The 844,620-nt window shown below is 71.9% G+C and carries 734 protein-coding genes, 2 tRNA genes, 1 other RNA gene, 10 pseudogenes and 5 riboswitches (1 of these 752 only partly in view); of the genes and pseudogenes, 379 read left to right on the forward strand and 368 right to left on the reverse strand.

The features are described from left to right. Positions 1-1,127 carry the 3' portion of an acyltransferase family protein gene (locus AC0KTA_RS26470; RefSeq protein WP_481050715.1) on the forward strand. 190 nt of this gene lie to the left of the window's left edge, so the window shows 1,127 of its 1,317 coding nt (coding positions 191-1,317); the start codon falls outside the window, past its left edge; the stop codon is at positions 1,125-1,127. 6 nt (positions 1,128-1,133) lie between these two features. Here the strand turns inward: AC0KTA_RS26470 and AC0KTA_RS26475 are convergent, their stop codons facing one another. Next, positions 1,134-2,891, reverse strand: a complete 1,758-nt coding sequence (locus AC0KTA_RS26475) for a serine/threonine-protein kinase (RefSeq protein WP_481050716.1) — start codon at positions 2,889-2,891, stop codon at positions 1,134-1,136. Positions 2,892-3,056: 165 nt separating this feature from the next. Here AC0KTA_RS26475 and AC0KTA_RS26480 point away from each other — a divergent pair, with 165 nt between their 5' ends. Continuing rightward, positions 3,057-3,944 carry an ATP-grasp domain-containing protein gene (locus AC0KTA_RS26480; protein WP_481050717.1) on the forward strand — a complete coding sequence of 296 codons (888 nt, stop codon included), beginning with the start codon at positions 3,057-3,059 and terminating at the stop codon, positions 3,942-3,944. A gap of 83 nt (positions 3,945-4,027) precedes the next feature. On the opposite strand, the gene AC0KTA_RS26485 is transcribed toward AC0KTA_RS26480, so the two are convergent. From AC0KTA_RS26485 to pgfA (AC0KTA_RS26530), 10 genes are all read right to left on the reverse strand, one after another. Then, positions 4,028-4,660, reverse strand: coding sequence for a hypothetical protein (locus AC0KTA_RS26485; protein WP_481050718.1), 633 nt, complete (start codon positions 4,658-4,660; stop codon positions 4,028-4,030). Beyond that, positions 4,650-5,474, reverse strand: coding sequence for an FkbM family methyltransferase (locus AC0KTA_RS26490; RefSeq protein WP_481050719.1), 825 nt, complete (start codon positions 5,472-5,474; stop codon positions 4,650-4,652). Before AC0KTA_RS26490 ends, AC0KTA_RS26485 begins: the two co-directional genes overlap by 11 nt. Then, positions 5,471-5,737, reverse strand: a complete 267-nt coding sequence (locus AC0KTA_RS26495; protein ID WP_481050720.1) for a Trm112 family protein — start codon at positions 5,735-5,737, stop codon at positions 5,471-5,473. The genes AC0KTA_RS26490 and AC0KTA_RS26495 overlap by 4 nt, the downstream gene beginning before the upstream one ends. Further along, the gene (locus AC0KTA_RS26500) at positions 5,737-6,654 is read right to left on the reverse strand and encodes a hypothetical protein (RefSeq protein WP_481056567.1); all 918 of its coding nucleotides are present in this window, start codon (positions 6,652-6,654) and stop codon (positions 5,737-5,739) included. Before AC0KTA_RS26500 ends, AC0KTA_RS26495 begins: the two co-directional genes overlap by 1 nt. 14 nt (positions 6,655-6,668) lie before the next feature. After that, entirely contained in the window at positions 6,669-7,427 is a 759-nt protein-coding gene (locus AC0KTA_RS26505; RefSeq protein ID WP_481050721.1) for a class I SAM-dependent methyltransferase, read from the reverse strand. After that, positions 7,424-8,821 carry a condensation protein gene (locus AC0KTA_RS26510; RefSeq protein ID WP_481050722.1) on the reverse strand — a complete coding sequence of 466 codons (1,398 nt, stop codon included), beginning with the start codon at positions 8,819-8,821 and terminating at the stop codon, positions 7,424-7,426. Before AC0KTA_RS26510 ends, AC0KTA_RS26505 begins: the two co-directional genes overlap by 4 nt. Then, positions 8,818-13,473 (reverse strand): alpha-(1->3)-arabinofuranosyltransferase, encoded by a 4,656-nt coding sequence (locus AC0KTA_RS26515; RefSeq protein WP_481050723.1) that lies wholly within the window; start codon positions 13,471-13,473, stop codon positions 8,818-8,820. Before AC0KTA_RS26515 ends, AC0KTA_RS26510 begins: the two co-directional genes overlap by 4 nt. Beyond that, positions 13,470-14,189 carry a class I SAM-dependent methyltransferase gene (locus tag AC0KTA_RS26520; protein ID WP_481050724.1) on the reverse strand — a complete coding sequence of 240 codons (720 nt, stop codon included), beginning with the start codon at positions 14,187-14,189 and terminating at the stop codon, positions 13,470-13,472. Before AC0KTA_RS26520 ends, AC0KTA_RS26515 begins: the two co-directional genes overlap by 4 nt. Continuing rightward, positions 14,186-15,361, reverse strand: coding sequence for a glycosyltransferase family 4 protein (locus AC0KTA_RS26525; RefSeq protein WP_481050725.1), 1,176 nt, complete (start codon positions 15,359-15,361; stop codon positions 14,186-14,188). Before AC0KTA_RS26525 ends, AC0KTA_RS26520 begins: the two co-directional genes overlap by 4 nt. Positions 15,362-15,724: 363 nt before the next feature. Continuing rightward, positions 15,725-16,759 carry a cell envelope lipid trafficking protein PgfA gene (pgfA, locus tag AC0KTA_RS26530; protein WP_481050726.1) on the reverse strand — a complete coding sequence of 345 codons (1,035 nt, stop codon included), beginning with the start codon at positions 16,757-16,759 and terminating at the stop codon, positions 15,725-15,727. A gap of 253 nt (positions 16,760-17,012) precedes the next feature. Here pgfA (AC0KTA_RS26530) and AC0KTA_RS26535 point away from each other — a divergent pair, with 253 nt between their 5' ends. The 3 genes from AC0KTA_RS26535 (at position 17,013) to AC0KTA_RS26545 (ending at position 19,409) form a co-directional block, all read left to right on the forward strand. Continuing rightward, complete coding sequence (locus AC0KTA_RS26535; protein WP_189729530.1) at positions 17,013-17,165, forward strand: hypothetical protein; 153 nt, start codon at positions 17,013-17,015, stop codon at positions 17,163-17,165. A 71-nt stretch (positions 17,166-17,236) separates the two neighbouring features. After that, entirely contained in the window at positions 17,237-18,502 is a 1,266-nt protein-coding gene (locus AC0KTA_RS26540; protein ID WP_481056568.1) for a PucR-like N-terminal domain-containing protein, read from the forward strand. Between the two features lie 151 nt (positions 18,503-18,653). Further along, the gene (locus tag AC0KTA_RS26545; RefSeq protein ID WP_481050727.1) at positions 18,654-19,409 is read left to right on the forward strand and encodes an SCO2400 family protein; all 756 of its coding nucleotides are present in this window, start codon (positions 18,654-18,656) and stop codon (positions 19,407-19,409) included. A 45-nt stretch (positions 19,410-19,454) separates the two neighbouring features. Here AC0KTA_RS26545 and AC0KTA_RS26550 read toward each other — a convergent pair whose 3' ends face one another. Beyond that, positions 19,455-19,967 carry a MarR family winged helix-turn-helix transcriptional regulator gene (locus tag AC0KTA_RS26550; RefSeq protein ID WP_481050728.1) on the reverse strand — a complete coding sequence of 171 codons (513 nt, stop codon included), beginning with the start codon at positions 19,965-19,967 and terminating at the stop codon, positions 19,455-19,457. Between the two features lie 78 nt (positions 19,968-20,045). Here AC0KTA_RS26550 and AC0KTA_RS26555 point away from each other — a divergent pair, with 78 nt between their 5' ends. Next, the gene (locus AC0KTA_RS26555) at positions 20,046-21,080 is read left to right on the forward strand and encodes an NADP-dependent oxidoreductase (protein WP_481050729.1); all 1,035 of its coding nucleotides are present in this window, start codon (positions 20,046-20,048) and stop codon (positions 21,078-21,080) included. 85 nt (positions 21,081-21,165) lie between these two features. Further along, a complete protein-coding gene (locus tag AC0KTA_RS26560) occupies positions 21,166-21,594 on the forward strand; it encodes an organic hydroperoxide resistance protein (protein WP_481050730.1) in 429 nt (142 codons plus the stop codon). A gap of 210 nt (positions 21,595-21,804) precedes the next feature. On the opposite strand, the gene AC0KTA_RS26565 is transcribed toward AC0KTA_RS26560, so the two are convergent. Next, the gene (locus AC0KTA_RS26565; protein ID WP_481050731.1) at positions 21,805-24,381 is read right to left on the reverse strand and encodes a M14 family zinc carboxypeptidase; all 2,577 of its coding nucleotides are present in this window, start codon (positions 24,379-24,381) and stop codon (positions 21,805-21,807) included. 155 nt (positions 24,382-24,536) lie between these two features. On the opposite strand from AC0KTA_RS26565, the gene AC0KTA_RS26570 reads away from it, so the two are divergent. Continuing rightward, the gene (locus AC0KTA_RS26570) at positions 24,537-25,334 is read left to right on the forward strand and encodes an EI24 domain-containing protein (protein WP_481050732.1); all 798 of its coding nucleotides are present in this window, start codon (positions 24,537-24,539) and stop codon (positions 25,332-25,334) included. A 293-nt stretch (positions 25,335-25,627) separates the two neighbouring features. On the opposite strand, the gene AC0KTA_RS26575 is transcribed toward AC0KTA_RS26570, so the two are convergent. The 4 genes from AC0KTA_RS26575 to AC0KTA_RS26590 all read right to left on the reverse strand — a co-directional run bounded on the left by AC0KTA_RS26575 (position 25,628) and on the right by AC0KTA_RS26590 (position 28,010). Then, positions 25,628-25,849, reverse strand: coding sequence for a hypothetical protein (locus tag AC0KTA_RS26575; RefSeq protein WP_481050733.1), 222 nt, complete (start codon positions 25,847-25,849; stop codon positions 25,628-25,630). Further along, positions 25,846-26,166: a hypothetical protein gene (locus tag AC0KTA_RS26580; RefSeq protein WP_481050734.1), complete on the reverse strand. Its 321-nt coding sequence runs from the start codon at positions 26,164-26,166 to the stop codon at positions 25,846-25,848. Before AC0KTA_RS26580 ends, AC0KTA_RS26575 begins: the two co-directional genes overlap by 4 nt. A 175-nt stretch (positions 26,167-26,341) precedes the next feature. Then, on the reverse strand, positions 26,342-26,884 hold the full coding sequence (locus tag AC0KTA_RS26585; RefSeq protein WP_481050735.1) for an NUDIX hydrolase: 543 nt from the start codon (positions 26,882-26,884) through the stop codon (positions 26,342-26,344). Between the two features lie 4 nt (positions 26,885-26,888). Continuing rightward, positions 26,889-28,010, reverse strand: coding sequence for an adenosylhomocysteinase (locus tag AC0KTA_RS26590; protein WP_481050736.1), 1,122 nt, complete (start codon positions 28,008-28,010; stop codon positions 26,889-26,891). Positions 28,011-28,246: 236 nt separating this feature from the next. Between AC0KTA_RS26590 and AC0KTA_RS26595 the strand changes: the two genes are divergently transcribed. Further along, a complete protein-coding gene (locus AC0KTA_RS26595; RefSeq protein WP_481050737.1) occupies positions 28,247-29,473 on the forward strand; it encodes an NsdA family TPR-like regulatory protein in 1,227 nt (408 codons plus the stop codon). 78 nt (positions 29,474-29,551) lie between these two features. Here the strand turns inward: AC0KTA_RS26595 and AC0KTA_RS26600 are convergent, their stop codons facing one another. Continuing rightward, complete coding sequence (locus tag AC0KTA_RS26600; protein WP_481050738.1) at positions 29,552-30,487, reverse strand: major capsid protein; 936 nt, start codon at positions 30,485-30,487, stop codon at positions 29,552-29,554. Positions 30,488-31,195: 708 nt separating this feature from the next. Between AC0KTA_RS26600 and AC0KTA_RS26605 the strand changes: the two genes are divergently transcribed. Next, positions 31,196-31,522, forward strand: coding sequence for an uS12 family ribosomal protein (locus tag AC0KTA_RS26605; RefSeq protein ID WP_481050739.1), 327 nt, complete (start codon positions 31,196-31,198; stop codon positions 31,520-31,522). 411 nt (positions 31,523-31,933) lie between these two features. On the opposite strand, the gene AC0KTA_RS26610 is transcribed toward AC0KTA_RS26605, so the two are convergent. The 4 genes from AC0KTA_RS26610 to AC0KTA_RS26625 form a co-directional block, all read right to left on the reverse strand. Beyond that, on the reverse strand, positions 31,934-32,284 hold the full coding sequence (locus AC0KTA_RS26610) for an HNH endonuclease (RefSeq protein ID WP_481050740.1): 351 nt from the start codon (positions 32,282-32,284) through the stop codon (positions 31,934-31,936). Positions 32,285-33,139: 855 nt separating this feature from the next. After that, on the reverse strand, positions 33,140-34,882 hold the full coding sequence (locus tag AC0KTA_RS26615) for a recombinase family protein (protein WP_481050741.1): 1,743 nt from the start codon (positions 34,880-34,882) through the stop codon (positions 33,140-33,142). Between the two features lie 134 nt (positions 34,883-35,016). After that, positions 35,017-36,318 carry a pyroglutamyl-peptidase I gene (locus AC0KTA_RS26620; protein ID WP_481050742.1) on the reverse strand — a complete coding sequence of 434 codons (1,302 nt, stop codon included), beginning with the start codon at positions 36,316-36,318 and terminating at the stop codon, positions 35,017-35,019. 117 nt (positions 36,319-36,435) lie between these two features. After that, entirely contained in the window at positions 36,436-37,341 is a 906-nt protein-coding gene (locus tag AC0KTA_RS26625; protein WP_481050743.1) for a LysR family transcriptional regulator, read from the reverse strand. A 133-nt stretch (positions 37,342-37,474) separates the two neighbouring features. Here AC0KTA_RS26625 and AC0KTA_RS26630 point away from each other — a divergent pair, with 133 nt between their 5' ends. From AC0KTA_RS26630 to AC0KTA_RS26640, 3 genes are read left to right on the forward strand one after another with little or no spacing between them, the layout of a single operon-like run. Continuing rightward, positions 37,475-38,344 (forward strand): NAD(P)-dependent oxidoreductase, encoded by an 870-nt coding sequence (locus tag AC0KTA_RS26630; protein WP_481050744.1) that lies wholly within the window; start codon positions 37,475-37,477, stop codon positions 38,342-38,344. Positions 38,345-38,378: 34 nt separating this feature from the next. After that, positions 38,379-38,774 carry a RidA family protein gene (locus AC0KTA_RS26635; RefSeq protein ID WP_481050745.1) on the forward strand — a complete coding sequence of 132 codons (396 nt, stop codon included), beginning with the start codon at positions 38,379-38,381 and terminating at the stop codon, positions 38,772-38,774. Positions 38,775-38,799: 25 nt separating this feature from the next. Then, the gene (locus AC0KTA_RS26640; protein WP_481050746.1) at positions 38,800-39,648 is read left to right on the forward strand and encodes an NAD(P)H-binding protein; all 849 of its coding nucleotides are present in this window, start codon (positions 38,800-38,802) and stop codon (positions 39,646-39,648) included. A 15-nt stretch (positions 39,649-39,663) separates the two neighbouring features. Here AC0KTA_RS26640 and AC0KTA_RS26645 read toward each other — a convergent pair whose 3' ends face one another. After that, on the reverse strand, positions 39,664-40,575 hold the full coding sequence (locus tag AC0KTA_RS26645) for an SGNH/GDSL hydrolase family protein (RefSeq protein WP_481050747.1): 912 nt from the start codon (positions 40,573-40,575) through the stop codon (positions 39,664-39,666). Between the two features lie 354 nt (positions 40,576-40,929). On the opposite strand from AC0KTA_RS26645, the gene AC0KTA_RS26650 reads away from it, so the two are divergent. Continuing rightward, entirely contained in the window at positions 40,930-41,424 is a 495-nt protein-coding gene (locus AC0KTA_RS26650) for a DUF3145 domain-containing protein (protein WP_481050748.1), read from the forward strand. A gap of 69 nt (positions 41,425-41,493) precedes the next feature. Here AC0KTA_RS26650 and fabF read toward each other — a convergent pair whose 3' ends face one another. The 5 genes from fabF to fasR form a co-directional block, all read right to left on the reverse strand. Continuing rightward, entirely contained in the window at positions 41,494-42,759 is a 1,266-nt protein-coding gene (gene fabF / locus AC0KTA_RS26655; RefSeq protein WP_481050749.1) for a beta-ketoacyl-ACP synthase II, read from the reverse strand. Between the two features lie 116 nt (positions 42,760-42,875). Next, positions 42,876-43,124 (reverse strand): acyl carrier protein, encoded by a 249-nt coding sequence (locus AC0KTA_RS26660; RefSeq protein ID WP_481050750.1) that lies wholly within the window; start codon positions 43,122-43,124, stop codon positions 42,876-42,878. A 99-nt stretch (positions 43,125-43,223) separates the two neighbouring features. Beyond that, complete coding sequence (locus AC0KTA_RS26665; protein WP_481050751.1) at positions 43,224-44,255, reverse strand: beta-ketoacyl-ACP synthase 3; 1,032 nt, start codon at positions 44,253-44,255, stop codon at positions 43,224-43,226. 16 nt (positions 44,256-44,271) lie between these two features. Next, entirely contained in the window at positions 44,272-45,222 is a 951-nt protein-coding gene (locus tag AC0KTA_RS26670) for an ACP S-malonyltransferase (protein WP_481050752.1), read from the reverse strand. Between the two features lie 89 nt (positions 45,223-45,311). Next, positions 45,312-46,451, reverse strand: a complete 1,140-nt coding sequence (gene fasR, locus AC0KTA_RS26675) for a fatty acid biosynthesis transcriptional regulator FasR (RefSeq protein ID WP_481056569.1) — start codon at positions 46,449-46,451, stop codon at positions 45,312-45,314. 154 nt (positions 46,452-46,605) lie between these two features. Here fasR and AC0KTA_RS26680 point away from each other — a divergent pair, with 154 nt between their 5' ends. Further along, positions 46,606-47,262 (forward strand): pirin family protein, encoded by a 657-nt coding sequence (locus AC0KTA_RS26680; protein ID WP_481050753.1) that lies wholly within the window; start codon positions 46,606-46,608, stop codon positions 47,260-47,262. Between the two features lie 188 nt (positions 47,263-47,450). On the opposite strand, the gene AC0KTA_RS26685 is transcribed toward AC0KTA_RS26680, so the two are convergent. Both AC0KTA_RS26685 and AC0KTA_RS26690 read right to left on the reverse strand, forming a co-directional pair. After that, on the reverse strand, positions 47,451-48,266 hold the full coding sequence (locus AC0KTA_RS26685) for a serine hydrolase domain-containing protein (protein ID WP_481050754.1): 816 nt from the start codon (positions 48,264-48,266) through the stop codon (positions 47,451-47,453). A gap of 10 nt (positions 48,267-48,276) precedes the next feature. Next, on the reverse strand, positions 48,277-48,774 hold the full coding sequence (locus tag AC0KTA_RS26690; RefSeq protein WP_481050755.1) for a GNAT family N-acetyltransferase: 498 nt from the start codon (positions 48,772-48,774) through the stop codon (positions 48,277-48,279). Positions 48,775-48,893: 119 nt separating this feature from the next. Here AC0KTA_RS26690 and AC0KTA_RS26695 point away from each other — a divergent pair, with 119 nt between their 5' ends. Continuing rightward, positions 48,894-49,397: a MerR family transcriptional regulator gene (locus AC0KTA_RS26695; RefSeq protein WP_481050756.1), complete on the forward strand. Its 504-nt coding sequence runs from the start codon at positions 48,894-48,896 to the stop codon at positions 49,395-49,397. 34 nt (positions 49,398-49,431) lie between these two features. Further along, positions 49,432-50,439, forward strand: a complete 1,008-nt coding sequence (locus tag AC0KTA_RS26700; protein WP_481050757.1) for an aldo/keto reductase — start codon at positions 49,432-49,434, stop codon at positions 50,437-50,439. 176 nt (positions 50,440-50,615) lie between these two features. Here the strand turns inward: AC0KTA_RS26700 and AC0KTA_RS26705 are convergent, their stop codons facing one another. The 3 genes from AC0KTA_RS26705 to AC0KTA_RS26715 all read right to left on the reverse strand — a co-directional run bounded on the left by AC0KTA_RS26705 (position 50,616) and on the right by AC0KTA_RS26715 (position 53,725). Beyond that, a complete protein-coding gene (locus AC0KTA_RS26705) occupies positions 50,616-51,491 on the reverse strand; it encodes a DUF4429 domain-containing protein (RefSeq protein ID WP_481056570.1) in 876 nt (291 codons plus the stop codon). Positions 51,492-51,557: 66 nt separating this feature from the next. Next, the gene (locus tag AC0KTA_RS26710) at positions 51,558-52,769 is read right to left on the reverse strand and encodes an alpha/beta hydrolase (RefSeq protein ID WP_481050758.1); all 1,212 of its coding nucleotides are present in this window, start codon (positions 52,767-52,769) and stop codon (positions 51,558-51,560) included. A gap of 323 nt (positions 52,770-53,092) precedes the next feature. Further along, on the reverse strand, positions 53,093-53,725 hold the full coding sequence (locus tag AC0KTA_RS26715) for a TetR/AcrR family transcriptional regulator (RefSeq protein ID WP_481050759.1): 633 nt from the start codon (positions 53,723-53,725) through the stop codon (positions 53,093-53,095). Between the two features lie 264 nt (positions 53,726-53,989). Here AC0KTA_RS26715 and AC0KTA_RS26720 point away from each other — a divergent pair, with 264 nt between their 5' ends. Together AC0KTA_RS26720 and AC0KTA_RS26725 are read left to right on the forward strand one after the other, a co-directional pair. After that, positions 53,990-55,483 carry an MFS transporter gene (locus AC0KTA_RS26720; RefSeq protein WP_481056571.1) on the forward strand — a complete coding sequence of 498 codons (1,494 nt, stop codon included), beginning with the start codon at positions 53,990-53,992 and terminating at the stop codon, positions 55,481-55,483. 226 nt (positions 55,484-55,709) lie between these two features. Further along, entirely contained in the window at positions 55,710-56,111 is a 402-nt protein-coding gene (locus tag AC0KTA_RS26725) for a peptidase inhibitor family I36 protein (RefSeq protein ID WP_481050760.1), read from the forward strand. On the opposite strand, the gene AC0KTA_RS26730 is transcribed toward AC0KTA_RS26725, so the two are convergent. Both AC0KTA_RS26730 and aceE (AC0KTA_RS26735) read right to left on the reverse strand, forming a co-directional pair. Then, entirely contained in the window at positions 56,092-56,934 is an 843-nt protein-coding gene (locus AC0KTA_RS26730) for a potassium channel family protein (RefSeq protein ID WP_481050761.1), read from the reverse strand. The genes AC0KTA_RS26725 and AC0KTA_RS26730 overlap by 20 nt on opposite strands. A gap of 114 nt (positions 56,935-57,048) precedes the next feature. Then, a complete protein-coding gene (aceE, locus tag AC0KTA_RS26735; protein ID WP_481050762.1) occupies positions 57,049-59,796 on the reverse strand; it encodes a pyruvate dehydrogenase (acetyl-transferring), homodimeric type in 2,748 nt (915 codons plus the stop codon). 407 nt (positions 59,797-60,203) lie between these two features. Between aceE (AC0KTA_RS26735) and AC0KTA_RS26740 the strand changes: the two genes are divergently transcribed. The 6 genes from AC0KTA_RS26740 (at position 60,204) to AC0KTA_RS26765 (ending at position 65,160) form a co-directional block, all read left to right on the forward strand. Beyond that, complete coding sequence (locus AC0KTA_RS26740) at positions 60,204-60,635, forward strand: DUF3052 domain-containing protein (protein WP_481050763.1); 432 nt, start codon at positions 60,204-60,206, stop codon at positions 60,633-60,635. Positions 60,636-61,015: 380 nt separating this feature from the next. Further along, a complete protein-coding gene (locus AC0KTA_RS26745) occupies positions 61,016-61,474 on the forward strand; it encodes a peroxiredoxin (protein WP_481050764.1) in 459 nt (152 codons plus the stop codon). A 197-nt stretch (positions 61,475-61,671) separates the two neighbouring features. Continuing rightward, positions 61,672-62,247, forward strand: a complete 576-nt coding sequence (locus AC0KTA_RS26750) for a TerD family protein (protein WP_016642563.1) — start codon at positions 61,672-61,674, stop codon at positions 62,245-62,247. 158 nt (positions 62,248-62,405) lie between these two features. After that, positions 62,406-62,981 carry a TerD family protein gene (locus AC0KTA_RS26755; protein WP_164325432.1) on the forward strand — a complete coding sequence of 192 codons (576 nt, stop codon included), beginning with the start codon at positions 62,406-62,408 and terminating at the stop codon, positions 62,979-62,981. 64 nt (positions 62,982-63,045) lie between these two features. After that, positions 63,046-64,194, forward strand: a complete 1,149-nt coding sequence (locus AC0KTA_RS26760; RefSeq protein ID WP_481050765.1) for a DUF475 domain-containing protein — start codon at positions 63,046-63,048, stop codon at positions 64,192-64,194. A gap of 219 nt (positions 64,195-64,413) precedes the next feature. Further along, the gene (locus tag AC0KTA_RS26765; protein WP_481050766.1) at positions 64,414-65,160 is read left to right on the forward strand and encodes a TerD family protein; all 747 of its coding nucleotides are present in this window, start codon (positions 64,414-64,416) and stop codon (positions 65,158-65,160) included. 61 nt (positions 65,161-65,221) lie between these two features. On the opposite strand, the gene AC0KTA_RS26770 is transcribed toward AC0KTA_RS26765, so the two are convergent. Beyond that, entirely contained in the window at positions 65,222-66,160 is a 939-nt protein-coding gene (locus tag AC0KTA_RS26770; RefSeq protein WP_481050767.1) for a TerD family protein, read from the reverse strand. A gap of 344 nt (positions 66,161-66,504) precedes the next feature. On the opposite strand from AC0KTA_RS26770, the gene AC0KTA_RS26775 reads away from it, so the two are divergent. The 4 genes from AC0KTA_RS26775 to AC0KTA_RS26790 all read left to right on the forward strand — a co-directional run bounded on the left by AC0KTA_RS26775 (position 66,505) and on the right by AC0KTA_RS26790 (position 71,548). Further along, the gene (locus AC0KTA_RS26775; protein ID WP_481050768.1) at positions 66,505-67,671 is read left to right on the forward strand and encodes an HpcH/HpaI aldolase/citrate lyase family protein; all 1,167 of its coding nucleotides are present in this window, start codon (positions 66,505-66,507) and stop codon (positions 67,669-67,671) included. A gap of 23 nt (positions 67,672-67,694) precedes the next feature. Next, positions 67,695-70,307, forward strand: a complete 2,613-nt coding sequence (locus AC0KTA_RS26780; protein ID WP_481050769.1) for a phosphoribosyltransferase — start codon at positions 67,695-67,697, stop codon at positions 70,305-70,307. 167 nt (positions 70,308-70,474) lie between these two features. Next, complete coding sequence (locus AC0KTA_RS26785; RefSeq protein WP_481056572.1) at positions 70,475-71,212, forward strand: HAD family hydrolase; 738 nt, start codon at positions 70,475-70,477, stop codon at positions 71,210-71,212. Positions 71,213-71,323: 111 nt separating this feature from the next. Further along, positions 71,324-71,548 carry an FmdB family zinc ribbon protein gene (locus AC0KTA_RS26790; RefSeq protein ID WP_481050770.1) on the forward strand — a complete coding sequence of 75 codons (225 nt, stop codon included), beginning with the start codon at positions 71,324-71,326 and terminating at the stop codon, positions 71,546-71,548. 39 nt (positions 71,549-71,587) lie between these two features. On the opposite strand, the gene AC0KTA_RS26795 is transcribed toward AC0KTA_RS26790, so the two are convergent. The 4 genes from AC0KTA_RS26795 to AC0KTA_RS26810 form a co-directional block, all read right to left on the reverse strand. Further along, positions 71,588-72,541 carry a sugar kinase gene (locus AC0KTA_RS26795; RefSeq protein ID WP_481050771.1) on the reverse strand — a complete coding sequence of 318 codons (954 nt, stop codon included), beginning with the start codon at positions 72,539-72,541 and terminating at the stop codon, positions 71,588-71,590. A gap of 350 nt (positions 72,542-72,891) precedes the next feature. Then, complete coding sequence (locus AC0KTA_RS26800; RefSeq protein ID WP_481056573.1) at positions 72,892-73,503, reverse strand: bifunctional 4-hydroxy-2-oxoglutarate aldolase/2-dehydro-3-deoxy-phosphogluconate aldolase; 612 nt, start codon at positions 73,501-73,503, stop codon at positions 72,892-72,894. A 206-nt stretch (positions 73,504-73,709) separates the two neighbouring features. Further along, entirely contained in the window at positions 73,710-75,098 is a 1,389-nt protein-coding gene (locus tag AC0KTA_RS26805) for a hypothetical protein (protein WP_481056574.1), read from the reverse strand. Positions 75,099-75,263: 165 nt separating this feature from the next. Continuing rightward, a complete protein-coding gene (locus tag AC0KTA_RS26810) occupies positions 75,264-76,118 on the reverse strand; it encodes a DUF4097 family beta strand repeat-containing protein (protein WP_481050772.1) in 855 nt (284 codons plus the stop codon). Positions 76,119-76,332: 214 nt separating this feature from the next. Between AC0KTA_RS26810 and AC0KTA_RS26815 the strand changes: the two genes are divergently transcribed. Continuing rightward, positions 76,333-76,404: transfer RNA gene (locus AC0KTA_RS26815), tRNA-Val, on the forward strand. An 87-nt stretch (positions 76,405-76,491) separates the two neighbouring features. Here AC0KTA_RS26815 and AC0KTA_RS26820 read toward each other — a convergent pair. The 3 genes from AC0KTA_RS26820 to AC0KTA_RS26830 all read right to left on the reverse strand — a co-directional run bounded on the left by AC0KTA_RS26820 (position 76,492) and on the right by AC0KTA_RS26830 (position 77,811). After that, positions 76,492-76,821, reverse strand: a complete 330-nt coding sequence (locus AC0KTA_RS26820; RefSeq protein WP_481050773.1) for a hypothetical protein — start codon at positions 76,819-76,821, stop codon at positions 76,492-76,494. 121 nt (positions 76,822-76,942) lie between these two features. Continuing rightward, a complete protein-coding gene (locus AC0KTA_RS26825; RefSeq protein ID WP_481050774.1) occupies positions 76,943-77,251 on the reverse strand; it encodes a hypothetical protein in 309 nt (102 codons plus the stop codon). A gap of 191 nt (positions 77,252-77,442) precedes the next feature. Then, positions 77,443-77,811: a hypothetical protein gene (locus AC0KTA_RS26830; protein WP_481056575.1), complete on the reverse strand. Its 369-nt coding sequence runs from the start codon at positions 77,809-77,811 to the stop codon at positions 77,443-77,445. Between the two features lie 68 nt (positions 77,812-77,879). Between AC0KTA_RS26830 and AC0KTA_RS26835 the strand changes: the two genes are divergently transcribed. Further along, positions 77,880-78,110: a DUF2277 domain-containing protein gene (locus AC0KTA_RS26835; RefSeq protein ID WP_481050775.1), complete on the forward strand. Its 231-nt coding sequence runs from the start codon at positions 77,880-77,882 to the stop codon at positions 78,108-78,110. A gap of 283 nt (positions 78,111-78,393) precedes the next feature. Here the strand turns inward: AC0KTA_RS26835 and AC0KTA_RS26840 are convergent, their stop codons facing one another. Further along, positions 78,394-78,999, reverse strand: a complete 606-nt coding sequence (locus AC0KTA_RS26840) for a DedA family protein (protein ID WP_481050776.1) — start codon at positions 78,997-78,999, stop codon at positions 78,394-78,396. 263 nt (positions 79,000-79,262) lie between these two features. Here AC0KTA_RS26840 and AC0KTA_RS26845 point away from each other — a divergent pair, with 263 nt between their 5' ends. Next, positions 79,263-79,811 (forward strand): superoxide dismutase family protein, encoded by a 549-nt coding sequence (locus AC0KTA_RS26845; protein WP_481050777.1) that lies wholly within the window; start codon positions 79,263-79,265, stop codon positions 79,809-79,811. A gap of 141 nt (positions 79,812-79,952) precedes the next feature. Here the strand turns inward: AC0KTA_RS26845 and AC0KTA_RS26850 are convergent, their stop codons facing one another. The 4 genes from AC0KTA_RS26850 to AC0KTA_RS26865 all read right to left on the reverse strand — a co-directional run bounded on the left by AC0KTA_RS26850 (position 79,953) and on the right by AC0KTA_RS26865 (position 85,187). Next, positions 79,953-80,411 carry a DoxX family protein gene (locus tag AC0KTA_RS26850; RefSeq protein WP_481050778.1) on the reverse strand — a complete coding sequence of 153 codons (459 nt, stop codon included), beginning with the start codon at positions 80,409-80,411 and terminating at the stop codon, positions 79,953-79,955. Between the two features lie 69 nt (positions 80,412-80,480). Next, entirely contained in the window at positions 80,481-82,556 is a 2,076-nt protein-coding gene (locus AC0KTA_RS26855) for an FAD/NAD(P)-binding protein (protein ID WP_481050779.1), read from the reverse strand. Positions 82,557-82,775: 219 nt separating this feature from the next. After that, positions 82,776-84,464, reverse strand: a complete 1,689-nt coding sequence (locus tag AC0KTA_RS26860; protein WP_481050780.1) for an alkaline phosphatase D family protein — start codon at positions 84,462-84,464, stop codon at positions 82,776-82,778. A gap of 78 nt (positions 84,465-84,542) precedes the next feature. Then, positions 84,543-85,187, reverse strand: a complete 645-nt coding sequence (locus tag AC0KTA_RS26865; protein WP_481050781.1) for an HNH endonuclease family protein — start codon at positions 85,185-85,187, stop codon at positions 84,543-84,545. A gap of 560 nt (positions 85,188-85,747) precedes the next feature. Between AC0KTA_RS26865 and AC0KTA_RS26870 the strand changes: the two genes are divergently transcribed. Together AC0KTA_RS26870 and AC0KTA_RS26875 are read left to right on the forward strand one after the other, a co-directional pair. Further along, on the forward strand, positions 85,748-86,326 hold the full coding sequence (locus tag AC0KTA_RS26870; protein ID WP_481050782.1) for a TMEM165/GDT1 family protein: 579 nt from the start codon (positions 85,748-85,750) through the stop codon (positions 86,324-86,326). 193 nt (positions 86,327-86,519) lie between these two features. Next, positions 86,520-87,176, forward strand: a complete 657-nt coding sequence (locus AC0KTA_RS26875; RefSeq protein WP_481050783.1) for an HAD-IA family hydrolase — start codon at positions 86,520-86,522, stop codon at positions 87,174-87,176. A gap of 314 nt (positions 87,177-87,490) precedes the next feature. On the opposite strand, the gene AC0KTA_RS26880 is transcribed toward AC0KTA_RS26875, so the two are convergent. Further along, positions 87,491-88,402 (reverse strand): peptidoglycan-binding domain-containing protein, encoded by a 912-nt coding sequence (locus AC0KTA_RS26880; protein ID WP_481050784.1) that lies wholly within the window; start codon positions 88,400-88,402, stop codon positions 87,491-87,493. Between the two features lie 643 nt (positions 88,403-89,045). Between AC0KTA_RS26880 and AC0KTA_RS26885 the strand changes: the two genes are divergently transcribed. Beyond that, positions 89,046-91,094, forward strand: coding sequence for a DHA2 family efflux MFS transporter permease subunit (locus tag AC0KTA_RS26885; RefSeq protein ID WP_481050785.1), 2,049 nt, complete (start codon positions 89,046-89,048; stop codon positions 91,092-91,094). A gap of 607 nt (positions 91,095-91,701) precedes the next feature. Here AC0KTA_RS26885 and AC0KTA_RS26890 read toward each other — a convergent pair. From AC0KTA_RS26890 to AC0KTA_RS26900, 3 genes are all read right to left on the reverse strand, one after another. Next, on the reverse strand, positions 91,702-92,205 hold the full coding sequence (locus AC0KTA_RS26890; RefSeq protein ID WP_481050786.1) for a GNAT family N-acetyltransferase: 504 nt from the start codon (positions 92,203-92,205) through the stop codon (positions 91,702-91,704). Positions 92,206-92,211: 6 nt separating this feature from the next. Beyond that, a complete protein-coding gene (locus AC0KTA_RS26895; protein ID WP_481050787.1) occupies positions 92,212-92,556 on the reverse strand; it encodes an antibiotic biosynthesis monooxygenase family protein in 345 nt (114 codons plus the stop codon). Between the two features lie 85 nt (positions 92,557-92,641). After that, entirely contained in the window at positions 92,642-93,076 is a 435-nt protein-coding gene (locus tag AC0KTA_RS26900) for a DnaJ family domain-containing protein (RefSeq protein WP_481050788.1), read from the reverse strand. Between the two features lie 84 nt (positions 93,077-93,160). On the opposite strand from AC0KTA_RS26900, the gene AC0KTA_RS26905 reads away from it, so the two are divergent. Further along, entirely contained in the window at positions 93,161-93,556 is a 396-nt protein-coding gene (locus tag AC0KTA_RS26905) for an FHA domain-containing protein (RefSeq protein ID WP_481050789.1), read from the forward strand. A 16-nt stretch (positions 93,557-93,572) separates the two neighbouring features. On the opposite strand, the gene AC0KTA_RS26910 is transcribed toward AC0KTA_RS26905, so the two are convergent. Next, positions 93,573-94,247, reverse strand: a complete 675-nt coding sequence (locus AC0KTA_RS26910; protein ID WP_481050790.1) for an O-methyltransferase — start codon at positions 94,245-94,247, stop codon at positions 93,573-93,575. A 160-nt stretch (positions 94,248-94,407) separates the two neighbouring features. Continuing rightward, entirely contained in the window at positions 94,408-95,868 is a 1,461-nt protein-coding gene (gene proP / locus AC0KTA_RS26915; RefSeq protein WP_481050791.1) for a glycine betaine/L-proline transporter ProP, read from the reverse strand. Between the two features lie 530 nt (positions 95,869-96,398). Here proP and AC0KTA_RS26920 point away from each other — a divergent pair. Then, the gene (locus tag AC0KTA_RS26920) at positions 96,399-98,618 is read left to right on the forward strand and encodes a bifunctional glycosyltransferase 87/phosphatase PAP2 family protein (RefSeq protein ID WP_481050792.1); all 2,220 of its coding nucleotides are present in this window, start codon (positions 96,399-96,401) and stop codon (positions 98,616-98,618) included. Here AC0KTA_RS26920 and AC0KTA_RS26925 read toward each other — a convergent pair. Further along, positions 98,575-100,212: a hypothetical protein gene (locus AC0KTA_RS26925; RefSeq protein WP_481050793.1), complete on the reverse strand. Its 1,638-nt coding sequence runs from the start codon at positions 100,210-100,212 to the stop codon at positions 98,575-98,577. The genes AC0KTA_RS26920 and AC0KTA_RS26925 overlap by 44 nt on opposite strands. 177 nt (positions 100,213-100,389) lie before the next feature. After that, positions 100,390-101,634 carry a cytochrome P450 gene (locus tag AC0KTA_RS26930; RefSeq protein WP_481050794.1) on the reverse strand — a complete coding sequence of 415 codons (1,245 nt, stop codon included), beginning with the start codon at positions 101,632-101,634 and terminating at the stop codon, positions 100,390-100,392. Positions 101,635-101,880: 246 nt separating this feature from the next. On the opposite strand from AC0KTA_RS26930, the gene AC0KTA_RS26935 reads away from it, so the two are divergent. After that, on the forward strand, positions 101,881-103,050 hold the full coding sequence (locus AC0KTA_RS26935) for a steroid 3-ketoacyl-CoA thiolase (protein ID WP_481050795.1): 1,170 nt from the start codon (positions 101,881-101,883) through the stop codon (positions 103,048-103,050). 123 nt (positions 103,051-103,173) lie between these two features. After that, positions 103,174-104,523 carry an alpha/beta hydrolase family protein gene (locus tag AC0KTA_RS26940; RefSeq protein ID WP_481050796.1) on the forward strand — a complete coding sequence of 450 codons (1,350 nt, stop codon included), beginning with the start codon at positions 103,174-103,176 and terminating at the stop codon, positions 104,521-104,523. 290 nt (positions 104,524-104,813) lie between these two features. On the opposite strand, the gene AC0KTA_RS26945 is transcribed toward AC0KTA_RS26940, so the two are convergent. From AC0KTA_RS26945 to AC0KTA_RS26970, 6 genes are all read right to left on the reverse strand, one after another. After that, positions 104,814-105,233: an aggregation-promoting factor C-terminal-like domain-containing protein gene (locus tag AC0KTA_RS26945; protein ID WP_481050797.1), complete on the reverse strand. Its 420-nt coding sequence runs from the start codon at positions 105,231-105,233 to the stop codon at positions 104,814-104,816. 347 nt (positions 105,234-105,580) lie between these two features. Further along, positions 105,581-106,405, reverse strand: a complete 825-nt coding sequence (locus AC0KTA_RS26950) for an ECF transporter S component (RefSeq protein ID WP_481050798.1) — start codon at positions 106,403-106,405, stop codon at positions 105,581-105,583. An 85-nt stretch (positions 106,406-106,490) separates the two neighbouring features. After that, a complete protein-coding gene (locus AC0KTA_RS26955) occupies positions 106,491-108,368 on the reverse strand; it encodes an ABC transporter ATP-binding protein (protein ID WP_481056576.1) in 1,878 nt (625 codons plus the stop codon). Positions 108,369-108,370: 2 nt separating this feature from the next. Next, positions 108,371-109,561 carry an energy-coupling factor transporter transmembrane component T gene (locus AC0KTA_RS26960; RefSeq protein WP_481056577.1) on the reverse strand — a complete coding sequence of 397 codons (1,191 nt, stop codon included), beginning with the start codon at positions 109,559-109,561 and terminating at the stop codon, positions 108,371-108,373. Positions 109,562-109,583: 22 nt separating this feature from the next. Further along, positions 109,584-110,276, reverse strand: a complete 693-nt coding sequence (locus AC0KTA_RS26965; RefSeq protein WP_481050799.1) for an SCO2322 family protein — start codon at positions 110,274-110,276, stop codon at positions 109,584-109,586. Continuing rightward, positions 110,273-111,511 (reverse strand): prenyltransferase/squalene oxidase repeat-containing protein, encoded by a 1,239-nt coding sequence (locus AC0KTA_RS26970; protein WP_481050800.1) that lies wholly within the window; start codon positions 111,509-111,511, stop codon positions 110,273-110,275. Before AC0KTA_RS26970 ends, AC0KTA_RS26965 begins: the two co-directional genes overlap by 4 nt. Positions 111,512-111,611: 100 nt before the next feature. Beyond that, positions 111,612-111,761: riboswitch (cobalamin riboswitch) on the reverse strand. 151 nt (positions 111,762-111,912) lie between these two features. Here AC0KTA_RS26970 and AC0KTA_RS26975 point away from each other — a divergent pair. After that, positions 111,913-112,782, forward strand: a complete 870-nt coding sequence (locus tag AC0KTA_RS26975; protein WP_481050801.1) for an SDR family oxidoreductase — start codon at positions 111,913-111,915, stop codon at positions 112,780-112,782. A 13-nt stretch (positions 112,783-112,795) separates the two neighbouring features. Here AC0KTA_RS26975 and AC0KTA_RS26980 read toward each other — a convergent pair whose 3' ends face one another. Next, complete coding sequence (locus AC0KTA_RS26980; protein ID WP_481050802.1) at positions 112,796-113,854, reverse strand: MBL fold metallo-hydrolase; 1,059 nt, start codon at positions 113,852-113,854, stop codon at positions 112,796-112,798. A gap of 167 nt (positions 113,855-114,021) precedes the next feature. Here AC0KTA_RS26980 and AC0KTA_RS26985 point away from each other — a divergent pair, with 167 nt between their 5' ends. Together AC0KTA_RS26985 and AC0KTA_RS26990 are read left to right on the forward strand one after the other, a co-directional pair. Then, positions 114,022-115,515, forward strand: coding sequence for an aldehyde dehydrogenase (locus AC0KTA_RS26985; protein WP_481050803.1), 1,494 nt, complete (start codon positions 114,022-114,024; stop codon positions 115,513-115,515). Then, on the forward strand, positions 115,515-115,748 hold the full coding sequence (locus tag AC0KTA_RS26990) for a ferredoxin (protein WP_481050804.1): 234 nt from the start codon (positions 115,515-115,517) through the stop codon (positions 115,746-115,748). Before AC0KTA_RS26985 ends, AC0KTA_RS26990 begins: the two co-directional genes overlap by 1 nt. A 33-nt stretch (positions 115,749-115,781) precedes the next feature. Here the strand turns inward: AC0KTA_RS26990 and AC0KTA_RS26995 are convergent, their stop codons facing one another. Next, positions 115,782-116,420, reverse strand: a complete 639-nt coding sequence (locus AC0KTA_RS26995) for a TetR family transcriptional regulator (RefSeq protein ID WP_481050805.1) — start codon at positions 116,418-116,420, stop codon at positions 115,782-115,784. 261 nt (positions 116,421-116,681) lie between these two features. On the opposite strand from AC0KTA_RS26995, the gene AC0KTA_RS27000 reads away from it, so the two are divergent. The 3 genes from AC0KTA_RS27000 to AC0KTA_RS27010 are packed head-to-tail and all read left to right on the forward strand — an operon-like array spanning position 116,682 to position 120,108. Then, a complete protein-coding gene (locus AC0KTA_RS27000) occupies positions 116,682-118,280 on the forward strand; it encodes a glycosyltransferase family 4 protein (protein ID WP_481050806.1) in 1,599 nt (532 codons plus the stop codon). Beyond that, positions 118,274-119,038, forward strand: coding sequence for a class I SAM-dependent methyltransferase (locus AC0KTA_RS27005; protein ID WP_481050807.1), 765 nt, complete (start codon positions 118,274-118,276; stop codon positions 119,036-119,038). Before AC0KTA_RS27000 ends, AC0KTA_RS27005 begins: the two co-directional genes overlap by 7 nt. Continuing rightward, positions 119,035-120,108, forward strand: a complete 1,074-nt coding sequence (locus tag AC0KTA_RS27010; protein ID WP_481050808.1) for a prenyltransferase/squalene oxidase repeat-containing protein — start codon at positions 119,035-119,037, stop codon at positions 120,106-120,108. The genes AC0KTA_RS27005 and AC0KTA_RS27010 overlap by 4 nt, the downstream gene beginning before the upstream one ends. Positions 120,109-120,193: 85 nt before the next feature. On the opposite strand, the gene AC0KTA_RS27015 is transcribed toward AC0KTA_RS27010, so the two are convergent. Then, positions 120,194-120,523 (reverse strand): hypothetical protein, encoded by a 330-nt coding sequence (locus tag AC0KTA_RS27015; protein ID WP_481050809.1) that lies wholly within the window; start codon positions 120,521-120,523, stop codon positions 120,194-120,196. Positions 120,524-120,964: 441 nt separating this feature from the next. On the opposite strand from AC0KTA_RS27015, the gene AC0KTA_RS27020 reads away from it, so the two are divergent. From AC0KTA_RS27020 to AC0KTA_RS27030, 3 genes are read left to right on the forward strand one after another with little or no spacing between them, the layout of a single operon-like run. Then, on the forward strand, positions 120,965-122,224 hold the full coding sequence (locus AC0KTA_RS27020) for a hypothetical protein (protein ID WP_481050810.1): 1,260 nt from the start codon (positions 120,965-120,967) through the stop codon (positions 122,222-122,224). After that, positions 122,221-123,810, forward strand: a complete 1,590-nt coding sequence (locus AC0KTA_RS27025) for a vWA domain-containing protein (RefSeq protein ID WP_481050811.1) — start codon at positions 122,221-122,223, stop codon at positions 123,808-123,810. Before AC0KTA_RS27020 ends, AC0KTA_RS27025 begins: the two co-directional genes overlap by 4 nt. Beyond that, complete coding sequence (locus tag AC0KTA_RS27030; RefSeq protein ID WP_481050812.1) at positions 123,797-124,585, forward strand: hypothetical protein; 789 nt, start codon at positions 123,797-123,799, stop codon at positions 124,583-124,585. The genes AC0KTA_RS27025 and AC0KTA_RS27030 overlap by 14 nt, the downstream gene beginning before the upstream one ends. 52 nt (positions 124,586-124,637) lie before the next feature. Here the strand turns inward: AC0KTA_RS27030 and AC0KTA_RS27035 are convergent, their stop codons facing one another. From AC0KTA_RS27035 to AC0KTA_RS27055, 5 genes are all read right to left on the reverse strand, one after another. Then, a complete protein-coding gene (locus AC0KTA_RS27035; protein ID WP_481050813.1) occupies positions 124,638-125,651 on the reverse strand; it encodes an LLM class F420-dependent oxidoreductase in 1,014 nt (337 codons plus the stop codon). Positions 125,652-125,770: 119 nt separating this feature from the next. Next, a complete protein-coding gene (locus tag AC0KTA_RS27040; RefSeq protein ID WP_481050814.1) occupies positions 125,771-126,640 on the reverse strand; it encodes a hypothetical protein in 870 nt (289 codons plus the stop codon). A gap of 237 nt (positions 126,641-126,877) precedes the next feature. Next, positions 126,878-127,885, reverse strand: coding sequence for an N-acetylmuramoyl-L-alanine amidase (locus AC0KTA_RS27045; RefSeq protein WP_481050815.1), 1,008 nt, complete (start codon positions 127,883-127,885; stop codon positions 126,878-126,880). Between the two features lie 21 nt (positions 127,886-127,906). Beyond that, a complete protein-coding gene (locus AC0KTA_RS27050; protein WP_481050816.1) occupies positions 127,907-128,557 on the reverse strand; it encodes a class I SAM-dependent methyltransferase in 651 nt (216 codons plus the stop codon). A 366-nt stretch (positions 128,558-128,923) separates the two neighbouring features. Beyond that, positions 128,924-130,465 carry an MFS transporter gene (locus tag AC0KTA_RS27055; RefSeq protein WP_481050817.1) on the reverse strand — a complete coding sequence of 514 codons (1,542 nt, stop codon included), beginning with the start codon at positions 130,463-130,465 and terminating at the stop codon, positions 128,924-128,926. Between the two features lie 273 nt (positions 130,466-130,738). Between AC0KTA_RS27055 and AC0KTA_RS27060 the strand changes: the two genes are divergently transcribed. From AC0KTA_RS27060 to AC0KTA_RS27070, 3 genes and pseudogenes are all read left to right on the forward strand, one after another. Beyond that, the gene (locus AC0KTA_RS27060) at positions 130,739-132,910 is read left to right on the forward strand and encodes an acyl-CoA dehydrogenase family protein (RefSeq protein WP_481050818.1); all 2,172 of its coding nucleotides are present in this window, start codon (positions 130,739-130,741) and stop codon (positions 132,908-132,910) included. Positions 132,911-132,934: 24 nt separating this feature from the next. Beyond that, a pseudogene (locus AC0KTA_RS27065) lies at positions 132,935-133,330 on the forward strand (thiolase C-terminal domain-containing protein); the annotation flags it as partial. Positions 133,331-133,409: 79 nt separating this feature from the next. Continuing rightward, the gene (locus tag AC0KTA_RS27070; RefSeq protein ID WP_481050819.1) at positions 133,410-134,855 is read left to right on the forward strand and encodes a DHA2 family efflux MFS transporter permease subunit; all 1,446 of its coding nucleotides are present in this window, start codon (positions 133,410-133,412) and stop codon (positions 134,853-134,855) included. Between the two features lie 189 nt (positions 134,856-135,044). Here AC0KTA_RS27070 and AC0KTA_RS27075 read toward each other — a convergent pair whose 3' ends face one another. From AC0KTA_RS27075 to AC0KTA_RS27085, 3 genes are all read right to left on the reverse strand, one after another. Next, positions 135,045-135,686 carry a response regulator gene (locus AC0KTA_RS27075; RefSeq protein ID WP_481050820.1) on the reverse strand — a complete coding sequence of 214 codons (642 nt, stop codon included), beginning with the start codon at positions 135,684-135,686 and terminating at the stop codon, positions 135,045-135,047. A gap of 9 nt (positions 135,687-135,695) precedes the next feature. Then, the gene (locus AC0KTA_RS27080; RefSeq protein WP_481050821.1) at positions 135,696-136,706 is read right to left on the reverse strand and encodes a methyltransferase domain-containing protein; all 1,011 of its coding nucleotides are present in this window, start codon (positions 136,704-136,706) and stop codon (positions 135,696-135,698) included. Between the two features lie 63 nt (positions 136,707-136,769). After that, entirely contained in the window at positions 136,770-138,029 is a 1,260-nt protein-coding gene (locus AC0KTA_RS27085; protein ID WP_481050822.1) for a sensor histidine kinase, read from the reverse strand. 363 nt (positions 138,030-138,392) lie between these two features. Between AC0KTA_RS27085 and AC0KTA_RS27090 the strand changes: the two genes are divergently transcribed. The 3 genes from AC0KTA_RS27090 to AC0KTA_RS27100 all read left to right on the forward strand — a co-directional run bounded on the left by AC0KTA_RS27090 (position 138,393) and on the right by AC0KTA_RS27100 (position 141,419). Beyond that, positions 138,393-139,265 (forward strand): MaoC/PaaZ C-terminal domain-containing protein, encoded by an 873-nt coding sequence (locus AC0KTA_RS27090; protein ID WP_481050823.1) that lies wholly within the window; start codon positions 138,393-138,395, stop codon positions 139,263-139,265. A 75-nt stretch (positions 139,266-139,340) separates the two neighbouring features. Further along, positions 139,341-140,423, forward strand: coding sequence for a Zn-dependent alcohol dehydrogenase (locus AC0KTA_RS27095; RefSeq protein WP_481050824.1), 1,083 nt, complete (start codon positions 139,341-139,343; stop codon positions 140,421-140,423). 54 nt (positions 140,424-140,477) lie between these two features. Continuing rightward, positions 140,478-141,419 carry a 3-oxoacyl-ACP reductase gene (locus tag AC0KTA_RS27100; RefSeq protein WP_481050825.1) on the forward strand — a complete coding sequence of 314 codons (942 nt, stop codon included), beginning with the start codon at positions 140,478-140,480 and terminating at the stop codon, positions 141,417-141,419. Between the two features lie 209 nt (positions 141,420-141,628). On the opposite strand, the gene AC0KTA_RS27105 is transcribed toward AC0KTA_RS27100, so the two are convergent. Together AC0KTA_RS27105 and AC0KTA_RS27110 are read right to left on the reverse strand one after the other, a co-directional pair. After that, positions 141,629-141,805, reverse strand: coding sequence for a hypothetical protein (locus tag AC0KTA_RS27105; RefSeq protein ID WP_481050826.1), 177 nt, complete (start codon positions 141,803-141,805; stop codon positions 141,629-141,631). A gap of 47 nt (positions 141,806-141,852) precedes the next feature. After that, positions 141,853-142,953: pseudogene (locus tag AC0KTA_RS27110) on the reverse strand (hypothetical protein); the annotation flags it as partial. A 764-nt stretch (positions 142,954-143,717) separates the two neighbouring features. On the opposite strand from AC0KTA_RS27110, the gene AC0KTA_RS27115 reads away from it, so the two are divergent. The 4 genes from AC0KTA_RS27115 (at position 143,718) to AC0KTA_RS27130 (ending at position 147,917) form a co-directional block, all read left to right on the forward strand. Then, positions 143,718-144,758 (forward strand): ABC transporter substrate-binding protein, encoded by a 1,041-nt coding sequence (locus tag AC0KTA_RS27115; RefSeq protein ID WP_481050827.1) that lies wholly within the window; start codon positions 143,718-143,720, stop codon positions 144,756-144,758. A gap of 124 nt (positions 144,759-144,882) precedes the next feature. Next, positions 144,883-145,740: a Nif3-like dinuclear metal center hexameric protein gene (locus AC0KTA_RS27120; protein WP_481050828.1), complete on the forward strand. Its 858-nt coding sequence runs from the start codon at positions 144,883-144,885 to the stop codon at positions 145,738-145,740. Next, positions 145,737-146,480, forward strand: coding sequence for a zinc ribbon domain-containing protein (locus tag AC0KTA_RS27125; RefSeq protein ID WP_481056578.1), 744 nt, complete (start codon positions 145,737-145,739; stop codon positions 146,478-146,480). Before AC0KTA_RS27120 ends, AC0KTA_RS27125 begins: the two co-directional genes overlap by 4 nt. 12 nt (positions 146,481-146,492) lie before the next feature. Continuing rightward, positions 146,493-147,917 carry a bifunctional RNase H/acid phosphatase gene (locus tag AC0KTA_RS27130; protein ID WP_481050829.1) on the forward strand — a complete coding sequence of 475 codons (1,425 nt, stop codon included), beginning with the start codon at positions 146,493-146,495 and terminating at the stop codon, positions 147,915-147,917. Positions 147,918-147,942: 25 nt separating this feature from the next. Here AC0KTA_RS27130 and eda read toward each other — a convergent pair whose 3' ends face one another. Both eda and yaaA read right to left on the reverse strand, forming a co-directional pair. Next, a complete protein-coding gene (gene eda, locus AC0KTA_RS27135) occupies positions 147,943-148,578 on the reverse strand; it encodes a bifunctional 4-hydroxy-2-oxoglutarate aldolase/2-dehydro-3-deoxy-phosphogluconate aldolase (protein WP_481050830.1) in 636 nt (211 codons plus the stop codon). 226 nt (positions 148,579-148,804) lie between these two features. Then, entirely contained in the window at positions 148,805-149,605 is an 801-nt protein-coding gene (gene yaaA, locus AC0KTA_RS27140; protein WP_481050831.1) for a peroxide stress protein YaaA, read from the reverse strand. Positions 149,606-149,715: 110 nt separating this feature from the next. Between yaaA and AC0KTA_RS27145 the strand changes: the two genes are divergently transcribed. Beyond that, complete coding sequence (locus tag AC0KTA_RS27145) at positions 149,716-151,191, forward strand: RNB domain-containing ribonuclease (protein WP_481050832.1); 1,476 nt, start codon at positions 149,716-149,718, stop codon at positions 151,189-151,191. Here the strand turns inward: AC0KTA_RS27145 and AC0KTA_RS27150 are convergent. Next, positions 151,142-151,795, reverse strand: a complete 654-nt coding sequence (locus AC0KTA_RS27150; protein ID WP_481050833.1) for a hypothetical protein — start codon at positions 151,793-151,795, stop codon at positions 151,142-151,144. The two genes, AC0KTA_RS27145 and AC0KTA_RS27150, sit on opposite strands and share 50 nt — an antisense overlap. Further along, positions 151,792-152,619 (reverse strand): MerR family transcriptional regulator, encoded by an 828-nt coding sequence (locus AC0KTA_RS27155; protein WP_481050834.1) that lies wholly within the window; start codon positions 152,617-152,619, stop codon positions 151,792-151,794. Before AC0KTA_RS27155 ends, AC0KTA_RS27150 begins: the two co-directional genes overlap by 4 nt. A gap of 113 nt (positions 152,620-152,732) precedes the next feature. Here AC0KTA_RS27155 and AC0KTA_RS27160 point away from each other — a divergent pair, with 113 nt between their 5' ends. From AC0KTA_RS27160 to rnpB, 3 genes and pseudogenes are all read left to right on the forward strand, one after another. Continuing rightward, positions 152,733-153,722, forward strand: coding sequence for an AraC family transcriptional regulator (locus AC0KTA_RS27160; RefSeq protein WP_481050835.1), 990 nt, complete (start codon positions 152,733-152,735; stop codon positions 153,720-153,722). A 27-nt stretch (positions 153,723-153,749) separates the two neighbouring features. Next, a pseudogene (locus AC0KTA_RS27165) lies at positions 153,750-154,532 on the forward strand (DMT family transporter); the annotation flags it as partial. 118 nt (positions 154,533-154,650) lie between these two features. Then, an RNA gene (gene rnpB, locus AC0KTA_RS27170) (RNase P RNA component class A) lies at positions 154,651-155,052 on the forward strand. A 1,003-nt stretch (positions 155,053-156,055) separates the two neighbouring features. Here the strand turns inward: rnpB and AC0KTA_RS27175 are convergent. After that, entirely contained in the window at positions 156,056-156,655 is a 600-nt protein-coding gene (locus AC0KTA_RS27175) for a hypothetical protein (RefSeq protein WP_481050836.1), read from the reverse strand. Between the two features lie 368 nt (positions 156,656-157,023). Between AC0KTA_RS27175 and AC0KTA_RS27180 the strand changes: the two genes are divergently transcribed. The 4 genes from AC0KTA_RS27180 (at position 157,024) to AC0KTA_RS27195 (ending at position 159,769) form a co-directional block, all read left to right on the forward strand. Continuing rightward, complete coding sequence (locus tag AC0KTA_RS27180; RefSeq protein WP_481050837.1) at positions 157,024-157,764, forward strand: class F sortase; 741 nt, start codon at positions 157,024-157,026, stop codon at positions 157,762-157,764. 404 nt (positions 157,765-158,168) lie between these two features. Then, a complete protein-coding gene (locus AC0KTA_RS27185) occupies positions 158,169-158,660 on the forward strand; it encodes an SRPBCC domain-containing protein (RefSeq protein WP_481050838.1) in 492 nt (163 codons plus the stop codon). Further along, positions 158,657-159,013, forward strand: coding sequence for an ArsR/SmtB family transcription factor (locus tag AC0KTA_RS27190; RefSeq protein ID WP_481050839.1), 357 nt, complete (start codon positions 158,657-158,659; stop codon positions 159,011-159,013). Before AC0KTA_RS27185 ends, AC0KTA_RS27190 begins: the two co-directional genes overlap by 4 nt. 99 nt (positions 159,014-159,112) lie before the next feature. Beyond that, entirely contained in the window at positions 159,113-159,769 is a 657-nt protein-coding gene (locus AC0KTA_RS27195; protein WP_481050840.1) for a DUF6629 family protein, read from the forward strand. On the opposite strand, the gene AC0KTA_RS27200 is transcribed toward AC0KTA_RS27195, so the two are convergent. Further along, a complete protein-coding gene (locus AC0KTA_RS27200) occupies positions 159,717-159,917 on the reverse strand; it encodes a hypothetical protein (RefSeq protein ID WP_481050841.1) in 201 nt (66 codons plus the stop codon). The genes AC0KTA_RS27195 and AC0KTA_RS27200 overlap by 53 nt on opposite strands. 281 nt (positions 159,918-160,198) lie before the next feature. Here AC0KTA_RS27200 and AC0KTA_RS27205 point away from each other — a divergent pair, with 281 nt between their 5' ends. Next, positions 160,199-160,882, forward strand: coding sequence for a DUF899 family protein (locus AC0KTA_RS27205; protein ID WP_481050842.1), 684 nt, complete (start codon positions 160,199-160,201; stop codon positions 160,880-160,882). 30 nt (positions 160,883-160,912) lie between these two features. Here the strand turns inward: AC0KTA_RS27205 and AC0KTA_RS27210 are convergent, their stop codons facing one another. Genes AC0KTA_RS27210 through AC0KTA_RS27225 form a run of 4 tightly spaced genes read right to left on the reverse strand, consistent with a single transcriptional unit; the run spans position 160,913 to position 164,130 of the window. Then, positions 160,913-161,404 (reverse strand): SRPBCC family protein, encoded by a 492-nt coding sequence (locus AC0KTA_RS27210; RefSeq protein ID WP_481050843.1) that lies wholly within the window; start codon positions 161,402-161,404, stop codon positions 160,913-160,915. Next, the gene (locus AC0KTA_RS27215) at positions 161,401-162,273 is read right to left on the reverse strand and encodes an ABC transporter permease (RefSeq protein ID WP_481050844.1); all 873 of its coding nucleotides are present in this window, start codon (positions 162,271-162,273) and stop codon (positions 161,401-161,403) included. Before AC0KTA_RS27215 ends, AC0KTA_RS27210 begins: the two co-directional genes overlap by 4 nt. Next, positions 162,270-162,926 carry an ABC transporter ATP-binding protein gene (locus AC0KTA_RS27220; protein WP_481050845.1) on the reverse strand — a complete coding sequence of 219 codons (657 nt, stop codon included), beginning with the start codon at positions 162,924-162,926 and terminating at the stop codon, positions 162,270-162,272. The genes AC0KTA_RS27215 and AC0KTA_RS27220 overlap by 4 nt, the downstream gene beginning before the upstream one ends. A gap of 55 nt (positions 162,927-162,981) precedes the next feature. After that, entirely contained in the window at positions 162,982-164,130 is a 1,149-nt protein-coding gene (locus AC0KTA_RS27225; RefSeq protein ID WP_481050846.1) for a polyprenyl synthetase family protein, read from the reverse strand. Positions 164,131-164,412: 282 nt separating this feature from the next. On the opposite strand from AC0KTA_RS27225, the gene AC0KTA_RS27230 reads away from it, so the two are divergent. Continuing rightward, on the forward strand, positions 164,413-165,174 hold the full coding sequence (locus tag AC0KTA_RS27230) for an SAVMC3_10250 family protein (RefSeq protein ID WP_481050847.1): 762 nt from the start codon (positions 164,413-164,415) through the stop codon (positions 165,172-165,174). 56 nt (positions 165,175-165,230) lie between these two features. Here the strand turns inward: AC0KTA_RS27230 and AC0KTA_RS27235 are convergent, their stop codons facing one another. Beyond that, positions 165,231-166,115: a glycosyltransferase family 2 protein gene (locus AC0KTA_RS27235; RefSeq protein ID WP_481050848.1), complete on the reverse strand. Its 885-nt coding sequence runs from the start codon at positions 166,113-166,115 to the stop codon at positions 165,231-165,233. A gap of 432 nt (positions 166,116-166,547) precedes the next feature. Between AC0KTA_RS27235 and AC0KTA_RS27240 the strand changes: the two genes are divergently transcribed. Beyond that, entirely contained in the window at positions 166,548-167,015 is a 468-nt protein-coding gene (locus tag AC0KTA_RS27240; protein ID WP_481050849.1) for a hypothetical protein, read from the forward strand. A gap of 78 nt (positions 167,016-167,093) precedes the next feature. Here the strand turns inward: AC0KTA_RS27240 and AC0KTA_RS27245 are convergent, their stop codons facing one another. The 4 genes from AC0KTA_RS27245 to AC0KTA_RS27260 all read right to left on the reverse strand — a co-directional run bounded on the left by AC0KTA_RS27245 (position 167,094) and on the right by AC0KTA_RS27260 (position 169,450). Further along, positions 167,094-167,456, reverse strand: a complete 363-nt coding sequence (locus AC0KTA_RS27245; protein WP_481050850.1) for a DUF4180 domain-containing protein — start codon at positions 167,454-167,456, stop codon at positions 167,094-167,096. 63 nt (positions 167,457-167,519) lie between these two features. Next, the gene (locus AC0KTA_RS27250) at positions 167,520-168,335 is read right to left on the reverse strand and encodes an SAM-dependent methyltransferase (RefSeq protein ID WP_481050851.1); all 816 of its coding nucleotides are present in this window, start codon (positions 168,333-168,335) and stop codon (positions 167,520-167,522) included. 130 nt (positions 168,336-168,465) lie between these two features. Then, on the reverse strand, positions 168,466-168,855 hold the full coding sequence (locus AC0KTA_RS27255; RefSeq protein ID WP_481050852.1) for a MazG-like family protein: 390 nt from the start codon (positions 168,853-168,855) through the stop codon (positions 168,466-168,468). A gap of 31 nt (positions 168,856-168,886) precedes the next feature. Continuing rightward, on the reverse strand, positions 168,887-169,450 hold the full coding sequence (locus AC0KTA_RS27260; RefSeq protein WP_481050853.1) for a DoxX family protein: 564 nt from the start codon (positions 169,448-169,450) through the stop codon (positions 168,887-168,889). Between the two features lie 147 nt (positions 169,451-169,597). Between AC0KTA_RS27260 and AC0KTA_RS27265 the strand changes: the two genes are divergently transcribed. Beyond that, complete coding sequence (locus AC0KTA_RS27265; protein ID WP_481050854.1) at positions 169,598-169,921, forward strand: nuclear transport factor 2-like protein; 324 nt, start codon at positions 169,598-169,600, stop codon at positions 169,919-169,921. A 59-nt stretch (positions 169,922-169,980) separates the two neighbouring features. On the opposite strand, the gene AC0KTA_RS27270 is transcribed toward AC0KTA_RS27265, so the two are convergent. The 3 genes from AC0KTA_RS27270 to AC0KTA_RS27280 all read right to left on the reverse strand — a co-directional run bounded on the left by AC0KTA_RS27270 (position 169,981) and on the right by AC0KTA_RS27280 (position 172,405). Beyond that, on the reverse strand, positions 169,981-170,865 hold the full coding sequence (locus AC0KTA_RS27270; RefSeq protein ID WP_481050855.1) for a PhzF family phenazine biosynthesis isomerase: 885 nt from the start codon (positions 170,863-170,865) through the stop codon (positions 169,981-169,983). A gap of 85 nt (positions 170,866-170,950) precedes the next feature. Beyond that, the gene (locus AC0KTA_RS27275) at positions 170,951-171,415 is read right to left on the reverse strand and encodes a lamin tail domain-containing protein (protein WP_481050856.1); all 465 of its coding nucleotides are present in this window, start codon (positions 171,413-171,415) and stop codon (positions 170,951-170,953) included. A 159-nt stretch (positions 171,416-171,574) separates the two neighbouring features. Continuing rightward, on the reverse strand, positions 171,575-172,405 hold the full coding sequence (locus AC0KTA_RS27280; protein WP_481050857.1) for an SDR family oxidoreductase: 831 nt from the start codon (positions 172,403-172,405) through the stop codon (positions 171,575-171,577). Positions 172,406-172,538: 133 nt separating this feature from the next. On the opposite strand from AC0KTA_RS27280, the gene AC0KTA_RS27285 reads away from it, so the two are divergent. The 5 genes from AC0KTA_RS27285 (at position 172,539) to AC0KTA_RS27305 (ending at position 180,286) form a co-directional block, all read left to right on the forward strand. Continuing rightward, positions 172,539-174,167, forward strand: a complete 1,629-nt coding sequence (locus tag AC0KTA_RS27285; RefSeq protein ID WP_481050858.1) for an alkaline phosphatase D family protein — start codon at positions 172,539-172,541, stop codon at positions 174,165-174,167. 285 nt (positions 174,168-174,452) lie between these two features. Then, positions 174,453-175,823 carry a multidrug effflux MFS transporter gene (locus AC0KTA_RS27290; RefSeq protein WP_481050859.1) on the forward strand — a complete coding sequence of 457 codons (1,371 nt, stop codon included), beginning with the start codon at positions 174,453-174,455 and terminating at the stop codon, positions 175,821-175,823. 14 nt (positions 175,824-175,837) lie between these two features. After that, positions 175,838-177,007, forward strand: coding sequence for a serine hydrolase domain-containing protein (locus tag AC0KTA_RS27295; RefSeq protein WP_481056579.1), 1,170 nt, complete (start codon positions 175,838-175,840; stop codon positions 177,005-177,007). A gap of 9 nt (positions 177,008-177,016) precedes the next feature. Further along, entirely contained in the window at positions 177,017-178,048 is a 1,032-nt protein-coding gene (locus AC0KTA_RS27300; RefSeq protein ID WP_481050860.1) for a small ribosomal subunit Rsm22 family protein, read from the forward strand. 273 nt (positions 178,049-178,321) lie between these two features. Continuing rightward, positions 178,322-180,286, forward strand: a complete 1,965-nt coding sequence (locus AC0KTA_RS27305) for a glycoside hydrolase (protein WP_481050861.1) — start codon at positions 178,322-178,324, stop codon at positions 180,284-180,286. A 72-nt stretch (positions 180,287-180,358) separates the two neighbouring features. On the opposite strand, the gene ddaH is transcribed toward AC0KTA_RS27305, so the two are convergent. Both ddaH and AC0KTA_RS27315 read right to left on the reverse strand, forming a co-directional pair. Further along, positions 180,359-181,186, reverse strand: a complete 828-nt coding sequence (gene ddaH / locus AC0KTA_RS27310) for a dimethylargininase (protein ID WP_481050862.1) — start codon at positions 181,184-181,186, stop codon at positions 180,359-180,361. A 142-nt stretch (positions 181,187-181,328) separates the two neighbouring features. After that, positions 181,329-181,574 carry a DUF6243 family protein gene (locus tag AC0KTA_RS27315; RefSeq protein WP_481050863.1) on the reverse strand — a complete coding sequence of 82 codons (246 nt, stop codon included), beginning with the start codon at positions 181,572-181,574 and terminating at the stop codon, positions 181,329-181,331. Positions 181,575-181,782: 208 nt separating this feature from the next. Here AC0KTA_RS27315 and AC0KTA_RS27320 point away from each other — a divergent pair, with 208 nt between their 5' ends. Beyond that, positions 181,783-182,415 (forward strand): TetR/AcrR family transcriptional regulator, encoded by a 633-nt coding sequence (locus AC0KTA_RS27320; protein WP_481050864.1) that lies wholly within the window; start codon positions 181,783-181,785, stop codon positions 182,413-182,415. 10 nt (positions 182,416-182,425) lie between these two features. Here AC0KTA_RS27320 and AC0KTA_RS27325 read toward each other — a convergent pair whose 3' ends face one another. After that, positions 182,426-183,253: a glycerophosphodiester phosphodiesterase gene (locus tag AC0KTA_RS27325; protein WP_481050865.1), complete on the reverse strand. Its 828-nt coding sequence runs from the start codon at positions 183,251-183,253 to the stop codon at positions 182,426-182,428. 170 nt (positions 183,254-183,423) lie between these two features. On the opposite strand from AC0KTA_RS27325, the gene AC0KTA_RS27330 reads away from it, so the two are divergent. Next, the gene (locus AC0KTA_RS27330; RefSeq protein WP_481050866.1) at positions 183,424-184,191 is read left to right on the forward strand and encodes a bifunctional DNA primase/polymerase; all 768 of its coding nucleotides are present in this window, start codon (positions 183,424-183,426) and stop codon (positions 184,189-184,191) included. Positions 184,192-184,337: 146 nt separating this feature from the next. Here the strand turns inward: AC0KTA_RS27330 and AC0KTA_RS27335 are convergent, their stop codons facing one another. The 5 genes from AC0KTA_RS27335 to AC0KTA_RS27355 all read right to left on the reverse strand — a co-directional run bounded on the left by AC0KTA_RS27335 (position 184,338) and on the right by AC0KTA_RS27355 (position 189,256). Then, positions 184,338-185,312: an SCO2278 family lipoprotein gene (locus tag AC0KTA_RS27335; RefSeq protein WP_481050867.1), complete on the reverse strand. Its 975-nt coding sequence runs from the start codon at positions 185,310-185,312 to the stop codon at positions 184,338-184,340. A gap of 35 nt (positions 185,313-185,347) precedes the next feature. Beyond that, complete coding sequence (locus AC0KTA_RS27340; RefSeq protein WP_481050868.1) at positions 185,348-186,154, reverse strand: FTR1 family iron permease; 807 nt, start codon at positions 186,152-186,154, stop codon at positions 185,348-185,350. A gap of 89 nt (positions 186,155-186,243) precedes the next feature. Continuing rightward, positions 186,244-187,089: a heme ABC transporter ATP-binding protein gene (locus AC0KTA_RS27345; protein WP_481050869.1), complete on the reverse strand. Its 846-nt coding sequence runs from the start codon at positions 187,087-187,089 to the stop codon at positions 186,244-186,246. Beyond that, the gene (locus AC0KTA_RS27350) at positions 187,086-188,126 is read right to left on the reverse strand and encodes a FecCD family ABC transporter permease (RefSeq protein WP_481056580.1); all 1,041 of its coding nucleotides are present in this window, start codon (positions 188,124-188,126) and stop codon (positions 187,086-187,088) included. The genes AC0KTA_RS27345 and AC0KTA_RS27350 overlap by 4 nt, the downstream gene beginning before the upstream one ends. Before the next feature lie 47 nt (positions 188,127-188,173). Next, entirely contained in the window at positions 188,174-189,256 is a 1,083-nt protein-coding gene (locus tag AC0KTA_RS27355) for a heme/hemin ABC transporter substrate-binding protein (protein ID WP_481050870.1), read from the reverse strand. 51 nt (positions 189,257-189,307) lie between these two features. Between AC0KTA_RS27355 and AC0KTA_RS27360 the strand changes: the two genes are divergently transcribed. The 3 genes from AC0KTA_RS27360 to AC0KTA_RS27370 all read left to right on the forward strand — a co-directional run bounded on the left by AC0KTA_RS27360 (position 189,308) and on the right by AC0KTA_RS27370 (position 193,424). Then, complete coding sequence (locus tag AC0KTA_RS27360) at positions 189,308-190,912, forward strand: HtaA domain-containing protein (protein ID WP_481050871.1); 1,605 nt, start codon at positions 189,308-189,310, stop codon at positions 190,910-190,912. Positions 190,913-190,973: 61 nt separating this feature from the next. Continuing rightward, positions 190,974-192,587, forward strand: a complete 1,614-nt coding sequence (locus AC0KTA_RS27365; protein ID WP_481050872.1) for an HtaA domain-containing protein — start codon at positions 190,974-190,976, stop codon at positions 192,585-192,587. Between the two features lie 117 nt (positions 192,588-192,704). After that, complete coding sequence (locus AC0KTA_RS27370; protein ID WP_481050873.1) at positions 192,705-193,424, forward strand: PhzF family phenazine biosynthesis protein; 720 nt, start codon at positions 192,705-192,707, stop codon at positions 193,422-193,424. Between the two features lie 68 nt (positions 193,425-193,492). On the opposite strand, the gene AC0KTA_RS27375 is transcribed toward AC0KTA_RS27370, so the two are convergent. Together AC0KTA_RS27375 and map are read right to left on the reverse strand one after the other, a co-directional pair. Continuing rightward, complete coding sequence (locus tag AC0KTA_RS27375) at positions 193,493-194,170, reverse strand: biliverdin-producing heme oxygenase (RefSeq protein WP_481050874.1); 678 nt, start codon at positions 194,168-194,170, stop codon at positions 193,493-193,495. Between the two features lie 234 nt (positions 194,171-194,404). Further along, positions 194,405-195,262, reverse strand: coding sequence for a type I methionyl aminopeptidase (map, locus tag AC0KTA_RS27380; protein ID WP_481050875.1), 858 nt, complete (start codon positions 195,260-195,262; stop codon positions 194,405-194,407). A gap of 81 nt (positions 195,263-195,343) precedes the next feature. Here map and AC0KTA_RS27385 point away from each other — a divergent pair, with 81 nt between their 5' ends. Further along, the gene (locus AC0KTA_RS27385) at positions 195,344-195,574 is read left to right on the forward strand and encodes a hypothetical protein (protein WP_481050876.1); all 231 of its coding nucleotides are present in this window, start codon (positions 195,344-195,346) and stop codon (positions 195,572-195,574) included. A gap of 271 nt (positions 195,575-195,845) precedes the next feature. Here the strand turns inward: AC0KTA_RS27385 and AC0KTA_RS27390 are convergent. Continuing rightward, positions 195,846-197,148 (reverse strand): annotated as a pseudogene (locus AC0KTA_RS27390) (MFS transporter). 83 nt (positions 197,149-197,231) lie between these two features. After that, positions 197,232-197,834, reverse strand: a complete 603-nt coding sequence (locus AC0KTA_RS27395; RefSeq protein ID WP_481050877.1) for a hypothetical protein — start codon at positions 197,832-197,834, stop codon at positions 197,232-197,234. A gap of 79 nt (positions 197,835-197,913) precedes the next feature. Here AC0KTA_RS27395 and AC0KTA_RS27400 point away from each other — a divergent pair, with 79 nt between their 5' ends. The 3 genes from AC0KTA_RS27400 to AC0KTA_RS27410 all read left to right on the forward strand — a co-directional run bounded on the left by AC0KTA_RS27400 (position 197,914) and on the right by AC0KTA_RS27410 (position 200,063). Continuing rightward, positions 197,914-198,999, forward strand: a complete 1,086-nt coding sequence (locus AC0KTA_RS27400) for a sialidase family protein (RefSeq protein WP_481050878.1) — start codon at positions 197,914-197,916, stop codon at positions 198,997-198,999. A 66-nt stretch (positions 199,000-199,065) separates the two neighbouring features. After that, positions 199,066-199,770, forward strand: coding sequence for an NADPH-dependent F420 reductase (gene npdG, locus AC0KTA_RS27405; RefSeq protein WP_481050879.1), 705 nt, complete (start codon positions 199,066-199,068; stop codon positions 199,768-199,770). A gap of 26 nt (positions 199,771-199,796) precedes the next feature. Next, a complete protein-coding gene (locus AC0KTA_RS27410; protein WP_481050880.1) occupies positions 199,797-200,063 on the forward strand; it encodes a hypothetical protein in 267 nt (88 codons plus the stop codon). A 60-nt stretch (positions 200,064-200,123) separates the two neighbouring features. Here AC0KTA_RS27410 and AC0KTA_RS27415 read toward each other — a convergent pair whose 3' ends face one another. After that, the gene (locus tag AC0KTA_RS27415; RefSeq protein ID WP_481050881.1) at positions 200,124-200,921 is read right to left on the reverse strand and encodes a site-2 protease family protein; all 798 of its coding nucleotides are present in this window, start codon (positions 200,919-200,921) and stop codon (positions 200,124-200,126) included. A gap of 674 nt (positions 200,922-201,595) precedes the next feature. Here AC0KTA_RS27415 and AC0KTA_RS27420 point away from each other — a divergent pair. Next, positions 201,596-205,927 carry an AfsR/SARP family transcriptional regulator gene (locus tag AC0KTA_RS27420; RefSeq protein ID WP_481050882.1) on the forward strand — a complete coding sequence of 1,444 codons (4,332 nt, stop codon included), beginning with the start codon at positions 201,596-201,598 and terminating at the stop codon, positions 205,925-205,927. Between the two features lie 7 nt (positions 205,928-205,934). On the opposite strand, the gene AC0KTA_RS27425 is transcribed toward AC0KTA_RS27420, so the two are convergent. The 3 genes from AC0KTA_RS27425 to panB form a co-directional block, all read right to left on the reverse strand. Beyond that, positions 205,935-206,792 (reverse strand): ABC transporter permease, encoded by an 858-nt coding sequence (locus AC0KTA_RS27425; protein WP_481050883.1) that lies wholly within the window; start codon positions 206,790-206,792, stop codon positions 205,935-205,937. Continuing rightward, the gene (locus tag AC0KTA_RS27430; protein ID WP_481050884.1) at positions 206,789-207,823 is read right to left on the reverse strand and encodes an ATP-binding cassette domain-containing protein; all 1,035 of its coding nucleotides are present in this window, start codon (positions 207,821-207,823) and stop codon (positions 206,789-206,791) included. Before AC0KTA_RS27430 ends, AC0KTA_RS27425 begins: the two co-directional genes overlap by 4 nt. Before the next feature lie 302 nt (positions 207,824-208,125). Beyond that, entirely contained in the window at positions 208,126-209,007 is an 882-nt protein-coding gene (gene panB / locus AC0KTA_RS27435; protein WP_481050885.1) for a 3-methyl-2-oxobutanoate hydroxymethyltransferase, read from the reverse strand. Between the two features lie 264 nt (positions 209,008-209,271). On the opposite strand from panB, the gene AC0KTA_RS27440 reads away from it, so the two are divergent. The 4 genes from AC0KTA_RS27440 to AC0KTA_RS27455 all read left to right on the forward strand — a co-directional run bounded on the left by AC0KTA_RS27440 (position 209,272) and on the right by AC0KTA_RS27455 (position 214,323). Continuing rightward, the gene (locus AC0KTA_RS27440; protein ID WP_481050886.1) at positions 209,272-210,876 is read left to right on the forward strand and encodes an MFS transporter; all 1,605 of its coding nucleotides are present in this window, start codon (positions 209,272-209,274) and stop codon (positions 210,874-210,876) included. Between the two features lie 203 nt (positions 210,877-211,079). Further along, positions 211,080-211,691, forward strand: a complete 612-nt coding sequence (locus AC0KTA_RS27445; protein ID WP_481050887.1) for a TetR/AcrR family transcriptional regulator — start codon at positions 211,080-211,082, stop codon at positions 211,689-211,691. A gap of 249 nt (positions 211,692-211,940) precedes the next feature. Continuing rightward, a complete protein-coding gene (locus AC0KTA_RS27450; RefSeq protein WP_481050888.1) occupies positions 211,941-212,963 on the forward strand; it encodes an endonuclease/exonuclease/phosphatase family protein in 1,023 nt (340 codons plus the stop codon). 133 nt (positions 212,964-213,096) lie between these two features. Then, positions 213,097-214,323 (forward strand): MFS transporter, encoded by a 1,227-nt coding sequence (locus AC0KTA_RS27455; protein WP_481050889.1) that lies wholly within the window; start codon positions 213,097-213,099, stop codon positions 214,321-214,323. 237 nt (positions 214,324-214,560) lie between these two features. Here the strand turns inward: AC0KTA_RS27455 and AC0KTA_RS27460 are convergent, their stop codons facing one another. The 3 genes from AC0KTA_RS27460 to AC0KTA_RS27470 all read right to left on the reverse strand — a co-directional run bounded on the left by AC0KTA_RS27460 (position 214,561) and on the right by AC0KTA_RS27470 (position 219,193). Further along, positions 214,561-216,312, reverse strand: coding sequence for an NAD+ synthase (locus AC0KTA_RS27460; RefSeq protein ID WP_481050890.1), 1,752 nt, complete (start codon positions 216,310-216,312; stop codon positions 214,561-214,563). A 589-nt stretch (positions 216,313-216,901) separates the two neighbouring features. Beyond that, complete coding sequence (locus AC0KTA_RS27465; protein ID WP_481050891.1) at positions 216,902-218,545, reverse strand: multicopper oxidase family protein; 1,644 nt, start codon at positions 218,543-218,545, stop codon at positions 216,902-216,904. Positions 218,546-218,623: 78 nt separating this feature from the next. Next, positions 218,624-219,193, reverse strand: a complete 570-nt coding sequence (locus AC0KTA_RS27470) for a hypothetical protein (RefSeq protein WP_481050892.1) — start codon at positions 219,191-219,193, stop codon at positions 218,624-218,626. 194 nt (positions 219,194-219,387) lie between these two features. Between AC0KTA_RS27470 and AC0KTA_RS27475 the strand changes: the two genes are divergently transcribed. The 3 genes from AC0KTA_RS27475 (at position 219,388) to AC0KTA_RS27485 (ending at position 220,995) form a co-directional block, all read left to right on the forward strand. Then, positions 219,388-220,137: a DUF998 domain-containing protein gene (locus AC0KTA_RS27475; RefSeq protein WP_481050893.1), complete on the forward strand. Its 750-nt coding sequence runs from the start codon at positions 219,388-219,390 to the stop codon at positions 220,135-220,137. An 83-nt stretch (positions 220,138-220,220) separates the two neighbouring features. Next, positions 220,221-220,781: an alpha/beta fold hydrolase gene (locus AC0KTA_RS27480; protein ID WP_481050894.1), complete on the forward strand. Its 561-nt coding sequence runs from the start codon at positions 220,221-220,223 to the stop codon at positions 220,779-220,781. After that, entirely contained in the window at positions 220,771-220,995 is a 225-nt protein-coding gene (locus AC0KTA_RS27485) for a hypothetical protein (RefSeq protein WP_481050895.1), read from the forward strand. Before AC0KTA_RS27480 ends, AC0KTA_RS27485 begins: the two co-directional genes overlap by 11 nt. A 349-nt stretch (positions 220,996-221,344) precedes the next feature. On the opposite strand, the gene AC0KTA_RS27490 is transcribed toward AC0KTA_RS27485, so the two are convergent. The 4 genes from AC0KTA_RS27490 to AC0KTA_RS27505 all read right to left on the reverse strand — a co-directional run bounded on the left by AC0KTA_RS27490 (position 221,345) and on the right by AC0KTA_RS27505 (position 225,975). Continuing rightward, positions 221,345-222,406, reverse strand: a complete 1,062-nt coding sequence (locus tag AC0KTA_RS27490) for a LacI family DNA-binding transcriptional regulator (protein ID WP_481050896.1) — start codon at positions 222,404-222,406, stop codon at positions 221,345-221,347. Between the two features lie 80 nt (positions 222,407-222,486). Beyond that, positions 222,487-224,163 carry an extracellular solute-binding protein gene (locus AC0KTA_RS27495; protein WP_481050897.1) on the reverse strand — a complete coding sequence of 559 codons (1,677 nt, stop codon included), beginning with the start codon at positions 224,161-224,163 and terminating at the stop codon, positions 222,487-222,489. A 64-nt stretch (positions 224,164-224,227) separates the two neighbouring features. Further along, positions 224,228-225,091 (reverse strand): carbohydrate ABC transporter permease, encoded by an 864-nt coding sequence (locus AC0KTA_RS27500; protein WP_481056581.1) that lies wholly within the window; start codon positions 225,089-225,091, stop codon positions 224,228-224,230. A gap of 29 nt (positions 225,092-225,120) precedes the next feature. Beyond that, positions 225,121-225,975, reverse strand: coding sequence for an ABC transporter permease (locus AC0KTA_RS27505; RefSeq protein ID WP_481050898.1), 855 nt, complete (start codon positions 225,973-225,975; stop codon positions 225,121-225,123). Positions 225,976-226,349: 374 nt separating this feature from the next. Here AC0KTA_RS27505 and AC0KTA_RS27510 point away from each other — a divergent pair, with 374 nt between their 5' ends. Next, positions 226,350-227,411: a hydroxyacid dehydrogenase gene (locus AC0KTA_RS27510; RefSeq protein ID WP_481050899.1), complete on the forward strand. Its 1,062-nt coding sequence runs from the start codon at positions 226,350-226,352 to the stop codon at positions 227,409-227,411. Positions 227,412-227,465: 54 nt separating this feature from the next. Continuing rightward, positions 227,466-227,894 (forward strand): DUF5990 family protein, encoded by a 429-nt coding sequence (locus AC0KTA_RS27515; protein WP_481050900.1) that lies wholly within the window; start codon positions 227,466-227,468, stop codon positions 227,892-227,894. A 225-nt stretch (positions 227,895-228,119) separates the two neighbouring features. Here AC0KTA_RS27515 and AC0KTA_RS27520 read toward each other — a convergent pair whose 3' ends face one another. Further along, positions 228,120-228,761, reverse strand: a complete 642-nt coding sequence (locus AC0KTA_RS27520; protein ID WP_481050901.1) for a DUF305 domain-containing protein — start codon at positions 228,759-228,761, stop codon at positions 228,120-228,122. Positions 228,762-228,763: 2 nt separating this feature from the next. Then, complete coding sequence (locus AC0KTA_RS27525) at positions 228,764-229,438, reverse strand: DUF3105 domain-containing protein (protein WP_481050902.1); 675 nt, start codon at positions 229,436-229,438, stop codon at positions 228,764-228,766. A 266-nt stretch (positions 229,439-229,704) separates the two neighbouring features. Here AC0KTA_RS27525 and AC0KTA_RS27530 point away from each other — a divergent pair, with 266 nt between their 5' ends. After that, positions 229,705-230,175: an RrF2 family transcriptional regulator gene (locus AC0KTA_RS27530; protein WP_481050903.1), complete on the forward strand. Its 471-nt coding sequence runs from the start codon at positions 229,705-229,707 to the stop codon at positions 230,173-230,175. Here the strand turns inward: AC0KTA_RS27530 and AC0KTA_RS27535 are convergent. Next, positions 230,070-231,482 (reverse strand): globin domain-containing protein, encoded by a 1,413-nt coding sequence (locus AC0KTA_RS27535; RefSeq protein ID WP_481050904.1) that lies wholly within the window; start codon positions 231,480-231,482, stop codon positions 230,070-230,072. The genes AC0KTA_RS27530 and AC0KTA_RS27535 overlap by 106 nt on opposite strands. 231 nt (positions 231,483-231,713) lie before the next feature. Here AC0KTA_RS27535 and AC0KTA_RS27540 point away from each other — a divergent pair, with 231 nt between their 5' ends. Beyond that, a complete protein-coding gene (locus tag AC0KTA_RS27540) occupies positions 231,714-233,075 on the forward strand; it encodes a glutamine synthetase family protein (protein ID WP_481056582.1) in 1,362 nt (453 codons plus the stop codon). A 142-nt stretch (positions 233,076-233,217) separates the two neighbouring features. Here AC0KTA_RS27540 and AC0KTA_RS27545 read toward each other — a convergent pair. Both AC0KTA_RS27545 and AC0KTA_RS27550 read right to left on the reverse strand, forming a co-directional pair. After that, positions 233,218-233,996, reverse strand: a pseudogene (locus tag AC0KTA_RS27545) (MMPL family transporter); the annotation flags it as partial. A gap of 36 nt (positions 233,997-234,032) precedes the next feature. Further along, entirely contained in the window at positions 234,033-234,470 is a 438-nt protein-coding gene (locus AC0KTA_RS27550; RefSeq protein ID WP_481050905.1) for a VOC family protein, read from the reverse strand. Positions 234,471-234,639: 169 nt separating this feature from the next. Here AC0KTA_RS27550 and AC0KTA_RS27555 point away from each other — a divergent pair, with 169 nt between their 5' ends. Further along, on the forward strand, positions 234,640-237,633 hold the full coding sequence (locus AC0KTA_RS27555; protein WP_481050906.1) for a bifunctional [glutamine synthetase] adenylyltransferase/[glutamine synthetase]-adenylyl-L-tyrosine phosphorylase: 2,994 nt from the start codon (positions 234,640-234,642) through the stop codon (positions 237,631-237,633). Here AC0KTA_RS27555 and AC0KTA_RS27560 read toward each other — a convergent pair. From AC0KTA_RS27560 to AC0KTA_RS27570, 3 genes are all read right to left on the reverse strand, one after another. Further along, positions 237,584-238,471: a phosphatase PAP2 family protein gene (locus AC0KTA_RS27560; protein WP_481050907.1), complete on the reverse strand. Its 888-nt coding sequence runs from the start codon at positions 238,469-238,471 to the stop codon at positions 237,584-237,586. The two genes, AC0KTA_RS27555 and AC0KTA_RS27560, sit on opposite strands and share 50 nt — an antisense overlap. Before the next feature lie 129 nt (positions 238,472-238,600). Further along, positions 238,601-239,617 carry a LacI family DNA-binding transcriptional regulator gene (locus tag AC0KTA_RS27565; protein WP_481050908.1) on the reverse strand — a complete coding sequence of 339 codons (1,017 nt, stop codon included), beginning with the start codon at positions 239,615-239,617 and terminating at the stop codon, positions 238,601-238,603. 25 nt (positions 239,618-239,642) lie between these two features. Beyond that, the gene (locus tag AC0KTA_RS27570; RefSeq protein WP_481050909.1) at positions 239,643-241,511 is read right to left on the reverse strand and encodes a glycoside hydrolase family 13 protein; all 1,869 of its coding nucleotides are present in this window, start codon (positions 241,509-241,511) and stop codon (positions 239,643-239,645) included. A 325-nt stretch (positions 241,512-241,836) separates the two neighbouring features. On the opposite strand from AC0KTA_RS27570, the gene AC0KTA_RS27575 reads away from it, so the two are divergent. Together AC0KTA_RS27575 and AC0KTA_RS27580 are read left to right on the forward strand one after the other, a co-directional pair. Continuing rightward, positions 241,837-243,588 carry a SpoIIE family protein phosphatase gene (locus AC0KTA_RS27575; RefSeq protein ID WP_481056583.1) on the forward strand — a complete coding sequence of 584 codons (1,752 nt, stop codon included), beginning with the start codon at positions 241,837-241,839 and terminating at the stop codon, positions 243,586-243,588. Positions 243,589-243,632: 44 nt separating this feature from the next. Beyond that, on the forward strand, positions 243,633-243,998 hold the full coding sequence (locus AC0KTA_RS27580; protein ID WP_481050910.1) for a 5-carboxymethyl-2-hydroxymuconate Delta-isomerase: 366 nt from the start codon (positions 243,633-243,635) through the stop codon (positions 243,996-243,998). A 27-nt stretch (positions 243,999-244,025) separates the two neighbouring features. Here AC0KTA_RS27580 and AC0KTA_RS27585 read toward each other — a convergent pair whose 3' ends face one another. The 6 genes from AC0KTA_RS27585 to AC0KTA_RS27610 all read right to left on the reverse strand — a co-directional run bounded on the left by AC0KTA_RS27585 (position 244,026) and on the right by AC0KTA_RS27610 (position 252,813). Next, a complete protein-coding gene (locus tag AC0KTA_RS27585; RefSeq protein ID WP_481050911.1) occupies positions 244,026-244,730 on the reverse strand; it encodes a TetR/AcrR family transcriptional regulator in 705 nt (234 codons plus the stop codon). Between the two features lie 82 nt (positions 244,731-244,812). Next, on the reverse strand, positions 244,813-245,922 hold the full coding sequence (locus AC0KTA_RS27590; RefSeq protein ID WP_481050912.1) for a PDR/VanB family oxidoreductase: 1,110 nt from the start codon (positions 245,920-245,922) through the stop codon (positions 244,813-244,815). A 1-nt stretch (position 245,923) separates the two neighbouring features. Continuing rightward, positions 245,924-246,844, reverse strand: a complete 921-nt coding sequence (locus AC0KTA_RS27595; RefSeq protein WP_481050913.1) for a metal-dependent hydrolase — start codon at positions 246,842-246,844, stop codon at positions 245,924-245,926. Positions 246,845-246,999: 155 nt separating this feature from the next. Then, positions 247,000-248,952: a hypothetical protein gene (locus AC0KTA_RS27600; RefSeq protein ID WP_481050914.1), complete on the reverse strand. Its 1,953-nt coding sequence runs from the start codon at positions 248,950-248,952 to the stop codon at positions 247,000-247,002. 67 nt (positions 248,953-249,019) lie between these two features. Beyond that, positions 249,020-249,517 carry a tetratricopeptide repeat protein gene (locus tag AC0KTA_RS27605; protein ID WP_481050915.1) on the reverse strand — a complete coding sequence of 166 codons (498 nt, stop codon included), beginning with the start codon at positions 249,515-249,517 and terminating at the stop codon, positions 249,020-249,022. Positions 249,518-249,612: 95 nt separating this feature from the next. Beyond that, positions 249,613-252,813, reverse strand: a complete 3,201-nt coding sequence (locus tag AC0KTA_RS27610; protein ID WP_481050916.1) for an alpha-N-acetylglucosaminidase — start codon at positions 252,811-252,813, stop codon at positions 249,613-249,615. A 122-nt stretch (positions 252,814-252,935) separates the two neighbouring features. Between AC0KTA_RS27610 and AC0KTA_RS27615 the strand changes: the two are divergent. Beyond that, a pseudogene (locus AC0KTA_RS27615) lies at positions 252,936-253,416 on the forward strand (hypothetical protein). Positions 253,417-253,531: 115 nt separating this feature from the next. Here the strand turns inward: AC0KTA_RS27615 and AC0KTA_RS27620 are convergent. The 3 genes from AC0KTA_RS27620 to AC0KTA_RS27630 form a co-directional block, all read right to left on the reverse strand. Beyond that, positions 253,532-255,070 carry a DUF1996 domain-containing protein gene (locus tag AC0KTA_RS27620; RefSeq protein ID WP_481050917.1) on the reverse strand — a complete coding sequence of 513 codons (1,539 nt, stop codon included), beginning with the start codon at positions 255,068-255,070 and terminating at the stop codon, positions 253,532-253,534. Positions 255,071-255,144: 74 nt separating this feature from the next. Further along, positions 255,145-255,795, reverse strand: coding sequence for a LuxR C-terminal-related transcriptional regulator (locus AC0KTA_RS27625; RefSeq protein ID WP_481050918.1), 651 nt, complete (start codon positions 255,793-255,795; stop codon positions 255,145-255,147). Further along, complete coding sequence (locus tag AC0KTA_RS27630; protein WP_481050919.1) at positions 255,780-257,057, reverse strand: sensor histidine kinase; 1,278 nt, start codon at positions 257,055-257,057, stop codon at positions 255,780-255,782. Before AC0KTA_RS27630 ends, AC0KTA_RS27625 begins: the two co-directional genes overlap by 16 nt. Before the next feature lie 272 nt (positions 257,058-257,329). Here AC0KTA_RS27630 and AC0KTA_RS27635 point away from each other — a divergent pair, with 272 nt between their 5' ends. After that, on the forward strand, positions 257,330-259,510 hold the full coding sequence (locus AC0KTA_RS27635; RefSeq protein ID WP_481050920.1) for an MMPL family transporter: 2,181 nt from the start codon (positions 257,330-257,332) through the stop codon (positions 259,508-259,510). Between the two features lie 411 nt (positions 259,511-259,921). Here AC0KTA_RS27635 and AC0KTA_RS27640 read toward each other — a convergent pair whose 3' ends face one another. The 5 genes and pseudogenes from AC0KTA_RS27640 to AC0KTA_RS27660 all read right to left on the reverse strand — a co-directional run bounded on the left by AC0KTA_RS27640 (position 259,922) and on the right by AC0KTA_RS27660 (position 264,173). Continuing rightward, positions 259,922-260,917, reverse strand: a complete 996-nt coding sequence (locus AC0KTA_RS27640) for an NAD-dependent epimerase/dehydratase family protein (RefSeq protein WP_481050921.1) — start codon at positions 260,915-260,917, stop codon at positions 259,922-259,924. 43 nt (positions 260,918-260,960) lie between these two features. After that, positions 260,961-261,575: a winged helix-turn-helix domain-containing protein gene (locus AC0KTA_RS27645; RefSeq protein ID WP_481050922.1), complete on the reverse strand. Its 615-nt coding sequence runs from the start codon at positions 261,573-261,575 to the stop codon at positions 260,961-260,963. A 417-nt stretch (positions 261,576-261,992) separates the two neighbouring features. After that, positions 261,993-263,030, reverse strand: coding sequence for a glutamine synthetase (gene glnII / locus AC0KTA_RS27650; RefSeq protein WP_481050923.1), 1,038 nt, complete (start codon positions 263,028-263,030; stop codon positions 261,993-261,995). 166 nt (positions 263,031-263,196) lie between these two features. After that, on the reverse strand, positions 263,197-263,667 hold the full coding sequence (locus AC0KTA_RS27655; protein WP_481050924.1) for a hypothetical protein: 471 nt from the start codon (positions 263,665-263,667) through the stop codon (positions 263,197-263,199). 137 nt (positions 263,668-263,804) lie between these two features. Further along, positions 263,805-264,173: pseudogene (locus AC0KTA_RS27660) on the reverse strand (arsenate reductase family protein). 199 nt (positions 264,174-264,372) lie between these two features. On the opposite strand from AC0KTA_RS27660, the gene AC0KTA_RS27665 reads away from it, so the two are divergent. The 4 genes from AC0KTA_RS27665 to AC0KTA_RS27680 all read left to right on the forward strand — a co-directional run bounded on the left by AC0KTA_RS27665 (position 264,373) and on the right by AC0KTA_RS27680 (position 268,594). After that, a complete protein-coding gene (locus AC0KTA_RS27665; protein WP_481050925.1) occupies positions 264,373-264,732 on the forward strand; it encodes a hypothetical protein in 360 nt (119 codons plus the stop codon). Between the two features lie 52 nt (positions 264,733-264,784). Next, a complete protein-coding gene (locus tag AC0KTA_RS27670; protein ID WP_481050926.1) occupies positions 264,785-265,909 on the forward strand; it encodes an alpha/beta hydrolase family protein in 1,125 nt (374 codons plus the stop codon). Positions 265,910-266,140: 231 nt separating this feature from the next. Then, entirely contained in the window at positions 266,141-267,499 is a 1,359-nt protein-coding gene (locus AC0KTA_RS27675; RefSeq protein WP_481050927.1) for a DUF2252 domain-containing protein, read from the forward strand. Positions 267,500-267,622: 123 nt separating this feature from the next. Next, positions 267,623-268,594, forward strand: a complete 972-nt coding sequence (locus tag AC0KTA_RS27680) for an asparaginase (RefSeq protein WP_481050928.1) — start codon at positions 267,623-267,625, stop codon at positions 268,592-268,594. A gap of 22 nt (positions 268,595-268,616) precedes the next feature. Here AC0KTA_RS27680 and AC0KTA_RS27685 read toward each other — a convergent pair whose 3' ends face one another. Next, on the reverse strand, positions 268,617-269,762 hold the full coding sequence (locus tag AC0KTA_RS27685) for an HAD family hydrolase (protein ID WP_481050929.1): 1,146 nt from the start codon (positions 269,760-269,762) through the stop codon (positions 268,617-268,619). A gap of 190 nt (positions 269,763-269,952) precedes the next feature. Between AC0KTA_RS27685 and AC0KTA_RS27690 the strand changes: the two genes are divergently transcribed. The 7 genes from AC0KTA_RS27690 to AC0KTA_RS27720 all read left to right on the forward strand — a co-directional run bounded on the left by AC0KTA_RS27690 (position 269,953) and on the right by AC0KTA_RS27720 (position 275,545). Further along, positions 269,953-270,831, forward strand: a complete 879-nt coding sequence (locus tag AC0KTA_RS27690) for an AraC family transcriptional regulator (protein WP_481050930.1) — start codon at positions 269,953-269,955, stop codon at positions 270,829-270,831. After that, a complete protein-coding gene (locus tag AC0KTA_RS27695; RefSeq protein ID WP_481050931.1) occupies positions 270,828-271,292 on the forward strand; it encodes a VOC family protein in 465 nt (154 codons plus the stop codon). Before AC0KTA_RS27690 ends, AC0KTA_RS27695 begins: the two co-directional genes overlap by 4 nt. A 13-nt stretch (positions 271,293-271,305) precedes the next feature. Then, positions 271,306-271,492: riboswitch (cobalamin riboswitch) on the forward strand. Positions 271,493-271,550: 58 nt separating this feature from the next. Then, positions 271,551-272,600 (forward strand): ABC transporter substrate-binding protein, encoded by a 1,050-nt coding sequence (locus tag AC0KTA_RS27700; RefSeq protein ID WP_481050932.1) that lies wholly within the window; start codon positions 271,551-271,553, stop codon positions 272,598-272,600. Between the two features lie 155 nt (positions 272,601-272,755). Next, positions 272,756-273,775 (forward strand): FecCD family ABC transporter permease, encoded by a 1,020-nt coding sequence (locus AC0KTA_RS27705; protein ID WP_481056584.1) that lies wholly within the window; start codon positions 272,756-272,758, stop codon positions 273,773-273,775. Beyond that, a complete protein-coding gene (locus AC0KTA_RS27710) occupies positions 273,772-274,629 on the forward strand; it encodes an ABC transporter ATP-binding protein (RefSeq protein WP_481050933.1) in 858 nt (285 codons plus the stop codon). Before AC0KTA_RS27705 ends, AC0KTA_RS27710 begins: the two co-directional genes overlap by 4 nt. 9 nt (positions 274,630-274,638) lie before the next feature. Next, positions 274,639-275,088 (forward strand): MmcQ/YjbR family DNA-binding protein, encoded by a 450-nt coding sequence (locus tag AC0KTA_RS27715; protein ID WP_481050934.1) that lies wholly within the window; start codon positions 274,639-274,641, stop codon positions 275,086-275,088. A gap of 166 nt (positions 275,089-275,254) precedes the next feature. Further along, positions 275,255-275,545 carry a DUF6355 family natural product biosynthesis protein gene (locus tag AC0KTA_RS27720; protein WP_481050935.1) on the forward strand — a complete coding sequence of 97 codons (291 nt, stop codon included), beginning with the start codon at positions 275,255-275,257 and terminating at the stop codon, positions 275,543-275,545. Positions 275,546-275,701: 156 nt separating this feature from the next. Here the strand turns inward: AC0KTA_RS27720 and AC0KTA_RS27725 are convergent, their stop codons facing one another. Further along, the gene (locus AC0KTA_RS27725; protein WP_481050936.1) at positions 275,702-276,379 is read right to left on the reverse strand and encodes a hypothetical protein; all 678 of its coding nucleotides are present in this window, start codon (positions 276,377-276,379) and stop codon (positions 275,702-275,704) included. A 51-nt stretch (positions 276,380-276,430) separates the two neighbouring features. Beyond that, complete coding sequence (locus AC0KTA_RS27730) at positions 276,431-277,912, reverse strand: MFS transporter (protein WP_481050937.1); 1,482 nt, start codon at positions 277,910-277,912, stop codon at positions 276,431-276,433. A 95-nt stretch (positions 277,913-278,007) separates the two neighbouring features. Between AC0KTA_RS27730 and AC0KTA_RS27735 the strand changes: the two genes are divergently transcribed. After that, positions 278,008-279,021: an Lrp/AsnC family transcriptional regulator gene (locus tag AC0KTA_RS27735; RefSeq protein WP_481050938.1), complete on the forward strand. Its 1,014-nt coding sequence runs from the start codon at positions 278,008-278,010 to the stop codon at positions 279,019-279,021. Positions 279,022-279,185: 164 nt separating this feature from the next. On the opposite strand, the gene AC0KTA_RS27740 is transcribed toward AC0KTA_RS27735, so the two are convergent. After that, the gene (locus AC0KTA_RS27740) at positions 279,186-279,920 is read right to left on the reverse strand and encodes a DJ-1/PfpI family protein (protein ID WP_481050939.1); all 735 of its coding nucleotides are present in this window, start codon (positions 279,918-279,920) and stop codon (positions 279,186-279,188) included. A gap of 199 nt (positions 279,921-280,119) precedes the next feature. Here AC0KTA_RS27740 and AC0KTA_RS27745 point away from each other — a divergent pair, with 199 nt between their 5' ends. The 3 genes from AC0KTA_RS27745 (at position 280,120) to AC0KTA_RS27755 (ending at position 282,303) form a co-directional block, all read left to right on the forward strand. Continuing rightward, a complete protein-coding gene (locus AC0KTA_RS27745; RefSeq protein WP_481050940.1) occupies positions 280,120-281,073 on the forward strand; it encodes a GlxA family transcriptional regulator in 954 nt (317 codons plus the stop codon). A gap of 80 nt (positions 281,074-281,153) precedes the next feature. Then, positions 281,154-281,915: an HD domain-containing protein gene (locus AC0KTA_RS27750; RefSeq protein ID WP_481050941.1), complete on the forward strand. Its 762-nt coding sequence runs from the start codon at positions 281,154-281,156 to the stop codon at positions 281,913-281,915. A gap of 79 nt (positions 281,916-281,994) precedes the next feature. Then, positions 281,995-282,303 (forward strand): antibiotic biosynthesis monooxygenase family protein, encoded by a 309-nt coding sequence (locus tag AC0KTA_RS27755; RefSeq protein ID WP_481050942.1) that lies wholly within the window; start codon positions 281,995-281,997, stop codon positions 282,301-282,303. A gap of 127 nt (positions 282,304-282,430) precedes the next feature. Here AC0KTA_RS27755 and glnA read toward each other — a convergent pair whose 3' ends face one another. Beyond that, positions 282,431-283,840: a type I glutamate--ammonia ligase gene (glnA, locus tag AC0KTA_RS27760; protein ID WP_481050943.1), complete on the reverse strand. Its 1,410-nt coding sequence runs from the start codon at positions 283,838-283,840 to the stop codon at positions 282,431-282,433. 288 nt (positions 283,841-284,128) lie between these two features. Between glnA and AC0KTA_RS27765 the strand changes: the two genes are divergently transcribed. Next, the gene (locus AC0KTA_RS27765) at positions 284,129-284,596 is read left to right on the forward strand and encodes an RDD family protein (RefSeq protein ID WP_481050944.1); all 468 of its coding nucleotides are present in this window, start codon (positions 284,129-284,131) and stop codon (positions 284,594-284,596) included. Between the two features lie 128 nt (positions 284,597-284,724). Here AC0KTA_RS27765 and AC0KTA_RS27770 read toward each other — a convergent pair whose 3' ends face one another. The 4 genes from AC0KTA_RS27770 to lipB all read right to left on the reverse strand — a co-directional run bounded on the left by AC0KTA_RS27770 (position 284,725) and on the right by lipB (position 287,983). After that, positions 284,725-285,432, reverse strand: a complete 708-nt coding sequence (locus tag AC0KTA_RS27770; RefSeq protein ID WP_481050945.1) for a DUF4191 domain-containing protein — start codon at positions 285,430-285,432, stop codon at positions 284,725-284,727. Positions 285,433-285,462: 30 nt separating this feature from the next. Then, entirely contained in the window at positions 285,463-285,666 is a 204-nt protein-coding gene (locus AC0KTA_RS27775; RefSeq protein ID WP_468997856.1) for an SCO2195 family GlnR-regulated protein, read from the reverse strand. A 339-nt stretch (positions 285,667-286,005) separates the two neighbouring features. Then, on the reverse strand, positions 286,006-286,971 hold the full coding sequence (locus tag AC0KTA_RS27780; RefSeq protein ID WP_350892864.1) for a lipoyl synthase: 966 nt from the start codon (positions 286,969-286,971) through the stop codon (positions 286,006-286,008). 151 nt (positions 286,972-287,122) lie between these two features. Further along, positions 287,123-287,983 (reverse strand): lipoyl(octanoyl) transferase LipB, encoded by an 861-nt coding sequence (gene lipB / locus AC0KTA_RS27785; RefSeq protein ID WP_481050946.1) that lies wholly within the window; start codon positions 287,981-287,983, stop codon positions 287,123-287,125. Positions 287,984-288,237: 254 nt separating this feature from the next. On the opposite strand from lipB, the gene AC0KTA_RS27790 reads away from it, so the two are divergent. Further along, on the forward strand, positions 288,238-289,680 hold the full coding sequence (locus tag AC0KTA_RS27790; RefSeq protein WP_481050947.1) for an NsdA family TPR-like regulatory protein: 1,443 nt from the start codon (positions 288,238-288,240) through the stop codon (positions 289,678-289,680). A gap of 106 nt (positions 289,681-289,786) precedes the next feature. Here the strand turns inward: AC0KTA_RS27790 and AC0KTA_RS27795 are convergent, their stop codons facing one another. The 3 genes from AC0KTA_RS27795 to AC0KTA_RS27805 form a co-directional block, all read right to left on the reverse strand. Then, positions 289,787-291,919 carry a family 20 glycosylhydrolase gene (locus AC0KTA_RS27795; RefSeq protein WP_481050948.1) on the reverse strand — a complete coding sequence of 711 codons (2,133 nt, stop codon included), beginning with the start codon at positions 291,917-291,919 and terminating at the stop codon, positions 289,787-289,789. 285 nt (positions 291,920-292,204) lie between these two features. Then, on the reverse strand, positions 292,205-293,617 hold the full coding sequence (locus AC0KTA_RS27800) for an NAD(P)/FAD-dependent oxidoreductase (protein WP_481050949.1): 1,413 nt from the start codon (positions 293,615-293,617) through the stop codon (positions 292,205-292,207). 222 nt (positions 293,618-293,839) lie between these two features. Beyond that, the gene (locus AC0KTA_RS27805) at positions 293,840-294,874 is read right to left on the reverse strand and encodes a TIGR01777 family oxidoreductase (RefSeq protein ID WP_481050950.1); all 1,035 of its coding nucleotides are present in this window, start codon (positions 294,872-294,874) and stop codon (positions 293,840-293,842) included. Positions 294,875-294,936: 62 nt separating this feature from the next. Between AC0KTA_RS27805 and AC0KTA_RS27810 the strand changes: the two genes are divergently transcribed. Then, positions 294,937-295,425, forward strand: coding sequence for an N-acetyltransferase family protein (locus tag AC0KTA_RS27810; RefSeq protein WP_481050951.1), 489 nt, complete (start codon positions 294,937-294,939; stop codon positions 295,423-295,425). A 157-nt stretch (positions 295,426-295,582) separates the two neighbouring features. After that, positions 295,583-296,833, forward strand: coding sequence for a PP2C family protein-serine/threonine phosphatase (locus AC0KTA_RS27815; protein WP_481050952.1), 1,251 nt, complete (start codon positions 295,583-295,585; stop codon positions 296,831-296,833). Here the strand turns inward: AC0KTA_RS27815 and AC0KTA_RS27820 are convergent. Then, positions 296,814-297,470 (reverse strand): TetR/AcrR family transcriptional regulator, encoded by a 657-nt coding sequence (locus tag AC0KTA_RS27820; RefSeq protein WP_481050953.1) that lies wholly within the window; start codon positions 297,468-297,470, stop codon positions 296,814-296,816. The genes AC0KTA_RS27815 and AC0KTA_RS27820 overlap by 20 nt on opposite strands. A 93-nt stretch (positions 297,471-297,563) precedes the next feature. Further along, the gene (locus AC0KTA_RS27825; RefSeq protein WP_481056585.1) at positions 297,564-298,085 is read right to left on the reverse strand and encodes a DUF4240 domain-containing protein; all 522 of its coding nucleotides are present in this window, start codon (positions 298,083-298,085) and stop codon (positions 297,564-297,566) included. Positions 298,086-298,218: 133 nt separating this feature from the next. Here AC0KTA_RS27825 and AC0KTA_RS27830 point away from each other — a divergent pair, with 133 nt between their 5' ends. Further along, positions 298,219-299,172, forward strand: coding sequence for an SDR family oxidoreductase (locus tag AC0KTA_RS27830; RefSeq protein ID WP_481050954.1), 954 nt, complete (start codon positions 298,219-298,221; stop codon positions 299,170-299,172). 46 nt (positions 299,173-299,218) lie between these two features. On the opposite strand, the gene AC0KTA_RS27835 is transcribed toward AC0KTA_RS27830, so the two are convergent. The 7 genes from AC0KTA_RS27835 to AC0KTA_RS27865 form a co-directional block, all read right to left on the reverse strand. Continuing rightward, entirely contained in the window at positions 299,219-300,190 is a 972-nt protein-coding gene (locus AC0KTA_RS27835) for a helix-turn-helix transcriptional regulator (RefSeq protein ID WP_481050955.1), read from the reverse strand. Between the two features lie 320 nt (positions 300,191-300,510). Next, the gene (gene aceE, locus AC0KTA_RS27840; RefSeq protein WP_481050956.1) at positions 300,511-303,207 is read right to left on the reverse strand and encodes a pyruvate dehydrogenase (acetyl-transferring), homodimeric type; all 2,697 of its coding nucleotides are present in this window, start codon (positions 303,205-303,207) and stop codon (positions 300,511-300,513) included. A 335-nt stretch (positions 303,208-303,542) separates the two neighbouring features. Further along, positions 303,543-304,166, reverse strand: a complete 624-nt coding sequence (locus AC0KTA_RS27845; protein WP_481050957.1) for a GntR family transcriptional regulator — start codon at positions 304,164-304,166, stop codon at positions 303,543-303,545. Between the two features lie 118 nt (positions 304,167-304,284). After that, positions 304,285-306,075 carry a 2-oxoglutarate dehydrogenase, E2 component, dihydrolipoamide succinyltransferase gene (sucB, locus tag AC0KTA_RS27850; protein ID WP_481050958.1) on the reverse strand — a complete coding sequence of 597 codons (1,791 nt, stop codon included), beginning with the start codon at positions 306,073-306,075 and terminating at the stop codon, positions 304,285-304,287. A gap of 60 nt (positions 306,076-306,135) precedes the next feature. Further along, on the reverse strand, positions 306,136-307,524 hold the full coding sequence (lpdA, locus tag AC0KTA_RS27855) for a dihydrolipoyl dehydrogenase (protein ID WP_481050959.1): 1,389 nt from the start codon (positions 307,522-307,524) through the stop codon (positions 306,136-306,138). Between the two features lie 320 nt (positions 307,525-307,844). After that, complete coding sequence (locus AC0KTA_RS27860) at positions 307,845-309,419, reverse strand: leucyl aminopeptidase (RefSeq protein ID WP_481050960.1); 1,575 nt, start codon at positions 309,417-309,419, stop codon at positions 307,845-307,847. Between the two features lie 103 nt (positions 309,420-309,522). Then, complete coding sequence (locus AC0KTA_RS27865; RefSeq protein ID WP_481050961.1) at positions 309,523-310,317, reverse strand: adenosylcobinamide-GDP ribazoletransferase; 795 nt, start codon at positions 310,315-310,317, stop codon at positions 309,523-309,525. A gap of 78 nt (positions 310,318-310,395) precedes the next feature. On the opposite strand from AC0KTA_RS27865, the gene AC0KTA_RS27870 reads away from it, so the two are divergent. Continuing rightward, the gene (locus tag AC0KTA_RS27870; RefSeq protein ID WP_481050962.1) at positions 310,396-311,178 is read left to right on the forward strand and encodes a hypothetical protein; all 783 of its coding nucleotides are present in this window, start codon (positions 310,396-310,398) and stop codon (positions 311,176-311,178) included. Here the strand turns inward: AC0KTA_RS27870 and AC0KTA_RS27875 are convergent. From AC0KTA_RS27875 to cobT, 3 genes are read right to left on the reverse strand one after another with little or no spacing between them, the layout of a single operon-like run. Beyond that, on the reverse strand, positions 311,100-311,816 hold the full coding sequence (locus AC0KTA_RS27875) for a hypothetical protein (RefSeq protein WP_481050963.1): 717 nt from the start codon (positions 311,814-311,816) through the stop codon (positions 311,100-311,102). The genes AC0KTA_RS27870 and AC0KTA_RS27875 overlap by 79 nt on opposite strands. Next, positions 311,813-313,594, reverse strand: a complete 1,782-nt coding sequence (locus AC0KTA_RS27880) for a phosphatidylglycerol lysyltransferase domain-containing protein (protein WP_481050964.1) — start codon at positions 313,592-313,594, stop codon at positions 311,813-311,815. Before AC0KTA_RS27880 ends, AC0KTA_RS27875 begins: the two co-directional genes overlap by 4 nt. A 57-nt stretch (positions 313,595-313,651) precedes the next feature. Further along, positions 313,652-314,749, reverse strand: coding sequence for a nicotinate-nucleotide--dimethylbenzimidazole phosphoribosyltransferase (cobT, locus tag AC0KTA_RS27885; protein WP_481050965.1), 1,098 nt, complete (start codon positions 314,747-314,749; stop codon positions 313,652-313,654). Positions 314,750-314,887: 138 nt separating this feature from the next. Here cobT and AC0KTA_RS27890 point away from each other — a divergent pair, with 138 nt between their 5' ends. Further along, positions 314,888-316,093: a class I SAM-dependent methyltransferase gene (locus AC0KTA_RS27890; RefSeq protein ID WP_481050966.1), complete on the forward strand. Its 1,206-nt coding sequence runs from the start codon at positions 314,888-314,890 to the stop codon at positions 316,091-316,093. Positions 316,094-316,098: 5 nt separating this feature from the next. Here the strand turns inward: AC0KTA_RS27890 and AC0KTA_RS27895 are convergent, their stop codons facing one another. Continuing rightward, positions 316,099-317,298 (reverse strand): bifunctional adenosylcobinamide kinase/adenosylcobinamide-phosphate guanylyltransferase, encoded by a 1,200-nt coding sequence (locus tag AC0KTA_RS27895; protein WP_481050967.1) that lies wholly within the window; start codon positions 317,296-317,298, stop codon positions 316,099-316,101. Between the two features lie 113 nt (positions 317,299-317,411). Between AC0KTA_RS27895 and AC0KTA_RS27900 the strand changes: the two genes are divergently transcribed. Further along, positions 317,412-317,624, forward strand: coding sequence for a hypothetical protein (locus AC0KTA_RS27900; RefSeq protein ID WP_481050968.1), 213 nt, complete (start codon positions 317,412-317,414; stop codon positions 317,622-317,624). Between the two features lie 579 nt (positions 317,625-318,203). Here the strand turns inward: AC0KTA_RS27900 and AC0KTA_RS27905 are convergent. The 3 genes from AC0KTA_RS27905 to AC0KTA_RS27915 form a co-directional block, all read right to left on the reverse strand. Next, a complete protein-coding gene (locus AC0KTA_RS27905; RefSeq protein ID WP_481050969.1) occupies positions 318,204-319,265 on the reverse strand; it encodes a S1C family serine protease in 1,062 nt (353 codons plus the stop codon). A gap of 100 nt (positions 319,266-319,365) precedes the next feature. Then, entirely contained in the window at positions 319,366-320,121 is a 756-nt protein-coding gene (locus tag AC0KTA_RS27910) for a class I SAM-dependent methyltransferase (RefSeq protein ID WP_481056586.1), read from the reverse strand. Continuing rightward, positions 320,118-320,720, reverse strand: a complete 603-nt coding sequence (locus AC0KTA_RS27915; protein WP_481050970.1) for a DUF3043 domain-containing protein — start codon at positions 320,718-320,720, stop codon at positions 320,118-320,120. Before AC0KTA_RS27915 ends, AC0KTA_RS27910 begins: the two co-directional genes overlap by 4 nt. A 275-nt stretch (positions 320,721-320,995) precedes the next feature. On the opposite strand from AC0KTA_RS27915, the gene AC0KTA_RS27920 reads away from it, so the two are divergent. From AC0KTA_RS27920 to AC0KTA_RS27935, 4 genes are all read left to right on the forward strand, one after another. Further along, a complete protein-coding gene (locus AC0KTA_RS27920) occupies positions 320,996-321,793 on the forward strand; it encodes a PspA/IM30 family protein (RefSeq protein ID WP_481050971.1) in 798 nt (265 codons plus the stop codon). Between the two features lie 131 nt (positions 321,794-321,924). Then, a complete protein-coding gene (gene pspAA, locus AC0KTA_RS27925) occupies positions 321,925-322,203 on the forward strand; it encodes a PspA-associated protein PspAA (protein WP_481050972.1) in 279 nt (92 codons plus the stop codon). Positions 322,204-322,326: 123 nt separating this feature from the next. Then, positions 322,327-323,583, forward strand: a complete 1,257-nt coding sequence (locus AC0KTA_RS27930) for a sensor histidine kinase (RefSeq protein WP_481050973.1) — start codon at positions 322,327-322,329, stop codon at positions 323,581-323,583. Then, entirely contained in the window at positions 323,580-324,260 is a 681-nt protein-coding gene (locus AC0KTA_RS27935) for a response regulator (protein WP_481050974.1), read from the forward strand. Before AC0KTA_RS27930 ends, AC0KTA_RS27935 begins: the two co-directional genes overlap by 4 nt. Before the next feature lie 34 nt (positions 324,261-324,294). Here the strand turns inward: AC0KTA_RS27935 and nadA are convergent, their stop codons facing one another. Next, a complete protein-coding gene (nadA, locus tag AC0KTA_RS27940; protein ID WP_481050975.1) occupies positions 324,295-325,491 on the reverse strand; it encodes a quinolinate synthase NadA in 1,197 nt (398 codons plus the stop codon). Between the two features lie 253 nt (positions 325,492-325,744). On the opposite strand from nadA, the gene AC0KTA_RS27945 reads away from it, so the two are divergent. Further along, complete coding sequence (locus AC0KTA_RS27945) at positions 325,745-326,101, forward strand: HesB/IscA family protein (protein ID WP_481050976.1); 357 nt, start codon at positions 325,745-325,747, stop codon at positions 326,099-326,101. Positions 326,102-326,230: 129 nt separating this feature from the next. Here AC0KTA_RS27945 and AC0KTA_RS27950 read toward each other — a convergent pair whose 3' ends face one another. Together AC0KTA_RS27950 and AC0KTA_RS27955 are read right to left on the reverse strand one after the other, a co-directional pair. Further along, the gene (locus tag AC0KTA_RS27950) at positions 326,231-327,745 is read right to left on the reverse strand and encodes a hypothetical protein (protein WP_481050977.1); all 1,515 of its coding nucleotides are present in this window, start codon (positions 327,743-327,745) and stop codon (positions 326,231-326,233) included. Positions 327,746-327,938: 193 nt separating this feature from the next. Next, positions 327,939-328,163, reverse strand: coding sequence for a hypothetical protein (locus AC0KTA_RS27955; RefSeq protein ID WP_481050978.1), 225 nt, complete (start codon positions 328,161-328,163; stop codon positions 327,939-327,941). Positions 328,164-328,295: 132 nt separating this feature from the next. On the opposite strand from AC0KTA_RS27955, the gene AC0KTA_RS27960 reads away from it, so the two are divergent. Then, the gene (locus AC0KTA_RS27960) at positions 328,296-329,270 is read left to right on the forward strand and encodes a carbohydrate kinase family protein (RefSeq protein WP_481050979.1); all 975 of its coding nucleotides are present in this window, start codon (positions 328,296-328,298) and stop codon (positions 329,268-329,270) included. Positions 329,271-329,405: 135 nt separating this feature from the next. Here the strand turns inward: AC0KTA_RS27960 and AC0KTA_RS27965 are convergent, their stop codons facing one another. After that, a complete protein-coding gene (locus tag AC0KTA_RS27965) occupies positions 329,406-330,785 on the reverse strand; it encodes an aminotransferase class V-fold PLP-dependent enzyme (protein WP_481050980.1) in 1,380 nt (459 codons plus the stop codon). A gap of 367 nt (positions 330,786-331,152) precedes the next feature. On the opposite strand from AC0KTA_RS27965, the gene ctaC reads away from it, so the two are divergent. The 4 genes from ctaC to AC0KTA_RS27985 all read left to right on the forward strand — a co-directional run bounded on the left by ctaC (position 331,153) and on the right by AC0KTA_RS27985 (position 335,635). Then, entirely contained in the window at positions 331,153-332,115 is a 963-nt protein-coding gene (ctaC, locus tag AC0KTA_RS27970; protein ID WP_481050981.1) for an aa3-type cytochrome oxidase subunit II, read from the forward strand. Continuing rightward, positions 332,112-333,848, forward strand: coding sequence for an aa3-type cytochrome oxidase subunit I (gene ctaD / locus AC0KTA_RS27975; RefSeq protein WP_481050982.1), 1,737 nt, complete (start codon positions 332,112-332,114; stop codon positions 333,846-333,848). The genes ctaC and ctaD overlap by 4 nt, the downstream gene beginning before the upstream one ends. Next, a complete protein-coding gene (locus tag AC0KTA_RS27980; RefSeq protein ID WP_481050983.1) occupies positions 333,845-334,243 on the forward strand; it encodes a cytochrome c oxidase subunit 4 in 399 nt (132 codons plus the stop codon). Before ctaD ends, AC0KTA_RS27980 begins: the two co-directional genes overlap by 4 nt. Positions 334,244-334,387: 144 nt before the next feature. Continuing rightward, positions 334,388-335,635, forward strand: a complete 1,248-nt coding sequence (locus AC0KTA_RS27985; protein ID WP_481050984.1) for a L,D-transpeptidase — start codon at positions 334,388-334,390, stop codon at positions 335,633-335,635. Between the two features lie 117 nt (positions 335,636-335,752). Here the strand turns inward: AC0KTA_RS27985 and AC0KTA_RS27990 are convergent, their stop codons facing one another. Further along, the gene (locus AC0KTA_RS27990) at positions 335,753-336,154 is read right to left on the reverse strand and encodes a hypothetical protein (protein WP_481050985.1); all 402 of its coding nucleotides are present in this window, start codon (positions 336,152-336,154) and stop codon (positions 335,753-335,755) included. Between the two features lie 165 nt (positions 336,155-336,319). Between AC0KTA_RS27990 and ctaE the strand changes: the two genes are divergently transcribed. The 6 genes from ctaE (at position 336,320) to AC0KTA_RS28020 (ending at position 343,648) form a co-directional block, all read left to right on the forward strand. Then, the gene (gene ctaE / locus AC0KTA_RS27995; RefSeq protein WP_030360900.1) at positions 336,320-336,940 is read left to right on the forward strand and encodes an aa3-type cytochrome oxidase subunit III; all 621 of its coding nucleotides are present in this window, start codon (positions 336,320-336,322) and stop codon (positions 336,938-336,940) included. A 92-nt stretch (positions 336,941-337,032) separates the two neighbouring features. Further along, complete coding sequence (gene qcrC / locus AC0KTA_RS28000) at positions 337,033-337,842, forward strand: cytochrome bc1 complex diheme cytochrome c subunit (protein ID WP_016639575.1); 810 nt, start codon at positions 337,033-337,035, stop codon at positions 337,840-337,842. Next, on the forward strand, positions 337,839-338,897 hold the full coding sequence (gene qcrA, locus AC0KTA_RS28005) for a cytochrome bc1 complex Rieske iron-sulfur subunit (protein WP_481050986.1): 1,059 nt from the start codon (positions 337,839-337,841) through the stop codon (positions 338,895-338,897). The genes qcrC and qcrA overlap by 4 nt, the downstream gene beginning before the upstream one ends. Continuing rightward, positions 338,894-340,549, forward strand: coding sequence for a cytochrome bc1 complex cytochrome b subunit (gene qcrB, locus AC0KTA_RS28010; RefSeq protein ID WP_481050987.1), 1,656 nt, complete (start codon positions 338,894-338,896; stop codon positions 340,547-340,549). The genes qcrA and qcrB overlap by 4 nt, the downstream gene beginning before the upstream one ends. A gap of 178 nt (positions 340,550-340,727) precedes the next feature. Then, positions 340,728-341,792, forward strand: a complete 1,065-nt coding sequence (gene trpD, locus AC0KTA_RS28015; protein ID WP_481050988.1) for an anthranilate phosphoribosyltransferase — start codon at positions 340,728-340,730, stop codon at positions 341,790-341,792. Between the two features lie 162 nt (positions 341,793-341,954). Next, positions 341,955-342,071: riboswitch (SAM riboswitch) on the forward strand. Positions 342,072-342,244: 173 nt separating this feature from the next. Further along, positions 342,245-343,648 (forward strand): aminotransferase class V-fold PLP-dependent enzyme, encoded by a 1,404-nt coding sequence (locus tag AC0KTA_RS28020; protein WP_481050989.1) that lies wholly within the window; start codon positions 342,245-342,247, stop codon positions 343,646-343,648. Here the strand turns inward: AC0KTA_RS28020 and AC0KTA_RS28025 are convergent. The 7 genes from AC0KTA_RS28025 to AC0KTA_RS28055 form a co-directional block, all read right to left on the reverse strand. Further along, on the reverse strand, positions 343,567-344,796 hold the full coding sequence (locus AC0KTA_RS28025; protein WP_481050990.1) for a glycerate kinase family protein: 1,230 nt from the start codon (positions 344,794-344,796) through the stop codon (positions 343,567-343,569). The genes AC0KTA_RS28020 and AC0KTA_RS28025 overlap by 82 nt on opposite strands. 67 nt (positions 344,797-344,863) lie before the next feature. After that, positions 344,864-346,279, reverse strand: a complete 1,416-nt coding sequence (locus tag AC0KTA_RS28030; RefSeq protein ID WP_481050991.1) for an SLC13 family permease — start codon at positions 346,277-346,279, stop codon at positions 344,864-344,866. A 98-nt stretch (positions 346,280-346,377) separates the two neighbouring features. After that, positions 346,378-347,040 (reverse strand): response regulator transcription factor, encoded by a 663-nt coding sequence (locus AC0KTA_RS28035; RefSeq protein WP_481050992.1) that lies wholly within the window; start codon positions 347,038-347,040, stop codon positions 346,378-346,380. Further along, positions 347,037-348,401: a sensor histidine kinase gene (locus tag AC0KTA_RS28040; protein ID WP_481056587.1), complete on the reverse strand. Its 1,365-nt coding sequence runs from the start codon at positions 348,399-348,401 to the stop codon at positions 347,037-347,039. Before AC0KTA_RS28040 ends, AC0KTA_RS28035 begins: the two co-directional genes overlap by 4 nt. Before the next feature lie 67 nt (positions 348,402-348,468). Then, entirely contained in the window at positions 348,469-348,804 is a 336-nt protein-coding gene (locus AC0KTA_RS28045) for a small secreted hydrophilic protein (RefSeq protein WP_481050993.1), read from the reverse strand. Between the two features lie 114 nt (positions 348,805-348,918). Beyond that, positions 348,919-349,200 (reverse strand): Lrp/AsnC family transcriptional regulator, encoded by a 282-nt coding sequence (locus tag AC0KTA_RS28050; RefSeq protein WP_189732779.1) that lies wholly within the window; start codon positions 349,198-349,200, stop codon positions 348,919-348,921. A gap of 42 nt (positions 349,201-349,242) precedes the next feature. Next, complete coding sequence (locus AC0KTA_RS28055; RefSeq protein ID WP_481050994.1) at positions 349,243-349,980, reverse strand: rhomboid family intramembrane serine protease; 738 nt, start codon at positions 349,978-349,980, stop codon at positions 349,243-349,245. A gap of 134 nt (positions 349,981-350,114) precedes the next feature. Between AC0KTA_RS28055 and AC0KTA_RS28060 the strand changes: the two genes are divergently transcribed. The 5 genes from AC0KTA_RS28060 (at position 350,115) to AC0KTA_RS28080 (ending at position 355,769) form a co-directional block, all read left to right on the forward strand. Next, positions 350,115-350,354, forward strand: a complete 240-nt coding sequence (locus tag AC0KTA_RS28060; RefSeq protein WP_016639563.1) for a hypothetical protein — start codon at positions 350,115-350,117, stop codon at positions 350,352-350,354. A 35-nt stretch (positions 350,355-350,389) separates the two neighbouring features. After that, the gene (locus AC0KTA_RS28065) at positions 350,390-351,739 is read left to right on the forward strand and encodes an NYN domain-containing protein (protein WP_481050995.1); all 1,350 of its coding nucleotides are present in this window, start codon (positions 350,390-350,392) and stop codon (positions 351,737-351,739) included. Between the two features lie 253 nt (positions 351,740-351,992). Beyond that, positions 351,993-353,051 (forward strand): C40 family peptidase, encoded by a 1,059-nt coding sequence (locus AC0KTA_RS28070; RefSeq protein WP_481050996.1) that lies wholly within the window; start codon positions 351,993-351,995, stop codon positions 353,049-353,051. A gap of 310 nt (positions 353,052-353,361) precedes the next feature. Further along, complete coding sequence (locus AC0KTA_RS28075; protein ID WP_481050997.1) at positions 353,362-354,402, forward strand: C40 family peptidase; 1,041 nt, start codon at positions 353,362-353,364, stop codon at positions 354,400-354,402. 131 nt (positions 354,403-354,533) lie between these two features. After that, positions 354,534-355,769, forward strand: a complete 1,236-nt coding sequence (locus AC0KTA_RS28080) for a hypothetical protein (RefSeq protein ID WP_481050998.1) — start codon at positions 354,534-354,536, stop codon at positions 355,767-355,769. Here the strand turns inward: AC0KTA_RS28080 and AC0KTA_RS28085 are convergent. Then, positions 355,743-357,032 (reverse strand): glycosyltransferase 87 family protein, encoded by a 1,290-nt coding sequence (locus tag AC0KTA_RS28085; RefSeq protein ID WP_481050999.1) that lies wholly within the window; start codon positions 357,030-357,032, stop codon positions 355,743-355,745. The two genes, AC0KTA_RS28080 and AC0KTA_RS28085, sit on opposite strands and share 27 nt — an antisense overlap. A gap of 103 nt (positions 357,033-357,135) precedes the next feature. Between AC0KTA_RS28085 and AC0KTA_RS28090 the strand changes: the two genes are divergently transcribed. Beyond that, complete coding sequence (locus tag AC0KTA_RS28090; RefSeq protein WP_481051000.1) at positions 357,136-358,278, forward strand: glycosyltransferase family 4 protein; 1,143 nt, start codon at positions 357,136-357,138, stop codon at positions 358,276-358,278. 197 nt (positions 358,279-358,475) lie between these two features. On the opposite strand, the gene AC0KTA_RS28095 is transcribed toward AC0KTA_RS28090, so the two are convergent. After that, on the reverse strand, positions 358,476-360,272 hold the full coding sequence (locus AC0KTA_RS28095; protein WP_481051001.1) for an AMP-dependent synthetase/ligase: 1,797 nt from the start codon (positions 360,270-360,272) through the stop codon (positions 358,476-358,478). 359 nt (positions 360,273-360,631) lie between these two features. Here AC0KTA_RS28095 and AC0KTA_RS28100 point away from each other — a divergent pair, with 359 nt between their 5' ends. The 6 genes from AC0KTA_RS28100 to AC0KTA_RS28125 all read left to right on the forward strand — a co-directional run bounded on the left by AC0KTA_RS28100 (position 360,632) and on the right by AC0KTA_RS28125 (position 365,969). Beyond that, positions 360,632-361,408 carry a metallophosphoesterase family protein gene (locus AC0KTA_RS28100; protein ID WP_481051002.1) on the forward strand — a complete coding sequence of 259 codons (777 nt, stop codon included), beginning with the start codon at positions 360,632-360,634 and terminating at the stop codon, positions 361,406-361,408. 136 nt (positions 361,409-361,544) lie between these two features. Then, on the forward strand, positions 361,545-361,991 hold the full coding sequence (locus tag AC0KTA_RS28105) for an SRPBCC family protein (protein ID WP_481051003.1): 447 nt from the start codon (positions 361,545-361,547) through the stop codon (positions 361,989-361,991). Between the two features lie 176 nt (positions 361,992-362,167). Next, positions 362,168-363,340 (forward strand): ArsA family ATPase, encoded by a 1,173-nt coding sequence (locus AC0KTA_RS28110; protein WP_481051004.1) that lies wholly within the window; start codon positions 362,168-362,170, stop codon positions 363,338-363,340. A gap of 118 nt (positions 363,341-363,458) precedes the next feature. Beyond that, on the forward strand, positions 363,459-364,073 hold the full coding sequence (locus tag AC0KTA_RS28115) for a DUF5304 domain-containing protein (protein ID WP_481051005.1): 615 nt from the start codon (positions 363,459-363,461) through the stop codon (positions 364,071-364,073). A gap of 52 nt (positions 364,074-364,125) precedes the next feature. Next, positions 364,126-365,079, forward strand: a complete 954-nt coding sequence (locus AC0KTA_RS28120; RefSeq protein ID WP_481051006.1) for an ROK family glucokinase — start codon at positions 364,126-364,128, stop codon at positions 365,077-365,079. A gap of 131 nt (positions 365,080-365,210) precedes the next feature. Next, positions 365,211-365,969, forward strand: a complete 759-nt coding sequence (locus AC0KTA_RS28125; RefSeq protein ID WP_481051007.1) for an endonuclease/exonuclease/phosphatase family protein — start codon at positions 365,211-365,213, stop codon at positions 365,967-365,969. Positions 365,970-366,052: 83 nt separating this feature from the next. Here the strand turns inward: AC0KTA_RS28125 and AC0KTA_RS28130 are convergent, their stop codons facing one another. Then, positions 366,053-366,718 (reverse strand): hypothetical protein, encoded by a 666-nt coding sequence (locus tag AC0KTA_RS28130; RefSeq protein ID WP_481051008.1) that lies wholly within the window; start codon positions 366,716-366,718, stop codon positions 366,053-366,055. Next, positions 366,711-367,490, reverse strand: a complete 780-nt coding sequence (locus tag AC0KTA_RS28135; RefSeq protein ID WP_481051009.1) for an alpha/beta hydrolase — start codon at positions 367,488-367,490, stop codon at positions 366,711-366,713. Before AC0KTA_RS28135 ends, AC0KTA_RS28130 begins: the two co-directional genes overlap by 8 nt. Positions 367,491-367,706: 216 nt before the next feature. On the opposite strand from AC0KTA_RS28135, the gene AC0KTA_RS28140 reads away from it, so the two are divergent. From AC0KTA_RS28140 to AC0KTA_RS28160, 5 genes are all read left to right on the forward strand, one after another. Beyond that, positions 367,707-368,576 (forward strand): lysophospholipid acyltransferase family protein, encoded by an 870-nt coding sequence (locus tag AC0KTA_RS28140; RefSeq protein WP_481051010.1) that lies wholly within the window; start codon positions 367,707-367,709, stop codon positions 368,574-368,576. 49 nt (positions 368,577-368,625) lie between these two features. After that, positions 368,626-369,876, forward strand: a complete 1,251-nt coding sequence (macS, locus tag AC0KTA_RS28145; RefSeq protein ID WP_481051011.1) for a MacS family sensor histidine kinase — start codon at positions 368,626-368,628, stop codon at positions 369,874-369,876. Beyond that, entirely contained in the window at positions 369,873-370,601 is a 729-nt protein-coding gene (locus tag AC0KTA_RS28150) for a response regulator (protein WP_481051012.1), read from the forward strand. Before macS ends, AC0KTA_RS28150 begins: the two co-directional genes overlap by 4 nt. Positions 370,602-370,776: 175 nt before the next feature. Continuing rightward, positions 370,777-371,805: a 6-phosphofructokinase gene (locus AC0KTA_RS28155; protein WP_481051013.1), complete on the forward strand. Its 1,029-nt coding sequence runs from the start codon at positions 370,777-370,779 to the stop codon at positions 371,803-371,805. Between the two features lie 195 nt (positions 371,806-372,000). Further along, on the forward strand, positions 372,001-373,005 hold the full coding sequence (locus AC0KTA_RS28160) for a 2-hydroxyacid dehydrogenase (RefSeq protein WP_481051014.1): 1,005 nt from the start codon (positions 372,001-372,003) through the stop codon (positions 373,003-373,005). Here AC0KTA_RS28160 and AC0KTA_RS28165 read toward each other — a convergent pair. The 3 genes from AC0KTA_RS28165 to AC0KTA_RS28175 form a co-directional block, all read right to left on the reverse strand. Then, entirely contained in the window at positions 372,951-374,837 is a 1,887-nt protein-coding gene (locus AC0KTA_RS28165; RefSeq protein ID WP_481051015.1) for an anthranilate synthase family protein, read from the reverse strand. The two genes, AC0KTA_RS28160 and AC0KTA_RS28165, sit on opposite strands and share 55 nt — an antisense overlap. A gap of 124 nt (positions 374,838-374,961) precedes the next feature. Further along, the gene (locus AC0KTA_RS28170) at positions 374,962-375,018 is read right to left on the reverse strand and encodes a trp operon leader peptide (protein ID WP_106968013.1); all 57 of its coding nucleotides are present in this window, start codon (positions 375,016-375,018) and stop codon (positions 374,962-374,964) included. Between the two features lie 51 nt (positions 375,019-375,069). Beyond that, complete coding sequence (locus AC0KTA_RS28175; RefSeq protein ID WP_481051016.1) at positions 375,070-375,678, reverse strand: TetR/AcrR family transcriptional regulator; 609 nt, start codon at positions 375,676-375,678, stop codon at positions 375,070-375,072. A 51-nt stretch (positions 375,679-375,729) separates the two neighbouring features. Between AC0KTA_RS28175 and AC0KTA_RS28180 the strand changes: the two genes are divergently transcribed. The 3 genes from AC0KTA_RS28180 (at position 375,730) to AC0KTA_RS28190 (ending at position 378,427) form a co-directional block, all read left to right on the forward strand. Further along, positions 375,730-376,641 carry an SRPBCC family protein gene (locus AC0KTA_RS28180; protein ID WP_481051017.1) on the forward strand — a complete coding sequence of 304 codons (912 nt, stop codon included), beginning with the start codon at positions 375,730-375,732 and terminating at the stop codon, positions 376,639-376,641. Between the two features lie 42 nt (positions 376,642-376,683). Beyond that, positions 376,684-378,036 (forward strand): class II 3-deoxy-7-phosphoheptulonate synthase, encoded by a 1,353-nt coding sequence (locus AC0KTA_RS28185; protein ID WP_481051018.1) that lies wholly within the window; start codon positions 376,684-376,686, stop codon positions 378,034-378,036. A gap of 166 nt (positions 378,037-378,202) precedes the next feature. Then, positions 378,203-378,427 carry a (2Fe-2S)-binding protein gene (locus AC0KTA_RS28190; RefSeq protein ID WP_481051019.1) on the forward strand — a complete coding sequence of 75 codons (225 nt, stop codon included), beginning with the start codon at positions 378,203-378,205 and terminating at the stop codon, positions 378,425-378,427. A gap of 81 nt (positions 378,428-378,508) precedes the next feature. Here the strand turns inward: AC0KTA_RS28190 and bfr are convergent, their stop codons facing one another. Beyond that, on the reverse strand, positions 378,509-378,988 hold the full coding sequence (gene bfr, locus AC0KTA_RS28195; protein ID WP_481051020.1) for a bacterioferritin: 480 nt from the start codon (positions 378,986-378,988) through the stop codon (positions 378,509-378,511). A gap of 154 nt (positions 378,989-379,142) precedes the next feature. Here bfr and AC0KTA_RS28200 point away from each other — a divergent pair, with 154 nt between their 5' ends. Then, positions 379,143-379,775, forward strand: coding sequence for a sulfite oxidase-like oxidoreductase (locus tag AC0KTA_RS28200; protein ID WP_481051021.1), 633 nt, complete (start codon positions 379,143-379,145; stop codon positions 379,773-379,775). A 25-nt stretch (positions 379,776-379,800) separates the two neighbouring features. On the opposite strand, the gene AC0KTA_RS28205 is transcribed toward AC0KTA_RS28200, so the two are convergent. The 6 genes from AC0KTA_RS28205 to thiO form a co-directional block, all read right to left on the reverse strand. Next, complete coding sequence (locus AC0KTA_RS28205) at positions 379,801-380,334, reverse strand: DUF4396 domain-containing protein (RefSeq protein WP_481051022.1); 534 nt, start codon at positions 380,332-380,334, stop codon at positions 379,801-379,803. A gap of 109 nt (positions 380,335-380,443) precedes the next feature. Next, the gene (locus AC0KTA_RS28210) at positions 380,444-381,307 is read right to left on the reverse strand and encodes a deoxyribonuclease IV (RefSeq protein ID WP_481051023.1); all 864 of its coding nucleotides are present in this window, start codon (positions 381,305-381,307) and stop codon (positions 380,444-380,446) included. Positions 381,308-381,493: 186 nt separating this feature from the next. Beyond that, the gene (gene pknB, locus AC0KTA_RS28215; protein ID WP_481051024.1) at positions 381,494-383,497 is read right to left on the reverse strand and encodes a Stk1 family PASTA domain-containing Ser/Thr kinase; all 2,004 of its coding nucleotides are present in this window, start codon (positions 383,495-383,497) and stop codon (positions 381,494-381,496) included. Positions 383,498-384,320: 823 nt separating this feature from the next. After that, positions 384,321-385,115, reverse strand: a complete 795-nt coding sequence (locus tag AC0KTA_RS28220; protein WP_481051025.1) for a thiazole synthase — start codon at positions 385,113-385,115, stop codon at positions 384,321-384,323. Between the two features lie 5 nt (positions 385,116-385,120). Beyond that, on the reverse strand, positions 385,121-385,342 hold the full coding sequence (gene thiS / locus AC0KTA_RS28225; protein ID WP_481051026.1) for a sulfur carrier protein ThiS: 222 nt from the start codon (positions 385,340-385,342) through the stop codon (positions 385,121-385,123). Beyond that, the gene (gene thiO / locus AC0KTA_RS28230; RefSeq protein ID WP_481051027.1) at positions 385,339-386,619 is read right to left on the reverse strand and encodes a glycine oxidase ThiO; all 1,281 of its coding nucleotides are present in this window, start codon (positions 386,617-386,619) and stop codon (positions 385,339-385,341) included. The genes thiS and thiO overlap by 4 nt, the downstream gene beginning before the upstream one ends. Next, positions 386,617-386,730, reverse strand: a riboswitch (TPP riboswitch). It overlaps the preceding gene by 3 nt. Before the next feature lie 142 nt (positions 386,731-386,872). On the opposite strand from thiO, the gene AC0KTA_RS28235 reads away from it, so the two are divergent. The 5 genes from AC0KTA_RS28235 (at position 386,873) to AC0KTA_RS28255 (ending at position 391,534) form a co-directional block, all read left to right on the forward strand. Beyond that, complete coding sequence (locus AC0KTA_RS28235) at positions 386,873-388,039, forward strand: NAD(P)/FAD-dependent oxidoreductase (RefSeq protein ID WP_481056588.1); 1,167 nt, start codon at positions 386,873-386,875, stop codon at positions 388,037-388,039. Between the two features lie 324 nt (positions 388,040-388,363). Continuing rightward, entirely contained in the window at positions 388,364-388,729 is a 366-nt protein-coding gene (locus AC0KTA_RS28240; protein ID WP_481051028.1) for an Rv2175c family DNA-binding protein, read from the forward strand. 70 nt (positions 388,730-388,799) lie between these two features. Then, positions 388,800-389,471: a thiamine phosphate synthase gene (gene thiE / locus AC0KTA_RS28245; protein WP_481051029.1), complete on the forward strand. Its 672-nt coding sequence runs from the start codon at positions 388,800-388,802 to the stop codon at positions 389,469-389,471. 170 nt (positions 389,472-389,641) lie between these two features. Continuing rightward, positions 389,642-390,562, forward strand: coding sequence for a methylenetetrahydrofolate reductase [NAD(P)H] (gene metF, locus AC0KTA_RS28250; RefSeq protein WP_481051030.1), 921 nt, complete (start codon positions 389,642-389,644; stop codon positions 390,560-390,562). A gap of 45 nt (positions 390,563-390,607) precedes the next feature. Continuing rightward, positions 390,608-391,534, forward strand: a complete 927-nt coding sequence (locus AC0KTA_RS28255; RefSeq protein ID WP_481051031.1) for a hypothetical protein — start codon at positions 390,608-390,610, stop codon at positions 391,532-391,534. Between the two features lie 61 nt (positions 391,535-391,595). On the opposite strand, the gene AC0KTA_RS28260 is transcribed toward AC0KTA_RS28255, so the two are convergent. The 5 genes from AC0KTA_RS28260 to AC0KTA_RS28280 all read right to left on the reverse strand — a co-directional run bounded on the left by AC0KTA_RS28260 (position 391,596) and on the right by AC0KTA_RS28280 (position 397,736). Further along, a complete protein-coding gene (locus AC0KTA_RS28260; RefSeq protein WP_481051032.1) occupies positions 391,596-393,143 on the reverse strand; it encodes a phytoene desaturase family protein in 1,548 nt (515 codons plus the stop codon). Positions 393,144-393,227: 84 nt separating this feature from the next. Next, positions 393,228-393,842 carry a DUF4126 domain-containing protein gene (locus tag AC0KTA_RS28265; RefSeq protein WP_481051033.1) on the reverse strand — a complete coding sequence of 205 codons (615 nt, stop codon included), beginning with the start codon at positions 393,840-393,842 and terminating at the stop codon, positions 393,228-393,230. Between the two features lie 396 nt (positions 393,843-394,238). Continuing rightward, positions 394,239-394,856, reverse strand: a complete 618-nt coding sequence (locus AC0KTA_RS28270; RefSeq protein ID WP_481051034.1) for a TetR/AcrR family transcriptional regulator — start codon at positions 394,854-394,856, stop codon at positions 394,239-394,241. A gap of 29 nt (positions 394,857-394,885) precedes the next feature. Further along, on the reverse strand, positions 394,886-396,970 hold the full coding sequence (locus tag AC0KTA_RS28275) for a YhgE/Pip family protein (protein WP_481051035.1): 2,085 nt from the start codon (positions 396,968-396,970) through the stop codon (positions 394,886-394,888). Then, positions 396,942-397,736, reverse strand: coding sequence for an ATP-binding cassette domain-containing protein (locus AC0KTA_RS28280; protein WP_481051036.1), 795 nt, complete (start codon positions 397,734-397,736; stop codon positions 396,942-396,944). Before AC0KTA_RS28280 ends, AC0KTA_RS28275 begins: the two co-directional genes overlap by 29 nt. Before the next feature lie 172 nt (positions 397,737-397,908). Between AC0KTA_RS28280 and AC0KTA_RS28285 the strand changes: the two genes are divergently transcribed. The 3 genes from AC0KTA_RS28285 (at position 397,909) to AC0KTA_RS28295 (ending at position 400,194) form a co-directional block, all read left to right on the forward strand. Continuing rightward, entirely contained in the window at positions 397,909-398,436 is a 528-nt protein-coding gene (locus tag AC0KTA_RS28285; RefSeq protein WP_481051037.1) for an SAV_6107 family HEPN domain-containing protein, read from the forward strand. A gap of 200 nt (positions 398,437-398,636) precedes the next feature. Continuing rightward, positions 398,637-399,470, forward strand: a complete 834-nt coding sequence (locus tag AC0KTA_RS28290; protein WP_481051038.1) for a methyltransferase — start codon at positions 398,637-398,639, stop codon at positions 399,468-399,470. 301 nt (positions 399,471-399,771) lie between these two features. Continuing rightward, positions 399,772-400,194, forward strand: coding sequence for a DUF3040 domain-containing protein (locus AC0KTA_RS28295; protein ID WP_481051039.1), 423 nt, complete (start codon positions 399,772-399,774; stop codon positions 400,192-400,194). 230 nt (positions 400,195-400,424) lie between these two features. Here the strand turns inward: AC0KTA_RS28295 and AC0KTA_RS28300 are convergent, their stop codons facing one another. From AC0KTA_RS28300 to AC0KTA_RS28315, 4 genes are all read right to left on the reverse strand, one after another. Further along, a complete protein-coding gene (locus tag AC0KTA_RS28300; protein ID WP_481051040.1) occupies positions 400,425-402,839 on the reverse strand; it encodes a transglutaminase TgpA family protein in 2,415 nt (804 codons plus the stop codon). Between the two features lie 64 nt (positions 402,840-402,903). Continuing rightward, complete coding sequence (locus tag AC0KTA_RS28305; RefSeq protein ID WP_481051041.1) at positions 402,904-404,265, reverse strand: DUF58 domain-containing protein; 1,362 nt, start codon at positions 404,263-404,265, stop codon at positions 402,904-402,906. Then, positions 404,265-405,284 carry an AAA family ATPase gene (locus tag AC0KTA_RS28310; RefSeq protein ID WP_481051042.1) on the reverse strand — a complete coding sequence of 340 codons (1,020 nt, stop codon included), beginning with the start codon at positions 405,282-405,284 and terminating at the stop codon, positions 404,265-404,267. Before AC0KTA_RS28310 ends, AC0KTA_RS28305 begins: the two co-directional genes overlap by 1 nt. A 253-nt stretch (positions 405,285-405,537) precedes the next feature. Beyond that, positions 405,538-406,101 carry a beta-class carbonic anhydrase gene (locus AC0KTA_RS28315; RefSeq protein WP_481051043.1) on the reverse strand — a complete coding sequence of 188 codons (564 nt, stop codon included), beginning with the start codon at positions 406,099-406,101 and terminating at the stop codon, positions 405,538-405,540. Between the two features lie 420 nt (positions 406,102-406,521). Here AC0KTA_RS28315 and rsmH point away from each other — a divergent pair, with 420 nt between their 5' ends. The 16 genes from rsmH to AC0KTA_RS28395 all read left to right on the forward strand — a co-directional run bounded on the left by rsmH (position 406,522) and on the right by AC0KTA_RS28395 (position 424,420). After that, positions 406,522-407,478, forward strand: coding sequence for a 16S rRNA (cytosine(1402)-N(4))-methyltransferase RsmH (rsmH, locus tag AC0KTA_RS28320; protein ID WP_481051044.1), 957 nt, complete (start codon positions 406,522-406,524; stop codon positions 407,476-407,478). Between the two features lie 75 nt (positions 407,479-407,553). Next, entirely contained in the window at positions 407,554-408,168 is a 615-nt protein-coding gene (ftsL, locus tag AC0KTA_RS28325; RefSeq protein WP_481051045.1) for a cell division protein FtsL, read from the forward strand. A gap of 5 nt (positions 408,169-408,173) precedes the next feature. Then, positions 408,174-410,198, forward strand: a complete 2,025-nt coding sequence (locus AC0KTA_RS28330) for a peptidoglycan D,D-transpeptidase FtsI family protein (RefSeq protein ID WP_481051046.1) — start codon at positions 408,174-408,176, stop codon at positions 410,196-410,198. Between the two features lie 37 nt (positions 410,199-410,235). Beyond that, positions 410,236-411,891, forward strand: a complete 1,656-nt coding sequence (locus AC0KTA_RS28335; protein ID WP_481051047.1) for a UDP-N-acetylmuramoyl-L-alanyl-D-glutamate--2,6-diaminopimelate ligase — start codon at positions 410,236-410,238, stop codon at positions 411,889-411,891. A gap of 4 nt (positions 411,892-411,895) precedes the next feature. Next, complete coding sequence (locus tag AC0KTA_RS28340; protein ID WP_481051048.1) at positions 411,896-413,326, forward strand: UDP-N-acetylmuramoyl-tripeptide--D-alanyl-D-alanine ligase; 1,431 nt, start codon at positions 411,896-411,898, stop codon at positions 413,324-413,326. Next, positions 413,323-414,393, forward strand: a complete 1,071-nt coding sequence (gene mraY / locus AC0KTA_RS28345; RefSeq protein ID WP_016643657.1) for a phospho-N-acetylmuramoyl-pentapeptide-transferase — start codon at positions 413,323-413,325, stop codon at positions 414,391-414,393. The genes AC0KTA_RS28340 and mraY overlap by 4 nt, the downstream gene beginning before the upstream one ends. Next, positions 414,375-415,802: a UDP-N-acetylmuramoyl-L-alanine--D-glutamate ligase gene (gene murD / locus AC0KTA_RS28350; protein WP_481051049.1), complete on the forward strand. Its 1,428-nt coding sequence runs from the start codon at positions 414,375-414,377 to the stop codon at positions 415,800-415,802. The genes mraY and murD overlap by 19 nt, the downstream gene beginning before the upstream one ends. Positions 415,803-415,913: 111 nt before the next feature. Continuing rightward, on the forward strand, positions 415,914-417,257 hold the full coding sequence (ftsW, locus tag AC0KTA_RS28355; RefSeq protein ID WP_481056589.1) for a putative lipid II flippase FtsW: 1,344 nt from the start codon (positions 415,914-415,916) through the stop codon (positions 417,255-417,257). 6 nt (positions 417,258-417,263) lie between these two features. Continuing rightward, a complete protein-coding gene (gene murG / locus AC0KTA_RS28360) occupies positions 417,264-418,358 on the forward strand; it encodes an undecaprenyldiphospho-muramoylpentapeptide beta-N-acetylglucosaminyltransferase (protein ID WP_481051050.1) in 1,095 nt (364 codons plus the stop codon). Positions 418,359-418,374: 16 nt separating this feature from the next. Continuing rightward, the gene (locus tag AC0KTA_RS28365) at positions 418,375-419,166 is read left to right on the forward strand and encodes a cell division protein FtsQ/DivIB (RefSeq protein ID WP_481051051.1); all 792 of its coding nucleotides are present in this window, start codon (positions 418,375-418,377) and stop codon (positions 419,164-419,166) included. Between the two features lie 275 nt (positions 419,167-419,441). Next, positions 419,442-420,665 (forward strand): cell division protein FtsZ, encoded by a 1,224-nt coding sequence (gene ftsZ, locus AC0KTA_RS28370; RefSeq protein WP_481051052.1) that lies wholly within the window; start codon positions 419,442-419,444, stop codon positions 420,663-420,665. 26 nt (positions 420,666-420,691) lie between these two features. Further along, positions 420,692-421,402, forward strand: a complete 711-nt coding sequence (gene pgeF / locus AC0KTA_RS28375) for a peptidoglycan editing factor PgeF (RefSeq protein WP_481056590.1) — start codon at positions 420,692-420,694, stop codon at positions 421,400-421,402. A gap of 6 nt (positions 421,403-421,408) precedes the next feature. After that, positions 421,409-422,128: a YggS family pyridoxal phosphate-dependent enzyme gene (locus AC0KTA_RS28380; RefSeq protein WP_481051053.1), complete on the forward strand. Its 720-nt coding sequence runs from the start codon at positions 421,409-421,411 to the stop codon at positions 422,126-422,128. 129 nt (positions 422,129-422,257) lie between these two features. Beyond that, the gene (locus AC0KTA_RS28385; RefSeq protein WP_481051054.1) at positions 422,258-422,905 is read left to right on the forward strand and encodes a cell division protein SepF; all 648 of its coding nucleotides are present in this window, start codon (positions 422,258-422,260) and stop codon (positions 422,903-422,905) included. An 80-nt stretch (positions 422,906-422,985) separates the two neighbouring features. After that, the gene (locus AC0KTA_RS28390; protein ID WP_030361669.1) at positions 422,986-423,270 is read left to right on the forward strand and encodes a YggT family protein; all 285 of its coding nucleotides are present in this window, start codon (positions 422,986-422,988) and stop codon (positions 423,268-423,270) included. Between the two features lie 46 nt (positions 423,271-423,316). Next, positions 423,317-424,420, forward strand: coding sequence for a DivIVA domain-containing protein (locus tag AC0KTA_RS28395; protein ID WP_189732668.1), 1,104 nt, complete (start codon positions 423,317-423,319; stop codon positions 424,418-424,420). 275 nt (positions 424,421-424,695) lie between these two features. Here AC0KTA_RS28395 and ileS read toward each other — a convergent pair whose 3' ends face one another. Next, the gene (gene ileS, locus AC0KTA_RS28400; RefSeq protein WP_481051055.1) at positions 424,696-427,836 is read right to left on the reverse strand and encodes an isoleucine--tRNA ligase; all 3,141 of its coding nucleotides are present in this window, start codon (positions 427,834-427,836) and stop codon (positions 424,696-424,698) included. A 601-nt stretch (positions 427,837-428,437) separates the two neighbouring features. Here ileS and AC0KTA_RS28405 point away from each other — a divergent pair. The 5 genes from AC0KTA_RS28405 (at position 428,438) to AC0KTA_RS28425 (ending at position 434,025) form a co-directional block, all read left to right on the forward strand. Continuing rightward, positions 428,438-429,922: a TraR/DksA family transcriptional regulator gene (locus tag AC0KTA_RS28405; RefSeq protein ID WP_481051056.1), complete on the forward strand. Its 1,485-nt coding sequence runs from the start codon at positions 428,438-428,440 to the stop codon at positions 429,920-429,922. A 78-nt stretch (positions 429,923-430,000) separates the two neighbouring features. Beyond that, entirely contained in the window at positions 430,001-430,687 is a 687-nt protein-coding gene (lspA, locus tag AC0KTA_RS28410; RefSeq protein ID WP_481051057.1) for a signal peptidase II, read from the forward strand. Between the two features lie 94 nt (positions 430,688-430,781). Beyond that, positions 430,782-431,723 (forward strand): RluA family pseudouridine synthase, encoded by a 942-nt coding sequence (locus AC0KTA_RS28415; RefSeq protein WP_481051058.1) that lies wholly within the window; start codon positions 430,782-430,784, stop codon positions 431,721-431,723. A 38-nt stretch (positions 431,724-431,761) separates the two neighbouring features. After that, positions 431,762-432,226 carry a GNAT family N-acetyltransferase gene (locus AC0KTA_RS28420; RefSeq protein WP_481056591.1) on the forward strand — a complete coding sequence of 155 codons (465 nt, stop codon included), beginning with the start codon at positions 431,762-431,764 and terminating at the stop codon, positions 432,224-432,226. A 212-nt stretch (positions 432,227-432,438) separates the two neighbouring features. Continuing rightward, positions 432,439-434,025 (forward strand): Na+/H+ antiporter, encoded by a 1,587-nt coding sequence (locus tag AC0KTA_RS28425; protein ID WP_481051059.1) that lies wholly within the window; start codon positions 432,439-432,441, stop codon positions 434,023-434,025. A gap of 125 nt (positions 434,026-434,150) precedes the next feature. On the opposite strand, the gene AC0KTA_RS28430 is transcribed toward AC0KTA_RS28425, so the two are convergent. Next, positions 434,151-435,242 carry a mechanosensitive ion channel family protein gene (locus AC0KTA_RS28430; RefSeq protein WP_481051060.1) on the reverse strand — a complete coding sequence of 364 codons (1,092 nt, stop codon included), beginning with the start codon at positions 435,240-435,242 and terminating at the stop codon, positions 434,151-434,153. Between the two features lie 48 nt (positions 435,243-435,290). Here AC0KTA_RS28430 and AC0KTA_RS28435 point away from each other — a divergent pair, with 48 nt between their 5' ends. Then, the gene (locus tag AC0KTA_RS28435) at positions 435,291-435,860 is read left to right on the forward strand and encodes a dienelactone hydrolase family protein (protein ID WP_481051061.1); all 570 of its coding nucleotides are present in this window, start codon (positions 435,291-435,293) and stop codon (positions 435,858-435,860) included. 21 nt (positions 435,861-435,881) lie between these two features. On the opposite strand, the gene AC0KTA_RS28440 is transcribed toward AC0KTA_RS28435, so the two are convergent. From AC0KTA_RS28440 to AC0KTA_RS28460, 5 genes are all read right to left on the reverse strand, one after another. Continuing rightward, a complete protein-coding gene (locus AC0KTA_RS28440; protein WP_481051062.1) occupies positions 435,882-437,438 on the reverse strand; it encodes a serine/threonine-protein kinase in 1,557 nt (518 codons plus the stop codon). 55 nt (positions 437,439-437,493) lie between these two features. Further along, the gene (locus AC0KTA_RS28445) at positions 437,494-439,218 is read right to left on the reverse strand and encodes an alkaline phosphatase D family protein (protein ID WP_481051063.1); all 1,725 of its coding nucleotides are present in this window, start codon (positions 439,216-439,218) and stop codon (positions 437,494-437,496) included. A 148-nt stretch (positions 439,219-439,366) separates the two neighbouring features. Beyond that, positions 439,367-440,185: a thioredoxin domain-containing protein gene (locus tag AC0KTA_RS28450; protein ID WP_481051064.1), complete on the reverse strand. Its 819-nt coding sequence runs from the start codon at positions 440,183-440,185 to the stop codon at positions 439,367-439,369. 40 nt (positions 440,186-440,225) lie between these two features. Next, positions 440,226-440,912 (reverse strand): hypothetical protein, encoded by a 687-nt coding sequence (locus AC0KTA_RS28455; RefSeq protein ID WP_481051065.1) that lies wholly within the window; start codon positions 440,910-440,912, stop codon positions 440,226-440,228. Between the two features lie 68 nt (positions 440,913-440,980). Next, positions 440,981-442,309 (reverse strand): DUF2252 domain-containing protein, encoded by a 1,329-nt coding sequence (locus AC0KTA_RS28460; protein ID WP_481051066.1) that lies wholly within the window; start codon positions 442,307-442,309, stop codon positions 440,981-440,983. 195 nt (positions 442,310-442,504) lie between these two features. On the opposite strand from AC0KTA_RS28460, the gene dnaE reads away from it, so the two are divergent. Further along, a complete protein-coding gene (dnaE, locus tag AC0KTA_RS28465) occupies positions 442,505-446,047 on the forward strand; it encodes a DNA polymerase III subunit alpha (RefSeq protein WP_481051067.1) in 3,543 nt (1,180 codons plus the stop codon). 123 nt (positions 446,048-446,170) lie between these two features. Here dnaE and AC0KTA_RS28470 read toward each other — a convergent pair whose 3' ends face one another. Then, positions 446,171-446,350, reverse strand: a complete 180-nt coding sequence (locus AC0KTA_RS28470) for a hypothetical protein (protein ID WP_481051068.1) — start codon at positions 446,348-446,350, stop codon at positions 446,171-446,173. Positions 446,351-446,658: 308 nt separating this feature from the next. On the opposite strand from AC0KTA_RS28470, the gene AC0KTA_RS28475 reads away from it, so the two are divergent. The 4 genes from AC0KTA_RS28475 to AC0KTA_RS28490 all read left to right on the forward strand — a co-directional run bounded on the left by AC0KTA_RS28475 (position 446,659) and on the right by AC0KTA_RS28490 (position 450,708). Then, a complete protein-coding gene (locus tag AC0KTA_RS28475) occupies positions 446,659-447,879 on the forward strand; it encodes an NYN domain-containing protein (RefSeq protein ID WP_481051069.1) in 1,221 nt (406 codons plus the stop codon). 137 nt (positions 447,880-448,016) lie between these two features. Next, the gene (locus AC0KTA_RS28480; RefSeq protein WP_481051070.1) at positions 448,017-449,054 is read left to right on the forward strand and encodes an ABC transporter ATP-binding protein; all 1,038 of its coding nucleotides are present in this window, start codon (positions 448,017-448,019) and stop codon (positions 449,052-449,054) included. Positions 449,055-449,162: 108 nt separating this feature from the next. After that, entirely contained in the window at positions 449,163-449,984 is an 822-nt protein-coding gene (locus AC0KTA_RS28485; protein WP_481051071.1) for an ABC transporter permease, read from the forward strand. A gap of 55 nt (positions 449,985-450,039) precedes the next feature. Then, entirely contained in the window at positions 450,040-450,708 is a 669-nt protein-coding gene (locus tag AC0KTA_RS28490; protein WP_481051072.1) for a DUF2567 domain-containing protein, read from the forward strand. 336 nt (positions 450,709-451,044) lie between these two features. Here the strand turns inward: AC0KTA_RS28490 and ybaK are convergent, their stop codons facing one another. From ybaK to AC0KTA_RS28510, 4 genes are all read right to left on the reverse strand, one after another. After that, the gene (ybaK, locus tag AC0KTA_RS28495; RefSeq protein ID WP_481051073.1) at positions 451,045-451,545 is read right to left on the reverse strand and encodes a Cys-tRNA(Pro) deacylase; all 501 of its coding nucleotides are present in this window, start codon (positions 451,543-451,545) and stop codon (positions 451,045-451,047) included. Positions 451,546-451,586: 41 nt separating this feature from the next. Beyond that, positions 451,587-452,327, reverse strand: coding sequence for an LON peptidase substrate-binding domain-containing protein (locus AC0KTA_RS28500; protein WP_481051074.1), 741 nt, complete (start codon positions 452,325-452,327; stop codon positions 451,587-451,589). A gap of 11 nt (positions 452,328-452,338) precedes the next feature. Further along, positions 452,339-453,355 (reverse strand): hypothetical protein, encoded by a 1,017-nt coding sequence (locus AC0KTA_RS28505; RefSeq protein ID WP_481051075.1) that lies wholly within the window; start codon positions 453,353-453,355, stop codon positions 452,339-452,341. A 106-nt stretch (positions 453,356-453,461) separates the two neighbouring features. Then, complete coding sequence (locus tag AC0KTA_RS28510; RefSeq protein WP_481056592.1) at positions 453,462-454,976, reverse strand: oxidoreductase; 1,515 nt, start codon at positions 454,974-454,976, stop codon at positions 453,462-453,464. 260 nt (positions 454,977-455,236) lie between these two features. On the opposite strand from AC0KTA_RS28510, the gene hisD reads away from it, so the two are divergent. From hisD to AC0KTA_RS28565, 11 genes are all read left to right on the forward strand, one after another. After that, on the forward strand, positions 455,237-456,559 hold the full coding sequence (hisD, locus tag AC0KTA_RS28515; RefSeq protein ID WP_481051076.1) for a histidinol dehydrogenase: 1,323 nt from the start codon (positions 455,237-455,239) through the stop codon (positions 456,557-456,559). Continuing rightward, positions 456,538-457,677: a histidinol-phosphate transaminase gene (locus AC0KTA_RS28520; RefSeq protein ID WP_481051077.1), complete on the forward strand. Its 1,140-nt coding sequence runs from the start codon at positions 456,538-456,540 to the stop codon at positions 457,675-457,677. Before hisD ends, AC0KTA_RS28520 begins: the two co-directional genes overlap by 22 nt. Then, positions 457,674-458,267 (forward strand): imidazoleglycerol-phosphate dehydratase HisB, encoded by a 594-nt coding sequence (gene hisB / locus AC0KTA_RS28525; RefSeq protein ID WP_481051078.1) that lies wholly within the window; start codon positions 457,674-457,676, stop codon positions 458,265-458,267. Before AC0KTA_RS28520 ends, hisB begins: the two co-directional genes overlap by 4 nt. Before the next feature lie 3 nt (positions 458,268-458,270). Further along, positions 458,271-458,435, forward strand: a complete 165-nt coding sequence (locus AC0KTA_RS28530; RefSeq protein WP_481051079.1) for a hypothetical protein — start codon at positions 458,271-458,273, stop codon at positions 458,433-458,435. Continuing rightward, the gene (gene hisH, locus AC0KTA_RS28535; protein ID WP_481051080.1) at positions 458,426-459,073 is read left to right on the forward strand and encodes an imidazole glycerol phosphate synthase subunit HisH; all 648 of its coding nucleotides are present in this window, start codon (positions 458,426-458,428) and stop codon (positions 459,071-459,073) included. The genes AC0KTA_RS28530 and hisH overlap by 10 nt, the downstream gene beginning before the upstream one ends. Continuing rightward, positions 459,070-459,795: a bifunctional 1-(5-phosphoribosyl)-5-((5-phosphoribosylamino)methylideneamino)imidazole-4-carboxamide isomerase/phosphoribosylanthranilate isomerase PriA gene (gene priA / locus AC0KTA_RS28540; protein ID WP_016641797.1), complete on the forward strand. Its 726-nt coding sequence runs from the start codon at positions 459,070-459,072 to the stop codon at positions 459,793-459,795. Before hisH ends, priA begins: the two co-directional genes overlap by 4 nt. Further along, positions 459,792-460,187, forward strand: coding sequence for a Rid family hydrolase (locus AC0KTA_RS28545; protein WP_481051081.1), 396 nt, complete (start codon positions 459,792-459,794; stop codon positions 460,185-460,187). Before priA ends, AC0KTA_RS28545 begins: the two co-directional genes overlap by 4 nt. After that, positions 460,184-460,954, forward strand: a complete 771-nt coding sequence (gene hisF / locus AC0KTA_RS28550) for an imidazole glycerol phosphate synthase subunit HisF (RefSeq protein ID WP_481051082.1) — start codon at positions 460,184-460,186, stop codon at positions 460,952-460,954. The genes AC0KTA_RS28545 and hisF overlap by 4 nt, the downstream gene beginning before the upstream one ends. A 177-nt stretch (positions 460,955-461,131) precedes the next feature. Then, positions 461,132-461,716, forward strand: coding sequence for an ArsR/SmtB family transcription factor (locus tag AC0KTA_RS28555; protein WP_481056593.1), 585 nt, complete (start codon positions 461,132-461,134; stop codon positions 461,714-461,716). A gap of 13 nt (positions 461,717-461,729) precedes the next feature. Continuing rightward, on the forward strand, positions 461,730-462,980 hold the full coding sequence (locus AC0KTA_RS28560) for an MFS transporter (protein WP_481051083.1): 1,251 nt from the start codon (positions 461,730-461,732) through the stop codon (positions 462,978-462,980). An 83-nt stretch (positions 462,981-463,063) separates the two neighbouring features. Beyond that, positions 463,064-463,264, forward strand: a complete 201-nt coding sequence (locus AC0KTA_RS28565; RefSeq protein ID WP_481051084.1) for an antitoxin — start codon at positions 463,064-463,066, stop codon at positions 463,262-463,264. Between the two features lie 186 nt (positions 463,265-463,450). On the opposite strand, the gene AC0KTA_RS28570 is transcribed toward AC0KTA_RS28565, so the two are convergent. Next, complete coding sequence (locus AC0KTA_RS28570; RefSeq protein ID WP_481051085.1) at positions 463,451-464,086, reverse strand: TIGR03085 family metal-binding protein; 636 nt, start codon at positions 464,084-464,086, stop codon at positions 463,451-463,453. Between the two features lie 81 nt (positions 464,087-464,167). Between AC0KTA_RS28570 and hisI the strand changes: the two genes are divergently transcribed. From hisI to lgt, 11 genes are all read left to right on the forward strand, one after another. Then, complete coding sequence (gene hisI / locus AC0KTA_RS28575; protein WP_481051086.1) at positions 464,168-464,551, forward strand: phosphoribosyl-AMP cyclohydrolase; 384 nt, start codon at positions 464,168-464,170, stop codon at positions 464,549-464,551. An 11-nt stretch (positions 464,552-464,562) separates the two neighbouring features. Beyond that, positions 464,563-466,086, forward strand: coding sequence for an anthranilate synthase component I (locus tag AC0KTA_RS28580; RefSeq protein ID WP_481051087.1), 1,524 nt, complete (start codon positions 464,563-464,565; stop codon positions 466,084-466,086). Between the two features lie 7 nt (positions 466,087-466,093). Continuing rightward, the gene (locus tag AC0KTA_RS28585) at positions 466,094-466,771 is read left to right on the forward strand and encodes a TIGR02234 family membrane protein (RefSeq protein WP_481051088.1); all 678 of its coding nucleotides are present in this window, start codon (positions 466,094-466,096) and stop codon (positions 466,769-466,771) included. Between the two features lie 148 nt (positions 466,772-466,919). Next, positions 466,920-467,150 carry an HGxxPAAW family protein gene (locus AC0KTA_RS28590; protein WP_481051089.1) on the forward strand — a complete coding sequence of 77 codons (231 nt, stop codon included), beginning with the start codon at positions 466,920-466,922 and terminating at the stop codon, positions 467,148-467,150. A 199-nt stretch (positions 467,151-467,349) separates the two neighbouring features. Then, entirely contained in the window at positions 467,350-467,787 is a 438-nt protein-coding gene (locus tag AC0KTA_RS28595; protein WP_481051090.1) for a DUF2752 domain-containing protein, read from the forward strand. A gap of 211 nt (positions 467,788-467,998) precedes the next feature. Further along, complete coding sequence (gene trpC / locus AC0KTA_RS28600) at positions 467,999-468,808, forward strand: indole-3-glycerol phosphate synthase TrpC (protein ID WP_481051091.1); 810 nt, start codon at positions 467,999-468,001, stop codon at positions 468,806-468,808. 10 nt (positions 468,809-468,818) lie between these two features. Further along, the gene (gene trpM, locus AC0KTA_RS28605; RefSeq protein ID WP_481051092.1) at positions 468,819-469,103 is read left to right on the forward strand and encodes a tryptophan biosynthesis modulator TrpM; all 285 of its coding nucleotides are present in this window, start codon (positions 468,819-468,821) and stop codon (positions 469,101-469,103) included. Positions 469,104-469,728: 625 nt separating this feature from the next. Beyond that, complete coding sequence (gene trpB, locus AC0KTA_RS28610; RefSeq protein ID WP_481051093.1) at positions 469,729-471,021, forward strand: tryptophan synthase subunit beta; 1,293 nt, start codon at positions 469,729-469,731, stop codon at positions 471,019-471,021. After that, a complete protein-coding gene (trpA, locus tag AC0KTA_RS28615; RefSeq protein WP_481051094.1) occupies positions 471,018-471,833 on the forward strand; it encodes a tryptophan synthase subunit alpha in 816 nt (271 codons plus the stop codon). The genes trpB and trpA overlap by 4 nt, the downstream gene beginning before the upstream one ends. A gap of 64 nt (positions 471,834-471,897) precedes the next feature. Further along, the gene (locus tag AC0KTA_RS28620) at positions 471,898-472,677 is read left to right on the forward strand and encodes a DsbA family protein (protein ID WP_481051095.1); all 780 of its coding nucleotides are present in this window, start codon (positions 471,898-471,900) and stop codon (positions 472,675-472,677) included. Positions 472,678-472,771: 94 nt separating this feature from the next. Then, positions 472,772-473,734, forward strand: a complete 963-nt coding sequence (gene lgt / locus AC0KTA_RS28625) for a prolipoprotein diacylglyceryl transferase (protein WP_481051096.1) — start codon at positions 472,772-472,774, stop codon at positions 473,732-473,734. Positions 473,735-473,815: 81 nt separating this feature from the next. Here the strand turns inward: lgt and AC0KTA_RS28630 are convergent, their stop codons facing one another. From AC0KTA_RS28630 to AC0KTA_RS28660, 7 genes are read right to left on the reverse strand one after another with little or no spacing between them, the layout of a single operon-like run. Next, complete coding sequence (locus AC0KTA_RS28630; RefSeq protein WP_481051097.1) at positions 473,816-474,658, reverse strand: HpcH/HpaI aldolase/citrate lyase family protein; 843 nt, start codon at positions 474,656-474,658, stop codon at positions 473,816-473,818. After that, positions 474,655-475,854: a CaiB/BaiF CoA transferase family protein gene (locus AC0KTA_RS28635; protein WP_481051098.1), complete on the reverse strand. Its 1,200-nt coding sequence runs from the start codon at positions 475,852-475,854 to the stop codon at positions 474,655-474,657. The genes AC0KTA_RS28630 and AC0KTA_RS28635 overlap by 4 nt, the downstream gene beginning before the upstream one ends. After that, positions 475,851-476,753: a ribokinase gene (gene rbsK / locus AC0KTA_RS28640; protein WP_481051099.1), complete on the reverse strand. Its 903-nt coding sequence runs from the start codon at positions 476,751-476,753 to the stop codon at positions 475,851-475,853. The genes AC0KTA_RS28635 and rbsK overlap by 4 nt, the downstream gene beginning before the upstream one ends. Further along, the gene (locus AC0KTA_RS28645; protein WP_481051100.1) at positions 476,750-478,195 is read right to left on the reverse strand and encodes an ADP-ribosylglycohydrolase family protein; all 1,446 of its coding nucleotides are present in this window, start codon (positions 478,193-478,195) and stop codon (positions 476,750-476,752) included. Before AC0KTA_RS28645 ends, rbsK begins: the two co-directional genes overlap by 4 nt. Continuing rightward, positions 478,192-479,397 (reverse strand): ADP-ribosylglycohydrolase family protein, encoded by a 1,206-nt coding sequence (locus tag AC0KTA_RS28650; RefSeq protein WP_481056594.1) that lies wholly within the window; start codon positions 479,395-479,397, stop codon positions 478,192-478,194. Before AC0KTA_RS28650 ends, AC0KTA_RS28645 begins: the two co-directional genes overlap by 4 nt. Next, a complete protein-coding gene (locus tag AC0KTA_RS28655) occupies positions 479,285-480,799 on the reverse strand; it encodes an ADP-ribosylglycohydrolase family protein (RefSeq protein ID WP_481051101.1) in 1,515 nt (504 codons plus the stop codon). Before AC0KTA_RS28655 ends, AC0KTA_RS28650 begins: the two co-directional genes overlap by 113 nt. Next, positions 480,799-481,803, reverse strand: a complete 1,005-nt coding sequence (locus tag AC0KTA_RS28660; protein WP_481051102.1) for an ADP-ribosylglycohydrolase family protein — start codon at positions 481,801-481,803, stop codon at positions 480,799-480,801. Before AC0KTA_RS28660 ends, AC0KTA_RS28655 begins: the two co-directional genes overlap by 1 nt. A 312-nt stretch (positions 481,804-482,115) precedes the next feature. Between AC0KTA_RS28660 and AC0KTA_RS28665 the strand changes: the two genes are divergently transcribed. The 10 genes from AC0KTA_RS28665 (at position 482,116) to AC0KTA_RS28710 (ending at position 496,067) form a co-directional block, all read left to right on the forward strand. Continuing rightward, on the forward strand, positions 482,116-482,847 hold the full coding sequence (locus tag AC0KTA_RS28665; RefSeq protein WP_481051103.1) for a VIT1/CCC1 transporter family protein: 732 nt from the start codon (positions 482,116-482,118) through the stop codon (positions 482,845-482,847). A gap of 391 nt (positions 482,848-483,238) precedes the next feature. Continuing rightward, on the forward strand, positions 483,239-487,780 hold the full coding sequence (gltB, locus tag AC0KTA_RS28670) for a glutamate synthase large subunit (RefSeq protein ID WP_481056595.1): 4,542 nt from the start codon (positions 483,239-483,241) through the stop codon (positions 487,778-487,780). Next, a complete protein-coding gene (locus tag AC0KTA_RS28675) occupies positions 487,773-489,233 on the forward strand; it encodes a glutamate synthase subunit beta (protein ID WP_481051104.1) in 1,461 nt (486 codons plus the stop codon). Before gltB ends, AC0KTA_RS28675 begins: the two co-directional genes overlap by 8 nt. Before the next feature lie 402 nt (positions 489,234-489,635). Beyond that, entirely contained in the window at positions 489,636-490,946 is a 1,311-nt protein-coding gene (locus tag AC0KTA_RS28680; RefSeq protein WP_481051105.1) for a sugar ABC transporter substrate-binding protein, read from the forward strand. Between the two features lie 22 nt (positions 490,947-490,968). Next, positions 490,969-491,970, forward strand: a complete 1,002-nt coding sequence (locus AC0KTA_RS28685; protein ID WP_481051106.1) for a carbohydrate ABC transporter permease — start codon at positions 490,969-490,971, stop codon at positions 491,968-491,970. Beyond that, a complete protein-coding gene (locus tag AC0KTA_RS28690) occupies positions 491,967-492,800 on the forward strand; it encodes a carbohydrate ABC transporter permease (RefSeq protein ID WP_481051107.1) in 834 nt (277 codons plus the stop codon). Before AC0KTA_RS28685 ends, AC0KTA_RS28690 begins: the two co-directional genes overlap by 4 nt. A gap of 146 nt (positions 492,801-492,946) precedes the next feature. Continuing rightward, positions 492,947-493,165, forward strand: coding sequence for a hypothetical protein (locus AC0KTA_RS28695; protein ID WP_481051108.1), 219 nt, complete (start codon positions 492,947-492,949; stop codon positions 493,163-493,165). 18 nt (positions 493,166-493,183) lie between these two features. Beyond that, positions 493,184-494,284 carry a hypothetical protein gene (locus AC0KTA_RS28700; protein ID WP_481051109.1) on the forward strand — a complete coding sequence of 367 codons (1,101 nt, stop codon included), beginning with the start codon at positions 493,184-493,186 and terminating at the stop codon, positions 494,282-494,284. Positions 494,285-494,439: 155 nt separating this feature from the next. Beyond that, entirely contained in the window at positions 494,440-495,300 is an 861-nt protein-coding gene (hsaD, locus tag AC0KTA_RS28705; RefSeq protein ID WP_481056596.1) for a 4,5:9,10-diseco-3-hydroxy-5,9,17-trioxoandrosta-1(10),2-diene-4-oate hydrolase, read from the forward strand. Next, a complete protein-coding gene (locus AC0KTA_RS28710) occupies positions 495,300-496,067 on the forward strand; it encodes a vWA domain-containing protein (RefSeq protein ID WP_481051110.1) in 768 nt (255 codons plus the stop codon). Before hsaD ends, AC0KTA_RS28710 begins: the two co-directional genes overlap by 1 nt. Positions 496,068-496,074: 7 nt before the next feature. Here the strand turns inward: AC0KTA_RS28710 and AC0KTA_RS28715 are convergent, their stop codons facing one another. After that, positions 496,075-497,043, reverse strand: coding sequence for a tyrosine-protein phosphatase (locus AC0KTA_RS28715; protein ID WP_481051111.1), 969 nt, complete (start codon positions 497,041-497,043; stop codon positions 496,075-496,077). A gap of 163 nt (positions 497,044-497,206) precedes the next feature. Continuing rightward, positions 497,207-497,734 carry a MarR family winged helix-turn-helix transcriptional regulator gene (locus AC0KTA_RS28720; RefSeq protein ID WP_481051112.1) on the reverse strand — a complete coding sequence of 176 codons (528 nt, stop codon included), beginning with the start codon at positions 497,732-497,734 and terminating at the stop codon, positions 497,207-497,209. A gap of 118 nt (positions 497,735-497,852) precedes the next feature. Here AC0KTA_RS28720 and AC0KTA_RS28725 point away from each other — a divergent pair, with 118 nt between their 5' ends. The 4 genes from AC0KTA_RS28725 (at position 497,853) to AC0KTA_RS28740 (ending at position 502,458) form a co-directional block, all read left to right on the forward strand. Beyond that, positions 497,853-499,325, forward strand: coding sequence for an MFS transporter (locus tag AC0KTA_RS28725; protein WP_481051113.1), 1,473 nt, complete (start codon positions 497,853-497,855; stop codon positions 499,323-499,325). A gap of 310 nt (positions 499,326-499,635) precedes the next feature. Beyond that, positions 499,636-499,839, forward strand: coding sequence for a cold-shock protein (locus tag AC0KTA_RS28730; protein WP_055701108.1), 204 nt, complete (start codon positions 499,636-499,638; stop codon positions 499,837-499,839). A 91-nt stretch (positions 499,840-499,930) separates the two neighbouring features. Beyond that, positions 499,931-501,568 carry a DEAD/DEAH box helicase gene (locus AC0KTA_RS28735; protein WP_481051114.1) on the forward strand — a complete coding sequence of 546 codons (1,638 nt, stop codon included), beginning with the start codon at positions 499,931-499,933 and terminating at the stop codon, positions 501,566-501,568. Positions 501,569-501,612: 44 nt separating this feature from the next. Beyond that, complete coding sequence (locus tag AC0KTA_RS28740; RefSeq protein WP_481051115.1) at positions 501,613-502,458, forward strand: pentapeptide repeat-containing protein; 846 nt, start codon at positions 501,613-501,615, stop codon at positions 502,456-502,458. A gap of 121 nt (positions 502,459-502,579) precedes the next feature. Here AC0KTA_RS28740 and AC0KTA_RS28745 read toward each other — a convergent pair whose 3' ends face one another. Beyond that, positions 502,580-503,491, reverse strand: a complete 912-nt coding sequence (locus AC0KTA_RS28745; RefSeq protein WP_481056597.1) for a hypothetical protein — start codon at positions 503,489-503,491, stop codon at positions 502,580-502,582. Between the two features lie 278 nt (positions 503,492-503,769). Between AC0KTA_RS28745 and AC0KTA_RS28750 the strand changes: the two genes are divergently transcribed. The 4 genes from AC0KTA_RS28750 to AC0KTA_RS28765 all read left to right on the forward strand — a co-directional run bounded on the left by AC0KTA_RS28750 (position 503,770) and on the right by AC0KTA_RS28765 (position 509,836). Beyond that, a complete protein-coding gene (locus tag AC0KTA_RS28750) occupies positions 503,770-504,567 on the forward strand; it encodes a S1 family peptidase (RefSeq protein WP_481051116.1) in 798 nt (265 codons plus the stop codon). Between the two features lie 147 nt (positions 504,568-504,714). Next, positions 504,715-505,389 (forward strand): response regulator, encoded by a 675-nt coding sequence (locus AC0KTA_RS28755; protein WP_481051117.1) that lies wholly within the window; start codon positions 504,715-504,717, stop codon positions 505,387-505,389. Beyond that, on the forward strand, positions 505,386-506,600 hold the full coding sequence (locus AC0KTA_RS28760) for a sensor histidine kinase (RefSeq protein ID WP_481051118.1): 1,215 nt from the start codon (positions 505,386-505,388) through the stop codon (positions 506,598-506,600). Before AC0KTA_RS28755 ends, AC0KTA_RS28760 begins: the two co-directional genes overlap by 4 nt. 122 nt (positions 506,601-506,722) lie before the next feature. Beyond that, positions 506,723-509,836 (forward strand): endo-alpha-N-acetylgalactosaminidase family protein, encoded by a 3,114-nt coding sequence (locus tag AC0KTA_RS28765; protein WP_481051119.1) that lies wholly within the window; start codon positions 506,723-506,725, stop codon positions 509,834-509,836. Between the two features lie 43 nt (positions 509,837-509,879). Here the strand turns inward: AC0KTA_RS28765 and AC0KTA_RS28770 are convergent, their stop codons facing one another. The 4 genes from AC0KTA_RS28770 to AC0KTA_RS28785 all read right to left on the reverse strand — a co-directional run bounded on the left by AC0KTA_RS28770 (position 509,880) and on the right by AC0KTA_RS28785 (position 515,090). After that, positions 509,880-510,731, reverse strand: a complete 852-nt coding sequence (locus AC0KTA_RS28770) for an SDR family oxidoreductase (protein ID WP_481051120.1) — start codon at positions 510,729-510,731, stop codon at positions 509,880-509,882. A gap of 227 nt (positions 510,732-510,958) precedes the next feature. Beyond that, positions 510,959-513,460 (reverse strand): aminopeptidase N, encoded by a 2,502-nt coding sequence (gene pepN, locus AC0KTA_RS28775; protein ID WP_481051121.1) that lies wholly within the window; start codon positions 513,458-513,460, stop codon positions 510,959-510,961. A 299-nt stretch (positions 513,461-513,759) separates the two neighbouring features. Next, positions 513,760-514,149 (reverse strand): chorismate mutase, encoded by a 390-nt coding sequence (locus tag AC0KTA_RS28780; RefSeq protein ID WP_481051122.1) that lies wholly within the window; start codon positions 514,147-514,149, stop codon positions 513,760-513,762. A gap of 11 nt (positions 514,150-514,160) precedes the next feature. Then, positions 514,161-515,090: a helix-turn-helix domain-containing protein gene (locus AC0KTA_RS28785; RefSeq protein WP_481051123.1), complete on the reverse strand. Its 930-nt coding sequence runs from the start codon at positions 515,088-515,090 to the stop codon at positions 514,161-514,163. A 187-nt stretch (positions 515,091-515,277) separates the two neighbouring features. Here AC0KTA_RS28785 and AC0KTA_RS28790 point away from each other — a divergent pair, with 187 nt between their 5' ends. Both AC0KTA_RS28790 and AC0KTA_RS28795 read left to right on the forward strand, forming a co-directional pair. Beyond that, positions 515,278-517,077, forward strand: a complete 1,800-nt coding sequence (locus AC0KTA_RS28790) for a glycoside hydrolase family 35 protein (RefSeq protein ID WP_481051124.1) — start codon at positions 515,278-515,280, stop codon at positions 517,075-517,077. Positions 517,078-517,121: 44 nt separating this feature from the next. Beyond that, complete coding sequence (locus tag AC0KTA_RS28795) at positions 517,122-517,541, forward strand: hypothetical protein (RefSeq protein ID WP_481051125.1); 420 nt, start codon at positions 517,122-517,124, stop codon at positions 517,539-517,541. On the opposite strand, the gene AC0KTA_RS28800 is transcribed toward AC0KTA_RS28795, so the two are convergent. The 3 genes from AC0KTA_RS28800 to AC0KTA_RS28810 form a co-directional block, all read right to left on the reverse strand. Further along, the gene (locus AC0KTA_RS28800; protein ID WP_481056598.1) at positions 517,531-518,961 is read right to left on the reverse strand and encodes a lysine N(6)-hydroxylase/L-ornithine N(5)-oxygenase family protein; all 1,431 of its coding nucleotides are present in this window, start codon (positions 518,959-518,961) and stop codon (positions 517,531-517,533) included. The two genes, AC0KTA_RS28795 and AC0KTA_RS28800, sit on opposite strands and share 11 nt — an antisense overlap. Continuing rightward, complete coding sequence (locus tag AC0KTA_RS28805; protein ID WP_481051126.1) at positions 518,954-520,384, reverse strand: pyridoxal phosphate-dependent decarboxylase family protein; 1,431 nt, start codon at positions 520,382-520,384, stop codon at positions 518,954-518,956. The genes AC0KTA_RS28800 and AC0KTA_RS28805 overlap by 8 nt, the downstream gene beginning before the upstream one ends. A 223-nt stretch (positions 520,385-520,607) precedes the next feature. After that, positions 520,608-522,407 carry a bifunctional metallophosphatase/5'-nucleotidase gene (locus AC0KTA_RS28810; protein ID WP_481051127.1) on the reverse strand — a complete coding sequence of 600 codons (1,800 nt, stop codon included), beginning with the start codon at positions 522,405-522,407 and terminating at the stop codon, positions 520,608-520,610. A 169-nt stretch (positions 522,408-522,576) separates the two neighbouring features. Here AC0KTA_RS28810 and AC0KTA_RS28815 point away from each other — a divergent pair, with 169 nt between their 5' ends. Then, positions 522,577-523,287, forward strand: a complete 711-nt coding sequence (locus AC0KTA_RS28815) for an SIMPL domain-containing protein (RefSeq protein WP_481051128.1) — start codon at positions 522,577-522,579, stop codon at positions 523,285-523,287. Positions 523,288-523,410: 123 nt separating this feature from the next. Further along, on the forward strand, positions 523,411-524,847 hold the full coding sequence (pyk, locus tag AC0KTA_RS28820; RefSeq protein WP_481051129.1) for a pyruvate kinase: 1,437 nt from the start codon (positions 523,411-523,413) through the stop codon (positions 524,845-524,847). A gap of 90 nt (positions 524,848-524,937) precedes the next feature. On the opposite strand, the gene AC0KTA_RS28825 is transcribed toward pyk, so the two are convergent. The 3 genes from AC0KTA_RS28825 to AC0KTA_RS28835 all read right to left on the reverse strand — a co-directional run bounded on the left by AC0KTA_RS28825 (position 524,938) and on the right by AC0KTA_RS28835 (position 527,897). Continuing rightward, a complete protein-coding gene (locus AC0KTA_RS28825) occupies positions 524,938-526,833 on the reverse strand; it encodes an alkyl/aryl-sulfatase (protein ID WP_481051130.1) in 1,896 nt (631 codons plus the stop codon). Positions 526,834-526,941: 108 nt separating this feature from the next. Next, positions 526,942-527,730 carry a helix-turn-helix domain-containing protein gene (locus tag AC0KTA_RS28830; protein ID WP_481051131.1) on the reverse strand — a complete coding sequence of 263 codons (789 nt, stop codon included), beginning with the start codon at positions 527,728-527,730 and terminating at the stop codon, positions 526,942-526,944. Positions 527,731-527,814: 84 nt separating this feature from the next. Then, a tRNA-Leu gene (locus AC0KTA_RS28835) sits at positions 527,815-527,897 on the reverse strand. A 91-nt stretch (positions 527,898-527,988) separates the two neighbouring features. Between AC0KTA_RS28835 and AC0KTA_RS28840 the strand changes: the two genes are divergently transcribed. Further along, positions 527,989-528,642, forward strand: coding sequence for an ANTAR domain-containing response regulator (locus AC0KTA_RS28840; RefSeq protein WP_481051132.1), 654 nt, complete (start codon positions 527,989-527,991; stop codon positions 528,640-528,642). A gap of 150 nt (positions 528,643-528,792) precedes the next feature. Here AC0KTA_RS28840 and AC0KTA_RS28845 read toward each other — a convergent pair whose 3' ends face one another. The 7 genes from AC0KTA_RS28845 to AC0KTA_RS28875 form a co-directional block, all read right to left on the reverse strand. After that, entirely contained in the window at positions 528,793-529,509 is a 717-nt protein-coding gene (locus tag AC0KTA_RS28845) for an ABC transporter ATP-binding protein (protein WP_481051133.1), read from the reverse strand. Then, complete coding sequence (locus AC0KTA_RS28850) at positions 529,506-530,378, reverse strand: ABC transporter ATP-binding protein (protein WP_481051134.1); 873 nt, start codon at positions 530,376-530,378, stop codon at positions 529,506-529,508. Before AC0KTA_RS28850 ends, AC0KTA_RS28845 begins: the two co-directional genes overlap by 4 nt. Next, entirely contained in the window at positions 530,375-532,219 is a 1,845-nt protein-coding gene (locus AC0KTA_RS28855) for a branched-chain amino acid ABC transporter permease (protein ID WP_481051135.1), read from the reverse strand. Before AC0KTA_RS28855 ends, AC0KTA_RS28850 begins: the two co-directional genes overlap by 4 nt. A 5-nt stretch (positions 532,220-532,224) precedes the next feature. Then, the gene (locus AC0KTA_RS28860) at positions 532,225-533,154 is read right to left on the reverse strand and encodes a branched-chain amino acid ABC transporter permease (RefSeq protein WP_481051136.1); all 930 of its coding nucleotides are present in this window, start codon (positions 533,152-533,154) and stop codon (positions 532,225-532,227) included. 93 nt (positions 533,155-533,247) lie between these two features. Continuing rightward, the gene (locus AC0KTA_RS28865; RefSeq protein WP_481051137.1) at positions 533,248-534,480 is read right to left on the reverse strand and encodes a branched-chain amino acid ABC transporter substrate-binding protein; all 1,233 of its coding nucleotides are present in this window, start codon (positions 534,478-534,480) and stop codon (positions 533,248-533,250) included. A gap of 743 nt (positions 534,481-535,223) precedes the next feature. Next, positions 535,224-535,712: a PaaI family thioesterase gene (locus AC0KTA_RS28870; protein WP_481051138.1), complete on the reverse strand. Its 489-nt coding sequence runs from the start codon at positions 535,710-535,712 to the stop codon at positions 535,224-535,226. Between the two features lie 85 nt (positions 535,713-535,797). Further along, positions 535,798-538,077, reverse strand: coding sequence for an FdhF/YdeP family oxidoreductase (locus tag AC0KTA_RS28875; protein ID WP_481051139.1), 2,280 nt, complete (start codon positions 538,075-538,077; stop codon positions 535,798-535,800). Positions 538,078-538,298: 221 nt separating this feature from the next. On the opposite strand from AC0KTA_RS28875, the gene polA reads away from it, so the two are divergent. The 4 genes from polA to pgfA (AC0KTA_RS28895) all read left to right on the forward strand — a co-directional run bounded on the left by polA (position 538,299) and on the right by pgfA (AC0KTA_RS28895) (position 544,486). Beyond that, complete coding sequence (gene polA / locus AC0KTA_RS28880) at positions 538,299-540,962, forward strand: DNA polymerase I (protein ID WP_481056599.1); 2,664 nt, start codon at positions 538,299-538,301, stop codon at positions 540,960-540,962. 372 nt (positions 540,963-541,334) lie between these two features. Beyond that, complete coding sequence (locus AC0KTA_RS28885; protein WP_481051140.1) at positions 541,335-543,131, forward strand: lytic transglycosylase domain-containing protein; 1,797 nt, start codon at positions 541,335-541,337, stop codon at positions 543,129-543,131. Between the two features lie 210 nt (positions 543,132-543,341). Further along, entirely contained in the window at positions 543,342-543,476 is a 135-nt protein-coding gene (locus AC0KTA_RS28890) for an SPW_0924 family protein (RefSeq protein WP_423593240.1), read from the forward strand. Positions 543,477-543,487: 11 nt separating this feature from the next. Then, complete coding sequence (pgfA, locus tag AC0KTA_RS28895; RefSeq protein ID WP_481051141.1) at positions 543,488-544,486, forward strand: cell envelope lipid trafficking protein PgfA; 999 nt, start codon at positions 543,488-543,490, stop codon at positions 544,484-544,486. On the opposite strand, the gene AC0KTA_RS28900 is transcribed toward pgfA (AC0KTA_RS28895), so the two are convergent. Together AC0KTA_RS28900 and AC0KTA_RS28905 are read right to left on the reverse strand one after the other, a co-directional pair. Further along, entirely contained in the window at positions 544,476-547,643 is a 3,168-nt protein-coding gene (locus tag AC0KTA_RS28900) for an ATP-dependent RNA helicase (RefSeq protein WP_481051142.1), read from the reverse strand. The two genes, pgfA (AC0KTA_RS28895) and AC0KTA_RS28900, sit on opposite strands and share 11 nt — an antisense overlap. Before the next feature lie 78 nt (positions 547,644-547,721). Next, positions 547,722-548,555 (reverse strand): class I SAM-dependent methyltransferase, encoded by an 834-nt coding sequence (locus AC0KTA_RS28905; RefSeq protein ID WP_481051143.1) that lies wholly within the window; start codon positions 548,553-548,555, stop codon positions 547,722-547,724. Positions 548,556-548,921: 366 nt separating this feature from the next. On the opposite strand from AC0KTA_RS28905, the gene rpsA reads away from it, so the two are divergent. Next, positions 548,922-550,433 carry a 30S ribosomal protein S1 gene (rpsA, locus tag AC0KTA_RS28910; RefSeq protein ID WP_481051144.1) on the forward strand — a complete coding sequence of 504 codons (1,512 nt, stop codon included), beginning with the start codon at positions 548,922-548,924 and terminating at the stop codon, positions 550,431-550,433. Positions 550,434-550,588: 155 nt separating this feature from the next. Here rpsA and AC0KTA_RS28915 read toward each other — a convergent pair whose 3' ends face one another. Beyond that, positions 550,589-551,608: a right-handed parallel beta-helix repeat-containing protein gene (locus tag AC0KTA_RS28915; protein WP_481051145.1), complete on the reverse strand. Its 1,020-nt coding sequence runs from the start codon at positions 551,606-551,608 to the stop codon at positions 550,589-550,591. Positions 551,609-551,838: 230 nt separating this feature from the next. Here AC0KTA_RS28915 and AC0KTA_RS28920 point away from each other — a divergent pair, with 230 nt between their 5' ends. From AC0KTA_RS28920 to AC0KTA_RS28935, 4 genes are all read left to right on the forward strand, one after another. Further along, complete coding sequence (locus AC0KTA_RS28920) at positions 551,839-552,777, forward strand: PAC2 family protein (protein ID WP_481051146.1); 939 nt, start codon at positions 551,839-551,841, stop codon at positions 552,775-552,777. A gap of 78 nt (positions 552,778-552,855) precedes the next feature. Beyond that, entirely contained in the window at positions 552,856-553,467 is a 612-nt protein-coding gene (coaE, locus tag AC0KTA_RS28925) for a dephospho-CoA kinase (RefSeq protein WP_481051147.1), read from the forward strand. Positions 553,468-553,501: 34 nt separating this feature from the next. After that, positions 553,502-553,882 (forward strand): DUF3592 domain-containing protein, encoded by a 381-nt coding sequence (locus AC0KTA_RS28930; protein WP_481051148.1) that lies wholly within the window; start codon positions 553,502-553,504, stop codon positions 553,880-553,882. A 97-nt stretch (positions 553,883-553,979) separates the two neighbouring features. Further along, the gene (locus AC0KTA_RS28935; protein WP_481051149.1) at positions 553,980-554,381 is read left to right on the forward strand and encodes a tetratricopeptide repeat protein; all 402 of its coding nucleotides are present in this window, start codon (positions 553,980-553,982) and stop codon (positions 554,379-554,381) included. 57 nt (positions 554,382-554,438) lie between these two features. On the opposite strand, the gene AC0KTA_RS28940 is transcribed toward AC0KTA_RS28935, so the two are convergent. Both AC0KTA_RS28940 and AC0KTA_RS28945 read right to left on the reverse strand, forming a co-directional pair. Next, positions 554,439-554,696, reverse strand: a complete 258-nt coding sequence (locus tag AC0KTA_RS28940) for a DUF6343 family protein (RefSeq protein WP_481051150.1) — start codon at positions 554,694-554,696, stop codon at positions 554,439-554,441. An 84-nt stretch (positions 554,697-554,780) separates the two neighbouring features. Beyond that, a complete protein-coding gene (locus AC0KTA_RS28945) occupies positions 554,781-555,251 on the reverse strand; it encodes an RNA-binding S4 domain-containing protein (protein ID WP_481051151.1) in 471 nt (156 codons plus the stop codon). Between the two features lie 139 nt (positions 555,252-555,390). Between AC0KTA_RS28945 and AC0KTA_RS28950 the strand changes: the two genes are divergently transcribed. The 6 genes from AC0KTA_RS28950 to AC0KTA_RS28975 all read left to right on the forward strand — a co-directional run bounded on the left by AC0KTA_RS28950 (position 555,391) and on the right by AC0KTA_RS28975 (position 563,924). Next, positions 555,391-556,776 (forward strand): M20/M25/M40 family metallo-hydrolase, encoded by a 1,386-nt coding sequence (locus AC0KTA_RS28950; RefSeq protein WP_481051152.1) that lies wholly within the window; start codon positions 555,391-555,393, stop codon positions 556,774-556,776. Next, the gene (locus tag AC0KTA_RS28955) at positions 556,773-558,299 is read left to right on the forward strand and encodes a YfcC family protein (RefSeq protein ID WP_481051153.1); all 1,527 of its coding nucleotides are present in this window, start codon (positions 556,773-556,775) and stop codon (positions 558,297-558,299) included. Before AC0KTA_RS28950 ends, AC0KTA_RS28955 begins: the two co-directional genes overlap by 4 nt. A 19-nt stretch (positions 558,300-558,318) precedes the next feature. Next, positions 558,319-559,272 (forward strand): prolyl aminopeptidase, encoded by a 954-nt coding sequence (gene pip / locus AC0KTA_RS28960; protein WP_481051154.1) that lies wholly within the window; start codon positions 558,319-558,321, stop codon positions 559,270-559,272. 153 nt (positions 559,273-559,425) lie between these two features. Further along, positions 559,426-560,751, forward strand: a complete 1,326-nt coding sequence (locus AC0KTA_RS28965; protein ID WP_481051155.1) for an ATP-grasp domain-containing protein — start codon at positions 559,426-559,428, stop codon at positions 560,749-560,751. Continuing rightward, positions 560,744-562,780, forward strand: a complete 2,037-nt coding sequence (locus tag AC0KTA_RS28970; RefSeq protein ID WP_481051156.1) for a CocE/NonD family hydrolase — start codon at positions 560,744-560,746, stop codon at positions 562,778-562,780. Before AC0KTA_RS28965 ends, AC0KTA_RS28970 begins: the two co-directional genes overlap by 8 nt. A gap of 121 nt (positions 562,781-562,901) precedes the next feature. After that, positions 562,902-563,924: a glycoside hydrolase family 6 protein gene (locus AC0KTA_RS28975; RefSeq protein ID WP_481051157.1), complete on the forward strand. Its 1,023-nt coding sequence runs from the start codon at positions 562,902-562,904 to the stop codon at positions 563,922-563,924. Here AC0KTA_RS28975 and AC0KTA_RS28980 read toward each other — a convergent pair. The 4 genes from AC0KTA_RS28980 to AC0KTA_RS28995 all read right to left on the reverse strand — a co-directional run bounded on the left by AC0KTA_RS28980 (position 563,921) and on the right by AC0KTA_RS28995 (position 567,772). Continuing rightward, complete coding sequence (locus AC0KTA_RS28980) at positions 563,921-564,355, reverse strand: RidA family protein (protein ID WP_481051158.1); 435 nt, start codon at positions 564,353-564,355, stop codon at positions 563,921-563,923. The genes AC0KTA_RS28975 and AC0KTA_RS28980 overlap by 4 nt on opposite strands. A gap of 85 nt (positions 564,356-564,440) precedes the next feature. Then, a complete protein-coding gene (locus AC0KTA_RS28985; protein WP_481051159.1) occupies positions 564,441-565,457 on the reverse strand; it encodes a TolB family protein in 1,017 nt (338 codons plus the stop codon). Continuing rightward, positions 565,454-566,794: an MFS transporter gene (locus tag AC0KTA_RS28990; protein ID WP_481051160.1), complete on the reverse strand. Its 1,341-nt coding sequence runs from the start codon at positions 566,792-566,794 to the stop codon at positions 565,454-565,456. The genes AC0KTA_RS28985 and AC0KTA_RS28990 overlap by 4 nt, the downstream gene beginning before the upstream one ends. Before the next feature lie 24 nt (positions 566,795-566,818). Beyond that, entirely contained in the window at positions 566,819-567,772 is a 954-nt protein-coding gene (locus AC0KTA_RS28995; protein WP_481051161.1) for a metallophosphoesterase family protein, read from the reverse strand. A gap of 279 nt (positions 567,773-568,051) precedes the next feature. On the opposite strand from AC0KTA_RS28995, the gene AC0KTA_RS29000 reads away from it, so the two are divergent. Together AC0KTA_RS29000 and AC0KTA_RS29005 are read left to right on the forward strand one after the other, a co-directional pair. Continuing rightward, positions 568,052-571,075: a DEAD/DEAH box helicase gene (locus AC0KTA_RS29000; RefSeq protein ID WP_481051162.1), complete on the forward strand. Its 3,024-nt coding sequence runs from the start codon at positions 568,052-568,054 to the stop codon at positions 571,073-571,075. Beyond that, the gene (locus tag AC0KTA_RS29005) at positions 571,072-572,517 is read left to right on the forward strand and encodes an SWIM zinc finger family protein (RefSeq protein ID WP_481051163.1); all 1,446 of its coding nucleotides are present in this window, start codon (positions 571,072-571,074) and stop codon (positions 572,515-572,517) included. Before AC0KTA_RS29000 ends, AC0KTA_RS29005 begins: the two co-directional genes overlap by 4 nt. A 90-nt stretch (positions 572,518-572,607) precedes the next feature. Here AC0KTA_RS29005 and AC0KTA_RS29010 read toward each other — a convergent pair whose 3' ends face one another. The 5 genes from AC0KTA_RS29010 to brxD form a co-directional block, all read right to left on the reverse strand. Next, on the reverse strand, positions 572,608-574,488 hold the full coding sequence (locus AC0KTA_RS29010; RefSeq protein WP_481051164.1) for a DNA/RNA helicase domain-containing protein: 1,881 nt from the start codon (positions 574,486-574,488) through the stop codon (positions 572,608-572,610). 100 nt (positions 574,489-574,588) lie between these two features. After that, positions 574,589-576,604, reverse strand: a complete 2,016-nt coding sequence (locus AC0KTA_RS29015) for a DNA/RNA helicase domain-containing protein (protein WP_481051165.1) — start codon at positions 576,602-576,604, stop codon at positions 574,589-574,591. Positions 576,605-576,809: 205 nt separating this feature from the next. Continuing rightward, positions 576,810-576,938 (reverse strand): DUF6408 family protein, encoded by a 129-nt coding sequence (locus AC0KTA_RS29020; protein ID WP_481051166.1) that lies wholly within the window; start codon positions 576,936-576,938, stop codon positions 576,810-576,812. Positions 576,939-577,181: 243 nt separating this feature from the next. Next, complete coding sequence (locus tag AC0KTA_RS29025; RefSeq protein ID WP_481051167.1) at positions 577,182-579,314, reverse strand: DEAD/DEAH box helicase; 2,133 nt, start codon at positions 579,312-579,314, stop codon at positions 577,182-577,184. After that, complete coding sequence (brxD, locus tag AC0KTA_RS29030; RefSeq protein WP_481051168.1) at positions 579,311-580,642, reverse strand: BREX system ATP-binding protein BrxD; 1,332 nt, start codon at positions 580,640-580,642, stop codon at positions 579,311-579,313. The genes AC0KTA_RS29025 and brxD overlap by 4 nt, the downstream gene beginning before the upstream one ends. 205 nt (positions 580,643-580,847) lie before the next feature. Here brxD and AC0KTA_RS29035 point away from each other — a divergent pair, with 205 nt between their 5' ends. Next, positions 580,848-582,656: a GmrSD restriction endonuclease domain-containing protein gene (locus tag AC0KTA_RS29035; protein ID WP_481051169.1), complete on the forward strand. Its 1,809-nt coding sequence runs from the start codon at positions 580,848-580,850 to the stop codon at positions 582,654-582,656. Between the two features lie 7 nt (positions 582,657-582,663). Further along, a complete protein-coding gene (locus AC0KTA_RS29040) occupies positions 582,664-583,695 on the forward strand; it encodes a CBS domain-containing protein (protein WP_481051170.1) in 1,032 nt (343 codons plus the stop codon). A gap of 34 nt (positions 583,696-583,729) precedes the next feature. Here AC0KTA_RS29040 and pglZ read toward each other — a convergent pair whose 3' ends face one another. From pglZ to AC0KTA_RS29065, 5 genes are all read right to left on the reverse strand, one after another. After that, entirely contained in the window at positions 583,730-586,600 is a 2,871-nt protein-coding gene (pglZ, locus tag AC0KTA_RS29045) for a BREX-2 system phosphatase PglZ (RefSeq protein WP_481051171.1), read from the reverse strand. A 37-nt stretch (positions 586,601-586,637) separates the two neighbouring features. Then, positions 586,638-590,552 carry a BREX-2 system ATPase PglY gene (gene pglY, locus AC0KTA_RS29050; RefSeq protein WP_481051172.1) on the reverse strand — a complete coding sequence of 1,305 codons (3,915 nt, stop codon included), beginning with the start codon at positions 590,550-590,552 and terminating at the stop codon, positions 586,638-586,640. A gap of 239 nt (positions 590,553-590,791) precedes the next feature. Then, entirely contained in the window at positions 590,792-592,237 is a 1,446-nt protein-coding gene (locus AC0KTA_RS29055) for an ATP-binding protein (protein WP_481051173.1), read from the reverse strand. A gap of 145 nt (positions 592,238-592,382) precedes the next feature. Beyond that, positions 592,383-592,586, reverse strand: a complete 204-nt coding sequence (locus AC0KTA_RS29060; RefSeq protein WP_481051174.1) for a DUF397 domain-containing protein — start codon at positions 592,584-592,586, stop codon at positions 592,383-592,385. Next, entirely contained in the window at positions 592,583-593,455 is an 873-nt protein-coding gene (locus tag AC0KTA_RS29065; RefSeq protein ID WP_481051175.1) for a helix-turn-helix domain-containing protein, read from the reverse strand. The genes AC0KTA_RS29060 and AC0KTA_RS29065 overlap by 4 nt, the downstream gene beginning before the upstream one ends. 192 nt (positions 593,456-593,647) lie before the next feature. Between AC0KTA_RS29065 and AC0KTA_RS29070 the strand changes: the two genes are divergently transcribed. Then, on the forward strand, positions 593,648-594,160 hold the full coding sequence (locus AC0KTA_RS29070; RefSeq protein ID WP_481051176.1) for an ATP-binding protein: 513 nt from the start codon (positions 593,648-593,650) through the stop codon (positions 594,158-594,160). On the opposite strand, the gene pglX is transcribed toward AC0KTA_RS29070, so the two are convergent. The 6 genes from pglX to AC0KTA_RS29100 all read right to left on the reverse strand — a co-directional run bounded on the left by pglX (position 594,161) and on the right by AC0KTA_RS29100 (position 605,984). Beyond that, on the reverse strand, positions 594,161-597,769 hold the full coding sequence (pglX, locus tag AC0KTA_RS29075) for a BREX-2 system adenine-specific DNA-methyltransferase PglX (protein WP_481051177.1): 3,609 nt from the start codon (positions 597,767-597,769) through the stop codon (positions 594,161-594,163). It abuts the gene before it with no gap. Positions 597,770-597,842: 73 nt separating this feature from the next. Further along, complete coding sequence (gene pglW / locus AC0KTA_RS29080; protein ID WP_481051178.1) at positions 597,843-602,513, reverse strand: BREX system serine/threonine kinase PglW; 4,671 nt, start codon at positions 602,511-602,513, stop codon at positions 597,843-597,845. Between the two features lie 164 nt (positions 602,514-602,677). Beyond that, positions 602,678-603,877 (reverse strand): 7-cyano-7-deazaguanine synthase, encoded by a 1,200-nt coding sequence (locus tag AC0KTA_RS29085; RefSeq protein ID WP_481051179.1) that lies wholly within the window; start codon positions 603,875-603,877, stop codon positions 602,678-602,680. A gap of 127 nt (positions 603,878-604,004) precedes the next feature. Beyond that, positions 604,005-604,766: a hypothetical protein gene (locus tag AC0KTA_RS29090; RefSeq protein WP_481051180.1), complete on the reverse strand. Its 762-nt coding sequence runs from the start codon at positions 604,764-604,766 to the stop codon at positions 604,005-604,007. Positions 604,767-604,768: 2 nt separating this feature from the next. Continuing rightward, positions 604,769-605,170, reverse strand: a complete 402-nt coding sequence (locus tag AC0KTA_RS29095; RefSeq protein WP_481051181.1) for a hypothetical protein — start codon at positions 605,168-605,170, stop codon at positions 604,769-604,771. A 223-nt stretch (positions 605,171-605,393) separates the two neighbouring features. After that, the gene (locus AC0KTA_RS29100) at positions 605,394-605,984 is read right to left on the reverse strand and encodes a hypothetical protein (protein ID WP_481051182.1); all 591 of its coding nucleotides are present in this window, start codon (positions 605,982-605,984) and stop codon (positions 605,394-605,396) included. 38 nt (positions 605,985-606,022) lie between these two features. Between AC0KTA_RS29100 and AC0KTA_RS29105 the strand changes: the two genes are divergently transcribed. Both AC0KTA_RS29105 and AC0KTA_RS29110 read left to right on the forward strand, forming a co-directional pair. Then, positions 606,023-608,053, forward strand: coding sequence for a toll/interleukin-1 receptor domain-containing protein (locus AC0KTA_RS29105; RefSeq protein ID WP_481051183.1), 2,031 nt, complete (start codon positions 606,023-606,025; stop codon positions 608,051-608,053). An 87-nt stretch (positions 608,054-608,140) separates the two neighbouring features. Further along, positions 608,141-608,566 (forward strand): hypothetical protein, encoded by a 426-nt coding sequence (locus AC0KTA_RS29110; RefSeq protein WP_481051184.1) that lies wholly within the window; start codon positions 608,141-608,143, stop codon positions 608,564-608,566. Between the two features lie 54 nt (positions 608,567-608,620). Here the strand turns inward: AC0KTA_RS29110 and AC0KTA_RS29115 are convergent, their stop codons facing one another. Continuing rightward, positions 608,621-609,097, reverse strand: coding sequence for a DUF3574 domain-containing protein (locus tag AC0KTA_RS29115; protein WP_481051185.1), 477 nt, complete (start codon positions 609,095-609,097; stop codon positions 608,621-608,623). A gap of 256 nt (positions 609,098-609,353) precedes the next feature. On the opposite strand from AC0KTA_RS29115, the gene AC0KTA_RS29120 reads away from it, so the two are divergent. Continuing rightward, entirely contained in the window at positions 609,354-610,385 is a 1,032-nt protein-coding gene (locus tag AC0KTA_RS29120) for a phosphatidylinositol-specific phospholipase C domain-containing protein (protein WP_481056600.1), read from the forward strand. Between the two features lie 28 nt (positions 610,386-610,413). On the opposite strand, the gene AC0KTA_RS29125 is transcribed toward AC0KTA_RS29120, so the two are convergent. After that, positions 610,414-611,379: an endonuclease/exonuclease/phosphatase family protein gene (locus tag AC0KTA_RS29125; protein WP_481051186.1), complete on the reverse strand. Its 966-nt coding sequence runs from the start codon at positions 611,377-611,379 to the stop codon at positions 610,414-610,416. Positions 611,380-611,567: 188 nt separating this feature from the next. On the opposite strand from AC0KTA_RS29125, the gene AC0KTA_RS29130 reads away from it, so the two are divergent. The 4 genes from AC0KTA_RS29130 to AC0KTA_RS29145 all read left to right on the forward strand — a co-directional run bounded on the left by AC0KTA_RS29130 (position 611,568) and on the right by AC0KTA_RS29145 (position 615,468). After that, positions 611,568-612,929, forward strand: coding sequence for an amidohydrolase (locus tag AC0KTA_RS29130; protein WP_481051187.1), 1,362 nt, complete (start codon positions 611,568-611,570; stop codon positions 612,927-612,929). A 93-nt stretch (positions 612,930-613,022) separates the two neighbouring features. After that, positions 613,023-614,258: a cytochrome P450 family protein gene (locus AC0KTA_RS29135; RefSeq protein WP_481051188.1), complete on the forward strand. Its 1,236-nt coding sequence runs from the start codon at positions 613,023-613,025 to the stop codon at positions 614,256-614,258. 149 nt (positions 614,259-614,407) lie between these two features. Further along, positions 614,408-615,109 carry a DUF899 domain-containing protein gene (locus AC0KTA_RS29140; RefSeq protein WP_481051189.1) on the forward strand — a complete coding sequence of 234 codons (702 nt, stop codon included), beginning with the start codon at positions 614,408-614,410 and terminating at the stop codon, positions 615,107-615,109. Positions 615,110-615,282: 173 nt separating this feature from the next. Beyond that, positions 615,283-615,468 carry a hypothetical protein gene (locus tag AC0KTA_RS29145; protein WP_481056601.1) on the forward strand — a complete coding sequence of 62 codons (186 nt, stop codon included), beginning with the start codon at positions 615,283-615,285 and terminating at the stop codon, positions 615,466-615,468. A gap of 124 nt (positions 615,469-615,592) precedes the next feature. Here the strand turns inward: AC0KTA_RS29145 and AC0KTA_RS29150 are convergent, their stop codons facing one another. Both AC0KTA_RS29150 and AC0KTA_RS29155 read right to left on the reverse strand, forming a co-directional pair. Further along, complete coding sequence (locus AC0KTA_RS29150; protein ID WP_481051190.1) at positions 615,593-616,048, reverse strand: hypothetical protein; 456 nt, start codon at positions 616,046-616,048, stop codon at positions 615,593-615,595. Positions 616,049-616,096: 48 nt separating this feature from the next. After that, positions 616,097-616,570 (reverse strand): ATP-binding protein, encoded by a 474-nt coding sequence (locus tag AC0KTA_RS29155; RefSeq protein ID WP_481051191.1) that lies wholly within the window; start codon positions 616,568-616,570, stop codon positions 616,097-616,099. 328 nt (positions 616,571-616,898) lie between these two features. Here AC0KTA_RS29155 and AC0KTA_RS29160 point away from each other — a divergent pair, with 328 nt between their 5' ends. The 3 genes from AC0KTA_RS29160 (at position 616,899) to AC0KTA_RS29170 (ending at position 619,033) form a co-directional block, all read left to right on the forward strand. Beyond that, entirely contained in the window at positions 616,899-617,759 is an 861-nt protein-coding gene (locus tag AC0KTA_RS29160; RefSeq protein ID WP_481051192.1) for a helix-turn-helix domain-containing protein, read from the forward strand. Positions 617,760-617,855: 96 nt separating this feature from the next. Next, positions 617,856-618,071: a DUF397 domain-containing protein gene (locus AC0KTA_RS29165; protein ID WP_481056602.1), complete on the forward strand. Its 216-nt coding sequence runs from the start codon at positions 617,856-617,858 to the stop codon at positions 618,069-618,071. A gap of 119 nt (positions 618,072-618,190) precedes the next feature. Then, positions 618,191-619,033, forward strand: a complete 843-nt coding sequence (locus tag AC0KTA_RS29170; protein WP_481051193.1) for an SAM-dependent methyltransferase — start codon at positions 618,191-618,193, stop codon at positions 619,031-619,033. 361 nt (positions 619,034-619,394) lie between these two features. On the opposite strand, the gene AC0KTA_RS29175 is transcribed toward AC0KTA_RS29170, so the two are convergent. The 3 genes from AC0KTA_RS29175 to AC0KTA_RS29185 form a co-directional block, all read right to left on the reverse strand. Next, on the reverse strand, positions 619,395-620,885 hold the full coding sequence (locus AC0KTA_RS29175; protein WP_481051194.1) for a glutamate synthase subunit beta: 1,491 nt from the start codon (positions 620,883-620,885) through the stop codon (positions 619,395-619,397). Between the two features lie 145 nt (positions 620,886-621,030). After that, positions 621,031-621,510: an anthrone oxygenase family protein gene (locus tag AC0KTA_RS29180; RefSeq protein WP_481051195.1), complete on the reverse strand. Its 480-nt coding sequence runs from the start codon at positions 621,508-621,510 to the stop codon at positions 621,031-621,033. 391 nt (positions 621,511-621,901) lie between these two features. Further along, positions 621,902-622,612, reverse strand: coding sequence for a DUF2293 domain-containing protein (locus AC0KTA_RS29185; protein WP_481051196.1), 711 nt, complete (start codon positions 622,610-622,612; stop codon positions 621,902-621,904). Between the two features lie 75 nt (positions 622,613-622,687). On the opposite strand from AC0KTA_RS29185, the gene AC0KTA_RS29190 reads away from it, so the two are divergent. Beyond that, the gene (locus tag AC0KTA_RS29190; RefSeq protein WP_481051197.1) at positions 622,688-623,320 is read left to right on the forward strand and encodes a nucleoside/nucleotide kinase family protein; all 633 of its coding nucleotides are present in this window, start codon (positions 622,688-622,690) and stop codon (positions 623,318-623,320) included. A gap of 171 nt (positions 623,321-623,491) precedes the next feature. After that, the gene (locus AC0KTA_RS29195) at positions 623,492-623,911 is read left to right on the forward strand and encodes a CBS domain-containing protein (RefSeq protein WP_481051198.1); all 420 of its coding nucleotides are present in this window, start codon (positions 623,492-623,494) and stop codon (positions 623,909-623,911) included. 75 nt (positions 623,912-623,986) lie between these two features. On the opposite strand, the gene AC0KTA_RS29200 is transcribed toward AC0KTA_RS29195, so the two are convergent. Next, a complete protein-coding gene (locus AC0KTA_RS29200) occupies positions 623,987-625,141 on the reverse strand; it encodes a magnesium and cobalt transport protein CorA (protein ID WP_481051199.1) in 1,155 nt (384 codons plus the stop codon). Between the two features lie 295 nt (positions 625,142-625,436). Here AC0KTA_RS29200 and AC0KTA_RS29205 point away from each other — a divergent pair, with 295 nt between their 5' ends. Beyond that, positions 625,437-626,234 (forward strand): methyltransferase domain-containing protein, encoded by a 798-nt coding sequence (locus tag AC0KTA_RS29205; protein WP_481051200.1) that lies wholly within the window; start codon positions 625,437-625,439, stop codon positions 626,232-626,234. Positions 626,235-626,316: 82 nt separating this feature from the next. On the opposite strand, the gene AC0KTA_RS29210 is transcribed toward AC0KTA_RS29205, so the two are convergent. Beyond that, positions 626,317-627,246: a carbohydrate kinase family protein gene (locus AC0KTA_RS29210; RefSeq protein ID WP_481056603.1), complete on the reverse strand. Its 930-nt coding sequence runs from the start codon at positions 627,244-627,246 to the stop codon at positions 626,317-626,319. A 110-nt stretch (positions 627,247-627,356) separates the two neighbouring features. After that, positions 627,357-628,295 carry a pseudouridine-5'-phosphate glycosidase gene (locus tag AC0KTA_RS29215; protein WP_481051201.1) on the reverse strand — a complete coding sequence of 313 codons (939 nt, stop codon included), beginning with the start codon at positions 628,293-628,295 and terminating at the stop codon, positions 627,357-627,359. A gap of 72 nt (positions 628,296-628,367) precedes the next feature. Between AC0KTA_RS29215 and AC0KTA_RS29220 the strand changes: the two genes are divergently transcribed. Next, positions 628,368-628,736, forward strand: coding sequence for a cupin domain-containing protein (locus AC0KTA_RS29220; RefSeq protein ID WP_481051202.1), 369 nt, complete (start codon positions 628,368-628,370; stop codon positions 628,734-628,736). On the opposite strand, the gene AC0KTA_RS29225 is transcribed toward AC0KTA_RS29220, so the two are convergent. From AC0KTA_RS29225 to AC0KTA_RS29235, 3 genes are all read right to left on the reverse strand, one after another. Further along, on the reverse strand, positions 628,720-630,018 hold the full coding sequence (locus AC0KTA_RS29225) for an MFS transporter (protein WP_481051203.1): 1,299 nt from the start codon (positions 630,016-630,018) through the stop codon (positions 628,720-628,722). The genes AC0KTA_RS29220 and AC0KTA_RS29225 overlap by 17 nt on opposite strands. Positions 630,019-630,253: 235 nt before the next feature. Then, on the reverse strand, positions 630,254-630,844 hold the full coding sequence (locus AC0KTA_RS29230) for a methylated-DNA--[protein]-cysteine S-methyltransferase (RefSeq protein WP_481051204.1): 591 nt from the start codon (positions 630,842-630,844) through the stop codon (positions 630,254-630,256). Between the two features lie 92 nt (positions 630,845-630,936). Next, the gene (locus AC0KTA_RS29235) at positions 630,937-631,848 is read right to left on the reverse strand and encodes a glycerophosphodiester phosphodiesterase family protein (RefSeq protein ID WP_481056604.1); all 912 of its coding nucleotides are present in this window, start codon (positions 631,846-631,848) and stop codon (positions 630,937-630,939) included. Positions 631,849-632,119: 271 nt separating this feature from the next. Between AC0KTA_RS29235 and AC0KTA_RS29240 the strand changes: the two genes are divergently transcribed. The 6 genes from AC0KTA_RS29240 (at position 632,120) to AC0KTA_RS29265 (ending at position 640,628) form a co-directional block, all read left to right on the forward strand. Then, complete coding sequence (locus AC0KTA_RS29240) at positions 632,120-633,007, forward strand: MHYT domain-containing protein (protein WP_481051205.1); 888 nt, start codon at positions 632,120-632,122, stop codon at positions 633,005-633,007. A gap of 63 nt (positions 633,008-633,070) precedes the next feature. Beyond that, the gene (gene uvrB / locus AC0KTA_RS29245) at positions 633,071-635,221 is read left to right on the forward strand and encodes an excinuclease ABC subunit UvrB (RefSeq protein WP_481051206.1); all 2,151 of its coding nucleotides are present in this window, start codon (positions 633,071-633,073) and stop codon (positions 635,219-635,221) included. A 125-nt stretch (positions 635,222-635,346) separates the two neighbouring features. Then, positions 635,347-635,925 carry a TerD family protein gene (locus AC0KTA_RS29250; protein ID WP_016643302.1) on the forward strand — a complete coding sequence of 193 codons (579 nt, stop codon included), beginning with the start codon at positions 635,347-635,349 and terminating at the stop codon, positions 635,923-635,925. A 92-nt stretch (positions 635,926-636,017) separates the two neighbouring features. Continuing rightward, positions 636,018-637,973, forward strand: a complete 1,956-nt coding sequence (locus tag AC0KTA_RS29255; RefSeq protein WP_481051207.1) for a TerD family protein — start codon at positions 636,018-636,020, stop codon at positions 637,971-637,973. Between the two features lie 382 nt (positions 637,974-638,355). Continuing rightward, on the forward strand, positions 638,356-639,366 hold the full coding sequence (locus AC0KTA_RS29260) for a TerC family protein (RefSeq protein WP_481051208.1): 1,011 nt from the start codon (positions 638,356-638,358) through the stop codon (positions 639,364-639,366). A 161-nt stretch (positions 639,367-639,527) separates the two neighbouring features. Next, the gene (locus AC0KTA_RS29265; RefSeq protein ID WP_481051209.1) at positions 639,528-640,628 is read left to right on the forward strand and encodes a calcium:cation antiporter; all 1,101 of its coding nucleotides are present in this window, start codon (positions 639,528-639,530) and stop codon (positions 640,626-640,628) included. 108 nt (positions 640,629-640,736) lie between these two features. Here AC0KTA_RS29265 and AC0KTA_RS29270 read toward each other — a convergent pair whose 3' ends face one another. Further along, positions 640,737-642,005, reverse strand: coding sequence for an MFS transporter (locus AC0KTA_RS29270; protein ID WP_481056605.1), 1,269 nt, complete (start codon positions 642,003-642,005; stop codon positions 640,737-640,739). Between the two features lie 227 nt (positions 642,006-642,232). Here AC0KTA_RS29270 and aroQ point away from each other — a divergent pair, with 227 nt between their 5' ends. Further along, entirely contained in the window at positions 642,233-642,694 is a 462-nt protein-coding gene (gene aroQ / locus AC0KTA_RS29275) for a type II 3-dehydroquinate dehydratase (protein WP_481051210.1), read from the forward strand. A 20-nt stretch (positions 642,695-642,714) separates the two neighbouring features. Here the strand turns inward: aroQ and AC0KTA_RS29280 are convergent, their stop codons facing one another. Then, complete coding sequence (locus AC0KTA_RS29280; protein ID WP_481051211.1) at positions 642,715-643,371, reverse strand: MBL fold metallo-hydrolase; 657 nt, start codon at positions 643,369-643,371, stop codon at positions 642,715-642,717. A 10-nt stretch (positions 643,372-643,381) separates the two neighbouring features. Further along, complete coding sequence (locus AC0KTA_RS29285) at positions 643,382-644,080, reverse strand: maleylpyruvate isomerase family mycothiol-dependent enzyme (RefSeq protein ID WP_481051212.1); 699 nt, start codon at positions 644,078-644,080, stop codon at positions 643,382-643,384. Positions 644,081-644,310: 230 nt separating this feature from the next. Here AC0KTA_RS29285 and uvrA point away from each other — a divergent pair, with 230 nt between their 5' ends. Both uvrA and AC0KTA_RS29295 read left to right on the forward strand, forming a co-directional pair. Further along, entirely contained in the window at positions 644,311-647,394 is a 3,084-nt protein-coding gene (gene uvrA, locus AC0KTA_RS29290) for an excinuclease ABC subunit UvrA (protein WP_481051213.1), read from the forward strand. Between the two features lie 218 nt (positions 647,395-647,612). Beyond that, the gene (locus tag AC0KTA_RS29295) at positions 647,613-648,419 is read left to right on the forward strand and encodes a crotonase/enoyl-CoA hydratase family protein (RefSeq protein ID WP_481051214.1); all 807 of its coding nucleotides are present in this window, start codon (positions 647,613-647,615) and stop codon (positions 648,417-648,419) included. 109 nt (positions 648,420-648,528) lie between these two features. Here the strand turns inward: AC0KTA_RS29295 and AC0KTA_RS29300 are convergent, their stop codons facing one another. Beyond that, entirely contained in the window at positions 648,529-649,101 is a 573-nt protein-coding gene (locus tag AC0KTA_RS29300) for a YceI family protein (protein WP_481051215.1), read from the reverse strand. Positions 649,102-649,214: 113 nt separating this feature from the next. Between AC0KTA_RS29300 and AC0KTA_RS29305 the strand changes: the two genes are divergently transcribed. Beyond that, entirely contained in the window at positions 649,215-650,075 is an 861-nt protein-coding gene (locus tag AC0KTA_RS29305) for a helix-turn-helix domain-containing protein (protein ID WP_481051216.1), read from the forward strand. Positions 650,076-650,140: 65 nt separating this feature from the next. On the opposite strand, the gene AC0KTA_RS29310 is transcribed toward AC0KTA_RS29305, so the two are convergent. Beyond that, positions 650,141-651,190 (reverse strand): carbohydrate kinase family protein, encoded by a 1,050-nt coding sequence (locus AC0KTA_RS29310; protein ID WP_481051217.1) that lies wholly within the window; start codon positions 651,188-651,190, stop codon positions 650,141-650,143. Between the two features lie 210 nt (positions 651,191-651,400). Here AC0KTA_RS29310 and AC0KTA_RS29315 point away from each other — a divergent pair, with 210 nt between their 5' ends. Continuing rightward, complete coding sequence (locus AC0KTA_RS29315) at positions 651,401-651,823, forward strand: Rieske (2Fe-2S) protein (RefSeq protein WP_481051218.1); 423 nt, start codon at positions 651,401-651,403, stop codon at positions 651,821-651,823. A gap of 98 nt (positions 651,824-651,921) precedes the next feature. Here AC0KTA_RS29315 and AC0KTA_RS29320 read toward each other — a convergent pair whose 3' ends face one another. Then, the gene (locus tag AC0KTA_RS29320; RefSeq protein WP_481051219.1) at positions 651,922-652,881 is read right to left on the reverse strand and encodes a hypothetical protein; all 960 of its coding nucleotides are present in this window, start codon (positions 652,879-652,881) and stop codon (positions 651,922-651,924) included. A gap of 234 nt (positions 652,882-653,115) precedes the next feature. Here AC0KTA_RS29320 and AC0KTA_RS29325 point away from each other — a divergent pair, with 234 nt between their 5' ends. From AC0KTA_RS29325 to pgi, 13 genes are all read left to right on the forward strand, one after another. Continuing rightward, a complete protein-coding gene (locus tag AC0KTA_RS29325) occupies positions 653,116-653,763 on the forward strand; it encodes a papain-like cysteine protease family protein (RefSeq protein WP_481051220.1) in 648 nt (215 codons plus the stop codon). 5 nt (positions 653,764-653,768) lie between these two features. Beyond that, complete coding sequence (locus tag AC0KTA_RS29330) at positions 653,769-654,680, forward strand: hypothetical protein (protein ID WP_481051221.1); 912 nt, start codon at positions 653,769-653,771, stop codon at positions 654,678-654,680. 175 nt (positions 654,681-654,855) lie between these two features. Beyond that, the gene (uvrC, locus tag AC0KTA_RS29335) at positions 654,856-657,048 is read left to right on the forward strand and encodes an excinuclease ABC subunit UvrC (RefSeq protein ID WP_481051222.1); all 2,193 of its coding nucleotides are present in this window, start codon (positions 654,856-654,858) and stop codon (positions 657,046-657,048) included. Further along, positions 657,045-657,980 (forward strand): RNase adapter RapZ, encoded by a 936-nt coding sequence (rapZ, locus tag AC0KTA_RS29340; protein ID WP_481051223.1) that lies wholly within the window; start codon positions 657,045-657,047, stop codon positions 657,978-657,980. Before uvrC ends, rapZ begins: the two co-directional genes overlap by 4 nt. Beyond that, positions 657,977-658,993, forward strand: a complete 1,017-nt coding sequence (locus tag AC0KTA_RS29345; RefSeq protein ID WP_481051224.1) for a gluconeogenesis factor YvcK family protein — start codon at positions 657,977-657,979, stop codon at positions 658,991-658,993. Before rapZ ends, AC0KTA_RS29345 begins: the two co-directional genes overlap by 4 nt. Continuing rightward, the gene (gene whiA / locus AC0KTA_RS29350) at positions 658,984-659,973 is read left to right on the forward strand and encodes a DNA-binding protein WhiA (RefSeq protein WP_189732451.1); all 990 of its coding nucleotides are present in this window, start codon (positions 658,984-658,986) and stop codon (positions 659,971-659,973) included. Before AC0KTA_RS29345 ends, whiA begins: the two co-directional genes overlap by 10 nt. 382 nt (positions 659,974-660,355) lie before the next feature. Then, positions 660,356-661,366: a type I glyceraldehyde-3-phosphate dehydrogenase gene (gene gap / locus AC0KTA_RS29355; protein ID WP_481051225.1), complete on the forward strand. Its 1,011-nt coding sequence runs from the start codon at positions 660,356-660,358 to the stop codon at positions 661,364-661,366. A gap of 126 nt (positions 661,367-661,492) precedes the next feature. Then, positions 661,493-662,704, forward strand: a complete 1,212-nt coding sequence (locus AC0KTA_RS29360; protein WP_481051226.1) for a phosphoglycerate kinase — start codon at positions 661,493-661,495, stop codon at positions 662,702-662,704. Positions 662,705-662,711: 7 nt separating this feature from the next. Beyond that, positions 662,712-663,497 carry a triose-phosphate isomerase gene (gene tpiA / locus AC0KTA_RS29365; RefSeq protein WP_481051227.1) on the forward strand — a complete coding sequence of 262 codons (786 nt, stop codon included), beginning with the start codon at positions 662,712-662,714 and terminating at the stop codon, positions 663,495-663,497. A 156-nt stretch (positions 663,498-663,653) separates the two neighbouring features. Continuing rightward, positions 663,654-663,884 carry a preprotein translocase subunit SecG gene (gene secG, locus AC0KTA_RS29370; protein WP_030358806.1) on the forward strand — a complete coding sequence of 77 codons (231 nt, stop codon included), beginning with the start codon at positions 663,654-663,656 and terminating at the stop codon, positions 663,882-663,884. Positions 663,885-664,135: 251 nt separating this feature from the next. Beyond that, positions 664,136-664,471, forward strand: a complete 336-nt coding sequence (locus AC0KTA_RS29375) for an RNA polymerase-binding protein RbpA (protein ID WP_003957010.1) — start codon at positions 664,136-664,138, stop codon at positions 664,469-664,471. A 177-nt stretch (positions 664,472-664,648) separates the two neighbouring features. Next, the gene (locus AC0KTA_RS29380) at positions 664,649-665,905 is read left to right on the forward strand and encodes an MFS transporter (RefSeq protein WP_481051228.1); all 1,257 of its coding nucleotides are present in this window, start codon (positions 664,649-664,651) and stop codon (positions 665,903-665,905) included. Between the two features lie 72 nt (positions 665,906-665,977). After that, positions 665,978-667,630 carry a glucose-6-phosphate isomerase gene (gene pgi / locus AC0KTA_RS29385; RefSeq protein ID WP_481051229.1) on the forward strand — a complete coding sequence of 551 codons (1,653 nt, stop codon included), beginning with the start codon at positions 665,978-665,980 and terminating at the stop codon, positions 667,628-667,630. Positions 667,631-667,712: 82 nt separating this feature from the next. Here pgi and pgl read toward each other — a convergent pair whose 3' ends face one another. Genes pgl through tkt form a run of 5 tightly spaced genes read right to left on the reverse strand, consistent with a single transcriptional unit; the run spans position 667,713 to position 674,444 of the window. After that, positions 667,713-668,513 (reverse strand): 6-phosphogluconolactonase, encoded by an 801-nt coding sequence (gene pgl, locus AC0KTA_RS29390; RefSeq protein WP_481051230.1) that lies wholly within the window; start codon positions 668,511-668,513, stop codon positions 667,713-667,715. Further along, positions 668,510-669,679 (reverse strand): glucose-6-phosphate dehydrogenase assembly protein OpcA, encoded by a 1,170-nt coding sequence (opcA, locus tag AC0KTA_RS29395; protein WP_481051231.1) that lies wholly within the window; start codon positions 669,677-669,679, stop codon positions 668,510-668,512. Before opcA ends, pgl begins: the two co-directional genes overlap by 4 nt. After that, a complete protein-coding gene (gene zwf / locus AC0KTA_RS29400; RefSeq protein WP_481051232.1) occupies positions 669,676-671,199 on the reverse strand; it encodes a glucose-6-phosphate dehydrogenase in 1,524 nt (507 codons plus the stop codon). The genes opcA and zwf overlap by 4 nt, the downstream gene beginning before the upstream one ends. A 4-nt stretch (positions 671,200-671,203) precedes the next feature. Next, complete coding sequence (gene tal / locus AC0KTA_RS29405) at positions 671,204-672,322, reverse strand: transaldolase (protein WP_481051233.1); 1,119 nt, start codon at positions 672,320-672,322, stop codon at positions 671,204-671,206. Positions 672,323-672,356: 34 nt separating this feature from the next. Beyond that, positions 672,357-674,444, reverse strand: a complete 2,088-nt coding sequence (gene tkt, locus AC0KTA_RS29410) for a transketolase (protein ID WP_481051234.1) — start codon at positions 674,442-674,444, stop codon at positions 672,357-672,359. Between the two features lie 369 nt (positions 674,445-674,813). Here tkt and AC0KTA_RS29415 point away from each other — a divergent pair, with 369 nt between their 5' ends. After that, positions 674,814-675,767 carry a heme o synthase gene (locus AC0KTA_RS29415; RefSeq protein ID WP_481051235.1) on the forward strand — a complete coding sequence of 318 codons (954 nt, stop codon included), beginning with the start codon at positions 674,814-674,816 and terminating at the stop codon, positions 675,765-675,767. Between the two features lie 85 nt (positions 675,768-675,852). Here AC0KTA_RS29415 and AC0KTA_RS29420 read toward each other — a convergent pair whose 3' ends face one another. Further along, entirely contained in the window at positions 675,853-677,052 is a 1,200-nt protein-coding gene (locus tag AC0KTA_RS29420; protein ID WP_481051236.1) for an AMP-binding protein, read from the reverse strand. Between the two features lie 125 nt (positions 677,053-677,177). Between AC0KTA_RS29420 and AC0KTA_RS29425 the strand changes: the two genes are divergently transcribed. Both AC0KTA_RS29425 and AC0KTA_RS29430 read left to right on the forward strand, forming a co-directional pair. After that, positions 677,178-677,597: a hypothetical protein gene (locus AC0KTA_RS29425; protein ID WP_481051237.1), complete on the forward strand. Its 420-nt coding sequence runs from the start codon at positions 677,178-677,180 to the stop codon at positions 677,595-677,597. A 100-nt stretch (positions 677,598-677,697) separates the two neighbouring features. Beyond that, positions 677,698-678,786 (forward strand): amidohydrolase family protein, encoded by a 1,089-nt coding sequence (locus AC0KTA_RS29430; RefSeq protein ID WP_481051238.1) that lies wholly within the window; start codon positions 677,698-677,700, stop codon positions 678,784-678,786. A gap of 88 nt (positions 678,787-678,874) precedes the next feature. On the opposite strand, the gene AC0KTA_RS29435 is transcribed toward AC0KTA_RS29430, so the two are convergent. From AC0KTA_RS29435 to AC0KTA_RS29450, 4 genes are all read right to left on the reverse strand, one after another. Next, a complete protein-coding gene (locus tag AC0KTA_RS29435) occupies positions 678,875-679,897 on the reverse strand; it encodes a COX15/CtaA family protein (protein WP_481051239.1) in 1,023 nt (340 codons plus the stop codon). Positions 679,898-679,985: 88 nt separating this feature from the next. Next, a complete protein-coding gene (locus tag AC0KTA_RS29440; protein ID WP_481056606.1) occupies positions 679,986-680,702 on the reverse strand; it encodes an ABC transporter permease in 717 nt (238 codons plus the stop codon). A gap of 193 nt (positions 680,703-680,895) precedes the next feature. After that, positions 680,896-681,822: an ABC transporter ATP-binding protein gene (locus tag AC0KTA_RS29445; RefSeq protein WP_481051240.1), complete on the reverse strand. Its 927-nt coding sequence runs from the start codon at positions 681,820-681,822 to the stop codon at positions 680,896-680,898. 119 nt (positions 681,823-681,941) lie between these two features. Then, a complete protein-coding gene (locus AC0KTA_RS29450) occupies positions 681,942-682,745 on the reverse strand; it encodes an AAC(3) family N-acetyltransferase (protein ID WP_481051241.1) in 804 nt (267 codons plus the stop codon). Between the two features lie 161 nt (positions 682,746-682,906). Here AC0KTA_RS29450 and AC0KTA_RS29455 point away from each other — a divergent pair, with 161 nt between their 5' ends. The 10 genes from AC0KTA_RS29455 to AC0KTA_RS29500 all read left to right on the forward strand — a co-directional run bounded on the left by AC0KTA_RS29455 (position 682,907) and on the right by AC0KTA_RS29500 (position 690,533). After that, entirely contained in the window at positions 682,907-683,653 is a 747-nt protein-coding gene (locus AC0KTA_RS29455) for a helix-turn-helix transcriptional regulator (protein ID WP_481051242.1), read from the forward strand. Continuing rightward, positions 683,650-685,071: a Fe-S cluster assembly protein SufB gene (gene sufB, locus AC0KTA_RS29460; protein WP_016642176.1), complete on the forward strand. Its 1,422-nt coding sequence runs from the start codon at positions 683,650-683,652 to the stop codon at positions 685,069-685,071. Before AC0KTA_RS29455 ends, sufB begins: the two co-directional genes overlap by 4 nt. A gap of 61 nt (positions 685,072-685,132) precedes the next feature. Beyond that, positions 685,133-686,314 carry a Fe-S cluster assembly protein SufD gene (sufD, locus tag AC0KTA_RS29465; protein WP_481051243.1) on the forward strand — a complete coding sequence of 394 codons (1,182 nt, stop codon included), beginning with the start codon at positions 685,133-685,135 and terminating at the stop codon, positions 686,312-686,314. Further along, a complete protein-coding gene (locus tag AC0KTA_RS29470) occupies positions 686,314-686,631 on the forward strand; it encodes a non-heme iron oxygenase ferredoxin subunit (protein ID WP_481051244.1) in 318 nt (105 codons plus the stop codon). The genes sufD and AC0KTA_RS29470 overlap by 1 nt, the downstream gene beginning before the upstream one ends. Positions 686,632-686,638: 7 nt before the next feature. Beyond that, positions 686,639-687,403 carry a Fe-S cluster assembly ATPase SufC gene (sufC, locus tag AC0KTA_RS29475; RefSeq protein ID WP_189732430.1) on the forward strand — a complete coding sequence of 255 codons (765 nt, stop codon included), beginning with the start codon at positions 686,639-686,641 and terminating at the stop codon, positions 687,401-687,403. Further along, entirely contained in the window at positions 687,400-688,668 is a 1,269-nt protein-coding gene (locus AC0KTA_RS29480) for a cysteine desulfurase (RefSeq protein WP_481051245.1), read from the forward strand. Before sufC ends, AC0KTA_RS29480 begins: the two co-directional genes overlap by 4 nt. Before the next feature lie 15 nt (positions 688,669-688,683). Next, positions 688,684-689,163 carry a Fe-S cluster assembly sulfur transfer protein SufU gene (gene sufU, locus AC0KTA_RS29485; RefSeq protein ID WP_189732428.1) on the forward strand — a complete coding sequence of 160 codons (480 nt, stop codon included), beginning with the start codon at positions 688,684-688,686 and terminating at the stop codon, positions 689,161-689,163. Further along, a complete protein-coding gene (locus tag AC0KTA_RS29490) occupies positions 689,160-689,498 on the forward strand; it encodes a metal-sulfur cluster assembly factor (protein ID WP_030358830.1) in 339 nt (112 codons plus the stop codon). Before sufU ends, AC0KTA_RS29490 begins: the two co-directional genes overlap by 4 nt. A 157-nt stretch (positions 689,499-689,655) precedes the next feature. Beyond that, positions 689,656-689,976, forward strand: coding sequence for a DMT family transporter (locus AC0KTA_RS29495; protein ID WP_481051246.1), 321 nt, complete (start codon positions 689,656-689,658; stop codon positions 689,974-689,976). Then, positions 689,976-690,533 (forward strand): TetR/AcrR family transcriptional regulator, encoded by a 558-nt coding sequence (locus AC0KTA_RS29500; RefSeq protein WP_481051247.1) that lies wholly within the window; start codon positions 689,976-689,978, stop codon positions 690,531-690,533. Before AC0KTA_RS29495 ends, AC0KTA_RS29500 begins: the two co-directional genes overlap by 1 nt. On the opposite strand, the gene AC0KTA_RS29505 is transcribed toward AC0KTA_RS29500, so the two are convergent. Further along, positions 690,505-691,422, reverse strand: a complete 918-nt coding sequence (locus tag AC0KTA_RS29505) for a winged helix-turn-helix transcriptional regulator (protein WP_481051248.1) — start codon at positions 691,420-691,422, stop codon at positions 690,505-690,507. The two genes, AC0KTA_RS29500 and AC0KTA_RS29505, sit on opposite strands and share 29 nt — an antisense overlap. Before the next feature lie 125 nt (positions 691,423-691,547). Between AC0KTA_RS29505 and AC0KTA_RS29510 the strand changes: the two genes are divergently transcribed. The 3 genes from AC0KTA_RS29510 (at position 691,548) to AC0KTA_RS29520 (ending at position 694,655) form a co-directional block, all read left to right on the forward strand. Next, positions 691,548-692,915 (forward strand): MFS transporter, encoded by a 1,368-nt coding sequence (locus tag AC0KTA_RS29510; RefSeq protein WP_481056607.1) that lies wholly within the window; start codon positions 691,548-691,550, stop codon positions 692,913-692,915. 55 nt (positions 692,916-692,970) lie between these two features. After that, positions 692,971-693,969 (forward strand): 2,3,4,5-tetrahydropyridine-2,6-dicarboxylate N-succinyltransferase, encoded by a 999-nt coding sequence (gene dapD / locus AC0KTA_RS29515; RefSeq protein WP_481051249.1) that lies wholly within the window; start codon positions 692,971-692,973, stop codon positions 693,967-693,969. Positions 693,970-694,058: 89 nt separating this feature from the next. Next, positions 694,059-694,655, forward strand: coding sequence for a hypothetical protein (locus AC0KTA_RS29520; protein WP_481051250.1), 597 nt, complete (start codon positions 694,059-694,061; stop codon positions 694,653-694,655). 36 nt (positions 694,656-694,691) lie between these two features. On the opposite strand, the gene dapA is transcribed toward AC0KTA_RS29520, so the two are convergent. Continuing rightward, on the reverse strand, positions 694,692-695,678 hold the full coding sequence (gene dapA / locus AC0KTA_RS29525) for a 4-hydroxy-tetrahydrodipicolinate synthase (protein WP_481051251.1): 987 nt from the start codon (positions 695,676-695,678) through the stop codon (positions 694,692-694,694). Positions 695,679-695,876: 198 nt separating this feature from the next. Between dapA and AC0KTA_RS29530 the strand changes: the two genes are divergently transcribed. Beyond that, a complete protein-coding gene (locus tag AC0KTA_RS29530) occupies positions 695,877-696,041 on the forward strand; it encodes a hypothetical protein (RefSeq protein WP_481051252.1) in 165 nt (54 codons plus the stop codon). Continuing rightward, positions 696,038-696,703, forward strand: a complete 666-nt coding sequence (locus AC0KTA_RS29535; protein ID WP_481051253.1) for a hypothetical protein — start codon at positions 696,038-696,040, stop codon at positions 696,701-696,703. The genes AC0KTA_RS29530 and AC0KTA_RS29535 overlap by 4 nt, the downstream gene beginning before the upstream one ends. A gap of 222 nt (positions 696,704-696,925) precedes the next feature. Here AC0KTA_RS29535 and AC0KTA_RS29540 read toward each other — a convergent pair whose 3' ends face one another. After that, positions 696,926-698,146, reverse strand: a complete 1,221-nt coding sequence (locus AC0KTA_RS29540) for an IS110 family RNA-guided transposase (RefSeq protein ID WP_481051254.1) — start codon at positions 698,144-698,146, stop codon at positions 696,926-696,928. A gap of 239 nt (positions 698,147-698,385) precedes the next feature. Here AC0KTA_RS29540 and AC0KTA_RS29545 point away from each other — a divergent pair, with 239 nt between their 5' ends. The 4 genes from AC0KTA_RS29545 (at position 698,386) to AC0KTA_RS29560 (ending at position 701,844) form a co-directional block, all read left to right on the forward strand. Continuing rightward, entirely contained in the window at positions 698,386-699,198 is an 813-nt protein-coding gene (locus tag AC0KTA_RS29545) for an SDR family NAD(P)-dependent oxidoreductase (protein WP_481051255.1), read from the forward strand. 97 nt (positions 699,199-699,295) lie between these two features. Further along, entirely contained in the window at positions 699,296-700,105 is an 810-nt protein-coding gene (locus AC0KTA_RS29550) for an SGNH/GDSL hydrolase family protein (protein ID WP_481051256.1), read from the forward strand. A 156-nt stretch (positions 700,106-700,261) separates the two neighbouring features. Continuing rightward, positions 700,262-700,963 carry an antibiotic biosynthesis monooxygenase gene (locus AC0KTA_RS29555; RefSeq protein WP_481051257.1) on the forward strand — a complete coding sequence of 234 codons (702 nt, stop codon included), beginning with the start codon at positions 700,262-700,264 and terminating at the stop codon, positions 700,961-700,963. Between the two features lie 77 nt (positions 700,964-701,040). Beyond that, complete coding sequence (locus tag AC0KTA_RS29560; protein WP_481051258.1) at positions 701,041-701,844, forward strand: SRPBCC family protein; 804 nt, start codon at positions 701,041-701,043, stop codon at positions 701,842-701,844. 20 nt (positions 701,845-701,864) lie between these two features. Here the strand turns inward: AC0KTA_RS29560 and AC0KTA_RS29565 are convergent, their stop codons facing one another. Continuing rightward, the gene (locus tag AC0KTA_RS29565; RefSeq protein ID WP_481051259.1) at positions 701,865-703,700 is read right to left on the reverse strand and encodes an endonuclease/exonuclease/phosphatase family protein; all 1,836 of its coding nucleotides are present in this window, start codon (positions 703,698-703,700) and stop codon (positions 701,865-701,867) included. Positions 703,701-704,022: 322 nt separating this feature from the next. On the opposite strand from AC0KTA_RS29565, the gene AC0KTA_RS29570 reads away from it, so the two are divergent. Continuing rightward, positions 704,023-705,519, forward strand: a complete 1,497-nt coding sequence (locus AC0KTA_RS29570; protein ID WP_481051260.1) for a hypothetical protein — start codon at positions 704,023-704,025, stop codon at positions 705,517-705,519. Positions 705,520-705,854: 335 nt separating this feature from the next. On the opposite strand, the gene AC0KTA_RS29575 is transcribed toward AC0KTA_RS29570, so the two are convergent. The 4 genes and pseudogenes from AC0KTA_RS29575 to AC0KTA_RS29590 form a co-directional block, all read right to left on the reverse strand. Continuing rightward, positions 705,855-706,301, reverse strand: coding sequence for a hypothetical protein (locus tag AC0KTA_RS29575; RefSeq protein ID WP_481051261.1), 447 nt, complete (start codon positions 706,299-706,301; stop codon positions 705,855-705,857). 27 nt (positions 706,302-706,328) lie between these two features. Beyond that, entirely contained in the window at positions 706,329-707,489 is a 1,161-nt protein-coding gene (locus AC0KTA_RS29580; RefSeq protein ID WP_481051262.1) for a chymotrypsin family serine protease, read from the reverse strand. Positions 707,490-707,543: 54 nt separating this feature from the next. Beyond that, positions 707,544-707,738, reverse strand: coding sequence for a hypothetical protein (locus AC0KTA_RS29585; RefSeq protein WP_481051263.1), 195 nt, complete (start codon positions 707,736-707,738; stop codon positions 707,544-707,546). Between the two features lie 192 nt (positions 707,739-707,930). Beyond that, positions 707,931-708,805 (reverse strand): annotated as a pseudogene (locus AC0KTA_RS29590) (SDR family NAD(P)-dependent oxidoreductase). A gap of 147 nt (positions 708,806-708,952) precedes the next feature. Here AC0KTA_RS29590 and AC0KTA_RS29595 point away from each other — a divergent pair. Then, the gene (locus tag AC0KTA_RS29595; RefSeq protein ID WP_481051264.1) at positions 708,953-710,419 is read left to right on the forward strand and encodes an alkaline phosphatase PhoX; all 1,467 of its coding nucleotides are present in this window, start codon (positions 708,953-708,955) and stop codon (positions 710,417-710,419) included. Positions 710,420-710,464: 45 nt separating this feature from the next. On the opposite strand, the gene AC0KTA_RS29600 is transcribed toward AC0KTA_RS29595, so the two are convergent. Together AC0KTA_RS29600 and AC0KTA_RS29605 are read right to left on the reverse strand one after the other, a co-directional pair. Continuing rightward, positions 710,465-712,852, reverse strand: coding sequence for a protein kinase domain-containing protein (locus tag AC0KTA_RS29600; protein WP_481051265.1), 2,388 nt, complete (start codon positions 712,850-712,852; stop codon positions 710,465-710,467). Positions 712,853-712,916: 64 nt separating this feature from the next. Then, positions 712,917-715,364: a protein kinase domain-containing protein gene (locus AC0KTA_RS29605; protein ID WP_481051266.1), complete on the reverse strand. Its 2,448-nt coding sequence runs from the start codon at positions 715,362-715,364 to the stop codon at positions 712,917-712,919. Between the two features lie 372 nt (positions 715,365-715,736). Between AC0KTA_RS29605 and AC0KTA_RS29610 the strand changes: the two genes are divergently transcribed. Further along, on the forward strand, positions 715,737-717,326 hold the full coding sequence (locus tag AC0KTA_RS29610) for a TROVE domain-containing protein (protein ID WP_481051267.1): 1,590 nt from the start codon (positions 715,737-715,739) through the stop codon (positions 717,324-717,326). A 162-nt stretch (positions 717,327-717,488) separates the two neighbouring features. Continuing rightward, complete coding sequence (locus tag AC0KTA_RS29615) at positions 717,489-718,565, forward strand: 1-aminocyclopropane-1-carboxylate deaminase (protein WP_481051268.1); 1,077 nt, start codon at positions 717,489-717,491, stop codon at positions 718,563-718,565. Between the two features lie 93 nt (positions 718,566-718,658). Here AC0KTA_RS29615 and AC0KTA_RS29620 read toward each other — a convergent pair. The 8 genes and pseudogenes from AC0KTA_RS29620 to AC0KTA_RS29655 all read right to left on the reverse strand — a co-directional run bounded on the left by AC0KTA_RS29620 (position 718,659) and on the right by AC0KTA_RS29655 (position 727,748). After that, a pseudogene (locus AC0KTA_RS29620) lies at positions 718,659-719,883 on the reverse strand (TerD family protein). Positions 719,884-720,206: 323 nt separating this feature from the next. Then, positions 720,207-721,196: a zinc-dependent alcohol dehydrogenase family protein gene (locus tag AC0KTA_RS29625; protein WP_481051269.1), complete on the reverse strand. Its 990-nt coding sequence runs from the start codon at positions 721,194-721,196 to the stop codon at positions 720,207-720,209. Continuing rightward, the gene (locus tag AC0KTA_RS29630; RefSeq protein ID WP_481051270.1) at positions 721,193-722,062 is read right to left on the reverse strand and encodes a carbohydrate ABC transporter permease; all 870 of its coding nucleotides are present in this window, start codon (positions 722,060-722,062) and stop codon (positions 721,193-721,195) included. Before AC0KTA_RS29630 ends, AC0KTA_RS29625 begins: the two co-directional genes overlap by 4 nt. Next, positions 722,059-723,012 carry a carbohydrate ABC transporter permease gene (locus AC0KTA_RS29635; protein WP_481051271.1) on the reverse strand — a complete coding sequence of 318 codons (954 nt, stop codon included), beginning with the start codon at positions 723,010-723,012 and terminating at the stop codon, positions 722,059-722,061. Before AC0KTA_RS29635 ends, AC0KTA_RS29630 begins: the two co-directional genes overlap by 4 nt. After that, positions 723,009-724,379: an ABC transporter substrate-binding protein gene (locus AC0KTA_RS29640; RefSeq protein WP_481051272.1), complete on the reverse strand. Its 1,371-nt coding sequence runs from the start codon at positions 724,377-724,379 to the stop codon at positions 723,009-723,011. Before AC0KTA_RS29640 ends, AC0KTA_RS29635 begins: the two co-directional genes overlap by 4 nt. 145 nt (positions 724,380-724,524) lie before the next feature. Further along, positions 724,525-725,295: a DeoR/GlpR family DNA-binding transcription regulator gene (locus AC0KTA_RS29645; protein WP_481051273.1), complete on the reverse strand. Its 771-nt coding sequence runs from the start codon at positions 725,293-725,295 to the stop codon at positions 724,525-724,527. Between the two features lie 300 nt (positions 725,296-725,595). Beyond that, on the reverse strand, positions 725,596-726,783 hold the full coding sequence (locus tag AC0KTA_RS29650) for an alpha/beta hydrolase family protein (protein ID WP_481051274.1): 1,188 nt from the start codon (positions 726,781-726,783) through the stop codon (positions 725,596-725,598). 155 nt (positions 726,784-726,938) lie between these two features. Beyond that, entirely contained in the window at positions 726,939-727,748 is an 810-nt protein-coding gene (locus AC0KTA_RS29655) for an NAD-dependent epimerase/dehydratase family protein (RefSeq protein ID WP_481051275.1), read from the reverse strand. Positions 727,749-727,961: 213 nt separating this feature from the next. Between AC0KTA_RS29655 and AC0KTA_RS29660 the strand changes: the two genes are divergently transcribed. From AC0KTA_RS29660 to AC0KTA_RS29670, 3 genes are all read left to right on the forward strand, one after another. Continuing rightward, a complete protein-coding gene (locus tag AC0KTA_RS29660; protein ID WP_481051276.1) occupies positions 727,962-728,903 on the forward strand; it encodes a 5-dehydro-4-deoxyglucarate dehydratase in 942 nt (313 codons plus the stop codon). Next, positions 728,900-730,066 (forward strand): hypothetical protein, encoded by a 1,167-nt coding sequence (locus tag AC0KTA_RS29665; protein WP_481051277.1) that lies wholly within the window; start codon positions 728,900-728,902, stop codon positions 730,064-730,066. Before AC0KTA_RS29660 ends, AC0KTA_RS29665 begins: the two co-directional genes overlap by 4 nt. A gap of 89 nt (positions 730,067-730,155) precedes the next feature. After that, positions 730,156-731,547 carry a S28 family serine protease gene (locus AC0KTA_RS29670; protein ID WP_481051278.1) on the forward strand — a complete coding sequence of 464 codons (1,392 nt, stop codon included), beginning with the start codon at positions 730,156-730,158 and terminating at the stop codon, positions 731,545-731,547. Between the two features lie 18 nt (positions 731,548-731,565). On the opposite strand, the gene AC0KTA_RS29675 is transcribed toward AC0KTA_RS29670, so the two are convergent. After that, positions 731,566-732,774: an MFS transporter gene (locus tag AC0KTA_RS29675; RefSeq protein WP_481051279.1), complete on the reverse strand. Its 1,209-nt coding sequence runs from the start codon at positions 732,772-732,774 to the stop codon at positions 731,566-731,568. A gap of 178 nt (positions 732,775-732,952) precedes the next feature. On the opposite strand from AC0KTA_RS29675, the gene AC0KTA_RS29680 reads away from it, so the two are divergent. The 4 genes from AC0KTA_RS29680 to AC0KTA_RS29695 all read left to right on the forward strand — a co-directional run bounded on the left by AC0KTA_RS29680 (position 732,953) and on the right by AC0KTA_RS29695 (position 735,532). Then, the gene (locus AC0KTA_RS29680; RefSeq protein WP_481051280.1) at positions 732,953-733,588 is read left to right on the forward strand and encodes a TIGR03086 family metal-binding protein; all 636 of its coding nucleotides are present in this window, start codon (positions 732,953-732,955) and stop codon (positions 733,586-733,588) included. Positions 733,589-733,686: 98 nt separating this feature from the next. Then, the gene (locus tag AC0KTA_RS29685) at positions 733,687-734,430 is read left to right on the forward strand and encodes a CPBP family glutamic-type intramembrane protease (RefSeq protein ID WP_481051281.1); all 744 of its coding nucleotides are present in this window, start codon (positions 733,687-733,689) and stop codon (positions 734,428-734,430) included. Then, positions 734,427-734,765 (forward strand): PadR family transcriptional regulator, encoded by a 339-nt coding sequence (locus AC0KTA_RS29690; RefSeq protein ID WP_481051282.1) that lies wholly within the window; start codon positions 734,427-734,429, stop codon positions 734,763-734,765. The genes AC0KTA_RS29685 and AC0KTA_RS29690 overlap by 4 nt, the downstream gene beginning before the upstream one ends. Then, positions 734,762-735,532, forward strand: coding sequence for a hypothetical protein (locus tag AC0KTA_RS29695; protein WP_481051283.1), 771 nt, complete (start codon positions 734,762-734,764; stop codon positions 735,530-735,532). Before AC0KTA_RS29690 ends, AC0KTA_RS29695 begins: the two co-directional genes overlap by 4 nt. Before the next feature lie 391 nt (positions 735,533-735,923). Here AC0KTA_RS29695 and AC0KTA_RS29700 read toward each other — a convergent pair whose 3' ends face one another. The 5 genes from AC0KTA_RS29700 to AC0KTA_RS29720 form a co-directional block, all read right to left on the reverse strand. After that, positions 735,924-737,369, reverse strand: coding sequence for a peptidoglycan D,D-transpeptidase FtsI family protein (locus AC0KTA_RS29700; protein WP_481051284.1), 1,446 nt, complete (start codon positions 737,367-737,369; stop codon positions 735,924-735,926). 63 nt (positions 737,370-737,432) lie between these two features. Next, positions 737,433-738,101 (reverse strand): response regulator transcription factor, encoded by a 669-nt coding sequence (locus AC0KTA_RS29705; protein WP_481051285.1) that lies wholly within the window; start codon positions 738,099-738,101, stop codon positions 737,433-737,435. A gap of 34 nt (positions 738,102-738,135) precedes the next feature. Next, complete coding sequence (locus tag AC0KTA_RS29710) at positions 738,136-739,443, reverse strand: sensor histidine kinase (protein ID WP_481051286.1); 1,308 nt, start codon at positions 739,441-739,443, stop codon at positions 738,136-738,138. A 47-nt stretch (positions 739,444-739,490) separates the two neighbouring features. After that, positions 739,491-740,525 carry a hypothetical protein gene (locus AC0KTA_RS29715; protein WP_481051287.1) on the reverse strand — a complete coding sequence of 345 codons (1,035 nt, stop codon included), beginning with the start codon at positions 740,523-740,525 and terminating at the stop codon, positions 739,491-739,493. Between the two features lie 151 nt (positions 740,526-740,676). Further along, positions 740,677-741,450 carry an IclR family transcriptional regulator gene (locus tag AC0KTA_RS29720; protein WP_189732392.1) on the reverse strand — a complete coding sequence of 258 codons (774 nt, stop codon included), beginning with the start codon at positions 741,448-741,450 and terminating at the stop codon, positions 740,677-740,679. 208 nt (positions 741,451-741,658) lie between these two features. Here AC0KTA_RS29720 and AC0KTA_RS29725 point away from each other — a divergent pair, with 208 nt between their 5' ends. Further along, entirely contained in the window at positions 741,659-743,197 is a 1,539-nt protein-coding gene (locus AC0KTA_RS29725; protein ID WP_481051288.1) for an aldehyde dehydrogenase (NADP(+)), read from the forward strand. 4 nt (positions 743,198-743,201) lie between these two features. After that, a complete protein-coding gene (locus AC0KTA_RS29730) occupies positions 743,202-743,834 on the forward strand; it encodes a DUF1349 domain-containing protein (protein WP_481051289.1) in 633 nt (210 codons plus the stop codon). Between the two features lie 101 nt (positions 743,835-743,935). On the opposite strand, the gene AC0KTA_RS29735 is transcribed toward AC0KTA_RS29730, so the two are convergent. After that, a complete protein-coding gene (locus AC0KTA_RS29735; RefSeq protein WP_481051290.1) occupies positions 743,936-745,060 on the reverse strand; it encodes a Gfo/Idh/MocA family protein in 1,125 nt (374 codons plus the stop codon). Positions 745,061-745,122: 62 nt separating this feature from the next. Between AC0KTA_RS29735 and AC0KTA_RS29740 the strand changes: the two genes are divergently transcribed. The 3 genes from AC0KTA_RS29740 (at position 745,123) to AC0KTA_RS29750 (ending at position 747,844) form a co-directional block, all read left to right on the forward strand. After that, positions 745,123-745,515: a winged helix-turn-helix transcriptional regulator gene (locus AC0KTA_RS29740; protein WP_481051291.1), complete on the forward strand. Its 393-nt coding sequence runs from the start codon at positions 745,123-745,125 to the stop codon at positions 745,513-745,515. Between the two features lie 314 nt (positions 745,516-745,829). Further along, positions 745,830-746,576 carry a DsbA family oxidoreductase gene (locus tag AC0KTA_RS29745; protein ID WP_481051292.1) on the forward strand — a complete coding sequence of 249 codons (747 nt, stop codon included), beginning with the start codon at positions 745,830-745,832 and terminating at the stop codon, positions 746,574-746,576. 158 nt (positions 746,577-746,734) lie between these two features. Beyond that, a complete protein-coding gene (locus AC0KTA_RS29750) occupies positions 746,735-747,844 on the forward strand; it encodes an aminotransferase class V-fold PLP-dependent enzyme (protein ID WP_481056608.1) in 1,110 nt (369 codons plus the stop codon). 83 nt (positions 747,845-747,927) lie between these two features. Here the strand turns inward: AC0KTA_RS29750 and AC0KTA_RS29755 are convergent, their stop codons facing one another. After that, the gene (locus tag AC0KTA_RS29755; RefSeq protein ID WP_481051293.1) at positions 747,928-748,464 is read right to left on the reverse strand and encodes a MarR family winged helix-turn-helix transcriptional regulator; all 537 of its coding nucleotides are present in this window, start codon (positions 748,462-748,464) and stop codon (positions 747,928-747,930) included. Positions 748,465-748,661: 197 nt separating this feature from the next. On the opposite strand from AC0KTA_RS29755, the gene AC0KTA_RS29760 reads away from it, so the two are divergent. Continuing rightward, complete coding sequence (locus AC0KTA_RS29760) at positions 748,662-749,732, forward strand: alkene reductase (protein ID WP_481051294.1); 1,071 nt, start codon at positions 748,662-748,664, stop codon at positions 749,730-749,732. 75 nt (positions 749,733-749,807) lie between these two features. Here the strand turns inward: AC0KTA_RS29760 and thpD are convergent, their stop codons facing one another. From thpD to AC0KTA_RS29785, 5 genes are all read right to left on the reverse strand, one after another. Next, a complete protein-coding gene (thpD, locus tag AC0KTA_RS29765) occupies positions 749,808-750,707 on the reverse strand; it encodes an ectoine hydroxylase (protein WP_481051295.1) in 900 nt (299 codons plus the stop codon). 62 nt (positions 750,708-750,769) lie between these two features. Continuing rightward, positions 750,770-751,174, reverse strand: a complete 405-nt coding sequence (locus tag AC0KTA_RS29770) for an ectoine synthase (RefSeq protein WP_481051296.1) — start codon at positions 751,172-751,174, stop codon at positions 750,770-750,772. A 60-nt stretch (positions 751,175-751,234) separates the two neighbouring features. Next, positions 751,235-752,506 carry a diaminobutyrate--2-oxoglutarate transaminase gene (ectB, locus tag AC0KTA_RS29775; protein ID WP_481051297.1) on the reverse strand — a complete coding sequence of 424 codons (1,272 nt, stop codon included), beginning with the start codon at positions 752,504-752,506 and terminating at the stop codon, positions 751,235-751,237. 119 nt (positions 752,507-752,625) lie between these two features. Continuing rightward, the gene (gene ectA, locus AC0KTA_RS29780; protein WP_481051298.1) at positions 752,626-753,183 is read right to left on the reverse strand and encodes a diaminobutyrate acetyltransferase; all 558 of its coding nucleotides are present in this window, start codon (positions 753,181-753,183) and stop codon (positions 752,626-752,628) included. Positions 753,184-753,692: 509 nt separating this feature from the next. Next, positions 753,693-754,814, reverse strand: coding sequence for a pyridoxal-phosphate-dependent aminotransferase family protein (locus AC0KTA_RS29785; protein WP_481051299.1), 1,122 nt, complete (start codon positions 754,812-754,814; stop codon positions 753,693-753,695). A 97-nt stretch (positions 754,815-754,911) separates the two neighbouring features. Here AC0KTA_RS29785 and AC0KTA_RS29790 point away from each other — a divergent pair, with 97 nt between their 5' ends. Both AC0KTA_RS29790 and AC0KTA_RS29795 read left to right on the forward strand, forming a co-directional pair. Next, complete coding sequence (locus tag AC0KTA_RS29790) at positions 754,912-756,009, forward strand: amidohydrolase family protein (RefSeq protein WP_481051300.1); 1,098 nt, start codon at positions 754,912-754,914, stop codon at positions 756,007-756,009. Between the two features lie 465 nt (positions 756,010-756,474). Continuing rightward, entirely contained in the window at positions 756,475-757,461 is a 987-nt protein-coding gene (locus tag AC0KTA_RS29795; RefSeq protein WP_481051301.1) for an SCO1860 family LAETG-anchored protein, read from the forward strand. A 508-nt stretch (positions 757,462-757,969) separates the two neighbouring features. On the opposite strand, the gene cobC is transcribed toward AC0KTA_RS29795, so the two are convergent. The 6 genes from cobC to cobM are packed head-to-tail and all read right to left on the reverse strand — an operon-like array spanning position 757,970 to position 764,599. Continuing rightward, entirely contained in the window at positions 757,970-759,046 is a 1,077-nt protein-coding gene (gene cobC / locus AC0KTA_RS29800; RefSeq protein ID WP_481051302.1) for an Rv2231c family histidinol phosphate aminotransferase CobC, read from the reverse strand. Then, the gene (locus AC0KTA_RS29805; RefSeq protein WP_481051303.1) at positions 759,030-759,977 is read right to left on the reverse strand and encodes a sirohydrochlorin chelatase; all 948 of its coding nucleotides are present in this window, start codon (positions 759,975-759,977) and stop codon (positions 759,030-759,032) included. The genes cobC and AC0KTA_RS29805 overlap by 17 nt, the downstream gene beginning before the upstream one ends. Next, on the reverse strand, positions 759,974-760,588 hold the full coding sequence (locus tag AC0KTA_RS29810) for a precorrin-8X methylmutase (protein WP_481051304.1): 615 nt from the start codon (positions 760,586-760,588) through the stop codon (positions 759,974-759,976). The genes AC0KTA_RS29805 and AC0KTA_RS29810 overlap by 4 nt, the downstream gene beginning before the upstream one ends. A gap of 5 nt (positions 760,589-760,593) precedes the next feature. Next, positions 760,594-762,390: a precorrin-3B C(17)-methyltransferase gene (gene cobJ / locus AC0KTA_RS29815; RefSeq protein ID WP_481051305.1), complete on the reverse strand. Its 1,797-nt coding sequence runs from the start codon at positions 762,388-762,390 to the stop codon at positions 760,594-760,596. Then, positions 762,387-763,781 carry a precorrin-6y C5,15-methyltransferase (decarboxylating) subunit CbiE gene (cbiE, locus tag AC0KTA_RS29820; RefSeq protein ID WP_481051306.1) on the reverse strand — a complete coding sequence of 465 codons (1,395 nt, stop codon included), beginning with the start codon at positions 763,779-763,781 and terminating at the stop codon, positions 762,387-762,389. The genes cobJ and cbiE overlap by 4 nt, the downstream gene beginning before the upstream one ends. Beyond that, positions 763,778-764,599 carry a precorrin-4 C(11)-methyltransferase gene (cobM, locus tag AC0KTA_RS29825; protein WP_481051307.1) on the reverse strand — a complete coding sequence of 274 codons (822 nt, stop codon included), beginning with the start codon at positions 764,597-764,599 and terminating at the stop codon, positions 763,778-763,780. The genes cbiE and cobM overlap by 4 nt, the downstream gene beginning before the upstream one ends. A 135-nt stretch (positions 764,600-764,734) precedes the next feature. Here cobM and AC0KTA_RS29830 point away from each other — a divergent pair, with 135 nt between their 5' ends. Further along, entirely contained in the window at positions 764,735-765,466 is a 732-nt protein-coding gene (locus tag AC0KTA_RS29830) for a ZIP family metal transporter (RefSeq protein WP_016641962.1), read from the forward strand. 53 nt (positions 765,467-765,519) lie between these two features. On the opposite strand, the gene cobI is transcribed toward AC0KTA_RS29830, so the two are convergent. From cobI to AC0KTA_RS29875, 9 genes and pseudogenes are all read right to left on the reverse strand, one after another. Further along, positions 765,520-766,257: a precorrin-2 C(20)-methyltransferase gene (cobI, locus tag AC0KTA_RS29835; protein WP_481051308.1), complete on the reverse strand. Its 738-nt coding sequence runs from the start codon at positions 766,255-766,257 to the stop codon at positions 765,520-765,522. After that, a complete protein-coding gene (locus tag AC0KTA_RS29840; protein ID WP_481051309.1) occupies positions 766,254-767,777 on the reverse strand; it encodes a cobyrinic acid a,c-diamide synthase CobB in 1,524 nt (507 codons plus the stop codon). Before AC0KTA_RS29840 ends, cobI begins: the two co-directional genes overlap by 4 nt. Further along, positions 767,771-768,370 (reverse strand): cob(I)yrinic acid a,c-diamide adenosyltransferase, encoded by a 600-nt coding sequence (cobO, locus tag AC0KTA_RS29845; protein ID WP_481051310.1) that lies wholly within the window; start codon positions 768,368-768,370, stop codon positions 767,771-767,773. Before cobO ends, AC0KTA_RS29840 begins: the two co-directional genes overlap by 7 nt. A 1-nt stretch (position 768,371) precedes the next feature. Further along, complete coding sequence (locus AC0KTA_RS29850) at positions 768,372-770,396, reverse strand: putative cobaltochelatase (RefSeq protein WP_481051311.1); 2,025 nt, start codon at positions 770,394-770,396, stop codon at positions 768,372-768,374. A gap of 145 nt (positions 770,397-770,541) precedes the next feature. Beyond that, a complete protein-coding gene (gene cobN, locus AC0KTA_RS29855) occupies positions 770,542-774,192 on the reverse strand; it encodes a cobaltochelatase subunit CobN (protein ID WP_481051312.1) in 3,651 nt (1,216 codons plus the stop codon). After that, positions 774,189-775,697 (reverse strand): cobyric acid synthase, encoded by a 1,509-nt coding sequence (locus tag AC0KTA_RS29860; RefSeq protein WP_481051313.1) that lies wholly within the window; start codon positions 775,695-775,697, stop codon positions 774,189-774,191. The genes cobN and AC0KTA_RS29860 overlap by 4 nt, the downstream gene beginning before the upstream one ends. A gap of 257 nt (positions 775,698-775,954) precedes the next feature. Beyond that, positions 775,955-776,887, reverse strand: a pseudogene (locus tag AC0KTA_RS29865) (cobalamin biosynthesis protein); the annotation flags it as partial. A 122-nt stretch (positions 776,888-777,009) separates the two neighbouring features. After that, positions 777,010-777,136: riboswitch (cobalamin riboswitch) on the reverse strand. Positions 777,137-777,335: 199 nt separating this feature from the next. Then, a complete protein-coding gene (locus AC0KTA_RS29870) occupies positions 777,336-777,572 on the reverse strand; it encodes a hypothetical protein (protein ID WP_481051314.1) in 237 nt (78 codons plus the stop codon). Between the two features lie 12 nt (positions 777,573-777,584). Beyond that, positions 777,585-778,913, reverse strand: a complete 1,329-nt coding sequence (locus AC0KTA_RS29875; RefSeq protein WP_481051315.1) for an inorganic phosphate transporter — start codon at positions 778,911-778,913, stop codon at positions 777,585-777,587. A 278-nt stretch (positions 778,914-779,191) separates the two neighbouring features. Between AC0KTA_RS29875 and AC0KTA_RS29880 the strand changes: the two genes are divergently transcribed. The 3 genes from AC0KTA_RS29880 (at position 779,192) to AC0KTA_RS29890 (ending at position 783,014) form a co-directional block, all read left to right on the forward strand. Next, positions 779,192-779,947, forward strand: a complete 756-nt coding sequence (locus AC0KTA_RS29880; protein WP_481051316.1) for a class II aldolase/adducin family protein — start codon at positions 779,192-779,194, stop codon at positions 779,945-779,947. 117 nt (positions 779,948-780,064) lie between these two features. Continuing rightward, a complete protein-coding gene (locus tag AC0KTA_RS29885; RefSeq protein ID WP_481051317.1) occupies positions 780,065-781,213 on the forward strand; it encodes an alpha/beta hydrolase family protein in 1,149 nt (382 codons plus the stop codon). A gap of 244 nt (positions 781,214-781,457) precedes the next feature. After that, a complete protein-coding gene (locus AC0KTA_RS29890) occupies positions 781,458-783,014 on the forward strand; it encodes a hypothetical protein (protein ID WP_481056609.1) in 1,557 nt (518 codons plus the stop codon). Between the two features lie 43 nt (positions 783,015-783,057). On the opposite strand, the gene AC0KTA_RS29895 is transcribed toward AC0KTA_RS29890, so the two are convergent. Then, a complete protein-coding gene (locus AC0KTA_RS29895; protein WP_481051318.1) occupies positions 783,058-783,471 on the reverse strand; it encodes a VOC family protein in 414 nt (137 codons plus the stop codon). A gap of 163 nt (positions 783,472-783,634) precedes the next feature. Then, a complete protein-coding gene (gene ypfJ, locus AC0KTA_RS29900) occupies positions 783,635-784,522 on the reverse strand; it encodes a KPN_02809 family neutral zinc metallopeptidase (protein ID WP_481051319.1) in 888 nt (295 codons plus the stop codon). Between the two features lie 565 nt (positions 784,523-785,087). Here ypfJ and AC0KTA_RS29905 point away from each other — a divergent pair. The 4 genes from AC0KTA_RS29905 to AC0KTA_RS29920 all read left to right on the forward strand — a co-directional run bounded on the left by AC0KTA_RS29905 (position 785,088) and on the right by AC0KTA_RS29920 (position 789,644). Beyond that, complete coding sequence (locus AC0KTA_RS29905) at positions 785,088-786,134, forward strand: PQQ-binding-like beta-propeller repeat protein (protein ID WP_481051320.1); 1,047 nt, start codon at positions 785,088-785,090, stop codon at positions 786,132-786,134. Positions 786,135-786,347: 213 nt separating this feature from the next. Beyond that, entirely contained in the window at positions 786,348-787,946 is a 1,599-nt protein-coding gene (locus AC0KTA_RS29910; RefSeq protein ID WP_481051321.1) for an ABC-F family ATP-binding cassette domain-containing protein, read from the forward strand. Between the two features lie 400 nt (positions 787,947-788,346). Next, a complete protein-coding gene (locus AC0KTA_RS29915) occupies positions 788,347-788,568 on the forward strand; it encodes a helix-turn-helix domain-containing protein (protein ID WP_016645426.1) in 222 nt (73 codons plus the stop codon). A gap of 221 nt (positions 788,569-788,789) precedes the next feature. Further along, positions 788,790-789,644 (forward strand): enoyl-CoA hydratase/isomerase family protein, encoded by an 855-nt coding sequence (locus AC0KTA_RS29920; RefSeq protein ID WP_481051322.1) that lies wholly within the window; start codon positions 788,790-788,792, stop codon positions 789,642-789,644. Between the two features lie 101 nt (positions 789,645-789,745). Here the strand turns inward: AC0KTA_RS29920 and AC0KTA_RS29925 are convergent, their stop codons facing one another. Continuing rightward, positions 789,746-790,576 carry a nucleopolyhedrovirus P10 family protein gene (locus tag AC0KTA_RS29925; protein ID WP_481051323.1) on the reverse strand — a complete coding sequence of 277 codons (831 nt, stop codon included), beginning with the start codon at positions 790,574-790,576 and terminating at the stop codon, positions 789,746-789,748. 92 nt (positions 790,577-790,668) lie between these two features. Here AC0KTA_RS29925 and AC0KTA_RS29930 point away from each other — a divergent pair, with 92 nt between their 5' ends. From AC0KTA_RS29930 to amaP, 5 genes are all read left to right on the forward strand, one after another. Continuing rightward, positions 790,669-791,154: an Asp23/Gls24 family envelope stress response protein gene (locus AC0KTA_RS29930; RefSeq protein WP_481051324.1), complete on the forward strand. Its 486-nt coding sequence runs from the start codon at positions 790,669-790,671 to the stop codon at positions 791,152-791,154. A 165-nt stretch (positions 791,155-791,319) separates the two neighbouring features. Next, the gene (locus AC0KTA_RS29935) at positions 791,320-791,505 is read left to right on the forward strand and encodes a hypothetical protein (RefSeq protein WP_481051325.1); all 186 of its coding nucleotides are present in this window, start codon (positions 791,320-791,322) and stop codon (positions 791,503-791,505) included. A gap of 3 nt (positions 791,506-791,508) precedes the next feature. Beyond that, positions 791,509-791,865 (forward strand): hypothetical protein, encoded by a 357-nt coding sequence (locus AC0KTA_RS29940; RefSeq protein WP_481051326.1) that lies wholly within the window; start codon positions 791,509-791,511, stop codon positions 791,863-791,865. Next, the gene (locus AC0KTA_RS29945; RefSeq protein ID WP_481051327.1) at positions 791,862-792,608 is read left to right on the forward strand and encodes a DUF6286 domain-containing protein; all 747 of its coding nucleotides are present in this window, start codon (positions 791,862-791,864) and stop codon (positions 792,606-792,608) included. Before AC0KTA_RS29940 ends, AC0KTA_RS29945 begins: the two co-directional genes overlap by 4 nt. A 6-nt stretch (positions 792,609-792,614) precedes the next feature. Next, positions 792,615-793,193, forward strand: coding sequence for an alkaline shock response membrane anchor protein AmaP (gene amaP / locus AC0KTA_RS29950; RefSeq protein ID WP_481051328.1), 579 nt, complete (start codon positions 792,615-792,617; stop codon positions 793,191-793,193). 268 nt (positions 793,194-793,461) lie between these two features. Here the strand turns inward: amaP and AC0KTA_RS29955 are convergent, their stop codons facing one another. The 6 genes from AC0KTA_RS29955 to AC0KTA_RS29980 form a co-directional block, all read right to left on the reverse strand. After that, positions 793,462-794,217, reverse strand: a complete 756-nt coding sequence (locus tag AC0KTA_RS29955; protein ID WP_481051329.1) for an SDR family oxidoreductase — start codon at positions 794,215-794,217, stop codon at positions 793,462-793,464. Positions 794,218-794,221: 4 nt separating this feature from the next. Continuing rightward, positions 794,222-796,012 (reverse strand): glycoside hydrolase family 15 protein, encoded by a 1,791-nt coding sequence (locus AC0KTA_RS29960; protein WP_481051330.1) that lies wholly within the window; start codon positions 796,010-796,012, stop codon positions 794,222-794,224. Positions 796,013-796,202: 190 nt separating this feature from the next. Then, entirely contained in the window at positions 796,203-797,003 is an 801-nt protein-coding gene (locus tag AC0KTA_RS29965) for an SURF1 family cytochrome oxidase biogenesis protein (RefSeq protein ID WP_481051331.1), read from the reverse strand. A 48-nt stretch (positions 797,004-797,051) separates the two neighbouring features. After that, complete coding sequence (locus AC0KTA_RS29970; protein WP_481051332.1) at positions 797,052-797,285, reverse strand: hypothetical protein; 234 nt, start codon at positions 797,283-797,285, stop codon at positions 797,052-797,054. 64 nt (positions 797,286-797,349) lie between these two features. Then, positions 797,350-798,525, reverse strand: coding sequence for a DEDDh family exonuclease (locus AC0KTA_RS29975; protein ID WP_481051333.1), 1,176 nt, complete (start codon positions 798,523-798,525; stop codon positions 797,350-797,352). A 31-nt stretch (positions 798,526-798,556) separates the two neighbouring features. Continuing rightward, the gene (locus tag AC0KTA_RS29980) at positions 798,557-799,312 is read right to left on the reverse strand and encodes a TetR/AcrR family transcriptional regulator (protein WP_481051334.1); all 756 of its coding nucleotides are present in this window, start codon (positions 799,310-799,312) and stop codon (positions 798,557-798,559) included. A gap of 111 nt (positions 799,313-799,423) precedes the next feature. On the opposite strand from AC0KTA_RS29980, the gene AC0KTA_RS29985 reads away from it, so the two are divergent. The 7 genes from AC0KTA_RS29985 to AC0KTA_RS30015 all read left to right on the forward strand — a co-directional run bounded on the left by AC0KTA_RS29985 (position 799,424) and on the right by AC0KTA_RS30015 (position 806,300). After that, positions 799,424-800,221, forward strand: a complete 798-nt coding sequence (locus AC0KTA_RS29985; RefSeq protein WP_481051335.1) for an acetoacetate decarboxylase family protein — start codon at positions 799,424-799,426, stop codon at positions 800,219-800,221. 1 nt (position 800,222) lies between these two features. Beyond that, positions 800,223-801,107, forward strand: a complete 885-nt coding sequence (locus tag AC0KTA_RS29990) for an SDR family NAD(P)-dependent oxidoreductase (RefSeq protein ID WP_481051336.1) — start codon at positions 800,223-800,225, stop codon at positions 801,105-801,107. Between the two features lie 9 nt (positions 801,108-801,116). Next, positions 801,117-802,418: an amidohydrolase family protein gene (locus AC0KTA_RS29995; protein ID WP_481051337.1), complete on the forward strand. Its 1,302-nt coding sequence runs from the start codon at positions 801,117-801,119 to the stop codon at positions 802,416-802,418. Beyond that, the gene (locus AC0KTA_RS30000; protein ID WP_481051338.1) at positions 802,415-803,665 is read left to right on the forward strand and encodes an amidohydrolase family protein; all 1,251 of its coding nucleotides are present in this window, start codon (positions 802,415-802,417) and stop codon (positions 803,663-803,665) included. The genes AC0KTA_RS29995 and AC0KTA_RS30000 overlap by 4 nt, the downstream gene beginning before the upstream one ends. Before the next feature lie 74 nt (positions 803,666-803,739). Beyond that, positions 803,740-804,480 carry a VIT1/CCC1 transporter family protein gene (locus AC0KTA_RS30005; protein ID WP_481051339.1) on the forward strand — a complete coding sequence of 247 codons (741 nt, stop codon included), beginning with the start codon at positions 803,740-803,742 and terminating at the stop codon, positions 804,478-804,480. 123 nt (positions 804,481-804,603) lie between these two features. Continuing rightward, entirely contained in the window at positions 804,604-805,485 is an 882-nt protein-coding gene (locus AC0KTA_RS30010) for a sterol desaturase family protein (protein WP_481051340.1), read from the forward strand. A gap of 161 nt (positions 805,486-805,646) precedes the next feature. Continuing rightward, the gene (locus AC0KTA_RS30015) at positions 805,647-806,300 is read left to right on the forward strand and encodes a lysoplasmalogenase (protein WP_481051341.1); all 654 of its coding nucleotides are present in this window, start codon (positions 805,647-805,649) and stop codon (positions 806,298-806,300) included. Here AC0KTA_RS30015 and AC0KTA_RS30020 read toward each other — a convergent pair. From AC0KTA_RS30020 to AC0KTA_RS30035, 4 genes are all read right to left on the reverse strand, one after another. After that, on the reverse strand, positions 806,269-807,273 hold the full coding sequence (locus AC0KTA_RS30020; protein ID WP_481056610.1) for a CopD family protein: 1,005 nt from the start codon (positions 807,271-807,273) through the stop codon (positions 806,269-806,271). The two genes, AC0KTA_RS30015 and AC0KTA_RS30020, sit on opposite strands and share 32 nt — an antisense overlap. A 171-nt stretch (positions 807,274-807,444) precedes the next feature. Beyond that, entirely contained in the window at positions 807,445-808,884 is a 1,440-nt protein-coding gene (locus AC0KTA_RS30025; protein WP_481051342.1) for a CoA transferase, read from the reverse strand. Positions 808,885-808,998: 114 nt separating this feature from the next. After that, positions 808,999-810,582, reverse strand: a complete 1,584-nt coding sequence (locus tag AC0KTA_RS30030) for a S8 family peptidase (RefSeq protein ID WP_481051343.1) — start codon at positions 810,580-810,582, stop codon at positions 808,999-809,001. 11 nt (positions 810,583-810,593) lie between these two features. Beyond that, entirely contained in the window at positions 810,594-812,213 is a 1,620-nt protein-coding gene (locus AC0KTA_RS30035) for a S8 family peptidase (protein ID WP_481051344.1), read from the reverse strand. A 344-nt stretch (positions 812,214-812,557) separates the two neighbouring features. Between AC0KTA_RS30035 and AC0KTA_RS30040 the strand changes: the two genes are divergently transcribed. The 3 genes from AC0KTA_RS30040 (at position 812,558) to moaA (ending at position 815,768) form a co-directional block, all read left to right on the forward strand. Further along, positions 812,558-812,941, forward strand: a complete 384-nt coding sequence (locus AC0KTA_RS30040; protein ID WP_481051345.1) for a DUF485 domain-containing protein — start codon at positions 812,558-812,560, stop codon at positions 812,939-812,941. 11 nt (positions 812,942-812,952) lie between these two features. Beyond that, entirely contained in the window at positions 812,953-814,590 is a 1,638-nt protein-coding gene (locus AC0KTA_RS30045; RefSeq protein WP_481056611.1) for a solute symporter family protein, read from the forward strand. Between the two features lie 185 nt (positions 814,591-814,775). Further along, positions 814,776-815,768 (forward strand): GTP 3',8-cyclase MoaA, encoded by a 993-nt coding sequence (gene moaA / locus AC0KTA_RS30050; protein ID WP_481051346.1) that lies wholly within the window; start codon positions 814,776-814,778, stop codon positions 815,766-815,768. Here moaA and AC0KTA_RS30055 read toward each other — a convergent pair. After that, positions 815,765-815,989: a hypothetical protein gene (locus tag AC0KTA_RS30055; RefSeq protein WP_481051347.1), complete on the reverse strand. Its 225-nt coding sequence runs from the start codon at positions 815,987-815,989 to the stop codon at positions 815,765-815,767. The genes moaA and AC0KTA_RS30055 overlap by 4 nt on opposite strands. A gap of 178 nt (positions 815,990-816,167) precedes the next feature. Continuing rightward, complete coding sequence (locus tag AC0KTA_RS30060) at positions 816,168-816,557, reverse strand: DUF3099 domain-containing protein (RefSeq protein ID WP_481051348.1); 390 nt, start codon at positions 816,555-816,557, stop codon at positions 816,168-816,170. Between the two features lie 214 nt (positions 816,558-816,771). Between AC0KTA_RS30060 and AC0KTA_RS30065 the strand changes: the two genes are divergently transcribed. Further along, positions 816,772-817,047, forward strand: a complete 276-nt coding sequence (locus AC0KTA_RS30065; RefSeq protein WP_481051349.1) for a GlsB/YeaQ/YmgE family stress response membrane protein — start codon at positions 816,772-816,774, stop codon at positions 817,045-817,047. An 81-nt stretch (positions 817,048-817,128) separates the two neighbouring features. Here AC0KTA_RS30065 and tyrS read toward each other — a convergent pair whose 3' ends face one another. From tyrS to AC0KTA_RS30080, 3 genes are all read right to left on the reverse strand, one after another. Beyond that, positions 817,129-818,394 carry a tyrosine--tRNA ligase gene (tyrS, locus tag AC0KTA_RS30070; protein WP_481051350.1) on the reverse strand — a complete coding sequence of 422 codons (1,266 nt, stop codon included), beginning with the start codon at positions 818,392-818,394 and terminating at the stop codon, positions 817,129-817,131. 90 nt (positions 818,395-818,484) lie between these two features. Further along, on the reverse strand, positions 818,485-819,915 hold the full coding sequence (locus AC0KTA_RS30075; RefSeq protein ID WP_481051351.1) for a metallopeptidase TldD-related protein: 1,431 nt from the start codon (positions 819,913-819,915) through the stop codon (positions 818,485-818,487). Then, entirely contained in the window at positions 819,912-821,435 is a 1,524-nt protein-coding gene (locus AC0KTA_RS30080) for a TldD/PmbA family protein (protein ID WP_481051352.1), read from the reverse strand. Before AC0KTA_RS30080 ends, AC0KTA_RS30075 begins: the two co-directional genes overlap by 4 nt. Positions 821,436-821,641: 206 nt before the next feature. Between AC0KTA_RS30080 and fabG the strand changes: the two genes are divergently transcribed. The 3 genes from fabG (at position 821,642) to AC0KTA_RS30095 (ending at position 823,694) form a co-directional block, all read left to right on the forward strand. Beyond that, positions 821,642-822,361, forward strand: a complete 720-nt coding sequence (gene fabG, locus AC0KTA_RS30085) for a 3-oxoacyl-[acyl-carrier-protein] reductase (RefSeq protein WP_481051353.1) — start codon at positions 821,642-821,644, stop codon at positions 822,359-822,361. A 5-nt stretch (positions 822,362-822,366) separates the two neighbouring features. After that, positions 822,367-823,143 (forward strand): enoyl-ACP reductase FabI, encoded by a 777-nt coding sequence (gene fabI, locus AC0KTA_RS30090; protein ID WP_481051354.1) that lies wholly within the window; start codon positions 822,367-822,369, stop codon positions 823,141-823,143. A gap of 176 nt (positions 823,144-823,319) precedes the next feature. After that, positions 823,320-823,694: a hypothetical protein gene (locus AC0KTA_RS30095; RefSeq protein ID WP_481051355.1), complete on the forward strand. Its 375-nt coding sequence runs from the start codon at positions 823,320-823,322 to the stop codon at positions 823,692-823,694. A gap of 28 nt (positions 823,695-823,722) precedes the next feature. On the opposite strand, the gene AC0KTA_RS30100 is transcribed toward AC0KTA_RS30095, so the two are convergent. After that, on the reverse strand, positions 823,723-824,409 hold the full coding sequence (locus AC0KTA_RS30100) for a FadR/GntR family transcriptional regulator (RefSeq protein WP_481051356.1): 687 nt from the start codon (positions 824,407-824,409) through the stop codon (positions 823,723-823,725). A gap of 88 nt (positions 824,410-824,497) precedes the next feature. On the opposite strand from AC0KTA_RS30100, the gene AC0KTA_RS30105 reads away from it, so the two are divergent. From AC0KTA_RS30105 to AC0KTA_RS30120, 4 genes are all read left to right on the forward strand, one after another. Further along, on the forward strand, positions 824,498-825,898 hold the full coding sequence (locus AC0KTA_RS30105) for a CynX/NimT family MFS transporter (protein WP_481051357.1): 1,401 nt from the start codon (positions 824,498-824,500) through the stop codon (positions 825,896-825,898). 43 nt (positions 825,899-825,941) lie between these two features. Next, on the forward strand, positions 825,942-826,058 hold the full coding sequence (locus AC0KTA_RS30110; RefSeq protein WP_106967776.1) for an SGM_5486 family transporter-associated protein: 117 nt from the start codon (positions 825,942-825,944) through the stop codon (positions 826,056-826,058). A gap of 189 nt (positions 826,059-826,247) precedes the next feature. Continuing rightward, complete coding sequence (locus AC0KTA_RS30115) at positions 826,248-826,469, forward strand: hypothetical protein (RefSeq protein ID WP_481051358.1); 222 nt, start codon at positions 826,248-826,250, stop codon at positions 826,467-826,469. Between the two features lie 118 nt (positions 826,470-826,587). Next, positions 826,588-827,106: a SixA phosphatase family protein gene (locus AC0KTA_RS30120; protein WP_481051359.1), complete on the forward strand. Its 519-nt coding sequence runs from the start codon at positions 826,588-826,590 to the stop codon at positions 827,104-827,106. Positions 827,107-827,253: 147 nt separating this feature from the next. Here AC0KTA_RS30120 and serB read toward each other — a convergent pair whose 3' ends face one another. Together serB and AC0KTA_RS30130 are read right to left on the reverse strand one after the other, a co-directional pair. Next, positions 827,254-828,441 carry a phosphoserine phosphatase SerB gene (gene serB, locus AC0KTA_RS30125; RefSeq protein ID WP_481056612.1) on the reverse strand — a complete coding sequence of 396 codons (1,188 nt, stop codon included), beginning with the start codon at positions 828,439-828,441 and terminating at the stop codon, positions 827,254-827,256. A 668-nt stretch (positions 828,442-829,109) separates the two neighbouring features. After that, positions 829,110-830,969: a streptophobe family protein gene (locus AC0KTA_RS30130; RefSeq protein WP_481056613.1), complete on the reverse strand. Its 1,860-nt coding sequence runs from the start codon at positions 830,967-830,969 to the stop codon at positions 829,110-829,112. A gap of 342 nt (positions 830,970-831,311) precedes the next feature. On the opposite strand from AC0KTA_RS30130, the gene AC0KTA_RS30135 reads away from it, so the two are divergent. Beyond that, a complete protein-coding gene (locus AC0KTA_RS30135) occupies positions 831,312-833,963 on the forward strand; it encodes an ABC transporter ATP-binding protein/permease (RefSeq protein WP_481051360.1) in 2,652 nt (883 codons plus the stop codon). A gap of 117 nt (positions 833,964-834,080) precedes the next feature. Here the strand turns inward: AC0KTA_RS30135 and AC0KTA_RS30140 are convergent, their stop codons facing one another. From AC0KTA_RS30140 to AC0KTA_RS30150, 3 genes are all read right to left on the reverse strand, one after another. Continuing rightward, positions 834,081-834,794 (reverse strand): transglycosylase SLT domain-containing protein, encoded by a 714-nt coding sequence (locus tag AC0KTA_RS30140; RefSeq protein ID WP_481051361.1) that lies wholly within the window; start codon positions 834,792-834,794, stop codon positions 834,081-834,083. 302 nt (positions 834,795-835,096) lie between these two features. Continuing rightward, positions 835,097-836,227, reverse strand: a complete 1,131-nt coding sequence (locus AC0KTA_RS30145; RefSeq protein WP_481051362.1) for an S-adenosylmethionine:tRNA ribosyltransferase-isomerase — start codon at positions 836,225-836,227, stop codon at positions 835,097-835,099. Then, complete coding sequence (locus AC0KTA_RS30150; protein WP_481051363.1) at positions 836,224-836,922, reverse strand: SDR family NAD(P)-dependent oxidoreductase; 699 nt, start codon at positions 836,920-836,922, stop codon at positions 836,224-836,226. Before AC0KTA_RS30150 ends, AC0KTA_RS30145 begins: the two co-directional genes overlap by 4 nt. Positions 836,923-837,153: 231 nt before the next feature. Here AC0KTA_RS30150 and AC0KTA_RS30155 point away from each other — a divergent pair, with 231 nt between their 5' ends. The 4 genes from AC0KTA_RS30155 to AC0KTA_RS30170 all read left to right on the forward strand — a co-directional run bounded on the left by AC0KTA_RS30155 (position 837,154) and on the right by AC0KTA_RS30170 (position 839,839). Further along, positions 837,154-838,299 (forward strand): GAF domain-containing sensor histidine kinase, encoded by a 1,146-nt coding sequence (locus AC0KTA_RS30155; protein WP_481051364.1) that lies wholly within the window; start codon positions 837,154-837,156, stop codon positions 838,297-838,299. After that, positions 838,292-838,954, forward strand: a complete 663-nt coding sequence (locus AC0KTA_RS30160; protein ID WP_481051365.1) for a response regulator — start codon at positions 838,292-838,294, stop codon at positions 838,952-838,954. Before AC0KTA_RS30155 ends, AC0KTA_RS30160 begins: the two co-directional genes overlap by 8 nt. A gap of 196 nt (positions 838,955-839,150) precedes the next feature. Next, positions 839,151-839,396: a chaplin gene (locus AC0KTA_RS30165; protein ID WP_481051366.1), complete on the forward strand. Its 246-nt coding sequence runs from the start codon at positions 839,151-839,153 to the stop codon at positions 839,394-839,396. A gap of 197 nt (positions 839,397-839,593) precedes the next feature. Then, positions 839,594-839,839, forward strand: a complete 246-nt coding sequence (locus tag AC0KTA_RS30170) for a chaplin (protein ID WP_481051367.1) — start codon at positions 839,594-839,596, stop codon at positions 839,837-839,839. A 132-nt stretch (positions 839,840-839,971) separates the two neighbouring features. Here AC0KTA_RS30170 and AC0KTA_RS30175 read toward each other — a convergent pair whose 3' ends face one another. Next, on the reverse strand, positions 839,972-840,775 hold the full coding sequence (locus tag AC0KTA_RS30175; RefSeq protein WP_481051368.1) for a hypothetical protein: 804 nt from the start codon (positions 840,773-840,775) through the stop codon (positions 839,972-839,974). 130 nt (positions 840,776-840,905) lie between these two features. Here AC0KTA_RS30175 and AC0KTA_RS30180 point away from each other — a divergent pair, with 130 nt between their 5' ends. From AC0KTA_RS30180 to AC0KTA_RS30190, 3 genes are all read left to right on the forward strand, one after another. After that, positions 840,906-841,697 (forward strand): ABC transporter ATP-binding protein, encoded by a 792-nt coding sequence (locus tag AC0KTA_RS30180; protein WP_481051369.1) that lies wholly within the window; start codon positions 840,906-840,908, stop codon positions 841,695-841,697. A gap of 48 nt (positions 841,698-841,745) precedes the next feature. Continuing rightward, positions 841,746-842,174: an NfeD family protein gene (locus AC0KTA_RS30185; protein WP_481051370.1), complete on the forward strand. Its 429-nt coding sequence runs from the start codon at positions 841,746-841,748 to the stop codon at positions 842,172-842,174. A gap of 176 nt (positions 842,175-842,350) precedes the next feature. Continuing rightward, a complete protein-coding gene (locus AC0KTA_RS30190; RefSeq protein ID WP_481051371.1) occupies positions 842,351-843,304 on the forward strand; it encodes an SPFH domain-containing protein in 954 nt (317 codons plus the stop codon). A 72-nt stretch (positions 843,305-843,376) separates the two neighbouring features. Here AC0KTA_RS30190 and AC0KTA_RS30195 read toward each other — a convergent pair whose 3' ends face one another. Then, complete coding sequence (locus tag AC0KTA_RS30195) at positions 843,377-843,883, reverse strand: HNH endonuclease (protein ID WP_481051372.1); 507 nt, start codon at positions 843,881-843,883, stop codon at positions 843,377-843,379. A gap of 188 nt (positions 843,884-844,071) precedes the next feature. After that, positions 844,072-844,611: a YbhB/YbcL family Raf kinase inhibitor-like protein gene (locus tag AC0KTA_RS30200; RefSeq protein ID WP_481051373.1), complete on the reverse strand. Its 540-nt coding sequence runs from the start codon at positions 844,609-844,611 to the stop codon at positions 844,072-844,074. Positions 844,612-844,620: the final 9 nt, after the last annotated feature.

Genomic DNA, 844,620 nt, shown 5'->3' on the forward strand with positions numbered 1-844,620 from the left:
AGTACTACACGTACGACGCGGCCGGGGCGCACCCGCCGGTCGACAACCCGTACCTGGGCGCGCTGATCTCTCTGGAGGTCATCGACCTGTTCTTCGTGATGTCGGCGTACCTGCTCACGTTGTCGTACGCCAGGGCCGCCATCGACGGGCCGGACGGGGGCGGGGGCGGGGTGCGGTCCGGCCGCGACTTCCTCTTCCGGCGTGCCGTCCGCATCCTGCCGCTGTACTTCCTCGCGGTGCTCGTCGTCTGGTCGGTCCGCAATCCGACGCTGCCCGGCGACTGGCGCGACCTCGTCGGCCATCTCACCTTCACGCACGTCTTCGACCGGGAGCGGATCTTCTACACGCTCGGCCCCACCTGGTCGCTGTCCCTCGAAATCGCCTTCTACCTGGCCCTGGTGGCCCTCGGGCCGCTCGCGATCCGGGCCTGCCGGCGCCTGGCGACGCGGCGGGCGCGGGTGGCGCTGTGCCTGTCGGGGTGCGCCGCGCTGTTCGCGGCGCCGGTGCTGTGGATCTCGTACGCCCACTACGTCCTGGACGTGCCGTACACCGACTGGCCCGTGTACTTCGGCCCGCAGGCCCGCTTCGGCGGCTTCGCTGCGGGCATGGCGCTCGCCGTGCTGCTCGTGGCGCTGGGGGAGCGGGGGCGGGTTGACGCGCGCGTGGCGACGCCGCTGTCGCTCGCCGCGCTCGGCGGCCTGTACGCGCTGTCGTACACCGCGGACCCGGAGAACGTCCCGCACACCTACTACCACCCGCTGGCGGCGCTGCTGTGGTTCGTGCTGCTCTTCGCGACGCTGCACCCGCGCGAGCGGGACGGGCGGCGGGTGCGGTGGCACGGGCTGCTGCGGGCGCGCTGGGTGACCGGCGTCGGCCTCATCAGCTACAGCCTCTACATCTGGCACGAGCCGGTGATGCTGGAGCTGGACAAGTGGGGGCTGCTGCCGCGCGGTCAACTCGGCTTCGCCGCCGGGACGTTGATCGTCGTCGCGGTGGCTCTCGCCGCGGGGACGGCCAGCTACTGGCTGATCGAGTACCCGGCGGGGCTGCTCGGAAAGGCGCGGGACGCGCGGGGCGCGCCGCGCGAGTTCTACCCCGACGCCGACGGTGTCAGGAGGTCCGCCTGAAGGACTTCACGGCGCGTCGAACGACTTCACGGCGCGGTCGAAGTACTGCTTGCCCTCGGGGCCGTTGGCCGCGGGGGCCGAGACCCACAGGTCGTACATCTTGCCGTTCTCGTTCCAGCTCAGGTCGTAGGTGACGCGGGGGCCGCCGTCCTTGGCGGTGCCGTTCCAGGTGAAGGCCCACAGGGCGGCGGGGTTGCCGTTGTGCGTGGTGCGGGTGACCGAGCCCGCGCGGTAGCCAGGGTAGTCCGAGGGGCCGTCGCGGTGGGCCTCGCGCATCACCGACAGGGGGCCCGCGGGGTCCTGGGGCTGGGGGTGGACGCCGATGCGGAACTTCTTGCCCGGCGAGTAGTAGTAGACGCGGGGCGGTTCGGGGGAGCGGGTGAAGCCCTCGGGGAGGGTGAGGGCGAAACCGGACGGGTCGGTGACCGAGCGGTATCCGTCGGGGGTCGTGTCCTTCGTCGCGTCGGGGGACTTGGTGCCCTTCGACGGCGGCTTCTTCGTGGGCTTGTCGGTGCGCTGCGCGCCGGAGTCGGCCGTCTTCCCGGGCCTGGGGGACTTGCGGGGCTTGGCCGGGCCGTCCGGGGACTTCTTCCCGGACGGCTCCAGGTCCTTGCGGTCCGCGGCCTCCGTCGTCCTCTTGTCGTCGCGCCCGCCCGACTCGTCCCCGCCCGACGACGCCAGCCATATCCCCGCCGCCGTTCCGCCCGTCGCCACGACGGCGACCAGGGCGCCGATCAGGACGGCGGTGCGGGAGCGGGAGCGCGGGCCGCGCCGGGAGGGCGGCGGGTGCTCGGGGACGGTGCGGGCCGGGGTGGGGTCGGGGTGCGCGGTGCGGTGGTGGGTGGGGTGCGCCCCGGCGGAGGTGGCCCCGGTGGGGCTCGCGGTGGTGGCCGGTCCGCCGGCGGCCGCGGGCTCGTGCAGGGCGGCGGCCGCGGGCTCGTTCAGGGCGGTACGGAGGGCCTGTTCCGCGCCGGACGCGGTGAGGCGGTGCTCCGGGTCGCGTTCCAGCAGGCCCCGGGCCACCGGCAGCAGCGGGCCCAGCTCGTCGGGGAGCCGGATCTCGTCCAGGACCACCGCGTGCAGCACCCCGGCCACCGAGTCCCGGTGGAACGGCGATTCGCCCGCCACGGCCGCGCACAGCAGCACCCCGAGCGACCACAGGTCGGACTCCGGTCCCGACCGCCGCCCCGACATCCGCTCCGGCGCGGTGTACTCGGGCGAGCCCACGAACGCGCCGGTCTGCGTCAGCGTCGTCTGCCCCGCGACCTGCGCGATGCCGAAGTCGGAAAGCACGACACGGCCGGTGCCCGCCTCCAGGAGTACGTTGGCGGGCTTCAGGTCGCGGTGCAGCACCCCGGCCGTGTGCGCGGCCCGCAGCGCGGCGAGCAGCGCCAGGCCCACCCGGCCCGCCTCCGCGGGCGGCAGCGGACCCCCGGACGCAAGCCGGTCGGCCAGCGACCACCCGTCGACCAGCTCCATCACCAGCCAGGGCCGCGCAGACTCTTCGGGGTGCCGCACGACGTCGTGCAGCACGAGGATGCCCGGATGCTTCACCTGCGCCACCGACCGCGCCTCGCGCAGCGTCCGCTCCTGCTGCCGGTCCGCGTCGTCCGCCGTCAACGCGGCGTCCACATGCAGTTCCTTGACCGCGACGGCCCGCCCGAGCAGCTCGTCCCGGGCCCGCCACACCGTGCCCATGCCGCCCCGGCCGAGCCGCGTCTCGATGCGGTAGCGTCCGGCGACCAGTTCCCCCGTGCTTGCCATGGGCGCATCATACGAACTCCCCGGAACCGCACGGACCTTGGGCTTGCACTCACCCGTACCGGGGCTGCCGCCGGACCGGCCGCCCACGACAAAACCCCTGGCCACACCCGTCACGATCACGTTAGCCTGCGCCGAGCCCCGCCTGCCCGCGTGAGGAGAGTGCCCGTGGCCACCGCCGCAAGCCCCGCCGTCGCCCTGGTCACCTGTGCGTCCCAGCTGGCGGACGGGCGTGACCGTGATCTGCCGGAGCTGGAGCGGGCGCTCGCCGACGCCGGGGCCGGGGCGCGGACCGTCGTCTGGGACGACCCCGACGTCGAGTGGGCCGCGTACGACCTGGTCGTCATCCGCTCCACGTGGGACTACTCCTGGCGGGCCGCCGAGTACGTGGCCTGGGCCGAGCGCGTCACCGCCGTCACCCGGCTCGCCAACCCGGCCGACGTCGTCCGCTGGAACACGGACAAGCGGTATCTGGGCGAGCTCGCCGCCGCGGGCGTCCCGACGGTGCCGACGACCTACCTCGCGCCGGACCACGCCGAACTCCCCGCCCAGCGGGGCGAGTTCGTGCTGAAGCCCACCTCAGGCGCGGGCGCCCGCCTCACCGCCCGCTACGGCCCGGACGAGCACCCCACCGCCCGCGCCCACCTCGCGCGCCTGCACGCCGACGGCCTCACGGCGATGCTCCAGCCGTACATGCCGGGCATCGACGACACCGGCGAGCGCGCCCTGGTCTTCCTCGGCGGCCGCTTCCTGCACGCCATCCGGAAGGGCGCGGTCCTGGAGGCGGGCACCGCGTACGACGCGAAGAAGGTCTCGCACCCGCGCGTGCGCCCCTGGGCCCCCACGGACGCCGAACTCGACGTGGCCGCGCGGGCGCTCGCCGCGACACCCGGCGACCCGGACCTGCTCTACGCCCGCGTGGACCTGGTCGACGGCCCCGACGGGGAGCCGCGCGTCATGGAACTGGAGCTGGTCGAGCCGAACCTGTTCCTCGCCGTCCAGCCGGGCTCGCTGCCGCTGGTGGTGGAGGGGATCTTGAAGGCCGCGGTGCGCTGAGCGCCCCAAAGGGGCGCGGGGAACTGCGCGACCAGCCACAGCGGACCCGCAGACTCGACACCGCTCCTCCAGCGAAGCGCACCTCACTCCGGAAACGACACCCGCTGCAGCAGCCCCCACGTGAACTCCGCCACGCAGCGCCGCCGTTCCCCCGTCTCCTCGTCCGGCGCGGTGAACGCGAGCCGCCAGCGCGTCGGCGCCGTGCCCTCCATCGGGCGGGCGGGCGCGAAGGCGCGGGCGGCCTCGTCGACCGTGCAGGACCACGGGGTGAGGTCGGCGAGGCCGCGCAGCGCGGGGGCCGGGGCGCCGGGGGCGCGGATCAGCCACTCGTTCCACACCGCGGCGTTCGGCCCGAGCAGCACCTCGAAGCGCAGGTCGGGCCAGAGCGGCACCGGCCAGAGCAGCGCCTCGCACTCCAGGTCGCCGATCTTCCGGGGGACCGTCGCCTCGGGCTGCCCGAGGACCGAACGGTAGCGGGACACAGCCGCGCGCCCCTTGCGCGCGTGCAGCATCGCCTGCCAGCGGCGGTTGGCCTCGCGCATGTCGGCGATGGAGACGCCGAGTTCGTGCCGGGCGTCCTCGACGAGGTCCGGATTGTGGTCGGCCATCCGGCGCAGCAGGACGAGCTGGAAGTCGAGCGGCGTGAACGGGGCGGGCGGCGGGCCGGGCGGCCGGGACGAGCCGGAGCCGGGCCCGGCGGCGGAGCTAGCGGACATACGCCCCATGGTCCCGCACCGCGCGCCCGCCCGGGCGCCGCCCGTCCGGCAGGAAGAGCACCGAGTTCACATAGCGCGGGTGTCTCGGCGTCAGCGCCCGCCGCAGCAGCCCCTGCGCCACGACGTACGAGGTGGCGCGCTGGTGCGCCTCCAGGTCGAAGGAGTCCAGGGGCACCCAGGTGTGCCCCGGCAGCACCCAGCCGCGGTAGCCGTGCGCGTGGGCGAGGTGGTCGACGACCGGCGTGATGGGTTGGATGCGGTACTCCAGCTCGACGAAGAGCGCGGGGCGGTCCCGGTCGAGAAGTTCGCGGGCGCCGCGCAGGACGGGCAGTTCGTTGCCGTCCACGTCGATCTTGATGAAGTGCACGTCGAGCAGGCCGAGCCCGTCGAGCGTCAGGCACGGCACGTCCAGGGCGGTGGCGTGCACGCCGTCCCTGCGCACCAGCGAGGACACGCCCCGGTCGCCCCGGTCGTCGCACGGCAGCCACAGCCGGGCGGTGCCGTCGCGGTCGCCTGCCGCGGCCTGGATGACCCGGACGTTGGCGGGCGTGGCGGCCGCGAGCAGTCGCGCCAGGTGCGGCACCGGTTCGACGGTGACCACGCGCCGCGCGCGCCCGGCGAGCCGCCGCGACCAGGGCCCGTACCAGCCGCCGACGTCCACGGCGGTGCCGCAGCCGGCCGGGCAGAGATCGGCGAGGCGGGCCAGCTCGGGCTCGAAGCGCGGATAGACGAGGCGGGCCAGGGCGGCCACGGCCCGGGTGGGCAGCCGGGGCGCGATGCGGGCGGCGAGGGTCTTCTTGGCCGCTGCCGTCACGGCGAGATCCGCTTCAGGAGGCGCTCGTGTTCGTCCTCCGCGACCTGCTCCCCGGAGGACGGAAGCAGTTGGGGGATGCCGTCGACGATGGGGTAACGGCGGTGCAGGCGCGGGTTGTAGAGGGCCTGCTCGGGCACGGGCGGCGGGGCCGGGGCCGCGTCGACCGCCTCGACCAGGGGGGACTCCTCCGGTTCCAGGAGGACCAGCGGTCCCTTGTCCAGCGGGCAGGCGAGTATCTTCAGCAGCGGGTCGTCGGGGTTCATCAGGGCATCAACTCCTTGGGAGGCAGGGTCGGTTCGGCGGGTGCGGCGGGCGCCGGGTCGTCGTGCTTGGGCATCATCAGGAGCACCGCCACCGCGAGCACCGTCCCCATGACCCGCAGGGCGAGCCGCACCGGGTCGTCGGGCAGCGCCTCGCCGAACGCGAGCGTCCCGAGCACGGCGGTGAACAGCGACGTCACCGTCGTACACACCGGAACGATCAGCGAGGCACGGCACCGCTGGAGCGCGGCCTGCGACATGATCAGGCCGAACGCGCCGGTGAAGAGCAGGAGATAGGGGTACGGGGAGCGCAGCAGGTCGAGCAGGGCGCCGCCGAGCCCGTCCGAGGTCAGATGGCTGGACACGCCCTTGATGGCGAGGGAGCTCACGCCGTAGAGCAGGCCGACCGCGACGCCGTACTCCACGCCCGTCGTCGGCATGCGGTGGCGGCTGCGGGTGCGGCGCTCGGCCGATCCGTACAGCCACAGGCCGAGGGCGAGCGAGGGCAGGCAGACGGTGAGGACGAGGGGCGCGGGCGCGTCGCGGCCCACCGTGTCCGTGCCCTCCTTCAGGGACAGCACGACCATCAGGAGCGCCGCGAGGATCGCGCCCACCGCGAACCGCTCGCGGCCGGTCGTGCGCTCGCCGAGCAGCGCCGCCGAAAGCAGCAGGAGCAGCACCAGACCGGAGATGAAGATGCCCTGCGCCGCCGCGATCGGCAGTGTGCGGTAGACGACGAGCTGCGCGCCGAAGCCCGCCGCGAGCGCGAGCGAACCGCCGATCCACAGCGGGCTGGAGATCACCTGGCGGAGCAGCCGGGCCGGCTTGCGGACGCTGACGGACGGCATCGCGGTCAGGGCCCGCTTCTCCAGGACGAAACCGGTGCTGTAGAGCAGGTTCGCGAGCAGCGCCGCGGCCACACCCCACCACATGGCTACGCCCTTCGGGCGTGCAGCAGCAGGATCGAGGCGGCGCCCGGCACCGCGCAGGCCAGTCTGTCCAGGGCACGCAGCGGCCGTGGCACACCGTGGAAGGGTGCGCCCGCGAGCCGTACGACGTCGAAGCCCGACGCCGCCACGAACTCCCTGAGCGCGCGGGCGGTGTAGAGCCGCAGATGGCCCACGACCTCGCGGCCCGGACGGCCGTGGATGCCGCGCAGGCTCACCTCGGAGAACACCGGCTGCACGCCCGCGAGCAGCAGCCCGCGGTTGTACCAGGCGGCGAGATTGGGCGTGGACAGCATCAGGTGGCCGCCGGGCCGCAGCACCCGGCGCAGCTCGTCGAGCGCGCTGTCGGGGTCGACGAGGTGCTCGATGACCTCGCTGAACAGCACGGCGTCCGCGGATCCGTCGGCGAACGGCAGCCCGCCGTCGGTGAGTTCGCCGCGTACGACGTACGGCAGGTGGCCGCTCGCGCGGCGCAGCGCGTCCTGGGACCAGTCGACGCCGATGACGCGGTGTCCGGCGAGCAGCGGCGCGGCCACCCGGGCCGCGCTGCCGTCGCCGCAGCCGATGTCGAGGACGACGCCGGCGCCGGCCGTCGACGGGCCGAGGGCGGCGGCGAGCATCCGGGCCTGGCGCAGGCTGCGGGCGTCGCCGGACGCGACGGGCACGTCCGGGTTCTCGTAGAAGTCCCGCAGCTCGCGGGGGCGTTGGCTCTTGTCGGTACGCGGGGTGGCACTGGTCGTCGTCATGAGCCGCTGTCCTCCGTGGTCGGGTGGAGGTTCTGCGTGGCGTGCATGTAGTGCTCGAAGAGGTCGCGGAGATGGGCGCCGTCGCCGTGGCTGAGGAGCGTCCTGGACCAGCGCAGGGCCAGGTGCAGGCGGCCCGCGGTGGACGCGGTGGTGACGGTCAGGCCGCGCGGCATCCGGGCGGGCGCGGAGAACCACACGGCGTACGCGGCCCCGGCGTCCCCGAAGTCCAGCGCGTACGGCACCCGGCCGATGTTGCTCAGGAGCGTCGTCGACGTCCATGGTCCGGCGGCCCGGCGCAGGCCGCGGGTGACGGCGGCGCGCATCGTCACCGGCAGCACGGGCGCGGTGAGCAGCGCGGCGCCGTGGCCGAGCTGCGGGCGCGACAGGGCCTTGAGGGCGCGGGTGCGGTCGGAGGTGCGGCGCAGCAGGGCGTGGATGTCGTCGGGTCCCAGGTCGCCGGGCCCCGATCGCCCGCCGCCCCCCTCCGGCGCCAACTCGCCCGCACCGAAGGGCACTTCGACGAGCCGCGTGCCGTTGCCGATGGGCATCGTCATGTCGCGCGGCCGGTCGTCGACGGGCATGGTGATGCGCAACGGGCGTGGCCTGGCGCCGTGTTCACGGTTCCAGTGCGCGATCATCAGCGCGGTGGCGACCATGAGCTGGTCGTTGACGGTGTACGGAGCGCCCTTGGGGCGGCGCGGCACCGGCAGGTCGGCGACGAGCATGCCGTTGCCCGGCGAGGGGTCGGGGGTGCCGTGGGCGACGCGCGCGGGGGTGGCCCAGGGGGAGGGGAGCCCGGCGGGCGCCTGCTCTGCTGTGCCGGACGCGTCGGTGGACACGGGGGTACGCGTCGGGGGCGCCGCGGGGGCGTTGTCCCGGCCGCCGTACAGCTCGGCCGCGGTGGCGAGCACGCGCAGGCAGGCCGGGCCGTCGAGCGCGGTGTGGTTGATGGTGAGGAACAGGACGCTGGAGTCGCCGCCCGCCTCCGGGTCGGCGACGACCTCCAGGCGGATCGGCGGGGACGCGGTGAGCGGCGGCGCGTCGCACAGGGCGCGCTCGCGGGCCCGCTTCAGGGCGTCCCGCTCGGCCGTCGGGAACGAGACCACCTCCACGTCCGGCGCCTCGGTGAGCTCCCACTCGTAGCGGCGCCGGTACCAGGGCCCGCGCGCCTCCCGCATGAGGATGCGCGGGTGGCTCCGGAGGGCCTCGCCGAACGCCGCCTTCAGGCGTGCGGGATCCGGCGTGCCCGGCAGGTGCACCTCGATGTGCACGGTCTCCGGCTCCTGCTCCTGCAGGCAGTGCCGGGCGACTTCGTCGACGACGGGGAACGGCACCCGGCGCGGCGGCCGGCCGGGGCCGTCCGCACGCCGGGCGGGGTGTTCCAGGGCGGTCATGGTGCGGTGTCCTCTCCCGGACGGGGGTCCTCGCCCGAGCGGGTGCCCCGGCGGGGGCGGGTGCCCTCGTCCGTGGGGGCGTCCTCTCCAGGGAGGGAGTCCTCCACGGCGGCGGGCTCGTCCTTGCGGAAGGGGTCGGGGCCACGGGCCGAGAGGGTCGGCCCGGCGGCGTACGGGGGGAGTTGCTGGGTGGGATCGGTGTCGGGCGTGCCCGAAGCCTGCTCGGCGCCCGACCCGCCCTCCCCGCGCTTGCGGTGCGGCAGCGGCGGCGGGACCGTCGGTGCGCCCAGGTCGCGGTCGGGGCCGAGCGGCATCGTGGTCGCGTCGGGGGAGCCGTGCGGCTGCGGCGGAACGGGCGGGGTTCCGCCCGGACCGCCAGGGCCACCCGGACCGCCGGGTCCACCGGATCCGCCCGGACCGCCCGGCCCACCCGGACCGGCCGGGCCACCGGGACCACCAGGTCCAGCCGGGCCAGCCGGGCCACCCGCCCCGACCCCCGCAGCCACCCCGGCCCCGCGCCGCACCGGCTCCCGCACGCTCACCAATGCCGCGAACAAGGCGATGAACGCCAGGAGTTGGGCCGCGTGACCGAACGCGCCCTCGTCCGCCGCGACGGCCTCGCCCGCGCCGGTCGCGGCCGCGATGCCGGCCCCGGCCATCGCCAGGAACGCCACCGGCACGAGCAGCCGGTGCCACCGCCAGGCGAGCAGCGCGAGCGCGGGCACGAGCAGCGCGAACCAGCCCGCGACGACCACGCCGACCAGCGTAAGCACCACCGTGCCGAGCACCAGACCCGGCGCGGGCGGCGCCACGTCGGGCCCGTCCGGGTTCGGCTCGCGGCGCCGCACGAACACGAGGGCCACCAGGGCGAGGACGCCCACACCGCCGCCGACGAGCCCGGCCTCGTACGCCGTGGACGGCTCGTAGACGAGCTTGAGCTTGCCGCCCTCGCCGGCCGGCACCAGCCAGCCCTGCTGCCAGCCGTCGAGCCGCACCGAGCGCAGCTCCTTGCCGTTCAGGGTGGCCTTCCAGCCGTCGTTGACGTTCTCGTACGTCGTCAGGTACGAGGCGGCGCCGTCCCCGACGGTCACCTCGCGCCGGTCGCCCAGCCAGTCGTCGATCTTCAGCTCGCGCGACGCGGTGTCGACGCTGCCCGGGGTGCCGCGGGTGAGCGTGACGTCGGTGACGGCGAGCGGGCCCGCGTCACCGGCCTCCACCTGGTGCTCGCCGGGGGCGAGGGACACCGAGGACTGCTTCTTGCCGTCGTCGCACAGCGTCAGTTCGACGGGCCGCCGCTCCACCAGGTCCCGCACGGTGCCCTTGGCGCTGGTCGCGTACACCTTCTTGTCGACCTTCACCGCCGGGCCCTCGCCGCAGGAGAGGTCGAAGGTGCGCTTCGGCGACGGCTGCTTGACGCGGAACTCGTCGAGCGCCGGGATGTAGGCCTCGGTCAGGCCGACCGGCAGTTGCAGCTTCTCGTCCGCCACCGGGTTGTGCAGGGTGAGCGGCGCCGTCTTCGTGATCGTGATGTCGAGGCGGTCGGTGTTGATGGGGGTGAAGCGGGCGACGCCGTTCTCGTCCACCCCGGCGGTCGCCGCGCCGTCCGGCGAGCTGATCTCGATCTTCTCCGGCCGGGTGGAAAGGCCGCCCGCGGGCGGCAGCACGATCTCGCCGACGCTCACCTTGCCCGGCCAGCGCAGATGGATGACCGGCCGGTCACCGGCGATCCACGCGGTCGTCAGGTCGCCGTCGGTGAGATTGCGGGGCGAGAGCCCCGTGCCCAGGTCGGACGTCGAGTCCGCCTCGGCGAGGATCTTCCGGCGCTGATCGGGCGCCACCTTGTAGAGGAGTTCGTCGTACGCGGAGCCCGGTACGGCGACCGCGCTCGCCTTCACCTTGTAGTCGCCGTCGGCCGTGGTGGTGAAGCGGCGGTGCAGTCCGGCCTCGGCGGTCACCGGCGACAGACCGCTGGGGTCGGCCGAGCGGTGCATGGAGTACGTCGTGGCGTCGGCCTCGGCGTCGGCGCCGTCCCTGCCCCCGGTGTCGGCGGGCATCTTCAGGAGCTTGGTGATCTGCACCTTGGGGATGCTGATCTCCGCGAACCCGGCGCCGGTCAGGCCCTTGTGGGCGACCTGCGCGTCCAGGATGGTCAGCTTCACCCAACTCGTGTCGCCCGCCTTGGCCTTGACGCGCTGCGTCATGCCGTTGGCCTGCAAGTACGTGGTGGCGCTGCCCTGTTCGGTCTCCACCCGCACCTTCGTCGGCGCGGACCGCACGCCCTGCTGCGGCAGCGGCGTCACCTTGAACGACGACGGCACGGCGGTCTTCTTCCGGAACTCCGCCTTGATCCACTCGCCGTCCGGGCTGCCCGGATTGCCCTCGGTCCAGGCGGTGTCCGGGTTGCCGTCGAAGGCGTTCACGGGGTCGTACTGCGGCAGGTGGAACAGCCAGTTGCCGTAGCTGGAGGCCGTCACCGACTTGGCGCCGCGCAGCTCGGCCGTCGTCTGGTGCTGCACGCCCTTGGTCGGCAGGATCTGCCGCGGCTTCTCACCGCCGTCCTGGAGCGCGTCCGGCGCGTTCTTCTCGTCCTTGGTGTACGTGTACGACGTGTTGGTGTTGACCAGGCCGAAGCGGGTGTCCGCGCGCCGCAGCCCGTCACCGACGGCCTGCAGGCCGGGCGGTGAGCCGAGCCCGGGGTGGTTGTCGCCGGTCAGCACGACCGGCCGGTTCTTCATGTCCGGGTCGGCGGACAGCGGGAGCAGCGCCTCGGGGCCGCCGCTGACGACGGCCGTGTTGGACACCGGCTTCAAGCCCGCCTGCCCCGGACGCCCGGCATCCTTGCCCGGCGCGTAGATCTCGACCGCCCGGTGGCGCGGGTAGAGGCCCTCCACCTGCACCGGCGTGTCATCGGCGATCTTCCCGCCGGTCTCCTGCGGCCCGAACCCGGTGACCCGCGAGAACCCGGACTGCTCCAGGGTGCGCTTGACGGTCGCCGTCGGCACCTGGCCGATCTGGTCGGGGTCGAGGTCGTTGCGTACGACGACGTAGTGCAGGCCCGCACGCGTCAAGTAGTCCTGCAGGCCCGGCACTTCGCCGCCGGTCATGAGGGCCTGCTCGACGGCGTCCATGGCGCGCCGGTTGCCCTTGGTGCCGAACGGCACGTAGTCGCGCTGTGCCCAGCGCGAGTCGGCGAGCACGTCGAGGGGCTGGTCGATGGGGGAGCCCCAGGTGTAGATGCCGTGCGCGGTCGCGGGCACGACCAGGGCGCGCGAGTCCGGGGAGTACTTGTCGAGCCAGTCGGCCGTCGCGTCCCAGTAGTTGGGGAGCTTCTTGAAGGAACCCGGCTGCAGGATCGAGCCGTTGAGATACGGCCACGCGAGCCCCGGAAGCACCAGGACGGCCGCCACCAGCGGGGCGTACCGCCGCCCCCGGATCGGCCGCGCCCCGCGCGCCCGCGCCGCCATGCCCGCCAGGTGCGCGAGGCCGAAGGCGAGGGCGAGCGCGAGCCCGGTCTGGAACTTGTAGATGTTGCGGAACGGCACGAGCCCGCCGTTCAGCCAGTCCTGCACGGTGCCGTGGAAGGGCGCGCCGAACGCGCCGCCGTACCCGGCGAGGGTGACCAGCGCCACCGAGACGACGGTGAGCACCAGCCAGCGCCGCTCCGGCAGATCGCGCCGGGCCAGACCGGCCAGGCCGAGGGCGGCCGCGAGCGCCGAGCAGACGATGGTGACGACGGCGGTCGCGACCGTCCAGCCGGCCGGCAGCCAGGCCTCCCCGAAGTGCAGGTAGGCCACCCAGTTGCCGGCGCCGCGCAGCGTCTCGGTGGCCGACATGGTGCCCGTCGTCGTGGCCGAGTTCTCCACGTACGGAAGGAAGTTCTCGCCGTAGATGCCGAGCAGCAGCAGCGGCACCACCCACCAGGCGGTGGCCAGGATGACGCCCGGCACCCACCAGGTGATCAGTTTCCGTTTGCGCGGGCCGTTCGGCCGTGACAGCAGATACAGGCCCACGGGCAGCAGCGACGCCAGCGTCGACGCCGCGTTCACGCCGCCCATGAACGGGATGAACAGGGCCGAGCGGAACGCCGCGATCCGCGCGGTCACGCGGTCGTTGGTGAGCGGGATGAGCACCCACGGCAGGAACGCGCCGGGCAGCGCCGCCGCCGACGTCGACCCGACCACGACCGTGAACGTCGGCCACAGCGCGTACACCACCGCGCCGAGCAGCCGCGAGCCGTGGCTGCCGATGCGCAGCCGCTCCGCGAGCCGCAGCGCGCCCCAGAAGGCGGTGGCGACGATCAGCGACATCCAGAGCCGCTCGGCCAGCCACACCGGGAGCTGTACGAGGTCGGCCAGGGCGTAGAACGGCAGCATCGGGAAGGCGTAGCCGATGTACTGGTCCTGGATGCCGCCGAAGCCGCCCCGGTCGTGCCACAACTGGCCGAGGTCGGACAGGAACTGCCAGGGGTCGACGGCGACACCGAGCTTGGTGTCGAACGTCATCCGCCCCGGCTGCACGGCGAGGAAGCACACGAACACCACGGCCCAGAACCCGGCGAGCCAGCGCCGTGAGCGCGGCCCGCGCCCGGGTTCGGGCGCGGGCGCCGTCGGCTTGAGGGCCGCCGGGGGTGGGGACTGGACCGTGGTGGTCATGGACACCGCCTGAGGATGAGGAGGAGGTTCCAGGTGGCGACTTCGCGCACGCCCGGTACCTTCGCCACCGTCTCGGCCCAGAACGGCCAGTACCGGGAGCGGGCCGAGACGACAGCGACGTCGTCGCGGGCCCTCACCTGTCTGAGCGTGGGTCCGACGTGGTGCGCGAAGAGGTTCTCGCCGAGCTTGTGCTTGGCGGGTTTGCCAGTGCGGCGCTCATAGCGGGCGCGGGCCCGCTCGGCGCCGAAGTAGTGCCAGGGCGCCCACTCGTGGCCGCCCCAGGGGGAGTACCAGTTGGTGAACGCCACATAGATCAGGCCGCCGGGGCGGGTGACGCGCACCATCTCGCTGAGGAAGGTCCCCGGGTCCTCGACGTGCTCCAGGACGTTCGAGGAGAACGTGACGTCGGCGACGCCGGAGGCGAGCGGCAGCAGATAGCCGTCGGCGACCACGGAGCCCTCGGGGGGCTTCGCGCCGAGCTCGGCCGGGTCCGGCTCGAAGAGGTAGGCCTGTGCGCCGCGCCTGCGGAACTCCTCGGTGAAGTAACCGCCTCCGCCGCCCACGTCGACGACCACCCGGTCCCTGACCGGTAGGTACCGTTCGACCTGGTCGGCGGCGTCCCGGGCGAGCAGCGCGTAGCACCGCTCCGGCTCCTGCTGCTCCCGCAGGAAGGCCCGGAACAGGGTCACGGAGCGGCGCAGCGACGGGTCCTTCACACAGATCCCTTCGCCTTCCGCGGTGCCTCGTACGTGGCGACGGCCTCCGCGGCCACCGCGCGGAACTGGCGCACCGTGTTCGCCCAGCGGAAGCGCGCGGCGCGTTCCGCGGCGGCCTTGCCGAAGGACCGGCGCCGCTCCGCGCTGAGCGCGAGCGTGCACCAGGCGGCCGCGAACGAGCTCTCGCCGTGCGCGAGCAGCCCGGTCACGCCGTCCTCTATCGAGTCGCGTACGCCGGGTACGTCGAAGCCGATCGCGGGCGTCGCGCGCACCGCGGCCTCGGTGACGACCAGGCCCCAGCCCTCGACGGCCGAGGGGTGCAGGAGCATCCACGCCTCGCACAGCAGCCGGTGCTTCTCGGCCTCCGAGACATGGCCGGTGAACTGCACGCCGGGGCCCGCGAGGCGTTCGAGCCGCGCCCGCTCGGGCCCCTCACCGACGATCACCAGGCGGCCGCCGGTGACCGGGCGGACCCGCTCCCACAGCCGCAGCAGCAGATCGACGCGCTTGTACTCGACGAGCCGGCCCATGGCCAGGAACAGGGGTTCGTCGGAGCGCTCGTGCAGCGGGCCCGGCTCCTCGACGCCGTTGTGCACGACGCGGATGCGGTCGCGGTCCACGCCGAGGTCCCGCAGGGCTGTCGCCGTCGACGGCGAGACCGCCACCAGCAGATTGCCGCGCTGCGCGCCCGCGAGTGCCCAGTGCTCCAGGCGCCGCCCGAGGCGCGCGGCCGGGGCCAGCGCGCCCTGGAAGCGCATCGACCACAGCTCGGTGTGGACGTGATTGACCAGGCAGAGGGTGGGGCCGCGGTGCCACAGCGGGGCGAGATAGGGCATGCCGTTGCACACCTCGACCAGCAGGTCGCAGTCGCCGATCTGGCGCGTGAAGGCCGATCTGGCGCGCAGGTAGTGGCCGAGGTCGCCGCCCGCCGACACCACGCGGTAGTCGCGGTACGCGGCCGGGCCGCCGCAGAGCAGGGTGACCTGGTGACCGTGCGCGGTCAGTCCGTCGGCCAGCCGGTCGACGAGGAGTTCGGAGCCTCCTGCGGCCGGGTTTCCCAGGTCGCGGCGGGCGAGGAAGGCGATCCGGCGCGGCTGTGGGGGGAGCGCCGGAAGGAGCCGCGCGGGCCGCGGGGCGACCGGACGCAGCGACGACGGCACGTGCTGGGGCATCGGTGCTCCAACTCGTCTCGGGGTGCGGAACTGTGGGGGGCTTGCGGTGGCGCCCGGGGTGGGGCCCGGTGGTGCGGGTGGTTCCGGTCGTGCTGGTGGTGCCGGTCGTGCTGGTGGGACCGGTCGTGCTGGTTCTGGTGGGGCTGGTGGTGCTCGTGGTGCTGGGTCCGCGGTGGTTTCCGCGGGTGCGGGGCGGGGCTCGGACGGTGCGCGGGGTGGGACTCGGGGGACCGATGTGCGCGTCCGTTGTGCTGGGACTGTGCGGGGACTGTGTCTTGGTTGGGTGGATAGTTTTCGCCGCAAGGAACGGCGCGGCTACTCACCGAGGTGACAATTTCGGCCCTTCTTAGACCTGACGTCTCATCACATCGTGGTGGGTTGCAGGGAATTTGGGGACGTATCGGAATGTGGACCCATCGAGTCCGGTCCTTCACCGTCCCTTCGTGACCCGTTCGTGTCCGATTCCCGGCCGCGTACGACGAGGACGCCGCCGAGCAGGGCGAGTGCCCCGCCCACGACGGCCGACACGAGCGGCAGCGTCTCGCCCACCAGCTTCAGGCGTGAGCTGTCGTCGTCCGCCAGGTCCACCTGGGTCTGCTGGGTCTTCTTGGTGAAGGCGATGCGCTCGCTGTCGAGCAGCACCGTGACGTCCTTCTTGCCCCCGGGTGCCCGCAACGTCTTGCGGGGTCCGAGCGCGGCGTAGATGATCCGGCCCGTGCGCTGGTCGGCGACCAGCTCGACGCCGTGGTTGGCGTACCACTCCTCGGCCATGACCTGGCTGCGCCGGGGCTGGCCGACCAGGCGTCCCGGCACCTGCCGGGTGCCGGTCTTGGTGGCCTTCACGGTGCCGGTGAAGCGGAGGCCCTCGTACCCCTGGATCTTCTTCTTGCCGCGGTAGGCCAGCGGCACGGTGTCGCCGAGGGTGGGGTCCCACCACAGGTAGGTGCGCTTCTCGACGTCGAAGGGGAACTTCAGGTACGCCTCGCCCTCGAAATAGGGCTTCTCGTCGCAGCAGTGCACGGGCTTGTTGGTCTTACGATCGGTGACCCAGCGTTCGAGCGTCCACTGCAGAGAGTCATGCGGATCGGCCGCGGGCAGCGAGCTGTCGGGGTCGATCGAGGTCGATACGTCCCAGACTGCCCGGCCCGACTTCTCGCTGTCGGCGACGTCGCCGCGCACCTGCCGGGTGATGGTCAGGCGCTGGTCGTGGACGGTCTTGATCTTCTTGGTGTCGAAGTAGCTGCCCGTGCCCCGGAAGACGGTGATCTGGTCGATATCGGTCGGTGTGCGCTTGGCGCGCGGCTCGACGTACCAGGCAAGGAGTGGTGCCAGGACAAGCAGAAAGGCACCCAGGCCGAGCAGGACCAGGGACAAGGGCGAGGCTGTGCGGCGCGTCATCCGGCGCTCCTGCCATGAGGACGAACGGGGGACGATCGGTCAACTCTGCGGGATTACCCACGAGTTGGGGGACTGCTGCGGTGCTGTTGCCGCCGGAATGCCCGAAATGCTGCGGCGCTGTTTCCACGGGGTTACTGACCCGTATGGGTCGCGAACGCTAGGCGGACCCTTGACGCAGTGTCAATGCGTTGTTGACACTGGGCCCCTGCGGAGCGGGGTGGGGACGACCTCCATGCAGAGAGGCTGACCCTGTATGCACCGAATGTTCGCCGCCACGCTGACCGTCGTGGTCGCCGCGGCCCTTGCCGTGGGCGCCGCGCTGGGCATCGTCGCGCTCCTGAACGCCACGCCCGACCAGCCGAACCGGCCCCTCGTGCACTACGAGACCCCCGAGCGGGACCAGTGACCGACGTGGCCGCCGGCCCGAGAAGCGTGTCCGAAAACATCTCCGAGGGTGCCTCCGAGGGCGCCGCCGCCGTGGGCGCCGACGACAGTCGGGACCCCGCGCTGCCGCGCTCGGCCTGGCGCGATGTGCCACCCCTCCAGGTGCGCCGGTTCGCCGCGCTCGCCCTGGAGGAGGTGCCGGTGCTCGCCCAGGACATCCTGCGCGAGATCCGCGCCGAGTACCCCGGCCTGCCCGTCGTCCTCGACGACTCCGGCGAGCCCATGGCGCTCGTCGGCATCCGCCGCGCCCTGGAGGGCTTCGTCCAGCAGCTCGCCACCCGGGAGGGCCGGCCGCGCTACCACCCGGAGGTCTTCCAGGAATTCGGCCGCGGCGAGGGCCTGCACGGCCGCAGCCTCGACTCGCTCCAGGCCATCTACCGCCTCGGCGTCCGGCTCGCCTGGCGCCGCCTGGCCGAGATCGGCCAGCAGACCGAGATCCCGCCCCCGGCCATGTACGAGCTGGCCGAGTCCGGCTTCGAGTACCTCGACGGCCTCGTCGACCAGTCGGTACGCGGCTACGCGGAGGCCGCCGCCCGGCAGGCCGGCGAACGCCTGCGCCTGCAGCGCAAACTCATGGAGCTGCTGCTGTCCGAGCGCCGCCCCGACCACTCGGCCGCCTCCGCCGCCTCCGCGCTCGGTGCCGAGAACGGCCTGGACGAGCGCGCCGCCCGCGTCGGCTGGCAACTGCCCGAACGCGTCGCGGTGGGCGTCCTGCTGCGCCCCGCCCGCGAGGCCGTCGCGCCCGCCGTCGGCGAGGGCGTGCTGCTCGACATGGAGGCCGAGCAGCCCCGCATGGTCGTGCCCGACCCGGACGCCGCGGGCCGCCCCGAGCTCCTGCGCCGCGCCATGACCGGCTGGTCGGGCGCCATCGGCCCGCCCGTGCCGCTCGCCGACGCCGCCAAGTCGCTGCGCTGGGCCGAGGCCGCGGTCGCCCTGATGGAGCGCGGACTGCTGCCCGCCGGCGAGGTCCTGTACTGCACCGAGCACACCGAGGCCCTCGTCCTGCTCCAGCCCGAGGAACTCATCGAGGACCTGTCGCGCCGCTGCCTGGCGCCCCTGGACCACTGCGGCCCCGCCCACGGCCGCCGCCTCGCCCAGACCCTGCTGGCCTGGCTGGAAACACGCGGTGGCGCCCCCGAGGTCGCCGCGCGGCTGGGCGTGCACCCGCAGACGGTGCGCTACCGGCTGCGCCAGATCAGGGAGCTGTGGGGCGACGAGGTGGACGACCCCGACCGCCGCTTCGAGCTGGAGCTGGTGCTGCGGGCGCGCCGGCTGCGGGGCGAACTGGGCCGGTCGTGACGCGTCCGGCGTACCGTCGTGGCGCACCCGGCGTACCAGGGCACACATGTCGCCCCCGGACGCGAGGACACGCCGGACGGTTCGGTTCCGCACACAACTTTCACAGCTTCGGCTTCCTCCGTACCGGCCCGGGACCTAGCCTCCAAGCCTCATGGACTACTGCCACGCGTGCCACAGGCACCTCAACGGCGCCCTCGCCTGCCCGGGGTGCGGCACCCCGGCCGAAGCCTGTCGTGAGTACGCGGAGGCGCTCGCCGTCCCGGACGAGTCCGAGGACCTCGACGCGACGGACGACGAGCAGGAGCCGGGCGGCGGGGTCCGCGGCCGCGGCCGCCGCCGGGAACGCAGTCGCAGGGCCGCGCAGCACCGCCGCAGGCGCCGCAAGGTGCTCCTGATCACAGCGGGCATCGCGCTGGCCGCGGGCGGCCTCAGCCTCGCCGAACTGGGCACCGAGTCCGCGTCGGACGAGCAGAAGACGGCGTCCGCGCCGGACCGCGAGGACCCGTCGGACGACGCGGCGGACGGCTCGGGGAACGCCGAGGGGGCATCGGACGCGGCGGGCGCGTCCGCCGAACCGGTGTCGTCGTCCGAGTCGCCGTCGGCGTCTGAGTCCGCGGCGGAGAAGGCGAAGCGGAAGGAGGAGAAGGACGCCCGGGACGACAAGGACGCGGCACGCCCGGGCGACGGTGACCGGCCGGGCGACGGCGGCACCGAGGGAACGACCGGCGGAAGCGGAACCTCCGGCGGGCAGGCCCCCGAGCCCACCTCCGGCACCCCCACCACGAGCCGCCCGCAGAACCCGGACCCCGGGCCGGCCCCCTCCACCACGAAGCCGCCGAGCGACCCGGAGGAACCGGACCCGAGCCCGTCGGAGACGTGCGAGCGGTTCCTGTGGTGGTGTACGTGACGGCGCGGGCGAAGCGCCCGGACTGACCGCGGAACGGGCCCTACTTCACGACTTCACGTCGGCCGCAGGCTTCTCACCGGACTTCTCGCCGGACTCCTCGCCGAGCATCCGCCGCAGCAGCCCGCGCAGCGAGACCCGCTCCTCCCGCGACAGTTCGGCCAGCGGCTCACGGGCGAAGTCCAGGGACTCCCGCAGGCTGCGCGCGGTGCTGAGCCCGTCCTCGGTCGGCGCCGCCAGCTTCACGCGGCGGTCGGCCGGGTCGGGCCGCCGCTCGACGAGGCCGCGCGCCTCCAGTCGGTCCACGATGCCGGTGACGTTCGACGGCTCGCACTTCAGCTTCTGCGCGATGCGCCGCATCGGCATAGGTTCGATCGAGAGCAGCCCGAGCACCCGCGCCTGCGCGCCGGTCAGCGCGTGCTTGCCCGCGGCGACCTCGTACTCCTCGTGATACCGCGCCACGACGTCGCCGATGAGCTCGACGACCTCAAGCGTCAGCGGATCGATCCGGTGGGCGGGCGTGCCGGGCTTCTGGGTGACCATGCCCACCAGGTTACCCATTTACTTGACAACATGAAATATCGAAGCGCATGCTTATTTCAGAACATGAAGCATTCTGATCCGAGGAGGACGCCCCGCATGTCCGTCACCCCCGAGCAGCTCCCGGCCACCGGCCGCGCCTGGCACCTCGTGCGCCGCCCGCACGGCTGGCCGGTCCCGGAGGACTTCGCGCTCCGCGAGGTCCCGGTCGAGGCCCCGGCGGAGGGCCGCGTCCTCGTCCGGAACCTGTACTTCTCGGTCGACCCGTATATGCGCGGCCGCATGAACGACGTGAAGTCGTACATCCCGCCGTTCCAGCTCGACCAGCCCATGGAGGGCGGCGCGGTCGGCGTCGTCGTGGCGTCGAACGCGGACGGCTTCGCGGCGGGCGACCACGTCCTGCACTTCGCGGGCTGGCGGGAGTACGCGTCGGTGCCCGCGCAGTACGCGACGAAGGTGGACCCCGAGGCCGCGCCGCTGTCGGCGTATCTGGGCGTGCTCGGCATGACGGGCCTGACGGCGTACGCGGGCCTGCTCGAGGTCGCGTCCTTCAAGGAGGGCGACGCCGTCTTCGTCTCCGGCGCCGCCGGTGCCGTCGGCAGCGAGGTCGGCCAGATCGCCCGGCTCAAGGGCGCCTCGCGGGTCATCGGCTCGGCGGGCTCGGACGAGAAGGTCAAGCTCCTGACCGAGGAGTACGGCTTTGACGCCGCCTTCAACTACCGCGACGAGCGCCCGGTCGCCGAGCAGCTGAAGGAGGCCGCCCCCGACGGCATCGACGTCTACTTCGACAACGTCGGCGGCGAGCACCTGGAGGCCGCCATCAGCCGCCTGAACGTGCACGGCCGCGTCACCATCTGCGGCATGATCGCGGGCTACAACGACACGGAGCCGACGCCCGGCCCGCGTAACATGGCCATGATCATCGGCAAGCGGCTGCGCCTGCAGGGCGTGCTCGTCCAGGACCACCAGGACCTCCAGCCGCAGTTCGTGCGCGAGGTCGGGGCCTGGGTGCGGTCCGGTGAGCTCAAGTACAACGAGACGTTCGCGCACGGGGTAGAGAACGGCGTCGAGGCATTCCTCGGCATGCTGCGCGGCGAGAACACCGGAAAGATGGTCGTCGCGCTCGACGCGTGAGTCTTCCGGTATCCGATAAAGTAATTCCACATTTGCCGGGTCGGCGGGCGCGCGACGCGGCACATCTCAGGAGGAATCGGCAGTTATGTCCATCCAGCAGATCGACGTCAAGTACACCGCCGTGGCCACCGCCGAGAACGGCCGTGACGGCCGTGTCGCCAGCGACGACGGCAAGCTCGACGTCGTCGTGAACCCGCCGAAGGAGATGGGCGGCAGCGGCGCGGGCACCAACCCCGAGCAGCTCTTCGCGGCCGGCTTCAGCGCCTGCTTCCAGGGGGCGCTCGGCGTGGTCGCCCGCCGCGAGAAGGCCGACATCTCCGGTTCGACCGTGACCGCGAAGGTCGGCATCGGCCCCAACGGCGACGGCGGCTTCGGCCTCGAGGTCGAGCTCGTCGCCTCCATCCCCAACGTGGACGCCGCGACGGCCCAGTCCCTCGTGGAAAAGGCCCACGAGGTCTGCCCCTACTCCAACGCCACCCGCGGCAACATCAAGGTGGACCTGAAGGTCGCCTGAGATTTTCCCCAATCCCACCCCTTCCCGAAACCGGGGGCTCTGCCCCCGGACCCCCGCTCCTCAATCGCCGGAGGGGCTGGAACTTAGCCGCACATTCTCAGCCCGTCCGGCGCTTGAGGACGAGCCGCGAAGCGGCGATAAGCAGGGGTCCAGGGGGCGGAGCCCCCTGGTTACGGGAAGGGGCGGGATTGGGGAGCCCCCGGCAGGGCCCTACCGCACAGCGAACACCGCCCGCCCCACCTCGGCGAACACCCCCTTCGGGTGCCCCCGGAACAACGGCTCCGTGCCGAACAGGACGACCCGCGTAGAGCCATCGACCCCGCTCACCACGGACGCCTCCCCAGCCGCGTCAGCGGGCCCGCCCGCCCCGGAGCCGTCGCCCCGCCAGTGCCCGGAGACCAGCGGCTTCCCACCCGCATAGGCCTGCTCCACCCGCACCCCATCCCCAAGCCCCGTGAACCACATGGGCGCGTACACGAAGCTGTACGAGGAGCCAGAACCGGCCACGGCGCCACCGGCGTTGCGCACCCGCACCACCCCGTTGGCATCCCCGTTGCCCTCGACGGCCGTCACGGAAAGCAGACCGGCGGCCGAGTTCAGCGCGGCACCCCCGCCGCCTCGCCCGACAAGCCCCCCGCCCCCGGCGAGAAACGCGTCGAGCCGCTTGCGCGCGGGCGCCTTCAACTCCCCGTAAGCGAGCCCGGACGACACGAACAGCACATCGGCCCTGCGCCAGTCGAAGCCGTCGTTGAGGACGGCCGTGGACACCGGCACCACGTCGAAGTTCATCTCCCGCAGCGCGAACAGCTCCCCGGGCGTCACGGCCGCGGCGACCCGCGTGCGCCGCACCAGGTCCCCGCCCCGCGCCTCGGTGGCGGAGAACTCCACGTCGTACTTCTTCGCCATGTCCCACGCGGCCCGCCGCGCCGACCCCGGCACGATCACACTGCCGCCGTCACGCGACCGACGGGCCGAAATGCCGTCCCGCACAAGGGAGTTGAGGGCGGCCACCTCCCGCGGGTCGTCGAGCCGCAGCCGCAGGTCCCCGCGCGGCGCCACATATCCGACCCGCGTGGCCGAGTCCACCGCGCGCGACGGCACCCCCGCCGGGCTCCCCTTCCGCGCGGTCACCACGGACGCGCCCCACAGCCGCCCCAGGCTCCAGCCCGAGATGTCGTACATGGCCGACACCTTGCCGCTGATGTCACGCCCGTCCGCGAGGATCACGTTCGCGAGGCCCCGCTTGGGCTGGCGCATGTCGACGACGTACGACCCCTTCTCGTACGAAGCACCGCCGAGCCGGAAGTCCCGCGTGGCGCGCCGCACCCGCACGTCGTTGGCGAGGAGGTGGTCGACGAGACGGGAGGCGGCGGCACCCGAGCGCTGCCGCTTGCCCGCCGGAATGACGTACGCGCGCGGGAAGTCGGCCGTGTAGACGTCCTCCGGGCCGATGCCGGGAACACCCGGCACGGTCTTCTCGGAGACCTCCACCTGCTGCGCGCCCGCGGCCCCGCGCCGGAACACCTCGATCTGGTCGTCGATCAGTGAACGCCGGTGCTCGCGCGCGTAGTCGAGCGTCGCCGACATGGCCGCGCCCGCGATGTCCGTGTTGATGGCGGAGCGGCGGCGCAGCTCGGCGGTCGGCTGGGAGTCGTACTCCTCGTAGTTGACCTGCATCGGGAACTCGATGGTGTGCGCCGCGACCGCGCCGTGGAACGGCATGTACTGCGGCGTGAAGATCGGCGGCCAGTCGTCCCAGCCCTCCTCCTGGTCGCGGAAGGGGATGATCGCGGGCTGCACGCCGTCCTTCGCCTCGGTGTAGCCGAGGCCGTTGACGGCCTTCTCCATGCCGAGGGCGTTGGCGTAGCTGTTCTTCAGGAACAGGTCGTACTCGTAGTTCTCGCCGTGCGGCGGCGTGGTCGGCTCGATCAGCGTGCCGTTCACGTACCCGTGCAGGTCGATCATCACGGCGGGCTGCTTGTCGATCGCGATCTGCCGCACCGCGCGCGCCTCGGGCTGCGTGGCGGTGATGAAGTCGCGGTTCAGGTCGAAGCCGTTGGCGTTCTCGCGGGTGCCCGCGATGCGCCCGTCGGGGTTCATCGTGACGTTGAAGTAGAGGCGGTGGTGCGCGAGCAGGTCGCGGGTCTTGCTGTCCTTGGCCTTCGCCAGCTTCTCGATGAGCTTCAGGGCGGCGTCGGTGCCCTCCCACTCGTTGCCGTGGATGTTGTTGTTGATGAACACGGGTGTTTTGTACGCGGACTTGAGCGCCTTGTCCTTGGCGGCAGCCCCGGGGGCGTTCTCTATTCGTTCGCGCATCCGCTCCTGCCGGGCGGTCTCGCGCGCCGACTCGGGCGCGGTGACCGTCACCAGGTACAGGTCGTGGCCGCCCGCCGAGCGCCCGGCGATCTCCACGCTCACCCGGTCGCCGACGCCCTGGACCTTGTTCAGCCTGGGGGCGATGGCGTGGTACGGGGTCAGGCCCAGCTTGATGGACTTGTCGGCCGGGTTCTTCGGTACCGCGCCCAGGCGCTGCTCGCGCGGGTAGCCGCGGCCCTTGCCGGTGGTGCCGCGGTCCGGCGCGGCGGCGTCGGCGAGCGCGCGGGCCGCGGCGCCCTCCGGTGCCCGCGCGGCCCGGTCGGGCGCGTCGAGCGGGGCCTCGTCGCGGATCACCGGGCGCGGCGCGGGGTCGGCGCTCGCGCCGCCCGGGGTGAGCACGGTGAACAGGAGCGTGCCCGCGGCGGCCGACGCCGTGAGCAGAACGGGTCTGGATGGCCGGGATATGCCCATACGTACCTCCGGAACATGGGTCGTGCGCCGACCCGAGAGATCAGTACGGGAGGTCTACAGGCTGAATCCGCGTACAACAAGGGGGTATTCGCGGAACGCCCGCCTCCCGCACACCAGGCCCGAGGCGCCGCCCCTGGCCGGATAAGGTGTGCCGCATGCGTGAACTGGGTCAGGGCTTCGGCTATCTGGTGAAGGGACAGCGCTGGGTCGCCCAGCACGGCAAGCAGTTCGGATGGGGGCTGCTGCCGGGACTCATCACCCTCGTGCTGTACGCGGCGGCGCTCGTCTCGCTCGCGCTGTGGGGCACCGACCTGGTCTCCTGGGCGACGCCGTTCGCCGACGACTGGTCCGACCCGTGGCCGGGCCTGGTCCGCGGCTTCCTGACGGTGTTGCTCTTCGCCCTCGCGCTGCTCCTGTCCGTGGTGACCTTCACCGCGGTGACGCTCGTGATCGGCGAGCCCTTCTACGAGTCGCTCTCCGAGCAGGTCGACATCTCCGTGGCCGGCTCCGCCCCCGAGTCGGGCCTGCCGCTCTGGCGCGAACTGCTGATCTCCGTACGCGACAGCCTGCGCATCGTCGTGCGGGCGGCGTGCTGGGGCGTGCTGCTGTTCGCGCTCGGGTTCATTCCGGTGGCGGGCCAGACCGTGATCCCCGTCGTCGGCTTCTTCGTCACCGGCTTCTTCCTGGTCGAGGAGCTGACGGCGGTCGCGCTGGCGCGCCGCGGAGTGCGGTTGCGCGACCGCCTGGCCCTCCTCAGGTCCCGCAAGTCCCTGGCGTGGGGCTTCGGCGCCCCGCTCGCGGTGGCCTTCCTGGTGCCGTTCGTCGCGGTCTTCCTGATGCCGGGCGCGGTGGCCGGGGCGACGCTGATGGCGCGGGACCTGCTCGGTGAGGACGACGCCGACGACGACGCGGACGACGCCGCTGACCCGGCGCGCACCTCCAACGCCTCGTAGCCTTCGCGGGGCGCCCCAGACCCGCCCCTTCACCGTAACCAGGGGGCTGCCGCCCCCTGGACCCCCGCCGATCGCCGCTTCGCGGCTCGTCCTCAAACGCCGGACGGGCTAAAAGGGTGGGCGGGTGGGGATATAGCCCCTCCGGCGTTTGAGGAGCGGGGGTCTGGGGGCAGAGCCCCCAGTTTCGGGAAGCCCCGATGCTCGTTAGTAGGAGTTCTGAGGGTATCGGCTGGTCAGAGCATGCAAAAGCCCCGCCCGGGACGTGGCCGAGCGGGGCGTGGTGCGTGAGCTGATCAGCGCCGAGCGGTCCAACGCATGCCGGGCAGCTCGTCCCACTGCGCGAGCGGCCTATAGCGGTGCACACAGTCAGGGCACACGTAGTGGGTGTGCCAGCCCCCGCCGCTCGCACGCTGGATCTCGCCCACCGGGACGGGGGCCGTTGTCTGGTGGCCGCAGACGCCGAGTATGGGCCGAGTGGGGGTGTTGGGCTCGCTGGTGACTCCTTCGGGGGTCATGCGGTCACCCGCCGGACGGGAGTGATGTTCGTGGTGGGGTGGTCGTAGTCCACGCCGAGTTCTGCGAACGCTGCCGCGCGCCACCGCTCGCGTTGCAGGTACGGAAGCTCGGGGCATTGTTCGAAGATCTCGCGGACCGTCTCGGCGCTCGGCGTCCGCCAAGGGGTACGCCACGGGACGGCCGGATCGGGCTCGGAGGGGGGGTCGCTGGGCTGGGAGGTGAGGAACTTGGCGGTGTGGCGTCCCGGCTCGACGCGAGGGGCGCGGGGCAGTAAGGCGAGCACCCAGAGAAGTGCTCTGGCGATAGCATCACGCACGGTCGTTTCAGCTCCTTGGAAGCTGTCTCGGCAAGCCCCGGTAGACCGGTCCTACGCGGTCTGTCGGGGCGCTTTGGCTACCTGGTACGTCTCGGCGGGCACGACGAGCGCCAGGACGACGAAGCCCCGTCCATCCGCAGCAGAGGGGCGCCGGGACGGACGGGGCGACGAGAGATCAGCGCAGGGCGGCGAGGACGCGGCTGCGTAGCGTCTCGTCAGTGATCGTGTCGATTCCCCGCCATGCGTACCCGCTGACCTCTTCCTCTTGGAGCGTTACGGAGTGTTCGCCCGTCACCTTGAAGACGTAGCGGAAGTCCGCGTGCCAGTGAGCGGGCTCGTCCTTGTTGTCATTGGCGGGGATGGGGTGCACGTCCACGTGGATCGGGGTTGGTTGGACGGGGGCGACGCTGAGGGTGATCCCGGTTTCTTCGACCAGCTCGCGCAGGGCGGCGTGCATCAGGTTCGTGTCCTCGGGCTCCAGGTGCCCGCCGGGGGTTAGCCACTTGTTGAGGGCTACGTGGTGGATGAACAGCGCTTGGTGCTGGTCGTTGACGAGTACGGCGCCCGCGGTGGCGTGGCCGCGGAACTCCTTCCGGCTGGTCACGTCGGCTCCCTGGTCCAACAGTTCCGACAGGGGTGCGAGGGTGTGCTTGTCTTCGGGGTGCGCGTCGGCGTACTCGGTGAGGGTGGTGCGGATGTGGCGTGCCGTGATGGGCATTCGATCACCTGTTGTAGTAGTGGAGCCAGGTAGCCGCAATGGCTGCCCGGTCGGTGGCGGGGACTTCGTGCAGGGTGGCGTCCAGACCGCCGCGAGCCAGCATGGCCGCGCCCGCGATGATTTCGGCTTGGACGAGGAAGATGAACGGTCCAACGCTCGCGCCATGCAGGAAGTTGACGGCGTTGCCGCCATTCAGCAGGTAGAAGTAGTGACCCGTGGTCGTGTACCGGGTCACGTTCTCTCCGGCGCCGTCCCGGACGTAGCCCGCAGGCAGGCCATCCAGTTCCAGTTCGTCTTCCGAGCTGGTCACGGTGGCGACGTAGGCGCCGTTCTTCAGGCGGGGGAAGTCTTCGCCGCGCAAGCTGAGTCCCCCGGTGGCGCACAGCACCAGTCCAGCGGTCTCCAGAGCTTGGTCGCGGTCTCGGGCCACCTCGAACCCGTGTGACATGGCTTGCGTCTGCCGTACCGGGTTGATGTCGTAGACGATGACCCGCACGCCTTTGACGTGCAGCAGCCGGGCGATGCTGGAACCGAGCTTGCCGAACCCGAGGACCAGCGCGGGGCGTCCGTGCAGGATGTCGCCACGCCCTCGCAGGAGGGCTTCGGCGGAGAAGACGACCGACTGGCCCACCAGGAAGTCTTCCGGGTCTTTGAGGGGCGAGCGCGCGACGGACACCACGGGGCACGGCAGCTTGTCCCTGTCGGCGTACCGCTTGTGACCATTCTCGGTGTCCTCGACCACGCCGAGGATGTGACCGGTGAAGCGGGCACAGAGTGCGTCCAGCGACGGAGCGAAGTACCCGCCCACGTCGAGCAGCACGACCGGTTCCCCGGCCGCCCTGGTCTCCAGGTAGGTCACGGCGGTGTCCGCGTCGGCGAACGTCTCCCGCGTCAGTTCGTCGCACGCCACGACCTGTTCCACCTCGCGCCGGGCCATCGCGTTGATGGACTTCGGTTTGGGCAGCACGGCCCGCAGGTTGGTCGCCTTGCCAACCGCCCTGATGAACGCGGGGCGCTCGGGTAAGAGGTGTGTGATCAGCAGTGAGGACGGCCGCTCGGGCGGTGTGAACTCATCAGCGATCCTGCTGAAGTAGCTTTCCAGTCGCGCACGGTCCGTGGCTTCCATGGGGCCTCTCTCTCGGGTCCAGGCGAGAGCTGTTCGACTGCCCATCCGGGGAGATGCAGACGGCTTCCAAAGGCCGCTCCGCCGATACCCCGTCTTGGGCGATTCACCAGTACAGGGCTGGGTATCGCGAGGTACCAGCGCGGGAGTGCCGCATCTCTGCCGCATCACTGCCGCATACTGGACTCACCGGACCCTCTGACCTGGTACAACGACAATCCGGAGAGCGGGGAGGCGGCATGGCCAGGCGAGAGAACTTCGTGAAGCGCCGCAAGGCGATGGGTTTCAGCCAGGAATCACTAGCTGAAGCCGTCGGAGTGGAGCGAACAACCGTAAGCCGTTGGGAGACTGGCGAAACCGCTCCACAATCCTTCCATCGACCGGACCTTTGCCGAGAACTGAAAGTGTCCGTATCGCAACTGGATTCATTGATCAACTGTGTAGAGGCTGTCCCGCAGGCGGCGCCCAGGCAAACTACCCAGTCGGCGTCGCCTCTCCCAGCCCATGATGACGAAATGGAAGCCCTGGAGCTTGTACGGCGAGTGGCAGCCAGTGACGTCGGGGGCGAAACCCTCTCACGCCTTGAGCTGGTGTTTGATGAACTAGCGAGGAAGTATCCGTCTTCTGCTCCGCAAGATCTCTTGGTGCGGGTGCGTAAGTACTCGGCATACGTCAGTCAATTGCTGGACGCGAGGAAGACCCTTGCCGAGCATCGGCAGTTGCTGGTCCTCGGTGGTTGGTTCTCATTGTTGGGCGCAACACTCCACATCGATCTGAACCAGGAGGATGCTGCGACAGCACGGTTGCGCACAGCTATGACGCTGGCCAAGCATGCCGGGCATACTGAAATTCAGGCCTGGTGTTTCGAGACGGACGCATGGCGGGTTCTTACTGCCGGTGATTACGCCAAGGCTGTAGAGCTAAGCAAGGCAGCACAAGCCCTTGCACCGAAGGGGAGTTCCGTCGAAATCCAGGCAACGGCCCAAGAGGGGCGCGCGTACGCCAGGCTCGGACAAGCCAACGAGACGTACAGTGCCATAGGTCGAGTCAACGCACTCGTCTCTCCCATGCGATTCCCCGATCACCCCGAGCATCATTACCAGTACGACCCCGGCAAGTCCGTTTCCTACACTGCGACTACCCTGGCTTGGGTAGGCGACCCCGCAGCCGAAGAGTACGCCCGCGAGGTGATCAACCGGCTTGCCCCATCGAATGACATCTCAACATGGCCGCGTCGCGTAGCCTCGGCCAATATCGATCTCGCACTGTCACTTGTCGTTTCCGATCGAGTGGACGAAGCCTGCGACGCCGCACAGCGAGCCATCCTCTCGGGGCGCGTCGTTCCCTCCAACCGCTGGCGTGCCCTGGAAGTTGTACGGGCCGTTGAATCCCGAAAAATTTCGGAAGCAAGTGACCTGCGAGAGGCGTATGAGGGAATGCGGCAACCCGCAATAGAAGCGCGCTAGCTAGCCTCCGAACCACGTCAAAAAGCCCCCGTACTCGCCATCCTACTAAGGGTGACGAATACGGGGGCTTTCAGTGGATCAGCCGTTCAAGACGCCAGTCAGGCGAGCGGCTGCCTTGCCGCCGAACAGCGCGAGCCCGCAGTAGAAGTCGCTGCGGGTGCGGTAGACGGGCTTGTCGTGGGACTCGCCGAGGTCGGTGACCTGGATGCCGCCGTTGGTCAGGCCGGAGACAGCGGCATCGGCTTCGGAGGAGCCGAAGCGTACGGCGTAGATGTCGCCGGTCTGCTTGCCGCCCGTGCTGGTTTCCAGGGGCAGTACATCGGTGCCGTCCAACTTCTGTCCTGCGTCCAGGAGCGGAATGCCGTTCCAGGCAACGGTGCGCTTTCCCGCGATCTCAGAAGGAAGCAGCTCGCCACCGCCGAGCCGGCGGAACCCGGACACGATCTTGGCACGGATCTCGGCGTTCATGTAGAGCGCGCCGTTGGACCCGTTGATGCCGCGCACCTGCGCGGTCAGCGCGTCCAACGCATCAAAGAAGTCATAGCCGTTGACGACAGGCCCGACGCCCTTCGCGTCCAGGACTTGAGAACCGAGCAGTCGCTTGCGCAAGCCGTCGAACCCCTTGGGGTTCACTTCCGTGTCGCCGTTGAAGAACTGGTCCGCAAAGTGGATGGAGGCCGCCTTGACCTTCATCGTTGTCTGAACGGCCCGCTGGTCGTTGAGGTTTCCCCGGGTCTGCACGATGAACTTGTCCACGTCCGCGTCCCCGCCGAGGATGGCCAGCGTTTCAATCCGCTGGTTCACGGCTCCGGTGCTCTCCGGGTACGCCTCGTTCACTGCCCGGAACGAGACGCCGGGAAGGCCGGATTCTTCATTGTATCGATAGGCGTTCCCCGCGACGTCTATCAGCGGCAGTCGATCCAGAATGGGAGACTCCTGAACGAACGTCTCGATCACTCCGCGCCGCGGCTCGTCCTGCGAGAGCTTCGCGGACTCAGTCAGAGTCAATGCCATAAGAGTTCCCCTTAGTGGTTAGCCGGAATTCGGAATATCAAGTGAGCGCCAGAATTTCTGGCGATGCGCATGACCCACAGGAACGCTCAAATGAGCCATGCGAGTTTTTTGCCTCCCTGCCGATCAATCTCGGCGAGGCGAGGGGGCCACCCCCTGGTCGCCGACTCAGAACCGGCGATGCTTCACGCGCTCGGCAGCCCAACCGCCCGGTTGATGCTTAGCGGTCTCGCGGTTGTGGCACGACGTGCACAGCGGACGCAGACGAGAAAACGCGTCCGGATCGGCAACACCCCGAGCCACCAGCGAGCGGCGCGACTCGGGGAAGTGGTCGGCGACCGTCGCCGTACGGCTGCACAGCACACACCACGGATGCGCGTACAGGTAGCGGCGCCGGATGCGCTGCCAGCGGGTGTCATAGCCCCGCTCAGCCGTCGTGCCGCGCTGCTGCTGCGCCTCGCGCTCGTGCGTCGGGCAGCGTCCCCCGCTCGTCAGCTCGGGGCACCCGGGGACAGAACAAGGAGGGCGGGGCCGTCGGGGTATGGGTACCTCCAAACAGGGGCGGGGGATCGTTTCGCTGGATCCGTCTGGGTGAAGCACGCTTGTGAGCCGCCAAAGGACGCTCGACTCTGAAAGGTGACAGCGGGCGGCGGAGCAGAGGCTAGATCTCACGCGTCAACCACAGGCCCACATCGAGCGTCGGGAGCTGAAATGGCAGGCAAGAAGACGTCACGGCCAAATGCGAGAAGGGCGAAATTGGCATTTTCGACACATCAAAAAGTTTCGCCAAACGCCCCCAAGGGAGGCACCGTTACCCGAATCGAATCGGTCAATTCCGAAAAACCAAATGGAAACCCGCACCGGATCGCACACGTCAAGCTCCCCAACGGCTCCGAGGTGGCCGCCTACATCCCTAGCGACGTGAACGGTCTCAGGGAAGGCTCGCCTGTGTGGGTTCGATCCAGCCGCAAGACCGAAATCAACGCCGCTGGCATCAAACACAGGGTGATGTGTAAGAGAGCTGTTTCGGCCCGGTGACGAGGGCCAGGGCCACTCGGGGGCAGCGTGCGCGCCTACAGCGCACCCCCTCCGCACCGCGCGTGCCTGGTCTAGGCGCGCACAGAAATCCGTAGCCCGTATGACGCACACGAGATGCCTCTCCCTCTCGGTCTGCGTGTACTGGTGGCGACAGTGCAACCGTGGCGAAAGGAGACTCGGCATGAGCGGGAAGAGCAATAAGAAGGCTTCGAGGCGCAAGGGCAGAGCAGAGCGAGAAACTGCGAAGCAAGCAGCTCAGCAAGAGACTGCTAGCCCGAGCAAGCCAGCCGCGATTTTCCAGACGGGGGAGACGGCCCCAGGTGTCCACCTCAGGGAGTTGCCGGAAAAGCGCAAGCGGTGAAGGATTCACCACCCCGTACGGGCCTGGTCAGAGTCTGTACGGGGCGGGTGTCAGAACGGGGCACCAGCGGCCCCGAACTCCGTTGCCGTCTTGAGCTGGTGGCACCCGTGGCACAGCACCTGCACATTGCCGCTCGTGTCCGTCCCGCCCATCGCGAGGGGCCGCACATGGTCCACGTCCACCACATCCGCGGGGAAGTCGTTCAGGCACCAGTCATACCAGGCGTGACCGCGCTCCCGTATCCGCCTGCGGAGCCGGGCCGCCGCGTCATGGCGCTTCGCACGGCGTCTACCGCGTGAACGGCGGGCGCGAACCGAGGGACGGTCCTGATACGTCCGGTCGTGAACATCGCAGCGTCCGCGGCGAGTTGCTGCCTCGCTGCACTCAACGCATGGGGTCATGAGTCACCGCCTGGTGCTCGTTGTTGTGGAGTGCCCGCCCCCGGACTTGAACCGGGAACTCTGCGGCCGATATCCCCTGACGGGGCCGGTACCGCGCACCTCTACCAATTGGGTCAGGCGGGCTGGTCGTCGTCCTCGCCGGCTCGGGCCAGCCCGGACACGGTGGGGACCGCACGCGCTTCAACCCCTTTCAGCGCCCCCAGTCAAAGGGGCGGTTACTCATGGGCGGTGCGGTCCCCGCGCGTTGCCTCACGACCCCTGCGGCCACCCCGAGCGGGGTGCGTGGTGCACGGGCAACGCTTCTTCCGAGAGTCGGGCACTCAGTCCGCCGGATGCCCCCGTGTCGGGTGGGTGCGCGGTAGTCCTGCTCTCGGAAGATTCGGGAGAGCGGAGGTTTCCCGCGCCGTTTCCGGCAGTCGGGCGGCTCTCGCTCTCGGTCTTAAGGGAGAGCGAAGGTTTCCCGCCGCCGCGTTGGCGGCCGGTATTGGCTTCTCTCTCAGTCTGCAAGGGAGAGCGGAGGTTTCCCGGAGTCCCGAGCCGTGGTGTGGTGCCGAACAGTGGTCCGGTCTCTCTTCTCTCTTATTTTTTTCTACGTGTTCTAAAAAAGTGGTGTAAGCCGTCACTCCACCACCCCTCGCCGCTGTTTGGCCGGTCGGCCCGAGGGCGAGCGAGCGGGGCCCGAGGGCGGGCAGCAGAAAGCCCCGACTGTCACGGGGACAACTGGGGCTCTGACGGCTAGTTGTAACTGCACCGCATACAACCGGGTACCTAGCCGTGCTTGGACTGTACCGGGGCGTCTGGGAGCCCCGGCAGGCGACTGTGACCGACCGGGGCTGTGTCGGGCCTACGACGCCGTTATGCAGCGACCAGTTCGCGGGAGGGCTCGGAATCGGACGTGGCGGGAGCAGGCTCCGCGAGCCGCACCGTGCTGCCCGGGGCCGGGAGTGCATCGTTGCGGGCTTCGGCTTCCACGTCTGCCGCGACGGTCGCAAGCTCGGCAATGGCGGGGTCCAGTTCCCCGGTGATGGTGAACTCGACGCGGCGCAGGTCGAGCCGTCGCCATCCGCCCTTGCCGCCCGGCTCGACCATGAGCCGTGCCCCGGCATCAATGAGCATGGCGCGGCGGGCTGCTGTGTCCCCCTGGTGCCAGTCATCGGCGTACGTGCGGCCGGTGGGCACCACGTCGCGGCGCGGCTCGCGCTTCTCGCGGGACTCCAGCTCGGCCAGGCGTGCGTCAAGGGCGTCTGCGCGGCGCTGCCAGGCTGCCTGAGCGCTCTTGGACTTCTGCCGCCCCCTCTCGTGTTGGTGCTCTTCGAACTCGGCGAGGGTGGCGTCTATCTCGGGCTGCGGGTCATAGCCCGGTATCTCGATGACGCGGTTGATCTGGACCTGTCCGGCAGCCTTCAGGAACTCTTCGCTCACGTAGTCGTCGACCCATTCGGTACGCACGGTGCACGGGGCCGGGCAGTACGTTCCGTACTTGTATGACGAGCACCGGTAGGTGCCCGAGGACCGGTTGAGGTACATGCGCTCACTGCACCCGTTGCAGTGGACGACCCGCAGCAGCAGCGCCACCGAGTCCTTGCGCTCGGGCGCCTTCTCCGCGATTGGCTTGGGGGCAAGGAGAGCGCCGACCTGATCGAACTCTTCACGGGTGAAGATCGGGGACGTGGTGGCCATGACGGGGTTGCCCTGGTCGTCGCGGACCGGGTTGCCCTTGTGCATCTTCCACCCTATGAGCGCGGGGTTGGTGAGCATGCGTGTAATGGTCTGCGCGTTCCACTGCGCGGGGCGCTTCGCGGGCTTGTCCGTGGCTACAGCGGTCTTGTTCTTCACTCGGGCCTGGTGGGCAGCCCAGTGCGCGGACGGGGACAGCACGCCATCGGCGTTGAGCCCGCGCGCGATGGTGAGCACCCCTTTGCCGTCCATCAGCTCGGCAATGATCCGCTCAATGATCTTCACCGCGTACGGGTCGGGTACGAGGGTCCAGCCCACGCCGCCGTGCTCGGCGGGCATGGGGGCGGGAAGGTAGCCGTATGCGGGCTTGCCGCCGCCACGCCACCGAAGCGGCATCTTCCGCATGGCCGCCTGCGCCCCGGTCACGCGGTCCTTGATGCTCTGCGACTCGACCTGAGCGGCGAACGCCAGCATGAGCATCATGAGTTCGCTCATGGGGTCCATGGGGTTGCGGAAGTCGAAAGTCAGTCGCCCCCCGCCGATGCCCTCGGCGAACACGATCAGCTTGCGATGTTCACGAGCCCACTTGGCAAGCTCGTGCATGTCACCCATGTCCCGGATAGCGCGGTCAAAGCGCCAGAACACCAGGGCGTCAAAGTCCTCGGGACGGGTGAGCCATCCGCCGAGCTGCGGGCGGTCGAAGGGGCCGACCTGGCTCGCGGACACGTCCAGGTCGACCGCTTCACGCAGGGCGGCACCCTCGCCGAACTCAATGCCGAGGGCCGCCGCCGCGATGTCATCGGCTTCCCGCTGCCGTTCCGGGCTCGTCGTCTCGTCCGTGCGGACAGACAGCCGGATGCAGCGGACACCGCGCAGTGTGCTGGTAGGCAGATCCTTTACAGGTGTGGTGTTGTTCTCCATGCTCTCCGTGGAGAGCGAAGGGTTCCCCGAGCCTCTGACCAGTACCGATGCCGCCATGGAACGATCACTCCAGAAGTGTCACTCTGGAGCATCGGGAAGGGGTGGGACTGGGGCGCCCCCGCGAGGGCCCAGGGCTAGCGCTCCACCGCCGTCACCACGATCCGCCGCACCTGCTCGATGATGTCCACCCGGTTGCGTACGAACTCGGGATCCGTGACCTTCCCGGTCGCCGGGTCGGTGTTCCCGGCGCCGAACTGCAGCACCGGCGTGTGCACATGCCCGCCGGGCAGCCGGTCGTGCAGCCCGAGGCGGTCGCGCAGCAGCGTCGCGCGGTAGGCGATCTCGTTGGACAGATAGTCCCCGCCGCCGCCCTTGCGCGCCGCGGAGCCCGGCGTCGGCCCGTCGGGCCGGTCCACCGGCTCGGTGCCGCCCGCCGGGATCTCGGTCACGGCCGTGTTGTCGTACATGGGAAAGCGGCCGGTGTCCGCCGCGACGATGTCCTTGTACGGCAGCGTGGTCGTCGTCCACTGCGGCTGCGAGGCCGGGTCGGTGACCGGGACGAGGCCGGTGCTCGACAGGTTCTCGTTGTCCCCGAACCCGCCGCGCCAGGCCCCGTTCGTCCGCTCGATGTCGAACTTGCCGACCCGGCCCTGGCTGACGGTCGTGAACAGGTCGACGCGCGGCAACTGCCGCCGCAGCGTCCGCTCCACCGTCCCCCGCGCGAAGTCCGTCCAGCGCACCGGGAACATGGCGGTCTCGATGCGCACGGGCCCGGCCGCGGTCCGTACGACGGTGCCGTCCAGGGCGAGGGCGGTGGCACCGGACGGGTTGCTGATGCGGGTGTCCCGGTCGAGCGTGAAGGGGTCGAAGCCGGTGACGAGGACCCGCTTGATCCGCTCACCCTTCTTGATCCGCTCGCCCTTGGGGTACCTGATCGTGTCCTGCCCCCGGGACGTCGTCTCCAGCGTGCCGAGGAGACGCTGCCGTCGCGCGTCCCCGAGCTCGAACCCGCGCGGCTCCCACGCCCGCAGCGCCCGCGTCATCCCGAGCCGCGCCCAGTACAGCGGCCGGTCGTCGTCCCGGCTCAAGTCGCCCGCCGCAGGCCCGCGCCCCTGCGCCCGGTCCACCGCCCGCCGCCACAGCGACTTCCCCTGGCGTACGACGAGACGCTCGGCCTCCTGGTACGAGCGGGCCCGGTCGAGGGCCCGCGCGAAGCCGGGCGCCACGCCGTCGAACCCGCTGCGCCGCAGGATCTCCTGGGGCACGGCCCGGTCCAGGCGCTGCTCCTCGACGGTGGGCGCGCCGGAGCCGGAGCCCTTGTCGGAGCCGGTGGCGGAGTCGGCCGTGGCGGGCGACGCGGAGACGCCGAGCAGCAGCGCGACGCCCAGCACACCGAGCCGCCGCCCGAGTATCCCGGGGGTGAGAGAGGAAGCCACGTGAGTCCTTCCGTTGCAGGTGAGGTGGCGGAAGTATCGCGGGACGGGGGAGGCGAGCGCTACGGGTGCCGGTCGATCGGATGCGGGTTCACCGGTTGCGGGTGTACGGGTGCGGGGTCACCGTTTTCGGTCCACCAGCCGCGCCGACTCCCGCAGCGCGGCGAGGAACGGCTCCGCGCTCGGCACCCGCGCCCGCCTCCGCGCCGTCGCCGCGTACACCGCCCGCGCGGGCACGCCCTCGTCCCGCACCGGCACCAGGGCGATGTCCGGCCGCACCCCCTGCGCCGCGAGCGCCGGGACCAGGGTCACGCCGAGGCCCGCGGCCACGTACCCCTGCTTGGCGGTCCACTCGCCCACCACATGGGCGATCCGGGGCCGGAAGCCGTGCCGCAGCGCCGCGTCGAGCAGGGTGCCGGCCGGCTCGGGGCTGCCGGACACCCAGTCCTCGTCGGCGAGTTGGGCCAGGCCGACGCGGGGCTCGGCCGCCAGGGGGTGGTCGGCGGGCACCGCCACGTACAGCTTCTCGTCGAGGAGATGGTGCAGTTCGTACGCGTCCTCGGGCAGCGGGCCGCCCGTCGTCGACACGACCGCCAGGTCGAGGTCGCCCTCCGTGAGGCGGCTGAGCAGCGCCCGCGTGAAGCCCTCCTCGCGGGCGAGGACGACCCCGGGGTGACGGGTGCGGAACAGGGCGATCGCCCGCGGCACCAGCGCCGCGTCCGCCGTCGCGAACGCCCCGAACCGCAGCAGCCCGCCCGCCACGCCGTCCAGGTCCGTCAACTCCCGCTGCATCCGGGCCAGTTGGCCCAGCGCCGCCTCCGTATGCGGCAGCGCGGCCCGGCCGTGCGCGGTGAGGCGTACGCCGCGCGGCAGCCGGTCGAAGAGGGGCGCGCCGCCGAGCGCGGCCTCCAGGGAGGCGATCTGCCGGGACACGGCGGACTGTGTCCAGCCGAGGCGGCGCGCGGCCACGGTGAAGGAGCCGTGCCGGGCCACTTCGAGGAACGCGCGAAGCCAGACGGTGGACACATCACTCGACTCATGACCTGACTCATGACGTGAATCAAGACCTGACTCATGACCTGGCTCATGCGGATCCATCATGGCTGCCATGCTAGGCATTCGCTTGTGGCATCACCTGCCCGGGCCTAGCGTCGTACGCATGAACCGGAACAAGGAACAGCGCGACGAACGCGACGAACGCACCACGGACCAACCCCAGGACCTACGGGTCGCGTTTCTCGGGCTCGGGCACATGGGCGCCCCGATGGCCCGCCGGCTGCGGGCCGCCGGTCACCCGCTGACCGTGTGGAACCGCACCGCCGCCAAGGCGGACCCCCTCGTCGCGGCGGGCGCGCAACCCGCCGCCACGCCCGCGGACGCCGTGCGCGACGCGGACGTCGTCCTCACCATGCTGGCGGGGCCCGAGGCGCTGCGTTCCGTCGCCGACGCGATCGTGCCGGTGCTGCGGGAGGGCGTCCACTGGGTGGAGATGTCGACCGTCGGCCCGGACGCGGTACGGGAGTTGGGGGAGCGGATGCCGGACGGCGTCACGCTCGTCGACGCGCCCGTCATGGGCAGCACGGACAAGGCCGCGGCGGGGGAGCTCGGCATCCTCGCGGGCGGGGCCGCCGCCGCCGTCGAGCCCCTGCTCACCGGCCTCGGCACGGTGACCCGCACCGGCCCGCTCGGCTCCGGCGCCGCGCTCAAGGTCGTCGTGAACACCGCCGTGCTCGGCGGGGTCGCGCTGGTCGCGGAGGCGATGGCCCTGGCCGACGCGCTGGGCCTGGACGAGGAGGTGGCGCGCCGGGCCCTGGCCCGGGGTCCGCTCGCGGGCGCGGTCGCCCGGGCCTTCGCCGACGACGTGCACTTCGGCAACGACCTCGCGGCGAAGGACGCGGCGCTGGCCACGGGCGCGGCGCGGCTGCCCGTGATGGAAGCGGTCCGCGCCCACTACGAGGCCGCGGCGGCGGACCCGGCCCTGACCCACGAGGACATCGCCCGAGCCGTCCCCCACATCCGCACCGCTTAGCCGACCACCCTTCAAGGAACCGGAGTACCGACTCATGCACACCACCCTCGACAACCCCGCCTCCGCACCCCAGCCCCTGGGCCCCTACTCCCAGGTCGCCCGCGTCCAACTCGCCGACGGGAGCGCCCTGTTGTACCTCTCCGGGCAGATCGCCGACGGCGAGGACATCACCGCGCAGAGCCACGGCGTCTTCGCCACCCTGACCGCCCTCCTGGAGGCACACGGCGCGACCCTCGCCGACATCGTCAACATCCGCACGTTCCTGACGGACATGGACGACCTGCCCGGCTACGCCGCCGTACGCCGCACGTACCTCACCGGCACCCCGCCCACGAGCACCACGGTGTCGGTCCCGCGGCTGTTCAAGCCCGAGGCGCTGATCGAGGTGGAGGTGGTGGCGGCACTGCCGGGAGACCAGGACAGAAACTGACCGCAACTCCCCGTACGTTCACGGCATGACGAACACACCGAACACCCAGCACACCCACCTCGTCGCCGGAGCCACCGGAACCGTCGGCCGCGAGGTCGTCCGCGAACTGCTGGAGCGCGGGCAGGCGGTGCGCGCGCTCACCCGCGATCCGGCGAAGGCGGAGTTCCCCGACGGCGTCGAGACGGTACGGGGCGACCTCGCGGATCCCGCGACTCTCAAGGCCGCCCTTCAGGGCGTCACCGGCCTGTACCTGATCACCTTCACCGGCGGTGGCTACGAGCCCCTGGAGACCGGCCCCGAGATCCTCGCCCTGGCCCGCGAGGCCGGGGTGCGGCGGATCACCGTACTCCACGGCGGCGGCTCGTCCCCGCTGCAGGACGCGGTGTGCGCGGGCGAGCTCGACTGGACGGTGGTCATGCCGGTGGAGTTCATGGCGAACTCCCTGGAGTGGGCGGAGGCCGCCCGGGTCGAGGGCGAGGTGCGGGCCCCGTTCGTCGACCGGGTCAGCGCGCTGGTGCACGAGGGCGACATCGGGGCGGTGATCGCGGTCGCGCTCACCGAGGAGGGGCACGCCGGGCAGGAGTACGTCGTGACAGGACCGCAGGCCCTCACGGTCCGCGAGAAGGTGGCGGCCCTGGCCGAGGCGCGGGGCACGGAGATCGCGCTGGTCGAGCTGACGGAGGAGCAGGCCGCGGCCGGGATGCGCGCCCAGGGGCACGACGACGCCACGATCGCCTGGCTGCTCGACGTCTACAAGAACACGCCGCCCGTGGGCCGCACGGTGACCGACACCGTCCCGCGCCTCACCGGCCGCCCGGCCCGCACGTTCGCCCAGTGGGCACGCGAGCACGCCGAGGCCTTCGTGCAGGCGTAGGCCCAGGAGGCGCGGCTACCCCTTCGACCGGGTGGCCGTGACCCCCCGATACGCCATCTCCGCGAGCCGCGACTGCCCGTCCTTGTTCGGGTGGAACCAGTCCCAGTGACTCAACTGGTCCCCGCCGAAGCGGAAGTTGAAGACGGCGCCGTCGTCGTACCGGCAGCGCCGGTCCTTCGCGCAGACGTCCTTGAGCACCTTGTTGTACGCCACGACCCGCTCCTGCACGGACTGGCGCCGGTCGGTCGCGGCGCGGCCCATGGAGTCCGCGTCGGCCAGCATCGAGGCGCAGATGCCGAGCTTCCACACCTGCTTGCCGAGCTGGTTGGTGCGCCCCGTCGACCAGAGCCGCTTGAGGTCGGGCACGCTGGCGACGTACACCTGCGTCTTCGGCTGGTCGCGCCGCAGCGTCCGCAGGGACTCCTGGAAGTCGGCCCGGAAGTCCGCGACGGAGGTCATCGCGTCGACCGACGAGCGGCAGGCGTCATTGGCGCCGGCCATCACCGTCACCAATTCGGGCGCGTGCGCCGCGGCCTTCGCCATCTGCCCCGGCAGGTCCGCCATCCGCGCGCCGGTCTTCGCGTGGTTCCAACTGTGCGTCGCCGCCCGCTGCTTGCCGAGCAGCCGCTGCGCGAGGCTGCGCACACCGTCGTCGCTGCCGGTCGCCCAGGACGCCTCCGGGCAGTCGGAGAGCACCGAGCAGGCGTCGAAGCCGCGCGTGATGGAGTCGCCGACGGCGGCGAGGGAGCGCGGGCTTGTGTCCCAGACGGGCGCCGGCTTGGGGGCCGCTCTGTCCTGGGCCGACGGCCCCTTCGGTGCCGCCGAGTCGCCGCCGGACGCGTCACACGCGGTGAGCGTGGCGAAGCCGGTGAGAGCCGCCGTCGCGAGGGCGACGGCGGCCCGCGCGCGGTGCCTTGAATTCCGCATCCTCGTCCCCTCTGTCGTCCATCGTGACGTCGTACGGGCCCTCCGGGTTGCGTCCTGCCGAGTGCTGATATGTCCCGTCTGCCGCTGCCGGACACCCAGCCGGGGGTTTTCCGGGCCTCCCAGCGAGTGAAACCTGGGCGTTTCCCGGCATCCGGACCGACGGTACGTCACACTCCTTGCCTCGCCGCACGGTAGCCTCGCCACCCAGTGGCACCCGCTTTTCTTGGTTCCGCTAAATTACATCACGTCACATCTGTCCCCTTTTCTTGACTTTCTCCGCTTTCGGGGAATATCGCTCGGCACGGGCGCGAGGCCGCTGGGGAAGGCGTACCTCGTCCCACACTGGAGGTCCCGGTGACGACACGTGGAGTTCTGTACGTGCACTCCGCACCGCGCGCGCTGTGCCCGCACGTCGAGTGGGCCGTCGCGGGCGTGCTCGGCGCACGCGTCAGCCTCGACTGGATTCGGCAGCCCGCGGCGCCCGGCACCTGGAGATCCGAGTTCTCCTGGCAGGGCTCGGCCGGCACCGCCTCCAAGCTCGCCTCCGCGCTGCGCGGCTGGGACCTGCTGCGCTTCGAGGTCACGGCCGAGCCGTCCGCGGCCGCCGAGGGCGAGCGGTACAGCGCCACGCCCCAGCTCGGCATCTTCCACGCCGTCACCGGCATCCACGGCGACATCCTGATCCCGGAGGACCGCCTGCGCGCCGCCCTCGCCCGCTCCCAGCGCGGCGAGAGCGACCTGGAGGCCGAGCTGGCCAGGCTCCTCGGCAAGCCCTGGGACGACGAACTGGAGCCGTTCCGGTACGCGGGCGAGGGCGCGCCGGTGCGCTGGCTGCACCAAGTGGTCTGAGGGTACGTACGCCGAAGGCCCACCCGGAGCGACCGGGTGGGCCTTCGGCGTACGTACCGTGAGCGGCCGTCAGACCGTCCGGAAGGCGAGCACCACGTTGTGGCCGCCGAAGCCGAACGAGTCGTTGAGGGCCGCGATCGTGCCCTCGGGCAGCGGGCGGGCCTCGCCGCGGATGACGTCCGCGTCGACCTCGGGGTCGAGGTTGTCGATGTTGATCGTCGGCGGGGCGATGCGGTGCTTGAGCGCGAGGACCGTCGCGACGGTCTCCACGCCGCCCGCGCCACCGAGCAGATGACCGGTCATCGACTTCGTCGAGGCGATCGCCATGTGGTCGACGTCGTCGCCGAACGCCTGGCGCAGCGCCTTGATCTCACCGATGTCGCCCTGCGGCGTCGAGGTCGCGTGCGCGTTGATGTGCGCGATCTCGGTGGGCTTCAGGCCGGTGTTGTCGACCAGGTTCTGCAGCGCCTTCGCGATGCCGTTGCCGGACGGCTCGGGCTGCGTGATGTGGTGCGCGTCGGCCGAGATGCCCTGGCCGACCGCCTCCGCGTAGATCTTGGCGTTGCGGGCCTTGGCGTGCTCCTCGGACTCCAGGACGATCACGCCCGCGCCCTCGCCGAGCACGAAGCCGTTGCGGTCCACGTCCCAGGGGCGGGACGCGCCCTGCGGGTCGTCGTTGTTCTTCGACATCGCCATCATGTTGCCGAACGCGACGATCGGCAGCGGGTGGATGGCCGCCTCCGTGCCGCCGGCGACCACGATGTCGGCGCGGCCGGTGCGGATCATCTCGATCGCGTAGCCGATGGCCTCCGCGCCGGACGCGCAGGCCGAGACCGGGGTGTGCACCCCGGCGCGGGCGTTCAGGGCGATGCCGACGTTCGCCGCGGGCGAGTTGGGCATCAGCATCGGGACGGTGTGCGGGGAGACGCGGCGTACGCCCTTCTCCTTCAGCACGTCGTACTGCTCGAGGAGCGTCGTCACGCCGCCGATGCCGGAGGCGACGACCGCGCCCAGACGGTCGGGGTCGACGGCTGCTTCCTCGTCGCCGGCCTTGCCGGTGAAGCCCGCGTCCTTCCAGGCCTCCTGGGCCGCGACCAGCGCGAACTGCGCCGAGCGGTCGAGCTTGCGGGCCTGCGGGCGCGGGATCGTCTCCGTCGGCTCGACGGCGATGCGGCCGGCGATGCGGACCGGCAGCTCGGCTGCCCAGTCCTCCTCGATGAGGCTGATCCCGGAACGGCCTGCGAGCAGACCCTCCCAGGTCGATGCCGCGTCGCCACCCAGCGGTGTGGTTGCGCCGATACCGGTGACGACCACGGTGCGATTGGTCGAGTTCACTGGATTTCTCTCTCCACGATTTGGTTCAGATGCGGATGCGGCGGCGCCACCGCCGGGTGGCGGCTGGCATGAGCCCGGCCGGCACGAGCCTGCGGTCGTCAGGCTCGTACCTGATGTCAGGCCTGGTGCTCGAGGATGTACTTGGTCGCGTCGCCGACGGTCTTGAGGCCCTTGACGTCGTCGTCCGGGATCTTGACGTCGAAGCGCTCTTCGGCGGCGACGACGACCTCGACCATGGACAGCGAGTCGACGTCCAGGTCGTCGGTGAAGGACTTGTCCAGCTGGACGTCCTCGACCGGGATGCCGGCGATCTCGTTCACGATCTCGGCGAGACCGGCGACGATCTCTTCCTGAGTGGCGGCCATGTTGGCGCTCCTTCGTATGTATCCAGAGGGTGTGGCGCCCGCCGCGGCAGCGGCAGGTTGGTTAACAGCCGTACGGATCCGAAGATCCGCAGCGGGTGCCTAGGGGAGGGTAACGACCGTCGCGGCGTACACGAGACCCGCCCCGAAGCCGATGACGAGCGCGGTGTCGCCGCTCTTCGCCTCACCGGTCGCCAGGAGCCGCTCCATCGCGAGCGGGATCGAGGCGGCCGAGGTGTTGCCGGTGGCCTCCACGTCACGGGCGACCGTGACGTGCTCCGGCAGCTTCAAAGTCTTCACCATCGAGTCGATGATCCGCATGTTGGCCTGGTGCGGAATGAAGACGTCCAGGTCGTTCGCGCTGATTCCGGCCGCGTCCAGCGCCTGCTGGGCGACCTTCGCCATCTCGAACACGGCCCAGCGGAACACCGCTTGGCCTTCCTGCGTAATGGCAGGGAACTTGACTTCGCCCTTGGAGTCGACCGGCAGCTGCGACGCGTCACCGTAGTGGAATCGGTCCCAGGCCACCGTCTGCTTGATCGTCTCGGACTTGTCGCCCTCCGAACCCCAGACCGTCGGGCCGATCGCGGGCTCCGCGGCGGGGCCGACGACGACCGCGCCGGCACCGTCACCGAACAGGAAGGCCGTCGCGCGGTCCTCCAGGTCGGTCAGGTCGCTGAGCCGCTCCACGCCGATCACCAGCGCGTACTCGGCGGAGCCGTCGACGACCATGCCCTTGGCGAGGGTCAGGCCGTAGCCGAAGCCGGCGCAGCCCGCGGAGATGTCGAACGCGGCGGGCCTGCCCGTGCCGAGCTTGTCCGCGATCTCCGTGGCGATGGCCGGGGTCTGCTTGAAGTGCGACACCGTGGAGACGATCACGGCGCCGATCTGCTCGGGCCGGATGCCCGCGTCGGCGATCGCCTTGCCGGCCGCCTCGACGGACATCGCCGACACGGTCTCCTCGTCGGACGCCCAGTGGCGGGTCGCGATGCCGGAGCGGGAGCGGATCCACTCGTCGGAGGAGTCGATCCTCTCCAGGATCACCTCGTTGGGCACCACACGCGTCGGGCGATAGCCGCCGACGCCCATGATGCGCGCGTGCGCGGCGCCCCGACTGGGCTTGATCTTCGCCATGCTCTCCAGCTCCTTCTCAGGCGTCCGCCGCGGCCGCGGCGTCGGCCTCGGTGGTCTCGGCGATGAGCGCGCGGGCGGCGTCTAGGTCCTCGGGCTTCTTCACGGCCAGGGTCTTGACGCCCTTGAGGGCGCGCTTGGCGATCCCGGTCAGCGTGCCGCCGGGGCACACCTCGATCAGCGCCGTGACCCCGAGTTCCCGGAACGTGTCCATGCACAGGTCCCAGCGCACCGGGTTGGCGACCTGGCCGACGAGGCGGGCCACGACGTCGGAGCCCTGCGTGATGACCTTGCCGTCGCGGTTCGAGAGGTACGTGAGCTTCGGGTCCGCGACGTCGAGGTCCTTGGCGGCCTCTTCGAGCACGGAGACAGCAGGTGCCATGTGGTGCGTGTGGAACGCGCCCGCGACCTTCAGGGGCACGACCTTGCGGACGCCCTCCGGCTTGTCCTCGGCGAGCGCGGCCAGCTGCTCGGCGGTGCCGGCGGCCACGATCTGGCCCGCGCCGTTCACGTTCGCCGGGGTCAGGCCGAGCTTGTCCAGGTGCGCCAGGGTGACCTCGGCGTCGCCGCCGAGCAGCGCCGCCATGCCGGTCTCCGTCACGGCCGCGGCATCGGCCATGGCCAGGCCCCGCTTGCGTACGAAGCGCAGCGCGGCGTCCTCGGACAGCACTCCCGCGTACGCGGCGGCCGTGATCTCACCCACGCTGTGCCCGGCGACGGCGCCCGGGGCCACGGTCTCGCTGTCACCCAGTGCCGCGGCGGAGAGCAGGCCGGCGGCCACGAGCAGCGGCTGCGCCACGGCGGTGTCGCGGATCGCGTCCGCGTCCGCCTGCGTGCCGTAGTGGGCGAGGTCGAGGCCGATGGCGTCGGACCAGGCGGCGAGGCGGTCGGCGGCACCGGGGAGGTCGAGCCAGGGAGTCAGGAAGCCGGGCGTCTGAGCGCCTTGGCCGGGAGCGACGAGTACGAGCACTCTCACACTCTCTCTTGTGGACAGTACGAACCGCCCGTGGGGACAGGGACGAAGAACCGCTGAGGGAATTGTAGGACCCCGACAAAGGCTCAGGACTGGGGATCGGCGTCGGCGAGACGTCCCAGGATCAGCGCGATGCGCAGCGTGAACGCCGAGCGTACGTCCGAGGGGGACCAGCCGGTGACGTCAGTCACACGTCGAAGCCGGTAGCGCACGGTGTTGGGGTGCACGAACAGCATCCGGGCGGCGCCCTCCAGGCTGCTCGCCTGTTCCAGGTAGACGCTGAGCGTCTCCAGCAGCGCGGAACCGGCCTCTTCGAGCGGTCTGTAGATCTCCTCCACCAGTTGTTCGCGCGCCGCCGGATCGCCCGCCATCGCGCGCTCGGGCAGCAGATCGTCCGCGAGCACCGGGCGCGGCGCGTCCTGCCAGGCACCGCAGGCCTTCAGGCCCGCGGCGGCGGCCTGCGCGGAGCGGGTCGCGGCGAGCAGGTCGGGCACGATCGGGCCGGCCACGACGGGGCCGGCCGCGTACGGGCCGATGAGGGCCTTGGCCACGGCCAGGGGGTTGTCGTTGCCGCCCGCGATGACGACCAGGCGGGAGCCGAGCACCCCGGTGAGCACCTGGAGCTTCGCGTGCCGGGCGGCCCGGCGGATGGCCTCGACGGTGAGTTCGCTGTCGCCGTCGGGCGCGGTGCCGAGGACCACGCACACATGCTCCGGCGAGTTCCAGCCGAGCGCCGCGGCACGGGAGACGGCACCTTCATCGGCCTCCCCGGAGAGCACCGCGTTCACCACGAGCGACTCCAGGCGCGCGTCCCAGGCACCGCGTGCCTCGGCGGCCTGTGCGTACACCTGCGCGGTGGCGAAGGCGATCTCGCGGGCGTAGACGAGCAGCGCCTCGCGCAGCACGCCCTCGTCGCCGGGCGCCGCCACCTCGTCGATCGCGGACTCCATCACCTCGATGGTGGTCCGCACCATTTCCACGGTCTGGCGCAGCGTGATCGCCCGGGTCAGCTCGCGCGGCGCGGTCCCGAAGACGTCCGTGGAGATCGCCTGCGGGGCGTCCGGGTGCCGGAACCACTCCGTGAACGCGGCGATACCGGCCTGCGCGACCAGGCCGATCCACGAGCGGTTCTCCGGTGGCATGGCCCGGTACCAGGACAGCGTCTCGTCCATGCGCGCGATCGCCTGCGCCGCGAGGCTGCCGGACGACTTCTCCAGGCGCTTCAGGGTCGCGGCGTGCGCGTGGGCGCGGTGGCCGCGCCGGGCGTCGCGGCCGGAGTCGCCGGAGTCCTGGTGGGCTTCGTTCGCTGAGGGTTCGGGCACGGGACAAGACTGCCTTATCGGGACGGCGGCATGCGGGGCCGGGTCTAACGTGGTGGGCGTGATTGATGTACGGCGCTCCGGCGAGCGGTATCCCGGGGGCGACCCCATGGCGGGGATCGACTCCTTCCACGCCTTCTCCTTCGGGCCCTACTACGAACCCGACAACCTCCGCTTCGGCGCGCTGCTCGCCTGCAACGAGGAACATCTCGCGCCCGGCGCCGGCTTCGACGAACACCCGCACAGCCACACCGAGATCGTCACCTGGGTCGTCAGGGGCGAGCTCACCCACCGCGACTCGGCGGGCCACGAGTCGGTGATCCGCCCCGGCGACGTCCAGCACCTCGGCGCGGGCGCCGGCGTCCGGCACGTCGAGCGCAACGCGGGCCCCGAGCCCCTGACCTTCCTCCAGATGTGGCTAGCCCCCCTGGAGCCCGGCGGCACCCCGTCCTACGACATCGTCCGCGGCATCGCCGACTCCACCCCCTACGCCGTCCCCGCGGCGGGCGCCCTCCTCCACGTACGCCGCCTGACCCCCGGCGAACGCACGGCCCTCCCGGACGCCCCCGCGGTGTACGTCCACGTGATCCACGGCGAAGTCGCCCTGGCGCGCGAGGAACTGGGCCCCGGCGACTCGGCCCGCCTCACATCAGAACCGGGCCTCGACGTGGTGTCGTACGGGGGGAGGGCGGAGCTGCTGGTGTGGGAGATGAGCTAGGCACCGCCCCGCCCTGCGGGCGGCATGCGGCCCCGCCCGCCCTGTGGGCAGCTGGTCCGCGTCCCGCTCTCCCGCCCGCCCTGTGGGCAGCTGGTCCGCCCAGAGGGCGGAACGGGTGGGCACAGGGCGGACCCCGCGGCGCCGGGCAACGCACTCTCCGCACGCACCTCAGCCCCGGCGCCCCGCACCTACAGTTCGGCCAGCACCGCGTCCGTAAACGTGGGCCAGGCCTCCACGGCCCACGGCCCGAAGGCCCGGTCGGCCAGGGCCACGCACGCCGCCCCCGCGTCCGGGTCGATCCACAGGAACGTTCCGGCCTGCCCGAAATGCCCGAAGGTCCGCGGCGAGGACGAACTCCCCGTCCAGTGCGGCGACTTCCCGTCTCGGATCTCGAACCCGAGCCCCCAGTCGTTGGGGTTCTGATGCCCGTACCCCGGCAGCACACCCTTGAGCCCGGGGTAGGCCACGGACATCGCGGCCGCGACGGTCCGCGCATCGAGCAGCCGCGGCATCTGCACCTCGGCCGCGAACCGCACGAGATCGTCCACGGTCGACACCCCGTCCTTCGCGGGCGAGGCCCCGCCGTCGAGGAACGTCGAGGACATCCCGAGCGGCTCGAGCACGGCCTGCCGCAGATAGTCCGCGAAGGGAATCTCGGTCGCCTTGGCGATGTGGTCGCCGAGCACCTCGAACCCGGCGTTGGAGTACAGCCGCCGCGTCCCCGGCGCCGCCACCACCTCGTGCTCGTCGAACGCGAGCCCGCTGGTGTGCGCGAGCAGATGCCGCACGGTCGACCCCTCGGGCCCGGCGGGCTCGTCCAGCTCGACGGCCCCCTCCTCGTACGCGACGAGCGCGGCGTACGCGGCGAGGGGTTTGGTGACCGAGGCGAGCGCGAAGCGGTGCCCCGTGGGCCCGCGCGTCCCGGCCACCGTGCCGTCCGCGCGGACGACGGCGGCGGCCGCGGTCGGGACCTGCCAGTTCTCGATCAGTGCCAGGCTCTGCATGCGCAGCAGCCTAAGCGCCCTTGAGTTTGAGCTGCATGTAGGGGTCGGGCTTGCGTACGAAGCCGAGCGAGGCGTACAGCGGCTCGGCGTCGGGAGACGCGGTGAGGTCCACCTGCCCGGCGCCCCGCTCGCGGAACCAGTCGAGCAGCGCCTCCACGCAGGCACGCGAGAAGCCCCGGCGGCGCATGCCGGGGTCGGTGGCGACGCTGAAGACGTAGCCCGCGACGCCGCGCGGATTGCCCGCCCGCCCGATGCGGTACTCCAGGGTGCCCACGGCGAGCGCGGCGAGCCCGCCGGGCCGCTCGGGGTGGTCGACGACGAACGCGGCGAAGTTCCCGTCGGGGTCGGCGAGGTGCTCGCGGACGGTGGGGAGGGCCTCGGTGTGCCAGTCGGTGACGGACGTACTGGGGAGGGTGCCGTCCAGGGCGAACACGGAGTCGATCATGACCTGGCGGAGGCGTATGACTTCCTCGGCGTCCGCCGGTGCGGCGCGGCGTACAAGATTCATGGCGGCACGGTAGTCAGCGCACCTCGGCGCCGTCCCGCGGATTTCCGCGGAGCCGGCGATCTCCCTTCTCCCCTTATTCTCTTGCTTGGAGTGCACTCCAAGGATCTAGCGTGGGGGCCATGACGGTGATGGAGACCACCCCCGCACCCACCCGAGACCGGGCGGACCCGACCGCGCCCGAGGTCTGCGCCACGCCCCCGCCCCCGCATCCGCGCCCGGAGGGCCAGGACCACTACACGATCAGCGAGGTCGTCGCGGTGACCGGACTGACCGCGCACACCCTGCGCTGGTACGAGCGGATCGGCCTGATGCCGCACATCGACCGCTCCCACACCGGCCAGCGCCGCTACCGCAACCGCGACCTGGACTGGCTGCGCCTCGTCGGCAAGCTGCGCCTGACCGGCATGCCGGTCGCGGACATGGTGCGCTACGCCGAGCTGGTGCGCGAGGGCGACCACACCTTCGCGCAGCGCCGGGACCTCCTCGAGCGGACCCGCCACGACGTGCGGTCCCGGATCGCGGAGCTCCAGGACACGCTCGCCGTCCTCGACCACAAGATCGACATCTACTCCGACCGCGCGGCGCACGCCGACCTGGCGCACACCGCGTCCGACGGTCACTGACGGACGACAGACGACACCGGAGGCACGGACCACAGTGAGCATCACCACCGCACGGCTCGGTACGCAAGGACCCGAGGTCGGCGTGCAGGGCCTCGGCTGCATGGGCATGAGCTTCGCGTACGGCCCCACGGACGCCGTCGAGGCGCGCGCCACCCTGGAGCGGGCCCTGGAGCTGGGCGTCACGCTCTACGACACCGCCGACGCGTACGCCAACGGGGAGAACGAGGAGTTCCTCGCCCCCTTCGTCGGGGCGCACCGCGACGACATCGTCATCGCCACCAAGTTCGCCCTGTCCATGGACCCGGACGACCCGGTGAAGCGGATCATCAACAACTCCCCGGACTACATCCGCGGCTGCGTCGACGCCAGCCTGCGCCGCCTCGGCGTGGACGCCATCGACCTCTACTACATGCACCGCCGGGACCCGAAGGTGCCGATCGAGGAGACGGTCGGCGTGATGGCCGAGCTGGTCGCCGCCGGCAAGGTCAAGCACCTCGGGCTCAGCGAGGTCACCGGCGACGAGCTGCGCGCCGCCCACGCCGTGCACCCCATCGCGGCCCTGCAGTCGGAGTGGTCGCTGTTCAGCCGCGACATCGAGCGCGCCGTCGTCCCGGCCGCCGCCGAGCTCGGCGTGACCCTCGTGCCGTACTCCCCGCTCGGCCGCGGCTTCCTCACCGGGGCCTTCGTCAGCGCCGACAAGGAGCTGGGCGAGGACGACTTCCGCCGCAGGCAGCCCCGCTTCACCGGCGCCAACGCCGCCGCCAACGCGGTGCTCCTGGAGCCGGTGCGCACCATCGCCGCCGCGCACGACGCGACCCTGGCCCAGATCGCCCTGGCCTGGGTGCAGCAGCGGGCCCAGATCCACGGCCTGCCGGTGGTACCGATCCCCGGCACCCGCAAGCGCACCCGCCTGGAGGAGAACACCGCGGCCACCCACATCGACCTGACGACCGAAGAACTAGCCCTCCTGGACCCGATCGCGGCCCGCGTAGCGGGAGACCGCTACGCGGACATGACGTTCGCGTCGGCGGGCAGGGAGTAGCCCCGTAAAAGGGGGGACCAGCACGACGCACCCGCAGGAGGCGCGCCCCAAAGGGGCGCGGGGCTGTCACATCTGCGGCTCCGCCGCGGGGCGCGACCAGCCACAACGCGGCCGCACCCGCCGAACAAGGCCACCCACCAGCCCGGTGGGCGGGCAGCCCAAGGCCCAGGGGCCAGCTAAAGCTCGGCTAGCAGCTCCGCCTTCTTGGCCGTGAACTCGTCATCCGTAAGCAGCCCCGCCTGATGCAACTCGCCGAGATGGCGGATGCGCTCGGCGATATCGGCGGGGTCACGCCGGACGGCCGGTGCGGCGGCGGGGATCGCGGCGGGCGCGGGCCCCGACGCCCGTACCGCCGCGAGGACAGACGCGGCGAACGGCAGCGACTCGTGCACCGGCCCGTAGCCGAGGCCGAACACGACGGCCGCCGGGTCCTGGTCCGCCTGCGCGGGCTGCGCCACCGGCGCCTCGCGGCGCAGCAGCCGCAGATGGCCCTCGAAGACCTCCGGTGAGCGCCACTCGACCCCGCTCAGGTCGGTGACCAGGAAACTCTGGTCACCGGCCTTCCACTTCGCCGACGAGGCCCCCGTCCAGAACCAGCGGAAGGCCACCGACTTGCCGTCGAAGGACGCCTTCCCGTCGTACGCCTTGAACTGCAGCGGCGCCTCGGGCGCGGCCACCAGGTGGCGGTCCGCCGGGCCCGGGTCGTCCGCGGGGAGCGCGGCGTGCAGCTCGTCCGCGTAGTACTCGGCGAGCGTCTCGCGCTCGGCCGGCAGCACCAGGCGGTACGGATCCGAGCCGTCCTTGAGCTGTCCCGCCGCCGCCTCCATGAGCGGGTCGGCGCCCGGTCTCGGGACGGCGTGCAGGACCGTCGTCCCGCGCTTGCCCGGTGTGAGCGTCACCCCCGCGATCGCCTCATGAGGGATGCGGCGCTCACCGAGAGCCTGGAACAGCTTCGGCGTACGGATCCCCCGTTCGAAGCGGATGAGCACGGAGTCGGACTCGAACTCCCAGGCGGCGTGAAATCCGGCCAGTACATCACCCATGCGGCTCATCGTATGCGGCACGCGCTTCTCCGTCTCTCCTGCGGCGGGCCGCCGTTTCATCGATTTCTACGCGCGTCAGGCCGTCGCCTCGCCGGAAATGCTTTCCCGGCAGGCCCCGTCCCCGTCGGCGCAGCGCACGTCGTCGTAGGCGCCGACGCCGATCTCGGCGAAGTTGCTGAGGCTGTCCGTGCCCGGCTCGAAGTAGCCGGTGTGGCCCCGGGCGCGGTCGGCGGAGACCACGCGCGCGCCGAAGCCGTCGGAGACGGGGTCGGCGCCGTGGCCGAGCCCGCCGACTTCCATGTGCGGCACATCCTGGATCCAGTCGTCGCTGTCCCGTGCGGCCCAGATCCGCGCGTGCGAGCCGAGGCCGGAGGCGCTGTCGGCGCGCATGCCGGGGCTGCCCGCGACCGCGATGTCCGTGACCCGCGGCGGCAGCCGGCGGGCCGCGACCCCGCACACCACGGAGCCGTAGCTGTGGCAGTACAGCGCCACCGCGGTCCGGCCGGGCAGCGCGCGCACCATCGAGTCGAGGCGCACCGCCCCGTCGTCGGCGCGCATGGAGGTGGCCGCGTCCACGCCGAGGCCGACGGGCGCGGTGTAGTCGGCCCAGGCGATCACGGCGGTACGCGCGCGGGGGTTCGCCGCACGCTCCGCGCGGTACAGGGACTGCGCCATGCCGACGGGGGCCGCGTACTTGCGCTGGGTGCGTTCGAAGGTGAGGACGTTCGTGTCGACTCCGGGCACCACGACCGATACGCGTCCGGCCCGGTCGAGGTCTCCGTAGACCTCGGCCATGCGTCCCGAGCCCATCGGGTCGAAGGCGAGCACCTGGCGGTCCGGGCGCATCATCACGCCGAACCGCTTCATCCGGCGTTCGGCCTCCTGTTTCCCGACGGGGGAGAGGCGGTCGTCGTGCATGCGTTCCCGTTCGATGGCGCGCGCTTCGCGCAGGGCGATGCGGTTCGCCTGATAACGCAGCTGTACGGGGGCGCCGTTCATGTTGCCGACCGCCAGGGGATAGCGGGCGGCGAGCCGGTCGCGCTGGTGTGCCGTGAGGGAGGCGAAGAAGTGCGCGAGCCTGGCGGCCGGACCATCGGCGTCGGGCAGGTCCCGGCCGTCGATGCGTCCCCGCTCCCAGGCGGAGACAGCGGCTTCGAGCGGCGAGGCGGCGCCTCTGTGCTGGCGCACCGCGGTCCAGCCGGTGGTCGCGAGCATGACGAAGACCACGGTGAGCGCGAGCAGAGCGCGCCAAACGCCGAGTTGAGGGGAGGAGTCGAAGGAAGTCACTGCGGGACACCCTAGGAGAAGCGCGCTGCCTCCCGCGCACGGGGTGAGGCAGATCACGTTTCCAGAGGGGTAATTGTGGTGAACCGGACACTTCTCGGGCGCGCTCGTCACCCTGTGTGTGCGGAGCGTGCGGGTGGCGCGAGTGCGGCGCACGGTGACACGGAGTGCGCTGCGGTCACTCAACGTAGAAGTGGGGTGGGGGTGTTGTCGGCGTACGGGTTCGGCGTACGGCGTCGGCGTACAGGTTCCGCGCACGAGTTCGGCGTACGAGGCGAGGTCAGGGGTGTCGTCGGCGTACGGGCGCAACGGTGACCGAAGGGCGCTCAGCGCTCGCGCCAGTCCTCCGCGAGCGCGGGCCCCAGGTGGTCCAGATGCGCCTCCGTGATCGCCCGGATCGACGCGACGCTGATGTCCTCGCCCGCGCCCCACATCCGCCCGGTGGCCCGCATGACGCCGCCGAACGCGGCGACCGCCACGCGCGGGCGCGTGTCGGTGGCGAGGTCGACGCCCTCACGCTCGGCGATCACGCCCGCGAGCTGCTCCTCCATCTCGATGGAGCGGCGCAGGTGGACGGCGAGCAGGGAGGGGGTCGACTCGATCATCTGGTAGGTGCGCATGTGGAGTTCGACCGGGACGACCGCCTCGATGGACTCGCCCACCGCGTCCCAGGAGCCGAGCACGGCCCCGCGCAGTGCCGCCAACGGGCCCTCGTCGGCGGGGCGTTCGCGCAGTGCCCGCACGAACCGCGCCTCCACCATCTCGTGCATGGCGAACGCGGCCTCCTGCTTGCCCGCGAAGTGCCGGAAGAACGTGCGCTGCGAGACGTCGACGGCCTCGACGATCTCGTCGACCGTCGTCTCCTCGAACCCCTTGCTGGTGAACAGTTCGAGCGCCACCCGCAGCAACGCGTCCCGCGTGCGCTGCTTCTTGCGTTCACGCAAGCCCGGACCGGTCACGCCCTGCACCCCGTTTCTCCCGATTTCCCACCCGTTTCGCCGGCTCACCATACCCGCGGCGACCGCCCTGTGAGTCAAATGACAGCGACCGACTTCTGAATCCCTTTGTCAAGTGTCAGCGGCTGACTCTACTCTCGGCGCATGACAGGACAGACCACCGTCGACAAGGCGGACAAGGCGCCGGAGCCCGTGCCGACTCCGGCCCCGGTCAAGGGACTTCGCGGTCACCCATGGCTCACGCTGTTCGCCGTCGCGATCGGCGTGATGATGGTGGCCCTGGACGGCACGATCGTCGCGGTCGCCAACCCCGCCATCACCAAGGACCTGGGCGCCTCCCTCGCGGACGTCCAATGGATCACCAACGGCTATCTGCTGGCGCTCGCCGTCGCCCTCATCACGGCCGGCAAGCTCGGTGACCGCTTCGGCCACCGGCAGACCTTCCTCATCGGCGTCGTCGGCTTCGCCCTCGCCTCCGGGGCCATCGGCCTGTCCGGCAGCGTCTCCCTGGTCATCGCCTTCCGCGTGCTCCAGGGGCTGTTCGGCGCGCTGCTGATGCCGGCGGCGCTCGGCCTGCTGCGGGCCACCTTCCCGGCCGAGAAGCTGAACATGGCCATCGGCATCTGGGGCATGGTCATCGGCGCCTCCACCGCGGGCGGCCCCATCCTCGGCGGTGTCCTGGTCGAGCACGTCAACTGGCAGTCGGTGTTCTTCATCAACGTGCCGGTCGGCGCCCTCGCGCTGGCCCTCGGCCTGCTGATCCTCCTGGACCACCGGGCCGAGAAGGCGCCGCGCTCCTTCGACATACCCGGCATCGTGCTGCTCTCGGCCGCGATGTTCGCGCTGATCTGGGCGCTCATCAAGGCGGGCGACCCGTGGGGCTGGGGCAGCGGCAGGACCTGGGCGTTCCTGGGCGCGTCGGTCGTGTGCTTCGTCCTGTTCGCCCTCTGGGAGAAGCGGGTCGCGGAGCCGCTGATCCCGCTCGGCCTGTTCCGCTCGGTGCCGCTGTCCGCGGGCACCGCCCTGATGGTCCTGATGGCCTTCGCCTTCATGGGCGGCCTGTTCTTCGTCACCTTCTACCTGCAGAACGTGCACGGCATGAGCCCGGTCGACAGCGGCCTGCACCTGCTCCCGCTGACGGCCATGATGATCGTCTCCTCGCCGCTCGCGGGCGCCCTGATCACCCGGTTCGGGCCGCGGATCCCGCTGGTGGGCGGCATGGTCTGCACCGCGGTCGCGATGTTCGGCATGACGACCATGACGACGGGGACCGGCACGCTGCCGATGTCGGTCTGGTTCGCGCTCCTCGGCCTCGGCCTCGCCCCGGTCATGGTCGGCGCCACCGAAGTCATCGTGGGCAACGCCCCGTTGGAGCTCTCCGGTGTCGCGGGCGGCCTCCAGCAGGCGGGCATGCAGGTCGGCGGCAGTCTCGGCACGGCGGTGCTCGGCGCGGTGATGTCCAACACCGTCGACTCCGACCTCAAGGGCAACTGGCAGGACGCGGGCCTGCCCGGCACCCCGCCGCCCGGCCTCGACAAGGCCGCCGCGACGGGTTCCGTGCCGGAGCAGATCGCCAAGGCGCCCGGCGTCGACCAGGGCGTCTTCGCCAAGATCTCGGACGTCGTGCACGACACCTTCATGTCGGGCATGGGCGTGGCCTTCACCGTCGCGGGCGTCGTCGGCGTGATCGCGGCGGTCGTCGCGACCCTCACCAAGCGCGGGGCGAACGCGGAGGCGGGGGCGGGCGGGGCGCACATCTAGCGGCGGTGGCCGCCTGCCGGCCGCGGTGGTCCCCTCAGTTGCTCCCTGCGGTGCCCCCTAGGGGTGAACCCCGCCGTCAAATGAAGCCGTCTGAGGGAAAGCCCTCCGGGTCCGCTCGGGGGGCTTTCGCCTATCAGGGTGAGCCGTACGAAAACCCCTTTCCGCCCCCGGCCCCAACCGCCGAGAGTGGCGTCAAGTGAGCGACACGACACGGGGGTTGATGCACATGCGTACGACCATGCGTTCCGCCATGCCCGCCACCGCGGCCGTCCTGGCACTGACGACGGCCGCCCTGGCCGCGGCGGTCCTGACGCCCGCGCACGCCGGAGCCGCCGGACCACCGCGGCTCCGCGGCTGCGGCCCGGGTGAGCTCTGCCTCTGGGAGAAGGCGGACTTCAAGGGCCAGCGGCATACGTACGAGCTGGCCGGTACGGACATCGAGAGCTGCGTCGCGCTGCCGGAGGGGGGCGGCGCGGCGGCCCTCGCCAACCGCACCGGCCGGCCCGTCACGACGTATCAGTCGGCCGAGTGCGACGAGACGGCGGAGTTCAACACCTATCCGGGCAACGGCACATGGGCGCCCGAGTCGCCGTATCGGGTGCGGGCCTTCAAGATCTGGGAGCGTTGACAGGGGCGCCGCCGACGGCGTCCTGACCGGACGGCTGACGCGGCACGGTGGCGGTCACGGCCGCCCCGGACAGCGCGCTCACCTGCGCGCGCAGGGCCGTGACCTCCGCGGTGAGGGCCTCGATCGCGGCGGTCTGGCGGCGCTCCTCGGCGTCGTCCTTCTCGAAGCGGGCGATGAACCACGCCGCGATGTTGGCGGTGACGACACCGAGCAGCGCGATGCCCGACAGCATCAGGCCGACCGCGAGGACCCGGCCGAGCCCGGTCGTCGGCGCGTGGTCGCCGTAGCCCACGGTCGTCATCGTGGTGAACGACCACCACACGGCGTCGCCGAGCGTCTTGATGTTGCCGTCCGGCGACTCCCGCTCCACCGAGAGCACGGCCAGCGAGCCGAACATCAGCAGCCCCACGACGGCGCCCACCACATACGTCGTCAGCTTGATCTGCGACGCCATCCGGGCCCGCCGCCCCACGAGCAGCAGCGTCGAGACCAGCCGCAGCAGCCGCAGCGGCTGGATCATCGGCAGTACGACGGCGCACAGGTCGAGCCAGTGCGTGCGTACGAAGCGCGCGCGGCGCTCGGCGAGAGCGAGCCGCACCACATAGTCCGCGGCGAACACGCCCCAGACGAACCACTCCACCGCGGTGCAGGCCCGCGTCACCGACTCGCCCGCCTCGGGCCGCACTATGGGCACGGCGTAGGCGACGGCGAACGCCACGGCGAGCGCGAGCAGCGGACGCTGGGTGCGGCGTTCCCAGCGGACCTGCGCCGCCTCCGGCGCCGGCTGCTCCGGCTCTGTCGGCTGTGCCGTCTCATCCCTCATGACCGCATCGTAAGGAAACGGTGAAGGGCGGCGGGCCCCGCGGCCCACCGCCCTTCACCGGACGGAGGTGTTATGCGCCAGCGCCAGCGTTTATGTCGGCGCCAGGGTCAGGTGTCACGCGTCGCCCCCGGCGGCGCCCGGGTCGGCCGCCGCGACGTCCAGGAGCTGATAGCGGTCGATCGCCTGCTTCAGGAGGGAGCGGTCGACCTTGCCCTCGCGGGCCAGCTCCGTGAGGACCGCGACCACGATGGACTGCGCGTCGATGTGGAAGTAACGCCGGGCCGCACCACGCGTGTCCGCGAACCCGAAGCCGTCCGCGCCCAGCGACTGATAAGTGCCGGGCACCCAGCGGGAGATCTGGTCGGGCACGCTCCGCATCCAGTCGGAGACGGCCACGAACGGCCCCTCGGACCCGGAGAGCTTCCGCGTCACGTACGGCACGCGCTGCTCCTCCTCCGGATGCAGCAGGTTGTGCCGCTCCGCGTCGACGGCCTCGCGGCGCAGCTCGTTCCAGGAGGTCGCCGACCAGACGTCCGCCTTGACGTTCCACTCCGAGGCCAGGATCCGCTGCGCCTCCAGGGCCCAGGGCACCGCGACGCCCGAGGCCATGATCTGGGCCGGAATGGCGCCGTGCTCCCCGGCCTTGAAGCGGTGGATGCCCTTGAGGATGCCCTCGACGTCCACGTCGTCCGGCTCCGCCGGGTGCTGGATCGGCTCGTTGTAGACGGTGAGGTAGTAGAAGACGTCCTCGCCCGGCTTGCCGTCCGCCGTCTCGCCGTACATCCGGCGCAGACCGTCCTTGACGATATGGGCGATCTCGAAGCCGAAGGCCGGGTCGTAGGCGACACAGCCCGGGTTGGTGGAGGCGAGCAACTGCGAGTGCCCGTCGGCGTGCTGGAGCCCCTCGCCGGTCAGGGTCGTGCGGCCGGCGGTCGCGCCCAGGACGAAACCACGCGCGAGCTGGTCGGCCATCTGCCAGAACTGATCGCCGGTGCGCTGGAATCCGAACATCGAGTAGAAGACGTACACCGGGATCAGCGGTTCGCCGTGCGTGGCGTAGGCCGAGCCCGCGGCGATCAGGGACGCCGTGCAGCCCGCCTCGGAGATGCCGTCGTGCAGCATCTGCCCGGTCGGGGACTCCTTGTAGGCGAGCAGCAGCTCCCGGTCCACGGACTCGTACTGCTGGCCGAGCGGGTTGTAGATCTTCGCACTCGGGAAGAACGAGTCCATGCCGAAGGTGCGGTACTCATCGGGCGCGATCAGCACGAACCGCTTGCCGATCTCCTTGTCCCGCATGAGGTCCTTGAGGAGCCGTACGAACGCCATGGTCGTGGCGATGGACTGCTGACCGGAGCCCTTCTTCACGGACGCGTACGTCTTGTCCTCGGGCAGCGACAGCGGCTTCGCACGCACGACCCGGGTCGGGACATAGCCGCCGAGACCCTTGCGGCGGTCGTGCATGTACTGGATCTCTTCGGAGTTGCGCCCCGGGTGGTAATAGGGGGGCGGCCCGTCCTCGAGCTGCTTGTCCGTGATCGGCAGGTGCAGGCGGTCGCGGAAGCCCTTGAGGTCGTCGACCGTGAGCTTCTTCATCTGGTGCGTGGCGTTGCGGCCCTCGAAGTTCGGTCCGAGCGTCCAGCCCTTGATCGTCTTGGCCAGGATGACCGTCGGCTGGCCCTTGTGCTCCTTGGCCGCCGAGAACGCCGCGAAGATCTTCCGGTGGTCGTGGCCGCCGCGCCCCAGGTGCAGGATCTGGTCGTCGGTCATGTTCTCGACCATCGCGCGCAGCCGCTGATCGTCGCCGAAGAAGTGGTCGCGGATGTAGGCGCCGGTCTCGGTGGCGTACGTCTGGTACTGACCGTCGGGCGTCGTGTTCATCCTGTTGACGAGCACGCCGTCCCGGTCCTGCGCGAGCAGCGGGTCCCAACTGCGGTCCCACACCAGCTTGATGACGTTCCATCCGGCGCCCCGGAACTGCGACTCCAGCTCCTGGATGATCTTGCCGTTGCCGCGCACCGGGCCGTCGAGGCGCTGCAGATTGCAGTTGACGACGAACGTGAGGTTGTCGAGCCCCTCGCGCGCGGCGATGGAGAGCTGGCCGAGCGACTCCGGCTCGTCCATCTCGCCGTCGCCCAGGAACGCCCAGACGTGCGACTTGGAGGTGTCGGCGATGCCGCGCGCCTCCATATAGCGGTTCATCCGCGCCTGGAAGATCGCGCCGAGCGGGCCGAGGCCCATGGAGACCGTCGGGAACTCCCAGAAGTCCGGCATCAGGCGCGGGTGGGGATACGACGACAGGCCGTTGGGAGCCTTCGACTTCTCCTGCCGGAAGCCGTCGAGCTGCCCCTCGGAGAGCCGGTCCAGGAGGAAGGCGCGGGCATAGATGCCGGGGGACGCGTGCCCCTGGAAGAAGATCTGGTCGCCGCCGTCGCCCTCGTCCTTGCCGCGGAAGAAGTGGTTGAACCCCACGTCGTACAGCGAGGCCGAGGAGGCGAAGGTCGCGATGTGGCCGCCGACTCCGATGCCGGGACGCTGGGCCCGCGAGACCATCACCGCGGCGTTCCAGCGCGTCGCGTTCAGGACCTTGCGCTCGATCTCCTCGTTGCCCGGGAAGAACGGCTCGTCCTTGGTGGCGATCGTGTTGACGTAGTCCGTGCTGCGCATCTCGGGCACGGCCACGCGCTTCTCGCGGGCCCGCTCGATCAGTCGGAGCATGAGATAGCGGGCCCGCTCACGGCCGCGCTCGTCGACGGCGGCGTCGAGGGAGTCGAGCCATTCCTGGGTCTCTTCTGGATCGAAATCCGGGACCTGGCTGGGAAGGCCGCCAATGATGATCGGGTTGCGATCGGATCCGGAAGCCACGCTGTTCCTTCGCTGTGATGTCGCGCGTGCGCGCGAGCGGATTCGTGCTCTGGCTGGGCTCTGCTCTGGACTCTCTGGGCTCTTGCGTACGACGCTCACCATCGTCTACCCCGGTGCGGGAAACGTCATCTCTACCTCCAGGTAACCGGGACGACGGCCGCCGTCCCTGGGGTAGGCTCGGCCAAATCGCAACGATACGCCCATCCCGTCCAGCGGCTCCGTGGAGCCTCTCGGCCCCTTCCGGATGTGGCGACAGTTGAGGTGACACGGTCGGGAACGTCACCGTTTCGGCGGTCTCGGCGGCCGGGTACTTGCGCGATCCGTCCCGCCCGTGTGGACTACGACCAATGCCCCGCGCACGCGCGGGGCTGCAAGGCATTCCCAAGAACACGATCAGGAGGCAATCCGTGAGCGCGACCGCGGACCACGCGGAGACGAACCTTGCCGTAAGGCTGGGTTTCCAGCCCGACATGGTGGTCCAGGAGATCGGCTACGACGACGACGTCGACCAGGAGCTCCGCGAGGCCATCGAGCAGGCCACCGGCACCGAGCTCGTCGACGAGGACTACGACGACGTGGCTGATGCTGTGGTGCTCTGGTTCCGTGAGGACGACGGGGACCTGACTGATGCGCTGGTGGATGCCATCGCGTACATGGAAGAAGGCGGCTCGATCCTCCTCCTCACACCGAAGACCGGGCGCGACGGCTACGTCGAGCCCAGCGAGATCGGTGAGGCCTCCACCACGGCCGGGCTGTCCCAGACCAAGAGCATCAACGCGGGCAAGGACTGGAACGGCTCGCGGCTGAATACGCCTAAGGCGGCTGCCAAGAAGCGATAGCAGGCCGCAGGCCCACTGCTGAGTCCCGTGAGGTCCCCGACGGTTCGTCCGTCGGGGGCCTCACGTGCGTGTGCGCGCCTTGTCGCGCTGCCGCGCCCGTCCTCAAACGCCGGACGGGCTTTTCCCCACCCGCCCGCCCTGGCTTGCCCTACGGGACGTAGACGGCACGCTCCGGTAACTTTCAGCCCGCCCCGGCGATGTTTCAGCCCGTCCGGCGTTTGAGGACGAGCCGCGGAGCGGCGATCAGCGGGGGTCCAGGGGGCGGAGCCCCCTGGTTACGGGAAGGGGTGGGACTGGGGCGCCCCGCGCAGGGCCCAGACGGCCGCCGCCCGTACGCTGGGGGCACCCCAATCGGCCTAGGCGAAGGGAAGTGGGTATTCGTGGCTCTCGAGGTGGGCGTACACGCGCCCGAGTTCGAGCTGAAGGACAACCACGGACGCACGGTGCGGCTCGCGGACTTCCGGGGGCAGAAGAACGTGGTGCTGCTCTTCTACCCGTTCGCGTTCACCGGGGTCTGCACCGGCGAGCTCTGCGCCCTGCGCGACGAACTGCCGAAGTTCGTCAACGACGACACCCAGCTCCTCGCCGTCTCGAACGACTCCATCCACACCCTGCGCGTCTTCGCCGAGCAGGAGGGCCTGGAGTATCCGCTCCTGTCGGACTTCTGGCCGCACGGCGAGACCTCGCGCGCGTACGGAGTCTTCGACGAGGACAAGGGCTGTGCGGTGCGCGGCACCTTCATCATCGACAAGGACGGCGTGGTGCGCTGGACCGTGGTCAACGGCCTGCCCGACGCGCGGGACCTGAACGACTACGTCAAGGCGCTCGAGAGCCTCTGAGGCCGGTCTCCGAGGTCTCGGACACAGCCTCTGAAGCCGCTGACACGCCACCCTGACGAACCCCTGACGCAACACCCTGTGATTTCTTGGGGTGCGGAGCCTGTGGCCACCGGGAACCGGTCACTAGGATCCACACGTTGATCCGATGGCAAGCACGACTGGGGCTCCCCGCCCCTGGACACCAATTGGGAGGACTCGTGGGAGTCAGCCTCAGCAAGGGCGGCAACGTATCGCTGAGCAAGGAGGCGCCTGGCCTGACCGCCGTCACGGTCGGCCTCGGCTGGGACGTCCGTACCACCACCGGCACGGACTTCGACCTGGACGCCAGCGCCATCCTGACGAACGCGGAGGGCAAGGTCAGCAGTGACGCCAACTTCGTGTTCTTCAACAACCTGAAGAGCCCGGACGGCTCCGTGGAGCACACCGGCGACAACATCACCGGTGAGGGCGAGGGCGACGACGAGCAGATCAAGGTCAACCTCGCGGCCGTCCCGGCGGACATCGAGAAGATCGTCTTCCCGGTCTCCATCTACGACGCCGAGAACCGCCAGCAGTCCTTCGGCCAGGTCCGCAACGCCTTCATCCGCGTGGTGAACCAGGCCGGCGAGGCGGAGCTCGCCCGCTATGACCTCTCGGAGGACGCCTCCACGGAGACCGCCATGGTCTTCGGCGAGCTCTACCGTCACGGCGCGGAGTGGAAGTTCCGCGCCGTCGGCCAGGGGTATGCCTCGGGCCTGCGCGGCATCGCGCAGGACTTCGGCGTCAACGTCTGAGCCGAGCAGTTCAGCACCACCCATCGCCTGGGTCGTCCGGCGCCGCACACGCGAGTGCGGCGCCGGACGCGCTAGGCACCGCATGGCCGCCGTGCCCCGCCCGCCGCGCCGGGGCCGGCGGCGGCCCAACGCTCAGCACCTCGGGGAGGACCAGCATCATGGGCGTCACGCTCGCCAAGGGAGGCAATGTCTCCCTGTCCAAGGCCGCTCCCGATCTCACCAAGGTGATGGTCGGCCTCGGCTGGGACGCTCGCTCCACCACCGGAGCCCCGTTCGACCTCGACGCCAGTGCCCTGATGTGCCAGTCCGGCCGGGTCCTCGGTGACGAATGGTTCGTGTTCTACAACAACCTGACGAGCCCGGACGGCTCCGTCGAGCACACCGGCGACAACCTGACCGGTGAGGGCGAGGGCGACGACGAGTCGCTGATCATCGACCTCTCCCAGGTCCCGGCGCACTGCGACAAGATCGTCTTCCCCGTCTCCATCCACGAGGCGGACAACCGGGGCCAGACATTCGGCCAGGTCAGCAACGCCTTCATCCGCGTGGTGAACCAGGCAGACGGCCAGGAGCTCGCCCGCTACGACCTCAGTGAGGACGCCTCCACGGAGACCGCGATGATCTTCGGCGAGGTCTATCGCTACGGCGGCGAGTGGAAGTTCCGCGCCGTCGGGCAGGGGTACGCGTCCGGCCTGCGAGGCATCGCTCTAGACTTCGGAGTCAATGTTTCGTAAAGCCGGGGACCGGCGCGGGGGAGACCGCTACACGGGAGCCCGTACACACACGATTGGGTAGCCAGTGGTACTGAAAACCTTCGGCTGGTCGTTCGCAGTTACTGCGCTCGGCTTGGTCGCAGCGGTGCTCTTCGGGGGGTGGACGGCGTTCGGGATCGTGGCGATCCTGTCCATCCTCGAGATCTCGCTGTCCTTCGACAACGCGGTGGTCAACGCCGGAATCCTGAAGAAGATGAATGCCTTCTGGCAGAAAATCTTCCTCACAATCGGCATCCTCATCGCCGTGTTCGGCATGCGCCTCGTTTTCCCGGTCGTGATCGTCGCCGTCAGCGCGAGCATGGGCCCGATCGAAGCGGTCAAGCTCGCGCTCAACGACAAGGACCAGTATCAGCAGCTGGTCACGGACGCGCACCCGTCCATCGCCGCCTTCGGCGGCATGTTCCTGCTGATGATCTTCCTCGACTTCGTCTTCGAGGACAGGGACATCAAGTGGCTCGGCTGGCTGGAGCGCCCGCTGGCCAAGCTCGGCAAGATCGACATGCTCTCGGTCTGCGTCGCGCTGATCGTGCTCGCGGCCACCGCCATGACCTTCGCCAAGCACGCCCACCAGCACGGCGGCACCCATGCGGACAAGGCGGAGACCGTCCTGATCTCAGGTGTCGCGGGCCTCATCACCTATCTGGTGGTGGGCGGCCTCTCCGGCTACTTCGAGGACAAACTCGAGGAAGAGGAGGAGCGCGAGCACGAGGAGGAGGAAGAGGCAAAGGCGAAGGGCAAGCCCGTCTCGGCGATCGCGCTCTCCGGCAAGGCCGCGTTCTTCATGTTCCTCTACCTGGAGGTCCTGGACGCGTCCTTCTCCTTCGACGGCGTCATCGGCGCCTTCGCCGTCACCAACGACATCGTCCTGATGGCGCTCGGCCTCGGCATCGGCGCGATGTACGTCCGGTCGCTGACGGTCTACCTGGTCCGCCAGGGCACCCTCGACGACTACGTCTACCTGGAGCACGGCGCGCACTACGCCATCGGCGCCCTCGCCGCGGTCCTGCTCATCACCATCCAGTACGAGATCCACGAGCTCATCACCGGCTCCATCGGTGTGCTCCTCATCGGCGCGTCCTTCTGGTCGTCGGTCCGCCGCAACAAGGCCCTGGCGGCCGCGGAGGGCAACGACACGGGCTCGGGCGACAAGGCCGAGGTCTCCTCCGGCGTCTAGCGGCGCCTCCGCTCGAACACCGCGATGGCGGCGTCCCCGACGTGGGGGCGCCGCCATCGGCGTACGTGGCGTGGCGTACGGTGAGCCGACTTCGGGATCCGGACGTGTGGGGCCCGCTTCGGTGAGGAACGCTCTTGTGCGGGGCGGCAGTTGAGGCGAGGCCCGGGGGCCGCCCCGTGACGTGCGTACAGGAGCGGGGCATCTTTTTCTGGGGGTGGCATGTCCTTCTGGGACGGTCTGCGGCCGGGGCGTTCGATGGACTTCGCATCGGGCAGCGCCGCGACCAACTCCATCGAACTGACCAAACGGCATCCGACGGTCTCGCTGACCAAGCAGGGCGCGGCCACCGGCAATCTGCGCGTCACGCTGACGTGGCAGATGCGGACGTCCGACCTCGTCGGCAAGAAGCGCGGGGGCGGCAGCCTGCTGCGGCACCCGCTGAAGATGTTCCAGCCCGAGCCGGTGCAGGCGCACACCCAGAGCATGGTCAACGTGGACCTCGACCTGGGCTGCCTCTACGAGCTGACCGACGGCAGCAAGGGCGTGGTGCAGCCCCTCGGCAACTTCTTCGGGAGCCTCAACTCCCCGCCGTACGTGAAGGGCAGCGGCGACGACAGGTTCGGCTCGGGCTCCGGCGAGACGCTCTACGTCAACCTCGACCACCGCGAGTCGATCAAGCGACTCCTCGTGTTCGTCTACATCTACGACCAGACGCCCGCCTTCGACCGCACCCACGCCAAGGTGACGCTCTACCCCAGCAACGGCCCGCGCGTCGAGATCGACCTGGAGGAGCGCGCCCCGCAGGCCCGCTCCTGCGCGGTGCTGACGATCGAGAACGTCAAGGACGAGCTGATCGTGCGCCGGGAGGTGCGGTACGTGTACGGCTTTCAGGCCGAGCTCGACCGGCTGTTCGGCTGGGGGCTGCAGTGGGGCCGCGGCTACAAGACCAAGGTGGGCGGGGGCTGAGCCGCGCCGGGCGAGCGGTCGCAGGCCGGGGCCCGGTCGGCGACCGCCCCGCGCGGCCGCCTCAGCGCGGCAGGAACTGCGGCCCCTGCGGCGGCAGCCGGAAGTCCGGGTCGGGCACGGGCGCGACCGGGTGCGGGTAGCCGTACGCCGGCACCGGGGGCTGGGTGGGCGCGGGCTGCGGATAGCCGTAGGCGGGCTGCGGCGCGGGGTAGCGCGGCGGCTCGGGCGGGTAGCCGTACGCGGGCTGGGGCGCAGGGTGTGCGGGGGGCGCGGGGACCGCGGGGTACGGGGCGGGCGGCTGGGTGTGCGCTGCGGCGGGCGGCTGGGTGTGCGCCGGGGCGATCGGGGCCGCCGGAGCCGGGACCGGGGCGCCGGGAGCCATGGGTCCTGTCGTGCTCAGGCGCTGCGTCTGCGGGAGCGACGCGTCGGGCGTCGGCTCGGGCACGGCCTCCGACTCGTCCACGGAGATGCCGAAGTCGGTGGCGAGGCCCACCAGGCCGTTGGAGTACCCCTCGCCGAGGGCCCGGAACTTCCAGCCGTCGCCCCGGCGGTACAGCTCCCCGCAGATCAACGCGGTCTCGGCGCCCGTCTCGGGGGTGATGTCGAAGTACGCGAGCGGCTCGGCGTCGGCCGCGGCGGGCGAGGCGTCGTACAGCAGGATCCGCAGCGCGCGGACGTGCTCGAACGGCACGTCGTCGGCGGAGGCGACGAGCAGCACGCGGCCGACCGCGGGGTCCAGGCCGGCCAGGTCGGTCTGCACGGTGTCCGTCAGGCCCTCGGCGACCCGCTTCTTGCCGAGCCGCCAGACCTTCCCGGAGGGGTGGCGCGGCTGGTTGTAGAAGACGAAGTCCTCGTCGGAGCGCACGCGGCCGTCGGTGCCGAGCAGCAGCGCCGACGCGTCGACGTCGGGGGAGCCCTGGCGCGGCGTCCAGCGCAGCACGGCGCGGACGGCGGCGGCTTCGAGCGGGACGTTCGACCCCTTCAACATCGCGTGCGTCATGCGGTCATCCTGCCTTCCTGGTCCGCGGCCGGACAACGCGGGTCCCTCGCCGTCCGCAGGCTTTCGGCCCGCCCCGTTTCCGCCCCGGCACGGGCCCCGCACCCGGGCGAACACTTTCGGACACGTGCCCGTCTTGCCCCCGTCCTGCCCGTCTTCCGGCCTATGACACCTGCCTGTGCCGGTGTGGGGCAGACGTGTGCGACATGGCCGGGTTACCTGAATTTCATGCCCGGAGGGAACCCTCGACACCCGCCCCTACGTACTATTACCGGCCACATCATTTCGAATCGCGACGACGATTCGGGTGATCCGGGCGAAATCAGGAGAATCCCTAGGGGAACCCCATGCGTCATTTCGGGCACATAGCCCCAGAGGTGCGACAGCGCCTCTTTCATCGGGAGCCGTGTGCCTTCACCGCGGACTCCCCGCCACAGCTGCTCGCGGCAGCGCTCGGCGCCACGCTGTACAGCCCGGCGACCCGCCCGCGGCTGGCGGACGACATCCTCAAGCAATCGGGCCGTGGCGTGATCTCGATGGTGGTCTGCCTGGAGGACTCGATCGGCGACGCGGACGTCGTGGCCGCCGAGGAGAATCTGATCCGGCACTTCACGGATCTCGCCGGCCGCCCGGACGCGGAGCCGCCGCTGCTCTTCATCCGCGTCCGCAATCCCGAACAGATCCCTGACCTGGCCCGCAGGCTCGGCCCCGCGATCCGCCTGCTGTCCGGATTCGTACTGCCGAAGTTCACCGAGGAGCGGGGCGTCCCGTTCCTGGAGTCGCTGACTGCCGCCGAGGCGGCCACCGGGCGGCGGCTCTTCGCGATGCCGGTCCTGGAGTCGCCGCAGCTCCTGTATCTGGAGAGCCGCGCGGTGACGCTGGCGGGCATCGCCCGCACCGTCGACAAGTACCGCGACCGGGTGCTCGCGCTGCGCCTCGGGGTCACCGACTTCTGCTCGGCGTACGCCCTGCGCAGACCGCCGCACATGACGGCGTACGACGTCCAGATCGTCGCGTCCGTCATCGCCGACGTGGTGAACCACCTCGGCCGGGCCGACGGCACGGGCTTCACCGTCACCGGACCTGTCTGGGAGTACTTCCGCGTCCAGGAGCGGATGTTCAAGCCGCAGCTGCGGCAGAGCCCCTTCCTCCAGGTGCGCGCCGAGGAGCTGCGCCAGGCGCTCATCGAGCACGACCTGGACGGACTGCTTCGCGAGATAGAGCTGGACCGCGCCAACGGCCTGCTCGGCAAGACCTGCATCCACCCCTCGCACGTGCTGCCCGTGCACGCCCTGTCGGTCGTCAGCCACGAGGAGTTCAGCGACGCGCAGGACATCCTGCGCCCGGAGCGGGACGGCGGCGGAGTGATGCGGTCCGCGTACACGAACAAGATGAACGAGGTGAAGCCGCACCGCGCCTGGGCCGAGCGGACCCTGCGCCGCGCCGAGGTCTTCGGCGTCGCGCGCGAGGACGTCGGCTTCGTGGAGCTGCTCAGCGCGGGGGTGCCCGCGTGACGGACGTAAAGACGGACGTAAAGGTGAGGAAGACGGAAGACGTGGTGTGGTCGGGTACGTGGGTCGCGGAGCGGCTCGGGGTCGAGCTGGTCGAGAGCGGGGCTGGGGACGGTGGTGCCGGTGACGATCGGTTGAAGGAACTGCTCGGGCTCGCCCTGCGCCGCAACCCCAAGCGGGCGCACCTGCTCGTGTCGAACGTCCTCGGCAAGCACGTGCCGCAGCACCCGTCGGTGATCTGGCGCTCCGGGTACGACCTGGGTGTCCGCGTACGCGAACTCCTCGGCGAGGACGAGGCGGCCCGCGCCGTCGTCCTCGGCTACGCGGAGACCGCCACCGGCCTCGGCCACAGCGTCGCCGACGGCCTCGCCCTCGCGCCCTACCTGCACTCCACCCGCCGCCCCGTCCCCGGCGTCGCGCGCGCGGGCGGCTTCGAGGAGTCCCACTCGCACGCCACGTCCCACCTGCTGCTCCCGGAGGACCCCCGGCTGCTCGCGTGCGACGGCGCGCTGGTCCTCGTCGACGACGAGTTCTCCACCGGCAACACGGTCCTGAACACCATCCGCGCCCTGCACGAGCGCTTCCCGCGCGAGCGGTACGTCATCGTCGCCCTCGTTGACATGCGCGCCCCCGAAGACCGCGACCGTCTCGACGCCTTCGCGCGCGAGATCGGCGCCCGCGTCGACCTGGTCGCGCTGGCCTCCGGCACGGTGTGGCTGCCCGATGGCGTCCTGGAGAAGGGGCAGGCGCTGGTCGCGGAGCACGAGGCGGGGGCCGGGACGGCGCCGGTGCCCGCGCCGCGCGGGGAACGGGCGCCCGTCACCCGCGTCGCCCTTGACTGGCCCGTCGGCGTGCCCGACGGCGGGCGGCACGGCTTCACGGCCGCGCACCGGGCGCGCCTGGACGCGGCGCTGCCGGGCATGGCCGAGCGGATCACCGCCGCGCTGCCGGACGGCGCGCGCCGCGTGCTGGTGCTCGGTTTCGAGGAGCTGATGTACGCGCCGCTCGCGCTGGGCTTGGCCCTGGAGGAGCGGCTCGGCGGGGCGGGGGGTGCCGGGAGCGCCCGGGGTGCTGCGGGCGCCGGGGGCGCGGAGGCCGCCGTGGGCGCCGAGGTGCGCTGCTCGGGCGCCGAGGTGCGCTACTCCACGACCACCCGCTCACCCGTCCTCGCCGTGGACGACCCCGGCTACGCCATCCGCACCCGCCTGGTCTTCCCGGCGCACGACGACCCGGCCGACGGCCCCGGCCCGCGCTACGCGTACAACGTGGCGGGCGGCAGCTTCGACGCGGTCGTCGCGGTGGTGGACTCCGCCGCGGACACGCCGCGGCTGCACGCGCCCGACGGCCTGCTGGCCCAGCTCGCGGCGCACACCGGGCACGTGCTGCTCGCCGTCGTCCCTTCGTACGTCCCCGCGTACGCGTCTTCGTACGACCCTTCGTACGTCCCGTCGTACGCCCCTCAAGATCAGGAAGCCGCCATGCTGCCCGACCCCCTCCGTGGCCCCGCCTTCTCCTCCTACGCGCCCGAGGACGTCGGTTGGCTGCTCCAGGACCTGTCGGACGTCACGCTCGAAGCGCCCACCGAGGAGCGCGAGGAGGCCATCCAGAGCGGTGGCGCGCACTACGCCGAGTCGCTGCCCGTCGAGTACCAGCCGAGCCCGCAGTACCAGGAGCTGTTCCGGGCCGCGCTCGACACCTCCGCGGCCCGCATCGCGCAGGCCGTCGGCACGGTGACCGAGACCGTCCTCGCCGAGCGGTCGCCCCGCCCGGTCCTGGTGTCGCTGGCCCGCGCGGGCACCCCCGTCGGCGTCCTGATGCGCCGCTGGGCCGGGCACCGGCACGGCCTGGACCTGCCGCACTACGCCGTGTCCATCGTGCGCGGCCGCGGCATCGACGCGAACGCGCTGCGCTGGCTCGCCGCGCACCACGACCCGGCCGACGTCGTCTTCGTCGACGGCTGGACCGGCAAGGGCGCCATCACCCGTGAACTGGCCGCCGCGATCGAGGAGTTCGAGGCGGCGGGCGGGGCGCGGGGCTTCAACCCCGAGATGGCCGTGCTCGCCGACCCCGGCTCCTGCGTACGCACGTACGGCACCCGCGAGGACTTCCTCATCCCGTCCGCGTGCCTCAACTCCACTGTGTCCGGGCTGATTTCGCGTACGGTGCTCCGCGCCGACCTGGTGGGCCCCGACGACTTCCACGGCGCGAAGTTCTACCGCGAGCTGGCCGGTACGGACGTCTCCGGCGACTTCGTGGCCGCCGTCGCCGCCCGCTTCGACGAGGTGGCCGACGCGGTGGCCGCCCAGGTCAAGGAGGTCCTCGCCGCGGACCGGGCGCCGACCTGGGAGGGCTGGGCCGCCGTCGAGCGGATCAGCGAGGAGTACGGCATCCACGACGTGAACCTCGTCAAGCCCGGCGTCGGCGAGACCACGCGCGTGCTGCTGCGTCGCGTGCCGTGGAAGATCCTCGCCCGCGCGGGGGCGGGGGCCGACCTCGACCACGTCCGCCTGCTCGCGGAGCAGCGCGGGGTGCCCGTCGAGGAGGTCGCCGAACTCCCTTACACCTGCGTGGGGTTGATCCACCCCAAGTACACGCGCGGGGCGACGGGGGCGGACGGCAGGGCGGTGGCGGCGGCATGAACGGCGAGCTGCAGTTTGGTGCTGCGCGGTCGGGTGTTGCGCGGTCGGGTATCCCGCAGTCGGGCGCCGCGCTCTCCGATGCCCCGCGCGCGGAGGGCTCGCGCGCGCTCGTCGCCAGCGACCTCGACCGCACCCTCATCTACTCCGCCGCCGCCCTCGGTCTGCGCATGCCCGACGCCGAGGCGCCGCGCCTGCTCTGCGTCGAGGTGTACGAGGGCAAGCCGCTGTCGTACGTCACGGAGGCGGCGGCCGGACTCCTCGCGGAGCTGGCCGGGCGCGCCGTCTTCGTGCCGACGACCACCCGCACCCGCGAGCAGTACCACCGCATCCACCTGCCCGGCCCCGTACCGGAGTTCGCGATCTGCGCCAACGGCGGGCACCTGCTCGTCGACGGCGAGGCGGACGCGGCGTGGCGGGCGGCCGTCGACCGCCGCCTCGCCGCCGAGTGCGCGTCCCTCGACGAGGTGCGCGCCCATCTGCTGCGCACCGCCGACCCGTCCTGGCTGCTCAAGGAGCGCGTCGCCGAGGACCTCTTCGCCTACCTGGTCGTGGAGCGCGCGCTGCTGCCCGAGGGCTGGGTCAAGGAACTCGGCGAGTGGGCCGTGGAGCGGGGCTGGACCGTCTCGCTCCAGGGCCGCAAGATCTACGCCGTGCCGCGGCCGCTCACCAAGAGCGCGGCCATGCGGGAGGTCGCCCGCCGCGCGGGCACCGACGAAGTCCTCGCCGCCGGCGACTCCCTCCTGGACGCCGACCTCCTCACCGCCGCGGACCGCTCCTGGCGCCCCTCCCACGGCGAACTGTCCGACACGGGCTGGACGACACCGGGCCTGACGGTGGTGCCCGAGCGGGGGGTGGCCGCGGGGGAGGCGATCCTGCGCCACTTCGTGGCGGCGACGGGGCGGTAGCTACCGCTTGGGTGCGGGTGCGGGTGCGGGTGCGGGTGCGGGTGCCGTGGGACTGGGCGGCGACCGCGCCCAGGAAACGTTCCCGGCGCCCCGCCCACGTACCCTGTCCCCATGCCCCGATACGAGTACCGCTGCCGCCCCTGCGGCACCACCTTCGAGCTGAGCCGCCCCATGGCGGAGTCCGCCGCCCCGGCCACCTGCCCGGCGGGCCACGAGGACACGGTGAAGCTGCTCTCGACCGTGGCGGTCGCGGGCACGGCCACGAGCCCGGCGGGCGCAACCGGCGGCGGTGCCGGTGGCGGCGGAGGTTGCTGCGGGGGCGGCTGCTGCGGCTGACGTGGCGACGGCGCGGAACCGCATCGCCCCGCCCGCCGGCTAACGCAGCACAGCCCCGTCAGCCCTCAACATCCCCAACTCCCCCCGCGTGGGCGCCCCTTCCCAGTCCCCCCGCGAGGCCACCGCGAACGCCCCCGTGGTCACCCCCCGCTCCAGCCGCTCCGCGTCCCCCGCACCGTCGAGCAATGCGGACAGGTACCCGGCGACAAACGCGTCCCCGGCCCCCACGGCGTCCACGGCCCGCACCGCCCGCGCGGGGCAGTGGAGTTCGCCCCGCTCCGTGTACGCGGTGGCCCCGCGCGAGCCGAGCTTGACGACGACCTCGCGTACGCCGAGGCCGAGCAACGCCCGTGCCTGGGCTGGGAGTTCGGCGGGCGCCCCGGCGTCGGGGAGGCACAGCGGCAGTTCGTCGTCGGACGCGACGAGGACGTCGACGTACGGCACCCACTCGCGCAGGACGGCCCCCGCCTCCTCGTAACTCCACAGCCGGGAGCGGAAGTTGACGTCCAGGCAGACCTGGACGCGGAGCTCGCGCGCGCGGCGCAGGGCGCGCTCGCAGGCGGTCCGCGGCGAGGCCCCGAGCGCCGGGGTGATGCCGGTCAGGTGCAGTACGCGCGGCGGCGCCCCGCCCGCGAAGGCCCGCTCGACGGCGTCCACGCCGAGCCGGGACCCGGCCGACCCGGCCCGGTAGTAGTGCACCCGCGTCACCTCGGGCAGCCGGGGTTCGAACAGCAGCAGCCCGGTCGGCGCCCCCGCGTCGCGGGGCACGCCGGACACGTCCACGCCCTCGGCCCGCAGCGTGCGGAGCACCAGCTCACCGGCCTCGTCGTCGCCGACGGCCCCCGCCCAGCGGACGGCATGCCCGAGCCGGGCGAGCCCGATGGCCACGTTCGACTCGGCACCGGCGACGGACACGGCCATCGACCCGCCCAGCTTCAGCGGCCCGTCGCCGCGCAGTGCGACCATGGTCTCGCCGAAAGTCAGCACGTCCACGCGCACCGGATCACCGCCCCTGGCCGGACCACGGGCCTCTGCGGCCGGACCACGGGCCTCCGTCGCCGGACCACCGGCCTGTGCCGGGTCACTGGCTTCCGCCGTCGGACGACCGGCCTGTGCCGGGTCACTGGTCTCCGCCGGGCCTCGGGCCTTCGCGGAGTCACCGGCCTCCGCCGCCGGACCACCGGCCTCCGCCGGGTCACTGGTCTCCGCCGGGCCACCGGCTCTCATCGACTCACCAGCCCCCACCGGGCCACCGGCTCCCACCGATTCACCAACCCCCACCAGGCCACCGGCCCCCGCCGGCCCACCCGCCCCCGCAGATGAGTCCGCCCGCCCGCGGGCGCTCACCCGCACACCTTCACGAACCGCCCCGCCCGCCCCCGCAGCGCCCCCAGGTCGCCGCCGTCCGCCGCGTCGCCGATCAGTGGGGAGCCGACGCCCACCGCGACCGCGCCCAGCTCCAGGTACTCCGCGGCGGCCGGTGCGTCCACGCCGCCCACCGGTACGAACGGCAGGCCGGGGAAGGGGCCGAGCAGGGCCTTCAGGTAGGCGGGGCCGCCGGCCGTCGAGGCCGGGAAGATCTTCAGGGCGGTCGCCTCCGCCGCGTCGGCCGCGATCACGTCCGTCGGTGTGAGGACACCGGCCAGCACGGGCAGCCCCCGGCCGAGGGCGGCGTCGACGCCGGGGTCGAGCCCGGGCGTCACCACGAGGTTCGCGCCCGCGTCGGCCGCGCGCGCCGCGTCGTCCGCCGTCAGGACCGTGCCCGCGCCCAGCCACGCGTCCGGGCCCAGCTCGGTCCGCGCCCGCCGCAGCACACCGAGCGCGTCGGCGCCGCTCAGCGACACCTCGACCAGCGGCACACCGCACTCGACGAGCGTCATCACCGTACGGAAAGAGGCCTCCGCGTCCGTGCCGCGCACGATGGCCACGAGCCGCCGGGCCCGCAGCTCCTGCATGAACCGGGCCCGCAGCTCCTGCATGAAGTCGACCATGCCCACAGGCTCGCACAGCGCCCGCGCGGCGGCCCCGCACCCCCTCAGCAGGACGCCGAAGGCGAGCAGGACAAGGCCCACGAGGCCCGCGCCGAAGCGGTGGATCCGGCTGGGTCCGGCTGGGTCCGGCTGGACCCGCCCAGGACCCCCCGCCGCCGACAAGAGCGCCGCTAGGCCCCCTGCCCCCGCTCCTCCCGGATCTGCGCGACCACGCGCGCGACGGCCGTGCGCACGGCCTCCGTCTCGGTCAGGAAGCGCCAGTAGTCGGGATGGCGGCCCTCGAGCGCGGCGACGGCGCGGTCCAGGCGGGCCACCGAGTCGTCGAGGGGGCGGGCGTGCCGCGGGTCGGGCTTCTGGCGGCCCGACATGGCCAGGCGCTGGGCGTCGCGGACGGCGAAGCGGGTGCGCTCGATCTCGGCCTGCGGGTCCTTCGCGACGGCGTTCAGGCGCCGCAGCCGGTCGCCGGCGGCGGACACGGCCTCGTCGGTGGAGTTCAGCAGCGCCCGCACCGTGGAGAGGAGTGCCGTGGCGTCCGGCCAGCGCTGGTCCTCGCGGGCGCGCTGGGCCTCCTTCAGCTTGGTCTCGGCCTGCCGCACGTTCTGCTCGGCCTGCTGCGGCACCGGCTGCAGGTCCTGCCAGCAGGCCGCGGTGAACCGGCGCCGCAGCTCGCTGAGGATCGGCTGCACCTGCTCGCTGCGGGTGGTCAGGGCCTGCGCGCGGGTCCGCAGCGACACCAGGCGCCGGTCGATCTCGCGGGCCCGCTCCGGCAGCCGCTCTGCCTCGGCGCGGACGGCCTCGGCGTCCCGCACGACCCGGTCGGCGCGCTGCAGGGTGTCGGCGACGCCGTGCCGCCCCGCGCCCTGGTTGAGCTTGGTCAGCTCGGGCGCGAGCGCGGCGAGCCGCCCGGCGAGGTCGTCGGCCTTCAGGCCCGCGGTCCGCACCGCGTCGAGCGCGTTGCTCGCGGCCAGCAGGGTCTGCCGGGCGCGCTCCACGGCCGGGGCGAGGCGCGCCAGTTGGGTCTCGGCCTTGTCGAGCAGCGGGGTGAGCCCCTGCGAGAACCGGTCGAGCTCCTGCTTGGTGGTGCCGAGGGCGTCCTTGGCCCGGGTCAGCTCGGCGCGGGCGCGCGCGGCGGCGGACGTCTCCAGGTCGTCACGGTCGAGGTCGTGCGCGTCCACGGCGGCGATGTACTGGTGACTCACCTCGTCGATGCGATGCCCGAACGCCTCGAAGTCGGACGCGGCCCGCTGCGCGGCGGGGGAGGAGTCCACGGCGACGATGGTCTCGATGGAGATCCGCAGGTCGCGCTGCGCGGAGTCCAGCTCGTAGAACGCGGCCGCGGCGGCGTCCTTCGCGGCCTGCGCCTCGGCCCGCACGCTCTCGCCGCGCCCGCCGAACCAGCGCCGCGTACCGCCGCCGGCGAAGGAGGCGGGCAGGGCGGCGGCGAGCAGGGGGAGTACGGGCAGGGGCAGGAGGACGAGGGCGAGGGCGCCGCGGAGCGGGCCGGGGGCTTGTCCGGCGGCGGGTCGGGAGACCTTACGCCTGAGGGCCTGGCTGGCCACCGCATCGCAGCGCGAGACGACGGCATCCGCGGCGGACACCGCCAACGACGTCCATCTGTCCCTTGTGTACGGCCGCGGAGGTGTCGCCGTCACTATCCCTCTCCCGTGCTGTTCGCCCTGCCCGGTGTCATTCTCCCACCGGTTGAGGACGAACACACGGGCCGGTCAGTTCGCGCTGCGCACTGTGACGTTGCCGTCGACGCTCCGCACGGAGACGTGGTGGGGGCTGCGGGGGTCGCGCGGTACGGAGATGTCGGCGCCGCCGTCGACGGTCTCGCTGTCCACGCGGTACGAGGCCGCGCCGCCGCCCCCGTCGCCCTTCGCGCCGCCCTTGGCGACGGGCAGCCCGACGGTCACGGACCCGTCCTGGCTGCGGGCCTGGACGCGGTCGGGCGCGGCGGCGAGTTCGAGCCGCACGGAGCCGTCCCGGGAGGCGGCGCTGACCCGCTTCGAGGTGACGCCGGTGGCCCGCACCGAGCCGTCGACGCTGCGCAGGTCGAGCGGCCCGCGGGCGTCCTTCACGGTCACGGACCCGTCCGACGTACGCACCTTCAGCGGCTCCCGGAAGCCGGTGGCCGTCACCTTGCCGTCGTTGTTGAGGACGGTCACGGCGACGTCGCGCGGTACGACGACGCGGTGCTTGGCGGAGCAGTTGCTGATGACGCCGCTGCACTTCACCCGGAAGGTGAGCCGGTCCCCGCGCATCTCCCACGTGACCTTGGGGCTCTCCCCGATGACGGTCCGCCCGTCGAACCACCGAGTCACGCGTACGTCCCTGCCCTTGGCGTCGCCGTCCTTCGCACCGTCGTCCTCCGCATCGTCGGAGACGACCACTTCCAGCGCCGAGTCGTCCGAGTCCACGGTGAGCGTGCGCCCCGGCAGGGCGAAGGACCGCTGCTCCGGGTCGGAGTCGTCCTCGGCGCTGGCCCCGCACGCCGCGACCATCCCGACGACGACCGCCGTCGTCCCCACCCCGACCAGGACACGCATCCCCCGCGCACGCGGACGCCGGACGGTCATGACGCTCTCCCTTTGTTCCCGTTGTTCCCGCCTCCCCGCGGCCGTTGCCACGAGCACACGACGACCGTACGAACTGCCCGCCTCCCAAGGGATCCGGCCGACCACCGGATCCACGGTGGGGCTAGCCCCCCGCGCCCCCGGGGGCACCCGCCCCCGCCCTCGATACGGGTTTGCGGCGCCGGGCCACGGGCAAGGTAGGCTGTCGGCACATTCCGGGCGCGTAGCTCAGGGGTAGAGCGCTGCCCTTACAAGGCAGATGTCGGCGGTTCGAAACCGTCCGCGCCCACCGGGACAAAGACCCCCAGCCGAACTTGGCTGGGGGTCTTTGTCGTCCTGGGTTCCGTGCCGTGCGCCTCTGTTTCCGCTGTGGTGCTCACGGTGTTGCTTGCTGTGGGCCCGCCTGCAGGTGGGCCTTCGCGTTGATCAGGGCGCGGGCCCGCAGGCGGTGCCACTCGGCGAGTTCGCCGCGGTGCCGGGTGCGGACCTCGGTGAGCGGCTCCTTGCGGTAAGTGGCCTCCGGCTTGAGGTTGTTGACTCGGCCGGGGACGGCGGGCGGGCGCCGGGGTGCGGCGGCGGGGGCGACGAGCCGTCGCTGGGCACGGGTCGTGGCTTCGGCTTCGCCCGGCTCGCGCCCCGGGTTCGTGTGGGGCGGCTTCGTGGCGCATGCGGGCGGCTCCTGGGACTGGTTCGGCGCACAGTGCATGCGCACCCTCCCCAGCGGCCGCCCGGGTAATCGCGTTGTTCCCCTCAGGGGTTAGTAGTTGTACCGGGCGGGGGTGCGGGTGCGGGCGCGGGTCGTCGAGCCGCCGCCGGCGGTCCGGATGCTATCGGCGGTGCGACTGCGTCTTCGGATGCGTGCGCCGGTACCTGCGGTCCCAGCGCTCCTGGCGGGAACGCCGGATGCGGTAGTCGCGGTACGTGGCGGGGACGGGGCCGCCGCCTCCACCTCCGCCGCCCGAGGGCCCGCCCGCCCTGGCCGAGGCCCCGCCGCCCGCGGAGCCTTGCCGTGCCGGGCCGCCGTCACGGCGGCGGACGAGGAAGTAGACGAGCGCCGCGGCCGCGAGCCACAGCAGGGGCTGTTGGAAGCCCAGGGCGATCAGGATCGCCAACAGGACGATGACGAGTACGTTCATGGCTGAACCTCCGCACGCTGGACGCGGGGGCCGGATTCGATGCCGGATTCGATGTTCGACGGATGAGGCCGGGCGCCACAGCGAGCGCCACGGAGCGGGGGCGGCTCCGGAGCGCGGGACTGGCGTCGCGGGGTCGTACGAGGGCTCGTTCGGCCCTCGTACGGGGAGTCAACGCCCGCCGCCACCCCCTGTCAATGCTCCTCGGCGGAGGTCGCGGACGGGGTCTCGTGCGCGTGCTTGAGCCTCATCCGGGTGTCCACCACGTCCGGGCCCGAAACCTGCTCCCAGAAGCGGTGGCAGCTCACGAAGACCGCGAGCTCCCGCTCCCGCGCGCGCAGCTTCTCGACCTCGGCCTGCTCGTCGGGCGTCCAGCCGGGGGAGGCCGGGCGCTCCACCTTGCGCCAGCCGTGGTCGTCGCTGAAGCCGTCCAGGGGCTCGACGGACCAGGGCAGTCGCTTCAGGAGTGCGTGCAGCTCGGATCTGATCTGGTGCAGCTCCTCCTGGCCGGCGAGGAGGTCGCTCGGGAACTCTTGCTCGGGGGTTGCGGGCACGGCCGCAATGCTACTCCTGTTCGAATTTGGTGTGCGAGGGGCTCGACGGGCGTGTTCCGCTGCGCGAGGCTGTACGTATGTGCCGCAGCATCAAGACCCTTCGTCCGCCCGTCATCCCCGAGAAGGCCTCCGAGGAGGAGATTCGGGCCGCCGCGCTTCAGTACGTGCGCAAGGTGTCCGGGTTCCGGGCCCCGGCCGCCCACAACCGTGAGGTCTTCGACCGCGCCGTCGACGCCGTCGCCGAAGCCACCGCTTCGCTGCTGGCCGACCTCGAGGTACGGGGCGCCCGCGCGGCGACGGGAGGGTAGCCCTCGCGGGGTGCGCCCCAGGCCCGCCCCTTCCCGTAACCAGGGGCTGCCGCCCCTGGACCCCGCTGGGGTGGGTGTCGCGGGCGGGTGGGACGACCCCCGCCGATCGCGCTTCGCGCTCGTCCTCAATCGCCGGACGGGCTAAAAGGGTGGTGGAGGTGCGTTTGGGGGGCGAGGGCTGGGGCGGAGCCCCAGGAAAGGGCGGGTGGGTGGGGGAAAGCCCGTCCGGCGTTTGAGGACGAGGGCCGGAGGCCCGACAAGGGGGGAGAGGGGCGCAGCCCCATCAGGTGGGGCGGCGTACCAGGAAGGCCGCGCCGGCGCCCGCGGCGACCAGCGCGAGAACCGACACCCCCGTCGCGAGCCACGTCGCCCCGAGCCACTGCCCCCCGAAGTAGCCGAGCCCCACGCTGTAACCGGCCCAGGCCACGCCCGCGAGGGCGGACCAGGGAAGGAAATCGCGCACCCGGCGATGAGCCGCCCCCGCGCCGAGCGAGACGATGGACCGCCCCGCCGGGGCGAAGCGGGCGATGACGACGAGCACCCCGCCGCCGCGCGCGAGCGCCGTGCCGAGGCGCTCCTGCGCGCTGGTCAGCCGCCGCGAGCGGGCGATGGCGCGGTCGAGGCGCGCCCCGCCGCGCCAGGCGATCCGATAGGCGACCAGGTCACCGAGCACGGACGCCGTCGCGGCGCAGAGCATGAGCAGCAGGATGTCCGGCACGTCGTTCGGGACCCGCCCGGTGCCGGAACCGGCGGCCGCGGCCGCGGTGGCCGCCGTGATGACGAGCACCCCGCTCGGCAGCAGCGGGAGGAAGACGTCGAACAGGACGGAGAACGCCACGACCGCGTAGATCCATGGGCTGCCGGTCAGCGCCCCCACACTCTCCAACACCGAAACTCCCCGTTTGGCTCCCCCGGTCGGCAACTCGTCGCCGCGATGCGCGGGGAGCGGCGGGTGGCGGCCATGTGACAGCGGTAAAGCGTACGCCGCGCCCTCGCCCGTAGATCCACTGGGGGCTCAGATGTTCGCCACGCCACGTTCACCCGGCTGCCGCTCCTGAAGCGGCGTACGTCCGCGAAGTCCCGTACGAACGGAGCAGAGGCGCACACAACGGGCGCTCGACGGCGGGACCAGGAGAAGAGGAGAACTCGACGATGGTGGCAGGAATACTCACCGCGGCCGTGGCGGCGGCCGTGCTCGCCGCGAGCGGCGGCGCGACGGGCGAGGGCGCCGACTGCGTACGCGCGAAGGGGCGGTTCACGCCGCCCAAGGCGCCCTCGCCCGCGCTCACCTACGACCGGCACCTCGTGCCCCCGGGCGCCCGGATCCAGGTCACGCAGCGTCACGACAAGGGCGGCACCCGCGTCACCCTGCGCGTGCGGGGCGTCAAGCCGGGCTTCGCGTTCGGCGCGCACGTGCACCGCAAGCCCTGCGGCGTCGACCCGAACGCGGCGGGCGGTCACTACCAGCATCGCCCGGACCCCGTGCAGCCCTCGGAGAACCCGGCCTACCTCAATCCGGACAACGAAGTGTGGCTCGACTTCACCGCACAACCGGATGGCTCCGGGAAGGCGTCCGCGGTCCACTCCTGGGGCTTCCGGCCCGGCGAGGCGGCCTCGGTCGTGCTGCACCGCGAGCAGGGCGGCGCCGGGGACCGGGTGGCGTGCTTCACGGTGCCGTTCAAGCCGCGCGCGGGGTCGTAACGCGGGGTCGTAAGCCGTCACGCGTGGCGCAGCCGTCACACGTGGCGCCGACGCGCAGGCGCCCCCCTCTCCGTACCGGGAACCACGTACGGAGAAGGGGGCGCCGTTCAGACGTTTGTGCAGGTCAGGCGTGTGCGCAGGTCAGGCCGCGATCGGCGTGCGCTCCGCGTCCTGCGCCTTCGGCTCCCGCTCGCCGCGGGCCGCCGCGACGACGCGGTCGAGGCCGAACGCCCCGGAGCCGGTGAAGACGAGCAGCAGGAAGGCCCAGCAGAACATCGCGGAGGCCTCGCCGCTGTTCTGTATCGGCCACAGGGCCTCCGGCTGGTGGACCTTGAAGTAGGCGTAGGCCATCGAGCCGGACGACACGAGCGCCGCGGCGCGGGTGCCGAGGCCGAGCAGCACCAGGCTGCCGCCGACGAGCTGGATGACGGCCGCGTACCAGCCCGGCCAGGTGCCCGCGTCGACGGTGCCGCCGCCGCCGTCCGTGCCGCCGAGGACACCGAAGAGCGAGGCGGCGCCGTGGCAGGCGAAGAGCAGGCCGACGACGATGCGGAACAGGCCGAGGGCATAGGGCTGGGCGCTGTTGAGACGTCCAGTCATGGTGGGGGACTCCTTCGGTCTTGAGTCGGTTGGGGACGGGAACCGATCGGAGCCCCACATTAGGTCCACCTAATTAGTACTTGCAACTTCAACATCTGAGTGTTTCGTGAGAATCTGCTCTATCCGGCCGTCGCAGGCGCCTCTCGGGTTCGGCACTCCGTCCTGAACTGTCGCCGCCGTGGCGGAAAAGGTTGCCGCCCCGGCGGGAGCAGGGGCAGGGGGAAGGGCGGGAGCAGGGGCGGTCGCCGCCCGCAGTGCCGCCCGTGCCACCGCGTCCGCGTCGGACAGCGTCACCGAGTCCACCCCCGGCCTGGCCCCCGCGGCCGTCACCCAGTGCACCCCCTCCGTCGGCACCCCCAACGCGAACCTCCGTGCGTGGGGCCGTCCTTGACGGCCGATCAGGTGGTACGGGCGGGGCGTGACGTCGAGGCCGCCCGTCTCGTAGCCGTCGACGGTGTGCGGGCGGCACGCCCCGGCCCGCAGCAGCTCCGCGAGCAGCGGGTCTCCGGTGCGCCGCAGGTCCGGCTCGGGCAGCCGCGCCTCGACCAGGGTGGTCACCCGCACCTCGGATCCCGGCACGTCCGGCGAGTGCGCGCGGAACGCCCCGTCCTCGCCGCGCACGTCGAGCCGCGGCCCGACGACCCGCACCACGCCCGCCTCGACCAGCGCGGTCAGCTCCTCGATACGGCGGCGGGGCGGGCCGATCGACAGGAACGCGTTGAACGGCGTGTACCAGCCGTCCAGATGGGCACGCCGCGAGGCGCCCGCGAGTCCGCCGTGGTCGACGGCCAGCCGCAGCTCGTTGCGCAGGTCGCGGAGCACGTCGAGGGCCGCCTTGAGCGGGCCCGCCACATTGCCGAGGGCGGCCTGCGCGGCGTCCTCGCGCAGATGGCCGAGCAGCCAGGAGCGGAAGTCCCGCGGCGAGCGGAAGACCTGCCCCGCGTAGGGGCGCGCCAGCCGCTCCCAGGACCAGCGGTCGTCGGCGGCGAACCCGAACTCGTCCAGGACCAGGGCCTCTTGGAGGCTGCCGTGCGCGGTGTCCAGGAAGCGGTCACGGAAGGCGCGGGCCCGCTCCGCCGCGGCGGGGGCCGTCGGCCGCGCGGTGCCGGACACCGCCGGCCCCGCCGTGCCTGACGCCGTCAGCCGCGCCGCGTAGTAGACCGTCTCCACCTCCTTCGCGATCAGCGGCCAGATCTCCGTCAGGAAGTCGGGCGCGTCCCCGCTGTCCGCGCGCTTGCGGAAGCGGGCGATCACCTCCGGCGTGAGGACGGCCGGGTGGTGCCGCCCGTAGGGGCCCTTGGCGTTGTCGCCGCGCGCCTGGTACGGGACGCCGCGGCGCGAACCGGCGTACAGCCGCGGCTCGTTGCCGGACGCGGCGTAACGCAGCCCGCCCCGCTCGTCCGGCACGTAGCGGCCGCCGCGCCCCTGCGTCAGGAGCGCCATGTGGTCGAAGAAGTTCAGGCCGAGCCCGCGCAGGAGGACCGGCTCGCCCGGCGCGAGGGCGGTGAGGTCGACGTCGGCCGGGTTGGCCGGCGGGATGTGGCGCAGGCCGTGGCGGGCGGCGTACGCGGCCAGCTCCTGCTGGGCGCGGTCGCCGGTGGTGGCGGGCAGGTGTCCCTGGGCGAGGACGACTGCGGACAGGCCGGATATCTCACAGGAGTCGTCGAGTACGAGGGTCTGGGCGCCGTCGGCCGTGTCGTCGAGGCGGATCGCGCGGGCCGCGTGTGTTTCGACGCGGACGACGGCCGGGGCGGTCCGTACGGTCTCGGCGAAGAACCACTCCAGGTAGCGGCCGTAGTCGGCGCGCGTCGGGTAGTCGTCCGGGCCGAGCCCGGGTATGTGGCCGCGCGCTGCCCACTCGTACAGGCTCGGGCCCGGGCGGATCGGGCCCGCGCAGTCGACGCTCGGGTCGGTGAACAGTGTCACCTGGGAGGCGACCGTGTTCATCAGGAGCTCCGGGGACTGGGCGGTGCGCCAGACCCGCCCCGGGCCCGGCGGCGCCGGGTCGACCACGTGGACCGTGAGGCGTGCGCCCGGGGGCAGGAGTTCGGTGGCCGACGCGCACAGGCGCTCCAGGACGCTCGTGCCGCGGGGGCCGGCTCCGACGACGGCTATGGCGTGGTCGGCGGTCGAAGCAGCAGACAAGAGCGTGACTCCCGGTACGGGTGGGGCGCAGGAAGCGGACGGTGCGCCTCATCATGCCGTCGGGTCACACGTGGGGGAAGTGCGGGTTGGGGCCCTGCGGGGCTTTCCCCAGTCCCGCCCCTTCCCGAAACTGGGGGCTCCGCCCCCAGACCCCCGTATCGGCCTGAACGGCCTCGTCCTCAAACGCCGGACGGGCTGGAAGGGTGGGCGGGTGGGGAATCAGCGGGGGGTCAGGGGGCGGGAGTCCGTTGTTTGGAGGGTCGTGGCGCCGAGTCGTGAGCGTTGTGCTCGGTCGAGCTGCAGCTCGGCGGCGCGGCCGCGCAGTGTCAGGGTCATCAGGTGGTTGCCGAACCAGGGGCCGCCCGTCCGGCGCCAGGAGAGGTTCGCGCCCGCGACCCGCCCGTGCCGCGCGAAGCGGCGCCCCAGGGCGCGGCCGACGCGGCTCCAGCCGAAGCGGAAGCCGACCCGTATCGAGGCGGGGATGGAGTTGTGCACGGGCGAGCAGGTCAGCTGCAGGACGCGGGCGTCGGGGCCGCCGCCCGCGGGCCACGCGGGCTCGGCGACGTACGCGTGATGGACGTCGCCGGACAGCACGCACACCGTCGCGGGCGCGTCGTCGCCGGAGCCGGCCTCGGCGATCAGCGCGGCCAGCGCGTCGAACGACGACGGGAACGCCGCCCAGTGCTCCAGGTCGGCGCGGCGCCGCAGATCCTCGCCGAACCGGGCCCAGCGCGCGCCGCGGTCACCGCGGCACAGCGCGGCGTTCCAGCCCTCGGCGTCGTGGATGAGATGGGGCAGCAGCCAAGGCAGTGACGTACCGATCAGCAGGTGGTCGCAGCCGCCTTCGAGGGCCTGTTCGCGCAGCCAGCGGGCCTCCTCCGGGTCGAGCATCGCGCGCTTGTCCTCCTCCAGGACGCGGGCGGCGCGGGTGTCGACCATCAGCAGGCGTACGCGGCCGAAGTCGCGGCGGTAGCTCCACCGCGTCGCCCGGGGATCCGCGTCGGACGCCGCGGCGAAGGCGCGCAGCGCGTCGGTGCCGTCGGGCGTCGCGCGCACTTCCGCGAACAGCTCGTTCCGCGCCAGCTCCGCCGGGGGCAGATTGCCCAGGTGCTGATACACCCAGTACGACATCAGGCCGCTGAGGATGCGCTCGCGCCACCAGGGCGTGGCCCGCATCTCGGCGAGCCAGGAGGCGCTGGTGTTCCAGTCGTCGATGACGTCGTGGTCGTCGAAGATCATGCAGCTCGGGACGGTGGAGAGCAGCCAGCGCACCGCGGGGTCGAGCCAGGACTCGTAGTAGAGGTGGGTGTACTCCTCATAGTCCGCGACCTGGTCGCCCGGGGGCTCGGAGAGGTCGCGGCGGGCGGCGAGCCAGCGGCGGGTGGCCTTGGAGACCTCGTCCGCGTACACCTGGTCGCCCAGGAGCAGCAGCACGTCGGGGCGCGGGGCAGCGGGGTCGGCGGCGATGCGGGCGGCGAGGGTGTCGAGGGCGTCGGGGCCGTAGGGGTCGTGTTCCCCGGCGGGTGGCGCGGCCCACCGGCAGGAGCCGAAGGTGACCCGCACGGTGTCGCAGCCCGAGCCGTCCCCCGCGACGGCGTCGCCCGCGCCGTCCGGCCCTTCCTCTCCGCCCGGCGTACGGATCGTGCTCGCCGGAAACGCGGAGTCGGGCAGCGGCCACACGGGGCTGTCGTCGAGCGTGACCTCGTACGCCGTGTCGGTGCCCGGGCGCAGGCCCGTGACCTGGACGAGGGCGTAGTGGTGGCCGGCGATCTGGAACGTCCGGGCCGAGCCGCCCGCGCCGTCCGCGCACCGCACCTCAGCTGTGCAGGGCCGGTCGGCCTCCACCCAGACGGTCGCGCTCGCGCCGTCGACGTACCTCAGCAGTGGACCCAGACGCAGCCGCGCCACAGTGATCACCCTCCTCCGTCGCCCCGTACGGTACGGAACGACGGAGGCGGGCGGGGTGGTTCCGGGGAACCCGGGGTGTCAGCAGCCGTTCAGGATCTGGGCGAGCGCGCTCTTCTCGGCGGAGTCGACGCTGAGGCCGTAGTGCTGCTTCACGTCCACCCACATCCGGGCGTAGAAGCAGTGGTACGAGGTGACGGACGGCAGCCATTCGGCCGGGTCCTTGTCGCCCTTGGCCTGGTTGACGTTGTCGGTGACGGCGATGAGCTGCGGCTGGCCGAGGTCGTTGGCGAAGCCCTTGCGCCGGTCGGTGGTCCAGGTGTTGGCGCCCGACTTCCAGGCCTCGGAGAGCGGGACGACGTGGTCGATGTCGAGGTCGGAGGCCTGCGTCCACGTCGCGTTGTCGTAGGCGGACTTCCAGGTTCCGGAGACGGCGGCGCAGCTGCCGTCCTGCTGGACGTTCTCGCCGTCGCGCTTGAGGACGACCTCGCGGGTGTTGCAGGCGCCGGACTGCGTGATCCAGTGCGGGAACTTGTCGCGGCTGTAGCCGTCCGAGGAGCCCTCGGGGCGCACGGTGAGCTGGCCGAGGTAGCCGCGGGCGGTGGCGGCGTCGACGGGGGTGGGCGGGGCGGCCTGGGCGGGGGAGCCGGCGAGCAGGGTCGCGGCGGAGGCGAGGGCGGTGACGGCGCCGAGGGCGGCGAAGCGACGCGCGTAGACAGCGGGCATGTGAACTCCCTTGATGTGGGGGGATGGTGACCGGTGGGGCGGCCATGCTGGCGCGGCCGGGTTGCCCCGAGATGTGCGCCGAGTGACAGGGTCGCGTCAATCACCTGTAAACATCAAGGGTTCTGGCGTGCCGTCATGGAGGCGCGCCGGGGCGGAAGTTGGCACTTCGGTGTGAAATGCCCGGTGCGGGGTGCTCCGGTACGGCCGGGACGCTCCGGTCCGTGCTCCGGTCCACGGGAGATCGCAGGGGGCGCGTGCCGGGGCGGCTGTGGCCCCGGTCACGCCGGGGCCGGGCCGAAAGTCCCTGGCCGGGGCGGTGCGGAGGTCGCGTACGATGGCCGGAGCAGAAGGGGAGTAGCTCTTCGCCGGACCGTCGACATACTGCTCAGCTCGTCTGAGCCGGCGCCCGGAGGCGGCCCACCTGGTGGGCGGCCAGCGAGACCTTCGGCAAGCAGTGCCCGCGTACACCTCCGTGTACGACACCGTGCGCTGCCGTGCCGAGGTGTCGTACGCGAAGGCTGCGGAACTCTCGGTGGGGCGGCCCGACCGATTGAGGAACCTTGATCAGCATCAGCGTGACGGCGCTCGTCTTCGGCGTCGTCTTCCTTGCCGAACTGCCCGACAAGACCGCGCTGGCCGGGCTCGTCCTCGGCACCCGTTACCGCGCCTCGTACGTCTTCGTCGGCGTGGCCGCCGCGTTCGCCGTGCACGTGGTGCTCGCCGTGGCGGCGGGCAGTGTGCTCACGCTCCTGCCGCAGCAACTCGTGCACGCGCTCACCGGTGTCCTGTTCCTCGGCGGCGCGGCGATGCTGCTGATGAAGAAGGACGAGGACGAGGACGAGGTCCGGGCGCCCAAGAACCAGAGCTTCTGGCGGGTCTCGGGGGCGGGCTTCATGCTCATCCTGGTCGCGGAGTTCGGCGACCTCACGCAGATCATGACGGCGAACCTGGCGGCGCGGTACGACGACCCGCTCTCTGTGGGCCTCGGCGCGGTGCTCGCGCTGTGGGCGGTCGCCGGGCTCGGGATCGTGGGCGGCAGGGCGCTGATGAAGCGGGTGCCGCTGGCCCTCATCACGAAGGTCGCGGCGGTGCTGATGCTGGGGCTCGGGGTGTGGAGCCTGTACGAGGCGATTGCCTGAGGCGGACTGGGTCCCGTGGGTCGGCCTGGGCTGACTGGGCCGGTTTGAACCGGGCTGACCTGCGTTGTTGGCGTTCGCGGTGCTTGTTTTGTACCGTGAGGGAACAAAGTGGCTCCGCCCGTACTCCCTGACCGGCGGGCGGGGCCGCCTTGTTCTCTCTTCCGTGTGCGGGTCTTTCCTTTGGAGTACGCCGATGACGGCTGCGAACGTACTGACCGCCCGAGCTCTCCTCCTCGACATGGACGGCACCCTCGTCAACTCCGACGCCGTCGTGGAGCGGTGCTGGCGGCAGTGGGCCGCGCAGCACGGGCTCGACGCCGACGAGGTGATGAAGGTCGTGCACGGGCGGCAGGGGTACGCCTCGATGGCGCTGCTGCTGCCCGGGCGTCCCATGGAGGAGAACTACGCGGAGAACCGCGCGATGCTCGCCCAGGAGACCGCCGACATGGACGGCGTCGTGCCCGTGCCCGGGGCGCCGGAGTTCATGGCCTCCCTCGCGGGGGTGCCGCACGCCCTCGTCACGTCCGCGGACGTGGGGCTCTCCACCGGGCGGATGGCCGCCGCGGGGCTTGCGCTGCCCGCGGTGCGGGTGACTGCCGAGAGCGTGGGGGCCAGCAAGCCGGACCCCGAGGGGTTCCTCAAGGGGGCCGCCGAGTTGGGGTTCGATCCTGCCGACTGCGTGGTCTTCGAGGATTCCGGGGCCGGGATCGCGGCGGGGCGCGCCGCCGGTATGCGGGTGGTCGGGGTGGGGCCCCGGGCCGGGGCGTACGAGCCCACTGTGTGGGTGGATGACCTTACCCAGGTGCGGGTTTCCGCTGACGCGGGGTTTGTGCGGCTTACGTTCGGGTGAGCCGGGGTGCCCCCGGGGCGGGCTGGGATCCCGTCGGCCTTTTCGCCCCGTCGGCCTGGGGCTGTGCCCACCCGTGCCGCCCCTGGCGGCCCAGCTGCCCACAGCGGGTAGGGGCGGTCGGCCCCGCACCGTCGACCTGGTGCCCGCAGCGGGGAGCGGCGGGGAACGGGCCGGGACGTCATGGCGCCGTCGGGCTGGGTTGCCTCTGAGCCCGTCCGGCGATTGAGGACGAGCCGCGGAGCGGCGATCGGCGTGGGGTGTCTCACCCGCACGGGACACCCACCCCAGCGGGGTCCAGGGGCGGCAGCCCCTGGTTACGGGAAGGGGCGGGACTGGGGCGCCCCGCGAGGGCCACCGTCGGCTTCAGGGGGCCTTGTTTCGGATTCCAGGGATTTTCGGGTTGGGGGGCCGTAGGTGCCGTGGGGGTCTGTGGTGAGGCCTCGGGCCCATTGGTAGCGGGTGACCGCTTCCGCTACGGGGCCGGCGTAGACGCCGTCGGCAGGGCCCACGTACAGGTACAACTGCCGTAGGCGGTACTGGAGTTCGGTCACCTCGGCGCCGCGGTCGCCCAGGCGCAGGGTGGGTGCGGCGGCCGGGCGGCGGGACGGCGGCGGGCCCACGGACCCCGTGGCGCGGGCCGTCGTACGCGAGGGCGAGGTGACCGGGGCGTTCTTTCGCACCGGCAGCGACCGTGCGGCCGAAGGCGAGGGTGTTCGCGTCGGCTCGGCGCGTGAGGTCGTCGGGCGGGGCGCGGGCTGCGAGGCCTTGCGGGGAGCAGGTTTCCCGGAGGGCGCGTCGTCCGGGGTGTCGGCCGTGGTGTCCGGCAGCGCCAGATCCGTACCGCCGCTCCCGCCACCGTCACCGCCGTTGCCCCCGGACAGCGCCCCGCCCGCGAACACGGCGGCCGCCGCGAACACCGCCCCCGCCCCGGCGCACAGCGCCGTACGCACCCGCCGCGCGGACCTCTCGTACGCCGGGGAGGTCTCGGTGGGAGCGGCGTCCGCCGCCGCGGGCGCCTCCGGCGGCAGCGGCGCGGACGTCAGCGCCGGCAACGGAGCCGATGGCTCCGGCAGCGTCACGTACGGGCGTATGCGTATCGGATCGAAGTCCTCCGCCGCGGCTGCCTCCGCGGAGCGCGTCTGCAGCGCCGCGTCCGCGGCCTCGCGCGCGCACGCGCAGCCGGGCGCGGCCCCGCGCTCCCGCGGCGTACCGCACCCCGGGCACACCGGCCCGCCGCCGTCCGAGACCGGTAGGCCGTGCGAGACCGGTAGGCCGTCCGAGCCCGGTAGGCCGTGCGAGCCGGGTAAGCCTTCCGAAGCCGGTAGGCCGTCCGAGCCCGGTAAGCCGTCCGAAGCCGGTAAGCCGACCGAGCCCGATAAGTCGTCCGAGCCCGGTGGGCCGTCCGAGCCCGGTAGGCCGTCCGAACCTGGTAGGCCGTCCGAAGCCGGTAAGCCGACCGAGCCCGATAAGTCGTCCGAGCCCGGTGGGCCGTCCGAACCTGGTAGGCCGTCCGAAGCCGGTAGGCCGTCCGAACCCGGTAAGCCAACCGAGCCCGGTAGGCCGTCCGAAGCCGGTAGGCCGTCCGAACCCGGTAAGCCAACCGAGCCCGGTAAGCCCTCCCAGCCCGGTAAGCCGACCGAGCCCCCCGGGCCGCCCAAGACCCCCTCCGGGGCCCGCGGCCTGCCCGCCGCCTCGCGTGCGGCGTGCTCCCGTGGTTCCCCGGCCCGTCCGTTCGCCTCGCTCATCGCGTGCTCCCCTTCCTCGCCGGCCCCGCAGAGCTCTGAAGGAGTATGCAGCCACTCGGTTCGACAGGCCATAACGGGGGACTCGGACCAGGATGGGAGGTGGACAGCACCGCAGGAGGTGTCCATGACGCACGACGTGAGCGCCCGCCCGGCGGCTCCCCGGCCGGGGGCCGGGCCGCCGGAGCACGTGGGCGGCGGCGTACTGGTCTCCATCGGCGCGCTGCTCCTCGGCATGCTCCTGGCCGCCCTCGACCAGACCATCGTCTCCACCGCGCTGCCGACCATCGTCAGCGACCTCGGCGGCCTGGACCATCTGTCGTGGGTCGTCACCGCGTACCTGCTGGCCGCGACGGCCGCGACCCCGCTGTGGGGCAAGCTCGGCGACCAGTACGGCCGCAAGAAGCTCTTCCAGACCGCGATCGTGATCTTCCTGATCGGCTCGGCGCTGTGCGGTGTCGCGCAGAACATGCCGCAGCTCATCGGCTTCCGGGCGCTGCAGGGCCTGGGCGGCGGCGGGCTGATGGTGCTGTCCATGGCGATCGTCGGGGACCTGGTCTCGCCGCGCGAACGCGGCAAGTACCAGGGCCTGTTCGGCGCGGTCTTCGGCGCGACCAGCGTGCTCGGACCGCTGCTCGGCGGCCTCTTCACCGAGCACCTGAGCTGGCGCTGGGTCTTCTACATCAACCTGCCGATCGGCGTCGTCGCGCTCCTCGTCATCGCCGCCGCGCTGCACATCCCGGCGAGCCGGGCCCGGCACGTCATCGACTACCTGGGCACCTTCCTGATCGCGTCCGTCGCCACCTGCCTCGTCCTCGTCGCCTCGCTCGGCGGTACGACCTGGGCCTGGGGCTCGGCGCAGATCATCGGGCTCGCGGTGCTCGGCGTCGTGCTCGCGGTGTGGTTCGTGAGCGTCGAGCGGAAGGCCGCGGAACCGGTGATCCCGCTGAAGCTGTTCCGCGTCCGCACCTTCACCCTCTCCGCCGTCATCAGCTTCGTCGTCGGCTTCGCGATGTTCGGGGCGATGACGTACCTGCCGACGTTCCTCCAGGTCGTGCAGGGCGTCTCGCCGACCATGTCCGGCGTGCACATGCTGCCCATGGTGGTCGGCCTGCTGCTCGCCTCGACCGCGTCCGGGCAGATCGTCAGCCGCACCGGGCGGTGGAAGGTGTTCCCGATCGCGGGCACGGGCGTCACCACGCTCGGCCTGCTCCTGCTGCACCAGCTCGACGAGAACAGCCCGACCGGCGAGATGAGCGCCTTCTTCTTCGTGTTCGGCCTCGGGCTCGGCCTGGTGATGCAGGTGCTCGTCCTCATCGTGCAGAACGCGGTCAGCTACGAGGACCTGGGCGTCGCCACGTCCGGTGCCACGTTCTTCCGGTCGATCGGTGCCTCGTTCGGCGTCGCGATCTTCGGGACGGTGTTCACCGGCCGGCTCGGGGACAAGCTCACGGACGCGCTGCGCGGGCAGGGCCTGCCGGCCGGGGTGAGTGTCGACTCGCTCAAGGCCGACCCGCGCGGCATCGCGGAGCTCCCCGCCGACCTGCGGCCCGGGGTGCTGTCCGCGTACGCGTCGTCCATCACGGACGTCTTCCTGTACGCGGCGCCGGTTGCCCTCGTCGCCTTCGTGCTCGCCTGGTTCCTCCACGAGGACCGGCTGCGCGGGGCGGTGACGGCGCCCGACCCGACGCAGACGCTCGCCAGCAATCCCGTCGAGCGGTCCTCGTACGACGAGGTGGCGCGCGCGTTGTCCCTGCTCGGGACGCGGGCGGGGCGGCGGGAGGTGTACGTCCGGATCACCGAGCGGGCCGGGTACGACCTGCTGCCCGCGGCGAGCTGGATGCTGCTGCGGATCGCCCGGCACGGGCATGTGGAGCCGGCCACGCTGGCCGCCGAGCGGAGCATGGTGCCGCTGACCGTCGTCACGGAGGCCTCGCGGCAGTTGGAGGAGCGGCACCTCGCCATCCGCGAGGGGCTCGGCCTGCGCCTGTCCGACTCCGGCCGCGAGGTGGCCGCGAAGCTTGCCAAGGCGCGGGAGGAGTCGCTCGCGGAGTTGCTCGGGGACTGGTGGGGGCCGGGGCGGCCGACGGATCTGATGCAGTTGGTGGAGGAGTTGGGGGCGGAGATGTGCGGGTCGGACGGGGAGCGGCCCACTGGCCGGGGGCCTGGCGGGTGATTGCTCCTGGTCGACGTGGGTTGCCGCCGGGGGCGCCTGGGTGCCGTTGTCGTCTCCGTGCCGTGCGCCGTGGTTGCCCTACCCCGCCGCTCCGCGGCGGCTCTCCCACCCGCCCACCCGTTTGCTGTTGGACGTCAGCTCCTGGCCGAGAAGCCGTCCTCGGGCCGTCGGCACTTCGCCGTGGGCCGTCCATTGACGGGATCGCCACGGGTCCGTGGGCGGGTGGGTGGGTCGTTCCGCGCCGCGGGTCGGTCACCTACGGGTGGGTGGGTTGTTCCGCATCACGGGTCGGTCGCTCACGGGTGGGTGGGTCGTTCCCCGCCACGGGGCGGTCACCTACGGGCGGGTGGGTGGGCGTTCCCCGTCACGGGGCGGGGACCCACGGGTGGGTGGATCGTCTCCCGCCACCGGTCGGTCGCCCACGGGTGGGTGGGTCGTTCCCTGCCAGGGGTCGGTCGCCCATGGGTGCGTGGGTGGGTCGTTCCGCGCCGCGGGTCGGTCACCTACCGCTGGGTGGGCGGTTCCCCGTCACGGGGTGGTCACCCACCGGCGGGTGGGGCCGGACGTCCCCGCAGCGGGGCTGCTCACCTGCGCATCGGCGCGCCCCTCACCCCCGCCCCGCCGCAAGCTCCTTCCGCAGCCAATGTTCCGCGTACTGGTCGGAGTTGTGCGGTGGTCCCTCCATGTACCCGTGTCGTGCGTACAGGGCGCGGGCCTCCACCAGGTCGTGGCGGGTGTCGAGGCGGACGTGGGTCGCGCCCAGGGCGTGGGCGGTCTCCTCCGCGGCGGTGAGGAGGACCGTGCCGCCGCCCTTCCCGCGCAGGCCCGCCGCGACGAAGACGCGCGTCAGCTCGGCGGTGGCGGCGTCCACGAGACGTACCCCGGCCGTGCCCGCGGGCTCGCCGTCGTAGCGGGCGAGCAGCAGCACGCCGTCGGGCGGCGTCAGCCCCGCCCCGGCGTCCGCCGCGATCTCGCGTTCCAGTTCGGCGGGGTCCGTGCGGTGGCCCTCGTGCAGCTCGTACCAGCGGTCGCTGACCTCGGTGTAGTACGCCCGCCACAGCGCGAGGGCCGCCGCCGAGCCGACCGGCTCGGGACCCACGGTCCAGGACATACGGGGTCAGGCCTCCTCGGAGGCCGCGGGCTTGGGCGCGGCCTGCTGGACGACCTCGAAGGTCCACACGGCGGCACTGGACGAGGCGGGCTTGGGCCGCTCGCCCCCGCCCGACCCCTGCCCCTGGTGCGAGGCCTTCATCGGGCCCTCCATCCACGCCTGGAACGCGGCCTCGTCACGCCACCGCGTGTACACCAGGTACTGGTCCGTGCCCTCGACGGGGCGGAGAAGCTCGAACCACTCGAAGCCGTCCGAGCTTTCGACGGCGCCCGCGCGGGACGCGAAGCGCTTTTCAAGGGTTTCCCGCTGCTCGGCGGGAACGGTCAGGACGTTGATCTTGACTACGCTCATGGGGTCATCCTGCCGCAGGGCCGCGCGGCGCCGGACGGGCGGGTCGTGCTCCGGTCCCGGGACCGGGACCGGAGCACGACCCGGCTCAGCTTTCGGTACCCGTTCCGGTTCCAGGCCCGTTCGCGTGCCGCTCGCGCCAGTCCCTGGCCACCTCGTCCACGTCGAAGGGGCGCAGGCCCAGCGGCGGGCCGGGTGGCGGGGTGCGCAGGGCCTCGCGGATCTTGTCGTTGAGCTCGCTGACCAGGCGGCGGGCCATGCGCTCGGACGGGGCCTCGGCGGCGGCCGCGAGGACGTCCTCGGCCTCCTTGCGCAGGGCGAGCGTCGGCGAAAGCACGGACACGCCCTCGCGGGCCAACTTCCGCTTGACCCACCACAGTTCGTCGTACGCGGCGCCGGTGTCGTCCGGCAGGGGCTGACCGCGGCCGGGCAGGGCGGCGAAGTCGCCGCGCTCCTCCGCCTCACGGATCTGCTTGTCGACCCAGGACTCGAAGCTGACTCCCGGTGGTTTCCGTTCAGTCATGCGTCCATGGTCGCAGAAGACGTACGACGGTACGGGGCTAGGATGCGCGCGGTTGTCCGGACTTCAGGGGCAGGGGGTACCCAGGTGCTTGAGCTGACCATGGCCGTGGTGACGGGGGAGGCGGACGCGGGCGCGACCGCGGGCATGCTGATGGCGGACGCGGAGAGCGAGCCGGGCGCGGTCCTGCGCGTCGGCCGCGACCGCAACGTGTGCCGGCTCGCGCCGCCGCAGGACTGGCTGTTCGTCTCCCGTACGCATCTCGAGTTCCGCTGTCGCATCGACGGCACCTGGACGGTGACCTGGGTGCGCGGCTCGCAGGCCGACCCGGCCTCCGAGGTGCGGCTGCTCGCCGGGGGCTCCGCGGTGTCCCTCGCGTACGGGGCGACGACGCCGTTGCCCCGGGGCGGCTCCGGGGAGCTCGTCGTACGGGACCGGTCGGGGCCGCGGAGCGTCAACGTGGGCTTCTACCACGAGGTTTGAGCGGTCGGCGTGGTGCTCAGTCCAGTACGCGGGCCAGCGCGAAGCCGTCGTACCCCTTCGTGCCGACCGTCTGCACCGCCGTGCCGTCCAGCTTCGGGTGGCTCGCGATGAGGTCGAGGGCCGCGCGGGTGCCCTGGATGCTGGGGTCGTCGCTGGTGGCGTCGGTGACGTGGCCGCCGCGTACGACGTTGTCGACGATGATCAGGCTGCCGGGGCGGGTGAGCTTGAGGGACCACTCCACGTAGTACGGGTTGTTGACCTTGTCCGCGTCGATGAAGACCAGGTCGAAGGGGGCCGGGGACTCGGCGTGCAGGGCGGCCAGGGAGTCCAGGGCCGGTCCCGTGCGGATTTCGGTGACCTTGTCGAGGCCGGCGCGGGCGAGGTTGGCGTGGGCCACTTCGGCGTGCCTGGGGTTGTACTCCAGGGTGAGGAGGTGGCCGTCGGCGGGGAGGGCGCGGGCCAGCCAGATCGTGCTGTAGCCGCCCAGGGTGCCGATCTCCAGGATGCGGTGGGCGCCCTGGAGTTGGGCCAGGAGGTGGAGGAGCTTGCCCTGGTTGGGCGCGACGTTGATGGCCGGCAGGCCGGCCGCTTCGCTCTCCTGGAGGGTGGCGGTGAGGGCGGGGTCGGCCGGGGCGAGGAGGCCGGTGAAGTAGTCGTCCACGGCGGTCCAGCGGTCGGGGGCGGTGCTCATGCGGATGTGCTCCTTGTGGGTGGGGGTGACGCTGCGCTGTGCCTCCCCAACCCCGCCCCTTCCCGAAACCATGGGGCTGCCGCCCCCTGGACCCCCGTTGGGGGTGGGTGTCGCGGGCGGGTGGGACGACCCCCGCCGATCGCCGCTCCGCGGCTCGTCCTCAATCGCCGGACGGGCTGGAGGGGTGGGCGGGTGCCTCCACCGCCGGAGGCGACCCCGGCAGTGGCTGCCCCGCGGACTCCGTCATGTACCAGACCGCGACGCCGCCGACGACAGCCGCGGCCATCATGTAGTAGGCGGGCATCATCACGTCCCCCGTCGCCCCGATCAGCGCCGTGACCACCAGCGGAGTCGTCCCGCCGAAGACGGACACGGAGACGTTGAAGCCGATGGACAGGGAGCCGTAGCGCACGGGTGTGGGGAAGAGGGCGGGCAGCGCCGACGGCATGGACGCCGTGAAGCAGACCAGGAGCAGTCCGAGCGCGGACAGGCCGAGGCCGATCGCCCACAGGGAGCCGTCCCGGATGAGGAGCAGCGCGGGGACGGACAGGAGCAGGAAGCCCGCGCAGCCCGCGGCGATGACGGGACGGCGGCCGACCCGGTCGGTGAGCGCGCCGACGAAGGGCTGGGCGCACATCATCAGGGCCATCACGACGAGGATGACGAGCAGCCCGTGCGTCTCGTCGTAGTCCAGCTCGCCGGTGAGGTAGCTGGGCATGTACGACAGGAGCATGTAGTCCGTGACGTTGAAGACCAGGACGAGGCCCACGCAGAGGAGCATGGCCCGCCACTGGCCGGTCACCATGTCCCGCAGCCGCACCTTCGGCCGCGTCTGCTCGTCCTTGTGCGCCTTCTCCAGCTCGGCGGCGAACGCCGGGGTCTCCTCCAGGCGCATGCGGAGGTAGAGGCCGATGAGGCCCATGGGACCCGCGATCAGGAACGGGATGCGCCAGCCCCAGGACTGCAGGTCGTCGCTGGACAGCAGCGCCGTCATCAGCGTCACCAGGCCCGCGCCGCCGATGTACCCGGCGAGGGTGCCGAACTCCAGCCAGCTCCCGAGGAAGCCCCGCTTCTTGTCGGGCGCGTACTCCGCGATGAACGTCGAGGCACCCGCGTACTCGCCGCCGGTGGAGAAGCCCTGCACCAGCCGGGCGGCCAGGAGCAGGATCGGCGCCCAGACGCCGATCGTCGCGTACGACGGGATCAGGCCGATCGCGAACGTGCCCGCCGCCATCATGATCATGGTGAGGGCGAGGATCTTCTGGCGGCCCACGCGGTCGCCGAGCGGGCCGAAGACCATGCCGCCGAGCGGGCGGATCAGGAAGGCCGCCGCGAAGGCGCCGAACGTCGACAGGAGCTGTGCCGTGGGGTTGCCGGAGGGGAAGAAGACCTTGCCGAGCGTGACCGCGATGTAGCTGTAGACGCCGAAGTCGAACCACTCCATCGCGTTGCCGAGCGCGGCCGCCTTCACGGCCCGCTTGACCAGCGCGGGGTCGGTGACGGTGGCTTCGGCGGCGGCCGGCCCGGCGGGCCCGGGGGCGGCGCCGGCGGGGCCCTGGACCGTCCCGCCGGGGGAGGGGGCCGCCGGGGTGCGGGGTCCGGCGTGCTGCGCGGTCGGCAAGAGCTCGCTCGCCTGCCTTTCGTGGACTACGGGGACCCGGTGACCTTAGGTGCAGCAACCATCATTACGGGTGGTGTCGGCATGATCGCGCAGGGTCGCAATCGCCCTGTATTCAGGCCAAACGGGGGTACTTCCGGCAGTGACGGCGGGGGCGAGTTGTGATCTATGTCGCGCCCGGACGGCGGAACCGAAGCGGGGGGCTCGTGGAGTCGTCGTACGGATGAGCCCCGCGCGACGGTCCGGAAACCGATCGGGCCCGGTGAACGCGCGGTGGACACGGGTCGCCGGATTGCGACGCGCGCTCCCGCCGCCCGCCGCGGGCCCGTCCCGGAGTGGTCACCGGGGTCCCCGCCCGCCGCGGGCCGGTTGGGCACCGATGCCGAAAAGCCGGTAGAAAGCGGTGTGGCTGCCAGGTGAAATGGGGGTTGCGCGCGTCTCACTCAGGGGCATGCGAGCCTCTTTGGGTGAGATCACGGATCTCCTGGCATTTTGATCAAGGATGACGGATGGGGCGGGAGGGCCGACAGGGCGTGGCGAATGTTGAGCACAGGGGACCGGGGAATGCCTTTGGCGCGGGGGCGACCGGGACACCCAAGGCGCGGATCGGAGTGGTCCGTGTCGCCCTCTGGCTGATCGCCGCCGTCCTCGCCGTGCGGCAGGTGACCGTCGTCCTGCGCACCCCCAAGGCCGAGCGCCTCACCGACCTGGAGACCTGGATCGGGCCCAACGGCGTGCTGCACGTGAACGGCTCGCTGTACGACACCGACAAGTTCACCGGCACCCCCTTCGCCGGCCTGGTCCTCAAGCCGTTCGCCAACTCCGCCGAGCAGGCGCTTGGCTGGGCCTGGACCTTCGGCACCCTCGGCCTCGTCGTGGTCCTCGGCCTGGTCGCCGCCCGCGCGCTGCCGCAGCCCGTTTCGCGCCGCACCTCGCTGCTCGCCGCGCCGGTCGCGATCAGCCTGCTGATGCTGTCCCTGCCGGTGCGCAACACCCTGCATCTGGGCCAGACCAGCATCATCCCGGTCCTGCTCGTGCTGCTCGGCTGCTTCGCCGTGCGCGGCGAGCGGGCCAGCGGCATCCTCATCGGTCTCGCCGCCGCCCTGCAGCCCACCGTGCTGCTCTTCGCGCCGCTGCTGTGGTTCACCGGCCGCAAGAAGGCCACCGTGTCCGTCGGCGCCACCTTCGCCGCGGCCACCGCCGTCGCCTGGGCTGCCATGCCGCACGACTCGTGGACCTACTGGGTGCACCACCTGGCGGGCGCGGGCCTCGGCGCCAACCCGGACGCCAACGCCAACCAGTCGCTGCACGGCGCCCTGCTCCGCCTCGGCCTGGAGGGACCGCTCGAAATAGGGCTCTTCCTGGCCCTGAGCGCCGCCGTCGCCGTCCTCGGCCTGCGCCGCGCGGTGAAGTACGCCCGCGACGGCCAGCTCCTGCTCGCCGTCGCCCTCACCGGCTGCGTCGCCGTCGCCGTGTCCCCGACGAGCTGGCAGCACCAGCTCCTGTGGCTGCTGCTCGCCGTGGTCGGCCGCGTCGGCAAGCGGGCCTCCGACCGGTTCGTGTGGCCCATCGCCGTCGTCCTGGTGATGACGCTGCCGTCGAAGATGATGCTCCCGAACATGTCGGTCCTGGAGCCGCTGCGCGACAACGTCGTCCTGCTGGCCGCGCTGGCCTCCGCACTGATCGTGCCGTTCCTGTCCCGGACCGCGCCCGAGTACCAGACGCCGATCCCCACCTCGTACGCCGATCCCGTACCGGCGCGGTGGAAGTGGGTGCCGCTGTTCCCGTTCTGGCGGCGCGTGCTCACCCGCCCGAACCTGCTCCTCGAACTGCTCCTCATCCGCGTCGGCTACTCCGCGTACCAGCAGACCCGACTCGCCGCGACCGGCGGCACCATCTCCGGGGGCCGGGAGCGGGCCGAGCACCACGGCGAGCAGATCCACTCCATCGAGAAGTTCCTGCACATCGACATCGAGCACTGGTTCAACGCGCTGACGGCGCGGACGCCGTGGATGGAGAGCTTCTTCAACTTCTACTACACGTCGTTCCACTTCGTGGTGCCGCTGAGCGTCCTCGCGATCCTCTACCTGCGCCGCCCCGCCCAGTACCGCTGGGCGCGCTCCGCCCTCGGCTTCGCCACGATCCTCGCGCTCATCGGCTTCTGGGGCTATCCGCTCGCGCCGCCACGCCTGATGGAGAACCTCAACTTCATCGACACCATCCACGGCCCGCAGGACTTCACGCAGCCGGACTACGGCACGCTCACGAAGCTCACCAACCAGTACGCGGCCATGCCCTCGCTGCACTTCGGCTGGTCGCTGTGGTGCGGTCTGACCATCGCGATCCTCGCGCCCAAGTGGTGGATGAAGGCCCTCGGCCTGCTGCACCCGTTCTTCACCGTGTGCGCGATCGTCGGCACCGGCAACCACTGGATCCTCGACGCGGTGGGCGGCGCGGCCGTCGTCGGCGCCGGCTTCGGCCTGACCTACCTGCTGCAGGGGCCCCGCGTGAAGCAGGCCCTGAAGGTGGGGACGGGCAAGGTCGGAGTGGGGTTGCAGCCCGCGGCGGTGGGGGCCGTCGCGCCCGAGAAGGCCCTCCTGCCAGAGAAGGCCGTGTCCGTGTCCGACAAGGTCACGGGCGGGAAGGTCGCGGCCGAGGTGCCGGACGGCACGCCCGAGAAGCAGCCGTCGGGCGCCCCGGACGACCCCGTCAGCACGCCGCAGGACCCCGCGAGCGACCGTACCCCGAGCTGATCCGGTACGTCCCCGGCGTCTCCACCGTCAGCTGTGTGAACTCGCCGTGCCGCTTCAGGCACGCGCCGCCCTCGGCCCGGAGCCACGGCGAGTACACGATCCGCACGGTCACCGAGCCCCGCTCCGGCACCCGCACCACCACGTCCGTGCTGGTGGAGCGGACCACGGACGCGGGCGCCGACGCCATCGGCACCGCGTTCCGCACCCGGAAGATCCGCCAGTGCTTGTCGTGCCACACCGGCTCCAGCCACTTCGGTCCGCTCTTGACCAGCGCGGCCTCGGCGAGCGCGGGCCCGTCCGGGCGGCCGGACGGCAGCACGACGAAGCCGACCGCCCACTTGTCGAGCCAGGCGCGGTACGTCGTGGCGGAGAACGAGCCGTCGTAGAAGAGCCGCCCGCGCTCGATGTCGAGCTGCCGGTTCCAGCCGCGCGCCATGTTCACGTACGGCGCGAGCGCGGTGGCCTCGCGGTGGTTGCGGGCCGGGACCACCTCGACCCGGCCCCGGTCGGCGCCGAGCCGCTCCAGTTCGCGGACGACGGCGTGGGTGTCCGTCGCCCAGGCGGGCACGATCGTCGACACCTCCAGGTCGTCGGCCGTCTTCTGCACCACCCACGCCGTCGACAGGACGAGCGCCGTCACCAGAGCCATCCGGCGCATGACGGGCAGCGCCGGGGTGAGCAGGGCGGCCAGGAGCAGCGCGGGCGCGACGAGTTCGGCGAGCCGCTCGACGTTCGTGCCGATCGGGGACGGTATGAGGTACGTGAGGACGGTCCCCACCGCGTACACCCCCGCCCCCCACCGCAGCACCCGCCACTCCCGCGGCCCCGCCACCACCAGGACCAGGCTGAAGAAGACCGGCGGGAAGACCCGGTCCGCCCACATCAGGTGCTCGCCCTTGAAGGGGAAGAGCACGGTCGTGACGCCGACGACCACGACGGGCGGCGCGAGCAGGGCCAGGGCGCGCCCCCATTCCCGTACGAAGAAGTAGCCGGCCCCCACCACGAGCAGGAACAGGCCCGCCACCGGGGACGCCATGGTGGCGAGCGCCGAGCAGACCACCGCGACCGTCAGACGTTTCCCGCGCAGCGCCGCGAGCACGGCGCCGAGCCCGAAGGCGAGGCCGAGCGCGAACGTGGTGCGCCCGGAGGCGACGTTGCACCACACGGCGAGCGAGGCGAGGACCGCGGGCCACAGCGGGCGGCGCACACCGGAGCGCTCGATGAGCACGGCGACCAGCCAGGCGCCCGCGAGGCCGGACAGGACCGTCACGGTCTTCACGCCGATCGCGGCCATCAAGTACGGGGATATCAGGCTGTAGTTGGCGGTGTGCATGCCGCCGTACCAGAAGAGGCTGTACGCCGCCGAGCCGTGCTCGTCCGCGAACCGGGCCCAGGCCTGCTGGGCCGCGAGGTCCCCGCCACCGGTGGCGAGGAACGCCGCCCACAGCACGTACAGGGGAAGGGTGGGCGCGGTGGCGAGGACGGCGGTGCGGTGCCGGCGGTAGAAGGTACGGACGGCACGGAAGGGATTCTTCCGTTCCGTGGGTGAGCTGCCGGTCGGGAGGATCGAGAGGTCGGCAGAGACCACGGTCACCGTTTCCGTTCGAGGTCTTGGCGGGGCAAGGTCACCCCTCAAGACGCCTTACGTAACCAAAACGTTGGCACGGCTTGCCGATCACGTGAACATTTGGCGGAATTGCTCGCCGAGGCAGGGCCAGGGGAGGCAGGGGCGGGGCGTAGGGGGTGTGCCCCTGCCTCCCGTGGGGCCCGGTCAGCGGGTGCTGACCTGGAGTTCCTTGACTCCGTTGAGCCAGGCCGAGCGGAGCCGGCGCGGGTCGCCGGTGAGCCGGAGTTCGGGCATCGCCTCGGCGACGGCGTTGAAGATGAGATTGATTTCGAGGACGGCGAGGGATTTGCCGAGACAGAAGTGCGGGCCTCCGCCGCCGAAGCCGAGATGGGGGTTCGGATCCCGGGTGATGTCGAACACGTCGGGGTTCTCGAAGACTTCGGGATCGTGATTGGCGGAGGAATAGAAGATTCCGACGCGGTCGCCCTTCTTGATCCGTGCGTCCCCGAGTTCGGTGTCCTGGGTCGCGGTGCGCTGGAAGGCCACCACGGGCGTGCCCCAGCGCACGATCTCCTCGGCGGTCGTCACCGGCCGCTCGCGCTTGAACAGCTCCCACTGGTCGGGGTGGGTGAGGAAGGCGTGCATGCCGTGCGTGATGGCGTTGCGGGTGGTCTCGTTGCCCGCGACGGCCAGCAGGATGACGAAGAACCCGAACTCGTCGGAGGACAGGTTGCCTTCGTCCTCGGCCGCCACGAGCTGGCTGACGATGTCCTTGGCCGGGCACTCCTTGCGGGCGGCGGCCAGGTTCATCGCGTAGCTCACGATCTCCATGGCGGCCTCGGCGCCGACCTCCTCGGTGATCGCGTACTCCGGATCGTCGTACGCCGCCATCTTGTTGGACCAGTCGAAGATCTTGGCGCGGTCCTCCTGGGGTACGCCGATGAGCTCGGCTATGGCCTGGAGCGGGAGCTCGACGGCGACCCGGGTGACGAAGTCGAAGGAGCCGTCGTCGTCGGCGCTCTCCAGGGCGGCCTCGACGATCCGGTGCGAGCGGCTGCGGAGCGCGTCCTCCAGGGAGCGGATGGCGCGCGGGGTGAAGCCGCGCTGCACGATCTGGCGGACCCGGGTGTGCTCGGGCGGGTCCATGTTGAGCATGATGAGCTTCTGGACCTCGATCTGGTCGCGGCTGATCGACTCGTTGAAGCGGATGACGGCGGTGTTGAGGTTCGAGGAGAACAACTCCGGGTGCGTGGACACGTACTTGACGTCCGCGTGCCGGGTCACCGCCCAGTAGCCGGCGTCGTCGAACCCGGAGATGCCGGGCCGCTGCGCGATCCAGCGCACCGGCTCCGACTGCCGAAGCCGCGTGAACTCCGGGAAGGGCACGCGGTCTTGGAGCACATCGGGATCGGTGAAGTCGAACCCGTCGGGCAGCGCGGGACAGGACATCGGCAGCTCCAGACGTTCATCTGACGGGCCATCAGGAGATGTGTCGCAACGTAATAACGGGTTCTACAAGTCGCAAGGCCCGTGACGGCATCCCTTTGGGGGCCGGTTGTGCGGGCGGTGCGTGCACGACCCTTGCGGGGGTGGGGGTGGGGTCAGCAGACTGTTGGACATAACTAGAACGCGTACTAGTTATCGCGCGCGGGATGCCGGGACGCCCCGCGTGATGTGGACGGAGAGGACGAGCCTGTGGCCGCTGAACCTGTGATCGTCGAAGCCGTACGCACCCCGATCGGCAAGCGCGGGGGTGCGCTCGCCAACCTCCATCCGGCCTATCTCCTGGGCGAGACCTACCGGGAACTCCTCGGGCGCACCGGCATCCACGCCGACTGCGTCGAGCAGATCGTCGGCGGCGCGGTCACCCAGGCCGGCGAGCAGTCCGCGAACCCGGCGCGCACCGCGTGGCTCACGATGGGCCTGCCGTACGAGACGGGGGCGACAACGGTCAACTGCCAGTGCGGTTCGTCCCAGCAGGCCTCGCACATGGTCGCCAACATGGTCGCGGGCGGCGTCATCGACGTCGGCATCAGCTGCGGGGTCGAGTCGATGTCGCGGGTGCCGCTCGGGTCCGCGTCCAAGCACGGGCCCGGCAAGCCGTTCCCCGACGAGTGGAACGTCGACCTGCCCAACCAGTTCGAGGCGGCCGAGCGGATCGCCCGCAAGCGGGGGCTCAGCCGCGAGAACGTGGACTCCCTCGGGCTCATCTCGCAGGAGCGGGCGCAGGCCGCCTGGGGCGAGGAGCGGTTCAAGCGCGAGACGTTCGCCGTGCAGGTGCCCACGAATGAGGCGGAGCAGGCCGCGGGGCAGGGGATGTGGCGGCTCGTGGACCGCGACGAGGGGTTGCGCGACACGTCCATGGACGCGCTCGGCCGGCTCAAGCCCGTCATGCCCACCGCCGTGCACACCGCCGGGAACTCCTCGCAGATCTCCGACGGGGCGGCGGCGCTGCTCTGGACCTCCAAGCGGATGGCGCGGGCGCTGCGGTTGCGGCCGCGGGCGCGGGTCGTTGCGCAGACGCTGGTCGGAGCCGACCCGCACTTCCACCTCGACGGGCCGATCGACGCTACGCGCGCCGTGCTCGGCAAGGCGGGGATGTCCCTGAAGGACATCGATCTGGTCGAGATCAACGAGGCGTTCGCGGCTGTCGTGCTGAGCTGGGCGCAGGTCTTCGGGCAGGACCTGGAGAGGGTGAACGTCAACGGGGGTGCGATTGCCCTCGGGCATCCGGTGGGCGCGACGGGGGCGCGGCTCCTCACCACCGCCCTCCATGAACTGGAGCGCGCCGACAAGGAGTTCGCGCTGGTGTGCATGTGCGCGGGGGGCGCGGTGGCTACGGCGACGATCCTGCAGCGGTTGTGACGGGCGCGAGCGCGGCGGGCGGTGGGCGTGCGTGGGTGTGCGGCGCGGGGTGGCATCAGATACACCATGGGACGGGGGTGCGCCGGATGGTCGGGGGTGCCCCGGCTTCGTACGTTCGACGGCATGAAGCCGATGAAGCCCACCGAGTCCGTCGAGCCCACCGAGTCCGCCGGGTCGGCCGAGTCCGCCGGGTCCGCCGGGTCCGCCGGGTCCGTGAGCCGCGCCCGCCGTCAGCGCGCCCTCCGCGTCAGCGCCGTGCTCCTCGCCGCGGGTCTCGCCGCCGCTCCGGCCGCCGAAGCCCTCGCTGCCACGGGCCACGACGGCTCCCTCTCTTCGGACGCGGCTCAGCGCGCGCACACCGCGCGCGGCACCCTCGTCTCCGTCACGCCCGTCGCCGATCTGGACCGCGCCGAGGTCGCCGCCTTCCTCAAGGAGGAGGGCGGGATGCGCACCGACACCGTGCGGTACGGCGTGAAGGCGTACCGCCTCACCTACCGGACCGTCGACCCCAAGGGCCAACCCACCACCGCCACCGGCCTGTTCGTGCTGCCCAAGGGCGGTGAGCGGCGGCTCCCGCTGGTCTCCGACACGCATGGCACGACGCTCTGGCGCAAGGACGCCCCGTCGGTCTCCGAGGGCTACGCGCGGCTGACCCCCTATCTGTACGCCGCCACGGGCCAGGCCGTCGCCGCCCCCGACTACCTGGGCCTGGGCGAGGGGCCGGGCACGCACCCGTACGTGGACACCCCCTCGTCCGTCCGCGCGTCGCTCGACATGCTGCGCGCCTCGCGCACCGCGGCGCCCCGGCTCGGCAGGTTCCTCACCGGTGACGTCCGGCTGACCGGCTTCTCGCAGGGCGGGCAGGTGGCGATGGCGCTCGGCCGGGCCCTGGAGAGGGGCGCGAAGGGCGCGGACCGGCACTTCAGGGTGCGGGCGCTCGCGCCGGTCGCCGGGCCGTACGACATCGCGGGCCAGGAAATTCCCGGGCTCACCGACGGCCGGGTCAACGACACGAGCGGCGCCTTCTACCTCACGTACTTCCTGGTCGCGCAGAACCGCCTGCATCCGCTGTACAAGGATCCGTCCGAGGTGTTCCGCCGCCCCTTCGCGGATCGGGCGGAGGAGCTCTTCAACAACGACCACAACGAGGAGGACGTGGTGAAGGAGCTGCCCGGCTCGGTCCGCGAGCTGGTCACCCCCGCCTTCTACGAAGAGCTCAAGCACCCGACGGGCGTGCTGCGCGACGTCATCACCGCCAACGACGGCGTCTGCAAGTGGAAGCCCACCGTGCCGGTACGGCTGTACGCGGGCACGGCCGACACCGACGTACCGATCGGCAACGCGCACAGCTGCGCGGACCAACTGGCCGAGCACGGGTCACGGGCCTCGGTCCGGAACCAGGGCGCGGTGGACCACCACGGCACGGTGCGGCTGGCGGCGCCGAGGATCGCGAGGTGGTTCGCGGCAAAATAAAGCCCGTCCGGCGATTGAGGACGAGCGCGAAGCGCGATTCGCAGGGGCGCGCTGGGGGGGATCAAGCCCGCCCAAATAAAGCCCGTCCGGCGCTTGAGGACGAGCGCGAAGCGCGATTCGCTGGCCCGCGCTGGGAGGGGGATAAAGCCCGTCCGGCGTTTGAGGACGAGCGCGAAGCGCGATCAAGGGCGCGGCGGACGGGGGGGAGCACGACGAGGGCGGCACCCCGTCGGGGGTGCCGCCCTTTGTCGCTGCTCAAGGCGTTACTGCTCAAGGCCCAGGGGCCAGGCTCAGTACCAGCCGTTCGCCTGCCAGAAGTCCCACGCGCCGCACGGGCTGCCGTAGCGGTCCTTCATGTACTTGGTGCCCCACTCGATCTGAGTCTCGGGGTTGGTCTGCCAGTCGGCGCCGGCGGAGGCCATCTTGGAGCCGGGCAGGGCCTGGACCAGGCCGTACGCGCCGGAGGAGGCGTTCTTGGCGTTGACGTCCCAGCCGCTCTCGTGGGAGACGATGCGGTCGAAGCACTGGAACTGCGCGTCGTCCGCGATCATCCGCTGCGCCACGGCCTTGGCCGAGTCGGAGGTCGCGGCCGCCGGAGCGGCCTGGGCGGGGGCCGCAGCGAAGACCATGCCGGTGGCGGCAGCCGCGACGGCGCCGGTGGCGAGGGCCTTCTTCGGGGAAGCGATGCGGCGGAGGATGGAGACGGACACAGAGGAACCTTCCGGTGGGGAACGGGGCGGTCGCGGGCATGCCGTGGTCACGCGGACCGTGGGGGGAATGCCTCGGCGCCGAGGCCCGGGTGGGCTCGTCGGCGCCGTGCGACTCGTCCAGAGAAGCAGGGCTGTTACGCCGCCGCAATGACCCCTCTTACTAGTGGCACTCGCACCCGGACCGGAGGTCCCCCGTGTGACCTGGCTCTCAATCCCCAGGTCAGCGCGCCGATTGGCGTGCACGCGCCAAGGTGATGCGGCTCCGGCCCCGGGTAGTAGAGGACCAAAGTCCTGTGGGCCGCCTCACGGACAACCCACCTGTTTCATCACGGAACGCCCAACACCGCTCACCGGCGCGGCGGCTCGAATGTGACCGGCGTCTCGAACGCGGCCCGCCGTGTGGCCCGGCGCAGCGCCTTCAGGACGGCCGGGCCGAGCGCCAGGCTGAGGACGACCGTGACGACGGCGCGCGGCAGGTCCCAGCCGAGGGAGGTGGCCAGGCAGTACGCGATGAAACGGCCGAGGTTCTCGCCGACCGGGTCGCCGGGGACAAAGGAGACGCCGGTGGCGAGCCCGCCGATGTAGGGCCAGCCCTGGAGGTTCATCACGGTGCCGTAGAGGACGGAGGAGACCGCTCCGTACGCCCCGAGGACGTACAGCTCGCGCCGGCCGCGCAGGGTGTCGGGGCCCGGCAGCAGGCCCGCCCCCATGCACACCCACCCCATGGCCAGCATCTGGAACGGCATCCAGGGCCCGACCCCGCCGGTGAGCAGCGCGGACGCGAACATCGACACCGAGCCGAGCACGAAGCCGAACCCCGGCCCGAGCACCCGCCCGCTCAGCACCATCAGGAAGAACATCGGCTCGATCCCGGCCGTGCCCGCGCCCAGCGGCCGCAGCGCCGCGCCCGCCGCGGCGAGCACCCCGAGCATCGCGATCGCCTTCGCGTCCAGGCCGACGTCGGCGATCGTCGCCACGACCACTCCGAGCAGCAGCGGCAGCAGCGCGGCGAACAGCCAGGGCGCGTCCCGCGCGTGCGCACTCAGCGAGGACTCGCCGCCCGCGAGCAGTGGCCACCCGAACGCGACGGCCCCGACGGCACTCACCAGGGCCAGTGCGGCGATGGACCGACGCCCCAGCCGAACGGGGCGTACCTGCTCGCCCTGTCGCATCGGCTGTTCGCTGCAGGTCGCTTCTGGCTGGGCGCGCCCACGCGGCGGAGCCGCATCATGTCCCGCCCCGCGCCCCTTTGGGGCGCTACTCACCGGCTGCCTCCAGTGCCCGCCGTACCTGCGTCACCGTGAGCCACCGCTGCGGGGCGAGGACCTTGGTGACCTGCGGGGCGAACGACGGGGACGACACCACGACGTCCGCCGTCGGGCCGTCGGCCACCACCTCGCCCTCGGCGAGGATCACCACCCGGTGGGCCAGCTCGGCGGCCAGTTCCACGTCGTGCGTGGCAAGGACGATCGCGTGGCCCTCGGCCGCGAGGCCGCGCAGGATCGTGACCAGGCGGGCCTTGGCCGCGTAGTCCAGGCCGCGGGTCGGCTCGTCCAGCAGGAGCAGGGGCGGGCGCGCGGCCAGGACGATCGCGAGGGCGAGGGCGAGGCGCTGGCCCTCGGACAGGTCGCGGGGGTGCGTGTCGTCCGCGATGCCGGGCAGCAGCTCGGCGACCAGGTCCCGGCAGGTCCCCGGCGCCGCGTCCGCGTCGCGGTCGGCGGCCGCGCACTCCGCCGCCACCGTGTCCGCGTACAGCAGATCGCGCGGCTCCTGCGGTACGAGGCCGACGTGCCGGATCAGTTCGCGCGGCGCCATCCGGTGCGGCACCGCACCGCCGACCCGCACCGTCCCCGAGGCCGGCGCGAGCAGCCCGACCAGGGTGGACAGCAAGGTGGACTTGCCCGCGCCATTGCGCCCCATCAGCGCGACGGTCTCACCGGGGGAGACGGTGAGGTCGACCCGGCGCAAGGCCTCGACCCGGCCCCGGCGCACGGCAAGCCCGCCGACCCGCGCGGCGAAGTGCGGGGCGGCTTGCGCGGCGGCCTGGGCGGCGACCTGCGCGGCGGACACACCAGCCCGTGCGGCCGCCCCCGGCTTCGTGGCCCCGGGACTCCCGGCACCCGATGCCGTGACCTCCGGGCCACTGCCCCGGCCCTTCCCGCCGACGCGCCACCACCGGGAGGTACGCCCGGACGCGGGCGTGGTGTCGGCCGCGGCCGGACGAGGCTCCGGCTCCGCGGCGGACAGCCCGTCCCCGGGCACCCCGGCACGCAGCCCGCCCCCAGGCACCCCCTCGGGCGCCACCCCCTCGGGCGCCACCCCCGCCAACCGCTCCCGCAGCCCCGCCGTCCGCCGCCGCGCGTCCCGCACCGTCAGTGGCAGCGGTGTCGCGCCCGCGAGGCGGCCCAGGTCGACGACCGGCGGGTACACCGGGGAGACGGCCATCACCTCGGCCGGGTCGCCGAGGAGTGGCGGCTCGCCGGGGGCGGCGAGGAGGAGGACCTGGTCGGCGTACTGCACGACGCGCTCCAGGCGGTGCTCGGCCATGAGGACGGTCGTGCCGAGGTCGTGGACCAGGCGTTGCAGGACGGCGAGGACCTCTTCCGCGGCGGCCGGGTCGAGGGCGGACGTCGGCTCGTCCAGGACCAGGACGCGCGGGTGCGGGGTGAGGACGGAGCCGATGGCCACGCGCTGCTGCTGGCCGCCGGAGAGGGTGGTGATGGGGCGGTCCCGGAGGTCCGCGAGGCCGAGCAGGTCCAGGGTCTCCTCGACGCGGCGGCGCATCACGTCCGGCGCGAGGCCGAGCGACTCCATGCCGTACGCCAGCTCGTCCTCGACGGTGTCCGTGACGAAGTGGGCGAGCGGGTCCTGGCCCACGGTGCCGACGACGTCGGCCAGTTCGCGCGGCTTGTGCGTGCGGGTGTCGCGGCCCGCGACGGTCACCCGGCCGCGCAGCGTGCCGCCCGTGAAGTGCGGCACGAGCCCGCTGACCGTACCGAGCAGGGTCGACTTGCCGACCCCGGAAGGACCGACGAGCAGTACCAACTCGCCCTCGGGGACGGCCAGGTCGACGCCCCGGACGGTGGGCCCGGCGGCCCCCTCGTACCGTACGGAGACGTCCTCGAACCGGATCATGGTCATGAGGTGTTCTCCTTGGCGGTCATGCGGAGCGGCTTGGCGGGGCGCGCGGGTTCTGGGGCCTCGGCGGGCGGCGGCACCGGCGCCACGAACGCCGGGAGGAGCCCGATCAGGACCGCCGCCGCGGGCAGCAGCGGCAGCGCGGGCGCGACCAGCGGGACGACACCTGGGTGCAGGGACTCCCAGGCGGAGGAGTTCGCGGCGATCATCGCGGCCGCGACGGCGGCCCCGGACCCGGCGACCAGCCAGGCCCGCACGCCCCACCGGTCCGGCCGGTAGCGGGTGCGCACCGAGCGCCGCCCGCCGAGCCACAGGCCGCCGAGCGCGGCGGCGAGTCCGGCGCCGAGCACGGGCAGGCCGTACGTCGTGCCGTCCGCGGTGAGCAGCCCGTACGTACCCGCGCAGACGCCCATGAGCCCGCCGAGTGTCAGGACCGCCGTCGTCCTGCGCACCCGCGCGGGCACGGCGGCGGTGCGGCCGAAGCCGCGCGCGTCCATCGCGGCGGCCAGCGCGACGGACCGCTCAAGGGCGCCCTCCAGGACCGGCAGGCCGACCTGGAGCAGCCCGCGCATCCCCTTGTCCGGGCGCCCGCGCAGCCGCCGGGCCGCGCGCAGCCGCTGGACGTCGGCGATCAGGTTCGGCGCGAACGTCATCGCGACGACGACGGCCACCCCGACCTCGTACAGCGCGCCAGGAAGGGACTTCAGCAGCCGGGCCGGGCTGGCGAGGGCGTTGGCGGCGCCGACGCAGATCAGCAGCCCGGCCAGGCGCACGCCGTCGTACAGCGCGAACACCACGCCCTCCGCGGTGACCCGGCCGCCGATGCGCACGCCCCGCGCCCAGTCGGGCAGCGGGACTTCGGGCAGCGTCACGATGAGGTGCGTACCGGGGATCGGCGAGCCGAGCACGATCGCGAAGACGAGCCGGATGCCGATGACGACGAGGGCCAGCTTCACGAACGCGCCGTAGGACCGGGCCCAGGGCGCGGACGTGCGGCGGGCCGCGACGACGTACCCGGCGACGCCGATGAGCAGCCCGATGAGCAGCGGGTTGGTGGTGCGGGACGCGGCCGTGGCCAGGCCGAGCGCCCACAGCCACCAGGCGCCCGGGTGCAGGGCGTTGGAGCGGTGCGCCCACGGCGCGAGGCGGCGCCGCGGGAACTGCCGGCCGCGGGCCGCCGGGGCAGCCACGGTGTGCCGGTCGGGGCCCGGGTCAGCCACGGCGGCGGCGGGCCTGCCAGACGGCGGCGGCACCGAGCGCGACGATCGCCGCGACTCCGGCGAGCAGTCCGACGGAGGGACCGCCGTCGTCGCCCGAGTCCTTCGTGCCCGACTCCTCGCCCGCCTTGCCGCCCTTCTCCTTGTCCTTGCCGGAGACCTGCTCGCCGCAGCCTCTCTTCGGGTAGTCGGCGATGGCGCACAGCAGCGCGTCGTTGTTGTAGCGCAGCGGCTCGGCGACGGCGGCGAGCGCGTCGGCGGTGGTGGCGCCGGAGTCGATCCGCGCGCACGCGGTGCGCGGCTTCGGGGGCGTCTCGCCGCCGGGGGCGTCGGCCGGCGTGCCGAAGTCGATGACGACGGCGACCCGCTTGCGGCCGTCCTCGGCGGGAGTCTTCGCGCAGATCGCGTCGAAGTCGGCCGTGCCGCGCGGCTTCTCGGCGCTGCCGGAGTTGGCGGACACGGCGAACCGGAAGCCCTCCACGTCGCCGTCGTCGGGCCGGGCGATGGAGGGCCCCTGCGTCGCGTACACCCACGAGCCGTCCTTGCCCTGCTGCCAGAACGACCAGTAGCGGTAGTCGGAGGCGTGGGCGGGGCCCGCGGCGAGGAGCGCGCCGGCCAGCAGGGCCAGGAGCGCGGTGAGCGGGGCGGCCACCGTGAGGCGGCCGCGCCCCGGGTGGCGCCGGCTCACAGCTGGTTCTTCTTCTTGCGGCCGCTGAGCAGGAAGCCGATGCCCGCGCCCGCGACCAGGCCGACGCCGACGATCCACCAGATGCTGACGCCGGAACCGTCGTCCTGGTCCTTGTCCTTCTCCTTGGCCCCGGCGGTGGCCTCCGCGACGGCCTTGGGCTTCGGGCCCTGCGCGTTCAGCTGCTTGACGAGGTCGGCGCCGCCGAAGTCGCGTACGTCCATGTCCGCGGCGAGGGCCGCGAAGACGAGCTGGGAGTAGGCGGCGGGCCCGCTGTCCTTGGCCCAGGCGGCGGAGTTCTTCGACAGCCACTCGGCCGACTTCTTCGCCTGCTCCTGCTGTCCCGCGGCGGCGAGCGCGACCACCGCGTCGGCGGTGTTGCCGACGTCCGGCTGGTCCTTGGCGCCGGGCATGGAGGAGGTGAGGTGGCCGGTCTTGGCGAGGGACTGCAGCAGGTAGCCGGTGCCGTTCCGGGCGGCCTGCTCGGCGGTGTCCGGCTTCGCGCACTTCGGCGCGGAGCCGGCCGTCTTCCCCTTCGCCGGTACGAGGCCCTGGCCGAGGCCGCCGAGCACGCCGGCCGCGGTGGCGTCGGCGTTCGGCGCGAGCTTGCCGGACTTGGCGTCGGCGAGGCCGAACGCGCCGCCGTCCTTGCCGCAGTCCATGGCGAGCTTCGGCAGCGCGTCGAGCGGCGACTTGCCCTTCTGGGACTTCACGGACGCGGGCTTCTCGCCGACCGCGGCGAGCGCGCCGATCACGATGCCGGTGGAGTTGGCGTCGCTGGGCAGGCCCGGGTTGTAGCCCCAGCCGCCGTCCTGGTTCTGGACGGACTTCAGCCAGTCGAGGCCCTTCTTCACCGCGTTCGACTCGTTGCCGAGGGAGTGCAGCGCCTGGATCGCGGCGGCGGTGGAGTTCGAGTCGACCTGCGTCTTGGACCCGCACGGCTCGGTCGCGTCCGCGCGGTACGCGGCGAAGCCGCCGCTCGCGCACTGCTGGCCGGTGAGCCAGTCGACGGCCTTCGCGGCCGGGGTGACGCCCACGGTCTTCTGCGCGAGCAGCGCGTACGACTGCCGGAACACGCCGTCGAACTGCGGGTCCTTCTTGCCGTACAGACCGGACGGCAGCGGTCCCCCGGTCGCATCCGCCGACGGCGGCGCGTCGTCGGCGAGGGCGGCCGGGGCGGTGGCGGTGCCGAGGGCGACGGCCACGGCCAGGGCAGCTGCGCTGCGGCGAACGTTCATGATGCGGCGGGTGCCTCTCCCTGTGGGGAGCCGGGCGGCACGGCACGCACGGGCACCGGGCGGCTCGGGCTCCGTATACCTCGACGGTGCCGGCCATCGGCACGTGCCGATGACGCGAGCCGGTCATGCGGCGTACGAGGCAATCCGGCTTACCGCACCCAGGTGCGGATCACGGCTGCGGGTCAGCGCCGGATTTCCACCGGCTTCCCCTCGTACGCGCATGATGACGACCCGCCCACTCTACCGGCCCGTATCCCGCCCCCTCGGGCCCGGCACCGGGTGCCCCCGGCCCCGCCCCGCCGCCCCGGCGCGGTCTGGCAGGCCGGTGCGGGCGGGCGTACGTTGGCCTGGGCCCCGGGGCACGGGAGTTGGGCCGGGGCACGGGAGCCGAGGGGGCACGCATGGCGGGTGCGGAGACGGAACGTACCGAGGGGCCGGGACGGCGGGACGGCGCCCGCACCTGTCTCGTCACCGGCGCGGCATCCGGCATCGGCCGGGCTGTCGCGCGCCGCCTCGCCGCTCAGGGCCACCGCGTCATCGGCGCCGACATCGCGGAGATCAAGGACGCGGGCTACACCGGATACGCCGGGGACACCGCGTACGCCGCGATCCAGGCCGACCTGGCCACCGCCGAGGGGCGGGCCCTGCTCGTGGAGGGGGCCGCCGAGCTGGGCGGCGGCCGCCTGGACGCGGTGGTGGCGTGCGCGGGGGTCGGCCTGTTCGACCCGGTGGCCGTGCGCGTGAACGGCTTCGGCGCCATCGCCACGCTGGCGGGCCTGCGGCCGCTGCTCGCGGCGGGCCGGGACCCGCGGGCGCTCGCCGTGGCGTCGCTGGCCGCCGTGCACGAGACCGATCCGGCGATCGTCGCCGCGGTGCTCGCGGACGACGAGGTGGCGGCCGTCGCCGCCGCGCGGGCCGCCGTCGACCGCGGCGAGGAACAGCTCGTGTACGCCTCCGCGAAGCGGGCGCTGGTCCGCTGGGTGCGGCGGGCCGCGGTCACCGACGCCTGGGCGGGCGCCGGCATCCCGCTCAACGCGATCGCGCCCGGCATCGTCCGCACCCCGCTCAGCCGCCCCCTGCTCGAAGACCCGGAACTGCACGCGCTCACCGACGCGTCCGTCCCGATGCCGCTGCACGGCTACGCGGACCCGGAACAGATCGCCCCGCTGATCGACCACCTGACGTCGCCGGAGAACACCCACGTCACGGGCCAGGTGGTGTTCATCGACGGGGGAGCGGACGCGGTGCTGCGGGGGGACGAGGGCTGGTGACGACGCGGGCCGCCTAGGCGGCGTACGCCACGTACACGACCGGATCACTCCCCGGCACGGCCTCCGCGCGCCCCAGCTTCACAAGCCGCCGCAGGTGGGCCTCCGCCTCCGACACCGCGATGTTCCGTGAGCCGTAGGGGATGTCGGCCCAGGGCCTGTTCCACTCCATGCGCTCGGCGAGCTGCCAGGGCGTGCGCGGCTCACCGAGCAGCGTGAGCAGCTGTGCGAGCCGCTCCTCGTGATGGTCGAGCAACTCCCGTACGCGGGGCCGGGCTTCGGTGAAGGCGTGCTGATGAGCAGGAAGAACCTCGGCGACACCGAGCCGCCCGACCCGCTCCAGGGAGTCCAGATAGTCACCGAGGGGGTCGGTGACGGTGGCGTCGTCCGGGTCCTCGTAGAGCCCGATGTGCGGGGTGATGCCGGGCAGCAGATGATCGCCGGAGAAGAGCCGCCCGTGTCCGTCGCGCCCCGCCGGATGGTCCTCCTCCAGATGCAGGCAGACGTGGCCGGGGGTGTGCCCCGGCGTCCAGATCGCGCGCAGGCGCCGGCCCGCGAGCGGGACGAGCTCGCCGGGGGTGATGGTCCGGTCGGGCAGGGCGGGGGCGAGGCCGGGGAGCCTCGGGGTGCGGCCCGCGTCGCGGGCGGCGAGCAGCGGCGCCACGTGCGCCGCGGGCGCGCCCGCGGCGGCGAGCTTGTCGGCCATGTACCCGTACCACCGCTCGGGCGCGTGCTCACGCGTGCGCCGCACGACGTCGGCGTCGGCCTCATGCATCGCGATCCACGCCCCGGAAGCTTCCCGCACCTTGGCGGAGAGCCCGTGATGGTCGGGATGGTGATGCGTCACCAACACCCCGTGTACGTCCCCGACTCCGACCCCGCACGCGGCGAGCCCGGCGACGAGCGTGTCCCACGAGGCGGGATCGTCCCACCCGGTGTCGACGAGAACGGCACCCCGACCGGTGTCGAGAAGATGCACAAGGGTGTACCCGAGCGGGTTGTCCGGAATGGGCACACGAATGCTCCACACTCCACCCCCGTGCGCGATGGTCCCGGTGCCGCTCGCCTGAGTCATCGCTTCCCCCGCTCGCCGCCGGACACCCGTCGTCGCACCGCGCGGCCCGCCTCAACTCGGGGTGGGTGCACGGTCATTGCTCACTATAACTAGAACTGATATCAGTTCTGAAACAGCGTCAGGAACCGGTGCCGGAACGACACGCGTCCCGCAGGAGGCAGTCAGCCATGACCGAGCTCGTGGAACACGGACAGCTGTTCATCGGCGGGGAGTTGGCGGACCCGCTGGGCAGGGATGTCATCGAGGTCGTCTCGCCGCACACCGGCGAGGTGTTCGCGCGGGTGCCGCACGCCGCGCCCGCTGATGTGGACCGGGCCGTCGCCGCCGCGCGGAAGGCGTTCGACGAGGGGCCCTGGCCGCGGGTGACACTCGCGGAGCGGATCGAGGTCGTCGCGAAGATCAAGGACGGGATCGCCGCGCGGCACGAGGAGATCGCGCGCGTCATCAGCTCCGAGAACGGGACCCCGTTCACGGCGTCCGTGATGGTGCAGGCGCTCTCCGCGATGATGGTGTGGGACGCGGCGATCACGACGGCGCGGAACTTCACGTACGAAGAGGCGCGGGACGGGGTGCTCGGGAAGATTCTCGTGCGGCGTGAGCCCGTCGGCGTCGTCGCGGCCGTCGTGCCGTGGAACGTTCCGCAGTTCACCGCCGCCGCCAAGCTCGCGCCCGCGCTGCTCGCCGGGTGCCCCGTGGTCCTGAAGACCTCCCCCGAGGCGCCGCTCGACGCCTACATACTCGCCGAGATCGCCGCGGAGGCCGGGCTGCCGGAAGGGGTGCTCTCCATCATCTCGGCCGACCGGGAGGTCAGTGAGTACCTGGTCGGGCATCCGGGCGTCGACAAGGTCTCCTTCACCGGCTCCGTCGCCGCGGGCAAACGCGTCATGGAGGTCTGCGCGCGCAACCTCACCCGCGTCACCCTGGAACTCGGCGGCAAGTCGGCCGCCGTGATCCTGCCGGACGCCGACGCGGCGGGCGCCGTGGCCGGCATCGTGCCCTTCGCGTGGATGATCAACGGGCAGGCGTGCGTGGCCCAGACCCGCATCCTCGTCCCGCGCTCGCGCTACGACGAGTTCGCCGACGCCTTCGCCGCCGCCGCGTCCGCCCTGAAGGTCGGCGACCCGATGGATCCGGAGACCGAACTCGGCCCGCTGGTGGCCAAGCGGCAGCAGCGGCGGTCGCTCGACTACATACGGATCGGGCAGGAGGAAGGCGCCAAGATCCTTGCCGGGGGCGGCCGTCCGGCCGGACTCGACCAGGGCTGGTACGTGGAGCCCACGCTGTTCGGCGGCGTCGACAACTCCATGCGCATCGCCCGCGAGGAGATCTTCGGCCCCGTCATCTGCCTGCTCCCGTACGGCGACGAGGACGAGGCCGTACGCATCGCCAACGACTCCGACTACGGGCTCAGCGGCAGCGTGTGGACCGGCGACGTCGAACGCGGCCTCGGCGTGGCGCGCCGGGTGCGGACCGGGACGTACTCCGTGAACACCTTCAGTCTCGACATGCTCGGGCCCTTCGGCGGCTACAAAGACTCAGGTCTCGGGCGGGAGTTCGGGCCCGAGGGGTACGGTGAGTACTTCGAGCACAAGATGATCCATCTGCCGGTCGGGTACGAGCCGGGCGGCGCGGAGAGCGCGGGCGAAGGGGGCGGCGCCTGATGGGCGATCGTTGGCACGTCGAGGTCGACCGGTCGGTGTGCATCGGCTCCGGGATGTGTGTGAGCGCCGCGCCGGACGCCTTCGAGCTCGACTCCGCACGCCAGTCGCGTCCCAAGCGGCCCGAGACGGACGCCGCCGAGGAGACCCTGGAGGCGGCCGAGAGCTGCCCCGTCGAAGCCATCACGATCACTCTGCTCGGCAGCGGGGAAGTGGTGTTTCCGCCGGAGGACTGAGGGCTGGGGACTGAGGACGGAGGGCGACGGTCCTTAAGCCTCCTGCGCGGGCGCCGTCAGGTCGATCAGCCGGCACACCATCTCGATGTCGATCTTGACCTGGGCGATCGAGGCGCGCCCCGACAGCCAGGTGATCAGCGCGGAGTGCCAGGTGTGCTCGATGACCCGCACCGCGGAGAGCTGCGCGGGGGTGGGCTGGCCCTCCAGGCCCATGGCGTCCAGGATGATCGCCGTGGTGAGCCGCGAGACGGTGTCCACTTCCGGGCTCACCGACCGGTCGGCGAAGGTCAGGGCGCGCACCATCGCGTCCGCCAGGTGCGGCTCGCGCTGCAGCGCGCGGAAGGCCCGCATCAGCGTCTCGGCGACCCGCTCGGCGGGGGTCTCCCCGGCCGGGGGCCGCTTGCGCAGGGTGGTGTGCATGTGCTGCAGCTGGTCCTGCATGGTCGCGACCAGCAGGTGCACCTTCGACGGGAAATAGCGGTAGAGCGTGCCGAGGGCGACGCCGGCGGCCTCGGCGACCTCCCGCATCTGGACGGCGTCGAAGCCGCCGCGGCTGGCCAGTTGGGCACTGGCGTGCAGGATGCGGCGGCGGCGCGCCTCCTGGCGCTCGGTGAGGGGCGGCGCGGCCGGATGTGCCGTGCCCGCTCCGGCCGCCTTCGCGTCAGCTGTCATAGTCCCGTCGCCCCGCCAGTCCCGTCAGCCGTCAGTGGTCCGTCCCGCGTCCCGATCCCGTCCATCGAGACCGCACAGCATGGCAGGACGGCCGTCGTGGCGCGAATCACCTGATCCTGGCCTTCCGGCCTGGCTACCTGCCGGTAGATTCGACCGGGTCCGGCGATCAAGGGCGATCATCACAGGAACAAGTCTGAAACTTGTTCTAGATTACCGTCCCGGCGTAATCTCGCGGACAACTGAAGGCAGAAGGGGGCCAGAGTGACCGCTGAGGCCATGGAGGCGGGTCCCCTTCCGGGGGCGGTGCCGGGCACGTCGCCGGAGCCGCCGACCGGTGCGGCGGCCGACGGCGGCCGTCCGCTGCGCATCGCGCTCCTCACGTACAAAGGGAACCCGTTCTGCGGCGGCCAGGGTGTCTACGTACGGCATCTCTCCCGCGAGCTGGTCCGGCTCGGCCACCGCGTCGAGGTCATCGGCGCCCAGCCGTATCCCGTGCTCGACGAGGGCGAGGACCTGCGCGGGCTGAGCCTGACCGAGCTGCCGAGCCTGGACCTCTACCGCTCCCCGGACCCCTTCCGCACCCCGAGGCGCGACGAGTACCGCGACTGGATCGACGCCCTCGAAGTGGCCACGATGTGGACCGGCGGCTTCCCCGAACCCGTCACCTTCAGCCTGCGGGCGCGCCGCCATCTGCGCGCCCGGCGCGGCGACTTCGACGTGGTGCACGACAACCAGACGCTCGGCTACGGCCTCCTCGGCGACCTGGGCGCGCCGCTGGTCACGACCATCCACCACCCCATCACCGTCGACCGCCGCCTGGAGCTGGACGCCGCGCCGGACTGGAAGCGGCGGGCGTCCGTGCGCCGGTGGTACGCGTTCACGCGGATGCAGAGGCGGGTGGCGCGCCGCCTGCCGTCCGTCGTCACGGTCTCCGGTACGTCGCGTCAGGAGATCGTCGACCACCTCGGCGTCCGGCCGGACCGGATCAACGTCGTCCACATCGGCGCCGACACGGACCTCTTCTCGCCGGACCCCTCGGTCGCCGAGGTGGCAGGGCGGATCGTGACGACGTCCAGCGCCGACGTCCCGCTGAAGGGCCTCGTCCACCTCGTCGAGGCGCTCGCGAAGGTCCGTACGGAGAACCCCGCCGCGCACCTCGTCGTCGTCGGCAAGCGCGCCGAGGACGGCCCGGTCGCCGCGGCCATCGAGCGGTACGGACTCGGCGGCGCCGTCGACTTCGTCAAGGGCATCACCGACGAGGAGCTCGTCGACCTCGTCCGCTCCGCGCAGATCGCCTGCGTGCCCTCTCTGTACGAAGGGTTCTCACTGCCCGCCGCGGAGGCCATGGCGACGGGTACGCCGCTGCTCGCCACGACCGGCGGCGCCATCCCGGAGGTCGCCGGGGCCGACGGCGAGACGTGCCTGGCCGTCCCGCCCGGCGACCCGGAAGCACTCGCCGCCGGCCTCAACCGGCTCCTGGGTGACCCCGCGCTCCGGGCCCGGCTCGGCGCGGCGGGCCGCGCGCGGGTCCTGGCCAGGTTCACCTGGGCCCGCGCGGCGGAGGGCACGGTGGCCCAGTACCGCGAGGCCATGGCCCGCTCCGCGGGCCGCGGTTCTTCCGGCCGCTCCGCGGCCCGAGGCCTCGGCCGCTCCGCGCCTGGGATTCCCGGTCGCTCCGCGACCCCTGGCTCCGACCGCTCCGCGGCCCAACAGAACCCCGGTCTCACGTCCGGCCCCGAGAATCCGACGGCCACCGCCGAGAACTCCGCGTCCGCCCTCGGCCACACCACCCCCGCGCACACCACCCCCGAGCCCCCCGCCCTGGCGCCCACGCCCGAAGGAAGCAGGACCCCGTGCTGACCGTCGACTTCACCCGTTTCCCGCTGGCGCCCGGGGACCGTGTCCTCGATCTGGGCTGCGGGGCCGGGCGGCACGCCTTCGAGTGCTACCGGCGCGGCGCCCAGGTGGTCGCCCTCGACCAGAACGGCGAGGAGATCCGCGAGGTCGCCAAGTGGTTCGCGGCGATGAAGGAGGCGGGTGAGGCGCCGGCGGGCGCGACGGCCACCGCGATGGAGGGCGACGCGCTCAACCTCCCCTTCCCGGACGAGTCGTTCGACGTCGTGATCATCTCCGAGGTGATGGAGCACATCCCCGACGACAAGGGCGTACTCGCGGAGATGGTCCGCGTGCTCAGGCCGGGCGGCCGCATCGCCGTCACCGTCCCGCGCTACGGCCCGGAGAAGGTGTGCTGGGCGCTCAGCGACGCGTACCACGAGGTCGAGGGCGGCCACATCCGCATCTACCGGGCGGACGAACTCCTCACGAAGATGCGGGAGTCGGGCCTGAAGCCCTACGGCACGCACCACGCGCACGCGCTGCACTCCCCGTACTGGTGGCTGAAGTGCGCGTTCGGCGTCGACAACGACAAGGCGCTGCCCGTGCGGGCGTACCACAAGCTCCTGGTCTGGGACATCATGAAGAAGCCGCTGGCGACGAAGGTCGCCGAGCAGGCCCTCAACCCGCTGATCGGCAAGAGCTTCGTGGCGTACGCGACGAAGCCGCACCTGCCCCGCACGGCCGCCCCCGTCGCGGATATTGACCCGAAGGCCGGGGTGTGACGATTCCCGAGCGCACCGAACACCTGGTCCTGCCGGGCGTTCTGACGGCCGATCAGGCGACCGCGACGGTCCGCGGCATCCTCGCGGTGCAGCGCGAGGACGGCGCGATCCCGTGGTTCCGCGGCCACCACCTCGACCCGTGGGACCACACCGAGGCCGCCATGGCCCTGGACGCCTCCGGCGAGCACGCGGCCGCCGCCCGGGCCTACGAGTGGCTGGCCCGGCACCAGAACCCGGACGGCTCCTGGTACGCGGCGTACGCCGACGGCGACGCGGACGCCGTCACCGACCGCGGCCGCGAGACCAACTTCTGCGCGTACGTCGCCGTCGGCGTCTGGCACCACTACCTGAGCACCGGCGACGAGGCGTTCCTCGACCGCATGTGGCCGGTCGTCGTCGGCGCCGTCGAATTCGTCCTGGACCTCCAGCAGCCCGGCGGCCAGATCGGCTGGAAGCGCGAGCCCGACGGCACCCCCGTGCGGGACGCGCTCCTCACCGGCTGCTCCTCGATCCACCAGGCGCTGCGCTGCGCGCTCGCCCTCGCGGAGCTGCGCGACGACCCGCAGCCGGACTGGGAGCTGGCGACGGGCGCCCTCGCGCACGCGATACGCCGCCACCCCGAGCGCTTCCTCGACAAGGACCGCTACTCGATGGACTGGTACTACCCCGTCCTCGGCGGCGCGCTCACCGGACCGGAGGCCAAGTCCCGCATAGAGGAGGGCTGGGACCGCTTCGTCGTCCCCGGCCTCGGCGTCCGCTGTGTGCACCCCAACCCGTGGGTGACGGGCGGTGAGAGCGCCGAACTCGCCCTGGCGCTCTGGGCGTTGGGCGAGTCCGACCGGGCCCTGGACATCCTCAAGTCCATCCAGCACCTGCGCGACCCCGAGTCCGGCCTGTACTGGACGGGTTACGTCTTCGAAGACGCCGCGATCTGGCCCGTGGAACTCACCACCTGGACCGCGGGGTCGCTGCTGCTCGCGGTGGCGGCGCTCGGCGGGGACGAGGCGACGTGCGGGGTGTTCTCGGGGGCGGAGCTGCCGTCGGGGCTGGACCCGGACTGCTGCGTGTAGCACTGCGTGCCGGGCCGCGTATCGGGTTGGTGTGCGGACCGGTGAGCGGGTCGATGTGCTGGTTGGTGTGCGGGCCGCGTGCGCGTCAGTGCCGGCGCAGGCGGCCCGCGACGAGGTGGCCCACGACGGCGTACACGACCGCCGCGAGCCCGTAACCGGCGACGACGCGGGCCCACCGCTCGTCGAACGTGAACAGGTCGTGCGACCAGCCCGCCAGCCACCGGGCCGCGTCCTGCACGACCTGCACCAGGTCGTTGCCGCGGTTCGCGTCGAGCAGGTCCATCAGGATCCAAAGCACAAGGATGACGGCCATCACGTCCGCGACGAGCACGATGACCTTCGCCGCACCGTCACCGCCTTTGGTGGTGCCGCTGGTGGTGCTTTTGGTGGTGCCTCGTAGGTGTCGGGGGGACATGAGGGGCGGGTACCGGGCCGCGGTCGGTCGAAACCCGTAGGGGGCCTGGCCTCGGGGTGGGGGCGGCACCTGCCGTCCAAGCTGCGGGGGAGCTGGCGAAGGGGTGAGGCGGTGGCCCTGCCGGGGGCCCTGCCGGGGGCCCTGCCCCCGGACCCCCGCTCCTCAAACGCCGGAGGGGCTGAATACTTCGCCGGTGCGGCTGGGTTTCAGCCCGTCCGGCGTTTGAGGACGAGCCGCGAAGCGGCGATAGCGGGGGTCCAGGGGGCGGCAGCCCCCTGGTTACGGGAAGGGGTGGGATTGGGGAGCCTCCCGGCAGGGCCCACACCCCCGCACCTGACCCCCCGTCATTCCCCCCTGCTTCACACGGAGTTCCCCCCTCCGCAGGCCGAATGTCGCCGCCGTCGTTGATGCTCCTGCCCCCGCCACAGGCAGGAGCCCCCGGTGCCAGAAGACAGCAGACCCCCCACCGAAGAACCCCGCCTGACCACCCGGGGCCCCACCCGCCGCCGCCCCCGCTACCCCCGCCACGTCATGGCGGCCATGCCCCTGGCCCTCGCGGGCCTCCTCGCGCTGCTCGTGTCGGGCAACGCCCTGCGCCCCTTCGAGCGGATCACGACGATCGACGGCAAGATGGCGTCGAAGTCGGACTACTTCAAGGACTCGGAGGTCCAGCGGCTGCTGCTGAAGCGCGGGATCAAGGTGGAGATACACCGCCTCGGCTCACGCGGCATCGCCACCCAGTCGCTGCGCGGCATGGACGTGGTGTTCCCGTCGGGCCAGCCCGCGGCGAAGCTGATCATGCGGCAGCAGCAGCGCTCGGTGCGCACGGCGCGGCCGTTCGTGACGCCGCTGGTGCTCGGTACGTTCAGGGATTACGCGAAGACGCTGGTGGCGGCGGGCGTGGCGCGTCCGCAGAAGGCGCCGGGCGGCGGCGAGACGCTGTACTACGACCTCGACATGAAGAAGTTCCTGGAGCTGATCGAGGCTCAGAAGACCTGGAACGGGATCCACTTCGGCGATCACTCAAGACGCAGCAACGCCGGCCGCGTCCTCGTCCGCACCTCCAGCGTCTGCGAATCCAACTCGGCGGGCACGTACTTGAGCATTCTCGCGTTCGTGAAGAACGGCAATCAGGCGCCGGGTACGGAGCGCGGGCGGCATAGGCCGGCGGGCGGCCCGGCGGCCGACCCGGTCCTCGACGTCGCCCAGCGGGTCAAGCCGCTGATCAACCTCCAGGGCATGGCGGCCGACGAGCAGGCCGACAGCTACTTCTCCGACGAGGGCGAGTCCATCGCGCCGGTCTCGCTCATCTACGAGCACCAGTTCCTCAAGCACCAGGTGGACCACCAGAAGAAGCATGGCGAGCAGGACAGCAGGCGCGTCCTGCTCTACCCGTCGCCGCACGCCCTCACCGAGCCCGAACTCATCTCCCTCGGCGAGCGGGGCGACCGCCTCACCGCCCTCATGGAGTCCGATCCTGCGTTGCGCAGGCGCGCCATTGAGCTGGGCTTCCGGGTCCGGTTCTCCGGCGAGGACGGGACGAGCGAGCAGCTGAACGCGTACCTGCGGGAGCACGAGGTGCAGGTGCCGACGCCGAACCCGGACCAGACGAAGGTGGACGCCCCCGACTTGAACGCGCTGGAGCGGATCATCGATCACGTGGGCTCCTGCCCGCCCGCGGGACAGGGCGACGAAGAGTGAGCCCGCGCCGCCAGGAGCGAGTCCTCGCGCTGTGCCTGCTCCTCGCCACCGCGCTCGCCGCCACCACCCTCACCGCCTGCACCAAGGACAAGGAGCACCGCACGCTGCGCGTCCTCGCCAGCCCCGAACTGGCCGACGTGGAACCGCTGTTGAAGGAGCTCGAGGACGACACCGGCGTCGAGCTGAAGCTGGACTACAAGGCCACCGCCGACCTCTCCGGGCCGCTCGGCTCCTACGACCTCGCCTGGCCCGCCTCCGACCGCTCGTATCTGCTGCGCCTCCAGGAGCGGGGGGAGCGGGCCGCCCGGCCCGAGTCCACGGCGATCATGCGCTCGCCGGTGGTCGTGGGCCTGACCCGCCCCGTCGCGGACCGGCTGCGCCGCGGCGTCCCCGGCGGCCGTCTCTCCTGGGCGGACATCGCCGACGCCGCCGCCGACGGCACCCTGCGCTTCGGCATGGCCGACCCGCGGCGCAGCGACACCGGCCGCGCCGCGCTGGTGGGCGTGGCCACCGCGGCCGCGGGCACCGGCGGCGCGCTGCGCACCCAGGACGTGTCCTGCGACCGGCTGCGCGGCTTCCGCTCCGGCCAGACCCTCACCGGCGCCAGTTCCCGCGAGCTGATCGACACCTACGTACGCCGTCAGAGCACCGCCGACGCGCTCATCGCGCACGAGTCGGAGCTGCTCACCCTGAACGCGAGCGGGAAGATCGAGCAGCCCCTGGAGATCGTCCATCCCCAGGACGGCATGGTCCTGTCCGACTTCCCGCTGATGCTGCTCGACGCCGGCGAGCACAAGGCGTACCGCAAGGCCGTCGACTGGCTGCGCCGCGACGACGTACAGAAGAAGCTGATGGAGCGGACCTGGCGGCGGCCCGTCGGCCAGGACGTGCCCCGGCCCGCGAAGCTGCGCGCGGAGATCGGCAACGCGCTCTCGTACCCCGACCAACTGGCCGTCGTCCAGCGGCTGATGGAGAACTACGGCAGCACCGGCAGCGGTCGCGCGGGGGCGGGTGACCATGTCGTCTTCCTGCTCGACTTCTCGACGTCGATGCGGGGGCGGCGGATGGCGGACCTGCGCGCGGCGTTCGCCGGCCTGAGCGGCGCGGACCCGACGGCGGCGGGCAAGTTCGCCCGCTTCTACCGGGGTGAGCGGCTGACGGTGGTGCGGTTCGCGGGCCGGGTACTTCAGGAACGCACCGTGACCGTGCGGGGGGACGGGGATCTGAAGGACCTCAACTCCTTTGTGGGAAAGGGTGGGTTCGGTGACGACACCGCCGTGTGGTCGGCTCTCGGGCGCGGCTACGACATCGCGGCCGACGCCGTCGCCGAACACCCCGGCCGACCGCTCTCCATCGTGCTGATGACGGACGGCGAGAACAACGCGGGGATGTCGTACGGGGAGTTCACCCGGCGGCACGCCCGGCTCGGGGGCGCCGCGCGGGCGGTGCCCACCTTCCCCGTCCACTTCGGCGAGGCCGACGCCGAGGCGCTGCGCCGCGCCGCCGACGCGACCGGCGGGCGCGTGGTGGACGCCAACTCCTCTTCCCTCTCCCAGGCGTTCAAGGAGATCCGTGGGTGTCGTTGACGGCAAGTGGTGGGACCTGTGGTGGCCGTGGATGACGGTCTGGCTGGCCACGGCGGTGTGCGTGGGCGTGCTCATGCGGTACGCCGTCCTGCGGTGGGCGTTCGGGCGACCGGGGCACCGGCGTGCGGCACGGCGCCGCCGCACCTTCCACGGCATGTGCTTCTACCTGCACGAACAGCGCGTCATGGACCTCTACCAGACGGGCGGCTTCTCGGCCGCCCTGGAACAGGAGGTGGCCGACCGTACGAACGTGACGTCCGGCTTCGGGCTGTGGGCGAAGGTCACCGGCGCGGCGGGCGGCAAGGCCCACCGGGACGTGACGAAGGAACGCTTCACCACCTACGTACAGCAGAACACCCCGATCACCGTCATCGGCCTGCTCATGGACACGATGCGCCGCGAGGACGCCGTCGTGCACGCCGACCTCACCACCGGCCGGCTCGTCCCCAACCGCTCCCTCGCCGACGCGCTGCGCGACAGCGACGACGACCGGGTCGCGCTGAGCGCCGTCATGTCCGAGTTCGTCTCCGTGACCGGCCGCTTCACGGCCCGCCGCGTCGGCGGCGACGAGGTCGTCCTGCGCGCCCGCTACGGCACCGGCGACCCGCCCGCCCACGTCCGCATCACCTGCGCCGCCGACGGCATCCGCGAGGAGTTCCTGCACGAGGACGACTACTTCAGCGGCGAGTTCCAGGCCCGCTGCCTGGGCAAGGTCCGCACCTGGAACCGGGCGGCGGGGGAGCTGACGCTGGACGCGGTGGCGATCTTCCGCTGAGTCTTCGTTCGTACGGCGATGAGTGGACGTACGCCTACGTCTTGAGGTCCGGCTACGTGTTGAGGTCGGCGAGGGTCCGCAGCGTGTGCGGCTCGGTCGCGAGCACGAGCAGGTCTGTCACCGGCCCCTTGCGCCACAGCTCAAGGCGTTCCGCGATCCGCCCACGCGGCCCGACCAGCGAGATCTCGTCGGCGAACGCGTCCGGCACGGCGAGCACGGCCTCCTCGCGGCGCCCCGCCAGGAACAGCTCCTGAACGCGCCGCGCCTCCTCCTCGTACCCCATCCGCGCCATCAGGTCGGCGTGGAAGTTCCGGGCGGCGTGCCCCATGCCACCGATGTAGAACCCGAGCATCGCCTTGACCGGCAGCAGCCCTTCGCTCACGTCGTCGCACACGGTGGCCCGCACCAGCGGCGCCACCATGAACCCGTCCCGCAGGCCGTCGCCGAGCGACGCCTCGTACACGTCCGTCCGCGTCGGCGACCAGTACAGCGGCAGCCAGCCGTCCGCGATCCGCGCCGTCTGCGCGACGTTCTTGGGACCCTCGGCGCCGAGCAGGACGGGCAGATCGGCGCGCAGCGGATGCGTGATCGACTTGAGCGGCTTGCCGAGCCGGGTCCCGTCGTCGCCCGGATACGGCAGCGGGTGGAACCGCCCGTCCAGCGCCACGGGGGCCTCCCGCCGGAGCACCTGCCGTACGACGTCGACGTACTCCCGCGTCGCGGTGAGCGGCGACTTGGGGAACGGCCTGCCGTACCAGCCCTCCACCACCTGCGGCCCCGAGAGCCCGAGACCGAGCAGGACACGGCCGCCCGAGAGATGGTCCAGGGTGAGGGCGTGCATGGCGGTGGTGGTGGGGGAGCGGGCCGCCATCTGCGCCACGGCGGTGCCGAGGCGGATCCGCGAGGTGCGCGCGGCGATCCAGGTCAGCGGAGTGAACGCGTCCGAGCCCCAGGCCTCGGCCGTCCACACGGAGTCGTATCCGAGCCGCTCCGCCTCCTGCGCGAGCGCCAGCCGCTCGGGGTCGGGGCCACGTCCCCAGTAGCCGAGTGCAAGCCCGAGCCGCATGCGCCCTCCTCGGTACGTCCATACGGAACTGACGCCACGTCAGATACGTGTCGCCGCAGGACTGTACGGCAACGGCCCCCCGCCCGGAAGGGCGAGGGGCCGTGTGTACGACGGGAAGATCAGCCGCGCTGGATCCCCGTGGTGTCCTGCAGCACGCCGCGGCGGCCGTCCTGCGTCTGCGCCACGAGGCTCTGGCCGCGCTGCTCCACGGCCAAGTACCAGGTGCCGGGCGCCAGTTCCGCGATGGGGGTCGGCGAACCGTCCTCCGGATACAGCGGACGCGGCACCGGAACGGCGAACCAGAACGGCGAGAAGTCCGCGGCCGGAGCCCCGGCCTGCTGCGCCTGCGCGGGCGGCGGGGTCTGGCCGCCACCCTGCGGCTGGCCGCCGAAGGACTGCTGCGGCTGGCCCGGCTGGGCGCCGTACGGCTGGCTCGGCTGACCGGCCTGCGCGCCCGGGTAGCCGTAGCCGCCACCCTGCGGCTGGCCGCCGTAGGGCTGCGGGGCGGCGGGGCGGGCGGCGCCCGCGAGGGGAGCCTTGAGCGCGGGGACGATCAGCGTGGCGACCGCGGCACCGGCCATGACCAGCGTGGCGATCAGGCCGAGGATCAGGCCCATGCCGGCGTCGGGGCCTTCCCCGCCGCCACCGAAGCCGCCTGCCTCGAAGAGGAAGCCGAAGGACTGGTCCACGTCGAAGATCGCGCCGAGCGAGCTCCACGCGGCGGCGATGGTGAAGACGACGCCGACCTGTCCCATGTCAAGGCCGATGACCTTGCGCTGTCCCATGCCGCGGCCGACGACGATGAGCGCGGCGCCGATGACGCCGAGCAGGTACACGCTCATCAGCAGGTTGCCGTTGTCCCAGGCGATGGGCAGCTTGTCGCTGTCGCCGCCGTCGGAGTCAAAGGTGTCGAGGAACGAGGCGATGAAGAGCAACACCGCTGCTCCGATCACCACGCCGTCGCCTCGAGTGAGGGAGCGGAAATTCACTTCAGGTCCTTCGTCAGTCGTCTCGTTGGTGGAGGCGTCGCTGTCGCCGTAGTCACGGTCGTGTCGCGGTGCGCGCAGCGCGGGGGTGGCCCCTCATCGTACGGAGGACACTATCGCTCGCTCAGTCGGGGTGTCTGCTTGAGATAAAGATCGTCACGCAGTGAAGATCTGCCAGTTGCCGTCCCGTGACGCGGCGGGCACGTCGTTCTGTGACGTGCGGGGACATACCTACCCGCACTACTCCCGCAAGAAGCTCTCGATGCCGTCCGACAGGCCCTGGGCGGCCTTCTGGCGCCAGCTGCCGCTCGTCAGCAGGGCCTCGTCCTTGGGGTCGCGCATGTTGCCGCACTCGATGAACACCTTGGGAACCTTGGACAGGTTGAGGCCGCCGAGGTCGCGGCGGACGTCGAGGCCGGTGCCGCCGCCGACGTAGTTGGAGGGGGCGCTGTCGGTGGCGCGCAGGAACTTGCCCGCGATGCGTGTCCCCAAGTCGCGGGAGGGCGCGACGATCGCGGAGGTGTCCGCGGCGCCGCCCTTCACGGACGCGGGCAGGATGACGTGGAAGCCGCGGTTGCCGACGGCCGAACCGTCGGCGTGCAGGGAGACCACGGCGTCGGCCCGCGCCTCGTTGCCGATGCGGGCGCGCTCGTCGACGCACGGACCCCAGGGGCGGTCGCCGTCGTGCGTGAAGCGGACGGTGGCGCCCTGCCGGTGCAGCAGGTCGCGCAGGCGGTGGGCGAGGTCCAGGGTGAACCGGGCTTCCGTGTAACCGTTGTTGGTGGACGTTCCGGTGGTGTCGCATTCCTTGGAGTTCGTGCCGATGTCCACCTGGCGGTTGATCTCGGCGGTGTGCTTGAAGTTGCCCGGGTTGTGCCCGGGGTCCACCACGACGACCTTGCCCTTGAGGGGGCCGGACGGGGCGGGGCGGCCACCCGTGGAGGGGCGGGCCGACGGCTTGGGGTCGTCGGCGGCGGGCTTGGACTTCGACGGCTTGGAGGATTCACCGGCCTTGCCCGACTTGCTCGCGTCCGCGCTCGGCTTCGAGGGCGAGCCCTGCTCCGAGCGGCTCGCCGACGGCAGCGTTCTGGCCGGTTTGCCGCCCTCGGAACCGCTCGCGGAGTCCCAGAGGAGATAGCCGGCGAGACCGCCGGGCACCAGCACGGCGAGGGCGACCGCGAGCGGACGGCCGCCGCGGAAGCGGCGGGGCGGGCGCGGTGGATGACTGTCCGGACCTACGTACGACACGGAGCGAGCCTATCGGCGCCGTCAGGCAGGTGCGCCGGTTCGGCGCAGGACACGCAGCGAGTCCGTGGCCGAGATCTCCGTGAATGCCCCGGATTCCAGGGCCCGGAGGTAGATCCGGTACGGGGCCTGTCCGGTCCACTCGTCCACCGGATCGGGGAACACGTCGTGGATGACGAGCAGCCCGCTCTCCGCGACGTGCGGCGCCCACCCCTCGTAGTCCGCGCCCGCGTGCTCGTCGGTGTGGCCGCCGTCGATGAAGACCAGCGCGAGCGGGGTGTTCCACAGCGCTGCCACCTGCGGGGACCGGCCCACGACCGCGATGACGTGGTCCTCCAGGCCGGCCCGGTGCAGCGTCCTGCGGAAGGTCGGCAGCGTGTCCATGCGGCCGACCTCCGGGTCGACCGTGTCCGGGTCGTGGTAGTCCCAGCCGGGCTGCTGCTCCTCGCTGCCCCGGTGGTGGTCGACCGTGATCACACTCACACCCGCGGCGCGGGCCGCGTCCGCGAGCAGCAGGGTCGAGCGGCCGCAGTACGTGCCGATCTCCATCAGGGGCAGCCCCAGCGCGGCCGCCTCGGCCGCCGCCGCGTACAGGGCGAGGCCCTCCTGCACGGGCATGAAGCCCTTGGCGGCCTCGAAGGCGTCGAGAACGTACGGCGCGGGCTCGGCGGCCATGGGTTCCTCCTCGGGGCGGGCGCGACGGCCCGCGGGGTGCGCGTTGTGAACGGTCCCGCGCGTGCGGGGCGCGCGGAGCGCCCGCGTCAGGACACGCGGGCGCTCCATCGTGCACCACGTGCACTTGCGGGAACTTCGAGGGTTTGACGTCCTCGTTGCCCTCACGGGCGGCGATTCCGGTCCGTACCGCACCGCGGTACCACCACGGGTTCTTGCTTCATCGACTAAGCGCTCCGCTGGCTGTATCGATATGCGGCTCCGCCGCGGGGCCGTGATGGGCCGTCGATCGCCTGCGGGCCTGTCGTGGCTGGTCGCGCCCGCGCGGCGGAGCCGCACATCGATACAGCCCCGCGCCCCTTCAGGGCGCTACCCCTCGCCGTCCGTCAGCGCGGCGCGCGCCTGGAAGCCGTCGAGCGCCGGCACGGCCTGCGTCGCCCGCTCAAGGTTGGCGTCCTCCTCGCTGCTGGCCCGCAGCTGCGTCTTCCGCTCGGCGGGGGCCCGGTCGCGGCCCGGCAGGAACAGCGCGAGCAGCAGTCCGATCGCGACCGCGCCGGTGGCGATGAGGAAGGAGGTGCGGAAGCCCTCCATGGTGGGTACGTCGACGGGGCCCACGTGCGTCGCGGTGTTGGCGAGCACCATGCCGATGACGGCGCTCGACACCGACGTACCGATGGACCGCATCAGGGTGTTGAGGCCGTTGGCCGCGCCCGTCTCGGACGGGTCGACGGCGCCGATGATCAGCGCGGGCAGCGAGGAGTAGGCGAGGCCGATGCCCGCGCCGACGATCATCGAGATGACGATGGTCTGCCAGGCGGCGCTCATCAGGCCGATGCCCGAGCCGTAGCCGATCGCGATGATCAGCAGGCCGAGGATCAGGGTGACCTTCGGGCCGAACTTCGCCGCGAGGCGCGCGTACACCGGCGCGGTGAGCATCATCGTCAGGCCGAGCGGTGCCACGCACAGGCCCGCGACGACCATGGACTGGCCGAGGCCGTACCCGGTGGACGTGGGGAGCTGGAGGAGCTGCGGCAGGACGAGGGAGATGGCGTAGAAGGCGACGCCGACCATGATCGAGGCGAGGTTGGTGAGCAGCACCTCGCGCCGCGCGGTGGTGCGCAGGTCGACCAGCGGGGCCTTGAGGCGCAGCTCCATCACGCCCCACAGGACGAGCACGACGGCCGAGGCCGCGAACAGGCCGAGGGTCAGGCCCGAACTCCAGCCCCAGTCGCTGCCCTTGGTGACGGGCAGCAGGAACAGCACGAGCCCCGCGGACAGGCCGAGGGCGCCGAGCACGTCGAACGTGCCCTTGGCGCGCAGCGGGCTCTCCGGTACGAGGAAGACGATGAGCAGCATCGCGACCACGCCGAGGCCCGCGGCCCCGAAGAACAGCGCGTGCCAGTCGGTGTGCTGGGCCACGAGAGCGGCGAGCGGCAGGCCGAGGCCGCCGCCGACGCCTATGGACGAACTCATCAGGGCCATCGCGGAGCCGAGCTTCTCGCGCGGCAGCCCGTCGCGCATCAGGCCGATGCCGAGGGGGATCGCGCCCATCGCGAAGCCCTGGAGCGCGCGGCCGACGATCATCACGAGCAGGTCGTCGGTGAACGCGCTGACCAGGGAGCCGACGATCATCACGGCGAGGCTGGTGAGCAGCATCTTCCGCTTGCCGAACAGGTCGCCGAGGCGGCCCATGATCGGGGTGGCGACGGCGCCCGCGAGCAGGGTCGACGTCATGACCCAGGTGGCGTTGGACGGCTCGGTGCCGAGCAGGGCCGGCAGATCCTTGATGACCGGGACGAGCAGCGTCTGCATGACGGCGACGACGATGCCGGCGAAGGCGAGGACGGGAACGACACCGCGGGTGCCGCGCTCGGCGCGGTCACCGCGGGGGTGGGTCGTCGCTTGGGACATGGGGGTGCGGCCTCCGGGACGAAGGTGGGCGGCGGGTAGAGCCCCCCGCAGGTACATGCAAGATGAACCTGTATCCCTGGGCGACTATTCCGACGAGTGTCGAACCAAAGGAACTCTTGACTCGCCATTGACCTCGTTTGTACGTGGGCGGCGTGACCCGATGTGTGCGGTCCGGGTGGCCGGGGTGACTCGGTCGGCGATCTGACCTTCCGTCAGATTGGAACGTGTTCTAGTCTGTCGCCGTTCCGGCAGCGGCTACCGGCAGGGGTGCGCATGGGCATCGGAATCACGCCAGAACAGGGGGAGTTGGCCGCGGCGGTGCGCGCCTTGGCGGCCCGGGACGCGCCGCCCGAGGCGGTGCGCAAGCTGCTCGACGCCCCGCCCGGCGCGGGTGGTGGGCCCGCCCACTGGGACGGACTGGCCGCGCAGGGGCTGCTCGGCGTGCATCTGCCCGAGGAGTACGGCGGTGGGGGCGGCGGCCTGCTCGACCTCGCCGTCGTCCTGGAGGAGACGGCGCGGGCGGCGCTCCCCGGGCCGTACGCGGCGAACGCGCTCGCCGCCGCCGTGCTGCACCGCGCGGGTGCGCGGGACCTCGCGACGGACCTCGCGCGCGGGGCGCGGGTCGGGGCGGTGGCGCTGGGGGCGGGGGCGGTGACGGCCGTCGAGGTCACCGACACGGAACTCCTGCTCGACGGCACCGCGCCGCCCGTCCTCTCCGGCGGAGACGCCGACCTCCTGGTCCTCGCGGCGCGCTCCGCCCGCGGCACGGTGTGGGCCGCCGTGGACGCGGCGGATCTGTCCGTCCGTACGCACGAGAGCGCCGACCCCACCAGGCCCACCGCCGAAGTGACCGCGTGCGCGACGCGCGTCCCCGCGGAGCGGGTGCTGGCCGTCGGCCCGGCGGACGTGGCCGATCTCGCGGCCGTGGTGTTCGCGGCGGACGCCTGCGGCACGGCGGCGTGGGCGCTGCACGCGGCCACCGAACACGCCAAGGTCCGCGAGCAGTTCGGGCACCCCATCGGCCGCTTCCAGGGCGTCAAGCACCTGTGCGCGGACATGCTGGTGCGCCTGGAGCAGGCGCGGGCGCTGACGTGGGACGCGGCGCGCGCCGCAGAGGATGCGGCCCCTGAAGCCCGCGGGCTCGCCTGCGCGCTGGCCGCCGCCACCGCGCTGGACGCCGCGTACTCCTGCGCCAAGGACTGCGTCCAGATCCTCGGCGGCATCGGCTTCACCTGGGAGCACGACGCGCATCTGTATCTGCGGCGGGCGCTGGTGGCACGGCAGTTGCTGGGGGCCGGGGACGCGCACCGGCTGCGGGCGGTGCGGCTCGCGGAGGCGGGGGCGCGGCGGGAGCTGCGGGTGGAGCTGCCCCCGGAGGCTGCGGCGTACCGGGCGGAGGCCCGCGAGGCGATCGCCCGCGCCCGCGGCCTGGACCCCGCGGCGGCCCGCAGGACCCTCGCCCCCACCGGCCACGCCGCCCCGCACCTGCCGCCCCCGCACGGCCTCGGCGCGGGCCCCGCCCAACAGCTCGCCGTCCAGCGGGAGCTGGCGGACGCCGGGGTGCGCCTGAGCGACCTGGGCATCGGCACCTGGGTCGTCCCGTCACTGATCGCGTACGGCACCCCGGAGCAGCGGGAGCGCCTGCTCGGCCCGACGCTGCGCGGCGAACTCCTGTGGTGCCAGCTCTTCAGCGAGCCGGAGGCGGGCTCGGACCTGGCGGCGCTGCGGACCAGGGCGGAGCGCGCTCCCGACGGCTCCTGGCGGATCACCGGCCAGAAGGTGTGGACGAGCGCGGCCCAGTGGGCGGACCACGGCATCCTCCTCGCCCGTACGGACCCGGCGGCCCCCAAGCACAAGGGCCTCACCTACTTCCTCGTCGACATGAAGAACACCCCGGGCATCGACATCCGCCCGCTGCGGGAGATCACCGGCGACAGCCTCTTCAACGAGGTGTACTTCGACGACGCCCGGCTCCCCGCCGACGCCGTGGTGGGCGCCGTCGACGAGGGCTGGAAGGTCGCCCGCCACACCCTCGGCGACGAACGCGTCCACATGGCCGACCAGTTGACCTTCGACACCGGCCTGGAGTCGCTGCTCGCCCGCGCGGCAGGGCTCGACGGCGCGACCCGCGCCCGCGTCGGCGCGCTCGCCGCCGAGGCGCACGCGCTGGCCTGCATCGGCCTGCGCACGACGGCACGCCAGGTGGCGGGCGCGGAACCGGGCGCGGGCGCCTCGGTCCGCAAGCTGCTCCAGACCACGCACCAGCAGAAGGTGGCCGAGCTCGCGCTCGAACTCCTCGGCCCCGAGGGCGCCGTCCGCGAGGGCCCGGCCGAGCGCGCCGTGCACGGCTTCCTCCTCTCCCGCTGCCTGACCATCGCGGGCGGCACCACCCAGGTCCAGCTCAACGTCGTGGCCGAACGCATCCTCGGCCTGCCCAGGGACTGACGCCCTGCGGGTCGGACGCCACGCGGGGGCCCGATGTCGCGGGCGGCCGCGCGCCAGGCGTACGAGGCCGCGGGCCTGACCGCCGCCGACGTCGACGTGATCGAGCTGCACGACTGCTTCTCCATCAACGAACTCCTCACCTACGAGGCCCTCGGCCTGTGTGACGAGGGCGACTCCGGCAAGCTCGTCGAGTCCGGCGCGACCACGTACGGCGGCCGCTGGGTGGTGAACCCCTCCGGCGGCCTCATCTCCAAGGGCCACCCCCTCGGCGCCACGGGCCTCGCCCAAGCCGCCGAACCCACCTGGCAGTTGCGGGGCGAGGCGGGGCCGCGCCAGGTGCCGGGGGCGCGGGTGGGGCTCGCGCACAACATCGGGCTCGGCGGGGCCGCGGTGGTGACACTGCTCACGCGGCCCGGGTAGGCCGGGCAGGACCTAGGACCCGAGACCCAGGCCCCTGCCGCTTTTTTCCGATGTACGGGGCATGTGTCGTGCTGTCAGCATGGAGCCCATGCTGCAGACCCCCGCCGACACCCCGACCTCGCGAATATCCGGCCGTACCGCCCCGCCCACCTGGCTCGTCGTGGCCGCCGCCTGCGCCGGACAGTTCCTCGTCGTCCTCGACGTGTCCGTCGTGAACGTGGCGCTGCCCTCGATGCGGACCGATCTCGGGCTGAGCGCCACGGGCTTGCAGTGGGTCGTGAACGCGTACTCCATCGCCTTCGCCGGGTTCATGCTGCTCGGCGGGCGGGCCGGGGACCTGTTCGGGCGGAAGCGGATGTTCCTGGTGGGGCTCGGCCTGTTCACGCTTGCCTCACTCGCGGGCGGGCTCGCGCAGGAGGGCTGGCAGCTGCTCCTGGCGCGGGCGGTGCAGGGGCTCGGGGCGGCCGTGCTCGCGCCGTCGACCCTGACGATCCTGACGTCCGCCGTGCCGGAGGGGGCGGCCCGGGTGCGGGCCATCGCCACCTGGTCCGCCGTCGGCGCGGGCGGCGGCGCCGCGGGCGGGCTCGTCGGCGGCGTGCTCACCGACGGCCTCTCCTGGCGCTGGGTGCTGCTCGTCAACGTACCCATCGGCGTCCTCGTCTTCGCCGCCGCGCTGCGCTGGATCAGCGAGAGCCGCGCGGGCGGGGCGCGCCGCCTCGACCTGCCGGGCGCCGTCCTGGTGACCGGCGGCATCGCCACCCTCGCGTACGGCATCGTGCAGACCGAGGTGAAGGGCTGGACCGCCGCCGCGACCCTGGTGCCGCTCGCCGTCGGGGCCGCCCTGATCGGGGCGTTCCTCGCCGTCGAGGCGCGCTCCAAGGTGCCGCTGATGCCGCTCAAGCTGTTCCGGGTGCGCTCGGTGTCGGCCGCCAACGCGACGATGTTCGTCTGCGGCATGGGCATGTTCGCCATGTGGTTCTTCATGACCCTGTACGCCCAGAACGTCCTCGGCTACACGCCGTTGGAGGCTGGGCTCGCACTCATCCCCAGCTCGGTCAGCGTGGTCGTCGGCTCCAAGGCCGCGCCCCGGCTGATGCGCGTCATGGGGGCGCGCAGCGTCACGGTCATCGGTGTGCTCGTCGCCGCCGTCGGCTACGTGTGGCAGTGGCAGGTGCTCGACGCCAGTGGGGCGTACGTCACCTCGATCATGCTGCCCGGCATCCTGATGATGCTCGGCGCCGGGCTCGCCGCGACGCCCCTCGCCTCCCTCGCCACCAGCGGCGCCGACCCCGGCGACGCGGGCCTCGTCGCCGGCCTCATCAACACCTCCCGCACGATGGGCGGTTCCCTCGGCCTCGCCGTCCTCTCCACGATCGCCGCGTCCCGCACAGCCGAACGCCCCGGCTCCCAAGCCCTCGCCGAGGGCTACGCCCAGGCGTTCCTGTGGGGAGCGGTGTTCTTGGTCCTCGCGGTGGCGGTGGTCTTGCTGGGCATGCCGCGGGCACCACGCGGCGCGGAGGACTAGCGCCGACGGCGTTCAGACTGTCCGGGGCTCGCCCCAGTCCTGCGGCGGGTAGTTTCAGCCCGTCGAGGGGGTCCCTCCCTGCTCATTAAGAGCTTGGGGGAGTTTGAGGACGAGGCCGTTCAGGCCGATCGCGGGGGCCCGGGGGCGGCAGCCCCCGGACGGCCACCCCGGCGCCGGGCGCGCCGACGGCTACAGCCACCCCTGATGCCGAGCCTCCCGCACAGCCTCCATCCGGTTCCGGGTACCCGTCTTCCCAATGGCCGCCGAAAGATAGTTCCGCACCGTCGACTCGGAAAGATGCAGCTTCGCCGCGACATCGGCGACCGTCGCCCCGTCGACGGAAGCCTTGAGCACATCCGCCTCACGGGCGGTCAACGGACTGGGCCCGGCCCCGAGCGCGGCGGCGGCCAGCGCGGGATCGACCACGGTCTCCCCGCGCAGCACGGCCCGGATCGCCTCGGCAAGCTCCTCGACGGGCCCGTCCTTGACGAGGAACCCGGCCGCGCCCGCCTCCATGGCACGGCGCAGATACCCGGGCCTGCCGAAGGTGGTGAGAATGAGGACCCGGCAGTCGGGGCACTCCTCGCGCAGCTCGGCCGCCGCCTCCAGGCCACTGCGGCCGGGCAGTTCGATGTCGAGCAGCGCCACGTCGGGGCGCGCGGTCAGCGCGGTGCGTACGATCTCGTCGCCCGCCCCGACCTGCGCGACGACCTCGATGTCCGGCTCCATGCCGAGCAGCAGTGCGAGGGCGCCGCGCATCATGCCCTGGTCCTCGGCGAGCAGCACGCGCACGGATCTCGCGGGGCGGTGGTCCTGCGGCATCTCGTCCATGGGGTCAGGTTACGGTCGGCGTCCCAGGTCAGGGCAGTTCCGGACGGGTACGGGCTGCTCGGGCAGGTCCAGCCACACCCGCTCGCCGTCGTCGTCCACCGTGAGCCCGAAGCGTTCGAAACCGGGACGGCCCTGCTTGTCCCACCAGCGCCACGCGGTCTCCAGCTCGTCCCACAGCCGCCGGGGCCCGGACTGGACGACCGGGTACCTCGTGCGGTCGCTCTCGTAATCCGCTGTCGCCCAGGACGTGACTCCCGTGTCCATCAGCCACAACCGGTAGGCACCGTCCTCGTGCCACTGGAGGCGGCAGAACAGATCCGGCACCTGAACCCCGATGGCGAACAAGTGAATCCACTCGCCCACGTCGTCCGGGGACAGCGCGGTCTCGGACCTGACGCCGGTGCCCGGCCATTCCCCGCCGTCCAGAAAGACACCGGTCGGAGGGAGGTCCTTGCCCTGGCCCCGCATCCGCGTGAACGCGGACGGGCCGACGAACGGGCCGGATGCCGAGCCGTCCCTGGCGATCGTCAGACGCGCCACCGCCTCGCCGCCGTACGCCGGCCCCCAGGGTGTGACGACGATGCCGCCCGTGTTGGTCTGGGCCCGCCAGGCCGGGGGCACGCTCCCGACGGAACACGTGGCGATGACCCTGTCGTACGAAGCCCGCTCCGCGCAGCCCTGTGCGCCGTCCCCGACGACCACCAGCGGCCGGTACCCGGCGCGGCTCAGCCGAGTGCGCGCGTCCTTCGCGACGGCCTCGTCCACCTCGATCGTGACCACGTTCTCGGCACCGAGCCGGTGTGACAGCAGAGCGGCGTTCCAACCGGTCCCGGTGCCGATCTCCAGCACCTCGTGTCCCGTCTCGACGCTCAGCGCGTCCAGCATCGAAAACACCATCGTGGGCAGGGAGTTGGAGTTAGAGCTGGAGCTGGAGCTGGACGGGTTCTCGCCCTTGGTGTCCGGCACGAACAGGTGCCGCGGTACCGCCTCGTCCGCCATGGTCAGCCACCGCATGCGCATGCCAGTACCTCCGTTGCCGATGGTGCCTGGACACCCGCCCGGCCGTCTCCGCTTCACGGAGACCTACGCGGGGCCGAGTGCTCCCGAGCGCTCGTCAACCACCCATGTGTCGACCGGCACCACAGCCACGACCCGGAACCCCCCGCGCACCCCCGGCCCCGACTCCAGTGCGCCGCCCGCCGCCGTGAGGCGTTCGGCCAGGCCGGTCAGGCCGCTGCCGGGCGTGGTCGGGCCCTCGCCGCGGCCGTCGTCCGTGATCACCAGGCGGGTCTCCCCGGAGGCGCCGGAGATCTCGATCTCGCACCGGCTCGCCCCCGCGTGCCGTACGACATTGGTGGCCGCCTCCCGCACCACCCAGCCGAGCAGCGCCTCCGTCCGCGGGCCGAGCGGCGGCCCCGACTGCCGGACGACCGCCTCGACCCCGGCCGCGTCGAGCAGTTCGCGGGCCCGGTCCAGCTCGGCGGCGAGGGCCGCGTCCCGGTACCCGGTGACGGCCTCGCGGATCTCGGTGAGCGCCTGCCTGCCGACCGTCTCGATGTCCTCGATCTGGGTCAGAGCCGCGGTCGTGTTCCGCGGCGCGAGGCGGCGTGCGGCCTCCGACTTCACCACGATCAGCGAGAGCGTGTGGCCGAGCAGGTCGTGCAGGTCGCGGGAGAAGCGCAGCCGTTCCTCCGCCACGGCCCGCCGCGCCAGCTCTTCACGGGCGGCGCGCAGATCCCGTACCGCCTCGGAGAGGGAGAGGATCGCGGCCGTCACCATCGTGGACAGGAACGTGCCGTACGCGATGTTGATGCCGTCCCAGCCCTCATGGAGCCCGGCGACCGTCCCCGCGAGCACGCTCAGCCCGAGACCCACCGGGCCCAGGTGACGGCCCCGGACCACCGCGCCCACGGCGAGGCCGAAGAGCGGGAAGTACATGAGCCAGTTGCCGCCGTACCCGGCCGCGAGGCCGAGGGTGATCGCGCCCATCGCGAGCAGCGCGGCCAGCGTCGCCCGGGACTCGCGTGCCTGCTTGTCGAAGGCGCGGAAGGCGACGGCGACGTACAGGGAATTGAAGGCGAACAGGCCGAGGCCGCCGATCCACGGGTTCGCGGTCTTGCCCTGGAGCAGGTGCGAGAACGCGCCGAGGCCCATGAGCAGCCACGGCAGCAGCGCGAAGCCGTTGGGCGGGCCGGACTGGACCAGCGCGTCCACGTCTCCCGCCCGCTGACGCTCGCGCCACTCGGCCTTCTGCCGGCGCCAGGCCTCCTTGCGCTCCCGGTGGGCGCCGCGGGCCGCGCGCAGGTCGTGCATCCGGCAGGTCAGCCTCGGCTTCCGGGACATGTCTCGCTCTCCGTCGTACGTGTGCCGTCCATCTGTCCGCTCCCGACGGTACGGATCGGGGGCACCGGCGCGGCAGTGGTGTCCGTACCGACTTGGCCAGGACAAATGTCACGGGTGGGCGGCCTGGGCGGCCCTCGCCGACGTATCTGACGTGACGTCAGGACTCTTCACAAGCGTGGGGTGCTGGGTTATACATGGGGCCATCGGCCTAGAACGCGTTCTAGAACGGGTGCGGGAGCAGGCGTCTGGGCCGCCGCAGACGACCTCGGTGCGGCCGACGGTGCGGACAGCCGCACCGAGGTCTTCACCGTCTTGACTCCGCAGCCCGTCTTGACTCCGCAGCCCGCGAGGAGCCGCCACCCCATGCCCATCGACGCCGCGAAGGCCCTGGCCGCCGAGCCCCGCAGGGCCGAGATCACCTGGGACCACAAGGACGTCCAGCTCTACCACCTGGGCCTCGGCGCGGGCGCCAACCCGGACCTGCCGAGCCCCGCCACCGACCCCGAGGAACTGCGCTACACGCTGGAGTCCCGGCTGCACGTCCTGCCCAGCTTCGCCACCGTCGCGGGCGCGGGCATGGGCATGATGGGCGGCCTCGCGGCCCCCGGCATCGACGTGAACCTGGCCGCCGTGCTGCACGGCGGCCAGCGCGTCGAGCTGCACCGCCCTATCCCCGTCAAGGGCCGGGCCGACACCACCGCGAAGGTCGCGGCCGTGTACGACAAGGGCAAGGCCGCCGTCATCGTGCTGCGCTCCGAAGCGGCCGACGACGAGGGCCCGCTGTGGACCAGCGACGCGCAGATCTTCGTGCGCGGCGAGGGCGGGTTCGGCGGCGAGCGCGGCCCGTCCGCGCGCCCCGACACCCCGGACCGCCCCTTCGACCGCGTCGTCGAACGGCCCGTCCGCGCCGACCAGGCCCTGCTCTACCGCCTGTCCGGCGACTGGAACCCGCTGCACGCCGACCCCGAGTTCGCCAAGCTCGCCGGCTTCGACCGGCCCATCCTGCACGGCCTGTGCACGTACGGGATGACGCTCAAGGCGGTCGTGGACACCGTCCTCGGCGGCGACGTGGGCCGCGTGCGCGCCTACGCCACGCGCTTCGCCGGGGTGGTCTTCCCGGGCGAGACGCTGCGCGTCGGCATGTGGGAGTCGGACGGCCGGGTGCAGGTGGCTGTCACGGCCGCCGAACGACAGGACGCGCCGGTCCTGGTGGACACCGTCGTGGAGCTCAACTGACGTCACGTACCGCCGGTCACGTACCGCCGGGACGGCCCGGTCGGGTACCGCCGGGATGAGAGGAGCCGCACAGCCATGCGCGCAGCCGTACTGCACGAGACAGGCCAGGACAAGCTCGACGTGCTCGACGACATCGAGGCGGTGGGCTTCGGCCCGGGCAAGGCCAGGATCCGCCTCCGGGCCACCGGCCTCTGCCACTCCGACATCTCCGCGATGAACGGCGTGCTGCCGCAGCCCGCCCCGTTCGTCCCCGGGCACGAGGGCGCGGGCGAGATCCTCGACGTCGGCGACGGCGTCACCCACGTCAAGCCGGGCGACCGGGTCCTGGTGTGCTGGCTCCCGGCGTGCGGGCAGTGCCCGGCGTGCAGGCGGGGCCAGACGCAGCTGTGCCTCGCCGGGTTCATGAACGCGGGCACGCCCAACTTCAAACGGTCGGGCGACAGTTCGGACGTCTTCGGCTTCGCCGGTACCGGAACCTTCACGGAGGAGGTCGTGGTCGACGCGGCCTGCGCCGTGCCGATCCCGGACGACGTGCCCTTCGACGTCGCGGCGCTGATCGGCTGCGGCGTGACGACGGGGCTCGGCGCCGCGATCAACACCGCCGATGTCGCGGCCGGTTCCTCGGTCGCCGTCCTCGGCTGCGGCGGCGTCGGCGTCTCGGCGATCCAGGGCGCGCGGCTCAAGGGCGCGGCGGAGATCGTCGCCGTCGACCCGGTCGCGTCCCGGCGCGAGTCGGCCCTGCGCTTCGGCGCGACCCAGGCCGTCGCCCCCGACGAACTCGCCGACGTCAACCAGCGCGTGACGGCGGGCGAGGGCTTCGACTACGTCTTCGAGGTCGTCGGCAAGTCCGCGACCACCCGCGCCGCGTACGAGGCGACGCGACGCGGCGGCACGCTCTGCGTGGTCGGCGCGGGCGCCATGGACGACCAGGTGCAGTTCAACATGTTCGAGCTGTTCTTCGACGAGAAGCGGATACTGCCGTCGCTGTACGGGGGCGGGGACGTGCTCCAGTCGTACGAGCGGGCCATCGCGCTGTGGCGCGCGGGGCGGGTCGACCTGGAGGGGATGATCACGCACCGGGTGCAACTGGCCGAGATCAACGAGGCGTTGGAGCAGATGCGGTCGGGGGTGGCTCTGCGGACGTGTATCGAGATCTGAGGTGCGTGGGGTTTGTCGTGAGTGGGGTCCGTCTGGAGAGGAGCTTTCCCTCGTATGTCACTGCCACTTGAAGGCCTCGCCGCCGTCGTCACCGGTGCGGGCCGCGGGCTCGGCCGGGCCGAGGCCCTCGAACTCGCCCGGCTCGGCGCGAGCGTCGTCGTCAACGACTTCGGGCAGGCGGGCCGCGACGGGTCAGGCGCGGCGTCGTCCGCCCCCGCCGAGGAGGTCGCGGACGAGATCCGCGAGGCGGGCGGGAAGGCCGTCGCGCACACCGGGGACGTCGCCGACCACGAACAGGCCCGCGGGCTCGTCGAGTTGGCGACCGGTACGTACGGGAAGCTCGACATCCTGGTCAACAACGCGGGCATCCTGCGGGACCGGATGATCTTCTCGATGTCCGAGGACGAGTGGGACTCGGTGATCCGGGTGCACCTCAAGGGCCACTTCAACACGATCCGCTTCGCCTCCGCCCACTGGCGCGAGCGCTCCAAGGAGGCGGGCGGGCCCGTGTACGGGCGGATCGTGAACACCTCGTCGGAGGCGTTCCTCGCCGGGTCGGCCGGGCAGCCGAACTACGCGGCCGCCAAGGGCGGGATCGTGGGGCTCACCACGTCCACGGCGCTCGCCCTCGCCAAGTACGGCGTGACGGCCAACGCGATCTGTCCGCGGGCGCGGACGCGGATGACGTCCGACGTGTTCGCGGGGTTCGCCGAGCCGGGGGAGGGGGAGGTCGACCCGTTGGCGCCGGAGCATGTGGCGCCCCTGGTGGGGTACTTGGCCTCGCCTGCGGCGCGGCGGGTGAACGGGCAGGTGCTTGTCGTGCACGGCGGGATGGTGGCGGTGGTGGAGCGGCCTCGCGTTGCCGTGCAGTTCGACTCGGCGGGCGGGGTGTTCGGCTTCGGTGAGCTGGACGAGGCCCTGTCCCCGTACTTCGCGTCCCGCCCGGAGGGGGAGACGTTTGCGGCGGCGGAGGTGTTGGGGTTGCGGCGGGGGTAGGGGGACCCTGCCGGGGGCTTCCCCATGCCCGCCCCTTCCCGTAACCAGGGGGCTCCGCCCCCTGGACCCCCGCTGCGGCAAGGTCCAGCCCCTCCGGCGTTTGAGGAGCGGGGGTCTGGGGGCAGAGCCCCCAGTTTCGGGAAGGGGTGCCCGCGCGCGGAGCGCGCTAATGGATGCAGCGGGGAGCCCCCGGCAGGGCCCCACCCGCGTCAGGCCTGCGACGGCTCGCGGCGGTGGCGGCCCCTGGGGGCCGCGTCCTCGTCGTGTTCCGCCACCGGACCCCGGTGCCGCCCGCCCCCGGCGGAGGCCGGCCCGGCGAGGGCGAGGCCCTCACGGGGGTCCACGGCGCCCTGCTCACGCGGCTCGGCGGCCGCATTCTCGATCATCAACAAACTCACCCCGTAGCAAAGATCGTTCGTACAGCCGGGCGAGTCTAACCAACCGTCCCGCGCCCGCCGAGAGGTGCCTGCTGCAACGGCACGGGCCGCGCCGCCCGCGCGGCACCCCCCGCCTCTCTCACCTCGGCGGATGCCGCCGCTTCCCGGCCGGGAGCGGGCACCTCGACCCGCGCCATGCCGCACGGCACGGACCCGGTGACGTACGGCAACTCCAGCACCCCGTCCCGCGTGCAGCGCCCCGCGCCCGCCAACCACCCGGCGGGGGTGGGGAGTTGCTGGACCCGCCGGTCGGCGGGGCGCCAACCGCACAGCAGGGGGGCCGAGTCGCCGGAGCCGTCGTCCACCCGGAGGGCCACCGCGCAGCTCTCCGGCATGAGGACCTGTCCGGGCTGGATCGCGAACGGCGTCACCGCGTGCCCGGGCATCCGCAGGCATTCGGGGAAGCGTACGGGCCGTGTGCTCCCCAACACGCCCCAGCCGAGCCGGGTCTCGCCCGGCGCGTCGGAGCGGATGAGGAGCAGCCCGCTGTCGGCGTCCGCGAGCAGCAGCCGGTCGTCGCTGTCGTCGGCGATCTGCAGCAGCGGTGTCACCTCGCCGCCCCGTTCCAGGTCCACCGCGACCGTCTTCGTCCGGCCGTCCAGCTCGCGGTCGAGCGCCAGCATGCGGTTGGTGCGGTCGAGCCAGACGCCGCCGGTGCAGCGGCCGGGGATCTCGGCGAGGTGCTCGGGCCCGAACGCACCGCCCGCCACCAGCCACACCGAGGTGGAGCGCGGCCCGGCCGCGAGGGCGTACGCGTAGGCGCCGTGCGGGGCGGGCGGCAGCAGGGTCAGCTCGGCGCCGTCGCACTCCACACCGCCGAGCGGCACCTCGCCGGTGCCGGGGCCGGTGGGGTAGAGGAGCGAGAAGAGGTGCCGTCCGGCCGCGCGGCGGTGCACGAGCACGCGGCCGTCGGCCATCGGCAGCACCCGGGTCCCGGGCTCCTCGGGCTGATTCGCGGGCAGCGGCACCGCGTACGGCTCGGCCGAGTCGAGGGTCCAGCGCTCGGGGAACCAACAGCCGCCCCGCTGCGCAAGGCGCGCGGCGTACGCACCGTCGGCGGTGAGGGTGGGGGGTGGGGTGCCGCGTTCGTGGGGTGCGGGCTGGGGTGTGGCGCCCGGCCCGTGGGGATGGGGGTGGGTGCCTGGCTCGTGGGGTGGCGAGGGTGCGGCGCCCGCCTGGCGGTGAGCGGACGGGAGCCGGTTGCCCTGTTCGCGGGGTGAGGGCTGAGGTGTGGTGCCCGGCTCGCGGGGCTGGGGCTGGGTGCCCGGCTCGTGAGCAGACGCGGGTGCGGTGCCTGCCTGGCGGGGTGAGGGCTGGGGTGCGGTGGCCGCCTGGTGGGGAGAGGGCGAGGGCGTGGTCCCCGTCTCGCCGGGAGCGGGCTGGGTGCCCCGCTCGCGAGGAGGAGCTGGGGCGTCCGTCTCGCGGCGGGGCGGCGGGGCGGCCGTCTCGTGGTCGTTTCTGCCGGAGAGGGCCGGGGCGTCGGCCTCCGGCGCCGCCGTCAGGCCGGTGCCGGTGCCGGCGGTGGGCTGTGCGGGCGCCGGGGGGAACGCCGCCCCGGGCCCGGTCGCGATTCTGGTCCAGCGCCCGGTCGCGGCCCCGCCGCCGGGGAGGGAGGCGGGTGCGGTTGGGGACGAAGGCGCGGGTGAGGGCTCGGCCACAGGGGCTGTCATCTGGGGTCACCTCCGCCCGCGACGCTAGTTTTCGCACGCGCTGGCGTGGCACGCGAGGCACCCGCTTCACGCGTACGTGTGGCGAAGTGACGATTCGCCTGAGAAGCCGGGGGCGACTGTGCTGGGTGGGGGCCCGGCGCTTACAGTAAGGCCACCCTAAGTCCCCGCTTGCACAGCTCCCTGGAGTACCGATGTCCCCGATCCGCCGCCCGCACCGCGGTCCCGCCGCCCTCGCCCTCGCCGTGGCCGGCGCCCTCGCCCTCTCGGCCTGCGGGTCCGGCGACGACGGCTCCGGCAAGTCCGACAACGGCAGCGGCAGCAAGGCCGTCGCCCAGGGCGGCGACGAGTTCGCCCAGGCCGCCGAGAAGACGGCGAAGATGGGCACGAGCGCCAAGCCCGGCCAGTTCCCGCGCACCATCGAGCACGCCATGGGCAAGACGGAACTCGAGCAGGCGCCGAAGCGGGTCGTGGTCCTGGACGTCGGCGAGCTCGACAACGTCGTGTCCCTCGGCGTGAAGCCCGTCGGCTACGCCCCCACCGAGGGCGACGACGGCATCCCCGGCTACCTGAAGAAGGACGCGGGCAGCCCCAAGGACGTCGGCACCATCAACGCCCTCAACCTCGAGGCGATCGCCAACCTCAAGCCCGACCTCATCCTCGGCAGCGAGCTGCGCGCCGCCAAGCTCTACCCGCAGCTCTCCAAGATCGCCCCCACCGTCTTCTCCGTACGCCCCGGCTTCACCTGGAAGGAGAACTACCTCCTCAACGCCGCCGCGCTCGACAAGACCACGGACGCCAAGGCCAAGCTGGGCGCGTACGAGAAGAAGGCGAAGGCCCTCGGCAAGGACATCGGCGCCGACAAGCCCACCGTCACGATGCTGCGCTACATGCCCGACCGCATCCGCCTGTACGCCAAGGCGTCCTTCATCGGCACCATCCTGAACGACGCCGGCCTGCCCCGCCCCAAGAACCAGCAGCCCAACGTGCTCGCCGCCGAGATCAGCCCGGAGAAGATCGACCAGGCCGACGCCGACTGGATCTTCACCGGCGTCTACGGCGACGCCAAGAAGACCGGCCGCTCGGCCGCCGAGAAGAACCCCCTGTGGAAGAAGCTCGGGGCCGTGAAGTCCGGGCAGGCCAAGGACGTCCCGGACGAGACCTGGTACCTGGGCCTCGGGGTGACGGCGGCGGACCAGGTCCTGGACGACCTCCGCGGCCACCTCGTCAAGTAGCCGGACGCCGCGCGGCGAACACCCCTTCGCCGCGCGGCGGGCGGTCTGTAGCCGCTCGTCACGCGCCTGTGGCGGTCCGTGACCCATGGACTCAGGGGCACGGCGGGAAGGTAGCCTCTTATTCGTGCCCCGTCTGTCTGAAGTCATCGCCGCCCTCGACGCCCTGTGGCCCGCGGAGCGGGCCGAGCAGTGGGACGCCGTCGGCACCGTGTGCGGTGATCCCGAGGCCGAGGTCTCGCGGGTCCTGTTCGCCGTCGACCCCGTCCAGGAGATCGTCGACGAGGCGGTGCGCCTCGGCGCCGGCCTGCTCGTCACCCACCACCCGCTGTACCTGCGGGGTACGACGACGGTCGCGGCGTCGACGTTCAAGGGCCGGGTCGTGCACGACCTGATCAAGAACGACATCGCCCTGCACGTCGCGCACACCAACGCCGACTCCGCCGACCCCGGGGTGAGCGACGCCCTCGCGGGCGCGCTCGACCTGCGCGTCGTGGGCCCCCTCGTACCGGACACCGGCGACGAGCACGGGCGGCGCGGCCTCGGCCGTGTCTGCGAGCTCGAACACCCGCTGACGCTCGCCGAGTTCGCCGACCGCGCGGCCACGTGCCTGCCCGCCACGGCGCAGGGCATCCGCGTCGCCGGCGACCCGGCGCAGCCGATCCGCACGGTCGCGGTCAGCGGCGGCTCCGGCGACAGCCTCTTCGACGCCGTCCGGGCCGCGGGCGTGGACGCCTTCCTCACCGCCGACCTGCGCCACCACCCGGTCTCCGAGGCGCGCGCCCAGGCGCCCCTCGCGCTGCTCGACGCCGCGCACTGGGCCACCGAGTGGCCCTGGTGCGAGCTGGCCGCGGCCCAGCTCGACGAGATCTCCGACCGGCACGGATGGGGACTTCGCGTCCACGTCTCGAAGACGGTCACCGACCCTTGGACCGCCCACTCGGCGTCGTCCCCCGCTGCTAGCACTCTTGGAGCCCCCAACTGAACGCCGCGCCCGCCGACCAGATCCGTCTCCTCGACCTCCAGGACCTGGACGTACGCCTCAGGCAGCTCGCGCACAAGCGCCAGGCGCTGCCCGAGCACGCCGAGATCGAGTCGCTGACGAAGGACCTCACGCAACTCCGTGACCTGCTCGTCGCCGCGACGACCGAGGAGAGCGACTGCGCCCGCGAGCAGACCAAGGCCGAGCAGGACGTGGACCAGGTGCGCCAGCGCGCCGCCCGCGACCAGAACCGCCTGGACTCCGGCGCGATCACCTCGCCCAAGGACCTGGAGAACCTCCAGAAGGAGATCGCCTCGCTCGCCAAGCGCCAGGGCGACCTCGAGGACGTCGTCCTCGAGGTCATGGAGCGCCGCGAGTCCGCGCAGGAGCGCGTGGCCGAGCTGACTGAGCGTGTCTCCTCCGTCCAGTCGAAGATCGACGACGCGACGGCCCGCCGGGACGCCGCGACCGGAGAGCTCGACCGCGAGGCCGGCACGGCCACCAAGGAGCGCGCGGTCGTCGCCGGTTCCATCCCCGCCGACCTGCTCAAGCTCTACGACAAGCTGCGCGCGCAGCACGGTGGCATCGGCGCCGCCAAGCTCTACCAGCGGCGCTGCGAGGGCTGCCGCCTGGAGCTCAACATCACCGAGGTGAACGAGGTCAAGGCCGCGTCCCCCGACACGGTCCTGCGCTGCGAGAACTGCCGCCGCATCCTGGTGCGCACCTCCGAGTCCGGTCTGTAAGGGGCGCGCGCGGTGCGGGAGTTCATCGTCGAGGCCGACGGCGGCTCCCGGGGCAACCCGGGGCCCGCGGGCTATGGCGCGGTCGTCATCGACGCGGAATCCGGGGAGACCCTGGCGGAGACCGCCGAGTACGTCGGCATCGCGACGAACAACGTCGCCGAGTACAAGGGCCTGGTCGCGGGCCTCAAGGCGGCCCACGCCCTGGACCCGGCGGCGGAGGTCCATGTCCGCATGGACTCCAAGCTGGTCGTCGAGCAGATGTCGGGCCGCTGGAAGATCAAGCACCCCGACATGAAGCCGCTCGCGGCCGAGGCGGCGCGGGTCTTCCCCGCCCCCCAGGTGACGTACGAGTGGATCCCCCGCGAGAAGAACAAGCACGCGGACCGGCTCGCCAACGAGGCGATGGACGCGGGCAAGCGGGGCGAGAAGTGGTCGCCGTCGGCGTCTACGGCGGACCTGGACCGCCCGGCGCGCGCGACTGGTCGTGCCGGGGCCGGTGCCGGTGCTCCGGCCGGGCCGCCCGGGGACGCGGCGGCCGGCGCGGCGAAGGCGCGGGCGGCGCTGGCGGGGGCGGGAGCCACTGCGGCGCGGGGCGCCGGAGGCGGCGCGGGCTCCGGGACCACATCAACTGGGGCCACATCAAGTGGCCCTTCCGGAACTTCCGGTGTGTCCGGTACTTCCGGTACGGCGGCGGGGGCCGAAGCCGACGTGCGTGCGGCGCGGTCCGTCGCGGCCGGGGCCGGGGCGAGTGACGTCGACGCGGGCGGGGAGGCCGTGGCGACCCCGCCCATGGGCTGGGCGGCACCCGCCGACCTCGGCGCCCCGGCGACCTTCGTGCTCCTCCGCCACGGCGAGACCCCGCTCACGCCCCAGAAGCGCTTCTCCGGCAGCGGCGGCAGCAACCCCTCGCTCTCCGACGTAGGCCGGGAGCAGGCCGTGCGTGTCGCCGCCGCGCTGGCCGCGCGCGGCACCGTACAGGCCGTCGTCTCCTCGCCGCTGCTGCGCTGCCAGGAGACCGCCCGCACCGTCGCCGCCCGGCTCGGACTCGACGTGCACCTCGAAGAGGGCCTGCGCGAGACGGACTTCGGGGACTGGGAGGGGCTGACCTTCGCGGAGGTGCGCGAGCGGCAGCCCGACGAGCTGAACGCGTGGCTGGCCTCGCCGGACGTCGCGCCGCCCGGCGGTGAGTCCTTCACCGAGGTCACCGCCCGGGTCGAGGCCGCGCGCGACAAGCTCCTGGCCGCGTACGCGGGCCGTACCGTGCTGCTCGTCACGCACGTCACGCCCGTCAAGACCCTGGTCAGGCTCGCGCTGGGCGCGCCGCCGGAGTCGCTGTTCCGCATGGAGCTGTCGGCGGCGTCGCTGTCGGCGGTGGCGTACTACGCGGACGGCAACGCGAGCGTGCGGCTGCTGAACGACACGGGCCACCTGCGCTGAGGGCACGCACGGCCCCGGGTGGGGTTCAGCGGAGGGCCGCCGCCTCCCGGGCCAGGGACTCCACGCGCGCCCAGTCCTTGGCGGCGATCGCCTCGGCCGGGAGCATCCAGCTTCCGCCCACGCAGCCGACGTTCTTCAGGCCGAGGTAGGCGGGCGCGGAGGCGGCGGAGATGCCGCCGGTGGGACAGAAGCGGGCCTGCGGCAGCGGGCCGGCGAGTGACTTCAGATACGCGGTCCCGCCCGCCGCCTCGGCCGGGAAGAACTTCATCTCGCCGACGCCCTGCTCCAGCAGCGCCACGACCTCCGAGGTCGTCGAGACCCCCGGCAGGAACGGCACCCCCGACGCCTTCATCGCGTCGAGCAGCGCCGGCGTCCAGCCGGGGCTGACGACGAAACGGGCGCCCGCGTCCACCGCGTCCGTGACGTTCCGCGCCGAGATGACGGTGCCGGCGCCGACGACCGCGTCCGGCACGCCGTCGGCGATCGCCCGGATCGCGTCCAGGGCGACGGGGGTCCGCAGCGTCACCTCGATCGCCGGAAGCCCACCCGCGACGAGCGCCCGCGCGAGCGGGACGGCGTCCTCGATGCCCTCTACGACTACTACGGGGACAACGGGGGCCATATCCAGCACGGAGGCCTTGGCGGCGGCAGAGGGGTTCATGGGGTCATCGTGCCCCGCCTCCCACACGCTGCGCAAAGCCCGTTGCACACACCGCAACGTTCCCCACCCACCCGCCCTTCCTATCTGCCGCAACAGTCCGCCCCGGCAGGTTTTAGCCCGTCCGGCGATTGAGGACGAGCCGCGAAGCGGCGATGGGCGGGGGCCCGTCCCACCCGCACCGCACGGGACACCCACCCGACTGGGGAACCCCCGGCAGGGCCCACCCTCAGTGGATCTCGCGCACCACCACATCCAGAGCCCAGGCCCGCCCGGCCCGGCCGGGCGCCTCCGCCTCGACCACGTACCCCAGATCCCGCAACGCGGTGACCAGCTCCGCGGGCCCGGCGGGAGCCACCCCCGCGGAGAGAAGCGCCCGCACCATCCGCCCCTTGGTCGCCTTGTTGAAGTGCGAGACGACGGACCGCCGCTCCACCCCGTCCACGACCTGCGCGTGCAGCACCCGCACGGTCGCCGTCCGCCCGGCGACCTCGCCCTTCGGGCGCCACGCGGCCGCGTACGCCGACGACCGCAGGTCGAGCACGAGCCCGCCCCCGGCGGCCTCGGGCAGCACGGAGGCCATGGGCCCGCGCCAGTACGCGCCGAGCGCCCCGAGCCCGGGCAGCTTCACCCCCATCGAGCAGCGGTAGGAGGGAATCCGGTCGGTCACCCCGACCGCCCCCCACAGCCCGGAGAACACGAGCAAGGAGCGGGCCGCCCGCCGCTTGGCCGCCGCGTCGAGCGAGCCGAGGTCGAGGGCGTCGTAGAGGACGCCGGTGTAGATCTCCCCGGCGGGCCGCGCCCCGGCGGTCCGCAGCTCGGCGTTCTTCGCGACCTCCCCGCGCAGCCCCTCACTGAGGCCGAGGACCTCGCACGCCTTGTCCTCGTCGGCCGCGCACAGCTCGACCAGTTCGTCCAGGACGACGGCGCGCGCGTCGGCGAGCCCGGGCAGGGACAGCGACTCCGGCTTCAGGGGCGCCCCCCGGCCGGACGCGGCCTTGCCTTCGGACGGCGGCAACAGGACGAGCACGATCGCGTCTCCGGTTTCGTCAGTCGGTTCTCGTTGAGGGGGTGCGGCCCCCGCGAAAGCGTACGCGGTGCCGGGGTGCCGACCCCCGAACCCCGTCCTACGCTCGGTGCATGCCCCGCCGTCAGCTCCACGTGACCGGCGCAGCCGAGGCTCCGCTGCGGGCCGCGCTGCGCGACCTGCGCACCCGGCTCGACGTGCCGGACGACGCCTTCCCGGCCCCCGTGCTCGCGGACGCCGAACGCGCCGCGGCGGCCCCGCGGCTGCCGGACGAGGACGCCACCGGCATCCCCCTCTTCACCATCGACCCGCCGTCGTCCGTCGACCTGGACCAGGCGATGCACCTGTCGCGGCGGGCGGGCGGCGGCTTCCGGGTGCGGTACGCGATCGCGGACGTGGCCGCGTACGTCACTCCGGCGGGCCCGCTCGACACCGAGGCGCACCGCCGCGTCAGCACCCTCTACTTCCCCGACGGGAAGATCCCCCTGCACCCCACCCCGCTCAGCGAGGGCGCGGCCAGTCTGCTGCCCGACCAGACCTGCCCGGCCGTGCTGTGGACGCTCGACCTGGACGCGGACGGCCGCACGCGGAGCACCGACGTGCGCCGCGCCCTGGTCCGCAGCCGCGCCAAGCTCGACTACGGCGGCGTACAGCGCGCCATCGACGCGGGCACCGCCGAAGAGCCGCTCGCCCTGCTCGCGGACATCGGGCGGGCGCGCGAGCGACTGGAGGTCGAGCGCGGCGGCATCTCGCTGAACGTGCCCGAGCAGGAGGTGACCGAGCAGGACGGGACGTACGAACTCGCCTTCCGGGCCCCGCTGCCCGCCGACGGCTGGAACGCCCAGATCTCGCTCCTCACCGGCATGGCGGCCGCCGAGCTCATGATCGCCTCCGGCACCGGGATCCTGCGGACGCTGCCGACCGCCCCCGACGGCGCGGTCGGCCGACTGCACCACACCGCGAAGGCCCTCGGCATCGACTGGCCGCACCACGTCCCGTACGCGCGGCTCGTGCGCTCCCTCGACCCGCGCGACTCGCACCACGCGGCGTTCCTCCAGGAGTGCACGACGCTGCTGCGCGGCGCCGGGTACACGGCGTTCGGCGACGGCGAGGTCCCGGAGCTGACGACGCACGCCGCCGTGGCCGCGCCGTACGCCCACTGCACGGCGCCGCTGCGCCGCCTCGTCGACCGCTACGCCTCCGAGCTGTGCCTGGCCGCGTGCGCGGGCGCGGAGCCGCCGGAGTGGGTGCTCGCCGCGCTGCCGGAGCTGCCGCGGGAGATGGCCGAGGGCACGCGGCGCGCCAACTCCGTGGAGCGCGGCTGCGTGGACATCGTCGAGGCGGCCCTCCTGAAGGACCGGGTCGGGGAGGTCTTCGACGGGGTCGTCGTGGACGTGAAGGAACAGGAACCGACCGTCGGGACCGTGCAGTTGACCGAGCCGGCGGTCGTCGGCCGCATCGAGAGCGCTCCGGGGGCTCTGGGCGTTCCGGGCACCGCACCGGGCGGGCTGCCGCTGGGGGAGCGGCTGCGGGTGCGGCTCACCCAAGCGGATCCGGGGCGGGCGACGGTGCTGTTCGCTCCGGCGTGAGCGCGTCTCGCTCCGACCTGAGCGCGTCGACGAGGGCCCGCGGGTCGTCCGCGTGCAGCCGCACCACACGCGCCCGCGCGCGCAGCCCCATGGGGCGTACGAAGGCGACCGGCCGGGCGAGTTCGACGGTGACCGTCGTCTGGCTGCCGACGGAGACGTCGAGGGTGCCGTCGTCGTGGACCTGGACGTTGCGGCCCTCCGGGTAGCGCCGGTCCACCCGCACCCGCTCGATGTCGGCGGCCGGAATCCGCAGGTCGAGGAACTGCCCGTACCGCACCCGCAACGACCCGTCCGCGCCCGCCACATGAGGCCGCGTCACGCACGCGGCGTGCAGCGCGACGATCTGCACCACCGTGTAGACGTCCACGAACAGGAACGCGGCGTGCACGGCGGGCCACGGCACGATCAGCGCGAGGACGACGGTCTCCACGACCGCCACGAACCCGAAGCCGAAGAGCAGCGCGGTCTGCGGTCCGGTGTACGCCGCCGGGCGCGCCCCCGCCCCGAGGCCGTGCCGCCGCCGGGCCACCCACAGCGCGAGACTTTGGAACCCGCGCAGCTCGTGGGCGACCAGTCGGCGCAGGACCCGTGCCGCCCGCCTCACGGCGTCCACCCCGTCCGCCCGGTGAGCAGCTTCAGCATCTGCCGCACCGCCGCCGCCTGGGCGGGCGCGAAGTCGTCGAGGAACGCCTCGCCGAAGGCGCTGCCCGTGGCGGAGCCCGGCGGCTCCTGGGCGGCGTCCTTCGGCGGGGCGCCGTCCTCGCGGTCCTCGCCCCCGTGTACGAGGACCGCGAGGAGGTCGTCCGGCACGATGGCCGCGAGATCCTCGGCGAGCGGCTCGACCCGTGGGTCGTCCGGTGCCGCGTCGGCGAGGTCGTCCATGCGGGCGTACAACGCGCCGAGGCGCGCGGAGAGTTCGGGGTTGTCCGCCAGCTCGCGCAGGGCCCGGTAGATGCGGTCGCGACGGGCCGGGTCGGCGGTGGCGTCGAACAGCGCCAGGTGCTCCAGGTCCTTGGCGGCGGTCGCCGAGTCGGCCGGGCTGAACCGCCCGAACAGCTCCGCGAGCCCCGGCGAGACCGGCCCCTCGCCCGGCAGGAGCCCCTCCCGCGACATCTGCAGCAGCTCGGCGAGCCGGTCCCGCCGTGCCCGGATGTCCGCCTCCTGCCGGGCGAGGTCGTCGTCCAGCTCGGCGAGGACCTCGGTGAGCTCGCGCCCCTCGTCGTCCGCGAGCACGTCCCGCACCTCGTCGAGCCCGAGCCCCAGCTCGGTCAGCCGCTTGACGCGCGCCAGCACGATGGCCTCGCGCAGCCCGTAGTCCCGGTACCCGTTGGGCCGCCGCGCGGGCTCCGGCAGCAGCCCGAGATGGTGATAGTGCCTGATGGCGCGCGTGGTCAGCCCGACGGCGGCCGCGATCTCTCCGATCCGCATGCCCCCAGTAGAAACGTTGACGCTACGACAAGGTCAAGCACCCGCTCCGATCCGTCTCGTACGATCGCGGCCTCGGCCACGGACCGGCCTTCGCAAGGTGAGACGGGGGACACATGGGGCACACCGAACGTGCGGGGAACCCCTCGGACAGCCCACGCGCCACCGCCGGCGAGCGCGCGACCTGGACCCGCGCACCCCTGGGCGGCGGCTCCCTCGACCTCCTGACCGCCCGCTTCGACCGCCACCGCTACGCGCCGCACTACCACGAGGAGTTCACCGTCGGCGTCTGCGTCGACGGCAGCGAGATCATCGACTACCGCGGCGGCCGCCTGGACATAGGCCCCGGCGCCGTCGTGGTCCTGGCCCCCGGCGAGACCCACACCGGCCGCCCCGGCCCCGGCGGCGGCTACGCGTACCGCGCGATGTACCCCTCGGTGGACCTGTTCGCCGACGGCGCCCGCGCCCTGCCGCACTTCCGCGAGTCGGTCGTCGACGACCCGCAGCTGGCGGCGGCGCTGCGGGCGGCGCACACGGGGCTGAGCGCGGGCGGGGGCCCGGGAGCGGAGGCCCTGAGCCCGGGCGCGGACGCCCTGACCGCCCTCGCCGCGGAGGCCCGCCTGACCGAACTGTTCACCGCCCTGGCCCGGCGCCACGCCGAAGCACACCCCCTCCGCGACCGCGACCGCACCCCGGTCCCGGGCGCGGCCGCCCTCGCCCGGGCCGTCCGGGACCGCCTGGCAGCGGAGATCCTCACGCCCCCCACCCTCACCGAACTGGCCACCGAACTGGGCCTGTCCCGCTACCAACTCCTGCGCGCCTTCCGTACGACGATGGGGATGCCGCCGTACGCGTGGCTGGCGCAGCACCGCGTCACGCGGGCCCGCGGTCTCCTGGAGAGCGGGCTGCGCCCGGCGGCGGTGGCGGGCCTGGTGGGCTTCGCCGACCAGGCGCATCTCACGCGCTGGTTCCGCCGGGTGGTGGGGGTGACCCCGGCGGCATACCGCAGCAGTGTGCGCACCGACGCGCCCCCGGCACGTGGGGACGAGACCGGCCCGGCGCCCGCAACAACGCTCAAGGCGTCCGCAACAACGTTCAAGACGTAACCACCCGCCCTGTCCGAAACTCGCCCCATGACTGCACGCGGCTGGCTTCTCTTCTCCCTCATGGGCGTCCTGTGGGGCATCCCGTACCTCATGATCAAAGTGGCGGTGGACAGCGATCTGACGCCGTCGATGGTGGTGTTCACGCGCTGCGCGCTGGGCGCCGCGCTGCTGCTCCCCTTCGCCCTGCGCCAGGGCGGCATGCCGGCCGTACTGCGCACGCACTGGCGCCCGATGCTGGCGTTCGCGTGCGTGGAGATCCTGGGTCCGTGGTGGACCCTGACGGACGCGGAACGCCACCTGTCCAGCTCTACCGCGGGCCTGCTGATCGCCGCGGTCCCGATCATCGGCGCGCTCCTGGCCCGTTTCTTCGGCGCCACCGAACGCCTCGGCCCGCGCCGCGTGACGGGACTGGCCCTGGGCTTCTCGGGCGTCGCGGTCCTCACGGTCCCGCACCTCACCGGCGGCGACGCGTGGTCGCTGACGGAGGTCATGATCACGGCGCTCGGCTACGCGATCGCCCCGCTGATCGTGGCCCGCCACCTCAAGGACGTACCCACGCTGCAACTGATAGCGCCGTGCCTGACCCTGGCGGCCGTCGTCTACGCCCCCGCGGCGGCGGCGACCTGGCCGGACACGATGCCCGACGCCCCGACGCTGGCCGCGCTCGCGGGCCTCGGCGTCATCTGCACGGCCCTCGCGTTCATCGTCTTCCTCGAACTGATCCGCGAGGCCGGGCCGACCCGCGCGGTGGTCTTCACGTACATCAACCCGGCGGTCGCGGCAGCCGCGGGCTTCACGTTCCTCTCCGAATCCCTCACCCCGTCCTTCGCGGCCGCCTTCACCCTGATCCTCGCCGGTTCGTTCCTGGCCACGGCGGCCTCGGGCCCGCGGCCCGCACCCCGGCGGGTACCATGGTCGACACGGCAGACGAGCCGGGCGGACGGCCGCGTGGAGGTCCTTGTGGACCTCCCCGAGGAACGTCCGGGCTCCACAGGGCAAGGTGGTGGCTAACGGCCACCCGGGGTGACCCGCGGGACAGTGCCACAGAAAACAGACCGCCCGGCGCTCCGGCGCCGGGTAAGGGTGAAACGGTGGTGTAAGAGACCACCAGCGCCTGAGGTGACTCAGGCGGCTAGGTAAACCCCACCTGGAGCAAGGTCAAAAGGAAACACCCCGGTGTTTCTGCGCGGACGTTCGAGGGCTGCCCGCCCGAGTCCGCGGGTAGACCGCACGAGGCCGGCAGCAATGCCGGCCCTAGATGGATGGCCGTCGCCGAGGGGCCCGCGAGGACCCTTCGGAACAGAACCCGGCGTACAGCCCGACTCGTCTGCCTTTCCGCTCCTGACCAGCACATTCGCTGCGTCCGAGCCCGCGTCCGCCCGTTCGGACATCCCTCTTCTACCTGGGAGTTCCCGGGACTTCCCGCGCAAGTGTGCACTGGATGTGCACTGGGCCCTGCGCCTGCATGCCCCACCCAGCACTGCTTGGGTGGGGCACTTTTGTGTGCCAGGCCTTGCTCTCAGCCGTGCGATGACGAAGGGAGACCGTTGATGAAGATCACCGAGCACCACCGTCGCCGTGCCGTCTACCCACTGCGGGTGGCGCCCCTGTGCGTTGGTGGTGGCGGGAGTGGCGGTGTACGCCTCGTACGTGCATCAGCGGGAGTTCGCAGTTCCTGCTCTCCAGGTACCGGGAACACATGGCGCGTTGGCGGGCACCGTTGTCGGCTGCGGCGCTGCGTAAGCGGGAGCGACGTGGCCTTCCGCCGATCCCGTCGGAGTACGACGACCTGGTCACCCTGACCCGCTACTGGCCCCCGGTTCAGGGGGCCGCGCTGTCCCGAGCCTTCAAGGGGTGCCTTCGTCCGATATCCCGGCGGGCCCCGATGTCCCCCTCGCGCGAGGAGAGATTCATGGTCAACAAAGCGTGCGTACATGTGACCGTGCTTCACCATCATCGAGCAACTGTGCATCCGATGTGCACTGCAGAATTGCACAACTCTCCGCGTGACGAAGCTCGTTGGGACAGGCGACGCGATGACCTTGTCCCGGCATGACTTACTGGTCAAGGGACCTGGGCGGGGACGCCGGGGTCTCCAAGTCCGAGGGAGCTCGGTGTCACCCCGGGCCGCGGCATCGTGCAGTGATCTCATCTCCCTCAGCCTGTTTCAGCCCAGCGCCGACATCAACGCGACCAGCCCTGCTCCTGCCAACCAGTCGCAGCACCGCAGCAGTTCGAGGACCGGAGCCTCTTCGATTCTCGACGCGGTACGTGGGCGTGGGCTGCCCAGCCCGTGTGGGCAGCCCGTAGCCTTGCCGGCGGTATGGGACTGATCAGCAGTTCCTCCTCTTCGCCTGACGGCGCAGCACGTAGATGGCGCCGACGCCGGCCGCGAGCACCCCGAGCCCGAGGAGTCCTGAGGTGGTGCCGTCCTGAGCCGAGCCACCGACTCCGGTGCTCACGGGTCCGGCGGGAGGTTTGTGGTGTGCCGTGACTTTGACGGCCCGCTGGGGAGGCGTGTTGTGGCGTTCCGTCACTTTGATGGCCTGTCGGGGAGGTGTGTGGCCCGGTCGGGAAGGTGCGCCCTTCAGCACGGTGAAGTCGACGGTGAAGTCGGCGCCCGTGTCGCACATGATCGTGACGGTGTTGGTCCCCAGCGGGGCGTTCCCTGCGACCGTGAAGCGCCCGGTGGGATGAGCGTCACCGGGCCCCTTGGTCAAGGTGAATGTGCCGCGAGCGGCTGTGGTGGAACCGGTGGCGCGGATGGCGTGGTTGCCGCAGGCGTGAGCGCTGACCTTTGTCTGGGCGTACTGCTGAACCCTAGGAGGGTCGACGGCGACCTCGTTGGGGAGAGCGAGGGCAGAGGCTGGGAGCGATAGCGCTGCCGTTGCCGTGATGAGCGCCACGGCATGGAGGAAGCGTGATTCGCGCACGTTGATTCTCCGTTCATTTCTTTCGGGTAGCTGGCCCTCGGCGCGGCGCACGGGTCGATGAATCGTGCGGTCGAGCAAAGGGATGGCGTCGGTAACCTCCCACTTAGGTGACTTGTCGACTTACGTGTCCGAGTTGATTCATTCGCATGCCTCGCCGCTGGGCCGGTTGCCGCTCAAAATTCCCTGGTCAGACGGAGTGTTAATTCTTCTGAAGTTGGATGTTGAGCCGAACGAACTACCGTCTGATGGCGGTGCATAGAAAACAATTTCGCCCCGATGACACGCTGCCCGATATGCGGCGGACGGATTGGCGGATGTTATCCTCGGCCGCGTTTCGTAGACCCCTTATCAGGTGATCACGAGGCCCTATGCGCCACCCGCGAAATGCACACCCCGGGCGTCCGCCCGCGCAGTCTCGAGTCAACCGTCTGCCTGCTGCCCGGTCTCAGCGCTCGAGGGGGGTCCGGCCGGCCCGACTCACCCTGCGCGGCCGTCGCGTACTTGCCTGCTGTGCGGCCGTACTCATCGTCGTGGGACTCGTCCTGACCACACGCGGCCTGTTCGGGGAGGCAGGCCCTCCGCAGCCGCCGCGGTCTCAGGCACCAGGCCGGGACGGTAAGGAGGCCGGCGACCCGCCTGCCGCCGCTCCTCTCCTTCCCTCGAAGCCCGTAGGGCTCCGGATCCCTTCAATCCGTGTTTCCGCCCCTGTTGTGGACGTTGGACTGCGGGGCGACGGCCAGATCCAGGAACCACCGCCCGAAAACCGCAACTTGACGGCCTGGTACCGGGCTTCGGCGTCCCCCGGCTCTGCCGGCACTGCCGTCATTGTCGGTCACGTCGATTACAGCAGCGGACCAGCGGTCTTTTACGGCGTCGGGGCGCTCCGCGCAGGGCACTCCATCGAGGTCCGGCGGCGTGACGGCAAAACAGCCGTGTTCCGCGTCTATGGAGTGAAAGCGCACTCCAAGCGGGCCTTCCCCGTGCGTGAGGTCTACGGTGACAGGGGTCGCCCGGAATTGCGCCTCATTACCTGCGGCGGAACCTATTCAAAGACGTCCGGGTACTCCGGAAACGTTGTGGCATATGCCTATCTGGTAGGAACTCGCTGACACGCCGCCCCCGCTATCGCCGTTCCGGGGCTCGCCCTGCAGCGTGAGACGGGCTTCCGCTCGCGTCCGAGGCCGACCTGCAGATTCTGGCGGTCCCGCCGCGGGTGGGGCTGGAGGCGTACGACCGGCCGGGCTTCGCCGACCGGTTGCAGGCCGCGGGGCGGGGCGCGGAGGGCGACCGAGCACCTGATCGCGGCCACAGTCCCCGGCGTACAGCCCGACTCGTCTGCCTTTCCGCCTCTGACCAGCACATTCGCTGCGCCGAGCGCGCGCCCTCCCTCGGGTATCCCTCTTCCACCTCGGAGTTGCGTGTCGAACTGCAACCGATAGGTTGCAGCCGCGGCCCCGATGTGCAATCGTTGAGTTGCAGATTGATGGCAGGGAAACACCCAAGGGAGGAAGCCATGAACAACACCACCTACACCGACGCCGAACTCGCCGAGCTCGACCGGATCGCCCGGCAGATCGACATCGACGCCCCGGCCGAGCGGGTCTGGGAGTTGGTCGTGCGCCCCGGCTGGTACATCAACGACGGCGTGGTCGAGGCCGACCCGGATCTGCGCTACGAGGGCGACATGGCCGTCGTGCGCCATCCCACGCTGGGCGAGTTCCGGTTCCGGACGGTGGAGCTGGACAAGCCGCGCTACGCGGCGTTCCGCTGGATCGGCACCCCGTCCCGGGACGAGTCGACGCCCTCGACCCTCGTCGAGTTCTGGATCAACGAGCGGGACGGCGGCGGGGTGACGCTGCGCGTCGTCGAGAGCGGGTTCTCCAGCCTCGCCGACGACCCGGCCGTGTGGCTCAAGGAGCGCGAGGGCAATGACAAGGGGTGGCTCGCCGAACTGGAGGCCGCGAAGGTGTTCGTCGAGAAGTCCGCGCCGGCCCCGACGACATGACCGCGACCGCCACCCTCCCCGTCGTGTGTGCCGCGCTCGGCGACCCGACGCGCTGGGAGATCCTCAGCCGGCTCGGCGAGGGCCCCATGTCGGCGTCCGCGCTGGCCAGGGTGTTGCCAGTGAGTCGGCAGGCGATCGGCAAGCACCTGGAGGTGCTGCGTGAGGTCGGGTTGGTCGAGTCCGAGCAGCGTGGACGCGAGGTCGTCCACCTCGCCGTGGGCGCCCGGCTCGGCGCGCTGGCCCGGGAGCTGGACCGGATCGGCCGCTCCTGGGAGACCCGCCTGCTGCGGATCAAGGAACTGGCGGAGCGTCCCGGCGCGGACGTCTCCGAAGCCCCGGAAGCCTCCGACTGACGGAAGACGGCCGATGAGTGCTGGTGAGCGCTGATGCGTACTGATGTTTAAGGAGCGCCTGTCGCGCTCCCGCGCCGGGGCGGCCGTAGCGTTGCCGCCATGTGCTGGAGCGCGCCGGCCGACCTCGTGGCGGGGACGGGGATCGCGGCTGTGGGGGTGGCCTCGGTGGCCCTCGCGGTCCGACGCCGCCGTGACCTGCCGCTGGCCGCGCTGCCGCTGCTCCTGGGGGTCCACCAGATCATCGAGGCCGCGGTCTGGCACAACGACGGCGGCACCGGGCCCGCCACCGTCGCCTGGGCTGTCATCGCGCTCCCGCTGCTCGCGCTGTGGGTGCCGGCGGCCGTGCTGCTCGCCGCGCCACCGAATGCCCGCCGCCGTCTGCTCCTCCCCCTCGCGGCGGGCGTCGCGACGGCGGCGGCGCTCGCGTACGCGCTGGCCACCCGCACCGTGACGGCCGAGATCCGCGGGCACACCGTCGGGTACTCCCTGGGACTGCCGCAGGCGGAGCTGGTCGTCGTCGGCTACCTCCTCGCCACCATCGGCTCCCTGCTCCTGTCCGGCGACCGGGGCCTCGTCCTGTTCGGTGTCCTGGTCGCCGTCGGGGCCGCGGTGTGCGTCGTGCTGTGGCGGCAGGAGTACATCTCGACGTGGTGCGCGTTCGCCGCGGTGTGTTCGGTCGTCCTGGCGCTCTGGGCCGGGCGTTCTAGAAGGCGACGGGGTGGTCCGACCGCGCCTCCCCCTGCACGGCGGACGTGAGCTCGGCCCTCGGGGTGTCGGGGGCGGACGCGGGCACGGTCACGGCGGGTGCGGCGGCCACGGCTTCCTGTGCGGGCACGGCGACGGGGGCCGCGATTGCGGCGGCGATGGCAAGGACGGCGACGGCGCGCAGGGTCCACTTCAGCACGGTGAGGCTCCGATCTCGGCGAGTCATGAGATGTGATGCGCGTGATGGCATGCGCCTTGATCGTCGCCATCCATGCGGTGCCCGGGCATCGTCCGAAGGTCGCGGCCGTATCCGCCGCATGGGGGAGGCGGCCGCCACGAAGTGCCGCCCGTCCGTTCTCGGTTCGCTTCGCACGGAACCGGACTTCGGCTCCACTGTCGGCGACCGTGGAGCCGCCATAGACTCGAAAGGACCGGACCGGGGACCGGGGAACGGCCACCTCAGGAGGTCAGGAGGACGCGATGGTGCGGCACACCAGACTGCCCGGCGAATCGGCGGACTACCTCGATGCCCGCGAAGAGCTGCGCCTGGCCGAGATCGAGCTCATGCGCCGGCGCGAGCAGGTCGCGGCCCGGCGACGGGCGCTCCCGCAGGGGCCACCCGTCGACGACTACGTCTTCATCGAGGGCCCCGCCGACCTCGACGCCGGCGACACACCGGTCCGCGAGGTCGCTCTGAGCGAGCTGTTCACCGCCGCGGACCGCCCGCTGATCGTCTACCACTTCATGTACGGCAAGCTGCAGACCGACCCGTGCCCGATGTGCACCCTCTGGATCGACGGCTTCAACGGCATCGCCCACCACATCGCACGCAACGCCGACTTCGTCATCGCCGCGGCCGCCGACGTGCCCACCCTGCGGCAGCACGCCCGCAACCGCGGCTGGCACCGGCTACGGCTCCTGAGCTGCGGCGACAGCACGTTCAAGTACGACCTGGGCAGCGAGGACAAGGTCGGCGAACAGGACTCCACCGTCTCCGTCTTCACCCGCGACGGCGACGGCACGGTCCGCCACTTCTACTCCACCCACCCACGCATGGCCGACGACATCGACGAGCGCGGCATCGACCTCCTGGCCCCCCTCTGGCACCTCCTCGACCTGACCCCGCAGGGCCGCGGCGACTGGTACCCGAGCCTCGACTACTGACCCCCGACGGCCGGCGGTGTGCCGGTTCCCCTACCGCGGACCCGGCGGCCCCCCGCCCGCCAACCCCCGCAACCCCGCCCGCATGGCCGCCGCATGGTTGAGGTGGAAGAAGGGGCGCGCCAGCGGCATGCAGCGGCGCAGGGCGGGCTTGTGGACGGTGACTCGTTCGGTGAAGAGGGCCACGCTGGAGCGGAGTGCGCCGCCGTCTTGGTGGGGGCCGCTTTCGTGGAGCTCGCCGGGGCGCACTCTCCAGCGGACGGCGCCCGCGATGTCGCCGGTGAGCGCCGCCTCCAGGATGCCCGCGGCCGGGTCCTCCACGACCGGGGTCAGACGGAGCGTCAGCTCGTACGGCAGGAGGGATCTGATGACCACCTCGCACTCCCGCTCCGCGGTCTGCCGCACGGAGCGGAAGGCCGGCCACCAGGTGGGGTAGGACCCGATGTCGGCGAGCTTCGCGTAGAGGGTCTCGGGCGGGAGCGGTGCCCTCCAGCGGCCCGTGAAGTGGAGGTCGTGGCGGGTCATGTGGTGCCTTCTCCTGCAGGACGACGAGTACGAGGCGCACGAGCCGTACGGGGTGTAGGGGGCGTACGAGGTGTACGGGGCCGACGCGCCGCCCGCCGCGCCCGTGCCCCGAGGTGATCCCGCGTGCGTACGAAGAACGCCGCCGTCCCGAGGACCCACGCGGCCACGAACCAGGCGGGCCCCAGCAGCAGATGACCGTACGACGTGTCCGCGGACGTGAAGCCGGCGGTCACGGAGACCTGGGTGGGGCCGTAGCCGGGGAGGAGTTGGAGGCCGTCCTTGTCCGCCTCGGTGTTGCTCATGGGGTTCTGCAGCATCGTGTCCAGCAGGCTGGCCATGATGATGACGAAGAGCCCGGCCAGGTCGCTGCGCAGGAACGCGCCGAGCAGGATGCCGATGCCGCCGTAGCTCACGGCGGCAGTGAACAGGCCGAGGGCGAGGAGCCCCGGCCGGACCGGGTCCCAGTACCAGCACACCACGGCCGTCGCGTACGCCGCGATCAGCGCCGACGCGACCGTCATGGCCACGACCTTGCTCACCAGCAGACAGGTCCGGGGGTACCCGGCGAGCGCGAGCCTGCGGTCGAAGGCGAGGGCCTTGAACGTCGTCATGAACATCATGAACCCGACGATGAGCGTCACGGTGTTGATGGCTCCGGACACCATGGTGAGGTGATTGCCGTCGACGGTCACGGTGCGGCCGGTCGCGCGCAGCAGGAACCGCGCGGGCTCGGGCGAGACGAACCAGTGCTCCAGCGTCAGCCAGAGCGGGATGTAGCCGACGACCAGGACGAGGGCCAGGCGGTTGCGGGCGTGTTCCAGGAGCGCGAAGCCGGCGCCCGTGCGGAACACCTCCCAGGCCCGGGTCATCGCAGTGCCCCTTGGGCGGCGGCGGCCGGGTGCTCGTCCGCGTTCCAGGGCGTGGCCACGCCGTCCCGCAAGTGGTGGACGACATCAAGACGCCCGGCGTCCCAGGCCAGATGCGACACGACGAGCACGCAGCGGCCCCGGTCCCGCAGCCGCGCGGCGACGTCCCAGAACTGCAGGTACGTCTCCCAGTCGAAGCCCTGGTACGGCTCGTCGAGCAGCAGCACATCCGGGTCGTGCATGAGCGCCAGAGTCAGGTTCAGCTTCTGCCGGGTGCCTCCGCTGAGCACCTCCACCCGGGTGTGCCGGTACTCGGCGAAGTGCAGCTCGTCGAGCAGCTCGTCGGCGCGGTCGGTGCCGTCCAGGCGGTAGGCCGTACGGAACCAGCGCAGGTGCTGATCGACGGTCAGCGCGTCATTGAGCACCGTCGCCTGCGGGCAGTGCCCGAGCGTGCCGCGCAGCTCCACCTCGCCCGCGTCGGCGGCGAGCTGCCCGCCGAGGACGCGCAGCAGCGTGCTCTTGCCCGAGCCGTTCTCGCCCACGATGCCCACCAGCGCGCCCGGCTCGACGGTGAACGAGACGCCTCTCAGCACCTTGTGCGACCTGTAGGCCTTGTGTACGTCGAGCACACGCAGGGCGTACGGTCCGGGCGTCACTGCCTCTCTCCTTCTGGTGTGGGGCCTTCTGGTGTGGGGGACGCGCATGGCGGCCTCAACCTCTGCGCTGCGACAGGCAGTTGATGAGCACCTGCCACTGCCGCCGTACGTCCCCGGGGAGTCCCGCCGCGTCCAGAGCGGTCACGGCCGACGTCACATGGCGGGCCGCCACCGCCTCGGCGCGTTCCCGGCTGTGCGTGGTCTCCAGCAGGCCCATGACCTCGGGGACGCGGTCCTGCGGCAGCGGGGCGGGGCCGAGCAGGGCCGCGAGCCGCCGGCCGTCGGCCGTGCCCGAACCCGCGGCCAGCAGCAGCGGGAGGGTCTTCTTGCCGCGCACCAGATCCGCGCCGACCGGCTTCCCGGTGAGGGCTGCGTCGCCCCACAGGCCGAGCACGTCGTCGAGGATCTGGAACGCGACCCCGAGATCGCTGCCGGCGCCCCGCAGGGCCCGTACGACGGGCGGCGGTGCCTGCGCGAGCACGGCCCCGAGCGCCGCCGCGCAGCCGAACAGCGCCCCGGTCTTGCCGCGCGCCATGTGCACGTACCTGCGCACGGACACCTCGCGGGCGGACCGGTGTTCCAGGGCGAGGTCCTCCGCCTGCCCCGCCACCATCTGCTCCACGGCGTCGATGAGTTCCTCCGTGGCGGCACGGGCGCCGGGAGCCCGCGCGTGGAAGATCGTGGCGACGGCCTGGACGACGAGGGCGTCCCCGGCGAGTACGGCGGGTCCGGTGCCGAAGCGGGCCCAGGCGGCGGGCCTGCCGCGGCGCTCGGTGTCGCCGTCCATGATGTCGTCGTGGAGCAGGGACAGTTGGTGAACGAGTTCGACCGAGGCACCGGCGACGGCGGCGAACTCCTCCGGCGCACCGGCCGAGCGCGCCGAAAGGAACGCCAGCGCCGCCCGGACCCGTTTGCCCGCCCGTGCCACCGACGACCCGTCGCCGGTGTCGCCGTCGCCGTCCCATCCCAGGTGGTAGCGGCACACCGTGGCCACGGACGCGTGCAGCCGGTCCACGGCCTCGCGCAGGACGGGTTCGACCAGCGCCGTCCCCGACCGCAGAAGGCCGAGGAACTCCTCGTGGTCCGGCCCGAGTTCAAGAGTCCCGCCGTCCTCGCCCCCGAGACTGGGTGTGGGTGCCCCGGCATCCGACGCGGGCCCGCGAGCGCCCGGGAGGCCGATGCCGTGCGGCAGCGTTTCTGTCATCGATTCCCCGGCCCGCCCTGTCGTCGTCCTCGGTGGTCGCCTCAGCCCTCTCCGCCCGCATAACGACGCCGACGATCACGGGTTGTGCCCGTTCACGAGGGCGGGCTACGGCCTACGACACGGCGGGCGGGCTCGTGCTGGCCCGCGGGGCGACGGTGCTCGACGAGCGAAGTCCCCACCAGGATCGGTCACTTGTTCCCGTTTCCCGTGTCCCATCCACCCCGGTCGCCCGCCGCGCCCACAATGGCACTCGCCGGAGTCGGCTCACCCCCGAGGAGCGTCGTGCGCGAGCTTGTGTATCTGTCCGATCGGAAGCTGCGGCAGTTCATGCCCGAGCGGCGTCGGCGGCTGGTCCGGGGCGGCTGGCAGGTCACCACTCCGGTGGGCGGCGTGGGGCTCGAGCAGGAGGCGCCGGACGCCGAGCGGGAGCGGGGCGAGCGGCTGCGGCGGATCGTGCGGCACGTGTCCGGTACGGCGGGGTGGTTCGCGGAGCCGGGGCTGCGGGCGGGCAGCTGGGTGCAGTTCGAGGCACCCCTCAACTTCCGTGTGCTGCGCGATGTCGCGCCGGGGATGGTGCTGTTCGTCGATCCGCCCGGCGCCGTGGACGGGTACGGGAGCGGGGGAGCCGTGCGGTTACTGCTGCACGGTTCCGTGGGGCACTTGACGGGCGACCGGGAGCCGGTCGAGGTCGAGCCGCCCGCCCTTGCGGAGGAGGTGCCGCGCGGGGGCGCCGACTTCAACAGCGCCGGCGGCACCTGGGTCGAACTCGTCACCACGCACGCGTCCACCCTGCTCAGCTCCCTCACCGCCGAGCCCGGCGCCACGAGCGAGCGGGCCCGCGAGCCCGTCGGCCGGATGACCCTCGTCGAAGGCACCCGCCAGGTCCTCGCCGCCCTCGACCGGCAGTCGCCCGTCGAGACGGCCGCCTGGATGCAGGGTTACGCCCGCGTCACCGCCGCCCTGGAGGACGGCGACCCCGGCGGCGCGCGGTACGTCGTCGCCACTCCCTTGTACGTGGAGTACGCGGAGTACGCGGCCGAGTAGGGGAGTGCGCGGTCGAGCAGGCGTACGCGGCCGAGCGGCGCCGAGCCCCGCGCCCCTCAGATCAGCGGCGGCCGCCCCAGCCGCGTCATCCGCCACACCGTCGCCCACCGCATCGGCCTGCGTTCGCCCCCCGACGTACGGAAGCCCTCGACGAAGCCGCCCGCCCAGGCGCGCAGGCCGCCGAGCGACCGGGTGCGGGCCAGGGTGAGGAGGGTCCAGACGGTGAGGTAGAGGGGGATCAGGGGGAGCGGGAGGCGGCGGCGGGCCAGCCAGACGCGGTTGCGGGCCGTCATGCGGTGGTAGACGGCGTGCCGGGCGGGGGACGTCTTCGGGTGCTGGAGCAGCAGCGAGGGCTCGTACAGCACCTTCCAGCCCGCGTCGAGCGCGCGCCACGCGAGGTCCGTCTCCTCGTGCGTGAAGAAGAAGTCCGCGGGCCAGTCGCCGGTCTCCGCCAGCATCTCCATCGAGAAGGCGTGCGCGCCGCCGAGGAAGGACGTGACCAGGCCGCGGCGCATCGGGTCCTTGGCGCGCAGGCGCGGCACATGGCGGCGCTGCGTCTCGCCGTGCTCGTCCGCGATGCGGAAGCCGACGATGCCGAGCCGCGAGTCCTCCGTGAAGAGGCGCTGGACGGTGCGGAACACGTCGGCGTCGACCAGCAGGCCGTCGTCGTCCAGCTCGATGGCCACGTCCACGTCGCCGAACTCGCGCAGGCGGCGCAGGGCGACGTTGCGACCGCCGGGGCAGCCCAGGTTCTCGTCGAGCTCGATCGCCGTGACCTCGCCGGGATACGTGCGGAACTCCGGCAGCGGCGTGCCGTTGCCGACGACGACCAGGCGCGTCGGCGCGACGTCCTGCTTGGCCACGGCCGCCAGCAGGGCGTCGACGTCCTTCGGCCGGTTGCCCATGGTCACGATGGCCACACCCAGGCGCGGTTCGGACAAGGTGAGCCTCCAGGTCGGTCTCGGTCTCGGTCGGTCCCGCTCAGCCCCGCTCAGTCCCGCCCAGTTCCGCTCGGTCGCGGTCGGGATCGGTCGCCATGCGGCTTGCGGTCATATCTTCCGACCTTCGTGATGGTAGCCGTTCACTGCCGCGTTTCATTCGCGCCGCGGGTCGTTCATGCGCCGGGGAAGGGCGGGGTTCACCCGTTGCCCCCGCCCGTGGGGCATCCGCACCATGGCCGAATTTGGCTGTGACATGTCAAAAATCATGAGGATGTGTCTTGTTCTCCCAAGGGGCCTGTGCCTCAATGACCCCAACCCAAATCGCTGACTCACCGTCAGACATGGCGGGCCCGTCGGGCCGCAATCGGGCCACTGCGGGCGGCGGTCGGCGAGGCAGGCACCCCACACTCCCCCCATTGAAGGCAGGCCCCCATGAGGCATGGCAGATTCGCCCTCGGCTCGGCCCTCGGCGCCGGCGTGCTCGCCGTGAGCGCCCTCGTCCTCGCTCCGGCCGCGGGCGCGGTGGAGCCGCAGGAGGCGACCATCGACTTCGACTGCGGTTCGTTCGGCTCGGGCAAGGCGACGCTCAAGGCCACGCAGGACGGCACCGCGGCCACCATCGACATCTCGACGTCGGCGATCACCGCGCCGATCGACGTCGGCGCGGGCGCGGCGAGCTCCGAACTCACGCTCACCAAGAACGGCTCCGGCACCGCGACGTTCAGCGGCAACTCCAACCCGGCGATACCCGCCGGCAGCCCCGTCTCCACCGGCCCGCTGAAGGGCACCGTCGCCGCGGGCGACAGCCTGGAGGCCAAGTCCCTGAAGGTCGTCGTCTTCGGCATCACGGCGACCTGCAACGCGACATCGGCGCAGTCGCCGGGGCCGTTCAAGTTCTGAGCTCGTTCGTACGCAGGCGGGGGCGCCGCCGTCCGGACGGTGGACGGCGGCGTCCTTCCGCGTACGGCGCCGCGGGGCTCAGCCCTTGAAGCGCTCCGAAAGCTCCTCGTCGTCGGCGACGAACCAGGTCTGGCGGCCGCGGTTGCACTCCCGGACGAAGTCCCGCAGCGCCGAACTCCCCTCCGTGTGCCGGGAGATGTCACCCAGGACCACGAGCCCCATGCGGTACTGCACGAACTTCTGCACGATGTCGCCCGCGACGCGGGTGCGCAGCCGGAAGAACGCCTCGTCGAACCGGCCCGCGGGGACCACGACCCACTCGGCGCCCTGGTAGGAGGCGTTCCCGATGAGGTCCAGGACATCGCGCTCGGCGGCGATGGCTTCGCCGTCGGGCGGACACAGCAGGACGGGTACGTCGTGGATCTTCCGCAGGGTGGTCATGGTCGTCGAGGGTAGTTCGGCGCGCGGACCCGGTCGACGCGGTTTCCTCGGCCCTCTCTTTGCTCAGCCCTCGGACACCGGCACCAGAGTCAGATACGCGCTGCCCAGCACCCGGCGGTAGCCGCGCAGGAAGGCGGCGCGGTGCCGGTCGGCGCGCTCGCGCAGCGCGACGGCCGCCGGATGGCCGGGGCGGGCGGCCAGCCACTCCTCGGTGTCGGCCAGATACCCGGACTCGAACTCCTCCCACTCCTCCTCGCCCGCCGTCTCCACCCACAGCGGGCGGAACCCGGCCGCGACCGCCGCGTCCACGAGGTCCGCCAGGTACAGGTGCTCGCCAGTGTCGGCGTCCGGCCACATGGCGGTCAGCTCGGCGGGCGTGGGCGTGCGCTGCCAGAAGCCCTCGCCGAGCACGACGCGCCCGCCCGGGGCGACCAGGCGGCGCAGGGCGCGCAGCGCCCCGGCGGTGTGCGGGGGTCCGGCGCCGGCCGGGCACAGGGCCTGGGCGGAGCCGAGGCACAGGACGACGTCGGCGGGGCCGCGGGCAGTGTCCGTCGCCGACTCCGCGACGAACTCGGCGCGCCCGCCGAGACCGCGTGCGTCGGCGTTCGCGCGGCCCCGCGCCAGGTCATCGGCATTGAGGTCGACGCCCACGCCGGTCGCCGCCGGGGCCGCCTCCAGGAGGCGGAGCATCAACTCGCCCCAGCCGCACCCGAGATCGAGCACCGTGCCGCCGCCCGGGACGCGGTGCAGAGCCTCGGCGGCCCGCCCCACGATGCGGGCGGCACGGGCCTCGGACAGCGGCCCGTGGAAGGTGAGACGGGCCAGCCGCGGCGGGGGAGCGTCGGCCGCGGTGAGGTCGGTGCTGCTGGTGGTGGTCATGGCGGGGGACGCTAGCCCGTCAACTGCGCGGACGCTCCTGGATTTCGGTCGGACATGGCCGTACCGCGATTTCGGTCGGACGTGGCCGTACCGCGGTTGCGCTCGGACGCGGCCGTACCGCAGACGACGGTCACGACGGCACCGACCGTTCCTCGACCGCGCGCAGGCGGCTCGCGAGTGCCTGTTCCGGGGCGGGGGTGAGGGTGCGGAGGGCGACCAGGGCCGTGATGGCGACGTCGCAGAGCTCCGACTGGACGTCGTCCCAGGTGTGGGTGGTGCCCTTGCGGGGGTTCTGGCCGGTGGCGCCGATGACGGCCTGGGCGACCTCGCCGGTCTCCTCCGACAGCTTCAGCATGCGCAGCAGGAGGGTCTCGCGGGGCGAGTGCCGGCTGTGGGACTCCAGCCAGCCGTGCAGACGGTCGACGGCTCCCCAGAGGTCCGTGGGGTCGGGCGCGGGGACATCGGCGGGGGTGTGCGCTGCCGCGTCGGTCGCGCGCGGCACGGGGATCGGGTCGGCCATGGGGTGCAGCCTGCCACGGGCGGGCGGCGCCTCACTCCTCGGGCGGTACGTCCTGCTGCGCGGCCCGTGCCGCCTGTACGTTGCGGTGGCGCGCCCGCACCATCGCCGCCGTGCCGATCGCCGTCGCGAGCAGCGCGGCCGGGGCCATCCAGGGGCGGTTCAGGACGTCGCCGAGCGCGTGGTCGGCGGAGATCCTGCCCGGGCCGGTGACGGCGAGAGCCGCCGAGACCAGGCCTAGGACGGCCGGGTACTCGTATCCGCCGCTCTGGTTGAAGAAGCCGTTCGGCGCGTGCACGGGCGCCGCGCCCGCCATCGCGCCGGCCGCCGCGGACCCCGCCGCCGGGGTGGCGAGGCCGAGCGCGAGCAGCGCCCCGCCGCCCGCCTCCGCGAGCCCCGCGACGACGGCGTTCACCTTGCCGGGCGCGTATCCGACGGACTCGAAGAACGCGCCGGTGCCCTCGACCCCGCCGCCCCCGAACCAGCCGAAGAGCTTCTGCGTCCCGTGGGCGGCGAGCACCCCGCCCGTGCCGACGCGGAGCAGCAGCAGGCCGACGTCGCGCCGGTCGAAACAGGAACAGGCACAGGAACGGGTCACGGCAGCTCCCAGCAGGAGTCGGGGTCGTCTCCCTCCCACCGTCCACCGCGGCGACGCCGGGCACGCGGTGCGGTCGGCCGTACGGGTGAGGGGTCGCACGGGGGTTCCCGGGTGGCGGGGCGGCGGGCCCGGTGCGAGCGTGGGCCCATGACCATTCAGACAAACCGGCTCAGCGACCCCACGGTCCGGGCCTTCGTCAGCGCGGTGAACTCCCACGACCAGGCCGCCTTCCAGGCCCTGCTCACACCCGACGCGACCATGTCCGACGACGGCTCCGACCGGGACCTCCACGAGTGGGCCGACCGCGAGATCTTCTCCTCCAACGGCCACATGGACGTCGAGTCGGAGTCGGACGGCGGGCGCGGGCTCGTGGTCAGCTACCGCAACGACACCTGGGGCGAGATGCGTACGAAGTGGCAGTTCACGGTGGCGGACGGGAAGGTGTCCCGGTTCGAGACGGGCCAGGCCTGACGTTCGAGACCGGTCAGGCCTGACCCGCCGTCCTTCCGGGCGGACCCGTCGGACACGCCCTAGTCGGGGATGCGCACCGCCGCCCCCGAAACCCGCACCCGCGCGTCCCCCTCCCGCAGCGTCACCGTGAGCTCCCCGGGGCGCCCCATGTCCACGCCCTGGTGGAGCGTCAGCTCCGCCGCGGCCGGGACCAGGCCGAGCTCCCGTGCGTACGCGCCGAACGCCGCCGCGGCCGCGCCCGTCGCCGGGTCCTCGACGACGCCGCCGACAGGGAACGGGTCGCGGGCGTGGAAGACCGTGTCCGACTCCCGCCACACCAACTGCACGGTCGTCAGGTCGAGCCGGAGCATGAGCGCCTTCAGACGGTCGAAGTCGTACGCGAGGTCGGCGAGGCGGGCGCGGGTGGCCGCCGCGAGGACCAGGTGCCGGGCGCCCGCGAAGGCGATCCGGGGCGGCAGGCCCGGGTCGAGCTCGGCCGCCCGCCAGCCGAGCGCGGCGAGCGCCTCCTCGACGTCGGCCGCCGCGGCCTCCTCGACGTGCGGCGCCACGCTCGTCAGCGTCGCGCGCAGCTCCCCGCCGGACTCGGCGACACTCACCGGCACGGTCCCGGCGCGGGTGGCGAACACGAAGTCGCCGGGACCGTCGCGCTCCGCGAGGGCGACCGCCGTGGCGACCGTGGCGTGCCCGCAGAAGGGGACCTCGGCCTGCGGGCTGAAGTACCGCACGGTGAAGGCGCGGCCCTCGGCGCCGAGGGAGGCCGGGCCCGGGGTCAGGAACGCCGACTCGCTGTAGCCGACCTTCTCGGCGACGGCGAGCATGTCCGCGTCGCCGAGGCCGGTGGCGTCCAGGACGACGCCGGCCGGGTTGCCGCCGGCCGGGTCGGTGGCGAAGGCGGTGTATCGCAGTACGTCGGGGTGGTCCGCGGTGCGGTCGCTGTGGCTCATGCCGCACGACAACCGCCGCGCGACCGGGTCCATTCCCGGCCACGCGGCGGCCGTCATTCGTGTGGTGTTGCGTACCCGCTTGTCCTCAGTGGCAGTTCTTGTACCCGTTGTCCCGGGTCGTCCACGAGCACGAGTCGAGCTGCGAGCCGTTCGGCTTGATGAGCCGGGCCTTGTCGCTGGTGTTGTTCCACACGTGCCAGGTGCGGCCCCAGTACCGCACGCCCGAGGCGTTGGTGCCCTTGCCGGTGCGGACCTTCACCGTCTTGCCGGCGCCGATCTTGTAGCTGCCGAAGGTGTACGTGTAGCCGGTGTTGTCCTTGAGCTTGTAGCCCTTGAGCTGGATGGCGCCGCGGGTGTTGTTGTGGATGTTCACCCACTCCCCGTTCACCGAGGTGCGGGAGCTGGTGTCCCGGCCGGGGCTGTCGAACTGGATGTAGCCGAGGTGCAGACCGCCCTGGTGACGCGCCGCGGCCGCCGGGGTGGCGACGAGCAGCGGGGCCGTGACGGCGGTGGCGGCGAGGACGGCCGTGGCCATCGAACGTATGCGCAAGTTGTGCTCCGAGTGTGAAGTTCCTGTGGAGGGCAGTGAGCTTAGTCCGGCGCTGTACGACTCCGGAGCGCACTCCGGGCATATGACTGGAACTCGGCCCTCGCGGCCGTACTGCAATCGGCCCCACCGGGCCTACGCACACCCTCCGCTGACCCGCTGTCAGCCGCGCCCGACGTACGGCATCGCCGTGGCCAGCACCGTCGCGAACTGCACATTGGCCTCCAGCGGCAGCTCCGCCATGTGCCGCACGGTGCGGGCCACGTCGGCCACGTCCATGACCGGCTCGACCGCCAGCTCCCCGTTCGCCTGGAGGATCCCGGAGCGCATGCGCTCGGTCATGTCGGTGGCGGCGTTGCCGATGTCGATCTGCCCGACGGCGATGCGGTACGGGCGGCCGTCCAGGGACAGTGACTTGGTCAGGCCCGTCAGGGCGTGCTTCGTGGCTGTGTACGCGACCGAGAGCGGGCGCGGGGCGTGCGCCGAGACGGAACCGTTGTTGATGATGCGGCCGCCCTGCGGGTCCTGCTCCTTCATCAACCGGAAGGCCGCCTGGGCGCACAGGAATGCGCCGTTGAGGTTCGTGTCGACGACGCGGCGCCAGGCGTCGTAGGGCAGCTCCTCGACGGGCACGCCGCCGGGGCCGAACGTACCGGCGTTGTTGAAGAGCAGGTCGAGACGGCCGAAGCGGTCACGCACGGCGGTGAAGAGGGCGGCCACGTCGTCGGGGAGCGCGACGTCGGTGCGGAGGTAGAGGGTGCGGGCGGCCGGGCCCGGGTCCAGGTCCGGGTCCGGGCTCTCCAGGGGTGACGCCTCGTCGGATCGCGGCGCCGCGGCCAGCGCCGCGGTCTCGCGCAGCGTCTCCTCGCGCCGCCCCGCGAGCGCCACCGACCAGCCCGCGCGGAGCAGTTCGAGGGCGACGGCGCGGCCGATTCCGGAGCCCGCTCCGGTCACCACGGCGGTCTTCGGGGGTGCCGTTCGCTCAGCGTTCATGGCCCCGCAGCGTACGGGAGGGTCCGCCACACGGACCTCATCTGCCCGCCATTCGGCTGTTGTGTACGTGACAGGCGGGTGTCGTCCCCGGCCAGTCCAATGCCCCTTGCAACCATCTTCAGGGGAGGGGCACATGACACCCGCAGCTCAGCACTCACCCGAACTCCGCGCCGCCGCACGCCACTTGGGCCGCCGCCGGTTCCTCACCGGCACCGGCGCGGCCGCCGCCCTGGCCTTCGCCACCAACCTGCCCACCGCCGGCGTCGCGGGCGCGGCCGAGATGGACGCCGCCCGCGTGCCCGCCGACCCCTTCACCCTCGGCGTGGCCTCCGGCGACCCGCAGCCGAGCTCCGTGCTGCTGTGGACCCGGCTCGCGCCCCGGCCCTTCGAGCAGGGCGGCGGGCTGCCCGCCGCGCGCGTCACCGTCCAGTGGGAGCTGGCCCGCGACCCGCGCTTCCGGCGCGTCGTCAGACGAGGCACGGTCACCGCGCACCCGGAGTTCAACCACTCCGTGCACGTCCAGGCCGACCACCTCGACGCCGACCGCACGTACTACTTCCGCTTCCGCACCGGCAAGTGGCTCAGCGAGACGGGCCGCACCCGCACCGCGCCGCCCGCCTCCAGCCGCGCCGCGCTCACCCTGGCCGCGGTGTCCTGCCAGGCGTACCACGACGGCTACTTCACCGCGTACAAACACCTGGCCGAGGACGATGTCGACGTGGTCTTCCACCTCGGCGACTACCTCTACGAGTACGCCGTGAACTCCGCCGGCGGCGCCCGCAAGTACACCGACCGCGTGCTGCCCGACATCTTCAACCGCGAGACGCAGACCCTCGACGACTACCGGCGCCGGTACGCGCTCTACAAGTCCGACCCCGATCTGCGCGCCGCGCACGCCGCGCACCCCTTCGTCGTCACCTGGGACGACCACGAGGCCGAGAACAACTACGCCGACGACCTCGACGAGAACGGCAACCCGCCCGAGGAGTTCCTGCTGCGCCGGGCCTCCGCCTACCGCGCGTACTGGGAGAACCAGCCGCTGCGCCGCCCGCAGCGGCCCGCCGGGCCCGACATGCAGCTCTACCGCCGGCTGAACTGGGGCCGGCTCGCCCAGTTCGACATCCTCGACACCCGGCAGTACCGGTCCGACCAGGCGTACGGGGACGTGGCGCACGTGCCGGGACCCGAGTCGCGCGACCCCCGCCGCACCATCACCGGTGCCACCCAGGAGCGCTGGCTCATCGACGGCTGGCGCCGCTCACGCGCCCTGTGGAACGTCGTCCCGCAGCAGGTCACCTTCTCCCAGCGCAGGCTCGACCTGAACGCCGCCGCCAAGCTCAGCATGGACGCGTGGGACGGGTACTCCGCCTCGCGCGACCGCGTGCTCGCCGGGGCGCGGTCCGCCGGGGTCGACAACCTCATGGTCCTCACCGGTGACGTCCACGTCGGGTACGCCTTCGACATCAAGGCCGACTTCGACGAGCCGTCGTCCAAGGTGGTCGGGACCGAGATCGTCGCCACGTCCATCTCCAGCGGGAAGGACGGCGCGGAGCGGCCCGCCAACTGGGAGACCTACATGAAGGCCAACCCCCACCTGAAGTTCTACAACGGCCGGCGCGGCTACGTCACCGTCTCCCTCGGCCGCTCCGAGGCCCGCGCCGACTTCAAGACGCTCTCGGCCGTCACCACCCCCGGAGCCCCGCTCACGACGGCGGCGTCGTTCGTTACGGAGGCGGGGGATCCGGGGTTGCGTCCGGCGTAGGGCCCTGCGGGGCTTTCCCCAGTCCCGCCCCTTCCCGTAACCAGGGGGCTCCGCCCCCTGGACCCCCGTATCGGCGCTTCGCGCCTCGTCCTCAAACGCCGGACGGGCTAGAACCCTGCCGCACCGGCGAAGTATTCAGCCCCTCCGGCGTTTGAGGAGCGGGGGTCCGGGGGCAGAGCCCCCGGTTTCGGGAAGGGGCGGGCCTGGGGCGCACCCCGCGAGGGCACAACCACCCCCCGCGCCCTGAGACGATAGGGGCCACGAGCAACTACCGGGAGGGGCGCGATGGCGGAGGCCAGACAGGCCGAGGGGCGGATACCTGAGGCGGCGGGGCCCACCGGACCAACGGACCCCGTCGCCCGCCGCGTGGCGACCGGCACCCTCGTCACCCTCATCCTGGGCGGCCTCACCGCCATGCCCCCACTGTCCATGGACATGTACCTCCCGGCCCTGCCGGAGGTCACGGACGCCCTGCACGCCCCGGCAGCCACCATCCAGCTCACCCTCACCGCCTGCCTCATGGGCATGGCCCTCGGCCAACTCGTCGTCGGCCCGATGAGCGACAAGTGGGGCAGGCGCCGCCCGCTCCTCGTCGGCCTGCTCGTCTACATCCTCGCGACAGCGATCTGCGCGCTGGCCCCCACCGCGGAACTCCTCATCGCCTTCCGCCTGCTCCAGGGCCTCGCGGGCGCGGCGGCGATCGTGATCGCGCGGGCGGTCGTCCGTGATCTGTACGACGGCGTGGAGATGGCCAAGTTCTTCTCGACGCTGATGCTGATCTCCGGGGTGGCCCCGATCGTCGCGCCGCTGATCGGCGGCCAGGTCCTGCGCCTGACGGACTGGCGGGGCATCTTCGTCGTCCTCACGGTCATAGGCGTCGCGCTGACCCTGCTGGTGTGGCGCCGCCTGCCGGAGACGCTGGCGCCCGCGGACCGGCACGACGGCGGCACCGTCCAGGCGCTGCGTACGATGCGTGGCCTGCTCGCGGACCGGGTGTTCACGGGCTACATGGTCGCGGGCGGCTTCGCCTTCGCCGCGCTGTTCGCGTACATCTCGGCCTCGCCGTTCGTCATCCAGGAGATCTACGGGGCGTCGCCGCAGACGTTCAGCCTGCTCTTCGGCGTGAACTCGGTCGGCCTGATCGTCGTCGGCCAGATCAACGGCAAACTCCTCGTCGGCCGGGTCAGCCTCGACAAGGCGCTCGGCTTCGGGCTCGCCGTCATCACGCTCGCCGCGACCGCGCTGCTGTTGATGACGAGCGGGGTCTTCGGGGACGACATCGGTCTCGCGCCGATCGCCGTCGGCCTGTTCGTGCTGATGTCGGCGATGGGCCTCGCCATGCCCAACACCAACGCCCTCGCCCTGATGCGCACCCGGCACGCCGCGGGCTCCGCCTCCGCGCTGCTCGGTACGTCCTCCTTCCTCATCGGCGCGATCGCCTCGCCGCTGGTCGGCATCGCGGGTGAGCGGACGGCCGTGCCGATGGCCGTCGTCCAGCTGGTGTGCGCGCTGGCGGCCGTCGGCTGCTTCGTGGGACTGTGCCGCCCGTGGCAGCAGAACCAGGACGCCCGGCTGCCGGAGCCCCCGGCCGCGGCGGCCCCCTTGCCCGACGCGGGCACCACGCCCCTGCCCGAGCAGCGGAAGACGGACCGCTGACCGCGCCCCGGGTACTGCGCCCGGGCCCCGCGGACCGCGCCGGACTCGACGCCGACGGGCTGCGCCGTCTCGTACGCGACGTACGCGCGGCGACCCGCGGCCCCCGCCCCTGGTGCGCGGGCGCCGTCGTCCTCGCGGGCCGGGGTCCCGTGATCGCGGTGGAGGAGGCGGCGGGCTGGGCGGTGCGGTACGCGGCGGCGGCCGGGGACGCCGGGCGTGCCGGGGAGACCGATGCGGCCGCCGTGGGCGCCCTGGGCGTCGAGCTGCCGCCGGAGCAGCGCGTCCCGATGACCACCGCCACGCCCTTCGATCTGGCCTCCCTCACCAAGCTGTTCACGACCGTCGCGGTCGTGCAGCAGGTGGAGCGCGGCGCCCTCGACCTCGACCGGCCGGTCGCCCGGTACGCCCCCGAGTGCACGGCCGCCGCGCGGCACGGCCTCACGGTGCGCCGGCTGCTCACGCACACCTCGGGGCTGCGGCCCGAGCTGCCGCTGTACGAGCTGCCGGACGTGCCGGCGCGGCTGCGGGCGCTGCGTACCGAGGCGCCGTCCGGCGAGATCGGCGCGTACGTCTACTCGGACCTGAACATGCTGCTGCTCCAGCAGGTCCTGGAGCGGGTCACCGGCCGCCGCCTGGACCGGCTGATCCGCGACGGCATCACCCGGCCCCTCGGCATGACCGCCACCGGCTTCGGGCCGTGCCCGGACGCGGCCGCCACGGAGGACCAGCGCAGGCCGTGGGCGAAGGCGGACCGCGGCATGCTGCGCGGCGAGGTGCACGACGAGAACGCCTGGGCGCTCGGCGGAGTGGCGGGCCACGCCGGGCTCTTCTCCACCGCCCGTGACCTGGCCGTCCTGTGCCGGACCCTGCTGTGCGGCGGCACCTACGGCACGGCCCGGATCCTCGGGCCCCGGCACGTCGACCTGATGCTCGCCCCGCCCGGCCTCGGCTTCGCCGTGGACCAGCCGTGGTTCATGGGGGAGCTCGCGGGCGGCGGCGCGGCCGGGCACACCGGCTTCACCGGCACGTCCCTCGTCCTCGACCCGGCCACGGACACCTTCCTGATCCTCCTCGCCAACACCGTCCACCCGCGTCGGCGGCCCCCCGACAACGGGCCTCGGGTCCGTGCGGCCACGGCGCTGGCGCGTGCGGTGGCGGCGGCCCCCACTCCGCCGGGCCACTAAACTCACGGGGTGCGCGACCAAGCTTCCCCCGCAGGGGCCCACCCGGCAGCCCCCGCCGAGACCCTCCGTACCGCCCTCGCGGGCCTCCTGGAAGACCTGCCGCCCAAGGCGGCGGCCCAGGCCGTGGACCGGCTGATCGCGAACTACCGGGGCACCACCCCCACCGGCGCCCCCGTCCTGCGCGACCGCGCCGACGTCACCGCCTACGCCGCGTACCGCATGCCCGCCACCTTCGAGGCCGCCCGGTCCGCCCTCGACGCCCTCGCCGCGGCTGCCCCCGCCGACTGGCGTCCGGCGGGGCACACCGACATCGGCGGCGGTACCGGCGCCGCGACCTGGGCCGTCAACGCCACCTGGCCCGGCGCGCGCCCCGTCACCGTCCTCGACTGGGCCGAGCCCGCCCTCGCCCTCGGCCGTGAAATCGCCGCCGCCAACCCGGAGTTGGCCTCCGTCCAGTGGCAGCGCGCCCGCATCACCGCCGCCCTCGACCTGGATCCGGTGGCCCTCGTCACCGTCTCCTACGTCCTCGGCGAGCTGACCGGCGCCGACCGTGCGGCCGTCGTCGACGCCGCCGCCCGGGCCGCCACCGGCGCCGTCGTCGTCATCGAGCCCGGTACCCCCGACGGTTACGCCCGCGTCATCGAGGCCCGCGACCGTCTCGTCGCCGCCGGCTTCCGCGTCGCCGCGCCCTGCCCGCACAGCGCCGCCTGCCCCATCGTGCCCGGCGAGGACTGGTGCCACTTCTCCGTCCGCGTCGCCCGCTCCTCCCTGCACCGCCAGGTCAAGGGCGGCTCGTTGGCGTACGAGGACGAGAAGTTCTCCTACGTCGCGGCGGTCCGGCCCGACGGGGGTCCCGCCGTCGGGCCCGTCCCTCGCCGCGTTGTCCGCAAGCCCCAGATCCGCAAGGGCCAAGTTCTCCTTGACCTGTGTGACGCGGATGGCGCACTGCGCCGGGAAACGGTGACAAAGCGACATGGTGCGCTGTATCGCGAGGCGCGGGGCACGGGGTGGGGCGACGGGTGGCCGCCGGCGGGGTCGTAGCCCTCGCGGGGGCGCCCCAGGCCCGCCCCTTCCCGAAACCGGGGGCTCTGCCCCCGGACCCCCGCTCCTCAAACGCCGGAGGGGCTGGAACTCAGCCGCACATTCTCAGCCCGTCCGGCGTTTGAGGACGAGCCGCGAAGCGGCGATAAGCAGGGGTCCAGGGGGCGGAGCCCCCTGGTTACGGGAAGGGGCGGGCCTGGGGCGCCCCCCCCCGCGAGGGCACAACCACCCCCTCTTAGAACCCTCTTAACCCCACCCACTATCCACAACCCCATGCCCGTCAAGCGCACCTTCACCCTGGCCCTGGCCGTCTCCCTGACCGCCGCGGGAGCCACCCCGGCAGCCGCCACCGCCCCACCCCGCCACCCCCACGTCACGCTGGCCGTAGACGGCGGCACCGCCCTCATAGACCCCGCCACTCTCGCGGTCACCGCCCGCACAAGCAGCGGCCGCACCCAGCACCTCTCCGCCCCCGCGGCCACCGCCCTCGGCCGCCCGGGGCGAGTCCACCGTGCCAACAACGGCCGGGCGCACTGGAGTTACCCCACCCGGGGCCTGGAGGCCGACGCCCGGGTCGATCACGGGCGCCTGTCGCTCACCCTCACGGCCCACCGGGACACCAAGCTCCGCTGGCCGGTCACGGGTGCGGACGCCGCCCGTAGCTCCTCCGGGAGTCTTCAACTTCCCCGCGGCGAAGGCCTGGACATCCCCACCGCGGACCCCTTCTGGACCACCGGCAAGGAGAAACTCCCGGGCACCACCCTCGACATGGGCGCCGACCTGACCCTGCCCCTCTGGGGCTACTCCTCCGGCCGACGCCAGGGCGGCGTCAGCTACCTCATACCCACCGACATCGGCACATCCCTGGCGTTCGACGCGACCCGCGGCGGCCGCCTCCGCACCACCGCCGCCCACACCTTCGACGCCGGCGACGGCACCCGCACGTACACCGTCACCTTCGCCCTGACCGACGGCAGCCCCGTCGCCCCGGCTGCCGACTACCGCGCGTACCTCGCCGAACGCGGCCGTCTCGGCAGTCTGAAGGCGAAGATCCGCCGCAATCCGGCTACCGAGCGGCTCCTCGGCGCCTTCCATGCGTACGTGTGGGGCGAGGCCCGTACCGCCGCGGGCATCCGGCGGCTGCGCGCGCTCGGCGTGGACCGGATGTGGCTCGGGTACGACGCCGGGGCCGATCCCATGGGGAAGAAGGCCGTCGCCGCCGCCAAGAAGGCGGGGTACCTCGTGGGCCCGTACGACACCTTCGCCAACGGGCAGGACCCGAAGTCCGCCGACAGCCCCACCTCCGTCTGGCCCGGCACGGTCTACCCGGACTTCTGCGTGCGCGACGCCGACGGCAAGCCGCACACCGGATTCGGCGGCCGGGGCTGCTACTTGAGCTCGGCCGTCTTCGAACGCGCCGAGCCCACCCGGCACTTGCTCGCCGACCGCACCCGGGCCATGGTCCGCAACGGCGCCGACAGCTACTTCCTCGACGTCGACGCCACCGGCGAACTGTTCCGCGACCACTCCGCCGCGCATCCGATGACCAAGGCGGGCGACCGCGCGCACCGCCTCGCCCGGATGCGGCGGATCGCGGACTCCGGACTCGTCCTCGGTTCCGAGTCCGCCCAGGCCTGGGCCAACAAGGCAGTCGCCTTCGACCACGGCAGCGCCACCCCGGTCGCCGACGGCATGTGGGCGCTGCAGAAGGACCGCGAGAAGTGGGGCGGTTACTACCCGGAGAACGCCCCGGGCATCTTCTTCAAGCCGGTGCGGCTCCCGGCCTCTCTTTCCAAGGCCATGTACGACCCGCGCTACCGCGTCCCGTTGTACGGGACAGCCCTGCACGGCTCCACCGTGAGCGCCGAGCGCTGGGAGCTTTCGTACGAGAAGCTGCCCGCCGAGAAGACCCGCCGTGCGCTGCTCGCCATGCTCTACAACCGGCCGCTCAACTACGTCCTCGACGGCCCGGCGTTGAAGCGGCACGGCTCCGAACTCGCCGCGCTTCAGCGGTACTTCGCGCCGCTGCACCGGGCGGCCGGCACCGAGCGGCTCACGTCCTTCCGGTTCCTGACCGCTGACCGGCGGGTCCAGCGCACCGTCTTCGGCGACGGCATCCTCACCGTCACCGCCAACTTCGGCAAGAAGACCCACGCCGGCCTGCCCGGCGGCTGCGTGGACGCCCGGCTGCGCACCGACACCCACGCGCGCCGCCTGTGCCCGGCCGACCTGGGCTGACGTATATGTAGAAAAAAGGGGTGCGGGTGGTCGTCGGCCACCCGCACCTACCGGTACGTCGCGCGCCGTGCGCTACTTGCCGCGCAGCTCCTGCGTGCAGCACTTCACGCTGCCGCCGCCCTTGAGCAGCTCGCCCAGGTCCATCCCGATCGGTTCGTAGCCGCGCTCGCGCAGCGGCTCGAAGAGGCCGACCGCGGCCTGCGGGAGCAGCACGTGCAGGCCGTCGGAGACCGCGTTCAGGCCGAGCGCGACGGCGTCCGGCTCCTCGGCGATCAGCGCGTCCGGGAACAGGCGGCGCAGCACCGCCTGGCTGCCGGGCGAGAACGCGGCGGGGTAGTACATGACGTCGTCGGCCCGGTCGTCGAGGACCGCGAGCGCCGTGTCCAGGTGGTAGTAGCGCGGGTCGACGAGGTCGAGGCCGATCACCGGGCGGCCGAAGACCTCCTGGGCCTCGCCGTGCGAGAGCGGGCTGGCGCGGAAGCCGCGGCCCGCGAGGACGTAGGAGGAGGTGACGGCGAAGTCGCCCTCGCCCTCGTTGATGTGGGTCGGCTCATGGACCTCGGTGAAGCCGTTGGCGCGGAACCACTCCAGGTGCGCCGCGGCCTCCGCCTGGCGCTCGGGGTACGCGAAGCTCGCGCCGAGGACCCGGCCGTCGACGACGGTCGCGCCGTTGGCCGCGAAGACCATGTCCGGCAGGTCCGGACGCGGCTTCAGCTCCTCGACCGTGTGGCCGAGCGAGCGGTACCGGTCCCGCAGGTCTTCCCACTGGGCGACGGCGAGCGGGACGTCGACGGGTTTGGCGGGGTCCATCCACGGGTTGATGGAGTACGTGACCTTGAAGTGTGCCGGTGGGCACATCAGGTAGCGCCGGGGTGTGGCGCGCCGGGCGACTCGATGCAACGAAGGCTCCTCACGGACCGCAGGGGCTGTTGCTGCCCATGGTGCGGTCTGAGGAGCCTTCGCGCAGTGATCTGAGCGGTACGTGCTGACTTTCGAGCTGACTTGCGGGGCGGTATTTCCTCATGAACCGGATGTTCCGGGGTCACGAGCCGTCGTTCCGCGACCCGTTCTCTCCGGTGTTCCGGTCCTCGCCGGTGTCATCTCCGGTGTCCTCTCCGGTGTTCGGAGACCGTCCCTCCTGAAGTTTGCGGAGCAGTTCGCGCTTCTGCTCCTGCGGGCTGAGCCCGCCGCCGACACGGCCCCCGTCGCGGCCGCCGCGCAGCGCCTTGCGGGAGAGCTTGCTGCGCGTACCGCCGACGCCGAGCATTCCGGATCCGCCTCGTGACATGTCGTACCTCCGTGATCGATACCTGTGACCCCTGCTGGGCGAGACGTATCGTCTCGCTTCGCTCTCGACTGTAAGCGAGACGGATCGTCTTGTCGAGTGATTTACGAGTGGTCGGGAGGGTGGTCGGGGGGTGGCCGGGGGAGTGTTCGGAGATTGGTCCGGAGATTGGTGAGACGCGGCGTCTCGTGGCGCTGCTACATTCGATGTCATGGCCCAGAAAACCGCCCCTGACTCCACGCGCCGCAGCGAGCGCTCGCGCCGCGCGATCTACGACGCCGCTCTCGCTCTGGTCGGCGAGGTCGGCTACCCGAAGATGACCATCGAGGCGATCGCCGCCCGCGCCGGCGTCGGCAAGCAGACGATCTACCGCTGGTGGCCCTCCAAGAGCGCCGTCCTGCTCGACGCCTTCTTCGACCTCTCCGAGCAGGCCAACGCCGAGCTCAGCGAGAAGGCGGGGCTCGACGAGGTCGCGACCGCCATCCCGGACACCGGCGACCTGGAAGCCGACCTCAAGTACGTCCTGCGCGCCACCGTCGACGAGATGACCGACCCCAAGTTCGACGCCCCGGCCCGCGCCCTGGCCGCCGAGGGCGTCGTCAACGAGCAGCTCGGCGCCGAATTCCTCGAGAAGCTGCTCGAGCCGCAGCTCCAGCTCTACGTCGACCGGCTGCGCGCCGGGCAGGAGCGGGGCGAGGTGGCCCCCGGCATCGACCCGCGCATCGCCCTCGAACTGTGGACGGGACCGCTCGCCCAGCGCTGGATGCAGCGCACCGGCCCGCTCACCCACGCGTACGCCGACAAGCTCGTCGAGTACGCCCTGTACGGCATCGCGCCCCGCTGACCCCACCGCGTCATGCGGCTCTGGGCGTACGTGCGAGGCGTCCCGGCGCGTCCGTGATCACGCCGTCGCAGCCCAGCCGCAGCACCCGGTCGCGCTGGCGCGGCGTGGTCACGGTGTGCGCCCACACCCGCGGGATGCCGGAGTTGACCGCGCGCAGGAGATCCGCGTCACGCGCCTTGTAGTCCACGTCCAGGACGTCGACGAAGGACGCCCAGCGCGCCGGGCGGTCGGTGCGGAGCTGGGCCTTCGTGCGCCACAACTGGGCGAGCAGGCCCAGCTCGTGGGCGCGGCGGGCGACCGAGGGCCGGTTGGAGTTCACGAACACCGAGCGGGCCAGGCCGCGCGCGTGGATCATCGCGCCGAGCCTGGCCAGGCTCGGCGCGTCCTTGGCCTCCAGCATCAGCATGATCCGGCCGCCGAAGCGGTCGAGCACCTCCGCCACCGTCGGCGGCCGCTCGGCCCGCCACCGGCCCGGCACGCCCGCCGGAGGCCGCAGCCGCAGCCGCCGCCACTGCTCGCGGTTCAGCCCGCGCACCGGTCCGGTGGAGTACGTCGTGCGGTCCACGGTCGCGTCGTGCATCACCACGAGCGTGCCGTCGCGCAGCATCCGGGTGTCGGCGTCGAGGACCTGCGCGGTGCCCCGCTCGAACGCGGTCACCAGGCCGGACATGCTGTTCTCCGGGACTTCGAGGGCGCCGCCGCGGTGCGCGGTGTAGACGACCGGCGGGAGCGCGTCGACGGTCAGCGGGCCGCCGCCCCACTCCAGAGGGGTCGTGAAGCCGGCCGGTCCGACGAGGGCCAGGGCGGTGAGGCCCGTCAGCACAGTCCTAGTGACCATGGCGAACACCGTAGGTGTGCGATGAGACGCATAGTGTGAAATGACGCGCTATGTCACCCAGCGGCTGGCATTGCCCCAGGTACCCCGGATGTGGACTACGGCCACCCGGGGAGCAGGATGGTGGGACCATAGGTCATGCTGTTCCGCACAATGGCAAGGTGAGGGGATAGATGGGCGCAGAGTACGGCCGGCCGTCCGGCGCGCAGAGCAGGATCTCCCAATGGCTTCGCCGCCGCGGGCGCACGGGCGCCGACGGCTCGGGTGCCGAAAGCGCCCGCCGCGAGGACCTGCTGCTCGCCGTCGCCGCCGCGGGACTGCCGCTCGCCCCCGCCGCCCACCCGGCCGGGTACCGCTGTTCCTGCGACCGCATCGGCTGTCCCACCCCCGCCCGGCACCCCGTGTCCTTCGCCTGGCAGACGCAGTCAAGCACCGACCGCGCGCAGATCGAGCGCTGGGCCCGGCACCAGCCGCAGGCCAACTTCATCACCGCCACCGGCATGGTGCACGACGTCCTGGACGTGCCCCTGGACGCCGGGCGCGCCGCCCTCGCCCGGCTGCTCGCCTCCGATGTGGAGGTCGGCCCCGTGGCGGAGTCCGACGGGGCGGGCGACCAGGGGCGGATGCTGTTCTTCACGGCGACCCGCGGCACCCCCGAGGACGAGGACGAGTGGTGGCCGTGCGAGCTGGACTGCCACCCCGAGACGATGGACGAGCACCCCGGCCTGCGCTGGCACTGCCGCGGGTCGTACGTCCTCGTGCCGCCCGCGCGCCTTCCGGGTGAGCTGGCGGTCGGCTGGGTCAGGGGACCGGAGTTCGCGCTGCCGGACCCGCTGACGCTCCTGGAGATCCTCACCGACGAGTGCGCGCGGTACGCGGGGGAGACCAAGGACGACGCGGAGGACGCGGAGGACATCGCGGCCTGGCCGCTGCGCGGCTGAGCAGGTCGGGTGATGTCCGCTGCGGTTCGGGGCGCCCTGAAGGGCTGCGGTTCGGTGGCGCCCTGAAGGGGCGCGGGGAACTGCGCGACCAGCCACAACGGGCCTGCAGGCGCACGACGGCCTGGCGCGGACAACCAGCGGAGCGCCTACTCGCCCTTCGCTCCCACCAACCCTTGCATCCGGCTCAGTACCGTCACCTTGCCCGAGCCCTTGGGGTCCACGGCCACCTGGTTCGAGACCCGCTCCAGCGTCACGGACTGCTTGGCCTCGCCCTTCATCAGGGCCTTCACGTCCGGCTCCACGGTGACGTCGAGGCCCTTGGACGCGGTCTGCTTCTCGTAGTGGTGCGTGGTGAAGAACACCAGCGCGCCGCCGTCCTTCGTGCGCAGGCCGACCGGGGCGAACGCGCCGTCGTTCTGCGGCTCGTCGATGTACTGCACGGCCAGGCCCAGCCGCTTCTTGTTGCGGTCGCGGGCCGCCTTCCACTGCGTGGTGTGCGCGCCGGGCGTGAAGGTGTCGCCGCCCGACTTCAGGAACGTCGTGTACTCGCCGCCGAGCCGCCGCGGCGCCACCGCGAGCCCGGAGGCGCCCACGTCGACCGGCTCCACGTGGCCGTCCTCGTCCTTCTTCAGCTCCGGCAGCCGGTCCGGCTGGATCAGGTTGAGATACGTCGCCTGCCAGAGCCCGTCCGCGTCGACGCGGGTGAAGACGATCAGCCAGCGGTAGCCGTGCGGCTTGCGGTTGGCGAGCGCGTCGACGACGAACCACCGCGGCCAGCCCGCCTTCTTGGGGATGGAGTACGTCACATCCGTCAGCTTCAGCGGCACGTGCCGGGAGTTGCCGTCCGGGTTCTGCGCGTGCCGTGCCTTCAGGCCCGCCTGGTTGATGGCGCCGAGCGGACCGGTGACGCGGGCCGCGTCCAGGGCCGGGTCGTACGCCTTGTCCGCCTTGTTGTAGGCGGTGAGGAAGTCCTTCAGCGCGCGGACGGCCTCGGGCCGGGTCGCCGTGCGGACGACCTCCCGCTCGCCGTGCACCGTCACGCAACCGCTCGCCGTCAGCGAGAGGACCGCCACCGCCACCGCGTACGAGACCGGCCGGCCGAGTCTGCGAACCCTGCTCATCGGATACCTCCACCTACCCCTTCCGGGCCCGAACCCTATCGGGACCGGGAAGCGGCCCGACGCCGGGCTCCGGCTATGCGCGGGCGGCCCGGCGACGGCACGAGCAACAGCGCGAGCACCGCCAACAGATACAGCGCCCACACCGCGGTCTGCGTCACCGTCGGACCCGGCCGGAGGCCGAACGCGCCCTCCAGGAGCATGCCGTACCAACTGTCCGGCGGGACCGCCGCGCCGACGTCGAAGGCCTTGTCCCGCAGGCCGCCGACGAACCCGGCCTCCTGCAGGTGGCGCACGCCCGTCGCGAGCACGCCCGCGGTCACCACGGCCGCCGTCGCCCCCGCCCACCCCGGAAACGTCGCGTGCCCGGCGCGCACGATGCCACGGCAGCACAGCCACCCCACGGCCACCGCCGTGAGCAGCCCGAGGACGGCGCCGGCCAGCGGGGCGTGCGTGCCGTCGCCGGACGCCCGCACGGCTCCCCAAAAGAACAGCGCCGTCTCCACACCGCCGTGCCCGACGGCCAGGAACGCCGCCCCGGCCACCACCGCGGCGCGCGGCCGGGCGGCTTGCCGCATGCCGACCAGCAGCCACGTCACCAGGACCACCGCGGCGACCGACAGCCAACCCCCGTACGCCTCCCGCGCCTTGAACGTCAGCTCCCGCGAGCCGAACGTCAGCGCGCAGCCGAAGCCCAGCGACAGCGCCACCGCCGCGCCGCCCCCGGCCCCCACCGCCCGCAGCGCCCCGCGCCGCCCCGACCGCACCACGTACGCGACGAGGACACCGATGAGCACCGCCGCCGCCAGGCCCGCGCGCAGACCGATCAGAAAGGTGTCGAACATCCCCGCCCCTGCGCCTCTTCGGTGAACCCCGCGTCTCTTCGGCGAACAGGGACAGCATGCGGCACCGGCCCCGCGCGGGGACCGCCGCCTCAGGCGTCCCGGAGCGGAGCGACCAGCGGCACCCCGGTCCGCGGGTGCGGGAACACCTCGATGGGCTGGCGGTACACGTCCGACAGGAGCCCGTCCTCGAATACGTCGCCGGGGGCGCCGTCGGCCGCGACGACCCCGCCGTCCAGGACCACCGCGCGGTCCGCGTACGCCGCCGCGAGGCCCAGGTCGTGCAGGACGACCACCACCGCGTCGCCCGCGGCGGCCCGTTCCCGGCAGACCCGCAGGACCAGCTCCTGGTGGCGCAGGTCGAGGGCGGCCGTCGGCTCGTCGAGCAGCAGCAGCGGGGCGCGCTGGGCGAGGACGCGGGCCAGCGCCACCCGGGCCCGCTCGCCGCCGCTGAGCGCGGAGAACGGCCGCGCGGCGAACCCGCTCACCTCGGTGGCCGCCATCGCCTCGCGCACGGCCTTGTCGTCCTCGTCCGCCAGGCGGGTCCCGGCCCAGGGCGCGCGCCCCATCCGGACGACGTCCTCCACGGGGAACGGGAAGGAGAGCGTCGCCGACTGCGGCAACACGGCCCGGCGCAGCGCCAGTTCGGGAGCGGGCCACGCCCCGGCCGCCCGCCCGCAGACCCGTACGGCGCCGGAGGCGACGGGCAGGTCGGCGGCGAGCGCGGCAAGGAGGGTGGACTTCCCGGCCCCGTTGGGCCCGACGAGCGCGAGCACCTCGCCCGCGCGGGCCGCGACCGTGACCCCCTTCAGCACCTCCCGCGCACCGAGGCGCACCCGCGCGTCCGCGGCCTCGGCGAGCACCTCGCCGGGCGACACCGGCTCGGGCGGCACCCGGTCACGTACGCCGAAGAGCCTGCGGCTCAGCTGCCCGATCATGCCCAACCCCCTTGCCTGCGGCGGGTCCTGCGCAGCAGCCAGAAGAAGAACGGGCTGCCGAAGAGCGCGGTGAGCACGCCGAGCGGCAGCTCGGCGGGCGCGGCGACGGTGCGTGCCGCGAGGTCCGCACCGACGAGGACGACGGCCCCGCCGAGCGCGCTGCCCGGCACCAGGAACCGGTGCCCGGGACCGGCCGCCATCCGCAGCAGATGCGGCACGAGCAGCCCCACGAACGTGATGATCCCCGCCACCGCCACGGCCGCCGCCGTGAGCAGCGCCACGACGAGCACGAGCACCATCCGCAGCCGCTCCACGTCCACGCCCAGGTGCCGCGCGGGCCGCTCCCCGAGGGCGAGCAGATCCAACTTGCGTGCGTAGAGCGGCGCGACGAGCAGTCCGGCGGCCGCGCACGGCAGCACGGCGAGCACCTTCGGCCAGGTCGCCTGCGCCAGCGAACCCAGCTGCCAGAACGTGATCTGCGTGACCTGCGCGTTGTCGGCGAAGAAGAGGAAGAGCCCGATGAGCGCGCCCGCGAAGGCGTTCACGGCGATGCCGGTGAGGATCAGCGTCACGACTTCCGTACGGCCGCCGTCGCGCGACAGGACGTACACGAGCAGCACGGTGGCGAGCCCGGCGACGAACGCGCACACCGTGACGGTCCAGTTCCCGAAGAAGCTCAGCCCCAGCGCGATCGAGGCGACCGCGCCGACCGCCGCCCCCGACGAGATGCCGATGACGCCGGGCTCCGCGAGGGGATTGCCGAACACGCCCTGCATCAGCGCGCCCGCGCAGCCGAGCGAGCCGCCCACGAGCAGCGCGAGCGTCACGCGCGGAAGCCGCACGTTCCACAGCACGCTCTCGCCGACCCGGTCGAGCGCGTGCCCGCCGAGACCGATCCGGTGCTGTACGGACGCGACGACGTCGCCGAGCGGGATGTCGTACGCGCCGATCCCGGCGGACAGCAGGCTCAGTACGACGAGGGCGGCGACGAGGCCGGAGGTGAGGAGGTACGGCGCGCTCCGGCGTGCCGTGCGCACCTCCTCGACCTCGTCCTCCCCCTGCTCGACCGGTCTGGTGGTCACGCTCACTCGGCGTCCTTGTAGAGCTGGTCCACCAGGGACTTGAGGACCTGGTCGGTGCGCGGGCCGTAGTTGAGCAGGACGCCGTCCTCGACGGACACGACGCGGCGGTCGAGGCCCGCGGGCGTCTCGGCCACGCCGGGGATCTTCACCAGGCCGTCGACGCCGCCCACGGAGTCGAGCCCCTTCGCCATCACGAGGATCGCGTCCGGCGCCGCCTTGGCGAGCGCCTCGCTGGTGATCGCCGTGAAGTCCTTCTTCAGCCCGGACGCCTTGCCCGCGTCGACCGCGCCCGCCGCTTCGAGCAGCGAGCCCGCGCCGGAGTCACGCCCGCCGAGCAGATAGACGGAGGCCGACCCGCGCAGATAGAGGAACGCCACACGCGGCTTCTTCGACTGCGCGGGCACGGACTCCCGCACCTTCGAAATCCGCTTCTCCGTACGGGACTTGAGCTGCTCGCCCGCCTCCTCGACACCCAGCGCCTGCGCCACCGCGCCGATGCGCGGGCCCACGTCGGCGAGGCTCTTGGCCGGTTCGAGGACGACGAGGGGGATGCCCGCCGCGCGGATCTGGTCGATGGCCTCGGCGGGTCCTGTCGTGGTGTCCGCGAGGACGACCGTGGGCTTCAGGGACAGCACGCTCTCCGCCGAGACGTCGTGCGCGCGCGTCACCACGGGCAGCTTCTTGGCCTGCTGGAAGGTGGCGGTGATGTCGCGGGCCACCACGTTCTTGCCGAGGCCGAGCGTGAACACGATCTCGTTGAGGCTGCCGGTGAGCGGCACGATCCGGTCGGTCTTCTTGACTGTGACCCGCTTGCCGTCGGCGGACTTCACGGTCACCGGCAGCTTCGGCTCCGGCGTGCCCGCCAGCGGCTCGACACGGTCGGCGGGCGCGGCCTTGGCCTGCGGTCCGTCCTTCGGCCCGCCGTTGGGGGAACCGCCGTCGTCCGACGACCCGCATCCGGTGAGGGTGAGTACGAGTACGGCCGTCAGAGCGCCGATCGTCCGGAGTGGGCGCGGCTTGCGCGCCAGTGAGCGGGGATTGCGCACCGAAGTCCACCGTCCTGTCGTGGGGTTCCCCGTAGTCATGATCGTAGATTAGGTTAGCCTTACCTTAGAGGCTAGACCCGGAGGGGTTCCATGTCGTCGTCGAGACAGTCGGCGGTGCGCCGTCGTGCCCGCGTCCGCGCCGGAGTCGTGGTCGTCGTGGCCGGACTCGCCGGAGCGCTGCTGCCGACGACCGCCGCGCACGCGAAACCGCGCACTGTCCAGGGCGGCAGGCTGGACTGGGGCATCAAGGCCTCGTTTCAGAGCTATGTCACCGGCCCCATAGCCAAGGGCAGTTGGAACCTTCAGGGCGGCGCGGCGACGGTCGGCGGCAGCCAGTTCCGCTTCCACTCGGCCAAGGGTTCGTACGACGCCGACAGCGGCGCCTTCACGGCCGCGTTCTCCGGAGGCGTGCACTTCACCGGGCACAAGAAGGGCGGTTCGTACGCCCTCGACCTGACGATCAGCCGCCCGACCGTCAAGGTCTCCGGCGGCTCCGGCACCCTCTACGCCGACATGGTCAGCAAGGACAAGGGCACCGGCCGGGTCACCTCGACCGCCCAGGTGCCGCTCGCGTCCCTGAACGTCTCCGGCATCGACATGAAGGGCGGCACCGGCCCGATCGCCCTCACCAACCTGCCCGCGACGCTCACCGCGCAGGGCGCGAAGGCGTTCGCCGGGTACTACACGGCGGGCACGCGGCTCGATCCGGTGAGCCTGTCGACGGACCTGGTGGACGCCAAGAAGCCGACGGAGAAGCCCGACAAGCCCACGGAGAAGCCCGGCGGGAAGACCGCGGAGAAGAAGGGCAAGGACAAGGCCGCCGGGCGCATCGAGGACGCCGCCGTCGACTGGGGGGTGCGCCGCACCTTCCGCGAGTACGTCTCCGGGTTCATCGCCAAGGGCAAGTGGACGCTGTCGTCGGGCGCCCAGGACGGCGGCGCGCTGTTCCGCTTCCCGCGCGGCGAGGGCGCGTACGACGAGAAGAAGCGGACGCTGGCCGCGGACTTCGCCGGGGCCGTGCGCTTCACCGGCAAACACGGGCTCGACATCCGGCTGAGCGAGGTCGCCGTCGGCGTGAAGGACGGCAAGGGCACGCTCTACGCCGACGTGAACAACCCGGAGTTCCGCAAGAAGAAGGCCGCCCTCGTCACCTTCACGGCCCCTGAACTCAAGGACCTCAAGCCGCGCGACGGCCTGATCGCCGTCACCGAGGCCCCCGCGAAACTCACCGCCGACGGCTCCAAGGCGTTCGGCTCGATGTACGAGCCGGGCACCGCGATGGACCCGGTCTCGCTGGCCGTCGCCGTCGACGACGAGGCCCGGCTGCCCGCCCTGCCGGACCTCGGCTCCGCGGCGGCGCCCGGTGCGAAGAAGCCCGGCTCCGGGGCGAAGTCGGAGCGGGCGGGCGGGGCCTCGGACTCGGCCGACTCCGGTGACTCCGACTCCGGCGGCTCGTCGAAGGCCTTGCCGATCACGCTCGGGGCGGTCGCGGCCCTGCTGGTCGCGGCGGCGGTCGCGTTCCGGTGGGGGCGGAGGCGGCGCCTCGCCGGGGCGGGGGCTAGTGGTTCCGCAGAGCCGTCCGGTTCCGCCGAGTCCGCTGCTTCCGGTGGGTCGTCCGGCCCTTCCGGGACCCCTGAACCCGGCCCTTCCGGGACGCGTGAATCCGGCCCTTCCGGGACGCCTGAAAAGGACTGACCCCTTCCCGCCTCCCTCTTTTCCCCCTCTTCCCCTCTTCCCTTACGAGGAGCAACTGACCATGGCAGCCACCCGCCGTCCCATAGCCCGCGCGGCCGCCGTCGCGACGGCCGCCGCTCTCGGCGCCGCCGCGCTCGCCCTGCCCGCCGTCGCGGCGGAGACGCCCGCAGCGACGCCCGCCGGAACCCCCGCCGACGCCCCGGCCGACGCGCCCCGCACGGCCGCCGCGCGGCAGGCGCCCCCGGCCTACACCCTCACGGACGGCACCCTGGACTGGGGCCTGAAGGAGTCCTTCCGCAAGTACGTCACGGGCATGGCGCACGGCAAGATCACGGCCGGTGGCGGCGCCAAGCAGGCGCCGGACAACGGAGTGTTCACCTTTACCGGCGGCAAGGGCACGTACGCGCTGGCCGACCACGCGATGAAGGCCGCCTTCAAGGGCGACGTCCGCTTCACCTCCACGGCGCACAAGTTCGACATCAAGATCGCCGACGTCAAGGTGCACACCAAGGGCAAGACCGGCGCGATCCAGGCCGACGTCACGCTCAACGGCGCCAAGCAGAACGACATCGACCTCGCGAAGCTGGACCTCACCGACGTCCGGCCCGGCCAGGGCCAGGGCGGCGCGATGACGTTCAAGGACATCCCGGCGACGCTCACCGCGAAGGGCGCGAAGGCGTTCAACGGCATGTACCAGGAGGGCCAGGTCCTCGACCCGGCCACGCTGACGGTGAAGACCGGCGGCCCGGCCCCGTCGCCGAGCCCCACGCCCAGCGGGACCACGAGCAAGCCGCCCCAGAAGCCGGGCAAGCCCAGCGGGAAGCCGACGCCGTCCAAGCCCCCGTCGAAGCCGACGCCGAAGCCCACGTCGGGTGCGGGCGGTTCGGGCGGTTCGGGCGGGCAGGCGTCGGCCGACGGAGTCGTCGGCGGCAAGCTGGCCTGGGGTCTCAAGGAATCCTTCCGCCGCTACATCTCCACGGGCGGCGGCGTGCAGACGGGCGACGGCGCCAAGAAGACCCCGGCCGGGTACGACTTCCCGTACGCGAAGGCGTCCTGGGACGCCGGCGCCAAGAAGGTCGACGCCTCCTTCGGCGGCAGCGTGCGCTTCCGCTACAAGGGCCACGGCATCGACATGAAGTTCAGCGACTTCAAGGTCCGTACGAACGGCGCGACGGGCACGCTCTCGGTGGACGTGAAGACCCCGGCCCGCACCAGCAACGACGTGAAGTTCGCGACGCTCGACCTCTCCAAGGCCTCGTACGCCGCGAAGAACGACGTCGTCCTGCTGGAGAAGGTCCCGGCGCGGCTCACGGCGGCGGGCGCCGAGCAGTTCGCGAGCGAGGCGAACGGGTCGCCGTACAAGAAGGGGGAGAAGCTCGACCCCGTGACGGTCGCGCTCACCCTCTCCGACGGCGCCGAGCTCCCCGCGGCCAACGGCGGATCCGGTGACGGCGGTGCGGCGGGCGGCGCCGCGGGGGCGGGCAGTGGTTCGGCCGGCGGCGGCAGCGTCGGTGGCGGCGGGTCGGTCGGCGGCGGCGGATCGCTGGCCTCGACGGGGTCCGGTACGCCGTCGGGGGCGCTGCTCGGGGTCGCGGGCGCGGTGGTCGTGGCCGGGGCCGGGGCGGTGTACGCGGCGCGGCGACGGCAGCCGACGTCGCAGGGCGGGCACGCGTGAGGTCGACCACGGCCTGAACGGGCGGCGGGTGCCCGGCACTTGAGGTGCCGGGCACCCGCCGTCCGCCGTCCGGGCGGTGCCGCGCGGGTGATGCTTCAACAGTGCTTGAATGCCCGGGTGAACGAAGAGGAATACGACCCCGGCGTGGCCGACGTGCACCACGGCGTCGACGTCGTGCGGGTCTTCTGCGCGCCGGACGGACGGTACGGCAACGAACTCGGCGTGGTACGGGACGGCTCGCGCGTGGCCGCGCGGGCGGACCGGCAGGCGCTGGCCGCGAAACTCGGCTTCAGCGAGACGGTGTTCGTCGACGACCCCGAGCGCGGGGCCGTCGACATCTACACGCCCACGACGCGGCTGCCGTTCGCGGGGCACCCGTGCGTCGGCACGGCGTGGCTGCTCGACGTGCCCGAGCTGATCACCGAGGCCGGGGTCGTCGAGGCCCGGCAGGACGGGGAGTTCAGCTGGATCGTGGCGCGGGCCGCGTGGGCGACGGGGCGGACGCTGCGGCGCTGCGCGACGGCGGAAGAGGTGGACGCCCTCGCGGTGCCGCCCGCGGGGGAGTGGATCTACGCCTGGGCGTGGGAGGACGAGGCCGCGGGGCGGGTGCGGGCGCGGGGGTTTCCCGGGCGCGGGGACGGCATCGCCGAGGACGAGGCGACGGGGGCTGCGGCGCTGGCGCTCACCCGTGAGCTGGGACGGGCCCTGAACATCACCCAGGGCCGCGGCTCCCAACTCCTCACGGCCCCGGGCCCCCACGACCTGATCGAACTGGGGGGCAGGGTGACGTTCCCCCGACCGCCGAGCCTCACGTATCAGAGCCTGTCCGGCGATTGAGGACGAGCGCGCAGCGCGATGCTCCTACGGCGCCCCGGGACGGGCCGGCGGCGGGGCCGAGCAGCGGCTCAGGCCGACAGCGGGAACTCGGCCCCGAGCTCCCGGAAAAGCGCTGTGTTCAGGGCGAAAGCCCGCTTGCACTCGTCGACGATGCGCTGCTTCTCCAGGTCGTCCGGGACGGCCTCGTCGAGGCCGTCCAGCAGCTCCCGATAACTCCGCTTGAACGCGGCGGGGTTGGCGATGCCCTCGAAGACGTAGAACCTGACGCCGTCCCCCTTGCGCGCGAAGCCCCACGTCTTCTCGGCCTTGCCGCGGATGATCTGCCCGCCGGACAGGTCCCCGAGATAGCGCGTGTAGTGGTGGGCCACATAGCCGCCCGGCCATGTCCGCGCGCACTCCTCGACCCGCGCCGCGTACGCGGCCGTGGCCGGCAGGGCCGTGAGTCCCGCACGCCACCCCTCGCCCCGCAGGTGCGCCAGGTCCCGCTCCAGCTCGGCGACGCGCAGCAGCTCGGGCCGGATGAACGGGCCCGCCACCGGGTCCTCGCGCAGGGCCTGGGCGCCGTCCTCCAGCGCGCGGTACACGAACCACAGCTGTTCCGTGTACCTCGCGAACGCGTCCACGCCGAGGCGGCCGCCGAGCAGGTCGCCCATGAACGAGGACGACTCCGCCTCGGTGTGCTGCTCGTGGGACGCGGTGCGGATGAGCGTCGAGAACGAGGGGGGCTGACTGATCGCCGAGTCCATGCGGACCTCCGGAGCCGAAGAAGGGCGGGAACCAAGGTGGCCAGGACCGATCATCCAAGGTTAGGCTTACCTAAGTCAACTGGTTCCCGACATCCTGTCGGTAAAAACGTTACCCCGGATGCGATCAGGGATGCGTAAGCAGATGCGTGAGTGATCAAAAAAGGCCGGGCCCGATTGGGCCCGGCCTTTTTGCGTGTGCTGCGCTGCCCCCTGCCGGGGGCCCGGCTCACGGCATCACGGCAGCGTGAGGATCTCCGCGCCCGAGTCCGTGACCACGAGAGTGTGCTCGAACTGCGCCGTCCGCCTGCGGTCCTTCGTCACGACGGTCCACCCGTCGTCCCACATGTCGTACTCGTGCGTACCCAGCGTCAGCATCGGCTCGATCGTGAAGGTCATGCCCGGCTGGATGACCGTCGTCGCGTGCGGGCTGTCGTAGTGCGGGATGATCAGGCCGGAGTGGAAGGACGAGTTGATGCCGTGGCCCGTGAAGTCCCGGACCACCCCGTAGCCGAAGCGCTTGGCGTACGACTCGATGACGCGGCCGATGATGTTGATCTGGCGGCCGGGCTTGACCGCCTTGATGGCGCGGTTGAGCGACTCGCGGGTGCGCTCGACGAGGAGCCTCGACTCCTCGTCCACGTCACCGACGAGGTACGTCGCGTTGTTGTCGCCGTGCACGCCGCCGATGTACGCCGTGACGTCGAGGTTGATGATGTCGCCGTCCTTCAGGACGGTGGAGTCGGGGATGCCGTGGCAGATGACCTCGTTGATGGAGCTGCACAGCGACTTCGGGAAGCCGCGGTAGCCGAGCGTCGAGGGGTACGCGCCGTGGTCGCACATGTAGGCGTGCGCGATGCGGTCGAGCTCGTCGGTGGTCACGCCCGGCGCGATGGCCTTCGCGGCCTCCTCCATGGCGCGCGCGGCGATGCGGCCCGCGGTCCGCATCAGCTCGATGGTCTCCGGGGTCTGCACCTCCGGTCCGTTGTACGGGGTCGGCGCGGGCTTGCCGACGTACTCCGGGCGCCTGATGTTTCCGGGCACGGGGCGGGCGGGAGAGAGCTCCCCTGGTACGAGCAGTGACTGGCCAGACATGTCAGCGAGTCTAACGAGCGCCCGTGGGGCAGCATGGCGAGTGCCCGTGGGGCAGCATTACGGGAGAGAGAGGAGCCGGACATGGCCCTGTTCAAGAAGCGGACCGTCGGCAAACCGGGCGAGTGGTACTACTGCCTGGAGCACAAGAAGGTCGAGGAAGGCCCCGACTGTCCCGGCAAGGACCGTTTCGGTCCTTATGCCTCCCGCGAGGAGGCGGCCCACGCGATGGAGATTGCCGCGGAGCGGAACCTTGAATGGGAGAACGATCCGCGCTGGCACGACTCGACTGCGCGCGGCGGTGACAGCGACTGACCTGGCCCTGGGCCTTGCTCCCGCCTGTCTGCGGCCCGGTGGGTGCTGTCCCTGTCCCGCCGCTCCGCGGCGGACATCTCCCACCCGCCCACCCGTTTCCAGTCGGCCGCGGGGTGGGCGTCTCCCGTGGGGGTTGCCCACCGTTGGCGGGTGCGGGTGCACGTCTTCCGTCACCGCTGTGGGCAATCGTCCCGCAGGGCGGGACGGGTGGGCACAGCCCCGGCCGACGGGGCGTTTTGGTCGGCCTGTGCCAGGGCTGCGGCGGTGCGGGCTACACCGCCGTGGTTGCTGCTTCGCGGCGGCGTCTTGCGTCCGGGTCCGTCTTCGCGTCGTACCGGAGGAGGGACGGCATCGCGGCGGCCAGGGCGCCCACGGCGGCGACGCAGATCAGGCCGCCGGACCAGATCGCCGGGCGGGTGCCGGACCAGCCGGCGGCCGCGCCCGCGCGGACCTGGCCCAGCTGGGGGCCGACGCTGTAGGAGAGGACCTCTATCCCCGCGAGCCGCCCGCGCAGGGCGTCGGGGATGGTCTGGTTCCAGATGGTGGAGCGGGCGAGCCCGCTCAGCATGTCCCCCGCCCCGGCCAGGGCGAGGCAGACCAGGACCAGCCAGACATTCGACAGCCACCCGGCCAGCGTGATGGCGAGCCCCCACCCCGCCGCCCCGCACACCACGAGCACCCCGTGCCGCCGCACCCGCGACGTCCACCCACTCGTGAGGCTGAGCGCAAGGGACCCCACGGCCCCGGCCGCGTACGCCCCCACGCCTTAAGGGCGCGGGAGGTGCCCCCCTACCGAGCGCCCACTCCGCGTCCAGATCGTCCGCGAGGAACGGGAAGATCGTGTTCGGGAAGGCGAACACCATCGCGGCGCCGTCGATCGCGTACGTCCCCAGCAGCACCGGCCGCGACCACGCGTACCGCGCCCCCTCCGAGAGCCCCCGCAGCGACGGCTTCTCCGCGTCGTGCGCGGCGGGCGCGGGCGAGAGCCGCGTGCACAGCACCACCGACACGGCGAAGCCGACGACGGTCACCGCGTACGCGGTGGCGTGCCCCGCGTAGGCGACGACGACACCCGCGAGCGCGGGACCGGCGATCGCCCCGACGTTCCAGCGCAGCGAGTTGAGCGCCGCGGCGGCCGTGAGCTGGTCGTGCGGCACGATGCGGGCCATGAGGGAGTCGAGCGCGGGCCGTTGGATACCGGCGAGGCCCGAGACGCCCGCCGCGACGACGTACAGCGGCCACAGCATCGGCTGCGGAAGCAGCGCGTTCACGAACAGGACGACGGCGAGGAGGCCGAGCGCCGCCTCGGTCAGGAGGATCACCTTGCGGCGGTCCACCGCGTCCGCGAGCGCCCCGCCGTACAGACCGCAGACGACCAGCGGCACCAGCTCCACGGCCCCCATCGCGCCGACCGCGAACGGCGAGTCCGTGAGGTGCTTGATCTGGAGCGGCAGGGCGATCATCGCCATGAAGCTGCCGAAGTACGTGACGAGTCCCTGCACCCACAGCAGCCGGAAGTCGCGGGTGGAGCGCCAGGGGGACAGGTCGGGCAGCAGCGCTGCGAGGCGTTTCACAAGGGGTCATGCTCAGCGGAGGGCACGACGGGGCGCAAACGATTTGTTCGCGTTGTTCGCGGGGGCTGGGCCCGGAGTCGGGCTCACCAGCGCGCCGGTGGCGGCGCCGTCAGCTGGTCCGCCAGGCGCGAGAGCCGGTCCCGCACCCGCAGCCGCCCCCGCGGCGCGGGCAGGCTGTTCTCGCCCGCCGCCGCGCTCACCAGATGCTGCACCGTGTCCAGGTCGAGCCCCGCGGCGTCGGGGACCACGAGCGCCTCGTGGGCGAGGGCGCCCAGGTCGCCGTCGCGCTCGCCGAGGGCGAAGACCGTCGCGCCCGCCCGCCGCGCGTCGTTCACGCGCGAGAGGAGTCCCGCCTCGGGCGCGGCGGGCGCCACCACGAGCAGCGTCTCGCCGCGCCGCGCCGCCTCGATCCGGCCGAGGCCCACCGAGAGCTGCGCGGGCGCGTCCGGGCGCGGCCTGTGGCGCACGAGGGTGGGCGTCAGCTCCGGCGTGCCGGACCACGCGGCCTCGTCCACCAGGTGCGCGGCCAGGTGCCACGGCTCGTACTCCCGCGTGCCCACGAGCAGCAGCCCGCCGCCGTGCGGCACCACGCTGGAGCGCAGCGCCCCCGCGAAGCGGCGGGTGGCACCCGGCCACTCGGTCCCGGCGAGAACTTCGCGCAGCAGCGCGACCCTTACGGCGTCCATGGGGGCGCATACTGCCTCAACGGGAGATTCGTCAGCGGGAGTTCACCGCGAATTCCCTCATGATGGGGAAGGGGCACGGATGCCTACGGAGACAGTTGAGACGTCTGTTCCCTTCCGCGCGGGGCGCGAGGGGTACGCGAGCTTCCGGATCCCGGCCGTGGTCCTCACCCACGCCGGCACGGTCCTCGCCTTCTGCGAGGGCCGCGTCGGCTCGCACGAGGACTTCGGGAACATCGACATCGTGCTGAAACGGTCCGGCGACGGCGGCCGCACCTGGGGCCCGCTCCAGGTCGTCGGCGCCAACGGCACCAACCTCGCCGGAAACCCCGCCCCCGTCGTCCTCGACACCGGCCGGATCCTGCTCGTGCAGGTCAGGAACGCCGCCTCGGCCACCGAGAACGCCATCCGGCGCGGCCAGGTGTCCGCCGCGAACGGCCGCCGCGTCTGGGTGCAGCACAGCGACGACGACGGCGTCACCTGGTCGTCGCCCCGCGAGATCACCCAGCAGGTGAAGAAGACCTCCTGGCGGTGGTACGCGACCACGCCCGGCCACGCGATCCAGCTGAGCAGCGGCCGCGTGGTCGTCCCCGCCAACCACTCCCTGCCGCCCAGCGGCTCGGACGACGGCACCGAGGGCCGCTACAACGGCGGACACTGCCTGCTCAGCGACGACCGGGGCCAGACCTGGCGCATCGGGTACGTCGACGACAACACCAACGGCTACATCAACGTCAACGAGACCACCGCCGCCGAACTCCCCGACGGCCGCGTCTACTTCAACACCCGCAACGACTCGCCGTCCCCCGGCACCCGCGCCGACGCCCACTCCCACGACGGCGGCCGGACCCTCGCCAAGCCCTTCCGGCCCCAGTCCTGCCTCACCGGCCCCGTCGTCGAGGCCAGCGTGCTGCAGCTGCGTGCCCCGGACCTGCTGCTGTACTCCGGGCCCGCCGACCCCGGCTTCCGCGCCCAGATGACCATCCGCAAGAGCCACGACGGCGGCACCACGTGGCACGTCGTCCACACGGTCGACGGGCTGCCCGCCGCGTACTCCGATCTCGTACGCCTCGACGACGGCACCGTCGGACTCCTCTACGAGACCGGGGACTTCAGCGCGTACGAGACGGTCACGTTCCGGCGTGTTCCGCTGGACTGGCTGGACTGACAGCCACCGGCGGGACAGAGCGCGGCCGGACCCGGCGGGCGCCCGGCACGGACGTAAGGTCTGACCATGACTTCCACGGAAAGTGTGCAGAAGGCGCCCGCCAAGGACCCCTGGGACCTGCCCGACGTGTCCGGGCTCGTCGTGGGCGTGCTCGGCGGCACCGGTGACCAGGGCCGCGGGCTCGCCTACCGGCTCGCCCGCGCCGACCAGAAGGTGATCATCGGCTCGCGCGCCGCGGAGCGCGCGGCCGCCGCCGCCGGCGAACTCGGCCTCGGCGTCGAGGGCCTGGACAACGCGGAGTGCGCGCGGCGCAGCGACATCGTGATCGTCGCCGTGCCCTGGGACGGGCACGCCAAGACCCTCGAAGGGCTGCGCGAGGAGCTCGCGGGCAAGCTCGTCGTCGACTGCGTCAACCCGCTGGGCTTCGACAAGAAGGGCGCGTACGCCCTGAAGCCCGAGGAGGGCAGCGCCGCCGAGCAGGCCGCCGCGCTCCTTCCCGACTCGCGGGTGACCGCCGCCTTCCACCACCTGTCGGCGGTCCTGCTCCAGGACGCGTCCATCGAGGAGATCGACACCGACGTGATGGTGCTCGGCGAGAGCCGCGCCGACACGGACGTCGTCCAGGCCCTCGCCGGACGCATCCCCGGCATGCGGGGCGTCTTCGCCGGGCGGCTGCGCAACGCCCACCAGGTGGAGTCCCTGGTCGCCAACCTGATCTCGGTGAACCGGCGGTACAAGGCGCACGCGGGGCTGCGCGTCACGGACGTGTAGGAGGGGTGTGCCCCGCTCGGCGGGGCATGGGGGACACTGGTGCGGTACGTCCGCCCGGATTGCCGCAACAGGAGCCGCACCCCATGCCCCGCCTAGCCCTCTACGCCCTCGTGGTCTGCGTTCTGTCGGTCGCCGCCGCCGTGGTCTCCTTCGCCCAGGGCATGTGGCTCGGCATCGTGTGGGTGCTGCTCGCGGGGCTCTCGTCCAACATGACGTGGTACTACGCGCGCCGGGCGAAGGCGCTGCGGGAGCGGGACGCGGATGCGGACGCGGCGGCATCCGCCGGTCACTGACTGCCTGATGTCGACTGCCTGATGCCGACTGCCTGATCGCGGCGGCCTCCGCCTCCGCCGTCAGCCGTTGATCACGGGAATGTCCGGGGTGCCCTGCCAGAAGCGGTAGAGGCGCTGGCCCCAGTACGTGTCCCAGTCGCTGACGCCGAGGCCGCGCAGGATCGCGTCCACCGCGTCGAAGAACGCGTCGTTGATCTCCGGGATCCACAGGATGCCGAACACCGCGAGCAGGCCGAACGGCGCGAACGGCTCGACCTGGCGGCGGATGTCGTGCGACAGCCAGGGCTCGATCACGCCGTAGCCGTCCAGGCCCGGGATGGGCAGGAAGTTCAGGATCGCCGCCGTCACCTGGAGCAGGGCGAGGAACGCGAGCGCGTAGCGGAACGTGTCCGGGACGCCGTCGAGGGCGTCCAGCCAGAAGGGCGCGGTGCAGACGACCGCGAACAGTACGTTCGTCAGCGGCCCGGCCGCCGAGATCAGGCTGTGCCGCCAGCGGCCCCGGATGCGGCCGCGCTCGATGAACACGGCGCCGCCGGGCAGGCCGATCCCACCCATGATCACGAAGAGCACCGGCAGCACGATGCTGAGCAGCGCGTGCGTGTACTTGAGCGGGTTGAGCGTCAAATACCCCTTCGCGCCGATGGAGATGTCGCCGCTGTGCAGGGCGGTGCGGGCGTGTGCGTACTCGTGCAGGCACAGCGAGACGATCCAGGCGGCCGTGACGAAGAGGAAGACGGCGAAGCCCGGGTTGTCCGCGAACCCGGTCCAGGCCGCCCAGCCCGAGGCCGCGGTGACTGCGGCGATCCCGAGAAAGACGGGGCTGACCCGGCGGTCGCGCCGGGTGGGGGCGGTGGTCATGGTGCTCCTTCGTCTGCGTTCATCCGAGTCATCTGCGTTCGTCTGCGTTCGTCTGCGTTCGTCTGCGTTCGTCCGCGTCGTCCGCGTCGTCCGTGCTCGGCCTCGGCGGGGCGGCGGCCCCTGCTCCGCCGCCGCATACGCGCTGCCTCGCTTGCCTCGCGGCGGATGCTTCCCCGCCCACCCGCCCCTTACCCCGCATGTCCCGTGCGACGGGCGCGGGGCTCCGGAGTTCCGGGGGCCCGAGGGCCCGGGCATGGGGCGTCGCCTGCTGCCTGCTGCCTGCTGCCTGCTGCCTGTGGAGGCTACCTGCGTGGGCTGTGGAGTGGGGTGGGATGGGAGCTGGGGGATGTGGGTGGGTGGGCTGTTTTCCGGGGTGAGGTGGGGCGGGGGCGGCGGCGTGAGGGTCGGACTGTTCCCCGGGGCGGGGCGGGGCGGGGCGGGGCGCGGTGCTCCGCGCGGGGGGCGTCCGGTGGCGCCGAGCGGCTCGGGGCGGGAGTGGTCTTGCGGGGCGGGCTGATTCGGGAGGCGTGATGCTCTGCGGGCGGGGACGGTGATGCGGGCGGCGTGGGTGGGTTCCGCGGCGCGGGCCGGTCGGCGTTCGCGCTGGCGCGGTGGGGCGGCGGCCGCGCGGGGGTGTGGGGATCCGGGGTGCGGGGAGCGGTGACAATGGGTGCGTGCGTTATCGCGTCCTCGGTGTCACCCGGGCCTCGCGCCCCGACGGAACCAACGTTTCCGTCGGCGGCGCCCGCCTGCGTGCGCTGCTCGCGGCGCTCGCGCTGAGGCCGGGGCGTACGGTTCCGGCCGCCGTCCTCGTCGACCGGGTGTGGGGCGGGTCGCCCCCGGCCGACGCCACGGGGGCGCTGCAGGCCCTGGTCGGGCGGCTGCGCCGGGTGCTCGGCGCCGACGCCGTCGCCTCCGCCGACGGCGGCTACCACCTGCGGGCCGCCCTCGACGACGTGGACGCCCACCGCTTCGAGCGCCTGGTCGGCGAGGGTACGCGGGCGCTGGCGGACGGCGACCCGGCGAAGGCCGCGGCCCTCCTCGACGACGCCCTCGCCCTGTGGCACGGCGAGGCCTTCGCCGACCTGCCGGACCACACCGCGGAGGCCGCCCGCTGGTCCGCCCGCCGCCTCGACGCCCTGCGCGCGCGGTTCACGGCGGCGCTGGCCCTGGGTCAGGCCGAGGACGCCCTCCCCGAACTCACCGCCCTGTGCGACGGCCACCCGCTGGACGAGCCGCTCCAGGTCCTGCGGCTGCGCGCCCTGCGGGACGCCGGCCGCGCGGCGGAGGCACTGGCCGCGTACGACGGCGTACGCCGCACCCTCGCGGAACACCTGGGCGCCGATCCCGGGCCCGAACTGCGTTCCCTGTACGGAGAGTTGCTGCGGCCAGCGACGGCTGCGGGGCTTGAGGGGCGGGGCACTCAGGCCGAGGGTCCGGCCCGGACGGCCGCACCCCCGGCGGCCACGCACCCCGGCGCCGTCGACCAGGTCGGTGCGCCCCCGCCTGCCGCCCACGCGGCCTCCGCGCCCCCGGCCGCCGCCGCTGCCCCGGGCGGTGCGCCCTCGCCTGCCGCCCACGCGGCCCCCGCGCACCCCGCCACCGCCTCTGACCCGGGCGATGCGCACCCAGCTACTGCGCACCCCGCTACCGCGCCCCCGGCCGCCGCCCCTGAACCGGGCGATGTGCACCCAACTACTGTGCACCCTGCCGCCGTTGACCAGGTCGGTGCACCCTCGCCTGCCGCCCACGCGGCCCCCGCGCACCCCGCCACCGCCCCTGATCCGGGCGATGCGCACCCAGCTACTGCGCACCCCGCCGCCGCGCCCCCGGCCGCCGCCGCTGACCCGGGCGATGTGCACCCAACTGCTGTGCACCCTGCTGCCGTTGCCCCGGGCGGTGCGCCCTCGCCCGCCGCCCACGGGGCCTCCGCGCCCCCGGCCACCGCCCCTCACCGGGGTGATGCACACCCTGCCGCCGCCGACCAGGGCCATGCACCCCCGCCTGCCGCGCACTCGGCCACCGCCCACCCCGCCGCCCCTCAAGCAGGCGATGCTCGCCTGACAACCGCTCACCCGCCCGTCGCGCCCCCGGCCGCTCCTCACCCGGCCGCTCCTCACCCGGGCGATGCTCACCCGGCCACGGTGCACCCGCCTGCCACTCACCCGCACGCTGCCCCCGCCGCCCACCCCGCTGCCGCTGACCCGGCCGGCGCGCCCCCGGCCGCCGCGCCCCCGCCTGCCCACGCGGACACCGCGCGCCCTGCCGCCGCCCACCCAGGCGACGCGGCTTCGGCGGCCAGCACACGCGCAGGCACGGCGTCGGAGGCGGGAGGCGCGTCAGCCGGTACGGGCCCGCCGGGTGCGGCGGACGTCGGCTCACGTACGGACGTGCAAGGCGCGACGGACGTCGCCGCGCGCCCCGCCCCCGGCAACCTCCGTGCCCGGCTCACCTCCTTCGTCGGGCGCAGCGCGGACATCGACGCGATCCGGGGGGACCTGCGCCGTGCCCGCCTGGTGACGTTGACCGGGCCCGGCGGGGCGGGCAAGACGCGGCTGTCGCAGGAGGCCGGGGAGGCGGTGGCCGACGCCGTGCCGGACGGGGTGTGGCTCGCCGAACTCGCGCCCGTGGACGACCCGGACGACGTACCGGAGGCCGTCCTCACTGCGCTCGGCGCCCGCGAGACCGTGCTGCGCGGCGCGGGCGCCGAAGAGCTGCGGGTCGCCGCCGAGCGGAACGCCGACGACCCGATGGTCCGGCTCACCGAGCACTGCGGCCCGCGCCGCATGCTCCTCGTCCTGGACAACTGCGAGCACGTCGTCGACGCCGCCGCCCGCCTCGCGGAGAGCCTGCTTTCCCGCTGCCCCGGGCTCACGGTGCTCGCCACCAGCCGCGAACCCCTCGGCGTACGGGGCGAGTTGGTGCGCCCGGTCGAACCGCTGCCGGAACCCTTCGCGCTGCGTCTCCTCGCCGACCGCGGCGCCGCCGCACGGCCCGGCTTCCGTACGGACGACGACCCGCGCGCCGCCGCCGAGATCTGTCACCGCCTGGACGGCCTGCCGCTGGCCATCGAACTGGCCGCGGCCCGGCTGCGGATGCTCACCCCGCGCCAGATCGCCGACCGGCTCGACGACCGCTTCCGCCTGCTGACCAGCGGCGCCCGAACCGTCCTTCCGCGCCAGCAGACGCTGCGCGCCGTCGTGGACTGGTCCTGGGACCTCCTCGACGCCGCCGAACGCGCCGTCCTGCGCCGCCTGTCGGTCTTCGCGGGCGGCTGCGACCTCGCGGCGGCGGAAGCGGTCTGCGGCGGTCAGGCCGGCGGCGACCCGTCCACCGGCGCAGGTCAGGCCGGCGCCGACATCGCCGACATTGTCGATATCGCCGACGTCACCGACGTCCTCGGCTCCCTCGTCGACAAGTCGCTCGTCGTCGCCGCGCCCGCCGCGCACGGCGACGTGATGCGCTACCGGCTCCTGGAGACCGTCTCCGAGTACGCCGCCGAGCGGCTCGACGAGGCGGGGGAGCGGGACGTGGTCGAGCGGGCGCACCTCACGTACTTCCGGGAGTTCGCCCGCGTCACCGACCCCGCGCTGCGCGGCCACGGGCAGCGCGCGGCCATCGCGGCGTTCGAGGCGGAGTACGAGAACCTGCGCACCGCGCTGCGCCGGGCCGTGGCCGCACACGACGAGCAGGAGGCGCTGTGCCTCGTGCTGTCCCTGGTGTGGTTCTGGATGATCCGCGACCTGCGGGTGGAGGCGCGGAACTGGTCCCGGGACGTGATGGCCCTCGGCCCCGACCCGTTCACCCCGCCGGTCACCCCCGCCGCCCCGCTGTACGCGCGCTGCACGGACACACCGCCCCCGCTGTCGGGCGAACTCCTGCAGGAGGCCCGGCGCGGCGTGCACCTCATCCATCTCTCCTGCATGGACATGGACCCGACGGCCTGGCAGACCCCGGAGGCCGAGCGGAAGCTGGGCGCGATCAAGGACACCTACCGCGCGGGCCTGCCGCAGACCTGCTGGAGCCCGGGCAACCTCTGGTTCTTCGCCGTCCTGATGACCGGCGAGGTCGAGCAGTTGCGCGACCTCGTCGACGAGACCGTCGCCGCCTGCCGTGAGTTGGGCCTCACCTGGGAGCTCGCGGGCGCCCTGCAGCAGCGCGCCAACATCCTCGCCAACCGCTTCGACTGGGCGGGCGACGCCTGCCGCGACGCGGACGAGGCCCTGGAGATCTGCACGCGGCTCGGCGACGCCTGGGGCACGGCCGAGGCGCTGTCCTCGCGCGGCGAGGCCCACGAACGGCGCGGTCAGTACCTGCGCGCGGCCGAGGACTTCCGGGCCGCCATCCCGTACGCCACGGAACTCGGCGCGAAGGCGCAGGTGGCCCTGTTGACGGCCCGGCTCGGCACGGCGCTCGTCGAGGCGGGCGATACCGAGCGCGGCGAGGCCCTGCTGTGGCAGGTGGCCGGCGACAAGGACAGCCGCGTGAACGGGGCGCTGCCCGCGGCCCGGCTCTTCCTCATCGGCCTGCTCGGCCGCACCGGCCGCACCGGCGAGGCCCGCGAGCAACTGGCACTGCTGCGCAAGGAGTTCAAGGTTTTCGGCTTCTCCGTCTTCGAGAGCTTCATGCGCGGCACGCAGGCGTGGCTCGACACCGCCGACGGCCACCACGAGCAGGCCCTCGGCCACGCCCGGGAGGCCGTGGAGAAGGCCGCCGAGCCGCTGTCGCAGATGATCGCGCCGCAACTGCTCGCCGTCCACCTGGCCACCATGGCCCGCGCCCTCGCCTCGTACGACGCCGGGCGCGCGGCGCACGCGGCGCGCCTGCTCGCCGTGGCCGACGGCCAACTGCCGCACGGCCACGTCCCGGTGGCCCTGGAGCGGGAGATCCGCACGTCCGCGGAGCGGGCGGCCCGCGCGGCGCTCGGCGACGCGGACTACGCCGCCGCCTACGCCGCGGGCGACGGCCTCGACTGGCAGGAGGCCGTCGCCGCGGCGGGGCTGTGACGCGGCGTCACGTCTTCGTACGGAACTTGTGGATCGCGATCGGTGCCATCAGGCCCGTCAGGACCACCGACCAGATGAGCGTCACCCACACGTCGTGCGCGACCGGCCCTTGGCCGTTCATCAGGCCGCGGGCGGCGTCGGCGAGCGACGACAGCGGGTTGTAGTCCGTGAACGCCTGGAGCCAGCCGGGCATGGACTTCGTCGGCGCGAAGATGGACGAGCCGAACTGCAGCGGCATCAGGACCAGGAAGCCCATGCCCTGGATGGCCTGGGCGCTCTTCATCACGACACCCATGGTGAGGAAGATCCACATCAGGCCCACGCCGAAGGCCATGGCGAGGCCTATGGACGCGATCAGACCCGGGATGCTCTCCACGGAGAAGCCGATGATCAGGGCGACGACCAGCAGGATCGCCGTGGCGACCAGCATCCGCAGCAGCTCGACCACGATCTTGGCGATCATCACCGAGGAGCGGCCGATGGGCAGCGACCGGAAACGGTCCATCACACCGGTCTGGAAGTCCTGGTTGAAGCCCGTGCCCACACCCATGGCCATGTTCATCCCCATCATGGCCATCAGGCCGGGGATCACATACTGCACGTACTCCTCGCGGCCGCCGCCGAGGGCCTGGCCGACGGAGCCGCCGAAGACGTACACGAACAGCAGGGTGAAGACGATCGGCATCAGGACGGCGTCGAACATCGACTCCATGTCCTGCTTTATCCACAGCAGATTGCGTCTGACCAGCGCGCTCGTGTGCCGGACGTGGGCGCGCAGGCCGATGCGGGTGTCCGCCCCGGCCTTGTCGGTGGGGTGCTGCTGGGCGGGTGGCGCGGAAGGCGCCGTGACCGTGCCGGCGCTCATGCGGCGACCTCCTTGAATTCGGTGCTGACGGCGTCCTGCGACTCGCTGGTCTTGTGACCGGTGAGGGACAGGAACACCTCGTCCAGGCTGGGCAGTTCGGTGGCGATGTCGGACAGCGTGATGCCGCGCGAGGTGAGCGTGCCCACGACCGCCGTGAGCTGCTCGTCGCTGAGGATCGGCACCAGGACCGTGCCGGTCTCGGCGTCCACGGTGGTGGTGGCGAGGCCCGTGAGGCCCGCGTCGTCCAGCGCGGCGGCCGTGGGGCGCAGCTGCGCCGGGTCCGCCGGGCGGATGCGCAGGGTGCGGCCGCCGACCTTGGCCTTCAGCTCCTCGATGCCGCCGTTGGCGATGACCTTGCCGCGGTCGACGACCGTGAGCTCGCTAGCGAGCTGCTCGGCCTCTTCCATGTACTGCGTGGTGAGCAGGACGGTGACGCCGTCACCGACCATGCGCTTGACCTCGTCCCAGACCTCGTTGCGGGTGCGCGGGTCGAGGCCGGTGGTCGGCTCGTCCAGGAACAGCACGGCCGGGCTGCCGATCATCGACGCCGCCAGGTCGAGGCGGCGGCGCATGCCTCCGGAGTACGTCTTCGCGGGGCGGCGCGCGGCCTCCGTGAGCGAGAAGCGCTCGAGCAGGCCGTCCGCGCGGGAGCGGGCCTCCTTGCGGGGCAGGTCGAGCAGGCGCCCGATCATGTAGAGGTTGTCCCAGCCGGTCAGCTTCTCGTCCACCGACGCGTACTGACCGGTGAGGCCTATCACGCGGCGCAGCTGGCGCGGCTGGCGCAGCACGTCGTACCCGGCGACGAAGGCGGTGCCGGAGTCGGGGGTGATGAGCGTGGAGAGGCAGCGTACGAGCGTGGTCTTGCCGGCGCCGTTGGGCCCGAGGACGCCGAGGACCGTTCCCTCGCGGACGTCCACGTCGACGCCGTCCAGCGCCTTGGTCTCGCCGTAGTGCTTGACCAGCCCCCGTACCGAAACGGCGCTTGCGGTGCCGTCCGCTCCCCGTTGGGGCTTGTTGTCGATTTCTGTCATGCCGTACATGAGAGCAGGTGCCACCGACAATCCACCGACAGATTTCCTACAGGCGTACGACACCCCGCCGACGGCGAGCGGCGGGCCGGGGGCGGCCGGGGGCCGGAACTGTGGGCGGTCGGGCGGGAAAACGTCGCGAAGCGGCGGATAACGGCGCTCGCGACGGGAGCGGCAGCCCGCCGACGGGGGACGGGCGGCGGGCTGCCGCTTGGTGCCGCAGTGGCTTGAAAGTGCTGTGCCGACTGCTGTCTGAACGTGCTGTATCGACTGCTGCGCCGACCGCTGGTGGACGGCGTGTTCCGCTAGTGGACGGCGTGCTCCGCGGCCGGGAACGCGCCGCCCACCACGTCCTCGGCGAAGGCCTTCGCGGCGTCGCCCATGACGCCGCGCAGGTCCGCGTACTGCTTCACGAAGCGCGGCATCTTGCCGCCGGTCAGGCCGAGCATGTCGGTCCACACCAGGACCTGGGCGTCGCACTCCGAGCCCGCGCCGATGCCGACGGTCGGGATGTGCAGCGACCTGGTGACCTCGGCGGCCAGCTCGGCCGGCACGAGTTCGAGCACCACCGCGAAGGCGCCCGCGGCCTCGGCCGACTTGGCGTCCCGCAGCAGTTGGTGGGCCGCCTCCTCGCCGCGGCCCTGGACGCGGTAGCCCATCGTGTTCACCGACTGCGGGGTCAGTCCCAGATGGGACATGACGGGGATGCCGGACTGCACGAGCAGCTCGGTCTGGGCCAGTGAGCGCTCGCCGCCCTCCAGCTTGACCGCGCCCACGCCGGCCTCCTTGACCAGGCGCGTCGCGGACCTGAGCGCCTGGACCGGGCCTTCCTGGTACGACCCGAAGGGCAGGTCGCCGACGATCAGGGCGCGGCTCGTGCCGCGCACGACCGCCGCGGACAGGACGGCCATCTCGTCGAGGGTGACGGGCACGGTGGTCTCGTACCCCAGGTGGCAGTTGCCCGCCGAGTCGCCGACGAGCATGACCGGGATCCCGGCCTCGTCGAAGACGGACGCGGTCATCGCGTCGTACGCGGTGAGCATGGGCCACTTCTCGCCGCGCTCCTTGGCGGCGGTGATGTCGCGGACCGTGATGCGGCGTGTGCCCTTGCCGCCGTACAGCGCCTTGCTGCTGTCGGTCTTCCGCTCCGTGGGGGCGGGGCTCTGGGCAGCCGAAAGCTGCGTCATCGCAACGGCTCCTTCTGTCGTCTCGAGGCGCCCTGACGGCGTCCCCGGATCACGTCCATGGTGGCATCGCGTGCCGCCCGGAGGCTAGAGGGTGGTTTTTCGGCCATTTCCGGCCCGGGGATGGACGTCCGGGTTCCCGGCGGTACGGAGGCGTGGATTCCGTTGGGCGGACGCATGCGTTCCGCGTGATGTGCGGGGAAAACCGGGGTAAAGCCTTTCCAATACGAGACGGTCTCGTATCGAAATAAGCTTAAGGTGAAGGGCATGACCACATCTGCCGTCCCCGACGCGCCTCGCATACCGGAGGCGGTCCACCGGCGCCGCTGGGCGATCCTCGGCGTCCTGATGCTGAGCCTGCTCATCGTCGTCCTGGACAACTCGATCCTGAACGTCGCCATCAAGACCATCTCGACCCCCGAACCCACCGGCCTCGGCGCCACCCAGAGCGAGCTCGAGTGGGCCATCAACTCCTACACGCTCGTCTTCGCCGGCCTGCTCTTCACCGCGGGCCTGCTCGGCGACCGCATCGGCCGCAAGAAGGTCCTGCTCGCCGGGCTCGCCGTCTTCGGCATCGGCTCCGCGCTCGCCGCCCAGTCCGGCTCGCCCGTCGAACTCATCGCGTTCCGCGGGGTGATGGGGCTCGGCGCGGCCTTCGTGATGCCCGCCACCCTCGCCGTCCTCATGAACGTCTTCGAGCGCGAGGAGCAGCCCAAGGCCATCGGCATCTGGGCCGCCGGCGTCGGCCTCGCCGTCGCGATCGGGCCCATCACCGGCGGCGTGCTGCTCGACCACTTCTGGTGGGGCTCGGTCTTCCTCATCAACGTACCGATCGTCGTCGTCGCGATCGGACTGATGATCGCGCTCGTCCCGGACTCCAGAGATCCCAAGCCGGGCCGCATCGACCTGGTCGGCGTCGTGCTGTCCGTCATCGGCCTGGTGCTGCTCGTCTACGGCATCATCAAGGGCGGCCAGCTCGCCGACTTCACCGACCCCGCGGCCCTCACGACGATCCTCGCGGGCCTCGCCGTGCTCGTCGGCTTCGTCTGGTACGAGAAGCGCAGCGACCACCCGTCCATCGACATCTCGTACTTCAAGAACCGCGTGTTCTCCGCCGCGATCACCGCGATCGCGCTCGTCTTCTTCGCGCTGATGGGCGTCACGTTCTTCGCGGTCTTCTATACGCAGAGCGTGCGCGGGTACACGCCGCTGGAGACCGGGCTGCTCATGCTGCCGCTCGCGGCCGCCCAGCTCGTCTTCGCGCCCCGGGCCCGGCTCGTCGTCGACCGCTTCGGCGTCAAGGCGACCTGCGCCGGCGGGCTCGCGCTGTGCGCCCTGACGCTGGCCTCGTTCACGATCCTCGAGGCGGACACGCCGATCTGGATCCTGGAGGTCATCTTCTTCCTGATGGGCGCGGGCATGGCGCACATCATGACGCCCACCAGCGTCGTCATCATGCAGGCCCTGCCGCGCGAGAAGGCGGGCTCCGCGTCGGCGCTCAGCAACACCTTCCGGCAGGTCGGCGGGGCGCTGGGGATCGCCGTGCTCGGGTCCGTCCTCTCCACCGCCTACCGCGGGGGTGTCGAGGACGAGCTCAAGGTGCTGCCTGCCGGGGTGCGGCACACCGCGGGGGAGTCCATCGAGGCGACGCTCGGGGCCGCGGGGCGGCTCGGGCCGCGGGGGGAGGCGCTCGTCTCCTCCGCCAACGACTCGTTCCTGCACGCGATGCATGTCACTGCGTTGTGCGGAGCGGGGGTTGCCCTCGTGGGCGTGCTCATCGTGTCCCTGTACTTGCCCGGCAAGCAGCCGCAGGGCCCGACGGCGCCGGACGCCTCGTCCCCGGAGCGGGATCCGGTGGGCGCCGAGTCCTGAACGGTCCCGCAGGGGGTGCGGGGTGACCGCTTGTCGTGACGGTGCACGTCGGCCTGTGGCTGTGCCCACCCGTGCCGCCCTGCGGCACGGGTGGGCACAGCCCAGGCCGACAGCCATCGTCACGACAAGCGGTCACCCCGCCCCCGGCCGGGGGACCAGGGAGAATGCGGGGGCACGTAACAACCGCGGAGGAGTCGAGCATCGTGGAGCAGGGTCGTACCGGCAAGGGCGCGGGCGCCAGGGGACGACCCCGCAGCGAAGCGGTCGAACGCGCCATCATCGAGGGCGTCATCAAGCTGGTCGAGGACGGAGTCCCCCTCGCGGAACTCTCCATCGAGCGCATCGCCCGCACCGCCGGCGTGGGCAAGGCCACGATCTACCGCCGCTGGAGCGGCAAGGACGAGATCTTCGTCGACGTCCTGCGCAGCCTGGAGGAACCCCGCGCCGAACTCCCCGGCACCTCCATGCGCGACGACCTCGTCGTCCTCGTCGAGCACATCCGCCGCCGCGGCCTCAACATGCGCTCGTCCGCGATCCTGCACAACGTCTTCGCGCAGATGAAGAGCCTGCCGAAACTGTGGGAGGCGTACCACACGACGGTCATCGACCCGCAACGCCGCGTCGTCTACGACGTCCTGCGCCGCGGCGTGGAGAACGGCGAACTCCGCGAGGACGTCGACATCGTCCTCGCCAACGAACTCTTCGTCGGCCCCATGCTGGTGCGCACCGTGCTGCGCCCGGACGCCCCGCTGGACGAGGACCTGGCGGAACGCATCGTCGACATGGTCCTCGAAGGACTGCGGCCCCAGGAGTGATCGGACTGTGGTTCCAGGGGTGAACCGGCCCCGGAGCGCGTGGCGTTCACCACGCGTCACCCGCGGGCGATGTGCGCGTTTCGTCACAGACGTCCCGCCAGGCGCACACATCCGGAACCTCGCGACCGCCCCCGCTCGTCCTCGTGCCCGTACGGCCGTCCTCGGACGGCAGGGACGACACGCGATCATCGCCTAGGGTGCAGGGGCGGGGAGACGGTGTGCACGGCAGTCAGTGAGGCGACGAGAGTTATGGCGCAGGCGTACAAGGCGGAGACGGACAGCGGCGGCTCGGGGCCCGAGCGCCAGGGTTCGCGACTGCAGCGCCTGGTCGGCGGATGGCGGGGCGACCCCGGCATCTGGCGGCGCGGGCTCATCACGGCGGCGATCGCGGTCCTCATCGGTCTCGTGATGCTGCTGCATGCCCAGATCCCCAACGGCGTGGGCAACCTCGGCAGCCTCACCGAGACCTTCCTGCCCTGGCTCGGTGTGTTCGTGCCGGTCCTGCTCGTCATCGCCGTGGTTCGCAAGTCCGCGACCGCCCTCATCGCCCTGCTCCTGCCGGTGATCGTCTGGCTGAACGCCTTCGGCGGCCTCATCACCGACAAGTCGGGCAGCGGCGGCGACCTGACCGTCGCCACGCACAACGTCAACGCCGACAACCCCGACCCGTCCGGCACCGCCCGCGACGTCGCCGCGTCCGGCGCGGACGTCGTCGCCCTCGAGGAGCTCACCGCCTCCGCCGTGCCCACGTACGAGAAGGCGCTCGCGGACACGTACAAGTACCACTCGGTGCAGGGCACCGTCGGCGTGTGGAGCAAGTACCCGCTGACCGGCACCAAGCCCGTCGACATCAAGCTCGGCTGGACGCGGGCGATGCGCACCACCGTCGCCACGCCCAAGGGGCAGGTCGCGGTGTACGTCGCGCACCTGCCGTCGGTACGGGTCAAGCTCGACGCGGGCTTCACGGCCGGCCAGCGCGACGACAGCGCCGACGCGCTCGGCGAGGCCATCTCCGGCGAGAAGCTCGGCAAGGTCGTCCTGCTCGGCGACCTGAACGGCACCATGAACGACCGCGCGCTGAACGCCGTCACCTCGCAGATGCGGTCCACGCAGGGCGCGGCGGGCGACGGCTTCGGCTTCAGCTGGCCCGCCTCGTTCCCGATGGCCCGCATCGACCAGATCATGGTCAAGGGCGTCGAGCCGGTGTCCTCCTGGACGCTCCCGGAGACGGGCAGCGACCACCTGCCGGTGGCCGCGAGCATGGATCTCTGACGGTTCTCTCTTCGTGGGCCGCTGCCGGTCACCCGTCCTTAACCTCGCGGAATACTCGGGCCGGGAGTCTTTGTTCCGTACGTAAACTTACGGATCCCGCGCTGCTCCCTGCCCTTTTGGAAGGTACGTCTTCATGCCCCTGGCCCTGCTCGCCCTCGCCGTGGGCGCCTTCGGCATCGGCACCACCGAGTTCGTGATGATGGGCCTGCTGCCCAACGTCGCGGACGACCTGCACATATCCATCCCGACCGCCGGACACCTCGTCTCCGCGTACGCGCTCGGCGTCGTCATCGGCGCCCCGCTGCTCGCCGCCGTCACCGCGAAGCTGCCCCGGCGCCGCGTCCTCATCGGCCTGATGGCCCTGTTCGTCGTCGGCAACGCGGTGTCGGCCGCCGCGCCCGACTACCACTGGCTGATGGTGGCGCGCTTCGTGAGCGGCCTGCCGCACGGCGCGTTCTTCGGCGTCGGCGCGGTCGTCGCCACCGGGCTCGTCGGGCCCGAGCGCAAGGCGCGGTCCGTGTCCCTGATGTTCCTCGGGCTCACCGTCGCCAACGTCGTCGGCGTGCCCGTCGCCACGCTCATGGGGCAGCAGCTCGGCTGGCGGGCGACGTTCCTCGCCGTCAGCGCGATCGGGCTCGCCGCGATCGCTGCGCTCGCCCTCCTCGTCCCCGCCGACCACGGACACGGCGAGAGCGCCGGGCTGCGCGGCGAGCTCCGCGCGCTCGGCTCGCTTCCCGTCTGGCTCGCCCTCGGTACGACCGTCGCGGGCTTCGGCGCCCTCTTCGCCGCGTACAGCTACGTCACGCCGATGCTCACGGACTCCGCCGGGTTCGCCGAGTCCAGCGTGACACTGCTGCTCGCCCTCTTCGGCGTGGGCGCCACCGCCGGCAACCTGCTCGGCGGGCGGCTCGCCGACCACTCCCTGCGGGGCACGCTGTTCGGCGGCCTCGGCGCGCTGGTCGCCGTGCTCGCCCTCTTCCCGCTCCTCATGCGCGCCGAGTGGAGCGCGGCCGTCGGCGTGACGCTGCTCGGCATGGCCGCGTTCACGACGGGGTCGCCCTTGCAGCTCATGGTCATGGAGAAGGCCGCCGCCGCGCCGTCCCTCGCCTCCTCGGCCAACCAGGCCGCGTTCAACCTCGCCAACGCCGGTGGCGCCTGGATCGGCGGGCTCGCCCTCGCCGCGGGCTTCGGCGTGACGTCGCCCGCGGTGGCCGGGGCGGGGCTTGCCGTGCTCGGCATCGGCGTCGCCGCGGTGGCGTACGCGGTCGACCGCGTACGGGAGCCTTTCGGTGGTGGCGGCGGCTCGGGTCGGGTGGTGGCCGAGCACCGCGAGCCTGCGGTGGGCGTCGGGCGCCGTTGATCGCGGCCTGCGGCCTGGCTCGTCCTCAATCGCCGGACGGGCTTTCCCCCACCCACCCGCCCTTTCTTCGCGCTGCGCGCTGTGGGCCTGGCGTATCGCTGGGCGGGCTCTTCCCTGCCCGCCCGCCCCCTTCTTTGCGCTGAGCGCTGTGCGCCTGATGTGCCGACTGCGTGCTGTTAGTGGTGGCAAGGGCGGGTGGGTGGGAAGAAGGGGGTCCGGGGGCGGAGCCCCCGGGCGTCAGACGGTTTCGCGCCAGCGGTTGGTGATCGGGAGGCGGCGGTCCTTGCCGAAGCCCTTCGCGGAGATCTTCGTACCCGGCGGGTACTGCCGCCTCTTGTACTCGGCCGTGTCCACCATGCGGAGCGTCTTCGTGACGAGCTCCGCGTCGTATCCCGCGGCGACGATCGCGTCAGCGCCCTGATCCCGGTCCACGTACAACTCGAGAATCCCGTCGAGCACGGGATAGTCCGGCAGCGAGTCCGTGTCCACCTGGTCCGGCCGCAGCTCCGCGCTCGGCGGCTTGCTGATGGAGTTCTCGGGGATCGGCGGCGTCTCCCCGCGCTCCACCGCCGCCTCGTTGCGCCACCGCGCGAGCCGGAAAATGGCCGTCTTGTACACGTCCTTGATGGGCCCGTACGCCCCCACCGAGTCGCCGTACAGCGTCGAATACCCCACCGCCAGCTCGGACTTGTTGCCCGGCGCGAGGACGATGTGCCCCTCCTGGTTGGAGATCGCCATCAGCATCGTCCCGCGCAGCCTCGACTGGAGGTTCTCCTCGGCGAGCCCGGCAAGACCGAGGGACTCCATGTACGCGTCGAACATCGGCGCGATCGGTACGTTGCGGAAGTTCAGCCCCGTACGCCGCGCCAGCTCCTCCGCGTCGCCCACCGAGTGGTCGGACGAGTACCGCGACGGCATCGCGACCCCGTACACGTTCTCCGCGCCCACCGCGTCGCACGCGATCGCCGCGGCCAGCGCCGAGTCGATGCCTCCGGAGAGGCCGATCAGGACCGAGCGGAAGCCGTTCTTCGCGACGTACGCGCGCAGGCCCACGACCAGCGCCGAATACATCTCCTCGGCGTCGTCGAGGCGGTCCGCGTAGCCGCCGCCGAACTCCGGCTCGTACGCCGGCAGCGGGTCCTCGGACAGCGTCACGTGCTCGATGCGCAGCCCGTCGTCCACCACGCCCTGGGGGACGGGGCCCGCCGCGGGCAGGTCCAGGTCCAGGACCACGCAGCCCTCCGCGAACTGCGGCGCCCGCGCGACGACCTCGCCGTCCTTGTCCACGACGATCGAGTCCCCGTCGAAGACCAGCTCGTCCTGGCCGCCCATCATCGCCAGGTACGCCGTTGTGCAGCCCGCCTCCTGCGCGCGCTTGCGCACCAGCTCCAGGCGCTGGTCGTCCTTGTTCTGCTCGTACGGCGACGCGTTGATCGACAGCAGCAGGCCCGCACCCGCCGTGCGGGTCGCCGGGACGCGGCCGCCGTCCTGCCAGAGGTCCTCGCAGATCGCCAGCGCCACGTCGATGCCGTGCACCCGGACGACCGGGAGCGTCTCGCCCGGCACGAAGTAGCGGAACTCGTCGAAGACGCCGTAGTTGGGGAGGTGGTGCTTGGAGAACGTCAGTGCCACCTCGCCGCGGTGCAGCACGGCGCCCGCGTTACGGGGGGCGCCCGCGGGCTGGCCGTAGCGCGGCTTCGCCTCTTCCGTGCGGTCCAAGTAGCCGACCACCACCGGGAGTTCGCCGAAGCCCTCGTCGCTGAGGCGGGCCGCGAGGTCGCGCAGCGCGCGCCGTGACGCCTCGACGAAGGACGCCCGCAGGGCGAGGTCCTCCACGGGGTAGCCCGTCAGCGCCATCTCCGGGAACGCGACCAGGTGCGCTCCCTGCTCGGCGGAGTGCCGGGTCCAGCGGACGACCGCCTCGGCGTTCTCGGCGAGATCGCCGACGGTCGAGTCGATCTGATTCAGGGCTAGGCGTAGTTGAGGCACGCGGCCCAGTGTAATCGTCAGAGCGACGCGATGCCCCGGCGGGCTGGTGTGGGGCGGCCCACTCGGGCGTTGGATCCGTGCTGGTCCGTGCGCCGTGGTGCGCCCCGGTTCGGTCTGTGGTGCGGCGCGGTCTGCGGTGCGCCGGGGTCTGTGGTGCGGTGCGGTCTGTGGTGCGGCGCGGTCTGTGGTTCTTGGTCTCCGTTCTTTTCCGTCGCCTTCGTGGGGGTGGCGCCGCCTTCGGTTCGGTGGTGGGGCGGGGCCGCGGCGGTATGTCCGTGCTCGCGCCTGTGGCGCCGGTGACATTGCCGGTACGGACGGCGTGGTCGGGCGAGCTGCGCGCGGACATACCGCCACGTCCCCGCCGGTCCGGCGGCGGCTCTCCCCCGGTGGGGGTCACGGGTCTGTTTCCCGCGCCCCGATGGGGGTGACTCCTACCAGTCCGTCCACCGCTGTGGGCAGTCGTGCCGCAGGGCGGCTCCCGACCCTCAAAGGCAGCCCAGGCCGACGGGGCCGATATGTGGGGGTGAGGTGGCGGGGCGTGGGGCCCGCACCGGCCGGCGGGCATGGCCGGCCGGTGGGGGCTTGGGGGTCAGCGGGTGCGGTAGCCCAGGACCGTCATCATTCCTGCCTCCGCGTGGTAGACGTTGTGGCAGTGGATCATCCACAGGCCGGGATTGTCCGCGTCGAAGTCCACCGTCAGCGTGCCGTTCGGCAGCACCGCCGCCGTGTCCTTGCGGGGGCGGCCGGGCGCGCCCGCCAGGGCGAAGGTGTGGCCGTGGAGGTGGAGGGGGTGCCACATCGTCGTGTCGTTGGTGAACTCCAGGCGGACCCGCTCACCGGCGCGGACCGGGTGGCGCTGGTCGGGCGCGTAGGGCTTGCCGTCGAAGGCCCAGTCGTACTTCCCCATGCCACCGGTCAGGCGGATCTTGATGGTGCGGTCCGGGTCACGGGAGGGCAGGGCTACGGAGTCTTCGGCCGTGAGTTTGTCGGCCAGGAGAACGCGGCCCTTCAGTTCCTTGGGGCGTACGGAGGCGGACGGGGCCGCCCCGCCGCCCGTACGGAGCACCGCCAGGGCCGTTGTCTTCTTGCCTTCGGCCAGCGCTGTCAGCGGGAACACACCGTCCTTGGCCGTGACGAGGACGTCGTACCGCTCGCCCATGCCGATCAGGAGCGCGTCCGTCTTGCGGTGTCGGACGGGGAAGCCGTCCGTGTGCGTCACCGTCAGCTCGTGGTCCCCCAGGGCCACGCGGAAGGCCGTGTCGCCGCCCGCGTTGATCAGGCGCAGGCGGACGCGGTCCCCGGGGCGGGCCCGGAAGGTCGTGGGGGACTGGGGCGTGCGGCCGTTGATCAAGTAGTGGGGGTACGCCACGTCGCCCGCGTCCGGGCCGAGGATGTCGCTCTTCGCGCCCATCATCATGCGGGAGGGGGGTGAGGGGTTGGGATTCGGGCTGGGCTTGGTGGGCTGTTTGTTGTACGTGGCGTGGGACATGTCGTGGCCGCCCGACCCGTGGTCCATTCCGCCTTCCATGCCCGCCCGCAGTTCCTTCAGGACCGCGTCCGGAGTCGAGCCGTCCACCCCGTCCACCCAGTCGTCCAGGACGACCACCCACTCCTTGTCGTACGACAACGGCTCCTTGGGGTCGTCGACGATCAACGGGGCGTACAGGCCGCGGTCCTGCTGGGTGCCCGAGTGGGGGTGGAACCAGTACGTCCCCGGATGCGCGACCTTGAAGCGGTACGTGAAGTCGGCGCCGGGCCTGATGTCGCGCTGCGTGAGGGCGGGGACGCCGTCCATGTCGTTGCGCAGGGCCAGGCCGTGCCAGTGCAGGGTGGTGGGCTGGGGGAGGTGGTTGGCGAGCGTGAGGGCGAGGGTGTCGCCCGCGGTGACGCGGATCTCCTTGCCGGGCAGGTCCTCCCCGTACGCCCATGTCTTCACCTGGGGGCCGCCCAGGTCGAGTGTGGCCGGGCCCGCCGTGAGCCGCATCTTGCGGACGGCGCCGCCCCCGCGGCGCTCGCGCTCCGCGGCCGCGACCTCCCGGCCGGTGGGCGTCACATAGCCCGCCGGTGCCGCGGACGGCCCGCCCTTGCCGCCGCCGGAGTGCCCGGAGTGGGAGCCGTCGCCGGAACAGGCCGTCACAAGTCCCGTACCCGCGGCGGCGATCGCGGTGCCCAGCAGGGTCCGGCGCGATGTGCTCGTGAGGGGTGTGGTGGTGGGTGTGCTGCGTTTGCGCATGGTTGATGGACACCTCGTCCGAGTGGTGCGTGCAGAAGGGCGCGTCTGCTGCTTCCGCGAAGCAGCCGGTGCCGCGGCCTATACGCGCAGCACGGACAGGTGGGCCAGGAGGGTCCGGGGCGGCGGAGGGTTCGGCCGCAGGGTGTCGAGGACGCGGGCGAATCTGTGTACGTGGACGGGGGTGCCCCAAGGTCCGTGGTGGACCGCCGCGTACAGCAGGGCGAGGGTGAGCGCGGCGCCCAGGACCGCCAGGCAGAGGGACAGGGGGTCCATGCCGGTGCCGGTGCCGGTGCCGGTGCCGGGGTCGTGCGGGGTGGGCCTCTGCGGTGCGATGGCTGCTTGGTCGGTCGGCGGTTCGGCCGGGTGGTTGCTGGGTGGTGGGCTGGTCGGGTGCTCGCCGGTCCCGCGCGCGGGACTGTGGTCCGCCCGCACCTGGGCTTGCTGCCCGTGCGCTCGCTTGCCGTCAGTCGCCACGCGCGCGTGCCCGGCGGCCTCCGCCACGCGCGCGTGCCCGGCCGTCGCTCGTTCGGCGCTCGGGCCGTGTTCCCGGGGATGACCCAGCGTATGCATCGTCACGATGCCGAGGAGAAGAGCGGCGAGCAGCAGGAAATGTCCCGCGCCCGGCAGCCTCGTCCTCGTCGTGGTCATGGGCCGGAGCCTACCCCTCCTGGGTATGGCGCGACATGCGGGCCCTGCCCCCTCCGTCGATCATGAGCCCATGACGAATCCGGATGGATCTGGACAGAAAGGGATGCCGGTCGTTCTCCTCGTGTGCCGCAGACAGGAGTGGGTTCACCCTGACCACCAGAGCTCGAACGCCGCAGATTAGCCTTTGTTCGCGTATGTCATCAGAGCTCCCGGCCGCCGGTACGCGCCGTACCGCCGCCGCCCGCACAGCCGTCGCCGTCCTCCTGACGCTCGGAGCGCTCGCCTACAGCACCTGGGCCCTCGAAGCCTTCCTGCCGACCGGGCTCTCGCCGCTGAGTACGTACGTGAGTGAACTCGCCGCCGAGGACCAGCCGTACGGGACGTTCTTCCGGGCGCTGGACTTCGCCGCGGGGGTGTTGGTGTGTGCGGGGGCGGTGGGTGCGTTGGTGTGGCTGCGGCCCGGGGCGGGGGCGCGCGGCTGGTCGCGCGCCCTTGCTCTCCTGGCCGTCCTCGGCTGGGTCGGCATCGCGCTCTTCGGTGCGGCGACCGCGGCCGACTCGCGGCTGCCGCTGAGCTGCGCGCCCACCGCCGACGCGGCCTGCGCGGCGCGGGAGCGGGCGGGTCTTGTGCCGACGGCGCACGCGGCGCACACGTTCAGCAGCAGTGCGGCGGTCGCGGGGGCGCTGGTGGGGATGGCTCTGCTGACGCTGGTGGTACGGAAGCGCGGGGCGTGGCCCGCCGCCCGGTCCGGTGGCGTCCTGCTCGCGCTCGTCGGCGTCGAACTGGCCGCCACCGTGTGGACGCTGGCGGCCGTCGCCGCGTTCGGCGCCGGGCAGGGGACGTGGGGGCTCGGGGTCGCGCAGCGGATTCAATTGCTCACGATCGCGGTGTGGTTGGTGGTGTTGGCGTGGCTGGTGCGGAAGCGATGGGAGATGCGGGGCTGAGGGGATGCGACGGCGGCTGCGAGGGTTGCGATGAGGGCTTCTCGGGGGCTTCTTTCGTACGCGTCGGTGGGGTGCCGCACCACGTGGACGTGACGGGGGACGGGCCCGTGTGCGTGCTCAGTGCGGGGCTGGGGCTCGCCTGGTGCGAGTGGGATCCGGTGGTCGCGCTGCTCGCTCCGTCCCGCACTGTCGTCCGCTTCGACCGGCCCGGGCTCGGGCTCAGCGCGCCCGCGCGGGGTGCGCCCACGCTGGTGGGGGAGGCGGAGCGGATCGGTTGCGTGCTCGACGCGTTGGGGCTCGGCGGGGAGGCCGTGACCGTGGTGGGGCATTCGCTGGCCGGGTTCCACGTGGAGGCGTTCGCGCGGCTGTTTCCCCGGCGGACGGCCGGGCTCGTCCTTGTCGACTCCAGCGTGGAGGAGGGGGCGCGGGCGGTGCCCGGGCGGGGGCTGCGGGTGGGGGCCGCGCGGGTCGGTGGGGTGGTGCTGGGGGCGCTCGGGGTGCCGCGGGCGGTGGGGGCCCGCGGCGCGGGGGCTGGTCGGGCGGGGGGCTCCGTTGCCGCGGGAGCTGCGGGCGTTGTACGGCTCCGGGCGGGTGTGGCGGGCGGCGCTCGTGGAGTACGTGACGTACGGGGACGTGGCGCATGAGTTGGCGGTGCTGCGGGGTGGGGCTGGGTTGCCCGGTGGGGCGCCGGTGCGGGTGCTGGCGGCGGCCTCGGCCCCGGCCGACCGGTGGGCCGACCGCCAGCGGACCCTGGCCGCCGCCCTGCGCGCGGACTTCCGCGTGCTCGCCCCCGCGGGCCACCTCCTGATGCGGGACCGCCCCCACGAGGTAGCCGAGGCGATCCTGGCGGCGCGGTGAGCCGGCTCTCCGGCCGCGCGGAGGTAACCGCCGTCGCGACGGTGAACGTCGGCCTGGGGCTGTGCCCACCCGTGCCGCCCTGCGGCACGACTGCCCACAGCGGGGAGCGGAAGGGTTGAGGCGCCGCCTGCCCTGGCGGCCCAGCTGCCCACAGCAGGTGGGGACGGGACGATGGGGGAAGCCGCCGAACGACCTTCCCCGGCACCGGCACCCCGGCCCACGGGACCGTGTCGTCGGCGATGGCCCCGGCTACGGCCCGGAGCCCTCTGTCCCCGTAAACGGGTGGGCGGGTGGGAGAGATCCGCCGCGAAGCGGCGGCACAGAATCCCCGAAGAGGCGCCGCACCGAATCAGTGAACGGGGCCCGCGGCCAGCCTCCGTACGCTGTCCCGCACAACAATGTGCGTACCGAGCACATGCCGCTCGGGCCCCGACCGCGGCGGCGCCCCCGCCAGAGCAAGCCGCACCGCCGTGCGCCCCATCTCCTCGGCGGGAATGCGCACGGTCGTGAGACCGGGAGTGACGTCCGCGGCGACGGGGTCGTCGTTGTAGCCGACGACCGAGACGTCCCCCGGGACGTCGAGCCCGTACTCCCGCAGCGCGATCACCGTCGCCGCCGCCACCCGGTCGTCCCCGGCGAAGACGGCCGTGAACTCCGGCTTCCCGCCGGCCTCGCGGAGCAGATCGCGAATCGCGTCGTACCCGTGGTGCTGCCCGAACCCCACGCCGTGGACGATCGCGTCGGACCGCGGCACACCGTGGTCGTCGAGGGCCCGCAGAAAGCCGTGCACCCGGGCCTCGCCGGTCGTGTTGCCGGGCTGGTAGCCGACGAGGGCGATGCGGCGGTGCCCGGCGCCGAGGAGATGGCTCGTCACGGCGTACGCGCCCGCCTCGTTGTCGTACTCGACGACCAGCGCGGGCACATCCGGCGCGGGCGCCGGACGGCCGCACAGCACGAGCCGGGAGCCCGCCGCCGCGAGGGCCTGGGCGTACCGGGCCATCCGCTCGCGGTACTCGTCGTCCTCGATGACCCCGCCGACCAGGACCACCGCCTCCGCGGCCTGCTCGCGCATCATCTGCACCAGCGCCAGCTCCCGCGCGGGATCGCTGCCCGTGGAGGCGACAAGGGTGAGCCGGCCGTGCTGGGCCGCCTCCATCTCCACGCCCTGCGCGACGTGCGCGAAGAACGAGCTCACCACGTCGTAGGTGAGCACGGCGATCGTCTTGCGTCCGGCGCCCGCCAACGCGCGCGCGTGCGCGTTGGCGACGTAGTCCAGGTCCTTCACGGCCCGCTGCACCTTCGCCCGCGACGCCGCCGACGTCGGGTAGTTGCCCGCGAGGACCCGCGAGACGGTCGCCACGGAGACCCCCGCCCGCGCGGCCACGTCACGGATGGTGATCCGTTCCCCCACTGCTGTCACTCCTCAACTCACCCGGTACCGGGTGCCCTTGAACGGCGGACGCGACCATCATCCCCGCCCGCGGGCCCGCCTCAGCGCGCGGCCTCGAACTCCTCCCCGAATTCCTCGACGCACTTGTCGCCGCCCTGGGCCCGCCACTTCTTGAGGACGCCGTCCCAGGAGGACGGGCTCTTGCGGCCGGACACCACGGCCGTCACGCCGTCGTCGAGGATCTGCTGGAGGGACGCGCCGACCCGGTTGAAGGTCGCCGACTGCAGCCCCCAGCGGTCGTTGGGCACGAGCAGCGGCACGACCTTCTTCTGCCAGGCGTGCAGCCGCTTCGTGAGGTCCGCGTGGCCGGGGAAGTACAGCGGCTGCGGCGCGTCCATCAGATACGCGAAGGGCAGGTTCGTGCGCGACTCGACGAGGCCCCGCTCCGTGGCGATGGGGTCGCCCGCCTTGTCGTACGTGAAGTGGGTGCCCTCCACTCCGTAGTGCATCAGCTCGTACTCCTTGGAGCCGAACGGCGAGGCCAGCCAGTCCAGGACCCGCAGCATCAGCCTGACGCGGTCCTTGGACGCCTTCTTGACGACGGTGTAGCCGAAACAGCCGCGGTTCTGCTGGTAGACGGGCGCCGCCCCGGAGACCTCGTACGGCTCGGCGACGTCCAGGGTGTACGCGTCCTTGATGCCCTGCGCGTTGGAGAGCACCGCGCCCCAGCCGTCCGTCATGGAGCGCACGGTGCCGTTGTAGAACTGCGTCTTCAGGTCGACCTGGGAGATCGAGGTGGCGTCGGAGTTGTACGAGCCGTCGGCCCGCAGCTTCGCCATGAACTCCAGGGCGGCCTTGAACTCGTCGGTGCCGTACATGGGCGTGACCTCGCCGCCCTTGATCCGCCACTCGTTGGGCGCGCCGTGCCACATGGCGTGGTAGTGGTAGCCGTAGAAGCTGACCGTCGACGCGCCGAGCGCGTGCTTCTTGCCGCCGGACGCCTCCTTGGCCATGGCGCGGAAGGCGTCCGCCGTCATCCCCGGCCGGTAGCCCGCCTCGTCGAACGCCTCGCGGTTGATGAACATCGCGCCCTGGACCTTGGCCCGCTCGACCGGCACTCCGTAGATGCGGCCCCCGATGCGGCCCATGCCCTCCCACGCGTACGTGGGGATGCCCGCGAGGTTCGGGTAGTCCTTCACCGCGTCGCCCGACAGATGCTCCGACAGGTCGGCGCAGCGGGTCTTCACGAACTGTGCCTCGCGCGGCAGGACGTACCCGCCGCCGATGTTGATGATGTCCGGCAGATCCCCGCTGTCGCCCGCCATGAGCGTGGCCATCTTCGCGCGGAAGTCCGCGTCCGGCACGACGGTGAACTCGACCTCGACGCCCAGCGCCTCGTTCATCGCCTGCCAGTACTTGTTGGACCCCACCGGCTTCGGCGGAGTGCCGTACGTGATGGACAGGACCCGGATCTTCTCCTTGCCGGTGCCCGGCTTGCCGTCCGTCGCCGTGACCAGCTTCCGCGGGTACGTCGTGTAGCCCGCCTGCACGCCCGCGGAACTCGGCGCGAGGTCCGGCGCCGGGCCCTCGGTGGGCGTGTGGGCCGGCCAAGGCGTCATCTTCTTCCCGGCGTTGGACACATCGCCGCCGCTGCCCGAGCCGGTCGAGCAGGCGGTGAGGACGGACGGGGCGGCGAGGGCGGCGCCGCCGACGGCGATCGAGCGCAGCAGGGTGCGGCGGCCTATGGGGTGGCGGGAGGAGCCCTGGGTACCTGACACGGGGTCAACCTTTCGGCATGTACGGAGACATGTACGGGGACTTTTCGGCGTGCGGAGACGTGGCTCAGCTCTTGATGGCGCCGGTGAGCACGCCCTTGGTGAAGTACTTCTGCAGGAAGGGGTAGACGAGCAGGATCGGCACGGTGGCGATCACGAGGACGGCCATCTGCGTCGTCTGCGGCGCGGAGACCAGGCCCGCCTCGCTCAGGCCGGTGTCGGCGATCTGGGAGCCGCCGATGACGTACGTACGCAACACCTGCGACAGCGGCCAGTGGCCCGACTCCATGTAGATCGAGGCATGGAACCAGGCGTTCCAGTAGCTCACCGCGTAGAACAGCGAGACCACTGCGAGCGCCGCCTTCGACAGCGGCAGGACGACCCGCCACAGGATCTGCCAGTCGTTCGCGCCGTCCAGGCGCGCGGCCTCGTACAGCTCCTCGGGGATCCCCTGGAAGAAGCCGCGGAGCACGACCAGATTGAAGACGTTGATGAGCACGGGCGCGATCAGAGCCGCGTACGTATCCATCATTCCCATGCCTTTGACCAGCAGGAAAGCCGGGATCATGCCGGGCGGGAAGAGGAATGTGAACAGGATCAGGAGCAGCACCGGCTTGCCGCCGAAGACGCCGGGACGGGCCAGCGCGTAGGCGAGGAACGTGGTGCAGGCGAGCGAGAAGACGGTGCCCGCGACCGTCAGGCCGACGCTCACGCCGAGCGCCTTGGTGACGATGCCGCCGCTGAGGATGGTGCGGTAGGCGCGCAGCGTCGGGTCGGTCGGCCAGAGGACCCAGCCGCCGTTGTCGACGACCTCCCGGTTCGAGGCGAGCGACGTCGAGACGATCACCAGGAAGGGGATCAGGACGAGCGCGAGGACGACGGCGACGGCCACGCCCTTGGCGGCCTTGGTGACGGGCCTGGGTCGCTCCATCCAGGCGGGGCGGGTGACGGTACGGGTGCTCACTTGTAGACCCCCTGCTCGCCGAGCCGGTGCGCGACCCGGTTGGCCGTGAAGACGAGCGCCGCGCCGACGACGCCCTTGAACAGTCCGGCGGCGGCCGCGTAGCCGGTGTCGCCGCCGACGATGCCCTGCCAGAAGACGAAGGTGTCCAGGACCTCGCCCGCCTCCGGGCCCACCGACTGCCGCTGCAGCAGCATCTGTTCGAAGCCGACGGAGAGGATGTCGCCGAGCCGCATGATCAGCAGCAGGATGACGATGGGACGGATGCTGGGCAGCGTGACGTGCCAGAAGCGCCGCCAGGGCCCGGCCCCGTCGATCGCGGCGGCCTCGTAGAGCTGCTCGTTCACCTGCATCAGCGCGGCGAGGAAGATGATCGTGCCCCAGCCCGCGTCCTTCCAGATCACTTCGAGGACGACGAGCGGCTTGTACGCGTCCGGGTTGCCGATGATGTCGACGGTGTGCAGCCCCGCGTCGCTCAGCGTCGCGTTCAACAGGCCGGTGTCGCCGAGGACTTGCTGGAAGAGCGCGACCACCACGACCCACGACAGGAAGTGCGGCAGATAGATCACGGACTGTGTGAAGCGGCGCAGCAGGTCCGAGGTCAGGCTGTGCAGCAGCAGCGCGAGGGCGAGCGGCGCGGGGAAGAAGAAGACGAGCTGGAGCACCGCGATGAACAGCGTGTTCCAGGTCGCGTGCCAGAACTCCGGGTCGCCGAACATCCGGCTGAAGTTCTCGGTGCCGACCCAGGGGCTCGCCCACAGGCCGTCGAAGGGGACGTACTCCTTGAAGGCCACGGCGTTCGCGATGAACGCGCCGTAGTGGAAGACCAGGAAGTACGCGAGGCCCGGCACCATGAGCAGCACCAGGAGCCGAGTGCGCCGAAACCGTTTCCACGGACCATCGCGCTGAGCTTTGCGGCTGATTGCCCCATTCGTGCTCTCTGCGGGCGGCGTCACCGCCTCGGAGTCGGTCCGGTCCTTCGTCACCGCTGACACGGAACCCCCAGTCTTGAGCACAGGCGTCGGGACAAGTTCGAGACAAGTTCGGGACAAGTGCCGGGAATCTAAAGCGGTTACTGTCGCCGGTCAAGCCCCTTCGCAGTGCTGCTTCTTGGACTTCCCCCCTGTGCTCACCGGCTTCTGTCCCACTCTCTTGACCGCCGTCCGGGCTTCGGCCTAGCCTCCTGTCCCGCTGATTAGTAACCGTTTTCTACGAGAGGTGGCGACGCGTGGCGGATCAGCGGGAGGAGTCGGGGGAGTCGGAGAGGGCGGCGGAGGGGGCGGCGGAGTCGCGGCGCAGGCCAGTGGCCGCCCTCGCCATGGGGGCCGACGTCGTCGACCGCGTCCTCGCGCCCGACCTGCGCCAACGCCTGTCCCGCAGCGTCGAGTTGGTGCCCGCCCCGCTGACCGGGGAGCTCACCGGCGCCGACGCCCGTGTCGTGCTCGGCCGGGTCGAGGTCCTGATCACCGGCTGGGACTGCCCGCGGCTGACGGCCGGAGTGCTCGCCCACGCGCCCCGGCTGCGGGTCGTCGTGCACGCGGCGGGGTCGGTGAAGCCGGTGGTCACGGACGCCCTGTGGGACCGCGGCATCCTCGTCGCCTCGGCGGCCGACGCCAACGCGGGCCCGGTCGTCGCCTACACCCTCGCCGCGCTCACCTTCGCCGCGAAGGGCGCGCTGACCGCCGCCGCCCACTACGCCGAGCGCTGGCCGCCGTTCACCGAACGCACCGGCGCCGACGCCCGCACCATCGGCGTCATCGGGGCCTCCCGCATCGGCCGCCGCGTCATCGCCGCCCTCAACGCCTCGGACGCCGGCCACCAGGTCCTGCTCACCGACCCCTACGTCACCCCCGCGGAGGCCGCCGCCCTCGGCGCCGACCTCGTGGACCTGCCCGACCTCTGCCGCGACAGCAGCATCATCACCGTGCACGCGCCCCAACTCCCCGAGACCCGGGGCCTGTTGAGCGCGGAGATGCTGAAGCTGATCCCCGACGGCGGCGTGGTCGTCAACACCGCGCGCGGGTCCCTGATCGACACCGAGGCGCTGGCACGCGAGTGCGCGGCCGGCCGCCTCGACGCGTTCCTCGACGTCACCGACCCCGAGCCGCTGCCGCCCGGCCACGTCCTGCTCACGCTCCCGAACGTCCTCGTCACCCCGCACATCGCGGGCGCGCAGGGCAGCGAGGTGCGCAGGCTCGGGGAGTACGCGGTGGCGGAGGTGGAGCGGTATGTGCGGGGGGAGCCGTTGCTCGGCGCGCTGCGGCGGGAGGAGTTGGGGCGGGTCGCGTGAGGGGGTGATCGTGTGCGGGGGTGAATGTCAGACCCTCGTGGTGGACTGGGGAGCATGACTCAGAAGCTGACTTTGCGGATCGTCGGGCGGGAGCTGCCCGGGGCGGAGTGCGGGGGGTATCGGGACGTGCACGTGGCCGTGCAGCGGGGTGCCGCCCCCGAGCGTCCCGTCCGTGCGGACGCGGCCGAGGTGGTCTTCGAGTTCGAGGTGGCCGTGGTCGCCGCGCCGGACGGCAGTCCGGACTTCAAGGGGCCGCACGTCCAGGGCAAGCGCGGTGAGCGGTTCTTCTACCTGACATGGGGCGAGCTGCCGCCCGGCGGGGAGTTCGCGATGTTCCGGCGGGCCAAGCTGTGGTTCGCGGATGTGCCTGCGGCGGCGGTGGCGGTGGGGGTGGCCGAGGGGGAGGTGGGGCTCACGGATGAGAAGGGGATGCCGTTGTGTGCGGGGGTGCGGCCGCCGGGGGTGGTGTGGCGGGTGGGGTGAGGCCCTCGCGGGGTGCGCCCCAGGCCCGCCCCTTCCCGTAACCAGGGGGCTGCCGCCCCCTGGACCCCTGCTTATCGCCGCTTCGCGGCTCGTCCTCAAGCGCCGGACGGGCTGAGAATGTGCGGCTGAGTTCTAGCCCCTCCGGCGTTTGAGGAGCGGGGGTCCGGGGGCAGAGCCCCCGGTTTCGGGAAGGGGCGGGATTGGGGAAGCCCCCGGCAGGGTCCCCTACGGCTTCGCGCCCCGTGCCCTCAGCAAGTCCGTCATCAGCTTGATCTCGGACTCCTGGGACTCCACCATCCCCTGCGCGAGCCGCCGCTCGACCGGCACCTCGCAGCGCTCCACGCACCCCTGCGCCATATGGATGCCCCCCTTGTGGTGGGCGGTCATCAGCTGCAGGTAATACACCTCGGCCTGCTTGCCGTTCAGCTCGCCGAGCCGCTTCATCTGCGCGTTCGTCGCCATGCCGGGCATGAGTGAACCGTCGCCCGCCGAGGGCGCCCCGCTCATGTCCATCCACTCCATGGGCTCGCCGGGCGGCACCTTCGGCAGCTCCCACAGGTCCAGCCAGCCCAGCATCATGCCGCGCTGGTTGGCCTGGGTCTGCGCGATGTCGTAGGCGAGGCGGCGTACTTCCGTGTTCTTGGTGCGGTCACGGACGACGTAGGACATCTCGACGGCCTGCTGGTGGTGCACGGCCATGTCGCGGGCGAAGCCCGCGTCGGCCGACGAACTGGACGGCGTCTTCGCGGAGTCGGAGGCGTCGGAGGCGTCGGAGGAGCCGTCCGTCGATGCCACCGCCGCCGTGATGCCGCCCGCGGCGAGCACCGCGCCCAGGGCGGCACCGATCAGCCAGTCCTTGCGCTTCATCGCTACTGCCCCTGGCCGTTGGTGCACGCCGCACCGGGCTCAGGGGTCTGCTTGCCCTGGACGTAGGTGGAGAAGAAGGGGTTGACCTTCGGGTCGTCGGCGCTCTTCACCACCCGCTGGTGGCCCCACGCCGACAGCAGGATCGGGTCCTTCTGCTTCTTCACCGGGCTCATCAGCGAGTACGGGGTCTTCTTGACCTTCGCTTCCAGCTTCTTCAAGTCGGCGGGATTCGCCTGGTCGTTGTACGTCACCCAGACCGCGCCGTGCTCCAGGGAGTGCACGGCGTTCTCGTTCGGGATTTCCTTGGTGTAGACATCGCCGTTGCAGTTCATCCACACCTGGTTGTGGTTGCCGCCGACCGGCGGCGTCACCGGGTAGTTCACCTTGCCGGCGACGTGGGTGCGGCCCAGCTTCTTGGCGTCCCAGACCCGCTCGCCGTCGCCGGTCGTGGTGAACTTGGCCACCGCCTTGGCGTCGCCCGCCTTGCCGCCGGAGTCCGAGTCGTCGTCGGCCTGTGAGATCAGGAAATAGCCGCCGACGCCGACTGCCGCGACGATGACCGTGCTCAGGGTGATGGTGAGCACGCGATTGCGGCGCTCGCGGGCGGCCTCGGCACGCCGCATCTCCTCTATCCGGGCCTTGCGCTCGGCGCTGCTCGTCTTCTTGGCGGAACCCATGGTGTGTCCTTCTGCGGAAAGGGACGGACGTGGAGGGTTGAACGTTGAACATGGGGCGGTGCGAGTGCGTTGATCGTAGCCTCCGCCCCGGGGGACGGAGGGGGCCCTCTGTCAAATACAGCATGCGCGCCGGGGCGGGGACGGTCACCATCCGGCCGATCTCGGCCACGACGGACGGGCGGACGGACGGCCGGGAGGGCCGGAGCGGCGACCGCAAGTCGAACCATAAGTTGAACCTCGGATGCGTATTACCTAACCTCCCTGGCATGCGGCTCCTGCACTCCACCGACCTCGCGCTGCGCGTCCTCATGCGGCTCGCCGTCGCGGACGAGGCCGCCGGGAAACGCGGCGCGGCGCCCACGACCCGCGAGGTCGCCGCCGACATGGCCGTGCCGTACACCCACGCGGCGAAGGTCGTGGCCACGCTGCGGCGGCTCGGCCTGGTGGAGACCCGCCGCGGCAGGGGCGGCGGGCTCTCGCTGACCGGCGCCGGGCGCACCGCCTCCGTCGGAGCGGTCGTACGGCACTTCGAGGGCGACGGGAACGTCGTCGAGTGCGAGGGCACGACGCCCTGCCCGCTGAACTCGGGGTGCCGGCTGCGTGGTGCGCTGCGCCGTGCCCAGGAGGCGTTCTACGCCTCGCTCGACCCCGTGACCGTCGAGGACGTCGTCGCCTCGCCGACAGGGCCGCTGCTCATCGGGCTCGCCCGCCACAGGTCGGGGCCGAACACCTCGTAGTGGATGTCGGCCGGCGCGACCCCCTTGGCGATGAGCTGGCCCCGTACCGCCTTCATGAACGGCACCGGACCGCACAGGTACGCGCGCGTGCCCGGCGCCACCGCGACCCCCGTCAGGTCGACGCGCCCGGTCCGGTCGGCCGGATACGCCGACTCCGGGCGCTCGTACCAGAAGTGGGCGGCGGCGTCCGGGAGTTTGCCGGTGTACGCGAGGTGGTCGGCGCGCAGCGGATGGTCGGCGGGGGAGCGGTCGGCGTGCACGACGGTGACGGGGGCGCGGTGTCCGGTGCCCGCGAGGTGTTCGAGCATCGCGATCATGGGGGTGACCCCGATCCCGGCGGAGGCGAGCAGCAGGGGCGGGGTGTCTGTGGCGTCTGTGGTGTCCGTGGCCTCTGTGGCGTCGTCCGTGCGGTCGTGCAGGACCAGGTCGCCGTACGGCGCGGAGAGGTGCAGGCGGCTGCCCTCGCGGACGTGGGCATGCAGATATGTCGACACCTCGCCGTCGGGAGCGTACGCGTCGGAATCGCCCCCGGCCCCGGCGGCCCGGGAGCCGGAATCGCCCCCGGCCCCGGCGGTCCGGACACCGGAACCACCCCCGGCCTCGGCCCCGGCAGCCCGAGCCGCCCGCACCCGTTTCACGCTGATCTGCCGCACCCCCGCCCCCGGCGCCCCCGACAGGCTGTACTGCCGTATCTGCCGCGCCCCGTCCTCAAGGCGGACCCGCACGGACACGTACTGACCCGGCCGGAAGTCCGGCGCGGGCGCCCCGTCGGCCGGGCGCAGCCGGAACGTGGCGACGTCCGGTGTCTCCTCGACGCGGTCCACCACCTCCCACTCCCGCCAGGCGGCCGTGCCCGCCGCGATGCCCCGCTCGGCGTAAAGGCGGCCCTCGATCGCGATCAGGGCGTTCGCCATCAGCCAGTACACCTCGTCCCAGGCGGCCGCGACCTCGGGCGTCACGGCGTCACCGAGCACCTCGGCGATGGCGGCGAAGAGGTGCTCGCGGACCGTCTCGTACTGGCCGGGCGCGACGCCGAGCGAGGCGTGCTTGTGGGCGATGCGGGCCAGCATCGCGTCGGGCCGCTCGTCGGGGTGCTCCACGAGATACGTGGCGAAGGCGGCGATCGACCCGGCGAGCGCCTGCCGCTGGGTGCCCGCGGCCTGGTTGCCGCGGTTGAAGAGGTCCCGGAGCAGCTCCGGGTGGGCGGCGAAGAGGCGGTCGTAGAAGCGCTCGGTGATGTCGTCGATCGCCCCGCCGACGGCGGGCAGGGTCGCGCGGACGGTGGCGGTGGACTGCTCGGACAGCACAGTGGCTCCTCTCGGCGGACCGGCGCCCGGCCGGTCTTAAAGTTGCATCCGAGATGCCACTTTAAACGGCGGGCCGACGCCGCTGTCACCGAGGTCGGGCGACCGTGCAGTATGGGCAAGGAGCGGCCGCAACGCGCATGAAACCGTGTGGTGGGATGCTCGTGTGCCGGGGCGACGTCCCGTGGCTTGGGAGCAGCCGGTTCCGACCAGCAAGGATGGGTGGAAGTCGAGATGGACAAGCAGCAGGAGTTCGTGCTCCGCACTCTGGAGGAGCGCGACATCCGGTTCGTACGCCTGTGGTTCACGGACGTACTCGGCTTCCTGAAGTCGGTCGCGGTCGCCCCCGCCGAGCTGGAGCAGGCCTTCGACGAGGGCATCGGCTTCGACGGCTCCGCGATCGAAGGCTTCGCCCGGGTCTACGAGTCCGACATGATCGCCAAGCCGGACCCGAGCACCTTCCAGGTCCTGCCGTGGCGCGCCGAGGCCCCCGGCACGGCCCGGATGTTCTGCGACATCCTGATGCCCGACGGCTCCCCGTCCTTCGCGGACCCGCGGTACGTACTGAAGCGGGCCCTCGCCAAGACCTCCGACCTCGGGTTCACCTTCTACACCCACCCCGAGATCGAGTTCTTCCTGCTCAAGGACAAGCCCCTCGACGGCTCCCGGCCGAGCCCGGCCGACAACTCCGGCTACTTCGACCACACCCCGCAGAACGTGGGCATGGACTTCCGCCGCCAGGCCATCACGATGCTCGAATCCATGGGCATCTCGGTCGAGTTCAGCCACCACGAGGGCGCGCCCGGCCAGCAGGAGATCGACCTCCGGTACGCCGACGCGCTCTCCACGGCCGACAACATCATGACGTTCCGCCTGGTCATGAAGCAGGTGGCCCTGGAGCAGGGCGTCCAGGCGACGTTCATGCCGAAGCCGTTCTCCGAGCACCCCGGCTCCGGCATGCACACGCACCTGTCCCTCTTCGAGGGCGACCGGAACGCGTTCTACGAGTCCGGCGCCGAGTACCAGCTCTCCAAGGTCGGCCGCTCCTTCATCGCGGGCCTGCTCCGGCACGCCGCCGAGATCTCCGCGGTCACCAACCAGTGGGTGAACTCCTACAAGCGCATCTGGGGCGGCTCGGAGCGCACCGCGGGCGCCGGCGGCGAGGCCCCCTCGTACATCTGCTGGGGCCACAACAACCGCTCCGCCCTCATCCGCGTGCCCATGTACAAGCCCGGCAAGACGGGTTCGGCGCGCGTCGAGGTCCGCTCGATCGACTCGGGCGCGAATCCCTATCTGGCGTACGCGGTGCTGCTCGCCGCCGGCCTCAAGGGCATCGAGGAGAGCTACGAACTCCCGCCGGGCGCCGACGACGACGTCTGGGCCCTCTCCGACGCCGAACGCCGCGCCATGGGCATCGAGCCGCTCCCGCAGAACCTGGGCGAGGCCATCCACCTCATGGAACGCTCCGAACTGGTCGCGGAGACCCTCGGCGAGCACGTGTACGACTTCTTCCTGCGCAACAAGAAGCAGGAGTGGGAGGAGTACCGCTCCGAGGTCACGGCGTTCGAGCTGCGGAAGAATCTGCCGGTGCTGTAGCCCTGGTCGGTACGGGGCCATGCGGGTCGGTACGGGGGCGTACCAGGCCCGACTGGTAGGCGCAGACGACCAGTTGGGCGCGGTCGCGGGCGCCCCGGTCTCCGTCGCCCTCGACCGGGCCCGTGCGGGCGGGCTCGCCGCCTGTGCGGTCACGCCCGCCGCCCCCGCGGATACGCCGCCCACCACTCTTGCGCACCCGCCGCGCGAGAACCGCGTTCGGCCAGAAGCCCAGCAGCGCCGGGACCGCCGTCAGCGCGACCAGTACCCCGGTGAGCACGGCCCCCGCCGCGCCCAGGCCCATCTTCGTCAGCATCGGGACGCCGATCACCGAGAGCCCGGCCAGCGCGATGACGACGGTGAGCCCGGCGAAGACGACCGCGGAACCGGCGGTGCCCGCGGCCAGTCCGGCCGCCTCCTGCGGGTCGTGCCCCTTGGCCTGCTCCTCGCGGTAGCGGAAGACCACGAACAGGGAGTAGTCGATGCCGACCCCGAGCAGCGCGGTGAGCAGCGGCAGACCCGCGGCGGCCAGCGAACCGAAGGTGATCAGGAGCACCACCGCGGCGATCAGGACGCCGATCACCTCGCCCGCCCCGGCCGCGGACTCGGTCTCCAGGACCGGCCCGCCCGCCTCGACGGTGAGGCCCGCGTCCCGAGCCTCCTCGATGGCGGCGCGGTACGCGCCCGACGTGACCTTCCGCCCGTCCTCCGCGACGAAGACGATCCGGGCCTCGGCCCCGGGGAACCGCTCGTCGATGAGGTCGTACGCCTCCTGGGCCTCGATCCCCGGCATCGAGGACGAGTCGTCGGGGGCGAGTCGTCGGGGGCGGCGGAGGCGTTGAGCGCGCCGAGGGCGACGACGGCGAGGACCGCCGCCCACAGCAGCACGACGAGGCGGCGCCGCCGGAAGGCCCACCGCCCCAAGCCTTACTGGGCGGGGCCCGCCCCGGGGTGCGCCCCCTACTGGTCGGCGGGCACGATCGCCTCCCGCAGCGGCGTCGTCGCCCGCACCCGGTACTCCTGGACCGACCAGCCGTTGCCGTCCGGGTCGGTGAAGTACATGAACGTGGCGCCGTCCTGCTCCGCGTACTGGACCGGCTCGGAGACGTTCAGGCCGCGGGCGGTCAGTTCGGCGTGGGCCTGCTTGATGTCGGGGACGCACAGCTGCAGGCCCTGGAGGGAGCCGGGCTTCGGGGTGGGGCCCGGGGTGGTCTCCCAGATGGCGATGCTGAGCATGATCGAACAGCCGGATCCGGGCGGGGTGAGCTGGAGCAGCCGCACGCCCGGCATGACCTCCGCGTCGATGTCCACGTGGAAGCCGCACTTGGACTCGTAGAACTCCTTGGCCCGGTCCAGGTCGCTGACGGGCACGCCGATCACTTCGAGTGTGTATTCCATGCGACGAGTACAGCAGCGATCGGGCGCCCTGTCCTGGGAAAAGCGCAGGCAGCGCGGCCGCCTGGACGCGTACGGTGTACGCCGCGAAGGGCTCCGCACACGCACCGAACTCATCCGCCGCCCCCTGGGTAGGCTCGGCCCCAGGAACGGACGAGCGAAAGGCGCGGGGATGACGGTGCCGCAGGGGCGCAGGAGCAGTACGTTCACGCGGCTGCTGCGGCACGGGTTCACCGACCCGTCCGCCGCCGAGCGCCTCCTCGCCGCGGCCGAGCTGGCCGCAGTCCGCACCGACCCGGTGCTCCTGGACGCCCTCGGCGCCACCGCCGACCCGGACCTGGCGCTGCTCGGCCTGGTCCGGCTCGCCGAGGCGCAGCCCGACGAGACCGCGCGCCGCGAGCTGCTCGACACCCTGATCAGCGCCAAGCCCCTGCGCGACCGGCTGCTCGGTGTCCTCGGCGCCTCCGAGGCCCTCGCCGACCACCTCGCCCGGCACCCCGGCGACTGGCGGGCCCTCGTCACGTACGAAGCCGCCGATCTGCACCCGGGCGTCGAGGAGTTCGAGCGCGGCCTCGCCGAGGCCACCGACCCGGTCTCGCTGCGCGTCGCCTACCGCCGCTGCCTGCTGTCCATCGCCGCCCGCGACGTGTGCGGCACCACCGGCATCGCCGAGACCGCCGCCGAACTCGCCGACCTGGCCACGGCCACGCTGCGCGCCGCGCTCGCCATGGCCCGCAGGGACGCGCCCGCCGACACCGCGCAGTGCCGCCTCGCGGTGATCGCGATGGGCAAGTGCGGCGGCCACGAGCTGAACTACGTCTCCGACGTCGACGTGATCTTCGTGGGCGAGGCGGTCGAGGGCGCCGACGAGGACAAGGCGCTGCGGGCCGCGACCCGGCTCGCCTCGCACCTGATGCGGATCTGCTCCGAGACGACCGTCGAGGGCACCATCTGGCCGGTCGACGCCAACCTGCGGCCGGAGGGCAGGAACGGCCCGCTGGTGCGGACCCTCTCCAGCCACCTCGCGTACTACCAGCGCTGGGCGAAGACCTGGGAGTTCCAGGCGCTGCTGAAGGCCAGGCCCGTCGCCGGCGACCCCGAGCTCGGCGCGGAGTACGTCGCCGCCGTGGCGCCCCTGGTGTGGCAGGCAGCCGAGCGCGAGAACTTCGTGCCCGACGTGCAGAAGATGCGCCGCCGCGTCGTCGAGAACATCCCCGCGGGCGAGGTCGACCGCGAGCTGAAGCTCGGCCCCGGCGGCCTGCGCGACGTCGAATTCGCCGTCCAGCTCCTGCAGTTGGTGCACGGCCGCGCGGACGCCTCACTACGCAGCGGCACCACCCTGGACGCCCTGGCCGCGCTCGCCGCGGGCGGGTACGTGGGCCGCGTGGACGCCACCCAGCTCGACGACGCCTACCGCTTCCTGCGCTCCCTGGAACACCGCATCCAGCTCTACCGGCTTCGCCGCACCCACCTGCTGCCCGACGACGACGCCGACCTGCGCCGCATCGGCCGCTCGCTGGGCATGCGCACCGAACCGCTCACCGACCTCGCCCGCGCCTGGAAACGGCACACCTCCGTCGTCCGCCGCCTGCACGAGAAGCTCTTCTACCGCCCGCTGCTCGACGCCGTCGCCCAACTCGCCCCCGGCGAGAGCAGGCTCAGCACCGAGGCCGCGCGCGAACGGCTCGTGGCCCTCGGGTACGCCGACCCCGCCGCGGCCCTGCGCCACCTGGAGGCGCTGGCCTCCGGCGTGACCCGCAAGGCCGCCATCCAGCGCACCCTGCTGCCCGTCCTGCTCGGCTGGTTCGCCGACTCCGCCGACCCGGACGCGGGCCTCCTCGGCTTCCGCAAGGTGTCCGACGCGCTCGGCAAGACCCCCTGGTACCTGCGGCTCCTGCGCGACGAGGGCGCCGCCGCGGAGAACCTGGCCCGCGTCCTCTCGGCCGGCCGGCTCGCCCCCGACCTGCTGCTGCGCGCCCCCGAGGCGGTCGCGCTGCTCGGCGACGAACGCGGCCTGGAACCGCGCGCACGCGCCCACCTGGAACAGGAGGTGCTCGCCGCCGTCGGCCGCGCGGACGGCGCCGAACAAGGGGTGACGGCGGCGCGCGGGGTGCGGCGGCGCGAGCTGTTCCGCACGGCGGCCGCCGACATCATCGCGTCGTACGGCACCGAGGGGAGCCCCGTCGAGGCTGACGTGGGCGCGCTGGTGGACCGCGTCGGCCTCGCGGTGTCCGACCTGACGGCGGCCACGATCGCGGGCACGCTGCGTGCCGTCGTCCGCGAGGGCTGGGGCGACGAGCTGCCCACCCGCTTCGCGGTGATCGGCATGGGCCGGTTCGGGGGCCGGGAGCTGGGCTACGGCTCGGACGCGGACGTCCTGTTCGTGCACGAGCCGCGCGAGGGCGTCGACGACCAGGAGGCGGCGAAGGCGGCCAACCAGGTCGTCGCCGAGATGCGGCGGCTGCTGCAACTGCCGAGCGCCGACCCGCCCTTGCTGATCGACGCGGACCTGCGCCCGGAGGGCAAGACCGGGCCGCTGGTGCGCACCCTGAAGTCCTACGAGGCGTACTACCGCCGCTGGTCCCAGGTCTGGGAGTCGCACGCGCTGCTGCGGGCCGAACCGGTCGCGGGCGACCCGGAACTCGGCCGGGCCTTCATGGATCTCGCCGACCCGCTGCGCTACCCCGCCGAGGGCCTCGGCGAGGACGCGGTCCGTGAGATCCGCCGCCTGAAGGCCCGCATGGAGTCCGAGCGGCTGCCCCGCGGCGCCGACCCCACCCTGCACACCAAGCTCGGCCGCGGCGGCCTCTCCGACGTGGAGTGGACGGTCCAGCTCCTCCAGCTCCAGCACGGCTGGGCCGAGCCCGGCCTGCGCACCACCCGCACCCGTGAGGCCCTGCACGCGGCGTGCGCGGCGGAGCTGCTCACGGCGGAGGACGCGGCGATCCTCGACGACGCCTGGGTCCTCGCCACCCGGGTGCGCAACGCGGTGATGCTGGTGCGCGGCCGCGCCGGCGACACGTTCCCGTCGGGCGGCCGGGAGCTGGCCGCCGTGGGGCGTTACTTGGGGTACGACGCGGGGACGGTGGGCGTGATGCTGGACGACTACCGGCGGATCACGCGACGGGCTCGCGCTGTCGTCGAAGAGAAGTTCTACGGGGCGTAGATTCCTGTACCAGCTGGGGCAATTGGTACGGCAGCTTTCCGTACCAGAGCCGCGCCACCGTGTAGCCGAACGCCAGGCAGATCATGCCGCCCACCGCGTCCAGCCAGAAGTGGTTGGCGGTGGCGACGATCACGATCAGCGTCGCCGTCGGATACAGCAGGCCGAGGACCTTCACCCACGGCACCGACGCCAGCGCGAAGATGGTCAGGCCGCACCACAGGGACCAGCCGATGTGCATCGACGGCATGGCCGCGTACTGGTTCGACATGTTCTTCAGGTCGCCGGAGGCCATCGAGCCCCAGGTGTTGTGGACCACGACCGTGTCGATGAAGTCCCCGCCGGGCATCAGCCGGGGCGGCGCGAGCGGATACAGGTAGTAACCGACAAGGGCGACCGCCGTCGTCGCGAACAGCACCAGGCGGAACGCCGCGTAACGGCCGGGATGCCAGCGGTAGAGCCACACCAGGACGCCGAGGGTCACGATGAAGTGCAGCGTCGCGTAGTAGTAGTTCATGCCGACGATGAGCCATGTCACCGAGTCCACGGCGTGGTTGACCGAGCGCTCGAAGGCCAGGCCGAGATCGTGCTCCACGCGCCAGATCCAGTCCGCGTTGCGCAGGGCCGCGGACTTCTGTTCCGGCACGGCGTTGCGGATCAGTGAGTACGTCCAGTAACTCACCGCGATCAGCAGGATCTCGAACCACAGCCTGGGGCGCCGAGGGGTGCGCAGTCGACGCAGAAAATTCCGCCCATTGCGGTCATCTTCCTCGCCCGCGATGGGTGATGTGGTGGTGGGCCTTTGTCGGCCTTCCAGTGTCGTCACAGTCGTCTCACCCATAGGGACAGAGTCTGCCAGATGCCCACCGCTCTTCAGATCATCCCCCGGTTGGGTTCCGGCCGCATTCCCTACGCCCCAGGGACGAGGCACTCCAGGGGGAGCCTCAGGGGCCGCCCGCGGGGCCGTCCCCTAGGGGCACGAGGCCGTGGAGCCCCTGACCACCAGTTCCGGCATGAAGACGAATTCGCTGTGCGGCGCGGGGGTCCCGCCGATCTCCTCCAGGAGCGTGCGCACCGCCGCCTGCCCCATCGCCGGGACCGGCTTGCGGATCGTCGTCAGCGGTGGATCGGTGAAGGCGATCAGGACCGAGTCGTCGAAGCCGACGACCGAGATGTCGTCCGGCACTTCGAGGCCCCGCTCGCGCGCCGCCCGGATCGCGCCGAGCGCCATCATGTCGCTGGCGCACACCACCGCCGTGCAGCCGCGCTCCATGAGCGCGGCCGCCGCTGCCTGTCCGCCCTCGAGCGTGTACAGCGAGTGCTGGACGAGATCCGCCTCGATCTCCTCCGGCAACAGGTCGAGCCGCTCGCCCATCGTGCGCGTGAAGCCCTCGATCTTGCGCTGTACGGGGACGAAGCGCCGCGGGCCGAGCGCGAGGCCGATCCGGGTGTGCCCGAGCGAGGTCAGGTGCGTGACCGCGAGACGCATCGCCGCGCGGTCGTCCGGCGAGATGAACGGCGCCCGCACCTTCGGCGAGAAACCGTCCACGAGGACGAACGGCACGCCCTGCGCGCGAAGCTGTTCATAGCGCCGCACGTCGGCGGTGGTGTCCGCGTGCAGGCCCGAGACGAAGATGATGCCCGCGACGCCGCGGTCCACCAGCATCTCGGTGAGCTCGTCCTCCGTGGAGCCGCCGGGCGTCTGGGTGGCGAGCACCGGCGTATACCCCTGCCGGGTCAGGGCTTGGCCGATCACCTGCGCCAGGGCGGGGAATATCGGGTTCTCCAGCTCCGGCGTGATCAGGCCGATCAGGCCCGCGCTGCGTCGGCGCAGCCGTACGGGCCGTTCGTAGCCGAGGACGTCGAGCGCGGCGAGCACGGACTGGCGGGTGGCCGCAGCGACGCCGGGTCTGCCGTTCAGGACCCGGCTCACGGTCGCCTCGCTGACCCCCGCCTGTGCTGCGATGTCGGCCAGTCGCGCGGTCACAGGACCGGACTGTACCGGTCGTCTCTCACACTGCCCACCAGATGGTTGAATCCGGCGGCAGTACGGCGTCGGAGCCGGGCCCGTCCAAGTCGGCGTCCGGCGCACGCGAGTTGAGGCTGCACAGGAGCGGGGTGCCGGGGGCGGGGACGGTGACGGGGCGGCCGGTCAGGTTCACGGTGACGACGAGCGAGCGGGCGTGGCCGGGGTGCTGGGCGGTGCCGCCCGCGCCCGCGGGGCCGCTCGCGCTCGACTGAGCGCCCGCACTCCCTGGCCCGCGGCCCGCGCTCGCACTCCCTGGGCCGCCGCCCGCGCCCGCACAAGCACTCGCGTCCCCCGGCCCCTCCGCCGTCCTGCGGAACGCCAGCACCCCCTCCGGCGCCGGGAGCCACTCCACCTCCCGGCCCGCGCCCAGCGCCGGATGCGCGCGGCGCAGCGCCAGCGCGGACCGGTACAGCTCCAGGGTCGACGCCGGATCGCCCTCCTGTGCCGCGACCGTGAGGTCCCGCCACGCGGCGGGCTGCGGCAGCCAGCTCGGGCCGTCCTCCGCGGGCCCGAACCCGAAGGGCGGCCGCGTGCCGGACCACGGCAGCGGCACCCGGCACCCGTCACGCGTGCCCTCCTGGCCCGCACCTTCCTGGCCCGAACCCGCCGCCCCCGCGCCCCGGAAGAACGCCGGGTCCTGGCGCACCTCGTCGGGCAGGTCCGTCACCTCGGGCAGGCCCAGCTCCTCGCCCTGGTAGAGGTACGCCGAGCCGGGCAGCGCCAGCATCAGGAGCGTCGCCGCGCGCGCCCGGCGCAGCCCCAGGGCCGGGTCGCCGTCGGCGAAGCGCGTGACGTGCCGTACGACGTCGTGGTTGGAGAGCACCCAGGTCGCGGGCGCGGCCACGGTGTTCATGGCGGCCAGCGAGCGGTCGATGACGGCGCGCAGCGCCGCCGCGTCCCAGCCCGTCATCAGATAGGTGAAGTTGAAGGCCTGGTGCAGCTCGCCCGGGCGCAGATACAGCGCGCTGCGCTCCACCGTCGGCGTCCAGGCCTCGGCGACGGCGATGCGCTCGCCGTCGTAGGAGTCGAGGAGGGCCCGCCACTCGCGGTAGATCTCGTGCACGCCGTCCTGGTCGAAGTACGGCACGGGCGCGGCGCCGAGCAGCTTGACCTGCTCGGGGTGGCCGACGTCCGGCAGCCCCGCGGCCTTGATCAGGCCGTGCGCCACGTCGATGCGGAAGCCGTCGACGCCGAGGTCGAGCCAGAAGCGCAGGATGGACCGGAACTCCGCGTGCACCGCGGGGTGTTCCCAGTTGAAGTCGGGCTGTTCGGGGGCGAACAGGTGGAGATACCAGTCGCCGGGGGTGCCGTCCGGATTCGTGGTGCGGGTCCAGGCCGGGCCGCCGAAGACGGACTCCCAGTCGTTGGGAGGCAGTTCGCCGCGCGGGCCCCGGCCGGGGTGGAAGTGGAAGCGCTCCCGCAGCGCCGATGCCGGACCCCCGGCCAGCGCCCGCCGGAACCACTCGTGCTGGTCCGAGCAGTGGTTGGGCACGATGTCGACGATCACCCGCAGGCCGAGCTCGTGCGCCCGGCGTACCAGTGTGTCGGCGTCGGCGAGGGTGCCGAACACCGGGTCGACCACGCGGTAGTCGGCCACGTCGTACCCGGCGTCGGCCTGCGGCGACGCGTAGAACGGCGAGAGCCAGACGGCGTCCACGCCGAGCCCGCGCAGATACGGCAGCCGGGCCGTGACGCCCGGAAGATCGCCCATGCCGTCGCCGTCGGAGTCGGCGAAGCTGCGCGGATAGACCTGGTAGATGACCGCGTCGCGCCACCAGTCGGGGCGCTCCGTGGCGGCCGCGGTGCTGGCGTCATGCTGTTCGGTACGGACGTCGGTGGTGTGCTGCGTCATGAAGTCCCTTGCCGGTACGGGGATTTCCTGCTGTCCCCACAGTGTCGCGTCAGTGTGTCGCGCCGGGGGAGCCGGGCACTGGAGTGAACGTCCGGCGCGCGACGAAGGTCACGAACGGGACGAAGGCCACGAACGGCCGTGCGGGGCTCGCCGAGGAGGGGCGGATCCTAGCGTCAACCCCGTCGCGGCCGGGAGAGGTTGGATGATCTCCACCGTTCCAGGTCGTACCCCGGCCTCGCACTCCCAGGTGGTGTGTTAGAGCGCTAGCGTGGACGCGCGAGCCCGAGGAGGCCCGTTCCGTCCGCAGGTCCTGGGGGCTGTCCACGTGGGCGTCAGGGACAAGGAAGACGCAGTAGGCGCAGCAGGGGAGGCCGGGCCTGGTGCCACCACGGTCCTGGTCGTCGACGACGCGCCCGCGAGCCGGTACGCGCTGGGCGCGGTGCTGCGCCGCGCCGGTCACCGCGTCGTGCTCGCCGCCAGCGCGGGCGAGGCGCTGATCGAGCTGGACGTGCGGCTGCGCGCCGGCGAACTGCCCGACGTGGCCCTCGTCGACGTCGGCCTGCCCGACATGAGCGGCTACGACCTGTGCCGCCGCCTGAAGGAGTCCCCGCCGACCGCGGGCCTGCCCGTCGTCCACTTCTCCGCCGCCGCGCACGGCTCCGCGGACCGCTGCCGCGGGCTCGACGCGGGCGGCGAGGCCTATCTGACCGTGCCCGCCGAGCCCGAGGAGATCACGGCCGTGGTCCGCGCCGCCGCGCGCGGCGCCCGGCGCCGCAGCGCCGCGCAGACCCGGGCCGGCCGCCTCAGCCGGCTCGCGGAGGCCGTCCTCGACGTGCAGTCCGTCGGCTGCGTCCGCGAACTGGTCGACGCCGCGGCCGCCGACGCGGCGGGCCTCAGCGGCGCCCCCGCCGCGGCCTTCGTCCTCGGCGAGGAGGGCGAGATCCACTGCGGCCGCTCGCACCGCCGGCTGCCCGCCAGGCTGCCGGAACCGGACGCGCTCGAGAGCGTGGTCCACCTGATGTGGCGCCTGATGTCCGGCAGGACCGGTGTGCACACGACGACAGTGCCGGGACCGCTGTGGCCCACGGGGTTCGTGGGGATGGCGCCGTGGGCGGCCGACGTGAACGGAGGCGACGCGCCCGGACCGGCGGGCGGCGCCCGGGCGGACGGTTCCGCGGGCGGCGGCGCCGTGCTGCCCGGGCCGGGGGAGGGGGCGCTGCTCGCGCTGGCCCGCACCCGGGAGGACCTCGCGCCGGTGTGCCTGGCCACCGCCGCGTACGCGCAGGACTCCGCCGCCGACCTCGGCCGCCTGGCACACGCCACCGCCCGGGTCGCGGAGCGGCTGCTGATGTACGAGAAGGAGCGGCACGTCGCGCTGACGCTCCAGCACAGCTTCCTGCCGGTCGCCCTGCCGCACCTGCCGGGCACGGAGATCGTCGTCCGCTACGAACCGGCGTCCCGGCAGGCCGAGATCGGCGGCGACTTCTACGCGGCGCTGCCCACGCCCGCGGGGGTGCTCACCGGCATCGGCGACGTCGTGGGCCACTCGCTCGAAGCGGCCACGGTGATGGTGGAGCTGCGCCACGCCCTGCGCGCGTACTGCATCGAGGACCCCGACCCCGGCCGCCTCACCAGCCGCCTGGACCGCATGCTCCAGCACTACCACCCCGACGTCACCGCCACGATGTGCCTGGCCCTCGTCGATCCGCCCTCGGGCCGCGTCCGCGTCGCCAACGCGGGCCACATCCCGCCGCTCGTCGTACGCGACGAAGGCACGGCCGCGTACGTCAAGGCGAGCGGCCCGCTGCTCGGCCTCGGCCTGGACCGCCCGCCGCCCGCGGAGACCCGGCTCACCGCCACGGACCGCCTGCTGATGGTCACCGACGGGCTGATCGAGACGCGCGGCACGGACCTCGCCGTGTCGATGGAGCAGCTGCGCGTCGCGGCGGCCGCGGCCCCGCCGGGCGTGACGGCTCTGTGCGACACGCTCCTGGAGTGCTTCGGCCGCGAACGGGACGACGACATCGCGTTGTTGGCGCTGCGCCTGACCGCCACCGCGGCGGCCGCGGAACAGTAGGGGAGAATGATCACGTACACCGGATACGTGAGAGAGGGCGCCCCATGCCGCAGATCACCGTCGACTACTCCGAGCCGCTCGCCGACTCCTTCGACCGGCGCGGCTTCGCGCTGGCGCTGCACACGCTGCTCCACGAGACCGTCGAGAACGTCCCCCTCGACACCTGCAAGTCCCGCTTCGTGGCCACCGACCACACCGTGGTGGGAGCGGCCACGGCGGACCACGACGTCGTGCACGTCCTGATCGGGCTGCTGCCCGGCCGCTCCGCCGAGGTCAAGGCGCGGGTCTCGGACGCCGCCCTGAAGCTCGTACGGGAATACGTGAAGCCGGTCGCGGGCCGCACCCTGCACGCCTCCGCCGAGATCCGTGAACTCGACGCCTCCTACCGGAAGTTCGCCCAGGAAGCCTGACGTGCGGGGCGTATCAGTACGGGGCTATTACGGCAGCGCCGCCGCCGGAGCCAGCGCGGACAGCCGGGCCAGCAGGTCCGCGAACGGCCCGTCGGCGGGCTCGCCCGCGAGGATGCCGCCGAGCAGGAGCGCCATCTCGTCGTCGTAGGCGGCGCTCACGGCCGCCAACGCGGCGAAGTCGTGGACGAGTTGGAGCTCCAGTTCGGCGCGCGGGATGCGGCGGCCGTCCAGCCAGATGAGCGCCGTGGACTCGGCGAGCGAGATCCAGGAGCGCACGACCAGTTCGAGCCGGGCGGGCGGCGCGGTGACCCCGAGGTGCGCGAGGATCTGGTCGTACGCGGCCTGCCGCACCGAGTCGATGAGCGCGTTCGTCGTCGACGACCCGACGGCCGGACCGCCGCGCATGAGCGCGGAGAAGCCGGGCCCGTGCTCGTCGACGAAGCCGAGGAAACGCCCGGTCACCCGCAGCAGGCGCGCCCCCAGCGGCCCCTCGTGCGGCTCCATGAACCGCCCGGCCAGCTCGTCGGCGGCCCGCTTGAGCGCCGCCTCGTACAGGCTGAGTTTGCCGGGGAAGTAGTGGTACACGAGCGGGCGTGAGATGCCCGCGGCCGACGCTATCTCGTCGATGGAGACGTCGTCGGGGGAGCGATGGCTGAACAGCTCGAGCGCGACCCCGATGAGCTGCTGCCGCCGCTCCTCGACGCCCATCCTGCGGCGCATCCCGGTAGTCATGCGAACACTCTACCGATGCGATCAGGCCGTGAACGGACGCCCCCGCTCCGCCTGTTCGCGGAGGCCGCCCGCGGCGGCGGGGCTACAGGTCGAGGACGAGCCGCGGACCGCGCGCCCGAGACACACAGAGCAGCATCGAATCACCGCGCTCGCCGTCGGTCAGGAGTTCGTCGCGGTGGTCGATCTCGCCCTCCAGGACGCGGTGTTGGCAGGTCCCGCAGAAACCCTGCTCGCACGAGTACGGCACGTCGGGCAGCTCCGTGCGGACGGCGGCGAGCACCGTGGTGTCCGCGCCGACGGCCACTGTGCGGCCGGTGCGCCGCAGTTCGACCTCGAAGGCGGACTCGCCGCCGGTGGAGGCGGCGGGCGCGAACCGCTCCAGATGCAGCGAGCAGCCCTCGGGCAGCGCGTCGGCGACGGCGTCCATGAGCCCCTCGGGCCCGCACACGTACACGGCGGCACCGGCGGCTCCCCGCTCCTCCTCGCTGAGGAAGGCGCCGACATCGGGCCGCCCACTCACATCCTCGGCAACGACACACACCCGCCCTCCTCCACCCCCGCCCAACTTCTCCAACTCCTCCAGGAAGGGCATGGAGGCACGGGACCGCCCGCAGTACAGCAGCCGCCAGTCGGCGCCCGCCGCGTCCACGGCCCGCACCATGGCGAGGATCGGCGTGATCCCGATCCCGCCCGCCACGAAGACGTACGACGCCGCGTCGCCGACGAGCGGGAAGCGGTTGCGCGGCCCGCGCACCTCCACCTCCGCGCCCTCGCACAGCACTTCGTGCACCTCGCGGGACCCGCCGCGGCCGCCCTCGTCCGGGCCGATGAGCCGGGTCGCGACGGTGTACGAGGACGTGTCCTCGGGGTCCCCGCACAGCGAGTACTGCCGTACGCGCCCCGACGGCAGGACGAGGTCCAGGTGCGCGCCGGGCTCCCAGGCGGGCAGGCCCGCCAAGGGGCCGCCTTCCAGGCGCAGTTGTACGACGCCGTCGGCGACGCGCTCGTGCCGGGCGACGCGCAGCGTGAGCGCACGCGAGCGCGGCTGCCCGGAGACGGGCTCCTCCAGAGCGGGCAGCGGCCACAGCGGCGAGGCGTGGATGCGGCGCCGGAGGGCGCGGCGAGTCAACAGCACGGCACTGGTGACGAGAACGGCGGTGCGGGCGGTGGCCCTCAGTCGGGGCAGCGTCATGTCAGGCGGCCCCGTTCGTGTTGGTACGGGCTTCGGCGGCGGTGGCCGCGGGGGAGGAGGCGAGGTAGGCGACGGCCTGCTCCGTGCTGCACTCCTGGGAGGGGTGGTAGGCGCGGCTGAGGTAGCGCGGGATGGAGCGGATCATGTCGCCGGTGGTGGGGAGGGTGCCCGCACGGCCACTGCGATGAAAGTCCCGGAAGGAGGCCTTGCCGTTCGCGAGAGTCGGATCGTTCTCCATGAAGAACCGGGCGCCGCGCTGCCAGAGGAACACCAGCGCGGTGAAGGCGGTGGCCCAGGTGCGGACGCGGCGGCGGTAGCCCCCGTCGACGTGCATGAACAGGTCGAAGGCGACCGCGCGGTGCTCGACCTCCTCGGCGCCGTGCCAGCGCAGCAGGTCGAGCATGGTCGGATCGGCGCCGCGCCGGTCCAGCTCCTCGGCGTTGAGCACCCAGTCGCCCAGGAACGCGGTGTAGTGCTCGATCGCGGCGATCATCGCGACGCGCTCCATCAGCCACCAGTGGCGGGGCCTGCCCGGCGGCAGGGTGCGGTCGCCGAGCAGCTTCTCGAAGAGCCAGTCGACCTGGGCGGTGTACGGCGTGGGGTCGAGGCCCTGCTCCCGCAGATGCGGGAGGACTTCGTCGTGGGCCTGGGAGTGCATGGCCTCCTGGCCGATGAACCCGATGACGTCCTCACGCAGCCGCTCGTCGCGGATGTGCGGGAGGACCTGCTTGTAGACGTGCACGAACCAGCGTTCGCCGGCCGGGAGGAGCAGGTGCAGGACGTTGATGGTGTGCGTGGTGAAGGGGTCCCCCGGGAGCCAGTGGAGCGGGGTGCTCTCCCAGGAGAAGGAGACGTTGCGGGCCTTGAGCGGTATGCGCTCCTCCGCGACGGGCTGCGGGAGCCGGGCCTTCGTATTAGACATGGCGTCAATGTACTGGCGGGTAGGGGTGGGGTACAGGTGTTGGCAGAGGCTTTTTCATCCCCCACCCCCGCCCCTTCCCGTAACCAGGGGCTGCCGCCCCTGGCCCCCGCTGTCGCCGCTCCGCGGCTCGTCCTCAAACGCCGGACGGGCTGTCTCTAGCGCAGCGTCTGCACCTTCGTGCCGTTCGGGAGGTGGCCCGTCACCCTGGGCCGGGCCCCCTGCTCGCTGCGTACGGCAAGCGTGTTGCCGGACCCCCGCTCGCCCCCGGCCACGGAGACCGAGGACAGGTCCTTGCTGCCCGCGGCGAGGAGATACCAGCCCCCGGCAGGGGACTTCCACAGCACCCCGGCCAGCACCCGCGGCTCCCGCACCCCGCATGCGGCACTCCCCTCCGACTTGGCGGCAACGGCCCCGGCCCGGCCCCCGGGGGCGACGAACTGGGCGAGCACCCGACCCGCACCGCCGCGCCAGGTCTCGGCCCGCGTGCACACCCACTCCGCGCTCCCGCTGCCGTCAGGCAGGTCCTGACGGGCGTACGCCCAGGCGTTCACGACCCGCACCCCGTGCGACCGTGCCGCCGCGAGCGAACACGCGGTCCGCGACCAGTCCTTGGGCGCGGCCTCGCGGGGCGCGTCCGGCCGGCCGGCGGTGAGGTGGGCGGGCGTGAGCTCGCCGAGGTCGGTGGTGAGCCGCGCGGCGCCGGTGTGGTCGCGCAGTTGGAGGGCGTTCCAGGAGCGGCACTCACGGGCGAGGGCGGGGCTGGCGAAGGGGTCGGTGACGCCGTCGGTGGTGCGCCGCAGCGCCATGGCGTCGCCGTCGGTCTTCAACAGGTCCCGCACGGCGGCGGTCCGCACCCAGGGGGCCGTCAGATAGCGCACGTTGCCGTCGGCGCGGCCGACCACGACGGCCCCGGCGTCGGCGGCGTCCGCGCCGTCGACGCGCGCGAAGTCGAGGGCGGCGCCGCCGGTCCCTTCCTGCGGCTCGGCGTACCGCACGACGCGCATGCCGTCGTACAGAAGCACCACGCGCGCCCCGTCGACGGGCCCCGCGAAGAGCAGTTGCGCGGGCCCGGGCGGCGCGCCCGACGGGGTGCCGGGTGTGGCGGAGACCCGCACGGACTTGCCGGGCCGCGCCCACACGGCGAGCGCGCGCCGCAACAGCGCCTGGTCGTCGACGAGTTCGCCGCGGGCGGGCCAGACGGAGAAGTCGGTGCGCGCGGACTGCTTCCAGGCGGTGGGCGCGGCCTTCGTCAGCCGGCCGGGGTCGAGGGCGGCCTCCGCGGCGGGGTTCTTCGCGTACGGGGGCGCGGCGGCGCCGTCCGGGCCCCAGCCGTCGCCGGGCATGCCGAGCAGCGCGCCGCACACGAGGGCGGCGACGGCGGCGATGCCCGCGGCCTTCAGGTGCTGGCGGCGCCGCATCAGGTCCGTGGGCCTGGCCTGCAGGGAGCACGGGTCGAACTCGGGCGATTCGAGGAGTGCGGCCGTGCTCCGGCCGTCGGCCGTCGCGGCGCCGGCTTCGGCGAGCGCGGCGTCGATGCCGTCGGCCTCCGTGTCCTTGGTGCCTCCGGTGTCGACGCCGATGGCGTCGAGGACGCGCCGCACTTCGTCGTCCGTGAGCCGTTCGAGCCCGCGCAGCACGTACGCGGCGCGGCCGGGCCCGGACAGCGCGGCGAGCCGCTGGTCCAGGGCGAGTTCGTCGGCGCCGCCCGAGCGCGGGAACAGCCGCAGGCCCCACACCTGCGGCAGCAGCGGCGGCAGTTGGGCCCGCTTGGGCCAGGCGGCCCTGCGCAGCGGAAGCCCGGCGTCGAGGGCGGCGCGCAGAACCTGGCAGCGTACGTACGCGTAGCCGGGGTCGGTGCCGCGGCCCGCGGGCCTGCGCTGGTCGGGGACGGCCGGGGCGGTGGCGCGGCCGCGCGGCAGGGCCCGCTGGACCAGGGCGTGCGCGCTCAGGACGCGGCGGTTGCGGCCGAGGCCGGGCGGCAGCACCAGGTAGGCGAGGCGGACCAGGCGCGGGTAGTGCTCGACGAGGGCGGCCTCGGCCTGCTCGACGTCGACGATGGTGGCGGCGCCGTGGGGGGCGGCGGTTTTCGTGGACTGCGATGACGACACGTTCAGCAGAACGAGCGAATCGTCCTCCGGTCACTTCACGCTGGTGGGCGCACCGGCTATGCCGGGGTCACTCGGGCTCGGTGAGGAGGCGCGCGTAGTTCGTCATCGAGCGCTGGTAGCGCGGGAGATGGCGGGCCAGGGCGCCGACCGCGACGCCCACGCCCTCGCGGGCGCGGCCCGCGTCGGCGAGACAGAGGGCGAGCGTGGCGCGCACCGCGTCGTCCAATTCGTCGTGCTCCGCGTCCAGTTCAGGAGTGAGCAGGGCGATGCCCTCTTCCACGCGACCGATGTTCCGCAGGGAGCTGGCCAGTTGGATGACGGTGCGGCGTCGGCGGTAGCCGGTGAGGCCGCGGGCGAGGGCCTCCTGGTAGAGGGGGACCGCCTTGTCCGAGTGGCCCGTGGAGTCGTAGGCGCAGGCGCGCTCGAACGGCGCGACGGGGCTGTTGTCCGGAAGCTCGTCGGCCAGCTTCCCGATGAGCTCCCGGAACTCTGCGGCCCTTTCGTCGCCGTACGCGTCGATGGTGCCCCATGCGGCGGCTGTGCGCGCTTCCCAGTCCTCGTTCATGCGGACACTTTCGCATGGGTGGGTGGGCGCTACCGCGTGGTCCCCAACCCCGCCCCTTCCCGAAACCGGGGGCTCTGCCCCCGGACCCCCGCTCCTCAAACGCCGGAGGGGCTGAATACTTCGCCGGTGCGGCTGGGTTTCAGCCCGTCCGGCGTTTGAGGACGAGCCGCGGAGCGGCCCACCCCCCACCCGCTGAACTCCACCGTCCCCCGCGCCCCGCCACCCCCATTAGTAGCCGTCATGAACAGCCCGACGTCCTGGACGTCGGCGGCCCCGGCCACGGGCGCCGTGGCGACCGTGCGCCACGTGCCGCCGCCGTCGGTGGACAGCTCGCCGGTGAACGCGCCCCCCGCCCGCGAAAGCCGCAGCAGCACCGGCGCCTTCACCCCGGTGATGCGCTTGTAGGTGTCCAGCGTCCCGTCGCCGTTCGTGTCGTACGAGAGGACGACGCCGTTGGCGGGCGTGACGGCCAGGTTGAGGAAGCCCGGGGAGCCGGGTGTGGCGAGGGAGTTGCGGGCGATGATGCCGGCGCGGGCCCAGGGGCCGGTGTTCGCCTGGGAGTCGACCTTCAGCGTGACGGACACGCCGTCCCGCAGCGCCCCTGGCCGGTAGAGGGTCCCGAACTCCGTCGTGCCCCGCCACAGATCCGCGCCCGCCCCGTCGATGGCGTACCGCCCGTCCAGCTCGCCGAAGACGGCCGCGTTGTTCGTGTATGTCTTCCATTCGGCAGAGATCGGGCCCGCCACGAACAGGGTTCCCTCGTGCACGGTCCGCACCCGCTTCTCGCCCTGCGGGCCGTACCGCACGGCGAGTGTGTACGGCAGCGGCCGCAGCGGCCGGTCGAGCGGGGTGTCCGGGGCGCTCGCCCGCCAGGCCACCGTGCCGGTGCCCGCGGCGGGCACCCGGGGCAGCGACGTGGGGCCTTCGGGCTCGGCGTCGATGCCGGTGAGGGTGAAGTCGACGCGGCCGGTGGCGCGCAGCCCGTTGACGTTGCGGAACAGGGCCTCCAGGCGGGCCCGCCCACCCGGTGGGATCGCGGGCGGCTCGGCGGTGACTTCAAGGGAGCCCTGGTAGGGGGCGCGGGCGAGTACGTCGCGGACCCGCGCAGCGGTGCGGTAGGGGTCGGCGACGGGCCGCAGTGGGTAGTCCTTGCGCTCGCGTGTCCACGGCTCCTCCACCGTCCCGAACCAGTCCACGGGCGTGGGGGCGCGCCCGGCCGCCAGCGCGTCCGCCAGCTCGTCGAGCCACTTCTGCCAGCGCGGCAGATAGAAGTCCGCGGTCAGGCCGTGCCACTCGCGGTTGCCGTAGTCGTGCAGGTTGCCGCCCTCCGACGTGGGCCGGTCGCCCCACACCGTGATGAGGACCTTCGCCGTGCGCTCGAACTCCGTGCGTTCGGTGTCGTTGGTGGCGAGGCGGCGGGCGTCTTCGATCCAGGGGCCCAGCAGGAACGCCGGGTGCGTGCCCGTGACGTCGTCGGAGAGCCGCATCAGGCGCAGCCACAAGTTCGACAGGGCGCGGAAGGTGTCCTGGTCCTTGCGCTCGTACGCCGTCCTGAGCTGCGGCAGGAGCTGGCGGCTGCGGTGGGCCAGGGCTTGGCGGGCCACGTCGACGAGATCGTGCTTGTAGGCCGCGCTGCGCCGCAGTCCGCCCGCGACGCCGAGCAGGCCGGTGAGCGCCGCGTCGAAGCGGCCCGGGTCGTAGGTGAGGGCGCGCGGCGCGTACTCGGCGGCGCGGTTCGCGGCCAGGTCGGGGCGCGCGGCGAAGAGGGAGTCGTGCGGGTCGCTGCGTTCGACGGCCTTGTGCTGGTACGCGGTGTCGTGCAGGGCCCGCCAGGCGGCGCGGGCGTCCCGGTCGCGGCCGCCGTAGCGGAAGTCGGCGTACGACGAGAACCAGTCTGCCCGGTCCAACTCCTCGTCCCGCCACGCCAGTTCGGAGAACAGCTCGAAGGCCGCCGGGTCGCGGTCGGTGGCCTCCGGCATGTACGCGGTGCCCGCGAGCGCGCTGTTCTCCTTGTCGCGCCAGGCGAAGAACTTCTCCTGCCAGAGGTGGGTGCGGGCGCCGATGGTGGAGCGGCCGCCGAAGTTCGGGATGGTGCCGAAGGCGTAGGGCGTGCCGCCCCAGTCCTTCTCGCGGTCGGTGACGCTCCGGTAGCGGTCGGAGACGCCGTCGACGATCAGCATCTTCTTCTTGTCGATGGCGTCGAGGAGCGCGGGCAGCGGGTTCTCCTGCCAGCCGAGGATCACCCAGGTCGCGCCCGCGTGCGCCTTCTGGAGCGCGCTCTCCACGCCGCGCGCGGCGTCCGGCACGGGCACGTCGCCCGCGGTGCCGCCCTCGTGCAGCAGGTCCATCTTGAAGTGCCGTGCCGCGCCGAAGAGTTCACGCTGGTGGCCGTAGAAGGCCGCAGCGACCTGCGCGAAGGCGTCGGTGCGCGGGTCCAGCCAGTCGGGGCGCTTGAAGCCGTGCCAGGTGCCCTGCGGCACGACGCGCGCGTCACCGCCGTTGCGGGCCACGAAGCCGTCCGGGACGTGCCCGTAGTAGCCGGGGAACACCGGGGCCATGCCCAGCTCGCGCAGCCGACCCACGATCTTCTGCCCCAGCTCCACGCGCCGGTCGATGATCTCGGGCGAGAGCGGGCCGCCGTACCCGGACAGGTTCTGCAGGAGCCACCACGGCTGGTGCGAGGGCGCGGGCAGCCAGGCGCGGGACTCCGCGTCGGTGTAGTGGAAGTCCTTCAGGACGCGGTGGTAGACGGCCTCCGTGCCCGCGATGACCAGGACTTCGTTGCAGCCGTGCAGCGCCAGTACGTCGATCATGCGCTCCCAGTACGGCCAGTCGGCGTACGGGGCGGTGTAGCCGTCGTTGGTGTCGTTGAGGGCGAATCGGTGGGGAAGCGCGGTGGAGCGCTCCAGGGGGCGCGCGGGCGCGGGCAGGCGGCGCGGCAGGTCGAGCTGGCTGCCGTTCCAGGCGATGTGCGCGCCGCACACGTACTTCAGGTACCAGTGGACTCCCGTGAGCAGCACGGCGGGAGTGGTGCCCGACACCTCGACGCGCCCGGAGGTGCCGGTCACACGGAAACGGTCCCGGCCTTCCTGAGCCGGGACGAGTCTCAGTCTGAACTGATCCGCGTGGTGCGGGAGTTGCCGATTGAGCACGGAGCGCGCGGCATCCGTATCGAGGGCAGGGCCCTCGGCGGGCTCCTCGGCGGCATGGGCCGGGAGCGCCACCCCGCCGAGGGCCGTACCGAGGCCGATGGCCCCGGCCGTGTTGAGCACCGAGCGTCGCGACGGACCGTTCACGTGTACCCCCTGCGTCGAATGCGTGCGGCGCACGGTATCCGGGCGGCCCTCTGCGCTCAACGGTGCCTACGCACAAGGCGAGTTCACATCGCCGGACGAGACGGGAGTGAGTGATGAGGAGCATGGTGTGGGCGGCGGGCGCCGTTTCGGCCACGGTGATCGGGCTGGTGATCGCGGCGGGGCTCAGCGCCGACGACGGTGGGGCCGCGGACGGCGGGGGGAGGACCGCGGCGCCGAAGACCGCCACCGGCACCCTGGAGCAGCTCGCCGCGAAGGCCGAGTGCGCGCCCGACATCCAGACGGACGCCGCCGAGCTGCGGCAGGCCAACTGCCAGAACGAGGACGGCCGTTTCGTCCTCGCGACCTTCGCCACCGACCGCGGCGAACGCGACTGGCTGAACTCGGCCAAGGACTACGGCGGCACGTACCTGGTCGGCAGGAAGTGGGTCGCGGTCGGCGACCCGGCCGTGGTCGGCGCGCTGCGCGGCCGGCTCGGCGGGACGGTGGAGCGGGCCTCGCACCACTCCTGACGAGTGGCGTGGTGGGGGGGAGCGAGGTCCGGGCCCTGGGCACATAGGGCACTCCGGTCACCGCGCGAGCTGACCGCGCAGCAGTCTTGGGTGGGGCAAGCGCCCCGAAGGGGCGCGGGGCCGTGACACATGCGGCTCCGCCGCGCGGGCGCGACCAGCCACGGACGGCCCGCAGTTCTGGCGAAGCACTAAGTACAGCGACGCCCGTCGTTTACGCACTTGGCGACGCGCTGCATCAGCCTCTCGTCGAACACGTTGATGAAGTCACCGTGGTCGGTGATGGGTTTGTGCAGCTGCTCGGGGAAGGAGTCGACGGCGAAGCCGGGCCCCGGCGGCACGTCGTACACGATGCGCTGCACGAGCTGCGGGATGGCGCGGAAGCCCTGCGGGCAGGCGCCGCTGCGCGCGTCGGCGAACGCGACGTGGGTGCGGTGGTTGGCGCTGTCGGTGTTCTGCCCGTCCCAGCAGCTCTGGAAGTTGAAGGTGCGGACGACCTTGCTGCCTTCGGGACAGATCGGGTATTTGTCCTTGAGCTGCCGGTTCTCGAATCCTGTGCAGCTCCAGGACGCGTTGGCATTCGCGTCACCATTGGTGAACGCCTTGGCGTCACCGGTGATGATGCGCAGGAAACGCGGCATCGCGGTCACCTTGCTCACCGGACTTCCGACGAACTTCAGCGTGACCTGGTCCGGTGTCTGGATCTCGCCGACGTTCTTGTCCCGGCCGCCGCCGTCCGCGTCCGCGTCGTTCTCGTCGTTTCCGTTCTGCAGCCTCAGGACGGGCCAGTAATACGTGGACTTGTCGCCCTGATTGCGGCAGCTGGTGTCGCCGTTCGCGAGATCGTCGTCATCGGAGAAGGCGTCCGTCTCCTGATTTCCGACGTAATCGTGCATATGGTGGGCGCCATTGCTCACACCGGGCGCGACGATGACATTGTCCGGATTGAACTTTCCGTTCTCGTTCGTGCCGCAGTTCGTGGTGAAGGTGCCGCGTGACGCGCCGCGTTGTTTGCGCGGCTTCTGGACATTGGGCTGAACGGTCGTGATGTCGACGAAGTCACCGGCCTCGGGTCCGTTGCCGGCCTGGCCTTGACCCTGCCCCTGTCCTTGACCTTGGCCTTGGTCGCCTCCCTGGCCCTGGCCCTGGTCCCCGTCACCCTGACCTTGGTCCTGGCCGCCGTCCTGCCCCTGGTCGCCTTCGCCGCCGCCCTGGTCCTGGCCACCTTGGCCCTGGTCACCGCCCTGCGGGGGGCCGTCGTCGTCGGCGCGCAGGGTGCACGGCGCCATGCCGTCCAGGTTCTCCGGCGCCTGACCGCCCCGGTCGAGCGCGGACCGGATGTTCTCGATGGTCGGCCGCCGCTGCTCCTCCAGCGGGCCGAGTACGGAATTCTTGTCCTCGGCCTCGGCGAACCGCGCGTAGGCGTCGGTGATCTGGCTGTCGAGGGCGGCGAGTTCGCGGTCGACATCGGCACGCGCCCCGTCCGGAACGTCCGGGAGCTGATTGCCGACGTCGGGGCAGCTGATGGTGCTCGCCTGCTGCCCGCCGCCGTTCTGATTCTGGATCTGTTCCTGGCTATTGGGCGGCGGACCGTCGCTTTCGTCGGCGTTCGCGTAGACATTCACCGCGACAAGTCCGCCGCCGCCCAGGATGAGCGCCGCCGAAGCGGCGATCGCCCGGCCGGCCAGCTTTGATCGTTTTCGTGACGTGCGTCGTGAGGTGCGTCCCATGGGACTACGTACGCATCAGTGGTCCGCGTCGTTCAACGGCGCCCGGAAATTCTCGCCGCCAACTCCCGTACGAATCAACGCCCTTGATCGAGATAGGCGAGAACCGCGAGGACACGGCGGTTGTCGTCGTCCGACACCGGCAGATCGAGCTTCGCGAAAATATTGGAGGTGTGCTTCGCGATGGCCCGCTCGGTCACCACGAGCTGCCCCGCGATCGCGGCGTTGGACCGCCCCTGCGCCATCAGCTCGAGCACCTCGCGCTCGCGCGGGGTGAGCGCGCCCAGCGGCTGGTCGGTGGCGCGGCGTGACAGGAGCTGCTGGATGACCGTCGGGTCCATCGCGGTGCCGCCCGCGGCGACCCGGCGGACCGCGTCGATGAACTGCTCCGCGTCGAAGACCCGGTCCTTCAGGAGATAGCCGACCCCGCCGTTGCCGTCGGCGAGCAGCTCGCGCGCGTACAACTGCTCCACGTGCTGCGAGAGCACGAGCACCGGCAGGCCCGGCCGGGCCCGGCGGGCGGCGAGCGCGCACTGGAGTCCCTCGTCCGTGTGCGACGGCGGCAGCCGGACGTCGACCACGGCGACGTCCGGCTGCAGTTCGGCCAGGGCCTTGGTCAGCTCGGGCCCCGTCTCGACGGCCGCCGCGATCTCGAAGTCGAATGCCTCCAGCATCCGCACGAGGCCGTCGCGCAGCAGGAAGAGATCTTCGGCTAGGACAACTCGCAAGGGATCTCCATGGTCACCATGGTCGGGCCGCCAACCGGACTGCTGACGGCCAGTACGCCGTCGAATGTACCGAGTCGCCGTTCGATCCCGCTCAGCCCGGACCCGGTGCCCACGGCCGCACCGCCCTTGCCGTTGTCGGTGACCGCGATGCGGAGCATGCCGTGCTCGTGGTGCACGTCCACCCAGATGCGGTCCGCGTCCGCGTACTTCACCGCGTTCGTCAGGGTCTCGCTCACCGCGAAGTACGCGGCTGCCTCCACCGGCTCCTCCGCCCGGCCCGGCAGGTCCACGTCGACGTCGGTGGTCACCGGCAGGCGCAGCGCGAGCGCCTTCACCGCGTCGCCGAGGCCGCGCTCGGCGAGCACCGGCGGGTGGATGCCGCGGACCAGGTCGCGCAGTTCGGTCAGCGCCTCGCCGGAGTTCTGCCGGGCCTTGGCGAGCATCTCCTTGGCCTTGGCCGGGTCCCTCTCGACCAGCGCCTCGATGGTGCCGAGGTCCATGCCCATGGCGACCAGGCGGGCCTGCGCGCCGTCGTGCAGATCGCGCTCGATGCGGCGCAGCTCGGCGGCGGAGGTGTCCACCGCGTCGTGCCGGGTCTCCTCCAGGCGGTCCACGCGCTGCGCCAGTGCGCGCTCCCGCATGGAGGCGGTGGGCGCGAGCAGGGTGCGGGCGAGCAGGAAGTGGCCGCGGACGATCGCCGGGTTGGCGAAGAGGGCCACGACGGCGAGCGCCGTGCCGAGCGCGGCGGCGCCGTTCGCCGCCATCTGCGAGTTGACGTGGATGAAGCCGTACCACTCGCCGCCGCCCGCGTTGTAGATCGGCTTCCAGACACCGAGGGCGAGCACCCAGCCGTACACCGGGTAGAGCACCAGGGAGGGCGCGAAGATCACGACGACGAAGCCCGCCGTCATGTCGGCCATCAGCCACTGGAGGTCCCGCCAGGTCGCCGGGTCCTTCAGCATCAGCGAGCAGCGCTCGACCCGACCGGTGACACCGGAGCGCAGGTCGGCGGGGTACTGCCGGTAGGGCACCGGGATGTGGACGTCCGACCACTCACCGGCCTGGACGCGGCGCAGGTTCGCGTACTTGCGCACCGCGGTGAGCACCACGGGCGTGGTGAAGACGCCGATCCCCAGCACGATGAACACGATCGACAGGACCGAGAGCACGAAGAGCGTGATCGATCCGGCCAGCGAGACGATCGCCAGATACAGGCCGCGTGCTCCCGCGAGCAGTGCCTCGCGCACTCTCGACGTCTTCATGGTGTCCCTCTCCTCAAGCAGTCCCACGTCCCGGCGGTCCGAGCGTTTCGTACGCGGCCGAATCGGCGGCACCCTCACAGTCTCCCTGGTCACGGCGGCCCAGGTCATGGGGCCCCACCCCCGGCCGGGGGTGTTGCCAGCACCACCCCCGCGCCTCGCCCTGTGCTTCACCGAGAGGGGGTCTCGGCGGCTGGGGCGGCGCGCCGCTCCTTTCTAGCGTGATCCACGTCAGCTCGGCTTATTTCACGCTTACTCAACTGGGGGCGAAGGACATGAGCGCCAAGAGGCAGAACCTCGCGGCACGACTCGGGGTGTGGAGCGCGCACCACCGCAAGACGGCGATTCTCGGCTGGCTGGTGTTCGTGGTCCTCGCCACGGTCATCGGCGGCGCCACCGGTACGGTCACGGCGACCGACGACGAGATGGGCACCGGCGACTCGGCCAGGGCCTCGAAGATCCTCGACGACGCCGGCATCGACGAGCCCGCGAGCGAGCTCGTCATGGTGAGCGCGAAGTCGGCCGACGGCTGGCGGGAGGCGGCGGCCGACCTGTCCCGGGCGCTCGGCGCGACCGGGAAGGTCGACAAGATCCAGCCGCCGCTGGCCTCGAAGGACGGCAAGGACGCACTCCTGCGCTTCGACATGAAGGGCAAGTCCGACGACGCCGCGGACCAGGTGCAGCCGGTGCTCGACGCCGTCGCGAAGGCCAAGGATACGGGCGCGGAACGCGGCATCACCGTCCACCAGTTCGGCGACGCCAGCTCCGAGAAGCAGCTGAACGACCTGCTCGCCGACGACCTGAAGAAGGCCGAGTTCACGGCCGTGCCCCTCGCCCTCGGCATCCTGCTCGTCGCCTTCGGGGCCGTCGTCGCCGCGCTGCTGCCCGTCGGGCTCGCGCTGACCGCGTGCGTGGCCGCCTTCGGCCTGCTCTCGCTCGCCAGCCACTCGCTGCACCTGTTCGAGACCACGTACTCGGTGATGTTCCTGATGGGCCTCGCCGTCGGCGTCGACTACTGCCTGTTCTACCTGCGGCGCGAGCGCGACGAGCGGGCCGCCGGGCACGACGCCGAGACGGCGCTGCGGATCGCCGCCGCCACCAGCGGGCGCGCGGTGCTGGTGTCCGGGCTGACGGTGATGGTGGCCATGGCCGGCATGTTCCTGTCCGGCCTGCTCCTCTTCAAGGGCTTCGCCGTCGCCACGATCATGGTGGTGTGCGTGGCGATGCTCGGCTCCGTGACGGTGCTTCCCGCGCTGCTCGCCTGGCTCGGCGACCGCATCGACGCCGGGCGCATCCCCTTCCTCAACCGCCGCTCCAAGAAGGGCGCCCACGCCAGCGGTTCCGTCGCCGGTTCGCTGCTCAAGCCCGTCCTCGCCAAGCCCGCGTTCTTCGCGGTCGCCGCGACCGCGCTGCTGCTCGCCCTGGCCGCGCCCGCGCTCGGCATGAAGACCGAACAGCTCGGCCTGGAGAAGCAGTTCGGCTCCGACGCGCCGCTCTCGGTCTCCTTCCGCGAGATCACCGGTGAGTTCCCGGGCGGTCCCGCGCCCGCGCTCGTCGTGGCCAAGGCGGACGACATCGACTCCGCGCCGGCGCGTGCGGCCCTGCGGGCGCTTACCGAGAAGGCCAGCAAGGACGCCGAACTCACCGTCCACGAGCGGCAGAACGTCGCGCAGATCGCGGTGCCGCTGCCCGGGAGCGGGACCGGCGCGGACGCGAAGAAGGCGCTGGCTTCGCTGCGTGACGATGTACGGGACGTACGGGGCGGGGGCGCCGTCGACGCGTACGTCGGCGGGGACCTGGCCGAGTCCGAGGACTTCACCGACCAGCTCGGCAAGGGCATCGTGCCGGTGTTCGCCTTCATCGCGGCCGTCACGTTCCTGCTGATGCTGTTCAGCTTCCGGTCCGTGGTGATCGCCGTGACCTCCATCGCGCTCAACCTGCTGTCCGTGGGCGCCGCGTACGGCGTGATGACCGCCGTCTTCCAGCACGGCTGGGGTGCCTCGCTGATCGGCTCGGAGAAGGTCGGCGCCATCGAGAACTGGATGCCGCTGTTCGTCCTCGTGGTCCTCTTCGGGCTGTCGATGGACTACCACGTGTTCGTGGTGTCCCGGATCCGGGAGGCGCGGGACCAGGGGCTGGGCAACCGCGAAGCCATCCGGGAGGGCATCACGCGGACCGCGGGTGCGGTGACCGGGGCCGCGGTGATCATGGTGGCCGTGTTCGCCGTCTTCGGCACGCTGTCCATGCAGGACATGCAGCAGATGGGGGTTGGCCTCGGAGTGGCCGTCCTGCTCGACGCGACCGTCGTCCGTATGGTGCTGCTGCCCTCCGTGATGAGTCTGCTCGGTGAGCGGAACTGGCACACTCCGCGGTGCCTGCGGTGGCTGCCGCGTGTCTCCCACGACGTACCGGCGCCGGTGGCGCCGACGTCCTTCCCCGTCCGGGAACACGTCTGACCCGGCCGGGCGCCGGGGTGCCCCACTCGCCCCTCCGGGGGTGGGTGGGGTTTCCCCGTGTGCGGGGCGGTGGGGGCCGATCCTGTCCCGCCGCTCCGCGGCGGATGTCTCCCACCCGCCCGCCCGTTTCCAGTCGGCCGTGGGGTGGGCGTCTCTCGTGGGGGTTGCCCACCGTTGGCGGGTGCGGCTTCGATGGTGCCACCGCCGCTCCGCGGCGGATGTCTCCCACCCACCCGCCCGTTTCCAGTTGGCCGTGGGGTGGGCGTCTCCCGCGGGGGGCGTCCACCGTTGGCGGGTGCGGGTGATGTGTGCCGCTACCCCTGTGGGCAGCTGGGCCGCCAGGGGCGGCACGGGTGGGCACAGCCCCGGCCGACGGTGTGCCTGGTTCGGCGCTCACCACGGGGCCGGTGGCTACAGCCCCAGGACGGCCGCCTCCCGCGCGGGGTCGAGCCCCACGACGGGCCGGTCGGGACGCTGGGGGGCCACCCCGCCAAGGCTCCGGAGCCAGTGGAATGTGTCAGCGACCGTCGTCCCGACGGAACGGCACCGCAGCCCCGCCCGCAGGGCCTTCTCCGAGCTGGTGTCGTGCATCGTGTCGTACAGCTCCCCCGGCGGCAGCCACACCGGCAGCTCGCTCCACGGCTCGACCCCCGCCTTAGCGATCACCTCGGGCTCCGTCCACACCAGCTCAACCCCGGGCGCCCCCGCCACGGAAACACACGCGTCGAGCAACTCGCCCATCGTCACGTGCCCCTTGGGGCAGACGAGGTTGTACGGCCCGGAGAGCCCGGCCGCCACCGCGTCCAGCGTCCAGGTGGCGAGGTCGCGCACGTCCACGTACTGGACGGCGGCGTCCCGCGGTCCGGGCGCGAGCACCGGCCCGCCCCGGGCGACCCGGTTCAGCCACCACGGCAGCCGCCCGATGTTCTCGTACGGACCGAGGATCAGCCCGGCCCGCACGAGCAGCGTCCGCCCGGCCTCGAAGGCGGCCTCCGCGGCCAGTTCCCCGCCGCGCTTGTCCTCCGCGTACGCGACGGCCTCCGCGTCCGGATCCCCCGCCACCACGGGGTAGGACTCGTCCGACCCGGCCGCCCCGGGGTAGCGGTACACCGACCCGCTGGAGACGTACGCGTACCGCCCGGCCCGCCCGGCGAGCAGCCGCGCCGCGTCCCGGACGGCACGCGGCGCCCCGGACCAGGTGTCCACGACGGCGTCGTACGCACCGCCCGCGTCGGCGAGCGCCGCGAGCCCCTCGGCCGTCGTACGGTCCCCGTGGACGGCCCGGGCCCCGTCCGGCGCCGCGTGCCGCCCCCGGTGGAAGACCGTCACGTCCCAGCCGCGCGCGAGCGCGTCCTCGGTGACGGCCCGCCCCACGAACTCCGTACCACCCAGCATCAGAAGTTTCATGGGACCGACTCTGCCCCGGCCACCACCTGCGGGGGAATGGGATTTAGCTCGCAGGAGAACCGCTCGGCGGCGCGTACTTGTACCCGACCCGCCGCACCGTCTGGATCGCCTGCCGGTGCTCGGCCCCCAGCTTGCGCCGGAGCCGGGCGATGTGGACGTCGACGGTCCGCCCGTCGCCCACGTGTCCGTACCCCCACACCGTCGTCACGAGCTGATCGCGGGTGTGCACCCGGTGCGGGTGCGCGACGAGGTGGGCGAGGAGTTCGAACTCCAGGTACGTGAGGTCCAGGGGCCGCCCGTCGACGTGCGCGGAGCGCCGCGCGGTGTCGATGCGCACGGGCCCGTGGCCGTCCGCCCGGAGCGTCGGCTCACCGGCGAGGGTCTCACCGCTGAAGGGCTCACCGGCGAGGGGTTCCTCGGCGGGCAGGAGGACCAGATAGCCGATCATCGGAGGCTGCCCGGGCAGCGTGGGCAGGGTGTGCTGTGGCGCCGGCAGCAGGGTCGCGCCGGGCGGCAGGAAGCCCGAGAAGTCGGCGAGGCCGGAGCCCCGCACCACTTCGTCGGGGGACACGGCCCGCAGCCGCCCCCGCGCCGAGGGCGCGGCGGGACGGGCGGCGGTGGGGACGGATGCGGCGGAGAAGGAACGGGAGTTCGCCATGAGATGCGTCAGCTCTTTCGCGCGAAGGAGTCGTCGAGGACGTACGTCGTGCGCGTCAGGCAGGAAGCCGGGGTAACGGCTTCAGAGGGCCCGCGCGGTCAGCGCGCGGCAACACACCCGGTCGAAGTCGTGGTGCTGCCGGGAGGGCCAGAAGGGCTCGAGGTCCCGGAAAGATTCGAGGTCCCAGAAAAGCTCGAGGTCACGGTGACCCGTCGCGGTGTTCCGGAAGCTGCCCATGGCCCCATTGAAGCAGATGGGCGCGGCTCCGGCGGATCCCTCTCGCACGTTGATACGAAGCCTTGGCGCACGCATGGCGTGAAGTGGCCCTTCCCGTAAGGGGCGTGGGGCAACGCGTCCGGGGCGCCCACCACATCGGCGGGCGCCCCGGACGGATTCCGACGGAACGTACGGAACGGGTCAGACCTGGCCGGCCTTCTCCAGCGCCGCGCAGCAGGTGTCGACGAGCAGCCGCGTCACGACGTACGGGTCGACGTTGGCGTTCGGGCGGCGGTCCTCGATGTAGCCCTTGCCGTCCTTCTCGACCTGCCACGGGATGCGCACAGAGGCGCCGCGGTCGGAGACGCCGTAGCTGTACTCGTTCCACGGGGCGGTCTCGTGCAGGCCGGTGAGGCGGTCGTCGATGCCCGCGCCGTAGTTCTTGACGTGGTCCATCGGCTTGGAGCCCTCGCCGAGCGACTCGCACGCGGTGATGATCGCGTCGTACCCCTCGCGCATCGCCTTCGTCGAGAAGTTGGTGTGCGCGCCCGCGCCGTTCCAGTCGCCCTTCACCGGCTTCGGGTCGAGCGTCGCGGAGACGCCGAAGTCCTCGGCGGTGCGGTAGAGCAGCCAGCGGGCCACCCACAGCTGGTCGGAGACCTCCAGCGGGGCGAGCGGGCCGACCTGGAACTCCCACTGGCCGGGCATCACTTCGGCGTTGATGCCGGAGATGCCGAGGCCCGCCTTGAGGCAGTTGTCGAGGTGCGCCTCGACGACGTCGCGGCCGAAGATCTCGTCCGCGCCGACGCCGCAGTAGTAGCCGCCCTGCGCCGCCGGGAAGCCGCCCTCGGGGAAGCCGAGCGGGCGCGCGCCCTTGAAGAAGGTGTACTCCTGCTCGATGCCGAAGATCGACTCCTGGGCGGCGTACCGCTCGGCGACCTCGGCGAGCGCGGCACGGGTGTTGGACGCGTGCGGCGTCATGTCGATGTCGAGGACCTCGCACATGACGAGGATGTCGTCGCCGCCGCGGATCGGGTCCGGGTAGCTGGCGACGGGCTTGAGCACGCGGTCGGAGGCGTGGCCCTCGGCCTGGTTCGTCGACGAGCCGTCGAAGCCCCAGATCGGCAGGTCCGCGACCGCGGCGGCGCGCTGGGAGTCGGCCAGTATCTTCGTCTTCGAACGGAGCTTGGCCGTCGGCTCGGTGCCGTCGATCCAGATGTACTCAGCCTTGAAGGTCACGGGCCTCATCCTTTGACACTTGGTACGGCGCAGACGTGCGGGTGCTGCGGTCCGTGGTGATGCTCCGCAGACTGCCAACACGCGATTTCCCGTCCGTTGCCCGTTTGTGAACCCCGTGTTACCTGGGGCGTTAGTGGCCCGTGTCACGTCATACGACTTGCTGCGGCTACTTGATGACGGCGTTGGCGGCCGCGATCAGCAGCCCGATCGCCGCGTCCGCGACGCCGATGAGCGCGGCCGAGCGCCTGCGGTAGCCCACGCGGAGCGCACCGAAGGTGCCCCAGGCGAAGAGCAGCGCCGCGTTCAGCGCCAGTCCCGCGTACGTGACGTTCTTCTCGGGCCAGCCCATGATCCCGGCGAGCACCAGGAGGGCGACGGTCGGCCAGCAGGCGATCACCACGGGCCACTCGTCGGCCAGCGTCCACGCGAGCTGACGCCAGCGGTGCATTCCGCTGCCCGGCCGGTGGGTGCCCATGTGGTGGGCGTAGCCGTGGGCGAGCGCGGCCGTGCCCGCGGTGACCATGACCCAGGCCGCGTCGTAGTACGGCGTGAACGGCTCGCTCTCGGACTGCAGGGCCGCGAGCAGCGCGCTCGCGAGGACGGTGCCGTATACGCCTCCGGACAGCCAGTTCCGCACGGTGCGCTCCTTCCTCCGGTGTCGTTCCCCGGGGTCCTGCCTTTGGCAGATGGAGCGCTCAACCCTATGGGCCGGTTTGTAACGTTTTGCCTGCTGTCGTCGATCGGTTGGCGGGCGACCGCTACCGCGAGATGCCGCTACCGGGAGAGCGCGTCCCGTACCGCCTCCTCGGAGCGCGCCACCACCGCCGTGCCGTCGGCCGCCGTGATGATGGGTCGCTGGATGAGCTTCGGGTGGGCGGCGAGTGCCTCGATCTAGGCCTGGCGGCCGGACGCGTCGCGCGGCCAGCGCTCGCGGTCCTTCAGGCCGAGCTCCTTGGCGTCGGCTTCCTGGGTGCGCGTGATGTCCCAGGGCTCCAGGCCGAGGCGGTCGAGCACGGCGCGGATCTCGTCGGCGGTCGGTACGTCCTCCAGGTAGCGGCGCACGGTGTACGTGGCGCCCTCCGCGTCGAGCAGGGCGAGGGCGCCGCGGCACTTCGAACAGGCGGGATTGATCCAGATCTCCATGCCGCACAAGCTACCCGCGCCCCACCCGCACCACCGGTCCGCGTACCCTCGCGCCCACCCCTGGATCCCTCCTCAAACCCCTTCTGGCCAGGGAGGATTGACGGTTGTGAGAGCGGCCGTTGTCAGTGCCGGGACGTAGAATGGAAGCAATGTTCGAAGGTGCCCGCGAGGGTTCCTGAACCGCGACAGGAGGATGCCTGTGCCCGCTGCCGCACTGCCGTCGAAGTCCGCCGTCACCCGCTCCCGCACGTCTCCCGCCCCGCGCTCCGCGCGCTCGTCGCGCAAGCCGCGCCCCGACCGGCCCGCGCTCTGCGAGGTGCCGTATGTCCCGCTGGAGAAGCGCCCCCTGCCCCCCGGCCGCCCCCGCGACTGGTACGTCACGCACAACCGCCGCCTCAAGGCCATGCGCCTGGCGATCGCCCTGCTCGACTCGGGCGTCCTCGTCCCCAACCAGGCGAGCAACGTCCGAATCCGGGCCATGGCCGAGACGGTGGGCATCCACCCGCCGTCGGACACCACGTGCCACATGGTGCGGGCGCTGATGCGCTACAGCCGCTGAGGCGGGCCCCGGCCCTACGCAAGGGCCGGGGCCATGGGACATGCTGGCGCCCATGAATCAGCCGGAACATGCCATGGCCGCCGCGGCGCGACCCGAGCGGCCCGAGGGGGAGCTGCCGCTCCTCACCACGGTGGAGACGGCGGACGGCACCCGCATCCCGGTGCGGGGGCTGCGCGCCGCGCAAGCGACGACCGCGACCGCGACTGCTTCTGCCGGGCGGCCGTCGGCCGGGGCTGCTTCCGCCGGGCCCGCATCGACCTCCGAGCCCGCCTCCGGTGCCCGGCCCGCCGCCTCGGCGGAGCCCGCCGCGCCCGTCGTTCTCGTCCTGCCCGCCATGGGCACCCCGGCCCGTTTCTACCGCCACTTCGCCCGGGAGCTGCACGCCGCCGGACTGAGCGTCGTCACCGCGGACCTGCGCGGTCAGGGCGAGAGCACTCCCCGTGCGGCGGACCGGGCCGCGCGGGACCACGGCTTCCGTACGCTCCTGGAGCAGGACTTCGTGGCGGTGCTCGACGCCGTGCGGGCCGAGTTCGGCTCCGGGCCGCCGCTGTTCCTGCTCGGCCACAGCCTCGGCGGCCAGCTGGGCCTGCTGTACGCGGCGGCCGAGCCGGGGCCCGCCGTCGACGGCGTCGTGCTCGTCGCCGCGGGCTCCGTCTGGTACCGGGCGTACGGGGCGCTGCGTGCCCCCGGCCTGCTGGCCGGGACGACCCTCATCGCGGCGGCCGCGACGCTGCTCGGCCGCTGGCCCGGCACCCGCTTCGGCTTCGGCGGCGACCAGTCCAAGGGCGTCATGCGGGACTGGGCGCGCCAGGGCCGCACCGGCCGCTACCGCCCCGTGCGGGACTGGGCGCGCCAGGGCCGCACCGGCCGCTACCGCCCCGCGGGCTCCACCCTCGACTACGAGTCCGCCCTGCGCGCGCTGGCCGTCCCCGTACTCGCGGTCTCCGTGGAGAACGACACGTACGCCCCCGCGTCCGCCGTGACCCACCTCGTGTCCAAGGCCCCGCGCGCCCACGTCACCCGCCGCCCCTACACGGAACAGGAGGCGGGAGGCCGCCTCGACCACTTCGCCTGGACCCGTGCGGGCGGGGCGCTGGCGCGAGGGGTGGCGGAGTGGGTGGCAGCCCTTCCCGGACGCGGCCGGGCCCTCCCCGGACTCGGCCGGGACTCGGCGTGACGCCACGCCCTTGGGCGTCGCCTGTTCACCCGTTCGGCGTACCTGGCATGCGCCGCACCCCGTCGCCGCTTTGGCTGCTTCTCAGAGGAGGCCGTGGCGGCCGGCGCGGGCGCGGGGCGCGGGCCCCGCTCCCGGGCGGGCCCGATCCGCCCGGTGCCGTCCGGCCCGCCCGCTGCCGCCTGCCGCCGTCCGTACGCCGTCCGTCCGCCGCCGTCCGAGAGGGGTTCGCCGATGACCACGCCGGCCGAGCGCGCGGAACGCGGCAAGGCGGCCCGCAAGCGTGCCTCCCGCTCCTCGCACGGGGTCTGGATCCCGTCGGCCGACCGCGCCGACCCGGTGACCGTCCTGGAGCGGCAGGCCGCCGACCGCGTCCAGGAGCTGCTGCCGATCCGGTACGGCCGGATGTCCGCCTCGCCGTTCGCCTTTCTGCGCGGCGCGGCCGCCGTCATGGCGGGCGACCTCGCCACCCAGCGCCACACTGGCCTCACCGTCCAACTCTGCGGCGACGCCCACCTGTTGAACTTCGGCGTGTTCGCCTCCCCGGAACGCAGCCTCCTCTTCGACCTCAACGACTTCGACGAGACGTACCCGGGCCCCTTCGAGTGGGACGTCAAACGGCTCGCCGCCAGCGTCGCCGTGGCCGCGGGGGAGCACGGGCACCGCGAGGACAGGGCACACGCCGCGGCGCTCGCCGCCACCGCCGCGTACCGCAAGGGCATGCGGCGCCTGGCCCGCAAGGGCGAACTCGACGTCTGGTACGAGCGCATGGACACCGACGACCTGCTGCCGCTCATCGACTCGGCCCGCCACCGCAAACGCGCCGAGGCCCGCCTGGACCGGGCTCGCCGCCGCACCAGCCTGCAGGCCCTCGGCAAGCTCACGGAACTCGTGGACGGACGGCGCCGCATCATCCACGACCCGCCGCTCCTCGACCCCGTGGGGTCGCCCGACATGGCCGCCCTGCGCAAGATATTCGGCGACTACCGCTCGACCCTCGCCGAGGAACGCCGCCTCCTCCTGGACCGGTACCGCTTCGTCGACGCGGCCCGCAAGGTCGTCGGCGTCGGCAGCGTGGGCACCCGCTGCTTCATCGTCCTGCTCGCCGGCCGCGACTCCGGGGACCCCCTCTTCCTCCAGATCAAGGAAGCGGTGCACTCCGTCCTGGAGGAACACCTCCCGTCCGGGCCGCACGTCCACCCCGGCCACCGCGTCGTCGCGGGCCAGCGGCTGCTCCAGGCCGCGGGCGACATCTTCCTCGGCTGGATGACGGGCCCCCAGGGCCGCGCCTACTACTGGCGTCAGCTCCGCGACATGAAGGGCTCCCTCGACCTCACCACCGTGGACCTCGCCGGACTCCACGCCTACGCCCGCCTCTGCGGCACCGCCCTGGCCCGCGCCCACGCCCGCTCCGGCGACCGCATCGCCATCGCCGCGTACCTCGGCGGAGCCGACACCTTCGACCGGGCGATCGCGGACTTCGCCGTCAGATACGCGACCCAGACCACTCAGGACCACGAGTCCCTGCGCGGGGCGATAGCGGCAGGAATCCTCCCTGCGGAGCCCAACCCACCCAGCCCGTCCGGCGTTTGAGGACGAGGCCGTTCAGGCCGATCGGGGGTCCGGGGGCGGAGCCCCCGGTTTCGGGAAGGGGCGGGATTGGGGAGAGCCCCGCAGGGCCCCAACCCGCACCCCCAACAGAATCGAGCCCACCCCATGCCCAAAATCGTCAGTGTCTTCACCCTCGGCGGCACCATCTCCGCCCAGGCGGGCGGCGGAACCACCCGCCTCACCGGCGCCGAAACCCTGGCCTCCGCCCCGATCCCGCCCGGAGTGGAGGTGGAGCTGAACGACGTCCGCCAACTCCCCGGCGCCTCCCTCACGCTGGACGACCTGAGGGACCTGGCCGAGAAGGTCGACGAGGCCACCGCGGCCGGCCACGGCGCGGTCGTGGTACAGGGCACCGACACCCTGGAGGAGACGGCGTTCCTGCTGGACGTGGCCTGCGCGCCGCGCGAATCCGTGGTCGTCACAGGCGCGATGCGCCGCCCCGACCAGCCGGGCGCGGACGGCCCGGCGAACCTGTCCGCGGCGCTGGCGGTGGCGGCGGACAGGAACTGCCGAGGCCTGGGCGTCCTCACGGTCCTGGCCGACGAGATCCACGCCGCCCGCCACGTACGCAAGGCGCACACGACGTCCGTGACCACCTTCGCCTCGCCGGGCGCGGGCCCGCTGGGCCGGGTCGTGGAGGGCGTCCCGCACATCCTGCTCCGCCCCGCGCGGCCCACCGTGGAACGGCCGCTGCGGCTGCGCGCCCCGGCCCGCGTCGCCCTGCTCACCCTCACCCTGGGCGACCGCGGCGAACTCCTCGACGCCGTGGACGACCGCTTCGACGGCCTGGTCGTGGCGGCCTTCGGCGCGGGCCACGCACCGAAGTGGCTGGTCGAACCGCTGACCGCCGTGGCCGCGCGGATGCCCGTCGTCCTCGCGTCGCGCACCGGCGCGGGCCCGCTCCTCAGCGAGACCTACAACGGCCCGGGCTCGGAGTCCGACCTGCTCGCCCGCGGCCTGATCTCCGCGGGCCACCTGGACGCGCCGAAGGCCCGCGTACTCCTGTACGCCCTGCTCGCCGACGGAGCCGACCGCGCGACGACGACGGCGGCCTTCGACCGCTTCCGCGCGGGCTAGGGCGGGCTAGGTCCTGCCCGGCCTAACCGATCTGCTCCGGCGTCACCGTAAGCCACCGCTTGTCCGCCGTCACGGGCTGCCCCAACTCCCGCTGCCGCGCCGCGTTCTTCCGCTTCATGCTGTCCAACTGCCTCATGTAGCTGTCCTTGCGGTTGACCCACACGCGGACGCCCCCGTGCCGTACGTCCGCGGAGTGGAACAGCATCGGCCCATCACTCACCAGCGTGTCCCCGGCCACAAGAATGGGCTTCTTCCACTCGTCGATGTACGTGGAGATCGCGGCGGGCTTGCCCTGGTACCAGGTCAGCGGCGCCCACAGGTTCGGCGTGAGCTCGTACTTCGCGAGCTTCGCGCGGTCCTTCGGGCCGAAGCGGCCCTCGGCGATCTCCTTGCGGGAGCTGGTGACCTGGCCCGTCCTCGGGTCCTTGAGCTGCATGCCGACGCCGATGACGTTCTGCGGCTTCACCCCGTACCCGTACTTCGGGTCGGCGAGCACCATCCGCACCAGGTCCTCGCTCGCCGCGCTCACGACGTACACCTCGATCCCGTGCGCGCGCAGCGACTTGTACAGCTCCCGCATGCCGGGGAAGAACTCGGGCCGCTCGACCTCGGTCTTCGTGACCTTCCCGTGCTCGTCGTAGTACGTCGCCGGGATCGGCTTGTCGTACGCGAGCAGGTCGTCCACGTACCCCTTCAACTGCTTCAGCGTGAAGCCGGAGAAGATCTGCGCCGCCCACGGGTAGCAGACCTGGTCGTCGACCTCGCAGAGGCGGTTGTAGTAGCTGTACAGGCTCTCCTTGTGCGTGGCCGTGTCCTTGAACGGGATGACCTTCAGGGACGGGTCCATCGACTTCCTGGTCAGGACGCCCTTCATCTCCAGGAACGGAAGCAGCGCCTCCTCCAGGTCGTGGCGGTACGTCGTGTTGTCCGCGTCGAAGACGGCGTACGCGCCCTTCCCCTGGTTCTCCGCGATGACCTTGCCGAGCTTCGCCGCCACCGGCTTGGGCCAGTGCTTGAGCCCGGTCGCGGCGGCGCGGGCGGCGGCGCCGGACCCCTTCGCGTCGGCGGCGTCGGCCGACGGCCACAGCGCGCCGCCCGCGAACACCGCCGCCGCGAGCGCCCCCGCCGCTCCGACGACCGCCAGCCTGCTCTTTGCCCGAATTGCCATGGTTCCCGTTCCCTGAAAGCGCTGCGCCGACCCGTCCGGAGCGGCGCGCCATGCTAATAGGTCCACCTTCCCGCTTCCCATGATCGAGGTCACCGTGCGTGGCGGGCATGGGACCGCCCGACGCGGGTAGCCGCACGGGACCGCACCGCACCGGACGACAGTCCCGCCCGCGCCCGCGCACAATGGGGTCATGGGTGACGCCCCCCACCGCGAGTTCGTCCGCGCCGCGCCCCCGCCCGGCGGCCTGGTCGTCTCCGCCGTCGGCTACCGCACGCGCGGCCAGCGCCCCGCCCTGCACCGCGGCCTGCCGTCCCCGTTCCTCACGCTGATCTTCTCGCTCGACGGCCCCGTCATCACCGGCCGCACCCCCGCCCAGGCGACAGGACCCGACGCCGTCCGCACGGACATCGTCGTCGGCGGCCTGCACCAGAGCCCCGCGTATGTCGCCCAGCCCGAGCACGAGGCGGGCATCCAGCTCGCCGTGCACCCCCTCGCGGCCCGCTCGCTCCTCGGCCTGCCCGCCGCCGAGCTCACCGGGCAGCTCGTCACCGACGGCACCGACGTGCTCGGCCGTCTCGCCGCCGACGTACGCGAACGCCTCTGCGAGCAGGACGACTGGCACGACCGATTCGCCTTCCTGAACGCCTACTTGACCCGCCGCGCGGCCGACGCCGAACGCGCCGGGGCAGTGCGCCCGGAGGTCGGCGAGGCCTGGGCCTGGCTCGCCCGGCACCGCGGTGCGGGCACCCTGCGCGGCCTGTCCGCGCACGTCGCGCTCAGCGAGCGCCGGCTGTCCGCGCTCTTCCGCGCCGAGACCGGCGTCACCCCCAAGCAGGCCGCGCGCCTCATCCGCTTCCAGCACGCGAAGGCCGCCGTCGTGCGCGCGGTCGTCGCGGACACGCGCCCCGACCTCGCCGGGATCGCCGCCGACTGCGGCTACTACGACCACTCCCACCTGGTACGGGACTTCCGTCAGTACACGGACGCGAGCCCGAGCGCCTGGGTGGCCGAGGAGTGCCGGAATATCCAAGCCGGAGGCCACGCCAACGGCGAAGACTGGGACACATGAACACCAACGAAACCCCACAGAGCACCCAGACCATGCAGAGCACTCAGACCGCCACCAATCGCCGCACGCCCGACGTCTGGCCCACCCTCCAGGCCCACGACGCCCCCGCCCTGATCGGCTTCCTCGTCGACACGGTCGGCTTCCTGCGCACCGCCGTCTACGAGGACGGCGACCGCGTCGCCCACGCACAGCTCGACTGGCCCGAGGGCGGCGGGGTCATGCTCGGCAGCCATGACCCGAAGGCCGCGGAATGGTGCCGGGAACCGGGCACGTTCGGGGCGTACGTCGTCACCGACCGCGTCGACGACCTCTACCGCCGCCTCACCGGCGCGGACGTCAAGGTGGTCCGCGAGATCGAGGACCAGCCGTACGGCAGCCGGGAGTTCACGATCGCCGACCCCGAGGGCAACCTGTGGTCCTTCGGCACCTACCCCGGAGAGCCCCGCCCCGACCAGCCGTGACGCCCCGCCGGGGTGATAGCTTGCGCACGCCAGTCGTACCCGTACCAGGGTCGGGGAATCCGGTGGAAGTCCGGAACTGACGCGCAGCGGTGAGGGGGACGGGCGGGGCCAGCGGCCACTGGGAGTCCACGGACCCCCGGGAAGGCGGCCCCGACCGGACGAACCCGAGTCCGAAGACCTGCTGGCACCGCCGCCCGCTCGGGCGGCGGAGTTCGCAGACCAGGCTCCGCGCATGAGCCCTGAGACTCGGGAAGACGTGTGCATTCGACCACGCGACGCGTTCGTGTCCGCTCCGCCGCACTGATCGGCGCGGGGCTCGTCCTGCTCACCGCATGCGGCGGTTCCGCCGCCGAACCGGCGGACAAGGCGCGTGCCGGATATCCGGTCACGCTCACCTCCTGCGGCGAGAAGACCCGCGTGCAGGCCCCGCCGCAGCGGGCCGTCTCCCTCGACCAGGGCTCCACCGAGATCCTCCTCTCCCTCGGTCTCGCCGACCGCATGGCGGGCACCGGCACCTGGACCGACCCGGTCCGCCCGAACCTGAAGAAGGCCAACGCCAAGGTCGAGCGCCTCGCCGACCGCTATCCGTCCCTGGAGAAGGTCCTCGCCAAGGAACCGGACTTCGTCAGCGCGTCGTTCCTCTATACGGTCGGCAAGGGCGGCGTCGCCGACCGCGCCAAGTTCACCGAACTCGGCGTACCCGTCTACGTCTCGCCGACCGACTGCGCCGGCAAGGACAACGCCGGTGACGGCGACGGCACCCGCACCAAGACGCTCACCATGGACACCGTGTACGGCGAGATCCGTGACCTCGCGCGGGTCTTCGACGTGGAGAAGCGCGGCGAGAAGCTGATCGCGGACCTCAAGTCCCGCACCGCGAAGGCCGCCAGGTCCATCAAGTCCGCCGACGCCTCCGGCACGACCGTCATGTACTGGTTCGCCAACTCCGAGGCCCCGTACATCGCGGGCTGCTGCGGCGCGCCCGGCGTCATCACCCGCGAACTCGGGGTGAAGAACGCCTTCGCCGACACCCGCGAGGAGTGGCCCCAGATCAACTGGGAGACCATCGCCGACCGCGACCCCGACGTGCTGGTCATCGGCGACCTCACCCGCAAGTCCCAGTCCGCCGAGAGCGCCCGCCAGAAGATCAGGTTTCTGGAGTCCAACCCGGCCACGAAGAACCTCACGGCCGTGAAGAAGAAGCGGTACGTGTTGCTCAGCGGCCAGGCCCTCAACCCGGGCATCCGGACCGTCGACGGCATCGAACAAGTGGCGGCGGCGCTGCGTGAGTTCGGCCTGGCGAAGTGAGTGGTGCGGCCGTGCCCGGCGGCGTACGGGGTGACGGGCCTGGCGGCGTGCGGCCCGACGGGCCTGGCGGCGTACGGGATCACGGGCCTGGCGGCGTACGGGACGACAAGCCCGGCGGCGTACGGTCTGACGGGCCGGAGGGTGCCCGGAAACGGCTGCGCGGACGCCTGCGCGCAACCCTCCTCGCCCTGGCAGGGCTGGCCCTGCTGTTCCTGTCCATCGCCTTCGCGATCACCATCGGCCCCGCCGACATCTCCGTGCCCGACGTGTGGTCGGCCGTGGCGGCGCACCTCGGCTGGGGCGAGGCCGAGCTGACGCCGATCCGCGACGGCATCGTGTGGAACCTGCGGATGCCGCGCACGGTCCTCGCGGCGGTGTGCGGCGCGGGCCTCGCGGTGTGCGGGACGGTGCTCCAGTCGCTGTTGCGCAACCCGCTCGCGGACCCGTTCGTGCTCGGCGTCTCGTCCGGGGCGTCCACGGGCGCGGTGGCCGTCGTGGTCCTCGGAGTCGGCGGGGGAGTCCTCACCGTCTCGGCGGGGGCGTTCATCGGCGCCGTCCTGTCCTTCTCCCTCGTCCTCCTCCTCAGCCACACCCTCGGCGACACGGCGGACCGGGTGATCCTGTCCGGCGTGGCCGCGATGCAGCTCTTCTCCGCCCTGACCTCCTTCGTCGTCCTGACGGCCGCGGACGCGGAGACGACACGCGGCGTACTGTTCTGGCTCCTCGGCTCGCTGAGCGGAGCGGCCTGGACGGACGTGTGGCTGTGCGCGGCGGTCGTCTTCGCCGCCCTCGCCGTGTGCCTGCTGCACGCCCGCACCCTGGACGCCTTCGCGTTCGGCCAGGACGCGGCGGCCTCCCTCGGCGTCCAGGTGACGCGGGTGCGCCTGGTCCTGCTCTGTACGACGGCACTCCTCACGGCGACCCTGGTCAGCAGCGCCGGGGCGATCGGCTTCGTGGGCCTCGTACTGCCGCACGCGGCACGGGCGGTGGTGGGCGCGGGCCATCCACGCCTGCTCCCGGTGACGGCACTCGCGGGCGCGGTCTTCCTGATCTGGGTGGACACCCTCGCCCGCACGGTCCTCGACCCTCAGGAGGTACCGGTGGGCGTGGTGACGTCGCTGATCGGCGTACCGGCGTTCGTGGTGGTGCTGTATCGCACGAGGAAGACGACGTGACGTACGACGAGACGTACGAAGACGACGTGACGTACGAAGAGAGCGCAGCCGCGACGGGCCTCGCGGCGGGGCGCGTCGCCTACGCTGCGGGCGGCCGCCTCATCGTCGACGGCATCACCCTCGCCCCGCGCCCGGGCAGCACCCTCGGCCTCCTCGGCCCGAACGGCTCCGGCAAGTCCACGCTGCTGCGTCTCCTGTCGGGCGTCCTCGCGCCCGCGTCGGGCGTGGTCACCCTGGACGGCACCCCGCTGCCGCGGCTCGGCCGCAGAGAGACGGCGCGCAGGCTGGCGGTGGTCGACCAACACGCGTCCACACAGGTGGAGTTGACCGTACGGGACGTGGTGGCGCTGGGCCGCGTACCGCACCGCAGGCCGTGGTCGGCCACCACGGCCGCGGACGAGCGCGCCGTCCGGGAAGCCCTGGACCGCACCTCCCTGACCGACCGGGCGGACCAGTCCTGGCACACCCTCTCCGGCGGCGAGCGCCAGCGCGCCCACATCGCGCGCGCCCTGGCCCAGGCCCCGCGCGAACTCCTCCTGGACGAACCCACCAACCACCTCGACATCCAGCACCAGTTGGACCTCCTGCACCTGATCGCCTCGCTCCCCGTGACGACGGTGATCGCGCTGCACGACCTGAACCTGGCCGCGATGTTCTGCGACGAGATCCTGGTCCTGAAGGAGGGCAGGGCGTACGCGCACGGCACTCCCGCCGAGGTCATCACGGAACAGCTGATCGCCGACGTGTACGGGGTGCGGGCGCGGGTGACACCGGCGGCGGACCCCGCCGACCCGCTGGACCACCCGTCGGTCCGCTTCCTGCGGTCGCCCCGCCCCGGATCCGCCGCGTCCTAGACTCGCCGGATGGTCGACGCCGAAGTCCCCCTGGACGTCCTCACCCACCTCCGCGCGGTCTGCCTCAACCTCCCCGACGCGTACGAGGAACCGGCGTGGACGGGCATCCGCTGGCGCGTCCGCACCCACACCTTCGCCCACGTCTACCTCACCGACTGGACCCGCTCGGCCTCCCCCTCCGCCCGCGCCATCGCCACCGAGGGACTCACCACGACCCTCACCTTCCGTTCCCACGGCGAGGAGTTCGAGGCGCTGACCAACGCGGGCGCGCCGTTCTTCCGCCTCTCCTGGGGCGCGAACGTGGTCGGCATGCGCCTCGACGCGGACACGGACTGGTCCGAGGTGGCGGAACTCCTCACCGAGAGCTACTGCGCTCAGGCCCCGAAGCGGCTCGCGGCCCAGGTCATGGGGCAGGTCACAGCCCCGGCGCGGCAGGTTTCACCGACTCCCGAGAGGTAAACGGAGGAGTTCCATCCGATTGGCGTACGGGGGATCGTTCCTGCAGGTGAATGGCACGGCGTTCGAGCACAGGGCGGTACGCGGGACTGCGATTCTCAGGCCGACATCTCGCCCGGACCGCGTACCGCCCCGGGCCCATCTCCTCCCCCTGACGAAGGAGTTGCCCGTGTCCGTACGTCGCCTGGTGACCACCGCCCTCGCCTCCACCGCCCTCGCCTTCACGTCCCTGGGTGCGGTGACCGTCACCGCTACCCCCGCGGCCGCGGCCCCGTGCGGCTTCTACGAGACCAGCACCGACGCCTACTACAACCACTGCACATCGGACGGCTCCCACGTCGTCATCAAGGTCCGGGTCGCCCTGGCGCCCGATTACGAGCGCTGCGTCCGCCCCGGCATCACGTGGCTGGGCTCGGACGAGAAGATCCAGGGCGCGCACTACGTCGGCCGCACCTGCTGACGACCGACCGTCACTGAGAAGGCGGGGCCCCCGGCGGGCGGCCCCACCTGCGGCCCGGGCACGCGGATCTCCGCGCACCCGGGCCGCCGCTGTTCCCTCGACCCCTCGACCGGGCGGGGCCCACGACTTGCTCACCGGGCGGGGCCCACGACTTCCTCACCGGGGTGAGCCCATGACCCACGGCCGCAGCCGACGGTTCAGCGTCTCGTCCGTGACGTCCTGCGCCATCTCGATGGCCTGCCCGATCCGGTACTGATAGGTGAACGGGCACGAGCGCTTGGCGGATGCGTCACCGTCGACCGTGACCTTCGCCAGCCGGCGGCCGGTCTTCATCACGTACACCTCGAAGGTGTGCGACGCCGGATAGACCGTGCCCCCGTTGCATTCGCCCACCGACTTCCCGCTCCGCCGATGCAACCCGGTCTTACAGACGAGCAGTTCGGCCAGTGCCGGATCCTCCTTGTACTTCTCTTTGTTGTGCGCCTGCCACTCGGTGGGCAGCGAGTACGTGGTGAACGGATGCCGGATGAGCGAATCCGACGCCGCCGACAGGTCCTCCTCGGCCACGACCGGGTGCGGCCCGGGGCCGGAGTAGGCGGGCGCCTTTGGGTTGGGGAACTTGACCGGTCCCAGCAGGAACAACGTTCCACAGCCGGTGCGCCCGGTGGGCGACGGACGCGGGTCGGCGGAACGTTCGGCGGTGGCGGACGACGTCGCCGACGAGCCTGTACGACCCGTACGCGCCGCCTTCGCCTTGTCCGCAGCCGACTCCGTGCACCCGGCCACCCCGAGGAGAACCACGGCGCACAGCACCGGCACGCACCTGCGCGACATCCAAACCCCCGCTCCCGACCGGCACTTGGCGTACGACAACACACCGCGAGGCTACCGACACACCCCGGGACCCGTCCCGCCGTCCACCGAGGAACCCTGAGCCAGGACCGGCCCTTGCGGCGTGCGTGGGCGCATGAAGGCGGTGGCGGCAGCCGTGGCGAGGACCAGCCCGGCCGCGACGCAGAAGGCGTTCCGGGCGCCTGCCGACGCGGGAGCGCCGGACGTGGTGGCGTGGAAGAAGACGCTGCCGAGCAGGGCGACGCCGAGGGTGGCGCCGAGTTGCTGGACGGCGTTGAGCAGGCCGGCCGCCGAGCCGGTCTCGTGCGGGCGGACGTGGTGCAGGGCGGTGGTGAAGAACGGCACGGCGTACAGGCCCTGGCCGAGCCCGGCCACCGCCAGCGCCGGGAGCAGCGGCCACGGGTAGGAGCCGGGCCGGCCGGTGGCGCAGGTGGCGTACACCGCCGCCGCGGCCACGGTGCCGGCGAGCAGGGCCAGCAGACCGGCGGGCATGACGCGGGCGCCGTACCGCGGTACGAGCCAGGCGCCCGCGGACCAGGACGACAGGGCCATCGCGACCGACCACGGCAGCAGGGTCAGGCCCGCCGTCGACACGTCGCTGTGCAGCCCCACTTGCGGCTGCACCACGATCACCAGCATCAGTCCGTTGACCGCGGCGAAGAAGAGCACGGACGCGATCAGGGCGGCGGGGAAGCCGCGGTCGCGGAACAGGCTCGGCTCGACCAGCGGGCTGCGGCCGCCGCGCCCGCGCCACCGCTGGTGAACGGCGAAACCGGCCAGCAGCGCGCCGCCGACGGCCGACAGTGCCAAGGACCAGACCGGCCACCCCAGCGCGTCGCCCTGGATCAAGGGGTAGACGACCAGGCCCGTGCCGAGGACCGCCAGTGCCGTGCCGGTGAGGTCGAGGCGCGGCCGCCGGGCGGCGCGGTCCTCGCGCAGCAGGCGGCAGGCCGCCAGGACCGCGGCGCCGAGGGGGACGTTGACGAGGAACACCGCGCGCCACGTGGAGCCGAAGAGATCGGCGTGGGTCAGCAGGCCGCCCAGCGCGGGACCGGTGACGGCGGCCAGGCCCATGACGGGGCCGACGCAGCCCATGGCCCGAGCCAGCTCGCGGCCGTCGAACAGCGCACGGATCATGCCGATGGTCTGGGGGATGACGAGCGCCGCGGCGGCCCCTTGCACGGCCCGTACCGCGATCAACGCAGTGGTGGACGGGGCCAGGGCGCACGCCAGCGAGGCGATCGTGAAGGCGGCCATGCCGACGCGGAAGACCCGCCGACGGCCCGCGATGTCGCCCAGGCGTCCGCCGGTGATCAGGAAGACGGCAAAGGGCAGTGTGTAGGCGGCGCTGAACCACTGGATGGCCGCGTCGGAGCCGCCGAGGTCGGCGCGGATCACCGGCGCGGCGACGGTCATGACCGTGGCGTCGAGGAGGTTCATCGCCTCGGCGAGCAGGAGCACCGCCAAGGCGGCCCACCGGTGCGGATGGGGTGTGGTCGAGAATTCGTCACGCATGGGTCGACGGTGGGCCGAGCCACGCCCCTGCTTCCACTTTCGCCGCCAGAGTGAACGAATTTTCCAGATGCCTGCTCCCAGTGCATGATTCTCACATGCTGGACGACATCGATCGCGGTCTCATCCACGCCCTGCACATCGACGGCCGGGCGCCGTTCAGCACGATCGCCGACGTCCTCGGCGTCTCGACGCAGACCGTCTCCCGCCGCTACCGGCGGCTGTGCGCCGAGGCGTCGCTGCGCGTGGTGGGCCTGCCCGACCCGCACCGGGCCGGGCGCACCCAGTGGCTGCTGCGGCTCACCGCCGTCCCGCACTCCGCCCAGGACCTCGCGGCCGCGCTCGCCCGCCGCGCGGACACCTCCTGGGTGATGCTGGCCTCGGGCGGCACCGAGATCGTCGCGGTCGTGCACACGTCCACGGCCGACGGCCCGGCCGGGCACGGGCTGCTGCTGCACGACATCCCGCGCACGGCCGGCATCACCGCCGTCTCCGCGCACTGCGTGCTGCACACCTACCTCGGCGGCCCCACCGCCTGGCCCGGCCGCGAACAGGGCCTCGACGCCGAGCAGCGCCGCCGCCTCCGGCCCGCCACCGCGCCCGCCCGGCCCGCACAGCAGGCCCTCACCCCGGCCGACGGCGACCTCCTGGCCGCCCTCCGGCGCGACGGCCGGGCCGGCCTCACCGACCTCGCCGCGGCCACCGGCTGGTCGGCCGCCACCGTCGCGCGCCGCCTGGCCGACCTGCGGGCCGGCGGCGAACTCTTCTTCGACGTCGAGCTCGACAACACCCTGCTGGGCGTCACCACCCAGGCCATGATGTGGATGGCCGTAGCCCCCGCCCACCTCGACCACGTCGCCCGGACCCTCGCCGGTCACCACGAACTCGCCTACGTGGCCGCCGTCACCGGTCCCAACAACCTAGTCGCCCAGGCTCTGTCCCCCGACCCCACAGCCCTGCACCGCTACCTCACCGACAAGCTGGGCGCCCTGGAAGCCATCCACACCCTGGAGACCGCCCCCATCCTCCGCATGACCAAAGCAGTCGGCCCACTCCCACACCCGGCCCGGCCTGCCCGCTCCGGATCACATCAAGCGGTCAACCGGCGGTGAACCCCGGTGAACGTCATGAGGGCCGCCACCCCTGACCAGGGATGACGGCCCTCACAGCTTTTCTCGCTGAACGGCCGCAACGCTTACGACATGATGGCCGCGTACACCGCCACCAAGTTGACACGGACGAGACCGCCACCCGGCGAAGAACTTGCCCGCTGCGGTCAGCTCTTCGCGCGCCAGACGGTGCCCCGGCGTTCGTACTCCAGGATCATCTCGGCACGCAGCGCGGCCTGGGGGCCGTAGAGGCGCTCGGCGAGCCAGAGGGCCAGGTCGAGGCCCGAGGTGACGCCTCCGCAGGTGATCAGGTCCCCGTCGTCCACGACACGCCCGTACGTGAGCTTCCCGCCCTCCTTGGCGAGATCCTCGCGGGCAGCGAAATGCGTCGTGCACGGTCTGCCGCGGGTGATCTTCGCCGCCGACATGACCATGACGCCGGTGCATATCCCGCCCATGATCAGCCCGGCCCGCTCGGCCTTGGCCAGTGCGCGCGGCAGTACGCCGCGCTTGATCTCGTCATCGACCCCTGACCCCTTTCCGTAGCCCCCGCCCGGCACGAGCAGGACGTCCGCGTCCTCCGGTGCCCAGGGATCGCGTACGTCGATGTGCATTCCGGACGACGTCCGTACGGTGCGGGGGCCGTCGGCGGTGACGAAGCTCTGCTTGATCCGGCGCTTGTCGGCGTCCGCGAGGATGCCGAGCACCTCGATGGGGCCCGCGAAGTCCTGCTCCTCGACGGCGTCGAACAGAACTGTGTGCACGCGCAGTTCGCGGGTGCGCTCGCGCTTCCGCTCGGCGGCGGGGGCGGCGGCAGAAGCGGCGGTGGATGAGGTGCCGAGGCCGAGCGTGGTCGCGGCCGTGGCCGCGGCGCCCGTACGGAGAATGTGTCGGCGCTGCATGTCCTGTGCTCCTTGGGTCGGTCGGTGTCGGGGGAGTGGCGGAGTGAGTTGGCCAGTGTCAGGAATGCGCTGGTTCCGGGCTGCGGAACGCGGGCCAGATGACTGTCCCCTCGGGCCGGAGGAGCGCGGAAGGGGATGTCCGGATGTGTGGGCTGCTTGTCCTTGAGGACATACCGGCCGGGCGCCGAGACTGAGGAGCGTGAAGACCGAGAGCGATGTGGTCGTGGTCGTGGGCGACGGAGTGGTGCTGCTCGATGTGGCCGGTCCGGCGCAGGTGCTGCACGGGACCGGCTACCGGGTCCGGCTCGCCTCGCCCGCCGGGCGAGCGGTGGTGAGCGACACGGGGATCCCGCTGGGGGTCGAACTGGCGCTGGAGGACGTCCCCGAGACCGTGGACACGGTGATGGTGCCGGGCTATCCGACGGTGAACGGCCACGGGCATCCGCCGGAGCTGGTCGCGCACGTACGCCGCCTCGGCACGGGCGCGCGTCGTACGACGTCGGCCTGCACCGGCGCGTATCTCCTTGCGGAGGCCGGACTGCTCGACGGCCGGCGGGCCACGACGCACTGGGCCGAGTGCGAAACGCTCGCGAGACGCTTGCCGCGGGTGCGGGTGGAGCCCGACGCCATCTACGTACGTGACGGGCCGGTCATCACCTCCGCCGGGGTGACGGCGGGCATCGACCTGGCACTGGCGCTGGTCGAGGAGGACCACGGCCCCGAGGTGGCGCGTACCGCGGCCAAGCATCTCGTCGTCTTCCTCCAACGCCCCGGCGGCCAGTCGCAGTTCAGCGTGCGCAGCGCGGTGACCCCGCCCCGCAACGCCGGGCTGCGGCGGGAACTGGATGCCGTGGTGGCCGACCCCGGCGGGAACCACACCCTCGCCGCCATGGCCGGGCGGCTCGCCGTCAGTGAACGGCACCTCACCCGGCTCTTCCGCCGCGAAGTCGGCGGCACCCCCGGGCAGTACGTGGAACGCGTCCGCGTGGAGGCGGCGCAGGCGATGCTCGAATCCTGCGACGCCGGTGTGAACACCATTGCCCGCACCTGCGGGTTCGGCACGGACGAGACGATGCGGCGGGTGTTCCTGCGCGTGCTCGGGGCGCCGCCCGCGGTGTACCGCGCGCGATTCCGCGCGACCTCCTCCGCCTAGCGGGTCCCGACGGACCTTGCTGGGCACGGGGCGCCCTTCCCGGAACCTTGCCCAGTGTCAACAGACCAAGGAGAGAACTGATGCCTGCGCACCCGTCGCGTCGCGACGCGCTGGTCACTGGTGCCGCCGCGCTGTCAGCGCCGGCCATCACCACAGATGCCGCCGCCGACGACGACACCGACGCCACCCAGGGCCTGTCGTTCCCGGGCACGGCCCTGGTCCGTAAGGTCCGCGATTTCGTGGACGAGGCGGCGCGGCCGTACCTGCGCAATCACAGCCTGCGGGCCTTCCTGTTCGGCCGCGCCGCTGCCGCGCAGGCCGGGCGTCGGCCGGGGAAGGACTACGACGAGGAGGTGCTGTTCCTTATCTGCGCGCTGCACGACATGGGACTGACCGCGCGGGCGGCGGACGATCGGCAGCGGTTCGAGGTAGCGGGGGCCGACCTGGCGGCGCGCTTCCTGGAGGACAACGGCGTCACCGACAGCCGCGTGGACACCGTCTGGGACGGTATCGCGCTGCACACCTCGCCCGGATTCGCGGCCTCCCCCGTCCACCGGCACCGCCGCCCGCCGGAGATCGGCATAGGGCAGCGCGGCATCCTCCTCGACATCGAAGGCGGCCCCGACGACCTGCCGCCCGGCTACGCCTCCCACGTGCACGCCGTCTACCCCCGCCTCGGAGGGGCTCGCGCCCTCAGCGAAACCCTGGAGGCCCGCAGCCTCTCCGACCCGGCCACGGCCCCGCCGATGACCCTGCCGGGCGAGATCCTCCACCAGCTCCACCCCGAACTTCCCTACACCACCTGGCAGATGACTCTCGACGCGAGCCGCTGGGGCGACTGAGAGAGGATCCGTGCAGTAGCAGTGAGCAGACAGTGCTGACAGCGCCGGCAGGGCGTCCTCACAGAAAAGGAATCCTCCTATGACTGATCAGGCCGTTACTTTCATCAACGTCATCGAAATATCCGCCGACCAAGTCGACGAATTCATCGAGCAGTGGCGCGAACGCGTGGCCCTGATGAGGACAGCGCCTGGGTTCCGCGACGTCCGGCTGCACCGCGCGCTGCTGCCGGACGCGCGATTCCAGCTCGTCAACATCGCACACTGGGACAGCGCCGAAGCATGCGAGGCAGCCGGCGCCAACCCCACCGTGCTCGCTTCTGTTTCCCAAGCCGAACGAATCGCCGGCGCCAGCCCTGGCCTCTACCAGGTTGTCGCCGAGTGCCCTTGATGGACGGGCACCCAGAACGTTGAGGGCCGCCGCCCCGGGAGTCGGGACGGCGGCCCTCAACAGCAAGTCCTTCCGCAAGTCACAGCAGGTGCCCAGAACTTCGTCCCAGGCCGCCCGACCCTGCGGTTTAGATGTCGAAGTACAGCTCGAACTCGTGCGGGTGCGGCCGCAGTTGGATCGGGGCGATCTCGTTGGTGCGCTTGTAGTCGATCCACGTCTCGATGAGGTCGGACGTGAAGACGCCGCCCGCCTGGAGGTACTCGTTGTCCGACTCGAGGGCGTCGAGGACCGCGGGGAGGGAGGTGGGGACCTGGGGGACGCCCGCGTGCTCCTCGGGGGCGAGCTCGTACAGGTCCTTGTCGATCGGCTCGGCCGGCTCGATCTTGTTCTTGACGCCGTCGAGGCCCGCGAGGAGGAGGGCCGAGAAGGCGAGGTACGGGTTCGAGGACGGGTCCGGGGCGCGGAACTCCACGCGCTTGGCCTTCGGGTTGGAGCCCGTGATCGGGATGCGCATGGCCGCGGAGCGGTTGCGCTGCGAGTAGACCAGGTTGACCGGGGCCTCGAAGCCGGGCACCAGGCGGTGGTAGGAGTTCACCGTGGGGTTGGTGAAGGCGAGGAGCGAGGGGGCGTGCTTGAGGATGCCGCCGATGTAGTAGCGGGCGGTGTCCGAGAGGCCCGCGTAGCCCTGCTCGTCGTAGAAGAGCGGGTCGCCGCCCTGCCACAGGGACTGGTGGACGTGCATGCCCGAGCCGTTGTCGCCGAAGATCGGCTTCGGCATGAACGTCGCGGTCTTGCCGTTGCGCCACGCGACGTTCTTCACGATGTACTTGAAGAGCATCAGGTCGTCGGCGGCGGCGAGCAGCGTGTTGAACTTGTAGTTGATCTCCGCCTGGCCCGCCGTGCCCACCTCGTGGTGCTGGCGCTCGACCTTGAGGCCGGAGCGGCCCAGCTCCAGGGAGATCTCGGCGCGAAGGTCGGCGAAGTGGTCGACCGGCGGAGCCGGGAAGTAACCGCCCTTGTAGCGGACCTTGTAGCCGCGGTTGTCCTCGAGCGCGCCGGTGTTCCAGGCGCCCGCCTCGGAGTCGATCTCGTACACCGAGCGGTTCGCCGTGGTCTCGAAGCGGACCGAGTCGAAGACGTAGAACTCCGCCTCCGGACCGAAGTACGCCGTGTCCGCGATGCCCGTCGAGGCCAGGTACGCCTCGGCCTTCTTCGCCACGTTGCGCGGGTCGCGGCTGTACTGCTCGCCGGTGACCGGGTCGTGGATGAAGAAGTTGACGTTGAGGGTCTTGTCGCGGCGGAAGGGGTCCACGCGGGCCGTCGTCAGGTCCGCCACGAGCGCCATGTCCGACTCGTGGATGGCCTGGAAGCCGCGGATGGAGGAGCCGTCGAACATGAGCTGCTCGGCCGGATCGAACGCCTCCGCCGGGACCGTGAAGTGCTGCATGACGCCCGGCAGGTCGCAGAAGCGGACGTCTACGAACTTCACGTCCTCGTCCGCGAGGAACTTCTTGGCTTCGTCGGCGTTCTGGAACATCCAGCTCCTCCTGTTCCCGCCCGGGAAAGGAGCGGGGTTGCAGCTCGGTCGTGCGGCCAGTGCGGTGGCACACGCTGGGACCCGACCATAGGGACGGGGCATTTCTCAAGCGTGACCCATTTGTTTCGCCGAAGTTAACCGGCCCGGGTGCCGGACCCCGCCGGGACCGGCCTCTTCACGCAGCCGAAACCCACCTCTCCGCGTACGGACCAAACCTCTCCGCGCCTCTCCGCGTACGGACGAGACCCACCTCTCCGCGTACGAAAACGGGCGCAGTACCGTGGACGGGTGGACAACAGGCAAGCAATCGGATCGTGGCTCTCCGGCCCCCGCGCGGCGGCCGAGGACGCGGGCGTCGACTTCGGATACCGCGGCGAGCGGCTCGGCCTGCCCGAGGAGGGCCCCGGCTCCATCGCCCGGCCCGGCCGCCGCGTCGGCGCCATCGCCATCGACTGGGGGCTGTGCCTGGTCATCGCATACGGCCTGCTGGCCCGCGGCAACCCGCAGGCGATGGGCAACTGGGCGCTCGGGCTGCTCTTCGTGATGAGCGTGCTGACCGTCGGCACGGTCGGCAGCACCCCCGGCAAGCGCCTGCTCGGCCTGCGCGTGGTCAGCGAGGAGGGCGGCCGCCTCGGCTTCGTCCGCGTCCTCGTCCGCAGCGCGCTGCTGTGCATCGGCATCCCGGCGCTGATCTGGGACCGCGACGGCCGCGGCCTCCACGACCGCCTCGCCCGCGCGATCCAGGTGCGGATCTAGGCTCCCGCGTCCGTTGATGGCCCGCACACGTTGACCCGCATACGTTGATGGGGCGCCCCGAACCACTCGGTTCGGGGCGCCCCATCAACGTATGCACTCACATCACACTCGAAGGAACAGCGGCAGCGTCACCGCATCTTCGGGCCGCCCCGCGGGATCCGGGCGCCCTTCGGCATCGGCCCCTTCGGCAACGGCATGTTGCTCATCAGGTCACCCATCGCCTTCAGGCGGTCGTTCGTCGCCGTGACCTGCGGGCCCTGGAGGACCCGCGGGAGCTTCAGCAGCGTGGTGCGGAGCTTCTTGAGCTCGACCTGGCCCTCGCCGGTGCCGACGATCACGTCGTGGACCGGGACGTCGGAGACGATCCGGGCCATGCGCTTCTTCTCGGCGGCCAGCAGGGGCTTCAGCCGGTTCGGGTTGCCCTCGGCGACCAGGACGATGCCAGCCTTGCCGACGGTGCGGTGCACCACGTCCTGGCTGCGGTTCATCGCGATCGCGGGGGTCGTCGTCCAGCCGCGGCCGATCTTGTCGAGCACCGCGGCCGCCGCACCGGGCTGGCCCTCCATCTGCCCGAAGGCGGCACGCTCGGCCCTGCGTCCGAAGACGATCGCCATCGCCAGGAAGGCGAGGAGGAAGCCGAGAATGCCGAGATAGATGGGGTGACCGAGCCAGAAGCCGATCGCGAGGAAGACACCGAAGGTGACGATTCCCACAGCCGCGATGATGAGACCGATCTTGGAGTCGGCCCGCCGGGTCATCTTGTAGGTCAGGGCAATCTGCTTGAGTCGCCCGGGGTTCGCGGCGGCATCCGCCGCGGTGGTTTCCTTCCTCGCCATGCCTTGAAGTCTACGTGGCCCGGGAGGCGACTACGACGTGCGGGTTGCCCCCGCCTCCTCCAGCACGCGCTGTGCCTCGACCCGGTCCTTGGCGCGGCGCCGGTCCTCGAGGACGGACGTCCAGGCGTTGCGGCGCGCGGTGCGCTGGCCGCCGCTCATGAGCAGCGACTCGACGGCGCGCAGCGCGTCGGTGACGGACGGGATGGCGGTGGCGCGAACGGGCGCGGCCTGCATGGTGATGCCCTCCGGGAAGCGACAGTGGACGGGGGAGCGCTACGAGGGGGTGCCTGGCTCTGGGCAAGGGTGCACGTGCGGTAATTCCAGGGTTACTGATTGGTGTTACCAGGGCGTGACCGAGCGGTCAAACGCCGATGAAGCCTTGACGCGGAGCCCCAAAACGCTGACGCGGCCCATACGTTCCTCTTCACCTGCGAGGAAGGTATGGGCCGCGTCGTACTGGGCGCTACCGGGCGGTAGTTGCTTGTGCGCAGCTTCACACGCTTGCCGGGTCCGCGGACGCGGAGCTTCCGGGCCCACGGGGCGCGAACAAGCGGAACGCGCGGAGCCCGGGGTTCAGACCGCCTGCGAGGCCACGTACGACCCGCGCCGCTCGATCGCCATCTGGTACAGCCGGCCCGCGCGGTACGAGGAGCGGACCAGCGGGCCCGACATCACGCCGGAGAAGCCGATCTCCTCGGCCTCCTCCTTGAGCTCCACGAACTCCTGCGGCTTGACCCAGCGCTCCACCGGGTGGTGGCGCACCGACGGGCGCAGGTACTGCGTGATCGTGATGAGCTCGCAGCCCGCGTCGTGCAGCTGCTGCAGCGCCTCGCTGATCTCCGCGCGCTCCTCGCCCATGCCGAGGATCAGGTTCGACTTGGTGACGAGACCGGCCTCGCGGGCCTCGGTGATCACCTTCAGGGAGCGCTCGAAGCGGAAGCCGGGGCGGATGCGCTTGAAGATGCGCGGCACCGTCTCCACGTTGTGGGCGAGCACCTCGGGGCGGGAGGAGAAGACCTCGGCCAGCTGGTCCGGCTCCGCGTTGAAGTCGGGGATCAAGAGCTCGACCTTGGTGTGGCCGCTCTCGCGCTCGGCGGTCATCGCGTGGATCTGGCGGACCGTCTCCGCGTACAGCCAGGCGCCGCCGTCCTCCAGGTCGTCGCGGGCGACGCCGGTGATCGTGGCGTAGTTCAGGTCCATCTTCACGACGGACTCGCCGACGCGGCGGGGCTCGTCGCGGTCGAGGGCCTGCGGCTTGCCGGTGTCGATCTGGCAGAAGTCACAGCGCCGCGTGCACTGGTCGCCGCCGATGAGGAACGTCGCCTCGCGGTCTTCCCAGCACTCGTAGATGTTCGGACAGCCCGCCTCCTGGCAGACAGTGTGCAGGCCCTCGCTCTTCACGAGCTTCTGCAGGGCGTTGTACTCGGGGCCCATTTTCGCCCGGGTCTTGATCCACTCGGGCTTGCGCTCGATGGGGGTCTGGGCGTTCCGGACCTCCAGGCGCAGCATCTTGCGTCCGTCGGGTGCGACTGCGGACACATCGGCTCCCTGTAGCTTCGATTCTTCGGCGCACCCCAGGGTACGCCCGTGATGTCTGTGGGCTTACTTCTGGCCAACCTCTGGCCCAGGGGGCGCATTCCCGTACGCGCCCCGGGGCCCCTGCCAGGCCGGTCCGGCAGGCCCCGACGGCTCAGGCGAGCGCCCGCTCGGTGGGCTCCGCCGGCCCCGCCGGTTCCTCGGTGGCCTTCGCCTCCTGGTCCGTCGGCTTCTCGACCTCCCGCGGCTTCAGCTCCGCGTTCTCCAGTACGTCCCGCAGGTGCCGCTCGACCACCGGCAGGGCGTCGGCGATCGTGATGTCGCGGCCCAGCTCGTGCGCGATCGACGTCACACCCGCGTCGCGGATGCCGCACGGCACGATCCGGTCGAACCAGGTGTTGTCCGGGTTCACGTTCAGCGCGAAGCCGTGCATCGTCACGCCCTTGGCCACGCGGATGCCGATCGCGGCCACCTTGCGGTCCTCACGGCGCTGGCCGGCGTTGGAGGGCGCGTACTCCGGGCCGTTCAGACGGGCGTCGAACTCCTCGTCCTCGAGCCGCGGGTCGAAGTCGAGACTGAGCCCGCCGAGGGCCGGTCTGGACTCCAGCGGATCGCCGAGAACCCATACGCCGCTGCGTCCCTCGACGCGCGTGGTTTCGAGACCGAACTCGGCACACGTTCGGATAAGTGCCTCTTCCAGGCGGCGTACATGTGCTACGACGTCCACCGGACGCGGCAGCTTCTGGATCGGATAGCCCACGAGCTGGCCCGGACCGTGCCAGGTGATCTTGCCGCCGCGGTCCACGTCCACGACCGGAGTGCCGTCCAGCGGACGCTCGCTGTCCTCGGTCCGGCGGCCCGCCGTGTACACCGGCGGGTGCTCCAGGAGCAGACAGGTGTCCGGGACCTCGTCCGCGAACCGGGCGGCGTGCACCCGGCGCTGCTCGTCCCAGGCCTCCTGGTACTCGACGAAGTCCGGGCCGAAACCCAGCCGGCTGAATCGCATCTCGCCCACGGCACGTGCCTCCCTAGAACCATCCCCGTGCACCGGACCCGCACCGGGCACGGAAACCTTCACCGTGCACGGATTGCGCCCCGGCCACTCTACGTCCGGCGGAATCCCGTCAGCTCTACGCCAATCCTCACACGATCGGATGAATGGAGCTTGAAGGTCGCGATGAGGACCCTCAGCGCCGCTACATTCGCGCCGTTCACGAGGCCATAAGGGCTGCTCAAGGCAGGCCCGGAAGGCAGGAGACCGCACAGCTGATGACGGAACGACCCCCGCAGCGCACCCCCAACCGCCAGCTAGCCGCGCTCATCGCGGAAGCCGGGTTCTCCAATGCGGGCCTGGCGCGCCGCGTCGATCAGCTAGGGCTCGAGCACGGTCTCGATCTCAGGTACGACAAGACATCGGTGACACGCTGGCTCAGAGGCCAGCAGCCGCGCGGCACGACCCCGGCGCTGATCGCGGAGGTCTTCACCCGGCGCCTCGGCCGCCGCCTGTCCGCCCAGGACCTCGGGCTCGACGCGTGCGCGCCCGTCTACGCGGGCCTGGAATTCGCGGCCTCGCCCGAAGAGGCCATCGACATCGTCGGCGGCCTGTGGCGCAAGGACTCCGGCAGCCACGCCGAACTGCGCAAGATCGCCTTCACCCCGGCCGGTCTTGTGGTGCCGAGCCGGGACTGGCTGATCGGCCGCGCCGACGATCGCGTCGCCCGCGGCGAGCCCCAGCAGACCCCGCGCGTGCCCGCCCAGGGCCGCCCCGTGGTGCCGCGCCAGCGCCGCGACACCGACCGCGGGCCCGGCCACCGCGTCACCGGCGGCGACATCGCGGCCCTGCGCTCCGTCGGCGAGCTGTTCCGCGCCCTCGACCACGCGTACGGCGGCGGCCACGCCCGCCAGGCCCTCGTCCGCTATCTGGAGCACGAGGCCGAGCCGATGCTGCGCGGCACCTACGGCGAGCAGGCGGGCCGGCGCCTGTTCGCGGCCGCCGCCGACCTGACCCGGCTCGCGGGCTGGACGTCGTACGACATCGCCGCGCACGGACTCGCCCAGCGGTACTTCGTGCAGGCGCTGCGCCTGTCGCAGGCCGCGGGCGACCGCGCGTACGGCTCGTACGTGCTGGTCACCATGAGCCGCCAGGCCGTCTACCTCGGCCACGGACGCGAGGCCGTGCAGCTCGCACGGGTCGCGCAGCAGGGCGTGGGCTCCTCGGCGCCGCCCGTCGTCCAGGCGCTCCTGCACGCCGTCGAGGCGCGCGGGCACGGGGTGCTCGGGGAGGTGCGGGCCTGCTCGGCGTCCATGGTGCGGGCCGAGCGTGCCCTGGAGACGGCCCGGCCCGGCGACGAGGTCCCGTACTGGGCGCGCTTCTTCGACGAGGCCCAGCTCGCCGACGAGTTCGCGCACTGCAACCGCGACCTCCAGCAGTACCGCGCGGCCGCCCAGCACGCGGAGCGCTCGCTGCAACTGCGCGCCCCCGGCTACGCCCGCAGCCGCCTCTTCTGCCGCGTCGTCCTGGCCTCCGCGCGCCTCGGCCTCGGCGAACTGGAACAGGCCTGCCAGCTCGGCGCCGACGCGGCCCAGGCGGCGGGCGAGATGCGCTCGGTCCGCGCGGTGGAGTACGTACGCGACTTCGAACGCCGCCTGGAGCCGTACCGGGACGCGGCTCCGGTACGGGGGTATCGCGACAGGGTCGCGGCGCTGGGGTAGTTGGGGGTTGGGGGCGGCCACACCAGGTCCGCCCCCTGCCGCAACGGCAGTTGAATTCCGCCGCGACGGCGAACAACCACAACGAACCCCTCCGGCGGTGCCGAACTCACCGCAAGCGGGCGACAGCCGAGGCCCCCAACGCCACGTCCCACGTGACGAGGTCGTCCAAGTCCCCGCGCAGCCCGGCACGTTCCGTGCCGATGGACCGCATCGGCAACGGAATCGACGCGGGCACGGCCCCGACCCGCTCCCCGTCGGCGTACAGAACCGTGCGACCCGGCGAGGCCACCCACGTCAGCCGAACCCACCGGTCCAGTGGCAGAACGTACGGAAAGCTGAAGTCGGCCTCTCCGTACCGAGTGAAGCCCACACGTCCCGTGCCGTGCTGCATGAGCTTCAAGGCCGCCGCCTTGGAGCTCAGCAGCACCTGGTCACCCGTCCGCGCCGTCGCACGGACCCGCACCGACACCGTCCACGGCTCCGCCACGTCCACGCCGCCGAAGCCCACCCCGTCCCGGTCCGAGTCGAACCGCCACGCCTGCCCGCGCACGCCGGGCACGGGCGTGGGGTTGTCGATGATGTACGAGGTGCCGGGCAGGTCGCCCGCGACGTCCTCGGCGAAGATCGTGTTGCCGGGGCTGCCCGCGTACGTCCAGCCCTTCGGGTACGCGGCGTCGTCGAAGGTCCAGTGATGGCTCGGCCGGTCCGACACCCGGGGCCGGGTCCAGGCGGGCGTGGTGCCCGGAGGATCGCCGACGCGCCGCACGCGCGCGCGGAAGTCGGTCAGGGTGTCCGGCGTCGGGGAGCCGTTCCAGGCGCGGTCGGCGAGGATCGCGCGGGCGCCCGCCATGTGCTGCTCGAAGTACGCGTCGTCGGCCCAGAAGTTGTAGTCCGCCCAGTTCACGACGCCGGAGCCGAGCATGTCGGGTGCGGTGCTCGGCGCCCAGGTGTCGTACATCCAGGGCTCGTCGGGGTACTTGTGGTGGTAGTTGTTGGGCGTGTTGTAGAAGGGGCCGATGGCGATCTCGTCGTGGCCCGGAATGGCTGGTTCCGCTCCGGTGCCCTCCCAGGTGATGAAGACGACCGGGGCGTGCACGCGCTGCTGCGGGGCGGCGAGGTGCTCGGAGCCGTTGTAGACGGCGGTGCGCTTGCCGTGCGAAGTGACCACATCGTCCAGGGTGTTGATGTACCGGTTGAGGAGGTCGCCGAGGGTGGAGACGTCGGGCGCGGCGGCCAGGTGGTCCTTGACGCGCGGGCACTCGGCGAGCTGCCCCGGCACCTCCTCCGCGCCGATGGAGAACAGCGGCGCGTCGAACCAGCCCGCGAACTCGTCGACGATCTCCTTGCTCTTGCCGATCGCCTTCTCGCTGGTCATGTCGATGATCCAGTCGGGCGTCAGATGGGAGTGCGTGTGCGCCGCCGTGCACGCGCCGGGCCCGGAACCGAAGCCGATGCCGAACGCCTCGCTGATCACGGTGGCGTGACCGGGCAGCTCCAGACCTGGCATCACCTGCACATGGTGGCGGGCGGCGAAGGCCTTCAGGTCCTCGATGTCGGCGCGGCTGTAGCTGTGGGCGGGGTCGGCGAGGCCGGGGAAACGCGGGCTGTCCAGGCGGAAGCCCTCGGACTCCGACAGGTGCAGGAACAGGGTGTTGAGCTTCTGGTCGCCCATCCTGCGGACGAGGTTCTTCAGGTACGGGATGCGCCAGAACTTGCGGCCCGCGTCCAGGTGGACCATGCGGACCGGCTGCGTGGGCCGGTCGGCCGAGCGGGCGCGCGGGACGGCGCGGTGGTCGGGGGCGGTGGTGCGCAGGAGCTGGAGGAGGGTGCGGGTGCCGTAGTACAGGCCGTGCGTGGAGGCGGCGGCCACGCGCACGGGGCCGGTGCTGTCGAAGCGGTGGCCCTCGGGGCCGAGGGTCCGGTCGGCGGTGAGGGTGAGGGTGATGTCGCCCCGGTCCGGACGGCTGCCTGTGACGACGCGCGGGGTGAGGCCGGTGACCTGCTCGATCTCCGTACGCAGTTGGGCCGCGAGGCCGCGTACGGACTGGTGCGCGGGGCCCGGGAATTCGGCGCGGCCGGACGGCAGCGCGGTGACCGAGGTCTGGCGCGGGTCGATCAGGATGCGGGTGCGGTGGGTGAGTTCGGTGCGTCCGGGGAGTGCGGTCCAGTCGGTGGGGCGGGGGACGACGGCCGGCCCGTCGAGGTCGGCCCGACTTTCGGCGCGCGCAGTCGGCACCATCAGAGATCCCATGAATAGGCTCAAGAACAGTCCGAAGATGAGGGTGATCACCGGCAAGGTGCGACGCACGTCAGTCCTCCCGCGGCTCGGTGACCCGGTGGCCGGGTCCGGTGGGACCGTAGTGCTGTCCTGAGGCGGTGACAAGGCTGTGCGGCGGGACCACGGGACGGGAGGAGCCCCCGCGTGGGGGGCGCGGGGGCTCTGGGGGAGCTGGCCCGTGTAGATGAAAGGTCGGAGCGCTGTGCGGGGTGGGCGGTGGTGTGCTGTGGCCGAGGCCGGATGGCCTCACGCGGCGGCGGGCAACACCTCTTCCGTGCAGGCCGGTTCGACCCCCAGGTCGGCCAGCGCGGCCTGCGCCGCCCGGCGCCCGGAGTGCAGCGCGCCCTGCACCGTGCTGGTGTCCCGGTGGTCCCCGCACACGTAGAGACCCGCCAACAGTCGTACGGGACGGCGCAGATCGTGCGGCGGCGGCATCGCGGGCACCGCCTCGCGCGTGTGGTGGACGGCGAGCAGTTCCCAGCGGTCGGTGGGAGTGCCGTACAGCTCCGCGAGGTGGGCGAGGACGGTGTCCTCCAAGTCGTCCGGGGGCGGGCCGAGGACGGTCGAGGAGACCAGGGTGCGGCCCGCGGGCGCGCGCGTGGGGTCGACGTGGCTGACGACGGCCGTGTGGGCGACCGGGCCCCGGCGGTCGGCGTCCAGCAGGAGCGCGGGTTCGGCGAGCGGCGGTTCCGGCGCCGCGTGGTGCACCACGGTGACCGGGTGGAAGGACGGCACGCGCAGGCCGGGCAGCAGCTCGGCGGCGGCGCGGGCGTCGGTGGCGAGCAGCACGCCGCCGCAGGACAGCTCGCCGTGCTCGGCGGTGCTGACGCGGTTCGCGGCCACCGAGGTGACGCGTACGCCGGTGCGTACGGTCCCTGGCGGCAGCGCGGCCGCGAGGAGTTCGGGCAGGGCGTCGGCGCCGCCCTCGGGCAGGCACAGGCGGCCGCGCGCGAAGGCGTGCAGGGCGAGGTCGGCGCACCGGCTCGACGTCGTCAGGTCCGGGTCGCACAGCAGCGCCGAGAGCAGCGGGCGCAGAAACCCGTCGATGGTGCGCGCGGGCAGCCCGCGCGCCGACAGGGCGGCCACCGCGGGCAGTTCGGGGCGCGCGAGGAGCCGCCGCACGGGGGTCGCCGCGATACGGGCGAGCGCCGCGCCGAGGCGGGCCTGGTCGAGTGCGCCGCCCAGGGGAGCGGTACGGGACGGCGGCCTGCACGGCCGGGGCGTGGTCCTGGACGGGGAGCGGGGCGGGGAACCCGGTGCCCCGCGCGAGGGCCGCGGCACTCGGGGGGCGCTCGCGAGGGCGCGCGCCGCCGTGAGTGCGCCCCTTGCGCCCCCTGTGCCCTTGCCGCCGGCCGGCTCGGCCGCGCGGTGGTGCCGTCCGGCGCTGTGTACCAGCAGTCCCGGTGCGAAGGGACGTAGGACGAGTGCGTCGAGTCCGGGGGTGTGGCGCAGTTCCGGATACGACGTGGTCAGCAGTTGCCCGATCCGGTCGAGCCGGAATCCGTCCACCTTCTCGGTCGACATCCGGCCGCCGACATAAGGGGCGGCTTCCAGGACGACGGTCGTTACACCGGCGCTGGTCAGCCGATGGGCGGCCGACAGTCCCGCGACCCCGGCCCCCACGATGACGACATCCACATGGTGCGCAGGCTCTGGCACGTGCTCCTCCCGGAGGTTGCGCGGCTCGCTCGGCTGCTGGGGAGCCTTATGCCCTCGACAGGCCCCCGGAATCCCCGAGTTCCGGTTGAGGGTAGGAGCCGAAACGGTCGGCGGGAGTCGCGCATGCACCGGGCATGGTCGCACGACGGTCGCACACGTGGACGGAAGCGATCGGGAACGGTCGTCAGGCGGGGCGGAGCGCCACGCGTCCGGCCGCCTGCGTCACCTGAGCGCGGCCCGGATCGCGTCCTCGATGCCGGGGTGGGCGAAGGTGAACCCCGACTCCGAAAGGCGTGCGGGAAGCACCCGTTGACTCCCCAGGACGTCGCCCGCCATCTCGCCGAGGGCGACGCGCAGGACCGGCGCGGGAGCGGTGAACACCGTCGGACGCCGCAGCACCCGGCCCATCGTGGCCGTCACCTCGCGGTTGGTGACCGGCTGCGGTGCCGTCAGGTTGAACGCTCCGGACAACTCGTCCCGCGCGAGCAGATGCCGCATCGCGGCCACCTCGTCGTGCAGCGCGATGAAGCTCCAGTACTGCCGCCCGTCGCCGAGCCGCCCGCCGAGGCCCGCCTTGAAGAGCGGGAACATCCGCCCCCAGGCGCCGCCCTCGCGCGCGACGACCAGACCGCTGCGCGTGAACACGGTGCGTACGCCCGCGTCCTGGGCCGCGGCCGCCGCCTGCTCCCACTCCACGCACATGGTGGGCAGGAAGCCCTCTCCGGGAGGGGCGGTTTCGTCCACCGCGCGCTGACCGGTGTCTCCGTAGTAGCCGATCGCGCTCGCGTTCAGGAACACCCGCGGCGGCTCGTCGAGGGCGGCCACGGCGGCCGCGAGCGTCCTGGTGCCGAGCACCCTGCTGTCGCGCAGCTCGCGCTTGTACGCGTCGGTCCAGCGGCGGTCCCCGATGCCGGCGCCCGCCAGGTTCACCACGGCGTCACAGCCCGCGAGCCCGGCGGCGTCCACGTGCCCCTCCTTGGGGTCCCAGCGCACCTCGTCGCGCGCACGCGGGGCCCGGCGCACGAGACGTACCACCTCGTGTCCGTCGGCGGCGAGCGAGCGCCGGAGCGCCGAGCCGATGAGGCCGGAGGAACCTGCCACGGCGACGCGCTGCTTCGCGGGCTCGGCGGCGCGCTCGGGCCGCTCGGGCCTCTCGGACTGTGCGGGCCTCTCGGACTGTGCGGGCCGCTCGGGCTGGTCGGGCTGCTCGGGCCCCTCGGACTGTGCGGGCCGCTCGGGCTGGTCGGGCTGCTCCATGGGGCCATCCTGCCGTGAAAAGGACGGTTCCGCTGTCATACGTCCGCCGTACAGTGGCGCTCATGCAGCAGACGTACATACGCACCGCGCGGGCCGACGACGATGACGTGCTGGCCCGCATGGACCGCGACAACTGGTCCACCCTGCACTCCGTGCAGCCGCGTCCGCAGGCGCCCTACGAGTCGTTCTTCTCCGAACGGTTCGGCCCCCGCGACCACTTGGTCGCCGAGGTGGACGGACATGTCGTCGGCTACGTCAGGCTCGGGTTCCCCACTCCGCTCGCCGTGCACGCCCACGTACGCCAGATTCTCGGCTTCGTCGTCGCCGACGAGGCGCGCGGCAAGGGCGTGGGGCGGCGGCTGCTCCAGGCCGTGGTGGAGGAGGCACGCCGGCAGGGCGCCCGCCGCATCACGCTGCGGGTGCTCGGGCACAACACCGCGGCCCGCACGCTCTACGAGTCGGAGGGGTTCGTGACCGAGGGCGTGCTGCCCGGCGAGTTCCTCCTGGACGGTGAGTACGTGGACGACGTCCTCATGGGCCGCCCTCTGTGACCCTCCTACGCCGCCCCTTGTGACACCGGGGCCGCGTGTGCGGCCGCTCCGGTCGTGCGCCCGCCCGGCGCGCACCCGACGGACCGGCCCGGCGTGCGCCCGCCCCGCGCGCGTAGGAGCGTGGACACGTTCTCCGGTCCGCCGGGAAGGAGCACCGATGATCAGGGCCGCGGCCAGGCGGCGGGACGTGGGGGAGGCCGGCTGGCCCCGCCGCGCGCCCACACCTCCCTGGGCGCGCTGGCCCGCGCCCGTGCTCCTGGTCGTGACGTGCGTCGTCCAACTGCTCACCCCGAAGACGCTCGACCTCAGCTTCTTCCTCGCCGCCGTGCCACCGCTGGCCGCGCTCGCCTACGGTCCGGCCGCCACGGCGCTCCTGGGCGGCATCGTGCTGCTGATGCTCTCCCTGCCGAATTTCGACCTGGGGCGCCCAGGGGAGAGCGACACGGCGACCGTCGGCTTCGTGGCGCTGCTCAGCGTGCTCTTCGCCTGGGTGCGCAGCCGGCGCGACGCCCAGCTCGTCACGGTCCGTACGGTCGCGGAGGCGGCCCAGTTCGCGGTCCTTCCGCCGCTGCCGGAACGCGTGGGTCCGGTGCGCTGCGCGGGCCTGTACCGGGCGGCGCAGCGCGGCACGCTGGTGGGCGGCGACCTCTTCGACGTACGCCGGGGGCCCTGCGGGGTGCGGGCGCTGGTGGGGGACGTGCAGGGGCACGGGCTCGCGGCCGTGGGGACCGTCGCGGCGCTGCTCGGCGCCTTCCGGGAGGCGGTCCTGGACCAGGGCGACCTCGAAGGCGTCGCCGCGCGTCTCGACCGGCGCCTGGTCATCGACTCCACGGAGGCCGAACTCCAGCGGCGCCTCGTCATCGACTCCGAGGGCGCGGAAGGAGCGGAAGGAACAGCACCGGGCGAGCCCGGCGAGCTCTTCGCCACCGCCGTCCTGCTGGAGGTCGACGACACGGGCCGTGAACTGCGCCTCGTCTCGTGCGGCCACCCGCCGCCGCTGCTGCTGCGCGGCGGCACGGTCACCGAACTGGAGGTCGCCCCCGGCGCCCCGTTGGGCCTCGGCATCGCGGGGGTGACGCCGCCCGAACCGGTCGTCGTGGAGCTCGAGCCCGGCGACTGGCTGCTGACCGTGACCGACGGGGTGACCGAGGCGAGGGACGCCTCGGGAGAGTTCTATCCGCTGGCGGAGCGGCTGCCCGCCTTCTTCGAGAAGGAGCGCAGCGACCCGGCCGCCTTCACGGACGCGATCTGGAGTGACCTGGTCCGCTTCTCCGGAGGGGTACGGGACGACGTGGCGCTGCTGGTGTTCGTGGTGGAGGAGCGGGCGGCGGACCCGGAGGATGGGGCAGGCCCGGCGGACCCCGCGGACCCGGCGGCGCCGGACGGTCTCAGCTCGCCAGCAGCCTGAGCCCGCCGGTCAGTTCGCGCAGGCAGCGGACCGCCAGCTCGGCGGGGGAGCGCGGGCCGCTCGGCGGGTCGTCCGTGGCGGCCCAGGTCTCCAGGGCGATGCGGATCGCGTCGGTCGCGGCCGCGGCGGCGAGGCGCACCTCGAGCTCGTCCGCGCCGTCGCCCGCGAGGTGAGCGAGTATCGGGACCAGCTGCTCCTCGGACTCCTGGTTCACCCGGTACCAGACGGCACGCAGGGCCGGGTCGTCCTGCGCGGCGCGCAGCAGGCCGCGGGTCCACTCCAGGGCTTCGTCGGCCCGCGTGTCCGCCGGTGTGAGGGCCTCGGCGATGGACCGCTCGAGAGCGGTGGGCACCGCGGTGTCCAGGTCCGCGAGCCGCGCCCGCCACGCGGCGGCGCCCCCGGCCAGGAGCGGGGCGACGGCGTCCTGCTTGTTGCGGAAGTAGCGGTAGAAGGTGCGCAGCGCCACGCCGGCCCGGTGCGCGATCTCCTCGGCCGTGGTGCCGTCCGGGCCGTGCTCGGCGAAGAGTTCGGCGGCGGCGCGGGCGATGTCGAGCTGCGTGGCCGCCTTGCGGCGCTCGGTCAGCGAGGGGCGGGCAGACTGCGGCGCTCGCGTGGGCTGCGACGGTTGGGTGCTCACGTTCGAAGCCTACGCGCGAACACACAGGAATTCATGAATTGACGGTATGGCAAAACGTGCCACGAGGGCGTACATTGAAATGTGAGAGGAGGGTCAGCGCGCCGCGAACCGTTCCCACAGCTTGGGGTAGCGCTCCGCGAGGACGCGGTCGTCCTCGAAGTCGAGGGAGGTGCCCTCCGGCTCGGGCGGTGCCGGGGCGATGCCGAGGTCGGGGGCGACGGTTCCGGTCATCCGCTCGTAGGCCTCGTCGGCCGCGTAGCCCAGCTCTTCGCCGTCGCCGTCGATCTCGTCGTCGAAGTCGTCGAGGAGGTCGGCCAGCGAGTCCGCGTCGTGCACGGCGCCTTCGAAGACCTCCCGGCCCTGCCCGATCAGCCAGCACCGGAAGTAGTCGAAGGCGTCGTCGCTCGCCCCGTCGAGCAGGATCCAGGCGGCGCCCCACAGGTCCCAGCGGTAGGCGCGGTTGTAGCGGGCCTCGAAGTGCCGCGCGAAGTCCAGGACGGAGTCCGGGTCGTACTCCAGCAGTCTGTCGACGACCAGCTCGGCCTGGTCCTCGGGGTCGCCCTCGGCGGCCTCGCGGGTGCTGTCCACGATCTCCCAGAACTCCGTCTCGTCCATCACGGGTCAAGCATCCGTCCTGGGGGGTGGGGGCGCACGCGGAGTGCGCCGGAATGCGGCTGTGTCGTTATGCGTGCACATGCCCGTGGAAAGACCGACAGAAGGTGTCGGCTTTCGCTGCGAGGCTCCACGCATGGAGAAGAAGCAGGGGCCGGACACGGAGAACACACGGAAGATCGCGCTGGTGGCCGGGGCCACGCGCGGGGCCGGGCGGGCCATGGCGGTGGAGCTGGGCCGCGCCGGGGCGACCGTCTATGTGACGGGGCGGACGACCCGGGAGCACACGAGCGAGGTGGGCCGGACCAAGGAGACGATCGAGGGCACGGCGGAACTCGTCGATGCCGCAGGCGCCGAGGCGGGCACGGGCGGCACGGGGATCGCGGTGCCGACCGACCACCTGGACCCCGAGCAGGTGCGCGCGCTCGTCGAGCGGATCGAGGCGGAGCAGGGCCGCCTCGACATCCTCGTCAACGACATCTGGGGAGGTGACGTCCATGTCGAGTGGGACAAGAAGATGTGGGAGCACGACCTGGACAAGGGCCTGCGGATCATCCGCCTGGGCATGGAGAGCCACATTGTCACCAGCCGGTTCGCGCTGCCGCTGCTGATCAAAAACCCCGGCGGCCTGGTGGTCGAAGTGACCGACGGCACCGAAGAGTTCAACCGCCGCTACCGCAAGCCGTTCTACTACGACCTGGCGAAGGCGGCCCCGCTGCGGATGGCCCGCGCGCTCGCGGAGGAGCTGAAGGAGTACGGCTGCACGGCGCTGTGTCTGACGCCGGGCTGGCTGCGCTCGGAGGCCATGCTCGACACGTACTTCAAGGTCACCGAGGAGAACTGGATGGCCGGCTGCGAGCAGGACCCGCACTTCGCGATCTCCGAGACGCCGACGTTCGTGGGCCGGGCGCTGGTCGCGCTGGCCACGGACCCCGAGGTGGCGCGGTGGAACGGCGCGTCCCTGTCCAGCGGCGGCCTCGCGCAGGAGTACGGCTTCACGGACGTGGACGGCTCGGCGCCGGACGCCTGGAGGTACATCACGGAGGTGGAGCACGAGGGCAAGCCGGCGGACGTGACGGGCTACCGGTAGAGCGGCGGGGCCCGGCTAGAGCGTCGGGCCCCGGCGGCCCCCGGGGTCACCGGTAGAGCGCGGCCATCCGGGCGGCCGTCGCGGCGAGGCGGTCGCGCAGCTCCGGGGGCTCCAGGACCTCGACCTCCGGGCCCAGCATGAGGAGTTGGGAGTACGCGACCACGCTGGACTCGACGGGCAGGGTGACGGTGACCCGGCCCTGGTCGTCGGGTTCGGCGTCGGCGAGGACCTCGCGGGCGGCGGCGCGGTCGGTGACGTAGGGGAGTTGCCGGGCGCCGTCCGGGGACAGGCGGAGGACGGCCTTCTCGCGCAGGATGGCGCGGGCGAACTGGGCGGCGCGCTCCTCCCAGAAGGCGGGCAGGTCGAACTCCTCGTCGCGCACGAAGTGCTCGTCGGCGGCGGGTTCGACGGAGGTGAAGCGGTCGATGCGGTAGACGCGGTAGGAGCCGGATTCCGGGACGCGGGCGCACAGGTACCAGACGCCGGCCTTCAGGACGAGGCCGTAGGGCTCCAGTTCGCGGTCGACCTCGGAGTCCTGGCGCCGGTAGCGGGCGACGAGACGGCGGTCGTCCCACACGGCGTCCGCGACGGCGGGCAGCAGGGCCGGGGCCGGGGCCTCCTTGAACCAGCCCGGGGCGTCCAGGTGGAAGCGCTGGGCGGCGTTCTGGGAGGCGTCGCGCAGGGACGGGAGCAGGGCGGCGGACACCTTCAGGCGGGCGGCGGACGCGGCGTCCTCCAGGCCCATCTCGCGCAGGGCGCCCGGTACTCCGGACAGGAACAGTGCCTCCGCCTCGCTGCGGGCCAGCCCCGTCAGACGGGTCCGGTATCCCCCGATGAGCCGGTAGCCACCCGTCCGCCCGCGGTCGGCGTACACCGGCACGCCCGCCTCCGAGAGGGCCTGGGCGTCCCGCGTGATGGTGCGCTCCGAGACCTCGAGCTCCTCCGCGAGCTCGGCCGCGGTCATGGAGGCCCGCGCCTGAAGCAGAAGCACCATCTTGATGAGCCGGGCAGCGCGCATGCCCCCATGATGCCGCGCGCCCGGCACCGGGGCTGGGGCAGGGGCGGGTGGGTTGCCCGGCGCCGGGGTGGCCGCCTGTGCCCACCCGTGCCGCCCCCTGGGCGGCCCAGCTGCCCACAGGCGGAGGCGAGGCGGGGCAAGGGCGCAGCCCAGGGGAGCACCCCGGGGCCGACGGTCACGGGCGGGCGGGTGGGAAAACCCGCCGCGGAGCGGCGGGGGAGGGCTGCCGCACGGCAACACAGGCGTGGGGCCCCGTCACAGCGACGGGGCCCCACACTGCGTACCGAGCCGGAGGCTTACCCCCGTACCGAGCCGGAGGCTTACAGGCCGTACTTGGCCCGAGCCTCCTTCACCGCGGCCGCAGGCACGACCCCCTGCGCGGCGAGCCGAGCCAACGCCGCGACGACGACGGACTCCGCGTCGACACCGAAGTGGCGGCGCGCCGCGTCACGCGTGTCGGAGAGGCCGAACCCGTCCGCGCCGAGCGAGGAGTAGTCCTGCTCGACCCACTGGGCGATCTGGTCCGGCACCTGCCGCATGTAGTCGGAGACCGCGAGGACGGGACCCTCGGCGCCCTGGAGCGCCTGCCGCACGTACGGCACCCGCTCCTCGCCGCGCAACAGCGCCGCGTCCGCCTCCAGGGCGTCGCGCCGCAGCTCGGTCCAGGAGGTCGCGGACCACACGTCGGCGGCCACACCCCACTCCTCGGCGAGCATCCGCTGGGCCTTGAGGACCCAGTGGATGGCCGTACCGGAGCCGAGGAGCTGGATCCGCGCGGCGTTGGCGGCGGGCGAAAGACCCGCCGTCTCGGCCGTGTTGAAGCGGTACAGACCCTTCACGATGCCCTCGTCCACACCCGCGGGCTTCGCGGGCTGCGGCATCGGCTCGTTGTAGACGGTCAGGTAGTAGAAGACGTCCTGGTCCTCGCCCGGCGCGGCCTCGCCGTACATCCGGCGCAGACCCTCCTTGACGATCGCCGCGATCTCGTACGCGAACGCGGGGTCGTACGAAAGAGCGGCCGGGTTCGTCGCGGCGATCACCGGCGAGTGGCCGTCGGCGTGCTGCAGACCCTCACCCGTCAGCGTCGTACGACCGGCGGTGGCGCCGATGAGGAAGCCGCGGCCGAGCTGGTCGCCGAGCTGCCACATCTGGTCGGCGGTCCGCTGCCAGCCGAACATCGAGTAGAAGATGTAGAAGGGGATCATCGCCTCGCCGTGCGTCGCGTACGACGACGAAGCGGCGATGAAGTCCGCCATCGAACCGGCCTCGGTGATGCCCTCGTTGAGGATCTGGCCGTTCTTGGCTTCCTTGTAGTACATGAGCTGGTCGCGGTCGACCGGCTCGTACGTCTGGCCCTTCGGCGAGTAGATGCCGAGGGACGGGAACAGCGACTCCATGCCGAAGGTGCGGGCCTCGTCCGGGACGATCGGGACCCAGCGCTTGCCGGTCTCCTTGTCGCGTACGAGATCCTTGACCAGCCGTACGAGCGCCATGGTCGTCGCCACCGACTGGGAGCCGGAGCCCTTGTCGAAGGCGGCGAAGGCCTTGTCGGCCGCGGCGGGCAGCGGCGCGAGGGCGTGCGTGCGGCGGGCCGGGGCCGGGCCGCCGAGGGCCGCGCGGCGCTCCTGGAGGTAGCGGACCTCGGGGGAGTCGGCGCCGGGGTGGCCGTAGGGCACGACCCCGTCCACGAACTGACTGTCACTGATCGGCAGTTCAAGAAGGTCCCGCATGTTCTTGAACTCGTCCGTCGTCAGCTTCTTCATCTGGTGGTTCGCGTTCTTGGACGCGAAGCCCTCACCGAGGGTGAAGCCCTTGACGGTCTGCGCCAGGATGACGGTCGGCGCGCCCTTGTGCGACAGGGCGGCCTTGTACGCGGCGTACACCTTGCGCGGCTCGTGGCCACCGCGGGAGAGGTGGAAGCACTCGAGGATCTTGTCGTCGCTCAGCAGCTTCGCCATCTCGACGAGCGCCGGGTCGGACCCGAAGAAGTCCTCGCGGATGTACGCGGCGTCACGCGTCTGGTACGTCTGCACCTGCGCGTCCGGGACCTCGCGCAGGCGGCGGACCAGCGCACCGGTGGTGTCGAGCGCGAACAGCTCGTCCCAGGCGTTGCCCCACAGCGACTTCACGACGTTCCAGCCGGCGCCGCGGAACTGGGCCTCCAGCTCCTGCACGATCTTGAAGTTGGCGCGCACCGGGCCGTCGAGGCGCTGCAGGTTGCAGTTGATGACGAAGGTGAGGTTGTCGAGCTCCTCACGCGCCGCCAGTGCGAGGGCCGCCGTCGACTCCGGCTCGTCCATCTCGCCGTCGCCGAGGAACGCCCACACGTGCGAGGACGAGACGTCCTTGATGCCGCGGTTGGTCAGATAGCGGTTGAAGCGGGCCTGGTAGATCGCCGACAGCGGGCCGAGGCCCATGGAGACGGTCGGGAACTCCCACAGCCACGGCAGGCGGCGCGGGTGCGGGTAGGACGGCAGGCCGTTGCCGCCCGCCTCCTGCCGGAAGTTGTCGAGCTGAGTCTCGTTCAGCCGCCCGTCGAGGAAGGCGCGGGCGTAGATGCCGGGGGAGGCGTGGCCCTGGATGTACAGCTGGTCGCCGGAGCCGTCCCCCTCCTTGCCGTGGAAGAAGTGGTTGAAGCCGGTCTCGTACAGCCAGGCCGCGGAGGCGAAGGTGGCGATGTGGCCGCCGACGCCGTGCTTGGCGCCGCGGGTGACCATCGCGGCCGCGTTCCAGCGGTTCCACGCGGTGATCCGGGACTCCATCGCCTCGTCGCCGTCGATGACGGGCTCGGTGGCGGTGGGGATGGTGTTGACGTAGTCCGTCTCAAGAAGCTTGGGCAGCGCCAGGCCCGCGCCCTCGGCGCGCTCCAGCGTGCGGCGCATCAGGTACGCGGCACGGTGCGGCCCGGCCGCCTTGGTCACGGCGTCCAGGGAGGCCTGCCATTCGGCGGTCTCCTCCGGGTCGCGGTCCGGGAGCTGGTCGAGCTCGCTCGGCTGGATGCGGGAGGGGTCGGTCATTACGCCGCCTTCCTGAGTCGGAGGGGGTGCCCATGCCTGGTCGGGCGGGGGTCCCTTAACGGAAAGGGTCGGGGGTGCCCTTGGTCTTTGGCAGGACAGGGCGGTGGGCTCCGGGCGGAATCATGTGTGTGGCTCCGCCACAGGGCCGCCATCGACTGTAAGCCCGCGATCGATGATCGATCAAAGCCTTGAAGGGAAAACTTCCCCAGATCGACAAAAGTGGGCACAGAGTGCCGCGCCGAGGGGCACGCAGTGCCTTCGTTTTGAAGGGTTTACGCAGGTGGGGCGACGTATGAGCACAGTGACCGGAGAATGAGCGCCGCCCCCGGGAAGGGTCACGCGCGCGGCGCGCAGCCGAGCACGTGGGCCTTCACCAGCTCCGCGATCGCGGGGTCCCGTCGACGGAACGCCGAGACGAGCTCCTCGTGCTCCTCCGCGTACGACTGCTGCACGGTGCCCAGCCAGCGGATGGACAGCGCGGTGAAGACCTCGATGCCGAGCCCCTCCCAGGTGTGCAGGAGCACGGAGTTGTGCGCGGCCCGCACCAGTTCCCGGTGGAAGGCGACGGTGTGCCGCACCTGGCCGGTGCCGTCGGAGGCCCGGTCGGCCTCGTACAGCGCCGCCACATGGGATTCGAGGGCCGAGCAGTCCTCGGCGAGCCGGTCGGCCGCCAGCTCGGCGGCGATGGCCTCCAGACCGGCCCGGACGGGATAGCTCTCCTCCAGGTCGGCGGCGGTCAAGTTCCGTACCCGGACGCCCTTGTTGGGCGCGGACTCGATCAGCCGCAGCGACTCCAGCTCCCGCAGCGCCTCCCGCACGGGCGTCTGGCTGACCTCCAGCTCGACGGCGATCCGGCGCTCCACGATCCGCTCGCCCGGCTTCCAGCGCCCGCTCACGATGCCTTCCACGATGTGCTCGCGAATCTGTTCGCGCAGCGAGTGAATGACGGGGGCGGTCATGTGGGCTCCTCAAGGAAGGGCGGCGACCTTTAGACAATACGGCCGCGCCCCCGCCCGGAAACCTCCGGGCGGGGGCGTACTCGCTGATGAGACGAGTGTTACAGCCGTACGAGCGGTGCTACAGGCCGAGCTCGACCTCGAACTCGCCGGCCTCCAGGATCGCCTTGACCGTCGTCAGATAGCGGGCGGCGTCGGCGCCGTCCACCAGACGGTGGTCGTAGGACAGCGTCAGGTACGTCATGTCCCGCACCGCGATGGTCTCGCCGAGGTCGGGGTGGTTGATGACGACCGGGCGCTTGACGGTGGCGCCGATGCCGAGGATGCCCACCTGGTTCGGCGGCACGATGATCGTGTCGAACAGCGCGCCGCGCGAGCCCGTGTTGGAGATGGTGAACGTCGCGCCCGACATCTCGTCCGGGCTGATCTTGCTGGTGCGGACCTTGTTGGCCAGGTCGGCGGTCGCCTTGGCGATACCGGCCAGGTTCAGGTTGCCGGCGCCCTTGATGACCGGCGTCATCAGACCCTTCTCGGAGTCCACGGCGATGCCGATGTTCTCCGAGTCGAAGTACGTGATGGTGCCTTCGTCCTCGTTGATGCGGGCGTTGACGACCGGGTGGGCCTTCAGCGCCTGCGCCGCCGCCTTGACGAAGAACGGCATCGGGGACAGCTTGACGCCCTCGCGGGCGGCGAACGCGTCCTTGGCCTGGGCACGGAGCTTCATCAGCTTCGTGATGTCGACCTCGACCACGCTGGAGAGCTGCGCCTGGCCGTGCAGCGCCTTCATCATGTTGTCGCCGATGACCTTGCGCATGCGGGTCATCTTGACCGTCTGGCCGCGCAGCGGGGACGCCTCGATGACCGGAGCCTTCGAAGCGGCCGCGGGAGCGGCGGCGGCCGGGGCGGCGGCAGCGGCCGGAGCCGCGGCCTTCGCGGCCTCGGCGGCGGCGAGCACGTCCTGCTTGCGGATGCGGCCGCCGACGCCGGAGCCCTTGACCGAGCTCAGGTCGACGCCGTTCTCCGTGGCGAGCTTGCGCACCAGCGGGGTGACGTACGCGCCGTCGTCGGCCGGGGTGACCGGGGCCGGGGCGGCGGGGGCGGCCGGGGCGGCGGGCTGGGCCGGAGCGGCCGGGGCCGCAGCCGGGGCCGCGGGCTGCGCCGGGGCGGCCGGAGCCGCGGGGGCAGCGGGAGCGGCCGGAGCCGCGGGGGCAGCCTGGGCCTGAGCCGGAGCCGCGGCCGGGGCCTCGGCGGGGGCGGCCGGGGCGGCAGCCGGGGCCTCGGCGGGGGCGGCACCGGGCGCACCGATGACGGCGAGCTTGGCGCCGACCTCGGCGGTCTCGTCCTCACCGACGACGATCTCCAGGAGAACGCCGGAGGTGGGCGACGGGATCTCGGTGTCGACCTTGTCCGTGGAGACCTCGAGCAGCGGCTCGTCGGCCTCGACGGACTCGCCGACCTCCTTCAGCCAGCGGGTGACGGTGCCCTCGGTGACGGACTCGCCGAGCGCGGGCAGGGTGACCTCGGTGCCCTCGGCGGAGCCGCCGGCCGGAGCGGCGGGGGCTGCGGCGGGGGCCTCGGCGGGGGCGGCCTGGGTCGGAGCCGGGGCCTCGGCGGCGGGCTCGGCGGCCGGGGCGGGCTCGGCAGCCGGGGCCGGAGCCGCGGCCGGCGCGCCGGAGCCGTCGTCGATGACGGCCAGCTCGGCGCCGACCTCGACGGTCTCGTCCTCGGCGACCTTGATGGAGGCGAGCACGCCGGCGGCGGGGGAGGGGATCTCGGTGTCGACCTTGTCGGTCGAGACCTCGAGCAGCGGCTCGTCGGCCTCGACGCGCTCGCCCTCGGCCTTCAGCCAGCGGGTGACAGTGCCTTCAGTGACGCTCTCGCCGAGCGCCGGAAGGGTTACGGAAACCGACATGGTTTCTGTTGCTCCTTAACTACGTACGTATGTGGTCGTCGCGCCCGTGTGACTGAAGGCTCAGTCGTGGGAGTGCAGCGGCTTGCCGGCGAGGGCGAGGTGGGCCTCGCCGAGCGCCTCGTTCTGCGTCGGGTGGGCGTGGATGAGCTGGGCCACCTCGGCGGGCAGCGCTTCCCAGTTGTAGACCAGCTGGGCCTCGCCCACCTGCTCACCCATGCGGTCGCCGACCATGTGGACGCCGACCACGGCACCGTCCTTGACCTGGACGAGCTTGATCTCGCCCGCGGTCTTGAGGATCTTGCTCTTGCCGTTGCCCGCGAGGTTGTACTTCAGAGCGACGACCTTGTCCGCGCCGTAGATCTCCTTGGCCTTGGCCTCGGTGATGCCCACGGAGGCGACCTCGGGGTGGCAGTACGTCACCCGGGGCACGCCGTCGTAGTCGATCGGGACGGTCTTGAGACCGGCCAGACGCTCCGCCACCAGGATGCCCTCGGCGAAGCCGACGTGCGCGAGCTGGAGCGTCGGAACCAGGTCACCGACGGCCGAGATCGTCGGCACATTGGTCTGCATGTACTCGTCGACCAGGACGTAGCCGCGGTCCATGGCGACGCCCTGCTCCTCGTACCCGAGGCCCCCGGAGACCGGGCCGCGGCCGATGGCGACGAGCAGCACCTCGGCCTCGAAGGTCTTGCCGTCGGCGAGGGTGACGCGCACGCCGTTCTCGGTGTACTCGGCCTTGTCGAAGAAGGTGCCGAGGTTGAACTTGATGCCGCGCTTGCGGAAGGCGCGCTCGAGAAGCTTGGAGCTGTTCTCGTCCTCGACCGGCACGAGGTGCTTCAGGCCCTCGATGACCGTCACGTCGGTCCCGAAGGACTTCCAGGCGGAGGCGAACTCGACGCCGATGACGCCGCCGCCGAGGATGATCGCCGACTCGGGCACGCGGTCCAGGACCAGCGCGTGGTCGGAGGAGATGATGCGGTTGCCGTCGATCTCCAGGCCCGGGAGCGACTTCGGCACGGAGCCGGTCGCGAGGAGGATGTGGCGGCCCTGGACGCGCTGCCCGTTCACGTCCACGGAGGTCGGGGACGACAGGCGGCCCTCGCCCTCGATGTAGGTGACCTTGCGGGAGGCGACCAGGCCCTGCAGGCCCTTGTACAGGCCGGCGATCACGTCGTCCTTGTACTTGTGGACGCCCTTGATGTCGATGCCCTCGAAGGTGGCCATGACGCCGAACTGGTCGGCCTCGCGCGCCTGGTCGGCGATCTCGCCGGCGTGCAGCAGGGCCTTCGTGGGGATGCAGCCGTTGTGCAGGCAGGTGCCGCCGAGCTTGTTCTTCTCGATCAGTGCGACGTCGAGACCCAGCTGCGAGGCGCGCAGGGCCGCGGCGTAACCGCCGCTACCACCGCCGAGGATCACTAGGTCGAAAACGGTGCTGGCGTCGTTCGCCACGTCACGTCCTCCATGCATGTGCGCCGTGCGCCGGACCCCTCTTACCGGGGACGACCGGTCGGTCGGCTGGTATTCGGCCGCTCTTCTTCGGCCCTTTGGTGGGGGCCCTGTCCTGCCGAGAACCCATCTTCGCACTTGTCGGCGACAGGCGGGACGCCGGGCCGGGCTGTGGGGCGGTTGATCGCCCGTACCGGGGGGTCAGGGCCACGTACGAACGTACGGATTTCATTGACAGCGAAATCTTCGTACGTCGATGAGTGGGTCCACGCGTACGGCCCCGGGGACGAGGGCCTCCCGGGGCCGTACACGCGGCGTGCTGGTCAGCCGAGGTCGCCCGCGGCCGTGCGCTCGGCGAGCCGCACGAGGGTGCGCACCGCGGAACCGGTGCCGCCCTTGGGGGTGTAGCCGAAGGGGGCGGAATCGTTGTAGGCGGGGCCCGCGATGTCCAGGTGGGCCCAGGTGATGCCCTCGCCCACGAACTCCTTCAGGAACAGGCCCGCGACCAGGCCGCCGCCCATGCGCTCACCCATGTTGGCGATGTCGGCGGTGGGGGAGTCCATGCCCTTGCGCAGGTGCTCCGGCATCGGCATCGGCCAGGACGGCTCGCCGACCTCCTCCGCGATCTCGTGGACCGAGGTGCGGAAGGCGTCGTCGTTGGCCATGATGCCGAAGGTGCGGCCGCCCAGGGCCATCATCATGGCGCCGGTCAGGGTGGCCACGTCGACGATCGCGTCGGGCTTGTCCTCGGAGGCCTTGGTGATCGCGTCGGCGAGCACCAGGCGGCCCTCGGCGTCGGTGTTCAGGACCTCCACCGTCTTGCCGCTGTACATCCGCAGGACGTCGCCGGGGCGGGTGGCGGAGCCGGACGGCATGTTCTCGGCGAGCGCGAGCCAGCCGGTGACGTTGACCTCGAGGCCGAGCCGGGCGGCGGAGATCACGGCCGCGAACACGGCGGCGGCGCCGCTCATGTCGCACTTCATGGTCTCGTTGTGACCGGCGGGCTTCAGCGAGATGCCGCCCGAGTCGTACGTGATGCCCTTGCCGACGAAGGCCAGGTGCTTCTTCGCCTTCGACGACGTGTACGACAGCTTCACCAGCCGCGGCGGGGCGTCGGAGCCCACACCCACGCCGACGATGCCGCCGAAGCCGCCCTTGGCGAGCGCCTTCTCGTCCAGGACCTGGACCTTGACGCCGTGCTCCTTGGCGGCGGCGCTGGCCACCGCCGCGAAGGCCTCCGGATTGAGGTCGTTCGGCGGCGTGTTGACCAGGTCGCGGCAGCGGTTGAGCTCTTCGGAGACGGCGATCGCGCGCTCGACGGCGGCCTTGTGGGCCTTGTCGCGCGGCTTGGCGCCGAGCAGGGCGACGTCGGCGAGCGGCGCCTTGGCGCCCTTCTCGTCCTTGTCGGCCTTGCCGCCCTTGCCCTTGGCGGTCTTGGCGGCCTTGGTGTCGCTGTTGCCGTTGCCCTTGTAGGCGTCGAAGGAGTACGCCCCGAGGAGCGCGCCCTCCGCGATCGCGCCCACGTGGCCGGCGTCCTCGACGGGCAGCGCGAAGCCCGCCTTCTTGGTGCCCGCGAGGGCCCGGGCGGCGGCACCGGCGGCGCGGCGCAGCACCTCGGCGTCGTACGCCGCGTCCTTCTGCGGGACCGCGCCGAGGCCGACTGCCAGGACGACGGGCGCCTTGAAACCGGACGGCGCGGGCAGCTTCGTCACCTCGCCCTCGGCGCCCGACGCGCCGAGGGTCTCCAGGACGGAAGCGAGCTTGCCGTCGTACGCCTTGTCCACGGACTCGGCGCCAAGGGCCACGACCGGTCCCTTGGCGCCCTTCGCGACACCGACGACGATCGCGTCGGCGCGCAGGCCGGGCGCGGCGGCGGTGCTGAGAGTCAGAGCAGTCACGGTGCTGAAGTCCCTCTTTCTTTGGAGGTTTTCTTGAGTTCTTGGCGGGCTTTGGGGTGGTAAGCCCGTCGCGAGCCTACGCCCGTAAGTGTTGCGGTGCGCCTCACTGTGAGTGTTGGCCGAGGCTGAGCACAAGGAGGACGGTGGTGGCGGCGGTTTCGGCGAGACCGCCGAAGACGTCGCCGGTGACGCCGCCGAAGCGGCGCACGCAGTGGCGCAGGAGGAGCTGGGCGGCGGCGCAGGCCAGCAGGACGGCGGCGGCGTGCTGGACCATGCGGGGCGCTCCGCCGGGCAGGCCCGCCGCGGCCGCCGCGGCCGTGACGGCGACGAGGACGGCGGCCGCGCCCCGGCCCGGCACCGTGCCCGCGACAGCGGCGCCCAGGCCTTCCGGGCGGGCCGCGGGTACGCCCGTGCGGGCGGCGAGGGTGAGGGCGAGGCGGGCCGTGGTGGCGGCGAGCAGGGTGGCGGTGGCGCCGTGCGTCCAGCTCTCGTCGTACAGCTCGGCGAGGGCCGCCACCTGGGCGAACAGCACGAGTACGAGGGTGATGACGCCGAACGGGCCGATGTCGGACTGCTTCATGACGCGCAGGGCGCCCTCGGCGTCCTTGCCGCTGCCGAGGCCGTCGGCGATGTCGGCGAGGCCGTCCAGGTGGAGGCCGCGGGTGCCCGCGGCCGGCAGGGCGACGGCGGCGACGGCGGCCACGAGGGGGCTCGCACCGAGGGCCAGGAGGGCCGAGCCCGCCGCGGCGGCGGCCAGTCCTACGGCGAGCCCCGCGAGCGGGGCGCACAGCATGCCCGCGCGGGCGGCCTCCCGGTCCCACCTCCGGACCCGGACCGGGACCACGGTCAGTGTCCCGAAGGCGAACCGGAGGCCGTCGGCGGGGGTGGGTCTGGGCATCCGGTGAGGTTACCCGGGGGCCGGGGCGCGGGCGTGGTCCACCCTGCGAAAGCCTGCGGCGAAACGGAAGATGGCCCCATGAGCGACTGGTGGTACCGGAACATCGTGGAGCCGGGGAAGCTGCCCCTGCTGCTCGCGCTGGTCGCCTTCGTCGGGTCCTTCCTGGTCACCAGGACCATCACGCGCCTCATCCGCGCCGGAAAGGGCCCGTTCCGCAACATCAGTACGGGCGACGTCCACGTCCACCATGTCGTGCCGGGCATCTTCCTGACGCTGGTCGGCGGCTTCTGGGCGGTCGCCGCGGGACGGCACAGCGTCGGGTCGATGTGCGCGGCCGTCATCTTCGGCCTGGGCGCGGGCCTGGTCCTGGACGAGTTCGCCCTGATCCTGCACCTGGACGACGTCTACTGGAGCGAGCAGGGCCGCAAGAGCGTGGAGGTCGTGATCCTCACGACGGCCCTGGTCGTCCTGATCCTCACCGGCTTCAGCCCGCTCGGCGTGAACGAGCTCTCCGCGGACGAGCGCCACGACCGTGTCGCGTTCGCCCTGAACATCACCCTGAACTGCGGCTTCGCCGTGATCGCGCTGGCCAAGGGCAAGCTGCGCACGGCCCTGATCGGCATGGTCGTCCCGTTCGTCGCGCTGGTCGGCGCGATCCGGCTGGCCCGGCCCGGCTCGGCGTGGGCGCGGCGGTTCTACCGCAACCGCCCCCGCGCGCGGGCCCGCGCCGGCCTGCGCGCGTTCCGCCACGACCGCCGCTGGACGGGGCCGCGGCGCTGGTTTCAGGACCTGATCGGCGGCAAACCGGACCCGGTGGCGCCCGAGCGGCCGGAACCGGAACTTCCGCCGCGCCCCCGGTGACGTACCTCGGACACCAGGCACAGCACGAGCACCGCCGCGATGGCCGCCAGGTGCTCCTTGCCCGCGAGGTTGTTCTTGAACAGCACCTCGACCACCATCAGCACGACCACCAGCGCCGCCGTGAAGTACGCCCGGTAGCGCCAGCACACGAACACCGCGAGCCCGACGACCGCCGCCGAGGGGCCGGTGTCGACGACCCGCGCGTCCGACGCGGGCAGTCCGAACCAGTTGTCGTAGCCCAACGCGATGCCCACGCGCGCGTACATCGTGCCCGCCAGCGTCGCCACGTACCCGATGACGAGCGTGCGCCACCAGCCCAGGCAGATCTCCGCGATGCCGAAGACCAGCAGGATCTGCGCGAGCGCGCCCCACACCGGCAGGTCGAGCGCGGGTACGAAGAGCGACAGCGGGGTGCGCAGCAGGGCGAGCCACAGCGGGTCCTCGGCCCGTACGCAGCCGATGTTCTGGATGAACTGATAGCCCCAGGACTGGTTCTGCACGTACTGGAACACCGCCGTCAGGCAGACGGCCGCCAGCGTCATCGGGATCGCGCGCCAGCGCCGGGCGGCGAGCCCGTCGCGCACGGTGCGGTACAGGAGCCCCCACTCGGCACGGGCCGGCCGGGACAGGGTGCTCATCGTCGGGACTCCAGATGTGTGCGGTGCAGCCATTTCGGCAGGCCGGGTGCTTCGAGGAAGCCTTCGGCGCGGGCGGCGGCGATGCCGATGCGCAGCAGGTCGCCGCTCTTCTCGAAGAGGAGGAAGCGGGGTTCCCAGATGGGCCGGTACTTGGCGTTGGCGCGGTACAGCGACTCGATCTGCCACCACCGGGAGAAGAAGCTGAGCAGCGAGCGCCACAGCCGGAGCACCGGGCCCGCGCCGAGCCGTGAGCCACGTTCGAAGACCGACCTGAACATCGCGAAGTTCAGTGACACCTGCGTGATCTGGATCTCTGCGGCGCGCTGGAGCAGCTCGATGACCATGAACTCCATCAGGCCGTTCTCGGCGTCGCGGTCGCGCCGCATCAGGTCGAGTGAAAGGCCGCCCGGCCCCCACGGCACGAAGGAGAGCACCGCCCGCAGTTCGCCCGCACCTTCCCCCGCGCGGCTGGACCAGCACTCCAGCATCACGCACTCCCCGTCCGCGGGGTCGCCGAGCCGGCCGAGCGCCATGGAGAAGCCGCGCTCGGTGGCGCCGTCGCGCCAGTCGTCGGCACGCTCCAGGAGGTACGCCATCTCGTCGGCGGGGATGTCGTGGTGGCGGCGGATGCGGACCTCGTACCCGGCGCGTTTCACCCGGTTGTAGGCCTGCCGGACGGTCCGCATGGCCCGGCCCTCCAGGGTGAAGTCGGCGATCTCGACGATCGCTTCATCACCGAGTTCCAGGGCGTCGAGTCCGTGCCGGGCGTAGATGGTGCCGGCCTCCTCGCTCGCGCCCATCACGGCGGGGGTCCAGCCGTGTTCGCGGGCCTCGGCGAGCCACGGCTCGATGGCGCCGGGCCAGGCCTCCGGGTCGCCGATGGGATCACCGGAGGCGAGCGACACCCCGCTGACGACCCGGTACGCGACCGCAGCCTTGCCCGTCGGCGACCACACCACGCTCTTCTCGCGGCGCAGCGCGAAGTACCCGAGCGAGTCGCGCTCGCCGTGCCGGTCGAGCAGCGCGCGCAGTCGTGCCTCGTCGTCCTCCGACAGCGGGTCGACGGCCCTGCGGGAGCGGAACGCGGCGTACAGGACGGCGCAGAGCAGCACCGTGCTCAGGACGTTGATGCTGACGTTGACCCAGCCCGGCGTGGCGATCCCGGCGAACCGGGAGTCGTCGGCGGCCAGCGACACGAGCCGCATCGTGCCGTAGCGCCAGCGGTCGAGGAACGTCGAGCGGTACTCGTCGTGGGCGTGGTTGGTGACGGTCACCAGGAACGCGGCGAGCAGCGACGTCACCAGCAGCCCGCCGACCGCCACGGCCGCCGCGAGCTTGGGGTTCGAGCGGTCGCCCTTCGCGTAGAACTCGCGGCGCCCCATGAGGAGCGCGGCCACGAAGAGCGCGGTGAGGCCGAGCGAGATCCAGTTCTGCGCGTACTGCCTGATCTCCGCGAAGCCCATCGCGAAGGCGAAGAGCAGCAGGAAGAGGCCGCTGAGTACGAGGTTGAGGATCCAGGCGGCCCGCTTCCGGCGCCGCATGGTGATCGCCAGGAACATCGTGAAGACGCCGGAGGCGAAGCCCGCGGTGAGCAGGTACGGGGTGAAGAAGTTCTCCGTGTTGTGGCGTCGCAGGTCCTGGCCGAGGGAGACCCACACGGCACTGAGGAAGTTCACGAACGTGACGGCACGCAGATACCAGACGGCCACGGCCGCCCCCCGCCGCGAGGCCACCGTGGACGCCCGAACCCGCTCTTCCCCTGCCCGCACATCTCCCATAAAAAGGGATCTTATGGGGCGTTGTGATGTGATATGCGGCTGCGGAGCTCGCTGTCGTCAGCTCTGCTCGGTCTGTCCGGCCTGCTCGGGGCTGTGCTCAGGCTGTCCGGCCTGCTCGGCAGGAAGTTCCGCAGACAGAGCGGCAGCGGCCCGTACCAACGGCACCGCCAGCAACGCCCCCACGCCCTCCCCGACCTTCACGCCGTGCGTGAGCAGCGGCTCCAGCGCCATCCGGTCGAGGGCCTTCGCCTGCGCCGGCTCCCCGCTGTCGTGCCCCGCGAGCCACCAGTCCGGCGCCCGGAACGCGACCCGCTGCGCCACCAGCGCCGCGGCCGCCGACACGACCCCGTCGAGGATCACCGGCGTGCGCCGCACCGCGCACTGCAGCAGGAACCCGGTCATGGCGGCCAGGTCGGCCCCGCCCACGGCCGCGAGCAACTGCATCTGGTCGCCGAGCACCGGCCGCGCGCGCCGCAGCGCGTCCCGCACGGCCGCGCACTTGCGCATCCACGCCAGATCGTCGATCGGCGCCCCGCCCCGCCCGGTGACGACGGAGGCGTCCGTCCCGCACAGCGCCGCGATCAGCGTCGCCGCCGGTGTCGTACCGCCGACACTGACGTCGCCGAGCACGACCAGGTCCGTGCCGGAGTCGGCCTCCTCGTCGGCGAGCGCGACGCCCGCCTGCACCGCGCGCTCGGCCTCCTCCGCCGACATCGCGTCCTCGATGTCGATGCGCCCGGAGCCACGCCGCACCCGGTGCCCGGCGACCTCGGCGGGCAGCCCGTCCGCGTCGCAGTCCAGCGCCATGTCGACGACCCGCACGGGCACGTCGAGCCGCCGCGCGAGCACGGCCGCGGGGCTCGCGCCGGTCAGCACGCCGCGTACGAGCTCGGCCGCGCCGCCCGCCGCCCGCGCGGAGACGCCGAGCTCGGCCACTCCGTGATCGCCGGCGAACAGCACGGCCTTCGGCCGCTCGATCGGCTTGACCGGGACCGCGGCCTGCGCCGCCGACAGCCATTCGGCGAGGTCGTCGAGGCGGCCGAGCGACCCGGGCGGCACGGCCTGGCGCTCCCTGCGCTCTTCGGCGTCACGGCGCACCCCGCCGTCGGGCCGCTCGATCAGGTCGGTGAAGTCGTCGAGAATCAGCGAGCTCATTCGGCGAACAGTACCGGCGTGCCCGGACGTTCGCGCGAACGGCCCCGCGTGCCCGGGCCATGCGCGGCAGGCGCGCCGCGGCGCTCTGGGACGTCATTGAATCGGCGTGAGGCATCCCTTACGGTCCGTATCGTCTGTTTGTACCGAATTGCCGGTATCGCCTTTACGTACCGCGTCGTCGTATCGCTGGCCGCACGCATCCAGGAGTACGTCATGGACTTCGAGTACGTCATGGACCTCGCGCAGCAGACAGCCGAACGCCGCCAGGCCCACCTCGCCCGGCTGGCCCGAGGAACCGGCACCCTCCAAGAGCCGCGCCGCGACGACTGCCCCTGGTGCGGCTCGACCCGGCTGCGGGTGCGGCTGCGTACCGCCGACCTGATCCGGCGCAAGCCGGGCAGTTTCACGCTGGAGCGGTGCGCGGACTGCGCCCACACCTTCCAGAACCCCCGGATCGGCGCCGCGGGCCTGGACTTCTACCGCCCGGGCTCCGGCGGGCAGGACCTCGGCCACCGGGACCTCTGGCGGCAGGACCTCTGCCACGCGCTCGGCGGCGGCGCGGCCGCGATCCTCGCCCGCGCCGGGGCGGGCCGTTCCCGGCGTCTCGCCGGTGTCCGCGCGCTGAGCCGGTTCGTCGAGCCCGAGAGCTGGCTCGACGTGGGCAGCGGCCGCGCCCGCTTCCCGGCGGACGCCAAGGAGGTCCTGCCGTACACGGCCTTCGACGGGCTCGACAGCGACCCCGGCCTGGCGGAGGGCGCCCGGCGCGGCCGCGTCGAGGAGGCCCACCATGGCCGTCTCACCGACCTCGCCGGGCACCTCGCGGGCCGCTACGACGCGCTCAGCATGGTCCACTACCTGCAACGCCGGCCGGACCCGCGCGCCGAACTGCGGGCGGCCGCGACCGTGCTGCGCCCCGGCGGGCACCTGCTCGTCGAGGCCCCGGACCCGGAGAGCCGCTCGGCCAGGCTGCTCGGCAAGTGGTGGGCGTCCTACCGCCAGCCGTGGCATCCGCACTTCGTGCCGCTCGCCAACCTCTGCCGCGAGCTGGACGAGCTCGGCTTCACCGTCGTCGACGTCGACCGCCGCGCCCCGCACGAGCCGTCCGACCTGGGCACGGCGTGCGCGCTCCTCCTCAACCGGCTGCTGCCCGAGGCGGACGTGCCCTGGCGATCCGAGCCGCCGCGCCGCCGGCGGCGCTGGTTGCGGCAGGCGGCCGCGTGGGCGTCCGCCCCGCTCCTCGCGCTCGCGTACGCGGCCGACGTCCTGCTCGCACCCCTGCTCACCCGCACCGGCTTCGCCAACGCGTACCGCGTCATCGCCCGCAAGGAGCACGACGCGGCCTGAACGCGTCAGCCGCGCAGCGTCAGGGCCTGCCCCGCCACCACGAGCAGCACATGCTCGCACTCGGCGGCGAACGCGGCGTTGAGGCGGCCGAGTTCGTCGCGGTAGCGGCGGCCCGACGCGGTCGCGGGCACGATGCCCGAGCCGACCTCGTTGGACACCGCGACGACAGTGCGCCGGGTGGCGCGCACCGCGTCCGTGAGCTCCGTGACCCGCTTGCGCAGCGCCCGCTCCCCGCCGCCCGCCCACTCGGCGTCGTCCCACGCGTTGACCTCGTCCATCACCTGCGTGAGCCACAGCGACAGACAGTCCACGAGCAGCGGCGGCCCGGGCTCCGTGAGCAGCGGGACGAGGTCGCAGGTCTCCGTGGTCCGCCAGGAACCGGGGCGCCGCTCGCGGTGCGCCCGCACCCGCTCCGCCCACTCGGAATCACCGTTCCTGCTCCCGCCCGTGGCCACGTACAGCACATCGGGGAAGGCCTCAAGGCGCCGCTCCGCCTCCACCGACTTGCCGGAGCGGGCGCCGCCCAGGACGAGGGTGCGGCGCGGCAGGTCCGGTACGTCCTCGTAGGCGCCGACCTCCAGCGTCGTGCCGTCCGGGACGGCACGCGCGCCGGCCGCCGCGAGCCGGCGCGTCAGCTCGGGCCCGGCGGGCGCCTCGTGGCCGATGTGGACGGCCAGGACGTCCGTCGTCGGGGTCACGCCGCCGGCCGCCCGCAGCCGGGCCAGGCCGTCCGGGCGCCCGACGATGTCGGCGAGGACCATCTCGTACGGAGCCTGCTCCTCGGGGAAACCGGCGGGCGCGGCACCCGGCGGCAGATACAGCAGCCGGTCGCCCTCGGGGCCGGTCACCTCGTAGCCGGTGCCGGGCGCGTCCGTCGCGATCGCGCGCACCCGGTGGCCGGTGAGGAGCGCGAGCTCGCGGCCGTCGGGCACGCGGCCGGGCTGCGGCAGCCCGGCCGGCACCTCCACGGCGGGGCCGTCGTGCGGGTGCGAGAGCAGCACCTGGCGCACCCCGCCGAGGGAGTGCCCGGCGCGGGCGGCGGCGAAGGCGGCGCCGGGCGTGAGGTCGAGCAGCAGGACGCCGTCGACCAGGAGCGCCGTGGCGGCCCGCGCGTCGTCGCCGAGCGCGGTCGCGCACACGGCGCAGGGGCAGCCGGGGCGCGGCAGCCCTTCGGGGGCTCCGGTGCCGAGCAGAGTCAGTTCCACAGGAAGATCCTCCCGCGTCGCCCCCGGTGCCGCGCGCCCGGCTAGGCTTCAAGCGGCTCCGGCTCCCGCTCCGGGCGGCTGCCGGGACACCCACTGGACCTCGGGAGGCTGACATGGCGGCATGGACGTGGCGGTTCGAGAAGGCGGACGGGACGGAGGTCCAGCCTGCCGTGCAGCCCGAGGAGTTCACCACCCAGGGAGACGCGGAGTCCTGGATCGGCGAACACTGGAAGGATCTCGCCGAGGGCGGCGCGGATCAGGTGACGCTCTTCGAGGACACCACGGAGATCTATGGGCCGATGAGCCTGCACGCTCAGGAGGCGTAGTTCTGGCGTGGGCGCTTTTTTCTGGCGGGGCGCCTTGGGCGGGGCCCGGGTGCCGTGAGACGGCGGGTTCGGCTTCGGCGGGGGCGGCTCGGGCGGGGCCCGGGATGCCGTGAGACGAGGGTTCCGGCGGGGGCGGCGGCGCGGTGCGCCGCCCCCGCCGGCCGTTTGCCGGCGCCGCCGGTCTTGCGGGGCGATCCGTCCGCGTCGCCCGCGCTGGCTGCGTCGGCCGCGTCCGCCGCCCGCCGCCTGGCGCCCGCGGTGCGCGGTGTTCGCGCCGTTCGTCGGCTGCGCGTCTGCGGTTCCCTGCCTGTGCCTGCTGCGCCGTACGCCGCCGCCCGCCGTGCGAGATGTCGGCGCCGTTCGTCGGCTGCGCGGTCTGCGGTTCCCCGTCTGCGCCTGCTGCGCCGTACGCCGCCCCCGCCGCCCGCTTTGCGCCGTGCACCGCCCGCCGCCCGCCTGCGGTGCGCGGGGCGTGATGTTCGCGCCGTTCGTCGGCTCCGCGGTCTGCGGCTCCCGCCTGCGTCGTCTCCGCCGTTCGCCGTCCACGGCCTTCCCGACGTGCTCCGGCCGGCCGTCGGCCTACATCTCGCCGAGGGTGACCTCGGCCGTGTGCTCGTCGCCGTCGCGTACGTACGTCACCCGCTCCTTGTCGCCCGGCTTGAGCGCCGCCAGGGTCTCGGACAGGGAGGTGATCGTCGTGATCGGGGTGTCGCCGAGCGCGGTGAGGATGTCGCCGGGCCGCAGGCCCGCCTTGTCCGCGCCGCCGCCCTTGCGCACCTCGACGATCGCCACGCCCGCGGGGCGGTAGTCGTCGCCGAGCACGGTGCGGGCGGTGACGCCGAGCGCGGCGCGGCCCGAGTCGGTGACCCGGCCGCTCTCCACGATCTGGTCGGCCACTGTCTTCACCATGGACGCGGGGATCGCGAAGCCGATGCCGGGCGCGGCGCTGTCGCCCATGTCGGGGTCGGTCGCGGCGAGCGTCGGGATGCCGATGACCCGGCCGTCGAGGTCGACGAGGGCGCCGCCGCTGTTGCCCGGGTTGATCGCGGCGGACGTCTGCACCATGTTCGCGATCGTCGCGCCGGTGCCGCCGCCCGCGCGGCCCTCGCTGACCGTGCGTCCGGTCGCCGAGACGATGCCCTGCGTGACGCTCGACGACAGGCCGAGCGGCGAGCCCATCGCAAGCACGATCTGGCCGACCTCGACCTTCTTGGAGTCCCCGAACTCCGCGGCCCTCAGGCTCTTCGGCGCGGTGTCCAGCTTGATGACGGCGAGGTCCTGTTCGGGGTACGCCGAGACGAGCTTCGCGCCGAGCGGCTGTTCGCCGGTGGCCGTGGTCACCCGGAACGTCCTCTGGTTCCCCACGACGTGGGCGTTGGTGACGATGTGGCCCTTGTCGTCGTACACCACGCCGGAGCCGAGGCTGTCGCCCGCGTCGATCTGTACGACGGACGGCAGCACGTCCTTGATCACCTTCTGGTAGTCCTCCTGAAGGTCGCTCGCCGCGGCGGGGGCGGCCTGCGTGGTCGAACGGTCCGCCCCTGTGCCGTCTCCGTCCCCGTTGCCGGAACATCCCGAGACGAGCCCGACCAGGGCCACGGCCACCGACGTCACCATCACACGCGTACGCAGCACTCTCATACGCCGAGTCTCAGCCCCCGCCCGCGCCCCGGTCCTGCGCAGACCCGCCAAACAGGGGTCACGCTTCAGCCCCGCACAGCGGGAACGCGGACCCGCAGGGTCAGTCCCGCCCTCCGCACAGATGCAACATGCTCGCCACCCGCCGATACGGCTCGACCCGCCCGGCCCGCTCCTCGGCGGCGAGCAGCGCGTCGAGTCCGGGGCCCGGCCCCGGGATCTCGGTGGCTTCGGAGAAGACGCGGACGCCGTACCAGGCGACCAGGGGCGCGGCGATCCCCGCCAGGGCCTGGCCGACCGCGTCGAGCCGGTGGGCCCGCACCTCGGCGCCGGCCTCGTCGCGGTACGTGTCCGCGCCGAAGGCGGCGAGTGCCCCGCCCCAGTCGCCGCGCAGCCCGGGCCGCATGGCCAGCGCGTCGGCGTTGCGCACCACCACGGACAGCAGCCCGCCGGGCGCCAGCACCCGCCCGAGGCCCGCGAGCAGCGCGTCGGGCTCCTCGACGTGCATCAGGCCGCCGTGGCACAGCACGACGTCGAAGCTCCCGGGCAGGAAGTGCACCCCGGTGTCCCGCCCGTCGCCCTCGACGACCCGCATCCGCGACCGGATGCCCTCCGGCTCATCGCCCACGGCCGCCCGCACCGCGGCGAGATGATCCGGGTCCCGCTCGACGCCCGTGACCTCGTGCCCGCCCCGGGCGAGGCGCAGCGCCTGTGTCCCCCCGCCCATGCCGACGTCGAGCACCCGCAGCCGCTTTCCCACCGGGAACCGCGCCGCGATCCGCTCGTCGAGCTGCCGCCCGACCAGCTCGAGCCGGACGGCCTCACGGGCCCCAGGGCTCGCGCCCCGGTCCTCGCTCAGGGCCGCGCTCCGCGCTTGCCCTGCGGCTTCGGCAGCCGCAGCCGGCGCATCTGGAGGCTGCGCATCAGGGCGTACGCGACAGCGCCCTTCTTGTTCTCGTCCGGGAAGCGCTCCGCGAGCCGCTTCTTCAGCCGGATGACGTTGGCGACAGAGTCCACGACGATCAGGACGATCACGACGAGCCACAGGAGCAGCGCGATGTTCTGCAGCTGCGGGATGCGGACCATGCTCAGGACGAGGATGACCACCGCCATCGGCAGGAAGAACTCGGCGACGTTGAACCGCGAGTCCACGAACTCGCGGGCGAACTTGCGCACCGGCCCCTTGTCCCGCGCGGGCAGATACCGCTCGTCGCCGCTGGCCAGCGCCTCGCGCTGCTTCGCCATCTGCGTGCGGCGCTCCTCGCGCTGACGCTTCGCGGCCTCCTTGCGCGAGGTCGGCGCGTTCATCACGGTGCGGCGCTGGGACTGGGCCATGGCGCGCTTGGGGGTGGGGCGGCCCTTGGGGGCCTGCGGGTCACGGGTCTGCGCGGACGAGTCGTCGGTCACCGGGGCCTTGGCTGCCGGGGCCTTGTCGTCCTTGGATCGGCTACGGAACACAAACAAAGGGTACGGGGTACGGGGGTATGGATGACCGTCGTACGGGGAACGATCCCGCAACGCCGAGCGTCTTGATTATGTGGCTAAAGGGGCCTTGCGGGCAGTTTCCCAGGGGCGCACCTACTCCTTGCGCCGGAGAGTCGGGTGGAGCAGTCGTCCTTGGGGATGAGCGCATCCGCTCGCGAACAGTGCGGTAATGGATACAGACCCCGTACCGTGGGTTCTGTTGCAGTAGCTGGAGCTGGAAGTCCGTCAGAAGGGGGCGCGCGAAGCCCATGAGCGGTGTCATGAAGCGTATGGGGATGATCTTCCGCGCGAAGGCGAACAAGGCCCTTGACCGGGCCGAGGACCCGCGCGAAACCCTCGATTATTCGTACCAGAAGCAGCTGGAACTGCTGCAGAAGGTGCGCCGCGGCGTCGCCGACGTGGCGACCTCCCGCAAGCGTCTCGAGCTGCAGCTCAACCAGCTCCAGAAGCAGTCCTCCACCCTGGAGGACCAGGGCCGCAAGGCGCTGGCCCTCGGCCGCGAGGACCTGGCCCGCGAGGCCCTGTCCCGCCGCGCCGCCCTCCAGCAGCAGGTCAGCGATCTGGAGGTCCAGCACCAGACGCTGCAGGGCGAGGAGGAGAAGCTCACTCTCGCGGCCCAGCGCCTGCAGGCCAAGGTGGACGCCTTCCGCACGAAGAAGGAGACCATCAAGGCGACGTACACCGCCGCCGAGGCCCAGACCCGGATCGGCGAGGCCTTCTCCGGCATCTCCGAGGAGATGGGCGACGTCGGCATGGCGATCCAGCGCGCCGAGGACAAGACCGCGACGCTCCAGGCGCGGGCCGGCGCGATCGACGAGCTGCTCGCCTCCGGCGCCCTCGACGACTCCTCCGGGCTCGCCAAGGACGACATCCAGTCCGAGCTGGACCGCCTCTCCGGTGGTACAGATGTAGAGCTGGAGCTGCAGCGCATGAAGGCCGAGCTGGCCGGCGGTTCCAGCACGTCGCAGCAGGCCATCGAGGGCGGCCAGGGCGGCCAGAGCCAGCAGGCGCAGCCGCAGGACACCCCCCGCTTCGACAAGCAGTAAGCAGCTTCGAAAGCAGCAGGCAAGCTTCGACAGGCAGCAGGCAGCAGGCAGCAGGCAGCACGCAGCACGCAGCAGGGCACGCAGTATCCAGAAGCGCTGGGACCGAACCGCTCACGTCCGAGGAGGGCGTCATGATCGTACGGATCATGGGGGAGGGGCAGGTGAGGCTGGCAGACAGCCACTTCGCCGAATTGAACAAGTTGGACGACGAGCTGCTCGAGGAAATGGAGAGCGGGGACGAGGCCGGCTTCCGCCGGACCCTGCACGCACTCCTCGACACGGTGCGACAGCTCGGCGAGCCACTGGCCGACGACGCGCTGGAACCCTCGGAGCTGATCCTCCCCGCGCCCGACGCGACCCTCGACGAGGTCCGCGAGATGCTCTCCGACGACGGCCTGATCCCGGGCTAGCCCCCGGGGCGCCGCCGGGTCACCCGGCTCCGGCGGCAGGCGTGTCAAGCCGGCGCGTCAACCCCGGTCCAGGGAATCCCCTTTCCGTTCCGCCTGCCGGAGCGGCGCCGTACCTTTTAGCACGTGACCAACTTTGAACGGTCCCGCGGCTGGGCCAGAACGCACCCGCTGGCCGTCGACGCGATCCTCGCGGGCGCCGCCCTTTTCTGCATGGTCATCGGCTCCTTCGCCGAGCCGTACGGCGAGCGGGGCTCCACCTGGAACGTGCACGCCCCGGGCGCCCTGAGCCTCACCCTCATGGCACTCGGTGCCGCCACCCTCGTCTTCCGCCGCCGCACCCCGTGGACCGTGCTCGCGGCCACCTCCGGCCTCTCCATCGTGGAGCTCGTGACGAGCGGCCCCCGCGCCCCGGTCGTGATGTGCGCCGTCATCGCCCTCTACACGGTCGCCGCCAGCACCAACCGCCCCACCACCTGGCGCATCGGCCTGGTCACCATGGCGGGCCTGACCGGCGTCGCCATGCTGGCGGGCCCACTGCCCTGGTACGCGCAGGAGAACCTCGGCATCTTCGCCTGGACCGGCATGGCCGCGGCCGCGGGCGACGCCGTCCGCAGCCGCCGCGCCTTCATCGACGCCATCAGGGAGCGGGCCGAGCGCGCGGAACGCACCCGTGAGGAGGAGGCCCGGCGCCGCGTCGCGGAGGAACGGCTGCGCATCGCCCGCGATCTGCACGACGTCGTCGCCCACCACATCGCCCTGGTCAACGTGCAGGCCGGAGTCGCCGCGCACGTCATGGACAAACGGCCCGACCAGGCCAAAGAGGCCCTCGCGCACGTCCGCGACGCCAGCCGCTCCGCGCTCGGCGAACTCCGCGCCACCGTCGGCCTGCTGCGCCAGACCGGGGACCCGGAGGCCCCCACGGAGCCGGCACCCGGCCTCGGCCGCCTCGACGACCTCGTCGACACCTTCCGCAACGCGGGCCTGCCCGTGGACGTGGCCCGCGGCGACGCCGACCTGACGCCCCCGGCCGCCGTCGACCTGGCCGCGTACCGCATCATCCAGGAGGCCCTCACCAACGTGCAGAAGCACGCGGGGGAGCACGCCAAGGCGGAGGTCAGCGTCGTACGCGTGGGCCCGAACCTGGAGATCACCGTCCTCGACGACGGCACCGGCGACGACGCGCAGGCCGCCGACGACCCGGACCGCGGCGGCGGGCACGGCCTCCTCGGCATGCGCGAGCGCGTCAGCGCCCTCGGCGGGCGGTGCAGCGCGGGGCCCCGCTACGGCGGCGGCTTCCGCGTCCATGCGATCCTGCCGGTCGCGACCGCGAAACAGGCCGACCGGGGGCACTCCCCGGTCAAGGGAGGGACGACCGCGTGACGATCCGGGTGCTGCTCGCCGACGACCAGGCGCTGCTGCGCAGTGCGTTCAAGGTCCTCGTCGACTCCGAACCCGACATGGAGGTCGTCGGCGAGGCGTCCGACGGGGCGCAGGCGGTGCGGCTCGCGAAGGCCGAGTCGGCGGACGTCGTCCTGATGGACATCCGCATGCCCGGCACCGACGGTCTCGCCGCCACCCGCATGATCAGCGACGACCCGGCCATGTCCCACGTACGCGTGGTCATGCTGACCACCTTCGAGGTCGACGAGTACGTCGTGCAGTCGCTGCGGGCGGGGGCCTCGGGCTTCCTCGGCAAGGGCGCCGAGCCGGACGAACTGCTCGGGGCGATCCGCATCGCGGCCGCGGGCGAGGCGCTGCTCTCGCCCGCGGCGACGAAGGGGCTCATCGCCAAGTTCCTCGCGCAGGGCGACGGTTCCGACAGCGACGCGCCCGCCCGCAGCGAGCGCCTGGACGCGCTCACCGGCCGCGAGCGCGAGGTCCTGGTGCAGGTCGCGGGCGGCCACTCGAACGACGAGATCGCCGAACGCCTCGAGGTCAGCCCGCTCACCGTGAAGACCCACGTGAACCGGGCGATGGCCAAGCTCGGCGCCCGCGACCGGGCCCAACTCGTCGTCATCGCCTACGAGTCGGGCCTGGTGCGGCCGCGGGGCGACTGAGCGCGGGGCGCGCGGCCGTCGTCAGCGGTCAGGGCTACGGCAGCGCCAGCATCCGCTCCAGGGCCAGCTTCGCGAACTGCTCGGTCTCGCGGTCGACTTCGATGCGGTTGACGAGCTTGCCGTCGGCCAGCGACTCCAGGGCCCAGACCAGGTGCGGCAGGTCGATGCGGTTCATGGTCGAGCAGAAGCAGACCGTCTTGTCGAGGAAGACGATCTCCTTGTCCTCGGCGGCGAACCGGTTCGCAAGGCGGCGGACGAGGTTCAGCTCGGTGCCTATCGCCCACTTCGAGCCGGCCGGGGCCGCCTCCAGGGCCTTGATGATGTGCTCCGTGGAGCCCACGTAGTCGGCCGCGGCCACCACCTCGTGCTTGCACTCCGGGTGCACGAGGACGTTCACGCCGGGAATGCGGGCCCGCACGTCCTCGACCGACTCCAGCGAGAAGCGCCCGTGCACGGAGCAGTGCCCGCGCCACAGGATCATCTTCGCGTTCCGCAGCTGCTCGGCGGTCAGGCCGCCGTTCGGCTTGTGCGGGTTGTAGACGACGCAGTCCTCCAGGGACATGCCCATGTCGCGCACGGCGGTGTTCCGGCCGAGGTGCTGGTCGGGCAGGAACAGCACCTGCTCGCCCTGCTCGAAGGCCCACTCCAGGGCCCGCTTGGCGTTCGACGACGTACAGATCGTGCCGCCGTGCCTGCCCGTGAACGCCTTGATGTCGGCGGAGGAGTTCATGTACGAGACGGGGACGACCCGCTCGGCGATGCCGGCCTCGGTCAGCACGTCCCAGCACTCCGCGACCTGCTCGGCCGTCGCCATGTCGGCCATCGAGCAGCCCGCGGCCAGGTCCGGGAGCACGACCTTCTGCTCGTCACCGGTCAGGATGTCCGCGGACTCGGCCATGAAGTGCACGCCGCAGAAGACGATGTACTCCGCCTCCGGCCGGGCGGCCGCGTCCTTGGCCAGCTTGAAGGAATCACCGGTGACGTCGGCGAACTGGATGACCTCGTCGCGCTGGTAGTGGTGGCCGAGCACGAAGACCTTGTCGCCGAGCCTCTCCTTGGCGGCGCGGGCGCGCTCCACCAGGCCGGGGTCCGACGGCGAGGGCAGGTCGCCGGGGCACTCCACGCCGCGCTCGCTCCTGGGGTCGGCCTCGCGGCCGAGCAGCAGCAGGGCGAGCGGGGTCGGCTGTACGTCGAGCTCGGAGGGGTCCACGGCGGTCTGGGCGGTGGTCACGACACACACCCTTTCTTCTGTGACGAACGCGGCCGAAGCCGCGTTTCGAGTGGGCCGGGTACCGGCACCACGGATCCTTTTCGTCGAATTGACGTTATCTATCATAACCGCTTCACGTCAGTTTGACGATGGCCATAGTGTCGATGTGACGCATCCCCCGTGCGGGCCTGTGTGCGAGCATGGGAATGAACACGCGGCCCCGCCGGTTGCAACCGTCGGCAAGCAGTCTCCGTACAACCCGGGAGAGAAGCAGATGTCCGTATCGGACGAGACCACCACCGTGAGCGACGGCATCCTCCTGTCCGACGCCGCCGCGGCCAAGGTCAAGGCCCTGCTGGACCAGGAAGGCCGGGACGACCTGGCGCTGCGCGTGGCCGTTCAGCCGGGCGGCTGCTCCGGCCTGCGGTACCAGCTCTTCTTCGATGAGCGCTCGCTGGACGGCGACGTGGTGAAGGAGTTCGGCGGTGTGAAGGTCGTCACCGACCGCATGTCCGCTCCGTACCTGGGCGGTGCCTCCATCGACTTCGTCGACACCATCGAGAAGCAGGGCTTCACGATCGACAACCCGAACGCCTCGGGCTCCTGCGCCTGCGGCGACTCCTTCAGCTAGGCGACTCCTTCAGCTGAGCGAAGGCTGTCTACGTACGAAGGCGGCGGCACCCCTCGTGGGCGCCGCCGCCTTCGTTGTGCCCGGGCCCCCTTCGGCCCGGGCGCTCCGCTGCCGGCTGCTGCTTGCGGATTACTTACGGGGTGCGGGAATCCCCTCGCGGGTGCCGTCGTCGCGCGGCACCGCCTTGCCGTCGCCGGTCACGACCTTCCGGTCGCCGAGCGGCTCGTCCAGCGTCACCGACAGCTCGTAGAACTGCGCCATCGCGACGCACATGGTGCCCTTCTTCACGGTCTCGGTGATCTTCACGGCGACCTCCGTGCCGCGCTCGTCCGCCGACACCGCGTACGTACTGCACACGCCGCCGGTGAAGTGGACGGTCAGCGTCCGGCCCTCGGTGCTGTAGCCGTCGGCCTTCACCTCGCTGGTGCGGGTGTCCGGATCGCCGGGCTTGACCGTCGGGCCCTGCGACGGGCCGACGGTCCCGGGCGCGGGCGCCCGCAGATACTTCGGGTCCACCGCGGGGTGCGTCACCGTGTAGGCCTCCGGCGCCCCCTCCGGCTTCACCTGGAACAGCCAGGACGGCACGAGCGCGGTGCGGCCGTCCACGAACTGGGCCGCGAGGCCGAACTCGGCGTCCTCGACGGCGACCGGCTGCGGCTTCGGCGGCGTGGGGGCCGGTTCGCACGGGGCGTCCTTGCCGCCGCCCGGGCCTCCGCCGTCCGCGTGCGGCACCGGAGTCGCGCAGCCGCCGATGCCTCCGCGTCCGTCACCCCTGCCGGACTTGTTCAGCAGATCGAGTGCTTTCTGCGCGCCCACGACGGGGTACGTCGCGCCCTTCTCCGGCTCGGTCAAGTGGCCGCTGCCGCCCACCACTTGGCCGTCGGCGCCGACCTGGACACCGGTCGACCAGCCGTACGTCGGAAGGCCGCCCACCTCGGGGTCGGCGTTCACCACCCGTACGGAACCCATGAGCTGGCGGGCGTCCAGCTTCGCGTCGTCCAGGCCGGCGGCCTTCAGGACGGGGGCGGCGGCCTTCTTCGCCGCGGCTTCGCTCACGGCGTCGCCGGAGTCGTCGGGGGCGCGGGTGCCGGTCCCCGGACAGCGTTTGCCCTTCAGGCAGTTGTCGCTGCCGGGCGCCGCGTGCCGGGTGTACGTCCAGGTGCCGGGTGCCTCCTGGCCGACCCGGAGCGAGGGGCCCGCGCCGTCGTTCGACGGCCCGACCCGCCAGGCGCCGTCCCGTGCGACCGGGGTGCCGGACAGGCCCAGGGCCTTCGCCAGGCGGCTCACCCGGTCCCGGGTGACGTCGCCGCGCACGTGGTGCACGGCCGCCGAGCCGGGCCCGTCGGGCAGCTCGCCCACGGCCTTGTACGTCGCGCCGTTCGGGTCGGGCTCACCCGGCGCGATGCCTTCGGTGTCCCCGTCGGGGCCCTGGTCGGAGCGGCCGTCGCGGTCGCCCGCGTACGCGTCGAGGGTGAGCGGAGGCGGCTCGCCCCCGTCGCGCGCCGAGGTGTCCCGGCCCGTGTCGTCGGACGACGCCGCCAGATACGCCCCGCCGCCGCCCGCGAGCAGCACCGCGGCCGCGACCGAGGCGATCACCAGCGGTGACCGCCGCCGTTGTCCGTCCTGCGTCTGCTCGCTGCTCACCGCATCGCTCCTTAGAACGCCCAGCCGTCCCGGAAACCCCACCCATGAGGTTTCGGCGTACACCGCATCCCCTCTGTAGGGGACAGCGGTGGGACGCGGCGGGGGAGCGCGCGGTTCCCTCGGCACACGCCGGGGTGTACGCGGCCGGTCACCGCGGAGTGGCCGGTCTGCGTCCCCGTACTCGGTCCCGTACTCAGTCCCCGTACTCCGCCATGCCGTCGATGACGCGGGCGGAGGCGGCCGGGACCGTGACCCCGTGGATCAGCGACGGCGGCACGGGCGCGGCCGGGACGGCGGGCACCACCCAGTGCGGGACCATGCGGACGCAGTCGCCGCGCAGTGATTCCAGGGTTTCCAGGGTCTCGGGGGCGGGCTCGGCGGAGTACTGCGGAACGGTGTGTTTCGCGATGACGGCCATAACGGAACCGTATGCACCGCTTGCCCGACGAAGAAAGACCTACTATTGGGTATTTTTGGCCACTTCAACGAGGGGTGTTCGACCGGATAGCGTTAACCGTCAACCGCTACCTCGCTGCAGGAGCTTCCAGCCGTGCGAATCGCAGTCACCGGCTCCATCGCCACCGACCACCTCATGACCTTCCCTGGTCGCTTCGCCGACCAATTGGTCGCAGACCAGCTCCACACGGTCTCCCTCTCCTTTTTGGTCGATGCCCTCGACGTCCGCCGCGGCGGCGTCGCCGCCAATATCTGCTTCGGCATGGGCCAGCTCGGTACCGGCCCGATCCTCGTCGGGGCGGCCGGCGCCGACTTCGACGAATACCGCGCCTGGCTCGACCGGCACGGGGTGGACACCGCCTCGGTCCGCATCTCGGAGACGCTGCACACGGCCCGCTTCGTGTGCACCACGGACGCCGATCACAACCAGATCGGCTCCTTCTACACCGGCGCGATGAGCGAGGCCCGCCTCATCGAGCTCAAGACGGTCGCCGACCGCGTCGGCGGCCTGGACCTCGTCCTGATCGGCGCCGACGACCCGGAGGCGATGCTCCGCCACACGGAGGAGTGCCGCACCCGCAAGATCCCGTTCGCCGCGGACTTCTCCCAGCAGATCGCCCGCATGGGCGGCGACGAGATCCGCAACCTCCTGGAGGGCGCGACGTATCTGTTCTCCAACGAGTACGAGAAGGGGCTCATCGAGTCCAAGACCGGCTGGAGCGATGCCGAGATCCTGGCCAGGGTCGGCCACCGCGTGACCACCCTCGGCGCGAACGGCGTGCGCATCGAGGCCGACGGCCAGGACCCGGTCCAGGTCGGCGTGCCCGAGGAGAAGGCCAAGGTCGAGCCGACGGGCGTGGGCGACGCGTTCCGCGCCGGCTTCCTCTCCGGCCTGTCCTGGGGCGTCTCGCACGAGCGCGCCGCCCAGATCGGCTGCATGCTCGCCACCCTGGTCATCGAGACCACGGGCACGCAGGAGTACGAGCTGCACCGCGCCCAGTTCATGGAGCGCTTCACCAAGCAGTACGGCGACGAGGCCGCGGAAGAGGTCAAGTCCCACCTGCCGTAGCGCGGGTCTCTCGGCCGGGTGCGGGGGCGGACCGCTCCCGCACCCGGCCGCACCACGCGGCACCAGGCGGACCGATGAGCCGCCCCACGCGAGCGGGCAAGCCGCACCACGCGCCCCGGCAAGGGGACCGCCCCGCTACACCAGCCGCCGTACCACGTACGCCACCCCGTGCTCCCGCTCCCGCGCGCCGACGTACTCCTGCTTCTGCGTCCAGCACCACGCCGGGATGTCCACGGCCGCGACCTCGTCGTCCGACAGGACGGTGACCGTGCCGCCGACGCGGACCCGGGGGAGCGCCTTCGCCAGCTCGATCACGGGCAGCGGGCAGCGCTCGCCCAGGGCGTCGACGGTCAGCTCGTCCAGGGTGCCGGTGGCGGCGGAGGCGACCGGCGCGCCGAGCTTCTCGCGCACCCCGGCGACCGCGCCCGGCAGCACCTCCAGGAACCGCTCGACCTCTGCGGCGTCGGCGCCGAACGGCAGCGACACGCGGACATTGCCCTCGCTGGCCACGCCCATCGCCTTGAGCACATGGCTCGGCGTCAGCGTGCTGCTGGTGCAGGAGGAGCCGGACGACACCGAGAACCCCGCCCGGTCCAGCTCGTGCAGCAAAGTCTCTCCATCGACATAGAGACAGGAGAAGGTGACGAGGTGGGGCAGCCGCCGCACCGGATCGCCGACGACCTCCACATCCGGCACCAGGCCGGGCACCCGCGCCCGGATCCGCTCCGTCAGCTCGCGCAGCCGCCCGGCCTCCGCCGCCGCCTCGGCCCGCACCGCCCGCAGCGCCGCGGCGGCCGCCACGACCGCCGGAATGTTCTCGAAGCCGGGCGCGCGCCCCGACTCCCGCTCGTCCACCGGCCCGTGTGGCGCGAACCGCACCCCCTTGCGCACCACGAGCAGCCCGACCCCCGCGGGCCCGCCCCATTTGTGGGAACTCGCGGCGAGCAGCGACCAGTCGCCGTCCACCGGCCCCCACGGCAGCGACTGCGCCGCGTCCACGAGCAGCGGCACCCCGGCCGCCCGGCAGACGTCCGCCACCTCGGCCACCGGCTGCTCGGTGCCCACCTCGTGGTTGGCGGACTGCAGACACGCGAGCGCGGTGTCCTCGCGCAGCGCGGCTCCATACGCTGCCGTCGACACCGCGCCCGCCCGGTCCACGCCGACCTCGGTCACCGTGCCGCCCGCCCGCTCGTGCGTGGCCGCCGCGTGCAGCACCGCCGAGTGCTCGACGGCCGACACCACGAGGTGCCCGCCGACCCGCCGCCGCCCGGCCAGCGCGCCCGCGACCCCGTCGTGCAGCGCCCGCGTCCCCGATGAGGTGAACACCAGCTCGTCCGGCCGGCACCCCACCGCCTCCGCGGCCGCCTCCCGCGCCGCGTCCAGCAGCAGCCGAGCCCGTCGTCCCTCCCGATACAGCCGCGCCGGATCGGCCCACCCTTCATCAAGCGCAGCAACCAGCGCCTGCCGAGCAACGGGATGGAGCGGGGCGGACGAAGCAACATCGAAGTAGGCCACAGGCCCACGCTAAAGCTTCCGGCGAGACGGCCCACCTCAGGGGCGCCAAAGCTTCCGGCGAGGCAACCCACTAAGGGGCGCGGGGAACTGCGCGAGCAACCAAACCAAACCCGCAGCCGCCGACAAAGAGTCCCGACCGAGCTCTCAGGCGACCCAAGCCTCCGTCAGATACCGGCTGGCGGAGGCGCATCCCACCCCGACAGAGTGACCCGCGGCGCGTTAGGCACCCTCCCCGCGCGACCCCAAATAGCGTCCAGTAGGGTTTGGTCCGCATAAACATCCAAACCCCTGCCCGACGCAGGGCGGCGACCGACCACCGAGAAGGCCGCAGCCAACAGCGCGGGCGAGACTCTCGGGAAGGCGCTACGTGAGTCCCAACGGCTCCGACCGCTCGCCGCGGCGCCCGATGCGGCGGAAGCTGCTGCAGGCATTGACTGCGGGCCTGGTCCTGGTAACCGCCACCGGTTGCACATACAAGGACTTTCCCCGCCTTGGTATGCCGACCCCGGTCACGGAGGAGGCCCCGCGGATCCTCTCCCTCTGGCAGGGCTCGTGGGCGGCTGCGCTCGCCACGGGCGTGCTGGTCTGGGGCCTGATCCTGTGGAGCGTCATCTTCCACCGGCGCAGCCGCACCAAGGTGGAGGTCCCTCCGCAGACGCGTTACAACATGCCCATCGAGGCGCTGTACACGGTGGTCCCGCTCATCATCGTCTCGGTGCTCTTCTACTTCACGGCACGTGATGAGTCCAAGCTCCTCGCGCTCGACGACAAGCCCGCCCACACCATCAACGTGGTCGGCTTCCAGTGGAGCTGGGGCTTCAACTACATCGAGAACGTGCCGGGCGCAGGCAAGGACAACGCCAAGACGTCCAAGGACCTGGACGCCATTCCGAAGCGGTTCCGCGAGGACTTCCCGGCCAACGCCAACGGCGTCTACCAGGTCGGTACGCCCGGCGAGCGGAACCCGCAGAACGGCAACCCGGGCCCGACCCTCTGGCTCCCCAAGGGGGAGAAGGTCCGCTTCGTCCTGACTTCGCGTGACGTCATCCACTCCTTCTGGGTGGTTCCGTTCCTGATGAAGCAGGACGTCATCCCGGGCCACACCAACGCCTTCGAGGTCACTCCGAACAAGGAGGGCACCTTCATGGGCAAGTGCGCCGAACTGTGCGGCGTCGACCACTCCCGGATGCTCTTCAACGTCAAGGTCGTCTCTCCCGAGCGCTACAAGCAGCACCTCGAGGACCTCGCGAAGAAGAACCAGACCGGTTACATCCCGGCCGGCATCGAGCAGACGGGCCACGAGAAGAACCGGGAGACGAACAACCTGTGAGCATCCTCAACGAACCCCAGGGTGCCGCGGCAGCGGAAGACTCGTACGAGAACGAGCTGCCGGTCAGGCGCAAGCAGCCGGGCAACGTCGTCATCAAGTGGCTGACCACCACGGACCACAAGACGATCGGCACGCTCTATCTGGTCACGTCGTTCGCGTTCTTCTGCATCGGCGGCGTCATGGCGCTCTTCATGCGCGCCGAGCTCGCCCGTCCGGGTACGCAGATCATGTCGAACGAGCAGTTCAACCAGGCGTTCACGATGCACGGCACGATCATGCTGCTGATGTTCGCGACGCCGCTGTTCGCGGGCTTCGCGAACTGGATCATGCCGCTCCAGATCGGTGCTCCCGACGTCGCCTTCCCGCGTCTGAACATGTTCGCCTACTGGCTGTACCTGTTCGGCTCGCTGATCGCGGTGGGTGGCTTCCTCACGCCGAACGGCGCCGCCGACTTCGGCTGGTTCGCCTACTCGCCGCTGTCGGACGCGGTCCGCTCGCCGGGCATCGGCGCCGACATGTGGATCATGGGTCTGGCGTTCTCCGGCTTCGGCACGATCCTCGGCTCGGTCAACTTCATCACCACCATCATCTGCATGCGCGCGCCCGGCATGACGATGTTCCGCATGCCGATCTTCGTGTGGAACGTGCTGCTGACCGCCGTGCTGGTCCTGCTGGCCTTCCCGGTTCTGGCCGCCGCGCTGTTCGCCCTGGAGGCGGACCGTAAATTCGGTGCCCATATCTTCGACGCCGCCAACGGCGGGGCCCTGCTATGGCAACACCTCTTCTGGTTCTTCGGCCATCCAGAGGTGTACATCATCGCCCTGCCATTCTTCGGAATCATTTCCGAAGTCATCCCGGTCTTCTCCCGCAAGCCGATGTTCGGCTACATGGGCCTGATCGGCGCGACCATTGCCATCGCCGGTCTCTCGGTGACGGTGTGGGCGCACCACATGTACGTCACAGGCGGCGTACTCCTACCGTTCTTCTCCTTCATGACGTTCCTCATCGCCGTGCCAACAGGCGTGAAGTTCTTCAACTGGATCGGAACGATGTGGAAGGGGTCCTTGTCCTTCGAGACCCCGATGCTCTGGGCGATCGGCTTCCTGATCACCTTCACCTTCGGTGGTCTGACGGGTGTCATCCTGGCCTCGCCGCCGATGGACTTCCACGTGTCGGACTCGTACTTCGTGGTCGCGCACTTCCACTACGTGGTCTTCGGCACCGTGGTGTTCGCGATGTTCTCCGGATTCCACTTCTGGTGGCCGAAGTTCACCGGCAAGATGCTCGACGAGCGCCTCGGCAAGATCACCTTCTGGACGCTGTTCGTCGGCTTCCACGGCACGTTCCTGGTGCAGCACTGGCTGGGTGCCGAGGGCATGCCGCGCCGGTACGCGGATTACCTGGACGCCGACGGCTTCACCGCCCTGAACACGATCTCGACGATCTGCTCGTTCCTGCTCGGTCTGTCGATCCTGCCGTTCTTCTACAACATCTGGAAGACCGCCAAGTACGGCAAGAAGATCGAGGTCGACGACCCGTGGGGCTACGGCCGCTCCCTGGAGTGGGCCACGTCCTGCCCGCCGCCGCGGCACAACTTCCTCACGCTGCCGCGCATCCGCAGTGAATCCCCGGCGTTCGACCTGCACCACCCGGAGATCTCCGCGATCGACCAGCTCGAGAACATCGAGCAAGGCGACAACGCCCTCGCTGGCAGCAAGGAGGCCGGCAAGTGAAGATCCAGGGCAAGATGTTCATCTGGCTGAGCGTCTTCGTACTGGCCATGGCGATCGTCTATGGCTGGTGGTCGAAGGAGCCCGCCGGTACCACCGCGCTCTTCCTGGCCTTCGGCCTGTGCATCATGATCGGCTACTACCTGGCCTTCACGGCCCGGCGGGTCGACGCCTCGGCACAGGACAACAAGGAGGCCGACGTCGCGGACGAGGCCGGCGAGGTGGGCTTCTTCAGCCCGCACAGCTGGCAGCCGCTGTCTCTGGCCGTCGGTGGCGCGCTCGCCTTCATGGGCGTCGTCTTCGGCTGGTGGCTGCTGTACTTCTCGGCCCCGATCATCCTGATCGGCCTGTGGGGCTGGGTGTTCGAGTACTACCGCGGCGAGAACCAGACCCAGTAGGTCTCCCCGCACCGCAGGGCCCCGGGGCCCGGACGCTCCTGACGGAGAGTCCGGGCCCCGGGGCCTTTTCGTTGGGCCGTCCGGGGGAACTCGTACGGGTCACTCGGCGCGCCGTACTTGATGAACCTTCATACCGTGTGCTTTATGAGCAATTCACCGCGTATCCGCACGGTACTGAGCTGCACGTCGCTGGTGGTCGCCCTCGGTGCGGGGGCCACGGCCTGCGGCAACGACGGCCATCCGCTCTCGGCCAAGCCGTACGACGCGGCGAGCCAGATCGCGTTCAACGGGCCCGCGGGCAGCCAGAAGGCCGACCCCGACAAACCGCTCGAAGTCACCGCGCAGGGCGAGGACGGGCGCATCACCGACGTGACCGCCACCGACGCCATGGGCCGCTATGTGGCGGGCGAACTCGCCGCCGACGGCTCCCGGTGGCACAGCACCGCCCCGCTGGCCGCAGGGGCCCATTACACGGTGCGGGTCAGCACGGAGGACGACGAGGGCTCACCCGGCCGCAAGGTCCTGACGTTCGCCACGAACCAGGCGGCCAAGAAGAAGCAACTCAAGGTGACCTTCGGCCCCCAGGCGGGCAAGTACGGCGTCGGCCAGCCCGTCACCGCGAAGCTCAGCGCCAAGGTCGAGGGCAAGGAGGCCCGGGCCACCGTGGAGCGGGCGCTGAAGGTGCGCTCCAGGCCCGCCACGGAGGGCACCTGGCACTGGGTGGACAGCAGGACGCTGCACTACCGCCCCAAGGACTACTGGCCCACCAACGCCACCGTCGACGTCCACAGCAACCTGGACGGCATCAAGGTCACCGACAAGCTCTGGGGCGCCGCGGCCAAGCCCCTGCAGTTCACCACCGGCGACAAGGTCGTGGCCGTGACGGACGCCGGCTCGCACTGGATGACGGTCTACCGCAACGACCAGGAGATCAACTCCATCCCCGTGACCACCGGCAAGCCCGGCTACGCCACGCGCAACGGCATCAAGGTGGTCCTCGGCAAGGAGTACGTCGTCCGCATGACCAGCGCCAGCATCGGCGCCTCGGACTTCTACGACAAAATGGTCTATTACGCGACCAGGGTCACCGACAGCGGCGAGTACGTGCACGCGGCCCCCTGGTCGGTGGGCTCCCAGGGCTCCGCGAACACCAGCCACGGCTGCACCGGCATGAGCACCGGCAACGCCGCCTGGTTCTACGAGACCGTCCGCCAGGGCGACATCGTGAAGGTCGTCAACAGTTACGGCGCAGACATGGACCCGTTCGGGAACGGCTTCGGAGACTGGAACGTGAGCTGGGACAAATGGCGCAAGGGCAGCGCCCTGCTCAGGGCCGCCAAGGAGGGCCCAACCCCCGCGGACACGGCCCGCCTGCGCCCTGAATCAGCGTAAACGCGGCGAGCGGGCGCGGGCGGGCGGGCGCGCCCCGCAGGGGCGCGGGGAACTGCGCGACAAGCCACAACCCACCCGCACCCGCCGAACGGCAGAAAGCCCCGAGCCAGTGGGCTCTCAAGCGCTGAGGGCCGGCTTGCTGCGCAGCAAGCCGGCCAGCGCGGAGGCAAACTCCACAGGCTCGACCGGCAAGGTCACCGCGGCCTCCGCACGGCTCCACGTGGCCAGCCAGGCATCCTGCGGCCGCCCGATGAGCAGCAGCACCGGCGGGGCGTGGAAGACCTCGTCCTTGATCTGCCGGCACACGCCCATGCCCCCCGCGGGGACGGCCTCCCCGTCGAGCACGCACGCGTCGATGCCGCCCTTGTCCAGCTCCCGGAGAACCGCCGGGAGCGTCGCGCACTCGATGAAGGTGACTTCCGGGACATCGGAGGCCGGCCTGCGCCCGGTGGCCAGACGGACCTGCTCACGGGTGTTCGCGTTGTCGCTGTAGACAAGGACCGTGGCGGTCGGCTGCATGGTTCCTCCGCTTCGTCGAGGTGATCTCGCGCGGATGCTACTCCTCCCGACACCTCGTCAACACCGGTTCGGACACCGCTCCGATGGGCCATACGGGCAGCACACACGCCGCAGACACTCCGAACGGCACCCCCCGGGGTGAGGGCGGGATAAGCGACCGACATAATGTCGGTCGTGGCGACAGCAACGACAGTAGATACCGGGCACGCGCACCCGCCGGTCAATCGACCGAACCTCACCAGCGTCGGAACCATCATCTGGCTGAGTTCCGAGCTGATGTTCTTCGCGGCCCTCTTCGCGATGTACTTCACCCTGCGATCGGTGACTGGTCCCGATCACTGGAAGGAAATGGCGTCAAGCCTGAACTTCCCGTTCTCGGCGACGAACACCACCATCCTGGTGCTCTCCTCCCTGACCTGCCAGCTCGGCGTCTTCGCCGCCGAGCGCGGGGACGTGAAGAAGCTCCGGATGTGGTTCATCGTCACCTTCATCATGGGTGCGATCTTCATCGGCGGTCAGGTCTTCGAGTACACGGAGCTGGTCAAGCACGAGGGCCTCTCGCTCTCGTCGGACCCGTACGGATCCGTGTTCTACCTGACCACCGGCTTCCACGGACTGCACGTGACAGGCGGACTCATCGCCTTCCTGCTGGTCCTCGGCCGCACCTACGCGGCCCGGAGGTTCACCCACGAGCAGGCGACCGCCGCCATCGTCGTGTCCTACTACTGGCACTTCGTCGATGTCGTCTGGATCGGCCTCTTCGCCACGATCTACATGATCAAGTAATCGGCGCGGGGTCACCGGCTCAGGCGCCGGACCCGACGTACCGACACATTCCAGAAGCACCGACGCAGAAGATCCTGACACCGGGGTAATCCGTGAAAAAGCTCTCCGCACGACGACGCCATCCGCTGGCGGCGGTCGTCGTCCTACTCCTCGCGCTGGCGGCCACCGGGGGGCTGTACGCCGCGTTCGCGCCGGCGGACAAGGCGCAGGCCGACGAAACCGCTCAGTCCCTCGCCATCGACGAGGGCAAGAAGCTCTATGCCGTGGGCTGCTCCAGCTGCCACGGAACCGGCGGTCAGGGCACGTCCGACGGTCCGAGCCTGGTGGGCGTGGGCGCCGCCGCTGTCGACTTCCAGGTCGGCACCGGCCGGATGCCGCTCCAGCAGCAGGGCGCCCAGGCGCCCAAGAAGAAGGTCATCTACAACCAGGCCCAGATCGACCAGCTCGCCGCGTACGTCGCCTCGCTCGGCGCGGGACCCAACATCCCGACGGAGAAGCAGGTCAGCCCCGAGGGCGCCGACATCGCCAAGGGCGGCGAACTCTTCCGTACCAACTGCGCCCAGTGCCACAACTTCACCGGTGAAGGCGGCGCACTGACGCACGGCAAGTTCGCTCCGAGCCTGGAGGGCGTCAGCCCCAAGCATGTCTACGAGGCCATGCAGACCGGCCCGCAGAACATGCCGTCCTTCCCCGACACGACGATGCCGGAGAAGAGCAAGAAGGACATCATCGCGTACCTCGACGCGGTCAACGGTGAGAAGACCGAGAGCCCCGGCGGTCTCAAGCTGGGCGGTCTCGGACCGGTCAGCGAAGGCCTGTTCGCCTGGATCTTCGGCCTCGGCGCGCTGATCGCGGTCGCCGTGTGGGTCGCCGCCCGGACCGCAAAGGCCAAGAAGTCATGAGTAGCCAAGAGAATCCAGAAGAGAACCTGCCCAGCGAGCAGGAATCCGCGCACGGCACGGTAGCCGTGGCCGAGGACGCCGATCCGTTCGCGGACCCGGGGCTGCCGCCCCACGAGAACCGCGTCCAGGACATCGACGAGCAGGCCGCCCGGCGCTCCGAGCGCACGGTCGCGCTCCTGTTCACCATCTCGATGCTGGCCACCATCGGCTTCATCGCCTCGTTCGTGGCCTTCCCGGTCGACAAGAGCGTCTACATCTGGCCCATCGGCCACATCAGCGCGCTCAACTTCTCCCTGGGCATGACCCTCGGTGTGGCGCTCTTCTGCATCGGCGCGGGCGCGGTCCACTGGGCCCGCACCCTGATGTCCGACGTGGAGATCGCCGACGAGCGGCACCCCATCGAGGCCGAGCCCGAGGTCAAGGCCAAGGTGATGGCGGACTTCGCGGCCGGCGCGAAGGAGTCCCAGCTCGGCCGGCGCAAGCTGATCCGCAACACCATGTTCGGCGCGCTCGCCATGGTCCCGCTGTCCGGTGTCGTCCTGCTGCGTGACCTCGGTCCGCTGCCGGAGGACAAGCTGCGGCACACCCTGTGGTCCAAGGGCAAGCTGCTCGTGAACATGAACACGAACGAGCCGCTGCGCCCCTCGGACGTCCCGGTCGGTTCGCTCACCTTCGCCAAGCCCGAGGGCCTGGAGGAGCACGACCACGACTTCCAGACCCAGATCGCCAAGGCGGCCCTGATGATCGTCCGGATCCAGCCGGACAACATCAAGGACAAGCGTGAGCTCGAGTGGTCCCACGACGGCATCGTCGCGTACTCCAAGATCTGCACCCACGTGGGCTGCCCGATCTCCCTGTACGAGCAGCAGACGCACCACGCTCTCTGCCCGTGCCACCAGTCCACCTTCGACCTCTCCGACGGTGCCCGAGTGATCTTCGGCCCGGCCGGTCACGCGTTGCCGCAGCTGCGCATCGCCGTGAACGAGGAGGGCTACCTCGAGGCGCTCGGCGACTTCGAAGAGCCCGTCGGTCCTGCCTTCTGGGAGCGCGGATGAGCACCGAGAACACCACGTCGCCCACGGCGACGACGGCCACCGACAGCCGCAAGAAGGCACCCGCGGGCGAGCGGGTCGCCGACTGGGCCGACGGCCGCCTGGGGATCTACTCCCTGGCCAAGGCCAACATGCGCAAGATCTTCCCGGACCACTGGTCCTTCATGCTGGGTGAGGTCGCGCTCTACAGCTTCATCGTCGTCATCCTCACGGGTGTGTACCTGACGCTGTTCTTCCACCCGTCGATGAACGAGGTGGAGTACCACGGCAGCTACGTCCCGCTGCAGGGACAGCTGATGTCCGAGGCGTTCAACTCGACCATGCACATCTCCTTCGATGTGCGCGGTGGTCTGCTCATCCGGCAGATCCACCACTGGGGCGCGCTGATCTTCCTCGCCGCGATGTTCGTGCACATGATGCGCGTGTTCTTCACGGGTGCGTTCCGCAAGCCGCGTGAGGTCAACTGGCTGTTCGGCTTCCTGCTGTTCGTCCTCGGCATGTTCACCGGCTTCACCGGTTACTCGCTCCCGGACGACCTGCTCTCCGGCACCGGTGTCCGCTTCATGCAGGGCGCCATCCTGTCGGTGCCGATCGTCGGCACGTACCTGTCGATGTTCCTGTTCGGCGGGGAGTTCCCCGGCGGCGACTTCGTGGCGCGGTTCTACTCGGTGCACATCCTGCTGCTGCCGGGCATCATGCTCGGCCTCGTGGTGGCGCACCTGATCCTGGTCTTCTACCACAAGCACACGCAGTTCGCGGGCCCCGGCAAGTCCAACAAGAACGTCGTCGGCATGCCGCTGCTCCCGGTCTACATGGCCAAGGCCGGAGGCTTCTTCTTCCTGGTCTTCGGCATCATCGCGGCCATCTCGGCGATCGCCACGATCAACCCGATCTGGGCGCTCGGCCCCTACCGTCCGGACCAGGTGTCCACCGGCGCCCAGCCCGACTGGTACATGGGCTTCTCCGAGGGTCTGATCCGTGTGATGCCCGGCTGGGAGGTCAACTTCTGGGGCCACACGCTCGTCCTGGGCGTGTTCATCCCGCTGGTGATCTTCCCGCTGGTCCTGGTCGCCATCGCGGTCTACCCGTTCGTCGAGGCCTGGGTCACCGGCGACAAGCGCGAGCACCACATCCTGGACCGCCCGCGCAACGCGCCGACGCGCACGGCCTTCGGCGTCGCGTGGATCACCTGGTACATGGTGCTGCTCGTCGGTGGTGGAAACGACCTCTGGGCCACGCACTTCCACCTGTCGATCAACGCCATCACCTGGTTCGTCCGGATCTTCTTCTTCGCCGGACCGGTCATCGCGTTCATCGTCACCAAGCGGATCTGCCTCGGCCTGCAGCGGCGCGACAAGGACAAGGTGCTGCACGGACGCGAGTCCGGCCTCATCAAGCGGCTGCCGCACGGCGAGTTCATCGAGGTGCACGAGCCGCTCGACAAGGACCAGCTCCACACCCTCACCGCGCACGAGCAGTACGAGCCGGTCGCGATCGGCCCGACGGTCGACGAGAACGGCGTCCAGCGCAAGGTGAAGGGCTCGGAGAAGCTGCGGGCCAAGCTCTCCAAGGGCATGTACGGCGAGGACAGCCAGATCCCCAAGCCGACCGCCGAGGAGTACAAGGAGATCACGAGCGGCCACGGCCACCACTGATCGCCCGAGCGCGGTGACGCGCTGACCCGAAGGTCGCCACGGCAGGAGCCCCGTCCAGGGCATGGACGGGGCTCTTTGCCGTCCCCCGGGCTGGATAGGGTGGTGGCCACCCCCATGTGCCGGGGTGGCCATCGGCTACGTACGTCTCTTACGTACGTCCACGAACCCAGGAGCGGCTATGAGCGCTGTGACCCCCGCAGGAGGCGACACCGCGGCGGCCCGTTCCTGGCCCGACGTGCTGAACGGGCTGCTCGACGGGCGCGACCAGAGCGCGGACGACACGGCCTGGGCCATGGACCGCATCATGCGCGGCGAGGCCACCGACGCCCAGATCGCGGGCTTCGCGGTGGCGCTGCGGGCCAAGGGCGAGACGGTCGAGGAGATCTCCGGTCTCGTCCGCACGATGTACGAGCACGCCCACACCATCGAGGTGCCCGGGCCGAGCGTCGACATCGTCGGCACCGGCGGCGACGGCGCCAAGACCGTGAACATCTCCACCATGGCGGCGATCGTCGTCGCCGGGACCGGCACGAAGGTCGTCAAGCACGGCAACCGCGCGGCGTCCTCCGCCAGCGGCGCCTCCGACGTCCTGGAGAAGCTCGGCGTCAACCTGGAGCTGACCCCGCAGCGAGTGCGGGAGGTCGCCGAGGAGGCCGGGATCACCTTCTGCTTCGCGGTGAAGTTCCACCCCGCGCTGCGGCACGTCGCGCCCGCGCGGCGCGAGCTGGGCATCCGGACCACCTTCAACTTCCTCGGTCCGCTGACCAACCCCGCCAAGGTGCGGGCGCAGGCCACCGGCGTCGCGGACGCGCGGATGGCGCCGATCCTCGCCGGCGTGCTCGCCGAGCGGGGCTCGTCGGCGCTCGTCTTCCGCGGCGACGACGGGCTCGACGAGCTCACGACGACGGCCACGTCGCGGGTGTGGGTGGTACGGGACGGGGCCGTCCGCGAGGAGGCCTTCGACCCGCGGGACGTCGGCATCGACCTCGTCCCCGTCGAGACCCTGCGCGGCGCCGACGCCTCGTACAACGCGGAGGTCGCGCGCCGCCTCCTGGACGGCGAGACGGGTCCCGTGCGGGACGCGGTGCTGCTCAACGCGGCGGCTGCGCTGGTCGCCCTGTCGCCGGGCGAGGGCCCGCTCGCGGACCAGATCCGCGCGGGGATGGCCAAGGCGGCCGAGGCCATCGACTCGGGCGCGGCGAAGACCGCGCTGGCGCGCTGGGTGGCGGCCAGCAACAAGTAGCGTGCGCGGCGGTCGGAAGGAGGCCTGCGGTCTCCTTCCTCCGCCGCGGCGGCGCTCAGCCCCCACCGGCCATTCCCGGCGGTGCCGTGCCGGCGCAGCCCCGACGTCCGGGATTCGGACGGTCAGTTGCGTCTGCGCGATCATTTGGCATACTTCTCGGCAGGTCATGAGCGACAGCGATGAGGCCCCGGCCCGCTGTCCGGCAACCCTCCGTCCGTGGCGGGGTGCCCCGGGTGAAGACCAGGCGGTGGACAGCAAGGTTCATCGCAAGCGCGGACCCCTCGCGTCACCAGGGGTCCTGGTTGTCGAGGGAGCAGTCTCGTGAGCAAGCGAATGCGATAGGGCCGAAGGCCCCCTTCTCCGCACCCCTTTCACTTTTCCTGTGCCGTTGACCGGTCGTACCGACCGACGTCCGGCGCAGTGATCTCGCCTGCCTCGTACGGGAGTTCGTCATGCCTGCCACCACCATTGCCGCCGACCCCTCCGTCTGTGCCCCGCTGCCCGTCCTCGGCCGCGACGTCACCGTGCCCCTCGTCACCGGCGGCGAGGTCACGTACGCCGCGCTCGACTACGCCGCCAGCGCCCCGGCCCTGCAGCGCGTGTGGGACGACGTGGCCGCGTACGCGCCGTACTACGGGAGCGTGCACCGCGGCGCGGGGTACCTGTCGCAGCTCTCGACGGACCTGTTCGAGAACGCGCGGAAGACCGTCGCCGAATTCCTGGGGTGCCGCGAGGGCGACCAGGTGGTGTTCACGCGGTCGACCACCGACTCGCTGAATCTGCTGGCCGCCGCGCTGCCCGCCGACTGCCAGGTCTTCGTGTTCGAGACCGAGCACCACGCCTCGCTGCTGCCCTGGCGCGACGCCCGCGTCACCTACCTCGACGCCCCGCGCACCCACGACGAGGCCGTCCACACCCTGGAGCGCGCCCTCGCCGACCGCGACCCCTACGGGCCCGCCCTGGTGTGCGTCACCGGCGCCTCTAACGTCACCGGCGAGCTGTGGCCGGTGCGCGAGCTGGCCGCCGCCGCGCACGCGCACGGCGCCCGCATCGTGCTCGACGCCGCCCAGCTCGCGCCCCACCACCCCGTGGACGTACGGGAGTTGGACGTCGACTGGGTCGCCTTCTCCGGGCACAAGCTGTACGCGCCCTTCGGCTCCGGAGTGCTCGCGGGCCGGGCCGACTGGCTGCAGGGCGCGGAGCCGTACCTCGCGGGCGGCGGTGCCTCGCGGAAGGTCGCGCGGCGCGCCGACGGGGGAGTGGACGTCGAGTGGCACGACACGGCCGCCCGGCACGAGGCCGGCTCGCCCAACGTCATCGGGGCGTACTCCATCGCCTCCGCCTGCAAGGCCCTGGACGAGGCCGGGTTCGACGCGCTCGTGGAGCGGGAGCGGCAGCTGATCGGCACGGTCCGCGCGGGGCTCGCGGCGGTGCCCCAGGTGCGGGTGCTCTCGCTGTTCGGGGACGACGCGCCGCGCGTGGGCGTCATCTCGTTCGTCGTGGACGGCTGGAACAGCTCGCACTTCGCGGCCGCGCTGTCCGCCGAGTACGGCATCGGGGTGCGCGACGGCCTGTTCTGCGCGCACCCGCTCGTGCGCACCCTGCTCGGCGGCGAGTCCGATGAGCCCGGCGAGTGCGGCGCCCCGGAGGCCGCGCCCGGCGAGCGCTCGCTGAACGCGATCCGGGTGAGCTTCGGCGCGGGCACCCCGGACGAGCACGTGGAGCGCTTCGTGCGCGCCGTCAGGGAGCTGGTGACGGACGGGGCGCGGTGGAACTACCGCACGGAGGACGGGCGTTGCGTGCCGGACACCGGGGTGGCGGACGCCGGGGCCGCCACCGAGGTCACGGCCGCCTGACGCAGCCGGGAGCCCAGGACGATCATGCGCAGGGCGCGTTCCGTCGCGTCCGTGAGGAACTCGCCGCCCCGGTTCAGTGCCTCCGTGAGCGACACCGGGGCGGGCAGGATCGCGCTGTAGGCGTCCACGCCCAGGTCCCGCACAGCCTGCGCCCCGTCCCCGATGGTGCCCGCGAGCACCAGGACCGGGCGGCCGAACCGCTTCGCCCGGCGGGCCACCTCGGCCGGCACCTTGCCGTGCGGCGTCTGGTGGTCCAGGGCGCCCTCGGCGGTGACGACCAGGTCGGCGCGGGCGAGCCTGGCGTCCAGGTCCAGGTGGTCGAGGAGCACGTCGAAGCGGGGCAGGAGCCGGGCGCCGAGCGCGGCGAGACCCGCGCCGAGGCCTCCGGAGGCGCCGGTTCCGACGCCGCCGTAGAGGTCGGCGGTGACGTTCAGATCGCGGGTCAGGACGTACGCCCAGTGCTCCAGGCCGGCCGCGAGCTGCTCGACCTGGGCCGGCGTCGCGCCCTTCTGCGGGCCGAAGACGCGGGCCACACCGCGCTCGCCGCACAGCACGTTGTGCGGGTTGCAGGCGACGAGCAGCTCGGTCTCGGCGAGACGCGGGTCGAGACGGGTGGTGTCGATGTGATGCAGCCGCATCAACTCCCGCCCGCCGTACGGAAGTTCCCAGCCGTCCGCGTCCAGGAGCCGGGCGCCGAGGGCCTGCAGCGCGCCCGCGCCCCCGTCCGAGGTGCCTGAGTCGCCGCAGCCCACCAGGATGCGGCGCGCGCCCGTGTCGAGGGCGGCGCGGATCAGCTCGCCCACGCCGTACGTCGTGGTGGCCCCCGGGTCGCGCAGGTCCCGCGGGACCAGGCTGAGGCCCGCCGCCGCGGCCATCTCCACGACGGCGGTGCCGGAGCCCAGCAGCGCGAAGTGGGTGCCGATGCGCTCGCCGACCGGGCCCGTCGCGGGCAGCGCCACCAGGCGGCCGCCGGTCGCCGCGGCCAGCGCCTGCGCGGTGCCCTCGCCGCCGTCGACCAGCGGGATCAGGTCGACCTCGGCGTCCGGCACGACGCGCCGCACGCCGTCGGCGATGGCCTCGGCGGCGGACTGGGCGGACAGGGACTCCTTGAAGCCGCTGGGCGCGACGGCGAAACGGGTCAGAGGCATGGACGTACTCCTTGAGTGGCACGGACGAGCAGGAAGGTGAAGGGCGCGCACAGGAAGGCAAAGAGGCTCAGCGGACGACCGGCACGCCCAGCAGCGGCCACACCGCGAGCGCGAACAGCAGGACCAGGGCGGCCGTCAGGGGAGCCAGGACGGCGGACAGGCGCAGCAGGTCGCGCGGTGTGTAGGTGGGCGTCCCCGGTATCTCGGCGAAGAGCGTGACCGGCTTCGCGGACGCAGGCAGCGTGTGGCAGAATCCGGCGGCCGCCGTGGACGCGAGCGCCGCCGCGACCGGGTTCACGCCGGCGCCCACCGCGGCCGCGACCACCAGCGGCACCAGGACCGACGAACGAGCCGAGCGGGACTGCAGGACCAGGTGCGCCGCCGTGCTGACCGCGATGACGACGGCCAGGAACAGCCAGGGCGACAAGTCGACGGGCAGCCCCGACACCAGCCACTTCGCCGCCCCCGAGTCGGCGAGCGCCACGCCCATCGCCATCGTCGCCGCCATGAAGAGCAGCAGCGACCACGGCACGGTCTTCAGCGCGTCCTTCAGGCGTACGGTGCCGAGCGCGGGGGAGGAGGCGACGACGGCGCCGATCAACGCGACCACGGCGGGCGGCACTTGGTGCAGGGGCTCGCTGCACCACAGCGCGACGACGGTGGCCAGGAGCAGGGCGCAGCGGGTTTCGGCGGGCTCCCAGGGGCCGGTGACGGGGTGGTCGCTGTGCTTCTGTATGTCCTCGGCGGTGATGTGGACGGGGCCCCGCCGGTCGGCCCGGCGGGTCGTCGTCCAGAGCACGGCCTCCGCCGCCAGGTGGGACGACGCGATCGCCAGCGGCAGGCCGAGCAGCAGCCACTGCGTGAAGCCGATCCGCTCCCCGGTGCTCTCCCACAGGACGGACACCGTGATCAGATGCGCGCCCGCGCCGATCAGGGTCGCGACCGCGGACAGCAGGATCACGGTCGGGAAGAGCAGCGCCAGCATCACCACAAGCCGCTTCCGGTCGGCCAGGACCTTGGCGAGCGCGAGGAAGACGGGCAGCGCGAGCGCGGCCCGGCCGGAGGTGGCCGGTACCGCGAAGGCCGTGACGACGAGGGCGGCGGTCGTCAGGTGCGTCAACTGCCGCACGCTGCGCGCCCCGCTGACCAGGAACGCCGCCGCCCGCCCCGCGAGCCCGCTGCGTGCCACGGCGGCCGCGAGCACGAACGCGCAGATCAGCAGCCACACCGTCTCGTCGCCGAGGGTGCCGAAGAGGGTGTCGCTGCTGATCACGCCGGTCGCGGTGAGGGCGAGGCCCGCGCCGAGGGCGATGTACGTGTCGTCGATCGGCGTGCCGATCCAGGCGCAGGTGGCCAGCGCGAAGACGGCGAGCGTGAGGCGGGCGTCACCGCTCAGGCCGGGGAAGTTGCCCGGCACGACGAGGAGCGCGCACAGGCTCAGGGCCAGGCAGAGCAGGATCGTTTGCCGCAGGGTCAGGGTCACGGCATTCAGCGTTCAGGTGCGCCGTGAGCCCTCAATGAGCCGAAGATGAAGGGAACTTCACCGGGGCACGAGGCCCCCGCCCCCGTGGCGGCCCCGTCTCACGCGGGCAGCCGGTACCCCATCCCCCGCACCGTCTCCACCCGCTCCGCCCCCAGTTTCTTGCGCAGCGCCCGCACGTACACGTCCACGATGTTCGAGCCCGGGTCGAAGTCGTAGCCCCACACGTGGGACAGGATCTGCTCGCGGGAGAGGACCTGCCCGGGGTGGCGCAGGAACAGCTCCAGGAGCACGAACTCGCGCGCCGTCAGGTCCACCGTCCGCTCGCCCGAGCGGGCCCTGCGCGTGCGCAGGTCGAGCGTCACCTCGCCGCCGCGCAGCACCGTCACCTCCGGCGCCCGGGCCGCCGTGCGCAGCCGCAGCCGGACCCGCGCGAGCAGCTCCTCGAAGCGGAACGGCTTGGTCATCCAGTCGTCCGCGCCGCCCTCCAGACCGGCGACGGTGTCCCCCACGGAGTCGCGGGCGGTCAGCACGATCACCGGCGCCGACACCCGCGCCTCGCGCAGCTCCCGGAGCACGGTGAAGCCGTCCCGGCCCGGCAGCCCGATGTCCAGCAGGATCAGGTCGAAGCCGCCGGTGAGGGCGTAGTCGTACGCCGCGTCGCCGTCGCCCACGATCGCCGTGGTGAAGCCGTTGGCGCGCAGTCCCTTGTCGACGAAGGAGGCGATGCGCTCCTCGTCCTCCACTATCAAGATGCGGTTCACGTCCGGTGGTCCTCCAGTACGAGTACGAAAGTGGCGCCGCCGCCCTCGGTGGCGCGCAGCCGGACCTCGCCGTGGTGGCCGTGGGCTATCGCGCGCACGATCGACAGGCCGAGCCCCGCGCCGCTGGTGCGCGCCCCGCGCCGGGACGTGCCGCGCCGGAAGCGTTCGAAGATGACCTCGGCGTCCTGCGCCTGGACGCCGGGGCCGCTGTCGGCGACGTACAGCTCGACCCGCCCGTCCGTGACCCGCGAACCGACGCGGACGCGCTGGCCGGGCACGGTGTGCTGGACGGCGTTCTGGGCGAGCTGGACCATCGCCTGGGTGATGCGCTGGGGGTCGAGCCGGGCCTCGCTGTCGGCGACCTCGGCCAGTTCCCAGCGGCGCTCGCCGAGGGTGCGGGCCTTCACGAAGACGTCGGCGGTCAGCTCGGCGAGCTGCACCGGCTCCGGCCTGATGAAGTCCGGGCGCTCGGCCTTGGCGAGGAGCAGCAGGTCCTCGACGATGCGGCTCATCCGGTCCAGTTCGTCGGTGACGAGCCGGACGGTCTCCTCGCGCTCCGCCGGATCGTCGCCCATCAGCTCCAGGTGGCCGCGGACGATGGTGATGGGGGTGCGCAGCTCGTGCCCGGCGTCGTCGACGAACTCGCGCTGCGCGGCGAAGGCCCGCTCCAGGCGGTCCAGCATGCCGTTGAAGGTGTCCGCGAGCGCGGCGATGTCGTCGTTGCCGTGCACGGGGATGCGCCGGGTCAGGTCCTGCTCGGTGAGCTGGGCGGCGGCGGTGCGCACCACCCGTACGGGTTTGAGGATGCGGCCGGCCACGGCCCACGCGATGCCCGTCGTCAGGACGAGCGCGACGCCCGAGATGGCGAGCAGGATACGGAACACGTCGTCCGCCTTGGCCTGTTCGGCGGCCGGGTGGAAGGCGACGACGAACGCCGCCTCCGGCTCGTCGCCGTGCCGGGCCACCTCGACCTTGGCCCAGCGCAGCTCGCCGGACGGGCGGTCCAGGGTGCCGGTGGAGCCGTCCGCCGCGAAGATCGCGCGGCGCGCCCCGGGGTCGCGGTGCAGCGGGTGGCGCACCGAGAGCTCGCGGGGCTGGGTGTACTGGGCGGGGCCCGCGCCCTCGCGGCGTACGAGACCGATCAGCTCCTCGCCCGGGTCCGCGTACTGGCGCTCCAGGAAGACCTTGAGCAGTCTGCGCGGATCGGAGAAGCGCTTGCCGGTGTCCGGGTCGAGGCCCCGGTCCACGAAGTTGGTGAACTCGCCGGTCTCCTGCGTGAGCAGCCGGTCGACGCGGTGGTCGACGTCGCGCAGCAGGATCGAGCGGGTGGTAGCGGCGACCGCCGCGAGGGCCACGGCCATCACCAGGAGCAGCCACAGCAGGATGCGGACGCGCGCGGAGACGCGGCGGCGCGCGGCACCGGGCGGCTCAGCCGTCGTCGCCCGGTCCGTCGTCGGCGCCGTCGTCACTTGATCCGTCGTCATCGTCACGCGAGTCACCCGAGTCGCCCTGGTCGTCGCCGTTGCCGGGACGGCCCGTGCCGTCCGTGGAGTTCTCGCCGACCGGCGGCGGGGAGACCACCTGATCGCTGGGGGTGGGCCGCGGCTTGCCCGGCGCGGTCGACGGCGACCCGCTGTCCAGCTCGACCTTGGGCGGCACCTTGGGGGACGAGGGGCTGTCGGTGAGGGCGTAGCTCGTCACGGCGATGCCCAGCGGAATCGCCACGACGGCCGCCAGGGCCGCGATGCGATGGGAGAAGACCATGGCAGCGATGGTGGGCGGCGTACCGATTCATCAGGATGAGCCGCGGATGAAGAATCCTTCATCAAGGGCGATCCTTCATCAAGGGCGGCGGATCCGGACCCGGGATGACGGGATCTACGAGTCGAGGCCGATCGCGAACGCCGCTTCCAGGTCGTGCTGCGAGTACGTACGGAACGCCACGTGCGTGTCCGTCGCCTCCACGCCGGGGATCTTGCTGATCCTGCCCGGGATGACGTCCGCCAGGTCGTCGTGGCGGGCCACCCGCACCATGGCGATCAGGTCGTACGTACCGGTGACGGAGAAGACCTCGCTGACGCAGTCGAGGGCGGCGATCGACTCGGCGATCTCGGGGATCCGGTCCACGCTGGTCTTGATGAGCACGATCGCGGTGATCACGGCTGACTGTCTCCCTCGGTGGCCGTTCCAGAGGCTTTCACTCTAGCCCGCCCGTCTCCCACCACCACCCTTCCAAGGCCGCGCTACGCGCCTTCCCATCTGCGTGTGCCGGCACCCCCATGCGTAAACGAACCCCAGGGAGAACCCCACCAGGTGCGCCAGATACGCCACCCCCGCCCCCTGCCCCTCCTGCCCCGCCGCCGCCCACTGCAGCGCCACCCAGAACGGCAGCACCACCCATGCCGGAAACCGCAGCGGCAGGAAGAACAGGAACGGGAAGAGGCTGGTGACCCGCGCCTTCGGGAAGAGATAGAGAAAGGCGCCGAGCACGGCCGAGATCGCCCCCGAGGCGCCCACGAGGGTCTGGCGGGAGTCCGCGTGCGCGATCGCGTAGGCGAGCAGGGCGAGACATCCGCAGCCGAGGTAGAAGAGCCCGTACTGGAGGTGGCCCATGCGTTCCTCGACCATCATCCCGAACACGTACAAAAAGAGCATGTTGCCGAGCAGATGCAGCCAGCTCCCGTGCACGAACAGCGCGGTCACGGGAGTGAGCGCGGCCCGCGGCTTGCCGCTGAGGAGTTCGACGGGTACGACGCCCCAGCGCTCGAAGTAGGCCTGCTGGGCGGCGATGAGCCCGTCGCCGCTGCCGTACGCCGGGTTCAGCCCGGAGCCCGGAGAGATCAGGAAGATCACGCAGCACGCGGCGATCAGCGCGTACGTCACCGGAGCCGCCTGTTGTCCGGCCTTCCGGCCCGCGTCCCGCACCCACGCAGCGATCATGGACAGAGCATGACGTAACGAGGGCAAACAGACCGGACCGCCTCGCCCACTCGTGTGCGTACGGAGCCCCTTACCCAGGCCTTAGGGTTACGGGCAATACGCACCACGGTTCCCCAAGGAAAGCGAACGTCACGATGACGGTTCCCCTGCCGACCGACACCACCCGATGGCGCTGCACCCTCTGTGGCAACCTCACGCGCTTCGACGTGACCCGATCGTCGAAGGTCGTCGAGTACGTGCACCTCGACCTGGCCGGAGCGCCCAAGGTCGAGGAACGCGAGGTGGTCAGTGAGACCATCGAGTCGGTCCGCTGCCGCTGGTGCAACGCGGTGGACCAGGTGGAACTCGTGGACAGGCCCGGGGCCGGCTCCTGAAGGGAGCGGGCCCCGCACAGCTAGTGGGGTGACCGATGGTGGAGAGCGCGGGCGGAACGCCGGAGGACGGCGCCGCTGAGGTGCTCGACCGTCCGCTGCCCGACGGCGTGCGGCGAGCGGTCGTGCAGATCGTGTCGGACGGCTTCGGGGGCCTCACGGTCGCCGAACTGCCGCCGCAGTTGCGCCAGTACGCGCGCTTCACCCCGAGCAGGCGGGTGAAGTTCGCCGCCAACGCCATGGCCGCCGCCCTGGAGAGCGACCCCCTGTTCCGCCAGCGCATCGGCGAGCGCCTCCGCGAGGCCCAGCCCGAGCTGACCGGTGCCCTCGACGCGGGCACCCCGCCGCCCGCCGCGGACCCGCTGGACGTGGCGGCCGCCGCCTATGTGCTGCGCCCGCCCGGCTGGGTGAAGCTGGTCACCGCGGCCGGCGAGGAGGCCCAGCGCGCCGACGCCGAGCGGGCCGACGAGGAGGCCCGGGCCGAACTGGAGCGGCTGCGCGCCGAGCTGACCGCCGCCCGCGCCCACACCAAGGCCGAGACCGAGCGGCTGCGCGCCGATCTTGACGCGGCGAAGAAGGAGGCCGAGTCGGCGCACCGCAAGCTGCGCGGCGCGCTGAGCGACGTCAAGCGCGGCGAGGCCGCGCTGCGCAAGGCCACCGCCGAGATGGACAGCGCGCGCGCCGAGAGCCAGGCCCAGCTCACCGCCGCCGAGAGCGAGGCACGCCGCCTCAAGGCACGCCTCGGTGAGACCGAGGCGGCCCTGGAGGCCACCCGCAGGGCCGCCCGCGAGGGCCGCAGCGTCGAGGACATGCGGGTGCGGCTGCTGCTCGACACGGTGCTCGACGCCGCCCAGGGGCTGCGCCGCGAACTCGCCCTGCCGCCGGTGTCGGTGCGGCCCGCCGAGACCGTCGACGCGGTCGAGCCGGGACGGATGACGCCGAAGGACATCGCCGCCCGCGCGCTGTCCGAAAACGATCCGGCCATTCTCGACCAACTGCTCGCCCTGCCGCAGGCTCATCTGGTCGTGGACGGCTACAACGTGACCAAGACCGGCTATCCCACGATGCCGCTGGAGAAGCAGCGGCTGCGGCTCCTCGGCTCGCTATCGCAGCTCGCGTTGCAGACCGGGGCCGAGGTGACCTGCGTCTTCGACGGTGCCGAGCTGGCGGCGCCGGTGCTGCTCGCGCCGCCGCGCGGGGTCCGGGTGCTGTTCTCCAAGCCCGGCGTGACGGCGGACGAGCTGATCCGTCAGCTCGTGCGCGCCGAGCCGCCGGGCCGCCCCGTCATCGTCGTGTCGACCGACCGCGAGGTGGCCGACGGGATCGCCAAGGCGGGCGCGCGCCCGGTGGCGTCCGCGGTGCTCCTGAAGCGGCTTTCGCGCGGCTAGTCGGCTTTCGCGCGGCTGGGCGGGCTTTCGCGCGGCTGGTCGGCGTACGCAACTCCCGTTCCCTATGACCGAATTGGTCCGTTGTTGCGCGCGACGGAGCGTCAAGAAGTCGTTACCGGCCGTCGATTCTCCGTAAAGAAAACGCTCGTTGACCGACTTTTTCATGGTCAGGATTTGATCTGATCACATGAGGGTCACTAGGGTCGCGCCCAGACCTCCGCTCTGTTGATCACTCATCGAAGGAGCCGCCTTCGTGGCGTCCCACCGTCGACCCAAGCAGCCGGGCCGCGCCCGTGTGACCGTGCTCACCGCGACCGCCGCCGCTGCCGTCGCCCTCACGTCGCAGGCCGCGAACGCCGCTCCGAGCGAGAAGCCGAGCAAGGACGAGGTCAAGTCCAAGGTCGACAAGCTCTACGAAGAGGCCGAGAAGGCGACCGAGAAGTACAACGGCGCCAAGGAGAAGCAGCAGAAGCTGGAGAAGCAGGTCGACACCCTGCAGGACAAGGTCGCCCGCGGCCAGGACGACCTCAACGACCTGCGCAGCGGCGTCGGTTCGCTCGCCAGCGCGCAGTACCGCTCCGGCGGCATCGACCCCTCGCTGCAGCTCTTCCTCTCCTCCGACCCGGACAACTACCTCGACAAGGCCTCCGCGCTCGACCAGTTGAGCACCAAGCAGGCCGAGGCCCTGAAGAAGATCCAGGCCAAGCAGCGCACGCTCGCGCAGCAGCGCAAGGAGGCCGCGGACAAGCTCGAGGACCTCGCCACCACGCGCACGGAACTCGGCAAGAAGAAGCGCGAGGTGCAGGGCAAGCTCGGCGAGGCGCAGCGCCTGCTGAACTCCCTGTCCGCACAGGAGCGGGCGGCCCTGAAGGCCAAGGAGGACCGCGCGTCGCGCGACTCCGCGCGCAAGGCCCTCGACAAGCCCGACACCGACACCTCGACGGGCCAGGCCCCCAAGGGCTCCGGCCGGGCCTCGTCCGCGTACGCCGCCGCGCAGAGCAAGATAGGTTCGCCGTACGTCTACGGCGCCACCGGACCGAGCTCCTTCGACTGCTCCGGCCTCACCTCCTGGGCCTACGCCCAGGCCGGCATGACCATCCCGCGCACCTCGCAGGCCCAGGCCAACGCCGGTACGCGGATCGCCTCGCAGAGCGACCTCAAGGTCGGCGACCTCGTCATCTTCTACGGCGACCTGCACCACGTCGGCTTCTACGCGGGCAACGGCCAGGTCCTGCACGCGCCGCGCAGCGGCACCGTGGTCCGCTACGAGTCGATCAACAACATGCCGTTCCAGTTCGGCGTCCGCATCTGACCTGCCGCCGATCCCGGCCCCGTTTCCGTCCGGCCGTGCGGCGGACCACCCCGAGTGGCCGCCGCCGCACCGTCCGATCGGGCGAATTCCGGTAACTTCCGCTGACCCCGCGCCCCGTCGATGACCTGCGTCAGAGGCGGGGCGTCACTGTGCGCACGCGGCAAGGGTCTTTGGCCGCGACGTGATCACGCCGCTACTGTCGCGCGCGTTCCCCGACACTCCGGGGCGCAGCCCCCGCCCCGCGCGGGGGACCGGCAGTCCTCCGCCTCGGGCGGGGGTGAAGTTTCAGCGGAAGGGAGAGCGGCTACCCGTGGGGTCCCATCGCCGTCCCGCAGCACCCACCGGTCCCGACCGGTGCGTACGCACCGCCACCATCACCGTCCTGTCCGCCGCGGCCACCGCGGCGGCGGCGCTGGCCGCGACACCCGCGGGCGCCGCCCCGCAGGACCCGCGGTCCGACGTCAAGGCCAAGGTGGACCGCCTGTACGAGCAGGCCGAGCAGGCAACGGAGGCGTACAACAAGGCGGATGAGCGCGCGGACACCCTGCGCGGACAGGTCGACCGGGCCAAGGACAGAGTCGCCCGCGGCCAGGAGCGCATCAACACGATGCGCGGCGCCCTCGGCTCGCTCGCCGGCGCCCAGTACCGCGCGGGCGGCATCGACCCCGCGCTCGCCCTGATGCTGTCCTCCGACCCGGACGGCTACCTCGACAAGGCCTCGGCCCTGAACCGGCTCAGCGCCCGGCAGAGCGGCGAACTCACCAAGCTCCAGGGGGCCCAGCGCGCCCTCGCCCAGGAACGCGCGGAGGCCACCCGCAAACTCGCCGAGCTGGAGAAGAGCCGCAAGACCGTCGCCCGGCACAAGCGCACCGTCGAGAGCAAGCTCGCCAAGGCCCGGCAGCTGCTCAACTCGCTGCCGCCGGAGGAGCGCGACGCGCACGACAGGTCCTCGCGCTCCGACCGGGGCGGGCTGCCCGACCTCGCCGGCGCGGGCGTCCCGGCGTCCGGCCGCGCGGCGGCCGCGATCGCCGCGGCCCGCTCGGCGGTCGGCAAGCCGTACGTGTGGGGCGCCAACGGGCCCGCCGGGTTCGACTGTTCGGGCCTGACCCAGTGGTCGTACTCGCGGGCGGGCGTCGGCCTGCCGCGCACCTCCCAGGCGCAGGCGGGCGCGGGCCGGCGGGTGCCGCTCTCCCAGGCCCAGCCCGGCGACCTCATCGCCTACCGCGACGACGCCAGTCACATCGGGATGTACGTCGGCAACGGCCAGGTGGTGCACGCGCCCTACCCCGGCGCCGCCGTGCGCTACGACCCGGTGGGGATGATGCCGGTCTCGTCGGTGACGCGGGTCTGACAGAGGCGGACGCGAATCCGATCGACGCGGGTCCGACCGTGCCCTGAGCGGGGCCGCCCGGCGTCCGGATCCCGCGGTCTTCGGCCGCAGGTTCGAAGAGGGCGGCCGCGCGCCCCCGTACGATCGGGAACGTGGCTGGTCGAGGGCAGGGGCACGGGCGGGGCAGGCGGACGGCGGCGGGCGTGGCGGCGTGCCTCGCCCTGCTCGCGCCCCCCGCGCTGGCCGGCTGCGCCGCCGGGGACGGGGCGGACGCCGCACCCGGCGACGTACGACGGCTCCTGGAGCGGCGCGCGGAGGCCGTCCTGGAGCGCGACGCGCGGGCGTACCGGGCGACCGGCGGCCCCCGCGCCGGTTACGACAACCTGCGCGACGTCCCCCTGAAGTCCTGGACGTACCGCCTCAAGCACTTCGAACGCGACGGCGCGCGGGCCACCGCCACCGCCGACCTCGGCTACCGCGTCGCGGGCTACGACCGCGCCCCCCTCACCGCCGAGCGGACGCTGTCGCTGGAGCGGCGCGACGGCCGCTGGTACGTCACCGCGGAGCGCCCCGCGAAGAAGGCCGCCGAACAACTCTGGGACCAGGGCCGCGTCGACGCCGTGCGCGGCACCCACAGCCTCGTGCTCGGCGTCGGCCGCGAGCGGGCGGAACTGCGGCGGTACGCCGAACTCGCCGACCGCGCGGTGCCCGCCGTGCGGGACGCCTGGCGCGGCGGCCCGTGGCCGGGCAAGGTCGTCGTTCTGGTGCCGAGGTCCCTGGACGGCATGGCGGACCTGCTCGGCGCGCCCGCGTCCGGCTACCAGGGCATCGCCGCGGTGACCACGGGCGAGGCGGGCGGCTCCGGCAAGGCGCCCGCGGACCGGATCGTCGTCAACCCCGAGGCGTACGGCGTCCTCGGCGAGCTGGGCAAGCAGGTCGTCCTCACCCACGAGACGACCCACGTCGCCACCCGCTCCGTCACGTCCGAGGCGACCCCGCTGTGGCTCTCCGAGGGCTTCGCCGACTGGGTCGGCTACCGCGGCACGGACCGCGCCCCGCGGCAGGCCGCCCCGGAACTGCGCCGCGCGGTCCTGGACGGCCGCCTGCCCGCGGCGCTGCCCGAGGACGACGCCTTCGGCTTCAGCGGCGACGCCGGGGGCCTCGCGCGGGCGTACGAGGGCGCGTGGCTGGCCTGCCGGATGATCGCGGAGGAGTGGGGCGAGGAGAAGCTGACGCGGTTCTACACGGCGGTCGGCGCGCACGACCGGCGCGCGGGGGCGGTCGAGGGCGCGCTGCGGGACGTACTCGGCACGACGGAGGAGGAGTTCACGGCGAGGTGGCGGCAGTACGTGAGAGACGAGCTAAGTCAAAGCCCGTCCGGCGGTTGAGGACGAGCCGCGGAGCGGCGATCGGCGGGGGTCCGGGGGCGCGGCCCCCGGACGCTCACCAGGAGCTTTGGTGACAGTCTGCCGCCACAGCACGCGGCAAGCGACCACCGTCGCCGCGACCAGCAGCCCATTGCGTACGACAAGCAGGGCGACCCCCAGCGCGTCACTCGCGACCACGTGGGAGAACCACACGGGAAACTCCAGGAACGTCACGAACGTGGCCGCGAGGACGAGCCCGGCCGGCCACACCATCAGGCTGCCGCGACAGGCAACGCACACCGCGGCCACCCCGACCAGCCACAGCATGTACTGCGGACTGATCACCCGGCTCGTCGTGGTGAACAACAGCACCGCCGCGAACGCCGCGTCCGCGGGCGTCGTGGCCGACCAGACGCGGGCCCGGACCCGCCACAGCAGCAGCCACCCGAAGGCGGCCACCGACAGGGCCTGCGCCGCCGCGCTGACCAACGGCACGTACGGGCCGAGGAACTCCACCGAGCCGTAGTTGAGCTGCACCGTGCCCGGCCAGCCGAGGTGCCGTGCCACGTGGAAGACGAGCGCGCCGAGCGACTCGATCTCCGTGCCCCGGTCCCGCTGGAAGGTGAGGAACGCCAGCGCCCCCGGCATCGCCACCACGAACAGCAGCGTGACGGCCCCCGCCGTCACCGCCGCGGCGCCCCACGCCCGCCGGGTCGCCCGCGCCCGCGGAATGCCGACGAGCAGCAGCACCGGCCACACCTTCACCACCGCGCCGAACCCCGCCAGCACCCCCGTCGTGCGGGCGCGGTGCGCCCCGGCGAGCAGGGCGGCGACGGCGACAGCCGTCACCATCAGGTCGTAGCGCGCGTACGCGGTCGGCCCGAGCAGGGCCACCCCGGCCGTCCACACCCAGGCCCCCCGCAGCGTCCTGCCGGGCCGCCTGCCCGCGTACACGAGCAGCCCCGTCACCACCGCGTCCGCCAGGAACGACAGCAGGAAGAAGGCGGCGGGATAGCCGAGGAACGGCAGCGCGGCCGGGCCGAGGACGGCGAGCGCGGCGGCGGGCGGGTACTGCCAGGTGACGTCGTCGAGCGGGAACGTGCCGGTGCGCAGGACCTCGTACCAGCCCTGGTAGATGAAGGAGACGTCGCTGGTGACGTCCGGCCCCGGGGGGACGACGACGTGGAAGACGCAGAGCAGGAGCAGGGCCCGGGTGGGCGCCCAGAGGGCGAGGATCCGCAGCTCGGTAGTGGTCGCCGTCGGCTTCGTCCCCGTGCCCGTCATATGCGCCTCGCCGCTTTTTGCCTATATGAGTAGGGTCCGGGAAATCATGATGCCGGGAGGGGCGGCGTGAGGGGACGAGGCGGGGCCGGTACTGTCTGCGGCGATGCACAAGACCCTGATCGTCACGAACGACTTTCCGCCCAGGCCCGGTGGCATCCAGGCGTTCCTGCACAACATGGCGCTGCGCCTGGACCCGTCCGAGATCGTCGTCTACGCCTCGACCTGGAAGCGCGGCCGCGAGGGCGCCGAGGCCACCGCCGCCTTCGACGCCGACCAGCCCTTCCCGGTCGTCCGCGACCCCACGACGATGCTGCTCCCCACCCCCCGCGTAACCCGCCGCGCCGTCTCGCTCCTTCGGGAACACGGCTGTACGTCGGTGTGGTTCGGGGCGGCCGCGCCGCTCGGGCTGATGGCGCCCGCGCTGCGCAGGGCCGGGGCGCGGCGGACCGTGGCGACCACGCACGGGCACGAGGCCGGGTGGGCGCAGCTGCCCGCCTCCCGCCAACTCCTGCGCAGGATCGGCGAGTCGACCGACACGATCACCTATCTCGGCGAGTACACGCGGTCCCGCATCGCCGCCGCGCTCACCCCCGCCGCGGCCGGGCGCATGGTCCAACTCCCGCCCGGCGTCGACGAGAAGACCTTCCACCCCGGCTCCGGCGGCGACGCCGTGCGGGCCCGGCTCGGGCTCACCGACCGGCCCGTGGTCGTGTGCGTCTCGCGGCTCGTGCCGCGCAAGGGGCAGGACACCCTCATCCTCGCCATGCCGCGGATCCTGGCGCGGGAGCCCGACGCGGTGCTGCTCGTCGTGGGCGGCGGGCCCTACGAGAAGGAGCTGCGCAAGCTCGCCGCCGAGACGCGGGTCGCGGACTCCGTGGTGTTCACCGGCGCCGTGCCCTGGGCCGAGCTGCCCGCGCACTACGGCGCCGGGGACGTCTTCGCCATGCCCTGCCGCACCCGGCGCGGCGGGCTCGACGTCGAGGGCCTCGGCATCGTCTACCTGGAAGCCTCCGCCACCGGGCTGCCCGTCGTCGCCGGGGACTCCGGAGGCGCTCCGGACGCCGTCCTCGACGGGGAGACCGGGTGGGTCGTCCGCGGCGGCTCCGCCGAGGATTCCGCCGACCGGATTCTCGCGTTGCTCGGCGATGCGGAGTTGCGGGAGCGGATGGGGGAGCGGGGGCGGCAGTGGGTCGAGGAACGGTGGCGCTGGGACCTGCTGGCGGAGCAGTTGCGGGAGTTGCTGTAGCGCCTTATGGGGGGGCGGGTGGGGGTTGTTGCGCGACTGACCGTCGCAGTGGGCTGCTCGCGCAGTTCCCCGCGCCCCTTCAGGGGCGCGGGGCTGTGTCGATATGCGGCTCCGCCGCGTGGGCGCGAGCAACCAGCCACGGACCCGCAGCCGCACGACGGCACAGGCCCCCACGGCGAGTGGGCGCCCCGCCCCCGCTACCCGCGGTAAAGCGCCTCGATCTCGTCGGCGTAATCCTTCGCGACCACGTTGCGCTTCAGCTTCAGGGACGGCGTGAGGTGCCCGGACTCCTCGGTGAACTGGGCGGGCAGGACGCGGAACTTGCGGACGGACTCGGCCTTGGAGACCGCCGCGTTCCCGTCGTCGACGGCCTGCTGCACGGCGGCAAGAAGATCGGCGTCCTCCCGCAGGGAGGCGGCCGAGACCCCGGCGGGCTTCCCGTGTTCCTCGGCCCACCGGACCAGGAACTCCTCGTCGATGGTGACGAGCGCGCCGACGAACGGCCGCCCGTCCCCGACGACCATGCACTCCGCGACGAGCGCATGCGCCCGGATGCGATCCTCGATCACGGCAGGGGCGACGTTCTTGCCGCCCGCCGTCACGATGATCTCCTTCTTGCGGCCGGTGATCCGCAGATACCCGTCCTCGTCGAGGGTGCCGATGTCCCCCGTGTGGAACCAGCCGTCGGCGAGGGCCTCCTCGGTGGCGGCCTCGTTGTTCCAGTAGTGCGAGAACAGGTGCTCGCCGTGCAGCAGCACCTCGCCGTCGTCGGCGATGCGGACGACCGAGCCGGGCAGCGGCTGCCCGACCGTGCCGATCTTCTGCCGGTCCCAGGGGTTGAAGGCGGTGGCGGCACACGACTCGGTCAGGCCGTAGCCCTCCAGGACGGTGAAGCCGATGCCGCGGAAGAAGTGGCCGAGGCGCTCGCCGAGCGGCGCGCCGCCGGAGATGGCGTACTCGCCGCGCCCGCCGAGGACCGCCCGCAGCTTGCTGAAGACCAGCTTGTCGAAGACCTTGTGCTTGACGCGCAGGCCGATCGAGGGACCGCCCGCGGAGTCCAGCGCGCGGCTGTACGCGATCGCCGTGTCCGCCGCCTTGTCGAAGATCTTGCCCTTGCCGTCGGCCTGCGCCTTGGCGCGCGCCCCGTTGTAGACCTTCTCGAAGACGCGCGGCACACCGAGGATCAACGTCGGCCGGAACGCGGCCAGTTCGTCCGTCAGGTGCTTGATGTCGGGCGCGTGGCCGAGCTTGATGGGGGCCATCAGCGCGGCCACCTCCACCAGGCGGCCGAAGACGTGCGCGACGGGCAGGAAGAGCAGGACCGAACACTCGCCGGTGCGGAACAGCGGTTTCAGGCGCTCCACCACATTGCCGCACTCCGCGAAGAAGCTGCGGTGGGTGAGGACACAGCCCTTGGGGCGGCCCGTCGTGCCCGAGGTGTAGACGATCGTCGCCGGGTCGTCGGCGCCCGCGACGGCACAGCGCTCGTCCACGGTCTCGTCGGAGACCTCCGCGCCCTCCCGGTTGAGCTCCTCGACGCCGCCCTTGTCGATCTGCCACACATGGGTGAGGGACGGCAGCCGGTCGCGCACCGACTCCACGGCCCCCGCGTGCGCGTCGGACTCGACGACGCAGGCCACGGCGCCGGAGTCGCCCAGGATCCACTGGATCTGCTCGGCCGAGCTGGTCTCGTACACCGGTACGCTGACCGCGCCCGCGCTCCAGATCGCGAAGTCGAACAGCGTCCACTCGTAGCGCGTACGGGACATCAGGCCCACCCGGTCGCCGGGCCGGACGCCCGCCGCGATCAGGCCCTTCGCGGCGGCGCGCACCTCGGCGAGGAACACCGTCGCCGTGACGTCCTGCCAACTGCCGTTCACCTTGCGGCCGATGACCGCCACGTCCGGGTGCTGCGCGGCGTTTCTGCGCACGATGTCGGTCAGATTGCCGTCCGCGGGGACCTCATACAGGGCCGGAAGGCTGAACTCGCGCAAGACTGCTGCTCCTACATAGGGCGCCGACGCCACGACGTTGTGCGATGCGACGGTGCGGTCCAAGGTCGGGCAGGTGCTCAGTCTGGGGGTTCGGGGGTCCCTCGGGGTTTCGTTGAGGGGCTGAGCACTACTGGACTGCCCGGACGTTACCCATCGGTATGGCTGGTTCGGTAGGGGGGCCGGGCCAGATGTTCCGTGCGTCACACGACGTTGTGGTCTGAACCGCACAGTACGCCACGCCCTTCCTGACTCGGAAGTAACCGCCGGCGTATCCGCAGGTCCGCCGCTCGGGCCCGGCGACGCCCCGCTGATCACCCCGCCCTGGTCGGTCGGGCACCCGCCGTCCTAAGGTGACCGGCATGCGAGGTTTCCGGGTCCATGTGGTCAGTGACGTGCACGGCAACGCCAAGGACCTGGCCCACGCGGGCGACGGCGCCGACGCCTTGATCTGCCTGGGTGATCTGGTGCTCTTCCTCGACTACGCGGATCACGCGCGCGGCATCTTCCCCGATCTGTTCGGCAAGGAGAACGCCACCCGGCTCGTCGAACTGCGCACCGCCCGCCGCTTCGAGGAGGCCCGCGCGTTCGGCGCCTCCCTCTGGGCCGGCCTGGACCGCGGCCCGGCGGTGGAGGGCGCGGTGCGCAAGCAGTACGCCGAGCTGTTCGCCGCCTTCCCCACCCCGACGTACGCCACGTACGGCAATGTCGACATGCCGGAGCTGTGGCGTGAATACGCCGGTGCGGGCACGACCGTCCTCGACGGCGAACGCGTCGAGATCGGCGGCCGCGTCTTCGGCTTCGTCGGCGGCGGCCTCAGGACCCCGATGCGTACGCCGTACGAGATCAGCGACGAGGAGTACGCCGCCAAGGTCGAGGCCGTCGGCGAGGTCGACGTGCTGTGCACGCACATCCCGCCGGAGGTGCCGGACCTGGTGTACGACACCGTGGCGCGCCGCTTCGAGCGGGGCAGCCGCGCGCTCCTCGACGCGATCCGGCGCACCCGGCCGCGGTACGCCCTCTTCGGGCATGTGCACCAGCCGCTGGTGAGCCGGATGCGGATCGGGTCGACCGAGTGCGTGAACGTCGGGCACTTCGCGGGGTCCGGGCGGCCCTTCGCCCTGGAGTGGACGGGGTGAGCGGACGGGTGGACGGGGTGAGTGGACGGGGTGAGTGGACGGGGTGACCGGCGCGGGCCGCGTGCGCGGTAGCCTGCACGCGGCAGCACAGCAGCCGCACCACCCGCACCGGACCGCATCTGGAGGAGCCACGGCGATGGCGGAATACACCAGCTCGAGCATCACGATCGAGGCGGCACCGGCCGACGTCATGGGCGTGATCGCCGACTTCGCCCGCTATCCGGAGTGGACCGGCGAGGTCAAGGAGGCCGAGGTCCTCGCGACCGACGACTCCGGCCGCGCCGAACAGGTCCGGCTCGTCATGGACGCCGGGGCGATCAAGGACGACCAGACGCTCGCGTACACCTGGGGCGGCGCGCACGAGGTCTCCTGGACCCTCGTCAAGTCCCAGATGCTGCGCTCCCTGGACGGCTCCTACCTCCTGAAGCCCTCCGGCGCCGGCGGCACCGAGGTCACCTACCAGCTCACGGTCGACGTCAAGATCCCCATGCTCGGCATGATCAAGCGCAAGGCAGAAAAGGTCATCATCGACCGCGCCCTGGCAGGCCTCAAAAAGCGAGTCGAGTCCGGCCCCCAGGCCTGAGCCCGGGCGCCCGCCGCCGGTTCCCCGCTGTGGGCAGTCGTTCCGCAGGGCGGAACGGGTGGGCACAGCCCAGTCCCACGGTGCCGCTATGTGGGCGGAGGGGCACGCCCCAGGCCGACGGCCACAGTCAGTCCGGCGCGGACCACGCAACCGCCCCCAACGTAGAGTGCCACCGCATGCGCACCCTCCTGGTAACCGGCCCCGGCGGAGCCGGCCGCACCACCCTCGCGGCGGCCACCGCCCTCACCGCCGCCCGCGAGGGCACCCGCACCCTGCTCCTGTCCACGGACCGCTCCGACACCCTCGGCGCCGCCCTCGGCACCCCCACAGGCCCCCGGCCAGAACACGTGGAGACGGGCCTGACCACCCTGCGCCCCGACCCGGACACCGGCTTCCGCACGGGCCTCCTCGCCCTCCAGGAGCACGCCCGCCCGGCCCTCGACCTGCTGGGCGCCGACCGCCTCGACGACGAGGAACTCACCCCCCTCCCGGGAGCCGAGGACCTCGCCCTCCTCGCCGCCCTGAGCACGGCCGCGCACACGAACGCGTACGACACCGTCGTCGTCGACCTCCCCGCCGCCCCCCGCGCCCTCGCCCTCCTCGCCCTGCCCGGACAACTGCGCCGCTACCTGCGCCGCCTGCTGCCCCCGGAGCGCCGGGCGGCCCGCGCCCTGCGCCCCGTCCTCGGCCGCCTCGCGGGCGTCCCCGTCCCGGCGGGATCGCTGTACGAGGCCGCCGCCCGCTGGGACGAGCGGCTCGCCGCCGCGCAGGCCGTGATCGAGGCGCCGGGCACCAGCGTCCGCCTGGTCGCAGAGCCCGGCCCGGCCGGCGCCGACGCCGTGGCCCGCACCGCCACCGGCCTCGCCCTGGGCGCCCTCGCCCTCGACACCGTCGTCGCCAACCGCGTCCTGCCGACGCCCCACGCCGACACCCCCTGGCTCGCCGCCCTGCGCGCCCAGCAGCACAAGACGCTCGGCGAGTGGGCGCAGACGTACCGCACGCACGAGGTCACCCACCTCGGCCAGGACCCCCGCGGCATCGACGACCTCGCCGCCCTCCGCGTGCCGGGCCCGGGACCCGCGCCGGACCCCGTCGACTGGCCCGTCACCGACGCGCTCGCCACGGACTCCCTGCTGATCTGGTCCGTCCCGCTGCCCGGCGTCGTACGCGAGGACCTGGACCTGATCCGGCGCGGCGACGAACTGGTCGTCACCGCGGGCCCGTTCCGGCGGATCGTTTCGCTGCCCTCCGCGCTGCGCCGCTGCGCCGTCACGGGCGCGGGCCTGCGCGAGGGCACCCTGCGGATCCGCTTCACACCCGACCCGGACCTCTGGCCGCAGAGCCGCTGAGCGCCCGGGGCCGGTCCCGCGCGGGGATCCGTGGCGGCGGACCCCGTGAACGGTCTGCCGCCATTCGGGTAACGTCGAGAGTACGAATTCATCGGCCCTGCGCAGGAGTCAGCCCGTCATGAGCGATGCCACCGAGCGCGACGCGTCCGAGCCGGAGCGCCCTGAGCAGGGGAGCGGCCGCCCCGCGGCGGAAGCACCCCGCCCCGCGGCGGAAGCACCCCGCCCCGCGGCGGCAGCACACAGCCCCGCGCCGGCGGCGCCGCGCGCCGAGCGGGAAGCGCCCCGCCCCGAACCCGCCGCGGCCGACGCCGACGCGTGGGCCACGGCCTGCGCCGAGGACCTCGCCGCGGAGAAGGCCCGCCGCCGCGCCCAGTACGGCCCGCCGGCCGGCTCCGCCGCCGAGGAGCTGCGCAAGCTCGTCGACGCCGTGTCCGACAAGCTGTCGGGGCTGCAGTCGCCGCTGCTCGGCGCGGTCGCCCAGGGCGCCGTGCAGGAGACGGTGCAGCAGGTCGTCCGGCAGGCGAAGGCCGCCGTCGAGCCCGTCATCGAGCGCAACCCCGACGTCTTCGACCACCTCGCCGCGGCCGGCTCCGAACTGCTCGCCGCCTACCGCAGCGCGGTCACCCGGCAGGAGGGCCGCTGGACGCGCGACGACGCCGGTCCCACCCCTCCGAGCGGCTCCGATCGCCGCGACGAGGGCCCCGGACCGGGGGAACGCATCGATCTGGACTGACCCCCCTCGGGTACGGTGGGCCGTAGCGGGGCTCGATCGAACTGAGGGATTCATGGGACTCACCATCGGCGTCGACATCGGCGGCACGAAGATCGCGGCCGGAGTGGTCGACGAGGACGGTCACATCCTGTCGACGTTCAAGGTGCCCACCCCCGGCACCTCCGAGGCCATCGTCGACGCGATCGCCTCCGCGGTGGAGGGGGCGCGGGCCGGCCACGAGATCATCGGCGTCGGCATCGGCGCCGCCGGGTACGTCAACCGGCAGCGCTCCACGGTCTACTTCGCACCGAACATCAACTGGCGCCAGGAGCCGCTCAAGGACGAGGTCGAGCGTCGGGTGAACCTGCCGGTCGTCGTCGAGAACGACGCCAACGCGGCCGCCTGGGGCGAGTACAAGTTCGGTGGCGGCAAGGGCCACCGCAACGCCATCTGCATCACGCTCGGCACCGGCCTCGGCGGCGGCATCATCATCGGCAACAAGCTGCGCCGCGGCCACTTCGGCGTCGCCGCCGAGTTCGGCCACATCCGGATGGTCCCGGACGGCCTGCTGTGCGGCTGCGGCAGCCAGGGCTGCTGGGAGCAGTACGCCTCCGGCCGCGCCCTCGTGCGGTACGCCAAGCAGCGCGCCAACGCCACCCCGGAGAACGCCGAGTACCTGCTCTCCCTGGGCGACGGCACCCCGGACGGCATCGAGGGCAAGCACATCTCCATGGCCGCCCGCCAGGGCGACCTCGTCGCCGTGGACTCCTACCGCGAGCTGGCACGCTGGGTCGGCGCCGGACTCGCCGACCTGGCCTCGCTGTTCGACCCGTCGGCGTTCATCGTCGGCGGGGGGCTCTCCGACGAGGGTGAGCTCGTGTTGGACCCGATCCGTAAGTCTTTCAAGCGGTGGCTTGTCGGGGCGCAGTGGCGTCCGCAGGCGGAAGTTCTTGCTGCGCGGCTGGGGAACAAAGCCGGTCTTGTCGGTGCCGCTGACCTGGCTCGGGAGCCCGACCCCGTTATGTGAGCCCCCGCGTGGGGCGCCGTTTATCGCCGCTTCGCGGCTCGTCCTCAAACGCCGGACGGGCTATTTCTTGCCCGTCCGGCGTTTGGCGTGGCCGTACATACGGCGTGCGTGTCTGACGTATCTTGATCGCCATGTCGACCGACCCGACGCGTACGCTGCCCAACTCCCGCACCGAACCGGACGGTTCGGCCGTCGTGCGGGTGCTCAGCTACAACATCCGCTCGATGCGCGACGACACCGACGCGCTCGCCCGCGTCATCGCCGCATGCGCGCCCGATCTCGTCCTCGTACAGGAAGCGCCGCGCTTCTTCCGCTGGCGCAAGAAACTGGCGCGCCTCGCCCGCGCCGCCGATCTGGTGACGCTCTCCGGCGGCGGCACGGCGGCCGGGCCCGCGCTGCTCTGCTCGCTCAGGGCCACCGTCGAGCGCACCGAGGACGTGCTGCTCCCGCTGACGCCCGGGCTGCACCGGCGCGGCTTCGCGACGGCGGTGGTGCGCTTCGGCGGTGCCCGGCTCGGCGTACTGAGCTGCCACTTGAGCCTGCAGAGCGAGGAGCGGTACGAGCAGGGCGGGATGCTGCTCGACCGGCTCGACGCGATGGGCGTGCCGCACGCGGTGGCGGGCGGCGACCTCAACGACCGCCCCGACGGGCGTACGTTCCGCCGCCTCGCCGGCGGGCTTCAGGACTGCTGGGCCACCGCGCCCTGGGGCGGCGAATACACCTCGACCCCGGCCGACCCGCACCAGCGCATCGACGGCATCTTCGCCACGGAGGGCATCCAAGTCCTGGGCTGCGGAGTCCCGTTGGACCACCCGGGCGTGACGGAAGGGGATCTCAGGGCGGCGACGGACCACTTGCCGGTGCTGGCAGTGCTCAGGGTGCCTGCATAAAGCGCCGGGCGGGCACCATTCAGCCCGTCCGGCGATTGAGGACGAGCCGCGCAGCGGCGATCGGCGGCAACCCCGGCCGGGGTTCAGACGACGGCCCCGCGCCCAGGATCGTCATCCTCCTCGTCGTCCGCCTTCATGCGGACGACCAACGTGGCGAAGCCGCCGAGGAAGCCGCCGATGCCGAGCGTCGTCAGCCACCACGTCATCTGCCAGCCGAGCAGCACCGCGAGCAACAGCAGCACCGGACCGCCGATGACGGCGAGCCAGGCGAACTTGGCCGTGACGTCGCCCTCCGGCAGCGGCGGCGGCTCGGGCGGCACGAAGTGGCCCTCGTCGCCCTCGTCGAAGTCGTCCTCGGAGGCCTCGGGCGCGCTGTAGTCGCGCGGGCCCCCGCTGGCCACGCCCGGCGCGAAGGACACGGAGCTGCCGAGCGGCTTCCCCGGGGAGTCCGGGGAGTCGCCGTCGGCCCCCTTGCCGTCCCGGTCGGCCTTGCCGCCCTTGTCCGTCAGGGTGTCGCCCGCGTCGCCGTCGGCCGGGCCGTTGGTCTCCGTCTCGAGCAGCGCGAGGTCCTCGACGGACTTGAACGGCTTGGCGCCCGGCGGGTCCGCGGGCTCCTCGCCGTACCCCGCGACGATCGCGCGCCACGCGGCGTCCTCGTCGATCGGAACGGGCTGCTCCGCCGGCTCCGGGCCGCCGTCCTCGCGGGACCCCTCGTGGTCGGGGCCCGACTTGTCCTGCTGCTCAGCCACCGGTGGCCGTCCCTTCCTTGCCTGCGCTGGGGGCGAGCCGGCCGATGAACGCGAGGCTCTCCTCGAAGATCCGGTCCGCGTCGTGGTCCAACGTCGCGACGTGGTAGCTCTGTTCCAGCAGGATCTCCGTGACGTCCGTGGACGACACCCGGCTGAGCACGCGGGCGGAGTCGGCGGGCGGCACCACATGGTCCTGCGGGCTGTGCAGGACCAGGAGCGGCTGCGTGACCTGCGGCAGCTCGCCGTCCACGAGCCGGAAGAACTGGCGCAGCGAATGCGCGGCGTGCAGCGGCACCCTGTCGTACCCGATCTCCACTGGGCCCGGCTTGGCGATGTCGCTCACGATGCCCTTGGTGGAGGGCACCAGGAAGCGGGCCACCGGCAGGACGGCCGCCGCCCGGTCGTGCATCTTGTTCGCCGGGTTGACCACGACCACGCCGCGCACCGCGTCGCCGTGCCGGGCCGCGAGGCGCAGCGCGAGGGCGCCGCCCATGGAAAGGCCGAAGACGAACACCTCCGTGCAGCGCTCGGTCAGCGCGCACAGCTCGCGGTCCACCTCCGCGTACCAGTCCTGCCAGCCTGTGACCTGCATGTCCTGCCAGCGTGTGCCGTGGCCGGGCAGCAGCGGCAGCGAGACCGTCAGGCCGCGCCCGGCCAGGTGCTCCGCCCAGGGGCGCAGCGACTGCGGGGATCCGGTGAAGCCGTGACACAGCAGGACGCCGACCTCGCCGCCCTCGTGGCGGTACGGCTCGGCTCCAGGGAGGACCGGCACCTTCGGTCTCCTTCGTGGGATCAGTACTTCGGGTACGGGAGGTACTTCACGGTACGCGACCGGACTGACACCGACCAGGGCCGTCGCCCACACCGGACACCGCGGGCACCGCCACCGGCGGGGGCCGCCGGACCGGCTCCCGGAGGAGCGCGGGCGCCGCTCGGGTTATGGTCTGATCCACAGACACAGGAGGCACTCGGTTTGATCTACGGCGCAATGAAGCTTTCCATCGGAGGGCCCCTGAAGCTCGCCTTCAGGCCCTGGGTGGAAGGCCTCGAGAACATTCCCGCCGAGGGCCCCGCCATCCTGGCCAGCAACCACCTGTCCTTCTCGGACTCCTTCTTCCTGCCCGCGGTCCTCGACCGCAAGGTCACCTTCATCGCCAAGGCCGAGTACTTCACGACGCCCGGCATCAAGGGCCGCATGACGGCCGCCTTCTTCAAGGGCGTCGGCCAGCTGCCGGTGGACCGTTCGGGGGCGCGCGGCGCGGGCGAGGCCGCCATCAAGAGCGGCATCGACGTCCTGGAGCGCGGCGAGCTCTTCGGCATCTATCCCGAGGGCACGCGCTCGCCCGACGGGCGGCTCTACCGGGGCAAGCCCGGCGGCCTCGCGCGCGTGGCGCTCGCCACCGGCGCGCCCGTCATCCCCGTCGCGATGATCGACACCGAGAAGATCCAGCCGCCCGGCAAGGTGATGCCGAAGCTGATGCGGCCCGGCATCCGCATCGGCAAGCCCATGGACTTCAGCCGCTACCAGGGCATGGAGCAGGACCGTTTCGTGCTGCGGGCCGTGACCGACGAGGTCATGTACGAAATCATGAAGCTCTCCGGCCAGGAGTACGTCGACATCTACGCGACCGCCGCGAAGCGTCAGCTCACGGAGGCGGCCAAGGCGGAGAAGGAAGCCGCGAAGGAAGCGGCGAAGAAGGAAGAGGCGGCCAAGAAGGAGGCCGCGGCCAAGCAGGCCGCGGCGGCCGCCAGGCAGCGGATCGAGGGCGGCGCCGTCCCGCACGGCACGCTGGACGACGACGAGCGCGACGACGCGCCGGGCACCGGCCGGGCCGACAGGGAACGGTCCGGCTCGTAGCCGCGTCGGTGTGAGAGGGGCGCACGAGCGCGCCCTGTGGGGTGGGTTGATGGCCAGGCGCGAGAGAGTCATGAGAATGTCGGTCGAGCAGCCTCTATGGCGTGCCCTGACCGCGTACCGCGTGCTGACCATGCTGTACGCCATCGGCCTCTTCGTTGCCACGTACGAGACCTTCGCCCGTCCCTGGCTGGCCATCGCCTACTACGCGGTGCTCGCCGTCTGGACCCTCGCCACCATCCCCAAGGTCGCGGGCGCCGCGAGCTGCACCAAGCGGTTCCTCGCCGTCGACCTCGGGGTGGCGCTCACCGGCATCCTGCTGACGCCGGTCGCCGTCGAGCACTGGCGGGTCGTCGACGGCGGGCCGACGCTGCCGTCCATATGGACGGCCGGTTCCGTGCTCGCCTTCGCGATCAAGGGCGGCTGGCGCTGGGCGGCCTTCGCCTCGCTGCTCGTGGGCGTCGCGAACGTGGTGCAGCGCGGCGCGTTCAGCCGCGACACCGTCCACAACGTCCTCCTCGTCTGCATCGCCTCCATCGCCATCGGATACGTCGTGGAGGTCGCCCGCGCCTCGGAGCGCACCCTCGCCCGCGCCCTGGAGATCGAGGCCGCGACGCGCGAGCGGGAGCGGCTCGCCCGCGACATCCACGACAGCGTCCTCCAGGTCCTCGCGATGGTGCAGCGCCGCGGCACCGCCATCGGCGGCGAGGCGGCCGAGCTCGGCCGGATGGCCGGCGAGCAGGAGGTCGCCCTGCGCACCCTGGTCGCCGGCGGCCTGGTCCGCACCTCGTACGCCTCGGAGGACGTCTCCGAGGGCGCCGTCGTCCGCGCCGTCGAGGAAGCCGACGAACCCGGCGACGGCCTCACCGGCGCCGCGACGTGCGACCTGCGCGCCCTGCTCGCGCCGTACGCCGGGTCGCTGGTCACCCTGTCGGAGCCCGGCGCCGTGGTGCCGCTCGCGCCGCGCGCGGCCAGGGAGCTCACGGCCGCCGTCGGCGCCGCCCTGGACAATGTCCGCAGGCACGCCGGGGCGGACGCCCGCGCCTGGATCCTGGTCGAGGACGAGCCGGACGCCGTCGTCGTGACGGTGCGCGACGACGGCCCCGGCATCCCGGAGGGGCGGCTCGCGCAGGCCGAGGGGGAGGGGCGGCTCGGCGTCGCGCTGTCCATCCGGGGACGGCTGCGGGACATCGGGGGCACGGCCGAGCTGATCTCGGTGCCCGGCCAGGGCACGGAAGTGGAACTGAGAGTGCCGCGCGCCGCGCGGGAGGACGTACGGGGGAAGGCGGAGACAACGCGATGAGCAGCGAACACGAGCAGCACACGGACGGGGTGGACCCGGCGGGCGCCGCCGCGCCCGTCAAGGTGATGGTCGTCGACGACCACCCGATGTGGCGCGACGCCGTCGCCCGGGACCTGGCCGAGTCCGGGTTCGACGTGGTGGCGACCGCGGGCGACGGCGAACAGGCGGTGCGCCGCGCGCAGGCCGCCGCGCCGGACGTCCTCGTCCTGGACCTGAACCTGCCGCTGAAGCCCGGCGTGCAGGTGTGCAAGGAACTCGTCGGCGCCAACCCGGCGCTGCGCGTCCTCGTCCTGTCGGCCAGCGGCGAGCACGCGGACGTCCTGGAGGCCGTCAAGTCCGGCGCCACGGGGTATCTCCTGAAGTCGGCGTCCACCGCCGAGCTGATCGACGCCGTGGGCCGCACGGCCGTCGGCGACGCGGTCTTCACGCCCGGCCTCGCGGGCCTGGTCCTCGGCGAGTACCGGCGCCTGGCCTCCGAGCCCGCGCCCGCCACGCCCGACGAGCCGGGCGCCCCGCGCCTGACCGACCGCGAGACCGAGGTGCTCCGCCTGGTCGCCAAGGGCCTCAGCTACAAGCAGATCGCCGAGCGCCTGGTCATCTCGCACCGCACGGTGCAGAACCACGTCCAGAACACCCTCGGCAAGCTCCAGTTGCACAACCGCGTGGAGCTCGTGCGGTACGCCATCGAGCGCGGCCTCGACACCGACGAGTCCGCCGGAGCGTGACGCTCCGGGCCCGCGTGCGCCGGGGGCGTGCCCTCCTTCGGGTGAACCCGACCCGCCCTCTCCACCACAACTCCCGGATCTCGTCCCGGAATTCACCGTTCGTCCCATGCCGGAGTGACGCGGATCACCATTAGCGTGGCCCGCGTCAGCGCAACTGTGGCGAAGGGACATTTCCATGCGGGTCGGAGTTCTGACCGGAGGCGGCGACTGCCCCGGGCTCAATGCCGTCATCCGGGGCGTCGTCCGCAAGGGCGTTCAGGAGTACGCGTACGACTTCTTGGGTTTCCGCGACGGCTGGCGCGGACCGCTCGAAGGCGACATCGTCCAGCTCGACATCCCGGCCGTCCGCGGCATCCTGCCCCGCGGCGGCACCATCCTCGGTTCCTCGCGCACCAACCCCCTCAAGGTCGAGAACGGCATCCGGCGCATCAAGGAGAACCTCGCCAAGCACGAGGTCGAGGCGCTCATCGCCATCGGCGGCGAGGACACCCTCGGCGTCGCCGCGCGCCTGACCGACGAGTACGGCGTGCCCGTCGTCGGCGTACCGAAGACCATCGACAACGACCTGTCCGCCACGGACTACACCTTCGGCTTCGACACCGCCGTGGGCATCGCCACGGAGGCCATCGACCGTCTCCACACCACCGCCGAGTCGCACATGCGCGTCCTCGTCGTGGAGGTCATGGGCCGCCACGCGGGGTGGATCGCGCTGCACTCCGGGCTCGCGGGCGGCGCCAACGTCATCCTCATCCCGGAGCAGCGCTTCGACGTCGACCAGGTGTGCGCCTGGGTGACCTCGCGCTTCAAGGCCTCGTACGCGCCGATCGTCGTCGTCGCCGAGGGGGCGATGCCCAAGGACGGCGAGATGGTCCTGAAGGACGGCACGCTCGACTCCTTCGGGCACGTCCGGCTCTCCGGTGTCGGCGAATGGCTGTCCAAGGAGATCGAGCGGCGCACCGGCAAGGAGTCCCGTACGACGGTCCTCGGTCACGTCCAGCGCGGGGGCACCCCCAGCGCCTTCGACCGCTGGCTCGCCACCCGCTTCGGCCTGCACGCGATCGACGCCGTCCGGGACGGGGACTTCGGCAAGATGGTCGCCCTGCGCGGCACGGACATCGTCCGCGTCCCCATCGCCGAGGCAACGGCCCGCCTCAAGACGGTGGACCCCACCCTCTACGAGGAGGTGGGCGTCTTCTTCGGCTGACGCCGATTTCTTCCCACCCACCCACCCGTTTCCAGGCAGTGCGCCGTTCCCCGCTGTGGGCAGCTGGGCCGCCAGGGGCGGCACGGGTGGGCACAGCCCACGGCGCCGGGCAAGCGGTCTCGTGGGGCGCCGGAACCTCCGGAAACGTATATTCGCCCTGTACAGGACCTGCGTACCCCAAACGGGAGTGACCCCGTGGAGATCCTCGCCTTCGGCGTCCAGGCGGACGAGCGCCCCCTCATCGAGAAGGCCTTCGCCCCGCACCACGACATCCGCTGCCTGGACGTCTTCCTGAACGAGGACACCGCCCCCATCGCCGCCGGCTACGAGATCATTTCGACCAGCGTCAACGCCAGCCTGAACAACCGCGTCCTGCAGACGCTCGCCGCCGGCGGCACCCAGATGATCGCCCAGCGCTCCACCGGCTTCAACAACATCGACCTCCAGGTGGCCGAGCGCCTGGGCCTGACGGTCGCCCGGGTCTCGTACTACTCGCCGTACTCCGTCGCGGAGTTCGCCTGGACCCTGGCGACCGCGGTCAACCGCCGCATCGTCCGCGCGAGCAACCGCACCCGCGACTTCGACTTCCGCCTCGACGGCCTGATGGGCCGCGACCTGCACGGCCGCACCGCCGGCGTCCTCGGCACCGGCAAGATCGGCGAGGCCTTCACCCGGATCGCGCACGGCTTCGGCATGAATCTGCTCGGCTGGGACGTCGCTCAGAACCCGGCCTGCGCCGAGCTCGGCATGAAGTACGTCGAGAAGGAGCGGCTGTTCGCCGAGTCCGACCTGATCAGCCTGCACGTACCGCTGCTGCCCGCGACGCGGCACATCATCGGCGCGAGCGCCCTGCGCGCCATGAAGGACGACGCGATCCTCGTGAACTCCAGCCGCGGCGGCCTGATCGACACCGACGCCCTCGTGCGCGAGCTGCGCGCGGGCCGGTTCACCGGCGTCGGCCTCGACGTGTACGAGGCCGAGGCCGGGCTCTTCTTCCTCGACAAGTCCCTGGAGGCCGTCGAGGACGACACCCTGGCCCGCCTCGTCACCTTCCCGAACGTCGTGGTCACCTCGCACCAGGCGTACTACACCGTCGACGCCGTGAGCCAGATCGTCGAGACCACCGTCCAGAACGTCCTAGACTATCAGGCGGGCCGCCGCTCCGAGAACGTGCTCGTCCCCGCGGTGGCCACGAGCTGACCGAGCAGTTCCCGCACGATCCCGGTCCCGCGCAGCGAGAGCACCGACTCCGGGTGGAACTGCACGCCCGCGAACCCCTGCCCGCGCACGGCGTGCACCTCACCGCTCACCCGGTCCCTGCCGACCTCGATGCCGTGCGCGGCCAGCTCCGCCGCGGCCTCGTCGTCGCAGCGCGCCACGAAACTGTTGTAGAACCCGACGGTCTCCGTGCGCCCGAACAGGTCGACGGCCGTCTGCGCGCCCTGGTACGGGACCTCCTTGCGTACGATCTCCAGGCCCAGCTCGGCCGCGATCAGCTCGTGGCCCAGGCACACCCCGAGCACCGCATGCCGGTGACCGCGGATCAGCTCCGCCGCGAGCGCCCGCAGGAACCGCATCTTCGGGTCGCCGGTGTCGGAGGGGTCGCCGGGGCCGGGGCCGAGCACGACCGGGCCCTCGTGCCTCAACACGGCGTCCGCCAGGCCCCCTTCGTCGTACCGCCGCACGGTCACCGTCAGGCCCGACGAGCGCAGCACATGCGCGAGCATCGCCGTGAACGTGTCCTCCCCGTCGACCACGAGCGCGTGCCCGGACAGCTCGTCCGCCTGCTCCTGCATCCGCAGCCAGAACGGCGCGAGCCCCGCCCGCCGCCCGTCCAGGGCCGCCCGCACCCGCGGATCGTCGGCGAGCGCGGGCCGCGCGCCCTCGTGCCGCGGGCGCCCGGGCCGCACCCCGAGCGCGGCAAGCACGCCCGCCGCCTTCGCGTGCGTCTCCGCCACCTCGCCGGCCGGGTCCGAGCCGCGCACCAGCGTCGCCCCGACCGGCACCCGCAGCCCGCCGCGCGCGTCGATGTCGGCGGTGCGGATGAGGATCGGCGAGTCGAGGGTCTGCGCGCCGTTGGCGTCCCGCCCGACCAGGGCGAGCGCGCCCGCGTAGTAGCCCCGCCCGCCCGACTCGTGCCGCCGGATGACCCGGCACGCGTTCTGCACCGGCGAGCCGGTGACCGTCGCCGCGAACATCGTCTCCTTCAGCACGTCCCGCACGTCCAGTGTCGAGCGGCCCCGCAACTCGTACTCGGTGTGCGCCAGATGGGCCATCTCCTTCAGCCGGGGCCCGACGACCACCCCGCCCCGGTCGCCGACGGTGCACATCATCTTCAGCTCCTCGTCGACGACCATCGACAGCTCCTCCGTCTCCTTGCCGTCGGCCAGGAAGGACAGCAGGCCGTCGGCCGTCGGGCCCTCGGGCGGATAGCGGTACGTCCCGCTGATCGGGTTCATCACGACCGTCCCGCCGGACATCCGCACATGCACCTCGGGGCTCGCGCCGACCAGCGTGCGGTCCCCGGTGTGCACGACGAACGTCCAGTACGCCCCGCGCTCACCGACGAGCAGCCGCCGGAACAGCGCGAGCGCGTCCGCCCGCCCGAACCCGGGGATCCGGCCCTCGTACGTCCGCCGGATCACGAAGTTCGCGCCCTCGCCGCTGCCGATCTCCTCGCGCAGCACCCGGCCGACGGTGTGCGCGTACGCCTCGTCGCTCACGTCGAAGGCGCCTGCTTCGACGCGCACGTCGTGGCGGGGCAGCGCCGACAGGGCTTCGGCGAGCGGCAGTTCGTACGACTCCTCGGGGGTGAGGACGGCGAGCGGCGTGCCGTCGTCCGTCGCCTCGAAGCCGCGCTCCCTGATCTGCCGGAAGGGCACGAGCGCGAGCCCTTCGGGGATGTCGGCGAGGCGGTCGTACGCCGCCACAGGGCCGAGCAGGACCTCCACCGTGTCGTGGTCGCGACCGGGAGTGCGGCGGCGCAGCAGGGCGAAGGGGCGGTCGTCGGTCAGCAGATTTCGCAGGTCCATGGGTGTCGTTCCTTCTCGTGAGCGGTGCGAGAGGAACGGCCCGGCCCGGTGCGCTTCCGGAGTGCCCCGGAAAACACTGAAGGCCGCCCCTCGGGCGGCCTTCTCGATGCGTTGGTACGCGCAGTCAGTGGGCCGCCGGGAGAGCGGGCCACCACCAGGTGCGGGTCGAATGCGCGAACATGCCCCGCACCCTAGCGCATCGTCGTGGGCCTCAGCGCCGCGGCCGTGGGCCTCAGCGCCTCATCAGGACGTCGAGCGCCTCGTCCAGATAGGCGCCGAACTCGTCCTCGCCCGGCAGCACCGACGGCGCCGCGTGCCCGAGCTGGGCGTGGCCCAGATACACCGTGTACGCGAGCAGCCCGCGGCGGCGCGCCTCGGCCGCGGGGAAGCCGAGGTCGGCGAAGAGGCCGGCGACGTACGCCACCCGGCGCTCGGTGACCCGGCGCAGCGCCGCCGCGACCTTGGGGTGCGAGGCGGTCGCGAGCAGCGAGACCTCCAGCGGGTCGGCGGACGCCGAGCTGACGGCCTCGGCGAACAGCAGCCGGACGCGCGCGCGGATGTCCGGCTCCGCCTCGACCTCGCTGATGATCCCCTCGGTGTTGATCTCCGCCCAGCGGTCGAGGGCCGCCTCGATCAGGGCGTCACGGTTCGCGAAGTGCCAGTAGAAGCTGCCCTTGGTGGTGCCGAGCCGGACCGCGAGCGGCTCCACGGCGACGGCCGCGAGCCCGCCCTCACCGATGGCCACCAGCGCGGCGTCGGCCCAGTCCTGCGCGGAGAGCCGGGACTTCGCCGGGCCCTTCCGCGCGTCCGCGGCCGCCGTCTTCTTCTGCCGTTGCGCCATGACCGTACGGTACCGTACGGTTGACCATACGCCAGCGTATGGAGGTGCGTCGTGAGTGTCGTACGCAATGAACACGAGCGAGTGATCGAGGCCCCGGCGGCGGCCGTCGGGGCGCTGTTCGACCGGCTCTCCGCCGCGGACGACCCGATCTTCCCGACCCCGGCCTGGCCCGCGATGACCTTCGACCGGCCGCTCGCGGTCGGCGCCACCGGCGGCCACGGCCCGGTGCGGTATCGCGTCACGGAGTACGAACCGGGCCGCCGCGTGCGCTTCGACTTCACCGAGCCGGCGGGCGGCTTCCACGAGATCTCCGTCGAGCCGCTGGGGGAGCGGCGCTGCCGTGTGCGGCACGTCCTGGAGACCGAGCCGCGCGGCATGGAGCGGATCCTGTGGCCGACGGTCGTCCGTCCTGTCCACGGGACGATGGTCGAGGAGGTCCTCGACAACGTCGAGCGGATGGCGACGGGCGGCTGCGCGCACCCCGTGCGCTGGTCGCGGCGGGTGCGGCTGCTGAACGCCCTCGACTGGGACCGGCCCGAGACGGTCCCCGTGCCCGAAGGGGCCCGGCTGCTCCGCGGCGCCCTCGACCGGCCCGCGTACGAGGACGCGTACCGCATGCGGATGCTCCCCGGGCTGCCCCGCGACCCGCGCGCCTGGTCCCGCATGCTCCGCGAGGACTTCCCCGTCCTCGGCTGCGCGGACGGGGAGCTGCTGCTCCAGATCGACATCGCAGGACTGACGGCACGCGCCTCCATCCTGGTCGACGACGAGCACGTCACGCTCAGCACGTTCGCCCGCCCCGACACCCGCCGCGGCCGCCTCTACTGGTCCGTGGTCCGGCTCGCCCACCCCTTCATGGCCCGCCTGATGCTGCGCCGCACCCACCGTGACCTGGCCCTGAGGGCGCCGAACGCGGCCGAGCGGGAGGCCGCGCGCCTGCTGTCGGACCGTCTCACTTTGTGAGCGGATGACTGGACGGCGGTGCGGACCCCGTAGGGTTGACGCGTGACCGTGAACGCTAAGACCAGCGCGAGCGCTGGCAACACCTGGCGAGACCTGCCCGCGGCGCAGCAGCCCGAGTACCCCGATGCCGAGGCTCTGCGCGATGTGATCGCGGACCTCGAGTCGTATCCGCCGCTCGTCTTCGCGGGCGAGTGCGACCAGCTGCGCGCCCGACTGGCCTCTGTCGCCAAGGGAGAGGCGTTCCTGCTCCAGGGCGGCGACTGCGCCGAGGCCTTCGACGGAGTGTCCGCCGATCACATCCGGAACAAGCTGAAGACCCTGCTCCAGATGGGCGCCGTCCTCACGTACGCCGCCTCCGTGCCGGTCGTGAAGGTCGGCCGCATCGCGGGGCAGTACTCGAAGCCGCGCTCCAAGCCGACCGAGACCCGCGACGGCGTGACCCTGCCGACGTACCGCGGCGACTCCGTCAACGGCTTCGACTTCACCGAGAAGGCCCGCGTCCCGGACCCCGAGCGCCTGAAGCGGATGTACAACGCCTCCGCGTCGACGCTCAACCTGGTGCGCGCCTTCACCACCGGTGGCTACGCGGACCTGCGCCAGGTGCACGCCTGGAACCAGGACTTCGTGAAGTCGTCCCCGTCGGGCCAGCGCTACGAGCAGCTGGCGCGCGAGATCGACCAGGCGCTGAACTTCATGCACGCCTGCGGGGCCGACCCGGAGGAGTTCAAGACCGTCGAGTTCTACGCCTCGCACGAGGCGCTGCTGCTCGACTACGAGTCGGCGCTGACCCGCGTGGACTCGCGCACCGGCAGCCTCTACGACGTCTCCGGCCACATGGTCTGGATCGGTGAGCGCACCCGCCAACTGGACGGCGCGCACATCGAGTTCGCCTCGCAGATCCGGAACCCGGTCGGCATCAAGCTCGGCCCGACGACGACGGCCGAGGACGCGCTGCAGTACATCGACCGCCTCGACCCGGACCGCGAGCCCGGCCGCCTGACGTTCATCGTCCGGATGGGCGCGGACAAGATCCGCGACCGGCTCCCCGAGCTGGTCGAGAAGGTCACCGCCTCCGGCGCGACCGTCGCCTGGATCACCGACCCGATGCACGGCAACACCTACGAGGCGGCATCGGGCCACAAGACCCGCCGCTTCGACGACGTGCTCGACGAGGTCAAGGGCTTCTTCGAGGTCCACAAGGCGCTCGGCACGCACCCGGGCGGCATCCACGTCGAGCTCACCGGCGACGACGTCACGGAGTGCGTGGGCGGCGGCGACGAGATCTTCGTCGACGACCTGCACCAGCGCTACGAGACGGCGTGCGACCCGCGGCTCAACCGCAGCCAGTCGCTCGACCTGGCGTTCCTGGTGGCGGAGATGTACCGGGACCAGTAGCCACGGCACGTACCTACGTACAGGTGGGGCGCGGATCCATGTGATCCGTGCCCCACCGGCGTACCCGGGACTTTTGTGGGTCCGGGGTCGCGGGTAAGGTTAGGTTAGCCTCACCGATCAATCGGGACGGCGCTACCGATGGATCCTGTACCGGGAGGTGAACCGCGTGTACGTCTGCAACTGCTTCGGGGTGACCGAGGCGCAGGTGAAGCAGCACGCGGAGGACGGCGCCTGTACGCCCCGGCAGATAGCGTCGGCCTGCAAGGCGGGTACCGACTGCGGGTCGTGCGTGCGGCGCATTCAGGCGCTCCTGGGCCGGAGTGCTTGTCCTCGGCGGGAGCTCGCGGACCAGGGCGAGCCGGTGCTCTCCGATGTGGCTGAAGCCGCCTGAGAGCTCGGGGCTCTCCGCACGGTCGCGGCTGCGGACTCGCTGTCGCCGAGCGCGCAGTTTCCCGCGCCCCTACGGGGTGCGTCAGCTGTCCGGCTGCTCGATGACCTGCGCGATGTACAGCGGCTCGCCGAGCTTCTCGACCAGCTCCAGCTGGGTGTCGAGATAGTCGATGTGGTGCTCCTCGTCCTCGAGGATCGACTCGAAGATGTTCGCGGACGTGATGTCGCCCTTGGCGCGCATCACCTCGATGCCGCGCTTGAGGCGGTCGATCGCCTCGACCTCGATCTGCCGGTCCGCGTGGAACATCTCCGTGACGGTCTGGCCCACGCGCACATGGAACAGCCGCTGGTAGTTGGGCAGACCGTCGAGGAACAGGATCCGGTCGGTCAGCACCTCCGCGTGCTTCATCTCGTCGAACGACTCGGACCGGGTGTACTTGGCGAGCTTCGTCCAGCCGAAGTTCTCCTGCATCTTTGCGTGCAGGAAGTACTGGTTGATCGCCGTCAGCTCGGCGGTCAGCTGCTCATTGAGAAATTCGATGACCTCGGGGTCGCCCTGCATCGCAGAGGCTCCTTCCAAGCGGGTGACTGGGCAGGTAGCGCGCATCTTTGCATCGGCATCCGGGGGCGTCCAGTAAGTGCACGCTTAGTAGGAGTTGCCCGAATCCGTGCATACCTGGTCACGTCCACCTCGTGCGGTCTGTCAGGATGGAGGCATGGGTCAGCCGGTGGGTCGCACATCTCGAGAAGTAGCGGAATCGGAGCTTCCGCCGGGGCAGCGACTGCAGCGCGGCTGGCCGGTCACGCACTACGGCCCGGTGCCCAAGTTCCGCCCCGAGCGCTGGGAGTTCAGGGTCTTCGGTGCCACCGCCGACGGCGAGAAGCACTGCTGGACCCATGAGGAGTTCTCGGCCCTGCCGTACTCCTCGGTGGTGGCCGATCTGCACTGCGTCACGAAGTTCAGCATGCTCGGCGCCGAGTGGGGCGGGGTGCTCGCCCGCGATCTGCTCGCGCTCGCGCCGCCCGCGCCCCAGGCCACCCACGTCATGGTGTGGGCGGAGTACGGCTTCAGCTCGAATCTGCGCATGGACGACTTCGCCGCCGAGCGCACGATTTTCGCCACGCACAAGGGCGGCGAACTGCTCACCGCGGAGCACGGTTTCCCGCTCCGGCTCGTGGTCCCGCATCTGTACGCCTGGAAGGGCCCGAAGTGGGTCCGCGGCGTCGAGTACATGACGGCGGACCGCCGCGGCTTCTGGGAGGAGCGCGGCTACCACAACATCGGCGACCCCTGGCGGGAGCAGCGCTACTCGTACCAGGAAGAGCCCGGGGACGGCCCCGAGCTCTGAGTCCTGGCGCCACCGTCTGTGCTGGTCAGTGGTGGTACTGGTGCACCACCGCGTGGCCCTTGCCGCGGCCGATCATCCACTTGTTGACCGGGGTGGTGATCACGAAGGCGGCGGCGAGCGCGATGGCGAGGACGATCCAGAACATCGCGTCCGCGAGGTGCGCGTCCATGGCGCCCGGCCACAGCGCGATCACGCCGTTGTCGATCAGCTCCATCACGGCGATGGACAGGGTGTCGGCCGCGAGCGCGACCTTGATGGCTGTCCGGAAATCGACGCCCGACTTCAGGATGCCGCGCAGCGTCAGCGCGTAGCCGAAGAAGAACGCGAGGACGATCGCGAGCGCCATCGTCGGCACGTTGCCCCAGCCGAGCGCGGTGCCGATCACCATGCCGAGCACCTCGCCGATGGCGCACCCGGTGAGGCAGTGCAGCGTCGCCTGCGCGGCCATGGCCCAGCTCACCTTGCCCATGCCGTGCTGGGCGTCGTGCTGGTGCTGGTGCCCGGCGTGGTGCTGGTGTCCCGCGTGCTGCTCGTGTTCCGCGTGCGCGTCGTGCTGCATGAGAAATCCCCCAACGTCAGATAGCGGTTCCTGCCACTCAGCAGAACCGTATACCCCCGGGGGGTATTCCTCAAGCGGGAAGGATCACCTCAAGGACCAGAGGAAAGGATCAAGCGTCCCTGAGCTCCTTCAGGCGCGCCACGTCGGTCGCGTGCCCCACCTTGCCGCCGGGCGTCTCGATGATCAGCGGTACGCCGTCGGTCGCCGGGTGGGTGAGCAGCTCACGGAAGGGGTCGGCGCCGATGTGCCCGGCGCCGATGTTCTCGTGACGGTCCTTGTGGGCGGCGACCACGTCCTTGGAGTCGTTGGCGTGCACCAGCTTGAGGCGGCCCGCGCCGACCGTGTCGACCAGCAGGTCGAGGGTCTGCTTCATGCCGCTGGGGCCGGTCAGGTCATGCCCGGCCGCGAAGATGTGACAGGTGTCCAGGCAGACACCGAGCTTCGGGTGGGCGTCCAGGGCCTCGAAGTACGGCCCGAAGTCCCAGGTCCGCGAGCACAGCGACGCGCCCTGCCCGGCCGTGGACTCGAGCAGCAGGAACGGGTCGTCGTCGTGCGTCAGCTCGTCCAGGAGCGGCAGCACCCGCTCGCGTACCTGGCGCAGCGCCACCTCGCGCTCCCGGCCGCCCGTCGCCGAACCGGTGTGCACGACGACCCCGAGCGCGCCGATCTCGCGGCCCCGGCGCAGCGAGTGCCGCAGCGACTCCACGGACTTCTCCGCCGTCGCCTCGGTGTGCGAGCCGAAGTTGATCAGGTAGGGCGCGTGCACGTACACGGGGATGCCCTCGGCCGCGCAGGCGGCGCGGAACGCCTCGTCCTGCTTCGGGTTCCCGGGCGGGGTGGCCCAGCCGCGCGGGTTGGCGACGAAGACCTGCACGGTTTCGGCACCGATGTCGCGTGCGTACGCCAGACCGACGGAGGCGAGCCCGCCGGCGACGGGGACGTGGCTGCCGATGGGGGACTTCTTGCTGCTCATTCGGACCAGGGTGGCACGGTCCGGGGCGGGGCCCGAACTGGGGGCTCTGCCCTCCCGCCCGCCCACCCTTCTAGCCCGCCCGGCGTTTGAGGACGAGCCGCGGAGCGGCGATACGGGGGTCCGGGGGCGGAGCCCCCGGTTTCGGGAAGGGGCGGGATTGGGGAAGCCCCCGGCAGGGCCCCGTTCTCAGCGGATCTCGATGGTGATAGTCGACCCCTTGGGGGCCTCGTCCCCGGGATCCACCGACTGGTCCTTGACGGTGTCGCCGAAGAGCCCGAGCAGCCCCCGGTCCTCCTTGACGTCGAAGCCGGCGGCACGCAACTCGTCCTTGGCCTCGTCGACCTTCATGCCCTCCACGTCCGGGACCTCGACCATCGGCGGCCCCTTGGAGATCGTCAGCGTGACCGTCGTGCCCTCGGGAACGTCCTTGCCGTCCTCGTCGGGGGACTGCTTGGCGACGTCGCCCTTGTCCTCGTCGGAGAAGACCCGGGACGGCGCGATCTTCACCTTCAGACCGGCCTCCTCCAGCTCGGCGCGGGCGTCGTCCTCCGACTCGCCGGTCACGTCGGGCAGTTCCACCGCGCGGCCCTTGCTGACGACGAGCGCGACGGCCGAGCCGGCCCTGCGGACGTGGCCGGGCTTCGGGTCGGTGCTGATCACGGCGTTCTTCGCGACGTCGTTGCTGAAGGCCCTGGTGACCATGCCGGCGCCGAGCCCCAGGTCGTCGAGCTTGTCCTTCGCGTCGGGCAGCGGCGTGCCCTTCAGGTTCGGCACCTTCACGGTCTCCGGGCCGAGGGAGACGGTCAGCGTCACCTTGCCGTTGTGCCGGATGCGTTCGCCGACGCCGGGGTCCGTCGCGATGACGGTGCCGCGCTTGTCGGTGTCGCTGTAGGCGCGCTTGACCTTGCGTACGTCGAGTCCGGCGCCGTCGAGTCGCTCGCGGGCCTGGGCCTCCGTCTTCGCGAGGAGCGGCGGGACCTTCGTGAACTGGCCGGAGTTGATGTACCAGACGCCCGCGCCCAGGCAGAGGGCCAGCAGGACGGCGGCTATCGTCGCGGATATCCCGCGGCGGGTGTTGAGGCGTTGGCGGAGGCGGGCCGCGGCCGACTTCGGGGCCGCAGGGGGCGCGGCCACGGGGGGCGGGGTGCGCAGCACGCTGGTGTGGCTGAGCCCGTCCTGCCGGTTCCCCCGCGTTTCCTCCGTGTGCGGGGGTTCCTGCGTGGTGGGCAGGGGGAGTTGTACGGATCGCGTCGCGCGCGGGATGACGCTGGTGCGGTCGTCGGAGGTGTCGTGACCGTCCCGCTCCGTGCCGCGCGCCTGCGGGGGGACCACGTCGAGCTGCGCGTCGGTGAGCGCGAACCGGGCCGCGCGGAGCTGCGCCAGCAGGGCCACCGCGTCGTACGGACGCAGGTCCGGGTTGCGGGCGGTGGCCGACGCGACCAGCTCGTCGAGCTCGTAGGCGAGGCCGGGCACGGCGGCGGAGGGCGGTGGCACGTCCTCGTTGAGGTGCTGGAAGAGCACCTGGGCGGGCGAATCGCCGCCGTGCGGCTTGGCGCCGGTCAGCATCTCGTACAGCACGACCCCGGAGGCGTACACGTCCACGCGGGTGTCCGCGGTGCCGTGCTCGATCTGCTCGGGCGCGAGGTAGGAGACCGTGCCGAGCACCGTGCCGGTGGTGTTCGTGACGGAGTCCACGGCCCGTACGAGGCCGAAGTCGGCGACCTTCACGCGGCCGTCGTCCCCTATGAGGACGTTCTCCGGCTTCATGTCGCGGTGCACGAACCCGGCGCGGTGCGCGGCGCCGAGGGCGGCGAGGACCGGCTCCAGGATGTCCAGGGCGGCGCGGGGGCGCAGGGCGCCGCGCTCGCGCAGGACGTCGCGGAGCGTGCAGCCCGCGATGTACTCCATGGCCAGATACACGTACGGGCCGTCGGTGCCCTGGTCGTAGACCCCGACCACGTTCGGGTGCGCCAGGCGGGCCACCGACTTGGCCTCGCGGATGAAGCGCTCGACGAAGGAGGTGTCGGCCGCGAGCGTGGGGTGCATCACCTTCAGCGCGAGCACGCGGTCGAGGCGGGTGTCCACGGCCCGGTAGACCGTGGCCATCCCGCCGACCGCGATCCGCCCGTCCACGCGATAACGGCCGTCGAGCACCTGCCCGACGAGGGGGTCCTTGAGGGTCGTGTCCACGGGGGGAGTCTACGAGCCCCCACCGGCGCACCGTCCCCCGCGGGCGCCCGGCCTGCGAGACTGCAGCGCACCTGTGACCGACCGTTGCCGCACCGGCGGCCACCGTCCCGCCGCTGCGCGGCGGCTCACCCACCCGCCCGCCCGCCCGTGACCCTGGTCGCCGGGGTGCCGCGGATCCCGCCGACCCTCGACTGTCGGGTGGGCGTCGTCGTGGGGCGGCAGCTGTCCCGCCGCTGCGCGGCGGGTTTCCCACCCGCCCGCCCGTGACTCTGGTCGCCGGGGTGCCCGCGGCCCCCGCCAGCCCTCGACTGTCGGGTGGGCGTCGTCGTGGGGCGGCAGCTGTCCCGCCGCTGCGCGGCGGTTCTCCCACCCGCCCGCCCGTGGCTGTGGTCGCCGGGGTGCCCCAGACCCTCGCCGACCCTCGACCGTCGGGTGGGCGTTGTCGTTGGGCGGCAGCCGTTCCGCCGCTGCGCGGCGGGTTCCCACCCGCCCGCCCGTGGCTGTGGTCGCCGGGGTGCCCCGGCTGCGCTGTGGGCTTCCCGCCCCCCGCTCGCGACCCTCGCCCCGGCGGCTCCCCGCCCCTGAGTAACCCGCGACCATCGCTGCCGAACCGCCCGCCCGTCCGGGTCCCTTGCCCCGGCTCACCCCGTGGCGGTCACCTCGGGGCCCACAGATACGGGTGGGCGGGTGGGAGGAGCCGCCGCGCAGCGGCGGAACCGTTGCCGCCCCTGCCCTCGGCGGTCACCCCGGGGCCCACAGTCACGGGCGGGTGGGTGGGAAACCCGCCGCGCAGCGGCGGGGACGGTTGCCGCGCTCGCGGTCGTCAGAACGCCGGTCGTTCCGGGTCGAGGGCCGCCCGCCCCTCCGTGGGGGACGACGCCTCGGCGAAGTGGCGGCGCGGGATGCGGCCGCCCAGGTACGCGAGGCGCCCCGCCAGGACTCCGTGGCGCATCGCCTCGGCCATGAGCACCGGTTCCTGCGCCCGCGTCACGGCCGACGCGAGCATCACCCCGGCGCAGCCCAGCTCCATGGCGAGCGCGGCGTCCGACGCGGTGCCGGCGCCGGCGTCCAGGATCACCGGCACGCGCGCGTGCTCCACGATGAGCTGGAAGTTGTGCGGGTTGCGGATGCCTAGCCCGGAGCCGATGGGGGAGCCGAGCGGCATGACGGCCGCGCAGCCGACGTCCTCCAGCTTCCGGGCGAGCACGGGATCGTCGTTGGTGTACGGCAGGACGGTGAAGCCGTCGTCGACGAGGATTTCGGCGGCGTCCAGGAGCTCCACCGGATCGGGCAGCAGCGTGCGCTCGTCCGCGATGACCTCCAGCTTCACCAGGTCCGTGCCCAGGGCCTCACGGGCGAGCCGGGCGGTCAGCACGGCCTCGCCCGCGGTGAAGCACCCGGCCGTGTTCGGCAGCACCCGGATGCCGAGCCGCTCCAGGACGGACAGCACGGACCCCCGTACGCCGGGGTCGAGCCGCCGCATCGCGACGGTGGTCAGCTCCGTACCGGAGGCGACGAGGGACCGTTCAAGCACGTCCAGGCTGGGCGCACCGCCCGTACCCATGATCAGTCGCGACGACAGCGTGAGGCCGCCGATGACGAAGGGATCGTCCGCCATGTGCGTCAGCCTCCCTGGACGGCGGTGAGGACCTCGACGCGGTCGCCGTCGCTGAGCGCGGTGGCGGCCCACTCCGCGCGCGGGACGACGGTTTCGTTGAGCGCGGCGGCGACTCCGGCGGGCGCGGCGGTCAGTTGGGCGACGACGGCGTCGAGCGTGGTCCCGGCGGCCACGTCTCGTACCTCCCCGTTGACGGAGACGGCGAGTACGGCGAAGGGCGTGGTCATGCGGACAGCTCCGTGAGGTGCTTGGGGGAGTTCGGGCGGGGCGAGGGGGCAGCGGCGAAGCGGCGCGGCGTGAACGCGGCGGCCTCGTCCGGCAGTTCGCCGGTGGTCAGGGCGTGCGCCATGACGTCCCCGGTGACGGGCGTCAGGAGGACGCCGTTGCGGTAGTGCCCGGTGGCGAGGTGCAGCCCGGCCAGCGCGGTCGGCCCGAGCAGCGGCGCGTTGTCGGGGGAGCCGGGCCGCAGCCCGGCGCGCGTCTCCGTGAGGGGCAGCTCCGTGATGCCCGGTACGAGCTCGTGGGCGTCGCGCAGCAACTCGTACACGCCGCCCGCGGTGACCGTCGTGTCCCAGCCCAGCTCCTCACTGGTCGCGCCCACGACGAGCTCGCCGCTGACCCGCGGCACCAGGTAGACGTGGCTGCCGCGCACGACGGCCCGCACGGTGCGGCTCAGGAACGGCGCGTACCGCCCCGGCACCGTCAGCCGCAGCACCTGCCCCTTCACGGGCCTGACCGGCGGCGTCACGCCCTCGGGTACCCCTTCGAGCCGCCCGCTGAGGCTGCCCCCGGCAAGCACGGTCTGCCCGGCCGAAAGCGCGGTGCCGTCCGCGAGGACGACACCGGCGGCCCGGTCGCGTACGACCGACAGCGCCCGCGCCCATGCGCGCGTGAACCGCACCCCGGCCCGCTCGCACGCCACGACGAGGGCGGCCGCGAGCCTGCGCGGGTCGACCTGATGGTCGCCGTCGACGCGCAGCCCGCCCCGTACCCCTGGAGCGAGCATCGGCTCCAGACGCCGGCACTCGCGGCCGTTCAGCCACTCCGATGTGAGCCCCGACCGCACCTGGAGGGCGTGCAGATCGCGCAGGTGCGCACGGTCGTCGGCGTCGAGCGCGACGGCGAGCGTGCCGCACGCGCGGTAGCCGATGTCCTCGCCGGACGCCTCCGTCAGCTCGGCCGCGAAGTCCGGATAGCGGCGCGCCGACGCCAGGTTCAGGCCGAGCAGGGTCTGCTCGCCGTAGTGCAGCTCGGTGACGGCGGCCAGCATGCCCGCCGCGACCTGCGCCGCGCCGCCGCCCGGCTCGGGGTCGACGACGGTGACGGCGAGGCCCCGCTGCGCCGCCCGCCAGGCGGTGACCAGCCCTATGACGCCGCCGCCGACGACGAGAACGTCACAAGGCGGGCCTTCTGGGGACGATGGTGTCGGTTTCGTATCGCCATTCGTACGGGCCGTACGGGTCGCACGGGTCGCACGGGAATCGCCATTCGTACGGGAACGCATGGGCGTCCAGCCCCTCCCTTCGCCGGCATGACCCGGATCAGGTTCGTACGGTCGGAGGCCGTCCCAGCCTCCCTCTCAGCCCGGTGCGTCCGGGCTCCCGCGAGTGCTCTGCACCGTCAGCCTAGCCCGTCGCCCGGCGGGGAGTTAAGCCCGTCGTGTCCGCGGCCGGGGGCGTCGCCCTAGAGTTGATCGGGTGAGCGACGAGCAGAAGAGGGTGGCGGCGGGGCGGCGCGTGGTGATCGTCGGCGCCGGGATGGCCGGGGTGCAGTCCGCAGTGGCGCTGCGTGAGCAGGGCTTCACGGGCACGATCACGCTGATCGGCGCGGAGCCCCATCAGCCGTACGACCGGCCGCCGCTGTCCAAGGCGGTGCTGCTCGGCAAGGCGGAGGGCTCCGCCTTCGACATCGACTTCGAGGCGCTCGGCATCGAACTGCGGCTGGGGCTCGACGTCACCGGCGTCCGCCCCGCCGACCACGAACTGGACACCGAGGCGGGCCCGGTCGGGTACGACACCCTGGTCCTCGCGACCGGCGCCGAACCGATTCGGCTGCCCGGCTCCGAGGGCGTCCCCGGCGTGCATCTGCTGCGCACGCTCGACGACGCCGAGCGGCTGCGGCCGGTCCTCGCCGAGCAGCACGACGTCGTGGTCGTCGGCGCGGGCTGGATCGGCGCCGAGTTCACCACGGCGGCCCGTGACGCGGGCTGTTCCGTGACCGTGGTGGAGGCCGCGGACCGCCCGCTCGCGGGCGCGCTGCCCGCCGAGGTCGCGGCGCCGATGGCGGCCTGGTACGCCGACGCCGGGGCCGAACTGCGCACCCACGCGCGCGTGGAGCGCGTCGAGCCCGGCGCGGTGTTCCTCGACGACGGCACGCGGCTGCCCGCGGGCGCCGTCGTCGTCGGCATCGGCGCGCGGCCCGCGACGGCGTGGCTCGTGGGCTCCGGCATCGCGCTCGGCGCCCACCGCGAGGTGCTGGCCGACGAGCGGCTTCGCACGTCCGCGCCCGATGTGTACGCGGTCGGCGACTGCGCGTCGTTCCCTTCGGGGCGGTACGGGGAGCGGCTGCTCGTGCACCACTGGGACAACGCGATCCAGGGCCCGCGCACGGTCGCGGCGAACATCATCGGCGAGACTCCGTCGGTGTACGACCCCGTGCCGTACTTCTGGTCCGAGCAGTTCGGGCGCTTCGTCCAGTACGCGGGCCACCACTCGCCCGGCGACGAGCTGATCTGGCGGGGCGACCCCGCGACGCCCGCGTGGACGGTCTGCTGGCTCCGTGACGGAGCACTCACCGCCCTTCTCGCGGTGGGCCGCCCCCGGGACCTCGCCCAGGCCCGCAAGCTGATCGAGTCCGCGACCCGCCTGGACCCCACCCTGACCGCGGACCCGGCAATCCCCCTGAAGCGCGCCGTCGCCTCTTGACCCCCTGCCGCTTCGCGGCGGGGGTCTTTTCCCACCCACCCGCCCGTTACGGCCGTCCGGTGGGTGACACCGCTCACCCTGCCCCGCCGCTGCGCGGCGGATCCCCCGCCCTGCACCGGACCGGTGCTGCCCACCCCTGCGGGCGGCCCGACCGGTTCCCCTGTGGGCGGCTGGGCCGCCCACAGGGCGGAACGGGCGGGCACAGCCCCGGTTCCGGCCACTCCAAGGACCACAGGGACCCATGTACCCCCAGGGGGCACCCTGGGACCCACCAGGGCCACACCCCCGCTTCCGGCCCCCGGCCAGAAATGGCACGCTTGATCCGTGACCGAGATTGACGCAAAGACCGATGCTCTCGTCCCCGCCTGGCTGTACCTCCCCGACATCGCAGAGATGCTCGGTGTGGAGGTGACGCGCGTGCGCCAGCTGGTCAAGGAGGGCCAGCTCATCGCCGTGCGCCGTGGTGAGAACCGCGCGCTCCAGGTGCCCGCCGCCTTCATCGACGGCGACAAGGTGGTCAAGGGCCTTTCCGGCACCCTGACGCTCCTGAGGGACGACGGTTTCACCGACGAAGAAGCGCTCGAGTGGCTCTTCACCCCCGACCCGACCCTGCCGGGCACCCCCGCGCAGGCCCTGAGCGAGAATCGCGGGACGGAGGTGAAGCGCCGCGCGCAGGCGCTCGCCGTCTGACCTGAAACAACCGTCCGGCGTACGGGCCGCACCCGCGGCCCGTACGCCACCGACACGGGGGGACTTCTCCATGGCCACCGACACGGCGGGCGCGTCCGCGCGCGCCCGGCTCGCCGACGCCCTGCTCTACCTGTGCGTGGACGCCCGCAAGCGCCAGGGGGACCTCCCGCAGTTCCTGGACGCCGTCCTCGCGGGCGGCGTCGACATCGTGCAGCTGCGCGACAAGGGCATGGAGGCCGCCGAGGAGCTGGAGCACCTCCAGGTCTTCGCCGAGGCCGCGCGCCGGCACGGCAAGCTCCTCGCGGTGAACGACCGCGCGGACGTCGCGCATGCCATCGGCGCCGACGTGCTGCACCTGGGCCAGGGCGACCTGCCCGTGCCCGCGGCCCGCGCCATCCTCGGCCCGACCGGCGACGACGTCCTGATCGGCCGCTCCACGCACGCCGAGCACGAGGCCGCCGCGGCCGCCGTCCAGGACGGCGTGGACTACTTCTGCACCGGCCCGTGCTGGCCGACCCCCACGAAGCCGGGCCGGCCCGCCCCGGGCCTCGACCTGGTCCGGTACACGGCCTCGCTCGGCACCGACCGCCCCTGGTTCGCGATCGGCGGCATCGACGCGGGCAACCTGGACGAGGTCCTCGAAGCCGGCGCACGCCGGGTGGTAGTCGTCCGCGCCCTGACCGAGGCGGACGACCCCGGCGCCGCCGCCGCGGACTTCGCCAAGCGGCTGCGTACGGCCTGAGGGGCCGAGCTCTCCCTGCGGCCCGGTCGCGATTTTGGCCCGTTTTCATATACGTACACCCGTTTGATCAACACCCCCATGGTGTCCGATGCGTGGACAACAAACCGACTAACAGGACAAATGACCAACGTGCGGTTGGGGGACCGCCCCAGCCTGGCTAACCTGCCGGTATGGCCCTAGGCACTGCTTCCACCAGGACTGACCGCGCACGGACCGTGCGTGACATGCTCGCGACCGGCAAAACCACGTACTCCTTCGAGTTCTCGGCGCCGAAGACTCCCAAGGGCGAGCGGATCCTGTGGAACTCGCTGCGCAGGGTCGAGGCCGTCGCGCCCAGCTTCGTCTCCGTGACGTACGGCGCCGGCGGCTCCACGCGCGCGGGCACGGTGCGCGAGACCCAGCAGATCGTCGCCGACTCGACCCTCACGCCCGTCGCCCACCTCACCGCCGTCGACCACTCCGTCGCCGAACTGCGCAACATCATCGGGCAGTACGCCGACGCCGGGATCCGCAACATGCTCGCGCTGCGCGGCGATCCGCCCGGCGACCCGATGGGCGAGTGGGTCAAACACCCCGAGGGGCTGACCTACGCCGCCGAGCTGGTACGGCTCATCAAGGAATCGGGCGATTTCTGCGTGGGCGTGGCCGCGTTCCCGGCGATGCACCCGCGCTCGGCGGACTGGGAGTCCGACGTCCGGAACTTCGTCGACAAGTGCCGCGCGGGCGCCGACTACGCGATCACCCAGATGTTCTTCCACCCGGAGGAATACCTCCGCCTGCGCGACCGCGTCGAGGCGGCAGGCTGCGAGACGCCGATCATCCCGGAGATCATGCCGGTGACGAATGTGCGCCAGCTGGAGCGATTGCCGCAGCTCAGCAACGCGGATTTCCCGCCCGAACTGAAAGAGCGGATCCTCTCGGTCAAAGACGATCCCGCCGCTGTACGCTCCATTGGCATCGAGTTCGCGACGGAGTTCTGCGCGCGACTGCTCGCCGAGGGAGTGCCGGGGCTGCACTTCATCACGCTGAACAACTCCACGGCGACGCTGGAGATCTACGAAAATCTGGGCCTGCACCACCAGCAGGCCTGACCGGTCGTACCCCTGAGGCCGCGGCCGCAGGGGAGAGGGGCGTACATGGGCTGGACGGTCCTCTACATCGCGTTCGGCATCGTCGCGCTGTGGCTGCTCGGCGAGGTGCTGCTGCAGTACAAGGCACGGCTGCGCTGGCGGCTGCTCGCCTTCGTCGGCTTCCTCGGCGTCGTCGCCGGCGTCCTGATGCCGTCGGTGGCGGTCATCGCGGTGGGCGCGATCGCGTTCGCGACCGGACAGACGTACGTGACGCTGTCATTCCGCCGGGGCTTCTCCACCGGCTGGGCGCTCGGCGGGCAGCCGGGCGCGAGCAGGCGCCGCAAGGGCGCGGGCGCGCGCGGCGCGGCCCCGGAGCCCACGCTCCAGGTGTCCGACCTCGAGTACGCGGCGGCGCCGCCCGAGCCCGGCGCGCCCCCGCCGGACGTCCTCGCCCAGGAGAACACCGGCACCGGCGTGTACGCGCCCGAGCCCATGCCCGACGACACCGGCCAGTACGGCGTCTACAGCGACGCGGCGTACGCCCAGCCCCCGGCCGGTGACAACTACGGCTTCGACACCTACGCCGCGTACGACCCGCAGGGCGGGCAGGCTCAGCAGGAGCAGCAGGACTCGCTGCACTTCGCCTACGGCGAGACCGGCGAGCAGCGGTACGCCGCCTACTCCGACCCGTACATCGGCACGCAGACCTACGGCGCGCAGCCGGGCTACGACACCTACGGCGACCCGCCGCCGTACGCGCCCTACGGGGGCGACACCTACGGCGGCGGCTACCAGGACACCCCGCCCGGCGGCGTGTGGGTCCCGCAGCAGCGCACGACCGACGCCGCGCCGCCGTACGGCGGCGGCCTGCCGGGCGAACTCCCGCCCGAGCAGCCCGGCTATCCGCCGTTCCCGGGCGAGGTGCCGCAGCAGCCCGGGGACACGTTCGGCTATGAGTCCGGGTTCAACGGGGAGCAGCAGTACCGGTATTGAGCAGCGGTTACTTCGATCTCTTCTTGAGCAGCGGTCACTGCGATCGGCTCTTGAGCCGCGGTCACTGCGACCCCCGGAACTCCGGGCCCTCCACGACGAGTCCGGCGACCAGCGTCCCGGACATGCCCGCGTGCGGCAGTCCGCCGCCGGGGTGCGACCAGCCGCCGACCGTGTAGAGCCCCGTCAGCGCCGTGCTGTTGGCCGGGTGCAGGCGCCGCCCGCCGGCGGCCGCGAGGGCCGGGGGCGGGACCGCGCCGCCGTCGGCGCCGGTGCTCTCGGCGACGTCCGCGGGGGCGCGGACCTCGTGCCACAGGAGGCGGTCACGGAGGTCGGGTATCGCGCGTTCGGCGTGGGTGATCAGGCTTTCGGCCTGTACGGCGAAGACGTCGCGCGACGGCCGGTCCGGGCCGCCGGGCGATGGCCGGTCCGGGCCGCCGGGATCCGCGGGCACTGTGGTGGTCAGCGTGACCGCTTCGTGGCCGGCGTCCGGCACCGACGTGCTGTCGTCGGGCCGCGTCACCGTCATCGTGGGCTGCGCCACCATGGCCGGGTGATCGCCGAACAGGCCGTCCAGCTCCTTCGCGCCGTCGGCTGCGTGCACCACCGTCTTGTGTGGCGCTCCCTCCGGGCGGGGCCCGCGCAGGGCGAGCAGGACCGTGAGGCGGCTGGGCAGGCCGGACTGCGGGGGGACGTCCTGGGGAGCGCGGGCGGCCGTCCCTGACAGCATCCGGGCCAGCACCTCGGGGGCGACGCCGGCCACCACGAAGTCGGCGTCCACGACGGTCCCGTCCGCAAGCTCGACTCCCGCCGCGCGGCCGTCCTTCTCCACGATCCGCACGACCGCCGAGTCGAACGCGAACTCGACCCTGCGGGCCAGACACCGCTCGTACACCGCCGTCGCGAGGGCCCTCATGCCGCCGCGCACGGACCAGGTGCCGAAGGTCTGCTCCATGTACGGCAGGACTGCCGCGCTCGCCGGGGCCGTGCGCGGATCCAGGCCGTGCGCCAGGGCGTAGTGGCCGAGGAGAGCGCACAGGCGGGGCTCGCCGCCCAGCTCGAACTCGGCGATCTCGGCGAGCGTGGTCGCGCGCCGCTCGCGGCGCAGCAGGCGCTTCTGGGCGACCGAGGGATAGGGCTCGCGCTCGGCGAGCACCTGCCAGTTCGGCCACAGGGGCTCTTCCAGGAGGGGGCGGCGGGTGCGGTCCCAGGCCTCCCGCGCGCGGTTCATGAGCGCCGCCCAGCGCGCGCCCGCGCCGGTGCCGAGCGCGGCGTCCAGGGCCTCGCCGACGCCCGCGCGCGAGGCGTTCGGCAGGTCCGTCGTCGTGCCGTCCGCGAAGACGTGCCGCACGGCCGGCTCGACCTGGGTCAGCTCGACGCACTCCTCCAGGGGCTGCTTGCCCGTCTTCACGAACAGATCGCGGTAGACCGCGGGCAGATGGAGCACGGCCGGGCCCGTGTCGAAGCCGAAGCCGTCACGCTCCACGCGGCCCAGCGCGCCGCCGTACGTCGCCGCGCGCTCGTGCACCACCACCCGGTGGCCCGCGACGGCCAGCCGGGCGGCGGCCGTCATGGCGCCCATCCCGGCGCCGATCACCACAATCCGTGCCATGCCAGGGACTGTATCGGCCGCCACTGACAGTGTTGTCGGGTGCCCGGCACCGTCCCGTTCTCCGTCCGGTGAACGCCCGCCGCCTCAGTCCGGTGGCCGCCCTGCCGCCGCCGCGAGCCGCCGTTCCTCCCGGCGCTGCGCCCTGCGCCGCAGGAACCGCCGGATCCGGTGTGCGAGGAACAGCAGCAGTACGAGACCGGCGACGAGCAGCACGGCCGCGATGATCGCCGCGGCCTCGGGGTGGAACATCGCGAAGCTGACGATTCCGCCGACCCCGAGGTCCTCGGCGGTGCTCAGGACGAGGTTGCTGAACGGCTCGGGGGAGGTGTTGACCGCCATCCGCGTCCCGGCCTTGACGGCGTGGCTCGCGAGGGCCGTCGAGCCGCCGACCGCGCCCGCCGCCACGTCCGGCAGCGAACCGCTCTGCCCGGCGAGCAGCGCCCCAACCACAGCGCCGGACACCGGCCGGACGACGGTGTGCACCGCGTCCCACGCCGAATCGACGTAAGGGATCTTGTCGGCGACGGCCTCGCAGGCGAACAGCACGCCCGCGGTGATCAGCACGCCGGGGCTCTGCAGCGACTCCGGGACCTCGTCGGACAGCCCCGTGGCCCCGAAGACACCGAGCAGCAGGATCACCGCGTAGGCGTTGATCCCGCTCGCCCAGCCACTGGTGAACACCAGGGGGAGTACGGACACGGACGTGATCGTAACCAGCGGGGACCGTTCCAGCCCGGCATGAGCATCCAGGTCGGCCTGCCTGGGGGTGAGCACTCAGGCCTGAGTATCCGTACCTAGTGAAGGAGATGAGTACGCGCGCGGATGGGCCCCGACCTGCGGGGACGGAAGAGTGAGGGCACGGAGAAGGGCGCGGTACCGGCACCGCCGACACGGGGCGGCGGAACGGGGCGGCGCCCTTGCCGCTCCTCCCGCCTCTGTCGGGAGGGAGGAACGGGGGTGACCGGGGGACGACCACGGGGGTCGTGCGGGGGAATGCAAGAAGCGCGGGTCCGGTGGCCTGGGGTTCCAGGCCACCGGACCCGCGCCGCGCGACGACTGCGAACGGGTGAACGGGGCCGCTCTGGGTGCCGCCCGCTACCTCCCGCCGCTCACCCTCCCCTGGAGCAGCCGCGACAGCGCCGCGTGCACGTCGTCCAGCGAGCGCTCCGGCTGGAAGGCCTGCCAGTCGAGCGCCGCCACCAGGACCATCCCGACGAGCGCGGCCGCCGTCAGCGGGATGTCGATCTCCTCGCTCAGCTCGCCGTTCCGCACGCCCTCGCGCAGGACGTCCTCGACGACCGCGACAGCCTGCTGGCGCACGACCATGAGCGTGGACTGCCAGGCACGGTTCGTGCGCCACAGCTCGGCCACGTACAGCTGGGTGAAGGCCGGATAGCGGTCGATGAAGAGGAGGCCCGCGCGGATCATCGCGTCCAGCGCGTCGACCTGCCGGCCCCCCTCCAGGGCGGCTTCGTCCGCGGCCTGTTTGAGGGAGGCGGTGAGCAGCCCCACGCCGTGCCGCAGCAGCTCTTCGAAGAGGACTGATTTGCTGGCGAAGTTGTAGTAGACCGTGCCTTTCGCGACTCCCGCCCGCTCGGCGATCTCGTCAACTGTCGTGGCGGAGAACCCCTGTTCCGCGATGAGGGTGACGGCGGCTTCGTAGAGCTTCTGCCGGGTGGCCTCACGCCGCGTGCTGCTCGCGCTACTTTCCATGGGCTTGATTTTCACAGGTTCCGACCCGTTCACAGGCTCAGCTCCGGGTGCAGCCGGTCCAGAGTCCACACCTGTTTGCGGCGCGCGGAGACGGCGGTGAGCGCCAGCGCGCCCGCGGTGAACGCCAGCAGGACCGCGCACGCCGTCCACACCGGGCCGAGGCCACCGCCCGTGATGAGTCTGCGCAGGGCGTCGACGACGTAACTCATCGGCAGGTAGGGGTGGATCGCCTCGAAGAACTTCGGGCTGGTCTGTACGGGATACGTGCCGCCCGCCGAGGTGAGCTGGAGCATCAGGAAGGCGAGGACGAGGATCCGTCCGGCCGCCCCGAAGCGCGCGTTCAGCCACTGCACGATCGCCGCGAAGCAGCCGGTCACCAGGACGAGGAAGCCGATCGTCCCGGCCGCCCGCTCCATCTGCAGGCCCAGCCGCCAGTGCAGGACCGACATGAGTGCCCCCACTTGCAGCACTCCGAGGGCGGCGACCGGGAGCCAGCCCGCGAGCGCGATCCGCCAGGCGGGGGCGCCCGCGGCGAGCGCGCGCCGGTTGAGCGGCTGGATGAGCATGTACGCCACCATGGCGCCCACCCACAGGGACAGCGGGATGAAGTACGGGGCGAAACCGGTGCCGTAGTTGGGCGCCTTGTGCAGCGACTGGGAGGCGAGCTGCACTGGGTCGGCCATGACGTCGGTGCGCCGGTCGCGGTCCTGCTTGTCGTAGTCGGGGATCTTCTTGACGCCGTCGTGCAGTCCGCCCGCCAACTCCTGGGAGCCGTCGGCCAGTTTGAACATGCCGCCGTCGAGGTCGTCGGCACCCGTCTTCAGCTTGCCGACGCCCGTGTCCAGGTCCGTGGCGCCGGTCTGGGCCGTGCCGAGGCCCGTGTGCAGCTTCTTGGCGCCCGTGGCGACCTTCCCCGCGCCCCTGTTGAGCGCGTTGACGTCCCTGACGGTCTTCTCCAGGTTCTCGTCCAGGTGCGGGGCGCGGTCCGCGAGGCCCTGAGCCTTCTTCTGGAGGGTGGCGAGGTTGGTGTCGAGGCTCTTCAGGTCGCCGTTCTGGTCCTTGACGAGGGTGTCGACGTCTCCGGCGATGACCGAGACGTCGGCCGCGACCTCCTTGGCCTTCTTCAGCTTCGGGCACCAGGCGGCGGGGTCGGGGAGCCGTTGGCACTGCTCTTCGTAGAGGCCGTTCAGGGCGGCCGACGCCTCCTTGGCGTCCGTCGCCGCCTTGGGAGCCTTCTCGACGAGGGTGTCCAGGTTGTTGCGCACCGCACGGGAGGAGTCGGCGACGAGCTGCGCGGAGTCACCGAGTACCTTGCCGTTGTCCTTCAGGTACGGCCGGACCTTGGCCGCGTCGCCGTTGACGCGGTCGGCCAGCTTCTGGGTGCCGTCCGCGACGCGCCGTGAGCCGTCCTCCAGGTCGCCGGCGCCGGTGTGCAGCTTCTTGACGCCCGAGGCGAGGTCCCCGCTGCCGTCCTTGGCGTCCTTCAGGCCGTCGACGAGCTTCTCCGAGCCCTTCTTGGCCTTCCCGATGCCGCCTTCGAGCCGGTCCGCGCCCTTGGCGGCCTGCTGGGTCTTGCCGTGGATGTCGGAGAACGAGATGAAGATCTTGTCGAGCATGCCCCGCGACGCCTTCGTGGACGCGGCGGTGCGCACCTCGGAGAAGACCGTCCGTGAGATCTGCCCGACGATGTAGTTGTTGGCGTCGTTCGTGCGGACCCGCAGAGCGCCCGTCTCCGGAGAGTCACCCGAACTGGAGCCCACCCGCTCGCTGAAGTCGGACGGCATCGTCAGCGACAGGTAGTACGTGCCGTCCTCGACGCCCTCGCGGGCCTCGGCGGCGCTCACCTCGTGCCAGTCGAAGGTCCTGCTGTCACGCAGCCCGTCGACGATGCCGTCGCCCGCCGTGAGCTTCTTGCCGTCGACGGTGGCGCCCTTGTCGTCGTTCACCAGGGCCACGGGGATCTTGTCCAGGCGGCCGTACGGATCCCAGAAGGACCACAGGTACAGCGCGCCGTACAGCAGGGGCAGCAGCATGAGCGCCACCAGGGCCGCGCGGGGGAGCCTGCCCCTGCCGAAACGCTTGAGCTCAAGCGCGGCGAGCTTCGGCGACCGCATCCGCCGTCTCCTTGTCGTCGATTCCGGCGCCTTCGTACTCTTCGGGGTCTTCGCGTTCTTCGGTGCGCACGACTTCTTCAGTGCGTACGACGACCGCCCCCTCGGGGGCCTCGCTGCACACGGCCACGACGGTGGTCCCGCGCGCGGCGATGGACCGCAACAGGGCCCAGGCCTCGTCCCGTTCGGCGTCCGAGAGCTTCAGGTCGGTGTCGTCGACGCCGAGGAGCCGGGGCCGGCCGATCAGCGCGAGCGCCACGGACAGCCGCAGCGCCTGAAGCCGGTCCAGGTCGCGCACGGACGTCCGCGAGCCCTTGGGCAGTGCCTCGATGTCGAGCCCGGCGGCCCGCACCGCGGTGTCGACGCGCAGCCGGGACGCGGTGGCCCGCTCGGACCGCGGCCGCAGCAGCGCGCGCAGCGAACCCTCGAACCGCCGCTCCAGGAGCGCGCGTTCCCGCAGGTGCTCGGCGACGGTCAGGGCGGGGTCCAGGTCGGTGACGCCGGGGACGGGCCCGAGCGCGCTGATCCCGCGCACCGCCGCGAGCTGCTTGGGCAGCCGGAAGCGGCCCACGGACGCCGTGCCCTCGGTGGCGCGCATACGTCCCGTGAGCGCGAGCAGCAGACAGGTGCGGCCGGAGCCCGACGGGCCTTCGAGCGCGATGAGCGCGCCCGGCTCCGCCTTGATCCCGATCCCCCGGAACGCCCAGCCCCGCGGTCCCTTGAGGCCGAAGTCCGCCGCGCTGACGGCGGTGCCGTGCGGACCGTCCACGGTCCCCCCTCGTATCGCCTTGCGACTGCTTTTGAACTGACTGGTCAGTGCAAAAGTTATCTCGAACCTTCGATCGAGGCAAAGGTGCAGGTCAGCGCGGATTGTCAGTGGCGTACTCCACGATGGGCACATACGGCCACTGCGCCGTCACACAGACGACAGGAGGTTCGTCATGGCCAGTACTCACGCCGCAGCCGCACGCCGGCGCCGCGCCCTCGGCCCTGCCCCCTCACTGACCGGCCCCGCGAGCGACGTCCACCCGGTGCTCCGCCGGGCCACGGCCCCGCCCGCCGCCCTCGAACTGCTCGCCCAGGCCCGCGCCGGACTCGACGAGGCGGCGCACCTGGACACTCCGAACGAGCGCTATGCCACCGCCCACCTCGCCGCCCTGCGCACCGCCGCCGCGGTCCTCGCCGCCCGCGGCCGCCCCGAGCTCAGCCCGCGCCGCAGGCAGCGCATCCGGAGCGCCTGGGAAGTGCTCCCGGAAATAGCCCCCGAACTGACCGAGTGGAGCGCCCTGTTCGCCTCCGGTGCCGCCCGCAGGGCCCGCGCCGAGGCGGGCATCCAGGGCGCCGCGAGCCTCCGCGACGCCGACGACCTGCTGCGTGACGTGGCGATGTTCCTGCGCCTGGTCGAGCGCATGCTCGTCCTCCAGCCCGTGCTGCCCCAGCCGAGAAAGGAGCCGCCGGACGCGGGCTGATCCCGGCCGACCCCCGTCGCCCCGCGGGCGGCCCGGCTGCTCGCGCGGGGCGGACGGGGGGGGCGACGGGGGTCGGCGGGCGGAGCGGTCGGCGCCGACGGATGACGGGGCGTGGTCGCGAAGGCAATAGGGTGGGGAGCGCCCGCACCCGAACAGCCCGCCATAGATCAGGCGGAGCCCCCGCCGAGGAGTCAACTGCCGTGTCGGACCCGATGCGCCCCCGCGCTTCTCTCCGTACAGCCGTGGTCTGGGACGTCCTTAAGGACGCCCTCGACCGCCGGGTCAAGGCCACGGCGCAGGAGCCGGACACCGCACCCGAAGGCCGCGGCGGCCGCGGCGGTCTCGACGTGCTCGACACCGGCGGCGGCAGCGGCAACTTCGCCGTGCCGGTCGCCCGCCTCGGCCACCGCGTCACGGTCGTCGACCCCAGCCCGAACGCGCTGTTCGCCCTGGAGCGCCGCGCCGCCGAGGCCGGTGTCGCCGACCGCGTGCGCGGCGTGCAGGGCGACGTGCACGGCCTCTTCGACGTCGTCGAGCGCGGCGGGTACGACGCGGTGCTGTGCCACGGCGTCCTGGAGTACGTGGACGACCCGGCCGAAGGCATGCGGAACGTCGTCAGCGCGCTGCGCCCCGCCGGCGTGGTGAGCCTGCTCGCCGCGGGCCTCGGCGGCGCCGTCCTGGCCCGCGCCCTCGCCGGGCACTTCAGCGAGGCCCACCGCGCCCTTGACGACCCGGCCGGGCGCTGGGGCGAGGGCGACCCGGTGCCGCGCCGCTTCACCGCCGAGCAGCTGACCGAGCTGGTCCAGGGCGCCGGCCTGCGCGTCGGGGCCGTGCACGGCGTGCGGGTCTTCGCCGACCTGGTCCCCGGCGTCCTGGTGGACACCGAGCCCGGCGCCCTGGAGGCGCTGCTCAAGCTGGAGGCCGCCGCCGCGGAACTGCCCGCGTTCCACTCCGTGGCCACGCAACTGCACGTGCTCGGTGAGACACCCGGGGCAGCAGAGGCCACCGCGGCACCCGCGACCGCCGAGGCCTGAGCCCCGACGGGCCCGCGGGACGCGTGTGACAGGTGGGACCGGCTCGCTGATCAGCGACGCAGCCGCACATGGAGTACGCCACAGGCCCCCCGAACGGGCTACCGGCGCCGTATGATCGAGGGACACCGTCCGGCATGACGGACCGGCCGCTGGGGAATGCAGGCTTCAGCGAGCCGGAGCGACCTGGCGGTCCGGTTTGGCGAAGTTGGCGCAGAGGGGCGGGTTTCACGGGGGCGATTCCCTGCCTATCCTGAAGGGGACCCCCCGGTCGCCCCGGCGACTGCACGATGAGGAGGACTCCGTGCCGCTCTCGGAGCACGAGCAGCGCATGCTCGAGCAGATGGAGCGAGCGCTGTACGCCGAAGATCCCAAGTTCGCGACAGCGCTTGAGGGAAGCGGGCTGCGTACGTACACCCGGAAGCGGGTCTACCAAGCGGTCGCGGGCTTCCTGGTGGGCATTGCCCTTCTCATGGCCGGAATGGTCGCCCAGCTGATCTGGGTGAGCGTAGTGGGTTTCCTCGTCATGCTGGGGTGTGCCGTGCTCGCCGTCACTGGTTGGCGCAAAGCGCCCAAGCCGGGTGAACAGGCCCCCGGCACCGCCGCGACCACGGGCACCGGCGCACCACCCGGCCGCCGGCATCAGCCCCGGCAGCGGCGCTCCATGATGGACCGCATCGAAGAGCGCTGGCAGCGCCGCAGGGACGAGCAGCAGGGCGGCCAGTAGCCCGTTCGGCCGCCGCGCCCGACGCCGCCTGACGCCGCCCGACGTCCGGGGAGCCCGGCAGCCGTTCGTCGGCCGCCCGGCCGTCCTCCGTGCCACGCCGCCTGAAAGTCTCTGACACCAACGCACGCCCACGTACGCACACGAGCCACGTACGCACACGAGTGGGGGGTGACCGCCCCGGCGGTCACCCCCCACTCGCATGTCCGGGCCCGCCCGGTGCGGGCCCGGACTCAGCCCTCCTGCCGGGCCGGCCTCCGCAGAGCCGCCCAGCGCTTGGCCGCCCACCGCGACCAGCGGGTGCGCACCGCCGACCAGCGGTCCGACGCCGCCCACACCACCCGGGCGGCCGAACGCGGTGCGACCGTCGCCCGCAGCCGCGCCGAACGGCCGACAGAGGCACGCAGCCCCTCCCGCAGCCGCCGCACATCGTCCCCGAGGCCCTGCGCGGGCTGCGGCCGTGGCGCGTACAGGACCTGCTCCACCGCCGCCGCCACCCGGTGGACCGACTCCGCCGGGCCCGGGCCGAGCTCCCCGACGCGGACGATCCGGGCGGCCGCCTTGCGCGGTGTCTGCGACTCGTCCGGCGCGATGCCGTGGTCCCAGGCGGTGTCGGTGACTTCCAGCCACGCCGCCAGGGTCCGCGCGGCCGCGTCCGCCTCCGTACGCCCGCCGCTCCCGAGCCGCACCGCGCGCACCCGGGCCCGCCAGAGCATCGGCAACGACGGCACGACGAGGATCACCAGCGCGAGCAGCGCTCCGCCGACGATCCAGCCGATCGGCGGCCCGCCGTCGTCGGAAGCGCCCGTGAGCTGCGGCATCGCGCTCGTGCAGCCGCCCTGCTGCTGCATGTCGCGCGGGCAGTCCGAGGACGGCGAGGGCGTCGGCGACGGCGCCGCCGACGAGGACGGCGCGGGCACGGCCGACTCTTCGGAGTCCTCGGACGGAGAGTCCTCACGGGTGTACTCGGGCACCGAGCCGCGGTTCGGTGTCGGCTCGAAACGAGTCCAGCCGACCCCTTCGAAGTACAGCTCGGGCCATGCGTGGGCGTCCCGCAGGCCGACCGACATCGTGCCGTTCGATTGCGCGGAGCCCGGCGTGAAGCCCACCGCGACCCGCGCTGGTATGCCGAGCGTGCGGGCCATCGACGCCATGGCGAAGGAGAAGTGGACGCAGAAGCCCTCCTTCTGCTCCAGGAAGCGGGCGATCGCCGACGGTCCGCTGCCCGCGCGGACCTGCGTGTTGTACGTGAAGCCGCCGTCCGAGGCGAACCAGTCCTGGAGCTTCACCGCGCGTTCGTAGTCGTTCGCCGCGCCCTCGGTGACCTCGCGCGCCTTGGACGACACCACCGACGGCAGCGAGTCCGGCACCTTGGTGAACTCCCGGGCCAGGCCCGACGGCGCGGCGGGCGCGGCCGCGAGCTGCTCGGCGGTCGGCTCCACCACCAGGCTGTTCACGCTGTACTGCGCACCGCGCGTGGTCTGGCCGCGGTCACCGACGACCGCGCGGCCCACCGGCTCGTACCGCCAGCGGCCGTCGATGCGGACCTGGCTGGCCGGATAGGGCATCGGCAGCCAGTTCTGCGCGTAGCGGTCGTCGGCCGAGATGTTCGTCTGGATCTCCGTCCTGCGGACGGAGGGGGACAGGCCCGGCGGGTCCGGCAGCCGGGCCGGCACGTCCGTGATGTCCCGGACGGTGGTCTTCCAGGTGGTGCCGTCGAACTGGTCGAGCGAGACGATCCGCAGGTACATGTCCTGGGTGTTCTTCGCGTTCGTGCGGTACGAGATGACCTGGCGGTCCTCCGGCTGGTTCAGGCTGTCCTGGAGCGCGACCAGGGGGTTCACCGCGGAGATCGTGCCGCCCCCGTCGCCGTCGCCGCCCCCGGGCCCGCCCGAGCCGTCGAGCAGCCCGCCGTCGAGCGCGGGCAGACCGAGCGGCACGACCAGCGCGATGCCCAGGGCGACGGCGCCGATGCGGCGGCCCGTGCGGACCGGCGCGATGGCGCCGCCGTCCGTCTCCAGGCCGCCCGAGACCCGCGCGGGGGCGCGCGCCGCGCCCCCGAACACCCGGCCCCACTGCGAGAGCCGGTCCCGGCCCTCCGCGAGGAGCAGCAGCAGATAGCCCGCCGCGGCCAGCAGGAACCACAGCCACCCCGCGCCGTCCTCGGAGAGGCCCGCCGCGACCGAGTACAGGGCCAGCAGCGGCAGCCCGGCCGGAGCCGCCGTACGGAACGTCACCGCCAGCGCGTCCACCGCCAGGCCCACCACGAGCACGCCGCCGACCAGCATCAGGCGGATGCCGTCGGTCAGCGGCGCCGGAATCGCGTACCGCCCGACGTCGTCGCTGCCCGCCTCGAGCAGCATGCTGAAGTGCTGGAAGACCTCCGGCCCCGGAAGCACCCCGGCGAGCGCCTGCTCCCGCGCGAAGACCAGCGTCAGGAGCAGCAGCGACACCAAGGCCTGCGCGGCCACCGTCACCGGCCGCGCCAGCGGCACCCGCCGCGCGAGCCCGCCCACCCCGCTCTGCAGCGCCAGCAGGATCGCCGCCTGGACGAGCCAGCCCGACGTGTCGACGAGCGGCAGCAGCGCGCCCGACGCCATCAGCGTGGCGGCCGCGGCACACAGCGCCAGCCGCGTACGCCCACTCATGAAGCACCCCCCGGGCTCACCGCGAACCCCTCTTCCCACCCGTTGCCCGCATGGTCCCGCCCCCTCATGACCAGCCCCCGGTCGCCGTCCCCGCCGCCGGTCCCGCGCCGGTGCGCAGGCGGTCCGCCTGCCGCCACAGGTCGACCAGCGCGACCCCCGGAGGCACCACGACCGCCGTCCAGCCCGCCTCGTTCAACAGCCGCAGATGGTGCTGCGCCGCCGCGGACGGGGGCGCTCCCGGTCCCTGCGTCCAGGACGCGCCGTCCAGCACGAAGGCGACCGCGGCGCCGCTGCGCTGCCGCATCTTGGCGACGACCTGGGCCTGCTCGTCGTCCAGGTCGCCGAGGAAGGCCACGAGGAGGCCCTCGTTTCCGCCGCGCAGCACGTCGTACGCGCGCGAGAGCCCGGCGTTGTCCGAGTGGTCGATCACGGCGAGCGTGTCCATCATGAGCCCGGCGGCGTCCGCGGACTCCTGGCTCGCGCCCGCGAAGCCGTCGCCGCCCTCACCGGGCAGTGAGTTGCCGGTGTCCGTCAACAGCCGTACCGAGAAGCCCCGTTCGAGCATGTGCACCAGCGTGGAGGCCGTGCCCGACACCGCCCACTCGAAGGCCGAGTCCGGGCCCGCGCCCTGGTAGGCCACGTCCCTGGTGTCCAGGAGCACCGTGCAGCGCGAGCGCTGCGGCTGCTCCTCGCGGCGCACCATCAGCTCGCCGTAGCGCGCGGTGGAGCGCCAGTGGACGCGGCGCAGGTCGTCGCCGTAGCGATACCCGCGCGGGATCACGTCGTCCTCGCCGGCCAGCGCCAGCGAGCGGTGCCGCCCGTCGCCGTACCCCTTGGCCTCGCCTGTCAGCCGCACCGGCGGCAGCGCCTCCACGCGCGGGATGACGGTCAGGGTGTCGTACGTCGAGAAGGAACGGGTCAGCTCGCACATGCCGAACGGGTCGGTCAGGCGGAGCTGGAGCGGTCCCAGCGGATAGCGGCCGCGCAGGTCCGAGCGCACGCGGTACGACACCTCGCGGCGGCCGCCCGCCTCGACCCGGTCGAGCACGAAGCGGGGGCGCGGACCCAGCACGTACGGAACCCGGTCCTGGAGCATCAGGAGGCCCGTGGGCAGCCGCGAGACGTTGTCCATCCGCAGGTGCACGCGCGCCTCCGAACCGGCCGGCACGCGCGCGGGGGACAGCCGGCGGCTGCCCGCGACGCGATAGCGGGTGCGGTAGAGCACGGCCGCGCACACCAGCGGGAGCACCGCGAGGAGCAGGCCGACCCGGAGCAGGTCGCCCTGTCCGAGCACATAGGCGCACACGGCCGCGGCGATGCCCGCCGCGAAGAAGGACCGCCCCCGGGTGGTGAGGCCGGCGAGCGCCGTGCGCAGACCGCCCCGGTCGTCCTCGCCGCCCGCCGTCGGCCTCCCCCCGGCCGTCATCACAGCCTCCGGGCGCCGGGCGGCTGCTGGCCGAAGAAGCCGTCGCCGGGCTGCTTGCCCGCCGGGACGGGCGTGCGCTGGAGGATCTCCAGGACGACCGACTCGGCCGTGCGGCGGTTGAGCTGTGCCTGGGCCGTGGGCAGCAGGCGGTGCGCGAGGACCGCGACGGCCAGGGCCTGCACGTCGTCCGGCAGGGCGAACTCGCGGCCGCTGAGCGCGGCGGAGGCCTTGGCGGCGCGCAGCAGGTGCAGCGTCGCCCGCGGGGACGCGCCCAGACGCAGGTCCGGGTGGTTGCGGGTGGCCGCCACCAGGTCGACCGCGTATCTGCGCACCGCCTCAGCGACGTGGACCGTGCGGACCGCGTCGATCAGCTTCACGATGTCGTGCGCGTGCGCCACCGGCTGGAGGTCGTCGAGCGGCGAGACGCCGCCGTGCACGTCCAGCATCTGCAGCTCGGCCTCCGGGCCCGGATAGCCGATCGAGACGCGGGCCATGAAGCGGTCGCGCTGCGCCTCGGGCAGCGGATACGTGCCCTCCATCTCGACCGGGTTCTGCGTGGCCACCACCATGAACGGGCTGGGCAGTTCGTACGTCTGCCCGTCGATGGTGACCTGGCGCTCCTCCATGGACTCCAGGAGCGCGGACTGCGTCTTCGGAGACGCGCGGTTGATCTCGTCGCCGATCACGATCTGCGCGAAGATCGCTCCCGGTTTGAACTCGAAGTCACGGCGCTGCTGGTCCCAGATGGACACACCGGTGATGTCCGACGGCAGCAGGTCCGGCGTGAACTGGATGCGCCGCACCGAGCAGTCGATGGACCGCGCAAGCGCCTTGGCGAGCATGGTCTTGCCCACGCCCGGCACATCCTCGATGAGCAGGTGCCCCTCCGCCAGGAGCACGGTCAGCGAAAGCCGTACGACCTCCGGCTTGCCCTCGATCACGCCCTCGACCGACCTGCGGACACGCTCCGCGGTCGTGGTCAGATCTGTGAGGCTCGCTCGATCGTCATAGGTCGTCACCCGGCCCTCCTCGGCCCTTCCCCACGCTCGGCAAGGAGCACAGGTTTCCTCTTGTCCCGGGCCGACGCTCGCGTGCGGACCGGCCCACCCCGAAACACGGACACCACGCGTGAATGGTTCAGCGCGACGCCACACACGCATTCTTGTTGGGCTTACCGGTTCGTGTCACTCGCCTGTGGATAACTGGCGGCGTTATGTCAGGTCTTGCCGCCTTTTGGGTACCGGAGATTGTCCGGTACCCGGCATCCGGCGGTCACGCAGGGTCGATCTCCCGCAGGAGTCCCGTCTTCACGTCGAAGACGAAGCCGCGCACGTCGTCGGCGTGCAGCAGGAACGGTGAGGTCCGCACGCGCTGCATGGACTGGCGCACGTCCTGGTCGACGTCGCGGAACGACTCCACCGCCCACGCGGGACGCTGGCCGACCTCCATCTCCAGGTCGTGCCGGAACTCCTCGGTGAGGGACTCCAGGCCGCAGCCGGTGTGGTGGATGAGGACGACGCTGCGGGTGCCGAGCGCCCGCTGGCTGATGGTCAGGGAGCGGATCACGTCGTCGGTGACCACGCCGCCCGCGTTGCGGATCGTGTGGCAGTCGCCCAGCTCCAGGCCGAGGGCGTCGTGCAGGTCGAGACGGGCGTCCATGCAGGCGACCACGGCGACGCGCAGCACGGGGCGGGCGTCCATGCCCGGGTCGGTGAATACGGCGGCGTAGCGCTCGTTGGCCTCGACGAGACGGTCGGTGACCGTACCGCTCTCACGTGCACCGCCGGTGCGTATGGCGTCTTCGGGACCAGTGGGAAGGGATGCGGAAGTCGTCATGACTATGACGGTAATGGTCACGGACTGTGCGGGCCTGCTGTGAGAGCGGACAAAGAACGTCATTGGGCGTTGTTGTGAGCTAACCCACAGGAGTGGGTGGACCACGTCCGAACAGGTGACGACGTGCGGATCGCGCGTTCGTGACGGGCCGGGCCGCGCCGCGCAGGCCGGTTGATTGACCGCGAGACAGGGTGGACTAAAGTGACGCGAAGCGGGAGAGGAGTCCGCTTCCCGCTGGACCGTTCCGGAGATTTTCCTTAAGTCCCCCCACGTGCGCGGCGCGTACGTACGGCTCGGCCTCCTCCCGCTCCCGGTCGGCCGACGCCCCTTCCCCGGCGCCGGCGGGCCGGATTCCCCTTCATGAGCGGGCGGGGACCCGGCCGTGCGTACGCCATCCGCGCCGGACCCTGAGAGGGTGCATTGAGTTCTGCCCGACATGTCCCGGTGATGCTCCAGCGGTGCCTGGACCTGTTGGCCCCGGCGCTCGCGGAGCCGGGAGCGGTGGTCGTCGACTGCACCCTCGGACTCGGCGGCCACAGCGAGGCGCTGCTCGCCGCCTTCCCCTCGGCCCGCCTCATCGCCCTCGACCGCGACAAGGAAGCGCTGCGCCTGTCCGGCGAGCGGCTCGCCCCCTACGGCGACCGCGCCACCCTGGTGCACGCGGTCTACGACGAGCTGCCCGACGTACTGGAGCGGCTCGGCGTCCCGCGCGTGCAGGGCGTCCTGTTCGACCTCGGCGTCTCCTCCATGCAGCTCGACGAGGCCGACCGCGGCTTCGCCTACGCGCAGGACGCGCCCCTGGACATGCGCATGGACCAGACGACGGGGATGAGCGCCGCCGAGGTGCTCAACACCTACCCGGCCGGTGAGCTGGTGCGGATCCTGCGGGCGTACGGCGAGGAGAAGCAGGCCAAGCGGATCGTGTCCGCCGTCGTGCGCGAGCGCGAGAAGGAGCCGTTCAGCAACAGCGCCCGGCTCGTCGAGGTGATCCGCGACGCGCTGCCGCAGGCCGCCAAGCGCACCGGCGGCAACCCGGCCAAGCGCACCTTCCAGGCCCTGCGCATCGAGGTCAACGGCGAGCTGAGCGTCCTGGAGCGGGCCATTCCGGCCGCCGTGAAGGCGCTCGCCGTGGGCGGCCGCATCGCCGTCCTCTCGTACCACTCGCTGGAGGACCGCCTGGTCAAGCAGGTCTTCGCGGCGGGCGCCGCCACCACCGCACCCCCCGGCCTGCCCGTCGTGCCCGAGCGCTACCAGCCGCGCCTGAAGCTGCTCACGCGCGGCGCGGAGCTGCCCACCGAGGAAGAGGTCGCCGAGAACCGCCGGGCCGCACCGGCACGGCTGCGGGGTGCGCAGCGCATCCGCGAGGAAGCCCTGTGAAGGGCGTCCGGGGAGGAAGCCCTGTGAGCGGCCTCTCCGGAGAGGCCCCATGAGCCGCGTCCGCGAGGAGGCCGCATGAGCAAGAAGCCCGAGCTGCGGGGGAGGGCCGCGCGGCTCGCGCGGCTGCTGCCCGCCGGGCCGAGCCAAGCCGCACGCACCCCCTTCGTGCTCCTGGTCGTCCTGCTCCTCGGCGGCGGCCTGATCACGCTCCTGATCCTCAACTCCTCGCTCAACGAGGGCTCGTTCCAGCTCACCAAGCTGAAGAAGGAGACGCAGGAGCTGACCGACGAGGAGCAGGAGCTCCAGAAGGACGTCGACGAGTACGCCGCCCCGGACGCCCTGCAGCGCCGCGCCCGCGAGCTCGGCATGGTCCCCGGCGGCGACCCCGCCTTCCTCAGCCCCGACGGCCGCGTCCGGGGCGTCCCCGGCGCCGCTCCCGGCGTCTCCACCCTGCGCGAGTCCGCGGCCCGCCCGCCCGTGCCGGTCCCGCCGGCCCCTTCGGCCCCTGCCGCCCCACCGGCCCCGCCGACGCCCTCGCCGCAGCCCGCCACCGCAAGCTCCCCGAGCGCGCCCGCCGCCCCGCCGACGCCCGCGCCCCCGACCGGCCCGGCGGGCGCCCCCGCCGCGCCGGACGCACCCCCACCCCCGGCCGCTTCCGCGAAGCCCGCCCCCTCGACCCCCGGCAGGTGACGTAAGTGACGGACCGCCAACCGCCACCCCCGCGGCGCCGCGTCCCCGGCCCGGCACGCCCCGAACGCCCCGCGGCACGGCGGCGGCCGAATTCGGGAGCACGCCCGCCCGCCGCCCGCGGCCCCCGCCCGTCCGCCAGGCCGCCCAAGCCCGCCAAGCCCGCCAAGCCCAAGACCATCCGCCTGGGCAGCCCACGCCCCCGGCTGCGCATGGTCAGCCTCGGCCTGACTCTGGTGATGCTGGCCTTCGTGGTGCGGCTGTTCCAGGTGCAGGCGGTGGACGCCGACGCGTACGCCGCCAAGGCCGAGAAGAACCGGTACTCCAGCCACAAGCTGGCCGCCGAGCGCGGCGCCATCACCGACCGCGGCGGCGTCGAACTCGCCACCAGCGTGGACGCGTACGACATCACCGCCGACCCCACGCTCTTCACGCCGAAGGAGACCAAGACCGGCGACGCGCCCGAGCAGGCCGCCGGGCTGCTCGCGCCCATCCTCGGCGCGGACGCCGACAAGCTCGCCGAGAAGCTCCGTACCCCCAACACCCGCTTCACCCTGCTGGCCCGCCGCGAGACGCCGCAGGTCTGGAAGCAGATCAGGGACCTGCGCGCCACCCTCGCGGACAAGGCGAGCGCCGACCCCAAGGCGGTCAACGTCCTCTCGGGCGTCTTCGCCGTGCCCACCAGCAAGCGCGTGTACCCCAACGACGGCCTGGGCGCCGGGATACTGGGCTGGGTCAACGCCGACGGCAAGGGCGGCGGCGGCATCGAGCAGCAGCTCAACAAGGAACTCGCGGGCAAACAGGGCGAGATCCGCTACGCCCAGTCCGGCGGCCGGCAGGTGCCCACCGCCGGCAGGTCCGAGAAGCCCGCCGTGCCCGGCTCGGACGTCGAGCTGACCATCGACCGCGACATCCAGTGGGCCGCGCAGGACGCCATCGCCGAGCAGGTCAGGAAGTCCAAGGCGGACCGCGGCTACGTGATAGTGCAGGACACCAGGACCGGCGAGGTCCTCGCCATGGCCAACGCGCCCGGCTTCGACCCCAACGACCTCTCGCAGGCCCAGGGCACGAGCCTCGGCAACGCCGCGCTCCAGGACGCCTTCGAGCCCGGCTCCACCGCCAAGGTCATGTCGATGGCCGCCGTCCTGGAGGAGAACGCGGCCACCCCCGGCACCCGCGTGACCGTGCCCAACCGACTGCACCGCGGCGACCGCCTCTTCCAGGACGACATCGACCACCCGACCTGGTATCTGACGCTCAACGGCGTGCTCGCCAAGTCCAGCAACATCGGCACCATCCTGGCCACCGGCGAACTCGGCAAGACGCAGAAGCAGGCCAACAAGGTCCTCCACTCGTACCTGCGGAAGTTCGGCATCGGCAAGGAGACCGGGCTCGGCTTCCCCGGCGAGACCTCCGGCATCCTCGCGCCGCCCGAGAAGTGGTCGACCTCCCAGCAGTTCACGATCCCCTTCGGCCAGGGCGTGTCCATCAACGCGATGCAGGCGGCGTCCGTGTACTCGACCATCGCCAACGGCGGCGTACGCGTCGAGCCGACCCTGGTGCGCGGCACCAAGGGGCCCGACGGCCGCTTCACGCCCGCGCCCGCGCCGAAGAAGACCCGCGTCGTCAGCACCAAGACCGCGCGGACCGTCGCGCAGATGCTGGAGTCCGTCGTCGACGACGAGGAAGGCACCGGAACCAAGGCCCGCATCCCCGGCTACCGCGTCGCAGGCAAGACCGGCACGGCCAACCGCGTCGACCCGAAGACCGGCCGCTACCACGGCTACACCTCGTCCTTCGCCGGCTTCGCCCCCGCCGACAAGCCGCGCGTCACCGTCTACTGCGCCATCCAGAACGCCACGAAGGGCAGCTACTTCGGCGGCCAGATCTGCGGGCCCATCTACAAGAAGGTCATGCAGTTCGCCCTCAAGACGCTCCAGGCACCGCCCACCGGCAAGGCCCCGGCACGGCTGCCGGTGACGTTCGACCCCGGCAGGCCGGACACCCCCGGCCGCCCGCCGAACGGCAGATAGGTCCGGCCCGCAGCGGAGATCCGAACAGGAACAGCCCGTGACGACCATCACGCCCCACCCGGGGAACCGCCCCCCGCCACACCGCCCGCTTCGCTCCGGACGGGTCGCGCCCGGTACGCTCACCGCCGTGCCACACGCTGATCAGTCCCACACCACCCAGAAGGACGCTCCCGTGATCTACCCGGGACCGCCGAGGCCGACCCAGGTCTCCGCCACCCCCCTCGTGGAGCTCGCCGATCAGCTGGGGGCCGCGGCCCCGGGCACGGACGCCGCCATCACCGGGATCACCCACGACTCGCGCGCGGTGCGCCCCGGCGACATCTACGCCGCGCTGCCCGGCGCCCGCATGCACGGCGCCGACTTCGTCGCCCAGGCCGCCGACCTCGGTGCCACCGCGATCCTCACCGACCCGACGGGCGCCGACCGCGCCGCCGCCACGGGGCTGCCGGTGCTCGTCGTCGCCGACCCGCGCGCGAGCATGGGCGAGCTGGCCGCGACGGTGTACGGCCACCCGGGCCGCGACCTGCTGCAGATCGGCATCACCGGCACGTCCGGCAAGACCACCACGGCGTACCTGATCGAGGGCGGCCTCAAGGCCGTCCGCAGCACCGGACTCATCGGCACCGTCGAGATGCGCATCGGCGAGGAGCGCATCAAGTCGGAGCGCACGACGCCCGAAGCCACCGACCTGCAGGCGCTGTTCGCGGTGATGCGCGAGCGCGGCGTCGAGGCGGTCGCGATGGAGGTCTCCAGCCACGCCCTCGTGCTCGGCCGGGTCGACGGCTGCGTCTTCGACGTCGCCGTCTTCAACAACCTCAGCCCGGAGCACATGGAGTTCCACTCCGACATGGAGGACTACTTCCGGGCCAAGGCGCAGCTCTTCACCAAGCGGCGCGCCCGGCTCGGCGTGGTCAACTTCGACGACGAGTACGGCCGCCGGCTCGTCACCGAGTCCGAGATCGCCGTCACCACCTTCTCCGCCGAGGGCCACCCGGACGCCGACTGGCGCGCCGAGGACGTCGAAGTCGGGCCGATGGACTCGACGTTCACCGCCGTCGGCCCCAAGGGCGAGCGGATCGCCGCCACGTCGCCGCTCGCCGGTCCCTTCAACGTCGCCAACACCCTCGCCGCGATCGTGACCCTCGCCGTCGCCGGGATCGACCCGCAGCAGGCCGCCGACGGCATCGCGGCGGTGCCGGGCGTCCCCGGCCGCCTGGAGCGCGTCGACGCAGGGCAGCCCTACCTCGCGGTGGTGGACTACGCCCACAAGACGGACGCCGTCGAATCGGTCCTGCGCGCACTGCGCAAGGTCACCGAGGGCCGGCTGACGATCGTGCTCGGCTGCGGCGGCGACCGCGACCAGACCAAGCGGAAGCCGATGGGCGCCGCCGCGGCCCGGCTCGCCGACAGCGCCGTACTGACTTCCGACAACCCCCGCGGCGAGGACCCCCTCGCCATCCTCGCGACGATGCTCGCGGGCGCCGCCGAGGTGCCCGCCCACGAGCGCGGCGACGTCGCCGTGTTCGAGGACCGGGCCGCCGCCATCCGCGCGGCCGTCGCCCGCGCCGAACCCGGCGACACCGTTCTCGTCGCGGGCAAGGGCCATGAGCAGGGCCAGGACATCGCCGGTGTGGTCCGTCCCTTCGACGACCGCCAAGTGCTTCGCGAAGCTATCGAGCAAACCCAGGGATGAAGTTGTGATCGCCCTCTCCCTCGCCGAGATCGCCACCGTTGTCGGCGGGCAGACGTACGACATACCGGATCCGCAGGTCCGGGTGACCGCGCCGGTCGTCCGGGACTCCCGTGAGGTGCGGCCCGGCGGCCTGTTCGCCGCCTTCGTGGGCGAGCGCGTCGACGGGCACGACTACGCCGCCCAGGTCGTCGGGGCGGGCGCCGTTGCCGTGCTCGCCTCGCGGCCGTGCGGGGTGCCCGCGATCGTCGTCGACGACGTGCAGACGGCGCTCGGCGCCCTCGCCCGGCACGTCGTCGCCCGGCTCGGCGCGACCCTCGTCGCCCTCACCGGCTCCGCCGGCAAGACCAGCACCAAGGACCTCGTCGCCCAGGTCATCGGCCGCAAGGCACCCACCGTGTGGACGCCCGGATCGCTCAACAACGAGATCGGCCTGCCGCTGACCGCGCTGAGCGCCACCGACGAGACGAAGTTCCTCGTCCTGGAGATGGGCGCCCGCGGCATCGGCCACATCCGCTACCTCACCGAGCTGACGCCGCCGCGGATCGGCCTCGTCCTGAACGTCGGCACCGCCCACATCGGCGAGTTCGGCGGCCGCGAGCAGATCGCGCAAGCAAAGGGTGAGCTCGTCGAGGCGCTGCCCGCCGACGGCGCCGCGATCCTCAACGCCGACGACCCCCTCGTACGCGCGATGGCCTCTCGTACGAAGGCCCGGGTGCTGCTCTTCGGAGAGGCCGAGGACGCCGACGTACGCGCCGAGAATGTCCGGCTCACCGAGAACGGACAGCCCGCCTTCACGCTCACCACACCCACCGGGTGCAGCGACGTGCGGCTGCGCCTGTACGGTGAGCACCACGTGTCGAACGCGCTCGCCGCGGCCGCCGTCGCCCATGAGCTGGGCATGTCCGTGGACGAGATCGCCCTCGCGCTCTCCGAGGCGGGCACGCTGTCCCGCTGGCGGATGGAGGTCACCGAGCGCCCGGACGGCGTGACGGTCGTCAACGACGCCTACAACGCGAACCCCGAGTCCATGCGAGCGGCCCTGCGCGCGCTCGCGGCCATGGGCCGAGCCGCACAGGCCGAGGGAGGGCGCACGTGGGCGGTGCTCGGTCACATGGCCGAGCTCGGTGACGACGGGCTCGCCGAGCACGACGCGGTCGGGCGCCTTGCCGTCCGGCTGAACGTGAACAAGCTCGTGGCAGTCGGGGGCAGGGAAGCGTCCTGGCTCCAACTGGGCGCATACAACGAGGGTTCGTGGGGTGAGGAGTCGGTGCACGTGTCCGACGCACAGGCGGCGATCGACCTGCTGCGCAGCGAGCTGCGCCCAGGAGACGTCGTGCTGGTGAAGGCGTCCAGATCGGTCGGTCTCGAACGGGTCGCCCTGGCGCTGCTCGACGACTCCGCCGCGTCTTCGGAGGGGCAGGTCGCCGGCCGATGAGGCAGATCCTCTTCGCGGGTGTGATCGGGCTCTTCCTGACCCTGGTCGGTACGCCCCTGCTGATCAAGCTCCTGGCCCGCAAGGGCTACGGCCAGTTCATCCGGGACGACGGCCCGCGCGAGCACCACAGCAAGCGCGGTACGCCGACCATGGGCGGCATCGCCTTCATCCTGGCCACGCTCATCGCGTACTTCCTCACGAAGTTCATCACCGGCGGGGAGTTCACGCTCTCCGGCCTGCTGGTGCTCTTCCTGATGGCGGGCATGGGCCTGGTCGGCTTCCTCGACGACTACATCAAGATCGTCAAGCAGCGCTCGCTGGGTCTGCGCGCCAAGGCGAAGATGGCAGGACAGCTGATCGTCGGCATCGGCTTCGCCGTGCTCGCGCTGAACTGGCCGGACAACCGCAACCAGACCCCGGCCTCCACCAAGCTGTCGTTCGTCACGGACTTCGGCTGGTCGATCGGCCCGGTCCTGTTCGTGGTCTGGGCGCTGTTCATGATCCTCGCGATGTCGAACGGCGTGAACCTCACCGACGGCCTCGACGGCCTCGCCACCGGCGCCTCCGTGATGGTCTTCGGCGCCTACACCTTCATCGGCGTCTGGCAGTACCAGGAGTCCTGCGCCAACGCGAACACGCTCACCAACCCGGAGGCGTGCTTCGAGGTCAGGGACCCGCTCGACCTCGCGGTCGTGGCCTCCGCGCTGATGGGCGCCTGCTTCGGCTTCCTGTGGTGGAACACCTCGCCCGCGAAGATCTTCATGGGCGACACCGGCTCGCTGGCCCTCGGTGGTGCGCTCGCCGGTCTCGCGATCTGCTCCCGCACGGAGCTGCTGCTCGCGCTCCTCGGCGGCCTCTTCGTCCTGATCACCATGTCCGTGGTCATCCAGGTCGGCTCCTTCCGCCTCACCGGCAAACGCGTCTTCCGGATGGCGCCACTCCAGCACCACTTCGAACTCAAGGGGTGGTCCGAAGTCCTTGTCGTGGTCCGCTTCTGGATCATCCAGGGCATGTGCGTGATCGTCGGACTCGGACTCTTCTACGCAGGGTGGGCGGCCACCAAGTGACCACCGACTGGCAGGGCAAGCACGTCACCGTCGCGGGCCTCGGCGTCTCCGGCATCCCGGCGGCCCGGGTCCTGAACGGCCTCGGCGCGGCCGTCACGGTCGTCAACGACGGCGACGACGAGCGTTCCCGTACGCAGGCCGCCGAGCTGGAGGCGGAAGGTATCGCCGTCCGCCTCGGCGACGGCGCGACCCTGCCCGAGGGCACCGACCTCGTCGTCACCACGCCCGGCTGGAAGCCCGACAAGCCGCTCTTCGCCGCGGCCGCCGCGGCCGGCGTCGAGGTGTGGGGCGACGTCGAGCTGGCCTGGCGCCTGCGCGGCCCCGATGCCGCCCCGTGGCTCGCGGTCACCGGCACCAACGGCAAGACCACGACCGTCCGGATGCTCGCCGCCATGCTGGAGGCCGCGGGCCTGCGCACCGCCGCCGTCGGCAACATCGGCGTCTCGCTCCTCGACGTCGTCACGGGCGAGCAGGAGTACGACGTCCTCGCGGTCGAGCTCTCCAGCTACCAGCTGCACTGGGCGCCCTCCGTGCGCGCCCACTCGGCGGTCGTCCTGAATCTGGCCCCCGACCACCTCGACTGGCACGGCTCCATGGAGGCGTACGTCGCCGACAAGGGCCGGATCTACGAGGGCAATCGGGTCGCCTGCGTGTACAACGCCGCCGACAAGGCCACCGAGGACCTGGTCCGCGAGGCCGACGTCGAAGAGGGCTGCCGCGCCATCGGTTTCACGCTGAACGCGCCCGCCCCCTCCCAACTCGGCGTCGTGGACGGCATCCTGGTCGACCGTGCCTTCGTGCCGGACCGCCAGCAGCAGGCCCAGGAGCTCGCCGAGGTCGCGGACGTCTCGCCGCCCGCCCCGCACAACGTCGCCAACGCCCTGGCCGCGGCGGCCCTCGCGCGCGCCTTCGGCGTACCGGCCGCGGCGGTGCGCGCGGGCCTGCGGGCCTTCCGCCCGGACGCCCACCGCATCGAGCACGTGGCCGACGTCGACGGCGTCGCGTACATCGACGACTCCAAGGCCACCAACACCCACGCCGCGCAGGCGTCGTTGGCGGCGTACGAGGGAATCGTCTGGATCGCCGGCGGCCTCGCCAAGGGCGCCACCTTCGACGAGCTGGTCGCGGGCGCGGCGAAGCGGCTGCGGGGCGTCGTCCTGATCGGCGCCGACCGCGCGCTGATCCGCGAAGCGCTCGCGCGACACGCGCCCGAAGTACCGGTCGTGGACCTCGACCGGACGGACACTGGGGCGATGTCCGAGGCGGTACGGCAGGCGGCGCGGCTCGCGCGGCCGGGGGACACCGTCCTGATGGCTCCGGCCTGTGCGTCGATGGACATGTTCACCAACTACAACAAGCGTGGTGACGCGTTCGCGGCAGCCGTCCGCGAACTCGGCGCGAGCGCCTGACGGCGGGCCCTGCGTGGTCCGGGGGCGCCCGGCACCCGAAGGAGGGCACGTGGCAGCCGTGGGAACGCCGTCGTGGCGGGGGTTTCGTGGACGGCCGGGCGCCGGTACGGGATGCGTGTGCGCCGGCGCGGGGCGGCACTGATGGCCGGGCGGGCGCCCGTGCGCACCCCGCGCACCCCGAAGCGGCCACCGCGGCCGCGGGCCACCCCGGTGGTGCGCGAGAACTCGCTGCGGCGGCTCTACGACCGGGCCCGCAAGGCCTGGGACCGGCCGCTGACCGCGTACTACCTGATCCTCGGCAGCAGCCTGCTGATCACCGCGCTCGGCCTGGTGATGGTCTATTCGGCGTCGATGATCCAGGCGCTGCAGCTCAACCTGCCCGCCTCCTATTTCTTCCGCAAGCAGTTCGTCGCCGCGGTCCTGGGCACGGGGCTGCTGCTCATCGCCATGCGGATGCCGGTCAAGCTGCACCGGGCGCTGTCCTATCCGATTCTCGCGGCCTCCGTGTTCCTGATGGTGCTCGTGCAGATTCCCGGGATAGGGCGCAGCGTCAACGGCAATCAGAACTGGATCTATTTGGGGGGCCCTTTCCAGCTCCAGCCCAGTGAGTTCGGCAAGCTCGCGCTGGTGCTGTGGGGCGCCGACCTGCTGGCGCGCAAACAGGACAAGCGCCTGCTCACGCAGTGGAAACACATGCTGGTGCCGCTCGTTCCCGTCACCTTCATGCTGCTCGGCCTGATCATGCTGGGCGGCGACATGGGCACGGCGATCATCCTCACCGCGATCCTCTTCGGTCTGCTGTGGCTCGCGGGCGCGCCGACGCGGCTGTTCGCGGGCGTCCTGAGCATCGCGGCCGTACTCGGTGTGATTCTCATCAAAACGAGCCCCAATCGCATGGCCAGGCTCGCCTGCCTGGGCGAGACCGAGCCGGGCCCCAGCGATCAGTGCTGGCAGGCCGTGCACGGCATCTATGCCCTGGCCTCCGGCGGATTCTTCGGTTCCGGTCTCGGCGCCAGTGTGGAAAAATGGGGTCAACTGCCCGAACCGCACACCGACTTCATCTTCGCCATCACCGGGGAGGAACTCGGTCTGGCGGGGACACTGTCGGTGCTCGCCCTGTTCGCGGCTCTAGGCTATGCGGGTATCCGCGTGGCCGGACGCACGGAGGACCCCTTCGTGAGGTACGCCGCGGGAGGCGTGACCACCTGGATCACGGCCCAGGCCGTGATCAACGTAGGTGCGGTGCTCGGTCTGCTGCCGATCGCCGGTGTCCCGCTCCCGCTGTTCTCCTACGGGGGCTCGGCCCTGCTGCCGACCATGTTCGCCATCGGGCTCCTCATCGCCTTCGCGCGTGAGGACCCCGCGGCGAAGGCGGCCCTGGCCATGCGGCAACCTCGGGTGAGATGGAACACGATGCGACGGCGCGTCAAGGCGCGTTCGTCCGGAGAGCGGTGAATTTCGGTGCATGTCGTACTCGCCGGTGGGGGGACCGCCGGCCACATCGAGCCCGCGCTTGCCCTCGCGGACGCCCTGCGCAGGCAGGACCCGACCGTGGGGATCACGGCCCTGGGCACGGAGCGCGGCCTCGAGACCCGACTCGTACCCGAGCGGGGCTATGAACTCGCCCTGATCCCCGCCGTACCCCTGCCGCGCAAGCCCACGCCCGAGCTGATCACGGTGCCGGGCCGGCTGCGGGGCACCATCAAGGCGGCCGAGCAGATCCTGGAGCGCACCAAGGCCGACTGCGTGGTGGGCTTCGGCGGCTATGTGGCGCTGCCCGGCTACCTCGCGGCCAAGCGCGCGGGGGTGCCGATCGTGGTGCACGAGGCCAACGCGCGCCCCGGCCTTGCCAACAAGATCGGCTCCCGGTACGCCTCCGCGGTCGCGGTCTCCACGCCCGACAGCAAGCTGCGCGGCTCGCGCTACATCGGCATCCCGCTGCGCCGCACCATCGCGCTGCTCGACCGCGCCAAGGTCCGCCCCGAGGCCCGCGCGGCCTTCGGCCTCGACCCGAACCTGCCCACGCTGCTCGTCTCCGGCGGCTCCCAGGGCGCCCGGCGCCTGAACGAGGTCGTCCAGCAGGTCGCCCCGGTCCTGCAGCGCGCGGGCATCCAGATCCTGCACGCCGTCGGCCCGAAGAACGAAATGCCGTACGTGGAGAACATGCCCGGGATGCCCCCCTACATCCCGGTACCGTACGTGGACCGGATGGACCTCGCGTACGCCGCGGCCGACATGATGCTCTGCCGCGCGGGCGCGATGACCGTCGCCGAGCTCTCCGCCGTCGGACTCCCGGCCGCCTACGTCCCGCTGCCCATCGGCAACGGCGAACAGCGGCTGAACGCCCAGCCGGTGGTCAAGGCGGGCGGCGGGCTGCTGGTCGACGACGCGGAGCTCACTCCCGAGTGGGTCCAGGGCAACGTCCTGCCCGTGCTCGCCGACCCGCACCGGCTGTACGAGATGTCCCGCGCCGCTTCGGAGTTCGGGCGCAGGGACGCCGACGACCTGCTCGTCGGCATGGTGTACGAGGCGATCGCGGCACGCCGCAGCGCGTGAGAGAAGGCAGGGGACCGTGGCCGGACCGAGGACCGCCGAACGGCGAGGGGCCAAGTCCGGCCCGCCCCGCCCCCGCTCACGCCGCCTCCGGCTGCCCCGACCGCGCGTCCTGATCGCCGCCGTGGCCGCCCTCGCCGTGCTCGCCGGGGGCGGCGCCTGGGTGCTCTACGGCTCGCCCTGGCTCAGGGTGGAGCAGGTGACGACGTCGGGGACGATGGCGCTCAAGCCGCAGGAGGTGCGGGAGGCCGCGGACGTCCCGCTCGGCGGACCGCTGATTTCGGTCGACTCCGGAGCCATCGAGGACCGGCTGCTGAGAAAATTGCCCCGAATTGACTCGGTTGATGTCGTGCGCTCATGGCCCCACGGAATCGCACTGAAAGTGACCGAGCGCACTCCGGTTCTGCTCATGAAAAAGGGCGGAAAGTTCATCGAAGTGGACGCAAAGGGCGTTCGTTTCGCCACGGTCGAGAAGGCCCCGAAGGGCACCCCGCTCCTGGAAATGGCGACGAGCCCATCGGGCGGCGCCGCCGCGAGCCTCCGCCGCTTCGACGCGGACCGGCTGCGCCGCGAGGCCGTGCGCGTGGTCGCCGCGCTGCCCGGCGCGGTGGCCGCACAGACCCGTACCGTCAAGGTCCGTACGTACGACTCCATCTCGCTGGAGTTGCGCGACGAGCGCACGGTCATGTGGGGGAGCGGTGAGAAGGGGCGCGCAAAGGCCGAGGCGCTCACCGCGCTGATGAAAGCAGTCCCGAAGGCACGGCACTTCGACGTGAGTGTCCCCACCGCCCCTGCGTCATCAGCCAGTTGACGTACATCAGCGCAGGCCAGCACCCTGGATGGGCAGCCCCGCGCCTGATCACATAGGGTGAAAAGAAAAACGGGAGGTTCGGCGTGTTCGTTGAACGTGCGCCACTTGTCGACTTAGTGTCCTGTTCGGAAGAGTCCAGGGAACAGACACACTGGTAACCCTAAACTTCAGCGTTAGGGTTCGGGTCGGCGTTCGGACCGTCCCATTCGGCATCAGTCGTCGTATCGCTCCAACGCGAGACGGCGACACGTAACTCGAGGCGAGAGGCCTTCGACGTGGCAGCACCGCAGAACTACCTCGCAGTCATCAAAGTCATCGGTGTCGGCGGCGGTGGTGTCAATGCCATCAACCGGATGATCGAGGTCGGTCTCAAGGGCGTCGAGTTCATCGCCATCAACACCGACGCGCAAGCCCTGTTGATGAGCGACGCCGACGTCAAGCTCGACGTGGGCCGTGAACTCACCCGCGGACTCGGCGCAGGAGCCAACCCGGCCGTCGGCCGCAAGGCCGCCGAGGACCACCGCGAGGAGATCGAGGAGGTCCTCAAGGGGGCCGACATGGTCTTCGTGACGGCCGGTGAGGGCGGCGGCACCGGCACGGGCGGCGCGCCCGTGGTCGCCAACATCGCGCGATCGCTCGGCGCCCTGACGATCGGTGTGGTCACGCGACCGTTCACCTTCGAGGGCCGCCGCCGCGCGAACCAGGCGGAGGACGGCATCGCCGAGCTCCGCGAAGAGGTCGACACCCTCATCGTCATCCCCAACGACCGGCTCCTGTCCATCTCGGACCGCCAGGTCAGCGTGCTCGACGCCTTCAAGTCGGCCGACCAGGTGCTCCTCTCCGGTGTGCAGGGCATCACCGATCTCATCACCACGCCCGGCCTGATCAACCTCGACTTCGCCGACGTCAAGTCGGTCATGTCGGAGGCCGGTTCGGCACTCATGGGCATCGGCTCGGCCCGCGGCGACGACCGCGCGGTGGCCGCCGCCGAGATGGCGATCTCCTCGCCGCTCCTGGAGGCGTCCATCGACGGCGCCCGGGGCGTCCTGCTCTCCATCTCCGGCGGCTCCGACCTCGGCCTGTTCGAGATCAACGAAGCGGCCCAGCTGGTCAGCGAGGCGGCACACCCCGAGGCCAACATCATCTTCGGCGCGGTCATCGACGACGCGCTCGGCGACGAGGTCCGGGTCACCGTCATCGCGGCGGGCTTCGACGGCGGTCAGCCTCCGTCCAAGCGGGACACCGTCCTCGGCTCGGCGTCCGGCAAGCGCGAGGAACCCGCGACCCCGGCCCGCCCGAGCGAATCGTCCCGCCCCGCCCCGGCCTTCGGCGGCCTCGGCAGCGTCACGCGCGAGGACCCGGCCCCGGCCGAGAAGCCCGAGCCGGCCCCGGCGAGCGAGCCCCCGGCCACGCCGGTCACGCCGCCGCAGGTCCCCTCGACCCGTCTGCACCAGGACAGCCAGGCCGAAGAGCTGGACGTGCCGGACTTCCTGAAGTGATAGACGAGCGCTCCGCGACGAGCACCGTGAGCGGCGCCCACTTCGCCTTCACCGACCGGTGGGGCGGGGTGAGCGCCGTTCCGTACGAAAAGCTCAATCTCGGCGGCGCGGTCGGCGACGACCCCGAAGCCGTACGGCACAACCGTGAGTTGGCCGCGAAGAACCTCGGCATCGACCCCGCGCGCGTGGTCTGGATGAACCAGGTGCACGGCCGGGACGTCGCCGTCGTCGACGGGCCGTGGGACGCCGACGAGGTCATCCCCGCCATCGACGCGGTCGTCACCGCCCGGCGCGGGCTCGCCCTCGCCGTCCTCACCGCCGACTGCACCCCGGTGCTGCTCGCCGACCCGGCCGCGGGAGTCGCCGCGGCCGCGCACGCGGGCCGCCCGGGCCTGGTCGCCGGGGTGGTGCCCGCGGCCGTCGAGGCCATGGTGCGCCTCGGCGCCCGGCCGGAGCTGATCGTGGCCCGCACCGGGCCCGCCGTCTGCGGCCGTTGTTACGAAGTGCCCGCGGACATGCGCGCCGATGTCGCCGCCGTGGAACCCGCGGCGTACGCCGAGACGAGCTGGGGCACGCCCGCGGTCGACGTGACCGCCGGGGTGCACGCGCAGCTCGACCGGCTCGGGGTGCGCGACCGGGAGCAGTCGCCGGTGTGCACGCTGGAGTCGGGCGACCACTTCTCGTACCGCCGCGACCGCACGACCGGTCGGCTCGCGGGCTATGTCTGGCTGGACTGATGGGGCATGACGGACCGTAAGGCGGAACTCGCCGGAAATCTGGCGAAAGTGGAAGAGCGCATCGCGGCGGCCTGCGCCGCCGCGGGTCGCAAGCGCGAAGAAGTGACCCTGATCGTGGTCACCAAGACCTGCCCCGCGAGCGATGTGCGGTTTCTCTCGGAACTCGGCGTGCGCGACGTCGCCGAGAACCGCGACCAGGACGCGGCGCCGAAGGCCGCGGACTGCTCGGATCTGCCCCTGCGTTGGCACTTCGTGGGCCAGTTGCAGACCAACAAGGTGCGCTCCGTGGTCGGTTACGCGAACGTGGTGCAGTCGGTCGACCGGCCGAAGCTGGTCACGGCCCTGTCGGCGGCCGCCGTGCGCGCCGGGCGCGAGGTCGGCTGTCTGCTCCAGGTCGCGCTGGACGCGGGGGCCAGTGGACGGGGCGACCGCGGCGGCGTCGGGCCGGGCGGGATCGAGGAGTTGGCAGGTCTCGTGGCCGACGCTCCGGGGCTGCGGCTCGACGGTCTGATGACGGTCGCGCCGCTCACCGGGGAGTACGCGGGACGGCAACAGGCGGCGTTCGAGCGGCTGATGGATTTGTCGACTGCCCTGCGCGTGGCCCATCCGGCTGCGAACATGGTGTCGGCAGGGATGAGTGCGGACCTCGAACAGGCCGTGGCGGCCGGTGCGACACATGTGCGCGTCGGTACGGCGGTACTCGGAGTCCGACGCGGGCTCGGGTAACGTCGCCAGGAAGTCGGACCACAGCAGAAAATATGGTCATTCCCGCAGTTCGGCGGGGATGCCTCGTGGATCGCGGGCAGTTGATGACGACGGACCTCTCGATCCACCACAGAGCGGAGGACTCAGAGCATGGCCGGCGCGATGCGCAAGATGGCGGTCTACCTCGGCCTCGTGGAGGACGACGGTTACGACGGTCGGGGATTCGACCCCGATGACGATTTCGAGCCCGAGCCGGAGCCCGAGCGCGACCGCAGGCGGCACGAACCGCCCCACCAGTCGCACCAGTCCCACTTGTCGGACCGGGACTTGGATCGGGATGAATCGGTACGAGTGGTACAGCCTCCGGCGCCGCGCGACCCGGCGCCCCGCGCCGCTTCAGTTCCCGCCGAATCGGGACGACCGGCGCGAATCGCCCCCGTGGCATCCATCACACCTGAACGCCAGAGCCTGGAGAAGAACGCACCGGTGATCATGCCCAAGGTCGTGTCCGAGCGTGAGCCCTACCGCATCACCACGCTCCACCCCCGGACCTACAACGAAGCCCGTACCATCGGGGAACACTTCCGCGAAGGCACCCCGGTGATCATGAACTTGACGGAGATGGACGACACGGACGCGAAGCGACTTGTCGACTTTGCCGCCGGTCTCGTCTTCGGTCTGCATGGCAGTATCGAGCGAGTGACGCAGAAGGTGTTCCTGTTGTCGCCTGCTAACGTCGATGTCACGGCGGAGGACAAGGCCCGCATCGCAGAGGGCGGGTTCTTCAACCAGAGCTGAGACGCAAGTGCAGTAGACGGCAGTTACCGGATCGACACAGCACAGACTCGACTGAGAACAGGGGAGAGGGAAACGCGAACATGGGCGTGGTCTTGCAAGTGATCTACATCGCGCTGATGTGTTTCCTCATCGTGCTGATCTTCCGACTGGTCATGGACTACGTCTTCCAGTTCGCCCGCTCATGGCAACCCGGCAAGGCGATGGTGGTCGTTCTGGAGGCCACCTACACTGTCACCGATCCACCGCTCAAGCTTCTGCGGCGGTTCATTCCGCCGCTGCGTCTCGGGGGCGTGGCGCTCGACCTGTCCTTCTTCGTACTGATGATCATCGTCTACATCCTGATCTCCGTCGTGAGCCGGCTGTGAACGATACGGTCTTGCCGAATGCCGACGACTACGTTGAGGTGAAGAGATGCCGTTGACCCCCGAGGACGTGCGGAACAAGCAGTTCACGACCGTCCGCCTCCGAGAAGGCTATGACGAGGACGAGGTCGATGCCTTCCTCGATGAGGTCGAAGCCGAACTGACCCGCCTGCTCCGCGAGAACGAGGACCTGCGCGCCAAGCTGGCCGCCGCCACGCGCGCCGCCGCGCAGAACCAGCAGCAGGGCGGTATGCGCAAGGGCCCCGGCGGTCCCGGTGGCCCCGACGGGCCGCAGGACCAGCGCGGTCCGGGCGCTCCTGTGCCCGCCGCTATATCGGGTCCGCAGCCGGTGCCGCCGCAGCAGCAGCACCCGATGGGCGGCCCGCCGCAGCTTCCGGGCGGCGCGCCGCAGCTTCCCGCGGGCCCCAGTGGGCATGGTCCGCAGGGAGGCCCGCAGGGCCCGGGCCCGATGGGTCAGGGTCCGATGGGTGGCCCCATGGGCGGTCCCATGGGTGGCCACGGTCCGCAGATGCCCCAGCCCGGTCAGGGTCCCGGCGGTGACAGTGCCGCGCGCGTGCTCTCGCTCGCGCAGCAGACCGCCGACCAGGCGATCGCGGAGGCCCGTTCCGAGGCCAACAAGATCGTCGGTGAGGCGCGTTCGCGTGCCGAGGGTCTGGAGCGGGACGCCCGTGCCAAGGCCGACGCCCTGGAGCGGGACGCGCAGGAGAAGCACCGTGTCGCGATGGGCTCCCTGGAGTCCGCCCGCGCCACGCTGGAGCGCAAGGTCGAGGACCTGCGCGGCTTCGAGCGCGAGTACCGCACGCGGCTGAAGTCGTACCTGGAGTCGCAGCTGCGCCAGCTGGAGACCCAGGCCGACGACTCGCTGGCCCCGCCGCGGACCCCGGCGACCGCCTCCCTTCCGCCGTCCCCCGCGCCTTCCATGGCGTCGGCCGGCGCGGGTGCCCCGTCCTACGGCGGCAACCAGTCGATGGGTGGCAACCAGTCGCAGGGTGCGCCGTCCTACGGCGGGCAGCAGCAGATGTCGCCCGCGATGACGCAGCCGATGGCGCCGGTGCGGCCGCAGGGGCAGCAGCCCATGCAGCAGGCGCCCTCGCCGATGCGCGGCTTCCTCATCGACGAGGACGACAACTGACGGGCGTCACCACGCCTTAGGCGTCGGCAGCCGTAAAGGGCGGGGCCCCCGGAATTCCGGGGGCCCCGCCCTTTTGCGCTGCTCCGGGAGCCGGGAGCCGGGAGCCGGGAGCCGGGAGCCGGGAGCGGGGAGCGGGGGGCCGGGTGCCGGGGGCACAGTGGCACCAACTGCTGCCGCAGAAACGTTCACCTGTGCGCGGGCACGCAACGCCGAAGGCCCGGTCCCGCCAAGATTTTTTGGCGGGACCGGGCCTTCGGGCTTTCCGGGCGGGGGAGTTACGCCTTGCGCAGGCGGAACGTCAGGGACAGGGACGGGTCTTCGAACGGCGTGCCGTACGTGTCGTCCGCCTCGCCGGAGGCGAAGTCCGTGGCCAGGACCTCGTCCGCGATGAGGGCCGCGTGGTCGGTCAGGGCCGTGACCACTGCCGGGTCGGTGGCCGTCCAGCGCAGGGCGATGCGGTCCGCGACGTCCAGGCCGCTGTTCTTGCGGGCCTCCTGGATCAGGCGGATCGCGTCCCGGGCCAGGCCCGCGCGGCGCAGCTCGTCCGTGAGCTCCAGGTCGAGGGCGACCGTGGCGCCGGAGTCGGACGCCACCGACCAGCCCTCGCGCGGGGTTTCGGTGATGATGACCTCGTCCGGGGCGAGAGTCACCGTCTCGCCGTCGACCTCCACCGACGCCGTGCCCTCGCGCAGGGCGAGGGACAGCGCGGCCGCGTCGGCCTCCGCGACGGCCTTCGCCACCGCCTGGACGCCCTTGCCGAACCGCTTGCCGAGGGCACGGAAGTTGGCCTTAGCGGTGGTGTCGACCAGGGAACCACCGACTTCGGAGAGCGACGCCAGCGAGGAGACGTTGAGCTCCTCGGTGATCTGGGCGCGCAGCTCGGCGTCGAGCGTCTCGAACTCGGCGGCCGCCACCAGCGCGCGGGACAGCGGCTGACGGGTCTTGACGCCGGACTCGGCGCGCGAGGCGCGGCCCAGCTCGACGAGGCGGCGGACGAGCACCATCTGCCGGGACAGCTCGGGGTCGATCGCCGACAGGTCCGCCTCCGGCCAGGAGGCCAGGTGCACCGACTCCGGAGCGTCCGGCGTGACCGGCACGACCAGGTCCTGCCAGACGCGCTCGGTGATGAACGGCGTCAGCGGGGCGAGCAGGCGCGTGACCGTCTCGACGACCTCGTGCAGCGTGCGCAGCGCGGCCGCGTCGCCCTGCCAGAAGCGGCGCCGCGAACGGCGTACGTACCAGTTGGAGAGGTTGTCGACGAAGGCGGACAGGAGCTTGCCCGCGCGCTGGGTGTCGTAGGCGTCCAGGGCCTGCGTCACCTGGTCGGTGAGGGCGTGCAGCTCGCTGAGCAGCCAGCGGTCGAGCAGCGGGCGGTCGGCCGGCGCCGGGTCGGTGTCCGAGGGGGCCCACTTCGACGTACGGGCGTAGAGCGCCTGGAAGGCGACCGTGTTCCAGTACGTCAGGAGGGTCTTGCGGACGACTTCCTGGATGGTGCCGTGGCCCACGCGGCGGGCCGCCCACGGGGAGCCGCCGGCCGCCATGAACCAGCGGACCGCGTCGGCGCCGTGCTGGTCCATCAGCGGGATCGGCTGCAGGATGTTGCCCAGGTGCTTGGACATCTTGCGGCCGTCCTCGGCGAGGATGTGGCCGAGGCAGACGACGTTCTCGTAACTCGACTTGTCGAAGACGAGCGTGCCGACGGCCATCAGCGTGTAGAACCAGCCGCGGGTCTGGTCGATGGCCTCCGAGATGAACTGCGCGGGGTAGCGGCTCTCGAAGAGCTCCTTGTTCTTGTACGGGTAGCCCCACTGCGCGAACGGCATCGAGCCCGAGTCGTACCAGGCGTCGATGACCTCCGGCACGCGCGTGGCCGTCCGCTCGCACTGGGGGCACGGGAACGTGACGTCGTCGATGAACGGGCGGTGCGGGTCGAGGTCCGACTGGTCGGTGCCGGTCAGGTCGGTGAGCTCCTGGCGGGAGCCGACGCAGGTGAGGTGGTTCTCCTCGCAGCGCCAGATGGGCAGCGGGGTGCCCCAGTAGCGGTTGCGGGACAGCGCCCAGTCGACGTTGTTGGTCAGCCAGTCGCCGAAGCGGCCGTGCTTGACCGAGTCGGGGAACCAGTTGGTCTTCTCGTTCTCCTGGAGGAGGCGGTCCTTGACGGCCGTGGTGCGGATGTACCAGGACGGCTGCGCGTAGTAGAGGAGCGCGGTGTGGCAGCGCCAGCAGTGCGGGTAGCTGTGCTCGTACGCGATGTGCTTGAAGAGCAGGCCGCGGTCGCCGAGGTCCTTGGTGAGGGCCTCGTCCGCCTTCTTGAAGAAGACACCGCCCACGAGCGGTACGTCCTCTTCGAAGGTGCCGTCCGGGCGGACCGGGTTCACGACCGGCAGGCCGTACGCCCGGCAGACCTTGAGGTCGTCCTCACCGAACGCGGGGGACTGGTGGACCAGACCGGTGCCGTCCTCCGTGGTCACGTAGTCGGCGTTGACGACGAAGTGCGCCGGGGCGGGGAACTCCACGAGCTCGAAGGGGCGCTGGTACGTCCAGCGCTCCATCTCGGCGCCCGTGAAGGTCTGGCCGGTGGCCTCCCAGCCCTCGCCGAGGGCCTTCTCCAGGAGGGGCTGGGCGACGACCAGCTTCTCCTTGCCGTCGGTCGCCACTACGTAGGTGACGTCCGGGTGCGTGGCGACGGCCGTGTTGGACACCAGTGTCCACGGGGTGGTCGTCCACACCAGGAGGGCCGCTTGGCCCGCGAGGGGGCCACCGGTCAGCGGGAAGCGGACGTAGACGGACGGGTCGACGACCGTCTCGTAGCCCTGTGCCAGCTCGTGGTCGGACAGGCCCGTGCCGCAGCGGGGGCACCAGGGGGCGACGCGGTGGTCCTGGACGAGGAGGCCCTTGTTGAAGATCTCCTTCAGGGACCACCAGACCGATTCGATGTACTCGGGGTTCATCGTGCGGTAGGCGCCGTCGAGGTCGGTCCAGTAGCCCATGCGGGTCGTGAGCTCGGCGAAGGCGTCCGTGTGGCGGGTCACCGACGCGCGGCACTTGGCGTTGAACTCGGCGATGCCGTACGCCTCGATGTCCTTCTTGCCGTTGAAGCCGAGCTCCTTCTCGACGGCGAGCTCGACGGGCAGGCCGTGGCAGTCCCAGCCGGCCTTGCGGGCGACGTGGTAGCCGCGCATGGTGCGGAAGCGCGGGAAGACGTCCTTGAAGACGCGGGCCTCGATGTGGTGCGCGCCGGGCATGCCGTTGGCCGTGGGCGGGCCCTCGTAGAACACCCACTCGGGGCGGCCCTCGGACTGCTCCAGGCTCTTGGCGAAGATCTTCTGCTCGCGCCAGAAGTCGAGCACGGCGTGCTCGAGGGTGGGCAGGTCGACCTGGGCTGGCACCTGGCGGTACTGCGGCGGCGGTGTCATGTTCGCGCTTCCTCCGGCGGACGTTCTTCCCTTCCGTCGGAGGGACGAGAAGTCGCGCTGCTGCGCTCGCTCCCGCGGTACCACCCTCCTTGGCCCTCCTGGCGCGGTCGGCGCCGGGGAAGGCCCCCTCATTGGGGTCGCGATGCCGGGTCTACCGGCCTGGTCCGTCCCGCAGGGGCTGGGTCAGGCTTTCTTCCGGCGGCTCCGGGGTGATCTTCACGTCGCGCTCGCCCCCGGGCTCACACCGTCCCCGGGTCGCTCATGGCTGCGTACGCCGCTACTCGTCCCCATCCACGCTTCTCGCTCCGGTCAGTGTACGGCGCCGGGGCGGGGGCGGCCGACCGGTTTTCGGCGGCGGCCCGGCGGTGCGGGGTCCGTGCGCGTACTGACCCGAATGGCCAGACGCGCGCCGACGTGTCCCGGTGCGCCCTGGTCGGCGGATTACCCGGCGGGGAGCTGGGCACAACGCATGCAGGCTCGCCGTGCGGCCCCGGGGGGTGGGCGAATCGGGCGGCGTGCCCCGTTGCCGCGGGCCTGGAGTCGATTTATCGTCCCAGCACGATTCGCGTGCAAGATCACAATATGTGAAGGGGCCGCGGCCATGGTGGCGAAGAAGACCGCCGTACAGCAGTCGGCGTCGAGCAGACCCACGGGCAGGGCTCCGGTGAGGAGTGCCGGGACGTCCGCTGCGCGGAAGGCCGCGAACGGTGTGGCCGGGAAGGTGGTGGCCACTGCGGCGGCCACCAAGAAGGTGGTCTCTGCGAAGACGGGAGCCAAGAGGGCCGGCTCGGGGCAGACCGCCCCCAAGGGGGCGGCTGCCGGGGCGGCGGCCAGGAAGACGGCCAGCAAGTCGTCCACCAGGACGGCGGCCGGCGAGAAGACGGCTACCGACAGGGCGGCCCCCGACAAGAAGGCGCCCGACAAGAAGGCCCCTGCGAAGGCGGCTGCCAAGAAGACATCGACGAAGACCACGTCCGCCAAGAAGGCAGCTACGAAGACCACGTCCGCCAAGAAGACGGCCGCCCGGGGCGAGTCCGACAAGGAGGTGCCTGCCAAGACCGCGGCCACGAAGTCGGCCGCCAAGGAGGCGAGCGCCAAGGGTGCGTCCGCCAAGAAGACGGCCCAGGCAAGGGCGGCGAAGGCCACGACCAAGAAGACGACCGCCAAGAAGACGACCGCCAGGAAAGCGACCGCCGAGAAGGCCACGGCCAAGAAGGCAGCCCCGGAGCAGTCAGCCACTGCGAAGGCCGCGGGCAAGAAAGCGACCACTACGAAGGCGACCGCCGAGAAAGCGACCACCAAGAAGGTGGCCAGCAAGAAAGCGGCCGCCAAGAAGACCACGGCACCCACTACGAAGGCACCTCCCAAGGAGCCGCCCCCCAAAGCAGCCGCCGCGGCTGCTGTTTCGGAGAGTGCCGCCGCGGCGGGGGCGGTCGCCGAGGGGGAGGGCGGGCGGGGGAGGGAGGCGGACGGTGGGGTGCGTGCGTCCAAGAGGGCGACGGGTGCCGCCAAGGGCCCAGGGGCCAGAAAACGTTCGGCCAAGAAGTCGGCCGCGTCCGCGGTCGAGGGTGCGGCTCAGGCCGCGGAGACGACGGGAGCCACGACGGTGGTTGCGAAGAAGACTCCGGGCACGGCGACAGCGGCGAAGAAGGCCGGTGCGGTGCCCAAGGCGCGGGCCGCGGCGGCACCCGGCGAGCTCGCGGTGCGTCCCGGCGAGGATCCATGGACCCCGGAAGAGGTCTCCGAGGCACGTACCGAGCTGATGTCCGAGGCACTGCGGCTGCGCACCGAGATCCAGGCGTCCGTGGACTCGCTCGCCGGCCTGATGCGGGACTCCGGGGACGGCGCGGGCGACGACCAGGCGGACACCGGCACCAAGAACATCACCCGGGAGCACGAGATGGCGCTCGCCGCGAACGCCCGGGAGATGCTGGAGCAGACCGAGCGCGCCCTGGAGCGCCTCGACGCGGGGACGTACGGCCTCTGCGAGAACTGCGGCAACCCCATCGGCAAGGCGCGCATGCAGGCCTTCCCGCGCGCGACCCTGTGCGTCGAGTGCAAGCAGAAGCAGGAACGGCGCTACTGAGCGTGGCCTGCGCGTCCTGGTCCGTACGTGTGTGCCGTACCCTCGTCCCCAGTCAGGTACCTAGGTCGAGGGACTCACGTGGCAGAGGCGGAGCGCATCATCGGTACGCCGGACATCCCTGAGGCGGCGGGAGCCGGACCGGAGCAGTCCGACTCCGACTCCGGCTCCACGGACGGGCGGACACCGGCGGACGGCCGCCCGGCCGGGAGCGGGGAGCCGTCCGAGGGCGGGAAGCGGCCCGACGGCGGGCAGCCGTCCGAGGACGAGCCGAAGCCCAAGGGCAGGCGCAAGATCGCCGTGCTGTTCGGCGTGGCCCTCTTCGCGTACGCGCTCGACCTCATCAGCAAGATGATCGTGGTCGCCAAGCTGGAGCACCACGAGCCGATCGACGTGGTCGGCGATCTGCTGCGCTTCAACGCGATCCGCAACGCGGGCGCCGCGTTCGGCTTCGGCGAGGCGTACACCATCATCTTCACGGTGATCGCCGCGGCCGTGATCGTGGTGATCGCCCGGCTCGCCCGCAAGCTCTACAGCCTGCCCTGGGCGATCGCCCTCGGCCTGCTGCTCGGCGGCGCGCTCGGCAACCTCACCGACCGGATCTTCCGCTCGCCCGGCATCTTCAAGGGCGCGGTGGTCGACTTCATCGCGCCGAAGAACTTCGCGGTGTTCAACCTCGCGGACTCCGCGATCGTCTGCGGCGGCATCCTGATCGTGCTGCTCTCCTTCCGCGGGCTCGACCCGGACGGCACCGTCCACAAGGACTGACGCCCCTCCGGCAAGGACCCGATGCCCCATGCCGGGAGGGGCCGAGTACGGCCTTCGGTACGGCGGTGTCGTACCCCTCCTGCATACTCGTGGGGTGAGCACGATTCCCGAGATCCGCACCCTGCCCGTACCGGACGGCCTTGAGGGCGAGCGCGTAGACGCCGCCATCTCGCGCATGTTCGGTTTCTCCCGCACGAAGGCCGCCGAGCTCGCGGCCGCAGGCAAGGTGCTGGTCGACGGCGCGGTGGCCGGCAAGTCCGAGCGCGTGCACGGCGGGGCCTGGCTGGAGGTGGAGATGCCGCAGGCGCCCGCCCCGGTGCAGATCGTCGCCGAGCCCGTCGAGGGCATGGAGATCGTGCACGACGACGAGGACATCGTCGTGATCGTCAAGCCCGTCGGCGTCGCCGCGCACCCCAGCCCCGGCTGGACCGGCACGACCGTGATCGGCGGCCTCGCCGCCGCCGGGTATCGCATCTCGACGTCCGGCGCCGCCGAGCGCCAGGGCATCGTGCACCGCCTGGACGTGGGCACCTCCGGCCTGATGGTCGTCGCCAAGTCCGAGCGGGCGTACACCTCGCTGAAGCGCCAGTTCAAGGAGCGCACGGTCGACAAGCGCTATCACGCGCTGGTGCAGGGCCACCCGGACCCGCTGACCGGCACCATCGACGCCCCCATCGGCCGCCACCCGAACCACGACTACAAGTGGGCGGTCACCGCCGAGGGCAAGCCCTCCGTCACGCACTACGACCTGATCGAGGCCTTCCGCGCCGCCTCCCTGCTCGACATCAAGCTGGAGACCGGCCGCACCCACCAGATCCGCGTGCACATGGCGGCGCACCGCCACCCCTGCGTGGGCGACCTGACGTACGGCGCCGATCCCACGCTCGCCAAGCGCCTCGGCGTCACGCGCCAGTGGCTGCACGCGGTCCGGCTCGGCTTCGAGCACCCCGGGGACGGGCAGTGGGCGGAGTTCGAGAGCGCCTACCCCGACGATCTCCAGCTGGCGCTGGACCGGGTGCGCGCGGAGAGCGCGTGACCGCGGCGGGCGCCGCGGCCACCGGGCGCCGGGACGAGGTGACCTGCCGGGTCGCGGTGGGCCAGGAGGACCTGGACGCCTGCTTCGCCGTGCGCAAGGACGTCTTCGTCGCCGAGCAGGGTGTGCCCGAGGACCTCGAGTACGACGAGTACGACGGCGTGGCCGTGCACGTGCTCGCGGTGCGCGCCGACGAGGGGACACCGCTGGGCACGGGGCGGCTGCTCATGGGGGACGCGGCCGCCGTGAAGAACGGCGACGCGGATTCTGGCGTGGGCGCCTTGGGGCGGTTGGCTGTGCTGCGGTCCGCCCGAGGGCTTGGGGTCGGTGCCCGGCTTGTCGCCGCCATCGAGGACGCCGCCCGTGAGCGGGGGCTGCACGCGGTGGATCTGCACGCGCAGACCCACGCGTTGGGGTTCTACGAGCGGTTGGGGTACGAGGCGTACGGGGCGGAGTTCCTCGACGCGGGGATCCCGCACCTGGCCATGCGTAAGGCGCTGCGCTAGCTGAGACCGTCGGCGGCATCCGGCACCGTGGGCTGTGCCCACCCGTCCCGCCCCGCGGGACGATTGCCCACAGCGGGTACGGCGGTCTGCCCATAGCGGGTACGGCGCGTCGCAGACCGTCGCCAGAAGTCGGGTTTGGCTGGTTTCGGGTGGGTGCGTGGCAAGGTTGAGGTGCTGATCTTCCTCGCATCCGACCCGCCGGAGGGCACCCCGTGGATCAACTGGCGCTGCTGCTCGTGCTGTTGCTGGGTGCCCTGGTCACCGTGCCGTTGGGGGACCGGATCGGGCTGCCCGCGCCGGTGCTGATGACGCTGTTCGGGGGCGTCCTCGCCTTCCTGCGGTTCGTGCCGAACGTCGAGGTCCCGCCGGACCTCATCCTCCCGCTGGTCCTGCCGCCGCTGCTCTACGCGTCCGTACAGCGCACGTCCTGGCGGCAGTTCACGGCCAACATCCGGCCGATCCTGCTGCTCGCCGTGGCGCTCGTGTTCGTGACGACGGCGGCCGTCGCGGCCGTCGCGAACGCCGTCGTGCCGGGGCTGCCGCTCGCCGCCGCCGTCGTGCTCGGCGCGCTCGTCGCCCCGCCGGACCCGGTGGCCGCGACCGCCGTCGCCGGTTCGCTCGGCCTGCCCCGCCGCCTGGTGTCGATCCTGGAGGGCGAGGGCCTCTTCAACGACGTCACCGCGATCGTGCTGTACCACGTGGCCATCGCCGCCGCCGTCAGCGGGACCTTCTCCTGGCCCGAGGCCGCCGGCCAGCTCGTGCTCTCCGCCGTGGTCGCCGTCGCCGTCGGTCTCGTACTCGGCTGGCTCTCCAACAAGCTGATGAGCCTGCTCGCCGACGCCACCCTGCAGACCGGCCTGACGCTGCTCGTGCCGTTCGTCGCGTACGTACTCGCCGAAGAGCTGCTCGGCTCCGGCGTCCTCGCCGTCCTGACCACCGCGCTCTACCTCGCGGAGAACGCCACCGACGCGGACGACGTGCTCGGCCGGATCACCGGTCAGTCCTTCTGGGAGATCGTCGACACGCTCGTCACCGGTGTCGCCTTCGGGCTCATCGGGCTCGAACTGCACAACGTCTTCGGCACGGCCGACGGGCGCGAGTGGCAGATGGTCGGCTGGGGCGGCGCCGTCGTCGCGGTCGTCGTCGGCGTACGGCTGCTGTGGCTGCTGCCCGCCACCTGGCTCGCCAAGCGGCTGCACAGACTCCGCGACTACGACGAGGAGATCCCGACGACCTGGCGCGAGACGGTCGTCATGTGGTGGTCCGGCATGCGGGGCGTGGCGTCGGTCGCGCTGGCACTCGCCATTCCGCTGAAGACGGACGACGGGGCGCCGTTCCCCGCCCGGGACGAGATCATCTTCATCGCCTTCTGCGTGATCATCGCGACGCTCGTCGCGCAGGGGCTCACCCTGCCGTGGCTGGTCAAGAGGCTCGGCGTGCGCGCGGACACGGACGCCGAACGGGCCCTGGAGCGCGAACTCGCCGTGCGCGCCGCCAAGGCCGCCAAGGCGCGGCTCAAGGAGATCGAGGACGTCGAGGAACTGCCCGAGGAGGTCGCCGAGCGGCTGCTGCGCGGCGCCTTCGACATCGGCGCGCGGATCAGCCCGGACATCGTGGACGACGAACGGCGCGAGCGGTACAGCAAGCGCGTGGACCGGATCAAGGCGGTCCAGCGCATCCAGCGCGAGATGATGTCGGCTGCGCGCCACGAGGTGCTGGCCGCCCGCAGCGAATCCGGCTACGACCCGGAGATCGTGGACCGGGTGCTGCACCATCTCGACGTACGCAGCCTGCGCTAGGCGCTCCGCTGGAAGGGCCGCGATGGGCCGTCGATTGTCTGCGGCCTCGTCGTGGCTGGTCGCGCAGTTCCCCGCGCCCCTTCGGGGGCGCTCCCGTACCGCAGCGGCCCACCGGCCGCCCTGCCTCAGCCCCGCCCCGTGCGCGGCACGTGCGGCGTCGCCGGTTGCGGATGGTGGCCGTCCGGTGGCTCCACCGCCCAGGCCGTGTTGACCCGGGGCAGCGCGTACGGATGGTGCTCGGTCAGCCAGGTGACGAGCTGTTCGCGGACCGTGACGCGCACCGTCCAGATGTCGTCGGCGTCCTTCGCGGTCGCCAGCGCGCGCACCTGGATGGTGTTCGGCGTGGTGTCCGTGACGGCGAGGCCCCAGTCGCGGCCGTCCCAGGCGGCGCACTCGCGCAGGATCTCGTGCAGCTTCTCGCGCATCGCCTCGATGGGGGCCGTGTGGTCGAGCTGGAGGAACACGGTGCCGGTCATCTGGGCGCCGCCGCGGGACCAGTTCTCGAAGGGCTTCGACGTGAAGTACGACACCGGCATCGTGATCCGGCGCTCGTCCCAGGTCCGCACGGTCAGGAACGTCAGCGTGATCTCGTCGACGACGCCCCACTCGCCGTCCACCACCACCGTGTCCCCGATCCGCACCATGTCGCCGAAGGCGATCTGCAGCCCCGCGAAGAGGTTGGCGAGCGTGGACTGCGCGGCCACGCCCGCGACGATGCCGAGGATGCCCGCCGACGCGAGCAGCGACGCCCCGGCCGCCTGCATGGCGGGAAAGGTCAGCAGCATCGCGGCGACGGCCACCACGCCGACGACCGCCGCGACCACCCGCTGGATCAGCGTGACCTGCGTACGTACGCGTCTGACGCGGGCCGGGTCGCGGTGCGCGGAGGCGTAGCGCGCGTACGAGGACTCCACCACCGCGGCCGAGATCCGCACCGCGAGCCAGGCCACCGAGCCGATGAGCACCAGCGTGAGCGTGCGGCCGATGCCCACCGAGTGACCCTCGAAGACCTCCGCCCGCTCGTACGTACCGCGCAGCAGAGCCGTGCACATGACCACCTGCAGCGGCAGCCGGCAGCGACGCAGCAGCGCCCACAGCGGCTGCTCGGGCTGCCGGGCGTCGGCGCGGCGCAGCACCCGGTCGGCCAGCCAGCCGACGGCGAGCGTGAGCACGACCGAGCCGCCGACCACGATCAACGGACGCAGGACGTTCTCCATGCCTCCGAGGGTAGGTGGGCCTCCGAGGGGAAATGGCACGATGGCCCCATGAACATCATGCTTTTCCATTCGACGTACGGGCTGCGGCCCGCGGTCCGCGCGGCGGCCGACCGGCTGCGGGCGGCCGGGCACGAGGTGTGGACCCCCGACCTGTTCGACGGCCGCACCTTCGAGTCCGTCGAGGAAGGGCTGGCCTTCAAGGACGGGCTCGGCAACGACGAACTGCTCAAGCGCGCGATCCTGGCGGCCGCGCCCTACTCCGAGCGGGGCCTGGTGTACGCGGGCTTCTCGCTCGGCGCCGCCACCGCGCAGACCCTCGCCCTCGGCGACGAGAAGGCGCGCGGCCTGCTGCTCCTGCACGGCACGTCGGACATCGCGGAGAACGCGTCCGTGGACGAGCTGCCGGTGCAGCTGCACGTCGCCGAGCCCGACCCGTTCGAGACGGACGACTGGCTCAGCGCCTGGTATCTGCGGATGGGCCGCGCCGGGGCCGATGTGGAGGTCTACCGCTACGCGGGCGCCGGGCACCTGTACACCGACCCGGACCTGGACGACTACGACGCCGAGGCGGCGGAGGCCACGTGGCGTACGGCGCTGGGGTTCCTCGACTCGCTGTAGGCCCGGCCCGGCACACGGATGTCACGGGCGGGTGCAGCGCCCCACCGGACTGCTCGCGGGCGGCTTGCACTGCAGGGCGTAGTCGCCGCTGCTGTCGCTGAGATAGCGGCCCACGCACGTGGTGCCCGAGGTCCGGCCGCGCTCCGCGCAGAACCGCAGCGCGGCGCGCCCGTCGGCGAACGGCCCCGGCGCGTAGAACACCCAGAAGCCCGGGCGCAGCGAGGCGTAGTCGTCGCTGCGCAGGTACTGCGCCTCCGGGACCTGTTTGCGCACGGCCGCGAGCCTGCGGTCGCGGGTCGCGGCGGACGAGGTGCCCGGCTCGGAGTGCAGCTGGGCGATCCAGCGGCCGGACGCGGGCGGGGCGGACGAAGCCGTCGGGGTGGGGGACGTCGGGGGTGTGCCGCGGGACGGGGACTCCCCTGTCGTGGGCGTCGCGGAAGGGGCCTTGGAGCCAGTCTCCGTAGGCGTACGACTCGCTGAAGGCCCCGCGCCGGTGGTGGTCTCCCCGCCTGCCTTGCCGTCCGGCTCGGACCCGTCCCGCAGCGCGAGGACCAACGCTGCCCCCGCCACCAGCGCGAGCACGACCGAGACGGCCGCGACCACCACGGGTGTACGTCTGCGTGACTCGGGGCGCGGCGGCGGCCCGGGATACGGCAGCGGTGCGGGCGGAGTCTGTGCGAGCGGTCCCGGTGGGGGAGGTGCCGGGCGCGGCGCCGTCTCCGTGGGCTGCCACTCGACGCCGTCCGCCACGGCCGCGAGCATCGCGTCCAGGCGGGCCGCCTCGGGCCGCAGCGCCGGATCCCGTACGAGCAGTGCCTGAAGGACCGGCGCGAGCGGACCGGAGCGCACCGGCGGCGGCACCGGGTCGTCGAGCACCGCGGCCAGCGTGGCCAGGGTCGACGCGCGGCGCAGCGGACTCACGCCCTCCACGGCGACGTACAGCACCAGACCCAGTGACCACAGGTCGGCGGCCGGGCCCTCGCCGGTGCCCCGGACGCGCTCGGGCGCGATGTACTCGGGGGAGCCGATCAGGTCGCCGGTCGCGGTGAGCCGCGTGGAGCCCTGGAGGGCGGCGATGCCGAAGTCGGTGAGGACGGCGGGCGGGACGCCGTCGGGACGGTCCGGGGACGGCTCGCGAAGGAGTACGTTGGCGGGCTTGATGTCGCGGTGCAGGATGCCCGCGGCGTGGGCGGCGCGCAGCGCCGAGAGCAGCTCCCGGCCCAGGCGCGCCGCCTCCCGCGGCGGCAGGGTGCGCTCCTCCAGGAGGTCCTGGAGGGTGCGGCCCGGGAGCATCTCCATCACCAGCCACGGATGCGGCTCCACGTCGACGATGTGGTGGATCGTCACGACATGGGGGTGATTGACGCGGGCGAGGGCGCGGGCCTCGCGCAGCACCCGCTCCCGCAGCACCCGCGAGGCGTCGCCGGTCGACTCCGGCCCCGGAGGCCGGACTTCCTTCAGCGCCACCTCGCGGTGCAGCACGGTGTCGCGCGCCCGCCACACCGTGCCCATGCCTCCGCTGCCGAGCCGCTCGAGCAGCTCGAACCGCCCGTCGAGTACGTCCCCCTGGTCGCTCATGGGCGACAGCGTAAGGGGTCGGCGGGCGTGGATCGGACCGGTGTGCGGGGCCCGTTCAGCGCACCGGCGCCTGCACCCGCTCCACCTTCTGCGTGCCGGTGAGCGTGCGGTACGAGCGTGCCCACGACGAGGTCGCCTTCGGGTCCGCGCGGTCGGAGATCACGTAGTAGTCCATCTGCGAGCGCTCGGCCGTGACGTCCAGGACGCCGTATCCGTGCGAGTCCATGTCCAGCCATTTCACATGGCGGTTGGCGGCCTTGATCGCGGCGACGCCGACCAGCGACAGGGTGTGCGGCGCGACGTTCAGGAAGTCGTCGACGTTGTCGGAGGTCACGGACGTGACCACGAACTCCGTGGCCGCGGACGGCGACGCCGGGTACGTGGCGGCGGTCACCGGCACGTCGTTGGCCCACGCCATGTGGATGTCGCCGGTCAGGAAGACGGTGTTCCGGATGCCCTTGTCCCGCAGGTGTCCGATGAGTTCCTTGCGGTCGTGGGTGTAGCCGTCCCACTGGTCGGTGTTGACGGCCAGGCCACCCTCGGGCAGGCCGAGCAGCTCCGCGAGGGGCTTCAGGAGGTACGCGGGCAGCGAGCCGAACGCGACCGGCGAGACCATCACCGACGTGCCGACCAGCTTCCACGCGGCGTCCGACGCGGCCAGGCCCGCCTTCAGCCAGTCGAGTTGGGCGCGGCCCGCGATGGTGCGGTCCGGCGAGTCGACGTCGCCGCTGCCCACGCCCGCCTGCTGGGAGCGGAACGAGCGCAGGTCGAGTAGGTGCAGGTCGGCCAGCTTGCCGAAGCGCAGCCTGCGGTAGACGGTGCCTTCGGTGGCCGGGCGCACCGGCATCCACTCGAAGTAGGCCTGCTTGGCGGCGGCCACGCGCGCGGCCCAGGGGCCTTCGGTCTCCGGGGTGTGGTTCTCCGCGCCGCCGGACCAGGCGTCGTTGGCGACCTCGTGGTCGTCCCAGATCGCGATCACCGGGTGCGTGCCGTGCATCGCCTGCGCGTCGGCGTCGGTCTTGTGGGCGCCGTGCCGGAGCCGGTAGTCGGCGAGGGTGAGGATCTCGTGCCTCGGCCGGTGTTCGCGTACGACGTCGCCGGAGGAGGCGAAGCCGCCGGACGCGTACTCGTAGAGGTAGTCGCCGAGGTGCAGGACCGCGTCGAGTTCGGTGCGGGCGGCGAGGTGGCGGTACGCGGAGAAGTAGCCGGCTTCCCAGTTGGAGCACGACACGACGCCGAAGCGGACGCCGGGCGCGGAGGCCTCGTGGGCGGGCGTGGTGCGGGTGCGGCCGACGGGGGAGTGCACCGGCGAACCGTCGCCTACGGAGAAGCGGTAGTAATAGGTGGTCGCCTGGCGCAGGCCCCTTACATCGGCCTTGACCGTGTGGTCGCTCGCCGCCTTCGCGGTGGTCGAGCCGCGGCCCACGACCTTGCTGAAGCCCTTGTCCTCGGCTATCTCCCAGCGCACCTCGACGTCGGAGCCCTTGCCGGATCCGGGCACGGCGTCGGGCGTCGGCGTGATCCGCGTCCACAGCAGGACGCCGTCGGGCAGCGGGTCACCGGAGGCGACGCCGTGCAGGAAGGCCGGGCCGGCGGCGGCCCGGGCGAGGGGAGTCGCCGCGAGCGGGGCGGCGAGGGCGGCGGTGGCGGCCGCGGCCTTGACGACGGTGCGGCGGCGCGGCGTGAGCGAGGTGCCCGGGGCGACGGGGGCGGGTGAGGTGCCCGGCTGTCTGTCGGGATCACTCGGCGGCGTAAGGGAGTTGTCTATTCGACTGGTCACGAACAGGCACCCTACGGACCGGTAACGGCGAAGAGCGGGCGATCCCCGAAAGTTCGCCCGCTCTTCCGCAACGCGTCTACTGCGCTTGCGTGATAGCTCCCGGCTCAGGCCTTCGGGCAACTCCCGGCTCAGGCCTGCACCGTTCAGATCAGCCCTTCAGCGCCTCATCGACGGCCTTGTTGAAGTCCGGGACCGTCATCGGCGCGTTCTCCTTGTCGGAGCCCTTGAGCTGCTTGCCGTCCATGACGAAGGCCGGGGTGCCCTCCACGCCGTCCTTGTCGTCCTGGAACGCCTGCCCCATCGCGAGGGCCCAGCGGTCGTAAGTGCCGTCCTTGACCGCCTTCTTGAAGCCCGCGTTCTTCTTCAGCTCGGGCACCTGGTCGGCGATCTTGAGCAGGTACGCGTCGTCCTTGAACTTGTCGTCCTGCTCGCTCGGGTGGTTGTCCTTCGAGTACAGCGCCTTCTTGTAGGCGAGGAAGGCGTCCGGGCTGACGTTCAGGGCGGCGCCGAGCGCGCTCATGCCGTTGCGGGAGCCCTCGCCCGGGATGTTCCGGTCGAGGAACGTGGCGCCGACGAACTGGACCTTGTACTTGCCGTCCTTGAGGTCCTTCTCGACCGTCGGGCCCACGGCCTGCTCGAAGCTCGCGCAGATCGGGCAGCGCGGGTCTTCGTAGACCTTCAGGGTCTTCTTCGCGCTGTCCTTGCCGATGACGACGGTCGTGCCGTCCTTGCCCGAGGTGTTCGCGGGCTTGACGAGCTTCTTGTCCTTGGCCTCGTCCCAGTAGCCGGGCTTGTTGCTCTGCATGACGGCGTACGAGACACCGCCCGCGAGGGCGAGGACGCCGACGATGGACGTGCCGACGATGATGGACCGCTTGCGCTTCTCGCGCCTGCGCTCGGCCTCCTGCTGGGCGCGGATCCGCTCGCGGGCGGCCTGCTTGGCGGCCTGGCTGTTGCGCTTGCTCATGATTCTTCTCCGTGGGTGTGGCAGGTGGAAGGTGCTGTGCTCAGGCGTGTAGTGCCGAGCACGGCGGTCCACGCCGTCCCACGAAGTGCACGAGCAGCCGCGACCGCACCGCGGGGGTCCGCCGGACGGGCCGCGGCAGCCGGCGCGCGGGAGCGGTCCGGGCGCTCACCACGGCGACGGCGATGAGCAGCGGCCGGAAGGTCGAGGCGGCCGCGGCGCGCAGCAGGGCGGCGATGGCCCGCTCGCCCCGGGCCAGCCAGACGGCGGCGAGCAGCCCGACGCCGACGTGCGCGCCGAGCAGCAGCCAGGCCGTGGCCGGGCCGCCGTCGGCGAACAGCGCGGCGGCGCCGTGGCCCTCGCCGCCCGCCATCCGGGCCAGCGGGGAGCCGACGCTGCCGCCGCCGCACAGCACGTCGACGCCGAAGGACCGCAGCGGGCCCGTGACGGGGCCGCCCGCCTGGCCGTAGCAGACGTGCTGGCCCGAGGTGAAGACGGTGTCGGCGGCCAGCTCCAGCGGGATCAGGAGCGCGGCGATGCGGCCGAACCCGCGCTCGCGCCCCGCCAGCGCGTAGGCGATGACATAGACGACGGCAGTGACGGCGAGGCAGGTCGTGAGCGGCAGCGGGGCCCGGGACAGCAGAATGTGCGACGCGGCGGACAGCATCACGACGAGCGCCGTGAACAGTGCCGCGCGCACCACTCTCATCTGGGTCCCGGATATGTCCATCGCGCAAGCGAGTGTGCCATGAGCCGTCGTAAGGGACCCCTAAAGGGTCCCTATGAATCACATGACTGTCAGAGGCCGGGAATGCGGCCGTTGCGGAAGAGGTCGACGAAGATCTGGTGGTCCGCGCGGGCGCGTGCGCCGTAGCTGTGCGCGAAGTCGACCAGGAGCTCGGCGAAGCCGCCCTCGTCGGCCGCGATGGCGGCGTCGATGGCCCGCTCCGTGGAGAACGGCACCAGGTCGGAGTGCCCGGACTCGTCGTCCGCGGCGGCGTGCATCGTCGCCGTGGCCCGGCCCAGGTCGGCCACCACGGCGGAGATCTCCTCCACGTCGTCGATGTCCGACCAGTCCAGGTCCACCGCATACGGCGAGACCTCGGCGACGAGCTGGCCGGCGCCGTCCAGCTCGGTCCAGCCGAGCCACGGGTCCGCGTGCGCCTGCAGGGCGCGCTGCGAGATGACCGTGCGGTGGCCCTCGTGCTGGAAGTAGCCGCGGACCGCGGGGTCCGTGATGTGCCGGGACACGGCCGGGGTCTGGGCCTGCTTCAGATAGATCACGACGTCGTTCTCCAACGCGTCGCTGTTGCCCTCCAGAAGGATGTTGTACGAGGGCAGGCCCGCCGAGCCGATCCCGATGCCGCGGCGGCCCACCACGTCCTTCACCCGATACGAGTCCGGGCGGGACAGCGAGGACTCCGGAAGCGTCTCCAGATAGCCGTCGAAGGCGGCAAGGACCTTGTACCTCGTGGCCGCGTCCAGCTCGATGGAGCCGCCGCCCGGCGCGAAGCGGCGCTCGAAGTCGCGGATCTCCGTCATCGACTCCAGGAGCCCGAAGCGGGTCAGCGAGCGGGCGGCGCGCAGCGCGTCCAGGAGCGGGCCCTGGGCCGTGTCCAGCGTGAACGGCGGCACCTCGTCGCTCTTCGCGCCCGTCGCCAGGTCGTGGATCCGCTCGCGGTACGCCGCGGCGTACGTGCGCACGAGGCGGGTGATCTGCTCGTCGCTGAGCGCCTTCGTGTACCCGATCAGGGCCAGGGAGGCGGCCAGGCGCTTGAGGTCCCAGGTGAAGGGGCCCACGTACGCCTCGTCGAAGTCGTTCACGTTGAAGATCAGGCGGCCCTGGGAGTCCATGTACGTGCCGAAGTTCTCCGCGTGCAGGTCGCCGTGGATCCACACCCGGCCCGTGCGGTCGTCCACGTACGCACCGTCGTGCTGCTCGCGCTCCAGGTCGTGGTAGAAGAGGCCTGCCGTGCCGCGGTAGAACGCGAAGGCCGAGGCCGCCATCTTCCGGAACTTCACCCGGAACGCGGCGGGGTCGGCGGCGAGCAGCTCGCCGAACGCGGTGTCGAAGACGGCGAGGATCTCCTCGCCGCGCTGCTCGGCGGTGGGCTGCGGGACCGACATCGCGGGGTGCCTCCTGGTGCATGACATAGGGGACGGTCTTCCGCCCCTTTGGTCTGGGACGGCCTCCGCCCCCTTCAACGCCCGACCGTACTCCCGAGTGCCCGCCCGCTGTCAGTGAGCCGGACTAGACTTCCACGCTGTCCCCCCAGACTGCCCGCAGCCTGTCGCCCAGTGTTCTCGTTGGAGGCCCCAGCCGTGTCGAAGCCGCCGTTCACGCACCTGCACGTCCACACCCAGTACTCGCTGCTGGACGGTGCCGCGCGGCTGAAGGACATGTTCAAGGCGTGCAATGAGATGGGCATGACGCACATCGCGATGTCCGACCACGGCAACCTGCACGGGGCGTACGACTTCTTCCACTCGGCGCAGAAGGCGGGCGTGACGCCCATCATCGGCATCGAGGCGTATGTGGCGCCGGAGTCCCGGCGCAACAAGCGCAAGATCCAGTGGGGCCAGCCGCACCAGAAGCGGGACGACGTGTCCGGTTCGGGTGGTTATACGCACAAGACGATCTGGGCGGCGAACAAGACCGGCCTGCACAATCTGTTCAAGCTGTCCTCGGACGCGTACGCGGAGGGCTGGCTGCAGAAGTGGCCGCGAATGGACAAGGAGACCATCTCCCAGTGGTCGGAGGGTCTGATCGCCTCGACGGGGTGCCCCTCGGGTGAGCTGCAGACCCGGCTGCGGCTCGGCCAGTTCGACGAGGCGCTGAAGGCGGCGTCGGAGTACCAGGACATCTTCGGCAAGGACCGGTATTTCCTGGAGCTGATGGACCACGGCATCGAGATCGAGCGCCGGGTCCGCGACGGCCTGCTGGAGGTCGGCAAGAAGCTCGGCATCCCGCCGCTGGTCACCAACGACTCGCACTACACGTACGCGCACGAGGCGACGGCGCATGACGCCCTGCTGTGCATCCAGACGGGCAAGAACCTCTCGGATCCGGACCGGTTCCGGTTCGACGGGACGGGCTATTACCTGAAGTCCACGGACGAGATGTACGCGATCGACTCCTCGGACGCGTGGCAGGAGGGCTGCCGCAACACCCTTCTGGTGGCGGAGCAGATCGACACGACCGGCATGTTCGAGAAGCGCGACCTCATGCCGAAGTTCGACATCCCCGAAGAGGGCTACACCAACGTCACCTGGTTCAAGGAAGAAGTGCGGCGCGGCATGCACCGCCGCTTCCCGAACGGGATCCCGGACGACCGCCAGAAGCAGGCGGAGTACGAGATGGACATCATCATCCAGATGGGGTTCCCGGGCTACTTCCTCGTGGTCGCCGACTTCATCATGTGGGCCAAGAAGAACGGCATCGCGGTGGGCCCGGGCCGAGGCTCCGCGGCCGGTTCGATCGTGGCGTACGCGATGGGCATCACCGACCTCGACCCCATCGAGCACGGACTGATCTTCGAGCGGTTCCTCAACCCCGAGCGCGTCTCCATGCCCGACGTCGACATCGACTTCGACGAGCGCAGGCGCGTCGAAGTGATCAGGTACGTGACCGAGAAGTACGGCGAGGACAAGGTCGCCATGATCGGCACGTACGGCAAGATCAAGGCGAAGAACGCCATCAAGGACTCCGCCCGCGTCCTCGGCTATCCGTACGCGATGGGCGACCGCCTCACCAAGGCCATGCCCGCCGACGTCCTGGGCAAGGGCATCGACCTCGACGGCATCACCAACCCCGAGCACCCGCGCTACAGCGAGGCGGGCGAGATCCGGGGGATGTACGAGAACGAGCCGGACGTGAAGAAGGTCATCGACACCGCCAAGGGCGTCGAGGGCCTGGTCCGGCAGATGGGTGTGCACGCCGCGGGCGTGATCATGTCCAGCGAGCCCATCATCGACCACGCCCCGATCTGGGTGCGGCACACCGACGGCGTGACCATCACGCAGTGGGACTACCCGCAGTGCGAGTCGCTCGGCCTGATCAAGATGGACTTCCTGGGCCTGCGCAACCTCACGATCATGGACGACGCCGTCAAGATGGTGGAGGCCAACAAGGGCATCAAGCTGGAGATGCTCGAGGTCCCCCTCGACGACCCCAAGACGTACGAACTGCTCTGCCGCGGTGACACGCTCGGCGTCTTCCAGTTCGACGGCGGCCCGATGCGCTCGCTCCTGCGCCAGATGCAGCCCGACAACTTCGAGGACATTTCCGCCGTCTCGGCCCTGTACCGGCCGGGCCCGATGGGCATGAACTCGCACACGAACTACGCCGAGCGCAAGAACGGCCGCCAGGAGATCACCCCCATCCACAAGGAGCTCGAAGAGCCCCTGAAGGAGACCCTGGGCCTCACCTACGGCCTGATCGTGTACCAGGAGCAGGTGCAGAAGGCCGCCCAGATCGTCGCCGGTTACTCGCTCGGCGAGGCCGACATCCTGCGCCGCGTGATGGGCAAGAAGAAGCCCGAGGAGCTGGAGAAGAACTTCGCGATCTTCCAGGCCGGCGCCCGCAAGAACGGCTTCTCCGACGAGGCGATCCAGGCCCTCTGGGACGTCCTGGTGCCCTTCGCCGGATACGCGTTCAACAAGGCGCACTCGTCCGCGTACGGCCTTGTCACCTACTGGACCGCGTATCTCAAGGCGAATTATCCGGCCGAGTACATGGCGGCGCTGCTGACGTCGGTGAAGGACGACAAGGACAAGTCGGCGGTGTATCTGAACGAGTGCCGGCGCATGGGCATCAAGGTGCTGCCGCCGAACGTGAACGAGTCGGTGCACAACTTCGCCGCGCAGGGCGACGACGTGATCCTGTTCGGGCTCGAGGCGGTGCGCAATGTCGGCACGAACGTCGTGGAGTCGATCATCCGCTCGCGCAAGGCGAAGGGGAAGTTCGTGTCCTTCCCCGACTACCTGGACAAGGTGGAGGCGGCCGCCTGCAACAAGCGGACCACGGAGTCGCTGATCAAGGCGGGCGCGTTCGACACCATGGGGCACACCCGCAAGGGTCTGACCGCGCAGTACGAGCCGATGATCGACAATGTGGTGGCGGTCAAGCGCAAGGAGGCCGAGGGGCAGTTCGACCTGTTCGGCGGGATGGGCGAGGACGACTCCAGTGAGCCCGGGTTCGGCCTGGACGTGGAGTTCTCCGAGGAGGAGTGGGACAAGACGTATCTGCTGGCCCAGGAGCGGGAGATGCTGGGCCTTTATGTGTCGGACCACCCGCTGTTCGGGCTCGAGCATGTGCTGTCCGACAAGGCGGACGCGGGGATCGGGCAGCTGACCGGCGGGGACTTCTCCGACGGCGCGGTGGTGACGATCGGCGGGATCATCTCCGGGCTGCAGCGCAAGATGACCAAGCAGGGCAACGCGTGGGCGATCGCGACGGTGGAGGACCTGGCGGGCTCGATCGAGTGCATGTTCTTCCCCGCGACGTATCAGCTGGTGTCCACGCAACTGGTCGAGGACGCGGTGGTGTTCGTCAAGGGACGCCTCGACAAGCGTGAGGACGTCCCCCGCCTCGTCGCCATGGAGATGCAGGTCCCCGACCTGTCGAACGCCGGCACCAACGCGCCCGTACTGATCACCATCCCGACCGTGAAGGTGAGCCCGCCGATGGTCACCCGCCTCGGCGAGATCCTCAGCCACCACAAGGGCAACAGCGAGGTGCGGATCAAGCTCCAGGGCGCGCAGAAGACCACGGTGCTCCGGCTCGACCGGCACCGCGTGAAGCCCGACCCGGCGCTCTTCGGCGACCTGAAGGTGCTGCTCGGCCCGTCCTGCCTGGCGGGCTGACCTTCTGGATCACGGCTTCTGGAGCACGCCTCCTGGACAACGGCTTCAGGAGCGCCGCACGGCCAAGGGGCGCACCCGGTTCGGGTGCGCCCCTCATGTGTGCCTGTGCAGGCGTCAGTTGCGTCAGTTGTGGCCGAAACGACGCTGGTGCTTACGGGCAACATCCGCCGGGCTGCCCTGGGCCTGCGACTGCATGGCCTGCTGGGCTTCCGTCGCCGCCGACTTCGCCTCCTCCTGGGCCTTCTCGGCCTGCGAGGCACGGCTCTGCTGGGCGGCCTGTTTGCGGTTCTTGTTCTTGGCCATGGTGATCTTCCTCCTGGGGTGATCTGGGGGCCAGGACGCGACCAGACTCACATAGGTCCACAGAACGCGCATTTCGGATAATTACCGTGCGTAATAAGGGCTGTCGATGGGTACAGAGCGGATACGCCACGCCGAAGATCGAGTTCGGGCCGTTAACCTCCCCGAGGTCGGGCAGACTCGAAGGAAACCCGAAGTAACCTCCAGGATCCTCTGGATCTCCCGATCCTTTGAATCTCCTGATCCCCGTCCGGGATCTGTGGGACCTTCGGGCACCTTCAGGAATCTTCCAGGGAAAGAGGGTGGATCGCGTGGACCGCTGCATCGTCCTGGTGGACGCCGGGTATCTGCTGGGAGCCGCCGCGAGCCTCCTCGCGGGAGAGCCCTCCCGGTCCAGGATCACGGTCGATCACACCGCCCTGATCCATGGCCTGCGCGAGCGCGCCGAGTCCGATACGGAGCGCCCCCTGCTGCGGATCTACTGGTTCGACGGCGCCCCCGACCGCGTACCCCAGCCGGAGCACCGAAGGCTCCGTGTGATGCCGCGCGTCACCGTCCGCCTGGGCGCCCTGACCCGCAGCGACGGGCGCTGGGCGCAGAAGGGCGTGGACGCCGCGATGCACGCCGAGCTGACCGAGCTCGCCCGCAACCGCGCCTGCTCCGACGTCGTGCTCGTCACCGGCGACGGCGACCTGCTGCCCGGCATGATGGCAGCCAAGGAGCACGGTGTCGCCGTCCACCTCTGGGCCGTGCAGGCCGCCGACGGCGACTACAACCAGTCCGAGGACCTGGTCGCCGAGGCCGACGAGCGGCGGGTCCTCGACCGCGCGTGGATCACCAAGGCCGTCCGCGCCAAGGAACTGACCGGCGTCTGCGCCCCGCCGCCCGCGCCGCGCCCCGAGATCGCCGCGATCCTCTCCGCGCCGCTGCCCGAGTCCGCGCTCGCCACCGGCGGTGACCAGACCCGCCCGGCCCCCGCCCCGCACCCCGCGTCGGCCCCTCGCGGTCAGGAGAACGGGGAGCGGATTCCGGCCGCCAAGGGCGTCCCCACCCCCAAGGACCTCGCCGCCCTGCGCGGCCCCGGCACCCAGCCCGTCAAGGAGGCCGCCAACGCGACCCTGCGCTGGTCGTCCGACAAGGGCTGGGTCGACCGCCCCGGCACCCCCGCCGAATCCGCCGAGGCCGCGGCGCTGCCCACGCTCGCCCAGCTCACCACGGCCGAGCAGCGCTGGGCCGACCGCGAGGAGGACATCACCACGGTCGGCGGCGATCCCTACGAGGTCGGCCAGGTCTTCGCCCGCCGCTGGATGGCCCGCCTGCCCGAGCAGCACAACCTGCAGAAGCTCGGCGCGATGTACCCGCGCATCCCGCACCGCATCGACGGCGAACTGCTGCGGTACGCGGCCCGGTTCGGGCTGCTCGCCCACAAGGACGACCAGATCGACGAGCACGACCGGTACGCGATCCGGGCGGGTTTCTGGCGCGAGATCGACGTCCGCACCGCCGCCGAGCACGCTCCCGCGGGGGAATGAGGCGGAGGTACGGCCCCTTTTCGGGGAAGTTCCGAAGAAGCGTACGGAGAAGTGAGCGCCCTTTTCAGTGTGATGAGGGGGCGCGAGGGCCGCCCCGCGCGCCATACCGGACATCGGACCCCGTACCCTCGTCCTTCGTGAGTACGCGCGCGGCACAGGCAGTCCGACAGGGGCTCCGGCAGGGGCACGGCAGCGATGCCGTCTGCGTCGTGCGTGACCTGGTCAAGGTCTATCCGGCCGCCCGCGGCAGGCGCGGCAGGCCCGCTACGCCCGAGGTCCGGGCCAGCGACGGCCTCGGCATCGAGGTCGGCCGCGGCGAGATCTTCGGCCTCCTCGGGCCCAACGGCGCCGGCAAGTCCACCCTCGTACGCCAGCTCACCGGGCTGATGCGGCCCGACAGCGGCAGCGTCCAGGTCCTCGGCCACGACATCGTGCGCCATCCGGAGCGGGCCGCCCGGCTCCTCGCCTATCTGGGGCAGGAATCCACGGCCCTCGACGAGCTGACGGTCTCCCTCGCCGTCGAGACGACCGCGCGGCTCCGCGGGCTCGACACCGCCCGCGCGCGGGCCGAGCGCGACGACGTCCTGGACGAGCTGGGGCTCACCGCCCTCGCCTCGCGCCCCCTGAAGAAGCTGTCCGGCGGTCAGCGCCGGCTCGCCTGCTTCGCCACCGCGCTGGTGGGGGAGCGGCGCCTGCTCGTGCTCGACGAGCCGACGACCGGCATGGACCCGGTGGCGCGGCGCGCCGTGTGGGGCGCGGTCGACCGGCGCCGCGCCGAGCAGGGCACGACCGTCCTGCTGGTCACCCACAACGTCATCGAGGCCGAGACGGTGCTCGACCGCGTCGCCGTGCTCGACCACGGCCGGGTGATCGCCTGCGACACCCCCACCGGGCTCAAGGAACAGGTCGCCGGGGAGGTCCGGGTGGAGCTCGTCTGGCGCGAGCGGGCGCCTGTCGACGTGCCGGAGGTCGCCGCGCTGCGGTCCTCCGCGGTCGAGTCCGGGCGCAAGTGGACGCTGCGGCTCGCGCCGGAGGAGGCGCGGGCGGCCGTCGCCGCGGTTACTGGCGGGGGCGCCTTTGCCGCGTTGGACGACTTCACGTTGGCCACGCCCAGCCTGGAGGACGTGTATCTCGCGCTGGGCGGGCGGGGCGGCGACGGGTTGGTGAAAGCGTGAATCCCAGGCACGTGAGTCTGGTGGGCGCAGGCCGCGCGGACGTGGGCCGAGTTGTGGGGCGCCCGTGAGGCGTGGTGTTGTCAGGCCAGTCGGCAGGAAGGTTGTCCGTTGAGTGCCGTTCCCCTGGAAGCCGTCGTGCGCGCCGAGGACGGTGTCGCACCGGTGCCGGACGTCGCGGCGCCGCTCGGGGCGCGGGCGCGGCTCCTGCCGGCCCTGGGCGCCGTGTACCGGGCGCAGCTCTCGCGCGCCCGCGTCGCGCGGATCCCGCTGCTCTTCGTCGCCACCTTCCAGTCCGTCGGGATCATGATCCTGATGCGGGGCGTGGTGGACGGGGGCGGGGAGGCGCACGCCGTCGTGGCCGGGTCCTCCGTGCTCGTGGTCGCGTTCGTGGCGCTGAACCTGCTCGCCCAGTACTTCGGCCAGCTCCGCGGCGACGGCGGCCTCGACCACTACGCCACGCTGCCCGTGCCGCCCGCCGCCGTCGTCCTCGGCGCCGCGGCCGCGTACGCCTCCTTCACGGTGCCCGGCACCATCGTCACGGCCGTCGTCGGCTGCGGCCTCTTCGGCCTGCCGCTGACGCACCTGTGGGTGCTCGCCGCGGTGATCCCGCTCGCCGGTGCCGCGCTCGCCGGGCTCGGCGCCGCCCTTGGCCTGCTCGCGCCGCGGCCCGAACTCGCCACCCTGCTCGGGCAGATGGGCATGTCCGCCGCGCTCCTTCTCGGGGTGCTCCCGGCCGACCGGATGCCCGGATTCCTCCAGTACGCGCGCGACCTGCTGCCCTCCACGTACGGCGTGGAGGCCCTCGCCCGGACCTTCCGGCCCGACCCCGACTGGGCGGCCGTGCTGCTCGACCTCGCGGTCTGCGCGGGCGTCGGCGTCGTCTCGCTGGCCGTCGCCACCTGGGCCTACCGGCGGGCCGCCGTCCGCTGACGCCGATCCGCCGTCCGGTGGGGCGCATCTCAGGTCGAGCTGGCACCATGTGTGCGTGACCGCACCGCTTACTCCCTCCCAACCGCCGCACGACCAGCCCGGGCAGAATCCCTGGCAGGGACCCGCGAAGCCCTCGGGGCCCGGGGCCGAGACAGCGCAGGAGGAGGGTGGGCCCGGCATGAAGGCCGAGGTGCGGGACGCCGTAGTGATCATGATCGCGGTGGCGGTGAGCGGAGTGCTGCTCGGGCTGCTGTGGCTGTGGCTGGCGCCCCGGGTGCCGCTGATCGCCGACAACGAGGCGGTGTACCTCAAGGACACCGAGGGCGAGCAGGCCATCGGGGTCGACGGAACGTTCACTCTGCTGGGGCTCGCGTTCGGGTTCGTCAGCGCGCTCGTGGTGTTCCTCGTGCGGCGGCGGGGTGGGATTCCGCTGGTCGTCGGGCTGGCCGTGGGGTCCCTGCTGGGTGCGGTGCTCGCTTGGCGGGTGGGGGTGTGGGTCGGGCCCGAGACGGATGTCGTGGCGCACGCCAAGTCTGTGGGGCGCGGGGTTGTCTTCGACGCGCCCATGGAGTTGAAGGCCAAGGGGGTGCTGTTGGCTTGGCCCGTTGCCGCGATGGTCGTTCAGCTTGCGCTGACGGGGTTCTTTGGGCCTCGGGATCCTGAGTCGTTGTCGTCGTACGACGAGGGGTATCGCGATGCGTATGGGGCGCCGCCTGAGCGGTAGGGGTGCCCTGCGGGGCTTTCCCCGCTGCGTCCACTAGCGCGCTCCGCGCGCGGGCGCCCCTTCCCGAAACCAGGGGGCTCGCGCCCCCTGGACCCCCCGGGTGGGTGGGATTCTTGGGTGGGTGGGACAGCTCCCGCCGAATCGGCCTTCGGCCTCGTCCTCAAACGCCGGACGGGCTTGAAAGAACAACCGGCAGCCGGACGGGCTTGAACAACCTCAAGCTACGCCGGGCGCCTTCCGTGGTTCGACTTGCCCTTTCTTGTGCGCCATTTCCGCTTGCGTGTTTTTTTCGACATGGGTGTGGTCCTAGTCGAGGACCGGGGACCCGTCGAGGGGTCATTCACGTCCGATCGGGGCGAGTACCGCGGCGGTGAGGGCCGCCAGGTCGGCGGGGGCCAGTTCGACCTCCAGGCCGCGGCGGCCCGCCGAGACGCAGATCGTGGGGTGTGCGGAGGCCGAGTCGTCCAGGACCGTACGGAGCTTCTTGCGCTGGCCCAGGGGCGAGATTCCGCCGCGTACATAGCCCGTGGTGCGCTCGGCCGCCGCCGGGTCCGCCATCGTCGCGCGCTTGCCGCCTACCGCCGTGGCCAGGGCCTTCAGGTTCAGGGTGCCCGCCACCGGCACCACGGCCACGGTCAGTTCGCCGTCGACGTCCGCTACCAGCGTCTTGAAGACGCGGTCGGGCGAGACTCCCATCGCCTCCGCGGCCTCTTGGCCGTAACTGGAGTGGGAGGGGTCGTGGTCGTAGGAGTGGACCGTGAAGGGCGTGCCCGCCGCGGTCAGGGCCACCGTCGCGGGGGTGCCGCCCGCCTGCGTCTTCTTCTGCTTCTTCGCCACGCTGCTCGTCGCTTTCCTGCTTCGTACGGCCGTTGCGTACCTCAGTTGAGGCTCGTCGTGCCGCGCGTCAGCTCCGTCGCGGGCAACGACGGCAGGTTACGGATGATCGCGGTCTCGGTGCGCAGCAATTTCAGCTCCTCGCGGAGCCGGGACGCCGTGTCCTGGGCTTCGAGCAGGTGCTGCTTGGTGGGGGTGTCGAGCACGGCCGCCGCCGCGACCAGGTACGACACCACCGACGGCTCGTCGGGGAGCTCCGCGCTGGTCGACAAGGAGCGCTCCCGCGCGCCCGCGAGCCGCTTCTGGTACGAGCGGAAGGCCCGCAGCACGCCCTGGGCGAGCGCGCCCGCCTCCTCGCCCGGCTGCTCCTCCAGCGGTTCGAGCTCGGCGGTCAGAAAGGGCCCGGACGCGTCCACCGAGCGCAGCCGCACCCGGGTCGTGCCCGTGGCCAGGACCTCGAAGCCGCCGTCCTCGCGCTCCCGGATGGTCGCCGCGTCCGCGACGCAGCCCACCTCGTGGAAGGCCTTCATCGGGTCGTCGCCGAAGCCCGCGGCGGGCCCCTGCTCGGGCTGCGCGGTCTGGTCGGGCAGACCGGGCGCGCTCGGCGCGACTTCCCGGCCGTCACGGATCGCCACGACCGCGAACTGCCGCTGCTCCTCGTCGGGAACCTTCAGGAGTTCGCGCATCATGGCGCGATAGCGCTCCTCGAAGACGTTCAGGGGCAGCACGAGTCCCGGGAACAGCACCGAGTTGAGCGGGAAGAGCGGAAGCCGGACGGTCGTCACGATCCGAAAGCCTAACGGCCACCGGAGCCCGGACCGTCCGCGTGCGCGCGCCCGCCGCGCAGCGGTGTGCGTGCCGCGACCTCTATCCGCACCCCGTCCCTCAGCTCCAGGAACTGCCCGAGCGGGTCGTCGGAGAGCCGGTCCCAGGGGAACGACGTCGCGTGCGGACCGATCAGGCGGAGCTGGTCGAACGCGTCGTGCCAGCGCTCCAGGCGGATCAGGACGTACATGAGGAGGTTGCGGACCTCGGCCGGCCAGGGGTCGGCGGCGGCGTACTCGCCGGACAGGGCGACCGCCAGGTCGGCGGCGCTGTCCAGGCGCTCGCGCGGCAGATTTCCGGCGGCGCTCGTCAGATACGCGAACGCGGCGCGCACCGGCAGCGCCTGTATCAGCGATCCGGGCAGCGCGTCCGCCGCCGCCCGCTCCGCGAAGTGGAAGCACTCGGCGTGCGAGCCGTACCAGTCCGCCGACAGATACATCAGCGCCGAGGCGTGGCAGCCGTAGTGGTACGAGGAGCGGCGCACCGCCTGCGCCCACAGCGCCTCGAACTCGGAGTGCGAGGCGTGCGTGCCGCGGGCGTGGTCGAGCGCGATGCGCCACGGCACCGGGTCGCGCGGGTCGGCGTCGGCGGCCGCCGTGAGCAGCGGGCTCACCTCGCGCAGCAGCTCCGCGCGCGCGGGGGAGGCCCAGCCGCGTACGACCGCCAGCTCGGCCTTGAGCAGCGCCGCGTCCGGGTCGTGCGGGGCGGCGGACAGCCAGTCGTCGAACCACTCGGAGCGGGAGCGGGCGAACGCGGCGAGGCGGGTGGCGTACCGGTCGCGGTTCTCCCACTCGGCGGCCTCGCGGGTGGTGGCGAGCAGCTTGGCGGCCGGGCCGTACTCACCGCGGCCCGCGGCGACGAGGGCCGGGCCCAGGCGGTCGTCCGGGACGTCGAGCAGCACCTCGTCGTCGGGGGTGAGGCCGGTGGCCAGGCGTGGGGTGTGGCGGACCATGCGGGCGGTGCGGACGAGGGCACGCAGGAGCGGCATGGTGGTTCCCCCCTTGCGCGTGGATGGTCTCTGGCGGTCGTTGTGTCTTGACGGGCGAGGCGGGGCGATGGTTGCCCATCGCCAGGTAACGGTTCCGCAGCGGGGCTCAGCTTCTGCGCAGCAATCGCGTTGCCCCCGCCGCCACCGTCGTCGCCAGGATCCAGCCGAGCAGGATCAGGGCCGCGGCCAGCCACTGCCAGCCGCCGCGGAGCTGCCAGTAGCTGTCCTGGCCCAGGTTGATGACCGGCAGGAGGAGGTCGAGGGCGAAGAGGGAGGGGTTCCAGTTGGGGTGTTCGCCGGGCTTGAGCGGGGGGTGGTCGGCCCGCGAGAAGGCGATGGCGCTCGCCGCCCACAGGACCGCCATCCACAGCGCGGCCCGCCCCGGCCGGTAGCCGTACGCGACCGTCCAGTCCTGGGCGTACCCCCACAGCTTGGCCGCCGGGGGCAGCGTCTCGCGGCGGCGGCGCTGCTTGGCGAGCAGCACCTCGCGGGCGTCGGCGTCCTCGCCGCCGTTGCGCAGGACGGTGGCGAGCTTCTCGTAGGGCTCGGGGTTGTACTCGGCGGTGGCGGCGGCCACCCACTGGAGGCGGCGGGACAGCGGGAAGCTGCCCTGCGGGATGAGGTTCTCGTACGTGAAGCCGCCCATCTGCAGGCCGCCGGGGCCCGGCCAGCTCGCCGCCCTGTCCATCAGGTTGACCACCCGGGCGCCGGACAGCACGATCCTGCCGCGGCGCGGGGCCTCGGAGAGGAAGCGCAGCTCGGGCGTCTGGACGCGGCGCAGCGACACCTCCTGGTCGTTCTGCAGCGTGAACCTGGCCTGGCCGAAATCCACCGCGTCGCCGAAGCGCCCGTCGTCCAGACGGATGCCGCCCTCGCACTCGAAGCGCTGCACCCGCGTCCCGCGCGCGGGCGTCGTGCCGCTGGTCTGCGGGGGATTGCCGACGCCCGCCGGGGTCAGATACAGGGTGCGCTCGACGGTGAGCTGGGGCGCGTTCAGGGCGCGGCGGCCGTAGGGATTGGCCAGGCGGCTCCCGCGCAGGCTCAGGCTGACGCCGACCTTCGCGCCGCGCAGGCTCAGCTCGCCGTGCGACTCCAGCATCTCGGCCTGCAGGTCCTGGCCGACCGTCATGCCGTCGCCCATGATCGAGCGGCCGCGCCGGTCGCGGTACACCACGGCCTGGTTGAGCAGCAGGTCCGTGCCGATGTGGGCGTCCGTGAGCCGCATGCCGTTGTGGACGCGGCAGCGCGGCAGATGCAGGTCGCCCTCGGTGTGCAGCCGGGCGCCCTCCAGGCGCGGGATCGAGCAGTCGACCATGCGCAGCGTGGTGAAGCGCGCCTCGGGGAGCAGGACCTCCTTCTCGAAGCGGCAGCCCTTCAGCTCCGCGTACGGCACCACCACGCCGCCCGCCAGGTCCAGCACGTCGGTGATCTGCACCCCGGCCAGCTTCAGCGACGACACCCGCCCGGCCAGCGCCGGCGGACCGTCCAGCAGCAGCCAGCACACGATGCGGGCCCGGACACTGCGCCCCGGGCCCCAGGGGTGGCCGCCGTGCGGGTCGTCCACCGCCGCGTCCCCCGACCTCAGGTCGTACACGCTGCCGTTGCGGAACGCCTGCCACATGCCGATCTCCGCGGCGGTCAGCCCGTCCGGCGGGTCCCCGATGCCGGTGTCGTCGACCACTGCTGACTTCCTCCCGTACGTTCCCGCGGCGCACGCGTGCCTCGTACACCTGTTCATGCCCGCTCCGTGACCGGCTGAACGCTAGTGGTGAACGTGGTCTTCCGTTAATTCGCCGGGCGAACCGTAAACGTCCGGACGGCTTGTATCAGCCATTGATACGGGCGACCGGGCGCCCGTGGCGGTCTGCGAGAATTGGACATGTGATCTCTCGAATCGATCTGCGCGGCGACGCCCTCCCCGAGGGCCCCGCTCTGCGCGCCCTGCTGCCCCGTGCCGACTTCGACGTCGCGGCCGCCCTGGAGAAGGTGCGTCCGATCTGCGAAGACGTGCATCATCGCGGCGACGCGGCACTGATCGAGTACGCGGAGAAGTTCGACGGCGTGAAGCTGGAGCAGGTCCGGGTGCCCGCCGCCGCCCTCGCCGAGGCCCTGGAGTGGCTCGACCCGGACGTCCGCCACGCCCTCAAGGAGTCCATCCGCCGCGCCCGCGCCGTCCACCGCGCCCAGCGCCGCGCCTCGCACACCACCCAGGTCGTGCCCGGCGGCGCCGTCACCGAGAAGTGGGTGCCGGTCGAGCGCGTCGGTCTGTACGCACCGGGCGGCCGCTCCGTCTACCCGTCCTCCGTGATCATGAACGCGGTGCCCGCGCAGGAGGCCGGCGTCGCCTCCATGGCGCTCGCCTCGCCGCCCCAGGCCGACTTCGAGGGCCTGCCGCACCCGACGATCCTCGCGGCCTGCGCGCTCCTCGGCATCGACGAGGTGTACGCGGTCGGCGGCGCCCAGGCCGTGGCGATGTTCGCGTACGGCACCGAGGAGTGCCCGCCCGCCAACATGGTCACCGGACCCGGCAACATCTGGGTCGCCGCCGCCAAGCGGTACTTCACGGGACGCATCGGCATCGACACCGAGGCCGGGCCGACCGAGATCGCGATCCTCGCCGACGACACCGCCGACCCGGTGCACGTCGCCTCCGACCTGATCAGCCAGGCCGAGCACGACCCGCTGGCCGCCGCCGTCCTCGTCACGGACTGCACCGAGCTCGCGGACGCCGTCGCCAAGGAGCTGCAGCCGCAGGTCGCCGCCACCAAGCACGTCGAGGACCGGATCGTCCCGGCCCTCGCGGGCAGGCAGTCCGCGATCGTCCTGGTCGACGGCGTGGAGGAGGGCCTCAGGGTCGTCGACGCGTACGGCGCCGAGCACCTGGAGATCCAGACCCGCGACGCCGCGGCCGTCGCCGACCGCGTCAAGAACGCGGGCGCGATCTTCGTCGGCCCCTGGGCGCCGGTCTCGCTCGGCGACTACTGCGCGGGCTCCAACCACGTGCTGCCGACGGGCGGTTGCGCGTGCCACTCGTCCGGCCTGTCCGTCCAGTCCTTCCTGCGCGGCATCCACATCGTGGACTACACCCGCGAGGCCCTGGCCGAGGTCGCCCACCACGTGGTGACGCTCGCGGAGGCCGAGGACCTGCCCGCGCACGGCGCCGCCATCAAGGCGAGGTTCGGATGGAAGGTGCCGGGCCAGTGAGCGACGCACGCATCTCGGGCATCGACGACCTTCCCGTCCGGGACGAGCTGCGGGGCAAGTCCCCTTACGGCGCGCCCCAGTTGGACGTCCCCGTCCGCCTGAACACGAACGAGAACCCCTACCCGCTGCCCGAGCCGCTGGTCGAGCGCATCGCCGAGCGCGTGCGCGAGGCCGCCCGGCACCTCAACCGCTACCCGGACCGGGACGCGGTGGAGCTGCGCACCCGGCTCGCCGAGTATCTGACGCGGACCGGCGGCCACGAGGTCACGCTCACCAACGTGTGGGCGGCGAACGGCTCGAACGAAGTCATCCAGCAGCTGCTGCAGACCTTCGGCGGCCCGGGCCGCACGGCGATCGGCTTCGAACCCTCGTACTCGATGCACGGCCTGATAGCGCGCGGCACCGGCACCGGCTGGATCTCGGGCCCGCGCCGCGACGACTTCACCATCGACCCCGAAGCGGCCACGCGGGCCATCGCCGAGAACCGGCCGGACGTCGTCTTCATCACCACGCCCAACAACCCCACGGGCAACGCGGTCTCGGCCGACACGGTCGTCGCCCTGTACGACGCCGCGCAGGCCGCCAAGCCGTCCATCGTCGTCGTCGACGAGGCGTACGTGGAATTCAGCCACGGAGCGTCACTGCTCCCGCTGCTCGAGGGCCGCCCGCACCTCGTCATCTCCCGCACGATGTCCAAGGCCTTCGGCGCGGCCGGGCTGCGCCTCGGCTATCTCGCCGCCCACCCGGCGGTCGTCGACGCCGTGCAGCTCGTCCGCCTGCCGTATCACCTGTCGGCTGTCACCCAGGCCACCGCGCTCGCCGCCCTGGAGCACACGGATACGCTCCTCGGCTATGTGAGCCGGCTCAAGGCCGAGCGCGACCGCCTCGTCGACGAGCTGCGCGCGATCGGCTTCGAAGTCACGGAGTCGGACGCCAACTTCGTGCAGTTCGGACGGTTCGCCGACGCCCATGAGGTGTGGCGGAAGATCCTCGACCGGGGCGTCCTGGTCCGGGACAACGGCGTGCCCGGCTGGCTGCGGGTCACCGCGGGAACTCCCGCCGAAAACGACGCGTTCCTCGATGCGGTACGCGAACTCAAAAAGGAGCAGTTGGCATGAGCCGCGTAGGCAGAGTCGAGCGGACCACCAAGGAGACCTCGGTCCTCGTCGAGATCGACCTCGACGGCACCGGCAAGGTCGACGTGTCGACGGGGGTCGGTTTCTACGACCACATGCTCGACCAGCTGGGCCGGCACGGCCTGTTCGACCTCACCGTCAAGACCGACGGCGACCTGCACATCGACTCGCACCACACGATCGAGGACACCGCGCTCGCCCTCGGCGCCGCCTTCAAGCAGGCCCTCGGCGACAAGGTCGGCATCTACCGCTTCGGCAACTGCACGGTCCCGCTCGACGAGTCCCTCGCCCAGGTGACCGTCGACCTCTCCGGCCGCCCGTATCTGATGCACACCGAGCCGGAGAACATGGCGCCGATGATCGGCGAGTACGACACGACGATGACCCGGCACATCTTCGAGTCCTTCGTCGCCCAGGCGCAGATCGCCCTGCACATCCACGTGCCGTACGGCCGCAACGCCCACCACATCGTGGAGTGCCAGTTCAAGGCCCTCGCCCGGGCCCTGCGGTACGCCAGTGAGCGCGACCCGCGCGCGGCCGGCATCCTCCCCTCCACGAAGGGCGCCCTCTAAGCCATGAACGGCATCTCCACCCTGCTGCTCTTCGTCGGACTCTTCCTGCTCGGCGGCGTCTACTCCTTCGTCAAGCAGAAGCAGTCCAAGAGCCTCATCACGCTCCTGTCCGTCGGGGCCGCCATGTGCCTGATCGCGGGCATCGTCCGCCTGGAGGTGTGGAATTGAGCGCGGCCAAGCGCGTAGTGGTCTTCGACTACGGCTTCGGGAACGTCCGTTCCGCCGAGCGTGCCCTCGCGCGCGCGGGCGCCGATGTCGAGATCACGCGTGACTACGACAAGGCCATGAACGCCGACGGCCTCCTGGTGCCCGGCGTCGGCGCCTTCGCCGCCTGCATGAAGGGCCTCACCGAGGCGCGCGGCGACTGGATCGTCGGCCGCCGCCTTGCCGGCGGCCGCCCGGTGATGGGCATCTGCGTCGGCATGCAGATCCTCTTCGCGCGCGGCATCGAGCACGGCGTCGAGACCGAGGGCCTGGACGAGTGGCCCGGCACGGTCGAGCCGCTGAAGGCCGAGATAGTGCCCCACATGGGCTGGAACACGGTCGCCGCCCCGGCGGACTCCGAGCTCTTCAAGGGCCTGGGCGCGGACGAGCGCTACTACTTCGTGCATTCGTACGCGGTCCACGACTGGTCCCTCGAAGTCGCGAACCCCGCGATGCGTGCCCCCAAGGTCACCTGGTCCACGCACGGCGAGCCGTTCGTCGCGGCCGTGGAGAACGGCGCCCTGTGGGCCACCCAGTTCCACCCCGAGAAGTCCGGCGACGCCGGCGCCCAGCTCCTCACCAACTGGATCGGAACCCTGTGAGCACCCTCGAACTCCTCCCCGCCGTCGACGTCCGCGACGGCCAGGCCGTGCGCCTCGTCCACGGCGAGTCCGGCTCGGAGACGTCCTACGGCTCCCCGCTGGAGGCCGCCCTGGCCTGGCAGCGGTCGGGTGCCGAGTGGCTGCACCTGGTCGACCTGGACGCGGCGTTCGGCACGGGCGACAACCGCGAGCTGATCGCCGAGGTCGCCGGGGCCATGGACATCAAGGTCGAGCTGTCCGGCGGCATCCGCGACGACGCCTCGCTCGCCGCCGCCCTCGCCACCGGCTGCACCCGCGTCAACCTCGGCACGGCAGCCCTGGAGACCCCCGAGTGGGTCGCCAAGGTCATCGCCGAGCACGGCGACAAGATCGCGGTGGGCCTCGACGTGCGCGGCACCACCCTGCGCGGCCGCGGCTGGACCCGCGACGGCGGCGACCTCTACGAAACCCTGGAGCGCCTGAACGCCGAGGGCTGCGCGCGCTACGTGGTCACCGACATCGCCAAGGACGGCACCCTCCAGGGCCCGAACCTGGAGCTGCTCCGCAACGTGTGCGCGGCGACGGACCGCCCGGTGGTCGCCTCCGGCGGCGTCTCGTCCCTGGACGACCTGCGCGCCATCGCGGGGCTCGTGCCGCAGGGCGTGGAGGGCGCGATCGTCGGAAAGGCGCTGTACGCGAAGGCGTTCACGCTGGAGGCGGCCCTCGAGGCCGTGCGCTCATGAGCGGCGTACGACGCGTGCAGAGCGGCAGTCCCTGGGAGGAGGCCTTCGGCTTCGCCCGCGCGGTCGAGGCCGGCGACCGGGTCGTGGTCGGTGGCACCACCTCCTTCAAGGGCCCGGTCCTGCACGGCGAGGGCGACCCCTATGAGCAGACGCGGGTCGCCATCGCCAACGCCCTCGCGGCGATCGCCGAGTTCGGGCTCGGCCCCGAGTCCGTGACCGCCGTGCGTCTCCTCATCACCCACGCGCGGGACGTCGACGCGGTGGGCCGCGCGCACAAGGAGGTCTTCGACTCCGTGCGCCCGGTGATGACCATGGTGGTCGTCTCCGGCTTCGTCGACTCGCGCATCCTGGTCGAAGTGGAACTGGAAGCTTTCCGAGGAGCCCCCGCATGACGCTCGCCGTAAGGGTCATCCCCTGCCTGGACGTGGACAACGGCCGGGTCGTCAAGGGAGTCAACTTCCAGAACCTGCGCGACGCGGGCGACCCCGTCGAAATGGCCAAGGTGTACGACGCCGAGGGCGCCGACGAGCTGACGTTCCTGGACATCACCGCGTCCTCCGGTGACCGCGAGACGACGTACGACGTGGTCCGCCGCACCGCCGAGCAGGTCTTCATCCCGCTCACGGTCGGCGGCGGCGTCCGCACCGCCGAGGACGTCGACAAGCTGCTGCGGGCCGGCGCGGACAAGGTCGGCGTGAACACGGCCGCGATCGCCCGCCCCGACCTGATCCGCGAGATCGCCGAACGCTTCGGGCGGCAGGTCCTGGTCCTCTCGGTCGACGCCCGCCGGGCCCCTTCCCGCAATGGCTCTCCTGGCTCCTTCGAGGTCACCACCCACGGCGGCCGGAAGTCCGCCGGGATCGACGCCGTCGAGTGGGCGCACCGCGCCGCCGAGCTGGGCGCGGGCGAGATCCTGTTGAACTCGATGGACGCGGACGGCACGAAGGACGGCTACGACATCGAGCTGATCGAAGCCGTCCGCAAGCACGTCACCGTCCCCGTCATCGCGTCGGGCGGCGCGGGCCGCCTGGACCACTTCCCGCCCGCCGTCGCGGCGGGTGCGGACGCCGTCCTCGCCGCGTCCGTCTTCCACTTCGGCGACCTGCGGATCGGCGAGGTGAAGGAGACGCTGCGGGTGGCGGGGCACCCCGTCCGGTAGGGCTTGGCAGCTTGGCCCCGGTTCACCTCAGGGTGGCCGGGGCCTTGTTGCGCACCGATGAGAAAGAAAAGTTGCGCAATATTGGTTGCGCAACTTTTCCTTCCTATCTAGCGTGAGGGCATGAACGACAAGCCGGAGAACGGCCTGAGCGACAAGCCCGAGCAGGGCACGGGGGCCATGCCCGAAGACCGCCGCATCACCGACCTGGGCACCCTGAAGGCCTTCGGCCACCCGCTGCGCCTGAAGCTGTACCGCGCGCTGTACGTGCGCCGCAGGGCCACGGCCTCGCAGCTCGCCGAGGAGGTCGACGGCGCCGTCTCGCTGGTCAGCTACCACCTGCGCAAACTCGCCGAGCACGGCCTCATCGAGGAGGCCCCCGGCGCCCACCGCGGCGACGGCCGCGAGCGCTGGTGGCAGCCCGCGCAGCAGGGCCTGAGCCTGCACCGGCGGGACTTCGAGGACGCCCCCGAGAAGCTCGCCGCGCACGCCGCCGTGTCCCGCACGATCGTCGACCAGCGCACCGACGCCTACCGGCGCTATCTCGACGAGCAGGCCGCCTGGAGCCCCGAGTGGCAGGCCGCGGTGGCCTGCTCCGACTATCTGCTCCGGCTCACCGCCGCCGAACTCGCCGAGCTCTCCGGCGAGTTGCGCGCCGTCATCAAGAAGTACGTCGACTCCGGCAACGCCGCGCACGAGGCGGACGACGACGAAGGGCGCGAGAACGTCGCGCTGCACCTCTACAGCTTCCCGTTCCGGACCTGAAGGACTGACGGGCGTGACCGCCACCGAGCCGCGCACCGCCACCGCCCGGACCGCCGGGAAGCCCGCTCACCGGGACGGGAACGTCCTGCGCTGGCTCGCCGCGTACACCGCGTCGATGATCGGCGACAGCGTCTACTTCGTCGCTCTGTCCTGGGCCGCCGCGCGCGGCGGCAGCGCCGCGCAGACCGGCCTCGTGCTCGCCGTCGGTGCCGTGCCGCGCGCCCTCCTGATGCTGGGCGGAGGAGTCGTCGCCGACCGGTTCGGCCCGCGCCGGGTGGTGATCGGCAGCGATGCCGCCCGCTGCGTGGTGATCCTCGCGGTCGCCGGGCTCATCGCGGTGTCGGCGCCGGGCGTCTGGCTCCTCACGGCCGGCGCCCTCGTCTTCGGCGTGGTGGATGCCCTGTTCCTGCCGAGCGTCGGTGCCCTGCCGCCGCGCATCACCGTGCCGGGGGAGCTCGCCCGGGTGCAGGGCATGCGGAGCCTCGCCCAGCGCGCGGCCACGATCACCGCCGCGCCGCTCGGCGGGGCCGCGGTCGCCGTGGGCGGGCCCGCGGCCGGGTTCGCCGTCGCCGGTGTGCTGTTCGCCGTCTCGCTGCCGCTGCTGCTCGCCGTGAAGGTGCGGGAGCTGCCCGCCGACGACCGGACCGACGGCACGGAATCCGCCCGGCGGCAGTTGCTGAGCGGGCTGCGGTACGTGCGCGGGCACAAGGTGCTTGCGCCCCTGATGGTCGTGATCGCGGTGACCGAGATGGGCTTCTCCGGGCCCGGCAACGTGGGGATCGTGCTGCTCGCCGACGAGCGGGGCTGGGGCGCGGCCGGGATGGGCTGGGTCGTCTCCGGGTTCGGCGCGGGGGCGGCGCTTGCCGCGCTCGCCGTGGCCGTGCGGGGGCGGATGCGGCGGGCGGGGGCCGTGCTGTCGTGGACGGCGCTGCCGGGGGCGGCGGCGCTCGCGGCCGTGGCGTACGTGCCGACGGTCGCGTGGGCGGTACTCGCGGCGCTGCTCGTGGGGCTGCTGCTCGGGCTCGGCGGGGCACTGGGCGGGGCGCTGGTGCAGACCGTCACCGAGGCCGCGTACATGGGGCGGGTCATGTCGGTGGCGAGCCTGCTCACGCTCGGGGTGCCGCCGCTGTGCTACCCGCTCACCGGCGCCGCCATCGGTACGTGGGGTGTCGGTCCCGTGTTCGTGGCGGGGGCCGTGGTGACCGGGGCGGGGGCGGTGGTGGGGCTGCGGTGGCTGCGGGGCGCGGAGCTGTCCGGGCCGTGACGGTGACGGCGGGTTTCTGCGGATGCGAGCTGCGTGTTCGGCGCCCATGCTGGAAGTGACCGACGAAAGCAAGGAGGCCGGCTATGTCTGTGATGGACAAGCTGAAGCAGATGCTCAAGGGTCACGAGGACCAGGCGGGGAAGGGCATCGACAAGGGCGGTGACTTTGTCGACGACAAGACTCAGGGCAAGTACAGCAGCCAGGTCGACACGGCCCAGGACAAGCTCAAGCAGCAGCTTGGCAGTGACCAGGAGCGCGGGCAGGACAACCCGCCCCAGCCGTGACGCTGCCCCCGCCCATCGCGGCTGAACAGCGGCTCTGACGCCCGCTGCGGCCCCGTGCCGCATACGTGGGACGGCCGCGGCAGACGCTCACCGCGCCTGCCGCGGCCGTCCGGCGTTCCTTGCTGGAGGCCGGGCTGTTGGAGGCCGGGCTCACGGTCCCGGAGGCCGATCCGGCCGGACCGACCGTCAGAGCCCGAGCTGCTTCGCCTCGTGCAGCCGCGCCACCGCGTCCTTGTCGCCCTCCAGCTCCACGTCCGCCGCCTCCTGGCGGCCGAAGACGAACATCAGGAGCTCGGCCGGCTCGCCCGTCGCCGTGACGACCGGGGTGCCGCGGTGCGCCACCGCCGTCTGCCCGTCCGGGCGGCGCAGGACAAGACCGACCGGCGCCTTGCGGCCGATGACGCGCGCCATCCGCTCCAGGCGGGACCACAGGGCGTCGGCGAAGACCGGGTCGATCTCGCGCGGCGTCCAGTCGGGCTGCGCCCGGCGCACGTCCTCGGCGTGGACATAGAACTCCACGGCGTTCGACGCCTCGTCGACCTGCTTCAGACTGAAGGGCGAGAACCGCGGCGGCCCCGTACGAATGAGCTGGATCAACTCCTCGTACGGCTTCGCGGCGAACTCGGCCTGCACCCGCTCCAGACGCGGGGCGAGCTGCTTGATCAGGATTCCGCCCGCGGCGTCCGCGCGCCGCTCGCGCACCACCACGTGGGCCGCGAGGTCGCGGGCGTTCCAGCCTTCGCAGAGGGTCGGCGCGTCCGGACCGGCGGCTTCCAACAGATCGGCGAGGAGAAGCCGTTCACGCTTGGCATGGGTCGACATGAAGCCAGCCTACGACCGGGTGCCCGGTCCGGACAGTGGACATCCGCCGGGTGCGCGCCGCGCGGGCGGCACAATGGCCCCATGACCGCATCGCCCCAGCCCAGCAGCCTCGACCCGAAGATCGCCGCGCGCCTCAGGCGCAGCGCCGACGGCCTGGTCCCCGCCATCGCCCAGCAGTACGACACCGGCGAGGTGCTGATGCTCGGCTGGATGGACGACGAGGCGCTGCACCGCACCCTGACGACGGGCCGCTGCACCTACTGGTCGCGCAGCCGTCAGGAGTACTGGGTCAAGGGCGACACGTCGGGGCACTTCCAGTACGTGAAGTCCGTGGCCCTCGACTGCGACGCCGACACCGTCCTCGTCCAGGTCGACCAGGTCGGCGCGGCCTGCCACACCGGCACCCGCACCTGCTTCGACTCCGACGTGCTTCCGGTGACCGGCGCCCCGGCACCGGGTCAGTAGGGTCTGCTGCCATGGATCTCGAGACCTTCCGCAAGCTCGCGACCGACCGCCGAGTGATCCCCGTCAGCCGCAGACTCCTCGCGGACGGCGACACTCCGGTCGGGCTCTACCGCAAGCTCGCCGCCGAGCGCCCCGGCACGTTCCTCCTGGAATCCGCGGAGAACGGCCGGTCCTGGTCCCGCTACTCCTTCGTCGGCGTCCGCAGCGCCGCCACCCTCACCACCCGCGACGGCGAGGCCCACTGGCTCGGCACCCCGCCCGTCGGCGTGCCCACCACCGGCGACCCCCTGTACGCCCTGCGCGCCACCATCGACACCCTGCACACCCCGCGCGATCTGGCCGGCGCCGAGGGCCTGCCCCCGTTCACCGGCGGCATGGTCGGCTACCTCGGCTACGACATCGTGCGCCGCCTGGAGAAGATCGGCCCCGGGGAGCGGGACGACCTGCGGCTCCCCGAGCTGACCATGCTGCTCACCAGCGACCTCGCCGTCCTCGACCACTGGGACGGCTCTGTCCTGCTCATCGCCAACGCGATCAACCACAACGACCTCGACACCGGCGTCGACGAGGCGTACCGGGACGCCGTCGCCCGCCTCGACGCCATGCAGGCCGACCTCTCCCGGCCCGTCTCCCAGCCCCCGGCCGCGCTCCCGCCGTCCGAACTGCCCGAGTACACCGCGCTGTGGGGCGGCAAGCAGTACCAGGACGCCGTCGAGGACATCAAGGAACGCATCCGCGCGGGCGAGGCCTTCCAGGTCGTGCCGTCGCAGCGCTTCGAAACCCCGTGCGGGGCAAGCGCGTTGGACGTCTACCGCGTGCTGCGGGCCACCAACCCCTCGCCGTACATGTACCTGCTCAGGTTCCCCCACGAGGACGGCGAGACCTTCGACGTCGTCGGGTCCTCGCCGGAGGCGCTGGTCAAGGTCGAGGACGGGCGGGCCATGGTGCACCCCATCGCCGGGACCCGGCCGCGCGGCGCCACCCCGCGGGAGGACCAGGCACTCGCCGACGAACTCCTCGCCGACCCCAAGGAACGCGCCGAGCACCTGATGCTCGTCGACCTGGGCCGCAACGACCTGGGCCGGGTCTGCGAGCCGGGCTCCGTCGAGGTCGTGGACTTCATGTCCGTCGAGAAGTACTCGCACGTCATGCACATCGTCTCCACGGTCACCGGCCGCGTCGCCGACGGCCGCACCGCCTTCGACGTGCTCACCGCCTGCTTCCCCGCGGGCACCCTCTCCGGCGCCCCCAAGCCCCGCGCCATGCAGATCATCGACGAGCTGGAGCCGTCCCGGCGCGGTCTGTACGGCGGCTGCGTCGGCTACCTCGACTTCGCCGGAGACTCCGACACCGCCATCGCCATCCGCACCGCGCTGCTGCGCGACGGCACGGCGTACGTGCAGGCCGGAGCCGGGGTCGTCGCCGACTCCGACCCCGTCGCCGAGGACACCGAGTGCCGCAACAAGGCCGCCGCCGTGCTCCGCGCCATCCATACCGCGAACCGGCTGCACGCCCCCGCGAGCCGTGAGGGATAGTGGACGGGTGACTTCTGCAGTGCCGACACCCCGTACCGACGGCGCGTCGCCCCGTTCCGACGGGGCGCCGCAGGTGGCCGCCGACCCCGCCCCGCGCGGCGGCCGGCGCAGCCTCGCCGCCGCCCTGCTGCTCGGCGCCGCCGGCGCGGCCCTCGCGCTGCTCGCGTCCCGGCAGTCCTGGGCGCACGGCACCGCGGCCGTGGCGGGCGGCGACTTCCCGCTGACCGCCAAGGGCAGCGACGTCACGGGCGTGCCCGCGGCCCTCGCGATAGTGGGCCTGGCCGCGCTCGTCGCGGTCTTCGCGGTGCGCCGCACCGGCCGCCTGCTCGTGTCACTGCTGCTCGCGCTCAGCGGCGTGGGCATCATCGTGGCCGCGCTGCTCGGCGCGAACGACAGCGGCGCCCTCGACGAGAAGGCCGCCGACACCTCCGGCGACGCCGCGTCCCGCATCGCCGACCTCAGCCACACCGGCTGGCCCTACGCCGCCGCGGCCGCGGGCGCCCTGATCCTCGCCGCCGGGCTGCTCGCCCTCATCTGCGGCCGCGGCTGGCCCGCGATGTCGGGGCGCTACGAACGCGACGGCGCCCCCCGGCCGCGCGCTCCGCGCCGCGCCCCCGACCCGGACCGCCCCGAGGACCTGTGGAAGGCCATCGACCGCGGCGAGGACCCGACCCGCGAGGCCTGACACCACCGCACGGACCAGCGACCCCCTCTCACGGCATACGCGCGGGTACGGGACAATGGTGCCGAGCGTCCGACTCACGGTGGCACGGGACCGGCGATGCGCCCGGACCGGGTCACCACCCCACACGCATAGCTACGAGGAGCAAGTCATGGCGGGCAGCAGCCACGGACACGGTCACACCCCGGCCGCCTGGACCGGCGTCATCATCGCCTTCATCGGTTTCTGTGTCGCGGGCGCCTTCATGGTGATGGACAACCCGATCGGCTTCTGGGCCGGCATGGCCCTCACGCTCGCCGGCGGCGTCGTGGGCGGCGCCATGCGCCTCGCGGGCCTCGGCCAGAAGCCGCACCGGACCCAGGTGGCGGGCTCCGAGAGCTGACCGCGACACGAAAACGCGGACACGGACACGCGCGCCGCGAGGCGGACACGTACGCCGACGGGGCGGCCGGGAACCTTTCCGGCCGCCCCGTCCGCATACCCCCGCCCCACGACCACTCCCGCGCCCGGGGCATACCACTTGGGCCCTCCATCGGCGTACCACCCGGGCGCCCGGGCCCCGGCCGGGGGAGAATGGCCGTGTGAATCCAGAACCGGAGACCATCGCGCCGCCGGGCCCGGACAGCGGGCTTCGCGGCCTCGCCGTGCCGCTCGGTGTGCTCGGTTCGGTCGCCGCGGCCTTTGCGTACGTCGCCACGGTCGACCCGAACGAACCGGGGCACTACCCGGCCTGCCCGCTGCTGTACTACACGGGCGTGTACTGCCCCGGCTGCGGCGGGCTGCGCAGCGCCCACGCCGTCGCCCACGGCGACCTGCCGGCGGCGCTCGGCGCCAACGCGCTGGCCGTCGTCGGCTTCGGCCTCTTCGCGGTGGGGTGGACGCTGTGGGCCGTGCGGGCCGCGCGCGGCAGGCCGGTGCGGCTCGAACTGGGCCGGGCACAGCTCTGGGCGGTGGGCGCGGTCGTCGCGCTCTTCACCCTCGTACGAAACCTGCCGTTCGGTGCCTGGCTGACCCCCTAGCACCCGCCACCACTGCGCCGGGCGCCTGACAAATGTCCAGGTGGTGGGACCCGCGTCAACCGGATGCGGGTCCTACGCCCTCCTGCGGATACCATCGCAGTGACCATGGGAAAGGCCGCCGAGGGCGGACCGGACCCCGCTGTACTGCTTGAACACCGCTCTGAACACCGCTTGAACGTAGATTCAACCGTCCTGGAAGGGGGCCGCTCGCGTGAGTGTGCTCGACGAGATCATCGACGGAGTCCGTGCCGACCTCGCAGAGCGGCAGGCGCGCGTCAGCCTCGACGAGCTCAAGGAGCGCGTGGCGAAGGCCCCCGCGGCCAAGGACGGGGTGGCCGCGCTGCGCGGTGACGGCGTCAAGGTCATCTGCGAGGTCAAGCGCTCCAGCCCGTCCAAGGGCGCGCTCGCCGCGATCGCCGACCCCGCCGCGCTCGCCGCCGACTACGAGGCGGGCGGCGCCGCCGCCATCTCCGTGCTCACCGAGGAGCGCCGCTTCGGCGGCTCGCTCGCCGACCTGGAGGCCGTGCGCGCCAAGGTCGACGTCCCGGTGCTCCGCAAGGACTTCATCGTCACCTCGTACCAGCTGTGGGAGGCCCGTGCGTACGGCGCCGACCTCGCCCTGCTGATCGTCGCCGCCCTCGACCAGCCCGCCCTGGAGTCGCTGATCGAGCGCGCCGAGTCCATCGGCCTGACCCCGATCGTGGAGGTCCACGACGAGGACGAGGCCGAGCGGGCCGTCGACGCCGGGGCGAAGGTCGTCGGCGTCAACGCGCGCGACCTGAAGACCCTCAAGGTCGACCGCGCCACCTTCGAGCGCGTCGCGCCCGAGCTGCCCGACTCCGTCGTCAAGATCGCCGAGTCCGGGGTGCGCGGGCCGCACGACCTCATCGCCTACGCCAACGCGGGCGCCGACGCCGTCCTCGTGGGCGAGTCCCTCGTCACCGGCCGCGACCCGAAGGCGGCCGTCTCCGACCTCGTCGCCGCGGGGGCGCACCCCGCGCTGCGGCACGGCAGGAGCTGATCCCGTCCCGATGCGTACCGACCTCGCCGCCTTCCGCACCGACCGCCCGGGTTCGCGCCCGGACGGCGGTCGGGTGTGCGTGCGGTCGGCCGCGCCGGTCCTGGAGTCCTCGGCCGCCCGGGATCCCTATGCCCGGCTGGCGCGGGGGTGCCGGCCGCGCGGGTGCAGGGCGCCTGCGCGGCGCGTGCATGGGCGGCGGGTGCGGTACGTCATCGGGGACGAGCCCGGCCAGGTGAACGGCATGCGATGGCGCCGGCGCAACGCGCGCCATCGCCTTTGCCTGCGGCACGCCTAGCTCTGCCTGCGGCCCGCCTGCGGCTGGTCCGGCACCGCCGGGCCGCGCCGCGGGGGTTGCTCGCCGTCGCGGCGGATCTTTGTCTTCCCCAAGCCCGCCCCTTCCCGAGACCGGGGGCTTCGCCCCCGGACCCCCGGGTGGGTTCTGCCCCCTGGACCTCCGGGTGGATGGGGCACCGTACACGGAGCCCGGAGCTGTGCTCCGGACCCTGGGCGGGCCCGCACCCGAAGACGGGGCCGAGCCCCGGACCCGTACTCCGAGTCACGGAGCAACGGGTGGGCGGGTGGGGCAATCCGCCGCGAAGCGGCGGGGCGGCTGGGGACGAGGTTCACGGGAGGGGCACCCGCCGCACGGCGGGCTTGTTCCCGCACCTCGGGGCCCACAGTCACGGGCGGGCGGGTGGGAGCAATCCGCCGCGCAGCGGCGGGACGGTTTCCGCACCCGCACCCGCACCCGCACCCGCACCCGCGGCCGAGGGCTACGGCCCTCCCGTACCCCGGGGGCGACGTGGGAGACCCCGCCGCGGAGCGGCGGGAACAGCTGCCGCACCCGCACCCCCGGCCGGCCAGAGGCGATCGCGCATACGGTGACCGATAGACCACCCTGAGCCACGCGAGGTATCCACATGCCCAGCGAGTACTTCATTCCCGACCCGGAGGGTCGGACCCCGAGCGCCGAGGGCTACTTCGGCGCGTTCGGCGGCAAGTTCATCCCGGAGGCGCTGGTCGCCGCCGTGGACGAGGTCGCCGTCGAGTTCGACAAGGCGAAGACCGACCCGGAATTCGCCCGCGAGTTGGACGACCTGCTCGTGAACTACACGGGCCGCCCGAGCGCCCTCACGGAGGTGCCGAGGTTCGCCGAACACGCCGGCGGCGCCCGGGTGTTCCTCAAGCGCGAGGACCTGAACCACACCGGGTCCCACAAGATCAACAACGTCCTCGGCCAGGCGCTGCTCACGAAGCGGATGGGCAAGACGAGGGTCATCGCCGAGACCGGAGCGGGCCAGCACGGCGTGGCCACCGCCACCGCCTGCGCGCTCTTCGGCCTCGACTGCACCATCTACATGGGCGAGATCGACACCCAGCGGCAGGCCCTGAATGTGGCCCGTATGCGCATGCTGGGCGCCGAGGTCATCGCGGTGAAGTCCGGCAGCCGCACGCTCAAGGACGCCATCAACGAGGCGTTCCGCGACTGGGTCGCCAACGTGGACCACACGCACTACCTCTTCGGCACGGTGGCGGGCCCGCACCCCTTCCCCGCCATGGTCCGCGACTTCCACCGCGTCATCGGCGTCGAGGCCCGCCGCCAGATCCTGGAGCGCGCTGGCCGCCTGCCGGACGCGGCGATCGCCTGCGTCGGCGGCGGTTCCAACGCCATCGGCCTGTTCCACGCGTTCATCCCGGACGCGGACGTACGCCTCGTCGGCTGCGAGCCCGCCGGGCACGGCGTCGAGACCGGCGAGCACGCGGCCACCCTCACCGCGGGCGAGCCCGGCATCCTGCACGGCTCGCGGAGCTACGTACTCCAGGACGAGGAAGGCCAGATCACCGAGCCGTACTCGATCTCCGCGGGGCTCGACTACCCGGGCATCGGCCCCGAGCACGCCCACCTCAAGGACAGCGGCCGCGGCGAGTACCGCGCGGTCACCGACGACGCCGCGATGCAGGCCCTGCGGCTGCTCTCGCGCACCGAGGGCATCATCCCGGCGATCGAGAGCGCGCACGCCCTCGCGGGCGCCCTGGAGGTCGGCAAGGAGCTGGGCAAGGACGGGCTGATCATCGTCAACCTGTCGGGGCGCGGCGACAAGGACATGGACACCGCCGCCCGCTACTTCAATCTGTACGACACCGGCGCCGACGCCACCGTCGCGGCGGACGCCGCCGGTGAGAACGCCGAGATCGAGGGGGACGCCAAGTGAGCGGGAACATCAAGCTGTTGGGCGACACCCTCGCGGCTGCGAAGGCCGAGGGGCGCTCCGCCCTCATCGCCTATCTCCCGGCGGGCTTCCCCACCGTGGACGGCGGCATCGCGGCCGTGAAGGCGGCGTTCGACGGCGGCGCGGACGTCGTCGAGGTCGGCCTCCCGCACAGCGACCCCGTCCTGGACGGGCCCGTCATCCAGACCGCCGACGACATCGCCCTGCGCGGCGGCGTGAAGATCGCCGACGTGTTCCGCACGGTGCGCGAGGCCCACGCGGCCACGGGCAAGCCGGTGCTCGTCATGACGTACTGGAACCCCATCGACCGCTACGGCGTCGAGCGGTTCACCGCCGAGCTCGCCGAGGCCGGCGGCGCGGGCTGCATCCTGCCCGACCTGCCGGTCCAGGAGTCCGCGCTGTGGCGCGAGCACGCCGCCAAGCACGACCTGGCGACGGTCTTCGTCGTCGCGCCGAGCAGCAAGGACGCCCGGCTCGCGACGATCACGGCGGCCGGTTCGGGCTTCGTGTACGCGGCCTCGCTGATGGGCGTCACCGGCACCCGAGCGTCCGTGGGCGCCCAGGCCCAGGCGCTGGTGGAGCGCACCCGCGCCACCACCGACCTGCCGGTCTGCGTGGGCCTCGGGGTCTCGAACGCGACCCAGGCGGCGGAGGTCGCGGGCTTCGCCGACGGCGTCATCGTCGGCTCCGCGTTCGTCCAGCGGATGCTGGACGCCGACGACGAGGCGGCCGGTCTCGCCGCGGTCCGGGCGCTTGCGAGTGAACTCGCCCACGGCGTACGTGGATCCGCGTAATCCTTAAGGGTGGACCTGGGACCGGGGAGGCACGCTGCTGCCTCCCCGGTTCGTTTGCCCCGATGTGAGCGAGAAGAACCGAGAAGGTAAGCGAACGGCCCGCGAGCGGCTTGCGGAAGAGCGAGAGCGGCAGAAGGCGCGCGACAAGCAGCGCCGCGTGATCCTGGTGAGCGCGGCCGTCGTCGGCGTGCTCGCCCTGGCCGCCGTCGGCGGCATCCTCGCGGCCAACGCGGGCGACGACGAGAAGAAGGACACCTCGGGCCCGGTCGTCGCGCCCAAGGGGGCGAGCGGCGACGACAAGCTGGCCATCCCTCTGGGCAAGGACAGCGCGAAGTCCAGGCTCACCATCTGGGAGGACTTCCGCTGCCCGGCCTGCAAGCAGTTCGAGGACGGCTATCGCTCGACGATCAACGAGCTGGCGGACAAGGGTCAGCTGAAGGTCGAGTATCACCTCGCGACCCTCATCGACGGGAACATGGGCGGCAGCGGCTCCCTGCACGCCGCCAACGCCGCGGCCTGCGCCCAGGACGCCGGAAAGTTCGCTCCGTACCACGACGAGCTGTTCAAGAACCAGCCCCCGGAGCCCGACGACGCCTTCGCCGACAACGGCAAGCTGATCGACCTCGCAGGCAAGGTCGACGGCCTGGTGACGGACACGTTCAAGAAGTGCGTCAACGACGGCATGCACGACAGCTGGGTCGCCAAGTCCCAGGAGGCCTTCGGCAAGGCCAAGCTCCGCGGCACGCCCACGGTCCTGCTCGACGGCAAGGACATCTTCGCCGACCAGCAGAATCCGGTGACCCCACCGAAGCTGAAGGCCCTGGTGGAGAAGGCCAACCAGTAGGCCCGGCCCGGCAGCGCCCGCCGGGCCCCGTTATTGACCCGTTGCCGGGCTGGCTGCCGTCGCCGCCGCCCGGCACGGTAGCGTCGACCCTGCCATGGAATTTGCCTACATCCCCAGCCCGTCGCGCGGAGTGGTCGACCTCGGCCCCATTCCGCTGCGCGGCTACGCGTTCTGCATCATCATCGGCGTCTTCGTTGCCGTGTGGCTCGGCAACAAGCGGTGGATCGCCCGCGGCGGCCGGCCCGGCACCGTGGCCGACATCTCCGTCTGGGCCGTGCCCTTCGGCCTCGTCGGCGGCCGCCTCTACCACGTGATCACGGACTACCAGCTGTACTTCAGCGACGGCCGTGACTGGGTGGACGCCTTCAAGATCTGGGAGGGCGGGCTCGGCATCTGGGGCGCGATCGCCTTCGGCGCGGTCGGCGCGTGGATCGGCTGCCGCCGGCGCGGGATCCCGCTGCCCGCGTGGGCCGACGCGCTGGCCCCCGGCATCGCCATCGCCCAGGCCATCGGCCGCTGGGGGAACTGGTTCAACCAGGAGCTGTACGGCAAGAAGACCGATGTGCCGTGGGCCCTGGAGATCACGTCCGCGGAGGACGGGCGGGTGCCCGGCACCTACCACCCGACCTTCCTGTACGAGTCCCTGTGGTGCATCGGCGTCGCCGTCCTGGTCATCTGGGCCGACCGCCGCTTCAAGCTCGGCCATGGCCGCGCGTTCGCCCTCTATGTGGCCTCGTACTGTGTGGGCCGCTTCTGGATCGAGTACATGCGTGTCGACGACGCGCACGAGTTCCTGGGCCTGCGGCTGAACAACTGGACGGCGCTGCTTGTCTTCGTCCTCGCGGTGGTCTATCTGGTCATTTCCGCCAGGACGCGGCCGGGGCGCGAGGAGATTGTTGAACCCGGGGCGGGTTCTGGCGGGGGCGCGGGTGCTGGCGGGGTCGCCTTGGACAAGGGAGAGCCCTCGGACTCCGTTGACGGTGACGCCGACGTCGACTCCGGGTCCGGCGACGCCAAGTCCAAGGGTGCGGCTGAGTCCGCTGCCGAGAAGGGCTGAGCAGGGCTCGGCACCGCCGGGATCGTTCGGCTGGGTTGCTCGCCGTTGCGGCGGAGATTTGGCCTGCGGCCTGTGGCACAGCTATCTTCCGCCCTCCGCCAGGGCCAAGGTTCTACGGGCCTCCCTCACCACCGCTCTGTCCACGAAGCGGCCGTCGGGGAGGGCCTGGGCGCCCTCTTCCGATGCCGCTGCCTTGAGGACGGACTCGGCCTGTTCGATCTCCTTCGGGGTGGGGAGGTAGGCGCGCTCGATCACCGGGAGCTGGCGGGGGTGGATCGCCGCGCGGCCTAGGAAGCCGAGGGTGCGGCCGTGCGCGCAGGAGGCCGCCAGGCCCGCCGTGTCGCGGGTGTCGGGGTAGACCGACTGGGGCGGGGCGGGCAGCGCCGCGGCGCGGGCGGCCACGATCACCCGGGAGCGCGCCCAGTCCAGGCCCGCGTCGTCACGTACGCCCAGGTCGGCGCGGAGGTCCGCCTCGCCGATGGACAGGCCGCGCAGCGCCGGGTGGGCGGTGGCGATGGCGTGGGCCCGCTCGATGCCGAGGGCGGTTTCCAGCAGCGCGTGCAGGGCGGGAGCGCCGCCGTCGTGCGGGGCCGCCTGCTCGGCCGCACGGATCACGTCGTCCGGTGAGGTGACCTTCGGCAGCCGCAGGCCCGCGAGGCCGGGCAGCGGGGCGATGACCCGCAGGTCCGCGTCCGAGAGCGGCGTCCCGAGCGCGTTCACGCGGACGTGCAGGGCGGGGCCGGGGCCCGGCCGGGGCGCGGAGAGGAGCTCCGCGGTGGCCGCCCGCGCGTACTCCTTGCGGGCCGGGGCCACCGCGTCCTCCAGGTCGATCACGACCGCGTCCGCGCCCGCCACGAGGGCCTTCGCCACCACGTCGGGGCGGTCCCCGGGAACGTACAGCCAGGTCAGGGGGATGGGTCTCACAAGGCTCCCTCCTTGCGGAGCGAGAGGATCTCCCCGTCCCTGAGGCCGAGCTCGGTGAGGATCGTGTCCGTGTCGGCGCCGTGCGGGCGGCCCGCCCAGCGGATCGCGCCGGGGGTTTCGCTGAGACGGAAGAGGACGTTCTGCATCCGCAGGGTGCCGAGCTCCGGGTCGTCCGGGACGGTCGTGATGGTGTTCAGGGCCGCGTACTGGGGGTCGGTCATGACGTCGCGTACATCCTGGACGGGCGCGACCGCCGCCTCCGCCTTCTCGAACGCCTCGATCACCTCGGTGCGGGTGCGGCACGCGATCCACGCGCCGACCGCCTCGTCGAGGACGTCCGCGTGGGCGGCGCGCCCCGTGCCGGAGCCGAACCACGGCTCGGCGGCCAGGTCGGGGCGGCCCACCAGGCGCAGCACGCGCTCCGCGATCGACTGGGCGGAGGTGGAGACCGCGACCCACGTGCCGTCCGCCGTGCGGTAGGTGTTGCGGGGCGCGTTGTTCGTGGAGCGGTTGCCGGTGCGCGGCTGTACGTGGCCGAGCTGGTCGTACCAGAGCGGCTGCGGGCCGAGCACCGTGAGGATCGGCTCGATGATCGCCATGTCGACGACCTGGCCCCGGCCCGTGCTGTCGCGCGCCGCGAGGGCCGTCATCACCGCGTACGCCGTGGCCAGGCCCGCGATGGAGTCCGCGAGGCCGAACGGCGGGAGCGTCGGCGGTCCGTCCGGCTCGCCGGTGGCGGCGGCGAAGCCGCTCATCGCCTCCGCGAGGGTGCCGAATCCGGGGCGGCGCGCGTACGGCCCGAACTGGCCGAAGCCCGTGACGCGGGCCAGGACGAGGCGGGGGTTGGCCGCGCTCAGCTCGTCCCAGCCGAGGTCCCACTTCTCCAGGGTGCCGGGGCGGAAGTTCTCGACGATCACGTCCGCGTCGGCGGCGAGGCGGAGGAGGGTGGTCCGGCCGCCGGGGGTGGAGAGGTCCAGCGTCATCGTGCGCTTGTTGCGGCCGAGCAGCTTCCACCACAGGCCGACGCCGTCCTTCGCCGGGCCGTGGCCCCGGGACGGGTCCGGGCGCCGCGGGTGCTCGACCTTGACGACGTCCGCGCCGAAGTCGCCGAGCAGGGTGGCGGCGAGGGGGCCCGCGAAGAGGGTCGCCAGGTCGAGGACGCGCAGGCCGGTCAGCGGGGGCGGGGATGCTGTCATCGCAGGGCCTCCGCCTCCGTGTCGATCTCCGTGCGGTACGGCATGGAGGCCGCGGCCCCCGGGCGCCGCACGGAGAGCGCCGCCGCCGTGGACGCCCAGGCCAGCGCGTCCGGCGTGGGCCTGCCCTCGCCGAGCGCCACCGCGAGCGCGCCCACGAACGTGTCGCCCGCGCCCGTGGTGTCCACCGCCGTGACCCGGGGCGCGGGCACCGTGACCGGCTCGGCGTCGCGTGCCGCGTACAGGCTGCCGTCCGCACCGAGCGTGACGACGACCTCCGGCACCTGGTCCAGGAGCGCGCGGGCCGCCGCGCGTGGCTCCACGGCACCGGTGAGGGTGGCGGCCTCGTGCTCGTTCGGGATCAACAGGTCGACGGCGGCCAGGAGTCCGGGTGGCAGGGGGCGCGCGGGCGCCGGGGTGAGGACCGTGCGCACCCCGTGCTCGCGGGCGTACCGCGCGGCGGCGGCGACGCCGTCGAGGGGGGTCTCGAGTTGGAGCAGCAGCAGGTCGGCGGAGGCGATCAGGGCCTCGTCGCCGTGGGTCAGGCCGGTGAGCCCGGCATTCGCGCCGGGCACGACGACGATCGCGTTGCCGCCCTCGTCGTCGACCACGATGTGCGCGGTGCCCGTGGCGCCCTCCATGGTCCGCAGCAGATCCGTGTCCACGCCCGAGTGGTCGAGCGTGCCGCGCAGCTGTGTGCCGAAGGTGTCGGTACCGACCGCGCCGATCATCGAGACGGTGGCGCCCGCGCGGGCCGCGGCGACGGCCTGGTTGGCGCCCTTGCCGCCGGGGAAGGTGCGGAACTCGCGGCCGGTGACGGTCTCGCCGCGCCGCGGCGCGGTGGCCACGTACGCGACCAGGTCCATGTTGATGCTGCCAAGGACGACGATGTGCGGGGTCATCGGTGGGGTGTCTCCTCTGTGGGGTGGAGGCCCGTCAAGTCCGCGGTCAGGTACGTGAGTTCGTCTGTCAGGTGCGCGAGTTCGTCGAAGCCGGTGCCGTGGAAGCCGCCGACCGAGGTGGCCAGGCGGTTCTTGAGCGGGGCCGTCCAGCGGTCCGGGAGCGCGTCCGGGTGGCCGGCCAGCAGGCCCGCGACCGAGCCCGCGGTCGCCCCGTTGGAGTCGGTGTCCCAGCCGCCGGAGACCGCGCGCGTGATGGAGCCGGTGAAGTCGCCGTCGGCGTGCGTGAGGGCCGCGGCGAGCAGCGCCGCGTTGGGGACGACGTGGACCCAGTGGTACGTGCCGTACGCCGCGTGCAGGCCGTCCACGACGTCGTCGAAGTCCTCGTGTTTCCACGCGAGTTGGATGCCGTGCCGGACCGCCCTTGCCAGGCGGGAGTCCTCGGGGACGACGGTGAGGCCCGCGGCCAGGCTCTCGTGCACGTCGGCGGTGCCGGACGCGGCCCGGGCGATCGTCGCCGCCGCGAACATCGCTCCGTACACGCCGTTCGCCGTGTGCGTGAGGCACGCGTCCCGGTACGCCTGCTCGGCTGCCGCCGGTGGGTCGTTCGGATTCGTCCAGCCGTGTACGTCCGCTCGGATCAGGGCGCCGATCCATTCGCGGAACGGGTTGTGGTGGCGGGCCGTGCGAGGTGGGGGGATGCCGTTGAGGAGGTTGCGGTACGCGACGCGTTCCGCGGTGAACGTTCTTGCCGCGGGGAGTTCCTCCAGCCAGAGGGTGGCCACGTCGTGCGTCGTGAACGTTTTGCCGTGGCGTTGCAGGAGGAGCAGGTTCAGGAGGGGGTAGTTGAGGTCGTCGTCCTCCGGCATGCCGTCGATGTTCTCCGCGAGGGAGGTGTGCGCTGAGCGTTTGTTCCAGGGGTACGTTGCCCTCAGGTCGGGCGGGACTCCCTTTGCTGTGAACCAGGTGTGCAGGGGCCAGTTGCCGGTGGATTTCGCCAGGGCGCGGATGGCTTTCAGGGGGAGTTTTTCGACTGGTTTGCCGAGTAGGCAGCCTGCGGCTCGGCCTAGCCAGGCTGCGTGTAGGCGGGTGCGGTGGGGTGGCCCTGCGGGGCATTCCCCAGTCCCGCCCCTTCCCGAAACCGGGGGCTGCCGCCCCCGGACCCCCGCTGTCGGCCTGAACGGCCTCGTCCTCAAACGCCGGACGGGCTGGATCGTGGCTTCGGTCTCGTCTTCCAGTCCCAGTTCCGTCAAGAGACTCTCCGCCAGGGCTCGTAGCTCTGGTGAAGCCTGGTTCGGGGAGGCGCCCGACCTTGGTGGCGTGGGGGAGCCGCCTGCCGCTCGCCAGCGGGATCGGGCCGACGTGATGTCTCTGCCCTCCTCCTCTGCCTGGCGGAGTTCGTGGGGGAGGAGGTCCTCGGGTTGTAGCCAGGTCAGGCGCATCATTCGGGGGCGCCCGTCAGGGTGGTGAACGCCGACTCGTGGGTGCGGCGGCGGGTTCGGTCCTTGGTGAAGATCTCCTGGGTGACCTTCGCGAGGGTGGTGGCGGGGGTGTGCAGGTCGAGGCGGCTGGCCTCGGCGACCGTCGTCGACCAGTCCTGGGGGACGGCGGACGCGCCGTGCAGGGCGCCCGCGAGTGCGCCGCTCATGGTGGCGATCGAGTCGCAGTCGCGGCCGTAGTTCACCGAGCCCAGGACCGCGTGGCGGTAGTCGCCGTCGGCGATCAGCAGCATGGCCAGGGCGATGGGGAGTTCCTCGATGGCGTGCAGGCGGGAGGGGCGGCGGGCGCCCAGGGAGGGGGAGCGGTAGTCGGGGCCGACGGTGTCGAAGGGGGCGATCGCCGTGCGGAGAGGGGTGAGGGCCGACTCGAAGTCGCGGTGGCTGCTTGCTGCTTCGGCCGTTGCCTCGATCGCCGCTCGGGTGCCGTCCTTCGCCAGGGTCAGGCAGGTGTCGACTACGGTGGTGGGCGTCGCGCCGGGGACGCAGGCCGCCGCCACAGCCGCCGCGAAGACTCCCGCCGCCTCGCGGCCGTACGACGACTGGTGGGCGCCCGCGACGTCCAGGGCCTCCGCGTACGCGCCCGCCGGGTTCGCCGCGTTGACCAGGCCGACCGGCGCCATGTACATCGCCGCGCCGCAGTTGACGATGTTGCCGGTGCCCGCCTCGCGCGGGTCGACGTGGCCGTAGTGGATGCGGGCCACGAGCCATTTCTCGGCGAGGAAGAGGCGTTGGACGGGGAGGGCGTCGGCTTCGAGTTCGGGGATCCAGCGGGGGGTGGTGATCAGGTCGGGGACCAGGTGGTCGGCCACCGCGTACGCGTCCAGGTGGTCGCGGACCGTGGCGTACACGCGGACGAGTGCGTGGGTCATCAAGGTGTCGTCGGTGACGTGGCCGTCGCCCTTGTGGTACGGGGCGATGGGGCGGGCCGTGCGCCAGTCGTCCCCGTACCAGGGGCCGACGATTCCCTGGACGCGGCCGCCGTGGCGCTCCGCGATCTGTTCGGGCTTGCACCCCTCGACGGGGCCGCCGAGCGCGTCACCTACGGCCGCTCCCACCAGGCTGCCCGTGATGCGGTCCGTGAGGGCCGGGGTGGTCGGGGCGGTCGGATGGGTGCGGGTGGTGTTCTGGGGTGTGGGTGTCGGGTCCAGTGGTGGCATGGTCCAAGTCCTCCTCTGGGGTGGGTGGTTCGGGGTGCGCCGCCCGCGTCAGGTGTCCGGCCAGCTCCACCAGGTCCGTGCCCGCGAGGCGCGGCAGGGCGCAGCCGGAGAGCCTGCGGCAGGTCTCGCGCCAGGTGTACGGGATGGCGGTGGCCGTGGCGAGGGCGCCGGTGAGCGCTCCGGCCAGCGCGGGCGCGGAGTCCGCGACGCGGGACAGGCAGGCGGCGGCCGGTACCGCCTCGCGGACGCGGCCGCGCGAGGCGAGGGCCAGGGCGAGGGCGACCGGGACGGTCTCGGCGGCGGCGATGCCGTAGCTGTAGACGTGGTCGACGATCTGGTGCTCCAGGAGCGGGATCAGGGCGAAGACGCCGTCGGGGCCCCGGCCGCAGTCGTGGGCCAGCGCCAGCGCGTGGCGGGCGTTGCGGCCGATCTCCGTGTGCTCGGGGAGCTGGTCGATCGCGGCGGCCACCGCGTCCTCGGGCACCGCGCCGGCCAGGGCGGCCGCGATCGCCGCGGCCATCGCGCGGGCGCCGTGCACGCCGTCGCCGTCCTGGGTGTAGCGGGCGTCGAACTCGGCCAGGGCGGCGGCCTGTTCGGGGGAGCCCGGGTGGACCAGGGCGAGGACGCAGGCGCGTACGCAGGCGGCGTCGTCGAAGAAGTGGGGGTTGTCGTGGCCGGTGGCGGGTGGGCACAGGCCCGTGGCGAGGTTGCCGAGGCCCGCGCGGACGGAGATGCGGGCGCGCAGCGGGAGCACGGCCGACTCCACCTCCGGCGCGTGGGCCGCCGCTGCCGCAACCTCGCCTGCCAGGGCGTCCCAGGCGAGGGCCACCATGGCGCGGGTGCGGTGGTCCCTGGTGAGGGTGGGGTCCAGGGTGCGGTCCGCTGCCTTCAGTACGGACTCGGCGGTGAACGCCGCCCATTCGGCGTCGTCGGACGGGCCCAGGCGGAGAGGTTCCGGGGGCTGGTTCAGGGCGATGGGGACCGGGAGGGTGGTGGTCGCGTTGAGCTCGGCGAAGGTGTCCAGTTCGCGGGTGAGGCGGCGGGTCCAGTCGGGCATGCGGGCCGCTCTGTGCCGTGCGGCGGGCCAGCCCGCGGCGTCGCCTGCGGCTAGGCCCAGCAGGAGGCCTTCGATGCGGGTGCTCTTTACGGTGGCCGGTACCGGGGCTGAGGCAGGGCGAGTGCGTGGCCCGGCGCCGCGGGGGTCCGCTGTGCCCACCCGTTCCGCCCTCTGGGCGGACCAGCTGCCCACAGCGGCGGCGGGTGGGGGAGCGGCGGACAGGCTGCCCGCAGTGGGGGTGGGTGAGGGAGCGGCGGACAGGCTGCCCGCAGCGGGAGTGGGTGGGGGAGCGGCGGACAGGCTGCCCGCAGTGGGGGCGGGATGGTTTGCGCTCATCACTCCTCCCCGTCCGGCGTCAGCAACTCTGCGATGTCCAGGACGTGGTGGCCCCGCATGGAAGGCAGGCACGTGCCCCGAGCCGGGCCGATTGCTGTGGACCACTTCTCGGGGATCGCCCTCGCGCCGCAGGTCGCGCCTGCCAGGGAGCCCGCCACCGCCGCGGTGGTGTCCGCGTCGCGGCCCATGTTCACCGCCGTCAGGACCGCCGTCGCGAAGTCGCCGCAGGCGGCCGCGTACGCGCCGAAGGCAAGGCCCACCGCCTCCGGCGCCAGGTCGGTCCAGGGGTAGCCGCCGATGACGACGGCCGAGCGGACCGCGCGTTCGCCGCGGTGGGCGGCGGCCACCGCGCGGCGCAGCGAGCGGGACGTCCAGCTGTCGGCGGGGATGACGGAGAGCGCGGCCGTGACCACGGACTCCACCGGCGCGCCCGCCATCGCCGCCGCGACGCCCGCCGCCACCGCCTGGCCGCCGTAGATGCCCTCGCCCTCGTGGCTGACCGTGCCGTCGATGGCGACGAGCCGGGCCGCCTCGCCGGGGGCGCCCGCGGCGAACACCCCGAAGGGGGCGGCGCGCATGGCGAGGCCGTCGCTCCAGGCGTGCCGGTGCTGGGCGGAGATGGGTGCCGCGAGGCCCCGGCGCAGGTTCTCCAGGGTGCCGCGTTCGCTGAACCCGGCGCCGCGGAACGGGCCTTCGTCCAGGTCGGCGATCCACTGGTGCCAGGCCGTCTCGACGTGCGCGACGGTGAGCGCGGAGCCGTGCCGGGCGAGCAGCAGGCCGGAGAAGATCGCGTACTCCGTGTCGTCCGTGCCGGACGGATGCTCGGCCACGTACCCCGTGATGCGGCCCCAGCGGCGGCGGATCTCGGAGGGCTTCATGTTCTCCGCGGGCGCGCCGAGCGCGTCGCCGACGGCGAGGCCGAGCATCGCCCCGCGGGCCCGCTCGCGGAGGCCGTCGGCGTCACCGGGCGCCGGGACCGAGGGAACACATGCGACGGATGCCATGCCGTGCCTCCCTGTCACGCCGACTGCCGGGTTGCAGTGCGTTGGAGCATCCCTGCCACGCGACGGCACTCATGTGAGCATCCGCGCGCTCAGCGTCACCCCTTCGGCATGTCGGCGGGGCTCCGCGCGACGGTCCTCACGAGGGGTCTGCGAGGCGCGTTTTCGCAGGTAAGTACGGCCTTCCTTGCTGGCGAGAGAGATTTTTCGCGCGTACTTTCGATGTTGTCCGAGGGGGAGGGGCCGGGGTTCACGCGCCCCGTCCATGGGTGACGTATGCCCCCATTGCGTGTGTGAGAGGAGCTCCAGGCTGTTATGGCGATCATTGAGACCGAGGCCGCGCTGCACGAGGCGCACCGGGACAACCACACCCACCGTGATGTCAACGGCGGCTGGCTGCGTCCCGCCGTCTTCGGCGCCATGGACGGCCTCGTGTCCAACCTCGCCCTGATGACGGGTGTCGCGGGCGGGGCGGTGTCGCGGGAGACCATCGTCATCACCGGCCTCGCGGGGCTCGCGGCCGGCGCCTTCTCCATGGCGGCCGGCGAGTACACCTCCGTCGCCTCGCAGCGCGAGCTCGTCGAGGCCGAACTCGACGTGGAGCGCCGGGAGTTGCGCAAGCACCCCAAAGACGAGGAGGAGGAGCTGGCCGCGCTGTACGCGTCGCGCGGCGTCGAGGCCGGCCTGGCGCGCGAGGTCGCCCGGCAGCTGTCCAAGGACCCCGAGCAGGCCCTGGAGATCCACGCCCGCGAGGAGCTCGGCATCGACCCGGGCGATCTGCCCTCGCCGCTGGTCGCCGCGGTGTCCTCGTTCGGCGCCTTCGCGCTCGGCGCCCTGCTTCCCGTACTGCCGTATCTGCTCGGCGCGAGCGCCCTGTGGCCCGCGCTGCTGCTCGCGCTGGTCGGCCTCTTCGCGTGCGGGGCGGTCGTGGCGAAGGTGACCGCGCGGTCGTGGTGGTTCAGCGGGCTGCGGCAGCTGGCTCTGGGCGGCGCGGCGGCCGGTGTGACGTACGCCCTGGGCGGCTTGTTCGGGACGGCCGTAGGATAAGGCTTTGCAGGTGTATGCAGGATTCTGCATAAGTAGTCGTTACCGTGCGGTTTCGATTCCTTGACCGCTGGGCATGAGCCGTAAGCGCTGCGGGCAATGAAGCCTGCGGCGCTCCGGGTCCGCGGCCATCGATCTGTCCGCTCGGGTCCCTTCCGCACCGCTCTCCACCCCCCAGAGCGCTGTCCACATGTTGGAATGAAGTATCCGCTTTTCGAGAAGCGGTCCATCATGTAACCTGCACGAAATTTCGCCAGGGCCAACGTCGTCCCTATCGCCGCTCGCGCCCCCGGAGCCCCACAGCGCCCGGGAGGTTGCCCCCATCACGACGACGGGAGTGCCGATGCGTTCCGACGCCTGGTCGCCCATGGATGGCCGCCCCGCCCCGCAGGGGATGTACGACCCCCGTAACGAGCACGACGCCTGTGGCGTCGGGTTCGTGGCCACCCTCACTGGTGAGGCGAGCCATGAGCTCGTCGAGCAGGCGCTGACCGTACTGCGCAATCTCGAACACCGCGGTGCCACCGGATCCGAGCCCGACTCCGGTGACGGCGCCGGCATCCTGCTCCAGGTCCCGGACGCGTTCCTGCGCGAAGCGGCCGGTTTCGGCCTCCCCGCGGCGGGCGAGTACGCCGTCGGCATCGCCTTCCTGCCGCAGGACACCGCCGACGAAGCCGTCTCGAAGATTGAGACGATCGCGGCCGAAGAGGGCCTCACCGTGCTCGGCTGGCGCGACGTGCCCGTCGCCCCGACGCTGCTCGGCGCCACCGCCCGCTCGACGATGCCCGTCTTCCGCCAGCTCTTCGTGACCGACGGCGCGAGCAGCGGGCTCGCCCTGGACCGCAAGGCGTTCGTGCTGCGCAAGCGCGCCGAGCGCGAGGCGGCCACGTACTTCCCGTCGCTCTCCGCCCGCACGATCGTCTACAAGGGCATGCTGACCACCGGCCAGCTCGAGCCCTTCTTCCCGGACCTGTCCGACCGCCGCTTCGCCACGGCCATCGCGCTCGTCCACTCGCGCTTCTCCACCAACACGTTCCCGAGCTGGCCGCTCGCGCACCCGTACCGCTTCGTGGCGCACAACGGCGAGATCAACACGGTCAAGGGCAACCGCAACTGGATGCGGGCCCGCGAGTCGCAGCTGGTCTCGGATCTGTTCGGCTCTGCCGACAATGGGCACAGCGGTTCGCAGGAGCAGCTGGAGCGGATCTTCCCGGTCTGTACGCCGGACGCGTCCGACTCGGCCTCCTTCGACGAGGTCCTCGAACTCCTGCACCTCGGCGGCCGTTCGCTGCCCCACTCGGTTCTGATGATGATCCCGGAGGCCTGGGAGAACCACGCCTCCATGGACTCCGCGCGGCGCGCCTTCTACCAGTTCCACGCCACGATGATGGAGCCCTGGGACGGCCCGGCCTGTGTCACCTTCACCGACGGCACCCAGGTCGGCGCGGTCCTCGACCGCAACGGCCTGCGCCCGGGCCGCTACTGGGTCACCGACGACGGCCTGGTCGTGCTCGGCTCCGAGGTCGGCGTCCTCGACATCGACCCGGCCAAGGTCGTCCGCAAGGGCCGCCTGCAGCCCGGCCGGATGTTCCTCGTCGACACCGCCGAGCACCGCATCGTCGAGGACGACGAGATCAAGGCCGCCCTCGCCGCCGAGAAGCCGTACGAGGAGTGGCTGGAGGCCGGCGAGATCGAGCTCTCCGACCTGCCCGAGCGCGAGCACATCGTGCACACGCACGCCTCCGTCACGCGCCGCCAGCAGACCTTCGGCTACACCGAGGAGGAGCTGCGCATCCTGCTCGCGCCGATGGCCAAGGCCGGCGCGGAGCCGATCGGCTCGATGGGCACGGACACGCCCATCGCCGCGCTCTCCGAGCGCCCGCGGCTGATCTTCGACTACTTCACCCAGCTCTTCGCGCAGGTCACCAACCCGCCGCTGGACGCGATCCGCGAGGAGCTCGTCACCTCGCTGCGCTCCTCGCTGGGCCCGCAGGGCAACCTCCTGGATCCGACCGCCGCCTCCTGCCGGTCCGTCACCCTGCCCTTCCCGGTGATCGACAACGACGAGCTGGCCAAGCTCATCCACATCAACGCCGACGGCGACATGCCGGGCATGAAGGCCGCGACGCTGTCCGGCCTGTACCGGGTCAGCGGCGGCGGCGACGCCCTCGCCGCCCGCATCGACGAGATCTGCGCCGAGGCCGACGCCGCCATCGAGGCCGGCGCCCGCCTGATCGTGCTCTCCGACCGGCACTCCGACGCCGAGCACGCCCCGATCCCCTCGCTCCTGCTCACCGCGGCCGTCCACCACCACCTCATCCGTACGAAGCAGCGCACCCAGGTCGGCCTGCTCGTCGAGGCGGGCGACGTGCGCGAGGTGCACCACGTCGCGCTGCTCATCGGCTTCGGCGCGGCCGCCGTCAACCCGTACCTGGCGATGGAGTCCGTCGAGGACCTGGTCCGCGCGGGCACGTTCCTGCCCGCCACCGACGGCGGGGCCGAGCAGGCCATCCGCAACCTCATCCACGCCCTCGGCAAGGGCGTGCTGAAGGTCATGTCCAAGATGGGCATCTCCACCGTCGCCTCCTACCGCGGCGCGCAGGTCTTCGAGGCCGTCGGCCTGGAGGAGTCCTTCGTCGAGAAGTACTTCAACGGCACCACCTCCAAGATCGGCGGCGTCGGCATCGACGTCATCGCCCAGGAGGTCGCCGCCCGGCACGCCAAGGCCTACCCGGCCTCCGGCGTCCCCTCCGCGCACCGCGCCCTGGACATAGGGGGCGAGTACCAGTGGCGCCGCGAGGGCGAGCCGCACCTGTTCGACCCCGAGACGGTCTTCCGTCTCCAGCACTCCACGCGCACGGGCCGCTACGACGTCTTCAAGCAGTACACGGACCGCGTGAACGAGCAGTCCGAGCGCCTCATGACGCTGCGCGGCCTCTTCGGCTTCAAGAGCGGGCGTGAGCCGATCTCCGTCGACGAGGTCGAGCCCGCCTCCGAGATCGTCAAGCGCTTCTCCACGGGCGCCATGTCGTACGGCTCCATCTCCAAGGAGGCGCACGAGACCCTCGCCATCGCCATGAACCAGCTGGGCGGCAAGTCCAACACCGGTGAGGGCGGCGAGGACGCGGACCGGCTCTACGACCCGGCGCGCCGCTCGTCCATCAAGCAGGTCGCGTCCGGCCGCTTCGGCGTCACGTCCGAGTACCTGGTCAACGCCGACGACATCCAGATCAAGATGGCCCAGGGCGCCAAGCCCGGCGAGGGCGGCCAGCTCCCAGGCCACAAGGTCTACCCGTGGGTCGCCAAGACCCGGCACTCCACGCCCGGCGTCGGCCTGATCTCGCCGCCGCCGCACCACGACATCTACTCCATCGAGGACCTGGCCCAGCTGATCCACGACCTGAAGAACGCGAACCCGCAGGCGCGGATTCACGTGAAGCTGGTCTCCGAGGTCGGCGTCGGCACGGTCGCCGCCGGTGTCTCCAAGGCGCACGCGGACGTGGTGCTCATTTCCGGCCACGACGGCGGCACGGGCGCGTCCCCGCTGACCTCGCTGAAGCACGCGGGCGGCCCCTGGGAGCTCGGCCTCGCCGAGACCCAGCAGACCCTGCTGCTCAACGGCCTGCGCGACCGCATCGTCGTGCAGACCGACGGCCAGCTCAAGACCGGCCGCGACGTGGTCATCGCCGCGCTGCTCGGCGCCGAGGAGTTCGGGTTCGCGACCGCGCCGCTGGTTGTCTCCGGCTGCGTGATGATGCGCGTCTGCCACCTGGACACCTGCCCGGTCGGCATCGCCACGCAGAACCCCACGCTGCGCGACCGCTTCGGCGGCAAGGCCGAGTACGTCGTCAACTTCTTCCAGTTCATCGCCGAGGAGGTCCGCGAGCTCCTCGCCGAGCTGGGCTTCCGCTCCATCGAGGAGGCCGTCGGGCACGCCGAACTCCTCGACACCGAGCGGGCGGTGAACCACTGGAAGGCCCAGGGCCTCGACCTGGAGCCGCTGTTCCACGTCCCGGACCTGCCCGGCGGCGCGGTACGCCACCAGCTCGTCGCCCAGGACCACGGTCTGGAGAAGGCCCTGGACAACGAGCTGATCAAGCTGGCCGCGGATGCCCTCGCGGCGGACTCGCAGCAGGACGCCCAGCCCGTCCGCGCCCAGGTCGCCATCCGCAACATCAACCGCACGGTCGGCACCATGCTCGGCCACGAGGTGACGAAGAAGTTCGGCGGCGCGGGCCTGCCCGACGACACCATCGACATCACCTTCACGGGCTCGGCGGGCCAGTCCTTCGGCGCGTTCGTGCCGCGCGGCGTCACCCTGCGCCTCGAAGGGGACGCCAACGACTACGTCGGCAAGGGCCTGTCCGGCGGCCGCGTCGTCGTCCGCCCGGACCGGGGCGCCGACCACCTCGCCGAGTACTCCACCATCGCGGGCAACACCATCGCGTACGGCGCGACCGGCGGCGAGCTGTTCCTGCGCGGCCGCACCGGCGAACGGTTCTGCGTGCGCAACTCCGGCGCGCTCGTCGTGTCCGAGGGCGTCGGCGACCACGGCTGCGAGTACATGACCGGTGGCCACGCGGTCGTCCTCGGCGAGACCGGCCGCAACTTCGCGGCCGGCATGTCGGGCGGCATCGCGTACGTCATCGACCTGGACCGCGACAACGTCAACGCCGGGAACCTGGCGGCCGTGGAGCCGCTGGACGACACCGACAAGCAGTGGCTGCACGACGTCGTGCGCCGCCACCAGGAGGAGACGGGCTCGACCGTCGCCGAGAAGCTGCTTGCGGACTGGGACACGTCCGTGACCCGCTTCAGCAGGATCATCCCCAGCACGTACAAGGCAGTGCTCGCCGCCAAGGACGCCGCCGAGCGAGCCGGACTCTCCGAGTCCGAGATCACCGAGAAGATGATGGAGGCGGCGACCAATGGCTGATCCCAAGGGCTTTCTGAACCACGGCCGCGAGGTCGCCGAGACCCGCCCGGTCGGCGAGCGCGTGCGGGACTGGAACGAGGTCTACGTCCCCGGCTCCCTGCTGCCGATCATCTCCAAGCAGGCCTCGCGCTGCATGGACTGCGGCATCCCGTTCTGCCACAACGGCTGTCCGCTCGGGAACCTGATCCCCGAGTGGAACGACTACGCCTACCGCGAGGACTGGTCCGCCGCCTCCGAGCGGCTGCACGCCACGAACAACTTCCCGGAGTTCACCGGGCGGCTGTGCCCGGCCCCCTGCGAGTCGGCGTGCGTGCTCGGCATCAACCAGCCCGCCGTCACCATCAAGAACGTCGAAGTCTCCATCATCGACAAGGCGTGGGACGCGAACGACGTCAAGCCGCAGGCGCCCGAGCGGCTCTCCGGCAAGACCGTCGCCGTCATCGGCTCGGGCCCGGCGGGCCTCGCCGCCGCGCAGCAGCTCACCCGCGCCGGGCACACCGTCGCCGTGTACGAGCGCGCCGACCGCATCGGCGGCCTGCTCCGCTACGGCATCCCCGAGTTCAAGATGGAGAAGCGGCACATCAACCGCCGCATCGAGCAGATGCGCGCGGAGGGCACCAAGTTCCGCACCGGCGTGGAGATCGGCCGCGACATCGACGCGGCGAAGCTGCGCAAGCGGTACGACGCCGTGGTCATCGCGGCCGGCGCCACCACCGCCCGCGATCTTCCCGTCCCCGGGCGGGAGTTGAAGGGCGTCTACCAGGCGATGGAGTACCTCCCCCTGGCCAACAAGGTCCAGGAGGGCGACTACGTCACCACGCCCGTCTCCGCCGAGGGCAAGCACGTCGTCGTCATCGGCGGCGGCGACACCGGCGCGGACTGCGTGGGCACCGCCCACCGGCAGGGCGCGGCCTCCGTCACCCAGCTGGAGATCATGCCCCGGCCGGGCGAGGAGCGCGCCCCCGGCCAGCCCTGGCCGACCTTCCCCATGCTCTACAAGGTCACCTCGGCCCACGAGGAGGGCGGCGAGCGCGTCTACTCCGTCTCGACCACCCACTTCGAGGGCGACGAGGACGGGAACGTGCAGTTCCTGCACCTGGTCGAGGTCGAGTTCGTGGACGGCAAGCTCACGCAGGAGCCCGGCACCGAGCGGCGCATCCCCGCCCAGCTCGTCACCCTCGCCATGGGCTTCACCGGCACGGACCGCGAGAACGGCCTGGTGGACCAGTTCGGGCTCGAACTGGACGCGCGCGGCAACGTCGCCCGTGACCGTGAGTTCCAGACCAACGTCCCCGGCGTCTTCGTCGCCGGTGACGCGGGCCGCGGCCAGTCGCTCATCGTGTGGGCGATCGCCGAGGGGCGCTCGGCCGCGCGGGGCGTGGACCGGTTCCTCACCGGTGCGAGTGATCTTCCCGCACCCATTCGCCCGACGGACCGTGCGCTTACGGTGTAACCCGTACGGCCCCTTCATACGTCCCGTACAACGGCGTACGGAACTGGCGCGACGCCTGCCCTGCTTGTCCCCGACCGGACACTTGGGCGGGCGTCGCGTTTTGCGTGCCCGGCGCCTGGCTGCGAGGTGACCGCTGTCCGTATCGGCCCCGTCGGCCTGGGGCTGCCTTTAAGGGTCGGGAGCCGCCCCTGGCGGCCCAGCTGCCCACAGCGGGAAGGGCAAAAGGGTGGGTGGGTGGGGGAAAATCCGCCGCGAAGCGGCGGTGTAGTCAACTGCTCAAACACAGCGCAGCGCACCGCGCAATGGTGATTACGGTTCGGCCGCTTCGCCGAAAGGGTCTAGACCGCCCACACTCTGTGTGACCAGAATCGCTTTCACCAAAGGAACCTGAAGGGGGCCGGCATGAAGCGACGTGTCATCGCGGCGGGTTGTATCGCCTTGGCGCTCGGTCTGACCGCAACCGCGTGCGGCGGCGATGACGGCGGCGACAGCGGCGACAACGGCGGCAAGGTCGAGGGCAAGGGCAAGACGCTCACCGTATGGATCATGGAGGGCACCAACCCCGACCCCCGGCCCTTCTTCAAGGAGGTCGGCGCTGCCTTCGAGAAGAAGACCGGCGCCAAGATCAAGGTCGAGTACCAGCAGTGGGCCACCGCCCAGAAGAAGTTCACGACGGCCATCGAGGGCGGCGAGGACCAGGTTCCGGACGTCGCGGAGGTCGGCACGACCTGGGTGCCGCAGTTCGCGGAGACGGAAGCACTCGTCGACGTGACGGACGACGTGAAGAAGGCCGGGCTCAACAACGACCTCGTCGAGGGCCTGAAGGACGCCGGCACGCTGGACGGCAAGCAGTACGGCATGCCGTGGTACGCGGGCGTACGGTCCATCGTCTACCGCAAGGACATCTTCGAGAAGCACAACCTGAAGCCGCCGACGACCTGGAAGGAGCTCCAGGCCACGGCGAAGACGCTGAAGGAGAAGGAGCCGGGTCTCATCCCGTTCCCGGTGGCGGGCGGCGCGGAGATGTTCGCGACCCCCTTCATCTGGGGCGCGGGCGGTGAACTCGCCACCCAGGACGGCGACGAGTGGAAGTCCGCCATCAACTCGCCCGAGGCGATCAAGGGCATCGAGTTCTACACGGGCCTCGCCACCAAGGACAAGGTCTCCCCGGCCAAGGTGAACACCTGGACCGAGAAGGAGGTCGGCGACGCCTGGAACAAGAGCCAGATCGCCATGGCGATCGGCGGCAACTGGACGCCGAAGGCCATCACCGACGCGAACCCCAAGCTCAAGGGCAAGCTCGGCGCCGTGCCGATCCCGGGCCAGAACGGCGGGATGAGCAAGTCCTTCCTCGGCGGCTCCTACCTGTCCGCGTTCAACACGGACAAGAAGGACCTCGCCTGGGAGCTGGTCAAGCTCATGACCACCGGTGAGTTCGCCGCGAAGTGGGCCAAGCAGACCAACTACTTCCCCGGCCAGAACTCCGAGCTGAAGAAGATCGAGGGCCAGAAGGACCCGCTGGTCGAGCCGTTCGCGAAGCAGATGATCGAGGCCGGCGCCACGGTGCCGAAGACGAAGGCGTACGGCGAGATCCAGGCGTCGAAGGTCATCCCCGGAATGGTGCAGTCGATCCTCACCGGCAAGTCGTCCGTGAAGGACGCCGCGGACAAGGCGGCGAAGGACATGGACGAGATCTTCGCCAAGGACAAGTAGCCACACAGGGACGAGTCGCTCAGTGAAAGACATTCTCGTCGACGACGGCTCGAAGGCCGGTTCCTCCGGCTCTTCGAGCCTTCGCTCCCGCTCCTCCGACGACGGTGAGGCCGCGCGCCGCCGCAAGAGAAGGACCACGCTCACCCGCCCCTGGCTCCTGCTGGCCCCCTCGCTGATCGTGCTCGCGGGTCTGCTGCTGTGGCCGCTGATCCAGGTCGGCAAGCTGTCGCTGCAGGACTACAAGGTCAAGTTCGGCGGCGGCGAGGCCACGTTCACCGGCTTCGACCACTACAAGGACCTGCTGACCGGCGACCTGCTGTGGAAGACGGTCCTGCCGAACACGGTGTTCTTCGCGTTCGCCTGCGTCGGCCTGACCGTCGCCCTCGGCACGGCCGTGGCGCTGCTCCTCAACCGCCTCGGCCCGACCTGGAAGCTGATCTGCTCCGTGTCGATCCTGGCCGCCTGGGCGATGCCCGCGGTGACCGGGACGTACGTATGGATCTGGCTGTTCTCGCCGGAGGACGGCATGGTCAGCCAGCTCGCGGACTCCATGGGCCTGATCGACGCCGAGACCACCAACTGGTTCACCGAGCGCCTGCCGTTCTACGCCATCGCCACGATCAACGTGGTGCACCACGGCTTCCCGTTCGTGGCGATCACCGTCCTCGCGGGGCTCCTGACGATTCCGAAGGAGCTGTACGAGGCCGGGGAGATCGACGGCGCCAACGCCTGGCAGCGGTTCTGGCAGATCACCGTGCCGACCATCAAGCCCGTCTTCCTGGTGGTGACCATCCTCTCCACCATCTGGGACTTCAAGGTCTTCACCCAGGTCTTCCTGATGCCGGGAGGCGCCGGCGAGAACCCGGACGTCTACAACCTCGGCGTGTACTCGTACATCGAGGCGTTCGCCAAGAACGACTACGGGGCGGGCGCCGCGGCCGCCGTCCTCCTGACGCTGCTGCTGCTCGCCATCACCATCGTCTACATCCGGACACTGTTCCGGCAGGGGGAGGAGGACCTGTGAGCACCCGTCGCACCTCGCTCGCCTCGCGCATCGGCCTGCCGCTCTCGGTGGCCGCGCTGCTCGTCTTCACCCTCTTCCCCGTCTACTGGATGGTCTCCACCGCGCTCGACCCGAAGGCGCTCACGCGCGGCTCGGACCTGCTGCCGAGCGGCATCAGCCTCGAGCACTTCGAGTTCGTCTTCGACCGGGGCAACTTCGGCCAGTACCTGCTGAATTCGGCCGTCGTCGGCATCAGCACCATCCTGGCGGCGGCGCTGCTCTCGCTGTTCGCGGCGATCGCGGTGGCCCGCTTCAAGTTCAGGTTCCGCACCTCCGTACTGATCATGATCCTGATCGTGCAGATGGTGCCGCTGGAGGCGCTGGTCATCCCGCTGTTCATCCAGATGCGGGACTACGAGATGCTCAACTCGCTGCTCGGCCTGTCGATCGTCTACATCGCCCTGTCGCTGCCGTTCGCGATCTGGACGCTGCGCGGGTTCGTCGCGGCGGTGCCCAAGGAGGTCGAGGAGGCGGCGTACATCGACGGCGCGTCCTGGCCGCGGATGTTCTGGTCGGTGCTGCTTCCGCTGGTCGCGCCGGGCCTGGTGGCGACCTCGATCTTCGCGTTCATCACGGCGTGGAACGAGTTCGTCTTCGCGTACACCTTCATGAAGGGCAGCGACAAGTACACGGCGGCGGTGGGCATCTTCCAGTTCTTCGGGGAGAACACCACGTCCTGGGGGCCCGTCATGGCCAGCTCCACGCTGGTCACCGTGCCCGTCATGCTCTTCTTCGTGATCGTGCACCGCAGGCTCGGGTCGGGGCTCGCGGCGGGAGCGGTCAAGGGCTGATCCGCGCGAGGGGGTACGGGACCTGTGCCACGGCACGGCACAGGTCCCGTACCCCCTTTCGTTTGCACTGCCATCGCTATTGACTAATATTCAATTTCGCTCCACGCTCGGGACCTTGAAGGCCACCGCACCCCTCGGGAGGTCCCGTGAGCACCGAAGCACTGGAGAAACTGAAGACGGAGCTGGGGGCCCGGCCCCCGGAGTCCTTCGCCCAACTCGCGCCCGAGCAGCTCGCGTTGCTCGCGGACGCGCTGCGCCGCGAGCGCGAGAGCCGGGCGTCCGGCCTGAACCAGGCGGCCGAGGAGGCCCTGAAGCTGGTGCCCGCGCTGGCCCGCGGGCCCGTACGCCGGATTCTCTTCCGTTAGGCCGGGGGCGAGGACAGCATGGACAAGCTGCGCGGCAGGGCCGAGACCCTGAAGACCGCCCGCCTCCTGGGCGTCGAGCCGGACGAGCTCGCGTTCCTGGGGGCACTGCCCGTCGAGGACGTACGCCGCTTCCGTGCCGACTGCGTCGCGGCGCTGTACGACCGGGCGCCCGAGATGCTCGACCGGATCGCGTCCGCGACGAAGCTCGTGCCCGCCGGGGTGGCCGCCGCGATCTCCCAGAAGGCGCTGGGGCCCCGGCTCGCCGCCGCCGTCGCCGGGCGCCTCGAACCCGCCCGGGCCGCCGACATCATCGAGAAGCTGCCGGTGTCCTTCACGGCCGAGTCGTGCGGGCACCTCGACCCGCGGCGGATCAGCGGCATCGTCGACCGCCTCGACGAGAACCTGCTCGTCCGCATCGCCGTCGCCCTCGCCGAGCGCGAGGACCACATCACCATGGGGCGCTTCGTCGGCCATCTGCGCGACAGCGCGCTGCGGCGGATCCTGCCGCAGGTCGCGGACGCGGTGGTGCTGCGCACCGGCTTCTTCGTCGACATTCCCGAACGGCTCGGGCAGATCGTCGAGTTGATGGGCGAGGAGCGGCTCGCCGCCGTCATCGCGACGGCCGCCGCGGAGGGGCTGTGGCCCGAGGCGCTGGCCGTCGCCGGGATGGTGACGGGGGAGCAGCGCGGGCGGATCGCGGCGCTGGCCGCCGCGCAGCCCGCCGAACGGCTCGACCCGCTCGTGGTGACCGTGGCCGAGCAGGGGCTCTGGGAGTCGTTGCTGCCGCTGGTCGCGCTGCTCGACGAGAGCGAACTGCGTACGGTGGCGGGGCTGCCTTCGTTGCGGGACGCCGACGTTCTCGGCGGGGTGGTGCCGGCTGTCGTGGCCACGGGGCTGTGGGGCGAGTTCCTGCCCCTCGTGGAGGTGCTGCCCGAGGGCTCCCGCGAGGTCGTGGCGGCGCGGGCCGCGGAGCTGTCCGACGGTGAACTCGATGCCCTCGTGCGCGAGGTCGGCAAGCGGGATCTCTGGGAGCTGGTGCTGCCCCTGGTGGAGCTCATGTCCGACGACGCGAAGGTCAGGATCTTCGCACTGCCCGCCTTCGAGGACCGGCCGGCCTAGGCTCGGGCCGATCGCGCTGCGCGCTCGTCCTCAATCGCCGGACGGGCTAATTCCCCACCCACCCGCCCTTTCGGCTTCTTCTCCGCTCGTTCGCGGCGGCGATTGGGGTGGGTGGTCGGGGGAGGTGGTGGGTGAGGGAGCATAGGGGCGTGACTATGACGTACGAGAGCACCTCCCGTGTCGCGCGGACAGCGGGGCTTGCCCTGCACTATCACGAGGCGGGGCCCGCGGACCCTGACGCGCCGGTGTTGGTCATGTTGCACGGGGGCGGGCCGGGGGCCGGGGCCTGGTCGGCCTATGGGGCGGCGCTGGCGGGCTTCGCCGCCCATTTCCGTACGATCCTCGTCGACCAGCCCGGCTTCGGCCGGTCCGACAAGCCCGAGCTCGACAAGGACTTCTTCTCCTTCAGCGCGGACGCCGTGGCCGCGCTCCTGGACGAACTCGGCATCGGCAAGGCCCACTTCGCGGGGGCGTCGCTTGGTGGCGGCGTGTGTGTGCGCCTGGCGCTCGACCACCCGGACAAAGTCGACCGGCTCCTCCTGACGGCGCCCGCGGGCCTCGCGCTCAACCTGTTCACGGCCGAGCCCACCGAGGGCGTCAAGCGGCTCGTCGAGTTCAACCTCGCCCCCGAACCGACCCGCGAGCACCTGCGGGCCTTCCTCACCTCCCTCGTGCACGACCCCTCGTTCGTGACCGACGACCTCGTCGAGGAGCGGTACGCGCAGGCGATCGCCCCCGAGGCCCGGCTCGGCGCGCAGCGCATCGGCGCCGCGATGGCCAAGTGGCCGCAGGACGCCATGCTGTGGCGCGAAGCGCACCGGGTCGGCCGGCCCACGCTCCTGACGTGGGGGCGCGAGGACCGGGTCAACCCGGTCGACGGCGCGTTCGTCGCGCTCAAGGCGATGCCCGACGCCCGGCTGCACGTGTTCCCGCGCTGCGGACACCTGGCGTACGTGGAGAAGGCCGCCGAATTCCAGCGCCTCGCCGTCGACTTCCTCACCGCCCCGGCGACCTGATGGGGGCGGCGGCCATCAGTCTGGAGAAGGTGCGGGCGGAGGCGCCCGCGCTGGTCAGCCTCTACAAGTCGGCCGGAGCACGGCTCCGCGCCCACGGTCTTGAGGGCGAGCGGGCAGCGGTCTATCTCGTGATCGACCACTCCGGGTCCATGCGGCCGTACTTCACGGACGGCAGCGTGCAGGGCCTCGCCGACCGGGTGCTCGGCCTCTCCGCGCACCTGGACGACGACGGTGTCGTACCCGTCGTCTTCTTCTCGACCGACGTGGACGCGGTCGCCGACATCGAGCTGGCCCGGCACCACGGTCGCATCGAGGAGATCGCCGCCGGGCTCGGGCACATGGGGCAGACCAACTACCACGCGGCGATGGACGCGGTGATCGACCACTATCTCGACAGCGGGGCGGACACACCCGCGCTCGTCGTCTTCCAGACCGACGGCGGTCCGCTGAGCAGGACCGCCGCCGAACGTTATCTGTGCAAGGCGGCCAAGCTGCCGCTGTTCTGGCAGTTCGTCGGGTTCGGCGACCCGAGAAGCAAGCAGTTCGACTATCTGCGGCGGCTCGACGAACTCGCCGTCCCGGCCAGGCGCGTCGTCGACAACGCCGGGTTCTTCCACGCGGGGAAGGACCCGCTCGCGCTGCCCGACGACGCCCTGTACGACCGGCTGGTCGGCGAGTTCCCGCGGTGGCTGGCGGCGGCACGCGAGCGCGGCATCGTCACGTCGTCGTCGCCCGGCTCGCGGGCGGCCGCCGCCTTGGCCACTTGACGCACCGTCACGTCACCAGCGCACGCCGCAGCTCGACCAGCGTCCCCGCGTCCACGCCCAGGCCCTTCGTCAGGTAGCCGCCGAAGCTCCCGTACCGCTGCTTCACCTCGGCGAGCGCCGCCTCCAGGTAGCCGGTGCGGACCTCCTGGAGCGGGATCAGCAGGTCGGGGTTCTGCATCATGCCGGTCTGCTTGAGCGTCTCGCGCAGCTTCGCGTCGTACGCGGCGCGGAAGGTGTTGGACGCCAAGTAGTCCTGCACGGCGGTGCGTTCGGGCACGCCTACGGCGCGCAGGAGCACGTACGTCGTCCAGCCCGTGCGGTCCTTGCCCGACGTGCAGTGGTACAGCAGCGGTGTGGAAGTGCCGCCCGCCGCGATGTCGCGCAGCGTCGCCCCGAACTGCGCGCGGTCCGTGGCGTCGGTGACGAACGTGCGGTACACGTCCCGCATGAATGCCTCGGCCCTCCCCCCGCCCAGCATCTCCTCCTGCTTGACCGGGTCCCGGGAGCCGATCACGGTCATGAGCTGGCGGAACAGGCCGTTGTCGGTGACGGGGCGCGAGGTCACGGCCCGACCGGCGGGCAGCCGGTCCGGGCCGTCGTACGCGACCTCCTCCGCGACCCGGAAATCCACCACCTTCCGCAGGCCGAGCCCCGCCACCTTCGCGACGTCCGCGTCCGTGAGCCTGCTCAGCGCGTCCGCCCGGAAGACCCTGCCGTGGCGGACCGGCTCCCCGTCGTAGGTGCGGTATCCGCCCACGTCACGGACGTTGACGGCGCCCTGGAGGGGTATCTGCCGGGGCGCGTCGGCGGCCTTGGCGTGCGTGGTCTTGGTGTACGCCTTGCTGTACGAGGAGTGGGGTGCCGCCGGTGCGGCGTGGGCCGTCGCAGCGGGCGCGGCGCCCAGGACGAGCGCGAGGACCGCGGCCGCGGCCGCCGCCGTACGGGTGCGTGGGCGAGTACGAGTGCTGCTGCGCATCGGGCCGCCTTTCCGTACCGTCACCGTCCGGCCGAGCGATTGTCCGGCCGGGATCGGGTGGGACGGTAACGACGGCCGCGTGAAGGAGGAAGGCGCGTACGCGGGTTATTTGACGGAGCGTCAATATCGGGGTGGCGGGTGAGGCCCCCGGGGAAATCGGCCGCTACTGCGAGAGCCGCGCCGCCGCCCGCCGCTGGCGTTCCGCCGCGCCGTCCAGGAAGCGGATGACCGTCTCCAGCTCCTCGGTGGTGAACTCCTCGCAGAGTTCCTCCACTTCGCGTGCCCAGTCCGCGAAGACCTCCGTCATGCCCGCCATTTTCTCCATGCGGATCTCCACCAGGACCCGCCGCTTGTCCGTGGGGTGCTTCACCCGGCGTACGTAGCCCTTGGACTCCAGGCGGTCGACGAGGCCCGTCACGGACGCGGGAGCGAGGCCGGTCTCGGCGGCGAGGTCCTTGGCGGTGAGCGGGCCCTTGCGGATGAGCAGGTCGAGGGTCTTGCTCTCGGTGGCGTTCAGGCCCTGCCGGGCGGCGACGGCCGAGTGGAACATCACGGTGACCGCGCTGTTGGCCCGGCCCGACGCGGCCAGGCGGGCCATGACCTCGGCGCGCTCCGGGTCCTGCGGCTTCTCCCGCCCCGGCTCCTGCCCGGACTTCCCGTCCGGCTCCTGTGGCGTGCGGCTCTTCGGCATGGATCGAGCCTAGCAAGAAGTTCGTTCGGTCGAACGAAAGACTTGCGATCACCGGGCGGCCCGTGCAACTGTTTCGTTCGGCCGAACGAAATAAATCCGAGGGAGACCTGGAGCCGACATGACCGCCACCCTGACCACCCCGCCGGCCGACGGCGCGGCCGCCGCCCCGCACCCGCGACGCTGGGCCGCCGCCGTCGTGATGATGGTCGCCGCCCTCATGGACCTGCTCGACGTGACGATCGTGAACGTCGCGATCCCGTCGATCGGGCGGGACCTCGGCGCGTCCGAGAGTGCGCTGCAGTGGATCGTCTCCGCCTATCTGCTCGGCTTCGCCGCCACCCTGATCGTCGCCGGACACCTCGGCGACCGGTACGGCCGCAAGCTCCTCTTCCTGGCCGGCACCGCGGGCTTCGGCCTCGCGAGCCTGGCCTGCGGGATCGCGCAGTCACCGGGGCAGCTCGTGGCGGCGCGCGCCGTGCAGGGCGTCATGGCGGCGCTCCTCATGCCCCAGGTGCTCGGCTCCTTCCGCACGCTGTTCCGGGGCAAGGAGCGCGGCCAGGCCTTCGGGATGTACGGAGCCGTGGCCGGCTTCGCCTCCGCGATCGGGCTGCTGCTCGGCGGGCTGCTCACGGACGCCGACCTGTTCGGCTGGGGCTGGCGCTCGGTGTTCCTGGTGAACATCCCGGTGGCCGTCGCCACCTTCGTCGCCGGAGCCGTCCTCGTGCCGGCCACGCGCGAGCGCTCCGCCGGGCGGCCCGACGTGCTCGGCAGCCTGGTCCTGGCCGGGGCGCTCGTCGCCGTCGTGCTGCCGCTGGTCCAGGGCCGCGCCAACGGCTGGCCGGTGTGGGGCTGGGTGTGCCTGGGCGCCGGGGTGGCCGCGCTCGCCGGGCTCGGCGTCGTCGAGGGGCGCCGCCGCTCCCACCGGGTCGTGCCGCTGCTGCCCGCGCGTGCCTTCAAGCTGCCCGCGTTCTCCGTGGGCGTCCTGGTGCAGCTCCTGTTCTCCGTCGGCATGCAGGGCTTCTTCCTGGTCTTCGCGATCTGGCTGCAGGGCAGCGAGGGCTATACGCCGATGCAGGCCGGCGTCGTCACCGTCGCCTTCTCCGTCGGCGGCTTCCTGACCGCGCCCGCCGCGGACGGGCTCGCCGTGCGCTTCGGGCGGCTTGTGCTCGTCGCCGGGTCGCTAATGATGGCGGGCGGTTTCGCCTGGGTGTGGTCGGCGGTCGCGGAATCGAGCACCGCGCACACCGGGGCGTGGCCGCTGGTGCCGGGGCTCGTGGTGGCGGGCGCGGGGCTCGGATTCCTGGTCGTACCGCTGGTGAACGTGGTCCTCTCGGCCGTGCCCGGCGACATCGCGGGCGGGGCGTCCGGCATCTTCTCCACGGCCCAGCAGTTCGGCGGGGCGCTCGGCGCGGCGGCCATCGGGACGGTCTTCTTCGATCATGTCCCGTCCGCGGGACACGGCCCTTCCGGTACGTCGTCGGGCCTCACGGACGCGCTCGGCGCGGCGATGCCGTGGGTGGTGGCCGGGTTCGCGCTGTGCGCGGTGCTGTGCCTGGCGCTGCCGCGGCGGGCGGCGGCGCACGCGGAGTGAGGCGTACGTCCGCGTGGACCCGAGTAGGGCGTACGTCCGCGTGGACCCGCCTGACGCGTACGTCCCCGCGAACCGGTTCCCGGAAGCCCCCCGCTTCCGGGGACCGGGCGCATGTTAGTGTTGACCGTTGCAGTTTTGGTACCCATGAACTTTATGTGCGCCTGACGGGATGCTTCCGAGGGCGCATTATTTTGTTTTTCCGGCTCAATCACGGGCCGGACCCCGGTCTCTCCGGATGGGGGTCCTTGCAGCGCTGGGAGGACCACAATTCCGTGGCTCTCCTTAATCTGCCCCTGTTGAGGAGATTGACATGGCAACTGGAACCGTGAAGTGGTTCAACTCGGAAAAGGGCTTCGGCTTCATCGAGCAGGACGGCGGCGGCCCCGACGTCTTCGCCCACTACTCCAACATCGCCACCCAGGGCTTCCGTGAGCTCCTGGAGGGCCAGAAGGTTTCCTTCGACGTGACCCAGGGCCAGAAGGGCCTGCAGGCCGAGAACATCGTTCCCGCCTGAGCGTCGCGCATCGCGAACCTCGCAGCCGGGGCCCGCACCACCACGGTGCGGGTCCCGGCTTGTGCTGTCACCGGCCAGGAAGGCTTGCCCCATGAATCGCCCCGACCGTCCCGCGCGCCCCGCCCGCCGGCGCTCATCGAATGCCCGCACGGCAGGCTCGGCCACCCGCGGCACGGCAGGCTCGTCGCCCAGTCGACAGGGCCAGGGCACGGCCGACTCCGGCAGGAAGAGCGGGGGCGACGCCGGCGGTAAGCGACCGGTGAACGGCGGCGGCCGAGGCGGCCGCAAGACGGCACGCCCCGCCCCGGCACGCACCGCGCCCGCCGACTTCGCGCTGCCCGAGAGCAGCACCCCCGCGCTGCCCGCCGTCGAGGAGTTCGGCGACCTCGACATGCCCGAGGCGCTGTTGAAGACCCTCGCCGCGCAGGGCGTCACCACGCCCTTCCCGATCCAGGCCGCCACCCTGCCGAACTCCCTCGCCGGCCGTGACGTGCTCGGCCGCGGCCGCACCGGCTCCGGCAAGACCCTCGCGTTCGGCCTGGCCGTGCTCGGCCGCACCGCGGGCCGCCGCGCCGAGCCCGGCCAGCCGCTGGCCCTCGTCCTGGTCCCCACGCGTGAGCTCGCCCAGCAGGTCACCGACGCGCTCGCGCCGTACGCCACGTCCGTGAACCTGCGCGTCGCCGCCGTCGTCGGCGGCCTGTCGATCAACAAGCAGGCCGCGACGCTGCGCCGCGGCGTCGAGGTGCTCGTCGCCACCCCGGGCCGCCTGAAGGACCTCATCGACCGCGGCGACTGCGACCTCTCCCGGGTGCGCGTCACCGTCCTCGACGAGGCCGACCAGATGGCCGACATGGGCTTTCTGCCGCAGGTCACCGCGCTGCTCGGGCAGGTGGAGCCCGGCGGCCAGACCATGCTGTTCTCCGCGACCCTGGACCGGAACGTGGACCGCCTCGTCCGGGGCTACCTCAGCGATCCCGTCGTGCACTCCGTCGACCCCTCCGCGGGTGCGGTGACCACGATGGAGCACCACGTCCTGTACGTCGCCGACGAGACGGACAAGAAGGCGGTCGCCCTGCGCATCGCCGCCCGCGAGGGCAACGTCATCCTGTTCCTGCACACCAAGCGGGCCGTGGACCGCTTCACCAAGCGGCTCCTCGCGAACGGCGTGCGCGCCTCCGGCCTGCACGGCGGGCGCTCCCAGCCGCAGCGCACCCGCACCCTGGAGCAGTTCAAGAGCGGCGAGGTCAGCGTGCTCGTCGCCACCAACGTGGCCGCGCGCGGCATCCACGTCGACGACCTGGACCTGGTCGTGAACGTGGACCCGCCCGTCGACCACAAGGACTACCTGCACCGCGGCGGCCGTACCGCCAGGGCGGGGGAGTCCGGGCGCGTCGTCACGCTCGTCCTGCCCGACGAGAAGCGTGAGGTGGCCCGGCTGATGTCGGACGCGGGCATCAAGCCGCAGGCCGTGGCGGTCCGTTCGTCCTCCGAGGAACTGGTGACGATCACTGGGGCGCGCGAGCCGTCCGGTGTGCCGGTCGTCATCGCGCCGCCCGTCCAGGTCGTGGCCCAGCGCAAGGCCCCGTCCGGCGGCGGGCGCGGGAACAGCGGCGCGCGCGGAAACCGCGGCGCGGGCGCAGCGAGCGGTACGGGCGGTACGGGCGGCGCGGCCCGGCGCCGCGGCGGACGTGGCCGGCGTGGCGGCAGGGGTGGCAGCGCGGCGGCGTGAGCGAGGCGGGACGGCGCGACGGGCATGACGGAGACGCGACGGGCATGACGGAGAACGGGCCGGCCGCGCGGGTCGGAGAGGGTGGCATGACGACGGAGTTGCGGGCCGATTGCGGCAGTTGTTTCGGGCTGTGCTGCGTGGCCCTCACCTTCACCGCCTCGTCCGACTTCGCCGTCGACAAGCGGGCCGGGGAGCCCTGCGGCAACCTCCAGGAGGACCACCGCTGCGGCATCCACCGCGACCTGCGGCAGCGCGGGTACAGCGGCTGCACTGTGTACGACTGCTTCGGCGCGGGCCAGAAAGTGTCGCAGCAGACGTACGCGGGCGACGGCTGGCGCGGCGATCCGGACCGGGCGAAGGAGATGTTCGCGGTCTTCCCCGTCGTACGCCAACTGCACGAACTGCTCTGGTACTTGAGCGAGGCCGTGGAGCTGCCCGTCGCCAAGGCGATGCGCGGCGAGCTGCGGCGCGCCCTCGAAGGCGTCGAGCGGCTCGCGGACGGCACCCCGCAGGAACTCGCCGACCTCGACGTGGCCGCCCGCCGCCAGGAGGTCAACGTCCTGCTGCTGCGGGTCAGCGAGTTGGTGCGCGGCCCGCACGGCAAGGGGAAGCGCAAGGACCGGCGCGGTGCCGATCTCATCGGCGCCCGGCTCAAGGGCGCGGATTTGCGCGGGGCGGACCTGCGCGGTAGTTACCTCATCGGCGCCGACCTGCGCGGGGCGGATCTGCGCGCCGCCGACCTTATCGGTGCCGATCTGCGCGACACCGATGTGCGCGGCGCCGACCTCACCGGTGCCGTCTTTCTTACCCAGACGCAGATCAACGCCGCCCGCGGCGACGGCGCGACCCGGCTGCCGCTGCGGGTTGCCCGGCCCGGGCATTGGAGCTAGGCGCTTCGCTGGATGTGCCGCATCAGGTCCTGGTTCGCCTGCGGGTCCGTCGTGGCTGGTCGCGCAGTTCCCCGCGCCCCTTCAGGGCGCGCCACCGAACCGCAGGCGTCATCGCGCCCGCTCACGTATCGCACTCCAGCACCGTCCTGCACAGGCCGCACCGTGCCCGCATGCGGCCGCGTGCCGGGACTCGGATGCGCTGGTGGCAGGTCGGGCAGGGGAAGGACACCCGCAGGGGGCCCGTGCCGTCGGAGCGGGAGAAGGAGTACGGGCCGTCTGCGCGCCCGGGGCCGCGTCCCGGTGCCGTGCCGTGGTCCTGGGCGTACCGGCGGTCCTTGGCGTACCGCCGCCGCCCCGCCCAGCCCGCCGCCGTCAGCGGGGGCTGCTGCTCGTCCCGGCGGGCCTGCGCGAGGCCTTTCGTATACGCCGTGTACGCCTGCGGGCTGGTGAACCACGTCTCGGGTGCCTCGCCGAACGCGATGGCCCGCTTGGCGAGGACGTAGCCGAACTCCTCCGGCGTCAGATAGCCGAGCTTCTGCGAGGAGGCGCGGTCCTCGCGGTAGGCGTCCAGGAGCAGCCAGCCCGCGCCCAGGTAGGTCGTCGCCGTGTCGGTCAGGATCTCGTTGGCGCGCGTGCCCGGGAACGACAGGTCGAGCCGGTGCAGATAGACGTGCATCACCTCGTGTGCGAGGGCCGCGCCGATGTCCCTGCGGTGGCTGCGGAACCGGTCGTTCAGCTCGATGAAGTACTCCGGTCCCGCGGCCAGTTCGACGTACGCCGCGTGCTCCATCTCGCGGAACGACACGATCATGCGGGCGTCCGGCAGGCGCAGGTGCCTGACCATCTCGCGGGCCACCCGCTGCACGCCCAGATACAGGTCGTCCTGGTCGCAGAAGGCCACGTCGGCCGGGGCGACGCTGGTGTCGAAGGTGTGGACGGTGTCGTACGAAAGCCGCCGGTACAGCGCCGTGATGGCCGCGCGCACGGTCTCCAGATGCGGATACCCGTGCTCCACGGGGCCGCCGTCCGCCACGCCGCCACCCCCTGAGCCGTAGATCCGCCGGGTCCGCCGGACCCCTGCTTCAGGGTCCAATTCGTCCCCACTGTACGGGGGTTGTTCGCGCTGGTTACCAGCCCACACGCCGACGGGTGGCCGAAAACCGCCCCTTGTCGCCCGCGTACGGGCCTCCTCATAATCCAACAACGCTTGGCGGGCTCATGCCATGCAGCGCTCCGGGGCAGTGTTTCGGCGCGTGCGGTGTGGGCCCGCCGCGTGCGCAACCCCCCACAACTCCCATGAAGGAGCAGAAGTTGAAGACGAAGTTCCGTGGAGCCAAGAGAGCCGCCGTCCTCGGGTCGATCGCACTCGGCGTCGTCAGCCTGCAGCCCGTCGCCGCCCAGGCGGCCCCGCACCCCGGCCCGAACCCGGGCGAGCGTGTCGTCGGCGGCGTGAAGGCCAAGCAGGGTGAATTCCCGTTCATGGTCCGGCTTTCGATGGGCTGTGGCGGCTCCCTCCTCAAGCAGGACGTCGTCCTGACCGCGGCGCACTGCGTCGACGGCTCCGGCAACAACACCTCGATCACCGCCACCGGCGGCGTCGTGGACCTGCAGAGCCCGAGCGCCATCAAGGTCAAGTCCACCAAGGTCCTGCAGGCCCCCGGCTACAACGGCAAGGGCAAGGACTGGGCGCTCATCAAGCTCGCCAAGCCGATCAACCAGCCCACGCTGAAGATCGCCACCACGAGCAAGTACAACAACGGCGACTTCACCGTCGCCGGCTGGGGCGCCGACCGTGAGGGCGGCGCGCAGCAGCGCTACCTGCTCAAGGCCACGGTTCCGTTCGTCAGCGACGCCGACTGCCAGGCCGCCTACAGCGGCGACATCATCCCCGGCGAGGAGATCTGCGCCGGCAAGCTCAACGTGGGCGGCGTCGACACCTGCCAGGGCGACTCCGGCGGTCCCATGTTCCGCAAGGACGAGGCCGGTCAGTACATCCAGGTCGGCATCGTGAGCTGGGGCAACGGCTGCGCCCGCCCGAAGTTCCCCGGTGTCTACACCGAGGTGTCGACCTTCGCGGCCGACATAACCAAGCACGCCAACCAGCTCTGACGCACCGGGCACCCCGGGGTGCCCACGCGGTGAGCCGCTCGAGGGGCGGGGCCGGGTCGATCACGACCCGGCCCCGCTTCGTATCCCCCCATATGGGACACTCGGGGGCGTACGAGACAGGCTTCGGGCACGGGCGGGCGGCAGCACATGGCGATCACGGTGGTCATCGCGGACGACCAGGACATGGTCCGCACCGGCTTCCGCATGATCCTGGAGAGCCAGCCCGACATCGAGGTCCTCGCCGACGTCACCGACGGCGAGGCCGCCCTCGCCGCCGTCGCGCGCCACGACCCGGACGTGCTGCTCCTAGACATCCGCATGCCGCGCCTGGACGGCCTCGAAGTCACCCGCCGCCTGGCCGCCCGCGCCGGAGTGCGGCCCCGCATCGTCATCGTCACCACCTTCGACCTCGACGAGTACGTGCACGCGGCGCTGGGCGCCGGCGCCAGCGGCTTCCTGCTGAAGAACGCAAGCCCCGCCATGCTGGTGGAGGCCGTGCGCGCCGCGGCCGTCGGTGACGCGCTCGTCTCGCCCGCGATCACCGTGCGGCTGCTGCGCGAGCTGGCACCCGGCGCCGCCGACACCCCAGGCCGCGGCAGCAGCACCCGCGCCCCGTCCGAACCCCTCACCCAGCGCGAGCAGGACGTCGTGCGCGCCCTGGCCCGCGGCCGCACCAACAACGAGATCGCCGCCGAACTGTTCGTCTCCCTGTCCACGGTCAAGTCCCACCTCACCAACGTCCAGGCCAAGCTGGACGCCAGGAACCGCGTCGAGATCGCCGCCTGGGCCTGGGAGAGCGGCCTCGCCACCCGCACGCCGTGACCACCGAGATCCTCGACCGGTACGCGCGCCTGCTCGACCGGCACCCCGCGCGCCGCACCGCCGCCCGCCTGCTGCTCGCCGCCGTCCTCGTCCTCCTCGTCAGCGTCGAGGGCCTGACGCTGGCCCGCCAGCCCACCGGGCCGCGCGCCGCCGTGTGGACCGCGGGCATCCTCTGCTGCCTGTGCGCCGTGCCGTGGGCCCGGCTCCCGCTGACCCCCCGCGCCTGGCTCGCGGCCGGTGTCTCCTGGGCGGCCACCCTGTACGTCTTCGTCAGCGCGCGGCCGCAGATCGTCTGGGGCATGGGCGAGGCCATCGCGCTGCTCGTACTGCTCACCGGCGTCCTGCTGCGGCTGCCCGCCCGCCGCGCCGCCGTGCTCGGCACGCTGCTCGCCCTGGCCTGCGTGGCCGCGCCGGTGCGGGACGCCTCACCCGGCCGCTTTACGCTGCTGTTCTCCGCGCTCGCCGCCGTGGTCAGCGCGTTCTCGCTGCTCCTGCGCGCCCAACAGGCCCAGCGCGTGCGCGACATGGAGGCGGTGCGCGCCGCCGAACGCCTCGAACTCGCCCGCGAGCTGCACGACCTCGTCGCCCACCACGTCACCGGCATCGTCGTGCAGGCCCGCGCCGCGTCCTTCACCGCGGTCGGCGCCGACGCCGCGGCCGGCACCTTCGCCCGCATCGCCGACGCGGGCGACGAGGCGCTCGGCGCGATGCGCCGCCTGGTGCGGGTACTCCGCGAGGGCGAGGCCCGCACCGTGCCGGTGGCCGGGCTCGCCGAACTCCGCGATCTCGCCGCGGCGTTCACCGCCACCGGCCCACCGGTCACGGTGCATGTGGAGCACGGCCTTCAGGAGCGGCTTCCGGCCGATCTCGCCGCCACCGCACACCACATCGTGCGCGAGGCGCTGACCAACGTACGCAAGCACGCCTCCGGCGCCACGGCCGTGCGCGTCGGCGTGCGGATCGTCGAGGGCGGCCTGGAGGTCCGCGTCGCCGACGACGGCAGGCAGCCGCCGTCCGCGTCGGGCCCGGCGGCGGGGCTCGGGCGGGGGCCGGGCGCGGGCGAACGGCACGGCGAGCGGGGCGGGTTCGGGCTCGCGGGCCTGGAGGAACGCGCCACGGCACTCGGCGGCACGCTGACGGCGGGACCGGGCACGGAGGGCGGCTGGGAGGTCCGGGCGGTGCTGCCGTACGGGCAGGGGGCGGCGGGATAGGGGTGAGCAGGCGGCGCCGACGTTAGTCCAACACCTCTCCCTCCTTTGTCCATGGGCGCCCTCGTCCCCCGCGGCGCATCGTGACCGTCACAAATTCCGTTCCACGGAGGGTGCGTTCATTCATGCTGCCGTCACAGACGTCCGGTTCCGGGCCGAGCCGCAGAGCCGTGGTCGCCTCGGGAGCGATCGCAGGGATAGGGGCCGCTGTCGGCGCCGGCACCGGCACCGCGTACGCGGCCCCGTCCGCCTCGTCCGCCGCCGAGCCCGCGGCGGACGAGGCGATCCTGCGCTCCGCGGCCCTCGACGTGCGCGTCGCCACCGGCTTCCCGCGGATCGTGTCGTACACCGACCGCGCGAGCCGCGCCGTCCTGCACGCACAGGCCGACCCCGTCACCACCCTCCTCGTCGACGAGAAGGAACACACGCCCAAGGTCACCGCGACCGTCGGCGGCGACCGCGCCACGTACACCCTCACCCTCGACGGCGGCACCCGGATCGACGTCGAGATAGCCGTCAAGGGCCGCCAGGTCCACTGGCGCGTCACGAAGATCGCCGACACCGCCGCGCTGCGCGTCGGCACCCTCCGCGTCCCCGGCCTCGCCTTGCTCAGCGTCCGCAGCGACCAGCCCGGCGCCGCGCTGCTCGCCGCCAAGGTGCAGCTCGACAAGGCCAAGAGCGGCGACACCCTGGTGCGGCTCGCCCCGGACACGCCCGCCGAGGCGGCGAGCGGCTGCGCGTACGCCGTGCTCGCGCACGACAAGCTGGGCGGCGCCATCGAGACGAACACCTGCTACGACAAGCCCACGGCCGAGACGAGCTGGGAGAACGGCCGCCTGTGGCGGCAGACCGTACGCAAGGACGGATACGTCGAGGCGCGGCTGACCCCCGGCCAGTGGACGCACCGCGCCGCCACCTCCCCCGTCGACGCCACCGAGCCGCTGCCGTACGCGACGGTCGTCGTCACCGGCGACCGCAACGGCGACGGCAAGATCGACTGGCAGGACGCCGCGATCGCCTTCCGCGACATCATGGTCACCCCGCTCGGCGCCGACGAGCAGCACCTGCGGGTCGTCCCGCACATCCCCTTCAACTTCGCCTCGCAGGCCACCAACCCGTTCCTGGCGACCCTCGACGACGTCAAGCGCGTCCACCTCGCCACCGACGGACTGCGCCAGTACACGCTCCTCAAGGGCTACCAGTCCGAGGGCCACGACTCCGCGCACCCCGACTACGCGGGCAACTACAACACCCGCGCGGGCGGCCTCGACGACCTCAACACCCTCGTACGCGAGGGCGCCAAGTGGAACAGCGACTTCGGCGTGCACGTCAACGCCACCGAGTCGTACCCCGTGGCGAACGCGTTCTCCGAGAAGCTCGTCGACAAGAGCAACGAGCAGTGGGACTGGCTCGACCAGAGCTACCGCATCGACCAGCGCCGCGACCTGGTCTCCGGGGACATCGTCAAGCGCTTCGCCGACCTGCGCCGCGACGCGCACCCGGCCCTCAACACCCTCTACATCGACGTGTTCCGCGAGTCCGGCTGGACCTCCGACCGCCTCCAGCGCACCCTGCGCGACCAGGGCTGGATGGTCACGAGCGAATGGGGCCACGGCTTCGAACGCTCGGCCCTGTGGTCGCACTGGGCGACAGAGACGGACTACGGCCCCGACTCCTCGCGCGGCATCAACTCCCGGCTGATCCGCTTCATCCGCAACCACCAGAAGGACGTCTTCGCCGACAAGTGGCCCACCCTCCTCGGCATCCCCCGCATGGGCAACTTCACGGGCTGGACCGGCAAGACCGACTGGACGGCGTTCTACGAACTGATCTGGACACACGCGCTGCCCGCCAAGTACCTCCAGGCGCAGCCCATCAAGTCCTGGACCGAGCACGAGATCACCTTCTTCGGCGCCGGCGCCACCTCCGTGTCGGACGCCGACGGCGGCAAGCGCCGCATCACCACGGACGGCCGCCTCGTCTACGACGACGGCAGCTACCTGCTGCCCTGGGAACCGCGCAAGGCCACCGACCCGGCGAAGCTGTACCACTTCAACCCGCAGGGCGGAAAGAGCAGTTGGGCCCTGCCGCGCGGCTGGGCGGGCGCCCGCAAGGTCGCGCTGTACCGGCTCACCGACCAGGGCCGCGCCTTCGTCGCCGACGTACCCGTACGCGACGGGAAGATCACCCTCGACGCCGCCGCCAAGCAGCCCTACGTCATCCACCGCTCCCGCGTCCGGCGGGCCGCGCCCGACCCCGACTGGGGCCACGGCACCGCGCTGCGCGACCCCGGCTTCCACTCGGGATCCCTGGACGCCTGGCAGGTCAGCGGCCCCGCCTCCGTCGAACGCAGCGCGCTCGGCGACTACGAACTCGTCGTCGCCGGAGGCGGCGCGGCCTCGGTCGGCCAGCGCCTGCGCCGCCTGAAGCCCGGTACGTACGCCGCGTCCGTGCAGGTCGAAGTGGGGGAGAAGGCCGGGCAGCGGCGCCGGGCGAGCCTGGAGGTGCGCACCGCCGACGGCGTCACCGCCGCCAACTGGACGCACACCTCCACCGCCGGCAACCACGTCGCCGCCGACCGCAAGCACGGCACCCGCTTCCAGCGCCTGTTCACGTACTTCACCGTGCCCGAGGGCGGCGGCCCGGTGCGGCTCGCGCTGCGGGCCGCCGCCGGTCAGGCGCGGGTGCGGTTCGACAACGTGCGCGTCGTCGCCGTCGGACGGCGCCCCGCGCTCGGCCGGGGCGTGCTCGCCCACGAGGACTTCGAGGACGTACCGCAGGGCTGGGGGCCCTTCGTGAAGGGCGACGCCGGGGGCGCCACCGACCCGCGCACCCACATCGCGCAGCGGCACGCCCCGTACACCCAGCGCGGCTGGAACGGAAAGGCCGTCGACGACGTCGTGGACGGCTCGCAGTCCCTGAAGTCCCGGGGCGAGAACGACGGCCTCGTCTACCGCACCGTGCCCCACACCGTCCGCTTCGAGGCGGGCAAGCGCTACCGGGTGTCGTTCCGCTACGAGAACGAGAAGGCCGGGCAGTACGCGTGGGTGACCGCCGTCGACGAGCCCGCCGCGCGCGAACTGTCCCGCGAGGCCCTGCCCGTGGCCACCGCCCCCACCCTGCTCTCCTACGAGTTCACCGCTCCGGGCGAGGGCGAGGCGTGGGTGGGGCTGCGGAAGGTCGGCGACGACGGGAAGGCGGAATTCGTCCTCGACGCGTTCGAGGTGCGGGAGGCCTGAGCGCTTCGAGGGGAGGCCTAGCCCGCTTCGAGGTGCGGGAGGCCTAGGCCGCGCGGAAGTCGTCCGCGTGGTCCTTCGCCCACTGCTCGAACGTCCGCGCCGGGCTGCCGGTGACGTCCGCCACCGTCGTCGTCAGGTCCGGCTCGGAGCCGACGGCGGCGCCGAAGGACTCCAGGAGCGCGGGCAGCATCTCCGGCGTGACGTGCGGGAACATGTCCGGGGTCACCTCGTGCGGCGGTATCTCCACGACCGTGAGGTCCCGGCCGAGGGCACGGCCCACGGCCAGGATCTGCTCCTCGGCCGTCACGGCGGTCGGCCCGGTGAGGCTGAGGACGGCGCCGGCGTGCCGGTCGGGATCGCGCAGGGCGCGGGCGGCGACCGCCGCGATGTCGGCCTCGTGGATGGGCGAGGTCACGGACTGGGTGAACGGCCAGCGGATGGTGTCGCCGGCGCGGACCTGCGGCACCCACTGCAGGGAGTTGGTGCTGAACGCGCCGGGCCGCAGGAACGTCCAGCCGAGGCCGCTGTCGCGGACCTGCTGCTCGAGCCGGGAATGCATGACGTGGATCGGGTGCGCGGCGGCGTCGTCGTGGTCGACGATGATCGACGACAGTACGACGACGTGCCGCACACCGGCGTCCCGGGCGGCCGCGAGTAGCTCCGGGGTGTGCTCGCCGCCCGCGGCCACGTGCAGGAACAGTGCGGTCGCGCCCTCGAACTGGGCGGCCATCGCGGCGGGTTCGGCCGCCGCGACGAGGCGGACCACCTCGGCGCCGACGGGCAGACCGGCGCGCGTCGGGTCACGCGTCAGGGCGCGTACGGGCACTTGGTCGGCGGTGAGCTGGGTGACGAGGGCGCGGCCCACGTTTCCGGTGGCACCGGTCACGACGATCACAGGGACTCCTTGGGGTCGGGACGGCGGCGGGCCGGGAGCGGGTGCCCCCGGTCCACCGTTCGTCAAGATCGACTCTAGGCAGCGGCCGGCATCCGCCGGATCGTCACCAGGAAGTAGATCGCCCGCGACGGCCTAGGCCCGGGGCCCTAAGCCCTCCGGCCCAGGCCCCCGGCCCGGGGTCCCCGGCCACTGCCCTCACGCCTGCGGGTCTCACGCCTGTGCGCCCTTCACGCCGACGCGGCCTTCCGGCGCACCCGCAACGCCCGCTCCAGGTCGTCGAGTTGGTCGGCGAGGCGGCGGCGCAGCGCGGGCAGCACGTCGGTGTGGTCCAGGCAGCGCTCGCCCAGGCGCAGCGTCTCGTCGTCGACGGCGAAAAGCGGGAAGGCGTGCCGCCCGGCCGCCTCGGCCATGGCGGGCCCGCGCCGCTCGGCCAGCGCCACGGAATCCTCGAAGTAGCGCGCCACATAAGGCCGTACGAGAGCGTCCTGCTCGGGCTGCCAGAAACCCTGCGCGGTGGCCGTGAACAGATAGTTGGACAGCTCGTCGGACCCGAACATCGCCTCCCACGCGCGCCGCTTGGCGTCCACGTCCGGCAGCGCGGCACGGCAGCGCGCGGCGCCCTCCCGGCCGGTCGCGCTCGGGTCGCGGCGCAGCTCCGCGGCGATGGCGTCCTCGTCCGTCGCACCGAGCACGGCGAGCCGGGCGAGCACGCGCCAGCGCAGCTCCGGGTCGAGCTCGGGCCCGCCCGGCACGGCGCCCTGGGACAGCCACGTCGCCAGCGGCTCGGGCTGCGTCGCGGCGTCGATGAGGGCGCGCACGGCGATGAGCCTGAGGCCCGGCTGCGCACCGTCCTCGGTACGGCGGATCACGTCCTGGCACAGCGCGTCGAGCGTCGCGAGGGCGGCGTTGCGGCCGTCCTGCGGGGTGTAGCGCCCGACGACGACCGTCCCGGCGAACGTGAGGACACCGGAGACGACCGCGAGGTCGCTCTCCGCGGGCAGATGGGCGCGCGCCGCCCCCAGATACGCGCCGGGCGCCAGCTCGCCGTCGCGCACCATGTCGCGCAGCGCGTTCCACAGCACGGCCCGGGTGAGCGCGCCGGGAACCCCCGACAGCGACGCGAGGACGGTCTCCTGCGACACCTCGTCCAGACGGATCTTGGCGTACGTCAGGTCCTGGTCGTTGGGCACGATCAGCGCGGGCCGGCCGCCGTCCCGCGCCACGGCGTCGCGCTGCGGCACGTCCGTCTCGTACCGCTCACGCAGCACCAGCGAACGCCCGTCGGACAGATCACGGTCGTACACACCCACCGCCACCCGGTGCGGGCGGCTGCCGTCGCGGTCCAGGGTCAGCGTCCACTCGCGTCCGCGGTGCGCGACCGACGGCGTGAACGTGTCCACACCCGTCGTACGCAGCCACGCCTCCGCCCAGCCGTGCACGTCGCGGTCCGTGGCGGACGCGAGGTTGTCGATGAAGTCGGCGAGCGTCGCGTTGGCGAATTTGTGCCGCGCGAAATGCGTGTTGATGCCCGCGAGGAAGTCCTTCTCGCCGAGCCAGGTCACGAGCTGGCGCAGCGCGCTCGCCCCCTTGGCGTAGGAGATCCCGTCGAAGTTCAGCATCGCGGACGCCGTGTCGGGCACGGCGTCCGGGTCCGGCGCGACCGGGTGCGTGGAGGGGCGCTGATCGGCGTCGTAGCCCCAGGACTTGCGGGCGACACCGAAGTCGACCCAGGTGTCGCCGAAGCGGGTGGCCTCGGTGAGGGTCTGGTAGCCCATGTACTCGGCGAACGACTCGTTCAGCCAGATGTCGTCCCACCACTTCAGCGTGACCAGGTCGCCGAACCACATGTGCGCCATCTCGTGCGCGACGACCACGGCGCGCGTCTGCCGCTGGGTGTCGGTGACCGCGGACCGGAACACGTACTCGTCGCGGAACGTGACCAGGCCCGGGTTCTCCATGGCGCCCGCGTTGAACTCCGGGACGAACGCCTGGTCGTAGGAGTCGAAGGGGTAGGGCTCGGCGAACTTCTCGTGGTAGCGGTCGAAGCACGCCCGCGTGATGTCGAGCAGTTCGTCGGCGTCCGCGTCCAGATACGGCGCCAGCGAACGGCGGCAGTGGATGCCGAACGGCAGCCCGCGGTGCTCGGTGCGCACCGAGTGCCAGGGCCCGGCCGCGACGGCCACGAGATACGTCGACAGCGGGGGCGTGGGCGCCGCCTGCCAGCGCCCCTCGCCCACGTGCTCGGTGACGCCGTTGGCGAGCACCGTCCAGCCCGTGGGCGCGGTGACCGTGAGCGCGAACACCGCCTTCAGGTCGGGCTGGTCGAAGGCGGCGAACACGCGCTGCACGTCTTCCAAGAACAACTGCGTGTAGACGTACGCCTCGCCGTCGGCGGGGTCGGTGAAGCGGTGCATGCCCTCGCCGGTACGGGAATAGCGCATGGCCGCGTCGACGCGCAGCTCGTGCTCGCCCGCCGTCAGGCCGCGCAGCGCGAGCCGGTTGTCCTCCAGGCCCGCCGGGTCCAGCGGGGTGCCGTCCAGCGTGACCGAACGCAGATGGGCGGGCTTCAGCTCGACGAAGGTGTCGCCGTCCGCGGCGGCGGTGAACGCGATCACCGTGCGGGAGTCGAAGGTCTCCTCGCCGGTGGTGAGATCGAGGCTGATCTCGTACCGCTGGACATCGAGGAGCTGGGCTCGGGTCTGCGCTTCGTCGCGCGTGAGTACGGGCATTCCGCCATGGTGCCTGATCTGGCGGGGCGCCTGGCAGGGGGTGCCGCCGGGGGCGGGGTTCGGGTTGGCCCACTCGCGCCGTGGGACGGGGCTGGCCCCCGGAGGCGGGGTGGGCCCTGCCGTGATGGCACCGTGGGCCTGGGCTGCCTTGAGGGACGGGAGCCACCCTGTGGGCGGCCCAGCCGCCCACAGGGTGGGTGGGTTGTGCGTCGGTACCGCGCCCCGTAAGGGGCGCGGGGAACTGCGCGACCAGCCCCCACCGACCCGCAGGGATCATCACCGCACATCCAGCGAAGCGCTTAGCGAGAACCGTCCGCGATGCCTTCGTGGTGGCGGATTACCTCGGCGATGATGAAGTTGAGGAACTTCTCCGCGAAAGCCGGGTCCAGCTTGGCGTTTTCGGCCAGTTCGCGGAGGCGGGCGATCTGGCGGGACTCGCGGGCCGGATCGGCGGGCGGCAGCCGGTGGTTGGCCTTGAGGTGGCCGACCTGCTGGGTGCACTTGAAGCGCTCGGCGAGCATGTGGACGACCGCGGCGTCGATGTTGTCGATGCTGTCCCGCAGCCGGGACAGCTCGGCGCGCACAGCGGGGTCCACGGGGGCAACGGCATTCCCCGCACCGGCTCCGGCGGCGCCCTTCGCACTCGTCCCGGCCGCGCCGTCGTCGTCACTGGTGTGGCGTGTGGTCATGGCAGTCGAGCCTACGTGTCCCCGCCCGCGCCGCCCGACACGGGCGGGCCGTCCAGGGACGCGAGGGACGTGAGGGTCGGCGGGTGCTCGGGGTCCGGCACCTGCTGGGACCAGCCGCCCGGCACGGTCCGTCCCTGCTGCTCACGGAAGCGCACCGGCGCCATGCCGACCCGGCGCGTGAACAGCCGGGAGAAGTACGCCGGGTCGTCGTAGCCGACGCGCCGCGCCACCGCCGCGACGGGCAGCTCCGTGGCGGCGAGCAGCTCCTTGGCGCGGCCGAGGCGTATCCCGAGCAGGTAGTCCTTGGGGCTGCACCCGGCGCCCCGGCGCACGGCGGTGCGCAGCTCGGCGGGCGTCATGCCGTGCCGCGCGGCGTGCTCCGTCACCGACAGCGGCTTGAAGGCGTCACGCGCCAGGGACTGCAGGACGGGATCGCCGTCCGGGGCGATGTCGGCGCGGGCCCGGCGCAGCGTGACGAGCAGCTCGTGCACGGCCGCGCTGGTCTCGACCTCGAGCAGCGGATTGTCCCGGCGGGCGGCGCGGGCGATGCGGCCCACGACGGCCCGGGCGGCGTCCGGGTCGGCCAGCGGCACGACGGGCCGGTCGGGCTCGATGTAGCCGAGCTCGGTGTACGTCGCCGTGGCGGGCCCGGTGAAGTCGACGAAGCACTCGTCCCAGCCGGTCTCCGGATCCGCGCCGTAGTGGTGCGGCACCCCCGGCGACAGCCAGATGAGAGCCGGAGCGGACACGGCCCTGCGGCGTCCGTCCGGGGCGCGGAACCAGCCGCAGCCCGAGCTGATGACGAGCGCGACGTGATGGTCCAGGCTGCGCGGCCCCACGGCGGGCAGCGTGCCGTGCTGCAGACCGACCCCGAGACAGACCAGGCCCAGCCGGTGATGGACCGGGCTCGGCGTGAAATACCGCATCCAGGTGTGATACATCCGCCGCCGCCCCTCTCGTATCCGCTCTCGTATCCGCGTCCGTGCGTATCCGAGTCCGTGCCCGTGCGTATCCGCGCCCGTGCCCGTGCCCGCCGGTTCGCTGCGTCCAACCCGGCTCGATCTTTGTCCATGGACCGTGCCGCCCGCCAGAGGCAATCGTGGCCGCAGATGATCGGGAGGGGACACGATGGACGGCGGCTACAGCGCGAGCGACGACGGTCTCGGCGCGCGCGGCGACAGCTTCAGGGTGGGCGCGGACGACTTCGAACTGGACGGGCGGCCCGTACGGCTGCTCTCGGGGGCCCTGCACTACTTCCGGGTGCACGAGGAACAGTGGGGGCACCGGCTCGCGATGCTGCGGGCCATGGGCCTCAACTGCGTGGAGACGTACGTCCCGTGGAACGTGCACGAACCCCGCCCCGGCGAACTGCACGACGTGACGGCACTCGGCCGCTTCCTCGACGCCGCGCACGCCGCCGGACTGTGGGCCATCGTCCGCCCCGGCCCCTACATCTGCGCCGAGTGGGACAACGGCGGCCTCCCGTACTGGCTGACCGCCGAGGTGGGCACCCGCGCACGCACCCGCGACGAGACGTACCTCGCCCACGTGGAGCGCTGGTTCGCGCGGCTGCTGCCCCAGGTCGTCTCCCGCCAGCACGACCGCGGCGGCCCCGTGATCATGGTGCAGGTCGAGAACGAGTACGGCAGCTACGGCTCCGACCAGGTGTACCTGCGCCGCCTCGCCGACCTGCTGCGTACCCACGGCGTCACCGCGGAGCTGTGCACCTCCGACGGCCCCGAGGACCACATGCTGACCGGCGGGAGCGTCCCCGGCGTCCTCGCCACCGTGAACTTCGGCTCCCAGGCCCGCGACGGCTTCGCCACGCTCCGCCGCCACCGCCCCAAGGGCCCGCTGATGTGCATGGAGTTCTGGTGCGGCTGGTTCGACCACTGGGGCGCGGAGCCCGTCGTCCGCGACCCCCAGGACGCCGCGGACGCGCTGCGCGAGATCCTCGACTGCGGCGCGTCCGTCAACATCTACATGGCACACGGCGGCACGAACTTCGCCGGCTGGGCGGGCGCCAACCGGGCCGGCGGCGCGCTCCACGACGGCCGCCTGCAACCCGACATCACCTCCTACGACTACGACGCGCCCATCGACGAACACGGCCGCCCCACCGACAAGTTCTGGCTGTTCCGCGCGATCCTCGCCACGTACGCCGACGCCCCCCTGCCCGCACCGCCCCCACCCCCCGCCACCCTCGCCGCCCCCGCCTCCGCCCGCCTCACCGACTGGGTGCCCCTCGACACCGTCGCCGACGCCCTCGGCACCCCCGAGACGGAACACGCCGTCCCGCCCACCTTCGAGGACCTCGACGTCGACCGCGGCCTGGTGCGCTACAACCTCGACCTCCCCGGCCCGCGCGAGCCCTACCCCCTGACCGTGCGCGGCCTGCGGGACCGGGCCGTCGTGTACGTCGACGGCGAACCGGCCGGCATCCTCACCGAGGACGCCCCCACCCTGCCGGAGCCCGTCGCCGCACCCGCCCGCGTCACGCTGTGGACGGAGTCCCTCGGCCGCGTCAACTACGGCCCGCGCACGGGGGAGCCCAAGGGCATCACCGGCGGCGTGCTGCACGAGCGGCAGTACGCGCACGGGGTGCGCGCCGTCGGGCTGCCCCTCGGCGCCTTCGACGACGCCGAGGCCGTACGGGAGCTCGCCGCCGACAGCCGTTCCCAGGGCCGGGCCGGGCTCTACCGCGGCACCGTCGACGTGCGCGGCCCGGGCGACGCCACCCTCGAACTGCCCGGCTGGGGCCGGGGATTCGTCTGGCTCAACGGCTTCTGCCTCGGCCGCTACTGGGCCATAGGCCCACAGTACGAGCTGTACGTCCCCGGCCCCGTGCTGCGCGAGGGCGCCAACGAGGTGTGGGTCCTGGAAGTGGAGGGGGCCACGGCGGAGGAACGGGAGGTACGGCTGGGGTAGGGCCCGCGGGACCCCGGGACCCCGCCATGGATAGCCTCTCGAATATGAACGAGGAACTGGCCGCGGCGCTGGCGGTCGTCCAGCGTGATCTGCGGGCGACGTGTGCCATACAGCCGATCGTCCGTGAGGAGCTGGACTTCGACGACGCTCCGCTGGTGATGCTGTACGAGGCCGACGGTTCGGGTGTGGGGGTGTCGGTGCCCGAGGGCGCGGCCCCCGCCGAGCAGGTGGCGGATCTCGCGGAGCAGGTCAAGGACTGGGCGGTGGAGGCGCTGGCCTCGCGGCTGCTGCCCGCGACGTGGCCGGAGTGCCCCGACCATCCGGGCTCGCATCCCCTGGACGCGGACGTGGCCGGGGGCACGGCGGTGTGGTCGTGCCCCCGGTCGCGGCGGCCGGTGGCGCCGGTGGGCGCGCTCGCGGAACTGGGGCGGGCGCGGGGCGGGCGCCGCGGGGTCAGCTCTTGAGGCGGACGAGGTTGGTGGGCTGCTCGCCGCGGGCCGCCGGCGTGCGGGCGCCCGGGTCGGTGAGGCCGAAGCGGGTGAAGGCGGTGCGGTCCGGCAGGGGGTAGGGGTCCTTGCCGGTGAGGGTGTTGAGGATGGTGGCGCTGCGCCAGGCGGCGAGGCCGAGGTCGGGGGCGCCGACGCCGTGGGTGTGGCGTTCGGCGTTCTGTACGTAGACGTTGCTGCCCGTGCCGGTGACCGAGGGGTCGAGGACGAGGCGGTACTGCTCGTCGATGCGGGGGCGTTCGGAGGAGTCGCGGCGCATGTAGGGGTCGAGGCCGGCGAGGAGCTGGTCGAGGGGGCGTTCGCGGTAGCCGGTGGCGAGGACGACGGCGTCGGTGGTGAGGCGGGAGCGGGTGCCCTGCTGGACGTGTTCCAGGTGGAGTTCGACGCGGGTGGTGGCGACCCGCCCGGCGGTGCGGACGGTGACGCCGGGGGTGAGGACGGCGTCGGGCCAGCCGCCGTGCAGGGTGCGCTGGTACAGCTCGTCGTGGATGGCGGCGATGGTGTCGGCGTCGATGCCCTTGTGGAGCTGCCACTGGGCGGGGACGAGCCGGTCGCGTACGGCCTCGGGCAGGGCGTGGAAGTAGCGGGTGTAGTCGGGGGTGAAGTGCTCCAGGCCCAGCTTGGAGTACTCCATGGGCGCGAAGGCCTCGCTGCGGGCCAGCCAGTGGATCTTCTCGCGTCCGGCGGGGCGGTGCTTGAACAGGTCGAGGAAGATCTCGGCGCCGGACTGTCCGGAGCCGATGACGGTGATGTGCTCGGCGGTCAGGAAGCGGTCGCGGTGCGACAGGTAGTCGGCCGCGTGCACGACGGGGACGGCGGGGGCGTCGGCGAGGGGCCTGAGGGGTTCGGGGACGTAGGGGGCGGTGCCGACGCCGAGGGCGATGTTGCGAGCGTGGGTGCGGCCGAGCGCTTCGGCTTCGCCGTCGGCGTCGAGCTGGGTGAAGTCGACTTCGAACAGGGAGCGTTCGGGGTTCCAGCGGACGGCGTCGACCTGGTGCCCGAAGTGCAGGGCGGGCAGATTTTCACTGACCCAGCGGCAGTAGGCGTCGTACTCGGCGCGTGGGATGTGGAAGCGCTCGGCGAAGTAGAACGGGAAGAGGCGTTCGCGGGCGCGCAGATAGCTGAGGAACGACCAGGGGTTCGCGGGGTCGGCGAGGGTCACCAGGTCGGCGAGGAACGGCACTTGGAGGGTGGCGCCGTCGATGAGGAGGCCCGGGTGCCACTGGAAGGACGGCCGCTGTTCGTAGAAGGCGGCGTCGACGCCGTCCAGGGGCTGGGCGAGGGCGGCGAGGGACAGGTTGAACGGGCCGATGCCGATGCCGACCAGGTCGCGGGGGCCTTCGGCGGCGGTGGGCGCCTGAGCGGGCTTGTCAGGCATATCGGGCGTGGCCGACGCGTCCTTCATCGGGGCTTGTTCCTTCCACGAGCGTGAGCAGGGCCGCGAGGTCTTCGGGCCGGATGTGCGGGTTGAGCAGGGTGGCCTTGAGCCAGCGGCGGCCGTCGAGCTGGGCGCGGCCGAGGACGGCGGTGCCGTCGGTGAGGAGTGTCCTCCGTACGTGGGCGATGTGGTCGTCGTCGGCGCGGGTCGGCCGGAACAGGACGGTGCTGATGGCGGGCTTGTCGTAGAGCTCGAAGCCGGGGTGGGCGGCGACGAGGTCGGCGAACTCCCGCGCGCGGTCGCAGACCTGGTCGACGAGGGCGCCGAGCCCGGTGCGGCCGAGGGCCCTGAGCGTGACGGCGATCTTCAGGGCGTCCGGTCTGCGGGTGGTGCGCAGGGACCGGCCGAGGAGGTCGGGCAGGCCCGCTTCGGTGTCGTCGTCGGCGTTCAGGTAGTCGGCGCGGTGGCCGATGACGTCGAGGTCGGCGGCGGCGCGGACGGTCAGGACACCGGCGGCGGCCGGCTGCCAGCCGAGTTTGTGCAGGTCGAGAGCGACACTGTCGGCGCGGTCGAGGCCGTGCAGCTTTATCTCGTGTACGTCGCTGAAGAGCAGGCCCCCGCCATAGGCGGCGTCGACGTGCAGCCGGGCCCCGTGGGCGGCGCACAGGTCGGCGATGTCGGTGAGGGGGTCGATGAGACCGGCGTCGGTGGTGCCCGCGGTGGCGGTGACGAGGAAGTGCCCTGACGGACCCGGGAGTTCGGTGAGCGCCTCGTCGAGAGCGGCGGGGTCGAGGACACCGGCGGGCGCGGGCACGGTCACGGGTTCGGGCAGGCCGAGGAGCCAGGCGGCGCGGCGCAGGGAGTGGTGGGCGTTGGCGCCGACGAGGACGCGGAGGGGGTGGCCGTGGGCGGCGGCCTGCTCGCGGGCGAGGAGCAGGGCGAGCTGGTTGGACTCGGTGCCGCCGGTGGTGATCAGCGCGTCGGGCGCATCGTTCGGGCCGCCGTGGACTTCGGCCGCGAGAGTCGCGGTGAGCAGGGCTTCGAGCGCGGAGGCCGCGGGCGCCTGATCCCAGGAATCCATGGACGGATTGAGCGCGGACGCGGCGAGGTCCGCGGCCGCGGCCAGGGCCAGGGGCGGGCAGTGCAGGTGCGCCGCGCACAGGGGGTCCGCCGGGTCCGCGGCGCCCCCGGCGACGGCACCGACGAGGGTACGCAGCGCGGTGTCCGCGCCGGCGCCCTGGGCGGGCAGCAGGTCACCCACCGCCTCACGGACACGGGCCTCGACGGCCACCGGGCCACCGCGCGGCAGTGGTCCACCACGCTCCGCGGCGCCCTCGGCCAGGGCGCCGAGGGCGGTGTCGAGCAGCGGCCGCAGGGCGTGGGGCCCCCGAGGGCCTCCGGCGAGGGGCGGCGGGCTGCTCATGGCGGTGTCCTCCGGATACGCGAGTGGGGACACCAGCATGTCGGCGTGCCGCCTGGCTCGCCCGAAGAGCCCAACGATCGGGACCCGAAAGGGGTATTGGGGAGCGGGAGGTTTGTGAGGGTGAGGTGCGAGGTGGTAGGCCGTGGGCCCCGCCGGGGGCCCACAGGCATACACAAAGCTTCCGGAACGCCAGACCTCAGAACACCGGCGTGCCCTCCGGACCTCAGAACACCGGCGCACCCTCGCGGGTCAGCCGCCAGCCCACCGAAGCGAACTCGGCCGGATCCACCGTGCCCTTCGCCTTCACCCACGAAATGATCGTGTTGCGGATCTCGTCGGAATTCACCCACACCTGCTTGGCGCCCGCCACATGCGGGAAATTCCCGCCGCCGCTCGCCCGGTAGTTGTTCACCGCCAGCACGAACTCCGCCTTCGGATCCAGGTCCTTGCCGTCGAATCGCAGCTTCACGATCCGGGACCCGGCCGGCTGCGCGATGTCTATCTCGTACGTCACCCCGTACAGCGCGTCATAGTTGTAATCCGGAATGCCGTCCGCGTTCGTCAGCTTCGCCGGATCCACCGGCGCGCCCGGCGCCGTCCGCGCGTAATAGCGCGCCGAGAACTCCAGATAGTCCTTGAGCTGCGCACCCGTGATCAGCCGCGCTTCGAGGGTGTTCTCGAACGGATACAGGCCCGCCGCGTCCCGGATCGTCACCTCACCCGCCGGAATCTTCGCCGTACGGGAGAAACAGGAAGCCTGGGACAGCACCGGCAACTTCGCGTACGCGCCACCCGCCAGCGCCGCCTTCACCGTCTCCGCCTGCACATGATTGATCAGATCGATGATCGCGACATCCTTGTACGGGCCTTCGGCCGTGCTCATCGCCTCCTTCGAGGTGCCGATGACCTGGTTCACGTACGCCACGACCTTCTCGTGCTCGTCCGCGAGCAGCCGCGTGATCTTCCGGTCCTCCGCCGCCGTATTCGAATTCAGGACCTTCGCGCCGGCCTTCGCCACCCGCCAGCGGCCCTTCGACCACACCAGATCGAAGTCGAACAGCGTCAACCGCTGCCCCCACTTCAACGGCTCGGACAGCACCACCTTCTGCCCCGTCTTCTTGTTCTCGACGAGATACTCCGGAATCTCCGTGTGCGCGTGCCCCACCAGAATCGCGTCGATACCCGGCACCTGCTCCGCCACCAGCGCCGCCGCGTTCTCGATGTACGGCAACTGATCCCCGTACGACGACGTACCGCTCGACCCCGAGTGCGCCGACACGATCACCACGTCCGCACCCATCGACCGCAGCCGCGGCACCCACTTCGCCGCCTGCTCCTCCAGACCCGGGAACGTCATCTTGCCCTGCACATGCGCCTTGTCCCAGATCGCAATCCCTGGATTGGTCAGCCCGAGCACCGCCACCCGCACATCACGACCGTGCGGCGTGCGCAGACGATGCATGCTGTACGGCGCGAACGCCGGCCGCTGCGTCGTCGCGTCCAGCGCGTTCGCCCCCAGCAGCGGAAAGTCGCACTGCTCCTCGAACTTCCTGAGCACCGGAATGCCGTAATTGAACTCGTGATTGCCCAGCGCCGCCGCGTCATAACCGATCGCGTTCATCGCCTCCGCCATCGGATGCACCGGGCCGCGCGCGGCGGTGATCGGGTCGACCTTGGCGTAGTAGTACGACAGCTGCGTGCCCTGAATCGTGTCGCCCGCGTCGATCAGGAGGGTGTTGCCGCGGCCCTTCTCCTTGCGGACGGCCGTCACCAGCGTGGAGATCTTCGCCAGGCCCACGTCGTTGTGGTCCTTGTCGTCGAACTCCTTGTCCGTGAAGTAGTCCCAGTTGAAGACATTGCCGTGCAGGTCGGTGGTGCCCATCACGGTGAAGGAGTAACGCTTGGGCCGCTTGCCGCGCGGCGAGGCGGGGGCGGCCTCGGCCGCCACCGCCGGGCCCGCGAGCGCGACACCCGCTCCCGCGGCGGCGGAGCTCCCCAGGAACGACCTTCTGTCGAGCGGCATTCGTTGTCTCCCTCGTGAACCTTCATGATCTGCGCGACCTCGCGACGCGCGTAGATTCTGGCCCACAAGGCCCTCACGGGAACACCCCCGCAAGGTTGCGATCCGATGACCACCCCGGATCCGCGACAGACCGGGCCCACCGCCGGTGCCCGGTGCGACAGTGGACCCCATGACCACCCAAGAAGCCACACCCAGCGTCCCCTACGGCACCCCAGAGGCCCCGCGCCTAGCGGTCCGCGGCGAAGCCCGCCTCGAAGTCGACCCCGAGATCGCCCGCATCGGCATCACCGTCAGCGCCCGCGGCAGCGACCGCCGCGACGCCCTCGGCGACCTCACCCGCCGCAACACCGCCGTCATCGACCTCGTCAAGTCCTACGGCGAAGCCGTCGAACGCGTCGAGACCGGCACCTTCTCCATCACCCCCGAACTCACCAAACGCGGCAAAGGCGAACGCGTCCGCACCTACCACGGCCGCGTCCACATCACCGCCGAACTCACCGACTTCACCGCCCTCGGCGAACTCACCACCCGCGTCGCCGACCTGGAACTCACCCGCATCGACGGCCCCTGGTGGTCCCTGCGCCCCGACTCGCCCTCTCACCGCCGCGCCCGCCAGGAAGCCGTCAAGGAAGCCGTCCAGCGCGCCCGCGAATACGCCGAAGCACTCGGCACCAGCCTCGCCGCCCTCGTCGAGATCGCCGACATCGGCGCCGACAACGCCCCTTACCCGCCGTTCGGCGGCCCCGCCGCCCCCGGCATGTCCCGCGCCGCATACGGCGGCGCCCCCGAAGCCGCCCCCGCCCTCGACCTCGAACCCCAGCGCCAGTCCGTCTACGCCCAGGTGAACGCGCGCTTCACCATGGCACCACCGCGACTCTGAGCATGCTCATCGGAGCAAGCCCCCGCACACTTCAACACTTGTCAATAGCCCTTCATGCAAAGGTTGTTGAGTAGTCACGCCCAACCAATTCTCTACCCACCAGTAAGGCCTAGGGTCGAAACCATGCGCCGAGCAAAAATCGTCTGCACCCTGGGACCCGCCACCGACACCTACGACCAGATCAAGGCCCTGGTCGAAGCCGGAATGGACGTGGCACGCTTCAACCTCAGTCACGGCACCTACGCCGACCACGAGGGGCGCTACCAGCGCGTGCGCAAGGCCGCCGACGAGATCGGCCGCAGCGTCGGCATCCTCGCCGACCTTCAAGGCCCGAAGATCCGCCTCGGCCGCTTCCGCGAAGGACCCGTACTCCTCGAACGGGGCGACGAGTTCACCATCACCGTCGAACCCGACGTCCAAGGCGACCGCCAGCTCTGCGGTACCACCTACGACGGCCTCGCCGAAGACGTCACCCCCGGAGAGCGCATCCTCGTCGACGACGGCAAAGTCACCCTCGAAGTGACCGCTGTCGAAGGACCCCGCGTCACCACCACCGTCGTCGAAGGCGGCATGGTCTCCGACCACAAAGGCCTCAACCTCCCCGGCGTCGCCGTCTCCGTCCCCGCCCTCTCCGACAAGGACGAAGCAGACCTCCGCTGGGCCCTCAACACCGGCTTCGACGTCATCGCCCTGTCCTTCGTCCGCAGCGGACACGACATCGACGACGTCCACCGCATCATGGACGAGGAGAACCGCCGCCTCCCCGTCATCGCCAAAGTCGAAAAACCCCAGGCCGTCGACAACATCGACGACATCGTCGCCGCCTTCGACGGCATCATGGTCGCCCGCGGCGACCTCGGCGTCGAAATGCCCCTGGAACAAGTCCCGATCGTCCAGAAGCGCGCCATCAAACTCGCCAGGCGCAACGCCAAACCGGTCATCGTCGCCACCCAGATGCTCGACTCGATGATCGACAACTCCCGCCCCACCCGCGCCGAAGCCTCCGACGTCGCCAACGCCGTCATCGACGGCACCGACGCCGTCATGCTCTCCGGCGAAACCAGCGTCGGCAAATACCCCATCGAAACCGTCCGCACGATGGGCCGCATCGTCGAAGCCGCCGAGGAAGACATCCTCGCCAAGGGACTCCCGCCCCTCACCGAACGCAACAAACCCCGCACCCAAGGCGGAGCCGTCGCCCGCGCCGCCGCCGACATGGGCGACTTCCTCGGCGCCAAATTCCTCGTCGCCTTCACCCAGTCCGGCGACACCGTACGACGCCTCTCCCGCTACCGCTCACCCATCCCGCTGCTCGCCTTCACCCCCGACGCGGCCACCCGCTCCCAGCTCAACCTCACCTGGGGCGTGGAAACCTTCCTCGGCCCGCACGTCGAATCCACCGACGCCATGGTCCAGCAGGTCGACGAACAACTCCTGAAGATCGGCCGCTGCCAGAAGGGCGACATCGTCGTCATCACCGCCGGCTCACCCCCCGGCGTCCCCGGCTCCACCAACCTCGTCCGCGTCCACCACATCGGCGAGGACGACACCCCCCGGTAAGGGGGCCACGCACCACCGCAGGTCGAGGGCCGCTCCCGCGGGGGGAGCGGCCCTCGACATGTGCCACCCGGGACTACAGCCCGCCCGGGCCTACGGCGTCACGATCGCGAAATTCGGATCAGGCTTGTCCACGACACCCAGCAACGTGTGCAGCAGCGACACATCACCGTCGACCTCGATGCCCCCGAGCCCCTTCCCGGCCAGCATGGCAAGCAACTGAGGCTTCGTCATCGTCAGCGTGACACCGGCACCCGGATCGGCCTTCGCATCACTGCGATACGTCAACACGCCGTGCCGCAAGGTCAAATGCCACGTCTTCCCGAGTGAAGGAAGACGCCAGTCCATTGTCAGCCGCACATCCCACGCCCGCGGCCCATTCACACGTACCGCCACCGAATCGATGAGCTGGTCCACATCGAGAGCCATCAACAAATCGGAACTCACGACGGACGTCTCCGCCTCCTTCACCCCCGCCCGCAACTCCTGAGCGCCCGTGAGATAGAAGTTCCGCCACACCGCGTTCTCACAGCCCTGCCCCAGCCGCGTATACACCCGCGCCAACTCCGCCCTGGCCGCCTTGTACTTCGGATCCGCAAACACCACATGATTCAACAACGTCGCCGCGAACCGCAGATCACCGTCCCGCACGAACGCCCGCGCCTTCGCCACCGTCGCCGTACGACCCCCCAGCGCCCGCACATACCGCTTGGCCTCCTCGACCGGCGGATGCTCCCACAAATGCGCCGGATTCCCGTCGAACCAGCCCATGTACCGCTGATAAATCCCCTTCACGTTATGGCTCAACGACCCGTAATACCCCCGATTCGCCCACACCTCCACCAACGCCGGCGGCAACTCCAACTCCTCCGCGATCTCCCGCCCCGTCAACCCCGCATTGATCATTCGCAACGTCTGGTCATGCATATACGCGTACAGATCCCGCTGCCGCTCCAACAGCTCCACGATCAACTCGCCGCCCCACGTGGGCCAATGATGAGAAGCAAACGCCACGTCGGCACGACCCTCAAACAGGGTCACGCTCTCACCCAGATGACGCGCCCACTGCCGCGCATCCCGCACCTGCGCCCCGCGCAACGTAATGATGTTGTGCATCGTGTGCGTCGCGTTCTCCGCCATGCACAACGCCCGCAGATCCGGCAGCAGAAAATTCATCTCCGCCGGAGCCTCCGTACCCGGCGTCATCTGAAACTCGAACCGCACCCCGTCCACGACCTCGACCTGCCCGGTCCGCTCCACACTCCGCGTCGGCGGAATCAACCCCACCGACCCCACCGAAACGGTCTGGCCGAGGCCACAACCCACCTGCCCCACCGCCGACTTCGGCAACAACGCCCCGTACATGTACGCCGACCGGCGCTGCATCGCCGTCCCCGCGTACACGTTCTCCGACACCGCGTGCTCCAGAAACCCGTCCGGCGCCAGCACGGGCACGCCGTCCCCCGCCCCCTCGGGCAGCACGCCACGACACCCCCCGAAGTGATCCACATGCGGATGCGTATAGATCAGCCCCGTGACCCGCCGCTCGCCCCGGTGCGCGCGATACAACTTCAACGCCGCGGCCGCCGTCTCCGCCGAGATCAGCGGATCAATGACCACGATCCCCTTCTCGCCCTCGACGACCGTCATGTTCGACAGATCGAGCCCCCGCACCTGATAAACCCGGTCCGTGACCCGGTAAAGCCCCTGCCTGGCCACCAACTTGCTCTGCCGCCAAAGGCTTTCGTGCACGGAGTCCGGGGCGGCCCCCTGCAGGAACCCGTACGCGTCCGCGTCGTACACCACCTGCCCCTTGGCGTTCTTCACCACCCCCGGCGCCAACGCCGCCACGAACCCCCGGTCCGCATCGGCGAAGTCTTCCTCCCCCTCCCCACCGGCCGCCGAAGCGACCTCAGGACTGAGGGCGACGGCCGCCGCGGCGGCCCCTGCTGCTGCGGCCACGAAGCCGCGACGACTGAGCGGAGTCATGCGCCCGAAGATCGCAGCGGGGTTTCTTCCTGGTCAACGCCCGTGCATGGATTTGGGGCGAGTCCCAACGGGGGTGGGGGAGGACGGTGACGTGTCCTATTGCGGGCTTCAGTACTTCGGGCCTACGTGGGTGTCCATGAGGGTGACGGATGCTTTGCGGGCGATGGACACGTTGAAGGGATCGCTGCCTCGGGCGAGCGTGGTCCACTCGACGCCGACCTTGTCGAGAGTGTCAGTGAACAGCTTCCGGATGTCGTCGGACTTGTTGGTGAAGAAGTACCGGGGGTACTCGTAGCGCTTGGGTACGCCGCCGACGAGCCGGGTCGTCCAATTGGTGATCCGGCAGCCGTCGGAGTGGATGAGCCCGCGGATGAATGCCCACGGATGGGCGTCCACGATCTCCTGTTGCCACGGTTCGAGGGCGATGGTGCGCTCGTGCTTCTTGCCGGGGCCGTGCTGGGGGAACATGCACCACAGGTGGTTGGAGTAGACCTTGACGTTGCTGCACCCTGTCCTGCGGACGCGACAGACGGAATTGTCGGGGAACACGGCGCGCATGGCCTGTTCGCAGAGGTCCATGAGGCCTGTCCAGGACTCAGTACAAGTGATCATGAGACTGGGGACTCGGTGGCCCGAGTACTGGATGATGTGCCCGTCTCCCAGGTAGAGCCCCAGGAGGTAGGAGTACGCTCCCGCGTCCAGCTCGCGGTCGTCGCACCGCGGACACTTCGGATCGGGCCTGCCTGGACAATCTCCGCGTTTGGCCCGGTCGATGTGGCGCCAGTACCCGATCGTGCCGAGCGGGACATTCAGGTGGCGGGCGACATCAGCGTTCTTGGCGCCGCCGCGTAGCAGGGTGAGTGCCTTCTGTCGCACCTCTGTGCCGTGGAAGTTCATGCGACCACTCTGTGCAACTGATCGTGGCGCCGCGTAGCAAAAAGCGGATATTCACGAGAACGTGAACATCCGCTTCTTCCTAGGTGCCGGGTGCGGGATTCGAACCCGCAAGCCCTCTCAGGCAGAGGTGTTTGAGACCTCCGTGTATACCGTTCCACCAACCCGGCCAGGCACCCCGGAAGCATACCGGGTCACCGCACAGCGTCGCAGCTAGGTACCCTGACGAAGCAGTGCACCTGCCACGAACGAGGAGCCCCCGTGACCACCCCCGAGTCGCCCGAGCCCGCTGACGTGTCCGACGAGCAGTCGCACGTCCCGCCGCTGACGACCCGCGTCGTCATCGCCGAGGACGAGGCCCTCATCCGGCTCGACCTCAAAGAGATGCTCGAGGAAGAGGGCTACACCGTCGTGGGTGAGGCCGGTGACGGCGAGGCGGCGATCGAGCTCGCCCGCGAGCACAAGCCGGACCTCGTCATCCTCGACGTGAAGATGCCCGTCCTGGACGGCATCTCCGCGGCGGAGAAGATCGCCGGGGAGTCCATCGCCCCGGTGCTCATGCTCACCGCCTTCTCGCAGCGCGACCTCGTCGAGCGCGCCCGCGACGCCGGCGCGATGGCGTATCTCGTGAAGCCGTTCAGCAAGAGCGACGTGGTGCCCGCCATCGAGATGGCGGTGTCCCGCTTCACGGAGCTGAAGGCTCTGGAGCAGGAGGTCGCGGACCTCACGCAGCGCCTGGAGACCCGCAAGCTGGTCGACCGCGCGAAGTCGATTCTCCAGACGGAGTACGGCCTGTCGGAGCCCGCCGCGTTCCGCTGGATCCAGAAGACGTCGATGGACCGCCGCCTGTCGATGCAGCAGGTCGCGGAGGCGGTAATCGAGGACGCAGAGGAAAAGAAAGCAGCCAAGGGCTGAGCCTGCTGGCCCCTGGGCCTTGAGCAGCGAAGAGGGCGGTAACCCCGGTTTCGGGGTTACCGCCCTCTTCGCTGTTTCCTTCGGCTGCCGGTTGGTGGGGGCTGGGCGCGCAGTTCCCCGCGCCCCTGACGGGGCCCACCCCCTTACGGATCAGTCCTCGCCTAGGTACGCCTTGCGTACCGACTCGTCGTGCAGCAGATCCTGCCCGGTCCCGGACAGCACGATGTTGCCGACCTCCATCACATGCCCGTGATCCGCGAGGGACAGCGCGGCCTGGGCGTTCTGTTCGACGAGCAGGATGGTGGTGCCCTGGGCCTTGAGTTCGGTGATGGTCTGCATGATCTTCTGCATCATGATCGGTGAGAGGCCCATGGAGGGTTCGTCGAGCATGAGGAGCTTGGGCCGGGACATGAGGGCGCGGCCCATGGCGAGCATTTGCTGTTCGCCGCCGGAGAGGGTGCCGGCGGCTTGTTTGCGGCGTTCGCCGAGGATGGGGAAGAGCTCGTAGGCGCGTTGGATGTCTTTGTCGATGGCTGCTCTGTCGTCGCGGAGGTAGGCGCCGAGCTGGAGGTTCTCGGTGATGGTGAGGCGGGGGAAGATGTGCCGGCCTTCGGGGGAGTGGGCGAGTCCGAGGGCGACGATCTTGTGGGCGGGGACGCCGTTGAGGGGCTGCCCGTCGAACATGATCTTTCCGGTGAGGGGTTTGAGGAGTCCGGAGAGGGTGCGCAGGGTGGTGGTCTTGCCGGCGCCGTTGGTGCCGATGAGGGTGACGACCTGGCCTGCTTCGACGCTGAAGGAGATGCCTTTGACGGCTTCGATCTTGCCGTAGGCGACCCGGAGGTCTTCGACCTCGAGCAGTGTGGTCACGGGGTCTTTCCTTCCGCCGGGGTGTCCGCTGAGGCTTCCGCTGCCTCGACCTCGGCGACTTCGGCTGCGCCGGGTGCGCCTTCGAAGGGGGTGCCGAGGTAGGCGGCGATGACGCGTTCGTCGGCCTGGACGATCGCGGAGGTGCCTTCGACGAGTTTTTCGCCCTGGACGAGGACGGCGACGCGGTCGCAGAGGTTGAAGATGAACCGCATGTCGTGCTCGATGACGAGGACGGCGATGCCTTGGTCGCGGATGGCGAAGACGAGTTCTTCGGCGGCGCGCGTCTCCTGCGGGTTCATGCCTGCGGTGGGTTCGTCGAGGAGCAACAGGCCAGGCTCACTTGCGAGCGCGCGGGCTATTTCCAGCTTGCGTTGTTCGCCGTAGGGGAGGTTGCGGGAGAGGTGGTCGGCCTTGTGGGCGAGGCCGATGAATTCCAACAGCTCCATGGCCCGCGCATGAGAAGCGGCCTCAGCCTTCTTGAATCCCGGGCCGCGCAGCAGTGCCGACCAGAGGCCTTCTTTGGTCCTGGTGTGGCGTCCGACGAGGACGTTTTCTAGGACGGTCATGTTGGCGAAGAGCCGGATGTTCTGGAAGGTGCGGGCGATGCCGGCGTCGGTGACGAGGTGGGGTTTGGAGGGCAGGACGGTGCCCTTGTAGGAGACCTTGCCTTCGGTGGGGACGTACAGGCCGGTGAGGCAGTTGAAGAAGGTGGTCTTGCCGGCGCCGTTGGGTCCGATGAGGCCGACGATTTCGCCGGTGTTGACGGCGAGGTCGACGGAGCGTACGGCGGTGAGGCCGCCGAAGCGCATGGTGACGCCGCTGGCTTCGAGGACGGTGGTCGTGGTGGTTGTGGTGGTCATGGTGGTCACGCCCCCGCCTTGCTTGCGCCGACGGTTCCTTCGGGGAGTTTCTGCTGGTCGGGTACGTCGAGTTGGTCGGTCTCGTGGTATTCGAGCTGCGCGCGCTTGTTGGCGACGAGGCCTTCGGGCCTGAAGCGCATGAGCAGGATGAGGGCGAGGCCGAAGAGCAGCAGCTGGTAGTCCTCGAGGAACTGGAGCTTGGCGGGGATGAGGTAGAGCAGTGCCGCGCCGATGAGGGGGCCGCTGATGGTGCCCATGCCGCCGAGGATGACGGCGGCGAGCAGGAAGGCGGAGTTGGGGGGCACGGTGTTGGCGAAGAGGTACTGCTCGGGGGTGATGCTGTAGGAGACGTGGGCCTGCACGGTGCCGGCGAAGCCGGCGAGGGTGGCGCCGAGGGCGAAGGCGATGAGTTTGACGCGGAAGCCGTTGATGCCCATGGCGGTGGCGGCGGTTTCGTCTTCGCGGATGGCGACCCAGGCGCGGCCGATGCGGGATTCGCCGGAGCGGCGGAAGACGAGGACGACGACGGCGGTGAAGAGGAGCATCAGCAGGTAGTAGTTGGCGGGCCTGCTGAGGGTGAAGCCGAGGACGTCGTGTTCGATGCCGAGGTTCCAGCCGAGGATTTCGAGGTCGGGGATGTTGGGGATGCCCTGGGCGCCGTTGGTGAGGTCGGGTCCGGCGCTGCCGTTGAGGTTGTTCATGGTGATGCGGAAGATCTCGCCGAAGCCGAGGGTGACGATGGCGAGGTAGTCGCCGCGCAGTCGCAGGGTGGGGGCGCCGATGATGACGCCGAAGATGAGGGAGGCGGCGGCGCCGGTGAGGACGGCGGCCCAGAAGGGGAAGTGGACGTCGAAGGTGGATGCGGGCGATCCGGAGACGAGGGCGGCGGTGTAGGCGCCGACGCCGAGGAAGGCGACGTATCCGAGGTCGAGGAGTCCGGCGAGGCCGACGACGACGTTCAGGCCGAGGGCGACGGTGGCGAAGATGAGGATGTTGACGCCGATGAGGGCGTAGCTGGCATCGGTCTGGGTGAAGGGGAAGAGGGCCGCGGCGACGATGGCGGCGGTGAAGGTGACGTTGCGGTGTTTGGCGGTGAGGGTGTTGAGGCGGGGGATGAGTCCGGCTCGGTTGAGTGCGGTGGCGCCGAAGATGGTGGTGAGGAGGAAGCCGATGAAGAGTTCGGAGTAGGCCTCGATGCCGTAGGCGAGGACGTAGAGGCCGATGCCGAACGAGGCGGCGATGATGAGGATTTCGACCCAGTCGGGCAGTTCTTTGGCGCGCGGGGGTGCGGGTGCCTTGAGGCTGGCGCGCAGTCGCTGCCAGGGGCTGGCGTGGGGTTCGTCGGCGGGCAGGTCGGAGGGGAGTCCGAGGGCGCCGATGGTGGCGACGAGGGCGCCGATGCCGGAGATCCAGGCGCCGGGTTCGAGGTTGACGATGCCGCCGAGGTGTTCGGCGATGGCGCCCATGGTGTAGCCGGTGGAGCCGAGGACGCCGAGGCTGAGCAGGATGACGGGGCTGTTGGTGCCGCCGGGGATGAGCCAGCCGAGGCCGCGGACGCCGTGTCCGGCGAGGGCGAACAGCAGGGTGAGGGCGGCGCCGACGAGGGTGATGACCTGGAGGCCGCCGGGGTAGCCGGTGACGGTGAGGTCGCCGGGGAATTCGGTGGTCCAGGTCCAGGCGAGGAAGGTGCCGATGAGGGCCGCGGCGGAGCCGGCGAGGACGGCGATGCGGGCGGCGGCCGGCGGGAGGGGGAGGGTGGAGGTGGGAACGGCGGCGGGGGTCTTGGCTGTGTCGCCGGTGTTCCCTGCGCTTCCCGGGTTCCCCGAGTTCTTGGTGGTGTTGGTTGTCATGGGTATCACGCCCGATCCGCGACGCGTTCGCCGAGTAGGCCTTGAGGCCTCAGGAGCAGGACGAGGATGAGGAGGGCGAAGGCCCACACGTCCTTCCAGGCGCCGCCGCCGAACTGTTCCATGCCGGGTACGTCGGCCATGTAGCCGGTGGCGAGGGCTTCGGCGACGCCGAGGACGATGCCGCCGAGCATGGCGCCGTAGATGTTGCCGATGCCGCCGAGTACGGCGGCGGTGAAGGCCTTGAGGCCCATGATGAAGCCCATTTTGAAGCCGACTTGGCCGTTGTGGAGGCCGTATCCGACGGCTGCGACGGCGGCGAACGCGGCGCCGATGGCGAAGGCCATGACGATGATGCGGTCGGTGTTGATGCCCATGAGCTTGGCGGTGTCGGGGTCTTGGGCGGTGGCCTGCATGCCGCGGCCGGTGCGGGTTTTGTTGACGTAGTAGGCGAGGGCGAGCATGCAGAGGGGGGCGGCGATGATGAGGAAGAAGTCGCCGCGTTGGACGTCGGCGCCGAAGACGTGCACGGGTTCGCCGCTGAACTGCGGGAAGGTGCGGTCCTTCTTGGCTTCGGGGTACCACTTCCAGACGGCCTGCTGGAGCAGGATGGACAGGCCGATGGCGGTGATGAGGGGGGCGAGTCGTGGTGCGCCGCGCAGGGGGCGGTAGGCGAAGCGTTCGGCGGCGGTGCCGACGGCGACGGAGCATATGACGCCGCCGATGATCATGAGCGGGATCGCGGCGAGCAGGGAGAATCCGTCTGGGAGCCACAGGGAGACGGTGAGGGCGCCGAAGCCCCCGATCATGAAGATCTCGCCGTGGGCGAAGTTGATGAGCTGGACGATTCCGTAGACCATCGTGTAGCCGATCGCGATGAGACCGTACATCGCGCCGAGGATGAGTCCATTGGCCAGCTGTTGCGGCAGTTCGTTCACCGCAGGGCCTCCGTTGGTTCGGATATGGCACCGCGCGGGAGCGCTGGTGGCGCTTCCCGCGCGGTCTTGGAGTCAATGGCTGTGCGTGGGGTTTCAGCGCGGCTTGTAGGCCTCGCTGAACTTGGATTCCCACTTGTTGTTCTTGATCTCGTACGCGGTCATCATCGTGTTCGTGGTGTCGCCGAACTCGTCGAAGGAGACGCTGCCGGTGACGCCGTCGAACTTGACCTTGCTCATGCTGGCGAGGACCTTCTCGCGGGCGTCGGAGGGGAGCTTTCCGTCGTTTTCGGCGACGGCGAGCTTGACGGCCTCGATGATGGCCCAGGTGGCGTCGTAGGTGCCGCCGCCGTAGGTCTCCATGTTTTCTTTGTAGTTCTTGTTGTATTCCGCGATGAACTTCTTCGCGGAGGGGAGTTCTTCGACGGGGGCGCCGACGGAGGTGCCGAGGTCGCCTTCGGCCTTCTTGTTGAGCTTGGGAAACTCGTCGCTCTTCATGCCGTCGCCGCCCATGAACGGGATATTGGCGCCGGATTCCTTGATCTGCTGGCTGAGCGGAGCCGCGGCGGGATACTCGCCGCCGTAGTAGACGGCTTCGGCGCCCTTGCCCTTGACCTTGGAGGCGACGGACTTGAAGTCGCGGTCCTCGGGGTTGACGTGGTCCTGGCCGACGATCTTGCCGCCGAGGTCGGTGAAGGTGTCCTTGAAGGACGCGGCGAGGCCGGCGCCGTAGGTCTTCTGGTCGTCGATCAGGTAGACCTTCTTGATCTTCGCCTTCTGGAACAGGTACTGGGCGGCGAACTGGCCCTGCACCTGGTCGGTGGTGGCGGTGCGGAAGAAGGTCTTGAACTGGCGCTTCTTGTCGCCCTTCTTCCAGCCGTCGCCCTGGGTCAGTTCGGTGCCGGTGTTGGCGGGCGAGATCTGGGTGAGGTTGGCGTCGTTGAAGGGTTTCTGCATCGACTGCGAGACGCTGGAGTTCAGCGGGCCGATGACACCGATGACGTCGTTGTTGCTGATGAACTTCTGGGCGTTCTGGCCGCCGACGGAGGGCTGGGCCTGGTCGTCGAGGGGCTGGAGCTTGAACTCGACGCCGTCGACCGTGTTCTCCTTGTTGGCCGTCTTGACGGCGAGTTCGGCCGAGTTGCGCATGCCGATGCCGAGCGCGGACAGGTCGCCGGTGAGGGGCGCGTCGAAGCCGATGGTGACGGTGGTCTTGTCCCCGCCGTTGTCGCCGGAGTCCTTGTCCTTGTCGCGCGACCCGCAGGCGGTGAGGGTGAGTGCCCCTGTGGTCAGCACCGTGGTGAGGATGAGCGCGGAACGGTTTCGCACGATGGGTCCTTTCCCTGGCGCGGCGCCTCGGCGGAGGTGCCGTGAAGATCGCCGGGCCGTACTGGTGGTGGTACAGGGCCGTGCAATTCAGTTCGCGCCCGGCGGCGCGGTGACTGGCCGTGACTCTAAGGGGGCATTTGATCCAGGTGGAGTGGTCGGAGCAAGGCTGTGACGCTCTTGTTATGCCGCGGAGTATTCCGCGGCGGAACTCAGGGGGCGGTTGTGGCGGAATGCGTACGCTTCGGCAGATCCCGCCCGCTCCGAAGTGGCAGGACCGTTAAGCAGTTTTACTCATGACAGCGGTGTTCGGGGCGTATGCGGAGCCGCGTAAGCGGAAATGATCTTCCGTGTGTTCCGGATGCTTCCGATGGGTCGCGGGAGGATTGCGCGCGCATTACGCAGCGTTACCGCGGAGAAAAGGAGTCCGGCATTCCGTGGCACTTTTCCGTTTTCGCGAATGTGCGCGGTCAGGAGTGTTATTGCGGAGCACTCCTGTTTTTGCCGTGAAGACCACAGGGCCCCGCACGGGTGCGGGGCCCTGTGGGGGGCTGCGGAGGGGGTACGGCTTGGGCGGCACGCCCTGGATACGGATGGTGACGACTGGTGTTCGTTATCCGGGCATCGCCTTGGGGGGCTTCGGGCGGGAGGGCCGTGCCCCGTAGGGGCGCGGGGAACTGCGCGACCAGCTCCCGCCGGGCCGCAGGTTCATCACCGCGCAGCCGGCAGGGCGCCCAGCGCCGGGCTCAGGCCGCCGAGCCGCCGGTCGGGTCCGTCGTCGCGTCGACCGGCCGCAGCATGCACGTCAGGCGGGCGGTGCACACCCGCTTGTCGTTCTCGTCGCTGATGACGATCTCGTACGTCGCCGTGGACCGCCCCCGGTGCACCGGTGTGGCCACGCCGGTGACCAGACCGGAGCGCACACCGCGGTGGTGCGTGCAGTTCAGGTCGACGCCGACGGCGAGCTTCTCGCTGCCGCCGTGCAGCATCGAGCCGATCGATCCGAGTGTCTCGGCGAGGACCGCGGAGGCGCCGCCGTGCAGCAGGCCGTACGGCTGGGTGTTGCCCTCGACGGGCATGGTGCCGACCACGCGCTCCGCGGAGGCCTCGACGATCTGCACGCCCATGCGGCTGCCGAGGTGGCCGGCGGAGAACAGGGCGGGCAGGTCGACGCCGAGTGCGGCGTACTCGTCGATGACCTCTTGCGGGAACTTGGTCGTGTGCTGCTCACCCATGGGGCCGGGCTCCGTTCGTCGACGACACCTGACAACAACAACGGCGGCGGCCACCGTGGTGGCGCGCCGGTTGCTGAGCGAACGCTCAGTCGGTCGCCGATTGTTCCAGGCGCACGACCACGGACTTGCTGGCGGGGGTGTTGCTCGTGTCGGCCGTGGCGTCCAGGGGCACCAGCACGTTGGTCTCCGGGTAGTACGCCGCCGCGCAGCCCTTCGCCGTCGGGTAGTGCACGACGCGGAAGCCGGGGGCGCGCCGCTCGACGCCGTCCTGCCACTCGCTGACCAGGTCGGTGTACGAGCCGTCGGCGAGGCCGAGTTCGCGGGCGTCGTCGGGGTTGACCAGGACGACGCGGCGGCCGTTCTTGATGCCTCGGTAGCGGTCGTCGAGGCCGTAGATCGTGGTGTTGTACTGGTCGTGGGAGCGCAGGGTCTGGAGCAGCAGCCGGCCCTCGGGGACCGTGGGGTACTCGACGGGCGCGGCCGTGAAGTTGGCCTTGCCGGTGGCTGTGGGGAAGCGGCGCTCGTCGCGTGGGGCGTGCGGCAGCGCGAAGCCGCCGGGCTCGGCCACGCGCGCGTTGAAGTCCTCGAAGCCGGGGATCACGCGCGCGATGCGGTCGCGCACCGCCCCGTAGTCCTTCTCGAACTCCTCCCAGGGCGTGGCCGATTCGGGGCCGAGGACGCGCCGCGCGAGGCGGCACACGATGGCGGGCTCGGACAGCAGGTGCGGGCTCGCGGGGTCGAGGCGGCCGCGCGAGGCGTGCACCATGCCCATGGAGTCCTCGACGGTCACGAACTGCTCGCCACTGCCCTGGAGATCGCGCTCGGTGCGGCCGAGGGTGGGCAGGATGAGGGCGCGCGCTCCGGTGACGGCGTGCGAGCGGTTGAGCTTCGTCGACACGTGCACCGTCAGGCGGGCGCGCCGCATCGCGGCCTCCGTGACCTCGGTGTCGGGCGACGCGGACACGAAGTTGCCGCCCATGGCGAAGAACACCTTCGCCTCCCCGTCGCGCAGCGCCCGGATGGCGCGCACGACGTCCAGGCCGTGGTGGCGCGGCGGCGCGAAGCCGAACTCCTTCTCCAGGGCGTCCAGGAACGCGGGTGCGGGACGCTCGAAGATGCCCATGGTGCGGTCGCCCTGCACGTTCGAGTGCCCGCGCACCGGGCAGACGCCTGCGCCGGGGCGGCCGATGTTGCCGCGAAGCAGCAGGAAGTTGACGACCTCGCGGATCGTGGGCACCGCGTGCTTGTGCTGGGTCAGGCCCATCGCCCAGCACACGACCGTGCGCTTGGAGGCGAGCACCATGCGCAGGGCTTCCTCGATGCGGGCGCGGTCCAGGCCGGTCGCCGTGAGCGTCTCGTCCCAGTCGGCGGCGCGGGCGGCGGCGACGAACTCCTCGTACCCATGGGTGTGTTCACGTACGAAAGCCTCGTCGATCGCGCCCTCTGTCTCCAGGATGAGTTTGTTGAGGAGGCGGAAGAGGGCCTGGTCGCCGCCGAGGCGGATCTGCAGGAACAGGTCGGTGAGGGCGGTGCCCTTGAGCATGCCCTGTGGGGTCTGCGGGTTCTTGAAGCGCTCCAGGCCGGCCTCGGGCAGCGGATTCACCGTGATGATCTTCGCGCCGTTGTTCTTCGCCTTCTCCAGGGCGGAGAGCATGCGCGGGTGGTTCGTGCCCGGGTTCTGCCCGGCGACGATGATCAGGTCCGCCTTGTAGAGGTCTTCGAGGAGGACGCTGCCCTTGCCGACGCCGAGGGTCTCGGTGAGGGCCGATCCTGACGACTCGTGGCACATGTTCGAGCAGTCGGGCAGATTGTTCGTGCCGAGCTCGCGCGCGAACAGCTGGTACAGGAACGCCGCTTCGTTGCTGGTGCGGCCCGACGTGTAGAAGAGGGCCTCGTCGGGGGAGCCGAGGGCGGCCAGTTCCTCGCCGACGATGTCGAAGGCCCGCTCCCACGGCACCGCCTCGTAGCGGTCGGAGCCCTCCGCCAGATACATGGGGTGGGTGAGGCGGCCCTGCTGGCCCAGCCAGTACCCGCTGCGGGTGGCGAGGTCCGAGACCGGGTGCGCGGCGAAGAAGTCCGGCGTGACGCGGCGCAGCGTGGCCTCCTCCGCGACGGCCTTCGCGCCGTTCTCGCAGAATTCCGCCTTGTGCCGGTGCTCCGGCTCGGGCCAGGCACAGCCGGGGCAGTCGAAGCCGTCCTTCTGATTGACGCGCAGCAGCGTCAGCGCCGTGCGCCGCACGCCCATCTGCCGCTGGGCGACGCGCAGGGTGTGGCCGATGGCGGGCAGGCCGGCCGCGGCGTGCGGGGCGTCCGTGACCTGCGGCGCGTCCTGGACCGGATCACCCTTGGGCGGCTTGCTTGCCATGGCCTGCTCCTCTTCGAGCGCATACGTGACGTACGTCTCCGATCCTCCCACGCACGACTGACACGAGGGCTGCGGGGCCGCGGCGGAGCTGAGTGTCAGTGGGGCGTGGCAGGATCGGGGGCGTGGCAGAAACAGCATCGAAGAAGAAGTCCGCGCCCGCCGCGAGCACCGCGAAGAAGGCGGCGCCCGCCGGAGCAGGCGAGCGTCCGCGCCTGCTCCTGATGGACGGGCACTCCCTGGCGTACCGGGCGTTCTTCGCGCTGCCCGCGGAGAATTTCACGACGGCGACGGGCCAGCCGACGAACGCGATCTACGGCTTCGCGTCGATGCTGGCGAACACGCTGCGCGACGAGGCGCCCACGCACTTCGCGGTGGCGTTCGACGTGTCGCGCAAGACCTGGCGCTCCGAGGAGTTCACCGAGTACAAGGCGAACCGCTCCAAGACCCCCGACGAGTTCAAGGGCCAGGTCGAGCTGATCGGCGAGCTGCTCGACGCGATGAACGCGGTGCGCTTCGCGGTCGACGGCTTCGAGGCGGACGACGTCATCGCCACGCTGGCCACGCAGGCCGAGGCGGCCGGCTTCGAGGTCCTGATCGTCACCGGCGACCGTGACTCCTTCCAGTTGATCAGCGACCACGTGACGGTGCTGTATCCGACGAAGGGCGTCTCGGAGCTGACGCGCTTCACCCCGGAGAAGGTCGAGGAGAAGTACGGCCTCACCCCCAGCCAGTATCCGGACTTCGCGGCGCTGCGCGGCGACCCGTCGGACAACCTCCCGGGCATCCCCGGTGTCGGCGAGAAGACGGCCGCGAAGTGGATCAACCAGTTCGGTTCGTTCGCGGAGCTGGTGGAGCGCGCCGACGAGGTCAAGGGCAAGGCCGGGCAGAATTTCCGCGACCACCTGGAGGCGGTGAAGCTGAACCGCCGTCTCACGGAGATGGTGCGTGACGTGGAGCTGCCGAAGACGGTCGAGGACCTGGCGCGCGCGGCGTACGACCGCAAGGGCGTCGCGATGGTCCTGGACACCCTGGAGATCCGCAACCCCTCGCTGCGGGAGCGGCTGCTCGCCGTGGACCCGGGCGCCGAGGAGGCCGAGGAGACCCCGGCCGCCGAGGGCATCGACCTGGACGGCGCGGTGCTCGGCTCCGGCGAGCTCGCGCCCTGGCTCGCCGAGCACGGCAAGGCGGTGCTCGGCCTGGCCACGGTCGCCACCTGGCAGCTCGGCACCGGCTCGGTCACCGAGGTCGCGCTCGCCGCGGCCGGGGGAGCCGCCGCCTGGTTCGACCCGGCGCAGCTCGACGAGGCCGACGAGAACGCGTTCGCGGCCTGGCTCGCCGACCCGAAGAAGCCCAAGGTGCTGAACAACGCCAAGGGCGCCATGCGGGTCTTCGCCGAGCACGGCTGGAGCGTCGACGGCATCACCATGGACACCGCCCTCGCGGCGTATCTGGTCAAGCCCGGCCGCCGCTCCTTCGACCTGGACGCGCTGTCCCTGGAGTATCTGGGCCGTGAGCTGGTGCCCGCAGGGGCGGCCGACGGCCAGCTCGCGTTCGGCACCGAGGACGAGGAGGGCGCCGAGGCCGACGCGCTGATGGTGCAGGCCCGCACCATCCTCGACCTGGGCACGGCCTTCGGTGAGCGCCTGAAGGAGGTGAACGCCGCCGACCTCCTGAAGGACATCGAGCTGCCCACGTCCACCCTCCTGGCCCGCCTGGAGCGGTACGGCATCGCGGCGGACCGCGCCCATCTGGAGTCCATGGAGCAGCAGTTCGCGGGCGCCGTGCAGCAGGCGGTGAAGGAGGCGCACGCGGCCGCGGGCCACGAGTTCAACCTCGGCTCGCCCAAGCAGCTCCAGGAAGTCCTCTTCGGCGAGCTGGGCCTGCCCAAGACGAAGAAGACCAAGACGGGGTACACCACGGACGCCGACGCGCTCGCCTGGCTCGCCGCCCAGACGGACAACGAACTGCCCGTGATCATGCTGCGCCACCGCGAGCAGGCCAAGCTGCGCGTCACCGTCGAGGGCCTGGTCAAGTCGATCGCCGCGGACGGCCGCATCCACACGACGTACAACCAGACGGTGGCCGCCACCGGCCGCCTGTCGTCGACGGACCCGAACCTGCAGAACATCCCGGTGCGCACCGACGAGGGCCGCGCCATCCGCCGCGGCTTCGTCGTCGGCGAGGGCTTCGAGTCCCTGATGACGGCCGACTACAGCCAGATCGAACTGCGCGTCATGGCCCACCTGTCGGAGGACGAGGGCCTCATCGAGGCGTTCGCCTCCGGCGAGGACCTGCACACCACCGTCGCCTCCCAGGTGTTCGGCGTGGAGCGCTCCGGTGTGGACGCGGAGATGCGCCGCAAGATCAAGGCCATGTCGTACGGCCTTGCGTACGGCCTGTCGGCCTTCGGCCTCTCCCAGCAGCTCGGCATCGAGGCGGCGGAGGCGCGCGCCCTGATGGACACGTACTTCGAGCGCTTCGGCGGCGTACGCGACTATCTGCGCCGCGTCGTCGACGACGCCCGCGCGACGGGGTACACGGAGACGATGCTCGGCCGTCGCCGCTATCTGCCCGACCTCAACAGCGACAACCGGCAGCGACGCGAGATGGCCGAGCGGATGGCGCTGAACGCGCCGATCCAGGGCACGGCCGCGGACATCGTCAAGATCGCCATGCTGAACGTGCACCGGGCGCTGACGCAGGCGAAGCTCACGTCGCGGATGCTGCTGCAGGTCCACGACGAAATCGTCCTGGAGATCGCCCCCGGCGAGCGTGCGGCGGTGGAGGAGCTGGTCCGCCGGGAGATGGCGGGAGCGGTTTCGCTTCGAGCGCCGTTGGATGTCTCGGTGGGCGTCGGCCCCGACTGGGAATCGGCGGCCCACTAGCCTCCGGCCGGGGGTTTGTTCGGGGTGCCCCGGGGCTGCTGGCGCGACGAAGACCGCTGCGGTACGAAGCGCCCTGAAGGGGCGCGGGGAACTGCGCGACCAGCCCCCACCGGCCCGCAGGAAAAGCACCGCACATCCAGCGAAGCGCTTGGTGCGGCCTGGACAAGCCTTCGGTGAACGAGAAGGATCCGGGGCGGAACAACCGGGAACCGGGACAGGTCTGTGACGCGCCAACCCGGGAAAATCGGTCACGAACAGGTGTCTGGGCTCCGGAAGTTGTCGTAGTGTCGCCTGAGTCGTCCCCAAAGGGCGCGCGGGCGCGCAGCGCAGGGACGGCACGGCAGGGGTCGTCAAGGGGAGGGATACACGGACATGGCGGCGGTATTCGGCAAGCGGATGCGCAGGACCGCGGTGACCACCGCGGTCGCCGCCGCGGCGGTGGCGGCGCTGGCCGCCTCCCAGGCCCCCGGCGTGACGACCGACCAGGCACGCGACGACCGGTCGGGCGCCACCGGCTCCTCGCCCTCGCCGGACGGCGGCGACTCCGCCACCGGCAACTCGCCGTACTACACGGACCTCCCGCCCCTGGAGAGCCCCGTCCCGCCGAGCGCCAAGCCCGGCGGTGGCGGCGGCGTGGGCACCGGCGACCCCGAAGCGGGCCTGCCCGCCACGGTCCTGGACGCGTACAAGAAGGCCGAAGCGGCCGTGCGCACGTCCCGGCCCGGCTGCAACCTGCCCTGGGAACTGCTCGCCGCCATCGGCAAGGTCGAGTCGGGCCAGGCCCGCGGCGGCCGCGTCGACGCCGACGGCACGACGCTCACGCCGATCCTCGGCCCGGTCCTCGACGGCAACGGCTTCGCGAAGATCACCGACACCGACGGCGGCTCCTTCGACGGCGACACCACGCACGACCGCGCCGTCGGCCCCATGCAGTTCATCCCCTCCACCTGGGCGAACTGGCAGCAGGACGGCAACGCCGACGGCAAGAAGGACCCGAACAACATCTACGACGCCGCGCTCGGCGCCGCCCACTACCTGTGCGCGAACGACCGCGACCTCGACGTCGAGGACGACCTGCACGCCGCGATCCTCAGCTACAACCGCTCGACGGAGTACCTGAACACGGTCCTGTCGTGGCTGGAGTACTACCGCAAGGGCACCCACGAGATCCCCGACGGCACCGGCGCGCTCCCGGGCGACCGCAGCGACGAGCGGACCCCGCGGCGGCCCGGCCCGTCCACGCCGCCCTCGTCCACCCCGCCGTCCACCACGCCGCCGAAGGAGCTGCCCAAGCCGCAGCCGCCGAGCAAGCTGCCGCCGAAGGAAGGGCACAGGCCGGGCGAGGAAGGCAACGGCTCCGAGAAGCCCGAGCCGCCCGGGCCCCAAGAGCCCAAGGATCAGGTCGCCCGGTTGGAGAACGCGGGCCCGGACGAGGTCACCGCGACCGCGGGCGACGCCTTCGACGAGCGGGTCGCCGTGCGCGCCGAGAGCCGCTCGGGCAAGGGCGTGGCCAAGGTCAAGGTCCGGTTCACGATCAGCGGTGACACGGACACGCGCTTCAAGAGCGGCGCCCGCAGCGTCACCCTCACGACGAGCGGCTCGGGTGCGGTCACGTCGCCCGAGCTGCGAGCGGGCGAGCAGACCGGCGCGTTCACCGTGCGCGCCCTGGTCGTGGGCCGCTCCCTCGATCGCGTCGAGGTTCCCGGGACGGTCACCGGACGCAAGGCCGACGCGCTCGCCCGCATCGGCGACGAGCCGCTGACCTGCGAGCCGGGCAAGGCCTTCGCCGACCGGCTGACGGTCAAGGCGACGTACGAGGGCGAGAGCGTCGCCGGCGTCGCCGCCACCGCCACGATGATCAAGTCGGCGGCCAACCCGGCCCCGAACGACAAGGGCCCCTACTTCAAGGACGCGGACGGCAAGCCGGTCCGCACCCTCAAGGGCCTCAAGACGGACGCCAACGGCAAGCTGCTGCTGCCGAAGATGTACGCCGACGACGCGGCCGGCACGTATCTGCTGCGCGTCGTCACCAACGGCGGCGCCACGCTCACCGTCAAGCTGGAGGTGAAGGCGCCCACCGGCACACCGAGCGGCACACCCAGCGGTACGCCGAGCACCACGCCCAGCGGCACCCCGAGCGGTACGCCCAGCACGACGCCCACCAGCTGACCGGCCCACCGGCCGCTCGTACGAGGACCGCCCCGCGCCACCCACGGCAGGGGGCGGTCCTCATGTGTCGTCAGTCGTCGTACGCCGTCATACGCCGTCATACGCCCCGGTGCGTGTGCGACGTGTTCTCATCTCGCCCCGGCGTTGCTACGGTGCCCCCGCCCTGACGAACAGTCAGTTCCTGGCTTCCGGCCGCCTCGGGAGGCCCGTATGCGTGCCCTCATCGCCGCCGCGACCGGCCTCGCCGTCGCGCTCGCCCTCGTACTGACCATCACGGCGATCGGCGCCCCGCCCGGCGAGACCTCGCCCAAGCCCCTGCTCACCACCGTCCCCAAGCACCCGTAGGGAGGGCCGAGATGCGCCGCAAGGCCAGCCTGGTCCTGCTCGCCTTCGCCGTGTTCTGCGCGGCCATGTCCCCGCTGCTGCGCTGGTACGCCTTCCCGCGCCTGGTCAAGATCCCGCCCAGCCAGTACCAGACGATGGTCCTGGAGGCGAAGCCCGCGACGCTCATCGACTACGGCACGATGAAGGCCAAGAAGGTCCCGAAGGTCACCATCGTGCAGACCCTCAAGGGCAACGTGGAGGAGTCCGAGAAGATCGAGAAGAGCGCCGACCGGGACGTCGTCGTCTGGGACACCCTCTCCTACGTACAGGGCCCCGACGGCAAGATGGTCTCCAAGATCCCCGAGCGCTACATCTTCGACGCCCACAGCCAGGAACCCGTCCACGCGAGCGGCGAGATGGTCGACGGCGACCCCGTCAAGCGCGCGGGCATCGAGTTCAAGTGGCCCTTCCTGACCGAGAAGCGGGACTACGAGTACTTCGACGCGCAGGCCCGCGTCACCAAGCCCATCCACTACAAGGGCACCCAGAAGTTCCGCGGCGTCGAGGTCTACTACTTCGAGCAGACCATCCCCTGGACCAAGGTCCCCATGCCCAAGACGCTGCCGGTCAAGGGCATCACTCCGGAGTCCATCTCCAAGACCGGTACGACACGCTGGTACAGCACGGTCCGCAAGTTCTGGATCGAACCGACGACCGGGGCGCCGGTGTACGGCGAGGAGATCCACAGGGAGGAGCTGCGCGGCGGCACGCTGCTCGGGGACCGCGACAAGGTCACGGCGTTCTCCGGGCACGTGAAGATGCGCGAGGACTACATCAAGGACACCGTCGACCTGGTCAAGTCCCAGCGTGTCCTGGTCCTCCTGCTCACCTCGTACCTCCCGTGGGGCCTCCTGATCCTCGGCACGCTCCTGCTCGCGCTCTCCCTCTGGCTGGAGGCGCGCAGCCGGGGGCCGGGCGATCCGGCTCCCGCTGCGGAGAACGACCCGGAACCCGAGCCGGTCAAGGCCTAGCGCCCCGTTGGGCCTGCCGGGCCTTCGTGTACCGGGTCGGCGCGGCCGTCGCGGGGTCCTCCGGCCAGGGGTGCTTCGGGTAGCGGCCGCGCAGTTCGGCGCGCACCGAGCGGTAGCCGTCACGCCAGAAGGAGGCGAGGTCGGCGGTGACGGCCGCGGGGCGTCCCGCGGGGGACAGCAGATGCACCAGCAGGGGTACGCCCGCGACGCGCGGGGTGTCGTGGAGCCCGAACATTTCCTGCAACTTCACGGCGAGTACGGGCTGTTCGGGGTCCGTGTAGTCGACGCGGATCCGGGACCCGCTCGGCACCTCCACGCGCTCCGGCGCCAGCGCGTCGAGGCGGGCCGCCTCGCCGGTGGCCCAGGGCAGCAGCCGCGTGAGCGCCTGCCCGGCGTCGATACGGCCCAGGTCGGCGCGGCGGCGGGCGCGGCCGAGCTCGGGTTCGAGCCAGGCGTCGGCCCGCCCGAGCAGCGCTTCGTCGGACACGTCGGGCCAGGGCTCGCCCAGGTGCCGCCGCAGGAACCGGAGCCGGTCGCGCAGGGTGGCGGCGTCCCGGTCCCACCGCAGCAGCCCGAGCCCGTCGCGCCGCAGCCCTTCCAGCAGTCCTTCTTGTACGAGACGGGGGTCCGGGTCGCGCAGCGGCCGCACCGCCAGCTCCACTGCGCCGAGCCGCTCCACGTGCCGGGCGAGCAGGTCGCCGTCGGCCCAGGCGACCTCGTCCCGCTCGGCGCGCAGCGACGCGGCGGCCGCGCGGGCGACGTCCTCGTCGACGGCGGCCCCGAGCCGCACCCGCGCGTGCCCCGCCCCCGCGGCCCGGTCGGCCACCGCCACCGCGACCCACGGCGCCCCCGCGAGCCCGGACCCCCTCCCCACCTCGGCCCGCGTCCCCCCGACCATCAGATACGTCCCGTCCCCCTGCCGCCGAGCCACCCGCTCGGGAAACGCCAGCGCGGCAACGAGCCCGACGACGAGATCGTCGCGCGAACCGGGGCCGTGGACCAAGGCCCCGGGGGCAGGGCCGACGGCAGGCACACGGCCCTCGGGAGCATCGGCGTGCTCCGCCCCCGGTTCCGGGGCCTGGCCGCGCACGGCACCGCCACCGTCCCGCGCGCGGCCGTCCCCTGTCCCGGCCCCGGTGCCACCGCCCTCAGGAGCGTCGGCGCCCGGTGCCGCTAGTTCCGGGCGCCGGGCCCGCACGGTGCCATCCCCGCCCCGGTCCCCGGCGTCACCGCCCTGCGGAGCGTCGGCGCCCGGTGCCGCTAGTTCCGGGCGCCGGGCCCGCACGGTGCCGTCCCCGCCCCGGTCCCCGGCGTCACCGCCCTGGGGAGCGTCGGCGCCCGGTGCCGCTAGTTCCGGGCGCCGGGCCCGCACGGTGCCGTCCCCGCCCCGGTCCCCGGCGTCACCGCCCTGGGGAGCGTCGGCGCTCGGTGCCCCCGGTTCCGAGTCACGGGCGGGTGGGTGGGAAATGTCCCGCGCCGAAGGCGCGGGCGCCGACGCGGTGGCCACGGCCCACGTGGCAGCGGCCGAGGGCGCGGCATGGGCGGCCGACGTGTGGCTGGCCGAGGGCGCGGCCCCCGCGGCCGACGTGGCGCCGGTCGAGAGCGTGGCCCCCGCTGCCGGGGTGAGGCGGCCCACCTCGCTCCGCCAGCGCGCAGCGTACGCGTCGCTGCCCCGCCGGGCGGCCCGCAAGGCCGACGCGAGGTCGTCCCCGTACTCACGGGGAGGCTCTTCGCTCAGCAGGGCGACGGCCTCCGCGGCCCGCCGCGGCCCGACCCGCGGCGCCGCGTCCAGGAGCGCGCGGGCGAGCCGCGGATGCACCCCGGCCCGGGACAGCCGAACCCCGCGCTCCGTGACCCGCCCCGTCGCCCCGTCCACCGCGCCGATCGCCGTCAGCACGTCCCGCGCGGCGGCCATCGCCCCGGCGGGCGGCGCGTCGAGCAGCGCGAGCCCGCGCGCCCCCGGATCCCCCCAGCACGCCGCCTGCAGCGCGAACGCCGTCAGGTCGGCCACCTTGATCTCGGGGGAGGGGAAGCGCGGCAGCCGCCCGTCCTCCGCCTCGGCCCAGCACCGGTACACCGCCCCCGGCGCCTCCCGCCCGGCCCGCCCCGCCCGCTGCCGCCCCGCCGCCTGCGAGGCCCGCACCGTGGTGAGGGAACTCAGCCCGCGCGCATGATCGACCCGCGGCTCCCGCGCAAGCCCGGAGTCCACCACGACCCGCACCCCCGGCACCGTCAGGGACGACTCGGCCACCGCCGTCGCGAGCACGACCCGGCGCCGCTCCCCGCCCGCGAGGACCGCGTCCTGCACGGCCGCCGGCGCCCGCCCGTGCACCTGAAGCACCTCGACCCCGCCCAGATCCCCCAACTGCCCCGCCACCCGGCCGATCTCCCCGACCCCGGGCAGAAAGCACAGCACGTCCCCGTCCCGCTCCCGCAGCGCCCGCCGCACCGTCGCCGCGACATGCGCCAGCAGCACCGGGTCGACCCGCATCCCGTGCGGCGGCCGCACCGCCCGCGCGGGCGGTGCCCACACCACCTCCACGGGGTGCGCGGTCCCCGCCGCCTCCACCACGGGGGCACCGCCGAGGACTCGCGCCCACCCCTCCGCGTCCGTGGTCGCCGACGCCGCCACCAGCCGCAGCTCCGGCCGTAGCGCCTCGCGTACGTCGATCAGGAAGGCCGCGACCGTGTCGGCGTCCAGATGCCGCTCGTGGCACTCGTCGATCACGACGACGTCGACGCCCGCGAGCTCCTGGTCGCGCTGGAGGCGCTGGAGCAGGACACCGGTCGTGACGACCTCCACGCGCGCGTGCGGCCCCACCACGCGCTCCCCGCGCACCGTGTAGCCGACGCTCCGGCCGACCTTCTCGCCGAGCAGCCACGCCATCCGCCGGGCGGCGGCCCGCGCGGCGATGCGCCGGGGCTCGGCGACGACCACACGGCGTACCGGACCGCCCTCTCCGGAGCCGCCGCCCTCGCCCACGAGCCCTCCGAGCCCCACGAGCCCCGCGAGGGCCAGCGGCACGAGCGTGGTCTTGCCCGTGCCGGGCGGCGCGCACAGCACCGCGGCCCCCGGCCCGTCCAGGGCCTCGCGCAGGGAGGGCAGCGCGTCGCGTACGGGCAGGTTCAGGGCGGTGTCACGGGGCTCAGCGGTCACGTACTCAGTCTCGTACGCGTACGAGAGAGGGGGCCGACGGGGCCTTCAGTCACCGTGAGCGCCCGCAACGGCGAAGACTCAGTCGCGCTCGCACACGAAGATCGCCGTCCCCGGGATCAGATGGCCGCGCAGCGGCGACCACCCGCCCCACTCCTGGGTGTTCCACGCCGGCCACTCCGGCTCGACCAGGTCCACCAGGCGGAACCCGCCCGCGACCACGTCCCGCACCCGGTCCCCGATCGTCCGGTGGTGCTCCACGTACACCGCGCGGCCCTGCTCGTCCTGCTCGACGTACGGAGTGCGGTCGAAGTAGGAGGCCGCCACCGACAGGCCCTCGGGGCCCGGCTCGTCCGGGAACGCCCAGCGGACGGGGTGCGTGACGGAGAAGACGAAGCGGCCGCCGGGGCGCAGCACGCGGTGCACGTCCCGCAGGACCCGCACGGGGTCGGCGACGAACGGCAGCGCCCCGTACGCCGAGCAGGCGAGGTCGAAGGAGCCGTCCGCGAACGGCAGCGCGCCCGCGTCGGCCTCCACCAGCGGCACCCGGCTCCCGCCGCCTTCCTGGATGCGCAGCGCGTGCTGGAGCTGGCGGTGGGAGACGTCCAGGGCCACCGGCCGGGCGCCCTGCGCGGCGAGCCAGCGCGAGCACTGGGCCGCGCCGGCGCCGATCTCCAGGACGGCCTTGCCCTTCAGCTCCTCCGGCGGGCCGAGCAGCTCCGCCTCGACCTCGTCGAGCCCCTCGGGACCCCACACGAAACGGTCGTCCCCGAGGAACGTGCCGTGCTCGATCTGGTACTCGTCGGCGTTCCGGTCCCACCAGCCGCGATTGGCGCGGCTGCTCTCGGTGACGTCGGCGTCACGCCGGGTGGCCTGCGGCTCGGGTGCGTCCGGCTCTTGGATGATCCGCTCCATCGTCGTACTGTGCCCTTTTCGGGTCGCCCGGGCGCGGCGCGACAGAGCGCGATGCGGCCCGTGTGGCCTCATGTAACAGCTTTTGTGCCGGGAATGCGGCGATCCGCCCCGGGTGTGCGCCTTCGCGCATTGACCCTGTACGACGGCCCCCGTATGCTACAAGTTGCGCTGCGGGCCTGCGTTCCTCAGACATAGCAGGTTGCGCTCGCGTCTGTTGTATGTCCCCTCGGTTGTCGAGGCGCTTTCCGTTTCCTTCGGGAACCTTGGATCGGCGTCTCCTAGGCTGTCCGGCTTCTTCAGAGCGAAACGGGCTCCGGCGTAAGCAGTACCTACGACTTCAATGTCCGTACCGGAGCCCTTTCCCACATGACGAGCAGCACCGAGACCACCGCCACCACTCCGCAGGTAGCGGTCAACGACATCGGTAACGAGGAAGCCTTCCTCGCCGCGATCGACGAGACGATCAAGTACTTCAACGACGGCGACATCGTCGACGGCGTCATCGTGAAGGTCGACCGGGACGAGGTCCTGCTCGACATCGGTTACAAGACCGAAGGCGTCATCCCGAGCCGCGAGCTCTCCATCAAGCACGACGTCGACCCGAACGAGGTCGTCGCTGTTGGTGACGAGATCGAGGCCCTTGTCCTTCAGAAGGAGGACAAGGAAGGCCGCCTGATCCTCTCGAAGAAGCGCGCCCAGTACGAGCGTGCCTGGGGCACCATCGAGAAGATCAAGGAAGAAGACGGGATCGTCACCGGTACCGTCATCGAGGTCGTCAAGGGTGGTCTCATCCTCGACATCGGCCTCCGTGGCTTCCTCCCGGCCTCCCTGGTCGAGATGCGCCGCGTCCGCGACCTTCAGCCCTACGTGGGCAAGGAGCTCGAGGCCAAGATCATCGAGCTGGACAAGAACCGCAACAACGTGGTCCTGTCCCGCCGTGCCTGGCTGGAGCAGACCCAGTCCGAGGTCCGCCAGACGTTCCTCACCACCCTGCAGAAGGGGCAGGTCCGCTCCGGCGTCGTCTCCTCGATCGTCAACTTCGGTGCCTTCGTGGACCTGGGTGGCGTCGACGGTCTCGTCCACGTCTCCGAGCTCTCCTGGAAGCACATCGACCACCCGTCCGAGGTTGTCGAGGTCGGCCAGGAAGTCACCGTCGAGGTTCTCGACGTCGACATGGACCGCGAGCGCGTCTCCCTGTCGCTCAAGGCGACCCAGGAAGACCCGTGGCAGCAGTTCGCCCGGACGCACCAGATCGGGCAGGTCGTTCCCGGTAAGGTCACCAAGCTCGTTCCGTTCGGCGCGTTCGTGCGCGTCGACGAGGGCATCGAGGGCCTGGTCCACATCTCCGAGCTGGCCGAGCGCCACGTGGAGATCCCGGAGCAGGTCGTCCAGGTCAACGACGAGATCTTCGTCAAGGTCATCGACATCGACCTCGAGCGTCGCCGGATCTCGCTGAGCCTCAAGCAGGCCAACGAGTCCTTCGGTGCCGACCCGTCGGCCGTCGAGTTCGACCCGACCCTGTACGGCATGGCCGCGTCGTACGACGACCAGGGCAACTACATCTACCCCGAGGGCTTCGACCCCGAGACCAACGACTGGCTCGAGGGCTACGAGACCCAGCGCGAGGCCTGGGAGACCCAGTACGCCGAGGCGCAGCAGCGCTTCGAGCAGCACCAGGCCCAGGTCATCAAGTCCCGCGAGGCCGACGCCCAGGCGGCGGCCGAGGGTGCCGAGGCTCCGGCCGGTGCGGCTCCGGCCGCCTCGGGCGGCGGTGGCGGCGGCTCCTACTCCTCCGAGGGCCCGGACAACTCCGGCGCGCTTGCCTCGGACGAGGCGCTTGCCGCTCTTCGCGAGAAGCTGGCCGGCGGCCAGAGCTGACCGCGCGCCGCTCTCCTAGGCGGTAGCTGAACACTGTGGGCCCGCACCTGTTGGTGCGGGCCCACAGTGTTTCTTTTGCGCTTCGCGCCCGGGGGTTCCATGGCCCCTGCGGGTGCGTGGGGGCTGGGCGCGCAGTTCCCCGCGCCCCTTAACAACTACGGGGTTACCGGGACATTCGTCAGGCCCTTGCCTGCCTTTACCGTGTTGCTTGCGTAGACCGTCGTCTTGCAGGTGGTGCTGTTGTTCGTGACGTTGATCGCCAGCTGGTTGGCGCCAGTCGCGCCCGTCAGGTCGGACTTGTTGGCGCGGAAGACGGTGCCGCAGCCCCAGCCGGACTGCCGGGTGTGGGTCTCGTAGCCGTTGTTCGTGGTGTTCTTGCCGGTGTTGCCCTCGATGACGTAGTTGTTGCCCTTCACGTCGATCCACGAGTCGTCGTAGTTGTTGCCGGTCAGGCCCTTGCCGTCGAAGGTGTTGCCCGCGACCTTGCCGCCCTTCGTGCCCTCCTTGAGGTCGATCGCCTCACCGCCGACGTCCGGGCCGATGACGTTGTTCAGGATCTGTACGTTGTCGCTCTTGTCGGAGAGGGTGTTGGCGCTGCCGACGTACACGCCCTCGCCCATGCCCCGGTTGTCGTTGCCCGTGTCGTAGATCTTCGAATTCTTGATCACGCCGTCGGGGCTCGACTTGCGGAAGTGGACGCCCTCCATGTCGAGGCCGTGGACCGTCACGCCGTCCACCACGACCCCCTTCGCGGAGTCGATCATGATGCCCTTCTGGCCGCCGGTGACGGTGATGCCCTTGACGGTCCAGTACGAGGCCCCGTTGAGGTGCAGTCCGTAGCCGCCGCCCGCCGTGAGCACCGCCTTGGGGGAGCCGGTCAGGGTGATGCGGGAGCCGGAGCTCGCGGCCACGGTGGTCTTGAAGTTCCCCGAGTACGAGCCGTCGGCGAGGTGGATCGTGTCGCCGGGGCCGGCCTCACTGAGCGCCGACTTCAGTTCCGCGGCCGTGGAGACCTCGATGGTGTCGGCGGGGCCCGCGGCCGAGGGCGCCGGAGCGGCGTACGCGGCTGCCGTGAGGCCGCCCGTGGCGGTGACGGCGGCCAGCGCGGCGGTGAGCAGCCTCCGGCGATTGTTGCGTGCGTACGGGCGGGGGTCGGGGTGGGAGCGGGTGCGCATCGTGGGGTTGCCTTCCCGTCGGGTTCCGTTGTCGATGAGTTCCTGGGTTCCTGTATGTGAACTAAGGGCGTCATTCTGAACGTTCAAGTGAACCGAGACGTTAAGGGGGGAGCATGTTCGCGTCAAGGTCTGTACCAGGGTGCGGTGGGCGGTCTTGGCTGTGAATGCGCGGCGCAAGGGAATGCCCGCCCCATGAGGCGCGTTCTGCTCAGAGAACACGAGGAGGAGCGGTGCTTGATCCGCAGGGTTTGTACGCATGGGAGCCGAAGGGCCTCGCTGTTGTCGACATGGCGCTCGCCCAGGAGTCGGCCGGTCTGGTCATGCTCTACCACTTCGACGGATACATCGACGCGGGCGAGACCGGCGACCAGGTCGTCGAGCGGCTCGTGGACAGTCTTCCCGGGCAGATCGTGGCCCGCTTCGACCACGACAGGCTCGTGGACTACCGCGCCCGGCGCCCGCTGCTGACCTTCCGGCGCGACCGCTGGAGCGACTACGAGGTGCCGACGCTGGACGTGCGCCTCCTGCAGGACGCCACCGGGGCGCCCTTTCTGCTGCTCTCCGGCCCCGAGCCGGACATCGAGTGGGAGCGCTTCGCCGCGGCCGTGAGGGAGATCGTCGAACGCCTCGGCGTGCGGCTCTCCGTGAACTTCCACGGCATCCCCATGGGCGTACCGCACACGCGCCCCGTGGGCCTCACCCCGCACGGCAACCGCACGGACCTGGTGCCGGGCCACGCCAGCCCCTTCGACGAGGCGCAGGTGCCGGGCAGCGCGGAGGCGCTGGTCGAGTACCGCCTGGCGGAGGCCGGCCACGACGTGCTCGGCGTCGCCGCCCACGTGCCGCACTACATCGCGCGCTCGGCCTACCCCGACGCGGCCCTGACCGTCCTGGAGGCGATCACCGCCGCCACCGGCCTGGTCCTGCCGGGCGTCGCGCACGCCCTGCGCACCGAGGCGCACCGCACCCAGACCGAGATCGACCGGCAGGTCCAGGAGGGCGACGAGGAACTGGTCGCCCTCGTCCAGGGACTTGAGCACCAGTACGACGCGGCGGCGGGCGCCGAGGCGCGCGGCAACATGCTCGCCGAGCCCGTGGACATCCCGTCGGCCGACGAGATCGGCCGCGAATTCGAGCGCTTCCTCGCCGAGCGCGAGGGCGACGGCTAGCGGGCCGCCGGTGCCGGGGTCCTGGCGTTCCGGATACTCGGGCAGACAGCGGCGGAGGCGGCGCCTAAGCTGCCGGTCATGCTGAAAGTGGGGCTGACCGGCGGAATCGGTGCCGGCAAGAGTGCAGTGTCACGGCTGTTCGTGGAGCGCGGAGCCGTGCTCGTCGACGCCGACCGGATCGCGCGCGAGGTGGTGGCGCCCGGCACCGAAGGCCTCGCCGCCGTCGTCGAGACCTTCGGGGAAGAGGTCCTCGCCGCCGACGGCTCCCTCGACCGACCGAAGCTCGGAGCGATGGTCTTCGCCGACCCGGCCAAGCTGGCCGCCCTCAACGCGATCGTGCACCCGTTGGTGGGCGCGCGCTCCGCGGAGCTGGAACGGGCCGCCGCCGAAGCCGCCGAGGACACGGTGGTCGTGCACGACGTGCCGCTGCTCGCGGAGAACGGCCTCGCGCCGCTGTACGACATCGTGGTCGTCGTCGACGCCACCCCCGAGACCCAGCTCGACCGGCTCGTGCGGCTGCGCGGCATGACCGAGGACGACGCCCGCGCCCGCATGGCCGCGCAGGCGACGCGCGAGAAGCGCCTGGAGATCGCCGACATCGTCATCGACAACGACGGCCCCCTGGAGGAGCTCGCGCCCCGCGTGGACGAGGTGTGGCGGGAGCTGCGGCGGCGGGCCCGGGCCGCATAGCCCGAGCGGGGTGGGAGAAGGAAGGGCGGGGTTCGTGGTCGTACTCGCGGCGTTCACCACGCTGGGCGGACTGGTCGCGCTGCTCGCCGGTGCCTACGGCCTGCAGCAGACCCGGCGCATCACCGAAGCGGGAGAGGTGACGGAGGCGCTGGTCAAGGCGGTGCGGCAAGGGGCCGACCGGCCGACGCTGCAGTTCGAGACGGCGGACGGGCGGGTCCTCGAGGTCGTCTCGCCGGTGCCCGTGAGCCGACGGCGGCCGCTGCCTGCGGGAGAGCGGGTGCGCATCGCCTATGACACCGACGACCCGCGTGAGATCGTGCTCCTCGGCGGGGAACGGCGCGGCCTGGACTGGTCGTTCGTCGTGGCGGGGGCATGTCTGGTGGTCGTGGGTCTCGCGTTGGCGATGACGGGGTGAGCCCGGGGCCGCCGCCTCGCCCCGGACACGTTCCGGCCCTGGAATACGGCGGAGCGGCAAGTGTGTTGACGACGAGGAGCAAGGGAAGGAGTTCGGCGTGCCCGAAAGCAGCCCGGAGAGCCATGTCATCGACTTCCGTGCGGCGGAGCAGCTGCTTGCCGCCCGGGATCCGCGAGGTGCCGTGAAGCTCCTCGACTCCGTCATCGCCGCCCACCCGGAGAACACCGCGGCCCGGCTGCTGCGGGCCCGCGCCTTCTTCGCCTCCGCTCAACTGCGCGCCGCCGAGCTGGAGTTCAGCATCGTCCTGGAGCGCGAGCCGGACAACGCGTTCGCGCACTTCGCCCTAGCCCGCACCTACGAGCGCGCCGCCCGGCCCGACCAGGCCCGGCGCCACTTCCGGCTCGCGGCCGCGCTCGACCCGCAGCCGGACTATCTGGCGGCGGCGCGGTTCGACGAGGGCGGCGCCGGTGGCGGGCAGCCGCGGGCGGGCGACGTGTAGGACGCGGACAGCTACGCCGGGTGCAGGCAGGGCGCGTACCGGGCGGCGGGGAGGCCGTCAGGTCTTCGGGGGTTCGTACGGCGGTACGTCGGGGCCCGGCTGGTAGTGCGGGCCCTGGCGGATGTGGCGCACGACCAGCGCCATGTCGACGGTGACCACCAGCCACAGCACCCCGCACGCCACCGCCCACTGCGGGCGCCCGGCGAGCGCGAAGGCCACCGTTCCGAACGTGGCCCAGATCAGCCCCCATACGCTGAACCAGAAGCGCATGCGCAAGGGGCTGCGCGCGGTCACGGGTTCACTGCCTGTGCGCATCGGACGTCATCTCCTCCTTCCAGGGTCCACCCGGCACGGGTCGAACGGAAGGGGATGGAGATCACCTGCGAGGTGGGACCCTCGCTATCGGCCTTCGGCCTCGTCCTCACGCGCCGGACGGGCTTGAACCTTGCCCGGGCCCGAACGGCTGTTGAGGGCCCGTAGGCGTTCCAGTTCCCGGCGGTCGCGCTTGGTGGGGCGGCCCGTGCCGCGGTCGCGGATGCCTGCCGGGGCCACTGCCTCGCGTGGGGGCGGCGGGGGACTGTTGTCGACGTAGCACTCGACGGCCACGGGGGCGCCGACCCGCTTGCGGATGGCGCGCTTGACGATGACCACGCGCTCGCGGCCGCCGGCCTGGCGCAGCCGGACCTCGTCGCCGGGCTTCACGCCGTGCGCGGGCTTCACGCGCTCGCCGTTGACGCGGACGTGGCCGCCCTTGCAGGCCGCCGCGCCCATCGAGCGGGTCTTGACCAGTCGTACGGACCAGATCCAGCTGTCGACGCGCACGGTGCCGCCCTCCGCGCCGCCCGTGCCGGGTGAAGTCTCCGAAGCCATGCACCCGACCTTAGTGCGGCATCGGGGCGCGCGGCCCGGCCGACCGGCGAGCCGTCCGGAATCCGCGAGCGACCGCACTCGATAATTCGGGCTGTTCACGGCAATTCGACGCAAATTTCCTCATGTAGGGGTGCTGCCCATGACGCCCGAAGAGCTCGCCACCACGGTCGACGGACTGATGGACGGCCTGCGCGCCGACCTCGTCCGGCTCGCCGAGATCCCCTCGATCGCCTTCCCCGGCTTCCCGGACGGGCCGGTCCAGGAGGCCCACGACGTGGTCGCGGGGCTGCTGCGCGACGCGGGCGTACCCACCGTCGAACGGCTCGACCTGCCCGACACCGCCCCGGTGGTCTACGGCGAGATCCCGCCCCCGCACCCGGCCGCGCCGACCGTGCTCCTGTACGGGCACTACGACGTCCAGCCGCCCGGCGACGAGAAGCTGTGGAAGTCGCCGCCCTTCGAGCCCACCCCCGTCGAGGACGCGGGTGACGGCGGGGCGCTGCGGGCGCGCGGCATCGCTGATGACAAGTCCAACGTCATCGCTCATGTGGGGCTGCTGCGCGCTTATGGAGGGCGGCCGCCCGTCGGCGTCAAGATCGTCGTCGAGGGGCAGGAGGAGTACGGCAGCGCCTTCGACGGCTACCCGCCCACCGACCCCGAGCGCTTCGCCTGCGACGCCATGGTCATCGCCGACCTCGGCAACCTCCGCCCCGGCACCCCCACCCTCACCACAGGTCTGCGCGGCGCCGCCGAGGTCGTCGTCGAGGTGCGCACGCTCCACGAGCCGCGCCACAGCGGCGAGTTCGGCGGCGCCGCGCCGGACGCGCTGCTCGTGCTCCTCAAGGCGCTCGCCACCCTCCACGACGTGCACGGCGACGTCGCGGTGGAGGGGCTGCGCCGCGAGGAGTGGGGCGGGACCTCGTACACGGAGGAGGAGTTCCGTGCTCTCGCCGGAGTGTGCGAGGGGATGCCGCTGATCGGCAGCGGGAGCCTCGGGGAGCGGCTGTGGAGCGGGCCCGCGATCACCGTGATCGGCCTGGACGCGCCGGGCGTGGAGCACGCGGCGTCGGCGGTCGTGCCGTACGCGCGCGCCAAGCTGAACCTGCGCTTCCACCCCAGGCAGGACCCGAGCGAGGCGCGGGCGCGGCTCGTCGAGCACCTGCGGTCGCTGCGGCCCTTCGGCGTCCCGCTGACCGTCACGCCCGGCGACACCGGCCCCGGCTACGAGGCCGCGACCGGCGGGCCCGCCTACGGCGCCGCGCTCACCGCGCTCAAGGAGGCCTGGGGCGAGGAGGCCTCGTACGTGGCCACCGGCGGGTCCATCCCGCTCGTCAACGGGCTCGCGCAGGCGGCGCCCGGCGCGGAGGTCCTGCTGTTCGGCGCGCAGGACAGCATGTGCAACCTGCACGCGCCCAACGAACGCGTGCTGCTGTCCGAGCTGCGCGACACGGTGGTCGCTCTCGGCGCGTTCGTACGCGAGTACGCGGCCTCGTTCCCCGTGCCTGGCGACGAGAGCCGCTCATGAGCACCACCGCGACCGGCCCGGAGACCCAGGAGCCCGCGCCCAAGGGCAAGTTCGCCTTCCCCAGCGCCCTGACCGTCCTCGCGATCGTCACCGTCGCGGTGTGGCTGCTCGCCTTCCTGGTGCCGCCCGGCGCCTACGACCGCGACGGCAAGGGCGCGCCCGTCCAGGGCAGTTACCACCGCGTCCCCGACGACCAGTCCTTCGTCGACCGCCTCAACGACCTCTTCCTCGCGCCGGTCAACGGCCTGTACGGGGTGCAGGACACCGAGTCCGGTCAGGTCGGCCCCGACCTGACCGGCGAGCTGTACGGCAGCGCGGGCGTGTTCCTCTTCGTCCTAGCCATCGGCGCGTTCATCACCGTCGTGTTCGCCACCGGCGCCCTCGACCGGGGCATCGGGCGGCTCGCCCACCGGCTGCGCGAGCGCGGCGCCATGCTCATCGCCGGCGTCATGGTGGTCTTCTCCGTCCTCGGCACCGTGGAGGGCTTTGCCGAGGAGACGCTGGGCTTCTACGGCCTGATCGTGCCGCTGATGCTGGCCCTCGGCTACGACCGGATGACCGCCGTCGGCGCGATCATCCTGGGCGCGGGCATCGGCGTGCTGTGCTCGACCGTCAACCCCTTCGCCACGGGCGTCGCCTCGGCGGCGGCCGACATCTCGCTCGGCGACGGCATCGTGCTGCGGTTCGTGATGTGGCTGGTGCTCACGGCCGTCACGGTCGCGTACGTCATCCGGTACGCCAGGCGCGTCCAGCGGGACCCCGGGCGCTCCCTGAGCGGATTCCTGCCGGGCGACCGGGAGCGGGCGGCGGGCGAGGCCGAGGAGGTGCCCGAGCTGACGCGGCTGCACAAGGCGATCCTGGGCGTGGTCGCGCTGGTCTTCGCGTTCATGATCTTCTCGGTGGTGCCGTGGTCCAGCGCGCTGACGGGCGACGCGGACGCCGAGCCGTACGGCTTCGAACTCGGCTGGTCCTTCCCGCAGTTGGCCGCTCTGTTCCTGTGCGCGGCGGTGCTCGTGGGCCTGGTCGCGCGGATGAGCGAGCAGCGGCTCAGCGCGACGATCACCCAGGGCGCGGCGGACTTCATCTCGCCCGCGCTGGTCATCGTGCTGGCGCGCGGCGTCACCGTGATCATGAACAATTCGCGCATCACGGACACCGTGCTGCACTCGATCGAGGGGGTCGTGAAGGGCACGTCGTCGGGCGTGTTCGCGGTGATCGTGTTCCTGGTGAACCTGCCGCTGGCCTTCCTCATCCCGTCCACCTCCGGGCACGCCACCCTCGCCATGCCGATCCTCGCGCCGCTCGCCGACTTCGCGGGCGTCTCGCGGTCCGTGGTCGTCACCGCGTGGGCGGCGGCCAGCGGCTGGATGAACCTGTGGGTGCCGACGACGGCCGTCACCATCGGCGGGGTCGCGCTCGCCAAGGTCGGCTACGACAAGTACCTGCGGTTCGTGTGGCCGCTGCTCGCCATCCTGTTCGTGTTGATCTGCGGCTTCGTGGCAGTGGGCGCGGCGGTCACCTGAGGGCGGTTACGGTGCCGGGATGAGTCTGTATCCGGAGATCGAGCCGTACGACCACGGCATGCTCGACGTCGGCGACGGCAACCGCGTGTACTGGGAGGTCTGCGGCAACCCGCAGGGCAAGCCCGCCGTGCTGCTGCACGGCGGGCCCGGGTCCGGCTGCACGCCGGGATTCCGGCGCTGCTTCGACCCCGACGCGTACCGGATCGTGCTGCTCGACCAGCGCGGCAGCGGCCGCTCCACGCCGCACGCGAGCGACCCCGCCACCGACATGGGCGTCAACACCACCAAGCACCTGCTCGCCGACCTCGAACTGCTGCGGCGGCACCTGCGGGTGGAGCGGTGGCTGGTGTGGGGCGTCTCGTGGGGGTCGGCGCTCGGGCTGCGGTACGCCCAGACGTACCCGGACCGGGTGTCCGAGCTCGTCCTCACCGGGCTCGCCACCGGGAGCCAGGCCGAGGTCGACCTGCTCACGCGGGGGCTCGGGCGGGTGTTCCCCGACGCGTTCGAGGCCTTCCGGGCCGGGGTGCCGGAGGCGGACCGGGACGGGGATCTGGCCGCCGCCTACCTGCGGTTGCTGGAATCCCCGGACGCGGCGGTGCGGGCCCGGGCCGCGCGGGACTGGACCGACTGGGAGACGGCCATCGCGATGGCGGCGCCCCGCTCCGTCGCGCGCTACGAGGACCCCGTGTTCCGCGCCGGGTTCGCGCGCACCGTCACGCACTACTTCGCCCAGGGGCACTGGCTGGGGGAGGACGGCGTGGTGCTGCGGGACGCGCCCGCCCTGCGGGGCATCCCCGGGGTGATCGTGCAGGGGAGCCTCGACTTCGGGAACCTGCTGGGCGTGCCCTGGCGCCTGCAGCAGGCCTGGGAAGACGCCGAGTTGGTCGTCGTGGACGACGCCGGGCACGACGCGGGGGCGTCGGGGATCGCGGCGGCGCTGGTGGCGGCCACAGACGGGTTCCGGCGGGGGTAGTCCCGGCGGGGGTAGTCCGCGGCTGGGGCAGTCGCGGCGGGGGCGCGCCGTTTGATCGCCGTCCGGGTGGATACCCGGCCCGTGGCCAGGGCGTCAGTACCGGGACGCCTGTCGCCAGGGCCTCAGTACCGGGACGACGAAAGCAGGTCGCACATGGAGCCGGCGAACGTCTTCATCGTCGGGCTCGACGAGAAGAACCTGGACGTGCTGTGCGCGCAGCCGTTCGCGGAGCGGTACCGGTTCCACGCGCTGTCGGGCCACGAGGAGATGCAGGACGGCGGCGAGGCGCCGCTGCCCGAGCTGCTCGGCCGGATGGAGCGGAAGCTCGAGGCGTTCCCCGGACGGATCGACGCCGTCGTCGGCTACTGGGACTTCCCGGTGAGCACCGTCGTGCCGATCCTCTGCCGCCGCTTCGGGCTGCGCGGGCCGGACCTGGAAGCCGTCGTCAAGTGCGAGCACAAGTACTGGAGCAGGCTCGAGCAGCAGAAGGTCATCGAGGAGTACCCGCGGTTCGCGCTGCTCGACCTGGACGGCCCCGCGAAGCCTCCCGAAGGCCTGCGGTACCCGATGTGGATCAAGCCGGTGAAGTCGTACTCCTCCGAACTCGCCTTCCACGTCGCCGACGACACGCAGTACGCGCAGGCGGTGGCGGCGGTGCGCGAGGGCATCGGCCGGCTCGGCGAACCCTTCGACTGCGTGCTCGGCCGGCTCGACCTGCCGCCCGAGATAGCCGAGGCCGGCGGCCAGGCCTGCCTGGCGGAGGAGTCGCTGACCGGCGAGCAGGTCACGGTGGAGGGCTACAGCACCGACGGACGCGTCGAGGTGTACGGCGTCGTCGACTCCGTCAACTACCCCGGTACGTCGAGCTTCCTGCGCTACCAGTACCCGTCCGCCCTGCCGGACAGCGTGCAGGAGCGGCTCGCGGACATCTCCCGGCGGGTGATCGCGCAGATCGGCCTCGACAACTCGACGTTCTGCATCGAGTACTTCTGCGACCCGGACAGCGGGCGGATCGGCCTCCTTGAGGTCAACCCGCGCCACTCCCAGTCGCATGCCGAGCTGTTCGAGCAGGTCGACGGCATCCCCAATCACTACTGCCTGATCTCGATCGCGCTCGGCGAGGACCCGCGACTGCCCCGCCGTCAGGGGCCGTACGCGATCGCCGCCAAGTGGTTCCTGCGCCGCTTCGCCGACGGGCGGGTCACGCACCGGGCGGACGACGAAGCCATCGAGCGGCTGTGCGGGGAGATCCCGGGAGTCAAGGTGATTCCCCTGGTCGACGCGGACACGCGGCTGAGCGACGTACCGCAGGCCACCGACAGCTACAGCTACGAACTCGCCCACGTCTACACGGCGGCCGCCGGCGAAAGGGAGCTGCGGGACAAGTACGCGCGCGCCGTCGCGGCCCTCGACCTGCGCTTCGACGACGACCTCTGGACCGGGGCGGGCGGCACGGGAGAGGAGACAGGACGTGCGTGAGGTGACGTCGCTGCCCCACGACGTCAGGGAGGACGAGCACCTCTGGATTCCGGTCTCGGACGGCACCCGGCTCGCCGCCCGCGTCTGGCGCCCGGTGACCTCCGACGAGCAGCCGGTGCCCGCGGTCCTGGAGTTCATCCCGTACCGCAAGCGGGACCTGACGGCGGTGCGCGACTCCGTCCACCACCCCTATCTGGCGGGCCACGGCTACGCGTGCGCCCGCGTCGACCTGCGCGGCACCGGCGAGTCCGAGGGCGTCCTCACCGACGAGTACCTCGAACAGGAGCTGCGCGACGCCGAGGACGTCCTCGACTGGCTGGCCGGACAGCCCTGGTGCGACGGGCACACCGGCATGATGGGCATCTCGTGGGGCGGCTTCAACGCCCTGCAGGTCGCCGCCCGGCGCCCGCCCACCCTGCGGGCCATCGCTGTCGCGTCCTTCTCCGACGACCGCTACGCCGACGACATCCACCACATGGGCGGCTGTCTCCTGTCCGACAACCTCTCCTGGGCGTCGGCCATGTTCGCCGCCACGTCCTGTCCCCCCGACCCCGCCCTCGTCGGCGAGGGCTGGCGCGACATGTGGCTGCGGCGGCTGCGCGAGAGCGGCCTGTGGCTGCGGACGTGGCTGGCCCACCAACGGCGGGACGACTACTGGAAACACGGCTCGGTCTGCGAGAACTACCAGGACGTCGGCTGCCCCGTCTTCGCCGTGAGCGGCTGGGCCGACGGCTACTCCAACGCCGTCTTCCGGCTGATGGAACACCTCGGCGTGGAGCGCAAGGGGCTGATCGGGCCCTGGTCGCACAAGTACCCCCACCAAGGCGAACCCGGCCCCGCCATCGGCTATCTGCAGGAACTGGTCCGCTGGTGGGACCGCTGGCTGAAGAAGACCGACAACGGGGTGATGGACGAGCCGATGCTGCGCGTGTGGATGCAGCAGAGCGTGCCGCCCTCCACCTCCTACGAGCAGCGTCCCGGCCGCTGGGTCGGCGAGCCCTCCTGGCCCTCCCCGCACACCCGGCCCACCGCCCTCGCCCTCGCCCCGCACCGGCTGCGCCGCCTCGACGCACCGGCACCCGCGGGCGACGACGACACGGAGCTGACGCTCGAATCCCCGCTGTCCGTCGGCCAGTTCGCGGGCAAGTGGTGCTCCTACAGCGCACCGCCCGATCTGCCCTACGACCAGCGGGAGGAGGACGGCGGCTCCCTGGTCTTCGACACCGGCGTCCTCACCGAACCCTGCGAGATCCTGGGCGCGCCCGCCGTACGTCTGGAGCTGGAGGCGAGCGAACGCGTCGCGATGATCGCCGCCAGGCTCTCCGACGTGGCCGCGGACGGCAAGGCGACCCGGGTCACCTACGGCCTTCTCAACCTCACCCACCGCGACAGCCACGAGCACCCGGAGCCCCTGGAACCCGGCCGCCGCTACCTGGTCGACGTACAACTCAACGGCGTGGCCCAGGTGTTCCCGCCCGGCCACCGCATCCGCCTCTCCCTCTCCACGTCCTACTGGCCGCTCGCCTGGCCGCCGCCCCGCCCGGCCCGCGTCGCGGTGTTCACCGGCGCCAGCCGCCTGGTCCTTCCGGTGCGTCCCCTGGCCGAGTCCGACGAGGTGAGCCTGCGCCCCTTCGACGAACCGGAGGGCGCGCCCCCGCTGTCCACCACGCAGGTCCGCCCCGGCCGCCAGGAGTGGCGGGTCTCCCGTGACCTGGTGGACTACGGGTCCACGCTCGAAGTCGTCGCCGACAACGGCACCGTGCGGTTCGACGACATCGACCTCGAAGTGACGCGGTCCGAGCGCCAGTGCTACAGCTCGAAGGCCGACGACCCCCTCTCGGCGCGCGGCGAGGTGGAGTCGACGCGCCGGTTCAAGCGGGGCGACTGGGACGTACGGACCGTCACGCGCACCGTCCTGAGAGGTTCCGCGGACGCGTTTCTGCTGCACGCGCAGCTCGACGCGTACGAGGGCGAGCAGCGGATCCATGCGGCGAACTGGGACGAGACGATCCCGCGCGACCTGCTGTGACCGCGGCGAGCCGAGGGGGTGCGCCCGCCGTAGGGGTGACCCTTCCGGGGCGGCGGAGGCCGGTCGGCCCCCGTGCGGGGGACGCTGGGGGACCCCGGTGCCGAGAGAGCGGAGTCGCCCCGTGCTCCTGTCGACCGTCCCGACGGCCCACCCCCGCCGCAGGCGGGGACACCGGCTGCGGCACGCCCTCACCTGCGCCGCCGCGCTGGCCACGACCCTCACCGGCGCGGGAGACCCTGCGGCGGGCGCCCCGCCGGAAGCCGTGGAGTTCTGGGTGAACCCGGACTCCCACGCCGCCCGCCAGGCCGCCGACTGGCGCGCGGGCGGCCGCACCGCCGACGCCTGGTTCATCGACCGCATCGCGCGCCGCGCCCAGGCGGAGTGGCTGATCGAGGACGACCCGGGGGCCGTAGTGCGCGCCCACGTCGAGAAGGCGGCCGCGGCCGGCCGCACCGCCGTCCTCGTCGCGTACTTCGTCCCGCACCGCGACTGCGGCGACTACTCGGCGGGCGGCGCCCGCGACGCGGCCCACTACCGCGCGTGGATCGACGCCCTCGCCGCGGGAATCGGCACCCACGCCGCGTACGTCGTCGTCGAACCGGACGCCGTCGCCCAGCAGATCGCCGGCTGCGACCGGACCGTGGCCGCCGAGCGGTACGCGCTGCTCGCACACGCCGTCACCCGCCTCAAGCGGCAGCCGGCCGCCAAGGTGTACCTCGACGCCGGCAACGCGAGCTGGATCCCGCAGGAGCGCCGCCTGGTCGAACCCCTGCGCCTGGCCGGCATCGAGCAGGCCGACGGCTTCGCCCTCAATGTCTCCAACTACCGCACGACCGCGGAGAGCGAGGAGTACGGCCACCGGCTCGCCCGCGCCCTCGGCGGCGGCACCCACTTCGTCATCGACACCAGCCGCAACGGCAACGGCCCCTATGAGGGCGACAAGGCCTGGTGCAACCCGCCCGGCCGCGCGCTGGGCACCCCGCCCACCACCCGCACCGGCGACCCCGCGATCGACGCCTACCTGTGGGTCAAGCGGCCGGGCGAGTCCGACGGCACCTGCCGGGGCGGGCCGCCCGCCGGGGAGTGGTGGCCGGACTACGCGCTGGGCCTCGCCACCAGGGCCCAGGCCGTGCAGGGCGGCTAGGCCGCGGTCTCCTCCGGTACGACGGCGGTGGCGGTGATCTCCACGAGCTGGCCGGGATAGCCGAGCACGGTCACGCCGAGCAGCGTCGAGGTGTGCGGCTGGGTGGTGAGCAGCCCGGAGGCGCGTACGACGTCCCACACCTCGGAGAGCACGCCGGGCTCGTGCCCGACGACGTACACGGTGCTCGCCACCACCTGCGACAGATCGCTGCCGATGGCACGCAGCGCCTCGTCGAGGTTCGCGACGACCTGCCGCGTCTGTTGGATCGGATCGCCCTCGCCGACGAGCTTTCCGTCGGCGTCGAGGGGGACGGAACCGGCCATGAACGCGAGACGGGTGCCGGCCTCCACGACGGCCGCGTGGGCGTATCCGGGGGGCGGGAAGAGGGTCGGGACGACGGTGCGGTGGACGGAGGTGGGGTGTGTGGTCATGGAGGCATCGTGCGGGGCGGGGCCTCGCGCGTGCATCCGGATTTCGGGTGTCGCGTGGCTTGTTCCGTACGGTACTTACGTCGTCTCAGCGCACCGCGGCCGGTGAACTGGCGCCCGGTACGCGGAGCTTGGGGTGTCCGGCGCCGTCCGCCCGCACCGTCCAGATGTCCGTTTTCCGGGTGTCGCGCCCCTCGCGCCCCGGCAGCGCGTACGCCAGCGTGCCGTCGTCCAGCCACGCCGCCTGGTCGTCGACGTTGCGGCGCTCGGCGAGCGGGTGCTCGCGCAGGGTGCGCAGGTCGAGGACGTACAGCCGCCACGGGTCCTTGGCGCCGCCGCGCACGCGCTTCTTGAAGGCGATGCGGGTGTTGTCGGGGGACAGGGACGGGCATTCGGCGTTCTCGCGCAGGGCCCGCGCGGACCACTTCCGCATGTCGCCCTCGACGAGATACGTCCGGCCCTTCGTCGAGACGGTGGCGTAGAAGCGGTTGTCGTCGCGGGCGAAGGTCACGCCCCAGTAGTTGACGTCGGGGGAGTGATAGCGGCGGCCGTCGACGGTGAGCGGGATCTCCTCCATGTTCTTGATCAGATAGCCGGTGCGGGTGTCCAGGATCGACGTGCGGGTGGAGAACGACGAGCCGCCGCCCGCGTAGGAGTCGCCGGTGGTGAACATCGTCCACGACAGCATCCGCCCGGACGCCGAGACCCGCGCCCGGTTCGGGATGCCGGTGAGCGCGACGCGCCGCTTCTCGCGCAGCCGCTCGTCGAGGACGACGGCGTACGACTTCGGCGGGATGCCCGGGCGGCGCAGCAGGCACAGGGCGGTGCCCCCGGCGGCGTAGAAGCGTTCGCAGGACGGGCCGTTGGGGGTGCGGTGGCCGGCGCCGGACATCGGGACGCGGGCGACGCGGCCCGCTCCCGACTGCGTCGAGCGGAAGTAGAGATGGCCCCGGTCGAGGGCGAACTCCGAGTCGGACGCGACTGGTTCGGCGCGGTGGACGGCGCGCACCGTGTACGTGACGGCGACGGCGGCGAGCAGCGCGGCCGCCGCCACGACGGCGATGACGCGCAGCCGGGTGGAGGCCTCGGGCAGGGTGAGGGTCATGCGGTCCCTTCCGGGATCGTGGCGGGCGGCTGCGGCTGCTCGGCGGCCGGCGGACGTTCGGTGGGCCGCAGCAGCGCCGCCGCGCCCGCGACGGCCACCGTCAGCGCGAGCACCGCGCTGGCCAGGGCGGCGCCGACGCCCCACAGGGTCCACGCCGCGCCGAACCCCGCCGCGGCCACCAGACGGCTGAGCGCCTGGCCGGTCTGCAGCACGGCCATCCCGCTCGCCCGCCGCTCCGCCGGGAGACAGGGCGTGGCCAGTGCCATCAGGACGCCGTCGGTCGCGGCGTAGAAGACGCCGAGCGCGAGCAGCACCCCGACGAGCAGCGGGCGGCCGCCGGTCGGCAGGAGCAGCAGGAGGTACGCGACGAGCAGCGCGCCGTGCCCCGCGAGGAACGGCACGCGGCGGCCCACCCGGTCCGCCAGCCGCCCGACCGGAACGGCCAGCAGCAGATAGACCGCGGCGGTGCCGAGCGGAAGCAGCGGGAACCAGCTCTCCGCGAAGTCCAGGCGCCGCTGGAGCAGCAGATACAGGAAGGCGTCCCCGACGGTCGCGGCACCGAGCAGCGCGGCGGCGGCGCACACGCGGCGGAAGGCGGGTACACGGAGGAGGGTCAGGGCCTTGCGCGGGCGGGGGCGCGGTCGTGACTGGGCGCTCGACGGGCCGGCCGGGCCCGCGGACGCCCCGGCCTGCGGCAGCGCCGTCCGCCCCGGCACGAACGCCACCAGGAGCAGCACCCCGAACAGGCCGAAGCAGAAGCTCACGACGAACACCGCGTCGTACGCGTCCGCCGTGATCCACAGCAGTGCGAACGCCGCGAGCGGGCCGAGCAGCGCGCCCGTCGTGTCCATCGCCCGGTGCACGCCGAACGCCCGGCCGAGCCCGTCCGGCGGGCTGCTCAGCGAGATCAGCGCGTCACGGGGCGCCGTCCGCACGCCCTTCCCGAACCGGTCCGCCGCGATCGCCGCGCCGATCCCGGCCGTGGCGCCGCCCGCGAGCAGCAGCCCGAGCCGGGACAGCGCGGAGAGCAGATACCCCGAGCCCGCGACGAGCTTGTGCCGCCCGCCGCGGTCGGCCGCGTACCCGCCGAGGAGCCGTACGACGGCCGTGGCGCCGTTGTAGAGACCGTCGAGGAAACCGAACGCCAGCGGGGACAGGCCGAGGCCGAGGACGAAGTAGAGCGGGAGCACCGCCGCGACCATCTCCGATGAGATGTCGGTGACGAGGCTGACCGCGCCGAGGGCGAGGACGGGACCGGTGACGCGGCCGCGCGTGCGGCGAGGCGTGCGGCCGCGCTTGGCGGCCGTGGCGACCGCGTCGGTGGTGGCCAGGTACATGCGCGTGACACCCGGGTCCGGGGGTCAGTGGCAGGAGTACGACGGGCTGGTGTCCTTGGTCGCCCCGTCGGTGCCGACGAGCTTCCAGGAGAAGCCGTTGTCGGTGAAGTCGAGCTTCACGACGCCGTAGGTGTCGGTGATCCGCTTCTGGCTGTTGGGCTGGACCTCTTCGATCTTGTACGGGTTCGCGCCGCCCGTGCCCGCGAGCAGTTCGACGATGCCTTCGGAGTCGGCCTTGCCGTTCGCGTCCTGCGGGGCGAACCGCTCGTAGTGGTGGTCGTGGCCGCCGAGGACCAGCTCGGCCTTCGCGTCGTCGAGGAGCTTGTAGACCGGCCTGCCGACGGGGTTGTTGCCGTGCTCGCCGGAGGAGAACAGCGGGTGGTGCCAGTACGCGGCCACGCACTTCTTGGTGTTGGCGGCGAGGTCCTTCTTCAGCCAGTTGATCTGGGCGCTGTCGTCGAAGCTGTTGGAGTCCAGGGCGATGAAGTGCCAGTTGCCCTGGTCGTAGCTGTAGTAGCTCTTGCCCTGGGGGTACGCGACCGAGCCGAAGTAGGACTTGTAGCCCTTGAGGGGGCCCGCCGGGTCGTACGTCTCGTGGTTGCCCGGCACCGGCTTCGTCTTGTCCTTGAAGGCGCCCCAGGTGGTCGCGTAGTACTTCTGGAAGTCCTTCAGGCGGGCGTCGTCGTACTGGTTGTCGCCCATCGTCAGCACGAACTGCGGGTTGATCTGCTGCACGAGCGCGGCGGTCTTCGGGTGCGCGCAGCGGCTGTCGCTCTTCGTGCACTGCTCGGCGATGTCGCCCGCGGCGACGGCGGTGAAGGCGGCCTTCGGCGTCGGGGAGGCGTCGGCCTCGCCGGCCGGCGACCACAGGAGCACGCCGCCGACGGTGGCGAGGGCGGTGGCCGCGGCGGCCGGTATCACCCAACGGGCTTTGCGCGTACGGGGGTTGGCAGAGGCTGCGGTGGGGGTGGGCGGCATGTCTGCCTCCTGGGCGCGTGGTGGGGGGTGCGGGAGGGCCGTCTCAGGCATCGTGGCGAGCCGACATGAGCGCGTCAAGGATCCGGACGGATTATTGTTAGGAAACTTTCCTACTGGAGTGGCTCGGCGCCGAGGAGAGTGATTTTGCGTCTGTGGGCTCGCCTAGGGTGGCGGTGAGACAGGCTTCCGGGTGGCCGGGTGGCCGGGTGGCCGGGTGGCCGGGTGGCCGGGTGGCCGGGTGGCCCGGGCGGACAGTGAGCGACGTGTGAGGTGGTGGTGATGACGGCTGTGGGTGCCGTGGCTGCCGCTGATGGCGCTTCCGCCGCCGCTGCTCTCGTACGTTCCTGTGCTGCCGTGTTCCTTCCGGCGGAGGTGCCCCGGCAGGGGCGGATCGCGTGGTGGCGGCCGGACGGCGGGGAGCTGCCGGATGTGCTCGGTGAACCTGGCGTGCCCGGTGGTGCGGGCGCGGGGGCCTGGGTCCGGGGTGAGATCACGGTCGTACGCCGGCACGGCAAGGGGGTGCGCAGGCGTGCCGTGCCTGCGCTGCTCGCGCCGGTGGGGGATGCGGTGGAGGTGCTGCTCGCGGGTGCCCCGGGGGGCGGGGTGGCCCGTGCTGCCGCCCCCGGCGCCGCGCATCCCGCCACCGCCTGCTGGGCCGCCGCCGCCCGGCACGCCCTGCACCTCGTCGCCCGGGGCAAGCTGCTGCCCGGGCTTGCCGGCGCGGACGTCGACGCGTGGCGGGCCGGGCCGCTGGGGGCCGAGGACGTCGCGCACCTGCGGGCCGTCGCCGCCGCCATGCCTGCCGACGCGCACGCCGTGCCGCTGCCCGGCAGCCGCCCGCCGCTCCTGCTGCCCGAGCCGTACGCGCTGGTCAGGGCGTTCGTCGACGCCGTCGTCGACACCCTGCCGCGCACGCCCGCCGCCGCGTACGCCGTCGGCGCGCCGTTCGCCGCGCGCGAGCCGCAGCGGCTGCCCGGGGCGCGCGCGTGGGCGGCGGAGGTGGCGGCCGGGCAGGACGCGGGGGTGCGGGTGTCGCTGCGGGTGGACCTGCGGGCGTCCGACCTGTTCGACGTGGAGGCCGGGGCGGGCGGGAGCGCCGACGGGTCCGGCGGTGCCGACTGGGCCGGGAGCACCGGCGGCTCCGGGGACGCTGGAGCGCCCGGCGCTGCCGCCGCCGTGCTCCAGGTGCACAGCCTCGCCGACCCCACCCTCGTCGTCGACGCCGCGCAACTCTGGTCGGGCGCCGAGCACTTCGGGCCGCGCGCACAGGCCCACACGCTGCTCGCGGTGCGCCGTGCCGCCCGCGTCTGGCCGCCGCTCGGCCGCCTCCTCGACCGGCCGCGCCCGGACGTGCTCCCGCTGGCGGAGCAGGAGCTGTACGACCTCCTGGGTGCCGCCGCGGCCCGGCTCGGCGCGGCCGGGGTCGCCGTGCACTGGCCGCGGGAGCTGGCCCGCGAGCTGACCGCGACCGCCGTGGTGCGCCCCGCCCCGGGCACCGCCGCCGACAACTTCGACTTCTTCAAGACGGAGCAACTCCTGGAGTTCCGCTGGCAGTTGGCGCTGAGCGGCGGCGAAGGGGGCGAAGGTGAAGACGGTCCGGGAAGCACCCCGCTGACCGAGGCCGAGATGGACGCCCTCGCCGAGGCCCACCGCCCCATCGTGCGGCTGCGCGACCAGTGGGTCCTGGTCGATTCCGCCCTCGTACGCAAGGCCCGCAAGCGCGACCTGGGTCTGCTCGACCCCGTGGACGCCCTGACGGTCGCGCTGACCGGCGCCGCCGAGGTGGACGGCGAACGCGTCGCGGCCGTGCCGACCGGCGCCCTCGCCCGCGTACGCGAACGCCTCACCGGCGACCCGCGTCCCGTGCCGCAGCCACCCGCCCTGAAGGCCACCCTGCGCGACTACCAGCTCCGCGGCCTCGCCTGGCTCGACCGCATGACCTCGCTCGGCCTCGGCGGCTGTCTCGCCGACGACATGGGGCTCGGCAAGACGGTCACCCTCATCGCCCTGCACCTGCACCGGGCGCGCCCCGAACCGACCCTCGTCGTCTGCCCCACGTCGCTGCTCGGCAACTGGCAGCGCGAGATCGAGCGCTTCGCGCCGGGCGTCCCCGTCCGCCGCTTCCACGGCACCGGCCGCAGCCTCGACGCCGTCCCCGACGGCGGCATCGTCCTCACCACGTACGGCACGATGCGCACCAGCGCGGCCGAACTGGCCGCGCGCGACTGGGACCTGGTCGTCGCCGACGAGGCGCAGCACGTGAAGAACCCGCACGCGGCCACGGCCAGGGCGCTGCGCACGATCCCCGCGGCGGCGCGGGTCGCGCTCACCGGGACGCCCGTCGAGAACAACCTCTCCGAGCTGTGGGCCCTGCTCGACTGGACCACCCCCGGACTCCTCGGCCCGCTCAAGGCCTTCCGTGCCCGGCACGCCCGCCTCGCCGAGACCGGCGGCTCCGCCGAGAGCGACGAGGCGGTGGCACGCCTGGCCCGCCTGGTACGCCCCTTCCTCCTCCGCCGCAAGAAGTCGGACCCGGGCATCGCCCCCGAACTGCCCCCGAAGACCGAGACCGACCACCCCGCGCCGCTCACCCGCGAACAGACCGCGCTCTACCAGGCGGTGGTGCGCGAGACGCTCGCCCGCATCGAGGCCGCGGACGGCATCGCGCGCCGCGGCCTGGTCATGAAGCTGCTCATGGTGCTCAAGCAGATCTGCAACCACCCCGCGCAGTATCTGAAGGACGGCGCCACCCGTACCGGGTCCGGCCGCCACCGCTCCGGGAAGCTCGAACTCCTCGACGAACTCCTCGACACGATCCTCGCCGAGGACGGCTCGGTGCTCGTCTTCACCCAGTACGTGGAGATGGCGCGGCTGCTCGAGTCCCACCTCACCGAGCGCGGCGTACCCACCCAACTCCTGCACGGCGGTACGCCGGTGGCCACGCGGGAAGCGATGGTGGACCGCTTCCAGGCGGGCGAAGCACCCGTCTTCCTCCTCTCCCTGAAGGCGGCGGGCACCGGCCTGAACCTGACCCGCGCGGGCCATGTCGTGCACTACGACCGCTGGTGGAACCCCGCGGTCGAGGACCAGGCCACCGATCGGGCCTACCGCATCGGCCAGACCCAGCCCGTCCAGGTGCACCGCCTCATCACCGAGGGCACGGTGGAGGACCGCATCGCCGAACTCCTCGCCGCGAAGCAGGCGTTGGCGGACGCGGTGCTCGGCGACGGCGGCGAGGCGGCGCTCACGGAGCTCTCGGACGCGGAGCTGTCCGACCTGGTGACGTTGCGGAGGGCACGATGAGCCCCGGACTGCGCGGAGGCGGCGGCCGCCCCCGGATCTTCCCGCCCCTGCCGCCCCGCACCACCCCCGACGCCGCCTTCGCCTCTTCCTGGTGGGGCAACGCGTGGATCGCCGCCCTGGAGGGCTCGGCCCTTGACCCGGCCCGCCTCGCGCGGGGCCGCGCGTACGCCCGCGAGGGCCACGTCGACACGATCACCGTCGAGCCGGGCCGCATCGTCGCGTACGTCCACGGCAGCCGCCCCCGCCCCTACCGCGCCGAACTCCGCATGCGCACCCTCACCCCCGACGACTGGGACCGCCTCCTCGACGCGGCCACGGCGGACCCCGCGCACCTCACGGCCCTCCTCACCCGGGACATGCCCCACGCCCTGGCGGCCACCGCCGACCACAGCGGCGTCCCCCTCCTCCCCGGCCGCGGCGACCTGATCCCCTCCTGCACCTGCCCCGACCGCGGCCACCCCTGCAAACACGCCGCCGCCCTCACCTACCAGACGGCCCGCATCCTGGACGCCGACCCCTTCGTCCTGCTCCTCGTACGCGGCGGCGAGGAGACGCGCGTACTGGAGGAACTGACGCGCCGGAACGCGAACGCGGCGGCGGGCGAGGTGGTCCACCGGCCGGTGGCGGGTGAGGTGGCCAGCAGGCAGGCGGAGGGCGAGGTGACCGGCAGGCCGGTGGCGGCCTCGGAGCGCCTGGCCTCAGCTTCGACCCCGGCCTCAGCCTCAGCCCCAGCCTCAGCTTCGGCTCCGGCCCCAGCCCCGGCCCCAGCCCCGGCCGGTGAGGAGTACGAGGCCGCCGACCTCCCCGGAACCCCCGCCCGAGAGGCCCTGGCCACGGACTACCGCCCCCCGCTCCCGCCACCCCTCCCCGTCCCGCCGCACCCGGGCGAACCGCCCCTCCTCCCCGCCCTGCCCGGCGCCCCCGACCCCATGGCACTGGAGTTCCTGGCGACGGACGCGGCGGCGCGGGCGCACGCGTACCTGACGCGGGGCGCGCCGGCCTTCGCCGCGCCGGACCCGTGGCACGACGCGGTGCGTCTGGCCGCCTCCCACCCCGGCCTGACGGGCCGCCGCACCTTCAGCCGCCAATTCGCCGCGCTCGCGGAGTCGGTGGGCCGCACCCCCACGGACCTGTCCCGCGCGGCGGCGGCCTGGCGGCAGGGCGGAGAGGAGGGCCTGGCGGTCCTGGAGTCCCCCTGGGACCCACCGGCGGGCCCCTTCGACCGCGCCCGCGGCGCCCTCGCCGCCGCGGACCTCCCCCGCATGACCATCCACCACAACCACCTCACGGACCCCACCGCCACCCTCCAACTCCGCTACGGCCACGACGGCCGCTGGTACCCGTACCGCGGCGAGTCCCACGCGGGCCGCACGGACTGGTGGCCGGAGGGCCCGGCGGACGAGGATCCCGTGGGCGCCCTCACGGGCTTGCTCGGCGCCTGACCGGTTGCCGCGGTCAGGCGCTGCTCCGCGTCAGGCGGCGGTCACGTCGGATTCGCCGGGTGCCGCCGCGGGACGGACCGCCGCCGGGCTTCAGCAGGTGAGAGCAACCGCCTCGTTTGCGCGGACCAACTCGCGTAGCTTGGCGCGGGTTTCGGCGTCGGTCGAATAGATCACCGTGCCGACCATACCTCTGGTCAGGAGCACCTTGTACGTGTTGCGGATCAGCCGGTCCACATCCGCGTCGGCAGTCGTCTTCTTGAAGACAGGGTCCCTCGAAGCTGTACGGTCGGTGACCCACTGATCGCCACGCCAGACCAGGTCGGGCCCGATGATGACGCCACTCCAGTCATACTCGAAGCCCTGGGCCGTGTATACGCACCCCACCTGGCCGAAGCCCGCCGGATCAGTGGCCCAGAGCGCAGCTGGCGGGGCGCCGCCGACCGCCCGGTCGCCGTAGACATTCCAGGGCCGTCGCCACTCGCCGATGACGACGTCCGGGGGCAAGGCCTGGCCCGGAGGGACCTTCTTGGTCCACTTCCAGCAGTAGCCCGCGGACAAGCGCGCGCTATACCCCTGGGCGCGGCGTCCATCGAGGAACTCCTCCATCTGCGCGGGGGTCTCGGCGACCATGAGCCGCATCCGGTCGTCGGGTTCCCACGCCACCGGCCCGCCTGGCTCGAGCCCTAGCAGCCGTACGGTCCAGTGCAGATAGGCGTCGCTGCCGCCGCACCGGAACTGGCTGTCGAGAGCCACGACCTGACACCGCGCGCCTTTGGCGGCGGCAGCCGCCTCGATCTCCGCGACGGTGCCCATCTCTCCGGGCCGCACGACCTGGTGCTCGTCGAGAAGGAAGACCGGGACCCGCGCCGCGTCGATGAGTTCCTCGATCTGCGCTTTGCCGTTGCGCTGCGCGGCCGGTGTGTACCGATTCGCCGACGTCTGGCGTATCCGGTGCGCCTCGTCGCAGATCAATACGTCCAGATTGTCACGCTCGGCAGTCATGAAGCTGTTGAAGTACTTGAAGAGGTCTCGCACTTGCGGCTTGCGTGCGCCGGCGACTTTGCGCATCGTGGTGGTGAAGGAGCTGGAGCCGGTTGCGTGCAGCGCGGTGATGCCCTGCCGGTACATTTCGCCGAGCAGTGACATCGCGATGACGCTCTTACCGGTACCCGGGCCACCGGTGACAACCACGATCTCCTTGTGGGCTGCCTGTTCCGCCCGTCGCACGGCGTTCAACACCATGCGGTAGGCCACCCTCTGTTCGTCCAGCAGCACGAACTGCTCGCGCTCCCGGACTTCTTGCGCGGCAACTGCAATCAACTGCTTTGAAGGGCCGATCTTTCCGGCCAGCAATTGTTCTGCTGCTTCGGAACTGGACGCGCCATCGAGCTTCGACCGCAGAAAATCGAGGAATTCGCCGCGTCTGGCTCCGATGAAGAGGCGTCCGTACTCGTCTTGTTCGGCCTCGAAGAGTCCGCTGACTCCGAACTCGGTGGCATTGTGCAGATAGGCGGCACCGCTCAGCCGCTCAGGATGGCCGGCCAGCGTTCCGTTGAAGGAGACGAGGTACTGGCAGTACCCGCGGACCTGGTCGACCGGATTGAGTACGGGTGGGGCGTAATCGACGCGGCACAACGAGGGATCGCCATCATCCGGCTCGGCGCTGCTCCACTGCTTGAGTTCGACGACCACGTAGGAGGGCTGTCCAGTCCTGGGATGCACCCCGGCGAGTACGACGTCGGCCCGTCTGCTGGTGAGCGGCAGGCCGTACTCGATGAGCATCTCCACCTGGCCGAGCTTCGAGTCGTTGAGCGCGCTCGCCAAGACAGGGAGGCTGCGTTCCCAGGAACGGACCTCGGACGGACTGGGCTTGTGGCCGTGCATCTGGACGAACTGCTCGGTCAGACGGAGATAGAGGGAACCGGAAAGACACTCGGCGGCGACCGCGGCGGCGGAGGCGCGGAACAGCAACGGATGCTCCCAGGCAGCACGAAGAGACTCGTGCGGGTGGGGGCATGTCCTTCGAAACCCCGCCGAAGCGGGACGGAAGCCCGTCGGGCCGCATTGATGACTACTCGAACTCTATCGCGAGCTGTTCCGCCACAGCCTTCTCGGCCCGGGTTGTCGGCGGCGGGAGCTTCTTCTTGAGTGGCTTGGCCAGAGGCGAGTCTGCGACCGTGCCGGTGATCAGTCGGCGGAGCGCGTTGCGGGTGGCGTCGTCCGCGGAGTAGACCACGATGCCGCTGCGTGCACGGGTCAGCAGGACGTGGTACGCGTGTCGCACCAGCCGGTCGACCTGCTCGTCACGCACCCATTTCTCTTTGAGCTTGCTGTCATGTGTTTGCGTCCGGTCGACGGTGAAGCGTCCGTCGCGCCATACAAGGTCAGGGCCGATGATCACTCCGGTCCAGTCGAACTCGAAGTTCTGCGCGGTGAAGATGCAGCCGATCTGGCCGAATCCGCGTGGGTCGGTGGCCCATTGACTTGCATCTGGTACATCGGCGAGCTGGACTCCCTCTTTCGCGTTCCAAGGGCGGTGCCAGTCGCCGATCTGTACCTCGACCAAGAGTTCACCGTTCTGCGGGGTCTTCCACTCCCAGCAGAAGCCTGCGGTCATGCGAGCCTGGGCGTTCTCTTCGAGTATGCGGCGTTCGAGGAACGTCTCCATTTCCTCCGGGCTCTCCGCCAGACGTACGTCAATACGACCGTCCGGGACCCACGAAGAAGCCGTCGTGGACTTGAGGCTGAGTAGCTTCGTTACCCACTCGCGGAATTCTGCGCTGCCCTCTGCCCGGAACATGCCCGGGAGTTCGACGACCTCGTAGTCGCATCCGCACGCTATGGCACGCTCGATGAGGTACTCGACCGTGCCGACCTCCTTCGGGCGCAGGGATTGCCAGTCATCGAGAAGAAATACCGGAACCTCGGCGACCTGAATCAGTTCGTCGGCCTGCGGCAGGCCGCGTTCCTTGACCCATCTCTTGACGTCACGGCCGTCCGATTTCATCCGTACGCGGTGGGCTTCGTCGCAGATGAGAACTTCCAGTGAGTTTTCCGGCAGGTGTCCGAACTGCTGGAAGAACCGATAGTCCTTGCGGGCCTGCCGTTCGGCGGCGCCCTTCCTGCGGTACGGAGCGGCGTCGACGGCGGCTTGGCGCAGGTTCTTGGTGAACGAACGAGAACCGCTGGCGTGCACGACGCTGTGGCCTTCCTGTCGCAGGGAACGCAGTAGTTCCACTGCCACTGCGGTCTTCCCGCTCCCAGGGCCGCCCTGAATGATGATGACCTTCTTGCGTCCTGCCGTCCCTCCGCCCGCGCGGACCTTCTGGCGGACCTCCTGGAACGCGATCTCCTGCTCCTTTTGGAGCGCGAAGACGGGGTGTGGACTTCCTACGCGGCTGAAAGCCTCACTGGACGAGGGGGCCTCATACCGCTGTGCTTGGCACAGCACGTCCGCGGCTCGGGCGCCGGGCACTCCGGACGCGAGGCGGGCCGCAAGGAAGGCCCTGAACTCATCGCGTTGGTCCCTCGTGTACAGCCTGCCGTGGTCACTCTGATTCAACTCGAGCAGTGACGAGACCTCGTGACTTGCGTTGTGCATCAGAGCGACCCCAGCGATTCGGCCGCGCTTTCCGTGCAAGGGTGCGAGGTGATGGACGAGGTACTCGCAGTAGCGCTGCACCTGGCGTACCGGGTGGAGTTTCGGCTTCCCCATTCCAGCGTCCACGGCGATGGGGTTGGTCGCCGATACCACTGCCTTGTGCCACTGCTTGAGTTCCACGACGACGTATGACAGATCGCCGGTCGCGGGATGCTGACCGGCCAGAATCACATCTGCCTCGCCCGCCATTCCAGGGGTCGAGTACTCAATGAGCAGTTCGACATCGTCGAGACCGGAAGCGAGCAGTCCTTCGACGACCTCGGGAAGGCTGTGGTTCCAGGATTCGATGAGACCTTTACCGGGCTGCTTCTTACGGGGATGCGACTGCACGTACTCATTGATCAGCCGTTGGGTGAGTGGCAGGTGCTCCTGGCCAACGGGCGTTATGAGTGGGCGAAGTTCGGCAGCAGACTTCCGGAGCAGCAAGAGGAATTCCCCAAGGCACGACAGATCTCGTGCGGGTGGGGGCATGTCCTGCGGAGGAAGCCCGTCGGGCCGCGATGACTGGTAGTACAGTAGCCCGACTCTGAGATGTCTGCTCTGCGATCGCGCCACGATGTTTGCGTACGGAGAAGTATGTGGCGGAGACGGCGGTGATGGCGGGCCCCCGGGCCCGCCCCGCCTCCCGGCGTCAGCCGAGAAGGTGCGCCGCGCACTGCACGGCAGTCCGCACCAATTCCACCCCAAGGGCTGAGGCGACACCGACGAGGATGTCGCGGAACAAGGTGCGGCGCTCGGGCTTGTACTCGACAGGGGTCATGCGGAGCATCTCCTCACGGAGTCGGGATCTCGGACTTGGTGGGGAGCCCACCGGGCATCCGTTCTCACCGATGAGGTGAGGCCGCCATGCAGTGCATGGCTCCACTGTCATCCGTCCATCCCGCGACCACGGCTCGTACACCCTCCGGGGAGGGGCGTGCGGCGTGGGAATACTCTAGCGACAACTGCACACAGACAACATCGAGTTATCGCTGTGGCCGCATAGGCCGTGACGCGATGTCTGTCACCCGCCGGATACAACGAGTCTGACCGGTTCGCTCAGCGACAGAGCTGCGCCATTGAGGTCGGCCAGCCGGGCGGCGAGGGTGGTCTCAGCCAGTCGCTGGGGAAGTGCGGTGCTGAATTTCAGGCCCGTCAGCGCGCGGGGGTCCACGGCGGGCAGGCACAGACGATCGGCAGCGTCGGCGGCGGCCTTCTTCCACCCCTGGGGCGTGATGTCCTCGCGCAGCCGGACGTAGGTGTCTGTGGGGCGCTGGAGAGGATCGGCGATGGTGGTGAGCGTAGCCGCCAGAGTGACGTTCGCCCGGTGACCGGCCCAGGTCCACCAGCGCACGTTCGTGTCGCGTCCGCCCCGCACCATCACCGTGCCGTCGGCGTGAACCATCTCGGCGCCGTCCTCGCGAACCTGGGCGAGAGCGCCTTCGGCACGCCGAGTGAGTTCGACGGCTGGTGTGGCGCCGAGCATGACTTCCCGGGCGGCGCGCGTCAGTTCGTACGAAGCAGTGCGGCTGAGTCCGACTCCGCCCCACCGGGCACGCCCTCCACCGTCCACTGGTTCGACGAAACAGCGGCGCCGCGACCAGTCGATGTACGTCACCTGCCAGCTGCGTCCGGCGAGCAACAACCGCCGCGGGCCCACGACGTCGTCGGTCAGCAAGGCGGGATCCGTCGTGCCGATCTCGGTACGGCCCGACAGCACGGTGAACTCCGGAGCCGCGGTGAACACGGCGGTCAGATCCATGAAGTGCCGGTAGCCGAAGCGGCGTTCGGCTTCGGGCCCGATGAACAGCATCCCGCTGTCCTGGTCCAGATAGCCCTCGTCGACGAGGTGGCGCACGACGGGTTCCGCGGAAGGTCCGAACGGTCCGAGCCCACCCCACCCCTCCTGCCACAACCGGTCGCCGACCTGGTGCTCCTGTAGACAGAGAGCCAGGATTTGCTGAGCGGCGATGTGCCGGGGCTCGGGTGGGGGCACGACCGGCTCCACCCACCCGCGCGACCAGAGCAGCAGGAGGGCCGCCGCAGCAAGGAGGCCACTCTCGTCGGTGGTGAGGAAGAGGCAGTTGCGAGTCGAGCCGGGGCGCCGCCCTGTGCGCCCGAGTCGCTGCAGGAACGAGGCGACCGTCCCCGGCGCGTCGATCTGGATGACGCGGTCCAGGTCACCCACGTCGATGCCGAGTTCGAGGGTGCTCGTGGACACGATCACGCAGTCGCGTGCTTCGGCGAAAGCTTCCTCGGCTCGGCGCCGCTCGTCGACGGACAGCGATGCGTGGGAGAGAAAGGTGGTCACGCCCTTGGCTCGCAGACTCTGGCCGAGCTCCTCGACCTGCTTGCGGGACTCGCAGAACACCAGACGCTTCTCACCGTGGTGCAGCGCTGCGATCATCGTGGCCGCGTTGGCCAGCGAACCCACGTAGTCGAGTTGGACGTCGCCGGGCGGTGGCGTGGCCGGTGACTCCTCGCGCAGGTGCGGTGCCACGACGTGCGCTGTGCGCTTGCCCGCGCCTGACCCCTGCAGCCAGCTCAGCAGCTGCTCAGGATTCCCCACGGTGGCGGAGAGCCCGACGCGCTGCACCGGTCGCCCTGCCACTCGCTCCAAGCGCTCGAGCACAGCCAGCAGATGCCAGCCCCGGTCGTCCCCCGCGAAGGAGTGCACCTCGTCGACGACGATCGCACGCAGCCCGGAGAAGAAGGCCCGGTGGTCGACATTCGCGCTGACCAGCATCGCTTCCAGGGATTCCGGAGTGGTCAGCAGCAGGTCCGGCCGCTCGCGCAGGATGCGCTTGCGGCGGGACTGGGATACATCCCCGTGCCAGAGCGCGGCGGTACGTCCCAGCCAGGAGGTGTAAGTCTCCAGGCGTGGCAGCAGGTTGTTCAGCAGGGCCTTGAGCGGGCAGACGTAGAGAACCGAGGTGCCGGTCCAGTTCTCCTGCGCCATCTTCGACAGAAGAGGGAAAGAGGCTGCTTCGGTCTTCCCGCCGGCGGTCGGGGCGAGCAATACGGCATCCGAGCCGTCCAGGAGTGGCGTGATCGCTTCCTCCTGGAGCGGCCTCAGGCCGGGCCAGCCAAGGGAATTGACGATGTGATGGATCAGCCCGGGGTGCAGCCGGTCCAGCGGCTCGGGGCCGCCGGTCACGGGAGGTCCAGGTCGACGTCGTCGGGCCCCGAGGCAGCGTTTCGCTCGACTTCGCTCAGCTCGGCGGTGCGCACCGTCAGGGCGTAGTGCTGCCGGGGCGCGAAGTCCTCGAACTGATCGACGCGATCAAGGACATCGCCTACGAGTTTCTTGAGGAAGACGCGCGGCGCTACCCCCACCTTCCCGCCCAACGCCCCGCCGACGGCCTTGGCCAGATCGGCGACGTAGGCGTCGTCCACGACCGTCCTGATCCGCTGGGAAGCCGAGGAGCCTTCAGCGTACAGATCGCGAATCGTGAGCCCCAGACCGACGAGCGAGTCCAGCGTGAAGCCCGAGAGGCGTACTTGCACCGCCCGCGGATTGTCGAAGCGCGGGTCGGTCGTGAAGTCGGTGGCCAGCCGTTGGGCCAGCGGAGCCAGCCGCTGCACGCCCTGTCGGCCGTCGAAGAACGCCGGTGTCCCCGTGATCACCAGGTAGAGACCGGGGAATCGGCCGGAATGCACCTCGTCGATGAGTTGTCGCAGCGCGTTGAGTGCCTTGTCGCGTGCGTCGGACCGTACCCGCTGCAGAGTTTCCACTTCATCGAGTACGACGAAGAGTCCCGGGTGGCCCGAATCGCGCAGCACGGTGAGCAGACCCTGCAGGAACCCGAGAGCGCCGAAGTGGTCGAGATCGCCGCGCACGCCGGCGGCTCGCCGTGCGGCGGCAGCGACGTGCGGTTGGCCGGCGAGCCAGGCCATGACAGCCGAGGCCGTGGCTTCATCACCTGCGGTGAGAGCGGTTCGGTAGCCACGCAGGGCTGTCGCGAATGACGGGGCGTGGCGGGACACCTCGGTGAGCCGCGCCGTCATCAGCTGTTCCACGTCGTCCGGCAGTTTCTCCTCCGGAGCTCCGGCGGCGAGAGCGTCCTCTTCCAAGGCATAGAACCAGGCGTCCACGACGGGACGTAGTGCGCTCGGCGGAAATCCCGGTGTGGACAGTCTTTCGGCGAGTCGCCGATAGACGGTTTCCAGTTTGTGCAGCGGGGTTTCGGTTTCGGAGATCTGAATTTCGGCGACGGCGAAGTTGCGTCGCTTGGCGCGCTCCCCGAGCCACCGTGTGAAGAATGTTTTGCCGGATCCGTATTCGCCTCGTACCGCCTTGAAGACCGAGGCCCCCGACGTCACGGCGTCGAGTTCGGCGTCGAGCGCGGCTTGGAACCGGCCCAGACCGGTGGCGAGCAGGTCGAGGCCCCTCTCCGGGACGGCCCCGCGCCGCAGGGCGTCGAGCACGTCACGGCGCCGGGCGGCACTGACGAGGGCGGTTCGGTTGGGGCGGTCTGTACTCACGCCGCCAGTCTTCCATCTGGTCAGGTGTCCCGGTGGCCGAGCCGGGCAGTCGCCGACTGTCCTTGGTCGCAGGGCGTTACACGCCGCTCCGTGGCTGGATCTCTTCGGTGTGTGAGGAGAAGCAGGTGAACTGCTTGACGCCCATCTGATCAGCTTGGTGCAATTGCCCATTACACATTCAGGCCCAGGTGGGGGATCACGCAGCGTGGCGCTCGACAGTCCAAGGCTCAAAGACGTCCTCAAGGATGTCGCGTCCGGGATCCTGCAGCTCCCGGACTTCCAGCGCGAGTGGAAGTGGGACGACGAGCGCATCAGGGCGCTCATCGCAACCGTGACGCTCGACTATCCGCTCGGCGTGGTGATGGCGCTCGAGACCGGAGGAACGTCCCCCTTCAAGGCCAGGGCGCTGAAGGGCGCTGAGGATGCGGAGGACAGGGTCCCCGACCTGCTGCTTCTGGACGGGCAGCAGCGACTGACCTCGCTCTTCCAGGCACTCCACAGGGAACGGCCCGTCGAAACGGTCGATGCCCGTGGCAAGGACCTGAAGCGTTGGTACTACGTCGACATCGCCAAGGCAGTCGGGTCGCCCTCGGACCGCGACGAAGCGATCGTTTCTGTGCCCGAGGACAGAATTCTCAAGTCGAATTTCGCGCGCAAGGTTGTTCTCGACCTGAGCACGATCGAGCGGGAGTGTGCGGCGGGATACTTTCCCCTGCACCTTGTCTTCGACACCCAGCGGGTGAATGCCTGGCAACGGGCATTTGTGAAGGTCGACGACGCACATTGGGATCTCTGGTCGCAGTTCGAAGAGCATGTCCTGAACCATGTGCAGGCGTTCCAAGTACCGATGATCAAGCTCGCTGCTGCCACCCCCATAGACGCCGTGTGTGCGGTCTTCGAGCGGGTGAACACGGGCGGCGTTCCCCTGAATGTCTTCGAGCTGCTCACTGCTACGTACGCGGGAAATCGCGACCATGTAGAGGAGCGCGGGGGGTACTACCGACTCCCCGAGGAGTGGGAGAGGATCAAGAAGGAGCTGACCTCGACATACCCGGTGTTCGGGCGTTTGGAAGCTGGTGTCGAGGACGGACTGAGCAGCAGTGACTTCCTGCAGGCTGTTGCCCTGGTTCGCACGTGGGAGCTCAAGCAGCAAGGGCCCGGGACGGCGGTTTCGTGCAAGCGGCGCGACCTGCTCGGACTGCCGCTCGCCGACTTCCGGCGTCTGGCACCCCGTGTGGCCGATGCTTTTGGATGGGTGGGAGCCTTTCTGGAACAGCAGTGCATCGTCCGTAGCTCTGACCTCCCGTATCGCACGCAGCTCGTCCCACTCGCTGCTGTCAGGGCCATCCTCGGAGACCGCACCGACGCACCGGGGGGTGATGAGCGGATCAGCCAGTGGTACTGGTGCGGTGTGCTCGGCGAGATGTACGGCGGGTCGACGGAGAGCCGGTTCACCCGTGACGTGGAGCAGTTGATCGGCTGGATCCGCGGCGAGGAAGGGGGAGTGCCAGACACCGTGGGCGAAGCCGCGTTCCTCTCCGACCGGCTTGACTCCCTCACCACGCGCAACAGCGCAGCGTACAAGGGGATCTACGCGCTTCTGGTCAAGCAGGGGGCGGTGGACTGGTACTTCACCGACGCGCCGCTCAAACCGGCTCGGCTGGTGGAGCACAGCGTCGACGTACGGCAGATCTTCCCCAAGGGGTGGATCTCCAGGAACTACCCCCAGTACGCCCCGCAGTCGAACTCGATCGTCAACAAGACCCCGCTGTCTCTCCGGGCGAGCCGGAGCATGACCGGGTCTCCGGCTTCCTACCTCAAGTCGCTCACGCTCGAGTCGGGCATGCGCCCCGAGTGGTTCGACGACGTCATCGCCACCCACCTCATGGATCCGATCGCGCTGCACGAGGGCGACTTCGACGCCTTTTACGCCAATCGTGCCAAGCAGCTCCTGGAGCTGGTGAGGTCGGCCATGGGCAAGCGAACCGTCTTCCGCGACACCTCGGGCTGGTGAGCAGTTCGTGTCAGAGACGCCGTCCGAGCAGCAGCTGCTCGCCCTCAAGGACTCCAGAATCCCGGTGCGTGAGCTTCTCGGGCTCTTTGGCACCCGAGTGCGCAACGACCAGGCGGTGCTGACGATTTCGCAGAGGCTTGAAGACGTCGGCCTCTCCACCCTCCCGTATTTCGCCACGTGCAACAGCGGGACCGAGGTTCATGTCGTTGCCCTGGAAGCTGCTTCCGGCCCGGGGACTGTCGGCGAAGGGGACGAGGACGAGGGGCTGTCACCTGGAGCGCTGCCGCAGCACTCCTTCAAGATCGGCGACTTGCCGGCCGCCCGCAGTGGTCTTGAGTCGGTCAGCTCCAGTGCTCAGGTGACCGGGGCGACCTACCTCATGCGCACCAAGGACTACTCCCAACTCCCCGTCATCGACGGCCGATCCACCTTGCGGGGTGTCGTCACCTGGAGTTCGGTGGCCAAGATGTACGAGACCGGCGTGGCGTCGATCCTGGCGAACGCCATGGTCCACGACCCGCCGGTCGCCGAGGTGCACCAGGACTTCTTCTCCCTGCTGCCTAGGGTCAGCGAGCACGGCTATCTGCTTGTCCGGGGCAACAATGGCCAGTTCACCGGGATCGTGACGACTGCGGATATTACGCAGCGCTTCGAGGCGACAGCGTGGCCCTTCTTCGTCGTGGGTGAGATCGAGTTCCTGTTGCGCAAGTGCCTCGGTGCGGCGCTCGATCCAGATGCCATCCGCTGCGTTCAGCCGAACAGGCCGGAGCGGCGGACCGGTCAGATCGCTGACCTGATGTTCGGCGACTACGTCAAACTGCTCAAGGGCGACCAGGACAGCCAGACGTTGTGCGCCAGAGCAGACCAGAATTGGCTTGCACTCGGCTGGGTCGGTGTGGACCGTGTCCAGTTCGTTCACCAGCTCGACCGGGTGCGGAAGATCCGTAACAAGATCGCGCACTTTGATCCAGACCCGCTGTCGAAGCAACTGACGGACGAGCTACGGCAGTTCGCGAGGCTGCTCAGACAGCTCGCCTGACTGTTTGGGGCGGCTACGGCTCAGGCTGTAGCCGTTACTCCAGCTCGAACTGGTCCCGCAGCAAATCCCGGTTCAGCCGCAGGGTGCGGCCGTCGGGCAACACTTCCAGGACCTGCTCGCCGTCGTAGTTGAGCAGTTGTCGCAGTACGGCCGCGAAGCCGTCGGGGCGCCGGGTGGGAGGCAGGCCGATGCGCTGTCCCAGCGCTGTCACGGGCAGCGTGCCTCCTGCTTCCAGGAGGGCGCGTAGGGCCTTCTCCACTTGGAGGGGTGTGAGCTTGCGGGCGGACACCATCAGGTCCAACTGTGCCAGGAAGATCTCGGACGAGAGCAGCCCGCCGATCAAGGAGCCGACAGGGTCGACGGAGGGGACCAGTTCAGCGGAGAGTAGAGCACCGTCGTCCTTCTCGGACGGGGCCAGCCTCAGTTCGAAGAGCGAGTCGTGGCTCCGGGCGAGTTCGGCTTGCTTCGGGGTCTGCTTGGCGGGCTTCTTCGCTGCCGGAGCGGCGGCCGTACGCTGCTGCTTCGGTTCCTCGGGTGCCTGTGGGGCCAGCGCCCACCAATCCGGTTGGGGACTGCCCAGCTCCCGCCAGCCCGCCGGTGGCTTCGCCCCGAACGGGAGGAAGGCAAGCACAGGGATGGCGAACTCGGCCAGGGACGCGCCGCCGTGATAGCCCGCCTTTTGCGACGTGTAGCGCGAATCGGTGTCCCACAGTGCGACGATCTCGCCCCCAGGAGCGGGCGCGACGACACGCTGGCCGGAGAGGGCGATCTCCGTTTCGGACAGCGGGCCTCCAGGGCCGCGATGCCGGGCCGACTGCGCATTATCGGCCGTCACCCTCACGCCGTGCCGGTCGATGACATGACCGTGGTCGCTGGTGAGGATCACAGCGCGGCCCTGTGTGGCGGCAAGCCTCAGCAGAGCCTGCAATTGCCCTATTTCATCGAGCCGCCAGGCGCCGTCACCGAGCTTCTGTTCCGTGGCAAGACGGTCATCGATGGTGTTGAGGACGACTGCGACATGCTTGCGGTCGTCGGCGAATGCGTCGTGCAGCTTGGGGCCGAAGGTGGCACCGCTGCTCTCAGCGCGCAGGTCGTCCTTGTGGAACACCGCCACATCGTGACCGTCCCAGAAGCGATGACCGGGGAACAGCCGTCTCTCGTCGGCCTGTGTGCCCTGCATCAGCCGGCCGGCGAACAGCGAGGTCCGGGAGACCGCCGTGACGGTAGGCAGTGCGGCAGCCATCGCACGGCGCTGCGGGGCGTCCTTCGCTTTGGGGAGCGGGTCGAACTCGAGCCAGTGCTTGCGCAGCTCCTCTCCCAGCTCGGCAGCGATCGCTGCGCTCATGCCATCCAGGACGAGCAGCAGTACGCGGCGTTCGTCGGCCTTCACGACTGGGGCGACGATCTCCCGCAGGAAGGTCTCCACCGTCAGCATCACGCCTGGGGCGTTCCCGCCCGCGGTCCAGGTGGCGAGCTGCTGGGCAAAGGCGCAGTCGATCTCGCGACGACGTGCGCGCACAGAGGCGCACAGGGAGTCGTACGCGGACTTGAGTGTGAGGTCAGGATCCCCGCCCGCCTCGATGTGCTCCAACGCCAGATCGACCCAGCCGGTTTCGGAGATGTGGCGGGAGATTCCGGCGCCCACATTCTCACTCTCGGCCGACGGGCCGGTCGCCAGCCACTGGGAGAGCCGCTGGGCCATGCGGGCCCGGTCAATGCGGACGGGGGCGTCCTTGTCCCGGGCGATCCGGTGCTTGCTCAGTACCTTCACTGCCGCTGCGATACGCGCAGGGTCACCCCCTTGGAGCGCTCGCCCAACCGCAGTGAACCGTTCCTCAAGCCCCGCTGCGAGTACGGGACTTGTGCGGATGGCTTGCGAGGCGCCGAACTGCTGCGCCAGCGTTGCCGCACGGTCCAGGACGATACCCGTCAGACGGCGCGCCGCCCCAGCGCTCTCGTCGAATTCGGAACGGGCGCTTACCAGCAGCCCGGAGACGAACTCCTCACAGGACCGCCCGAAAGCTGCCGCGATCTTGTCCAACGCTTCACCGAGTCCCGGCGGCTCCTCACCGAACCAGCGCTCGGCCCGTCCACGCGCGCGATAGACCTCGGCATCGGCTTCCGCGTCGGCGTGACCCCACAGGACCGCGCAGACGAGGCCGAACGGGACGGCGTCCGGCCCGTGCTCGGCCTCGACCAGAGCGAGCAGGGCCCGCCCGGTCGCCCCGCCCTGTTCCTCCTCGGCGAGGAACCGTGCGAGCCCGGCCCGCTCGGGTGCGCGCAGCGCGAGATAACGGTCGGGACCGCCGGACGTCAGCGACCACTGCAGCAGCGTGGGTACGTCGAGCACGTCGCCGGATGCGCCGGTTGAGGAATCGCGCGGAACGCGGTCGACGTCGTACCGCCCGATGCCCAGGCGTCGCATCGCCAGCGCTGTGAGTGCCTCGCGCCGCGACAGCATGCCGCCGCCCGTCCGCGGCCACCGTCCTGGTGGCGTGGCGTCCAGGAGTGCCTCGGCGGCCCAGTTCTCGCTGAACAGCCGGGGGTCGGTACCGCTCGCACCGAAGGCCTCGCGTACGACGTCCCAGGAATTGACGGCGTTCACGCGCTGCCGGTGCACCTTGCCCAGCAGGTCCGGCCCGAGCTCGGACTCCTCGCGGTCAGTGAGAACGACGAGCACCTCGGGGCCGACTGCGTCACGCGCGAGATGGGCCAGCACCAGTTCGTATGCGGCGAGCGGTGAGGGCGCGGTCTCGATCCGCGCCTTGCGCTGCTCGCCCCAGGACAGCTCGTCCGGACCGTCCCACGAGGGCGCGGCGCGCAGCAGAACAGCTCTGCGCTTGTTCGACACGAGGCCGGACTGCGACGCCAGGTACTGGGTGATCGTGGCGGCGTTGAGACGCACCGCGCTCGTCGTGGTCGCCGTACTCACTTCACATGCCTCATTCCACGACCCGCCAGCTGATCTCGATCGTCGCGTTGGGCTCCGTGGCCGTCAACTCGGCAAGTTCGGAGCGCAGTTCGGCCAAAACCTTGGCTGCCGTGGTCCGGCCGCCGCCCGAGCGGCGCGGCGAACGGCCGCGGACCGGATGGACCGAGGGCACGGGCGGCTGGCTGGTGTCGGTGCTGAGGCTCACCGCGTCGGGAGTGGTGAGGGGGGCGGTCGACGGCTCGGCGAGGGGAGCGGGCTTGGCGGGAGTGGCTGCCGCCTGGCTGCGCTCGATGACAGCGACGATGGAGCGCCGGGCGTCCCGCAGAGCGTCCTTGAGGTCCAGCGTGCGCTGATCGACGCGTGCCGCTCCCCGCAGCTCCTCCAGTACGACCTCACCGCTGGGGCCGTAGCTGGGAGCGAGCTTCAGCATGTCCCATGCGGCAGTGGCCAGTGCCTTGGCGACGTCTTCTGCCTGCTTGATCGAGGCTCCGTACCGGCTGGCGGACACCTCACCGAGATCGAACGAGGCGAAGGCGGTGATGATCTGCTTGGCCGCCGCCGAACCACCCCCGGCCCTCTGCTCAAGTCCGAGCAGCTCGTCGAGCAGATCACGGGCACGCCGGGCGAGCGCGAGCCTGCCGGACTCGTCGGACCCATCCAGGCCGAGCAGCCCGGAGTGCTTCTCCAACTGCTTGACCAGGTCGATCGCATGTGGCTGGAACACTCGGGCCTTGCCTGTGATCTGCCGCGCGAACTGGCTCACGAGCCGGCCGCGGCGGAGCTTCGGCGGCGGATCACCGAAGATGTCCCAGTACCGTCGCCCGGCCTCTTCCCAGACCGACTCCTCCGGCAGTGGCTGCGAGCGCAATGCGTACTGGGGCTTGACGCCCGACGGCTCGGGCGCGGGCTCGAGCGGCGCCCCGCCCTGCACCCACACCCGGTCGTCCATCTCCGCGTACGAGGCGATGACGAGGTTGGCCAGGAATGGCTCGAGCCCCATCCGCTCGGGCCGGTCGAGCCACTCGGTCAGTTTCACCACACTCAGGTCGCCGGGGCCACCCTCCTCGCGGGCCTGCAGTGCGAAGTGGTCCACCCAGCGTGTGGACGGGCGGAAGTACGCCTCCTTCTGCTGCCCGAGCCCGAGTGGTGCCGCGATGCGGCGCATAGCGCCCCGCTCCTTGCCGTCCACTTCGGTCTGCCGGTCGCCCGCCTCCACCGCCGCCTTGATGTTCTTGAACACCACCCGGACATCGCTGGGCTTCACAGCGGTGTGAGTGCCATCGGGGTCGAAATCAGGGTGAGCGGGGAACTGGTGGGCCAGCAGCTTGCCCGCCACGTGCCGCGCCGCGTCGCGCAGCGACTGGCCGATGGAGACGCGGAGTTCGGGCACATCGGGCAGCGACTCGAAGTGGTCGCTGAAGGCGATGTCGACGTCTCCGGGCTTCTTGTCCGCGCAGCCGTACGCCTGCTTGAAGGCTGCCTTCACCGTCTTGGTGAGTGAGTCCCGCTGCCCTTCGAGGAGCGCCTTGGCGCGTGCCCGGTTGTCCGCGTTGAGGTGTTGGGCGTACACGGTGTCGAAGCGGCGCTGGTCGGCGAGTGCGTAGTCGATGACGACCAGGCGCTGGAAGTCCTGGAATCGCGCAGCGGACAGGTGGGTGGGGATCCACGCCACGGTCTGGGGCTTGGGGCCGGGCATTTCCCGCAGGGTGCGCATGCGGTTGGCGTCGTCGCGGGGCCCGTACTCGCCCTCGTCGTAGGGCAGATCGATGATCAGCCGCCACAGGTCGTCCTGGCTGGGCTGGAACTCGTGATCGGGCATCTCTTCGCGGTCGGCGACATTGCCGAAGACGATTTCCGCCATCCGGTTCGACCCGCGCCAGACGAGCTTCAACTCGTCGGCGACAAGGCGCTCTTGAAGCTCGAGCCCCAATTCCTCGGCCAGCAGCCGCTTGGCGAGAGCGCGACGGTTGGAGCGATTGTTGTTCACGTCCGCGTTGGCGAGGACCGAGTCGACGTCCACACCGGCCAGTTCGAGCCGCACACCCGGCCGAGTGTCCGTGCCGGTCGCCTTGATCTCGGCGAACCGCGCGGCCCATTCGTCGACTTTCGCCTTGATGACGCCGACCTCGGCACCGGGAATCGGCGTGGTGACGGAGCCGTGGTTGAGCGCGCCGAGGCGGTGAATCGTCAGATCCCGCAAGGCGGGCACGCTGGGCGCGAGCGCGGACAGGAGCAGGGTGCACATCAGCCGGTCGTCGCCGATGAACCCCTTGCAGCGATCGGCGAGCCGCTGATCGGCAACGGTTTCACGGCGGTGCCGATAGCGCTCGACATCCTCCTCAGTGATCTCGTACGTCGCCAGGAGGTGCGGCCGGAGCTTGGTCCGGTACAGCTTGTCCGCAGCCTGGAACTCCACTTTCAGCGCGTCCACGAACGGCTTGTCACCGCCGTCCGCGATCACCGGGTAGAGATCGCCGAGCGGGATCAGCTGGTCCAGCGTCGCGTCGTCCCGGTGGTCGGCGAGGAGCTGCCCCATCAGCTTCAGGCCAGTACGCGAGCGCTGCAGCGCGGACGAGATATGGACGAGCGTGTCCATGAAGGCGGGCGAGAACGGATACGTCAGCCGGAAGGATGCCTCGTCCGCACCGGTCGTGCCCTCGTCCGACCCCAGGAGCACGTCCCAGACCTTCGGTCCGACGCGCTTGATCTTGGCGAATGCGGCTTCCAGCTGGGTGGCGGCCTCATCGTTCTTCGGCTTGAGCAGCCGGGTGTGAGCGATCTGGGGGAGGTTCCTGTCCTCCAGTGTGATCTTGTCGAAGCGGCCCGAGGCCAGGTTCAGACTGGCCTGGATGGCCGCCTCAGCGGCACCGGACGTCTCCTCACCCACCAACTCGCGCAGGTCGCGCTGGCGGGCGATGAACGACACGATCGGGACGGCCCGCCGTGAGTCGGCGCCTTCCACAAAGTTGGTGATCTTGTCGGATTCACGGGAGATGAATTTCGGGTCGTGAATGCGGTTGGCGAGCCACAGGATCAGCTCGTCCATGAAGAGAATCAGCCCGTGATAGCCGAGTGACTTGGCATGCTCGGCGATCACGGCGAGGCCGGCGTCGAGCGAGATGAAGCCGTGTTCGTCCTCGGCGGCGTGTTTGGCGAAGCCGGGGAACCAGGTGGCACTGGCGTCATGCACCAGCTTGGCGCGCAGCTCCGCTGGAGTGCTCGGATTGACCAGGTTCAGGTTGGTCTCTTCGCCGTCCAGTTCTTCGGCGGTCAGGGCAGTGTTGAGGAGCGCGGGCGACCAGGAGAAGGCGTCGCCCCACTCGTCATCGGCATCGTCGCCGGACGCGTCGTCCGCCCCGGCGAGCCCCTCGATGAACTGTTTGTCGCCCATCCGCTGTCGCAGCGAGCGGACGTCCTCGAACAGCGAGTCGGTCCGATACACCTGGGGCGTCGCGGCCTCCGGATGCAGAGCCTTTACGTGACTGACGTACCCCCCGAGAACCCGCTGCTCCAGGGACTTCGCACCGAGCATGTGGTACGGCACGAGCAGGAACCGCTTGCGCTCACTATCCAGCCACTCGTGCTTGGCCAGGATCGGATCGAAGTCGGTACGCGCGCGTGCGGCTTGATCACCTCGGAGCAGGGCGTGCAGCACGGCCATGAAGTGCGACTTACCGGAACCGAAGGAGCCGTGGAGATAGGCCGCTTTCGACGTATGCCCGTCGAGCGCGGCCTTGATCAGTCCGAGCGCCTCGTCGAAGTTCTCCAGGAGACGCTCGGTGACGACGTAGTGGTCGAGAGCCTGCGCCGCGCCTTCTTCGGAAACCGCCTCGGCGAGCTTCAGGACGAAGTCGGACGTCGAGATGGACGTCTTGATGTCGAAGACATCGCGAAGGAGGGGTGCCGTGGCGGCGGTGGGGGCCATCTCTGTCTCGCTTCTCCTACTGTTTGCGTACTGCGTCTGGCTACGTCCGGCGTCCTCGGGGCGGCGCGTGCCTGGTGTGTGCGGCTGAGGAGTATTCTCCCGCCGCTTTGTTCTTACTGACTGCCCTTTCGGCTGCAGTCCGTGTTCTTACCGACTGCCCTTTCGGCTGCAGTCCGTCGTCGATCGTAACGGGTGCATACGACAGTAAGGAGGTGTCGGGGGTGGGCACTCAGCTGGTCTTACGTAGGGGAGCCCCATGCGGACATCAACTGCTCGGGACCGTACGTGGCCGCGAGCCCGTCGACGCTGAATCCGGACCGGGACACCGCGACGAGTGGCACGTCCTCATCCGCTCCTGGCACGGACTGGGCATCCCTGGCCAGCGCGGCCAGCGCGCGGCTGTCGAAGGAGCCGTGCTCGTGCCACTTGACCGAGCCGACGAAGGAGATCGCGCGCGCGGGCGACCGGTCGGCGCCCACGAGATCGACTTCGGGATTGTTGGTACGAGGCCACCAACCGCCCACTTCGCGCACCTGCGGCCAGGTGTCGTCCGGGAGGAGCCGGGCGAGCGCCTCCCGAACCACGGGCTCGATCGCCCGCCCCCGCCACGAGGTCCAGCCTCGCTCGACGGCATCGGCGACGACCCGGCCGCGCCCGCGCTCGATCTCGGCGATGCCCTGTTCCAGGAAAGCCAGCCAGAAGCGGAGGTAGGGATCGGCGACGCGGTAGCGACGGTCCCGGTCGCCCGGCCGGACGGAGAGGGGCGTGTCGATGGCGACGAGCCGCTTGTCCGCGAGGGTCCGCAGGGCGGGATTGAGGGAGCCGGGCGGAAGCGGCCGATCGGCTGCGCCGGCCTTCGCGGCGATCGTCCCGAAGGTCCGCTCACCGCTTCCGATCACGGACAGGACGTGCCGGGCCTGCAGGGCAGTGGGGAATTCGGCGGCCAGCATGCGCTCGCCGGAGACGAGCAGCGGCGAGGTCGGATCATCGAGGGCCCGGGCAAGGAAGTCGGCGCGGGTCTCGCCATCGCGCCACTCCTGGCAGATGAGCGGCAGACCGCCGGTGATCAGGTGGGCGTCGAAGGCGTCGGCGGCCGGGAGCCCGGTCATCTCCATGACCTCGTGCGGGGACAGCGCTGACAGGACCATCTCGACCCCGCGCTGATGGAAGGGGCGGCCGTAAGCGGAGAGCTGTTCCATCATGGCGAGATCGCTGCCGATGAGGATGAGCAGCACCGGCTTGCGGCTGAGCACCCGGTCCCAGACCGTCTGGAGGGTCCCTTCCAGGACGGAGTCCCCTTCGAGCATCCAGGGCAGCTCATCGAGTACGACGATGCTGGGACTGTCGTCCGGCAGCACGGCGGCGAGCTGGCGCAGGGCGGTGTCCCAGTCGGCGACGGTCGTGACGCCGGAGAGGAGGGCTGTGTCCGGGAAGGGCGCGTGCCGTACTTCCGAGAGGAACCGGGCCCGCTCCCGGAGGGCGTCCTCGCCGCGTGTTGCCTGGTGGACGACGTACGGCACCTGGGCGCGCTCGCAGAAGAGATCGACGAGGCGTGACTTCCCGACCCGGCGTCGGCCGCGGAGGAGCAGGGCCCGGCCGCGCTGGTCGCCTCGGCCCTCTCGGACCCAGGCCAGGTGGCGCTCCAGGGTGGCCAGCTCTGCTGTGCGGCCTACGAAGCCTGCCATGGGTCACCTCGGGACGTATTGGTGCTCTAGCTCGCGTTCAACATACTCAAGTGAGCCATAGTATGGCGAATGCGAGTGTTGGTGCGGTCGCTCTGGGCGACCGGGGTGGGGTGTCCCCTGGAGGCACTGGAGGGATCCGTGCCGCTCAGCGGACGTGGGTGACGAACGCTTGCCAGGCTGGAGGGGAGAAGGTGATCACCGGGCCGGTGGGGTGCTTGCTGTCGCGGACAGAGATGGTTCGGGGGATGTTGTGGGCGACTTCGACACAGTTCCCTTGTCCACCGCTATAGCTGCTCGCGTGCCACACTGCTCTCGCGTGGGAGGTCCGAATGTGGTGTTCCTGGCTCATGGTCTGAACTCCTTGGCGATGCGGCGGATCAACGCGAGTGATTCCGTCGGTGGCAGTGCGGCGGTGCGCGCGTCGTCGAAGAGGGCGCGATAGTAGGCGACTTCGGGTTCCCGCTCCATCCAGATGTTTCCGGTTGGGGTCTCCGTCAGCGCAAGGTCCAGCGACGTCACCTGCGGAAAGCTCAGCAGGAGGTATGGCCCGAACATACCCGAGTGCGCACCGCGCGAGAACGGCAGGACTTGGACGGTGATGTTGGGGCGTTCGGCCATGGCTGCCATGTGTTCCAGTTGCGCGTGCATCACTGCCGAACCGCCGACATGCTGCCGCAGCACCCCCTCGGCGAGCACTGCCCAGAGTTCCATTGGCGCTTCGCTTGTGAGTCGCTGTTGCCTGGCGAGCCGTACCTGGACGAACTGATCGATCTCCTCGGCTGTTTGCCAAGAACGTGAAGCGACCGTGACTGCTCGGCTGTACTCGGCGGTCTGGAGGAGGCCCGGTACGAGCTGCATCTCGTACGTGCGCACGCTGTCGCAGATAGCCTCCAGCTCGATCTGGTCGCGGTAAGAATCGCCGAGAACTGAGCTGTACTGGTGCCACCAGCCGTCGCGGCGGCGCCGGTTGGCCCTGCGAGCCAGGGCGCTGAGGCGTTCCCGCGTTTCTGGGTCTTCGATCTCGTAAGCGTGCATGAGCGCGTTCAAGTCCGGTGTACGGACAGGCACATGTCCGTTCTCCAGGCGGCTGATCTTGCCCTTGGTGCAGTCGAGCAATTCAGCGGCTTCGGCCATGGATACGCGCGCGGCCTCGCGGAGCTGACGCAGCTCATCGCCGAGTTGGCGGCCGAGCACGGTGGACGGTTTGACAGTAGGCATGCGCAACTCCCTACCAGAGGCCGAGTGTGTGCAGAACTGCCAGCTACTCGAAGGAGTGAATCAGGATCCATCGACTCATGCAACATTGCGCCAATACATATGCTGCGGTGTGTTGCAGAGGCGGAGTGAGACTCCTAACGCCCGCCGCACCACGGGGACGTGATGACTGGATGCCGAGCGCGAGGAGACGTCATGGCAAAGCGCTTAGACCCACGAGAAGTCGCCTTCCGGCTGCCCCGTTGCCGCCTCAGCGTTCCCAGAGCGCGGGCGCTGGTGCACGCCGTACTGGGGGAGTGGGACGTCAGCCAAGATGCCCTGGACTCGGCGGAGTTGCTGCTCTCAGAGTTGGTGACCAATGCGCTGCGTGTCCGCGTGCCGAGTGACCGGCAGGTCAGTGTGCGGATCGTGCGATCGCTGGGGGATGGCCTTCTGCGGCTCGAGGTGAGTGATGCCGGAGGCGGCAGGCCCGAGGTGAGGGAGCCTGATGAGGATGAGACGCGTGGGCGCGGGCTGATGCTCGTTGAGGCGCTTGCCTACCGCTGGGGAGTTGAGGAGCGTGTCGGCGGGATCGGCAAGACGGTGTGGGCGGAGCTGAAGGCGCCGGACCTGCCGGTCGAGCCGGACGGGAAGGAGGACGTGTCGTTGGCGGTGCGGGATGCGGGCGCGCCCTCCGTGCGGGAGGGCGAGGAGGACGCGCCCGGGTGATCAGCCCTCGGAGGCGGGGCGGCGACCGCGACGGGCGGCCGACGCGGGGCGCCACTCCCGCAAGTCGTCGTCGGTCAGGCCATGCTCGCCCTGCTTGGCGGAGCGGTAACCCGCGAAGAAGGACGCGGGAGAGCCGCCGTACATCGAGTCGAACTCGTTGTGCCACTGGTTGAGCCAGGGCTGGAGTTCGAGGAGGCCGGCGAGGAGCGGGGTGAGTTCCTCGGAGGAGAGCTCGTCGTGGTTGGTGAAGTACGTGCTGAGGGCCTGGGCCTGCTCGCGGTGGTCCCAGCCTGCCCAGCCGAAGAGGTCCGGGGTGCCGGAGATCGGGCCGGTGGCGTAGGAGATGAAGCGCTCCTTCGGGACGTCGAGCTTTCCTCGGGCACGCCAGTAGGAGGGCTTGAGGAAGTCGGCGGAGGTGTACTTCGGAGGGACCGGGATCGTGTCCCGGATCTTGCGCTTGGCGGGCTCGTCCGGAGCGGCGTCCTCTTGGCGCTGGAGGTCCCAGACGTGCTCCCAGTCGGCGCGCTTTTTCAGGGCGGCGGGCTTGTAGCGGAGGGCAGCAAGGAAGGGGACGTGTTCGTTGGCGAGGAGGTCGGCGATGACGGTCGCCAGCTCCTTGCGGGGGGCGTACAGCGCGGCTACGGAGACGAAGTCCTCGTCGAGAGAGAGGGCGGAGGTGAGCTGGGCGCGGGTGAGGATGGTGGGCTGGCCGTCCTGGTACCAGAGGTCGCGGGACTCGATGCGGTCGAGGAGCCAGGAGCGGAGGGCCTTCTCTTGGAGGGCGTCCCAGCCTTCGGTTGCCCACCGGCGCTTGTACTCGGGGCGTTCGACCATGCCGATGGCGCGGGAGGACTCGATGGCGTCGATGCGCTTCTGGACGGTGGCCTTGTAGGCGTCGGACCAGTGATCGGGGAGTGTGGTGATGGGGGTGGACCCGTGCCGCTTGAACCACTCGTCGGAGGCCTCGCCCTTCTCCACGCGCCGGGCGAGCACGATCTCGAAGGCCCGCTCACCGAGGGCGAGTTCGGGAACCTCGGATTCGGGGGCGCGGAGGTCTTCGGCGTGGAGGTTGTAGAGGGAGTAGACCTGCCAGTCGAGTTCCTCTTGGAGGGCGATCATTCGGGCGCGGGTGGAGTGCCACTTGGTGCGGGCTTCGCGGAGGGGAAGAGCGGTGAGGGGCTGAGAATCTAGGGCGCCTGATGGGCCTGTGAGGTTGAGTTGCTGAGCGAGGGTATCGAGCGAGGTGGCAAGGGCAGCCGGGAATTCGGAAGGCAGGGGGAAATCTTGAAGCTTCGTTCCTGTGAACTCATAGAAGCGTTCCCAGTCGTCACTAGTGAAGCCTCCTCCTTCGCCGCGAATTCCCTTGTCGTGACTGACCATCTTGAGCCAGAAGCATGCCGCGGAGCTGTTTAGTAGCCCAAGCAGTCGAAGGTGCTCTTCCTCGCTCGCGCCTTCTCGCAACTTGATGACTGGAGCTGAACGACTAGATACCTTCCCACCTCTGCCGAGCGCAAAATGATTGTGAGATGCGACAAATGCAAATGAGATGGAGAGTGGAACTTGATAGCGCTGTTTGAAGAACATGGAATATTCAAACCATTTCAGTCCATGCTCCAGCTGGGTTCTTCCGAAGGCGGTGCGGTCCCGTAGTAGTACGCGATAAGGCCACAGGAACTTCTCGGTATCGGAGGATGCTTTTGCGCTCAAGGTGATGGGGTCGTACGGCCATAGTGATGTGACAGGATTCAATAGGCCAAAGTCTCGTACCTCAGTACCCTCAATCAGTGGACGCTGCTGATTCTCGGGGATTCGGTGGCGGTTCAATGCTCCGCCACCGATCATATATGCGCCGTCCTCGCGGGTTACAGCGCCAGCGCCGATGTCAGCAACCGCTGCTGATAGCTTCATCTGGGCTTGGCTACCGAGGAGTTCGACCATTTCGAGGCCGCCATCGGTGAGGATCCATGGTCGCTTACTGAAGTACTTCTCTCGTTCCAGATCGTCTACCGATACCCATTGACCTGCGGATCCAGGTGAATCGATCTGGGCCTCAATTGCGTTCCATACCAATCCATCCTCCGCCTTGTCGGGTGCAGAAGGCTCACCCTGGATGCTGCGAACCGTGCGGATGGTCTGTGAGCGACTGCGGCCGGCGCGACGCTTTCCTACGAGAATTACAGTCGGCGTTCCGTGTCCAGGAATATACGCGCCCGAAGTGTCAATGACTTCAGTTAGTTCAACCTTGTGTGCGAAGTACTCCTCAATCAGTTTGGTTCCGAACTCTCGCTTCATGAAGGAGTTTGCGGTGATCTGGCCAACCATGCCGTAACCATGTCCGTCTGGTGACCCCACCTTCGCTAGCTGGAAGAACCGCTCAGCGAATGGGACGGATAGGGCGTATGCTCCGGAGCAGGATGCGTACAAACCGCGATACAGTGCGTTGAGTCTTGGATCCTTTACCGTAATGTATGGCGGATTTCCCACCACCACGTCATACCGCCCCTGCTCCAAAATCCCCGGATGCTCGTGCACGTCCTCCGTCGCATACGAGAATTCCGCCAGCGGATCCCCCGACTCCTCGTCCCCCAAGGCCAGCTCAAGCTGCCGAGCCTTGATCAACGAGTCGCCCACCGCCAGGTGGATGGGCCAGTCGTACCTCGCCGCCCCCGCCAGCGTCCGCACCCCGGACGCAGCCATCGCCGCCACCAGCAACCGAAACCGAGCAATAGCCACAGCAAACGGATTGACGTCCACCCCATGGACGGAGTCCAACGCCGCCCGCACCCGCTCATGCACATCCCGCCCCGGCTGCCGCTCAGCCCAAAGCCGAACCATCCGCCGGAACGCGCCGAGCACAAAGTGCCCCGACCCACACGTAGGGTCGATCATCTTCAGCTCACCGAAGCGTCCGCCCAGCTCCCGGACCACCGGATCCATCGTCCGGTCGAGGATGAACCCCTCCACGAACTCCGGGGTTTGGAGCAGTGCGTACGTCTTACGCGCCGCCTCCGACAGGTCCTGGTACAGGTCACCCAGGAACCGCGTGTCCCACCCCTCCGTGCCGTCCGCGTTCAGAGGGTCCGTGAAGTCGTGGACCAGGACCTCGCCCGCCTCGTCCCGCTCCCGCCAGAACTCCACCAACGCCCGCGCACCGTCATGCGAAACCGGAATCTGATACAGCGGGTTGTGCCGCTCATCGAACAGCAGCTTCCCGGCCTGCCCCGCGCCCAGCTCCTTGAATGACTTCTCCAGCCAGCCCCGATACGTCGGGTCCTCGTCCTCGTCCACGTACTGCGCGTACCGAGCCTCAGCCAAGTCCCGGCGCTCCGGCTCCGCCCCCGTCAGGTACGGCTCCGGAATCAGGCGGTTGTCCTCGCAGAAACGCACGAAGACCGTGCCGAGGACCCACGCCACAGCGACCTGCGTGACCCGCTCGCCCAGCCACGCGCTCCACGTCGCCCCAGTACGCCCGAGCTTGAACGCCTGGTCGTACTCCGCCCGCAGCCGCTCCCGGACCTCGGGCACCGCCTTGACCTGCTTGCCGAGGTCCGCCTCGACCGCCTTGACCTGCTTGATCAGGTCAGCCAACAACCGCTTGCGGTCGATCACTTCGTCACGTCTCCCGTCGTACCCGTCACAGTCATAGCCATAGTCACGGCCTCGGTCGCAGCCGTGGTTGCGCTTACTCGCCGGCGCCGGCGCCAGGCTCGTCGTCGCCCGCTCCCAAAGTCCCCGCCAAACCCACCCGATGCGCGTTGTGCACCCACGCCTCCGCCAGCACGATCCACTCGCCGAGCCCCGCCTGGTACGGCACCGCCGTCCTCCCAAGGCGCGGCGGCCGCGTCGGATCGCTCTGCGGGCACAGCAGCCAAAGGCCGCGTCCACCGCTCCGTGCCTGCTCGGCAAGGCGCTCCAGGACGCCCATCGCGTCGTACCGAGCGAAGACTCCCGCGTCCGTAAGGAGCAGGGGGGTGCGCGTGCCGCCACCCGGCACCGCCAACCGCTCGCTCACCTGAGGCTCTACCGCCCCCCACGCCGTCCGCGCGTACTCCGCGAACTTCATCGCCGCCTTGGAGCCCGGCTCCGCCACGTCGGCGCGCAGGATTGTCTCCCACGTCGGCTTCGGCCGGGCGTCGACCAGGTCGTGCAGCGCCCGCAGGAACAGGTCCGTCACCGACAGTGTGCCTGCCTCGAAGCGCTCGGTCGCCAACTCTCGTGCGGCCCGCGGCGCCAGCTCCGTGCGGACCGTCAGGACGCGGAATCCGTCCCGGCGGGCCGAGCCGAGGAGCCGGTCCTCGGATGCCGCGGCTTCCGCGAGCTCCTGGTTGTCGGAGTAGCGATGCGCGGTCGGCGGCAGCATGCCCGTCGGCTGGCGCCCCGCTCCCGAGGACAGGTACGTGGAATCGAAGCCCGTCCGGCGCGGCAGATAGCGCAGCGTCCGTGTGCTGTCCCGTGTCTTCAGCTCCAGGTCGAAACCCGCCTCCTGCAGGGCCCGCGTCAGCGGTCCGCCCGTTGGCAGGGAGTGGCCGCCGCGTTTGTCGAGCAGTTCCGGGAATCGTGCTCGTACGCGCTCGTGTACTTCCGCGCTCGTCAGACCCGGTTGGCGCGCTTCCGGCATGCCGGGGATGAGGCGCACGAGGCCGGCCTGGGTCAGGCGGAGCGCCCGTACCAGTGGCAAGTTGCGGGGATAGATCTCGAGGCGGGGTGTTGCCGCGGCATTGCGGGACGCCGCCGCCGCGACCTCCACCATCCGGCGGTCGTCCCACTCCACGGTCCCGCTCGGCGGGGCGATCGCGCCCAGCTCGACTAGGACCGTCGCCGCGGTCGGCAGCGTGTCCAGTTTCGCCAAGCGGTCGGCCACCTTGCCCAGGCGCTGTGCGTAGTTGAGCAGGCCCGGCGCCGATGCCGTGTCGGGAGCGTCGTCCTCGCCGACCTCCAGGGCAAGCAGGCCTGCCCCCATGCCTTCGTCCGCGGCATCACGGTTCGCCGCGTGCTGGAACTCGGCCTCGTCCGGGTTGAGTTGCTCGACCTCCACCACGGCCCGAACCGCTGCCAGCGCCAGCGCCCGCCGCTGCTCGCGCTCCTGCAGACCCGTGCCGCGCCGCACGGCCAGCGCGTCGGCGACCTCGGCCGCCGAGGCCACACGGCCCAAGCCGCCGAGCACGTCCAGGACTTCGGCGCGCAGGGCCCGTACAGCGGTGTGCTTCTTCCATCTGGCGCGCTGGGTCTTCAGCATCTGCGGGATTCTGCCCGCCGACAGGCCCAGCGCGTCCGCCACGTCCTTCTGCTTCGGCCAGACGCCGATGTCGGGCAGCACGCCCCGCTCGTCGGGGAGGCGTAGCAGCAGCCGCACCATCTCGCACTCGTTGTGGTTCGAGCCGTCCTTCTTCAACTCCGGTACGAACAACGTCGCGAGCGTGTCCAGGCTGACTGTTCGCAGCGCCCGCTCAGGAAGCGCCCCCGTGTCGCCGTCGGCGCCCATGGCGACCGCGATTGCGGCTTCGGTGGCGGACAGTTCCTCCTTCGCGGCCCTGCGGCCTTGCGGAGTCAGGGGTGCGGCGGGCTGCTCGGCGAGGCGCTGCCGCCACTCCTTGATGCGGCCCAGGACCTCCTTGCGGGTCTTCGCGCCGAGACCGGGGGCGTTCACGAGCTGGCGCTGGCTGTAGTCGAGGAGCTGGCCGACCTTGTTCACATGCAGCCCGTACACGAACGACTCGGCTGCCGGGCTCAGGCCTGCTGCCGAGATGTGCGTATCGCGGTCGGCCTGCGCTGCCAGCCGGTCACGCTGCTGTTCGGCGCTCTCCTCCTCGGCCTCGGCGATCGGGGCGTCCTGAGCCTTTGACGCGTCGGTCTCCGCGGCGACCGCCCCATGCCGGGGACGCCGCGACGACGGCTTCGCCTCGTCCATCGCCAGGAAGATCTTCTTCCAGGCGTCCCGCATCGGCTTGAGATCGCTGAAGCGCTGCGTCGCGTCGCGGTGCAGGGCCTGCTGGAAGAACGCGACGAGGCCCTTCTGAATCGCCGGGTCGAAGGCATCGGCCGCGATTTTCGGGTAGGGCTCCTTCTCCGGGTCTGTCTGGCGCGGCGAGACCTTGCCGTCGCCCCACACCGGCAGCTCACGCGAAGCCATTTCGTACAGGGTGACCGCAAGGGCGTACCGCTCGGCGTGCGCGTCGTACACCGAACGGTCGGTGAGTCCGCCGATGAACGGGTCCAGATAGCCGTCCGTGCCCGCCCCGGTCTCCTTCACCGGGTAACCCGCCAGCGAGAAGTCGATCAGGACCAGCTCGCGGGTGCGGTTCGGGCGGATGCGGATCGCGATGTTGTCCGGCTTGATGTCGCGGTGCCAGACGCCCTCGCCCTCGAGGAAGTCCACCGCGCCGAACAAGTAGTCGCCGTACGCTTCGAGCTGGTCCACCGACAGACGGCCGAACTCCCGGAGCTGGCGGGCGACCGTCTCCTCGCGGCGCCGGTGCCTGGATGCCCCGGGGACTGAAGGCTCGGCATCCGCTTCCCGCTCGTCACCCACGTACTCAAGGGCGAGGACAGCACGACCGCCGATGCGCAGAGGCTCCGGCTCGACGAGGCGGATGATGCGCGAGTCCGGACGCAGCCGCCCCATCACCTCGGCCTCGTGCTGGAGAACCTCGCCCCGGCTGTCCGACAACGCGACCTTCAGGACGGCGAGCGACTTCGCGAAGCGGACCTCTGGTCCGGCACTGAGGTCCCGTACCAGGAATGCTCGGCTCGTCGAACCCGTGCCGAGGCGGCGCCGCACCTCCCAGCGCCCCGCGAGGACGTCGCCGGCCACTGCTTCCAGCGGATCTTTTTCCGGCGCGTCAGCCGGGCGGGCGGGCTCGGCGGGAGCGGCGGGCTCGGTCAGGGTTTCCTCGACGACCTCCAGCATCTCCAGGAAGTCGTCCACCGACGACAGACGGTCGTCGACGCTGTAGGCGGTGGAGGCCTGCACCAGCTCGTCGATGTACTCGGACAAGCCGTCCACCACGGCGCTGGGACGCAGACCCTCGCCTGCCTCGAAGCGGGCCAGTAGCTCGGCCTGGCTCGCGGCCGGGGCCTTGCCGGTGGCCAGGAGGTAGGTGAGGACGCCGAGGCCGTACACATCCAGCGCGACCGGGTCGGCCTTCAGCGCGGTCAGCTCCGGAGCCAAATACGGGTCCGACGCCTCCGCGAGATGTACCCCCGCGCGCGAGAATGTTGTCGGCGCGAACCGCTCGCCGCTTCGCTCCGGCCCGCGTTGCACAGCGACCTGCCAGTCGGAGATCTGCAGATGCGGGCTGAGCCAGCCGGCCTCCTCGCCGTCCGTCCCTGGGGCCCGGCCCCGGGCACGCGGCATGACGTGGATCGCGTGGGCTGCGAGCGTGCGGTGATAAATACGCCTGCCATGTGCCGACCGCACGGTCTCGGCGAGCTGGCGCACCAGCGCTATGCGACTGAGGACGTCCAGCTTCTCGCCGTACTGGGCCAGATACTCGTCGAGGCGCAGCGTGCGCGGATCGAAGTCGAAGATCAGCGCCGGGCCCGCCGAGTGTCCGGACGGGTCGTACTGCTTCAGCTGTACGACACCGGGGTGCCTGAAGCGCCGCAGAACCGCGGCTTCGCGGCGCGCGGCCCGCTCCACCGAGGCCCGCAGACCCGGGTCCGAGCCGCGCTCACGCAGATAGACCCGGATCCGGGCAGCCTCCGGCAGCTCACTGTGCCGGGCCAGGTAGTCCGCCCAGGTCGGGCCCGAGTCGAAGGACTTTCGGTTCAGGAGATACGGGCCGACCTTGTACTCCGCGTCGCTGCGCGCGATGCCGACGTCCCCCAGAGCCTTCTTGATCTTGCGGGAGCGGGAGGCGTCGATCCGGCGGTGCTCGTCAAGCGGCGGTGTGTGAAGCAGCTCGATCAGCTGCCTGACGGTGTGGACGCCGTGCTGGTCGTGGGCGGGCAGCCGGTTCTTCAGCGAGGAGTCGGTGAAGCAGACCGCCTCCGACACCCACACCCGTTCGCCGTTCTGCTGCAGCAGCCCGGCCAGCTCCTTGGCCTTCTTGTTCGCCAGATGCAACGGGTTGCCGTGGGAGATCTGCCGTCCGCTGGGCTGGGTCTGCAGCCAGGTGCCGTTGCGCGACTCGATCGAGCCGTGCCAGTCCTTGAGCTCGATCAGGTACACCCCACCCGGGGCAACCACCAGCAGGTCCACTTCCCGGACATGCCCGGTGTTCGCCGTGAACGTGAAATTCGACCAGGCGTGCCACGGGTCATGATCGGGAAGCTCCCTGCGGATCGCTTCCAGGCCCCGGCGCTCATGCTGGAACTCGGATTCGGTGACCGTCTCCCACCGGCCGTCCCGCATGTGCCGTCCCCGCTTCGCATTGATATCGGTCTGTGCTGGTTTGTGCCTGCTCAGGCTGCAGAAATCCCAGCTCAGATCGTAACGGGTGCGGATGGCGTGGGAGGCGTCGGCGAGACAGCCGGATTGACGGGGTAGGGGGCCGGTGCCAGGTCTTGCGCCGCTGGCTATGGCTCGGTGCAAAGGGATGTGACGAGCGCGCGCAGCTCGGCGCGGCCGCGGTTGATCACCTCCAGCCAGGGTTGTGTCTCTGTGCCGGGTGGCAAGGGCTGGTCGGCGATCAGATCAATGAAGCCGTACGAGCCGTCCAGCCAGCAGCGCAAGGCCTGCCAGTCGCGGGTGCGCTCGCGGCGCAGCGACGGAGAGACCGGTGAGGTCTCGTACTCGGTGCCGTCGCCGGAATTCGCGTGCAGCAGGCCGGAGCGGCGCACGAGGCATGGGTAACAGACGCCGCAGTTGTCGTAGGGAAGATTGCGGCGTTGCCGGGGCGGGGCGCCGCAGCTCAGTGTCGCTTCCAGATCGGCTGACGACAGCCCACGGACCCGGGCCGCCGCTGCGCAGACCTCCCCCTTGGTGAGATGGGCCAAGGGGTTGACCACGGTGACAGCTTCTTCGGTGCCGGTGAGGGACAGGATGAGCCGGTTGAGCAGGTGCAGGGTCCACGGGTGGACCGAGCGGGTCGACAGGGCCGAGGCGCGGGAGGCGGTCAGCGGAGGATTGAGAGCGAGCTGACCGTTCTCGGGGATGTGGACGATCGAGTTGCGGCTGGCAGCGGCGGCACGTACGGCGGTGGCCATGTACAGCAGGCCCCGGGAGCGCGACGAAGACTCCACGGAGGGGCCGTGCCCACCGCCCAGGACCTGCCGCGGGTTGGCACGCTTGACCTGGCGCCCTGATTTCTTGGCCAGACGCTCCACCGTTCTGAAGACACCACGCTGCTGGGCCTTGAGCTTGGGCTCCGCGAAGGTCACCAGGAGCAGCAGCCCGCCTTGGGATGTGGCCCGCTGAGCTGCCCAGCTCAGCGAGTCGAGCCCGCCGGAGAACAGCGCCACTTCCGTCGCCCTCCAGTCCTTCCCCAAGGGAATCGGTGGCTGCTTCGGCAAGGCGGGCAGGGCGCGCGGGCGTAAGTCCCAGTGGTCACCGGTGAGCATCTGCAGGAGTGCGGCTGCGAGACCGGCGGATGTCCCTGTCCAGCGGTAGGGGTCGCTGACGGGTAAGGACAGGGAGATGCGTCGTGTCCAGCGGTCGAAGCCGTGTGCCCGGGAGGCGAGTTTGTCGGCGAGGAAGACGGCACGTGCCAGCCTGAGCAGGTCGTCCGCCCAATCCGGCGCCATCGCATCGAGGTACTGGTGACCGGTGATGCGCACCTCGCGCTCCCGGAATCCTGCCTCACCGATCACACGCCATCCCGGCGAGGTGGGGGCTTCACCGTCGTACGACTGCCACCAGAACCGGTGTGGCCTATCGCGGCTCATGTGGTGCCCCTCTCGCTGCTCATGTGGTGCTCTCCGGCTCGGCGGACGGGTCCGAGGCGAGTCCCAGCAGCTTGTCGACTGTGCCGGGAACCAATGCCTGCGCCACCTGAGGGAGCGGAAGAGGTGGCTCCAGGCCGATCGCCTCTTCGCATGGATCAGGCACGAGCTCCAGAATCCGCTCGGCGACCGTGTCGGCCACCTTGCCGCTGGGGTCGAAGACCGGCAGCACCGGGACGGCGAGCTTGATGTGCTCCGCGACGAAACAGCGTAGGAACTCTGTCACGAGGTCGGCGAAGAACCACCGGTACAGCAGGCACAGCAGGTCGCCGGAGAACTTGCTCTCGGTGGAGAGCGCTGCTTGTAGCTGCTCTGTGACGAACCGCTGAGCACACTGGGCCGCAGCTCGGCGTACAGCTGCGTCGACGAGGGTGGTGCCGTCTCCCGCCACCCGGCGGCTGAACTCGGCGATGAACGAGGTGGCCGGATCATTGAAGTCGAGCTGGGGTTTGGCGATCAGCGCCCCAGATCCCTGCTCACTCAACTCGCCCAGCACATCGGTGACGTGTCCGCCTGCACGCTGCCAGACGGTCGACAGGCCGAAGGCATACGGATCAGTGTGTGCGGTCTCTCGGAGGACGGTGAGGCAAGCATCCGCTGCGGCCACTTGGCGGCGCTCACTGCCCTCATCGAGCCTCGCCAATCGTTGGCCCAGGTTTGTCCACGGCTTGCCGGGGGCGTTCTTGCCGCCGCCCGGCCCTCTCCACCGAGTCGACGTGCCCATGGTCAAGCGCCTCCTTTACCTAGGACTGCCATGGTGGTCGTGGCGAGCGTGCACACCAGTGCGACGATGGCTCCGAGACTGGTCAGGGCAGTTTTGTGGTCCGGGAAGAGTTCGCGGCTCGCCTGCCTGAGTTCCGGGCGCACGACGAGAGCGCGCATGCGCTGCCACTTGTGCTGTTCATAGCTGCAGCCGCGCAGCAGACCACGGGCGTTCTTCCTGCACGTCTGCCCCTGCTTGCGGATCGGCGCGCCGCACGGGACCGGGGCCTGAAGCAGGAACCACTGCAGACTCAGGGCGAAGAGAGCGGTGATCCCGACCGGGCCGATGTCCGCAGTGAGCCACCCTGCGACGGCGACGACGAGCAGGACGAGCCCCCAATAGGGCAGGATCTTCCGCCAGTTCATGACAGGCGAACATATGCGGGGAGGAAATGCTTCAGGAGAGCGCACGCGGGCGCACAGGTGCACGGTCTCACGGTCACCGACGGCAGCAGGATTGCGCTGCGGGTCGAGTGGTGAAGCGGAGCCCGCTAGGCGGCATGCTGCGCGGCGTGCCCCAGGGATTTCCTGGCGTCCGTGGTCAAGCGCCAAGCCCGGGCACCGTCCCGCTGCGCCCTACGAACTGCCACTACCCCTCTGACCGGCGGGGGGGGGTACCTCGAGGCGCCCTGGGCACCGGCAGGTCAATCAGGTCGCTCACCCCCGCCACCTCCCGCAACGTCCCAGCCAGCGAGACGAGCGACTCCCGCACTGCTGCGATCTCCCGGCGCAACGTCTCCGTGTGCTCCCACGCACGTTCGTATGCCACCGGATCCGTCGCTGCCGGGCGCTGGGACTCGTACGCGGCCAGCCGGGGATGCCACGTCGCCAGCAAGGGACGAAGCACGCGGTTCAGTACCGTCATCGCCAGGACGCCGAAGCTCACGTGGCCCGGTTCCACGGGTGGGGCGACGGCCGGGCCGTGGCGGCGGAGGATTTCGCGGGTGGTGCCGAAGAGGGTGTAGAGGGACGACAAGGCCTCCCGTAAGAAGCCTTCCTCTCTGTCCAGTTCGACCACTGAGACACGGCTGGCCAGCTCCAGGTACAGCTCCCAGGCCGCGCGGCGCTCCGCGTCGGCCGGCTCCCAGGTACCGGAGATCTCCCCTATGAAGGGAATCGTCAGCCGAGCCGTCACCTGTACCGGGCCCGAGCCCGGGCGTTTCCGCTGCCTGTGTCTCATGATCGGCCCTCCCCGTGCCCACAGTAGGGTAAGTCGCCGTGTGGGACGTCTTCCTCAGCTATAGCCGCAGTGACGCGGAACATGTACGGCCGCTGGCGCGAGCTCTGCGCGCGGCCGGCCTCGCCGTCTTCGTCGACGAGGCCGGGGTGGCGTCCTTTGCCGGGATCAGCGCGACGATCCGGCGCGAACTCGCCCGGTCCCGGGTGCTGCTCGCCTACTACTCCACGGGCTATCCGGAACGGGAAGCCTGCCAGTGGGAGCTCACCGCCGCCTTTCTCGCGGGTCTAGGGGAGGGCGACCCCCTGCGCCGGGTCCTCGTCGTCAACCCCGAGCCCGGCAGCGGGCACATCCATCCCATTGAGCTGCGAGACGCGCGGCACGGGTCGGACGACGTGGATGTCCTGGCCGCCGAGGTACGCGCGCACGTCGATGGGCTCGGTGCGGCCGGGCCCATGCCCATTGCCGAGTACGGGGATGTCCCGCGTTGGCTTCCCGGGACGCAGCCCTCATCCGACGCCGAATTCACCGGGCGGCTTCCCGAGTTGTGGCGGGTGCACTCGGCGCTGCATGAGCACGCGGCGCCGCTGGTGACGGGGCGGACCGCCGCCCGCGCCGTACAGATCCGGGGTATGGGAGGCATCGGCAAGACGCTGCTTGCCCGGGAGTACGCGCTCCGGTACGGGGCCGCCTATCCAGGGGGCGTGTACTGGCTCGACGCCCGCGATGATCAGGGCGGGCTGGGTGGGCGGGGCGGCAGTGGCGCTCGTGGCAGCTACGACCGGCAACTGCTCGCTCTGCGGCGGCACCTGGGCGTCGGTGACATGGATGATCTGTACGCCTACTTCGCAGCCGTCGGCGAGCCCTTCCTCTTCGTCGTCGACGGCGTTCCCGGACGGCTGCCCACACGGGAGGCGGCACGGTTCGCCGCCCCGCATCCGCTCGGCCGGACTCTTCTCACCACCCGCAGTCGTGCGTACGAAGGGCTTGCCACCCCGATCGACCTGGGGCCGCTGGACGTACGGTACGCGCGCGGGGCCGTCGGTGAGGTGCTGGCCCGTGCCGTCGGCGGGCACCCACTAGCGTGCGGGCTGCTCACCCGGGCCGTGCGGGCCGGGCATCAACCGGCCTCCCTGTACGAGCGGTTGCACGCTCCGGGACGTTCGCTGTTCGACACTCTCGCGGGCGAGGACGTGACGGCCTCGCTCGTCCGGGATGTGGATACGCCGGACGCCGCCGACATCCTGCGCTGCGCCGTCGCGCTCCATCCGCTGCCGGTCACCGCCGACAACGTGGCCTCCGTCCTGGCGGCGGAGGACGCCACGCCGATGGTCGTCGCCCGACGGCGCGCCGCGAACGGCCTCGCAGAGCTGCGGGTACGAAGCCTCCTCACGCCCGCCGACGGCGACCGCTGGCAGGCCCACCCCATGACGCTGCACGCCTGGCGTCATCACGACCCCGCCCCCTCGCGCGCGGAAGAGCTGCGGCACGCGGCCCTGCGCACGCTGTGCGGGCAGCATGGCGCCGCTACTCTGGCCTTTCCCACCGCAGGCCGTAGGGAGGTTCCCATGTCGGCACCCAGCGAGTCTGAGCGTATGGCCGCCTTCGATCTCCAGGTGGAGCTCGGCACCCGGATCGGTGTGCAGGAACTGGCACCGGGCACCGGCAGCCTGCGTGAGGCACTGAGCTCGCTTAAGTCGCTGATCGACTTCACGCGCACCACCCTGCACACGTACAGCATCGGCCTCGCCGATCGTCGGCCCGGCGTCGGGGCGGAGAATTCCGTCGCGTCGGAGGTGTCACCGGCACCCGCGGCCGCGACCGTCCAGTCCCTGTCGTACGACCTCGTCAATCGCGTCATCCGCCCCTTCACGGCCACGTGGCATCCACGCCTTGCCGCCCACGAGGCCTGCCGACCTGCTGAGACCGCACCGCTCGACCACGAAGCGGCCTGGAGCGAGGCCGAAGCGATGCGTGCCGAACTCACCCTGCTGCGAGAGCCGTTGCTGCGCATCGCCGAAGGGCTCGGCGGGATCTCGGGCGCGGACTTCGGGTTGCCCGCGGCGGGCTGAGGCATCCTGCGGCTGCCTGGCACACCTGCGGCTCACGCGCCCGCTACCGTTGAGCCGACGGTGGTGAAGCGGCGACGAAGGAGACCCATGGACGCAGAGTTGACCGCCCTCGCGGCGGCCGGAGCCACGGCTCTCGTGCAGTCGATGGTGGGGGACGGGTGGGCGCACGCGCGGGACCGGGCCGTCGGGTTCTTCTCGCGGCGGCGCCCGGCCGGGGAGGAGGACACCGTCGCGGGGGAGCTCGACGAGGCGCGCGAGGAGTTCGTCGCCGCGCGGGACGCGGAGGACGCGGACACCGCCGCGGACGTGCAGGCCGAGTGGCGCAACCGGATGCGGCGGGCGTTGCGCGCCGATCCCGAGGCAGCTGCTGAACTGCAGGTGCTGCTGGACGAGTTGACGCCCGATGGGGACGGGAAGGCGGCGGGTGGCGGCGTGCGCAACACCATCAGCGGGGGCGTGCAGCACGGGAACGTGATCCAGGCCCACACCGTGGGGGATGTCCGGCTCACGTAGCCGGAGCGAGGACACGGTGGTGCCGGGCCTGGGCCCGGCACCAGCAACAGCCCGTCAGAAATCCACCCGCGCCCGGTCGTCCAACCGCCCCACCGAGTCCTGCGCGAACTTCTTCTCGTAGTCGGAGCGGATCTCCTCGATCAGTACGTCGCGCTTCTTCGCCTCGGCCGTCGGGTACAGCAGGATCAGCTCGTACGACCGCTCCCGCTCGATCTTGCCGTTGCTGTCCTTCCACTGGCCCCGGCCCTGCTGGACGGTCAGGCCGTCGGCGAAGCCGGGCGTGACCTCGTCGTCGATGAACTTCATGAACTGCTTGTCCGTCACGTCCGGGCCGCCGTCGGGGCGTTCGGTGCCGAAGAAGAGGCGGGTCTCGACGAAGGGCTCACCGCGCGGAGGCGTGGCCTGGGAGGCGGCGGGGCGCGTGTCGTCGGAGTCGAGTGCCGCGTACGCCGTGGGCGCGCCGATCGCGAGGACGGCCGCCGCCGCGGCCAGGGCCAGACGGGGGCCGGTGAGCGTGAGGGTGAGGGCCATGAAGGACTGCCTTTCGTGCGGTGAATCCACGGAGCGTCAACGGCCGTAAACAGTAGAGGACACGGACAACGCGGACACGCCGCGCCACGAGGGCTGGCCGTAAGTCGCCGTCTTCCGTCCCGTCACCCGAATCCCGTACGTTTCACGGGACTTGACGGGTGTGGTGGAGGGGACGACGGTGCGCGCAGCGGCAGCAGGCAAAAGGGTGACGGCAGGCACGCGGGTGACGCGGCGTACGCGGGCGAGAGTGGCGGGGATCGCGGGCGCGGGCACCCTGGCGTGCGTGGCGGCGCTCGCCCCGGCCGCCGTGGCCGACGGCGGCCCCGCGCCGGTGCCCGCCGCCGACGCCTCGTACGCGGCCACCACCGGCGTCGGTGTCCACAACGCGTACGAGAAGACGAAGTACCCCTACTTCGCGGACGCCCTCGACTCCGGCGCCGCCATGCTCGAACTCGACGTGTGGACCAATGTGTTCGGCGGCGGCTGGCGCGTCTCGCACAGCAACCCGGTCGGCAACGACAACAACTGCGAGAACGCGCAGCGGCCCGGAGAACTGCGCACCAAGGCCCGCAATCAGCGGCTCGACGGGTGCCTCGCCGACATGAAGGCCTGGCACGACGCGCATCCGGGCCACCGTCCGATACTCGTGAAGGTCGAGCTGAAGGACGGCTTCCAGGGGCGGGCGGGCCGTGGCCCCGCCGACCTCGACGCGCTGCTGCGGAGCAAGCTGGGCGACGCCCTGTACCGGCCCGGCCAGTTGGCCGAGGGCAGCGGCAGCCTCGACGAGGCCGTGCAGAAGAAGGGCTGGCCCACGCGGTCCGAGCTCGCGGGCAAGTTCGTCGTCGAGCTCATCCCCGGCACCGTCGAGCAGGGCAACCCGGCCGACACCCTGTGGACCGACCGCGAGTACGCCACGCACCTGCGCGACCTGGCCGCCGCCGGCCGCCTGGGCGATGCCGCCGCCTTCCCCGCCGTCCTCGGCGCCGCGTCCGGCGACCCGCGCACGCGCTACCAGGACGCCTCGATCCGGCCGTGGTTCGTGCTGTTCGACGGGGACGCGTCGGTGTACGCGGGCGGGTCCGTCGACACCAAGTGGTACGCCGACCGGCGCTATCTCGTCGTCATGTCCGACGCCCACAACGTGCCGCCCGCGATCAGCGCCACGAACCCGACCGAGGCCCAGGCCCGCGACCGCGTCACCCTCCTCGCGGGCCGCCACGCCAGCGTGGTGTCGTCCGACTGGTATCCGCTGCCAGGGGTGCTTTCCACGGTGCTGCCGCGCGGCTAGCCCGGGTCGGCTCCGGAGGGCGGGGGCGCTACGGCTGGAACCGTATCCACACCGGCGCGTGGTCCGACCCGGGCGCGTCCCGCCGCTCCTGCGGATCCGCGCCCACCGACGGCAGGTCGAGCACCGCCGTGCCGTCCGGCAGGCCCGTGCCCGCCTCACCGGTGGCCACCACCCGGCCGGTCAGACGGTGGCTCAGCAGGACGTGGTCGATCAGTTCGCGGCGGCCGAAGTTGACGCGGGAGAAGCGCCGTTCGGCCGGTATCAGCGGCGCCACGTTCCACAGCCGCGTCGCGTCGCCCCTGTCCGGCGTGCCGTGCCCGGGCGTGCCGAGCTCGGAGCCCGGCGGGCCGAGCAGGATCTGGGTGGTGGCGGCCGCCGCCTCGTCGTTGAGGTCGCCGAGGACGGCCACGTCGCGCGACTGTCCCGCGCCGGCCAGGAGTTGGTCGGCCAGGGCGCGCAGCGTCGCGGCCTCGGCGGTGCGGCGGTAGAGCGCGTACGCCCCGACGCGGGCCCGTTCGCCCTCGTCACGCGGCTGGAACCGGCCGCCCGGATACGTCAGGAGCTTCGACTTCAGATGGCAGACGGCGGCGTCCAGGACGAGGGCGCGGCTGACGACGCGTACGGCGAACAGGCCGCGGCCCGTCGTGCCGACCTGGTGGCCCGCGTCGTCGCCCTGCACCGGCCGCAGCTTCGGCGGGAACGCCTCGACGTCGGCGATGACCTCCAGGTCGAGCCGGCTCAGGAAGCCGACGCGGATGCCCCGGTCGTCCGCGTGCTCCGACACCGCGGTGTGCCAGTCGCCGTCGAGCATCCCGGCCAGGTCCGCGAGGGCGGCCGGATCGCCGACCTCCTGCACGCCGAGCAGGCTCGGGTCGAGCGCGCGCACCGTCTCCGCGAGCGCGGCCAGCTTGGCCTCGTACGCCGTCTTGTCGCTCGGCCCGGACGGGCCGCCGGGACGGAAGAGGTTCTCGAGGTTCCAGGTGCCGAGGAGCATGCTGGGGCTCCTTCACCGTCATCGTGAGGTGGCGTGCGGTTTCGTGACGCGTCGTGACGTCTCCCCGCGGGTCCGCGGGTGGCGGGCGGCCGATGCCACCCGGGGCGGCGGGCGGCTGACGCCAGAGTGCTCCCGAAACGTCTGCTGTGACAGGGCTACGGCGGACCTACTCCCCGTACCGTGAACGGATGACCGAGCCTGCCGCATCCGGCCCCGCCGACCTCATCATTATGGGCTGCACGGCCCTCGTCCACGACTCGGCCGAGCGCGTCGGCTTCGCGGAGGACGCCGCGATCGTCGTACGCGACGGGGTGATCGCCGACGTCACCACCACCGGCGCCGCCGCTCACGTCGAAGCCACCGAACGCATCGACGCGCACGGCCAGGCGGCCCTGCCCGGCCTCATCAACTGCCACACCCACTCCCCGATGGTGGCCCTGCGCGGCGTCGCCGAGGACCTGCCCGTGGAGGAGTGGTTCAACGACTACGTCTGGCCCATCGAGTCCAACCTCTCCGAGCGCGACGTGGAACTGGGCGCGCGGCTCGCCTGCGCCGAGATGATCCGCGGCGGCGTCACCACCTTCGCCGACCACTACTTCGCCATGGACACCGTCGCGGACGTCGTCGCCGACACCGGCATGCGCGCCAACCTGGGACAGGCGTACTTCTCCTCCCAGGGGCCCGAAGGGCGCGCGGCGTCGCTGGACTTCGCGCTGCGCCACCGGGGAACCGCCGACGGCCGCGTCACCACCTGCCTGGCCCCGCACGCGCCGTACACCGTCGACGACGCGGACCTCGCCGCCACCGCCGAACTGGCCCGGGAACACGGCCTGTTGGTGCATCTGCACGCCGCCGAGAGCCGCGCCCAGACCGAGCACAGCCTGGCCCGGCACGGCGCCACGCCCATCGAGATCCTGCACCGCACCGGCCTCCTCGACGTCGACGTCCTCATCGCCCACGGCACCGGCATCGTCGACCGCGACCTGCCCGTCCTTGCCGGAGCCACCGGGCGCGTCGGCGTCGCGAGCGCGCCCCGCGGCTATCTGAAGTTCGCCTGGGACCCCACCCCCGTGCGGGACCTCGCCGGCCTCGGCATCCCCGTCGGCCTCGCCACGGACGGCGCGGCCTCCAACAACTCCCTCGACGTCTGGGAGGCCATGGCGCTCACCGCGCTCGTCCAGAAGTCCACGACCGGCGACCCACGGTGGCTGACTTCCCGTCAAGCTCTGCACCACGCCACGCTCCAGAGCGCGCGGGCCGTGGGCCTCGGCGGACAGATCGGCAGCATCGCCACCGGCCACCGCGCCGACCTGATCCTGGTCGACCTCACCGGACCGCACACCCAGCCGGTCCACGACCTCGCCGCCACCCTCGTCCACAGCGCGCGCAGCGGCGACGTACGGACGACGATCGTCGACGGCCGCGTCCTGATGCGGGACCGGGAGCTGCTGACGGTCGATGTGGCCGCCGTGGTGCGGGAGTTGGGGGAGCGGCTGCCCGCGCTGGTGGAGCGGGGGCACGGGGGGCGGATCCAGGAGTACGACGGGTGAGGCGAGTCTTTCGCCTCAAGGCCACGCGAGCCCGCCGCCGTCGTGGCTGGGCCCGCCGATCACCGGCCCACCGCGCTCCTTAGGGTGGAGGCCATGGCAACTCCCGCGGCACCCGAGCCCCTCGACGGGCTCATGAGCGACCCCTACGGCACCTACGCGCAGTTGCGCGACACCGCCCCCGTGCGGCGCATCGCCGGTCCTGACGGCACCCCGGCCTGGCTCGTCACGCGCTACGCCGACGTCCGCGCGGCACTCGCCGACCAGCGCCTGTCGGTGGACAAGAGGCACGCGCTGCCCGGGAGCTACCGCGGTTTCTCCCTGCCGCCCGCGCTGGACGCGAACATGCTGAACATGGACCCGCCCGACCACACCCGCATCCGGCGCCTGGTCGTCAAGGCGTTCACGAAGCACCGCGTCGAGAGCCTGCGCGAGCCCATCCGGCGCACGGCCGACGAACTCCTCGACGCCATCGAGGGCGAAGGCCACATCGTCGAGGGCGAAGGCCGCGACGCGGGCGGCGCCCACGGCCGCGCGGACCTCGTCGCCTCATACGCCGCCCCGCTGCCGATCATCACCATCTGCGACCTCCTGGGCGTGCCCGCCACGCACCGCCTCGACTTCACCGCCTGGACCGACGCGCTGATCGCGCCCGATCCCACCCGGCCCCACCTCGCCAAGGAAGCCGTCGTCGCCATGCTCGGCTTCTACACCGGGCTCATCGCCGACAAGCGGAAGGAGCCGGGCGATGACCTGCTGTCCGACCTGATCGCGGCGCGCGACGAGGGCGACCGGCTCAGCGAGGACGAGCTGACGTCGCTCGCCTTCCTGCTCCACTTCGCCGGGTACGAGAACGCCGTGCAGCTCATCGGCAACTCCGTCCTCGCACTCCTGCGGCACCCGGAGCAGCTCGCCGCCCTGCGGGCCGATCCGGCGCGACTGCCGGGCGCAGCCGAGGAGTTCATGCGGTACGACACGTCGGCGGTGTTCTCCATCCGGCGGTTCGCGCGCGAGGACCTCACCATCGGGGGTGTGCGCGTGCCGGCGGGGGAGACCGTGTTCCTGGGCCTCGGCTCCGCGGGCCGCGACCCCGACCGCTTCCCCGACCCGGACCGCCTCGACATCACCCGCGACGCCGGCGGCCACCTCGCCCTCGGCCACGGCATCCACCACTGCGTGGGCGCGCCGCTGGCCCGCCTGGAGATGACGACCGCGATCGGCGCGCTCCTCGACCGCTTCCCGGACCTCGCGCTCGCCGTGCCGGAGGAGGAGCTGCGGTGGCGGCCCTCGATGCGGGCGCGGGGACTGCTCGAACTGCCGGTCGTGTTCTGAGCGGCACTTCCGCAGCGGCGGCGGCACTTCCGCAGGGGCGCTGAGAAAAACTCAGGGAAATCCCGTACGGGACCGATGAGTTCTTGTGAGACGTCCAGTCAGCCCTCCCGAGAACCGCGAACCGCGGACCGGATCCGGAGGAATGTGCCATGGGACTGCCGCACATCGTCACGCGCGCGGAGTGGCTGGCCGCGCGCGAGAAGCTGCTCGCCAAGGAGAAGGCCGCCACCCGCGCCCGCGACGAGCTGAACGCCCAGCGGCGCGGGCTCCCGATGGTCGAGGTGGACAAGGACTATCTGTTCGACGGCGCGGACGGCAAGGCGACCCTGCTCGACCTGTTCGACGGCCGCGTCCAGCTGATCGTGTACCACTTCATGTTCGCCCCCGAGTGGGACGAGGGCTGCCGCAGCTGCTCGGCGTTCCTCGACCAGATCGGGCACCTCGCGCACCTGCGGGCCCGCGGCACGACGTTCGTCGCCGTCTCGCGCGCCCCGTTCACCCGCATCCTGCCCTTCAAGGCCCGCATGGGCTGGGTCGTGCCCTGGTTCTCGGCGTGCGGCGGCGAGTTCAACCGCGACTTCGCCGCGTCGTACGCCGCCGCGGACGGCCAGGTTCACGACCGGCCGGGCCTGAGCTGCTTCCTGCGCGACGGCGACCGCGTCTTCCACACGTACTCGACGTTCGACCGCGGTCTCGACGGCATCGGCTCCACCACCAGCCTGCTCGACCTCACCGCGCTCGGCCGGCAGGAGGAGTGGGAGGAGCCCAAGGGGCGCGCCTCGGCGCTGGGAGCCCCGGCGGGCAGCGAAGGGGTGCGATACCACGACGAATACGAAGACTTCGGGTACTGAAGTCTGCTGAATCGGCCCCAACTCCGTGTCGGTTGCGTCACGTTGCGAGCCACTGGGGGTGTTTCGCGCGTTCTCTTCAGTGCAGAGTCTTCACCTTCGAAGGCTTCGTACCGAGTACTGAGTACTGAGTACTGAGTACCGAGTCGCACTTCGCACGGGGGATCAAGGTCATGATGAACGGACGAGTGGTGTTGGAGCGCTTTCCTGCGGGCGGGCCGCGCGGGTCGTGGCCCGCGGAGGAGTTCGCCAGGGCACGGCGCAGCGAGGGGCAGCGGGCGGAGGTCGTGATGGACCTGACGACCGACGCGTTCCTGGTGATCGTGCGGGGTCAGGAGGCGGGAGAGTGCGCCGCCGCCTGACCGGGCGCCGGGCCGACGGACATGTGCCGTCGGCCCGGCACCGACAGCCTGTATCGGCGCCGGCAGCCGGTATCGGCCGGGCAGCCGGTATCGGCCCGGCGCCGGCAGCCGAGGTGAACCGGGCTCAGGCCCGGACGGCCCCCGCCCACCCCGGGACGGCCCCGGCCATCCGGCACAGGGCCAGATAGAGGGGGATCGGCGGGGTATAGGGGATGGTGCCGTCGGGGCGGTGCACCAGGACGGGTTCCCGGACCGCGTCCGGCACCACCGCCCCCGGTGAGTAGAACGCCGACGGGGGCCACTCCAGGGCCACATCCGAGTCCGCCGGCACGATCCACCACCAGCGAGGCCCGTCCTCGTACACACAACCCACCCGGGGCAGCCGCTCAAGGAGCCGCGGCCCGAACTCGGCGGGCATCGCGACCGCGTCGCAGCCGAGGGGTTGCCGCATTCCGGCGGGGACGGCGAGCCGTGCCACTGGCTGCACACTCACGACTCGCCGTCCGGTCGCCCGCTCCCGCTCTCGCGAGAGCCGTACCAAGGTGTCAAGCTCCAACAGTCGCGCTGTCCCCGTGCTCACATGTCCCCCGACCGCATCACTGTCGCACTCGCATCCCCGTCAGTCGGCTCAAAGGCCGTCGGTCAATCCGCGGTCCACGCCGCCGGTCGTTGTCTCGAAACCGTCGACACCGTCGGCGTCGAAACCCTCCCAACCCTCCAAACCGACGGCACACGCCGCCGGATCGGGTGATCTCGGCAGCTCCGCCCACACCGAAAGGCCGGTTCCGGAGTCCTGGACACCCCATGCGCTGCTCACGGCACTCACGAGAAGCAATCCCCTCCCGTGCTCCTCGTCGGGCCCCCGCAGCCCGCCCGGCCGTGGCACTCCCGCGCCGTGCCCCTCGTCGCGTATGGCTATCCGCACGGTGTCGGCACCCGTACAGATCTCGCAGACGACGGTGCGGCTCGCGGTGTGCACGATCGCATTGGTGACCAGCTCCGATACGACGAGCGCCGCGGTGTCGCAGGCGTCGTCGCCGACCGCGAGGGAACTGAGCCGGTCGCGCGTCAACCGCCTGGCCCGTGCCACGGAACTCGGCATCGCGTCCAGGGTGAAGGTGACACAAGGCTCGCCACCCTCCGCCCGACCCTCGGCGAAGACGCCAAGTCGGGCTCGGGTGGCTTCAGTTCCTAACGATGCGGGCGGAGTCACGCTCTCCACTATCGCCCCGCCGCGAACACCTTGGCAAGACCCACTCTGAAAAGTGCACAGTGACGTGTTCCTTTGAGACGGCGCATGGCACACTTCTCGCAACGCCTCACCTAGCGGCGTGACTTGGCGCGACGCGCGGTGAAGTGCGGTGACGCACGGTAACGCGAGTCGCACGGAAGCGATGCAGAGAGCGACGCGAAGTGGGTGGAGGTAGGACGTGAGCGAACCGCGGTCGGCGCCGACCGTCGGACAGGTCGTTCTCGGTCGTCGCCTGCAGGACCTGCGCGAACGGGCGGGCCTCAAACGCGACGAAGCCGCGCGGATACTCCGCGTGGCCCCTGCCACGGTCCGCCGCATGGAGACGGCCGAGGTCGCGCTGAAGATCCCGTACCTCCAGCTCCTGCTGAAGGCGTACGGCGTCACGGACGAAGAGGCCGACGCCTTCGTGCTGCTCGCCGAGGAGGCGAACAAGCCCGGCTGGTGGCAGCGCTTCCACGACATCCTGCCCGGCTGGTTCAGCATGTACGTCAGCCTGGAGGGCGCCGCGAGCCTCATCAGGTCCTACGAACCGCACTTCGTGCCCGGACTGCTCCAGACGGAGGACTACGCGCGTGGCGTGCTGCGCTCCGGGGCCATCGGCCAGACCCGGCCCGAGGACATCGAGCGGTACGTGGCGCTGCGCATGGAGCGCCAGGCGCTGCTCAGCCGCGAGGACGCGCCGCGGCTGTGGGTCGTGATGGACGAGACCGCGCTGCGCCGTCCCGTCGGCGGGCCCGAGGTGATGCGCGCCCAGATCGACCGCCTGCTCGAAGCCGTGGAGCTGCCGCATGTGACGCTGCAGGTCGCGCCGTTCGCGGCGGGCCCGCACCCGGGCACCTTCGGACCGTTCGTGCTCTTCCGATTCGCGATGGCGGAGCTGCCGGACATGGTCTACAGCGAGTACCTGACCGGCGCCGTCTACCTGGACGCGCGTACCGAGGTGGCGACCCATCTTGAGGTCATGGACCGCATGGCGGCACAGGCCGCGACCGCACAACGCACGAAGGAGATCCTCCGGGATGTCCGCAAGGAGCTGTGAATGGACCGAGATCGACACCGTGCGGGCACGGGCCCCGCGTCCCGGCCCGACACCCGCGCCGATTCCCGGCCCCCAGGGACCCGCATCTACAACGGCATGCCCGCGCGCGAACTCGGCGTCGAGGGCTGGCACAAGCCGTGGAGCGGCGGCAACGGCGGCAACTGCCTCGAAGCCATGAAGCTGGCCGACGGGCGGGTCGCCGTCCGCCAGTCCTCCGACCCCGACGGACCCGCGCTGATCTACACGGACGGTGAGATCAGGGCGTTCATACAGGGCGCGAAGGCGGGGGAGGCGGACTTCCTGCTGTCGTGACACGTGTCGGGGTGAGCTTTTTACGGCGCTGAGCTCGGTGAGTCCGGTGAGTTTGTACGTCGGTGAAGCTCTGTACGTCGGGGACTTTGTACGTCGGTGAAGGGGCAAGGGAGCCACAGATGACCGGGACGGGGCAGGCCCAGGGCGACGCGGGCGGCTCGTCGTACGGCGAATCGTCGTACATCGACACGAGCAAGCCGCATCCCGCGCGGATGTACGACTGGTGGCTCGGCGGCAAGGACAACTACCCCGTCGACGAGGAGATGGGCCGTCAGCTCGTCGCCATGGACCCGCGGATTCCGGCCGTCGCGCGAGCCAACCGCGCGTTCATGCAGCGCGCGACGCGGTGGCTCGCCACGGCCGGGATCCGGCAGTTCCTCGACATCGGCACCGGCATCCCGACCGAGCCCAACCTGCATCAGATCGCCCAGGGCATCGCGCCCGACACCCGCGTCGTCTACTGCGACAACGACCCCATCGTGCTCGCCCACGCCGAGGCGCTGCTGCGGTCGACGCCGCAAGGCGCCACGGAGTACATCCAGGGCGACGCCCGTGACCCCGCCGCGATCCTCGCCCGGGCCCGCAAGACCCTCGACTTCACGCGGCCGGTGGCCCTGTCCCTGGTGGCGCTCCTGCACTTCGTCCCGGACGAGGACGGTGCGTACGAGGTGGTGGACGAGCTGGTCTCCGCGCTGCCGTCCGGGAGCTATCTCATGCTGTCCCACGGCACCGGCGAGTTCACCCCCGACCGGGCGCGGACGGCGGGCGACCTCTACAAGTCCCGCGCCCTCAGCCTGGCCCTGCGCGACCGCGCCGAGGTGACCCGCTTCTTCGACGGCCTGACCCTGGTGCCGCCCGGCGTGACGGTGGCTGACGAGTGGCACCCGGACCTGGGTGAACGGACGTCGCCCGTGGGGGACGGGCCGCTGCCCATATTCGGCGGGGTCGCTCACAAGGAGTGAGGGGCGCTTGGCCGCGCGGGCGGCGGGCTGGGTGGGTAGGGCGCCCGGGCGGGCATATGCCCGGGTGTCCGCGGCGTCCACGGTGTCCCCGGTGTCCCGGGGGTTGCTCAGGGGTGTACCGGGTGTTGCTCAGGCGCTGAGTGGCGGGTTCCTGGTGGGCTTGCCCGCGCCGTGAGATTGGCCGGATCCTGATGGTCGCGCTCGCCGCGCGGGGCCTGAGCGGCTCGGCCTGTGGGCGCGCTCGTGCTTGGGCTTTGAGCGGCTCGGTACTGCGAGCGCGCTCATGCCCGGGCTTCGAGCGGCTCGGTACTGCGAGCGCGCTCATGCCCGGGCTTCGAGCGGCTTGGTACCGCGGGCGCGCTCACGGCCTGAGCGGGCGGTCCTTCGCCGTCACCGGGGACGGCAGCGACGTCGTGCCCATGAGGTGGCGGTCCACCGCCGCCGCGGCCGCTCGGCCCTCCGCGATCGCCCAGACCACCAGGGACTGGCCGCGGCCCGCGTCCCCGGCGACGTACACCCCGGGCACGTCCGTCGCGTACCCCTCGTCCCGGGCGACCGTGCCGTCCGGCGCCACCGGCACGCCCAGGTCCGCGACCGTGCCGCCGGCCGTCACCTCGGGCCCCCGGAAGCCCAGCGCAAGCAGCACCAGATCGGCCCGCAGCACCCGCTCCGCGCCCGGCACCGGACGCCGCCCCGCGTCCACGGCGCCCAGGTGGACGGCCCGCACCCGGCCCGCCGCGTCCCCGGCGAACCGCAGCGTCGACGCCGCGAACAGGCGCGCGTCGGCGTCCCGCTCCTGCGCGAAGCCCAGCTCACCGGCCTCCTCGTGGGCAGGGGACACCCGGTAGACCGTGGGGTAGGAGGGCCAGGGATCGGTCTCCTCGTCGCGCTCGGCCGGCGGCAGCGTGCGGATGTCGACCTGCGTGACCGACGCGGCGCCCTCCCGCACCGCCGTCCCCAGGCAGTCCGCGCCGGTGTCGCCGCCGCCCACGATCACCACGTGCTTGCCGGCGGCGGACAGCGGGGAGACGTCCAGGTCGCCCTCGCACACCCGGTTGGCCTGCGGCAGGTACTCCATCGCCTGCCGCACCCCGTCCAACTCCCGTCCCGGAACCGGAAGTTCCCGCCACGCCGTGGCCCCGACGGCCAGCACGACCGCGTCGTGGCGGGCCCGCAGCGCCGCCCCGCCGATGTCCCGGCCGACCTCCGTCGACGTACGGAACTTCGTGCCCTCGGCCCGCATCTGCGCGAGCCGCCGCTCCAGGTGCCGCTTCTCCATCTTGAACGCGGGGATCCCGTACCGCAGCAGGCCGCCCGCGCGGTCGTCCCGCTCGTACACGACGACCGTGTGCCCGGCCCGCGTCAACTGCTGCGCCGCCGCGAGCCCGGCGGGCCCCGACCCGACGACCGCCACCGTCCGGCCGGTGAGGCGCTGCGGCGGCCGGGGCGGCGCGAGGCCTTCCTCCCAGATGCGGTCGGCGATGGCGGCTTCGACGTTCTTGATGGTCACCGCGGGCTGGTTGATGGCGAGCACGCAACCCGGCTCGCACGGCGCCGGGCACAACCGCCCGGTGAACTCGGGGAAGTTGTTCGTCGCGTGCAGCCGCTCGGCGGCGGCGTGCCAGTCGGCGCGCGAGACGAGATCGTTCCACTCGGGGATCAGGTTCCCCAGCGGGCAGGCCTCGTGGCAGAACGGAACCCCGCAGTCCATGCACCGCTCGGCCTGCGGCTCCACCAGGGGCAGCAGCGCCCCCGGGACGTACACCTCGTCCCAGTCCTTGACCCGCTCACCCACCGGCCGCCGCGGCCACTCGCGGCGCGGATGCCGCAGGAATCCCTTGGGGTCGGCCATGGCCGTCTCCCTACGCGAAGGGCGCGTCTTTACGCCACGGTACGTCGGGGCGGTGGGGGCGGCATGTGGACCGGCGGGGGATCGGCAAGGGGGCGGCGCGGGGCCGGCGAGGGCTTTCAGGTCCGGCGAGGGGCCGGTGCGGGCTTCAGGTCAGGCCGAGGATGAGGGACACTGTCGCGGCTGTCGCGGCGCCGGTGCGGATGTGGTTCCACATCGTCCACTCGGTCACGTACGTACGCCAGTACTCGGCGCCGTGCTCGGACGCCGCGTCGACCTTCGCCAGCGCGTCGTTCCGCGGCACGTTCGCGGCGATGGTCACGCCGAAGCAGCCGACGAGATACAGCGCGCAGCCGAGCAGCAGCTCGACCGTTCCCTCGTCCGGCCACACCACGAACGTGACCACGGCGAGCACCGCGCTGACGCCCGTCGCGCCCAGGAACACGGCCATGAACGCCGGTTTGACCGCCGCGACGTTGATGGCCTGCATCGCGGCGATGCCCTGGGCGGGCGGCAGCGCGGCGATGCCCTTCATCACGAAGGTGGAGAAGCCGATGAACACCCCGGCGACGAGGCCGCAGGCGACCGCACCGAGAACGGTGAGCACGAAGTAGGGTCCGTCGATCATGGCAACTCCCTGGGTGGGTCCGGCCTCGGGCGGGTCGGGGCACCGCACCGCTCCGGCACGGCGCGACTGTCTGAGACAAGTCAATGACCACGGCGCGTACGACGCCATACGCGGCCCCCGCAGACCCATACGCCGACGTCTCAGGGGGTGGGGCGATACGCCGGGCGAAGCTGCGCCGGGCGCGGTGGCCGGTGCGGTGGCGGGTGCGGGGTGGCGGGCGTGCCCCGAGGCGGCGGAGTCTCGGGGTTGGTGTCGGCTCCTCTGGAGGGCGAGGCTGCGCCGGGCGCGGTGGCCGGTGCGGTGGCGGGTGCGGTGGCGGGTGCGGGGTGGCGGGCGTGCCCCGAGGCTGTGGCGCCCTCCGGTTGGCGGCGGCTGCTCCGGGGGCCCTGCCTCACCCCGCGCGGGCTTCGCCTCCCGGCCCCGCCCGGTCCCGGTCCCGCTCCCACCCCCGCAACCGCTCCGCCACCGCCCCCGCGATGGCCCGCCGCGCCTCACCCCGCGGCACGCCCCGCATCAGCAGCGCGTCGTACTCCGTGTCCGTGTGCCGCACCGCGGCGATCACCGCCGCCGTCACCGCCGTGGGCGTCAGGGCCCGGCCCGCCGCGCTGCGCCCCACGCGGCCGCTGCCCCGCGCCGCCGCGTGCGCCGCGATCTCCCGGGCCCGGCCCGGCGGGCAGCCGGGGAAGAGCCGGCGTATCTCCGCCGCGAACGCCGCCGCGAACCGCACGTCCTGCTCGGCCCGCCGCACGGCGTCCCGCGCGCGCCGCCGCGCCCGCGCGTCCGCGTCGGCGAGGCACCGCTCCTCGGCCCGGACGAGCGCCGCCTCCTCGACCAGGACGCCCTGCCGCTCGTACCGGCTCCCGCGCCGGTTGAACCGCACGACCACCGCCGACAGCGCACTGCCCTCCCGCGCCCGCCGCGTCAGCGCCGTGTCCCCGCGCGGCAGATACACCAGATGCCCGAGGTCGGCGCAGTCCAGACAGCGCGGCTGCCCGCCCTCCAGGACCAGCAGCGTCAACGGCCCGCCCCGGCACTCCGCGCAACGCCTGCGCTTCAGCGGCTGGATGACGACGGGTCCGGTGCGCACGGGAGGAACGGCCATGTCCGTTTCCTTCCCGCCCGGCCGCACCCCGCACGCGGCCGTCGGGCCCGGAACCCCGCGCGGCATCATGGGCCCGTGCGACTCGAAGCGATCACCTGGGAACGGCTCACGGACACCCTCGCGGACCGGCTCCTCGGCCTGGAGCCGAAGGACGGCGCCCCCTGGCCGCGCGTCGCCTTCGACGGGGCGCCCGCCGCCCGGACCGGCGAACTGGCCCGGCGGGTGGGCGAGGCGCTGCGCGTGCGCGGGCGGCCCTCGCTCGTCGTCGGCACCGAGGGCTTCCTGCGGCCCGCCTCGCTGCGCCTCGAGTACGGACACGAGGACGTCGAGGCGTACTACAGCGGCTGGTTCGACACCGGCGCCCTATGGCGCGAGGTCTTCGGCCCGCTCGAGGCGGACGGCACCGGCCGGGTCCTGCCCGACCTCTGGGACCCGCGCACCGACCGCGCCACCCGCACCCCGCACGTCCAACTCCCGCCCGGCGCCCTGCTGTTGCTGCACGGCCCCCTCCTTCTCGGCCACTGGTTCCCCTTCGATCTGACGGTGCACACACACCTCTCACCCGGTGCCCTGCGACGGCGCACACCGGCGGAGGAGCGGTGGACCCTGCCGGCCTTCGAGCGGTACGAGACGGAGGCCGCCCCCACGTCCGCGGCCGACGTCGTGATCCGCGCCGACGACCCCCGCCACCCGGCCTGGACCGGCTGAGGCCGACACCGGGCCGCGCGGGCGGATCGGTCGCCCCGCGCACCCCGCTCCGGACCCCGCCGTCTGCGGGTGCGTTCCACCCGTGCTGCGACGAGAATGAGGAGGCCGGGACCAGCCGGGACCCGGCGGCGCCCCCGCGCCGCGCCGGCCGTCCGGCACCGGGAGGTACCCATGACCACCGCCGGAGACATCATGCACCGGGGTGCCCAGTGGATCCCCGCTCACGAGACGCTGGACCGCGCCGCCCAGCTCATGCGCCAGCTCGACGTGGGCGCCCTGCCGATCAGTGACGAGAACGAGCGGCTCTGCGGCATCCTCACCGACCGCGACATCGTCGTCGGGTGCATCGCCATGGGGCACGACCCGGCCAAGGTCACCGCGGGCGACATGGCACAGGGCACACCGCGCTGGATCGCGTCGGACGCGGACGTCGACGAGGTGCTGAACGAGATGCAGGGCCACCAGATCCGCAGGCTGCCCGTGATCGAGAACAAGCGCCTGGTCGGCATGATCAGCGAGGCCGACCTCGCCAAGCACCTCAGCGACGAACAGCTCGCGGGCTGGGTCGAGAGCGTCTACGCCAGGTCCTGACCGCGTGGCACACGTCCTGCCCGGGCGGCTTCGGGCTCTGACCGGGCAGCGCTGGGCGCTGCCCGCCCGGTGCCGTCACAGCCAGCCGTTGCGCCGGAATCCGCGGTACAGCGTGAAGCACGCCGTGGCTATCAACCCCATCACCATGCCGTAGCCGTACTGCCAGCGGAGCTCGGGCATGTGGTCGAAGTTCATGCCGTAGACCCCGCAGACCATCGTGGGCACGGCGACGATCGCGGCCCAGGCCGTGATCTTCCGCATGTCCTCGTTCTGCGCGACCGTCACCTGGGCGAGATGCGCCTGGAGGATCGAGTTCAGCAGTTCGTCGAAGGCCGCTATCTGCTCGGTGACCCGCTTGAGGTGGTCGTCCACGTCGCGGAAGTACGCCTGTATCTCGGGGGCGACCAGGCGCATCGGCTTCGCGGCGAGGATCTGGAGCGGGCGGCCGAGCGGCACCACGGCCCGCTTCAGCTCCAGGAGCTCGCGCTTGAGCTGATAGATCCGGCCGGGGTCCGTCCCGCGGGCGCCCTCGGGGGCGAACACCGCCGCCTCGACCTCGTCGATGTCGGCCTGCACCGCGTCCGCCACGCCGAGATAGTCGTCCACGACCTGGTCCGCGATGGCGTGCAGGACCGCCGCCGGGCCCTGCGCCAACTGCTCGGGCGTCGATTCGAGCTGCTCGCGCAGCGGCCCCAGCGAGCCGTGCCTGCCGTGCCGCACGGTGATCACGAATTCCTTGCCGACGAAGACCATGATCTCGCCGGTGTCCACCACCTCGCTGGTCGCGGTCAGCTCGGCGTGTTCGACATAGCAGACCGTTTTGAACACGGCGAACAGCGTCTGGCCATAGCGCTCGACCTTCGGCCGCTGGTGGGCGTGCACCGCGTCCTCGACCGCCAGCGGGTGCAGGTCGAAGAGGTCGGCGATGCCCGCGAACTCCCGCTCCGTGGGCTCATGGAGGCCCAGCCACACGAAGCCGTCGTCGCTCTTGCGGACCTGCTCCACGGCCTCGACCAGATCCCCGTCGCGGCCGGGCGTCTGGCGGACGCCCTTGCGATACGTCACGCACTTCACGACCGACGAGCCCAGCGGCGAGCGGGCGGGGTGGCTCAGGTCGACGCGGGGGCCGCGCCGGGCCAGCGACGCCACCTTCCGCAGTCCGCGGACACCCCGCAGATTCCCGACCTTGCGGAGGCCTCCGACCTTCCGCAGGTTGCCCGACATCGACATGTGCAGCTCCTAGGGCGTGTCCGATGGGTCCTGCCGACGTCGCGGTGTCTGGCACGCACATCTGCTGCGTTGTCGTCGGTTGCCGACGCTCCGCGTCGACGCCCTCCTCCGCCTTGCAGCCGCACGCACCAGACGCCGCTCGGCCTCGATGAAGGGCATTCCGAACATGGTCGGCCGGACCCATCGGACACGCCCTGGCGCTGGACTTGATGAGCAAGTCTGCCAGTCCGGTCCGACACCACGACGAGGCCTGTGGGAACGGAAGACTCCGCTCCGGAACTGTAATGATCGCCACATGACGCGAACCGACGGTTATCTCCTCGACAGCCGGCCCGGCGAGGCGGCGGCGCCCCGCTTCACCGCCTTCGCCGCCCTCTTCGACCCCACCACCTTCCGGCACATCGAACGGCTCGGCCTCGGGCCCGGCTGGCGCTGCTGGGAGGTCGGCGCCGGCAGCACGTCCGTGGTGTCCTGGCTCGCCAAGCGGGTCGGACCCACCGGGCGGGTGCTCGCCACCGCCACCGACACGGCGCCGCTGATGCCAGCCGCGCGCCCGCCCGTCCAGGTGCGTACCCACGACGTGGCGGCCGACGCGCCGCCCGCCGAGGCGTTCGACCTCGTGCACGCCCGCCTCGTGCTCAGCCACGCACCGGACCCCGAGCGGGCCCTGCACTCCATGATCAAGGCGCTGCGCCCCGGCGGCCGGCTCCTGGTGGAGGAGGCCGACCCGGAGCTGCAGCCGCTGGCCTGCCCCGACGAGTACGGCCCCGAGCAGGAGCTGGCGAACCGGCTGCGGAACGGGGTGCGCACGCTGCTCGCCGAACGCGGCGCCGACCTCGCGTACGGCCGTGCGCTGCCGCGGCTGTTGCGCGCGGCAGGGCTGCGCCAGGTGGAGGCCGACGCGTACTTCCCGCTCGCCTCCCCGGCCTGCGCGGCCCTGGAGACCGCCACCGTCGAGCAGGCCCGCGCGGACCTGGTCGCCGCGGGCCTGGCCTCGCACGACGACATCGAGCGGCACCTCGCCCACGTCGCCGGGCGTACCGTCGACCCGGCCACGGCCCCGCTGGTCTCGGCCTGGGCCCGCAAGCCCTGACACCAGGACCTTCAAGCCGTCCGAACCTTCAGGCAAGCCGTCAGAACCTTCAGGAACCGGCAGCCTGAGGACCACAGGACCCTCAAGTCTTCCCGCGGAGCGGGGCCCGCGGCGCCGGCCGGGCCCCCACCCGGGACACCGCGAGGGCACCGGCCCGGCACCCCTCGGCCACGGCCGCCCCCAACCCGGCCCCCGCCATCCGCGACGCGACGAACGCCCCGGTGAACGCGTCGCCCGCCCCCGTGGAGTCCCGCGCGTCGGCCCGCACCGCCGGGACGCGGACCCGCACCCGTCCGTCCCGCGCGGCCAGCGCGCCGTCCCCGCCCAGCTTGACCACCACCTCGGGGAAGCGGCGGCTCAGCTCGGCCGCCGCGTCCCCGGGCCCGGGCCGCCCCGTGAGCAGCTCCGCCTCGTCGCGGCTCGGCAGCAGCACGTCCACGCCCGCCGCGTCCGCCAGGAAGCGGTCGACACCGTGCCGTACGAGGAACCCCGCCGACGCCGGGTCCGCGCTCACCGTCACTCCACGCGCGCGTGCCGACGCGAGGGCCGCCCGCGCCGCCGCCCGGCTCGGCCCGGCGAAGAACAGGTAGCCGGACAGATGGAGCCAGCTCACACCGTCGAGCAGCGACGGCTCCCAGTCGGCGGGGCAGAGGCGCAGGGACGCGCCGCTGTCCGTGAGGAACGTCCGCTCGGCCGTTGCCCCGGCCGCGTCGACCAGGCTGATCACCGTGCCCGTGGGGGCGTCGGGATCGACGGCGAGGTGGGGACGTACCGAAGCGCGCAGCAGCAGCTCCTCGTGCCACGCCGCCGCGTCGGCGCCCGCCCGCCCCAGGAAACGTACGTCCGCGCATCCCCAGTGGGCCGCCCAGCACGCGACGTTGGCGCCCGCGCCGCCGGGCACGGTGCGGATGGCGGCCGCCGTGTCGGTGCCGGGCGCGAGGGGCGTACGGTGCCGGGCGACGATGTCGGTGACGACGTCACCCACGACCAGGAGGGCGCCGGTGCCGGCCAGGCTCGGCGGGGTGTCGGTGCCGTCAGGGGCCAGCAGGGCGCCGGTGCCGTCCCGGGGAGTGGCCCGGGGGCGGTCCGGTTCGCCGGAGTCCGGCGGTTCACCGGGTGCCGTCACGCCTGTGCCCACGCCGTCGCGATCCGCGCCGCGAGCCGTACGTTCCCGTGCACCGCGGCGAGGTTGGCCTCCAGGGACGCCCCGTCGGTGTGCCGCGTCAGGTGGTCGAGGAGGAAGGGCGTCACCGCTTGGCCGGTCACGCCGCGCGCGGCGCACTCCCGCAGGGCTTCGTCGAGCACGCGCGCGTGGAGTGCGGGTTCGAGCTGTTCGGCCTCGGGCACCGGGTTGGCCACGACGAGCGCCGAATCCGGTCCGGCCAGCGCGTCCTGTGCGCGCATGACCGCGGCGACCTCGTCCGGCGTGCGCAGCGTCCAGTCCACGTCGTGCCCGGAGTCGGAGAGGTAGAAGCCGGGGAAGCGCGCCGTCCCGTAGCCGGCCACCGCCACGCCCAGGGTCTCCAGGCGCTGCAGCGTCGCCGCCACGTCCAGGATCGACTTCACGCCCGCGCACACCACCGTGATCCGGGTACGGCCGAGCAGCCCCAGGTCGGCCGACTCGTCCTGGGTGAGCGTCCACTCCCGGTGCACCCCGCCGAGCCCGCCCGTGGCGAACACCCGCAGGCCCGCGCGGGCGGCGAGCAGCGCCGTCGCCGACACCGTCGTCGCCCCGCTCGCGCCCGCCGCGACGGCGAGCGGCAGGTCCCGGTGGCCCAGCTTGCGGATGCCGTCCTCCCCGGCGACTCGCTCCAACTGCTCCTTGCCGAGGCCGACATGGGGGCGACCGTCCAGGACGGCGATGGTCGCGGGCACGGCGCCCTCGCCGCGTACGGCCTCTTCGAGTTCGAGTGCCACCCGCAGGTTGCGCGGGCGCGGCAGGCCGTGCGCGATGATCGTGGACTCCAGGGCCACGACCGGCCGCCGCCGCGCGAGAGCCGCCTGTACCTCGTCGGACACCACCAACACGGTCTGCCTCCTGCCAGTCGGGTCTTCCTTCATCCCTGGCGGGCGCGGCGCGACGGCAAACCCGTCCGGCAGGGCGAGACGGCCGACCCATTAGGGTGACCGGCCATGACCACGAAAGATCAGAACGCCGCGTCCTTTGCCGTGCACATTCCGGATGTCGAGCTGGAGGAGGAGCCGCTCGACCCGGAGCAGATCATCTCCGGAGAGCCCGTCGTCACCGGCAAGGTCCTGTGGGAGTCCGCCGACGGCAAGCAGCTGCGCGGCATCTGGCAGATCACCCCGGGCGTGGTGACCGACACCGAGGCCAACGAGCTCTTCGTGGTCGTCAGCGGCCGCGCCACCGTCGAGGTGGAGGGCGGCGACGTCCTGGAGATCGGCCCCGGCGACGCGGCCGTCCTGCGCGAGGGCGACCGCACGACGTGGACCGTGCACGAGACGCTGCGCAAGGCGTACCACATCACGCTCGGCGGTTGACCGCCCGCTTCGGAGACGGATCCTTGGGGCCGCGCGTGAACAGGGCGAGCGCGGCCAGCGGCAGCAGCAGGAGCGCCGCGATCAGGTTGAGCCAGCCGTAGCTCGCCCGCGCGACCACCAGGCCCGCCACCGCGCCGCCGACGCCCGCGGCGGTGTTCATGGTCAGGTCCGAGAGGCCCTGGGCGGCGGCGCGCGCGGCCTGCGGCACGGCGTCCGTGAGCAGCGCGGAACCCGACACGAGCGCCGCCGACCAGCCGAGGCCGAGCACGAACAGGCCCGCCGCGGTCTGCCCGTGGCTGCCCCCGGCCGTGCCCGCGAGCAGCGCCGCGAAGCCGAGCAGGCCCACGGACAGGGCGATGACGGCGAGCCGCCCGAGCCGGTCCGCGAGCCGCCCCATCACCGGCGAGAACGCGTACATGCCCGCGATGTGGCCGCTGATGACCAGGCCGATCAGATCGATGCTCGCCCCGTGGTGGCCGAGGTCGACCGGCGTCATCGACATGATCGACACCATGGCCGTGTGCGCGATGGCGACCGTCACCAGCGCGAGTCGCGCCCGTTGCGAGGCGGCCACCGCGGCGACGCCCGCCCGCAGGGAGCGGCTCGCGGCGGTCTGCTCACCGGCCGGTTCGAGGGCGCGGGCGGTGAGCAGCGGGTCGGGGCGCAGCAGCACCGCCACCATGAGCGCCGAGATCAGGAAGACCCCGGCCGCCCACACGAAGGGCCCCGACGCCTCCGGGATCCCGAGCCCCGACACGCTGCGACCCGCGGGCGCCGCGATGTTGGGGCCGAGCACCGCGCCGATCGTCGTGGCCCACACGACGTTGGAGATGGCGCGTGCCCTGGCCCCCGGCTCGGCCAGGTCGGCCGCCGCGAAGCGCGCCTGCAGGTTGGCCGACGACGCCGCGCCGAACCCGGCCATGCCCACCAGGAGCAGCGGAAAACTCCCGACAGCCGCGGCCACGACCACGACGGTCGCGCCCAACGCGCCGATCAGATACGCCAGTACGAGACCGGGGCGCCGGCCGCGCGCCGTCATCAGCGCCGCCAGCGGCACCGAGAGGAGCGCCGTCCCGGCGACGGTCGCGGTGGGCGCGAGCCCGGACAGCGACTCCGTGCCGCTGACCTCCTTCGCCAGGACGGCGGCCAGCGCGATGCCGGTGGCCACGCCGAGCCCGCCGAGTATCTGGCTCGCGACGAGTATCGCCGTGATCCGGCGGCGCAGCGCGGGCAGTTCGTCGGCCGTGACGGGCGCGACGACCGCGGGCTCGGTCGCGCTCATCCGTCACATCGCGATCCGCGGGGGCGCCGAGCGGGCGCGGCGGTTGCGCAGGACGACGCGGCTGCGGCGGGCGGGGGCGAGGGGGGTATGTCCACGCGCGAAGTGTGCCAGGACATGACGTCACGGCGACATGACGTCGAGCCGACATAGTGTCGGGCAGACAGCTCTAGCTCCTCGCCGCACCAGCACCGCGTCCGCACCCGCGCCCCACCCTGAGGCACCCCGCCCCGAGCCCTCAGAACAGCGGCTCGGGCAGCACTCCCTCCAGGGCGAGCAGTTGCCGCTTCGTCTCCAGGCCGCCGCCGAAACCACCGATGCCGCCGTCGCTCTCCACCACCCGGTGGCACGGCACCACGACCGGCAGCGGGTTCGCGCCCATCGCCATGCCGACCGCCTGTGCCGCGCCGGGCTGGCCGACGCGGTGGGCCAGGTCTCCGTAGCCCACCACCGTTCCGTACGGCACGCCCGTGGCCAGTTCGCGCAGCACCTGGCGGTTGAAGCCGGAGATCAGCGACCAGTCAAGCGGCAGCTCGAAGTCGCGGCGCTCGCCCGCGAAATAGGCCCTGAGCTGGCGTATGGGCTCGGCGAGCAGCGGCGACGCGGGATCCTCGACCGGCTCGGCGCCCAGGCGGGAGGCAAGGCGCTCCAGGGTCTTGTCGCGCACGCCGTCCGTGGCGTGGAAGACGACCGTGACCAGGCCGGCGTCGGTCGCGGCCAGCAGCAGCGGCCCGATGTCACTGGCGACGACGGCCCACACCGCACGGGACCGCGCGGCCTGCTCCTGGCGCCCGTCCCGCTCCTGCTCGTTGTGCCCCATGGCGTTCATGCGGACAACGGTACGGCCGGGCACTGACAACGCGGGTACGGCCGGGCACTGACAACGCGGCGGGACGGAGGCCGTCCCGCCGCGCACGTGTGTCAGTCCCTGAGCGCCTTGCGCACGACGTCCGGCTTGTTGGTGATGATGCCGTCCACCCCGAAGTCCGCGACCCGCCGCGCGGCGGCGGCCTCGTCCACGGTCCAGGTGAAGATCTCCAGGCGCTTGCCGTGCGCGCCCTTGAGCCGGTGGATCGCGGAGACGTAGTCGGCGGAGATGGACGTGTGCGTCGAGTTGATCTGGTCCGAGAACTTCGCGTACGTCGGCAGGTCGGCGGCCGCGGGCGTGCCCAGGAACCCGGTCTTGATGTCGGGCCGCAGGGCGTGCACCTTCTTGACGCTGTCCGCGCTGAAGCTCTGCACGACCAGCTTGTTCTTCACGTGGTGGTGGTCGAGCCAGCCCGTCTTGCGCAGCACGCGCAGGGTGTCCTTCTCGATCCCGGGGTACAGCTCCGGCTTCTTGATCTCCAGGACCAGGCTCTGGTGGTTGCGCGAGACGCGGTTCATGTACTGCGTGAGCGTCGGTACGCGCGCGCCCTTGTACTTCTCCGCGAACCAGCTGCCCGCGTCCAGCTTGGCGATCTCCGCGGCGGTGAAGTCCTTCACCTTCCACGGGGCGCGGTCGGGGAAGACCTCCTCGACGTTCGTCGTCCGCTTCAGGTTGTCGTCGTGGACGATGACGAGCACACCGTCCTTGGTGCGCTGGACGTCGTTCTCCACCCAGCGGAAGCCCATCCAGGCGGCCTTGTCGATCGCGGCGAGGGTGTTCTCGGGCGCGTACGCGGAGGCCCCGCGGTGCGCCACGACTGTCGGGTCCTTGTGCGCGAGCGGTGTGTCGGACTTGTGCGCGACGCGTGCGTCGGCCGGTGTCTGCGCGGCGGCGGTGGAGGGGAGGGCGAGTGCGCCTGCTCCCAGAAGAGCGGCGGTCGTGGCAGCGGCGGCGCGTGCGTACACGGGTTCTCCTCGCGTCATGAGCTCACGGTCGCTTGAGAATGACAGTCCACGGCCAACTACAGACAGGTACAGGATGGACACACGTTGAACGCCAATCACCCAAGTTGGGACCCCGCGCGCGGATGCCGTGTTTCTTTGCCGGAAAATCGTTCGAGCGTTCACGGCTGAGCCCTACTCTCACCTCAGCCGACGGCCCGTCACCCGGCCGTCGGCAGAGATGGACGGGGCGTTCCGGGACATCCAGGTACGACAGGCGGAAGGGCTACCGCTCATGGAGGGCACGGTCGACGGCTTCAGTTACGGGTTCGTCACCCCGGTGGTCGCCTATCTGATGGCCTGTCTGGGCGGAGCGCTCGGCCTGCGCTGCACCACGAGATCGCTCCTTGTCGCGCACTCCTGGCGGCCCGGCTGGCTCGCCCTCGGCTCGGCCGCCATCGGCTCCGGCATCTGGACCATGCACTTCATCGCGATGATGGGCTTCACCGTCGAGGGAGCCCCGATCCACTACGACCGGGCGACGACCTTCGCGAGCCTCGCCGTCGCCATTGTCATGGTCGGCATCGGCATCTTCATCGTGGGCTACCGCGGTGCCAGAGGGGCGGCGCTGTTCACCGGAGGCACCGTCACCGGGCTCGGCATCGCGTCGATGCACTACTTGGGGATGGCCGGTATGCGCCTTGGCGGCACTCTCCGGTACAACACCCTGACCGTCGCCGCCTCCGTAGTGATCGCCGTCGTGGCCGCCATCGCCGCCCTGTGGGCCGCCGGACAGGTGCGGGGCTTCCTGTGGAGCCTCGGCGCCAGCCTCGTCATGGGCCTCGCCGTCAGCGGCATGCACTACACCGGCATGGCCGCCCTCACCGTCCACCTGCACGGCCCGGCCACCGCCCCGCCCGGTGACTCCTCCGCCGAGATCCTCGCCCCCCTCATGATCGGCCCGCTCGCCTTCCTGCTGCTCTCGGGCGTCGTCGTGATGTTCGACCCGCTGATGATGATGGGCAAGGCCGACCTGAAGGCCGCCGCCCGCCCGCGCACCCCCGTGTACTCCGTGCCCCGCCCCGGAGACCGCCAGATCGCGCACGTGACCCGCCGGGTCCCGCCGCGTCCGGGCCGCAGGAGCCGCCGCAGGCCAGGGGCGCGGGCACCGCAGAAGTGGTGAGACGGCCGGCGGGAACGGGCGAGCGGGTCGGCGTTGTCAGTGCGGGGTCGTACGGTGGATTGCATGCGGCCCGTATCGAAGATCGAACGCACGGTGGCGCCTTTCGAGGTCGTCAGCCCGTACCAGCCCAGTGGCGACCAGCCCACGGCCATCGCCGACCTGGAAAAGCGCATCCGCGCAGGTGAGAAGGATGTCGTCCTGCTCGGCGCGACCGGCACCGGCAAGTCGGCCACCACCGCGTGGATGATCGAGAAGCTCCAGCGCCCCACCCTCGTCATGGCACCGAACAAGACGCTGGCCGCCCAGCTCGCGAACGAGTTCCGCGAACTGCTGCCGAACAACGCGGTCGAGTACTTCGTCTCGTACTACGACTACTACCAGCCCGAGGCCTACGTCCCCCAGTCGGACACGTACATCGAAAAGGATTCCTCGATCAACGAGGAGGTCGAGCGCCTGCGCCACTCCGCGACGAACTCGCTGCTGACCCGCCGCGACGTGATCGTGGTCGCCTCCGTCTCCTGCATCTACGGCCTCGGCACCCCGCAGGAGTACGTGGACCGCATGGTGCCGCTCAAGGTCGGCGACGAGATCGACCGCGACCAGCTCCTGCGCCGCTTCGTCGACATCCAGTACACGCGCAACGACCTCGCTTTCACCCGCGGCACCTTCCGGGTCCGCGGCGACACCATCGAGATCTTCCCGGTGTACGAGGAACTGGCCGTCCGCATCGAGATGTTCGGCGACGAGATCGAGGCCCTCTCCACCCTGCACCCGCTCACCGGCGAGGTCATCACCGACGACGACCACCTGTACGTCTTCCCGGCGTCCCACTACGTAGCGGGCCCCGAGCGCATGGAGAAGGCGGTCAACGGCATCGAGAAGGAGCTCGCCGAGCGCCTCGCGGAGCTGGAGAAGCAGGGCAAGATGCTGGAGGCCCAGCGCCTGCGCATGCGCACGACGTACGACCTCGAGATGCTCCGCCAGATCGGCTCCTGCTCCGGCGTCGAGAACTACTCGATGCACTTCGACGACCGCGACCCCGGCACCCCGCCGCACACCCTCCTCGACTACTTCCCGGACGACTTCCTGCTCGTCCTCGACGAGTCGCACGTCACGGTCCCGCAGATCGGCGCGATGTACGAGGGCGACGCCTCCCGCAAGCGCACCCTCGTGGACCACGGCTTCCGGCTGCCGTCCGCGCTCGACAACCGCCCGCTGAAGTGGGAGGAGTTCCAGCAGCGCATCGGCCAGACCGTCTATCTGTCGGCAACCCCGGGGGCGTACGAACTCTCGCGTTCCGACGGCCACGTGGAGCAGATCATCCGCCCCACCGGCCTCGTCGACCCGGAAGTCGTCGTCAAGTCCACCGAGGGCCAGATCGACGATCTGGTGCACGAGATCCGCAAGCGCACCGAGAAGGACGAGCGCGTCCTGGTCACCACGCTCACCAAGAAGATGGCCGAGGACCTCACGGACTACTTCCTCGAACTGGGCATCCAGGTCCGCTATCTGCACAGCGATGTCGACACCCTGCGCCGCGTAGAGCTCCTGCGCGAACTGCGCGCCGGGGAGTACGACGTGCTGGTCGGCATCAACCTCCTCAGGGAGGGCCTGGACCTCCCCGAGGTCTCCCTGGTGGCGATCCTCGACGCCGACAAGGAGGGCTTCCTGCGCTCCGGCACCTCACTGATCCAGACCATCGGCCGCGCCGCGCGCAACGTCTCGGGTCAGGTCCACATGTACGCCGACAAGATCACCCCGGCGATGGAGAAGGCCATCGACGAGACCAACCGCCGCCGGGAGAAGCAGATCGCGTACAACAAGGAGAGGGGCATCGACCCGCAGCCCCTCCGCAAGAAGATCAACGACATCGTGTCGGCCATCGCGCGCGAAGAGGTCGACACGGAGCAGCTCCTCGGCAGCAACTACCGCAAGTCGAAGGACGGCAAGGCCGCCAAGGCCCCCGTGCCCGCCCTCGGCACCGCGGGCGGCACCGCTCCCGCCAAGGCGGCCAAGTCCGCCAAGGGCAAGGCGGAGCGGACGGTGCCCACGGACCGCCCGGCCGCCGAACTCGCCGAGCAGATCGAGGAGATGACCGAGCGGATGCGCGCGGCCGCCGCGGACCTGCAGTTCGAGATCGCGGCCCGGCTGCGCGACGAGGTGTCGGAGATGAAGAAGGAACTGCGGCAGATGAAGGAGGCCGGCCAGGCGTAGCGCAGTGTTGCAACACCGACACAAAAGGCCCGGCAGGGTGCGTCGCGGTGGACAGCGCTGCATAGGGTGATGGGCAACCGCCGCAACGGGCGGTTGCCCAGGGCAGTTCGAGAAGGGGACAGCGCGTGACGGTCAACATGACCAAGGGCCAGGCCATCAGCCTGCAGAAGAACGACGGGGGCGCTCTGACGTCGGTGCGCATGGGGCTCGGCTGGCAGGCCGCCCCGCGGCGCGGCCTGTTCGGTACGCGCACGCGCGAGGTCGACCTCGACGCCTCGGCCGTCCTGTTCGCCGACAAGCAGCCCGTCGACGTGGTGTTCTTCCGCCACCTCGTCAGCGACGACGGCTCCGTGCGGCACACCGGCGACAACCTCGTCGGCGGCGTCGGCCAGGGCGGCGACGACGAGGCCATCCTCGTCGACCTGCAGCGCGTCCCGGTCCACATCGACCAGATCGTCTTCACGGTGAACTCCTTCACCGGCCAGACCTTCCAGGAAGTGCAGAACGCCTTCTGCCGCCTGGTCGACGAGACCAACGGCCAGGAGCTCGCCCGCTACACCCTCGACGGCGGCGGCCAGTACACCGCCCAGATCATGGCGAAGGTCCACCGCGCGGGCACCGGCTGGCAGATGACGGCTCTCGGCAATCCCGCCAACGGCCGCACCTTCCAGGACCTGATGCCGGCGATCCTGCCGCACCTGTAAGCGCCGCCACAGACACCGCCGACCGGCCGTCGAACACGGCGGTCCGTACGCAGGCCCGGTGAGGGGGCCGACACCAAGGGGGAACGAACGCGATGACGGCCGAGCTGGTCAGGGGGCAGAACCATCCGCTTCCCGGCACCCGCCTTGAGATCCGGGTATCGGCCGGCAAGCCGATCGTCGCCGGTGCCACGCTCTGCGACGACCGGCGCACGGTGCGCGGCACCGCCTGGGTCGCCCACCCCGGCGCGCCCACGCTGCCGGGGCTCGAAGTGTCCCGGCAGGCGGCGGCCGACCACCGCCTGGCCGTCGACCTGGGCGCGCTGCCGGACGGCGCGCATCAGGTCAATGTGCTGCTCGCGCTGCCCGTGGGCGCCGCGGGGCCGGGCACCTTCGGCTCCGTCGCCGCCCCCTTCGTCGCCGTCACCGGCCTCGACGGCACCGAGATCGCCAGCTACACGATCACGGACCTGTCCGCCGAATCGGCCGTCGTGGCCCTCGAGCTGTACCGCAGGCAGGACGCCTGGAAGGTCCGCGCCGTAGGCCAGGGCTACGCGGGCGGCCTCGCCGACATGCTCGCCGACCAGGGCCTGCCCCAGGCCCACGAGCTGGCGACCAGCATCAACGACGCGGTGGCGCGCGGCCTCGCCCGCTCGGTGGCCGCGCCCCCGCCCCGCCCCGCGGACGAGGCCCGGGTGCGCGCAGCAGCCCAGGGCCACACGGGGCCGGGCCAGCAGTCGGCCCCGCCCGAGCCGGCGGCCGACCCCGCCGCTCAGCCGGTCGCTCCCACGCCCCAGCCCGGCGAGGGCAGCTCGCCGCAGCAGCCCGGCGACGGCTCCGTCAACTACACCCACCCGCGCCGCCAGACCAGCGTGCCCCCGCCGCCCCCACCCACGGCACCCACGGCGGCGCCCGGGCAGCCCGCCCAGCCCGTCGCGGGCGACGCCACCGGCTGGTCGCTGGAGGAGCGGCTGTACAACCAGGTCTGGGGCATGTTCGAGGACCTGGCCCGCACGGCCGCGGCGTACCGCAGCGCCGTGGACTTCGCCGAATCCCGCATGGAGCAGGAGCTCGACAAGGTCCTCTCCGACCCGCGCAGCCGCATCGGCAACACCGGCGACGCGGCACGCGCGGCCGCCCGCGCCCGCCACGGCGACCTCGTCGACCAGGCGCGCGCCGCCCTCGACCGCGACCTGGCCCAGCTCGCCGCCGAGGCGGAGGTCGTCGAGCCCGCGCTGCCCCCGGCGTTCGCCGACTGGTCGAGCCCCGTCTGGCAGGCCTACCGCGCGCCCATGGAGATCCCGATGGCACTGCGCCTCGGCGGCCTCCACCTGCCCGAGCGGCCCGACCTGCGCATCCCCATGCTCGTCCGGCTGCCCCTGGAGCGCGGCCTGTGGATCGACAGCGGCCGCTCCGGCACGGACTCGCTCGCCGACGCCGACCAGCTGCGCCGCCTCGCCCTGGACAGCGCCGTCGCGCACGCCGCGCGGCTGCTCGCCTCGTATCCGCCCGGCGAGTTCACCGTGCACGTCATCGACGCCGCGGGCACCGGCGCGAGCGCGTTCGCGCCCCTGGTGGACACCGGGGTCCTGGCCGGGCCGCCCGCGACCGGTGCCGCGGGGGTCACCGCCGCGCTCACCCGGCTCACCCAGCGCGTGGACCTGGTGCAGATGGCGGTCCGCGGCGGCGTCGCCGACGCGCTGCCGGCGGACCTGGACACGGGCGAGCAGCTGCTCGTCGTCAACGACTTCCCGCATGGCTTCGACGACCGCGCCGTGACCCAGCTCCGCTATCTCGCCGACGAGGGCCCCGCCGTCGGCGTCCACCTGATGATGGTCGCCGACCGCGAGGACGCCTCGGAGTACGGCCCGCTGCTCGACCCGCTGTGGCGTGCGCTGCTCCGGGTGACGCCGGTGCCCGACGACCACCTCGCGGACCCCTGGGTCGGCCACGCGTGGACGTACGAGCCGCCCCTGGTCCCGCCCGGCAGCCAGGTCCTCAGCCACGTCTTGCGGCGCGTGGGCGAGGCCCGCCGCACCGGGAGCCGCTGAGCGTCCTCCGGCGGGGCCCTGCCGGCCGCCGGGTTCCGTACGCTCTGCGCGTCACCAAAGCCCTGAGCATCACCAAGTCGACTTATGTCCCGTGCGTCCCGCAGCCCCCTGCGCCGTCAAGTCGACCTGGTGACTTCCCGAGCGCCAAGGGCCCTTCCTGACCTGGTTATTTGCCCTTCTTTTGCCGTTGACTTTACCTAACCTTGGTCTTTCGCGTACTCTACTGGCAGCGGAGGGGAGTACTCCCGTACGCGACGTGCCCGTCAATACGGACCGCCATCGGTCCCGGGGCGTCGGCCCGGGGCGCGGAGACGGCGCCCGGGTGGAAGAGACCTCCGGCAGCGACGACGCTGATCAGTAGCCGTACGACGCCGGAGGCGCAGTGGACGTTTCAATGACCGTGTGGGCCCTGACCGTTCTTGGTCTGTGTGCCCTGATCGCGGTGGACTTCTTCATCGGGCGCAAGCCGCACGAAGTGTCCATCAAGGAAGCCGGCACGTGGACGATCGTCTGGATCGTGCTCGCCGTGCTGTTCGGAATAGGCCTGCTGATCGCGGGCGAGAGTCAGGCGTCCGGCGAGTTCTTCGCGGGCTTCATCACCGAGAAGTCGCTGAGCGTCGACAACCTCTTCGTCTTCATCCTGATCATGGCGAAGTTCTCGGTGCCGTTGCACCTCCAGCAGCGCGTGCTGCTCTTCGGTGTGCTGATCGCGCTGGTCCTGCGAGCGATCTTCATCGCCGCCGGCGCCGCGGTCATCGCCAACTTCTCCTGGGTCTTCTACATCTTCGGCGCGTTCCTGATCTACACCGCCTGGAAGCTCATCCAGGAGGCGCGTGCCGACGAGGAGGAAGAGGACTGGGAGGAGAACCGCCTCCTGAAGTCCATCGAGAAGAAGTTCGGCGTCTCGGACCGGTACGAGGGCACGAAGCTGTTCATCCAGAAGAACGGCAAGAAGATCATGACGCCCCTCATGGTCGTCATGCTCGCCATCGGCACCACCGACGTCCTGTTCGCGATGGACTCCATCCCCGCGATCTTCGGCCTCACCCAGGATCCGTACATCGTCTTCACCGCCAACGCCTTCGCCCTGATGGGTCTGCGGCAGCTCTACTTCCTCATCGGCGGACTGCTCAAGAAGCTGGTCCACCTGAGCTACGGCCTGTCGGTGATCCTCGGCTTCATCGGCGTGAAGCTGGTCCTGCACGCCCTGCACGAGAACGGCGTGCACGTCCCCGAGATCTCCATCCCGGTCTCGCTCGGCGTCATCTGCGGCGTCCTGATCGTCACGACGATCACCAGCCTGATGGCCTCCAAGAAGCAGGCGGAACGCGAGGCGGCCGAGGCCGCGGAGTCCGACAAGGACGACGCCCAGAAGGACAGCATCGAGGCGTAACGGCACTCTACGGAGCGGCGTGGTGGGCGCATCGGCCCGCGACGTGAGGCTGCGTGAAGCACCATCCGGAGCGGTGCACGGTCCTCGACCGTGCACCGCTCCCGCGTAGAAAGGCACACATGAAGTCGCGGCCCTCCCGCGCGCGGGGCAGCATCGAAGACATGATCCCCAAGCTCCGGGCAGTCGCCGCGCGGTGGACGGCCGCCGTGCCCGTGCTCGGAGTCGTCCTCCTCGCCCTCACCTGGGGGCGGGACCTGTCGGGCGTGGTCGTCGCCCTGGTGACGGCGGTCCTCGCCGGGGCGGTGCTCGCCGCGGTGCACCACGCCGAAGTCATCGCGCACCGCGTCGGCGAACCCTTCGGCTCGCTCGTCCTGGCCGTCGCGGTCACCATCATCGAGGTCGCCCTGATCGTCACCCTCATGGCCGACGGCGGCGACAAGAGCTCCACCCTGGCGCGCGACACCGTCTTCGCCGCCGTGATGATCACCTGCAACGGCATCCTCGGCCTCTGCCTGCTGACCGGCGCCCTGCGCCACCGCGTCGCCGTCTTCAACCCCGAGGGCACCGGCGCCGCCCTCGCGACCGTCGCCACCCTGGCCACGCTCAGCCTGGTCCTGCCGACCTTCACGACGTCCAAGCCGGGCCCGGAGTTCTCCACGGCGCAGCTCACCTTCGCCGCCCTGGCCTCACTCGTCCTGTACGGCCTGTTCGTCGCGACCCAGACCGTCCGGCACCGCGACTACTTCCTGCCGGTCACCAAGGAGGGAGGGGTCGTCGACGCCGACGAGCATGCCCATGGCCCCTCCGCCCGCACCGCCCTGGTCAGCCTCGGCCTGCTGGCGCTGGCGCTGGTCGGCGTCGTCGGGCTCGCCAAGGGCGTGTCGCCCACCATCGAGTCGGGCGTCGAGTCCGCGGGCCTGCCGCACGCCGTCGTCGGCGTGATCATCGCCCTGCTCGTGCTGCTCCCGGAGACCATCGCGGCCGTGCGCGCGGCCCGCCGCGATCGCGTCCAGACGAGCCTGAACCTCGCCCTCGGGTCGGCGATGGCCAGCATCGGCCTGACCATCCCCGCCGTCGCCATCGCCTCCGTCTGGCTGTCAGGACCGCTCGTCCTCGGCCTCAGCTCGACCCACATGGTGCTGCTCGTCCTGACGGTCCTCGTCGGCACCCTCACGGTCGTGCCCGGACGCGCCACACCCCTTCAGGGCGGCGTGCATCTGGTGCTGTTCGCGGCGTACTTGGAGCTCGCGATCAATCCCTGACGCGGGCAATCCCTGACGCGGGCCGACGGGGTAAGCGCGCGCCGACGGAGGTGATCGGGCCAACGGGAGTGCGGCCCGCGGAATCACCCGGCATGCCCGGCAGCCGCTTCACCCCGTCACCGGCACCACCGCCTCCTCCCGCGCGGGCCGCGTCTCCGGCAGCAGCGCGAAACAGCCGAGGCTCAGCGCCGCCACCGCCGTCAGATACGCGGCCACACCCCACGGAGTGCCCTCGCCGCGCGCCGCCGCCGTCGCCACCATCGGGGTGAGCGCGCCGCCGAGGACCCCGGCCAGGTTGTAGCCCACCGCCGCGCCCGTGCAGCGCACCCGCGGCTCGTACAGCTCCGGCAGATAGGCGGAGACCACGGAGAACATCGTGACGAACGCGAGCATCGCCACCAGGAAGCCCAGGAACATCAGGAGCGGCTCGCCCGTCGCCAGGAGGGCGATCATCGGGAACATCCACAGGGCGACCGCCGAGCACCCCACCAGACACATCGGTCGCCGCCCGTACCGGTCGCCCAGCAGCGCCGCCACCGGTGTCAGCGCGCCCTTCACGACGACGGCCGCCATGATGCACGCCAGCATGACCGTGCGGCTCACGCCGAGCCGCTCCACGCCGTACGACAGCGACCACGTCGTGACGGCGTAGAACACCGCGTACCCGACCGCGAGCGCGCCCGCCGTCAGCAGGACGAGGCGCCAGTGGTCGCGTGCCACCTCGACGAGCGGCACGCGCGCGTGCTCGCGCACCTGAAGGAAGTCCGGACTCTCCGCGAGCGACGCGCGCAGCGCGAGACCGGCCACCGCGAGCAGCCCCGCGCCCCAGAACGGAATCCGCCAGCCCCAGGACGCGAACTGGGCGTCCGTGAGCGTCGCCGAGAGCACCAGCATTACGCCGTTGGCCAGCAGGAACCCGATCGCCGGCCCGACCTGCGGGAAGCTCGCCCACAGCCCGCGCCGCTCGGGCGGCGCGTGCTCGGCGGTGAGCAGCACCGCTCCGCCCCACTCGCCGCCGAGCCCCACGCCCTGCACGAAGCGCAGCACCAGCAGCAGCAAGGGGGCGGCCACACCGATCGACTCGTACGTCGGTACGCAGCCGACGGCGACCGTGGCCAGGCCCGTCATCAGCAGCGAGAGCACCAGGACGGGCCGTCGGCCGCGCCGGTCACCGAGGTGCCCGAAGAGCACGGAGCCGAGCGGCCGGGCCACGAAGCCCACTCCGAATGTCGCGAACGCGGCGAGAGTTCCCGCCAGCGGGGAGAACGTCGGGAAGAACAGCGGCCCGAGCACGAGCGCCGCCGCGGTGCCGTAGATGAAGAAGTCGTAGAACTCGATGGCCGTCCCGGCGAGCGACGCGGCGGCGAGCCGCGGCAGCGAAGGGGCCACGGGCGGGGAGTCTGACGGAGAGTCACTGTTGCTCACGGTGCGTCAAATACCCGGTGTGGCAGGCGGTTACGGGGGCGCGCGGGAGGCCGAGGGCGCGTCGGGGGACCCGGTGGCGCGCCCGCCCACGGTCATGCCCGGCCGGGTACGGCCCGGCTCACCGCGCCCGCACCGTGATAGACCGTCTGTGAGCAGCAGTCCGACGCACGGAGGTCCCTGTGCCCCACACTCTCGCCACCGCTCCGGTCATGGTCCTCAACGGGCCCAACCTGAACCTCCTGGGCAAGCGCCAGCCAGAGATCTACGGCACGGACACGCTCGCCGACGTCGAGGCGATGTGCGCCAAGGCGGCCGCCGCGCACGGTGGGACGGTCGACCTGCGGCAGTCCAACCACGAGGGTGAGCTGGTGGACTGGATCCACGAGGCGCGCGAGCACCACGCGGGCATCGTCATCAACCCGGCCGCGTACTCACACACGTCGGTCGCGATCCTGGACGCGCTCAACACCTGTGACGGCATGCCCGTCGTGGAGGTCCACATCTCCAACATCCACCAGCGCGAGGCGTTCCGGCACCATTCGTACGTCTCCCAGCGCGCCGACGGCGTCATCGCGGGGTGCGGCGTGCAGGGGTACGTGTTCGCGGTGGAGCGGGTGGCTGCGCTGGTGGCGCGGGGCTAGGCCCGCGCCACCGACCGGGGTCACCAGCCGCGCTCGCGCCACTCCTGCAGGTGCGGTCGCTCCGCGCCGAGCGTCGTGTCGTTGCCGTGGCCCGGGTAGACCCACGTCTCGTCGGGCAGCGTGCCGAAGATCTTCGTCTCGACGTCGTCGATGAGGCTCGCGAACTTCTCCGGGTCTTTCCAGGTGTTGCCGACGCCCCCGGGGAAGAGGCAGTCGCCGGTGAAGACGTGCGGGTGGCCGTGCGGGTCGTCGTACACGAGGGCGATCGAGCCCGGCGTGTGGCCCACGAGGTGGCGGGCGGTGAGCGAGATCCGGCCGAAGGTGATGGTGTCGCCGTCGTCGACGAGGACGTCCGTCGGCGTCGGAATGCCCTCGGCGTCCTCGCGGCCCGCGTACGTCCGCGCGCCCGTCGCCGCGACGACCTCCGCGAGCGCCTGCCAGTGGTCGCCGTGCTGATGGGTGGTGACGACGGCCGTGATGCCGTCGTCACCGATGAGCTGCAGCAGCGTCCGGGGCTCGTTCGCCGCGTCGATCAGGAGCTGCTCGTCGGTGGCCCGACAGCGCAGCACATAGGCGTTGTTGTCCATCGGCCCGACCGCGACCTTCGAGATCATCAGATCCTGCAACTCGTGCACGTCCGCGGGTCCGCCGACCTTCACCGCTCCGCTGTACGTCATGCCGTCCAGCCTATAGCGGGGGGAGGGCGGGGAGGGGGCCGCCGTCGACGGTCAGCTGGGCCGCGAGGGCGCGGTGATCGCGGCGGCCGGCGAGCCAGCCGACGAGGGCCGGAGCGGGTCCGCTCACGGTGACCTCCGGCTTGTCCGCGGCGCGACCCGTCAGCCACGCGCGCGTGCCGTCGGTGACGTTTGTCGCGGCCAGCTCCGGGTTGCCGGAGAAGCGGTCGGTGAGGAAGCCGATCTCCCGCTCCAGGAAGTCGGCAGGCACGTCCTCCAGCTCATAGCCGACCCCGAGGTCGACGTGGTGCAGCTCCAGCTCGACCCAGCGCCGGAACGGCACCCGGGAGGCCGAGTCCGTGACGCCGTTGCGCATCGTGATGGTGCGGGACCAGTCGGCGGGCAGCGCGGCCTGCGCCTCCAGGCGGGCAGCGCTCTCCCGCAGGTCCGTGAGCTGCACCTCGGCCGGCCGAGACGCATCCCGCTCGATGTCCGCGTCCCGCGCCTCCCCGCTCACATACATGGGCCGCCCGGCCAGCACGTTCACGAGCGCGTCGGCGTTCCGCGCGACGTGCGCGAGGACGTGCCCGCGCGTCCAGCCGGGAAGCCGTGACGGCTCGGCCATCGAAACGTTGTCCAATGCGGCGGCTGCGGCGAGCAGCCGTTCGGTCGCGTCACGTACAGACGCCAGGTCGCGCACATGATCAATCATGGGCCCGACGATAGCTCCGCCACACGTTCGGGTGAAGGCAGTGGACCACCCCCGCAAATCGAATGTCCGTGCTATACGCTCGGGAGCGGCATCGGGCACTCTTGTGTAGGCAGAGTCTCATCGGTTCATCGACCAGAGAATCCGGCCCGGCGTTGTCAGTGGGTCGCCCTAGTCTGTGAAGGACGGGGGCCCCGCCCCTGTCACTTCTCTCAAGAAAGGTGCGGACCGGCGTGGCCGACCGTCTCATCGTCCGTGGCGCGCGCGAGCACAATCTCAAGAACGTCTCGCTCGACCTCCCGCGTGACTCCCTCATCGTCTTCACCGGTCTGTCCGGTTCCGGCAAGTCCTCGCTCGCGTTCGACACGATCTTCGCCGAGGGGCAGAGACGGTACGTAGAGTCCCTGTCCTCGTACGCCCGCCAGTTCCTCGGCCAGATGGACAAGCCGGACGTCGACTTCATCGAGGGCCTCTCGCCCGCGGTCTCCATCGACCAGAAGTCGACCTCGCGCAACCCCCGCTCCACGGTCGGCACCATCACCGAGGTCTACGACTACCTGCGCCTGCTCTTCGCCCGCATCGGCAAGCCGCACTGCCCCGAGTGCGGCCGCCCGATCACCCGCCAGTCCCCGCAGGCCATCGTCGACAAGGTCCTCGAGCTGCCCGAGGGCAGCCGCTTCCAGGTCCTCTCGCCGCTGGTGCGCGAGCGCAAGGGCGAATTCGTCGACCTCTTCGCCGACCTCCAGACGAAGGGCTACAGCCGCGCCCGGGTGGACGGCGAGACCATCCAGCTCTCCGAGCCGCCCACGCTGAAGAAGCAGGAGAAGCACACCATCGAGGTGGTCGTCGACCGCCTCACCGTCAAGGACAGCGCCAAGCGCCGCCTGACGGACTCCGTGGAGACCGCGCTCGGCCTCTCCGGAGGCATGGTCGTCCTGGACTTCGTCGACCTCCCCGAGGACGACCCCGAGCGCGAGCGCATGTACTCGGAGCACCTCTACTGCCCGTACGACGACCTGTCCTTCGAAGAGCTGGAGCCCCGCTCCTTCTCCTTCAACTCGCCCTTCGGCGCCTGCCCGGACTGCACCGGCATCGGCACCCGCATGGAGGTCGACCCCGAGCTGATCGTCCCCGACGAGGAGAAGTCGCTCGACGAGGGCGCCATCCACCCCTGGTCGCACGGCCACACGAAGGACTACTTCGGCCGCCTGGTCGGAGCCCTCGCCGACGCGCTCGGCTTCTCCACGGACATGCCCTGGGCGGGCCTGCCGCAGCGCGCCAAGAAGGCCCTCCTGAACGGCCACAAGACCCAGATCGAAGTCCGCTACCGCAACCGGTACGGCAGAGAGCGGGTCTACACCACCGCCTTCGAAGGCGCCGTCCCCTTCGTCAAGCGGCGGCACAGCGAGGCCGAGAGCGACGCCAGCCGCGAGCGCTTCGAGGGCTATATGCGCGAGGTGCCCTGCCCGACCTGTGAGGGCACGCGCCTCAAGCCGATCGTCCTGGCCGTCACGGTCATGGGGAAGTCCATCGCCGAGGTCTCCGCGATGTCGATCAGCGACTGCGCGGACTTCCTCGCCGAGCTGAAGCTCGGCGCCCGCGACAAGAAGATCGCCGAGCGGGTCCTGAAGGAGGTCAACGAACGGCTGCGCTTCCTGGTCGACGTCGGCCTGGACTATCTGTCGCTCAACCGCGCCGCGGGCACCCTCTCCGGCGGCGAGGCCCAGCGCATCCGCCTGGCCACCCAGATCGGCTCCGGCCTGGTCGGCGTGCTGTACGTCCTGGACGAGCCGTCCATCGGCCTGCACCAGCGCGACAACCACCGCCTCATCGAGACGCTGGTCCGCCTCCGCGACATGGGCAACACCCTGATCGTCGTCGAGCACGACGAGGACACCATCAAGGTCGCCGACTGGGTCGTCGACATCGGCCCCGGCGCCGGTGAGCACGGCGGCAAGGTCGTGCACAGCGGCTCTCTGAAGGAACTGCTCGACAACGAGAAGTCGGTCACGGGCCAGTATCTGGCGGGCAAGAGGGCCATCCCCGTCCCCGACCTCCGCCGCCCCGCCGACCCCACGCGCCGGCTCACAGTGCACGGCGCCCGCGAGAACAACCTGCAGGACATCGACGTCTCCTTCCCGCTCGGCGTCCTCACCGCAGTCACCGGCGTCTCCGGATCCGGCAAGTCGACGCTGGTCAACGACATCCTCTACACCCACCTGGCCCGCGAGCTGAACGGCGCCAGGTCCGTCCCCGGGCGGCACACGCGCGTGGACGGCGACGACCTCGTCGACAAGGTGGTGCACGTGGACCAGTCGCCCATCGGCCGCACCCCGCGCTCGAACCCGGCGACGTACACCGGAGTCTTCGACCACGTCCGCAAGCTCTTCGCGGAGACCACGGAGGCGAAGGTCAGGGGCTATCTCCCCGGGCGCTTCTCGTTCAACGTCAAGGGCGGCCGCTGCGAGAACTGCTCCGGCGACGGCACCATCAAGATCGAGATGAACTTCCTCCCGGATGTGTACGTCCCGTGCGAGGTCTGCCACGGCGCGCGGTACAACCGCGAGACCCTGGACGTGCACTACAAGGGCAAGTCCATCGCCGAGGTCCTCGACATGCCCATCGAGGAGGCCCTCGGCTTCTTCGAGGCGGTGCCCGGCATCGCCCGCCACCTGAAGACGCTGCACGACGTGGGCCTCGGGTATGTGCGCCTCGGCCAGTCCGCGCCCACGCTCTCCGGAGGCGAGGCCCAGCGCGTGAAGCTGGCCAGCGAGCTCCAGAAGCGCTCCACGGGCCGCACGGTCTACGTCCTCGACGAGCCGACCACCGGTCTGCACTTCGAAGACATCAGCAAGCTCATCAGCGTCCTGTCCGGCCTCGTCGACAAGGGCAACACGGTCATCGTCATCGAGCACAACCTCGACGTGATCAAGACCGCGGACTGGGTCGTCGACATGGGCCCGGAGGGCGGCAGCGGCGGCGGCCTCGTCATCGCCGAGGGCACCCCCGAGCAGGTCGCCGGGGTCCCGGCCAGCCACACCGGCAAGTTCCTGCGGGACATCATCGCCGCGGACCGGATCAGCGACGCCGCGGTGCCGCCGGCCCGCAAGGCCGCGAAGAAGGCCCCCGCCAAGAAGACGGTCGCGGCGGCCACGTCGACCGCCAAGAAGACGGTGGCTGCCAAGACGACCACCAAGAAGACGGCCACTACGAAGGCGGCGTCCACGAAGGCGGCGTCCACGAAGACGGCGGCTTCGAAGACGGCCGCCAAGAAGGGTGCCGCGAAGAAGACGGCGACCAGGGCGCGCAAGGCCTGATCACGGTGTCCGATCAACCACCGCAGCGCGCCGCCCGCGCCAAGGGCGGCGCGCTGTCGGCTTGTTGAGGGGTGCGCCGACGTGATCGGGTGGTGGCGCGGGCAGGACGTGCCCGCATCACCACGCGCAGGACGTGCCCGGCATCAGGGAACGCGTACGACGACCGAGACGTCGTACGCCGCCCCAGCAGACGTACGACGACCTAGGAGACGTACGACATGCCCGCAGCAGCCGATGTGACCGTGCGGACCGAACGCCAGGGACCCGTCACCACCGTCGTCCTGTCCCGCCCCCACGTGCGCAACGCCGTCGACGGGCCCACCGCCCGCGCCCTCGCCGACGCGTTCCGTGCCTTCGAGGCCGACCCGGAGGCGTCGGTCGCCGTCCTGTGGGGCGAGGGCGGCACCTTCTGTGCGGGCGCCGACCTCAAGGCGATGGGCACCCCGGACGGCAACGTGGTCGCCGAGGTGAACGGCGCGAACGCCGAGGGCGGCGAGAGCGGTGCCAACGACGGGCCGATGGGGCCCACCCGGCTGAACCTGTCCAAGCCCGTGATCGCGGCGGTCTCCGGTCACGCCGTCGCGGGCGGCCTCGAACTCGCGCTCTGGTGCGATCTGCGGGTCGCCGAGGAGGACGCCGTGTTCGGGGTGTTCTGCCGTCGCTGGGGCGTGCCGCTGATCGACGGTGGGACGGTGCGGCTGCCCCGGATCGTCGGGGAGGGGCGCGCCATGGACCTGATCCTCACCGGCCGCCCGGTCGAGGCGGCGGAGGCGCTGGGCATGGGCCTGGTCAACCGCGTCGTACCGAAGGGCAGCGCCCGCGCGGCGGCCGAGCGGCTCGCCGCCGAGATCGCCGCGTTCCCGCAGACCTGCCTGCGGCACGACCGGCTCTCCGCGCGGGAGCAGCACGGGCTGTCCGAACGGCAGGCGCTCGCGGGCGAGTTGAGCCACGGTCTGCACGCGCTCGGTGAAGCGGCCGAAGGCGCCGCGCGGTTCGCCGCGGGGGCGGGACGGCACGGCGCCTGAGCGCTTCGCTGGCTGTGCGGTGGTGCCCCCTGCGGGTCGGTGGGGGCTGGTCGCGCCCCGCGGCGGAGCCGCAGATCGAGACAGCCCCGCGCCCCTAACGGGGCGCGCCTTACGCCGTGGCTTTCCCCGGCTCCAGGAACTGCATGTCGAGCTGGATCTTCACGACCTCGCCGAGCATGCCGGGAGCGAACGTCAGGCCGTACTCACTGCGGCGGATCTCGCCCGTCGCCTCGAAGCCCGCGTGCCGGGTGTCGCCGAACTCGCCGAGACCTCCGAACTCCACGGCCAGCGTCACCGGGCGAGTGACGTCGCCGATGGTCAGGTCGCCCGCCATCGTCCACTCCTCGCCGGAGCCGGTGATCCCGGTGGAGCGGAACGCCATCGTCGGGCGCTTCTCCACGTCGAGCAGGTCGGAGGCGCGGACGTGCGCGTCGCGGTCCGCGTTGCCGGTGTCGATCGAGGCGAGGGCGATCGTGGCGTTCACCGCCGTGCCGTCCAGGGTCTCGCCCACCACCAGCTCCGCGTCGAACTGCGTGAAACGGCCGCGCACCTTGGAGATGCCCAGGTGGCGGATGGTGAAGTTCACGGCGGAGTGCAGCGGGTCGAGCGCCCAGCGGCCCGCCGGAAGAGGCAGGGCGGTGGCGGCGTCAGCAGAGTGGGCGGTGTTGGTCTCGAAGCTCATGCCGTCCACTCTGGGGCGGGGCGAAGGTGCGAGGAAGGCCGGGCGGAGACTGGTAGTGGCAGGGACACCATGAGGGGCGGCCGGCCTCGGGACCACCCTGATACGTTCGAACGGTGAGCGACAACGAGCTGGGAGCCTTCCTCCGTGCCCGCCGCGAGGCCGTCACGCCCACCGAAGTGGGCCTGCCCGGCGGCCCGCGCCGCCGCACCCCCGGACTGCGCCGCTCCGAAGTCGCCACCCTCGCCGGCATCAGCGTCGAGTACCTGACCCGCCTGGAGCAGGGCCGCGACCGCAACCCGTCGCCGTCCGTGCTCGGTTCGCTCGCCGACGTACTGAGGCTGTCCATGGAGGAGCGCCTCCACCTGCGCCGCCTGGAAAAGGCGACCAACGGCGCCGACGACCCCTGCTGCGCCGCGGCCCCGCCGCCCGCCCTGTCCGTGCGTCCCACCGTGCGGGCCCTGGTCGAGCGCCTCGAACCCACCCCGGCCGTGCTGCTCAACCGGCTCAGCGACGTCCTCGCGTACACGACGGGGTACGAACGGATCGTCCGCCCCCTCGGCCTGCTCGACGGCGACCGGCCCAACCTGCTGCGGTTCGTCTTCACCGACGAGCGGGCCCGCACCGCCTTCACCGAGTGGGACCGCGTCGCCGACGAGCAGATCGCGCACCTGAGAAGCGAATCGCCGATGATCGACCCTCATGTGCTGCAGCTCGTCGACGAGTTGACGGTCCTCGCAGGGGCGCCGTTCGCCGACCGCGTCAAGGCGGTCCCCGGCGTGCCGCGCCGCAGCGGCGTGCAGAGCCTGGCCCACCCGGAGGCCGGCGCGCTGCGGCTGTCGTACGAGTCGCTGGCCCTGCCGGACGTCGACGGCCAGCGGCTCCTGGTCCACCTCCCGGCCGACGACGCGACCTCCGCCGCGCTCGACCGGTTGAACGGGCGCCAGCCGGGCGGCCTCCGCGCGGTAAGCGGCTAGGCGGCTAGGCGAGCGGCTGGCCGCCGTTCGCGGCGCCCGGGCCGCCGTACGCCATATCCCGTGCCCTAGCCGTCGAGCCCGCTGTCCGCGCTCAACTCCCGTGCGTACGGCGGTTCCGCCCCCGCGCGCGAGCACGTGATCGCCGCCGCGCGCGCCGCGAACCGCAGCACCTCGGCCCAGGCGTCGCCGCCGAGGCGCGCCACGGTGTCCGCCGACAGCGCGTTCCGCGCGGCGAGGCCGTGCAGCAGCGCCGCGTTGACCGTGTCGCCCGCGCCGATCGTGTCCACGACGTCGACCGGGACGCCCGGCACGGAGACCTCGCCGCCGTCGCGCGTGAAGACGGACAGGCCGTCGCCGCCCCGCGTCACCACCACGGCCGCGGGCCCCGACGCCAGCCACTCCTCGGGTGTGCCGCCCAGCCAGCGCGCGTCCTCCTCGGACACCTTCAGGAGCGCCACCGACGGCAGCCAGTTCTTGAACCGGGCGCGGTAGGCGTCGGCGTCGGGGATGAGGACGGAGCGGATGTTGGGGTCGAGGGCCGTGAAGACGCCTCGCGCCGCCTCGCGCCGCAGCAGTTCCTCGTACGCGCTCGCGCCCGGCTCCAGGACGAGCGAGCAGGTCCCGAAGGACAGCGCCCGTACGCCGTCCGGGATCCGGCGCGGCACGGCGAACAGACGGTCGGCGGTGCCCTCGACGTAGAAGGAGTAGCCGGCCGAGCCGTCCGCGCCGATCGAGGCGACGGCCAGCGTCGTCGGCTCGGCGCCGCGCTGGACGTACGACACGTCGACGTCCGCGGCCCGCAGCCCCGCGAGCAGCGCCTCGCCGAACGCGTCGAGCGAGACCCGGGAGCAGAAGGCGGTGGGGGAGCCGAGGCGGCCGAGCGCGACCGCCGTGTTGTACGGCCCGCCGCCGAGCCGCGGGGCGAGCGCGGGCAGCGCCGGGGCGGCTGCACGCGAGACCGGGGCGGCTCCTTGCGAGACCGGGGCGGCTCCATGCGCGACCGGGGCGGCTCCACGTGAGGGGGCGACCGCGTCCCGCGGAGCGAAGACTGCGCCCTGCGGAACGACGTCCTGCGGAACGAGGTCGATGAGGGCCTCTCCTGCGACGACTATCACTGACGGTTCCTTTCCTGCGTTCCCGCGTTCCCGCGTTCGCCCCGCGCTCGGCGGCGCTCCGGGCGGCCGCCTGCGCACAGGCTAGAGCCTGACCGGGCGGGCGCGGCCGAAGCGGGCGGCACTCGGGCACCGCCCCGCCCCACCCGGTCACCGATCGGCCCCCCGGTAGGGTCTGACCATCGCCGAACCCCCTTGACCTGTGGAGACTTCATGTCCGGCACGTCCCCCGCCCGCCGTACCGTGCTGCGCGCGGCCGCACTCGTCCCGGCCGCCGGGCTCGGGCTCACCGCCTGTTCGTCGGGGGACGGCGGCAGCCGTTCGGCGCCGACGAAGCCGGTGGACCTGGGCGCGGCCGACGAGGTGCCGGTGGGCGGATCGAAGCTCTACACCGACGAGAACGTGGTGGTCAGCCGGATCGCCGACGACGAGTACAAGGCGTTCAGCACCATCTGCACGCACGCGCAGTGCCCCATCGAGAAGCTGCGGGGCAGCAAGCTGACCTGCCAGTGCCACGGGAGCCAGTTCGACGCGAAGAGCGGCAAAGTGCTGCGGGAGCCCGCCGTGTCACCGCTGGAGGAGCTGCCGGTGAAGGTGACGGGCGGCAAGATCGTGGCGGGCCCGGGCGCCGCCTGACCGGCGAGGTCGGCTCACTCCCGGCCCCAGCCCCAGCCGCTGCATGGCCGATCCGCCAGCCGGCTCACTCCCGGCCGCCCCGCCCCAGGGCCCGCCGTTCACTCCCAGTCCCACCCGATCCCGATGAGCCCGGCCCGCACCTGCGGCTCCACCAGGTGCACCGAGCGGTGGCTGCCGCTCAGCGTCAGCTCCCGGCGGCCGAGGCGCGGCGCGGCCGCCGAGCGCTGGGTGAAACGGTGGCAGCGCACGGGCAGGGCCTCTTCGGAGAAGCGCACCTGGAGCGCGTACTGGCCGCCGGTGAAACTGAAGCCGCGTACGTACTCGGCGCTCACGCCGGCCGTGCCGTCCTCGAAGCCGTAGCAGAACAGATGGGTGTCGCCCGCGCGCAGCCGGGCGTCGAAGAGGAGCTCCGCGACCAGCACACCGGTGTCGTGGTGCCAGCGCACGCGCCCGGTGCGGCAGTTCTCCAGGGCCCGCACCTCCATGCGCTCCGGGGCGCAGCCGGGGTCCCCGTGGTGGATGGCCAGGTAGCGGTCGATGCCGTCCGCGTGGGCCCGCACGACGTGCTGGGAGTCGCGTCCGAGGAGTTCACGGTGCGGGCCGATGCGTATGCGTTCGTGGTGGCCGATGGTGTGCAGGCCGCCGTCGAGCGGCGACTCCAGGTCGGCGATCAGGGACTGCAGGACGTCGGAGGCCTCCACCAGGGAGCGGTACGAACGAGCGGCGGGCCGCTCGGTCTCGGTCCGCCCGTCGGCCTGGGCGAGCAGCCGGATCAGGGATTCCTCCGGCAGCCGCAGGATCTCCTCCAGGGCGCGTACGGCGCGCAGCGACTCGGCGCGCTGGGGGCGCCGCGCGCCCTGCTGCCAGTAGCTGAGACTGGTCACGCCGACGTGGACGCCGGCGCGTGCGAGATGATGGCGTACCCGTTGCAGGGGCAGGCGGCGGGCGGCGATCGCGGCGCGCAGGGCGACGTGGAACGGGCCGGTGCGCAGGGCGGTGGCGAGGTCGGCCGGGGCGTCGTCCGCGAGGGCCGTCGTGGGGGGTGAGACGTTCCGCACCGCAGGTCCTTTCTGTGAACGTTCACTCCGGCCGCGCGGGTGTACGCCCCGGTCGGAGCGGGTGGCCAGGTGAGCGTACGACCGGTGTTCACACGGGTACGCCCTCGTTCACGCTTCAAGTTAGCCCGCATTGAAGCGTGTTGACCTGCACCCGACAACACCTGATGCTCAATCGCAGCGTCCGGACGCGCTCCTCCACATCCCACCCCCACCCCCCTGCTCGGGAGGAACGCGATGCACGACACCACCAGCGGATCGAGCCGTCGCAGACGGCTGTCCGCGCTAGCCGTCGCGGTGGCGGCTTTCCTCGCCATACCGGCGACCACCGCCGTCGCGGCGCCGCACGACACGTCGTCGACCGTCACTCCGGCCGCCTCGGGAGCGGCCGACCCGTCGGTCCTCGCCGCCAAGCGCCTGAACATCACCATGCAGGCACAGCAGAAGACCAACTGGTGCTGGGCCGCGGCGGGCAACACCATCGCCACGTACCTCGGCAAGAACTACAGCCAGAACCAGTTCTGCAACGCCGCCTTCGGCCGCAACCAGAACACCGAGTGCCCCAACAACCAGGCCACCCTGGGCAATGTGCAGAACGCCCTGGGCTGGATGGGCATCAACCGCGGCTCGTACGTCACCGGCTGGCTGCGCTACCCCACCGTGCAGACCGAGATCAACGCCAACCGCCCCATCGAGACCCGCATCCTGTGGTCCAACGGCGGCGGCCACATGCACACCATCTACGGCTACGACACGGCCAACGACTGGGTGTACTGGGGCGACCCGTGGCCCTCCAGCGACCGCTACAACTGGGCGTCCCACTCCTGGTACGTCAACAACAACACCTTCTCCTGGACCCACTCGCTGTACCGGATCGGGGCGTGAGAGCGATGAACCGTCACGTTTCGCGTACGTCCCGTACCCCGCGTACGTCCGGTCGTGTGCTGAAGGCCGTGCTCGCCGGGTCGGCCACCGCGCTGTTCCTCGGCGTCGCGGTGCCGCAGGCCACGGCCGACTCCGGTCCGGCCGCACCGCCGGCTCCCAGCGCGCCTTCCGAGGCCTCCCGCAGCGCCGCCCACGACGCGGCCGAGGCACCGAAGACCCTCGACACGCTCTCCCGCTTCTTCGCCCGCGAGGGGGCCGTCACCAAGGCGGCGGCCGAGCCGCGCGTGGCGGGCGACAAGGCCGTACCCGTCTACTACTTGTCGCCCGACTTCGTCGCCGGCAAGAAGGACGCGCCCGTCGCCCGCATGCAGTTCCTGGCCAGCAAAGCCGTCTCGTCCGACGGCCAGGAGGCGTCGCTCTGGGCCGTCCGGCAGGGCGGGTCCTGGCAGATCGTGAACATCGCCACCGGGGACGACGAGACCCACTACGCGCGCGTGGGCGCCGACAAGGCCCCCGGAGGCACCGTGTTCCACGAGCCGCAGATCAACGGCTGGTACGTCACCAAGGGGACGCGTGTGCTTCCCCTCGACAAGGACGCGAGGCGCGCGGTCGGCGCGGAGGGGATCGGCGTCGCCACCTACCAGAAGCGGGTCCACAAGGCGTACGGGGACAAGCTTCCGGGGTCCGCGTACGCGAAGTCCGGCAAGGCAGGCGGCTTCGCCCAGGAGCCCGCGGGCCGGGCGGCCGGGGCGGGCGCGGCTTCCGGTGCCAAGTCCGACGCCCGGCCCGAGTCCGCGTCGGCCTCCTCCGACGGGGCGGTGACCGTTGCCTCCTCCGTGGCCGGAGCGGGGGCGCTGGTCGCGCTCGGGCTGTCCGGGGTCGCTCTCGTGCGGCGGCGTTCTCGCCGTCTCGGCTGAGGTCGTCCCGGCCTTCGGCCGGGACATCCGCCACCCGCCCGCCCTGTACAGGGCGGGCGGGTGGGGCGCTTCCGGCGCGCAGCCCGGCGGCACCGGTGGGGGAGAGACACGGGCGGTCCGCCAGTGCCCCCGCCGCCGCGACTGACTGTCACCGCTCGCCAGTAGGCTGTCCGACATGGCCGACCCTTCCAGCTACCGCCCCAAGCCGGGACAGATCCCCGACTCGCCGGGGGTCTACAAATTCCGCGACGAGCACCGCCGGGTGATCTACGTCGGGAAGGCCAAGAGCCTGCGCCAGCGCCTCGCGAGCTACTTCCAGGACCTGGCGAACCTGCACCCGCGCACGGCCACGATGGTGACGACGGCCGCGTCCGTCGAGTGGACCGTCGTCGCCACGGAGACCGCCGCGCTCCAGCTCGAGTACACCTGGATCAAGGAGTACGACCCGCGGTTCAACGTGAAGTACCGCGACGACAAGAGCTATCCGTACCTCGCGGTGACGATGAACGAGGAATTCCCGCGCGTGCAGGTGATGCGCGGTCAGAAGAAGAAGGGCGTGCGCTACTTCGGGCCGTACGGCCACGCGTGGGCGATCCGCGACACGGTCGACCTGCTGCTGCGTGTGTTCCCCGTCCGCACCTGCTCCGCCGGCGTCTTCAAGAACGCCGCCCGCACCGGCCGCCCCTGCCTCCTCGGCTACATCGGCAAGTGCTCCGCGCCCTGCGTGGACCGCGTCTCCGCCGAGGAACACCGCGAACTGGCCGAGGAGTTCTGCGACTTCATGGCCGGGCGCACGGGGACGTACATCCGGCGCCTGGAGCGCCAGATGACGGACGCCGCCGAGGAGATGGAGTACGAGCGCGCGGCCCGGCTGCGCGACGACATAGACGCGCTCAGGAAGGCGATGGAGAAGAGCGCCGTCGTCCTGGCCGACGCCACCGACGCCGACCTGATCGCCGTCGCCGAGGACGAGCTGGAGGCCGCCGTCCAGATCTTCCACGTGCGCGGCGGGCGCGTGCGCGGCCAGCGCGGCTGGGTCACCGACAAGGTCGAGGCGGTCACCACGGGTGACCTCGTCGAGCACGCGCTGCAGCAGCTCTACGGAGAAGAGACGGGAGACGCCGTCCCCAAGGAGGTCCTCGTCCCCGCGCTGCCCGACCCCGCGGAGCCGGTCCAGGAGTGGCTCACCCAGCGCCGCGGGTCGAACGTGTCGCTGCGCATCCCGCAGCGCGGCGACAAGAAGGCCCTCATGGAGACCGTCGCGCGCAACGCGCAGCAGTCCCTGGTGCTGCACAAGACCAAGCGCGCCTCCGACCTGACGACCCGCTCCCGCGCCCTGGAGGAGATCGCCGCCGCCCTGGAGCTCGACAGCGCGCCGCTGCGCATCGAGTGCTACGACATCTCGCACCTCCAGGGCGACGACGTGGTCGCCTCCATGGTCGTCTTCGAGGACGGCCTCGCCCGGAAGAGCGAGTACCGCCGCTTCCAGATCAAGGGCTTCGAAGGGCAGGACGACGTCCGGTCCATGCACGAAGTGATCACCCGCCGCTTCCGGCGCTATCTGGCCGAGAAGGAGAAGACGGGGGAGTGGTCTCCGGAGGAGGCTGAGCAGAGTCTCACCGAGGAGGACGGGCGACCCAAGAAGTTCGCGTACCCGCCGCAGCTCGTCGTCGTGGACGGCGGCCAGCCGCAGGTCGCCGCCGCCCAGCGGGCCCTGGACGAGCTCGGCATCGACGACATCGCGGTGTGCGGCCTCGCCAAGCGCCTCGAAGAGGTCTGGGTGTCCGGTGAGGACGACCCGGTGATCCTGCCGCGCACCAGCGAGGGGCTGTACCTGCTCCAGCGGGTCCGGGACGAGGCGCACCGTTTCGCGATCACCTACCAGCGGTCGAAGCGGGCCAAGCGCTTCAAGGCGAGCCCGCTGGACGCCGTGCCCGGCCTGGGCGAGGCTCGCAAGCAGACGCTGATCAAACACTTCGGGTCGGTGAAGCGGCTCAGGGCCGCCACCATCGACCAGATCTGCGAGGTCCCGGGCATAGGCCGCAAGACGGCGGAGGCCGTCGTCGCCGCCTTCGCCCAGGCCGCCCCGGCGGCACCCGCCGTGAACACCGCCACCGGAGAGATCATGGAAGAGGAGGAACCCGCGACGGCGGGTGACTCGGACCACGGCGAGAGGCCCACGGGGGCGGGAGACTCGGACCACGGTGAGGAGCCCGCGGGGGCGGGAGACTCGCAGCACGGCGAGGAGCCCGCGGGGACGGGGGACTCGCAGCACGGCGACGGGCCCGGCACGACAGGGGCCCCGAGCGACAGCGAGGCGCCCACGCGTGTGGGCGCCACGGAGACACGACGGGGGATGGAGACATGAGCGAGCACGACGAAGGCGGAGAGCAAGTGAGCACGGGCACGACCATCGAACCGGGCGAGGCCGCCGAGGCGGCCATCCCCGAACTGGTGATCATCTCCGGGATGTCCGGCGCGGGCCGCTCCACGGCCGCCAAGTGCCTGGAGGACCTCGGCTGGTTCGTCGTCGACAACCTGCCACCGGCCCTGATCCCCACGATGGTGGAGCTCGGCGCCCGCTCCCAGGGCAACGTCGCCCGCATCGCGGTCGTCGTCGACGTCCGCGGCCGCCGCTTCTTCGACAACCTGCGCCAGTCCCTCGCGGACCTGGAGTCCAAGCAGGTCACCCGGCGCATCGTGTTCCTGGAGTCCTCGGACGAGGCCCTGGTGCGCCGCTTCGAGTCGGTGCGCCGCCCGCACCCGCTGCAGGGCGACGGCCGCATCGTCGACGGCATCGCGGCCGAGCGCGAGCTGCTTCGCGAGCTGCGCGGCGACGCCGACCTGGTCATCGACACCTCCAGCCTGAACGTGCACGAGCTGCGCGCCAAGATGGACGCCCAGTTCGCGGGCGACGAGGAGCCCGAGCTGCGGGCCACGGTGATGTCCTTCGGGTTCAAGTACGGCCTGCCGGTCGACGCGGACCTCGTCGTCGACATGCGCTTCCTGCCCAACCCGCACTGGGTGCCCGAGCTGCGGCCGTACACAGGGCTCAACGAGGAGGTGTCGGCGTACGTCTTCAACCAGCCCGGCGCCAAGGAGTTCCTCGACCGCTACACCGAGCTGCTCCAGCTCATCGCCGCGGGATACCGCCGCGAAGGCAAGCGGTACGTGACCATCGCCGTGGGCTGCACCGGCGGCAAGCACCGCTCCGTCGCCACGTCCGAGAAGCTGGCCGCCCGCCTGACCGCCGCCGGGATCGAGACCGTCCTCGTCCACCGGGACATGGGGCGCGAATGAACCCCAACCGCCGGGTGCTCCGCCTGAACCGCCTGGGCCGCAAGCGGGGCACCCAGCCCAAGGTCGTCGCCCTCGGCGGCGGCATGGGCCTGTCGGCCTCACTGGCCGCGCTGCGCCGCATCACCGGCGACGTCACCGCCGTGGTGACCGTCGCCGACGACGGCGGCTCCAGCGGCCGCCTGCGCGACGAGCTGGGCGTGCTCCCGCCCGGCGACCTGCGCAAGGCGCTCGCCGCGCTGTGCGGCGACGACGACTGGGGCCAGACCTGGGCGCGCGTCATCCAGCACCGCTTCCAGTCCAAGGGCGACCTGCACGAGCACGCGGTCGGCAATCTGCTGATCGTCGCCCTGTGGGAGCAGCTCGGCGACCACGTCCAGGCCCTGGACCTGGTCGGCAAGCTGCTCGGCGCGCACGGGCGCGTGCTGCCCATGTCCGCCGTGCCGCTGGAGTTGCAGGCGCTGGTCAGGGGCCACGACCCGGAGCGCCCGGACGACGTGGACACCGTCCGCGGCCAGGCCACGGTCGCGCTCACCCCGGGCGAGGTGCAGTCCGTGCACGTCGTCCCACAGGACCCGCCCGCCGTCCCGGAGGCCGTCGCCGCCGTCCTGGACGCCGACTGGGTGGTTCTCGGCCCCGGATCCTGGTTCTCCTCGGTGATCCCGCACCTGCTCGTGCCCGAGCTGCTCGACGCCCTGACGGAGACCAAGGCCCGCCGGGTCCTCTCGCTCAACCTCGCGCCGCAACCCGGAGAAACCGAAGGGTTCTCTCCGCAGCGTCATTTGGAGGTTTTGGCCCGACACGCCCCTAAACTCGCCCTGGACGTGGTGCTGGCCGACGAGGCCGCCGTGCCCGACCGTGGATCCCTCACCGATGCCGCCAAGCGGTTCGGCGCCACGGTGGAGCTGGCGCCGGTGGCCCGGCAGGACGGCAGCCCCAGGCACGACCCGGAGCTGCTGGCCGCCGCGTACGACCGTATTTTTCGGATGCATGGAAGGATCGGCCCATGGCGATGACGGCAGCGGTGAAGGACGAGATCTCCCGGCTCCCCGTCACCCGGACCTGCTGCAGGAAGGCAGAGGTCTCGGCGATCCTGCGTTTCGCGGGCGGCCTGCACCTGGTGAGCGGCCGCATCGTGATCGAGGCGGAGCTGGACACGGCGATGGCGGCCCGCCGGCTCAAGCGGGACATCCTGGAGATCTTCGGGCACAGCTCGGAGCTGATCGTGATGGCTCCGGGCGGCCTGCGCCGCGGCTCGCGCTATGTGGTGCGGGTGGTCGCGGGCGGCGACCAGCTGGCCCGGCAGACCGGCCTGGTGGACGGCCGCGGCCGGCCCATCCGCGGCCTGCCCCCGCAGGTGGTCTCGGGGGCCACCTGCGACGCGGAGGCCGCCTGGCGCGGCGCGTTCCTCGCGCACGGCTCGCTGACCGAGCCCGGCCGCTCCTCCTCCCTGGAGGTGACCTGCCCGGGCCCGGAGGCGGCGCTCGCGCTGGTCGGCGCGGCGCGCCGGCTGCAGATCGCCGCGAAGGCCCGGGAGGTACGCGGCGTGGACCGCGTCGTCGTCCGTGACGGGGACGCCATCGGCGCCCTGCTGACGCGGCTCGGCGCCCACGAGTCGGTGCTGGCCTGGGAGGAGCGGCGGATGCGCCGCGAGGTCCGCGCCACCGCCAACCGCCTGGCCAACTTCGACGACGCCAACCTGCGCCGCTCGGCCCGCGCCGCCGTCGCCGCGGGCGCCCGCGTGCAGCGCGCCCTGGAGATCCTCGGCGAGGAGGTGCCCGAGCACCTCGCGGCCGCGGGACGGCTGCGCATGGAGCACAAGCAGGCCTCCCTGGAGGAGTTGGGCGCGCTCGCCGACCCGCCGCTGACCAAGGACGCCGTCGCGGGCCGCATCCGCCGCCTGCTCGCCATGGCCGACAAGCGGGCGCAGGACCTGGGCATCCCGGGCACGGAGTCCAACCTGAGCGAGGAGCTCGCCGACAACATGGTGGTCTGACACCACATCACCACGGACCCCCAGAAGCCGCCGACGCCCGTGGGCACCGGCGGCTTCTTCATGCCTCCTGCCGACCCCACGCGGCGGTCACAGCGCGTGACAGCGCGCTGCTCGGCCCCGGGTTCGAGCAGGTAGCCGGAAAGGCCGAGAGGGCCGCTCTTATGGGCGCCTCCCCGGCACATCTGGGCGGATGACGCTGCGTAATCAGGATCCAGATCCCGGTGGCCCGTGTTCTTACTCCGAGGTACGGGCCACAACGCCGCATACGGTCCCTCTCGATGTCACCTCAGCGCCGTCAGAGAGGTAGGGTCGGAGGCGGTCGGGGACATCCCATACAACTCGCCGGCGTCTCAGACCGGCGTACCAACGAGGAGATCGGTTCGTGACGATCCGCGTAGGCATCAACGGCTTTGGCCGCATCGGGCGCAACTACTTCCGCGCGCTGCTCGAGCAGGGTGCGGACATCGAGATCGTGGCTGTCAACGACCTGGGTGACACCGCCACGACGGCTCACCTGCTCAAGTACGACACCATCCTGGGCCGCCTCAAGGCCGAGGTGTCGCACACCGAGGACACCATCACGGTCGACGGCCACACCATCAAGGTGCTGTCCGAGCGCAACCCCGCCGACATTCCGTGGGGCGAGCTGGGCGTCGACATCGTGATCGAGTCCACCGGCATCTTCACCAAGAAGGCGGACGCCGAGAAGCACATCGCCGGTGGCGCGAAGAAGGTCCTCATCTCGGCTCCGGCCAAGGACGAGGACATCACCATCGTGATGGGCGTCAACCAGGACAAGTACGAGCCGGCGAACCACCACGTCATCTCCAACGCCTCCTGCACCACCAACTGTGTGGCGCCGATGGCCAAGGTTCTCGACGAGAGCTTCGGCATCGTCAAGGGCCTGATGACGACCGTGCACGCGTACACCAACGACCAGCGCATCCTGGACTTCCCGCACAAGGACCTGCGCCGCGCCCGCGCCGCCGCGGAGAACATCATCCCGACGACGACGGGTGCCGCCAAGGCCACCGCCCTCGTCCTGCCGCAGCTCAAGGGCAAGCTCGACGGCATCGCCATGCGCGTGCCGGTCCCGACGGGCTCCGCCACCGACCTGGTCGTCGAGCTGCAGCGCGAGGTCACCAAGGACGAGGTCAACGCCGCGTTCAAGAAGGCCGCCGACGACGGTGCCCTCAAGGGCGTCCTGTTCTACACCGAGGACCCGATCGTGTCCTCGGACATCGTCAGCGACCCGGCCTCCTGCACCTTCGACGCCTCCCTGACCATGGTCCAGGAGGGCAAGTCGGTGAAGATCCTCGGCTGGTACGACAACGAGTGGGGCTACTCCAACCGCCTCGTGGACCTCACGGTCTTCGTCGGCGGCCAGCTCTAAGCGGTCAGCGTCTCAGAGCCAGGCATCTCGATGTGAGCACAGGGTCCGGACAGCGCAGCGTGGCGCAGTTCGGACCCTGTCGCGCGTGAGCTCCCCTCAAGAAGTCCCAGTCACGGAGTCCTATTCATGAAGACGATCGACGAACTTCTCGCCGACGGTGTCGCAGGCAAGCGGGTCTTCGTCCGCGCCGACCTCAACGTGCCGCTCGACGGCACCACCATCACCGACGACGGCCGCATCCGCGCGGTCCTGCCCACCGTCAAGGCGCTCGCCCACGCGGGTGCCCGCGTGGTCGTCGCCTCGCACCTGGGCCGCCCCAAGGGCGCCCCGGACCCGGCCTTCTCGCTCGCCCCGGCCGCGCGGCGGATCGGTGAACTCCTGGGCGCGGACGTCCAGTTCGCCACCGACACCGTCGGCGAGTCGGCCAAGGCCGCCGTCGCCGCCCTCACCGACGGCCAGGTCGCCGTCGTCGAGAACCTGCGCTTCAACGCCGGCGAGACCGCCAAGGACGACGCCGAGCGCGGTGCCTTCGCCGATCAGCTCGCGGCCCTGGCCGATGTCTACGTAGGCGACGGTTTCGGTGCCGTGCACCGCAAGCACGCCTCGGTGTACGACCTGCCGGGGCGCCTGCCGCACTACGCCGGGTACCTCATCGCCACCGAGGTCGGCGTCCTCAAGAAGCTCACCGAGGACGTCAAGCGGCCGTACGCCGTCGTCCTCGGCGGCGCCAAGGTCTCCGACAAGCTCGGCGTCATCGAGCACCTCCTGGAGAAGGCCGACCGCATCCTCATCGGCGGCGGCATGGCCTACACCTTCCTGAAGGCGCAGGGCCACGAGGTCGGCGTCTCCCTCCTCCAGGAGGACCAGATCCCGGCCGTGCAGGGCTACTTGAAGCGGGCCGAGGAGCGCGGCGTCGAGTTCGTCCTGCCCGTCGACGTCCTGGTCTCCGGGGAGTTCCCGGACCTGAAGACGAAGGCCCCGGCCAACCCGACCACGGTCGCGGCCGACGCCATCCCGGCCGACCAGGAGGGCCTCGACATCGGCCCCGAGACCCGTAAGCTCTACGCCGCGAAGCTCGCCGACGCCGCCACCGTCTTCTGGAACGGCCCCATGGGCGTCTTCGAGCACCCCGACTACGCCGAGGGCACCAAGGCGGTCGCCCAGGCACTCCTCGACTCGTCGGCCTTCACGGTCGTCGGCGGCGGCGACTCCGCCGCCGCCGTGCGCATCCTCGGCTTCGACGAAAACGCATTCGGCCACATCTCGACCGGTGGCGGCGCCTCCCTCGAATACCTCGAGGGCAAGACGCTCCCCGGCCTCGCCGCACTGGAGAACTGACCCCCTCATGACGAATCAGACCACTCGCACGCCGCTGATGGCGGGCAACTGGAAGATGAACCTCAACCACCTCGAGGCCATCGCACACGTCCAGAAGCTCGCCTTCGCGCTGGCCGACAAGGACTACGAGGCCGTCGAGGTCGCCGTCCTGCCGCCCTTCACCGATCTGCGCTCCGTGCAGACCCTGGTCGACGGCGACAAGCTCAAGATCAAGTACGGCGCCCAGGACATCTCGGCGTACGACTCCGGTGCCTACACCGGCGAGATCTCGGGCCCGATGCTCTCCAAGCTGAAGTGCACGTACGTGGCCGTCGGCCACTCCGAGCGCCGTCAGTACCACAACGAGACCGACGAGATCTGCAACGCCAAGGTCAAGGCCGCCTACAAGCACGGCATCACGCCGATCCTGTGCATCGGCGAGGGCCTGGACATCCGCAAGGCCGGCCAGCAGGTCCAGTACACGCTGAGCCAGCTCGACGGCGGCCTCAAGGACGTCCCGGCCGAGCAGGCCGAGTCCATCGTGATCGCCTACGAGCCGGTGTGGGCCATCGGCACCGGCGAGGTCGCGACCCCCGAGGACGCGCAGGAGGTCTGCGGCGCGATCCGCGGCCGCCTCGCCGAGCTGTACTCGCAGGAGCTCGCGGACAAGGTCCGCATCCAGTACGGCGGCTCCGTGAAGGCGAAGAACGTCGCCGACATCATGGCGCAGCCCGACGTCGACGGCGCCCTGGTGGGCGGCGCGGCGCTCGACGCCGAGGAGTTCGTCAAGATCGTTCGCTTCGGCGACCAGTGACGCGACCAGTGAGTATGCGCTAGCGGCGATACGTCGTACCCTTGCGGGGTCCGAGGCTTGCATTCTGAGCATTCCGCTCACGAAACAGGGCTTCGGGCCCCGTCGTCGATTTCAGATCCGAGATTCAGATCCGAGGAAGTTGGTCCAGCCGTGGTTATGGGGTTCTCGATCGCCCTGATCGTCTTCAGCCTGCTGCTGATGCTGCTGGTGCTGATGCACAAGGGCAAGGGCGGCGGCCTGTCCGACATGTTCGGTGGCGGAATGCAGTCGTCCGTCGGCGGCTCCTCGGTCGCCGAGCGCAACCTCGACCGCATCACGGTCGTGGTCGGTCTGCTGTGGTTCGCGAGCATTGTCGTGCTCGGCATCCTGATGAAGGTCAACAACTGACAGCAGACGCGTGCCGCTTGCCATTTCGGCGGCGGTTTGGTTCGCTGTCCCGCTCATAGCCCCATGTTCAGTACGCGCCCCCGTGCGCGGCTTATCATGGGGCTTGCGTGTCGGGGTGGGGTGTAACTCCCAACACTGGACGCGCGTTGGGCCTTACGTAGACTGAGGCACCCGCAGCGGAGCCGGCAGTCGACCCCGCGGCGCAGCCGCCGTTCGACACAGGCAGCACCATCACGCAGGGAGTTACGACCGTGGCAAGTGGCAACGCGATCCGAGGTAGCCGGGTCGGGGCGGGGCCGATGGGCGAGGCCGAGCGCGGCGAGTCCGCGCCGCGACTGCGCATCTCCTTCTGGTGCTCCAACGGGCACGAGACGCAGCCCAGCTTCGCCAGCGACGCGCAGGTCCCCGACACCTGGGACTGCCCCCGCTGCGGCTTTCCGGCAGGCCAGGACCGGGACAACCCCCCGGACCCGCCGCGCACCGAGCCGTACAAGACGCACCTCGCGTACGTCCGCGAGCGGCGCAGCGACGCGGACGGCGAGGCCATCCTCGCGGAGGCGCTCGCCAAACTGCGCGGCGAAATCTAGGACTTGAGAACCGGCCGGACACCGTGAGGTGCCCGGCCGGAGCCGTATCTCCTCCGTGACCGCCGCATTGCTGGTCAGCGGCCTGCTCGGCCCATTGTCAGTGGTGACCTCTACGGTTGATCGTGCTCGGGAAAACACCGGGCGAGGCCGTGAACCACGGGGCCGGGAGGGGGAGTTGTGACGACTGCGGTCGAGACGGCGGGCACGGACGCGCGGAGCGTCGCGTGGCGCGGCGGGTTCGGACGGCTGTGGAGCGCCGCGGTGCTCTCCAGCTTCGGCGACTCGCTGCGCAAGGCCGCGCTGCCGCTGCTCGCGGTGTCGCTCACCGACGACCCCCTGCTCATAGCGTCGGTGACCGCCTGCGGATATCTGCCGTGGCTCGTCTTCGGCCTCGTCGGCGGGGCCGTCGCCGACCGCGTGGACCAGCGGCGCGCCATGTGGACGGTGGACGTCGCCCGCGGTCTGCTCGTGGCGGCCTTCGCCCTCGCCGTGGCGCTCGGCCACGCCTCGATCGGCCTGCTCATCGCGCTGGCCCTGGTGCTCACGACGCTCCAGACCCTGTTCGACAACGCCGCCACGGCCCTGCTGCCCGCCCTCGTGGACCGCGCGACGCTGGGCAGCGCGAACGCTCGGCTGCTCACCGGCCAGCAGTTCGCGGGCGGCCTCCTCGCCGCGCCCGTGGTGCCCCTCCTGATGGCCGCGGGCCCCGGCCTTCCGTACGCGGTGGACGCGGCCACATATCTGCTGGCGGCCGCCCTCGTGGCCTCCCTGCGGATGCCCGCGCCCGAGCACCCGCCCAGACCCGCCGGGGCCACCCTGCGGTCCGACATCGCGCACGGCCTGCGGGCCCTGTGGCGGGACCGGGTGCTGCGGGGCCTGTGCGCGGCGACCGCGCTGGGCAACGTCGGCATAGGCGCGCTCCTCGCCACCCTCGTCGTCCTCGTCACCGGCTGGCTGCACGCGGGCAGCGGGGGCTACGCGGCGGCCATAACGGCGTACGCCGCCGGGAGCATCGCGGGCGGGGCGCTCGCCGGATGGCTCGCGCGCAGGCTCGGACGCGTCCGGAGCATCCTCGCCGCCGGAACGGCGCAGGTCGCCGCGCTCGTGGCGATGGGCACGATCCCCGACATCGTGGCGCTGGTCGTGAGCATGATGCTGTTCGGAGCCATGGGGATGGTGTGGAACGTGAGCACCCACACGCTCATGCAGGAGCGTCCGCCCGCCGCCATGCTGGGCCGCGTCAGCTCGGCGTTCCGGACCCTGGCGGTCGCCGGAGCGCCGCTCGGAGCCGTCCTCGGCGGGGCCGCGGCCGCCTTGTGGGGCCCCAACACCCCCATGCTGCTCGCCGCCGCCCTGTTCGTGCTCTCCGTCACCGCCCTCACACCGGCGCTTAAGTCGGCCGACAGCGGACAGACAACTCAAACCGCTCGCTGATCAATTAGGTTGGGAGGGCAGCGGGGCGAACGCAACGGTACTCAGGTTGTACGAGAGAGGCTGAAGTCCGAGATGAACGCAGAAGGCCGCACCAAGCTGACTCAGACGGCCGAATGGACGGCGCTGGCCAAGCACAAGGAGCAGCTCGGGGAGGTGCGGCTGCGGGAGCTGTTCGACGCTGATCCTGCGCGCGGCACCGGGTACACCCTCCAGGTCGGCGACCTGCACATCGACTACTCCAAGCACCTGGTGACCGACGAGACCCTCGCGCTGCTGCGGGACCTCGCGGCGGCGACGGACGTCTTCGGCCTGCGTGACGCCATGTTCCGCGGCGAGAAGATCAACACCACCGAGGGCCGCGCGGTCCTGCACACCGCGCTGCGCGCGCCGGCGGGCGCGGTCGTCGAGGTCGACGGCGAGAACGTGGTGCCGGGCGTGCACGCCGTCCTCGACAAGATGTCCGCCTTCGCCGACAAGATCCGCTCCGGCGAGTGGACCGGCCACACCGGCAAGCGCATCAAGAACGTCGTCAACGTCGGCATCGGCGGCTCCGACCTCGGCCCGGCCATGGCGTACGAGGCGCTGCGCTCGTTCACCGACCGCGACCTGACCGTCCGCTTCGTGTCGAACGTGGACGGCGCCGACCTGCACGAGGCGATCCGGGACCTGGACGCGGCGGAGACGCTGTTCGTCATCGCCTCGAAGACGTTCACGACGATCGAGACGATCACGAACGCCACATCCGCGCGGAACTGGCTGCTGACCGAGCTGCGGGCCGACGAGAGCGCGGTCGCCAAGCACTTCGTGGCGCTGTCGACGAACACGGAGAAGGTCGCCGACTTCGGCATCGACACGGCCAACATGTTCGAGTTCTGGGACTGGGTCGGCGGCCGCTACTCGTACGACTCGGCGATCGGCCTCTCCCTGATGATCGCCATCGGGCCGGACCGCTTCCGCGAGATGCTCGCCGGTTTCCACCTCGTCGACGAGCACTTCCGCACCGCGCCCGCCGAGTCGAACGTGCCGCTGCTGCTCGGCCTGCTCGGCGTCTGGTACGGCAACTTCCACGACGCGCAGTCGCACGCGGTCCTGCCGTACTCCCACTACCTGTCCAAGTTCACCGCGTATCTCCAGCAGCTGGACATGGAGTCCAACGGCAAGTCCGTGGACCGTGACGGCGACGGGGTGGAGTGGCAGACCGGTCCGGTGGTGTGGGGCACGCCGGGCACGAACGGGCAGCACGCGTACTACCAGCTCATTCACCAGGGCACGAAGCTCATCCCGGCGGACTTCATCGGCTTCGCCGAGCCGGTCGGCGACCTGCGGCCCGGCCTGGTCGCGCAGCACGACCTGCTGATGGCCAACTTCTTCGCGCAGACGCAGGCGCTGGCCTTCGGCAAGACGCCCGAGGAGGTCCGCGCGGAGGGCGTGCCCGAGGAGCTCGTGCCGCACAAGACGTTCCAGGGCAACCACCCGACGACGACGATCCTCGCGAGCGAGCTCACCCCGTCGGTCCTGGGCCAGCTCATCGCTCTCTACGAACACAAGGTGTTCGTCCAGGGCGCCATCTGGAACATCGACTCCTTCGACCAGTGGGGCGTCGAGCTCGGCAAGGTCCTCGCCAAGCGCGTCGAGCCCGCCCTGACGGAGGGCGCGGACGTGCCGGGCCTGGACCCGTCGACGACGGCCCTGGTCGCCAAGTACCGGGAGCTGCGCGGGCGTTGACACGCCGACGGCCCGGTACGCCGTGCGGCGTACCGGGCCGTCGTATGAGGAAGCGTGCACCGCAGTGCCCCGGTGCGAAGCCTCAGGGCGACGCCGGTGGGTACAGATCCCGCGGCAACTGCGAGGCCGCCGCCGCGTCCAGGAGCCACAGCGTGCGCGAGCGGCCGTACGCGCCCGCAGCCGGAGCCTGGATCTCGCCCGCGCCGGACAGGGCCATCGCCGCGGCGTTCGCCTTGTCCTCGCCCGCCGCGAGCAGCCACACCTCGCGGGCCGACCGGATCGCCGGCAGCGTCAGGGAGATGCGCGTGGGCGGCGGCTTGGGTGCGCCGTGCACGCCGACGACCGTGCGCTCCGTCTCCCGCACGGCGGGCGACTCCGGGAACAGCGAGGCCACATGCGTGTCCGGGCCGACGCCCAGCATCAGGACGTCGAACGCGGGCACGGGGCCATGGTCTTCGGGACCGGCCGCCGTGGCCAGCTCCGCCGCGTACGCCTCCGCCGCCGCGTCCGCGCCGTCCGCGTCGGCCCCCTTCGCGTAGACGCCGTCGGACGCGGGCATCGGGTGCACCCGCGCCGGATCGAGCGGCACCGAGTCGAGCAGGGCCTCGCGGGCCTGCGTGTAGTTGCGCTCGGGGTCGCCCTCCGGCAGGAACCGTTCGTCGCCCCACCACAGGTCGAGCCGGGACCAGTCCACGGCGTCGCGCGCGGGCGCCGAACTGAGCGCCGCGAGCAGGCCGTTGCCGTTGCGGCCGCCCGTGAGGACCACGGAGGCGGAGCCGCGGGCCGTCTGGGCGTCGACGATCTTCGTGATCAGCCGGGCCGCGGCGGCCTGTGCCATCAGCTCCTTGTCGTGGTGGACGACGAGCTGCGGAGCCGCACTCACTTCGTGGTCGCCTTCTTGGCCGGGGCCTTCGCCGAGGCCTTCTTGGCGGCACCCGACTTGTCGGCGCCTTCCTTCGACGCCCCGTCGCCCTGCGAGCTCGAATCCCCCTGCGAACCCGAATCGCCCTGCGAGCCCGAGTCGCCCCGAGAGCCCGAGTCGCCCCGCAAAGCCCCGCCGTCCGCGGCGGAACCCGACGCCTCCGAAGAGCCGCCCGAGGACGCCCCCGCCCCGTGCACCACGGGCTCGCCCAGCCGGTCCACGCCGAACTTCAGCGCGGCCGCGTAGGTGTCGTCCGGGTCCAGGCGCCGCAGCTCCTCCGCGATCAGCTCGGACGTCTCACGGCGCTTGAGCGCGACCGCGCGGTCCGGCTGGCCCTGGATGGACAGCGTCGCGAGGGAGCCGTCGGCGCGGTCGAGCACGATCGGGCCGCAGTTGGTCTCCATGCGCACACCCGTCAGGCCGGGGCCCGGCGACAGCGTGCGCTTGACCGGCACGTCCAGGCGCTCCGCGAGCCACATCGCGAGCAGTTCGACGCTCGGGTTGAACTCCTCGCCCTCCACCTCGGCGGAGGTGACCTCGCACGCCACCTGGTCCAGGGCCGCGGCCAGCATCGAGCGCCACGGCGTGATGCGGGTCCAGGACAGGTCCGTGTCACCGGGGTGGTAGGCCTCGGCGCGCGCGGTGAGCTCGTGGATGGGCTGCTCGGCGGCGTACGTGTCCGTGACGCGGCGCTGGGCGAGCGCGCCCAACGGGTCCTGCGCCGGGTCCAGCGGCGCGTTGACCGGCCACCACGCGACGACCGGCGCGTCCGGCAGGAGCAGCGGCAGGACCACCGACTGGGCGTGGTTGAGCACCTCGCCGTAGAGGCGCAGGATGACCGTTTCTCCGGTGCCCGCGTCCGCGCCGACCCGGACCTCGGCGTCCAGGCGCGACGACGTGCGGTCACGCGGCGAGCGCGAGACCCGCTTGATGACGACCAGCGTGCGCGAGGGGTGCTCGCGGGAGGCCTCGCTCGCGGCCCTCAGCGCGTCGTAGGCGTTCTCCTCGTCGGTGACGATGACGAGGGTCAGCACCATGCCGACGGCAGGTGAGCCGATCGCGCGGCGGCCTTGTACGAGCGCCTTGTTGATCTTGCTGGCCGTGGTGTCCGTCAGGTCGATCTTCATGGCCGACGCCAGCTCCGTCCGTCTCGTGCGAGCATTTCGTCCGCCTCGACCGGGCCCCAGGTTCCGGCCAGGTACTGCGCGGGCTTGCCGTGCGTGTCCCAGTACTCCTCGATCGGGTCGAGGATGTTCCAGGACAGCTCGACCTCCTCCGTGCGCGGGAAGAGGTTGGCGTCGCCGAGCAGGACGTCCAGGATGAGGCGCTCGTACGCCTCGGGGCTGGACTCGGTGAAGGACTCGCCGTACGCGAAGTCCATCGACACGTCCCGGATCTCCATCGACGTGCCCGGCACCTTCGAGCCGAAGCGGACCGTGATGCCCTCGTCCGGCTGGACGCGGATGACGATCGCGTTCTGCCCGAGCTCCTCGGTGGCTGTGTGGTCGAAGGGGGAGTGGGGCGCGCGCTGGAAGACGACCGCGATCTCCGTGACGCGGCGGCCGAGGCGCTTGCCGGTGCGCAGGTAGAACGGGACGCCCGCCCAGCGGCGGTTGTCCACCTGCAGCTTGATGGCGGCGTAGGTGTCGGTCGTCGACTTGGGGTCGATGCCGTCTTCCTGGAGATAGCCGACGGCCTTCTCGCCGCCCTGCCAGCCCGCTGCGTACTGCCCGCGCACGGTGTCCTTGCCGAGGTCCTTGGGCAGCTTCACCGCGCCGAGGACCTTCGCCTTCTCGGCCACCAGCGCGTTCGCGTCGAAGGACGCGGGCTCCTCCATGGCGGTCAGCGCCATCAGCTGGAGGAGGTGGTTCTGGATGACGTCGCGTGCGGCGCCGATGCCGTCGTAGTACCCGGCGCGGCCGCCGATGCCGATGTCCTCGGCCATCGTGATCTGCACGTGGTCGACGTACGAGCGGTTCCAGATCGGCTCGAACATCTGGTTGGCGAAGCGCAGCGCCAGGATGTTCTGGACGGTCTCCTTGCCGAGGTAGTGGTCGATCCGGAACACCTGGTCCGGGGCGAACACCTCGTGCACGATCGCGTTCAGTTCCTTGGCGGACTTCAGGTCGTGGCCGAACGGCTTCTCGATGACCGCGCGGCGCCAGGAACCCTCGGGCGCGTCCGCCAGCTCGTGCTTCTTGAGCTGCTGGACGACCTGCGGGAAGAACTTCGGGGGCACCGAGAGGTAGAAGGCGAAGTTGCCGCCCGTGCCCTGCGCCTTGTCGAGGTCCTGGATCGTCGCCTTCAACTGCTCGAAGGCGTCGTCGTCGTCGAAGTTGCCCTGGACGAAGCGCATGCCCTGGATGAGCTGCTGCCAGACCTCCTCGCGGAAGGGCGTGCGCGCGTGCTGCTTGACCGCGTCGTGCACCTCCTGCGCGAAGTCCTCGTCCTGCCACTCGCGGCGGGCGAAACCGATGAGCGAGAAGCCCGGCGGCAGCAGACCCCGGTTGGCGAGGTCATAGACAGCAGGCATCAGCTTTTTACGGGACAAATCGCCCGTGACGCCAAAGATGACGAGGCCCGACGGCCCCGCGATACGCGGGAGCCGTCGGTCCGCGGCGTCACGCAGCGGATTGCTGCTCGACAAGGTTTCAGCCCTCCGAGGGGGCGAGGCGCTTGAGCTCGGCCTCGGTCGACTTGAGCAGGTCGTTCCAGGACGAGGCGAACTTCTCGACGCCCTCGTCCTCCAGGAGCTGCACGACCTCGTCGTAGGAGATCCCGAGCTTCTCGACGGCCTCGATCTCGGCACGCGACTGGTCGTACGTCCCGGCGATGGTGTTGCCGGTGACCTGGCCGTGGTCGGCGGTGGCCTCGAGCGTGGCCTCCGGCATGGTGTTCACCGTGCCCGGGGCGACCAGGTCGTCGACGTACAGCGTGTCCTTGTACGCCTTGTCCTTGACGCCCGTCGACGCCCACAGCGGACGCTGCTTGTTGGCGTTGGCCTTGTCCAGCGCCGCCCAGCGGTCCGAGGAGAAGACCTCCTCGAACGCCTCGTACGCGAGCCGGGCGTTGGCCAGAGCGGCCTTGCCGCGCGCCGCCTTGGCCTCGTCCGTGCCCAGCTTGTCGATGCGCTTGTCGATCTCGGTGTCCACGCGGGACACGAAGAACGACGCCACCGAGTGGATCTTGGACAGGTCCAGGCCCGCGGCCTTCGCCTTCTCCAGGCCCGCGAGGTAGGCGTCCATGACCTCGCGGTAGCGCTCCAGGGAGAAGATCAGCGTCACGTTCACGCTGATGCCCCGGCCGATGACCTCGGTGATCGCCGGCAGTCCCGCCTTCGTCGCCGGGATCTTGATGAGCGTGTTCGGCCGGTCCACCAGCCACGCCAGCTGCTTGGCCTCGGCGACCGTCGCCTTGGTGTTGTGCGCCAGGCGCGGGTCGACCTCGATCGACACCCGGCCGTCCTGGCCCCCGGTCGCGTCGAACACCGGCCGCAGGATGTCGGCGGCGTCACGGACGTCCGCCGTCGTGATCATGCGGATCGCCTCTTCGACGGTGACCTTGCGCGCGGCGAGGTCCTCGAGCTGCTGCTCGTACCCGTCGCCGGACGAGATCGCCTTCTGGAAGATCGACGGGTTGGTGGTGACGCCCACGACGTGCTGCTCGTCGATCAGCTCGGCGAGGTTGCCGGACGTGATCCGCTTGCGCGACAGGTCGTCCAGCCAGATCGCGACGCCTTCGTCGGAGAGGCGCTTGAGTGCGTCTGTCATGGAATTACATCTCCTACTTGGTCGTATATGGGCGTCAGCGCTGAGCGGCTGCGATCGATTCCCGGGCCGCCGCGGCCACCGCGTCGGCAGTGAAGCCGAACTCGCGGAAGAGGACCTTGCCGTCCGCCGAAGCGCCGAAGTGCTCCAGCGAAACGATGCGGCCCGCGTCCCCGACGAAGCGGTGCCAGGTCAGACCGATGCCGGCCTCGACCGCCACCCGTGCCTTGACCGACGGCGGCAGCACCGAGTCCCGGTACCCCTGCTCCTGCTCCTCGAACCACTCCACCGAAGGCATCGAGACAACACGCGTCGGCACGCCCGCCGCCTGCAGCTGCTCGCGCGCCTCCACGGCGAGCTGCACCTCGGAACCGGTGCCGATGAGGACGACCTCGGGCTTGCCGCCGTCGGCTTCGAACAGGACGTAACCGCCCTTGGCCGTGTCCTCGTTGGGCTCGTACGTCGGCACGCCCTGACGGGTCAGCGCCAGGCCGTGCGGGGCGCCCTTGCCGAACTCCTTCGTCCAGCGCCTGAGGATCTCGCGCCAGGCGATGGCGGTCTCGTTCGCGTCGGCCGGGCGGACCACGTTCAGGCCCGGGATGGCGCGCAGCGAGGCCAGGTGCTCCACCGGCTGGTGCGTCGGGCCGTCCTCGCCGAGGCCCACGGAGTCGTGCGTCCACACATACGTCACCGGCAGGTGCATCAGCGCGGACAGGCGCACGGCGTTGCGCATGTAGTCCGAGAACACCAGGAAGGTGCCGCCGAAGATGCGGGTGTTGCCGTGCAGCGCGATGCCGTTCATCTCCGCGGCCATGGAGTGCTCACGGATGCCGTAGTGGATCGTGCGGCCGTACGGGTGCGCCTCCGGCAGCGGGTTGCCCGCCGGCAGGAACGACGACGTCTTGTCGATCGTGGTGTTGTTCGAGCCCGCGAGGTCGGCGGAGCCGCCCCACAGCTCGGGGATCACCGCGCCGAGCGCCTGCAGGACCTTGCCGGACGCGGCACGCGTCGCGACGCCCTTGCCCGCCTCGAAGACCGGGAGCTTCTCCTCCCAGCCCGCGGGCAGCTCGCCCGCGGCGATCCGGTCGAACTCCGCGGCGCGCTCGACCTCCTTGGTGCGCCAGGCGGCGAAACCCTTCTCCCACGTCGCCTTGGCCTCACGGCCCCGGTCCAGTGCCTCACGGGTGTGCGCGAGGACCTCGTCGGACACCTCGAAGGACTGCTCCGGGTCGAAGCCGAGGACACGCTTGGTGGCCGCGACCTCCTCGTCGCCGAGCGCCGAGCCGTGCGCGGCCTCGGTGTTCTGCGCGTGCGGGGCGGGCCAGGCGATGATCGAGCGCATCGCGATGAACGACGGCCGGTCCGTGACGGCCTTGGCCTCCTGGATCGCCGCGTACAGCGCGGCCGGGTCCAGGTCGCCGTTCCCCTTCGGCTCCACGCGCTGCACGTGCCAGCCGTAGGCCTCGTACCGCTTCATGGTGTCTTCGGAGATCGCGGTCTCCGTGTCGCCCTCGATCGAGATGTGGTTGTCGTCCCACAGCAGGATCAGATTGCCGAGCTTCTGGTGCCCGGCCAGCGAGGACGCCTCGGCGGAGATGCCCTCCTGGAGGCAGCCGTCGCCGGCGATCGCGTAGATGTGGTGGTCGAACGGCGACTCGCCGGCCGCGGTGTCCGGGTCGAACAGACCGCGCTCGTAGCGCGCGGCCATCGCCATGCCCACGGCGTTCGCGACGCCCTGGCCGAGCGGGCCCGTCGTCGTCTCCACGCCCACCGTGTGGCCGTACTCCGGGTGGCCCGGAGTCTTCGAGCCCCACGTGCGGAAGGCCTTCAGGTCGTCGAGCTCAAGGCCGAAACCGGCCAGATAGAGCTGGATGTAGAGCGTGAGGGACGAGTGTCCTGCGGACAGTACGAAACGGTCGCGGCCGGTCCAGTCGGCGTCCGCCGGGTCGTGCCGCATCACCTTCTGGAAAAGGGTGTACGCGGCGGGCGCGAGGCTCATGGCCGTACCCGGATGGCCGTTGCCGACCTTCTGTACGGAATCCATGGCCAAGACGCGGACGGTGTCGACAGCCCGCTGGTCCAGATCGGTCCACTCGAGGTCTGTGGTGGTCGGCTTGATGCTCACCCTGGGTCAGGGCTCCTCTCCACATGTCGAATGCCGGCGGCGTATGAATCGCACCGGCCGCTGACGAGCCTACCGCTGTGGGAACGTGCATTTTTTCGAGTGATTCCAGACTGCAGGGGCCCGTCGCGATCCGCCTCCCGAAAGGGCCCTGCCTCGTTCACCATGTGAAAACGGGACTGCTCATTTGGTCACCTCGTACACCGGCATCCACCGCTTTCGAACACCGCTCATCCGGCCCCTCAACACGAACCCACCCCCGCGAAGGGCGAGGTATGGGCAACGTCTACAGTGGCGTGGTACGCGCGAGCCTTTACCGGATCTTCATGTCCGAACGTCCGACGCAGGGCTTGCTGGGAGTCTCTGTCAGGGGTGTGCGTGACGGCCGTTGAATCCCGTCCAGCGGGGGTAATCGGGGCGAGCCAGAACCCGAGCAACCGGCCGTTCGGGGCCCGAGTCAAGGCGTTCGTGGCGCTGACCAAGCCGCGGATCATCGAGCTGCTGCTGATCACCACCGTTCCGGTGATGTTCCTCGCCGAGCAGGGGGTGCCCAACCTCAAGCTGGTGCTTCTCACCTGCGTGGGCGGCTACCTCTCCGCGGGCGGCGCCAACGCCCTCAACATGTACATCGACCGCGACATCGACGCGCTCATGGAGCGCACCTCGCAGCGGCCGCTCGTCACCGGCATGGTCAGCCCCCGTGAATGCCTCGTCTTCGGCATCGCGCTCGCGGTCGTCTCCACGCTGCTTTTCGGCCTCGCCGTCAACTGGCTGTCCGCCTGGCTGTCGCTCGGGGCGCTGCTCTTCTACGTGATCGTCTACACGATGATCCTCAAGCGCCGCACCTCCCAGAACATCGTCTGGGGCGGCATCGCCGGGTGTCTGCCCGTCCTCATCGGCTGGTCGTCCGTCACCAACTCGATGTCGTGGGCGCCGATCATCCTCTTCCTGGTCATGTTCTTCTGGACGCCGCCGCACTACTGGCCGCTGTCCATGCGGGTCAAGGAGGACTACGCGCGCGTGGGCGTGCCGATGCTCCCGGTGATCGCCTCCAACAAGGTCGTCGCCCGGCAGATCGTCCTCTACAGCTGGGTCATGGTCGCCGTCTCGCTGCTGCTCCAGCCCCTCGGCTACACCGGCTGGTTCTACACCGTGGTCGCCCTGGCCACCGGCGGCTGGTGGCTGTGGGAGGCGCACGGGCTGCAGAACCGCGCGAAGGCCGAGGTGACCGGCGGCAAGCTCAAGGAGATGCGGCTCTTCCACTGGTCCATCACCTATGTCTCGCTGCTGTTTGTGGCGGTGGCTGTGGACCCCTTCCTTCGCTGAGTGCTTCGCTGGACTGCGATGAATCCCCTGCGGGTCGGTGGGGGCTGGTCGCGCAGTTCCCCGCGCCCCTTATGGGGCGCGGACTTCACCAAGGCAGTACGTGCAGGTGGCCGTCGTCGTCGGACGTCGCGGGCCACCCCGTGCGGAACCAGCCGTCGCGCGGCGCGGCAGCCGTGGCCTCCTTCGCGTCGGCGTATCCCTCGAACAGCAGCGGCCCGCGCACGTACAGCTCGCCGTCCGCCACCCGTACCTCGGTGCCGGGCGCGGGCAGTCCGCAGCTGTCCGGCCGGTGGCGTGCGTCCGCGTGGTCCAGGACGGCGACGTCACCCGTCTCGGGCGAGGTGAGGAAGGCACGCACCCGGGCGTGCGGGGTCGCGGTGCGGATGTCCTCCAGGAGCTCGGGGGCGGCGGGCGTGCCGGTCGCCTCGACGTCCGCGAAGCGCAGCGGGGCCAGCTGGTGCGGCGCCGTGTCCAGGACTTCCTGCCAGGTCTCGGGCGTGCACACCAGGCGCTCCGCGCGGTGCCCCCGCACGGCCGCGCAGATCGCCACCGGGTCCGGCTGCTCCAGGAGCACCGCGGTGCCCCGGGCCTGCCACTGCCGCAGCAGGGCGGCCCACGTGGACCACTGCCCCGGCGGAAATCCGCAGACCAGCACGGTGCACGGCTCCGGCCGGCAGCCGGGGTGGGTGCGCAGCACGCACACCCGGTGGGAGAGGACGATGCCTCGGGCACCGCGCGAAGCGGCGAAGACGATCACGCAGGGGTCGGCCTCGTCCGGCGACTCGGCGAGGGCCGTCTCCTTCTCCTCCAGCCGTGGTTCGTCCTCCTCCAGCCGTGGTTCGTCGTCCGCTTCCGGGAGCGCGGCATGCCCTTCCGGGAGCACGAATTGATCTTCCGGGAGTACGAGATGACGCACCGCCGCAGCCCGCGCCGCCTGCGCCCCCGCCTCCCCACGAGCCGCGTCGGTCAGGAGCAGGCGGGGCCCGGCCGCGCGCACGACCTCCGTCACCCGCGCCTCCCCGGCGCCGGGGTCGACCGGCACGAACACCGCCCCGGCCCGCGCGGCCCCCGCGAACAAGCCCGCCGCATCCAGGGACGCCCCCGCCAGGCACACCACGCGGTCGCCGCCCCGCACGCCGTGGGCGGCCAGGAACCGGGCGGCCCGGTCGGCCGCCGCGTCCAGCTCGGCGAAGGTGAGCTCGCGCTCGCCGAGCACCGCGGCCGTACGGTGCGGGACGGCGCGGGCGGCGGACCGGAAGACCTCGCCGAGCAGCAGACCGGGCATGCCTCCTGGTCCTACCACGGGGCGGCGCGGGGCGGAACGGCCCCGCGAGCCGCGGGCGAACCGTGGCCGAGACCACGTCACCCGGGCGTCGCCGAACGATCTACCCGTCGGTAGCATCCTGTGCCATGGCAGACACGGAGCAGGTGACGGAGCAGGGCGGCCCCGGCGCGGACGGCGGCGCGGGCGGCGCGGACACGGCGTCCTCGGACGCGGCGGCCAAGGCGGCCAAGGAGGCCGCCCGAGCCGAGCGCACGGCCGCCAAGCTGGCCAAGCACATCACCGCGTTCGCGCGGGCGCACGGCGGCGCGGAGGGACAGGTCGCGTACCTCGGCGAACGGGGCGCGCGCATTGTCCTCGTCGGCGACGACGGCGGCTGGGGCGACCTGGTCGCGCCGAGCCACGCGATCGCGACGAACGCCGTGGAGAAGGCCGGAATCACCGTCCACGAGGACTTCGACGGTGACTTCGCGGCCAAGGTGAAGACCGGACCGTACGAATGGACGCGCATGGCGGGCATCCAGATCGGCGGCCCGACGGGCGGCTGAGACACGCGCGGGGCGGGCACGGAGTGACACGGTGAGCAACACCTGACACCGGGGTCACCCGTTAGGACCGTAGGAACACGGTCCACGCAGGGGAGCCAGGATGATCGAAACGCCGTCCCTGGTCGACCAGCACTGCCACGGAGTCCTGCGTACGGAGCTGGGACTCGGCACCTTCGAGGCCCACCTCGGCCGGGGCGAGGGCCCGCCCGCCCCCGGCACCACCTTCTTCGACACCCAGACCGGCTTCGCCGTCCGCCGCTGGTGCCCGCCGCTGCTCGGCCTCGAACCGCACTGCCCGCCCGCCCGCTATCTCGCGCGCCGCCGTGAGCTGGGGGTGCTCGAGGCCGGGCGACGGCTGCTGCGGGGCAGCGGGATCACGACGTACCTCGTCGACACCGGGCTGCCGGGCGATCTCACCGGGCCCGGCGAACTGGCGACGACCGGCGCCGCCGAGGCCCACGAGATCGTCCGCCTCGAATTACTGGCCGAGCAGGTCGCCGACACCTCCGGCACCGTCGACTCCTTCCTCGCCAATCTCGCCGAGTCCGTGCACGGCGCCGCGAACGGGGCCGTCGCCTTCACGTCGGTCGCCGGGGTGCGCAGGCACCGCGCGCTCGCGGCCGAACCGCCGGGGCCCGGGGAGGTGCGCGGCGCGGCGGGGCGCTGGCTCGCCGGGCGGCAGGTGGGCGGCGAGCTCGCGGACCCGGTGCTGCTGCGGCACCTGCTGTGGATCGCCGTCGCCTCCGGCCTGCCCCTGCAACTGCACACCGGCGCCGCCGACCCGCAGCGCTCCTTCGGCGACTTCGCCCGGGCCACGGCCGGGCTCGGCACCGACCTCGTGCTGCTGCACGGCTATCCGCACCACCGCGCCGCGGCCCACCTCGCGGGCGTCTTCCCGCATGTGTACGCCGACTTGGGCCCCGCGCTCGTACGGACCGGGGCGCGGGCGGCCGCCGTCCTCGCGGAGATCCTGGAACTCGCGCCGTTCGGCAAGCTGCTGTTCTCCAGCGGCGCGCAGGGGCTGCCCGAACTGCACGTGGTGGGGGCGCACTTGTTCCGGGAGGCGCTCGGGCGGGTGCTCGGCACGTGGGTGGCCGAGGGGGCGTGGTCGCTGGCGGACGCGCAGCGGGTGGCGGGGCTGATCGCGGCGGGGAACGCGCGGCGGGTCTATGGGCTGGTGGACGACTGACGGTTGGACGGCCGGGCTGCGGTTCTGGCGGCCGGTCTGCGGGTCTGGACGGTCAGTCCGTGGTTCTGGACGGCCAGTCCGTGGTGCGTCAGACCGACGACAGCTGGGAGTCGTCCACCTGCGTGGGTACGTCCGCCTTGGGCTGCGGCCGCTCGCGCAGGGAAAGCAGCACCCTCAGCACCCCGATCCACACCAGGCACGAGCCGAGCATGTGCGCGGCCACCAGGGCCTCCGGCAGGTCGGTGAAGTACTGGACGTAGCCGATGGCACCCTGCGCCAGCAGGATCAGGAACAGGTCCCGGGTGCGGGCCAGCGGGCCGCGCGGGGCGTCGACCGCCTTCAGGACGAACCACAGCGCGAACGTCAGCGTCACCACGACCCACGCCAGGACGGCGTGCACCTTGGTGACGCCCTCCCAGTCCAGGCCCACCGCACCGACGTTCATGCGCGGTACGTCGCTGGAGTCGCCCGCGTGCGGCCCCGCGCCGGTCACGACCGTGCCGACCGCGATGAGCAGCACGGTGACGCCGGTGAGGACCCACACCAACTGGGCGACGGCCCTGCCGACGAGCGGGCGCGGTTCCGCGTCGCCCTCCCGGGTGCGCTGCCACATCGCCGTGGCGACCGCGATCAGGGCGGTGGAGAGCAGGAAGTGCGCCGCGACGGTGTACGGGTTGAGGCCGACGAGCACGACGATGCCGCCGAGCACCGCGTTGCCCATGACCAGCCAGAACTGGGCCCAGCCGTAGCGGGTCAGGCTTCGCCGCCACGGCTTCTGCGAGCGTACGGCGATGATGGCCCAGCCGACGGCGGCACAGAGCACGTACGTCAGCATGCGGTTGCCGAACTCGACGACTCCGTGGAAGCCCATCTCGCTGGTCGCGGTGAGGGACTCGTCGGTGCACTTGGGCCAGGTCGGGCAGCCGAGGCCGGAGCCGGTGAGGCGGACGGCGCCGCCGGTGACCACGATGACGCACGTCATCACGAGCGAGGCCAGCACCGCGCGCTGGACGGTCCGTTCGGTCGGAGTCCAGCGTTCCGCGATGAAGGCGAGCGGATTGCGTGCTGCTTGAGCCACGTCGGCCCGGGTCACGTTTGGCACGCGCCCCATCGTAGGGGTGCGCTTGTGCACGGCTTCACGAGGGGGACGTATCCGGTGCTTCTGTGACGCCCGTTACTACTCTCAGCGGAACTGGTTGCTACTCCCAGCGGAAGAACCGCGCCGCCGCGCCGAGCCCAACGACCGCCCACACCGCCAGGATTCCGAGGTCCCCCCACGGCATCGACGCGCCGTCCTGAAGGACGTCCCGCAGGCCGTCCGAGAGCGCCGAGATCGGCAGCAGCCCGAGCGCGGTCTCGACTCCGCCGGGGAACTTGTCGAGCGGCACGATGACACCGCCGCCGACCAGCAGGAGCAGGAAGACCAGGTTGGCGGCGGCCAGCGTCGCCTCCGCCTTGAGGGTGCCGGCCATCAGCAGGCCGAGCCCGGAGAAGGCGGCCGTACCGAGCACGAGGAGCAGCAGGACGGCGAGCGGGTTGCCGTCCGGCGACCAGCCGAGCGCGAAGGCGATCGCCGTGAGCAGCACGATCTGGAGCACCTCGGTGACGAGCACCGACAGCGTCTTGGCGGCCATCAGGCCCCAGCGCGGCAGCGGCGACGCGGCGAGCCGCTTGAGCACGCCGTACCGCCGCTCGAAGCCCGTCGCGATGGCCTGCCCGGTGAAGGCCGTCGACATGACGGCGAGGGCGAGGATGCCCGGGGCGAGGAAGTCGACCGCCTTGCCGTCGCCCGTGTCGACGATGTCGACCGCGCTGAACAGGACGAGCAGGAGCGTGGGGATGACGACGGTGAGCAGCAGCTGTTCGCCGTTGCGCAGCAGCATCTTCGTCTCGAGCGCGGCCTGCGCGGCGATCATGCGGGGGAGCGGGGCGGCACCCGGCTTGGGCGTGTACGTGCCCGGAGTGCCCGATGCATTCGACGTACTCGACGTAGAACTCGATGTGTCGGTGGTGCTGGTCACGACCGCAGCTCCTTACCCGTGAGCTCCAAGCTGTGTTTTCCCGGGGGACGACCCCCGGACCCCCGGCCGAAAGACGGGTGGGCCTGCGTCATGAGCGCAACTCCTTGCCGGTGAGCTCCAGAAACACGTCTTCCAAGGTGTGGCGTTCGACCGAGATCCGGTCCGGCATGACGCCGTGCTGGGCGCACCAGGAGGTGACGGTGGCGAGCAGCTGGGGGTCGACGGTGCCGCTGACGCGGTAGGCGCCGGGGGTGAGTTCGGCGGCGGCGGAGTCCGTGGGCAGGGCCTTGAGGAGGGAGCCGACGTCGAGGCCGGGGCGGCCGGTGAAGCGCAGGGTGTTCTCGGCGCCGCCGCGGCACAGTGCCTCGGGGCTGCCCTGGGCGATGACCTTGCCGGCGTCGATGATGGCGACGTCGTCGGCGAGTTCTTCGGCCTCGTCCATGTGGTGCGTGGTGAGGATCACGGAGACGCCGTCGCGGCGCAGGTCGCGGACGAGGCTCCAGGTGGCCCGGCGGGCCTGCGGGTCGAGGCCGGCGGTCGGCTCGTCGAGGAAGACCAGTTCGGGCCGGCCGACGACGGCCATGGCCAGCGCGAGGCGCTGCTGCTGGCCGCCGGAGAGGCGGCGGTAGGTGGTCCGGCCGCAGGAGCCGAGGCCCAGGCGTTCGATGAGGGCGTCCACGTCGAGGGGGTGCGCGTGCAGCTTCGCGACGTGCCGGAGCATCTCGTCGGCGCGGGCGCCGGAGTAGACGCCGCCGGACTGGAGCATCACGCCGATGCGGGGCCGCAGCGCGGCGGCCTGCCGGACCGGGTCGAGGCCGAGGACGCGGACCTCCCCGGCGTCCGGCCTGCGATAGCCCTCGCAGGTCTCGATGGTGGTGGTCTTGCCAGCGCCGTTGGGGCCGAGGACGGCTGTGACGGCGGCCGCGCGGACTTCCAGGTCGAGGCCGTCCACCGCGGTCTTTGTCCCGTACCGCTTGACCAGACCCATGGCCTGGACGACGGACTCATTTCCCATGCCGGGAAGTCTAGAGAGGGTTCCGGGGCCTGTGGCCAGGGGGCCCTTGGCCCTCGTCCGGCCCGATGCGTCCGGCCCTCGTCCGGCCCGATGCGGCTGGCCTCGTCCGGCCCGATGCGTCAGCCCGTACGGGGCCGACGCTCCGCCAGCCACCCCTGCGCGTACGCCACCGCCTCCGCCAGCGGGAACAGGCGTGCCGTCGCCGCCCCGACCCTGCCGCGCGCCACCGGCCGCTCCCGCTCGAAGTCCGCGCCCAGCTCGTCGAAGCGGTCGTCGGTAATGGAGGGCTCGCGCACCGTCATCCAGCGGCGGCCCTCGTCCGTCATGACGGCGAAGGAGTTCTCGGCGAGCAGCGCCGGAACGCGGTACTCCGCCAGATGGAAGGCCGTGCAGGAGTCGAAGCCCGCGCCGAGGAGCAGCACCCGCGCCCCTGCCTGTTCGAGCCGGGCCAGCGGGCTGTGCTCGCCGAGCCGGCAGTCGAGCGCGTGGCCGTCCATGAGGGCGCCCGCGCGGGGGCCGACGGCCGCGAAGGAGGTCTGCGGGTGGGCGCTGCGGACGGCGCCCGGCCAGGTGCGCACGGTCTCGGGGACGACGCCGACGCCGCGGGTGCGGGCGGTGCGCGGGTCGTACGCGGGCATCGAGGCGCGGATGGCGGGCCACCAGGCGGCCGGAACGGGCGGGTTCTCCCAGCCGGCCGGATCGGAGTTGTCGCCGGACTGCGCGGGCACCACGAGGGTCCCCTCGTCACCCAGACAGTCGAACAGGGCCAGAACGACCGCTTCGGCGCCGCCGCTGACCCAGCCGAGGGAGCTGAGGGACGCATGCACGAGGAGGGTGTCACCGGTGCGAATGCCGAGGGTGCGCAATTCCTCCGCGAGGGAGTCGCGGGTACACAAAGGGCCGGTGGGAGGGGGTGTCGGCATGGTCAGGGAGTCTCCCGGAGGGGTCGGGAACGCGCCACCGAATTGATCGATCGATGATCGTTTCCGCAGGTCAGCTTAGGTTTGCCTAAGTGATGCACGGCACCGAACAGTGATCCGGACGCGGCTTGTCAGGCTCTGAGGAATTACGCAACAATGGCGTTGTGAAAAACGTCGGCGAGGCTCGGGAGACCCCCACGGGGGCCGCCCCGCAGGAAGAGCTCGCGACCGGGGAGCGGTCCACGCGCAACCGGGTCGCGCGATCCATCCTGGACCACGGCCCGTCCACCGTGGCGGACCTGGCGGGCAGGCTCGGCCTGACCCAGGCCGCCGTCCGCCGCCACCTGGACACCCTCGTGCACGAGAACGTGGTCGAGGGCCGCGAGAAGCGGGTCTACGGCGCCCGGACCCGAGGCCGCCCGGCCAAGGTCTTCGCCCTGACGGACTGCGGCCGCGACGCCTTCGACCAGTCCTACGACAAGCTCGCGGCCGACGCCATGCGCTGGATCGAGCAGACGCACGGCGAGGCCGCGGTCGCCGAATTCGCCCGCGCCCGCATCGCCGAGCAGGCCAAGGCCTACCGCGCGGCGATGGAGGCGGCGCCCCCGGAGCAGCGCACCGACGCCCTGGCGAAGGCGTTGACCGCCGACGGGTACGCTGCTACGGCGCGCAGCGCGCCGGTGGGCGAGCAGCTCTGCCAGCACCACTGCCCGGTCGCCCACGTCGCGGAGCAGTATCCGCAGCTGTGCGAGGCGGAGACGGAGATCTTCTCCGCGCTGCTCGGGACGCACGTCCAGCGCCTGGCCACCATCGCCCACGGGGACGGCGTCTGCACGACGTACATCCCCAAGGCGACCACACAGACCACCGACAACACTTCAGCAAGCACGGCCGGGAGGAACCCCGCATGACTCTCCCCACGGAGACTGCCCACCCCGAACTCGAGGGCCTGGGTAAGTACGAATACGGCTGGGCCGACTCCGACACGGCCGGTGCCTCTGCCAAGCGCGGCATCGACGAGGACGTCGTCCGGGACATCTCCGCGAAGAAGAACGAGCCGGAGTGGATGACCAAGCTCCGTCTCAAGGGCCTGCGCCTGTTCGAGAAGAAGCCCATGCCGAACTGGGGCTCGGACCTCTCGGGCATCGACTTCGACAACATCAAGTACTTCGTGCGCTCCACGGAGAAGCAGGCGGAGTCCTGGGAGGACCTGCCCGAGGACATCAAGAACACGTACGACAAGCTCGGCATCCCCGAGGCGGAGAAGCAGCGCCTCGTCGCCGGTGTCGCCGCGCAGTACGAGTCCGAGGTCGTCTACCACCAGATCCGCGAGGACCTGGAGGAGCAGGGCGTCATCTTCCTGGACACCGACACGGCCCTGAAGGAGCACCCGGAGCTCTTCAAGGAGTACTTCGGCACGGTCATCCCGGTCGGCGACAACAAGTTCGCTTCGCTGAACTCCGCCGTATGGTCCGGCGGCTCGTTCATCTACGTGCCGAAGGGCGTGCACGTCGAGATCCCGCTCCAGGCCTACTTCCGCATCAACACGGAGAACATGGGCCAGTTCGAGCGGACGCTGATCATCGTCGACGAGGACGCCTACGTCCACTACGTCGAGGGCTGCACGGCGCCGATCTACAAGTCGGACTCCCTGCACTCCGCGGTGGTCGAGATCATCGTCAAGAAGGGCGCCCGCTGCCGCTACACGACCATCCAGAACTGGTCGAACAACGTCTACAACCTGGTCACCAAGCGCGCCGTGGCGTACGAGGGCGCGACCATGGAGTGGATCGACGGCAACATCGGCTCCAAGGTGACGATGAAGTACCCCGCCGTCTACCTGATGGGTGAGCACGCCAAGGGCGAGACCCTGTCCATCGCCTTCGCCGGCGAGGGCCAGCACCAGGACGCCGGCTCCAAGATGGTCCACATGGCGCCGAACACCTCGTCCAACATCGTGTCGAAGTCGGTGGCGCGTGGCGGTGGCCGTACCTCCTACCGCGGCCTGGTCGAGATCGGCGAGGGCGCGGCCGGATCGAAGTCGAACGTGCTCTGTGACGCGCTGCTCGTCGACACCATCTCCCGCTCCGACACGTATCCGTACGTGGACGTCCGCGAGGACGACGTCTCCATGGGGCACGAGGCGACCGTCTCCAAGGTCTCCGAGGACCAGCTCTTCTACCTGATGAGCCGCGGCCTCACCGAGTTCGAGGCGATGGCGATGATCGTGCGCGGCTTCGTCGAGCCCATCGCGAAGGAGCTGCCCATGGAGTACGCCCTCGAGCTCAACCGGCTGATCGAGCTGCAGATGGAAGGCGCGGTCGGTTAGGACCCGCCCTCCGAAGCAGTCGCCAGATTTCTTGACGTAGGAAGAGAGCAGACCGACAGCCATGGCTGAGGCTCAGAACATCCCCGTGGGCTCGACCACCGCGGGCCAGATCGCGGTGGCCGCCGAGTCGACCGTCGCCACGCGCATGAGCGCGCCCCCGTCCTTCGACGTGGCGGACTTCCCGGTCCCGCACGGCCGCGAGGAGGAGTGGCGGTTCACGCCGCTGGAGCGGCTGCGCGGGCTGCACGACGGCACCGCGGTCGCCACCGGCGACGGCGTGCGGATCGACATCGAGGCCCCCGAGGCCGTCGTCGTCGAGACCGTCGGCCGTGACGACGCGCGGCTCGGCAAGGCGGGCGTCCCCGTGGACCGCGTCGCCGCCCAGGCCTACTCCGCCTTCGAGAAGGCCGGTGTCGTCACCGTCCCCAAGGAGACGGTGCTCACCGAGCCGATCCGCATCGCCGTGCACGGCGAGGGCGGCGTCGCCTACGGCCACCAGATCATCGAGCTGGGCGCCTTCGCCGAGGCCGTCGTGGTCATCGACCACACCGGCGACGCGGTGCTCGCGGCCAACGTCGACTACATCCTGGGCGACGGCGCCAAGCTGACCGTCGTCTCCGTCCAGGACTGGGACGACAAGGCCGTGCACGTCGGCCAGCACAACGCGCTGATCGGCCGGGACGCCACCTTCAAGTCGTTCGTCGTCACCTTCGGCGGCGACCTCGTGCGCCTGCACCCCCGGGTGACGTACGCGGGCACCGGCGGCGAGGCCGAGCTCTTCGGCCTGTACTTCACGGACGCCGGCCAGCACCAGGAGCACCGCCTCCTCGTCGACCACAACGTCCCGCACTGCAAGTCCAACGCCGTCTACAAGGGCGCGCTGCAGGGCGACGACGCGCACGCCGTGTGGATCGGCGACGTCCTCATCGAGGCCAAGGCCGAGGGCACGGACACGTACGAGATGAACCGCAACCTCGTCCTCACGGACGGCGCCCGCGTGGACTCCGTACCGAACCTGGAGATCGAGACCGGCGAGATCGTCGGCGCCGGTCACGCCTCCGCCACCGGCCGCTTCGACGACGAGCAGCTCTTCTACCTGATGGCCCGCGGCATCCCCGCCGACGAGGCCCGCCGACTGGTGGTCCGCGGCTTCTTCGCCGAGCTGGTCCAGCAGATCGCGGTCGACGACATCGAAGAGCGGCTTCTCGTGAAGATCGACGAGGAGCTGGAGGCGTCAGTCTGATGACATTCGTACGCGCCTGCGGCCTGAGCGAGCTGGAGGAGGACACCCCGAAGCGGGTGGAACTCGACGGCACGCCGGTCTCGGTCGTCCACACCGAGGGCGAGGTGTTCGCGATCTACGACATCTGCTCGCACGCGAACGTCTCCCTCTCCGAGGGCGAGGTGGAGGACTGTCAGATCGAGTGCTGGCTGCACGGCTCCAGCTTCGACCTCCGCACCGGCAAGCCGTCCGGCCTTCCCGCGACGCGCCCCGTCCCCGTATACCCCGTAAAGATCGAAGGGGACGACGTGCTCGTCTCCCTCACCCAGGAGTCCTGAGGCACCCATGGCAACGCTTGAAATCCGCGACCTGCACGTGACCGTCGAGGTCGAGAACGGCACCAAGGAAATCCTCAAAGGTGTCGACCTGACCGTGAAGCAGGGCGAGACGCACGCCATCATGGGCCCGAACGGCTCCGGCAAGTCGACCCTCGCCTACTCCATCGCGGGCCACCCCAAGTACACGATCACGCAGGGCACCGTCACCCTCGACGGCGAGGACGTCCTCGAGATGGAGGTCGACGAGCGTGCCCGCGCGGGCATGTTCCTCGCCATGCAGTACCCCGTCGAGGTCCCCGGCGTCTCCGTCTCCAACTTCCTGCGCACGTCGGCGACGGCGATCCGCGGCGAGGCCCCCAAGCTGCGCACCTGGGTGAAGGAGGTCAAGGAGTCGATGGCCGCGCTCCACATGGACCAGGCCTTCGCCGAGCGCAACGTGAACGAGGGCTTCTCCGGCGGTGAGAAGAAGCGCCACGAGATCCTGCAGATGGAGCTCCTCAAGCCGAAGATCGCGATCCTCGACGAGACCGACTCCGGCCTGGACGTCGACGCCCTGCGCGTGGTCTCCGAGGGCGTCAACCGCGTCCGCGAGACGGGCGAGGTCGGCACGCTCCTGATCACGCACTACACGCGCATCCTGCGCTACATCAAGCCCGACTTCGTCCACGTCTTCGCGAACGGCCGGATCGCCGAGTCGGGTGGCCCCGAGCTCGCCGACAAGCTGGAGGCCGAGGGCTACGAGGCTTACACGAAGGGTGGCGTATCAGCGTGACTGTGGCCCACCAGGGGCTTACCGGCCTCCTCGACACCGAGGCGCTCCGCAAGGACTTCCCGATCCTGGAGCGCACGCTCCACGACGGCAAGAAGCTCGTCTACCTGGACAACGCGGCGACGTCCCAGACGCCGCGCCAGGTCATCGACGTGCTCAGCGAGTACTACGAGCAGCACAACGCCAACGTCCACCGCGGCGTGCACGTCCTCGCCGAGGAGGCCACCGCGCTCTACGAGGGCGCCCGTGACAAGGTCGCGGAGTTCATCAACGCGCCCAGCCGCGACGAGGTGATCTTCACCAAGAACGCCTCCGAGTCGCTGAACCTCGTGGCCAACATGCTCGGCTGGGCCGACGAGCCCTACCGCGTGGACCACGAGACCGAGATCGTCATCACGGAGATGGAGCACCACTCCAACATCGTGCCGTGGCAGCTGCTCTCGCAGCGCACGGGCGCGAAGCTGAAGTGGTTCGGCCTCACCGACGACGGCCGGCTCGACCTGTCCAACATCGACGAGGTCATCACGGAGAAGACGAAGATCGTCTCCTTCGTCCTGGTCTCCAACATCCTGGGCACGGTCAACCCGGTCGAGGCGATCGTGCGCCGCGCCCAGGAGGTCGGGGCCCTGGTCCTGATCGACGCCTCCCAGGCCGCGCCGCACATGCCGCTGGACGTGCAGGCCCTGCAGGCCGACTTCGTGGCCTTCACCGGCCACAAGATGTGCGGCCCGACGGGCATCGGCGTGCTGTGGGGCCGGCAGGAGCTCCTGGAGGACCTGCCGCCGTTCCTGGGCGGCGGCGAGATGATCGAGACGGTCTCGATGCACTCGTCGACGTACGCGCCCGCGCCGCACAAGTTCGAGGCGGGCACCCCGCCGGTCGCGCAGGCCGTCGGCCTGGGCGCCGCGGTGGACTACCTGACCTCGATCGGCATGGACAAGATCGCCCAGCACGAGCACGCGATCACCGAGTACGCGGTCAAGCGCCTCCTGGAGGTCCCCGACCTCAAGATCATCGGCCCGGCCACGGCCGAGGAGCGCGGCGCGGCGATCTCCTTCACGCTCGGCGACATCCACCCGCACGACGTGGGCCAGGTCCTCGACGAGCAGGGCATCGCGGTCCGGGTCGGCCACCACTGCGCCCGCCCCGTCTGCCTGCGGTACGGAATTCCCGCGACCACGCGAGCGTCGTTCTATCTGTACTCCACGCCCGGCGAGATCGACACACTCGTCGAGGGCCTGGAGCACGTACGGAACTTCTTCGGCTGAGGACGGGGCTGACTGGTGAAGCTGGACTCCATGTACCAGGACGTGATCCTGGACCACTACAAGCATCCGCACGGGCGCGGTCTGCGCGACGGCGATGCCGAGGTGCACCACGTCAACCCGACGTGCGGCGACGAGATCACGCTGCGCGTGAAGTACGACGGCTCGCGCATCGAGGACGTCAGCTATGAGGGCCAGGGCTGCTCCATCAGCCAGGCCAGCGCGTCCGTCCTGAACGAGCTGCTCGTCGGCAAGGACCTCGCCGAGGCGCAGAAGATCCAGGGTGTGTTTCTGGAGCTGATGCAGTCCAAGGGCAGGCTGGAGCCGGACGACGCGATGGAGGAGATCCTGGAGGACGCGGTCGCGTTCGCCGGGGTCTCGAAGTACCCCGCGCGCGTGAAGTGTGCTCTGCTGAGCTGGATGGCGTGGAAGGACGCGACGGCGCAGGCACTCGGCGCCGACGTCGAGGCCGAAGAGGCCGAAAGGAAGACGGCATGAGCGAGAACGAGACCCTGACGACGAAGCCGGCCTCGGAGGAAGAGGTCCGCGAGGCGCTGTACGACGTCGTCGACCCCGAGCTGGGTATCGACGTCGTCAACCTGGGCCTGATCTACGGCGTCCACATCGACGACGCCAACATCGCCACCATCGACATGACGCTCACGTCCGCGGCCTGCCCGCTGACCGACGTCATCGAGGACCAGGCAAAGTCCGCGACGGAGGGCATCGTCAACGAGCTCCGGATCAACTGGGTCTGGATGCCGCCGTGGGGCCCGGACAAGATCACGGACGACGGCCGCGAGCAGCTTCGGGCGCTGGGGTTCAACGTCTGATTTTTTCTGGCTCGGGAGCCCGCTGCGGGCTGCCTGAGGCAACCCATGAGGGTCCGCACCGGTCGGTGCGGGCCCTTTTTGCGTGCGCTCACCCACGTTGCACGCGCTCACCCACGACTATGTACACCTGTACGCATCGATGTGTACACTCGTACGCATGGGATACGGACTGCTGGCCGCGGCGATCGCGGCGGAGGTGGCCGGGACGACGGCCATGAAGTACAGCGAAGGGTTCAGCCGGCTCTGGCCGTCGCTGGTCACCGTCGCGGGGTATCTGTTGGCCTTCGCGCTGCTCGCACAGACGCTGAAGACGTTGTCGGTGGGGACCGCCTATGCGATCTGGGCGGGGATAGGGACCGCCGCGGTCGCCGGGATCGGGATGCTGTTCCTCGGGGAGTCGACGAACCTGGTCAAGGTGGCGGGGATCGCGCTCGTCATCGCCGGGGTCGTCGTGCTGAACCTGGGCGGAGCCCACTAGTGGTGCGGCGGTACGACCCGGAGAGACGGCAGCGGATCATCGACGCGGCGATCCGGGTCGTGGGGAAGAAGGGCATCGGAGGGCTCAGCCACCGGTCCGTCGCCGCCGAGGCCGATGTGCCGCTCGGGTCCACGACGTACCACTTCAAGACCCTCGACGAATTGATGGTGGCCGCCCTGCGGCAGACCAATGAGGGCTTCGCCGAGGTCGCGAGGAGCCGTGCCGCGCTGCGGGACCCGGACGTCGACCTCGCCGGCGAGCTGGCGTCGCTCCTCGGCGACTGGCTCGCCGGGGATCGCACGGGGGTCGAGCTGGAGTACGAGCTGTATCTGGCCGCCCTGCGCAGACCCGCGCTGAAGCCGGTCGCGGCCGAGTGGTGCTCGGGCCTCGTCGACATCCTGGCCGAGCGCGCCGACGCCGGCACCGCGCACGGACTCAGCGCGCTGATGGACGGCATCTGCCTTCAGGTGCTGGTCGCCGGGGACACCTACGACGAGGCCTATGCGCGGGACATGATCGCGCGACTCCTCAACTGCCCGCGCCCCGCAGGCGATTGACCGTCGCCAGGGCCGCGTCCACGCTCGCCGTGACGTCCGTGACCGGGTACTGCACGTCGCGTACGACCCGGCCCGCGTCCACGACCAGTGTCAGCCGCTTGAGGCGGCTCACGCCCGCCGCGCGGAACGTCGGCAGGCGCAGGGCGGCCGTCAGGGTGAGTTCCGCGTCCGACAGGAGCGGGAAGCGCAGGCCCTCCTTCTCGGCGAACGCCCGTTGTTCGTCGGGACGTTGGGTGGACACGCCGCGCACGGCCGCGCCCGCCGCCGTGAACTCCGCGAGGCGGTCGCGGTACGTGCACGACTCCAGCGTGCAGCCGGGCGCGCCCGGGATCGCGGACCAGCCGGGCGGGTAGGCGTCCTTGCGGGCGTAGGCACCCGGGAAGCAGTACAGGACGGTGAACGGGGCGGTTCCGGGTGCTCCCGGCGTCGCCTCCGTCGCCAGCGGGTCCCTCAACTCTCCGTCGTCCGCGAGGAGTTGTAGCTCCGGCACGCGCGTGCCGAGCAGCTCGTGTACGCGCTGTGCCTCCCGCGAGGCCTCCGCCGGAGCCGTCGCCGTCATCTCTCCCTCTCCCAGCACCCAGGTGTCCCCCCAGTCCTGGAGGGCGATCAGCGCCGGCAGCAGTGCGCGGCCACGCGGCGTGAGCCGGTACTCGTGGCGCGGCGGGCGGTCCTGGTACGGCACCCGGGCCAGGACGTCCGCGTCCACCAGGAGGCGCAGGCGCTCGGTGAGCACCTTGCGCGACAGGCCGAGTTCGCGCTGGAGCCCGTCGAAGCGGTGCACCCCGCGGGCCGTGTCGCGCACGATCAGCAGCGTCCACCAGTCGCCGACGACGTCCAGGGCCTGCGCGATGGCGCAGTGGGCGTCGCCGAGGCTCGTACGGCGTGGCATGTCCCTCACACTCTCCCCGGGTCGGTGGGGCGTTGACCCGGAGCTTCGCATGCTGTCATAGTCCGTTCCCAAAGGGAACTCACTGCTTCTCTGTTTCAGTGCTTCACTGCTTCGCCGGGGGTGGCATGCTGCGCGGGCTGCGCGACGTACCGAGGACCGTGTGGCTGCTCGCCGCGGGTCAGTTCTTCAACATGGTGGTGGCCTTCACCTTTGTGTACTTCTTCGTCTACTTGACGCACGAGCGCGGTCTGTCCGTCGCGCAGGCCGGGCTCATCAGCGGCATCGGTGGCGCGGGGCAGGTCGCGGGGAACTTCACGGGCGGGTGGTTCGGCGACAAGTACGGCCACCGGCGGGTGCTGCTCGTCGGTTCGCTGGTCAGTGGGGTGGGGGTGCTGTTGCTGCCCGTGCTGCCGGTGGCGCTGCTGTACGTCGTGCCCGTGCTCAGCCAGTACGCGGGCGGGTGCGTGCGGGCCGCCAACGGCGCGCTCGTCGCGGTGACCGTGCCGGAGGGGGCGCGGCGGCAGGGCTTCGCCGTCATGCGGTTCGCGGGGAATGCCGGGTTCACGGTGGGGCCGCCGTTGGGGGCGCTGGTCATCGCCCACTTCTCGTACGGCGTGCTGTTCGTCGTGGACGGGGTCGGGACGCTTGTCTTCGCCGCGTACGCTGCGCGGGTGCTGCCTGCGCGGGGGGTCGTCCACGCGGCCGTGGAGGTCCCGGGCGCGCCCGGGGTGTTCGCCGCGTTGCGGGCGCGTCCGGCTGTCGTGGCTCTGCTCGGCGCGATCCTCGTCACCGATCTCGTCTATCGCCAGCAGTACTCGACGCTGCCGACTGATCTTGATCGGCACGGGCTCGGTACCGGGTTCTACGGGTGGCTCCTCGCGATCAACGGAGGGCTCATTCTGCTGCTCGAACTGCCGGTGACTCTGGCGCTGCGGGGGCGGCGGCCGTTGCTGATCGTCGGGGGTGGGGTGCTGTTGGTGGGGGCCGGGTATGGGGTGCTGGCGTTCGGGGTCGGGGCGGGGGCTGCCGTCGTGATGATGGCGCTGCTCACCGCCGGGGAGATTCTTTACAAGACGCCGGCTGCGGCGTACGTCGCCGACAGTGCGCCCGCGCATGTGCAGGGGCGGTTCCAGAGTTTGTACTCGGGGGTTTCCGTGAGTGGGGTGGTGTTGTCCGCGCCGTTGGGTGGGGCGCTGTACACCGCCGCGCCGGGGGCTTTGTGGCCTGTTTGTGCGGTGCTGGCCGGGCTGGCCGGGGTGCTGCTCCTGGGAGCGGGGCGGGTGTTTCGACCAGGGGTGGCCGGCACCGGGGCGCTGTGCCCACCCGTTCCGCCCTGCGGAACGACTGCCCACAGCGTGGAGCGGGCGGAGCTCGGGGCTCTGCCGACTGCTCACAGCGGGGAGGGGCGGGTGGGGCTCGGATCGCCGCCTGCCCACAGCGAGGACGAGGGCGGTGGGAAGCGGGTCGGAGGGCGTGTGCCGCCCGGTGTGTGAGACAGGTGCCCCGGCCGGTTAGCCTCTGTCGGGTCGGCCCGGTTAGGTTTCACTCATGACCGAGACGCCTTCTCCTGACACTTCCCGTACGACCGGCGCCGTCGCCGCCGGGCTTGCCACCGTCGCCGCCGACGGCACCGTGCTCGACACCTGGTTCCCCGCGCCCGAGCTCGTCGCCGAGCCGGGGCCTTCCGGCAGTGAGCGGCTGACCGCCGAGCGCGCCGTGGAGCTGCTCGGCGAGGGCGCCGCGAAGGCGGTCGGGGCCGACGCCCGCCGTGGCGTGGAGGTCGTCGCCGTACGCACGGTCATCGCGTCCCTGGACGACAAGCCGCTGGACGCACACGACGTCTACCTGCGGCTTCACCTGCTCAGCCACCGGCTGGTCAAGCCGCACGGCCAGAACCTGGACGGCATGTTCGGGCTGCTCGCCAACGTCGCCTGGACCTCGCTCGGCCCGGTCGCCGTCGACGACCTGGAGAAGGCGCGCCTGAACGCCCGCGCCGAGGGCCTGCACCTGGCCGTGACGTCCGTCGACAAGTTCCCGCGCATGACGGACTACGTCGCCCCCAAGGGCGTACGCATCGGCGACGCCGACCGGGTGCGGCTCGGCGCGCACCTCGCCGAGGGCACCACCGTCATGCACGAGGGCTTCGTGAACTTCAACGCGGGCACGCTCGGCACGTCCATGGTCGAGGGCCGCATCTCGGCCGGTGTCGTCATCGGCGACGGCTCGGACATCGGCGGCGGCGCCTCCACCATGGGCACCCTGTCCGGCGGCGGCAACGTCCGCATCGTCATCGGTGAGCGCTGCCTCATCGGCGCCGAGGCCGGCGTCGGCATCCCGCTCGGCGACGAGTGCGTCGTCGAGGCGGGCCTGTACGTGACGTCCGGTACGCGCGTGACGATGCCCGACGGCCAGATCGTGAAGGCCCGCGAGCTGTCCGGCGCCTCCAACATCCTCTTCCGCCGCAACTCGGTCACCGGCGCCGTCGAGGCCCGCCCGAACAACGCGGTCTGGGGCGGCCTCAACGACGTGCTGCACAGCCACAACTGATCCAGAACGCAACGAGCACGAAGGGCGCCCCTCCGGCGAGGAGGGGCGTCCTTCGTGCGTATGCTGCGCGCAACGGAGGGGAGATCGACATGAACAGGACCGGAACGCGCGCCCTTGCCACGGGTGCCGCCGCGGTGGTCGTGCTGCTCGCGGGGTGCGGGCAGAGCGTGGGGCGGGACGCGGCCGCACGCGCGGACGTGGACCGCGCGGCCGCCGGAGGCCACACGTACAAGCTCCGGCACAGCGACATCCCCTGGAGCGGCAGCCCCAGCCCCTTCGAGTCCCAGGTGAAGCTCCCGGACGGGCGCCGCGTGGCCATGCACTACCTCAAGGACAAGCGCCTCTACGTCCAGGACTACAGCCCCAGGGCGCGCGGCTGGTCCAAGCCCGCCGTCGTCTACCGCGCCAAGACCGACGCCTGCCAGGGCATCACGCTCAAGGCCAGGTCCGGCACCGTCGCCGCGATCGCCGACTTCGGGCACTACTGCGCCGACGGCGAGCCCCCGACGGAGTCGGTCGCCGCCGTCGCGACCGGGCGCCTGACCACGTGGGACCACCACCTCACCAAGGACTTCGACGGCTGGGAGAAGGCCCTCGTCTCCGCGTCCGGCAAGCAGGTCACGTTCAAGCGCGGCGGGGACACGCTGAAGTGGACCAAGGCGGGCGGATTCCCGGCCAAGCGCTGAGTCCACCCGTCATCACGGCGGTGGCCCACCCGAGGGCTACAAGACGGCGTGGTCGCCGATGCTCACCACGCGCTGAACGGCCCCCGCGGGCACCGCGCCGCCGAGCGCCTCGTACGCCGCCAGCAGCCCGTCGACCACGTCCTGGCCTGCGGGCAGCAGCGGTGGCCGGACCGGGCCCGCGGGCAGGCCGAGCGCGTTGAGCAGCGCCTTCACGGTGACCGTGCCGGGCAGGCCGGAGGCCATCACCAGCTCGATGAGTTCCGTGAGCTGCCGCTGGCCGCGTGCGGCGGCGGCCGTGTCGCCCGCGTCGAAGGCGTCCACGATCGCCCGTAGGGTGCGCGGCGCGACGTTGGCAACGGTGCTGATGTACCCGGCGCCGCCGAGCGCGTACAGCGGCAGGACGAACTCGTCACAGCCCGTGTAGTACGCGAGGTCCGAGTGCGCCATCACCTTGGCGGAGCCGAGCAGGTCGTACGCGCAGTCCTTGACTCCCACGATCCGCGGATGTTCCGCGAGGCGCAGCATCGTGTCCGGCTCGATGCGGGTGCCGGTGCGGCCCGGGATGTCGTACAGGAGCACCGGCAGGCCCGACACGTCCGCGACCGCGCGGAAGTGCGCCTCGACCGCGTCCTGCGGCGGCTTGCTGTAGTACGGCGTGACCACGAGGAGGCCGTCCGCGCCCGCCTTCTCGGCCCCCAGGGCGAGTTCGGCGGTGTGCCCTGTGTCGTTGCTGCCGACGCCCGCGACGATCGCGGCCCGGTCGCCGACCGCCTCCCGGACCGCGCGCACGAGCTCCGCCTTCTCCGCGTCGGACGTCGTCGGGGACTCCCCGGTGGTGCCCGACAGGACGAGCCCCTCGCAGCCGTCCGCGACCAGGCGGTCGGCGAGGAGCTGGGCGCCGTCGACGTCGAGGGCCCCGGACGCCGTGAAGGGCGTGATCATCGCGCACAGGGCGCGGCCGAACGGGGCGGAAGCGGACGCGGCGCCGGGTGGAGCCGCGTCTGGAAGGGAGGTCGCGGTCATAAGGGCAGTCTCGGCGCGCTCGTGGTGAAGCTCCACTTAATTCTGCTACGAGGTAATGCGCAGGTCCGCTACGACGTACGAGAGGGAGGCCGGGGGAGCAGGCCAGGGACCGTACCAACTCGCCCCGGAATACGTCACCATGGCGGGAGCCGGACGCGCAGGCGCCGGGACGTCGGTCGGTCGTTCACAGGAGGCACCATGAGGCTGGGCAGGGCAGTCGCCACCGGAATCGCCGAGGAGGGCCCCGAGCGGCTCGCGGCAGTCGAGGAGCTCCCGGCGGTGGAGGAGATCCACCCCGAACTCACCCTGGAAGCTGAGGAGTTGGCCGCTCCCGCGCCCGTCGAGGTGCCGGCGGGCCGATGAGGTTCCGGCTTCCCGAGGAACGCCCCGAGGAGCCGCCCACCGGATACAAGATCGCCCACCCGGTGCTCTCCCAGGATGGCACCCGGGCCGGATTCACCGGCGTCTCCCTGGGCGGCTCGCTGCCGTACGGCGCGCTCGACGAGGCCCACTGCGCCTACGGCAGACGGCACCGCGCGCCGCACCGGCGCTGCGACTGCGGCTTCCACTGCGTGCACGAACGCGCGGCCGCGGAAGGGCTGTTGTGCACTGCCGAGCACCGCGCGGCGGCGCTGCTCCAGGTGACGGTGCTCGGCGCGTACATCCGCTTCGAGCAGGGCTTCCGGTATGCGCGCCAGCGGGTGCGGTCGATGACCGTGCAGCCCTGCGGCTGCGGCGCGGCCGCGACCCGCCTCGCGGACGCCGGGTGGGGCAGGCCGGGCTGGCGCGCCCTGGAAGGGGTGTGCGGCACGTGCGGGCGCGGCGGCGGGCGCACGGCCGTGAGCCTGGGCCGGTTCGCGGCGGTGGCCGGGGAAGGGCTGCGCGTCATGGCGGAGCCGCCGGTGTCCGCGGATCCCGTCGTGGCCGGGCTCGGCCTGCCCGAGCTGGCGGCGGAGGCGGCGCTGCTCCAGGCCCGACTCGACTGGTTCCAGAGCCAGTTGGGACGGCTGCGGGAACCGGACTAAGCGCTCCGCGGGAAGTGCCGCGATTGGCCGTCGCTCGTCTGCGGGCCCGTCGTGGCTGGTCGCGCAGTTCCCCGCGCCCCTTCGGGGCGCTGCCGAACCGCAGCAGACCTCGCCACTGCTTAGACCGGCCGACCGGTCGGCCCTGGGTGGCTGCGTATGATCGGCGCGGGCGCGGCGGGTCTACCCGAGGAGAAGTACCGCATGAGTTTCCTGAGTCAACCTCTATGCGGCCATGGGGGTGTCGGCAGCCGTGTTGATCTTTTCGTTGGCTTGGTGGGTGTCGGGGTCGTAGCAGGTCCCGTCGCGCCAGCAGGCCCAGATCACGCGGAGCCATGCCCGGGCAAGGATGCGGATGGCATGGGGGTGCCGCTTCTTGCGTGCGCGGGCATCGGTGTAGATCTTCGCGGCCCAGTCGCTGCCGTGTCTGCTGTTGTCGGCGAATGTGGTGACAGCCAGGCGTGCGCGGCGGTTGGTCGCGTAGCGGAAGGCGACCGTGCGGGACTTGCCGGAGGCTTTCGTGACGGGGACGACCCCGGTTTCGGCGATGAACTGCTCGCAGGTCTGGGAGCGTTCGAGGATCGGGCCGAGCTCGCCGATGATCTGGGCGAGGTTGACCTTACCGATCCGCGGCATGGTGGCGGACAGCGGTGCGTAGGGGTGGGCCTTGGCTGCCTCGGTGATGGCCTTGTCCAACGTGCGGATGGTGGCGCGGATGCCCTGGACGAGCTGGACCTGGACGCGGACGAGCTGTGCGACGGCGGCCGGGCTGAGCCGGGACGCCGCGGACGGTGCCGAGCGCAGGCGTTCGATGAGCACGCTGCCGGGCTTCTTGCCCGAGTAGCCGTGGCGGTTGCACCAGGCTTTCAGCCGCCCGGCGGTGAGCTTGGCGGCGGAGGCCGGGGTGGGGTAGCGCTCAAGGAAGACCAGAGCGATGTCGCTGTCGAGTTCGTAGAAGACGGACTTGCCACCGGGCCAGTGGGCGTCCAGCAGCGCGGCGAGCTGGTTGACAGCGGCGACCTTGGCCTCGATGTGGTCGGCGCGCTGTCGGGTGAGCGCTTGCAGGTCCAGGGTGGCCTGGTCGGTGGGCTCCAGACGGGGCAGGAAGTGCCCGTCGGTGCGCAGGTAGTCGGCGAGTTTCATGCTGTCGCCCGCGTCCGTCTTGGCCTTGGCGGCGCCCCAGCGCGGCCGCATCGCGTGGAAGGCGTTCGGGTGCACCGGCACCACCGGATGCCCGGCAGCCAGCAGCCGGTCGACGACCAGGCCGCGGGTGGTTTCGATGGCCACCGGAAGATCCGCCGGAGCCCCGTACGTGGCCAGGCGGGCCAGTGTCTTGGTCAAACCCTCCTCGGTATGGGCCAGTTCCCACCGGTCCACGCGGGTGCCCAGGTGGTCCATGACGGTGACGTCGTGGGTATCGGTCGCCCAGTCCCATCCGATGTACACGGAAGAAGTACTCCTGTGTCGTACGCGGAGCACCTGCTCGGTGGTGAGGACGTCTGCCGGAAGCTCATTAATCGGCCCTCGAAGGGGCGTGTCCCTGAAGCCGATCAGACGGCCTCGGCCCGGCGGGGCCGGCGGAACTCATGCTGGCCGTCAAGCGGCTCGCAGCAATGGCCGTGCACCCACCGGGACCGAGAGGTCACAACCCTATTCGTGAGGGCTGCAGAAGGGATGGTCCTCTAATGAGCAGCAAGGACATCGGCGGCGAGGAGCAGCGCACCGGCGAGGAAGCGCTCGGCAGCGAGGAACGGCCCGGCCGAAGGGAACAGCGCGTCGCCGTCGTCACCGGATCGTCGTCCGGCATCGGCGCCGCCGTCGCCCGGCGCCTCGCCGCCACGGGCGTCCGTGTCGTCGTGAACTCGGCACGTTCCGTCGAGGCGGGCGAGAAGGTGGCAGCCGAACTGCCCGACGCCGTCTACGTCCAGGCCGACGTCTCCGTCGAGGCCGACGCGAAGCGCCTCGTCCAGAGCGCCGTGGACGCGTACGGACGCCTCGACATCCTGGTCAACTGCGCGGGCGCCACCCGGTTCATCGCCCATGACGACCTGGCCGCCGCGAGCCCCGACGTGTGGCGCGAGCTGTACGACATCAACGTCGTCGGCGTCTGGCAGACCATCACCGCCGCCGTGCCGCACCTGCGGGCGAGCGGCGCGGGCAGCGTCGTGACCATCTCGTCGGCGGCGGGCGTGCGCCCCGTCGGCAGCTCGATCCCGTACGCGGTCAGCAAGGCCGCCGTGAACCACATGACCCTGCTGCTCGCCAAGACCCTCGGCCCCGAGATCCGGGTCAACGCGGTCGCGCCCGGCATGATCGACACCCCGTGGTTCGACGGCCTGGAGGGCATCGAGGCCGAGATGGCGGCGGTCGCGGACCGGCTTCCGGTGCGCCGCGTGGGCCGCGCGGAGGACATCGCCGAGGCGGTGGCCGACCTCACGAACGCCTCCTTCATCACCGGCGAAGTGCTCCTCGTGACGGGCGGCAGCCACCTGCTGTAGGGGCGCGGGAGCGCCGCTGGGGCCGGCATGGCCGGAGTGTGACACGTGTCGCGGAGGCCTCGTTGACGGGCTCCGGCGGGCGCAGGACCCTCGGGCCATGACCACGCATCCGTACGAGCGTTACGTCGCCGTCGGAGACAGCCAGACCGAGGGCATCGGCGACGGCGACGAACGGCACGGCTACCGCGGGTGGGCCGACCGGCTCGCGGAGATACTCGCCGTCGGCCACCCGGACTTCTGTTACGCCAACCTGGCCGTGCGCGGCCGCCTGGCGGAGCAGGTCAGGGACGAGCAACTGGGGCCGGCCCTGGAGCTCAAGCCGGACCTCGCGACCGTCGTGGCGGGCGTCGGCGACCTGGTCCGGCCCGGCTACGACGCGGCCCGCACCGCGCGCGCCGTCGAGGAGATGTTCGCCGAACTCACCGGGGCGGGCGCGCGCGTGGTCACCGTGACCTTCCCCGACATCGGCCGCATCGCCCCGCTGGCCCGCCGGGCCCAGCCCCGCGTCATCGACCTCAACGCCCGCATCCGCGCCGCCGCCGACCGGCACGGCGTCGTGGTCCTCGACCTGTTCCCGCGGCGGTTCACCGCCGACCCGCGGCTGTGGAGCCGCGACCGCACGCACGCAAGCCCCGTCGGCCACGCCCGCATCGCCGCCGGTGTCGCCGACGCGCTCGGCCTCAGCGGCTACGCGGACTGGGCGCGCCCGCTGCCCGCGCCCGCCCCGGTGTCGGCGCTCGGCGGCGCGGCGCAGGAGATGCGCTGGTTCGCCGGGGCGGTGGCGCCGTGGGTGGGGCGGCGGATGTCGCGGGTGCGGCGGCCGGGGGCGCTCGGCGGCGGACGCGGCGGGCATCGTGCGAAGCGGCCGGGACTCGACGTGGTGCGGCCCGAACCCGAACGGGCTTGACTTCAACCAAGGTTCAGGTTGGAACGTAGGGGCTGTACGCGGCGCACGGGCAACGGCAGGAGCACGGGCCCGGGCACGGCGTACGTCATCACTCACGATCAGCGCGTACGCCGCCGTGCCTCGGCCGCGTACGCCCTCACGACTGTGGAGAGCCCCATGACGCAGCGCGCCACCACCCACCCCGACCCGACCCGCTCCGACGTGGGCCTCGCCTTCTTCAGCACCTGGCACGTCGGCACCCCCGAGCGGCAGGAGGCGACCGCCGACGCCATCGCCAAGGCCTGGGAGAGCCGCCCCTGGCCGCACGAGGGCCTGCTGTCCTACCACGTGTACGCCGGGGAGGACGGCGCCACCCTGATGCACCACTCGCAGTGGCGCGACGACGAGGCCTACCAGGACTTCTTCGCCCGGGGCCGGGACGAGCGGAACGCCGAGATCGACGCGGCGGTGCCCGGCGTCGAACGGCTCGGCCTGACCAAGACCAGCCGGTACAAGAGCGTGACGCCGGGCTCCGGGACCGGCGCCGTGCCCGAGGCCTTCGTGACCGTCGACGTCGAATTCGACGGGCCGGACGCCGACCGGCAGCGGGCCTGGGTGGACACGGTGCTCGCGGCGCTCGACACCCGCCCCGTGCCGGGCCTGCTCGCGGCGCACTTCCACCTGAGCACCGACGGCACCCGGATCGTGAACTACGCGGAGTGGGAGACCGCGGAGCACCACGCGCGCGCCCTCGAGGGGCCGGGCGAGGGCATCGGCACCGTCGAGGAGGCCTGGCGGCGGGTGCGGGAGTTCCCCGGTACGGTCGAGGCGGGCGACGTGCGGCGCTACCGGCGCGTGTTCGGGGTGGTGCCCGAGTAGCCCAAGTCGTCGCGCCCGGGGGCTTTACCGGCGGCCCGTACGGTGGGGTCATGAGGGGTGAACCCCGAGGAGTCCCCATGACCAAGTCCAGCGGCGGCCGAGGCGGCGGCCGCGGTGGCAGCCGAGGCGGCGGCAGCGGGAGCGGCAGGGCATTCGAGATCGTCCGGGAGTTCGAGCTCGGCTCCTCGCCGCGGGAGGTGTGGGACGCGTTCACCACCGGCACCGGCGGGTGGCTGTGGCCCATGGAGTACGAGCCGCGCGAGGGCGGCGCCGGGCCCTTCGGCGGTGTCGTCACCGTCTGGGACCCGCCGCGCCGCCTCACAGTCCGCTCGGACGACCCGGACGCGCTCCCCCCGGAGCAGAGCCTGTACCAGCTGGAGCACGAGGTCGCGCCCCGCGACGGCGGCCGCCGCTCCTGGGTCCGGTACGCGCACAGCGGGATCTTCACCGGGAACGCCGAGGACGCGGTGAACCAGTACGACGCGGCGGCCCGGCACACAGACTTCCACCTGCACACCCTGCGCCAGTACCTGACGTACTTCGCGGGCCGCCCCGTCACCTTCCTCGCCCTCGACGCCCCCGCCGCCTCGGCGACCGCCGACGCCTTCGCGAAGCTGGCCCGGGAACTGGGCCTCCCCACGGACGCGTCGGAGGGCGCCCGCGTCCGCCTGGGCGCGGCCGGCGCCGAGCTGGACGCCGTGGTCGACTTCCGCACGCCGTACTTCATCGGCCTGCGCACCGACGACGCCCTCTACCGCTTCTTCGGCCGCAACCACTTCGGCGGGCCCGTCGGCGTCAGCATCCACGACTTCGCGCCGCAGGCGGACGCCAAGGGCACCGAGTTCGCCTGGCGCGACTGGCTGACGCGCCTCTACGGCTGACCTGGCGGGGAGCGGACCTGTTACGGCCGGAACCGCACCACCTGCGGGTCGTGGTCGCTGTTCTGCTCCGCGAACTCCGCGTTCACATGCACGCTGTCGTAGTGGAACCGGCCGACACCGGGGCTGACCAGGATCTGGTCGAGCACCTGGGAGTTGCCCTGGAAGACGTACGAGTAGCGCTCGGCGCGCGGCAGCGTCCTGATCCCGGCGCGCAGCGCGCCGCCCGCCTCCAGGGCCTCGGTCGTGGCGGAGAACTCGAAGTCGTTGATGTCGCCGACCACGAGCACGTCCGCGTCCTTCCGCACGTCCCGGATCTCCCGCACGAAGGAGTTCACGGCCTCGGCCTGGCGCACCCGCTGCGTCTCCGAGGAACGCGTCGGCGGCTGGTGGTGCGAGGTCAGCGACTCGTCGCCGCCCTTCGACGCGAAGTGGTTCGCGATCACGAAGACCGTCCGGCCACGGAAGCTGAACTCGCCGGCGAGCGGCTTGCGGCTGTTGGTCCACGCCGCGTCGGCGGGGGCGATCCGGCCGGGCGAGTGCGTGAGCGCGGCCTGCTTCCCGGCGCGCACGACGCCCGTCGCGGTCGTCGCGTCACCGGCGCCGCGGTCGGTGAACGACACCCGCTCGGGGTTGAAGAGGAACACCTGACGGATGTTGCCGCCGGGCTGGCCGCCGTCCTTGTTGTTCTCCGGGTCGACGGTCCGCCAGGCGTAGCGCGGCCCGCCCGCCGCGACGATCGCGTCCGTGAACTTCTGCAGCGTCCGATCGGCGGCCACCGTGCCGTCGTTCTTCGCGCCGTTGTTGTCCTGGATCTCCTCCAGGGCCACGATGTCGGGCGCGGCCAGGTTCGTGACCACGGCGGAGGCGAGCGCGTCGAACTTCGCCTGCGGGTCGCCCGGGTCGAGGTTCTCGACGTTGTACGTGGCCACGGCGAGCTCGCCCGTGCGCTGCGGCCGGGTCTTCTCGCGCTGCAGCCCCTTGTGCGCGACCTTGCCCAGCGAGCGGGCGGTCAGCGTGTACCCGCCGAACTGGTTGAAGTCGAGCGGCCCCTCGGCGCCGCCGGTCAGCACGTCGCCGACGTCCGCCTTCGGGAACGGCTGCTCGGAGACCGGCGCGAGCTGCTGGATCTGCAGCCGCCCGGTGTTCTGCGAGGCGTACGAGCCGTACAGCGCGCCCCCGCGCCGCGTCGCGCTCTCGTGCGGCTTCACGGTCACCCACAGCTCGGAGTGCGGGTCCGTGGCGCCGACGACGCGGGAGGAGCCGACGCGTACGTTCATGCCCTCCAGGGACTCGTAGAAGTCCAGGGCGTACGAACGGGGCTTCAGCGGGAGCGCGTTGACGCTGTTGCCCGCCGCCGGGTCACCCGCGGGCGCGTACGCGGAGGGCACGGACTTGGCGCCGACGGTCACCGGCGCGGGCAGGGCGTTGCCGGAGGACTCCACGGTCACCGTCGGCTTGGTGATCTGGGTCAGCGACTGGTTGCCGGAGGAGGCGCCGCCGGGCACGTACTCGGTCACGGTGCCGGAGACCCGGACCGCGTCGCCCGTCTTCACGGTCGGCGCCGATGAGGTGTAGACGAAGATCCCCTCGCTGGTCGCGCGGTCGCCGTCGGCCCGCGTGTCCTGGATCCAGAAGCCCTTCGAGCCGTACCCGCGCACGCCCGTGACGATGCCCGGTACGCCGTCGACCTGCTGCCCCGCCAGCGGCGACAGGCGGGTCGTGCCCTGGATGTCGTGCACCCGGACCTGGTCGGCGGAGGTGCCGGACGCGCCGGCGGCGGTGGTGGCGAGCAGCCCGGCCGCGAGGGCGGTGGCGACGACGGCGCCGACGGCGGCGGATCTCGGTATGTGAGGCATCGGGACTCCGGAGTGAGGGTGAGGACGGGGAACGGGGACGCGGCCTGGGGAGTGGCGTGGCGCTCTACGCGCGTCAATCTCTTGTGCGGGCGGGGAAGTTGTCAAGGTTCTGCGGGTGTGCGTGATCTGTACGTCTCCTGACGGGGACATGAAGCAGGCGGCAAACGGTCAAATCCGTCTAGGCTTCACGCAGCAGACCCGCACGCCCGTGGGGGTGGCAGACCCCTGCGCCCGTCAGGGCCGCAGACCGTACGCCCGCCGGGCCGCAGACCGTACGCCCGCCAGGGCAGCAGACCCGCACGTCCGTCAGGAGAACCAGCCGATGTCCCAAAGCCCCGCCACCCTGCCGCCGGTGCTGCTGCACTCCGAAGCGGAGCTCGCGCGGGACGCGCTCGCCACGCCCCTGCTCGCCCGCGCCGTGCGGCTCGCCCGCTGGGCCGGGCCCGAGACCCGCGTGGGCGCGGGCGGTGAGCTCGTCGACGAGCAGCTCCCGGCCGCGGCGGCCGAGCTGGGGCTCACCGGCGGCACGGCCGACGGCACGGACGTGACGGACGTGACGGACGCGGACGGGGGCGACGCGGCGGCGTACGCGAGCGAGGCCTGGCGGGTCGCCGTCGACACCGGTCTGGTGGAGGTCCAGGACGCGGACTCCGACGACGCCGACGGGACCGTCGCCGCGGGCGAGGAGCTGGCGCTGCTCACCTCGGGCGGGCCGCAGGACGTCCTCGGCATCTGGCTCGCCGCCCTGGAGGCGGTGTTCGCCGACGCCACGGTGCCCGACCTGGAGGACCTCGTCGACGCGATCCAGGACGGCGGTGAGATCGACTTCGAGGAACTCGGCTGGGACCCGCAGGGCGAGGCGGACTTCCTGGAGGGCGTCCTCGGCAACCTGTACCTGCTGACCGTCGGCGACGGCGCCGGGGACGACGGCGCGGTGCCGCTGCCCGCGCTCGCCGCGTCGATGATCGTGCCCGACGACATGGGCGAGCCCACGGACGACATCCTGGAGCAGGTGTCGGACGCGATGATGCGGCTCGACGACCAGTTCCGGATGCTGGAGCCGATCGGGCTCGTCGAGTACCGGCCCGTCGACGAGGCCCTGATGGCCGACATCGACAGCGAGGAGCCGCTGCCGGCCGCCGACGACGAGGACGAGGACGTCACGCGGTACGGGATGGTCCGGCTGACGCCGCTCGGTCTGTACGGGATCCGGGCGCGGATGCTGGAGGCCGGGCTCGACGCGCCCGCCGTCGGCGACCTCGCCGACAAGGGGGCCGACACGCTGCTCGACGGCACCGCCGGCTTCCCGCAGACCGCCGCGCAGGCCGAGATCGAGCAGTGGCTCGCGCGGCGTGAACCGCTCGGCGCGGCGCGGGAGTTGCTGGCCGCCGCGCGGGGCGGGGACGAGGGGGCGCCGTTGCGGCGGCTGCGGTGCCAGCAGGCGCTGTCGCTCGTCGGGGGTGAGGCCGAGCCCGCGCTGCGCGAGGTGCTCGACGACCCCGAGCTCGGGGGCCTCGCCCGGGTGTGGCTCGCCGAGCAGGGGGCCTCCGATGTGCCCGCGCCGTCCCAGGAGCTGGTGTTCTGGCTCACCATCGACACGATTGCCGCGCAGCTTGCCGCCGAGGGGAACTCCGAGGAGTTGCAGGGGCTTGTGGAGGGGCTTGCCGCGCAGCACAGCGGGTTCTTCGCCGCCGCGTGGCGGGTCGAGCATCCCGCCACGGCGGACGTTCTCGAGGCGATGGGGCGCCTCCACCCCGACAAGAAGATCGCGAAGGAGGCCCGCAAGGCAGCCTTCAAGGCCAGGTCGCAACAGGCCTAGGCGGGGCCCTGCCGGGGGCTTCCCCAACCCCGCCCCTTCCCGAAACCGGGGGCTCCGCCCCCGGACCCCCGTATCGGCCTGAACGGCCTCGTCCTCAATCGCCGGACGGGCTAGAGGGGCCGGGCGGGCTGGAAGGCGCGGGCGGCGGGCTGGGCGGTCTCGTCCTCACGTGACGGACGGGCTGGAAGGGGTTGCCGGACGCATTGGCTGATGTGCCGACTACGTCCCGTAGGGCAAGTCAGGGCGGGTGGGTGGGAGAAAAGAGCCCGTCCGGCGGTGAGGACGAGCCGGGCCGGAGGCCGCGGAAGGGCGGTTCCCCCGGCCGGCCCGAGGCTTCAGCACTCGTAGCGTGTCGTGTGCTTGAACGACGACGTCGCTCCGTCGAAGCCGTACGTCCCGCGATAGGCGGGCGGGTTCTGGTACTCGCCCACGATGGTGATCGTGGTCGCGCAGGACCCCTGCCCGGCCCGCTTCGCGTCGAGGCGGATCGTCTCGCCGACGAAGCCGCCCGTGATGTCCCAGGGGGCACCGCAGATGCCGGACGTGATCCGGCCGCCGGTCACGACGTGCGGGTAGGTGTTGGGGTGGTACTTCACCTCGATGCCGAACGTGACCTGGCCGTTGTGGAGCGTGAGTTTGCAGTCCGCCGCGACGGCCTCCGCCGAGACGTCCATCCGCGTGGCGAAGGCTTCGTCACGCGTCTTGACCTCGGCCCCCTGCGGATTGTGGAAACGGTGCTCCGCGCGGGCCTGGCCCTTCTGCTTGCGTGCCTGTGTGGTCATGGAACCCTCCCTCCGGGAAGTCGTGCGTCAGGCGAGCTGTTCCGCGATCTCGACGCGCAGCAGCGCGCGGACGTTCTCGATGTGGTTGATGACCGTGACCGTCGACGAACCGGCGAACAGCAGGCCGAGGGCGACGTTGTCGAGCGAGGTCACCAGGGACCCGGAGTCGCCGCCCGCCGAGATGTTCGTGGTGAGGATCTGGTCCTTGAAGCGGGCGGTGCCCGCGGTGCCGTAGTTGACGTCGATCGTGGCGTCCACGGAGATGATCCGGCCGAAGCTGATGTTCGTGGTGCGGCCGGACTTCTTGACGAGGTCGCCGACGGCGACGTTGGCTTTGCGGCGCCAGGCCCGGGGCGCGCCGCTGAAGTACTGCTCACGCGTCGCGTCCTGGAAGTCCACGGTGCCGAGAGCGGCGTCCACCACGTTGTTGTGCCGCTCCAGCGGGATCTGCGGGGCGAACTGGATCGTGATGAAGCGGTCCAGGGTCGCGATCCGGTCGGCGGGGTCCTGGCCGCCGTCGAACACGCCGGGCTGCACGATCGCGCTGCCGGACTGCGCCCGGTTGGAGTCGGCGAGCACGTGGTTGTTCGACAGGATGTAGAACTTCGCCGGGACGCCGAGCCCCGCGCCGGGCGGGTCGACGGACGCGCCGGGCAGGAAGTCGTACACCACGCTGCCGAGCGTGCCCGCGGTCACCCGGACGTTGCCGACCGAGAAGCCCGAGGGGCTCGGCCGCATCCGGCGCTTGAGGAGCTGCGGCTCGAACGCGGCGAGCCCGCCGGGCTCTTCGAGGCGCGGCTGGGACAGCCCCGCGGCGAGCTGTTCGCCGGCGGTCGTCCCGACGTCGTACGAGAGCTGCGAGCGGTCGTCGCCGCGCACGGGCCTGCGCTGCTGGCGCTGGGCGGCCACGTGGCCGACGGCGATGATGTCGGTGGGGGTGCCGTCATCCATCTGACGTGGGATCACGTCCCGTTCCGGGAGCAGTGACTCGGGCACCTTCTGGGTGACGAACACGAGCACGGCGGGCTCGCCGGTGGGCCGGCCGTCGCTCCACTTCACGCCGTGGCCGAAGCCGACGACGTTCGCGAGCGGCTGCTCGCGGCGCATGAAGTCGGTCATCGCCTGCTGGCGGGAGCTGTCGCTCAGCGTGCCGCCGGTGGGTCCTCGCATCAATTCGGGCTGGCTCACGCCAGACCACCTCTTCCCCTGTGCTGAATAAGTCACGGGGTTCCGGTGCGCGTCTCAGGCCTCGCCCTGCGCGCCGACGTCGCCGATGGCCAGTACGCGCACGGGCACGCCGTCGAGTACGTCCGGAACCACGTCCTCGTCACGGAGCCGGTCGCGGGGCACTCGATGGGTGACGAACACGACGATCACGTCCGTGCCCGAGTCCTCGTCCCTGCCGGTGCCGACCCCGGTGACATTGGCCAGCCTCATCAGCCGGTCCTCATGGAGGCTGCGCGCCTGGTGTGCGTCCACTCCGGCTCGCCTCCCCGCGTGGGTGATGCGGTTCCGCAGGTCGCCCTGCGGGATGCGGTACTTGCGTGTCTATTGCCGGGACCATCGCCGGTCAAGGCGTCCGGCGCGGGTGTCCGCAACGTACGCCGCTTCGCGTAGACGCGACCGGGCTCAGGTGCGCAGATGCGACGCGCCGTTGAGGTCCAGGACCGCCCCCGAGGCCCTTCCCCAAGCTCTCAACTACGTTCGAGCAGGGGAGACCCCACCGCCATCGGCGACGCCAGCCACACCGCCGCCGCCGCGATCTCCTCCGCCGTGCCCGCGCGGCCGAACGGGCTCTGCGCGCGGATCGCCTCACCCTCCGCGCCGCTGAGCCGGTGCGCCACGCGCTCGGTCGCGAAGAAGCCGGGCGCCACCGACGCCACCGCGATGCCGTGCGGCGCGAGCGCCACCGCGAGGGACTGGCCGAGCGCGTGCACCGCCGCCTTCGTCGCTCCGTACGCAGGGTGATCGGGCTCGCCCCGGAAGGCGCCGCGCGAACCGATGTTGACGATCCGGCCGCCGGTGCCCTGGTCCGTCATGCGGTGTGCCGCGAGGTGGCTGAGGTTCGCGGTGGCCAGCAGGTTCACCGCCACGTGCCGCTGCCACAGCGCGGACCAGTCCTCGTACGACGTGGTGGCGGGCGGGTGCGGAAGGTTCACGGCGGCGTTGTTGACCAGGACGTCGATGCCGCCTAGCGCGGCGGCGGCGCGGTCCGCGACGTCCTTGGCCCCGGCCGGGTCCGCCAGATCGCCGCCCACCAGGACGTGCCCGGCCCCGGCCAGCGAGTCCAGCGTGGCCCGCGCCTCCTCCTCGCGGGAGCCGTAGTGCACCGCGACCCGGTCGCCGTTGTCCGCGAAGGCGCGGGCGAGGGCCCGGCCGAGGCCCCGTGAGGCGCCGCTGACCAGGACGCGGCGGCCGGTGGCCGGAAAGGGCGTGCTCGTGGACGGGCTCGCGGCGGTTCCGGTGGTCCCGGCCGTCCCGGTGGTCCCCGTGGTCGTACTCATGGCAGCGCCTCCTGGCGGAACGTGGGCGTCCGGAAGTCGACCGCCGAAGTCGGTCTTCGTTCAACTGCCGTTTATACGTGAGCGGGAATCTGTCGCCGACAGCAGGCCCGGCCGTACGCGCCCTCATTCGCTCCCTCAGGAGACATCATGTCGACGCTCACTCGTAGGGATTTCGCCAGACGATCAGCGGTCACCGGGGCGGGCGTCGCCCTGGCCGGCAGCGTCGGCGCGCTGGCCACCGCGCCCGGAGCGCTCGCCGCGCAGGATCTCGAGGTCGCCGGGGCGGCCGACGCCGAAGGGCAGGACGGACATGGCCACGGCGCGCCCGGTTACGGCCCGCTCCTGCCCGACCCCGAGGGCCTGCTCGCGCTGCCTGCCGGGTTCTCGTACCGCGTCATCGCCCACAGCGGGAAGACGAAGCTGGAGACCGGCGAGTTCACGCCGTCCAAGCACGACGGTACCGCCACCTTCGCGGGCCCGCGCGGCGTGACCCTGCTCGTCACCAACCACGAGCTGGGCGGCCCCCGCGCCAAGGCGAAGCACCCGGTGCCGCTCACCGAAGGCCTCGTCTACGACCCGGCCGCGGCCGGTGGCTGCACGGTCGTCGAGGTGCGCCGGGGCGGCGAGGTGGCTCAATGGGTCGGGGTGGCGGGCACCGCCACCAACTGCGCGGGCGGCAGCACTCCTTGGGGCACGTGGCTCACCTGCGAGGAGACCGAGGACAAGGCCGGCCAGAACGGCATGACCAAGGACCACGGCTACGTCTTCGAGGTCGACCCCTACGACCGGCGCGCCAACCGGAACCCCAAGCCCATCAAGGCCCTCGGCCGCTACGCCCACGAGGCCGTCGTCGTCGACCCCAAGCGCGGCCACCTCTACCTGACGGAGGATGCCTCGGGACCCAACGGCCTGTTCTACCGCTGGACCCCGCCGGGCGGCTTCCGGCACGGCCGCGGCAGGCTGCGCACCCTGGCCGACGACGCCGGTGTCCTCAAGGCCCCCAAGTGCTACGACTCCGGCGGCCGCTTCGTCGACGACCTCTCGCGCGCCACGAAGATCGGCACCGTGTACGGCGTGGACTGGGTGGAGGTCCCCGACCGCGACGCCCGTGACGTCCCCGTCCGCAAGCAGTTCGACCTCGGCGCCGTCACCCGCGCCCGCAAGCTCGAAGGCATGTGGTGGGCCGACGGCGGCGCCTACATCGTCTCCTCGTACGCCCGCGCGGAGAGCCCCGGCGCGCAGCACGACGGGCAGGTGTGGTTCTACCACCCCGGGCGCCGCACCCTGACCCTGAAGGTGCTCCTCGGCGTCAACGCGGACCCGGGCAAGGACGGCGCGTTCGACGGCCCCGACAACATCACCGTCTCGCCCTACGGCGGCCTGGTCATAGCCGAGGACGGCGAGGGCGTCCAGCACCTGTTCGGCGCGACGGAGCGCGGGCGCACGTACCCCATCGCCCGCAACGAACTGAACGTTGGCACGCCCGAGAAGCCGTCCTACAGCGAGTTCGCGGGCGTCACCTTCTCGCCCGACGGGCGGACGCTGTACGCCAGCATTCAGACGCCCGGCATCATGCTGGCGATCACGGGGCCGTGGCGGCGCCAGCGCCCCTGAGCCGAACGGGGCGCGCCTTGGTCGTCAACCAAGTCATCAACACCCTTACAGGGCTGGTGCGTTGACGGCCCGGACGCTCGTCCCGCCGATCAGCGCGTACCAGCCGTCGGCGTCGGCGGCGAGCGCGGTGGCCGTGCCGGCCAGCGGCCACCGTGCCCGCTCCTTCCCGTCACGCAGGCCGAGCGCGCGGACCTCGCGGCCCGCCGTGACGTAGACGGTGCCGCCGCCGATGGCGGGCGGGCGCTGGCCGGTGGCCTCGAACGACGCCTTCCACAGCTCCTTGCCGCCCTTGCGGACGTCGACGGCCTGGACGGTGTTCGTGTCCGTCCAGTGCACCAGGACGCCGTCGGCGGTCACCGCCCCCGGCGCACCGCCCGCCTGCCGCGGCCAACTCGCGTCGAGCCCGGCCGAGTCGTGCCGCCAGAGCTCCTTGCCGTCGTCCGGGTCGAAGCCGACGAGCTTGCCGCCGCCGAGCACCAGGCCGGTGCCGTCGGCCTGTCCGAGGGCCGTCGCGCCCCGCCCCGCCACCACCTTGAGGTCCCTGCGTACGAGGCGCTCGCCGTCGCGTACGCCGATCAGATGCAGCTCGGACTCCTCGGTCAGGAGCGCGAACCTCGGGCCGCGCGGGCCTTGTTGAGGGAGCGTCACGGGAGCGGTCACCGCCCGGTCGTCGGAGCGGAGGCCCTTGTACGTCCACAGCGTGTCGCCCGTGCGGGCGTCGAGGCAGGACGCGCCCTCGTCGAGGTCCGCGGGCTCCGGCGCGAGGAGCAGCGACGAGCCGGAGACGGCGGGAGGCTGCCAGGTGGGCACGTCCTTGCGGGCGCCGGGCGAGGCGCCGTCGGACAGGGTGCGCAGGCGCAGCTCCGGGTCCTTGGCCGAGCCGGTCGTGTGCAGCGTCACGAGCCGCCTGCCCGCGACCGCGTACCACTGGGTGGTCCCCGACGGCCAGGCGTCCTTCACGGGCCACGGCTTTCCCGTGCGTACGTCCACGGCCGCCGCCAGGACGTCGGGCGCGACCAGAAGCCCGTCGGCCACGCCCCACAGCGTGGGCGCGGCCGGGGTGCCGCCTTCGCGCCGCCACCGCTCGCTGCCGTCGGCGGCGCGCACGGCGTGGACCTCGCCGCCCAGGGAGGTGCTGCGGTCGGGGCCGTGCACGAACACGGTGCCGTCTTGGAGCAGTAGTCCGCTCAGGCCTCCGCCGCCGAGCGCGTCGTCCAGCGTCAGCGTCCACCGGGTGGCGCGCGGGGTGCGGCGCCCCTTGCGCAGGCTCAGGGTGCTCTCGTCGGCCGGGTCCGGGGGCCCGGCGCCCGGTGCGGTGCGGATGGCCCACCCCATGAGGGCGGCGAGCCCGGCGCCTCCGACGGTGAGGGCGGAGCGGCGGGTGAGGGTGCGGCGGCGGGTGGCGCGGTCGCGGATGGCGCGGTCGCGGGCGGCGAGGTCGGCGTTGGCAGCGCGGGCGGTGAGGCGGTCTGTGGGGGATTTCTTGTCGACCACAGTGGCCCCATCGACCACAGCAGTCCCCCTGGCCGCGGCGGTCCCGCCCTCCGGAACCCGCGGAGCCGACTCCGCGATGAGGGACCGGAGGGGTTCGTCCCGCCACCACAGGGGGCTGTCCGGCGTGGCGGTCCGCCGCAGGACGGCGTCGACGGCGGGGCGCAGGGAGGGATCCCGGTGCAGGCAGGCGGCGACCAGCTCCCGCAGGCCCGCCCGGTCCGGGACGCCGGTGAGCTCCGGGTCCTCGTGGGCCGCGCGGTACAGCAGGACGGCGACCGGTCCGGAGCCGAACGGGCTGGCGCCGGTCACCGCGAAGGCCAGGACGGCGCCGAGCGCGAACACGTCGGTGGCCGGCCCCGTCGCGCCGCCCAGGATCTGCTCCGGCGCCATGTAGCCGGGCGTACCGAGCATCGAACCCGTCGCGGTCAGCGGGCCGTGCGCGTACTCGCCGCCCGTGGCGCGGGCGATGCCGAAGTCGATGACGCGGGGGCCGTCGGCGGTGAGCAGGACGTTGGACGGCTTCAGGTCGCGGTGCACGATGCCCGCGGCGTGAATGCTGGCCAGGGCCTCCGCGAGGGCCGCGGCGAGCGCGCGGGCGACCTCCGCGGACAGCGGGCCCGTGGCGGCGACGGCCTGGCGGAGGGTGACGCCCGGCAGGAACGCGGTGGCGAGCCAGGGCCGGTCGGCGTCGGGGTCCGCGTCCACGACGGCGGCCGTGTGGGCGCCGGTCACGGCCCGCGCGGCCGTCGCCTCCCTGCGGAAACGCTCCCTGAACCGCGCGTCCTCCGCGAGGTGTTCGTGCACCGTCTTCACCGCGAGCAGCCGGCCGCCGGGGCTCCGCGCCAGATAGACCTGCCCCATACCGCCCGCCCCGAGACGGGACAACAGGCGGTGCCCGCCCAGGCTTCTGGGATCCTCCGCGAGGAGCGGCGAGGTCATGCCGGGTCACCGCCGCCCGTCCCGGCACGGCGCCGGTACCTGTCCTCGCCACGACCGGTTCCCGTCACGACCGCTCCGGGGGCGCGATCGCCACGACGGTCCCGTCGGCGTACAGATGGACCACGTCCGCCGCGGCGGACGCCGCCTTCGCCGACGCGACGGTGTCGGACGGCGCGGCCCAGACCGTGCGGCCCGTGCGGACGTCGAGGGCGTGCAGACCCCAGCCGGGCTTGCCCTTCGTGCCCGGCTCGGGGCCCGACACGAACACGAGGCCGCCCGCGGTCAGCAACGAGCCGTCGGCGGCGGTGAGTTCGCCGACGTCGGCGCGCGTCCACCGGGGCCCGCCGCCGGACGCGGCATCGTACGCGCTCAAGCCCTCCGACGCCGCCGCGAGCAGCATGCCGCGCGTGGGCAGCGGGGTCACCGTGGCCGACTCCACTCGCCGGGTCCAGCGGACGCGGCCCGTGGTCAGGTCGACCGCGCGGATCGCGGCGCGGTTCGCGTAGCAGGCCGTGCCCTTCGCGCCCGGGTGCGCCCGCGGATGGCGCGCCCCGTTCCGCACCGTCCGCTCCACCTTTCCGTCCGCCGCCCGCAGCACGACCAGCGGGTCCCGCCGCGCGTAGTCGTCCGTGCCGGGGCTGCCCGGGTTGGCCGACGCGGCCACGGCGATGCGGCCGCCCGCCTGGTCGACGCCGATCACCCCGGCGGCGGCGCCCTCGTGGAACCACAGGGCCTCACGGGTGCGCGCGTCGAATCCGTACGCCCGCCAGTGCCGGCCCCACGCGCTGCGCCGCGTCCAGATCGTGTCGTACGGGGCGTACGTCAGGAGACACACCACGTCGCCCGCCAGCAGGAACTGGCCCTGGTTGCCTTCGAGCGCGCTGTAGTCGGCGTCGAAGCCGGGCGGCGCGGCCGTGCGGCGCTTGGGGTTGAGGCGCGGATAGGGCGACTTCCACACCTCGCGGCCGGTGGCGCCGTTCAGCGCGCGCAGCTCCGGCTCGAACAGGTCGTCCCGCAGGACGTACACCGTGTCGCGGTAGCGGTCGACGCCCTGCAACTGCTCCTCGGAGTACACCCAGCGCACCGTGTTGGAGCGCGCCTCGACGCAGGTCAGGGCGGAGGAGCCGAGCAGGAACAGAGCGTCGCCGCGGCGCACCAGACCACCGCCGGACCGGAGGCCGCCCACGTCCCGGCTCCACAGCACCCGCCCTCGCGCCGCCGTCCCCGTCCGCCGCCCCCGCGAGCCCCCGCGCGCCCCGCCCTCGCGCCCGCCGAGGGCCGCGACGACCACCCCGGTGGTGCCCGCCGCCGCGGCGAGGGCACCTCCACTCCACAGGAGCACCCGACGCCGGGAGGAGCGGCGGTCCTCGGGGGCCGGGAGGGGGGTGGTGGGCGCGGGGGTGGTCGGCGGTGAGGTGACCGGTGGCGCGGTGGCGGTGGGGTGGGGCGCGTCGGCGGACGGTACGCCGACGGGCGCCGGTGCGAGGGTGTCCGTACCGTCGGAGTCGGAGTCGGAGTCGGAGTCGGCGTCGGCGTCGGCGTCGGCGTCGGCGTCGGGCACGGAATCGCCAGGCTCGCAGCCGCCGCCCGCAGCCGCCGTCTCCTCCTGCTCCTGCCCCAACAACCTTGCCACGTCGTCCTCATGACGCCGTATCAGCCCGGCGACGGCGCCCCGCTCCCACCACGGCACCTCCCGCGCCCGTGCCCCGCACCAGGCCAGCACCTCGCCGACCGTCGGGCGGTCCTCGGGGGCGCGGGCCAGGCAGCGGGTCAGGAAGGTGTGCAGGGCGGGGTCCGGGAGGCCGTCGAGGTCCGGGGCCTCGTGCAGGGTGCGGTACAGGACGCGGGCGGCGCCGTCCGCGCCGAAGGGGGCGCGGCCCGTGGCGGCGAGGGCGAGCAGGGTGCCGAGCGCGAAGACGTCGGCGGGCGGACCCGGCCGGGCGTCGTCGGCGCCGCGCGCGAGCTGTTCCGGCGCGATGAAGCCCGGGGAGCCGATGGCCTCGTCCGTGGCGGTGAGGCTGTCGTCGGCGGCGCTCTTGGCGATGCCGAAGTCGAGGACCTTGGGGCCGTCGCGGGTGACGACCACGTTGGACGGCTTCAGGTCGCGGTGCACCAGACCCGCCGCGTGCACCGCGGCCAGTGCCTCCGCGAGGGAGGCGCCGAGCGCCGCGAGGTCGGCGGCGGACAGCGCGCCGTGCGCGGCCACGGCGTCCGTGAGGACCGGGCCCGCGCAGAACTCCGTGACCAGCCAGGGCTGTTCGGCGTCCGGGTCGGCGTCGAGCACGGCCGCGGTGTACGGGCCGGTGACGGCGCGCGCGGCGGCCGTCTCGCGGCGGAAGCGCTCGCGGAACTCCGGCTCGGCGGCGAGGTGCCCGTGCACGGTCTTCACGGCGACGGGCCGCCCGGACGCGGACCGCGCCAACTGCACCCGCCCCATGCCGCCCACGCCGAGCTGCGCGATCAGCCGATACCCCCCGACCTCACCGGCCGCCCCACGCGTGGCCCCTGCCATGCCGCCAGCCCCTCCCCGACTCGACCTCACAGTGCGACGCCTGCGAGTCATCGTACGGTTGCGTCCGCGCGCGAAAAAACCTTTGGCATTCGCCGAGTTCGCTCTCCTAAAGTGATGCGTGTCCAGGTGCGCAGGCAGGACTTACTTCCACTCTTAATGGGGAGGTCGCGGGTTCGAATCCCGCCGCCGGTACTTCACGCCGGTGTAGCTCAGTGGCCAGAGCGCCATCGTCAGTTCCGCCGACCTCGACCTCTGGACACACGCATGACCTGCACCTCCCGGTGCGAGGGCAGCGGCTACTTCTTCGACTGAAATCACGCCGCCGCCGATGAGATCTCGGGAGGCCCAAAGAATTCGGGGGAATTCACACTCATGGCCCGCTTCAACTCCAAGTCCCTTTCCGCTCTGCTCACTTCGCCCGTGAAGTCCACCGCGCCCTCCGGGCGCCCGGCGCGCACCCACGAGGGCGGCCGGGGGCACCTCCGGGACGCGCGCTCCGAGCTCTTTCTGCTCGCGGTCGCGAATTTCGTGACGCAGGAGACGTATTACGAGGGCGGCGCGGACCGCGACGACCGGTTCGCCGCGCTCGTGCGGAAGCTCGCCGTCGAGGACCCGGAGTGGACCGCGGGCCTGCTCGGATGGCTGCGCGGCGACGGCAACATGCGCACGGCGTCGATCGTGGGCGCGGCCGAGTACGTGCGGGCCCGCCTGGACGCGGGGGTCACGGAAGGCCCCGCCAACCGCCAGGTCGTCGCCTCCGTCCTGCGCCGCCCCGACGAGCCCGGCGAACTGCTCGGCTACTGGACGGCGACGTACGGCCGCGCCGTGCCGAAGCCCGTCAAGCGCGGCATCGCCGACGCCGTACGCCGCCTGTTCCACGAGAAGTCCCTGCTGAAGTACGACACCGCCGCCAAGGGGTACCGCTTCGGCGACATCCTCAACCTCGTGCACGCCGCGCCCGACCCGGCCAAGCCGTGGCAGGGCGACCTGTTCCGGTACGCGCTCGACCGGCGCCACCACCCGGACGCGGCCGAGGTGCCGGGTTCGCTGCCGGTGCTTGCCGCGCACCGTGACCTGATGGCGCTGCCCGTCGCCGAGCGGCGCGCGGTCGTCACCGGACCCGGTGGCGCCGAGCGGCTCGCCGCCGCGGGCATGACCTGGGAGGCGCTAGCGGGCTGGTTGCAGGGCCCGATGGACAAGGCGGCCTGGGAGGCGGTCATTCCGTCGATGGGCGCGATGGCGCTCGTGCGGAACCTTCGGAACTTCGACGAGGCGGGCGTCTCCGACGAGGTCGCCGAGCGGGTGGCGGCGAAGATCGCCGACCCGCGTGAGGTCGCACGGTCCCGGCAGTTCCCGTTCCGCTACCTCGCCGCGTACCAGCACGCGCCGTCCCTGCGCTGGTCGTACGCCCTGGAGCGGGCGCTCGGCCACTCACTGGCCAACGTGCCCGCGCTGCCCGGCCGTTCGCTGATCCTCGTCGACCGGTCCGGCTCCATGTGGTCGCCGCTGTCGCAGCGCTCGCAGCTGAACCGGGCGGACGCCGCCGCGGTGTTCGGCACGGCGCTCGCCCTGCGGGCGGCCGACGCGGACCTCGTCGAGTTCGGCACGTCCAGCGCCGTGGTGAAGCACCGCACGGGCGAGTCGGTCCTGAAGGTCCTGGGCCGGTTCGGCAGCCTCGGTGGCACGAACACCACGGAGGCGGTGCGCCGGCACTACCGGCGGCACGACCGCGTCCTGATCGTCACCGACGAGCAGGCCGCGTACAGCCACCACGGCGACCCGACCGACCAGATCCCGGCGCACATCCCCGTCTACACCTGGAACCTGGCCGGTTACCGGGCGGGCCACGGCGCGTCCGGCTCGGCGGGCCGTCATGTCTTCGGCGGGCTTTCGGACACGGCGTTCCGGATGGTGCAGCTGCTGGAGGCGGGACGGGCGGCGGACTGGCCGTGGGTGGGGTGACGTTCGGTGGGTCAGATATGGGTGTGGTGACGTGTGGCGGGCCGGGCTTGGGGGTTGATCGTTACTCGGCCGGACCGCAGGCTGGCTGCTGACCGCAAGGCACCCGGGCCGGTCGGCACTTCGCTGCGGGCCGACCGGCCACACAGGACCCCAGGAGGCCCCGTGTCCCTCGCCACCACGCTCCAGTCCTTCCCCCGCTACCCGCTGCTCTTCGGCCCCTCGCCCGTCCACCCCCTGGAGCGCCTGACCCGTCACCTCGGCGGCGCGACGCTGTGGGCCAAGCGGGAGGACTGCAACTCGGGCATCGCCTACGGCGGCAACAAGACCCGCAAGCTGGAGTACCTGGTCGCCGACGCGCTCGCGCAGGGCTGCGACACGCTGGTGTCGGTGGGCGGGGTGCAGTCCAACCACACCCGGCAGGTCGCGGCCGTCGCGGCCCGTGCCGGGCTCAAGTGCGTGCTGATCCAGGAGAGTTGGGTCGAGTGGCCCGACTCCGTGTACGACAAGGTCGGAAACATCCTGATCAGCCGACTCGCGGGCGCCGACGTCCGCCTGGTGCGGGCCGGGTTCGGCATCGGCGTCAAGGAGAGCTGGGAGCGGGCGGTGCGGGAGGTCGAGGAGTCGGGCGGCAAGCCGTACGCCATCCCGGCGGGCGCCTCCGAACACCGCCTCGGCGGCCTCGGCTTCGCCGGCTGGGCCGCGGAGGTCGCCGAGCAGGAGCGGCGGTCGGGCGTCTTCTTCGACACCGTGGTGGTGTGCTCGGTCACGGGGTCCACGCAGGCCGGGATGGTCGCGGGGTTCGCCGCGCTCGCCGAGGCCGCCGGGGCTGACGGGGACGCCGGGGCCGACGAGCGGGTGGCCGGGGGCGCCCGGCCGCGCCGCGTCATCGGTGTCGACGCCTCCGCCGAGCCCGATCGCACCCGCGAGCAGACCCTGCGGATCGCGCGCGGCACGGCCGAACTCATCGGCGTACGGCGGGAGATCGAGGACGCGGACGTGGAGCTGGACGAGCGCTACCACGCCGGTACCTACGGCATCCCCGACGAAGCCACCCTCGACGCGATGCGGCTCGCCGCCCGCACGGAGGGCATGGTCACCGACCCGGTGTACGAGGGGAAGTCGATGGCGGGCCTCATCGACCTGGTCCGCCGCGGCGAGATCGGGCCGGACTCCACCGTGCTGTACGCACACCTGGGCGGTCAGCCCGCGCTGAACGCGTACAGCGCGTTGTTCGACTAGCCAGGTTGGGCCGAGCCCGGAGGGCGAGGGGGCGTGGCAGGCACACCTGTGGCCGCCGCCGCGCCCCCTCCCCGCTGCCGGAGCCGCCCCGCGCTACAGCGCCTGCGCCGCCGGCTTCACCATGCCCCGCACCGTGCGGGACTTCACGAAGTCGCCCATCGCCGTCATGTCCCACTCGCCCGTGAACTGGCGGATCAGCTTGGCCATCATCACGCCCGTCTGCGCCTCGGCGTTCGTCAGGTCGAAGCGGACCAGCTCCTCGCCCGTGGCGCCGTCGATCAGGCGGCAGTACGCCTTCGCGACCTCGGTGAACTTCTGGCCGGAGAAGGAGTTGACGGTGAAGACGAGGCCGGTGACCTCCTGCGGGAGGGCGCCGAGGTCGACCACGATCACCTCGTCGTCACCGCCGCCCTCGCCCGTGAGGTTGTCGCCGGAGTGCTTGACGGCGCCCTTGAGGATCTTCAGCTTGCCGAAATAGCAGCTGTCGATGTGGTTGCGCTGCGGGCCGTACGCGATGACCGAGGCGTCCAGGTCGATGTCCTTGCCGCGGAACGCGGGCTCCCAGCCGAGGCCCATCTTGACCTGGGAGAGCAGCGGGCGGCCGCCCTTGACCAGGGACACGGTCTGGTTCTTCTGGAGGCTGACGCGGCCCTTGTCCAGGTTGATCTTCCCGGCGCCGGGGGCGGGGGCGGCCGGGGCCGCGGGGGCCGGCGGGGCGGGGGGCTGGGCCATCGGCGGGGGCGGGGGCCTGGACCGGGGGGCCGGTCGGGGGTGCCAGGGGCGCCGCCGGGGCCGCGGGCTGGGCGGGGGCCGGGGCGGGCGCGGGCTCCTCGACCGTGACGCCGAAGTCCGTGGCGATGCCCGCGAGGCCGTTGGCGTACCCCTGGCCGACCGCGCGGGCCTTCCAGGCGCCGTTGCGCAGATAGATCTCGACGATGACGAGGGCCGTCTCCGTGCCGAGCCGGGGCGGGGTGAAGGTGGCGAGGACCGAGCCGTCGTCCGCGTTGCGGATCGTGGCCGTGGGCTCGACGCCCTGGAAGGACTGGCCTGCCGCGTCCGGGCTCGCCGTCACGACGATCTTCTCGATGCCGGGCGGGACGGATGCCGTGTCCACCGTGATGGCGTCCGGGGTCGTGCCGCCGCCGGAGCGGTGTGTGACGCCTGGGCCCGTGGGCTGGTTGTAGAAGATGAAGTCGTCGTCTGAGCGCACCTTGCCGTCGGCGGTGAGCAGCAGGCCCGATACGTCGAGCCGCACGGGGGCGGTGACGTCCACCGCCACGCGGGCCGCGGTCAGGGGGATGTTCGAGCCGGGGGTCATAGCTGTCATGCCTGAGGTAACGAGCGGGGCCACTTTGCCGTTCCCTTACCTCGGGGTTTTTCTGCGGGTGGGTGGGACCTGCCGGGGGCTCCCCGCTGCGTCCATTAGCGCGCTCCGCGCGCGGGCGCCCCTTCCCGTAACCGGGGGCTCCGCCCCCGGACCCCCATATCGCCGCTCCGCGGCTCGTCCTCAATCGCCGGACGGGCTAAAACCCTGCCGCACCGGCACATTTCAGCCCCTCCGGCGTTTGAGGAGCGGGGGTCTGGGGGCAGAGCCCCCAGTTTCGGGAAGGGGCGGGACTGGGGCGCACCCGCGAGGCCCCCCTACGGCACCACCACGATCTTGCGCCCCACCCCCGCCGCGAACTTCCCCAGCGCCTCGGGATACTGCGCCAGCGGCACCCGGTCGCTGATGAAGACGTCGGGGTCCAGGACACCGGCGGCGAAGAGTTCCGCGGCGCGTTCGTAGCTGTGCAGCACGGCCATGGAGCCGGTGATGGTGATCTCCTGGTTGTAGATCCGGTACGGATCGATCGTCACGCGCGTCGCATAGTCCGCGACGCCGAACTGGAGGAACGTGCCCGCCTTGGCGACCCGCCCGAGCCCGTCCTGGATGGCGGCGGCGTTGCCGGTGGCGTCGACGACGACGTCCCAGCCCTGCGGGCGGTCGAGCTCGTCGGCGCTCGCGCCGGCGCCGGTGACGCCGAGCCGCGCGGCGGTGGCGAGCCGCTCCGGGTTGAGGTCGACGACGTCCACGCTCGCGGCCCCGGTGCGCTTGGCGAGCTCCAGCATCATCAGGCCCATGGTTCCGGAGCCGTAGATCAGGACGTGCGCGCCGAGCCGGGTGCGCAGCACGTCGTAGCCGCGCACCGCGCAGGACAGCGGCTCGATGAGGGCGGCGTCCTGGGTGCGGACGTGCTCGGGCAGCCGCACGCAGTTGGCGACCGGCGCCACCGCGTACTGCGCGGCGCCGCCCGCCGTGGTCACGCCGATCGCGGCCCACCGCTCGCACAGGTTGTTGTGGCCGTCGCGGCAGTAGCGGCACTCGTAGCAGTAGAGGGAGGGGTCCACGGCCACGCGGTCGCCGACGGAGAGCTCCGTGACCGCGCTGCCCACGCCGACCACCTCGCCCGCGAACTCGTGCCCCGGCACCACCGGCAGCGTCGGCGCGAACTCGCCCTGCAGGATGTGCAGATCGGTCCCGCACAGCCCGCACGCGGCGACCTCGACGACCACGTCGCGCGGCCCGGGCGTGGGGTCGGGCACCTCGCCGACCACGGCCTTGCCGACGGACTCGATGATGGCGGCTTTCACTTGACGGCTCCCAACGACAGGCCCTGGACGAGTTTGTCCTGGGCGGCGAACCCCGCGGCGAGCACCGGCAGGGAGATGACGAGCGACGCGGCGCACACCTTGGCCAGGAACAGGCCCTGGCTGGTGATGAAGCCGGTCAGGAAGACGGGGGCCGTCTGCGCGACCACCCCCGTCAGGACCCGGGCGAAGAGCAGTTCGTTCCAGCTGAAGATGAAGCAGATGAGGGACGTTGCCGCGATGCCCGGGAGTGCGATGGGCGCGACGACGCGGGTGAGGATCGTCGGGAGGCGGGCGCCGTCGATCTGCGCGGCCTCGATGATCGCCACCGGCACCTCGGACAGGAACGACTGCATCATCCAGACGGCGATCGGCAGGTTCATCGACGTATAGAGGATGACCAGGAGCCAGATGTTGTCGAGGAAGTCGGTGTTCTTGGCGAAGAGATAGATGGGGAGGAGGCCTGCCACTACCGGCAGCATCTTCGTCGACAGGAAGAAGAAGAGGACGTCCGTCCACTTCTTCACCGGGCGGATGGAGAGGGCGTATGCCGCCGGGAGCGCGAGGATCAGGACGAGCAGGGTCGACGCCGTCGACGCCACGAAGGAGTTGATGAGCGAGGGCCAGGGGCTCGCGCCGCCGCCCGCGCCGAAGAACTCCCGGTAGCCGTCCAGGGTGAGGGACGCCGCGACCGAGGGCGGATTGGTCGCCGCGTCCTCCTCCGAGTGGAAGGACGTCAGCGCCATCCAGGCGATGGGCAGGAAGAACAGGAGCCCGGCCAGCCAGGCCACGAGCCCCAGGCCGATTCCCCTGGCCCGTATGCTCCGTACGCTCCGTATGGCCCGTACGCTCCGTACGTCGGCGCTCATGCGCGGGACACCTCCTCGCGGAAGAGGGACGACACCACGCGGAGCGCGAAGGTCGCGATGATGATCGAGCCGATGACGACGAGCACACCGGCGGCGGACGCCAGGCCGTTCTCGTGGGCCTGGTAGAAGCTCTGGTAGACGGTGTAGGGCAGGTTCGCGGTGCCGAGGCCGCCGGACGTGATGGTGAAGACCGCGTCGAAGTTCTGCACGATGTAGATCGAGCCGAGCAGGGCGCCCAGTTCGAGATAGCGGCGCAGGTGCGGCAGCGTGAGGTGGCGGAAGACCTGCCAGTTGCCGGCGCCGTCCATGCGGGCGGCCTCGATGAGTTCGGTGTCGCGGCTCTGCAGCCCGGCGAGCAGGATCAGCATCATGAACGGCGTCCACTGCCAGATCAGGGACAGCTCGATGGCGATCAGCGGGGTGTTGGAGATCCAGTCCGGCTGGGTGGCGCCGTCGCCGCCGACCCAGTGCAGGATGCCGTTGAACAGGCCGTACTCGGGGTTGTAGAGCACGTGCTTCCACAGCAGCGCCGCGGCCACCGGCACCAGCAGGAACGGCGCGATGAGCAGCGTGCGCACCACGCCCCGGCCGCGGAACCTCCGGTCGAGCAGCAGCGCGAGGCCGAGCCCGATGACGAGGCTCGCGAGCACGACCGTCGCCGTAAGGACGATCGTCGTCCACACGGACTTGCGCAGGTCGGCGTCCGTGAGGACCTCTTCGTAGTTGGCGAAGCCGGTGAAGCTGCGGGCGTCCGGGTAGAGGGCGTTCCAGTCGAAGAAGGAGATCACCAGCGTGGCCACGAAGGGGAGCTGGGTCACGGCGATCATGAAGATCAGGGCGGGCATCAGGGGTGCCCGGGTGGCCCAGGCGCGCAGCCGTCCGGAGGGGCGCCGGGTGGACGCGGGCACGCGCGCGGAGGGCGTGACGGTGGTGGTGGTCGTGGCGGTCATCGTCCCTCGTACTCCTCGGAGATCTTCTCGGCGAGCTTCTGGGACTTCTTCAGGGCGGACTCGACGGACTGGCGTCCGGCGATGGCCGCGCTGATCTCCTGGGAGACGCGGGTGCCGAGGTCGGTGAACTCGGGGATGCCGACGAACTGGATGCCGGGCGCGGGCCGGGGCTGCACGCCCGGGTCGCGCGGGCGGGCGTCGGCGATCGCGGTCCGCATGACGCTCTGGAAGGCGGCCGCCTCCTTCCGGTACTCCGGGTTCTCGTACGTCGACGCGCGCTTGCCCGCGGGCACGTTGGACCAGCCGATCTTCTCGCCGACGAGTTCCTCGTACTCCTTACTGGACGCCCAGGAGATGAACTTCCAGGCCTTGTCGGGGTTCCGGGAGGCCTTCTGCAGGCCCCACGCCCAGGTGTAGAGCCAGCCGGAGCTCTCCGTCTTCTCCACCGGCGCGGGTACGTAGCCGATCTTGCCCTTGACCGGGGACTTGGCGGCCTCCAGGGAGCCGGCCGCGGCCGTGGCGTCGTACCACATGGCGGTCTTGCCCTGGGTGAGGTTGTTCAGGCACTCCGCGTACCCGGCCTGGGCCGCTCCGGACTCGCCGTGCTCGCGCACGAGGTCTACGTAGAAGCGGGTCGCCTTCTCGAACTCGGGGGAGTCCAGGCGGGCCTTCCAGTCCTTGTCGAACCAGGTGCCTCCGAAGGTGTTGACGACCGTCGTCAGCGGCGCCATGACCTCGCCCCACCCGGGAAGCCCGCGCAGACAGATGCCCTTCATGCCCTTCTCGGCGCCGTCCGCTTTGGCGGCGAGGGCCGCGACCTGCCGCCAGGTGGGCTTCTCCGGCATGGTCAGGCCCTTCTTCGCGAAGACGTCCTTGCGGTACATCAGGAAGGACGACTCTCCGTAGAAGGGCTCTCCGTAGAGCTTGCCGTCCTCGCCGGTGAGGGACTGGCGCATCGGCGGCAGGATGTCGCGCTGGTCGAAGGCGCGGTCCTTGCGTGTGTAGGGGCCGAGCTCGCGCAGCCAGTCGTTCTTGGCGTAGATGGGGATCTCGTAGTTGCTGAGAGTCGCCACGTCGTACTGGCCCGCCTGGTTGGCGAAGTCCTGGCTGATCTTGTCGCGGACGTCGTTCTCGGGCAGCACGGTGAAGTTCACCTTGATGCCGGTCTTCTTGGTGAAGTGCTCGGCGGTGAGTTTCTGCAACTCCACCATCTGCGGGTTGTTCACCATCAGTACGTTGATGGAGTCGCCGCCGGAACCGGTCCCGCCCGCCCCGGCCCAGCAGCCGGAGAGCAGCGGGGCGAGCAGCGTCCCTGCGGCGGTCGCGGCGAGCAGGCGCCGCGGCCTCCGTCGGCTCTGGGTTCGCATGAATCGCTCCTGAACAAAGGGGGCAAAGTCGGTGATACAGGGCAGTTGAGGGTGTGCGGTGCCGCACCGGCGGCCGCGCGGGGAGCCGGTGTGCGGGGCGGGGCGGGGTGGGGCGGGATCGGTTGTCGGGCCGCTGCCCGGGCGGTCAGGCCCGGATGACCTGCGGCCCCTGCAAGGAGTAGCGGTGCGCCTCGGAGGCGGGCAGCTGGGCGCTGGTGACGATGCACTCCAGGTCGCTCACGTTCGCGAACCGGCAGAAGCTCGTCGCGCCGAACTTGGTGTGCACGCCCGCGAACACGGTGCGCCGTGAGGCCCGGATGGCCTGCGTCTTCACTTCGCTCACGGCGGGGTCGGGGGTGGTGAGGCCGTGTTCGCGGGAGATGCCGTTGGCGCCGATGTACGCCAGGTCGATGACGAAGCCCGCGAGCATGCGGGTCGTCCAGTGGTCGACGGTGGCGAGGGTCCCGGCCCGCACCCGCCCGCCGAGCAGCAGCACGGTGACGTGCTCCGCCTCGGCGAGCACGCCCGCGGTCGCGAGCGAGGCGGTGACCACGGTCAGCGGCCGGTTCTTGGGCAGGGCCTCGGCGATGAGCTGCGGGGTGAAGCCCTCGTCGATGAAGACGGTCTCAGCGTCGCCGAGCAGCTCGGCCGCGGCGGCCGCGATGCGGCGCTTCTCGGGCACGTGCATCGTCGTGCGGAAGGCGAGCGTCGTCTCGAAACCGGCGCTCTCCACCGGATAGGCGCCGCCGTGGGTGCGCCGGACCAGGCCGTGGTCCTCCAGGGCGCGCAGATCGCGGCGCACGGTCTCCTTGGCGACGCCGAGCTCGGCCGCGAGGACGGTGACGTCGACGGACCCGGAGCGGCGGGCCGCGCGCACGATCTGCCGCTGACGTTCCTCCGCCGTCATGGACGCCACCTCTTCCCCGGAGACTTCAGTTCCACTTTGCTGCCCGTTCGGGCCTGTGGGGAAGTTCTACAGCGCGGGGGAAGGGGGTGACCAGGCGCGTGGCGGGCCCGATGATGCCCGCATCTGCCCGTTTTCCGGGGCGACTGCCTGTGGAACGGGCCGATCATGTGCCCGTTGATCGGCCCGTGGTGCCCGTTTGCCGCCCGGTTGGGGGCCGGGCGGCCGGAAATCGACAGTCGTGCCGCCGGGATTTCGTCGGGCGCCGGGATTCCGTCAGGCCCCGGGCTTTCGTCAGGCGCCGGGTTCTCGTCAGGGCCGGTGGAAGCCGACCTCGGGGTGGGCGGGCGTGGGCCCGTCCAGGAGCGGCTGACCGGTGCCGCGCAGGTGCCGGTCGAAGAAGGCGCCGATGTAGGCGCGGGTGATCCGCTCGGCGCGCGTGCCCGAGATCGGCGCCTCGGGGTCGTCCACGCCGAGCTGACCGAACACGACCGGTACGTCGGTGAACGTGTAGTGCCCGGACCCGGCCACGGTCAGCCAGCGCTTCCAGCCCGCGAAGCCGGACCATGCCTCGGCCCAGTTGTAAGGGCCGTCCGGCTTGACGGTGGACTCGGTGCCGAGCAGCAGGAAGGGGCGGTCGAGCCCCTGGGGCCCGATGTGGAAGCCGCCGTCCATGTTCATGCCCGCCCGCACCCGCCGGTCGGTGTTCATGAGGGCAGCCGTGGCGGCGCCGCCGATGGAGTGTCCGCCCATCCCGATCCGCTTGGCGTCGATCAGGCCCGAGTGCCGCCAGGTCGCCTTGCCCGATGTGCCGCCGACGAGGCGGTCCAGGACGTACGACAGGTCCTTGGCCCGGCCCGCGGTGATGCGCGGCCCCGAGTCGCCCCCGCCCTCCTTGCAGCCGACGCAGGGCAGGACGCGCCCGCCGCTGAACTCCGCGCCGCTCGCCTCATAGGCGTGGTCGACGGTCGCGACCACGTACCCGCGGCTCGCCAGGTCCTCGGCGAGGTGCGTCAGCGTCGAGCGCGGCGCGGTGAAGCCCGGCGAGAGCACGACGAGGGGAAACCTGCCGCGCGCGGCGGGCGCGCCGGTGCGGGCGTAGGTGCGCGTCGAGCTGTAGGCGGCGGCCGGGACCCGCCCGTCGAGCTCGGCGCCCTTCAGCAGCTCCCGGGCCGCCTTTTCGGACGTGTACGCGGTGGGCCGCCCGCCCGCTCCCCGCGCCGGGTAGTACATCGACGCCATCAGCTCCCGCGCCCCCGCGGAGGGCACCCAGGGGTCCTTGCGGCTCTTGTCGACCAGGTGCAGGGTGTCGCGGCCGACCGCGAACGGGCCGGTGGGCCGCGGGAGTTCGGGCCGGGTGACGGGCGCTTCGGCGGAGAAGGCGGCCGGGGCGGTGGGCGCGGCCTGCGCGGTGGCCGTGGCCGCGACCGGCAGGGCGAGCGCCAGCGCGAGCACGGGAGCAACCACGCGCCCGCGCAGGATCGTTCGGCTTGTCGTCATGGCAACTCACGCTAGCCAGCGGCAGGTCGGCGCACGTCGCCCCGCGGGCTGACCCGCACGCGCCCGAAGGCGTACGGAACCATCAACTCCAAGGAGGAGCCCGGCAACTCCGAAGAGACCCCAGGAGGAGCCCCCAAGCAGACCCCAGGAGGAGCTCAATAAGGCCACACCGGCGGGTTCACGCAGAAGCGGCCGCCCAGATGCGCGTGTTCGGGGTTGGCGGGGTCCAGCTCGCCGTGCTCGGCGACCAGCTTCCCGGCGAACTGCTCGGAGTCGTCCTGGGGTTCATAGCCGAGCGCCCGCGCCGACGACAGGTCCCACCACAGCCGGGTGTTGGCCGACGAGCCGTACACCACGGTGTGTCCGACGTCCGGCGCGGTGAGCGCCGCGTGGAAGAGCCGCGCCCCGTCGCCGGGCGACATCCACACCGACAGCATCCGGACGTCGGTGGGCTCCAGGAAGCAGGAGCCGATCCGCACGGACACCGTCTCGACGCCGTGCTTGTCCCAGTAGAACTGCGCCAGGTCCTCGCCGAAGCACTTCGACAGGCCGTAGAAGGTGTCGGGCCGGCGCGGGGTGCCGACCGGGATCAGCGGCTCGTCGCCCTCCGGCCGCGGCGTGAAGCCCACCGCGTGGTTGGAGGAGGCGAAGACGACGCGCGGGACGCCCTCCTCGCGCACCGCCTCGTAGAGGTGGTACGTGCCCTCGATGTTCGCCTTGAGGATCTTGTCGAAGGTGGACTCCAGGGAGATCCCGGCGAGATGGACGACCGCGTCGACGCCGCGCACCGCCGCGCGCAGGGCGTCCCGGTCGGCGAGGTCCGCCGTGAGCGCGCCGGGCTCGCCGTCGACGGGCCGCAGGTCGAGCAGCCTGAGGTCGTAGCCGTACGCGGGCAGGAGTCCCCGCATCAGGGTGCCGAGGCCACCGGCGGCGCCGGTCAGCAGGACAGTGCGGGGAGCGGGCATCCGGTGATCTCCTCGTACGCGTTCATGTATGAGATTCACATTCGTGGACACGCTAGGGAGCTCCGCCCGTCGGCGTCAAGTGTGGCGCAGGCGCGGTGAATCCGCTCCTGAGTTGCGGGTTTGCGTGCTTGACCGGCCCGGTCCGGCGCCTTAGCGTGGGCGCGTTCAGGGATATAGACATGAATCAGAAACGTGCACGCTAGGGAGCGCCCCGTGACGTCAGCCCCTCTCGCCTCTCGGCTCCGCGTTCCCAGCGGGCCGCTGTTCTTCCCCGTCACTCCGTACGGGGCCGACGGCTCCGTGCACATCGAGACGTTCCGTACGCACGTGCGCGCGGGCGTGGAGGCGGGCGCGGCCGCGGTGTTCGCCTGCTGCGGCACCGGCGAGTTCCACGCGCTCACGCCGGAGGAGTTCCGGCTGCTCGTCGAGGCCGCCGTCGAGGAGACCGCGGGCCGCGTCCCGGTGGTCGCCGGCGCCGGGTACGGAACCGCGCTCGCCGTGCGGTACGCGCGGCTCGCCGAGGAGGCGGGCGCCGACGGGCTGCTCGCCCTGCCGCCGTACCTCGTTCTCGCCGCGCAGGAGGGCCTGATCCGGCACTACACCGAACTGGCCGCGGCCACCTCGCTCGACGTCATCGTCTACCAGCGCGACAACGCCGTGTTCACCCCCGAGACGGTCGTCGAGCTCGCCCGCACGGACGGGATCATCGGGTTCAAGGACGGCCTCGGCGACCTCGACCTGATGCAGCGCATCGTCAGCGCCGTACGCACCGAAGTCCCGGGCGAATTCCTCTACTTCAACGGCCTGCCCACCGCCGAACTCACCGGCCTGGCCTACCGCGGCATCGGCGTGAGCCTCTACTCGTCGGCCGTCTTCTGCTTCGCGCCCGACCTCGCGCTCGCCTTCCACAAGGCGCTGGGCTCCGGCGACGACGACACGGCCGAGCGGCTCGTCGACGGCTTCTACCGGCCCTTCGTCGAGCTGCGCATGGAGGGCCGCGGCTACGCAGTCTCGCTGGTCAAGGCGGGCGTGCGCCTCACGGGGCTCGACGTGGGCGGGGTGCGCCCGCCGCTGCACGAGCCGTCCGACGACCACCTCAAGCGGCTCGCCGAACTCGTCGAGCGCGGCCGGGCACTGCTGCGGGAGGGCGCGTGAAGGCGTCCGCGTTCCTCTACCCGTGGGACGTCGTCGGCGACCCGGCCGCGCCCGAGCGGATCGCCGGCCTCGGCGTGGAGCAGGTGACGCTCGCCGCCGCCTACCACTCCACCCGCGCCCTCACCCCCCGCCACCCGCGCCACCGCGTCGTCACCGCCGAGCACGCCGCCGTCCTGTACGAGCCCGACGACCGCTGGCGCGACCGCGCCCTGCGCCCGTACCCGGCGGGCGACTGGGCCCCCGGTGACGCCTACGGGCAGGCCGCCGAGGCCCTCGCCGCGGCCGGGCTCGACGTGCACTCCTGGGTGGTCCTCGCCCACAACTCCCGTATGGGCGCCGAGCATCCGGGCACGTCCGTCGTGAACGCCTACGGCGACCGCTACCCGTGGGCGCCCTGCGTCGCGCAGCCCGCCACCCGCGCCTACCTGGCCGCCCTCGCCGCGGAGGCCGCCGCCCGGCCCGGCGCGGGCGGCACCGAACTGGAGTCGTGCGGCTGGTACGGCTTCGCGCACCTGCACGCCCACGACAAGATCGCGGGCGTCGGCCTCGGCGAGGCCGGCCAGTACCTGATGTCGCTGTGCTTCTGCGCCGACTGCCGCACCGGATACGCCCGGCACGGCCACGACCCGGACGAGCTCGCCGCCGCCGTGCGCCTCGCGCTCGACCCGGTGTGGCGGGGCGCGGACACCATGCACGGCTGGGCGGGCGTCGAGAAGCTCCTCGGCGCCGAGACGGCGGCGGCCACCCGGGCCTGGCGCGAGGAGAGCGCCCGCGCGCTCCAGGAGGCCGCGGTCGGCGCCGTGCGCGCGGCGGCTCCCGACGGCTTCCAAGTGCTCCTGCACGCCGACCCGGTGACGTACCACTGCGGCGCGAACGCCGGAGTGGATCCGCGCCACATCCTGGCCGTCGCCGACGGCGTGGTCGTGCCCTGCACCGGCGGCCCGGACGCGCTGGCTCCGTTCGCCGCCCACGCCGGGGAGCGCACCGTCCTCGCCGCCAACCTCACGGTCGTCACGGGCATGGGCGGCAGCCCCGCGACGCTCGCCGCCGACGCCCGCCACGCCGCCCGGCTCGGCGCCACTGAACTGCGGCTTTACCACGCAGGGTTGGCCTCGGACGACGACCTCGCACTCGTCGGGAGAGCTCTGTCGCAGAGCGCCTGACAACGGCTACGATCCGCGCACCACACGCCGCTCCCGGGGCACGACCGGGCACGACCCACGCTCCCGCGGCAGGACTCAGAGGAGACAAGGTGCGCAACAAGGGGATATCCGCGCTGGTCTGCGCCGGCCTCACGGCGGGAGCGGCGGTGCTCGCGACCACCGCGCCCGCGGCCGCGCAGACCGGCCCCCGCCCGTCCGGCGCGGACGGCAGCCGCCCGGCCGCGGCCGCCGGGAACCACCCGGACAAGGCCGCCGACATCCGCGAACAGCTCGAGAACATACCGGGCATGACGGTCGTGTCCGTCACCGACAAGGAGGGCCACCCCCTCTACTCCCTGACCTACCGGCAGCCCGTCGACCACTGGCGCCCGCACGGGCAGACCTTCACCCAGCGCCTGTCGCTGTGGCACAAGGCCACCGACAAGCCCACGGTCCTCTACACCGGCGGCTACACCCTCGCCCAGAACACCACGGCCCTCACCAAGCTGATCGACGCCAACCAAGTCAGCCTGGAACACCGCTACTTCGAGCAGTCCCGCCCCACCGGCGCCGCCGGCCGCGACTGGACCAAGCTCACCGTCCAGCAGGAGGCCGCCGACGAGCACCGCATCACCCAGGCGCTGCGGACCGTCGAGAAGGGCAAGTGGCTCGGCACGGGCGGCAGCAAGGGCGGCATGACCGCCACGTACCACGAGCGCTTCTACCCCGAGGACCTGGACGCCGTCGTCGCGTTCGTGGCGCCCAACGACGCGAACAACAGGGACGACAGCGGCTACGAGCGGTTCTTCCGGACCGTCGGCACCAAGGAGTGCCGCACCGCCCTGAACGCCGTCCAGCGCGAGATGCTGGTGCGCCGCGACGCGCTCCTCCCCAAGTTCGAGGCGGACGCGAAGGCGAACGGCCAGACCTTCCACGAGACGCTCGGCACCACCGACCGGGCCTACGAGTTCGCCGTCCTCGACCAGGTGTGGAACTTCTGGCAGTCCGGCACCGCCGCCGACTGCCCGACCGTGCCCGACGCCGAGAAGGCGAGCGACGACGAGCTGTACGACTGGTCGAAGAAGCACGGCCTGAGCGTCTACCACGACGCGGAGCTCGGCGCCAACGGCACCGGACCCTACTACCGCCAGGCCGCCACCCAACTCGGCTGGGCCGACCTGCAGTTCAAGCACCTCAAGGACGTGCGCCACCACCCGGACATCTACCAGCCGAACTCGGTGCTCCCGCCCGACATGCGCGGCTCGTACAACAACCGCACCATCGCCGACGTCGACCGCTGGGTGAAGACCCGCGGCCAGCGGATGATGTTCGTGTACGGCGAGAACGACCCGTGGAGCGCGGAGCGGTTCACGCCGAGCCACCGCGACTCCTACCTCTACGAGGTGCCGGGCGCCAACCACGGCGCGAGCATCGCCAAGCTGCCCGAGCCCCAGCAGTCGCGCGCCATCGCGACCATCAAGCGCTGGGCGGACGTGAAGTGACGGTCACACACGTGACGATCACGCACCGGGCAGACGTGAAGTAGCGGGCACGGAGACCGCCCGCAGCAGGGGTGCGGCGATCAGCAGCCGCGCCCCTGCCAGGACGCAGAGCAGCAGCCGGTGGTCGACGAGTTCGACGAGCAGCGCGCCCAGCGCGATGCCGAGCGCCGTCGGCGTGAACATCAGCGTGTTAGCGGTGGCGGCCACCCGCCCCACCAGCTCCCCGGGCGTCCCGCGCTGCACGGCCGTGAGCGCGGCGACGAGCACGCACGGCAGCCCCACGCCGTTCGCGACGCTGCCCGCGAGGACCAGCGCGTCCCAGGGCAGCGCGTGCAGCACCGCCGACCCCCCGGTCAGCGCGATCCCGGCGCCCGCGAACCGCCGCGCGCCAAGACGCCGCATCAGGGCACCCGAGGCGAGCCCGACGGCGACGGACCCGGCGCCCTGCGCGAAGTACAGCGCGCTCGTGTACGTGGGGGAGTGACCCAGCGCCTCGACGATCGCGTACACCAGGGCGCCGCCGAGCCCCGACGACAGCATGGTGAGCCCGCCCGCGACCACCAGCGGCCGCAGCCGCGCGTCGCTCCACAGGCGGCGGGCACCCCGCACGGTGCGCTCCCGCCACCCCTCGGCGTCCGGCGCCGGGCGGCCCTCGGACACCCGCAGCAGCGCGAACATGCCACCCGCCAGGACGAACGTGACGGCGTCGAGCAGCGCCACGCGCGGCCCGCCCCAGGCGGCGAACACGGCGGCCCCGGCGAGCGGCGCGAGCAGCTTCATGCCCTCGTTCGCCGACATCCGCAGGCCGTTGAAGTCGCCGAGCAGATCCCTGCCGACCGCCCCGGCCACCAGCGCCGCCTCCGCCGCGTCGGTGACGACGCCGCACGCCCCGTACACGAGAAGCACCGCGAAGAGCAGCCACAGCCGCGCCGCCGAGTCCACCCAGAGAAGCGCGAGCAGCAGCACCCCGAGCCCCGCGTTCACGCCGACGAGCAGCGGCCGCCGGCGGGTGCGGTCGGCGAGCGTGCCGAGGAGGGGGCCGCACAGCAGCGGTGCCCACAGGGCGAGGGTACACAGGGCGGCGAGGCCGTCGGAGCCGGTCAGCTCCTTCACCCAGATGCCCGCCACCAGCGTCATCGCGGAGCTCCCGAAGCCGGAGACCACGACCGCTCCCAGGTAGAGCCCCGCGTTGCGGTCCCGCAGGACGCGTCCGATCGTCGTTGCCATGCGGCCGATGCTGGTGCTGAGGCCCCCCGGCGGGGATCGGGCACATGCCTTACCCGGTGCCGATGAGTTCGGGGCGCGGCGGGAGTCTCTCTGAGGAGAGGCGCGCACGGGTGGGCCCGTGGAGCAGTCCCCGTACGCGGACGACGGAAACCCCCTGCGGGGGACGAAGGAGAACCTCATGCCGAACGACGCGAACGACGCGAACGACGCGAACAGCCCGAACAGCACGGACGAACTGCCGGACTTCGGACCGCAGACGCGGCTCATGGCGCGCCTCGCCGAAGCCGTCAAGGACGACCAGCTCGACGGCCCCACCCCCTGCCCCGACTACGCGGTACGCCATCTGCTCGGCCACATCGTCGGCCTCACCGTCGCCTTCGCCGACGCCGGGCGGAAGCGGCTCGGGCCGACCACGGACACGGACCCGTCGAGCGCACTGCCGGACGTCGGCGCGGACTGGCGCGAGGAGCTCCCGCGCGTGCTCGACGAGCTCGCCGAGGTGTGGCGGGACCCGGCGGCGTGGACCGGCGAGACCCGGGCGGGCGGCGTCGAGCTCACCGGTGACGTCGCGGGCGTGGTCGCCCTCAACGAACTCGTCGTGCACGGCTGGGACCTGGCCCGCGCCACCGGGCAGGAGTACGCGCCGGACGAGGCGAGCCTCGGCGTCTCGTACGCCATGGTGTCCGCCACGGCCGGGGAGTCGCCGGACGGGTCCGGCACTCTGTTCGGCCCGCCGCGGCCGGTCGCCGAGGACGCCCCGCTCCTGGAGAAGGTGGTGGCGCTGAGCGGACGCGACCCGAACTGGCGCCCCTGATCAGGAGATACGGGTCCCGTCGGTGGATCGGTCGGTAGGTTGCATTCCTACCTAGGTCGTTCTACGTTCTAGGTAGTCAGCTTGCCCAGGGGGACCTCATGACCATCTCGACCATGTCGCCGGACTTCTCGGTGGCCGCCACGGCCGTCGCGGGCGCGCTCGGCGGCTATCTGCTGCTCGTCGAGCCGTGGCTCGGCCGCCGGACGTACGCCTCGCTCGCCCGCCGCCGCGCCACCCAACCGCGGGCGCTCGTGCGCTACTTCACGCTCGTCATCGTCCTCTGGTGGGCCTTCGCCGCGCTGGCCGTGACGGTCCTGCTGCTCTCGCCCGGCGCCACCGCCGCGGACTTCGGCGTCACGGCGCCGGAGGATCCGCTGTACGTGGTCGCGGCCGTCCTGCTCTTCGCGGTCGTCGCCGTCGTGTCCGGGCGTGCCTTCCGCGCGATGGCCAGGGAGGGCAAGCACATCCCGGGCCGCGCCGCCATCGAGGCCATGCTGCCGCGCACCGCGGCGGAGCGCCGCCTCGCGATGGCGGCCGCCGTCACCGACAGCGTCTGCTCGGAGCTGGTGTACCGCGGCCTGCTCATCGCCTTCGGCGTCGGCGTCCTCGGCCTCCCTCTCCACGCGGCGGCGGCGCTCGCGCTCGCCGTGTACGCCCTCGCCGGCTGGTACCAGGGCGGCTCCGGCGTGCTCGTCTTCGCCCTCTTCGGGGCGCTGCTCACCAGCCTCTACCTGGCCACGGGCAGCCTGCTCCTGCCCATCGCCGTGCACGCCATGCTCACCGTGCGGGACCTGCTGATCCCCGCGCCCGAACTCCCGCGGGCGCAGGGCGGCACGGCGTGACCGCGGACCGGCGCGCGAGCTGGTTCAAGGGCGTCCTGGACCTGCTCGTCCTCGCCTCCCTCACAGACGGCGAGAGCTACGGCTACGAGATCGCCAAGCGGCTCGGCGCGGCGGGCTTCGGGCAGATCAAGGGCGGCACGCTGTACCCGGTCCTGAACCGCCTGGAGGAGGCGGGCCTGGTCGCGGCGGAGTTCCGCGCCACGGAGAAGGGGCCGGGCCGCCGCTACTACTCCCTGACCCCGGCGGGCCGCGAAGTGCTGGCCGAGCAGGGGGAGTTGTGGCTGGCGTTCGACGGTTCGGTACGTGAGGTCTTGGCGAGGGCGGGAGTGCGATGAGCGCGACGAACGCGACGAACGCGGCTGACAAGGGAGAATCCCTGTACCTGGAAGCCCTGGGGGCACGCCTGGCAGAACTCGGGCTGCCGGCAGAGCATGTCCGGGTGACAGTGGCGGACCTCGGGGCGCATCTCGCGGAGTGCGGGGGTGTGCCGGAGGAGGAGTTCGGGCCGGTGGAGGAGTTCGCGCGGGAGCTGGCGCCGAGGGCGGGAAGGGCCGCGCCGACCGCCGCCCCAGCCTCCGAACCGGGGGTCGAGACCTGGCGGTGGACCGCCGACACGTTCGTCGACGAGGAGTTGCTGGGGCGGTTCGGGGACGAGGGCTGGGAGGTGGAGCGGGTGGACGCGCTGGGCAGGTTCGTGTGCCGCCGGGACCTCGCTCGGCCGCAGCGGTGGGAGTACCGGCGGGAGTTGGTCACGCGGGGGCGTGAGGGGCTGGACGGGCGGCTCGCGCCGGACGGGTGGGAGGCGTGCGGGAACTGGGTGGTGTACGCGTGGTTCAAGCGGCCGCGCGCCGCGAGCCTCGGGCCCGCCGCGGAGCTGTCCGCCGTGCCGGCGGCACCCTCCCGCCGAAACTTCCTCAGCCGCCGCTTCTACGCCCTGCTGGCCCTGGCCCTCACCGCCCTGACCGCGTCCGCCCTCGCCACGACCCTCCGCGACGACGAGTCGACCACCGGCCTGGGCTTCACAGCGGGCCTCCTGGCCGGGGGCACAATCCCGCTGGCCGCGCACCTGGCCACCCGCTTGTGGCGCGACCGCCGTCCTTGAACCTGCCCGTCGACCTGGGGCTGCTTTAAGGGTCGGGAGCCGCCCCTGGCGGCCCAGCTGCCCACAGCGGGAACGGGACGGTCCCGCCGGGGCAGTGGGCCGCAGCGGGAAGGGGTGGGGCGAGCTCCCTGCAGCGGGAACGGATCTTGTGACGGCCTGCGGACGCCGAATTACCGTCCATGGCACAAGCGGCCCGAAGCTGGCGGCCGACTGGAAACGGGCGGGCGGGTGGGGGAGTAATCCGCCGCGAAGCGGCGGAGTGAACCATGTGACGGCCAGCAGACGCCGAACCACCTTCCGTGGCACAGGCGGCCCGGACCTGGCGGTCGACTGGAAACGGGTGGGCGGGTGGGAGAGTAATCCGCCGCGAAGCGGCGGTGCCGTAAAACCGCTACCGGAGCGCCGCGCGCATCATCGACGCAGCAACAGGCGCAGCCAACCCGTTCCCGCTGACCTCGGCCCGCGCAGCGTCCGAAGACTCCACGATCACCGCGACAGCAACCTCCTTGCCGTCACCCCCCTTGGCGTACGACGTGAACCAGGCGTAAGGCGTCTTGGAGTTGTTCTCACCGTGCTGAGCCGTACCGGTCTTGCCGCCCACAGTGGCCCCACTGATCCGCGCGTTCGTCCCGGTCCCCTTCTCGACCACGGTCTCCATCGCGGACTGCAACTCCTCGGCGGCGGAGGAACTCAGCACCCGCTGCGCGTCGGCGTCGCCGTAGTCCTGGAGCACGTTCCCGTCCGAGTCCGTGACCTTCGAGACCATGTGCGGAGAGGCCAGCTCCCCGCCGTTGGAGATCGCGGCGGACACCATCGCCATCTGCAACGGCGTCGCCGTCACGTCGAACTGCCCGATGCCGGTGAGCGCGGTCTGCGCCTTGTCCATGTCGGAGGGATAGGCGCTCTCGGACGCCCGCACGGGCACATCCAGCTTGTCGGCGTTGAAGCCGAACTTCTCCGCCTGCGCCTTCACCTTGTCCTGCCCGAGGTCGACGGCCATCTTGGCGAAGACGTTGTTGCAGGAGTACTGCAGCGCCGTACGGATCGTCGCGTTCTCGCAGGGCGCCGAAGCGCTCTCGTTCTTCAGGACGGTCCGCGTCCCGGGCAGTGTGTACGGATTGGGGCTCGCGGTCTTCTCGTCGACGGAGCCGTAAAGCCCGTCCTCGAGCGCGGCCGCGGCCACGACCAGCTTGAACGTCGAACCGGGCGGCAGCGGCTGCCGCATCGCGCGGTTCACCATCGGCTTGTCCTCGTCGGAGGTGAGCGCCTTCCACTCCGCGCCGTCGGCGGAGCCGCTGATCTTCGACGGGTCGTACGACGGCGTGGAGACCATGCCGAGGATCTTCCCGGTCTTCGGGTCGATCGCGACGGCCGCGCCCTTCTTGTCGCCGAGCGCCTCGTACGCCGCCTTCTGCACGTCCGGGTCGATGGTCGTCAGGACGTCACCGGGGTCGGCACGCTTGTTGGTCAGCGTGTCCAGGGGGTTCTTGAGGCGGTTGTCGGTGCCGTCGAGGAGGTCCTTGTAGATGCCCTCCAGCTGCGTGGCGCCGTACACCTGCGAGCTGTAGCCGGTGACGGCGGCGTACAGCGGCCCGTTCTTGTACGTGCGCTGGTACGCCAGGTCACCGCCCTTCGTCCGCTTCGAACCGGTGACGGCGTCTCCGCCCACGATGATGTCGCCCAGCGGGTACGCGTACTGCTCGATCGCGTTGCGCCGGTTCAGCTTGTCGTCCGCGAGAGCCTTCGAGTCGTGGAACTGCACCCAGGTCGCCCGCACCAGCAGGGCGAGCACCAGGAGCAGCGCGAAGACCGAGGCGTGCCTGATCGTCTTGTTCATCCCACGGGAGGACGAGTGCGCGACGGTGTTCCGTTCCCCGCTTGCGCGGATGTGCCCGTTTTCTCAGGAGCTCTTCATGAACCCCGCCTCGTACGCCGCGATCACCGCCTGCGTCCGGTCCCGCGCCCCCGTCTTCGCGAGCACCGCCGCCACATGCGTCTTCACCGTCGCCGGGCCGACCTCCATCCGCTCGGCGATCTCCGCGTTGGTCAGACCGGCCGCCATCTGCCGCAGCACCTCGCTCTCGCGCCCGGTGAGCCGGGCGATCCAGGGCGCCTGCGCGGTCCCGCCGCGCGCGTGCTCGGCGGCGAGCGCCCGCACGGCCGCCGGGAACAGCAGCGAGTCGCTGCGTGCGACGAGCCGCACCGCCTGCACCAGCGCCTCGGCCTCGGCCCGCTTGAGCAGGAAGCCGGACGCTCCGGCGCGCAGCGCCTCGTACACGTAGGAGTCGTTCTCGAAGGTCGTCACGACGACGATGCGCGGCGGCGTGTCCATGGCCCGCAGGATCTGCTCGGTGGCGCGGATGCCGTCGATCTCCGGCATGCGTACGTCCATGAGCACCACGTCGGGCTTCAGCTCGCGCACGACGGACACCGCCTCGGCGCCCGTCGCCGCCTCGCCGACGATCTCCAGGTCGGGCTCGGCGGCGAGGATGGCGCGCAGCGCCGTGCGCACCATGCGCTCGTCGTCGGCGAGCACGATGCGCAGCGGGGCGGGGGCGGGGTCTGTCATGGGGTCGGGTCCCTTCGTACGTGGTCGTGCGGCGTCATGCGTGGCCCGTGAAGGGCAGGCGTACGTGCAGTCTCCAGAGGCGGGCGCCGTCGGTGCCGTCGGCGGGGCCGGCCGCCGCGGTGCCGCCGAGGAGGCGGGCCCGGTCGGCGATGCCGCGCAGGCCGTGGCCGCCGCCGGTGCGGGCGGGCGCGGGCTCGGCGCGGGCGGCGTCGGGGAGCGGGTTCTCGGCGATGATCTCCAGGCCGGCGCCGCATCCGTCGAGCCCGATCCGCAGCGTCACCGTGGTGTCGGGGCCCGCGTGCTTGAGGGCGTTGCTCAGGGCCTCCTGCACGATGCGATAGCCCTCGCGGGACACCAGCGGCGGCAGCGCGTCGGCGCCCTCCGGCCCCAGCGCGCCGAGGCCGACGGCGGCGTCGACGCGCAGGCCGCCCGCGCGGGTGCGGCGCAGGAGTCCGTCCAGGTCGCCGCCGAGCGTGGGCGCCGGGGCGGTGGACCCGCGCTCGCCGCCCTCGCGCAGCACCCCGAGGACGGCGTCGAGCTCGCCGACGGTGCGGCGGGTGGTGTCCTCGATGGCGGCCAGCGCCTCGCGGACGAACTCCGGGTCCCGGTCCAGGACTTTGCGGGCCGCGCTCGCCTGGAGCGTGACGGCGCTCAACGCGTGGCCCACCGAGTCGTGCAGCTCGCGGGCCAGCCGGTTGCGCACGGCGAGGTCGGCGGCGCGGCGCTCGGCGTCGGCGAGCCGGTCGGCGGGCGTGGGCCCGAGCAGCAGTGGCGCCCAGCGCGCGAGGAGGGCGCCCGAGCCCGCCACGCACGCGGCGAGCGCGACGAGGAACAGGACGCCCGTGACCGGCGCGATCGCGAGCACCCAGGGTTCCCGCAGGTCTTCGGGGAGGCCCAGCCAGGAGTCCCCCAGGCCCACGAAGACCGGCAGGACGATCTGGAAGACCGCGAACGGCACGAGCCCGAGCGTCATCCCGCTGATGATCCCGCCGAAGCCGAGGTGCAGCGTGAACCAGGCCACGGTGCGCCCGCGCGCGGCCCGTGACCGCGGCGGCCCGTCGGCGAGCGACTCGTCCGGCACCTCGCACAGCGCCCGCACCGCCGCCACCGACATGGGCCGGGTCAGCGGGAACAGCGCGGTGATCGCGGCGAGGGGGAGCCCGATCGCGAACGACAGGAGCTGGGCGCGGAACGAACCGAGCATCGTGGTCTCGCCGAGCAGCGGCCCGGCCATCGTCGAGCCGACGAGGACGTACGGCATGGCGAGCGCGCCGCCGAGGATCAGATGGATCCACCGCCGCCGCGTCCGCCGCCCGACGAGGGCGGATACGAAACGCCTCACGCCGGGGGCCGCGATCCGTCTCACGCCGAGGGCGGCCGCGATCCGTCTCACGCCGAGGGCCGCGGGGCCCCGGCCGCGCGCTCCTTGAGGAAGCGCACGCCGACAGCCGCCACGAGTACGCCGATGATCATCTGCACAGCGTAGGCCAGAAGCATCACGGTCGTGGGCCGCTCCGCCACGTCCGCCGTGCCCGCGAACGACGTCGCGAACAGCCACGCGCCCCAGCACCCCACCGCGCCCGAACCGGCCCAGGCCAGCGCGAGCGCCGCCTTCACCGGCAGCGCGGGCGGCCGCCGGAACGCGAGGGCGAGACCACCGGCCGCGGCCGCCGCCAGGTAGCCGAGTTCGAGGACCGAGAGGACGGAGAAGTCGGTCGTGTGCTCCGCGACGCGCGTCTCGTTCAGGCCGAACGTCGACCCGGCCACCCACAGCAGCCGCAGCCCGGCCGGGAACAGCGCGAGCACGGCCGCCGCCACGGCGCCCGCCCGCACCGCGCGCCCGCCCACCGCGGCCGTGGGCAGGTCCCACACCCGGCCCCGCCACACATGCCCCCACCGGTCACGGGCGTACAGGACGAACAGCAGCCCCAGGCTGAGCCCCTGCAGGATGAACCCGCCGTACACCACCCCGAAGACCCAGTCGTCGAGGAACGCCTCGCCGCCGGAGTCCTCCGCGCTGTTCACGGACCCGCCGAGGGCCCGCACGGCGAGCTGCGCCGGGAACCCGGCCATGATCGGCAGGAGCAGCCCGGTGGCGGCCCACATGGGCAGGCCGAGCAGCCAGGCCGGGACGCGGCGCCCCCAGGGCCGGGTCAGCAGCAGCGCGAGGACGATGACGGCGCCGTCCATGAGGACGGTGAGACTGTTGGCCGCGGCCATCAGGGCGCGATGCTCCAGGAGGGAGCTGCCTTCGGGGATGCCGATGTGGCTTCCCGCGATCCAGGCGACCTTGAGGGACAGGTACGGGACGCAGGAGGCGACGGCGACGGCGCGCAGCAGCCGTCGCGGCCCGCCGAGGTGCTCGGCGGGGGAAGTGCGGGTGGCGCTGCCCGCGGTGCGGGCGGGGAGGTCTGCCTGAGTCATGCCTCCACGCTCGCGTGCTCGCCGAGGCGGCGCCTCCTGCCTGCCGGTGAACCTCCTCCGCCGCGCGGGGGAGGAGACACCGGGACCGGGACGAGCCCACCCGGGGGCGGGCCTCAAGGACGGGCCTCAAGCACGGGCCCTCAGGGACGGCTCAGAGCCGCCGCGTCGCCAGCGTCAGCCGGTCCCGCGCGTCGAACAGCGCGTCCTTGACCATCTGCTCGTGGGCGGGCGTGAGCCGGGCCACCGGCACCGAGCAGCTGATGGCGTCCCGCGCGGGCGTGCGGTAGGGGATGGCGACGCCGAAGCAGCGCAGGCCGAGCGTGTTCTCCTCGCGGTCCACGGCGAAGCCCTGCTCCCGCACCGCGTGCAGCTCCTCGATGAGCTTCTCGCGGTCGGTGATCGTGTTCTCGGTCAGCGACGGCAGCGTCTCCGGCAGCATCTTGCGCACCTGCTCGTCGGTGTGGGTGGCGAGCAGCGCCTTGCCGAGCGACGTGGAGTGCGCGGGCAGGCGACGCCCCACGCGCGTGAAGGGGCGCAGATAGTGCTGGGACTGGCGGGTCGCGAGATACACGACGTTCGTGCCGTCGAGGCGGGCCAGGTGGATGGTCTCCGTGGTGTCGTCCGAGAGCCGGTCGAGGGTGGGCCGGGCCGCGGCGACCACCTCGTCGCCGTCGATGTACGACGTGCCGACGAGCAGCGCGCGCACCCCGATGCCGTACCGCGTGCCGGTCGCGTCCGTCTCGATCCAGCCCAGCTCGACGAGGGTGCGAAGCAGCATGTAGAGGCTGGACTTGGGATATCCGACGGCCTCCTGGACGTCGGCCAGCGCGTGCATGCCGGGCCGGCCGGCGAAGAACTCCAGCAATTCCACCGTGCGCACCGCGGACTTGACCTGCGCGCCCCCGCCCGTCTCCCCAGCCGACATCGCCCTTGACCCCTCACGTCCGACGAGAAATAGTCTCCACTGTCTCCGCGAATTCACCAACGGAGACGGCGTTCAGTATATCGAACGCGCCTGATGAGTGGCAGTGATGAGTGACAGCAATCCGACGCGCGGCGGCCGGGTCGCGGCACCCGAGCCGTGTGCACGGAGCCGCGCGCACCGAGACGCGTCAAATCTGGAGGAATCCGCGGTGGCAGCAGCACCAGTCTGGAGTGTCGACCCCCGAGACGGGAAGCAGCGCGAGCAGGTCGCGACGGAAGCCACCGCGGCCGACGTGGACCGCGCCGTCACGGCCGCGCACGCCGCCCGCGGCGCGCTCGCGGACCGCACGGTCCGCGCCGCGTTCCTGCGGAGCGCCGCCGAACTCCTGGACGGCGCCAAGGACGACCTCGTCGCCGCGGCCGACGCGGAGACCGCCCTCGGCACCGCCCGCCTCACCGGCGAACTCGCCCGCACCTGCTACCAGTTGCGGGCCTTCGCGGACATCGTCGACGAAGGCGCGTACCTGGACGTCGTCATCGACCACCCCGACGACACCGCCACACCCCCCGTCCCGGACCTGCGGCGCTACAAGGTCCCGCTCGGCGTCGTCGCCGTCTACTCCGCCTCCAACTTCCCCTTCGCCTTCTCCGTGCCCGGCGGCGACACCGCGAGCGCCCTCGCCGCGGGCTGCCCCGTCGTCGTCAAGGCACACCCCGACCACCCCGCGACGTCCGAGCGCGTCGCCGCCGTGCTGCGCGCGGCCGCCGCCCGGCACGGCCTCCCCGAGGACGTCGTCGGCCTGGTGCACGGCTTCGAGGCGGGCGTGGAGCTGGTCCGCCACCCGCTCGTCACGGCGGCGGGCTTCACCGGTTCGGTACGCGGCGGACGCGCCCTGTTCGACGCGGCGGCCGCGCGCCCCGTGCCGATCCCCTTCCACGGCGAACTCGGCTCCCTGAACCCGGTGGTCGTCACCGAGGCCGCCGCCGCCGAGCGCGGCGAGCAGATCGGCACCGGGCTCGCGGGCTCGATGACCCTCGGCGTCGGCCAGTTCTGCGTGAAGCCGGGCCTCGTCCTCGCCCCCGCGGGCGCGGGCGGCGACCGCCTCCTGAAGTCCCTGACGGAGGCCGTCGGCACCACCGGGGCCGGGGTGCTCCTCGACCACCGCATGCGCGACAACTTCGTCGCCGGGGTCGCCGAACGCGCGGAACTGCCCGACGTGAGCGCCCCGGTGACGCCGGGCGCCGCCGACGAGCACACGGTCACCGCCGGATTCCTCACCGTCCCGGCCGCGCGCCTGGCCGCCGCGGGCGCCCACGACCTGCTCCTGGAGGAGTGCTTCGGGCCGGTCACCGTCGTCGCCCGGTACACGGACGACGCCGAGATCACGGCGGTGCTCTCCCGGCTCCCCGGAAACCTGACGGCGACCGTGCACCTCTCCGAGGACGAGGCCGCCGGGGCCGCCGGGGACGACCGCGGCACGCGGCTCCTCGCCGAACTGACCCCGCTCGCGGGCCGCGTCCTCGTCAACGGCTGGCCCACCGGCGTGGCCGTCGCCCCCGCCCAGCAGCACGGCGGCCCCTACCCCGCGACGACCAGCACCTCCACGTCCGTGGGCGGCACCGCCATCGAACGCTGGCTGCGCCCGGTCGTCTACCAGAACACCCCCGAGCCGCTGTTGCCGCCCGAACTCCACGACGCCAATCCCCTCGGTCTGCCGCGCCGCCGCGACGGCCGCCTGGAACACTGACGCCATGAACGCCAAGCGGACCGGAAGCCTGACCCTGCCCGAACTGCCCTTCCCGCTGCGGCCGTACGGCCCGGAGGGCAACTGGTCGTACGACGACGAAGCCGGTGTCCTCACCGGCTGGGCCGGCCCCCGCCAGGACCGCTTCGTCCCGCCCACGGGCGAAGCCCTGGACCCGGCGTCCGACGCGCCCCGGCTGCTCGGCGCGCCCGAGGGGGACTTCCAGCTGCTCGCCCGCGTCACGGTCGGCTTCGCCGCCGCCTTCGACGCGGGCGTGCTCTACCTGCACGTGGGCGAGCGCGAATGGGCCAAGCTCTGCTTCGAGCGCTCCCCGGACCGCCCCACGATCTGCACGGTCGTCACCCGGGGCCGCTCGGACGACGCCAACGCCTTCGTCGTGGACGGCTCCAGCGTCTGGCTGCGGATCAGCCGCACCGGCACGGCCTTCGCCTTCCACGCCTCGACGGACGGCGAGCGCTGGACGTTCGTCCGGATCTTCCAGCTCGGCGACGAGGAGGCGGCCGCCGCCGCGCTCGTCGGCTTCCTCGCGCAGTCGCCGCAGGGGGAGGGGTGCGTGGTGACGTTCGAGCGGATCGAATTCCGCCCGAACTGGCCGAAGGGCCTTAGGGACGGGTCATAAAAGCGTCCCGAAGAGAAGCGCCCTGAAGGGGCGCGGGGCCGTGTCGACATGCGGCTCCGCCGCGTGGGCGCGCCCAGCCACGGACGGCCCGCAGTCTGCGGTCAAAGCGCAACACGCACCCCCGTGGCAGCGGCACGCTCGACCGCGTCGAGCAGCCGCTGCCGCCCGGCCGCGTGCTCGAAGTCCGGCACCAGCCGGGTACCGTCGTGCAGGTCGCGCAGGACGTGGGCGTACTGGACCCCGACGTTGTACGCCGCCTCGCCGCGCAGCCCGTCGAGCTCGGGCACGTCGAAGTACCGCTCGGGGACGGGCAGTTCGGTGAGCGAGGTGTCCGTGCCCCGCGCGCCGCGCACGCTCAGCCGGGCCTGCTGGAGGTGCCCGTGGTCGCCGGCGACGACGAGGTCGCCGTCCGTGCCGTTGATCTCCCAGTGGAAGTTCGTGCCGTGCGAAAGGCCGCCCCTGAAGTGCACGGAGGCGACGGCGCCGGACGCGAGCCGCCCGCTGACCGCGAGCTGATCCGCCACGGTCATCGGGGCGGCGCGCCCGCTGCCCTCGTCGCGTACGACCGGCCGCCGCGTCGCCGTCGTCGCCGACACCTCCGTGAACTCGCCGAGCACCATGGCGAGCGCGTCCACGGTGTGGCCGAACGGGATGGTGAGCATCGTGCCGCCGTTGTCCTTGTCCAGGAGATAGCCGCCGCCCGGCTCGAAGGTCGCCCCCCAGCGCCGCCCGGACGCGATCAGACTCGTCGAAAGCACCTCTCCCACAAAACCGTCGGCGACGAGGTCGCGTACGTGGCGTACGGCGGGCGCGGAGCGTGCCTGGAGCCCGGCGAAGGTCCGCACCCCGGCGCGCGCCGCGGCCGCCGCCAGCTCCTCGGCCTCGGCGAGGCCGTTGCCGAGCGGCCACTCCGACAGGACGTGCTTGCCGGCGCCGAGCGCGGCCAGGATCACCTCGCGGTGCAGCGGGACGCGGACGCTGACGACGACCAGGTCGACGGCCGGGTCGGCGGCCAGCTCAGCGGCGCTGCCGTAGGTGTACGCGATCCCGTACTTCTCGCCGGCGGCGCGGGCCGACTCCGGGGTGGAGGCGGCCAGGCTGCGCAGGTCGTAGCCGGGCAGGCGGGTGAGGGCCGGGACGTGGGACTGCGGGGCCCAGCCGGAGCGGGCGGAGAGGCCGACGATGCCGGTGCGGACGGGGGTGGGGGCGGGTGCGTTCTGGATCATGCCGGGAACGTACGCCCCCGGGGCCGATCACCCGCAAGGGCGCCAACTATATTCTGGAAACCATGACAGCTCAGAGCCGCTTTACGCCGACATCGGAGGCCGCGGAGGGTGCCGCGCAGCGGCACGATATCTACGGTCTCCTCTGCCCCGGCCGGGAGATCTTCGAGCTCCTGGCCAACAAATGGACCGGGCTCGCGATCACCGCCCTGGCGGACGGCCCCCGACGCTTCGGGGAACTCCGCTCGAAGCTGGAGGGGGTGAGCCCGAAGGTCCTCACCCAGACGCTGCGCCGCCTGGAGGACTACGGCCTGGTGCACCGCACGGTCTTCGCGGAGGTCCCGCCCCGCGTCGAGTACGAACTCACACCCCTGGGCAAGGGCGCGCTGGCTCCCTTGTCCCACCTGCGCACATGGATCCGCGCGAACACCCGCCACTTCGGGTTGCCAACGGGGTGACCGCCGTCGTGACGGCACTGTCGGCCTGGGCTGTGCCCACCCGTTCCGCCGTGCGGAACGCCTGCCCACAGCAGGAGCGGGCGAACCGGCCCCGTCGACGCCGAACGACCTTGCTCGGCACCGCGAGGTACGCCTGCCGAGCCGTCGCGGTCGGCGGGGCCATGCTCCGGCCCGAAGCTGCTGGCCCAGTGGAAACGGGCGGGCGGGTGGGAGAGATCCCGCCGCGGAGCGGCGGGGAATGAAAGGGCCCCGGCCTCGGGTTGGACCAAGGCGCGGAGGGAGTCTCCGCTTCGTACGACCCAAGGAAAAAACCCATGCGCGTCGAGATCTGGAGCGACATCGCCTGCCCCTGGTGCTACGTGGGCAAGGCCCGCTTCGAGAAGGCCCTGCGGGCCTTCCCGCACCAGGCCGCCGTAGAGGTGATCCACCGCTCCTTCGAGCTGGACCCGAACCGCCCGAAGGGCGACACGGCCCCCGTGATCCCGATGCTGGCGCAGAAGTACGGCATGACGGAGACCCAGGCGAAGGAGGCCGAGCAGCGCCTCGGCGACAACGCGGCGGCCGAAGGCCTCGCGTACCGCACCGAGGGCCGCGACCACGGCAACACCTTCGACATGCACCGCCTGCTCCACTTCGCCAGGGAACAGGGCGGGCAGCATACCCAGGACCGGCTGATCGCCGCGCTCTACCGCGCCAACTTCGCCGAGGAACAGTCCGTCTTCGACGACGACGAGCGCCTGACCGCCCTCGCCGCCGAGGCGGGCCTGGACGCCGACGCGGCCCGCGAGGTCCTCGCCGACCCCACCGCGTACGCCGACGCCGTCCGCGCGGACGAGCGCGAGGCCGCGGAGCTGGGCGCGAACGGCGTCCCGTTCTTCGTCCTCGACCGGAAGTACGGCGTCTCCGGCGCCCAGCCCGCCGAGGTCTTCACGCAGGCCCTGGAGCAGGCATGGGCGGCCCGCTCACCGCTGACGGTGATCGCCCAGGACAGCGACGGCGCCGACGACAGCGCCGGCGGCGACGCCTGCGGCCCCGACGGCTGCGCGGTGCCGGGGAGCTGACCCCGGCCCAGCCGGTCCTGGTCGGAACAAGCCTGGTCAGGGGCCACGGATAAGCATCACTTAGCGGTACGGGTCAGTCATCCGCAATGGACCCCGCCCGGCCGAGGCGGCACAGTGACCTCATGGAGACTCCAGGCCAGGGCCCCGACCGCACCGCCATGACCGTCTCGACCGCCGCTACCGCCTCGACCGTCTCGGCTTCCGAGGGCTTCCGGGCCCTTGTACGCTCCGAGTTCGCCCCCAGGACCACCTACCTGAACACCGCGAGCACCGGTCTCCTGCCGGCGCGCGCCGTCCGCGCGATGCACGAGGCGGCGCTGTCCGTGGCGCAGGGCAGCCCCGACGACATGTTCGCGGACGTGGAGGCGGCCCGCGCCGCCTTCGCGCGCCTGGTCGGGGTGGCCCCGGGCCGGGTCGCGGCGGGCGCGTCGGTCGCCGTGTACAGCGGCCTGATCGCCGCCTCGCTGCCGCCGGGCGCCGAAGTCCTCACCGCGGAGGGCGACTTCAGCTCGACGGTGACCCCCTTCCACGTACGCGGCGACCTGAAGATCCGTACCGTGCCGCTGGAACGCGTCGCCGAGTCCGTGCGCCCGGGCACCGCCCTGGTCGCGGTCTCCGCCGCGCAGTCGGCGGACGGCCGGGTCGTGGACCTGCCCGCACTGCGCGCCGCCGTCCGCGCGCACGGCGCCCGGCTCTACCTCGACGCCTCGCAGGCGACGGGCTGGCTGGGCCTCGCGGACCACATCGCGGACGTGGACTATCTGACGTCGGTCGCCTTCAAGTGGCTCACCTGCCCGCGCGGCGTCGCGTTCTTCGTCGTACCGGAGGACCGCGAGGGCTTCGAGGGCGTGCCCCCGCTCCTCGCGGGCTGGGTCGCGGGGGAGCGGCCCTGGGACAGCTGCTACGGCCCGGTCACCGAACTCGCCCGCTCCGCGCGCCGGTTCGACGAGAGCCCGAGCCTGTGCGCGTACGCGGGCGCGCGGCACTCGCTGGCCGTGATCGAGCAACTGGGCGTGGCCGCGATCCGCGCCCACGACCTGGCGCTCGCGGACCGCTTCCGCGCCGGACTCGCGGAGCTCGGCCACGAGCCGGTGGCCGCTCCCGGCTCACCCATCGTGTCCGTGCCCGGACTCGGCGCCCGCCAGCCGGAGCTGAGCGCGGCGGGCATCGAGGTGTCGGACCGCGCGGGCAATCTGCGGGCGGCCTTCCACCTCTACAACACGGACGCGGACGTCGACCGCCTCCTGGAGGAACTGCGGACCGCCTGAGCGAGGCCCGCGGCGGACGGGCGGACCAGCCACCCGGGCCACGCGCGACCGCCGCCCGGGCCGCGCGGCCCCCCGCGGAGCGCTCAGCGCAACGCCTCCCGCCGCGCCGCCTCCGGGCAGTCCGCCGTCTCCGTGCAGAGGTTGCCCTCCACGCGGCCGAGCAGCCGCGCGAGCTGCGCGCGCTCGTCGGCGTCCAGGCCGGCGAGCGTGTGCTCCTCCAACTCGCCCCAGGCGCGCTGCACTTCGCTCAGCAGCCCGCAGCTGGAGTCGGTCGCCTCGACGAGCACCGCCCGCCGGTCGTCCGGATCGGACCGCCGCCGCACGTGCCCGGCCTGCTCCAGGCGCTGCAGCATCTTCGTGACCGTCGACGGGTCGAGGTCGACGGCCTTGATGAGCTCGGACTGGCGCACCGGGCCCGCGTCCCACAGGTGCATCATCAGGAACTCCTGGCCGGGGTAGAGGCCGAGCCCCTTCAGGACCTTGCCCGCCGCGATGCGGTGCAGCCGGGCGACCCGGCTGACCAGCAGGGAGACCGGCCCGTTCCGCGCGGCCAGGGGCAGGTGCCCGCTACACGCGGGGTCGTCCTGCGCGGCCCCCGCCGTCCCTGTGTCGGCCTTCATCGGAACTCCTGCCTTCGCGTGGCCCGGCCCTGTCCGCCGTCGCCGTCGTGCACCAGTGTCGTCGAGTCTCGTACGGGTCGCCTCGAGTCTCGTCCGAGCTTCCCTTCCGAGATTAACTTGGTCGGCCAAGGAATGCGCTACAGTGGCTCTCGGTTGAATTACTTGGCCGACCAAACGTCATACTTCCTGGAGCTGTGATGACCACCGCATTCGACCCGATCGACCTGTCCGGCGTCTCTCTCGCGAACCGCATCGCCCTGGCGCCGATGACCCGCAGCCGGGCCGGTGAGGGCGGCGTCCCCACCGATCTCGTCGCCGAGTACTACGCGCAGCGCGCCACCGCCGGCCTGGTCATCACCGAGGGTGTGCAGCCGTCGCCGGTGGGCCAGGGCTACCCGGACACCCCGGGCCTGCACAGCGCCGAGCAGGTCACCGGCTGGCGCAACGTCACCGACGCCGTGCACGCCAAGGGCGGCCGGATCTTCGCCCAGCTCATGCACGCCGGCCGCATCGGCCACCCCTCGCTGCTGCCCGACGGCCTGGTGAACGTCGGCCCGTCCCCGATCGCCGCCGCGGGCCAGGTCTACACGCACGAGGGACCGAAGGACTTCGTCACTCCCCGTGAGCTGACCGGCGACGAGGTGCGCGCCACCATCGGCGAGTTCGTCGCCGCCGCCCGCAACGCGATCGACGCGGGCTTCGACGGCGTCGAGCTGCACGGCGCCAACGGCTATCTCATCCACCAGTTCCTCGCACCGGGCTCCAACCACCGCACCGACGAGTGGGGCGGCTCGCCCGAGCACCGCATCCGGTTCGCGGTCGAGGTCACGAAGGCCGTGGCCGCCGAGATCGGTGCCGCGCGCACCGCCATCCGGCTCTCGCCCGGCAACTCCTTCAACGGCATCTCCGAGCCCGAGCCGGAGGAGACCTACCCGGCCCTGGTGCGGGAGCTGGACGCGCTCGGCCTCGCGTATCTGCACATCATGGAGGTGGGCCCGGTCCGCGACCTGGTCACCACCCTGCGCAAGACCTTCAGCGGCCCGTTCGTCCTCAACCCGGCGACCGAGGGCCCGACCGGCCACGACGACCTCGCCCTGATCGAGGACGGCACCGCCGACATCCTCTCCTTCGGCGCCCTGTTCCTCGCCAACCCCGACCTGCCGGCCCGCCTGAAGACCCGCGGCCCGTACAACACCCCGGACCAGTCCACGTTCTACGGCGGCGACGCCAAGGGCTACACGGACTACCCGACGCTGCAGTCGGCGTAACCAACCCGGAGCGGGCGCACATGAGTCGGCCCGGCATCCCACGGGATGCCGGGCCAACTCACAGGTGGAACAGGGTCACTTCACCGGCGTGAAGTCCCGCGCCCCGACGAACTCCGGCCGCCGCACCGGCGCCGCGAACGGCTCGACCGCGGCGTTCTCCACGCTGTTGAACACCAGGAAGACGTTCGAGCGCGGGTAGGGCGTGATGTTGTCGCCGGAGCCGTGCATGGCGTTGCAGTCGAACCAGGTCGCCGAGCCCGCCTCGCCGGTGAACAGCCGGATGCCGTACTCGGAGGCCAGCTTGGTCAGCGCCCCGTCGGACGGCGTGCCCGCGTCCTGCATCTGCAGCGACTTCTTGTAGTTGTCCTTCGGTGTCTCGCCCGCGCAGCCGAGGAACGTCTTGTGCGAGCCGGGCATGATCATGAGCCCGCCGTTGGTGTCGTGGTTCTTCGTGAGCGCGATCGACACCGAGACGGTCCGCATGTTCGGCAGGCCGTCCTCCGCGTGCCAGGTCTCGAAGTCCGAGTGCCAGTAGAAGCCCGACGCCCCGAATCCCGGCTTGACGTTGATCCGGGACTGGTGGACGTACACGTCGGACCCGAGGATCTGCCGGGCCCGGCCGACCACGCGCGGGTCGGCCGCGAGGCGCCCGAAGATCTCACTGATCTTGTGCACCTCGAAGATGGACCGGATCTCCTGGGAGCGCGGCTCGACGATGGAGCGCTCGTTCGCGCGCATCGCCGGGTCGTTGATCAGCCGCTCCAGCTCGTCGTGGTACTCCGCCACCTCCGCGGGCGTGATGAGCTGCTCGATGGCCAGGAAACCGTCGCGTTCGAACCCCGCCAGGTCCTCGCCCGTGCAGGGGCCCTGCGTACCCGGCGCGGACCACACCACCGGGTCCTTGCGCTCGATGAGGACCTCTTCGGCGCCTCGGGTCGGGTACAGGTCGGCGGTGCGTTCGGCTGCGGTGGTCATGGTGGTGCCTGCCTCTCCTCTCGTACGGCCCTGTGCGGGATGTCTCCTCCGTCAGGCGTGGGTCAAACCGACTCCGGCTCCGTGAGCAGCGGGTACACGCCATTCTCGTCGTGGTCCTCGCGGCCCGTCACCGGCGGGTTGAACACGCACAGGCAGCGGAAGTCCTTCTTGATGCGCATCGTGTGCTTCTCATGCCCGTCGAGCAGGTACATCGTGCCCGGCGTGATGGTGAACTTCTCGCCGGTCTCGTCGTTGGTCAGCTCGGCCTCGCCCTCGGTGCAGACGACGGCCTCGATGTGGTTGGCGTACCACATGGACGTCTCCGTGCCCGCGTAGAGCACGGTCTCGTGCAGCGAGAAGCCGACGCGCTCCTTGGCGAGCACGATGCGCTTGCTCTCCCAGGTGCCCGACGCGGCCTTGACGTGCCGGTCGGTGCCTTCAATGTCCTTGAACGAGCGGACGATCACGGTAAGTCGATTCCTTGTCTGTGTTCTGTACGTGGACGGGGGCGCCGCGCGGCGCCTTGCTCAGGCGGTCTCGCGGACCGCCCGGGCGAGCGTGCGCAGGCCCTCGTCGAGCTCGTCGGCCGTGATGGTCAGGGCCGGGAGCAGCTTGACGACCTCGCTCTCGGGGCCCGAGGTCTCGATCAGCAGGCCGAGTTCGAAGGCGCGCTTGGCGATGGCGCCCGCTCGCTGCTTGTCGCGGAACTCGATGCCCCACACCAGGCCGCGGCCGCGGTACTCCTCGATGGCGTCGGTGTTCTCGTCGACGATCGCGACCAGCGCCTGCTCGACCTGCTCGCCGCGGGCCTGGGTCTGCTTCTCCATCGCCGAGCCGTCGGCCCAGTACGTCTCCAGGGCGGCGGCGGCCGTGACGAACGCCGGGTTGTTGCCGCGGAAGGTGCCGTTGTGCTCGCCCGGCTCCCACACGTCCAGCTCGGGCTTGAACAGGGTGAGCGCCATGGGCAGGCCGTAGCCGCTGATGGACTTGGACACCGTCACGATGTCCGGCACGATGCCCGCCTCCTCGAAGGAGAAGAACGCGCCGGTGCGGCCGCAGCCCATCTGGATGTCGTCGACGATCAGGAGCATGTCCTGGCGGTGGCACAGCTCCTGCAGGGCACGCAGCCACTCGGCGCGCGCGACGTTGATGCCGCCCTCGCCCTGCACGGTCTCGACGATCACGGCGGCGGGCTTGTTCAGGCCCGAGCCCTGGTCGTCCAGGAGCCGCTCGAACCACAGGAAGTCCGGGACCTTGCCGTCCAGGTAGTGGTCGAAGGGCATCGGCGTGCCGTGCACCAGCGGGATGCCGGCGCCCGCCCGCTTGAAGGCGTTGCCGGTCACCGCGAGGGAGCCGAGCGACATGCCGTGGAAGGCGTTCGTGAACGACACGATCGACTCACGGCCCTTGACCTTGCGGGCCAGCTTCAGCGCGGACTCCACCGCGTTGGTGCCCGTCGGGCCGGGGAACATGACCTTGTACGGCAGGTCGCGCGGGCGGAGCACCAGGTTCTGGAACGACTCCAGGAAGGCGCGCTTGGCCGTCGTCGACATGTCGAGGCCGTGCGTGACGCCGTCGCGCTCCAGGTAGTCGATGAGGGCGCGTTTGAGGACCGGGTTGTTGTGGCCGTAGTTGAGCGAGCCGGCACCCGCGAAGAAGTCGAGGTACTCGTGACCGTCCTCGTCGAACATGCGGCTGCCCTGCGCGCGGTCGAAGACAGTGGGCCAACCGCGGCAGTAGCTGCGCACCTCCGACTCCAGGGTCTCGAAGACGCTCAGGTCGGGCTGGGTGATGGTCACAGCGAATCTCCTGGGAGATGGATTGATCGTGAGGGGTTGAGTGGACTGGGATTGTGCCGAAGGCGGTTGACGACGTGTCAGGCGTCTCGGGACCGGACCGGGGTCGCGGCAGCCGCCGGTCAGAAGGACAACGGCGCGATGTCGAACAGCACCTCGGGCTCGTGCCCGCCGTCGTCGCCGGGAAACAGTCCCGCGTCGAACAGCACGGTCCGCTCGACGCGCGCCCCGTGCCGCTCGGCGAACGAGGTGAACAGGCGCTCGGAGGCTCTGTTGTCCGGCGTGATGGTCGTCTCGAGGGCGTCGAGTCCGCGCTGCGCGGACACCTTCGCGGCCAGGCCGTCGAGCAGCGCACCGGCGAGGCCCCGGCCACGGTGCGCGTGGTCGACGGCCACCTGCCAGACCACCAGGGTGCGCGGCTTGTCGGGGCGGATGTAGCCGGTGATGAACCCGGCGGGCTCGCCGTCGCCGTCCCTGGCCACGACGGAGGTCGCGGCGAAGTCGCGACACCACAGCAGGTAGCTGTACGAGGAGTTGAGGTCGAGGACCTTCGAGTCGCGGGCGATCCGCCAGATCGCGGCGCCGTCGGCGACGCCGGGGGTGTCGAGCCGCAGCCCCTCGGGCATTTCAAGGAATTTCGCTTGCAGGTCGGTCGGTAGATCGGCTTGTGCAGCGGTCATGCGTATTGAATTTACCGAGCAATTTCTCGGATTGCATCGGGGGAAGGGGTTACGCGCAGCGCGCCCATGTGTTATCACGCAGGCGCGGGCGCCCGCATGAATGGGCGCTTGTTTGTGGGGATTTGCCCGGCTTACATCCGGCAAAACGGACGGGATGTGGAGTACGTCACAGCGACGTAACTCCCACGAGACGTGTCCGAATTACGGCGATTGGCGCTGGCGAAACCTTAGTGTTTAGGCCCCCGGAAAGCGGGCAGAAGAATACGGGAAGCTGCGCTGATAAGGAATTCATGAGAAGTCCCGCGTGAATTGCTGCGGAGCCCCGTATTTCACGCTGGATTCACCGCCGCGGCGCGGCCGGGCAACCTCCGGCACCTGTCGGCGACGGCAAGCAGTTCCAGCCCGTCGAGGGGGTCCCCCCTGCTCCTTAAGAGCTTGGGGGAGTTTGAGGACGAGGCGCGGAGCGCCGACAGGGGGAGAGGGGCGAAGCCCCATGAGGGGACGTGGGGCTAGAGCCAGGCGGACGTCACCGCACGGCGGGCGGCCTCCAAGTCGACCGCGAGGCCAGACTCGCCCATCGCGGCGCCAAGCGCGGCCAGCGAGGCATGCACGACGCCCCGCGTCGCATCCGGGCCGTAGTGGTTGACACGGACCATCTCCTTGGCCAGCGCACCCCCGCCCGCGACCAGCGGAAGCACAGGGTCGGCAGCCAGAGCGCGCGCGACCAGCTCGGAGGCGGAGACACCCCGCGGGGCACGCAGCGTGGTGGCGACGGGCGCGGCGTCGGAGGCCTCGTACACGTACGGCTCAAGGCCCCCGCCCAGGGCGAGCGCCCCCGCCCGGGTCGCCGCCGCGGCCGTGGCGTGCCGCCCCATCAACGCGGCGAGACCCTCCGCCTCGATGCGCTCAACGCAGGCCTCCAGGGCCAGCATCTCCAGCTGCGCCGGAGCGTGCAGGAGTGCCTTCCGGCCGCCGTCGATCCACCGCTCCTTCCAGTCCAGGAGGGAGAGGTACGAGCGGCGCGGCGCCCGCGGGTTGGCGGCGAGCCGCTGCCAGGCGCGCTCGCTCACCGACACCGCCGACACCCCGGCGGGCCCGCCCATCGCCTTCTGCGCGCCGATCACGCACAGGTCCACGCCCCACGCGTCCGGGCGCAGCGGCTCGGCGGCCACCGAGGCGACGGCGTCCAGCATGAACAGGGCGCCGTGCGCGCGCACGACCTCGCCGATCTCCGCGACGGGGTTGGTGTTGCCGGTCGCGGCCTCCGCGTGCACGAGCGACACGAAGTCGATCTCCGGGTGCGCCGCGAAGGCCTCCTCGACCTGCGCGGCCGTCACGGCGGTGTGAAACGGCACGGCCAGGTCGTGGACCGTCGCGCCGCAGTCCCGCAGCCAGTCGCCGAAGGTCTGACCGTAGGGCCCGGTGATGATGTTGAGGGCGGTCGTCCCCGGGCGCGCGGCACCCCGGATACAGCCCTCCAGGGGCAGCAGCGCCTCGCCCTGCATGATCACGACGTCCTGCTCGGTGTCCAGGAGCCGGGCCACCCGGTCCTCGATGGCGGCGAAGTGCGCGGCGCCGAGCGGCGCCAGGTCAAGGAAGGGATGGGTCACGCTGCTGCTCGCTTCGCTCATGTCGTCGTGGACCGTGGATCGTGGGCCTGCGCAACGAGCGTACCCACCCCCGAAGTCAGCCCTGTCGCCTCCCACGGTGCTGTCTAAGCTGCTGTCCATGAGCGATCGCACGGTGCTGCACGTGAAGGGGCGGGTGCTCGTCGGGCCCCAGGACGTACGGGACGAGTTGTGGGTGGTCGGCGGGCGCGTGACCTTCCGGCGCCCCGCCGCGGCGGCCGCCCGGGACACGGTCACCGTGCGGGGCTGGGCGCTGCCCGGCCTCGTCGACGCCCACTGCCACGTCGGCCTGGACGCCCACGGCCCCGTCACACCGGACGTCGCCGAGAAGCAGGCGCTCACCGACCGGGACGCGGGCGCGCTGCTCCTGCGCGACGCGGGCTCGCCGTCCGACACCCGCTGGATCGACGACCGCGAGGACCTGCCGAAGATCATCCGGGCCGGCCGGCACATCGCCCGCACCCGCCGCTACATCCGCAACTACGCCCACGAGATCGAGCCCGACAACCTCGTCGCGTACGTCGCCCAGGAGGCGCGGCGCGGCGACGGCTGGGTCAAGCTCGTCGGCGACTGGATCGACCGCGACGCCGGTGACCTCACCGCCTGCTGGCCGCGGGGCGCCGTCGAGGCCGCCATCGCCGAGGCCCACCGTCTCGGCGCCCGCGTCACCGCCCACTGCTTCGCCGAGGACTCGCTGCGCGACCTCGTCGAGGCGGGCATCGACTGCGTCGAGCACGCCACCGGCCTCACCGAGGACACCATCCCCCTCTTCGCCGAACGCGGCGTCGCCATCGTGCCCACCCTCGTCAACATCGCCACCTTCCCGCAGCTCGCCGCCGGCGGCGAGAAGAAGTTCCCCCGGTGGTCCGCGCACATGCGGCGGCTGCACGCCCGGCGCTACGACACCGTGCGGTCCGCCTACGACGCCGGCGTGCCCGTGTACACCGGCACCGACGCGGGCGGCTCCCTGGCCCACGGGCTCGTCGGCGGGGAGGTCGCCGAGCTCACCAAGGCGGGGATTCCGGCGGTCGAGGCGATCTCGGCGGCCGTGTGGGGGGCCCGGGCGTGGCTCGGGCGGCCCGGGCTCGTGGAGGGGGCACCGGCGGATCTCGTCGTGTACGAGGAGGATCCGCGGGCGGATGTGCGGGTGCTGACGGCGCCTTCGGCGGTGGTACTGAACGGGAGGGTGGTGGGCTGAGGTCGCCGCTTCGCGGCTCGTCCTCAAACGCCGGACGGGCTAGCTATGGCTAGGTACAGCCCTCCGGCGTTTGAGGAGCGGGGTCTGGGGCGGAGCCCCAGTTACGGGAAGGGGCGGGGCTGGGGAGCCTCCGGCAGGACATCCGTAACCCCATCGGTGAGCCACTGCTCCTGTTGACGGAGAGTGACGCGGCGGGGTCCGGCTCGTTGTACGTGACCTTGCCGCGGCCCGGCTGTCAACGCGGCGATCACGCTCGTCACCGGCACGGACGTGGTGCACGAGGTCTGGGGGAACGCCCGTGCCGCCGGATTCGAATACACCGACGGAAACCTCTCCTTGGAGTGAACTCACGCCAGGTTGCTGCCCGTTCACTCTCAGTGCGTAAAAATTCCCGGAGTCGGGACGGCGCCGCCAGGCGCACCCCGGCTTCCCTGGTGCCCCGCGCACGCGATGTCCCCGTGTGGCGTGCGCGGTCGGTGCCTCCGTGACTCATGTGGGGGTTCCACCACTTTGACCAGCAACGCCTTCTCGGCCAGAAACGCCTTCCGCAGACTCCCCGCCCGCCGCGTCGGCGCCCTCGCCGCCGCGACCGTGGTCGCCGCGGGGTCCGCGGCGCTCGCCTCCGCGGGTGCCGCGCACGCCACCGACGACCACCGCGGCGGCAGCGCCGACGCCGTCGTGCTCCGCACCGGCCTCGACGTGTCCCTGCTCAACAAGACCGCGAACCTCCCGCTGAACGTGGCCCTCAACGAGGTGTCCGCGCCCGCGAGCGCCGAGAAGACCTCGCTCACCGCGAAGCTGGACGGGGTGGACGGCGGGCGCCCCTTCCACGTGCTGCGCGCGGACGTGGCGACGGCGCGGGCCACCGTGAAGGGCGGCACGGCGGAGGGGTACAGCAACCTCGCGCGCGCCAAGGTGCACGTGCCCGGCCTGCCGATGCTGCCGCTCCTCGCAGTGGACCAGGTGACGTCCAAGGCCGTGTGCGTGTCGGGCAAGCGGCCCGTGGCCGAGTCGAAGCTGCTCGGCGGGGTGACCGTGCTCGGCAAGCGGGTCGCAGTGAAGGCCGCGGGCACGACGAGGGTGTCCGTGCCCGGCGTCGGTGAGGTGCGGCTCGACCTGTCGTCGACGCGTACGACGTCCCGTACGGCGGCCGCGGTCGCGCTGCGGCTCAAGGTGTCCGTGGACCCGCTCAAGCTCGGGGTCGCGGCGGTCGAGGGGGCCGTGACGCTGGGCGGGGCGAACTGCTCGGCCCCCGGGCCCGGGGCCAAGCCGCTGCCCGAGCCGCAGGGCAAGGTGGCGGAGCCGGTGGTCGCGAAGGAGGCCCCCGACGACAACCTCGCGGCGACCGGGGGCAGTTCGGCCACTCCGTACGTGGCCGGGGGCGCCGCGGCCCTCCTCCTCGCCGGAGGCGCCACCCTGGCGGTGACCCGCAGCCGCAGCCGCCGCCGCTGACCAGTGATCCCGGCCGGGGCCGCCGATCCCCGGCCGGGGCCACTGCCGCCACCGTGGGCCGGGGGGGGACCACCTCACCCTGCCCCGTGACGCCCCCCGTCGGCCGGGGACCACCTCACCCCCGCCCTGACGACCCCGTCGACCTGGGCTGTGCCCACCCGTGCCGCCCCTGGCGGCCCAGCTGCCCACAGCGGGGGACGACGGGACGGGCCCTCACGCACGCACCCCCTGGCGGCCCAGCTGCCCACAGCGGGAGAGGGAACGTAGCCTCACGCATCCACTCGTCCCGTCGACGCCAGTCGGCCTTCCCCCGCACCGGGTGGCACGGCCGCCCGCAGGGCAGGGCGGCGGGGAGGGCTTGCGCTTCGGCCCGAAGCGGTCTGTTCCGGTGAACGGGAAGGGGGTCCCCCCTGCTCTTTAAGAGCTTGGGGGAGGGTGGGAGATATCCGCCGCCAAGCGGCGGGACTGTTCTCACGTGCCCGCCCCACCGGCCGGACGGCGAATGGAACTACCGACAGAGCCCCTGCAGGGCCGACAGGAACGAGTCCGCCGTCGCACGGTCCCGCACAGCGACCCGCACCCACTCAGGCCCCAGCCCAGGAAACGTATCGCCCCGCCGCACGGCGAACCCCCGCTCCCGCAACCCCTCCCGCACCCCGCCGCCCCCGGCGACCCGCACCAGCACGAACGGCCCCTCCGCAGGCCCCACCACACTCACCCCGGGCAACTCCAGAAGCCCGGCCACCAGATGCCGCCGCTCGGCGGCGACCCGGTGCGCCACATGCCCCGCCTCGGCCAGCGCCCGCGGCGACACACACGCCTCCGCCGCGGCCAGCGCGGGCGACGACACCGGCCACAGCGGCTGCGCACGGGAGAGTTCGGTGACGAGGGCCGGGTCGGCCAGGACATAGCCGATGCGCAGCCCCGCGAGACCCCACGTCTTCGTGAGGCTCCGCAGCACGACGAGCCCCGGCACGTCGACCCGCCCAGCCAACGCCTCCCGCTCACCGGGCACCGCGTCCATGAACGCCTCGTCCACCACGAGGACCCGCCCCGGCCGGGCGAGCCGGACGAGGTCCGCCGCGCGGTGCAGCACGGACGTGGGATTCGTCGGGTTGCCGACGACGACCAGGTCGGCATCCTCGGGCACCACGCCCGGATCGAGCCGGAACCCGTCCTCCGCCCGCAACAGCACCCGCCCCACCGTGTGCCCGGCATCCCGCAACGCGGCCTCCGGCTCGGTGAACTGCGGATGGACGACGACCGGCCGCCGCACCCGCAGCGCCCGCGCGAGCAGCACGAAGGCCTCGGCGGCGCCCGCCGTGAGCAGCACCCGCTCCGGCGGCACACCGTGCCGCGCGGCCACCGCGGCCCGCGCCGCCCGCCCGTCGGGGTAGGCGGCGAGCCCGTCGAGCGACGCGGCGACACACTGCTTCAGCCACGAAGGCGGCGTACCGGCACGGACATTGACGGCGAGATCCACGAGCTCGTCCCGCCCCCGCACCTCCGCGTCCCCGTGATGCCGCAGATCGACCTCGGCCGCGACGGCGGCCGCCGGGGAACCGGCCTCAGTGGGAGTGCGCATGACTTCCGTGGTGGTCGTGACCGTGACCGTGGCCGTGCCCATGACCGTGGTGATGGTGCCCGTCGTCATCGGGGTGGAAGTGCGGCTGCTGCGGCAGCCCCACCTTGTCCTCGAACCCCGGCAGCGCCACCCGGTACACGCAGGTGTCGCAGTTCATCCGCAGATCCCCGCCCACCGCCTCCCGGTAGCGCTCCATCACCAGCTCGACCAGCTCCTCCTCGGGCCCGATCACATCGGCGGACCGCACCTCCACCCCGGGGTGCGCGGACGCCCAGCCCTCGGTCTGCTGCCGCACCCGGTCCGGCAGGATCCCGGTGAACAGGAAGTACGGCAGGACCACGACGCGCCGCGCGCCGAGCGCCACACACCGGTCGAGCCCCGACGGCACGTCCGGCGCGGCCAGTGACACGAACGCGGTCTCCACGCCCGCGTACCCGCGGCCCTCCCACAGCAGCCGCGCCGCCTTGAACACCTCGGCGTTGGCGTCGGGGTCCGTCGACCCGCGCCCCACCAGGAGCACGGTCACGTCCGCCCGGTCCTCCGGAGTGCGCACCGAGTCGCCGAGCGCCTCGTCGAGCCGCCGCTCCAGGACCTTCAGGATCAGCGGGTGCGGCCCCAGCGGACGGCCGTAGGAGTACGAGATGCCGGGGTGCCGCTCCTTCTCGCGGGTCAGCGCGGCCGGGATGTCGCCTTTGGCGTGCCCGGCGGACACCAGCATCAGCGGCACCGCCGCGAACCGTTTCACGCCCCGTTCGACGAGTTCGCCCACGGCTTCGCCGAGCGGTGGCGGCGACAGCTCGATGAAGCCGCCCGCGACGGGCAGTTCGGGGTTGCGGCGCGCCAGCTCCTGGACGAAGTCGCGGAAGGCGGCGGCGCCTGCGTCGTCACGGGTGCCGTGTCCGGCGATCAGCAGTGCGGGCGGGGTCGTCACTCGTTCTCCTCGGTTCGATCTGCGGCGACGGCCGCCGCGGGGTGGTACAGCAGGGCGTTCAAGGCGGCCGACGCGACCGCCGAACCCCCCTTCTCGGACACGTTGCTGACGGCGGGAAGCCCGCTCGCCCGCAGCGCCTCCTTGGACTCCACGGCGCCGACGAAGCCGACCGGTAGCCCGATGACGAGCGCGGGCCGGGCGTCGAGCAGCAGCAGCTCCTCCAGGGCGGTGGGCGCGCACCCGATCACCCAGAGCGCGCCCGGACCCACCTCCTCGTACGCGAGCCGCACCGCGTGCGCCGAACGGGTAAGCCCGGCACCGGACTTGGCGTCCTTCAACCGGCACACGGTCTCGCGCCGCGTGATGCCGGCCGCGACCATCTCCACGTCCACGACGACGGGCGCGCCCGCGTGCAGGGCGGCGTGGCCGCGTACCAGCGACTCCTCGTCCGTCACCAGGTCCTTCGCGTACTCCAGGTCCGCCGCGGAGTGGATGACACGCTCCACGACGGCCCGCGTCAGCGGCGGGAAGTGCGAGGTGTCGAGCCGGGAGCGGAGCCGCCGGAACGACTCCTGCTCGATGGGATGCACGACACGTGCTGCGTTCTGCACGGCGGTCACACCCCCTGCCAGCGGTAGCCGCGCGGTGTCACCATGCGGCCCGCGATCGCGCGGGTCGCGGTGTTGCCGACGGTCACGACGGTCATCATGTCGACGCTGTCGGGGTCGAGCGCCGCCAGCGTGGTCAGGCGCACGCTCTCGTCGGGGCGGGAGGCGTTGCGTACGACACCGACGGGCGTCGTCGGCGCCCGGTGCTCGGTGAGCAGCGCCAGGGACTTCGGGAGCTGCCAGTCGCGGCCCCGGCTGCGCGGGTTGTAGAACGTCACGACCAGATCCGCCTCGGCCGCCGCGCGCACCCGGCGCTCGATGACCTCCCACGGCGTGTGCAGGTCGGACAGGCTGATGGACACGTGGTCGTGGCCGAGCGGCGCCCCGAGCAGCGCGCCGGCGGCGAGCGCGGCGGTCACACCCGGTACGCCGACGACGTCGATGTCGTCCCCGGCCTCGGCGAGCGCGGGTGACGCCATCGCGTACACACCCGCGTCCCCCGACCCGATCAGCGCGACGGCCCGCCCCTCGCGGGCCTCGGCGACTGCCGTACGGGCCCGCTCCTCCTCGGCGCCGAGCCCCGACTCGACGACCCGCGTCCCCGGCCGCAGCAGATCCCGGACCTGGTCGACGTACTGGTCGAGCCCCACGAGGACGGCGGCGCGCCGCAGTTCGTCACGGGCACGGGGCGTGAGCAGGTCCCGGGCCCCGGGGCCGAGCCCTACGACGGCGAGCCGCCCGCGCGCGGGCCGCCGCACGACCGCACACGTGGCCATGGCGGGCCTTCCGTCCGCCCGCTCCGACTTCCGCTTCGGCACGAGGAGTTCACCCCCGCCGCGCAGTGCCGCCGCCTCGGCGACGGACGGCGTCCCGACGGCGGCGAGCGGCGCGCCCGACGGGTTCGGCACGTCGACCCCGGCCAGCTCCTCGGCGGCGTACGTCACCAACGGCACCCCGAGCCGCGAGGCCGCCTCGACGATCCCGGGCTCTTCCCCCTTGGCGTCAACGGTGACCAACTCCCGCACGCAGAGGGCCGAGAGCCCGGCTTCCCGCAAGGACTCCCGCACAAGCCCCAGTACTTCATCGACGGGCGCCCCTTTGCTGGCCCCGACCCCGACGACGAGCGAGGGCGGCCGCAGCACGACTTCGCGAAGCGCGGGCTCAAGGGTGCGATCAGAGACCCGCACCGTCGGCTGCTCCTGCCGCGAGCCTTCGCCCTGTCCGGCGGGGCTGCCGCCGTCTGCCGGCCCCTGCTGTGGGCAATCGTCCCGCAGGGCGGGACGGGTGGGCACAGCCCAGTCCGACGGTGCCATGACGTTCGAGGGAAGGGCAGGCAGGGGCCAAGCCAACTCCGCCTCCAGGGCGACGGGTTCCCCGTCCAACATGGTCCGGGTCACCCCGGCAACGTCCCCCTCCACGGGGAACCCGAGCATGTCAAGCCCCGGCACGGCCACCGCATCGGTGGCCGTGGTGATCACCGGCTCGGCCCCGAGCACCTCCCCGACCTCCCGCGCCAGCGCATTCGCGCCCCCGGCATGCCCGCCCAGCAGGGCAACAGCAAACCGCCCGGCCTCATCGACGCACACGACCCCCGGGTCGACCCCCTTCCCCGCGAGCAGCGGCGCAGCCAACCGCACCACGGCCCCGGTGGCAAGGAAGCACACCACCTGCTCGCACTCACGGAAGGCCCGTTCGAATGCCTCCCGTACGGGACCCTCGTACACCCGCGTACGCGCGGGCCAAGCCGCGGCCAGCCGCCCACAGGCGCCCCCGCCAGACTTCGTGCCGGAGATCAGGCCGATCACTGAACTGCTCCTTCGTTCAAGGAAGTTGAGGCAGAGAGCGCGGGACCGGGCGCAGCCGACCGCGTCCCCCACAAAAGAAACACCGGATTCGTCGCGGCGAGCCGCGTGACCTCCCCCGGCAGCGGCGCGAGCCGCGAGGACTGCAACAGCACCCCGTCGCAGTCGAACCCGGCCCCGAGCAGCGCCGCGCGCACCGCGGGCACCCGGTCGAGCGCGGCCAGCGACACCACGACGGCCCGCCGCGCCCGCCGCGCGCACGCGGTCACGATGGCGGGCAGCTCGCGCCCGCCGCCGCCGACGAACACGGCGTCGGGGTCGGCGAGGTCGGACAGGACGGTGGGCGCGGCCCCGTGCACGGCGAGGACGTCGACGCCGTGCGCGGCGGCGTTGGCGCGGATGCGTTCGATGCCGTCGGCGGTCTTCTCCACGGCGGTCACGGCGGCGCCGAGCCGGGCGCACTCCACGGCGACGGAGCCGGAGCCCGCGCCGATGTCCCACACCAGGTCGCCGACGCGCGGCCCGAGCCGGGCGAGCGCGAGCGCCCGCACCTCGAACTTGGTGATCATCGAGTCCCGGTGGGCGAACTCGTCCTCGTCCAGGGCCCACCGGCCGGGCCCGGTCCGCGGCCCCGCGACGGTGCGGGCGGCGGAGGTGACCGCCCGGTCCTCGTCGAGGCACAGCACGACGCCGACCGCGGTGCCCCAGTCGCGGGCGGCGGCCTCGGCGGGCGTGACCCGCTCGACGCGTTCCCTGGCGGGGTCGCCCAGTGCGGTGGCCACGACGAGGGTGCGGTTCGCCGTGCGGCGGGCCAGTTCGGTGCCCAGTTCGGCTGGGCCGCTGCCGGGGCCCGTGAGTACGGCGACCTTTGGGTGGGCGCGGCATGCGTTCACCGCCGTACGCAGGGCGCGGCCGTGTGCGCTCACCACGACTGCGTCGTCCCACGGGAGTCCGATCCTCGCGAATGCCGTTGCCACGGAGGAGACGGCGGGCCGGACGTCCAGGGCGTCCGGCCCGAAACGGTCCGCCAGGGCGCGCACTATGCCGAAGAAGCCCGGGTCCCCCGAGGCTAGGACGACCACCCGTGCCGGGGTGCAGGAGGAGTCCACGCTCCGCGTCCGTGGTGCCGCCGATCGGCCTTCGGCCTCGTCCTCAATCTCCCCCAAGCTCTTAATGAGCAGGGAGGGACCCCCTCGACGGGCTTTAATTCCGCACCGCTCGATTGCGGCCAGCGCCGGCGCCAGCGGGCCCAGCACCACCCGCTCCACTCCCTCCGGAACATCAGCCGCCTCAAGATGGCGGCGTCCGCCCACCACCAGGGCGGCGCCCCGCACCGCGGCCCGTGCCGCCGCGTCCAGGGGCGCCCCCGTCCCCGTACCGATGACCGTGATCATGGGCGGGGCCTCTCCGCGCGGAGGGCCGCGCGGGCCTCGGGGTCGGCCTTGCGGAAGCCGTGGAAGTGGCCGGGGTGGTAGAGGTGCGAGCGGGTGCCGTGCGCGGCCAGGGCGGGGCCGACCAGGAACAGGGTGTGCTTCCAGAGCCGGTGTTCCTTCACCGTCTCCTCCAGCGTCTCGATCGTGCAGGTGAGGACGAGCTCCTCCGGCCAGGTGGCCTGGTACGCGACGACGACGGGCGTCGTCGTCGGGTAGCCGCCTTCGAGGAGCTCCCGCACGAGCTGGCCGCTGCGCGCCGCCGACAGGAACAGCGCCATCGTCGTGCCGTGCCGCGCGAACTCCCGTACCTCCTCACCGGGCGGCATCGGCGTCTTGCCGCCGCCGAGCCGGGTGAGGATCACGGACTGGGCGACCTCCGGGATGGTCAGCTCGCGTCCGGCGATGGCGGCGACGGCCGAGAACGACGAGACGCCCGGCACGATCTCCGTCTCGACGCCCAGCTCGGCGCACCGGTCGAACTGCTCCTGCGTGCCGCCCCACAGCGCCGGGTCACCGGAGTGGATGCGCGCGACCTTCAGCCCGTCCCGGGCGGCCCGCTCGTACACGGCCACGACGTCCTCCAGGGACATCACCGCCGAGTCCAGGATCTCGGCGCCGTCCCGCGCGTGCTCCAGGACCTCGGCCTGCACGAGGCTGGCCGCCCAGATCACCACGTCGGCGTCCGCGATGGCCCGGGCGGCCCGGAAGGTCAGCAGGTCGGCGGCGCCGGGTCCGGCGCCGACGAAGGTCACCTTGCCGGTGGGGACGGCGTCGGCCATGGGGGAGTTCCTCTCGTACGAACTGAACTGAAGAAGAGCGGTGCCGCGGCCCGGGGACGGGGCCGGGGGAGTGGCCGGTGCGGCCGTGGGGCGGGGCACGATGCGTGGGCGGGGTCAATCGGCTAGCAAGAGCGCATGGCGGTGTTCGTGGCTCTCGGCGCGTTCGTGATGACACTGGTCGGCGGCTGGACCGCGGGGCGGGTCACCGACCGGCGTCACCTGGTGCTCGGTCTCGCGGGCGGCCTGATGCTCGGCGTGGTCGGCCTCGATCTGCTGCCGGAGGCACTGGAGGCGGCCGGCGGCCCGGTCTTCGGCGTACCGGCGGCGCTGCTCCTCGCCGTCGCGGGCTTCCTGTTCGCGCACGTGGTGGAGCGGCTGCTCGCGCTGCGCCGGTCGGCGCACGGGGCGGCCGAGCACAACGGCGGCCGGGTCCCGGAGGTCGGCCTGACGGCGGCCGCGGCGATGGTCGGCCACAGCATGATGGACGGCGTCGCGATCGGCGCCGCCTTCCAGGTGGGCGGCGGCATGGGCGCGGCGGTGGCGGTCGCCGTCATCGCCCACGACTTCGCGGACGGCTTCAACACGTACACGATCACCCGGCTGTACGGGAACGCGCGCCGCAAGGCCGTCGCGATGCTGTTCGCGGACGCGGTGGCCCCGGTCGTGGGCGCGGCGACCACGCTGGCCTTCACCATTCCGGAGCAACTGCTCGGCGGCTATCTGGGCTTCTTCGGCGGCGCCCTGCTCTACCTGGCGGCGGCCGAGATCCTGCCCGAGGCGCACCACGACCACCCCGCGCGCTCGACGCTGCTGTGCACGGTGGCGGGGGCGGCGTTCATCTGGCTGGTGGTGGGCATCGCCGAGTGAGCGGTGCCCACTGAACCCGGTGAACCCACTGACCCGGCTGAACCCCCTGAACCTCACAGCTTCCCGCCCCGCCCGCCGTCGCGCCGCGCGGGCGCGATGAGCGTCGACAGATAAGGCAGCGCCGCGTCGCCCAATTCCCCGGCGGTACGGATGGACTCCTCGGGCAGCCCGAGCGCCGACCCCCACACCGCGTCCTCGGTGCGCCCCGTCTCCCGCAGCGCGGCGGCCACTTCGTGCGCGAGCCGCCCGAACTTGTACGCCACCACGGTCCCGGGCCCGGCGAGCGCGTCCTTCAGCACGGCCGCCCCGGCCGTCACCGGCACCAGCGTCAGCGGCTCGGTGCCCTCGGTCAGTACGGCCCCGCTGCGCGCCGCGAGGTCCTGCATGGCGGTGATCCCGGGCACCGTCTCCACGCCGACGCCCGGCACCAATTCCTCGATGGTCTGCGCGAGATACGTGAACGTCGAGTACACATTGGGGTCCCCGATCGTCGCGAACGCCACCGTGCCGCGCTCCCGCAGCAGCTCGGCGACCCGCTGCCCGGCCGCGTCCCAGGCCGCCTCGCGGCGCGCCCGGTCGGTGCGCTCGTTCAGCGCGAACACCACGCGTACGACCCGGTCCTCGGGCACGTAGTGCAGCACGGTCGCCTCGGCGCGCCCGCGCTCGCCCGTGTCCATCACGGGCACGACGACGACATCGGCGCCGCGCAGCGCGTTCACGCCTTTGACGGTCACGAGCTCGGGGTCACCGGGACCGACCCCGACGCCGATCAGTCTGCTGCTGCCGCTCATGCCTTGCACCTCTCCACGAACCGACGGGCGATCCCGGGCTCGGCGGCCCAGTGCGTGTGCAGATAACTCGCGTGCACACCCTTTTGTACGAAACCTTCGACGCGCCGTTCAGGAGCGTGCAGCCCCCAGGCGGGAGCCGCCCCCGCGCCCGGCTCCACGACGGTGCGGTGGAACTCGTGCCCGCGCATCCGTGTGCCCGCCGCCGCGAGCACACTGTCCGACACGGCGACGGCCTCGCGATACCCCAACGTCAGCCCCTCCGACATCCGCGCCCGCACGTCGAGCACCCCGCACATCGGCTTCCCGTCCAGCTCCCGCGCCAGATACAACAGCCCCGCACACTCGGCGGCCACCGGCGCCCCACTGTCAGCCAACTCCGCCACGGCTTTCCGCAACGGTTCGTTGGCGGACAACTCGGGCGCGTACACCTCGGGGAACCCGCCACCGATGACGAGCCCCCGGGTGCCCGGGGGCAACTCCTCGTCGCGCAGCGGATCGAAGGCCACGACCTCGGCCCCGGCGGCGGCAAGCAGTTCGGCGTGCTCCGCGTAGGAAAAGGAGAAGGCAGCTCCACCAGCCATGGCGACGACGGGCCGATCTCGCTCGCCCTGTCCGCTGCTGCCAGGCGCTTCCGGCAACAACTCAGCCCGTCCGGCGTTTGAGGACGAGCGCGAAGCGCGACCGGCGGGGGTCGACCCACCCACCCGCGACCCCCCACCCAGCCCCTCCGGCGCTTGAGGAGCGGGGGTCTGGGGGCGGAGCCCCCAGTTTCGGGAAGGGGTGGGATTGGGGAAAGCCCCGCAGGGATCCCACCCCGCACCCGACAACGGCGCAGCACCCCGGGCCAACGCCAACAGGGCCTCCAGGTCGCACCCATCCCGCACCTGCGAGGCCAACGCAGCCACGGAGGCCACCGCCTCAGCCCGCCGCTCGGCAACAGGCACCAACCCCAAATGCCGCGAGGGCGCCCGAACCTGCGGCACCCGCCGCAGCGCGCCGAGCACCGGCACCCCAGAGGAATCCAGCGCCTCCCGCAGCAACTCCTCGTGCCGAGGCGACCCCACCTTGTTCAGAATCACCCCACCGACCCGAACCCCCGGATCCCACGAGGCAAACCCGTGCACCAGCGCCGCCACGGACCGCGACTGCGACGAGGCGTCGACGACAAGCACGACGGGAGCCCGCAACAGCTTCGCGACATGCGCGGTGGAAGCCAGCTCCCCCTGCCCCGAGGCCCCGTCGTACAGCCCCATCACACCTTCCACGACGGCCAGATCACACCCGGCGGCCCCATGCGCGAACAACGGGGCGACCAGCTCCGGCCCGCACAGATAGGCGTCCAGATTCCGCCCCGGCCGCCCCGTGGCGAGCGAGTGATATCCGGGATCGATGTAGTCGGGCCCGACCTTGTGCGGGGACACGGCGAGCCCGGCCTCCGCGAAGGCGGCCATCAACCCGGTGGCGACGGTCGTCTTCCCGCTCCCGGAAGACGGCGCCGCGACAACCAGACGCGCTACCACTCGATGCCCCGCTGCCCCTTCTGACCGGCGTCCATGGGGTGCTTGACCTTGGACATGTCGGTGACGAGGTCGGCGTACTCCACCAGCGCGGCCGGCGCGTTGCGCCCGGTGATCACCACATGCTGTGTCCCGGGCCGCGCCCGCAGCACGGCCACGACCTCCTCGACGTCGATCCACCCCCAGTGCAGGGGATAGGCGAACTCGTCGAGGACGTACAGCTTGTACGTCTCGGCGCCGAGGTCCCGCTTGACCTGCTCCCAGCCCTCGCGGGCCTTCTCCTCGTTGTCCATCTGGTCGTCCCGCTGAACCCAGGACCACCCCTCGCCCATCTTGTGCCAGTCGACGGTCCCGCCCTGCCCGCTCGCGCCGAGCACCCGCAGCGCGTTCTCCTCGCCGACCTTCCACTTCGCGGACTTCACGAACTGGAACACGCCGATGGGCCACCCCTGATTCCAGGCCCGCAGCGCGAGCCCGAAGGCGGCGGTCGACTTGCCCTTGCCGATCCCGGTGTGGACGACGACCAGCGGCCGATTACGCCGCTGACGTGTCGTCAGCCCATCGTCCGGCACCACACTCGGCTGTCCCTGAGGCATATCAGGCCACCCTCCGCACTGAACCTGAGCCGTACGACTCCCGGACATCGTTGACGAGCCCGGCGATCGAGTCGGCCCGCAGCTCGTCCAACGTCACCGTGGTCCCGCCGAGCTCCCCGGCCAACTGCCCCGCGAGCCCGAGCCGCACCGGCCCCGACTCGCAGTCCACGACCACCGAGGCATGCCCCTCGGCGGCGAACAGCCGGGCGGCGCGCCCCGCCTGGGCCACCGGCTCCACGCCGCCGGTCGCACGCCCGTCGGTCACCACGACGACCAGCGGGCGCCGCGCGGGATCCCGCAGCCGCTCCACCCGCAGCACCTCGTGTGCGCGCAGCAGCCCGGCCGCGAGCGGCGTACGCCCACCGGTCGGCAGTGACTCCAGCCGCACGGCCGCCGCGTCCACGGACGACGTCGGCGGCAGCGCCACCTCCGCACCCGTCCCGCGGAACGTCACGAGCCCCACCTTGTCCCGCCGCTGATAGGCGTCGAGCAGCAACGAAAGCACCGCGCCCTTCACGGCGGTCATACGCTGCCGCGCCGCCATCGACCCGGACGCGTCCACGACGAACAGCACGAGGTTGCCCTCGCGCCCCTCCCGCGTCGCCTGCCGCAGATCGTCACGCCGCACCACGAGCCCGCGCCCGGACCGCCCGCGCGCCCGCTGATGGGGCGCCGCGGCCCGCACGGTCGCCGCCAAGTGCAGCTTCGTGAGTGCCCCTTGGGGCCGCCGCGCACCCGTCGTACGCCCGTGCTCGGTGCGCGCCCGGGACCGCCGCCCCGCAGCACCCTCACCGAGGCCCGGCACGCTCAGCACCTTCGTACGGAACGGCTCACCGGCCCGCACGGCCTGCTGCTCGCCCGTGCCGCCGCCCTGCGGCTGCCCGTCGTCGGCGGCCTCGGTCTGCGCGGCGGTACCGCCGTCGCCGGGCTGCTCGGGCCCGGAGTCCTGCGGCGGCTGCCCGCCACCGCCGTCCGGACCACCCCCATCGGGGTCGGGCTCGGGGTCAGGGTCGTCCTCCCCGAACTCCTCCAGCGTCTCGTCGAGCTTGTCCTCGTCGAGCCCGGGAGCGTCGAAGGGATTGCGCCGCCGCCGGTGCGGCAGCGCGAGCAGCGCGGCCTGCCGGACGTCCTCGGCGAGCACGTCCTCACGCCCCGCCCAGGCGGCAAGGGCGGTCGCGGTCCGCGCCATCACGATGTCGGCGCGCATGCCGTCCACCTCGAAGGCCGCGCAGGTCGCGGCGATCTGCCGCAGCGCGCCGTCCCCGAGCCGCACGCGCGGCAGCAGCGCGCGGGCGGCGACGATGCGGGCCCGTACGGCTGCCTCGTCCTCGCCCCAGCGCGCCGCGAACCCGTCCGGATCGTCGTCGTAGGCGAGCCGCCGCCGCACGACCTCCACGCGCTGGTCGGGCTCGCGGGACGCGGCGACCTCGACGGTCAGCCCGAACCGGTCGAGCAACTGCGGCCGCAGCTCACCCTCTTCGGGGTTCATCGTCCCCACGAGCAGGAACCGCGCCGCATGCCGCACGGACACGCCTTCGCGCTCCACGTACGAGGCCCCCATGGCGGCGGCGTCGAGCAGCAGGTCGACCAGATGGTCGTGCAGCAGGTTCACTTCGTCGACGTACAGAATCCCGCGGTGCGCGTCGGCGAGCAGCCCCGGCTCGAAGGCCTTCACACCCTCGGCGAGCGCCCGCTCGATGTCGAGCGCCCCCACGAGCCGGTCCTCGGAGGCCCCGACGGGCAGCTCGACCATGCGCGCGGCCCGCGCGACCCCGCCACCGACCTCGTGCGGCCCGTCCGGGCAGGCGGGATCGGGCGCCCCCGGAGCACACGAGAACCGACATCCCGGTACGACGTCGACCTCGGGCAACAGCGCCGAGAGCGCCCGCACGGCGGTGGACTTGGCAGTGCCTTTCTCGCCGCGTACGAGCACGCCGCCGACGGCGGGGGACACGGCGTTGAGCAGCAGCGCGAGCCGCAGATCGTCTTGACCGACGAGGGCGGTGAAGGGGTAGGGGGCGGTCATGGGGCAGCCTCCAACTGTGCCTGGGCGGCGGATATTTCAGCCCGTCCGGCGTTTGAGGACGAGCCGCGAAGCGGCGATACGGGGGTCCGGGGGCGGAGCCCCCGGTTTCGGGAAGGGGCGGGACTGGGGAAAGCCCCGCAGGGCCTCACTCCGCACCCCCTTCAAGCTGCCCCTCGAGCTCGAGGTACGTGGCCCGCAACCGCTCCAACGTCTCCGCGTCGGGCGCAGCCCAAAGCCCCCGCTCGGCCGCTTCGAGCAACCGCTCGGAAATCCCTCGCAGCGCCCAAGGGTTGGACTTCTCCATGAACGCCCGGTTCTCCGGGTCGAACACGTACTCCGCCGACAACTTCTCGTACATCCAGTCATCGACGACCCCGGCCGTCGCGTCGTACCCGAACAGATAGTCCACGGTGGCGGCCATCTCGAAGGCGCCCTTGTACCCGTGCCGCCGCATGGCGGCCATCCATCGCGGGTTGACGACCCGCGCACGGAACACGCGATGCGTCTCCTCACCCAACGTCCGCGTCTTCACCTGATCCGGCACGGCGGAGTCCCCGACGTACGCCTCGGGGGACGCTCCCGTCAGATGCCGCACCATGGCGACCATCCCGCCGTGGTACTGGAAGTAATCGTCGGCGTCGACGAGATCGTGCTCTCTGGTGTCCACATTCTTCGCCGCGACCGCGATCCGCTTGAACGCCGTCTCCATGTCCCCGCGGGCCGCCCGCCCGTCGAGCCCGCGCCCGTAGGCGTAGCCGCCCCACACCGCGTACACCTCGGCCAGATCGGCGTCCGACCGCCAGTTGCGGGCGTCGATGAGCGGCAGCAGCCCGGCCCCGTACGCGCCGGGCTTCGAGCCGAAGATGCGGGCGGTGGCGCGCCGCCGGTCGCCGTGCTCGGCGGCGTCCTCGTCGACGTGGGCGCGCACGTAGTTGTCCGAGGCGTCCTCGTCCAGCTCGGCGACAGCCCGCACAGCATCGTCGATCAAGCCCACCACGTGCGGGAACGCGTCGCGGAAGAAGCCGGAGATGCGGACGGTCACGTCGATGCGGGGCCGCCCCAGCTCAGCGACGGGCACGACCTCGAAGCCGGTGACGCGCCGCGACGCGTCGTCCCACACGGGCCGGCACCCGAGCAGCGCAAGGATCTCCGCGATGTCGTCGCCCTGCGTCCGCATGGCCGAGGTGCCCCACACGGTCAGGCCCACGGACTTCGGGTACGCGCCCGTGTCGGCCAGATAGCGCGCGATCAGCGAGTCCGCGAGGGACTGGCCGACCTCCCAACTCAGCCTGGACGGGATGGCCTTGGGGTCGACGGAGTAGAAGTTGCGGCCGGTCGGCAGCACGTTCACGAGCCCGCGTGTGGGCGAACCCGACGGGCCTGCGGGCACGTAGCCGCCGTTCAGGGCCCGCAGGATGTGCCCGATCTCGTCGGTGGTGCGGGCGAGCCGGGGCACGACCTCCTCGCAGGCGAAGCCCAGGACGGCGACGGCGGGCGGCAGTTCGACGCCGACGACGTCACGGACGAGGCCGCGCACGGCGGCGAGGTCCCAGCCGCGCTCCTCCATGCCCTCGGCAAGCCGACGGCAGAGCTGCTCAAGCAGATCGATGGCGTCCGCGCCGGTCCGCGCGGGTCCGTCGACCAGGGCGGTCAGACCATCGGCGACCTTCACCGCGGCGCCCGGCTCGCCGAGCAACTCCTTCTCGTTCAGGCCGAAGTGCTCCGCGAGGCATGCACGGAGGCCCGGCAGCGCGTTGGCGGTGCCGCCCCACACCTGGGAGGCGCGCAGCACCGCGAGGACGAGGTTGACGCGCGCCTCGCCGACCGGCCCGCCGCCGAGGATGTGCAGGCCGTCGCGGATCTGCACGTCCTTGATCTCGCACAGATAGCCGTCGATGTGCATCACGAACTCGTCGAACGCGTCGTCGTCCGGCTGGTCGTCGACGTGCAGGTCGTGGTGCAGCTCGGCGGCCTTCACCAGCGTCCAGATCTGGGCGCGCACAGCGGGCGCCTTCGCCGGGTCGAGGTCGCTGACGAGCGCGTACTCGTCGAGGAGCTGCTCCAGCTTCGCCAGGTCGCCGTACGTGTCCGCGCGGGCCATCGGCGGCACCAGGTGGTCCACGACCGTGGCGTGCCCGCGCCGCTTGGCCTGGGTGCCCTCGCCGGGGTCGTTGACGATGAAGGGGTACACGAGCGGCAGGTCGCCGAGCACGGCGTCCGGCGCGCAGCCGCCACTCAGCCCGAGTCCCTTGCCGGGCAGCCATTCCATGGTGCCGTGCTTGCCCATGTGCACGATGGCGTCGGCGCCGAAAGTGTTGTCGAGCCAGCGGTACGCGGCCATGTAGTGGTGGGACGGCGGCATGTCCGGGTCGTGGTAGATGGCGATGGGGTTCTCGCCGAAGCCGCGTGGCGGCTGGATCATCACGACGACGTTCCCGAACTGGAGCGAGGCGAGCACGATGTCGCCGCCGTCGACGTACAGGCTGCCCGGCGGCTCGCCCCAGGCCTCCAGCATGCCGTCGCGCAGCTCGGGGTCGAGGGCGCTGAACCACGCCCGGTAGTCGGCCAGCGGCACGCGCGCGGGCGCGGCGGCGAGCTGTTCCTCGGTGAGCCATTCGACGTCGTGGCCACCGGCGTTGATGAGGGTGTGGATCAGCTCGTCGCCGTTGTCGGGGTGGCCGTCGACGGCATACCCCGCGTCGCGCAGGGCGTCGAGGACGCGGACCGCCGAGGCGGGGGTGTCGAGGCCGACGGCGTTGCCGACGCGGCTGTGCTTGGTCGGGTAGGCGGTGAAGACGATGCCGAGTCTTTTCTCCGCGTTCGGCTTGTGCCTCAACAGGCCGTGGCGTACGGCGATTCCGGCGACGCGTGCCGCCCGCTCGGGGTCGGCGACGTACACCGGTACGTCGTCGGGGCCCTGCTCCTTGAAACTGAACGGGACGGTGACGATGCGGCCGTCGAACTCGGGGATGGCCACCTGCATGGCGGCGTCCATGGGGGAGAGGGCGGCGTCGGACGCCTCCCAGGCGGCGCGGGACGAGGTGAGGCAGAGGCCCTGCAGGACGGGGATGTCGAGGTCGGCGAGCGCGCCGATGTCCCAGGCCTCCTCGTCGCCGCCCGCGCTGGCGTCGGAGGCGTGCGTGCCGCCCGCGGCGAGGACGGTGGCGACCAGCGCGTCGGCGCGCCCGAGGATCTCGTACAGGCCCGCGTCGGCGCCGCGCAGCGAACCGCAGTACACGGCAAGGGCGTTGGCGCCCTTGGCCTCGATGGCGTCGCACAGGGTGTCCACGAAGGCGGTGTTCCCGGAGAGCTGGTGCGCGCGGTAGAAGAGCACGCCGACGGTCGGCCGCCCCTCGATGTGCGCACGCTCGCCGTGCACCCCGTACTCGGGCATCTTCCGCGGCTCGGCGAAGCCGTGGCCGGTGAGCAGCACGGTGTCGGAGAGGAACCGCTCCAGCTCCACGAGGTTGTCGGGTCCGCCCTCGACGAGATAGCGCAGCGCCTCGGCCACCACGCCCGCCGGGACGGACGACTCGGCCATCAGCTCGGCGTCCGGCACGGCCTCGCCGCCGAGCAGCACGGTCGGGATCCCGGCCGCCTTCAGCGCGGCGAGCCCGTCCTCCCAGGCGCGCTTGCCGCCGAGGAGGCGTACGACGGCGATGTCCGCGCCGTCGAGGAGCGCGGGCAGTTCCTCGCGCACGTCGACGCGGGACGGGTTGCCGATGCGGTACGCCGCTCCGCAGGCGCGGGCCGCGAGCAGGTCCGTGTCGGCGGTGGACAGAAGCAGGACGGTCATGAGGGTGCCCCCGGTGCGATGAAGGGGAGACCGGACGGAGCGCCGGTCTCGATCAGGCGCAGCAGCGCGTCGGTGTCCGCGTGTTCTTCGATGAGGTCGCCGAGGAGGTCGAGCTGTTCCTCGCGCAGCGCCCCGAAGCTGGTGTCGGGCGCGGGCACGAAGCGGCGGCCCGCGGCGCGCGCGACCTCGGCGAGGAAGCGCCGCCGGAAGGCGTCGCTCTCCAGTGAGCCGTGCCAGTGGGTGCCCCACACGGCCCCGACCCGGCAGCCGTCCAAGAAGGTTTCCCCGCCCAGGACTTCGGCGACGCCGTGATGGATCTCGTACCCCTCGACGTGCTCACCGAGAGCCGACCCGACGGGCCGCGCCAGGGTCTTGTCTTGGTGGAACCGCACGCGTACGGGCAGCAGCCCGAGCCCGTCCACGGTCCCGGCCCGCGACTCGACGTCGTCCTCGATCCGCTCCCCGAGCACCTGGAAACCGCCACAGATCCCGAGGACGGGCCGCCCGTCCGCGGCGCGCCGCGCGAGGGCGTCGGCGAGCCCGCGCTCGCGCAGCCACTCGAGGGCGCGCACGGTCCCGCGCGTGCCCGGTACGACGACGAGGTCCGCGTCGACGAGTTCCTCGGCGCGGTCCACGAAGCGCACCACGACGCCGGGTTCGGCGGCCAGCGCGTCCACGTCGGTGAAGTTGGACATCAGCGGCACCGCGCACACGGCGACGCGCAGCACGTCCTCGCCGACGGGCGCCGCCACGACGGACTCCCGCACCGTCCCGCGCAGCGAGACCCGAAGCCCGTCCTCCTCGTCGATGCCGAGCCCGTGCCGGAACGGCAGCACGCCGAAGGTGCGCCGCCCGGTGAGGTCACGCAGCATGTCGAGCCCGGGTTCGAGCAGCGACACGTCACCGCGGAACTTGTTGACGAGGAAGCCCGCGACGAGCTCCTGGTCGGCGGGGCCGAGCAGCGCGACGGTCCCGAAGAAGGAAGCGAAGACACCCCCACGATCAATGTCACCGACGACCACGACGGGGAAGCGGGCAGCCCGGGCGATCCCCATGTTCACGATGTCGGTACGCCGGAGGTTGATCTCGGCGGGACTCCCCGCCCCTTCACAGATCACGGCGTCATACGTGCCCCGAAGCTGTTCCAGGCATCCCACGACGGTGTCGAGCAGCGCCTGTTGCCGACCCCCGTGATACCCCCGGGCACTCATCTCGCCCACGGGCTTCCCCATGAGCACCACTTGACTCGACCGGTCGCTGCCCGGCTTGAGCAGCACGGGATTCATCAGCGCGGTGGGCTCGACCCGGGCGGCCTGCGCCTGCATGGCCTGCGCCCGCCCGATCTCGGCACCTTCCCGCGTGACGAACGAGTTCAGCGACATGTTCTGCGCCTTGAACGGCGCGACGGAGACTCCCTTACGGGAGAGCCACCGACAGATCCCGGCGGTGACCACACTCTTCCCGGCATCAGAGGTGGTCCCGGCAACGAGCAGCCCGCCACTCATGAGCGCCCCCCGAGCCGCGGCTGCTGCTGCCTGCACCGCTGTGGGCGGTGTGCCAACTCGTGCCGATCCGGCCGGTGCCGCTGTGGGCGGGGCGCCGAGTTCGACTCCGGGCGCTGTGGGCGGCAGCCAGTCGACTCGTGCCGCTGCTGCTGTGGGCAATCGTCCCGCAGGGCGAGTGGGGCATCCCCTGCTCGAGCGAAGCCGAGAGCTTGGGGAAGGGTGGGCACAGCCCACCGCGCCGGGTGCCCCTTGGTCACACGTCCACCCCGTGCCAGGTCGACGGCCACCGCAACTCCCAGGGCAAGCCACCCAACCCTGCGGGACAACTTCACGGCCCGCTCAATGTCCCCCACGCCGACGGCACGTCCCTCGCCGTTGAGGACGGGGCGATGCTCAACGCGCCCTGCGTAGGCCAAGGTGCCCCCCAGCCGCACCCCCAACGCCCCCGCGAAGGAGGCCTCGACAACGCCCGCGTTGGGACTCGGATGCTTGGCGGCATCGTCCCGCCAGGCCCGCACCGCCCCACGAGGGCACCCCCCGGCGACCACGGCGAGGGCGGCGGTGAGCCGGGCCCCGGGCCACCCCAACAGATCGTCGAGCCGGGCGGCAGCCCACCCGTACCGCCGGTACTTGGCGGACTTGTGCCCCACCATCGCGTCCAGCGTGTTGACCGCCCGGAACCCGACGAGCCCCGGCACACCCCCGACGGCACCCCACACCAGCGCCCCCACGACGGCGTCGGACGTGTTCTCGGCGACGGACTCCACCACGGCCCGGGCGATCCCGTCGGCGTCCAGCGCCTCGGGATCACGCCCGCACAGGTGCGGCAGCCGCTCCCGCGCGACGTCGACGTCCCCGGCGGCGAGCGCGCCCCCGATGGCACGGGCCTCACGGCCGAGGGAGGTGCCCCCGACGACGGCCCAGGTCGCGGCGGCGGTCAGTCCGACGGACGCGGCACGGGACCGGCGTACGGCAAGAGAGGCGAGCGCACCGGCACCGACGGCGCCCCCGGCGCACACCAGTGTGTGCAGCGCGCCCCACCCCCGGTGGTCGCGCCACAGCACTCGCTCGACGGCCCCCGCCGCCCGCCCGAACGCGGCGACCGGATGCCCGTGGCGAGGATCGCCGAGCAGCAGGTCACCGAGGAGGCCGGCGGCGGCGCCGTACGCGAAGTCGCGATCGGCACGCATGGGGTCAGCCCGCCGTCACGCCGAGCGGAGTGAGCGGGGGAAATGGCACCCGCGACAGGGCAGGGACCGGCAACGGGCGGCCGCGCATGGCGATATGTCCTCACTCAGGGTGTCCGCGCCCTGGTTCGACGAGACCGGCGGCGAGAGTTCCTGGCTCCCGGGGACCGTGTTCGGATCACCCGGTGACAGTGGCGGGACCGCGCCGGATTCGCACCGGCTTCCTCTCCTGCCGCCGTAATTGGCTCCGGCAGTCCACCATGGCCCGCGACGCCCGTCAACTCGCTGTTGACCTGCGACGGGAGAGTGTGTGGAGGTACACATGGTGGCCGGTTGGACGGTCGGCCGACAGGGATGCCGAACGCCCTGTGGGCGGCGAACGTTGAGAGAACGTTCGCCGCCCACAGGGCGTTTGACGTGGTGCCGCCGCGTCGGGCGACTTGCCGCCGCGTCAGGCGACGATCAGCGAGATCCCGTACGCCACTGCCCCCGCGCACAGCGCGAAGCACGCGTACGCGCCCACGCGCGCGGGGAGCGCGGCCGTGGCGCCGCCGGCCGCTCGCGCCTCCTTGGCCTGCTCCTGCTTGGAGAGGCCGACGATGCCGAGAGTGAACAGGCCCACGAGGGCGACGGTCACCCCGAGGCTGACTCCGAAGACGGAGCCCAGAGCTGCCCAGTCGATCTTCATGCTGCTTCTTCCTTAGACCGTGGCGGGCCGGGCGGAGTCCGCCACAGCCGTGGCGGGCGCGGCGGACGCGGGCGAGAGGGTCGTCGTCCGGACAGCGGCATCGGCGTCGCCGCCGGCGGTGGTGTCCTCGGCGGCGGCCGGGGCCACCGGACCCGCCGGGGGTGGGGTGACGGCGGCGATGGCGGTGGTCACGACGCCCGCGGGCTCGGCGTCGGCACCGGCGGCACCGGGGGTGCCGATGTTGTCGGCCGTGACGTTCGTGTGGTCGACCGGCTGGCGGCGCGACAGCGACCAGATGACGGCGGAGCCGCCGATCAGGAGCGCGGCCGTGGTGGCGATGCCCCAGGTGCCCTGCTTGGTGAGGAGCTCGGCGCCCGCGCCGACCAGGCCGGCGGCCGGCAGCGTCAGGCCCCACGCCACGAACATCCGCGTCGCCGTGGACCAGCGGACCACGCCGCCCTTGCGGCCGAGGCCCGCGCCCATCACGGCGCCGGAGCAGACCTGGGTGGTGGAGAGCGAGAAGCCGATGTGCGAGGAGGCGAGGATGGCGGTCGCGGCGGACGTCTGCGCGGCGAAGCCCTGCGGCGGGGCCAGTTCGGTGAGGCCCTTGCCCATGGTGCGGATGATCCGCCAGCCGCCGAGGTACGTACCGAGCGCGATGGCGACACCGGCCGAGACGATGACCCACATCGGGGGGTTCGCGCCGGGGTTGAGCACGCCGCCGGTGATGAGGGCCAGCGTGATGATGCCCATGGTCTTCTGCGCGTCGTTCGTGCCGTGGGCGAGCGAGACGAGTCCGGCGGAGGCGATCTGGCCCGCGCGATAGCCCTTCGAGGTGGCCTTCTCGTCGGCGCGGCCACTGATCTTGTACGTCAGCCGGGTCGCGAGCGTCGCGGCGATACCGGCGACGAGCGGGGCGGCCACAGCGGGGAGCAGCACCTTGGTGACGACGGTGCCGCCGTTGACCGACGACCAGCCCATGGACATCACGGCGGCGCCGATGAGGCCGCCGAACAGGGCGTGCGAGGAGCTGGACGGCAGGCCGAGCAGCCAGGTCAGCAGATTCCAGAGGATCGCGCCCACCAGGGCCGCGAATATCACTTCGGTCTTCAGACCGTCTTCGTTGATGATGCCGCCGGAGATCGTCTTGGCGACTTCGACGGAGAGGAACGCTCCGACGAGGTTCAGCACGGCGGACATGGCCACCGCCGTCTTGGGCTTGAGAGCGCCGGTCGAGATGGTCGTCGCCATCGCGTTGGCAGTGTCGTGGAAACCGTTCGTGAAATCGAACACGAGAGCGGTAACGATCACGATCCCGAGGAGAAGCGTGATGTGTTCCATTTACCCAGGCTTCTGTTGGACGTCAGTGGCTCGTGGAACGTAGGCAACCTGAGTGAACGGAAAGTGAACTGGGTTGGGCTGCGCGGTGACTCGAAGTGGGTTGCCGCCAATCCACATCCTTCCGGCATACACCGGCCGGCGCGACGGGGTCTTGGCGGGAGCCCGTAGTGGGCCCGGAATTAGGCCGTCCGGGTCCCCTCCGGCCGGCCCCGGACGAACTGCTTGAGCTGGTCGTTCGACCCGTGGAAGAGATCCTGATCACCTGGCAGGATCTCCGCATGACTGAGCAGCGGCACGACACCACGGCGGGCCCGGGGCGCGAGGCGGTCGCGCGGGCCTGGGACGAGCTGGTCGCGACCGCCCGCAGGACCGTGGCGGACGGCCTGGTCGTCGGCACCTCGGGAAACGTGTCCGTGCGCGTCGGCGACACCGTCCTCGTCACCCCGAGCGGCATCGCCTACGACAAGCTGACGCCCGCGGACGTCCTCGGCGTCGACCTGGCCGGCGGGCCCGTCATCGGCGACCTCGCCCCGACCAGCGAGCTGCCCATGCACCTGGCGGTCTACCGCAGCACGGGCGCCGGCGCCGTCGTCCACACCCACGCCGTGCACGCCACCGCCGTCTCCACCCTCGTACCGGAACTCCCGCCCATCCACTACATGACCGGCGCCCTCGGCGGCCCCGTCCGTGTCGCTCCCTACGCCCTGTACGGCACCGACGAATTGGCCGAGAACATGCTGCACGCCCTGCGCGGCCGCTCGGCCTGCCTGCTGCAGAACCACGGAACGGTCGCCTACGGAGACACGCTCTCCCAGGCCTTCGACCGCACGGCCCAGCTCGAGTGGATGTGCCGCCTGTGGCTCACGGCGACCGCGGTGCCGGGCCACGCGCCGACCATCCTGTCCGCGAGCCAGGTACACGAAGCAAAAGAGAAACTGTCCGGATACGGGCAGGACGTCTCAGCCCGTCGAGGGGGTCCCTCCCTGCTCCTTAAGAGCTTGGGGGAGTTTGAGGACGAGGCCGAAGGCCGATGAGCGGGGGTCAAGGGGGCGGCAGCCCCCTGGTCTCGGGAAGGGGCGGGATGGGGGAAAACCCACCCCACCGGCACCCGCCCACTGGCCACCCCCACCCACCCCGCGGACACTGTTTCCGTGCGCCCAGCCAAAGCGACAGCCGCCGCCGTCACCACCGCCACCGCCGTCCTAGGCGCCACCGCCGCGCTGGCCGTAGCGGCCGGCCGCTACGCCAGCGACGCCGCCCTGAAGGCCCCCGCGGGCCGCCCGCTGCCGACGGAGCCGCGCCTGACCGTGCACTCCACGGCCGCCGGCCAGGTCACCCTCACCCGCGCCCTGGCCTCGCGGCGCCCCGGCCTCTACGGCCTGAGCGGCAACGGCTGCCACGCCGTGGTCGGCCCGGTCCTCGACGCGGCCCCGCACGAGGCCGACTCGGTGGTACGCCGCCTCGAACGCGTCACCCACGGCACCCTGGAACCCGGCGCCCGGGTCTGGCTCACCCCGCAGGTCCACATCGGCGACCCGCACGCGGCGCTCGGCATCGACCACGCCGACATCGACATCCCGGGTGAACTCGGCCCCCTGCCCGCCTGGTTCGTGCCCGGCGCCCGCGACACCTGGGTGATCACCGTGCACGGCCTCGGCACGACGCGCGAACACCCGATGGTCGTCATGGACTTCCTGCGCCACCTGCGGCTGCCGGTGCTCGACCTCGCCTACCGCGGCGACCTGGGCGCGCCCCGCTCGCCGGACGGGCTCGGCCACCTCGGCGAGACCGAGTGGCGCGACCTGGACGCCGCCATCCGCTACGCGGTGCGCTACGGCGCGCGCGACGTCGTCCTGTACGGCTGGTCCACCGGCGCCTCGATGGCCCTGCACGCCGCCGCCCACTCCGGGCTCCGCGACCGCGTCAGAGGCCTGATCCTCGACTCGCCGGTGCTCGACTGGCAGACCACGCTGCGCGCCCTCGCCGCCGCACGCCGCACCCCGGGCCCGCTGCTCCCGCTGGCCGTGCGCGCCGCCCAGGGCCGCACCGGTCTGCGCGGGGGCCGCGCCGCCGCCATCGGCGGCTCCGCCGACCCCGCCGCCCTGAAGGTGCGGACACTCCTCCTGCACGGGCCCGGCGACGCCGTGGCGCCCTGGGGCCTCTCCCGTCAACTGGCCGGAAAACGCCCCGACCTAGTCACCCTGCACACCGTTCCGGATGCGCCCCACGGGGCCATGTGGAACGCCGACCCCACACGGTACGAAGAGGCACTGCGGCGCTTCCTCACCCCCTTGATGTAGCCGATGCGACCGCCTCCTCACCCTTGGGCCTGACGGTCCGCGACCGTCGTGGCGCGCGTGCGCCGGGGCGCCGCCGGGATTCCGTTTGGGTTTTCGGACCACCAGCAGGAAGACTGCTCCCGTGACGTCCCGTATCCCGCGCGACTCCCGGCTCCACCTCGTCCGCACGCCGTCCCCGAAGGCCGAAAGGCGAACGGAGGCGGAGCGCGGCCGACCGCGCAGTCCGCTCGGCGCCCCCGGCGCGGTGACCCAGCGCCGCTCGCGCCGTCCCGCGCCCCCGCCGCCGGAGGGCACGCCCGCGCCCGCCGAGCTGGCCCGCATGGCGCGCGCGGGCCTCGCGGACGCCGTGCGCGTCGCCCGCTGGGCCGACCACGCGCTGCGCCCGGGCACCGGCCCGCTGCGCGGCACCGGCAAGGGCGGCGGCAGCGGCCCGCGGGCCGGCGCCGCGTCGGGCGACACGCAGGGTGCGTCGGGCGGCACGAAGGGTGGGCCGGGCGGCACGAAAGGCGGAAAGCGGCCCCGGGCGGCGGGCACGCCCGCGGACGCCGATGCGGGGGCGGGCCAAGGGACCGGCGGTGCCCTCTCCGACGCCGTCGCCGAACGCGCCGCCGCCGAACTGGACGTGACGGTCCACCAGGTCCGCTCCGACTGGGACACCGCGCGCCTGGCCGGACTCGTCGAGGTGCACGGCTCCGCCGCGCGCCCCGGCTGGCGGCTGCGCGCCTGGGACCGGGACGACGCCGCCGTCCTGCGCGGCTGGGTCGCCCTGTTCGACGCCTGGTCGCTCGTCCACGCGGCCCCCGCCGGACTGCCGCCCGCCACCGTCGCGGAAACCGTCGAGGCCGTCCCTCAGCTCCTCTCCTTCCTCCAGCTGTCGGCGGGCCCCGTGCCTGTGCCGCAGCTCCTCGACCTGCTGGAGCAGCGCGTCCGGGAACTGCGCACCGAACGCTGCGAAATCCCCTACGGACCACAGGCGGAACCCGCCTCCTCGACGGCGCCGCCCGCTGATGCCGCCGCGCCGCCCCCTGAGGTCACCTCGCCGCCCGCCGAAGTCACCGGACCCGACGACTGCGCCGAACCGCCGCTGCCCGCCCTGCTCGACTGGGCCCTGCGCGCCCTGTCCGCCGTGGGCGCCCTCACCTGTGCCGACGGCCAGGCCACGCTGACCCCGCTGGGCAGTTGGGCCGTGTGGGTCAAGCTGGAGCAGATCTGCGTCGCCGCGCAGAGCCCCGCCGGGCACATCGAGCAGTCCGCCGAGGACATGCTCCGCGGCTGCGCCCGCCTGCGGCCCAACGCCGCCCGCGCCGAGTACCGCGCGTGGCTCGCCGCCCGCGACGCCGGGAGCGCCGTCACCGAACTCCTCGACGCCGCCCGCGGCGAGGACGCCCTGCTGCGCGGCCTCGCCTTCGAGGCCCTGCGGGTCGTCGGCGCCCCGGCCGAACCCGACGTGCGCGCCGTCGTCGACGAGACCTCGCTGCGCCCCTACGCCCTGCTGTGGCTCGCCGAGCACGAGGGCACCGACCCCGAGGACGTCCACCTCGTCCTGACGCGGGAGGAGTCCACCTGGCTGTGGGTCGACACCGCGGCCGCCGTGGCCGACCACGGCGAGGCCGAACTCCTCGTACGCCACCTGGAGTCGGCGCCGCAGCCCACCGTGCCCGCGCTGATCGACGAGGTGCGCACCGTCGGGCATCCGCGCACCGTGCAGGTGCTCGTCGCACTCGCCGCGGCGCACCCGGACCCGGCGCTCGCGAAGGCCGTGCGGCGTGCCGCGTTCCAGGTGCACACCGGGGGCATGTGAGCGCCGCGCCCGTCCCGCCCGCGGCGCCGCAGGGCCGGGCGGGTCAGCCGGTTATCTCGGGCGAGTACGTACCGAAGCTCCAGATGTTGCCCTCGGCGTCCCGCGCCATGTAGTCCCGCGAGCCGTAGTCCTGGTCCGTCGGGGGCATCACGATGTCCGCGCCGTGCTCCACGGCGTGCTGGTGGTGGGCGTCGACGTCGTCCACGACGATGTACGTCCCGGTGGGGCCCGCCTTGTCCATGATCTCGGCGAAGAGGCCGCCGCGGCCCTTGGAACCGAGCATCACCGCGCCGTTTCCATAGGCGAGTTCGGCGTGCAGGATCTTGCCGTCCTCGCTCTCGTACACACTCATCTCCGTGAAGCCGAAAGCCTCCGTGAGCTGCTTGATCGCGGCCTTGGCGTCCGCGTACAGCAGCGTCGGGAAGATGCTGGGACGTCCCCTGACAGCGCCTGCCATGCCGATCACTCCTTCGTCCGTGAGTCTGTCTCCGTGAGTCCTGAGTCCGCGTCCGTGAGTCTGCGGAATTTCCGTGCGATGCCTGTGAACGTGACCTGTTCCACAGTCTTGCACCCGGGTCTGACAACGGCCCGCGGGCGCTGGCCGGGCCCTCGCGGCGAGCTCAGCGGAAGGTGTTGCACTGCGCCATGTCGCCGGTGCGAAAGCCCTGGTGGAACCAGTCCTGGCGCTGTTGCGCGGAGCCGTGCGTCCAGGACTCGGGGGTCACGCGGCCCTGGTAGCGCTGCTGGATCCGGTCGTCGCCGACCGCGGCCGCCGCGTCCAGGCCGTCGCGGATGTCGGCGTCCGTGAGCCGGGTGATCAGCGGCCTGCCCGACTCGTCGGGGGTCCGCGTCGCGTTGTGCGCCCATACGCCCGCGTAGCAGTCGGCCTGCAGTTCGACGCGGACGGCGTTGCTGTTCCGGCCCGTGCGGCCGTCCTGGGAGCGGCTGAGGGTGCCCATCAGGTTCTGCACGTGGTGCCCGTACTCGTGCGCCACGACGTACGCCTGCGCGAACGGGCCGCCGCTGGAGCCGAACTTCGTCCGCAGCTCGTCGAAGAACCCGAGGTCCAGATAGACCTTGCGGTCGCCGGGACAGTAGAAGGGCCCGACCGCCGACGACGCGGCGCCGCACGCCGTGCCGACCCGGCCGGTGAAGAACACGGTCGGCGCCGGCGCGTACCGGCCCTGGCGGCGCGGGAACTCCTGGCGCCAGTAGTCCTGGACGCTGTTGACGACCGCCACGGTGCGGCAGTCCTCCCGGGCGTTGGCGTCCTTGCCGGTACGGCAGCTCTGCTGGACCTGGGCGAGCGAGGAGGACGAGGCCGCGGGTTCGTCGCCGCCGTCGGTCAGGCCGAGCTGGTCCGGCCCGACGCCGAAGAACAGCCCCAGGAGCAGCGCGATCAGCCCCGCGATGCCGCCGCCGACGGTCGCCCTGCCGCCGGGGATGCGACTGCCGCGCACATCCTGCACCTCCGAGGTGTCAAGATCCGCGTCGTCGTCGAACTGCATGGGCGCACCACCCTCTGCCTCGCGTGCGAGACCTTCTGCCTCGCGTACGAGAGCTCTGCCTCGCGTGCGGGACCGGCTGCCTTGGGGGCGAGACGGCTTGCCTCGGGGTGAGACATCTGTCTCCGGACGAGACGGCTCTCGCCGGACGAGGCGGCTGCCTCGGGGTGAGGCCGCTGTCCCGGGGTGAGACGGCTGCCTCCGGACGAGGCGGCTGCCTCGGGGTGAGGCCGCTGTCTCGGGGTGAGACGGCTGTCTCCGGACGAGACGGCTGCCTCGGGGACGAGACCACCGTCTCCGGACGAGACCACGGCCTCGGAACGACACCGCCGCCTCGTCCTGCGGGACGACGCTGCGCCGCCCTGCGCGCCGGACATCCGGCCACTTCATCCTGGTACGCCACCCGCCGCTCGGCCCGGACGGAGGTCCGAACGGGCGACGCGGCCGCTCCACCACGCCGTGTCGCGCCCACCCGGGACCCCTCCCCGCGACCCCGCGACTACGCTCTGCGCCTGATCCGTGGCCAGGGGTACCGGTACCGCTGCCGGAGGGAGCGAAGGGGGCGCCCATGACCACCGCACCACCCACGCACGCCGAGACCACGCCGCCGACCCGTGCCGGGTCCGAGCCGCCTGCCCCTGTCGGCTCCGCGACGCCCACCCGTGCCGGGTCCGCGGCGCCCGCGAGGGCCGAGACGGTGCCAACTGTGCGGCCTGAGCCGTCGCCTGCCGAGCCGATCGAGACGGTGCCTGCCGTGCGGGCCGGGGCGACGCCGACCGTCCACGCGGAGACGGCCCCGCCCACCCCTGCCGCCGAGGCGACACCGCGCACCCCCACAGCCCTCAACCCCCCGACCCGCCGTCGAGGGTTCCGCCTCGCGGTCTCCGTCGCCCTCGGCGTCCTCGCCCTGCCGCTCCTCACCGTGGTGCACCACTCGCGGCCGGTGCCCTACGGAGACCGTTTCACTGTCCACGCGCGCGTGGACGACGGTGCGGCCGCGTCGTCGCGGGCCTCGCTGCGTACGACGGGACGGTCGGTCGAGGCGTACGACGCGGTGAGTGGCCGGGTGGAGTGGACGTACGCGCGGGAGGGACGGCGGCCGGTGGGGCTGCTTTCGGCTTCCGGGCATGCCGTCGCGCTCTGGGACGACGGCCTGGTCACCGACACCGCGCGCGGGGGAGTCCGCTGGCACCGCGCCGTCCCGGCGAGCGCCCGTCGGCTCGGCTCGCACGGCGGCGCCGGGGTGCTGCGGCCGCTGGACCCCGGGGCCCGCATGCTCGCCGTCATCACCCCGCACCGCATCGCCGCCTACCGCACGGCCGACGGCGACCTGCGCTGGACGCTGCCCGCGCGCGAGGACTGCGCCTTCGACCCGGCCCGCGCCGTCCGGCGGGGCCACACCCTCCTGGTCGCCCAGCCCTGCCGCGACCGCGCCACGGCGTGGACCGCACAGCTCGTCGCCGTGGACGACCTGGGCCGCGTCACCCCGCGCCGCACCCCCCTCGGCAACGACCTCCCGGGCGCACCCGAGCCGCCCGCCCGGCCCCTGGCCCACGCAAAGCCGAAGCTGAAGCCGGAGCTGAAGCCGAAGTCGAAACCGGAGCCGAAACCGTAATCCCGGGGGAGGGCACTCCCGCCCCTGGGCGGGACCGCCCAGCACCCCCGAGCCGCCCGCGCGGAAAAATGGGTTGCGGCGCCCCGTTAGAATTGCCGCATGGCCATTCTCCTCCTGCATTAGACGGCTGAGCGGCGCGCTCCGCGCGACAGCGCATCGTGCATCGTCCTTGCCTCCCTCCCGCCGTCCTTTTCCCTGTCCAGGAGTCTGACCGTGATCACCGCCTCCGGTATCGAGCTGCGTGCCGGCGCCCGCATCCTCATCGAGAACGCCTCGTTCCGCATCGCCAAGGGCGACCGCATCGGCCTCGTCGGCCGCAACGGCGCGGGCAAGACGACGCTCACCAAGTGCCTGGCGGGCCAGGGCATCCCGGCCGGGGGCACGATCAGCCGCTCCGGAGAGGTCGGTTATCTCCCGCAGGACCCGCGCACCGGCGACCTCGACGTGCTCGCCCGCGACCGCATCCTCTCTGCCCGCGGACTCGACGTACTGATCCGCAAGATGCGCGAGAACGAACAGCGCATCGCCAACGGCCAGGGCTCCACCCGAGAGAAGGCCCTGAAGCAGTACGAGCGCCACGAGACGGAGTTCCTCACCAAGGGCGGATACGCCGCCGAGGCCGAGGCCGCCACCATCGCCGCCGCCCTGAACCTCCCGGACCGCGTGCTCGGCCAGCCCCTGCATACGCTCTCCGGCGGTCAGCGCCGCCGCATCGAGCTGGCCCGGATCCTGTTCTCGGACGCGGACACGCTGCTGCTCGACGAGCCGACGAACCACCTGGACGCCGACTCGATCATCTGGCTGCGGGACTACCTGAAGACGTACCGCGGCGGCTTCATCGTGATCTCCCACGACGTGGACCTCGTCGAGACGGTCGTCAACAAGGTCTTCTACCTGGACGCCAACCGCTCGGCGATCGACGTCTACAACATGGGCTGGAAGCTCTACCAGCAGCAGCGCGAGTCCGACGAGAAGCGCCGCAAGCGCGAGCGGCAGAACGCCGAGAAGAAGGCCGCGGCCCTGCACTCGCAGGCCGACAAGATGCGCGCGAAGGCCACCAAGACGGTCGCCGCGCAGAACATGGCGCGCCGCGCCGACAAGCTCCTCGCGGGCCTCGAAGACGTGCGCCAGAGCGACAAGGTCGCCAAGCTGCGCTTCCCGGAGCCCTCGCCGTGCGGCAAGACGCCGCTCATGGCCGAGGGCCTCTCGAAGTCGTACGGCTCGCTGGAGATCTTCACCGACGTGGACCTCGCGATCGACAAGGGGTCGAGGGTCGTCATCCTCGGCCTCAACGGCGCGGGCAAGACCACCCTCCTGCGCCTCCTCGGCGGCGCCGAGAAGCCCGACACCGGCCAGGTCATAGAGGGCCACGGCCTCAAGCTCGGCTACTACGCCCAGGAGCACGAGACCCTCGACCCGGACCGCACGGTCCTGGAGAACATGCGCTCCGCGGCGCCCGATCTCGACCTGGTCGAGGTGCGCAAGACGCTCGGCTCGTTCCTCTTCTCCGGAGACGACGTCGACAAGCCCGCGGGCGTGCTCTCCGGCGGCGAGAAGACCCGTCTCGCCCTCGCCACGCTCGTCGTCTCCTCGGCCAACGTCCTGCTCCTCGACGAGCCCACCAACAACCTCGACCCCGCGAGCCGCGAGGAGATCCTCGGCGCGCTGCGCACCTACAAGGGCGCCGTCGTCCTCGTCACCCACGACGAGGGCGCCGTCGAGGCGCTCCAGCCGGAGCGGATCATTCTGCTGCCGGACGGCGTCGAGGACCTGTGGGGCGCGGACTACGCGGACCTGGTCGCCCTCGCCTGACGCGCCCGCCGCCCCGGCGGCGGTCGTGTCGGTGGCCGACTGCGGGCGACGCCCAGCGCGCTTGATCGATTGACTGATCCACTGCGTATGGATCATTCGGCCGATCCGTGATCCTTCATCTGCGTGAGTCGTCCTCGTACCGACGTGTGCGATACACGGAGTTCTCCGTCACACGGGACCCGCAGGCCCGTCTTTCCCCGGCACGTCGCTGACCTGCCCCTTCCTTGCAGAACCCATTCGGCGGTACGTGCCGCGAGGTGCGGAATCGTTAATTCCGGTCGTGGTCGCCGCTTGACTCGCGGCCAATCAAGTCGCACGGACCTTGCCGAATGGGTGGCCAGGAGGCCCGGGAGGGGTGATCATGAGAAGTCCAGAGCGCACTTCCCATGAGGAGGCACGGGTGGCCGAGACTCTGAAGAAGGGCAGCCGGGTGACCGGCGCCGCGCGCGACAAGCTCGCGGCAGACCTGAAGAAGAAGTACGACGGCGGTGCGAGCATCCGGGCGTTGGCCGAAGAGACCGGCCGTAGCTATGGGTTCGTCCACCGGATGCTCAGTGAGTCCGGAGTCACGCTGCGGGGACGCGGCGGGGCGACGCGAGGCAAGAAGGCCGCTTCCAGCTAACCGGCGTCTCGCGGCCGTCCGGCTCCGGTGGGCCGGTGTGGCCACCCGGTCGATCGGCTGATCGACCGGGTGGTTACTGTGCAGTCACTTGTGGGCGCGACCCAGCGCCCGCAAGCGGTGCGTCGACATGCGCCGTGCGGACGTGGACCTGCGTCCGCACAAGCGCTGAGCTGCGTCGACGCGCCCGTTGAAGACGACTGCACTCACCACCGGAGGCACTGATGGCTTCGCCCGACAGCGGTTCGAGCGTTTCGAGCGATGCGAGCGGTTCGTCCGCGAGCGGTCCGAGCGCAACGGCACCGGTTCTCGACCAGGACGGCGTACGTCTCACGGTCGACGACGCCGTGGCCACGGTGACACTGACCAACGCGGCCAAGCGCAACGCCCAGTCTCCCGCGCTGTGGCGGGCGTTGACCGAGGCCGGCCGGGCGCTGCCCGGCAGTGTCCGCGTGGTGCTCCTGCGCGGGGAGGGCAAGTCCTTCTCCGCGGGCCTGGACCGGCAGGCCTTCACGCCCGAGGGCTTCGACGGCGAGCCGTCGTTCCTCGACCTGGCGCGCGGCGCGGACGACGTCCTCGACGCGACCATCGCCGAGTACCAGGACGCGTTCACCTGGTGGCGGCGCGGCGACATCGTGTCCATCGCCGCCGTCCAGGGTCATGCGATCGGTGCGGGGTTCCAGCTCGCCCTCGCCTGCGACCTGCGGATCGCCGCCGACGACGCGCAGTTCGCCATGCGCGAGACCAGCCTGGGCCTGGTGCCCGACCTCACCGGCACGCACCCGCTCGTCTCCCTCGTCGGGTACGCCCGCGCCCTGGAGATCTGCGCCACCGGGCGCTTCGTCCAGGCGGCCGAGGCCGAGCGCATCGGCCTCGCCAACCTCGTCGTGCCCGGCGACCAACTCGACGCCGCCGCCCAGGACTTGGCCGCGGCCCTGCTCGCCGCGCCGCGCGACGCGGTCATCGAGACCAAGGCCCTGCTCCAGGGCGTCACGGGCCGTTCGTACGAGGAGCAGCGCCGCGCGGAGAGGGCCGCACAGGCGCGCAGGCTGCGGGACCTCGCGGGGATCGGGGACTGACAAGTTCCCTCGTGCGTACGGAGGTTGGGGCGCCGAAGTGCCTGGCGCCCCGTCAATTACGTACGTCCGTATGCCGGTTGGTGGCGGGTGGCAGGGGCGTGTCAGTCCACGGCCGTGACCAGCACCGCCACCGACGGCCGGTCCGGCAGGGCCTCGGCGACGGCCGCGCGGACCGCGCGGGTCACGTCCAGCGTGCACCGGCGCGCGTCCGCCGCCAGCTCCACGCGGATGTGGCGGCGCGGCAGCGCGTGCGGCGCCGCGTGCTCCTCGATGTGGACGGCACGGCCCAGGCCGCCGAGGGTGCCCGCCATCCGGGTCACACCCGGCACCGCGAGGACGGCCCGCGCCACACGCCCCTCGTCGGACTCGGCGGCCATCGGTTCGTCCGCTGGGTGCGGTTGATCCGGCCGCTCTTCGGGGCGTACGTCGTCTCGCCGCTCTTCGAGGGGTACGTCGCCGGGGACCGGGCCGGCGTCGGGGGCCGCCTCTGTCTGAGCGGCATCCGTGGCTGCCCCGGCATCGTCCCCGTCGAGCAGCCCCGTCACGCGCAGGTCCACCTCCGCCACCACCAGACCGAGCCGCTCGACCGCCGCCGTGCCGAGTGCCGTACGCAGCCGGGATGCGGCCGTGGGCAGGGGTTCGGCCGTGGTGGCCGTGAAGTCCGCGCTGATCCGCAGCGGGCCCGGCGGCAGCGCGCTCGGGGGCGACGGCACCGTGGAGACGTACGCGTCCGGGGCCGGCCGCCCCGCATCCGCGAGGGACACCCGCAGGCCGGTCAGGCGCACCCCGGCCACCCGCTCGGCCGAGCCCCGCAGCACCGTGCGGGCCGCCGACTCCGCGAGCCACGCCCCGTCGCCCGGGCCGCCCAGCGGCAGCACCCGGCCGAGGCCCAGTTGGCGACGTACCGCCGAGGTCCATCCGTCACCCGTCATGGCTCCAGCCTGCCGCATCCCGGGCGCGCCGGTGCGGGGCCGCGCTTAATGTGGATGAAAGAGCAGATCCCCTGCTGAAAAGGACCATCGTGATGACCGACACCGGAGAGCGCACGACGTCCCAGACGCTCGCCAAGGAGTCGCCCGAGGCCCCAGGGAAGGGCGGACCGCAGCGGCGCGGGGGAGGCGACCCCGCGACGCGCGGGCGGACCACCATCGCGGACGGCGTGGTCGAGAAGATCGCCGGGCTCGCCGCGCGCGACGTGGTCGGCGTGCACGCCATGGGCGGCGGGCTCGCCCGGACCTTCGGGGCCGTGCGCGACCGGGTGCCCGGCAGCTCGAAATCCGTCACGCGCGGGGTGAAGGCCGAGGTCGGCGAGGTACAGACGGCTCTCGACCTGGAGATCGTCGTCGACTACGGAGTGTCGATCGCCGATGTCGCCCGGGACGTACGCGAGAACGTCGTCGCCGCGGTCGAGCGCATGACGGGCCTGGAGGTCGTCGAGGTGAACATCGCGGTGAGCGACGTGAAGCTGCCGGACGAGGAGGACGAGGAGCAGCCGGGGCGGCTGCAGTAGCCGCCCGCGCGGGGCCGGACCACGGGCCCGCGCGGCCACCGGGCTCGCACCCGCCGCGAGGCGGCGTCGGCGCGCGGCCTGGGTATGCGTGAAGCAGGAGCCGCCGCGCGGCGGCGGGCGTGGCCGCGGGCGAGCACCGGGTGGGCAGGAGCGAAGGAGCGCACGATGAGCTTTGCCGTGATCGGCATGATCGCCGGAATGGCCCTCGGCTTCGCCGGATACTTCGGCGGGTTCGGGGCCTTCCTGCTGGTGGCCGCGCTTGGCGCCGTCGGCTTCGTCGCCGGGCGGTTCCTGGAGGGGGACCTGGAGCCCGGCGACTTCTTCCGTCCCCGCGGCGACCGGCGGCGATGAGCGGTGGCGGCCGAGGTCGTGGGGCAGGTACCGCCCGGCGAGCGCGGCGCGACCCGGATCGCCGACCGCGTCGTCGCGAAGATCGCCGCGCGCGCGGCGCGTGAGGCGCTGCCCGTGCTGCCCGCCGAGGCGGCGCCGCCGCACGCGACGGTCAGCCTGCGCCACGACACCGCCCGCGTCCGCGTCAGCCTCGAACTGGACTACCCCAGCGACATCGGCCGCCAGTGCGGTGCCGTGCGTCGCCGAGTCGCCGAGCGGGTAAGGGCGTTGGCGGGCATGGAAGTGCCCGAGGTGGCGGTCCAGGTCGAGCGGCTGCACTCGGCGCAGGCGCGGGCTGCGGCGCAGGGGAGGATCCGATGAGCGAGCCCCAGCAGGCCGGCGGGCCGGACCTGACCAAGCCGGACCTGACCAAGGCGGTGCCGGTCATGGAAGCCGCCGGGCCCGAGTCCGAGCCCGAGCTCGGCCAGTCGGCGTCCGCGGCCGCCTATGAGCCGCTGCCCACGCTCAGCGGCGACGACGGCCGCGCGCCCCGCTTCTGGTCGGCGCGGCGCGTGCCGGCCGGGCTGCTCGCCCTGCTGATCCTCGGCGGGGCCGGGCTGCTTCTGTACGACATCGTCGCCGTGCGGGCCGACCACCCCGCGATGCGGTGGCGGCGCGAGCTCGCGCGGGAGCTGGCCGAACGGCCGCTGGAGAACACGGCGGTGCTCGCCGGGGCCGCCGCGGCCGCCGCGATCGGGCTGTGGCTGTTCGTGCTCGCGGTGACCCCCGGGTTGCGCGCCGTGCTGCCGATGCGGCGTACGCACGAGGACGTGCGGGCCGGGCTGCACCGCGGGGCCGCCGCGATGGTGCTGCGGGACCGGGCCATGGACGTGGCGGGGGTGCGGTCGGTACGGGTACGGATGAGCAGGTCCAAGGTCGACGTGCGGGCCGTGTCGCACTTCCGTGAACTCGACGACGTACGCGGCGACTTGGACACGACGCTCGCCGAGACCATCCGTGTCCTCGGACTCGGCAGCCCGCCCGCGCTGTCGGTGCATGTGGCGCGGCCCGGCCGAGTGGGGTCTCCCCTGCTCGAGCGGAGCCGAGAGCTTGGGGAAGGGTGAACGGGCATGCTGCGGACGGTGAACCGCGTACTGCTCGGCCTGATCGGTCTGGTGCTCGTGCTGGTCGGCGGGTCCGTGCTGGCCGTCGGGCTCGGTGCCGAGCCGCCGTCGTGGTGGGTGCAAGACGGCCGTGACGACGTGCTGCTCAGCGACGCCGACCGGGCGCGGTGGCGCGACGACGGCTGGTGGTGGCCGACGGTCATCGGGGTGCTCGCCCTGATCGTGCTGCTCGCCCTGTGGTGGCTGACCGCGCAGCTCCGGCGGCGCCGGCTGGCGGAGGTGCTTGTGGAGACCGGGGACGGGGAAGGGGCGCTGCTGCGGGGGCGGGCGATGGAGAGTGTGCTGGCGAGCGAGGCGTCCGCCCTCGACGGCGTGGAGCGTGCCAGCGTGCGCCTGACCGGGCGGCGCAACGCGCCCGAGGCGCGGGTCGGGCTCCTCCTGGAGGCGGAGGCCGTCCCGGCGGACGCGCTGCGGCGGACCTGCGAGGAGGCGCTCGCGCACGCGCGGGACTCGGCGGGGCTCGAGCGGTTGCCGGCGACGGTGGAGCTGCGGGCGGTTAGGCACCGGGCCGAGCGCGTCAGCTGACCCCGGCCGGGGGCGGAATCTGTCCGCCGCCGCTGCGCGACGGCTCCTCCCACCCGCCCACCCGTTGCTGTGGGGCCCGGCGTCGCCCCACAGGGGCCAGTCGAGGTGGCACTGTCGGGCGGGTGGAGGAAGCTCCGCCTTGGGTGGGCGGGTGGGAGAAGTCCCGCCGCGGTAGCGGCGGGGCCCCAACCGCCCGCAGCCAAGCAGCTCTCGGCAAGAGCAGCTCTCGGCAAGAGCAGCCCTCGGCAAGAGCAGCCCCCAGGAAGGCCTAGAAGCCCCGCCTCGCCCCGCCGTCCACCGCCAGCATCACGCCCGTGATGTACGACGCCGCGGGGGAGAGGGCGAACGCGGCGGTGCGGGCGAATTCCTGGGGGGTGCCGTAGCGGCGGAGGGGGATGCGGGACTCCGCCGCAAGGCGGGCCGCCTCGGGGTCGGCGGCGAGGCCGTCCAGCTCGCGGACGCGGTCGGTGTCCATGCGGCCCGGCAGCAGGCCGAGGACGCGGATGCCGCGCGGTCCCAGCTCGTCGGCGAGGGAGTTGGCGAAGCCCGCGAGGCCGGGGCGCAGGCCGTTGGAGACGGTCAGGCCCGGGATCGGCTCGTACACGGAGCTGGACAGGACGAAAGCGATGACGCCGCCCTCGTCGAGCTCGGCGGCCGCGGTCCGCGCGAGGCGCACGGCACCGAGGAAGACCGACTCGAAGGCCGCCCGCCACTGCTCGTCGGTGTTGTCGGCGACGTAACCGGGCGGCGGCCCGCCGACGCTGATGAGGATGCCGTCGAGGCCCCCGAAGTGCTCGCGCGCGGCCGCGACGAGCCGCTCCGCGGCGTCCGCGTCGGCGTTGTCCGCGGCGACGCCCACCGCGTTCGGGCCGAGCTCCGCGGCCGCGGCGGCGGCCGCCTTCTCGTCCCGTCCGGTCAGGACGACCTTCGCGCCCTCGGCCACGAGCTCACGGGCGGCGGCGTTCCCGAGGCCACGGGTGGCGCCGGTGACGACGTACACACGGTTGTTCAGTCCAAGATCCATGGCCCTATCCTGCCGCGTCGGTCCCGAAGAGGGCGAGGGCCGTACCCGCGAGACCGACATGGCTGAACGCCTGCGGGAAGTTGCCCAACTGGCGCGCGGCCGCCGGATCGTACTCCTCGGAGAGCAGTCCCACGTCGTTGCGGAGCGCGAGCAGCCGCTCGAAGAGTGCGCGGGCCTCCTTGCTGCGGCCCGTCATGTGCAGCGCGTCGGCGAGCCAGAACGAGCAGACGACGAAGGTCCCTTCGGCGCCGGGCAGGCCGTCCACAGTGGTGCCGTCGGAGCTGTAGCGGCGCAGGTGGCCGTCGCCGGTGCCGAGCTCCTCGCGGACGGCGTCGATGGTCCCGACGACGCGCGGATCGTCGGGCGGCAGGAACCCCACGCGCGGGATCAGCAGCAGCGCGGCGTCCAGCTCGGACGAGCCGTACGACTGCGTGAAGGTGTTGCGCTCCGCGTCGTAGCCACGCTCGCAGACCTCCGCGTGGATCTCGTCGCGCAGCCGCCGCCAGCGGTCCGCGTCGCCGGGCAGCCCGGGATCGTCCTCCAGGGCGCGCACGGTGCGGTCGGCGGCGACCCACGCCATCACCTTGGAGTGCACGAAGTGCCGCTGCGGGCCGCGCACCTCCCACAGGCCCTCGTCCTTCCGGTGCCAGTTCCGGCGCAGGAACTCCATCAGCGCGAGCTGGAGCTTCCAGCCGTGCGGGCGGGTGGTGAGGCCCGAGCGGCGGGCCAGCGCGAGCGAGTCCACGACCTCGCCGTACACGTCGAGCTGGCGCTGGCGAACCGCCCGGTTGCCGATCCGCACCGGCGTCGAGCCCTCGTACCCCGGCAGCCACTCCACGTCGTACTCGGGAAGCCGCCGCTCGCCCGCGAGGCCGTACATGATCTGCAGGTCGGCCGGCTTGCCCGCGGCCGCGCGCAGCAGCCAGTCGCGCCACGCCTCGGCCTCCTCCAGATAGCCCGCGGTGAGCAGCGCGCCGAGCGTGAGCGTGGAGTCGCGCAGCCAGCAGTAGCGGTAGTCCCAGTTGCGTACGCCGCCGATCTCCTCCGGCAGGGACGTGGTGGGCGCGGCGACGATGCCGCCGGTCGGGGCGTATGTGAGGGCCTTGAGGGTGATCAGGGAGCGGACCACCGCGTCGCGGTGCGGGCCGTCGTACCGACAGTGGGCCGCCCAGGCCCGCCAGTCCTCGACGCTGTCGGCCAGGGCCCGGTCGGCGTCGATCAGCGGGGGGCGCGGTTCGTGCGAGGGGTGCCAGGTGAGGACGAACGTCACGCGTTCGCCCGCGGCCACGGTGAACTCCGAGTGCGTGGCGAAGTCGCGGCCCCGGGTGCGGACCTCCGGATCGGTGCGCAGCCATACGGAGTCGGGGCCCGCGACCGCCACGTGGTGGCCGTCGGCGCGGCGCATCCACGGCACGACCGAGCCGTAGTCGAAGCGCAGCCGCAGCGTGCTGTGCACGGTCACCTCGCCGGCCAGGCCCTCGACGACGCGTACGAGGTCCGGGGCGCGGTCGCGCTGCGGCATGAAGTCGGTGATCCGCACCGAGCCGTCCGGAGTGTCCCACTCCGTGTCCAGGACCAGGGTGTCCGGGCGGTAGGCGCGGCGGGTGCAGACGTCGGCGTCCTTGGGCGCCATGCGCCAGTGGCCGTGCTCGTCGTCGCCGAGGAGCGCGGCGAAGCAGGCCCCCGAGTCGAAGCGGGGCAGGCACAGCCAGTCCACCGACCCGGTCCGGGAGATCAGGGCGGCGGTCTGGTGGTCGCCGATCAGGGCGTAGTCCTCGATGGGGCGTCGCGGCACGGGTGACGGTTTCCCGGTTCGGGGAGCCGTCAATCGGGGGTGGGGTCGCTTTTGTCCGCGATCGGGGGTGTTTTCGTGCGTGTCCGCGGGACGGTTCGGGATTTCGTGCGTGTCCGCGGGACGGTCCGGGTCTTCGTGCTTGTCCGGGGGACGGTCCGGGTCCTCGTGCTTGTCCGCCGAACGGCCCGCGTCAGGCCGTCGCGGGTGACGCTTCCGCGGGTTCGGCCGGGGCCGCCGCTGCCGCCGCTGCCGCCGCCAGGCGGTCCTTGCGTTCGCGGCGGACCAGGACCACCCAGCCCGCGGGGACCCCTGCGGCGAACAGCCACCACTGCACGGCGTACGCCATGTGCGGTCCGATGCCGCTGTGGTCGGGCTCGTCGAGGAGCTGCGGGGAGTCGGCCCGCGGCGCGGTCTGCTGGATGTAGCCGCCGAGCACCTGCTTGCCCAGGGCGTGGGCCTGCTGGCCGCTGCTGATCAGCATGATCTGGCGGTCGGGCAGGCCGCGTACGTCCTTGATGCCGCTCGCTGCGGACGTCTCGTCCCGCATGAGGCGGCCGGTGACGGTGACTTCGCCGCGGGGCGGGGCGGGGATCTTGGGGAAGGCGGTCTGCGGTCCGTTCGCGGGGATCCAGCCGCGGTTGACGAGCAGGACCTTGCCGTCGTCGAGGACGAAGGGGGTCAGGACGTGGAAGCCGACCTCGTCGTCGGAGTTGGTGCGGCGCCGCACCACGACCTCGTGCTTCGCGTCGTACGTGCCCTTGGCCGTCACCCGGCGGTACACGGCGGAGTCCGGCACCTCACGGCCGGGCGCGGTGAGCCGCTCGGCGGGGACCGGCGGGGCCTCCAGCGCCTTGCCGATCTGCTCGTTGCGCGCCACGCGGTTCTCGTGGCGGTGCAGCTGCCAGAAGCCCAGTTCGATCATCACGGGGATGAGGACGAGACCGATGAGGGTGAGAATCACCCACTGGCGGGTCAACAGGAAGCGGTACACCCCACGACGGTACAACTCGGTCGTGGGGTGTCGGGCAGGGGGTGGGGCTCAGACCTTGTCGACGATCCCCACCTGCCCCTCCGCCCGCGAGCAGTGCGCCCCGCAGTACCAGTGGCCCCCCGCCTCGACGCCCTGCCCGATGATGCGGCAGCGGCAGTGCTCGCAGATCGGCGCCATGCGGTGGATGGCGCAGGCGAAACAGTCGAAGACGTGCACCGCGCCCTGCGCGTGCACTTCGAAGGACATGCCGTAGTCGTTTCCGCAGACCTCGCAACGTGCCATGCGCCACAGGGTGGGACGCGGCGGCGGTGCGGGGCGAGCGGTGGGCGGGCGAGTCGCCCGGCAATCACCCGTCTGACGCCGGGGGCCCGCCGGGACGGGGCACGTCCGTTCGGGCACCGGGGGCGCTGGGGGCACTCGCGGCCCCGTCGGCGCTCGCGGCACCGGCCGCACTCGCGGCGCCGTCCGCCGGAGCCACGTCCTGGAGGAGCTGCCCGAAGGCCGCCTCGTCGATGACCGGGGTGCCGTACGCGCGGGCCTTCGTCGTCTTCGACGTGCCCGAGTCCGGGTCGTTCGTGACGAGGAGGCTCGTCAGCCGGGACACGCTCGTCGCGATGTGCAGGCCGGCCTCGAACGCGCGGTCCTCCAGGAGCTCGCGGTCCACGGAGGTGTCCCCGGAGAAGGCGACGCGCATGCCCTGCTTGAGGGGCTTGCCGTCCTCCCACCGCCCGGGGTTGGGGAAGGGGCAGGCGGGGCGCTTGCGGGAGGCGCGCCAATTCCCCGGCTGGTACGAGGAGTTGGGCGCCCAGGAGCCCGTGCCCTGGCGGCCGACGCGGGCCCCGCCGTCGGACCACTCGGTGAGCGGGCGGCACTCCAGGAGCGGCAGGCGCAGACCCCCGCCGGCCGCCGCGCGCAGGCTCGGCCGGAACGCCTCGGCGAGCACGCGCGCGTCGTCCAGGGCGTGGTGGGCGTGGCGCTGGACGACGCCGAAGTGGGCGGCGAGGGACTCCAGCTTGTGGTTGGGCAGCGGCAGGCCGAGCTCCTTGGAGAGCGCGATGGTGCACAGGCGCTGGCGGACGGGGGCGGTGCGCTCCGCGCGGGCGTACTCCCTGGCGATCATCGACCAGTCGAAGACCGCGTTGTGCGCGACGAGGACGCGGTCCGCGAGGCGGGCGGCGAACTCCTCGGCGATGTCGGCGAAGAGCGGGGCGTCGGCCAGCTTGTCGCTCGTGAGGCCGTGGATCCACACCGGGCCGGGATCGCGCTGCGGGTTGACCAGGGTGTACCAGTGATCCTCGACCTCGCCCGTGGCGTCCAGGCGATAGACCGCGGCCGAGATGATCCGGTCGTCCCTGGACAGGCCGGTGGTCTCGACGTCGACGACCGCGTACCCCGAGGGGTAGGCCGGCGGCCAGGGGGTCCCGGGTCCCGGCGGTGTCGCGTCGGTCGTCCCCGTCCCTGCGGCCGCCGTCGGCGTCGCCGGTCCCTCTGTCAGGGATGCGGTCGTGCGGTCTTCGAGCATGGTCCATGAGGATACGGGCCGCGACTGACAGTCAGTTCCCAGGGCCGGTCGCGGTCGCGTCCGCGTCGACTCCGGCGGCGTCGTCGCGGTGTCCGGCCGTCGCCTCCCCGCCGCGTCCGCTCGCCCTCTCCCCGCCGCGCCCCACCGGCACCTCGCCACCGGCTCCGAGCAGGCCGGACACCAACGCCCGCACCGACAGCGCGAACAGCCGCTCGGCGTCCAGGGGCCGGGCGAGCGCGCGGGCGAGCGCCGGGTCGTGGCCGGCCGTCCGCGCCTCCCACAACTGGTGCTCGTCGGGGCGTTGCACCGGCGCGCGCTCGCGGTTGCGCTCCACCAGGACATGGCCGACGACATGGACCTGGACGGCGCGCACGGCGTCGGCCGCGCGGGCGCCGCGCAGCCCGGCGGCGTGCATCTCGCGGGCCAGGGCCTGCTGTGCGGGCAGGAACATCCGTTCCGTCAGGCCGCGTTCGTGGACCATCGCGACGAGGTGCGGGTGGTCGCGCAGCTGGCGGCGCAGGGCGCGCGCGACGGAGGCCACGCGCCGGGCGGGGGTGCGGCCCGCCGGGCGGATCTCGCCGAGGTCGGCGACGGTGCGCTCGACGAGGGCGTCGAGGAGCGACTCGCGGTTGCCGACGTGCCAGTAGATCGAGGTGACGGCCGTGCCGAGCTCGGCGGCGAGCTTGCGCATGGTCAGGGCGGCGGGGCCGTGCTGCTTGACGAGGTCCGCCGCGGCGGCGAGGACCCGTTCGCGATCCAGGGTGGTGCGCGTCCCTTTACCCTTCACGGCTCCTGTTGTAACTGTGTTACAGAACGCCCGCAAGTACCTGGCAGTTCCGTCCAGTTCCGGTCAGCTCTGTTCAGTCCGACCGGTTCCTTCGGCGAAGGGTGGTACGGCATGGCACGCGTACGTTATGGCGCGCGCACCGAGGCGGAGATCGTCGCGACGCGCACCGCGAGCAGCAAGCTCCCCGACATCTGGTCCACGGGTGTGGTCGCCGTGTGGGAGAGCGACCCGGACGTGGTGGCGGCTGTCCTGCCGCCGCCCCTGAAGCCCACGGCACGCCCCCTGGTGCGGGCCAACATCAGCAAGGTCGACCTTGCCGGTTATCCCCTGGGGGCGGGCTCGGTGGCCGTCGCCGCGGAGCACGGCGGGGTGGCGGGCTGGTATCCGCTGGTGATGCCGATGACGCACGAGCGGGCTCTGACCGGCGGCCGTGAGGTCTTCGGGGAGCCGAAGAAGCTGGGCGAGGTCACCGTGGAGCGGGACGGCCTGGTGGTGCGGGCCGCCATGGCCCGGCACGGCATCGCGTTCGTGGAGGTGCGCGGGGCCGTCAGTGGTGCTCTGCCGCTGCCGGAGCCCGCGCAGCGGACCGACTTCTACTTCAAGTTCCTTCCCGGGGTGGACGGTTCGGGCTTCGACGCGGATCCGGTGCTCGTGCACTGCGTACGCAATGAGCGGGTCCGCAAGCTGGAGAGCGTCACCGGGGACGTGGTGCTTCGGGAGTCGATGTACGACCCGGTCGCGGACCTGCCCGTACGCCGTCTGGTGGAGATCACCATCGGCGAGAAGACCAGCGACCAGCGCGGCCGGGTGGTGGAGCGGGTGAGCGCGCAGGCGCTGCTCCCGTACATCCACCAGCGCTACGACGACCCGCGGCAGGTCCTCGACGGGCCGCCCGAGGGGAGCGTCTGAGATGGAGCTGCGCGCGGGACAGGTCGCCGTCGTCACCGGCGCCGCGAGCGGCATCGGGCTCGCGCTCGCGCGCCGGTTCGCGGCGGACGGCCTGGCGGTGGTGCTCGCCGACGTCGAGGAGGGCGCCCTGGAGAAGGCGGCGGCCGGGCTGCGCGCGGACGGGGCGGCGGTGCACGCGCGCGTGGTCGACGTCGGCGTGCGCGAGCAGGTCTTCGCGCTCGCCGACGACGCGTACGACAGGTTCGGCGCCGTCCACGTCCTGTGCAACAACGCCGGGGTCGGCTCCGGCGCCGAGGGCCGGATGTGGGAGCACGAGCCGAACGACTGGCGGTGGGCCTTCGAAGTCAACGTGTGGGGTGTCTTCCACGGCATCCAGGCGTTCGTGCCGCGGATGCTCGCGGGCGGCGAGGAGGGCCACGTCGTCAACACCTCGTCCGGGGACGGCGGCATCGCCCCGCTGCCCACCGCTTCCGTGTACGCGGTCACCAAGGCGGCCGTCGTGACGATGACGGAGTCGCTGTACGCGCATCTGCGGGCGGAGCACGCGCGCGTGGGCGCCTCCGTGCTGTTCCCGGGCCCCCACATGCTGCGCACCGGCCTGTGGGAGTCGCACCGCAACCGCCCCGAGCGGTACGCCAAGTCCCGCCCCCGCAGGACGCCCTACCGCAGCCTCGGCCAATGGGAGGCGGCCATGCGGGAGGCCGGGCACGAGGTGGCCTTCACCCCGGTCGAGGAGGTCGCCGAGCACGTCGTGGACGGTATCCGCGCCGACCGCTTCTGGATGCTCCCCGACAGCGAGCACAGCGACCGGCAGATCCGCGCGCGCTCCCGCTCGATGCTGGAGCGCGCCAACCCGTCGTACCTCGAAAGCTTCATCCTGGATTGAGAGTTGACGATGACGGCTCAGCACGACACGGCTCAGCACGACCCGTACGTGATCATCTCCTCCGACTGCCATGCCGGCCTGCCCACCGAGGAGTACCGGCCCTATCTGGACGCCCGGTTCCACCGGGACTTCGACGACTTCCTCGCCGGGCGCGAGCGGCGCCGCGAGGAGATGACCCGGCTCGGCATCCGCAACGAGGCCTTCGCCGCCAAGTGGTTCAGCGACAACGAGGAGGGCCTGAAGGGCGGCTGGGACGCCGGGCAGCGGCTGAAGGAACTGGACGGCGACGGGGTGGCGGCCGAGGTCGTCTTCCCGGACGCCGACGCCGTGGACTCTCAGACGGCCGCCCCCTTCGGAGTGGGACTCGGCCTCTCCGGAGACCAGGATCCCGAGCTCGGCATGGCGGGCGCGCAGGCGCACAACCGGTGGCTCGCCGACTTCGTGTCCCAGCATCCCGAACGGCACTGCGGTGTCGCCCTGTTGCCCGTCACCGGGGACGTCGACCGGGTCGTCGCGGAGGTGCACCGCGCCAAGGAGTCGGGCCTCGGTGCCCTGATGATCCCCTCCATGTGGGTCGACAAGGCGCCCTACCACGACCGGCGTTACGACCCCGTGTGGGCCGCGGCCGCCGAGTGCGCGATGCCCGTGCTCACGCACTCCGGGGCGGCGCCCCGCGAGGAGTACGGCGACCATCTCGGGATCTACGTCTCCGAAGTGACGTGGTGGCCCGCACGCCCTCTGTGGTTCCTGCTGTGGTCCGGGGTCTTCGAGCGGCACCCGGGGCTGAAATTCGGTGTCGCGGAGTCGGGCTGCTGGTGGCTGCCGAACCTGCTGTGGTTCATGGACCGCCTCTACCTGGGCGCGCACGGCGGCAAGAAGCTGTCGCCGTTCGCCGAGCTGAAGCGCCCGCCGCACGAGTACCTGGACCGGCAGATCTTCGTCTGCGCGACCAACACCAAGCGCCGTGAGCTGGCCCAGCGCTACGAGATCGGCGTCGACAACATCCTGTGGGGCAGTGACTTCCCGCACCCCGAGGGCACTTGGCCCGACACGCGCGCGTGGCTCGCGAAAGCCTTCCACGACATCCCCGTGGCGGAGACCCGCCGCATGCTGGGCCTGGCCGCCGCCGAGGTCTTCGGCTTCGACGTGGCGCAGCTGACCTCGCTGGCCCGCCGCATCGGCCCAACCCCCGTCGAACTCGGCCAGGCGGACGACCAGGAGGCTGTGGAGGCGTCCTGGGCGCGCTCGCGCGAGGTGGGCCGCCACTGGCTGACCGACCACGACTTCCCGACGCTCGGGGTGACCCCATGACGTACCCAAGGACCTACGCGGCGACCGACCGCTACACCGTCATCTCCGCCGACTGCCACGCCGGCGCCGACCTGCTCGACTACAAGCCGTACCTGGAGAAGCGCCACCACGACGCCTTCGACGCCTGGGCGGCCACCTACGTCAATCCGTACGAGGACCTGCTCGCCGACACCGCCGACCGCAACTGGAATTCGGACCGCCGCGTCGCCGAACTGGAGGCGGACGGCATCGTCGCCGAGGTCGTCTTCCCGAACACCATCCCGCCGTTCTTCCCGTCGGCGTCCCTGATGGCCCCGGCGCCGACCCGCGAGGAGTACGAGCAGCGCTGGGCGGGCCTGCGCGCGCACAACCGCTGGCTCGCCGACTTCTGCGCGGCGGCGCCCGGACGCAGGGCGGGCGTCTTCCAGATCCTCCTCAACGACGTCGACGAGGCCGTCGAGGAGATCCGCCGGTCGGTCGGCGCGGGGCTCACCGGCGGGGTGCTCATCCCCGGTACGCCGCCGGGGTCGGGGCTGCCCGAGCTGTACTCGCAGACGTACGATCCGCTCTGGGCCGTCTGCGCGGAGCTGGGCGTGCCGGTGAACCACCACGCCGGTTCGGCCTCGCCGCCGCTCGGCGAAGAGCCCGCCGCGCGCGCGGTGTTCATGGTGGAGACGACGTGGTTCTCGCACCGGGCGCTGTGGCACCTGATGTTCGGCGGCGCGTTCCGGCGCCACCCGGAGCTGAAGCTGGTCCTCACCGAGCAGGGCTCCGGCTGGATCCCGGGCGTGCTCGCCATGCTGGACTACTACCACGGCCGGCTCGTCGCGGCCGTCTCGCGCCGGGACACCGCCGAGTCCAAGTTCGGCGCCGGTCTCGCCGAGGCCATGGGCAAGGGACCCTCCGAGGTGTGGCGGGACAACTGCTACGTGGGCGCCAGCTTCATGCGACCGCACGAGGCGGCCCTGCGCGACCGCGTGGGCCTCGACAAGATCATGTGGGGCAGCGACTACCCGCACGACGAGGGCACCCACCCCTACTCGCGCGAGGGCCTGCGCACCGCCTACGCGGGCCTGCCCGCGGCCGAGGTCGCGGCGATGGTGGGCGGCAACGCGGCCCGGGTGTACGGGTTCGACCTGCGGCGCCTGGACGCGATCGCGGCGCGGGTGGGGCCCACCGTCGGGGAGATCGCCGAACCCCTGAAGGAACCGCCGGCCGGGGCGACGAGCCCGGTGTTCGCGCCGGGGGGAGGGGCGCGGGTGTGGTGACCGGGGCGGCCGGGGTGGCTGGCACCGGTGCGCCGCTGCCCCGTGCGTGGCCGCGCGGGTGAGACCCTCCCCGGGTGAGCGATCAGGCACCCGGCGAGGGCGGTACCACCGCACCCGACCACGACGAGCCGCACGGCGGCGCGCTCGGCACCCGGCTCAACTGGCTGCGGGCCGCCGTCCTCGGCGCCAACGACGGCATCGTGTCCACCGCGGGCCTCGTCGTCGGCGTCGCGGGCGCCACGAGCGAGCGCGGCACCATCCTGACGGCGGGCCTCGCGGGGCTGCTCGCCGGTTCCATGTCGATGGCCGCGGGCGAGTACGTCTCCGTGTCCACCCAGCGCGACTCGGAGAAGGCCGCCCTGGCCACGGAGAAGCGCGAACTGCGCGAGCAGCCGCAGGCCGAACTCGCCGAGCTGACCGACATGCTCGCCGCGCGCGGCCTCAGCCGCGACGTGGCCCGCGAGGCCGCCGAACAGCTCACCGAACGCGACGCCCTGCGCGCCCACGCGCGCGTGGAGCTCGGCATCGACCCCGACGAACTCACCAACCCCTGGCACGCCGCGTGGGCGAGCTTCCTCGCCTTCACCGCGGGCGCGCTGCTCCCGCTGCTCGCCATCGTCCTGCCGCCCGCCTCCTGGCGCCTCGGCGTCACCGTCCTCTCGGTCCTCGGCGCCCTCGCCCTGACCGGCTTCAGCAGCGCCCGGCTCGGCGCGGCAGCGGTGCGGCCCGCCGTCGTGCGGAACATGGCGGGCGGGGCGCTGGCGATGGCGGTGACGTACGGGGCGGGGGCGCTGCTGGGCGCGGCCGGGGTGTGACGCGGCGGCCCGGGCCCACGCCCCGCATTGGTGGAGATCGCCAAAAACCGGGGCCGTACCCGCGGTAATACTTAGCAGTAACAACCCCTAGCGGCGGCTCAACGGCCGTTCTACGGTGCACGCATGTCCCCGAACCTGCCCGATGTCGTGCTGTGGTCCATCCCCGCGTTCGTGCTGCTCACGGTCATCGAGATCATCAGCCACCGGGTCCACCCCGACGAGGACGCCGCCGGGTACGAGACCAAGGACGCCGCCACCAGCATCACCATGGGGCTCGGCAGCCTCGTCTTCGACTTCCTCTGGAAGATCCCCATCGTCGCGATCTACACCGCGCTGTACACGGTGACACCGCTGCACGTGCCCGTCCTGTGGTGGACGGTCCCGCTGATGCTGCTCGCGCAGGACTTCTTCTACTACTGGTCGCACCGCGGCCACCACGTGATCCGCATCCTGTGGGCCTGCCACGTGGTGCACCACTCCAGCCAGAAGTTCAACCTCACCACCGCGCTGCGCCAGCCCTGGACCAGCCTGACGGTGTGGCCGTTCTACCTGCCCCTCATCGCCTGCGGCGTGCACCCGGCCGCGCTCGCCTTCTGCTCCGCGACGAACCTCGTCTACCAGTTCTGGATCCACACCGAACGCATCGGCAAGCTGCCCCGCCCCATCGAGTACGTCTTCAACACCCCCTCCCACCACCGCGTCCACCACGCCTCCCAGGGCGGCTACCTGGACCGCAACTTCGGCGGCATCCTCATCATCTGGGACCGGATGTTCGGCTCCTGGGTCCCCGAGACGGACCGCCCCGTGTACGGCCTGACGAAGAACATCCACACCTACAACCCCCTGCGCGTAGCCACCCACGAGTACGCGGCAATCGCCAAGGAGCTGAAGGGGGCCTCCACTTGGAGCGAACGCGCGGGAAGGCTGTTCCGCGGACCGGGCTGGCAGCCGGTTCCCTCCACGGTGGTGGAGCTGGAACAGCAGACACCGGAGCGAGCAGCATGACGCCCCCCACTGCGGGCAGCGAGCCGACGGCTGCCTCTCCCGCTCCCGCTGCGGGCGCCGAGCCGCCTCTTCCCGCTCCTACCGCTGTGGGCAATCGTGCCGCAGGGTGGCTCCCGTCCCAAGTAGAGCCCACGGTTCCGACCACCGATACGACTACGCCCATGAGGCACCGCTACGGCACCCTGGCGCTGGTGGCGTTCGGCCTCGCGGCGGCCGGCGACCTCGCCAGCCTCGCGGCCGGGGCCGACGCAGGCCACGTCGTCCTCAAGCCGCTGCTCATGCCCCTGCTGGCGGCATACGTGACCTTCAGGCAAGGCCCCCGCCTCCTGACCGCCGCGCTCCTCTGCGGCTGGGCAGGCGACACCCTCCTCCTGGCCAACGCCGACCCCGCCTTCCTGGCGGGCATGGGCGCCTTCGCCGTGGGCCACGTCTGCTACCTGGCGCTGTTCCGCCGGCACGCGGAGCGCGACAACACGGCCCGCCCCCGGGCGTCCTTCGTCATCGGGACATACGCCTCCGCCCTGATCGTCACCGTGGCGCTGCTGTGGCCCGACCTCCCGCCGGACATGCGGATCCCGGTCGCGGCGTACAGCCTGCTCCTCACGGCGATGGCCTTCGGCGCGACCACCCTCGGCCTCGCGGCCGCGGCGGGCGGCGGCCTGTTCCTGCTGTCGGACACCCTCATCGCCACGGACGTGGCGGACTGGCCGCAGGCGCCCCGCCCCGACTTCTGGATCATGCTGACCTATCTCGCGGCGCAGACCCTGCTGACCCGCGGCGTGCTCACCAGCGGATCGGCAGCGGCACGGCGGTGAGCAGCGCCGACACCGCCACCACCGCGCCGAGCACGACCACCTCGGCCCGCGCGGGCGCGTACGCGGTGAGCGAGCCCGTCGCCGCGGACCGCTTCAGCCGCCGGCGGGCGAGCAGCGCGAGGACGGCGACGACGGCCACGAGCAGCACCTTGGCGAGCAGAGTGCGGCCGTAGGCGGTGTCCGTGAGCTGGTCGGTCACGGTGTCCGGCGGCATGCGGCGCAGTGTGCTGAGGACGCCCGTCGCGGTGATCGCGGCGAACAGGACGGCGGCCACGCGCGCGTAGAGGCCCAGTACGGCAATGCCCGCCTCCGGGGCGGTCCTTCGCCAGCGCCGCAGCGTACGCAGCGCGTACAGCAGCCCGCCCGCCCACAGCGCCGCGCACGTCAGGTGCACCAGGGTGAGCCCGGAACCGACGAGCGGGGTGTCCTCCGTCGGCGGGTGTGCGCGCAGCGCCTCCGCCACGACCACGGCGGCCAGCGGCAGCACCGCGCTGTCCGGGCGGCGCGAGCGCGCGCAGAGGGCGGCCACGACGAACGCGTTGACCTCCAGGAGCGCGAGGCGCCCGTCCCGGGACTGGTAGAGCCCGCCGACGTCCAGGTCGGACAGCTGGTGCGGCACGAGGTTGCCGCTGGCCACGACGGAGGCGAGACCGAGCGTGGCCACGCAGCCCGCGGCGGCGGCCCACCACCCCCACCCGGGCGGCACCGCTGCCGGCGCCCCCGGCACGCGGCGCGCGAGCCGTCGTACGAAGATCTCGCCCGCCTGCACGCAGAGCGCCGCGAACAGCACCGTCCGCAGGAAGGTGATGCCCGGCGTCCCCGGCGCCTCGGCCTCGCCGGTGCCGTCCAGGACGGCGGCGGGCCCGAACAGCGGGACCACCGCCGCCACGACCACGAGGACGAGCACGGCCACGGCCCGGCCGCCCGAGGGCGGGCGGCGGTGCGTGGCGGGCACGGGCGGGGAGACGGCCACCTGCTCGGCGGTGGCCGCGTGCGGGGAAGCGGCGGCCTGGTCGGCTGCCGTCTCGCCTCCTGGTTCCACTGACGGTATGGAGCTCACCACAAGATCTTCACCAGTCGTCCCACTCCTGGGCAAGTCCGGGCAAACAACTGGAGGAGTGTCATTCCGGCCAAAGAGGCCCGCTCACCGCCACACGGGAGCATCCGCGCCCCAACTGCCCGGCGGGTGCTCCCAGTTCACGGGGCCGTCGGCGAAGGACACCGGCGGACGGGCGTACCGCATCCGCCCCAGGGGACCCTCCATCCCGGTGAGCCACGGGTCCGCCGCGTAGGCGGGCCACCCCGTCAGCCACGCCGCCGTCCGCGCCAGCGCGAGCCGCACGAGGCGGGTGCCGCCCGTGTCGCCCGCCGTCCGCTCGGAGAGCGACCGCAGGACCGCCGCGGCCAGAAGATAGCCCGTGCCGTGGTCCAGCGCCTGCGCGGGCAGAGCGCCCGGGCGGTCCGGCGCGCCCTCGGCGACCGCGATGCCGGACGCCGCCTGCACCAGGCTGTCGAAGCCGCGGCGGCCCGACCACGGACCGCTCGTGCCCCACGCGGAGAGCTGCGCCACCACGAGGCCGGGGCGACGCTCGGCCAGCGCCTCGGGGGAGAGGCCGAACCGGTCGAGCGTGCCGGGCCGGTAGCCCGTCACCACCACGTCGGCCCCGGCGAGCAGGTCCTCGAAGGCGCGCCGGTCCGCGTGGTCGGTGAGGTCGAGGGCGGTGGAGCGCTTGCCGAAGCCGGTGTCCGCGTGCTGGTCGGGGAGTTCGGGCAGGTGCGGCGGGTCGACGCGCAGCACGTCGGCGCCGAGCAGGGCGAGCGTGCGGGTCGCGACCGGTCCCGCGATGACCCGGGTGAGGTCCAGGACGCGCAGCCCGGCGGCGGGCAGCAGGGGGCTCGCGTCGCCGGACGACGGCAGGGGCGGCAGGGGTGGCGGGGGCGGCACCGTGGCCGCGGCTTCGCCGCCGAGCCGCTCCCGGCCCACCAGGGGGAGCCCGGCCACCGCGGAGCCCTGCGGGTGCGCGGCCCACTCGTCCGGCGTGCGCACGGCGACGGCCAGGCCCCCGGCGGCGTACACCGACTCCTCGACCTCGGCGGCGGACAGCTCCGCGAGCCGCGCGGCGACGGACTCCACGGACGCCTCGGATGCCTCGGAGCCAACGAGCTCCAGTGCGGACAGCAGACGGGCCCGGTGGTGCGGGTAGTTGGCGTGCGTGCGCACCCAGCCGTCGGCGGTGCGCCAGAACCGCGACAGGGGCGCGAACGTGACCGGCGCGCGCCCGTTCACGAGCAGATGCCGTTCACTGGTGAACGCGGCGGCCACGGAACCGTCGTCCACGCGCGCGTGCGGGACGTCCCGCCCGGTGCGCAGGGCGGCCAACTCGGCCGCGGCGAGCGCGCACACGCCCACACAGGACCGTGCCAGCGCCCGCACGGGCAGCCTCGCGGGGAGGGTGTCCTCGCGTACGACAGGGGAGAGCCGGGACAGCAGCGCGGGCTCCCCGCCGAGCGCGTCCCAGGCGGCAGCGGCACCGAGCAACGGGGAGGGCGCCTCGGTGCGCACACCCACAGATGATTGCGTCATGCACTCACTATGCCGGGCCCGGCGCCAGGACCGGCACACGGGCCCCACGGACCGGCACGCCGAGGGGCCGGGCAGTCTGCTGACCGCCCGGCCCCAACGCACCTCAAAGAGACATCACTTCCGCACGGCATCCAACGCGTCAGCCATCCCCACGCCGTAGAAGCCGTTCTTGTTCTTCCCGCCCTCGCACACCGCGTCGACCTTGCCGTCGCCGTCGATGTCGTACGGGTCGGTGCACGCCATCGCGTCGGCCTGCTTGTACAGCAGGGCCTTCACCCGGGCCGAAGAGGCCTTGGGGTGCGACGACTTGATGAGCGCGGCCACGCCCGCGGCGTGCGGCGAGGCCATCGACGTACCGGCCTTGTAGCCGAACTTGTTGCCCGGCAGCGTCGACAGGATCAGACCGCTGGTGGCGGGCGGCTGCGGCTTCTGGTACGCCGTGGAGTCGCCGCCCGGCGCCGCTCTGTCGATGACGCCCTTGCCGTAGTTCGAGAACGACGACTTGATGTGCTTGGCGCCCGTGGAGGACACGGTCACCACGCCCGGGAGCTGCGAGGGTATGTCGAAGCAGTCCGCGGTCTTGATGGTCCGCTTCACCGGAGTCGTGTCGTTCGGGCTCGACTCGTCGACGATCTCGTCCTGGGCGAGGTCCGTCTCCGCGTTGCCGGCCGCGGCGACGTTCACCGCGCCCTTGCGCTCCGCGTAGCGGGTGGCGCGCCCGACCGCGTCGACGAGCGCCTTCTGGTCGTCGTCGGTACGGCAGTTGAACAGCCACGGGTCCGTGTAGTAGCTGCTGTTCGTGACGTCCACACCGTGGTCGGCCGCCCACATGAAGCCGCAGACGACGGCCTCCGTGTAGTAGAGACCCGTCGCGGGCTCGGCCACCTTCAGGCTGGCGACCTTCACGCCCGGCGCGACGCCGGTGACACCGGTGCCGTTCTTCGCGGCGGCGATGGAGCCCGCCACGTGCATGCCGTGGTCGCTCTCCTTGGCCACCGGCCGCCACGCGTTGTCCTTCTGCGTGGGCACGCCGCCCAGACAGCTCGCGGACGCGCGCTTGTCGAAGTTCGGCGCGATGTCCGGGTGCGTGTCGTCGACGCCGGAGTCGAGGACGCCGACGGTCACCTTCGGGCTGCCGAGGGACACCTTGTGGGCCTGGTCCGCCTTCATGGCGGGCAGGTCCCACTGCAGCGGCTCCAGCTCGTCCTGGTCACCGGCGGCCTGGCCCGCGGCGGCCTTCGCCGCCTTCGCCTCCTTCGCGGACAGCGGTCGCGACGCGTCGATGTCGTCACTGGTCTGCGCGGACAGCGGCGCCGTGCGCGTGGCACCGGCCGACTGCACGCCCTTGACCTTGCGGATCGTCTTCGCGAAGTCGGGGTTCGCGGAGTGGACGACGACGACACCGATCCGGTCGTACGAGATCACGACCTTGCCGCCGGCCTTGGCGATGGCCTTCTTGACGTACTTGGCCGCCCAACCGCCCTGACCGGTACGGACATTGACGACATAACTCATCGTCGAGCCGTCCGCGGCGGCGGCGAGGACCCCGGCGCCCGCGGCCGCCGGAGCCGCGGGAGTGTCGGGCTGCGCCGAGGCCGTGCCCGGCAGGAAGGCGAGCGCCGACACGACGGCGACACCGAGCGGGAGGGCGAGCGCGCGCCGCGCGAGGCGCCTGGAGTGAGTGGAGTGACTGTTCATCGTGCTGTCCCTCACTTCTTCACGGCGTCGAGCGCGTCGACGATCCCGTGGCCGTAGAAGCCGTTCTTGTTCTTGCCGCCCTCGCAGACCGCGTCGACCTTGCCGTCGCCGTCCGGGTCGTACGGCTTCGTCGGGCAGCCGGGGTTGTCCGCCTGGCGCTTGAGCAGCCACTGGAGCTGCGCCGGGCCCGCCTTGGGGTGCGTGGACTTCAGCAGCGCCGCGACGCCCGCCGCGTGCGGGGAGGCCATGGACGTGCCCTGCAGCCAGGCGTACTCGCCGCCCGGCATCGTGGAGAGGATGCCGCCGTCCTTGGAGGGGGTGTCGGTCGGCTTCTGGTAGCGCCGGTCACCGCCGGGGGCCGCGACGTCGATGACGCCGTTGCCGTACGTGGAGTAGTAGGACTTGGCGTTGAACACGCCCGTCGCGCTGACGGTGACGACGCCCGGGAGCTGGGTCGGCAGGTCGAGGCACTCGCTCGGGTCGATGGTGCGCGTCACCGGCGTGGAGTCGTCGGGGCTGGAGTCGTCGACGATCTCGTCCGCGTCCAGGTCGTGGTTGGAGTTGCCCGCGGAGGCGAGGTTCAGGGTGCCCTTCTTCTGGGCGTACAACTGGGCCCGGTTCACCGCGTCGAGGATGGCCCGCTGGTCCGGGTCGTCCTTGCAGTTGTACAGCCACGGATCCACGTAATAGCTGTTGTTGGTGATCTCGATGCCGTGGTCGGCGGCGAACACGAAGGCGCACACGACGCTCTCCGGGAAGAACAGCTCGCTGACCGGGTCGGCCACCTTGATGCCCGCGACCTGCACGCCGGGCGCCACACCCGCGACGCCGACGCCGTTGCGGGCGGCGGCTATCTCGCCCGCGACATGCGTGCCGTGGTAGTGCTCCTTCTTCGCCGGACGCCAGGCGCCGGCGGAGGTGTCCGCCTTGCCGCCGACGCAGCTCGCGGACTGCGAGGCCGAGAAGTTGGGCGCGAGATCGGGGTGGGTGTCGTCGACGCCGGTGTCGATGACGCCGACGGTGACCTTCTTGCTGCCCGGGTTGATCTTGGCGGCCTTGTCGGCGCCTATGGAACGCAGATCCCACTGGTCGGCCTCGAGCGGCTCCTGGGCCGGGGCGGCGCCCTTGCCCGCAGCGGCCCCCTGCTGGAGGGCCTCGGCCTGCTCCTTGGAGGCCTGCTCCGTCGCGGCCCGCTGCTTCGACTTCGGGAGGAAGGACGGCGCGCCCTCCTGCGTCGTGGCGGCCGGCGTGAGCGGGGAGGTGCGGGTGGCGCCTGCGGAGTGCACGCCGCGCACGTCACGCAGCTGCTTGCCGAAGTCCGGATTGGCCGAGTGGGCGACGATCACGCCTATTTTCGCGTACGTGACGACGACCGTGCCGTCGGCCTTGGCTATCGCCTTCTTCACGGCGGCTATGGTCTTGGCGTCCGTCCGGGTGTTGACGACGTACGCCAGCTTGCCCGCCGCGGGGGTGTCGGCGGCCCGCGCGGTGGTGGCACCGGGGGCGTCCAGCGGGGCGGCGGTCGCGGCGCCGGGCGCGAAGCCGACCGCCGCGGCGAGCGCGACACCGAGGGGCAGCGCGAGCGCCAGGCGTCTGGAGCGCGATGTGCGCGAGGAGCGCAGATGAGCCATGGGATCTCCACATCATCCGGATACGGAACTGCCCGAACACTGCTGGTGCTCGGGCAGGTGCATGACGAGTGGTGCAGGGCGAAGCTATCCCCCGAACTCCCAGGCCAGCAATGGCTTCCTGAAGAAAGCGGGAAAAGCGGGGAGTTCGACCGCTTCGGGCGTGCCGTCGTGACGTTGAACAGTGGACAGAACCAATATCAACCCCCTGTCGGATCACGTCCCCCTGGGCTTAGCATCACCATCCGCGGCCCACGTGATCCGTGTCACTCCTGAGCAGAGAGCGCGCCGATCGCATGGACCGCACCACTTCTGTCCCCACCGCCCCCGCAGCACGAGGAGACTCCGTGGCCACCGAACCGCCGCCACTATCGAAGGGCGGCCCAGAGCCCACGCCCCACACTCCTACGCCCCACGCTCCTTCCACGGAGGAGTTCGTCGAGGTGCAGCAGAGCGCGGAGTTCGGTGAACTGCGCACGGCCCACCGCTCGTTCGCGTTCCCGCTCACCATCGCGTTCATCGCCTGGTACCTGCTGTACGTCCTGCTGTCGAACTACGCCGGCGGCTTCATGGACACCAAGCTGTTCGGCAACATCAACGTGGCCCTGGTGTTCGGCCTCGCCCAGTTCCTGACCACGTTCCTCATCGCCTGGTGGTACTCCCGGCACGCCGCCACCAAGCTCGACCCCAAGGCAGAAGCGATCAAGTCCCGGATGGAGGGCGGCGCGTGAGTACCCTGAGCGTGCACTCGGCCCAGAGTGCCCAGAGCGCCGTCCTGGCCGCGAACGAGGCCAGCGAGCACCGCCCGCTGATCATCTCGCTGTTCGCCGTGTTCGTCGTCGCCACCCTCATCATCACCGTGTGGGCCGGCCGGCAGACCAAGAGTGCCGCCGACTTCTACGCCGGCGGGCGGCAGTTCACCGGCTTCCAGAACGGCCTCGCCGTCTCCGGCGACTACATGTCCGCGGCGTCCTTCCTCGGCATCGCGGGCGCCATCGCCCTGTTCGGCTACGACGGCTTCCTGTACTCCATCGGCTTCCTGGTCGCCTGGCTGGTGGCGCTGCTGCTCGTCGCCGAGCCGCTGCGCAACTCCGGCCGCTACACCATGGGCGACGTCCTCGCCTACCGCATGCGCCAGCGCCCGGTGCGCACCGCCGCGGGCACCTCGACCATCGTCGTGTCGATCTTCTATCTGCTCGCGCAGATGGCGGGCGCGGGCGTGCTGGTCTCGCTGCTCCTCGGCATCACCAGCGACGCGGGCAAGATCCTGATCGTCGCCCTCGTCGGCGTCCTGATGATCGTGTACGTCACCATCGGCGGCATGAAGGGCACCACCTGGGTCCAGATGGTGAAGGCCGTCCTGCTGATCGCGGGCGCCCTGCTGATCACTTTCCTGATCCTGCTGAAGTTCAACTTCAACCTGTCCGACCTGCTCGGTACGGCGGCCTCCAACAGCGGCAAGGGCTCGGCGTTCCTGGAACCCGGCCTCAAGTACGGCGTCACCAGCACCTCGAAGCTCGACTTCATCTCGCTCGGCGTCGCCCTGGTCCTCGGCACCGCGGGCCTGCCGCACATCCTGATCCGCTTCTACACCGTCCCGACGGCCCAGGTCGCCCGTAAGTCCGTGAACTGGGCGATCGGCATCATCGGCGCCTTCTACCTGATGACGATCGTCCTCGGCTTCGGCGCCGCCGCGCTCCTCAAGCCCGGCGAGATCATCGCCTCCAACAAGGCGGGCAATACGGCGGCCCCGCTCGCCGCACTGGAGATCGGCGGCGGCGGCGACTCCGCGGGCGGCGCGATCCTGCTCGCCGTGATCTCCGCGGTCGCCTTCGCCACCATCCTGGCGGTGGTCGCGGGCCTGACCCTGGCATCCTCGTCGTCGTTCGCGCACGACATCTACGCCAACGTCATCAGGCGCGGCAAGGCCACGGAGAAGGAAGAGGTACGCGCCGCCCGCTGGGCCACGGTGGCCATCGGTGTCGTCTCCATCGCGCTGGGCGCGCTCGCCCGCGACCTGAACGTCGCCGGTCTGGTCGCCCTCGCCTTCGCGGTGGCCGCCTCCGCCAACCTGCCGACCATCCTCTACAGCCTGTTCTGGAAGAAGTTCACGACGCAGGGCGCCCTGTGGTCCATTTACGGCGGTCTGACCTCGTCCGTGGGCCTCGTGCTGTTCTCGCCGGTCGTCTCCGGCAAGGCCACGTCGATGTTCCCGGACGTGGACTTCGCGTGGTTCCCGCTGGAGAACCCCGGGCTGATCTCGATCCCGCTCGGCTTCCTGCTCGGCTGGCTCGGCACCCTCCTGTCGAAGGAGGAGCCGGACAAGGAGAAGTACGCGGAGCTGGAGGTCCGGTCCCTGACCGGCACCGGGGCGCACTGACCTGGGCACACGGGGTACTCGGAGGTCCGCACGCGGCCGCGCCGTGGAGATCGTCGTAGATCTCTACGACGCGGCCGCGCCGCTCCTGGTGGATCAGGCCCTTTCGATGTCAGTGCCGTCACGTAGGCTCATGGTCAAAGGGCGTACCAACGCCACTGCCGATCCGGACCGGGGAGGGGGCCCACGTGCTCATCGACACGTACGGCCGAGTGGCCACCGATCTGCGCGTCTCATTGACCGACCGGTGCAACCTGCGGTGCACGTACTGCATGCCTGAGGAAGGCCTGCAATGGCTGGCCAAGCCGGATCTGCTGACGGACGACGAGATCGTCCGCCTCATCCGGATCGCGGTGACCCGGCTCGGCATCGAGGAAGTCCGCTTCACCGGCGGTGAGCCGCTGCTCCGCCCGGGCCTGGTCGGCATCGTCGAGCGCTGCGCCGCCCTGGAGCCGCGCCCCAAGATGTCCCTGACGACGAACGGCATCGGCCTCAAGCGCACCGCCAAGGCCCTGAAGGCGGCGGGCCTGGACCGGGTCAACGTCTCCCTGGACACCTTGCGCCCGGACGTCTTCAAGACCCTCACCCGCCGCGACCGCCACCGCGACGTCCTCGAAGGCCTCGAAGCCGCCCGCGAGGCAGGCCTCACCCCCGTCAAGGTCAACTCGGTCCTGATGCCGGGCCTGAACGACGACGAGGCCCCCGACCTGCTCGCCTGGGCCGTCGAGAACGACTACGAACTGCGCTTCATCGAGCAGATGCCCCTGGACGCCCAGCACGGCTGGAAGCGCGACGGCATGATCACAGCCGGTGACATCCTGGCCTCGCTGCGCACCCGCTTCGAGCTCACCGAGGAGGGCTCCGAGAAGCGCGGCTCCGCCCCAGCCGAGCGCTGGCTCGTCGACGGCGGCCCGCACCGCGTCGGCGTGATCGCCTCCGTCACCCGCCCGTTCTGCTCCGCCTGCGACCGCACCCGCCTCACCGCCGACGGCCAAGTGCGCACCTGCCTGTTCGCCACGGAGGAGACCGACCTGAGGGCGGCGCTGCGCGCGGACGACAGCGCGGACGACGAGATCGCCCGTATCTGGAAGCTCGCGATGTGGGGCAAGAAGGCGGGCTCGGGCCTGGATGATCCGTCGTTCCTGCAGCCGGAGCGCCCGATGTCGGCGATCGGCGGCTAGCCGGCCGAGGGCTCGGGGTTCTCCCACTCCGCGAGCGGCACGACGTCCTTCAAGAAGCCCCGTACGCCCAGGAATTGGGACAGATGCTCGCGGTGTTCGTCGCACGCGAGCCACGTCTTGCGCCGCTCCGGGGTGTGGATCTTCGGGTTGTTCCAGGCGAGCACCCATACCGCGGCGTCGCGGCAGCCCTTGGCGGAACAGATCGGTGTTTCGTCGCTCACGTATTCATCCCAAACAAGGCGACGCCGAGCAGCCACGGGGGGAGCTGCCCGGCGTCGGTCTGTCGCTCCGACGGGGGATGCGGAGCGCGTACGAAGTATGTCACGGGGAAGTGGCCGCCTGGCACCGGAACTACATGATTGATCTGAGCATTTCTTGAGCTTGGCGTAAGGTCGACGGTCAGTTCTGCTTGTGTGACGGTGTGCCCGACGCCTTGTGCGTGGCCCCCGTCGCCTCTTCCGGGACGGGTTCCGCGTCCTGTTCGCGGGACGCCGTCGGGGGCAGCATCGGGCGCGACGGTGCCGGTACGAAGGTTGACGGCAGCGAGGGAGCGTTCTCCCGACCGGCGTTGGCGATCACCACGGCGATGTACGGAAGCAGGATGCCGAGCACCAGGGCGACCACAGCGACGTGCCGCTCGACGTTCCAGAGCGCCGCCGCGGCAATGACTGAAACAGTTCGGACCGACATCGAGATCACATACCGCCGCTGCCGCCCGCGCACGTCCTCCGCGAGGCCCTGCCGCGCCCCCGTGATCCGGAAAACCTCGGCGCTGCTGTGCTTCCGCATCACGTTCCACCGCCTGCCCTTTTTGCCAGGCTCTCCCCGGCCTGGACGCTCTTCAACGTTACGCCTCGCATGCGCAGACGCGTAGACCGGGGGCAGGTCCACCTCCCAGTGGGGCGTGCGCCGCGGCACGTATGGAGGTGCCCGACATGCGCCGTATGGCTGATGGGCCGACACTGAGCGTAATGCTCATGTCGAGCCGTCTGAGGAGGCAGCTATGGGCTGGTTGTGGGCGATCATCGTGGGATTCGTGCTGGGCCTGATCGCCAAGGCGATCCTCCCGGGCAAGCAGCACAGTCCGCTGTGGCTGACGACCATCTTCGGCATCATCGGCGCCGTACTCGGCAACTGGATGGCCGCCGGATTCGGCATCGACGAGACCAAGGGAATCGACTGGGGACGCCATGCCCTCCAGCTGGGGGCGGCGCTGGTGGTCGTGGGCCTCGGCGACGCCGCGTACAAGATGATCAAGGGGAAGAAACAGACGACCTGACGGCGGTCGCGGTGGGGAGGGGCCGGTCCGGGCGGACCGGCCCCTCCCGCATGCGTGTGCTGCAGGTCCTGACCTCGGCCGTCAGGCCGTGACCTCGACCGCCGCCAGGTTCTTCTTGCCGCGGCGCAGCACCAGCCAGCGCCCGTGCAGCAGGTCCTCGCGGGCCGGCACGGCGTCCTCGGAGGCGACCTTCGCGTTGTTCACGTAGGCGCCGCCCTCCTTGACCGTGCGGCGCGCGGCCGACTTGCTCGCGACCAGGCCGACCTCGGCGAACAGGTCGACGACCGGGCCGAGCTCGGCGACCTGGACGTGCGGCAGCTCGGAGAGCGCCGCCGCGAGCGTCGCCTCGTCGAGCCCGTCCAGCTCGCCCTGGCCGAACAGCGCCTTCGACGCGGCGATGACGGCCGCGCACTGGTCGGCGCCGTGCACCAGCGTGGTCAGCTCCTCGGCGAGCGCGCGCTGCGCGGCGCGCGCCTGCGGCCGCTCCTCGGTCTGCTTCTCCAGCTCCTCGAGCTCCTCGCGGGACCTGAAGCTGAGAATGCGCAGGTACGTCGAGATGTCCCGGTCATCCACGTTCAGCCAGAACTGGTAGAACGCGTACGGCGTGGTCATCTCGGGGTCGAGCCAGACGGCGCCGCCCTCGGTCTTGCCGAACTTGGTGCCGTCCGCCTTGGTCATCAGGGGCGTGGCGACGGCGTGCACCGTCGCCTCCGGCTCCAGGCGGTGGATCAGATCGATGCCCGCCGTGAGGTTGCCCCACTGGTCGGAGCCGCCGGTCTGCAGCACGCAGCCGTGGCGCCGGTACAGCTCCAGGAAGTCCATGCCCTGGAGCAGCTGGTAGCTGAACTCGGTGTAGCTGATGCCTTCCTGCGACTCGAGGCGGCGGGCGACCGACTCTTTCGTGAGCATCTTGTTCACGCGGAAGTGCTTGCCGATGTCCCGCAGGAACTCGATCGCGGAGAGGCCCGCGGTCCAGTCCAGGTTGTTGACCATGACCGCGGCGTTCTCGCCCTCGAAGGACAGGAACGGCTCGATCTGCGAGCGCAGCCGGGACACCCAGTTCGCGACCGTCTCCGGGTCGTTCAGGGTGCGCTCCGCGGTCGGCCGCGGGTCGCCGATCTGGCCCGTGGCGCCGCCCACGAGCGCGAGCGGGCGGTGGCCCGCCTGCTGGAGGCGGCGCACGGTCAGGACCTGCACCAGATGCCCGACGTGCAGGCTCGCCGCGGTCGGGTCGAAGCCGCAATAGAACGTGACGGGACCGTCCGCGAGCGCCTTGCGCAGTGCCTCTTCGTCGGTGGACAGGGCGAAAAGACCCCGCCACTTCAGCTCGTCGACGATGTCCGTCACGGGTCTCGTGTCTCCTTGGGTGTGCTTCGACCGTGCACCTCGGGGGTGCGATGTCCGAGGTTCGTGCACCTCGGGGTGCAGTGTCCGAGGTTATACGCCCTGGCTGACCGAACTCATATTGAAATCCGGCACGCGCAGCGGGGGCATGGCCGTCCTCGTGAAGTAGTCGCTCCACTCGCGGGACAGCGTCTTCTCCGTGCGGCCCGCTTCACTGGCCCGCGACAGCAGGTCCACGGGCGACTCGTTGAACCGGAAGTTGTTCACCTCGCCGACCACCTCGCCGTTCTCGACCAGATACACCCCGTCCCGGGTCAGGCCCGTGAGCAGCAGCGTCGCCGGGTCGACCTCGCGGATGTACCACAGGCAGGTGAGCAGCAGGCCACGCTCGGTGGCGGCGACCATCTCGTCCAGGGAGCGGTCCGAGCCGCCCTCCAGGACGAGGTTCTCGATCGACGGGGCCACCGGCAGGCCGGTCAGGGCGGCGCTGTGCCGGGTCGTGATCAGGTGCTTCAGCTCACCGTCGCGCACCCAGTCGGTGGGCACGAGCGGCAGGCCGTTGTCGAAGCTCGACGCGTCGTCGCCGGAGGCGTGCGCGATCACGAAGGGCGCCGCCTCCAGGCCCGGCTCGTGCGGGTCGCTGCGCAGCGTCAGCGGCAGCTCCGCGAGCCGCTCGCCGACGCGGGTGCCGCCGCCCGGCTTGGAGAACACCGTGCGGCCCTCCGCGGCGTCCCGCGCGGCCGACGACCACAGCTGGTAGATCAGCAGGTCCGCGGCGGCGGTCGGCGGAAGCAGCGTCTCGTACCGCCCGGCCGGCAGCTCCACCCGCCGCTCCGCCCAGGCCAGGCGCCGCGCCAGCTCCTCGTCCAGGGCCCCCGGGTCGACGTCCTTGAAGTCACGGGTCGCCCGCCCGGCCCACGCCGAGCGCGTGCGGTCCGGCGACTTCGCGTTCAGCTCCAGCGTGCCGCTCGGCTGGTCATGGCGCAGCCGCAGCCCCGTCGACGTACCGACGTAGCTGGAGGTCAGCTCGTGGTTGGCGAAGCCGTACAGCTCGCGCCCGCCCGCCCGCGCGAGGGCGAAGGCCTCGCCGAGCGCGGGCGCGAAGTCCGCGAACACCGCCGACGACGTCTCGGCGGGCGCGTCCGTGAAGTCCGGCGACGCGGTGGTGCCGGTCACGAGGGGCTGCGCGTCCTCCGCGGGCCCGGCCGAGCGCGCCGCGGCCTCAGCGGCCCGCACCAGCGGCTCCAGGTCGTCCGCGGTCACCGCGGAGCGCGAGACGACGCCGGAGGCGGTGCCCTCCTTGCCGTCGACGGTGGCGATGACGGTGAGGGTGCGGCCGCGGGTGACGCCGTTGGTGGTGAGCGCGTTGCCCGCCCAGCGCAGGTTCGCCGTCGACTCCTCGTCGGCGATCACCACGCAGCCGTCCGCGGTGGACAGCTCCAGGGCACGCTCGACGATCTCGTGCGGCTTGGACGTACCGTTCGAGCCCTTCGCGCCGTTCGTCCCGTTCGTACGAGAGCTCATCGCCCGGCCTCCTGCGTCGTGTTGAGGATGTTGACGCCCTTGAAGAGGGCGGAGGGGCAGCCGTGCGAGACGGACGCGGCCTGGCCCGGCTGGGCCTTGCCGCAGTTGAAGGCGCCGCCGAGGACGTACGTCTGCGGGCCGCCGACCGCCGTCATCGAGCCCCAGAAGTCGGTGGTCGTCGCCTGGTACGCGACATCGCGCAGCTGCCCGGCGAGCCGCCCGTTCTCGATCTTGTAGAAGCGCTGGCCGGTGAACTGGAAGTTGTAGCGCTGCATGTCGATCGACCAGGACCGGTCGCCGACCACATAGATGCCCCGGTCGACGCCGCTGATCAGGTCCTCCGTGGAGAGCCCGCCGGGATCCGGCTGCAGTGAGACGTTCGCCATGCGCTGCACCGGGACGTGCCCGGGGGAGTCCGCGTACGCGCAGCCGTTGGAGCGCTCGAAGCCCGTGAGCCTCGCGATGCGCCGGTCCAGCTGGTAGCCGACGAGGGTGCCGTCCTTGACCAGGTCCCAGGACTGCGCGGCCACGCCCTCGTCGTCGTACCCGATGGTCGCGAGCCCGTGCTCGGCCGTGCGGTCGCCCGTCACGTTCATCAGTGAGGAGCCGTACGCGAGCTTGCCGAGCTGGTCGAAGGTCGCGAACGAGGTGCCCGCGTACGCCGCCTCGTAGCCGAGCGCGCGGTCCAGCTCCGTGGCGTGGCCGATGGACTCGTGGATCGTCAGCCACAGGTTCGAGGGGTCGACGACGAGGTCGTACTGGCCCGGCTCGACGCTCGGCGCCCGCATCTTTTCCGCCAACTGCTCCGGAATCCGGGCGAGTTCCCCCGCCCAGTCCCAGGTCGGGCCGGTGAGGTACTCCCAGCCGCGGCCGACGGGCGGCGCGAGGGTGCGCATCGTGTCGAACTCGCCGCTGGACTCGTCGACGGCGACGGCCGTCAGTTGCGGATGCAGACGCACCCGCTGCTGGGTGGTCACCGTGCCCGCCGTGTCCGCGTAGAACTTGTTCTCGTGCACCGTGAGCAGTGAGGCGTCGACGTGCGCGACCCCCTCGGCGGCGAGCAGCCGCTCGCTCCACTCCGCGAGCAGCCCCGTCTTCTCCTCGTCCGGCACGGAGAAGGGATCGATCTCGTACGACGACACCCACGTCCGGTCCGCGTGCACCGGCTCGTCGGCCAGCTCGACGCGCTCGTCCGACCCCGCCGCCTTGATCACCTCGGCCGAGAGCTTCGCCATCGCGACGGCCTGGGAGGCGACGCGCGCCGCCGCGTCCATCGTCAGGTCCACGCCCGAGGCGAAGCCCCACGTCCCGCCGTGCACCACGCGCACCGCGTAGCCCAGGTCCGTGGTGTCGGAGGACGCGGCCGGCCTGGCGTCCCGCAGTCGCCAGGCCCCGTAGCGCACCCGCTCGAAGCGGAAGTCCGCGTGCTGGGCGCCAAGCGCCCGCGCGCGGGCCAGCGCGGCGTCGGCGAGGGCCCTCAGCGGCAACGCCGTGAAGGCTTCATCGATGGAATGAGGCACGGAATGTCTCCCTGCTGTCGCCTGTGCTGCCAGGTGTCTGCCGCCGGTCCGTCCGATCATGGCGCGCGAACCGGACGGAGGCCACACCTTTCTGTAGGGATCCAACAGCGACTCATCTACGCCACTGTTGGTCGCCGATTCTCCGTATGGCGCACGGTACCGATAGGTTTTCGGGAGACCACACCGCCAAGGAGAAGGGTGATCCGTTGAGCCGCTCGGTTCTCGTCACTGGAGGAAACCGGGGCATCGGCCTCGCCATCGCCCGCGCGTTCGCCGACGCCGGCGACAAGGTCGCCATCACCTACCGCTCGGGTGAGCCGCCCAAGGACCTCACCGCGGCCGGCGTCCTCGCCGTCAGGTGCGACATCACCGACCCGGAGATGGTGGAGCAGGCCTACAAGGAGATCGAGGAGAAGCACGGGGCCGTCGAGGTCCTGGTAGCCAACGCGGGCATCACCAAGGACCAGCTCCTGATGCGCATGTCCGAGGAGGACTTCACGTCCGTCCTGGACACCAACCTCACCGGCACCTTCCGCGTCGTGAAGCGGGCCAACCGCGGCATGCTGCGCGCCAAAAAGGGCCGCGTCGTCCTCATCTCCTCCGTCGTCGGCCTCTACGGCTCGCCCGGCCAGGCGAACTACGCCGCCTCCAAGGCGGGCCTGGTCGGCTTCGCGCGCTCGCTCGCCCGGGAACTCGGGTCGCGCAACCTCACCTTCAACGTCGTCGCGCCCGGTTTTGTCGACACGGACATGACCCAGGTGCTGACGGACGAGCAGCGCGCGGGCATCGTGTCGCAGGTGCCGCTCGGCCGTTACGCCAAGCCCGAGGAGATCGCCGCCACGGTGCGGTTCCTCGCGTCGGACGACGCCTCGTACATCACTGGAGCCGTCATCCCGGTTGACGGCGGATTGGGCATGGGTCACTGATCACCATGAGCGGAATTCTCGACGGCAAGCGCATCCTTGTCACGGGCGTCCTCACGGAGGGCTCCATCGCCTTCCACGCGGCCAAGGTCGCCCAGGAGCAGGGCGCCGAGGTCGTCCTCACCGGCTTCGGCCGTGTCACGCTCGTGGAGCGCATCGCCAAGCGGCTGCCCAAGCCCACCACGGTCATCGAGATGGACGTGACCGACCAGGAGCACCTGGACTCCCTGGCCGGGAAGGTCAGCGAGTACTTCGGCGACGACGAGGGCATCGACGGCATCGTCCACTCGATCGCCTTCGGTCCGCAGGGCGCCTTCAACTTCCTGGAGGCCAGCTGGGAGGACGTCTCGACCGCCCTCCAGGTCTCGGCGTACTCCCTGAAGTCGCTCACCACGGCGCTGCTCCCGCTGATGGAGAAGCGCGGCGGCGGCTCGGTCGTCGGCATCACCTTCGACGGCTCGATCGCCTGGCCGAAGTACGACTGGATGGGCGTCGCCAAGGCCGCCCTCGAGTCCACCGGGCGCTACCTGGCGCGTGACCTGGGCGGCCGGAACGTCCGCGTCAACATGGTCTCGGCCGGCCCGATCAAGTCCATGGCCGCCAAGTCCATCCCGGGCTTCGAGGAGCTCGCGGACGTGTGGAACCACCGCGCCCCCATCGGCTGGGACCTCACCGACCCGGAGCCCGCGGGCCGCGGCGTCGTCGGCCTCCTGTCGGACTTCTTCCCGAAGACGACGGGCGAGGTCGTGCACGTCGACGGCGGCGTCCACATGATGGGTGCCTGACGTCCACATGACGGGTGCCTGAGCAGGTCCTCGTACGTTTTCGTACGTCTTCCTTGTTCATGCGTGTTCCTTGTACGTGGCCGACGCCCCGTTTCCCGCAGTGCGCGGGAGGCGGGGCGTCGCCCGTTCGGCCGCCTGACCGGGCGGGGGCGGGCCCGGACCACGCACCCTGAAGTGTGCGCTGGTCACCTGGTGCGGTGCTCGCCGCCCTCGCCCTCCTGGTCGCCCTGCCCTACGACGCCGCGTCCCACGGCGCCGGCGGGGCCGTGACCCGTCAACCGGTGAAGACGGCACAATCGACGCAACCGGCGCCCGACGACCGGCCGTTCGGCGCCGAGTGCCGCAGCAGCGTCCAGGGGTCCACCGCCGTCGCGTACTGCCACAACCCCTACCCCGAGACCGACCGGGTCCGGCTGCACATCGAGTGCGACCGCTGGTGGGACGTCGACAGCGACAGCCATCCGGTCGCGGCCGGTCCTGCCATGACCGTGCGGCTCACCGGGCGGTGCTGGAAGGAGATCCGCTCGGTGTGGGTCAGCCACCAGCGCTGAGGCCGGGAAGCGGTGGGGCGGACGGCCGTCAGATGTCGGCCGCGAGGCGTTCCGGGCGGCACCGGTACGGATAGCTCGCCGCCTCCGCCGCCGCGGCCTCCGCGTCCCGCGCGCGGATCGCCTCGACGAGCCGGCCGTGGTCCATGTGGGACTCCGGGGTCAGCTCGCGGCCGATGTCCTCGCGCAGCCAGTCGCGCAGGACCTCGCCCAGGTCCGCGTACATGGCCGTCATGACGTCGTTGTGGGACGCGGCGACCACGGCCAGGTGCAGCGTCGCGTCGGCCGCCACGAACGCCTCGGCGTCGCCCGACGCCCACGCCTCCTCGCGGCGCGCAAGGAGTGTGTCGAGCTGGCGCAGGTCACGCTCGGTGCGCCGCTCGGCCGCCAGCTTCGCGGCGCTCGACTCCAGCGTGGCGCGCAGCTCCGCGATGTGGCGGGGGCTGGCGTCGGCGAACCTGCGCTGCATCACGCCCGCCAGCTCGCTGGTCGCGACCACATAGGTGCCCGAGCCCTGCCGGATGTCGAGCAGGCCGTTGTGCGCCAGGGCGCGGACCGCCTCGCGGACCGTGTTCCGCGCCACGCCGAGCTGCTCGACCAGCTCGGGCTCTGTCGGGATGCGGGAGCCCACCGGCCACTCGCCGGACGAGATCTGGTTGCGCAGCTCGGAGATGACCTGCTCGGAGAGCGCCGAGCGGCGAGGGGTGGTCAAGGGCATGACGTTCCTTCGGGCGAGCGGTCGGGCGGAGCATGCGGCCGGCGGCCGCACGAACAATGGATTGGACAGCCAATCATCCCATGATTCTATGATGGCTCTCATGGCCAGCGAGGAAGCGAAGACGACGAGTACGACGACAGCCCCGGAGGCCCCGGAGACCCGCGTCGGTACCGGGAGCGGTAACGGACAGGCGCAGAGGGCCACAGCGGTCGCCGCGGAGAAACAGGCCGCCACGCGCGCGTGGGCGACGCGTCTGGTCGTGGTCGGCATCGTCCTCGCGGCCCTCAACCTGCGGCCCGCCATCACCAGCCTCGGCGCGCTCCTCGAAGAGGTGCGGGACGGGCTGGGCATGAGCGGCACTCTGGCCGGCCTCCTCACCTCCGTGCCGCCGCTGTGCTTCGCGGTCTTCGGGAGCCTCGCGCCGCGCTTCGCCCGGCGCTTCGGCCCCAACGCCGTGGTGTGCGCGGGCATGGCGGCCATCGCCACGGGTCTGCTGATACGTCCCTTCCTGGGCGGCACCGTCGGCTTCCTGGCCGCGAGCGCGCTCGCGCTGATGGGCATCGCCGTCAGCAACGTCCTGATGCCGGTGATCGTCAAGCGCTGGTTCCCGGACCGCGTCGGCTCGATGACCGGCCTGTACTCGATGGCCCTCGCGATTGGCACCTCGCTCGCCGCCGCCGTCACGGTGCCGATGACCGACGCGCTCGGCGGCAGCTGGCGCACCGGGCTCGCCGTATGGGCGGTGGTCGCCGTCGCCGCCGTCGTGCCGTGGATCCCGCTGGCCCGCCACCGCGGCACGGACCCGGCCGCCGCCGGGCAGGAGCGGGGCGCCGCCGGGCGGAAGCCGTCGGCCACCGCCGGTCGGGAGGACGAGGGCCTGCGCATCACGCACAGCCGCACCGCATGGGCGCTGGCCTGCTTCTTCGGCCTCCAGGCCACCGCCGCGTACATCACCATGGGCTGGCTCCCGCAGATCTTCCGGGACGCGGGCGTGCCGGCCGGTGAGGCCGGTGTGCTGCTCGCGGCCACGATGGCCATGGGTGTGCCCCTCGCCTTCGTCATCCCGCGCGTGGCGACGCGGCTGTCCCACCAGGGTCCCGTGGTGGTCGCCCTCGGCACCTGCGGGCTCGCCGGATACGCGGGCCTGTACTTCGCCCCGGCGGGCGGCGCCTGGGCGTGGGCGCTGCTGTGCGGCATCTCCAACTGCGCCTTCCCGCTGGCCCTCACGATGGTCGGCATGCGCGCCAGGAGCAGCGCGGGCGTGGCCAAGCTGTCCGCCTTCGCGCAGAGCACCGGCTATCTGATCTCGATCCCCGGCCCGCTGCTCGTCGGCATGCTCTACCAGCACAGCGGCGGCTGGGGCCTGCCCATCGCGCTCATGGCGGGCCTGATGGTGCCGCAGATCGCCGTCGGCATCCTGGCGGGCCGCGACCGCACCGTCGAGGACGAGGTGGCGGCGAAGGCGGCGGCCGCGCCCGCGGGGGCCTGACCCCGACGGCCGCGGTCCGCGCGCGGGGTGCGAGACTTGGCGCATGCCAGTGCTCGACCCGAACCCCCAGAACGGCCAGAAGAAGCTCCTGATCGTGCTCGGCGCGATGCTGGCCATCACCGTGATCATCGGAATCGTCGCGACGGTGGCCTCGCCCTGACGCCCCCTCAACAGGCGGGGCGGGTCCCCGTGTCGCCCGGATGGTGGGGCTAGCACCACCATCCCCTAGGGGGCCAGTGTCAGGGTTAACTGGGTGGATCACCGGATGGGTTGAAGGGGCCGGACTCCGTACCTTCGAGATGTGGCCGCGAAGACGCGGCGCGGAGCACTCGAAGATCATGGAGGCGGCATGTCGGCCCGTTCGCACACTCGACGCGACCCGGCGGACCAGGCGGAGCCGGCCGGTATCGAGATCCAGCTTCCGTGGTGGGCCATCGCCCTGCCCGCCATCGCCTTCGCGGCCCTGCTCCTGCTGATATTGAACCCGGCGGACGCCCACGCGGCGAGCGGCGAGCCCGTGGTCTCGGACCTGCTGGAGCGCGTCAGGGCCCTGCTGAGCATCGCGGCCTGACCTGCCCCGACAGCGCCCCCGACCTCGTGCGTCACGCGGTGAAAGCCCCGTCACCCGTGCTGGCGGAGCCCGCCAACTCCCTGCGCTCCGTGGCGTGTTTCATGCGAAGCTGGGATGCATGAGCGTCGCAGAACCCCGCAGGATTGTCCTCTTCCGGCATGCGAAGGCCGACTGGCCCCAGGTGGCCGACCACGAGCGCCCGCTCGCCGACCGCGGCCGCAGGGACGCCCCCGTCGCCGGCCGCAGACTCGCCGACAGCGGCATCGCCCTCGACCTGGCCCTCTGCTCGACCGCCGCCAGGACCCGCGAGACCTGGAAGCTCGCCGTCCAGGAGCTCCCGCAGCGGCCTCGTACGGTGTACGAGGAGCGGGTCTATGAAGCCTCACCCGGCGAGCTGATCGCCGTGCTCAACGAAATCCCGGACGACGCGCAGAACGTGATCCTGATCGGCCACAACCCGGGAGTCCACGGCCTCGCCGACGTCCTGGCCGGTGACGCCGAGGGCGACGCCCAGGTGCGGATGAACCGCCGCGGCTTCCCGACGTCGGCCTTCGCCGTCCTGACGTACGCGGGATCGTGGAAGGCCCTGGAGCCGGGCACGGCGACCCTGGTGGACTACTGGGCGCCGTCGGAATAGCGCCGGACCGGTGGTGTGCAGACCGATGAGAGCGGGCCCGGCGCCGAAGGGCGCCGGGTGCGGTACCGCGCCCCGAAGGGGCGCGGGGAACTGCGCGACCAGCCCCCACCGGCCCGCAGGACCAACACCGCACATCCAGCGAAGCGCTTAGTCGTGGTCCAGGTGCATGTCCGCGGCTTCGACCTCTTCGCGGGTGATGCCCAGGAGGTACAGGACGGTGTCGAGGAAGGGCACGTTCACGGCGGTGTGGGCGGCCTCGCGGACCATCGGCTTGGCGTTGAAGGCGACGCCCAGGCCGGCGGCGTTGAGCATGTCCAGGTCGTTGGCGCCGTCGCCGATCGCCACGGTCTGCTCCAGCGGTACGCCCGCCTCGGCGGCGAAGCGGCGCAGCAGCCGGGCCTTGCCCGCGCGGTCCACGATCTCGCCGGTCACCTTGCCGGTGAGCTTGCCGTCGACGATCTCCAGGGTGTTGGCGTGGGCGAAGTCCAGGCCGAGGCGTTCCTTCAGGTCGTCGGTGACCTGGGTGAAGCCGCCGGAGACCACGCCGACCTGATAGCCGAGGCGCTTGAGGGTGCGGATGAGGGTGCGGGCGCCCGGGGTCAGCCGGACCTCGGTCCTGACCTTGTCCACGGACGAGACGTCCAGGCCCTTGAGGAGGGCGACGCGGGCGTGCAGCGACTCCTCGAAGTCGAGTTCGCCGCGCATGGCCGCCGTGGTCACGGCGGCGACCTCCTCCTCGCAGCCCGCGTGCGCGGCGAAGAGCTCGATCACCTCGTCCTGGATGAGGGTCGAGTCGACGTCCATCACGACCAGGCGCTGGGCGCGGCGGTGCAGGCCGGCCGCCACGACGGCGACGTCCACGCCGAGGGCGTGCGCCTCGGTCGCCAGCGCGGTGCGCAGGGGCTCGGTCTCCGTGCCGGAGACGGCGAACTCCACCGCTGTGACCGGGTACTTGGCGAGGCGGAAGATGCGGTCGATATTGCCGCCCGTGCCCGTGATGCAGGCGGCGATCGCCGCCGTCGACTCGGCCGTGAGGGGGTGGCCGAGCACCGTGACCAGCGACCGGCCGAGGCCGCGCGGGCGGTTGTCGCCACGGCCCGAGATGATCTCGGCTTGGAGCTTCACGGACTCCGCCCAGCTGTGGACGGTGGCCCGCAGATCGCCTTCCAGGCCGGTCGGCGGGGCGGTGACCAGGGCGCACAGCACTATCCGGCCACGGGTCACGACCTGCTCGATGTCGATGACGTCCACGGAGTACGCGGCGAGGGTGTCGAAGAGGCCGGCGGTGATTCCTGGGCGGTCCTTGCCGAAGATCTTGACCAGGAGCGTGGGCATGCTGGCGTGGGCGCCTTCTCTGGCGTGGGCGCCTTCTGCGGTGGCCTTCGGGGTGGCCGTCGGGGTTGCTTCCTGGGTCGTGGCAGGGGTGGGCTTGGGGGCGCCTTCCGGCGTGGGGGCGCGGGTGGGTTCCGGCGTGCGCGCGTCGGGGGGCGTGGGTGGCGTCGAGGCACTCATGGTGATCCCCACGGTAGCTGGCCGCGCTTGGGGGGCGGTGGGGCTGTCCGGCCCTCGGACGGCCTTGCCCCGGAGGCTGGGGGTCCCTTTGCCCTGCGGATTCCGGTGGGTAGCGGCTTGTTCACCTGGCGGGTGAAGGGGCTGCCAGGGGGTGCCGCTGCCTGCGGCGGGGTGGGGCGCGTTCCTGTCCCGCCGCTGTCGCGGCGGATATCTCCCACCCGCCCACGCTGTGGGCAGCCGTCGTGCTTCCGGCTTGGGGTGGCCGGTCGGTGCCGTTCCCGCTGTGCGCGCCTGTCGGGCCCTATGCCGTGGATGACCGGTCGGCTCCGCCCCCCACCGCTGTGGGCAGCTGGGCCGCCAGGGGCGGCACGGGTGGGCACAGCCCAGGCCTACGGTGCCGTTACGGGGTGGGGGTGGCACAGCCCAGCCGACGGTGCAGGTGCTGCGTGGGGCAGGACAGCCCAGCCTGGCGGTACGCCCTCTGCCCGCGTTCAGCCCTTTCGCCCCGGGGGCGGCGGAGGTGGTGGAGGAGGCGGCGGAGGCGGAGGCCAGTCCGCCTCGCCCCGGCGGCGGCCCCGCTTCGGCGCACCCCCGGGCGGCGGCACCACCGGCCCGGCAACCGTGGGCGCCCCGCTCACCTGCGGAGGCACCCCACCCGCCCGGGAGGAGGGCGCACCCCCTGCCGACGGAGGCGTACCACCCGCCGACGGAGGCGCACCGCCCCCCGGCGGAGGCGCACCGCCCCCCGGCGGAGGCGCCTCGCCCCCGCGAGACCCCCGCCCCCGTACCTCCCCCGGCAGCCGCAGATAAGGATTCGTCTCCGCCCGAGGCGGCCGATACGGCGTGCTCTCCCGGTAGGGCCCAGGCACCGGCTCCGCCTCCCGCCCCGCCCCGGCGGCCGGGGCCACCGCCCCGTCCAGCGCCAGCGCCGCCGCACGCCCCCCTGCCGCCCCGGTGGCCCGGGCCAGCAGCGCCCCGGCCGCGCCGGCTGCCGCGCCCCACGCGGCCCCGAGGACCACCGCCATCCCCAGCTCCCCGTGCAGCTCGAGCCCCGCCCCGAACGCGTCGAAGCCGAAGACCGACATCGAGGCGTCCGCCGACACCCCCGTCAGCCACGCCATCAGGGGCAGCGCGACCGCCGTGACGAGCCCGAGCCGCAGCCCGCAGCGGACGGCGAAGCCGACGGCGCCCATGTCCCGTACCAGCGGACTCCGTACGGCCGTCAGCACCCCGGCGAACAGCATCATCAGCACCGCGGCCACCGCGAGCAGCCACACCCGGCCGTCGAGTTCGGCGAGCCGCCCGACCGTGAGGGGCTTGTTCGTGTCGCCGCTCAGGAGATCGTCGACGGGGTCCGGCAGGAACCGCGCGAGCGGGCCCGACACCTCGCCGTTGTAGGGCACGAAGAGCCCCACGGGCAGGCCGAGGAACACACCGTTCGGCGTGCCGAGCAGCGCACCGCCCGCGATCCGCTTGGGGTGGGCGTCGCCGATCATCGCGTACCCCGCCGCCGCGACCCCGGCGAGCACGGCCACCAGAACCACCGTCACGAGCGCGGACGCGGCCGGCCGCACCACGCGGTGCAGGGCGCCGAGACCGGGCGGCAGCGGCGTGCGGCGCGAGGCGAGCAGGGCGATGAGGAGCACGGCGGCCACCCAGATCGCGCCGCCGAGCAGCGTGGCCCCCGTGTCCACCGTGAAGCCCACCGCGGCCTCCGCCTCGACGAGGTCGCCGAGCCGGTCGGGCAGCAGTCCGCCGATGTCCCCGATGCCGCCGATGTCCTTCAGGCCGTCGGGAATCCGGTCGCCGATACCTCCGGGGAGATCGTCCAGACCTTTGTCGAGGCCTTTGTCGATTCCCTTGTCGATGCCGAGCTGTTTGCCGTCGATCGTGATGACATCGTGTCCCGCCCAGGCGAGGCCGCCGAGCACGGCGAGGAAAAGCGCGAACACCGCGCCCGCGCGGGCGGCGAGTTCGGCCGGTGAGATCACAACTCCCGCACTGCGCAAGGAACGCAAGAAGAAGAACGCGAGCAGCACCGCGCCCACGAGCCCCACACCGAGCGGGGTGACGTCGATGGCCGTGGTCGCCTCCGCGCCCTCGAGGCCGAAGGCCGACACGTCTCCGGAGGGGGTGACGGAACCGCCGACGCCCAGCGCGACGGCCGCCGCGGTCATCGGCCCGAGCGACCCCGCCGCGTCCGCGCCCAGCAGATGCAGCCCCAGCGCGGCCGTGCCCGCCATGCCGATCAGCGCCCAGCTCACCGCGGCGATCGCGGAGAGCAGCACGTCGCCCCAGGGCACCCGCCGCGGCACACCCTGCCGCACATCCTCGTACCGGCCGGTCTCCATGGGACCCCCCGAGCTCGCAGCGCGCATCGCCCTCTCGGTACGGATGCGCGTGAAGGAACCCGTAGGACGCATGGAAGACATGAATGACATGACTGGCATGGCAGACATGGCTGGCATCGTCGACATGAGCGTTATGCGCACAATGCACGTGATCCGTACTCGCTGAGAGCCCTTACTACTCTCCGGGGCGGTTTCTGCCCCGTCAACGGGGCAGTCATAGTGGCCCGTACGCAGTCTTCACAAGGCCCGACTTTCGGTCAGAGGCCTCCGCCTGAAATAGTTCCTCCCGATGTTCGACATCCCTAGACTCCCCATGATGGGGGCAACTCGGGGGACAACTCAGTGGGGCATGGAGTGCCGGAACTCGTACTGGAATTGAATGGCAGGACCTGGACGCTCGATTCGTCCAGGGCATACACCCTTGGGCGTGATCCGCAGGGTGACATCGCGCTGGACGACGCCAGGGTCTCCTGGCGGCACGCGACGATCAGCTGGGGCGGCCGCAGTTGGGTCATTGAGGACCACGGCTCCACCAACGGCACTTTTGTGCAGGGGCAGCGGATCCATCAGATGGAAGTCGGCCCGGGATCGGCCGTCCACCTGGGCAACGCGACCGACGGTCCGCAACTGATCCTCTCCGGTGGCGCCGCCGCCATGTCCGCGCCGGGAGCGCAGCAGCAGGCGCAGCACGCGCCGCCGCAGCACGCACCCGGCCAGGCGGGGCAGCAGGGCGCGCCGGGCTGGGCCGGGCAGGCCCAGCAGCCGCAGCAGGCACCGCAGCACCAGGCGCCGCACTATCAGGCGCCCCAGCAGCAGATGCAGCAGCAGGCGCCTCAGCAGCAGATGCCGCAGCAGCAGGCCTGGCCGCAGCAGGGCCAGCAACACCAGCAACAGGGCCAGGTCCCGCAGCAGCAGGGCCCGGGCGCGGGCGTGGGATCCGGCGGCGCGGCGGGGGCCCCGCCGGTCTACGGCGACCGCAGCCCGACGACGTACCACCAGTTCTCGCTTGGCCGAAAGATGCGCATCGGCCGCGCCCTGGAGAACGAGCTGGTGGTCTCCGACCTCCAGGTCTCGCGTCTGCACGCGGAGTTCACGGCGTCGCCCGACGGCCGCTTCGAGCTGCGCGACCTGGGCTCGCACAACGGCACGTACGTCAACGGCATGCCGATCGCGAAGTCGTCCACGGTCCTCATCGGCCCGAACGACATCGTGGGCGTCGGCCACTCGACGTTCCGCCTCGTCGGCGACCGCCTCGAGGAGTTCGTCGACACCGGTGACGTCTCCTTCTCCGCGCGCCACCTGACCGTCACGGTCGACGGCGGCAAGCAGATCCTCAAGGACGTCTCCTTCGGCGTCCCGGAGAAGTCACTCATCGCGGTCATCGGCCCCTCGGGCTCCGGCAAGTCCACCCTGCTCAAGGCGCTCACCGGCTACCGGCCCGCCAACCAGGGCGACGTCCTCTACGACAACCGGAACCTGTACAAGCAGTTCGCCGAGCTGCGTCAGCGCATCGGTCTGGTCCCGCAGGACGACATCCTGCACAAGGAGCTGACCGTCAACAAGGCGCTCAAGTACGCGGCCAAGCTGCGCTTCCCCGCCGACACCAGCGAGCAGGAGCGCCAGCAGCGGATAGGCGAGGTCCTGCGCGAGCTGAAGCTCGACATCCACAAGGACAAGAAGGTCACCTCGCTCTCCGGTGGCCAGCGCAAGCGCGTGTCGGTGGCCCTGGAGCTGCTGACCAAGCCGTCCCTGATCTTCCTGGACGAGCCGACCTCCGGCCTCGACCCGGGCATGGACCGCGACGTCATGCAGCTCCTGCGCGGCCTCGCCGACGACGGCCGTACGGTCCTCGTCGTCACGCACTCGGTGGCCGAGCTGGCCATCTGCGACAAGCTGCTCGTGATGGCGCCGGGCGGTTCGGTGGCGTACTTCGGCCCGCCCGAGGAGGCCCTGAACTTCTTCGGCTACAGCACCTGGGCCGACGTCTTCTCCGCCTTCGAGAACTACCGCGACTACGACTGGGCGGGCCGCTGGAAGGGCTCGCAGCACTACCAGATGTACGCCGCGGACATCGACGCCGTCGCCGCGCAGTCCGTACACATGCCGCCGCCGCAGGCGATCAGCCCGCCCAAGCCGCAGAGCTGGGGCTCCCAGCTGATCACGCTGATCCGCCGCTATGTGTCCGTGATCGTCTCGGACAAGGGCTTCATGGCGCTGATGCTGATCCTGCCGGCGGTGCTCGGCGCGGTGAGCCTGCTCATCGACCCGGACAAGGGTCTGCTGCCGAATGTAAACCCGCAGACCGGCAAGATCCTCCCGAACGGCACGGCCACCACCGTGCTCCTGATCCTCGCGGTCGGCGCCTGTTTCGCGGGTGCCGCCAACTCCGTCCGCGAGCTGATCAAGGAACGGGTGATCTACGAACGGGAACGCGCGACCGGCCTGTCGCGCTCCGCGTACCTGATGTCCAAGGTCATCGTCCTCGGCTTCATCACGGTGCTGCAGGGCGCCCTGGTCGGCGCGATCGGCTTCTCCAGCCGTGAGATCCCCGAGAAGGGCCTGGTCTTCGGCGGCGGGGTGCTCCTCGAGCTCTCCTTGCCGATCATGGCGCTCGGCTTCACCTCGATGATGTTCGGCCTGATCATCTCGGCCCTGGTGAAGACCGCCGAGAAGACCATGCCGCTGCTGGTCATGTTCGCGATCATCCAGGTCGTGTTCACCGGCTGCCTGTTCATCCTGCACGGCACGGTCGGCGTCAACCAGTTCTCGTACCTGATGCCCTCGCGCTGGGCGGTTGCCGCCGCCGGTACGACGCTGGACTTCAACAAGATCAGCCCGAACCCGGACGACCCGGGCAGCACGGACCCGCTCTGGGACCACGAGGCCGCGGCCTGGGGCATGGACATGGCCGCCCTGCTCGCCCTCGGCGCCCTCTGCGGCTTCTTCGTGGCCCGCTTCCTGCGCCGCCACGAGCCGGAGGTCATGCGCAAGTAAGCGCGTACAAGAAGTACGAGTCAGCGCATCAAGAAGTACGAGAAGGGCGGCACCCCGTGCGGGGTGCCGCCCTTCGGCGTCAGTGAGCCTCGGTTGAAGAGGTCCGGGTCGTACGACTCAGTAGGCGCCGTTCACGTTGTCGATCGAGCCGTAGCGGTCGGCGGCGTAGTTGGCCGCGGCCGTGATGTTGGCGACCGGGTCGTAGATGTTCGTCGAGGTGCCCTCGACGTGGTACGCGTCGAACGTCGGCTGGATGACCTGGAGCAGGCCGATCGACGGGGTGCCGTTGATCGCGTTGATGTCCCAGCCGTTCTTGGCGTTCGGGTTGCCCGTGGACTCGCGCATGATGTTGCGGTGCAGGCCGTCGTACGAGCCGGGGATGCCCTTGGACTTCATGATGTCGAGGGACTGGCGGATCCAGCCGTCGAGGTTGTTGGCGTAGACCGGCTTGCGGGCGGCCGCGCGGCTGGCGGTCTCCTTGGCCTTGCGGTCGGCCTCGGCCTTCTTCTTCGCGGCGGCCTCGGCGTCGGCCTTCTTCTTCGCCGCGGCGTCGGCGGCGGCCTTCTTGTCGGCGGCGGTCTTCGCGGCAGCGGCGTCCTTGGCCTGCTTGCTGGCGTTGGACTGCTGCTTGCTGACGCTCTGCTGCGCGTCCACGGGCACGGACCAGGCAGCCGAGTGGGTGCCCAGCGCCTCGGTCTGAGCTTCGGAGCTGCCCGGCACGATCGAGAAGGCGAGGGCGGCGGCACCGAGGGTGGCGACACCGGCGATCGAGAACTTCTGGGTCTTGGTCAGAGTGGAGCGACTATGACCAGAGGTGGCGTGCTTGGACATGGGAGATGGACCTCTTCGTAAATCGGGAGGCCGCTCTGCGCCGGCGGGGGACAGATTGCTTCCGGCAAAACGCCGCGGTACGAGACCGCGGCGTTCGAGCGACGGGAGCAATTCTTAGCGGGCGCAAAATTGTGTGGCAAAGGAGTGACGTACGATGCCGGGTAGTGGATCAGGGGGTGCGCCGCCGTCCCCGATGCCCGCGCTTAACCCTCCCTTACGGGGCCCTCGCGTCCACTAGGGGGCTTCGTACGTGATGTGCGTCCTATGCGCGGGCTCACATCGGACGTGTAACAGTCTCACCATCAGTTGCGACAGCAATGCTCTCGGTGAGCAAACTCGTCCGGCAGGATGAGGTGCAGGTCGCCGAACTCGTGCCAGAGGTAGAGATGGCGTACCGCCTCGGTATAACCGCGCTCCACCGCGGCCCGCCCCGCCACCGCCTCCAGCATCAGCAGATGCGAGGCCTCCGGCTCGTGCAGGCCCGTGAGCAGCCCGTCCACCACCCGCACCCCCCGCTCCGGCGTCACCACCAGATCGGTACGCCCCGCCGCCGCACGGACCACCCCGTCAGGACCGGCCGCCGACTCCACGGCCCGCACGGCCGTCGTCCCCACCGCCACCACTCGGCCCCCGCCCGCCCGCGCGGCGTTGATCAGCCGCGCCGACGTCTCCGGCACCTCGAAGCGCTCCGGATACGGCGGCTCGTGCGCCTCGGGCGACGCCACCCCCGTGTGCAGCCGGATCGGCGCGAACTGCACACCGCGGCTCACCAGGCGTGCCACCAGGCGCGCGGTGAACGGCCGCGCCGCACTCGGCATCTCCGCGCTGCCCGTGCCGTCGGCGGACGGCAGCGCGAAGACCGTCTGGTAGACGGACAGCGGCTGGTCCCGCTCCGTATAGGAGTAACGAATCGGGCGCCCGTGCCGCCGCAGCAGCCGCGGCACATCCGCCGGCACCCGCGCCCACCACAGCCGCCCGCTGCCCGCGCTCACCGGCTCCTCGCACACCAGACGCACGCCTCCGGAGAGCTCCACTTCTGTCCCCGCGGGCCCGCCCGCACGCGCGCGCGTAGTACCGCGTCCATCGGGATCGCGCAGCTCGACGGCCCACCGGCCGTCCTCGCCGAGCGTCGAGAAATGCACCACTACGCGCGCGTGCCCCTTCTCTTCGTCCCCGCGCGCGTGCGCGAGCCGCTCGTCCCCGCGCGCGTGCAGCAGCCGCCCGTCGACGGCGGCGGCCAGTGTCGGGGAGGTGTTCACCACGAGCAGGTCCCCGGCGCGCAGCAGCTGCGGCAGCTCCCCGAAGCCGTGGTGCGACACCTCCGTACCGCGCGAGACCAGCAGCCGCACCGAGTCCCTGCGCAGCCCCCTGCCGCGCTGCTCGACCGGCAGCGCCGCGTGCAGCCCCTCGGGCACCCGCACCGCGACCGTCATGACGACACCAGCAAAGAAGGAGCGTCATAGCGCCCGCTCGCCGGCCGCTCGTCGAGCAGCCGCAGGAAGGCGGGCACCACCGTCCGGGGCAGCGGCCGCGGATCCGCGTCGTCGGGCACCGCGGCCCGGTACAGATCCGTGCCCATGTCGCCCGGATCGACGGCCCACACCCGCAGCCCCGGCTCCTCCTCGCCGAGCACCGCGGACAGCTGGTCGAGCGCCGCCTTGGACGCCCCGTACCCGCCCCACGTCTCGTACGCCTCGGCGCCCGCGTCGGAGCTGACGTTGATCACCGCACCTCCCGCGCGCGAGGCCCGCAGCAGCGGCAGCGCCTGCTGTACGAGACCGAGCGCGGCCACCACATTCGTCTCCAGGGCCCGCCGCAGCCCCTCCAGGGCGAGCTCGTCGAGGCGGACCAGCGGCTCCGCGCCGAGCGCGCTCGCGTTGTTCACGAGCAGATCGAGGCCACCCAGGGCGCGGGCCTCCGCCACCAGCTCCGCGCGGTGCCCCGCGTCCGTCACGTCCCCGGCCACCGCGTGCACCCGGCCCCCGTGCCCGGCCAGCTCCCGCGCGGTGTCGTCGAGCACCGCCTCCGTTCTCGCGTCGAGGACGAGGTCCCAGCCCCGCCCCGCGAGCGCCGCGGCCAGCGCGCGCCCCAGACCCTTCGAAGCCCCCGTGATGATCGCTACCGGCATGACAACCGTCCCCTCGTGACCCTCCGTGCCCTCGCGGGCCGTACGGGCCGTGCCTCAGTGGCAGTACGGCCTCCACGCTAGGAACGGCCCCCGCCGGGCGCCTCGTACGGCGGAAGCACCGTGCGAGGTCCCTTTGCCCTAGGCCGTCCGCTGGGCCTAGGCCCCCGGTCCTAGAGCCCTGCCGCCACAGGTCGGATACGCGCTGTCACACCCCGCCGGTACGGTTGGCCCATGAGTCAAGGACCCCGATCCGGCCTGTACGCGGTCAGCTCCGCGCTGCTCGCCATGAGCAGCCAGCTGGAGGTGCGCGACGTCCTCAAGACAATCGTCGCCTCCGCCCGCGAGCTGCTGGACGCGGAGTATGCGGCCCTCGGCGTCCCGGACGACCACGGCGGCTTCGCCCAGTTCGTCGTCGACGGCGTCAGCGAAGAGCAGTGGAAGGCCATCGGACCGCTGCCCCGCCAGCACGGCATCCTCGCCGCGATGCTGCGGAAGGCCGAGCCCGAGCGCCTCGCCGACGTGCGCGAGGACCCCCGCTTCGAGGGCTGGCCGGCCGCCCACCCGGACATGTCCGACTTCCTCGGCCTCCCGATCCGGTACGGCGAGGAGACGCTAGGCGCGCTCTTCCTCGCCAACAAGAAGTGCCCCAAGCCCGCCGGCGGCTGCGGCTTCGACGAGGACGACGAGGAACTCCTGTCGATCCTCGCCCAGCACGCCGCGATCGCCCTGACGAACGCCCGGCTGTACGAACGCAGCCGCGAGCTGACCATCGCCGAGGAGCGCTCCCGCCTCGCCCACGAACTGCACGACGCGGTCAGCCAGAAGCTGTTCTCCCTGCGCCTGACCGCCCAGGCCGCCGCCGCCCTGGTGGACCGGGACCCCACGCGCGCCAAGGGCGAGCTCCAGCAGGTGGCGGCGCTCGCGGCCGAGGCGGCCGACGAACTGCGCGCCGCCGTGGTGGAGTTGCGCCCCGCCGCCCTCGACGAGGACGGCCTGGTGGCCACGCTGCGCACGCACACGCAGGTCCTGGACCGCGCCCACTCCGCCACGGTCACCTTCGAGAGCAGCGGCGTGCGCGCCCTGCCCGCAGCCCAGGAGGAGGCCATGCTGCGCGTCGCCCAGGAGGCCCTGCACAACGCGCTGCGGCACGCGGAGGCGGAGCACGTCGCCGTCGCCCTGCAGAAGCGCGGCCTTGGAGCGGTGCTGCGCGTCACGGACGACGGCAAGGGATTCGACCCGCGCGTGATCCGGCGCGCCGGGCGGCACTTGGGCCTGGTCTCCATGCGGGACCGGGCAGGCGGGGTCGGCGGACGGCTGACCGTGGAGTCGGAGCCCGGCAAGGGCACGACGATCGAGATGGAGGTCCCCGGTGGCTGACTCTGAGCTCAATCCGAAGACAGGGATCCGGGTGCTGCTGGTCGACGACCACCAGGTGGTCCGCCGCGGTCTGCGTACGTTCCTTGAGATCCAGGACGACATCGAGGTCGTCGGTGAGGCGTCCGACGGCGCCGAAGGAGTCGCGTGCGCCGAGGAGTTGAGGCCGGACGTCGTCCTGATGGACGTCAAGATGCCCGGCATGGACGGCGTCGAGGCGCTCCGCAAGCTCCGCGAACTGGCCAACCCCGCGCGCGTATTGATCGTCACCAGCTTCACCGAGCAGCGCACGGTCGTCCCGGCCCTGCGCGCGGGCGCGGCGGGCTATGTGTACAAGGACGTCGATCCGGAAGCCCTCGCCGGAGCCATCCGTTCCGTGCACGCCGGGCACGTCCTGCTCCAGCCCGAGGTGGCGGGCGCCCTGCTGTCCCAGGAGGAGGCCAACAACACGCAGGGGAGAGGCGGTTCCCTCACCGAGCGGGAGCGCGAGGTGCTCGGCCTGATCGCGGACGGCCGGTCGAACCGCGAGATCGCCCGCGCGCTCGTGCTCTCCGAGAAGACCGTCAAGACCCACGTGTCGAACATCCTCATGAAGCTGGACCTCGCCGACCGCACCCAGGCCGCCCTGTGGGCCGTGCGGCACGGCGTCACCGGCTGATCGCGCAGGTCCTCGCGGCGGCGAAGGGCCGGAGTGGCTGCCGGGGTGGATGTCAGCACGGACCGTCGCGTTCCGGGCTGAGATTCATACCGTCGTGTGGATGTCCCCCGTTTGGCGCATCCCCCACGGCGCCCCGCCGTTCTCCAGTGCGTGCTGCGGCGGCTGGCCGCAGCTTCCGCTCAGGAGGAACTTAGAAGTGAAGAACCTGAAGAAGGCCGCTGCTGTCACGATGGTGGCCGGTGGCCTGGTCGCGGCCGGTGCCGGCATCGCCTCCGCCCACGGTGGCTCGTACGCCGACGGCGTGGCCAAGCACTCCCCCGGCATCGCCTCCGGCAACCTGGTCCAGGCCCCGGTCCACATCCCGGTCAACGCCTGCGGCAACACCCTCAGCGTCGTCGGCGTCCTGAACCCGGCGTTCGGGAACCACTGCGAGAACGTCTGATCGCACTCCGCGCGATCCGCCGATCACGGTCATGCGGTCGGCGTCGCGGCGACCGGCCCCGCAGCGCACTCGCGGGCAGGGCCGGTCGCGTTCTCCGGATTCCCGCACCACCCGGCCTCCCCGGCATCACCGCCGCCGCGCCGTACATCCCCCCAGACCCCCTAACCGGGTCACCCGTCACTGGAGGAACACGTCCCATGAACATCAGCAAGAAGGCCGCCCTGGCCGTCGTCGCCGCCGGACTCGCCGCGGGCGCCTCCGCCGGAGTCGCGTCCGCCACCTCGGGCGCGCACGCCGACGGCAAGGCCGTGAAGTCCCCGGGCATCGGCTCCGGCAACCTGGTCCAGGCCCCGGTCCACGTTCCCGTCAACGCCAGCGGCAACAGCGTGAACGTCGTCGGCATCCTCAACCCGGCGCACGGCAACCACGCGGTGAACCACTGACGCTCAACCCCCACCCGAGGGCCCCGCGGACCGCACGGTCCGCGGGGCCCTCGGGTTCACCCACCGAACGGCAACGACCAGCCGTCCTCCCACCGGCACAGAACGGGAACGCCCGGCCGTCCTCCCCCCGCCTCACCGCCCACCCCGCTCCCGCTCCTCCACGTAAGCGTTGTACGCGGCCACCTGCGCCCGCCGCGCGACCCGCTCCACCGGCCGCAAGGCCTGCGCCCGCGCCCCCATCTCCGAGGCGCTCACGGCCCCGCCGTGCCCGTTCTCGTACGCCACCGAGATCAGCAGCCCGACCCGCTGCGCCAGCTCCAACACCCGCACCGCGCGCGGCGGATACCCCGGAGCGAGCACCTCGCGCCCCCGCTCGGCCCGCGCCCGGTACGCGTCGATCGCGGCCTCCGCGACCGGCCCCGACGCCGCCACGTCGAGCCGCGCAAGCACCTCCGTCGCCTCCCGCAGCGCGTCCGCCAGCTCCCGCTCCGCCTCACCGAGCGACGGCACGTCCGCGGGCGGCGCCTCCCGCACCGGCAGACAGTGCCACACCACCTCCACATGGACGTCCTCGGCGTCGGCGGCCCCCTCGGGCCCCGCCTCGTACACCTCCGGCACGAGCCCGTACGGAGCGCCCGTCGCGACGACCGCCTCCTCCGCCTCCAGGGCCCGCTCGTTGAAGGCCGGCGGCCCGCTCAGGCCGAGCGGATGCCCCGGCGCGGGCAACGCCACCCGAAGCCCCGTCACACCGAGCGCGCGCAGCCGCCCGAGCGCCAGCGTCAGGCCGACCGGCGCCGCCTCGCCGGGCAGCCCCTCGACCCGGTGCACCGCGTCGCCGCCCACGATCGCGTGCACCGCGTCATCGGGTGAAACAAGTCCGGCCAATAGGGCGTTTCCCCAAGCGGCCAAGCGTCCTGAACGAGGTTCCGAGAGCATGCACACAGCCTAAGGACCGGGCTCCGCACGGGAACGGTCGGCCGGTGGCGTAGGTTTTATCCGGGGGCCGCGTCCACCGACGCGGGCAACACGAGCGACAGCCGAGACTGCAATGGGAGACAACGCGCTCATGAGCGATGTACTGGAGCTTAAGGACGTATCCGTGGTCCGAGAGGGCCGGGCTCTGGTGGACCAGGTCTCCTGGTCGGTGAAGGAGGGGGAGCGCTGGGTCATCCTCGGCCCGAACGGCGCCGGCAAGACCACCCTCCTCAATGTCGCGTCCAGCTACCTCTTCCCGAGCAAGGGCACCGCCACCATCCTCGGCGAGCAGCTCGGCAAGGTCGACGTCTTCGAGCTGCGCCCGCGCATCGGCATGGCCGGCATCGCCATGGCCGACAAGCTCCCCAAGAGCCAGACCGTCCTGCAGACGGTCCTCACCGCCGCGTACGGCATGACCGCCGGCTGGCACGAGGACTACGAGGACATCGACGAGCAGCGCGCCCGCGCCTTCCTCGACCGCCTCGGCATGAGCGACTACCTGGACCGCAAGTTCGGCACCCTCTCCGAGGGCGAGCGCAAGCGCACCCTGATCGCCCGCGCCCTGATGACCGACCCCGAGCTGCTGCTCCTCGACGAGCCCGCCGCGGGCCTCGACCTCGGCGGCCGCGAGGACCTCGTCCGCCGCCTCGGCCGCCTCGCCCGCGACCCCATCGCCCCCTCGATGGTCATGGTCACGCACCACGTCGAGGAGATCGCCCCCGGCTTCACCCACGTCCTGATGATCCGTCAGGGCGAGGTCATGGCCGCGGGCCCGCTGGAGCTGGAGCTCACCTCGCGGAACCTCTCGCTCTGCTTCGGCCTGCCGCTGCTCGTCGAGCAGCGGGGCGAACGCTGGTCGGCGCAGGGCCTGCCGCTCGGCTGATCGCGCACGCCCTGTCGGTATCGGGACCGGCGGTCCTACCATGACCATGTGGACATGGACGCATGGGTGTGGTGGCTGATCGGCGCGGTCGCCCTCGGAATCCCGCTGGTGATGACCGCGATGCCGGAGTTCGGCATGCTCGCCGTCGGCGCGGTCGCGGCCGCCGTGACCGCGAGCCTCGGCGGGGGAGTGGCGATGCAGACGGTGGTCTTCGCCGCCGTGTCGGTCGCCCTCATCGCGGTCGTACGCCCGATCGCCGCCCGGCACCGCGCGCAGCGCCCCGAACTCGTCAGCGGCGTCGAGGCGTTGAAGGGCAGATCCGCGGTCGTCCTGGAGCGGGTCGACTCCTCCGGAGGGCGCATCAAACTCGCGGGTGAGGTCTGGTCGGCGCGGCCGCTCGACACCGAGCAGAGCTTCGAGGCCGGCCAGGAGGTGGACGTCGTCGAGATCGACGGGGCGACGGCCGTCGTCATGTGATGCCCCGTCAGGGGGGCAACAGTCGTGTGGCTGACGGCCCGTGACGTCAGGTGATCCGAACACCCCACGGTCCGCGCGTCGTTCTGACAGACTCGACCGGCGAGATCCCAAGATCTTCCGGGAACACCGAAGCAACTTGCGGAAACACCGAAGCATGAAGGGTACGGGGAACCACGATGGAACCAATCATCATCGTCCTGATCATTCTGGTGGTGCTGGTCTTCATCGCCCTGATCAAGACGATCCAGGTCATCCCGCAGGCCAGCGCCGCGATCGTGGAGCGCTTCGGCCGCTACACGCGCACCCTGAACGCGGGCCTGAACATCGTCGTCCCGTTCATCGACTCCATCCGCAACCGCATCGACCTGCGTGAACAGGTCGTCCCCTTCCCGCCCCAGCCGGTGATCACCCAGGACAACCTGGTCGTGAACATCGACACGGTCATCTACTACCAGGTCACCGACGCCCGCGCCGCGACGTACGAAGTGGCCAGCTACATCCAGGCGATCGAGCAGCTCACCGTCACCACGCTGCGCAACATCATCGGTGGCATGGACCTGGAGCGGACCCTCACCTCCCGCGAGGAGATCAACGCGGCCCTGCGCGGCGTCCTCGACGAGGCCACCGGCAAGTGGGGCATCCGCGTCAACCGCGTCGAGCTCAAGGCGATCGAGCCGCCCACCTCCATCCAGGACTCGATGGAGAAGCAGATGCGCGCCGACCGCGACAAGCGCGCCGCGATCCTCCAGGCCGAGGGTGTCCGCCAGTCCGAGATCCTGCGGGCCGAGGGTGAGAAGCAGTCCGCGATCCTGCGGGCCGAGGGTGAGGCCAGGGCCGCGGCCCTGCGCGCCGAGGGCGAGGCCCAGGCCATCCGCACCGTCTTCGAGTCGATCCACGCGGGCGACCCGGACCAGAAGCTGCTCTCCTACCAGTACCTCCAGATGCTCCCGAAGATCGCCGAGGGCGACGCGAACAAGCTCTGGATCGTCCCCAGCGAGATCGGCGACGCCCTCAAGGGCCTCGGCGGCGCTCTCGGCAACTTCGGCCCGCTCGCCGGCGGTGGCGGGGGAGGCGGCGGCGCCAAGAACCCGGGCGGCGTCGAGCGCCGCGAGCAGCCGCCGATCGACTGACGCGACAAGGCTTTCCGTACGAGGCTGGGGCCGCCCTCCACTCGGAGGGCGGCCCCAGCGTCAGTCACGTACTCAAGCAGCGGGCTGTGCGAGCCAGTCCGGCAGGGCGGCCAGGTCCTCGCGCCCCAGCGTCAGCAGCATCGCGTCCGCCGGCGTCGGCTCGAACGGCTGCTGCAGCAGCGGCATACCGGCCTGCTCCGGAGTGCGGTCCGCCTTGCGGTGATTGTCCGTCGCACACGACGCCACCGTGTTCAGCCACGAGTCGGCGCCGCCCTGGGAGCGCGGCACCACGTGGTCCACGGTCGTCGCGCGCCTGCCGCAGTACGCACACCGGTGCTGGTCACGCACCAGGACACCGCGCCGCGACCACGGAGCCCGTCTTCGGAAGGGCACCCGGACATACCTGCACAGTCTGATCACCCGGGGCACCGGAAGCTCGACGGCGGCGGCACGCACGCGCAGCGCGGGGTGGGCCTGCTCGACGACGGCCTTGTCCTGCAGAACCAGGACGACGGCGCGATTCAGCGTCACCGTCGACAGCGGCTCGAAGCTCGCGTTCAGCACCAGCGTGTCCCGCATCTCGCCCACCTCCCGTGTGCACCGGCCCACCCCCTGGCGGGCTTGGATCAACTCTGGCCGGGCACGCCGGGTAGGACAACGCAATAAAAGATGCCCGCCCCTGATCACTTCCAAGACCAGAGGCGGGCAAACGTTCAATGAACGCTGAGCTGACGCGAACTCGTGCGGGATACGGCTACGGGGCGCGGCTAGCTGTCGGCGACCGCCGCGTACTCCGCGACGACCTGGGCCCGGGCCAGCGTGTGGAACCGCAGGTTGAAGCCGACGACGGCGGGCGAGGCATCCGAGTCCGGGCCGAGCTTCTCCAGGTCGACCGCGTACACGGTGAACACATAGCGGTGCGCCGGGTCACCCGGCGGCGGGGCGGCACCGCCGAAGTCCTTCGTCCCGTAGTCGTTGCGCACCTGGACGGCGCCCTCCGGGAGCCCCTCGAACTTGCCGCTGCCCGCGCCCGTCGGCAGCTCGGTCACCGAGGCCGGGATGTCGAACACCGACCAGTGCCAGAACCCGCTCCCCGTGGGGGCGTCCGGGTCGAAGCACGTCACGGCGAAGCTCTTCGTCTCCGGCGGGAAACCCTCCCACCGCAGGTGCGGCGAGGTGTTCCCGGCCGCGTGCACCTGGTCGTCCTTGAGCACCGCACCCGGCTCGAAGTCCGCGCTCACCACCGTGAACGACGGCACGGTCGGGTGGAAGTCATGGGGCAGCGGCGGCCTCTTGACCTCGGTCACGTAGGCACC

Source organism: Streptomyces sp. Y309 (genome assembly GCF_056712025.1).

Excerpts from the sequence above, each read along its gene's own strand:
- AC0KTA_RS30060 (WP_481051348.1), bottom strand. The coding sequence starts at position 816,557 with ATGCGGAAGCACAGCAGCGCCGAGGTTTTCCGGATCACGGGGGCGCGG.
- cobT (WP_481050965.1), bottom strand. The coding sequence starts at position 314,749 with ATGAGCTCGCTGATTCTCGACGACTTCACCGACCTGATCGAGCGGCCC.
- AC0KTA_RS28090 (WP_481051000.1), top strand. The coding sequence starts at position 357,136 with ATGCACAAGACCCTGATCGTCACGAACGACTTTCCGCCCAGGCCCGGT.
- AC0KTA_RS29990 (WP_481051336.1), top strand. The coding sequence starts at position 800,223 with ATGGAGCTGCGCGCGGGACAGGTCGCCGTCGTCACCGGCGCCGCGAGC.
- AC0KTA_RS29995 (WP_481051337.1), top strand. The coding sequence starts at position 801,117 with ATGACGGCTCAGCACGACACGGCTCAGCACGACCCGTACGTGATCATC.
- AC0KTA_RS26640 (WP_481050746.1), top strand. The coding sequence starts at position 38,800 with ATGACGAACACACCGAACACCCAGCACACCCACCTCGTCGCCGGAGCC.
- AC0KTA_RS29220 (WP_481051202.1), top strand. The coding sequence starts at position 628,368 with ATGACCACGAAAGATCAGAACGCCGCGTCCTTTGCCGTGCACATTCCG.
- AC0KTA_RS27750 (WP_481050941.1), top strand. The coding sequence starts at position 281,154 with ATGCCTGCGCACCCGTCGCGTCGCGACGCGCTGGTCACTGGTGCCGCC.
- AC0KTA_RS29570 (WP_481051260.1), top strand. The coding sequence starts at position 704,023 with ATGTCCCAAAGCCCCGCCACCCTGCCGCCGGTGCTGCTGCACTCCGAA.
- AC0KTA_RS29420 (WP_481051236.1), bottom strand. The coding sequence starts at position 677,052 with ATGCCCGGTCTGCTGCTCGGCGAGGTCTTCCGGTCCGCCGCCCGCGCC.
- hisI (WP_481051086.1), top strand. The coding sequence starts at position 464,168 with ATGACCGCATCGCCCCAGCCCAGCAGCCTCGACCCGAAGATCGCCGCG.
- AC0KTA_RS29425 (WP_481051237.1), top strand. The coding sequence starts at position 677,178 with ATGGCAGACACGGAGCAGGTGACGGAGCAGGGCGGCCCCGGCGCGGAC.
- AC0KTA_RS28285 (WP_481051037.1), top strand. The coding sequence starts at position 397,909 with ATGGCCAGTACTCACGCCGCAGCCGCACGCCGGCGCCGCGCCCTCGGC.
- AC0KTA_RS30075 (WP_481051351.1), bottom strand. The coding sequence starts at position 819,915 with ATGAGCTCTCGTACGAACGGGACGAACGGCGCGAAGGGCTCGAACGGT.
- AC0KTA_RS27920 (WP_481050971.1), top strand. The coding sequence starts at position 320,996 with ATGAGCGGTGTCATGAAGCGTATGGGGATGATCTTCCGCGCGAAGGCG.
- AC0KTA_RS29860 (WP_481051313.1), bottom strand. The coding sequence starts at position 775,697 with ATGAGTGGCGGGCTGCTCGTTGCCGGGACCACCTCTGATGCCGGGAAG.
- AC0KTA_RS30170 (WP_481051367.1), top strand. The coding sequence starts at position 839,594 with ATGAACATCAGCAAGAAGGCCGCCCTGGCCGTCGTCGCCGCCGGACTC.
- AC0KTA_RS27185 (WP_481050838.1), top strand. The coding sequence starts at position 158,169 with ATGAACAACACCACCTACACCGACGCCGAACTCGCCGAGCTCGACCGG.
- rapZ (WP_481051223.1), top strand. The coding sequence starts at position 657,045 with ATGAGCGAGCACGACGAAGGCGGAGAGCAAGTGAGCACGGGCACGACC.
- AC0KTA_RS29055 (WP_481051173.1), bottom strand. The coding sequence starts at position 592,237 with ATGGCAGGCTTCGTAGGCCGCACAGCAGAGCTGGCCACCCTGGAGCGC.
- AC0KTA_RS27335 (WP_481050867.1), bottom strand. The coding sequence starts at position 185,312 with ATGAGCAGGGTTCGCAGACTCGGCCGGCCGGTCTCGTACGCGGTGGCG.
- AC0KTA_RS28470 (WP_481051068.1), bottom strand. The coding sequence starts at position 446,350 with ATGGCCAAGAACAAGAACCGCAAACAGGCCGCCCAGCAGAGCCGTGCC.
- AC0KTA_RS30120 (WP_481051359.1), top strand. The coding sequence starts at position 826,588 with ATGAGCGTCGCAGAACCCCGCAGGATTGTCCTCTTCCGGCATGCGAAG.
- AC0KTA_RS27115 (WP_481050827.1), top strand. The coding sequence starts at position 143,718 with ATGTCCCCGATCCGCCGCCCGCACCGCGGTCCCGCCGCCCTCGCCCTC.
- pspAA (WP_481050972.1), top strand. The coding sequence starts at position 321,925 with ATGATCGTACGGATCATGGGGGAGGGGCAGGTGAGGCTGGCAGACAGC.
- AC0KTA_RS29610 (WP_481051267.1), top strand. The coding sequence starts at position 715,737 with ATGGCCCGCTTCAACTCCAAGTCCCTTTCCGCTCTGCTCACTTCGCCC.
- AC0KTA_RS28390 (WP_030361669.1), top strand. The coding sequence starts at position 422,986 with ATGGGCGTGGTCTTGCAAGTGATCTACATCGCGCTGATGTGTTTCCTC.
- AC0KTA_RS27255 (WP_481050852.1), bottom strand. The coding sequence starts at position 168,855 with ATGGCCGACCCGATCCCCGTGCCGCGCGCGACCGACGCGGCAGCGCAC.
- hisB (WP_481051078.1), top strand. The coding sequence starts at position 457,674 with ATGAGCCGCGTAGGCAGAGTCGAGCGGACCACCAAGGAGACCTCGGTC.
- AC0KTA_RS26995 (WP_481050805.1), bottom strand. The coding sequence starts at position 116,420 with ATGACAGCTGACGCGAAGGCGGCCGGAGCGGGCACGGCACATCCGGCC.
- AC0KTA_RS28440 (WP_481051062.1), bottom strand. The coding sequence starts at position 437,438 with ATGAGCGACCAGGGGGACGTACTCGACGGGCGGTTCGAGCTGCTCGAG.
- AC0KTA_RS28735 (WP_481051114.1), top strand. The coding sequence starts at position 499,931 with ATGAATCGCCCCGACCGTCCCGCGCGCCCCGCCCGCCGGCGCTCATCG.
- AC0KTA_RS28105 (WP_481051003.1), top strand. The coding sequence starts at position 361,545 with ATGGCGGAATACACCAGCTCGAGCATCACGATCGAGGCGGCACCGGCC.
- AC0KTA_RS28765 (WP_481051119.1), top strand. The coding sequence starts at position 506,723 with ATGCTGCCGTCACAGACGTCCGGTTCCGGGCCGAGCCGCAGAGCCGTG.
- pgfA (WP_481050726.1), bottom strand. The coding sequence starts at position 16,759 with ATGACGCGCCGCACAGCCTCGCCCTTGTCCCTGGTCCTGCTCGGCCTG.
- AC0KTA_RS28590 (WP_481051089.1), top strand. The coding sequence starts at position 466,920 with ATGGCGGGCAGCAGCCACGGACACGGTCACACCCCGGCCGCCTGGACC.
- AC0KTA_RS29945 (WP_481051327.1), top strand. The coding sequence starts at position 791,862 with ATGAGCGAGCCCCAGCAGGCCGGCGGGCCGGACCTGACCAAGCCGGAC.
- AC0KTA_RS27430 (WP_481050884.1), bottom strand. The coding sequence starts at position 207,823 with ATGACAGAAATCGACAACAAGCCCCAACGGGGAGCGGACGGCACCGCA.
- fabI (WP_481051354.1), top strand. The coding sequence starts at position 822,367 with ATGAGCGGAATTCTCGACGGCAAGCGCATCCTTGTCACGGGCGTCCTC.
- AC0KTA_RS27590 (WP_481050912.1), bottom strand. The coding sequence starts at position 245,922 with ATGACGCTGCCCCGACTGAGGGCCACCGCCCGCACCGCCGTTCTCGTC.
- AC0KTA_RS29680 (WP_481051280.1), top strand. The coding sequence starts at position 732,953 with ATGCCGAACGACGCGAACGACGCGAACGACGCGAACAGCCCGAACAGC.
- AC0KTA_RS27520 (WP_481050901.1), bottom strand. The coding sequence starts at position 228,761 with ATGAAGCGCAAGGACTGGCTGATCGGTGCCGCCCTGGGCGCGGTGCTC.
- AC0KTA_RS29005 (WP_481051163.1), top strand. The coding sequence starts at position 571,072 with ATGAGCCCCGGACTGCGCGGAGGCGGCGGCCGCCCCCGGATCTTCCCG.
- AC0KTA_RS28870 (WP_481051138.1), bottom strand. The coding sequence starts at position 535,712 with ATGGGTGAGCAGCACACGACCAAGTTCCCGCAAGAGGTCATCGACGAG.
- AC0KTA_RS27945 (WP_481050976.1), top strand. The coding sequence starts at position 325,745 with ATGTCCGTATCGGACGAGACCACCACCGTGAGCGACGGCATCCTCCTG.
- AC0KTA_RS28385 (WP_481051054.1), top strand. The coding sequence starts at position 422,258 with ATGGCCGGCGCGATGCGCAAGATGGCGGTCTACCTCGGCCTCGTGGAG.
- AC0KTA_RS26800 (WP_481056573.1), bottom strand. The coding sequence starts at position 73,503 with ATGCAGGAGCTGCGGGCCCGGCGGCTCGTGGCCATCGTGCGCGGCACG.
- AC0KTA_RS28755 (WP_481051117.1), top strand. The coding sequence starts at position 504,715 with ATGGCGATCACGGTGGTCATCGCGGACGACCAGGACATGGTCCGCACC.
- thiE (WP_481051029.1), top strand. The coding sequence starts at position 388,800 with ATGGCCACCGACACGGCGGGCGCGTCCGCGCGCGCCCGGCTCGCCGAC.
- AC0KTA_RS27215 (WP_481050844.1), bottom strand. The coding sequence starts at position 162,273 with ATGACCCGGGCCTGGGAGGTGTTCCGCACGGGCGCCGGCTTCGCGCTC.
- AC0KTA_RS27400 (WP_481050878.1), top strand. The coding sequence starts at position 197,914 with ATGCCTACGGAGACAGTTGAGACGTCTGTTCCCTTCCGCGCGGGGCGC.
- AC0KTA_RS26705 (WP_481056570.1), bottom strand. The coding sequence starts at position 51,491 with ATGAGCCGCATGGGTGATGTACTGGCCGGATTTCACGCCGCCTGGGAG.
- AC0KTA_RS26485 (WP_481050718.1), bottom strand. The coding sequence starts at position 4,660 with ATGTCCGCTAGCTCCGCCGCCGGGCCCGGCTCCGGCTCGTCCCGGCCG.
- AC0KTA_RS27870 (WP_481050962.1), top strand. The coding sequence starts at position 310,396 with ATGAGCGACTGGTGGTACCGGAACATCGTGGAGCCGGGGAAGCTGCCC.
- AC0KTA_RS27190 (WP_481050839.1), top strand. The coding sequence starts at position 158,657 with ATGACCGCGACCGCCACCCTCCCCGTCGTGTGTGCCGCGCTCGGCGAC.
- AC0KTA_RS27180 (WP_481050837.1), top strand. The coding sequence starts at position 157,024 with ATGCGCCACCCGCGAAATGCACACCCCGGGCGTCCGCCCGCGCAGTCT.
- AC0KTA_RS27635 (WP_481050920.1), top strand. The coding sequence starts at position 257,330 with ATGAGCGCCAAGAGGCAGAACCTCGCGGCACGACTCGGGGTGTGGAGC.
- AC0KTA_RS28565 (WP_481051084.1), top strand. The coding sequence starts at position 463,064 with ATGTCTGTGATGGACAAGCTGAAGCAGATGCTCAAGGGTCACGAGGAC.
- AC0KTA_RS27360 (WP_481050871.1), top strand. The coding sequence starts at position 189,308 with ATGTCGTCGTCGAGACAGTCGGCGGTGCGCCGTCGTGCCCGCGTCCGC.
- AC0KTA_RS27280 (WP_481050857.1), bottom strand. The coding sequence starts at position 172,405 with ATGAACGCTGAGCGAACGGCACCCCCGAAGACCGCCGTGGTGACCGGA.
- AC0KTA_RS29060 (WP_481051174.1), bottom strand. The coding sequence starts at position 592,586 with ATGAGCCAGGAACACCACATTCGGACCTCCCACGCGAGAGCAGTGTGG.
- AC0KTA_RS28165 (WP_481051015.1), bottom strand. The coding sequence starts at position 374,837 with ATGGACCTGCGAAATCTGCTGACCGACGACCGCCCCTTCGCCCTGCTG.
- AC0KTA_RS26585 (WP_481050735.1), bottom strand. The coding sequence starts at position 26,884 with ATGCCCATCACGGCACGCCACATCCGCACCACCCTCACCGAGTACGCC.
- AC0KTA_RS29520 (WP_481051250.1), top strand. The coding sequence starts at position 694,059 with ATGAACAGGACCGGAACGCGCGCCCTTGCCACGGGTGCCGCCGCGGTG.
- AC0KTA_RS26645 (WP_481050747.1), bottom strand. The coding sequence starts at position 40,575 with ATGCGGAATTCAAGGCACCGCGCGCGGGCCGCCGTCGCCCTCGCGACG.
- AC0KTA_RS28980 (WP_481051158.1), bottom strand. The coding sequence starts at position 564,355 with ATGACCACACACCCCACCTCCGTCCACCGCACCGTCGTCCCGACCCTC.
- AC0KTA_RS27645 (WP_481050922.1), bottom strand. The coding sequence starts at position 261,575 with ATGGCGAACTCCCGTTCCTTCTCCGCCGCATCCGTCCCCACCGCCGCC.
- cobO (WP_481051310.1), bottom strand. The coding sequence starts at position 768,370 with ATGCCTCAGGGACAGCCGAGTGTGGTGCCGGACGATGGGCTGACGACA.
- AC0KTA_RS27365 (WP_481050872.1), top strand. The coding sequence starts at position 190,974 with ATGGCAGCCACCCGCCGTCCCATAGCCCGCGCGGCCGCCGTCGCGACG.
- AC0KTA_RS28965 (WP_481051155.1), top strand. The coding sequence starts at position 559,426 with ATGGAGCCGGCGAACGTCTTCATCGTCGGGCTCGACGAGAAGAACCTG.
- AC0KTA_RS27550 (WP_481050905.1), bottom strand. The coding sequence starts at position 234,470 with ATGGAATACACACTCGAAGTGATCGGCGTGCCCGTCAGCGACCTGGAC.
- AC0KTA_RS27570 (WP_481050909.1), bottom strand. The coding sequence starts at position 241,511 with ATGACGCAGCACACCACCGACGTCCGTACCGAACAGCATGACGCCAGC.
- bfr (WP_481051020.1), bottom strand. The coding sequence starts at position 378,988 with ATGCAGGGCGACCCCGAGGTCATCGAATTTCTCAATGAGCAGCTGACC.
- AC0KTA_RS28990 (WP_481051160.1), bottom strand. The coding sequence starts at position 566,794 with ATGTACCTGGCCACCACCGACGCGGTCGCCACGGCCGCCAAGCGCGGC.
- AC0KTA_RS27865 (WP_481050961.1), bottom strand. The coding sequence starts at position 310,317 with ATGCCCAGACCCACCCCCGCCGACGGCCTCCGGTTCGCCTTCGGGACA.
- AC0KTA_RS29790 (WP_481051300.1), top strand. The coding sequence starts at position 754,912 with ATGAGCGATCGCACGGTGCTGCACGTGAAGGGGCGGGTGCTCGTCGGG.
- AC0KTA_RS27340 (WP_481050868.1), bottom strand. The coding sequence starts at position 186,154 with ATGTTCGACACCTTTCTGATCGGTCTGCGCGCGGGCCTGGCGGCGGCG.
- AC0KTA_RS30145 (WP_481051362.1), bottom strand. The coding sequence starts at position 836,227 with ATGACGGTCGCGGTGCGGGTGCCCGAGGGGCTGCACGCGGCGCTGCCG.
- AC0KTA_RS29675 (WP_481051279.1), bottom strand. The coding sequence starts at position 732,774 with ATGGCAACGACGATCGGACGCGTCCTGCGGGACCGCAACGCGGGGCTC.
- AC0KTA_RS26550 (WP_481050728.1), bottom strand. The coding sequence starts at position 19,967 with ATGGGTAACCTGGTGGGCATGGTCACCCAGAAGCCCGGCACGCCCGCC.
- AC0KTA_RS26515 (WP_481050723.1), bottom strand. The coding sequence starts at position 13,473 with ATGACCACCACGGTCCAGTCCCCACCCCCGGCGGCCCTCAAGCCGACG.
- AC0KTA_RS26665 (WP_481050751.1), bottom strand. The coding sequence starts at position 44,255 with ATGGCGAAGATCAAGCCCAGTCGGGGCGCCGCGCACGCGCGCATCATG.
- AC0KTA_RS28890 (WP_423593240.1), top strand. The coding sequence starts at position 543,342 with ATGCGTGCCCTCATCGCCGCCGCGACCGGCCTCGCCGTCGCGCTCGCC.
- AC0KTA_RS27515 (WP_481050900.1), top strand. The coding sequence starts at position 227,466 with ATGACTCAGAAGCTGACTTTGCGGATCGTCGGGCGGGAGCTGCCCGGG.
- AC0KTA_RS26895 (WP_481050787.1), bottom strand. The coding sequence starts at position 92,556 with ATGAGCGTAGTCAAGATCAACGTCCTGACCGTTCCCGCCGAGCAGCGG.
- AC0KTA_RS27530 (WP_481050903.1), top strand. The coding sequence starts at position 229,705 with ATGCGGCTCCTGCACTCCACCGACCTCGCGCTGCGCGTCCTCATGCGG.
- AC0KTA_RS26790 (WP_481050770.1), top strand. The coding sequence starts at position 71,324 with ATGCCCCGATACGAGTACCGCTGCCGCCCCTGCGGCACCACCTTCGAG.
- AC0KTA_RS27075 (WP_481050820.1), bottom strand. The coding sequence starts at position 135,686 with ATGGACGAGATGCCGCAGGACCACCGCCCCGCGAGATCCGTGCGCGTG.
- sufB (WP_016642176.1), top strand. The coding sequence starts at position 683,650 with ATGACTCTCCCCACGGAGACTGCCCACCCCGAACTCGAGGGCCTGGGT.
- AC0KTA_RS26560 (WP_481050730.1), top strand. The coding sequence starts at position 21,166 with ATGTCCATCCAGCAGATCGACGTCAAGTACACCGCCGTGGCCACCGCC.
- AC0KTA_RS28950 (WP_481051152.1), top strand. The coding sequence starts at position 555,391 with ATGACGCCCGAAGAGCTCGCCACCACGGTCGACGGACTGATGGACGGC.
- AC0KTA_RS28220 (WP_481051025.1), bottom strand. The coding sequence starts at position 385,115 with ATGGCGGACGATCCCTTCGTCATCGGCGGCCTCACGCTGTCGTCGCGA.
- AC0KTA_RS29630 (WP_481051270.1), bottom strand. The coding sequence starts at position 722,062 with ATGAGCGCCGACGTACGGAGCGTACGGGCCATACGGAGCGTACGGAGC.
- AC0KTA_RS29215 (WP_481051201.1), bottom strand. The coding sequence starts at position 628,295 with ATGAAGGAAGACCCGACTGGCAGGAGGCAGACCGTGTTGGTGGTGTCC.
- AC0KTA_RS28115 (WP_481051005.1), top strand. The coding sequence starts at position 363,459 with ATGAGCGATGCCACCGAGCGCGACGCGTCCGAGCCGGAGCGCCCTGAG.
- AC0KTA_RS29325 (WP_481051220.1), top strand. The coding sequence starts at position 653,116 with ATGCACGACACCACCAGCGGATCGAGCCGTCGCAGACGGCTGTCCGCG.
- AC0KTA_RS29510 (WP_481056607.1), top strand. The coding sequence starts at position 691,548 with ATGCTGCGCGGGCTGCGCGACGTACCGAGGACCGTGTGGCTGCTCGCC.
- AC0KTA_RS28915 (WP_481051145.1), bottom strand. The coding sequence starts at position 551,608 with ATGCGCACCCGCTCCCACCCCGACCCCCGCCCGTACGCACGCAACAAT.
- AC0KTA_RS29110 (WP_481051184.1), top strand. The coding sequence starts at position 608,141 with ATGGACGCAGAGTTGACCGCCCTCGCGGCGGCCGGAGCCACGGCTCTC.
- AC0KTA_RS29605 (WP_481051266.1), bottom strand. The coding sequence starts at position 715,364 with ATGGCAGGGGCCACGCGTGGGGCGGCCGGTGAGGTCGGGGGGTATCGG.
- AC0KTA_RS28790 (WP_481051124.1), top strand. The coding sequence starts at position 515,278 with ATGGACGGCGGCTACAGCGCGAGCGACGACGGTCTCGGCGCGCGCGGC.
- AC0KTA_RS29730 (WP_481051289.1), top strand. The coding sequence starts at position 743,202 with ATGAACGCCAAGCGGACCGGAAGCCTGACCCTGCCCGAACTGCCCTTC.
- AC0KTA_RS28120 (WP_481051006.1), top strand. The coding sequence starts at position 364,126 with ATGGGACTCACCATCGGCGTCGACATCGGCGGCACGAAGATCGCGGCC.
- AC0KTA_RS26545 (WP_481050727.1), top strand. The coding sequence starts at position 18,654 with ATGGACTACTGCCACGCGTGCCACAGGCACCTCAACGGCGCCCTCGCC.
- uvrB (WP_481051206.1), top strand. The coding sequence starts at position 633,071 with ATGCGGCCCGTATCGAAGATCGAACGCACGGTGGCGCCTTTCGAGGTC.
- hisF (WP_481051082.1), top strand. The coding sequence starts at position 460,184 with ATGACGCTCGCCGTAAGGGTCATCCCCTGCCTGGACGTGGACAACGGC.
- AC0KTA_RS28305 (WP_481051041.1), bottom strand. The coding sequence starts at position 404,265 with ATGACGGCCGGGGGGAGGCCGACGGCGGGCGGCGAGGACGACCGGGGC.
- AC0KTA_RS28175 (WP_481051016.1), bottom strand. The coding sequence starts at position 375,678 with ATGGCGCAACGGCAGAAGAAGACGGCGGCCGCGGACGCGCGGAAGGGC.
- AC0KTA_RS29230 (WP_481051204.1), bottom strand. The coding sequence starts at position 630,844 with ATGAACGCCATGGGGCACAACGAGCAGGAGCGGGACGGGCGCCAGGAG.
- ectA (WP_481051298.1), bottom strand. The coding sequence starts at position 753,183 with ATGACCGCTGCACAAGCCGATCTACCGACCGACCTGCAAGCGAAATTC.
- AC0KTA_RS29530 (WP_481051252.1), top strand. The coding sequence starts at position 695,877 with ATGAGGCTGGGCAGGGCAGTCGCCACCGGAATCGCCGAGGAGGGCCCC.
- AC0KTA_RS26990 (WP_481050804.1), top strand. The coding sequence starts at position 115,515 with ATGGGCGATCGTTGGCACGTCGAGGTCGACCGGTCGGTGTGCATCGGC.
- AC0KTA_RS26810 (WP_481050772.1), bottom strand. The coding sequence starts at position 76,118 with ATGACCGTCCGGCGTCCGCGTGCGCGGGGGATGCGTGTCCTGGTCGGG.
- AC0KTA_RS30100 (WP_481051356.1), bottom strand. The coding sequence starts at position 824,409 with ATGCCCTTGACCACCCCTCGCCGCTCGGCGCTCTCCGAGCAGGTCATC.
- AC0KTA_RS27825 (WP_481056585.1), bottom strand. The coding sequence starts at position 298,085 with ATGGACGAGACGGAGTTCTGGGAGATCGTGGACAGCACCCGCGAGGCC.
- AC0KTA_RS29020 (WP_481051166.1), bottom strand. The coding sequence starts at position 576,938 with ATGACCCCTGTCGAGTACAAGCCCGAGCGCCGCACCTTGTTCCGCGAC.
- AC0KTA_RS29695 (WP_481051283.1), top strand. The coding sequence starts at position 734,762 with ATGAGCGCGACGAACGCGACGAACGCGGCTGACAAGGGAGAATCCCTG.
- glnA (WP_481050943.1), bottom strand. The coding sequence starts at position 283,840 with ATGTTCCAGAACGCCGACGAAGCCAAGAAGTTCCTCGCGGACGAGGAC.
- AC0KTA_RS27500 (WP_481056581.1), bottom strand. The coding sequence starts at position 225,091 with ATGGAGCGACCCAGGCCCGTCACCAAGGCCGCCAAGGGCGTGGCCGTC.
- AC0KTA_RS27355 (WP_481050870.1), bottom strand. The coding sequence starts at position 189,256 with ATGACTACGGGGAACCCCACGACAGGACGGTGGACTTCGGTGCGCAAT.
- AC0KTA_RS29095 (WP_481051181.1), bottom strand. The coding sequence starts at position 605,170 with ATGAACTGGCGGAAGATCCTGCCCTATTGGGGGCTCGTCCTGCTCGTC.
- AC0KTA_RS27880 (WP_481050964.1), bottom strand. The coding sequence starts at position 313,594 with ATGGGAGATGTGCGGGCAGGGGAAGAGCGGGTTCGGGCGTCCACGGTG.
- amaP (WP_481051328.1), top strand. The coding sequence starts at position 792,615 with ATGCTGCGGACGGTGAACCGCGTACTGCTCGGCCTGATCGGTCTGGTG.
- AC0KTA_RS26845 (WP_481050777.1), top strand. The coding sequence starts at position 79,263 with ATGGTGGCAGGAATACTCACCGCGGCCGTGGCGGCGGCCGTGCTCGCC.
- AC0KTA_RS28800 (WP_481056598.1), bottom strand. The coding sequence starts at position 518,961 with ATGCCTGACAAGCCCGCTCAGGCGCCCACCGCCGCCGAAGGCCCCCGC.
- thiS (WP_481051026.1), bottom strand. The coding sequence starts at position 385,342 with ATGACCACGCCCTTCGCCGTACTCGCCGTCTCCGTCAACGGGGAGGTA.
- AC0KTA_RS29925 (WP_481051323.1), bottom strand. The coding sequence starts at position 790,576 with ATGACGGGTGACGGATGGACCTCGGCGGTACGTCGCCAACTGGGCCTC.
- AC0KTA_RS28855 (WP_481051135.1), bottom strand. The coding sequence starts at position 532,219 with ATGACAACCAACACCACCAAGAACTCGGGGAACCCGGGAAGCGCAGGG.
- AC0KTA_RS27330 (WP_481050866.1), top strand. The coding sequence starts at position 183,424 with ATGGGCGCAGAGTACGGCCGGCCGTCCGGCGCGCAGAGCAGGATCTCC.
- AC0KTA_RS27085 (WP_481050822.1), bottom strand. The coding sequence starts at position 138,029 with ATGTCCCGGAAGCCGAGGCTGACCTGCCGGATGCACGACCTGCGCGCG.
- AC0KTA_RS27770 (WP_481050945.1), bottom strand. The coding sequence starts at position 285,432 with ATGGCGAGGAAGGAAACCACCGCGGCGGATGCCGCCGCGAACCCCGGG.
- AC0KTA_RS26930 (WP_481050794.1), bottom strand. The coding sequence starts at position 101,634 with ATGTCCTGTCCCGCGCTGCCCGACGGGTTCGACTTCACCGATCCCGAT.
- AC0KTA_RS28645 (WP_481051100.1), bottom strand. The coding sequence starts at position 478,195 with ATGATGCGCCTGACCTGGCTACAACCCGAGGACCTCCTCCCCCACGAA.
- AC0KTA_RS29745 (WP_481051292.1), top strand. The coding sequence starts at position 745,830 with ATGCGCGTCGAGATCTGGAGCGACATCGCCTGCCCCTGGTGCTACGTG.
- AC0KTA_RS28300 (WP_481051040.1), bottom strand. The coding sequence starts at position 402,839 with ATGAGTGGGCGTACGCGGCTGGCGCTGTGTGCCGCGGCCGCCACGCTG.
- AC0KTA_RS30010 (WP_481051340.1), top strand. The coding sequence starts at position 804,604 with ATGTCCCCGAACCTGCCCGATGTCGTGCTGTGGTCCATCCCCGCGTTC.
- AC0KTA_RS27755 (WP_481050942.1), top strand. The coding sequence starts at position 281,995 with ATGACTGATCAGGCCGTTACTTTCATCAACGTCATCGAAATATCCGCC.
- AC0KTA_RS26635 (WP_481050745.1), top strand. The coding sequence starts at position 38,379 with ATGCACACCACCCTCGACAACCCCGCCTCCGCACCCCAGCCCCTGGGC.
- AC0KTA_RS26900 (WP_481050788.1), bottom strand. The coding sequence starts at position 93,076 with ATGACTGAACGGAAACCACCGGGAGTCAGCTTCGAGTCCTGGGTCGAC.
- npdG (WP_481050879.1), top strand. The coding sequence starts at position 199,066 with ATGACTTCCACGGAAAGTGTGCAGAAGGCGCCCGCCAAGGACCCCTGG.
- AC0KTA_RS29600 (WP_481051265.1), bottom strand. The coding sequence starts at position 712,852 with ATGACCTCGCCGCTCCTCGCGGAGGATCCCAGAAGCCTGGGCGGGCAC.
- uvrC (WP_481051222.1), top strand. The coding sequence starts at position 654,856 with ATGGCCGACCCTTCCAGCTACCGCCCCAAGCCGGGACAGATCCCCGAC.
- AC0KTA_RS28680 (WP_481051105.1), top strand. The coding sequence starts at position 489,636 with ATGAAGCGACGTGTCATCGCGGCGGGTTGTATCGCCTTGGCGCTCGGT.
- AC0KTA_RS27305 (WP_481050861.1), top strand. The coding sequence starts at position 178,322 with ATGCCCGTCAAGCGCACCTTCACCCTGGCCCTGGCCGTCTCCCTGACC.
- AC0KTA_RS27475 (WP_481050893.1), top strand. The coding sequence starts at position 219,388 with ATGTCATCAGAGCTCCCGGCCGCCGGTACGCGCCGTACCGCCGCCGCC.
- AC0KTA_RS29155 (WP_481051191.1), bottom strand. The coding sequence starts at position 616,570 with ATGCCGAGTTCCGTGGCACGGGCCAGGCGGTTGACGCGCGACCGGCTC.
- pglW (WP_481051178.1), bottom strand. The coding sequence starts at position 602,513 with ATGCGGGACGGCCGGTGGGAGACGGTCACCGAATCCGAGTTCCAGCAT.
- AC0KTA_RS29735 (WP_481051290.1), bottom strand. The coding sequence starts at position 745,060 with ATGATCCAGAACGCACCCGCCCCCACCCCCGTCCGCACCGGCATCGTC.
- AC0KTA_RS28085 (WP_481050999.1), bottom strand. The coding sequence starts at position 357,032 with ATGACGGGCACGGGGACGAAGCCGACGGCGACCACTACCGAGCTGCGG.
- AC0KTA_RS29070 (WP_481051176.1), top strand. The coding sequence starts at position 593,648 with ATGGCAAAGCGCTTAGACCCACGAGAAGTCGCCTTCCGGCTGCCCCGT.
- AC0KTA_RS27465 (WP_481050891.1), bottom strand. The coding sequence starts at position 218,545 with ATGCGCAAACGCAGCACACCCACCACCACACCCCTCACGAGCACATCG.
- AC0KTA_RS27685 (WP_481050929.1), bottom strand. The coding sequence starts at position 269,762 with ATGGCAATTCGGGCAAAGAGCAGGCTGGCGGTCGTCGGAGCGGCGGGG.
- sufC (WP_189732430.1), top strand. The coding sequence starts at position 686,639 with ATGGCAACGCTTGAAATCCGCGACCTGCACGTGACCGTCGAGGTCGAG.
- AC0KTA_RS26940 (WP_481050796.1), top strand. The coding sequence starts at position 103,174 with ATGAAGCCGATGAAGCCCACCGAGTCCGTCGAGCCCACCGAGTCCGCC.
- AC0KTA_RS27585 (WP_481050911.1), bottom strand. The coding sequence starts at position 244,730 with ATGACTACCGGGATGCGCCGCAGGATGGGCGTCGAGGAGCGGCGGCAG.
- AC0KTA_RS28155 (WP_481051013.1), top strand. The coding sequence starts at position 370,777 with ATGCGGGTCGGAGTTCTGACCGGAGGCGGCGACTGCCCCGGGCTCAAT.
- AC0KTA_RS28830 (WP_481051131.1), bottom strand. The coding sequence starts at position 527,730 with ATGAACTTCCACGGCACAGAGGTGCGACAGAAGGCACTCACCCTGCTA.
- AC0KTA_RS28665 (WP_481051103.1), top strand. The coding sequence starts at position 482,116 with ATGGCGATCATTGAGACCGAGGCCGCGCTGCACGAGGCGCACCGGGAC.
- AC0KTA_RS29655 (WP_481051275.1), bottom strand. The coding sequence starts at position 727,748 with ATGCCCGCTCCCCGCACTGTCCTGCTGACCGGCGCCGCCGGTGGCCTC.
- ctaE (WP_030360900.1), top strand. The coding sequence starts at position 336,320 with ATGTCGGTCGTGGCGACAGCAACGACAGTAGATACCGGGCACGCGCAC.
- AC0KTA_RS29955 (WP_481051329.1), bottom strand. The coding sequence starts at position 794,217 with ATGGATCTTGGACTGAACAACCGTGTGTACGTCGTCACCGGCGCCACC.
- AC0KTA_RS29315 (WP_481051218.1), top strand. The coding sequence starts at position 651,401 with ATGTCCGGCACGTCCCCCGCCCGCCGTACCGTGCTGCGCGCGGCCGCA.
- AC0KTA_RS27320 (WP_481050864.1), top strand. The coding sequence starts at position 181,783 with ATGGCCCAGAAAACCGCCCCTGACTCCACGCGCCGCAGCGAGCGCTCG.
- AC0KTA_RS26785 (WP_481056572.1), top strand. The coding sequence starts at position 70,475 with ATGCCCGACGCCGAGGCGCCGCGCCTGCTCTGCGTCGAGGTGTACGAG.
- AC0KTA_RS27080 (WP_481050821.1), bottom strand. The coding sequence starts at position 136,706 with ATGCGCATGCGGTGGCTGACCATGGCGGACGAGGCGGTACCGCGGCAC.
- AC0KTA_RS27395 (WP_481050877.1), bottom strand. The coding sequence starts at position 197,834 with ATGGACGCCGTAAGGGTCGCGCTGCTGCGCGAAGTTCTCGCCGGGACC.
- AC0KTA_RS26605 (WP_481050739.1), top strand. The coding sequence starts at position 31,196 with ATGGCAGGCAAGAAGACGTCACGGCCAAATGCGAGAAGGGCGAAATTG.
- AC0KTA_RS27070 (WP_481050819.1), top strand. The coding sequence starts at position 133,410 with ATGGAGCCCATGCTGCAGACCCCCGCCGACACCCCGACCTCGCGAATA.
- AC0KTA_RS29200 (WP_481051199.1), bottom strand. The coding sequence starts at position 625,141 with ATGTCGATGTCGGGCAACCTGCGGAAGGTCGGAGGCCTCCGCAAGGTC.
- AC0KTA_RS27290 (WP_481050859.1), top strand. The coding sequence starts at position 174,453 with ATGGCGGAGGCCAGACAGGCCGAGGGGCGGATACCTGAGGCGGCGGGG.
- pglY (WP_481051172.1), bottom strand. The coding sequence starts at position 590,552 with ATGGCCCCCACCGCCGCCACGGCACCCCTCCTTCGCGATGTCTTCGAC.
- AC0KTA_RS29685 (WP_481051281.1), top strand. The coding sequence starts at position 733,687 with ATGACCATCTCGACCATGTCGCCGGACTTCTCGGTGGCCGCCACGGCC.
- AC0KTA_RS28235 (WP_481056588.1), top strand. The coding sequence starts at position 386,873 with ATGGCCGGGGTGCAGTCCGCAGTGGCGCTGCGTGAGCAGGGCTTCACG.
- AC0KTA_RS28885 (WP_481051140.1), top strand. The coding sequence starts at position 541,335 with ATGGCGGCGGTATTCGGCAAGCGGATGCGCAGGACCGCGGTGACCACC.
- ileS (WP_481051055.1), bottom strand. The coding sequence starts at position 427,836 with ATGACACCGCCGCCGCAGTACCGCCAGGTGCCAGCCCAGGTCGACCTG.
- opcA (WP_481051231.1), bottom strand. The coding sequence starts at position 669,679 with ATGAAGATCGACCTGACGGACACCACGGCCAGCAAGATCAACAAGGCG.
- AC0KTA_RS27205 (WP_481050842.1), top strand. The coding sequence starts at position 160,199 with ATGGTGCGGCACACCAGACTGCCCGGCGAATCGGCGGACTACCTCGAT.
- AC0KTA_RS28270 (WP_481051034.1), bottom strand. The coding sequence starts at position 394,856 with ATGGAAAGTAGCGCGAGCAGCACGCGGCGTGAGGCCACCCGGCAGAAG.
- AC0KTA_RS29720 (WP_189732392.1), bottom strand. The coding sequence starts at position 741,450 with ATGTCGGCTGGGGAGACGGGCGGGGGCGCGCAGGTCAAGTCCGCGGTG.
- AC0KTA_RS27875 (WP_481050963.1), bottom strand. The coding sequence starts at position 311,816 with ATGAGCACCCTGTCCCGGCCGGCCCGTGCCGAGTGGGGGCTCCTGTAC.
- AC0KTA_RS27540 (WP_481056582.1), top strand. The coding sequence starts at position 231,714 with ATGGACAAGCAGCAGGAGTTCGTGCTCCGCACTCTGGAGGAGCGCGAC.
- AC0KTA_RS28100 (WP_481051002.1), top strand. The coding sequence starts at position 360,632 with ATGCGAGGTTTCCGGGTCCATGTGGTCAGTGACGTGCACGGCAACGCC.
- AC0KTA_RS27555 (WP_481050906.1), top strand. The coding sequence starts at position 234,640 with ATGACGGTGCCGCAGGGGCGCAGGAGCAGTACGTTCACGCGGCTGCTG.
- AC0KTA_RS26525 (WP_481050725.1), bottom strand. The coding sequence starts at position 15,361 with ATGCCCCAGCACGTGCCGTCGTCGCTGCGTCCGGTCGCCCCGCGGCCC.
- AC0KTA_RS29875 (WP_481051315.1), bottom strand. The coding sequence starts at position 778,913 with ATGGAACACATCACGCTTCTCCTCGGGATCGTGATCGTTACCGCTCTC.
- AC0KTA_RS28455 (WP_481051065.1), bottom strand. The coding sequence starts at position 440,912 with ATGGACATATCCGGGACCCAGATGAGAGTGGTGCGCGCGGCACTGTTC.
- AC0KTA_RS28555 (WP_481056593.1), top strand. The coding sequence starts at position 461,132 with ATGCCCGAAGACCGCCGCATCACCGACCTGGGCACCCTGAAGGCCTTC.
- AC0KTA_RS29115 (WP_481051185.1), bottom strand. The coding sequence starts at position 609,097 with ATGGCCCTCACCCTCACGCTCACCGGCCCCCGTCTGGCCCTGGCCGCG.
- AC0KTA_RS28700 (WP_481051109.1), top strand. The coding sequence starts at position 493,184 with ATGGACAAGCTGCGCGGCAGGGCCGAGACCCTGAAGACCGCCCGCCTC.
- AC0KTA_RS26820 (WP_481050773.1), bottom strand. The coding sequence starts at position 76,821 with ATGCACTGTGCGCCGAACCAGTCCCAGGAGCCGCCCGCATGCGCCACG.
- ftsW (WP_481056589.1), top strand. The coding sequence starts at position 415,914 with ATGCGTGTGCGCCGGCGCGGGGCGGCACTGATGGCCGGGCGGGCGCCC.
- polA (WP_481056599.1), top strand. The coding sequence starts at position 538,299 with ATGGACGGGCACTCCCTGGCGTACCGGGCGTTCTTCGCGCTGCCCGCG.
- AC0KTA_RS28450 (WP_481051064.1), bottom strand. The coding sequence starts at position 440,185 with ATGAGCAAGCGCAACAGCCAGGCCGCCAAGCAGGCCGCCCGCGAGCGG.
- AC0KTA_RS26775 (WP_481050768.1), top strand. The coding sequence starts at position 66,505 with ATGCGTCATTTCGGGCACATAGCCCCAGAGGTGCGACAGCGCCTCTTT.
- AC0KTA_RS29000 (WP_481051162.1), top strand. The coding sequence starts at position 568,052 with ATGACGGCTGTGGGTGCCGTGGCTGCCGCTGATGGCGCTTCCGCCGCC.
- AC0KTA_RS26890 (WP_481050786.1), bottom strand. The coding sequence starts at position 92,205 with ATGTCCTGGACCGTGGGTCCCGAGCCGGTCGGCTCGGCGGCGGCCCTC.
- AC0KTA_RS27315 (WP_481050863.1), bottom strand. The coding sequence starts at position 181,574 with ATGTCACGAGGCGGATCCGGAATGCTCGGCGTCGGCGGTACGCGCAGC.
- AC0KTA_RS26600 (WP_481050738.1), bottom strand. The coding sequence starts at position 30,487 with ATGGCATTGACTCTGACTGAGTCCGCGAAGCTCTCGCAGGACGAGCCG.
- AC0KTA_RS28275 (WP_481051035.1), bottom strand. The coding sequence starts at position 396,970 with ATGCGGTCGCCGAAGCTCGCCGCGCTTGAGCTCAAGCGTTTCGGCAGG.
- AC0KTA_RS27270 (WP_481050855.1), bottom strand. The coding sequence starts at position 170,865 with ATGAGCCACAGCGACCGCACCGCGGACCACCCCGACGTACTGCGATAC.
- AC0KTA_RS29920 (WP_481051322.1), top strand. The coding sequence starts at position 788,790 with ATGGCTTCGCCCGACAGCGGTTCGAGCGTTTCGAGCGATGCGAGCGGT.
- AC0KTA_RS29650 (WP_481051274.1), bottom strand. The coding sequence starts at position 726,783 with ATGACGACAAGCCGAACGATCCTGCGCGGGCGCGTGGTTGCTCCCGTG.
- AC0KTA_RS26730 (WP_481050761.1), bottom strand. The coding sequence starts at position 56,934 with ATGAGGGATGAGACGGCACAGCCGACAGAGCCGGAGCAGCCGGCGCCG.
- whiA (WP_189732451.1), top strand. The coding sequence starts at position 658,984 with ATGGCGATGACGGCAGCGGTGAAGGACGAGATCTCCCGGCTCCCCGTC.
- AC0KTA_RS26475 (WP_481050716.1), bottom strand. The coding sequence starts at position 2,891 with ATGGCAAGCACGGGGGAACTGGTCGCCGGACGCTACCGCATCGAGACG.
- AC0KTA_RS28725 (WP_481051113.1), top strand. The coding sequence starts at position 497,853 with ATGACCGCCACCCTGACCACCCCGCCGGCCGACGGCGCGGCCGCCGCC.
- AC0KTA_RS26595 (WP_481050737.1), top strand. The coding sequence starts at position 28,247 with ATGGCCAGGCGAGAGAACTTCGTGAAGCGCCGCAAGGCGATGGGTTTC.
- AC0KTA_RS29750 (WP_481056608.1), top strand. The coding sequence starts at position 746,735 with ATGACCGTCTCGACCGCCGCTACCGCCTCGACCGTCTCGGCTTCCGAG.
- AC0KTA_RS26835 (WP_481050775.1), top strand. The coding sequence starts at position 77,880 with ATGTGCCGCAGCATCAAGACCCTTCGTCCGCCCGTCATCCCCGAGAAG.
- AC0KTA_RS29440 (WP_481056606.1), bottom strand. The coding sequence starts at position 680,702 with ATGATCGCCGCGCAGGCCGCGCTCGAGACGAAGATGCTGCTGCGCAAC.
- AC0KTA_RS27835 (WP_481050955.1), bottom strand. The coding sequence starts at position 300,190 with ATGCGCGCTGCCCGGCTCATCAAGATGGTGCTTCTGCTTCAGGCGCGG.
- AC0KTA_RS27015 (WP_481050809.1), bottom strand. The coding sequence starts at position 120,523 with ATGTCCCCCCGACACCTACGAGGCACCACCAAAAGCACCACCAGCGGC.
- AC0KTA_RS27580 (WP_481050910.1), top strand. The coding sequence starts at position 243,633 with ATGCCGCAGATCACCGTCGACTACTCCGAGCCGCTCGCCGACTCCTTC.
- AC0KTA_RS30155 (WP_481051364.1), top strand. The coding sequence starts at position 837,154 with ATGAGTCAAGGACCCCGATCCGGCCTGTACGCGGTCAGCTCCGCGCTG.
- AC0KTA_RS28570 (WP_481051085.1), bottom strand. The coding sequence starts at position 464,086 with ATGTCGACCCATGCCAAGCGTGAACGGCTTCTCCTCGCCGATCTGTTG.
- AC0KTA_RS27385 (WP_481050876.1), top strand. The coding sequence starts at position 195,344 with ATGGCCCTGTTCAAGAAGCGGACCGTCGGCAAACCGGGCGAGTGGTAC.
- AC0KTA_RS29985 (WP_481051335.1), top strand. The coding sequence starts at position 799,424 with ATGGCACGCGTACGTTATGGCGCGCGCACCGAGGCGGAGATCGTCGCG.
- AC0KTA_RS30190 (WP_481051371.1), top strand. The coding sequence starts at position 842,351 with ATGGAACCAATCATCATCGTCCTGATCATTCTGGTGGTGCTGGTCTTC.
- AC0KTA_RS28150 (WP_481051012.1), top strand. The coding sequence starts at position 369,873 with ATGAGCAGCGAACACGAGCAGCACACGGACGGGGTGGACCCGGCGGGC.
- AC0KTA_RS30175 (WP_481051368.1), bottom strand. The coding sequence starts at position 840,775 with ATGCTCTCGGAACCTCGTTCAGGACGCTTGGCCGCTTGGGGAAACGCC.
- qcrB (WP_481050987.1), top strand. The coding sequence starts at position 338,894 with ATGAGCACCGAGAACACCACGTCGCCCACGGCGACGACGGCCACCGAC.
- AC0KTA_RS27595 (WP_481050913.1), bottom strand. The coding sequence starts at position 246,844 with ATGTCTAATACGAAGGCCCGGCTCCCGCAGCCCGTCGCGGAGGAGCGC.
- AC0KTA_RS29470 (WP_481051244.1), top strand. The coding sequence starts at position 686,314 with ATGACATTCGTACGCGCCTGCGGCCTGAGCGAGCTGGAGGAGGACACC.
- AC0KTA_RS29935 (WP_481051325.1), top strand. The coding sequence starts at position 791,320 with ATGAGCTTTGCCGTGATCGGCATGATCGCCGGAATGGCCCTCGGCTTC.
- AC0KTA_RS27265 (WP_481050854.1), top strand. The coding sequence starts at position 169,598 with ATGACCATTCAGACAAACCGGCTCAGCGACCCCACGGTCCGGGCCTTC.
- AC0KTA_RS26910 (WP_481050790.1), bottom strand. The coding sequence starts at position 94,247 with ATGAGCACCGCCCCCGACCGCTGGACCGCCGTGGACGACTACTTCACC.
- AC0KTA_RS27210 (WP_481050843.1), bottom strand. The coding sequence starts at position 161,404 with ATGACCCGCCACGACCTCCACTTCACGGGCCGCTGGAGGGCACCGCTC.
- AC0KTA_RS29330 (WP_481051221.1), top strand. The coding sequence starts at position 653,769 with ATGAACCGTCACGTTTCGCGTACGTCCCGTACCCCGCGTACGTCCGGT.
- AC0KTA_RS28730 (WP_055701108.1), top strand. The coding sequence starts at position 499,636 with ATGGCAACTGGAACCGTGAAGTGGTTCAACTCGGAAAAGGGCTTCGGC.
- AC0KTA_RS29445 (WP_481051240.1), bottom strand. The coding sequence starts at position 681,822 with ATGGGAAATGAGTCCGTCGTCCAGGCCATGGGTCTGGTCAAGCGGTAC.
- pepN (WP_481051121.1), bottom strand. The coding sequence starts at position 513,460 with ATGCCCGTACTCACGCGCGACGAAGCGCAGACCCGAGCCCAGCTCCTC.
- AC0KTA_RS29975 (WP_481051333.1), bottom strand. The coding sequence starts at position 798,525 with ATGCTCGAAGACCGCACGACCGCATCCCTGACAGAGGGACCGGCGACG.
- AC0KTA_RS27035 (WP_481050813.1), bottom strand. The coding sequence starts at position 125,651 with ATGCGGCTCGGGCTTGCACTCGGCTACTGGGGACGTGGCCCCGACCCC.
- AC0KTA_RS28635 (WP_481051098.1), bottom strand. The coding sequence starts at position 475,854 with ATGACAGCATCCCCGCCCCCGCTGACCGGCCTGCGCGTCCTCGACCTG.
- AC0KTA_RS26955 (WP_481056576.1), bottom strand. The coding sequence starts at position 108,368 with ATGATCCGGTTCGAGGACGTCTCCGTACGGTACGAGGGGGCCGCCGGG.
- AC0KTA_RS27055 (WP_481050817.1), bottom strand. The coding sequence starts at position 130,465 with ATGTCCCAAGCGACGACCCACCCCCGCGGTGACCGCGCCGAGCGCGGC.
- AC0KTA_RS27560 (WP_481050907.1), bottom strand. The coding sequence starts at position 238,471 with ATGGGTGAGACGACTGTGACGACACTGGAAGGCCGACAAAGGCCCACC.
- AC0KTA_RS28405 (WP_481051056.1), top strand. The coding sequence starts at position 428,438 with ATGGTGGCGAAGAAGACCGCCGTACAGCAGTCGGCGTCGAGCAGACCC.
- AC0KTA_RS27735 (WP_481050938.1), top strand. The coding sequence starts at position 278,008 with ATGCTGGACGACATCGATCGCGGTCTCATCCACGCCCTGCACATCGAC.
- AC0KTA_RS29905 (WP_481051320.1), top strand. The coding sequence starts at position 785,088 with ATGACCACCGCACCACCCACGCACGCCGAGACCACGCCGCCGACCCGT.
- AC0KTA_RS30195 (WP_481051372.1), bottom strand. The coding sequence starts at position 843,883 with ATGCGGGACACGCTGGTGCTGAACGCGAGCTTCGAGCCGCTGTCGACG.
- AC0KTA_RS29505 (WP_481051248.1), bottom strand. The coding sequence starts at position 691,422 with ATGCCACGCCGTACGAGCCTCGGCGACGCCCACTGCGCCATCGCGCAG.
- AC0KTA_RS30150 (WP_481051363.1), bottom strand. The coding sequence starts at position 836,922 with ATGCCGGTAGCGATCATCACGGGGGCTTCGAAGGGTCTGGGGCGCGCG.
- AC0KTA_RS27805 (WP_481050950.1), bottom strand. The coding sequence starts at position 294,874 with ATGGAGCAGCCCGACCAGCCCGAGCGGCCCGCACAGTCCGAGGGGCCC.
- AC0KTA_RS30180 (WP_481051369.1), top strand. The coding sequence starts at position 840,906 with ATGAGCGATGTACTGGAGCTTAAGGACGTATCCGTGGTCCGAGAGGGC.
- AC0KTA_RS26615 (WP_481050741.1), bottom strand. The coding sequence starts at position 34,882 with ATGGAGAACAACACCACACCTGTAAAGGATCTGCCTACCAGCACACTG.
- dapA (WP_481051251.1), bottom strand. The coding sequence starts at position 695,678 with ATGACCGCGACCTCCCTTCCAGACGCGGCTCCACCCGGCGCCGCGTCC.
- AC0KTA_RS26510 (WP_481050722.1), bottom strand. The coding sequence starts at position 8,821 with ATGACCGCCCTGGAACACCCCGCCCGGCGTGCGGACGGCCCCGGCCGG.
- AC0KTA_RS28125 (WP_481051007.1), top strand. The coding sequence starts at position 365,211 with ATGTCGACCGACCCGACGCGTACGCTGCCCAACTCCCGCACCGAACCG.
- AC0KTA_RS28655 (WP_481051101.1), bottom strand. The coding sequence starts at position 480,799 with ATGAGCGCAAACCATCCCGCCCCCACTGCGGGCAGCCTGTCCGCCGCT.
- AC0KTA_RS27640 (WP_481050921.1), bottom strand. The coding sequence starts at position 260,917 with ATGAAACTTCTGATGCTGGGTGGTACGGAGTTCGTGGGGCGGGCCGTC.
- AC0KTA_RS26570 (WP_481050732.1), top strand. The coding sequence starts at position 24,537 with ATGCGTGAACTGGGTCAGGGCTTCGGCTATCTGGTGAAGGGACAGCGC.
- AC0KTA_RS26825 (WP_481050774.1), bottom strand. The coding sequence starts at position 77,251 with ATGAACGTACTCGTCATCGTCCTGTTGGCGATCCTGATCGCCCTGGGC.
- AC0KTA_RS27605 (WP_481050915.1), bottom strand. The coding sequence starts at position 249,517 with ATGAACGAGGACTGGGAAGCGCGCACAGCCGCCGCATGGGGCACCATC.
- AC0KTA_RS26505 (WP_481050721.1), bottom strand. The coding sequence starts at position 7,427 with ATGACGACGACCAGTGCCACCCCGCGTACCGACAAGAGCCAACGCCCC.
- map (WP_481050875.1), bottom strand. The coding sequence starts at position 195,262 with ATGTCTGGCCAGTCACTGCTCGTACCAGGGGAGCTCTCTCCCGCCCGC.
- AC0KTA_RS29175 (WP_481051194.1), bottom strand. The coding sequence starts at position 620,885 with ATGGCCGACCCCAAGGGATTCCTGCGGCATCCGCGCCGCGAGTGGCCG.
- AC0KTA_RS26765 (WP_481050766.1), top strand. The coding sequence starts at position 64,414 with ATGTCCTTCTGGGACGGTCTGCGGCCGGGGCGTTCGATGGACTTCGCA.
- AC0KTA_RS28435 (WP_481051061.1), top strand. The coding sequence starts at position 435,291 with ATGAACATCATGCTTTTCCATTCGACGTACGGGCTGCGGCCCGCGGTC.
- AC0KTA_RS29285 (WP_481051212.1), bottom strand. The coding sequence starts at position 644,080 with ATGATTGATCATGTGCGCGACCTGGCGTCTGTACGTGACGCGACCGAA.
- tal (WP_481051233.1), bottom strand. The coding sequence starts at position 672,322 with ATGACAGACGCACTCAAGCGCCTCTCCGACGAAGGCGTCGCGATCTGG.
- AC0KTA_RS28025 (WP_481050990.1), bottom strand. The coding sequence starts at position 344,796 with ATGCCTCTGACCCGTTTCGCCGTCGCGCCCAGCGGCTTCAAGGAGTCC.
- AC0KTA_RS28200 (WP_481051021.1), top strand. The coding sequence starts at position 379,143 with ATGGGTCAGCCGGTGGGTCGCACATCTCGAGAAGTAGCGGAATCGGAG.
- AC0KTA_RS28460 (WP_481051066.1), bottom strand. The coding sequence starts at position 442,309 with ATGTCGGTCCCGCAGCCCACCGCCGAGCAGCGCGGCGAGGAGATCCTC.
- AC0KTA_RS26850 (WP_481050778.1), bottom strand. The coding sequence starts at position 80,411 with ATGACTGGACGTCTCAACAGCGCCCAGCCCTATGCCCTCGGCCTGTTC.
- AC0KTA_RS29450 (WP_481051241.1), bottom strand. The coding sequence starts at position 682,745 with ATGCCGACACCCCCTCCCACCGGCCCTTTGTGTACCCGCGACTCCCTC.
- AC0KTA_RS27425 (WP_481050883.1), bottom strand. The coding sequence starts at position 206,792 with ATGAGCGCCGGCACGGTCACGGCGCCTTCCGCGCCACCCGCCCAGCAG.
- AC0KTA_RS29240 (WP_481051205.1), top strand. The coding sequence starts at position 632,120 with ATGGAGGGCACGGTCGACGGCTTCAGTTACGGGTTCGTCACCCCGGTG.
- AC0KTA_RS29970 (WP_481051332.1), bottom strand. The coding sequence starts at position 797,285 with ATGGCACGTTGCGAGGTCTGCGGAAACGACTACGGCATGTCCTTCGAA.
- AC0KTA_RS29195 (WP_481051198.1), top strand. The coding sequence starts at position 623,492 with ATGACCACCGCCGGAGACATCATGCACCGGGGTGCCCAGTGGATCCCC.
- AC0KTA_RS26590 (WP_481050736.1), bottom strand. The coding sequence starts at position 28,010 with ATGGAAGCCACGGACCGTGCGCGACTGGAAAGCTACTTCAGCAGGATC.
- AC0KTA_RS29635 (WP_481051271.1), bottom strand. The coding sequence starts at position 723,012 with ATGACCGCCACGACCACCACCACCGTCACGCCCTCCGCGCGCGTGCCC.
- AC0KTA_RS28825 (WP_481051130.1), bottom strand. The coding sequence starts at position 526,833 with ATGACTCCGCTCAGTCGTCGCGGCTTCGTGGCCGCAGCAGCAGGGGCC.
- cobM (WP_481051307.1), bottom strand. The coding sequence starts at position 764,599 with ATGGCCGACGCCGTCCCCACCGGCAAGGTGACCTTCGTCGGCGCCGGA.
- AC0KTA_RS29705 (WP_481051285.1), bottom strand. The coding sequence starts at position 738,101 with ATGACAGACCCCGCCCCCGCCCCGCTGCGCATCGTGCTCGCCGACGAC.
- AC0KTA_RS27240 (WP_481050849.1), top strand. The coding sequence starts at position 166,548 with ATGAGGCATGGCAGATTCGCCCTCGGCTCGGCCCTCGGCGCCGGCGTG.
- AC0KTA_RS29140 (WP_481051189.1), top strand. The coding sequence starts at position 614,408 with ATGGGACTGCCGCACATCGTCACGCGCGCGGAGTGGCTGGCCGCGCGC.
- pip (WP_481051154.1), top strand. The coding sequence starts at position 558,319 with ATGAGTCTGTATCCGGAGATCGAGCCGTACGACCACGGCATGCTCGAC.
- AC0KTA_RS27250 (WP_481050851.1), bottom strand. The coding sequence starts at position 168,335 with ATGACCACCACCAGCAGCACCGACCTCACCGCGGCCGACGCTCCCCCG.
- metF (WP_481051030.1), top strand. The coding sequence starts at position 389,642 with ATGGCCCTAGGCACTGCTTCCACCAGGACTGACCGCGCACGGACCGTG.
- AC0KTA_RS27790 (WP_481050947.1), top strand. The coding sequence starts at position 288,238 with ATGACGGAACGACCCCCGCAGCGCACCCCCAACCGCCAGCTAGCCGCG.
- AC0KTA_RS28020 (WP_481050989.1), top strand. The coding sequence starts at position 342,245 with ATGCCTGCCACCACCATTGCCGCCGACCCCTCCGTCTGTGCCCCGCTG.
- AC0KTA_RS27525 (WP_481050902.1), bottom strand. The coding sequence starts at position 229,438 with ATGGGTTCCGCCAAGAAGACGAGCAGCGCCGAGCGCAAGGCCCGGATA.
- AC0KTA_RS28955 (WP_481051153.1), top strand. The coding sequence starts at position 556,773 with ATGAGCACCACCGCGACCGGCCCGGAGACCCAGGAGCCCGCGCCCAAG.
- AC0KTA_RS29560 (WP_481051258.1), top strand. The coding sequence starts at position 701,041 with ATGACCAAGTCCAGCGGCGGCCGAGGCGGCGGCCGCGGTGGCAGCCGA.
- AC0KTA_RS27410 (WP_481050880.1), top strand. The coding sequence starts at position 199,797 with ATGGGGGACACTGGTGCGGTACGTCCGCCCGGATTGCCGCAACAGGAG.
- AC0KTA_RS27620 (WP_481050917.1), bottom strand. The coding sequence starts at position 255,070 with ATGGGACGCACCTCACGACGCACGTCACGAAAACGATCAAAGCTGGCC.
- pyk (WP_481051129.1), top strand. The coding sequence starts at position 523,411 with ATGCGCCGAGCAAAAATCGTCTGCACCCTGGGACCCGCCACCGACACC.
- AC0KTA_RS27725 (WP_481050936.1), bottom strand. The coding sequence starts at position 276,379 with ATGTCGCGCAGGTGCGTGCCGGTGCTGTGCGCCGTGGTTCTCCTCGGG.
- AC0KTA_RS28055 (WP_481050994.1), bottom strand. The coding sequence starts at position 349,980 with ATGATCGCTGCGTGGGTGCGGGACGCGGGCCGGAAGGCCGGACAACAG.
- AC0KTA_RS28675 (WP_481051104.1), top strand. The coding sequence starts at position 487,773 with ATGGCTGATCCCAAGGGCTTTCTGAACCACGGCCGCGAGGTCGCCGAG.
- AC0KTA_RS29225 (WP_481051203.1), bottom strand. The coding sequence starts at position 630,018 with ATGAGCGCGACCGAGCCCGCGGTCGTCGCGCCCGTCACGGCCGACGAA.
- gltB (WP_481056595.1), top strand. The coding sequence starts at position 483,239 with ATGTACGACCCCCGTAACGAGCACGACGCCTGTGGCGTCGGGTTCGTG.
- AC0KTA_RS27505 (WP_481050898.1), bottom strand. The coding sequence starts at position 225,975 with ATGGTGCCGGGCCTCGCGTACTTCCTGGTCTTCCACTACGGCGCGTTC.
- AC0KTA_RS28545 (WP_481051081.1), top strand. The coding sequence starts at position 459,792 with ATGAGCGGCGTACGACGCGTGCAGAGCGGCAGTCCCTGGGAGGAGGCC.
- AC0KTA_RS29205 (WP_481051200.1), top strand. The coding sequence starts at position 625,437 with ATGACGCGAACCGACGGTTATCTCCTCGACAGCCGGCCCGGCGAGGCG.
- AC0KTA_RS26980 (WP_481050802.1), bottom strand. The coding sequence starts at position 113,854 with ATGACTCAGGCGAGCGGCACCGGGACCATCGCGCACGGGGGTGGAGTG.
- AC0KTA_RS29895 (WP_481051318.1), bottom strand. The coding sequence starts at position 783,471 with ATGGCAGGCGCTGTCAGGGGACGTCCCAGCATCTTCCCGACGCTGCTG.
- trpB (WP_481051093.1), top strand. The coding sequence starts at position 469,729 with ATGCCCAGCGAGTACTTCATTCCCGACCCGGAGGGTCGGACCCCGAGC.
- AC0KTA_RS26610 (WP_481050740.1), bottom strand. The coding sequence starts at position 32,284 with ATGACCCCATGCGTTGAGTGCAGCGAGGCAGCAACTCGCCGCGGACGC.
- AC0KTA_RS27455 (WP_481050889.1), top strand. The coding sequence starts at position 213,097 with ATGCCCCTGGCCCTGCTCGCCCTCGCCGTGGGCGCCTTCGGCATCGGC.
- thiO (WP_481051027.1), bottom strand. The coding sequence starts at position 386,619 with ATGCGTTCCCGTACGAATGGCGATTCCCGTGCGACCCGTGCGACCCGT.
- secG (WP_030358806.1), top strand. The coding sequence starts at position 663,654 with ATGGGGTTCTCGATCGCCCTGATCGTCTTCAGCCTGCTGCTGATGCTG.
- AC0KTA_RS26535 (WP_189729530.1), top strand. The coding sequence starts at position 17,013 with ATGCACCGAATGTTCGCCGCCACGCTGACCGTCGTGGTCGCCGCGGCC.
- AC0KTA_RS27060 (WP_481050818.1), top strand. The coding sequence starts at position 130,739 with ATGGGCATCGGAATCACGCCAGAACAGGGGGAGTTGGCCGCGGCGGTG.
- AC0KTA_RS27145 (WP_481050832.1), top strand. The coding sequence starts at position 149,716 with ATGCCCCGCCGTCAGCTCCACGTGACCGGCGCAGCCGAGGCTCCGCTG.
- AC0KTA_RS26725 (WP_481050760.1), top strand. The coding sequence starts at position 55,710 with ATGCGTACGACCATGCGTTCCGCCATGCCCGCCACCGCGGCCGTCCTG.
- AC0KTA_RS28430 (WP_481051060.1), bottom strand. The coding sequence starts at position 435,242 with ATGGAGAACGTCCTGCGTCCGTTGATCGTGGTCGGCGGCTCGGTCGTG.
- qcrA (WP_481050986.1), top strand. The coding sequence starts at position 337,839 with ATGAGTAGCCAAGAGAATCCAGAAGAGAACCTGCCCAGCGAGCAGGAA.
- AC0KTA_RS27670 (WP_481050926.1), top strand. The coding sequence starts at position 264,785 with ATGAATCAGCCGGAACATGCCATGGCCGCCGCGGCGCGACCCGAGCGG.
- AC0KTA_RS28945 (WP_481051151.1), bottom strand. The coding sequence starts at position 555,251 with ATGGCTTCGGAGACTTCACCCGGCACGGGCGGCGCGGAGGGCGGCACC.
- AC0KTA_RS27095 (WP_481050824.1), top strand. The coding sequence starts at position 139,341 with ATGCGCGCAGCCGTACTGCACGAGACAGGCCAGGACAAGCTCGACGTG.
- dapD (WP_481051249.1), top strand. The coding sequence starts at position 692,971 with ATGACCGAGACGCCTTCTCCTGACACTTCCCGTACGACCGGCGCCGTC.
- AC0KTA_RS27630 (WP_481050919.1), bottom strand. The coding sequence starts at position 257,057 with ATGAAGACGTCGAGAGTGCGCGAGGCACTGCTCGCGGGAGCACGCGGC.
- AC0KTA_RS28110 (WP_481051004.1), top strand. The coding sequence starts at position 362,168 with ATGCGCACCCTCCTGGTAACCGGCCCCGGCGGAGCCGGCCGCACCACC.
- AC0KTA_RS30110 (WP_106967776.1), top strand. The coding sequence starts at position 825,942 with ATGCCAGTGCTCGACCCGAACCCCCAGAACGGCCAGAAGAAGCTCCTG.
- pgfA (WP_481051141.1), top strand. The coding sequence starts at position 543,488 with ATGCGCCGCAAGGCCAGCCTGGTCCTGCTCGCCTTCGCCGTGTTCTGC.
- AC0KTA_RS28710 (WP_481051110.1), top strand. The coding sequence starts at position 495,300 with ATGGGGGCGGCGGCCATCAGTCTGGAGAAGGTGCGGGCGGAGGCGCCC.
- AC0KTA_RS28995 (WP_481051161.1), bottom strand. The coding sequence starts at position 567,772 with ATGCCGCCCACCCCCACCGCAGCCTCTGCCAACCCCCGTACGCGCAAA.
- AC0KTA_RS28040 (WP_481056587.1), bottom strand. The coding sequence starts at position 348,401 with ATGGCCGTGGCCCTCGCGGCGGTCGCCGCTACCACCCGCTCGATCCTG.
- AC0KTA_RS30015 (WP_481051341.1), top strand. The coding sequence starts at position 805,647 with ATGAGGCACCGCTACGGCACCCTGGCGCTGGTGGCGTTCGGCCTCGCG.
- AC0KTA_RS28065 (WP_481050995.1), top strand. The coding sequence starts at position 350,390 with ATGGTGGAGAGCGCGGGCGGAACGCCGGAGGACGGCGCCGCTGAGGTG.
- AC0KTA_RS30025 (WP_481051342.1), bottom strand. The coding sequence starts at position 808,884 with ATGACGCAATCATCTGTGGGTGTGCGCACCGAGGCGCCCTCCCCGTTG.
- AC0KTA_RS28395 (WP_189732668.1), top strand. The coding sequence starts at position 423,317 with ATGCCGTTGACCCCCGAGGACGTGCGGAACAAGCAGTTCACGACCGTC.
- AC0KTA_RS27775 (WP_468997856.1), bottom strand. The coding sequence starts at position 285,666 with ATGCAGGCCGCGCCCGTTCGCGCCACCGCCATCCCGTCCGTCACCGAC.
- AC0KTA_RS28140 (WP_481051010.1), top strand. The coding sequence starts at position 367,707 with ATGAAGCTTTCCATCGGAGGGCCCCTGAAGCTCGCCTTCAGGCCCTGG.
- sucB (WP_481050958.1), bottom strand. The coding sequence starts at position 306,075 with ATGTCGGTTTCCGTAACCCTTCCGGCGCTCGGCGAGAGCGTCACTGAA.
- cbiE (WP_481051306.1), bottom strand. The coding sequence starts at position 763,781 with ATGATCACGGTCATCGGTACGGGGACGGGGGCGCCCCTGGACGCGGCG.
- AC0KTA_RS26555 (WP_481050729.1), top strand. The coding sequence starts at position 20,046 with ATGTCCGTCACCCCCGAGCAGCTCCCGGCCACCGGCCGCGCCTGGCAC.
- AC0KTA_RS28985 (WP_481051159.1), bottom strand. The coding sequence starts at position 565,457 with ATGACCCTCACCCTGCCCGAGGCCTCCACCCGGCTGCGCGTCATCGCC.
- AC0KTA_RS28205 (WP_481051022.1), bottom strand. The coding sequence starts at position 380,334 with ATGCAGCACGACGCGCACGCGGAACACGAGCAGCACGCGGGACACCAG.
- coaE (WP_481051147.1), top strand. The coding sequence starts at position 552,856 with ATGCTGAAAGTGGGGCTGACCGGCGGAATCGGTGCCGGCAAGAGTGCA.
- AC0KTA_RS27845 (WP_481050957.1), bottom strand. The coding sequence starts at position 304,166 with ATGACCGCCCCCGTCATTCACTCGCTGCGCGAACAGATTCGCGAGCAC.
- AC0KTA_RS27810 (WP_481050951.1), top strand. The coding sequence starts at position 294,937 with ATGCAGCAGACGTACATACGCACCGCGCGGGCCGACGACGATGACGTG.
- AC0KTA_RS29755 (WP_481051293.1), bottom strand. The coding sequence starts at position 748,464 with ATGAAGGCCGACACAGGGACGGCGGGGGCCGCGCAGGACGACCCCGCG.
- AC0KTA_RS28875 (WP_481051139.1), bottom strand. The coding sequence starts at position 538,077 with ATGGCAAGCAAGCCGCCCAAGGGTGATCCGGTCCAGGACGCGCCGCAG.
- AC0KTA_RS26985 (WP_481050803.1), top strand. The coding sequence starts at position 114,022 with ATGACCGAGCTCGTGGAACACGGACAGCTGTTCATCGGCGGGGAGTTG.
- panB (WP_481050885.1), bottom strand. The coding sequence starts at position 209,007 with ATGACGCAGCTTTCGGCTGCCCAGAGCCCCGCCCCCACGGAGCGGAAG.
- AC0KTA_RS26495 (WP_481050720.1), bottom strand. The coding sequence starts at position 5,737 with ATGAACCCCGACGACCCGCTGCTGAAGATACTCGCCTGCCCGCTGGAC.
- AC0KTA_RS29100 (WP_481051182.1), bottom strand. The coding sequence starts at position 605,984 with ATGAGACACAGGCAGCGGAAACGCCCGGGCTCGGGCCCGGTACAGGTG.
- AC0KTA_RS27090 (WP_481050823.1), top strand. The coding sequence starts at position 138,393 with ATGCCCATCGACGCCGCGAAGGCCCTGGCCGCCGAGCCCCGCAGGGCC.
- AC0KTA_RS27795 (WP_481050948.1), bottom strand. The coding sequence starts at position 291,919 with ATGGTGCCGACTGCGCGCGCCGAAAGTCGGGCCGACCTCGACGGGCCG.
- AC0KTA_RS29550 (WP_481051256.1), top strand. The coding sequence starts at position 699,296 with ATGACCACGCATCCGTACGAGCGTTACGTCGCCGTCGGAGACAGCCAG.
- AC0KTA_RS28660 (WP_481051102.1), bottom strand. The coding sequence starts at position 481,803 with ATGGCATCCGTCGCATGTGTTCCCTCGGTCCCGGCGCCCGGTGACGCC.
- AC0KTA_RS28060 (WP_016639563.1), top strand. The coding sequence starts at position 350,115 with ATGACGGTTCCCCTGCCGACCGACACCACCCGATGGCGCTGCACCCTC.
- AC0KTA_RS27905 (WP_481050969.1), bottom strand. The coding sequence starts at position 319,265 with ATGAGAGTGCTGCGTACGCGTGTGATGGTGACGTCGGTGGCCGTGGCC.
- AC0KTA_RS29265 (WP_481051209.1), top strand. The coding sequence starts at position 639,528 with ATGATCCCCAAGCTCCGGGCAGTCGCCGCGCGGTGGACGGCCGCCGTG.
- AC0KTA_RS26690 (WP_481050755.1), bottom strand. The coding sequence starts at position 48,774 with ATGAATCTTGTACGCCGCGCCGCACCGGCGGACGCCGAGGAAGTCATA.
- AC0KTA_RS29490 (WP_030358830.1), top strand. The coding sequence starts at position 689,160 with ATGAGCGAGAACGAGACCCTGACGACGAAGCCGGCCTCGGAGGAAGAG.
- AC0KTA_RS30000 (WP_481051338.1), top strand. The coding sequence starts at position 802,415 with ATGACGTACCCAAGGACCTACGCGGCGACCGACCGCTACACCGTCATC.
- AC0KTA_RS27245 (WP_481050850.1), bottom strand. The coding sequence starts at position 167,456 with ATGACCACCCTGCGGAAGATCCACGACGTACCCGTCCTGCTGTGTCCG.
- AC0KTA_RS29295 (WP_481051214.1), top strand. The coding sequence starts at position 647,613 with ATGCCCGCAGCAGCCGATGTGACCGTGCGGACCGAACGCCAGGGACCC.
- AC0KTA_RS29850 (WP_481051311.1), bottom strand. The coding sequence starts at position 770,396 with ATGACCGCCCCCTACCCCTTCACCGCCCTCGTCGGTCAAGACGATCTG.
- ftsL (WP_481051045.1), top strand. The coding sequence starts at position 407,554 with ATGAGCAAGAAGCCCGAGCTGCGGGGGAGGGCCGCGCGGCTCGCGCGG.
- AC0KTA_RS29255 (WP_481051207.1), top strand. The coding sequence starts at position 636,018 with ATGACGGCCGAGCTGGTCAGGGGGCAGAACCATCCGCTTCCCGGCACC.
- AC0KTA_RS29495 (WP_481051246.1), top strand. The coding sequence starts at position 689,656 with ATGGGATACGGACTGCTGGCCGCGGCGATCGCGGCGGAGGTGGCCGGG.
- AC0KTA_RS29785 (WP_481051299.1), bottom strand. The coding sequence starts at position 754,814 with ATGAGCGAAGCGAGCAGCAGCGTGACCCATCCCTTCCTTGACCTGGCG.
- ypfJ (WP_481051319.1), bottom strand. The coding sequence starts at position 784,522 with ATGCAGTTCGACGACGACGCGGATCTTGACACCTCGGAGGTGCAGGAT.
- AC0KTA_RS29165 (WP_481056602.1), top strand. The coding sequence starts at position 617,856 with ATGCCCGCGCGCGAACTCGGCGTCGAGGGCTGGCACAAGCCGTGGAGC.
- AC0KTA_RS27155 (WP_481050834.1), bottom strand. The coding sequence starts at position 152,619 with ATGCGGATCGGAGAGATCGCGGCCGCCGTCGGGCTGACCACGCGCGCC.
- AC0KTA_RS29575 (WP_481051261.1), bottom strand. The coding sequence starts at position 706,301 with ATGACCACACAGGCACGCAAGCAGAAGGGCCAGGCCCGCGCGGAGCAC.
- AC0KTA_RS27955 (WP_481050978.1), bottom strand. The coding sequence starts at position 328,163 with ATGGCCGTCATCGCGAAACACACCGTTCCGCAGTACTCCGCCGAGCCC.
- cobI (WP_481051308.1), bottom strand. The coding sequence starts at position 766,257 with ATGAGCGGCAGCAGCAGACTGATCGGCGTCGGGGTCGGTCCCGGTGAC.
- AC0KTA_RS26630 (WP_481050744.1), top strand. The coding sequence starts at position 37,475 with ATGAACCGGAACAAGGAACAGCGCGACGAACGCGACGAACGCACCACG.
- AC0KTA_RS30130 (WP_481056613.1), bottom strand. The coding sequence starts at position 830,969 with ATGGAGACCGGCCGGTACGAGGATGTGCGGCAGGGTGTGCCGCGGCGG.
- AC0KTA_RS29535 (WP_481051253.1), top strand. The coding sequence starts at position 696,038 with ATGAGGTTCCGGCTTCCCGAGGAACGCCCCGAGGAGCCGCCCACCGGA.
- trpM (WP_481051092.1), top strand. The coding sequence starts at position 468,819 with ATGCGTACCGACCTCGCCGCCTTCCGCACCGACCGCCCGGGTTCGCGC.
- AC0KTA_RS27900 (WP_481050968.1), top strand. The coding sequence starts at position 317,412 with ATGGCGGCATGGACGTGGCGGTTCGAGAAGGCGGACGGGACGGAGGTC.
- AC0KTA_RS28510 (WP_481056592.1), bottom strand. The coding sequence starts at position 454,976 with ATGTGGCAGGCGTTCCGCAACGGCAGCGTGTACGACCTGAGGTCGGGG.
- AC0KTA_RS28380 (WP_481051053.1), top strand. The coding sequence starts at position 421,409 with ATGACGGACCGTAAGGCGGAACTCGCCGGAAATCTGGCGAAAGTGGAA.
- AC0KTA_RS27325 (WP_481050865.1), bottom strand. The coding sequence starts at position 183,253 with ATGGTCACTAGGACTGTGCTGACGGGCCTCACCGCCCTGGCCCTCGTC.
- AC0KTA_RS29170 (WP_481051193.1), top strand. The coding sequence starts at position 618,191 with ATGACCGGGACGGGGCAGGCCCAGGGCGACGCGGGCGGCTCGTCGTAC.
- AC0KTA_RS29585 (WP_481051263.1), bottom strand. The coding sequence starts at position 707,738 with ATGAGGCTGGCCAATGTCACCGGGGTCGGCACCGGCAGGGACGAGGAC.
- AC0KTA_RS27985 (WP_481050984.1), top strand. The coding sequence starts at position 334,388 with ATGAGCAATTCACCGCGTATCCGCACGGTACTGAGCTGCACGTCGCTG.
- trpD (WP_481050988.1), top strand. The coding sequence starts at position 340,728 with ATGAGCGCTGTGACCCCCGCAGGAGGCGACACCGCGGCGGCCCGTTCC.
- serB (WP_481056612.1), bottom strand. The coding sequence starts at position 828,441 with ATGCCCACGCTCCTGGTCAAGATCTTCGGCAAGGACCGCCCAGGAATC.
- AC0KTA_RS27730 (WP_481050937.1), bottom strand. The coding sequence starts at position 277,912 with ATGCGTGACGAATTCTCGACCACACCCCATCCGCACCGGTGGGCCGCC.
- AC0KTA_RS29125 (WP_481051186.1), bottom strand. The coding sequence starts at position 611,379 with ATGCTCCTCGGCACCTGGAACCTCGAGAACCTCTTCCGTCCCGGCGGC.
- AC0KTA_RS28520 (WP_481051077.1), top strand. The coding sequence starts at position 456,538 with ATGGAAGGTGCCGGGCCAGTGAGCGACGCACGCATCTCGGGCATCGAC.
- AC0KTA_RS27375 (WP_481050874.1), bottom strand. The coding sequence starts at position 194,170 with ATGGACTCGGCGATCAGTCAGCCCCCCTCGTTCTCGACGCTCATCCGC.
- cobC (WP_481051302.1), bottom strand. The coding sequence starts at position 759,046 with ATGCGCACTCCCACTGAGGCCGGTTCCCCGGCGGCCGCCGTCGCGGCC.
- AC0KTA_RS28315 (WP_481051043.1), bottom strand. The coding sequence starts at position 406,101 with ATGACGACTTCCGCATCCCTTCCCACTGGTCCCGAAGACGCCATACGC.
- AC0KTA_RS28815 (WP_481051128.1), top strand. The coding sequence starts at position 522,577 with ATGACCACCCAAGAAGCCACACCCAGCGTCCCCTACGGCACCCCAGAG.
- AC0KTA_RS27990 (WP_481050985.1), bottom strand. The coding sequence starts at position 336,154 with ATGCAGCCGACCGCCACGGTCCTTGTCTACAGCGACAACGCGAACACC.
- AC0KTA_RS27050 (WP_481050816.1), bottom strand. The coding sequence starts at position 128,557 with ATGGCCGCCGAGCCCGCGCCGTACGTTCTCGACGCCTTCGAGGCCGCC.
- AC0KTA_RS29740 (WP_481051291.1), top strand. The coding sequence starts at position 745,123 with ATGACAGCTCAGAGCCGCTTTACGCCGACATCGGAGGCCGCGGAGGGT.
- AC0KTA_RS28940 (WP_481051150.1), bottom strand. The coding sequence starts at position 554,696 with ATGCGCACAGGCAGTGAACCCGTGACCGCGCGCAGCCCCTTGCGCATG.
- AC0KTA_RS29430 (WP_481051238.1), top strand. The coding sequence starts at position 677,698 with ATGATCGAAACGCCGTCCCTGGTCGACCAGCACTGCCACGGAGTCCTG.
- AC0KTA_RS26695 (WP_481050756.1), top strand. The coding sequence starts at position 48,894 with ATGACGGTGATGGAGACCACCCCCGCACCCACCCGAGACCGGGCGGAC.
- AC0KTA_RS29830 (WP_016641962.1), top strand. The coding sequence starts at position 764,735 with ATGGCGGTGTTCGTGGCTCTCGGCGCGTTCGTGATGACACTGGTCGGC.
- AC0KTA_RS26950 (WP_481050798.1), bottom strand. The coding sequence starts at position 106,405 with ATGCGACAGGGCGAGCAGGTACGCCCCGTTCGGCTGGGGCGTCGGTCC.
- AC0KTA_RS27440 (WP_481050886.1), top strand. The coding sequence starts at position 209,272 with ATGACCACATCTGCCGTCCCCGACGCGCCTCGCATACCGGAGGCGGTC.
- AC0KTA_RS28505 (WP_481051075.1), bottom strand. The coding sequence starts at position 453,355 with ATGCCGCTCCTGCGTGCCCTCGTCCGCACCGCCCGCATGGTCCGCCAC.
- AC0KTA_RS29715 (WP_481051287.1), bottom strand. The coding sequence starts at position 740,525 with ATGACTCAGGCAGACCTCCCCGCCCGCACCGCGGGCAGCGCCACCCGC.
- AC0KTA_RS26865 (WP_481050781.1), bottom strand. The coding sequence starts at position 85,187 with ATGCCCGCTGTCTACGCGCGTCGCTTCGCCGCCCTCGGCGCCGTCACC.
- AC0KTA_RS27285 (WP_481050858.1), top strand. The coding sequence starts at position 172,539 with ATGACACCCGCAGCTCAGCACTCACCCGAACTCCGCGCCGCCGCACGC.
- AC0KTA_RS27680 (WP_481050928.1), top strand. The coding sequence starts at position 267,623 with ATGCCCAAAATCGTCAGTGTCTTCACCCTCGGCGGCACCATCTCCGCC.
- AC0KTA_RS26875 (WP_481050783.1), top strand. The coding sequence starts at position 86,520 with ATGACGGCTGCGAACGTACTGACCGCCCGAGCTCTCCTCCTCGACATG.
- AC0KTA_RS29145 (WP_481056601.1), top strand. The coding sequence starts at position 615,283 with ATGAACGGACGAGTGGTGTTGGAGCGCTTTCCTGCGGGCGGGCCGCGC.
- AC0KTA_RS29435 (WP_481051239.1), bottom strand. The coding sequence starts at position 679,897 with ATGGGGCGCGTGCCAAACGTGACCCGGGCCGACGTGGCTCAAGCAGCA.
- AC0KTA_RS26660 (WP_481050750.1), bottom strand. The coding sequence starts at position 43,124 with ATGGCCGCCACTCAGGAAGAGATCGTCGCCGGTCTCGCCGAGATCGTG.
- AC0KTA_RS28805 (WP_481051126.1), bottom strand. The coding sequence starts at position 520,384 with ATGAGCAGCCCGCCGCCCCTCGCCGGAGGCCCTCGGGGGCCCCACGCC.
- AC0KTA_RS28530 (WP_481051079.1), top strand. The coding sequence starts at position 458,271 with ATGAACGGCATCTCCACCCTGCTGCTCTTCGTCGGACTCTTCCTGCTC.
- AC0KTA_RS29555 (WP_481051257.1), top strand. The coding sequence starts at position 700,262 with ATGACGCAGCGCGCCACCACCCACCCCGACCCGACCCGCTCCGACGTG.
- AC0KTA_RS29640 (WP_481051272.1), bottom strand. The coding sequence starts at position 724,379 with ATGCGAACCCAGAGCCGACGGAGGCCGCGGCGCCTGCTCGCCGCGACC.
- AC0KTA_RS26575 (WP_481050733.1), bottom strand. The coding sequence starts at position 25,849 with ATGACCCCCGAAGGAGTCACCAGCGAGCCCAACACCCCCACTCGGCCC.
- AC0KTA_RS27345 (WP_481050869.1), bottom strand. The coding sequence starts at position 187,089 with ATGATCGGGCAGCTGAGCCGCAGGCTCTTCGGCGTACGTGACCGGGTG.
- AC0KTA_RS29565 (WP_481051259.1), bottom strand. The coding sequence starts at position 703,700 with ATGCCTCACATACCGAGATCCGCCGCCGTCGGCGCCGTCGTCGCCACC.
- cobN (WP_481051312.1), bottom strand. The coding sequence starts at position 774,192 with ATGACCGTCCTGCTTCTGTCCACCGCCGACACGGACCTGCTCGCGGCC.
- AC0KTA_RS28260 (WP_481051032.1), bottom strand. The coding sequence starts at position 393,143 with ATGGCACGGATTGTGGTGATCGGCGCCGGGATGGGCGCCATGACGGCC.
- AC0KTA_RS27450 (WP_481050888.1), top strand. The coding sequence starts at position 211,941 with ATGGCGCAGGCGTACAAGGCGGAGACGGACAGCGGCGGCTCGGGGCCC.
- AC0KTA_RS30030 (WP_481051343.1), bottom strand. The coding sequence starts at position 810,582 with ATGAACAGTCACTCCACTCACTCCAGGCGCCTCGCGCGGCGCGCGCTC.
- AC0KTA_RS29135 (WP_481051188.1), top strand. The coding sequence starts at position 613,023 with ATGGCAACTCCCGCGGCACCCGAGCCCCTCGACGGGCTCATGAGCGAC.
- tpiA (WP_481051227.1), top strand. The coding sequence starts at position 662,712 with ATGACGAATCAGACCACTCGCACGCCGCTGATGGCGGGCAACTGGAAG.
- AC0KTA_RS28905 (WP_481051143.1), bottom strand. The coding sequence starts at position 548,555 with ATGGAGCGGATCATCCAAGAGCCGGACGCACCCGAGCCGCAGGCCACC.
- AC0KTA_RS26720 (WP_481056571.1), top strand. The coding sequence starts at position 53,990 with ATGATGGTGGCCCTGGACGGCACGATCGTCGCGGTCGCCAACCCCGCC.
- AC0KTA_RS27225 (WP_481050846.1), bottom strand. The coding sequence starts at position 164,130 with ATGACAGAAACGCTGCCGCACGGCATCGGCCTCCCGGGCGCTCGCGGG.
- AC0KTA_RS29090 (WP_481051180.1), bottom strand. The coding sequence starts at position 604,766 with ATGGGCACGTCGACTCGGTGGAGAGGGCCGGGCGGCGGCAAGAACGCC.
- aceE (WP_481050956.1), bottom strand. The coding sequence starts at position 303,207 with ATGACCGACCCCTCCCGCATCCAGCCGAGCGAGCTCGACCAGCTCCCG.
- hsaD (WP_481056596.1), top strand. The coding sequence starts at position 494,440 with ATGACGTACGAGAGCACCTCCCGTGTCGCGCGGACAGCGGGGCTTGCC.
- AC0KTA_RS30065 (WP_481051349.1), top strand. The coding sequence starts at position 816,772 with ATGGGCTGGTTGTGGGCGATCATCGTGGGATTCGTGCTGGGCCTGATC.
- AC0KTA_RS28740 (WP_481051115.1), top strand. The coding sequence starts at position 501,613 with ATGACGGAGAACGGGCCGGCCGCGCGGGTCGGAGAGGGTGGCATGACG.
- AC0KTA_RS28255 (WP_481051031.1), top strand. The coding sequence starts at position 390,608 with ATGGGCTGGACGGTCCTCTACATCGCGTTCGGCATCGTCGCGCTGTGG.
- AC0KTA_RS29880 (WP_481051316.1), top strand. The coding sequence starts at position 779,192 with ATGACTGAGCAGCGGCACGACACCACGGCGGGCCCGGGGCGCGAGGCG.
- AC0KTA_RS27105 (WP_481050826.1), bottom strand. The coding sequence starts at position 141,805 with ATGATCGAGAATGCGGCCGCCGAGCCGCGTGAGCAGGGCGCCGTGGAC.
- AC0KTA_RS29180 (WP_481051195.1), bottom strand. The coding sequence starts at position 621,510 with ATGATCGACGGACCCTACTTCGTGCTCACCGTTCTCGGTGCGGTCGCC.
- AC0KTA_RS29760 (WP_481051294.1), top strand. The coding sequence starts at position 748,662 with ATGACCACCGCATTCGACCCGATCGACCTGTCCGGCGTCTCTCTCGCG.
- sufD (WP_481051243.1), top strand. The coding sequence starts at position 685,133 with ATGGCTGAGGCTCAGAACATCCCCGTGGGCTCGACCACCGCGGGCCAG.
- AC0KTA_RS29545 (WP_481051255.1), top strand. The coding sequence starts at position 698,386 with ATGAGCAGCAAGGACATCGGCGGCGAGGAGCAGCGCACCGGCGAGGAA.
- AC0KTA_RS27675 (WP_481050927.1), top strand. The coding sequence starts at position 266,141 with ATGACCACGCCGGCCGAGCGCGCGGAACGCGGCAAGGCGGCCCGCAAG.
- AC0KTA_RS28795 (WP_481051125.1), top strand. The coding sequence starts at position 517,122 with ATGAACGAGGAACTGGCCGCGGCGCTGGCGGTCGTCCAGCGTGATCTG.
- AC0KTA_RS30105 (WP_481051357.1), top strand. The coding sequence starts at position 824,498 with ATGATGGCTCTCATGGCCAGCGAGGAAGCGAAGACGACGAGTACGACG.
- AC0KTA_RS28210 (WP_481051023.1), bottom strand. The coding sequence starts at position 381,307 with ATGAGCAGCAAGAAGTCCCCCATCGGCAGCCACGTCCCCGTCGCCGGC.
- lgt (WP_481051096.1), top strand. The coding sequence starts at position 472,772 with ATGGAATTTGCCTACATCCCCAGCCCGTCGCGCGGAGTGGTCGACCTC.
- AC0KTA_RS30115 (WP_481051358.1), top strand. The coding sequence starts at position 826,248 with ATGTCGGCCCGTTCGCACACTCGACGCGACCCGGCGGACCAGGCGGAG.
- rbsK (WP_481051099.1), bottom strand. The coding sequence starts at position 476,753 with ATGACCCCGCACATCGTCGTCCTTGGCAGCATCAACATGGACCTGGTC.
- AC0KTA_RS29595 (WP_481051264.1), top strand. The coding sequence starts at position 708,953 with ATGTCGACGCTCACTCGTAGGGATTTCGCCAGACGATCAGCGGTCACC.
- AC0KTA_RS27415 (WP_481050881.1), bottom strand. The coding sequence starts at position 200,921 with ATGACCACCGCCCCCACCCGGCGCGACCGCCGGGTCAGCCCCGTCTTT.
- AC0KTA_RS26685 (WP_481050754.1), bottom strand. The coding sequence starts at position 48,266 with ATGCAGAGCCTGGCACTGATCGAGAACTGGCAGGTCCCGACCGCGGCC.
- AC0KTA_RS28715 (WP_481051111.1), bottom strand. The coding sequence starts at position 497,043 with ATGCGCAGCAGCACTCGTACTCGCCCACGCACCCGTACGGCGGCGGCC.
- AC0KTA_RS29130 (WP_481051187.1), top strand. The coding sequence starts at position 611,568 with ATGACCGAGCCTGCCGCATCCGGCCCCGCCGACCTCATCATTATGGGC.
- AC0KTA_RS27740 (WP_481050939.1), bottom strand. The coding sequence starts at position 279,920 with ATGCAGCGCCGACACATTCTCCGTACGGGCGCCGCGGCCACGGCCGCG.
- AC0KTA_RS28580 (WP_481051087.1), top strand. The coding sequence starts at position 464,563 with ATGGATCTCGAGACCTTCCGCAAGCTCGCGACCGACCGCCGAGTGATC.
- AC0KTA_RS29345 (WP_481051224.1), top strand. The coding sequence starts at position 657,977 with ATGAACCCCAACCGCCGGGTGCTCCGCCTGAACCGCCTGGGCCGCAAG.
- eda (WP_481050830.1), bottom strand. The coding sequence starts at position 148,578 with ATGAACCCCTCTGCCGCCGCCAAGGCCTCCGTGCTGGATATGGCCCCC.
- AC0KTA_RS30140 (WP_481051361.1), bottom strand. The coding sequence starts at position 834,794 with ATGTCCAAGCACGCCACCTCTGGTCATAGTCGCTCCACTCTGACCAAG.
- AC0KTA_RS29700 (WP_481051284.1), bottom strand. The coding sequence starts at position 737,369 with ATGAACAAGACGATCAGGCACGCCTCGGTCTTCGCGCTGCTCCTGGTG.
- AC0KTA_RS27830 (WP_481050954.1), top strand. The coding sequence starts at position 298,219 with ATGGAGAAGAAGCAGGGGCCGGACACGGAGAACACACGGAAGATCGCG.
- AC0KTA_RS26885 (WP_481050785.1), top strand. The coding sequence starts at position 89,046 with ATGACGCACGACGTGAGCGCCCGCCCGGCGGCTCCCCGGCCGGGGGCC.
- AC0KTA_RS28045 (WP_481050993.1), bottom strand. The coding sequence starts at position 348,804 with ATGGTCTTCTCCCATCGCATCGCGGCCCTGGCGGCCGTCGTGGCGATT.
- mraY (WP_016643657.1), top strand. The coding sequence starts at position 413,323 with ATGAGGCAGATCCTCTTCGCGGGTGTGATCGGGCTCTTCCTGACCCTG.
- AC0KTA_RS29300 (WP_481051215.1), bottom strand. The coding sequence starts at position 649,101 with ATGAGCTTCGAGACCAACACCGCCCACTCTGCTGACGCCGCCACCGCC.
- AC0KTA_RS29280 (WP_481051211.1), bottom strand. The coding sequence starts at position 643,371 with ATGACGTACAGCGGAGCGGTGAAGGTCGGCGGACCCGCGGACGTGCAC.
- AC0KTA_RS26770 (WP_481050767.1), bottom strand. The coding sequence starts at position 66,160 with ATGACGCACGCGATGTTGAAGGGGTCGAACGTCCCGCTCGAAGCCGCC.
- AC0KTA_RS27715 (WP_481050934.1), top strand. The coding sequence starts at position 274,639 with ATGGTCGACGCCGAAGTCCCCCTGGACGTCCTCACCCACCTCCGCGCG.
- AC0KTA_RS29930 (WP_481051324.1), top strand. The coding sequence starts at position 790,669 with ATGACCGACACCGGAGAGCGCACGACGTCCCAGACGCTCGCCAAGGAG.
- AC0KTA_RS29870 (WP_481051314.1), bottom strand. The coding sequence starts at position 777,572 with ATGAAGATCGACTGGGCAGCTCTGGGCTCCGTCTTCGGAGTCAGCCTC.
- AC0KTA_RS26565 (WP_481050731.1), bottom strand. The coding sequence starts at position 24,381 with ATGGGCATATCCCGGCCATCCAGACCCGTTCTGCTCACGGCGTCGGCC.
- AC0KTA_RS29360 (WP_481051226.1), top strand. The coding sequence starts at position 661,493 with ATGAAGACGATCGACGAACTTCTCGCCGACGGTGTCGCAGGCAAGCGG.
- AC0KTA_RS30035 (WP_481051344.1), bottom strand. The coding sequence starts at position 812,213 with ATGGCTCATCTGCGCTCCTCGCGCACATCGCGCTCCAGACGCCTGGCG.
- AC0KTA_RS28810 (WP_481051127.1), bottom strand. The coding sequence starts at position 522,407 with ATGCCGCTCGACAGAAGGTCGTTCCTGGGGAGCTCCGCCGCCGCGGGA.
- rpsA (WP_481051144.1), top strand. The coding sequence starts at position 548,922 with ATGACGAGCAGCACCGAGACCACCGCCACCACTCCGCAGGTAGCGGTC.
- AC0KTA_RS27470 (WP_481050892.1), bottom strand. The coding sequence starts at position 219,193 with ATGACCACGACGAGGACGAGGCTGCCGGGCGCGGGACATTTCCTGCTG.
- AC0KTA_RS26970 (WP_481050800.1), bottom strand. The coding sequence starts at position 111,511 with ATGAACGTTCGCCGCAGCGCAGCTGCCCTGGCCGTGGCCGTCGCCCTC.
- AC0KTA_RS27160 (WP_481050835.1), top strand. The coding sequence starts at position 152,733 with ATGGGGCACACCGAACGTGCGGGGAACCCCTCGGACAGCCCACGCGCC.
- AC0KTA_RS27195 (WP_481050840.1), top strand. The coding sequence starts at position 159,113 with ATGTGCTGGAGCGCGCCGGCCGACCTCGTGGCGGGGACGGGGATCGCG.
- AC0KTA_RS27690 (WP_481050930.1), top strand. The coding sequence starts at position 269,953 with ATGGGTGACGCCCCCCACCGCGAGTTCGTCCGCGCCGCGCCCCCGCCC.
- AC0KTA_RS28720 (WP_481051112.1), bottom strand. The coding sequence starts at position 497,734 with ATGCCGAAGAGCCGCACGCCACAGGAGCCGGACGGGAAGTCCGGGCAG.
- AC0KTA_RS27100 (WP_481050825.1), top strand. The coding sequence starts at position 140,478 with ATGTCACTGCCACTTGAAGGCCTCGCCGCCGTCGTCACCGGTGCGGGC.
- AC0KTA_RS29065 (WP_481051175.1), bottom strand. The coding sequence starts at position 593,455 with ATGCCTACTGTCAAACCGTCCACCGTGCTCGGCCGCCAACTCGGCGAT.
- AC0KTA_RS26755 (WP_164325432.1), top strand. The coding sequence starts at position 62,406 with ATGGGCGTCACGCTCGCCAAGGGAGGCAATGTCTCCCTGTCCAAGGCC.
- AC0KTA_RS26975 (WP_481050801.1), top strand. The coding sequence starts at position 111,913 with ATGGCGGGTGCGGAGACGGAACGTACCGAGGGGCCGGGACGGCGGGAC.
- AC0KTA_RS29185 (WP_481051196.1), bottom strand. The coding sequence starts at position 622,612 with ATGGCCGTTCCTCCCGTGCGCACCGGACCCGTCGTCATCCAGCCGCTG.
- pgi (WP_481051229.1), top strand. The coding sequence starts at position 665,978 with ATGAACGCAGAAGGCCGCACCAAGCTGACTCAGACGGCCGAATGGACG.
- AC0KTA_RS28780 (WP_481051122.1), bottom strand. The coding sequence starts at position 514,149 with ATGACCACACGCCACACCAGTGACGACGACGGCGCGGCCGGGACGAGT.
- thpD (WP_481051295.1), bottom strand. The coding sequence starts at position 750,707 with ATGACCACCGCAGCCGAACGCACCGCCGACCTGTACCCGACCCGAGGC.
- AC0KTA_RS27695 (WP_481050931.1), top strand. The coding sequence starts at position 270,828 with ATGAACACCAACGAAACCCCACAGAGCACCCAGACCATGCAGAGCACT.
- AC0KTA_RS28785 (WP_481051123.1), bottom strand. The coding sequence starts at position 515,090 with ATGTATCACACCTGGATGCGGTATTTCACGCCGAGCCCGGTCCATCAC.
- AC0KTA_RS27815 (WP_481050952.1), top strand. The coding sequence starts at position 295,583 with ATGATCAGGGCCGCGGCCAGGCGGCGGGACGTGGGGGAGGCCGGCTGG.
- macS (WP_481051011.1), top strand. The coding sequence starts at position 368,626 with ATGGCCAGGCGCGAGAGAGTCATGAGAATGTCGGTCGAGCAGCCTCTA.